Consider the following 903,819-nt stretch of genomic DNA (forward strand, 5'->3'; position numbering starts at 1 on the left):
TCACGGTCGTTCAGCAGATCAAGGACAAGCTCGTCGCGGCGACCGAAAACAGCGTGTCGAAGGCGGATGTTCAGGAAGAAATCACGCAGCTTCAGCAGCAGCTGGAAAGCATTGCCCAATCCGCCTCCTTCTCCGGGCAGAACTGGATGTATGCGGCCAGCGGCGCCTCGGCCTCCGTCGTCTCCTCCTTCGTGCGCAACAATGACGGCACGGTCTCCGTCAACAGCACCAGCTACAGCTTCGATACCGGCTCGCAAGGCAATGTCCTGTTCGGCGCGAAGTCCGGCGGCGCGATCGACACCAGCTCCGGCATTCTCGGGAGCAAGCAGAATATCAGCGGCAAATCCTATTCCGTCTTCAGCCTCGACATCACCAACATGACGAGCGGCGACATCGGCAAGGCGATGAACCTCGTTCAGGGCGCCCTCAACGCCATGACGAGCACGGCCTCGCAGCTCGGCTCGCTTTCGACCCGCATCGATCTGCAGACCAGCTTCGTCTCCACGCTCAGCGACACGATCGATTCCGGTGTCGGCAAGCTCGTCGATGCGGATATGGAAGAGGAATCGAGCAGGCTGTCGGCCCTGCAGACCCAGCAGCAGCTGGCGATCCAGTCGCTGCAGATCGCCAATACCAGCGCGCAGAATGTCCTGGCTCTCTTCAAGTGAGCCTTGACCGGAGCTTACGTTGAAATGGCGCGGCGGCATTTCCCTCTTGTCGCCGCCCATAAGCTTTTGTTAACGTTGCCGGTAATTGATTTGCAGTTCTTGTGCAGAATCCGGTCTTTTCTTCTCCTTCGGAGCGGTCGCCGGATACTGCTTCAGCGACGGGCCGCGCTGGGAGTTCTCCCGCTGGCGGGCATGAGGCCGAACGTTGCTGCCGGATAGGCCCGGCTTGCCAGTCCCCATGGAACGACGGATTTTCTGATGAGCAATGTGACGACGAATCCTGCCGCGTCGGCGGCGCTGACCGTGTTGCGCGGAATCACTACAGATCTCGGTGTCGTGCAGCAGCAGGTCTCGTCCGGCTCTCGTATCGCCACGGCGAGCGACGATCCGACCTATTGGTCGATGGCAACCACCATGCGCTCTGACCAGAGCAGCCTTTCAACGATTTCGGATGCGCTCGGCGTCGGCTCTTCCAAGGTGGACACCGCATCCACGGCAATGGATACCGTCGTCAGCCTCCTGACGCAGATCCAGTCGAAGCTGGTCTCGGCAAAAGAGCCGGGCACCGACAGGGATGCAATCAATGCCGATATCCTGCAGCTCAAGAATCAGCTGCAATCGGTCACGCAGTCGGCCTCCTTTTCCGGTGAAAACTGGCTCTACAACACTGCACAGCAGCCGAGCACGCAGCAATCCGTGATCAGCAATTTCACGCGCGGCGCTGGCGGCCAGGTCAGCCTGACGACCATCGGCTACGACAGCTCCGAGACGCTGATGATCGATACGGCCGATCCGAGCCGGGGATTGTTGACGAAGAATATCGACGCAAGCACGTTCGACACATCGGGCAGCGGCAGCACCACTGCCCGCAATTACTATCTCCTGGCGGCCGATACCGGCACGCCATCGGCCGGCGGAACGGAAATCGCCATATCGAGCAGCACGACGGATGACGAGCTGACCGACATGATCAATGTCACCAACTCGCTCCTGAAGTCCGCGACCTCGGCGGATTCGACACTGGGGCTGATGAAGTCGAATATCGACGATCAGTCGGATTATATTTCCAAGCTCAGCGATGCGATCAAGAGCAGCGTCGGCGATCTCGTCGATACGAACATGGAAGAGGCGTCGGTGCGGCAGAGCGCCCTGCAAACCGCCCAGCAGATGGGGATCCAGGCGTTGTCGATCGCCAACAGCATGGCGAACAAGGTGCTGATTCTCCTGCAATCGAAATAGTGGTTTCGGCGGTGCGGCCCGATCGGCCGAGCCGCCGCATTCATCCTCGCACAAGTTTGACTGCCTACGGTCCTTCGCAGTGGCATGGTTGCGCAATGTGCCGGTGACGTCAGTCATTTCCGGAAGGCGTAGCCAGAGGACGGAAACCGGAAGCGTGATGATCGACGTTTTGAGAATGGGAATGGATCGGCCCCTTGGCGGCATCGGCTCGCAGCGCCTTGCAGGCGTGAACGGGGGGATGCGCGCGTGAGCCTGGCATTGTCCCGATATCTCAAGGATTTCAGCGCCGAACAGGCTCCGCCGCCCCCTCATGTCGAGGACATGGCGTTCGCCGAGCCGGGGGAATTCCTCGAAAGTCCGGCAGAGCCGCCCGTCGATGTCGAGGCCGAGCGTCGGGCCGCCTATGCGGAAGGGCATGAGGCGGCAACCCTGGAATTGTCGCAGAAACACCAGGCCGAACTCGATGCCATGGCCGAATCGTTCCGCGCCGAGATGGATGCGTTGCGGGCACGCTACGAGGAGCAGGCAGCGGAGAAAATCGCGGCCGACATGACGCGCATCGCCACCTTGCTGGGGCAGGCGATCAGCGCCGACACGGCCGCCATCCTTGCGCCGGTCATGACCGGGACTCTGACCGCCAAGGCCGTCGCCGAACTCGCCGAGCTGGTCAGGGCCGCAATTCTCGACGGCAGCGCCGGGACGATTTCGGTCAGCGGTCCCCACGATCTTTTCGAGGCTCTTCGCACGCATCTCGGCGATGACGGCTCTCTGCTGCGCCATGTCGAGGCGCCGGATGTCGATCTCACCGTGACGATCGGCGAGAGCGTGCTCGTGACCCGGATGTCGGCCTGGGCCGCTGGTCTGAAAGAGATTCTGAAATGAGCGACGGCGATCAAAATCACGGCAAGCACGAGATCATCATCGTCAAGCGCCATGGCGGCGGCGACCACGAAGGCGGTCACGGCGGCGCATGGAAGATCGCCTATGCCGACTTCATGACGGCCATGATGGCCTTCTTCCTGGTGATGTGGCTGGTGAACGCCGCCAACGAGGAGACGAAGGCTTCCGTCGCGTCCTATTTCAACCCGATCAAGCTCGCTGACGAAAAGCCGACGGAGAAGGGTCTCAAGAAGCCTGTCGATCAGGCCCAGGGCGAAAAGAACCAGCAGAAGTCGGACAAGCCGCAGGATAAGCCGAGCGACGGCAAGTCGGCCAAGACCGGCGAGGACCTGACATCGACATCAGGCGATCAGACGAACTACTCCGAAGCCGATTTCTTCGAGAATCCCTATTCGGTTCTTGCCGAGATCGCGCAGGAAGTCGGCCAGCAGGCCAATGTCAGCGCCAAGGGCGATGGCGGTGCCGCCCAGTCGGGTCCGGCGACGGGCGCGGACGGCGGCCAAGCCTATCGCGATCCTTTCGACCCGGATTTCTGGACGAAGCAGGTTCAGGTTTCCAGCGCCTCGAAGAAGGCGAACGAGGAACAGTCCGCCAAGTCGGATCAATCGCCCAAGGGCGAAGTCGTCGCTTTGTCGAAGGCAACGGCTGCCGACACGGGACAGCCTGCCGATCAGCCGGTGACGCCGGAACAGCAGTCGACGGCGAGCGAGCAGAAACAGGCTGCCGGCAAGGCACAGGGAAAGCAGACGCAGTCCCAGCAGCCTGCCGGGGCCTCCGGGCAGAGCGATGCATCGGCGCCCGAAGACAATGCCGCATTGCCGCAGGGCAGGGACGCCGCCCCGACGAAGGCCGAGCAGCAGCAGGCAAAGGATTTGCAGCAGGCTATCCAGGCGGAAATCAAAGGCGTTGCCGGCCAGCTGGCCGAGGGGCTGCAGGTCACTGCGGCCGAAGGCGGCGTGCTGGTGACGATTTCCGACCAAAGCAACGATCCGATGTTCAACATCGGGTCGGCGGTTCCGCGCCGCGAGATGGTGCTGGCGATGGAGAAGATCGGCAAGCTGCTCGCCGCGCGCAAGGGATCGATCCTGATCCGCGGTCACACCGACGGGCGCCCCTACATGGTCGACGGACGCAACGACAACTGGCGCCTTTCGCTCGATCGCGCTCAGAGCGCCTATTACATGCTGACCAGCGGCGGGCTGGACGAGAAGCGGGTGGTTCAGGTTTCCGGCTTCGCGGACCGGCGTCTGAAATTGCCCGACGATCCCTTCAACGATGCCAATCGCCGCATCGAGATTCTGATTGCGAACCCCTCGAACCAGGCCACGGCGGACCCTGCGGGCAGCCAGGCTCCCGCCAAGCCCGCCTCGGGCAAGGGCAAGTCCGGCCAAGGCAGGCAGGGATAGTTCATGGTGCGCAAACAGCGTCGTCATCACCTTGCGCTCACGCTGACCTTCGGCATTCTGGTGCCGGGGGCCGCGAGTGCCGAGGGGCAGGACAACCTGCCGCTCTACAAGATGCTGCGCTCGCTCGAATTCGTCCAGGATTCCATGGTGGCAGGCGACAGCTCCGCCGGGGAGATGCAGCGTTTCCTGCTTGCGACCATCGACGACCGCCTGCGCAATGCGGATAAATCCGTGTTCGAGGACGGGCGCAACGTCGATGCGGCGCTGATCTATGCTATGAGCGGGGGCAACCCCGAGACACTCGAATATCTGATGTCGCGTGACGTCAACGGCAATTTCGACAATCGCGTTGCCGATGTGCTCAGGAAGTACCTGAACGGCAAGGGACTGCTGGTCGTCAACACGCTTGCCGACATTGCCAGGGAATATCGCGACAAGCCGATCGGCCCCTATCTCTCTCTGGTTGCCGGCAACGTCATGTCCGGCAAGAACCCCAAGGCGGCCTTGAAGCTCTACGACTGGGCTCGTCTGATGGCGCCCGGGACTATCGTCGAGGAATCGGCGCTGCGCCGTTCGCTTGCCTTGTGCGCCGATGCGGGAATGGTGCCGATGGGGCTCGATTATGCGCAGCGCTACACGAGGCGCTTCCTGCATTCGCCCTATGCCAGCCAGTTCGCCGATCTTTTCGTGCAGCTCGTGGTCGACCATGATTCCGATATCAAGCAGCAGGATATTATCGACACCCTGTCCTTCATGGACCCGCCCAGGCAGCGGGAAATCTATCTGCGCATGGCGCGCCGCGCCGCGATCGCCGGCAAGTCCGATCTTGCCACGCTGGCGGCGAGCCGCGCCCAGGCGATCTCCGCCGGCGGCGGCGATGCCTTCGGCGCATTGGTGAACTTCTATGGTGGCGTGGCGGCCATATCGACGCCCGAGCTGAAGTCGGCGATCAGCGATGTCGACCAGATGCCGGCGGGAGAATTGAACGTGCGCGATCGGGCGCTGCGCGATGCCGCAAAGGCGGTGGCGCAGGAGATCATGCGCACGCCGGACGCTGCAAGCCTCGGGCAAGGCAGTGTTCCTACCCTTTCCAACCAACAGAATACTGAACACGATGCTGCTGTGACGAATCAGGCGGGAGGCCAATCTCCCGGCACGGCGGGTGTTGAGCAGGGAGCCCCGGCAGACGCGGCTCCCGCCCCGGAGGGAGGGCGGCAGGAGGCCGACTCTTCATTCAACGCATTCGTCACGACGAGCCGTTCGAAGCTGGATGCCATCGACGGCCTGTTGAAGCAGGAAAGTCATTGATCATGAACGACATCGGTGTGTCCGGCGCCTCATCGGGGGCGGATATTCTTGCCGCCGCCAAAGGTGCGCGCTCCTCGAAGCAGGACGACGGCAAGGGCTTTATCGATGCGCTGACCAGCTCGCTCGGCAATGGACGCAGGTCCTCCGGCCCGAATGCCGGTCAGGCCGGGGCGGCTGCGGGCGCGAGCGCCAATGGCGATGCGGGCTCGGCAAGGACAGCCGCGGGCAATTCCGCGGCGCCGGCTCCTGCCGTTGATGACAGTGCCAATGCCGGAGCTGGAATGATCGACACGTCCGGGACCAGTCTTGCCAGCCTCGCCGGCTTGCAGAAGGGAGCAAAACCTTCTCAGGGGGGTGGCGCTGCCGCGCTCTCGAAATCGCTGATAGAGTTGCAGAAGGCAGCCTCGGCCGCTGCCGAAGGCGGCAAGGCTTCGGTTGACGGCGATCAGCCCGCCGCATCTGCCGATCCGGCCATGCCGGCTGCCGATGACGACAAGGTGCCGGCGCAATCGAGCGCGCTCGATCAGCTTGCCGAGATGGCGCAGCAACTGGCCGATGTCGCAACATCGGACGGTCAGGCAGCGCCGGTGAAAGGCGACGGGAAGACCGCTGCCGCGAAAGGCGCGAAGGATGCGCAGTCTGCGGATGATGGTAAGTCGACGCAGACGCAAGGCGGTCAGGCGGCCAATACGATCTCGGATGCCCTGTCGCTGCTGAACGTTCCCCAATCCGCCGCTGCGGCGCAGATGGGCTCGGCCCAGCCGGGCAAGAGTGCCGACGATGCAAAGGTTCAGGGAGCGGCGCTCGCCAACGCGGCGCTGACCGAGGATGCGTCCGACGCGGCATCGGCGGTTCCGGGCGATGCCAAAGGGTCGGACACGGCGCAGACTTTCCGCCTGACGCGGGCGGACGGCCGTGGCGGCGCGCTCGATCTGTCGATCAGCAAGAGCGGCGATGATGCGGCCGACGTCAAGGCCGGAGCTTCCACGGGCGGCGATTTGCAAGGCATCACCGTGCTGGACTCCCGCCGCTATCTGGGCCTTGCAACTAACTCGGCGCTTGTTGCCGGAGCTTTGTCGGGCGACCGCGAATGGTCGGCTGCAATGCAGCCGGGCTCGGCGCTTTCCAATGCCGCCAGCGCGGCGGGCGCGGGCAAGGTCGTCAACACGCTCAAGATCCAGCTGCGCCCGGACAATCTCGGCGACGTCACCGCCACCATGCGGCTCTCCGGAGACCAGCTGAGCGTCGACCTCAAGGTTCAGACGGGCGAGGCCTACAGGCAGCTTCACGCCGATCAGAGCCGCATGATCGACGCGCTGCGGGCGCAAGGTTATCAGGTGGACAACATCACCGTTAGCCTGGCCTCGAACGCGGACCAGCAGCCGGACAGCAGCCGCTCCGGCTCGAATCAGCAGCAGCAATCCCTGCTGAATCAGGGACAGGGGGGCGATGCGCGTCCCAGAGGCCAGAACTATTCGGGACAGCAGGCAAATGGAAACGACGGCAATCGCAGTTCGGGTGAGCGCGGTGTTGAAGACGGCGCTGCTGGTGGCGTTCAGCGTTCTCGCTCTGGCGCGGTTTATCTCTGAGGCCGATGCCTCGGGAAATCCGGCTCCCCCGGACAATGGCGCCGCGGGTCTTTGCGAACGCGAAATCCAGTCCGCTGCCGCGAAATATGGGATACCGGAGGGGATACTCTACTCGGTCGGATTAACGGAGACGGGCCGCAAGGGATCGCTCTATCCCTACGCCCTCAATGTCGAGGGCCGGCCGATCTTTCCGCCGTCGGAAACCGCAGCCCTGCAGGTATTCGCCGCGGCCCGGCAGAACGGCGCCAAGCTGATCGATGTCGGCTGCATGCAGATCAATCAGTATTTTCACGGTGAGAATTTTACGTCCGTCGCCGCAATGTTCGATCCGCGCAGCAATGTCGAATATGCCGCGAAGTTCCTCCGCAATCTGCACGACAGGCATGAAACCTGGACGATGGCGGTAGCTCGATACCATGCCGGCCCGAACAACGACCCCGCCCAGAAGGTCTATGTCTGCCGCGTCATCGCCAATCTGGTTGCCACCGGCTACGGCAAATGGACGCCCAACGCAGCGACATTTTGCCGGAATTGAACAACCTATAGGTTGTATCCCGCCTCCCGTTAGCCGCCGCTAACTCAAGCAAGGCGGTTGACTGCCATCGATATGCCCAAAATGGGGATGTTAAGAACACGCTAACCAACGACTTTTTTATCGGTGTAAAATGCAAGGGACCTACTACATCTAGTGCAAATCGCGCCTCTAAAGTTAATCAATTATTAATTTCTGCCACTCATTTCCGACAGTTGTTCGTGATTCGCCCGATTCGTACCCATAGGTCATCGAAACACCACACTGATTCGGAGGCGGACGAATGATCGTAGTGGTTGATGAGCGAGAGCTCGTTAAGGACGGATATACATCACTGTTTGGACGCGAGGGCATCCCTTCCACGGGATTCGATCCACGCGAGTTCGGCGAATGGGTTACGACGGCGGCAGAGGGCGATATTGCTGCTGTTGAAGCCTTCCTCATCGGACAGGGGCAGCATGTGCACGAGCTGCCGAGAGCGATTCGTGATCGCACGGCAGCACCTGTCATCGCGGTCAGCGATCAACCCTCGCTGGAAGCCACCCTTGCACTTTTCGATTGCGGCGTGGACGATGTCGTGCGCAAGCCGGTGCATCCCCGCGAAATCCTGGCCAGGGCCGCGGCGATCCGCCGCCGGCTGAAGGCGATCAGCAACTATACCGATATCGGCCCGATTCGCGTCTTCGCGGATGGCCGCGATCCGGAAGTCAACGGATCGGTCTTCGCATTGCCGCGCCGCGAGCGCCGCATTCTCGAATATTTGATCGCCAACCGCGGCCGCCGGGTAACGAAGACGCAGATCTTCAACGCCATCTACGGCATCTTCGACGAGGAAGTCGAAGAAAACGTGGTTGAAAGCCATATCTCGAAGCTGCGCAAGAAGCTGCGCAAGAAGCTCGGTTTCGATCCGGTCGATTCCAAGCGGTTCCTCGGCTACTGCATCGACTGGAGCTGATAGCCCCGAGCGCGCAGCCAGGATGCCGAATTCAGCAAAAGGCCCGGGAATCACATGATTCCCGGGCCTTTTCGCTTGCGTCATGCCGCTTCGGGATTGTCGTGGAACGTAGGTCGTTTCTTACGCTTCCTCCCGGCAATGCGCGATCCGGAGCTGCAAAGCGGCGATTGCGGAATGGCCTTTTTACGATGATCGGCTTTTCGTCCTCTCAGACAGCTTCACGCAAGGCCCGCCACCTACTCTCAGTCGTATGAAGGATAACGAGGATTCCAGATGAGGAATTTCGGCAGCATGGAGACCGGATTTGCGGATGCGAGCGCACAGGCGATTTGCCTCGGCGCGCCGTACGATCGCGTCGCCGATGCGATGCCGGCCCATGATGCGATCCCGGCGGGAAAGGGTGCTTCGCAGATTCCCGTGATCGCTTCCCATATCCGGCGCAACGGTGTTCTCGTCTTCCAATACGCTTGCAGACGGTCGTCTTCGGCTTGCTCCGGCGGCCTTTCATCCGCTCTGCGGCGCTAAAACGAATAGGGTATCGAGTCAGTCATGTCGCTCACAACAGCTCTCAATAACGCGCAGGCGATATTCAACAATACCGGCACGCAGAGCAGTGTCGTATCGAACAATATCGCAAACGCCGGCAACACGAGTTATTCACGTCGACAGGCGGTGTTGACCACCGACATGGCGGGCGCCCAGGTTGTAAAGATCGAGCGAAGCAGCGAACCGGCGTTGCAGAAGGCCTATCTCAGCTCCTCGTCGTCGGATTCGGCGCAGCAGCTGCTTTTGAATGCCTACAGCAACCTTCAGTCGGCAACGCTCGGCGGCAACGATAACGAGATTTCGCCGGCGACCTATCTTTCGGCGTTCCAGACGGCGATGCAGACCTACTCCGGCTCGCCGTCGAGCACGACGGCTGCCCAGTCCGCGATCAGTTCCGCGCAAAGTCTCGTGACGGCGCTCAACAACGCCACGACGGCCGTGCAGAGCGCCCGCACCGATGCCGACAAGCAGATCAGCTCCGATGTCGATACGCTGAACAGCCTGTTGAAGCAGTTCCAGACGGCGAACGATGCGGTGAAGTCGGCCACGACGACCGCCGGCCCGACGTCGAACGCTCTGGCCGATGCCCTCGATCAGCGCGATTCCATCCTGACGCAGATCTCGCAGATTGTCGGCGTGAACGCGGTGACGCGCGGCAACAACGACATGGCGCTCTACACCACGAGCGGCACCACCCTGTTCGAAACCATTCCGCGCACGGTGACGTTTCAGCCGACGAATTCCTATACGGCCGCCGATACCGGAAACAGCGTTTACATCGACGGCGTTGCGCTGACCCCCGGCCAGGGCGCCAACACGACCGCGCAGGGCAGCCTCCAGGCGGCATTGCAGGTTCGCGACGATGTGGCGCCGACCTACCAGAAGCAGCTTGACGAAATCGCGCGCGGCCTGGTGACGACGTTTGCGGAAACGGACAATACGGACCCAAGCAACCCGGTCATGGCGGCCGGCCTGTTCACCTATTCGGGCGCCTCCACCTGGAGCAACGGCACCGGGCCGGGCAGCGCGACGGTCATAACGGGCCTTGCCGGTTCCATCACCGTCAATTCCGCTGCCGTTTCGAACCCGACCCTGCTGCGCGACGGCGGCATCAACGGCACGAACTACGTCGTGAATACCAGCGGCGACAGCGGCTATTCCACGCAGCTCGACGCCTACATCACAGCAATGAACGCCAAAACGGGCTTCGCTGCTTCAGCCGGCTCGGATACCAACGCCAGCCTCATGGATTATGCATCGAGTTCCATCGGCTGGCTCGAGGGGCAGCGCAGCACGGCTACGACGGCGGCCGAAAATACATCGGCGGCGCTCTCGCGCTCCTCGGGCGCCTATTCGAATGCGACCGGCGTCAATCTCGACGAGGAACTGACGCTGATGATGGATATCGAGCAGTCCTACAAGGCTGGAACGAAGATATTGAACGCTGTCAATGAGATGCTTCAATCGGTACTGGACATTGCGAGCTAAGCTATGAAACTTTCTTTCATTTCGAGCACAGCCATTCAGAACGCCATGCGCCAGACGATCCGTCAGGCGCAGAACGAGATGACGAGCGCCTCGACGGAGGCAACCACAGGCGTCTATGCGGATATCGGCGTCGCGCTGGGCAGCAATACGTCGCTCAGCGTGAATCTGACGCGGGAGGTGTCGCGCATCGATTCCATTCTCAGCAGCAATTCCATTGCCAACCAGCGGATGACCTCGTCGCAGACCGCGTTGAGCGGCATGGGCACCCAGGCGCAGAAGCTGATGGATCAGCTGGTGGCGTTGCGCGGCAACACGGATGGCAGCAGCGTGGCGCTGTCGCAGTCGACCGCGACCGCCGCACTTTCGAGCGTCATCGCCTCCGCCAACACCATGGTCAACGGCGAATATCTCTTTGCCGGCACCAACACCGATGTCCAGCCGATGACGGATTATTCGGCGACGGCGAACGCGCAGATTCAGACTGCGCTGTCTCAATACGCCACCAGCAACGGCACGACCGTCGACAAGCTCACCGCCGATCAGGTGAAGGACTTCATCACGACCACGGTCGAGCCGATGTTCACCTCCGATAGCGAGTGGGCGAACTGGTCGAGCGCGTCGGATCAGAATATGACGAGCCGCATCAGCAATTCGGAAGTCGTGGAAACCTCCACCAATTCGAATGCTTCCGGCATGCGCTACCTGGCGCTCGCCGCCAGCGTGACCAATGCGCTGATGGGCACGACGCCGGCGCTGAACTCGGACGCGCTGAATGCCGTCACGGACCAGGCCATCAGCTACGCGCGCCAGGCGGTGGACGGCCTGAACAACCAGGCAAGCCAACTCGGTCTGTCACAGTCGCGCCTGTCGGACGCGAATACGGCGCTGAACGCCCAGAAGACCATTCTCAATACCAGCATAGGCGACCTGACCGGGGTCGATCCCTACGAGGCTTCGACCAAGGTCAACAGCCTCGAGACCCAGCTTGAAACGGCTTACACGATTGTCTCCAAGATCCAGCAGTTAAGCCTTGTAAATTACCTTTGATGATCAAAGGGAAGTAATGACCAGGAAGGATGCGTGAATGTATCAGTTCTCATATGCGGAAGTCATGCAGGATGACGTGGCCGACGCCAAGGAACGAGAACGGCAAGTTCTGGACCGGTCGATAGCTCTCCTCTCTGCGGCCCGTGATGCGGGGAAATACGGCCGCGAAGCGATCGAGGCGCTTTTCTATACGCGACGCGTATGGGTCAGCTTCGTCGAGGACCTCAAAAGTCCGGAGAATCAGCTCAATGTCGAACTACGTGCCAACCTAATCTCGATCGCCATCTGGATCTTGAAGGAATGCGATCGAATCCGGCGGCGCCAGTCGGAAAATTATCAAGGCATCATCGATGTCACCACCATCATCAGGGATGGACTTAAATGAAAAGTACGCTTCGCATATCGCTCAAAGCCGGGGAAAAGATCTTTATCAACGGGGCCGTCCTGCGCGTCGATCGCAAGGTTGCCCTGGAATTCCTGAATGATGTGACATTCCTGCTTGAGAACCATGTGCTTCAACCCGAAGACGCGACGACTCCGCTGCGCCAGCTCTATTTCATCGCGCAGATGATCCTCATCAATCCGGAGGGCAAGGAGCAGTCGACGGCCATGTTCCGCAAGTCGATCGTCATGCTGCTGTCGTGCTTCCACAATGAGGAAGTGCTGGCCGAGCTGAAGCGCATCGACGGTCTCGTCGCCACCGGCCGCGCCTTCGATGCGCTGAAGGCGATCCGTGGCCTCTACCCGGTCGAGGACGGTATTCTGAACAACCAGGAGATGCCTGCGGCGACGATCGAGCACATTCGTCGGGAGATCGCTCCATGGCAGCGGTAGACGCCGTCACCAGCAGCACCAGCAGCAGTTCCTCGCAGAGTGCCGCAACCGCATCGGCGAGCGCCAGCCTGAATTATAACGACTTCCTGCAGCTTCTCATCGCGCAGATGAAGAACCAGGATCCGACGGACCCGATGGATGCAAGCCAGCAGATTTCGCAGCTGGCGAGCTTCTCGCAGGTCGAGCAGCAGATCCAGACGAACTCTCATCTGGAAACCGTCTTGCAGAACCAGTGGATATCGCAGGCATCGGACTATATCGGCAAGGAAATCATGAGCGCCGATGGCAAGACCACCGGCACCATCAAGCAGGTAAGCGTCTACACGGACGGTATTATCGCCGAAACCGATGCCGGCGACAAAATCCTGATCCAGGCCGGCGTCACGATCGCTCCGGCGGGTACGGCCATTGATGCGTCGTCCACGTCGAGCGATAGTAGCAGCAGCAGCGATTCGTCGAGCACGGATTCGACCAGCGGCTCATGAGGAGCTGCTGAACCGGGAGTGGAAATGTCATGAATGAAGCCGATGCGTTGGATATCTTCCAGGCGGCGATCTGGACGGTGCTCGTGGCTTCCGGTCCGGCCGTTCTTGCCGCCATGGTCGTCGGTCTGGTGATTGCGCTGATCCAGGCGCTGACCCAGGTGCAGGAGGCGACATTGACCTTCGTGCCGAAAATCGTGGCGGTCATGGTCACTATCGGCATTTCGGCTCCGTTCGTCGGCGCGCAGATTTCGATCTTCACCAATCTCGTCTTCTCGCGCATCCAGTCGGGCTTCTAGAATGGGCCCGGAGGCCGTTGCGGCTTCCGGATCGCCAACACCGATGGCTATAGGCCATGCTCGCGCAAGCTTCGACTTTTAAAGGTCGGTTCCAATAGGGCAGGCGGCTCGGCCGTCTGCCTCCTCTCATGAAGAGACGGAACCGGTCGATGGCACAACCACCCGCAATAGCACTCCCCAAAGCCAATCCCAGCGTACGCGATATCGGGTTCGCACTCGGCATCATGGTCATCCTGTGCGTGCTGTTCCTGCCGATTCCGCCGTTTCTGATCGACCTTGGACTGGCCTTCTCGATCGCTTTCTCGGTGCTGATCCTCATGGTGGCGCTCTGGATCAAGAAGCCGCTGGAATTCTCGTCCTTCCCGACGATTCTGCTCATCGCCACCATGACGCGACTGGCGCTGAACATCGCCACGACGCGCGTCATCCTTTCGCACGGCTATGAGGGGCATGATGCCGCAGGCGGCGTCATTGCAGGCTTTTCCAGCCTGGTGATGTCGGGCGACTTCGTCATCGGCCTGATCGTCTTCCTGATCCTCATCACCATCAACTTCATCGTCATCACCAAGGGCGCGACGCGTATCGCCGAAGTCGGCGCCCGCTTCACCCTCGACGCCATCCCCGGCAAGCAGATGGCGATCGACGCCGATCTCTCGGCCGGCCTGATCGACGAGAAGGAAGCGCAGCGCCGCCGCCGCGAACTGGAAGAGGAAAGCTCCTTCTTCGGCGCGATGGACGGCGCCTCCAAGTTCGTGCGCGGCGATGCGGTCGCCGGCCTTCTGATCACCTGCATCAACGTTTTCGGCGGCATCATCATCGGCTATTTTCGCCACGGCATGCAGATCGGACAGGCGGCGGACGTCTTCGTGAAGCTCTCCGTCGGCGACGGCCTGGTGTCGCAGATGCCGGCCCTCATCGTCTCCCTCGCCGCCGGCCTTCTCGTTTCGCGCGGCGGCACGGCCGGTTCCACCGACCAGGCCGTGGTCAACCAGCTCAGCGGTTATCCGCGCGCGCTCGCCGTTTCGGCGGTCCTCATGGGCATCCTGGCCATCATGCCCGGCATGCCCTTCTTCCCCTTCCTCGTCCTCGGCGGCCTGATGGCGACCGGCGCCTGGTTCATCCCGCGTCAGATCGAGGCCGAGAACAAGCTGCGCCGCGATGCCGAAGAGCAGAAGGTGATGCAGACGAAGGAAATGGAAAAGGATTCGGTCAAGTCGGTTCTGAAGACCGCCGAGATCGAGCTGGCGCTCGGCAAGATCGTCTCCACCCGCCTGCTCGGCGCCCATCAGGAGCTGGCCTTCCGCGTCGGCAAGATGCGCAAGAAGTTCGCAACGCAGTATGGGTTCGTCGTGCCGGAGATCAAGGTGATCGACGACATGGCGATCGCCGACAAGTCGTATCAGATCCGTATTCACGGCACGACCATCGCCTCCAACATCCTGCGTGTCGGCGAAGTGCTCGTCGTCACCGGCTCTGGCCGCAAGCCGACCGTGCCGGGCGACGAGATTCGCGAGCCCGCCTTCGGCATGCCGGCCGTTTCCGTTCTCGAGGCCTTCACGGAAGACCTGAAACGCGAGGGTTTCCAGCCGATCGACAACGTCTCCGTCGTGCTTACCCACATGAGCGAGGTCATCCGCAACAACCTGCCGGCCTTGCTGTCCTACAAGGACGTCAAGATTCTCATCGATCGCCTCGATCCCGAATATAAAAAGCTCGCCGACGAGATCTGCTCGTCGCACATGTCCTATTCGGGCCTGCAGGCCGTGCTCAAGCTGCTGCTGGCCGAGCGTGTCTCGATCCGCAACCTGCATCTCATCCTCGAGGCGGTCGCCGAACTTGCGCCGCATGTGCGCAAGACCGAGCAGATCGTCGAGCATGTGCGCGTGCGCATGGCGCAGCAGCTTTGCGGCGACCTGGCCGACAACGGCGTGCTGCGCGTCCTGCGCCTCGGCAGCAAATGGGACCTCATCTTCCATCAGGCGCTGAAGCGCGACCAGAAGGGCGAGGTCGTCGAATTCGACATCGATCCGCGCAGCCTGGAGGAGTTCAGCGAGCAGGCGGGCAAAGTTATCCGTGAATACATGGATCGCGGCATGCCCTTCGTTCTTGTCACGTCGCCGGAAACGCGCTCCTATGTGCGCATGATCATCGAACGCCTGTTCGCGACCCTTCCGGTCCTGTCGCATGTGGAATTGGCCAAGGGGATCGAGATCAAGATTCTAGGTTCGATTTCATGATAACCGACCCCCAGGGGACCATTCTGGCGCTGTTCGTCGCCTTCTGCCGCATCGGCGGCTGCATGATGGTCCTTCCGGGATTTTCCTCGGGCCGTGTTCCCGGGCAGATTCGGCTGCTCCTCTCGGTCGCGCTGTCGCTGGCTATTCTGCCGCTGCTGTGGAACACGATCTATCCGCAGGTGTCGAAGGGCGACGTGAATTTTATCGGGCTGATCTTCACCGAGGCGGTCATCGGATCGATGTACGGAATGATGGCCCGGATCTATACGCTGGGCCTGCAGTTCGCCGGCACGATCATATCGATGCTGATCGGGTTCAACGCACCGGCCGGCGCCGATATCATCGAGGATGCGAGCGAAACCTCGCTCACCAGCCTCATCAGCTTCTGCGGGCTCATGATCCTCTTCATCCTCGATTTCCATCATTATGTCCTGCAGGCGCTGGTCGATTCCTATTCCATCATTCCGCTGGGCGGTCACATCGAGCCGCGCGCCGCGCTGATCTCCATCACCGATACGCTGGAAACCACCTTCTTCATCATGCTGCGGCTGGCGAGCCCGTTCCTGCTTTACGGCCTGATGTTCCAGATTTCGATCGGTTTCATCAACAAGCTGGCGCCGCAGATCCCGATCTATTTCATTTCCACGCCGTATCTGCTGATGGGAGGGCTGTTCATGCTCTATCTCAGCATCGCGGCGCTGGTCAGTCAGTTTTCCAGTTCGTTCCTCACCGTCTTCAACGGGCATTAGCCCGCAAGCGGAAAGAGCGCGCAGTCCGATTCGGGTGCAGCCGGCAGGTAGGTAGGCGATGGCGGAGAAAAACCGTTCTGAAAAATTGAAGCGCCTGGTGGCGGTGCAGCGGCATCTGGAGCGAATAGCGGAAAACGAGCTGGCCGATACGACCCGTCAGCGCTCCGAGGTCACGGAATCGATGGAGCGGGTCATGGATGCCATCGGCTCGGTCGATCCCGTGCACATGGCATTCTCGATTCATTATGCCGACCGCTACGGACGCCTGATGATCAAGGACCAGCAGCTGGAAAGCATCCAGACGCTCATTCAGATGAAGGTCCAGCAGGAGCGCACCAAGGCCGACCGGCTGGAAGAGCATATGAAGGATGCCCGCGAACTGGAAACGCGGGAGGCCGACGACAATGCGGTCTACGACATCATCGACCAGCGCTTCGCCGGCGCAACGCCAGCCTCCAGCAAGGTTCAAAAACCATAATCGTCACGATCATGGAGCAGGATTCGCACCGTTGGGTTGCCGTTCTGCTCTGACAGTTTGATTCGACATGCCTGGGAATGAGCGCCGTGCCGCGCGTTTTCAGGCCGTTCGACAGCAGAAGGAGACGTGACGTGGCTATTTCGCCTCCGAGTGATTTGGTCCTCGATGTCGTCAAGGCGGCCAATCCCGCCGATGTGGAGGCCGCGCAAGCCAAGCTTGCCGCCAACCGGGCCGCCTTTGCCGCCACCAGCCTCGCCGAAAACGGCAACGGCTTCGGGGCGACGGTGGACGCGCTCAACAGTGCCGCGACCCAGGCCGGTCTCGGCAATGCCAATACGCATGCGGCCGGAACGAAGGTTCCGCAAGTCTATCGCAAGTTCGAGGCCATGGTGCTGCAGAACTTCGTGAAGAACATGCTGCCGAGCAGCGAGACGCTCTACGGCAAGGGGTCGGCCGGCGAGATCTGGAAGGGCATGATGGCCGAGCAGCTGGGCAACACGCTCGCCAAGAACGGCGGCGTCGGCATCGCCGAAAAGATGTACCAGGAGCAGGTCGACAAGATGCGCAATACCGGCGCCGTCCACTCTGCGACCGACGAGAACGACAAGAAGATGGCGCTGAGCGCGATCACCGACTTTCAGCGCAAGACGCTGGCTGCCAATGATGCCGACAACGACGGCAGCAAGAGCATCACCAACCAGAATTCGTTGACGTCCCAGAAAGCATGAGCGAGGTAACAAACATGGAAATGATGTCGCAGGACTATCGGATCAAGTCTGTCCTTGGCCGGCTGGAGATGATCATCGACAACGAGAACAACCGGATCGGCACCGACCCGGAGTTCGATCTCAAGGTATCGAATGCGCACAAGAGCCGCTGCCTCTACGAATTGTCGATGCTGTTTCGCGATACCGATCCGGCCGATCTCGCCGCCGCCCATATCGAGCAATTGCATGATCTGAAGAAGAAGCTGGTTCTGAACGCCCGCCGCGTCGAGGCTCATCTCGAAGCCGTGCGCGCCGTCGCCGAGATTTTGAAGAATGCCGTGCAGAACGCCGATGCGGACGGCACCTATTCGCAGGAGCAATTCCGCGTCCGTGAGGCCGGATGATCAAGCTCGTTCTCACCGGCCTGTGGGTCTGTGCCGTCACATTGGCCTCGGTCTATTTTTCGGTGCAGGTGGCGACGGCGCCCGCGATCAGCCCTGACGACGCCAAGAAGGCGCAGCAGGAGCTCGTCAAGGGCGAGTCGATCAATGTCCCCGTCATCGCCAACGGCCAGGTGACCGGCTATTTCCTGACACGCATCTCCTTCATGATGGACAAGGGCAAGGCAAATGCGCTGCAGATACCCTTGCCGGAGCTCACGACCGACGAACTCTTTTCGCTGCTGATCGGCAACAAGGCGATCGATATTTCCAACGCGCAGAGCTTCGACGTCGCCGCCTTCCGCAGCGATCTGAAGAAGCGGATGAACGAGCGGCTCGGCGGCGACTATGTCGCCGATGTGCTGATCGAGCAGCTCGACTACCTCTCCAAGGAAGAAACCCATGGCGGAGAAAGCATCGGCAGGAGAACGGTCAAGCCGGTGAAGATCGTGCAGGATGCGGCCAAGGACAAGGTGCCGGTCGAATAACCGGCGAACGGCATGCTTAACAGAAGTTGACCTGTTTCCCGCAAATTCGACCTTCCATCCTAACGGAAAGTTGGATTTGCCCTGCTATAAACCTCTCCGAGCGATGTCTCGTTGTCGCAGTGCCGCTGACCGGTGAAGGGGCATGCTCCCGTTATCAACGGTGCCAGGCGCGTTTGCGGCGTCGGGCAGGAGGTTGTTGGATTGAACCAGGTAGCCGATTTTGCCGTCGTTGCGTCACGCCGCATGATCTTCGATCTGCCGGTGTGCGATCTCAACTGGGACGACGCGCTGACCTTCGTCAACGAACTGGCGTGCCTGTCGGTCGGGCAAACCTCGATCTCTTTCGTCAATGCCCATAACATGCTGGTGATGCTGCGGGACGAAAACTATCGCAATGTCCTGGAGCGCAATCTGGTGCTCCCCGACGGCGTCGGTCTCGATATCGCCTCGCGCGTGGCGCACGGAGAGCCTTTCCCGGCCAATCTGAACGGCACGGATTTCGTGCCCGCGCTGCTGACCTTCATGGAGCGGCCGAAGCGGATCGGCCTCATCGGCGGCAAACGCTCCGTGGTCGAGCAGGCGGCGGAGAAATTTCGCCAGCATGCGCCGTGGCACCAGTTCGTCGTGGTCTCCGATGGCTTCTTCAATCCCTCGAGAAGCAATGCCCTTGCGGCGGAAATCGCCCGCCAGAAGATCGATGTACTGATCGTCGGCATGGGAACGCCGCTGCAGGAAAAATGGGTTGCCGAACATATCGGGCCGCAACATGCCCGGCTGGTGCTGACCGTCGGCGCTTTGTTCGATTTCGTGTCCGGGACGGTGCCGAGGGCTCCGGCGCTCGTGCGCGCATTGCGCAGCGAGTGGCTGTTCCGGCTGATGCTGGAGCCGAGCAGGCTATGGCGGCGCTACATGCTGGGCGTGCCGCTCTTCCTCTACCAGGTCGTCCGGCATCAGTTCGGCCGCAAGCAGCGCGCCCTGCGCGCCGAGCCGCAGCGCTTGCCGCAGCGGCGCATCGCATCTCCGGATAAGTTAGCGAGTTAGAGCGTTTCCGCTTTTCTTCGAATCGCGAAAATGCTCTGTCCTTTTGCCTTTCCGCAATTCCGGACGAAAAACCGCTGCGCGCTTTTCCTGGAGTTGTTCGGGTATTTACGGGCGCGGCGTTAACTCTTTCTTTGGCATGAAATTTTAAAGTGGGTTAACCATTTGCATCGGTCGCGGACCGTGCGTGCGAGATAACCCGCCATGTCTGAAAGCAAAGCCAGAACCGGATTCCACCCAGACGATGCGGAAGCCTTCGAGGTTTCCCGACGGGCCGGCCGGCATGCTCTTCCCCTTGAGGAGGAAGGCGGCCTGCCCAGTGCTGCCAACCTGCGCGCCGCCAACTCCGACGATCCGCGCGACGTGGAACTGCGCGCCATCCTGCGCAGAATGCTGGATGGCGACCCCTATCCGGTGTCGGGCCGAAGAGCGCCGACGTCGGCAGCGCCGCAGGAGGTCCGGCCCGCCGCCCGATACGTCGATCCCGATCCATTCCCCCGTCGTGCGGAATCCGGGCGAGTGCGGGAGCAGGCATCCGAGCTCATGCCCGATCTGCCGGACATCGTACCCGACCTGCTTGAGGGGATAGCGGAGCCGCAGCGCCCGGTGGCCGCGCCTATCGACCTCACGCGTCCGCCGCGTACGGGGCGCTGGTCTCTCGGTATCCGTTCTTTGGCCTTCGTCGTCGCGACCGCGCTGACGGGAGCCGTCGTTCCGACCTTGCTTGCCCCGCCGCCGCTCTACATGTCGCAGGCCATCCTGCATGCGGCAGGCGAGGGCGCTGCGCGCCAGGCCCTTCTCGATGTCGCAGCGAAGCGTGCCCTTGCTCCGTCCATACTGTCCGATGTCGTCGCAAGGATGAAGCTCGATCGCGATCCGGAATTTACCGGCGCGCGAACCGGCGCCCTCGGTGTCGCCGTCGATCTGCTGTCCGGCAGCGGCAACGCATCCGATGCGCCCTCGCGCGCGCAGGCGGCTCTTCGCAAAGGCATTGCCGTCGGCATAGACGGCCAGACCGGCCTGCTGCGGTTGATCGCGACAACGGGCGATCCGGTCAGATCGGCCGATATTGCCAATCGGCTGGCGTTCGCCATTCTCTATGACGCTGCCGTCATGAAGGCTGCGGGCCCATTGGCGGCGCGCGAAACGACTGTCGATCGCAGCCGCAAGGACTTCGACCGCGCTTCCGCGGCGTTGACCGAATTCAAGGCGCGCTACGGCGAAGACAAGATCGCGGCAGCGCTGACGCTTCAGCAGCAGCGTCAGCAACTGGACGGCGAGATAAAGGCGGCCGATCAGGCGGTGCGCTCCGCCAGGGCACGCCTTTCGGCGGTCCGGTCGGCAACGCCGGCCTCCGTGCTGAGCGGCGCTCTGCCGGCCGATCTCTCGTCCGCCGGCCTCGACGATCTGCGCGGTCGCTACAGTGCCGCCAAGGCGCAACTCTCCCAGCTTTCGGTGCAGCTGGGTCCACGCCACCCGCGCCTGCTTGCACAGCAGGCGACGGTCGACGATCTTGCCGCCACTATTCGCAGCCAGCTGCAGCGGCTCGCCGTCAGCAGCGAAGCCGATGTGAAGGCAGCTCTCGAAAAGCAGGCGGCTCTCTCGGCGCAAATGACCGATATCGGCCGCAAGGGCAGCGATGTCGATCTCGTCAGCCTCGCGCAGCTGCAGGATGCAGTTGCCGCTGCGCAGACGCGCTATGAGGCCGACCAGCAGAGCGCTGCCATGACGGTGCCTGAAGCCAGCCCGCCGCTGACGGTGCTTTCCCAGGCTGTGGCCTCCATCGCACCGCTGGACGATCATCTCGCGGGCAATCAGGCGATCGGCTTCCTTGCGGGTCTCGGTCTGGCGCTTTGCGCGGTGTTCCTGCTCAAGCGGCTGGCCGGCGCGGAACCGGCGGAGGAGCCTGCAGCGGACGATAGCATCGTTCCTCCAGAGCAATTCCAGGAAAATTGCGCAACGGTTTCCCGTCCGGAATCGCATAAGGGCAGAGAGATGGAGCGGTTCAGCGATTCCGTGAGACGCGGAACCGTTCCAGCTCCCGATTTGCGCCACGATGACGGCATGGAGCTGCCCGATATCATGGTTGAGCCATCGCCGCCTGCTTTGGATAGCGCAAGCCAGGCGGATATCGCGGATGAGTGGATCCGTATCCGGCAGGAGCTGGCGGCTCTGCGCGCCAAGGTCGAAACCTATGCCGCGCGCCGGCATCATGACCACGGCTGACCGCCTTCCCGTTTTCCCTTGCAATTACCGCTTTCAGACACCATAGGGCGTTGGCAGGCAATTCCGCCGGGCCGATGGCCTGTAGATTGCCACCGAATTCATGATCGGGAGACGAGCGTGACGACAGTGATCGACGGGAAGAAAGCGGCGGCTTCGGTGATCGAGGCTGTGAAGGCTGCAGCGGCGGGGCTTGAAAAGGAAGCCGGTGTGAAGACCGGGCTTGCGGTCGTCATCGTCGGCGACGATCCGGCCAGCCACACCTATGTCGGCGCCAAGGGCCGCATGGCCAAGGAATGCGGTTTCAACTCCATCCAGCACACGCTGCCCGCCGAGACGACGCAGGAAGAGCTTGCGAGCCTGGTGGCCTCGCTGAACGCGGACCCCTCCATTCACGGCATTCTCGTGCAGCTGCCATTGCCGAAGCATCTGGATTCCGATGCGATCATCCAGTCGATCCGGCCGGAAAAGGATGTCGACGGCCTGCATGTGGTCAATGCCGGCAAGCTGGCAACCGGCGATCTCGCAACCGGCCTCATCTCCTGCACGCCGGCCGGCGCCATGCTGCTGGTGCGCGCCATCCATGGCCAGGATCTTTCCGGCCTGAATGCCGTCGTTATCGGCCGCTCCAACCTGTTCGGCAAGCCGATGGCGCAGTTGCTGCTCAACGCCAACGCCACGGTGACGACGGCGCATTCGCGCACGAAGGATCTGGCGTCCGTGGCGCGGGGCGCCGATATTCTGGTGGCGGCCGTCGGCCGTCCCGAGATGGTCAAGGCCGACTGGGTCAAGCCGGGCGCGACCGTGATCGATGTCGGCATCAACCGTATCGACGCGCCCGAGCGGGGCGAAGGCAAGAGCCGGCTGGTGGGTGATGTCGCCTATGCGGAAGTCTCCGACGTCGCCAGCGCCATTTCACCCGTTCCGGGTGGCGTCGGACCGATGACCATCGCCATGCTGATGGCCAATACCGTCATCGCAGCCTATCGCGCCGCGGGCCGGCAGCCGCCGAAATTTTGAGCCGGCGTCAATCGGCCGGCGCGACGCCGGTCGAGGCGCGAACGATCAATTCGGCCTTCCACAATTCCTGTGCGGGAAACGTGTCGGTATGCTTGATTTCGCCGATCAGCCGCTCGGCGATGCGCACGCCCGCAGCCCGCAGCGACGACCGGGTGGTCGTCAGCGGCACGGTGAAGCTTTCCGGCTTCAAAAGCGTCAGAACGTCGTCATGGGCGATCAGCGAAATGTCCTCGCCCAGCTTGAGCCCGAGCTGATTGATGGCGCGAACGGCGCCGAGTGCCAGCACGGTACTGGAGCAGAGCACGGCGGTCGGGCGTTTTTCCAGTTGCAGGATGCGCTCCATCGCCAGCAGGCCCTGTTCGTCGGTCATCGGCGTGTGGCTGACGTAAGCCTCCTCCAGCGTCAGACCCCGTTCTGCGAGGGCAGCTTCCATGCCGTTCTTTCGGCGGATGGCGAAATCGAGGTAGATGGGGCCGTTCAGCAGGGCAAAGCGCCGATGTCCGAGTTGCAGAAGCAATTTCGTCGCATCGTAGAAGGCGGCTTCGTTGTCGAGGTCGAGGAAAGGATAATCCGGCTCCGGGCCGATCGAACGTCCATGCACGAGGAAGGGCATGGACAGCGTCTTCAGCATTTCCAGGCGCGGATCGTGCCCGCGCATGTAATTGACGAACAGGGCATCGACATTGCCGCTGGCAGCCAGCCGTTTCAAGGCGCCGACTTCGTCGTTCGGGTCGGCAGGCGTCAGCACGAAATGGAAGTCGTGCCGCAGGGCTTCCTCGCCCAGCCCCGTCAGGAACTCGCTGAAATGCACGTCGGAGGAGTTTCCGGGCGACGTCGGCATGACAAGCCCGATCGAGCCCGCCTTACCGGTCGCAAGCCTTTGAGCCGCTTTATTGGGTCGGTAGCCGGTTTCCCGAACCGCTTTGAGAACGCGCTCGCGAGTCTCGTGGTTCACTTCGGGATACCCGTTCAAAGCCCGGCTGACTGTCGTCTGCGACAGCCCGAGCATTTGCGATAGCTGTTTCAGATTCACGGTATTTCGGCTCCTCCAACTGCCTGCCGCCAAGAACCGAGACTGCCTCCCGAAGAGCCTCCGGCTTTCAAAGCGCTTTTAATTATGTAGCAAGAGGCACATGCGAGACAAGACGATTAGTGAAATATTCGTTCCTATTTTACGCTGCAACGCCGCAAACAGCGCGCCATTGTGAGGGGAAAACTGAAAATCGCTTGACTTTATCCTGCTCTCAATGGATGACAGAAGTAGCCAAAGCGCTTTGAGGAATGGAGCGCACAGCACAAAATTGTGTTTGGGCTCATGGGTCTTGTTATTTGGGAGGACAACCGCATGAAAAAGATGTTTCTGATGACCGTCGCTGCCGCCGCACTGGCGGCCGGTACGGCGATGGCGGCCGATCTGAAGTTTCAGCCTGGCCAGGACTCCAAATTCAACTGGAAGAGCTACGACGACTTCAAGGCTGCGCATGCCGACCTGAAGGGCGAGACGCTGACGATCTTCGGCCCCTGGCGCGGCGAGGACGAGGCGCTCTTTACCAGCGTCCTGAACTACTTCACCGAGGCGACCGGCGTGAACGCCAAATATTCGTCCTCGGAAAACTACGAGCAGCAGATCGTCATCGACACGCAGGCCGGTTCGCCGCCGAACGTCGCCATCCTGCCGCAGCCGGGCCTGTTGGCCAACCTCGCCAGCAAGGGCTACCTGACGCCGCTCGGCGACGATCTGGCGGGCTGGATCAAGACGAACTACGGCGCGGGCGACAGCTGGGTCGGTTACGGCACCTACAAGGGCAAGGACGGCAAGGATGCCTTTTATGCCTTCCCCTACAAGGCCGACCTGAAGTCGCTGGTCTGGTATGTTCCGGAAAACTTCGAGGAGGCCGGCTACAAGGTTCCGACCACAATGGAGGATCTGATCAAGCTTTCGGACCAGATCGTCAAGGACGGCGGCACGCCCTGGTGCATCGGCCTCGGTTCGGGCGGTGCCACCGGCTGGCCGGCCACCGACTGGGTGGAAGACCTGATGCTGCGCCTGAATACGCCGCAGGACTATGATCACTGGGTCGACAACTCGCTGAAGTTCAACGACCCGAAGGTCGTCGCCGCCATCGAGGAATTCGGCAAGTTTGCGAAGAACCCGAAATATGTCGCCGGTGGCGTCGCGGCGGTAGCCTCGACCGACTTCCGCGACAGCCCGAAGGGTCTCTTCACGGTTCCGCCGAAGTGCTACCTGCACAAGCAGGCATCCTTCATTCCGTCCTTCTTCCCGGAAGGCACCAAGCTCGGCCAGGATGCGGACTTCTTCTACTTCCCGCCCTACGCCTCGCATCCCGAACTCGGCAAGCCCGTCGAAGGTGCCGGTACGCTGGCGGCCATCACCAAGGATTCGAAGGCCGCCCGCGCCTTTATCCAGTTTCTGCAGACGCCGATCGCCCAGGAGATCTGGATGGCTCAGTCCGGCTTCCTGACCCCGTACAAGGGCGTCAACACCGCCGCCTATGCCAACGACACCCTCCGCAAGGAAGGCGAAATCCTGACCACGGCGACGACCTTCCGCTTCGACGGTTCCGACCTGATGCCGGGCAAGATCGGTGCAGGCTCGTTCTGGACCGGCATGGTGGATTTCGTCGGCGGCAAGTCCGCACAGGATGTTGCCGACGGGATCCAGAAGTCCTGGGACGCCATCAAGTAAGACATCGTAGCCCAGGCGCCGCCGGTTGAAAGCCGGCGGCGCCATGCAGCATTCAACGGTGCGCCTCCGTGCGCGGCCGATGTCGGACGGGTGGCCTCATCGAGGCAAATTCGGGGAGGGATGAATGTTTTCGCAGATCGTATCGGCGATTGGCGCCATGATATTCGGCGTTGCCGTTTGCGCCGCCTATTTCTGGTTCTCCAACAAATTGCTGGACTTGATTTTCCCGGCTCGTGAGGGGGATGACGTCCATCGGGCCGCCGTCAACCTTCGCCGCCGCGGCCTCATCCGCCCATGGCTGTTCCTGGGGCCGGCGCTGATCCTGCTCGTCGTTTATCTCGTCTATCCCGTCGTGGCGACTTTCATCCTGTCCTTTTACGGGCCGGATGGCAGCAAATTCGTCGGCGGCGCCAACTATCTCTGGGCCGTCAACGACACCGAGTTCCGCCAGTCGATCTTCAACAACATCCTCTGGCTCGCCGTCGTACCCGCCGCCTGCACCTTCTTCGGCCTCGTCATCGCCGTCATGACCGACCGCATCTGGTGGGGCAATATCGCCAAGGCCGTCATCTTCATGCCGATGGCCATCTCCTTTGTCGGCGCCTCGGTCATCTGGAAGTTCATCTATGAATATCGCGGCGGCACCGACGCGCAGATCGGCCTTCTGAACGCGATCGTCCAGATGTTCGGCGGCACGCCGGAAGTCTGGATCACCATTCCCTTCTGGAACAATTTCTTCCTCATGGTCATGCTGATCTGGATCCAGACCGGCTTTGCCATGGTCATCCTCTCCGCCGCCTTGCGCGGCATTCCGGAAGAGACCATCGAAGCGGCCGTCATCGACGGCGCCAATGGCTGGCAGATCTTCTGGAAGATCATGGTGCCGCAGGTCTGGGGCACGATCGCCACGGTCTGGACCACCATCACCATTCTCGTCCTCAAGGTGTTCGACATCGTTCTCACGATGACCAACGGCCAGTGGAACACGATGGTGCTCGCCAATCTGATGTTCAACTGGATGTTCCGGGGCGGCGGCGATAGCGGCCGAAGCGCCGTCATCGCGCTCGTCATCATGATCGCGGTCACGCCGATCATGATCTGGAACATCCGCCGTGCAAACGCAGAAACGAAGGGGCGCTGACATGATTGGAAATCTCGGTCGCATCGGTCCCGCCCGCATCTTCGTTCATGCCGCGGTGCTCCTTATCGTTCTTCTCTGGCTGCTGCCGACGCTCGGCATCTTCGTTACCGCGCTCCGCGACAAGGACCAGATCGTCGCCTCCGGCTGGTGGACGGCCTTTGCCGGTTCCTCCCGCACGACGGCCGCCCGTCTCGACGGTCCGGACAAGGCGAAGCCTGACGGCGCGAATTTCGTGATTGCAGGTACGCTCGCCATCGAGGGCGGCGGCAAGATCCAGTCCTTCGGCCTGCGCGTGCAGGAGCCGGCTGCCTACAAGGCGGGCTCGCCCGCCAAACTGGAAAACGGCGAGACCCTCACCGTCAATGCCGACGGCAGCTATCGCTATCAGAAGAACGGCGCCTTCGAGGCCGATGCGCGCGCCAGGCGCGTCTACCTCACCGTCGCCACGCCGCCGCAATTCACGCTCGACAATTATCGCAGCGTACTGGGCGGCGAGGGCATCGGCCAGTCCTTCATCAATTCGCTGACGGTGACGATCCCGGCGACCGTCATTCCGATCCTGATCGCCGCCTTTGCCGCCTATGCGCTCGCCTGGATGGAGTTCCCCGGCCGCGCGATCCTGATCGCGCTCGTCGTCGGCCTCATCGTCGTGCCGCTGCAGATGTCGCTGATCCCGCTTCTGCGTATCTACAACGATATCGGCCAGGTTTTCGGCGTACCGTCGAAGACCTATCCGGGCATCTGGATGGCGCATACGGCCTTCGGCCTGCCGCTCGCCATCTATCTGCTGCGTAACTACATTGCCGGCCTGCCCAAGGAGATCATCGAATCCGCCCGCGTCGACGGCGCCAGCGATTTCGATATCTTCGTCAAGATCATCCTGCCGCTGTCCTTCCCGGCGCTGGCCTCCTTCGCGATCTTCCAGTTCCTCTGGGTATGGAACGACCTCCTGATCGCGATGGTGTTCCTCGGCACCGACAAGGATCATCTGGTCCTGACGGCCGCCCTGAACGCGCTGCTCGGCTCGCGCGGCGGCAACTGGGAGATCCTGACGGCATCGGCCTTCGTCACCATCCTTATTCCGCTCTTCGTCTTCTTCGGTCTGCAGCGCTATCTCGTGCGCGGTCTGCTCGCCGGATCGGTGAAGGGGGGCTGATCCAAGTTTATCCCATTCAGACAGGACCCATTCAGCATGAGCATTGCTCCTCAAGCAACTTCCGCGGTTGACAAGGACTGGTGGCGCGGCGCCGTGATCTATCAGATCTATCCGCGCTCCTATCAGGACTCCAACGGCGACGGCATCGGCGATCTCAAGGGTATCGCCGTCCGCCTTCCGCATGTCGCGGCACTTGGCGTCGATGCCATCTGGATTTCGCCCTTCTTCACCTCGCCGATGCGCGATTTCGGCTATGACGTCTCCAATTACGAGGACGTCGATCCGATCTTCGGCACGCTGGCCGATTTCGATGCGATGATGACGGAAGCCCATCGCCTCGGCATCAAGGTGATGATCGATCTGGTGCTGTCGCACAGCTCGGATCGTCACCCCTGGTTCGTCGAGAGCCGCTCCAGCAAGAACAATCCCAAGGCCGACTGGTATGTCTGGGCCGATGCCCGGCCGGACGGCACGCCGCCCAACAACTGGCTGTCGATCTTCGGCGGCTCGGCCTGGGCCTGGGATCCGACCCGCATGCAATATTACATGCACAACTTCCTGACCTCGCAGCCGGATCTGAACCTGCACAATCCGGAAGTGCAGGACCGGTTGCTCGATGTCGTGCGCTTCTGGCTCGATCGCGGCGTCGACGGCTTCCGCCTCGATACCATCAACTTCTATTTCCACGACAAGGAACTGCGCGACAACCCGGCGCTGGAGCCCGCGCGCCGCAACGCTTCCACCGCGCCGGCGGTCAATCCCTATAACTTCCAGGAGCATATCTACGACAAGAACCGCCCGGAAAACCTGGAATTCCTGAAGCGCTTCCGCGCCGTGCTCGACGAATATCCGGCCATCGCCGCCGTCGGCGAAGTCGGCGACAGCCAGCGCGGCCTCGAAATCGTCGGCGAATACACCTCCGGCGGCGACAAGATGCATATGTGCTATGCCTTCGAGTTTCTGGCGCCGGATGCCTTGTCGCCGGATCGGGTCGAGGAGGTCATGAAGGATTTCGCGGCCGCGGCCCCCGAGGGCTGGGCCTGCTGGGCGTTTTCCAATCACGACGTCGTGCGCCATGTCAGCCGCTGGGGCAACCTGGTCGCAGACCGCGATGCCTTCGCCAAGCTCTATGCGGCGCTGCTGCTGACCTTGCGCGGTTCCGTCTGCCTGTATCAGGGCGAGGAACTGGCGCTGACGGAAGCCGACCTTGCCTACCAGGACCTGCAGGATCCCTACGGCATCCAGTTCTGGCCGGAGTTCAAGGGCCGCGATGGCTGCCGCACGCCGATGGTCTGGGACAGTCAGGTGGCGCAGGGCGGCTTTTCGACCGTCAAGCCCTGGCTGCCGGTTCCCGTCGAGCACATCCTGCGCGCCGTCAGCGTCCAGCAGGGCGACGAGAATTCGGTGCTGGAGCAGTACCGCCGCTTCCTTGCCTTCCGCAAGCTTCATCCGGCCTTCGCCAAGGGCGGGATCGATTTTTCGGAGCCGCAGGGCGATGTGCTGATATTCACCCGCACCTATGCCGGCGAGACAATTCTCTGCGTCTTCAACATGAGCCCGGTGGAAACGCTGGCAACCTTGCCTGATGGCAACTGGCAGGCATTGACGGGACACGGCTTTACCAGCAACAACTACGGCAACAAGATTGATATTCCGGCCTGGGGCGCCTATTTCGCGCGTCTTGCCTGAACCTTTGGAGGAGGGAGCATAATGACGGGACTTGTTCTGAAGGATATCAAGAAATCCTACGGCAGCGTACATGTGCTGCATGGCATCGACCTGGAGATCAACGACGGCGAGTTCATCGTCTTCGTCGGTCCGTCCGGTTGCGGCAAGTCCACCTTGCTGCGGATGATCGCCGGCCTCGAGAGCATCACCGCAGGCGATATGTTCATTGCCGGGCAGAAGGTGAACGAGGTTCCGCCCTCCAGGCGCGGCATCGCCATGGTCTTCCAGTCCTACGCGCTCTATCCGCACATGACCGTCTATGACAACATGGCTTTCGGCATGCGCATTGCCGGGGAGAACAAGCAGGAGATCGACCGTCGCGTCCGCGCCGCCGCCGCCAGCCTGCAGCTTACCCAGTATCTGGAGCGCCTGCCGAAGGCGCTTTCGGGCGGCCAGCGCCAGCGCGTCGCCATCGGCCGCGCCATCTGCCGCAATCCGAAGGTCTTCCTGTTCGACGAGCCGCTTTCGAACCTCGACGCCGCCCTGCGCGTCGCGACCCGCATCGAGATCGCCAAGCTCAGCGACTCCATGCCCGATACGACGATGATCTACGTCACCCACGACCAGGTGGAGGCCATGACGCTTGCCGACCGCATCGTGGTGCTGTCGGCCGGCCGTGTCGAGCAGGTCGGTGCGCCGCTGGATCTCTACGAGCGCCCGGCCAATCTTTTCGTCGCCAAGTTCATCGGCTCGCCGGCGATGAACATCATCCCGGCCACGGTGCTGGAGACGGGTGCGACGACGGCCGTGACGCTGACGGGCGGCAAGACGGTGACGCTCGACATGCCGACGGCAGCCTCAGAGAAGGGCAAGTCGGCGAGTTTCGGCGTGCGTCCGGAGGACCTGCGCATTGCGACGAGCGACGACTATCTCTTCGAAGGCGAGGTCTCCATCGTCGAAGCGCTTGGCGAGGTGACGCAGCTCTACATCGAAGGTCTGGTCGACGGCGAGCCGATCATCGTCAAGATTCCCGGCATTGCCGATATCCATCGCGGCCAGAAGATGCGCTTTGCCGCCGACCGGCAGAAACTGCATCTCTTCGACGCGGATGGCCATTCCTATCGCAAGTAGTATTGGAATACCGCTGAAGAGCGCTGCCGGCTCAAGCAAGAATGCCGAACAAAAATTATCTTGGGCCGGCGCGCTCGAACCTTCTGTTAAAGACCCGCTGATAGTCTTGCCTTCGTAATATACCCCAGGGGTTTACCAAGATGGCTGCTTTCGGCAGAGCTAGTACAGGTCAGCACTTCCTCAATAAAGAGGAATCCTTCATGTATGACCGCGAAGTGCGGTTCCGCATGGAAGACACGATGAACGCGGCGCGCCTCGAATATACCGAAAAGGGCGTGATGAACCTTGCGTCCCGCCGCTGCGATATTATCCGCATCTCGCAGAGCAGCGCCATTCTGGCGATCCTTACGCAGTACAATCTGCCGAAGCAATTCTATCTGGATATTCCGGATGCACGCATCAGCAAGGTCGGCTGCGTGCTCATGAAGGTGTTCCCCAACAATACGGTGGAAGTCCGTTTCCTGCGTCTCCTCACGGAGAAGGAAATGAACAAGATCTTCGTCTACAGCACCCATCCGGCCCATCGCAACCGCGTGCTCGACATCCGCGCCTGAGCAGCCGAAACAGAAAGGCCCGCGCGATTGAAACCGCGCGGGCCTTTCTGTTTGTCCTGATTTGCCTTAGAGCAATTCCAGGAAAAGTGCGCAGCGGTTTTCCGTCCAGAATCGCGTAAAAACAAAGGGATAGAGCGGTTCATCGATTCCGTGAAACGAGGAACTGCTCTAGTGGTGGAACAGCACGCTCGCACCCTGATCCGCCGGTCCCGCGGCATGACGGAAGGGAGCGAAGAGTTCGCGGCCCATGCCGAAATCGTTTTCCGACAGATCCGCGACGACAGGCTCGCGCTCGGCCATGTCGGCGGCATCGACCAGCACTTCCAGCGTTCCGGCGATCGCGTCGATGCGGATGATGTCGCCCTCCCTGATGCGGGCGATCGGGCCGCCGTCGACGGCTTCCGGCGTCACATGGATGGCGGCGGGAACCTTGCCCGACGCGCCGGACATGCGCCCGTCGGTAAGAAGCGCCACGCGGAAGCCGCGATCCTGCAGCACGCCGAGCGCCGGCGTCAGCTTGTGCAGTTCCGGCATGCCGTTGGCCTTCGGCCCCTGGAAGCGGACGACGGCGACGAAATCGCGGTTCAGCTTGCCGTCCTTGAAGGCCTGCTGCATTTCGAGCTGATCGTGGAAGATCACGGCCGGCGCCTCGACGATATGGCGCTCCGGCTTGACGGCGGAAATCTTGATGACCGCCTTGCCGATATTGCCGCGCAGCATCTTCAGGCCGCCATTGCCCTGGAAGGGCGTCTCGATGCTTGCCAGCACCTTCGGATCGTGGCTCTTGTCCGGGGCCGGCTCGCGCGCGACATTGCCGTCTGCGCCGAGCTTGACGTCGACGGTATAGCCGCCGAGACCCTGGCCGTAAACCGTGCGCACGTCGTCGTGCAGCAGTCCTTTCTTCAGCAATTCCTTGATGAGGAAGCCCATGCCGCCGGCGGCGTGGAAATGGTTCACGTCGGCAAGCCCGTTCGGATAAACGCGGGCCAGCAGCGGAATGATGTCGGAAAGCTCGGAAATATCCTGCCAGGTAAGCACGATGCCCGCCGCGCGCGCCATGGCGACGAGGTGCATCGTATGGTTCGTCGAGCCGCCCGTGGCGTGCAGGCCGACGACGCCGTTGACGATCGAGCGCTCGTCGATCATCTCGCCGGCCGGCGTGAACTCGTTGCCCATGGCGGTAATCGCGAGCGCACGCTTGGCGGCCTCGCGCGTCAGGGCCTCGCGCAGCGGCGTGCCGGGATTGACGAAGGAAGCGCCCGGCATATGGAAGCCCATGATTTCCATCAGCATCTGGTTCGAATTGGCCGTGCCGTAAAAAGTGCAGGTGCCGGGGCCGTGGTAAGACTTCGATTCCGCCTCCAGTAGCTCGGCGCGGCCGACCTTGCCTTCCGCATAGAGCTGGCGCACGCGCGACTTTTCGTCGTTCGGCAGGCCCGAGGTCATCGGTCCGGCCGGAATGAAGACGGCGGGCAGATGGCCGAAGGAGAGGGCGGCGATGACGAGGCCGGGCACGATCTTGTCGCAGACGCCGAGGAAGACCGCGGCGTCGAACATGTTGTGCGACAGGCCGACGGCAGCCGACATAGCGATCAGGTCGCGCGAGAAGAGCGAAAGCTCCATGCCCGGCTGGCCCTGCGTGACGCCGTCGCACATGGCCGGAACGCCGCCGGCCACCTGGGCGATGCCTCCGGCCTGCGCCGCCGCCTCGCGAATGATGGCGGGATAGGTCTCGAAGGGCTGATGCGCCGAGAGCATGTCGTTATAGGAGGTGATGATTCCGAGATTGGGCACGCGGTCTCCCGCCAGCGCCTCCTTCTCGGAGGGGGAACAGATGGCGAAGCCATGCGCGAGGTTGGCGCAGCCGAGCACGGAGCGCTGTGCTCCCTTCGTTGCGGCGTTGCGCAAGCGGTCCAGATAGCGCTCGCGCGTCGGCTTCGAGCGCTCGACGATACGTGCGGTAATCGCGGAAATGCGGGCGTCAGCGGCCATGGTCGATCTGCCTCCGTCTGTTCTGCGCGACGTCCCGGAAGATCTGCTCCGATCTGCCTTGGTCAAGGACGTGGCGCGGGTTCAAAATGTCAATGCTTTGCCGGTGCGCCCGCAGGGGGCGCATGGCGCAGCACATGTTGCTGTGTCTTTCAGGGATCGATGACGAGGCCTTGTGGCCGTGTCACGGAGCCCAATAAATCTCGACCGGAGAAGCGGCCCGGCGCAGCATGGCGCGGATCGGCATCTCGGTTTCCTCACCGGCTGCTTCGGCCTTGGCGAGGACGTCCTTCTTGCCCTCTCCCTCGATATGGAGCACCAGCAATCGGGCATCCTGAAGACTGGAGAAGGTGAATGTCAGGCGCGGCTCGCCGGCACCTTCCGCTTCCATCGTGATGATGCCGCGCGGGGTGTTCGGATCGAGTGCGGTCTTGAGATTGCTGCCGCCCGGAAAGAAGGAGGCCGTGTGGCCGTCATTGCCCATGCCGAGGATGGCGACATCGAAGGGATGACCGACAGCCTTGGTCTCTTCCGTGGCGATGACCGCAGCCTCCTCGACGGAAGCCGCGGCCTGATAGAGCGGAAGGAACCTGGCGGCAGCCGCCTTGTCCTTCAGCAGGTTCTCCTGGACGAGCAGGTGGTTCGAGCGCGGATTGTCCGCCGGCACGAACCGCTCGTCGACCAGGGTGATCGTTACCTTGCCCCAGTCGATCGCACGCGATGACAGCGCCTGAAAGAAGGCCTTCGGCGTCGAGCCGCCGGAGACCGCGATGCTCGCGGAACCGCGCGCGGCGATGGCGGACGAAAGGGTTTCGGCCACCTTGTCCGCGAGCTTGCCGGCGAGTTCGGCACCATTGGCGAAAGCATGCATGTTCGCTGTCATCGTCGTCGTCCCGGATTAGATATCGTCGTGCCAGGTGCGGCCGTCACGCTCGATGAGCGCGATAGCCTGGCTCGGACCCCATGTGCCGGCGGTATAGCCCTGCACCTGCTGGCCGGCTTCTTCCCAGCCCTTGAGGATCGGATCGACCCATTCCCACGCCGCTTCCACCTCGTCGCGGCGCATGAACAGCGTCTGGTTCGAGCGGATGACGTCCATCAGCAGCCGTTCGTAGGCGTCCGGATTGCGGACGTTGAAGGCCGAGGCGAAGCTCATGTCGAGCGAGACGTTGCGCAGGCGCATGCCGCCCGGACCCGGGTCCTTGATCATCAGCGACTGCTTGACGCCTTCGTCCGGCTGCAGGCGGATGATGAGCTGGTTGGCGACGATGCGGCCGGCGGCCTGATCGAAGATGGTGTGCGGGATATGCTTGAAGGTGATGACGATCTCCGACACACGGCCGGCAAGGCGCTTGCCGGTGCGGATGTAGAAGGGAACGCCGGCCCAGCGCCAGTTGCCGATCTCGGCCTTGATGGCGACGAAGGTCTCGGTGTTGGAAACGCCGCCTTCCAGCTCGTCGAGATAGCCCTTGACCGGGCCGCCTGCCGAGGCGCCGGCGCGGTACTGGCCGCGAACGGTCGCCTGCTCGACATTGGAGGCGTCGATCGGCTTCAGCGCGCGCAGGACCTTCAGCTTCTCGTCGCGCACGGCTTCCGAATCCATGGAGGAGGGAATTTCCATCGCGGTCAGGCAAAGCAGCTGCAGGATGTGGTTCTGCACCATGTCGCGCAGGGCGCCGGCGGTGTCGTAATAGCCGGCGCGGCCTTCCAGACCGACCGATTCGGCAACCGTGATCTGCACATGGTCGATGTGATTGGCGTTCCACAGCGGCTCGTAAAGGGCGTTGGCAAAGCGCAGCGCCATCAGGTTCTGCACGGTTTCCTTGCCGAGATAGTGGTCGATGCGGAAGATCTGCTCTTCCTTGAAGACCTTGCCGATCGTGTCGTTCAGCTGCAGCGCGGAGGCGAGGTCGCGGCCGATCGGCTTTTCGACGACGATGCGGGTTTGCTTGGTGATGAGCTTGTGATCGTGGATCTTCTGCGAGATGTCGCCGAAGATGCCCGGAGCAACGGCGAGATAGAAGGCGCGCACGCGCTCCTTGCCCTCGTCCAGAAGCTTCTTGAGCTGATCCCAGCCGGCGTCGCTGCGGGCGTCGACCGGCACGTAGAACAGGCGGGCCAGGAACTTCTTGACTTCGGCCTCGTCATATTCGCCCTTTTTCAGGTGTTCCTTGAGGGCGGCGTCGGCAAACTTGCGATATTCCTCGTTGGAAAGCGCGCTGCGCGAAGCGCCGATAATGCGAGTCGGCTCGGAAAACTGGCCTTCGACCTGGCGATGATAAAGGGCGGGCAGAAGCTTGCGCTCGGCAAGGTCGCCGCTGCCGCCGAAAACGACATAGTCGAATGGTTCAACGGGAATGATTTGGCTACTCATGAGCTATCTCTCAATCGGTCTTGGTTGAGGCCCCTTTTAATCTAATCGATTTAAAAAGGCCAGTGTGCATCGCAAAATTCAGACTCGGCCTTTTAGAGCGGATTGCCGGCGGAAGAAATCATCTTCCGGTTTAGAACCTGTCGCGCAGCGCAAACCACGAGAGCGCCAGGAACAGCAGGGGCGCCCGCATGCGCGCACCGCCGGGGAAGGGCGGGATGTTCAGCTCCTTGAAGAGATGAAGCTCGTCCACATTCCCGAGAACCGTTTTCGCATAGAGTTTACCGCAATAGTTTGACAGCATCACCCCATGCCCGGAATAGCCTCCGATGGAGGTGACGCCCGGCATGACTTCGCGCACGAAGGGCTGCCGCGGCATGGTGATGCCGACCGAGCCGCCCCAGGCATAGTCGATGTTGATATCGCCCAAGGCGGGATAGATCTCCGCGATCTGCCGCCGGATGTGCTGCGTTATGTCGCGCGGATTGTCGGCCGTATAGGCTTCGCGGCCGCCGAACAGCAGCCGCCCGTCCTTCGATTTGCGGAAATAGCGCACCACGAACCGCGAATCGGCCACCGCCTCGTTGCCGGGAAGCACCTCCGGGAAGCGGTCGAGCGGCTCGGTGGCGCCGATGAAGGAGCGGATCGGCATGACATGGCTCGATGTCACCGGCTCGAGGTTGCCGATGTAGCCGTTGCAGGCGATCAGCACCCGGTCGGCGGTGATGTTTCCGCCATCCGTTTCGATGATCGTCTTGCCGTCTGCCTGCCGCAGGGCCTTCGCCCTGGTCATTTCAAAGAGCGCGGCGCCGGCCTCGGCCGCCACTCGGGCGAGGCCGACAAGCAGCTTCAGCGGATGGATATGGCCCGTGCCCGTATCCCGGACGCCATAGAGATAGAATTGCGAACCCAGCCGTTCCCGGGTTTCGGCCTGATCCATGAAATGCATGTGGGGATAGTTGTAGCGGGCTGCCGCGATCTCGGCATTGTCGATGTAGTCGCGCTTGTAGCTGCGCTTGTGCGTGACGTTCATCTGGCCGGGCAGGTAGTCGATGTCGATGCCGTGTGCGGACGCGAAATCGAGCAGATGATGCTTGGCGTCCTCGGCAAGATCGAAGAGGGCCTTCGAGCGTTCGTAGCCGATCTTCGCTTCCATCTCCTCGGGCCACCAGCGTTGGCCGGTGCCGAGCTGGCCGCCGTTGCGGCCGGAGGCGCCGTCGCCGAAGCGGCTGGCGTCGATCAGGACGACGCCGGCGCCGCCCTTGGCGAGATTATAGGCCGCCTGGAGGCCGGTATAGCCGCCGCCGATAATCGCGACGTCGGCCCGGCGCGACCCGTCGAGCTTCGGATAGCTCGCACGCGGCCCGACGGTCGCCTGATAGAAGGAAAGGCCCGGCGCGATGGGGCTCTGCCATGTTTCCTGCAGCGTCATGGGGGCTCCCTTCACACGTTGAGCAGAAGGAATTCCCGCTCCCACGGGCTGATCACCTGCATGAAGGTTTCGAATTCGCCGCGCTTGACGCCGGCATAGATGCCGATGAAATCCTCGCCGAAGACCTCTTCGAAAGCGGGTTCGTCCTCCATGAGCGCGATGGCTTCGAGGAGGCCACGCGGCAGATCGATGGAGCCTTCATTGGCCGAGTCCTCGGTCGGCGCCGTCGGCTCGACCTGTTTCATGATGCCGAGCAGGCCGGAGCCGAGCGAGGCGGCAAGCGCGAGGTACGGATTGGCATCCGAGCTCGGCAGCCGGTTTTCGACGCGCCGTGCCTGCGGATCGGAAACCGGCACGCGGAAAGCCGTGGTGCGGTTGTCGTAGCCCCAGGCATTGTTGACCGGGCAGGACATGTTCGGCGCCAGCCGCCGGTAGGAGTTCACATAGGGCGCCAGCATCGCAAGCGCGTTCGGCACGAAGCGCTGCATGCCGCCGATGAAATGGAAGAATTCGGACGAGGGGCTTCCGTCGGGGTTGGTGAAGACGTTCTTGCCGGTTTCGATGTTGACGACCGACTGGTGGATGTGCATCGCCGACCCTGGCTGGCTCTGCATGGGCTTGGCCATGAAGGTCGCGTAGATGCCGTGCTTCAGCGCCGCCTCGCGGATCGTGCGCTTGAACATGAACACCTGGTCGGCCAGCTCGATCGGATCGCCGTGGCGCAGGTTGATTTCGAGCTGGGCCGGCCCTTCCTCATGGATCAGCGTGTCGATCTCCAGGCCCTGCTTTTCGGAGAAGTGATAGATGTCGTCGATCAGCTCGTCGAACTCGTTGATGCCGGCGATGGAATAGCCCTGTCCGCCGAGGATGGAACGGCCGGAGCGGCCCTTCGGCGGATGCAGCGGATAGTCCGGGTCGTCGTTCTTGGCGACGAGGTAGAACTCGATTTCCGGCGCCACCACGGGCTTCCAGCCCCGCTCGCGATAAAGCCCCATGATGCGCTTCAAGACGTTGCGCGGCGTATAGGAGACTTCCTGGCCTTCGGAATCGACGATATCGCAGATCACCTGCGCCGTCGGATCGGTCTCCCATGGCACGACGGACAGCGTCGACAGGTCGGGGACCAACTTCAGGTCGTTGTCGCGCGGCTCATAGCGGAAGCTCTCGGTCTCTTCCGGATATTCGCCCGAGATCGTGTGACGATAGATCGCGGAAGGCAGCGCCAGCGATGTGTTGGAGGTGAATTTCGAGGTCGGCATCATCTTGCCGCGCGGCACGCCGGCCAGGTCGGGGGTGATGCATTCTATGTCTTCGATCCCGCGCGCCCGCAGCCATTGGGCCGCTTCCTTCCAGTTTGCCACGCCGCGTGCCGATCTCAGACTGGGAGGAACAGTAGGGACTTTGGAGACAGGCACGGAAGCTTTCAGCGGGGTCTTTCTCGCGGGCATAAAACACCGTATTTGGGTTGATCGGTGATTGCATCATAGCCGCAGTTTGCCAATTGGCGAGGGGGAAAACCGCTCGGACTTTCGCCATATGATGGAAAAAATTACGAGCGCGTGGCGAAGAGTAAGAGGTTGAGGCGTGACTGGCAGATATGATGTGATCGTCCTCGGTGCCGGCGCCGCAGGCATGATGTGCGCCATCGGCGCCGGCCGTCGCGGACGCTCCGTCATCGTGCTCGACCATGCTGGCGCACCCGGCGAAAAGATCCGCATTTCGGGCGGCGGCCGCTGCAACTTCACCAATATCAATACCGCGCCGAGGAACTTCCTCTCCGCCAATCCGCATTTCGCCAAATCGGCGCTGGCGCGCTTCACGCCGAGGGATTTCCTGGCCATGGTCGAGCGCCATGGCATCGCCTGGCATGAAAAGACGCTCGGCCAGCTTTTCTGTGACGACAGCGCCAAGGACATCATCCGCATGCTGACCGACGAGATGCGCGCGGCCGGAGCACAGCTGCGATTGCGAACCGAGATCGGCGACATCGAGCAGACCTCCGGCGGCTATCGCGTTGCCACGTCCGAGGGCATTTTCCAGGCGTCTTCGCTTGTTGTCGCCACCGGCGGCAAGTCGATCCCCAAGATGGGCGCCACCGGCCTTGCCTATCGCATCGCCGAGCAATTCGGATTACCCCTCGTCGAAACGCGACCGGGCCTTGTGCCGCTCACCCTCGATCCGCAATTGCTTCAGCGCCTCGCGCCGCTGTCGGGCATTGCCGCACCCGCCGAGATCCGCCACGGCAGGACGGCATTCCGCGAGGCCTTGCTCTTTACCCATCGCGGCCTCAGCGGCCCCGCCATATTGCAGATTTCCTCCTATTGGCGCGAAGGCGAGGACATCACCGTGGTCATCGAACCCGACATCGACATGTTCGCGCTGCTCAAGAAGGCGAAGCAGGCCAATGGCCGGCAGTCGGCGCAGACGGCCTTGGCGGAGATCCTGCCGAAGCGGCTGGCGCAGCATTTCGTCGAAAGCGAGGGCCTGTCGGGCAACATGGCGGATCAGTCCGACAAGCGGCTGCAACAGCTCGCGGCCGCCATCCAGTCCTGGCCGATCAGGCCATCCGGCTCGGAGGGCTATCGGACGGCGGAAGTGACGCTTGGCGGCATCGATACAGCCTGCCTCGATTCGAGGACGATGCAGGTGAAGACGGCGCCGGGCCTCTTCTTCATCGGCGAATGTGTCGACGTCACGGGGTGGCTCGGCGGCTATAATTTCCAATGGGCCTGGGCCTCCGGCCATGTCGCCGGCGAGGCGGCCTGAATTGATCTTGCCAAGCGGCGGCAAATCGGAGAAGACCCCTTTGACGCGAACATGCAAGATGGAAGCAATTATGACGTTTAATGTCCGGATATCCCGCCAGGCGGTTCTTTCAGGCATCGCTGCGGCCATGGCGATGTCGCTCGGCATGCTTGCCATGACGGCATCGGGTGCCAGCGCCGCTTCCGCGCAATGCAACAAGCTGGATCCGAACGGCCGGGATAGGGGCGGCGATACGAATTTCGCCATTGCGATCCGCGACAGGAAAAGCGATGTCGTCAAGAAGATGCTGGCCTGCGGCGCCGAGGTGAACCTGAAGACGACGGAGGGCTGGGCTCCGTTGCATACCGCCGCCTATTACGGACCCGCGAGCATGATCGATCTTCTGGCTTCCAGGGGTGCCGACGTCAACGCGCGCGGCGATTTCGATGGCTGGACGCCGCTGCATATGGCGACCCAGCAGCGAGATCCGGCTATCGTCAAGGCATTGCTGAAGAATGGCGCCGACAAGTCCATCAGGTCCACTTCTGGCAAGACCGCCGCCGAAATGGCGACCAATCCCGCCATTTCGGCATTGCTGAAGTAACGCGCTCCTGTCGCGCGCTCCCTGACCGGTGGGTGCGACACTTGCGGCCAACCTCTGGTTTTCGTGTTTTCATTTCCTACATCTTTCGTGAATAGATTGGCAGTTGCCGAAAGCACCGTTTGCCGGTTATCGTGTCAGTGCGAAAATGGGAATATGCTCATGAACAGAACAAAGCGTCGTGCTCGCGCCATCGCAATCGCTCAGACCCGCGATAACGCCAGGCTTTTGGCCGTGAAGTTTTTGATGCTCGCGACAGGCGTTACCGCCGCTTGCATCGCATTGCTGGCGGTGCGCGGCTACTGATTTCAGCCGCTTCCGCCATCTTGCCGCCGCCGCTCGACGACGGCTTCTTCCGCGTGAAATTCATGCCGCGCCAGCCTGTCCGGCGGTGCTTGTTCGAGCCGGCAATGGCGGCTGCGGACCCCTTATCTGAAAATTAATTAATCGCACCCACAATCCCTGGCGATTTCTTGGGGCGCTCTACTGCAAGATAGAGCCGGAGCAATGATTGCTTCCTGACACGACTCGGGACCCCCGCCTGCGGATATTTCAAGAACGATGGTTATACATCCGGTCAGCGCCGAGGGGGCGTCGACGGGGGAGCGGTGTTGAGAGGTCTGAGCCACTATGTTCATTGACAAGATATTATCGCGTTTCAAGATCAAGACGAAGGTTCTGATATTCGTCCTGCCGTTCGTCATCAGCATTTCCGCCGTGGGCCTCACCGGGCTTTATGCGTCGGGCCTGCTGCAGGGGCGCATGGAGATTTCCAACAGCGTCCTGCAGTCGCTGACCGGCTTCAAGAACCTCTATGGTTCGATGGACGACTTTCTGCGCATCACCAACGAGCAGCAGCGCGACAAGCTCTATGACGACATCAAGTCTCAGCAGAGCGTCCTTGATACGACGCTGGGCCAGCTGGGGCAGGATGCGGAAGGCCGCGACAATCTGACCGAGGCGACCGCCAAGACGGCCGACATGTCCAACCTGGTCGGCAGGTTGTGGTCGCTGCACGAGCAGGAGCTCTCGCTGCGCAAGACGATCGACGATGCGCAGCGCGCTCTGATCAGCGCCCGTTTCAATGTCAACTTCAACAGCCAGCAGCTGGAAGACCAGATGCGGCAGGATCAGGCCGACGCGACCTCGACGCTGCGCTCGGCCGACCGCCTGCTGAAGGGCGGCGACCTGCTGGTCTCCGTGGCGGAGGATTTCAACAAGGCGGCAACCCCGGCCGACAAGGTCAAGCTTCTGAAGGACCGGCTGCAGGATCTGACCAGGGCTCAGCGCTCCATCGATCTCGCCTTGCCGCAGAACCAGAAGAGCGTCGTTCAGTCTCTGGTGGGCACGATCAAGGATCTTGCCGCCTTCACCGAAAGCACCGACGTTCCGACAGACGACACCATCGCCAATATCGGCCGGCTGCTCTCGCGCTTCCGCCAGACCTCGACCTATACGCAGCTGACGGCGACGCAGATGATGCGTCAGGCGACCACGACGTTCGTTTCCCTTGATGCCCGCGTCGCGCAGACCAATTCCGTCCTGCAGGATACGCGCCGCCTCGAAGACTCCGTCTATTCGCTGCAACTCGTCCTCGCGGAGTTCAACGCCAATACCAACAAGGACAACCTCGTTCGCCTGCGTCAGGAAATCTCCAAGCTCGCCGGCGATATCGACACGCTGAACCAGAGCGCCAAGAGCATGGATTTCGCCGGCGACATCGATGCGGCCATTCGCCCGGCCATCAAGTCCATGGACGATGCCGGCGGCAAGCTGGTCGACACCATCACGCAGCGGATCGGCGAATATGCGAGCGCCCGCCAGCAGCTCGATCAGGTCTGGGGCCAGCTCACCGCCTTTGCCGAAACCCAGAAGCAGAGTGCCGGCAGCGAGCGCAACCAGGCGAATTACATATCGATCCTGGCAACCGCCCTCGGCATCATCCTTTCGGTCGCCGGCGGCATCGCGCTCGTCCTGACCCTGCAACGCCCGATCGGCCAGATCACTGCCGCCATGCGTCGCATTGCCGACGGCATGCTGGAAACTTCCATCTCCGGCGAGCAGCGCCGCGATGAAATCGGCGACATGGCCCGCGCCCTCGGCATCTTCAAGGAAAACGCCATCTCGAAGATACGCATCGAGGAGCAGAGCGACGAGGAGCGAGCCGCCGCCGAGCACGAACGCCAGCGCAACGACGCCGAGAAGCGCGAGCTCGACCGTCAGATCGACTACGCCGTCAGCGAGCTTGCCGCCGGTCTCGAACGCCTCGCGCAGGGCGATATCTCGGCAACGATCGACACACCGTTCATCGGCCGCCTGGAGCAGCTGCGCCAGGACTTCAACAGCTCGCTGTCGCGCCTGCAGCAGACGCTGAGCCAGGTTCGCAACAATGTCGAGATGATCCAGAGCAACGGCGCGCAGATGGCGGCCTCCGCCGAGGATCTTTCGAAGCGCACCGAACAGCAGGCCGCTTCGCTGGAGCAGACCGCCGCCGCCGTCGACGAGATTACCGCCACGGTCCGTTCCTCCGCCGAGCGCGCCAAGGATGCGGATGCCATCGTGCGCGAAGCCAAGCGTAGCGCCGACGACAGCTCCATCGTTGTCGGCAACGCCATCGACGCGATGACGCGCATCGAGGATGCGTCCCGTCAGATCGAGCAGATCATCGGCGTCATCGACGAGATCGCTTTCCAGACGAATCTTCTGGCGCTCAATGCCGGAATCGAAGCTGCCCGCGCCGGCGATGCCGGCAAGGGCTTCGCGGTCGTCGCCATGGAAGTGCGCGAGCTTGCGCAACGCTCCGCCGCTGCCGCAAAGGAAATCAAGGGCTTGATCAACAAGTCGACACAGGAGGTCAATTCCGGCTCGCAGTTCGTGCAGGAGGCCGGCTCGGTGCTCGCCCAGATCAGCAGCCAGATCGTGACGATCAGCCAGCATGTGGAAATGATCGCACGCGCCAGCCATGACCAGGCAAGCGCCCTGCAGGAGGTCAACTCCTCGGTCAATCACATGGACCAGATGACGCAGCAGAATGCCGGCATGGTGGAAGAGACGACGGCGGCAAGCCGCGAACTTGCCGGCGAGGCCGATGCCCTGCTGCATCTGATCCAGCAATTCAAGATCGAGGCCGGATACGGCGCCGGCTATATGCGCGAAGAGGCCGCCTGAGCGCAGCCATCGTTGCTATTGCAGGCGGATCGGCTGGTCTCCAGCCGGTCCGCCTTTTTCATTGACCGCTTTCGGTCGCGCAGCCCGGCGACCATGCGCCCGAGCCAGTGGAAAAAGGGCAGGGGATCCCGCGCATAGTCGAGGTAGAACAGATCCTCGTTGCGTCGCCATTGTTCTTCGCGTGCGATGCTTTGCAATTCGAGGGCCTTGGCTAAAGCGATGCTGTCCATCATGAGATGTCTCCGTGGTTTGGGCATCCCTTCAACTACACACCCGAATTTGCTTTATAAACAGCGGTTTTCGGCCTATGTTTTTCAATTATGAAAAACACGACGTGGGATTCCTACCAGCTCTTCCTGGACGTCGCCCGCGGCGGCGGTCTGACGGGCGCCGTTGCTTCGAGCGGCCTGAGCCCGGCGACGATCGGCCGCCGCATGCTGGAACTGGAGGGCCAGATCGGACGCCCGCTTTTCGAGCGCAGCCAGACAGGCTACGCGCTGACAGGCGACGGCCAGGCGCTGTTCGACCAGCTATTGGAGATGGAAGCCGCCGCCCGCAAGGTCGACAGCTGGCAGCGCGACGCGCAGGGCATGTCCGTCGTCCGCATCGCCGCGGGCACATGGGTCGGCTGGCTGCTCAGCCAGAACATGCCGACGATCTGCTCGGAGCGCGACGGTTTCCGCATCGACCTGCATCTCGGCGAGCGCCGTGCCAGCCTCGCCCATCGCGAGAGCGACATCGGCATCCGCGCCTTCGAGCCGGAGGAGACCAATCTCGCCGCCATCAAGACCGGCGATGTCGCCTATGCCGCATATCAGGCGCGCAACATGCGCTTCGCCGGCCCGCAGCGCTGGATCGCGGTGGCGGAAGACGAGGCCGTGTCGGCCTATCTGCGCTGGCCGCACCGGAACAGGCGGGAGGACATTGCTTTCACGGTCAGCCGTCCGCGCTCGCTGCACGATCTGGTGCTTGCCGGATCGGGGATCGCCGTCCTGCCCTGCTTCGTCGGCGATCAGGAGCCGAGGCTGGAACGGGTCGGCGAGGAGATCGCGTCGCTGCGCCACCGGCAATGGATCGTCATGAACAATGCCGACCGTCATCGCAGGGAAATCCGTACCGTGGTCGACCGCATGACCAAACTGCTGAAAAGCCATTCCGAATTGTTCGCGGGCAAGCGCCCGACCTATGCGTGAGCCGTGTCTCGCAGCGCCTTTTCTGGAGCGGATGCGCCTCTTTCGGCCGATGGACGACGAAATGTGAAAGAGTATGCGGCGACGCTTTTCCCCTTGTCGCCTTCCGATTTCCTTTCTAGTCTAGCGGGAAAAACAGAGGGTTGGGTGTCGCCTGGATGCCCTTGAACAAAACAGGAGGGACTATGAAGTCCATGTTCGCACGGCTTGCAGCAACGGCTTTCGCGGTCGTTTCGCTGGCGGCGGCCGCTCAGGCGGAAGACAAGGTCGTCAATATCTACAACTGGTCGGATTATATCGACAATTCGATCCTGGAGGATTTCACCAAGGAAACCGGGATCAAGGTCGTCTATGACACCTTCGACCAGAACGAGACCCTGGAAACGAAGCTGCTGGCGGGCAAGACCGGCTACGACGTCGTCGTGCCGACGGCCTATTTCCTGCAACGCCAGATCAAGGCCGGCGTCTTCCAGAAGCTGGACAAGTCCAAGTTGCCGAACCTCTCCAACATGTGGGATACGGTGCAGCAGCGCATCGCCACCTACGATCCCGGCAACCAGTACGCGATCGACTATATGTGGGGGACCAGCGGCGTCGGTTATAACGTCGACAAGGTGAAGCAGATCCTCGGCACAGATGCAGCACCGGATATCGACGTGATCTTCGATCCCAAGCTTGCCGCCAAGTTCAAGGATTGCGGCATCTACGTGCTGGACTCTCCGACAGACGTCATCCCGGCAGCCTTGCGCTATCTGGGGCTCGATCCGAATTCGACCAAGCAGGAAGATTTCAAGAAGGCCGAAGATCTGCTGACCGCGATCCGCCCCTTCGTTCGCAAGTTCCACTCCTCCGAGTACATCAATGCGCTCGCCAACGGCGATATCTGCATCGCCTTCGGCTATTCCGGCGACGTGCTGCAGGCCCGCAACCGCGCCGCCGAAGCCAAGAACGGCGTCAACATCGGCTATTCGATCCCCACCAAGGGCGCGCAGATGTGGTTCGACGTCATGGCGATCCCGGCCGATGCGCCGCATGTCGAGGAGGCGCATATCTTCCTCAACTACATCATGAAGCCGGAAGTCATCGCCAAGGCCAGTGACGCCACCACCTATGCCAACGGCAACAAGGCGTCGCAGCAGTTCGTGAGCAAGGACGTGCTGGACGATCCGGCCGTCTATCCGACCGACGAGGTCCGCGAGAAGCTGTTCACGCTGACCCCGTGGGACTCGAAAACGCAGCGCCTGGCAACGCGCTTGTGGACAAAGGTCACGACCGGCCAATAAGTCGAAACGGCCCGGACGGCAACGTCCGGGCCTTTCCTTAAGAGCACGATGCAGGAATCACGAGCGCGCCGGAATGGGGAAGAGCCGGTGCCAACGCATTTCCGGGAAAAGTGCGCAGCGGTTTTCCGTCCGGAATGCGGAAGTGCTTTAGGAAAGCCCATGCGGGCATCCATTTGGGGATAGATGATGAAGTCACTCGGTAATATCCGGCGCTCCTTTGCTCCTTGGACCGATCCTTCGGCCAAGCCTTACATTTCCTTCAAGAATGTGACGAAGAAGTTCGGTGATTTCACCGCCGTCGACGACCTCTCCCTGAATATCTACAATCGTGAATTCTTTGCTCTCCTTGGCGCGTCGGGCTGCGGCAAGTCCACACTTCTGCGCATGCTGGCGGGCTTCGAACAGCCGACGACGGGCGAGATCGTGCTCGATGGGCAGAATCTCGCCGGCACGCCGCCCTACCGCCGTCCCGTCAACATGATGTTCCAGTCCTATGCGCTCTTTCCGCATATGTCGGTCGAGAAGAACATAGCCTTCGGCTTGCGTCAGGACGGCATGGCGAAGAACGAGATTGCCGATCGCGTCACGCAGATGCTGAAGCTCGTCAAGCTGGAGCAGTTCGCCAGACGCAAGCCCAACCAGCTTTCCGGCGGCCAGCGCCAGCGCGTGGCGCTGGCCCGCTCCCTTGCAAAGCGCCCGAAGGTGCTCTTGCTGGACGAACCGCTCGGCGCGCTCGACAAGAAGCTGCGCGAGGAAACCCAGTTCGAGCTCATGGACCTTCAGCAGAACCTCGGGCTGACCTTCGTCGTCGTGACCCATGACCAGGAAGAGGCGATGACCATGGCCGACCGCATCGCGGTCATGAGCCACGGCAAGGTGGTGCAGGTGGCAACGCCGGCCGAGATCTACGAGGCGCCCAATTGCCGCTTCGTCGCCGATTTCATCGGTGATGTGAACATCCTCGACGGCAATGTCATCTCGGCGCAATCGGGTATCGTCGAGATATCGGTCGATTCCGGCTTCACGGTGCGCACCGCCTCGGGCGGCGCCCCGGCCGAGGGAAGCCGTGCCAGCCTTGCCATTCGCCCGGAAAAGCTGCGGGTAACGCCCCGTCCGCCCGCCAACGCATCCCTCAATGCCGCCGAGGGCGAGATCTGGGATATCGGCTATCTCGGCGACATGACCGTTTTCCACGTCAAGCTGAAGAGCGGGCAGGTCGTCAAGGCCTCGTCGCTGAACGCCGTGCGCGTCGTGGAAGAGCCCTTCACCTACGACCAGAACGTCTGGGTCTCCTTCGACGAAAATGCCGGCGTGTTGCTGAAGGATTGATTCATGAGAGCGCTCGGTTCCTCCATCTATCAGCGCCTTGTCATCATCGTCCCCTATGCCTGGTTGCTGACCTTCTTTCTCGCACCGTTCCTCATCGTCTTCCGCATCTCGCTGTCGACGAAAGCGATGTCGGTGCCGCCCTACGATCCATCCTTCGCCTGGAGCGACAGCTTTGGCGACTGGTGGGACAAGCTGCAAACCATGTCGTTCGACAACTACACATGGTTGGCGGGCGATCCTCTCTACATGAACGCCTACATCCAGAGCCTGCAGATCGCCGGGATTTCGACGCTGCTGACCCTGATCATCGCCTATCCCATCGCCTACGGCATGGCGCAGGCGCCGCGAACGATCCGTCCGACTTTGCTGATGCTGATCATCCTGCCCTTCTGGACGAGCTTCCTGATCCGCGTCTATTCCTGGATGTCGATCCTCAGCACGACGGGCCTGCTGAACCAGCTGCTGATGGCGCTCGGCATCATCCACGAGCCGCTGGTCATCCTCAATACCAATACGGCGGTCTATATCGGCATGGTCTATTCCTATCTCCCCTTCATGGTGCTGCCGCTCTATTCGGCACTGGAGAAGATGGACGGCACGCTGATCGAGGCGGCGCAGGATCTCGGCTGCACGCCGATCGGCGCTTTCTGGCGCGTCACCTTTCCGCTCTCCATCCCGGGCGTGGTTGCCGGCTGCATGCTGGTCTTCATCCCGGCCGTCGGCGAATTCGTCATTCCCGATCTGCTCGGCGGCTCGGAGACCCTGATGATCGGCAAGGTGCTCTGGACGGAATTCTACAGCAATACCGACTGGCCGCTGGCGTCGGCGGTGGCGACCATCCTCCTTCTGGTGCTGGTGGTGCCCATCGTCTTCTTCCAGCATTTCCAGGCCAGGGCCGACGAAAAGGGGAGATAGTCGATGATCCGCTGGTCCCGTTTCAACATCGTCTCGGTCACGCTCGGCCTGGCCTTCCTCTACCTGCCGATCCTGCTGCTGGTCATCTACTCCTTCAACAGGTCGCGGCTGGTCACGGTCTGGGGCGGTTTTTCGACGCAATGGTACGTGCATCTTTTCAGCAACGATACCATGCTGAGCGCCGCCTGGCTGACGGTCCGCATCGCGCTCCTGTCGGCGACCATCGCCACGGTGCTCGGCACCATGGCGGCGCTGACCCTCGTGCGCTACACGCGTTTCCGCGGCCGCATCCTGTTTTCCGGCATGATCTATGCGCCGCTCGTCATGCCTGACGTCATCACCGGCCTGTCGCTGCTGCTGCTCTTCGTCACCTCCGGTGTCGACCGCGGCTTCTGGACCATCGTCATGGCGCATACGACGCTGACCATGTGCTTCGTCGCCGTCGTCGTGCAGTCGCGCCTTTTGACCTTCGATCGCTCGATCGAGGAGGCGGCGCTGGATCTCGGTGCTCCGCCGGTGCGGACTTTCTTCGAGGTGACGCTCCCCATCATCGCGCCGGCCGTATTCTCAGGCTGGGTACTGGCTTTGACCCTGTCGCTCGACGATTTGGTGATCGCGACCTTCGCGTCCGGTGCGGGCGCCAAGACGCTGCCGATGCTCATCTACAGCCAGGTCAAGCTCGGCGTCACGCCGGAGATCAACGCCATCTGCACGATCCTGATCGGCGTCGTCACCATCGGCGTCATCTGCGCTTCCATCGTGACGAAACGTCGCGAAGTCCAGCGGCAGCGGGATGAACAGGCGGCTGCCGCGGCCTGAGGCGCGGCGGCGCAACCGGCAGGCTTGGGCGATTATTGTTGCTGCAGCGGCTGTATCGGCTTCTGCAGGAGCGTTGCGACCGGCGAAACGACCGGGTTCGGCCAGCTGCCTCCGATGAAGAAGGGCAGCATCGGCAACTCGTCGGCATCGGAGGGCGATGTCGCCTCGACCGCGCCCGAGAGCGCGAGGCCATTGGTGCGGAACGGAACGACGCCATTGAAGGTAATCGTTTCGTTCTGTCCCGCGATCGAGGCATTCTTCACCTCGACCGACCCTTTCGCAAAGCTTGCATCGACATTGATGCTGTCGAAGTCGAAAGATGCATCGGCGACGTCGCTCATCCGGAAGAAGGTTTTTTCAGCGGCCAGCGTCCGGAAGGCGGAGATGTCGAATTGGCGCAGCGACCCCGCCGCCGACTTGAAGTGCAGCGTGCCGGCCACGTCGCTGAGCGTGGCCACCCAGATCGGCTTGGAGGTGCTGAGCGCGAGATCCAGCGATCCGGACGATGGCATCGGCAGCGGCCCCACCAGCTTCAATCGGGTGAAGAGGCCGCCGAAATCGGCGTTTCGGATGGAGATCTGCAATTTGCCGCCGCCGTCGAAATCCCCGGGGGCGACTTCCAGATGCGCGGTCAGCGAGCCGCTCTCGAAACTGCTGTCCCCGATGTCGAACTTCGCCTTGCCGCCGGCCACCAGCAGGCTTGCGCCGATATTCTCGAACTGGAAGGGACCGAGCGCCGCCTTGTTTGCCGACAGGCGCATGTCGAGATCGAGCCGCTGCAGCGGATTGCCGTTCAAAAGCGCGTCGATCGCGGTTTCGGCCGCAAGGCGCATGGAAAAGGCGGCCAGGAACGGATTGAGGTTCATTTGGTCGAAGGCGAGCGTTCCGGAGATCTTGGGCTTGCCCGCTGCCGTGGAGTTGAGGTCCATGACCCCTGAAGCCGCCGAATCATTGACCTTGAAATTGAGGTTGTTGAAGCGCAGGCCGTTGTCGATCGCGGCAATATCGGCGCTCAGAGAAACGTTCTTGAGGGCGTCGGCGGCCGGCAGACGCTGGCCGCTCCATGCCAAGAAGGCGGGAACATTCGGTACGCTGAGCTGCAGGTTGCCCGAAAGCGCCGAGAGGTCCGATATGCTGGTGACGCCGGCATAGGTCCAGTTGATCATCGACGAGGCGAAGCTGGTTTTCGCGTCGACGCTCTTGCCGGCAAAGAAGAGCAGCGGCTGCGTCGAGTCGAAATTGAGCTTGACGTCCTGGTCGTTGAAACGCGCAAGAATGACGGCGGTCATCGGCTGCGACAGCCGCGGCCAGGAAATGTCCGCGTTGATGCCGTTGAGCTTGTAGATGTTGCCGCTGCGTTCGTCGGCCATCTCGATGCTGCCGTCCTCGATGGTCAGCATGCCGATGGCGGCGTCCTGGTCCTTCCGCATCGATATGCCGTCGCCGGAGGAGGCCTCCGCCTGTTCGATGGCCTTGGAGAGACGGCCCTCGTTCGTCCAGTCGATCAGGCCGTCTTCGTCGCGGCGGATATAGAGGACCGGGCGCAGAAAATGAAACTCATGAAACCGCGCATGGCCGCGGATGGCCGACAGCAGCGAGAAATCCGCCGAGAGGCTGTCGACATGGCCAAGGACCTTGCCGTTTTTCGTCGGCTCGCGGATCGTCACCTGATTGAGCGTGACGCGCGCCGTCGGCCAGAATTCCAGCGTCGGATCGCCTTCGATCTGAGCGCGATATCCCGTCCATTCCGAGAGGGCCTTCTCGATGCCGGAGCGCACCAGGCCGCTGGAAATCAGGAAAGGCGCGGTCGCTCTGAAGACAGCGAAGACGATGAGAATCGTGAGAAGAACGATGCCGGTCGTGCGGGCGGCGCCGGGCAGCCAACGCGAGGCCGATCGCAACGTCAGTCGCCACTTATTGTTTTTCGAAGCTCTCATGATCCCGTGGGGACTCTCGAACTGATAGGGATGATCTGCCTGCGTTTGCCGGATATAGGAATTGTTTGGCGGATGCAAACACCACGCACTGGCAATCGCCACAACACCGTGATTTTATAATGCGTTGCAGCATTGCTATATAGGACGAAAAGCGGGGGAGAGAAATATGCAGGATCGGCGGCCGCTCTGGATACCATCGGAAGAATTTCGCCGCCAGAGCCCGATGTTTGCCTTCATGCAGGAGTGCAACCGGCGTTTCGGCCTGTCCTTATCCGATTTCACCGGCCTCCATGGCTGGTCGATTGCCGACCGGGAAAATTTCTGGACGGCGGTCTGGGATTTCTGCGGCGTGAAGGGTGAACGCGGCGAGCGGGCGCTTGTCCATGGCGACCTGATGCTGGAAGCCCGCTTTTTTCCCGATGCGCGGCTGAATTTCGCCGAAAACCTGCTGTCGCGGAGCGGCGGGGGCGATGCGCTGGTGTTCTGGGGCGAGGACAAGGTGCGCGATCGCTGGTCGTGGGACCGGCTGGCGGCAATGGTCTCGCGCCTGCAGCAGGCCTATCGCGCCCATGGCATCGGCAAGGGAGACCGCGTGGCGGCGATGATGCCGAACATGCCGGAGACGATCGCCTGCATGCTGGCGGCCGCGTCGATCGGCGCGATTTGGTCTTCCTGTTCGCCCGATTTCGGCGAGCAGGGCGTCATGGATCGCTTCGGCCAGATCGAGCCGAAACTTTTCATCGCCTGCAGCGGCTATTGGTATGGCGGCAAGTTGCAGGACGTCACCGCGAAGGTCAGCGCCATAGCACGGCGCCTGGATGTGCCCGCCGTCATCGTGCCTTACGCCGGCAGCGCCGAGGCGGTCGTCGTTGCGACGCCGGCTGCGCGGACTCTCGCCGATCTGGTCGCGTCCTACGAGGCGAAACCGGTCGAGTTTGTTCCCGTCGCTTTCTCCCATCCGCTGTTCATTCTGTTTTCCTCCGGCACCACCGGCGTCCCGAAGTGCATCGTGCATTCGACCGGCGGCGCGCTGCTGCAGCTTGTCAAGGAGCATCGCCTGCATTGCGGCGTGGTGCCCGGCGAAAAGGTCTTTTATTTCACGACCTGCGGCTGGATGATGTGGAACTGGCTGGTGGCGGGCCTTGCCGCCGGCGCGACTCTCTGCCTTTACGACGGATCGCCCTTCGCGCCCGACGGCAACATCCTGTTCGACTACGCGCAGGAAGAGAAGTTCGCGCTGTTCGGCACGTCCGCCAAATATATCGATGCCGTCCACAAGAGCGGCCTCACGCCGAGGACGTCGCATGATCTTTCGAGCCTGCGGCTGATGACGTCCACCGGCTCGCCGCTGTCGCCGGAGGGCTTTTCCTTCGTCTATGAGGGCATCAAGGGCGACATTCAGCTCGCTTCGATTTCCGGCGGCACCGACATCGTTTCCTGCTTCGTGCTGGGCAACCCGCTGCAACCCGTTTGGCGCGGCGAAATCCAGGGGCCGGGCCTTGGCCTTGCCGTCGATGTCTGGAACGACGAAGGCAAGCCGGTACGTCGCGAGAAGGGCGAACTCGTCTGCACCAGAGCCTTCCCTTCCATGCCGGTCATGTTCTGGAACGATCCGGAGCGCGTCAAATATCGCGCCGCCTATTTCGAGCGCTTCGACAATGTCTGGTGCCACGGCGATTTCGCCGAATGGACGGAGCATGACGGCCTCGTCATTCATGGCCGCTCGGACGCGACGCTCAATCCCGGCGGCGTGCGCATCGGCACGGCCGAGATTTACAATCAGGTCGAGCAGATCCCCGAAGTGCTGGAAGCGCTCTGCATCGGCCAGGATTGGGAGGATGATGTCCGCGTCGTGCTCTTCGTCCGCCTTGCGCCGGGCGTTTCCCTGACCGACGATCTCGTCAAGACGATGAAGTCCCGTATTCGCACCGGCGCTTCGCCGCGTCACGTTCCGGCGAAGATCATCGCCGTTGCCGATATCCCGCGCACGAAATCCGGCAAGATCGTCGAGCTTGCCGTGCGCGACGTGGTGCATGGCCGGGCCGTCAAGAACAAGGAGGCGCTCGCCAACCCGGAAGCGCTCGACCTCTTTGCAGGGCTCGAAGAGTTGAAAAGTTAAGACGAACCTTAAAACTGAGGGGCAAACGATGACCCCCGTTTGGTAACTTCGCGTTAAGAAAGCTTGGTCAAAGGTAAAGGCCGACTTGAGACCGTTCGCATGAGCTAGGAGCGGATTGGAGCTGCCCCTGGCTCCCGAGACATGAAGTTCCCCGACTCGAGCTAGCTTTAGACAGCATCAACTTCAAAGGCAGCGCGCTTCGCTGCCTTTTTTTCGTTCCGACTCGCGCGAATACGCCTCTGCTCTGTACATCGGCTTGCCAAACAAGTATGTGCACGCCTGAAGAAGAGGTTCGCGACGTGCGAACCACGATGATCGCCGCCGATTGGTGCGCGAAGAATTCCGAAAGACAGATGATGACTGAATTCGAAGGCATCGTTCCGGCGATTGCCCAGGCTTTGGCGAAGCGCGGTTACGAGACGCTGACGCCGGTGCAGAAAGCCATGCTCGACCCCGGCCTTGCCGGCAAGGATGCCCTCGTCTCCGCCCAGACCGGTTCGGGCAAGACGGTCGCCTTCGGTCTCGCGCTGGCGCCGGGCCTGCTTGACGGCGCCGAACGCTTCGGCCCGGCCGGAGCGCCGCTGGCGCTGGCGATCGCGCCGACCCGGGAACTGGCGCTGCAGGTCCAGCGCGAGCTGGAGTGGCTCTATGCCCTGACGGGCGCCACCATCGCCTCCTGCGTCGGCGGCATGGACATGCGCACCGAGCGGCGCACGCTGGAGCGCGGCGCCCATATCGTCGTGGGCACGCCCGGCCGCCTGTGCGATCATATCCGCCGCAACTCGCTCGATATTTCGAGGCTGCATGCCGTCGTACTCGACGAGGCCGACGAGATGCTCGATCTCGGTTTCCGCGAGGATCTGGAATTCATTCTGGAAACCGCGCCGTCCGAACGCCGTACGCTGATGTTTTCCGCGACCGTGCCGCGTTCGATCGCCAAGCTTGCCGAAAATTACCAGCGCGATGCCGTTCGCATCGCTACCGCCTCGGAAGCCAAGCAGCATGTCGATATCGAGTATCGCGCGCTGACGGTCGTGCCGAGCGACAAGGAAAACGCCATCATCAACGTGCTGCGCTACTATGAAGCGCGCAATGCCATCGTCTTCTGCTCGACGCGTGCTGCCGTCAATCATCTGACGGCGCGGTTCAACAATCGCGGCTTTTCGGTCGTCGCTCTCTCGGGCGAGCTTAGCCAGAACGAGCGTACGCACGCTTTGCAGGCCATGCGCGACGGACGCGCCCGCGTCTGCATCGCAACCGACGTCGCCGCTCGCGGCATCGACCTGCCGGGCCTCGAACTGGTCGTTCACGCCGATTTGCCGACCAATCCGGAAACGCTGCTGCATCGCAGCGGCCGCACGGGGCGCGCCGGCAACAAGGGCGTCAGCGCCATGATCGTGCCGCTCAGCGCCCGCCGCCGCACGGAACGCCTGCTGGAAGCCGCCCGCATCCGCGCTACCTGGGCAAAGCCACCGTCTGCCGACGAGGTGAGCCAGCGCGACGACGAACGTCTTCTCGCCGATCCGGTCTTTGCCGGACCGCTCGCCGAGGACGAACAGTCGATCGTCCGGCAATTGCTGGAGCGTCATGGTGCCGAACAGGTCGCCGCCGCCTTCCTGCGGCAATACCGTGCCGGCCATTCCGCGCCGGAGGAATTGCAGGACGTGCCGGCCGAAGGCGAGCGCAGAAAGCCTCGCCGCGACGATTTTCCGGTCACGCCTCGCGATGAGGGCTCATCTGCGGGACGCAACGACTTTACCGACGGAGTCTGGGTATCCTTGTCCGTCGGGCGCAAGCAGAATGCCGAGCCGCGCTGGCTGATCCCCATGCTCTGCCGCAACGGCAACCTCACCAAGCGCGACATCGGCGCCATCAAGATGCAGCCCGAGGAAACCTTCGTCGAGCTCGCGCCCGATGGTGCCGAGCGATTCCTCTCGGCCATCGGTCCGGACAAGACGCTCGAGCGCGGCATCCGCGTCAAGCAGCTCGCCGGCATGCCGGATTTCCAGGCCAGGCGGGAAGGCGGCTTCGCAAAGAAGAAGCCTTTTGCCGACAAGGGGCCGCGTTCGAACGACGGCCCCAAGCCGAAATGGAAGTCCGATCGCAAGCCGGAACGGGCGGCGGGCGAGGGCGGCGTTTCCGAACGCCCTGACAAGAAGCCCTGGGCGAAAAAGACCGGTAAGCCGGGCTTCGCCAAGAATGACGGCGGCGCCCCGAAGGGCGGCAAGCCGAATTCAAGGGCCGCTCGCAAGGCTGCGAAGGTACGGGACGAATAGCTCGAACGCGTTATTCACCCGATAATGCTCGGACGGTTTCTGACCATTATCGACGATGCGATGACGATCAGTCGCCATCGCCCGGCAAGCCGGCGATGAGCAACTTGTCGATCTGTTGACGAAAGGCGGCGCCAAAGACTGACGCCGTTGACCGCCCGCAGCGCGCCGCCTCAGTTTCGCGAAGTCAGCCAGACACCCACGAGCGTCACCCCAAGCCCCACGAACATCGCCGTGGTCAGCGGTTCGGAAAACAGCGCCCAGGCCCAAAGCATCGTCACGGGCGGGCTGAGATAGATCGCCGCGCTGACCTGCGCCACCGGAAAGAGGCGCAGGCTGGTGTAATAGATCGAATAGGCGGCAAAAGTCGCGATCAGTACCAGCCATACCATGCCGATCGCGAAACCGCGGGTGAGCGGCGGGGCAAGGTCTCCCTGCATCATCGCGCACGCGCCGAACAGCACCGAAGCGGTCAGGGTGTGGATGCAAAGGCTTTGGTGAACGGGCATGTGCCGGGTTCGCCGCCGCTTGTGCAGGACCGATGCAAACGCAAAGACGAGCATCGAGCCCACCGTCAATCCATAGGCCCAGATGGGAGCCGCGCCAAAGCTGAGGCTGTCCAGCGAGACGATCAGCACGCCAGCGACCGCGATTGCGGTTCCCAGCCATTGACGTCCGCTCAACCGCTCCCCCAGCACCGGTTGGGAGAGGGCTGCGATGGCGAGCGGCAACAGGTCGGAGATCAGCGCCACCAAGCCCGTCGGCACCCGCTGCTCGATCGCCAGGGCAAAGCCGCCGAGATAGAGGAAGACCGACATCACGCCGAACAGCATCTGTTCGGCAATAGCGCGCATCCGCAGCCGTGGTCCGAACGCCAAGGCAAATGGCAGCAGAATCAAGCCCGACAGGAGCGTCCGCCAGAACAGCACCAGCATGACGCTGGCCTCCTGGCTTGCATAGCGGATGCCGATGAAGCCCGAACTCCAGCCGAAGATCAGGAGCGCCGCCATCAGGGGCCAAAGGAAGCGGCGTTCGTTTGGTGCGGGCCGGGATAGACACTGGTCTGTCATTGCGGGTCTGTCATCCGGTTCTCGGTTGGGATGTATCGATCGAATGTCCTTCGCGGCTCAGGCATAGGCGAGCGCCGGCTCGATGGCACATGACAAATATCGATCACGGCATGACATATCAGCCTTCGGGCTCATGTTTGTTTGCCAGATGCCGTTGAAACATGCATTCTTTCGGCAGCTGTATCATCCAAGCCGAGTTTGCCATGACCGAATTGACCAGCCGACGTTTGGAAATCGACGCTCTGCGCGCGCTATGGGCGATCCGCCATCACGGCGGCATCACCCGCGCCGCCGAGGCTTTGGGCCTGTCGCAATCCGCCGTCAGCCACAAGATCAAGCGGCTCGAGACGAGCCTCGCCTGCGATCTGTTGAGCCGCAAACCGGGAGCCTCGATGTTCACCGCGGCGGGCGAGGATCTGCTTGAGTATGCCGGCCGTATCCTCGGCTTGCATGACGAGGCGCTGTTGAGCCTGTCGAAGACGTCGCTTGCCGGCCGCGTCGCCCTCGGCCTCACCGAGGATACGACCTGCACCGATCTTGCCCGCATACTGGGGCGTTTCCGCCGCCTGCATCCGAATGTCTCTGTGCGCACCAAGGTCCGCATGAGCCTCATCCTGAGGGGAATGCTGGAGCGGGGAGAGCTCGATGCCGCCATCGTGCAGGTCTTCGCCCATGAGGTCCGCCCGACCGATGTCGTTCTCTTTCGTGAGGAACTCCATTGGGTCAAGCACCCGGAGCTGGCCTTGCCGCCGGACGGCCCGGTTCCTTTTCTATCCTTCGACGATGAGTGTTTTTATCGCCGATGGGCGCTCGATATCGGGCAGGACGGCGGCGTTGTCCTTGAAACCGTCTTCGAGTGTCCGAGCGCTGCCGGAATTATTGCGGCCGTGACCTCGGGTCTGGGCGTGGCGCTTCTGAACGGCCGTCATCTGCAGCAGGATATGGAAATCGTCGCCCATGGCCTGCCGGTGCCGCCTGCCCTGGCCTATGTGGTGCGCCGTGGACGCAAGGTGAGAAATCCCGCTCTCGATACGCTCGTCGCCGAGATCGAAAGCGAAATCAGCCGGTATGGAGGGCTGGCGCTCGCAAGCTGAGCCGGCGGATGCTCCACTGGATCGGAACCATCGCTGCACGCTGAAATCTCGCGGAACCGGACGTTGCGGCAATTGCAACCACTCCCGTTTCATCGCACACTTCCGATGCCGTTACCGTGAATTCTGCCGGAGCCGAGCATGGTCAACCTCGCCCTTTACAGCGACCAGATAGTTCCCGAAAACAGGGCGATCGACCTCGGGCTTCTGGCGATGATGGCAGCGCTCGGCTTGGGAACGCGGATTGCTTATATCCCATCCGGCCCGGAGCCGGATCATCGCTTCTTCGATGATCGCAAGCAATACTACCGAACCTATGGCTTGGAAATGTCGCTGTTCTATGATCCGGAAGAGCCGCATGGCAGCGAGGAGAGAGACGCGCTTTTTGCCTGTGATGCCATTCATCTGACGGGTGGCCATACCGCTGACTATCTGCAACGGCTCAGGCGAAGCGGAATGCTGCCGCTTCTCAGAGAATGGGCGGTCGGTGGCGGTGTCCTGATCGGCACCAGTGCCGGCGCCATTCTCATGACGCCGACGATCGCTACCGACGCCCTGTTTACGGACGAGATTCCGGAAACACGAATGAAGGAAGCCGCGCTCGATCTCGTGCCGTTCGAATTCTTCCCGCACCTGGACGAAAAAGCGGCTTATCTCAAGGAGTTGGTCCACTATAGCAAATTCACGAAACGGCCAATTCTTGCCTGCAATGATGGCGATGGCATTGTCGTTTCGAACGGGCGGGCGAATAGTATCGGGGAACCTGTCTGGATCGCAGATGGCGACGTCAGGCAGCCCAATGATATCAGGCTCGACGGATTGGTTCTCTCGCACGAATCCTAGAGCGCCTCAGGCAAAGGTGAGACCATGCTGATCGGCTCATGCCACTGTGGCAAGGCAAGTTGGATCCTCGAAGGCGATCCCGGCTCGATTACGGCCTGCAACTGCACGCTTTGCCGGCGCTATGGTACGCTGTGGGCCTATGATTATGAAGGAGAGCGGATCTCCGTTTCCGGTCCGACGGCCTCCTATAGTCGCGCCGGGAAACAGCCGTCCCTCGAAATATTGTTCTGTCCATCCTGTGCCTGCGTCTTGAGCTGGCGCGGCCTGAGACTCCAGAAGGATGGCCGCCGGCGCATGGCCGTGAACATGCGGCTGGCACCGCCGGACCTCGTTGCCGACCTGCCGATCGATCACTTCGATGGCCTTGATAGCTACGAAGACCTGCCGTCCCAGGGCAAATGCGTGCGCGATCTCTGGTTCTGATGGCGAACTGGCGATTTCTCAGTTCGCCAATACCCTCGGCGACGGGAAGGTGATTTCCACCAGCGTTCCCTCGTTGGGGGAGGAGTTGATGGAGAATGTCGCCCTGTTGGCGTCGACCATGGCCTTGGTCAACGGCAGGCCGAGGCCGGTGCCGTCGCCGCGCTTGCGGGAATTGGTGGAAACCTGCCGGAAGGGCTTCATGGCCTGCTCCAGCTCCGAACGGGTCATGCCGACACCCGTATCCCTGATGCGCATCACGACGCTGCCATTGCCCTCATAGGAGGTCGACACGACGATCTGGCCGCCCGATGGCGTGAAGCGGATCGCGTTGGAAAGGATGTTGAGCGCGATCTGCTTGATCGAGCGCAGGTCGGCCACGACATTCGGGACCGCTTGCGACAGCGCCGTGCGGATAATGACGCGCTGGCTGTTGGCCTGCGGCTGTACCAGCGACACCGCTTCGGTGATCGCCTCGTTCAGGCCGACCGAGGCGAAATCCAGGTCCATCTCGCCGGCTTCGATCTTGGAGATGTCGAGCAGGTCGTTGACGATGTCGAGCACATGCCGGCCGGAGCGGCCGATATCGGTCGCATATTCGATGTAGCGCGAATGGCCGATCGGCCCGAAGCGCTCGCCGGACATCATGTCGGAAAAGCCGATGATGGCGTTGAGCGGCGTGCGGATTTCATGGCTGACGCGCGCGAGGAAATCCGTCTTGTGGGCATTGGCGGTTTCGGCGGCGCGCTTGGCGTTGCGCAGCTCTTCCTCGGTGCGCTTCCATTGCGTGATGTCGCGGATGACCGCGCAATAGCCGTTCGAGGAGTTGAGCCGGCCCATGGTCATGAACAGCGGCACGAAGCCGCCGGACGCCTCGCGGCCGATCACTTCGCGCCCGTCGTTGAGCACGCTGGCAACGCCGTGGCCGGAAAGACCGCCGAGATAGTCGAGCACCGCCTTCTGGCTCTCATGCGCGAACAGCATGACGAAAGGTTTGCCGCGCGTTTCCTGATCGTCATAGTTGAAGAGGGCGCTTGCCGAGCGGTTCATCGACCGGATCTCGCCCTCCTGGCCGATGATGATCACGCCGTCCGTCGCCGTCTCCAGCGTCGAGCGCAATTCCTCGATTTCGACCTGCAGCTTCGCGACCTTTTCGAGGATGCGTTCCGGACGGGCTTCCTCGGGAACAGGCTGCGGCGGCGGTGCGGGCGGCTCGGTTCTTTCCACCGGCATCAGCGCCAGCATCAAGGCGGTGCCGTCTTCCCAGCGGATCGATTGCAGCCGGGCCGTCACCGGCACCAGCACGTCGTCGGCGCGCACCACCATCATCGTGCCGGGCCGTTCGGTCTTGCTCTCCAGGTCGTTTCGCTGCAGCAGCGCATCGAGCCCGCCGACCTGCTCGAGGTCTTCGAGATTGTCGTAGCCGGTCAGCCGCAGGAATTCCGGATTGCCGTGAATGAGGCGATCGCCGGCATGGACGAGAACGGCAAGCGGCAGCTGGTCGACAATATCCGGCGACAAGCCCGTGCGCATTTTTACGCGCGGCGGAATGGCGTTGCTGAGGACATCCAGCGGATCGAAATCCTCTTCCGGCTCGGCGGAAGAGGAGGAGCTTTCCGCATGGGCGTCGCCCGTTGCCGGACTATCGTCATCCGTGGTCTCGACCAGCTTGACCACCGGTGAGGATGCGGCCTCTTCCGCATGGGGAGCTTCCGCCCGATGGTCATCGTCTCGGCTGATGTCATCGGCCGTTTCGGTCGCGTCTGACAGGATCTCGTCGGCCGCATTCGGTTGCGGGGCGGTCTCGCCGTCGTCTTCATGCCGGGCGTCGCGAGGCTGCTCGGCAGGCGGTTCGGCGCGTTTGCCAAAGGGCTCGAGCTGCCGGGCGATCTCGCGGAAGGCAGCCTGCTCGCTGAGCGAAAGGCCGGCCTGAACTCCGGCTTGAGTGAATGTCCGGCGCTCGTGCAGCCGAACGACCTTGTCCGATTCACGGCGGTTGTGCGCCTCGGAAATCCGCAGGGCAGGCGGCTCGTAATGCGAGGCGGAAGCATCCTCCGGCGCGTCCTGCGTCGGGCTTTCGGTCTCTTCTGCCGCCTCCGCGACAGCAGAAGTATCTTCGGGTTCCCGAGCCGGTAATTCGGCCGGGGCGGCGTCCGGCTCGGTAACGGCTTCGGCTATTGGGGCTGCCTCATCGGCTTCCCCGCTTTCGAGGGCCATGCCGCGTTTCGCCGGATCTTCGATCGCATCCGCGAGACGGACGACGCCGAAGCCCCGGAAGCCGTCGAATTCGCGGCTGCGCGTATAGGTCGGCAAGGCGGCAAGATCGACCGGCACCTTCAGGCTCGTGCCTTCGACCGGCCAGTAGATCGTCCGGCCGGACCATGTGTCGCGTCGTGCCAAAAGCTCCGCGATCTTGCCGTCCGGATCGAGATTGAAACGGCGGGCGACATCGGCGAAAGCAGTGCCTGCAATCCGCGCGGCGTGCGGGCCGACCGCATCGGCGAATTCGCGGGAGACCTCGCTGAATTGGCCTGCGGCGTCGATCTTCCAGACGAACCGGGTGGCGCGCCCGTTGCGCTTGAAGCTGAAGCCTTCCTCCGCGGTGCCGTCGGTTTCGGCTTGAGCTTCCGGCGGAGGCGTCCCTGGTTCCGGCGCGGTTTCTACGGCACTGTTGCCTTCGCCATCCGGAACGGTTGCCGGCTGCCGGTCGTTGGTCTGAGCCGGTGTTTCGGCAGCGGTCTCGGGCGCGCTGTCGGATGCCGCATGTATATCCGCCGTCGCGTCCGTCCCGGTTTCGCTTGCGTTTTCGTCGGCCGGTGCCGCGCCGTGGCGGTCGTCCGCTCGATATTCCGGCGTCTCATCCAGTTCCTCGATGCCGGCCACCGCGTCGATGACATCGCCGAAAGGCGTTGCCGGGGCAGCTTGCGGCGTCTCGTCCGCCGTCGCCGCTTCCAGCTCCGCGCGGGCTTCTTCCGCCTGCGGTTCGACATCCGCCGTGGAGCGTTCCACCTCGACCAGGCTTTCCATAGGGTCGAGATGGCCCAGCATCGTTTCCACGACGAACAGCAAATGCAGGGCGGGAATTTCGGAGAGCTTGCCGATCGCGGCAGGCAGATAGCCGCGGCCGGTCGGGATCGGCCGCTTGATCAGCCGGTCCGGCTGCGCGCCGGCCATCGTCGTCAGCATGCGCGCCGTTTGCGGCGTTATGCCAAGCGAGCCGAAGCGTGCTGAAGCGGTGACGATTTCGCCATCGCGGCCGATGACGGCCATATGGGTATCGGGATCGTCGAAGCCGTCGATCATGCGCCTGGCGCAGTCGGCCGATGCGAGAGGCTTCGAAGAGACCGGGGAGGAAAACAGCATCGCCTCTTCACCGGCCTGGATGCGGATGAGCTCGACAGCCGCGTTGACGACTGCCCGCTGGAAACCCGAGGCCATGCGGATGAGGAAGGTGCGCTGGTCGCCGACCGCGCCGAGGCCGCGCGCCGTCGCTTCGATCTGGCGGAACGAGACGTCGCCGGGCTTCGGTCCCTGCTCGACGAAATCATAGATGGCGCCATAGCCGAAAAGGTTGGCTCCGGCGCCGTTGGCCCAGAGCACGCGATCCATGCCGGTCGAGAACATGACCATGGCTTCGCCACGCGCGAAACGCTCCCGGACGCGCGGATGCACGGCAATGTCAATGAACGGATATTGAATTGCGGGCATATTCCAACCTGTTTTGCGGGCGTAACCGCCTCTCCTGCTTTAACAGTTTATTAATATCGGCGCCCCGCTTCCCGGTCCAGCGAACGGCCCATTTTTCGGCCGAAAAGGTTAACGCGTTGTGCGATGCAAAAATATGTTGCACTGCACAAAATCCTGTACTATATAAGCTGCACAAACTTTAACGACTGGTGCCTCCGGGAGGCCCCCCAAAGGAGTGTAATCATGGCTACTGTAAAGAAAGACGACGTTTTTTCAACGGCTGCATTCGACCCGTCCAAGTTCTCCGAATCGTTCCGCGACTTCGCGGAAAAGGGCGCAACGCAGTCCAAGGAAGCCTTCGCGAAGCTGAAGACGGCAACCGAGGAAGCCGGCAAGACGGTTGAAGCAACCGTGCAGAACGCACAGGCTGGTTCCGTCGAAATCGGCCTCAAGGCCATCGACGTTCTGCGCACCAATGCCGAAAGCTCGCTGGCGCACATGGAAGCCCTGCTTCGCGTCAAGTCCGTTGCCGAACTCTTCGAACTTCAGACCGCTTTCATCCGCAAGCAGGCGGAAGTTACCGTCGAGCAGGCCAAGTCCATTCAGGAAACCACCAAGAAGGTTGCCGAAAAGCTGGCAAAGCCGGCCAAGGACGCCGCCGAAAAGGCAATGGCCTCCTTCAAGGCCTGATCAATTCCCATACGCCTGCCAAGGCGCGAACGTCCCGTTCCCAAGGCTGAGGCCTTGGGGCGGGATTTTTCATGTCGCCGATGCAGATATCGGATGCCGGTGCGCATCTTGGCTTGGATATCTTGAAAGCTTTTTTATATTGCGGGGAGATAGGACTTGAAATAATTTCAAAGTCCTCGTATGTCACCCCCGTTCGCGGCGACGCGAGCAAGTGCGGTTGTAGCTCAGTTGGTTAGAGCGCAGGTTTGTGGCACCTGAGGTCGGAGGTTCGAGACCCCCCAACCGTACCATTCTTTCCCGATCCATTCGCTGAGCATGCCCGAGGCCATTGGCCGTGGAAATTATTTCTTGTCTTCCGGCTTCTTCGATACATGGCCGGGCGAGATCGGGTCGCTTGCGGGGAAAGTCTCTTCCAGCGCTTCCTCGAGATAATCGTCCTGTTCCTTGCGTTCTTTTTCGCTCGGTTTCGGCTGCTTCTTGTCGTTCATCGTCCTGACTCCCTGACCTTTCAGTGAGATACTAGGCTTCGTCCGCCCTTTGTCCAGCGGCGAGATGTGTGCGGCTTCAAAACTCCGGATACCAACTCTTTTCCCCGCATATTGAGCTTCTTCTGGAACCGTGCCTGTTCCCGCCCGTTGTGTTCGTGTGAGCAACGAGACGAAAGGAGCGGGACCATGTCTGTACCGAACGAGCCGATCCCTGACTCGCCTCCGATGCCGGACCCCGGCTGGACGCCGAAGCCGCCGATCGAAGAGCCGGAGCCCGACAGGTTGCCGGACGAGGTTCCCGTTCCCAACCCGGACGAAAACGAGGAGCCGCCCAAGCATGCCGTAAAGCAGTTCCAGGAAAAGCGCGCAGCGGCCTTCCGTCCGGATGCGCGGACGAACAAAGAGATGGAGCGATTCGGCGATTCCATGAAATGCGAAGCCGCTCCAGCTGCGATGCTGCCGCATCCTCCGTCATGGTGGAGCACTTTGGTGCCGTGAGCGGCAGCATGACGTCATAAGAACATCCGCCGCTCTTCGCTGACGAGCTCCTGCAGGAAATCCGCGACGGTGCGCACGCGCACCAGGTCGCGGGCGCTTTCATGATAGGTCGTCCAGTAGGCGCGCTTGATGGAGACATCGGGCAGGATACGGGTCAGTTCTGGAAACTGCCGGGCGATATAGTCGTGCAGGATGCCGATGCCGGCGCCGGAGCGCACCGCTTCGGTCTGGCCGATGGCGGTGGAAATCTCGAACGAGGCGTCCCAGCTGCGCATGATCTCGCCGGAAAAATTCAGCGAGGCGGTAAAGATCAGGTCTTCGACATAGCCGACGCGCGGATGCAGCTTCAGCGCCTCGATGCTGTCGGGCAAGCCGGCCTGCTCCAGATAGGCTTTCGACGCATAGAGCCCGAGCGTGTAATCCGTCAGTTTCGAGGAGATCAGCCGCCCTTGCTCGGGGCGTTCCAGCGTGATGGCGATATCCGCTTCGCGCTGCGACAGCGAGAAGGAGCGGGGAACGGGCACGAGCTGGATGCGCAGCTCCGGATAGCGCGCGATCAGCCGGCCGAGCCGCGGTGCGAGAAAGGACACTCCGAAACCATCGGGCGCGCCGATCCGCACCGTGCCCGTGATGGCGCTGTCGAGATGGCCCACACTTGCCTGCGCGCGCAGCATCTCCGTTTCCATGCGCTCTGCGGCGTGCAGGAAGATTTCGCCTTCCGCCGTCAGATCGCAGCCGCTGGTGCGCCGCACCAGCAGCCGCGTCTTCAGCCGCTCCTCCAGCGTCGTCACGCGCCGGGAAAGGGTGGCGTGGTTGACGCCGAGCCGCTTGGAGGCCGCCAGGATCTGTCCCGTGCGCGCCACGGCGAGAAACATGCGAACGTCATCCCAATCCATTTGCACATCCAGAGCTTTAATTTTTGCACAACGGTTGCTTATATCAGCTCATTGATTTGTGCAAATTGAAGTGCCATCCTGTCCTCATTCAGAAAACGAGGAGGCACATCCATGCGTGAGATCGGTCATTTCATCGGCGGCAAGCCCGTCGCCGGCAAGAGCGGACGCACCAGCAACGTCTATAATCCGGCAACCGGCGAAGTGCAGGCGACCGTCGCGCTCGCCAGCGTCGAGGAAATCCGGGCAGCCGTCGAAAACGCCAAGGCCGCACAGCCGAAATGGGCTGCCACCAACCCGCAGCGCCGCGCGCGCGTCTTCTTCAAGTTCGTCGAGCTTCTGAACAAGCATATGGATGAGCTTGCCACCATGCTCTCCAAGGAACACGGCAAGACGGTCGAGGACTCCAAGGGCGATATCATCCGCGGTCTCGAAGTCTGCGAATTCGTCTGCGGCATTCCGCATCTTCAGAAGGGTGAGTTTACGGAAGGCGCCGGCCCGGCGATCGACATGTACTCCATCCGCCAGCCGGTCGGCGTCGGCGCCGGCATCACGCCGTTCAATTTCCCGGCCATGATCCCGATGTGGATGTTCGCCCCGGCGATCGCCTGCGGCAACGCCTTCATCCTGAAGCCGTCCGAGCGCGATCCGTCCTTGCCGATCCGCCTTGCCGAGCTGATGATCGAAGCCGGCCTGCCGGCAGGCATCCTCAATGTCGTCAACGGTGACAAGGCTGCGGTCGACGCCATCCTCACCGATCCGGATATCGCAGCCGTTTCCTTTGTCGGCTCCACGCCGATCGCCCGGTACGTCTATGGCACTGCTGCCATGAACGGCAAGCGCGCCCAGTGCTTCGGCGGCGCCAAGAATCACATGATCATCATGCCCGACGCCGACCTGGACCAGGCCGTCAACGCGCTGATGGGCGCCGGCTACGGCTCTGCCGGCGAACGCTGCATGGCGGTATCCGTCGCGGTGCCGGTCGGCGAGGAAACGGCCAACCGCCTCGTCGAGAAACTGGTGCCGAAGATCGAATCCCTGCGCATCGGTCCCTACACCGACGACAAGGCCGATCTCGGCCCGCTCGTCACCAAGGATGCCTACAACCGCGTCAACGGCCTGATCGACCGTGGCGTCGAGGAAGGCGCCAAGCTGGTCGTCGATGGCCGCGGTTTCAAGCTGCAGGGCTACGAGGACGGCTATTTCGTCGGCGGCACGCTGTTCGACCACGTCAAGCCGGAGATGGACATCTACAAGACCGAGATCTTCGGGCCGGTTCTCTCGGTCGTCCGCGCCAAGAATTACGAGGAAGCGCTCGACCTGCCGATGAAGCACGAATATGGCAACGGCGTCGCCATCTATACCCGTGACGGCGATGCGGCCCGCGATTTCGCCTCGCGCATCAATATCGGCATGATCGGCGTCAACGTTCCGATCCCGGTTCCGCTCGCCTACCACTCCTTCGGCGGCTGGAAGGCTTCCAGCTTCGGCGATCTCAACCAGCACGGCACGGACTCCATCAAGTTCTGGACGCGCACCAAGACGATCACCGCCCGCTGGCCGTCCGGCATCAAGGATGGTGCCGAGTTCGTCATGCCGACGATGAAGTAAGCTTTACTGCCGCAATGATAACGACCGCCGTCCGGCATTTTCGGGCGGCGGTTTTTTGTTGCGTTTGTTTTCGACCGAGTCATCTTGCCTAAGCCGTCGTTTTCGTCTAGAACAAAACAGGAACAACGGGAGGGCCGCGCCGATGTCCGTGACCTATCAGATCGATTATCTCGAATTTCCGTCGAAAGACGGCCTGAAGACCCGCCGCTTCTTCCAGGAAGCCTTCGACTGGAGCTTCGTCAGCTACGGTCCCACCTACCATGCCATCGAGGCGGCCGGCATCGATGCCGGCATCCAGGGCGATGCGGCGGAAGCGACCGGAGCGCCGCTGCCCGTGGTACGCACGACAGATCTGGAAGCCGCCCAGCGCGCGGTCGAATTCGCCGGCGGCACCATCACGCGCCCCGCTTTTGATTTTCCCGGCGGGCGTCGTTTTCATTTCCGTGAGCCGGGCGGCTGCGAAATGGCCGTCTGGGTTTCCTCGTCATAGATGGCGCGATCCGGGGTCGAGGTGCGCCGGGCGGCCGGCACGCTCAGAATAACGTGAATATGAATTTCATATTTTGGAATTGTTCAAAACTGAGAAAGCCACTATATACGTGTCCGGCCCCAAGCAGCCTTGATTCCAGGAGATCGGCATGCGTTTGACGAAACAGACCAATTACGCGGTGCGCATGTTGATGTATTGCGCCGCCAACGATGGCCATTTGAGCAGGATTCCCGAGATTGCGAAGGCGTACAGCGTGTCCGAGCTGTTCCTTTTCAAGATCCTGCAGCCCTTGACCAAGGCGGGTCTCGTCGAGACGGTGCGCGGCCGCAATGGTGGCGTGCGGCTGGCAAAGCCCGCGACCGATATCAGCCTGTTCGATGTCGTCCGTGTCACCGAGGACAGTTTCGCCATGGCGGAATGCTTCGAGGAAGGCGTCGTGGAATGCCCGCTGGTCGATAGTTGCGGCCTCAATTCGGCGCTGCGCAAGGCGCTGAATGCCTTCTTCGATGTCCTCACCGAGTATTCCATCGACGATCTCGTCAAGGCGCGGCCGCAGATCAACTTCCTGCTTGGCCTGACCGATCAGGACCACAAGGCGATTGCCAAGAAGCCGCCGATCGTGGCGCCGGCCGCCTGACCGCCCGTTCCGAATTCGGATCCGTTCCTGGTCCGCAGTTGCCTCCGGCAGCTGCGGATTTTCGTTTGTATTGCCGCCTATGCGAGCAATCGGTAGCTGACGAATTGTAAGAAGAAAACGCTAATTCGTTCCGAATCCGCTAAAAGGACGCAAAATTTTGCCAGAATATTACTAATTCAAAGGTATTTTCGCCTGAAAATTTCCAAACTCCATAAATTGGAAAAAATTTAGGCGGCGCTTGTTGCTTTCAAACTTAAAATAAAGTTCCATCGGCGCGATCCGGATGGGACCTCTGCTGGTATCCGCGGCTTCAAAAGAATAACAAATCTGGGAAACGATATCATGAAAAAGATTTCTGTCCTGCTGGCAGCGACAGCCTTGGCTTCGGTCATGGCGACGTCCGCCTGGTCGAAAACGCTTGTCTATTGCTCGGAAGGATCGCCGGAAGGTTTCGATCCGGGTATTTATACTGCCGGCACCACGTTCGATGCTTCTTCCCGCACGGTCTATAGCCGCCTCGTCGAATTCAAGCACGGCAGCACCGAGGTCGAGCCCGGCGTCGCCGAAAGCTGGACCGTTTCCCCCGACGGCAAGGAATATACCTTCAAGCTCCGCAAGGGCGTGAAGTTCCAGACGACCGATTTCTTCACGCCGACGCGCGACCTCGATGCCGACGACGTGATCTTCTCGATCAGCCGTCAGCTCAACACGGACAATCCGTGGGCCAAGTATGTCGCCGGCGGTTCCTATGAATATGCCGACGGCATGGGCTTCCCGAAGCTCATCAAGTCGATCGAGAAGGTTGATGACCTCACGGTCAAGTTCGTCCTGAACCGTCCGGAAGCTCCCTTCCTCGCCGATCTGGCCATGGACTTCGCCTCGATTCTGTCGAAGGAATACGCAGACAAGCTGCAGGCCGACGGCAAGATGGAACAGATGAACCAGCAGCCGCTCGGCACTGGTCCGTTCACCTTCGTCGCCTACCAGCCGGACGCCGTCATCCGCTACAAGGCGAACGAATCCTACTTCAAGGGCAAGGAAAAGATCGACGATCTCGTCTTCGCCATCACGCCGGACGCATCCGTCCGCGCTCAGAAGCTGAAGTCCGGCGAATGCAACATCATGCCTTACCCGAACGCAGCCGACATCAAGGATCTGAAGGCCGACTCGAACCTCAAGGTTCTGGAACAGGCGGGCCTGAACGTTTCCTACCTCGCCTACAACACGCTCGTTGCTCCGTTCGACAAGGTCGAAGTGCGCAAGGCCATCAACATGGCCGTCAACAAGCAGGCCATCGTCGACGCCGTCTTCCAGGGTTCGGCCACGGTTGCGACCAACCCGATCCCGCCGACCATGTGGTCCTACAACAAGGACGTGAAGGACGACGCCTACAATCCGGACGAAGCCAAGAAGCTGCTTGAAAAGGCAGGCGTCAAGGATCTCAGCATGAAGATCTGGGCCATGCCGGTTTCGCGTCCGTACATGCTGAACGCGCGCCGCGCCGCCGAGCTGATGCAGGCGGATCTTGCCAAGGTCGGCGTCAAGGTCGAGATCGTCACCTACGACTGGGCCCAGTACCTGAAGCTGTCCTCCGCCAAGGACCGCGACGGCGCGGCCATCCTCGGCTGGACCGGCGACAACGGCGATCCGGACAACTTCCTTGACACGCTGCTCGGCTGCGATGCCGTCGGCGGCAACAACCGCGCGCAGTGGTGCAACAAGGAATTCGACGATCTGGTGAAGAAGGCCAAGCAGACGGCCGACCTCAAGGAGCGTACGAAGCTCTATGAAGAGGCGCAGGTCGTCTTCAAGCGCGAAGCACCGTGGATGACCATCGACCATTCGGAAGAGTTCGTCCCGATGACGAAGAATGTCACCGGCTACTTCCAGGATCCGGTCGGCGTTCATCGCTTCGACGGCGTCGATATCGCCGAATAACGAAAAATCTGTGAGAATGCCCGGCCAAGACCGGGCTACCCGGCGGTCAGGCCCCTTGCCTGACCGCCGGAAAAATTTGGACATCTGCCATGTTGCGATTTCTTTTCGGCCGCCTTGCGGTGCTGATCCCGACATTCCTCGGCGTATCGATCGTTGCCTTTTCCTTCATCCGCCTGCTTCCCGGCGATCCTGTCATGCTGCTGTCGGGCGAACGTGTCATGTCGCCGGAACGCCATGCGCAGATTTCCCACGACCTCGGCTACGACCAGCCGATGGTCGTCCAGTACGGCAAATACATCTGGAATGCCCTGCACGGCGATCTGGGCACCTCGATCACCACCAAGCGCGACGTGCTGACCGACTTTCTGACCTTCTTCCCGGCAACGCTCGAGCTGTCGATCTGCGCCATGATCATCGCGATCTGTCTTGGCATCCCGGCTGGCGTTTTCGCCGCCGTCAAGCGCGGCACATGGTTCGACCAGAGCGTCATGGGCGTGGCCCTCGTCGGTTATTCCATGCCGATCTTCTGGTGGGGCCTGTTGCTCATCATCGTCTTCAACGGCTACCTGCACTGGACGCCGGTTTCGGGCCGCATCGGTCTCATCTACTTCTTCAAGCCGATCACCGGTTTCATGCTGATCGACAGCCTGCTCTCCGGTCAGAAGGGCGCCTTCTGGTCCGCGCTGAATTCGCTGATCCTGCCGACCATCGTGCTCGGCACCATTCCGCTGGCCGTCATCGCCCGCCAGACGCGCTCCGCCATGCTCGAAGTGCTCGGCGAGGATTATGTGCGTACCGCCCGTTCCAAGGGCCTGTCGCCGCTGCGCGTCGTTTCAGTGCATGCGCTGCGCAATGCGATGATCCCGGTCGTCACCACGATCGGCCTGCAGGTCGGCGTGCTGCTCGGCGGCGCGATCCTCACGGAAAGCATCTTCTCGTGGCCGGGCATCGGCAAATGGATGATCGACGCCGTTTTCAAGCGCGATTATCCGGTGGTGCAGGGCGGCCTGCTGCTGATTGCCGGCATCGTCATGCTCGTCAATCTCGCTGTCGACCTGCTCTACGGCTTCGTCAATCCACGCATTCGTCACTAGGAGCGGTCCATGAGCACGGTAAGCGTCAAATCCGACCGTCCTTCCGCTCTCGCGGAGTTCTGGTATTACTTCTCTCGCAACAAAGGCGCCGTCATCGGCCTTGCGATCTTCCTCTTCGTCCTGTTCCTGGCGATCTTCGCCGGCGTGGTTTCGCCGCATGATCCCGACGCCGCCTATGGCAGCTCCATGCAGCGCCTGCCGCCCGTCTGGGCGCAGGGCGGCAACAGCAGCTTCCTGCTGGGCACGGACGCCAACGGCCGCGACCTGCTGTCGCGCCTGATCTACGGCACGCGGTTCTCGCTGTTCATCGGCCTCGTCGTCGCCTCGCTTTCGGCAGTCGCCGGCATCCTGATCGGCCTTGTGGCCGGTTATGTTCGCGGCCGCACGGATACGATCATCATGCGCGTCATGGACATCATCCTCGCGGTCCCGTCGCTGCTGCTCGCCCTCGTGCTGGTGGCCATCCTCGGGCCGGGCCTGACCAACGCGATGATCGCGATCTCCATCGTCAACCAGCCGCATTTCGTTCGTCTGACGCGCGCGTCCGTCATGGCCGAGCGCGACAAGGAATATGTCATCGCCTCGCGCGTTGCCGGCGCCGGCCCTGTGCGGCTGATGTTCAAGACCATCCTGCCGAACTGTCTCGGACCGCTGATCGTGCAGGCGACGCTTGCCTTCTCGGCTGCCATTCTCGATGCCGCGGCACTCGGCTTCCTCGGCCAGGGCGCCCAGCCGCCGACGCCGGAATGGGGCACGATGCTCGCTGACTCGCGTGAATTCTTCCAGAGCAACCCCTGGCTCGTTACTTTCCCCGGTCTCTGCATCCTGATCACGGTGCTCGCCATCAACCTGATGGGCGACGGCTTGCGCGATGCGTTCGACCCGAAGCTGAAGAGGTCGTAATGGCACTCCTCGATATCTCCAATCTATCCGTTGAATTCCAGACCTCGTCCGGCCTGTTCCGGGCGGTCGACGGCGTCTCGCTGAAATGCGACAAGGGCGAAATCCTGTCGATCGTCGGCGAATCCGGTTCCGGTAAATCCGTCTCCATGCTCGCCATGATGGGCCTTCTGCCCTGGACGGCGAAGATCACCGCCGACCGCATGATGTTCGATGGCAAGGACCTGCGCGGCATTTCCTCGCGCCAGCGCCGCAAGATCATCGGCAAGGACATGGCGATGATCTTCCAGGAGCCGATGTCGAGCCTCAATCCGTGCTTCACGGTCGGCTTCCAGCTCGGCGAGACGCTCCGCATCCACATGGGCCTCGATCGCAAGGCGCGCCGCGAACGCTCGATCGAGCTTCTGAAGCTCGTCGGCATTCCCGCGCCGGAGGATCGTTTGTCAAACTTCCCGCACCAGATGTCGGGCGGCATGAGCCAGCGCGTCATGATCGCCATGGCGCTCGCCTGCAATCCGAAGCTCCTGATCGCCGACGAACCCACAACCGCGCTCGACGTCACGATCCAGGCCCAGATCCTCGATCTGCTCGTGCGCCTGCAGCGGGAGCAGGGCATGGCGCTCGTGCTCATCACCCACGACATGGGTGTCGTTGCCGAAACGGCGGAGCGCGTGCAGGTGCAATATGCCGGCCAGAAGGTCGAGGAGCAGCCGGTCAGGGAGCTGTTCCGCGATCCGCATCACCCTTATACGGCGGCGCTTCTCTCGGCTCTGCCCGAGCGCGCCGAAGTCGGCGAGCGCCTGCCGTCGATTGCCGGCGTCGTTCCCGGTCAGCATGATCGTCCGACGGGCTGTCTTTTTGCGCCGCGCTGTTCCTTCGCAACGCCGGAATGCGACAAGGGCGTCAAGCGCCAGGGCGCCGAACTCGGCCTGACCCTTTGCAACTATCCGCTGGAACATGGCAAGCCGCTCGGCCACCCCGGCATTGCCGCCACGCAACAAGCAGGAGGTGCCGCATGACCGGCGCTGTTCTCGAAGGGCGCGATCTCGCCCGCTTCTACACCGTCAAGCGCGGCAGCTTCAAACCGGAAGCGACCGTCAAGGCGTTGAACGGCGTCAGCTTCAGCCTGCAGTCGGGCCGCACGCTTGCCGTCGTCGGCGAATCCGGCTGCGGCAAGTCGACGCTCGCCCGCCTGGTGACGATGATCGAAAACCCGACGGCTGGCGAATTGCTGATCGACGGCAAGCCCGCGAAGCTCGGCGACCGCAGCCTGCGCAGCGCCGTGCAGATCGTGTTCCAGAACCCCTACGGCTCGCTCAATCCGCGCCAGAAGGTCGGCTCCATCCTGGAAGAGCCACTGAAGATCAACACGGATGACGATGCCGCCACCCGCCGCCGCAAGGCGGAGGAAATGATGGCGCGCGTCGGCCTTCGTCCGGAACATTACGATCGCTATCCGCACATGTTCTCCGGCGGCCAGCGCCAGCGTATCGCCATTGCGCGCGCCCTGATGCTCAGGCCGAAGGTGCTGGTGCTCGACGAACCGGTCTCCGCGCTCGACCTGTCGATCCAGGCGCAGGTGCTGAACCTGCTCATGGACCTGCAAAAGGAGATGGGGCTTGCCTATCTCTTCATCTCGCATGGCCTCTCCGTCGTCCGCCACATCGCCGACGACGTGATGGTGATGTATCTCGGGCGTCCGGTCGAAACCGGCACCGCCGACGAGGTCTTCACCCGGCCGCGCCATCCCTATACGGCCGCCCTCCTGTCGGCGACGCCGATCGCCGATCCGGAGCGCGAGAAGAACCGCATCCGCCTGCAGGGCGAGCTGCCGTCGCCGCTCAACCCGCCGAAGGGATGCCATTTCAATCCCCGTTGCTGGCGCGCTCAGGATCAATGCCGCCAAGTTGCGCCGGAGCTGGCGGGCGAAGGGACGCATAAATTTTCCTGTTTCTTTCCTCTGGATTGATCCAGGTTGCGAATCGGGCATGACTGGCGAAAATGATCATGCCCGATTCAATTCAGTCATTCCGGAAGGCCCCGATGCACGATAACCAAGACACTCCGCTTGCCATCATCGTCATGGGCGTGAGCGGCAGCGGCAAATCCTCCATCGGCGAGGGTGTGGCGGCTCGCCTCGGCGTGCATTTCATCGAAGGCGATGCGCTGCATCCTGCCTCCAACGTCGAAAAGATGAGCAAGGGGATTCCTCTTACGGATGAGGATCGCTGGCCGTGGCTCGAAAAGATCGGCGAGGTGATCACGGCGAGCCTCGCCAAGGGGGAGGGGATCGCCGTTTCCTGCTCCGCGCTGAAGCGCATCTATCGTGAGCGCCTGCGGACATCCGCCGGCGGACATCTCTATTTCATCTATCTCGAAGGCTCGAGGGAACTGCTGACGAGGCGCATGGGCGAGCGCAAGGGGCATTTCATGCCGACTTCGTTGCTCGAAAGCCAGCTGCAGACGCTGGAGGTTCCCACCGGCGAGCCCGGCGTCGTGACCGTCGACATCGACGATACGATCGACGCCATCGTCGATGCTGCCGTCAAGAGCCTCAGGGCAGCTCTCTAGAGCGGTCCCTCGTTTCACGGAATCGATGAACCGCTCTATCCCTTTGTTTATACGCGATTCCGGACGGAAAACCGTTCCGCACTTTTCCTTGGAATTGCTCTGAATCGACGGGTCACGATATCACCGGGTCACGGTGCGAACCGGTCCGGGGCGTAGGCCGAAATATCGATGAAGGGCTTCTCGCCGGTGATAAGCTCCGCAAGTACGCGGCCGGTCACCGGTCCGAGCGTCAGGCCATGATGGGCATGCCCGAAAGCGAACCACAGGCCGTTGTGGCGCGGCGCCTTGCCGATGATCGGCATCATGTCGGGCGTACAGGGGCGCGCGCCCATCCAGGGTTCCGGATCGAGCCGCTCGCCGAGCGGGAAGGCGGCGCGGGCGAGGGCTTCGGCGCGGTCGAGCTGCACCGGCGTCTTCGGCGCATCGCGCAGGGCAAACTCGGCGCCGGTCGTCAGCCGAATGCCGCGGCTCATCGGCGCCAGCAGATAGCCGCGCTCGGCATCCAGCGTCCAGTTGTTGAGGACGGCATCGCCTTCGGCCGCATAATGCATGTGATAGCCGCGCTTGACCCCGAGCGGAAAGGCGTAGCCGAAGCGTTTCGTCACCAGGTCGGCCCAGGGCCCGAGCGCGACGACGACATCCTCCGCCTCGATCGATCCTTCCGCCGTCACCATTCTCCAGGATGAGCCGGCCATGCCGAGCGAGATCGCGTCCCCCGTCGTCACGCGCCCGCCGATGCTCTCGAAGTAGCGGCGATAGGCTGATGTCAGCCCATGCGGGTCCAGCACCGACCAGGGATCGCGCCAGCGCAAGGCGCCGGCAAAGCTGCCCCTCAGATGCGGCTCGGCGGCTGCGAGCTCAGCGCTGCTCAATGCTTCGTAGCCGATCCCGAATTCGCGGTTGAGGCGTTCGGCTTCGGCAAACTCCGCGTCACGCTTCTCGCTCGACCGGAACAGCTCCACCCAGCCGTTCTTGCGGATCAGTTCCTCGGCATGCGAGGCTTCGATAAGGTCGTTGTGCTCGCTGACGGAATGCTCGATCAGCGGCGCATAGGCGCGCGAGATCATTTCGTGGCGCTTCGTATTGGAGTTCCACCAATAGCGCGCGAGGAAGGCGATCTGCGACGGCAGGGCGCGCAGGTGATAATGCGCATCGACGCGATTGTTGAAGGCATAGCGCAGCAGCAGGCCGAATTGCTGCGGAAAGCCGTAGGGCACGACGCCTTCGCGCTGGATGAGGCCGGCATTGCCGAAGGAGGTTTCCCGGCCGGGTTCCTTCCTGTCGACAAGGACGACCTGGCGGCCCCGCCGCTGAAGATGGATTGCCGTCGAGACGCCGACGATGCCCGCCCCGAGAACGATTGCGTCCTTTGTCATTTTATCCTGCTATCCGCATGCCCGTTGCACGCCCGCGCGGTTCTTCACGGCAGCTGCCATGGCCCGGATCGTGCCGTAAGCATCGAAAATGCCTGCCAAATTTCGGCGGCGCAATTGAAAAATGCGATCAGTGCACACTCTGTAGCAGGCAGGCGTTTTCGGCACGAATGCGGATCGTCAGAATGATGCCGTTGAGCAGCGAAAAGATCGCGGCGTAAAGCGGCATGCCGAAGGCGAGCGGCAATACGGCGATTTCGCCGACGACGATCGCATAGTTCGGATGGCTGAGGAAGCGATAGGGCCCGTTTCTCACGAGTGCCGCGCCGGGCAGGATGACGATGCGCGTCGTCCACCGCTCTCCCAGCGTCGCCAGCACCCAGAGACGCAGTCCTTGAAGCACCATGAACAGCAGGAACCAGAACGGATCGACCGATCGGCCGATGGCGAAGAGCCATAGTCCGGCGAGCCACGCCGCGTGCATCGCCACCATGAAGGGGTAGTGCTCCGGCGCGCATTCGCGGGCGCCGCGGGCAAGCAGGGCGGCGGTGTTGTGCCGGGCATAGACGAGTTCCGCCAGCCGTTGCAGCGTCACGAAGGTCAGAAGCGCGATGGATGGCCATGGCATCAGGAGACCCTCCTCAGGGTGATGCAGCTGGCCGAAAAGCCGGGGCCCATGGCGAGCAAGGCCGATCGGGCCGGCAATCCTGACGCGATCACGCGTTCCAGCACGAACAGCACGGTGGGGGAGGACATGTTGCCATAGTCGCCGATCACATCGCGTTCGATATCGAGCGAACCTTCATCGAGATCCAACGACGTCTCCAGCGCCGTCAGTACCTTGGCGCCGCCGGGATGGCAGATGAAACGATCGATATCCGGGAGCGAAAGCCCCGATCGCTCCAGAATCCCGGCAATCGCGCTTCTCAGGTGGGTCTCGGCGAAGACGGGCAGCGATTGTTCGAGGATGATGCCGAAGCCGGTATCGTCGATCTTCCAGCCCATGATGCCGAGGCTGTCGGGAAAGAGATGCTCGCCTGTCGATTCGATCTCCGCGATGCCGCTTTCGCCGGCGCGCAGCACGCAGGCAGCGGCGCCATCGCCAAACAGCGCCGTCGCAATGATGTTGGGCCGCGTCAGCTCGTCCAGACGAAAGGCGAGCGAGCAGAGTTCGATCGCAACGAAGAGGACGACGGCGCCCGGCCGGCTTCGCGCCATTCTCGTCGCAATCGCAAGGCCGGACACGCCCGCCGCGCAGCCAAGGCCGAAGACCGGCACACGCTCGATATCGCCGCGAAAGCCCATCTCGCCGGCAAGGCGCGCCTCCAGGCTCGGCGTCGCAAGCCCGGTGGAGGACGCCGTCACGATGCAGTCCACCTGATTGGCTGCGATGCCTGCGCGCTGCAGCGCCGCGGTCGTGGACCGACGGAAAAGCGCGGATGCGGCCTCCGCATAGGCGGCCATGCGGTCCTGCCAGCCATGCGCTTCTTCGAACCACGAAAGCGGCCGTGCGGCATGGCGTTTGCGAATGCCTGCGTTCTCGAACACACGGGCAAGATATTTGAAGTCCTGGAAACGGCGCGAAAACAGGCGGCGGGCCGTCTCGGCGGCCTCCGTCTGGAGGATGATGTTGTTGGGCGTTGCGACGGCAAGGCTTAGAAGTTTGACGGTATCTGTCACGGGTTTCTCCTGTGCCCTTGAGGGGCATGTCGGCGGAAACACGCGATCGAGGCGGTCTATTCGATGCCGGACCGGTCACGAAAGAGTGACGGCGCCTGATGAAAACGGATTGGCTGAAAAAGTTCGGGACCTCTCCGAATAAAAGCTGCCGGCAGTGTGTTCTCCCCTCGCAACGTTCATTTTGCCAAGGAGACATTCCATGACGACCAAAGCATTTCGCCTGGCTTCCATCGCCCTCGGCGCGGGCCTGAGCCTCGGCGCCTTCGCCGTTCCCGTCTTCGCCGCCGGCGATGATTCGAGCACGACGCCGACCTGCAAGAAGGGCGAGATCTACGACCAGAAGACGAAGAAGTGCGTCAAGCAGCAAGGCGCCAACGTCACGGACGAAAACCGCGCCGACTACGCCTATTCGCTGGCCAAGAAGGATCATCGCTACGAGGAAGCCCTGGCCGTTCTCGACACGATGAAGAACCCGAACACGGCGGAGGCGCTGAACTATCGCGGCTATGCCACCCGCAAGCTTGGCCGCACGGATGAAGGTATCTCCTACTACACCAAGTCCGTCGCCATGGATCCGAAATACACGCTCGTTCGCGAATATCTCGGCGAGGCCTACGTCATCAAGGGCCGGATGGACCTTGCCGAGGACCAGCTGAACACGATCAGGACGCTCTGCGGCAATACGAGCTGCGAGGAATATCGCGACCTTCACGCCGCAATCCTTAATCCCTCCAGCCTTTGACGGCGGATTCGGAGCAGCGATGAGGATGGTAAGCAGGGAGCTTTGCGAGAGATATGGGAGTGATGCCGGTCGCTCGTGGTGCGATTTCTGCCTATAATCGGTCTGCGAGGGAGCCGCCGAAACGTTCGGCGGCTTCCGGACGCGCCAATGCCGCGGAGGATGTCATAGCGAGCGAAGAGGATATCAGGGCAGGCCTGTCCCGGCACCTGACGCGGCTGTGGCGCTATGGCGTGGTGCTGTCGCGCCAGCGGGACGTGGCCGACGATCTCGTGCAGGCGACTTGCGTCAGGGCGCTGGAGCGGGCGTCCCAGTTTACGGCGGGCACGCGGCTTGACCGCTGGTTGTTTGCCATTCTCCATTCGATATGGCTGAACGAGGTTCGTTCCCGCCGGGTGCGCATGGGGCAGGGCTTCGTGGATGCCGACGAAACGCTGGTTTTCGACGGTGCGCAGGAAACCGAAACGCATATTCTGGCCGGGCAGGTGTTGCAGCGCGTGCAGGCACTGCCGGAGGCGCAGCGCACCGCCGTATTCCTGGCCTATGTCGAAGGGCTTTCCTATCGCGAGGTGGCCGAGATCCTGGAGGTGCCGATCGGAACCGTCATGAGCCGGCTGGCGGCCGCGCGGGCGAAACTCGCGGATGGCATGGGGACGACAGCCGAAGGAAAGGCTTCCGGCAGCGGGCGACTGGGGAATGGAAATGAGTGAAGTGAACAAAGGACAGACGCCGACGGACGAGCAACTCACCGCCTTCATCGACGGCGAGCTGGATGCCGCCGATAGCGAATGGATCGAGCGGTTGATCGCCGGCGACGAGCGCGTGGCGGAGCGTTTCGAGTTCCTGTCGCGCAGCGCGTTGCCCTTCGGGGAAGCATTCGAGCCGCTGCTGGCTGAGGCACCGGCCGCGAAGCTGGACGCCATGCTTGCGGCCATTCCATCTGCAAAGGAGAACAGCAAGGCCCGGCTTGCCGGCATCGGCCGCCGCGGTTTGCTTGCGGCGATTGCCGCAAGCTTCATCGCGGCCATTGCCGTCGACCGAGCGGTGATCGGCATCGGCCACCGGCTTTCGAAACCGGATGAGGATACCGAGTGGCGTGCCGTGGTTGCGGAATATCTCTCGCTCTATACGGCGGATACGCTGAGCGCCCCGGCCGGCGATGCTGCGCAACAGGCGGCGCAGTTGAACGACGTCGGCGCCAGGCTCGGCCTGCCGCTGAAGCCTGAAGCCATTGCCATGCCGGGTGTCGAGTTCAAGCGCGCCCAGATCCTGAATTACGACAGCAGGCCCCTGGCCCAGATCGCCTATCTCGATCCGGAAAGCGGCCCCATGGCGCTTTGCATCGTCCAGTCCACCAAGGGCGCGGCCGCGCCGGATATGGAAAACCGCCGGGGCATGAACGTCGTCTACTGGTCGAGTCCGACCCACGCCTTCATGCTGATCGGCCACGCGCCGATCGACCGGATGCAGCAACTTGCGGCTGATGTCAGGGCGCATCTGATCGCCTGATGGCTGCTCCTGGCATGTCCAAACCGGCGTGATTCAAAAAGAATTTGGCGAAAACCCTTCCTGCTGGTATTCTTTGTCCAACGAAAATCGAACGAGCGCCAGCAGCATGCTTCAGGGCCTTGCGCGGCGCGGTGGAAAAGATACGTGAGTGACCCCGACAGCGGCTCAGCGCCGCAGGCAGACGGGGCGTCGGCAGCAGAGCGCAGGAAGGGTAAATCCTCCCGGCGCGCGAAGCGTAAGCGTGGCAACAGCCGCCCGAACGCTCATTCTGCGGAGGCCAGCCAGGCAGGCAAGTCCGGCCAGGTGGCGCAACGCCCAGCAGAGGATGAGGCCGGCTCGCCGGCCAGAAAGCGCAAGCGCCGACGCCGTGCGCGCGGCGGAGCCCAGGGCGGTGCGCAACCTGTTTCCCAGCCCCAGCAGCTTTCATCGACGGCGGAACATAGGGCCGCGGCGGATCACGGCCATCCGTCATCGCACAAGGGCGGCAAGAACCGGCGCAAGCATCGCAGCAAGCGCGGCCTGCAGGGCCGGCCGCTGGCGCATGAAAAAACGGCGCAGATCGTTGCGCCGCCCGGCATGTCTGCGAATGCCCATGCCTCGGCTCATGACGATCATCGCCAGAGCCGGCAATCGCAGCCGCGGCGCGAAGGGCAGGGGCTGCATCATCATGCAGACGCCGATTCCCGCCCTGTCGATCTTTACGCCGCCCTCGATCTCGGCACCAACAATTGCCGCCTGCTGATCGCGCAGCCGACCCGTCCCGGGCAGTTCAGGGTTGTCGATGCGTTTTCCCGCATCGTGCGGCTCGGTGAGGGGCTCGGGGCGAGTGGACGCCTGTCGAGCGAGGCGATGGACCGCGCCGTGGAGGCGCTGCGCATCTGCGCGGCCAAGTTGAAGACGCGCGAAATCCGCCGCATGCGGCTGATCGCGACCGAAGCCTGCCGCGCGGCCGACAATGGCGAATCCTTCCTTTCGCGGGTCACGGAAGAAACGGGATTGCGGCTGGAGATCATCGATCGCGAAACCGAGGCGCGGCTTGCGGTCTCGGGCTGCTCGTCGCTGGTTGGGCCGGAGGCGCGCTCGGTCGTGCTGTTCGATATCGGCGGTGGCTCCTCCGAAATCGCCGTCATCCGGATCGGCGAGAACCGCTCCAGCCGGCTTGCCAACCATATCACCCACTGGACCTCGCTGCCCGTCGGTGTCGTGACGCTCTCGGAGCGCCATGGCGGACGCGACGTGACGCCGGAGCTGTTCGAGACGATGGTGTGCGAAGTTCAGCGGATGCTCGAACGTTTCGATTGCCCGCCGGTGCATGGCGCCGCGCGCGACAGCGGCGATTTCCATCTGATCGGCACGTCCGGCACGGTGACGACGCTCGCCGGCGTCCATCTCGATCTGCCGCGTTACGATCGCCGCCGGGTCGACGGCGTCTGGCTGTCGGACGACGAGGTGAGCGCCATGCAGGCCAAGCTTTTGTCCTGGGATTTTGCCGGCCGCGCCGCCAATCCCTGCATCGGGCCGGATCGCGCCGATCTGGTGCTGGCGGGATGCGCCATTCTGGAGGCGATCCGCCGCCGCTGGCCGAGCCCGCGCATGCGCGTTGCCGATCGCGGCCTGCGCGAGGGATTGCTGACCGACATGATGGCAGACGATGGCGTGTGGCGGCGGGGCCGTGCGCGCCGTGGCGGCCATCGACCGAGGGATATGAAGGGGCCGCAGACGTGACCAAGCCAACCATCGCCGGCAACCGCACGGGCCGCAAGCTCGGCCAGCGTGTCAAGAAAAAGAAGCTGAAGGCTTCGTCCCGCCAATGGCTGGAACGGCATATCAACGACCCTTACGTGCAGCGTGCGCAGCTTGAGGGCTATCGCGCCCGCGCCGCCTTCAAGCTGCTGGAGATCGACGAAAAGCACCAGATCCTGAAGGGTGCGCGCCGCATTATCGATCTGGGCGCGGCACCCGGCAGCTGGTCGCAGATCGCAGCAAAGGTGACTGGATCGACCGAAGAAGATATTCGCGTCGCGGCCATCGATTTTCTGGAGATGGCGCCAATCCCCGGCGTCGGTATCCTGCAGCTCGATTTCCTTGATCCGGAGGCGCCGCAGCGTCTGATCGATGCCGTTGGCGGTACGCCCGATCTCGTGATATCCGATATGGCGGCGCCGACGACGGGCCATCACCGCACCGACCATCTGCGAACCATGCATCTCTGCGAAGTCGCGGCGCATTTCGCCGTCGAGGTGCTGGCCGAAGGCGGGCATTTCCTTGCCAAGACCTTCCAGGGAGGGACGGAGCGCGATCTGCTGACCTTCCTGAAGCAGAATTTCCGTCAGGTCGTCCATGTGAAGCCCGGCGCATCCAGATCTGAATCGGTGGAAATGTTTCTGCTGGCGAAAGGCTTCAAGGGCCGCAAGGCGGATGGCGAAGCCACGGAGGCTTGATCCGTTTGTCTGTTTCGTCCGATGATGCCGAAGTCCAAGGCATCGCGGACGATCAGGACGTTAGAGCCTTTCCGCTTTTCTTCGAATCGCGAAAATGCCCGGCCTTTTGTTTTGATGCAATTCCGGACGGAAAACCGCCACGCACTTTTCCTGGAACTGCTCCATCATGCTCCTTTATGTAACGCTCGGCTCCAACGACATCTCGCGCGCACAAGTCTTTTATGATGCCGTTCTGCCCGTGCTCGGCTATCGGCGTCAGCGATCGTCGGACGAGGAAATCGGTTATGCCGCCGATGGAGATACGCGTTGCCGGTTCTGGGTCGTCGTCCCCTACGATCGGCGAACGGCAACGATCGGCAACGGTTCAATGGTCGCCTTGCATGCCGAAAGCCGCGCCGCAGTCGATGCCTTCCATGCCGCGGCTCTGGCGCATGGCGGCATGGATGAAGGCAGGCCGGGGCTGCGCTCCTTCCACGCCAATTTCTATGCGGCATACGTCCGCGATCCCGACGGCAACAAGCTGAGCGCCGTCTGCGAGAGGCCCGAATAACGCGCGATTGCGCAAAGCCGCGACCGGAACGGGCTTATTTTGCGGCAGGCTGCTGAACCTGCGGCTGCGCGGCGGCGACGCGTTTCAGGCCGGCCTTGTGGCCGGAGACCATGGCGCCGGCATTGCGATCCATCCGGATGAACGGAATGGTGGCAACCACGGTCAGTACCGAGATGCAGAAGAAGGCGATGTGGAAATCGCTCACTTGCAGCTCCGTGCCGCGGAAGAATGTGGAGGTTTCCAGGATCATCGCCGCAACCGCGACGCCGAGCGCGAGGCTGATCTGCTGCATCACCGAGCTCATGGATGTCGCCTGGCTGGCCTGATTGTCGCTGATATCGGCAAAGGCGAGCGCATTGATGCCGGTGAAGAAGAAGGAGCGCGAGAAGCCGCCGACCAACAATATGGCGATGATGACGAGATGCGGCGTCCAGGGCTGGAAGAGGCCGGTGCAGATCGTCGTGACCGTCGTTACGGCCGCAGCGGAAAGCAGCGCGGTCTTGAAACCGACGGCGGTGAAGACCCGGCGCGCGATGAACTTGGTGGTGATCGCGCCGATCGCCCCGGCAAAGGTGATGAGGCCGGACTGGAACGGATTGAGGCCGAAGCCGAGCTGCAACATCAGCGGCGTCAGGAACGGCATGGCGCCGATACAGATACGAAACAGCGTGCCGCCGGTGACGGAAGCGCGGAAGGTCGCATTCTTCAGCAGCGACAGATTGAGGATCGGCGCCGGGTGGCGGCGTGCATGGCCGACATAGAGAAAACCGCAGATGAAGCCGATGACGACGGCTGAAATGCCGATATAGGGCGGCAGAGCCGGCAGGCTGATGACCGACATGCCGAAGACGATGCCCGACGCCGCAAAGGAGGTCAGCAGGAAGCCGATGACATCGAGTTTCGGCGGCATGGTCGCTTCCACGTCGGGCAGAAAGATCGACGCCAGGATGACGCCGAGGATGCCGACGGGCACGTTGATCAGGAAGATCCAGTGCCAGGACGCATAGGTGGTGATGAAGCCGCCGAGCGGCGGACCGGCGAGCGGGCCGACGAGGGCTGGAATGGACAGCAGCGCCATGGCCGAAACCAGATCGCTCTTCTGCGTCGTGCGCACCAGCACCAGGCGCCCGACCGGTGTCATCATCGAGCCGCCGACGCCCTGCAGGAAGCGGGCAAAGACGAATTCCAGCAGGCCGCCGGAAAAGGCGCACATGATGGAGCCGATGACGAAGACGCAGATGGCGACGCGGAAGATGTTCTTCGCGCCGAAGCGATCGGCCATCCAGCCGCTGATCGGAATGAATACGGCCAGCGACACCATGTAGGAGGTGAGCGCCAGCTTCAGCGTGATCGGGCCGACATGGAGATCGTTGGCGATGGCCGGCAGCGCTGTCGCGATGACCGTGGAATCCATCTGTTCCATGAAGAGAGCTACGGCGAGGATCAATGGAACGATGCGATTCATAGGCATCCGCCTTGACAGGTCTATCTTCGGGAAGGCTGTCGCCCACTGCATAATTCCTTCAATCGGAATCGACTGAAGGAATTATGCAGCGGACTGAAAGTGCTACAGCGACCTTTGCGCGTCACATGCGTGCGCGGCGCTGTAGGGCGATCAGCCGCTCTGTAGTCCTATGCGAAGCTGCTGCCAATCCCGGATTTTGCTCCATGAACGCTCGGGGATCACGTCTTCGTGATATCCGTCGCCGCATGGCGCGAAACGCAGGATTTGACATATGCTAAGAGCATGGAAATGCTAAACGCATAAAACGTCGTTCGGTGTATTAGCGGATTTGGATGGGGTTGTCATGACCAAACTTTCGGTCGGGCATGATGGCGCCTATCGCCGCTGCCGCCGGCGGCGGCGATAGGCGCGGCTTACGCTGCGCATCAGAACAAGGAGTAAGATCATGGCTGCTGTCCCGCCCCCAGACACGCATCAGTTCAAATTGGGATCCTGTACCGTCACCGTCGTCAAGGACGGCGCCAACGTCATGGATAATCCCTGGGAGACATTCGGCTCGAACCAGACGCCCGACACCGTGCGCAAGGTGCTGGAGCAGAATTTCCTGCCGGCGGAAAAGTTCGTCAACAGCTACACGCCCGCCATCATCGATACCGGTTCCGATGTGATCGTCGTCGACACCGGTTTTGGCGAGGCCGGGCGCGGGCGCGGCCTCGGCCGCTTCCGCGAGGGGTTGAAGGCGGCCGGCTATACGCCGGAACAGGTGACGGTCGTCGCTCTCACGCATCTGCACGGCGATCATATCGGCGGATTGCTGGAAGACGGCGCGCCGGCCTTCCCGAACGCCCGTTATGTCGTCGGCGAGATCGAATATGCCTTCTGGACGGACAAGGCGCGCGAGGGAACGCCGGCGGAAGGCGGCCAGAAAGCCGTGCTGGCCAATGTCGTGCCCTTCGCCGAAAAGATGACCTTCCTCAAGGATGGCGAACAGATCGTCAGCGGCATGACCGCCATGCTGGCGCCTGGCCATACGCCCGGCCATCTCGTCTTTCATCTCGAATCGGACGGCAGGCAGCTTGTCATGACCGGCGATACCGCCAATCACTCCATCCTGTCGGTCGGTCGCCCGGATTGGGAAGTCCGCTTCGACACGGACAAGACGCAGGCCGCGAAAACCCGCCGTCGCATCTTCGACATGATCGCCGCCGACCGCATTCCCTTCCTCGGCTTCCACATGCCGTTCCCCGCGGTCGGCTTCGTGGAGAAGCAGCCGGAAGGCTTCCGTTATATTCCGAAAAGCTACCAGTTCGACGTTTGAAGATAGTGGCTGTCATCACGCCGGCTACGGTGTGCTAGCTCGAGGAGCGGTCGCGAAAGAGACCGCTATCCTGGCGCGAAACAGAGCGGATGGCGTCTGCGAAAGCAGCAGGCGCCTCCTGCGGCAGGTTGTGGCCGACGCCCGCAATGATGCGGCGTTGATAAAACGCCCCCTTGAAATGCTGGGCGGCATGGTCGGCTGCGGCCGGTGGGTCGACACCATCATCGGCTCCCTGAAGTACGAATGTTGGCACGGCGATATCAGGCTGGCCAGCGAGTTTCGTTTCTATGAAGTGCAGTCCCTGGTCTCCGGGGATGCCGCCGAACCGGTGCCGATATGAATGGATGACGATATCGACGAAGTCAGGGTTTTCGAATGCCAAGGAGCTCTGTTCATAGGTGGCATCGTCGAAACTCCATGTGGGCGACCATAGCTTCCAGATAAAGCGGCAGAGCTCGCTGCGCTTCTCGGTCAATCCCGCCTTGCCACGCTGTGAGTGGAAGTAATATTGGTACCAGTAACGATGTTCTTCCTCAGGCGGTGCAGGTTGTCCAGCGGCGGCGATGTTCTGGATATTGTATCCCGTTCCGCAACTGACCAGGCCGCGAACGCGCTCGGGCCAGAGGGCGGCGACAATGCAAGCAGCGCGGCCACCCCAGTCATAACCGCCAAGCGTCGCTGAAGAGATGTCGAGCGCGTCCATGAAAGCCAGAAGGTCGAAACCGAGCGCAGCCTGCTCTCCTGAGCGAAACGTCGCGGCCGATAGGAAACGTGTCTGACCGAAGCCGCGCAGAAAAGGCACGAAGCAGCGCCAGCCATCGGCGGCAAGCTGTGCCGCCACCTCGTCATAGGCGTGGATGTCATAAGGAAAACCGTGCAAAAGAATGACGGGCTGTCCATCGGTCGGCCCGCTTTCCCTGTAAGCGATTTCAAGAACACCGGCTGTGACTGTCTTCATGGACCACTCCTCTTCCGATCAAAGGCGCATGCGGATGTTTCGAGCATGACAAGGCCGCTCTTGAAGCTCAAGGAGAAATCTCGGATGCGTGTATCGCGAGATTTGAACAGCGAAATGCTGCGGTTGCCGATCCGTGGTCAGATGAGAGGAATGGGGGGAGGTGCCTTGCATTTTTTGCTATTCCCTTCCTGTCATAGACGTGTTACCAGCCCTCGCCAACTTCCAAGCAACACTTGCAAGATCGCCCGGTAGACGATTCGTTCCGGGCTTTCCTGTTTTTCACAGACGAAGGAATTGGCCATGGCACGCATCATTGAAACGTCAACCGGGTTGGATGCTCTGACATTCGACGACGTGCTCCTGCAGCCGGGACACTCCGAGGTCATGCCCGGCCAGACCAATATCGCCACCCGCATCGCCCAGGACATCGAGCTCAACCTGCCGATTCTCTCCGCCGCCATGGACACGGTGACGGAAAGCCGCCTTGCTATCGCCATGGCCCAGGCCGGCGGCATGGGCGTTATCCACCGCAATCTGACACCGGTGCAGCAGGCCGAAGAGGTCCGCCAGGTCAAGAAGTTCGAAAGCGGCATGGTGGTCAATCCCGTTACGATCGGCCCCGACGCAACGCTTGCCGAAGCGCTCTCCCTGATGAAGGCGCACGGCATATCCGGCATTCCGGTCGTCGAAAAGTCGCACCGCCTCGTCGGCATCCTCACCAATCGCGACGTCCGCTTCGCTTCCGACCCCTCGCAGAAGATCTACGAGCTGATGACCCGCGAGAACCTCATCACGGTCACGGACGGCGTCCAGCAGCAGGAGGCGAAGCGCCTGCTGCATAAGCACCGCATCGAGAAGCTGCTCGTGGTCGACGGCGACAGCCGTCTCGTCGGCCTGATCACGGTCAAGGACATCGAGAAGTCCCAGCTCAACCCGAACGCTTCGAAGGATGCGCAGGGCCGCCTGCGCGCCGCTGCCGCCATCAGCGTCGGCGACGACGGTTTCGAGCGTGCCGAGCGTCTGATCGATGCCGGTGTCGATCTCTTGGTCGTCGATACCGCCCATGGACACTCGCAGCGTGTTCTGGATGCCGTGACCCGCGTCAAGAAGCTGTCCAATTCGGTCCGCATCATGGCCGGCAATGTCGCCACCTATGACGGTACGCGGGCGCTGATCGATGCCGGCGCCGACGCCGTCAAGGTCGGTATCGGCCCCGGCTCCATCTGCACGACGCGTATCGTCGCCGGTGTCGGTGTGCCGCAGCTTGCCGCCATCATGTCGGCGGTACAGGCGGCGCAGGATCAGAATATCCCGATCATCGCCGACGGCGGCATCAAGTTCTCGGGCGACCTGGCAAAGGCGATCGCCGCCGGCGCGTCTGCTGCCATGGTCGGCTCGCTGCTCGCCGGCACGGACGAAAGCCCGGGCGAGGTCTATCTGTACCAGGGCCGCTCGTTCAAGGCTTATCGCGGCATGGGCTCCGTCGGCGCCATGGCACGCGGCTCGGCCGATCGCTACTTCCAGGCGGAAGTGCGCGATACGCTGAAGCTCGTTCCGGAAGGCATCGAAGGCCAGGTCCCGTATAAGGGACCCGTTGCAGGCGTGCTGCACCAGCTCGCGGGCGGCCTCAAGGCTGCGATGGGCTATGTCGGCGGCGCCGATCTCAGGGATTTCCAGGAACGCGCGACCTTCGTGCGCATTTCCGGCGCGGGCCTGCGCGAAAGCCATGCCCATGACGTCACGATCACCCGCGAAAGCCCGAACTATCCGGGCGCAGGCGTCTGATCCATGGCGGATAGCGCTCAGGAAAACGCCAGGTCCTTGCAGGGCCTGGCGGCGATCCTCGCGGCTCTTTCGCTTGCCCTTTTTGCCTGGATCCAGGCCGGCTTCGTCAGAGCCTTCAGCGACGCCGCGGCCGGTCAGCAGATGCTCGATGCGCGCATCGGCGGCTATGAGCGAGAGGACGTCGTTGCCATGCTGCGCTACCTCAAGGATCATCCCGATCCGGCCTCGATCCTGCATTCCATGTATCTCGGGCCGGAACTGATCTTCCCGCTGGTGCTGGGTGGGCTGCTGTTCTGCCTGATGCGGCTGGTCGGCCCCGGCGGCTTCTTCTTCGGCCGGCCGATCCCGCCCGGTGCGACCACGGTCATTTTCTGCCTGCCGATCTTCTACACGATTGTCGATTATGCCGAAAATATTGCCGGCCTGATGCTCTACCCGCCTGCAACCCCGTCCGATGCGACGGTATCGCTGCTTGCAAGTCTCCTTCCCATTATCGTGCGGCTGAAATTCCTGACGCTGGTCGTGACAGTTATTCTACTGGCCCGCTTCGCGATTTTTCGCTACCTGTCGCCGGACGGCTCCAAACCGTCCTGATCGACCATTTCGGCTTTCGGAAATTCCAAAGGAGTTGGCGGCGTGACAGGCTACGAAATGTTCTGGCCCATGGTGGCGCATGCGGTGCTGGTGTTCATTCTCTACGCCCTCCTGGCATGGCGGCGCCGCGGTCTGGTCAAGGCCGGCCGCATTCAGCCCGCGCAGTTTCGTGAGAACCATGCAGCCAACGAGCCGGCCGAAAGCCTCGTTGTGCGAAACAGCATCGCCAACCAGTTCGAGCTTCCCATGCTCTTCCATGCCTGCTGCATCGTGCTCTATGTTGCCCAGGCGGATAATCTGGCGGCCGTGATCCTCGCCTGGATCTTCGTTGCCACGCGCTATGCCCATGCGTTCGTGCATGTCACCAGCAACGACCTGCGCTATCGCAGCCCGCTCTTCGCTCTGGGCTTTGTGGCGCTTGCGGGCATGTGGGTCTGGCTCGGCATCTGGCTTGCTTTTTCCTGACGTCTCCCGCGATGCTGCGGGAGACAGCCCGCGGTAACGTGTTTGTGTTTTTCCTTTACCGTTCCGCCGCCCCCGGCTGACCTATTCTTGTCAGCGGGTGGCTTGACGCAGCATGCGTGCCGCCGGGGAAAAAATGGGAGAACAGCATCATGAGCATGGAGAAGCCCGTCGTGACGCAGGCGATGATCGACGCCTATGATGAATATACGCATCTGACGCTCGATCGTCGGGGTTTCATGGAAAAACTGACCAGGCTTGCGGGTTCGGCCGGTGCGGCGGCCGCTATCGCGCCGCTGCTTGCCGCCAACAAGGCAAGCGCCGCTGTCGTTGCGGCCGACGACGGCAGGCTGGAGGCGAAGGATGTGACCTTTGCCGGCAGCAAGGGCGAGATGAAGGGCTATCTCGTCCGGCCCAAGGCCACGACCGGCAAGCTTGGCGGTGTCATCGTCATCCACGAGAACCGCGGTCTCAATCCTCATATTCGCGATGTCGCACGCCGCATGGCGCTGGAAGGTTTCGTGGCGCTGGCGCCGGATTTCCTTTCGCCGCTCGGCGGCACGCCTGACGACGAGGACAAGGCGCGCGACATGTTCGCCAATCTCGATCCGGCGCTGACGGCTGCCAATGCCGAGGCGAGCCTGGCCTATCTTGCAAAGGCGGATGGCGCCAACGGCAAGGTCGGCGCCGTCGGCTTCTGCTGGGGCGGCGGCCTCGTCAATCGCTTGGCGACCGTATCGCCGGAGCTGAAGGCGGGGGTCGCCTATTACGGCGCGCAGCCGCCGGCAAGCGACGTGCCGAAGATCAAGGCGGCTCTGCTGCTGCACTATGCCGGGCTGGACGATCGCATCAATGCCGGCATCGACGCCTATCGCAAGGAGCTGCAGGCAGGCGGCAAGACCTTCGAAATCTTCGTCTACGACGGGGTCAACCACGCCTTCAACAACGACACTTCGGCTGCCCGCTACGACAGGAAGGCGGCCGATCTGGCCTGGGGCAGGACGGTTGAATTCCTGAAGAAGTACCTGTCCTAGAACGATACGAATAGCCGGCGACGGCTTATTCGTGTTGCAATTTATTACGGAGCCGAAACCAAGTTCCGGCTCCGGTCCGGGAGTTTGCCCGAAGCTCCTAAGTAATGATTAAATTTGGACTTTTCCCGTTTACGCACATTGAACGCGTCGAATGTCATAGCGTCTGCTGCGCTTGAGCGCCGTTCAGTATGATAATGAAACGGGAAGAGAATGAAACCGGATCGCCCTGACCGCATAACGTTCCGAAAAAAGCCACAGCAGGAACGAAGCATCCAGCGTGTCGATGCCATCCTGGCGGTTGCGGCCGCTCTGATCGCCGAAAAGGGCGTCAGCGCGATGAAGATGACGGAGCTTGCCGCCGTTGCGGCAATTCCGATCGGTTCCGTCTATCAATATTTTCCCGACAAGACCGCGATCGTCAGGGCTTTGCTCGACCGGCACTCCAGCCGCATCCAGCAAAAGGTCGAGGAAGCGTTTTCGACGGTGACGTCGCTCGACCATGCCATCGAACAGGTCTGCGGCATGATCGATTGGTACTATCGCGAATTCCGCAGCGATCCCGCCTATCTCGGCGTCTGGCTCGGAACCGAGATCGACCGCGATATCCTGCAGATGAATATTGCGCACAGCAATCGTGTCGCCGGTATATTCCTTGCGAGTATCCGGCCTTTCCTGCCGCCTGAAAGCCGGATCGACCTGAAGGCGCGCACCCAGCTTTTCAGTCATCTGATCGGCGCATCCGTCCGCTTCGCCATCATGAGCGACGACGACATGGCGTTGCGCATGCTGCACGAATGGAAGCGGGTAATCCGCATTACCCTGCTGGCGGAGCCGGCCTGACGATCGCCAAAAGTAGCAGGTTGGCGGGTCTCTTGCTCACCAGCCCGGCAGGATATGACCGGGGCGCTGGCGCGGATAGAAGCGCGTGTAGGTCTTCACATCGCCGTCGAGATCGTCGTCCACCGCGGCCGGCGTGATATTATCAAGACAGGCCGAGATATGGGCGGTGATGGCGTTCATCAGCGAGACGGAAAGGCCGGCCCGCTTCATGATGCCGATCTGAACCGGCGGCAGTGGCGGGAAACCATCGGCCTGGGTCAGCACCTTCATGCCCGTGCGCAGCGCCGATTCCGGCATGACCGAGACCGCCATGCCGGCCAGCACGGCCGCAGCGACGACAGTGCAGGACCAGCTGGTGAACAGGATCTGGTAGTCGCGGCCGCCGGCATCGAGCGCCGAGCAGGCAAGCTGGCGCCATTGGCAATCGCGTCGCCCGACGGCGAGCGGAACGGGCGCGTCGTCACTCAGGGGATGGTTGGCCGATCCCACCCAGCAGAGCGGTTCCGTCCGCACGACATCGGACATCCGCTCGCGCGGATTATGCGTGACAAGCGCGATGTCGAGCTCGCCGCGATGCATGCGCTCGGCGAGATCGACCGAGGGCTCGCAGACGATGTAGAGCTCGACATTCGGATGTGTCTTGGCGAAGCGGCCGATGATTTCAGGCATGTAGCGGTCGGCATAATCGTCCGGGGTGCCGATGCGCAGCGTGCCTTCGAGACGGTTGTCGTCGAAGGCGGCAATAGCCTCGTTGTTGAGGCGGATGATGCGGCGGGCATAATTCAAAAGCTTTTCGCCCTCCGCCGTCAGGCGGTTGCCGCGGCCGTCCTTGATGAAAAGCTGCTTGCCGACGCGCTCTTCCAGCCGGCGCATCTGCATGGAAACGGCCGACTGCGTCTTGAACACACGGTCGGCTGCCTTGGTGAAGCTGCCGGAGTCCACGATTGCGATGAAGGTCTGCAACTGATCGATGTCAAGCGGCGCGGACATGGTTTCACCTATAAAGGAGTTTGATAGTTATCATTAGAAACATTCGTTGGACTGATCAATAGGGCTTTGGCATCTTCGGGATGCAATTCAGCATACCAATCGAACAGAAAACCCTGTCGAACTCCTCCCGGCCTGCGGCCCTTTTCCGGAATACCGGAAAGGGGCTTGGCTGGCGTGTGCCTGAAGGAAAGGACTATGGAAATGCGCACGACAGATCGGACCCTTGACCTTGGCCTTGCAACGCCATCGCTGCCGCTGACGGCACGCGCGATGTTTGCTCTGGGCAAAGTCGCATCGATCTGGCGCGCAGTCCGAAATCGTCAGGAAATCGAATATCTGGCGGAGCTGAACGATAGCCAGCTGCGGGACATCGGCCTCAGCAGGCAGGATCTCAGCGCTGCGCTGACCACCTCGACCTTCTTCGAGGATCCGTCCAGCCATCTGACCAATTCCGCGCGCCGCCGCACGCGCCTTTCCGCCTTCAGCAGCTCCAGAGGCTGATGCCGGACAACAGTTTCCCCGCAGGGTGATAGCCAATAAGCCCTGCCTCTTTCCCGGTGTTCGGCCCAAGGGCCAGCACCGGGTTTTTTCTTTTCGGAGACGGCATTCCGCATGGTGCATGCGCGGAAAAGTTGCCACCGGCGGCAATTGTCTTATCTTACGGTCTGATCGAAGCAGAAGGGATGCGGCGATGGCAACGGTGATCTTCTTCCATTCCGTCTACGGCTTGCGTTCGCTCGAGCATGAGGCGGTGGAGCGTGCGCAAGCGGCCGGGCACAAGGCTTTCGCACCGGATCTCTATGACGGGCTGATTGCCCGATCGATCGAGGAAGGCTTCGAATTCAAGGACGAGATCGGCTGGCCGACGATCTGCGAGCGCGCCGAATGGGCGCTCGCCGGCCTTCCGGCGTCGACCGTGCTTGCCGGGTTTTCGATGGGGGCGGCCGTTGCCGCAAGCCTCTGGCCCAAGCGGGAGAAGACCGCCGGCATCCTGTTTCTGCACGGCATCGCCGCCATTGCCGACAATGCGCGCAAGGGCCTGCCGCTGCAGCTCCATCTGGCCGACCCGGACCCATTCGAGCCGGCTGAAGACGTCGCCGAATGGCGGCAGGCGGCCGATCGCTCCGGCATATCGGCCGAAATTTTCACCTATCCCGGCCGCGGTGGCCACCTCTATACCGATGCCAGCCTGCCCGATTACGATGCCAAGGCTGCCGATCTCACCTGGAAGCGGGTCATCGATTTCCTCGATGCCGTCGACGCCAAGAGTTGAACCCGCCCGGACTTTTCCCGTCGGGCTTGAACTGAAGCGGTTTGTCGCCTAGTTTACGGGCATCCGCGATACCAACAGGATGTGTGCAGCAATGGATTCCACCTCGACCGCAATGCCTTTCAGCCTTGCCATCGGGGAAATTATTGCTCATGCCCATATCCATCGTTCTATCCGGTCTTTCGTGGTCCACGCCTGACGGCCGGCCGCTTCTTTCCAATCTCGATCTGAGCTTCGGCGGCGAGCGCACCGGCCTTGTCGGGCGCAACGGTGTCGGCAAGACGACGCTGATCAAGCTCATCGCCGGCGAATTGCCGCCGCTTTCCGGCAGGATCTCCTTCAACGGCCGGCTGGGCATTCTGCGACAGAGCGTGCAGGTGCGGGCCGACGAAACCGTTGCCGATCTCTTCGGTGCGACCGAGGCGCTCGCCGTGCTGAAGCGCGCGGAGGCCGGCGAGGCGACGAGCGAAGAACTCGCTTCGGCGGACTGGACGCTCGAGGCGCGCATCGCGTCGGCGCTCGACCGTGTCGGGCTGGGTGTCACGGCGGAGGCCCGTCTCGTGACCTTGTCTGGCGGCCAGCGCACCCGCTGCGGTCTCGCCGCACTGATCGTCGACGATCCCGACTTCCTGATTCTCGATGAGCCCACAAACAATCTGGACCGCGACGGTCGCGCCGCGGTGATCGAGCTGCTGGCGGGCTGGCGAGCGGGCGCCATCGTCGTCAGCCATGACCGGGAATTGCTCGATACCATGGATGCGATCGTCGAGCTGACGTCGCTCGGCGCATCGCGCTATGGCGGCAACTGGAGCCGGTATCGCGAGCGCAAGGCGCTGGAGCTTTCGGCAGCCGAGCATGATTTCGCCGAAGCGGAGAAACGCGTTGCCGAAGTCGAAAGAAGCGCGCAGGCGACAATGGAGCGGCAGACCCGGCGGGACAAGGCAGGCCGGAAGATGGCGGCCAAGGGCGGCATTCCCCGCATCATGCTTGGCGGCTTGAAGGAGCGAAGCGAGATGACGGGCGGCGAGAACACCCGGCTTGCCGAACGACGTCGCGCCCAGGCCGTGCAGGATGCCGCCGCCGCCCGCGAAAAGATCGAGATCCTTCAGCCGCTGACGGTGAAGCTGCCGACATCGGCATTGCCGGCAAACAGGATCGTCCTGCGGATGGAGGACGTCAGCGCCGGCTACGAGTCCGAACGGCCGATCTTGCGCGACTTCGACTTTGTCATTACCGGGCCGGAGCGCGTTGCCGTCACCGGGCCGAACGGCTCGGGCAAGACGACGCTGCTGGCGCTGATTTCCGGTGCGTTGAAGCCCTGGAGCGGAACGGTGCGGGTCGTCTCATCGGCCCTGCTGGACCAGAGGGTCAGCCTCCTCGACCCATCGCTTTCGATCCGCGACAATTTCAGACGGATCAATCCGGATGCGGACGAGAATGCCTGCCGCGCCGCCCTGGCGCGCTTCATGTTCAGGGCGGATGCCGCGTTGCAGGTCGTTTCAAGCCTCAGCGGCGGCCAGCTTCTGCGCGCCGGCCTTGCCTGCGTGCTTGGCGGCTCGGTGCCGCCCCCGCTGCTGATCCTCGATGAACCGACCAACCATCTGGATATCGATTCCATCGCGGCGGTCGAAGCCGGGCTGCGGGCTTACGACGGCGCGCTTCTGGTCGTCAGCCACGATGATGTGTTTCTCGACAATATCGGAATAACGAGACGGCTCGGGCTGCCTGCCCGGGCCGGCCCGAATTGCTGAGGGATCGCGTCAGGCGTGGCCGGCCCCGGCGATGCGGTCGAGTTCGGCGACCGCATCATCCGGCAGTTTCAGGTCGGCGGCGGCGATATTCTGCTCAAGGTGCGCAAGCGACGAGGTGCCGGGGATGAGCAGGATGTTCGGCGCGCGCTGCAGCAGCCAGGCAAGCGCCACCTGCATCGGCGTCGCGTTCAGCCGCGCGGCGACATCGGAAAGCGCCGAGGACTGCAGCGGCGTGAAGCCGCCGAGCGGGAAGAACGGCACGTAGGCGATGCCATCCCGATTCAACTGATCCACCAATGCGTCGTCCGTGCGCTGCGCCAGGTTGTAGAGGTTCTGCACGCAGACGATTTGCGCAATCTTGCGGCCTTCCGCGATCTGGTTGTGCGTCACGTTGCTCAGTCCGATATGGCGCACCAGGCCCTGCCGCTGCAGCTCCGCAAGGGCGGTCAACGGCGCCTCGATCGAGCCCTCTGCCGGGTGATGCGGGTTGAGCATAATGCGAAGATTGACGACATCGAGCACGTCGAGCTGCAGGTTGCGCAGATTGTCGTGCACCGCCTGCCTCAGTTCCTCGGCGGAGAAAGCCGGCAGCCAGGATGCATCCGCGCCGCGCCGCGCGCCGATCTTGGTGACGATGACGAGATCGTCGCGATAGGGATGCAGCGCTTCCCGGATCAGCTGGTTGGTTACATGCGGACCGTAGAAATCGCTGGTGTCGATATGGTTGACGCCGGAGGCGATAGCCTTCCGAAGGACCGCGAGCGCGGTTTCTCGGTCCTTCGGCGGGCCGAACACGCCGGGGCCCGCGAGCTGCATGGCGCCGTAGCCGAGCCGTTTGACCTTACGGTCCCCGAGGGTAAAGCTGCCGGATTGATCGATACTGGACATGGCTGTCTCCTTTCAAGATGAAAACAGAGATAGGCTTCGTCTCAGCGTTTGATAACCGGGCGCAATGTGTACGGGCTGTGCGGAATTACGAACAGTGAATCCGGGCCAAGTCGGAAACCCGGACGTCACTCCTGTTTCGGCGCCGGCTTTTCCTGCGGCTTCAAATAGCTGTCGAAGATCGCTTCCATGTTCTTCTGATAGCTCTTCTGCACATCCAGGCCGCTGTCGAACATTGCGTTGAACATATCGGTATAGGCGGCCATGTCGACGCCTGCGGCGGGTTTTTCCTTCGCCCTGGCTTCTTCCTTCGGCGGTTCGGCGGCCATCGGGAAGTTGCGCATCATGTCCTGGAAAGCCTTGGCGAATGGGTTGTCGAGGAAGGGATTGGCCTGCACCGGCTTCTCGCGCTTGACCGGATCGACGCCGAACATCAGCTCCATCGCCTGCGTGAACGGGTTATCGAAGATGCTGGCCTGCGGCGTCGGCTGCTGTTTCGGCGCAAAGCCGATGCTCTGCAGCCAGCCCTGCATCATCTCGCCCATGTCGGTATTGAGGAAGGGATTGGCCATCTGCGGGATCTGGCCGCTGGTTTCCTTGAACAGGCCGCCCATCAGCGTATCGGCCATGGCGGGCAGCATGCGCTTGTAGATTTCCTGGCCGACCCCCGTCATTTGCGCGGCTTGAGCCGCGATCGCGCGCGAGACTTCCTTGGAACCGAACAGCCGCGCCAGCACCGCATTGCCATCGGCAATGCCCTGGGGCGTGAAGGCCTTGCTCATATCCTCGAAATATTTGGCATAGTTGCCGGAGGAGATGTCCTGCATCACGCTCATGAAATTATACGGGTCGGTCGCGCTGCGCTTGAAGCCGGAAGAAAAAGCCGGCATCAGCGCGGCCATGGCTTTGGTCGCCTGCTCCTGCGCAAGGTTGAATTGCTTGGCCATGGCCTCCGTGGCGGCGCCATTCTGTGCCTGCATCATCATGTCGAAGAGTGGCAGCATCGAAGTCCCTTTCCCCGCTATGAGGCCGCTCTGGAATCATGCGGCGCATATTGCGACAGTATAGCGGGAAAAAAGGCAGCGCATACCGGTTTCTGCCGTCATGCCGCCCGGGTGGGCAAGACGGTCATGCCGCCATCAATATTGATATTCCTCGAAAATCGGCTCGACCGACTGGTTCCAGCGACCGTTATAGAGCATCAGCAGATCGTCGGCGAGCGTGCCCTTCTTGGCGAGCACTTCCTCGAGCGGCGCGAGAAAGACGGTTTCGTCCTGCCCATCGCCATTCAGGCGGGCGCGGTTCTTCAGGCCGAGGCGGGAAATGCCGATCACTTCGCGGGCCACATCCAGCAGGCTGTGCCCCTTGATGGAGGGCTTCAGGCCCTGGGCAGGCACGACGTCGCGCAGCTCGTTGACTTCGTCGAAGCTCCAGTCCCTGGTCAGTTCGTCGGCTGCCGCCAGTGCTTCGTCGTCATAGAGCAGGCCGACCCAGAAAGCCGGCAGCGCACAGATGCGCCGCCAGGGACCGCCATCGGCGCCGCGCATCTCCAGGAAGCGCTTGAGGCGTACGTCGGGGAACAAGGTCGAGAGATGATTCGTCCAGTCGCCCATCGTCGGTTCCCAGTCGGCGATTTCGCCCTTGAGCGCACCGTCCATGAACTGGCGGAAGGTGACGTGCGTGCAGTCGTGATAGCGGCCGTCGCGGACGACGAAATACATGGGAACGTCGAGCGCCCACTTCACATAGTCTTCAAAGCCGAAATCGTCGCGGAAGGTGAAGTCGAGCAGGCCGCTGCGGCGGTTGTCGGTGTCGCGCCAGATGTCGCCGCGCCAGGAGGAAAGCCCGTTCGGCTTGCCTTCCGTGAAGGGGGAGGAGGCAAAGAGCGCCGTCGCCAGCGACTGCAGCTTCATCGACACGCGCATCTTGCAGCGCATGTCGGCTTCCGACGAAAAGTCGAGGTTCACCTGGATCGTGCAGGTACGGTACATCATGTCCAGCCCCTTGGTACCGACCTTCGGCATGTAGCGGGTCATGATGTCGTAGCGCGATTTCGGCATGCGCGGCGTTTCGGCCAGCGTCCATTTCGGGCTGCCGCCGATGCCGAGGAAGCGAATGCCCATGGGCTCGGCGATCTCGCGCACCGCCGCCAGATGGTTGTTCGATTCCCTGCAGGTCTCGTGGATGGTTTCGAGCGGCGCGCCGGAGAGCTCGAACTGGCCGCCCGGCTCGATCGAGATCGCGCCCATGCCCGAGGGTTCGCCAAGCCCGATGATGTTGCCGCCGTCCATGATCGGGTCCCAGCCGCTCTTTGCCTGCAGCCCCTTGAGCAGCGCGGAAATGCTGGCATCGCCGAAATAGGGCACGGGGCTGTTGTCGGCGCGGAAAAACACGAATTTCTCGTGCTCGGTACCGATGCGGAACTTCTCCTTCGGCTTGCTGCCGGCGGCCAGATAGGCCGTCATTTCCGAGACCGAGGAGAGCGGAGTCTGGTCGGTGGTGTCGCGCGCCATGGTATTACCTTAGATCTCGGAGGAAAACCCGCGCCAGCCGCAGGTCAATTGGAGGGTGATTGACGCGGATTGAGGTACGGTGCAAGTGAATTTCTTTCAAGGGTCGTTCAAAAAAATAGGATTTTATGTCTCGCAAGCGCATCACAGCCGTGTCAGCCCCGGCATATTTGCACAAGCGTTCAAGACATCCGGCCCTTTTCATCGCTAGTCCTGTTTCGACTGACAACCGTCGGAGCATATCGATGATGGGACCAAACGGCCTTTGCTATTCTATACTGACGCTGCTTCTGGCGTCGCTGGTCGTCATGGGAAGCCCAGGCCCGTCGACGATCAGCGCGACGGCGATGGGTGCGGCCTATGGCTTCCGGCGGTCGCTCGGCTATGTCTCCGGCCTTATCGCCGGTACGGTGACGGTGTTGCTCGCCGTGGCGGCCGGCGTCATCGCCATCCTGCTGTCGGTGCCGCATGGCGCTTTCATGCTGACGGCCGTTTCGGCTGTCTACATCCTCTATCTCGCCTTCAAGATCGCAACCGCCCCGCCGCTGTCGCGCCGCGATGATCAGGCGGACGCTCCGGCCTTCTCCGGCGGCTTCCTGCTCGCCGTCGCCAATCCCAAGGCCTATCTGGCGACCGCTGCCGTCTTTGCCGGCGTCAGCCTGTTTCGAAACCAGCAGCTGCTGGACGCCGCCGCCAAGATCGCGCTGCTGACGGGCATGATCGTCGCGATCCACATGGTCTGGCTTCTTCTCGGCGCTTCCCTGTCCCGCTTCCTGCAGGATCCGAGGGTCTCGCGGATCGTCAACATTTCGCTGGCGATCCTGCTGATCGCGGCAACCCTCGTTGCGGTCCTTGAATGATGGCTCAGTTCCAGTCGCCGATCGCGGCCTGGATCACCGCCATGGCGGCGACGGCGGCCGTGTCGGCGCGCAGGATGCGCGGGCCGAGCGGAATGGCGGTGACGAAATCGAGGCTGCGCAGAAGGGCGCGCTCCTCTTCGGAAAAGCCGCCTTCCGGGCCGACCAGCAACGCCAGTTGCTTCTCCTTCACCTGCGTCAGCAGCGGTAGCGGATTCTGGCCGGCATCGCCTTCGTCGCAATAGACGATGCGCCGCTCGCGCGGCCAGCGGGCGAGCAGATCGGCAAGCTTCACCGGTTCCGCCACATCGGGAATGCCGAGGATGCCGCATTGCTCCGCAGCCTCGATGACATTGGCCCTGACCTTGTCCAGATTGGTGATCTTGCCCTGAACATGCTGCGTCATGACCGGCTGCAGCAGGCCGGCGCCCATCTCGACGGCCTTTTGCACGAGATAATCCAGCCGCCCCACCTTCAGGGGCGCGAAAAGATAATGCAGGTCGGATGGGGCCGGTTGCGGGCGCGTCTCCTCGACCGGCGTCAACAGGATGCGCTTGCGGGAAGGAAAGGAGACGCTGGCCTTCCATTCGCCGTCGCGGCCGTTGAAGATGAGCAGTTCGGCGCCGTCCTCCATGCGCAGCACATTGGCGAGATAGTTGAACTGATCCTGGTCGGCTTCGATGGCGATGCCGGCCTTGATGTCCGAAGTCACGAACAGCCGCTGCATGCGGAAATTGGCGCGCATGGATTACCCCCTGAAGCGATTCCGGAACAGGCGCGGGGCGGCCTTCCGTCCGGAATTGCGAGACAATGAAAGATAGAGCGGTTCATGCATCCGATGAAAAACCGAACCGTTCTAAATGAAGAGCGCGACCATAACCCAATATACGGCGGCGGCAAGAAGGGCTGCGACGGGCACGGTGATCGCCCAGGCGGCGACGATGGTCATGAAATGGGAGCGGCGCACGAGACGCCGGCGATGGACCTCGTCGGGATTGCGCTCGTCCGCATTGTCCGGCTCGCTCCAGGGAATGCCGGCGGCCTCGGCCTTCTTGCGCATATAGTCGAAGCGCCGCCTGGAGCGGCTGGTGGACCATTCGCGGAAAAAACCGACTCCGAAAACCGCGCCGACCGCAATATGGGTCGAGCTTACCGGGAAGCCGAACCAGGCGGCGACGATGACGGTGAGGGCCGCGGACACGGCAACGCAATAGGCCCGCATCGGATTGAGCTTGGTGATCTGTTCGCCGAGGAGCCGGATCAGGCGGGGGCCGTACAGCAGAACGCCGACGGCAATGCCGCAACCGCCGATCATGACGACCCAGAAGGGCGCCTTCTGCGTCGTCGTTTCGGCCACCACGCCAAGCGAGCCGCCAAGGCCGATATCGCGCACGATGGCAGCCAGCGGGCCGATGGCGTTGGCGACGTCGTTGGCGCCGTGCGCAAAGGACATCAGCGCCGCCGAACAGATCAGCGGCAGGCGGAAAAGCTTGCGCAGCGAGCTGTTCTTGTTTTCCAACCCGATAGATTGCGCCGCCACCAGCGGCCTTGCGCAGAGCCAGACGACAAGGCCGAGGCTGACGCCGATCGCAAGGTTCAGCAGCGACGGTATGGCGCCCTTTGGCTCGAGCTGGACGACGAGGTAAGCCGAGAAGGAGCCCGCCATCAATCCGATCAGGATCGGAATCCAGTATCTGGCGGCGGCAATCTTGTCGTCGCGGTAGATGATGAAGGTCTCGATGAAGAACAGGATGCCGGCCGCAATGCCGCCGCCGAGGAAGGGTGTCACCACCCAGCCGGCGGAAATTGCCGCCAGCATGTTCCAATTCACGAGTTCGGGGCCGACCGCCGCGGCACCGGCGCCGACGACGGCGCCGACGATCGTATGCGTGGTCGAGACGGGCGCCTTCAGCCAGGTGGCGAAGTTGATCCAGAGCGCGGCCGCGAGAAGTGCGGCCATCATCAGCCAGGCAAGCTTGCCGATGCTGATGATGCGGTTGGTGTCGACGATGTGCGTCGAGATCGTGTCGATGACCGGGCCGCCGGCAATCATCGCGCCGAGGATTTCGAAGGCGGCCGCTATGACAAGCGCCTGCGTCATGGTGATCGCGCGCGCGCCCACGGCAGCGCCGACATTGTTGGCCACGTCCTTGGCGCCGATGTTCATGGCCATGTAGCCGGCAAGGGCCACGGCGGCGAAGATCAGCGTCGCACGCGGCTGGTCGAGCACGTAAATGCCGGCAAAAACCATGGCGAGGCCGAGGAAGATCAGGCCGAGGCCGGGCGCTACCAGGCGTTTTGTGACGTGATGGGTCGCATCCTCGACATAGGTAAATTTGTCGAGGTCCTTATCGAGCGTCCTTTTTGATGGCGTGGCCGGTCGGTCGGGCATGCAAATCTCTGAATCAAAACTCTCGTATTGCGCTGACCGATGCGGCGCGCAATATCCGCCACGTATTCTGGCACAGTTTCTTGTGAGTAATGTGGCTTACTTCGCCTGCACCGCCGCAGCCGGTTTGGCCGCCCGCCGGCCGAAGCCGAGAATGATGTCGCTCAATTCCTGTTCGCGGACGCGTCCGGCCGCGTCTTCGCAGGAAACCCATTCGAGCGAGCGCTCGCCCTTCTCCTTGAAGTTCTTGACGAGTTCGCTGACCTCCAGCGCATAGACCTGTACCCGGCACGGTATCTGGATTCCATCTTTCAGCAGCTTGTCATAGCCGAAAGAGCCGAGCGGCTCCGTTTCCACCGTGCCGCGGACGCCGGCCTCCTCATAGGCTTCGCGGGCCGCAACCTCATGCGAGAGTTTGCCCGGCATCGGCCATCCCTTCGGAATGACCCAGCGGCCGGTGTCGCGGCTGGTCAGCAGCAGCACCTCGATATCGCCCGTCTTTTTCTTCAGCCGATAACAAAGCGCGGCATATTGCTGCCGCGGCGGACGCCGAAACATGAGTTGCACGTCATTTGCTATGCGGCTGAGAATGGCCAATTGTCGGTTCACCTTTTGGGAAGTTGGAGTGAAGGACTGATTCTATATTAGCATCATGTGGAAAAAATTTGCTCTCCATAGAGTGCTATATGGTATTTCCCCACAAATTTATTGAGTGGTGGGTAGGTAAAAAGGCGAGGATTTGGCCTCTGATATTCGCCAGCGATTGTGCTGAAGGCGACATTGAACAGCATTTTCATGCCGCAGATGACGCAGCTGCTTGGTTGCCGGCCCGATCGCACTGAAAAGAAAGATAAAACCTTGCCGTCCGAATCCGTTTCATCCCGACGCCTGCCGCCTCTGAACGCATTGCGCGCCTTCGATGCCGTGGCGCGGCGCGGCAGCATCCTGAAGGCCGCCGGCGAGCTTGGGGTGGTGCGCGGCGCCGTGAGGCAGCAGCTGAACGTGCTGGAGGCCCATTTTGGTACGGCCCTGTTCGAGCGGGAAAACGGCAGGCTGGTGCTGACCGTAAAGGGCAGGGCGTTCGCCGATGCCGTGGGCGTCGCCTTCGGCATTCTGACGCGGGCTTCGGCGGAGCTGTCGATCGGCGGCCGGCGCTCCATCCGGCTCGGCGTTCCCTCGGCCTTCGCCGTCTGGTGGCTCATGCCGCGCGTCGCCGCCCTGCAGGCTGCGCTTCAGGATATCGATGTCGACATCGTGCCGATGGCTGTGGTGGAACCTCTGGCCAAGCGCCCGGATCTCGAGGCGGTCGTGATGGGCGGCGAATACAGGCCGACGCGCGATGTTACCGCCATCCGCTTCATGGAGGATGAGTTTGGCCCGGTTGCGACGCCTGACATGGCCGGCCGCCTCGGGCTTGCTGCCGGCGTCCCGGCGCTCGCGGGGGCAGTCGCCCTTGCAAGCCGGTCGGCCCCGAGCCTCTGGAGCGACTGGTTCGCGGAGAGCGGTCATGCCCCCGTCCGCTTTGCCGGCAGCCGCGACTTCGAGGATCTGCTGCTTGCGATCGGCGCGGCCCGTTCAGGCCTGGGCATTGCCATCGCGCCGCGTACCGCCATCGGCGACGATATCGATCGCGGCACCCTGGTCGCACCTTACGGCTTCATCCGAAGACCGGCCGGATACAGTCTCAGCATCCGCAGCAGCGATATAAAGGATCCGGCTCTTGTCCGGCTCGCGGACTGGCTGAGCAAGGCGGGAGCCGTGCAGCCTTGACGGGATTATCCGCCGCGATCGGGCTGCCCTGGCAGATTTTCTGCCATGTGGCGCATCGCAATGTCCATCGACAGGGTATTTCCCGTCGTGCCAGATCGCGGCATCGAACCGGCCGGCAGGAGCGCATCATGGAGCAGCCTTCTTCTCTTTCCCGTATAGACTGGGTGGCGCGCAGCTGCCGCCTGCTGGCCGCCACGGCGGCGGAATTTCGCGACACGCGGCCATTTGCCGGCCTGACCATCGGCACGGGCATCCATCTAGAGCCGAAGACGGTCGCGCTGCTGATGACGCTGCGCGCCGGCGGCGCGGGCCTCGTCTGCACCGGCAACCTCAACAGCACGCAGCCCGAAACGGTCGACTATCTTCGTGCCCAAGGGATCAAGGTCTTTGCCACCCAGACCCGCAATGCCGACGAGCATGGCGCGAGCCTCGATGCGATCATCGAGGAGAAACCGGACCTGCTGCTCGACAATGGCGGCGATCTCTTTGCCCGCGCGGCTGAACGACCCTACGCCGGACTTATGGGCGGCACCGAGGAAACCACCTCCGGTCGCACCCGGCTCATGCCGATGCGTGACAGGCTCAACATGCCGATCCTCGTCATCAACGACAGTCCGATCAAGCAGTTCGCGGAAAACCGGCATGCCGTCGGGCAGAGCATGTTCGAGAGCTACCTGCGTTTCACCAACCGTTCCACCAACGGCAAGCGCGTCACCGTCTTCGGTTACGGCGCCTGCGGCAAGGGCGCGGCGGCATGCTTCCGCAATGCGTTTTCCGCCGTCAGCGTCGTCGATATCGATCCGGTCACGACGCTTGAGGCGCACCTCGACGGCTTTTCGACCCCGTTGCGCGAGGCTGCGATCCGCTCCGCCGATATTCTGCTGACCGTCACCGGCTATGCCGGCATCATCACGGCAGCCGATCTGCCGTTGATCAAGGACGGCGCCATTCTGATGAACGGCGGCCACTTCCCGCATGAAATCGATGTCGAGGGCTTCCGCAACAGTCCTGCCGTCGCGGCTATCGATCGTTATGAGGCCGAGCAGATCGAGACGGTGCGCCTGCACGACGGCCGCGCCTTCCACATCCTTGGCGGTGGTCACATGGCCAATCTCGCTGGCCCGCGCCCGCTCGGCAATACCGTCGAATCCATGGATCTCGGCTTTGCGCTGCAGGCCCGGTGCCTGGAGCGGGTAGCCACGGGCGGTCTTGGCAGGGAGGCCTGCGTCATCCCAGTTCCGGCCGATATCGATGCCTCGGTCGCTTCCGCCTATCTCGATCTGGCGCGCTAGAGCGGTTCCTCGTTTCACGGAATCGATGAACCGCTCTATCCCTTTGTTTATACGCGATTCCGGACGGAAAACCGCTGCGCACTTTTCCTGGAATTGCTCTAACCGTCAGACGTCCGCGAGCGCTTGCGGCAGCAAGCGCTCGTAAAGCGCCGCCATTTCCTCGCCGAAGCAACAGAAGATCACCTCCTCGAAGGCGCCATCCCTGCTTTCGGCAAGGGAGGTGCGGATCGCAATACCTGCCGCCGGCTCCGCAGGAAAGCGGTATATGCCCGTCGATATGGCGGGGAAGGCGATGGTCTTGAGCCGGTGTTGCCGGGCAATGCCGAGGCTGTTGCGATAGCAGCCGGCAAGCAGTTCCTCCTCGCCGTGATCGCCGCCATTCCAGACGGGGCCGACCGTGTGGATGACGTGCCTTGCCGGCAGGCGATATCCGCCCGTCATCTTCGCCTGCCCGGTCTTGCATCCATTCAACGTCCGGCATTCGGCGACGAGGTCCGGCCCGGCGGCGCGATGGATCGCGCCGTCCACGCCGCCACCGCCGAGCAGGCTGCTGTTGGCCGCGTTGACGATCACGTCGACCGGGAATTTGGTGATGTCGCCGAGAGCTACGGTGAAGCGCGTCTGCACGATGGGGACAAGATCGGAGCGAACGATCCTTGGCGAAGACATGGCGATCTCCTCGAAAGAGCCCTCTATCTCTCCCAATACGGAACAGGCCCGTAAAGTTCCGCAAGGAAATCGATGAAGACGCGCACTTTGGCCGGCAGGAACTGTCGACTTGGGTAAACGGCCGAAAGCGTGACGTTGTGCGAGCCTTCATAGGCCGGCAGGACCTGAACGAGGCGGCCGTCCCGCAGTTCCGTGCCGACGTCCCAGGTGGAGCGCAGGGCAATGCCGAGGCCGGCGATGACGGCTTCGCGCACGACTTCGCTGGAGTTGGTGATGAGCCTGCCCTCCGGCCGGAAGATCAGGCTTCCCTTCGGTCCCTCCAGCCGCCACGGATCGTGGTTGTGTGCCGGCAGGCAGACATGCCGGCGCAGGTCCTCGATATCCTGCGGCATGTCGTGGGTCGCGATATAGGCCGGCGATGCGCAGAGCACGCGGCGCACCGGCGCGAGCCTGCGGGCGACGAGGCTGGAATCGGTAAGCTCCGCAATACGGATGGCAAGATCGAAGCCGCTTCCGACGATATCGACGAATTCGTCGCTCAGCACCAGGTTGAGCGCCAGTCCCGGATGGGCCTGCATGAAGGATTTCAGATGCGGCGCGATGTGGAGGCGACCGAAGGATGTCGGGGCCGATATTTTCAGCGTGCCGTGCATCTGCGAGGAGCGCCCGGCAATATAGGCTTCCGCCTCCTCCAAACCGGCGAGAATGGCAAGCACGCGGTCGTAGAAGCCCTGACCGGCTTCCGTCAATGAAATCTGCCGCGTGGTGCGCTGTAGAAGGCGCGTGCCGAGCCGGTCTTCGAGCCGCTTTATGCGCTTTGAAATGACGGCGGGCGAAAAGCCGAGTGCCCGGCCGGTCAGCGACATGCTGCCTGTGGCGACGACGCTGGCGAAGATTTCGAGATCCCCTAAATTGGTCATGCACAATTATTTCCTGTTTTGGAATAAATGCTTATCATTTGCGCCGAATTTGGGAAAGCGCTAAGCCAGTTATGCGCTAAAAGGAGGCTGCGCCCGAAATCGGATGCAGGAGGAGGACGGCATGGCCGAGGCCATTTCATTTCTGGAACCCCGAGCGGATGTTCTGGCTCGCCGCAGCGCCATCGTGGCAGATCTGGCCGATCTCCTGGCGCCGGAATGTCTGATCCACGAGCCGCGCGAGCTCGTGCCCTTCGAAACCGATGCCTTCGTGTCCTATCGCCGCCTGCCGCTTGCTGTCGCGCTGCCGCGCTCGACGGCGGAAGTGGCGGCGGTCATGAAATATTGCCATCGCTACGGCATTCCCGTAGTGCCGCGTGGCGCCGGCACGTCGCTGTCCGGCGGCGCCATTCCGCAAGAGGATGCCGTCGTTCTCGGTCTCTCGAAGATGAACCGTATCCTCGACATCGACTACGCCAACCGAACCGCGACCGTACAGGCGGGCGTGACGAACCTGCACATCTCCGAAAGCGTCTCGGCCGATGGCTTTTTCTACGCGCCGGACCCGAGTTCCCAGCTTGCCTGCACCATCGGCGGCAACATCGGCATGAATTCCGGCGGCGCGCACTGTCTGAAATACGGTGTGACGACCAACAATCTGCTCGGCGTCAAGCTGGTGCTGACCGACGGCACCGTCATCGATCTCGGGGGCAAGGCGCTGGATGCCGCCGGCTACGATCTGCTCGGCCTCGTCTGCGGCTCGGAAGGCCAGCTCGGCATCGTTACCGAGGCGACCGTGCGGCTGCTTGCCAAGCCGGAGGGCGCAAGGCCGGTGCTGTTCGGCTTCGACAGTTCCGAGGAAGCGGGCGCATGCGTCGCCGATGTCATCGCCGCCGGCATCGTTCCCGTCGCCATCGAGTTCATGGACAAGCCGGCGATCGGGATCTGCGAGGCCTTCGCCAAGGCCGGCTATCCCCTCGATGTCGAGGCTTTGCTGATCGTCGAGGTGGAGGGGTCCGAGGCGGAAATGGACGACATGCTTGCGAGCATCGTCGCTATCGCCCGTAATCACAAGGTCAAGACCGTGCGCGAATGCCAGTCGGCGACGGAAGCTGCCCTGATCTGGAAAGGCCGCAAGTCCGCTTTCGGCGCGACCGGCCGCATTGCCGATTACATCTGCATGGACGGCACCGTGCCGCTCAGCCAGCTCTCCCATGTGCTGAAGAAGACAGGCGAGATCGTCGATGGCTACGGTCTGCGCGTCGCCAATGTCTTCCATGCCGGCGACGGCAACATGCATCCGCTGATCCTGTTCAATGCCAACGATCCCGAGGATGCCGCAAAGGCGGAAGCGGCCGGCAACGATATCCTGCGCCTCTGCGTCGATGCCGGCGGCTGCCTCACCGGCGAGCATGGCGTCGGCATCGAGAAGCGCGACCTGATGCGGCATCAATATGCGGATGTCGATCTTGCCCAGATGATGTCGGTTCGCGCCGCTTTCGATCCGGGCTGGATCCTCAACCCGTCCAAGGTCTTCCCGCTCGACGGACGCAACGCCGCATGAACGAATTTCGACCCACGACGGAGGAGGAAGCAGCCTCCATCATCCGCGATCATACGGCGCGCGGCGCTGCTCTGGCGATCGTCGGCGGCAATACGCGATCCGGCTTCGGCAATGCGGTTGCGTCGGACGCGGTGCTGTCGTCGCGCGGCATTGCCGGCATCGTCGCCTATAATCCGGGCGAGATGGTCATGACCGCCCGTACCGGCACGCCGGTCGCAGAGATCGAAGCGGCGCTTGCCGAGGGCGGCCAGATGATGGCGTTCGAGCCGATGGATCACAGGCCGCTGATGGCGACGCGAGGCGAGCCGACGATCGGCGGCATTTTCGCCGCCAACGTCTCCGGCCCGCGCCGTTTCGTCAGCGGTGCCGCGCGCGACAGCCTGCTTGGCGTCCGCTTCGTCAATGGCAGGGGCGAGATCGTCAAGGCCGGCGGGCGGGTGATGAAGAACGTCACAGGTCTCGATCTGGTCAAGCTGATGGCCGGCTCGCATGGGACGCTCGGGCTGCTGACCGAGGTGACGTTCCGCGTGCCGCCGAAGCCGAAGACCGAGGAGACGATTGTCGTATCCGGCCTTAACGATGCGGCGGCGGCCAATGCCATGGCCGCGGCCATGGCTCTGCCGCTCGAGGTTTCGGGCGCCGCCCACCTGCCGCTGACCGTCGCATGGGCCTTCCTGGGCGGCAAGCTGCCGCAAGGCGAGGCGACGGTGCTGCGCCTCGAAGGTCTTCCCGGCTCCGTTTCGGTCAGGGGTGAAAAGCTGGCCGCGGCGATGGGCCGGCTCGGGCCGGTAAAGCGCCTCGACGCGGAGGAAAGCCAACGGCTCTGGCGAGAGATCCGCGACGTGAAACCCTATGCCGACGGAACGGCGCGTCCCATCTGGCGCGTATCGGTCGCGCCCGGCATCGGCCATCAGCTTGTCGCGGCCCTTCGTCTGGAAGCGGGCGTCGATGCCTATTACGATTGGCAGGGCGGCCTTGTCTGGATGCGCATGGAAGCCGAGCCGGACGGCGATACGCTGCGTCGCTATATTCATGCTCTTGGCGGCGGACACGCGACCTTGCTGCGCGTGACGCCGGCCCATCGCGCGATGACGCCGGCCTTCCAGCCCCAGCCGGAGGCCGTGGCGCTGCTTTCGGCGCGCGTGAAGGAAAAGTTCGATCCGGCGGGAATTTTCAATCCGGGGAAGATGGCGTGATGCGGATGATGACTTTGGCTGGCCACCCCCTCACCCTAGCCCTCTCCCCGTGGGGGAGAGGGGATGTTTCGAACCTCGGTTGTTCCTCCGTGGCAAATGGGGAAACGTGGCGCTGGTCTCCCCTTCTCCCCTTGGGGAGAAGGTACACGATAGGGCGGATGAGAGGGCTCGACTCGAGGCGACAACCATCTTTTTCCTTACTGAAGCGAAAGTAGAGGGGGCCTGATGCAAACCAATTTCACGCCCGAACAGCTTGCCGATCCGCATGTGGCCGAGTCCGAGGCGATCCTGCGCAAATGCGTGCATTGCGGCTTCTGCACCGCCACCTGTCCCACCTATGTCACGCTCGGCAACGAACTCGACAGCCCGCGTGGCCGTATCTATCTCATCAAGGATATGCTGGAAAACGGCCGGCCTGCCGATGCCGAAGTGGTGACGCATATCGACCGCTGTCTTTCCTGCCTCGCCTGCACGACCACCTGTCCCTCGGGTGTCGACTACATGCACCTGATCGACCATGCGCGCGTGCACGTCGAAAACACCTTCAAGCGTCCGCCGATGGACAGGCTGACCCGCAATGTGCTGGCCGCCGTGCTGCCCTATCCCGACCGTTTCCGGCTGGCTTTGCAGCTTGCGAATCTCGGCCGGCCGTTCAAAGGCCTGCTGAAGCGTGTTCCGGCGCTGAAGGCCTTCGCCGCCATGCTCGATCTTGCGCCGCGCAGCGTCCCGGCGCCGTCGCCCTTCGCCAGGCCGGGGACGCATGCGCCGCATGCGGAACGGCGGGGCCGCGTGGCGATCCTGACCGGCTGTGCCCAGCCGGTCCTCGATCCTGAAATCAACGCGGCGACCATTCGCCTGCTGACGCGTCTCGGTGTCGAGGTTGTGGCGCCGGAGGGCGAGGTCTGCTGCGGTTCGCTGGTCCACCATATGGGGCGTGAGGAGCAGGCGCTCGCCGCCGCCCGCGCCAATATCGATGTGTGGTTGCGCGAAATCGAAACCGGAGGTCTCGACGCCATCATCATCACCGCGTCCGGCTGCGGCACGACGATCAAGGATTACGGCCATATGCTGCGGCTCGATCCGGCCTATGCCGAAAAGGCGGCAACGGTTTCGGCGCTCGCCAAGGACATTACGGAATATCTCGCCGGGCTTGATCTGCCGTCGCACATGCCGCGCGGCATCACGGTCGCCTACCACTCCGCCTGTTCCATGCAGCACGGGCAGAAGATCACCATGGCGCCGAAGCTCTTGCTGAAGGCGGCAGGCTTCACGGTGCGCGACCCGGCGGAAGGGCACCTCTGTTGCGGCTCGGCCGGCACCTACAACATCATGCAGCCGGAGATTTCGGCCGAGCTGAAGGCGCGCAAGGTCAGGAACATCGAGGCGACGCGGGCCGATATCATCGCCACGGGCAATATCGGCTGCATCACGCAGATTGCCACGGGAACGGCGATCCCGATCCTGCATACGGTCGAGTTGCTGGACTGGGCCTATGGTGGCGTGATGCCAGAAAAGCTGAAGGGACTGCAACCAGCCGCCGCTTAATGAAGCCCGCCCGGCGGCGGCGCCCGGTGCGCCTGCCATTCGCCCTCGAACCGATCGGCTGCAATGCGCGTCATGCTGATGCGCTCCTGTCCTTCCTCGAAGAATATGCCGTCCACCAGGCCGGCGATGCCGTCGTAAAACGAACCCTCCACAAGGCTGGTGATGCGCTGCATATCTTGCCTGCGCGCGACCAGATCGGCAACCGACATGCATTGCCGGCGGCCGTCCGCGAACACGTCGATAAGCCGCGGCACGTCGCCGGCGACGTCGACCTCGTAATAGACCACGACCGGCTCCTCGCTTTCCGGATGAATCCAGTCGCATCGGTAGTAGGAAAAGCTCATGGGCGGCAGCCTAGCACATTATTCGCCGGGCCTGAACGGGTTTGAGGATCGCTGGCGACTTCGGGACAAATATTGCTAGAGCAATTCCAGGAAAAGTGCGCAGCAGTTTTCCGCCCGGAGTCGCGTAAAAACAAAGGGATAGAGCGGTTCATCGATTCCGTGAAACGAGGAACTGCTCTAGAAGTTGAAGGAGACGCCGAAGTTGAGGGCATGCGTGAAGACCCTCGTCTTCAGCGTATCGCCGCTGTCGATGGAGACGTCGTTCACGAAGTTGTAGTTGCCCTTGTATTCCACGAAGGTCGACCAGTGCGTGGCGAACTGATAGCTGACGCCGGCCTGTGCCTGTAGCGAAGCGCCGCCGAATTCGTAATCGAAGGTGCGGCCGGATGACCGGGTGACTTCGACGTGCGGCACGTTGATGCCGGCGCCGAGGCCGACATAAGGCGTCCAGTTGCGGCTCGGGTCCTGGAAGCGGTAGAGCGCATTCAGCGTCAGCATGTTCAGGCCGTCGGTGAACTCGAAATGCGACCAGCCGGGCGTATTGCCGAGATCGCCATAGACCTTGGCATGCGTGTAATCCAGCGACACGCCCCAGTTCGGCTTGTCGAACTGGTCCAGCCACCAGATGCCGCGAAAGCCGAAATAGGGCGGCATCTTGAAGGACTTGCCCGACCAGTTGGGGTCGAAATCGGCGCCGTCGGAGGTCGTGACGTTGCTGCCGGTCGCGCCCTGCACGCCGCCATAGGCGGAGAATTGCATTTCTGCCGAAGCGGAACCGGCGGCAGATACGAATGCTGAAATCGCAACCGCGGCAAGGGCCGGCTGCGTGATGCGAAAGGCACGATGCATGTGAGATCCCCGGATGGCACAGTGCTGCTATCTAAGCGCGCTTCCGTGACACTACTATTGCGGCCACCGGTCAGCAGGCATGGCTTAGGCGGGAAAACTGACGGTAAGCTGAAAGGAACGGGCCGCGTTTCGGCGGACCGGCCCGATAGGTGCGGGCTGTAACAGTGGCGCAACACCGAGGCCTGCCATTATCTTTACGAATGGCGCCCGGCCGGAAATGCGAGCGCCCCGAGCCTGTCCCGGTTCGGGGCGTCATTGTCGCGGATGCCGTGGGCAGGGCAGAATGCCGAGGCGTGTCAGCCGCCGAACAGTGTCCTCAGCACATCGACGCCGCGATCCTGGTAGCTGACCTCGCCCTGCTTGTTGCCGGGGCCGACGACGATGACCTTGGTGCCGACCGGAACCCGGTCGTAGAGATCGATCACGTCCTTGTTCATCATGCGGATGCAGCCGGAGGACATGTTGAGGCCGATGCTCCAGGGCTGGTTGGTGCCATGGATGCGGAAGGCGGTGTCGTTGCCGTTGCGATAGAGATACATGGCGCGCGCGCCGAGCGGATTGTCCTCGCCGCCTTCCTGATAGGCCGGCAGCTTGTGGCCCTTCTTGGCTTCGCGCACCCGCATTTCCGGCGGCGGCGTCCAGCCCGGCCACTCCGCCTTGCGGCCGACCTTGACGACGCCCGACCAGCCGAAGCCGTCGCGGCCGACGCCGATGCCGTAACGTCTGGCGCGATTGTTGCCTTCAACGAGATAAAGATACTTGTTGTTGGTATCGACGATGACGGTGCCCGGTTCCTCGTTCGTCGCCAGCCGCACCATACGGCGCTGGAACTGCGGCTTCACCTGGCCCTGCGGTTCCATCGCGACCCGAACCACGTCGCCGCGTGTGGCGGGTGCCGCATAGGGTGCGGACGCGGTGAAGGCTGCTGCATTCGATGCTGCAAACAGACACGCCGCAACGACTCCTGTCGTCACGATCGACAATGCTGCTTTCATAATGGCATTCCCCTCATTGAATACAGGAGGAAATTACCGGAACGGACGAGGGGATCAAGATCAAAATGCCCGATGCGAAGAAGGGTGGGGAAGAGCCGTCCGCTCTTCTGTCGCCGGCTTCACTATAGCCGGAACTATAGTGAAGCGGCATTCCGGTGCGGCGAACCCTCCCGTTTTTCGATTGGGAAAGGATCGCCGGCTGCCTTTTCAAGCAATCACATCACGATGACGCGGGTGCCGACCTTCACGCGGTTGTAGAGGTCGGTGACGTCTTCGTTGCGCAGGCGGATGCAGCCGGAGGAGACGGCGTTGCCGATGGTCCAGGGCGCGTTGGTGCCGTGGATGCGATAGAGCGTGGAGCCGAGATACATGGCGCGCGCGCCGAGCGGATTGCCTTCGCCGCCCTCCATGTGAGCCGGCAGATAGTGGCCCTTCGCCGCTTCGCGTGAGATCATTTCGGCCGGCGGCGTCCAATCCGGCCATTCCTGCTTGCGCGTCACGGTATGGGCGCCTGCCCATTCGAAACCGGGCTTGCCGACGCCGACGCCATAGCGCCGCGCCTTGCCGCCATCCATGACGAGGTAGAGGAAGCGGTTGTTGGTGTCGATGACGATGGTGCCGGGTCTTTCCTTGGTCTGGTAGTCGACGATTTGCGGCAGGAATTGCGGATCGAGCTGGCCGCGGATGGCCGGATATTGCGGACGGACGACCGCGACCTGTTGCACGACGGGACGCGAGAACAGGCCGCGCGGCTGCACGACCCGGCGTACCTGCGGATTGCCGGGCTGTTCCATTGCGGGATCGGCTGCGCGGCGTGCCATCGGGCGAACGGGGTAGACGACCGGCTGCACGCTGCCGCCGCCAAGCTGCATCACCCAGGGGGCGGTCAGGTCCGGACTGACGATGACGGGCGGGCGCGACTGATAGCGGTCGTTGGCGAAAGCAGTGGAGGCAAGCAGGCTCAGAGCGCCGGCAGCACACAGAACGGCATGTTTCATCATCGGACAAACTCTCTACACATGGGCCGAGGATGGGCGCGGCCGCGCCCGGTCGAAACCATGGTGCCACTTGCACGCGAGCGAATGGTAAACATCTATTCATCAAAATGCCGCGAAGCCGATAAAGCTTTGTCAGGGTTACCGCCTGGTTTGGAAAGATGGTTTGCAAGTGGTAAATCATGAATCGGAATGCGCGATCGTCGAAGTCAGCCTATGATTTTAAGCGTTTGATTGATCTGGTTTTATCCGATAGTGGCTTACTGGTTTCCGGTGGCGCGCGCTGAAATAGGGGACGAATCGCAAAAATGGCCGAAACAGGCATCATCACCGGCGAAGACGGCAAGGACCGCTGCTTCTGGCATGGCAACCTGCCGGAATACCAGCGCTATCACGACGAGGAATGGGGCCGTCCGGTCGTCGACGACATCAGGCTCTTCGAAAAAATCTGCCTGGAAGGCTTCCAGTCCGGTCTTTCCTGGCTGACGATCCTGCGCAAGCGCGAGAACTTCCGCGCCGCCTTTGCCGGCTTCGATTTCGAGAGGGTCGCAAGGTTCGACGATGCCGACATCGAGCGCTGCCTTGCCGACGCCGGCATCATCCGCCATCGCGGCAAGATCGTCTCCACCATCAACAATGCCCGCCGCGCCATAGACCTGCGGGACGAATTCGGATCGCTCGCCCGGTATTTCTGGAGTTTCGAGCCGACCGCTGCCGAACGCCCGGAGGTCTTCGATCTCGCGCATCTTCGCGCCAACCCGACGACACCCGTCTCCGTGCGGATTTCGAAGGATTTGAAGAAGCGCGGCTGGACCTTCGTCGGCCCGACCACCGTCTATGCCTTCATGCAGGCCATGGGGCTCGTCAACGATCACATCGAAGGCTGCTATTGCCGGAAAGAGGTGGAGGCGATGCGCTGCGCATTGGTGCGGCCATGAGAGCCGCTCTTATAGGTCTTTCCATTTCGATTGTTGCACTGCTCGCAAACGTCCCGGCCTATGGGCAGGATGCCGAACAACAACAGCAGTTGCCGCAGCTCGACCGCGGCGAAAAGCTCGAGAAGATCGCCTTGCCTGCCGTTCTCGAGAAGCTGACGGGCTGGACGAAGTTCGGCAAGGGCAAGGTCTATATGCTGCCGCTGAAGAAGGGCCAGCATGTGCGCATCACTTTCAGCTCCAAGAGCAAATACGCCTACATGGCGATCTTCGATCTGTCGTCGAGCGAGGACGAATCCTTCTTCGGCACGGATGAGGACGGCAACACGGCGGACGTGACCGTCAACGAGGATACGACCTGGCTGATCAAGCCCTATTATTCGCGCGTCACCCGTCGCCGCGGCCTCGGCGCACCTTACGAGATCCTTATCGACCCTAATCCGCCGGCCACGCAGCAGCCTCCCGACCAGCAGAAGGATAAGGGGCCGATGCTCTTCCCGCCGCGCGCGAAGCAGGGGCAGTGAGCTTACGATAGTCCCTCGATCACCCCGTGCAGTTCGCCGAGATGCCCGATCTTGCGGAAGCGTGGCGCCTCGGTCGGCTCCTCGATGTGCTCGAAGGACCATGTGAGCGCATGCGGCACGAAGACGCCGTAGCTGCCGGCGGCAAGCGCCGGCACGATGTCCGATTTCAGCGAATTGCCGATCATCATCGCGCGTTCCGGCCCGTCGCCCACCTTGGAAAAGATGCGGCGATAGGTGGAGGCGTTCTTGTCCGAGACGATCTCGACCGCGTCGAAGAGATCGCCGAGCCCGGACTGGGCAAGCTTGCGCTCCTGATCGAAGAGGTCGCCCTTGGTGATCAGCACCAGCAGATATTTGCCCGACAGCGCTTCCAGCGTCTGGCGCACATGCGGCAGGGTTTCGACGGGATGGGCGAGAAGATCGCGGCCGATATCGAGAATCTGCGCGATGACGTTGGCCGGCACATTGCCTTCGGTAATCTCGACGGCGGTCTCGATCATCGAGAGCGTGAAGCCTTTTATGCCGAAGCCGTAGTGGCTGAGATTGCGCTTCTCCGCTGCCAGCAGCCGCGCCGAAATGACGTCGCTGGCGGCGTGATCGGCGAGAAGATCGGTAAATTGCAGTTCCGTCAGCCGGTAGAATTGTTCGTTCTGCCAGAGCGTGTCGTCGGCATCGAAGCCGATCGTGGTCAAGGGGCGTTGCGTCATCGGTAAATCCGTTCTGCGCATGACATGAAGGATGGAGTCTATCCGGCGGTGGATCGGAAGCAAGGGCGGTTGCCGGTAACCGCATCGTGATCGATCCGGGGTCTCGCGTTGAAATCGGATTCCGGTGCATTATGTCGTTGTTGTCTCGATCGCCACGGAACCAGAGCCGCGCCTCGACGACTGTCTTCCGACCTCTCCGCGGCAGCGCCGGTAATGGCGGCCGTGCCGGGGCCAAATTATAGCCAAGAGAATAAGAGTCCACAGGCCGGAGGCATTCTTCCGGCTGACCACAAGGGAATTTCTCCTATGCGTTACAATCAACTCGGCAATACCGGCCTGTTCGTCTCCGAACTTTGCCTGGGCACGATGACCTTCGGCGAAGCCAATCCCGGCAGCCCCTGGGGGTCCATCGCCGACGTCGACCAGGCCTTGGCCGACAAGATCGTTGAAAGTTCGCTCGCCGCGGGCGTCAATTTCATCGATACCGCGGACGTCTACTCCTTCGGCAACTCCGAAAAGTTGCTCGGTCACGCCCTGAAGAATCTCGGCGTTGCCCGCAAGGATGTCGTCATCGCCACCAAGGTCTACGGCGTCATGGGCGACAAGCCGAACGACCGCGGCGCCTCGCGCGGCCATATCATGGATTCGGTCCAGGCCAGCCTCGACCGCCTGCAGACCGACCACATCGACCTCTATCAGATCCACGCCACGGACAGGGTGACGCCGATCGAGGAGACGCTGCGGGCAATGGACGATCTCGTTTCGCGCGGTCTGGTGCGCTATGTCGGCGTTTCCAACTGGCAGGCTTGGCGCATCGCCAAGGCGCTCGGCATTTCCGAACGCCGCGGCTTTGCCCGGTTCGAAACGGTGCAGGCCTACTATTCCATCGCCGGCCGCGATCTGGAGCGTGAAATCGTGCCGCTGATGGCGGAAGAAAAGCTCGGGCTCATGGTCTGGTCGCCGCTGGCGGGCGGTCTGCTTTCGGGCAAGTACGGTCCCGGCGCTGCCGGCAATGGTGAAGGGCGCCGCGCGACTTTCGATTTCCCGCCCGTCGACAAGGATCGCGCCTGGGCCTGCGTCGCCGCCATGCGCGACGTGGCCGAGAAACACGGCGCCAGCGTCGCCACGGTGGCGCTTGCCTGGATACTGGCAAAACCCTTCGTCACCAGCATCATCATCGGCGCCAAGCGTCTCGATCAGCTCGATCAGAACCTTGCCGCTGTCAGGCTCAAGCTCGATGCCGACGATATTGCCAAGCTCGATGAAGTCAGCGCGCTCCCGGCCGAATATCCCGGCTGGATGCTGGCCCGCCAGGGTGCGCAGCGCGTGCCGCAGCCCTTCGAACCGAAAGCCTGATATCACGCAGAGGCCGGGCGGCCGCTTTTCGTGGCGGCCCGGCCTTGCCTCAGAGCTCGATGACGATCTTGCCGAAGGGGCCGCGATCGAGATGGTCGAACGCCGCCGGCACCTCGCCGAGCCCATAGCGATGGTCGATGACCGGCTTCAGGCCGATACTGTCCACCGCGCGCACGAAATCTTCCAGCGCGCGGCGATGGCCGACGCCGATACCCTGCACGACCGGAGATTTCAGCAGCAGCGGCGCCGACGGACCGGTGATGTCGAAGCCTTCCAGAACGCCGATGACGGAAATCCGGCCATGAGGCGCCACCGCCTTCAAGGATTGGGCGAAGTTGGGTCCGCCGGCGATTTCGATGATGTGGTCGATGCCGCGATCGCCGGTCAGGCGATAGACTTCCTCCACCCAGTCGCTTTTGTTGCGGTCGATGCCGTGATGCGCACCCAGTGCCTTGGCCCGCGCGAGCTTTTCAGGTCCCGATGAGGTTACGAAGACTTCGGCGCCCTGCGCGGCGGCGATTTGCAGGCCGAACAGCGCCACGCCGCCCGTTCCCTGCACCAGCACGCTGTCGCCCGGCTTGATCCTGCCGCGCTCGACCAGCGCGAACCATGCCGTCAAACCGGCGCAGGGCAGCGTGCTCGCCTCGGCATGGTCGAGGCTCGTCGGCGCCCTTGCGAGCCAATCCTGCGGCATGGCGACATATTCGGAAAGCACGCCGGGATAGAAGCCGCCAAGCGTCTTGTAGGGAGGATTGCGGGCATCGCCGAGCGGCTTGCCGTCGATCCAGCCGGGATGGAAGGTCGAAATGACCCGATCGCCGGCGGAAAATCTGGTAACGCCGTCTCCCACGGCTTCGATCACGCCTGCCATGTCGGAAGCAGGCACGAAGGGAAACTCGAGCGGCAGGCCCATGCCGGTTTCGCGCACGAGCTTGTCGCGATAATTCAGCGAGACGGCCTTCACCCGCACGAGGACTTCGCCGCGTGCGGGCGTGGGAACCGCCGTTTCCGTGAGGTTCAAGGGAGCGCCAACGGCGACCGCATCGAGGGTCCAGCGCTTCATGGTCTGCGTCATCATGATCTCCTGAGAGGAATTGGAAGCAATGAACGCATTATATCGTTGCCTCTGTATCGCCAGTGGCGATATTATTTCCGCTAACTGGTTCCTGTAAGGAAGCAATCGCCATGAATGACATGCTCAACGGCATTCCGGAATTCGTAGAGGCGGTCGAGGCCGGCGGCTTTTCAGCGGCGGCGGCGCGCATGAACCTGTCGCGCTCGGCGATCGGCAAGACCATCGCGCGACTGGAAAGGCGCCTGAACGTGCGCCTGTTCCACCGCACCACCCGCATGCAGAGCCTGACGGATGAAGGTCAGGCCTTTTATGAGCGCTGTCGCCGGGCGCTGGACGAGATACAATCCGGCGAGGCCATGCTGGAATCGGGCAAGCGCGAGGTCACGGGACGCCTGCGCGTCTCCATGCCGGTGCTGTTCGGTCGCCGCTGCGCAGCACCGCTGCTGCTGGAGCTTGCCCGTATGCACTCCAAGCTCGAACTGGATCTCTCCTTCAGCGACCGCGTGGTCGATCTCTTCGACGAGGGTTTCGATCTCGCCATTCGCAACGGCGTGCTGCGCGATGAAGCCGGCCTCGCCGCGCGCAAGATCGCCGTTCATCGCATGATGCTGTGCGCATCGCCGGATTATCTTGCCGCGAGAAGGGCGCCGCGAACCATTGCCGATCTCGATGGTCACGACCTGATCGTCTATGCGAGATCGGGCGAGGCGAAGAGGTGGGCTCTGCTGGAGAATGACGGCACGGCCGTCGATTATTTTCCGGAGACGCGGCTGCGCCTTGACGATCTGGAGGTCATCGCGGACGCGGCGGCATCGGGAATGGGAATTGCGTGGTTGCCCTGCTGGCTGGTGCGCGATTATGTGGCCGCCGGCACGCTCGCGCCGGCGCTGAGGACTGTGTCCAGCCGCGAGGTCAACGTCTATGCCGTCTGGCCGCAGACGCCGCATCTCTCATTGAAGATGCGCGCAGTGATCGACCTGCTGGCCGCACGCCTGCCCGAGGTCATGGATTGAGCGTGCCAATAACGTCCCCGCGCTGGACGAGGGCGCCTTCGATGAATACCCGGTTCCATTTCAGGATCTGCACGGATTTGCGCAAGCCGGTCGGCCAGAAGGGATCTTCCTTCACCAGTCGGTCGACGTCATCGACAGCCTCCGCTTCGACAAGCCACAAGCCGCCGGCAAAAGCATCGTCTTCCCGGCTGAGCGGTCCGGCTGAATTGATGGTCTCGGCATTCGCCTCCAGGAAGGCGAAGTGGCGTTGCAGATAGGCCTTACGGATCGCGGCGGCATTGTGCCCGTCATCTTCGAACAGAACGGCGAATAGGGTCATGGTCATCTCCTTGCTGGATATTTCCACCCTATGACTGCAATAATGCTGATACACGCGGTAAGTTTGCTGTCGGGAGCTGCAAAATTGCACGACATCGATTGGAATGATCTGCGCTATCTTCTGGCCCTCGCGCGAGGTGGATCCTTCGCGGCCGCCGGCAGGGCGCTCCGGACCGATGCGACGACGGTCGGTCGCCGTCTGCGCACCCTGGAGCAGCGCCTCGGCACCCCATTGTTTTTGCGCGATGCAGGCGGTGTCCTATTGCCGACGCCGACAGGCGAGATCGCGATGGCGAAGGCCGAGGCGATCGAGGCCGAGATCATGGCGCTATCAGGCGCATTGGATGCGGCCGATCCGATGGCGCTCGGCAAGGTGCGCCTGACGGCAGCGCCATCCTTCATCGGCCGGCTGCTGATCCCCGCATTGCCCGACTTTCTTGCCCGCCACTCCGGCCTGCAATTGGAACTCATCGGCGATTCCAGAAATTTTAACCTGACACGGCGCGAGGCGGATATGGCCCTGCGCCTCGCAAGGCCGGCCGATGCGGCAAATGGCAAGGTCGTCGCTCGGCGGATCGCGACGCTGGAATATGCCGTCTACGTCGCCGCAGGCCGGGAGAGCCATGCGGACGATTTGCCCTGGATCGTCTATGAGGACGCGATGATGGATCTGCCGCATGCCCGCTGGATCGCTGCGCAGGCGGAAAAGTCGCGCCGTTCCAGCCCGCTTGCGATCAATGATGCCGAAGCTCTGCTTCAGGCTGCGGTTGCCGGGTTAGGACGCGCGCTCCTGCCGAAAATCCTCGGCGAGAACGCCGATGGGCTTCGCCGCGTCGAAACCGGTGATGGAAACCCGCCGGTGCGCGAAATGTGGCTGCTCGTGCATGCGGAGCTTCGCCAGCTTGTCCGCATCCGCGCCGTTTCCGATTGGCTGAATGAAGTTTTCCGCAATCCATATGCGGGGCGGTGAGAGAGGCGGCGCGGACGCCGCCTCCCGTCTTTCGATGAATTATTTGCCGTGCTTCTTCAGCCAGGCTTTCATTTCCTTGATCTCGGCTTCCTGCGCGGTGATGACGCCGTGCGCCAGTTTGCGCAGTTCGGGGTCCTTGCCGTATTTCAGCTCGATCTTCGCCATGTCGATCGCGCCTTGATGATGCGGGATCATGCCGCGGACGAAATCGGCATCGGCGTCGCCGCTGTAGTCGATCATCATGTCCTTGTGCATCTTGCCCATGGCGTCGTTGTAGGCCTTGCTCGAGGCGCTCTGGTCGCCCATCGGCTTGCTCATATCCATGCCTTGCATGTCGTCGGCAAAGGCAGGAAGGCTGGAGACGAGGGCGAACGCGCCGGCAAGGATCAGCGATTTTGAGATAGACATAGGTATTCTCTCCGTTTGTGGACGGTATCTGGATTTGAGCGGATGGCCGCTCATGGAATGAATGCAGATGATCGTCAGGCGAAACGGGGAGGGGGCGCCGCCGGCTGCGGCCGGGCATCGGCGAGACGCTGGCCGGGCGCAGGCGCCGGATAGGAGAAGGCGTTCTTGCCGCTTTCGAGCGGAAGTGCCGGCGCCAGCGCAAGACAGGCGGCGCAGGACGCCACATGCCCCATGCCGCCGGCGCATGGGTTTTCCGGCTTCTTCCCGTGATACTGCGCCAAGTCGCCGTGGGCGGTCATGCCAGTCATGTCGGCCATGTCGCCGTGCATGTTCATGGCTGATGCGGCGGCCATTGCGGGTACGGAATCGCAGATGGGACAGTTCGCCAGCGCCGGCATGGCCCCGTAGACCAGCCAGGCAACCACCATCGTCAGGATCGCAAGGAAACGCATGAGCATGAACCTAGCTGCGCCGGCTGCGAAGGCAAGCGCAAATTGAATCGCCCGGATGCTGAACGGCGATCAAGGCAGCAGTTTGACCTGCTTCAGGATTTCAACCGGAGGAAAGCTTACGCAATCCACCGTATCGAAGACGAGCGTGAACCGGGCAGGCGTTTCCGCCGCCCATTTCAATGCTTCTTCCGTGGCGCTGGCGGGAATTTTCATCGCAATCGTGCAATGCGGCTGCCAGCGATCCGGACGGGAATGCTCATGACAAAGGGCAGGGTCGATCTCGGCGTGGATGGCGCTGTGTATCCGCCTCAGGACGCGATCGTCCGCGGGGCGTGCCCAAAGCACCAGCATCTCGTTTGGAAAGTGGCCGATGCCTGAAAATTCAATCGACAGCGGCGGCATGTCGCCAAAGATACGCTCGGTCGCCGCGAAAAGGGAGGAAGCGGCAATATCGTCGTAGACCGCGAGGGTCAGATGCGGCGAATAGTTCAGGGCCTGCATCGATGGAGAGGTTTCGAAGCTGGCGGCCTCCTGCCAGAGATTCAAAACCGGAGCCGCGCTGTCATCGGCGCATTTCAAAACGATCGCATATGGCATGGTTCCTACGCCGCCTTCTTCAGCTTTTGTCGGTTTTGTCGGCCGCTAACATATAACAATCCTTGCCGCATTCCGCCCAATCCGCTAGTTAACCGCCACTGTTCCCGTACCGGATTACCCTAGAGATGAGCGACAAACAAAAGAAACCGCAGAAGCTCAAGGCCCGCCTGCCGCGTGGCTTTGTCGATCGTTCGGCCAGCGACATTCGCGCCGTCAACGAGATGACCTCCAAGATCCGGGCTGTATACGAGCATTATGGTTTCGATCCTGTCGAAACGCCGCTGTTCGAATATACCGATGCGCTCGGCAAGTTCCTGCCCGACAGCGACCGGCCGAACGAGGGCGTGTTCTCGCTTCAGGATGACGACGAGCAGTGGATGTCGCTGCGCTACGATCTGACGGCGCCGCTGGCCCGCCATGTCGCCGAGAATTTCAACGAGATCCAGCTTCCCTACCGCACCTATCGCGCCGGCTATGTCTTCCGCAACGAGAAGCCGGGCCCGGGCCGCTTCCGCCAGTTCATACAGTTCGACGCCGATACCGTCGGCGCGCCGGGCGTGCAGGCGGACGCCGAGATGTGCATGATGATGGCCGATACGCTGGAAGCCCTCGGCATCAAGCGCGGCGACTATGTGATCCGCGTCAACAACCGCAAGGTTCTCGACGGCGTTCTGGAAGCGATCGGCCTCGGCGGCGATGACAAGGCCGGTCAGCGCCTGAACGTGCTGCGCGCCATCGACAAGCTCGACAAGTTCGGCCCGGAAGGCGTGGCGCTGTTGCTCGGTCCCGGCCGCAAGGATGAGTCCGGCGATTTCACCAAGGGCGCGGGCCTCGATGCCGGCCAGATCGAGAAGGTGCTCTTCTTCGTCGGCATCAAGGACTATGCCGAAAATGCCGCCCGGCTCGCCGAGCTGGTTGCCGGCACGTCCAAGGGCGTCGAGGGCGTCGACGAGTTGAACTTCATCGGCAGCCTCGTCACCAGCGCCGGCTACCAGGCGGATCGCATCAAGATCGACCCGTCGGTCGTGCGCGGCCTCGAATATTATACCGGCCCGGTCTACGAGGCCGAGCTGCTGTTCGACGTCACCAACGAGAAGGGCGAAAAGGTCGTCTTCGGCTCCGTCGGCGGCGGCGGCCGTTATGACGGGCTCGTGTCGCGCTTCATGGGCCAGCCGGTGCCGGCCACCGGCTTCTCGATCGGCGTCTCCCGCCTGATGACGGCGCTGAAAAATCTCGGTAAGCTCGGCATGGATGAGGTGATCGAGCCCGTGCTCGTCACTGTCATGGACGGCGATGTCGAGGCCATGGGCCGCTACCAGCGTTTCACCCAGCAGCTGCGCGCCGCCGGCATCCGCGCGGAGATGTTCCAGGGCAACTGGAAGAAGTTCGGCAACCAGCTCAAATATGCCGATCGCCGCGGCTGCCCGATCGCCATCATCCAGGGCGGCGACGAACGCGCTCAGGGCGTCGTCCAGATCAAGGACCTGATCGAGGGCAAGCGCCTTTCCGGCGAGATCGAGGACAATGCCAGCTGGCGCGAAGCCCGCGTGGCGCAGGAAACCGTGCCGGAAGCGGAGCTGATCGAGAAGGTCAAGGCGATCTTGGCGGCGCAGGCGGAAGACCGGAAGAGGGCGGGCTGATGCCCCTGATCGACCTCCCGGATTTTGCCGGCGATCTGCTGGACGAATTTATCGGCCGCCGGACGGAGAGGGTGGATACGCCCATCATCCAGCCGGCCGAGCCCTTTCTCGATATGGCCGGCGAGGATCTGCGCCGCCGCATCTTCATGACCGAAAGCGAAACCGGCGCCAGCCTCTGCCTGCGCCCGGAATTCACGATCCCGGTCTGCCTGCGCCATATCGAAACCGCCACCGGCACGCCGAAGCGCTATTCCTATCTCGGCGAGATTTTTCGCCAGCGCCGCGAAGGCGGCCATGAGTTCTACCAGGCGGGCATCGAGGACCTCGGCGACGGCGATACCGCAAGCGCCGATGCCCGCGCGATCAGCGATGCCATCGGCATCCTGAACCGGCTGGTGCCCGGAAAGTCGCTCTCCGTCACGCTTGGCGATCAGGCCGTGTTCGAGGCCGTGGTACAGGCGCTCGGGTTGCCGTCCGGCTGGCAGAAGCGGCTGATCCACGCCTTCGGCAACATGATGCAGCTCGAAACCCTGCTGGCACGCCTCGCCAGCCCGCAGCCGGTCACCGGGCTCGACGCGCATGTGCTCGATTTCCTCAATCGCGGCGATGAGACGGGGCTGATCAAGCATATCGACGCCACCATGCAGGCAACCGGCTATTCCACCAACGCCAGCCGCTCGCCGCAGGAAATCGCCCGCCGTCTTCGCGAGAAGCTGGTCCTGTCGGAAACGCGGCTGGATGATGCGGCCTTCCGTGTGCTGGAGGAATTTCTGTCCCTGAGCGTGCCGTTGGCGGATGCTTCGGCGGCACTGGCCGGTTTTGCCGATGCGGCAGGCCTGAAGCTCGGCAGGGCCTTGGAAAACTTCGACGCTCGCGTCGCGGCCCTGGCCAACACCGGCGTCGATGCCGCGAGGATCGATTATCGCGCCGCCTTCGGCCGTCCTCTCGACTATTACACCGGTCTCGTCTTTGAAGTGACGGCGGAAGGGTCGAGCGCCGTGCTGGCCGGCGGTGGCCGCTTCGACCGGCTGATGACGCTGCTCGGCGCCAGGGACCGTATTCCCGCCGTCGGCTTCGCTCTCTGGCTCGACCGTATAGAAATCGCGAGGGCCGCCTGATGACCATCACGATAGCGCTTCCCTCCAAGGGCCGGATGAAGGACGATTGCGCCGCCGTTTTCGAGCGCGCCGGCATGCCCATCGTCGCCGTCGGCAATGACCGCTCCTATCGCGGCCGCGTCGAGGGCTGGGATGGCGTCGAAATCGCCTTCCTGTCCGCCTCGGAAATCTCGCGCGAAATCGGCAATGGCAGCGTCGATTTCGGCATTACCGGCGAGGACCTCGTGCGCGAGGGCATGGCGGAGGCCGACCGCCGCGTCGAATTCTGTGCAAGGCTCGGTTTCGGTCACGCCGATGTCGTCGTTGCGGTGCCGGAAATCTGGCTCGATGTCGACACCATGGCCGACCTCGGCGACGTCGCCGCCGATTTCCGCGCCCGTCATGGCCACAGGCTGACGGTCGCGACGAAATACTGGCGGCTGACGCAGCAGTTCTTCTCCAGCCAGCACGGCATCCAGCTCTACCGCATCGTCGAAAGCCTCGGCGCCACCGAAGGGGCGCCTGCCGCTGGCTCCGCCGATATCATCGTCGACATCACCTCCACCGGCTCGACCCTGAGGGCCAACCATTTGAAGGTTCTGTCGGACGGCATCATCCTGCGCTCGGAAGCTTGCCTGGTGCGCGCCCGCAAGCAGAGCCACGACGGCGATCCGATAGTCCAGCGCATCGTTTCGGCCGTGCGCAGCGCGCTCTGACGTTTCCGCCTTTGTTCATACGAAAAAGCCCGCCGGAACTCCGGCGGGCTTTTCATCTATAAGGGAAACCCGGCAATCAGGCGGCTGCGTAAGCGCCGCGGCGGGCGTCGAGCGAATAAAGGCCCGCGCCGTTGGTGGCGAGCATGATGTAGGCGCCGGCAAGCGTGATGTTCTTCAGGAAATTGACGAAGTTCAGGCCGTTGATCCAGCCGTTGGCCGCTGCCGGGAAGTCCGGAACGTTGACGGTCGGCAGGTGGAAGACGATGCCGGTGAAGACGCAGAAGAGAGCGAGCAGCCAGCCGACGATGCGGACCTGAAAGCCGACGAGAACGCAGATGCCGGTGATGAATTCGAAAGCGCCGGCAACATAGGTGAGCAAGGTTGCTGCCGGCAGGCCGGCGCCGGCAACCATGCCGGCGGTGCCGGAGGGATCGGTCAGCTTGCCGAAGCCGGCATAGACGAACATGAAGGCGAGCAGAATGCGCGCCACGAGGATGATGACGTTATTGCTGTTGGACATGACAATCTCCAGTAAACTCGGCCCGGGCCGTGTGGCGACAATTTCTGGAGCCGGATATTCGTGATTTTCACGAAATTGAAAAGATAAACAACTGCGCACAATTAGTTCACAATCAGTGAACAATCATGCGCTTCGATCGCTCTTCCCATATGAGCCGTATCGGTTATGGTGACGCCGATTCAATCGCCAAATCATAGCGTTCAGGAGCAAGCCCATGGCCGATCTGTCGTCTTTTCCGATCACGAAACGCTGGCCTGCCAGCAATCCCGACATCATTCAGCTCTATTCGCTGCCCACGCCCAACGGAGTGAAGGTTTCGATCGCGCTGGAGGAACTCGGTCTGCCCTATGAGCCGCATCTGGTTTCCTTCAGCACCAATGATCAGAAGTCGCCGGAATTCGTTTCGCTGAATCCGAACGGCCGCATTCCGGCGATCATCGATCCCAACGGACCCGACGGCAAACCGATCGGCCTGTTCGAATCGGGCGCGATCCTGGTCTATCTCGCGGAGAAGACCGGCAAGCTCATTCCAGGCGACGCCGCCGGGCGTTACGAGACGCTGGAATGGGTCTTCTTCCAGATGGCCGGCGTCGGGCCGATGTTCGGTCAGTTCGGCCATTTCTTCAAGTTCGCTGCGGAAAAGGTCGCCAACAACCCTTATCCCGTCGAGCGCTATCGCGACGAGGCCAAGCGCCTCCTCGGCGTACTGGAAGGCCGACTGCAGGGGCGCCAGTGGATCATGGGGGATGAATATACCATCGCCGACATCACGACCTTCCCGTGGGTTCGCGGTGTCGATGTCTTCTACGGCGGCCGCGAAGTGCTGGAACTCGAAAGCTTCCCCTCCGTCATGGGCTGGCTGGATCGCGCCCTTGCGCGCCCGGCAAGCCAGCGCGGCCTGAACATTCCGAAGCGGGATTGACGATTTCTTCTGTGCGGCGGCGGCGACATTGCTGCCGCCCGCGTCGCAGCCTATTGCCGGGCGGCGAACTGGCTGCCCGGCTCCAGCTTGAACCGTGGAAACAGGAAGACGCCCATCATGCTGCCCGTATATTGCCTGTCGGCGGCAACGGATTCGCCAACGCAGACGATCGGCTGGCGATGACCGCCGGCGCCGGGAATCGTCGTGGAATAGCAGAAGCTGGAATTGGTGGTGGCCGCCTGCTCGAAAAGGTCGAGCACCCGCACCCGATCTTTTGCATCGTAGCAATGCATCAGGCTTAAAAGACCGCATTCCGAAGATGACAGGCCATGCAGCATCGCACTCCATTGTCCGAGCTTGATGATGCCGCTTGAGAGATCGCCGGTCCAGCGTTCGGAAACGCACAGCTGCGCCAGGAGATCGGGATCATGGCCATCGAACTCGAGCGAGCCGGGCGCGAAAGGTGCGGAAATATTGGCCTTGGCAATCTTGAACACGACGAACCCCACATGAACGCATGGTTCCCCCGATGCGCTTCACTAATTCCCTGGAGCAGTTCCTCGTTTCACGGAATCGATGAACCGCTCTATCCCTTTGTTTTTACGCGATTCCCAACTGAGAACCGCTGCGCACTTTTCCTGGAATTGCTCTAAGACTTCGGATGGAAGGTCTCCCTGCATTCCGCGCCGCCGCGAACGCACAGAGTCAGCCGCCTTGGCAATCTGCTGTCGACGATGCTCTTCGGGATGGCACTCCGGTCTATGAAATCATTTCAAGTATAAATCTGGACGGCGCCAATTCCCAAGGTCATGACCATGTCAGACCACAGGTTAATCGTGTCAAAAAGAAGTAAAAATTACGTGTATTGCAGCTAACTCTCCAAAATCGCTGCGCCGGGAGTTATAGGAGCTTTTTAAAAAACAGCAATGGGCAAGTTGCAAAATTTGCAATGCCGCGAATTCTTGCGTGCGGCGGCGGCTCTACCATTTCCGCGCAATTAAAAAGGGCGACCCGAGGGCCGCCCTTTCGTCAATTCCGGATGCCGGATTGAACAGTCGCAATAAGGCTGAGGCCTTATCGCATCACGTCCATGCCGCCACTTCAGGCCGTTTGTCGGCCTGAAGCACTAAAAGTACATGGGCGAAGCTTCATGAACATTTCTGCGATCAGGCCGCTGGCCTATCACATCATGTCCATGCCGCCACTTCAGGCCGTTTGTCGGCCTGAAGCACTAAAAGTACATGGGCGAAGCTTCATGAACATTTCTGCGATCAGGCCGCTGGCCTATCACATCATGTCCATGCCGCCCATGCCGCCCATGCCGCCCGGCATGCCCGCAGGGGCATCCTTCTTCGGCAGTTCTGCGATCATGGCTTCGGTGGTGATCAGCAGCGAAGCAACCGAAGCTGCGTCCTGCAGAGCCGTGCGAACGACCTTGACCGGGTCGACGATGCCCATGGCGATCATGTCGCCGTAGACGCCCGTCTGAGCGTTGTAGCCGAAGTTGTCTTCGTTCTTGTCGAGGATCTTGCCGACAACGATGGAGGCTTCGTCACCAGCGTTTTCAGCGATCTGGCGGCAAGGAGCCTGCAGAGCGCGGCGAACGATGTTGATGCCGGCTTCCTGGTCGTCGTTCTCGCCCTTGGCCGAGATCTTCGTGGAGGAGCGCAGCAGAGCGGTGCCGCCGCCCGGTACGATGCCTTCCTGAACGGCAGCGCGCGTCGCGTTGAGAGCGTCGTCGATGCGGTCCTTCTTTTCCTTCACTTCGACTTCCGTCGAGCCGCCGACGCGGATGACGGCAACGCCGCCGGCGAGCTTGGCAAGACGTTCCTGCAGCTTTTCGCGGTCGTAGTCGGAGGTGGTTTCTTCGATCTGGGCCTTGATCTGGGCAACGCGGCCTTCGATGTCGGACTTGGCGCCTGCGCCGTCGACGATCGTGGTGTTTTCCTTGGAGATCGAAACCTTCTTGGAACGGCCGAGCATGTCGAGCGTAACCGACTCGAGCTTGATGCCGAGGTCTTCGGAGATGACGGTGCCGCCCGTGAGGATGGCGATGTCTTCCAGCATGGCCTTGCGGCGGTCGCCGAAGCCCGGAGCCTTGACGGCAGCAATCTTCAGGCCGCCGCGCAGCTTGTTGACGACGAGGGTCGCAAGAGCTTCGCCTTCGACGTCTTCAGCGATGATGAGGAGCGGCTTGCCGGTCTGAACGACGGCTTCGAGAACCGGAAGCATGGCCTGCAGGTTCGAGAGCTTCTTCTCGTGCAGGAGGATGAACGCGTCTTCGAGATCGGCGATCATCTTTTCCGGGTTGGTTACGAAGTAGGGGCTGAGGTAGCCGCGGTCGAACTGCATGCCTTCGACGACTTCGAGTTCGGTTTCGGCGGTCTTGGCTTCTTCAACCGTGATGACGCCTTCGTTGCCGACCTTCTGCATGGCTTCGGCAATATCGAGACCGATCTGCTTTTCGCCGTTTGCGGAGATCGTGCCGACCTGGGCGACTTCTTCCGAGGTGTTGATCTTCTTGGCCTTGGCCTGGAGATCCTTGACGACTTCGGCAACGGCGAGATCGATGCCGCGCTTCAGGTCCATCGGGTTCATGCCGGCTGCAACTGCCTTGGCGCCTTCGCGAACGATGGCCTGGGCGAGAACCGTTGCGGTCGTGGTGCCGTCGCCGGCGATGTCGTTGGTCTTCGAAGCAACTTCGCGGACCATCTGGGCGCCCATGTTTTCGAACTTGTCTTCGAGTTCGATTTCCTTGGCGACGGTGACGCCGTCCTTGGTGATGCGCGGTGCGCCGAAGGACTTGTCGATGACGACGTTACGACCCTTCGGGCCGAGCGTGACCTTCACTGCGTCGGCGAGGATATCAACGCCACGAAGCATCTTCTCGCGAGCGCTGCGGCCGAATTTTACTTCTTTAGCTGCCATGTTAGAAACTCCTGAATTCGCGTTTTCCGGGCTTTAAGGCCCGTCAGCTTTATCGGAAAAGGGAAACCGGCCGGATCAGCCGATAATGCCCATGATGTCGGCTTCCTTCATGATGAGAAGGTCTTCGCCGTTGAGCTTGACTTCGGTGCCGGACCACTTGCCGAACAGAACGCGATCGCCAACCTTGACGTCGAGTGCTACGACCTTGCCGGATTCATCGCGAGCGCCGGAGCCGACGGCGACGATTTCGCCTTCCTGCGGCTTTTCCTTGGCGGTATCGGGAATGATGATGCCACCCTTGGTCTTTTCTTCCGACTCGACGCGACGAACGACGACACGGTCATGAAGGGGGCGGAAATTGGTGCTTGCCATTGTCTAATCCCTCGATCAAATGACATTAACGGACCAGCGGGGGATCCGTATGGACTTTGTTAGCACTCAGCCTTGGCGAGTGCTAGCGAGGGTGATTTAGGGGTGGCTCACGGTCGAGTCAAGAACAGCACTGTGAAATTTTTACGGCGCCCATGCGCTTGTTTCGCGGATGATTAACACCCATGGCGATCCCGCCAGAGCCTTGTTGCGAAGCACTGCTCGCTTTGAACTCGCGGCAAAGGACGTGGCAACGCTTTCTCCTGCCCGTTACGCTGTTGCCTCCGTCACGTCATTTAGCCGCTCGCCGGCCTTGCCAATGCTTGGCCTTCGGGCCTTGTGCGTTGCAAAAACCTCATGCGCCGCTCTTGTAATTTGCCGGCCGGTTTGCGATGTCAGCCCGTGATTTATTTGATGCGAGGACGGCATGGGCAAACGGATCGAAAGCTTTCGCGAGATCGGCGGACTTTATGATGTGGCGCTCTGCGATGTCTGGGGCGTGCTCCATAACGGCGTCACTGCCTATAAGGAAGCCTCGATCGCACTTGAAGCGGCCCGCGCCGAAGGGCTCGCCGTCGTCCTCATCACCAACTCCCCGCGCGTCGCTCCCAGGGTCGTCGAGCAGCTGCGGGCGATCGGCGTGCCCGACAGCGCCTACGATCGCATCATCACCTCGGGCGACGTGACGCGCAGGCTGATCGCCGAAGGGCCGAAGAAGGTCTTCCTGCTCGGTCCGGAGCGTGACATCGGCATCCTCGAAGGGCTCGACGTGCAGCGCGTCGATGCCGGCGAGGCGGAAAGCATCGTCTGCACCGGCTTCTTCGATGACGAGACCGAAACGCCCGAAGACTACACCGATATGCTGATGGCCTGGTCAGCCCGCAACGTGCCGCTGATCTGCGCCAACCCCGATCTCGTGGTCGAGCGCGGCCACCGCATGATCCCCTGCGCCGGCGCCATGGCCGGCTATTACGAGCGGCTTGGCGGCCGGACGCGCATTGCCGGCAAGCCGCACCAGCCGATCTACGATGCGGCGATTGCCGCGGCCCGCGAGGTGAAAAGCGAGTTTCCGCTGTCGCGCGTGGTGGCGATCGGCGACGGCATGCCGACAGACGTGCGCGGCGCGCTCGATTACGGTCTCGATCTTCTTTATATCAGCCATGGCATCCACGCCCGCGAATATGTTGTCGAAGGGCATACGGATGAGGCCGCTCTCGGCGCCTTCCTGGCGCGCGAGCAGGCTTCGCCGAAGTGGTGGATGCCGCGCCTTGCCTGAGGGGAGTGGCAGCCGATGACCGTTTTCCATCGCAACGAGACCCGTGAACCGCTTCCCGATGCCCTGAAGGGCGGCGTCGTCGCCATCGGCAATTTCGACGGCGTGCATCGCGGCCATCAATCCGTGCTGAAGCGTGCCCTGGAGATCGCCAGGGAGCGTGGCGTGCCCGCGCTGGTGCTGACCTTCGAGCCGCACCCGCGTACCGTATTCAAGCCCGATCGGCCTGTCTTTCGCCTGACGCCCGCGCCCATGAGAGCGCGTCTGCTGGAGGCGCTCGGTTTCAACGCCGTCATCGAATATCCCTTCGATCGCGCCTTCTCGCAGCGCTCCGCGGATGAATTCGTCCATTCGATCCTGATCGACTGGCTGCATGCCTCCGAGGTTGTCACCGGTTTCGATTTCCATTTCGGCCACGATCGCCAGGGCGGTCCGGCTTTCCTGATGAATGCCGGCAGCCATTACGGTTTCGGCGTGACGCTCATCGACGCCTTCCGCGACGAAAACACCGAGGTCATCTCATCCAGCCGCATCCGTGCGCTGCTGGCGGAAGGTGACGTGGCGCAGGCCGCCGGCCTGCTCGGGTATCGCTATACCGTAGAGGCTCCCGTGATCGGCGGCGAGAAGCTGGGGCGCACGCTCGGCTTCCCCACGGCCAACATGCAGCTTCCGGCGGAAGTATCGTTGAGGGCCGGCATCTATGCCGTGCGCTTCCGCACCGCCGATGGCGTCATTCGGGATGCCGTCGCCAGCTACGGCCGGCGCCCGACGGTGACGGACAATGGCGCGCCGCTGCTCGAGACCTTCGTCTTCGATTTCAGCGGCGATCTCTACGGCCAGATCTGTTCGGTCTCCTTCTTCGGCTATCTCCGCCCCGAATTGAAGTTCGACGGTCTCGATCCGCTGGTCGCGCAGATCCGCAAGGACGAGGACGAGGCGCGCGCGCTGCTCGCGGGCGTCCAGCCGCTCGGCGAGCTCGACCGCATTATCGCCTGCACCTGATTTCATCCGCCGGACTGCGCGCGGGGATTGCGGCAGTGCAATATCTTTTTGCCTTGAGCGGGTAGAAAGATGCTGCAATGCTCGCACGGCAGGGCGCGAGTCGCCGCGCCCGCTTTCCGAAAGGCGCACGAGATGGATAAACGTTTCGGAACGGCGGCCTGCTGGCTGCTCGTCATTCCTTATATCGGTTTGCTTTGGGTCCCCTTTTATAACGCTCACGACCCTGTTCTGCTCGGATTTCCCTTCTTCTACTGGTATCAGCTGGCCTGGGTGCCGATCACAGCCATCCTGACATGGATTGCCTATCGGAGCATGCGCCATGACGACTGAGATCGATCCGACGGCACTTGCCATCTTCATCTTCTTCTTCGCGCTCGTCACGGTGATGGGCTTCGTGGCTGCGCGCTGGCGCAAGCCGGAAACGCTTGCCCATATCGACGAATGGGGTCTCGGCGGCCGCAAGTTCGGCACCTGGATCACCTGGTTCCTGGTCGGCGGCGACTTCTATACCGCCTATACCGTCATTGCCGTGCCGGCCCTGGTCTATACGGTCGGCGCCTACGGCTTCTTCGCGCTTCCCTATACGATCGTCGTCTATCCCTTCGTCTTCATGGTCATGCCGGTTCTATGGAAACGGGCGAAGGACAATGGCTATGTGACCGCGGCCGACGTCGTGCATGGGCAGTACGGCTCTCGTGCGCTTGAGCTGGCGATCGCGCTGACCGGCGTCATCGCCACCATGCCCTATATCGCGCTCCAGCTCGTCGGCATGACGGCGGTGTTCAAGTCCCTCGGCCTGCATGGCGAGCTGCCGCTGGCGATCGCCTTCATCATCCTGGCGCTCTATACCTATTCCGCGGGTCTGCGCGCGCCGGCATTGATCGCCTTCGTCAAGGACATCATGATCTATATCGTGGTCATTGCCGCCATCGCGCTTATTCCGATCAAGCTCGGCGGCTATGCCAACGTCTTTGCCGCCGCCGATGCGGATTTCCAGGCCAAGGGCGCGGGCAGCCTGCTGCTCGGCGGCAATCAGTATGTCGCCTATGCGACGCTGGCGCTCGGCTCGGCGCTGGCCGCCTTCATGTATCCGCACACCTTGACCGGCATCTTCGCCTCCAGCAGCGGTAACACCATCCGCAAGAATGCGATCCTGCTGCCGGCCTATACGCTGCTGCTCGGCCTTCTGGCCCTGCTCGGCTATATGGGCCATGCCGCCCATCTGAAGCTTGACAGCGCCAATGACGTGGTGCCGGTCCTGTTCCAGACCTTGTTCCCGAGCTGGTTTGCCGGCTTCGCCTTCGCCGCGATCGCCATCGGTGCACTGGTGCCGGCGGCGGTGATGAGTATCGGTGCCGCCAATCTCTTCACCCGCAATTTCTGGAAGGCCTATGTCAATCCGGGCGTCACCGACGAGGGAGAATACAAGGTGGCCAAGATAACGTCGCTGATCGTCAAGATCGGCGCGCTGCTGGTCATCATCCTGCTGCCGACACAGTTCGCGCTGGATCTGCAGCTGCTCGGCGGCATCTGGATCCTGCAGACGCTGCCGGCCCTGGTCTTCGGCCTTTATTCCAACTGGTTCAAGGCGCCGGGGCTGCTGGCGGGCTGGATCGTCGGCTTCTTCGGCGGCACCTATCTGGTCTGGCTCAACGGTCTGAAGCCGCTGCAGGCCATGAGCCTCGGCGGTGCGCCGTTCACGGTCTATATCGGCATACTGGCTTTGATCGCCAATATCGTCATTGCCGTGGTCGTCAATCTGGTCGTGCCGGCACGGGCGGTCGCCCGGACCTGAATGACTTGAACATCCTTGGCCGCGGGCGGAAACGCCCGCGGCCTTTCTATGTGCCGGCGGGATTGTTTCCTCTTCCTTTTCTTGGAAAAAGCGCCTATGAACCGGCGACCATGACCCAATTTCGGCTGAGCCCATCGATACGAATTATTGGCCCGGCCTTCCGCGCGCTGTAAGCTGCCGGAAGGTCCGGGTTTTTGGCGTCTCGCGCACGAGACGCTTTCCGCCGCCGAAAAATCCCCGTATGGCTGCGCCAGTTGAGGCGCAAGACGCCCGAGACACCGAGGCAATTGTCACGACTATGACCGATACCGCTGAAAAGATGGATTACTCCAAGACCCTTTACCTGCCGGAAACCGATTTTCCGATGCGCGCCGGACTGCCGCAGAAGGAGCCGGAGCTGGTGAAGCGCTGGGAGGAGATGAGCCTCTACAAACAACTGCGCTCTTCCGCTGCCGGCCGCGAAAAATTCGTCCTGCACGACGGCCCTCCCTATGCCAACGGCCACATCCACATCGGCCACGCGCTGAACAAGATCCTCAAGGACGTCATCACCCGCTCGTTCCAGATGCGCGGCTATGACAGCAACTATGTCCCGGGCTGGGATTGCCACGGCCTGCCGATCGAATGGAAGATCGAGGAAAAATACCGCGAGAAGGGCAAGAACAAGGACGAGGTTCCGGTGAACGAGTTTCGCCAGGAATGCCGCGACTTTGCCGCCGGCTGGATCAAGATCCAGTCCGAGGAATTCAAGCGCCTCGGCATAACAGGCGATTTCGACAATCCCTATCTGACGATGAACTTCCATGCGGAATCGCGCATCGCCGGCGAGCTTCTGAAGATCGCCCGCACCGGCCAGCTTTACCGCGGCTCCAAGCCGGTCATGTGGTCGGTGGTCGAGCGCACGGCGCTCGCCGAAGCAGAAGTCGAATATGCCGATGTCGAGAGCGACACGATCTGGGTGAAGTTCCCGGTCTCCGAAGGTCCGGCCAAGCTGGCCGGAGCCTTCGTCGTCATCTGGACGACGACGCCCTGGACGATCCCCGGCAACCGCGCCATCGCCTATTCCGCGCGCGTGTCCTACGGCCTCTATGAGGTCACGGAAGCCGCCAACGATTTCGGCCCGCGCCCCGGCGAGAAACTGATCTTCGCCGACAAGCTGGCCGAGGAATCCTTCGCCAAGGCAAAGCTGCAATATAAGCGCCTGGCCGACGTCACCGCAGACGATCTGGCGCAGCTCACCTGCGTGCATCCGCTCGCCTCGCTCGGCTACGGCTTCAAGGTGCCGCTGCTCGACGGCGACCATGTCACCGACGATGCCGGTACGGGCTTCGTGCACACCGCGCCCAGCCACGGCCGCGAGGACTTTGACGCATGGATGTCGCATGCCCGCGCGCTCGAAACGCGCGGAATCTCGTCGACCATCCCGTTCCCGGTTGACGACGCCGGCTTCTATACCGCCGATGCCCCCGGTTTCGAAGGTGGCCGCGTCATGGACGACAACGGCAAGAAGGGCAATGCCAACGAGCTGGTCATCAAGGCGCTCATCGAAACGAACACGCTCTTCGCGCGCGGAAGGCTGAAGCATTCCTATCCGCATTCCTGGCGCTCGAAGAAGCCGGTCATCTTCCGCAACACGCCGCAATGGTTCGTCTACATGGACAAGGACTTCACGGATGGCTCGACGCTGCGCACACGCGCGCTGAAGGCGATCGACGACACCCGTTTCGTGCCCGCTGCCGGCCAGAACCGCCTGCGCGCCATGATCGAGCAGCGCCCGGATTGGGTCCTGTCGCGTCAGCGCGCCTGGGGCGTACCGATCTGCATCTTCGTCGACGAGCACGGCAACATCCTGCAGGACGACGGCGTGAACGCCCGCATCCTCGAGGCTTTCGAGCAGGAAGGCGCCGATGCCTGGTTTGCCGAGGGCGCACGCGAGCGTTTCCTTGGCGAGAAGGCCAACGAGCCCTGGACGCAGGTCATGGACATCCTCGACGTGTGGTTCGATTCCGGTTCGACCCACTCCTTCACGCTGGAGGATCGTCCGGACCTGAAGTGGCCGGCGGACGTCTATCTCGAAGGCTCCGACCAGCATCGCGGCTGGTTCCATTCGTCGCTGCTCGAAAGCGCCGCGACCCGTGGCCGCGCGCCGTACGACACGGTCGTCACCCATGGCTTCACCATGGACGAACAGGGCCGCAAGCAGTCGAAGTCGCTCGGCAACGTCGTTGCTCCGCAGGACGTGATGAAGGATGCGGGCGCCGATATCCTGCGCCTCTGGGTCATGACGACGGACTATTGGGAAGACCAGCGCCTCGGCAAGGCCATCATCCAGACCAATGTCGATGCCTATCGCAAGCTGCGCAACACCATCCGCTGGATGCTCGGCACGCTGGCGCACGACAAGGGCGAGGTCATCGCCTATGCCGACATGCCGGAGCTGGAGCGGCTGATGCTGCATCGTCTCGCCGAACTCGACGAGCTGGTGCGCGAAAGCTACGATGCCTTCGACTTCAAGCGCATTGCCCGCGCCTTGATCGATTTCGCCAATGTCGAGCTGTCGGCTTTCTACTTCGACGTTCGCAAGGATGCGCTCTACTGCGATGCTCCATCGAGCCTGCGCCGCCGCGCTTCGCTTGCCGTCATCCGCACCATCTTCGATTGCATGGTGACGTGGCTGGCGCCGATGCTGCCATTTACGACCGAAGAGGCATGGCTGTCGCGCAATCCGTCCGCGGTTTCGGTTCATCTCGAGCAGTTCGTCACCGTTCCCACGGAATGGAAGGACGAAGCCCTGGCCGAAAAGTGGAAGAAGATCCGCTCCGTGCGCAGCGTCGTCACCGGCGCGCTGGAAATCGAACGCAAGGATAAGCGCATCGGCTCCTCGCTTGAGGCTGCCCCGGTCGTCTACGTCGCCGATCCGGAATTGCTGAAGGTGCTCGAAGGACAGGATCTCGCCGAGATCTGCATCACGTCCGATATCGTCGTTCTGGGCGAGCAAGGTCCTGCCGATGCCTTCCGCCTTGATGACGATGCCAAGGTCAGCGTCGTTCCGAAGCTTGCCGAAGGCCGCAAGTGTGCCCGCTCCTGGCGCATCACAACCGATGTCGGCTCGGATCCGGAATATCCGGACGTGTCGGCCCGCGATGCCGCGGCATTGCGGGAGTTGGCGGCTGTCAACTGAAGAAAGTTGCCGGGTGAATTGCCTTTACGGCGCTCATCCGGTAAAAGCTGCCTGAAAATGGCCCGATTTTTACGGCAGTTGCCGTGAAATGGGGTCCTGTTACGTTTGTTCCGGCATGGCTGGGAAGGGTATTCATGAGAGCGATGCATAAGGTTCGTGTCGGCGTCAGCTTGGCGGCACTTCTGGTTGGCTGCGGCGCGATGTCCGGTTGCCTTAGCAGCCCGACTTACGGCACCGACAAGACGGCAGGCGTGCAGCTTCTGGACGATCTTGGGGATATCGCCTCCGTATCGGCCGCGACGCCGAAGGACAAGGGCGTGAAATATCCGAACCGTCCGGGTCTCGTCCTGCCTGCCGAAAAGGATCGGGAAAGCCTGACGGCGCCGCAGCAGTCGCTTGCCAGCAAGGACAATCCGGCCTGGCTCGAATCGCCGGAGGAGGCGCGCAAGCGTCTCGCCGAAGAGGCCGACCAGAAGAAGAACGACGTCAATTATCGCTCGCCGCTGGCCCAGGCCGACAGCAGCAGAAACCGCATGACGGAAGCGCAGCAGACGGCAGCTTATCGCGCCGCGCGCCAGGATCAGGCAGGCACCTATATCGACCAGCGCCGTTACCTGATCGACCCGCCGCAGCAATATCGCCAGGTATCCGATCCGAACGCCTTGAGCGATCTGGGCACGCCCGAATCGAAGAAGGAAAAGAAGCGAAAGAAGGATGCCGAGGCTGCGCAGCAGTCCAACAACAGCAGCTGGTGGAAGCCCTTCCAATAAGCAAATTGCCAAGCGGCGGCCCCAACCGCCGCTTTTCAGTCTTCGGAGCGTTTCGCTTGAAAGAAGCCTCTGAGGATATCGGCGGATGCGGTCTCGCCGAAGCCGGAATAAACCTCCGGCGCATGATGGCAGGTCGGTTGACGATAGAAGCGCACGCCATTGTCGACGCCGCCGCCTTTCGGATCTTCGGCGCCATAGTAGAGACGGCGGATGCGCGCGAACGAAATGGCCGCGGCGCACATGGTGCAGGGCTCCAGCGTAACATAGAGATCGGCGCCCGCAAGCCGCTCCTGTCCAAGCTCCTCGCAGGCCAGGCGGATGGCGACGATTTCGGCATGGGCGGTGACGTCGTTGAACTCTCGGGTGCGGTTGCCGGCTGCCGCGATCACCGTGTTGTCGAGCACGACGACGGCACCGATCGGCACTTCTCCGCGTTCTCCGGCCCGGCGTGCTTCGGTTAAAGCAAGCTCCATGAATTGATTTGTAGCCGCCATTCGAGATTTCCACTTAACCGCAAGGGCGTGACCTGATAGGAACACGCGTTAAAAATTCAGGCAAACAACAAATGACGATGAATGACAAGCCCAGGCGGCCTGGGTCCAAACCCTTTGCCGGCGATAAGAAGACGACGAAACGGGATGGCGCGAAGCCTGTAAAGGCCGCCGCCGCCAAGGCGGATGAGACCGCGGTCGACGATGGAAAGGCCGAGCGCATTTCCAAGGTGATGGCGCGTGCCGGCGTGGCCTCTCGCCGCGATATCGAGCGCATGATCATGGATGGCCGCGTCAAGCTGAACGGCGTGCTGCTGGATACGCCTGTGGTCAACGTGACCCTTGCCGACAAGATCGAGGTCGACGGCATGCCGATCCGCGGCATCGAGCGCACGCGCCTGTGGCTCTATCACAAGCCGGCCGGCCTGGTGACCACCAATGCCGATCCGGAAGGCCGCCCGACCGTTTTCGACAACCTGCCGGAAGAGCTGCCGCGCGTCATGTCGATCGGCCGCCTCGACATCAACACCGAAGGTTTGCTGCTGCTGACCAATGACGGCGGCCTGGCCCGCGTTCTGGAATTGCCGACCACAGGCTGGCTGCGCCGCTACCGCGTCCGCGCCCATGGCGAGATCGATCAGGAAGCGCTGGACAAGCTCAAGGAAGGCATTGCCGTCGACGGCGTGCTCTACGGCTCGATCGACGCGACGCTCGACCGCACGCAAGGCTCCAACGTCTGGATCACCATGGGCCTGCGCGAAGGCAAGAACCGCGAAATCAAGAACGTGCTCGGTGCGCTCGGCCTTGAGGTCAACCGCCTGATCCGCATTTCCTACGGCCCGTTCCAGCTCGGCGAATTGCCGGAAGGCCGTGTGCTCGAAGTGCGCGGCCGCACGCTGCGCGATCAGCTGGGGCCGCGCCTGGTCGAGGATGCCAAGGCGAATTTCGACGCGCCGCTCTATAATGATAATGCCCCGGCGCTTGCCGATGCCGAAGAGGCGGAGGCGAAGCCTGTCCGCGCGGCCAAGGAAGACCGCCCGCGCCGCGAGCGCCCCGAGGACAAGCGCGAGCGCGCCCTCAGCCGGCTCGACACCAAGCGTGACGACCGCCGCGAAGGCGGCCATAAAGACGATGACCGCGCCAAGCGCCAGCCGCTCGGCCCGCGTCGCAGCGCCAATGTCTGGATGGCGCCCGGTGCCCGTCCGCTCGGCGAAAAGGCAGCCGCGAAGGCTGCGAAAAATGCAAAGACCGCCTCCCGGCGCGGCGAGCCTGAACGCCCGCAGCGCAGCGGTTTTGATCGTCCGGACGAAGGTCCGCGCGTCCGCATCAATCGCGTCGACGAGGGCGATGGCGAGTGGATTCGTTCGAGCGAGGAAGCGCCGCGCCGGTCGCGTGGCGATGATGAAGGTTTCGATCGCAAGCGCTCCGACCGTCCCCGTGGCGACCGGCCATTCGGTGATCGTCCTCCGCGCGGCGATCGTCCTTTTGGCGACAAGCCCCGGGGTGACAGGTCATTCAGCGATCGTCCCCGCGGCGAACGCGGCTCGCGGCCGGAGGGCGGCGACCGTCCCCGCGCGAAGTCTTTCCAGGGTGAGGGGCGCTCGGAGCGTCCCCGTGCCGAACGCCCCTATGGCGACCGTTCGGCGCGCGGTGACAGGCCTTTCGGCGATAAGCCTCGCGGCGATAGACCATTCAGCGATCGTCCCCGTGATGACCGCCGTCCGCGTGCCGAGGGAGACGAGCGTCCTCGCGGCAGGTCTTTCGGCGGTGAGCAGCGGTCGGAGCGTCCCCGTGGCGACCGACCCTTCGGTGATCGCCCGCAAGGCGAGCGCTCCTTCGGAGACCGGCCGGCCGGCAAGCCTTTCGGCAAGAAGCCGGGCGGCGGCAAATCCTTTGGCGGCAAACCCGGTGGAAAGCCCGGCGGCTCGCGCGGCTTCGGCGGCAAGCCCGGTGGTGCCGGTCGTCCGTCCGGCGGCCCGCGCGGCGGTTCCGGCCGGGGTGGTCCTGGCAGGGGCGGCCCCAAGGGCGGTCGGGGTTAACGCGCGGTGAGGATCGTCGGCGGTGAGTTTCGCGGTCGCTCGCTTGCAACGCCGAAGTCGAATGATATTCGTCCGACGGCGGATCGCACGCGCGAGAGCCTGTTCAACATCCTGAGCCACGCCTATCCGCAGGCCATCGACGGCACCCGGATGATGGACGTGTTTGCCGGCACCGGCGCCGTCGGGCTGGAGGCGGCCTCGCGCGGCTGTCGTCATGTGCTCTTCGTGGAAAGCAGTGTCGAGGGCAGGGGCCTTCTCTGGGAAAACATCGATGCGCTCGGCCTGCATGGCCGCACGCGCATGCTGCGGCGGGATGCGACGGACCTCGGCAGCGTCGGCAACCTCGAGCCTTTCGACTTTATCTTCGCCGACCCGCCCTATGGCAAGGGGTTGGGCGAGAAGGCTTTTGCCGCTGCCGCTGCCGGCGGCTGGCTGGTGCCGGGCGCCCTGGCGATTCTCGAAGAGCGCGCCGACGTGGTCGTCGTCGCTCCGCCGGACTTCCTGTTTGTCGAAGAACGGACCTTCGGCGACAGCAGGATGCATTTCTTCCGTTATCAGCCGCAGGCGGCGTAACGGGGGAGGAGAAGCCCATGGGCGATTATGCTGATTTCGTCGGCAGCGACTATCCGCCGGCCGCCTCCGGTACGCCGAGCGTTGCGGTGGCCTTCGGTTGCGGCGGCGCACGCGGGCTTGCCCATATCCACATCATCGAGGCGCTGGACGAGCTCGGCATCCGCCCGGTCGCCATAGCGGGCGCCTCCATCGGCTCGATCATGGGCGCGGCCATGGCGGGCGGCATGAGCGGCGCGGAAATCCGTGACCATACGCTCGCAACGGTCGGCAATCGCCCGGCCGTCCTTAACAAGATCTGGAGCTTACGGCCGGTCAGCATGCGCAGCATCCGCTTTGGCCAGTTCAATCTCGAACGCATCCTGCGCGCCTTCCTGCCGCCGGCCATTCCCGAGAATTTTTCGGACCTGCACATCCCGCTGAAGGTGGTGACGACCGATTACTACGATCAGGCCGAGGTCGTGATCGAGAAGGGCGATCTTTACCCGGTGCTCGCCGCCTCGGCTGCCATTCCCGCCGTCTTCATGCCGGTCAGGGTCGGCGACCGCGTCATGATCGACGGCGGCATCATGAACCCGGTTCCCTACGAACATCTCGCCGGGCTTGCCGATATCATCATCGGTATCGACGTCGTCGGCGGTCCTGAAGGCGATGGCCGGCACATTCCGAACCGCATCGAGAGCCTGTTCGGCGCCGGTCAGCTGACCATGCAATCCAACATCGCCTTGAAGCTGCGGCTGCAGGCGCCGCAAATCTTCCTGCGCCCCGCCGTCGGCCGTACCGGCGTTCTGGATTTCCTCAAGGCACGCGACATTCTCGCCATGTCGGCCGGCGTCAAGGACGAGCTGAAATTCGCCCTCGACCGGGTAATCACGGCGAAAAGCTGATCCATTCCGAAAGCAGTTGGGGCGGTTCGGCTTTCATGGAATCGCTCTGCCTGTTGACGCAATTCCGAATGGAAAACCGCTTTGCAATTTTCGCTGAAGTCACTTCAGGCCCGCTCCGGCTCCTCCTGCGGCAGGGCGACGAGATCGTCGGCATCGCTGTAGGTTTCGGCCGCGCGCTTGGGCTTGACCAGCGGCTCCGGCTTGACCGGCCGCGAATAGAGCATGTCGGTGCCGGCTTGTAGCCCCTCGCTCACCTGCAGCACCAGCCGCTGCTCGTCGCGCTTGCGGATATCCTCGCCGATCTCATAGGCTTCCGCTTCGCTGACGCCGAGCGCCTCCAGGGTGCGGCGGCCGAAGAGCAGGCCGGATTCCAGCGTTTCGCGCAGCTCGTAATCCACACCCTTGCGGCGCAGGTCGATCGAGTGGATGCGGTCGTAGGAGCGCACGAAAATGCGCGCGTGCGGGTAGTCCGTCTGCACGAGCTCGACGATCTTGTCCGTCACGTCTCGCTGATGCGTGCTGACGACGACGATCTTGGCGCGGTCTATGCCGGCCGAGCGCAATACGTCCTTGCGGGTGCCGTCGCCGAAATAGATGCGGAAGCCGAAGCTCGACGCCTGTCGGATACGGTCGGCGGAGAAATCGATGACGGTGACGTCGCGGCCGCTGGCGAGCAGGATCTGCGCCGCGATCTGGCCGAAACGTGAAAAGCCGATCATCAAGACGTCCGAGCCGGCGCCTTCGAAATCCTCGTCCAGTTCCTCCTGCGTATCGCCTTTCATCAGCCGCTTCGCAAGCGCGGAGCTGAGCGGCGTCAGCGCCATCGACAGCGTCACGATGGCGATCAGCGTCGAGGCCGTATTGGCGGAGAATAAACCGCCGCTGGCGCTGGCGGCGCTGAACAGTACGAAGCCGAATTCGCCGCCCTGCGGCAGCAGCCCGGCAATGCGGATGGCATCGTTGTGCGGCGAACCCGCCATGCGGCAAAGCGCGTAGATCACGATCGCCTTGATGACCATCATCACCGGTACGGCGAGCACGATCAGCATCCAGTTGTCGAGGATCACGTCGAGTTTCAGCGACAGGCCGACGGCGATGAAGAAAATGGCGAGTAGCACGCCGCGGAAAGGCTCGATATCCGCTTCCAGTTCGTGGCGATAGGAGGATTCCGCCAGCATCACGCCGGAGAGAAAGGCGCCCATCGCCATCGAGAGGCCGGCAAGCTGCATCAGGGTTGCCGATCCCATGACGACGAAGAGGGCGGCGGCAATCATGGCTTCCCGCGCTCCCGTGCGTGCGATCACCTGGAACAGCGGTGTCAGCAGATAGCGGCCGGCGATGATCATCGCCGCGACCGCGCCGACGGCGATGGCAAGGCTCGGCAGCGGATTGGCGGTTTCCTTCGCGCCGTCGAGAACGGTGATCAGCGCCAGCAGGGGCACGATGGCAAGGTCCTGCAGCAGCAGCATCGAGAAGGAGCGCTGGCCGTATTTCGTGTTGACGTCGCCCTGCTGTTCGAGGATCTGCATCGCAAAGGCGGTGGAGGAAAGCGCCAGGCCGAAGCCGACGATGATGCTGCCTTTCCATCCGGCGATGCCGCCAAGATAGGCGGCGGCCATCAGCGCAAGCCCGCTGAAAACCACCTGTGCCGTGCCGAGGCCGAAAATATCGCGCCGCATTTGCCAGAGGCGGGAAGGCTTCAGCTCCAGGCCGATGATGAACAGCAGGAAGACGACGCCGAGTTCCGCAACGGCCAGCACGGCCTCGCTGTCGCCGATGCTGTGCAGGATCGGGCCGATCACCACGCCGGCGGCCAGATAACCGAGCACCGTACCGAGCCCCAGTTTCTTGAAGATCGGCGCCGTGACGACGGCGCCTCCGAGCAGCAGCAGGGTTTCGGTGAAAAGCGTATTGGGGGCGGACATCGTCTGTTTCTTTCCGTGGGGCAGGCGGTGTTGCGGCGCGTGGTCACGATAAACAACCATGCGTGAAGGGATTAAAACAAGAATCGGCTTTGCCGCCCTTGATGCTTTATGTAGTGCACAATAAATGGAACGCGAAGGAAAGGCCAAATCATGACCTCAGAAATCGATTCCGCCACTCTGCTTTCCCGCGCCAGCCAGTTGATCGATCTCGCCCGGAAAGCCGGTGCGGATGCGGCGGATGCCGTCGTGGTGCGCTCCAGAGCCCATTCCGTCAGCGTGCGCCTCGGCAAGGTGGAGGGAACGGAATCCTCCGAGAGCGACGACTTCTCGCTCAGGGTCTTCGTCGGCAATCGCGTGGCGAGCGTTTCGGCCAATCCCGGCTTCGATCTCAACGCTCTTGCCGAGCGTGCGGTGGCCATGGCCAAGGTTTCACCCGAAGATCCCTTTGCCTGCCTTGCCGATGAGGCGGATCTTGCCAAGACTTATCCCGATCTCGAATTGTTCGATCCGACCGAGGTTTCCTCCGAGCAACTGCGGGAAGCGGCCCTTGCGACCGAAGCGGCGGCGCTCGCCGTTTCCGGCGTCACCAATTCATCCGGCGCCGGCGCTTCCGCCGGCATGGGCGGCCTCGTGCTCGTCACCTCGCATGGTTTTGCCGGCCATTACATGGGGTCGCGCTTCGGGCGCTCCGTCAGCGTCATTGCCGGCGAAGGCACCGGCATGGAACGCGACTATGATTTCGACAGCCGTCTCTATTTCGCCGATCTCGACGCCGCCGAAGAGATCGGCCGCCGTGCCGGCGAGCGTGTGGTCAAGCGGGTCAATCCGCGCCAGGTTCCGACGGGCAAGAACCTCACCGTGGTTTTCGATCCACGCGTTGCCCGCGGTTTCGTCGGCCATATCGCCGGCGCGATCAACGGCGCTTCCGTCGCCCGCAAGACCAGCTTCCTGCGCGACAAGATGGGCGAGCAGGTGTTGAAATCCGGCCTCTCGATCACGGACGATCCATTGATCGTTCGTGGCCCTTCCTCGCGTCCTTTCGACGGCGAGGGCGTGTCCGGCAAACGGCTCGTCATGATCGAAGACGGCGTGCTGAAGTCCTGGTTCCTCTCCACGGCGACGGCGCGGGAAATCGGCGGCGGCCTGAAGACCAACGGCCGCGGTGTGCGCGGCGGCACGGCGGTATCGCCCGCGTCCACCAATCTCGCGCTGGAACCGGGCGACATTTCGCCGGAGGAGCTGATCCGCAATGTCGGAACGGGCTTCTATGTCACCGAGCTGATCGGTCAGGGCGTCAACATGATCACCGGCGAGTACAGCCGCGGCGCGACCGGCTTCTGGATCGAGAACGGCGAATTGACCTTCCCCGTTTCGGAGGTGACGATCGCCTCCAACCTGAAGGACATGTTCATGCGCGTAACGCCGGCAAACGACATCGATCGCGATTTCGGCGTTGCAGCACCTACGCTTGCGATCGAACGCATGACGCTGGCGGGCCGCTGAAAACCAGCGGAGATTGGAATTTTTGAATGATCGATAGCCAGAAGGCCGGCCGGCTGAGCGACGTGGACCTGATCGTCGAGGCCGCGCTCGATGCGGGCAGGATCGCTCTCGGTTACTTCCGGCAATCGCCGGAGGTCTGGTGGAAGAACAACGGCCAGTCCCCGGTCAGCGCCGCCGATTTTGCCGCCAATGAAAGCCTTGCCGCCACACTGCGGTCGGCACGGCCTGATTATGGCTGGCTTTCCGAGGAGACGGACGACGATGCGGCACGGCTGTCCCGGGCGACCGTCTTCGTCGTCGATCCGATCGACGGCACCAGGGGCTTTCTCTCTGGCTCGGATCTGTGGTGCGTCAGCGTCGCCGTCGTCACCGACGGGCGGCCCGTGGCCGGAGTTCTGTTCGCGCCGGCGCTGGACGAGCTCTTCGTGGCGACGGCCGGCGGCCAGGCCTTGAAGAATGGCAAGCCGATCAGTGTTTCCCGCAGGGTCGGCGACGATGTCCATCGGCTGGCAACCGGCGAGGATATGCTCAAGGGCTTCGATCCGGATTTCCGCAAGACGGTCGAGCGGGTGAAGCACGTTCCTTCGCTTGCCTATCGTCTCGCCATGGTGGCCGACGGCCGGCTGGAGGGTACGATCGTCAAACGCAACTCCCATGACTGGGATCTGGCCGCAGCCGACCTCATTCTGGAGCGGGCCGGCGGCGCGCTCGTGGATCTTTCGGGCAATGTCCTGCGCTACAATCGCGCCGAGGTATCCCATGACGAACTTTGCGGTGCGTCGGCATCGCAATTGCCGGAGTTTCTCCGCCAGCTCTCGCACCGACGAGACGGTTGACCTTTTGGTCAAAATCCCTCAGATGAAGAGCGGAGGGGGATGACACTAGAAAGAGACGAAAATGACGAATACCAGCGGCAAAAAGCAGCTCCTGCACCTAGTCTTCGGCGGTGAACTGGATAACCTCGAAGAGGTTCAGTTCCGTAACCTCAACGAACTCGATATCGTCGGCATGTATCCCGACTATGCGAGCGCACTGACGGCGTGGAAGTCCAAGGCGCAGCAGACCGTCGACAATGCTCATATGCGTTATTTTATCGTCCACCTGCACCGTTTGCTCGATCCGCAGGAAAAAACGGCATCCTGAGGCCCCCGCGCACCGAATTTTGCATTTGATATCTCCGTCCGGTGAAGCGTTATCGCTTTAAATCCGGCCATGAAGCGGTATCTTTGACACAATAAGAACGAAAATTCGGCTGTTTATTCGGCCGTTTGTTAATCGGGATTTGGCATCGATGATGATCAGCTGCGATGGGAGGCGATCGAAATGAGTAGCCTCAGGGCGCGCCTTGCCTTGAGCGCCTATCGTTTTGGCGGGGTTGCCATCTATCCGTTCATCGGGCCTTATCTCGCCGTTCGTGCGGCAAAGGGCAAGGAAGACGGTTCCCGCAAGCTGGAGCGCTCGGGCTATGCGAGCGCCAACCGCCCGCAAGGGCCGCTGGTCTGGTTTCACGCTGCAAGCGTGGGCGAGACCTCGGCCGTCATTCCGTTGATCCGCGAAATCCGCCGTCGCGACATTCACGTCATCCTGACGACGGGTACGGTCACCTCGGCCAAGGTCGCGCAGGAACGCCTTGGCGAAGAAGTCATCCATCAATACGTGCCGCTCGATCTCAAGCCCGCCATCAAGCGCTTCCTTGATTACTGGCAGCCCGATTGCGCCATTTTCGCCGAATCCGAGATTTGGCCGACGACCATCGTGGAGCTCGGCCGCAGACGCATTCCGCAAATCCTCGTCAATGCCCGCATGTCGGATCGTTCCTTTGCCCGGTGGAGCCGGCATCCTTCGCTTGCCGAGGCGCTGTTCGAGAATTTGGCGCTGGTCGTGGCGCAATCGGATCTCGATGCCGAACGCTTCCGCGACCTCGGCGCCGTGCAGGTGCTCAGATCGGGCAATCTCAAAGTGGATACCGATGCCCCGTCCTACGACGCGCTGACGCTTGCGAGCTACATGAAGCAGATCGGCAACCGCAAGACCTGGGCCGCGGTCTCGACGTTCGAAGGCGAAGAGGCCGCCGTGGCATCCGTGCATACGATGCTCAAGGAGCATAACGGCCAGCTTACCATCCTCGTGCCGCGCCATCCCGAGCGTTGCGACGCGATCGAGGCGATGCTCGTCGAGCAGGGACTGAAAGTGGCGCGCCGCACCCGCAACGATATCCTCTCTCCGGACGTCGACGTTTTCCTCGGCGATACGATCGGCGAGATGGGGCTTTATCTGCGGATGACGGAAATCGCCTTCATGGGCAAGTCGCTGTTCAACGAGGGCGGCCAGAATCCGCTGGAGCCGGCCATGCTCGGCTGTGCGATCCTGACCGGCGGTCATGTCCAGAACTTCCGTGATGCCTACCAGTTGCTCGCCCGCCGTGGCAGCGCCCGCGTGGTGCGCGACACGGACATGCTGGCGCGCGGCGTGCATTACCTGCTGAGCAACGACATGGTACGACGCGGCATGATCGATGCCGGCTTTGCCGCCGTGCATGAAATGCGCGGTGCGCTGGCGGCGACCGTCAAGGGGCTGGAGCCCTACATCAATCCGCTTTCGGTGAAAGCGCGGCTGATGCCGAAGACGATGGCGAACGGATAAGAAGGAAAGAGCATGGCGGCGGTCAAGCTGGGAGCGATTGCGGGCATTCTTTTCGACAAGGACGGTACGCTGCTCGACTATGACCAGAGCTGGCTGCCGGTCAATCGCGAGCTTGCCAGGATCGCCGCGCAGGACGATCCCCTTCTGGCCGATCATCTTCTCTCCGCCTGCGGCATGGACCCGGTCTCCGGCCATATCGTGCCCGACAGCCTGCTTGCCGCCGGCAATACCCGGCAAATTTCCGAAGGACTCGTAGCGGCCGGCTCGAAAATGGATGTCGCGGAGCTCGTGGAAAAACTCGATGCGCTCTTCGCGCACGCGGCCGACTTTTCCTCGCCCGTCACCGATCTCGCCGCCTTTTTCCGCCGCCTGCGCGAGCGGGGCTACAAGCTCGGCGTTGCCTCCAGCGACAACGAGCGGTCCATCCGCCAGACGGCTCGCCGCTTCGGCTTCATCGACTATCTCGATTATATTGCCGGCTACGACAGCGGCTTCGGCACCAAGCCGGAGCCGGGCATGGTGCTCGGCTTCTATGCGGCGACAGGGCTTTCGCCCGCGCAGGTCGCCGTCGTCGGCGATAACAATCACGACCTGCATATGGGGCGCAACGCCGGGGTCGGTCTCACCGTCGGCGTGCTGACGGGCACCGGTTCGCGCGAGACGCTGACGGCGGCTTCCGACTATTGTCTCAGTGACATTACGGAGCTGGAAGGCCTGCTGATGCCGGTCGCGCAATCGGCCTGATCCCGGCAATGACTTGCTTTTTCATGCGATCTGGCCTTTCTTGCCGCCTTGTTGCAGGCACAAGCACAGGGCTGGGTTAGGCGCATGGTATCGGAAGCCCCACCTTTCTGGTGGCGAAAGGCGGATTGGCGTGCCTGGGGGCTCTCACCCTTCTCCTTCCTGTACGGCCGCGTCGCCGGGCATCGCATGATGAATGGCAAGCGGGCCTCCGTGCCGGTGCCGGTCATCTGCGTCGGCAATTTCACGGTCGGAGGAGCCGGCAAGACGCCGACGGCGCTTGCCCTTGCCCAGGCCGCGAAGGCGAAGGGGTTGAAGCCCGGCTTTCTCAGCCGCGGCTATGGCGGCTCGCTCGATGTGACGACGGTCGTCGATCCCGCGCATCATCACGCCACGGCGGTCGGCGACGAGCCGCTGCTGCTTGCCCGCGAGGCGCTGACGGTCATTGCCCGCCGCCGCGCCGAGGGTGCGGAGCGGCTGGTTCGCGAGGGCGCCGATCTCATCATCATGGACGATGGCTTCCAGAGCGCCCATCTTGCCATCGATTACGCGCTTGTCGTGATCGATGCGACCAGAGGCATCGGCAACGGCCATCTCGTTCCCGGCGGCCCGGTGCGCGCGCCGCTGCGCACGCAGCTTCTGTATGCCTCCGCTCTCCTGAAGGTGGGTGAGGGCAACGCCGCCGACCGCGTCGTTCGGCTTGCGGCAAGGGCCGGAAAGCCCTTCTTTGCCGCGAGCGTCAAAGTGCGGGGACAGGAAGACCTGCGCGGCCGCAACGTGCTTGCCTTCGCCGGTATCGCCGATCCCGGCAAATTCTTCCGCACGGTCGAGTCGCTCGGGGCGAATATCGCCATACGCCGCAGCTTCGGGGACCATGAACATCCGGGTGAGGACGATGTGTCCGACATGCTCGACATCGCGTCGCGCGAAGGTCTGGAGATCGTCACCACCTCGAAGGACTATGTCCGCCTGATCGGCCACCATGGCCGTGCCGACGAATTGCTGCGGCGCTGCCGGGTGATCGAGATCGATATGGTCTTCGACGACCCACAGGCGCCGTCCTTGATCATCGACAGGGCGATCGCGGCCGCCCGCGAGCGGCGCTTGCGGGAAAAGCACGGCGGCAAAGCCGGTTAAAAAGGCGGGCGGCTCTCAGCGAGAGAAATCAGCGCTTTTGATTGGGAAGTGCCCCGGCACGCTTTTCGGCTTCGAGCGACGTGATCACGTCGGCATAGGGCTCCTGCCGGGCGACGCTCCAGTAGCGCAGCTCATCGAGCGCGATGTGCTTGCCGGTCATGGCGCAGACGACGTAGGAGCCCGGCATCAGGATCTGGAAATCGCCGTCGAGATAGCGAATCTTCGCCTCGCGGTTTCCATGTCCTTCGAAAAGATTCATCTGACGCCGTCCTTGATCACTGCCGTTTGTCTGCCATACCGCGCCGGGCGGGACTTTTCCAGAGAATTTCCGGGAAAAGTGCACGGCGATGTCTGGTCCGGAGCGCGGTCGGACGCTCGGCTTCTTCCGAAGCCGGGCGTTTTTCAGCTGCGTCCGAACAACCGCTCTATGTCCGAGAGCTTCAGCTCTATATAGGTCGGCCTGCCGTGATTGCATTGCCCGGAACCGGGAGTCGCCTCCATCTGACGCAAGAGCGCATTCATCTCTTCGGGACGCAAGCGCCGCCCCGATCGTACCGAGCCGTGGCAGGCCATGGTCGCGGCCACATATTCCAGTTTTGCAGCAAGCCCGGAGGCCGTGTCCCACTCGGCAATCTCGTCGGCCAGTTGCCGGACAAGGCCCTGCGCATCCACTTCGCCGAGCATGGCCGGCGTCTCCCGCACGGCGACCGCCCCGGGCCCGAAGCGCTCGATCGCAAGTCCGAGCTCGCCAAGCTCCTCGGCGAACACCATCAGCCGATCGCAATCCTCTTCGGGCAGATCGACGATCTCGGGGATGAGCAACACCTGCGAGGACAGGCGTTTCGAATGCAACGCCTTGCGCATGGCTTCGAAGACCAGCCGTTCATGTGCGGCGTGCTGATCGACGATCACAAGCCCGTTCTCGGTCTGGGCGACGATATAGTTCTCATGCAGTTGGGCGCGCGCGGCACCCAGCGGAAACCTCGCCGGCTCCTCGGCACGGACCGGTTCCACAGGCGGCGGCGCTTCGGCGCGGGCGGCAGGCTCGGCAAGCCCCTCGAAGGCGGCCTGCGACCTTTCGGCAAATCCGTAACCTGCCGTCGTTGCTTCTCTCTCGTAAGGGCGGGAAGGCGAGGTATCGGCCGTCCATGGAGCGGCCGCCGGCGATGGTCTCCAACCGGGCTGGAAGCCTGAACGCCCGGCGGTGAAGGCGCGCAGCATGCCATCCGCGCCGGTCGTTGCGGCGCGGTCGCCTTCCCGCGCCAGAGCCTCGCGGACGGCGCCGACGATCAGGCCGCGCACAAGACCGGGATCGCGGAAGCGAACGTCGGATTTCGCCGGATGAACGTTGACGTCGACCAGCGCCGGATCGAGCGTCAGCGAAAGCACGGCGACCGGGTAGCGGCCGGCAGGGATGGTTTCGGCGTAGGCGCCGCGGATCGCCGAGAGGATCTGCTTGTCCTGCACCGGCCGGCCGTTGACGAAGGCGTATTGATGGGCGGAATTGCCACGGTTGAAGGTCGGCACGCCGGCAAAGCCGGCAAGGCTCACATCCTCGCGCACGGCGTCGAGCGCGATGGCATTGTCCTTGAATTCGGCGCCGAGCACCTGTGCCATGCGGGCGAGATGATCCTCGCCGGTCGCGGGGAATTCCAGCGTCGAACGGTCGCTGCCCGACAGCACGAAGCGCACCCGCGGGAAGGCGATCGCCATGCGTTTGACGACTTCGGTGATTGCGGCCGCCTCCGCCTTTTCCGTCTTCAGGAATTTCAGGCGCGCCGGCGTGGCAAAGAACAGGTCGCGCACCTCGACGATCGTGCCGGGATTGGCGGCCGCCGGGCGCAGATGCGAGATCTTGCCGCCTGCGACCGCGATCTCGGCGCCGCCGGGCGCGCCCGCTCTGCGGCTTGCAATCGAAAGCTTTGCCACGGAGCCGATGGAGGGCAGCGCTTCGCCGCGAAAGCCGAGGGTGCGGATGTCTTCCAGCGTCTCGGAAATCTTGGAGGTGCAGTGGCGCCGCACCGCGAGCTCAAGGTCGGCCTCATCCATGCCGGAGCCGTTGTCGGTCACGCGCAGCAGCGCCTTGCCGCCGCCCGCAGTGGCGATCTCGATGCGCGTGGCGCCGGCATCCAGCGCGTTTTCGATCAGTTCCTTGGCGGCACTCGCCGGACGTTCGATGACTTCGCCGGCTGCGATCTGGTTGATCAGTGTTTCGGAGAGTTGCTTGATGGCCATGGTGTCATTGTCGTGGATTCGCGACAGCGAGGAAAGAGGAAAGGCGATTTGTGCGCCGTGATCCACCCGTTTCCATCCGAGGCTTTGTTAAGAAATTTAATCAATGTTTAAGGGAATGATGACAGGTTGCAGGCTGAGAAACTTGAAATGACCGCAGGTGGCGCGTTTCGTGCATGCTGACGGCTCTTGACGGCAGGTTGGTGGCCGTCAATTTTCATGAGCCGGGTGCCATCTGCTTCAAGTGCAAGGCCAGCATGCAACTTCCAAAAAATTTGCCCTCGTGGAGCGAATGTCCGCTCTGACGATTTGCCGTGCTGTGAAATTGGTTGAGTGTAGGAATCGGACGAATGACTGCCGGGATTGACAAGGCAGCTTTGGCAATGATGGCTGTTGATGCGCCTTTCGGCGGCAATCTGCAGGCGATGTTCTTCGACGCTTTCTGTGACGGCCTTTCCAGCGCCTTCTTCGCTTACGACAAAAACGATCAGCTGCTGTTTGCCAGCCGCCAGCTTCTGAATTTCTTTCCGATCCAGCCGGAATTCCTGCAGCCGTCGACGCGGTTGCGCGATTTCCTGGGCGCGGTGTTCGATACGGGCGTACGCTATCAGCGCAACCAAAACAGACCGGTTGCCAATCGCGATGACTGGATATCGGAGCGCATCGCCACGCATTGGCGCGAGCGATACGAGACGACGGAGCATTTCAGCGACGAGCGCTGGGTGCGGATCATCAAGCGGCGGCTGTCGTCGGGCATCGGCTTCTGCATCATCTCCGACGTTTCCGAGGTGAAGAAGCGGGAGGAGCAGTGGCGCGTCGACATGGAACGCGTGCAGCTCACCGAGGATATTCTCGACAACCTGCCGTTTCCGGTCTTCGTCAAGGATCAGAACCTGGTCTATGTCGCGGTCAACCGCGCCTTCTGCGACAAGTATCAAACCGCGGCGGATGAGGTGCGCGGCCGCAAGAGCCTCGATCTCTTCTCCACCGATCTCGCCAACCGCTTCCACGAGAGCGACCGGCATGTGATCGAGACGGGCGAAATGTCGATCTCGCGGCAGCGCCAGATCGCCCGCGACGGCGCCGAGCGCGACATCGTCACCCGCAAGCAGCGGATCGGAAAACCCGGCCGCTATTTTCTCGTCTGCACCATGCAGGATCTGCCCAAGGACGGGGCCGATTTCGATGAGTTCGCGCTGGCATCGAACATCCGGGAAAACAGTGACCGATCCTATCGCCGGGCCTATGTTCCCGTGGCCGCGCTGCAGACCATCTCGCGCCGCCCGGCCGCCATGGAAACCTTCGTTCCGGAAAATTTCAACGGCCGCAAAATCCTCGTCGTCACGGCCGATTTCGCAGCCGAAACGGCTGCCCTGAAGATGCTCGAGAAATACGGTTTCGAAGCCTGCGTCGTTCACAACGAGAACGAGGAGGCCGCGTTTCTGGATGTGGCGAGCGCGCATGGCGTCAAGATCGATCTCGTCGTCGTCGACAATCAGCTCGGCAAACGCGGCATAGAGCTCGCCGAGCGGCAGAACCTGACGGCCCTGTCGCTGGACGGCTCGCAGCTCGCCACGGAGCTTGCCTTCGTGATCGCGCGCCATTTCAATCGCAACATTCGCGGCGAGCTCGGCGACTTCATGGAACCGGGGCTGGCGCCGGAATGGCGGCGCGTAACCGGCGAGAACCGCCGTGCGCAGATCCTGGTCGCCGAAGACAATGACATCAATCAGATCGTTTTTTCGCAGATCCTCGAAGGGTTGGGATACAGCTACGTGCTCGCCGCGAGCGGCGATGAGGCCGTGCGGCTGTGGCAGGAATATAGCCCCGAGCTGATCCTGATGGATATTTCGCTGCCGGGCCTGAACGGCTTCGAGGCCGCCAGGCTGATCCGCGCCACGGAGAAGGGAAGCGGAGCCCACACGCCCATCATCGGGGTGCTGCCCCAGGCGTTCGAGCGCGATCGCAGGGAATGCGCGGATGCGGGCATGGACGACATCATCCTGAAGCCGGTCAGCCCCGATATCATCGAGACGGTATTCCAGAAGTACATGCGCAGCGCCTTGAAGGCACATAGCAGATGAGTGCCGCACCGAATATGATCTCCGATGACAAGTTATCGCCGTTTTCGAATGTCCGTCGTCCTGCCATTCTTTGTTAAGACTTCACGGTCATGCTTTTTTCCGGGTGGAGAAAAGGTCGGAACCGAATATGAAATCGGGTGAAATGCTGCCTGGACCCGTCGGCCAGGAGCCGCAGGCAATAGCTTATACCGATCCGCTCACCGGATTGGGCAATCGTCATCGCATGCGCGAGCGAACGCGCGCGCTCGCGCTGGAGCGCGCCGGCGATCCCGCACCGTTCACCATCGGCATCGTCAACCTCGATGCCTTCAAGCCGATCAACGATCTGTTCGGCGTCGAGGCCGGCGACGAGATTCTTTGTCAGGTCGCCCACCGTCTCAAGGCTTGCATTCCGGACGGTGCCATGGTGACGCGCCATGACGGCGACGAGTTTGCCTTCGTCCTGCCCCTGGTCTTCGAACGCGTCGGCGCCGAAAAATTCGGGCAGATGATCCGTGAAGTACTCTCCGCACCCTATGACCTCGGCGACCGCAACGTTCGTCTTTCGGCCTCCTTCGGTTTTGCCATCCACCCGTTCGCGGGAGAAGAGTTCGATGATCTGCTGAAGAATGCCGACACCGCGCTTTACCGCTCCAAGCGTCGCGGCCGCGGTCAGATCACCGTTTATTCCAGGGAGATTGCGCAGGAGATGAAGCGCGCGACGCAGCTCGAGCAGGCGCTTCGCAATGCCATCATCTCCGACGCCATCGACGTGCATTTCCAGCCGATCGTCTCGCTCGCCAACAATATGGTTCTCGGTTTCGAGGCTCTGGCTCGCTGGAACGATCCGGACCTCGGTTTCGTCTCGCCTGCTGTTTTCGTGCCGCTCGCCGAGGAGCGCGGCTTTATCGATGCGCTTTCCGAAACGCTTCTGCGGAAAGCGGCCGAGGCGGCGCTCTCCTGGCCGCGCGAGCTTTTTCTCTCCTTCAACCTGTCGTCGGCGCAGTTGATGGACCCCGGCACCAGCAGCAGCGTCCTTGCCATCCTCACGCGGGTCGGTCTGGACCCGCACCGCCTCGAACTGGAAATCACCGAGACCGCAGTCATGAGTTCGGCCGATACCGCCCATCGCATCATCGCCGATCTGCGCGCTGCGGGAGTACGCATTTCGCTGGATGATTTCGGCACGGGCCAATCCAGCCTCGGGCGCTTGCGCGAGTTCATCTTCGACAAGGTGAAGATCGACCGGGCCTTTGTCTCGCGCATGAATTCGGATCGGGCATCCGAGCATATCATCAAGGCGGTTCTCGCCATGTGCGAAGGGCTTGAGCTGCGCGTCGTGGCGGAAGGCATCGAGGAGCACGCCGAAGCGGCAAAGCTGAAGGCGCTGGGTTGCGCCATGGGGCAGGGATATTATTTCGGCAAGCCTGCGGACGGCGCCGCGACGCTCCGGTATCTGCAGACGCATTATTTCGAACCGAGCGGCGAGCGCGAAATCGCTTAGAGGAATTCAGGTATAGGCGTGCGGGCTTTCTGCGCGAACCGCGCGGGAGAATAAAGCGATATGCGATTCACAGATTCCGGGAAGAACTGACCGCTCCGGACTGAATGGAAAGCAAAGCGGCGGCCGGTAAGGGCCGCCGCTTCCGCATTTTTGTCGAACCGCCGCGTTACTTGTTGGTGGTCGACGACGTCGTCGTGCTGTCGGTGCCAGCCGGCATTGTCGACGTGCCCGCCGAGCTTGCCGCCTTCTCCGAGGCCTGCATCGAAAGCGTCTTGAATTCCGGCGCGGCCTTCAGAGAGTCGGCCGTTTCCGTGGTCGTCAGCTTCACAGTGCCATCCTGGGCATTCTGCGTGGCCGTGATCTTGTCGAAGGGAACGGCGACGTTTTTCTGGCCCATGCCGAGAAAACCGCCGACGCCGACGACCGCTGCGACCACGCCGCCCTGCTTCTGCAGGATCAGGTCGTTGATGCTGCCGATGCTTTCGTTCTGACCGTTATAGACCGACTGGCCCATATAGGTCTTGGCACTGATCTGATCTGCCGACTGAGCGGTCAGATAACCGCCGGCCTGCTCTGTGGTCGTCGTCGCCGCAGGGGCCTGAGCGCTGTTCTGCGGTGTCGAGCTATCCGGCTTTGCAGCATCCGGCGTCGCCGGGGCTGTCTGTGTCAGCGGTGCGTTGCCGGTGCCGCCATTCGACGGCTGCTGTGCCTGTGCGAAGGCCATGGGCGAAAGCACGGAAGCTGTGGCAAAGATTGCGCCTGCAGCGACAGAAGTAAAGAGTTTCCCAGTCATCGTGAACCTACCTTTCATTCTGATGGGCATGCTTTATGAAAAGTGCATGCTTACCAGCGCGAGTGGAACCTTTAGGTGCCGACCTTTATCGTGCCGGTCGTAAAGGCAAATGGCTCACGAAGGTTTTGGTTCCGTCAAAAGTTGTGGCAAGTTGCGTTGCTTGGGTCGAAAATCAGGGAAATATAGCCTGAAAACAGCCGTTTGCCGCCTTTAAAAACAACCTGGAAGATTGTTCGGAACAACGGGAAGGTTCCTGCGGGGCTGCTATCGGCGCGGCTGCATGTCGAGCGATGCCGCATCGGTCGTTGGAGAGAGAACCGCCTTCAACGCTCGTCGGTCGAAGGCGGATTTCAATCACAGCTTGTATGGCGGGTCGAAAACGCCTCTCACCGTCAGGCCGAGCTCCAGCAGCGCGCCGGCCTGGGGCTGCATGGAGCGTGCCTCCTCATCCAGGCCTTCCCACGCGGTCGTCACGGCCAGCCGATCCGCATTCTTGCCGATGAAGGCGGGGCAGGAGGGCTGCATGGCGGGCACGCGATAGCGCTCGATGCGCAGCCCGTCCGGGCTGTACTTGTCGACGAAGCCGGAGCCCCAGCGCGCATTCCAGATGTAGCCGTCCGCGTCGCACACGGAGCCGTCGAGGCCGCCCGGATCTTCCATGCTGTCGACCATGACGATCGGCTCGCCCGTCGGAAGGCCCGTCTCGGGGTCTACGAGCACGCGCATGAGCTGGCTGACGCGCGTATCGGTGAAATAGCCGATGGTGCCATCGGGCGAAAAGCAGATGGAATTCGGAATGCTGATCTGGTCGAAGATCTTGGTCACTTTGCCGCCGGCGACGTGGTAGATCGCGCCCGCCTGCATCTCCGCCCGCTTGCCCATCGTGCCGATCCACAGTGATCCGGACATATGCGTGCGTCCGTCGTTGGAACGGTTTTCAGGCTTGTCGGCTTCGATCGCCGCGTAAAAGCTCAACTCGCCGGTCGCGATGTCGCGCAGGAACAGGCCCTGCTCGGTGGCGATCATCTGCCGCTCCGCATCGACGCGCGCCAGCACGCTTGCCATCATCGGCAGCTCGTGAACCTGCTTCTTGCCTGTGGGAAGATGCAGCTCATGCAATTCCTTGCCGAGGATGTTGAACCACCAGACGGTGTCCGTATCGGGGTCGTAGGTCGGGCCTTCTCCCAGGACGGATGAGGTGTTGCAGAGAATATTGCCCTGAAAATCATGAATATCGGTCATAGATCAGGCTCCTATGGCGGCATCATAGGAATAAATGGTGACTTTGGCGCGTTCGGCAACCTCTGCGGCCGTCATTCCCGGCTTGTAGAGGCTGGTGCCGAGACCGAAAGCGAGGATCCCGGCCTTGGTGTAATCGGCAAAGTTCTTGTCCGAAACGCCGCCGACCGCGGCGATGACGAGTTCGGGCGGCAGCACCGCGCGAATGGCGGTGATGCCAGCGGCGCCGAGCACGCCGGCTGGGAAGAATTTGAGCCCCGTGGCACCGGCACGGGCGGCCTGAAGCGCCTCCGTCGCAGTAAAGACGCCCGGCATCGTCACCATGCCCTTGTCGCGGGCGTGGCTGATGACGGCGGGCTCGACATTCGGCGTTACGAGCAGCTTGCCGCCTGCGCCGTCCAGCCTGTCGACGTCTTCGACCGTCAGCACGGTGCCGGCGCCGATCAGGCAATCGGCAGGCGCCATCCTGGCGGCGATTTCGATGGAGCGGAAAGGCTCCGGCGAGTTCAGCGGAATCTCGATGGCGCTGAAGCCGGTCTCGATCAGCGCGCCGACGATGCCGGCCGTTTCCTCCGGCTTGATGCCGCGAAGAATGGCGATGAGCGGGCGCTTCATGGGCGGAAAGGGGATACGGGTCGTCATCAGTTCTTGCTTTCTTTCTTGAACCAGATCGCTTCGGCCGCTGCGGAAAGCCCGCGACGGACGGCGGCATCGGCGTCAATGGTCTTGTAGTTGAGCGACAGGGTGCGGAACGCATCCTCGTAGAGAGCCTGAAGACGGCCGGAAGCGACAAGCGTGATGGCCGCATTCCGTCCAGCCGAAGCCAGGGCGCCGGCGATTTCGGCTCCGATCAGGGTGCCTGAAATCAGCGCCTGGGCGCCGGCCGCCGTCAGCCCGTTCAGAAGCTGCCCCGAGCGGGCGGTGAACAGCAGATTGGTGACGAGGGCCGGCGTGCCGAACGCCGCCTTGAGGGCGGCTTCGAACGCTTTGGTATCGGCGGGCACGTCGGCCGCCCCGGCAACCGCATGCGACAGGATGCTGTGCTTCGTAATGACGTCGAAAAGCTCGCCGGTCATGAAGGTGGAGAAGCCGGTCACCTGGCCATCGAGCACGCGGACCCATTTCGAATGCGTTCCAGGCATGCAGACGAGTTGCTCGCCCCTCGTATCGGCGGCAATCGCACCGAGCAGTTGCGTCTCCTCGCCGCGCATGACGTCGGGGACTGTCTGGCTGCGTTGCGCCAGACCCGGCAGGATGCGGACGTCGCGCGATTGTCCGGGAACGGACACGGCACCGGTCAGAATGGCGGCGAGCGATGTCGGCGCGTCGATATATCCGGCTTCGACCCAGCCCTGGCGCGCGCCGGCCATGCCGCAGACGATGACGGGGAGGGTGTCGGGCGCCGATACGGCGTCGAGATGGGCCTGCAGGACCTTGGCAAAGCCGGTCTGTGCCGCCGTGGTCATGCCTTCGCCGCTGCGGCGCTCGGCCAGAACGCCGCCGTCTTCGCCGATCAGCCAAAGGCGGAAGCTGCTCGTACCCCAATCTACCGCGACATATGCGGGTTTAGTCATGAGAAATGCTCCAGATTTTTCGTTAGAAAATGCCGCCATCGACGGTGATGGCTTGCCCGGTCATGGCGCCAGAGCAGTCCGACGCCAGGAAAAGCACCGGTCCGACCAGATCGTCGGCGCTCAGCACGCGCTTGAGGCACTGCCGATCGAGCGTCCTGGCCATGCCTTCCTCGGTCAGCCACAGGTCCAGCTGCCGCTGGGTCACGATCATCCCGGGCAGAACGGCGTTGACGCGGACATTCTCGGGGCCGAGGCGTCCGGCAAAGCTCTTGGTCAGCCCGATGATGCCGGACTTGGCGGCCGCGTAGGAGGAAAGCTGCGGCGGGTTCATCTTGAAGGCGATCGAGGAAAAGTTGACGATCGCGCCGCCGCCTGCCGCCCGCATGCCCGGTGCCGCCGCCTGGGAGACGAAGAAGACCTGCTTCAGGTTGATCGCCTGGTTGTTGTCCCAGTATTCCTCGGTCGTGGTGTCGATGTCGTGCCGGTCGTCCCAGGCCGCATTGTTGACGAGGACGCGGATCGCGCCGAGATCGGATTCGACCGCTGCAACCGTGCTTCTGATGGCGCCGACATCGCGCAGGTCGGCGTGATAGAAGACGACGGGATGCGCCGCCTGCGCCGAAAGCCGGGCGGCGAGCGCCTTGCTCGGTTCCTCGGCGACATCGATAAAGGCGACTTTGGCGCCTTGTTTCGCAAAACCTTCGACAAGGCTGGCACCGATGCCGGAGCCGCCGCCGGTGATCAATACCGTTCGATCTTTCAGATCGGGAAACTGCGCTTGCGTCTCAGCCAAGATCTTTCCTCCGGGATCGGCAATAGTTCCATTATTCGGAACAAAATTTGACTATATGGAATTATCGAATTACCCTTTCATCGTGTCAAGGATACGGCGCCTGTGCCAGCGATAAATGAAAGGGTGCGGATCTGAATTCGGAGAATGCAAAGGCGGATAGCCGTCGCGACCGCGAAACCGGAACGCTCGGCAAGCTGGTGGCCCTGCTCGACGTCGTCGCGCTCGCCGATGGCCCCATGCGCTTCACGGATATTCTGTCGCTCGCCGATCAGCCGCGCGGCACGCTGCACCGGCAATTGTCGCACCTCGTCGAGGAGGGGTTGCTGGAGATCGATCGCGACGGGCGTTATCTCATCGGTCTCCGGCTTTTGACGCTTGCCTCGCGCAGCTGGGCGCGCAACGAATTCCGCGCCGTTGCCGAGCCGCATCTGCACCGTCTGCAGGAGGAGACATCCGAAACCGTTCATCTCGGCATCCTGCGCGGCGCGGAGGTCATCTATCTCGACAAGGTGGAGGGCCGGCAGTCGGTGCGTATGTATTCCCAGATCGGCAATGCCTCTCCGGCCTATTGCACGGGCGTCGGCAAGGCCGCCCTTTCGGCGCTCGGCGATCCGGAGCTTGCCGCAAGAATAGCCGCTCTCGAATTTCGCCGCTATACCGAGCATACGCTTCGCAATGCCGCCGAGCTGCTGTCGGATATTTCCGAAATCAGGGCGAGGGGCTATGCGTTCGATCTCGAGGAGCATGAAAGCGGCATATGTTGCGTTGCTGCGCCGATCCGCTCCGACGATGGCCACATGCTGGCCGGCGTCTCCGTCACCGGCCCGGCTTATCGCGTCACGCCGCAGAAGTTGCAGGCATGGGCGCCTCTGACCGTGGCGGCGGCTGATTCGATCATGATGGACATGCGAAACCGCATGGGGCCCAAACGTTGATCCTGTAAATCTAGCGCAGCGTCAGTCTAAACTCGCCGATTTAATGCTGCCACCATCAGACCTTAGCCAAATTACTCGTTTGTCTGGAATTTTACTGTTGAGATATGCGTAAGAACTGCCATTATCTCTAGGTGATTGTTGGGATCGTGGAGGATTTGGCCAGGTGATGGGAAGACATCATAGTAACGGTCATTGATCCAGTCACGGTTTTGGAAAACTTATATTTTAGCCGGCGCCTGATATCGGTGCTGCTACGATAATCGCGAGGGATAAGAAGCGGAAGTTTCAGATTTTTTCCCTCTTTTACATAAAGAAGACTGATGATGGCGGCATTGGTACAGGCGGGGACGCCCCCCCGCGGTGAGGATTTTATCGAGGAAATCGGTAGACTTAAGACGCAGTTCGATGTGTTCCGGTTCATGAAGGTACTGACGGAGTTCTATCGTTGCCGCGCTTTCATGGTGCTCAAACTGCCGCCGGTAACTTCCCCCGAATTGCAGAGCAATTCCGTGATCAACAACTGGCCGGCCGAATTGCTGTCCAACTACGATCAGGAAGGCTTGCTGCCGACCAGCCCTGTGCTGCAGCGTTTGCGCAGCTCCACATTGCCCTTTGTCCATGACATCGCGTTGAGCGCGAATCGCGAGGCGAGCAAGTCGCAGCTTGCCGTCTCCCTGTTCGAGCGTTTTCGCATGACGCGCTTCATCTATCTGCCCACCCATGACGCCTCCGGCCTTCGCGGCGCGGTTTCGCTGGCTGGCGATCGCGATCTTTTTTCCGCCGAGGAAATCAAGGATCTCTTCTATATCGCGGCTCACGTTTTCGATCGGCTTGCCGAAATCCGCAATCTCGATGTGCGCGTCGTCGACGCTCTCACCGACAGGGAGATCGATTGCCTGAATTGGACGGCGGCGGGAAAAACCAGCGCGGAAATAGCTGAAATCCTTGCGCTTTCCGAGCATACGGTCAACCACTACCTCAACCGCGCCACCAAGAAGCTCGATACCGTGAACCGCACCCAGGCCGTTGCCAAGGCTCTGCGCGTCGGATTGATCAAGTAACGAACCTGGGCGGGTTGCCGCTGCCGTCCGGGTATCCGCCACGGTCGTCAGAAATTCGCGACACTCATGGCGATGATCGAGATTCAGGCAGGTCGTGAATGAATTTTGTGCGTTGCGAATGAAATATGCTGAAACCTGCTTCAGCAATTATTCGCCTCCCGGCGGAGGTCTTGCGCCAGATCATTGAATTATCAGGGTATTTTTGGGTCTCCGAAAACTGGCACGCTTCCTGCTTGTCATATGGCAGAGGTCCAGAGGGGACTTTGATAACAGCGCCGATGAAACGAGCGCGGATCAAACGACCGTCGCCGATGCCGCGCCACAGCTTTTCCGGGCAAACGGCATCGGCGGCGGTTGTTGCTTATTTGACACGCTTGTCAGGATCGGAAGCGCCGATGGCACGATTTTCGTGCCCTTGCCCTATTCCTTCCAGACGGGTGCTCTATGTCGGCCGGCAAATACGTCTTTCCGCATGGGAGAGCGTTGCGGCTGGTAGGGTCATAGATGGACCCGGCGGACCTGCCGGCCGCAACGAAGACGTTTTTATCGGCAACGTCCCGAATTTCGTTTGGCGAAGCCCCGCCACTCCACTATCTAAGCCAGAATGATTTCGGGAAGCGCGCGGCCAGGGCCGCGCTCTCGATCAAGACCGTGCAGCGAGGGTGGAATGGCAGACATCACCAAGGAACAGGTGCTGGAAACGTTGAAGACGGTTCGCGGCCCGGACCTGGAGCACAGCATCGTCGAACTCGGCATGGTGTCGGACGTCTTCATTTCCGACGGCAAGGTCTATTTCTCCATCACCGTTCCCGCCGAGCAGGCAAAGGAGCTGGAGCCGATGCGTCTTGCCGCCGAGCGGGTCATCAAGGAGATGCCCGGCGTGAAGGGCGCTCTGGTCGCGCTGACGGCCGACAAGAAGGCCGGCGCTGCCTCGCCCCGGCCGGCGCCGGCACAGGCTGCCCCGCACGGTCATTCCCATCCGCATGCGCCACACCAGCCGCCGCGCGCCGCCAAGATCGGCGTTCCCGGCGTCAAGGCCATCATCGCGGTCGCTTCGGGCAAGGGCGGTGTCGGCAAGTCCACGACGGCGGTCAACCTGGCGCTGGGGCTGCTTGCCAACGGCCTGCGCGTGGGTATTCTGGACGCCGACATCTACGGCCCCTCGATGCCGCGCCTGCTGAAGATTTCCGGCCGACCGACCCAGATCGACGGCCGCATCATCAATCCCATGGAGAATTACGGCCTCAAGGTCATGTCGATGGGTTTCCTCGTCGAGGAGGAGACCGCGATGATCTGGCGCGGGCCGATGGTACAGTCCGCTCTGCTGCAGATGCTGCGGGAGGTCGCCTGGGGCGAACTCGACGTGCTGGTGGTGGATATGCCGCCCGGCACCGGCGACGTGCAGCTCACCATGGCCCAACAGGTGCCGCTTGCCGGCGCGGTCATCGTTTCGACGCCGCAGGACCTGGCGTTGATCGATGCGCGCAAGGGGTTGAACATGTTCCGCAAGGTCGAGGTTCCGGTCCTCGGCATCGTCGAGAACATGAGCTATTTCATCGCTCCCGATACCGGCGCGCGCTATGATATTTTCGGCCACGGCGGCGCCCGCAAGGAAGCCGAGCGCATCGGCGTGCCCTTCCTGGGCGAAGTGCCGCTGACCATGGGTATCCGCGAGACCTCCGATGCCGGAACGCCGCTCGTCGCCGCCGAGCCGAACGGGGTCGTGGCCGGCATATATCGCGAGATCGCGGCCAATGTCTGGAAGCAGGTGGCCGGCTCGCCGCAGCGCGCGGCTCCGTCGATCGTATTCGAGTAATTCACAGAGACATATTTGCTTTCCGCATAGTGACGGATTGTCTTGTCGGCGTCCTGTGCTATGACTTCGCAAGATTAGCCAAACTGCGGTGGAAGCGCGCACTGAAGAGGTTGTGACTTGATTCTTTGCGAGCTTTGCTGCATATGCGCCGCCTGCGTGGAACCGGTCGGTTGTTTCCGATGACCGCTCTCCGCCGAATGGTGGTTTTATTTCGCCCGAGCAGGCGGCTTCGCCGGGCCGGACGAAGGATTGGTACAGCAGCGCAATGGAACGTGAACACGGATTCCCGGCCGGACCGGCGGGATACGACCGGGGTTTTATGAGCTTTTTTCATTGGCCATTGGCGGGATCGCGGCGAGCGCGCGCAAGGCGCCTCGTCCTTGCTGCCGCAGGAGCAAGCAGTTGATAACTGCCTATTGCTCAGACTCGAAGCCGCTTGCGCTTCCCGATCTTTCCGCTGCCGAACGGCTGCCGGAAAATGCCGTCTGGATCGACATGGTCGATCCTTCGCGCGAAGAGGAAGCCAGCATCGAACGCCTGCTTGGGCTTGAGGTTCCGACGCGCGAGGACATGAAGGATATAGAGCCGTCGAGCCGGCTCTATATCGAGAATGGTTCCGTTTTCCTGACTGCCTCGCTCCTGTGGAAGGCCGATACCAGTTTGCCGACCTTGACCGATGTCGCCTTCATCCTGACGGGGCGCCGGCTGGTCACGATCCGCTATGCGCAGCCGAAATCCTTCGCGCTGTTCATCGCGGCTTTGTCGCGCATTCCCCAGGAGCGGCGTACCGGCGTACCGCTTCTTGCCAAGCTTCTCGAAACGATCGTCGACCGCACCGCGGAGGTGCTTGAACAGACGGTCGCGGGTATCGATATATTGTCGGTGCATGTGTTCGGCGATCGCGTGAAGAAGATCCGCCGGCCGGCAAACTATCTGGAAGAAAAGCTCAAGGACATCGCAGGCTATCATCGTACGCTCAGCAAGGTGCGCGACAGCCTGAGTTCGCTATCCCGATTGCTGACCTTCCTTCATGCCATCCCCGCCATGCAGCAGGACCGCGAAGCCAGGGACCTGTGTCGCAATGTCTCGCGGGATGTCCAATCCCTGTCGGAGCACGCGTCGTTCGTCGCGGGAAACATCACTTTCCTGCTCGATGCATCGCTCGGACTGATCAATATCGAGCAGAACGCCATCATCAAGATCTTCTCGATCGCTTCCGTGGTGTTCCTGCCGCCGACGCTCGTGGCGTCCGTCTACGGCATGAATTTCGAGCGTATGCCCGAACTGCATTTTGCCTACGGCTACCCGACGTCGTTGTTGTTGATGGTGGTTTCCGCCATCGTCCCGTTTTTCTTTTTTCGCTGGAAAGGCTGGCTCTGAGAGTCTAGTGATCCTGAATGTCTAACGAAATCCATCATTCTCCCGACGGGAAAATGAACGCTCGTAAGCTCGCCTTCCTCGCCCTTGGATCGATCGGCGTTGTCTATGGCGACATCGGCACGAGCCCGCTCTATGCCTTTCGCGAGGCACTCAAGCCGGTGGCCGCAGATGGCCTGACGCGCGGCGAAGTCATCAGCGTCGTATCGCTGATGTTCTGGACGCTGACGATCATCGTCACCATCAAATATGTCCTTTTTCTGCTTCGGGCCGACAACGACGGCGAAGGCGGCACGCTGTCGCTGCTGGCGCTGTTGATGAAGACGGCAAACGGCCACACGGCCATCCTGATGCTGCTGGGGTTGCTGGGTGCCGCGCTGTTCCTCGGCGACGCCATGATCACGCCGGCGCTTTCGGTTCTCTCCGCCGTCGAAGGTCTGAAGCTCGTCACGCCGACGCTGTCGGATTATATCGTGCCCATATCCGTTGCGATCCTGGCGCTGCTTTTCGCCATCCAGTCGCATGGCACAGGCGCCGTCGCCCGTTTCTTCGGGCCGATCACGGCGCTCTGGTTCATCGTCATGGGCCTTGCAGGCATCATGCATATTTCGGACGATTTCAGCATTCTGGCCGCGCTCAATCCCTGGTATGCGGTCAGCTTCCTCGTGCGCGAAGGCTTCCTCGGCGTCGTCGTGCTGGGTGCCGTGTTCCTGACCGTGACGGGCGCGGAAGCGCTCTATGCCGACCTCGGCCATTTCGGCCGCCGCCCGATCCAATGGGCCTGGTTCGCCCTGGTGTTCCCGTCGCTGGCGTTGAACTATTTCGGCCAGGGTGCGCTGGTGCTGCGCGAGCCGATGGCCATGTCCGATCCCTTCTTCCTGATGTTTCCGCACTGGGCGATCCTGCCGGTGGTCATTCTCGCCACCATGGCGACGATCATCGCTAGCCAGGCGGTCATAACGGGTGCTTTCTCGCTCACCCGCCAGGCCATTCATCTGGGCTTCCTGCCGCGCATGGAAATCCTGTTCACCTCGGAAACCAATACCGGTCAGATCTTCCTGCCGTCGGTCAACACGGTCCTCTTCTTCGGCGTCATCTTCCTGGTGCTGTCTTTCAAGACATCGGATGCGCTGGCGACGGCCTATGGTATTTCGGTGACGGGCGCGATGGTCGTCACCTCGATCATGGCCTTCGAATTCGTCCGCGTCCGCTGGAACTGGACGCTGCCGATGGCGGCCGGGGTGCTGGCGCCGCTGCTGCTGCTGGAATTCGTCTTCCTTGGCGCCAATCTTCTGAAGATCCACGACGGCGGCTACGTTCCCGTGCTGATCGCGACTGCCTTCACCGTCATCATGTGGACCTGGCGGCGCGGCACGGCGATCCTCATGGAAAAGACGAGGCACACCGATATTCCGCTGTCGTCCTTCGTCAGTTCGATCGAGCGCAAGAGCGACCACTCGCCCGCGCATGTGCCGGGCACGGCGATCTTCCTGACGAGCGATCCGGAATCCGCCCCCGCAGCGCTGCTGCATAATCTGAAGCACAACCACGTCCTGCACGACAAGAACGTCATCCTGACGATCCGCACCATCAACAAGCCGCGCGTCGCACAGGAAGACCGTTACTCGGTCGAAAAGGTTTCGGAGCGCTTCTCGCGCGTCGAGCTGCGGTTCGGCTTCATGGAATCGCAGAATGTCTCGCAGGCGCTGGCGACGCTGCGCAAGACGGGCCTGAAGTTCGACATCATGTCGACCTCCTTCTATCTCGGCCGTCGCAAGCTGGTTCCGGATGCCAAGTCCGGCATGCCCCACTGGCAGGACCGGCTCTACATCGCGCTCGCCAACGCCGCGACCGATCCGTCCGATTACTTCCGCCTGCCTGCCAACCGCGTGGTGGAACTGGGCTCGCACGTCATCATTTGAAGCGAATATTATCGTCTTTCATGCGAAGGCCCGGTGGATATCCGCCGGGCCTTCGACTTTTCTGTTGCGCTAGTTACGTGGTGTCCTATTCAATCTAAAGGAGAAGCTGCTTTGCGCTCGGGGGGAGGCGAACACGAATGCTCAAACAGACCTTGGTTATCGTCCGCAACAATTTGCCGTTTTATGCTATATTCATCGCATTTGCGGTCGGCAGCGCGATTTTTGAGGAATATTCAAAGAAGTCGTCGACAACGGGGCCGACTTTGTTTCTGTCGTTTCTGTTGGCAATGAATGTGCAGAACTCCGTCTTGCGAAATCTGAATTTCACGGAGGCCGTAAAAGCAGGAAAGCTCCCGTTCGGCAAATATCTTTTCAGAGCCATTATGCTGGGCTTGCTCACAATAGCGCTTTCGGCACCGCCTTTCCTTTTTCTGTTGCGTTCTGGCGGCTCCGGCAAGTCTTACTTCGTACTTTGGAGCCTCCTGATCTTCATTGCCGCGGTGACCGTTGTTTTTTCTCTGCTCGGTACATGGCTGCCCGCAAGTATCCATGGCACCAAAGCCACGTTTGGGGATGCATTGCGGAGAGGCCTCAGGCGCTTTCCGTCAACGGCGGTTTTGGTGTTTCTGGGTTTTGCCCTCCCGCTTCTGGCCGGGATCATCGCGCTGGTTTTTGCGGGTTCGCTCGATGGGGCAGACCTGATCGTCGATGGTCATCTAAATCTGTCGACCGTCGCTCTCTCCATCGGATCCAACGCCTTGCAATCCATCGGGCTGACTTACATAGCCGTGGTGCTGGCGCGCCGGTATATGGAGGCGGAAAACATCGGGCTCCCGTCGGCGGAATTGGTGAAAGTCTTCACCTGAACAGATGGCCTGCATCCGCTGGGACGCGAGGCAGCCGAAGACCGGGTGGATCGTTCGGCGCCCGGCTTGCCGCGGCGTCACACTCATGAACACAGATCCGCTCGAATTAACCATCCATCAAGGTTAATGAGAGATTATTCAGGCTCCTGGTTTCGAGTGCCGTTTGGAGTCCGGTGTTGTCTCGCTCGCGTTATGTCAGCCGAAAATTGAGGGTCCTGCCCAAGAACTGGATTTCTCCAGCCGTCTTCGGCCTTTGCGCCTGGCTGATCTTCCCGTCGAACGCCGCCTATGGCGATCTTGCCGGCCTGCTTGCGGGGATAGACCGGGAAGGGGCCAACTGGCGCATGGTGATGACCAACTCGCCGGCCGGCTCGACCCATCAGGCGGAACTGGCTTTCGGCGACGCAAGGGCGTCGGCCGCTATCGGGGATGGCGGTCTGGTGCTGCCGGACGGACGGCGGGTGGCATTCCAGTCCGAACGGAAGGGCAGCGATCCGCGCCCGGACGAAGATCGCGTCAACCGGCAGGACAAGAAGGGCCGCGTCGTGGCCGTCACGCCGATGCAGCCGCCGAAGGATTTTTCGGCAGGCTCGGTGCTGCAGCGTGAAAGCATGCTGTTTCGGCCGGAATCCGATACAGGCGAGCGCACGGCATTCCTGAAGCCCAAGCTCGGCGGCAAGGAAATCCAGATTGCAACGGCCTTCTACAAGAAGCAGCCGCCGAAGCCGGATGACGGCATGCCCTCCTACCTGGCAAACCTGGTCACCAACCAGAACGCCGATATTCTGGCCGCGGCCTACGCCTCGCCGGCGCCGGACTACGCGCGGGTGTCGCCCTTCGATTCGATCCTTGCCAGGGATCAGGACGGCGCAGGCCGCTTCGTGCCGCAAATCGGTCCGAAGGACCATGCCTGGGCCGCCAATGTCCTGCCGCCCTCGGTCTTCTCCTCGGATGAACAGCAATGCCTCGCCACCGGCATTTATTTCGAGGCGCGCGGGGAATCGGTGAAGGGGCAGGCGGCCGTCGCCCAGGTCATTCTGAACCGCGTCCGCAATCCTGCCTATCCCAAGACCATCTGCGGGGTCGTCTATCAGAATGAAGACTGGCACAACGCTTGCCAGTTCTCCTTCGCCTGCGACAACGTCAAGGAGAAGGTCAATTCGCCCGAGCACTGGCGCATCGCCCGTCAGGTCGCCATGGCAGTCACCGCCGGCAAGATCTGGCTGCCGGAAGTCGGCTCCGCCACGCATTATCATGCCGTCTATGTGCGGCCGAAATGGGCGGCTGAAATGGTGAAGGTCGGCCGCATAGGGATGCACATCTTTTACAGGACCTATGGCGGCGGCTGGAGCTGAGCCCGGCGGCGAATTGGAGGCGGCCGAAAGTGCGCCGCAGTCGGCAAAAAAGCCGCAGAAAAGCATGGGCTGAAGGGGATTCTTCGGCTCAGTTTTCGACAGATACGGCTCTTTCCGTCTAAGATCATGATTTAATTAGGCTAATTTATGGCTGGACAGATGGCGTCTACGCCTTGACTATGCTTTTTCCTAAAACTATGTTGCGCGCGACTTCAAAACGGGCCGAAAGGTGGTGAAACCTGCTGTTCGTTTACGCGTTGACCGGGGTGTTGGGATGACGCGCAACGAATAAGGGGAGGATGCCACCATGACGGATGATCGCGAAGAAGGTCTGGAACAGCGGCGTGCGCAGCTGGGAGCCGAACTGGCAACCAAGCGCGCCGCGGTGAGAGAGGGTGAACGCGGGGAGGTTCGCGCCGAGGAAAGCCGTAAAGGCTATGCCCAGGCGATGAAGCTTTCCAGTGAATTCATTGCCGCAATCATCGTTGGCGTTGTTCTGGGCTATGTCTTCGACCGTTTTATCGGTACGACGCCGTGGGGCATGATTGTTTTTCTGCTTCTCGGATTCTGTGCCGGCGTGCTGAATGTGCTGCGTTCCGCAGGCAAGGTGGCGACACCCGCGCTTGACGAGCGCAAGACAGATAAGAAATGAGCGGACGCAACGCTGCGGCGTTGTTTCCTGGTGAGAGGCATCCGCTCGGTGGAGCGGGAAAATGAAAGAGAACCAGCGGTGGCAAACGGACCTACCCATCAGTTCCTGATCTTCAAGATTATCCCGATCGACATCGGCGGAATTGATTTTTCGTTCACCAACGCTTCCTTGTTCATGGTCGCCTCCGCAGTGATTTCCGCCGGCTTCCTTTATTTCGCCAGCGCGCCGCGCAGCGTCATTCCGAGCCGCGCCCAGTCGGTCGCCGAAATGGCCTACGAGTTCATCGCCTCGATGCTGAAGGAAGGGGCGGGAACGAAGGGAATGAAGTTCTTCCCGCTGGTCTTCTCGCTCTTCATGTTCGTGCTGACCGCGAACCTGCTCGGCATGGTTCCTTATTTCTATACCGTCACCAGCCAGATCATCGTCACCTTCGCATTGGCGCTGCTGGTCATCCTGACGGTTATTCTCTACGGCTTCATCAAGCACGGTTTCGGCTTCCTCAAGCTTTTCGTGCCGCAGGGCGTCCCCGGCGTGCTTCTGCCGCTGGTGGTGGTGATCGAGATCATCTCCTTCCTGTCGCGCCCGATTTCGCTCTCCGTTCGTCTTTTCGCCAACATGCTGGCCGGCCATATCACGCTCAAGGTGTTCGCGGGCTTCGTCGCCTCGCTCGGAGCCCTCGGCGCGCTCGGCATCGGTGGCGCCATCCTTCCCCTCATCATGACCGTCGCCCTCACCGGTCTCGAGTTCCTTGTCGCCTTCCTCCAGGCTTACGTCTTCGCGGTGCTGACTTGCATGTACCTCAACGACGCAATCCATCCGGGTGGCCACTAAGGATAAAGACATTGGCGTCTAAGGGCGTCAGTCATTCACCGCACAACCATTTCAAAGGAGTTCAACATGGACGCGGAAGCAGCAAAGTTCATCGGCGCAGGTTTGGCTTGCTTTGGTATGGCCGGCACGGCTCTCGGCCTCGGCAATATCTTCGGCAGCTACCTGTCCGGCGCACTGCGCAATCCGTCGGCTGCTGACAGCCAGTTCGGCCGCCTGGTATTCGGCTTCGCCGTTACGGAAGCTCTGGGCATCTTCTCGCTGCTCATCGCTCTCCTCCTGCTCTTCGCTGTCTGATATCAGCGGCGTCATAGATCACGGTTCGCGGTCAGCGAGCCGTGATTCTTTGTATTTGCAGACCACCTGGAGGTGAGCATGTTTGTGACCCCGGCATATGCTGACGAAGCACCGCCGGCCACTGGCGAGGTGCATACGGAAACGGGTGCGCCGAATGAAGGCCATCACGCCGGCGTTTTCCCGCCGTTTGACCATACGACGTATCCGTCACAGCTGCTTTGGCTGGTGATCACCTTCGTCATCTTCTACGTGGCCATGCAGAAGATCGTCATTCCGCGCGTTGGCAGCATCCTGGAAAGCCGGCACGACCGGATCGCCCAGGATATCGAGGAAGCTTCGCGCCTGAAGGCCGAGGCCGACGCCGCCGTCGCCACCTACGAAAGCGAACTGGCCGCCGCGCGCGCCAAGGCGAATTCGATCGGTGCTTCGGCCCGCGATGCCGCCAAGGTCAAGGCCGAGGAAGATCGCAAGACCATCGAGGCAAGCCTTTCGGAAAAGCTCAAGGCTGCGGAAGCCCGCATCGCCGAAATCAAGGAAAAGGCTTTCGGTGATGTCGGTGCGATTGCGGAAGAAACTGCTTCCGCCGTCGTAGAGCAGTTGGTCGGCAATGTCGCCGGCAAGGCCGATGTCGCTTCGGCTGTCGCCGCGGCATCTGCGAAGCGGGAGGGCTGAGTTATGACATTTGGTCTTGACGAAACTTTCTTTGCATTCGTCGCGCTCGTCATCTTCATCGGCCTGATCGTCTACCTGAAGGTTCCGGGCATGATGGCGAAGTCGCTGGACGACCGTGCCGATCAGATCCGCAACGAACTGGCGGAAGCCAAGCGCCTGCGCGAAGAGGCCCAGCACCTGCTGGCCGAGTATCAGCGCAAGCGCAAGGAAGCCGAAGCCGATGCGGCGAACATCGTCGCCGCCGCCGAGCGCGAAGCCGAAATGCTGACGACCGAAGCCAGGAAGAAGACGGAGGAATTCGTCGCCAACCGTACGGCCCTGTCCGAGCAGAAGATCAAGCAGGCTGAAGCCGACGCGATGAAGGCGGTTCGCTCCGCCGCCGTCGATCTGGCGATCGCCGCTGCCGAATCTGTCCTTGCGAAGAAGGCTGACGGGGGTGTCCAATCCGGGCTCTTCAACGATGCCGTCAAGGAAGTGAAGACGCGCCTGAACTAAGCGCGCGGAAGATCGACATTTGGAAGAGCCCCGCTTCGGTGGGGCTTTTTTGTTGGTGAAGAGGCCGCGTCATCGCCGCATCTCGAGGCCGCACCTCCTTCGGCAAGCCCGGCGGCTTTCGCGTCGGGTTAAAGCGGGCGATCGATGCCTTGAAAGAGCTCAAATGAGCAGTCGCGCGAGGAAGCGGGCTCTTATGGCGTGCGAGCGTTGGCTATGGACCGGAGCCTCAAATCACGAGTGCGGGCGATAAGGGGCTTCAACCCATCCAGATCTGCGGTTTGATATCGCCCATCGGTCTTTCGCGGGTTGATCGCCGCCGCAGCAGGCAGCTAAATCATGGCTGCGAGGGATAGATGTCAGCAGCAGACGATGGGCCATTTCGGCAAGGCAATCTGATCTTGAGGCGGGTGCGCCCATGGACACCCGGCGTGCAGGCGCTGCTGGCCTCACTGCGGCTGCACGGCTTCGATGCCGCCCCGTCGCCGAACGGATTCGATGAGACCTGGGAGAGAGTGGGCTATCTGCCGGGCGTAACCGGCGATCTCGCCGACAATGCCGCGATGCGCTCCGAACAGACCCTGCGATCGGCTGCGCGGCTGTTGCGCCGGTATCATCACAGCTCCGCTTTGGCTCTGAACGGCCTGGACGCGACGTACCTGTGGCAATTGCCGTCCCGTTCGCCGATCGAGATCATCTGTCACGGAGATTTTGCGCCCTACAATGTCGTTTTGAACGATGGCGTCGTGACCGGCATCATCGATTTCGAGGCCGCCCATCCCGGCCCGCTGGTGTGGGATCTGGCCTACGCCGTTTATCGCTGGGCGCCCTTGTCCGTGAACATGGCCGCCGAGGGACTGGATAGCTTTGCCGGCCAGATCCGGCGTGCACGCATCTTCCTCGACGCCTATGGGCTGCCGTTTGACGCGCGCAACCAGATGCCGGATGTCGTCATCCAGCGGCTCGAGGCGCTGCTGGCCTTCATGGAAAGGGAGGCTGCGCGCGGCAGCGAGCGCTATCGCCGGAACCTGCGGGACGGGCACGATCACATCTATCGGGACGATATCGCCTATGTGGCGGAACGGTCGGCGGAGATCGTCGCAGCGCTGACCGAATGAACCGCTAGACCGCGTCCTTGCGCAGAGGGCGGAAGCTCATGCGGTGCAGGGAGCAGGGGCCATGCTGCTCGATGCCGGCGCGATGCTGCGCGGTGCCGTAGCCGGCATGGGCCGCAAAGCCGTAGACGGGGAAGACGATGCCTGCGCGCGCCATCATCCGATCGCGCGTCACCTTGGCGACGATCGAGGCGGCGGCGATCGAGAAGGAGCGCGCGTCGCCCTTGACGACGGCCCTTCCGGGGCAGACGAGGCCCGTAGGCACATCGAGCCCATCGGTCAGCACATAGCTTGCCCGGATCGCCAGCCCGCAAATGGCGCGGCGCATCGCATCCAGGCTCGCCTTGCGGATATCGGTGGTGTCGATGCGGCTCGCGCTTGACGAGGCGATGGATACTGTTGCCGTTGCCAGAATCTCGACGAACAGCTCCTCGCGTCTGGCGGCGCTCAACTGCTTGGAATCGTTCAGCCCATTCGGGATGCGCTCGGGATCGAGAATGACGGCGGCTGCCACGACCGGCCCGGCGAGCGGCCCCCGGCCGGCCTCGTCCGCTCCCGCGACAGGCCAATGCCCGGCTCGGCGGGCAATCAGTTCCAGCTCGAAAGTCGGAACGAGAGGAGCGTCCTCGAACAACATTGGAGAATCGGGTGATGTGCTGCGTTTCATGCGGCGAAGCTCGCACACCACCCGATCTCCTGCAAGCCCCGGTGGATCATGGCGGCGAACCGGGGGCTTTCCAGCGGGTACAGGGAAAACCCGCAGGGAAGGTCAAACTGAAAATGTCAGAGTAACGACAGCTGCACGCCGCTGCCATCCGGCGGCACGAACAGATCGTCGCGCAATGCGATGTTGCGGCGCGTGAGATCGAGCCGGCGCGTCGCCATTTCGAAGCGGCGGCTGATCTGCCAGGCATAGGGCCCGGCGCCCTTCATGCGTTTGCCGAATTCGGCATCGTAATCCTTGCCGCCGCGCATCGAGCGGATCAGCGACATGACATGGCGGTAGCGGTCCGGATAATGCTGCAGCAGCCAGTCGCGAAACAGCGGGCTCACCTCCAGAGGCAGCCGCAGGATGACATAGCTCGCCTCCAGCGCACCGGCCGCCCTGCCGGCGTCAAGAATACGCTCGATCTCGTGATCGTTGAGGGCAGGGATGATCGGGGCCACCATGATCGAGGTACGAATGCCGGCCTCGCTGAGCGCCTGGATCGCCTCCAGCCGCCGTGGCGGCGTCGCTGCACGCGGCTCCATGGCGCGCGCCAGCTTCCGGTCGAGCGTCGTCACCGACAAACCCACCCGCACGAGGTTCCTGGCGGCCATTTCCTTGAGGATGTCGATATCGCGCATGACCAGCGCCGATTTGGTGACGATGGCGACCGGATGGCTGGCCTTGTTCAGCACTTCGAGGATCTGGCGCATGATCCGCCATTCTTTCTCGATCGGCTGGTAGGGGTCGGTGTTGGTGCCGATGGCGATGACGCGGGGCTTGTAGCCGGGCTTCGCCAGTTCGCGCTCCAGAAGCTTTGCCGCATCCGGCTTGGCAAACAGCTTCGATTCGAAATCCAGCCCGGCAGACAGGCCCATATAGGCATGCGTCGGCCGCGCGAAGCAATAGATGCAGCCATGCTCGCAGCCGCGATAGGGGTTGATGGACCGGTCGAAGGGGATATCGGGCGATTCGTTGCGGGTGATGGCGGTGCGCGGCTTTTCCACCTGAACTTCGGTCTTGAAGGGCGGCAGCTCCTCCCAGTTCTGCCAACCGTCATCGAAAGCCTCGCGCTGATGCGGCTCGAACCGGCCGCTCGGGTTCAATCCGGCGCCACGCCCGCGCCGGCGTTCGGCGTCGACCCTGAGGCCGGTATCGGCGATCAGCGCGTTGGCAACGTCTGCCGTATTGGCAGGCGCGAATGCGGCCTGCCCTGCAAGGGATTGCTCGTTCATCGGTAGCTCCAGGGCGGCTCATGCCATCGCGCGCCGCGTCTAAGATGATTAAATTCCTATCCGACAAATGAGAACATTGCAAGAACAAAAAAGAGGCGCGGCACAGATGTCGCGCCGCACTTTTCCGTCGGGAATAGCGTTAAGGCAAAAGGAGTGGGCGCATGGACGCAGTTTTCAGCCACATATAAGCCCTTGCTCAAACAAGCGGACTCACAGGGTTAGGCGCTGGCAATAAATTGTGCGCCGCTCTATAAATGGGCAATGTTGACGGTCATCATCGAATGCCAGGATCAGGAACCCGAGCTGGCGCAGACATTGGCGGCATTGGTGGCAGGCGCAGTCGAAGGGCTGGTCTGCGATGTCGTCGTGCTCGATCACGGCTCGCGGGACGGCACCTCGCGCGTGGCCGATGCGGCCGGCTGCCGGTTCTATTCGCAGTGGGACATCAAGGACATCCTGCGTTCGGCGCGCGGCGAATGGCTGCTGCTGGTCGAGCCCGGCGCCCGGCCGCAAGCCGGCTGGATCGACGAGATCGCCGAATATGTCTCGCTGAACAAGGTTCCGGCGCGCTTTACCGCATCGCGCGGTTATCGCCGGCCCTTTTTGAAGCGTATCGGCCGCAGTACATCGCCGCTGGAACTGGGATTGCTGCTGTCCAAGCCGCAGGCCATCGCCGCTGCGAGAACCGGCATGCGGCTGGCGGAATTCGCAAAAGGCCAAAAAAGCCGAAGGCTTGCAAGCGAACTCATCCCTTCCTGGGTCGCAAGAGCGGCGCGATAGAGCTCAATCCCCTGAATTCCATTGGTAGTCCTGCGCCTCCCGGGAGACCGACCATCCGGACGCGTCGATAGCGTCGCATTTCCTGGCCATCTTTCCGAAAAGCTGTCGGCTATCGGCAAGCACGATCCGAGCACGATCATGGAGACCTGTGCTGCCGAAAGCGGTAGCATCGAGATGGCGCTCAGCGATGCCTGCTGACGGAATCGCATTAATTTCAAGGCCGATGAATGGGAATAAATTCCTTATCCGTCGAGGCCCAAGGCGGCTGCAAATGGCTTGCCGATGGGCTATCGAGAACCGGCGCCTCGCCTCAGATGCTCGTCCAGGCGCGGCATGATCTCCACGAAATTGCAGGGCATGTGCCGATAGTCGAGCTGTGCTTTCAGGATGCCGTCCCAGGCATCCTTGCACGCGCCGGGAGAACCCGGCAGCACGAAGATGAAGGTGGCATTGGCGACGCCGCCGGTTGCTCGCGACTGGATCGTTGCCGTGCCGATCTTGTCGTAGGAGATGCGGTGGAAGACTTCGGAAAAGCCGTCCATGCGTTTTTCGAACAGGGGTTCCAGCGCCTCGGGCGTGACATCGCGGCCGGTGAAGCCCGTGCCGCCGGTGGTAATCACCACGTCGACCGCATCGTCCTTCGTCCAGGCTTCCACCTGGGCGCGGATCCGTTCCTTGTCGTCGGGCACGATGGCGCGGGCCGCCAGCCTGTGGCCGGAATCCGCGATGCGCGCAACCAGGGTGTCGCCTGATTTGTCGTCGGCAAGCGTGCGCGTATCGGAGACGGTCAGCACAGCGATGCCGACGGGAATGAAGGGTCTTTCGTTGCCCGAACCTGCCATCATGCCTCTCCCGCGATCGTCTCCGTTACCTGGAAATACCAGTCCGGCTTCTGCCTGTGAAGCGAGGCTGCTGCTGCTTCTGCTTGTTCCATATCGGCAAAGATGCCGAAGCATGTCGCGCCGGAGCCGGACATGCGCGTCATGGCCGGGGCCTGATCGTCGATCAGGCCGGAAAGCACCGCAATCTCGTGGCAGATCGAGCGTGCCGGCGGTTCGAGATCGTTGCGCAGGGTCTTGATCGTATCGATCCATTCGCCCCGGCTCTGCGGCATCCGCGATGGCAGCAGCAGCGGCGGATTGTCCTTGCGGGAGAGGCGGCGGAATACCTCCGGCGTCGATACGCCGATAAGGGGATTGCCGAGAACCATGGGAAAAGAGGGAAATGCCGGCAGCAATTCGATTGCCTCGCCGATCCCGCGCGCCACCAGCGGCCGGCTGGCAAGGCACATCGGCACATCGGCGCCGAGCTTCACGGCGATGGCCCTGAGCGTGTCATCGGGCAGGGCAAGCTGCCACAGCCGCATCAGCCCGCGAAGCGCCGCTGCCGCATCCGCCGAGCCGCCGCCGATGCCAGAGGCGATCGGCAGGTTCTTTTCCAGATGAATATGGACAGCGGGCGCATCGAAGCCGGCCGCCTGGGCCGCCTGCCGCAGCAGATCCCGCGCCTTCAGAACAAGGTTATCGCCCGTTTCCGCATCGGCCGCGAGAAAAGGTCCAAAGCGCCCGGAAAGGGTAAAGACGTCACGCTCGCTCGCGCGAAAGGCAAGCCGGTCGCCTTGATGGGCAAAGCTCACCAGCATGTCGAGCAGATGGTAGCCATCGGCGCGACGCCCCGTCACATGCAGCGCGAGATTGATCTTTGCGGGCGCCTCTTCCAAAAGGTCGAAATCGCCCGCTGCCAAGATCGCGTTCATGAAAAGTCTTAGGACTTCTTGTCGACCGGCGCCGGAGCGTTCGAATCGGGTGACGGCGCGGGTGCGGGATCGGGCTGCTTGCTCTTGTCGACGGTTTTCGCGTCGTTATCGAGCGCCGGCAGGCCCTTCTCGATCTTTTCCTTGATCTTCGGAATATCGGCCTCTTCCGGCTTTGAGGCGAGCGCGCGGTTCCATTGATAGACGGCCTCGAGCTTGCGGTTCACCCGCCAGTAGGCATCGCCGAGATGGTCGTTGATCGTGGGGTCGCCGGCCTTCAGCTGCGCGGCCTGCTCCAGCTCGTTCACCGCATCGTCGAAGCGGTTGAGGCGGAAATAGGCCCAGCCGAGCGAATCGACGATGTAACCGTCATCCGGCTTGAGGTCGACGGCCTTCTTGATCATGTCCAGGCCCTGGTCGAGGTTCATGTTCATGTCGACCCAGGAATAGCCGAGATAGTTCAGCACCTGCGGCTGGTCCGGATTCAGCTCCAGCGCCTTCTTGAAGTTCGGCTCGGCCTCGGGCCATTTCTTCAGCCGCTCGTAGGCGATTCCGCGCTGGAAGAACACGGCCCAGTCGCTGCGCTTCGGCACCGGGCCGATGATCTGCACGGCCTTGTCGTAGTTCTCGGCCATGGACTGGAAGTCCTTGGCATCGGATAGAACGCTGCCATAGGCGAGATAGCTGCGAATATCGTTGGGATCGGAATCGATCAGCGCCTTCAGATGCTTGCGCGCATCGTCGACCTTGCCTGCCTGGGCGAGAGCAAGCCCGAGCTGCAGTTCGGAGATGCGGGCCATCGGCGAATTGTCCGGCACCTTCTTGTAGAAGGCGATGGCGCGATCGGTCTGGTCCTGCTTTTCGGCAAGGCCGCCGAGCAGGACGAGCGTGTCGGCCGCCTTCGGGTCGAGCGAATTGGCGATTTGCAGGTAGAGCGAGACGACATCCTCGGCGCCGTCGCGGTTCAAGGCTGCACCTATGGTGAAGAGCACGGCCGCCGCGCCCTCGGTCGCGTTGGTGACTTGCTGGTCGGGCGTCTCGCCCTTGGTGATGCTGTCGCGCAGCGCGTTCAGCGGCGCATAATTGCTGACGAGATTGTCGCCGACCGAGATCGCATCCAGAGCCTTCTGCTTGTCGCCGGCCTTGGCTTCCAGACGGGCGAGCGCCATGACGGCGCGCATGAAGGTATCGGGAGCGGTCGCTCCGCCCGTCTTGTCGAGGATGGCGTCGTTCAGGTGCGAGCGTGCCGATTTCAGATCGCCCATCGTCAGCGCGATGGTGCCGGCATGATAGTTCTTGAAGATGTTGAACCAGTCCGGGCCCTTCATCTTGTCGATCATCGAGATCGCTTCCTTGCCGCGGCCGGAACCGGCGCGCGCCCAGGCGGAAAGCAGGCTGGCCATCATTCGGTCGAGGTCGTTCGGACCGTTATATTTGAGGATTTCCTGAGCTGTTCGGTATTCGTGGCGGCGGATGGCATCCATGCCGCGCACGATCGTCGTAACGCGCTCGACGGAAGGATCGCTCTTCAACTCGTTGGCGTATTTGACGCCTTCCTCCAGATTGCCGTTGAGCAGCAGCGAGATCATCAGCCGCTGGCGGATTTCCGGATTGCTGGGGTCTATCATCAGCGCTTTCTTGTAGAGCGCGATGGCGGTGTCGTAGTCGTGATCGACATCGGCGGTGCGGGCGGCCAGGAAGGCGCCTGCGAACGTATCGACGCTATCGGGATCGAAAGTAACCGGAGCGCTGACCTCCGGCGCCGCCGGCTTGTCCTCGGCTCGCGCGCCAGTCAGGGCCGACACGGAGAGGATCGCCGCCAAGGCTACGCCCGAGAGGAAACGGATGGCAAGTCTCTGCCGCATTAGAAAGCCTTTCATCGAGGAAATGGCCGGCGAAGTCGCCGGCGGCATAACGCATTCGTGTCAACTGATTCACAACAGGATGGCTTTTTTGAAGCGGCCCTGCAACAAATTCGGGTCGCCGCTATCAATTCACGCGTTCGATGCAGAAATCGATCACTTCCAGAAGTGCTGATTTCCAAGGCGTTTCCGGCAATGGCGCCAGAGCATCGCGGGCGATGGTGCCGTAGTGCACGGCACGGGCAATCGTGTCGGCCAGCGCGCCGTATTTCGTGATCAGGCCGAGGGCCTTTTCGAGATTCTCGTCGCTGTTGTTGCCGGTTTCGATGGCATCACGCCAGAAGGCGCGTTCCTTCTCGGTGCCGCGGCGGTAGGCGAGGATGACCGGAAGCGTGATCTTGCCCTCGCGGAAGTCGTCGCCGACATTTTTGCCGAGATCGGCCGCCTTGCCGCCGTAATCGAGCGCGTCGTCGACGAGCTGGAAGGCGAGACCGAGATTGGTGCCGTAGGATTTCAATGCGTTGCGCTCCGCCTTGCCGGCATTGGCAACGATCGGACCGACTTCGGCGGCGGCGGCGAAGAGTGCTGCGGTCTTGGCGCGGATGACCGAGAGATAATCGTCTTCCGTCGTTTCCATGTTCTTGGAGACGGAGAGCTGCAGCACTTCGCCTTCGGCGATGACGCAGGCAGCCGAGGACAATACGTCGAGCGCTTCGAGCGAGCCGACTTCCACCATCATGCGGAAAGCCTGCCCGAGCAGGAAGTCGCCGACCAGCACGCTCGCCTGGTTGCCCCAGATCATGCGGGCGGTGGATCTGCCGCGCCGCAGGTCGCTTTCGTCGACCACATCGTCATGCAGCAGCGTCGCCGTATGCAGGAACTCGACCGATGTCGCGAGCTTGATGTGATTGTCGCCCTGATAGTTGTAGAGCGCCGCGGAGGCGATGGTCAGCATCGGCCGCAGGCGCTTGCCGCCGGAGGAGATGAGATGCTCGGCAACCTCGGGAATCATCTGCACATCGGAGCCGGCCTTGGACAGGATGAGCTGATTGACGCGTTCCATGTCCGCCTTGGTCAGATCCACCAAGGGCTTGATGGATGCCAGTTTATTCTTGCTTTCTTCCAGCGGTATCACGACGCCCAACGATCCGGACTCCTGTTCATTTTCTGCAAAGCACAATAAGAAGGGGCGAAAGAGGCGGCAAGAGGCGAATTGTCTCGTCGCGTAAATTTGACAGGAATTCTAGGGCTTATGCACGAGCTGATCCGCACCAACGACCCGGTCCTTCTCTCATTCGCGGAGAGTCTGATGAAGGATGCCGGAATTCATTGCCTGGTGGCCGATCAGGCTATGAGCATCCTCGAGGGCTCGCTCGGCATGCTGCCGCGCCGCTTTCTGGTGGAGGAAGAGCGTGCCGATCAGGCGCGGCGCATTCTGATCGACGCCGGCCTCGGCGACGAACTGCGCCCGGTGCGCGGCTGAGGTTCGTCATGACCGGCGGCCCCTCGGAAACCATCGATGCCTTTCATCGCGGCGCCTTCCATATCGTCCAGCCGAAGGGCAGGGGCCATCGCTCCGGCATGGATGCCATGCTGCTCGCCGCTCTCGTGGCCGACGAGCGTGCGATCAGGGTCGCCGATCTCGGCGCGGGTGCGGGCGCGGCCGGGATGGCCGTGGCGTCGCGGCTCGATCAGGCGGAGGTGGTGCTCTTCGAGCGCTCGCCCGATATGGCCGGGTTTGCCCGCAAGAGCCTTCTGCTTCCGGAAAATGCCCGGCTCGCCGGCCGCATCTCGGTCATCGAGGCTGACGTGACCCTGACAGGCAAGGATCGCAACGAGGCGGGACTGGTCGACGACAGTTTCCATCACGTCATCATGAACCCGCCCTTCAACGACGCCAGCGACAGGCTGACGCCGGACGCGCTGAAGGCCGAGGCGCATGCCATGACCGACGGGCTGTTCGAGAAATGGATCCGCACGGCGGGAGCGATCATGATCCCCGGCGGCCAGCTCTCGCTCATTGCCCGGCCGGAATCGATCGGCGAGATCATCGCCGCCTGCGGCCGCCGCTTCGGCGGCATCGAGATCACGCCGATCCATCCGCGCGAAGGCGAGAATGCCGTGCGCATTCTGGTGACGGGAATAAAGGGGTCGCGGGCGAGGCTGGCGCTGCGCGCGCCGCTCACCATGCACGGCGAGGGAACGCATAAATTCTCCGATTTCGTCGATGACCTGAACAATGGCCGCGCCGCCTATCCGCGCCGATAACCCATTGTTCGCTTGAGCATCGAAACACGAAATGCGATCCGCAATGTTGCGTTTGCCGTTTCCATGCATACATCACGGGGCAGCAAACTTTATGATTCAGGGATGACGAATGGTTGGGTTCTTGAGACGCATGCTTCCGAAGCGCTTCCGCAAGGAGGGAGTAATCGTTCCCGTCGTCCGTCTGAGCGGCGTCATCTCGTCCGGCGGCGGTCCGCTGCGGCAGTCGCTGAATCTGGCAGGCGTATCGCAGGCACTTGAAAAGGCTTTCGACATGAAGGCGGCGCCGGCAGTCGCCATCGTCGTCAATTCGCCGGGCGGCTCTCCGGTGCAGTCGCGGATGATCTACAACCGCATTCGCGATCTGGCTGTCGAGAAAAAGAAGAAGGTCCTGGTCTTCATCGAGGATGTCGCGGCCTCCGGCGGCTACATGATCGCGCTGGCGGGCGACGAGATCATTGCCGATGCCACCTCCATCGTCGGTTCGATCGGCGTTGTCTCCGGCGGCTTCGGTTTTCCGGAGCTTTTGAAAAAGCTCGGCGTCGAGCGCCGCGTCTATACCGCCGGCGAGAACAAAGTGATCCTCGACCCGTTCCAGCCGGAGAAGGAAAAGGACATCGAATACCTGAAGAGCCTGCAGCTCGAGATCCACAAGGTCTTCATCGACATGGTGCGCGAGCGCCGCGCCGGCAAGCTGACATCGGACGAAACGGTGTTTTCCGGCCTTTTCTGGACCGGAGGGCGCGGGTTGGAACTCGGCCTCATCGACGGCCTCGGCGATATGCGCCAGGAACTGCGGAAGCGCTTCGGAGCCAAGACCAGACTGGCCTTGATCACCGGGCCGCGCAGTCTCTTCGGCCGCAAAGCTCCCGGCATTTCGCTCGGAAATATGGGTGGCCTCGGTGCCGGCATCGCCTCCGGGCTTGCGGAAACGGCAGAGGAAAAGGCATTGTGGAGCCGGTACGGATTATAGTCGGGAGCGCGGCCTGATGCCCCAAATCATCTTCTTCATCATCGCCGTCGGCGGCATCTGGTTCCTGTATCGGCGCTTCGTGCGCGATGCCCAGCGGCTCGCCGAAAAATCCCGTCGCGCCGAAACGGAGCGCCGCACCGGCGCCATGGGAACGCTGGTCAAAGACCCGAAGACCGGCGAATACCGCGTGAAGCGGGAGGATGAGTAGGGCCTGCAAGTGCGGCCGAGGCGGACTGCATAGCCGTTTGCACTGCAAAGCCTTGACCCGTTCGCCCCGCCGTGGCACCTGTCCGCCAAACAATTCGCTAGCGGAAGAAACCAATTCCCATGACTGCCAACGTGCCTGACAACATGAACCCGAAGCGCTCTTTCCAGGCGCTGATCCTGACGCTGCACAACTACTGGGCCGACAAGGGTTGCGCGGTTCTGCAGCCTTACGACATGGAAGTCGGCGCCGGCACGTTCCATCCCGCGACCACGCTGCGCTCGCTCGGCCCGAAGCCCTGGCGGGCAGCTTATGTCCAGCCGTCGCGCCGCCCGTCCGACGGCCGCTATGGCGAGAACCCGAACCGTTTGCAGCACTATTACCAGTATCAGGTCATCCTGAAGCCCAATCCGCCGAATCTGCAGGAGCTTTATCTCGGCTCGCTGAAGGCGATCGGCCTCGATCCGCTCCTGCATGACATCCGCTTCGTCGAGGACGACTGGGAAAGCCCGACGCTCGGCGCCTGGGGTCTCGGCTGGGAATGCTGGTGCGACGGCATGGAAGTCTCGCAGTTCACCTATTTCCAGCAGGTCTGCGGCATCGAATGCGCCCCCGTCGCCGGCGAGCTGACCTATGGTCTGGAGCGCCTTGCCATGTACGTTCAGGGCGTCGACAGCGTCTACGACCTGAATTTCAACGGCCTCGAGGGCGAAGACAAGATCACCTATGGCGACGTCTTCCTTCAGGCCGAGCAGGAATATTCCCGGCATAATTTCGAATATGCCAACACCGAGATGCTGCATCGCCACTTCATCGATGCCGAGAAGGAATGCCAGGCATTGCTGGCGGCCGGCGCACCCGGCGACAGCGAAAACCAGCGCCTGCACAAATGCGTCTTCCCGGCCTACGACCAGTGCATCAAGGCGAGCCACGTCTTCAACCTGCTCGATGCCCGCGGCGTCATTTCGGTGACGGAGCGCCAGAGCTATATCCTGCGGGTACGCACGCTGGCCAAGGCTTGCGGCGAGGCTTTCCTGCTGACGGATGCAGGCGGCGTCAACTGGAACCAGCAGGCCGCTTGAGGCTGAAGCGGGGCAGGAGCGCATGAGCACGCGCTCCCCCAACGGCCCTGGTTCGCGGGCTTTTCTCTCCGAGCGATGCCGAAGCCGATTTCCGGGGACCCGGCTCGCCGATCCGGTCCCAAGCCTCCGTTATCGCGAAGCCGGGGTGACATTGCCGGCAAATCTGCCTACTGTCCCTGTGGTTGCAGTCGCCACGGGGATTCCAGATGTATATTCTTCTCGCGATCATAGTTCTGGCCGCGCTCTATGTCGTCTTCATCTATAACGGACTTGTGCGCGCACGCCAGGTCGCCGAAGAGGCGTGGTCGGGCATCGACGTGCAGTTGAAACGGCGCGCCGATCTCATTCCCAATCTGGTCGAGACGGTCAAAGGCTATGCCGGCCACGAGCGGCAGACCCTGGAAGAGGTTGTGGAACTGCGCAACAAGGCGCAGGCCGTGCCGGCAGGGGATGTCGCCGCCCGCGGCCAGGTGGAAGGCTTGTTGTCGCAGGCCCTCGGCCGCGTGATCGCCCTTGCCGAAGCCTATCCGGACCTCAAGGCCAACACCAACTTTCTCGAATTGCAGCGCTCTCTGGAGGGCGTGGAAGGGGAAATCCAGGTGTCGCGCCGCTACTACAACGGTGCCGCGCGCGATCTGAACGTCAAGGTCGAGACCTTTCCGAACAATCTCATCGCCGGTCCCTTCGGTTTCACGAAGAAGGCCTATTTCGAGGTCACCAACGAAGCGGACCGCGCGGTCCCGACGGTAAAGTTCTGAGATTTCCGCTATCGGATTTTCATGCGAGGCGGTAAAGGAAGCCGACCGACGGCCAGCGGCCGCCTTCCTGACTGACCAAAGAGAATGATGATGGGTAGAGCCAAACTCACGATTATCCCGCCGGGCAAGCCTTTGACCGGACGCGCCATGCCGCCGGGATCGAAGTCGATCACCAACCGCGCGCTGCTGCTCGCCGGCCTTGCCAAGGGCACGAGCCGGCTGACCGGCGCGCTGAAGAGCGACGATACCCGCTATATGGCCGAAGCGCTGCGCGCCATGGGCGTTGTCATCGACGAGCCCGACGACACCACTTTCATCGTCACCGGCAGCGGCAAGCTGCAGGCCCCGGCAGCCCCGCTTTTCCTCGGTAATGCCGGCACCGCGACACGCTTCCTGACGGCTGCCGCGGCACTGGTCGACGGCAAGGTCGTCGTCGATGGCGATGCCCATATGCGCAAGCGGCCGATCGGCCCGCTGGTCGACGCGCTCCGTTCGCTCGGCATCGATGCCTCGACCGAAACCGGCTGCCCGCCGGTCACTGTCAACGGCACCGGCCGTTTCGAGGCGAGCCGCGTACAGATCGATGGCGGTCTTTCCAGCCAGTATGTTTCCGCGCTTCTGATGATGGCCGCCGGCGGTGATCGCGCCGTCGATGTCGAGCTGCTCGGCGAGCATATCGGCGCTCTCGGCTATATCGACCTGACGGTCGCGGCCATGCGCGCTTTCGGCGCCAAGGTGGAGCGCGTGAGCCCCGTCGCCTGGCGCGTCGAGCCTACCGGCTATCATGCGGCCGATTTCCTGATCGAGCCGGATGCCTCTGCCGCGACCTATCTCTGGGCGGCCGAGGTTCTGAGCGGCGGCAAGATCGATCTCGGCACGCCGGCCGAGCAGTTCTCGCAGCCGGATGCGAAGGCCTATGATCTGATCTCGAAGTTCCCGCATCTGCCCGCCGTCATCGATGGCTCGCAGATGCAGGACGCCATCCCGACGCTCGCGGTTCTTGCCGCCTTCAACGAGACGCCGGTGCGCTTCGTCGGCATCGAGAACCTTCGCGTCAAGGAGTGTGATCGTATCCGCGCGCTGTCGAGCGGCCTGTCGCGCATCGTGCCGGACCTCGGGACCGAAGAGGGGGACGATCTGATCGTCGCATCCGATCCGGGCCTGGCCGGCAAGGTCCTGCCGGCGGAGATCGACAGCTTCGCCGATCACCGCATCGCCATGAGCTTTGCCCTTGCCGGCCTGAAGATCGGCGGCATCACCATTCTCGACCCCGATTGCGTCGCCAAGACCTTCCCGGCCTATTGGGATGTTCTGGCGTCGCTCGGGGTTGCCTACGAAGACTGACGCTCTGCCATCCCAAGGAAGGCCGGGGCGCGGAACCATTCTGGACGCGAGGCGGCGCCGGCGACGGCGCCGCAGGCATCTTTTGGGGGAGCGATGACACGGCTTTGCGGGTTTTTCCTGGCTTTATGCCTGCTGCTTTGCGCAACGGCGGCCACGGCCGCCGAACTCATCACCAATTTCGATCAGGCGATTGATTTGCATCGCGACGGCTCCATGCGGGTCGTCGAGACGATTTCCGTGAGTGCGGAAGGACGCGCCATCCGGCGAGGCATCTTCCGGGATTTTCCGCTGACGATGACCGATGCCAACGGCTACGAGATCGAAGTGGATTTCAAGGTCGTTTCCGTCGAGCGGGACGGACAGCCGGAAGAGTGGCACGGCGAGCGCATCAAGGGCGGCGAGCGCATCTATGTCGGCAAGGCCGATCAAAGCCTCGATCCAGGCCCTCACACGTTCCGCATCACCTATGACACCAACCGTCAGATCCGTTATTTCCAGGATCACGACGAGCTTTACTGGAACGTCACCGGCAATGGCTGGCTTTTCCCGATCGTCAACGCCAAGGCGGTGGTCACGTTGCCCGATGGCGTGAAGCCCCAGCAGCTCGCCTTCTTCACCGGGCTGTTCGGCGCCAATGGGCAGGATGCGAGTGCGAGCGCGCAAGAGAATGTCGTCACCTTCGCAACGACCCGGCCGCTCGCCATGGCCGAGGGTCTGACGATCGCCGTCAAGCTTGCGAAAGGCACGATCACGCCGCCGAGCGCCAGCCAGCAATGGGGCTGGTTCTTCCGGGATCATCTCGACGCGACCATCGCCATCGGCGGACTGATCCTGCTGTTTGCCTATTATATGCGAAGCTGGATCGCGGTCGGCCGAGATCCGTCGGCGGGGGTGATGGTTCCGCGCTGGGATCCGCCCGAGGGCATTTCGCCGGCGCTGGTCAACTATATCGACAACAGGGGTTTCAGCCGCTCCGGCTGGACGGCGTTGTCGGCAACGGCCATCGATCTTGCGGTGCGCGGCTATGTCATTCTCGACGACCTGAAGGAAAAGGTGGTCATTCGCCCCACAGGCAAGGCGGGCACCGATCTGACCGGCGGCGACAAGGTGCTGATGCAGGCCGTCGGGCCATTCTCCCCGCTTGTCATCGACAAGGAAAACGGCGCGGCGGTACAGAAGCTCGGATCGAAATTTCGCAATGCTGTCGAACGCGATCATCGCGGCGAATATTACAAGGCCAATTCGCTCTACATCACTGCCGGCATCGCCCTGTCCATCGTGATCCTGGCGTCCATCGTCGTCTTCGGGCGCCTGCATGAGAATGCCCTGCCGCTCATCATCGTCCCGGGATTCCTGTCGATTTTCGTCACCATCTTCGCGAGTTCGATCGGTCGCGGGTTCCGCAGCCGCAATGCCAGCCTCGCCCAGCGTTTCTCTTCGGTGCTGATCTTTGCCTTCTTCGGCTTCGTCTTCGTATCGATTGCCGTCAGCGGCTTCGCCGCCGCGGTGGTGCCGTTATGGGAGGCGGGCCTGCTGCCGCTCTTGGCCGGCATCGTCGGCATTTTCGCGCTCAACGTCGTCTTTTATTTCCTGATGGGTGCGCCGACACCGCTCGGGCGCAAGATGATGGATGGCATCGCCGGCTTGCGACAATATCTGACGCTTGCCGAGCGCGACCGCATGAACATGCAGGGCGCGCCGCAGATGTCGCCCCAGCATTTCGAAAAGCTGCTGCCCTATGCGGTGGCGCTCGGTGTGGAAAAGCCCTGGTCGAGCGCTTTCGAGACCTGGCTCGCCACGGCCGCCGGCGCGACCGCGGCAGCCGCCTATGCGCCCGTCTGGTATTCCGGCGATTTCAATTCCGGCAACATCGGCGGAACCATCGGTGATTTCTCGTCGTCGATGGCCTCCACCATCGCCTCGACGATTCCCGCGCCCGTCTCCAGTTCTTCCTCTGCTTTCGGCAGCGGTGGCGGCGGAGGCGGAGGCGGGTTCTCGGGTGGCGGCGGTGGCGGTGGAGGCGGCGGCGGATGGTAAATTCGCCGTTTGCCTTGGTGACTTTTGCCGCCGAGCTTGCTAAGTCCGCCCGGATCATTTCTGCCTCAACGTAAAGACAGCTCCCCATGCCCGATCTCCTTCTCGAACTCCGCTCCGAGGAAATTCCCGCCCGTATGCAGCGCAAGGCTGCCGGCGACCTGAAGAAGCTGGTGACCGATGCCCTGGTCGAAGCGGGCCTTTCCTATGAGGGGGCCAGGGAATATTGGACGCCGCGGCGCCTGACGCTCGACATTCGCGGCCTGACGGCGCGTTCGGCCGATGTACGCGAGGAACGCAAGGGTCCTCGCACCGATGCCAACGAGAAGGCAATCGAGGGCTTCCTGCGTGGCGCCGGCCTTTCCTCAATTTCCGAGGCGCAGGTGAGCAGCGATCCGAAAAAGGGCGATTTCTACGTTGCGATCATTTCCAAGCCCGGCCGTGCGGCAGAGGAAATCGTCGCGGGCGTGATGCCCGACATTATAAAAAACTTTCCCTGGCCGAAATCCATGCGCTGGGGCAAGGCATCGGCAAGGCCCGGCTCGCTGCGCTGGGTGCGTCCGCTGCAGTCCATCGTCTGCACCTTCGGCACCGAGCATGAAGAAACCGTCGTCATCCCCTTCGAGATCGATGGCATCGTCGCCTCGAACGTCACCTACGGCCATCGTTTCCATGCGCCCGAGGCGATCACGGTCAAGCGCTTCGAGGATTATGCCACGAGCCTGGAAAAGGCCTACGTCGTCCTCGATGCCGAGCGCCGCAAGGACATCATCCTGCATGACGCCCGCGATGTCGCTTTTGCCAACGGCCTCGAACTGGTCGAAGACGAAGGCCTGCTGGAGGAAGTATCCGGCCTAGTCGAGTGGCCGCAGGTGCTGATGGGCTCCTTCGAGGAGGACTATCTCTCGATCCCCTCTGAAATCATCCGTCTGACCATCAAGACCAACCAGAAGTGTTTCGTCACCCGCCCGCAGGTGGGCGAAACCCTGTCCAACCGTTTCATTCTCATCTCCAACATCCAGGCGACGGATGGCGGCAAGGAAATCATCCACGGCAACGGCAAGGTCGTACGCGCCCGCCTGTCCGACGCGCTGCATTTCTGGAAGCGCGACCAGGGCGATCTGCCCGATCTCGAAACGCTGGAAGCCTCGGCCGAAAAGTTCGGCCTCGATCTGAAGAAGCCGCTCGATCAGCGCATGGCGAAGCTCGACGCGCTGAACGTCACCTTTCATGCCAAGCTCGGCAGCCAGGGCGAACGCGTTGCCCGCATCCGTGCGCTGGCCGCCGACCTCGCCAGGATCACCGGCGCCGATGCCGCTTTGGTAGATCGTGCCGTCGTGCTCGCCAAGGCTGACCTGCGCACCGAAGCCGTCGGCGAATTCCCCGAGCTTCAGGGCCTCATGGGCCGCAAATATGCGGTGCTACAGGGCGAGAACGCCTCCGTCGCTGCTGCGATAGAAGATCACTACAAGCCGCAAGGCCCATCCGACCGGGTGCCCGAAGATAAGGTTGCGATCACGGTCGCGCTTGCCGACAAGCTCGATACGCTTGTCGGCTTCTGGGCGATCGACGAGAAGCCCACGGGCTCGAAGGATCCTTACGCGCTGCGCCGTGCCGCCCTCGGCGTCGTCCGTATTCTGCTGGAGCGGGGCGTGCGCCTGCCGCTGCTGGCAACGACCAAGGATGCCGATCTGCTGGCCTTCTTCCACGATCGCCTCAAGGTTTACCTGCGCGATCTCGGTGCCCGCCACGACCTGATCGACGCGGTGCTTACGCCGGAGACCGACGATCTGCTGATGATCGCCCGCCGCGTCGAGGCGCTGACCGCCTTCATCACCTCCGAGGACGGCAAGAACCTGCTCGCCGGCACCAAGCGCGCCACGCAGCTTCTGGCCGCCGAAGAGAAGAAGGGCACGGTCGTCGCCGACAGCATTTCCGAAGCGCTGCTGAAGCTCGACGCCGAAAAGGATCTCTTTGCCGCCGTCAAGGCCGCCTCCGGCGAGGCATCCGATGCGATCGCCAAGGAAGATTTCCGCTCCGCCATGGCAGCCCTTTCCAAGCTGCGCGCGCCCGTTGACCGCTTCTTCGAAGACGTCCTTGTCAATGACGAAGACGCGGCTATCCGCGCCAATCGCCTGGCGCTCCTGCGCCTGATCCGCGAGGCAACCGGCACCGTCGCCGACTTCTCGAAGATCGCGGGGTAACCAAGAGATGACAGCCGAGCAATGGTTTATGCCTTTGTTTGGAATGTCGTTTTTTGGCTTGTGGCTACTCATGGCAGCGCTTTTTGTCATTTTGGCACCGCGAGCGCATCGCGATCCGAGAATGCAAGGTGTGCCGCGCGAATTTTGGCGTGGTATTCGCAGCTATTCGGACTACGCCAAGCGTTTGGAAGAGAGCAGGGCGACGGGAGAGGAAGCGCTTAGAGATATTCGCAGGCACTATTTCGCGACGCGCGTCGGAGGAATACACTGCATTTTTCTGGCAATTTTCTTTGGTCTAACGGTAATTTTCGGCCTTTGTGAATTCGTCGCTCATGGCAAGCAAAATCACGTTGCAAAGACGGGGGATTCTGCTGTTGTACAGAGCTCCGCGAACTGATCAGTCCGCGTATTCTACCCATAGGCTTTTATCGTTGGGCCTTCGATAAAATGAACAAGATCCTCGTCAGCGCCTGCCTCATGGGCCATGCCGTCCGCTATGATGGCAATTCCAAGCCGCTCGTCCATCCAGCGATCGATCGCTGGCGCGAGGAGGGGCGGCTGGTGACGATCTGTCCGGAAATGTCCGCGGGCATGGCTGTGCCGAGGCCGCCAGCCGAAATTGAGGGCGGAGCCACCGGCGAGGACGTGCTTGCCGGCATCGCGCGGGTGATAGAGCGCGCTGGCGGCGACGTCACGGCGGAATTTCTCCAGGCTGCGGAAAATGCGCTGGCGCTCGCAGAGGAAACCGGCTGTCGTTATGCCTTGCTGATCGATGGCAGCCCATCCTGCGGCTCGGGCTTTATCTATGACGGCTCATTCTCCGGCGCCCGGCACACCGGCCATGGCGTCACGGCGGCGCTGTTGCAGCAGGCCGGCATCGAGGTCTACTCGGATCGCGAGATCGACAGGCTGGTCGAGCGGCTGAAAACCGCAGACTGAAGCAGCCAATCGCAGCTTAAACAAAAACCGCCGGACCTGAGCCCGGCGGTTTCTCATTTGTGACTTATCCCGCTCAGGCAGCGCGGCGGTGGTCCATAACCGCGCGGCCCTCGTTGACGCGGAAGCCGCGGATCAGCGCGAGAAGATCTTCCGTGTCGGCGGCGAGCGTCTCGGCCGATGCGGTGGTCTCTTCGGCCATGGCGGCGTTCTGCTGCGTGGCGGCGTCGAGCTGGTTCATCGAAGACGAGATCGAGCGCAGCGTCGTATCCTGTTCGGAGGCGCTGTGGGCGATCTTCGAGACGATTTCGTTGGCAGCCTTGATCTGGTCGGAGATGCGCTTCAGCGCTTCGCCAGCCTCGCCGACGAGGCGGACGCCCTGGTCGACCTGGCCGGAGGAGCGGGCGATCTGGTCCTTGATCTCCTTGGCGGCGGCCGCCGAGCGCTGGGCGAGCTCGCGCACTTCCTGCGCAACGACTGCGAAGCCCTTGCCGGATTCGCCGGCACGGGCGGCCTCGACGCCCGCATTGAGCGCCAGCAGGTTGGTCTGGAACGCGATCTCGTCGATGACCCCGATGATCTTGCCGATTTCCGCGGAAGACTTCTCGATGCCGCTCATCGCTTCGATTGCCTGGGCCACAACCGCATCGCTGCGCGATGCTTCGGCGCTGACGGCATGAACGCGCTTGCTGGCTTCACCGGCGCCTTCCGCGGTCTGGCGAACGGCGACGGTGAGCTCGTCGAGCGCCGCCGAGGTCTCTTCCAGGCTGGCGGCCTGACGCTCGGTGCGCTGCGACAGTTCGTTGGAGGCGCGGCGAATCTCTTCCTTGCTGAGGCCGATGTCGTTGCCCTTGGCGTTGACGCGGCCCATGGCGGCTTCGAGATGCGACAGGGCTTCGTTGAAATTGTTGCGAAGGCCGGAATAGCTGGCGCCGAGGTCGCCGCAACGTACGGTGAGGTCGCCGCGAGCGAGCTCTTCGAGCGCCCGGCCGATGGCGGAGACGACGCGCGCCTGTTCGCGCGCTTCGTCCTGCTGCTGGCGCAGGTTCTGTTCGCGCTCGCTGCTGATTTCGAGTTCCTGCGCCGCCTGACGGTCTGCCAGCATGTGTCGTTCGCGGACCTTTTCCTGCAGCGCCTGCGTCGCCTTGGCCATCAGGCCGATTTCGTTGCGCATTTCCGCATGCGGGATGGTCATCTTCACGTCCTCGTCGGCCACGGCCTTGAGGGCGGCGTGGACGTCGGCGAGCGGCCGCGTGATGCCGCGGATGAAGTAGAGGGCCGCAGCGATGCCGATGACGAAGACAAGGCCGCAGACCAGCAGCGCGTGCCACATCGTCGTGTTGATCTGCTCCTGCAGGTCGTCCATGTAGACGCCGCAGCCGAGCACGATCTGCCAGGGCTCGAAGGCGGCCGAATAGCTGCCCTTCAGGAAAGCGTCGCTGTCGGGATGGCCGGGCTTGCTCCAGTAATAGATGGTGCGGCCGCCGCCCTTGATGCCCTTTTCCACCATTTCCTTGCTGAAATAGGTGCCGTTCTTGTCGACCTGCGAGGACATGTCCTTGCCGATATTGACCGGGCTCGGGTGAATGCGCTGCACGACGTTGTAATCGAAGCCGAAAATATAGCCTGCTGGCGCGAAGCTGACATGCGAAAGGATCTTGAATGCCTCGGCCTGGGCGGCCTCATGCGTCATTTCACCGGATTTTTCGCGCTGATAATACTGGTCCAGAATGGAGATGCCGGATTCGACCTGCGTGCGCAGCATGTCGAAACGGTCGTCGTAAATGGAATCGGCTTGCGACCGGATCTGGAAATAGGTGGCCACGGCGAAGGCGGCCATCAGGACGCCGAGCAGGGCAAATAGTTGATGCGCAATCTTGAGATTCTTCATGATGCCTCCCACAGGTAAATGAATACCGGTGCGGTATCCTACCGCCTGTGCGATCGCCTGAGAGATTCTCAATACGCTTGCCGCTGCTCGATTGACATGCTGCTGCCCGGTGGGGGTAAAATCACTATTTATGTCTAAAAAAGCTTTAATTGCAGGGGTTTGGTTGTATCTCGCAAGGATTGAAACCGGAGATATGGCGCATCGGTGTGAATAATACTCTCTCAAGCCTATGGAAAGCTTGAGGGCTTCTGGAAATTCATGAAATCTAATTTAGATGTGTTTTATCTAGATTGAAAGCACGGCGCTCAGCCATGCTCTTCGCACGACGGGCGAAAGACTGTCTCGATGTGGAAAAGACGCGGCGCTATTGGCGGAGCTGGAAACCGGAAATGTCGAGCGGCGCGGGCTCGCGTGCGGCGGAGAGGTTCGACAAGGCTGCGGTCTTTGCCGCAACGTCTATGCCATCGGTTGGCTCGCCGGCGGCCGACAGGGCTTCCGGCGTCGGCTTGCTGACGAACATGACGGGGGAGCCGCCCATCCAGGCTTCAGTCCGCACGACCTTCTTTTCACCGTCGATGCTGCGCACGACGATGGATTGCGTGCCCGGCGTCAAAGTCGGCACCGTATATTCCTTTTCCGCCAGCTTGGGCTTGAGAGGCGGGCAGTTGGTGCATGACTTGTCGACGATGCTCCCCTTGCCGCCGATCATCGTGCCATCGACGGGCTGGATCGACGAGGCCATGGCAGAGCCGCCGGCCAGTACGCATGCCAAGGTCAGGAAGAAGGAACGCATAACAAACAACTCCGTCTATGGTGACGAAGACATTAGCGGGCCTTTGTTTCCATCCCGTCAGGAGATTAGGTAAAAATTTAATGGACTTGCGATTGCAGATCCGCAGCGGTGTTTACTTCTCGCGCTCGATCGCGCGCCAGCCGATGTCGTTGCGATAGAAGCCGTTTTCCCACTTTACCTTGCCGGCAAGGGCATAGGCGCGCTCTTTTGCTTCCCGCACCGTCTTGCCTGTCGCGGTGACGTTCAGCACGCGGCCGCCGGTCGCGACCAGCGCGCCGTCCTTCAGGCCTGTGCCGGCATGAAACACCTTGGCGCCTTCGCCGTCCGCCGGCAATGCGGAGATCGGTGTGTTCTTGGCATAGGAGCCGGGATAGCCTTTCGAGGCCATGACGACGGTCAGCGCCGGGTCGTCGCTCCATTCGGCCGTCACCTGGTCCAGCGTGCCGTTGGCGCAGGCGTAAAGCAGCGGCAACAGATCGCTCTTCAGCCGCATCATCAGCACCTGGCATTCGGGATCGCCGAAACGGACATTGTATTCGATGAGTTCTGGACCCTTGGCGGTGATCATCAGCCCGGCGAAGAAGACGCCGGAGAAGGGATGGCCGCTTTCGGCCATGCCGCGCATCGTCGGCTCGATGATCTCCCTCATGGTGCGCTCGACCATTTCCTGTGTCATGACCGGAGCGGGGGAATAGGCGCCCATGCCACCGGTATTCGGGCCGGTATCGCCGTCGCCGACGCGCTTGTGGTCCTGTGCGGTGGCGAGTGCCAGCGCATGCTTGCCGTCACAAAGGCAGAAGAAGCTTGCCTCCTCGCCGTCGAGATAAGCCTCGATCACCACTTCCGCGCCGGCCTCGCCGAATGCGCCCTCGAAGCAGTCGTCGATCGCCGCCAGCGCTTCGTCGACTGTCATCGCAACGGTGACGCCCTTGCCGGCCGCAAGGCCATCCGCCTTCACGACGATCGGTGCGCCCTGAGCGCGGACATAGGCTTTCGCCTTCGGGGCATTGTTGAAGCGCTGATAGGCGCCGGTCGGAATATCGTAGCGGGCGCAGATGTCCTTGGTGAAGCCCTTGGACCCTTCGAGCTGGGCGGCCGCTGCCGAAGGGCCGAAGACGGCGATGCCGGCGGCGCGCAGCGTGTCGGCAATCCCGGCAACCAGCGGCGCTTCCGGGCCGACCACGACGAAGTCGATGGCCCTTTCCCTGCAGAAGGCGACGACGGCATCATGGTTGTCGATGTCGAGCGTAACCAGCGTCGCATGCCCGGCAATGCCGGGATTGCCCGGCGCCGCAAAGAGTTCCGTCAGCTCAGGCGATTGTGCCAGTTTCCAGGCCAGCGCATGCTCGCGTCCGCCCGATCCGATCAACAGAACTCTCATGGCTTGCCCTTTCGTTGCATCTTTGCGCGGTTAAGGGGGCTTGAGCCAAAGGTCAAGCGGCAAATCCTGTGGAGGCAGGGCCTCCAACATTGCCATGCCTTTTTATGTCGCTAAAGCGGAAGCGGCTTCGGACGTCATGCCATCTCCCCGCCCGGATTGGCGTGTTCCGTGCCGAAAACGCTTCTTATGTCCCCTGGATCATGCTTATGGTCCCCTCACGATTACCAGTTTAGAGAGACACATGGCCGCCGATATCCGTTCCCTTGCCGCAACCATCGCCGCCGAGATCAACTCCCGCCCGGATCAGGCCAAGGCCGCCATCGAGCTTTTGGACGAGGGCGCGACGGTGCCCTTCATCGCCCGCTACCGCAAGGAAGTCACCGGTGGCCTCGACGATACGCAGCTTCGCACGCTGGCGGAACGCCTTGTCTATCTGCGCGAGCTGGAAGCGCGCCGCGCGGCGATCATCGAATCCATCTCCGGCCAGGGCAAGATGACCGACGAGCTGATGGCCAAGGTCGCAACGGTTGCCACCAAGTCGGAGCTGGAAGACCTGTATCTGCCCTACAAGCCCAAGCGCCGCACCCGCGCCGAGATCGCCCGGGAGCGCGGCCTCGCTCCGCTGGCCGATACCATCCTCGCCGATCGCTCCAGGGAGCCTTCCGCTCTCGCCGAAGGTTTCATTACTGCCGATGTGCCGGACGTGAAGACGGCGCTGGAAGGCGCGCGCGACATCATCGCCGAAGGCATTGCCGAAAACGCCGATCTGCTCGGCAAGCTGCGCGGCTACATGAAGACGAACGCCACGCTGAAGGCCGCCGTCGTGGACGGCAAGCAGGAGGCAGGAGCCAAGTTCTCGGATTATTTCGCTCATCAGGAGCGCTGGGCGACGGCTCCGGGCCATCGTGCGCTCGCCATGCTGCGCGGCTGGAACGAAGAGGTGCTGACGCTGAACATCGAGGTCGATACCGATGCCGTCTCGCCCAACAAGCCGGTCGAGCGGATGATCGCTGTGGCCTACGACATCGGCGCGAGCCGCCCGGGCGACCGCTGGCTGACGGAGGTCGTGAGCTGGACATGGCGCGTAAAGCTCTCAATGTCGCTGTCGCTCGACCTGATGCGCGAATTGCGGGAGAGGGCGGAAGAAGAAGCGATCCATGTCTTCGCCCGCAATCTGAAGGACCTGCTGCTGGCAGCGCCCGCCGGGTCGCGCGCCACCATGGGCCTCGATCCGGGCATCCGCACCGGCGTCAAGGTTGCTGTCGTCGATGGCACCGGCAAGCTCCTGGAAACGACGACGGTCTATCCCTTCCCGCCCAGGAACGACGTGCGCGGCACGCAGGCGACCCTGGCGGCACTGGTCCGCAAGCACAAGGTCGAGCTGATCTCCATCGGCAACGGCACGGGCAGCCGCGAAACCGAGAAGCTGGTGGCCGACATGCTGGCCGAGCTGCCGGCACCGAAGCCGACGAAGGTGATCGTCTCGGAAGCAGGCGCCTCCGTCTATTCCGCCTCGGAAACGGCGGCACTGGAATTCCCCGGTCTCGACGTCTCGTTGCGCGGTGCCGTCTCCATCGCCCGCCGCCTGCAGGACCCGCTGGCCGAGCTGGTGAAGATCGAGCCGAAGTCGATCGGCGTCGGCCAGTATCAGCACGATGTCGACCAGCAGAAGCTCTCCCGCTCGCTGGATGCCGTGGTCGAGGATGCGGTGAATGCTGTCGGCGTCGATCTCAACACCGCCTCCGCGCCGCTGCTTGCCCGGGTCTCCGGCCTTGGCCCGTCGATTGCCGACGCGATCGTCAAGCATCGCGATGGTGAAGGCCCGTTCGAGACGCGGCGCGACCTGCTCAAGGTCGCCCGCCTCGGCCAGCGCACTTTCGAGCAATGCGCCGGCTTCCTGCGCATTCCCAACGGCAAGGAGCCGCTCGACGCTTCCTCCGTGCACCCCGAAGCCTATGGCGTCGCCAAGAAGATCGTCGCCGCCTGCGGTCGCGACCTGCGTGCGCTGATGGGCGATACGGCTGCGCTGAAGGCCGTCGATCCCCGGCAGTTCATCGACGACAAGTTCGGCCTGCCGACCGTGCGCGACATCATCTCCGAACTGGAAAAGCCGGGTCGCGATCCGCGCCCCAGCTTCAAGACGGCTACCTTTGCGGAAGGCGTCAACGAGATCGGCGATCTCAAGCCCGGGATGCTGCTGGAAGGCACCGTGACCAATGTCGCCGCCTTTGGCGCCTTCGTCGACATAGGCGTCCATCAGGACGGTTTGGTGCATGTCTCGCAACTTGCGGACCGCTTCGTCAAGGATCCGCACGAGGTTGTGAAGGCTGGCGACGTCGTCAAGGTCAAGGTCGTGGAAGTGGATGTGAAGCGCAAGCGAATCGCCCTCTCGATGCGCAAAGATGGCAGCACTGTGGCGGCCGCATCCGGGCGCGAGTCGCGCGAGCAGGGTGGTGCGCGCAACGCTGGCGTTAAGGGAAATGCCCCTCCGAAGGCCGAGCAGCGGGGTAGCTTTGGTGCTGCTCTGGCCGATGCACTTAAACGAAAATAAGGACTTAGCGGAACTTTATGCAAGAATGTCACACTCTGGCAGAGTTGTTGCCAGAGTGCCAATGACTGAGGAAAGGTGAGCTTGCCACAAGGTTCTGAGGCGCTAAAGTCTGCCTTAATGTCATGTCATAACATTCGGGGCGTCCATGGCGTCGACACTTTTTCCTCTCGTCAAGAAAATCATTCGTAAAGGTTCACTCAAGCTTACGCTCGCATCCGGCGAGACCCATGTGGTCGGCGACGGAACCGGCGAGACGGTGGCTGTCCGCTTTGCCGATCAGCAGGCGGAAGATGCCGTCGCGCGCGATCCGACGCTGAAGCTCGGTGAAATGTACATGGAGGGTCGCTTCATCCTGGAGCAGGGGGATATCTACGAATTCCTCTCGCTGGTGAAGCAGAACACCACCAATGAGATTTTCGATTTCCGCATGGCGGCGCTGCTGATCGGCCGCATCGCCTGGCAGCAGATCAAGAGCCGCTCGCCGATCAACCGCAACAAATACAATGTTGCGCACCACTACGACCTATCGGCGAAGCTCTTCGATCTCTTCCTCGATGAGGACTGGCAGTATTCCTGCGCCTACTTCAACCCGCCCGGCATCAGCCTGTACGATGCGCAGGTGGCCAAGAAGCGCCATATCGCCGCAAAGCTGCTGGTCGAGCCCGGGCAGAGAGTGCTGGAAATCGGCTCCGGCTGGGGTGGGATGGCCATGTATCTCGCCGAAGCCTATCCCGGCCTCGACGTCACCGGCATCACTCTCAGCGAAGAACAGCTCAAGGTGTCGCGGGAGCGGGCGGCCAAGCGCGGCTTGTCCGATCGCGTCCGCTTCGAGCTGCAGGACTATCGCTACATGACCGGCAGGAAGTTCGACCGCATCGTCTCCGTCGGCATGTTCGAACATGTCGGCATCGGCGATTATGGCAAGTTCTTCCGCAAGGTTTCGGAGTTGCTTGACGACAGCGGCGTCATGCTGCTGCACTCCATCGCGCGTCCGAAGCCGAGCTTCGCCACCAACGCCTTCATCGAGAAGTATATTTTCCCGGGTGGCTACATTCCCTCGATCGGCGAGACCACGCCGCCGCTGGAAAAGGCCGGCTTGCTCACCAGGGACGTCGAAACCCTGCCGATGCATTACGCCTACACGCTGCGGCATTGGCGCAATCGTTTCGTGGCGCGAAAGGCCGATGCCGTCGCGCTCTACGACGAGAAGTTCTTCCGCATGTGGGAATTCTATCTGGCCGGCTCCGAAATGGGCTTCCGCTGGGACGAACTGTTCATCATGCAGCTCCAGATCACCAAGAACCAGTTCGCCGTGCCTGATAATCGCAACTACATCGCCGAGCGCGAAGCGAAGCTGAAGGAGTTCGAGGCAGGGCGCGCGCCTTTGGAGAAGGTGACGTTCTAAGAGCGATTCCGGAAAATGTGCGCAGCGGTTTTCCGTTTGGAATTGTGTGAAAACGAAAGAACAGAGCGCTTCGAAGACAAGCGGAAGCGCTCTATGCAAAGGGGCTGAGACCCCGAGTGGATTGCAGCGCCGGCAGCATGGCAACATGCGCCGGCGTTTCTCCTTCGCGGCTCAAACAGCTGGCGCGCTATCTCGACCTATTTGACGACGCGAATCTTCATCGTGTGCTCGGCCACGCCGTTTGCCGCATTCAATCCCGTCATCCGCAGGGTGAATTGATCATTGCCGGTAAAGCCGGCATCGGGAGTATAGTAGACGACGGTGCCTTGCGCCGGCTTGCCGTTGCACATGTGCATGGGCTCGTCGTTCGGGAAGTGTGCCTTGACCGTGCCATGCGTGATTTCCACTTTGCCGTGGCTGCTCGGCTTGACGACCGCGGTATAGGGATAGGACGAGAATGTGCAGTCGGGTTTCAGGAACGAAACCGATATCACCTCGGTTCGCTTGCCTGCGCGGATGCTTCCTTTCGTCTCCGTCTGCCTGGCCCCGCCGATCGGGGCGCTGACGCAGCCGGAAAGCGCCATGCCGGCGCCAAGGAGCAGACCTAAGGATATCAGGGACATGGTCTTCATTCGGTTCTCTTTTTCGAGATGGGGGCTACGAAAATGGTGGGTGAAAATCGATCCGCACCATTACCTGTGATTGAGTAACCCAACCGGCTATGAAATCACCGCGACAGATCGGCGCATCTCCGGCGACGTCTGGCAGCACAACCTGAATTTGGCGTTCTTACCGGATTCTGTGCCCTTTGGTTAAGGGAGCGGTAACGTGATCCGCATAATTTGAGCCAACTCTAGGGTCGCGTGTATGACCCTTTGTATTGCGTATCATGGAGTTGCATTGTGGTTGCAAAGTCGCGTCTTTTCGCCATCTTCGGCCTTTCCGTCGCCTATGCCGGCGTTGCCCATGCAGGGGACGGCCAGCATTTCTGGTCGGGTGACTGGTACTTAAGCGTCGGAGCGGCCGGTTTCTCCGCGCCGAAATTCGAAGGTGGCAAGCACAACAAGCTGCAATGGTCGCCCCTGGTATCCATCGGCCGGCAGGGCCCCGGCCCGCGCTTTTCCTCGCGCAACGACAATCCGTCCTTCGCCCTGATCGAGAGTGATGCCTTCCGCATCGGCATCGTCGGCAAGTTCGTGCCGAGCCGGGACAGCAGCGACGGCCGCGAGCTGAAGGGCCTGAAGAAGGTCAAGTGGGGTGCGGAAGCCGGCGGTTTTGCCGAAGCCTATCCGACGGACTGGCTGCGCGCCCGCGTCGAGCTGCGCCAGGGCATCCGCGCCCATAGCGGCATCGTCGCGGATGCAGCGGTCGATGCCTTTACCGATATCACGCCGGAACTGCGCCTGTCGGGCGGCCCGCGCATGACCATGGCCAGCAACGATTATTTCAACACCTATTATGGCGTCAACGCGCGCGAATCGGCGGCTTCCGGCCTCAGCCGCTACAATCCGGGCGGCGGCATCAAATCCGTCGGCGTCGGCGGCGCCCTGACCTGGAAGGCCTCGGAGAACTGGACCACCAGCACCTTTCTGGAATACACGCGGCTCACCGGTCCCGCCGCCGACAGCAGCCTTGTGCGCGAGCGTGGCGACCGCAACCAGCTCCTGATCGGCGTTTCCGCCAGCTACAAGTTCAATTTCACGACGAACTGAGAAACGAGCGGGGAATCGAGAAATGAGCAGGGCTTCTGCCCTGCCGCTTGACCTTCGGCGCCGGATGTCACTACTACTCGCCTATGCAAAAGACAGGCGACATCAATGGGCGCGTCGTCGACGCGCCGTCCGGCAACTGGGTTTATCGCGTCCTGCCCCCGACGTTGTGGCCTTATGCTCAACTCGCGCGCTGGGACAGGCCGATCGGCTGGCAGCTCCTGATGTGGCCATGCTTCTGGTCGGTCGCGCTTGCGGCCAATGCCTCCGTTGCCATGGGTTACGGCTCGCCGGGTTTCGTGGTGATCTACCATCTCGTCCTTTACTTCGTCGGCGCGGTCGCCATGCGCGGCGCCGGCTGCACCTATAACGATCTGGTCGATCACGAGATCGATATGTCCGTGGCGCGCACGCGCTCGCGCCCGCTGCCCTCCGGCCGCGTGACGCGCAAGCAGGCCAAAACCTTCATCGCGCTGCAGGCGCTGGTCGGGCTTCTGGTGCTGCTGCAATTCAACTGGTTTGCCGTCGTCCTCGGCGTCCTGTCGCTGGCCATCGTCGCGCTCTATCCCTTTGCGAAGCGCTTTACCGACTGGCCGCAATTCTTCCTCGGGCTGGCCTTTTCCTGGGGCGCCCTGATGGGCTGGGCAGGGCTCTTCGGCAACCTGTCGCTTGCCCCGATCGTGCTCTATATCGCCTCCATCCTCTGGACGATCGGCTACGATACGATCTACGCGCATCAGGACAAGGAAGACGACGAGCTGATCGGCGTGCGCTCGACCGCCCGTCTTTTCGGCGATCAGACGCGCCTCTGGCTGATCGGGCTTTACGGGGCGGCGCTGCTTTTGATGCTGGTGTCGTTTGCGCTCGCCGGAACGAGCTGGCTCGCCTATATCGGCCTGATCGTCGCCGGCGGCATGTTCGCCTACCAGATCGCCGTGCTCGACATCAACGATGGCGAGCAGTGCCTTGCGCTGTTCAAATCGAACAATCGGGTCGGGCTGATCATCTTTGCCGGCCTCTTCCTGTCGTTCCTGTTCCTCGTTCCCTAAGGGAGGGGACGGCCGTCTGCGGTTCTCAAGGAGACGTCATGGCCTGTGACATCCGTCCGGCTTCGGAAACGGACGCCGACGCGATCAGCGACGTGATTATTTCAGCGCTCCGTCAAACCAATTCGAGCGACTATCCTGCGCATATCATCGATCGCGTTGTCGAAAATTTCTGTCCCGCGGCGGTACGCGAGCTGCTGGGCAGACGCATCGTTTTCGTGGCGGTCGATGGCGGACGCATCGTCGGCACGGCCAGCCTCGACGGCGCCGTCGTGCGTACGGTGTTCGTCGCTCCCACGGCACAAGGGCGCGGCATCGGCGCCGGCCTCATGGCGGCAGTCGAGCGGGCGGCTGCGGCCGGTGGCATCGCCGCCTTAACCGTGCCGTCGTCCATCACGGCGCGGGGCTTCTATGAAAAGCTCGGCTTCGACGAGCTCGGAGACAGATTCCACGGCGACGAACGAACGATCATCATGCGGCGTTCGCTGAAAACATGAAACATCGGCCGCAGGATTGCATCTCCCGCGGCCGATCGTTCAGGGTAGCCGCTTGCGAGCCGACTCGGCTCAGCGCCTTGCGATGATTTCGCGGCCCGCGATCTTCATCTTGACGCCCAGCTTGCCGGTGGAGCGGCGCACGAGGAAGCGCGGGCGGCGGTCGGCGAAGTAGGAGTGGCGGCGGCGCGGCTGGCTGTCCTGCGAGCGGACGCCGCCGAGATGCTCTTCGAGCGGACGGGCGACGCCGTCTGCCTCGATCATCAGCATGGGGATGCGGAAGGCTTCCGACCAGGAGCGCCAGTCGGCGGCGATGTCGCTGAGGTCGTGAGCGACGAGAAGGGGAATGCAGAGATCCGGATCGGAGTGATGCAGCTCCAGAGTGACGGTCACTTCGCCGTCGCCATGGTCGATGGCGCGGGCGGCGACGCCCTGGAAGGCTCGTTTCGGCAAGGCGACGGACAGCGGCAGGCCGCTGGACGGCAGGATCTTGCGCAGCACGGCGCCGCGCTCGTCGATCGTAATGGTGACATCACCCGCGGCACCCCGCATGGCGTAGCTGACCTGTTGCGGGAAGCGCGCCGGATCGAGCCGCAGTGTGGTTCCAGCCCAATCGGGCTTCAGGACGGTATTAGTCATCGATTTCTCTACCCTTGCTTTACCTGAGAGCCGGTTGTTCCGGTCTTCTCTCGGAGAACTTCTGTCCTCTCGTTGTCAGGCAGATTAGGCGGCGTCCCTTCCAGACAGCTTAAAAATCGAGGTTAAGAAAACTTTGCGTCCTCAAATGGTTAGCAAAATCGAATGTGTCAGGGTTTCCATAAGATGAACACACGGCAGGGCGGTGTGCCAATAGGATGCACGCAAAAGGCGAGCGCATGTAAGTCTCGGGTAAGGTTTGTATGAAATAATGAAAGCCAGATTCGCCTCCTTTATTAGAGATCTATTGGGATTCTGCTGATGATTTCCACCTATCTTGGTTATACCGTCGCAACCAGAGATATGGCGACCTCGCTCAACCAGGTGGCGTCACAGGCGCAAAGCAAGCGTTTGATCGACTATTACAACGCCAATATAGGCAAAGTAACCAATGTCGATGACTTCCTGAATGACTATCAGCTATACAGTTATGCCATGGAAGCCTACGGGCTTTCGGACATGACCTACGCCAAGGCCTTTATGAAACAGGTCTTGACCAGCGACCTCAGCGACTCCAGCAGTTTTGCCAATAAGCTCACGGATTCGCGCTACAAGGAGTTCGCCGCGGCGTTCAATTTCGGAACGGGCACGACCAGTACGGCACAAACAAGCGCGCAGGAAGACGATCTCATCGGGCTCTATCAGCAATCCTTTACAAATGAGGAGACGGCTGCCGCGACCGAGACGAGCTATTACAGCCAGAATATCAGCTCCGTGAAGACGGTCGACGATCTCCTCGGCAACACGCGCCTGCGTAATTATGTGCTGCAGGCCTATGGCATCGATCCGACCTACGTGTCGAATTCGGCCCTGAAGCAGATGCTGACGAGCGATCCGAACAACCCCGACAGCTACGTCAATCAGAATGGCAGCGCCGCCGACAAGGCCATGGTGGCGGAGTTCAATTTCAATGCCGACGGCACGGCCAAGACGTCGACGCCGGACAGCGATACCGCCTATTACGAGGCCAATATCGGCAAGATCACCTCGGTCGGTCAGCTCACATCCAATCCGCAGCTGTTCCAGTACGTCAAGACGGCGTTCAATATTCCGTCCTACATCACCGCAAGCCAGTTCAACGCTTCCGCCATGGATGCCGGCACGGCGAGTTCGAACGGGCTGACGGCCGTGATGGCGCAATTCAATTTCCAGAGCGACGGCACGGTCGCCTCGGGCTCGCAGGCACAGACCTCGGACCAGATGAGCGCGACCACGGCGGCCTATGCGGCGAACTATCCCGGAGGGCCGCAGACCCTCGGCCAGCAGGCAGATGTGATGAGCGCCTACAACTCCACCGTTCCCTCGTTCACCACGAGCGTCGGCGCGACGGACAATGATCTCTACTACAAGAACCACATCGGCTCCATCACGTCGGTCGACCAGCTGACGTCGGACTCGCGCCTGTTCGATTATATCAAGACGGCCTATGGCATCGACCCGACGACACCTGCCGTCGTCTTCAAGAACGCCTTCGCCGATTCAACGACCGCCGCCATTTTCGGCCTGACGAACGTCGTTTCGCAATTCAACTTCCAGTCGGACGGCACTCTGGCCTCCGGCCAGACGGCACAATCCGACGATGAGATCGCCGCGGCCTCCACGAGCTACATGAGCAATTACCAGTCGTCGCAGTCGACGCTGACCACCGATGCCGTCAACAACTACAAGAATCGCCTCGCCGACGTGAAGACCATCAAGGATTTCTTCACCAGCAACACGGCCGATAGCGACAGCAGCAACGACAGCATGCCGGAGCTCTACCAGATGGCGCTGCGCGCCTATGGCATCGGCACGAACGAGGTCACGAAAACTCAGCTCACCAAGATCCTCGAAAGCGATCCCTACGATCCGAAGAGCTATGTCAGCTCGCTCAAGGACTCCCGCTTCACCGAACTTGCCAAAGCGTTCAATTTCGACAGCGACGGCAATCTCAAGGCCCCGGTCCAGTCCCTGTCGCAGACGCAGATCAACAGCTATATCTCGCAATATTCCAGCCGCAGCGCCGTCGGGCTGACGGGCGCCGAGCTGACCAAGGCGACCAGCGACGCCAAGGATGCCGGCACCTACTTTGCGACCAATATCGTCAACGTAACCAGCGTTACGGATCTGCTGGCCGATAGCAAGCTGACGAACTTCATCCTGACGGCCAACGGCATCGATCCGAAAAGCGTCGATACCGCGACGTTGAAGAAGGCCTTCGCATCGGACCCCTCCGATTCGAAGAGCTTCATCAACACGACAGACGGCGCCAAGTTCAAGAGCATTGTCGAAGCGTTCAATTTCGATACCGACGGAAACCTGACAGACACCAAGCTCGGCACGGCGCAAAACCAGGGCGCGCTTTCAGCGACCAACGATCTCTATCTGCATCAGACGCTGGAGGATCAGGAGGGAGACACCAACCCCGGCGTGCGGTTGGCGCTCTATTTCCAGCGCAAGGCGCCCGATATCAACTCGATCTACGATATCATGGGCGATTCGGCGCTCTACGAGGTGATCACCACCACCTATAGCCTGCCGAGCTCGATCTCCAATATGGATGTCGATACGCAGGCAAAGATGCTGGGCAATTTCGTCAATGTGAGCGACCTGCAGGACCCGGACAAGGTCAACAAGCTGCTGCAGCGATTCTCGGCGATGTACGATATGGAGAACAACACGACCTCCTCGACATCGCCCGCGCTTTCGATTCTCACCGGCTCTTCTTCCAGCGTCGGCATCAGTGCGGACACGCTGCTTTCCATCGCCCAGCTGTCGTCGTCGAAGTAGCGGACTCTACAAAAAATCTAACCTGTCCTCCTGCCGGCCTCCGCATGGCGGATATGCCTGCATCTGCTTGTTTCTGCGGGGTTTCCGGGAACAGGGGGATGCGCTCGGCGCATGCGGAACGGCTGCTTTCCACAACGGCAGGAAGGAACTTCTTAACCATCCTTGCCCTATTCGATTTGAGAAGCCATCGGCAATATCAATGACTGGGTTGCAGGTCTCATGCGTCTTTCCCGAACGACACTTTCGAATGCCCAACAAGGCGTCCAGCCGGAGGGTGATCTCGACCCCGAACAGGCGGCAGAAGAGGCCCGCCGGGCCGAGCAGATTGCTGCTCGCCGCGCGTTTCTGGAAGAGAAGATTCGCAATGCCCGCGAAGCCAAGCGCAAGGCGGAAGAGCAGCGTCGCGCAGACGAAAGGCGAGCTGCCGAAGAGCTGAGGCAGCGCACCGCCGCAGCACCTCCGCCGGTTGTGGAGGCACTGCAGGCGACCGCTGCCGCAAGCGAGCAGGAAATGCCCGTTCTGCCGCAGGGAATTTCCGCGGAAGATCTCGCATCGCCCGGCTGGCAGAACGCCTTCCTGATGGGCCCGAACGTGCGCTTCACCCGCACGCGCGAAAACGAGATCATCAGCCGTCGACCACCCGCCGAGCCGAAGCCCGAGATTCGGCCGGCGACCGCCGCACACGCTGCAATGCGGGTGATGGAGCCGCCTGTGGTCGAAGCATCCGCGGCCACCGCCGCAACGCCGACCCCGGCGCCAGCTGAGGCCATCGCCGTCCCGCCCGCGCCCGTGCGGCAGGACGAGTTCCATCTGCCGCCGCTCGAGGACATGCCGCTGGTGGTGGAAAGCTACATACCGACAGTAATTCAGAAATCTCCGGCAACCGAGCCGGACGCATTGGAGATGACCGTTATCGCTACCGCATTTTCGAAGGCTCCCGCGATCGCGCTGGATGCTTCCCCTGTTCAGTCAAGTGTTCCTCAGTCCGTAGCCGCGCCTGTGGTCGAGTCGCGTCTTGCCCATCTTTCCGATTTCGCCTTCTGGGATGCGATGCCGTTCGAAGGCGAGTTCGTTTCCGCCCTCAAGGGGGAGCCGAAGCATATCGCGGTGCCGTCCGTGCCTGAAGTCGATCCCGAAGCGATCATTGCGAAGTTTCGTGTCGTCGAGTGCCGCCGTCCGGCTGCAGCCCTCGCTGCGCAGCCCGTTGTCGAGCCGTCTCCGGCAGCCGAAATCGCCGCGCCTGCCGAAACCGTTTCCAGCCTGCCGGCGGCAGATATCAGCAATCCCGCCATGGACGAGCTTGCAGCACTGGAGGCCGCCGTTCTCGCTCCTGTCGTGGAGGCGGTGCCCGCGCTTATCGAAGCACCTGCGGCCGAGCCGCAGCCGCTGACGGAACCGGCCGCGACATTCGTGCCGCCTGCTTTCGTAACCGCCGTTTATGGAGCCGAAGCAGCGCCGGCTGCCGAAACTCGTCCCGCGCCGGTCATGGTCGTCGCCCCGATGCCGACGAAGGTTGCTGCCCCGGTTCCAGCCGAACCGATCGTCAAGGCAGCACCGACGATTCCCGCCGTGGAAGCCGCGGCCCAGCGCCTGATCGATGCACCGCCCTCGCGGATTTCGCCGCGCCGGCCCGCCTCCCTGACGCCGCCCGAGTGGCGCCCGATCGCCGTCACGGCTGATGGGGAATACGAATTTCCGCCGCGCGAATTGCTGCAGGAGCCCGTCGCCCGTTCCGGCGTGATCATGACGCAGGAGACGCTGGAGCAGAATGCCGGCCTGCTGGAAAGCGTGCTGGAGGACTTCGGCGTCAAGGGCGAGATCATTCATGTCCGTCCCGGCCCGGTCGTCACGCTTTATGAATTCGAGCCGGCGCCCGGAGTCAAATCCTCGCGCGTCATCAACCTTGCCGACGATATTGCCCGTTCGATGTCGGCTCTATCGGCGCGTGTCGCTGTCGTTCCTGGCCGCAACGTCATCGGCATCGAACTGCCGAACGTCAATCGCGAGACCGTCTACTTCCGCGAGATGATCGATTCGCCCGATTTCGAGAAGAGCGGCTACAAGCTCGCGCTCGGCCTCGGCAAGACCATCGGCGGCGAGCCCGTCATCGCCGAACTTGCGAAGATGCCGCATCTGCTCGTCGCCGGCACCACCGGCTCAGGTAAGTCCGTCGCCATCAACACGATGATCCTGTCGCTGCTCTATCGCATGACGCCGGAACAGTGCCGCCTCATCATGGTCGATCCGAAGATGCTGGAACTCTCCGTCTATGACGGTATTCCGCACCTCCTGACCCCCGTCGTCACCGATCCCAAGAAGGCCGTGATGGCGCTGAAGTGGGCGGTGCGCGAGATGGAGGATCGCTACAAGAAGATGTCGCGCCTCGGCGTGCGCAACATCGACGGCTACAACAGCCGCGTCGCTTCCGCCAAGGAAAAGGGCGAGACGATCCACGTCATGGTCCAGACCGGCTTCGACAAGGGCACCGGTGCCCCGATCGAGGAAAGCCAGGAAATGGACCTGACGCCGATGCCCTATATCGTCGTCATCGTCGACGAAATGGCCGACCTGATGATGGTCGCCGGCAAGGAGATCGAAGGCGCGATCCAGCGGCTGGCGCAGATGGCGCGCGCCGCCGGCATCCATCTCATCATGGCGACGCAGCGCCCCTCGGTCGACGTCATCACCGGCACGATCAAGGCGAACTTCCCGACGCGCATCTCCTTCCAGGTGACGTCGAAGATCGACAGCCGTACCATCCTCGGCGAGCAGGGTGCCGAGCAGCTCCTCGGCCAGGGCGACATGCTGCACATGGCCGGTGGCGGCCGCATCTCCCGCGTTCACGGCCCATTCGTTTCCGACGAGGAAGTCGAGAAGGTCGTCGCTCATCTGAAGCTACAGGGCCGTCCGGAATATCTCGATACGGTCACCGCCGACGAGGACGAAGAAGACGAGGAAGAAGATACGGCTGTCTTTGACAAGGGCGCGATTGCCTCGGAAGATGGCGACGATCTCTACGAACAGGCGATCAAGGTGGTCATGCGCGACAAGAAGTGCTCGACCTCCTACATCCAGCGCCGCCTCGGCATCGGCTACAACCGCGCCGCCTCGCTCGTCGAGCGCATGGAAAAGGACGGTCTGGTCGGCCCCGCCAACCATGTCGGCAAGCGCGAAATCATCACCGGCAACCGCAATGGCGGCGGCAATTCGGGTAATGACGACTTCGAGTGATCGGGCAGGGGGATGACGCGGGCTACAGTTATCGTGGAGAGCACGCACCCCCTCTGTCCCTTTCGGTACATCTCCCCCACAAGGGGGAGATTGGTAACTTGCAGTATCTAATCGCCGCAAATGAATATTCCGCCCGCAGAAACCAAAGCGCAGTGATTTAGCGAGGCGGTACCGCGCACTCCCAACGATCTCCCCCCTTGTGGGGGAGATGTCCCGAAAGGGACAGAGGGGGCCAGAGGCTCCGCATATTCAGAGCCGACTTCTCGTTGTATCAGGTCGATCCCATTTTCAGACACGCTCGAGCCTGATGTGCGGCATCGGCGGCAACTCGACCTGGATGGCGTCGTCAGGCTGCACGAGGCCGCCCTGCAGGACGATGCCCATGATGCCGGCCTTGCGGACCAGACCGCCATCGGCATCGCGATCGAGCACGGCATGCAGCAGGCCCTTTTGAAAATCGTCGATCTGTTTGCAGGGATTGCGTAGGCCCGTCACCTCGACAATTGCTTCCACACCGATATGCAGACGCGTGCCTTGTGGCAGGGAAAGCAGATCGATCCCCCTGGTCGAGATATTCTCGCCCATGTCGCCCGGAGCAACCGAAAATCCCTTCTCCGTCAGTTCATCGAACAGCTCTTCGTGGATGATATGCACCTGGCGCAGATTGGGCTGCGTCGGATCGGCCGCGACGCGTGAGCGGTGCTTGACCGTGACGCCCATATGGGCGTCGCCTTCCACGCCAAGGCCGGTCAGCAGTCGAATGTGATCCTTGGTCTGCTTGCTGAAACCATGCACGCCGCTGCTACAGACCGACGTCACATATATGCGCTTGTCGCCCATGCCGAACCCTTCCATAAACAGTCTGGATCTCTATAAATTGGTGTATACCAATTTCACGGCGACAGAATTATGATGGACGAGACGGATCGACGGGGAGAAGGTGTAAAAACCGGTGGAGGCTGGTCGGCGGTGGCTGCCGAGCTGCGGAGCGCCATCGGTAAAGGCCGCCATGCCCCCGGCAGCCGCCTGCCGAGCGAGCGCGCCCTGTCCGAGCAGTTCGGTGTCTCCAGAGTAACGATGCGGCGCGCGATTGCCGAACTGGAGGGGGAGGGCTTGCTACGCGTGGCGCGGGGAAGCGGCGCCTATGTCCGGGCCGACATGCCCGTCCGTTTCCAGATGGGCGACAAGGTGCGCTTCAGCAAGGATCTGATCGCGACGGATGCAAACCTCACACGCAAGGTTCTCTCCGCCAGAGAAATTCCCGCGAACGCCGATCTTGCCGCGCGATTGAAACTGCAGCCGGGCGCGGCGGTGCTGGAAATGTGCGTGGTCGCCCATGCCGACGAACTTCCGGTCTCGGTCGTCATGCGCAGTTGCTCGGCGAAACGTTTTGCCGGTCTGGCGGAGAAATTTACTGCAATGGGTTCGTTCACGGCGGCGCTGAAAGAGTATGGCATCATGGACTATTGGCGCCGCTCCACAGACATCACCGCGCGCATGCCCACGGAAGTCGAGGCCCGCCTGCTGCAGCAATCGCGCCTCACGCCTGTCCTTGCCTATGCCGGCGAAGATATCGATGCCGATGGCACGATCGTTTCCTGCCAGATCGGCTGCTTCGCTTCCGAGCGGGTCGTCGTGACGGTCTAGGGTCAGACCTTCAAGACCTTGTCCGGATTCATGATCCCGGCCGGGTCGAAGGCTGTCTTGATCCGGCGCATCAGGTCGATCTCGATGTCCGGGCGGATGGACGCCAGCTCGTCACGCTTCAGCTGGCCGATGCCGTGCTCGGCGGAAATCGAGCCGCCATGCCGCAACACCAGCCCGTGCACGATCTCGTTGATCTCGCGCCAGCGACCGATAAACTCGGCCTTGTCTGCGCCGACGGGCTGCGAGATGTTGTAGTGGATATTGCCGTCGCCCATGTGACCGAAGGCGCAGACGCGCGCGCCCGGCATGGCGGCGACGACGGCTTTTTCAGCCTCCGCCATGAATTGCGGAATCTGCGCCACCGGCACCGAAACGTCGTGCTTGATCGAGCCGCCTTCCGGTTTCTGCGCGTCCGACATGCTCTCGCGCATGTGCCAGATGGCCTTCTGCTGCGTTTCGGAGCTGGCGATGGTCGCATCCTGGATCAGTCCGGCCTCATAGCCCTGTTCGAGCAGCGTCGACATCATCCGTTCGGCCGTCTCGGCCGAATCGGAGGTCGAGATGTCGATCAGAACATACCAGGGATGCGCCGTTTCCAGCGGGTCGCGCACGCCCGGAATATGCCGGGTGGTGAATTCGACGCCGATGCGCGGCATCAGCTCGAAGCCGGTCAGCGCCGTGCCGCACAGGCTGGAGGCGTTCTTGAACAGGGTCAGCGCGTCGTCTACCGATTGCAGCCCGGCAAAGGCCACCTGATGCCCGAGCGGCTGCGGAAAAAGCTTCAGCACCGCGCCGGTGATGACGCCGAGTGTGCCTTCGGCGCCGATGAAGAGATCGCGCAGATCGTAGCCGGTATTGTCCTTCTTCAGGCGGCGCAACCCGTTCCAGATCTCGCCCGTCGGCAGCACGACTTCGAGGCCGAGGCAGAGCTGGCGCATGTTGCCATAGGCGAGAACGGCGGTGCCGCCGGCATTGGTGGAAAGATTGCCGGCGATGCGGCAGGAGCCTTCGGAGCCGAGCGAAAGCGGAAACATGCGTCCATGCCCGGCTGCTGCCTTGTGAACATCCGCCAGGATGCAGCCGCCGTCGACAACAATCGTATTGCCGATGGGATCGATATCGCGGATGCGGTTCATGCGCTCCAGCGAGAGGATGATGTCGGAACCGCCCTCGCGCGGCGTCTGCCCGCCGACAAGGCCGGTATTGCCGGTCTGGGGAACGATCGCCGCACCTGTCTTGCTGGCGAGCTTGAGGATTGCCGATACCTCTTCCACCGAACCGGGCTTCAGCAGCATGGGCGAAGCGCCGTGATAGAGGCCTCTATTTTCCACAAGATGCGGTGCGATCTCCGCGGAGTCTCGCACGGCATGTTTTTCGCCGACGATGGCGGCGAAGCGATCGAGAAGGTCGGAAGAGGGGGCGGAGCTGCTCATGGCGTGTCCTTTGCCTGATGGTGTCGGGCTGATTTATTCTCTGGGCGCGGCCGCGCGGCGCAGCCGGTCGTTGATGGCCTCGCCGAGGCCCTCGTCGGGAATATGCGAAAAGGCGATGGTCGCTGCACCGGTCGCATCGGCGCGTTTCATGAAATCGAAGAGGTTTGCGGCGGCTTCGGAAAGATCGCCGGCGGGGCTTAAGTCCAGAACCGCAACGGCGTTTGCCAAGCCGGCGATGTCGGGCGTCCCGAAGCGGATCAACGCCTCGTTTGCGGAAACCTCCGTCGCGTCCAGCCGTACGGCCGCTCCCGGCGCATAATGCGAGGCCATCATACCGGGCGCCTCGATGGCCGCTGAGGCCTTCTTTTTGCGCTTCAGTTTCTTGCCGGCCACGCGCTCGATCTCGCTTGCCGCGAGACCGCCGGGCCGCAAGAGGCGCAGCTCGCCATCCTCGACCTTGACGATGGTCGATTCCACGCCGACGACCGAAGCGCCGGCATCGAGGATCAGCGTGATTCGCTCCCCGAGATCGTCATCGACATGGTCGGCGCTGGTGGCGCTGATCTTGCCCGACGTATTGGCGCTCGGCGCGGCAAGGGGACGGTCGAAGGCGCGGATCAGTTCGCCGGCAAAGCCCTGTGGCACGCGGATGCCGACCGTGTCGAGACCCGCAGTCGCCAGCGGATGGATGCCGCTATCGGGTCTGAGCGGCAGCACCAGCGTCAGCGGGCCGGGCCAGAAGGCTTCCGCGAGCTTGCGGGAGACGGGATCGAAGACCGCGTAGCGCTCGGCCATGGCAAGATCGCTCATATGGCAGATCAGCGGATTGAAGCGCGGACGCCCCTTCGTTTCGTAAATCCGGGTAATGGCGGCGGGGTTGGTGGCGTCGGCGGCAAGGCCGTAGACCGTCTCCGTCGGCAGGCCGATCGGCAGGCCCTCCGCAAGGGTTGCCGTTGCGACGTCTATCGCGGTCTGCGGATGTTCGAGAATATCTATGTGTCGTGCCATGGCCTGCCTGCTTGCAGTTCAGGCCGTTCTTATGCCCTTCGAGTTTTCGGATCAATCGTCAAAGCTGGCGAATGATGTCGCGAAGCTGCTCGTTGCGGGCGCCGAGCAAAAGAACGTTGCGGATGGCGATCTGCGGATCGTGGGTGTGGAACAGCACGCCGTTGCCGCGAATGTCGCGATTGATCGTCAGCTTCTTGTCTTCCGCCGCCTTGTCCGGATGGACGGCGACGGCGAAATACATCCGCGAATATTTCAGGCTGATGTCCTCGAAGAAGTTTTCTTCCTGGCCGATGCGGGCGAAGAAGTTGGCGATATAGAAGGCCCAGTTCACTTCCTGATATTGCGCGAACTGCGTGCGCGCGGCAGTGACGTGACAATAGCCGAGATGCGGCGTGTCCTTCAGCGTGTGATGAAAGATGAGCTTGGGAAAGCGAATGGATTTGTGGAAGCTGTTGAGCCGGTCATGGGTCTTTTCTCCAGCGCCCCTGAGCTTCAGCGCCGTGCGCTCGGCCACCTGTTCATGGCTGAGGTATTCCCGTTCTTCCGCCAGCCAATGCGCCCTGTTGCGGTTGATGCGGCCCGTGCGCAGGAATTCGCTGTGCCCCGTCGTCGGTGCCGCCGGCGCCGGTTCGGGGTCGGCGGGCTTCCCAGCGTCGAAATATCTGAGTTTGGCCATGCCGGATCTCGCTATAAAACTCTCTGGGCGAGAGGATAGATCACAGAGCTTGAGCCGGGCTTAACCGCGCCGGCCCGTCGGCCCCTCGAGGAGATGGAAGAACATGCCGGGAATTACCGATCTCACGCAGCTGCTTTCGAGCATGAAGCCTCATCTTGCCGAGGGTGAGTTCGCCTATTGCACCGTGCCGGCTTCGGCGTTGGGCGGCTACCTGTTTCTGGAGCCGATCGGGCTTTTCCGCGAGAAGGAGGGCGTGACGCTGATCCTTCCGGTGGAGATGGCGCGGCAGGCGGGGCTTCCGGCCGCTCCCGCGATGCGAATGATCACGCTCCAAGTCCACTCATCGCTGGAGGCGGTCGGCCTGACGGCGGCCTTCGCCGCGGCCCTGGGAAACGAGGGCATCAGCGCCAATGTCGTTGCCGCTTATTATCACGATCATATCTTCGTGCCGGCAGGCGATGCGGACCGCGCGATGGCCGCTCTGCTGGCGCTTTCCGCCGCCCAGCCACGCTCCTGAGCGCCGGCTGTCGAAAGGTACTGTCGCAATCAGAATAAAGCGTCATCGATGCGGTGCGGATAACGCATGCGTGCCTCTTCCCGCACAGGCGCATAAGAGGCTGAATTATCTTTCTATATTGGCGTTGTTCGCAACCGTCCGGTGCCCCCGTTTCGCCTGTCGCCAATTTCGAAGCCGATGTCGCATTGCAGCGCAGCCGCCGGCCGGGCGGAGAGCTATGATGCGATCAATCTCAAGGTGTCGTCCGTAGGGAGACGAAGAATTGGGAAGCCGGTCAAAACCCGGCGCTGCCCCCGCAACGGTGGTGGAGTGAGGCATGGCGAATAAAGCCACTGGGTCTGGACCGGCCTGGGAAGGTGCCATGTGGTCTTGGTGACAAGGCCGCTCCAGAGCCCGGAAACCAGCCTTGGGCACATATGATTGACTGACCGCGGCGGGCGGTCGGGACATTGCTTTCGGCCGTCTTCACGCGGTCACGCATGTCCTCCGCTCGCCTTCCGGTACTGCGCGAGGATAGGCGAATGGATATCAACAGCAATGTTCTGCGGCAATTGAAGAACCGCAGGCCGGGTTTCAGCCTGGAGCAACCCTTCTACACCGACCCGGACTACTTCAAGCTCGACATGGAGACGATCTACTATCGCGACTGGCTGTTCATCGGCCATGATTGCGAAGTGCCGCGCGCAGGCAATTATTTCACCGTCCAGATCGGCGATTATCCCGTTGTCATCGTTCGCGGCCGCGACCAGGTCATCCGCGCCTTCCACAATAGCTGTCGCCATCGCGGCTCGCGCGTCTGCACGACCGAGCGCGGCTCCTCGGCAAAGCTCGTCTGCCCCTATCACCAGTGGACCTACGAACTCGACGGCTCGCTGCTGTTCGCCCGCCAGATGGCCGAGGATTTCGACAAGAGCCAGTATTCGTTGAAGCCGGTCCATTGCGAAAGCGTCGCCGGCTATATCTTCATCTGCCTTGCAAAGAACGCACCGGATTTCGCCCCGGTCCGCGCCTCGATCGAGCCCTACATGGCGCCGCATCGCATCAGCGAAGCCAAGGTTGCCTTCCAGAGCACCATCATCGAGAAGGGCAACTGGAAGCTCGTCTGGGAAAACAACCGCGAATGCTATCATTGCGCGGCCAATCACCCCGAGCTTTGCCGCACCTTCCCGGAAGCGCCGACCGTGACCGGCGTGCAGGGTGCGATGAACGATCCGGTCATCGCCGAGCACTGGCAGCGCTGCGAAGCCGCCGGCCTGCCGAGCGAATTCAGGATCTCGCCCGATGGGCAGTTCCGCACCGCGCGCATGCCGCTGATCGAAGGGGCCGAGAGCTACACCATGTCCGGCCGGAACGCCGTCAGGCGGCCGCTCTCGTCCGACGTGACGATCAACGGCATCGGCACCATGCTGTTGTTCCATTACCCGACGACATGGAACCACCTGCTCGGCGACCACGCGATTTCCTTCCGCGTCCTGCCGATCAGCGCCGAGGAAACCGCCGTCACCACGAAGTGGCTCGTCCACAAGGATGCCGTCGAAGGTGTCGACTATAATCTGGAAGAGCTGACCCACGTCTGGACCGAAACCAACGATCAGGATCGCCGTATCGTCGAGGAAAATGCCTTCGGCATCCGCTCGCCGGCCTATGAGCCCGGTCCCTATTCGGAAATCCATGAAGGCGGCGTCATGCAGTTCGTCGAATGGTACACGACGTTCATGATCAACCGGCTGCAGGGCGACCAGGCCAAGCTGTCGGCGGTTGCCTGAGCATGAACATGACCGTCTCCCTTCCACATCGCCATCTCGATCAGATGCAGCCCTGGAGCGACAGGCAGCATCTGCTCGAATGCCTCTCGGTCACACCGGAGGCGCCCGATGTCATGACCTTTACCTTCGGGTCCGACAAGGACAACTGGTTCCGCTATTTGCCGGGCCAGTTCGTGACGCTGGAACTGCCGACGGCGCCGGAGCCGGTCATGCGCACCTATACGCTGTCGTCGACGCCGTCGCGGCCCTTTTCGGTGGCCGTGACGGTGAAGGCGCAGAAGGACAGCATCGGCACGCGCTGGATGTTCGAGAACCTGAAGCCCGGCATGCGGATCAAGGCTTTCGGCCCTCTTGGCGATTTCAGCCATGTCCGTCATCCCGGCGAAAAATATCTCTTCGTCTCTGCCGGCTCCGGCATCACGCCGATGATGTCGATGACCCGCTATATGTCCGACACGGCACCGCTGTCGGATATCACCTTCATCAATTGCTCGCGCGGCCCGGCCGACATCATCTTCCGCTCCGAGCTGGAATATCTCGCCCGTTTCATGCCGAACCTCAATCTCGGCCTCATCGTCGAGGGCTGCGGCCGCACCGATCTCTGGTCGGGGCTGAAGGGCCGTATCGACAAGGCCAAGATCGGCCTGCTGGCCCCCGATTTCATGGATCGCACGATTTTCTGCTGCGGCCCCGAGGTCTTCATGGACGCCGTCCGCTCCATGCTGGAAGCCCATGGCTTCGACATGAAACGCTACCATCAGGAGAGCTTCCAGCCGGCCAATGCCGCCACGCCGCTCGCGGAAGTGACGGACGACGCCTCGACGGAAGCCGCGACGATGATCCGCTTCACCATGGCCGGCAAGGATGTCGTCTGCGCGGCGGGGCAGACCGTGCTCCAGGCGGCGCGGGGCGCCGGCGTGCGTATCGGCGCGGCCTGCGAATCCGGCCTCTGCGGCACCTGCCGCGTGATGAAGCTTTCGGGCGAGGTCGAGATGAGCCACAATGGCGGCATCCTCGATGACGAGATCGACGAGGGCTATATCCTCGCCTGCTGCTCGCGCCCGAAGACGGATGTCCAGATCGAGGCCTAAAGCAAGTCCGAGCTGTCGCTATCGCGTTTCCGCTTTTCTTCGAACCGCGGAAATGCCCTATCCTTCTGCCTTCACGCAATTGCGAACGGAAAACCGCGACGCACTTCTCCTGGAATTGCTCTAGAAATCCTCGTAGTTCAGCTCGTTGATTTCGACCGGCTTCGTCGATGGCGGGGTGGACGCCGTGACGACGGTATCGATCATGAGCGAGATCAGCGGCTGCCGCGGCCCGCTGCACATGGATGCGAGCGCGATCGTCAGATCCGGCGCGGGCAGGGGCTTGGCCGGCAGGAGATCGCCCTGCGGCCAGATCTTGGCGAGCTGGATCTTCGTCATGGGCACGACGTTGACGTCGATATCGGTCAAGGTTCCCGGAACCCGATAGGGGCAGCTCTTCTCGGAACAATTGTCCGATGAAACGAACTGCCAGATGGCATAGCTGTCCCAGTTGCCGAGCGGGAACGTGCCCTTCACATCCGGCTTGTAGCGGGCATACCAGAGGGGTAGCCGCGACAGCAGCGGATAGGTGCCGCGATGATCGGCGATATATTGCGCCGTGTTGTGGTTGGTATAGAGGATCGGGTAACGCCCCGTCCTGATCTTGATATGGGCGACGAAAATCTGGGCATCGTCGAGCGACATGAATTGCGTGGTGTCCATCCCGTCTATGTCGAGCACCATCAGCTCGTCCGGTTGCGGATCGGCATAGTCGAGAAAATGGTTGGCCTGGTCGATTGGATTGCCGGGCCGTCCCAGATGATAGGCGCCCCATAACAGGCCATTCGTCTTTGCCAGCATGCGGCGGGTTTGAAACAGCTCGCGGCTGACGGCATATTTGCGCCACATCGTCTTACAATGGGCCACCGTGTCGCCGGCATGATCGCCGGTGCAACTGAAGCTTTCAGGAAGGCCGTCGGATGCCTTGGAGATGAAGCCGGCAATCCGCTTGTCCTGCAGAAACGCATTCCACTCGATGGTGTTCAGCTCGTAAGCATCGACGATGAGGGCGTTTTTCGGATCTGTCCAGGGTTGGTTCTCTCCGGCCGAAAGCTTGGAGACCGGCCCCATCAGAGCCAGGATCGTCAGGATGCTGCAAATCAGGAGCGTACTCTGCCGGTATCCTTTCATGAAATAATAGTAAGGATTGCTGGTTAATCTTGGGTTAAGAATGCAATCACTATAAATTCATCGTGGAGCCCCGCATAACTCCTTAAATTGGTAGGGATTTGAGGAACTAAATAACGTGTTGCCGCGTTTCTTGTCGATTATTCGGATATGCGACTAGGCAGGCAGCGAAACCTTGCTCGGGAAGCATTCCCGACATGAAACGCTATAGGCTTGATCACAAGTCGAACCAGGGAATGGAGATGAAAATGCTTGGTTTCCGTGCGAAAATTGCGACCATCGCGGTTACGGCGGCCGTCACTCTGACGAGTTTTGCGCCGTCTTTCGCCATGCAGATGCCCGCAGCCCCCGTCGCATCCGCGGACAAGGCCGCAGACGCCAACATCGAACAGGTTCAGTGGCGCCATCACGGCGGTTACTATCGCCGGGGCTGGTATGGCGGCTATCGCGGTTATCCGGGCTATCGCCACGGCTATCGCTATCACGACGGCTACTGGTTCCCGCTGGCCGCCTTCGGCGCCGGCGCCCTCATTGGCGGGGCGATTGCCAGCCAGCCGCGTTATTACGCTCCCGCACCTGCTCCGGGCGCCGGCATCAACCCGCGTCATATCGAATGGTGCGAGGCACGTTATCGTTCCTATCGCTCCTATGACAACACGTTCCAGCCCAATTCGGGTCCGCGCCGTCAGTGCTACTCGCCCTATTTCTAAGGGCATGGCAGGAATCATCGATGCAAAAGCCGTCCGGCCTCCGCCGGGCGGCTTTTTTCATCCCTTGCGGGGTATCAGAGGATGTTGACCCGCTTGAGGAGCCACCATGCCAGCAGCATGGATACGATGATGAAGCAGATGGCGTATCCGGTGCCGCTTGTTCCGCCCGACAGCGGCAGGCTCGATGTATTCATGCCGAAGAAGCCGGTCACAAGCGTTGGCGGAAGCAGGAATGCGGTCATGATCGACAGGATGTAGAGGTGCCGGTTGATCTCGGAAGAAAGCTTCGAATCGATTTCTTCGTGCAGCAGCCTGGCGCGCTCCTGTAGCGCATAGACATCGTGCTCGACCGCTTCCAGCCGGCCCGTCAGACGCCCGGCGACATCCTCGAAGCCGAGCGGCATCTCCTCGTCGTCGGAGGCGGCGGCGTGGCGCATCAGCGACAGGACCGTCCGCAAGTGGCGGTGCAGCCGCACGATCGTCCTCCGGATGGGCGGAAGCCGCGTGCGCTCGTCGCGCGACGTATTTCCGTGGACGAAATCCTCGATGACGTTCAGCTCTTCGCTGATCTCGATGACGACGGCGATCAATGTGCGCTGGAACTCGACCACCAGCAGCTCGAAAATATCGAGCGGGCGGGAAAATCTGCTCGCATTCTTCTCGACCAGCCCGCGTGCCCGATCCAGTCCGCGAAGCGGCTGCAGGCGGCTGGTGATGAGCATGCCGTCGGTCACTGCAAAGTGCAGCCAGCCGATATCGCGCGTGTCCTGCGCGAAGTCCCGCTGGAAATCGACCAGGGTGCCGAAGAGCATCTGCTCGTCGACGGTGATCGTCGCGTGCGTCTCGTGTGTCGTCAAAGCGATACGGGCGGCTTCGTTCAGCCCGGGCGCATCCTCGAGGAAAGCCGGGATACGGGCGTCCACCAGATTGAGGTGCAGCCAGAGGAAGCCCTCTTCCGCGAAAAGCGCCGAACGATCGGTATCGTCAGGCAGACGTTCCGGCTTGGCTGTTCCGGGACGGAGCCGATAGGCCCAGATGAAGCCGGGTATCGTATTGGCCGAGGTGAGCGTGTTCATGGCGGCATCATTCGCATTGTCTGAACAGTTGCCTTAGTCTTCGTTCATGACGATTGTTTATGCAAGGCCACCCTCCGACGGAATAAATGTTGAGCCCGGAAGCAATGCCGGCAAGCGTGCCGCGCCCGTAGGACGCATGGCCTCACCGGCTCACGCCAAGGTGGATGTGATTACCGGGGCTTTTGAAAAAATTGACGCTTACGTAAAAATAAAAATAACTGTAACAATACATCGCCGGCAGCCCGGGTGAGGCGAGCCGTCGGCACCACCAATGCGGAGGAAGCAGCATGTACAAGGCGCCTGTCGAAGAAATTGCATTCACGCTGAAGCACGTCGCCGGCATGGGACGTGCCATGGAGGAGGGCATTCTCGGCGATCTCAGCGCCGATGTCGTCGACGCCATCCTCTCGGAGGCGGGGCGCTTTGCCGGCGAGGAAATGGAGCCGCTTGCCGAAGTCGGCGACAGGCAGGGTGCAAGGCTGGTCGATGGCAAGGTGGTTCTTCCCGATGGCTGGGAGAAGCTCTATCGCGACTGGATCGCCGGCGGCTGGAACGGCTTGACCGCGCCGGAGGAATTCGGCGGACAGGGCCTGCCGCATATGCTGAATATCGCGACGCTGGAAATGTGGAATTCCGCTTCCATGGCATTCGGCCTGGCCCCGACGCTCACCATGGGGGCGGTCGAGGCGCTGATTGCGCATGGCAGCGACGATCTCAAGACGAAATATCTGGCAAAGCTCGTTTCCGGCGAGTGGTCCGGCACCATGAACCTGACGGAGCCGCACGCCGGCTCGGATGTCGGGGCGCTGCGGACGCGCGCCGAACGCCGTGACGACGGCACCTATCGCCTCTTCGGCCAGAAGATCTTCATCACCTGGGGCGATCATGAAGCGGCCGAGAACATCGTTCATTTCGTTCTCGCACGTCTGCCGGATGCGCCCGCCGGCACCCGTGGCATTTCGCTGTTCCTCGTGCCGAAATTTCTCGTGAACGACGATGGCTCGCTCGGTGCGCGCAACGACTATTTCGCCCATTCGCTCGAACACAAGCTCGGTATCCACGGTTCGCCGACCTGCACGATGATCTATGGCGATGGCAAGTACGGAGCAGACAAAGGCGCCGTCGCCTGGCTTGTCGGCGAGGAGAACAAGGGCCTCGCCTGCATGTTCACGATGATGAACAATGCCCGTCTGGCCGTTGGTATCCAGGGCGTGGCGATTGCCGAGGCCGCGACCCAAAAGGCCATCGCCTACGCCAGGGAACGCACGCAGGGCCGTGCGCCCGGCACGACGGCGTCCGGTATGAGCCCGATCATCGAACATCCCGATGTCGCGCGCATGCTGCTGACCATGAAGGCGCTGACACAGGGCTCGCGCGCGATCTGCTATGCTTGCGCCGAGGCGCTCGACATGTCGCATCGCGATCCGCAGAAGGGCCGTTACTGGCAGGAGCGCGCCGCATTGCTGACGCCGATCGCCAAGTCCTTTTCCACCGATGCCGGCGTCGATGTCGCCTCGCTCGGAATTCAGGTCCATGGCGGCATGGGCTTCATCGAGGAGACGGGTGCCGCACGCCTGCTGAGGGACGCGCGCATCGCGCCGATCTACGAAGGCACCAACGGTATCCAGGCCATCGATCTGGTGACACGCAAGCTGACGATCGCCAACGGCGACCATCTGCGCGGCTTCATTGCCGAGCTTCGCGAGATCGCCGAAGCCGTCGCCAAGTCCAATCTCGATGGCTTCGGAGAGACGGCGCCACGGCTGGAGGCGGCCATTGCCGATCTGGAAAAGGCAAGCGAGTGGCTTCTGTCGAAACAGGCGGAAGGCGCCGTCGCCGAGGCGCTGGCGGGTGCGACGCCTTATCAGCGGCTCTTCGGCCTTGTGCTGACGGGATCCTATCTGGCCAAGGGCAGCCTCGCCGATACCGGCGACGGCGAAGGGGGCAGGCGCATCGCGCTATGCCGCTTTGCTGCGGAGAACCTTCTGGCCGAAGCCGCCGCCCTCTCCGATCGTGTCGTCGCAGGGGCGTCCAGTCTTGAAGCCGCACGCGTCGCACTTGATTGAGGAGAAGCCATGACCGATCATATCCTTGTCGAACGTTCCGAAAGCGCCCCGCATATCCAGATCATCCGGTTCAATCGCCCGGACAAGAAGAATGCCATCACCCGCGCCATGTACCGGTCGATGACCGATGCGCTGAAGGACGCCGACGATACGCCGGATATCCGTGTCAATGTCTTCCTGGGGACCGAAGGCTGCTTCTCGGCCGGCAACGATCTGGCCGATTTCCTCGCCCTCTCCCAGAGCGGCGGTATGGGGCGCGAGATCGTCGATTTTCTGGTCGCACTGGCGAGTGCACGAAAGCCGGTGGTTTCGGGTGTGGATGGTCTGGCGATCGGCATCGGTACTACGCTTCACCTGCATTGCGACCTGACGGTCGCCTCCGATCGCAGCCTGTTCAAGACGCCTTTCGTCGATCTGGCCCTTGTCCCCGAGGCAGGATCGAGCCTGCTCGCCCCGCGCGTGATGGGGCACCAGCGCGCCTTCGCCCTGCTGGCTCTCGGCGAAGGCTTTTCCGCTGCGCAAGCCAGGGAGGCCGGCCTCGTCTGGAAGGTGACTGCACCGGATGCCGTCGAAGCCGAAACGCTGTCTCTGGCCGCCAAGCTCGCCGCCAAGCCGCCCGAGGCCCTTGCGATTGCGCGAAACCTCATGCGCGGCGCGCCGGATGCCGTGCTCAGCCGGATCAAGGAAGAGGCCGAGCAGTTCGCCGCACGGCTGCAAAGCGCCGAAGCCCGCGCGGCCTTCGAAGCCTTCCTGAAACGATGAACACCAATCCGCCCTCGTGGTTCGAGACGGCCTTTGGCCTCCTCACCATGAGGGCTGATCTCCGTGCCCGCCAGCGGTAGCCCTTCGGGTTTTGGCGACTTCACGGGTTTCGCCTGTCTTGATCATTTTCAAATCTGTAGAACTCCCCTGAGCTTGCCGAAGGGTGAGCTTGCCGAAGGGTGAGCTTGCCGAAGGGTGGCTAGCCGGGACGGCGCCCGGAAGCTTTGGCTGGCTTGAAACGCGATCGCCCCTCCACCCTCATGGTGAGGAGGCCCGAAGGGCCGTCTCGAACCACGAGGGTCGGCCCCTTAATCCCCGTTCTGTTTGCTTTCCGCCATTCCTCGTCGCGATAAACCAGGCAATGCCTCGTAGTCGAGCGCTATCAGCGCCTCTTTCTTCCGGCGCGACCAGCCCTTGATTTGCTGCTCGCGGGCGATGGCGTCGATGATACGGTCATAGACTTCCTGGAACACCAGTTCGACCGGCCGGCGCTTGGCGGTATAGCCATCGTAGATGCCGGCATTGTGCTCCCAGACGCGCGCCTCAATCGGCTGTTTGGTCAGGCCGGTGTAATAGGAGCCATCGCGACAGCGAAGGATGTAGACGGTGACTTCCATGGCGGATCTCGCGAGCAGGGAATGAATAGTCCACTACCATTTGGTGTGTCGCGCAATCAATTCTTTTCCGTCATCCGCCCTCGTGGTTCGAGACGGCCTTTGGCCTCCTCACCATGAGGGTCGGCCTTACTTCTCCAGGGCCGCGACCACCTCGACATGCGAGGTCCACAGGAACTGGTCGATCGGTGTTACCCGCGTAATGCGATAGCCGCCTTCGACCAGCAATGCCAGATCGCGGGCGAGCGTCAGCGGGTTGCAGGAGACGGCGACGATCTTCTTGACCTGGGAGCGGGCAAGCTCCTTGCATTGGAATTCGGCGCCGGCGCGTGGCGGATCGAAGACGACGGCGTCGTAGGCTTTCAGTTCCTGCGCCATTAACGGCCGGCGAAAGAGGTCGCGGCGTTCGACGGTGACGGGCTTCAGCCCTTGGGTGTTGCGGGCAGCCTGGTCTAGCGCCGCCAGCGGCTTGGCTTCCCCTTCTACCGCATGCACCCGTCCGATCCGCGCCAGACGAAGCGAGAAGGTGCCGCTGCCGGCAAAAAGATCGGCGATGCGCTTCGCCTTGCCGACGTGGGTTGCGACCAGCTCGGCCATGGCATCCTCTGCCTGCTTGGTCGCCTGCGTGAAGGCGCCCGGCGGCGGCGAGACCTGCACGCCGCCGAAATCGACGATTGGCTTCACCGGTTCGACCAGGATTTCACCGTTCAGCGACAGGCGGGCGATGCCGCGAAGCGACAGCACGGTTTCGATCGTGCTGCGGCGCTGCTTGTCCGAAAGCGACTTGATGCCGTCGACGGCGAGGTCGAGACCGGTCGGCGTTTCCAGCACCGAGATGCGGAAAGCCTCGGCATTGACGGCAAGAGCCGCCGCAATGGTCTTGATCGCCGGCAAGCGGGCCATGATGCCGGACGAGGCGATGGGACATTCCTCGATGGCGACGATGTGGTGGCTTTCGGCCTGGTTGAAGCCGATGAGCATCTCTTTTTCGGTTTTCCGCGCGGCGAAGACCACCCTGCGTCGCTCGCCCGGATGAGCTGCGACGATATCGTCCACTTCGGGCGTCAAACCCTTGGAGCGCAGAGCATCGACGACCAGCTGCCGCTTGAAGGCACGATAGGGAGCGTCGGCATAATGCTGCAGCGTGCAGCCGCCGCAGGTGCCGTTGACGCCGTGTGGCCCGAAGTGCCGACAGTGCGGTTCCTGGCGATTCGGCGAGGCCGATGCGATCGACATCAGCGTGCCCTGGTTCTTGACCCGCGCGATGGCGACGTTTTCGCCCGGCAGCGTGAAGGGCACGTAGATCGGCCCGTCCGCGCCCTGCGCAATGCCGTCGCCTTGGGCGCCGAGCTTCTGGATAATGACGTTTTCGGTGCTCATGGCTTGATCCCTGCGAGAAGAAATTCCTGGTTGCCGTCGCCGCCTGTTATCGGCGAGGCGATGAGGCCGAGGCTCTGCCAGCCCATGTCTTCGGTAAACCAGCGCTCGAGCTGGGCCGCAACCGCCGGAGCGGAGGAGGGGTCCTTCAAAAGGCCGGCCTTGCCGATCGCATCGCGCCCGGCCTCGAATTGAGGCTTCACCAGCAAGGCAGCCCGCGCGCCGGGCTCGGCAAGCGCAAGGGCGGGCGCCAGGGCCAGCTTCAGCGAAATGAAGGAGACATCGGAAACGACGAAGGAAAAAGATCCGCCGATATCCTCAGCCGTCAGGTTACGCGCGTTCAGGCCCTCGATGTTGGTCACGCGCGGATCGGCCGATATGCGTGGATGCATCTGGCCGTGGCCGACGTCGATCGCCGTGACATGGGCCGCGCCCCGCTCAAGCAGCACCTCGGTAAAACCGCCTGTCGATGCGCCGACATCGAGACAGCGCCGCCCCTGCGGATCGAGGCCGAAATGGTCGAGCGCCGCCACCAGTTTCAACGCCGCGCGCGAAACGTAATCCTGCGCCGGGTCGTCGATGCCGATCTTTGCATCTTCGGCAAACAGCGCGCCCGGCTTGGTCACGACCTTGCCGTCCACCGTCACCGTGCCGCGCTGGATCGCATCGCGCGCGCGCGATCGGCTGGCGAAGAGCGAGAGGCTGACAAGGAGCTGGTCGAGGCGTTGCGGTTCTGACATCGGCTGTCCATGCCGGGCATTGGAATATGTTGCAAGCCTTTTATGCTGATATCGGCGTTGACGGCCGGTTGCAGCCGGCCATAATCGCTGAAATCAACGGGCGGGGGGGGTATGATGCGGAAGATCGGCGGCTATGCGGCGTTAATGGCGATGTTCGCTGCTCCGGCCCTTGCGAACGACACCATGGCCGAGCTGAGAACGGGCGGCCTCGCCTATGTCCGCACTGGCGATATCAGCATGGCCGAGGAAAAGCTCTTCGTTTCGCAGGCCGAAGTGCGCGTCGACTACATCTTCGAAAATACCTCCGACAAGGATGTCGAAAGCGTCGTTGCCTTCCCGATGCCCGATATCAAGGGCGACATCGACAGCATGGTCGATGCCGGAAACGTCGACTCCGACAATTTCCTCGGTTTCACGGTGACGCAGGACGGAAAGGCCATCACCCCGACGCTCCAGCAGCGCGTGACGGTGGCCGGTGTCGACATGACGGATGAGCTGAAAGCGCATGGCATTCCCTTGCTGCCGCTGAGCAAGGCGGCGATGGATGCCGTCGCCACGCTGCCCGTCGACGTGCTGGAGGACTGGACGGCTCGCGGCCTGATTGCCGACGACGAATATGACGGCGACGGTCAGGGCATGAAGCATCACCCGACGCCGATGTGGACGCTGCATACGACCTACTGGTGGCGGACGAAGTTTCCGGCCAAGGCCAGGATAGCCGTGGAGCACCGTTACAAGCCGAGCGTCGGTGGCACCGTGGCCATTACCTTTGCCGGCGAGGAAGATTACCAGAAGCAGCAGCTGCAGGCCTATCGCAGCAAATATTGCCTCGATGACGCCTTCCTGAAGACGGCGGTTAAGCTTGCGGCCGTGGCCGACAAGGGCGGCCGCAGCTATACCGAAAGCTGGATCTCCTACGTGCTGACGACGGGCGCCAACTGGTCCGGCCCGATCAAGCATTTCGAGCTGACGGTCGATAAGGGCAGCCCCGAGAACTACATCAGCTTTTGCGGCAGCGACGTGAAGAAGACGGGGCCGACCACTTTTCAGATGACGGCCCGGGATTTCTATCCCGAACATGATCTGGACATCCTCATTCTCGCCGCGGCGCCGGTGAATTAGGAAGCGTTTAAAGCCGGTTGCGCAAAATTAAATAATTTTAAAGCCGCAGCCTCTACTGGTGGCAGGGATTGCGACGGTCCGTTTCGAGAACGTCGCCTGCCATGAAGGCTTTGCGCTTCCGCGTCCCAATCATGCCCCCTCCGTGAATTCTCCGAGCACCGGGCCGTATTTCCTCCCAGCTGCGGCCCGACGATGCTCGCCAGGACCGGCGCTCAGGAGGCGCTCGCTCATGTTTGCGAAAAAACTCTCGTTGAATGGCAAGCTTGCCATCACGTTTACGGCGCTGATCGCCATTTTCGCCTGTGTTTCCGCATTCGTCTATTCCAAGGAAGAAGTCTCCGCCGGTGCGGCGATGGAGCAGGCCAGGTCGCAGCAGCTCGTCAGCATGATCGACGACTCGCTGCAGGCTATGCTGGAGCAGGCCGTCAATCTGCGCGGCTTTTTGCTTCTGCGCAGCGATAGCACCTATGGCGATGTCTTCAATAATCGCGAGCGGATGCTGAAGAGCATCGCCGCCGCCAAGCAGGCCGCAGCCGATTCTCCGGATCTGCTGCAGGCCATCGACAACATGCAGAAGGCGGCCGATCTCTATTTCCACCAGCTGGCGGAGCCGCAGGTCAAGGCCCGCAAGGAAACCGAAATGCCGCTCGACCAGATCGTCAAGATCGGCCAGAACGAGACCAAGGGACAGCTCGACGGCTTCCGTGAAGCGGCCGCCAAGATCAAGCAGGCCGCCCGCGCCAGGGCCAGCGATCTGGCTGCCCTTCAGGACGATGCCAATGGCGATCTGCGCCTGACCCTCATCATCGGCGGTATCTTCGCGTCGCTCGCAGCCGCCGTCTTGGCTTGGCTGCTGTCGCGCCTCATCGTGCGCCCGATCGTCGGCATGACCGCGGCCATGGGGCGCCTGGCCAATGGCGAGCATGATATCGAGGTTCCGGCAGTTGGCCGCGGCGATGAAGTCGGCCGCATGGCCGATGCCGTGCTGGTCTTCAAGCAGGCGGGAATCGAGAAGTTGCGCCTTGCCGGCGAGACCGACCGCATGCGTGACGACGCCGAACGCCAGCGCCGGATGAACGACGAACGGAAGGCGCGCGAGGAAGACGAAATCCGCTTTGCCATGGAAGCGCTCGCAGGCGGCCTCTCGGCTCTCTCGGCAGGCAATGTCGCAACCCGCCTGCACAACAGCTTTGCTCCGCAGCTCGACAGCGTTCGCACAGACTTCAACCATGCCGTCGAAAAGCTGGAAGGGGCCTTGCAGTCCGTCGGCTTCAACGCTCGCGCCATCAATGCCGGTGCCGACGAAATACGTTCGGCCGCCGACGACCTTGCGCACCGGACCGAGCAGCAGGCCGCCGCCGTCGAAGAGACTGCCGCGGCGCTGGAGCAGGTAACGACGACCGTTCGCGACTCCGCCAAACGTGCCGAGGATGTCGGCCATCTGGTCGAGCGCGCCCGTCTCGGCGCGGAGCGCTCGGGAGACGTGGTTCGCAAAGCCGTCTCCGCCATGCAGCAGATCGAAAAATCCTCAGGCGAGATCAGCAATATCATCAGCGTGATCGACGACATCGCCTTCCAGACCAACCTTCTGGCGCTCAATGCGGGTGTCGAAGCGGCCCGCGCAGGCGACGCCGGCAAGGGCTTTGCCGTCGTTGCCCAGGAAGTGCGCGAGCTTGCGCAGCGCTCCGCCAACGCCGCCAAGGAGATCAAGGCGCTGATCACCACCTCGAGCGATCAGGTTCACACTGGCGTTTCGCTGGTCGGCGAAACCGGCAAGGCCCTGGAATTGATCGTTTCCGAAGTGCAGGAGATCAACCGTCATGTCGGCGCGATCGTCACCGCGACCCGCGAACAGTCGACCGGCCTGCAGGAGATCAACACCGCCGTCAACAACATGGATCAGGGCACGCAGAAGAATGCCGCCATGGTCGAGGAGCAGACGGCTGCGAGCCATGCGCTTGCCCGCGAAGCCGCGAGCCTTAACGAGCTGTTGCAGCAATTCCGGCTCGGCAATGCCGCACCTGCCCGTCCGGCTGCGGCCACGGCAAGGTCGAAGCCGGCCGCATCTCCGGCCCGTGCTCTGGGTCGTACCGTCGCCAAGGCCTTTGGCGGCAGGGCGGCAACTGCCGCCGTCGCTGCGCAGGACGAGTGGGAAGAGTTCTAGAGCAATTCCAGGAAAAGTGCGCAGCGGTTTTCCGTTCGGAATTGCGTATAAACAAAGGGATAGAGCGGTTCATCGATTCCGTGAAACGAGGAACCGCTCTAACGACAGACACCTTCTCTCCGCTGGAGAGAAGGTGGACGCAAACGATTGAGTGAAAAGGTCATCGTGAAAGACTGGTTGAGGGGACTCGGAGCGTAGGCGACGAGTGCCTTCAGCGGCGAGCGAAAGGCGGCTTCGAGCGCGCGCAGCCCTCTCATCCGCCCTTCGGGCACCACCTTTCCAGGTGCGCTTCCACGAAAAGCGGAAAGGCTCTTTCGGGGGAGGCGGAAAAGCCTCACCCTGCCGCTTCGACGATCCGGTCATGGCCGAGCGCCCGGAAGACCGTTTGCACGATGCCGGCCCGGTCGAGGCCGGCCCTGGCGTTCATCGCCTCGGGCTTTGCCTGTTCCATCCAGATATCGGGCATCACGAGCGAGCGGATCTTCAGGCCGCTGTCGAGCAGGCCCTCGTTGGCGAGGAACTGCATGACCTGGCTGCCGAAGCCGCCGACCGAGCCTTCTTCGATGGTGATCAGAATTTCGTGGTGGGCGGCCAGCTGGCGGATGAGATCGTGATCGAGCGGCTTGGCGAAACGTGCATCCGCGACGGTCGTCGACAAGCCGGCGGCATCGAGATCCTCGGCCGCGGCAAGGCTGTCGGCCAGCCGCGTGCCGAAGGACAGCAACGCGACTTTCGAGCCCTGCTTCATCACGCGGCCCTTGCCGATTTCGAGGATCTGGCCGCGTTCCGGCAGATCGACGCCGACGCCTTCACCGCGCGGATAGCGGAAGGAGATCGGGCCGAGGTCGTAAGCAGCGGCGGTGCGCACCATATGCTTGAGTTCCGCTTCGTCGGCGGCGGCCATGACGACGAAGCCGGGCAGCGTCGCAAGGAAAGCCGTGTCGAAGGAGCCCGCATGGGTCGGGCCGTCGGCACCGACGAAGCCGGCGCGGTCGATCGGGAAGCGCACCGGCAGGCCCTGGATCGCCACGTCATGCACCACCTGGTCGTAGGCGCGCTGCAGGAAGGTGGAATAAAGGGCGGCGAACGGCTTGTAGCCTTCGGCGGCAAGCCCGGCGGCGAAGGTCACGGCATGCTGCTCGGCAATACCGACGTCGAAACAGCGCTTGGGGAAGAATTCCTGCAGCTTGTCCAGGCCGGTGCCGTTCGGCATGGCGGCGGTAATGCCGACGATCTTCTCGTCGAGCGTCGCCTCCTGCACCAATGCATCGGCGAAGACGCTGGTATAGCTCGGCGCATTCGGCTTCACCTTGGTCTGCGCGCCGGTGATGACGTCGAACTTGTTGACGCCGTGATATTTGTCGGCGGCCGCTTCGGCGGGGGGATAGCCCTTGCCCTTCTGCGTGACGACATGGATCAGCACCGGCCCCTGCGCATTGTCGCGGACATTGCGCAGCACCGGCAGCAGGTGCTCGAAGGAATGACCGTCGATCGGGCCGATATGGTAGAAGCCCATTTCCTCGAACATGGTGCCGCCGGTCACATAGCCCCGTGCGTGCTCGACGGCCCGCGTGATGGCGCGGTCGACCTTCTTGCCGAGATAGGCCGTCAGCTTCTTGCCGAAGTCGCGGAAGCCTATGTAGGTGCGGCCGGAAGCGAGCCGGGCGAGATAGGCGCTCATCGCCCCGGTCGGCGGGGCAATCGACATGTCGTTGTCGTTGAGAATGACGATCAGCCGCGCGTCGAGCGCGCCGGCATTGTTCAAGGCCTCGTAGGCCATGCCGGCCGACATCGCGCCGTCGCCGATGACGGCGATCACGCGGCGGTCGGTCTTATCCAGCTCGGCGGCCACCGCCATGCCGAGGCCGGCGGAAATGGAGGTCGACGAATGCGCCGCGCCGAAGGGATCATATTCGCTTTCGGCCCGGCGCGTGAAGCCGGAAAGGCCGTCTTCCTGGCGCAGCGTGCGAATGCGGTCGCGACGCCCGGTCAGGATCTTGTGCGGATAACACTGATGCCCGACATCGAAGATCAGGCGGTCGTTCGGCGTATCGAAAACGCTGTGGATGGCAATGGTCAGTTCGACGACGCCGAGACCGGCGCCGAGGTGCCCGCCGGTGCGCGATACCGCATCGATCATCTCGTCGCGGACTTCGCGGGCGAGTTGCGGCAATTCCCGGTCCTCCAGCTTTCGCAGGTCGGAAGGATATTGGACCCGGTCCAGCAGGGGCGTCTGTGGCATTTGTGTCAAGGCTGATGCCTCTTTCTTGCTATTCTTGGGCGGTTGCCCGCCTTTACGTCAAAACAGATTGCGACAAAAGACGCCGAATTCAAGGTGCTCCCGAACAAGAAACATGTGGGATTGTCATGAACCCGTTAGCCTTCCGGCAGGGGAATGAACTCTTCCTCGTCGCCCGGCACGATATCGAAGCGGCCGGTGCGCCATTCTTCCTTGGCCTTTTCGATGCGTTCCTTTGAGGACGAAACGAAATTCCACCAGATATAGCGCTTCGAATTGAGCGCTGCACCGCCAAAAAGCATGAGATGACAGCCTTTTTCGGCGGCTTCCAGCGTAATCGCATCGCCGGGCCGGAAAACGAGAAGCTGATCCTGTTCGAAACGATCGCCGGCGACGACGAGCGAGCCGGAGAGAATGTAGACTGCGCGCTCCTCGTGGGCGGCCCCGAAGGGAAACGTTGCGCCCGGCTGCAGCTGCAGATCGACATAAAGCGTATCGGAGAAGGATTTTACCGGCGACTTGAGGCCTTCGAACTCGCCGATCACCACTCGCCCCGTTACACCGCCGTCGGCGATGGCAGGCAATTCGTCTTTCTCGGTATGGGCGAAGGAGGGGGCGATCTCCTCCTTCTCGTCGGGAAGCGCCAGCCATGTCTGCAGGCCGGACATGGCAAACGGATGGTCGCGCAGGTTTTCCGGCGTGCGCTCGGAATGGACGATGCCGCGGCCCGCGGTCATCAGGTTGACGTCGCCGGGGCGGATCACCTTGGCCGTACCGAGGCTGTCGAGGTGGCGGATCTCGCCGTCGAAAAGATAGGTGACGGTTGAAAGGCCGATATGCGGGTGCGGACGGACGTCGAGCGCCTCGCCCGGCCGAAGGATGGCCGGTCCCATCCGGTCGAAGAAGATGAACGGTCCTACCAGCCGGCGCCGGCTGCTCGGAAGTGCGCGCCGCACGGAGAAGCCGCCGAGGTCGCTGGTGCGCGGAATAATGAGGTTCTCGATCGCGTCGCAGGCGAAGGCGTCACCGGCCTGCGGATCGTTTCCTGGGAAGAAGGACATGTCGGCTCTCCTTTCGGCTGGGACCAACCTACCGGGTCCACCCTACCGGGAATGTCCGGCAAACTCAAACTTTCCCGTGCGGCCTCACTGCCCGTCCAGCGGCTCCGTGCCCTGCGGCTTGCCCGCACGGTCGAGCCTGATCTTCTCGATGCGGTTTTCCGCGGCCGACAGCAGCGTCTCGCAATGCTTCTTCAGCGCTTCGCCGCGCTCGTAGATGGCGATGGATTCATCCAGCGCCACATCGCCGCGCTCGAGCCTTGCCACGATGCTTTCAAGCTCCGCCACGGCCTTCTCGAAGGAATAGCCCGATACATCCGCCTTGGCGCTCTCGCTCATCGTCAACCTCTCATCATGCGTAGAATATGCATCCCCGCCGACTCGGCGAGGCCTTCCAGATCATAGCCGCCTTCGAGCAGGCTGACGACCCGGTTCTTCGCGCTTCGGTCGGCGACTTCGAGCAGCCGTCCCGTCGCCCAGTCGAAATCCTCGCCGGTCAGGTTGAGTTGCGCCAGCGGATCGCGGTGATGGGCGTCGAACCCTGCCGAGATGATGATAAGGTCGGGGCGGAAGTCATGCAGCGCCGGCAGCACGCGCGACTTGAAGGCTTCGCGGAAATGATCGCCGCCGGTATTGGGAGAAAGCGGCGCATTGACGATGGTGTCGTGCGCGCCGCGCTCGTCCTTCTTGCCGGTGCCCGGATAGAGCGGCATCTGGTGGGTGGAACAGAAAAGCACGGACGGATCATCCCAGAAGATGTCCTGCGTGCCGTTGCCGTGATGCACGTCCCAGTCGACGATGGCGACGCGCTCGGCGCCATGGACCTTTTGCGCGTGGCGGGCGGCGATTGCGGCATTGTTGAAAAAGCAGAAGCCCATGGCCTTGCTCTTCTCCGCGTGATGTCCCGGCGGGCGGGCCGCGACGAAGACGTTGTCGGCAGCACCGGAGAAGACGTCGTCGACCGCCGCCATGGCGCCGCCGACGCCATGCATGATCGCCTGCAGCGTCTTCGGGCTGGCATAGGTATCCGCCTCGAGCTGGTTGATCTCGCCCTCGTCGCCTCTGTCCGGCATCGAGCGCAGCACGAACTCCAGATGCTCCTCGGGGTGGACGAGCAGGATCGCATCCTCGTGGGCGGGAGGCGCCTTTCGCCGGTCCAGCCGTTCGAAATTTGGGTGCTCCAGCGCGATGTTGAGCGATCGCAGCCGATCCGGCCGCTCAGGATGGCCGGGCGGAACAATATGTTCGAGAAAGATCGGATGTTCGTAAAGACGTGTGCTCATGGGGCCAATCTATAGATGAGGTGTGACGCCTATTACAGGACATGGACAATGTCACTACAATGTCAACAACCCATCTTAACCACTTTCAGATGGCGCCCGTTTACTTATCGGGGCCGGGTGTTAAGCTTTCATTAAGGTCAGCATGGCGTCGGCCGAGGTTATTGCGTGATGGCGAGAGCAGAACGATCCGATGTCATCGAGGTAAGGGTGCCGCCGCGCGATGTCGACCGGCACGGCCAGATGTTCATCGCTTCCTATATCTCGCAGGCGGAAACGGCCCTGTCGCATTTCTGGCGCACGCGGCCGCTGGTTGACGACGAGCCCATCTATATTGCCAGGAAAGCCTCCTGTTCGCTGCACCGCGCCTTGCACTATGACGAGCTTGCCCGCTTCTCCATCAGCGTCAACAAGATCGGCGGCAAATCGATTGGTTTCGTCGTTGCGGTCGAGACCGGCAATGAACTGGCGGCGGAAGTGGAAATCCTCTGGCTTGCGGTTCGTGGCGATGAGCACGATCCGGCGCCTTTGCCGGAGGACACGCGCGACTGGCTCTACAAATATCTGGCTTGAGCGGATCTGGAGCAATTCCAGGGAAAGCTGAGCCGGTCTAGCTCCGCTGCGGCAGAAGCGGGTAGCCGGCCATGACGGCACGGCCGACGAGCGCTGCGACAACCGCCTTGACGACATCGCCCGGCACGAAGCCCATCGATCCGAGAAACGCCTTGCTGAAGCCGATATTGGCGGCCAGCCAGGCGATGCCGAATGCATAGAGCACCACCACGCCGCCGGCCACGGCGGCAATGAAAAAGCCGACGCCCTGCACGAGGCCGCTCTGTTCGGGCTTCACCAGTTGCTCCGAGAGATAGCCGGTGACGAGGGCCGCGAAAATCCAGCCGACGAAGAAGCCGGCCGTCGGACCGACGAATACCGCAAGGCCGCCACGGCCGCCCGACAGCACCGGCAGGCCGATGGTGACAAGCACCACCACCAGCAACACGGCAATCGTGCCGCGCTTGGCGCCGAGCACGACGCCGGCAAGCATGACACCGAGCGATTGGGCGGTGATCGGAACCGGGATGATGCCGATGGGGATCGGCGGCAGCAGGCCGAGCGCCACGATGATGGCGGCAAAAAGCGCCGAGAGGACGAGATCGCGGGTGTTCATGGCGGCTCCTTGCGAAAAAGACCTGTGTTCATTGACGCCGAATGCCGCGCGCGTCAATCGCAGCCGCGATATTATCGGCGTCGCGCAGCGTGAGGATGATCAGCGGCGCGAGCGTCGTCGCCAGGCGTATCTTGATCCCCCGCGCCTGATGTGCTTCGCGAATGGCCCTGTAGCGGTCGAGAATCTCGGGCACGAAACGGATCACGAGGCCGATTGCAAGCCCGATATCGGCGGCTTTGAGCAGGCCTATCTTTTCGAGCGGCATGGCGAGCGCCGTGATCTCGTCGATGAAAGCGGCCATCGAGGTCGTCGCCGTCACCGTCGCGGCAAACAGGGCGAGCGCCGTCAGACGCAGCGCCGTGACGATTGCGGCGTGCAGCGGGCCGACGAGTGCTGCGAAGACTGAAAGGACTGCGATCGAGATCAGGATAGGCCGCAGCCGCTTCAATGCTTCTCCGATCGGCAGGCCGCTGCGAAAATAAAGAGCGGCGCCGACAAGGTTTGCGCAGGCAAGGGCGGCGATGGATTGGGTGAGGAAAAGCACTACGCCGAAGGCGGTCAGCGCGAGAAGTTTCAGGCGCGGCGACAGCCGGTGCAGCCAGGTATCGACATCGACATGCAGCGTCTGCATCAGGCGGCCAGCTCCCTGTAGCGCGCAATCGCTTCCGCTGCCGCAGCATCGGCGACGAGCCGGCCCTGGTCGAACAGCAGTACCCGCTCGAAATCCTCAAGCAGCGGCAGATCGTGGCTGATGACGATGACGCTTTCCGGCAGCCCCGCGATGGTCTTTTGCACCAACGCCCGGTTCTTGAGATCGAGCTGGTTGGTCGGCTCGTCCAGAATGAGGATGTCTGGACCCGTCACCAGCACCGCGCAGAGGGCGGCCATCTGCAATTCCCCGCCGGAAAGCTCATGTGCACGCCGCGCAGCGAGATGGCTCACGCCGAATCGGCCGAGGACGCTCTCGACTGCCGCCTCGATCTGCGCCTTGTCATATCCGCGCGCCTTGAGCCCGAAGGCGATGTCGTCGCGCACGATGGGCAGGATGATCTGGTTCTGCGGCGACTGGAAGATATAACCGACCGTTCCAAGGACCTTGTCGGCATCGGTGACGGTATCGACGCCGTTGACGGTGACGCTCCCCGTCGTCGGCTTGACGAGCCCGTTGATCAGCCGCGCAAAGGTCGTCTTGCCGGAGCCGTTGAGGCCGATGATCCCGATGCGGCGCTCCTGAAGCGTCAGGCTCAAGGGATATAGCGCGGTGCGCTTACCATAATCGACGCCGGCATTGTCGAAGCGGATATTCAAGCGGCTTCCCTGTACTTTAATGCTATCGCGGAGCTATAGCGCATCGCGCCGATTTATCAAATCGATGCCTCTTTGAAAGCATGGGAATTTATGCCTATGATCCATGCATGACGAATCTGCTCTCGAATCGCGATGCCCGCCGCGTGTTCCTTGCCAAGCAGGGGCTCGCCAATCCGCCGAACCGCGCCTTGAGCAAGGCGGGCCTGCTGCAGCTCATCCAGGACATCGGCTTCGTGCAGGTGGACAGCATCGCCACCGTCGAGCGCGCTCATCACCAGATCCTTTTTTCCCGCAACCAGACCTATCGGCGTGAGCATCTGACCGAGCTTCTGGAAAAGGATGGCGCGCTCTTCGAGAACTGGACGCATGATGCCTCCATCCTGCCGAGCGCCTTCTTCGTCTATTGGAAGCACCGCTTCCGCCGCGAGGACGAGGCGATCATCGCGCGCTGGCGCAAGTGGCGCGGGGAGGGGTTCGAGGCGGCATTCGAGGAAACTTACGAGCGCGTGCTGAAGAATGGCGCGATCACCGCCCGCGAGGTCAAGGCCGAGGATCATGTTTCCGGCGGCTGGTGGAACTGGCACCCGAACAAGACGGCGCTCGAATATTTCTGGCGCACCGGCAAGTTCGCCATCGCCGGCCGCACTAATTTCCAGAAGGTCTACGATCTCGTGGAGCGCGTGCTGCCGAGCCATTTCCATGAGCCGGAAGTCGACCACGACGAATTCGTCGACTGGGCCTGCCGCAGCGCGCTGCAGCGCCTGGGCTTTGCGACCTCGGGCGAAATCGCCGCCTTCTGGGATCTGGTGACGCCGCAGGAGGCCAGGACATGGGTCGAGACGCATCGCGACGAACTGACCGATGTGCTGATCGAGGCTGCCGGCGGCGGCAAGCCGCGGCCGTCCTTCGCCTTCCTCGATTTCCACGCAAGGCTCGACGATCATGCCGAAGCGCCGGCGCGCATCCGTGTCCTCAGCCCCTTCGATCCGACCTTGCGGGACCGCAACCGCACCGAACGCCTCTTCGGCTTCTTCTACCGCATCGAGATTTTCGTGCCCGAGCCGAAGCGCGAATACGGCTATTATGTCTTCCCGCTGCTGGAAGGCGACCGGCTGATCGGCCGCATCGACATGAAGGCCGACCGCAAGGCGGGCACGCTGGACGTCAAGCGCCTGTGGCTGGAGCCCGGCGTCAAGGCATCGGCCGGCCGATTGGAGAAGCTGGAAGCGGAGCTGGAACGCGTCGCCCGTTTCACGGGTGTTGAAAAGGTGGTGTTTCTCGACGGTTGGCGCGGCACTTAATGTGTCGGCTTCATTGACTTATGAGAGCGCATTGGGAAAGGGGAGGGTCCATTGTCGGTGCCAGTTATCGAGGGCCGCAATGTCAGGCTCCGTCCGCCATGTGAAGACGATGCCGATGTGCGGTTCTCCCTGGGCACGAATGCCGAGATCGCGGAGATGTATGGCCTCGACAAGGACGACATCAAGCCCATGACCCGCGAGGGCGCGGTCCGATGGGTGCAATGGCTTGCCGAGCGTCCGCACGCCTGGGTCATCGAGATCAACGGTGCCTTTGCCGGCGAAATCAGATTGGACAACGTCAACGCGCAGGACAGGCGCGCGACGATGGCGATCGGCATCGGCAATCCTGCCTTGCTTGGTAAGGGCTTCGGCACGGAGGCGATCGATCTTCTGCTGCGCCACGCCTTCGAAGACATCGGCCTGCATCGCATCGGAATACGCGTGCTCGCCTATAACAGGCGCGCCATCCGTGCCTATGAAAAATGCGGATTTGTCATCGAAGGCAGGGAGCGGGAGACGGCTTACGTCAATGGCAGCTGGCACGACGACATCATGATGGGCCTGCTGGATCGCGAGTTTTTGGCATTGCAAGGGTGAGACTGCCGCTGAGGCGTCAGGATTGTGTATCGCCGAAAGACGCGGCCAATGGACAGTGGTATTGACCGCCTCCCATTAAGGGCAGGGCCCTCGCATGCGAGATGAGATCGTTACCCCAGGTGGACGGGGCAAATCGATCAGCACCCTCATCCGACCCTTCGGGCCACCTTCTCCCCGAGGGGAGAAGGGACATGCCGCGCCAACCGGCTCCATATGCTCCGACCTCCCCTCGGGGGGAGGGTGGGTCAGCAGATTTCCGTCCTGGCGATCTTGATGCCAAAACCTTCCAGGCCGACATAGTGCCGTTCGCGACTGGTGAGCAGCTTGATCGAACTGACGCCGAGATCCTTCAGGATTTGCGCGCCCAGACCGATTTCCAGCCATTCGCTATCGCGCGTCTGGGCCTCGGCATGCACCTCGCGGCCGGTCTGGCGCGACTTGCGGCCGTTGTCGAAATGGCCGACGCCGACGGAGCCTTCGCGCAGATAGACGATGATGCCGCGACCCTCCTCGGCGATCTTCTTCATGTAGAAATCGACCGGGCTGCGCTTGCCGAAGATATCCTCGGCAACGTTTTCCGGATGCAGGCGGACCGGTATGTCGACGCCGTCGCGGATATCGCCGAAGACGACGGCGAGATGCTGCATCGGGTCCCAGGGCAGCGAATAGGTGTGTGCCCGCGCCTTGCCGAACGGCGTTTCGATATCGAAGCTGGCGCCGAGTTCGATCAGCGTTTCCTTGCGCTGGCGGTAGGCGATGAGATCGGCGACGGAAACGAGCTTCAAACCGTGCTGCTCGGCGAAGCTCACGACCTGCTGGCCGCGCGTCACCGTGCCGTCGTCATTGACGAGTTCGCAGATGACGCCGATCGGCGGCAGGCCGGCAAGCTTGCAGAGGTCGACGGCCGCTTCCGTGTGGCCAGAGCGCATGAGCACGCCGCCTTCGCGGGCAACGAGCGGGAAGATATGGCCAGGGCGAACGAAATCGGTGGGACCGACATTCGGATTGGCGAGATTGCGCACCGTCAGCGTCCGGTCGTCCGCGGAAATGCCCGTCGTGGTGCCGTGCTTGAAGTCGACCGAGACGGTGAAAGCCGTCGTATGCGCGGAGTCGTTCTCGGCGACCATGGCATTGAGGTTCAGCCGCTTTGCTTCCTCGCGCGGCATCGGCGTGCAGACGATGCCGGAGGTGTGGCGAACGATGAAGGCCATCTTTTCCGACGTGCAATGAACCGCAGCGACGATCAGGTCGCCTTCGTTTTCGCGATCGTTATCGTCCATGACGACGACGATCTCGCCAGCCTCGAAGGCCCGGATGGCATCGACAACGCGCTTCTGGTCGTAAGACATCTCGAAATTCCTATCTCTGTCGGCCGGTCTGGCCGCGATCCCTCAGATAATGGTCGGCAACGGCACAGGCAACCATCGCCTCGCCGATGGGCACGGCGCGAATGCCGACGCATGGATCGTGGCGGCCCTTGGTGCGCACATCGACATTGTTGCCGTCTGCATCGATCGACTGGCGCTCCGTCAGGATCGAGGAGGTCGGCTTGATGGCGAAGCGGGCAACGACCGGCTCGCCCGTGGAAATGCCGCCCAGAATCCCGCCGGCATGGTTGGACAGGAAGATGCGATTGCCGTCATTGCCCATGCGCATCGCATCGGCATTTTCCTCGCCGGTCAGCTCGGCGGAGGCGAAGCCTTCGCCGATTTCCACGCCCTTGACGGCATTGATCGACATCAGCAGCGAGGCGATATCCTGGTCGAGCTTGCCGTAGATCGGCGCGCCGAGGCCCGCCGGCACGCCCTCGGCCACGACCTCGACCACGGCGCCGATCGAGGAGCCGGCTTTGCGGATGCCGTCGAGATACTCCTCCCATACCGGCACGATGGCCGGATCCGGGGCGAAGAACGGGTTCTGGTCCACCTGCGCCCAATCCCAGTTGGCGCGATTGATCTTGTGCTTGCCGATCTGCACCAGCGCGCCGCGGATCGTGACGCCCGGCACGACGAGGCGGGCAATGCCGCCGGCGGCAACGCGTGCCGCCGTTTCTCGGGCAGAGGAGCGACCGCCGCCGCGATAGTCGCGGATGCCGTATTTGACGTCATAGGTATAGTCGGCATGGCCGGGGCGGTAGCGCCGCGCGATTTCGCCGTAATCCTTGGAACGCTGATCGGTATTCTCGATCAGCATCGAGATCGGCGTGCCCGTCGAGATCATCGTCTCGCCGTCCTCGTCCAGCATCACGCCGGAGAGCACCCTGACGAGATCGTCCTCGCGCCGCTGCGTGACGAAGCGCGATTGACCGGGTTTGCGCTTGTCCAGCCAGACCTGAATATCCTCCAGCTTGAAGCGGAAGCCCGGAGGGCAGCCGTCGACGACGCAGCCGAGCGCCGGACCATGGCTTTCGCCCCAGGTGGTGACGCGGAAGAGGTGACCGAAAGTATTGTGCGACATGAAAAACGACCGGTTTGGTGCAGCCTGACGGACAGGCCGCGTCTTGTCTCTTGCAATTGCGGCACACTCATAGGCCAAAATGCCGGCAAGACAAAATCTTTCTTTCCGGCGGTGCGCCAACCGCGGTCGCCGGCTGCCTTTGTGCACCTCGGCGCTATGGTAAACAAAGCCTGATCCGCGCTGTGGATTGTGGCGTCGTGTTCACCAATTGGGCGAGCAAAGCCACCATTGCGGGCAACTTCCGCCATATTCGCAGTGTTCTCTAGGATCATAAGAAATCACAGTCGAATTGACGTTAAGGGGTTACGACCATGCGCTTTTTTGTAGCGACGCTTTTGGCCACGGCAAGTCTTCTTGCTCCCGTCGCTGGCTTTGCCGAAAGCGCGGATGTCGAGGCAACGATCAAGAAGGTCGATGCGAAGAATTTCAGCATCACGCTGGACGACGGCAAGAACTATCAGGTGCCGGAGGATTTCGATTTCAACGGCCTGCAGGCCGGCGTGAAGGTCGTCGTCTTCTACACGGAAGTCGACGGCAAGCGCGTCGTCAACGATCTCGATATCGTCCAGTGATTGCCGGCGCCGCCAGGCAACTGGCGGCCCAAGCGAACGCGGTGCTTCGGACGCGATCGTTTCCCGCAGGTTCCCGAGCCGCACCGCCCGCGCTCATGCGGGAATTGCTCTACATCCAGCCGATAATCTTCATTTGCGGGACGACTTTCAGGATCTGGTCCTGATGGATCGGAATTTCGGCCGCCTCTTCCTTTTCGACATCGCCGACCAGGCGGAACAACGTGCGGATGACGCCGCCGTGGGTAACGCAGACGGTCGGCCGGTCGACGGACGCCAGCCAGGAGCCGACGCGCCAGGAGAGGATTTCATAGCTTTCGGCATCGTCGCCCGGCGGGATGAAATCCCATTTGTTCGCCTTGCGCTCGGCAAGCCGGTCGGGTTGCGTCGCCTTCAATTCCTTGAGGGTAAAGCCTTCCCACGCGCCGAACGACACCTCGACCAGCCGGTCGTCAGTGCGATAGTCCCCGGGCGGCAGGCCCATGGCCTTGCGTGCGATTTCCATGGTTTCGCGCGTGCGCCGCAAGGGGCTGGCGACGAAATCGAAGGGCCGGTTCTCGAAGGCGAGGATTTCGGCGAGATCGATGCCGTTCTGCCGCGCCTGTTCGCGGCCGATGGCATTGAGATCAATGTCCTTCTGCCCTTGCAGGCGACGCTCGGCATTCCAGTCGGTCTGACCGTGACGTATCACATAGAGGATGGGCGACACGGCCAGTCTTTCTGTTGGTCAGTCCTTCGCGACGGAAATGTCGGGCGCATCCACGGCCTTCATGCCGACGGTGTGGTAGCCGGAATCGACATGGTGAACTTCGCCCGTAACGGCCGTCGAGAGATCGGACAGCAGGTAAAGGGCGGAATTGCCGACTTCGTCGATCGTGACGGTCCGCTTCAGCGGCGCGTTGTACTCGTTCCACTTGAGGATGTAGCGGAAGTCGCCGATGCCGGATGCCGCGAGCGTCTTGATCGGGCCGGCCGAGATGGCGTTGACGCGAATGCCGCGGCTGCCGAGATCGACGGCGAGGTAGCGCACGCTTGCTTCCAGGGCAGCCTTTGCCACGCCCATGACGTTATAGTGCGGCATGACCTTTTCCGCACCGTAGTAGGTGAGGGTGATCATCGAGCCGCCGTCATTCATGATTCGCTCGGCGCGCTGTGCAACCGCCGTGAACGAATAGACGGAGATGTCCATCGTCTTGGTGAAGTTGTCGCGGCTGGTGTCGAGGTAGCGGCCGGTCAGCTCGTCCTTGTCGGAGAAGGCGATGGCGTGCACGACGAAATCGATCTTGCCCCATTTGGCTTCGAGCGTATCCATGACCGCATCGATCGTTGCCGGTTCGGTCACGTCGCAATGGCCCGCCATGAAGGCGCCGAGCTCCTGAGCGAGCGGCTCGACGCGCTTCTTCAGGGCATCGCCCTGCCACGTCAACGCGATTTCGGCTCCGGCATCCGAACAGGCCTTGGCAATACCCCACGCAATAGAACGGTTGTTTGCTACGCCGAGGATGACGCCGCGCTTGCCTGCCATGAGGCCAGTGGATTGAGCCATATTCTGCTCCCTTGAACTTTCGAATGACCCTGCCTATGGCATAGCCCGTTCCCCTGTTCAAGCATCGTAAAGATCATCAACTGTTAGGGATCGTAACAAAGGGTGCTGTTGTCACCAAAATTTCACAGGAAAAGCCCTTCGCGCATGCTGCGCATGAGATCCGTGACCTTGTCGTCGGGTTTTTCCCAGAGCATCAGCCGCAATTCGACGACCAGATCGCCTTTTCCGCCATTGCCGTCGGGCAATCCTTCTCCCGGAATGCGGACGGTTTGGTCCGAACCGGACCAGGCCGGCACCGTCAGCCCGACGGGGCCGTTCAATCCTTCGACCATGGCTTCGCAGCCGAGAACCGCATTTTCGATGGTGATGGGCAGGATCGTGCGCACGTCGCTGCCGTCCAGCGTGAAGCGCCCGTCGGTCGACAGATGGACGGTGACGGCGACATCGCCGCGCAACATGCCCTGCAGCTTCAGTCCCTGTCCCTTGAGGTGAAGCACCTGGCCATTGGCGATATCCGTCGTCGCCTGGAAGCGCGCCTCGCGGCCATCGGACAGGGGAACGATGATCCACCGGCTCTTCAGCATGTCGTCGATCGTCACGCTGGCTTCGGCGGCAACCTCGGGCGTCTTTTCCGGCGGCTTTTCGGGGACGTTGCCGCCGGTGATGCGGCGCACGAGCGAGCTCAGGATGCCGAATGCGGAACGCGAGCCGGCTGGAGCGGTTCCTGTCGCCAGCAACTCTTCTTCCACAGGCGCTTCCTCCGTGGCGGCCGTAGCGGCTTCCGGCCGTATCTCGGCGTGCTGCGCACCCGCTGACGTTGTGGCTTGCTCCTGTTGCCCGCGGGCGGCCTTCACCCCGAAAATGCGCTCGACCATATCCTCGGGGGATTCGCCGGCTGCGCTCTGCGGGGCGGACTGACCGGCAGCGGCGTCCGCCGCCGCCTTGCGCGCATTCGCTCGGGCAAGCTCTTCCATGATCTTCTCGGCATTGGCGCGTGCGGCCCTGGCGCGCTCGGCCGCCTCTCGGGCCGCCTGCCGCTGCTCCATGATCGTCTGTTCCTGGCTCTGGCCCTTGGCTTCGGCCATGCGCGCGATCTGATCGTAACGGCCGCGCTTCTGCGGATCCTTCAGGGTCTCGTAGGCGCGACCGATTTCGGCAAAGCGCTCCGTCGCCGTCGGGTCGCCGATATTGTGGTCCGGATGGGCGGTTTTCGCCAGGCTGCGCCAGGCGGCCTTGATTTCATCCGCCCCCGCATCCTTCCTGACACCCAGCACCTTGTAGGGATCGCGCATCTTTCCCGCCATCATTCATGGATGTGCCCAGCCCCATCGCAGCACCCCCAAGCAAAGAACCCGTTGATTGCGCTTCGCCGCCCTGCTTCCCCCGGGAAGACACGGCGATGCGCGTATAAGCCGATCCTGCGGGAAAAGTTGCTAATCAGGCGTTAGCCGGATAGGCCCGGACGACTGCCATCTGGAGGCATGGTTAGCCAATCGCTAACGAAGAACGCTGGCAATGAGCGGCCGGATGCGAAGCATATGTGCAATGTGCGCTAAGCGGCCTTGACCGCATGGCTGAAACAGCCGTCCTGCATGGAGAAAACAGAGATTGTCGTGGTCAGCCGGCCTGCTGGAAGCTGAGCAGCTGCCATTCGCCCTGGCCGACGAGGCAGGTCCTGCCGGAGAAGTTGGCAATGCCCTGATAGGAGTGTCGGCTGGTGCGGAATTGCCGGCAGACCACGCCGGCCGCGTTGTTTTCGACGATCGCGTCGATGACGCCGGCACTACCGGTTGAGGCATTGGCCCAGGGAATGGGCTGGCCGTTGAGCCTGTGCAGATCCGCCGAGGTGACGGCGTTGCGTACGGTGGCTTCATCGGAGATGCTGTCGGCCGTTACGGGAGCCGTCGGCACCGTGCCGGTGGAAACGCTGCGATCCACCGTCGCAGAGCTCAGATAGTCCATGCCGCCGCCGACGCAGCCGCCAAGGGTGAAAAGGGAGACAAGGGCGACAGCCATAGTCACGCCTTTTGCAAGCTTGCGCTTTGTATCAACGGTCGACTTTGCTATGACTTCCACCCGAACATTTCGGCCGGCCAGAGGGGCCAGCGGTTATTAGGAATTGCGGAGTATTTGAACTAATATGTCGGAAAACGAGTTAACAAGCGGTGACTTTACCGAGCAGAACGAGCCCTTCACACTTTTCGCGGCCTGGCTGCGCGAGGCGGAAACGACGGAGCCGAACGACCCGAATGCGGTTGCCCTGGCAACGGTGGATAAGGATGGTTTGCCAAATGTCCGCATGGTTCTTCTAAAAGGCTTCGATAGTGACGGATTCGTATTCTATACGAATTTCGAAAGCCAGAAAGGCCAAGAAATTCTTTCCCAGAAGAAAGCGGCCATGTGTTTCCACTGGAAGTCGTTGCGTCGTCAGGTACGGTTGCGCGGCCTGGTTGAGGTGGTGAGCGACAAAGAGGCCGACGAGTATTTCAAGTCAAGGGCGCGGGGCAGCCGCATCGGCGCCTGGGCCTCGAAACAGTCCCGTCCGCTCGAGGGTCGCTTCGCGCTGGAAAAGTCGGTCGCGGAATATACGGCCCGCTATGCCATCGGCGACATTCCGCGCCCGCCTTACTGGTCCGGCTTCCGCATCCGGCCGCTTTCGATCGAATTCTGGCACGATCGCCAGTTTCGCCTGCATGACCGCATCGAATTTCGCCGCGATGTGCCGGAAGGTGCCTGGCAGAAGGTGCGGATGTATCCCTGAACCCTATGCCGTTTGCCGACGCCCCATCAGCCGCATGGGGATGCCGGAGGCGAGTGCCGACGCATAACGGGCCTTCTGGTAATGGCCGTTCAGCGACAGCCGCGGCAGCAGCGTGGGCGCATGGCCGTTGGTGATCGTGCCGGGCCGCGTCGTGACGCCGACGGAAAAGCCGAGCTCTGCCGCGAGCCGGCCCTCGCGCGGCGAGACGGCATCTAGCGTGCCATAGGGATAAGCGATCGCGATCGGTCGCTTTCCGGCGATATCGGCGACGTAATCGGCCGAAAGCGCCATTTCCGCGGCGGCCTCTGCCTCCGGAAGCCTCGCCAGCGCCCGATGGCTGACCGTATGCGCGCCGAGCGACGCGAGCGGATGGCGGACAAGTTGCCTCAATTCGTTCCGGTCCATGATCGATGCGCGGACGATATCGAGCGGTTCCAGGCCGTGGCGCCGGGCAAGCTCGTCGATCCGGCTGACCGCTTCGCTTTCCTCATGGCCGTGGACGAAAGCGGCAAAGCGGACAAAGGCGGCGTGTTTCTGGCTGTCCTTGCCGAGCGGCAGGAACGCCCCGCCGGAGCCGAAGTCGAATGTCAGCCGGTCCAGCCGGCCGAGTAGTTCGGCCAGCGTTTCCCACCATATGCTGTGAGTCCGTTCCGAAAGCCCCTGGGCGACGAAGACGGTAAAGGGTGCGTTGTGGCGCGCGAAGACCGGCAAGGCGTGTTCGAGATTGTCGCGGTTGCCGTCATCGAGCGTGAAGGCGACGAAGGGCGGCTTGCCGGCGGCATTCGCCGCCCGCGACGGCAGGGCGTCGAGCGCGATGAACTCGTAGCCATCCTGTTTCAGGCGGGCGAGCGCGCGATCGAGAAATTCGGGCGAAATCTCAAGATGCGCGTTGGGGGCAAAACGGGGGGGAAGGGCAGGGCGGACATGATGAAGGGTGAAGATGGTGCCGAGGCCGGCAACGTCGCGCATCAGGCCCGCGCCACTTAAAATTGCGGCGGCCTCCAGCCCGCTGGAGATCATTGTGCGCTTGAGGCGGACCTTGATGCCCTGTTCCATACGGATCGACCCGGTTGACCAATGCCAACGCTTTAGCCCATCCTGCGTTAAACCTTGCTGAATCTTCGCCGTATTTCCAATACGTTAATAGTTATTTTACCAGCAATAGCAAAATTGAAGAACTATGGAGGCTGTTGCCTCAATATCGCACCGATATCAGGTTTTTTGTCGCAAAATCATACAGGGATTGATGCGGTGTGTTGGCATTCTTTCGGTTGGGGACAATTATGAAACGACTTTTGGTGGCTCTGTCTGCTGCCGTCCTGCTCTTGAGCGCTCCTGTGGCGAGCTTGGCCGGCAGCGCCTATTTCATCATGGATGCGAAGACCGGCAAGGTGCTCGCCTCCAGCAATGCGGATGACCTCAACCATCCGGCATCGCTGACCAAGATGATGACCTTATACCTGACCTTCGAGGCGATTCATCGCGGCAAGCTGGGCTGGAACACGCGGATACCGGTGTCGCGCAACGCCGCCGCCAAGCCGCCGACCAAGCTCGGCCTCAAGCCTGGCAGCGCCGTGACCGTTCGCGAGGCCGTCGACGGCATGATCATCAAGTCCGCCAACGATGCGGCCGCCGCCATGGCGGAAGCGCTGGGCGGCAGCGAGAGCGGCTTTGCCCGGCTGATGACGCAGAAGGCGCGCGAGATCGGCATGCGCCGCACGGTTTTCGTAAATGCTTCCGGCCTTCCGAACATGCAGCAGGTGACGACGGCACGCGACATGTCGACGCTCGCGGTTGCGCTCATCAACAATTATCCCCAGGAATACCGGCTCTTCTCGCAGGTGAGCTTCAACTATCGCGGACATCGTGTCCGCGGCCACAACAATCTGATGTATCGCTACGAGGGCATGGACGGCATCAAGACCGGCTATACCAACGCGTCCGGTTTCAACCTGGTCAGCGCCGTGCGTCACGGCAATCGCCGCGTGATCGGTGTCGTCATGGGCGGCGCCACGGCGCGCGGCCGCGATGCGCTGATGGCATCGCTGCTGGATCGCTACATGCCGAAGGCAAGCGCGGCTTCGACATCGCGGCTCGTAGCGAGTGTCGGCGGCGGCAAGATTGCAAGGCAGGTCGAAGTGGCCTCCGCCTCCGATGACGTCGCCGTCGATGTCGATACGCAGACGACCGCAACGACGACGATCAACAAGCGTGCCGAAGTCGTACCGATGGCCTTTGCCGCCGCTTCCAACGTCACCGTGCCGATGGATCGCCCCGCAGCCATGGATGAAATTCTCGTTGCCGGCAAATCGGCAGCGACGGGCGGCTGGCAGGTGCAGATCGCCGCAACGCCGACCGCTCAGGCCGCGAAGGATCTGCTCTCCGAAGCAAAATCCCGGACCGGCAGCGCGCTCGCCAATGCCTCGCCCTATACCGAAGCCGTCGGCAAGGGCAGCGGCACGGTTTATCGTGCCCGCTTCGTCGGTTTTGCAAGCCGCGACGACGCAAATTCCGCCTGCTCCGCTTTGAAGCGCAAGGATTTCGATTGCATGCTGCTGCCGAACAAGGGCTGAGCATAATCTGAACTGGAAAAAGTCGAGCCGGCGGGGAAGCCTCCGCCGGCTCGACTTTTTTTCGGGAATCGTTCATCAATGTCTGGAACATAAGAGGAACGACATCGATGCTGGCAGATCTGATGAAGCAATTCGAAGCGGCCTCGGCGACCTATGCCGCCGACAACGGGCTGGAACGCGACGACGATTGGTTCGTCCTCAAACTCCAGGAGGAGATGGGGGAACTGATCCAGATCTGGAACAGGATAACGGGCCGCGGGCGCCGCAAGGGCATGAGCGAATCGGAGCTGGCGACGGCGCTCGCCGATGAGACGGCCGACGTGCTCGGCCATATCCTTCTCTTCGCGCACCGCAATGGCCTCGATCTCAACGCTGCCGTCGAGCGCAAGTGGCGCTTTCGCCCGCCCCAGGACTGAGGGCAGGGGAATTTAAGCCTTGGTGCCGCCGACGGTAATCTGGTCCATGCGCAGATGCGGCTGGCCGACGCCGACCGGAACCCACTGGCCACCTTTGCCGCAATTGCCGATGCCGGTATCGAGCTTCATGTCGTTGCCGATCATCGTGACGCGCTTCATGGCGTCCGGGCCGTTGCCGATCAGCATGGCGCCCTTGATCGGAGCGCCGATCTTGCCGTTCTCGATGAGATAGGCCTCCGTGCAGCCGAAGACGAACTTGCCCGAGGTGATATCCACCTGGCCGCCGCCGAAGGAGACGGCATAGATACCCTTCTTCACCGAAGCGATGATTTCTTCCGGCGTCTTGTCGCCGCCAAGCATGTAGGTATTGGTCATGCGCGGCATCGGCGTATGGGCGTATCCCTGGCGACGGCCGTTGCCGGTCGCCTTCATGCCCATCAGCCGCGCATTCTGCCGGTCCTGCATGTAGCCGACAAGCTTGCCGTTTTCGATCAGCACATTGTAGGCCGAAGGCGTGCCTTCGTCGTCCACGGTGATCGAGCCGCGGCGGTTTTCGATCGTACCGTCATCGACGACGGTGACGCCGGGTGCCGCGACCATCTGGCCCATCAGTCCCGCAAAAGCAGAAGTCTTCTTGCGATTGAAATCGCCTTCCAGCCCATGGCCGACGGCTTCGTGCAGCATCACGCCCGGCCAGCCGGAGCCGAGCACGACGTCCATCGTGCCGGCCGGCGCCTCGATCGCCTCGAGATTGACGAGCGCTTGCCGCAGGGCTTCGTCGGCGCCGCGATGCCAGTTGTCCTGGGCCACGAAATCGCCGAAGCCGATGCGCCCGCCCGTGCCGAAGGAGCCGGCTTCCTGCCGGTCGCCGTCGCCCACGATCACGGAGATGTTGATGCGGGTCATGGGGCGGATGTCGCGCACGCGATGGCCGTCGGCGCGCAGGATATCGACCACCTGCCAGCTCGCGGCGATGGATGCCGTCACCTGTCGGACCTTGTCGTCCTTGTCGCGCAGGTAGCTGTCGATCTGCTGCAGGAGCTTCGCCTTCTCCTCGAAGCTCGGCGTGCCGATCGGGTTTTCGTCGCCGTAGAGCAGCTTGTTGGTGCGCTGGGGCGCGGCGGCGTAGGAGCCGGCATAACCCGAGGTGACCGCGCGCACCGCATCGGCCGCGCGCTTCAGCGCGGCCTCGGAAAGATCACCGGCATGGGCATAGCCGACCGCATCGCCGGCGACCGCGCGAAGGCCGAAGCCTTGCTCGGTATTGAAGCTGCCGCCCTTCATCCGGCCATTGTCGAATGTCAGCGATTCCGCCTGGACGTGCTCGACGAAGAGCTCGCCGTCATCGGCGCTCGACAGCGCATCGGCGACGATGCCGCGCAGCTTGGCTTCATCGGCGTCGAAAAGGGTAAGGAGATCGGTGTTCATGGGTCTGTTGCTCCGTTCAGAGCCGATGTAGGCCTCGCACGGCGCAAGAGCAAGCCCATCCCGTCAGGGAAGGGCGTCGTAGCCTTCCGCGAAGCCCTTCAGATCCACAGGAATGCCGATGCCTTCCTCTGGCGACTGGAAGACGATGAAGGTCGCGGTGGCGCCGCTGCGCAGCGTCTTCAGCAATTCGTCCTCGAGCACGACTTCGGCGTAGCAGCCATCGGAGAAGCAGCGCACGAAATAGGCGCGGCCGATATCCTTGCCGTCGATATTCAGGCCGAGGCCGTTCGGCAGCAGCACGCCGAGCGGCGCCAGCACGCGCAGGATCTTCGATTTGCGGTCGGCGGTCTTCAGTACGACGACGGAAAGGCCGATTTCCGGCCGGTCTTCGGCGATCACGTTCTGCATCAGCGCGCATTGCTCGGTCGAAGCGCCGGCCGGCTTGTCGCAGACGACGGACCACGCGCCGTGGCTGGAGCGCACCGTACCCGGCGGCTGCGGAACCTGGCTGGTCGGAACCTGCTGCGTATGCGGCTGCGGCTGGCCCTGCTGCTGGGGCTGCAACTGCTGGGTCTGCTGCGCCGGCGGCTGAGTCTGTTGTGCCTGCTGCGCCCATGCGGGCGCCGCGACTGCGGCAGCGACGCTGCCGGTAACAAGCAAAAGCCGGGCGAGGGAACGAAAACCCATGGAAACCTCTAGATTCGAATCAGTGCCGCTATTGTTGAAGCCCAGGCCGGCAAATGAAAAGCCCCGCGTGCTCAATTCCAACCGACTACGGCGGAAATACGACGTCTACTCCATTTTGTCCCGGCGGCGCCATGGACCATCATGCAATTTTTCGTATGATGATGAAATGCTTGCCATGTCCGGGACCAGCATGGGGGGATATTCGCGCAAAAATGCCGCACTAACAAATGTCTTGAGTTGTTGCGGAGTACCCCAAACTGTGGTTTGAAGCGCAATGGATTGTAGGGATACTGCGTTTGAGGAAGATCTGGGATCAAACGCTGGAGGGAGAGACATCGTGATGAAAAGAGCTTACGCGGCTCTGGCGGCTGTGATCTGTCTGCTTTTTGCGACAGGCAGTTACGCCGATCAGCCGAAACCTTGGGAAACCGGCATGCAGGAGGCGGCTACCGGCAACATGCATCAAATCCGCTGGTTTGAGGCATACACGCTTTGGTTTATCATTCCGATCACGCTGCTGGTTCTCGTCCTCCTGTTGGTGGTCATCGTGAAGTTCCGGGCTTCCAGGAACCCGGTTCCGTCCAGGACGAGCCACAACACCTTGATCGAGGTTGTCTGGACCATCGGTCCGGTCCTCATCCTGCTCTTCCTGGCCATTCCCTCCTTCAACCTTCTCACCGATCAGCTGACGTTCCCGGAGCAGACGGATGTCACCGTCAAGGCGACGGCGACGCAGTGGCAGTGGAATTACGAGTATGAGAACAGTGGCGCGACGCCGGTCGCCTTCGATTCGTTCATGCTGAAGGAGCAGGATCGCGCCGCCGCCGGCAAGGACGACAAGTCGAAGTATCCGCGGCTTCTTGCCGTCGACAACGAAATGGTCGTGCCCGTCGGCAAGAACGTGCGCGTTCTCGTCACGGCAGCGCCGGCCGACGTCATCCATTCCTTCGCCATGCCGTCTTTCGGCATCAGGATCGACGCCATTCCGGGCCGCCTGAACGAAACCTGGTTCAAGGCCGACCGCGAAGGCCTGTATTACGGACAGTGTTCCGAGCTCTGTGGCAAGGATCACTCTTTCATGCCGATCGCCATCCGCGTCGTCTCCGATGATCAGTACAAGCAGTGGCTGACGGCCGCCGCAACCGATCTGAGCAAGGCGAACAAGGCTCTGATGGCCGCCGTCGATCAGCCGACGACCGTCAAGGTCGCCGAAAACACGGCGAAGTAAGAGGGGTAGGAACAATGGCTGGATCCACGGCACACGACGATCACTCGCACGATCTTCACGACGCCCACGCGCATGACGATCATCACGCACACAAGACGACCTTCGCCGAGCGTTGGCTTTTCTCGACGAATCACAAGGACATCGGCACGCTCTACCTGATCTTCGCGATCTTCGCGGGCGTCATCGGCTTCCTCCTGTCGGTCGCGATTCGCATGGAATTGCAGGAACCCGGCATCCAGATCTTCAGCGGTCTGGCGTCCATGGTTTACGGCTACTCCGGCGATGCCTCCATCGACGGCGGCAAGCAGATGTACAACGTCTTCGTCACCGCCCACGCGCTGATCATGATCTTCTTCATGGTCATGCCGGCGATGATCGGCGGCTTCGCCAACTGGATGGTGCCGATCATGATCGGCGCGCCGGACATGGCCTTTCCGCGCCTGAACAATATTTCGTTCTGGCTTCTCGTCCCGGCCTTCCTGCTGCTCATTCTCTCGATGTTCGTCGAGGGGCCGGCGGGTGCCTATGGCGCCGGCGGCGGATGGACCATGTACGCGCCCTTGTCGAGTACGGTCGGCCATCCCGGCCCGGCGATCGACCTGGTCATCTTCGCGCTGCATATCGCAGGCGCTTCCTCGATCCTCGGCGCGATCAACTTCATCACCACGATCCTGAACATGCGCGCTCCGGGCATGACGCTGCACAAGATGCCGCTGTTTGCCTGGTCGGTTCTGATCACCGCGTTCCTGCTGTTGCTGTCGCTGCCGGTTCTGGCCGGCGCCATCACCATGCTGCTGACGGACCGCAACTTCGGCACGACCTTCTTCTCGCCGGAAGGCGGCGGCGATCCGCTGCTCTACCAGCACCTGTTCTGGTTCTTCGGCCATCCGGAAGTCTACATCCTGATCCTGCCCGGTTTCGGCATGATCAGCCATATCATCTCGACCTTCTCGCGCAAGCCGATCTTCGGTTATCTCGGCATGGCTTATGCCATGGTCGCGATCGGCGCCGTCGGCTTCGTCGTCTGGGCCCACCACATGTATGTGACCGGCCTTTCGCTCGACACGCAGCGCTACTTCGTCTTCGCGACGATGGTCATCGCCGTCCCGACAGGCGTCAAGGTCTTCTCGTGGATCGCGACGATGTGGGGCGGTTCCATCCAGTTCCGCACGCCGATGATCTGGGCGCTCGGCTTCATCTTCCTGTTCACGCTCGGCGGCGTCACCGGCGTCCAGCTCGCCAATGCCGGCCTCGACCGCGAACTGCATGCGACCTACTACGTGGTGGCCCACTTCCACTACGTTCTGTCGCTCGGCGCCGTCTTCGCCATCTTCGCCGCCTGGTACTACTGGTTCCCGAAGATGACGGGCTATATGTACAACGAGCGCATCGGCAACTGGCACTTCTGGATCACCTTCATCGGCGTGAACATGGTGTTCTTCCCGCAGCACTTCCTGGGTCGTGCGGGCATGCCGCGCCGCTACATCGACTATCCGGACGCCTATGCCGGCTGGAATTTCGTCTCCTCCGTCGGCTCCTATGTCGCAGCCGTGGGCCTTTGCTTCTTCTTCTGGGGCGTTATAGATGCTTTCTCGAAGAAGCGCGTCGCAGGCGACAATCCCTGGGGCGAGGGCGCAACCACGCTCGAGTGGCAGCTTTCGTCGCCGCCGCCCCACCACCAGTGGGAAGAGCTGCCGCGCATCAAGTAGCCTGTTTCCGGACGCCGTGATAAACGGCGTCCGTCTCAACTGATAATTGGAAGAGAGAATGACGGTCATCGACAATCACGAAGCGCTCGCAAAGCAAGGCGAAACCGGCCTGTCGGAAGCGGGTGCGCGCGATTATTTCGAGCTGCTGAAGCCGCGTGTCATGTCGCTGGTCGTCTTCACCGCCTTCACCGGTCTGGTGCTGGCCCCCGGCCACATCAATCCGGTTCTCGGCTTCATCGCCATCCTCTGCATTGCCGTGGGTGCCGGTGCGTCCGGCGCTCTGAACATGTGGTATGACGCCGATATCGATGCGGTGATGAGCCGCACCGCGCGCCGGCCGATCCCGTCGGGCCGCATCAATCCGTCGGAAGCGCTGGCCTTCGGCCTGGTGCTGTCGGGCTTTTCGGTGACGATCCTCGGGCTGGCGGTCAACTGGCTTTCCGCCGGCATTCTCGCCTTCACCATTTTCTTTTACGCCGTCATCTACACGATGTGGCTGAAGCGTTCGACGCCGCAGAACATCGTGATCGGCGGCGCCGCGGGTGCTTTTCCGCCGATGATCGGCTGGGCTTGCGTAACCGGCAGCGTGACGATCGAGAGCATCGTGCTCTTTCTCATCATCTTCCTGTGGACCCCGGCGCATTTCTGGGCGCTGGCGCTGTTCAAGATGGGGGACTACGAGGCCGTCGATGTGCCGATGCTGCCGAATGTGGCCGGCATCCCGACGACCAAGAATCAGATTGTCGTCTATGCCGTGCTGACGGCCATCATCGGTGTCGTGCCGGCCATCATGGGCTTTGCCAGCTTTGGCTATGGCGTCGTCGCCGCCGTGCTCGGCGCGATCTTCGTGCACTGTTCCATCGCCGTCTGGCGCATGGCCGATGGCGATATCAAGATGGTGCCGGCAAAGAAGCTCTTCGGCTTTTCCATCTTCTACCTCTTTGCGATCTTTTCCGCGCTGCTGATCGACCGGCTCGTTGCCGTGCTGATGTCGGGCGGCGCCGGAGGCTGGCTATGATCGAGCTTGTCAAGCTGACGGATGCGCAGAAGAAATCGCGGCGAGGGCGCAACATAGCGCTCGGCCTGGTGCTTGCCGGTCTGGTGATCCTGTTCTACGCGATCACCATCATCAAGGTCGGCTCAGGACACGTTTGAGGAGGCGTGATGGGGGAGGTAACGAAAAGCACGAAAAGCGGCAGCCGTAACAACGGGCTGGTCGTTGCCATGTGCCTGAGCTTCGTCATCGGCATGAGCGCCATGTGCGCCGCTGCCGTGCCGCTTTATCGGCTCTTCTGCCAAGTCACGGGCTTCAACGGTACGACGCAGCGCGTCGATCAGGTGTCCAATGTCATCCTCGACAAGTCGATCCAGGTTTCCTTCGACGCCAATGTCGCGCCCGGCCTGCCGTGGGATTTCAAGCCGCTGCAGAAAACGGTGAGCCCGAAGATCGGCGAGACTGTCGAGGTCAAGTTCATGATCGAGAACAAGTCGGACAAGATGGAGCGCGGCCAGGCGATGTTTAACGTCACGCCGCTCGAAGCGGGGGTCTATTTCAACAAGGTACAGTGCTTCTGCTTCAATGAAACGGATCTCGCGCCACGGGAAAAGCGCGAGATGTCGGTGGTCTTCTACGTCGATCCTGAGATCACCAAGGCGGTGGAAACCAAAACGATCAACGCGCTGACACTGTCCTACACATACTACCCGCGGGAAGGCGCAAAGCCCGTGGCATCCAATGACGGCACTGTGACGCCGGCGGAAAAGAAGCTTTGATGGAGAGTGCTTTTCGGTTTGACCGGAAGCAATATGGGAAAAAGTTATTCGGGGATTGCTGATATGGCCGAAGTGCATCAGAGAAAACACGATTATCACATTATCGATCCCAGCCCCTGGCCGATTACCGCGGCCTTCGGGGCTTTCGTGATCACCTTCGGCGGTGTCTGCTTCATGCGCTACCTGAACGGCGGCGCGCTGCATCTTTTGGGGATCAATTTCGCACAGCCCTGGCTGTTCTTCATCGGCCTCGCCGTAATCCTCTACGTCATGTACGGCTGGTGGGCTGACACGATCAAGGAAGCGCATGAGGGCGCGCATACCCGCGTCGTCTCGCTGCATCTGCGCTACGGAATGATCATGTTCATCGCCTCGGAGGTGATGTTCTTCGTCGCGTGGTTCTGGGCCTATTTCGACGTCAGCCTGTTTCCGAACGAGGCGATCCAGGCATCGCGCACCGCCTTCCTCGGCGGTCAATTCCCGCCGAAGGGCGTCGAGGTGCTCGACCCCTGGCACCTGCCGATCTACAACACCATCATCCTGCTGTTGTCGGGCACCACAGTCACCTGGGCGCACCATGCGCTGCTGCATGGCGACCGCAAGGGCCTGATTCAGGGGCTGACGCTGACGGTCCTGCTCGGCGCATTGTTCTCCTGCGTGCAGGCTTATGAATATGCGCATGCGCCGTTCGAGTTCAAGAATTCGATCTACGGGGCGACCTTCTTCATGGCGACCGGCTTCCATGGCTTCCATGTTCTGATCGGCACCATCTTCCTGCTGGTCTGCCTGGTTCGTGCCATCCGGGGCGATTTCACGCCGAAACAGCATTTCGGCTTCGAGGCCGCCGCCTGGTACTGGCACTTCGTCGACGTCGTCTGGCTGTTCCTGTTCTTCTGCATCTACATCTGGGGCAGCTGGGGTGCTCCGGTCGCGGCCGGCTGACCGGTCTCGATCTTTCGATAACGGAAGGCGGGCGCCCGGCGTCCGCCTTCCGCTTTTGGGTGCCTGGAGAAATTCGGAAAAGCGCGTCGCGGTTTTCCGTTCGGAATTGCGTAAAAGCAAAGGCGTCAGCCTGTCGATGCAAGCCTCTCGAATGCGGTCGGATGAACCATGGGGCGAGAGAGCAGCTGCCGGATTTCCTCGGCACAGGCCTCGGGGCTGTTCGTCGAGGTGTCGACCTCCAGGTCGTAGATGCCGGGCCGGTGCACATGCTCCTGCCAGGCGACGACCGGCGCGGGAATGGGTGCGCCGGCCGCAATCGCCACATAATCGCGCCGTCTTTCCGGCCCTTCCGCCAGCCGGCGCCGCATCACGACATCGAGCGGGCAGCGCACGCCGACGAGCAGGGCCGGCAACCCCGTCAGCAGCCGGGCGCAATCGGCGAGAATGCCGAGCGGGCGGGAATAGGCGTCGTGATGCCCGAATTCCGCGACGACATTCAGCCCCCTGCGACTGTGTTCGGCAATCGAGGCATAGAGTGCGGCATAAAGGCGCGGAACCAGCGGCTCGATGTCGGGCCGCTCTCCGCCGGGCCTGAGGCCGATGCCCGGCCGATAGCGCGCGGGCATGATGTGTCGCACATGGGCGTCGACACCGAGATTGAGCCATACGCCGTCGAAATCAGCCTGAATCACCTCGACGATGCTGCTCTTTCCGGATCGCGGCGCGCCGTTCAGAATGATGATGTGGCCGGGTGGCGTTCCGTCGCTGCATGTCATGAATTCGGTCCTTTTCGCATGCTTTCCGGGCTTATGGCGAGGGCATCCGGTCTTTTTCGATTGAACGGATGTGCACATCGCGGCTACTGATAATAACCGGGGCGGGATCTGTACATCCGCCCGCAATGGCAGGCTGATCGAGACAGAACGTTGAACGCAGAACAAGACAAGACGCCGGATGGCGCAGCCCACACCGACAGCGCTCACTTCGCGCCCGTCGATCCGTTCAAGGTCGGCATTCAGGGATGTTGTCCGCGTTGCGGTCAAGGCAAGCTCTTCAGCGGATTATTGTCGCTGAAGCCACGCTGCGCCGCCTGCGGCCTCGACTACGCCTTTGCCGATGCCGGCGACGGTCCGGCCGTCTTCGTCATCCTGATCGTCGGCTTCATCATCATCGGCTCGGTCCTGTGGATGCAGATCAACTATGCGCCGCCGATCTGGGTCTATATCGTGCTGTTCGCGCCGCTGACCATCATCCTCTCGCTTCTGTCCCTGCGATGGTGCAAGGGCATCCTGATCGCCCTGCAATATCGCAACAATGCCAGCGAAGGGCGAGTGAGTCGTGACTGAGCAGGCAGCGGCCGTCCGTCGCGCCAACCCTCTTTGGCAGATCGCCAAGGCGCTCCTTCTGCTTGTCGCATTCCTCATCCTGATCGGGCTCGGCACCTGGCAGGTCGAGCGGCTGCAATGGAAGGAAGGCCTGCTGGCCGATATCGCCGCGCGCACGGATGCGCCCGCCGTGCCCTTGTCGGCGATCGAGGCCATGGCGGCATCCGGCGGCGATATCGAATATCGTGTCGTCACCGCAACCGGCCATTACCTGAACGACAAGGAGCGGGATTTCCTCGCTACCTATGACGGCGATCCCGGCTATCACATCTACACGCCGCTGCAGCTGGACGATGGCCGCTTCGTCTTCGTCAACAGAGGCTTCGTGCCTACCGAGGCCAAGGAGTCCGAAAAGCGCAAGCAGGGTGAACTGACCGGCGAACAGACCGTTACCGGCCTTGCCCGCGCCAAACTTGCCGAGCGGCCCGACGGCATGCCGGACAATGACCTCGGCAAGAACATCTTCTTCTGGAAGGACCTGGATGTCATGGCGTCCAGCGTCGGCCTGCCGAAGGATAAGGTGCTGCCTTTCTTCATCGACGCCGACAAGACGCCCAATCCGCAGGGGTTGCCGGTGGGGGGCGTCACCATCGTCGATCTGCCGAACAATCATCTGCAATATGCCGTCACCTGGTATGGATTGGCCATCGCGCTGGCGGCAATCGTCGCCATTTCCTGGTGGCGCAAGCGTCATCCGGACGCGCCCTCACAATAGAGACATGCAATAGAATAGCTTCATTTCGATGGAATATTCGGCTAGAGCATGATCCCGAAAGTGCGCAGTGGTTTTCGGATAAGATCACGCGGGCTAAATGGACTAGGCGGCAAGGCATCCCTATCTATGACTGAGCCATCGTCGCGCATTTCGGAAGAGATATGAACATAGCCGTTTCCAAACCCGACCTGACCATCCGGCTTTGCGGGCCGCGCGGCTTCTGCGCCGGCGTCGACCGCGCCATCCAGATCGTCGTTCTGGCGCTGAAGGCCTATGGCGCGCCGGTCTATGTCCGCCACGAAATCGTGCACAATCGCTATGTCGTCGAAGGGCTGGAGGCCAAGGGCGCCATCTTCGTCGAGGAACTGGACGAAATCCCCGCCGAACATCGCGCCCAGCCGGTCGTTTTTTCGGCGCATGGCGTGCCGAAATCCGTGCCGGCGGATGCCGATGCGCGCAATCTCTTCTATCTCGATGCGACCTGTCCGCTGGTTTCCAAGGTGCACAAGCAGGCCATGCGTCACAACCGTCTCGGCCGCCATGTCGTGCTGATCGGCCATGCCGGCCACCCGGAGGTGATCGGCACCATGGGGCAGCTGCCCGAAGGCGCTGTTTCGTTGATCGAGACGGTGGAGGATGCCGATGTTTACGAACCCGTCGATCCTGACAATCTCGGCTTCGTCACGCAGACGACGCTCTCGGTCGACGACACCGCCGGCGTCATCGCGCGGCTGCAGGAGCGCTTCCCCAATCTCACGGCGCCTGCGGCAGACTCGATCTGCTACGCCACAACCAACCGGCAGGAAGTGGTGAAGGAGGCGGCTCCGGGCTGCGATCTCTTCATCGTCGTCGGCGCGCCGAACTCCTCCAATTCCAAGCGTCTCGTCGAAGTGGCGCTCAGGGCAGGGGCGAAGAAATCCGTCCTCGTCCAGCGGGCCTCCGAGATCGATTGGAACAATATCGGCGATATCAGGACGGTCGGCCTCTCGGCTGGTGCGTCTGCGCCGGAAGTCATCGTCAACGAGATCATCGAAGCGTTCCGCACCCGCTACAATGCCGTGGTGGAACTCGCTGAAACTGTGAAGGAAACCGAGAATTTCCTCGTCAACCGCGAGCTTCGCAGTATAGAGCTGACGACAGCAGACATGGCTTTCGTCAACGGCGATTGAGGAACGGCCACCTCGCCCTTCGATGCATTGCCGCCGCATCGGCAAAGCACCTCAGGATGAGAGTCTTGCAGCCGTGCGCCGAGGGAGTGGCCCTCATGGTGGGGAGGCCTTAAGGCCGTCTCGAACCACGAGGGCGGATGGCTACGGTAGTCAGCATATCAAGGGAATAATTCGTGGCCGTTTATACCGATATTACCGAAGACGATTTGAAATGGTTCCTGACGGAATATGATGTCGGCGAGCTGCTCTCCTACAAGGGCATTGCCGAGGGCGTCGAGAACTCGAACTTTCTGCTGCATACGAGCCGTGATCCGCTGATCCTGACGCTCTACGAAAAGCGCGTCGACAAGGGTGATCTGCCGTTCTTTCTGGGGTTGATGCAGCATCTGGCAAGCCGCGGCCTGTCATGTCCGCTGCCTCTCCCGCGCCGCGACGGCGTCTTGCTCGGTCATCTCTCCGGCCGCCCCGCTGCCCTCATCTCCTTCCTTGAGGGCATGTGGTTGCGCAAGCCCGAAGCGCATCATTGCCGCGAAGTCGGCAAGGCGTTGGCCGCGATGCATCTCGCCGGCGAAGGTTTTGAAATCCGCCGCCCGAACGCGCTGTCGCTTGAGGGCTGGCAGGCGCTTTGGGAAAAGTCCGAGGAGCGCGCCGATGAGGTTGAAGCCGGTCTGCAGGGCGAGATTCGCGGCGAGCTCGATTTCCTCGGTCAGCATTGGCCGAGGGATCTGCCCGAAGGCGTCATCCATGCCGATCTTTTCCCGGACAATGTCTTCTTTCTCGGCGACACGCTGTCCGGCTTGATCGATTTCTATTTCGCCTGCAACGACCAGCTCGCCTACGACGTCTCGATCTGCCTCAATGCCTGGTGCTTCGAGAAGGATCACGCCTACAACATCACCAAGGGCATGGCGCTGCTGGAGGGCTATCAGAGCGTCAGGCCGCTGAGCGCTGCCGAAATCGCCGCCTTGCCGACGCTTGCGCGCGGCTCGGCGCTGCGCTTCTTCCTGACGCGGCTCTATGACTGGCTGACGACGCCGGCCGGCGCTCTCGTCACCAAGAAGGACCCGATCGAATATCTGCGCAAGCTGCGCTTCCACCGCCAGATCGCCTCCGCCGCCGAATACGGGCTGCAGGCATGAAGCACGTCGATATTTTCACGGATGGCGCCTGCTCGGGCAATCCCGGCCCCGGCGGCTGGGGCGCAGTGCTTCGCTACGGCGAGGTGGAAAAGGAACTCTCCGGCGGCGAAGCGGATACGACCAACAACCGCATGGAGCTGATGGCGGCGATCTCGGCTCTGTCAGCCCTGAAGAGCCCGTGCGAAGTCGACCTTTACACCGACAGCGTCTACGTCAAGGACGGCATCACCAAGTGGATTTTCGGCTGGAAGAAGAACGGCTGGAAGACCGCGGACAAGAAACCGGTGAAGAATGCCGAGCTGTGGCAGGCGCTGGATGAAGCCTATAATCGCCACAAGGTGACGCTGCATTGGATCAAGGGTCACGCCGGACATCCGGAGAACGAGAGGGCGGACGAACTGGCACGCAAGGGCATGGAGCCCTTCAAGCGGAAATAGCGCTCCGTCATGGATTGAGGGTGGGCCGACGGCCTGCTGCTCGGCTGTGGCACCATTTGCGGCAAACATAATGGTCGCCTCACTTGCTGGGCGTCTCGGGTATGCCTGCATAGCGGCGGAGCGTGAGCCGTAAGACTCACCTTGGCATAACCACGATTCTTGCATCTGTTTTCCGGGCCAAGGCCATAGGAAGAAAGCATGGAACAACGGGGATGCAGATATTCAAGGGAGCATCGAATGCCCGAGACCATTTTTCTTGCTGGCGCGACCGGCGCAATCGGACGCAAGCTTGTTCCCTTGCTGATCGGAGCGGGTTTTGCCGTCCACGGGACCACCCGCCGGCCGGAGCGGCAGGATAGTCTGCGCGCCCTCGGTGCGACGCCCGTCGTCGTCGATGTCTTCGACGCGAAGGCTCTGGCGGCGGCGTTGCTGCGAGCAAAGCCGGATATCGTCATCCATCAGCTGACGGATCTGCCTTTCGGGCTCGATCCGGCGCAGATGGAGGAGGGGCGTATCCGCAATGCCCGCATTCGTGAAATCGGAACGAAGAATCTGGTCGATGCCGCCGTCGCTGCCTGCGCCGGGCGAATGATATCGCAAAGCATTGCCTGGTCCTATCAAGCCGGTGACGGCCCGATCACCGAAGACACGCCGCTTCAGGAGGGTGCAACGGCGATACGGACGCTCGAGTCCCTCACTCTTTCGGCCCCCGGCATTGCCGGTACGGTATTGCGGTATGGTCTGCTCTATGGACCGGGAACCGGTTGCGACGCGCCGGCCGGCTCCACAAGCCTGCATGTGGACGATGCGGCAAGCGCCACCCTGCTCGCGGTGCAGACCGCCGCGATCGGCATCTTCAATGTGGTCGAGGATGGCGGGCCGGTTTCGAACGCCAAGGCGAAATCGATACTGGGATGGCGTCCGCTCGAACGGAACGGCGAATAGCCGATCGCCGGTCGCGCCGGGGCATGAATGGGGCGGCGGCCATGCCCCCGCTTTCGAAACATGACCGCCGCCCCAAGGCCGGTTTTCTACCGGCCGATATTCTGCGTGCTGCGCCTTGCTGCGGTATATGGCAATGCGAACATGTAGAGGCCGCTGAACAGCAGCAGGAAGAGCGGCGGCAGCGGCGAGTAGACTACCCAGGAAGGCGGCGTTCCGATTCCCATGGCGACGAAGTTGGCGATGACCGCCACCGTGAAGATGATGGAAAGCCAACGGTGGGCTTGTCGAATGGATTTGGTCAAACTCATCTTGTCTCCTCTTGCAGCGGGTCTGGCCGCCCTTGTTCGCCGCACGGATACGGCCCGCCGGCTTTCAATCCGCGCGCGCCAAAACCTGCTCCAGATTTCCGAAGAATTTCTGCCAGCCGTGTTGGGCGCCGATATAGGCCTGCTGTTGATCCGGGCGGAAGCCCGATTGCTCCATGCGCAGGCGGGTTCCCGCGCCCGTCGGCGTAAGCGTCCAGACGACGATGCTTTCCAGGCCGTAGGCATCCCATGTGTAGGAAAGGGTTTTGTTCGGCTCGACTTCCAGAACCCGGCAGTCGACGGCGCCCCAATCGGCGCTTAGCTTGAAACGGTGATCCACGCTTGGCTTGAAGTCGTTCTTCATCAGCCATTCCTCGATCAGATGCGGCTGAGTCAGCGCGCGCCAGATCTTTTCCGGCGGAAAGGCGATATCCCGTTCGACAACGACGGAACGTATTTCGGCTGAAGTTTCGTTCATTGGTCCATCCTTTTGAGTAGGTCTTCGAGGTCATCGAACCGGCTCTCCCAGAACCGGGTCATCTGGTTCGTCCAGTCGGTCAATGGCGCCAGGGCTTCAAGCTGGGCGCTGTAATGCGTCTGGCGGCCTTCGGGGCGATCGCGCACGAGCCCGGCACGCTTCAGAGCGGCAAGATGCTTCGAGACGACGGGCTGCGAAACGCCGGCCCGGGCCGTCAGCGCCGCAACGGTCTTTTCCCCCTCCCGGCACAGGCGCTCGAAAATGGCCCGGCGCGTGGGGTCGGCAAGCGTTCGGAAAAGCAGGTCATGGGCATTCGACATCTATTCATACCTCGGCGGCTATGAATAGATGTATAGCTGCCTGGCTATGAATGAGTCAAGCCGGAAGGCGATCGCGGCGATGATGTCGTTCGGGAGGCCATGGCTGTGCGAGCGGGAAGGAGCGGTCCATCGATAGCGCTCATGCCGGCAAAAGTGCAAAGCTTGTGGCGAAGCGTCTTGCCCGGCTGCCCTTTCCCTCTATGCTGGCCGCGACATACAGGGAGGTAGGCATGATCCTGCATTGCGTTTTTCTTCGGCTCAAATCCGCCATGACACAGGACGAGAAGAGAGCTCTCTTCGAGTCGGTGGCCGCCTTGCAGAAGGTCATCCCCGGCATCGTCGATATGAAACTCGGGCCGAACGTCTCGCCTGAGGGACTGCATGGCGGCTTCGCGGACGGCTTTGTCGTCACGTTCGAGAGCGCCGAGGCGCGCGATGCCTATCTGGTGCATCCCGATCACGTCGCCGTCGGCGAGCGGATCGTTTCGTCCACGGACGGCGGCCTGGCCGGCCTGATGGTCTTCGACTTCAATATCTGAACTGGCACGAATATCTGAGTTGACACGGTCGCAGCCGAAAATGGCTGCGACCGCGCTTGTTGCGGGATCAGCTTGATTTCGCCATCGCGGCCGCCAGCTGCTCAACGTTATAACGGAACATTTTTTCGTATGTCGAAGCCGGTCCGTTGGACTTGGAGAGAGCCTCGACATAGAGCTCGCCGCCGGGCTCCGCGCCGGTTGCCTTGGCAACCTGCTTGACGAGGCGCGGATCGTTCGAGTTCTCGAAGAAGTAGGTTCTCACATGCTCGGTCTTGATCTGCTCGATCAGCTTGGCGACGTCGGCGGCCGAGGCTTCCGTTTCGGTGGAAACGCCGAGCGGCGACAGGAAGCTCACCTTGTATTCGCGCCCGAAGTAGCCGAAGGCGTCGTGGCTGGTCAGCACCTTGCGGCGATCTTCGGGAATCTTGTCGAACTTGCTGTGCGCAAAGGCATCGAGCTCGGTCAGGACTTTGGTGTAGCGCTCGGCATTGGCCTTGAAATCGGCGGCATCGGCCGGATCGGCCGCGGAGAGAGCCTTCTCGATATTGGCGACCCAGATCTTCACATTGACCGGGCTGTTCCAGACATGCGGATCGGTGATGGTCTTGCCGTCGTCGACCATGGTGCGGGTGTTAATGCCCTCGGAGGCAACGACGGGCGTTCCCTTGTAGCCCGATGCGGTGATCAGCCGGTCCATCCAGCCTTCCAGGCCTTCGCCGCTGACGAAGACGACCTTGGCGGCGTTCAGCGTCTTGGCATCGGCCGGCGAGGGCTCGAATTCATGGGGATCGCCATTCGGGCCGACGAGGCTCGACACTTTCACATGGTTGCCGCCGACATGCTTGACGACATCGGCCAGCACGGTGAAGGACGCGACGACATTGAGCGTTTCGGCGGAGGCCGGAGCGACGACGCCGAAGGCGACGAAGGCCGTCGCTGCGGCTGAGAGAAGCAGTCTTCGTTTATGCATGCGAGTCTCCTTGTTCGGATTAGCCCCGGAGATGGGGACGGGGAAAGAACCGCCGGGCAAGGCCCGACGGTGCGAAGAGAATGGAGAAGCCGTAGATCAGGCTGGCGGTGATGATGATCGTCGGGCCGGAGGCGAACTCGAGATGATAGGAGGCGATCAGGCCGATATAGCCGGCCGCTGTCGCCGTGCCGGTTGCGATTGCCATCATCACCGGCAGGCTGCGCGACCAGAGCTGGGCGACCGCCGCCGGCAGCATCATGAGCCCGACGGCCATCAGCGTGCCGAGCGCCTGGAAGCTGGCGACGAGGTTGAGCACGACGAGCAGCAGAAACAGGAAATGATAAAGCGGACCGCGCCCGCCGACGGCGCGCAGGAAGCCGGGATCGAAGCACTCCATGACCAGCGGCCGGTAGATGATGGCGAGCGCCAGCAGCGTCACCGTCGTAATGGCGCCGATCTGGTAGAGGGCCGGCGCGTCGATTGCCAGAATGGTGCCGAAGAGCACATGCAGCAGATCGATGTTGGAGCCGCGCAGCGACACGATGAGAACGCCGAGCGCAAGCGAGGTGAGATAAAAGCTCGCAAAGCTCGCATCCTCCTGCAGAACCGTGGCGCGGCTGACGAGGCCGGAAAGCAGCGCCACCGAAAGGCCGGCGACGAGGCCGCCAAGCCCCATCGCGGTCAGCGACAGGGAGCCGGCGATGAGATAGCCGATGGCGGCCCCCGGGAGAACCGCATGGCTCATGGCGTCGCCCATCAGGCTCATGCGCCGCAGCATCAGGAAGACGCCGATCGGGCCGGAACCTAGGCCGAGGCAGATGCATGCGACAAGCGCGCGCCGCATGAAACCGTAATCCGCGAACGGCGCGAGGAAGAGGTCATAGACGGTCATTCGGCCGGCTCCCGCTTCACCAGTCCGCTTTCGCTCTCCTCACCACCTGCCGGCAGGCATTCCTCGGCCTCGTCATCCCAGCGCTCGGCCATGGCGCGCGCCTTGATGAGATTCGCCGGGCTCATGACATCCTGGGTCCTGCCCCAGCTGACCAGCTCGCGGGCAAGCAGCAGCGTTTCGGGAAAGCAGGCGCGCACCTGCTCGAAATCGTGCAGGACGGCGATAACGGTGCGGCCCTCGCTGTTCCATCGCAGCACGAGATCGAGGAGGTCGCGTGTCGTGCGCTGATCGATCGCCGTAAACGGTTCGTCGAGCAGGATGACACGCGCATCCTGCAGCAGCAGCCGCGCAAAGAGAACGCGCTGGAACTGTCCAGACGAGAGAGAGCCGATATGCCGCCGCTCGAAGCCGGAAAGCCCGACGACCGCAAGCGCCTCGCGCGCCCGTTCGATATCCTTGCGGGAGAATTGACCGAAGGCGCCGGCATTCTTCCAGGCACCCAGCATCACCGTATCGGCGACCGAAATCGGAAAGCGCCTGACGATATCGGCGGCCTGCGGCAGATAGCCGAAATCGTCGCGCGTCAGCGCTCCTCGGTCGATAGAGCCGCCCGCCGGCCGCAATTCGCCGACGATCGCCTTAAGCAGCGTCGACTTGCCTGCCCCGTTCGGCCCGGCAATCGCCGTCAGGCTGCCGGCGGCAAAGCTGCCGGAGATATGGTGCACAGCCGGATGGCGCTCGTAGGTGACAGTGAGATTTTCAAGGCGGATCAGGTCGCTCATGCCAGGGCCACCGCCCAGCCGATGGCCGCCCAAAGCACCGCGATGCCGACAGCCACATAGGCAAGACGCATCAAGGCCGAGCGCCCCATGAGGGACGATGCGAAGGGATCACGGTCGAAAGGCATTTGGAGGCTTTCAATTATGTAATAACATTACGTGTTCTAGCCGATGAAATGCGGCGAAAAAGAGGCGATGGCGCACAATAGCTGTGCGGCTTCCCGGAGAAGTCCAAGGGTATCTGAACGAGAAAGGGCGCCTTGCGGCGCCCTCAATCTTCAAATGCGTCTTAAATTAAAGCTGCTCGATCATGGCGGCAGCGCCGGATACGGTTGCCTGACCGGGGCTTTCCTCGATGTTCAGCGTCTTCACGAGACCGTCTTCCACCAGCATGGAATAACGCTTCGAACGAATGCCGAGGCCGCCTGCGGAGAGATCGATGTCCAGACCGAGCGCCTTGGTGAAGGAGCCGTCCCAATCGGCAAGGAAATGGATCTTGCCCACGCCGCCCGATGATTGTGCCCAAGCGCCCATGACATGCCAGTCGTTGACGGCGACGACGGCGATATCGTCGACGCCCTTGGCGAGAATGGTGTCGCGGTTCTCGAGGTAGCCCGGCAGGTGATTGAGCGAGCAGGTGGGCGTGAAGGCGCCGGGCACGGCGAAGAGCACGACGCGCTTGCCGGCAAACAGTTGCTCGGTGCTGATCTCGACCGGGCCGTCGGCGGTCTTTTCCTTGAAGATGGCGTCAGGCAGCTTGTCGCCAATGGCGATGGACATGGTTCTCTCCTTGGGTCGTGGATTTGCAACGCCGTTGCGGCGCCTGTTGTGTAAAGTCGCTACGGAAAACTATAGGGCCGGCCTATTCGAACGCAAGGCTGGTCTCCATGGCGCGGTCGCCGTCGACGACGAGAATGCCCCAGCTCTTGCCTTTGATATCGTAAGTCTGCGGCAGCTTGCCGATTTCGATCTCCGTGGAGAAGGTGGGGCCTTCCCGCTTTGCGTTTGCCTGCTGAAAGAAGATGTAGCCCGATGGCCCCGTAACATAGATTGCGGGCGCCTTTCCGCTCGCGTCCGGCAGCTTCAGGCGCAGCGAAAGGCTCCTGGCATCGGCCGAGATGCTGTGGCTCTCGACGCTGAAATCCGACGAAGGCGCTTCCGGCAGCAGGGCTTTTGCCGCATCCAGCAGGGCCAGTTCATGCGATGTCGGCTGCTCGTCTGCCGGCAGCGGCACGGAAAGGTCGGCCTGGAACGGGATGCAGATATCCTTGCAAAGACCGATGAAGGCGTTCAGCTCGAGTTTTTCCGGGGCTTTTCCGGTAACGCGCAAATCGAGCGGCAATGTTACCGGCGCATCGTAGCCGATTTCCTGTATGGGGCCGACGCTGATCGGCTTCGGTATCGGATAGCCGGTCGTTTCCAGCGTCACGCCGCTGCCGGGGGCAGGTGTTATCTGCGGCGGGATGCCGCCCTGGCCCGGCTCGCGCCAATAGGTGATCCAGCCCGGTTCGGGTTCGATCTGCAAGGCGGCGCGTATGTGCCCTTCAGCATCCGGCGCCAGCGCCACCAGCCGCATTCGGCCGCCTTGATTGTCCACCCAGTCGCTCATGGCGGCATGGGCCATCGCAGCGCTGGACAGAAGCATGACGAACGGTATCGAGAGGCGGGGGAGGGTTCTTATTCCAATCATGAAACAAGGATTTAGCGGATCGGGACACCGGGAGCCAGCAGGACCGGAGAAGGAAATGATCATTTTCAGTTGATTGATTTATGACATTGCCCCATCTTGCTCATAAGCGGTGCACTTGTGGACTGCGGTCAGGAGGCACGATGTCCCTATCGACGCTGAAGAATAGACGCGAAAGAGGTTTTCTCGACGGTCAGTTCCTGATCGCCATGCCCGGCATGGAGGACCGGAATTTCCATCGGACGGTGGTTTACATTTGTGCCCATTCGGATGCCGGCGCCATGGGCTTCGTTATCAACCGGGCCCAGAAACTGACATTCACCGATGTTCTTCTGCATCTCGATATGATCAAGGACGACGATGCCATCGTGCTGCCGCAGGTGGCGCGTGATTTTCCGATCCAGACCGGCGGCCCCGTCGAAAGCGGCCGCGGCTTCGTTCTCCATTCCGACGATTATATCAGCGATAGCAGCATTCCCGTCAGCGACGATATCAGCCTGACGGCGACGCTTGACATCGTGCGGGCTATTTCCAAGGGAAGCGGCCCGAAGCGTGCGACGATGCTGCTCGGCTATGCCGGCTGGGGCGCGGGGCAGCTCGAGGCGGAGATCGGCAACAATGGCTGGCTGAATTGCCCGGCAAACGAAGAGTTGATTTTCGATCGCAGCCTCGACAACAAATATGAGCGCGCTCTGGCTTTGATGGGTATCAGTGCCGCGATGCTGTCGCCGCATGCCGGTCACAGCTGAGCCGATTTGCGTTATTTTGGAACGAACTAGCGTGTGCGACGTTTTCCTGTCAGAGCAACGGCAATACTGCCGTGCCAGCCAAGGAGGCGTAAAACATGAGCAGCACGACCGACAAGGTGTCCGGTAAGGTGAACGAGATCGCCGGCAAGGCCAAGCAGATGGCCGGCAAGGCGACCGACGACAAGGAAATGCGCGCCAAAGGCGCCGCACAGGAAGCCAAGGGCAAGGTGCAGACCGCCGTTGGCAAGGCCAAGGATAAGGTGAAGGGCGCCGTCGACCGGATGTAACCCGTTTGCCGTTCGGCAATCTACGGTCGCTGCTCCATTCGAATTGATGTTGCAGCAGCGATGTTGGGAGGAAGAGCCTGTTACGGAAACGTGGCAGGCTCTTTATTGATCGGCCAATCCATTTCTTCCGAGGGGATCATGCGGCTTTTCACTTGCGATCATTGCGGCCAGCCCGTCCATTTCGACAACAGGCAATGCGTCCGTTGCGGCCATCAGCTCGGTTTCGTTCCGGATCGCATGGCGATCCATGCGCTCGACGCCGATGGTGATGCGAACTGGCATCTGGTTTCCGAACCGGCGCGGCATGTGCGCTTCTGCGCCAATGCGGAGCTCGATATCTGCAACTGGCTCATCGATGCGGACGATCCGCAGCCCTACTGCGTCGCCTGCCGTCACAATCGCCTGGTGCCGAACACCGCCACCCAGGAAGGAATAGACCGCTGGCGGCGCATCGGCCAGGCGCAGCGGCATCTGTTCTATTCCCTGTTGCGCTGGAACTTGCCGCATCCGGATCGGGCGGAAGATCCCGAGGGCGGCTTGGTATTCGACTTTCTAGAAGACGAGGTGCAAGGCAACACCGTCGTCCCGGCCATGACCGGCCATGAGGAAGGGCTGATCGCCATTCGCGCCGCCGAAGCGGATGATGCGACGCGCGAGCAGGCGCGAACCTCGATGAACGAGCCCTATCGCACCTTGCTCGGCCATTTCCGTCACGAGACCGGCCATTTCATCTGGAACAAGCTCGTTCGCGATCGTGGAGAGTTCGACGCTTTCCGTGCCGTTTTCGGCGATGAGCGCGCCGATTATGGCGCGGCGCTTCAGGCTCACTACGATAATGGGCCGCCGCCGAACTGGCAGGAGAGCTTCATCAGCGCCTATGCGAGTTCTCATCCGTGGGAGGATTTCGCCGAATGCTTCGCGCATTACCTGCACATCGTAGACACTCTGGAAACTGCGCGCTCCTTCGGTCTGGCGATCGATCCGCAACGCTATCATGAGATGGCCGCGGAAGTGGATTTCAATCCTTACAAGGCCGAAAGCGCCGAGCAGCTCGTCAGCGCCTGGATTCCATTGAGCGTGGCGATCAACTCCATCCAGCGCAGCATGGGACAACCGGATTCCTATCCCTTCATCCTCTCGCCGCCGGTGGTCGCGAAGCTCGATTATATCCGCGAGCTGATCGACAGCGCCTGAGCAGGCATCAGGCGCGCTTGGTCAGCGGAAAGCGTTCCTTCAACAGGCGCAGCACCGAATCCGAGCCCATCGGCGGGCCGAAGATGAAGCTTTGGCCGTAGGTGCAGCCGATCTTGGCAAGCTCCAGCGCGTCTTCTTCCGACTCGATTCCCTCGGCAACGACGCGCATGTTGAGTTCGCGCGCCATGGAAATGACCGAGCGTAGCAGGACCGCTTTCTTGTCGCTGTCGTCGCGGACCATGGCCTTGTCGAGCTTGATCGTGTCGAAGGGGAAGCGGGTAAGATAGGCAAGCGAGGAGTAGCCGGTGCCGAAATCGTCGAGCGCCAGGCCGATGCCGGCGTCGCGGAGCTTGTCGAGTACGAGGCGTGCCTGTTCCGGATTCTCCATCACCTGCGATTCCGTCAGCTCCAGCTTGATGCGGCTTGGATCGCAATGGGTCTTGGCGAGCAGGGCGCGGATATCGTCGTAAAGCTCGTTGTTGAGCAGTTGTACGCTGGAAAGGTTGATGGAGACGAACAGCGGCAGGTCGCCGGTCTGTCGCTGCCATGCCTTCAGGTCGTTGGTCGCCTGTTCCAGCGCGAACATGCCGAGCGGGCCGATGATATCGGAAGCCTCGGCGATCGGAATGAACTCCGATGGCGGAATGCTGCCGCGCTTGGGATGTTCCCAGCGCATCAGCGCCTCGAAGCCCGCGACTTCCGCATCCTCGAGCCGTACGATCGGCTGATAGACGAGCGAGAGTTCCTTGCGCTCGACCGCGCGGCGCAGATCGGTTTCGAGCTGCAGGCGGTCCGTGCCGAAGCTGCGGAAGGCCGGCTGGAAGGGCTCGACGCGATTGCCGCCGGCGCGCTTGGCGCGATACATCGCCAGCTCGGCGTCGCTCAGCATGCCGGCCGCATTCTCCTGCTGGTCGACCCAGGACGTCAGCCCGACCGATGCCGTCAGGATGATCTCGCGATTGGCGAAATTGATCGGCACCATGATCGCCTTGCTGATCGCATCGGCAAAATCGGCCACCTTCGCCGGATCGCGTTCCGAAACGAGGATAAGGCCGAATTGGTCGCCGGAAAGGCGCGCCAGCGAATCCTGAGGCTTCATCAGGCGGCGAAGGCGCCTGGTCAGCGCGATGAGAATATTGTCGCCGGCTGCGAAGCCGAGCGTATCGTTGACGAGCTTGTAGCGATCGATGTCGATGACCATCACCGTCGGCCGCAATTGGTTTCCGTCGGAAGCCAGCGTCAGGACGGCCTGCAGGCGGTCCAGGAAGACCTGGCGATTCGGCAGCCCGGTCAGATTGTCGTGCACGGCATCATGCAGCAGCCGTTCCACCGAGTTCTTCTGCTCGGTGATATCGACGATGGTGCCGACGCAACGGATGATTTCGCCATTGGAGCCGAGCACCGGCCGGGCGCGGATGGACAGCCAGTGGAAATGACCGTCCTCGGCGCGAATGCGGAATTCGTGGTTCAGCCGGCCGCGCCGATGCTCCAGCAGCACGTCGAGCGTCGCGCGGAAGCGATCCCTGTCGTCGGGGTGAAGCCGTGGCAGCCAGTTGCGTGCCGCGCCATGCATGGTGCCGGGCGAAAGACCGAGCCTCATCGAGATATCGGGTGTCGTCACGACGCGGTCGCGCGCCACGTCCCAGTCCCAGACGGTGTCGCCGGAGCCGGTCAATGCCAGCGATTGCCGTTCCAGATCGGAGAATAGCCCCTGCTGGAACGCGCCGCCGGCAAAAGCATGCTGCATGACGGTGAAGCCGATCAGCAGCACGATCAGCACGAGGCCGCCGCCGAGCGCCGGCTGGATGATGTCGTTGTCGAGCTTGCCCATGACGGTCATCCAGCCGCCGAACAGCCAGACGAGAATCAGCGCCCAGGCAGGCACGAGCAGGATGGCGCGGTCATAACGGCTGAAGCCAAGGTAGATGATGAGCAGCAGGCCGGCCGTTGCGGTCAGCGCCAGCGACAGCCGCGCAATGCCGGCCGCAATCGACGGATCGTAGATCGCGACGCCAAAGAGCAAAGCAAGGCCGAGAACCCAGGCAAGCGTCACATAACCGAGATGCGCATGCCAGCGATTGAGATTGAGATAGGTGAAGAGGAAGATCACCAGACTCGACGCGAGCGCCACTTCCGCACAGGCGCGCCATATTCGCTGGTCGCTGGAGGTGATGCTGATGAGCTTGCCGAGGAAGCCGAAATCCACGCAGATGTAACCGAGCACGGCCCAGGCGAGCGCGGCCGTCGCCGGCAGCATCGACGTGCCCTTGACCACGAAAAGGATGGTCAGGAACACCGCGAGCAGCCCGGCAATGCCGAGCACGATGCCGCGGTAGAGCGTGAAGGCGTTGACCGTATCCTTGTAGGCGTTCGGTTCCCAAAGGTACAGCTGCGGCAGGTTCGGCGACGAAAGCTCCGCGACGAAGGTGACGACGGCGCCGGGGTTCAGCGTGATGCGGAAGACATCGGCCTCATCGCTCGGCTGCCGGTCGAGCGCGAAACCTTCGCTCGGCGTGATCGCGACGATACGCTGCGAACCGAGATCGGGCCAGAAGACCTTCGAATTCACCAGGCGGAAATGCGGGGCGACGATGACGCGTTCCAGCTGCTCTTCCGAGACGTTGGCGAGCGCGAACACCGCCCAATCGCCCTGATGATTGGGCGAGGAAGAGCGAACCTCGATGCGGCGACGGATGCCATCGGCACCGGCGGCGGTCGAAACCTGAAAGGCTTCACCCTGGTTGGTGTAGATTTCCGTCGTCGCCGTGAGATCGAGGGCGGTATCGTCGCGCGAGATCTTCACGGGCTCGGCCGCGTGCGCCATGCCGGCGATCAGCAGCATCAGGGCGGCGGCCAGCGCTGCGATCAAAACGCATAGCTGCCGGGCCATCGGCCTCGTCTGCATGAATCCGGCGATCATCGCTGGTCGAAGTTTCGGTTCAGGCTGGTGTCGGATGCCAGCCTTGAAAACATCACATGGTCGCGCCACTGACCGTTGATTTTAAGATAACCGCGCAAATGACCTTCCCGCTGGAAACCGGCTTTTTGCAAAAGCCGCATGCTACGCTCGTTATCCGGAATACAGGCTGCTTCAATTCGGTGCAACTCAAGTCCGGAAAAGATATAGGGTATAACCAACTGAAGTGCGGCGAACATATGGCCCTGACCGGAATAGCGCTCGCCCATCCAATATCCGATCATGCAGCTCTGCGCGGCACCGCGGCGAATATAGCCGATCGTGATCCCGCCAACCAGCGTCCTGTTTTCCCTGAGGAAAATGAACAGCGGCACCGCCTGGCCGGAGCTGTATTCCTGCTTGCCGCGGATGATGCGCGCCCGATAGGCGCCCTCGGTCAGCTCGTCGTGCCGCCAGGTCGGTTCCCACGGTTCGAGAAAGCGGCGGCTTTCGGCCCGGAGCCGGTGCCATTGATTGAAATCGGAGTAGCGCGGCAGGCGCAGCAAATATTGATCGTTTTCGAGTTCAACCGCGTCCGGATGACGTGAGAGAAACCGGAAGACAGATTTTTGCATGCCGCCAAGCACTCCCCCGAGAATTGAACCCATCGGCCCGCGGCGTGCCCTTAGCCGCTTGCGCTTCTGGACGCAGGTGCCGGCGACGACAGCGAGGTCACGATGTCTTCCATCGGCGCGAGCTGCTCCAGCGGCCCGATCGCCGAAAGCGTCGGTACTGTATCGAAGAACAGCCGTCCGGCAAGATCCGTGAGGCGCTCGATCGTGATGCCTTCCAGGCGCTCCAGCATCTCCTGGTTCGGAATGGGGCGGCCATAGAGCATCATCTGCCGTGCGACCTGACCGGCGCGGGCGGCGGGGCTCTCCTGGCCCATCAGCAGCTGCGCGCGAATCTGGGCGCGGGCGCGTTCGATTTCCTGCTGCTGAATGTCATGGGATGACTTGCGCAGCTCGTTCACGATGACGGGCAGCAGTTCCGGCAGGTTCTCGCCGCCGGTCGCGGCGTGGATGCCGAATATGCCGGTGTCGGAAAAGCCCCAGTGGAATGCATAGACCGAATAACAGAGACCGCGGAACTCGCGCACTTCCTGGAAGAGACGCGAGGACATGCCTCCGCCGAGGATGTTGGCGAGGATCTGCGAGCAGTAGAAATCGCGGGTATGATAGGCCCGGCCTTCGAAGCCGAGCAGGATCTGCGCATCCATGAGGTCGCGCGTTTCCCGGATGTTGCCGCCGATATAGCGGGCGGGCTCGATAACGGGCGGAGCGGACGGTTTCGTCGGCAGGCTGGAGAAGCGTTCCTCGACCTGGCGCACGAAGCTTTCATGATCGACGGCCCCGGCCGCCACGACGAACATGCGGTCGGTCGTATAGTTGCGGTCGAGATAGTTGCGAATCTGCTCCGGCGAAAAGGAGACGACGGTTTCCGGCGTGCCGAGGATGGCGCGGCCGAGCGTCTGGCCGCGATAGGCAACCTCGGAAAACTTGTCGAAGACGACATCGTCGGGCGTGTCGTTCGCGGCATTGATTTCCTGCAGGATCACCTGCTTTTCGCGTGCCAGTTCTTCCTCGTCGAAGGCTGACTCGGTCAGGATATCGGCAAGGATATCGACGGCGAGCGGCACATGGTCCTTCAGCACACGGGCGTAATAGGAGGTGGTTTCGGTCGAGGTGGCGGCATTGACTTCGCCGCCGACATTCTCGATTTCCTCGGCGATCTGCCGGGCCGAGCGTCGCGCCGTGCCCTTGAACGCCATGTGCTCGAGCAGATGCGCGATACCATGTTCCGCCTCCGTCTCGTTACGCGAACCCGACTTGATCCAAACGCCGAGCGCCACGCTTTCGAGGTGGGGCATCGATTGGGTCGCTACTGTCAGCCCGGACGCAAGCCGGGTGCACTCCACTGTCATCGCTTGTCTTTCCGCGTCTTGTTATTCGCCGGCCCGGGCGTGCTTGCCGATAAAGCTTTCTACGGCTTTAAGTTCCGGATCGAGAATGTCGAAACGCTCCTCCCTGGTCATCAGACCAGCAAGCCACGTCGGAAGCGCCGGGTCAATACCGGATGCGGATTTTACTGCGGCGGGGAATTTTGCCGGGTGGGCGGTCGCAAGCGTCACCATCGGGCTGGTCGGCCGCTCGTTCTTCCCGGCGACGAAGACGCCGATCGCGGTGTGCGGATCGAGCAGGTAGCCCGTATCGGCAAGGGTTTTGCGGATCGTTTCGGCCACTTGCTTCTCGCTGGTGCGGCCGGCGCGGAAGTCCTTCCGGATGAACTTCAGGGCCTCGGCATCGATCGAAAAACCGTTCGATTGCTTCAGGCTCTCCATGGCAGCGCGCACCTTGGAGGCGTCGCGGCCGTTGGCCTCGAACAGCAGCCGCTCGAAGTTGGAGGAGATCTGGATGTCCATCGACGGCGAGGTGGTGGCCTTGACCGAGCGCATTTCGTAGCGGCCGGTCTTCAGCGTGCGTGCAAGAATGTCGTTCTCGTTGGTGGCTATGACAAGGCGCTCGATCGGCAGGCCCATGCGCCTGGCGACATAGCCGGCGAATATATCGCCGAAATTGCCCGTCGGCACGGTGAAGGAGATCTTCCGGTCCGGGCCGCCGAGCGCGACAGCGGTGGTGAAGTAGTAGACCACCTGCGCCATGATTCGCGCCCAGTTGATGGAGTTGACGCCGGAAAGCCTGACCTTGTCGCGGAAGGCGGCATCGTTGAACATGGCTTTGACGAGGTTCTGGCAATCGTCGAAATTGCCCTTTATCGCCAGCGCATGGACGTTTGCCGCCGTCGACGTGGTCATCTGGCGCTGCTGCACCGGCGAGACCTTCCCGTGCGGGAAGAGGATGAAGATGTCGGTGCGCTCGCGGCCGGCAAAGGCGTCGATCGCAGCACCGCCGGTATCGCCCGAGGTGGCGCCGACGATGGTCGCGCGCTGGCCGCGCTTTTCCAGCGCATAGTCCATCAGCCGCGCCAGCAGCTGCATGGCGACGTCCTTGAAGGCGAGCGTCGTGCCGTGGAAGAGCTCCATGACGAAGCTGTTCGGCCCGGTCTGGACGAGCGGCGCCACCGCAGGATGGCGGAAGGTGGCGTAGGCATCGTCGATCATGCCGCGGAAGACATCCGCCGGGATCTCGCCATTGGTGAAGGGCGAAAGCACCGCGAAAGCGATGTCCTGGTAGCTCTTGCCGCGAAAGGCGCGGATTTCCTTTTTCGTCAGCGTCGGCCATTCACGGGGAACATAAAGCCCGCCGTCGCGAGCAAGGCCGGCCAGGAGGGCGTCGCAGAAGCCAAGGGCAGGGGCTTCTCCCCGCGTTGAGATGTAGTCCACGGTCTAGAATTCCTTGTGGTCGCAAAATTGCCTGAGTGATCGATTGAGAGAGTAGAGGAACGAAACGAGGGCGGCCTGTCTTTTTGCGTCGGATCAGCCGCGTGGTTTTCGCGTTTGCGCAAGGCGCGTGGGATCGGCGCCGGGCGGCGGAGTTTGGTCGTGGCAATCTGTCGATCTCGAAAAGTGAGCCAAAACGGTGTCTACCCAATCGATTTTTCGCTGCGTCGCTGGTATAGACCATCGCCAAGTGTCATAAAAGGCCCGTTTGGCGGGCTGCTGGCCGATAATGTGAAATATATGGAGAGGGTGGAATTATAGTGTTTGGCAGGGTTTCGCGTCGTCTTTTCTCCGCTTCGCTTCTGGCATTGCTGGCAGGCTGCAGTACTCTCGGTATCGGCGGCAACAACGATAAGCAGGCGGCAACGGATGTCACCGTTGCGCCGCAGGCCGGGGCTCCGGCTGCAGCTCCCACCGGCGGTCAGGCCTATGTCGCCGGCAAATGCCCGCAGGCCGTCATCCGCGATGAGGACTCGGTCTATCGCACCTACGCGAAGGGCGCCAAGGACGATCCGAACCAGCTGGTCTATCAGGCCTCGTTAGCGCAGGCGACCCGCCAGTGCACGACCGACGGCACCAGCCTCAGCATCCATGTCGTGGCGCAGGGGCGCCTGGTCTCCGGCCCGATGGGCAGTTCCGGCAAGGTGACCCTGCCGATCCATGTGGCCGTCATGGACGATGAAAACGCCCTCTACAGCAAGACCATCAACTACACGGCGGAAATTCCGCCGGGCGAGACCACGGCGCAGTTTCTCTTTACCGATGACGATATCCAGGTGGCCGGCGGCTCCGGCGGCTTCACCATCGTCCAGATCGGTTTCGATCAGGGGCCGCAAAAGCCTGCGAAGGGCGAGAAGCCGGCTCGCAGGAAGCGCCACTAAGGCAAGCCGGGCGCGCTGCTGCATTGCCGTTTCGGCGAGAACAGGCGCGCGTAGAATTGCAGATCTATCGAAGGCCCTGCCATTTGCGGGGCCTTTCTGATTATGGGAGCGCCATGGATAGGACTGTCGGCTCCATCGGCTGTCTGGCCGTCCTCTCAGCCGAACGCCGGATGCATCAATCGATTATCTCGGCGCCTTCCGCTTTCCGGCGTTGAACATTGTCCCTCATTTCCTGCAAGCGTTCGGGAGAGTGACCCTGCCATTCCGTAATTTCGCCAAGGATCCGGAGCGGTTCGCGAGAGCGATAGGATTGCGTGGGATTGCCGGGGAATTTCTTGTCGGTCAGGTTGGGGTCGCTCACTATCGAGCCGGTCGGTTCCACAATATAGATCCGTTCCCTTCCGTTGCCGACGGCAAGCTCCGCGCCCCAGATGGCGGCATCCAGCGTGCCGGTGAGGTAGACCCAGGACAGGGGTTTGCCGGTGCCGTAATTGGATTTATGACCGACGACGATCAGGTCTCCCGGCCTCAAGTCGGCTCGGGTGCCATGGTAGAATCGCTGCGGGACAGTGTCGGCGCTGCCAGTCATTTACGTCCTCCGAGTGATTTCGGGAGGCGTTATACGCGCGGGCCGGGGCCTTGAAGCAAACGGCTTTTGCGCTCTATATGCCCACTATAGGAAGCATCCCCCGCCGGTACAGAGCCGGCAAAATCCTTGGCCAGAGCCGCTACGAGCCGGTCTGCATTGCAAAATGCAAAGCTTGGGGAGCCATGTTCAGGGCATGGCGATCGGATATTCCCTTTGTGAGCCGTGTCGCCCGGCAGGGGTGCCTTAGAGGACGCCATCCCATTCCGCGAGTGCCATGACCACGCCCGGCAGGTCGACCATGCGGCTGACGACGGTCTCGGCGCCGGCATCGGTCAGCCGGTCGGCGTGGGAGGGGTAGGTGTGCGACGCGCCGGTGAAGCCGATGACGCGCATGCCTGCGGCTCGCGCCGCCTGAACGCCGTGAACCGAATCCTCTACCACGATCGTATTGGCCGGGCTGACATTCATCTGCTGGGCACCGTGCAGGAAGATGTCCGGCTTGGGCTTCACCCGGTCGGCGCCGAGATCCTTGGCGGAGTAGATATGCGGCGCGAAAAATTGCTTATAGCCGACCTTCGAGAGCATCATGTCGAGGCGCGCCGAGCTGGAATTCGAGCAGATGCAGCGCGGCATCGGCAGTCGCGACAGCGCAAGCGGGATGCCCGATATTGCCTGAACGTCGTTGGCAAGCTTGCGGTCCAGCAACTTCTCCGATTTGTCGAGCAGCGAAGCGGAAAGCGGGATGCTGGCCTCGCGCTCGACTTCGAACAGGATGTTGCGCCAGGTCATGCCGGCAAAGCGCTCGCCCATTTCCTCGACGCTGATCGGATAGCCCGCATCCGTCAGCAGCTTTGATTCGACCTGCGCCGCGATGATTTCCGAATCGACCAGAACGCCGTCGCAGTCGAAGATGATGAGGTCGAAGCCATTGCTCATGAAAATTTGCTGCCTTTGATGTGGCTGGGTTCGGCGCGCTCCGGGAAGTCGTCGGTGTTTCGGGGGCGCTCTGAAAATGACCGCCGGGCTTTACACGATATGCCGGCAAAGCTCAACCAATCGGCGGGCATGGCTGTGCTGCAGTGAACGAAAGGGTCGCGGCGCTCTAAAGACGCGGTGACGGTCGCTTGCCGCTCGACATCGGGCAAACCCGCCTTTAAGGATCGCCCATGGCCAAGGAGCGCGACGACACCATTGCCAGCCGTATCAGCCGGGTGCTTGCCGACCGCATCATCCGCGGCGAGCTCGCGCCCGATGCGCGCCTGCGGCAGGATCACATCGCCGAGGAATTCGGCACCAGTCATGTGCCCGTGCGCGAAGCGTTCCGGCGGCTGGAGGCGCAGGGGTTGGCGATCAACCTGCCGCGCCGCGGCGTTCGCGTCGCCTCCTTCGATCTCAAGGAGGTCCGCGAGGTTGCGGAAATGCGCGCGGCGCTTGAAGGTCTTGCGCTCAAGCATGCAGCCCCGCACCTGACCTCAGCCATACTGGACGAGGCCGAGCAGGCGACGCGCGATGGCGATGCCGCAGCCGATGTTTATGCCTGGGAGGAGGCCAATCGTCGCTTCCATCGATTGATTCTGGCACCCTGCGGCATGGCGCGTCTGCTCGCCGCCATCGACGACCTGCATGCAGCCAGCGCCCGCTTTCTGTTTTCGGCATGGCAATCCGGCTGGGAGAAGCGCACTGATCACGACCATCGGGCCATCCTCGCGGCACTGCGCCAGGGTAAGGCTGAAGAAGCGGCCGCGATCCTGCAGAAGCATGTTCAATGGATCGGCCGCGCACCCGTCCGCATGCCCTCCGGCTCGACGCGCGAAGCCTTTGCGATCGTCGGCTAAAAATTATAGATAATTCTTATTATGCATTGCCGGTTTCGTTTTCGAAAGCGAATCTTTTCGCTTTTCGATCGCCTTTTCTCGACCATCTACGGCTCGAATTCGTCGCCTGAGTTTAAGGTCGGCGTGCTTCTCCTATTTTAAGATTCCTTATTTCCCAATAGATTCGCGCGGTTCAGCGGAATTTCATCCGTGCGCCACTTGCTTGATTTTGCGATCTCCATCATAAAATAGATGAGACTGAAAAATTATCTATAATTTGAAAAGGAGACCCTATGTCCCTGTTGCAGCATCACGATGACGTCGCTTTCGATCCGCTTCGGCTCGGTCAACGATCCCTCATTGCCAAGACCGTCTTCGTTCTTGCGGGAACGTTCATGCTGGCGCTTGCATCGCGGATCGAGGTGCCGATGGTGCCGGTGCCGATCACCATGCAGACCTTTGCGATCACCATGATCGGCGCGCTTTATGGCTGGCGTCTGGGCGCCGTCACCGTTTGCGCCTGGTTGGGCGAGGCTGCGATCGGCTTTCCGGTGCTGGCCGGCGGCGCAGGCGGCATGGCGCCGTTCATGGGGCCGACGGCGGGCTATCTCGTTTCCTTCCCGATCATTGCCGCCCTTGTCGGCTGGCTTGCAGAGCGCGGCTGGAGCGGCAATCGCGTCGCGCGCAGCTTTCTCGCGCATCTCTCGGCCAATATTTTGTGCCTTGCGATCGGCGGCGCATGGCTTGCCGCGCTGATCGGGGCCGAAAAAGGCTGGCTGCTCGGTGTTGCGCCCTTCATCCTTGGCGCGGTGCTGAAGTCCGCCCTTGCGGCGGCGGTGCTGAAGACCGTCCAGGTCTATGGCGGCAAGGTGCGCCTGAATTGACGGTCAGGCTTCGCGCCCACCATCTGCTCTGCATGCTGACCTTTGTCGGTGAGGGCTATACCCCGGCCTTCACCGATAATTATCGCCGCATTGCCGAGCGACTGTCGAAAGGGGAGGAGATCAAGCTGGTCTCCGGCCCCGATGATATCTGCGCGCCACTCCTGAGCGGGGAGGTGCCGCATTGCTTCAAGGCTTCCGTCATCGAGCGGGATGCGGCAGCGCTTGCCGATGTAGCGGCCCTGCTGGGCGAGGAGATCGGCCCCGGAATCGTATTGGTGCCGGATGCAAGGCTGCTTTCCAAGCTCCGCCGGAATTTCGCCGGCGGTGAAATCCGCCATGCCTGCCGTGGCTGCGAATGGGGCGACCTTTGCAGCCGCATCGCTGCAAGCAATTTCAAGGGTGTCCTGATCGAAGCGGCCTAAAGATTTTCGTCCAGCCCGGATTGCGGGTGGCCATCGCCGGGTTCGAGCGGAAAGAGCGCCAGAAACCGGCGCTCGCCTTCGGGCGTGAAGAAGATCGAGCGGCTGTTTTCCGTTCGCCGCGCCCAGCCCTTGTCGAAGAAGTTCGAAAGCAGCGCCTTGCCGAGGCTGCCGGCCAGATGCGCCCGCCGCTCGCTCCAATCCAGACAGGAACGGCAAAGCGGTCGGCGATTCGCGCGCAATCCGGAGACATCGATGCCGATCGATCCGAGATGTTTCTCTCCTCGGGCGGTCAGGCTCAAACCTTCTCCCATGACGGAAATCGAACCGGTCTCGATCAGGCTGTCGAGCATGCGAACGCCGTAGTCGCCGGCCAGATGGTCGTAGCAGATGCGTGCCTTGCGCAGCGCCAGCTCCTTCGGCCCGGGACGATGGCGCAGATGCCCGCGGCTTGCGGCAAAGCCCATGATCCCTTCGAGCAGCTTGCCGACGCGGTCGTCGGCCAGCGCGAAATAGCGATGGCGGCCCTGCTTGCGTTGCGCGAGCAGGCCGCCCGCTTCGAGCTTGGAAAGATGCGCGCTTGCCGTCTGCAGCGTCACGCCGGCAGCCGCCGCCAGCTCGGTTGCCGTCAGCGCGCGGCCGCCCATCAGCGCCGTCAGCATGTTCGCCCGCGCCGGGTCGCCGATCAGCGAGCCGATCTGCGCTATGTCTGGACCTTCCTTCATACTTCGATCGTAACCGAAGCATCTCCGTTCTGCAATGTGCCAAAACAGCATCATCAGCAAAGGAGAAAACCAATGATCACCTGTTTCATCCGCTATCAGATCGACCCTTTCAAGCAGGAAGCTTTCGCGGAGTATGGCAAGGCCTGGGGCCAGATCATCCCGCGCAACGGCGCCGATCTGATCGGATATTTCGCGCCGCACGAGGGCTCGCTGACGACGGCCTACGGCATTTACAACATCGAGAACCTGGCCGCCTACGAAGCCTATCGCAAAAGCCTGGCTGCCGATCCGCTCGCACAGGCCAATCACGATTTTTCCCGCAAGGAGCGTTTCATCCTGCAGGAGGATCGTATTTTCCTGAAAAACATATCTCTGCCGCATGCTCCGGGGATATCGCCATGATCGCGGTCATCTTCGAAGTCGTCCCCCATCCGGATGAGCGCCAGCATTATCTCGACATTGCCGCAAGGTTGCGCTTGGAGCTTGAAGCGATCGACGGCTTCATCTCCATCGAGCGCTTCGAAAGCCTCGGCCAGCCGGGCAGGATCCTGTCGCTTTCCTTCTGGCGCGACGAGGCCGCAGTTCGAGAGTGGAGAAATCGCGAGGGGCATCGCGCCGCGCAGAAAGCGGGCCGGAAGACGGTATTTGCCGATTATCGGCTGCGTGTGGCGGAGGTTCTTCGCGACTACGGAATGAATGAACGCGCCGAAGCGCCCGATGACAGCCACGCAGTCCACGATATCCAGGGAAATTCAGCACGATAACGCCGCCCAACGCGCCGTGAATTCCCGGGACCTTCTCGGGAATTCGGAAAATATGACGCCGCTTTAGTCTTTGGTAACCAAGTTAGGTAACCATAACACGCAGTTAAGAGCACCGAGTAAGTGTAACAGCGAGTATCACATGGCGTCAGTTTTCCCGCTTGCCGACCTCAGGACCTCCGCAGCTCCGGGGTCCTGGATCGACACGATCATCAAGGGCGATTGCGTGGCCGCTCTTGAGGCACTGCCCAATCAATCCGTCGACGTCATCTTCGCCGACCCGCCCTACAATCTTCAGCTCGGCGGCACGCTGCATCGTCCCGACCAGTCGCTTGTCGACGCCGTCGATGACGAATGGGACCAGTTCGCCTCCTTCGAAGCCTATGACGCCTTCACCCGCGCCTGGCTGCTCGCCTGCCGCCGCGTGCTGAAGCCGACGGGCACGATCTGGGTCATCGGTTCCTATCACAACATCTTCCGCGTCGGCGCGACCTTGCAGGATCTGAACTTCTGGATCCTCAACGACATCGTCTGGCGCAAGACCAACCCGATGCCGAATTTCAAGGGCCGCCGTTTCCAGAACGCGCATGAGACGATGATCTGGGCGAGCCCGAACGCCAAGGCCAAGGGCTACACCTTCAACTACGACGCCATGAAAGCGGCCAACGACGACGTGCAGATGCGCTCCGATTGGTTGTTCCCGATCTGCAACGGCAATGAGCGGCTGAAGGGCGACGACGGCAAGAAGGTGCATCCAACACAGAAGCCGGAAGCCTTGCTTGCCCGCGTCATCATGGCTTCGTCCAAGCCCGGCGACATCATCCTCGATCCCTTTTTCGGATCAGGTACGACCGGTGCCGTCGCCAAGCGTCTCGGCCGTCACTTCGTCGGTATCGAGCGCGAGCAGGACTATATCGATGCGGCCAGCGCCCGCATCGCCGCCGTCGAGCCGCTCGGCAAGGCGGAGCTGACGGTCATGACCGGCAAGAAGGCCGAGGTGCGCGTTGCCTTCAACGTGCTCATCGAGAGTGGTCTCATCAAGCCCGGCCAAGTGCTGACGGATGCGAAGCGCCGCTATAGCGCCATCGTGCGCGCCGACGGCACCGTCGCTTCCGGCGGCGAGGCCGGCTCCATTCATCGCCTTGGCGCGAAGGTGCAGGGCCTTGATGCATGCAACGGGTGGATGTTCTGGCATTTCGACGACGGCCGTTCCCTGCGTCCGATCGATGAGCTCAGGGCCATCGTCCGCAGCGATCTGGCGAAGGTGGAATAGGTCTCCGCCAATCAGCAATACCGCCTTCTTCCGTCGTGTACCTCCAGTTAGGGAAGAAGGTGAAACGCCCAGGGCCTTGCCGGAAGAGATATCCGGCGAGGCCCTGGGCGTCTTGTCGGCTTCGGGTCTCAGAAGTCCTGGTAGTCCGTGACGTCGACGCGCACGACGCGGCCGTCCTCGTCGAACGTAATCGTTTCCTCGCCTTCGCGAATCAGCGGCTTGCCCGTCTTGCTGTTGGTGGCGCGCACGGACCAGACGGCCCGCCCCGAAAGTGGCGTCAACGTCTCCACAAGCGAATTGGACGCCGTCTGATCGGGATAGGTGTCGAAATAGCCGCGGAAGGCTTCCATGATCGCCGCCCGGCCGGCAAGGCCGCCGACGCCGTTGGAAACGTAGGTGGCGTTCTCGGCGAAGAAGTTTTCGATCGCCTCGTAATCGAGGCGGTTGATGGCGTCATGAAACAGATCGATGCGTTCCGCGGGATCGAAGATCATCGGCTCAAACCTTTATGCCATGGGCGGCGAGATCGCTGCGCAGTTTCTCGGCGCCGGTGAAGTGAACTGCATGCCATCCTGCCGCCCGCGCGCCTTCGACGTTCGGATAGGAATCGTCGATGAAGATCGTCGCGGCCGGATCGAGGTCGAAGCTCCTGGCGTGAGTGTCGTAGATTGCGACATCCGGCTTGATCAGGCCGACGTCGCCCGAGACGGTTACGCCGCGCGGCTTCTTGAGGAACGGATAGCGCACCTGTGCCTCGCGGAAGGTGTCTGAGGCGAAGTTGGTCAGCATGGTGACGTCGCGGCCCTCGTCGATCAGCTGCTCCAGAATGGCGACGCTGTCTTCATAGGCATGCGGAACCATCTCGTGCCAGTATTTGCGGAAGCTGCGGATATGCTCTTCGCGCTGCGGATGGTCGGCGATCAACAGCGCTTCGGCATCTTCCCAGGTGCGGCCGCGATCCTGCTCGATGTTCCATTCATGGGTGCAGACATTGGCGAGGAACCATTCGCGTTCGGCATCGTCCGGAATGATCCGGCTGTAGGGGAGGCTAGGATCGTAATGGATAAGAACCTTGCCGATATCGAAAACGATGTGCCGTATTTCCGTCGTCATGAATGGATTCCTGATTTCTGCTTTAAACGCGTTTTGCAAACGCATTGGGAATAGCCTGAGCGATCGCTTTTTTCATGACTGTCGGCAAGGCCTGCTCTTCAAGATTTGTAACTGGCGCCCACCATCCGTCATGGTTGTCCTTCTTCGGAACCGACTTGGCACGCCAGATCGACAATCGCAATTCGAAATGGGTGAAGACATGCGTTACCGTGCCCGCCGGCTGCCAGTCGGCCGGGAAGGGAGCCGCCTCGATGCCGGTTTCGCCGTCGACGCGCGCCGTCCATCCCGTCGTCGGCACTTCCGTCATGCCGCCGAGAAGGCCGCTTTCGATGCGGCGGCGCAGGAAGATTTCGCCCTCGTCATTGACAGCGACGAAGGCCGCTCCCCGGCGTACCGGCTTTTCCTTCTTGGCGGCCTTGACCGGGAAATGCTCGGGATCGTGTCCCGCCAGCGCCTGACAGGCGCCGTTGAAGGGACAGAGCGAACAAACCGGGCGCCTCGGCGTGCAGATCGTCGCGCCGAGATCCATCATCGCCTGGGCAAAATCGCCCGGACGATCGGCCGGCGTCAGCTGCGCGACCTTCTGCTTCATCAGCGGCTTGGCGCCGGGAAGCGGCGTCGAAATCGCATAGAGGCGGGAAATGACACGTTCCACATTGCCGTCCATCACGGCCGACGGGCGATTGAAGGCGATAGCGGCGACTGCGGCAGCGGTATAGTCGCCGATGCCGGGCAAGGCCCGCAAGCCGTCCTCCGTATCGGGAAAGCGCCCGCCGTGTTCGGCAGCGACGGCCTCGGCGCATTTCTTGAGATTGCGGGCGCGGGCATAATAGCCGAGCCCGGCCCAGGCGGCCATGACGTCCTCGTTCGCCGCCGCGGCGAGATCGCCGACGGTCGGCCAGCGCTCCAGGAATTTCGCGAAATAGGATTTGACCGCCGGCACCGTCGTCTGTTGCAGCATCACCTCCGACAGCCAGACGCGATAGGGATCCGCCTTGACGCCGCGCGCCGCCATGGGCGGCGAGACGCGCCACGGCAGGTCGCGGTGGTGGCGGTCGTACCAGGCAAGCAGCTTGTCGCTCGCTGGGGACACTTGCGATGAACGATCCATGATTTCCTTCGGTGAAGTATTTACTCCCGCTTCCTTAGACACAATTGCCTGGCGGGTGAACGTCGAAAATACGCGGCGCCCTGACTGGAGCTATGAAAGGAGAAACATCATGCTCTTCGAACTCTTCGATCGTCTGCTGGACGTAAGTCCCAATCTGCGGCTGTTGAACCATTGCGTGCTGGAAATTCTCTTCCTGCTGTCGGCGTATTATATGATTTCGAAGCTGTTGCACACGCAGCCATTCAAACCGGTCACGGCCTGGCTCCGCCGGGAATTTCACACGCAGCCCAGGATAAGGTCTCGCCGGTCGCAGCTGTTTCAGCATGCATTCGACATGCTTCTCTTTTTCCTGATGGGAATAAGTGTATACGTTGCGTCGTCGGTGGTTCTGCTCGTTGCCGCCTGGCACACGGGCCAGAAGGACGTCTTTCCGCTTCAGCTCCTGGCGGTAGGATTTTTCACCGTCGGCCTTGCCGTCACCGTACTGATGCGGGAAAATGCAGTGAAAGAGTGGAGGTCGTTTCGCGCCCTTCTGCAAAATGGAAAAGACCGCTCTCTTTGATGGTTCAGCCGAAGACAAATTTTGTTGCAGTGACGAGAAGCGGGCAACCACGCCGAAATGAGTGAACACAGCCTATCGAAAATGTCGCGTCGCGGCGAACGCCAGATTTCCGAGCTGACCAACGGCATCGTCGATCCGGTGCTGGCAAAGCGTGCCGGCATCAATACGACGCTGCTCGGCTGCTGGGACGAGATTGCCGGTGAGGAGTTTGCCGACTGCACACGGCCGGAAAAGATCGCCTGGGCCAGGCGGACCGGCCCCGGCATGGACGACAGGTATCAGCCCGGCGTGCTGACGATAGCCTGCGAGGGTGCCCGTGCCCTCTTTCTCACCCATGCGCAGGGCGAACTGATCCAGCGCATCAACAGCTTCTTCGGCTTTTATGCCGTCAACCAGATCCGCATCGTGCAGAAGCCGGTTTCCGTCGCGTCCAAACGCTCGCGCACGCCGCCGCCGCTGAAGGGCGAGGCGGCGCGCAAGCTGGCTGACATGATGGACGGCATCGAGGACGAGAAGATCAGGGCCGCCGTTCAGCGCTTGGGCACCGCCATGGCCTGGAAACGGCGCTAGGTCAGAACTAACCGCTCATTTCGCGAATTGTGGACGGAATTTAAGTTGTCCGTCTTTGCCAGGTCACAATTCTTTGAAGAAAGTTGGCCAACCGTGCCTTGTTAGCGGCAAGCAGCCGTTATATCGCATGAAACATTCGAAGACCTCTTTAACGACGGGTGACTCTATGCCGATGTCCGACATGCTCTTGACCAAACGCCATCTGCTGGGCGGCTCTGCCGTCGCAGCTCTCTCGGTGGCGTTCTCTGCCTTTGCCGACACCGCATCCGCCGCGTCCGCAGAAGATGAAGTGCCGCCGGCGGACGGCAATGTCGATATGAACGAAGTGCTGAAGCCCGGCCCGCTGCCGGAAATCGCATTCGGCAAGGAAGACGCTCCCGTCAAGATCGTCGAGTACATGTCGCTGACCTGCCCGCACTGCGCGCATTTCGCCGTTACGACCTTCGACACGATCAAGCAGAAATACGTCGACACCGGCAAGGTTCGCTTCATCATCCGCGAGTTCCCGTTCGATCCGCGCGCCGCCGCAGCCTTCATGCTGGCCCGTTGCGCCCCGCAGGAACAGTACATGCCGATGGTCGAAATGCTGTTCAAGCAGCAGATCGCCTGGGCCTCGCCCGATGTTGACGGCCGCGCCGCACTGCTCCAGATGTCGAAACTTGCTGGTTTTACTGAGGATAGCTTTACGAAGTGCTTGACGAACCAGAAGCTTCTGGATGATGTCAACTCTGTACGGGAACGCGCAGCCAAGGATTTCGGCGTCAACGCCACGCCGACCTTCCTGATCAATGGCAAGCGCTATGCAGGGGACATGTCTGTTGTTGCCATGTCGAAGCTTATCGACAGCCTGCTCTGATCCGCGCCTTTTTTCATCACGGGCGGGCGGCCAAGGTCGCGCGCCCGTGAATACCCCGTCTGAATTCGAGTTTGGAGCGGCCACGCTCCCCATGCCGGCATCGTGGACGGCCTTCTCCTCGCAGGGGAGAAGAGGGCACCGCCTATGAAATTCAACAGACTGAGACTTGTCGGCTTCAAATCCTTCGTCGAACCGGCGGAATTCGTCATCGAGCGCGGCCTGACCGGCGTCGTCGGCCCGAACGGTTGCGGCAAGTCCAATCTTGTCGAAGCGCTGCGCTGGGTGATGGGCGAGAACTCCTACAAGAACATGCGTGCCTCCGGCATGGACGACGTGATCTTTTCCGGATCCGGCAATCGCCCGGCGCGCAACACCGCCGAAGTCGGGCTTTACCTCGACAATAGCGACCGCACCGCGCCGGCCGCCTTCAACGACAGCGACGAAATCCAGGTTACGCGCCGCATCGAGCGCGAACAGGGTTCCGTCTACCGCATCAATGGCAAGGAGGCGCGCGCCAAGGATGTGCAGCTTCTCTTTGCCGATGCCTCCACTGGCGCCCGCTCGCCCTCCATGGTCGGGCAGGGACGCATCGGCGAGCTGATTCAGGCCAAGCCTCAGGCAAGGCGCCAGCTGCTGGAAGAGGCGGCGGGCATTTCCGGCCTGCATTCGCGCCGGCATGAGGCGGAATTGCGCCTGCGCGCCGCCGAAAGCAATCTCGAGCGGCTGGATGACGTGACGTCGCAGCTCGAAAGCCAGATCGAGAGCCTGAAGCGTCAGGCGCGGCAGGCCAACCGCTTCAAGATGCTCTCGGCCGACATTCGCGCCCGCGAGGCTATGCTGCTGCATATCCGCTGGGTGCAGGCCAAGGAAGCCGAAGCCGAGGCCGACAGCGCGCTCAACCAGGCAACCGTGGTGGTCGCCGAAAAGGCGCAGATCCAGATGGAGGCCGCGAAAGCCCAGGGCATCGCCAGCTTTAAGCTGCCGGAGCTGCGGGATGACGAGGTGAAGGCCGCGGCAGCCCTGCAGCGCCTGCAGATTGCCCGCTCGCAGCTGGAAGAGGACATCAATCGCATCCTGCGCCGTCGCGACGAGCTGACCCGCCGGCTGGTCCAGCTGGCCGAGGATATCGGCCGTGAGCAGAACCTTGTGGCCGACAACGCCTCCATCCTAGCCAGGCTGGATGCCGAAGAAGCCGATCTTGCCGAAATCCTCGCCGATTCCGGCAGGCTCGCTGAGGAAACGCGTGTCGCCTTCGAGGAAGCGTCGGCCAAGCTTGCCGACAGCGAGCGGATTTTTACCACCCTGACCGCGGAACGCGCCGAGGCCGCCGCCGCGCGCAATCAGCTGGAACGCGCCATCCGCGATCTTGCCGACCGCAAGATGCGGCTGGAACGCCAGGCGGACGAAGCCAATCGCGAGCTTGCAGCCATCGATGAGAAGATGGCCGATCTGCCCGATCCCGCCGAAAAGCGCGACATGGTCGAGGCGGCGGAAAATGCCGTTGCGGATGCGGAGGGGGAGATTCAGCGCGTCGAGGCGGTTCTCGCCGGCGCGCGCGAGGCCGAGGCGTTGTCGCGCGGGCCGGTCGAGCAGGCGCGGGCACGGCTGAATGCGCTTGAAACCGAGGCGCGGACCATTTCCAGGATGCTGGCGGCGGGCGATACGTCCGGTGCCTTTTCGCCCGTCGCCGAGGAACTGCGCGTCGATCGCGGCTTCGAGACCGCGCTTGGCGCAGCCCTTGGCGACGATCTGGAATCCTCGCTGAGTTCCGATGCGCCGGTTTACTGGTCCGACAATGGCAGCGGCGCGACCGATCCGGCCTTGCCGGAAGGCGCGGCACCCTTGATTACCCATGTCGGTGCGCCAGCCGCGCTGACGCGGCGTCTGCGCCAGATCGGCATCGTTTCGGCCGATGACGCCTTGCGATTGATGCCGGAGCTGAAGCCGGGGCAGCGGCTGGTGACGAAAGATGGCGCGGTGTTCCGCTGGGATGGTCACGTCACCGGGGCGGATGCGCCGAGTGCGGCTGCCTTGCGGCTGGCCCAGAAGAACCGGCTTTCCGAACTGGAGGCCGAGGCCGAGCTCGCCCGCGATGTGCTTGTCGAGGCTGAGGAGCGTCTTGCGGCAGCCGCCGATGCGATTCGGGGCGAGGAGGGCCGTTTGGCCGTCGCCCGCGACGCCAGCCGGCTTGCGGCCCGCCATCTGGCCGAGGCGCGTGAAGCGCTCGCCGCGGCCGAACGCGCTTCCGGCGATCTCATCCGCCGCCGCGACGTCATCGCCGAGGCCGTCAGCCGCTTGCAGGAGCAGCTGGAAGATGTGGCGATTCAGGACGAGAATGCCCGCGTCGAACTGGAAGACGCACCGGATCTCTCGGCCATCGATCTGAAGCTGCGCGATCAGCAGGCGGAGGTCGCGACGGATCGCGGCGCTCTGGCCGAAGCTCGCGCCCGCCATGAGGGCCTGAACCGGGAAAACGAGGCGCGGCAACGCCGAATCCTGGCGATCCGGCAGGAGCGCGATATCTGGCGCCAGCGTGCGGCCAGCGCCGAGGAGCATATTCAGACGCTGCGCGACCGCGAGGAGGAAGCGCGCGAGGAAGCTGCCGAACTCGATCTCGCTCCCGACGAATTCGATGACAAGCGCCGTTCATTGATGAACGAGCTGCAGAAGGCCGAGGATGCCCGCCGCGTGGCGGCCGATCGGCTTGCCGAAGCGGAAGGCGTCCAGCGCGAGGCGGATCGCCATGCCGCGACAGCGCTCTCCGAACTGGCGGAAAGCCGCGAGAAGCGCGGTCGCGTCGAGGAGCGGCTGGTGTCGGCGCGGGAGCGTCGTCAGGAGAGCGAACTGCGCATCCGTCAGACCCTCAACGTCGAGCCGCATGAGGCCATGCGCCTGACCGGCCTTTCGGCATCGCAAAACGTGCCTGATCTCCGCGAGGTCGAGCGTGAACTGGAGCGGCTCAAGATCGAGCGCGAACGTCTGGGTGCCGTCAACCTGCGTGCCGAGGAAGAGAGCAAGGAGCTGACGGAGCGGCTGCAGGCGCTGATCAAGGAGCGCGACGACGTCATCGACGCCATCCGGAAGCTGCGCGGCGCGATTCAGAGCCTCAATCGCGAGGGGCGCGAACGTCTCATCGTCGCTTTCGACATCGTCAATGCGCAGTTCCAGCGCCTGTTCACGCATCTTTTCGGTGGCGGCACGGCCGAGCTCCAGCTCATCGAATCCGATGATCCGCTGGAAGCGGGCCTGGAAATTCTCGCCCGTCCGCCGGGCAAGAAGCCGCAGACGATGACGCTGCTTTCGGGCGGCGAGCAGGCGCTGACCGCCATGGCGTTGATCTTCGCCGTATTCCTCACCAATCCCGCGCCGATCTGCGTTCTGGACGAAGTGGACGCGCCGCTCGACGACCACAATGTCGAGCGCTACTGCAACCTCATGGACGAGATGGCGGCGTCTACCGAGACCCGCTTCGTGGTCATCACCCACAATCCTATCACCATGGCCCGCATGAACCGTCTCTTCGGCGTGACCATGGCGGAGCAGGGCGTATCGCAGCTCGTTTCCGTCGATCTGCAGACCGCCGAACGGATGCGCGAAATCGCCTGAGGACGCCCGCGCAGGGATTGAGAAAACTGTTCTCGTTTCGACAAGAAATTGCCGTCTCGCCTGCCGCACATCGTTAAAGCGTGCTAGTTTCGTCTTTCGATCAACAACAGGGGCGCTCATCCGCCCGGAAGGGAAGTATGTCTGACTCGTCAGGCAGTATTTTCGATTTTCTCGGAATACTTGCCGTATTGCTGCTCGTCGCCGCGAACGGTTTTTTCGTTGCGGCCGAGTTCTCTCTGGTCTCCGTTCGCCGCAGCCGCGTGACGGAACTTGTTGCCGAAGGGCGCATGAACGCCAAGGCGCTGCAGAAGGCGGTCGACAATCTCGATGCCAATCTGGCCGCCACGCAGCTCGGCATCACCATTTCCTCGCTGGCCCTCGGCTGGGTCGGTGAACCCGCACTGGCCCATCTGCTGGAGCCCTTGCTCGATTTTCTCCCCGGAACGTGGGCCGCGGCCGGATCGCATGCCATTGCCGTCGCCATTTCCTTCGTCATCATCACGGCGCTGCATATCGTTCTCGGCGAGCTCGCGCCGAAAAGCCTGGCATTGCAGCGCAGCGAGGGCACAGCGCTTGGCGTCGTGCGGCCGCTGGGGCTGTTCCTCTTCCTGCTGCGCCCGGCAATCACCGTGCTCAACGGTCTCGGCAACCTCGTTCTCCGTCTCTTCGGCCTGCGTCCCGGTGCTGGCGAAGGCTCGCTGCACTCGCCGGCCGAAATCAAGCTCTTGATTGCGGAAAGCCAGGAGGCAGGCCTGCTGGAACAGGCGCAGCAGGATCTGGTGGAGCGTGTCTTCAATATCGGCGACCGCGATGTTTCCGACATCATGACGCCGCGGCTGGAGGTCGAATGGATCGACGCCGACGACCCGCCGGAGGAAATGCAGAGAACCATTCGCGAAAGCCGCTTCGAGCAGCTTCTCGTCGGACGCGGATCGATCGATGAACCGATCGGCATGATCCTGAAGAAGGATCTTCTCGACCAGCTTTTGAACGGCGAAGCGCTGAACCCGATGGCCGTCATCCGTCAGCCGCTTGTCGTCCACGAGTCAACAGCTGTCTTCAAGGTACTGGAAAATTTCAAGCGCGCGCCCGTGCGCCTCGCCATGGTCATCGACGAATATGGCAGCCTCGAGGGCATCGTCACGCAGACGGACCTTTTGGAGGCGATCGCCGGCGATCTGCCCGACATGGAAAACGAGGCGCCGGATGTGGTCGAGCGCGCCGACGGTTCGTTGCTGATGGAAGGCATGATGCCGGTCTATGACGCGTTTGCAAGGCTCGGCCTGCGCGTCGGCGACGAGGACGTCAATTTCCATACGCTTGCGGGCTTCGCCCTCTACCAGCTCGGCCATCTGCCCGAAGTGGGCGAAAGCTTTTCGTTCGGCGGCTGGCATTTCGAGATCGTCGACCTCGACGGCATGCGAATCGACAAGATTCTGGCTCGGCGCGAGCCGGCTTAAGGCGCGCAATACCGTGTGGGAGCTTGCAATCACGCCTGCCCACATCAAAGAGCCGAGGCGCAAGGGACGAATCTGAATGATTCGCAATGCGCTTCGGTCCGCCCTATGCGTCGTTCAGCACGGGAGCGGTTAGGCCGAAAGAAATGGCCCGAAAGCGTCCGGTATCGATCAATCGATTGAAATCGGAGCTTTCGGGCCATATTTATTGTGCAGCGCAACATTTTGCCGTAATTGTCGATTTTCATTTGTGCCTCAATGAATTAAGTTCAACCAGAGGAGTTGGACGGGGACAATGACGAAGTGGGTCTATACATTCGGCGACGGCAAGGCCGAGGGAGGCGCCGGAGATTTTGAACGGCTCGGCGGCAAGGGCGCAAATCTCGCGGAGATGTGCAACCTTGGGCTGCCGGTCCCGCCAGGCATGACGATCGTCAGCGACGTCTGCGCCTTTTACTACAAGATCGGCCGCAATATTCCCGACGAGGTGAAGCCGCAGGTCATGCAGGGGCTGCAGCGGATGGAAGCCATCACCGGGCGCAAGTTCGGCGATACCGAGCGCCCGCTGCTGGTGTCCGTGCGCTCGGGCGGCCGCGCCTCGATGCCGGGTATGATGGATACCGTTCTCAATCTCGGTCTAAACGATGCCACGGTGCAGGCTCTCGGTCACGATGCCGGGGACGCCCGTTTTGCCTGGGACAGCTATCGTCGCTTTATCCAGATGTATGCCGATGTCGTCATGGGCCTCGACAACGAGATTTTCGAAGAGATTCTGGAGGATGAGAAGGCGCGGTTCGGCCATGAGTTCGATACCGACCTGACAGCCGTCGAATGGCAGCACGTCGTCTCGATCTACAAGACCGTCATCGAGGAGGAACTGGGCGAAGCCTTTCCGCAGGAGCCGGAGGTTCAGCTCTGGGGTGCCGTCGGCGCCGTCTTTGCGAGCTGGATGAACGCGCGCGCCGTTACCTATCGCCAATTGCACAACATTCCCGAGGCATGGGGCACCGCCGTCAATATCCAGGCGATGGTTTTCGGTAATCTCGGCAATTCCTCGGCCACCGGCGTTGCCTTCACGCGCAATCCGTCGACCGGCGAAAAGGAGCTTTACGGCGAATTCCTCGTCAATGCGCAAGGGGAGGATGTCGTTGCCGGCATCCGCACGCCGCAAAGCATCACCGAAGTCGCCCGCATAGCCTCCGGCTATGACAAGCCGTCGATGGAAAAGCTGATGCCCGAAGCCTTTGTCGAGTTTCGGGGAATTTGCGCGCAGCTGGAGGGGCACTACCGCGACGTCCAGGATCTGGAATTCACCATAGAGCGCGGCAAGCTCTGGATGCTGCAGACCCGCACCGGTAAGCGGACGACCAAGGCGGCGATGAAGATTGCCGTCGATATGGTCGACGAGGGGCTGATCACCGAGGACGAGGCAGTCTCCCGCATCGATCCGACGACGCTGGACCAGCTCCTGCATCCGACCATCGATCCGCGCGTCCGTCGCGACGTCATCGGCTCCGGTCTCCCGGCATCGCCGGGCGCCGCCACCGGGGAGATCGTCTTCACGGCGGAAGAGGCGATCGTTGCCGAGGAGGAAGGCCGCAAGGCCATCCTCGTGCGGATCGAGACGAGCCCGGAAGACATTCACGGCATGCATGCCGCCGAGGCGATCCTCACCACGCGCGGCGGCATGACGAGCCATGCGGCGGTGGTTGCCCGCGGCATGGGCATCCCTTGCGTCGTCGGCGCGGGCACCATGCGCATCGATATGCGCAACGAAAAGCTGATCGGCATCGGCATCACCCTGACGAAGGGAGACATCGTCACGATCGATGGATCCACCGGCCAGGTTCTGAAGGGCGAGGTGCCGATGATCCAGCCGGAACTGTCGGGCGATTTCGGGCGCATCATGGCCTGGGCCGACCGCTCGCGGCGCATGACGGTGCGCACCAATGCCGATACGCCGGCCGATGCGCGCGCGGCCCGCTCCTTCGGCGCCGAAGGCATCGGCCTTTGCCGCACCGAGCACATGTTCTTCGAAGGCGATCGCATCCATGTGATGCGCGAGATGATCCTTGCCGAAGACGAAACAGGCCGCCGCGCCGCTCTTGCCAAGCTCATGCCGATGCAGCGCCTCGATTTCACCGGCCTGTTCACCATCATGCATGGCCTGCCCGTGACCATCCGCCTGCTCGATCCGCCGCTGCACGAGTTCCTGCCGAAGACGGATGAGGAGATTGCCGAGGTCGCCGGTATCATGGGCATGAAGCCGGCGATCCTGCGCCAGCGGGTCGATGCGCTGCACGAGTTCAATCCGATGCTGGGCCATCGCGGCTGCCGGCTGGCGATTTCCTACCCGGAGATCGTCGAAATGCAGGCCCGCGCCATCTTCGAGGCGGCGGTGCTTGCCGCGCGCGAAACGGGGGCCGCGGTCGTGCCAGAGATCATGGTGCCGCTGGTCGGCCTGCGGTCGGAACTGGATTACGTGAAAGCTCGTATCGACGAGGTCGCGCGCGCCGTCATGACCGAGGCCAGGATGAAGATCGATTATCTCGTCGGCACGATGATCGAGCTGCCGCGAGCCGCACTGCGTGCCCACATCATCGCCGAGGCCGCCGAGTTCTTCTCCTTCGGCACGAACGACCTGACCCAGACCACATTCGGCATGTCACGCGACGATGCCGCCGCCTTCATCCCGACCTATCAGCGCAAGGGCATCATCGAGCACGATCCGTTCATATCGCTCGATTTCGACGGGGTGGGCGAGCTCATCCGCATTGCGTCCGAGCGCGGCCGCCGCACGCGCAACGACATGAAGCTCGGCATTTGCGGAGAGCATGGCGGCGATCCCGCTTCCATTCATTTCTGCGAGGATATCGGGCTGGACTATGTATCCTGTTCGCCCTTCCGCGTGCCGATCGCCCGGCTTGCGGCAGCGCAGGCTGCCATCAAGGGGCGTACCTGATTCCTTGCGGCTCAGCGGTGCCAGTGGCCGCGATGATAGTAATATCCCGGTCCGACGACGACCGTCGGCCCCCAGAAGAAATCATCGTCGCTTTCCATGAAGGCGCGCTGGTCTGCCCGACGGCTTAGATCCTGGTTCATCAGGCAATTGGCAAAATTTTCCGTGCCGCGCCGAAAGCCGTAGCCGCTGCATCTCGCTTCGTCGGCCGCCCGGATTTCCTCGGCTGTCTGGCAGGAGGAGAGCGCAAGCGTGATGGCGAGGAGGGATAAGACGGAGGCGGCGATACGCATGACGAGATGTCCTGAATGCAGATTGCACGTACGAATTATAGCGCCCTGCGTGGTGGCGCGAAAGGCGTATTAAGGCCGCAGGCGATCTCTTATGCCGCTTCCTTCGGCTTTGCCGGCAGACGCTGCAGCAGGTCGACAAAGGCGTCGGCAAATCGCAACAGGTGCTCGGTTTCTTCGTCCGGCTGCAGCAGCCGGATTTCCGCTCCGTCTTCGTCGAGTGCGGCAAAGAGCGTGCGCATCGTGGCGTCCCCTTCGGGAATCCGGATGACCGCCAGCCTGCGGCAATCGGGAAGCAGCCCCGCCGCCGGCAGATCGAACAGGAAATCGCCGTGCACGGCGGAAGCGGCGTTGCGCACGGCTTCGCAAAAGCCCGGCTCGCCGCCGGAGAAACCTTCGAGCGAAAGCTCCAGTTCCAGAAGCTCCAGCGGAAGAACAGGATCGACCGCATCGGTTGCCGCGACCGCAGATGCCGGCAGCGGCTTGGCAGCGATGTCTCGGGAAACTATCGGTTCCATCCCATCAAGTCCTTTCACAGCCTCGATAAAACGCCAAAGAATGACCTTTTTTTGGAATTTAAGCAAGCGCTCACATTTTTGGCCTGGATGCCGCCGGTTTGAGCCGGTCGAAACATTGCACGCCGATGCCGCGACATTCGATTTATTTTCGCCGTTTCTTGATCTAAACATAAGTCTTCTTCTGGGATTCGGTGCATCCGGCTCCCGATCCGACGCGCCGACGAGCCCTTGATGACCATTCGTTTCGACCGTCCTGTTTCACATGCTGCCCGCGCCGCGCGTTTGATCGCTTCCTTTGCCCTGGTGCTCTGTGGGGTGACGTTGGTCGGCTATCGCTTCGGGCCGCTGGAAACGCCGTATTTCGTGTTGTTGCTGCTGATTTCCGCCGGCTGCGCCGCTCTTGCGGTGCTGCTTGCGCTGCTCGGTCTCGTCCAGCTCTGGCAAAATGCCGCCATCGGCGGCGTTTCCTCTGCCAAAGCGCTCGTCTATGCCGCCTTGCCGCTTGCCATTTTCGGTTTCGGCGCCGAGCGTTACTGGACCCGGCCGCCGATCTACGAGATTTCGACCGATCTCAACGACCCGCCGGAATGGCTGGCGACGCCGGATGCCAGGCAGATGTGGCTGCCGCCGCGCCATCTGGTGACGCAGCAGGAGCGCGAGGCGCAGTTCGACGCCTATCCCGCCCTGATCAGCCGGCGCTATGAAGGGGCGAGCGATCGGGTGCTGGAAGCTGTGCGCAAGGTCGCAAGGGATGACCACATCACCATCGTCAAGGCCGAGGGCGCCGATGTTGCCGACCCGAACGGCAATGTGAAATCGAAGCGCCGTACTCGGCCGCAAAGCGTCAATCCGGCGCAGGATGATACTGCGGCAGGGGATGTGCCCGATATCATTCCCGTGCCGACGCCACGTCCCTTCCGCGACGGGGTGGCGGAGCTCATCCGCCAGAATAGCGATGTCGTTCTGCAGGGGGAAACCCGGACCCGCATCTTCGGCTTGCCATGCGATCTGGTGATCCGCCTGCGCGAAGAGGCGGAAACGACGCTGGTGGATATTCGCGTCGCCTCCCGCTATGGCCAGAACGATCTCGGCATCAGCGCCGATCTGGCGGATAGCTATCTGAAGGCGCTGGATGCGGAACTGCTCGGCATCGCCGGCGGTTGAGGCCTGGCATTCCCCCATCCCCCCGTGGGGAGGGGGGATCGTGCCGTTATCTGCCCTCGGAGAACGGGGATGGACTCGAAGTTCCGTCGTTCGAACACCGGGATAGGCCTGCTCAGCCGCCGTGGCTCAAGCCGGGCGGTAGGCTCCCAGCAGTGCCGGTGGCCCGTCGGTTTCCACTTGGCCCTTTTCCACCAGATCTTCCAGATGCGCGAGAACGGACAGTGCCGCCGCTCCATGCAGGCGCGGGTCCGTTTCGCGATAGATGGCTTTCACCATGTCGGGGATCAGCCGGTCTCCTGCCTTGATGCGCTCCAGCACGGCGCGCTCGCGCATGCGGCGATGGGTTCTGAGGCCGCGCATGAAGGAGGCAGGCTCCTTCACCGGTCCCCCATGGCCGGGCAGGAACAGCCGGTCCTTGCGTGTCAGAAGCCGCTCCAGCGAGGCCATGTAATCCGCCATCGACCCATCCGGCGGTGCGACGATCGACGTTGCCCAGGCCATGACGTGATCGGCGGAGAAGACGATGCCCGTGCCGTCAAGCGCGAAGCAGGCGTGGTTTGCCGTGTGGCCGGGCGTCAGCAGCGCCGTCAGCTGCCAGCCGTCTCCCGAGACGCTTTCGCCGTCGCCAAGCACGATATCCGGCTGGAATTCCATGTCGGAGCTTTCGGCGAAGGGATTGACTTCGCCATGATGCAGCGGCCGGGCGGCGCGATGGGGGCCTTCGCCCACGGTCAGCGCCCCTGTTGCCGCCTTCAGCCGTTTGGCAAGCGGCGAATGATCGCGATGGGTGTGGCTCACGAAGATATGCGTGACCTCGCGCCCCTTCAGGGCCGCCAGCAGCGCGGCGAAATGCTCCTCATTCTCCGGACCGGGATCGATGACCGCCACGGAGGAGTCGCCGACGATATAGCTGTTGGTGCCGTGGAAGGTGAAGGCGCTGGGATTGTTGACCGTCATCCGCTCGATGCCGGGTGCGACGGGGACGGCGCGGCCGTAGGCGGGCTCGAAGGCAAGGTCGAAGTCGGGCGTGCTCATGATTGCTTGTATTCAATTTCGATAAAGGACATCGGCTCGGAGCCGGCATTGACGACATTGTGCTCGACACCCGCCTCGCGGCGGTAGGCGGCGCCCCTGGCGATATCGACCCGCCTGCTGCCGTCGAGCTCCTCCAGCAGAAACCGGCAATCCGTCATCGGCACCACGACATAGCCGAGGCCGTGGACATGATGCCCGGTATCGGCGCCCGGCTCGAAATCCCAGCGCGTGATCCGCACGACGGCGTCATCGACAAGCACGGTGGGCACGGCCGGCGGACGGGCGCGAAACTGGCTCATCGGACCTCCTCATTCGCGATGCAGTGCAGCAAGACCTATCATAGACGCCCGAAAAGCACACAGAAATATGCATCCGCGCATAACTTAGTCATTGTAGCGGCAAGCGACCTTTGCTAATCAGACGCCGATTTGGCTGAGATAACAGCCTTTTCCTTTGTTGGGGCGTCGCCAAGCGGTAAGGCACCGGTTTTTGGTACCGGCATTCCCAGGTTCGAATCCTGGCGCCCCAGCCATGGCTTATTTTATCAATGAAATCAATTTCTTAATAAATTTTAGAAAAAGCTAAGTGTTGCAGCTTTGTGAATGTTCCACATGGGCTTTTCAAGGAAATGTGGATAGGTGGAAAAGTGATAGCTATTGAGGACGCATTGAGCGACCTGTTGCGAGAGGTCGAACGCGGACAAAATTACGAATTAGTCGCCGTTGAAGTCGCTAATGAACATAAGGTGAATCCGGCACTTCTTAGACGAAAATTCTCTGAGCGATATGGCTCGCCCGAAGCGACGATGGCAAGATATGCCGCAAAGGCCGAAAGCGAAAAGCCTATGGAGATTGACTACATCCTGGCTGAGCAGTTCGTTCGTTTTGAGTGCCTAAGAGCCGGTGTTCGGTCGAAACAATTTCTCCCGCTAAAGGGGAAGCGACAGCTGGTGATAGCAACTAGAATAGTTGATCTTAAATCCTATCGTCTTGTCTTGGACCTTCGAACGCGGACTGCAGAGTGGGAGCTTATAAGCGACTTGCGGGAAATATTTAAATAGCCCGCCGATCTTCTCCGGCAGGCTTTGTTTTAGTCTGCCGGCTTTTTCCAAGTCGCTATCATGACGTTGATCTTCGGTTGAATACGTCGCCGTGCCCCTTCTCGTTCGACGCCAGCGAGAAGCATCTGGTCATAGTCAGTCATGCTATGGCGAAGCACATTCTGCATGGTGATGCCGACCGCCTTGCCGATCGACGCACCTTGCCAGTCCTTTTTAGTGATTTCGCCAATAAAGAACGCGATGGCAAAATCAGGGCATCCCGGATGCTTGCGCCGTATGTGCTTCTCGATTGTCTCGGGTGAGAATTTCCCCATTGTGATCCATCTAAACGAAAAGGCCCGCCGAAGCGGGCCTTGATCTACCTTAAAGAGTTCGGGCGAGCGCCTTGGCCGGCCTGCTCCGTTCACGCGCCTGTTTCATCACCATGACATCGAGGCTAACGTCCATGGCAGCGAGGGGTGCTCTGATATCGATGTTCTCACGCTCGATGGCTGCTGCAAGCGCTGCGTCAATGTCGGCCTGGTGGGCATGTGCTGCCATGCCTGCTCATGGCGATCAATCGTCGTCTCATGGTGCTGCCAAACAGCTACAGCCTTGTCGTTGTCGGTGATCTGTTGACGGGCGCGGAGATCGACAAACTGCCGGTTCCATTCCTCCACAATCGGCCACATACGGCGCTTGGCTTCCGTCTCGTCCTTCGTGCCGAGTGCCTTCACAAGTTCCTGTTTGCCGATCACCTCGGCGAGATCGAGAGGAACGCGCACTCGCACATAGTAGCTTGCGCCGCGCCGAAGGATGTAGCTTAATCGTGCCATGGCTGCCCCATGTGGAAGGTCTATGTGTTACAACTTTTGAAAAAAATAGAGCAATGAAAACAATAAAGTAACGGAAATCAGATGCTTAGAAAAAGTTGGATTTTGTTTCTGGCGCCCCAGCCATATCCACCGGCTGAAATAACATCGGGGTCATTCCAGGTGAGGCCTGCCTTTCGTCAGGATGTATCGTAATGGGTTGTTTGCCGCCGTTTCTCCTGCTCCTGATCGGAGGTGCTGTCGGTGCGCTTGCGGGTGGAAGGCACGGAGCGATCTGGGGAGGCAGCGCCGGATTTGTCCTCGGAGTGATATTGATGGTGGCGCTTGTCGGATTGTTGCGAGACGCGCGCCATAAATGATCCCCGCCCGGACTGGCAGCGGCGGTTCCTTGCATCGAGATAATGACCGGCCCGCGCCCGCAGCTCGTTCTGTCCTGCAGCCTTAACCCGTCGATTGCTGTTCGCCCCGCTAAATCCGGCCTTCCGGCCGAGAGCTTGCCGCCATCCGGAATGAGAGCCCGCCGTGAAGCGGGCCTCCTGTTCAAAGTATCTTCGCCAGAAAGCTTTTCGTGCGATCTACTTGCGGATTTGAGAAGAGCTCCTGGGGAGCCCCTTCTTCAAGAATCTGGCCGTGATCCATGAAGATCACGCGGTGGCCCACCTCGCGGGCGAAGCCCATTTCGTGGGTGACGACGACCATCGTCATGCCCTCATGCGCCAGATTGTTCATGACCTGAAGCACTTCGCCCACCATTTCCGGATCGAGCGCCGAGGTCGGCTCGTCGAAGAGCATGACATCAGGCCCCATCGCCAGTGCGCGCGCGATGGCGACACGCTGTTGCTGGCCGCCGGAAAGCTCGTCGGGATAGTTCGCTTCCTTGCCCGTCAGACCGACTTTTGCCAGCAATTCGCGCGCCACGCGGTCGGCCTCTTCGGGTGCGACCTTCTTGACCTTGCGCGGCCCGATCGTGATATTTTCCAATATCGTCAGATGCTTGAAGAGATTGAACTGCTGGAACACCATCCCCACATGCTGGCGCAGCTTGTGGATATTGGTCTTCGGATCGGTCAGCATCATTCCGGCAATCTCGATATCGCCGCTGGTTGGCGTCTCCAGTCCGTTCAGGCAGCGCAGGAAGGTGCTTTTACCGCTTCCCGATGGCCCGATGACGACGACGACCTCGTTGTTTTCCACATGCGTGGTGATGCCTTTCAGGATCTCGTGTTGCCCGAAGGATTTGTGAAGCTCTTTAACGCTTATCAACTTGAAGCCTCCTCTCAATGTACGACGAGAACTTCGACAGGGAGAAAATCATCACGAAATAAAGTGCCGCGACGAAGCCCCAGATTGTGAAGGACGCGAAGGTTTCGGAGATCACGATCTCGCCTTTGTAGACCAGTTCGGCAATGCCGACCGGCGCCAGCAGCGAGGTATCCTTGATGGTCTGTGCCGCCTGGTTCACCAATGGCGGGATCATCCGCTTGAAGGCCTGCGGCAGAACGATATAGCGCATCGTCTGGAAGCCGGTCATCGCGATGCTTGCTGCCGCTTCCTTCTGCCCCCGGTCGACGCCGAGAATGCCGGCGCGGACGATCTCGGTGACGTAGGCGCCTTCGTTCAGGCTGAGGGTGAAGGCGGCTGCGAGAATCGGATAGGTCAGCTGCCCGAACCAGGCATTGACCGGCAGGATTGCCGGCAGCCCCAGCACGATGAAGAAGAGCTGGACCAGCAGCGGTGTCGACCGGAAAATCTCGACATAGGCTGTAGCGATCCACCTTAGCGGTGCGACCTTCGAAAGACGCATGAGCGCCGCCACCAGGCCGATGACGACCATCAGGATGATAGCGACGAGCGAGTATTCGATGGTCAGGAGCAAGCCGCTCAAGATGACAGGTAGATTTTGCCAAATGGCGTCCATGAATCGCATCCTGTTTCTTTGTTTTATCGAGGATGAGCAAGGCGCGCGGCACCCAGTTTATGCCGCGCGGCCTATGGATCAATCCCAGGACTTTCGGGAGGTTGAAATATCGTCGGCCCTATCGCGCCGGCGGATCTTATTCCGAAAGCGCGACTTTCGCCGGGTCGAGGGCCTCATTGACCTCGCCGCTGGTATCGCCGCCAAAATACTTTACGAAAAGCTGGTGGTACTCGCCGCTCTTCCGGATCTTGTCCAGGCCGTCATTGATCTTGTTGACGAGCTCGGGCTTCGTCTTGCTGAGGGCGATACCGTAATATTCGCCGGTCAGCAGCGGTCCGACCGTCTTCACATCGTCGTGCTTGGCCTTGAAGTCGATGTTGACGGGATTGTCGAAGATGACAGCGTCCGCGCCGCCGGTTTCCAGCGCCTGATAGGCTGCATCGATGTTCTGGAACTGCTTGATGTAATCGGACGAGAAGCCGTGGCCGGTCAGGTAGTCGACCGAGGACGTCGCCTTCTTGGTTGCGACGACATGGCCCTTGAGATCGTCGAAGCTGTTGATGTTCGAATCCTTCTTCACCAGAACCGACAGGCCGGACTTATAGTAGGCATTGCTGAAGTTGGCGTTCTGCAACCGGCTGGCCTTGATGGTGATACCCGCGACGGCAGCATCGATGGAGCCGGCCTGCAGGCTCGGAATGAGGCCGTTGAACGGCAATGTCTTCAACGTGACCGTCATGTTCTCGGCCTTGGCGATCGCATTGATCATGTCAATGTCGAATCCCGTAACCGTGCCGTCCTTCTCGCTTTCAAAAGGCGGAAAGGTCGTATCGGCACCGACCACGATGCTCGTCGCATCTTGAGCGGCGACGGTGGAGGCGGTGCAAACGATGGTTGCAAGACCGGAAGCCAGTGCGGCGACCAATGCGATGGATGTTTTGTTTTTCAAGGGGGCTCTCCTTCTGGCGGGAGATCATACGCCTGGGCGACCGCAACGATTTTCACGGCGCGTAAGCTTATTTGTAAGCATCTCCCGACTAATATATTTAACGACATCGTTGATGGGTCAAGGGTCGATCGGAAACAAATTTGGCGATGCCGCGCCGCTTCCGGCCGGGCTTGGCAGCAGGAATTCGCTTTTTGAATGAAACCAGTGTCGCAATGCGAGCGCTGGAGTCTGAAGCCTATCGTGGAAAAGTCTGAGAGACCTTTCTGGCGGCGCAAGGCTATTGAAGCTGCGCCCGAATTGCGCGACCGCATCGAATGATCCTGATCGCCGACAGCGACTATGTCCGCAACTGCCTCGCAGCGCCGAATGCAGATGTGAGTACCGCTGTCGATCGGCCGCGGCCGAAAAGCTTTGATGAAATTGCCTCGGCAGCTGGTTGAAGCCTGCAAAGGCAGCAGGCGGCCCTCGCAGGCCGCCCGCCGGCATTGTCTCGTGATGAAGCTCCGGCTTCAGCCCGCCTTTTCCGGCGGCGCCAGAAGTTCGGCGCAGTAGGAGGGGCCGCTGACGCCCGGCTGGTCGCCGAGGATACGGACCGAGCGGATTTCGTAGCTCTGGTTGGTGACGATGTCGGCCTTGCAACTGAGGGAGCGCTTGCCGGTCTTCTTGCCGTCCTTGTTGACGACGGTGACGTTCTTGTAGCCGCCGCGCCAGGTGTAGACGCGGTTGCCGCTTTCGTCGCGGTCGGCGATCGGCGGGCCGTAGGCTGCGAAGAAGCGGCCTGCGGACTGGCCCTGCCAGCGATCCTGAACGGGGTTCTTAGCAAGCAGCGGCAGGGCTGCTGTCGTTGTCGTCGTCGTGGTGCTGCAACCGGCCAGCGCCAGCAACAGTCCAGCCGCGGTGATCATGCGGATATTCATCGTGTCGTCCTTGAGCTTCTGTCACGCATACGGTCGCGGAAAAGCCGCGCTGTCCCACGACGTTTCCACCTGTCCCGCCTAGGGCTTTAACGCCAAAGCCGGCAAAAGAAAATTCCCATCCGCGTGTACAAGCGGGATTTTACTTAATCTGTTGCGTCTTTTGCACGCCGACATTTTCAGCCTCTGTTTCCTGCCGATTTTCTGGGCAGATGCGGCTGTAATCTTTTCGTCAAAAATCCGATGCTTTTTTTGAATTTGGTGCTTGTGCATCAAAAATGGCTGGTCTATAGAACCCGCGCTGGTCACGGAGTGTAGCGCAGTCTGGTAGCGCACCACGTTCGGGACGTGGGGGTCGAGTGTTCGAATCACTCCACTCCGACCAGTCGTAACCCTCGGTAATCGTTGCCGAAAATCAGGGTTGCTAATATTTCCCGAAATTTTCCATCTAACGAAATACCTAACGATACCTTTCCCTTAGTTGGTCAGGGCTCGTCGCCTTACTCACATGCATCGGCTGACGTCAGCGGCAATTGGCCTATGCGCATTGCACATTAAAGCCCTTCATTTGTCCGAAGAATTACCTGAACTAGGCTGAAGAGCCGATGGAAAAGGTAATCAACGTGCTCTACCTTCGCGACGCGCTCCTTACCCTTCTCCGAGTGCCTAATTTGCATATTGTTCCCGATCCAGGTGAGTTCATGAGCCTCGTTCTCCAATGCCTTTCGGAGCACTGGAGAGGATGAACCCGCAGTGGCATCAAGAAGAGCGCTCGTCTGCACCTTCTTGTCGGAACCAGCACCTTGCGTCTTCAGTCGCTCCCATGCGTCCCAAAGTTTTTCCAATGCTTCTCGCCGTATTTCCTCATCTGGGTCGATAATCCTCGACCGCGCTGCCTCCAGCATGCGATTAAGCTCTGAATCGAGAGTTTGAAAATATGCCGACGTAAGTGCCTTCCGCAGTACCGGCGGGAGTAGACGTTCAATGCTGCCATCTTCCTTGAGTTCGTAGGCAAGGCCGTTACGTCGGAGAATCCTATTAACGTCTATTCGGAAGTTTTCGCGCCCCTCCTCGACGTCGAAGCGTAGATGATGGTGTTGAAAATATTGGTGGTAACTAACCTGAACCGGCTTTCCAATGCACCGCCAGCAAAACTGGATCATGTCGAGGACATCCAGCGTTCGTGGCATGTCTTCTCCGTGGTACCAGGGCGGCAACATACGCCCTTGAAGGTTCGGAATTTCTGCCCGCATCGCTTGCCAAAGAGTATCCGCGTCGCTGCCTATCGGACCTCGCCCGTCCTCACACGAAATAGGGTAGGTCGCGCCGAACGAGCCATCATCTATTCGGGCTGTGATAAGCGCCCTAATGCCACCCCAAGCCCCTTCACCTATTTCTTCCTTTTCCTGAGGACGTTCACCCTCTTCCTTTTCGCTGAAGTACGTCATGTGCCCCGCCTTGGTGTCACGCGTCTACGCGTGGTTCATTCAGTAGATCATGAAGTATTTCATCCCACATCTTTGACGCTGCAAAAATCGCTTCATCGATGCGCCATTTCCTTCCATCAAACATGATATTGGCAACATGCCTCTCCTTGCCCGCGATCTGAGATTCAAACGGCAAGTATTCTCGGAAAGCCGACCAGTCCTTATCTGTAGGTCTATGCCGGAGATCAAAATGCCGGACCCGGTTATCGATGTCCCTGCAAAGCGGCCATACCGGATAGCGATTGAGCTTTTCAGACAGTTCTGCCTTATCCATCGCGCCGTCTTCGTGGAGCCATTCAAACAACGAGTGACACCATAAAAAGTAAGCCAGTGAGAAATCTATGGCGTCCTGAAAATCGGATTCAGGCAAATTTCGGAGAGCATCTAGGCTTCGCTTTTCCCATCTCCGCATGCGCCGATGATGGTTTTGCCACCCCCCGTTCGTGTCCGCGCTTTGCCCTTTACCAAAAACCATTCATGCCTCCCCAAAATGACATCAGTACAACCATTCTCAGTAGAGATGAAAACTGTTTCTTTAGGGTTGTGATACACATTCCGCCCACTGCAAAGCGGAGAAAGAAAGTGACGATGAAAATCAAAGTTTTCGAAGATGAGAATGGTGACGAATACGAGATGTATTGCGTCGAGATTGATGGCGATGAGCAATGCTTTGACAACAGGAAGGACGCGGAAGAAGCGTTAGAAAATTCCAAACCGAAGGGACCTAAGCTCGGCGGCTTCGGCGGATAGATATTGTCGCTTGCAGTTTCCTTTGTCAGCCTTGACGACAAAGGAAACTGCCATGAAACCGAACACAGCCGCACAAGCCCGCAAGGACGAGTCTCGCAAGCGCCGCCGGGCCGCCGACCGCTGGCGAAAATGGATCGAAGACCTTCACCGCCGTCAGCAACGGGCTGAGCGCGACCGTCGTCGCAGATGGCTGCTAACCCTGCTTTTGGCCTTGCTCGAATCCAAGCCGGTTCAGGCATTTTCTCCTGTTGATTTTGCTGCGCAGTATCCTACGCAGCAGAAACGTCAGCCGGAGCTGCCAAGGAAATCAGAGAAAAAGGCTCCCTCCGCCGACACCATCAGCGACTACGACCGTCATTATCTGTACGATCACCGGCCACGACGCGGCGAAGAGCACCTAGAAGTTTACGACGGGCTTACCTATGAGGACATCGCCGCATACAATCGCGAACATCGGCCACGCCTTTCCCCGAAATTTCTGCACATTCCCGGCATGCCGAAACGTTATTCCGACGAGCCAGTGCATATATGGACGCTGCTTTTCGAGATGCAGTATCCGCACGCACGACCAGACGCGATTACGGCTCTCAAGCTCATTGTCGATCCGAGCGCACACGCCTGGATCGACGCCTGTGCGGCCGAAACGAACGGGCTCACTTGGAAAGACCTGTCGCGACAATGTCGTCGTCGGACACCAGAAATGACGGCCCGCGAGTTTCCACGAGCGGCGGAGCGGTGGCGAGAGGAATTGCGCAGTGAAGCCGAGGAACGAAAGAAAGAGGCTAAGGAAACGCCTTCGACCGGCCCGAAGCCACCCGGTTCCGATTAAGGAAATCACAAAATATTAACTGTTGACGGCAAGGAAATGTTCAAATATTTTTCCCGATAAATTCGAGTAAATCTTTTTATATACATTTCCTTGTCAAGTAAATTGTTGTTTTGTCTATATAAATTCTAAGTGAATTGAATTTCTGTTCTTTCTGTGAATCTTTTGCGTGCGTCGATTGGCGACATGCAAACTGAAGAAGGACGACGCCATGCAGAAGAATCAAACTAGACGCGGCTATCGAGTGCGCTGGGATATGGAAGATGAATGCACGATTGACGTGCACGGAAAGCCGTATGTCTTCCAGATTTTAATCAATAAAGTTTGGCTCGGCAGGTTTGTTTATTTCTTGGAGAAGACGACATTTGACGCCCATGGCGGCGAGACAGATCGGACTGTCGCGCAAGGCCATGAGTCGACGTTGAGCAAAGCTCAGAAAGCGGCGATGACGGCCTTTCGGAGACATCACAACGCTACGCTGGAACTGGCCGCGTGATCTATTCCACGAGGACCCCGACAGGTACGGTTTGCGAGTCACCTTGGCGATCCGAGATGGTGACAGAGAAGTCATATCGACCAGCGATGGAAATCCGCCCCTTAATCAGCCCGTTTGACAGGTCCAGCGATAGCGTCGAGGGAAGGTCCGGGCTCGAAAAGGTATAGCCCGTCCTCGGGCTTCCTGCGGGCCAGATCGGAGTAATTGCCAAGCTGGTGCCGGATCGCACCTTTGTTGTGGCCCCGTCGGAAACCCAAAAATCGATGACGGGATCGGGAATTTCCAACTCAGGCGGGGGTTCGACGAACTTGAGGATGCCGGTTTTCGGCGAGCGCCATATGATTTCACTCGCATGCGCAGACGACGAAAGCACCAACGCGGCAAGAGCAACGGGAAGTAGACGCATGCGGAAGTCTCCAATGAAACAGACCAAGATTGCCGCACATGGTCAAGCAAGCGACAAACCTGTTTCGTATCTTGCGCCGATGCGAAAGGTGGGTTTCAATGAATATGGCGAACCCGGTCCCCCGGTAGTAGCCGACCTCCTACCTCTTATCTTTTCTATCTGAAGGCCGCAGCGTCATTTTCATCGCTGGACCCGTCGCTGCAAGTTCCTGTTGTCTTTCAGGCGGCAGAAGCGACCATGCTCGATCCCTTTCGATCTGCATTCTTAAAGCGGCGTCACGCGCTCGCTCGGCGTCCTGCGCGGCCTCATGGGCTTTCTTTTCCGCTTCATGACGGCGCTTTTCTTCCGCCTTCAGCCGGTCTTGAACGGTCCTAGCAAAAGCCTGCACCCTCGCGATCTCGGCGGCAAATTCCTCTCGAAGTTTGGTTGCAAGCTTGGATTCCCCTAAACTGTCCCACAGAGCCCTCAAGCGACCGCCAATGCCGGAATACCTATCAGCACGAGCGATGGCCTCTGCAGCGGCTTCTTCTGCCTTATGAGCCTGTTCCGTCGCAGCCAGGGCAGTGGCTTTCGCCTTTTCGGCAATCTCCTTGTCCTGGGCGGCGGCGGTACGAATTGCTTCCGCTTCCGCTTTCGTTCGCGTCACGAAATCGTCACCCGACGCCTTGAGCTTTTTTGCCTGCTGGACCGTCTTTTGGAGAGCTTTGGCTTGGACCTGTTCGCGCTGCCATTCGGCGCGGGTCAGGCGGCGGCGCTTCGGACCGAGGCGTGCAAGGCCGCACGGTATTCCGACGCTTTCATAATACGAGTCCTGCCACGCCCGCATTGATTGTTTATATGCTGCATCCGCACGCTTATGCAGGGCCTTCGCGTCCTCGCCTTCGGCAGGACCAGCGGCCATCATCGCGCGTTTGGCGGTTGTGCCGGGATGATGGCGCAGCGCCTTCATCTCGGGGTCATCAGTCGGCACGATATATGCGTGAAGATGAAAATGTGACTCGTCCTCATGTCTGACGACGGACTTTAAATCGACCCCGTATTGCGAACGAAGCCAGTCAACTGTCCTCTTTTCCCATTCTTCGGCTTCTCGCCGTTTCTCCAGTTCGTCCCGAACTTCAGCCATCGTGTAGGGATGACTAGCGACGACTGTGTGCAAGGTTTTCTGATCCTTGCGGATTTTGCGAACTTTACCGCCCTCTATGTTGATCGTCGCGGCATCGGCGGCAACATCGTGCATTGCTTGCACTTCCTCCACGCCGACGCCGAACACAACGATGGGCGGCACGGGACTCTGGACGTGGATGGACGCTTCCGGCTTCCGGCTGGCTTCGCTAAAGATGAAGTCAGTTGACCGTCCTTTGCTATCAGCTTTCCTGCTGTAGCTCTCAAGATGAATAAACTGAAAACCCATAATCTCGTCCTCCCAGGAAGACGACATTCGCAGGCCGCCCTGCAAGGAACGATAGTGCCGATCAGCCTGTCATGATGAGATTTCGAAATCGGCCCAAAAGTTCACTCGCACCGTACCAATTACCGAACCATAGCCTCGTTCACGCAATGCAGGACTTCTTTCCCAGCAAGGTAGGCACGCTTGATCTCCTCGTAATTTGTCGTCGATGGCGCAACGCCCTGGTGCACGAACGCGTGCCGCCAAGTGATAATATTCCCATAAGAGGATTTGATACTTGGTCCACCGGCCGCGAGCGATGCGTCTTCCTTTTTCTGCAGTTTATTTTTGAACTTGTCGACGTACTTATCGCCGAACATTTTAATGTGTTCGTTCTTCAAAGAATCTATTTTGATGCGACCGTTTAGTTGATCGAATTTTGCTCTAGCAAATTTGCCCAGAACAACGTGTTTCTTGTCGGAAAACTCGTAAATTATATCCTTTATAGCAAGCTCATAGACCGTAACAGCCGATATAAGAACAAATCCGAGGTATCGGCTCTGTATAAATTGATCGGCTATTCCTGCCATCATCGGATCAAGGTGGGCCAAGTAATCTTCGACCAGGGAGAATCGAGTTGTATACGCCATCAGTCGATCAAATACTTCTTTGCGAGATTTAAGCGTTCTTTGACGGTCACAGCATCGCTGGTATTGAAGTAGATCGCTTCCTGATACCCTTTATCGGCAAGAAGCTTCTTGTAACGGTCAGCTAGATCAGGCTTAATTTTCGACCGGTGCTTAATGAGCACGCCCATGATAGAATCCATTGCTGCGAGATTGATCGGCCCGCGAACGTGGAACGGTTTCTTGGGAAGCTTTTCGGCAACGAGTTTCGTCACCGCTGTGAACGCCTCGGCAAAGTTGATTGTGGTATTGTCGTCTCCCTTTCGGTGAGAGCGCATCTGCAAATTGAGAAACTCTTTCATAGGCTTCTCATAGGCGCTGCCCTTCTCTGCGATGGCGAAGATTCGCAATAACATCTCCACGTCTCGCTGGTGCCGCTCGTATGTTTTCTTTCCTATTATCGTGCGCCATTGCGGGTTCTTGTTCAGGTTTTGAAGTACGTCGACGATCCCGCCTGCGAAGACGCAATTTCTGATTTCCTGAGGACGCAACGGAGTTCCGCCCGTGTTTAACCTCTCGAATATGTGATACATACTCGTGGTTTGCCCGGCGGGGGTGAGTTGCTTGATATTCACCGCACGAAGAATCGATCCTTTGACACGTCGCTGGTCAGAGGTCGAAAGGTCTTCATAGCGCTTGTTGTAGTAAGGGCTGTCTTTTGCGAGGCCCGAGAGCCTGAAGACTTGTCTTCTACCTTGGAGATTTTCGAATCCGAACAGGCCCTCGAAAAAGAAAATGATGCTGAGGATACGCTGCTGGCCATCGATCACGAGGTTTTTGTTTTCATTATCAATGTAAAAGAATACCTGCGGAACTGGTAGTCCAAGCAGGAAAGATTCAATTAGCAACGAAGACTGTTTTATGTTCCAGACGAAATTGCGCTGGAACGAAGGGATCGTGATTTCCTTATTGGTCCACATTTCATGGATGACGCTGAGTGTCAGGTCAGACGGATAGGTGGCAATGTCGTACGCTACGTGTGAAGCTTCTTCGTCCTCGTCTTCCGCGTCTATATCCAAGTCTTCATCAAGCTCAGTTTCGTCGATCATAAACCTTCACCACATATTTGAGTTGCACTTTTGTACAGCGCAACACGTTAAAAAACTCGAAAATAACGGGGAGAGGGCAGGCATTCAACCTGGTAAGCGGAAGGTCGGAAGGTCTCGTAGAGCCCAAAGGTGTAGTGACCGATTACCACTTGTAAACAAGTGTCGGCTCTTCCGAGGGACGATTTCATCGAGAGCCTTCCGGCAGCCCCCTCCATGACCGGGGAGGTCACATCCGCAGATGGTCACGCTGCCATCTGCCTGGCCGACATGTCTTCGATCATTTTCAAGATCGCAGCCAAGTCGTCATCTGCCGGTGCTGCCGGTGCGGGACGCTCGACCATGGTCAGCACGGCCCCGGCATTAAGGCGCGGCTGATCTGGATTGTCGCGAGCAATTCGCTCAACGACATCTCCGATATGCCGCAGCATTCCGGCTCGGTGCTGGTGCTTGCGCACGTCGTTCGCGGCCTGTCTCAACAGGACATCGGCTTTGCACGACGTCTGCTGCTCCTGCCGCTCACGCTCGCGTTTGGCCTTCTCTTCCTGCCAACGGCGTTCGATTTCCATCGATTCTGCCTCAGTCTGCTCGACAGCACCCGCGAACCCTGTTTCGCCGCCGTACTCGACTCGCAGCAGGAACGTGCTGGCGAGTCCGTGCCGCATCCATCGCGACCAAACCGGTGCATCCACACGACCGACAACATCGTCGGTCTCGTGATATAGCTGCTCGCTGTCTTCATCATCGTTTTGCGGTTCAGCCGTCAGGCCGAGCTTTTTCGCAAGCGCGGCGGACACGACACATGATCGTGTACCGGGCATGGTCGCTTCGTATTCTTTCCACTTGGCGAACATCTGTTTGTCGCCCGCCGAAGCCGCAACGGCGATATCCCACGGTGTCAAGGACTTCGCAGACTTCGTTTCGTCCTTATGTCCCCCAGCAACCTCCCACGCCATGGACCCCTTGGCAGTGTAGTCACTGGCATCAACGGCATTGCAGGCGACACGTACATGCCACCCGTACCGGTCGGAGACCTCGCCACCTTTATCACGTACCTTCTCGGAATACGCCTTTGCGATCCACTCGCCCGCTTGCTCCGCACGTCTGTAAGCATCGGCATCAGGGCCATCGACGAGGACCGACAAATGTTGGTGGTAATGCCAGCCGTGCTCCAGGCTGAATGTCACTTCCTGCCCAACGATGACACCGAGAATGCCAAATTCCTTCACAGCCTTCACCCACGCGCGACCTTTGCGAGCGGCGCTGGACGAGGCTTTTACAAGCTCTTTGATCTCGGCAAGCGACATTTCCAGGGAGTGTGAGGCGGTCAACACCACGAGCGCAGCTTTACCGCCCCGCAGGAATGTAGCGGTTGCCGCCGCCTGTACCCGCTCCGCGCGTTCCAGCGCCTTTCCTGGAGCGCAGGTCGGACAGAGCCATGGCGAGCCACAGCGGTAAATTCCGCTGACGCCAGCGCGAAGTTCGCCAGTCTGCTCACCATAACGCAGGTGAATATTCACATGAGTTGCACCTTCACCGGGTCTGCCACAGCCGCAGACAGCAGGTCCACGTTCCTCTTGGTCTTTAGGTCTGCAAAGGCGTTGGACTTTGGCGAGTAGCGCATAGCGACTTACCGTTGACGATCCTATGAATTGATTGGTTTCGGAAGGAGGAAGGGGGAGCGTATGACCTCCGTTCCCGCGATGCGGAACCGTAGCTCCTCCACTCCCGAGAGCCCGGCCTTCGGCGGGCTTCTGCGCGGCCTGCGGCCTTGCGGTCCCAGCTTTAGAACCTACGGAAACAGCAGCACGAACGCGCCGCTCACCATCCGCGTACGGATCAATGGAAGGGGCGTTAGCAGGATCGTCAAAAAGGAGTTTGAAGGAGGTCTTGTTTTTCGCCTTGCTGCAATCTGAAGGCGAACTATGTTGACATTTTTTTGTGACAGAATGCGGCGTATCGTCGGCTGGGATATGTCCCAGCGACAGGGTCACTCAATTGTCAATGGGGTCTTTACATCAAGCATGATATCGTTCATCATTTTCGAACATTGATCAAAAACACCGCAGAGGGTTCCAGCCCTATGACGCGGTGTTTTTTTATGGTCATGGCAGGCGGAACCGGCGTCAAGCACCGATCCACTTATCGTGGCGCAAAACCGGCTTCGGCGAGCGCATGGCGCAGTTCATGGATTGCATCGACCATCCGCCACGCCTCTGTTTCAGACGAGGAGAATATCCGAACACGGTCGATGAACGTGCGCTTGCAAAATTGCGCGAGGGCTTCGGCATGGATATCGTCCAGTTGCACAATGATCCTATTCATCAAGTTCTTCCTCGTGCAGAGTCTCCATGAGATCATCCATGGTGATGGTGCCGTCAGGCGAAGCATCCAACTTCGCGGATATCGCATCCCAGAACTCCGGCGGCTGGTCCTTCACCAGGGCCGCAAGACGTTCGGTGCGGCGGAGGGCAAGCAGTTGAACGAAGTCGATGCTGTTGTTTTCAAAGGTCATGATGCTGCCCTCAACCGCGACGGAGGATCGAAGCGGCGACGGCTTCAGCGTGCTCGCCCGTCACGTAATCCAACCGGCCCCATGTTCCTTCCATCTCGTCTGCATACCGAGAATAGTCGGCGGCATGGAGAATCGCCTGAATGACGGCCTTTTCGCCCGACGACGCAGGCATGGTCTGAAATCGCTTGGGCAGTTCATAGTCGGTCTTCTGGCTCAAGACCTGGAACGCTTCGGTAAACTGGTTCCAGCTACCCAGCTTCGTGATGGAGAGTCCTGCCTTGCGGCAAATATCGGCAGCGGGGCCGGATTTGAAGTTCTGAAATGTAAGCATTTTGACATCCTTATGCTTTGGCAACGCTTCGCTGCTCTTCCTGAGCGGAAGCAATTTGCCGGATTGTGATGGTATTTTATGCTGCGTGTGCAGCCGGATCAGAGAAGCCTATTCGACTTCAACGGCAGCCGAGATTCCAGCTTCCGCATAAAGCGACTTGGCAAGCCAGCCGTGGCCGAAAAACTCGAAGATTTCGCTCGTCTTGTCACAGATATGCGCGTCGTACTGATCGCGTTCGCCTACCCAATTGCTCCGCTCAATACGCTCGCAGACAAATTTTCCTCCTTTCGTGCGATAGAGGCGAATAAGGGTCCTGCGTCCGCTCGAACCAGAAAAATCAGGATGCGAACTGTCTCCGGAACTGGCCGACGAAGCGATCCTGATTCCATGAAATTCAATGTCCGGCGCATCGTCGCGCTCAACGGTGATGGGCGTGTATTCAATTTCAGTCATTTCGAAGCCTTTTGTGAAAGAGAGAGCATGAGAGATCGGAGGGCGCAGTTAAACGCCCCTCGACAGCTTGCAGAACGCAAGGGAAGGAAATCGCGTCGGCGATTGATGTCCTTGAACCGCCATCCGGCGGAAGACACCCGGCGAACCGGGTGCTATTCAAACTGAGAAACATATTTTCACAGTTCTCGACTCCCGATCTGGTGGGAGCTATTCAGAGCCGTCTATACGACGGTGCAATATCGCAGATCATATTCAGAGCCGTCATCGCGACGGTTCAATGGGAATCCCCAACCCCGAAGGGCCGGGTAATCCTCTTCCGCCTATTAGCCGCAGAAGCGGGTAACGGGTGGCTGCGGACTTACAGACTTCATGTCTGCCGCAATCCCTCAAAGGGAAACATTACTATCGATTTTGATCGGCCTTACTTGCGGCGTTTCGCTATCGATAAGCTATAAATGGCAGAATGATTTTGACTTTGCAAGAGAAGTGCGAAATTAAAATCCACAAATAGGCAATTTGTACTTTGCAATTTGCGCTCTGCCAATTGCTTTTTAGAAAAAATTACTAAGTAAATGCGCCTTTGATTGCTGCGTTAGAAAATACAGTTTTTGCGCCATAACTCAAAAAATCAGTTCTGCAAGGCCTTCAAAACTTTTTTCATTTCGTTCGAAAACCGACCTTCGGGAGAGATAAACCCCTGTCACTGTGTACGAACCTCCTCTGCCGTGCATTGCCCTCTTTGTCCCGGCAGGGGTAGCCTCGCTCCTTTCCATGTCGATGCTCCATGCCTTCGACCAGAGCCGCGTGTCTCTGGTTGATCCGCTGCGCGGACCGGCACTCCCGCATAGACATGGAACCTTGCCGCTCGGTGACAGGACAGCGGGCGGCTCTTTATGACCTGCGGTCACCGCCATGCCCATTCTGGCCAAGGCGGTTAAAGAGCCTATGCCGCCCGCCATCCTATCAACCCCTGCCTACCGCTGAGATCGAGGCAGATGCCCCCTTCCCGAAATCCCTAAAATCCAATCGAATTTGTTTACGGATACTATCCTACGAACGACATCTTTCCTGTCGCAAGGATTCTCACAAATCGCCATTTCTGCTATAAATTACTCAATGAAATCAAATTGAAGTAAGGGTTTCCAATGAAAAGGACGATCACAAAAATCAAGGGTTTGACGGTTAATGTCGAGGTGGTTGAAGTTTGCCAAACGGACCGAAGCGGCGGCATTCTCTGCTATGTCGCTGCGATCTACGTTCAGGTGCATGGAAACGCGGAAAAGACACTGGTTCGCAAGAGCAGACTGCCAGGAACTGCGGCGTCGTTAAAAGCGGAAGTCCGGAGGGACGGCATCCGAGCTTTTGCCTCGTTCAAAGCTATCTCTTGAAAAACCCCGAGGTCGCGCTTTAAGTAAGGTGGTCACTGGAAAGGTGACACGGATGACAGACGAAGAATATGAAGAGTTTCAAAAGGAAGTTGCGGCAACAATCGCGGAAAGCGAACGCCTTGCAAGGGCCAGCGAAGAAACTATAGCGCAAGCTTATAGACTGGACGCGGCTATCACCGAAGCGTGCCGCCTCCTTGAGATTTTCGATCCCGCCTCGGATACCCCACTATCGTTACCTCAAGCGGTTTGCCTGCAGGAACTCGGCGGCATTCTGTACCGCAATACGGAGCCGGAACCGTCGACAGTTGTCACCGTGAAAACGTTGCGCCTCGCAATTGAACGCGGCCAGCTGGCAACAACCCGCCTTAACACAAAGAATATCCATGTCACGCGACGCCAAATTCAGGAGTGGATCGCCTCATGCCAAGACCAGCAAAGCCCCCGCACCTCGTCTGGATCAAGCCGAAATACCAGCCCGGTCCAGAGAAGAAGCTCAAGTCACGGGGATATTGGGCAATCAAGCATGGACCGAAGCTTGTTAGCACGGGACTCGGCTATGAACTTCGTGCGGACGCTGAGATAAAGCGGCACGAGTATGAGGCAGCGCTCTACGCACAAACACCGATTGCTGATCACGGCAAGGACGTTCGTGAAGTCCTCATTGTCGACCTCATCCGCTTCTACATCGAGCGCCACCAGAAAAAGATCGCCCAAAAATCGAAAGAGCGTAAACGTGACTATCTGAATTCCGTTGAACGCCTGATCACCTTTTGGGCAGGCAAGACCGTCTACGACATAAACGAGAGAAACTGCGCTGCATATCAGCAGAAGGCGCGACCCGGTAAGCCCTTGGCCGACAATACGGCTCGCCGAGAGCTTCAGGACCTAAAGGCGATGGTCCTGTTTGGCGTAAAGAAAGGCCTTTGCGAATTGAAAGGCCACATCATCGATTGGGAATTGCCATCCGCTCCCGAGCCTCGCATGACTTACTACAGCCATGCCGAAGTTGCGAGGCTGGTGCGTTATGCGTATCGCGCCAAGAACGATGCCATGGGTTCCAAGGGGCATAAGACGTCGAAGCATTTGGCGCGGTTCATCCTGATCGCGGTTCATACAGGAACCCGCGCCGAGAAGATCGAACAAGCGTCGTTTGAGAACGTCGATGGCCGCCCTTGGATGGACGTAGAGAACGGGATTTTTTACCGAGCAGGTGTCGGCAATAAGACACCCCTGAACAAGCGAGCCGATCCCGTTCGCATACCAGACCGCCTCTTGCACCAGCTTAGACGCTGGAAGGAGGAAGGGGCAACGAACGTAATCGAGCACAATGGCAAGCCGGGTTCCACTCGGCGAGCCTTCTATACGCTGAAATTCAAGGTGTTTGCCGAGAATCGCGCGAGGGAAGTCAATCGCCATACCTTCAAGCACACGTGCGCAAGTTGGTTGATGGAGAAGCGCGTCGCCCTTGACATTATTGCGAGTTACCTGTCGACGACGGAAGAAGTGATCAAGGCCGTATACGGTCATTTTTCACCGGACTTCCATATTGAGGTCAACGACGCGCAAAAGGCTGATCGAGAAAAGAGGGCCGCCGAAGCGAAGAGAATTAAATCCCAAGCGGCAAAAGCTGCTTGATCGGTTTGAGCGGTGCGGCCGCGCAGGCCGCAACTGCGACTTTTAGGAAGCGCTTAGAAACGGCACGGGGTGAATTTGTGGGTCTCCAGCCATCTCTCAACTGAAAATCTTGCTCCATCCGTTTCCATAGGTGCCATTTTTGAATAGGATTGCGGCGCGTCGAACATCTTCGTGGAATGGTTGCAGCAGCAGATGAACAGCCAACAATACCTAGACAAAATCAAACGCTACCTCGCGCACCTGATTGTGGATATTAAGTGCAACAATGCGTGCGATCACTTTGACATCAACAAGATTGCCGAAAACTTCTTTATTCCGATCCTCTCCATCATATACGACTGCCCCGACCTGAAAAACCAGAACGCGATTAAGGCGAACTTCCCTTCAGTCGACTTGGGATGTGAAACAAAGAAAATTTCATTTCAGGTAACTTCCGATGGAAGCAGCGCCAAAGTGATTTCAACGCTCGAAAAGTTTCGGGAACACAAATTAGAGGCGCAGTTCGATACGTTATTTGTTTTGGTTATTACGCAGAAGCAGGATCATTATACATCTAAGGCGTTAACCGAAGAGATTTCTCGGCAAAAAATAAATTTTTCCGTTGGTAAAAATATTATCGATTATTCTGATTTACTATCTAGGATAGCAGAAGCTCCAGTAGATAAACTAAAAAAAATTTCCGATGTTTTGGCGGCTGAATTCGAAAGATGGACCGATTATAATCAGTTTAGGTCGGACCTTGACGGTTTTCTAGAGTTTAGTAAATCAAAAATTGAAGTTGAGAAGAATACAAAAAAATATATACCGTCAATTTTTGTTGAACCCACTAAAGCAAAAGAAACTACTCGACTTTATAGTCACCCTGTTTTTTTTGGGAGGAAGGTCGAAGATAAGCTCAAAAAAGTCGATTATTCGCGGGTAAACAACTACCTTGCAAAGATTGGCATCGGCCCGCTTCGCTCCAGCATCGTGAGCTTGAGTGACGCCGATTTCCCCCGCTCTTTGGAGGAAATGAACAGCTATCTAACCGATAGGAAAAAGCTGATCGAGCAGGAGATTCAGCGGGTGAATCCCTTGGGGCATTCACCGCGTACATCATGCCCAGAATACAAAGTAGCTCCTGAAAAAGAAGCGCTTCAATCGTTGTTAAAACTTGTGATCGAGGGCGCTGCAAGCGCCTTTGAAAACCTTTATAGCCAAGCTCTTGCGCTCATAAATATTACCGAGAGCAAAATTCTGCTCATCACGAGTTCGGCAGGGCAGGGCAAAACTAATTTCATTTGCGACCTTGTTGAAAACCAGTTCGGGAAATTTGAAATTCCCTCGGTATTTATTCCCGCCAGGGAACTCAATAAATACAGCCACCCAAGCCGAATTCTCGCCTTCCTATCTCAGAACCGCTTTCTCCCCAAATGCGACGATATCCACGCAGCTCTTAACCTGTTCGATCAGGTGGCCATGGCGATAAACAAACCGTTTGTAATTGCCATCGATGGTATCAACGAAGTTAAGGATTTGGATAGTTTCTTGTCAGAACTGTCTGATTTCCTTAATTCGGTCAATCAATACAAATTCGTCAAAATTATAATAACGTGCAGAACTGAGTTTTTTGAAAATAAGTTCGCTTCACTTCTTGACGAACCTTTCGCGGATACAATTCTTCGTATCAAAGACCTGAAAGCCGACATGTCGGACGAAAGCCTTGAACGAATGCTCTCGTCTTATCTGGCGCATTTCAAAATTAAAGTCCGCTTGTCGCGCCACGCTGCGGACTTTCTGAAGAGCGACCTCTTGATGATGAGGATTTTCTGCGACCTTCATGAAGGGCAAGATAAAGGTTCTATCGCGGATATATATAAGATAAAGCTTTACGAAAGCTATTTGTACAGCAAGGGAGCAGGTCTCCCTCAGGCTCTAAAAGCGGAATTTCTTCCGTGTCTTTATAGGCTTGTTGAAAATATGCTGTCGGATGATCGGTACTACAATATAAGCACGGGTGCCTACACCAGCGTCCAGCAGCAGATCATTGATATACTCGTTTCGGAAGATATTGTGTTGAGGCGTGAGCCTGCCGAAAAGACGCTTCTGACAATGCTGGATGAGACAATCTCATTCACTTATGATGAGCTGAGGGACTTTGTCATCGCGCTTTACCTCGTTCAGCAGTTATCTAAAACGGACTTCCCGAAATTTCTTGAGACGATGCAGCAGCTTCGGAAGCGGCCAATTTTCGAAGGCGTTTTCAAATACGTCTACCTCCTTGCGCGTCAGTTCAACGAAGCAGAGATTTTGGCATATTGCGTAGGTTCCGAAGATTTCGATATTCACTATTCGATTGCGATTGCGACACTTCCCCACGAATATCAAAATGAAGACGACCGTCGGCGTGCTCTTGATTACCTAGATATAAATCGGAAAGCCGAGGTTGTTCGACGGATCGGTGTTTTTCTCTTCAACAGGGGGGATAATGAGCAACCTTTGAATCGGAGGCTGTTGCTTGAACACATAAACTCCCTCAACAATTCTGATGTTTCAGAGCTATTCTTCATTCTCTTCCGTACCAGGAGGTATGTGCCTAGTTATGAAGAAAATCCCATAAAGAATTTCGTCGCTTCGTGGCTTGAAGCGGCGGCAACTAAAGAAGACCTAAGTGAGAGTTATCTGATATTTGTTCTCCAGTTGGCTTTTTTGGCAAGCGCGGACCAACAGTTTGAAGTTCGGTCGATCTTGGCCCGGCTCAAAGGGAGCGGTAAATATGAGAACTGTTTTTCGTTTGTTGAACAGTCTCGTTCAGGCAGGATTGCGGACTACGCGCGATCAATCGTCGCTTTCGCAGGAGCGGCATAGTGAGAGACGCTAAGCTCATCTTGCCGTTTCCGAATCCGCCCTCTCTCGCGGAGTTTTTCCAGATACTTTCCGTTAGGCCTGGAGGCCTTGCTGCGCAGCTTACAGAACGGGTCTATTGGGATTTTTTCGTCGGTTCACTCGATCTCAAAGAGCAATACCGTCGGTATTATTCCATAGAGTACCCGACACTTGGTCAATACATCGAGATGTGCCACGGAGAAAATCTCGACGAGGATGATCTAAGCAGAGAGCATATATTCCGGATTGAGAATCTATCACAAATCGTCGACCCTATATATAGCGATAACTACCTGGAGTCCGTGTTAGAGGCATTGGAAAAATGGAGGGACGAGCGTGAAAATTAAAATGGACTTTGTTTCAAATAGTTCCTCAACCTCGTTTATCTACATTTCTGATCAGCAGTTTACAAAAGAAAGCTTCTTCGAGGCAATTGGCGCGTCTGACCAAGGTCCGCTCGGAAGCTTTTTCGTCTCCATGTATGAAGAGTTGGATAATTCGATCTTAAACGGAGAGCGTATTGTCAGCGTTGAACAAGCCGCGTCCAGTCGCGATTTCGATCTAACGCCTGAGGTATTGGCGAGGATTTCGAACGCGCTTGTTGAGGGCAAGCAGGTTGTAAGAGGTGGCCTGAGCAGCGATGGCGCAATAGCTGAATCGATCCTCTGCATGGAAATTTTCGAGATCGAGACGGACAAATTCTTCATCAACGCCTACCCAAGCTATTGGTGACCGGATGCTCAAAATAAACCGCTACAGCGAACAGGGATATTCGACATTTTTTAATGCGAAGACGGGGTTCTTTGCGCGAGTTGAAGACAAAGGAACGCCGGAGCCTTTTTGGTCTCCGCACGGCCCGGAATTAATGGACATCTCAATCACCAACTGGTGCGATAAGGGATGCGTCTTTTGCTACAAAAGCTCAACGAAGTCCGGCCATCATATGGCCCTCAATGACTATAAGAGCGTTATCGATTCCGCCGCTCGGATGGGGACCTTACAGGTTGCACTAGGTGGTGGAAATCCTAACCAACACCCAAACTTTATCGAGATTCTCAAGTATACTTATGAGAATGACATCGTGCCCAATTATACGACAAATGGGCGTGGGCTGTCCGACGAGATACTGGCCGCGACAAAAGCCTACTGCGGCGCTGTCGCAGTGTCGGCTTATGCTCCCTACAACGAGACAGCCGACACTATTCGGCTTCTCGCTAGTCACCAGATCAAAACTAACATTCATTTCATTCTCGACGCTGATAGCGTCGCCACCGCCATAGAGTGGATGACTGATCCGCCTGACTTCCTGCGCGGCATCAATGCTCTCGTTTTTCTTAACTACAAGCCGTCGGGTCGAAAAGTTTTCGAGTCGAAGTTGCTGCGGCACAGCGACCGGCTTGATGAATTTTTCACCTTGGCAACTTCGAAGGAGTGCAAGTTAAAAATCGGTTTCGATGCCTGTTGCGTCAGTGGGGTATTTGGGCGAACCAGAACAAGCTCTACTGTCGTTGATGCATGCGACGCAGGGCGGTTTTCGTTATACGTGTCGGAAGATATGCAGGTCCACCCGTGTTCCTTTCAGAGCGGGCTTGCTGCTGGTGACAAACTAACTTCTGAAAACTCGTTGGAAGATATTTGGAGAAATTCGGAAAATATGAAATCCTTCAGGAGCTATTTTCGCTCCGACCGCTGTTCTGGATGCGGGCACCAAAAAACATGCATGAACGGCTGTCCGATCTTTGAAGATTTGGTGGTTTGCGGAAATCGGTGACCGAATTTCGGCTAGAGGTTTTCTGAGGGGCAGCGGGTTCGCACCTAACGACATCTAACGGAACAACGGAAAATAGAGGGAACGAACGGGCATCAAATGGGTTGACGGAGGCTTCAATTCCGGGCTTTCTGCGAAATTCCCCGAAGTTCGGGACGTGGGGGTCGAGTGTTCGAATCACTCCACTCCGACCAGCTGAAAACACTGATATTTTCCCGAAAATCTCCACCGAAATATGCTGTGATGTCTCCGTCGAAGGCCGGTTATCGGTTCGATGGGCGCGTTCCGTCTTTGCGTCGCCCCGTGGCCGCCGGAAGATTGTCCGGCCTTGGGTTGGCTTTGGACGCCGCAAGGCCGGTGCGTCGTGCTCCGCATCCGGGCTGGCATGGGAGATCGGAGCGCATATCGGACCTGCATTCGCAAAACCGGCTCTTTTTGTCGCCCGAAGCTCCATATACAAAGAAAGGACGCTTGCATTCGATTCACGGATGAGATGGGTTGCGGGCGCAGAGGCGGAGTTATGGAATGAATCGTGTTGACGGGGCCGCAGGATCGGCCGGGGAGAAGCCAGTGTATCGGCGACAGCGTCGCTCGGCGTATGCCGGTGTCGGGCAGCGATCGGGATTTGCCACAGGTTTTGGCGTATTGGCGTTGGGGACTGCGTTGTTTCTTGGGTCCGGCACCGATGCGCTGCGTGCTGCCGATTGCGGTAGCGTTGCCGCACCCGGTCTCGACTGGAGCGGATGCAGCAAGACCAACATCATGATCCAGAGCAGCGACCTGCACGGCGCCAATCTCGCCGGCGCCCATTTCGACAGCACGGATTTGAGCGACGCCGACCTGACTTCCGCCAATCTGGAGAAGGCGACGCTGGTGCGCGCCTGGTTGAAGAATGCCAAGGCCGATGGAGCGAACTTCGCGAAAATCGAGGCCTATCGCTCCGATTTCAGCAATGCCACCGCCAATAACGTGTCCTTTGCCAATGCCGAGCTGCAACGTGCCGAATTTGCCGGCGCGCAGCTCAGGAACACCGATTTTCAGAAGGCGGAGCTCGGTCGTGCCGACTTCGACAAGGCTGTGCTGACGGGGGTGAACTTCTCCTTCGCCAATCTGTCGCGTGCGACGCTGAACGGCGCCATCATGGAGGGGCCGACCTCGTTCGGCGGGGCCTTCATGTATCTGACCCGCATCGAGGGCGTGGATCTGTCGAAAGCAAGCGGCCTGCAGCAGGCGCAGATCAATCTGGCCTGCGGCGACAGCACGACCATATTGCCGTCCTGGCTGAAGGCGCCGTCCGCCTGGCCTTGCCCGCCGGATGAAAAGGACTGACAATCCTCGTCAGGACAGAGAACCTTCGAAAGACCATGCCGATGTTCGTAGAAAAGACGATCCAGCACGATAGCAAGCCCGAATTCTATCGCGAGCTTGCGGATCAACTCGCAGCCTTGCTGGAAGGCGAGCGGGATCCGATTGCCAATGCGGCCAATACGTCCGCTCTGATCTTCCAGATGCTGCCCGAGCTCAATTGGGCCGGCTTTTACTTCCTGCGGCAGGAAGGCGAGCTGGTGCTCGGGCCATTCCAGGGCAAGCCCGCCTGCGTACGCATTGCCGTCGGCCGCGGCGTCTGCGGGACCGCGGTCGAAAGGGCGCAGTCGGTCCTGGTGGAGGATGTGCACGCGTTCCCCGGTCATATCGCCTGCGATGCCGCCTCGCGCTCGGAGCTGGTGGTGCCGCTCTTCGGCAACGGAAAGGTCATCGGCGTCATCGATCTCGATAGCCCGCATGCCGGCCGTTTCGATCGGGACGATCAGGCCGGCATCGAGGCGCTTGCCGCAATCTACGTCGCCTCGAGCAAGGCGGAGGGGTAGAAAGCGGAAGGGCAGGGCGTCACGCAGTCGTGATCCATATGGCAAATCGATCCGGTGATGCCTATATTGGCTCTGCAAACATTCCCTTAGCGCTGATCGAGCTCTTCCGGCCCTCTCGCGTCCCGTTCAAGGACCCGGCCTCGCTCGAAATGCGTGCCAGGGGCAAGGAGAACAACAATGGGCAAATACAGCAAGACGGCAGAGGCGATAGCCAAGCTTACCCCCGAGCAGTATCGCGTGACGCAGCAGAGCGGCACGGAACGTCCCGGCTCCGGCGAATATCTCCATAACAAGCAGTCGGGCATCTATGTCGACATCGTCTCGGGCGAGCCGCTTTTTGCCTCAGCGGATAAATTCGATTCCGGCTGCGGCTGGCCGAGCTTTACCAAGCCCATCGAGCCCGCCAATGTCAGCGAACTGACCGATATGTCGCATGGCATGGTGCGCGTCGAAGTCCGTTCGGCCAACGGCGACAGCCATCTGGGCCACGTTTTCCCGGACGGACCGATCGATCGCGGTGGCCTGCGCTATTGCATCAATTCCGCCTCCCTCCGCTTCGTTCCGCGTGACCGCATGGAAGCAGAGGGCTATGGTGCCTACATCGATCAAGTGGAGGATGTAAGATGACAACGGAGCGTGCAGTTCTCGCCGGGGGTTGCTTCTGGGGCATGCAGGATCTCATCCGCCGCTATGACGGCGTCATCTCGACGCGCGTCGGCTATAGCGGCGGCGATGTCCGCAACGCCACCTATCGCAACCACGGCACCCATGCCGAGGCGATCGAGATCATTTTCGATCCGCAGAAGATCAGCTATCGCGATCTGCTGGAATTCTTCTTCCAGATCCACGATCCGAGCACGCGCAACCGCCAGGGCAACGATGTCGGCATGAGCTACCGCTCGGCGATCTTCTACACCAGCGAAGAGCAGAAGCAGGTCGCGCTGGACACGATCGCCGACGTCGACGCCTCCGGCTTGTGGCCCGGCAAGGTCGTTACCGAGGTGGAGCCAGCCGGCGACTTCTGGGAGGCCGAGCCGGAGCATCAGGATTATCTGGAGCGCTATCCGAACGGCTATACCTGCCATTTCATCCGGCCAGGCTGGAAGCTTCCGCGCCGGCAGGCAGACGCGCAGCGCGCGGCCTCCTGATGAAAGGATCGGCCGGCCTCGACCGGCTGAAGCTCTTCTCCGGTACATGGGAGGTGAAGCGGCGGATCATCGACCGCTTCAACCGCTCGCTGGTCACATTCGAGGGACAGGCGTTCGTGACGCCTGTCCAGTTCGAGGAACATGGCGATACGCGCAGCGGCGGCGTGGCACTGAGAAGCAGCCGCACCTATCGGCTCGATGAAACCGACGACAGCCTCGTGGTGCGTTTCCCCGATCTTTCGGAATTCATCCGCATCGGTGAGGGCGTCTCGCAGCGCCTTACTCATCATTGCGGGCAGGATCTTTACCGCGGCCGCCTCTTCTTTCGCGGGGTCGATGCCTGGGCCGAGATGTGGCATGTGCGCGGGCCCAGGAAACACTATCTGAGCCTCGCGCATTATCGGCGTATTTGACCCGATCAGTCTCCCGAACAAGGGAGCATCAGCGCGTCTGGCGCCGAGCCTGCACGGCCTTTGCCAGGTCTTCCAGCGTACGAACGGATGTCGGCCAGTCGATGCAGCCGTCGGTGATGCTCTGGCCATAGACCAGCAGCTTGCCGGGAACCAGATCCTGACGACCGGCCACGAGATTGCTCTCCATCATCATGCCCTTGATCCGCCGATCGCCGGCGGCAACCTGCGCCGCGACCGAAGTGACGACCAGCGGCTGGTTTTCCGGGTTCTTGCTGCTGTTGGCATGGCTGGCGTCGATGATGATCCGCGGATCGAGGCCCGCCTTGAGGGAGAGTTCCGCCGTCGACTGGACGCTTTCGGCATCGTAGTTGGGCTGCTTGCCGCCGCGCAGGATGATATGGCAGTCCTCATTGCCGCGTGTCGAAGCGATCGCGGCCAGGCCTTCCTTGGTCACGGCCGGGAAGTGATGGGGCTGCGACGCCGCAACGATCGCGTCGAGCGCGATGCGCACGTCGCCGTTGGTGCCGTTCTTGAAGCCGACCGGGCAGGAGAGGCCCGAAGCCAGCTGCCGATGCACCTGGCTTTCGGTCGTTCTTGCGCCGATCGCACCCCAGCTGACGAGATCGGAAATATATTGCGGCGTGATCGTATCGAGATATTCGCAGCCCGCCGGCAGGCCGATCTCGTTGACGTCGAACAGCAGCTTGCGGGCGATGCGCAGGCCTTCCTCGATGCGGTAGCTGCCGTCGAGATGCGGGTCGTTGATCAGCCCCTTCCATCCCACGGTCGTGCGCGGCTTCTCGAAGTAGACCCGCATGATGATTTCGAGTTCGTCGGCGAAGCGGTTCCGCTGTTCCTTCAGCCGCGCCGCATAGTCGAAGGCGGCAGCCGGATCGTGGATGGAGCAGGGGCCGATGACGACGATCAGGCGGTCATCCTTGCCGTGCAGGATATTATGGACGGCATTGCGTGCCCCGGTGACGGTGGCCGTCACCGCTTCGTCGCGGGGAATTTCGTCTATGATCCGGGAGGGCGGTGTCAGCGCCGTGATCTCGACAATGCGCAGGTCATCAGTGGAATTCAACACGGTATCGGTTCCTTCAAGGGTCATACCGTGGCGACAAAAAAGCCGCCAGGTAGACTAGCGGCTGTTCGGGTCTTTGCTGTCGTGTCTCTTCTAACTACGCACAGGCCCGCCTCCGCTGAGAGCAGCGGTACGAATAAAATCGCGAGGCGTATGCATAGGTGAAAGACATGAGCTGTCTCTACGACAAAAAAAGCAGCTTGTCGATGTGTCGTCGCGGGTGAAATGCGCAAGGTTGGATGCTGAGCGATTTTTGGGCCGATGCTCCACGCGCCTGCTCGTCGGCCTTCGATAGCCGTTTCCCGCAAGCAGCGCCGCGCCAACGAATCAACCCCTGCCTCGGAAGGAACGGCCCGACTTCGCTGGAAGTCGGGCCGCCCCCCATCCGATCAGGGGTCAAGTCAGATCAGATCTCGTAAACGAGGCTTAGAAGCTGCGCTGGAAGCGCAGAACGCCGGCCCACTGGTCCTGGTTGATGGAGTCCCAGTTGGTGTAGGAAACTTCCGGCTGAATCAGGAGGTTCTTGACCGGGTTCCAGCGGACGTTTGCGGTCGCTGCGAAGATCTTCGAGTCGGTGTAGGCAACCTGAGCGTTGGCCTGCAGCTTTTCGTTGATCGGAACGGTCACGCCGCCCCACAGAGCCCAGTCACCCCAGCCGATGGTCTTGGCCGGGCCGGTGCCGTTCGAGCTGGCGTACTTGTTGAGCTTGTCGCCGTCGGTGTTCCAGCCGCCCATCAAGAAAGCCTTGAGGACGCCGAAGTCGGCATCGAAGCGAGCCTTGACGGCGCCTTCTTCAACGATGGAGTCGTAACCGCCGACAACCTTGAAGCCGAAGTTGCCCGCCTTGTAGCCGAGACCGGCAACGACGTCCGGAGCGTAATGATCGGAGCTGTCTTCGCCGTTGACGCCAGTGGCGCCCGTGCCGGAGTTCGAGTCTTCGAGCGAGATGACGGCCGTGAAGCCGTTGCCTGCGTCGTAGTTGTAGGTCAACTGGTTGAGTTCGTACGGGCCGTCATAGACCACGTCGTCGTTGATGACGTTGCCGGCGTAGCCCATGTACAGGTTGTACTGCGAGTCGAGCTTGCCGACCGTGAAGCCGGCGAGGCTGATATTGGCCCAGAGCAGCTTCGTGGTGGTCGAGCCGCCATCCTGCCAGTCGAAGCGGTAGACGGTGTTGGTCTTCAGCGGACCGTATTCGGTGTCGGTCGCGGTGTCGATGCTCAGTTGAGCGCGCGTATGCCAGAGCGTGCCGTAGCGATCCGACGGATTGTAAGCGTTGTACCACTTACCTTCGGTACGAACCATGCCGCCGATCTTGAGGCAGGTTTCGGTGCCCGGAATGAAGAAGTAGCCGGCACCGTAGGCGTCGCAGATGCGAACGTATTCCAGCGGCTCGGGCTCGGCAGCGACGATCGCGTCGGCTGCATGCGCGCCGGATACTGCTGCGAGGGCAGCAGCGGAGCCGAGAAGAAGGCTCTTGATATTCATAAAAACTCCAATCCAATATAGATTGGGCACAGGCATTCGCGCCGAAAATCGACGTGCCTTGACCCTATCCCTGTTAAAACCCCGACTCGGGAGAAGCGGGCCCCACCCGCTTCTGATCGTTATTAAAGCCCAATTACTGTAAAGTTATATGATATATTTTTTCCAAGATTGGTTTTTCGTGGTTTTTAAATTTAAGTTGCATGAAAGTCACATCTGCAAATGTAGATAGTAAGTCATACAGAATATTGGCTGCGTAATAGTCATCTCAAGATATGAATTCACGCGCGCCCGGATTTCATTCGTCTTGCGGATACTTTGAGATGAGGCAAGCCGATACCGGCGACAGGTCGCAATGCCGTGGTCATGACTGGCTGACGGCGAGCCAGCATTTCAAGGAAATGGGGATTGGCTGCTTTTAGTAAGATATCGGCGGCTTGGAGGCCGAAACGACGAGCTTGCTCAGCATGGAGCCGATCATGATGCCCCAGAGGCCACTGGTCATGCCGACGATGAGATCGAGCGTCGAACCGTAATCGCCGTTTGCCAGGAAATGCGAAACGGAAAGCGCCAGCACGCTGCCGATCATCAGGAGGCAGGTGAAGGAGGGCGATTGCGGATAGGCGAGACGGGCGAGCATGCCCGCTATGCAGAGCGCACCGGCGCGAAAAATGTCGAAGGGATTGCCGAAAGCAGCCTGCCAATTGAGGTGGGCAAGCGTTACGCCGATGAGCGCCGCGATGTAGGTCCAGGCAACAATCTTCAAAAACCGGTCTGATATCATGGGGATATGATATAGCAGCGGCGAATTCAAACGCCAGCCTCGCGCTATCGCCAAGCGCGTCCGGGCGCCTTTTCGGCGCGCACATTTTATGTGGTTGCGAAATATTCTGTTGCGATGCGGTAAGGTTTTTGGCGCTTCTCGGCCTTCGATTTGCCTTCTTGCTATGCCGCGACAGGCAGGTAAGACCGGCAGGGGCGAGCCCCGCCGGCCACCGAAACCGCCGCGAGCCGCTTCGCTTTCCTTCGAACTGCGAAATCGCTCTATCCCTTTGTTTTTACGGGATTTCGCACGGAAACCTCGGCATGCGTCTTTCCTGGACCTGCCCTAGGCATTCGCGGCGCGAAGGGGCTTTTCGTCTGGTTGCGAACGGTCTTGATCTTCGGGGTCGACATTTGGCGATGCCCGGCCAAGGAAGGAAAAGACGACAACGGCCGTGATGACCGTAATGGCGGTCAAGAGCCAAAGCAGCGCACTGAAGGCGTGGCTGTAACCCTGAATGAGCGCGTCGTGTGCGATCGCCGGTACCGCCGATGCCGCGGCCGCAAGATTTCCTGTCACGAGCCGTTGCGCGGCGGCTGAGGCGTGCTCGCCTGCCGAGGCTCCGAGGTTCGACCGGATGAGCGCGGAGAGGACGGCACTGACGATGGCAAGCGCCACACCTTCGCCGGCGACGCGGGTGGTGCTGAAGATGCCGGTTGCCATGCCGGCCCGCTCCTTGGGAACGACACTGACCGCGAGACCATCCATGAGACCCCAAGGCAGGCTGATGCCGATGCCGATCGTCAGCAGCGGGCCGATCAGCGCGGAAGGCGCCGAATTCGTGGCGAAATGGCCGAGCCAGAACAGACCTGCCGCCGAGACGAGAAGCCCGGTGCCGCAGATCGTCGCCGCGCTGAACCAGCGGGTCAGAAGGCCGGCAACGATCGGCAGGATGAGCAGCGGCGCCGAGAGTGCGACCATCATCCGCCCGGCTGCAATCTCGCTCATGCCCTCGATGCCGACGAAGCGCACCGGCAGCAGGATCAGCAGCACGACGAACGCATAGGCAGGGGCTGCCGCCAGCAACTGCACGCCGACGAAGCGCGGATAGCGAAACAGGCTGAGGTCCAGCATGGGCCGCCGGACAACACGCTCGATGATGCCGAAGACGATAAAAAGCAACGCGGCGCCAACCAGCAGGGCGATGACGAGCGCATCGCTCCAGCCGGTTTCCGGCGCGCGCAGCACGCCGTAGGTGAACAGCGTCAAGGCCAGCGTGAAGCTCAGTGCACCGGGCCAGTCAAGGCCGGCGGCTTCCGGATCGCGGGACTCGCGCAGGAAAGAGGCTCCGAGACCAAGGGCAAGCAATGCCAGCGCCACCACCAGGATAAAGATCGAGGGCCAGCCGAAGGCATCGATCAGCAGCCCGGATGCTATCGGCCCGAAGGCGAGACCGACGCCGAAGCTGGAGCCGACGATGCTGAAGGCTCTCATGCGGGCCGTACCCTCGAATTCCTGGGCGAGCGACGCCATGCCGCCGGAAAAGGCGGCCGCGGCGCCGAGGCCCTGCAGCGCCCGCAGCAGGTCGAACCAGACGATATCGCTTGCCAGTGCCAGGCCGGCTGAAAACAGTGCGAAGCAGCCGGTGCCGGTCAGGAAGACGCGCCGGCGGCCAAAACTGTCCGCCAGTGCGCCAGCCGCCATCAGGCAACTTCCAAAGGTCAGCATGAAAGCATTCGTTACCCAGTTCAGGGCGATCGGGCTGCCGCCGAGCGTCCGGCCGATGGCCGGCAAGGCAACGGCGGGTCCGGTAAATGTAAGCGGCATCGCCGCTGCAGCGCAGCAGACGGCGACGAGGACGAAGAATTTCTCGGTCGCGCTTGCGACCTTTTTCTCAGGTGAGGTCATCGGATTACCGTTCGGTTTGAGCAAGGGGAAGGCCGCGGGCTGTAGTGAGAGCGGCTTGACCCAAAAAGTCGCCACCCGCGGCTTCGAATGACCGAAAAAAGATAGATTTGCTGCAATCGAATGATAATGGCGCTATAACTCCATAGATACCGGAATAAAATTCTCGAATGGGATATGGACATGGATCGCTTGAGCGGCCTGACGGCCTTTGTTCGCACGGCGGATCTCGGCAGCTTCGCAGCCGCCGGGCGCGTGCTTGGTCTTTCGGCCTCCGCCGTCGGCAAGGCAGTCAGCAATCTGGAACGTCAGCTTGGCGTCCGGCTGCTGCAGCGCTCCACCCGCAGCATCCGGCTGACGGAGGAGGGGCGGCTTTTTCACGAACGTTGCCGGCGCGTGCTCGACGATCTCGACGACGCACAGGCCTCTCTTGCGCATGCGGTCGCGGTGCCGCGCGGGCGGCTGCGCGTCAGCGTGCCCATTGTCAGCTATCACTTCCTGCTGCCGGTGGTGCCGGAATTTCTGGCCCGCTATCCTGATGTCGAACTCGATATCGATTTCAACGACCGCATCGTCGACATGATCGAGGAGGGGGTCGATGTCGCAATCCGCAGCGGCGACCTGCCGGATTCACGGCTGATATCGCGCACGCTGCGTCCGTTCCAGATGCTGCTCTGCGCCGCGCCAAGCTATATCGAGCAGTTCGGCCTGCCCGATTGCCCGCGTGCGCTCAACGAGCATCATGCCGTCAGATTTCGCTTTCCCAACAGCGGCAAGCTGCAGGATTGGCCGCTGACCATGCCGGAGGCCGAACCGGACCTGCGCATGCGGACGGCTTTTTCCTGTAACAACATGGAGGCTGTTCGCGGCGCGACGGTCGCCGGCCTCGGTATCGGCTGCATGCCGGATTTCCTCGTGCGCAGCACGCTTGCGGAGGGAAGGCTGAGAACCGTTCTCGACGATTTCATCGACGAGCCGGGCCATTTCCATCTGCTCTGGCCGTCCAATCGCCACATGTCGCCCAAGGTCCGCGTATTTGTCGATTTCCTGAGCGAGCGGCTCTTTGCAAAGAGCTGCGAAGTTTTACCGGGCGCAACCGCCATTTAAGCAAGAGAGCCGGCGCCCGGCCTGCGGCGAGGGTGGCGCACAGCCGGAATAGTTCAAATTGCCTTCGGCAATCACGCCGAACGGCACTCGTCTTGACGCAGCAATCAGCAAACAGAAGAGAAGGCGGCTGAGCCGTGGCCGCCGCCTTCTTCTTCAGAGTCAGATGTAAAAGCGATCAGATGTCGCTCGCCGCATTCGCCCAGATTTCCGCGGCCTGTGCGGCCGTCACACGTCGCACATCCGTCTCGTCGCGGCGGCTGGCGAAGAGCTCGCTGGCCATGATCTGCTCGGCAAGATCGGCCGGCAGGGACAGGAGAACACGCTGGCCATCCTTGTGGATGCCGCCGACATCGGTGCGCTTGCCGGTGATCATGCCGCCGGCAACCGTATTGTTGCTCTCGGGGTCGATCAGGATGAAGGAGCCGGTCGAACGGTTCTGCTCATAAGGGTCGAAGATGGCGCTCTCATCGAAGGTCAGGCGAACCTTGCCGATGGCGTTCATCCAGAGCGCTTGCGCCGGTGCCCAGGCGCCTGTCTTCAGCTCAAGCTGGGCGATCGGCTGCACCTGCACGCGCTGGCGGCGGCTGCCGCTCTTCAGCCAGTAGCGCTTGCCGGGTTCGATGCCTTCCGGCTGCAGCGCCACGATCTGGGCATCGAAGGTGAGGCCCGTCTGCGGCTGGCTGTCGATGGCGACGATCATGTCGCCGCGCGACACGTCCACCTGGCGATCGAGAACGAGCGTGATCGCATCGCCTGCGACCGCCGCGTTGCGTACGAGATCAAAGGTGACGATCTTCGAGACATTGGCGACCATGCCGGACGGCAGGATCATGACACTGTCTCCCGGCTTCACCGAGCCGCCCGCAACCGTGCCCTGATAGCCGCGAAAGCTTTCGCCGGGGCGGGAGACGCGCTGCACCGAGAGACGGAAGCCAACAGTCTGCGCCGAGCGCACGGTCGCCAGCTCCAGCGTCTCGACCAGCGTCGGGCCATTGTACCAGGGCATGGCGGCCTGCCCGGAATAGACGACATTTTCGCCCTTCAGAGCCGACATCGGGATGGCCGTGATCTGCTTGACGCCGAGCGACAGCGCGAATTCGCGGAATTCGTTGGAAATCTTCTCGAAACCGGCGCGATCGTAATTCGTCAGGTCGATCTTGTTGACGGCCAGCACGAACTGCTTGATGCCGAGCAGCGAGGCGATTGTCGCGTGCCGCCGGGTCTGTTCGAGAATGCCCATGCGCGCATCGACCAAAAGCACTGCGAGATCGGCGGTCGACGCGCCGGTTGCCATGTTGCGGGTGTACTGCTCATGGCCGGGCGTGTCGGCGACGATGAAGGAGCGCTTGTCGGTCGAGAAATAGCGATAGGCGACATCGATGGTGATGCCCTGCTCGCGCTCGGCTTGCAGGCCGTCGAGCAGCAGTGCGAAGTCGGGAAGGCCGAGATCGTTCTGCTTGCCGGTGGAGTCGCGCTGCAACGTGGCGGCCTGGTCTTCCTTGACGGCCTTGGTATCCCAGAGAAGTCGGCCGATCAGCGTCGACTTGCCGTCGTCGACGCTGCCGCAGGTGATCAGGCGAAGCGGGCGCGAGTCGCGAAGAGCCCTGGCCGGTTCGGCAGCAGGCCCAGCCGTGGGCACTGCGACGACGTTTGCGTTTACGGTCATCTCAGAAATATCCTTCGCGCTTCTTCTTTTCCATGGAGCCGGACTGGTCGCGGTCAATCGCGCGGCCCTGGCGTTCGGAAACCGTGGCGATTTCCAGCTCTGCAATAATGTCTTCCAGCGTCGTCGCCGTCGAACGGATCGCACCCGTCAGCGGGAAGCAGCCGAGCGTGCGGAAGCGGATGAGTTCCTCGCGCTTGGTCTCGCCCGGCAGCAGTTCCAGCCGCGGGTCGGCGGCCATGATCATCATGCCGTCACGCTCGACGATCGGGCGCCTCGCCGCGAAATAGAGCGGCACGATCGGGATGTCTTCGGCCTGGATGTAGCGCCAGATATCCACTTCGGTCCAGTTGGAGAGCGGGAAGACGCGCACGCTCTCGCCCTTGCGGATCTGGCCGTTATAGACGTTCCAGAGTTCCGGGCGCTGGTTGCGCGGGTCCCAGCGATGGTCCGGCGTGCGGAAGGAATAGATGCGTTCCTTGGCGCGCGAGGCTTCCTCATCGCGACGAGCCCCGCCGAAAGCGGCATCGAACTGGCCGGCATCGAGCGCCTGACGCAGCGCCTCGGTCTTCATGATGTCGGTGTAGCGGGCCGAACCATGGGTGAAGGGCGTGATGTTCTCGGCCTTGCCGCGCGGATTGATGTGCTCGATCAGATCGAGATCGTACTTCTTCACGATCTCGTTGCGGAAGGTGATCATCTCGGCGAATTTCCAGCCGGTGTTCACATGCAGCAGCGGGAAGGGGACACGGCCGGGGTAAAAGGCCTTGCGCGCCAGATGCAGCAGCACCGACGAGTCCTTGCCGATCGAATAGAGCATGACGGGACGCTCGAACTCGGCCGCAACCTCGCGGAAGATATGGATCGCTTCGTTTTCCAGCGCTTTCAGATGCGGATCGAGCGGCGGCTTGACGCTTTGCGGATTGGAGATTTCCGTATCCGTACGGCTATCGGGCATTGATGACTCCAGAACTTTCAAATGTCCGGCTAGAGCTTGGCCGGAAAGAATGGATGCGTTGGCTCCCGGTTGATCGGCGGCGTGCGGGACGCGCTTCTGATCGGTGCCGGGAACCGGCGGGTGTTTCATTGGGCTGCTGCGGCACCTTCTTCATGGACATGCAGGCCGCATTCGCGCTTTTCATCATTTTCCCACCACCAGCGGCCGGCACGTTCCGGCTCGCCCGGCTTGATGGCCCGGGTACACGGTTCACAGCCGATCGAAGGATAGCCGCGCGCATGCAGCGGGTTCACCGGAACGCTGTTGTCGGCGACGTAGGCGCGGATGACATCGATGTCCCAATCGGCCAGCGGGTTGATCTTGATCAGGTTACGCTCCGGATCGAACTCGGCGAAGGGCGTATCCGCGCGGTTGGCGGATTGGCCCCGCCGCAGGCCGGTGATCCAGATGCTGGCACCCGAAAGCGCGCGCGCAAGCGGCTTGAGCTTGCGCACGCTACAACAGGCATGCCTGGCTTCGATGCTTTCATAGAATCCGTTCAGACCGTATTTTTCCGCGTATGCGTCGATATCGGTCTGTTCCGGCTCGTAGCTGACGATGCGGATGTCGTACTGGCTTTCCGTTTCGTCGATCAGGGCGAGCGTTTCGGGGAAAAGGCGTCCGGTCTGCAGGGTCGCGACTTCGATGGGCAGGCGATGATTGCCGATCTCTGCCGTGATCACCTGATCTTCTATTCCAAGGGAAGTCGTGAACACGGCCCGGCCGCCAAGGCCGGCGACGAGCGACAGACGGCCCGCAAGATCGAGCGAGGCGAGCTGGCTGTTGAGCGTCGCGGCGTCTTCAATAAGGGTGATGGCAGTCATGGGGGATCCTGTCCTGATAGTGCGCGGAGTATCGCAGCTCGCAGGGATGGCGGACAGAAAAATAGATTTCGAAAGGAAGCGGATGGAGGGTAAATATCTCCATGAAGCGGCGCCGATAAGGAAAAGCGACCGCCTCGGCTGTTAACCAAGGCATTTCGCCACCGCAGGCGGCTCTTCGGAAGCGCTTGATATGGCTGGCCATGCTTAAGCGCTTGCTTTAATGTCTATAGAAATAGTAGAGTTACACATAGCTTGTCAAATGGAAATCGGAAGTGATGGTCAAAATGATGCGTGTGCGCGGATTTTGGGCTAAACTACCGGCATAAAGGCAAAGAACGAAAACAAGTCTGGGTTGCCAGCGTTTTCCAACGTTGCGCGATTGGTGTGACCACTCTCGAATCGGCCGGGGACGAAGGCCGAGGAATTCTGAAACGATCCGGCTGAATCGTTTGGCCGAGCGTATCGCATGTGTGTGTGAAGCGGTTCGAAATGATTACTCAGAAAGCAAAATATGCGCTGCGGGCGCTATCGGCACTGGCCCAATCAGCGACAGGCGAGCCGATGATGATTTCCGATATCGCGGCGCAACAGAACATTCCGAAGAAATTCCTGGAACAGATCCTCCTCGACCTGAAGCATCAGGGCATCGTGATCAGCCGCCGCGGAAAGCAGGGCGGCTATCTCCTGCGCAAACCGGCCAATGAGATCACCTTCGGCGAGATCCTGCGCGTCATCGACGGCCCGCTGGCGCCGCTGCCGTGTCTGTCGCTCACCGCCTATCGTCGCTGCGACGATTGTGACGGTGAGCAGACCTGCGAAATCCGCCATGTCTTTGCCCGGGTAGCGGATGCGACCCGCAAGGTCCTCTTCTCGACGACGATTGCCGATGCGATCGCCCGGCCGGAAGGCGCCGAAGTCACCAGGCTCCTGGCATAGATAGGGCCGCTTCGAAAGTCGCGGACGCGGCATTTCTGACGCAATTCCGTACTTGCGGAATTGCCCTGTCTTCTTGCTTTGCCGCGATTGCGGACGGAAAGGCGCTGCCGCTCTGCGGGGATTGCTCCAATCGGTTCGGCTGCGCTTTGGCGCTCAGCCGGCGGCGTGCTCCTCGCCGCCTTCTTTCTCCATGGCTCGCCGGGCGCGGATCGCCGCGGCAATGAAGACGCGGGAAAGCCCGTGATACAGGGGCTCGCGCGACAGCAGCCGGGAGGTCACGTAGCCGATCATCGATACCGCCATGATCGGGATGACGGCCTGGTGGTCGCCTGTCATTTCCAGGATGATGACGAAGGCGGTCATCGGCGCCTGGACCACGCCGGCGAAATAGCCGGCCATGCCGAGGATTGCCGCAAGTGCCACGCCGCCGCCGACAAGCGTCCCGACCGTGCTGCCGAAGCCGGCGCCGACGGCGAGCGAAGGTGCGAAGATGCCGCCGGGAATGCCCGAAATCATCGACAGGAAGCTTGCCAGCAGCTTCTCGATGAAGAACAGCATCGGCAGGGCGTGGCCTTCCACCGCGCCGCGAGCCTGCTCGTAGCCGGTGCCGAAGGTCTGGCCGCCGGAGAACACGCCGATGGCGGCCACGACGAGGCCGCAGAGACCTGCCAGGATCAGCATCCTGCCGAGCGGCTGCGGCTGCGCCCAGCGGCGGATGCGGATGCCGGCGTAGAGCGCCAGCCCGCTGAAGGTGGCGCCGAGCGCACCGCCGCCGACGCCGCAGATCAGCATGACGACCCAGTCGCGAAACATCGTCGGCGCGACATCGGCCGTGCCGAAATAGTTGTAGCTGCCGGAAAGGCCGAGGGCGGCAAGGCCGGACAGGATGACGGCCGTCAGCACCAGCCCATTGGCGCGGGACTCATAGGTGCGGCTCATCTCCTCGATGGCAAAGACGATGCCGGCGAGCGGTGTGTTGAAGGCGGCGGCGATACCGGCGGCGGAACCGGCAAGGATCAGCCCCTTTGCCTGCGCCATGCCGCCGAAGCGGGCGACCGCCAGCATGAAGGAAGCGCCGACCTGGACCGTCGGTCCCTCGCGGCCGATCGAGGCGCCGCTGAAAAGGCCCAATATGGTCAGCACGATCTTGCCGAAGGCAAGCCGGAGCGACAGCAGTTTCGTGCGGTCCTCGTCATGATGCAGGTGCCGCGCGGCAATTGCCTGCGGGATGCCGCTCCCTTGCGAATTGGGAAACAGCGTCGCTGCGAGATAGGCTGACAGCACGAAGCCGAGGGGGGTGAGCAGCAACGGCAGCAGCCACGTCCATTCGCCCGATTGGGTCACGCCTGTAAAGGCACGCTGCGCCAGATCCGCAGCCTTGGCAAAGCCGACGCTGATCACGCCAATCGCTAGAGCTCCCGTCCAGAACACCAATCTTGGCCGCCAGAGATTGAAAGACCCCCAAATCACACGGGAACGGCGGAGCAGTTTGGACTTGCGGTAGATAGGAGGCATATGACTTGGGACCGGCAGATTGGTGGAAGGGTATTTCGGACTCTGTTCGAGCAATCTGCTTAAAAACGATGTCTTAAGATAGTCACACTGTCTTACAGAGCTTCACTTTACTGCCCGTCTCATTGCGCCGACCGTGCCGCCACGTCAACCAGTTAAGGGCGATGAACCGTACCGATCCTACCGATCGCTCGTCTCCCATCGCGGGTTGATCCACGGTTCCTGGTTCGAGCGCGCCAGCCTCGGCTTGCCGAGGATATGATCGGCCGCCTTTTCGCCTGTCATGATCGAAGGGCCGTTCAGGTTGCCGTAGGTGACATGCGGGAAGATCGAGCTGTCGGCGACGCGCAGGCCGTCGACGCCGATGACGCGGGTATCGGGATCGACAACGGCCATCGGATCGTCCTTCGCGCCCATCCTGCAGGTGCCGCAGGGGTGATAGGCGCTTTCCAGATGCTCGCGCAGGAAAGCGTCGATCTCATCGTCGGTCTGGACGTTTGCGCCCGGCTGGATCTCCGCGCCGCGATACTCGTCGAAGGCCTTCTGTCCGAAGATTTCGCGGGTAAGGCGCACGCAATGGCGGAACTTCTCCCAATCCTCCGGATGGCTCATATAGTTGAAGCGGATGACCGGATCGGCCTTCGGGTCGGAAGAGCGCAGCGTCACGTTGCCGCGCGATTTCGACAGGTTGTAGCCGACATGCACCTGGAAACCATGGCTCTTGGCAGCCGCCTTGCCGTCATAGCTGATGGCGACCGGCAGGAAATGATACTGAATATCGGGCTGCTTGACGCCCGGTGCCGAGCGCAGGAAGGCACAGGCTTCGAACTGGTTCGAGGTGCCGAGCCCCTTCTTGAAGAAGAGCCACTGTGCGCCGGCGATGCCCTGCATGTACCAGGGCAGCCAGGAATAGAGCGACACCGGCTTCAGGCTCGTCTGCTGGAAATAGAATTCCATGTGGTCCTGCAGGTTGGCGCCGACGCCGGGCCGGTCGACCTTCACCTCGATGCCCATGTCGCGCAGATGCTGCCCGGGTCCGATGCCGGAGAGCATCAGCAGCTTCGGAGAGTTGAACGAGGAGGCGGAGATGATGACCTCGCGGTTCGCCCTGATCACCACGACCTTGCCATCGCGCTCGACCTCGACGCCTGTCGCGCGGCCGTTTTCGATCACGACCTTGCGGGCGAAGCAGCGGATGAGTTTCACGTTCGGCCGTTTCAGGGCCGGCTTGAGATAGGCCGTCGCCGCAGACCAGCGCCGGCCCATCCAGGTCGTCTGCTCCATCAGGCCGAAACCTTCCTGCTTGCTGCCATTGTAGTCTTCGGTTGCCTCGAAGCCCGCCTGCTTGCCGGCTTCGATGAAGGCATGAAAGAGCGGGTTGCGGGCGTCGCCCCGGCGCACATGCAGCGGGCCATCGGTGCCGCGCCAGCCCTCTTCGCCGCCATGCGAATGCTCCATCCGTTTGAAATAGGGCAGCACGTCGGCATAGGCCCAGCCTTGCGCGCCGAGCTCTTCCCAGCGGTTGAAGTCCTCGGCATGGCCGCGCACATAGACCATGCCGTTGATCGATGAGGAACCGCCGATCACCTTGCCGCGCGGCGCGGTGATGCGGCGGTTGTTGAGCTGCGGCTCGGGCTCGGAGAGATAGCCCCAATTATAACGGTCCATGCTCATCGGCCAGGCAAGGGCTGCCGGCATCTGGATGAAGGGGCCGAAGTCGCTGCCGCCGAACTCCAGCACGATGACAGAATGCTTGCCGTCCTCCGACAGGCGGTAGGCCATGGCGGAGCCGGCCGAGCCCGAGCCGACGATGACGAAATCTGCCTGTTCCATGTCTATCTCCCTGTGGCCGCCCCGATCCTTCGAGGCCCACCTTTGGCGGGCACCTCAGGATGAGGCGGGTCATCGTCCGAGTTTGCGGTTGGTCACTCTCGACCTCACCCTGAGGCGCCGCTGCAAGCGGCCTCGAAGGGCGAGGCTGAGCCCCGAGATTGCGTCAGTAAGGCGCCTGCACCGGCCCCATGCCGACATAGACGGTCTTCAGTTCCGAATAGTGCTCCAGCGCCGCCAGCGAATTCTCGCGGCCGAAACCGGATTGCTTGGAGCCGCCGAAGGGGATTTCGACCGGGCAGAGGTTATAGGTGTTGATCCAGAGCGTGCCGGCCTCGAGCTGGTCGACGACGCGGTGGGCGCGGGTGAGGTCGGCGGTGAAGACGCCGCCGGAGAGACCGAATTCGGTGGCGTTGGCGCGGGCGACTACTTCGGCCTCGTCATCGAAATCGAGAACGCACATGACCGGCCCGAAGATCTCCTCGCGGGCGATCGTCATGTCGTCGGTGACGTCGGCAAAGACTGTCGGCTGGATGTAGTAGCCTTCGCCGGAGACATTGTTCGGGATGCCGCCGCCGGCAACGAGCGTCGCGCCCTCGGCCTTGCCCTTTTCGATATAGGCGAGCACCTTTTCGCGCTGCGCCCAGGACACCATCGGACCGATCTGCGTTGCCTCGTCCATCGGGTCGCCGATGAGCATGGCTTCGGTGCGGGCCTTCAGTCGCTTCAGGAATTCGGACTTGATCTTGCGGCTGACGAAGACACGGGTGCCGTTCGAGCAGACCTGTCCGGTCGAATAGAAGTTGCCGAGCATGGCGCCGCCGATGGCGCTGTCGATATCGGCGTCGTCGAAGACGATGAGCGGCGACTTGCCGCCGAGTTCCATGGTGACGTGCTTGAGGTTGCCGGCGGCCGAAGCCGCCACCTTGCGGCCCGTCGGCACCGAACCGGTCAGCGATACTTTGGAAACGTCGGGATGATTGATCAGCAGCGGACCGGTTTCGCGGTCCCCTTGGATGACGTTGTAAAGGCCCTTCGGCAGGCCGGCCTCGATGAGGATCTCGGCAATCTTCAGTGCGCCGAGCGGCGTGTTTTCCGAAGGCTTGAACACCATGGCGTTGCCGGCGACGAGGGCAGGAGCGCCCTTCCAGCAGGCGATCTGCTGCGGGTAGTTCCATGCGCCGATGCCGACGCAGACGCCGAGCGGCACGCGCTTGGTATAGGCGAAGTCGCCGCCGAGCGGAATGTAGGAGCCGTTGAGGCCGGCTGCCGCGATGCCGCCGAAGAATTCGAAGCTGTCGGCGCCCGAGGTCGGGTCGGCGACGATGGTTTCCTGGATCGGCTTGCCGGTGTCCAAGGTCTCCAGCTCGGAAAGCTCGCGGTTACGCTCGCGCATGATATCGGCCGCCCGCTTCAGGATGCGGCCGCGTGCCGTTGGGCTCATGGCCGCCCATTCCGGCTGCGCCCGCTTGGCACTGGCGATCGCCCTTTCGACGATGGCGGGCGTTGCCGCGTGCAGGCGGGCAATCACCTCGCCGGTTGCGGGATAGATGCTTTCGATAACGGTGCCGTCGGTGTCCTCGACATATTCGCCGTCGATGAAATGCGAGGCTTTCGGTTGTGCGCGCATTATAGAACCCTCAATTCTTCGTAGGACACCATGACATGCTCTTGAAAAGCAGGTCGCTCGGTCAGGTTTTCGTAGTAGCGCTGCAGCCGCGGGTGGGCAGGGCGCTGGATGTCGATGTCGAAATAGCGATAAAGAACGTGCCCGAACTGGATATCGGCGAGCGTCAGATTATCGCCGGCAAGGAAGCGATGCCGTCCGAGCTGCGCCTCGGCGATATCAAGCTTCGCTCCGAGCGCGGCGATAGCTGCGCGGATCGCCGCCTCGTTGCGCAGGGCGGCGGCGGTGCGTACGACGCGCCAGAATACCGGCCCGGTGAAATTCAGGGCAATGTTGATCTTGGCCCACTCCGTCCACATGTCGATCCGGGCGCGGCGACGGGCGTCCTTCGGCCAGAAGGCATCGTCGCCATATTGGGTAGCGAGATAGCGCAGGATGGCGCCCGTTTCCCATAGCGGCTCGCCATCGTCCTCGCGCAATACCGGAACCGTGCCGTTCGGATTCATCGCCAGGAATTCAGGCGTGTCGTTGACGCCATATGTGAAACCGGCATCGATGCGCTCATACGCCAGGCCGAGTTCGCCGACGCACCACATCAGCGCCTGCACGTTGGATGACGATTTGCGGCCCCAGACGGTCAGCATGGCTCTCAGCCTTCCAGCGCGTTCAGATGGGTGGTCAGGTAGTCTTCGGTCAGTGCGATCGATGCTTCGGTGCTGATCGGCGCGGATCTGAGGCTCTGGCGAATATAAAGCCCGTCAATCATGGCAGCCGCGCCCTCGGCGATGCGTTCGGCGTCACCGGCCGGGCACAGGGCCTTGAGATTGGCGACCAGGTTCGAATGCAGGCGGCGTGCATAGATGACGAGGAATCGGCGCGTCTCTTCCGAGCGCTGCGCTTCGGCATAGAAGGCAAGCCAGGCGGCGATCGTCTCCGGCGCGAATTGATCGGCCTGAAAACTGACGCGGATGACGGCGGAGAGCTTTTCGCGGGGCGTCCTCGCGGCCCGGAGCGCCGTCACGACGCTGTCGCGCAGCCGCTGTAGATGCACACGGACGGTCTCGATCAGCAACTGTTCCTTGCTGCCGAAATAATGATGCGCAAGAGCGGGGGAAACACCGGCCTCCTTGGCGATTTCGGACATGGTGACGGTCAGCGAGCCGTGATCGCCGATCACGCGCATCGCGGCATCCACCAGCGCTTTGCGGCGCACCGGCTCCATTCCGACTTTCGGCATGCGTCAATCTCCCAGGGCTTGCGGCAAGTGTATTATTGATTGACTGATCAATCAATAAAAATCATCGCGCGGCAATCCGGGCCAAAAAATCCGCAACCTCTTTCCGAGGCGCGTTTCTGTGCCATACTTCCCGAGAGGAGGAGGTACAGTCATGGTCGATATTCTTGAGGACGTTCCGCCGTCGGCAATACGCGGCAAATGGGGCTGGTTTGTCGGGCTCGGCATAGTGCTGCTGATCTGCGGCGGTCTCGCCCTTGGCAATCTGTTCATCGCCACGGTAGCTTCGGTCTATTATGTCGGCATGCTGATGCTGATCGGCGGCATCGTGCATCTGGCCCATGCGTTCCAGGTGAAGGGGTGGGAGCACATCCTGTTCTGGGTGCTCAGCGGCCTGCTTTATACGCTTGCCGGCATCCTTGCCTTTGCCAACCCGTTGCTGGCGTCCGAGGCATTGACCCTGTTCCTCGCCATCGCACTGCTGATTGCCGGCACGTTTCGTGTCTGGGTCGGCCGCAAGCTGAAGCCGGAGCGCGGCTGGGTGTGGATCGTCATCAGCGGCCTTGCGACCGCCGTCGCCGGTATCGCCATCGCGGTCGGCTGGCCGGTCAACAGCCTCTGGATCCTCGGTCTTTTCCTGGCCTTCGATCTGATCTTCCAGGGCTGGACGCTGGTGGCCTTCGGCCTCGTGCTGAGGCGGTAGGCGATCTTCCGAAAGGGGTAACGCACTGCTACTTTTTGACAAGGAGCGTGAGCGGCGCTACTCTTTGCGTCTCTGCCGTGCGAGGCGGAGCGGCGTTGAGTTGTAACGACAGTACCTTCATCTGGAAGCACGCATGTCCGAAGGGCACGCAGCGAAGGCATCGGCCGGAACCGTGAGAACATGCTTCCAGCCGAATTTCCGCCGAACGACGTCAAGGGAGGAATATCATGCCGATGGTAACGGTTTCCATCTCTCCGCTTCAGGCTGCCGGCATTCGTGCCGCGGTCGATACCGGCACTTACGCTTCGAGCAGCGAAGTCGTGCGGGAGGCCCTGCGCATGTGGGATGCGGCCCGCAAGCGCGGTGACGTTTGCGATGTGCCGCATGCCGCCAACGATGGCGGAGACGCGGCAAGGAGCGGCCGTTGCGTGGCCGACATGTTCGCCGATTACGAGGCCGAGAGACACTCGCAGAACTAGAGCGGTTCCTCGTTTCACGGAATCGATGAACCGCTCTATCCCTTTGTTTTTACGCGATTCCGGACGGAAAACCGCTGCGCACTTTTCCTGGAATTGCTCTAGCCCTGATTTTCACTGGTGCCGGCGGCGGCTCCCACGTATTCGGCGGCATTTCGTCCCGACGAATGGTTAACATTGCTTTACCATTCATGAAACTTTCACATGCGGGAAAGGTTTCGTTGACGGTTGTGGCGCATCCTGGGTCGAAAACGCGGTAAATCCAAAGTTTTACTCAAATAAATTAGTTCAGAAATCCGCAAGTGGAGATGGGCATGCCCCTGACTGCCGCAGTCGAGGCCGGTGTATTGCGCCGGTATGCCAGCGACCAGATTGTCACTCTCGCCAAACTCGTCATCGAAAACGCATTCCAGCCGATCGTGGAGGCCGGCACGGGCGCTGTCTTCGGCTATGAATCCCTGATGCGCGGGCAGGAGCGCATCGGGTTCAACAGCCCGATCGATATTCTCGACGAGGCCGAGCGCACCGGCCAGCTTCTCGGGCTGGAGCAGATGGTCACGAGCCGGGCGCTGGCGAAGTTCGCCACGCTGCCCAACCTCGGCTCGGCGACGCTTTTCCTCAATCTGGATGTCCGGCTGATTCCGCAGGGCGCATTCCTGCTCGACGGCTTGCTGCAACACATGCGGAAGGCCGGCGTTGCACCATCCTCCGTCTGCTTCGAATTCTCCGAGCGCTTCGACAATACCAGCGTGCCCGAATTTGCCGCGCTGGTTGCCAGAATGCGCAATGCCGGCTTCAAGCTCGCCATCGACGATTTCGGCGTCGGCCATGGCGAGATGAAGCTCCTCTCCGATTATCCGGTCGACTACCTCAAGATCGATCGGCATTTCGTCGTCGATATCGATCGCAGCGCCCGCAAGCGCCATATTCTCAGGAATCTCGTCAATATCGCCCATGTTCTCGGCACGCGCGTCATCGCCGAGGGCATCGAGACCGAGGCGGAGTTCCTTACCTGCCGCGAATTCGGCGTCGATCTCGTCCAGGGCTGGTTCATCGCCCGTCCTACCGTGTTCGTCAACGAACTCAAGCCGAGCTTTCCGCACCTGCAGGATCTCGGCAAGACGGAGCGCAACAGCCAGTCGCTAGATGAAATCCTCATCCGCAAGCAGATCGAGGTGCTGCCGACCATCCGCGAGAGCGACAGCATCGACAGCGTCTTCGAGCTTTTCCGCCGCAATCCGCGCCGCGCCTATTTCCCGGTCGTCAATGCCAATGACGAGCCGCGCGGCATCATCCACGAGTATCAGCTGAAGGAATACATCTACCAGCCGTTCGGCCGCGATCTTTTGAAGAACAAGGTCTATGAGCGCTCCATCTCGCATTTCGTCGAGATGGCGCCGATCGTCGGCCTCGATTCCGACGCGGATACGCTGATGGCGATCTTCGCCAACATGGAAAGCAGCGATTGCCTGATCGTGACCGAAGGCACGCATTATGCCGGCATCGTTTCAGCCGCCTCGCTCATCAAGGTCATCAACGAGAAGCAACTGAAGATCGCTCAGGACCAGAACCCGCTGACCGGCCTGCCGGGCAATCGCGCCATCCACGATTTCATGCAGAATGTCGGCCGGGACGGCGACGAGATCAGGCATTTCTGCTATTGCGACTTCGATAATTTCAAGCCGTTCAACGATGCCTACGGCTTCCACCTCGGCGATCATGCGATTTCGTTATTTGCGGCGCTGATGCGCCGCTATTTCTTTGCCGAGCGCAACTTTCTCGGCCATGTCGGCGGCGATGATTTCTTCATCGGCGTTACCGGCTGGAGCATGTCCGAGCTTCGCGAGGTTCTGGACCGGCTGCTTGCCGATTTCCACGCCGATGTTCTCGAACTTTACTCGGCGGAAGATCGCGCCGCCGGGCGGATTCGCGGCCACGATCGCAGCGGCGCCGAAGCGGAGTTTCCGCTGATGCGCTGCTCCATCGGCATCCTGCAGCTGCCCGAGGGGCTGGTGATCGACAATATCAACCGTGTCAGCACCTCCATCGCAGGCATAAAGGCGAAGGCGAAGGAGAGCGCCGCCGGCGTCGCATTCCTCGGTTTGGCCGAGACGAATTGACGCCATTCCGCCAAGCCATCTTTTCAAGCGCGCTGCGCTAAACTATCTCCACTGCTTTGCTGGGAGAGGAGAGTGCGCCATGCCCTTGCCGTCTGAAATGCGTTTCGTGGATCTGCCGTCCTTCGGCGGGCCTGAAGTCATGACCATCGGCCGGAAGCCGTTACCGATCCTGAAGCCGGGCGAGATCCTCGTCCGCGTCGAGGCCGCCGGCGTCAACAGGCCGGATGTGGCGCAGCGTCAGGGCACCTATCCCCCGCCGAAGGAGGCGAGCCCGATCCTGGGTCTCGAAATCGCCGGCGAAGTGGTCGATGTCGCGCCCGGCGTCACGGAATTTTCGATCGGCAACAAGGTCTGCGGTCTCGCCAACGGCGGCGGCTATGCCGAATATTGCGCCCTGCCGGCCGGCCAGGCGCTCCGCTTCCCGAATGGCTACGACGCCGTGCGCGCGGCGGCAGTCCCCGAGACGTTCTTCACCGTATGGGCCAACCTCTTCCAGATGGCGGGCCTCACCGAAGGCGAAAGCGTGCTGATCCATGGCGGCTCCAGCGGCATCGGCACGACGGCGATCCAGCTCGCCCATGCTTTCGGCGCGACGGTCTATACGACGGCCGGCTCGCAGGAAAAATGCGAGGCGTGCGAGAAGCTCGGCGCGAAGCGGGCGATCAACTACAAGCAGGAGGATTTCGCCGAGGTTATCAAGGCGGAAACCGGCCACGGCGTCGACGTGATCCTCGACATGATCGGCGCCGCCTATCTGGAAAAGAACCTGGCCTCGCTTGCCCGCGACGGCTGCCTTTCCATCATCGCTTTCCTTGGCGGGGCCGTTGCCGAGAAGATCAACCTTCAGCCGATCATGGTCAAGCGCCTGACCGTGACCGGATCGACCATGCGCCCGCGCACGGCCGAGGAAAAGCGTGCCGTCCGCGACGATCTCCTCTCTCAGGTCTGGCCGCTGCTCGACGAGGGCATGGTTGCTCCCGTTATTCACAAGGTCTTTGCCTTTGACGATGTGATCGAGGCGCATCGGTTGATGGAAACCGGCGATCACATCGGCAAGATCATGCTGAAGCTGGCCTGATCGTGAAGGAAAGCGCAATGGCGACGAGGCCGGGCACCGCCATCAGGGCATAGAGCCAGGTCGCGGCCGAGAGGCCGCCGGCAATGCCGCCCGGATGCGTGAGGCCAGCGCCATTGGCGATGACGCCCGCGAGCGCCGCGCCGAACGCGCCGCCCAGCGATTGCGTCATCGAGATGGCGGCCGAAGCCTTGTCCTGCTCGGTTCTGCGGGTGATGCCGATGAGCTTGGTGACGAGATGCGCCCAGCCGAGGCCGACGCCGAACCCCATCAGAAACATGGCGGTCACGGCGGGCGCAAGCCTGGCGACGCCATCGAAAGGCGTCGTCGTCGCCAGGAACGGGATCAGCGACGCGGTTGCGGCGGTTTCCAGAATGCAGCCGGCGACAATGGCGATCGCGGCCTGCCTGCCGGAGAGCGACGCGCTGAAGAAGGCGGCGATCGTCCAGCCCAATGCGACCAGCGCGACCAGATAGCCCGAAACCAGGGGCGTGACGCCATGCAGTGTCTGCAGGAAATAGGGAATGTATATGTCGCTCGTCAGCACCATCATGGCTGCGAACATCGTCAGATAGAGGCGCGAGATGGGATTGCCGAGCATGGCCGCGCCATAGGGTAGCAGGCGCGTGTCGCTCTTGCGTTCGATTGCGACCATGATTGCGACGAGAACGATCGACGCTGCGATCAGCAGCGCCGTGTATGATCCGTGTTCGACGGTGCTTGCAATGTTGACGACGAGGACCGCGGCCAGCAGCAGCGCGATCTGGATCAGCGGTGTCCTCGTATCCGCCCGATCGTCCGCGACATCAGGCAGCAGCCACCGTGTCGAAAACGCCATGATCACGGTCAGCGGCACGAGGATGAGGAATGCCTCGCGCCAAGCGCCTCCGGCGGCGAAGAGGCCGCCCAGCGTCGGTCCCAGCACCGTTGCGACACCCCAGATCGCTGCGTAGAGCGTGGAAGCCTTGCGCCATAAGACTTCGGGATAGACGAAACGGATGAAGGCATAGGCAAGGCCGGACAGCATGCCGGCGCCATAGCCCTGGGCGGCGCGGCCGACCAGCAGCACCGGCATCATCGGTGCGACGGCACAGATGAGGCTGCCGGCCCCGAATGTGAGAGCCGCTGCGACATAGACGGCACGCAAGCCCATACCTTTTGGCCTTGTGGCGACCGTAATCGAGCCGAGCACGCCGGCCGCGACGAAGAGCGTCGTCATCCATGAGAACAGTTCGAGGCCGCCGATATCCCGGACGATGGAGGGAGCGATCGTGGCGGTGATGTAGGCCTCGACGGCATAGAGCGTGACGCCGCCACCGAGCATAAGCGTCGCCGGCAGGCATTTCGGCGAGAACAACGCAAAGACGGAAGAGGGCGGGGTGGGAGCGGTGTTTTCCATGCCGGACATCGGGCGATCCTCGGTATTTTCCCTGGCGGTTGATTATTTTCCAAGTTATAATTTGGAAAATTACACCGGCATCGTATTAAAACAAGAGAAAACTTGGAGAAATGCGTCAGTCACCTGCCAATCGAATTCTGATCCTGTTGAAAACCGAAGGGCCGCAACTGGCGTCGGCCATCGGCGATGCGCTTGGCATATCATCGGAGGCTGCCCGCCAGCAATTGACGAAGATGGCGGAGGAGGGGCTGGTCGAGCCGGTGGCGGAAGCCACGGCCGGCAGGGGCCGGCCACGGCAGTCCTGGCACCTGACGGTCGCCGGCAACAGGCAGTTTCCGGACGGTCACGCCGACCTGACCGCGACGCTGCTTGCGACCATGGTCAGCCAATTGGGGCAGGAGGCCGTCGATACCGTCATCTCCGCCCGCGAAACGGATACGCTCCGGCGCTATCGCAGCGAAATCGACCTCGAAGCCGATCTGCCCTCGCGCGTCGCGAGCCTGGCCGCCATCCGCACGCGGGAAGGCTACATGGCCGATCACTGGCAGGAGGATGACGGCTCGCTGATGCTGGTGGAAAATCATTGCCCCATCTGCGCCGCCGCCTCTGCCTGCGCCGGCTTTTGCCGCTCCGAGCTGGAGACTTTCCGGCTGGTGCTCGGCGCGCAGGTTGAGCGGGAGGAGCACATCCTGCGCGGCGCGAGGCGCTGTGCCTACAGGATTCGTGACGCGGCCTGAGAGGCCATTTTTATACCGCCCGCCGGTATCGGAGATTGGCAAGGCGGGGTGCAGCCGCTATCACTGCCCGTCCCGCAAATCAAAGGCTGCTTTCCATCATGTCGAATCCCGTCTGTGTCGAAGTCACCCGTGGCAACCAGGTCGAAAGCCGTCATCGCGGTTCCATAGTGGCCGTCGATGGCGATGGAAAGCTGGTCTTCTCGGTCGGCGATATCGAAAGCGGCGTCTTTCCGCGTTCCGCCTGCAAGGCAATGCAGGCCCTGCCGCTGGTTGAAAGCGGCGCCGCGGACGCTTACGGCTTCGGCAATAAAGAGCTGGCGCTCGCCTGCTCGTCCCACAACGGCGAGGACGAGCATGTCGCGCTTGCCGCCTCGATGCTGGCGCGCGCCGGCCGCGATGTCGATGCGCTCGAATGCGGCGCGCACTGGTCTTTCGATCAGAAGACCCTCATTCATCAGGCCCGTACCATCGAAAAGCCTTCGGCGCTGCACAACAATTGCTCCGGCAAGCACGCCGGTTTCGTCTGCGCCTGCTGCCATCAGGACATCGATCCGAGCGGCTATGTCGGCTACGATCACCCGCTGCAGCAGCAGATCCGCGAGACGATGCAGAGCCTGACCGGCGCTATTCTCGCCCATGACAATTGCGGCACAGACGGCTGCTCGATCCCCACCTATGCGGTGCCGCTCAAGGGATTGGCGCATGGATTTGCCAGGATGGCGACGGGCGCCGGCCTGGAGCCGCTGCGCGCCAAGGCGTCGCGCCGGCTGTTCGAAGCCTGCATGGCGGAGCCCTTCTACGTCGCCGGCACCGATCGTGCCTGCACCAGGCTGATGCGGATCGCTCCCGGCCGCATCTTCGCCAAGACCGGCGCCGAAGGCGTGTTTTGTGCGGCGATTCCCGATGAGGGCATCGCCATCGCCGTGAAATGCGATGACGGCACCACCCGCGCGGCGGAAGTCATGGTGGCGGCGGCGCTGGCCCGCTTTTTCGATAAGGACGGCGCGGTTCATGCCGGTCTCATGGCGATGGCCGCCAGGTCCTTCAAAAACTGGAACGGCGTCCATATCGGCGATATCAGGCCGGCCGCGGTCCTGACGGCGTGAGGACTGCGGCCGCTATCCGCTTTTCTCATCGTCTCAGGCAATTCCGGGAAAGTGCGCAGCGGTTTTCCGTTCGGAATTGCGCAAAGACATATGGATAGGGCGTTTTCGCGATTCGAAGAAAAACGGAAAACGCTCTATTCGGCCGCCAGGTGTTGCCGGACGACCCTGTATTCCTGCCAGATGAGGATCATGACCACGAGGTCGAAGATCGTGAGGATGATGAGCCCAATGCCATGCGTGTCGGTGAAGCGGTAGAGCTGGTAGGCGATGAAAAGACCGAGCGCCACCAGCGATGCCGGATAGGCCCACATCTTGCCCCTGAGCAGGCCGATGACGAGCAGCACCTTCACCAACCCATGGCTCAGCAGGTAGTAGGCATAGAAATTCTTGGTGCCGACGGAAAAATCCTGTGCCCAGGTCAGCAGATGGGTGGCGATGAAGTCCTTGGGGTCGTTGAGCAATTCGGGCTGCGTGATCCTGTTTGCCAGGCGCAGGATGGACTCGGTGCTGACGAGCGCGAGACCGATGCCGCCGAGGCATTCGATCAGGGCATGCGCGCCCTTCAACAGCACGCTGATTTCGAAAAGCTGATGAATGCGGCGTTCGTTCATGGGCGATTGTCACCTCTTTGCGTCTAGAGAGGTAGGCCTGATCGGCGACGGCCGCAAGGCAAGCCGACCATGACGTCCGTATCGCCCGCGAGCGCGGTATTCCGGTCTGCTACAGGCTGTAGGACGTGCCCGGCCGCGGTCAAGACATCCGCCGCCCGTCCCTACGATCCGACATCGTCGGGATGGGCGGCCGGCCTTGCCGATCAAAACCTTTTGTTGCAGGTATCTGCGTCGGCCACTTCCGTATTTGCGCGGTTGCCTTTAGCTTCCTCGCGGGAGTTCAATCGAGGAACGGAACATGCTGACATTCTATTATGCCCCCGGAAGCTGCGCGCTCGCCAGCCTCATCGCCCTGGAAGAATCGGATCTCGCCTACGAGCACCGCCGCCTCATCCTTGCCAATGGCGATCAGCGCCAGCCGGAATATCTGGCCATCAATCCCAAGGGGCGGGTTCCGGCGCTGCTGACAGACAAGGGCATCCTTACGGAGAACATCGCAATTCTGGCTTACATCGCCCAGATTGCGCCCGCCGCAAGACTGGCGCCGCTCGACGATCCCTTCGAATTCGCGCAGATGCAGGCCTTCAACAGCTATCTCTCATCGACGGTCCATGTGAACCATTCGCACAAGGGACGCGGCGCGCGGTGGACCGATGACGCCGCCGCCATCGAGACGATGAAAGCCAAGGTGCCGCAAACCATGGCCGAAAGCTTCGCCCTGATCGAGGACAAGATGCTGAAAGGCCCCTGGGTGATGGGGGACCAGTATACCGTCGCGGATTGCTATCTCTTCACCATGGCAACGTGGTTGCCGGGAGACAATGTCGATCGCGACCAGTTCACGAAGGTAAGCGCGCACTATCGCCGCATGCTCGATCGCCCGGCCGTGCAGAGGGCGCTTGCCATCGAAAAGGGCTGATCCCGTCAGCCAAAGGTCGCCAGAAGCTTCTTCGGGGCGCGGTATCGCCACGCCTCGATAAGACGCAGCGCCAGTTCCTGGTCGCCGATCGCTGCGATGCGCAGCGGCAGGGAAGGCCAGCCGACGTAATGATCCGTCTGGAAATAGATGTCCGGCGCCATTTCCATCAGCTGCTCCTTGCGGTCGATCGGCAGCGACAGCACGATGGTCTCGTTATTCTTCACCGTCGCGAAGGCTTTGCCGCCGACCTTGAAAGCCGGCAGGCCGTAATGTGCGCCGGGTTCCACGCCTGGCAGCCCCGCCTTTGCGATAAGCCGCTGCAGTCGTTCCACGATGGCGTCCATATCGAGGTTCGATGTCATGCGCGTGAATGAAGCAGGTTTCTCCTAGGCGCATTCTTCCGACCGAACGGCCTGCTTGTCCATAGGCCGCCCCAGATTTTCCGGCATGAGCGGCAGGTCGGCCAGTTCTTCCAGCGACATGGCCGCAAGCATGGGATGCTGCAGCGGGTCAGCTTCCTGTTCGCGATGCTCTTCCGGTGGGTGTGTGAAGAAAAACTTCAAGATCGACATTGGCGTATGCCTCCCTGGTTTTCCGCATCGAGGCAGCGTAAGGGCTTCGATCGGCGGAACGGTGGGATTTTCAGCTCTATTATCGCGATAATCGTGCTTGTTTTCGCTTCTTTCAATTGAGAATGTCGGAAGGCTGCTATAGATATTCTATAATGAGAAACCTCAATAGCGTTCACCTGAACGGCTTGCGTGCCGTCGAGGCGGTCGGCCGGCTCGGTTCGCTGCAGGCAGCGGCCGACGAGCTCGGTGTGACGGTCGGCGCGGTCAGCCAGCAGGTCATCAAGGCAGAGGCCCAGCTCGGCCGTCCGCTGTTCGAGCGCACGCCGAAAGGCATGACCGTGACCGCATCGGGTGTGACGGTGCTGGCAAGGCTTGGCGAGGGTTTTCGGGCGCTTTCGGCGGCAATCTCCCTCGCGCAGCATAAGGACGAGAATATTCTCACCATTTCGGTTGCGCCGGTTTTCGCCGCCCGCTGGCTGGTGTACCGGCTCGACCGCTTCGCCAGCCGCCACCCGGATATCCGCCTGCGCATCGATGCCACCACGCATCTGATCAATCCGGCGACGTCAGATGTCGATATCGCCATTCGAGTCGGCAGCGGCCAGTGGCCTGATGTCAGGTCCGAGCTGCTGCTGGCGCAGGAGGTATTCCCGGTCGTCACGCCGCGGATCGCCGCGACCTTGAAAGAACCTGCCGATCTCTTGAAAGTGCCCGCCGTCATCGACGGGCATGCGATGTTCGGCTGGGAAGTGTGGCTGCGCGAGGCCGGGCTATCAGGTCATCGCATGGAAGAACGGCATATCTTCAACGATGCGTCGCTCTGCCTGGATGCCGCCATGGCAGGGCAGGGTGCGATGCTCGCCTGGCAGACGCTTGCGGCTTACGCGCTTGAGCAGAAGTGTCTTGTCGATCCCTTCGGCATCCGCGCCAGAACGGGCTTCGGCCATTACTTCGTGACGGCCGAAGGTATTCGGGAGCCCAGAAAAGTCACTGCTTTCAAGACCTGGATCCGCGAGGAAATGGAAGAGAGCATCCGTCTCTTCCGATAAGCCCGGTAAGGAATGGCACGCAAACCGGGCGGCGGCCTTGCGGCGGCGCGCGCATCAGGGGCGTCAGACCGGCTCCTTGCTACGGGCCGCCTGCATGGCCTTGTAGGCATCGCGCGACTGGCAGCGCTCGATCCAGGCCTTCACCTTCGGGCGCGCGTCGAAGAGTTCCCGTTCGGTCTGGGCATAGCGCAGCACTTCGGCCAGGTTGAGATCGGCGGCAGTGAAGCGGTTTCCGACGAGATAATCCTCAGTTTGCAGGTGCTTCTCCAGCACGTCGAGCGGCTTCTTCAGCGAGCGGCAGGCAACCGCGATCCCGGCCTTGCCCGGCTCGCTGTTTTCCTGGGCATTGTCATGGATGCGGACGAGCGCCACGCTGTAAGGCTCGACTTCGGTCGCGGCCCACATGGTCCACATCGACATCAGCCCTTCCTCCTCCACGCTCTTGCCGGCAAGGGGGCCGCCATATCTGCGCGCAAGATAGAGATTGATGGCAAGCGACTCATGCATGATGAGATCGCCATCCTTGATGCAGGGGATCATGCCCATCTGATTGATCGCCAGAAACTCCGGCGACATCGTGTTGATCGGCGCATCGGCGGCGAACGGATCGGCAAGCCGGCCGGCCTGAATGACCGGTACGGACTGGAACGCGATGCCGAGCTCCTCCGCCATCCAGTAGTTGCGCGATGCGCGCGAGCGATAGACACCGTAGATCGTCAGCATAGGGCTCTCCGAGGTTTTTGAGTCGCGCGAGGTTATTGGCGGGTGTCGGCGAAAGGAAGGGGTGTCCGCCGATATCCGAGCGAAAGCTTGCGATGGATGACAGGCGCAGGAGCCGCGATGCGCGGCTCGGATGGCGGCGGCAAGCACGAAATATCCGCAAGCCGCCTCAAATCTTTGCAAATCATGCGGTGCGCATGCCGCCTTCGTTCGGAAATTAGCGCCGCCGCATGGTAGAGTTCCGGTATGGTTTTCATCGGAAGCGGCAGGAGGCTTCCGGCGAAAACGAACTTGCGCATTCGCTAACTGCGATCTCGGGAGGAGAGCAGATGCTTGCGACCAGTGTATCGCTAGACGACAAATATACCGCAGAGGAAGGCCGTGTTTTCATGACCGGCCTGCAGACGCTGGTGCGGCTGCCCATGACGCAGATGCGGCGTGACCGCGCCGCCGGGCTCAACACGGCAGCCTTCATTTCCGGTTATCGCGGCTCGCCGCTCGGCGGCTATGACCAGCAGCTTCTGAAAGCGCAGACTTACCTCGACGCGCACGACGTCACCTTCCAGCCCGGGATCAACGAAGATCTCGCCGCCACCGCCGTCTGGGGTTCGCAGCAGGTCGGCCTGTCGCCGGGTGCCCGCAAGGACGGCGTGCTCGGCATCTGGTACGGCAAGGGTCCGGGCGTCGACCGCTCCGGCGACGTGCTGAAGCACGGCAACGCGGCCGGCACGTCCAGACATGGCGGCGTGCTCTGTTTCGCCGGCGACGACCATTCCGCCAAATCCTCGACCATCCCGCACCAGACCGACCATGATTTCATGTCGGCGGTCATCCCGGTCATCTATCCTTCGTCCATCCACGAATTCCTCGAATACGGCCTGCTCGGCATTGCCATGTCGCGCTATTCCGGCTGCTGGGTCGGAATGAAATTCATCGCCGACACGGTTGAGACGACGGCTGCCGTCGATCTTTCGGGGGAACGGCGGCAATTCGTGCTGCCGACCGATTTCGAGCTGCCGCCCGGCGGTCTCAACCTGCGTTGGCCCGATCCGCCGCTGGTCCAGGACGATCGCCTGCAGACCTACAAGGCCTATGCCGCCATCGCCTTCGCCAGGGCCAATCGCGTCGACGAAATCACCCATGACGTGCCCAACGCCCGCTTCGGCATCATCTCTTCCGGCAAGGCCTACGAGGACGTGTTGCAGGCGCTGCGGGAGCTTGAAATCGGCCCGAGGGAAATGGCCGCCATCGGCATGCGTATTCTGAAAGTGCGCATGCCCTGGCCGCTGGAGCCGGAAGCGGTCCGGCATTTTTCGGAAGGACTGGACGAGGTTCTGGTCGTCGAGGAGCGGCGCGAGATCATCGAAAACCAGATCAAGCAGCAGCTGTTCAACTGGCGGGCCGATGTCCGCCCGCGCATCGTCGGCAAGTTCGATGAGCATGACAAGCCCTATCTCAGCCTCTCGGCCGCGTTGACCGTCGGTGCCGTCGCCAGAGCGATTGCCGGACGCATCGTCAAGCTTGATCTCGACCAGGGCCTGCATGACCGCATTGCCGCCAAGCTCGCCTATCTTGCCGAGCGCGGCCAGATCAGCCGCAGCCATGTCGCGCCGCTGAACCGCACGCCGTTCTTCTGCTCCGGCTGTCCGCACAACACGTCCACACGGGTTCCCGAAGGCAGCCGTGCCATCGCCGGCATCGGCTGTCACTACATGGTGACTTGGATGGACCGCAACACCGAGACCTTCACCCAGATGGGCGGCGAAGGCGTGCCCTGGACGGCAATCGCCCGCTACACAGACGAAAAGCACATGTTCGTCAATCTCGGCGACGGCACCTACTTCCATTCCGGCATTCTCGCCATCCGCCAGTCCGTCGCCTCCAAGGTCAACGTCACCTACAAGCTGCTATACAACGATGCCGTCGCCATGACCGGCGGCCAGCCGATCGACGGCTATCTGACGCCGCAGCTGGTGACGAAGCAGTTGCACGACGAAGGCGTCAAGCCGATCTACCTGCTGTCGGACAATCCGGATGCCTATCGCGCCTCCGAGCTGGCCCCCGGCGTCAAGGTGCTGCATCGCGACCATATCGATCAGGTGATGCTGACGCTGCGCGAGACCGAGGGCTGCTCGGCCATCGTCTATGTCCAGACCTGTGCCGCCGAGAAGCGCCGGCGCCGCAGCCGCGGCCTGATGGAGGATCCCGCCAAGCGCGTCTTCATCAACCCGGCCGTCTGCGAGGGCTGCGGCGATTGCTCGGTGCAATCCAACTGCATTTCGGTCGAGCCGCTGGAAACGGAGTTCGGCCGCAAGCGCCGGATCAACCAATCGAGCTGCAATAAGGATTTTTCCTGCGTCAAAGGCTTCTGCCCGTCCTTCGTGACGGTTCATGGCGGCAAGCGGCGCAAGCGCAAGGCGCTTGAGCACGCCGATGTCGAAGTGCCGATGCCCGAAATTCCAGTCATCGGCGACCGACCCTGGAATATCGCCATTGCCGGCGTCGGGGGCACCGGCATCCTGACCGTCGGCGCCATCCTCGGCATGGCCGCGCATCTGGACGGCAAGGTGCCGATGATCCTCGACATGGCCGGCCTCGCCCAGAAGGGCGGCGCGGTCATGAGCCACCTGCGCATCGGCCACAATGAGGCCGACGTCACCTCGTCGCGCATCGTCAATGGCGGCGCCGACCTGCTGTTATCGGCGGACGAGGTGGTCGGCGCTTCCAAGGATGCGATTACGCTTTGCTCCTCGGCGCGCACGACGGCCATCGTCAACACCGGCCTCATGCCGGTCGCCGACTTCGTCCGCAACCGCGATTTCGATTTCAAGGCCGGATCGATCCAGCACACGATTGCCAGGACAGTCAGCGACAAGTCCGTCTTCCTCGATTTCAACCATGTCGCGACCGAGGTGACGGGCGATGCCATGTCGACCAACATCCTGCTGACCGGTTTTGCCTGGCAGCGCGGCCTGCTGCCGCTTTCTCTGGAGGCGATCGAAAAGGCGATCGAGCTCAATGGCGTCGCCGTCAAGGCAAGCCTTGCCGCCTTCCATTGGGGCAGGCTTCTGGCGCACGATCCCCCGGCGGTGCATGCCATGATGGCCGAGCCGGATGCCGGCCGGACGCTGGTGGACATGAGCCTCGACGAGCTCGTCAGGCATCGCAAGGCACATCTGACGGCCTATCAGAATGCAGCGCTTGCCGACCGCTATGCCGCTTTCGTGGCTCATGCCCATGCGCTTGCTGCAAGGGAGCGGCTTTCGGACAAGGTGCCCTTTGCCGTCGCCGTCACCTATGCGCGGGTCCTGGCCTACAAGGACGAATACGAGGTCGCCCGCCTGCTGACCGATCCCGCCTTCGAAGCGCATCTGCGCGAGGAGATGGAGGGCGATTTCAAGCTGGCCTTCAATCTCGCGCCGCCCTTCCTCGGCGGCAAGGATCCGAACGGCCGGCCGAAGAAGCGCGAATTCGGCGCCTGGATCCTGCCGTTGCTGCGCATGCTTGCGCCGATGAAGCGGCTGCGCGGCACACCTCTCGATCCATTCGGTCATATGGCCGAGCGGCGGCTGGAGCGCCGCCTGATTGCCGACTACGAGGGGATTGCCGGGCGCGTGCTTGCCGGCCTGCGCCACGACAACGAGGCGGAGGCACTTGCCATCCTCTCGCTGTTCGATGAGATAAGAGGCTTCGGACCGGTCAAGGAGGAGGCTGCCCGGAAAATCATGGCCGGGATTGCCGACAAGCTGAAGACCTACGAGACGCTGCGGCAGAAGGAGCATGTTCCGGCGGATGCCGCATGACGGCTGCGGCGGAAGCTTGAAGCGGGCGCGATGAGACATAGGTTCGAAAAGATCGGTCGTTCGGGAAGATCGGGAGGAGAAGCCGGATGTTTGCAGGGGGATTGAACTTCGCGCTGGGCGAGGACATCGAGGCGTTGCGCGAGCAGGTGCGCCGCTTTGCCGCCAACCGCATCGCACCGTTTGCCGACGAGATCGACCGCAACAACAGTTTCCCGATGCATCTCTGGAAGGAGATGGGCGACCTTGGCTTGCTGGGGATCACCGTCGACGATGCCTATGGCGGCGCCGGCCTCGGCTATCTCGCCCATACGGTCGCGATGGAAGAAATCAGCCGCGCATCGGCCTCCGTCGGCCTGAGCTACGGCGCTCATTCCAACCTCTGCGTCAACCAGATCCACCGCAACGGCACGACGGCGCAGAAGGAGCGCTATCTGCCGAAGCTGATATCGGGCGAACATGTGGGCGCGCTGGCGATGTCGGAGCCGGGTGCCGGCTCCGATGTCGTCTCCATGAAGCTGCAGGCCGAAAAGCGTGGCCGGCACTATGTTCTGAACGGCAGCAAGATGTGGATCACCAACGGCCCGGATGCCGATGTCCTCGTCGTCTATGCCAAGACTTCGCCAGATGCAGGCCCGCGAGGGATCACCGCCTTTCTGGTCAAAAAAGGCTTTCCCGGCTTCTCCGTCGGCCAGAAGCTCGACAAGCTCGGCATGCGCGGCTCGAACACCTCGGAGCTGATCTTCCTCGATTGCGAGGTGCCGGAGGAAAATATTCTGGGCGAGGTCGATGGCGGCGTGCGCGTGTTGATGTCGGGACTGGACTACGAGCGCGTCGTACTATCCGGCGGTCCCGTCGGCATCATGGCCGCCTGCATGGACGTGGTGCTGCCCTACATGCATGAGCGCAAGCAGTTCGGCCAGTCGATCGGCGAATTCCAGCTCATGCAGGGCAAGCTTGCCGATATGTATGTGACGATGAACGCGGCGCGCGCCTATGTCTATGCGGTGGCTGCCGCCTGCGATCGCGGCGAGACGACGCGCAAGGACGCCGCCGGCTGCATTCTCTATTCCGCCGAGAAGGCGACGGCGCTGGCGCTGGAATGCATCCAGGCCCTCGGCGGCAACGGCTATACCAATGATTATCCGGCCGGACGGCTTCTGCGCGACGCCAAGCTCTATGAGATCGGCGCCGGCACGTCCGAAATCCGGCGCATGCTGATCGGCCGCGAGCTGTTCGGCGAGACGGCCTGATTTCGAATCCCGTTCCCATCAACCGGTGAAGCGCATGACCGTCCTGAAATCAGAGATATCGACGCATACGGATCGCTTCCGGGATAACCGCGCCGCCTTGCTGGAGGCGATCGGAGTGGCCGAGGCGGCGGTCTCGCAGGCGGCGGAAGGCGGAGGCGCGCAGGCGCGCGAGCGCCATGTCAGCCGCGGCAAGATGCTGCCGCGCGATCGCGTCGCCGGCCTGATCGATCCCGCTACGCCGTTTCTGGAGATCGGGACGACGGCCGCTCATGGCCTCTATGGCGGCGACGCGCCGGGCGCCGGGCTGATCGCCGGTATCGGCCGCGTCTCCGGCCGCGATTGCATGATCGTCTGCAACGACGCCACGGTCAAAGGCGGCACCTATTATCCGGTCACGGTAAAGAAGCATCTGCGGGCGCAGGAGATTGCGGCGGAAAACAGTCTTCCCTGCATCTATCTCGTCGATTCCGGCGGCGCCAACCTGCCGAACCAGGACGAGGTCTTTCCGGACCGCGATCATTTCGGCCGCATCTTCTACAATCAGGCCAATATGTCGGCGGCGGGCATTCCGCAGATCGCCGTCGTCATGGGCTCCTGCACGGCGGGCGGCGCCTATGTGCCGGCCATGTCGGACGAAACCATCATTGTCGAGAAACAGGGGACGATCTTTCTCGCCGGCCCGCCGCTCGTCAAGGCGGCAACGGGAGAGGTGGTTTCGGCCGAGGATCTCGGCGGCGGCGACGTTCACACGCGTCTCTCAGGCGTTGCCGATCATCTGGCGCGCGACGACGCTCATGCGCTTGCGCTCGCCCGGCAGGCGGTCGCCAATCTCAACCGCCGCAAGCCGGAGAGCGTCGAACGTCGCACCCCGGAAGCGCCGCTCTACGATCCGGAAGAGATCCTGGGAATCGTCCCATCCGACCTGCGCACGCCCTATGATGTGCGCGAGGTCATCGCCCGCATGGTGGATGGTTCCCGGCTCGACGAGTTCAAGGCACGTTACGGAACGACATTGGTTTGCGGCTTCGCCTATATCCACGGCATTCCCATCGGCATCGTCGCCAACAACGGCGTTCTTTTCTCGGAATCGGCTCTCAAAGGCGCACATTTCGTCGAGCTTTGCTCGCAGCGCAGGATTCCTCTGGTCTTCCTGCAGAACATCACCGGCTTCATGGTCGGCCGGAAGTACGAGACCGAAGGCATCGCCAAGAACGGCGCCAAGCTGGTGACGGCCGTTGCCACAACCAGGGTCCCGAAGATCACCATGCTGATCGGCGGTTCCTTCGGCGCCGGCAACTACGGCATGGCCGGCCGTGCCTACTCGCCGCGTTTCCTCTGGACATGGCCCAACAGCCGCATCTCCGTCATGGGCGGGGAGCAGGCGGCGGGCGTGCTCGCCACCGTGCGCGGCGAGGCGCTGGCGCGCGCCGGCAAGCCCTGGACGGCAGAGGAAGAGGCTGCCTTCAAGGCCCCGACGCTCAAGATGTTCGAAACCCAGAGTCACCCGCTCTATGCCTCGGCCCGCCTCTGGGACGATGGTATCATCGACCCGCGCAAGAGCCGCGACGTGCTGGCTCTGTCGCTTTCAGCAGCACTCAACGCGCCGATCGAAGACACACGCTTCGGTCTTTTCAGGATGTGAGGAGATGGAGATGAAACGCGATGCCATCAATGCCAGGAATGCGCCGCAGCCGCGCGGCGGCTATGCGCAGGCCGTGAAGCTCGAGAATTTCGAGAAATTGCTCTTCGTCAGCGGCCAGATACCGACCGATGTCGATGACAGCTTGCCGGAGGGTTTTCAGGCTCAGGCCCGGCAGGTCTGGCACAATATCGACGCCCAGCTGAAGGCGGCTGGCATGACGAAGGACGATATCGTCAAGGTCACCACTTTTCTCGCCGACCGCCGGCACACGATGGAAAACCGCGAGATTCGCGCCGAATATCTCGGCTCGCTCACGCCGGCCATGACTGTCGTGATCGCGGGCATTTTCGATACCGCCTGGCTGCTCGAGGTCGAGGTTATCGCCGCGCAATAGGGACGACCGATGTTTTCGAAGATACTGATCGCCAATCGCGGGGAAATCGCCTGCCGGGTCATCCGGACGGCGCGGCGCATGGGCATCCGCACGGTCGCCGTCTATTCCGATGCCGACAGGGATTCCCTGCATGTGGCGCTGGCGGACGAAGCCGTTCACATCGGCCCGGCCGCCGCCAGCGAAAGCTATCTTTCGAAGGAAAAGATCATCGCCGCCGCTGAGCGGACAGGCGTGCAAGCCATCCATCCCGGTTACGGCTTTCTCTCGGAGAATGCGAACTTCGCCGAAGCGGTCGAGGCCGCGGGTCTGGTCTTCATCGGCCCGTCTCCGGCGTCGATCCGCGCCATGGGACTCAAGGATGCCGCCAAGGCATTGATGGAGCGTGCCGGCGTGCCTGTGGTTCCCGGCTATCACGGCGATGGGCAGGAGCCCGGCTTTCTTGCCGGGCAGGCCGCTGGCATCGGCTTTCCGGTGCTCATCAAGGCGCGTGCGGGCGGCGGCGGCAAGGGCATGCGCCGCGTCGACCGGCCGGAGGATTTCGAGGCTTCGCTGGAGGCGGCGAAGCGCGAAGCGAAATCCGCCTTCGGCGATGACGCGGTGCTGATCGAGAAATATCTGGTCAAGCCGCGCCACATCGAGATCCAGGTCTTCGGCGATAGCCAGGGCAATGCCGTGCATCTCTTCGAGCGCGATTGCTCGCTGCAGCGCCGGCACCAGAAGGTGATCGAGGAGGCGCCGGCGCCCGGCATGACGGAGGAGATGCGCAGCGCCATGGGCGAGGCGGCCGTCCGCGCCGCCCGCGCCATCGATTATCGCGGCGCGGGCACGGTCGAGTTCATCGCCGATGTTTCCGACGGCCTGTCGCCGGATCGTTTCTTCTTCATGGAAATGAACACCCGCCTGCAGGTCGAGCACCCCGTCACCGAAGCCATCGCGGGCGTCGATCTGGTGGAATGGCAGTTGCGGGTCGCGAGCGGCGAGCCTCTGCCGAAGACCCAAGATGAGCTTGCCATCAACGGCTGGGCCTTCGAAGCGCGCATCTATGCCGAAGACCCCTCGCGCGGCTTCCTGCCGGCAACCGGCACGCTCTCGCGCTTACGCTTTCCCGGCGGCGATGTCCGCATCGATGCCGGCGTGCGCGAGGGCGACAGCATCACCACGCATTACGATCCGCTGATCGCCAAACTGACAGTGCATGCGCCGGATCGCGCGGCTGCTCTTGCCAAGCTCACGCGAGGGCTGGAGCAGACGCAGGTCGCCGGAACCACTACCAATCTCGATTTCCTGATCCGGCTCAGCCGCCAGCCGGACTTCGCCGCCGGCCATCCTGATACGGGATTGATCGACCGGGATGTGGAGGCGCTGACCGCGGCGCAACAGCCCGACGATGCCGCCCTTGCCATCGCCGCCATTGTCGAGGCGGGCGGGTTTGCTGAAGTCGCCGGCAGCGATCCCTGGCTCTCGCTCGGCGCCTGGCAGTTGTGGGGTGAGGCAAGCCGCCTCGTCACACTGCATTTCGCCGGCGGTCAGAGGAATTGCCGCGTGACTGCCAGGGATCGGACACTTTTCAGAGTCGCCTTCGATGATCGCGCTATTCCTGTCCGCCTGCTTGCGGGTGAGGGCGTTTCCCGGCGCATCGAGATCGATGGCAGGCAGTCGCGCGCCGATATCTTCGAGACATCGTCAGGCGTCACCCTGTTTCTCGACGGGCAGACGCATCATTTCCACCGCTTCGATCCGCTCGACGGCGGCGAGGAGACAGCCAGCGGCGGCGACCGCGTGATTGCGCCGATGCCGGGTCTCGTCAAGATCGTCCGCGTGCGCGAGGGCGACACGGTTGCCAAGGGTCAGGCGCTGATCGTCATGGAAGCCATGAAGATGGAGCTGACGCTGACGGCGGCACGCGACGGCATCGTGGAAAGCCTGCATGTCGGCGAGGGCGATCAGACCAGCGAAAGCGCCGTGCTTCTGTCGCTTCGCCCGGAGGATGCGGCATGACCGACACGCCTTCCAACCGCGTCACCATCGTCGAGATGGCACCGCGCGACGGGCTGCAGAACGAGAAACAGCCGGTCGATACCGCGCGCAAGATCGAGCTGGTCGACCTGCTGTCGGATTGCGGTTTCGAGCGCATCGAAGTCACCAGCTTCGTCAGCCCGAAATGGGTGCCGCAGCTTGCCGATGCCGCCGCCGTCATGGCTGGAATAAAGCGACGTTCCGGCGTCCGTTACACAGCGCTTGCGCCCAATATGCAGGGGTTCGAGGCAGCGCTTGCGGCCGGTGTCGATGAAGTGGCGATCTTCGCTTCCGCGTCCGAGACCTTCTCCATGCGCAACATCAATTGCTCGATCGCCGAGAGCATCGAGCGCTTCCGGCCGGTCGCCGCCGCCAGCCGCGACCGCGGTCTGCCATTGCGCGGCTATGTCAGCTGCGTCGTCGGATGCCCTTATGAAGGCGCGGTGCCGCCGCAAAATGTCGTCAACGTCGCATGGCAATTGCGCGCGCTCGGCTGCTACGAGATCAGCCTCGGCGACACGATCGGCAGAGGGTCGCCCGAAGCCGTCGACCGGATGCTCGCCGCAGTGCTGGGCGAACTTCCCGCGACAGTGCTGGCCGGCCATTTTCACGATACGTCCGGCCGCGCGCTCGAGAATATCGCCGTTGCGCTGGAACGCGGCCTGCGCGTCTTCGACGCCGCCGCCGGCGGTCTCGGTGGTTGCCCCTTCGCCCCTGGGGCCAGGGGCAATGTCGACACCGTTTCGGTTCACGACTATCTGTCGGCGAGAGGTTACGAAACCGGCCTCGACCAGGACAAGCTTGCCCGCGCCGCCGCCTTTGCCCGCAGCCTCAGGAGTGCCTCATGACACCGCAAACGATCCGCGTCGCAACCGATGAACGCGGTGTTGCTCGCCTTGCGCTGGCGCGGCCGGAAAAGCACAATGCCCTGTCGGCCGGGATGATCGATGATTTGACGGCAGCAACGCACGATCTCGCCCATGACAAGGCGGTTCGGGTCGTCGTGCTGACCGGCGAGGGGTCGAGCTTCTGCGCCGGCGGCGATCTCGGCTGGATGCGCGCGCAGTTCGACGCCACGCGTGCCGGGCGCATGGCCGAGGCACGCCGGCTTGCCATGCTGTTCAAGGCACTGAACGAGCTGCCGAAGCCGCTGGTCGCCCGCGTCCACGGCAATGCCTTCGGCGGCGGTATCGGCATCCTGAGCGTCTGCGACATGGCGATCTCGGCATCGACGGCCCGTTTCGGCCTGACGGAGGTGCGTCTCGGCATCATCCCTGCCACCATCAGCCCCTATGTCGTCGCCCGCATCGGCGAGACGAACGCCCGTCCGCTCTTCCTCTCCGGCAAGATCATCGATGCCTGGCAGGCGCACGCCGCCGGTCTCCTGTCGCGCGTCGTTGCCGAGGACGCATTGGATGAAGCCGTGGAGGCCGAGGTGCGCCATTTCCTGGCGGCATCTCCGCAAGCCGCGGCTCGCGCCAAGGCATTGGCGCGCTCCGTCGGCAGGCCGATTACCGATGGCATGATCGATCACGTCGTCGAGCAGCTGGCGGATGCGTGGGAGACCGAAGAGGCGAGGGAGGGCGTTACCGCCTTTTTCGAGAAACGGCAGCCGAACTGGCGAACGGCCTAAACGAGCCTGTTGTTTTCGACGGTCAATTGTGGGAACTGCACGTTCCCCTTGACCAATTCGCCGGAGGCGGGCTTATCCCAGCGAAAGCCCATGATCGCGGCTTGCTGCATCTCCTGGAAGAGATTGCCCGCAATAACAGCCGAGCCGGCGCCGTCCGCCACCGAGACGACGCAGCCGATGCCGGCGTGCTTTACGATATTGCCGGTTGCGACGACGTTGCGGAGATACTGGCCCCAGCCGAGCCTTAGCCCCCAGAGCGGCGCATTCTCGATGACATTGTCTGAAATCAGCGTATCCGCCTCTGCGGATATGCCGATACCGAAGCCGCCATCCTGCGCATAGGGTGCCGTCAGCGACAGGTTGCGGATGATATTGCCCGTTACCGAGGCGAGCCTTCCGCCCTTGTCGAAATTCGTGACCGCTATACCATTGGCGGCGCCGTCGACCAGGTTGTTGCTGATGGTGGCACCGACGAACTCGAATTCGCAGTAGATGGCGGTTTCGCCCGAGCGCAGGCACTGGTTGTTCGAGATCTGCACATTCGAGGCCGAGTTGGCGCGAATGGCGGTGAAGGCGCAATCGGCAACGTGATTGCCCGAAACCGTGACGCCATCGGCGCGAAAGACGTTGATGCCGTTGCCGTTCTGGCCGGTGCCGCCATCATTGGCGCGGATGCGGGCAATGCGGTTGTTGATGACGCTGCTGCCATCCTCGGCCTTGTCCCAGCGATGAATGAGAATGCCGCCATTGCCGCAATCCTCGACGCGGTTGCTGCTCACGGCCAATCCGGTTGATTGGACGGAATAGATGCCGGCTTCCGCGGCGCCGGTGATGCGGTTGCGCTCGATCCGGCCGCCGCAGCGCTCCAGCTGCAGCGCATGCTTGCGGCTACCGGCGATTTCGCAATTGTCGATCAGCACCTCGTCGACGCCGGTAAATTGCAGCAGGCCGCCGGCATAATCGGCAAGCCAGCGATTGCCGCCGTCGAGCACGAGGCCGGAAAGCTCGATGCGCCTGGCCTTGTCGGCATTCATCAGATGGCCGTCACCGCTGTAGACGAGCCGCGAGGCACCGGGAACGCCGGTAATGCGCGTATTGTCCGGCAGCGTCAGATTGGAAATGTTGTAGGTGCCGGGCGGCAGGAAGAGCGGAATATTGGTGCGCGCCGCATTGTCGATCATCGCCTGCAGCTTGCCGCTCCTGAAGTCGCTCGCACCCGGTGTCGTCTTCAGCGCAATGGCGTCGATCGGCCCGCGCAGCTCGGCGCTCGTCATCTTCGCAAGCGGCGCGGCGAAAACGCGGGGCGCAAGCAGGCCAGCCGCAGCCGAGGCGGCGAGGGAAGCGATAAAGGCGCGGCGCTGGATCATTGCGAACTCCGTGGATCGCATCCGCAAAGCAGAAATCGTGCCAGCCCGATCTGTCCCGCTTTGGTACAGAAGCCCGCCGTTTGCCCGCTCACGGCCGGTGACGAGAACCGAACTCTTCGCATTTCATTTACCAGTCCGGCACATGCGACGCCTCGATGAGTTCGCGCTAGGGGCGACTCGCCACGCGTGTTAACCCAGCCACATGCGGATCGCTGCCTTTCAACGTCTGGCACTTTTCGACGCCGTCGAACAGGCGGCCGAGGTGCTGGCGCGCGATCTTGCCTGGGCTGAAGCGCAGGGCATCGATCTTGCCCTTTTTCCGGAATGTTACCTGCAGGGGCATAGCTACGGTAAGGCCATCGCCGAACGCCGCGCACTTTCCTTGGACGATCCGCATCTGAACGCCCTTGTCGCCCGTTTCGCGGCGGGGAAAACGACTGTCATCGTCGGCTTCTTCGAGAGAAGGGATGACGGGGTCTACAATAGCGCTCTCGTCGCCAAGTCCGGCCGGATCATCGGGGTTTATGCCAAGGCGCACCCACTCGAAAGCGGTTGCATGCCCGGCAGGGATTTCCCAGTCTGGAAAGAGGGCCATTGGCGCTTCGGCATCAATATCTGCGGCGATCTCAGATATCCCTACATGGCGCGTCGTCTGGCTCTCAAGGGAGCCGGCCTCATCTGCAACCCCATCAACCTGATGCTCCGGCCCCACAAGGCGGAAAAGTGGCATCGGCCGGGCATTTCGAGCCTGCAGATCTGCGCCAGGCATACGGGATGCTGGGTCATGGCATCCGATGTGGTCGGCAGCAACGACGATGGCTGGTTCAGCTATGGCAGCAGCGCCATTGTCGATCCGAACGGCGTTGTCGTCGCCAAGGCGAAACCGCATAGCGAGGATGTCCTCGTCTTCGACCTGCCCGATCGGCAACCCGGGTGCGGATTTACTCAAAAAGCTGCTGTCATCGCTACCTAATCGTGCAAATCGCGCTATCCTCATAAGTCATGAGACCGGACCAACTGCTTTATCCAGCGCCTGAGGGACTGTTTTGCCCGATCGGCGGCTTCCATATCGACCCCGTGCAGCCGGTCGGGCGGGCGCTGGTTACGCACGGCCATTCCGACCACGCCCGCTCCGGCCATGCCCATGTGCTCGCCACGCGCCAGACGCTCGACATCATGCGTATCCGCTATGGCGATGACTTTGCCGGTTCGGAGCAGGCGGTTGCCTTCGGCGAGGAGGTGACGATCAACGGCGTCAAGGTGCAGTTCCATCCTGCGGGTCATGTCCTCGGCTCGGCGCAGATCGCGGTGGAGAAGGATGGGCTGCGCATCGTCGTTTCCGGCGATTACAAGCGGCGGCCGGACCCGACCTGTGCTGCCTATGTGCCGGTTCCCTGCGATGTTTTCATCACCGAGGCCACGTTCGGCCTGCCGGTGTTCCATCATCCCGATCCCATGGCCGAGACGCGCAAGCTCCTGGCCTCGCTTCGCCAGTTTCCCGAGCGAACGCATCTGATCGGCGCCTACGCACTCGGCAAGGCGCAGCGTGCCATTCGCCTCTTGCGCGATGCCGGCTACGACAAACCGATCTACATCCATGGCGCGCTGGAGACGCTGTGCAATTATTATGTCAGTCAAGGCATCGCGCTTGGCGAGCTGCGGCCGGCCACCATCGAGAGCAAGGATCAGACTATCTTTCAGGGCGCCGTCGTCGTCGGGCCGCCCTCCGCTTTTCAGGACCGCTGGGCAAGGCGCTTTCACGAGCCGCTTCCGGCCTTCGCTTCCGGCTGGATGATGGTGCGCCAGCGCGCCAAGCAGCTCGGCGTCGAACTGCCGCTGGTCATATCGGACCATTGCGACTGGCCCGAGCTGACCGGAACGATTTCCGATCTCAAGCCGGGCGAAGTCTGGGTCACGCACGGCCGCGAGGAGGCGCTGGTGCGCTGGTGCGAGCTGCAGGGCATTGCCGCCAAGCCCCTCCATCTCATCGGCTACGAAGACGAGGGAGATTAAGTGATGAGGAGCGTGGTTTGTCTCTCCTTCTCCCCGGCGGGGAGAAGGTGGCCCGAAGGGTCGGATGACGGGGATTTCCGCGATAATATTGTAAAGCGGCAGTCTAAGCGTCGTGCTCGGGACCACCTCTGCTCTTCCTCATCCGCCTGCCGGGCACCTTCTCCCCGAGGGGAGAAGGAGGTATTCAGATGAAAGCCTTCGCCGATCTCCTCGACCGCCTGGTGCTGACGCCGAGCCGCAACGGCAAGCTGAAGCTGCTGACCGACTATTTCCGCGACACGCCCGATCCCGATCGCGGCTATGGCCTGGCCGCCATCGCCGGCACGCTCGAAGTGCGCAACGTCAAGCCCGCCATGTTGCGCGAACTCGTTCTCGAGCGCATGGACGAAGTGCTCTTCCGCTATTCCTACGATTACGTCGGCGACCTCGCGGAGACGATCTCGCTGGTCTGGGACAAGGAGAGCGATATCGAGCGCCCCGCCGGCGAGCAGCCGAAGCTTGGCGAAGTCGTGCGCAGCATGAACGCGCTGGGAAGGACAGAGGTGCGCAGCTTCGTCCGCGATCTGCTCGACCGGCTGGATACGTCGGGCCGGTTCGCCTTCCTGAAGCTTGCGACCGGCGCCCTGCGCATCGGCGTCTCGGCTCGCCTCGCCAAGCAGGCGCTGGCCGAGCTTGGCGGCAAGGACGTGACGGAAATCGAAACGCTGTGGCATGGGTTGCAGCCGCCTTACGAAAGCCTGTTCCGCTGGCTTGAGGGCAAGGGCGATCGGCCGATACTGGCGACGCCGGCGATCTTCCACTCCGTCATGCTCGCCAATCCGGTCGAGCCGGGCGATCTCGACGGGCTCGACCCCGGCGATTTCGCCGCCGAGTGGAAATGGGACGGCATTCGTGTCCAGCTTTCGCGCGCAGGCGATACGAGCAAGCTCTACTCGCGCTCCGGCGACGACATTTCCGGTGCGTTCCCCGATATCGTCGATGCGATGAACTTCGAAGGCGTCATGGACGGCGAATTGCTGGTCGGCGGCACCGTGCGCTCCAACAGCCCGACGCGCAGCTTTTCCGATTTGCAGCAGCGCCTCAACCGCAAGACCGTCACGTCAAAAATGCTGGACGAGTTCCCGGCTTTCATCCGTGCCTACGATCTTCTCTTCGATGGGGCGGAGGACGTGCGCGCCCGCGGCTTCCTCGACCGGCGCGAGCGGCTGACCGAGATCATCGAAGCCGCGCCGCACGACCGCTTCGATCTCTCGCCGCTCGTCGATTTCTCGGCTTGGGAGGAGCTGGACCGGCTGCGCTCCTCGCCGCCCGATCCGGTGATCGAGGGCGTGATGCTCAAGCGCCGCGACAGTGCCTATCTTGCCGGCCGGGCCAAAGGTCCGTGGTTCAAGTGGAAGCGCGATCCCTACAATGTCGATGCCGTGCTGATGTATGCGCAGCGTGGCCACGGAAAACGCTCCAGCTACTATTCCGATTTCACCTTCGGCGTCTGGGCGACGACGCCGGAGGGGGAGCAGCTCGTGCCTGTCGGCAAGGCCTATTTCGGCTTCACCGACGCGGAGCTGGAAGTGCTCGACAAGTTCGTGCGCAACAATACCGTCGATCGTTTCGGCCCTGTGCGGGCCGTGCGCGCCGACCGCGATTTCGGTTTCGTGCTCGAAGTGGCCTTCGAGGGGATCAACCGCTCGACGCGCCACAAATCGGGCGTGGCGATGCGCTTTCCCCGCATCGCGCGGCTGCGGCCCGACAAACCGCCTTACGAGGCGGATCGGCTTGAAAGTTTGATTGCGCTGATTGACGCCAAGGCTCCCGCTGTCGATGAATAGGCAAGGGCGATTCCTCACTACAAAGTGAGTTGGCCTTGCCTTTCGACCCGTGCAGATTTGAACTGCGCCGGGATATTTGGACAGAGCTCATGACCATGTCTGACGATAACGTATTCCGTCCCAATCGCCGCGGCGTTCTTGCCGGTCTCGCCGTTACGCTTTTCGCGCCGAACATCGTGAGGGCAGCCGATGACAGCACGCCCGGAAGCAAGCCGGCCGTGAACAAGGGCGAGATTGCCCGCAGCGATGAAAAGGCTGCCGATGCGCCGCCGCAGCTCGCGGGCGACTATGCCAAGGAACGCCATGGGTTCCGGACGGACCTCTTGAACAAGGGGCCGGCTCCCGACATCTACGAACCCTTGGTCACGCCCTCGACGGCTGACCAGCTCTTCTATCGCAGCGGGCTCGGCGGCGAACTGGAGCTCGTCGCCTGGGTCTCCCGCTACAAGCGCGCGCCGAAGCCGAAGCCGGCCGTGCTTTTCCTGCATGGCGGCAACGCCATCGGCCAGGGTCATTGGCAGCTGATGAAGCCTTATATCGAAGCCGGCTATGTCGTGATGATCCCATCCATGCGCGGCGAGAACGGTCAGAAGGGCAATTTCTCCGGTTTTTACGACGAAGTCGCCGATGTGCTGGCCGCTTCCAACCGGCTGCGCCACCTGCCGGGCGTCGACCCGCATCGCCTGTTCCTGGCGGGACACAGCATCGGCGGCACGCTGGCCATGCTGGCGGCCATGTCGACCGAGCGGTTCCGTGCGGCTGCGCCGATATCGGGCAATCCGGATGCCTATGCCTTCTTCGGCCGCTATCCGCAGGATATCCGCTTCGACACCAAGAACCCGCGCGAATTCCAGATGCGGTCGCCGCTCTGCTATGCCCACAGCTTCAAATGCCCGGTCAAGCTGTTTCACGGCACCGAGGAGGCGCATTTCGATGCGCGCCTGGCGCTATTGTCGAAGCGGGCGACATCCGCCGGCGTGAAGATGGAGATGGCGACGGTGCCGGGAAGCCATAACTCGGCTCTGCCGGGCGAGATCGAGCAGAGCATCGAGTTCTTCAGGAGCGTGGCCGTCTAGAGAGCGGCCGCTAGGCCATCATCCGCTCGATCAGCGCCGTCGCCGCTTCCGCGATCACGGTTCCGGGCGGGAAGATCGCATCGGCGCCCGCCGCCTCCAGCGCCGCGAAATCCTGTGGCGGAATGACGCCGCCGACGGCGATCAGCACATTGCCGGCATGGCGGCGCGCAAGCGCAGCCTTCAGTTCCGGCACCAGCGTCAGATGGCCTGCGGCAAGCGACGATGCGCCGACGATGTCCACGCCCTCGCGCACGGCGACGTCGGCCACTTCCTCCGGGGTCTGGAACATGGCGCCGACGACGACATCGAAGCCGAGATCGGCAAAGGCCGTGGCGATGACCTTCTGGCCGCGATCGTGGCCATCCTGGCCCATCTTGGCGATCAGGATGCGCGGCTTCTCGCCGCGTGCCCGGCGGAACTCCTCCACTTTGGCCACCGCGGCATTGAAGGCCGGATCTTCGGTGCCGACTTCCTTGCGGTAGACGCCGGAAATGGTCCTGATCTCGGCGACGTGACGGCCGTAGGCCTTTTCCAGCGCCAGCGAAATTTCGCCGACGGTTGCTCTTGCCCGGGCCGCCTTCACGGCGAAATCGAGCAGATTGCCGGTGCCGTTTCGCGCGGCGTCGGTCAGCGCATCCAATGCGCTCTCCACTGCTGCGGTCTCGCGCGTGCCCTTCAATTGCTGCAGCTTGGATAGCTGGCGCGCCCGCACTTCGGAATTATCGACCTTCAGGACATCGACCTCGATATCCTTTTCCGGCTTGGAGAAATTGATGCCGACGACGGTCTGGTGACCGCTGTCGATGCGCGCCTGCGTGCGTGCGGCTGCTTCCTCGATCCGGAGCTTCGGAATGCCTTTTTCGATCGCCTTCGCCATGCCGCCGAGCGCCTCGACCTCCTCGATATGGGCAAGGGCGCGGGTTGCGAGATCATGGGTCAGCCGCTCGACATAGGCCGAGCCGCCCCATGGGTCGATGATGCCTGTCGTGCCCGATTCCTTCTGCAGCAGGATCTGCGTGTTGCGGGCGATGCGGGCGGAATGATCGGTCGGCAGCGCCAGCGCTTCGTCGAAGGAATTGGTGTGGAGCGATTGGGTGTGCCCCTGAGTGGCGGCCATCGCCTCGACCATGGTGCGGATGATGTTGTTCATCGGGTCTTGCGCGGTCAGCGACCAGCCGGAGGTCTGGCTGTGCGTCCGGAGCGCGAGGGACTTCTGGTCCTTCGGCGCGAAGTTCTTCTGCATCAGAGCGGCCCAGATCAGCCGCCCCGCGCGCATCTTGGCGACCTCCATGAAGAAGTTCATGCCGACCGCCCAGAAGAACGAGAGGCGGGGCGCGAAGCGGTCGATATCGAGCCCGGCGGCGACGCCGGCCCGCGCGTATTCTATGCCGTCGGCGATAGTATAGGCGAGCTCCAGGTCCGCCGTCGCGCCGGCCTCCTGCATGTGATAGCCGGAGATCGAGATGGAGTTGAACTTCGGCATCCGCTGGCTGGTATAGCTGAAAATGTCCGAAACGATGCGCATCGAGGGCTGCGGCGGATAGATGTAGGTGTTGCGAACCATGAACTCCTTGAGGATGTCGTTCTGGATCGTGCCGGAAAGCTTGTCCTCGGAGACGCCCTGTTCCTCCGCCGCGACGATGTAGAGCGCCATGATCGGCAGAACCGCGCCGTTCATGGTCATCGACACGCTCATCTCGTCGAGCGGGATGCCGTCGAAAAGCTGGCGCATGTCGAGAATGGAATCGATCGCCACCCCTGCCATGCCGACATCGCCCGCGACGCGCGGATGATCGCTGTCATAGCCGCGGTGGGTGGCGAGATCGAAGGCGACGGAAAGCCCCTTCTGCCCGGCCGCCAGATTGCGGCGATAGAAGGCATTTGATTCCTCGGCCGTCGAGAAACCGGCATATTGGCGAATGGTCCAGGGCTGCTGGACATACATCGTCGGGTAGGGGCCGCGCACGAAAGGCGCCGCGCCGGGATAGGTGTCGAGGAAGTTCAGACCGGTGAGGTCGCCTTCGCTGTAGGCACGCTTGACGGCGATGCCTTCGGGGGTCTCCCAGGCCGCGGTATCGCTCGTTGGCGATGTTGCTTGCGGTCTGGTCCAGGAGATGGTGGCGAAGTTTGGGATCTTGGTCATGGAGCGGAAGCCTCCCTGGACGCCGGACGTGCAGTACCCCCCTCTGTCGCTTTTGCGACATCTCCCCCACAAGGGGGGAGATTGGAAGCTCGTGGAGCCTTTCCACCACGAACAAGCACCTCATCTGTGGCGGTGCGGGTTGTGATCGTTGACGGGGTTAAATCCAGGCTCGGAACGATCTCCCCCCTTGTGGGGGAGATGTCGCGAAGTGACAGAGGGGGGTGCGCAGCCTCCGCGAATGCGACATTCATCCTCATGCCTCCACTCCCTCGTCCAGCCGCACCGGCATCAAGCCCATGCCACCCGTGATCGGGCCCAAAGCCCCCAGGACGACCACCGGCCGCTCCGTTTTCATCGCAAACAGTGTCGTTCCCACAATTGGCTTGGCGACACGCTTTGCGCGCGCTTCGGCAACCATTGCCGCCAGCTCACCGCTGGCGATCGTCTTTGCCAATCCGCCCTTGCCTTCGATGCCGGTGAAAATCTCCCAGGCCGGTTCGGCCAGCGCATCGGTCAGTGCCTCGATGCCACCCGCGCCTGCGGCGGGATCGAGGACATGATCGAGATGGCTTTCGGCCATGAGAATCGTCTGTGTATTGCGCGCCAGGCGCCGCGCCAGCGGGTCGGGGATGCCGTGCGTCAGGCTGTGCGGCAGGACGGAAATCTCGTCGGCGCCGCCGACGCCGGCCGAAAAGACCGCAATCGTATTGCGCAGGATATTCGTCTCGGGGTCGAGGCGGGTCAGCATGCGATAGCTCGTCTCGACAAAAAGATGCGCCGGCGGCGGATCGGAGACGCCGCACGCTTCCGCGATGCGGGTAAAGATCAGCCGCGCCGCCCGTATCTTGGCGATCGTCGTGAACTGGTTCTGATCCGCCGAAAGACACAGGCTCGTTGCCGCAAGCGCTGTTTTCAGCGGCAGGCTGGCGTCTTCAAGCAACCGCAAATGGCCGACGAGGCTTGCGGCCATGACCGCCAGCTCCTGCGCCTCGGTCCCGCCGGCATTGTGCACCCCGCGACCGTCTGCATTGACGATCGTGCCATGCGGCCAAAATTCGATTAAGCCTTTAATATCTAATGCAAAGTTGGCAAAATTTCCGGCTGTCAAGAAGGCGTCGAAGCCAAGATGCAATCTTTGGACGCCATCGCCCGCAGTGGAGGCTGCCACCGTTCTGGCGGCGCCCGAGGAAAAGCCGTCGAGGCGCAGTGTCGCAATCCTGCTCGGTGCGGCCGCCAGCGCCTTGGAGAGGAGCGGTTGCGGTGCATCCATGCCGGTGCCGAAGGCCGAACCGGAGCAGGCGGAGACAAGCGAGATGCCGCTCGCGCCATTGGCGAGATCGTCGCCGAGCTGCGCCATTGCCCGTTCGATATCCGGATCGTCCATGCGTTGCGTCGCCGTCCAGGGCGCGTCGGCCTGGCGCCGCGCAAGCGGCGCGCAATCGCGACGGCGCGGGTAGAGCGGCTGGACGGCGATGCCGTCATCCGTCTGCGACACAAGCGTTTCCTGGAAGTCCTTGCCCTTCAGCGCCCGTTCCACCAGCTTCAGCCATGCCTTGTGATCGGTCTGGTCGAAGATGCCCGGGTCGAGACTGTCGATATTCATGCGATCCTCCGTCCCGCAATGGTCTAGCTCATGATTCCGCGGGGGAAAACAGGAGTTTGACCAATCCGCGCAATATCTTCGCGGTCGGCGTGTTCGTCATGGACGCCAGCCTCGCTCCAGCCGCGGCGGTCATCATGGCGGCGATCCGACATGTTTCAACTGGTTTCCGATGATGCCCGATCTGCTGCCCGTTTCCCGTCACCTGCTCGCCGCTGCCGCGTTGGCGGCATTATCCGCCTGCAGCGTCATTCCCGATACCGGCGCGACCGATCCGGATCGTTTCGTGCAGGAGACCGCACCGGTCTTCTATCGTCCGGAGGGCATCGATCCGCAAAAGGTGAAGCGCCTGCCGATACAACCCGTGCCGCAGGCGCGCGATCTCTTCCGCACGCAATTCCATCAGACCTATGGCCTGCCGACCTTCAACCCGGTCCATCAGGCGATGTATGCCCAGCGGAACGAGGACGACTTCACGCTGCCGGCCATTCCCTATACGCGCATAGATCCGCGCTTCCTGCGCCAGGAGGTGGATTATCAGACCAACGAGCGTCCCGGCACCATCGTCGTCGATACGCGAAGCCATTATCTCTATTTCGTCGAATCGGGCGGCAAGGCCATGCGTTACGGCGTCGGCCTCGGCGCCGCCGGATATGCATGGCATGGCAGGGGCGTGATCCAGTGGAAGCAGAAGTGGCCGCGCTGGACGCCGCCTGCCGAAATGGTCGCACGCGAACCGCAGATGCGACCGATTTCGGCCGAGCGCGGCGGCATGAACCCGGGGCCGACGAACCCGCTCGGGGCGCGTGCGCTTTATATCTATCAGAACGGCCGGGACACGCTTTACCGCGTTCACGGCACCCCGGATTGGCAGTCGATCGGCAGGGCAGCGTCCTCGGGTTGCGTGCGCATGCTCAACCAGGACGTGATAGATCTCTACAACCGGGTGCCCGATAAGACGGAAATCGTCGTTTTGTAGCGGTATTTTACCACAAATTTTCGTGATGTTGCATAAGTGCGATAGCCGGGGTGGTTTACGCTCTTTAGTTTTGCGCCTGTCTTTGCAAACCTCTCGGGGAGCCGAATCAGCTTAGGTGCTTCTGGTTCTCGCTTCCCCCTCAAAAGGAACTATGCTGTCGACATGAGCCTTCCTTCATCCCTATCCCGACGTAGCTTTCTCGCTTTTGCTGGTATCGGTGCCGTTTCGACGCTCGCCAGCTGCGCTTCCACCATCGACAACGGCCCCGTCGTCAGCCCGGTACAATATACCGGTTCGCCAAGGCCGTTCCGCAGCTGGTTTTCCAGTTATGACGGCGAGCAGCCGGACCCCGCCGTAATCTATGCGGCCATGGACGATGGCGGCTTCCATATTCCGGCGGTTCCCTACAAGCAGATCGATCCGCGTTTCTATCGTCAGCGCGTGATCGACCCTACAGGCGAGGCGCCCGGCTCCGTGGTCGTCAACACGACCCAGCGCATGCTTTACGTCACCGAGCAGGGCGGTACCGCAATGCGCTACGGCATCGGCGTCGGCCGCGAAGGTTTTGCCTGGCAGGGCCGCGGCATCATCCAGTGGCGCAAGAAGTGGCCGCGCTGGAATCCGCCGGACGAAATGGTCGCCCGCCAGCCGGAGCTCACCAAATACTCGATCGCCAACGGCGGCATGGATCCGGGCCTGATGAACCCGCTCGGCGCCCGCGCGCTCTACATTTTCGAGGACAAGCAGGATTCGCTCTATCGCCTGCACGGCAATCCCGACTGGCGCTCCATCGGCAAGGCCGTTTCCTCCGGCTGCGTCCGCCTGCTGAACCAGGACGTCATCGATCTCTACGATCGCGTGCCGGAGCGTGCGCCGATCCTGGTCACTGCCTGATATCGCATCATCGCAAAAAAAGGGCGCCGGTGGCGCCCTTTTTTTGTTGCAAGCAAGACCGGCCTTCATCTGCGATGGAGATCATGGCGTCGGGCTTCCGATAGCGAGCCCTTTTCCCACAAGGCAAGCATGACGAGATATCGCGGATAGGTAAGGCCGACGCGATCGAGGATCGGTGTAGGCGCGGTTGAAGGCATGCGTGGCACTGTAAACAGCAAAGCAAAGCTGCTTTCCCAGCCCCTTTTCCGCATCCGGTATCATCCCGCCCCTGGCTTCGTCCGTCACTATCGCTCCGCCGTTTTCCTTTTTTCGCATTTTCTTGTTGGATCATTCTCACCAATTCACTTTGCAAAATCGAATTGCAAAAAAATAAATATTGCGCACGATTAAATCGTATTATATAAAATAACCATCCAAATCGAAGGGAGACATGACATGCCTATTCTCTACACCACCAAAGCTTCCGCCACCGGTGGCCGCGCCGGCCATGCAGTTTCCGAAAATGGCGTCCTCGACGTCACGCTGACCGTGCCGAAGGAACTCGGCGGCGACGGCGCCACCGGCACCAATCCGGAGCAGCTCTTTGCTGCCGGCTATTCCGCCTGCTTCCTGGGTGCTCTGAAATTTGTCGCAGGCCAGCAGAAGGTCAAGATTCCGGAAGATGCCAAGGTCACGGCGACCGTCGGCATTGGTCCGCGCGCCGATGGCGGCGGCTTCGGCATCGAAGTCTCTCTGGCGGTCCACGTCCCCGGCATGGACAAGGCCGAGGCTGAAAAGCTTGCCGCCGCCGCTCATATCGTATGCCCCTACAGCCACGCCATGCGCACCTCGACCGAAGTGCCGGTAACGGTTGTCTGAAGCAGCCGCATCCGCCGCCTGAAAAGGCGGAGCTAAAAGAGAAAAGGAGCGAAGGCTTTGCCTGTCGCTCCTTTTCTTTTGCAAGAAATTTGCTATATGTTTTCTTAGGAAAGGATGTGGCTATGTCAAAGGCTCAATCGATATATCGGGCAAAGCCCGGTGAGGGACTCGTCATCACCAAGGCCGTTGTCAACGCCGCCGACCGGCTCGGATTGAATGCCCGCATACTCGCGGCCATCATCGGCGTGTCGGAGGCGACCGTCTCGCGCATGAAGCGGCAGGACCATCTGCTGGAGCGCGACAGCAAGCCGTTCGAGCTGGCCGTGCTTCTCGTTCGTCTCTTCCGTTCGCTCGATGCCATCGTCGGCGGCGACGAGGCCGTGGCGCGCCAATGGCTGCGCAACGGCAATCTCGCCTTCGGCGCTGCGCCCGTCGACAAGATCACCTCCATTTCCGGTTTGACAGATGTCCTTGCCTATCTGGACGCCCGCCGCGCTCTTATCTGAGGCGCGGGCCATTTCCGGCCAATATTGGCGGCTGGTGGAATCGCAGCATCAGGTTTCGACGCTCAAGCTGGTCGATAATTTGGAAGAACAGGCTCTTCTCGAAAGCGTGCTGGAAGAAAGCAAGCCCGTGCTGCCGCCGGAATGCGCCGGCCTCGACTATCTGCTGGCGACGCCCTTTCGCTATGGCGCGATCTATCCCCACGGGTCCCGTTTCCGCCGCGCGGGCCGCACGCTCGGCGTTTTCTACGCCTCGGAGCAGGTGGAGACGGCTCTGGCGGAAATGAGCTTCTACAGGCTGCTCTTCTTCCGCGACTCCCCCGATACGCCGCTGCCGGCCAATGCGGCGGAATATACGGCATTTGCCGCGGCGATTGCCGCCAAGGCGGTCATTGATCTGACCACGCCCCCCTTAGACCGCGATCGGCAGCATTGGACCGATCCGATGAATTACGAGGCTTGCCAGTCGCTTGCCGAGGCGGCGCGGGCCGGCGGCATCGAGGCCATTCTCTATCGATCCGTCCGGGATCCTCAGGGAGGCCGGAACATCGCACTGCTCACGGCAAGAGCCTTTTCGGCGCGGGAGCCGGTCGAACGCCAGACCTGGCGCATCCGGCTGTCGCGCGCCGGCGTGCAGGCGCTGTGCGAATTTCCGCGGCGCCGGATCGGCTTCGAACGGCGGGATTTCGACGCGGACCCCCGGTTGTCGGACCGATCGTTCAGAGTAGATTAGCCAGATCGCTGCGCAAGCGGTCGCCATTACCATCCGGCAGCCGTTCCTCAAGGGCCGCGTGAGTGGCCTTCCAGATCGGAATGGCGGCGGCGAGCGCTGCCTTTCCGGATGGTGTGAGGCTCAGCAGGCGGGCGCGGCGATCCTGAGGGTTGGGCACGATGTTGACCCATCCCCGCCGTTCCAGCGGTTTCAAGGCCGCCGTCAGCGTCGTCTGGTCCATTGCCAGCAGCGCCGTGACCGATCCCATGGAGGCCGGCGCCGGCCTGTTCAGGGACATCATCAGAGAGAATTGACCGTTGGTGAGCCCGAACGGCCGCAAGGCGTCGTCAAAACGGCGGGCCAGAGCGCGTGCCGCCCGCTGCACATACAGGCAAAGGCAGGTGTCGCGCACTAACGGCGTGGTTTCAAAGGGAATTTCGACTGCGTTTGACATGATTCATTAATATTGATATCAATGTATTTGTCAAGATTTTCGTAGTTGGTAGGCCGGAGGAGGGCGCTGACGATGAACCAGGTCGTTTCGAGGGACGTATGGCTGGAGGCTCGCCGCCGGCTGCTCGCCAGGGAGAAGGAGGCAACGCATCTTCGCGATCGCGTCAACGCGGAGCGCTTGGCGCTGCCTTGGGTAAAGGTCGAAAAAGACTATGTCTTCGACACGGCTGCCGGCAGGAAGACGCTCGCGGATCTCTTCGATGGCCGCAGCCAGCTGATCGTCTATCATTTTATGCTCGGCCCGGATTGGGATGCGGGGTGCACCGGCTGCTCGTTCCTAGCCGATCATCTCGACGGGACGCTTCCGCATCTCAATCATCACGACGTCACGCTCGTCGCCGTTTCCCGGGCGCCGCTGGAAAAGGTGGAGGCCTACAAGAAGCGCATGGGCTGGGATTTTCCCTGGGTGTCGTCCTTCGCGAACGATTTCAATTTCGATTATCACGTCTCCTTCACCAAGGAGCAGCTTGCGGGCGAGACGGTCTTCTACAATTTCACGCCGATGGATTCGGCCGAGGGCTATGACGAGCTTCCTGGCCTCAGCGCCTTCTACAAGGACGATGCCGGCAATATCTTCCATACCTATTCGAGTTACGCCCGCGGTCCGGAAGAGCTGATCGGCACGCTGATGATCCTCGATCGGGCTCCGAAAGGACGCAACGAAAGCGGCACGATGAACTTCGTTCGTCGCCATGACGAATATGAGGACACGGCCAAGGCACAGTCCTGCTGCCATTGAGGCCCCTCGGGCCACCGCATTCATGTCGCAGGGCAGGGGTCGAAATATCGTGCTTCGTACCTAGTTAACATCTGGCGCCCGCTTGCCGGAAAGCGGACGGATCGGTCGGTCGACCATCGTTCGGCCGTCACGTTCGCCGGCCATGATGCGGACGCGCCGGTATCGGTCCCGGCACGAGACGGGTGCCTGCAACCATCACAAGAGGGAGAGAGATGCCATGGCCGAGAAGGGATATTTCGTCTGGTACGAGCTGATGACGTCAGACATGAAGGCGGCGCAAGCTTTCTATACCAAGGTCGTCGGTTGGGACGCGGCGGATGCCGGCATGCCGGAGGTCGGCATGGACTACACGCTGTTCAGCGCCGGCGCCGGCCCCGTTGCCGGCCTGATGGTATTGCCGGAAGAAGCAAAGGCCATGGGCACGCCGCCCTGCTGGACCGGCTATATCGGCATTGCCAATGTCGATGAGATGGCGAAAGCCGTCGTTGCCAAGGGCGGAAAGATCTATCGCGAGCCGACGGATATTCCGGGTGTCGGCAGGTTCGCCGTCGTTTCCGATCCCTATGGCGCCGCCTTCTGCCTCTTCACGCCGCTGCCGGGTCAGGATTGGGAGCCGGCGGCCCCTGCCACTCCGGGCTATTTCGGCTGGCACGAGCTTTATGCCGGCGACGGCCCGAAGGCGTTCGATTTCTACAGCGAGATGTTCGGCTGGGAATTGAGCTCCGATTTCGACATGGGGCCGATGGGCAAATACAAGATCTTCAGGATCGGCGACCGGGACTTCGGCGGCATCATGACCAAGCCGGCGGAAATGCCGGTGCCGGCCTGGAATTTCTACATCAATGTCCCGGCGATCGATGCCGCCATCACCCGCATTACCGAAGGCGGCGGCAGCATCGTCAACGGCCCGATGGAAGTCCCCGGCGGCAGCTGGATCGTCCAGGCCACCGATCCGCAAGGAGCATTCTTCTCGCTGGTCGCGCCGGTGCGCTAAGATTGCGGCCCTCCGGGCGGGGAGGCTCGCGACGAAAGCGGCGGATGGAGTGATATTCCGGGATTTCGGGAAATCACCCCGCCCGCGAGCTTCGCTCCTCAAGGGAAGAATAATCTTCTACCGCTTCAAGCTGCCCAGAATGCCGCGAACCAGGGCACGCCCGACCTGCGTGGCAACCGTGCGGGCCACGCTCTTCAGCGCGGCTTCCATGATCGTCTCGCGCTGATAGCCCGAGCGGCCGCGGCCGGCCGGCTTGTTGCTGTCGCCGCCGAAGCCGGGCAGCGTCCAGCCATCGCCGGTGCTCTCGTTCTGCGGGGCGGCTGCCTTGCGCGCCCGCTCCGCCAGGATCTCGTAGGCCGATTCGCGGTCGATCGTCTGGTCGTAGACGCCGGCGACCGGGCTGGCATTGATGACGGCCTGACGTTCGGCATCGCTGACCGGGCCAATACGGCCGGACGGCGGGCGGATCAGCGTGCGCTCCACGACGGAAGGCGCGCCCTTGCCCTCCAGCATCGACACCAGCGCCTCGCCTGTGCCGAGCGTGGTGATGACGGTGGCGCAATCGAAAGCGGGATTGGGCCGGAATGTCGAGGCTGCCGTCTGTACGGCCTTCTGCTCGCGCGGCGTATAGGCGCGCAGCGCATGCTGCACGCGGTTGCCGAGCTGCGCCAGCACCGTTTCCGGTACGTCGAGCGGATTCTGTGTGACGAAATAGACGCCGACGCCCTTGGAGCGGATCAGGCGCACGACCTGCTCGACGCGCTCGATCAGCACCTTCGGCGCATCGTTGAAGAGCAGGTGCGCCTCGTCGAAGAAGAAGACCAGCTTCGGCTTCTCCGGATCGCCGACTTCGGGAAGCTCCTCGAACAGTTCGGAGAGCAGCCACAGCAGGAAGGTGGCGTAAAGGCGCGGGTTCATCATCAGCTTGTCGGCCGCAAGCACCGAGACCTGGCCGTAGCCGTCATTGCTGACCCGCATGATATCGGAGATTTTCAGCGCAGGCTCGCCGAAGAAGTTTTCCGCTCCCTGCTGCTCGAGCACCAGCATTGCGCGCTGGATCGAGCCGACGGAGGATTTCGAGATCAGGCCGTATTTGCTGGAAAGCTCGCCGGCGTTCTCGCCCATGTAGTTCAGGAGCGCCTGCAGGTCCTTGAGATCGAGCAGCGCCAGACCGTTCTCGTCGGCGATCTTGAAGGCGATGTTGAGCACGCCTTCCTGCGCTTCGGAAGCATCCATCAGCCGGGCGAGCAGCAGCGGTCCCATATCGGCTATGGTCGTGCGCACGCGATGGCCTTTTTCGCCATAAAGATCCCAGAAAATGACCGGGAACTGATCGAACTCATAGGGCGACAGGCCGATTTCCTCGGCGCGTTTCAGCAGAAAATCCTTGGGCTCGCCCTTGGCGGCAATGCCGGAAAGGTCGCCCTTGATGTCGGCGCAGAACACCGGCACGCCCGCCTTGGAAAAGCCTTCTGCCAGCACTTGCAGCGTCACCGTCTTGCCGGTACCCGTGGCGCCGGTGACGAGGCCGTGGCGGTTGCCGAATTTCAGCGTCAGGAATTCGTCCTTGTTGATGCTTTCGTCCGGGTTGCGGCTCGCGCCGACAAAAATCTGTTCATCCTGCTGCGGCTGCGGCATGGTGTCGTCTCCCTCTGGGCGGCGGCACAGCAGCCTTTGAAGCTGCCAGGGCCATTCATCGATCTGTCCTGACACTGTTATAAGAACTGACTTGAACGGGGACAACCATTCGCGTCACGGTTATGCTTCTGGTAGTGTAACCGCGTCCGGCGCGGCTTGTGTCGGTTGCTTCATTCGATTACGTTGACGTTAACGTCGTAAAGGCAGGAGGCCACAGTGAACGAAGTTATTGATCAGATCGCAACCAAGGCCGGCATCGCGCCTGATCTCGCAGAGAAGGCCGTCGGTATGATTCTGGGCTTTCTGCAGCGCGAGGCTCCGGATGGCCCCGTCACCAAGATGATCGAATCGATTCCCGGCGCTTCCGATCTCGTTGCGCAGTATAGCGGCGCGGAAACCGGCGGTGGTGGTCTGCTCGGCGGCCTGCTCAGCGCCGTCGGCGGTGGCGGCGGCCTCATGGCCCTCGGCCAGCAGCTGATGAGCAGCGGCCTCAGCATGGGTGAAATCACCTCGCTCGCCAAGGAAACGATCTCAACCGCCCGCCAGCACGCCGGCGACGAGGTGGTCGATCAGGTTGTCAACTCCGTTCCGGGCCTGCACCAGTTTCTCTGATCGGTATCGTCTTCGATGCAAAAAGCCCCGCGACGATCTCGCGGGGCTTTTTCATTTCGGATGGGTGGCCGGCATCGATGGATGCCGGCCCTTTTCGCTTCCGGGGCAGCTCCGCGTTCCACAGAATCGCCGGTCCGCTCCATCTTTTGTTTTTACGCGATTGCGGACGAACGGCCGCCGAGGCTTTTCGGCATGATTCCCTAGATTTTTCTGCTGCTCCGCTTCCCGTCGATCTGATGCCATTTGCGGCCGTCGCGTTCGATGAGCTTGTCGGCGCTGACAGGGCCTGTGCTGCCCGGCGCATAAGGATCGGGCTTGCCGCCTTCCGCCCAGAGGTCGAGGAAAGGCTGCACGGCGGCCCAGCCGGCTTCGATGCCGTCGGCACGCTGGAACAGCGTCTGGTCGCCGACGAAGAGTTCGTAGAACAGGCTCTCGTAGCCGGTCTGCCTGCCGATGTCGAACTTGTCGGAATAGCGGAAGTCGAGCGAAATCGGCGCGGTTTTCAGCACCAGCCCTGGCGACTTGATCGAGATTTCCATGTCCAGGCCCTCGTCGGGCTGAACCTGGATGATGAGCCTGTTCGGCGGCAGCTCGGGGCGCGAGCCGTGGCGCGGGAACTGCGCGAACGGCACCTGCCGGAAGGTGATGACCACTTCCGTATCGCGGGCCTTCATCGCCTTGCCGGTGCGCAGGTAGAAGGGCACGCCCGCCCAGCGCCAGGTATCGACGAAGAGCTTCAGCGCCACGAAGGTTTCGGTGTTGCTGTCGGGGGCGACATCGGCGGTCTGCGTGTAGGCGGGCAGATCATGGCCGGCCAACGGGCCGGCGGTGTAGGCGCCGCGCACGCCGTTCTTGGCCGCTTCCTCGGGCGAATACAGCCGCAGGGCCTTCAGCACCTTGCCCTTCTCGTTGCGGATCGATTCCGCGTCGAAGCTGTTCGGCGGTTCCATCGCCACCATCGCCAGCAGCTGGAAGAGATGGTTCGGCACCATGTCGCGCAAGGCGCCGGTCGCATCGTAGAACTTGCCGCGCATGCCGACATCGACCAGCTCGGCCGCCGTGATCTGGACGTGGTCGATATAGTTGTTGTTCCACAGCGCCTCGATCATCATGTTGGCGAAGCGCGTCGTCATGATGTTCTGGACGGTTTCCTTGCCGAGGAAATGATCGATGCGATAGATCTGGCTTTCCGCTACGTGGTTCAGCAGCCGCGCGTTCAGGGCCTGCGCCGAGGCGAGGTCGTTGCCGAACGGTTTTTCGATGGCGATGCGGCGGAAGGCGCCGGTTGCCTCGTTCATCAAGCCGTTTTCTGAGAGCTTTTCGGCGATGTCGCCAAAGAATTGCGGCGGCACGGCGAAATAGAAGGCCGCATTGGCGCTCGGCGCATGGCCGAGATAATCCGAAATCTCCTTGTAGACGCCGTTCTGGGTAAAATCGCCGGAGATGTAGCTGATGCGCTTGCGCAGGCTCTGCCAAGCCGCCTGCCGCTCGGGATCGTCCATGTCGCCGGAGGTCTTGAGAAAGGCTTCCAGCCGCTCCAGCAGCATGTCGACGCCACCGGTCTCGATGCCGATGCCGAGGATATGGAGATCCTCTCCCACAAGCCCGCTGCGGGTCATGTTGATCAGCGTCGGGATGAGCAGGCGCCGGGTAAGGTCGCCAGCTGCGCCGAAGATCACGAAAGTCAGCGGCGGTGCGGGTGCGACGTCGGGGGTGGTCATGAATGCGTCTCCTTGTGGCGGCCATTAAGGGGGCTTGTGGACGACATGGACTATCTCCTCGGAGCTATTGCTGTTTCAGCTTTGGCTGAGGGTGTTCTAGCGCGGGCCGGCGCCGGTTGTCGATGGGATCGACGCACCGCCGTCAGCCGGGATTGGGGGACGGGCAAACGGTCTATTTCTTGACCGCGACCAGGAAGAGGCGCGGGAAGCGCAACAGCACCTTGCCATCGGCAAGCGGCGGATAGGCCTTCTCGATATGCTTCAGATATTCGGCGGTGAAAGCATCGCGATGCTCGGCGCCGGCGTGATCGAGATAGGGGCGCAGGCCCGTGCCCTTCACCCATTCGACGATGGCTGCGGCATTTTCCAGCGCGTGATTGTAGTTGGTGTGCCAGATATCGATGCGGGCCGATTTGCCGATCAGTCTGTTGTAATAGACCGAGGGTGCGGGCAGGGGATTGCGTCGCACGCTCTTTTTGGCGAAGGCATCGCTCCACGGGCCGTTTTTACCGGCTTCCTCCATCATCAGATGGCTCGGCTCGTTCAGATTGTCGGGCATCTGCACGGCAAGCACGCCGCCGGGTTTCAGCCCGTCCATCAGGTGATCGAAGATATCGAGATGATCCGGCAGCCACTGAAACACGGCGTTGGCGAAAAGCAGGTCTACGGGCTCTTCCGGCCGCCATGCGGCAAGATCGGCCTTGACGAACTGCGTGCCGGGCATGCGCTTGCGTGCCGCCTCCAGCATGTTGTCGTCGCTGTCGAGGCCGGAGACGCTGGCGGCGCCATATCGTTCGACGATCAGCTCGGTCGAGTTGCCGGGACCGCAACCGAGGTCGATCGCTCGCTCGACGCGTTCCAGCGGCACTTGCGCCAGCAGGTCGCGCGCCGGACGCGTGCGTTCATCCTCGAATTTTACATATTGGCCGGCAGACCATGCCATGGGCGTATCCTCTTTCTAGATTGCCATTGTCTTCGCTGCGCATAGAGCCTTTGCGCCTTTTTCGAATCGCGAAAGCCCTCTATCCTTTTGTTCTGACGCATTTCCGGATGGAAAACCGCCACGCGCTTTTCCTGGAATTGCTCTAGCACCGGCACATATCAAAACCGTGTAACGACGCTGATGCCCGTGCCCTCAGCCTTATCCAGAGACATAAGCGCCGGAACGGCTTCTTCCAGGCTTATCTTGCGGCCGATGAGCTTTTGCGGCGCGATCTTGCCGGCGGCGAGCATGTCGAGCATGGCGTCGTAGCGCCAGGCCTGCATGCCGTGGCTACCGTAGATTTCCAGTTCATGGCCGATGACCTGCGCCATCGGGATCTGCGGCGTCGCATACTCGCCGAGCATGAGGCCGACCTGCACATGCCGGCCGCGGCGACGCAGGTTCCTGATGGAGTTGAAGCAGGTCGCGGGGTGGCCGAGCGCGTCGATCGAAACGTGGGCGCCGCCCTTGGTGATCTCGCGCACCGCCTCCGCCACGTCGGCAACGCTGCCCGCATTGATCGTTGCCACCGCGCCGCATTCGCGGGCAAAAGCCAGCTTTTCGTCCGAGATGTCGATGGCGATGGCGTTGGCCCCAAGCGCGCTGGCGATCATGATCGCCGACAGTCCGACGCCGCCGCAGCCATGCACCGCGATCCATTCGCCGGGCCGCGTCTTGGCCTGATCGGCAACGGCGCGGAAGGAGGTGGCGAAGCGGCAGCCGAGGCTCGCCGCCGTCGCATCGTCGACCGTTTCGGGCAGGTGAACGAGGTTGGTGTCGGCATAGTCGATGGCGACATACTCGGCAAAGGAGCCCCAATGGGTGAAGCCCGGCTGGAACTGGCTGGGGCAGACCTGCTGGTTGCCGGAATGGCATTCGGCGCAATGGCCGCAGCCGGAGACGAAGGGAACGGTGACGCGATCGCCGACCTTGAAGCGGACGACGCCGCGACCGGTCGCGACGACCTTGCCGGCAAGCTCATGGCCCGGCACATGCGGCAGCTTGATATCCGGGTCATGTCCCATCCAGCCGTGCCAGTCGCTGCGGCATAGCCCGGTTGCCCCGACGGCGATGACGACGCCGTCCTCCGCCGGTGTCGGGTCGGGTAACGTGCGTATTTCGGGCGTCGCCTCGAAGGACTCGTAATACATGGCTTTCATGGAAGTTCTCGCTGTTTTCCCGCGGTCTGTCCGTTCATCATTTTTCTTGATGAACCTATTCGTCAAGCTGTTGTTTCGGCGCATGAAAATTGCGCTATGAATGCGGTATCGGGCGCTTTGTTGCAAATGGATTTTGACGTGTAGTTTCTGCTTGACCCCGGGATTGCGCGGTTATTTGCTCTTCGCCACATAAGAGAGGAACCACCATGGCAGTCGACACGTCGCCCCGAACCGTCACCTGGACCTATGTCGAAGGAGAATGGCTCCCCGGCAACCCGCCGCTCATCGGGCCGACCTCGCATGCCATGTGGCTCGGCTCGACCGTGTTCGACGGCGCACGCTGGTTCGACGGCATCGCGCCCGATCTGGACCTGCATTGTCAGCGCATCAATCGTTCGGCCGTCGCCATGGGATTGAAGCCGGTCAAGACAGCCGAAGAGATCGAGGCGCTGGCCTGGGAAGGCATCAGGAAATTCGACGGCAAGACGCCGATCTACATCAAGCCGATGTATTGGGGCGAGCATGGCTTGCCGGGCAGCGTCGTCGCCGTCGACACGGAATCGACGCGCTTTGCGCTCTGCCTGTTCGAGGCGCCGCTCGGCGGCACCGGCGGCGTCACGCTCACCGTCTCTCCCTTCCGCCGTCCGTCGCCGGAAACGGCGACGACAGACGCCAAGGCCGGCTCGCTCTATCCGAACAGCGGCCGCATGATCCTGGAGGCCAGGAACCGCGGCTTCAACAACGCGCTGGTGCGCGACTTGAACGGTAATGTGGCCGAGACAGCATCCTCCAACGTCTTCATGGTCAAGGATGGCATCGTCTATACGCCGATCGCCAACCGCACCTTCCTGGCCGGCATCACGCGCGCCCGCGTCATCGGCCTGCTGCGTCGGGAAGGCTTCGACGTTCGCGAGGAAACCCTGTCGGTAGAGCAGTTCATGGCCGCCGACGAGATCTTCACGACCGGCAACTACTCCAAGGTCGTCAGCGTCAGCCGGCTGGACGATCGCGAATTCCAGGAAGGGCCGGTCGCCCGCAAGGCTCTGGAGCTCTATATGAACTGGGCCCACGGGCGCAGCGCCGGCGAAGAATGAGCCTTGGCGATTCATCGCCGGCGATGGATCATTGCCTCGCGATGTCAGCCTCGAAGGCAGACCTCGTCATGCTGTAGGAGGCGAATGACTCGTCGTGATATGTGGTCGGCCGCGACGGCGCCAGGCCGAGCTTTTGCGCGACGCGAATGGATGCGGCGTTTCCAGGCGCGATATCGGCGATGACACGGTCGAGTTCCAGTGTCTGGAAGGCGTGTGCAAGAACGGGCATTGCGGCCTCCGTCGCATAGCCCTTACCCCAGGCGAGCCTGTTGAGCCGCCATCCAATCTCGATGCCGGGCCCGATGGCGTCGGCCGGGATCAGCAATATCCAGCCGAGGAATTGCCTGGGACTTTCCTTGGCGCGGATCGACCAATATCCCAGCCCGTCGCCGAAATCCGCTTCGATCCGCCCTCTCAGGAAGGCTCGATGCGCGGCGGCGTCTTGCCATGGGCCGGGAATGAAGCGCGTCACCTCCGGGTCGCGATCCATGGCGATGCAATCGTCAATGTCGGCCATAGTGCGAGGCGCAAGCATAAGTCGCGCGGTTTCGAAGCTTGGAAGCGCCATAGAGATATCTCCACAACTGCCGCTGGCGAAAGATTATCAAAGGGACGCTTGAACTCAATACAGCTTCAGTGAATCGCGGCGATAAGGCCGCGATTCCGGTCCGCAATGCCCTCTTTCGAAGGCAGGGGAGACACGCTATTCCGCTTCTTTCCTCGGGCTGACCGACCAGCAATAGACGGCGCCGATCGCCAGCAGCACGCAGGTTCCAAGGAATACCGCGCGCATGCCGATATGGCCGCCGACGAAGCCGCCGATGACCGGCCCTGCCACCTGGCCGACATATTGCGACGAAATGGAAAGGCCGAGGATGCTGCCGGTGGCCGCATCGGGTACGCTGTGACGGATGACGGCGGTGATGCAGGGCAGGAGACCGCCGAGCGCCACGCCCATCAGGAAGCGCAGCGCGATCAATTGCCAGGCCGAGGTCACGAAGGCCTGCGGGATGAGCAGCAGGGCGGCGACCGCGAGGGCCGCCGTGATGACGCTCCAGTGGCCGATGCGGTCGGCGAGCTTGCCGAGCCATGAGGCAGACAGGATGCTGCCGAGCGCCGCAGCGGCCATGACGACGCCGGAGACCATCGTCACCTGCGCATCGGTAACGAATTGCGCGACATAGACGGTGATGATCGGCTCGATCGACATGTTGGCCAGCATCAGCAGCAGGCCGAGCGACAGCATGGCGATGACGGGGCGCTTGTCGGGAATGGAGGCCCAGCTGCCGCTTGCCTTCGCAGCCTTTTTCCGGGCCGTGGATTTCTCTTCCTTGATCAGGAAGGTCGTTGCCAGGAAAGTGAAGAAGATCACGCCGCCAGCCAGCAGAAAAGTGCCGCGGATGCCGATTATCGGCGGCAGCGCGCCGCCGATCAGCGGTCCAACGAGGTTGCCTGCCATGATGCCGGCCGACAGCGTGCCCAGCGCCCAGGCCGAGCGATGCTTCGGCGTCTGCGCTGCGACCAGCACCATCGATCCCGACGCATAACCGCCGGCAAGGCCGGTGAAGAGGCGCAGCCCCACCAGCTGCCAGACATTGCCGGCCATGCCCATCAGCGAAATGGCGATCGTCATGCCGAGGCTGGCGCGCACCAGCATCAGCTTGCGGCCATAGATATCGCCGAGCCGCCCCCAGAGCGGCGCGACGAAGGCGGCGGCAAAGAAGGTGGCGCCGTAGGCGATGCCGGACCATTGCACGATCGCCGCTTTGTCGGTGACGCCGAGTTCCTCGACATAGAGCGGCAGGAAGGGAAGTAGCAGCGTCATCGCCACGATGGTCGTAAACGAGCCGACGAGGCAGATGATCAGGTTTCGCATCCAATGAGCGGTTTCCGGTTCGGCCGGTGCGGCTGCATCCCATCTGGTCTCGGTCATTTCTCGGCCTTTGCATTCAATGTGTAAAACAGCTCCCGGCTGCCCGAGGCCAGGATATGACCCTTCGCGGCGGCGAGCAGGTCGGCGCGGGTGAACAGGTCGGGAAGCTTCAGCTGCTCGACATCGAGCGCATAGACGGTGACGTGGTAGCTGTGAGCGCGCGCGTCATTCCAGGGTGGGCATGGGCCCTTATAGCCGCCATGCGGCCCGTCCTTCAAGTTGCCGCCGCCGGCACCGTTCTGGCCGCGGCGTCCGTAGGCGGTGCGTTCGAGCGGCAGGCCGCCGGGCGGAGGAGCGTTTCCATCCGTGCCTTCGGCAAGGCTGGTGCGCGACACAGGGATGTCGGCCAGTACCCAATGGACGAATTCCATCCGCTTGAAATCCTTCGGGATCGGCTTGTCGGCCTTGTTGAACAGCGAGAAATCCGCGGGAACGTCGGGATCGACCATGGTCAGCGCGTAGGAACGCGTGCCCTTCGGCCCCTTCGACCACGACACGGCCAGGCTCTTGTTGGGTCCTGGCGCCGACTTGTCTGACGATGTCGAAATGCAGGAGGCGTTTTCCGGCAGCAGCATCCGGCCGTTGCTCTTTGCGAACGTCACCTTGAGATCGGCCGATAGGGCCGGCGTGGCGATGGCTGCTGCAATGACGAAGGCGTTCAGAACATTGAGCATGGTTTTCATGGTGTTGCCCTTTCACATTATGGCTCCAGCGAGCTTTCGAGAGCAGGATCTAACAAATTCGTCCGGCGCGGCGCGTACCCAAACGCTCAAAATCCGGCCGGAAGCGCTCACGCGCTGCGGAGCCGGTCGGCGAAGCGGCGGGGGGAGCGATAGCCGGTTGCAAGGGCCGCCTCGCGCAGCGACAAACCGTCCTCGGCGAGCAGCGCCGTTGCCAGCGCCACGCGCTCGCTCGCCAGCACGTCGCGCAGGGAAGCGCCCTCGCGTGACAGACGGCGCCGCAGCGTCGCGTTGCTCGTTCCGAGCTCGGCGGCGATGAGGTCGGCCGTCCAGGGGCGATCCGGCCGCCAGCGCACCAGCGCGCGCACCGCCTCGGCGGTCGTTTCCGGCGAGCCGGGAAGGGCGCCGCGCATGCCGAGCACCATGAGTATTTCCAGCAGCCTGTGCTCGATGAGCGGAATGGGCAGGTTGCCGGCAGCGATGCCTTCGCCGGCATGCTCGATGGCGGCGGCCAGCAAAGGCTCCAGCGGCAGGTCGATCTGCGATGCGGTTTGGGCCGGCGGAAAGGCTTTTGCGGCCCGCCGCACCAGTTCCTCGGGAAAGGTAATGAAGATTGCCCGATAGACGCCGGTCTGCGGGTCGGGGTCGTTCACGACATCGCCGCTCCAGCCGGCCGGCAGCACGATCGCCGTGCCGGCCGTAAAATGCCGCTGCCGTCCCATGCTGACGATCTCCTTCGAGCCTTCCAGCACCGCGACGATCGAAACCTGTGAAAAGGCCGAGCCGGCAATGCGTTCGCGCTCGCGCGTGACGAAGGTGAAGAGCGTCGAGTAGCTGCCGGTGCCGCTCGGCGCGGCTGCCGGGCGGTTGTCCTTGGCCGCCAGGCGGCGCAATTTTTCCAAGATGTGATGATGAGCCTCGGACACTGCGATGGCTTCCTGCTGATATGGGGGTATTCTGGAGTTTGGACCACGCGGGCACCGATGCCAAGCCCGCAAAGCGCCTTGGCGGTTCGCCTGTTTCGCACTATAAACCGATTGCGCTTTGAAATCAGTTGTTGCCGGGTACTCGAAATCGTCCGTTTGCAAAGGAGGAGAAACATCATGAATTCCCTCGAAAATGCACGTTGCGACACGGTCCGCCGCCTGTTCGCCGCCTATGTGGCGCAGCACCCCGACCTCGTCGAGCCGATGCTGGCGCTGGATTTTACCTTTTCCAGCCCGCGTGACGACCATATCGACCGGAAGCGATATTTCGAGCGTTGCTGGCCGAAGGAGAAAGTCTTTCGCGACATTCACATCGAGCATCTGGTGGCTGACGGCAACGATGTCATCGTCAGCTACCGCGCCGAGAAGATGGATGGCGGCAGTTTTCGCAATGTCGAACTGATCCACTTCGCCGGCGATCGTATCGCCGAGGTGAACGTCTATTTCGGACGCAATCTGTAAGATAATTCAACGCGCGGTCCGTGGCGGTTTCCCGTCTGGAATCGCGCGGGATGAAAGCGGGCTCAGCCAGCCGCGATCTTCGCCCTTGCCGCCGCGAGCGCGGTCGTCGGGCCGCTCATCGGCTTCGGATAGCCTTCCGCAAGCAGATGCATCGCATCGGTCATCGAGGCCTGCGCAAACGCGATCGTAGCGGGACCTTCGTCATGCGTCGCCTTGACCGCATCGGCTATGGCTGCAAGATAGGCCGAGAGGTTGCCCGCCCGGAAATGCGCCCATGCGCCCGGCACCAGCCGAACCTCGATCTCCACCCCCGTTGCCCTTGCTGCGGCATCGAACAGGGCAGTGGTCGGAGCGATGGTCGTTTCGACCGTACAGAGGACGACGACCTTGCTGCCGTCCTTAACGGCTTCGTCTGCGAGCGCCGCGTCCGCGCGTATGATCGGCGCCGCAGCACCGGCGGCGGCTTCCGTTGCTGCCGGACCGAGGGTCGAGCAATTGAGCACGACCGCATCGGCATCCTCGGCCAGATGCCGGAGCAAGGCGGCCGTTTCCGCAGCAATCTCCGCCGTTAAATGCCCCGCCTCCTCGGCAGCGCGAAGAAGGTCGGCGCGGATATGATGACGCAACGTTCCGGCCGGCAGCCCGAGGGTCTTTGCCGCCACTTCATAGACCGCAATGTTGCTTTCGGCGGTGTGCAGGCAGGCTATCGTCACAGGCATTCCTCACCATGGCGGAAAATTCGGAACCTTGTCTCGGCGCCCGGCTTTGCCGGCATTCCGAAACGGCGTTCGTCTATGTATGCGGGCATCATCGTATGCAGGAAGATAAATTTCTAAGTCTATGCTATACCCGATTGAAAAATAGGGCAATTTTTGCTCCCGCATGCAACTTTTTTGGCATGTCGCCGGTTGCTCTTCCAGGCGACCGCTCCTATGTTCCGGTTCACCTGCCGACGCAATTTTTTGCCAAGAGGAGATATGACCATGGCTTTCGTATTGCCTGAACTTCCTTATGATTACGATGCACTTTCGCCCTTCATGTCGCGTGAGACGCTCGAATATCACCACGACAAGCACCACAAGGCCTATGTCGATAACGGCAACAAGCTCGCCGCCGAAGCAGGTCTTGCAGATCTTTCGCTCGAAGAGATCATAAAGAAGTCTTTCGGCACCAATGCCGGCCTCTTCAACAATGCAGCCCAGCACTACAACCACATCCATTTCTGGAAGTGGATGAAGAAGGGCGGCGGCGGCAACAAGCTGCCGGGCAAGCTCGAAGCAGCGTTTGCTTCCGATCTCGGCGGCTATGACAAGTTCAAGGCCGATTTCGCCGCTGCCGGCGCCACGCAGTTCGGCTCGGGCTGGGCATGGGTTTCCGTCAAGAACGGCAAGCTTGAAATCTCCAAGACCCCGAACGGCGAAAACCCGCTCGTTCACGGTGCGAACCCGATTCTCGGCGTCGACGTTTGGGAACACTCCTACTACATCGACTATCGCAACCTGCGTCCGAAGTATCTCGAAGCCTTCATCGACAGCCTGATCAACTGGGACTATGTCCTCGAGCGCTACGAAGCCGCGACCAAGTAAGGTTGCCGTACAGGCTGGCTATCGCACCCGGCGTCTTTATGACGTCGGGTGTTTTCTTATCCAGTAACCCCTCGTAATCTATCCATGTGCCGCTTGCCGGTCCAAGGAGACCAAATGCCGTCCACACCGCTCTTCCGCTTTGGTGTCGTCGCCGATCCGCAATATGCCGATCTTGAACCCAATCTGACCCTCGATCGCTATCCCGCAAACAGCCTCGTCAAGCTTCGTGAGGCGATAGAGGAATTCAACCGGCACGACCTGGCTTTCGTCATCACGCTCGGCGATATTATCGATCGCGAGTGGAGGAGCTTCGATGCCGTCCTGCCCGTTTACGAGACGTTGCGCCACCGCACCTATTTCCTGCTCGGCAATCACGATTTCGCCGTGGCGCCCGACCATCTCGGCACCGTGTCGGCGCGGGTGGGCATGGCATCGGCCTATTACGATTTCGGCCATTCAGGCTATCGGTTCATCGTGCTGGACGGTAACGAGATCAGTGTCTTCGCGCCGCCGGAAGGCGATCCTCGACGGGAGGAGGCGAGGGCGCTCATGAAGGCGCTGGAAAGCACCGGCGCACCCAATGGCCAGCGCTGGAACGCGGCCATCGGCGATACTCAGTATGACTGGCTTGTCGCCAAACTGCGCGAGGCGAAGGCGTCCGGCGAGAAGGTCGTGGTCATGAACCATTACCCGGTCTTCCCGGAAAATACCCACAATGCCCTGAACAGCGCCCGCATGCTGGAACTCCTGGCGGCGCACGATCATGTCGTCGCCTATTTCAGCGGTCATAACCACGCCGGTAATTTCGGGATTGCCGACGGAACCTATTTCGTCAATTTCATGGGCATGGTCGATACCATCGACAGCAACGCCTATGCTATCGTCGATGTATACGAGGATCGGCTCGAGATCGCTGGCTTCGGGCGCGAGGCGAGCAGGACATTGGCTTTGCGCTGATGCTCATACGATAGCGCCGGCCTCTGACTGCCGGGATCGGGCCGCCTGACGTCTTGCAGGGTGTCAGCCCGCCGCGGCCGAGGTGTCCGTCTGCCAGCCGTTCACCCATATCTGCCGCAACCCGTCGCCTTCGCCCTTGAACCGGAGCCCGGTCGGCCGGCAATCCTCGATCCGGTCGCTGCGGAAATTGCGGATCGCCTGGCGCAACTCGCACCAGGCGACGATATTGGCCGTTTCGGCGTAATAGATCAGCGCGATCGGCCGGATGATGCGCTCGGTAGCGCGGCCGAGTTCGTCCCGATAGGCAATGTCGAGTTTTTCCTCGTCGCGGATGGCGCGGCGCACCAGCGCCAGATCGATTGCTGCGGCCGAGGGGGCCGCGAAGCCCCAGGCATGCAGCGCATTGGCATCGAGGGCCTGACGCAACGGCGGCGGCACGGCGCCGGCGACCTTGGCGCTCACGCGCTTGGCGGCCTGTTTCAACTCGGCGTCGCCGGTGCGTTCCAGCAGCGCCAGCGCCAGCACGATCGCCTCCATTTCCTCGATCGAGAACATCAGCGGCGGCAGGTCGAAGCCTGGCCGCAAGATGTAGCCGATGCCGCGTTCGCCCTCGATCGGCACCCGCATCGCCTGAAGTGCGGCGATATCGCGATAGACCGAGCGAACCGTCACCTCCAGCTGAGCGGCGATGTCGGCTCCCGTCACCGGCCGTCTGGCCAACCGCAGGATCTGGATGATCTCGAACAGGCGCGACGCCTTGCGCATTTCATACCCTCAGGATGAAGCCTACTGACAATACCCCGTCAGTTGGCCCAATTTATAAGATCGCCTATCGACTTGAAAATCAACCATTTCGCCTCCTGTTTCAATGGAGAGGACGATAGGCAACTGACATGGGCTACGCGGAAAATCTCTGGCTTTTCTTTCTTCTCCTTCTGGGCATCATCATCGTTCCGGGCATGGACATGCTGTTCGTGCTCGCCAACTCCCTGACGGGAGGCAGCAATCGGGGGCTTGCCGCGACGGGCGGCATCATGCTCGGCGGCGTGGTGCACTCTTTGAACGGCGCCATCGGCGTCGGCCTGCTGATGCATTTCGTGCCCATTCTCTTCAATCCGCTGCTGGTTGCCGGCGGCGCCTATATGGCCTTCATTGGCTTCACGCTGATGCGCAGTTCCATCACCGTCGGCCATGGAGGTCCCGCCGGCAGCCGCTCGGCCTGGAAAGCGTTCCGGCAGGGTGCGGTCACTTGCCTGATCAATCCCAAGGCCTATCTCTTCATCTTTGCCGTGTACCCGCAGTTCCTGAAGCCGGATTACGGCCCGGTTTGGATGCAGGCCGTGATTATGGGAACCATGACCATCGCAACGCAGTTTGCCGTCTACGGAGGTCTCGCCATCACCGCCGGCCGAAGCCGCGACCTGCTGGTTGCGAATCCGCAGGCAACCGCCCTTGCCGGCCGCGCGGCCGGGCTGCTGCTCGTCGCGGTTTCGGTGTTCACCGTCTGGGAGGGCCTCAAAATGGCGTGAGGGCTGATGCGGCGAATGAGTGTGTCGGCAGCATGACACTGATTTCACTCGGCTCTCACCACTTTGTGACTTCATCCCCGAGGGGAAACCGGCAAACATGACGCTCGTAATCATGCGCCGGCCGCATATGCGGTCTCGATCACTTGGAGAGGTAGGAGAACGAAATGAAGTGGAAAGCGATTGTGGCGGCAACGGCTCTGGCCGGTATCGCGCTCGGTTCGGTCGTCGCGGCCGATGGCACGCATGACTCCCGCATCGGGATGATGAAGAAGATCGGCGGCGCCACGGGGGCTCTCGGCGCGATTGCAAAGGGCGACAAGCCCTATGATGCCGACATCGTCAAGGCGTCGCTGACGACCATTGCCGAAACCGCGAAAGCTTTCCCGGACCAGTTCGACCCGCAGAGCGACAAGAGCGATGCCGAGGTCAACCCGAAGATCTGGGATAATCTCGATGACTTCAAGGCGAAGGCCGCCAAGCTTTCCGGCGATGCCGAGACAGCGCTCGCGCAACTCCCCGCCGACAGGGCCGGCGTCGGCGCGACGCTGAAGACCCTCGGAGGCAGCTGCGGCGCCTGTCATCAGGCCTACCGCATCAAGAAAGACTAAGCGGTAGGCCGGCCTCGTCCGGAGCAATTCCAGGAAAAGCGCGTCGCGGTTTTCCGCTCGGAGTTGCGTGAAAGCAAAAGCCCGGAGCCATTCGGGATTCGAAGAAACGCGGCAAGGCTCTGAAAATCTGTTCTGGCATCCGCACCGGTCTTGCCGCCGGCGCGGAGCTTCATGGCTTCGGAGCGGAGGCAAAGGGGGTAGGTGTGATGGCGCGGTTTATCCGGTGGCTGCTTTGTCTGTTCGGCGTGATCGTCCTCGGCTGTGGCGCATTCTATGTGATCACGGCGCCTTCGCCCCTGCCGGCAAGTCATTGGGCTAATCTTGGCGATCCCGACATCAAGAATGGCGAGATGGTCTTCTGGGCGGGCGGCTGCACGAGCTGTCACGCCGCCCCCGGCGCTCAGGGAGACGCCAAGCTGGTGCTTTCGGGCGGCCTGGCGCTCAACAGTCCCTTCGGCACCTTCCATGTGCCGAATATCTCGCCGGACGAGAAGGCCGGGCTCGGCAGCTGGACCCTTGCCGATTTCGGCAACGCCATGAAGCGCGGCGTCGGCAAAAACGGCGAACATCTCTATCCGTCCTTTCCCTACGGCTCCTATATCCGCATGAGCGACAAGGACATCAACGATCTCTGGGGCTTTCTGAAGACGCTGCCGAAGAGCGATAATGTCGCCCCGCCGCACGAGCTGCCCTTTCCTTTCGACATCCGGCTGGCGCTCGGCGGCTGGAAGTTCCTCTATCTCAACGACCAGCCGCGCGTCGTTCTCGCCAAAGCCGACGCGAAGATCAAACGCGGGCAGTATCTGGTGGAAGGGCCGGGCCATTGCGGTGAATGCCACACACCGCGCGACAGCCTCGGCGGTTTCCTGAGCGGCCAATGGCTGGCCGGAGCGCCCAATCCCGAGGGCAAGGGCCAGATCCCGGATATCACGCCGGGGTCGAAGGCAATCGGCAGCTGGAGCGCTGGCGATATCGCCAATTACCTCGAAACCGGCTTCACCCCGGACTACGATTCCGCCGGCGGCTCGATGGCGGAAGTCCAGCAGAACATAGCCCATCTGCCCGGCACCGATCGCGAGGCAATTGCGGCCTATCTGAAGGCGTTGCCGGCGAAATAGGCCGGATCGGTACTTAGGCTGCGCTCGCGCGTCCAGCGAGATAGAGATGCGTTTCATAATGCAGCTCGAATTCACCGTCCTGAGCGCTGATGGCATCTGCAAGCTCTGAAAGCAGCGCTTCCCTTTGATTCTCGGCCAGAAGCCGGTAGCTTGAGAGCGTGCGCAGCAGGTCGGTATAGCTTCGCGCGGTGTGCAGCCGGCTCCAGCGATAGCAGTGATGAACCGGTGTTTCGAAATTGTCGGACCGTCGAAGCTCTTCGGAGAAGGGACCTTCAGGCAGATACCAGGCTTCCACGGGCGGTCCGGCGAGCTGTGGAGCACAACGGGCATAGATCGCGGCGAACCGTCCCGCAAGCGGCTGCTCAGGCGTCATCGGCACATTGCCGAAGATCGCAAGTGCTCCTCCGGGTGCGAGGAGGGCGGCCGTCTTGGCGAAGCGCAGTTCCGGCGAAACCCAATGGAAGGATTGGGCTGCCACCATCAGTTTGAAGTTTCCTGGCTCGTCTGGCCATGCTTCGAAAGTGGTTTGCTGGAACCGCACTTGCGGAAATCCCGCCAATCTCTCCCGTGCGACCGCAATCAGCTCCGCGCCGGGATCGAGTGCGAGAACGGAGAAGCCGCAGCGGGCAAAACCTTCCGTTGCCTGTCCCGTGCCGCATCCGATCTCGAGAATTTCGTCTTTGGTCTCCAACCCGCAGAACGCAACGATGTCTGCAAAAAGCGCGTCTGGATAGGCTGGGCGCGAGGTGTTGTAGAGGCTGGCAACGCCGTCGAATGTGAACCGCTGCTCCAAGGCGCACCTCCAGTTGCAGGCTCAGGTCGATAGCCATCTTTCTAGCGCATTTCTCATCAACTTACAGCTACGGGATTCGTCAACGGAGGGGGTGCTCGTGGACGCGAGAGTGACGCAAAAGGTTCCTTATTTCAGCCAGTGGGAAACGCCTGACATGACCTTGGCGGTCGTGGCGGAGGGCGCTCGTTCGGCCTTGCTGAGGGACCCGCTCTGGGCGTCGTCCGGCGCTCGCAATGTCGAGGAGTATGCCCATTGGGCGGCCAATCTCTGCGGCATGGCTTGCCTGAAGATGGTACTTGCCGCCCGCACCGGCAAAGTGGTCCCGATCATGGATCTCGCCATGAGATGCAGGGATTACGGCGGCTATGTCGAGGAGCCGGATGGCAGGATCAAGGGGCTGATCTATGCGCCGTTCGTGCCCTTCGTCCGGGATCGTTTCGATCTGAACGCCAGGGTCGTCACCGGCATTTCCGTTGCCGACATCGCCGATATCCTGGCGCAATCGGAATTCTTCATCGCGTCGGTCCATCATTCCATTCGCTGGCCGGAAACCGAGCCGCCGGCCAAGGGCGGTCATCTGGTGCTGGTGACGGCGCTCGACGGGAACAGAATCCGCTTCCACAATCCGTCAGGCCATATCGCCGCGACGCGGGAGAATGCGGAGCTGCCGTTGGACACGTTCGGCAGGTTCTTCGCAGGCCGCGGGATCGCCATCGATCGCTAAAGCTTGGAGCAGTCGACGGCGATCCCGTTAAAGGCCGGCATCAGGCCAATGCCTGCAGGTAGCGCATGCCGGTGACGGGCCGCGGCTTGAAATCCATGTTTTCATAGAAGCGATGGGCCTGGAAATTGCCCGTGGCAGCCCCGACCGAAAGGTAGCTGCAGCCGGCCTTGCGCGCGATATCGCGGGCGCGGTCGACGAGATGCTGACCGACGCCGTGGCCGCGATGGCCGTCACGCACGAAGAGATGATGCAGGTCCATGCCCCGCTGCCCTTCCTGCGCCTTGTAGAGCGGTACGAGGATGGCGTAGCCGAGCAGTCCATGCTCGCCTTCGGCCACCAGCGCCGTGATCCACGGCACCGGGCCGAACAGATCGCGTTCGAGCTGGTCCGGCGTCGTACCCGAGGGATCGCCGTGATGTGCGGCCAGCAGCCGGATCATGTCGTTCAGTTCCGGCAGGTCGCGCGGCTGCGCATTGCGGATGGTGAGCACCGGCGGGCGGAGGAGTGAGATTTCGCTATCGTCTAGCATGGCATTCTGCGTCCTTGTTTTTTCGATGAGCCGTCAGGACGCTGCCGATACAACAAAGCCGCCTGACGGCGGCTTGTTGACAATATGATCTGTCGTGGCCGCCCCTTACAGGTACAGCCAAAAATACGAGCAATTATGGAGCGCGTGCGTGATCATGGGCGCATCAATGATCCGCTTTGGCGGATTTGTCAATGGGGCTCAATGCTCTCCCTCGCAGAGGCCGTGATCGGACAGCGCGCGGATCACATAGCAGTCTTCGATGCTATGGCCGTCGCAATGCGAGACGATGCGCTCCAGCTCGTGCTCCAGCTTCTTCAGCCGGGCGATCTTGGTGCGCACGTCCTCCAGATGCTCCCTGGCAATGCGGTCGGCGCCGACGCAGGGACGGTCCGGATGCTGGCTGAGTGAAATCAGCTCCTTGATGGCATCGATGGTCAGGCCGAGATCGCGGCCATGCCGGATGAAGGCGAGACGCTCCAGATCGCTTCTGGAATAGCGCCGCTGGTTGCCTTCGCTGCGTTCCGGCTCCGAGATCAGCCCCATCTGCTCGTAATACCGGATCGTCGGCACTTTCACGCCGGTGCGCCTGGATAAATCGCCGATCGTCAGCATCGCATATCCTCTCGATAGCTCTAGTCTCTAGAGCAATATAGGTGACAAGCCGGGGAAATTACAAGGTCGGGCACAAGCGATGGAGAATTGCGCCGGGTTTCCGCGGTCATCCGATCCGGCCGCCGCCGCTTCAAGAGACCGCTTCCCATCCATCATTGAAAATAGTATACCCCCCTATATTATAATTCGAGGCTGCAATGTCCCATACCATTCGTCAACAAGCCAAGCTCCTTTCCCGCATCCGCCGCCTCAAAGGGCAGATGGAGGCGGTGGAGCGGGCGCTGGAAGCCGAGCGGCCCTGCGGGGAGGTGCTGCAGCTGCTTGCCTCCATTCGCGGCGCGCTGACCGGCCTGACCGGAGAGATCCTGGAAGATCATCTGCATGAGCATGTCCTCCATGCCGAAAGCGAGGAGGCCCGCCGGCAGGCGGTCGATGAGATAGCCGACGTGCTGAAGACCTATCTGCGATGATCGGGGCACGCCGCATAAAAACGCGCGGCGGACTTGCGCTGACGGCATGCGAAAAATCGAGAAGCTGAATGTTCAACGGAAGGCCGATGTCATGAGTATTTCCCCCGAGATGGGCCATAGCCACGTCTTTCTTGGTTCCGATCACGAACGCAACGAGCGCCGTATCCGGCTTGTCATCGCATTGACGGCCGTGATGATGGTGGTCGAGATCGGTGCAGGGACGATCTATGGTTCGATGGCGCTGCTTGCCGATGGCTGGCACATGTCGACCCATGTCAGCGCCATGCTGATTTCGGTTCTCGCCTATCTCTATGCCCGCCGGCATGCGCACAATGCGCGCTTCACTTTCGGCACCGGGAAGCTTGGCGATCTCGCGGGTTTTGCCAGTGCCATCGTGCTGGCGCTGATCGCGCTGATCATGGGCTGGGAGAGCGTGCTGCGACTGCTTGACCCCGTGGCGATCAACTTCCGGGAAGCCATCGCCATCGCGGCCGCCGGCCTCGTCGTCAATCTCGTCAGCGCCTGGCTCCTGCGCGACGATCACAGCCATCATCATAGCCATGCCCATGCTCACGAGCATGACGGCGATCACCATCATGGCCATGGCAGCGGCAGGGACAACAATCTGCGCTCCGTCTATGTCCACGTCATTGCCGACGCGATGACCTCGGTTCTCGCCATCGTTGCCCTTTTGCTCGGTAGCCGATTCGGCTGGACCTTCCTCGATCCCGTTATGGGTATCGTCGGCGGTCTGGTGATCCTGCAATGGTCGTGGAGCCTGCTGCGCGCATCCGGCGCCGTTCTGCTCGATTTCATCCCGCACGGCGAAGCTCTGCCGGACGAGATTCGCGAGGCCATCGAGACGGGCGAGGATCGCATCACCGATCTTCATGTCTGGCAGGTCGGTCCGGGGCATCATGCCGCGATCGTCGCGGTCGCGACGCCCGTGTCCCGGGACCCGTCTTTCTACAAGGCACGGCTTGCCGATGTTCACGAACTCTCCCATGTGACCGTCGAAGTTACGGTCGACAAGGCGGCATAAAATCCGCTAGCAATCGGACAGGTCAGAGGCTTGCCATATTCCTCGCATAGCCCACAATCTGCCCGATTCTGCTGGAGGCCCTTCGCATGCCCATATTGCTCACCCGCCGCCGCCTCATGGCGGGCTCGGCGCTGCTTTTTCCCGCGCTGACACTCGGCCCCGGGGCTCTATTCGCTGAGGATAGCGGCGCGGCCTCTCAGACGCCGCCGGCAACGGATAATCCGGCGGCGCCCGATGCCAATGGCGAGGATATGGGGGGCAGCGGCGCGACCCAGGATAATTCGCAATTGTCCGACGATGTCGACAAGCAGCTTGGCGACCTGGAAAAGAAGACCGGTGGCCGGCTCGGCGTTTCCGTGCTCGACACCGAAACCAACATTTCCCTAGGCCATCGCGAGGAAGAGCGGTTTCCCCTGTGCAGCACCTACAAGGCGCTTGCCGTCGGCTTCGTACTGGCGCGTGTCGACCAGGGCGCGGAAAAGCTCGACCGTCGCGTCACCTACGGCAAGGATAAGGTCGTCACCTATTCGCCCGAGACCGAAAAACATGCCGGCACCGACGGCATGACCGTGGCCGAGCTGTGCGGGGCTGCGATTACGCTGAGCGACAATACGGCAGGCAATCTGCTGCTCGAAAGCTTCGGCGGCCCCGCCGCGCTGACCTCCTGGCTGCGCACCACGGGCGACACGGAAACCCGCCTCGACCGCAACGAGCCCGATGTCAACCAGGCGGTCAAGGACGATCCGCGCGATACGACGACCCCGGATGCGATACTGGACAGCATCGGGCTTCTGACGCTGGGAAATACGCTGTCGGAAACGTCGAGGGACCAGCTCGTCAACTGGCTGGTCGGCAACACGACGGGCAATAATCGCCTGCGCGCGGGCTTGCCCAAGGAATGGAAAGTCGGCGACAAGACCGGTACGGGCAACAATGGTTCCTATGCCGACATCGCCGTGATCTGGCCGCCGGAACGCGGCCCTGTTCTGGTTACCACGTTCGTTGCCGAGGCAACCGCGCCTGCGAAAGATGTCGAGGCGGTCTTTGCCGAAGTCAGCAGGATCGTGACCGGAATGGTCGGCCAATAGTAAAATATCGATAATAAAAACAGGACGATACGATCAGGATGTGAATCAGGATCGTATCGTCTTCATGTGATCTTGCAGCTTGCTCAGACGAGTGAGAGTGCCGAGGCTGCGCTGTCCGTTTCCTTGTCGCCATCACCATTGCTGGCGCCCAGCTTCTGCTTGATCTCATCGGCGATCTGATCGTTGATCGCCTTCTGGTCGTCGGCGGAAAGCGCTTTGAAGGAATCTTCCGTCAGGCCGTGCGCTTCCAGATATTGCGCGCGAATCTTTTCAGCCGGCGTCATGTTCGCCCATTTGGCAAACTCGTCCAGAATATCCTGGTTCGATTGCTTGCTTGCTGAGGCTGAACTGCTGCCGGAAGCGCTCGCGCCCGATTGATCCTCGGTTGACTCCGATGTTGAGGACGAGGAATCGCCGAACTGGCTGAGCCAGAGGCCGGACGAAATGGAAGAGGGGATGCCGCTGGATGAAATGGAAGGTCCTTGCTGATCGCCTTGCTCGCCACCGCCATCGTCCGGCAGCGTGAAAGGCGTGCTGTCGTCGCTGTCGCTGCTCTGCTGGCTGCGGATCGGCGTGCTGAAATAGTTCTGGGTGCTGTGATGCACTTTCATCGTCATATCTCCCTGCGGGTTGAGGAAAGGATGACTCTGAAAGCCTGCCCGGGGCTTATGCCGCGATGCCCTCAGGTGCCGCAGAAGGTCTGGAGCACCCGCTCGGACGGCAGCGGAGGCTCCGCATAGGGCGCGAAGGCCGGCTGCTCTTCGTAGGGAGTTGCGAGCACTTTCAGCAGAGCTTCGAACAGGGAAAAATCGCCATCTTCGACCGCAGCCTCGATGGCCTGCTGGATTCGATGATTGCGGGGAATGAAGGCCGGATTGACCCTGCGCATGGCGGCCGCGCGCGCTGCCGGCGTCTGCGGATCGCGGCCAAGTCGCTCGCGCCAGCGTTCGAGCCATGGCGCGACGGATTGGGGTTCCTGAAAAGTGGCGGCGAAATCGGCAGTGTCCTCGTCCGCGGCAAGGGCGGCAAGCCGGCGGAAGGTGAGCGTGAAGTCCGCACCCTGCTGCTGCATTGTCGCCAGCAGCGACTGGATCAGCTCGAGATCGCCATCCTCCTCGCTTGCAAGGCCGATCTTGGCCCGCATGCCCGAGAGCCAATGGGCCTGAAAGCGTTCGCCATAGGCCTTGATGATGGTATTCGCCAGGTCGATCGCTACATCGGCGGACGGATCGATCAGCGGAATCAGCGTCTCGCCGAGGCGTGCCAGATTCCATTGGCCGATGGCCGGCTGGTTGGCATAGGCATAGCGGCCGTTGCGGTCGATCGAGGAGAAGACGGTCGCCGGATCGTAAACGTCCATGAAGGCGCACGGACCGAAATCGATCGTCTCGCCCGATACAGTCATGTTGTCGGTATTCATCACGCCGTGGATGAAGCCGACATGCAGCCAGCGCGCGATCAGGGCCGCCTGCCGCTCGGCCACGGCTTCCAGCAGCGACAGATAGGGGTTCGCCCGGTCTCCGATTTCCGGGTAGTGTCGTGCGATGACATGATCCGCCAGCGTCTTCACGCTTTCCGTATCGCCGCGTGCCGCGAAGAACTGGAACGTGCCGACGCGGATATGGCTCGCCGCCACGCGCGTAAGGATCGCGCCGGGCAGCACCTGCTCGCGATAAACAGCCTCGCCCGTGGTCACTGCGGCCAGCGCCCGGGTCGTCGGGATGCCGAGAGCGTGCATGGCCTCGCTGACGATATATTCGCGCAAGACCGGGCCGAGTGCCGCGCGCCCGTCGCCTCGGCGGGAAAACGGCGTCGGCCCCGGGCCCTTGAGCTGTATGTCGCGGCGCCTGCCGTTGCGGTCCTTCACTTCGCCGAGGAGAATGGCACGGCCGTCGCCGAGCTGCGGTACGAAATTGCCGAACTGGTGCCCGGCATAGGCCATGGCGATCGGCCGCGATCCCTGCAGCAGCTCGTTTCCGGAAAAGATCGCCGCAGCATTTCGGCCCAGCGCATCGACCTCCAGTCCGAGTTCCCGCGCCAGCGCCTCGTTGAACTTGATCAGCCCTGGCGCGGCAACCGGTGTCGGCGCCTGGTCCGCGAAGAACTGCGGCGGCAGGCGCGCATAGCTGTTGTCGAAAGCGACCGGCGGCGCCTGACGCGTGGTATCGTCGTGAAGAGTTGAGCTCATGCCTCTAAGGTAGGGCTGTCGCGCAGGAGGTGCAAGGCGCATGTCCTGATCGGCTTTGCTATCGCCGATCTCAATTTCCGCTCTCCTCCAGCTCCCGCGCCATCTCCGCAAGCTTGCGCACCGTATTGAGATTTCGCGAGGTCCCCGCCTTCAGCGCTGGCAGCTTCAATTTGGAGCGTCCCGAGCCGTCGGGGTAGTGCACATAGATCTCTCTGCCGGCGATGTGTACTTCTTCGCCGCCGGGCGCGACGAGCTTGTCCAGCGCGTCCTTCGGTGCTTCGTCCCGCAGGAAGGTCACGAGCAGGTAGTTCGGCTTGGCATGCGGGAAGGGCGAATTTTCCGCCGCCCTTTCCAGCGCTTCGCGGCTGCGCAGGATCACGCCGGGGGATTGGCCCATCTTCTCCGCCAGCGCCTGTTCGAGCCGCGCCTGGACCGTTGCCTCATCGTCAGCGGTGCGGAAGAGCACGTTGCCGCTCTGGATGTAGGTGCTGACATCCGTAAAGCCGATCCCTTCGCAAAGCGCTTTCAGGTCGGCCATGGACAGCATGCCGGTGCCGCCGACATTGACGGCCCGCAGCAGGGCGACGAAGACAGTCATGGCTCACTCCCGCCGTTGTTCGGCTTACATCTTCCCGGCGACCTTGACGGCGAAGGCATATTCGAACGCCACTTCCTCCAGGCGCTGGAAACGGCCGGACGCGCCGCCGTGGCCGGCATCCATGTTCGTCTTCAGCAGGATGGGGGCGCTGCCCGTCGTCCTATCGCGCAGCTTGGCGACCCATTTCGCCGGCTCCCAGTAGGTGACGCGCGGGTCGGTGAGACCGCCGAGCGCCAGGATAGGCGGATAGGGCTTTTCGCCGACATTGTCATAGGGGCTGTAGGCGGCGATCTGTTCGTATTCCTCTTTGCTGTCGATCGGGTTGCCCCATTCCGGCCATTCCGGCGGCGTCAGCGGCAGTGTGTCGTCGAGCATGGTGTTGAGCACGTCGACGAAGGGTACGGCGGCGATGATGCCGGCGAATTTCTCCGGCGCCATGTTGGCGACGGCGCCCATCAACATGCCGCCGGCCGATCCGCCCTCGGCGATGATCTTCGCGTAAGAGGTGAACTTCTCCTGATTCAGATAGTCGGCCGCTGCGATGAAGTCCTTGAAGGTATTGGTCTTCTTGGCCATCTTGCCATCTTCGTACCAGGCAAAGCCCTTGTCCTTGCCGCCGCGGATATGGGCGATGGCATAGATGAAGCCGCGATCCGCCAGCGACAGGCAATTGGTGTTGAAGCCGGCCGGAATGGTCACGCCATAGGCGCCGTAGCCGTAGAGCAGGCAGGGTGCGGAACCGTCGAGCGGCGTGTCCTTGCGGTAAAGCAGCGTCACCGGCACCCGCTCGCCGTCCCAGGCCGGCGCAAAGACGCGGCGCGTCACATAGTCGGCCGGGTCGTGTCCCGAAGGCACTTCCTGCGTTTTCAGAAGGGTGCGCTCGCGCGTCACCATGTTGTAGTCGTAGAGCTGGCTCGGCGTCGTCATCGAGGAATAGGAGAAGCGGATGACATCCGTGTCGTATTCAGCAGCGCCCTGGAGGCCGAGCGAATAGGCTTCTTCTTCGAAAGCGATCGCATGTTCCTCGCCGCTACGGCGGTCGCGGATGATGATGCGCGGCAGGCCGTCCTTGCGCTCCAGCCAGATGAGATGGCGGGCATAGGCGAGGTGGCTGAGGATCAGCGTGCCGGGCTTGTGCGCCACGACCTCGCGCCAGTTTTCCTTGCCCGGCTTCTCCGCCGGCGTCTCCATGATCTTGAAATCCTTGGCGTCGCCGTCGTTGGTGAGAATGTAGAAGACGTCTCCGCCCTCGGTAATCTCGTATTCGATGCCGGTTTCGCGCTCGGCGACGATCTTCGGTTCTGCCGTCAGGTCGGAGGTGGGGATGATGCGATATTCGCTGGTTTCATGGTCGTGGATATCGATGAAGATATAGTCGTCCAGCAACGAGCCGCCGACGCCCATGAAGAAGCCCGGATCCTCTTCCTCGTAGACGAGCCGGTCCTCGGACTGCGGCGTGCCGATGATATGGTGGAAGATCTTCGAGGGGCGATGATTCTCGTCCTGCAGCGTGTAGAAGAAGCTTTTGCCGTCGGGCGCCCAGACCGAATCGCCGCCGGTATTCTCGATTACGTCGGAGAGATCCTCGCCGGTCTCGAAGTTGCGGATCTTCAGCGTGAAATATTCCGAGCCCTTGTCGTCATAGCCCCAGATGCCGTGGCTGTGGTCGGAGGAATGGTCGAGGCCGGAAAGGCGGAAATAGGATTTTCCTTCATTCTCCTTGTCGCCGTTCAGCAGCAGCTTGCGGTCGCCGCCGTCGCGCGGTTCACGGAAGAAGCGCGGTTGCTCGCCGCCGGTGACGAAGAATGTGCCGTAGGCATAAGGGCCATCCTTCATCGGCACCGAACTGTCGTCCTCCTTGATCCGGCCTTTCATCTCGCCGAAAAGGATCTTCTGCAGGTCCTTCGTGTCCGCCATCGCGGCGTTCATGTAGCTGTTCTCGGCTTCCAGATGCGTCCGGATTTCCGGCGCGAGAATCGAAGGGTCCTTGAACATCGCCTGCCAGTTGTCGGCACGCAGCCACGCATAATCGTCGGTGCGGGCAATGCCGTGACGTGTGTCCGTGAACGGCTTTTTCGGGGCAGCCGGCGGGGTGGGGAGATTCTTGAAAACTGACACTGGAGCGCTTTCTGTGGCGTGAAAGTCTAATGTGAATTGAAGAGAGAAATAGAGGGCGCCGACGTGAGGTTCAAGCGCCAAGTCTGTCCGTCAAGCTTCATGCAAGCCGCCAACCTTAGTCTCGAACGAACGGGCAGCTTGGAGGAGCCGGATGGCGCGCTGCCTTGATGAGACCACATTCTTTACCGAAGTCGGCATACAGTGCGTCGACATAAAGGCGGTCAAACGCCTTCCCTGATGGAACGGACGCGCTCAAATCCAAAACAATGCAAGGGACCGGTCTTTATGCTGAAACTCGTTGCCATCCTTATTCCATTGGCTTCCATTGCCAGCTCCGCCTTCGCCGTCGATCCGGCCATGAAGAAGCAATTGGAAAAGCTCGATCCCTCTGAGCGGATGGAACAGGCATGCGATGCCGAAGCCATGAAACGGATCGGAACGGACAAGACGGGCTTCAAACCGGACAAGGTCATCGCCTATACGTTCGGCGATCCGGATATGAAACCGGATGCGATGGACGCCCCCGGCGCGGTGTTCCGCAGCAAGGGCGACTGGTATCACCTCTCGTATAAATGTGTTACCGGCCCGCAGCATATCCACGTTCGGGATATGAGCTATCAGATCGGCGAAAAGGTGCCGCGCGGCGCCTGGCAGGAACATTACCTCTACGACTGAGCAATTCCAGGAAAACTGCGTAGCGGTTTTCCGTCCGGAATTGCGTCAAAACAAAAGGATAGAGCGTTTTCGCGATTCAAATGAAAGCGGAAACGCTCCGGGCGCTCGCATCGCTTCGCGAGGAGCTATGGCGACCACGGTTCATTTCGAGGTTGCCATAGCTGGAAGCGGATTGGACGCTACCGCCGCTTCAGCGCTTCCACGCGCGTCAGCTCGGACAGGATATGCTCCTGCACATCGAACGGCTGCCGGCGCACGGCATCCGTCAGGTCGCGCAACGTCGCCCTGAGGCTGTGAAGTTGATCCACCAGATCCATGACGACATCGACGCCGGGCTCGTTGACGCCCATCGCCCTGCTCAGATCGAGGATGAGCCGGCCGCGCGCGATATCGGCTTCGCGGAAATTCCGGCCCCGATCCGTGACTTCGGGCACCACCCAGCCCTGGGAGACCCAGACTTCCAGCACCGTGGTCTCGATTTGGAGATGCAGTCGAAACTCGCTCTCATCCATCGCTTATCCTCCCATCGTCTTTCTGGGATCTTGCGCCTTGCCGGCCTCCCAATCGGAAACGAAGCGCGTCAGCTCGGGGTCCGGCGTATCCGGCAGAACGATCTTCAGGGAGACATAGGCGTCGCCGTTTTCCTTGCCGCGCACAGGCGCGCCCTTGCCTTTCAGGCGCAGCACCTTGCCCGTGTTGGAGTTCGGCGGCAGCGTGACGGTGACGGCGCCGGAGGGCGTGGGCACCCGGATCTTGCCGCCGAGCACCGCCTCCGGCAGGGAAATCGGCAGCTCCATGCGGATATCGTCGCCGTCGCGGGTATAGAAGCGGTGGGGGCGGACATGCACGGCGATCAGCGCATCGCCGGCAGCGCCGCCGCCGAAGCCGGGATCTCCCTTGCCCTTCAGGCGCAGCGTCTGTCCGTCGCGCGTGCCCGGCGGAATCTGAACGTCGAGCGCCGGTCCCTCGGGCAGGCTGATCTGCTTCTTTGCACCGTTGATGGCGTCCAGAAAGTCGACCTCCATCGTGTAATGACGGTCTTGACCCTGCATCTGGGATTGGCCTCGGCTGCGCCGCGAGAAGAAGCTGGAAAATATATCGTCGGCATCGCCGAAATCGGCAAAGCCGCCCGTATTCTGGTAGGGACCGCGCTGGCCTTCCTGGGCCGCGTAGTCGCGGTAATAGTTGCGCGGCGCCTGCTCGGCACCGCTGCTGTCGATCTCGCCGCGGTCGAACCGCCCGCGCTTCTCCTCGTCGCCGAGGATGCCGTATGCGGACGAAACTTCCTTGAATTTGTCCTCGGCCTGCTTGTCGCCGGGATTGAGATCTGGGTGCAGCTTCTTGGCAAGCTTGCGATAGGCGCTTTGTATATCCTTTTGCGGGGCGTCCCGCTTCACACCTAAAACTTCATAAGGATCGCGACTCATGCATGTCTCTCTTCGGGAGCACGGAAAATACGCAGATAGTGCTACGGCAGTCTCATATCAATCGTAGCATAGACGCGGTCAGGTTGAAGCCCGGACTTCGGGGCTTCGATGCCTGGCGCGCTTGTGATGTGAAATAGACACGATCGCCGCCGGTTTGCCATATTTCCGGCGTGTTGCCGGAGGATGGCGAGCAAGCGGGCCGGACGAAACTCGTGCGTCCAGCCCACGAGTTTCTTTTTCCTCGATCTACCCGGTAGCTGCCGATGAAACGCCTTTTGCTGACATCCACGATCCTGCTTGCCGCGCAGGCAGCCCTTGCCGCGCAGCCGGAGCAACCGCCCGCCGGCTGGCCGCAACTGCCGCCGAAGGCGCCGGCTTCGAAGATCAAGCTCCTGGAGCCGCATCTCCACGTCGACCGGGCGGGGAAGGGCGCTCCCCGCATCGCGCTCACCTTCGACGCCTGCATGGGCAAGACCGATCCGCGCATTCTGAGCACGCTTGTCGATCAGCGCATCCCGGCGACGATCTTCGTCACCGCCCGCTGGCTGCGCACCAACCCCGAGGCGCTTTCGGTCTTCCTGGCGCATCCCGATCTTTTCGAGCTGGAGAATCACGGGCAGAACCATATCCCGGCCGTCGACGTTCCGACCAGGATCTACGGCATACCCGCCGCCGGCTCGCCGCAGGCGGTCGCCCAGGAGGTCAAGGGCGGCGCCGATGCGATGATCGCAGCGGGCATTCCGCAGCCGCACTGGTTCCGCGGCGCGACCGCAAAGTACAGCCTCTCGGCCATCGCCCAGATCCGCGGCATGGGCTACCGCATCGCCGGCTACTCGGTAAACGGCGACAGCGGCTCGCTTCTGCCGGCCAAGATGGTGGAGAAGCAATATGCCTCCGCCAAGGACGGCGATGTCATCATTTCCCACATCAACCAGCCGACGCATTCGGCCGGCGAGGGAGTTGCGGCAAGCATTCTCGCGCTGAAGGCAAGGGGCGTGCAGTTCGTTCGCCTCGAGGATATTCCCGAAAACGGGGACGGCGGCACGACGAACTGATCGGCCGGGCGCCAGAGCCGGTTCCACGTTTCACGAAATCGCCGAGCCGCTCCATCTCCTTGTTTTTACGCGATTCCGGAAGGAAAACCGCGGTGCGCTTTTCCAGGAATTGCGCTAGCCCGGCAATTGCGGCTGCGTCTTTTCCTCGATGAAAAGCTCGTCGACGACGGTCATGACGATCAGCGACAGCGGCAGCGCGAGCATGGCGCCGACGGCACCCCACATCCATGTCCAGAAGATGATGGCAAGAAAGACGACAAAGGGGTTGAGCTCCCATTGGCGGCCCATGATTGCGGGAAAAGCCAGGTTTTCCACGGCCATGTGCACGGCAAAGAACGCCGCAGCCGGAGCGAGGCCGAAGATGATGTCCGAATGGGTAACGATGCCGGCAATCGCCAGAGCGATCGTCATCGTCGTGACGCCGAGGAACGGAACGAAGCTGGCGACGAAAGCGAAGACGCCCCACAGCAGCGGCACGCTCATGCCGCCGACATAGGCGATAACGGTCATGGCGACGCCGACGCCGGCATAGATCAGCGAGGCGGTCGCGAAGTAGAAGCCGAGCACCCGCTCCACCGCATTGATGATGCGGATCGCGTTCAGCCGCGATGTCCGGCGCGAGAAGGTCATGATGATCGTCTTGCGCAGGCTGATCCGGCCGGCGAGGAAAAGCAGCAGCGCCGCGAAGAAGATCAGGATCTGCACGATGGCCGGCGTCAGGCTGTTGGACACCACATGCAGCACGTTGCCGCTGTTTTCCAGCAGTGTGCTGACGGACATCGGGCCGCTCTGAAGGGTTTCCGGCGAAATGTGCAGCCATTTGAACCGGTCGAGATAGGGCATCAGCCGGTCGGAGGTGCGCTGGAAGAAGTCGGGCGCTTCCTGCGCGAGCTTGGCGACCGGCCCTGCAAGCGCGTTGATGATCAGAAAAATCACCAGCGCCACCGCCGACGACAGCAGAACGGCGTTCAGGACGCGGGGCACGCCGAGCTTGCTCAGCTTCTCCGCCGCAAGGCCGAGAATCATGCCGACGACGATGGCGAGCGTCACCGGAATGAGGATGATGGACATCATGTAGACGCCGGCCAGCGCCAGTATGAGGAAGATGCCTATGGTTGCCCAGGCGGAGGCCGTGGCAAGCCTGGCCCGGCCGGCCCCATCGAGGAGATCGGAGCTCTCGGCATCGTCGGCGAGCGCGTGCGGCATGTTTCTACCGATGCCTGCGCCGGCTGCCTGCGCCGTTGCTGCATCCGGCCGGTTGGCGGCGATCTTGTCGAATTCCATGCCCAGAAAGTCCCCGAAGGCAGAATTGCCTCGCTACTCAAACGCGAAAGACCCGTTGCGGTTCCACAACGGGTCTTTAATTAACGCTCGCCGCCCGAAGAATCACGCGACGAGATTGAGCCCGATACCCCACGGATCACGCAGCGACACGCCGCCGTCGCGCTTCTCAGTCTTGATTTCGTGCTGCTCCAGGGCCGCGACGGCCTTGTCGAGAGTGGCTTTGTCGTTGAAGCGCAGCGTATAGTCGGAAAGGCCGGTCATGTGCTCGGAGCGCACGCCCGCGCCGCGGCTGTTCCAGGTATTGGCGCCGAGATGATGATGATAGCCGCCGGTGGCAAGGAAGGTGGCGCCGGGGTAGCGCGCAGCCATGACCTTCATGCCGAGCACGTCGCGATAGAAGGCGTTGGCTTCCGCAACGTCGCCGACCTGCAGGTGGATATGGCCGATGGCCGAGCCCTCGGCCATGCCGTCCCAGCGATCCTGCGGGGCACTTTCGTAAAGCTTTTGGAGGTCGAGCCGAAGGGTGGCCATCTCGACCGTGCCGTCATCGTGAAATGTCCATTCCTCGTGCGGCCGGTCGGCGTAGATCTCGATGCCGTTGCCCTCCGGGTCGGACAGATAGATGGCTTCGCTGACGATATGGTCCGAAGCGCCGTCCAGAACGACATTGTTATGCGCGGCATGGCGAAGCCAGCGCGCAAGCTCCGTGCGGCTCGGCATGAGGAAGGCGGTGTGGAACAGGCCGGCGGCCGTTCTCGGCGCGCGCGCCGCGGCACGATCCGTCGTCAGCGTCAGGAGAGGCTGGCCGCCAACGCCCAGAACTTCGCCGCTCGCCGTCTTCTCGATCACCTTCAGGCCTAGCATGTCCTGATAGAAGTGCGACACCTGCGGCAGGTCGGTGACGACGAGATGCGATTGGCCGACATAGGCGGGGCGCGTGAGCGCATAGGAGGGGGCGGCTTCGGTCATGGGGTTACTTCCAACCTCGATGTTCTTGAAAAGGCAACCGGCGGAGACGGCAGGGGAGCCGTCATTGGCGGGCAGGAGAGTTTCGCCGGTTGATATGCCTCTTGATATCCTCCGTCCGCCGTACTTGCGCAATGATATGGCGGATTTCGATTGTTCACAGAAGATCATAAATTGCGCACTGAGCGTTCGCTTGCCGTTGACGATACGGGAACTCGCGCGAAGCGCGGCATTCACGAAGTTTTATCGATGTGCGCGTTTGGCGCAGTTGCTTCCGCATCGCCCAGATGCAAAAATCGCGTCGGCGCCGACCGGTACGGAACGAGTTGAAATGGCCGAATACAGAGGCATCCGCTGGGCCTATGACCGCTACGAGATCATCGCTGACAGCATCGTCAACGGTGTCGGCGTGGTTTTCGCGCTGATCGGCGGCACCGTCCTGATCTTCTATGCCACCGTCTGGAGGTCCTGCGGCGAGATTGCCGCTGCGTGGATCTACAGCATCGGTCTGGTTCTGACGCTTGCCATGTCCTTCACTTACAATCTGTGGCCCGTCTCCCGGACGAAATGGTTTCTCCGGCGCTTCGATCACTCCTTCATCTACGTCCTGATCGCCGCCACCTACACGCCCTTCCTCGAACGGGGGGCGGAAGATCCGCTGCTGTTTGCCGTCCTGATCGCCGTCTGGGTTTTCGCCGCCTTCGGCATCGTCCTGAAATGTCTTTTTCCCGGGCGCTACGACCGGCTGGCGATCCTGCTTTATCTCGCCATGGGCTGGAGCGGCATCCTCGTTGTCAAGCCGATATCGGGCTATATCCCGTTCGCCTCGCTGCTGCTCATCCTCATCGGCGGGGTGATCTATTCGCTCGGGGTGATCTTTCACGTATGGGAGAGACTGCGTTTCCAGAACGCCATCTGGCACGGTTTTGTTATTGCCGCCGCCGCCGTGCACTATTCGGCCGTGCTGACCTGCTTCAGCCTGTCGCCGGGAAACTTTTGACGATCTGGGCTGTCGGAGCGCATTTTTTCGTCGAGCGCAGGCTTCGGACCAGGCGCATGACCATGACGTCATAGCGCTGCATGTCGGTCTTCGAATAGTCCATCTGAAAGAAGGCGGCAGCCCCGTTGCAGAGAGCGACGCCGCGCACATAGACGATGCGCCCTTGCCTTGTGCCCGAAAAGCTGATGCCGCGCGAGTTCGACTTGGCGTAGGAGATCTTCCAGCCTTCATTCCTGGCAAGCGCCACGCGCCCGTTTGCCTCCGTCGTGAAGTCTCCGTTGGCGGCAACGGTGCCGAAGACCTGCAGGCTGGCGGACCGGTCGGCCGGCCACAGCGAGAGCCGGTTTGCGTCGCCCGACGGCGTTGCGAGGTGGAACTCCGACGGCAGCTCGATCGCGTAGCCGAAGCCCGCATTGTCATAGGACCACCAGTCGGCGGCAAATGCCGACGCGGGGCAAAGAAGCAGGAGAGCGATCAGGCGGGCGAGCATTGCGGTTTCCGGGAAGCGGGATCTGCAAACCGATCAAGAATAGCGCAATTTTCGGCGCGAACTCCATAGCGATTCCAGAAACAAGCGCAAATTAGCGCAAATTCGTTACAGCTTCATTGCGAGCCATGCAGAATTAGCCGTTTGGCCGACATTGCCTTCGGTTCGCCAAGCCGCAGGCGGCGGCAACCATTCGCAACATCTTCGCGGCGCCGGATCAAACGCCGATTTCGGTGGTTTAACGCCGGTTTTTGTCGCGCAGGACTTGAGACGGTGCACCCTTTCGCCTATCCCTGCTGCTCAACGTCGGCTTCGGCGGATTTCGCAGGACCTTTCAGCAAGGGGGGATATATGGCCGCAGCCGCGGGCCTGACATTCCTGGCTCTATGCCTGCCTTTTCTTGGCGCGCTGATCGCGCCCTTAGCCGTTCGGCAGCTGGGTCATCGCGCGGCCTGGCCTTTGGCGTTGCTTCCGGCCCTTGCCTTTCTCCATTTCGCCGGATTTCTGCCCATCGTAGCCGGCGGCCAAGCCGGACGGGGCGGGTTTGATTGGGTGCCGAGCCTCGATCTGCGGTTTTCCTGGCTGATCGACGGTCTTTCGCTGACCTTTGCCTTGCTCATCACCGGCATCGGCACGCTGATCGTCCTTTATGCAGGCGGCTATCTGAAGGGCCATCCCGATCTCGGGCGCTTCTTCTCCTTCATCTTCCTGTTCATGGGCTCGATGCTGGGATTGGTCGTTTCGGACAGTTTCCTCACCCTCTTCGTCTTCTGGGAGCTGACCTCTATCACCTCGTTCCTGCTGATCGGCTTCGACCATCAGCGCGAAGCGTCGCGCCGCGCGGCGCTGCAGGCGCTGGTCGTGACCGGCGGAGGAGGGCTGCTGCTGCTGGCGGGCTTGCTGTTGATCTGGCAGATCACCGGCGCCGGTTCGATGTCCGATCTCCTGAAAGCCGGCGACGCCCTGCGCGCGAACCCGCTCTATCCTGTCGCCCTGACGCTGGTCCTCGGCGGCGCCTTCACCAAGTCGGCGCAGTTTCCGTTTCACTTCTGGTTGCCGAACGCCATGGAAGCGCCGACGCCGGTCTCGGCCTACCTCCATTCGGCGACGATGGTGAAGGCCGGCGTCTATCTGCTGATGCGGCTCAACCCCGTCATGGGGGGCACCATGGCCTGGGAGACGATCCTGCCGGTTTTCGGCGCGGCGACGCTGCTCGTCGGAACCCTGCTTGCGATCCGCCAGACCGATTTGAAGCTGAAGCTCGCCTATACGACGGTTTCCTCGCTCGGCCTGCTCGTGTTGCTGACCGGCTTCGGCACCGACTATGCCGTCGAAGCGGCCGTCCTCTATCTGGTGGCGCATTCGCTGTTCAAGGGCGCGCTGTTCATGGTTGCCGGCATCGTCGACCATGAGACGGGAACGCGCGACATCACCCGGCTCGGCGGCCTGCGCTCCGCCATGCCGCTGACCTTTGCCGCAGCACTGGCCGCCGCCGTCTCGATGGGCGGTCTGCCGCCCGCTTTCGGCTTCCTCGCCAAGGAGGAGATTTATGCCGCGCTGGCGCAGGCATCGCCGGGTGCGGTCATCCTGACGGTCATCGCGGTGGCGGGCAATGCGCTGATGTTCGCCATCGCCTTTGCCGTGGCGCTGAAGCCCTTCGTCGGGCCGCTGACGGAGACGCCGCGCCATCCGCATGAAGCGCCGCCGTTGCTCTGGCTCGGGCCGGTGGTGCTGGCCCTGCTGGGCATCCTGTCGGCTTTGTTTTCAGGCGAATGGCACGGCTACGTGTCTTCGCCGATGGCAAGCGCCGTTGGTGGCGGCCGGCTGGAAATATCGGTTTCGCTGCTGCCGCACGTCGGCGTGCCGCTCGCCCTCTCCGTCGTGACCGTGCTGATCGGCATCCTCGTCTACTGGCAGCTCGATCGCGCACGCCTCCTGATGGCCGTCGTCCTGCGTGCCCTCGGGCCCGGGCCGGATCGCGGTTTTGACGGTTTCATCTCCGGACTGGTGCGGTTGTCGCATGGCGCGTCGCGCATTCTGCAGCCGGGTCGGCTGGAAACCTACGTCACCGTCACCTTCATCAGCCTGGCGGCGATGCTGTTGATACCTCTCGCAATTCACGGCGAGCTGCCCGATATGCCCGCATGGCCGAGCCTGCAATGGCATGAGGCGACGATCTTCCTGATCGCCATCATCGGCGTTGCCGCCGTCGTATTTGCGCGAGACCGGCTGACGGCGATCGTTTCGCTCGGCATTCAGGGCTTTGCAGTCGCGCTTATCTTCCTTTTGTTCGGCGCGCCGGATCTGTCCTTCACGCAGTTCATGGTCGAGACCCTTTCCGTCGTCATCCTGGCGCTGGTAATGACGCGCCTGCGGCTTTCGCCTTCCGATCGCCGGCCGCCGTTGACGAGGGTCGCGCATGCGGTACTCGCCATGGCCTGCGGCATCGGCTTTTCGCTCCTGTTGCTGAAGACGACCGAGGCGCCTTTCGATCTGACGCTGACCGCCTTTTTCAATCAGTATTCGAAACTGATCGCGCACGGCGACAACGTGGTGAATGTCATCATCGTCGATTTCCGCGGCACGGATACGCTGGGCGAGATCGCCGTCGTCGCCATGACCGGCCTTGCCATTCTGGCGCTGATCCGTATCCGCGCCGGGGGCGAGCGCAAGCTTGCGGCCAACGACCCCGATCTTGAGGAGCCGCCCGGTCCTGGCGAAGGGATGGAGGCCGAGCGCTCATGAATACGCTGATCTTTCGCACCGCCGCGCCGTTTCTGACCGCCCTGATGCTGCTCTTCTCCGTCTTCGTGCTGCTGCGCGGCCACAACGAGCCCGGCGGCGGCTTTATCGGCGGCTTGATCGCCGCCTCGGCGCTGGCGATCTACGGCATTGCCTGTGGCGTCACCGCGGTCCGGCGCGCAATCGTCTTTCATCCGCTGACGATTGCCGGCTTCGGCCTGCTGGCGGCGACCGTCGCCGGCTTTCTGTCCGTCTTTGCCGGTGTGCCGTTCATGACGGGTCTGTGGATCTACCCGCACCTCTTCGGCATGGAGGTGGCGCTTTCCACCGTCATGCTCTTCGATACCGGCGTCTATCTGGTCGTCGTCGGGGCCATTACCTCGATTGCGCTTGCGCTCGAAGAGCGGGAGGTGGATTGATGGAGGCCGTCTTTGCCGGTGTCGTCGGCCTCTTCTTTTCCGCCGCGATCTACCTGATGCTGTCGCGATACTCGATCCGCATCATGCTCGGCATCGCCATTCTGGGCAATGCCGTCAATCTCTTGCTGTTCACGGCCGGCAGGGTCACGCCCGAAGTGCCGCCCATCATCCGGAAGGGAGCGAGCACGCTCGATAACGCAGCCGCCAATCCGTTGCCGCAGGCGCTGATCCTGACGGCGATCGTCATCTCCTTTTCGTTTCTCGCCTTTTTGCTCGTCCTGACCTACCGCGCCTATCAGGATCTCAAGACCGACGACACAAGCGAGATGCTGGTTGCCGAACCGGACGAGCGGCCCTTGCCGCCTCTGGGGTACTGACGTCATGGCTGGCCCGACGGATACCGCAGTCGATCTTTCAGCCGCGCTCGTCGCCGCACCAGTGCCGATGGGACACTGGCTGGTCATCCTGCCGGTCGCCCTGTGCATCGGTCTCGGCGCGATCCTCCTGATGCTGCGCAACCGCACGGAATGGCATGCACGGATCGCCATTCCCGGCCTGATGCTGCTCGTGCTTATCGATGCCGCATTGCTCATCAAGGTCGTGAGCGATGGCCCGATGACCATGGTCATGGGGCGATGGCTTCCGCCTTTCGGCATCGCCTTCAGCGTCGATATTTTCAGCGCGCTCATGGCGTTGACGGCGGCGGTGGTGGCGCTCGCGGCAGGTCTTCACTCGCTCGGCGAAATCACCGTGAGCGGCAGGCGATATGGCTTCTTTCCCTTTCTGATGCTGCTGCTCGCCGGTGTCAGCGGCGCATTCCTGACGGGCGACATCTTCAATCTCTATGTCTGGTTCGAGGTGCTGCTGATCTCGTCCTTCGGGCTGCTGATCCTCGGCTCAGAACCGGAGCAGATCGACGGGGCGCTGAAATATGCGGTGCTCAATCTCATCGCCACCACGCTCTTTCTCGTGTCCGTCGGATATCTCTATGCCGTCTTCGGCACGCTCAACATGGCCGATATCGCCGTGAAGGCGAGGGCAGGGGAAAGCGGCGCGCCGCTGATGACGCTGGCCGGTCTGTTCCTGCTCGCCTTCGGCATGAAGGCGGCCGCCTTTCCGGTCAATTTCTGGCTTCCGGCCTCCTATCATACGCCGCGCATCACCGCTTCGGCGCTGTTCGCCGGCCTGCTCACCAAGGTCGGCGTTTACGCGCTCATCCGGGTTCTGGTCATGCTGCTGCCGGTCGAGCGGGCGGGGCTTGGCCCGCTCGTCGCGATCATCGCCATCGCAACCATGCTGGCCGGCGTGCTGGGCGCGCTCGGTGCAAACGATATTCGCCGCATGCTCGGCTATATCGTCATCTCAGGCATCGGCACGATGCTCGCAGGCGTCGCCCTCGGCAACGCCGATGGCTTGAGCGGGGCGATTTTCTATGCGTTGCATTCGATGGTGCTGATGACGGCGCTGTATCTGCTTGCAGGGCAGGCGGCTCGGCTCGGCGGCAGTTTTTCGCTCACAGCCCTTGGCGGTCTCTATCGGCGGAGCGGCTGGTTCGCGGGCCTCTCGCTGGTGCTGTTCTTCGCCGTTAGCGGCTTGCCGCCATTTTCCGGTTTCTGGCCCAAGGTCGTGCTGGTCAAGGCGGCGCTCGCGACCGGCGCCTGGTGGCTCGCCGCAGCGATCCTGTTGGTCGGTTTCCTGACGACGATCGTCTTCGGGCGCGTGTTCCTGCTGGCCTATTGGCGCCCTGCGGCCGGTGACGGCACGGGGGGCGAGCCGATCGGCTGGCAGGCTGCCGCGCCGCTTCTCGCTCTTGCCCTGCTTGTCGTCGGCTTCGGCCTGTTTCCGGAATGGCTCCTGCACCTGACGCAGGCTGCCGCTGCCGGGCTCGAGCAGCCGTCGGCTTATCTGCACTCCGTCTTTCCCGCGGCGGGGGGTGCCCAATGATCCTGTTCGTTTTCAATTTGCTGCTCGCCATTGTCTGGGTCGCCATCACCGGCAGCACTTCCTTTCTCAATCTGCTGTTCGGCTTTATTCTTGCAGCGATTGCGCTGGCGATCGTTCGCTCCTCCTACGGCGGTGTGCTCTATCTCGGACGCGCCCGGCGAATTCTTGCGCTTCTGCTGCTGTTCGTGTGCGAGCTCGCCAAATCGGCCTGGGCGGTTGCCGTGGCCGTCATGAGCCCGAGAATGGATGTCAAACCCGGCATTTTCGCCTTTCCGCTGACGGTCGACCGCGATTTCGAAATTACGCTGCTGGCCAACCTCATCACCCTGACGCCGGGCACGCTGTCCGTCGACGTCTCCGACGACCGCAGGACGCTGTACGTCCATGCGCTCGATTGCTCCGATCCGGACGCCATCAGGCGCGGCATTGCCGACGGCTTCGAGCGCCGGATCATGGAGGCTTTCCGATGATCGCCGCTTCCGTCGTATCTGCCGCCGCAATGGTGGCGCTCGGTATTCTGAGCATCGCCTTCCTGTTTACGGTCTATCGTGTGGTGGCCGGACCGACCTTGCCGGATCGTGTTCTGGCGCTCGACATGCTGGTGGCGATCGCCATCGGTTTCATTGCCGTCATCGCCATCAAGACCGGTTTCACGCTCTATATCGATATCGCCATTTCGCTGGGCCTTATCGGCTTTCTCGCCACCGTCGCCTTCGCCCGGTTTATTCTGACGCAGGCACCTCCCGATGCCCCGAAACCGGCGGTCTCCGGCCGCGATGACGAGCGTGTGTCCAGGGAGAGAAAAGCACACAAACGCAACAAGCGACAGAGAGGCGGGCGGTGATGGATATGCTTTGGGCCATCGTAGTAACGCTGCTCCTGCTGGCAGGCGCGCTCTTCTCGCTCGTTGCCGCGATCGGCATCGTGCGCCTGCCCGATCTTTACAGCCGCATGCATGCGGCCTCGAAGGCGGGAACGGTCGGTTCCGGCCTCTTGCTACTTGCAGTCGGTATTCACTCGCAGGACTTGCCTATATTGGCACGGGCGCTGGCGGGGTTCGTCTTTTTCGTGCTCACCGCGCCGATTTCGGCGCATCTTCTCGCGCGGGCGGCACACAAGGCGGGACATCGCTTGACACCCCCTTCGGTGCGCGATGAATTGCTGCTGCACGGGCGGGTCGCGAAGCGCGGGTATAGAAAGAGGGGCTAACAAACGCGCAGATTGTTAATGAAGGAAAAGCTGTTCGCGTTATTAGTTATCTATTTTTTAGTAGATGAAATTTTTGCAAAGAAATGTTGGGATTAAAAACTGGACATTTGGGTAAAGAGTGCTAATTCAGATTCAAGTAGAGTTCTGATGTTGAGTTAGTCTCGACCGGGTTTAAGCTCTCGATGCTTTTATCTTTCCTAGATGAAAAGCTGAGCAAAACTTTCTTCCGATAAGCGATTAAAGATCGCTGTCGTGGTCGCTAATCTGACATCGGGCGGTAAGAGACGGTTTTCCCTCGCATGAGGTCTAGGGGTGGACTTCATGCAGTAAGAAATGTGGCGTTATGCACCGTTTTCTTGCTGATGGCTGCTACGAATACGAGCAATACGTTCGCGCGGATTGCCCGGCGCCGGGAGACATCGAAATCAACGGATTTCCGTAGCCAGGCGCAGATCATATAGCAACGTTGTGCCCTGCGCGCTCCGCGGAGGCGCGGCGCAGCAAGCAAGCCGATGAACAGGAGAACACAATGACAGATGCGGCCCTTGGCAACGGGCAGGAGTTACTGGTTGAACTGACTGCCGACATCGTAGCGGCCTATGTCAGCAACCATGTCGTACCGGTCAGCGACCTTCCGAACTTGATTTCCGACGTACATTCCGCCTTGAGCAACACCTCGGCTCCGGCTCCTGCCGTAACCGTGGTCGAAAAGCAGAAGCCGGCCGTATCCGTTCGTAAGTCCGTGCAGGATGACCAGATCACCTGCCTGGAATGTGGCGGCAGTTTCAAGTCACTGAAGCGCCATCTCATGACCCATCACGGTCTCTCGCCGGAAGAATATCGCGAGAAGTGGGATCTGGCCGCCGATTATCCGATGGTGGCGCCGGCCTATGCGGAAGCCCGCTCGCGCCTGGCAAAGGAAATGGGCCTCGGCCAGCGCCGCAAGCGTGGCAGCCGCTGAGAGCTCCGCCATGGAGCGAAAGCAATTCCAGGAAAGCCGCATAGCGGTTTCCGTCCGGAATTGCGTCAGCACAAAAAGATAGGGCGTTTTCGCGATTCGAGGAAAGCGGAAATGCTCTGACGAAAAACCCGGCTTTCGAGCCGGGTTTTATCTTATCGATGCTTCTGCGAAATCAGGCCGCCGCCCGGAGCCGGGCTTCCTCGCGAATGCGTTTGATCATCGAACGCAATCCATTTGCCCGCTGCGAGGAGAGGTGCTCGACCAGGCCGATTTTTCCGAATACGTCGAGCGCGTCGAGCGCGGCGATTTCCGAGGCCGGCTTTCCGGAATAGGTAGCCAGCACGATCGCCACCAGCCCGCGCACGATATGCGCGTCGGAATCGCCTTCAAAGGTCAATATCGGATTCTCCGGGTCGCCGGACGCATGTGTGACGAGCCAGACCTGGCTGGCGCAGCCCTGCACCTTGTTTTCCAGCGTGCGCTTGTCCTCCGGCAGATCGGGGAGCGCCTTGCCGAGTTCGATCACGTAGCGATAGCGATCCTCCCAGTCGTCCAGGAAGGAGAAGTCCTCGATGATCTTGTCAAGCGATGTCATTGCAGCGGTCCAGATTGTCCATGCTGTTGGATATAGGCGAAACGGCAGGTGATTTGAACCCGCGACCATAAAGAACGCCGCCGACCATGAACAGGTCCGCGGCGCTGAGATGGGCCATTGCAAGATGTGTCAGGTGCGCGGGCGTGGCACCGGCAGCGGAATGGAGGATGGCAGCTTGACGGTGCCGGTGACGACGACATCGGCCGTTTCCGTGCCGACCACGCGCTTGGCCGGCATCGGCTGCGCCATGGCGGCAACCTGATCGGCGCTCGGCCGCGCCGTTGCGGCACTGGCCTGGCTGTTTGCGGGAACCTGGGCGTTTGCAGACTGATCCTTGAAGTGGCGGCCGAGCAGATCGTAGGCCACGCGGGCGCCGTCACGGGCCTGGTAGCCGAGCGCCGTCAGCGTCTCTCCGCCCTTGAGGCAGACATCCGGTTTCTCGCTGCACATGGCTCCGACATATTGAACCACGCCGGTCGCAGCCGAAAGCGCGTCGGAAACCTGTACCGTCGGTTCGCCGGCCGGCCGCGGATCGCCCTCGGGCTTTGCAAAGATCGGCAGGAACATGAGAACCAGCGAAAACCAGAACCCTGCTCTAATCAGAAACCACATGTCCTTGCCCATCCTCTCTGTCGCTCGGCTCGGTCGCCGATTCGGACTTGCTCGTCCGATCCGGTTCCAACCCTATCTGGCAGAGGACAACAGCGTTTTTCAAAACTCGGCGGCATTTTCCGCAAATTTGATTCAAATTTTAGCGTTCCGACTTTGAGCGGCATTTGGTTCGAATTGTAGCGATTGATGTTAAGCATGTCTCGCCCGATGCTGTTGATACACAGGGCTTTGCGGATGCGGGCTCCGGCACAAAAGTTAACGTGTGGCAGAAATACGAATAAAATCCGTTGCTTACCCGCTGTTAACCACAAAAAACAAAGGTCCCGCATTCTGCGCCAAAACGGGATTTTGGAGCTTTTTCGGCCATTCCGGGCGTTCCTTCTTTATTCTTTCCTTAAGCCCGGAGAGCCTATTGTGCAGTCCAATAAGTGACCGTTTTGACGGATTGTAGTGTGCGCGTATTGAGTGACATTTCTGTCGGGGCCGCAGCCCTCGTGGACCGGGTGGGCCGAAGCTGGCTCTCCCGGACGAGCGGGAATGGCGAGGTCCGGGGACAGGAGCTGGCGATCCTGCGCCGGCTCGCACTCGTCTCCTCCGTCGCGCTCGTGGTCGTTCCGGCAGGTCTCTCCTTCGTCACCAGCCCGGCCGTGGCTCTGCCTGCCGGTGTTGCCGCCGTCTGCGCCGGCTTCCTGTTTTCGGCTGTTGGCAGTATCGCATTGTCGCGCCAGCGTCCGGCGTCTCTCCCGGCGGAAGCTGTCGTGGTCGAGCATCGCGACCTGATGCTGGAGGCCGCGTTCGGCCTCGTCCTGCTGCTTGACCTCCAGGGCAATGTCACGACCGTCGGCGGCCGCGATCGCGCGGAATTCCTCAGCTGGATGCGCGACCCCACGGGCCGCGGCTTCGTCGAGCAGATCCACGTTTCCGACCGGATCGACTTTCTGCAGGCGATCGATGTGCTTCGCCAGGGAAGGGATGCCCATGGCGCAGATCTGCGCCTGGAACGCTCCGCGGTAGCCGGCGGCGACGAGCAGTTCGTCCATGTCCGCATGGAACTGACGGCGCGCCGCGACGGCGAGGGGCGCCTGACGGCCATCGTCGGTCAGTTACGCGATATCTCGCAGGACCAGAAACTTCGCGATGAGGCGGCGCGCAAGACCGCAGAGGCGGAATCGGCCAATGACGCCAAGTCGCGTTTCCTGGCCGCCGTCAGCCATGAATTGCGCACGCCGCTCAATGCGATCCTCGGCTTTTCCGATATTCTCAGCGGCGAATATTTCGGCAAGCTCGAAAACAACCGCCAGCGCGAATATGTCGGCCTGATCCGCCAATCGGGCGCGCATCTGCTGTCGGTGGTCAACACCATGCTCGATATGAGCAAGATCGAGGCTGGCCGCTACGAGTTGCTGCTCGAATCCTTCTCGATCGAGGATTCCATCGCGACATGCGAAGCGATGCTGGGGCTGCAGGCGAAGGAAAAGGGGCTGACGCTGACGAGCCGCATCCAGCGCGGTCTCGGGGAGATCGTCGCCGACCAGCGCGCCATCCAGCAGATCCTGATCAACCTGGTCGGCAACGCCATCAAGTTCACCGATGCGGGCGGCGCGGTCACGATCGACGCCGCCTTGGCGGACGGCATGCTGAAGCTGTCGATCGGCGACACGGGAATCGGCATTGCAAGCGAGCGGCTGGCCTCGCTCGGACAGCCGTTCGTGCAGATCCAGAACGATTATACCCGCCGCTACGCAGGCACCGGTCTCGGCTTGTCGCTGGTCAAGGGGCTCGTCGGCCTGCACGGCGGAAGCTTTTCCATTGCCAGCGCGCCGGGCGAGGGCACGGTGATCACCATCCTCATTCCGTTCGACGGATTCGGTGTCGCGGCGATGCAGCAGCCTGTGGATGTCAATCGCCCTGTCGATTTTCCGCCGCGCCTGAAACATATTGTGGAGATAGAGGAAAGGCGAAACAAGGAAGGGATGAATGGCCCCGCAAAAGCGAAAATCGCCTAAGGGAAGAGGAAGGGGCAGGCGCAAGCAGCCCGGCCTCGCATCCCGCGGCGCGGTTGCCCTGGGCAGCCTGAGCCTGCGCGGCAGCACGGCGCTCGGCGGCCTCGGCCTTCGCGGCGCAGGCGCGCTCTCCGCCATGATCGGTGGTGCGGTCGGCCGCCATCCCGCCATAGCCGGCGGTGTCGCGCTCTTTCTCGGGGTTTTCGGCTTCGTCACGGCCAACGCGCTCTGGTATCAGTCGGGTACGCATCCGTCTCCCATGTTGCGCACCCGTGATCCCGGCTCGCCCTATCAGATTCCCGGCCGTAGATCGTTTCTGCATGCGCAGCAGGCCGATGCCGGCAACGTCACCACCTTCCGGATCGAGCGGCAGGATGCGGTTTCCGCTGCGACGCTGCCCGCGCCCGCCGGACAGGCTGCGGCAAATCCGGTTGCGGCACAGCCCTCCGCCGCGCCATCGAAACTGGTTGCCGATGTTCAGGCGGAACTCATCCGCCACGGTCTCTATGACGGCGTTGCCGATGGAAAACCGGGATCGCGCACGACGTCGGCCATTCTCTTCTTCCAGCAGGCATCCGGCCTTGCCCAGACAGGCGTGCCGACGCCCGAGCTTCTCGCGGCTCTTAGGGCCAGCAATGCCGTTGCCGCGCCGCCGGCGGGCGGCGGGGCGAACGTCGTGGCGGCAGTTCCGGCCGAGCGCCCTGTCAATGCGTCCGCCACGGCAGCCGCCGTCGATCCGGTCGCCGCCGCTATCCAGAACGCCGAAAAGAACTTGAAGACCGGCGCGGTGGCGGTGAAGGCAACGCCGGGCGATGCGGTCAGCAAGATCAATATGGTCATGCAGATCCAGAAGGGCCTGAGCAACATCGCCTATAGCAATGTCAGCATCGATGGCGTTGCCGGGGAGCAGACGAAGGCGGCCATCCGCCGCTTCCAGAAGCATTATCGCCTGCCGGAAACCGGGGAGCCGAGCATGGCCGTCCTCAAGAAGCTGCAGGATATCGGCGCGCTCTGAAGCACGCCGAGCAAACCCGTATAGCGACTTGCAACGGCGTCAGGATCGCGGAGGAACGGTTGCGTTTTACCGGAGGGGCAGAAATGCTCCTGGCTACGTTCTTCCGCAATTCCGGACGAAAAACAGCACCGCGCTGCGGCTGGAATTGCTTTCGGGCGCAGGAGGCAAACCCAAGGAATCGCGAAGCACGCCTGACCGCTTCGATTGCCTTGGTCGTTGCTCGCCGCTATAGCTCGCACATGAGATTGCGCAGCGACATCTTTGTTTCCGCTCTTGTCCGCCGCCTGTTCGCCCGCGGCGATTTTGCCGCTGTCGAGCGGAAGGGCGAGGAGCATGCAGGCGCGATCTTCATTCGCCAGCGCTTCCGCGACGGATCGGAAACCCTTTACGCACCCGCCCCGCAAAGCCTGTTCGATGAGGAGGAGAGCGGAACGCGGCTTTTCGAGATCCGCCTTGAGCGGAAGGAGCCGCAGGAAATCCGCGAGACTCTCGAGCGCGAGCTGAAATTCGATCCGGATTTGTGGGTCGTCGAGCTGGAGACGGACGATATCGCCGATATCGTCCCTTTGGCCGGTTTACGCGACAATCCGCTCGACTAAGCCGTCTTTAACGCCGGTTTGCCACGCGCAGCTCGCGGATGGGGGCCGACTTCCCGCCGAACAACGGTGCTGCCGGACGCTGTTCTGCCTTGTCCTGCGGCAGATAGGTGTAGCTGTCGGCGCGGCGCCAAGCTTCGACGCGGCCCTGGCTTTCTTCGGCGTCGATGCCGTCGAGCACGAGCCATGCCCGGCTGACGCTGCCATGCCGTTCCGCCAGATGCGGGTAGAATCGCTCCAGCGAGTAGACGGCATCCGCAATGCCCATGCCGAGGCTGACCAGCGTCACGGCGAGTTGTTGACCCGATGTATCGAGCAGGATGCGCTCCGCAAGCCAGCGACTGGAGGAAAGCGCGTCGGCCAGCGTCGTTGCGAATTGCACCGCGTCCCGCTCGCGCGCAAAGCGGACAAGCAGGGCTTCCTGCGTTTCGCTGAGGCTGCGCAGGCCGAGCCGGTCGTTGTCGTCGCGGGCCATGTGGCGGGCCGCCTGCTTGATCTGCTGGCGCAAGATTTCCTCGCGCGACAGCCGCTCGGCTTCCGCCGCGGCCGCCTGCTGCGGAATTTCATCTGCTTGCGCTTCCGGCATCGTCATACCGCGTTCCGGCTCGGCCTGATGCAGGCCGACAAGAGCATCTATGACCTTGGGGGAAAGCGAGGGCCGGCGCACGATCGCCCGCGCATGGGCGGCCCCTTGCGTGCGGGCGATGGTGATGAGCGTATCGTCATCGATCGCCTGCGAGCTTGTGAGGAACGGAGCGGCGATAGCGATCGGCTGACAGCCGATGAACAGCGCTACCGCCTGTGGCACCGTCTCGCATTGGGAAAGGGCGGCGACGGCCTGTCGCTTCGCCTCTTCCGAAGACGCCTGGAAGACGGGAGTGAAGAGCTCGGCGAATTGGCGAAGCTCCGATCTGGATGGATGCCCCATGCCCTCGAAGCTGGTGATCGTTGCCATCAGAACCACGTCCTTCTTGCGGACTGTCGCAGGCTCTTCAAGGTCTCGAAACCGGTCACGCACGCCAACACCCATACTGATACGCTGAACAACAAAGCAGGGAGCCGGACGGTCGACCGTGGAACCCGCCGCGCCTGTTTCCGGTCGTGCCGGGCGGCCCTTTCGGTGAGGAGGGCGTCTCCGGCGGCGATTGGCGAAACGGGGTTGGACACGGTCGTCCTTATCTGGCTTTCGCGAGAGACTAAGGCCGTCAGAGTTAATGGTTCGTGAAAACTTTATTAAAATCCGAATAAAAATTGCGCGTTAAGCTTGCGCAGACGGACTGTCCGGGATTTGCGCCGATTGGCGGCGGTTTCGGGGGTGCAGCTTGCTGTGGAATAGTTTCCGGCACAGGTCTCGTAATCGATATTCAACCTATGAGGGTATTGCGCGAAAGATAGCCGTAAGGCGCGTCGCCACGCTTCGAAGCGGGACACAATGCGCCAGCCGATGTCGTGATGGTAATGAGAAATCTCTCAGATGCCTCTATGCTCGCGCAAGGCGGCAATCAGCTTTTCCGAGGTGTTGTAGCCGGATTGGAAGAGACCGAGCGCCGCCGAAGCCGCGAACTGGGCTTCGGCACTTTTGATATCGATTCGTTTTTCCTGGCACCACTCATCCAGCGCACCGCGCAGGACCGTGACATCCTCAGGAGAAAAGACGGAATTGCCCGTCGCAAACATGGGTCGTCCTCAAATATTCGATATTACAATACGTTAATTTTCCATGTTCGCAAATAATATTTGCGTGACGCTTTTCTGCAACGCGACCGCGGACGTCCTTTTCGCCGGTTACGTCGCTTGCTTATATAAGCAACTGATATTGCTTTGTTTCTCGGCGCTGCCAGCTCCGACGATTTTTCCAAGGCCGATGAAACCAAACCCGTCCTTGCAGCGTTAATTGCGTATGACGACTCATGCCAAGGATGACCAGCGACGAGCATTAGCATTCTGTTAACCGCGATATGTCTGAATTCCGGAGAAATCGAATGATTGGCAGAATGTGATCGAGTGTAAAGACAGCATGGAAGCCGAGATCGGCGCCCATGCCTCGGTGTCCAGGAAATGCCGTGAGAAGGCGTGAATGCCCTTGTCTCAGTCGAGAAAGCAAGGCTGAGATCGAGGGGAGCGCCAGCCCGCTTCGGCAACGGGCAGGGTGAAATCAAGTCGCAAGTTCATCCGTCTCGAGATGTCAATGGAGACGAGAATGGCAAAGATCATATCTCTTTCGGATTGGCGATTGCGCACGCCTGCGCGCGCCCGGAAGGAGCCGGTGGAAGCAAAGATACTTTTGTTCACCGGTGTCCGCTATGAACATCTGGATACGCCTGCCCATCGGCCTGGCGCTGGACCCAAGCGGGTCAAGGGAAAGTAGTTCCCGCCGGCGATAGGTGGCGGCTCTGCGCTCTCTCCGCGCCCGTTGCCTGCCGCTGCGGATTCGCATCCGTTCGCCTACCTTGCAAGAGTGGCTTACGTCTAGCCGCTGGCGCCCGATTTCATCCATTGTCGAATTCGTCACAGCCGGCCTGCGAGAGAAATTCGTGGGCGGCATCGCCGAAGCTCGCTTGCGGCGCCATGGTATGCAGCACCGCGTAGCCTTGCGCACGCGGCACTTCCACGAGGATCGACTGGGCAAGGGCAGGGGGAAGAGCCTTGCGTATGCCTGTGAGCTGGACGGGAGAGGCAAGCAGCAGATCGAGCGCGCCGCCGACCGACGTCCGATCGCTCATGCTGAACACCTCATTCGATGCCGCGTCGTAGATGGCGAGCGACCAGAACGGCGTCTTGCCCTTCGCGGTCAGGTGCACGGGCTTGTCCTCGATGTCGAAGGCGCAGACGGCGGTGCGGATATAGGGATCGGTGTTGGAAAGCCCCGCCTCGTCGTCCTTGTCGTCGAGCATGTAGAAATGGTTCTCGTCGCCTTCGTCCGACACGCGCGTATAGGCGTCGCGGTCGGAAAAATGCGGCAGCGACAGGATGATGACGATGTGCAGCAGCGCTGCGCCGAATAGGCCGGTCAGGATCGCGAAAACGAATCTAAACATTGCCGCACCCGATCTTTTCGAGTTTCGGCATGCCGAGGTCGATCAGGCCGGAGTTGCTGGCGGCCGGCGAATCCAGCAGCGTCCACACCAGCCGGAAACTGCCGGCGGCCGGCAGGGCGAGCCAGTTGCCAGATTGCGCATTCGCTGAAACCGTGATGCTGAAGCTCGAATCCGGGTTGCGCAGCACGACCCAGGAATTGATGGTCGAAGGGCGCCCTGCGACGCCTTCGATCGGTTCACCGTCATTGCCTGCGATGAACAGCGTCCAAAGCCTTGCGGGCGGCGTCTGGCCGCTGATGCGATAGCTGCAATTTGCCGTCAGCCGCGCACCGGCATCGTCGTCGGAGGCGGTGAAGACCAGGCCTTCGGCCGTGCCGTAGAGCAGCCGCCCGGCACGCGCCCTGTGAGATTTCGCATAAGGGTCCGCATCCGCCGTCTGCATTTCGGGGAAAGCCTGCCAGGCGCCGAGCTTGATCGCGCCGAAACCGGAGGTCGCATCCAGCGCCAGAAGCGTGAACACGATACCGCCGCCGAAGGCGATGACAAGCGAAAGCGCAACAAGAAGGGGAACCCGGAACACCCTAAGATCGTCCTCAGTGACAAATCGGTACAGATTTATTCCTGATTCTGCGGGTAGGGGGAAGGGCGGCGCGCTCCGAGGTCGCGACGATACCAGATACCATATTCGGGCGGGCAGCGCATTTTATGGCCGGAACAGCCGGCGCAGCCGCAGCATCGGCCCCTTGGCAGGCGCCAGTGCGGCGCGGCAAGGCACCCGATATTTTCGTTGGAAAATGGCGGCGTGGGTGCTGTATGTCGCGTGGTCGGGGGGGCTTTTCGCCTATTCTGCCGTCGCCACCTTCTGGGTGCCGAGCGGCGTCGCTGTTTTCAGCCTTTCGCCGATATCGCGCAGGATATTCGTGGAATCCACCGACAGCGAACGCGGACGTACGAGCGGAGGCAGCCCGCCATTGGATGAATCGGCAGGCTTTTTGGCTGCGACGGCTTGCGGCTTCTGCACGGGGAACGGATTGCTGATGCCGGGGATCGGCTTCAGAACGATGCCTTGATGCGCATAGTCCATGATTTTCTTGAAGGTCATGGCCGGAAGCGTGCCGCCGGTCATGTTGTTGGTGGACGTATAGTCGTCGTTGCCGAACCAGACGGCGCAGGTGTAGTTGCCGGTAAAGCCGATGAACCAGGCGTCGCGATAGGCTTGAGTGGTGCCGGTCTTGCCGCCGATGACGATGCCGTTGTCGAGCGCTGCCTTCCGGCCGGTGCCGATCACCGGAACCTGGGTCAGCATCTGGTTCATGTAGGAATTGGCTTTTTCGCTCAGAACCCGCTTGGCGGGCGGCTCGTCGCGGTTGAAATCGTAGAGCACCTTGCCGTCGTAGCCGGTGATCTGATCGATGCCATGCCGGCGCGACTGCATGCCGTCGGCCGGGAAGACCGCATAGGCCGTCGCCTGGTCGAGCACGGTGACTTCCGAGGTGCCGATCGGAATGGTCTTGTCGTTGCGGATCGGCGTTTCCACGCCCATGGCCTTGGCCATGTCGCGGATGGGCTGGATGCCGAATTTCTCCTTGGCGAGACGCACGGGGATCGTATTGATCGATTGCGCGATCGCCTGCGTCAGCGTCACCTTGCCCTCGTAGCGGTTCTCGTAATTATGCGGGCTCCAGTTGCCCCAGGTGATCGGGGCGTCGACGATGGTGGATGTCGGCGTCATGCCGTTCTCCATCGCCACGGAATAGGTGTAGATCTTGAACGAAGAGCCAGGCTGGCGAAGCGCCTTTGTTGCGCGGTTGAACTGGCTTTCGCCATAGTCGCTGCCGCCGACCATGGCGCGCACGGCACCGCCGTTTTCGATGATGACGCTCGCACCTTGCTTGGCGTGGTAGCGCTCGCCGAACTCCATCAGGCTGGACTGGACGGAATCCTCGGCTGCTTTCTGTAACCCCATGTCGATGGTGGTGCGCACGATCAACGAGCGCTCGGGGAACTTGGTGGCAAGCCGCTGGACTTCGTCGAAGGCCCAGTCGAGGAAATAATCGGGAGATTCGATCTGGGCGCGGTCGACCACGGAGGCGGGGTTTCGTCGTGCGGCGATGACCTGTCCCTCGGTCATCAGGCCGCTTTGGACGAGATTGGACAGCACGTCGTTGGCGCGCGCGCGTGCCGCCGGCAGGTTGACGTGCGGCGCATATTTCGCCGGCGCCTTGAACAGGCCGGCCAGCATGGCCGCTTCGGCCAGATTGACGTCGGTGATGCTCTTGCCGAAGTAGAATTGGGCGGCTGCTGCCGCGCCGAATGTGCCGCCGCCCATGTAGGTGCGATCGAGATAGAGGCTCAGGATTTCCTTCTTGGAAAGATTGGCCTCGAGCCAGATCGCCAGGAAGGCTTCCTTGATCTTGCGGTCGATGGAGCGCTCGTTACTCAGGAAAATATTCTTGGCGAGCTGCTGCGTCAGCGTCGAGCCGCCCTGGACGACGCCGCCCGCCTGCGCATTGACGGTGACTGCGCGAAACAGGCCGATCACGTCGATGCCGAAATGGTCGAAGAAGCGCCGGTCCTCGGTCGCAAGCACCGCCTTGATAAAGTAATCCGGCAACTGGTCGACCGGAACGGAATTCTCGTGAATGATGCCGCGATGGCCGATCACGTTGCCGTAGCGGTCGAGGAAGGTGACGGCGAAATTGCCGCGGTTGCGCCAGTCGCCCTGCGTCGCCTCGAAGGCCGGCATGGCGAGCATCAGCATAAGGATAGAACCGGCGGTTCCCAGCGTCAGGCCTTCGCCGAGCAGTTCGAAAAAGACGCGTTTCCAGCCGCGCACGCGGAAACGGCGAAAGAAGATCGTGATCTCTTCCCAGGCTTCCGCAAGGCGGAAACCTGCGTTCCAAAGGGTCGAGTCGATCCATGAATCGAGGCGCAGGAAGAAATAACGTTTCCGCCGCTGCGGCTTCCCGGTCCCGCTGTCCTTCCGCGTTTCGGGCTGCATTTTCGGCCCGCTTTCTGGATTGGATGGGTCTTCCACGCTCTACTTCCCGACCACGATATTGCTGCGTGTTTCCTTGTGGCACACGCAAAGCCCATTATCTCATAGAACGGCGAATTGAATAATTGGTTGATTTAGAGAAAAGAACAAGAGACATGCATGCCGCAGCCCTTTTGTCGGGTGGCGAGGACGACGACGATGACAGACGAGATACCCTTCTGGAAAAGCAAGACCCTGACGGAAATGAGCCCGTCGGAATGGGAAAGCCTCTGCGACGGCTGCGGCCTCTGTTGTCTCAACAAGCTGGAGGAGTGGGATACCGGCGACGTCTATTTCACTTCTATCCGCTGCAAGCTGATGGATGGCGAAAGCTGTCGTTGCACGAGCTACCCGAACCGCTGGGATTTCGTGCCGGACTGCGTGCAGCTGACGCCGGAGAAGGTGCCTGAGCTGGAGTGGCTGCCGCCCACCTGTGCCTACCGTCTCGTCAACGACGGCCGTGATCTCTACTGGTGGCATCCGCTGCTCTCGGGCGATCCGGAAACGGTGCATATAGCCCGGGTCTCCGCCCGCGGGCGCACCGTCAGCGAGAACGATGTCGATCTGGACGATTTCGAGGATTATGTGGTCGACTGGCCGCTGACGGTCGAAGACGACATGGAGCCTAGTCCTCCGGCAAAGCCAGAGATCTAGGCGCCGCGTTTCGCCATGCGCGGCGCACCAGCGTCCTGATTTCATCGCTATCGGCGGCGTGGTGGAAAAGCCGGGTCGAACCTTTGAGGCCCCAGCCGCCGGGCACCGCCGCGACGTGGTTTTGCATGGTGGCCAATGCCATCTGCTGCTGATCGGCCGTGAGCTTGACGACGCAGAAATCCGGACCCGGAAGAGTCATGAAAATCTTGCCCCGCACGCGAAAGTCGCGGGTCGCGAAGTGCGAGCCCTCCGTCGTCTCCGGCAATCCGAGGGCAAAGGATACGAGGTCCTCGTCGGTCATGGCTGCGATGATATCATGCCTCGCAGCCATGTGGCGAAAGGAAAGCCTGAACGGCCTGCGGCGTTACGTTCGGCAGGCGAGATGGCCGGTTCATTGAATTGAGCTTGCGCACATGATATCGCGCCATGCCCTCGCATATGCACAAGGAGCCGTCGCGTGATCCGTCATATCGTCTTCTTCACCGTCCCCGATCGCGCCAATCTGGAGGAGGTTCGCTCCGGCCTCTCGATCCTCACGGCCATTCCGCATGCGCGGTTGCTGGAGATCGGCATGAATGTGAAGACCGATCAACTCGGGACGGACGTCGATCTGATCGTTTATGGTGAATTCGATGACGAGGAAGCGCTCGCCGCCTACAAGGCTCATCCGAACTATCAGCGTTCGATCGAAAGGGTCCGGCCGCTGCGCGAAATGCGGATCGCCGCCGACTACGAAACGGAGACGGCTGTTCGCCGGCCGTTCTGAACCGAAAGCGCCAGGACTAGGCGTGTCTCCAGTTGTTTCAATGGATTGAGCGCGTACGCGCAATCGGATTGTTGACGCCCCGACTCTCGATATGAAGTTGTTGAATCAACTTTCGAAGTGCCCGATTCAACTTGCGAAGAAACAGCGCCAAGCGATTCAAGGGACTGAGGAAAACCCCGTGCCTTGCGATGACAAGACACGTCAGGGCCGGGTGCATCGGCCGATGGCGGTGCAACGGGTCACGTCGCGCCTATGGGCCGATGATAAGCAGGAATGATTAAAAATGATTGAGCCGGCAAGCTCCATGCATGCCCGGCGAACCCGGATATGCGCGGGATTCGCCATATCGCCGATAGATTGTATTCATGCCGGCCAACGGAGCGCCGACTGGTTGCCTTTTGGGCGCCTGTGTTGTTGCGCGTATAATGATTTCAAATGGTTAAGTCGTAAATCAAGCCTCCAGCCGGGCCTGCGGACCGAAAATTACAGCCCATTCATTTGCCATTCAGACGTGTTTGGGTAAATAATCGCCCAAGTTAACGTCCCTGTGGGAAGTCGAAGCATGGCCTCATTTTCAAGCATAGCAGCAGCGGCCCTCGTCCTGGCCGGCTCGGCTGTGTTGCCAGCGCCGACGTCGACCCTCGTGGCCCGCGCCAACAGCGATTGCAGCGAGGCGGCGGCGGAAGTCGTCGCCAAGACGGGCGGCCAGCTTCTTTCCGCGCAGCCGTCCGGCGACAGCTGCATCGTCACCGTTCTCGTCCAGGGCAACGGACAGCGCCCGCGCAAGGTGACGATGAAAGTGCCGATGTGACTTGCGAGCCCTTGAGGCGCCAACCTGTACCGGACATTCTAAGGCCTTGAATCTCACACAAAATCTTATTTCTTTCGTGATTCCACTGTAGCGCGATTTACAGTACTGTTTCTCGAACCGGGGACATTGGATCCAGATATGCGCATTCTCATAGTCGAAGACGATATCAACCTGAATCGCCAGCTTGCCGAAGCCTTGAAGGAGGCCGGCTATGTTGTCGACACGGCCTTTGACGGAGAGGAAGGCCATTTTCTCGGCGATACCGAACCCTATGACGCGATCATCCTGGATATCGGCCTGCCGGAGATGGACGGCATCACGGTTCTGGAGAAATGGCGCGGCGCCGGACGCAGCGTGCCGGTGCTGATCCTGACCGCCCGCGACCGCTGGAGCGACAAGGTGGCCGGCATCGATGCCGGCGCGGACGATTACGTCGCCAAGCCTTTCCATGTCGAGGAAGTGCTGGCGCGCATCCGCGCCCTGATCCGTCGCGCTGCCGGCCATGCCTCTTCGGAGATCGTCTGCGGCCCGGTGCGGCTGGATACCAAGAGCTCGAAGGCGACCGTCGACGGCAAGCCGCTGAAGCTCACCTCCCACGAATACCGCCTGCTCGCCTATCTCATGCATCACAAGGGCGAGGTCGTCTCGCGCACCGAGCTGGTCGAGCATATGTACGATCAGGATTTCGACCGCGATTCCAATACGATCGAGGTCTTCGTCGGCCGACTGCGCAAGAAGATGGGCGTCGACCTGATCGAAACGGTCCGCGGTCTCGGCTATCGCATCCAAGCGCCGACCAATGCGAATTAAGTCACTCACCGCTCGCGTCCTGCTGTTGACCACACTCTGGTCCGCCGTGGCGCTGGTGGTGATCGGCCTCGTCATTTCCAACATCTACCGCAAGAGCGCCGAGCGCGGCTTTCAGGATTTGCTGCGCGCCCAGCTCTACAACGTCATCAACTCCGTGACGATCGGCGATCAGGGCGCTCTGTCAGGCAGCCCACAGCTCGGCGACCTGCGTTTCGCCCAGCCGAAGACGGGCTGGTACTGGATGGTGGAACCGCTCGGCACCTATACGGCGACGCCGCTGGTCTCGCCGTCGCTCGGGGCGTCCAACCTGCCGGTGCTGTCGGTGTTGGAAGCGCCCTTCGACAAGAATTACGAACGCTACTACATCGTCACCGACGCCTTCGGAAACCGCGTGCAGGTGGCAGAGACCGAGGTGGTGCTCGATACAGACGGCCGCGCCGCGCGCTTCCGTGTGACCGGCAACGTCGCCGTCGTGGAAGACGATGTCCGCAATTTCTCCCACAGCCTCTATTTCGCACTCGTCGGTTTCGGCGTCGGGAGCCTGATCGTCAATGCGCTCGCCATTCTTTACGGCCTGAAGCCGCTCGACAAGGCCCGCGCCGCGCTGGAGCGCATCCGCGCCGGCGAGAGCGAGCGATTGCAGGGCGATTTCCCGCGCGAGATCCTGCCGCTCGCCAACGAGGTCAATGCGCTCATCGAAAGCAACCGCCGTATCGTCGAGCGCGCGCGCATGCAGGTCGGCAATCTCGCCCATTCCCTGAAGACGCCGATCGCGGTGCTGCTCAACGAATCCCGGGTGTTGGAGCGCTCGCATGGCGATCTGGTGAAGAATCAGGCCGAAGCGATGCAGGGGCAGGTGCAATCCTATCTCAATCGTGCCCGCATCGCCGCCCAGCGCGAATCCGTGCTGGCCCGCACCGAAGCCGAACCGGCACTCGAGCGGCTTGTCCGCGTCATGCGGCGTCTGAATGCGGACAAGGAATTCGAGCTCTCCGTCTCGCCCAATCTGGCGCTTGCCATGGAGCAACAGGATCTGGAGGAGACCGTCGGCAACCTCCTCGAAAACGCGGCCCGCTTCGCCGAGCACAAGGTACGCGTGGTTGCAAGCGAGGCGCCGGCCGAGGTCAAGGGCATCGACCCTGCGCGGCGCCATTGGGTGGAACTGGTGGTTGAAGACGATGGTCCCGGCCTGGAACCGGACCAGATCCGCGAAGCCATGAAACGCGGGCGCAGGCTGGACGAAAGCAAGCCGGGCACGGGTCTCGGCCTGTCGATCGTCAGCGAGATCGCCAATGAGTATCAGGGCCGTTTCGAGCTTTCGCGGGGCGCCTGGGGCGGCCTTCGCGCGAGCCTAATTTTGCCGGGTCTGACGAAGGATGTTGCGTGAGGAACCGCATGATGCCAAAAAGACGTTGTGGGTCATGATGATGCCGCATCGCAGTACCTATGGTTTTGCTTGTTGATACTGGTTCGGTTGTATGAAGCTTCGTACCTTTTTTCTGGTCGTTCCCTCTCTTTTTGCCGCAATTGCGCTTTCTGGTTGCTCGACAACGAGCGACAAGGGCAGCGGCAAGAGCCTGTTTTCCTCGGCGAAGCCGCCGGCCTCCGCGACCTTCATAGACGCTCTTGAGGGTGGTATCGTCGGGCGCACCGGCATCAAGCTCAGCGATAGCGACAAGCAGCGGGCGCTGGAAGCGGAATACCGGGCGCTTGAAACTTCGCCGCTCGGCCTGCCCGTCGCCTGGAAGGGCAGAGACGCAAGCGGCGAGGTCATCGCCGCAGCACCCTATCAGGTCGGTTCCCAAAATTGCCGGCAGTACACCCACACCGTCACGGTCGACGATAAGCCGACGACGGCAAGGGGTGCGGCCTGCCGCAATGATGACGGCACCTGGACGCCGCTGAACTAGAACAATTCCCCGAAAGCGCGCAGCGGTTTCCCGCCCGCAATTGCGGGAGAATGATGGCCCGCGGCGGTCAGGTGTTTCGATGGAGCGCATAATCGCCGTCGCTCCGCGCGCCGCAAGGCGCGGCCAAACGCCTCAAATCTTCGTCAGAGAGCCTTTCCCGGTTGGAATAAGCGCCCCGTTAAAGTATTGGGCGTGTATGCTGTTCTGGATTCTCGTGGCCGTTCTCACGGCGGTTGTCGGCGCTGTGCTGCTCTATCCTCTTCTGCGTGGTGCGAAGGAGGCGGACGACTGTCGTGCCGGAGAGGCCGAGGTCTATCGCGATCAGCTGCGCGAATTGGATCGCGATCTCGCCGGCGGCCTGATCTCCGAGCAGGAGGCCGGCTATGCCCGAGCAGAAATCGGCCGGCGTCTCATCGCGGCTGCCAAAAGCGATAAGGCCGATGCGAAATCGTCCGTGCGCGGCGGCTATCGTTTTGCCCAGACCTTCATCATCGTCGTGCTTCCGGCCGTGGGCCTCTGTCTTTATCTCGCCAAGGGCGAGCCCGGATTGCCGTCGCAGCCGTTGGAAGCGCGGCTCGAAAAACCCGGAAACGATCTTGCCATCTCGATTGTCAAGATCGAGCAGCATCTGGCCAAGAATCCGGATGATGCCAAGGGCTGGGAAGTCCTGGCACCGATCTACTTCAAGACGAACCGTATCGGCGACGCCGAACTTGCCTATCGCAATGTCATTCGCCTGCTGGGGCCGAATGCCGCCCGCCTCGGCGACCTGGGCGAGGTTCTTGTCGTCAAGGCGGATGGCATCGTCACTGCGGAAGCGCGAAGCGTGCTGCAACAGTCGCTGGCGCTCGACGCTGCCAATCCGCGCACGCTTTTCTACCTGGCTCTGGCTCTGGAGCAGGAAGGCAAGGCCGCCGACGCGAAGACCGCCTTCGAAGCGCTTGCGAAGCAATCGCCTCCGGATGCGCCCTGGCTTGCCGCCGTCAACGAGCACATCGTCAAGAATGGCGGCCAGCCCATGGCATCGTCGAATGCCGATACGCTCGGCAATCCGACCGCCGGGGACGTCGCTGCCGCGAACGCCCTCAGCAGCGGCGACCGCCAGCAGATGATCCGCGGCATGGTCGAAAGCCTCGATGCCAAGCTCAAGGAAGATCCGCGGAATTTCGAGGGTTGGATGCGGCTCATCCGGTCCTATGCCGTGCTGAACGACAGGGATCGTGCCGCGGATGCGCTGAAGCGCGGCCTTGCGGCCTTTCCCGCCGATGGAGGAGAGGGCCGGCAGCTTCTGGCGCTGGCGAAGGAATTGGGACTGCCGACGGAGGTGACGCAGCAATGACCCGCAAGCAGAAACGTCTGGCCGTCATCGCCGGCGGCATGGGGTTCATCGCCGCCGCCGTGCTGCTCGTCCTGTTCGCCTTCAGCCAGTCGGTCGCCTATTTCTACATGCCGGCCGATCTTGCCAAGACCCCGGTAAGCGCCGGGACTCTCATCCGGCTCGGCGGGCTCGTCGGCGAAGGCTCGATCGTGCGCGGCCAGGGCACTCAGGTCCAGTTCTCCGTCACAGACGGCACCGATACGATCAAGGTGAGGTATGATGGCATCCTGCCGGATCTCTTCCGCGAAGGGCAGGGCGTGGTGACGGAAGGCAAGTTCGAACCGGGCAGCGACGTTTTCGTTGCCGATAGCGTGCTGGCCAAGCATGATGAGCGCTACATGCCCAAGCAGGTCGCCGACAAGCTAAAGGCAGATGGCGTGTGGAAGGGCGAGGAGGCCACCCAATGATCATCGAGCTCGGACACTATGCCCTGGTGCTGGCGCTCGCAACGGCGCTCATCGTCTCCATTCTGCCTGCCGTGGGCGCGCGGCGAGGCGACGTCTCGATGATGGATATCGCGCCGGTGGGCGCGATCGTCATGTTCCTGCTCGTCGCCTTCTCGTTCGGCGTGCTGACCTACGCCTATGTCGCATCCGATTTCTCGGTGTTCAACGTCTGGGCCAATTCCCATTCGCTGATGCCGCTGATCTTCAAGATCTCCGGCGTATGGGGCAATCACGAGGGATCGATGATGCTCTGGCTGTTGATCCTGGTGTTGTTCAGCGCGCTCGTCGCGCTGTTCGGGCGCAATCTGCCCGATGTGCTGCGTGCGAACGTGCTGGCCGTGCAGGCATGGATATCGTCGGCCTTTTTGATCTTCATCCTGCTGACCTCCAATCCCTTCATCCGCCTCGATCCGGCGCCGGCCGAGGGCAAGGACCTTAATCCCGTCCTGCAGGATATCGGCCTGGCGATCCATCCGCCTTTGCTCTATCTCGGCTATGTCGGCTTTTCCATCTGCTTCTCCTTCGCCGTCGCCGCACTTCTGGAGGGGCGCATCGATGCCGCCTGGGCGCGCTGGGTCCGCCCATGGACGCTGGCTGCGTGGAGCTTCCTGACGCTCGGCATCGCCATGGGCTCGTACTGGGCCTATTACGAGCTGGGCTGGGGCGGCTGGTGGTTCTGGGATCCGGTGGAAAACGCCTCCTTCATGCCCTGGCTTGCCGGCACGGCGCTGCTGCATTCGGCGCTTGTCATGGAAAAGCGCGACGCCCTGAAAATCTGGACGGTGCTGCTGGCGATCCTCACCTTCTCGCTGTCGCTGCTCGGCACCTTCCTCGTCCGCTCCGGCGTGCTGACCTCCGTGCATTCCTTCGCCAGCGACCCGACGCGCGGCATCTTCATTCTCTGCATTCTTCTGCTCTTCATCGGCGGCGCCCTGACGCTTTTCGCCCTGCGCGCGCCCAGGCTTGCCGCGGGCGGATTGTTCGCACCGATCTCGCGCGAGGGATCGCTGGTGCTGAACAACCTGATCCTCACCGTCGCCTGCGGCACGGTGCTCACCGGCACGCTTTATCCGCTGGCGCTTGAAACCCTGACCGGCGACAAGATTTCCGTCGGTCCGCCCTTCTTCAACATGACGTTCGGCCTGCTGATGGCGCCGATCCTCATCGCCGTGCCGTTCGGTCCGCTGCTTGCCTGGAAGCGCGGCGATCTGCTCGGGGCATTGCAACGGCTCTACGTGGTGGCGGGCCTTGCCTTTCTCGCCGGGCTGGTCCTCTTCTATCTCAGATATGGCGGCCCTGTGCTTGCCATTCTCGGTCTCGCCGCCGGTTTCTTCCTGATCTTCGGTGCCTTGGCCGATCTCTGGTATCGGGCCGGTGTCGGCAAGGTGGCGGCCGGTGTCTCCTGGCGCCGGCTGCGCGGCCTGCCGCGTTCCGCCTTCGGCACTGCGCTGGCGCATGCGGGCCTCGGCATCACCGTGCTCGGCATTATCGCGGTGACGACGTTCGAGGGCGAAAACATTACCAGCATGAAGCCGGGGGAGACGGCGCAACTCGGCGGCTACAGCCTTCGCTTCGAGGGCATGCAGCCGGGCGTCGGCCCCAATTTCACGGAGGACCGCGCCCGGTTCACGGTGCGCCGCGGCGGTCTTGTCGTCGCCGACATATCGTCGTCCAAGCGCGTCTTCACCGCCAGCCGCACGGCCACCACCGAGGCCGGCATTCTCACGCTCGGTCTCAGCCAGCTTTACGTATCGATCGGCGACGTCAGCAAGGATGGCGGCATGGTCGTGCGTATCTGGTGGAAGCCCTTCATCCTCTGCATATGGGGCGGTGCCTTGGTCATGGCGATCGGCGGCTTCGTGTCGCTCAGCGATCGCCGCCTGCGCGTCGGCGCGCCGAGCCGCAAGGCGAAGCCGGCTCGCCCGGCAATGGAGCCGGCGGAATGAAAAGAGCCCGGCCGGCAATTCCCTTCATGAGCGGGCGTCAATTAGGCGGTCTGATCCGGCTTTGCCTCTGCCTTGTCGCGCTCCTGGCGCCGCTACCCGCCTTTGCCGTCAACCCCGACGAGGTGCTGTCCGATCCCGCGCTGGAGGCGCGCGCGCGCGCAATTTCCGCCGAGCTGCGCTGCATGGTCTGCCAGAACCAGTCCATCGACGATTCCAATGCCGATCTCGCCCGCGATCTGCGCCTGCTCGTGCGCAAGCGCCTAACCGATGGCGATACCGACCAGCAGGTGCTGGACTATATCGTGTCCCGTTACGGCGAGTTTGTTCTCCTGAAACCGCGCTTCGGCGAAAAGACGCTCATACTCTGGGGTACGCCGGTCGCGCTCTTCGTGATCGGCGGATTGGCCCTTGTCGTCTACGCGCGCCGCCGTGCCGGAAAGCCCACCGGCAAACCGCTGAGCGCCGAGGAAGAGGCGCAATTGAACGAGATTCTGGGAAAGTGACGCGGCCGTCATTTTCCTTCATGCCATTGCAACGATTTCCTTACATTACGAATTTTTCATGGGGCGGACAGTTCGCTGTAAGGTGCCGCGCCCTATATCATTACCAGCACGAACCATAGCCGGTTTTCGCCGGCGCAAATCCGACGAGAGAAGAGAAGGTAACTCGCATATGTTCAGGAATATCAAGGACACCTTGTCCCGCAGCACCGCTATGAAGGCTTCAGCCGTCGCAGGCCTTGCCGTCGCTGCTCTGGCCATGGGTGTTCCGGCCGAAGTCAGCCGTTCCTATGCCGATGCCGTCAATGTTCAAGCGCCGCAAGTTCCGAGCTTCGCCAATGTGGTCGACGCCGTATCGCCGGCGGTCGTCTCGGTTCGCGTCGAATCCCGCGTGAACGCCGCTGCCGATGAGGACGATTCCTTCGGTCTCGGCCGTGGCTTCGACGATCTTCCCGACGATCATCCGCTGAAGAAGTTCTTCCGCCAGTTCGAGCAGCAGCAGGGGCGTGGTCCGCAGCGCGGCCAGAACCAGCAGAAGAATTCCGAGGACGGCAAGGGTCGCCTGCGTCCGGTAGCGCAGGGCTCCGGCTTCTTCGTGTCGGAAGATGGTTATATCGTCACCAACAACCACGTCGTTTCCGACGGCGCGGCTTTCGTCGTCGTGCTCAATGACGGCACCGAGCTCGACGCCAAGCTCGTCGGCAAGGATTCTCGCACCGATCTCGCCGTCCTGAAGGTCGATGCCAAGGGCAAGAAGTTCACCTATGTCGGCTGGGCCGACGATACCAAGGTCCGTGTCGGCGACTGGGTCGTCGCCGTCGGCAACCCGTTCGGCCTCGGCGGCACCGTCACCGCAGGCATCGTATCGGCCCGCGGCCGCGACATTCACTCCGGTCCTTACGACGATTACATCCAGATCGACGCACCTGTGAACAAGGGTAATTCCGGCGGCCCGACCTTCAACCTCAACGGCCAGGTGGTCGGTATCAACACCGCCATCTTCTCGCAGTCGGGAGGCAGCGTCGGCATCGCCTTCGCAATCCCGGCGACGACCGCCAAGGACGTCGTTACCGACCTGATCAAGACCGGCACCGTCTCGCGCGGCTGGCTCGGCGTACAGATTCAGCCCGTCACCAAGGATATCGCCGAATCGCTCGGTCTTTCTGAAGCGAGCGGCGCGCTGGTCGTTTCCCCGCAGGACGGCTCGCCCGGCCAGAAGGCCGGCATCAAGAACGGCGACGTCGTGACGGCGGTCAATGGCGACCCGGTCAAGGATCCACGCGACCTCGCTCGCCGCATCGGCGCCATGCAGCCGGGCGCCAAGGTCGAGGTTTCGATCTGGCGCGGCGGCAAGTCCCAGTCGGTCACGGTCGAGCTCGGCACGCTGCCGGCGGATCAGAACCAGGCTTCCAACGACGACTCGCAGCCGAGCCAGCCCCAGCAGCCGTCCTCGGAAAAAGCCCTGGCCGATCTTGGCCTCACCGTCGGTCCCGCCGACGATGGCAAGGGCGTTGCGATCACCGCCGTGGACCCTGATTCCGATGCGGCCGACAAGGGCGTGAAGGAAGGCGAGAAGATCACCTCCGTCAACAATCAGCAGGTCTCCAGCGCCAGCGACATCGTCAAGGTCATCGAGCAGGCGAAGAAGGACGGCCGCACGCGCGCGCTGTTCCAGATCCAGTCCGACGACGGCAGCCGCTTCGTCGCCCTGCCGATCAACGCCGGCTGATCCTTTTGGCCGATGGACTGCATTGGGAAGCCGCGCAGGCCACGGCTTGCGCGGCTTCCCCTTTTACAGACATTCAATGACTGGCTCCAAGGGCAGGTGAAAGATGACAACCACTGGCCAACATGCCGTGAACTCTTCCGATTCTGGTTGTGCCGAGGCGCCCTCGGCAGCTAATGTCGCCCACATGAAGATTCTGATTATCGAAGACGATCTCGAGGCGGCGGCTTATCTCACCAAGGCGTTTCGCGAGGCCGGCATCATTGCCGATCACGCAAGCGACGGGGAGAGCGGTCTCTTCATGGCCACGGAAAACGCCTACGATGTCGCGATCATCGACCGCATGCTGCCCCGCCGGGATGGCCTTTCCGTCATCAGCGAGCTGCGCCGCAAGGGCGTGCACACGCCGGTCCTGATCCTTTCGGCGCTCGGCCAGGTTGACGATCGCGTTACGGGCCTGCGCGCCGGCGGCGACGACTATCTGCCGAAGCCCTATGCCTTCAGCGAGCTTCTGGCGCGCGTCGAGGTGCTCGGCCGCCGCAAGGGAACGCCGGAACAGGACGTCCTTTATCGCGTCGGTGATCTGGAGCTGGATCGGCTCTCGCATGAGGTACGCCGCGGCGGCAAGGAAATCCTGCTGCAGCCGCGCGAGTTCCGTCTGCTGGAATATCTGATGAAGAATGCCGGCCAGGTCGTCACCCGCACCATGTTGCTGGAGAATGTCTGGGATTATCATTTCGATCCGCAGACGAACGTCATCGACGTCCACGTTTCGCGCCTGCGCTCCAAGATCGAGAAGGATTTCAGCCAGCCGCTGCTGAAGACGATCCGCGGCGCCGGATACATGATCAAGGACGAGGGATGAGCCGCTTCCGCGTCCTCTTCAAGTCTACCGCAGTCCGCCTTTCCGCCCTCTACATCCTCCTTTTTGCTCTTTGCGCCGCGACGCTGGTCTTCTACGTCACCGCCATGTCGGAGCGGCTGCTGACGGGGCAGATCCGCGACGCCGTCCAGCAGGAAGTCAATCAGGTCAAGCGCGCCTATGACATTGGCGGGCTGAACCTGCTCCTGCGTACGATGGAGCGCCGCGCGCGCCAGCCCGGCGCCAATCTCTATGTCATAGCCGGACCCTCGGGCGATATCCTCGCCGGCAATGTCGCTTCCGTGCAGCCCGGCGTGCTGGGCCAGGCCGGCTGGACGGAGTTGCCCTTCGTCTACGAGCGCTATACGGACGCTTCCAACGATCCGGAGCGGCGGCATCTGGCGATCGCCAACATCTTCATCCTCGATAACGGCCTGCGCATCCTGATCGGCCGCGACCTTGGCGAGCCGGAGCGGTTCCGCTTGCTGGTGCGCCAGGCGCTGATGCTGGCGCTGGCGATCATGGGCCTCGGCGCGCTGGTCATCTGGTTCGGTATCGGCCGCAATGCGCTGAAGCGCATCGACCGGATGACGGATGCCAGCCGCAAGATCATGGCCGGCGACCTCTCGCAACGCCTGCCCGTCGGCGGCTCCGGCGACGAATTCGACCGCATGTCGGCATCGTTGAATGCCATGCTGGAGCGTATCGAAAAGCTGAACGAGGGCTTGCGGCAGGTCTCCGACAATATTGCGCATGACCTCAAGACGCCGCTGACGCGCCTGCGCAACAAGGCCGCCGATGCGCTCGACAATGCCGATAGCGAGGGCCGACGCGCCGCGCTCGAGGGCATCATCGGTGAATCCGATCAGCTGATCCGTACTTTCAACGCGCTCTTGATGATTTCCCGTGTCGAGGCGGGATCGGTGGCCGCCGAAATGACTGCCGTCGATCTCTCCTCCATCGTTGCCGATACGGCCGAGCTCTATGAGCCCGTTGCCGAAGAGGCCGGCCTGACGCTGACCGCCGATATCGAACCCGAGGTCGAGGTGCAGGGCAATCGCGAACTGATCGGCCAGGCGCTTTTCAACCTTATCGACAACGCCCTGAAATACGCGGCGGGCTGCAATGGCAAGCAGGCGATAACGTTCAAGCTGGCACGCACGAATGATGCGGTCACGCTCGCCGTCGCCGACCACGGGCCGGGTATTCCTGCCCATCAACGCACCGATGTCGTCAAGCGCTTCTTCCGCCTGGATGAAAGCCGCTCCAAGCCGGGAACCGGGCTCGGTCTTGCGCTGGTCGAGGCTGTCATGGAGCTGCACGGCGGCCGGCTGGAGCTTTCCGATACGGCTCCCGGCAGCCCCGATGCCAAGGGATTAACGGTCACCATGATCTTCCCCATGCAGAAACAATAGGTTAATCCTGCATTATCCGCTTGCTGTTGGGGAGAACTGCATGACGACGACGCAAAGCGATTTGCTGCGGGATGTTCCGTCCGGGCGGTTGCGGCCGCTGAACCAGACGGAGACGAAGTCCGCGCTCGCCGATCTGAAACAGATCGGCGGCGCCGAGCCGGCCATCGCTGCCCTGCTTGCCGGCGAAAGCACGCTGCGGGATTTCATTGTCGCCGCGCTGACCTTGTCGCCGCATTTGCGCGAGATCGCCAATCTCGAACCATCGCTGCTCGTCGCCGCCATCGAGAAGCCCTTGTCGCCCCGGATCGAAGCTCTGGTCGAGGAGGCTCGGCGCGCCTGGCTGCCGGCTGAGGAGGGAGGCCCGTCGCCTTCCGAGTCCGAGGTGATGAGCCGTCTGCGTATCGCCAAGCGCCGCGCCTCCTTTCTGATCGCGCTTGCCGACCTCGCGCGCATCTATGACGGCAAGGCGACCACCCGTTGGCTGAGCAGGCTCGCGGAGGCCTCTATTTCCGCGGCGATAGATCATCTGCTGCTGTCGTCGCACGAAGCCGGCAAGATCTCTGTTGCCGATCCCGCCGCTCCGAGCCGGAAATCGGGGCTGATCGTGCTCGGCATGGGCAAGCTCGGCGCCGAGGAGTTGAACTATTCCTCCGACATCGATCTGGTCGTCTTCTTCGACGAGACGGCGGGCATCGTTCCCGATCCCGACGATGCCATCGACATCTTCCCGCGGCTGATGCGTCGGCTGGTGCGCATCCTGCAGGAGCGCACGGCGGATGGCTATGTCTTCCGCACCGATCTCCGCCTGCGTCCCGATCCCGGCTCCACGCCGCTGGCAATCCCGGTCGATGCGGCGATGATCTACTACGAGGGCAGGGGGCAGAACTGGGAGCGCGCCGCATTCATCAAGGCGCGGCCGGTCGGCGGCGACATCGATGCCGGCCAGGCCTTTATCCGTGATCTCGTGCCCTTCGTCTTCCGCAAATATCTGGATTATGCCGCCATCGCGGATATCCATTCCATCAAGCGGCAGATCCATGCCCACAAGGGACATGGTGCGATCGCGGTCAAAGGCCATAACGTCAAGCTCGGCCGCGGCGGCATCCGCGAGATCGAATTCTTCGTGCAGACGCAGCAGCTGATCGCGGGCGGTCGCATGCCGGCATTGCGCAACCGCTCGACGGAGCAAACGCTGGCCGAGCTGACGGACGCGAAATGGATCGATGCGGAAACACGCGACGAGCTGACATCGGCCTACTGGTTCCTGCGCGATGTCGAGCATCGCATCCAGATGGTTCGCGACGAACAGACGCACCTGCTTCCGGAAACGGATGTGGAGCTCCGGCGCATCGCCTTCATGATGGGCTTTGCCGACGTATCGTCCTTCTCCGAGGCGCTGGTGACGACACTGAAGACCGTCGAGCGGCGCTATGCGCGCCTGTTCGAGCAGGAGACGAAACTGTCGTCCGAAACGGGCAATCTGGTCTTCACCGGCCAGGGGGACGATCCCGATACGCTGGAGACGCTGCGCCGTCTCGGCTTCGAAAGACCGTCCGACATCGCCAACGTGATCCGCACCTGGCATTACGGGCGATATCGCGCCACGCAATCGGTGGAGGCGCGCGAGCGGCTGACGGAGCTGACGCCCGAGCTGTTGCGGGTGTTCGGCGAAAGCAAGCGGGCGGATGAGGCACTGTTGCGCTTCGACAGCTTCATCTCCGGCTTGCCGGCGGGCATTCAGCTGTTCTCGCTGCTCGGCACGAATCCGGCATTGCTCTCCCTCATCGTCAACATCATGTCTTCGGCGCCGCGTCTTGCCGAGATCATCGCGGCCAAACCGCACGTCTTCGACGGCATGCTGGATCCGGGTCTGATGGCCGAGCTGCCGACACGCGATTATCTGGCGGAGCGCATCAGGAGCTTCCTGGCGGCGGCGCGGCATTATGAAGAGGTGCTGGACCGGCTGCGCATCTTCGCCTCCGAACAGCGCTTCCTGATCGGCATTCGCCTGCTGACGGGCGCGATCGGTGGTCAGATGGCCGCGCGCGCCTTCACCTATCTCGCCGATCTGATCGTCGAGGCGGCGCTGGATGCGGTGATGAAGGAAATCCGTTCGGCGCATGGCGAATATCCCGGCGGCCGCGTCGCCGTCGTCGGCATGGGCAAGCTCGGCAGCTTCGAGCTCACGGCCGGCTCCGACATCGATATCATCCTGCTCTACGATTACGACGACACGGCCGGGGAATCCGATGGGCCGAAACCGCTCGACGCCACGCGGTACTTCACGCGGATTACCCAGCGCCTGATCGCCGCCCTGTCGGCGCCGACGGCCGAAGGTATCCTCTACGAGGTGGATATGCGCCTGCGCCCTTCAGGCAACAAGGGACCCGTTGCCACCCGCATCAACGCTTTCGAGAAGTATCAACGCACGGAAGCCTGGACCTGGGAGCACATGGCGCTCTCGCGGGCGCGGCTGATCGGCGGCGACGAGGGACTGGTGAACGACGCCGAACGCGTCATCGGCGAGGTGCTCTCGGCCAAGAGAGACATTGCCAGGATCGCCAAGGACGTTCGTGAAATGCGGGCGCTGATCGAGCAGGAAAAGCCGCCCGAAAACATCTGGGACCTGAAGCTGATCCCCGGCGGGTTGATCGATATCGAGTTTATCGCGCAATATCTGCGGCTGATCGCGCCGGAGCGCGGCGTCGGCATCGACGCGAACGGGCTCAGCACGGCGGAAGCGCTGAAACTGCTCGGCGCTAGCCTGATGGGCCGCAACGACCTGGATGTCTGCCTGGAGGCGCTGCATCTCTACACCGAGCTGTCGCAACTGATCCGGCTGTGCATCGACGGCCCGTTCGACCCGCAAAATGCGCCCTCAGGGCTGATCGAGCTGGTCTGCCGTGCCGGCGACTGCCCGGATATCCGCACGCTGGAGGCCGAGTTGAAGCGATTGTCGAAGGCGGTGCGGAAGATATTCCAGATAACGGTTGGAAGCTGATCAGCGCTGATCCGGGATGCGGATCGCAATGACCGTGCCGATGCCCTCGCGGGAGCGGATGCGCATGCGGCCCTGATGCAGCGCCGTCAGCGATCGCGAGATGGCAAGCCCCAGCCCGGAGCCGCCCTTGCTCTTGGCATATTGGCTCTGCACCTGTTCGAAGGGCTGACCGATCTTGCTGAGCGCCGATTTCGGGATGCCGATGCCGGTATCGGCGATGATGAGCATCACCGCATCCTCGACCCTGCGCGTGCGAACCTCGATACGGCCGCCGTCATTGGTGAATTTCACGGCGTTGGAAAGCAGATTGAGCACGATCTGCTTCATTGCCCGCCGGTCGGCGCTGAGCTTGATGTCGGAGCAGATATTCTGTTCGACGAGAATGTTCTTCTGTGCAGCCGGGATGCGGGTGAAGCGCAGGCATTCTTCGAGCAGCGGTGCCAGATTGATCCGCTCGCAGCAAAGCTTCATGTGGCCCGCTTCGATCTTGGACATATCGAGAATGTCGTTGATGACGTTGAGCAGATGCTTGCCGCTGTCGTGAATGTCCTTGGCGTATTCGTTGTAGCGGGCGGAGCCGAGCGGGCCGAACATCTGGTCCTGCAGGATTTCCGAGAAGCCGAGGATGGCGTTGAGCGGCGTGCGCAGCTCGTGCGACATGTTGGCGAGAAATTCCGATTTCGCCTTGTTGGCGGCCTCGGCGCGTTCCTTTTCCGCAAGATAGTTGGTGTTGGCGGTGGAAAGCTCCGCCTTCTGCCGTTCCAGGATCTGCCGCGAGGCGGAGAGATCGTTGATCGTCGCCATCAGCCGGCGCTCGGACTCGCGAAGGCGCTCCTGGTTGCGCTTCAGCTGCGTGATGTCGGTGCCGACGGAGACGAGGCCGCCGTCGCGGGTGCGGCGTTCGTTGATCTGCAGCCAGCGTTCGTCGGCAAGCTGTACTTCCGTCGTCTGCGAATGGTTGGAGCGGCCGGGATCGACGATGCGCCGTTCGATGACCGGCCGTGCCGCCGCCGCATTGACGACGGCGCGCTCGGTGCCGGGCACGAGCACTGTGTCGGGCAAGCCGTAAGCCTGCTGGAAATGCGCGTTGCACATGACGAGACGGTCGTTCTTGTCCCACAGCACGAAAGCTTCCGAGGTGCATTCGATGGCGTCGGCCAGCCGCTGGTCGGCCTCGGCGTAGCGCTGTGCCAGCCGATGCTGCTCGGTCACGTCCATGGCGATGCCGATCATGTGCACGCGGCCCGAATGGGTGCGGATGACCTGGGCGCGGGCGCGCATCCAGACATAGTGTCCCTTGGCATGGCGGATGCGCAGGATCTGGTCCACCTGGCCAGCGTTGCCGCGAGTGACGGAACGGGCAAGCAGGTGCAGGCTGTTGTCGTCGGGGTGCATCAGCCGCGCCGCATCCGTAAAGGCGAGCGGCCTGTCGGCGGCCGGCAGGCCAAGCATGTCATACATCGACCGCGACCAGAAGAACCTGCGGCTCGTGAAATCGAAATCCCAGAGACCGCAACGGCCGCGAGACAGCGCCGTCTCGACCCGCAGGTTGGATTCGAGGAAGATTTCATCCGCGTCCCGGGCCCGCTTTACCTGCGTGTAATAGGCATAGAGAATGACGAGCAGGATGGAGGAGATGCCGGCAAAGAGCGTGACGTTGAGCGTCAGCTCGTCGCGCCAGAGCTTGTCGATCTGGTCCATCGATGCGGCCGACAGGATGAAATCGCCCTTGTCGCCGATCAGGGAAATCGCCGCATAATAGGGCTCGCCGCCGATCATGGTTTCGATCACGCCGGCCTGGTCGCCGAAATTGCGGATGGCCGACACCTCGGGGAAGAAATCCGAGATCAGCATGCCGATATAGGCCGAGCCGGCGGCGGATGAGCCGAATACCCGGCCGCTCGACTGCACGAGCAGCACGAAAGCGCCCGTGTCCAGACGATCCTGCGGCAGATAGGAGGCGAGCTTCCGCTCCGCGCCGCTGCGGTCGCCGGCCTGGAAAAGGCTGGCGTCGTTGGAAAAAGCAGCGGCTGCCGCGGCGATGGAAAGCGAGGTCGAGCGGCGGGCCGAAGCCGCCATGCGGCTGTGTTCCGTCATCATGCCGAAGAAGTGCGAGGCGGCGACGACCATCAGGAAGGAAACGATGAGGACCGGAATGATGCGCTTGAGAATATGCTCCGTCTGCGGAAAGCGACGCGAAATCGTCTCCATCCGCACGCCGGTTCGATCGGTAACGCCGCTGTGCCAGGACTTCAGACCGTCGAAATTAACACGCAGCCGTCCATCGGCCGCGGTTGCCCGCCGCACGTCCACCATCGCTTTAGCCTTGTCCCTCGTATGATTCGCTGCGCCGCTCGCCCGAATCTGCCTTAATGAATCATTCGCGATTCGGCTTGTCCAGAGGGTGAGGTAAAACTTTCTTAACCATCTGCGATTTCAGCATAGTTTATGCACGCAGCGGTAAGTTGCGCATGTTCGGGACTCGCTGAAGGTGAAAGGGCCGATGCAAATCGGCCCTGCAAATCGATAGCCCGGAAGCTTGGACGTCACTCCTTCAGGATACGGTCGACGATGTCGCGTACGTCGGTCGAAAGGCTTGCCGAACGTTCGATCCGCACCAGCGCCGAGCGCGCATGGTCGGCACGCACCGGTTCCAGCAGGCGCCAGGAGCGCATGGACGTCAGGATGCGCGCTGCGAGCTGCGGGTTGCGCTGATCGATTTCGAGGATTTCGTCGGCGAGGAAGTGGTAGCCGGCACCGTCGGCCCGGCCGAAGCCGGTCGGATTCGCAAAGACGAAGGTGCCGACAAGCGCCCGTACGCGGTTCGGGTTGGTGCGCTTGAACAGCGGCGTTTCCATGAGCAGCCGAATACGCTCCAGCGCGCCTGCGCCCGGAATTGCGGCCTGAATGGCAAACCATTTGTCGATGACGAGCGCATTATCCGCGAAGCGGTCGCGGAAATGCGCAAGCGCTGCCGCCGTTTCCGCCGTATCCGGAAAGCGCTGCGCCAGAATGGTGAGCGCGGCGCTGAGATCGGTCATGTTGTTTGCGGCGTCATAGGCGGCCTTCGCTCTCGCCGGCGTCTCGTCGAGCTGCGACAGATAGGTGAGAGCGGCGTTGCGCAATGCGCGGCGACCGGCGCTGGCTGCATCCGGAGTGAAGGGGCCGGGCGTTCGCATGCCGTCATAGAGCGCGGCGAATATATCCTTGCCGGCTTCCGCAATCCGCCGGATGATCGTCTGGCGTGCGACATGGATGGCATCGGGATCGTTATTGCCGCCGAGCTCGCGGCCGATATCGGATTCGCTCGGCAGGGCAAGCGCCTGGGCGCGGAATGCCGGCTCCAGGCCGTCATCGGCCGCGGCGGCCAGCAGCGCATCGATGAACGTCGAATCGCAGCCGATATCGATGCCCTGGCGTGCGTCGCGCGCCGCCTGCAGCAGGTTGGGCAGGCCGAGGTCGATCAATGCTTGCCAGCGGGCGAAATGATCGGTCTCATAGCGCGCGATCAGCGCCAGATCGTGTGCGCTCTGGCTGAATTGCAGGTTGATCGGTGTCGAGAAACTGCGGTTGAGCGACAGGACCGGCCGGGAAGGAATGCCGTGGAAGGTCACGGTCTGCGCCTTCTTCGTCAGGTGCAGCACATCGTCGGTGAGCTCCGCTCCGGTCACGGATGCCGGGGTGATCGCAGTGCCGTCTTCGGCGAGCAGGCCCATGCGCAGCGGAATGTGCATCGGCTCCTTGGCGATCTGGCCCGGCGTTGCCGGCACCATCTGTTCGAGCGACAAGGTGAATGTCCCGCCATCGGCGTCATAGGCACCGGACGCGGTCACGAGAGGCGTGCCGGCCTGATGATACCACAGCGAAAACTGCGTGAGATCGCGGCCGCTGACATCCTCGAAGCATTTGACGAAATCCTCGATCGTGACGGCCTGGCCATCGTGCCGGTCGAAATAGAGATCCATGCCTTTCTTGAACAGATCGCGGCCGAGCAGGGTCGCGATCATGCGCGTGACCTCGCTGCCCTTCTCATAGACGGTCGTCGTGTAGAAGTTATTGATTTCGCGGAATTTCGTCGGGCGGACGGGATGCGCCAGCGGGCCGCTGTCCTCCGGAAACTGCTCCGATTTCAGATGCCGGACTTCGGCAATGCGCTTGACCGGGCGCGAGCGCTGGTCGGCGGAGAATTCATGATCGCGATAGACGGTCAGGCCTTCCTTGAGGCAAAGCTGGAACCAGTCGCGGCAGGTGATGCGATTGCCCGTCCAGTTGTGGAAATACTCATGCGCGATGATGGCTTCGATATTGGCATAGTCGGCGTCGGTCGCGGTTTCCGGGTCGGCCAGGAAATATTTGTCGTTGAAGACGTTGAGGCCTTTGTTCTCCATGGCGCCCATGTTGAAGTCCGACACGGCGACGATCATGAAGATGTCGAGATCGTATTCGCGGCCGAAACGCTCTTCGTCCCACTTCATCGAACGCTTCAGCGCATCCATGGCGTAGGTGGCACGCGGCTCCTTGCCGTGCTCGACATAGATCTTCAGCGCGACCTCGCGGCCCGACATGGTCGTGAACGTATCTTCCACCACGCCGAGGTCGCCGGCGACGAGCGCGAAGAGGTAGCTCGGCTTCGGGTGCGGATCGAACCAGGCGGCGAAATGCTTGTCGTCGCCATAGCCGGCGCCGCCGAGGAAATTGCCGTTCGACAGCAGCAGCGGATTGGATTGCCTGTCGGCGATGATGTTGACCGTGTAGGGGGCGAGAACATCCGGCCGGTCGGGGAAATAGGTGATACGGCGGAAACCTTCGGCCTCGCACTGCGTGCAGTAGATGCCGCCGGTGCGATAGAGTCCCATCAGCTGCGTGTTGGCCTCGGGATTGATGACGGTCGTGATCGTCAACTCGAAAGGCGCGCTTTCGGGAAGTTCGCGAACGGTCAGGCTTTCGGGAGCGGCATCGTATCGTTCGGCGGGGAGTTCGGCCTGATCCAGCAGCAATCCGGACAGCGCCAGTTCGTTACCGTCGAGCACGAGCGGCGCATTCGGGTCGGTGCCCTCGCGCCGATGAAAGATCAGCCGCGCCTCGACCCTGGTTTCTGTCGGATGCAGGTCGAAGGTAAGGTCCACGCGTTCCAGAACGAAGTCGGTGGGACGATAATCTGCCAGATATACGATCTGGCCGGTGTCTGTTCGCATGGTCTATCCTGATCAGGCTTAAGCTATGGCGGGTGCAGTCCGAAGCCTCCCCCCGGACTGAGGTGCCGCATCATTACATCGAAATCTGAACCAAAGTTAAAGTCATGTGATGGCACCCACATGTTTTGATAGGGGACAACAAGTATTCGTCCGGCGGTCCGTCCCGGTTTCAGGTTGAATGCAGATCCTGCATGGATATCGAATGGTGTCCGATCGTCTTCCGCCTGTATTTGCAAAAAGCTGCTGCCGTTGCTACCATAGCGTTCAAGCGGATCGTCATTGTTTCACTTCCTTGAGTGCAGGCTATTCGGACGGGGAGACGGGAACTTAAAGTAAATTATTTGTTTAACCTCTTGCGATATAAGCGCCTCGTATACCTATAGCATGCTATTAGGTCTCGGAATTATGATCGATTCCGGTGAACTTGTTCACAAAAATGAAACATCATTTCTTTGTCATCGATTGAGAAGGGCACCCCAAGGAGGCCCGATTGAGCTTTTCTATCGAGCAACTTGCTCGTCATCCCAAGTTCGTAACGGCATTGCGCTTTCTTTCGGAATCGTTGCGTACCCGGTACGATAATGGTCCGAGGATAGCGCGCATGCTCGCCTCGCATCAGCGCTGGCTTATGACGCAGACGGCCTACGCGCTTCATCTTGAATATGATCCGGCGGCGCCGGGCTCCGGGTTGACCGTTGTCGCGTTGAGGGATCTCATCATCCGTTATCGTATCGCCAGCCGCAATACGGTCCTGAGCTTCATCGAGGAGCTGCTGACCTATCGCTTCCTGGAGCTGGCGCCGGGGCCCGCGCGCCGTCCGCGCCGTTACGTGCCGACCGAAATCAGCTCCGAGGCGATGTTCGGCTGGTATCTCGCCAATCTGGCTGCCATCGATCTGATCGACGGCGGCGGCCGCGCCGATGCTCTCGCGGCTTCGCCGCGGCTGATGGATCTGGCGCAGCCGCGCATGGCGCGCAATTGCCTGGCAACGGACGTCTGGCGCGATCCACCCGAATGCGTCGGCCTCTTCCTCTGGACGGAGGCCGGCGGGCTCGTTGTCGATCATATCATGTCGAAACTCGATCTTGGCGGGGCGGGCCGCGACCGAATCGATATCGGCCGTTTTGACGCGCGGATGCTCGCGGCGCATTTCATGATATCGCGAACCCATTTACAGCGCCTTCTGCGCAAGTCTGCCGAACGCGGAGACATCGGCTGGCATGATGAAGCCAGGAAGACCCGCATGTGGGTCTCGCGTGATTTTCTCGATCAATATTGTCGATGGCAGGCCGTCAAGCTGGCGGCGGTCGATGAGGCTTTTGCCTGGGCACGGTCCGCCGAGGCGCATGGCAGTCCGAGCTAGCCGTGCGCGAAGGAGGGCAGGGTTTACGCCCGGTCTTCGGCAAGCACATGACGGGCGGCGCAATTGCGCCGCAACGTCTCAAAGGGGGATGCTTGCCGTTACCCTCGCAGCATTCGTATCGCGGGAATCGTCCTTGCGGAAATTGCGCGCGCGCTCGAATTCCTCGGCGGCCCGTACCGCAGAGCCGATATGGCCGACGGAATCGAATAGGGCGATGAGGGAACGCAAGCTCGAAGACATGATATAATTCCTGATAATCAAACGCTGTACTGGACGGCCGCGTCTTTCGCGCCTGTCGGTATCAGCAGGCGCGGAAGTCGGCGAAGATGGTCGTCGGACGGCCGACGCGAGCTGAAACGCCGGTGCCTCGCGCGATCATCTGCTCGTTGGCAGCGATGCCGAGGTTGCGGTGTCCGTTTGCAGCGCGCAATGGCTCGATGGCGCGGCGCAGGGTATCAAACCCGCAGTGAATAGGACGAAAACGTGCAGTCATGGCCTTGGTTCCTTTAGAGATTCCTCCCAAGACACTGCTATATATTGCAATGCAGCATGAATTTCGCAATGCACATCAAAAGAAGACTGACATGCCAAAAATGCATGGCTAGTGTCATTTTTCATTAATTTCTATGAAAATCAGCCTAATATTTCGGCGGTTATATAATTCTTGAAGGCTAAAAGATCGTTCCAGGCCAACCGCTTGTTGATCGGGGCAGTCAGCAGTTCCTGCGGATGAAGGCTTGCCATGGCCGGCACGGTGCGGCCGAGAATGTCGATTTCGCGCCACTGTCCGCGCAATCCGTGAATGGTTTCGGCACCCCCGAAGAAGTGCCGGGCGGTGAAATTGCCGAGCAGCAGCACGGCCTTGGGTTCGGCAAGCGCGATCTGCCGTTCTATGAACGGACGGCATATCTCGATTTCGGGCGGGGATGGAGCCCGGTTGCCGGGTGGTCTCCACGGAATGACATTGGTCAGCAGGATCTCGTCACGCCGGAGGCCGATGGCCGCCAGCATCCTGTCGAGCAATTGTCCCGCGCGGCCGGCAAACGGTGCGCCTTCGCGGTCGTCGTCGGCGCTCGGCATCGGCCCGATCACCATGATGCGGCCTTCCTGCGTGCCGCTTGCAAAGATCGTCGATCGGGCGCTGTTCTTGAGGTTGCAGCCATTGAAAGCTTCGATCGCGGTTTTCAATTCACCAAGCGAGCGCGCGCTTTCGGCAGCGAATCGGGCCTGTTCCACGGCTTGTTCGTCGGGGATGGCGGGAGCGGCGCGTGGCGGCGCTGGCTGCGGAGCCGCCGGCTTTGCGGCCTGGCGGCGATCGGCCTGCGGTCTTGCGGCGGGGGCCGTACTTTCCGCCCGTGGCTGTGTGGCTTGCGATCCCCGTCGTGCGGCGCGCATGGCTTCGAACTCGGCAAACCGATCTACAGGCTGCTCTTCCAGCAGCCAATCGACGCCGGCATCCGCATGGAAATGCAGGAGGGCGGCAAGTTCGGCCGGTGTGAGGTCGCTTACGGAAATCATGGCTGAACTCTAGCCAAAGCGCCGCCGGAACGAAAGGGCAGGGAGGCCGTCTCTATCAGGCCGTCCACTGGCCGATGTCCTCGCGCTCTCCGATGAGGGCAAGTCCATGGGCGATCGACAGCAGTTCGCCGCCGGTTTCGATCCGCTCCTGACCGAAGCGCTCGGTAAAAATGCGCCGCACCGCCGGCACGAATGACGTGCCGCCCGTGAGGAACACCTTGTCGATCGCATCGGGCGCTGTGTTCGTGGTCGTCAGCACGTCGTCGAGGGCGGCCTCGATTCGCGCGAGGTCCTCGGCAATCCAGCTTTCGAAATCGGCGCGGCGAACACTCATACGGCCGGCCTTGCCGAGCGGCGGAAAGTTGAATTCGGCCTCTTCCTCGCTCGAAAGCGCCATCTTCGTTGCCGATACGGCCTGATAGAGCGGATAGCCCTCGTCATGTTCGACGAGTTCGATGAAGGTCTCGAGCTTCTCCGGCTCCAGGCTGCTGCGCACCAGGGCCTTCAGGTCGGCATATTCGCGCGAGGTCTTGAAGATCGAAAGCTGGTTCCAGCGGCCGAAATTGGCATAGTAGGAGGTGGGCACCTCCAGCAGCTTGTCGAAGCTTTTGAACAAGCTGCCCTTGCCGATCGCGGGCGAGACGATGTTGTCGATCATCCGGAAGTCGAAATGATCGCCGGCGATGCCGACACCGGAATGGCCGATCGGAGTGGCCGACAGCTTGCCGCCATGGGTTTCGAAGCGGATGAGCGAATAGTCCGTCGTACCGCCGCCGAAGTCGGCAACCAGTACGGTCGCATCCTTCTTCAGATGCTGCGCAAAATAGAAGGCGGCCGCCACCGGCTCGTAGACATAATGGATTTCCGGAAAGCCGAACCGCGACAGGGCCTCGTTGTAGCGTTCCGTGGCGAGCGCCGGATCGGGATTGGCTCCGGCGAAGTGCACCGGGCGGCCGGCGACGATCCGCGAGACGTCGTCTGGCCAGCCCTCTCCGGCATAGGCTCGCAGGCGCCGCACGAAGATCTCCATGAGATCTTCGAAGCGATGACGCTTGGCGAAGATCAGCGTGCCCTGGAAGAGCGCGCTTGCGGCAAAGGTCTTGATCGACTGCAGGAAGCGGCAGTCCCCCGGATTGTCGATGAATTGCCGGATGGCTGCGTGCCCGGCCTCGACTTTCAGCGCCGCGGCGCCCAGCCCGGGGTCCTTCATGAAGGAAAGCGCCGTGCGCATGCTGTCGGCGGTGCCGGCGGCGCTGTGGAAGGCGACCGAATGCGTTTCGGCCCCATCGGCCATCGCCAGAACCGTATTCGTCGTGCCGAAGTCGAAACCAAGCGCCCGAGCCATGCCCGCACTCCTTTCCGTCGAAATTGTCTGGATTGGGGCCAAGCCCCCTGAGAGACGCAAGACGCGCCATGTCGCAAAGAGGGCGCGTCATGACACGGCCGAGCCTCAAGTTCAAGCCGTGGCAAAGCCTTTATTTGTTGTCGCCGTATCCGCTGACCCCGTTCCGCCGCTGGAGGCGGGCTGGGATACCCGATACGTGGAACGGGCGCCTCTCGGCGCCCGTCGATCTCATTCGGCAGCGATAGCCGCAGGCGGCTCCTTGTGGTGCCGATCCTTGTCCTTCCGCTTGCCGAAACGGCCGAGGAAATCGTTCAGGCGGTTCATCTCAAGGAAGATGACCGGCGTGATGAACAGCGTCAGGATCTGCGAAACCACCAGGCCGCCGACGACCGCGATGCCGAGCGGTTGACGCAGCTCGGAGCTGGCGCCGCCGCCGACGGCAATCGGCAGCGCGCCGAGCAGGGCGCAGAAGGTCGTCATCATGATCGGGCGGAAACGGCGGACGCAGGCTTCGTGGATCGCTTCCGCCGGCGCTATGCCGGGGGTCGATCGAAGCGTTTCGAGCGCCACGTCGATCATCATGATCGCGTTCTTCTTGACGATGCCGATCAGCATCAACAGCCCGATCAGCGCGATGATCGACAGGTCGAAGCCGAAGACCTTCAGGGCAAGCAGCGCGCCGAGAGCGGCAGCCGGCAGACCTGAAAGAATGGTCAGCGGATGGATGAAGCTCTCGTAGAGAACGCCGAGAACCACGTAGATCGTCAAGACCGCGGCCAGGATCAGGTAAGGCGTGCTCCCTTGCGACTGCTGGAAGATCTGTGCCGTACCGCCATAGGACGTGAAGACGTCCGCCGGCATGTTGATATCCTTCTTGATCTGTTCGATCTGTGCCGTGGCGTCGCCGAGCGCTTCGCCGGCGGGCAGGTTGAAGGACACGGTGGTCGAGACGAGCTGGCCGGTCTGGTTGATGGTGACAGGCCCGGTCGTGCGCTGGACGTGGGCGAAGTTGGACAGGGGAACGAGCGCGCCGCTAGCCGAAGCGATCTGGATTTCCTGCAGCTTCTGGTCGTCCCAGGGCGTGCTGGTGTCGAATTCGACGATCACGTCGTAGCTGTCGCCGGTCGACTGGATCTGCGCGGCGGCATAACCGCCGAAGCCTTCCTCCAGTGACGTGCGCAGCTGATTGTCGTTGATGCCGTAGGCGGCCGCCTTTTCGGTGTCGACGACGATATTGGCCTGCAGGGCGTTGTTCTGGGCGTCGGAAGCAACGTCCGTGAAGCGCGGGTCGCGGCTCATCGCATCCTGGATCTTGCCGGCCCACAGGTTGGTCTGGTCGGCACTCAGGGCTTGAATGACGAGCTGATACTGGCTGGCGGTCTGGCGGCCGCCGAAGCGCAGGCTCTGCTGCGGAGTGATATAGGCCTTGAGGCCGGCGATCGTGCTGATGCTTGCGCGCAGCTCGCGCAGCGTCTTGTCGAGCGGCTCGCGCTGATCCTTGGCCTTCAGCTCGACATACATCGTGCCGTTGTTCAGCGGCTGGCGGGCGTTGCCGCCGACGATGGACATGACGTGGGCGACGGCGGGGTTTTGCTTGACGAGAGCGGCCGCCTGGTTCTGCAGGTTCTGCATTGCGGGATAGGAAATATCCTGCCGCGCCTGCGTGGAGATCGACAGCCGGCCGATGTCTTCCGTCGGGAAGAAGCTCGCCGGCAGGATCATGAAGAGGTAGACCGAAAGCGCGACCGAGCCGAGGAAGCACAGCAGGACCGTGCCGCGATGGCGCAGGCACCAGGCGACGCCTCGGTCATAGCTCCGCTGGGTCCAGTCGAAACCGGCGTTGAAGAGACGCACCGGATAGGGCGGTTCTCCGTGGCCTGCCGACAGCCGCGAGCTCAGCATCGGCGTGACGGTGAGCGAAACGACGGCGGAAGAGACGATGGCGATGGCGACGACCATACCGAATTCGTTGAAGATGCGCCCGACGACGCCGCCCATGAGCAGGATCGGGATGAAGACGGCGATCAGCGAGATCGACATCGATATGATGGTGTAGCTGACTTCTGCCGACCCTTTCAGTGCCGCCTCGAGCACCGGCATGCCTTCCTCGACATGCCGCAATATGTTCTCGAGCATGACGATGGCGTCATCCACCACCAGGCCGACCGCGAGCGTCAATCCCAGCAGGGAGATGTTGTCGATACTGTATCCGAGCACATACATCATGCCGAAGGTGGCAACGAGCGACAGCGGCACGGCAAGGCCCGGAATGATCGTTGCCGTCACATGGCCGGTGAAGAGATAGATCACCAGCACGACGAGGCCGATCGTCAGCATCAGCGTGAACTTTACGTCCGAAATCGCATCGCGGATCGGCTTGGCCGAATCGTTCATGACGGTCGTCTTTACCGATGCCGGTATTTCCGCGTGCAGTTGCGGCAGCTTGGCGTTGATGGCATCGACGACATCGACGGTGTTGGCATCGGGCTGCCGCTGGATGGCGAGAATGATCGCCCGCTTTCCATCGTACCACGAGCCGGTATTGGTGTTTTCCACGCTGTCCTGCACATCGGCGACATCGCTGAGATGGATCGGTGCGCCGTTGGGATTCGCGATGACGAGAGAGCGGAATTCGGCAGCGTTGGTGCGCTGGGTATTGGCATTGATGGTCATGCTCTGCGAGTTGTTCTGCAGAGTGCCGACCGGGACCTGGCTGTTGGCGTTGACCAGCGCATTGTTGACGGTATCGATGCCGATGCTGCGATCCTGCAGCTTGGCGGGGTCGACCTCGACGCGCACGGCATAAGTCTGAGCGCCGAAAACCGTCACTTCCGCCACACCCGGAAGCGTCGACAGCGACGGCGAAATAATGTCTTCGGCAATCTCGTCGAGCTTGCTTCGCGGCATCGTGTCGCTCTGCACGGCGAGCAGCATGACCGGCGCGTCGGCCGGGTTTGTCTTGCGATAGCTCGGCGGTGTCGTCAGGTTGTCGGGCAATTGTCGCGTCGCATGCGAGATTGCCGCCTGAACGTCGGCGGCGGCGGCATCGATATCGCGGTTGAGGTCGAACTGCAGGACGATGCTGGTATTGCCGAGCGAGTTCGTCGACGAAATTTCACTGATGCCGGGAATGGTCTCGAACTGCTTGATCAGCGGCGTCGAAACCGAAGTCGCCATGGTCTGCGGCGAAGCGCCGCTCAATTGCGCCGTCACGTTGATTGTCGGGAAGTCGACCTGCGGCAGGGCCGCGACGGGCACGAGCTGATAGCCCGCCAGGCCCGCCATGACCACACCTACGGCCAGAAGCGTTGTCGCGACCGGCCGCTGGATACAGAAGCTGGGGATCATTGCTGCGCTCCGACAGAGATCGTTTCGGTTTTCTGACCCGACTGATCGTCAGCCGAGGCGACTTTCTGCGGTGCGGCGTCGTTGAACTGCTCGACGACGCTCTGGCCGTCGTTCAACTGTACCTGCCCCTCGGTCACGACATGGTCGCCTTCCGAAAGACCCTTGGCGATAGCGGTGTAGGCGCCGTTCTGCCGCGCGACGGTGACGGGCGTGATATGCGCCTTGTTGTCTTTTATGACGAAGGCATAAAAGCCATCGGGGCCGGGGCTGATCGCAACCGTAGGCGCGACGATGACCGGCTGGTTGTCATTGAAATGCACGACGATGTTGACCGACTGACCGGGCCAGATGGCGCCGTTGGCATTGTCGAACTTCGCCTTGGCGAGAATGGTGCCCGAAGCGGCGTCGACCTGGTTGTCGTAGAAGCTCATGGCGCCGTTGCGCGTCTTGCCTTCCGCCGAACGGGGCACGGTGCTGACCGGCACCGTGCCGGCCTTCATCGCTTCCTCAAGCTCCCGCAGATGGCTTTCCTGCAGGTGGAACTTGACGTAGATCGGATTGTATTGCGCTATCGAGACGATCGCCGTTCCCGCGCTGACATAGGCGCCGATGCTCAGCTGAACATCGCCGAGGCGACCGTCATACGGCGCTCGGATTTCCGTGTGTTCCAGCAGCACCTGGTCGGATGCAAGCTGCGCCTTGTCGCCATTGACGGTCGCAATCGCCGTATCGCGCGCCGCGACGGCCTGATCGACCGTCTGCTGCGTGCCGGCGTTGTTGAGCAGGCTCTTGGCTCGCGACAGCGCCGTCTCCGCTTCGGCGAGCGTCGCCTGGTCCTTTGCCAACGTCGCCTGATCCTTGTCGACCGCGGCTTGCGCGGTACGCGGATCGAGCTTGGCAATGAGGTCGCCGGCTTTGACCATCGCGCCGTCCTGTGCCTCGATCGCGACGACGAGGCCGGCTTCCTGAGCCGCAATCGTCGTCGTATCCTGGGCATCGGCCCAGCCGGTTGCCGTCACGTCGTTCGGCAATGTCGTTTTCGTCACGGCGACCGTCTTGACGGTCACAGGCTGAGCGTCGCGCTTGTGGGTGCCGGCCGCGGTGTTGCCGCCAGCCTTGGTTTCTGCGGAAGCCTGATCGACGAAGGACGAAAGAAAAGGAATACGATCGCGATAACCCCAGACAACAAGGGCTGCTACGACTAGAAGGCCGAGGGGAAGCCAGAATTTTTTCATATTTAAAGAACCGGTCGAGGCAAGTTGCAAGGAAACGCGACGACATCGAAGTGTATCTATTGCGCCGCACAACAAAGACGGGTTTCGCCGCAATTCATCACATCGCCGTTATCGCTAACGTTCGGTAATTCTGTCCCTATAACGCGAATTCATGAACGCTGATCCAGCGCAATTTACCACAGTTCGGCAGGACGAAAAATTAAAGCTTGGAAAGCTTTCGGAATGCCGGAGCTTTTGCAATGCAGCAAGCAGTCGAATGGCTATTTTTTGATTGCCGTTATGTAATAATCGGGCGGCAGAACAGCCTTATGCGGCATTTATAGTCAGGAGAACAGTCGCAACGCTCATGGCGGATGCGATGATTGCTCACGGAATTGTGTTGTCGGGCCCTGTTTGCAAGGGCCCGCTCCTTGTTCGCGAAATCTTCTAAACAGAGCGGCCGGCGCCGCCGTCGCAGCGGACCATCGTGCCCGTCACATAGCTCGCCGGCTCGCTGCAAAGGAAGGCGGCGGTGGCCGCGAACTCCTCGACGCGGCCGTAGCGGCCGGCGGGAATGCGCTGCTGACGCTCGGCGCTGACTTCCTCCAGGCTTCTGCCGCCTCGCTTGGCCGTGGCCGAATCAAGCTCGGCCAACCGGTCGGTCGCAATGCTGCCCGGCAAGAGCATGTTGACCGTGATTCCATGTGCCGCCACTTCGGCGGACAGGGTCTTGCTCCAGCCGGCAAGCGCCGGGCGCAGCGTATTGGAAAGCGCCAGGTTCGCGATGGGCTCGATAATGCCGGAGGAGCCGACGGTGAGGATGCGCCCCCAGCCCTGCGCCTTCATGCCCGGCAGCAGGGCGTTGGTCAGGCTGATGATCCGCGCCACCATGGAAATGAAGTAGGTCTCCAGCCGGTCGGCGATCATATCCTCTGTCGTCCCCGGCGTCGGACCGCCGCTATTGTTGACGAGAATGTCGATGCCCCCGAGTTTTTCGACGGCGGCCTTGCTGACGATATCCACGAAGTTCTCGTCGTTGAGATCGGCCCAGATCCAGTCGGCCCGACCCTTGCCCTCGGCATTGATTGCCTTGCAATTGCTTTCCAGCCGTTCACCGCTGCGGCCGCAGAGCAGGACGTTGACGCCCTCGCGCGCCAGCGCCACCGCGATTCCATGGCCCAGCCCCTTGGACGAGGCGAGCACCAGCGCACGTTTTCCGCCGATACGAAGATCCATTCTGATCACCCTTCATGCTATCCGGATTTCCCGTCTGAAACTTATAAAGCGCCGCCGGCGGATTTTGAAAGCGCATGGCAAGTGAAATCGGCAAATGGCTCCGAAATGTTGACGTTAACGTAAGGGTAATTTAACTTGTCCGGCACCCTGGGTGATTTGGAGGATTGCCTGTCGCTTCCCGGCTCGACAATCCTCTTTTGTTTTGACAAGAGATAAACGAAACGGGGAAGACGCCCAAGGGGATGAGGCTGCGATCCGACATGATGGGATGCCGGCCAAGCGGAGAGAGTGAATGACTGACGCGAACGAGCTGCCGGAACGCGAGAGCATGGAATTCGACGTCGTGATTGTCGGCGCAGGTCCCGCGGGCCTGTCGGCTGCGATCCGGCTGAAGCAGATCAATCCGGATCTGACGGTCGTCGTACTCGAGAAGGGGGCCGAGGTCGGCGCCCATATCCTGTCGGGCGCCGTTGTCGATCCGATCGGCATCGACCGCCTGCTGCCGGACTGGCGCGAGGAAGAGGGGCACCCGTTCAAGACCAGGGTGACGTCGGATCACTTCCTGTTCCTCGGCCCGGCCGGCTCCATCCGCCTGCCGAACTTCCTGATGCCGCCGCTGATGAACAATCACGGCAATTATATCGTCTCTCTCGGCAACGTCTGTCGCTGGCTGGCCGAGAAGGCCGAAGCCCTCGGCGTCGAAATCTATCCCGGCTTTGCCGCGACCGAAGTGCTCTATAATGACGAGGGTGCCGTCATCGGCGTCGCCACCGGCGACATGGGCATCGAGAAGAACGGCGAGCCCGGCCCGAACTACACGCGCGGCATGGCGCTGCTCGGCAAATATGTGCTGATCGGCGAGGGCGTGCGCGGCTCGCTTGCCAAGCAGCTCATCGCCAAGTTCGATCTGTCGCGCGACAGCGACGTGCCGAAGTTCGGCATCGGCATCAAGGAGCTGTGGGAGGTCAAGCGCGAAAACCATAAGAAGGGCCTCGTGCAGCACTCCTTCGGCTGGCCGCTCGGCATGAAGACGGGCGGTGGTTCGTTCCTCTATCATCTGGAGGACAATCTCGTCGCCGTCGGCTTCGTCGTGCATCTGAACTACAAGAACCCCTATCTTTATCCCTTCGAGGAGTTCCAGCGCTTCAAGACGCATCCGGCGATCCGCGGCACCTTCGAAGGCGGCAAGCGCATCTCCTATGGCGCCCGCGCCATCACCGAGGGCGGCTGGCAGTCGGTGCCGAAGCTGACATTCCCGGGCGGTGCGCTGATCGGCTGTTCGGCCGGTTTCGTCAACGTGCCCCGTATCAAGGGCAGCCATAATGCGGTTTTGTCGGGCATCCTGGCGGCCGACAGGATTGCCGAGGCGATCGCAGCCGGCCGCGGCAACGACGAGGTGATCGAGATCGAAAACGAGTGGCGCCAGTCGGATATCGGCAAGGATCTGAAGCGCGTGAGAAACGTCAAGCCGCTCTGGTCCAGGTTCGGCACAGCGATCGGCGTGGCGCTCGGCGGCCTCGACATGTGGACGAACCAGCTCTTCGGCTTCTCCTTCTTCGGCACGCTGAAGCATGGCAAGACGGATGCCGCCTCGCTGGAGCCTGCGGCCCAGCATCAGAAGATCGACTATCCGAAACCGGATGGCGTGCTGACCTTCGACCGCCTGTCCTCGGTGTTCCTGTCGAACACCAACCATGAGGAAGACCAGCCGGTGCATCTCAAGGTCAGGGACATGGCGCTACAGGTATCATCCGAGCATGACGTCTTTGCCGGCCCTTCGACGCGCTACTGTCCGGCCGGCGTCTATGAGTGGGTGGAGAAGGACGGCAAGGAAACCTACGTCATCAACGCCCAGAACTGTGTCCACTGCAAGACCTGCGACATCAAGGACCCCAACCAGAACATCAACTGGGTTCCGCCTCAAGGCGGCGAGGGGCCTGTCTATCCGAACATGTGAGACGGCATGATGGAGACCGGGAAAGGCGCCTGGGTGATCCGCTCGGCCAGGAGCGACGAGCTGCATCTGCTTGCCGCTATCGAGATCGATGCGTTCTGGGCTCTTTATGACGTCGGCGCGGTCGCCTGCGAGCCGACCTCCCTGCCTATCGATGTCCTGCAACGATCCCTGGCGGAGCGTTTGCTGTTCGTTGCGGTCGACGGCGAGGATCGGCCGTTCGGCTTCGTGGCCGGCATCCGCGAGGATGGCTCCGTTCATATCGCCGAGATCGATGTGGTCAGGCGCTGGCAGAAGAAAGGCGTCGGCCGGGGCCTGATTGAAGCAGCTGTTGCGGCGGCGAGGGCACAAGGAGCGGCGGGTGTCACTTTGACGACCGACCGGCATGCGGCTTTCAACGCCCCCTTCTACGCCTCCGCCGGATTTCGCATCCTGGATGATGGCGAAAGGCCGGCCGTTCTCACTCGGATTCTGGAGAGCGAGGTCGCCCATGGCGCCGATCCAACCAGACGCGTGGCGATGGCGCTTCGATTTTGATGCTTGCACTCTGGCCCGCTTAGGAACCAACGAAAAGAGCGGCTCGGCGTCCAGCTGAACTGCTCCATATCGCCGCAAGATGCGGATTAATGCCGGGCAGGCCTCCGGGCGAGCAGGCCGGTCGAAAGTGCGACGCCGGCACCTGTCACGATGGCTGCCGCGATGCCGGCCATTCCGATTTCCTCGCCGAGCAGAAAGCCGCCGCCGATGGTGGCAAGCACTGGCGTCATGGCGGTGAAGGCTGCGGCCTGCGTGCCGCCGAGAGCCTGGACGGCGAGACCATAGGCGAGTGTGGCGGCAAGGCCGGAAAGCAGGCCCTGGCTGACGATCTGCAGGCCGATTTCCGGCAGGGGGACCGAGCTCAGCGAGCTGCCGAAGACGACGGCCAGTCCGATATGGATCAGGAACGACCAGACGGCGATGATCGCGCTGGATTGCACGGCGCTCAGGCCCGAGCGGCGAAAGGCGTGGGTGTAGCTTGCCCATAGCAGGGCGGCCAGCGGCAGTAGCGTGAAGCCGGCCCAGGAGATCTGCACGCCATAGAGGCTGCGGGCCAGCAGGATCGCCACGCCGGCGACGATGCCGCCAAGGCCGAGCCAGCGGGTCACATCCAGCCGCTCGCGAAACAGCAGGATGCCGATCAGCGCGGTTGCCAGCGGCATGGAGCCGCCAAGCAGAATGCCGGCCGAGGAGGCGGGCGTGAACTGAATGGCGAAGGTGGTCAGCTGGAAGAAGAGGGCGCCGGAACCGCAGACCATCAGCGCCAGCAGTTTCAATGACACGCCCTTCGGCAGCAGGCCGGTCCGCCACCAGACCGGAGCCAGTACGAGCGCGGGCACGCCGTAGCGGATCAGGCCGAGGTCGATGGTGCTCATCTGCGTTTCGGCGGTGTGACGGGTCGCGAGGATCCAGTTCGCCCAGATCAAGACGGTGACGATAGCGCCGGCATAGCCGATCGCGGTGGGTGTTGCCTTGCGGTTGGAGACAGGCAAAGCGGTCATCGACATATCCTTTCCAGCTATCCGGTTTATCGTTCGAATGAGGAAAAGATAGCGCCAAAGGGCGGAGCATGTCCTTGCTGGTTATGGCTCCAGAAGCATGCTATGAGCAATATTCTGCCAATATTGGTAATTGAGTTTGCTGAATATGCCAAAACTGGATAAATTCGATATCGCGATCCTCAATTGTCTGCAGGAGGACGCGCGCGCAACCAATGTCGAGATCGCCGAGCGCGTGAATCTTTCGCCGTCGCCCTGCCTGCGGCGCATTCGCAATCTGGAAAAATCGGGGCTGCTGCGCGGCTACCGCGCCGATATCGACCGGAAGGAGGCTGGGCTCGGGCTCACGGTCTTCGTGGAGCTCAAGGTCGGTCATCATACGAAGGAGAATTCCGAAGCGCAGCAGGCAGCGCTGTTGGCCATTCCGGAGATCATCGCCTGCCACCTGATTTCAGGAACGGCCGATTTCCTGGCGGAGGTCGTGGTGGAGGATCTTGCCGCCTATGAAAAGGTGATGTCGGAGAAGCTCCTCGTTCTTCCCGGCATTGTCGATTTGCGCTCAAACTTCGCAATCCGCACCATCAAGACCAATGGCGCGCTGAAGTTGCCCGCACCGGAATAAAAAGGGGGCCGTCGCCGGCCCCTTTCATCCGAGGGTTTGTCTCGTTCTCAGAGCATCGTGCCGCTGAGGATCAGCAAAGCGACCGAGAAGTAGATCACCAGGCCGGTGACGTCGACCAGCGTCGCAACGAACGGGGCCGATGCGCTGGCCGGGTCGAGCCGCAGTTTCTGCAGGATGAACGGCAGCATCGAGCCGGCGAGCGAGCCGAAGGTGACGATGCCGATCAGCGCCGCAAAGACGGTGAAGCCGACCAGTTGCCAGTGCGGGCCGTAGTCGAAGAGGCCGACGGTCTGCCAAAGCACGATGCGGGCGAAGCCGACGAGGCCGAGGATCGCGCCGAGCACGATGCCGGTCGGCAGTTCGCGCAATGCCACGCGCCACCAGTCCGAAAGCTTCAGTTCGCCGAGCGCCAGCGCCCGAATGATCAGCGACGTCGCCTGCGAACCGGAATTGCCGCCCGAGCTCATGATGAGCGGGATGAACAGGGTCAGCACCACGGCCTTTTCCAGCTCGCCCTCGAAATGCTGCATGGCGCTTGCCGTCAGCATTTCGCCGAGGAACAGTGCTGCGAGCCAGCCGGCGCGCTTGCGGATCATGCCGCCGAAGCTGATTTTCATGTAGGGCTGGCCGAGAGCTTCCATGCCGCCGAACTTCTGGGCGTCCTCGGTCGTGTCGGCGATCATCGTGTCGATGACGTCATCGACCGTGACGATGCCGAGCATATGCCCCTTGTCGTCGACAACGGGAAGCGCCAGCAGGTCGTGCCGCCGGATCAGGCGGGCGACGTCTTCCTGCTTCATCAGCGGCGGTGCCGTGACCGGCGTGCCCTTCTGCGCCACGGTGAGAATACAGGCATCCGGCTCGCCGGTGATGAGGCGGCGCAGCGTCACCACATGCAGCAGCACATGGGTCTCGTCGTCGAGCACATAGATGGCATAGACGGTTTCACGGGAGCGCTCGACCTGGCGAACATGGTCGAGTGTCTGCGCGACCGTCCAGCTGGCCAAGACGCTGACGAACTCCGTCGTCATGATGCCGCCGGCCGTGCGCGGCGGATAACCCATCAGGCCCTGGATAGCCACCCGGGCGTGCTCGTCGAACGTGGCAAAGAGCCGGGCGCGGGTGTCGATGTCCATTTCGAGAAGCACGTCGGCGACGCGGTCGTTGGACATGCCGTGCAGCAGCCGCGAGGCATCGGCATTGCCCATGACTTCGAGAATGGCAGGGGCGTTGCGCAGTTCCGGCCGGTCGAGAATGCGTACGGCGCGTTCTTCCGGCATTTTGGCAAGGATGCGGGCAGCTTCTGCCACATCGACCGCGTTCAGAGCCTCGACGCGTTCCGCAATGGTGACGGCGCGATTGTTATTGATGAATGCACGAGCGGCATTGCCGGCCCGCACGGGAAAGCTGTTGATGTTCATTATAGCTCGCCTTTCCGGTCGATCCGCCGTCGTAGCGGATCGTGGCGAGCCGACAGGAGTCGGTTAATGCACGAATGCTACTGACGGCAAAGGCAATCGACTACTACTGTCGCTAGGCATCGAAAGATGGCTCCGGTTAATCGGTATGGAAAAATGGTGTTTCCCACGTCGGGAGAAGTCGCGCCGAAGGCAGGAAAAGTCAAGAGGTGAAAGCGGCTAAATATGCGATCTTGCGATAAAATTTTGTTTAGGCGACTGCAATATTTTGCGACGCAACAAAAGCTGATGCAAATGCGTTGAAACAAAGCGGCCGGACGATATGCGCCCGGCCCGTTTTGCCGTGAATTCCGGCCGCTCAAAAGCCTGCCAGAACGACCTTTCCTTTCATCTTGCCGGTCTCGACAAGGGCGTGCGCCTTCCTCAGATTGGCGGCGTTGATCGTGCCCGCGGTCTCGGTCAGCGTCGAGCGAATCCTGCCTGCATCGACGAGTTCCGCCACCTTCGTCAGCAGCCTGTGCTGCTCGATCATATCGGCGGTGTTGAAGAGGGGGCGGGTGAACATCAGCTCCCAGTGGATCGATACCGCCTTGCGCTTGAAAGGCACGACATCAAGCGTTTTCGGATCGTCGATCAGGGCGAAGCGGCCCTGCGGGGCAATGGCGTCGACGATCGAGCCGATATGATCCGATGTGTTGGTGGTGGAAAAGACGAAAGCCGGCGCACCGATATCGAGCGCCTCGATCTGCGGTGCCAGCGGCTTCGAATGGTCGATGACGTGGTGGGCGCCCAGCTCCCTGACCCAGGCCTGCGTTTCCGGCCTTGATGCCGTGGCGATGACGGTGAGATCGGTCAAGGCGCGTGCGATCTGGATGGCAACCGATCCGACGCCGCCGGCACCGCCGATGATGAGGATGGCGTTGGCGACGCCGGGCACGGGCTCCTGCACCTTCAGGCGGTCGAACAGCGCTTCATAGGCGGTGATGGAGGTCAGCGGCAACGCGGCGGCCGCCGGAAAATCGAGGCTCTTCGGCTTGGCGCCGACAATGCGCTCGTCGACGAGATGGAATTCGGCATTCGAGCCGCCGCGATTGATGGCGCCGGCGTAAAAGACCTCGTCCCCCGGCTTGAACATGGTGACGTCGGGGCCGACCGCCTTGACGATGCCGGCGGCATCCCAGCCGAGGATCTTGTACTCGCCCTCGGCTGGAGCGACATTGGCGCGGACCTTGACATCGACCGGATTGACGGAGACCGCCTTCACTTCGACGAGCAGATCATGCCCCTTGGCTTCGGGCGTCGGCAGCTCGATGTCGATCAGCGATGTCTCGGCGGTGATAGGCTGCGGTTGCTTGTAGGCGACTGCGCGCATGGGGGAAGCTCCTGGGTTCGTTGCACAGAGGCTAGATGCGCATTATCCTCAAATGGCGCAAGAATGCACAAATTCTGTACGTAGGTACAAAAAGGATACTGTCGATGTCGGTTCCCCGCTCCAAGCTTGTCAAAAACTTTCCGGGGTGCCCGGTCGAGGCGACGCTGAGCCTGCTCGACGGCAAATGGAAGGGCGTGATCCTGTTTCACCTGATGGAGGGCACGCTGCGCTTCAACGAAATCCGCCGCAAGCTGCCGTCGGTGACGCAGCGCATGCTGACGAAGCAGTTGCGGGAACTGGAGGAATCCGGGCTGGTGTCGCGCACCGTCTTTCCCGTTGTGCCGCCCCGCGTCGATTATGCGCTGACGCCGCTCGGAGCCAGTCTCGGGCCGATCGTCAAGGCGATGGCCGTATGGGGCGAGGAAAATGTGTTTTGCCACAACGGCCGGCAGGAGCTTGCCGCGCCGTCGATGTCATGTGTGTCCGGTGCGGCGCTCCAGGCCGACTGAAACGAGGAAAACGGCGAGACCGCCGACGGAGAGGACCGCGCCGACATAGCCCGTCGCAGCCGCGGTGAAGCCCCAGGAAATCACCAGGCCGCCGAGCCAGGCGCCGAGCGCATTGGCGATGTTGAAGGCGGAGTGATTGGAAGCGGCAGCCAGCGTCTGCGCATCCGCGGCAACGTCCATCAGCCGGGTCTGCACGGCCGGACAGGCAGCGAAACCGCAGCCGATCAGGAACACGCAGACGCAGAGCATGATCGGATTGGCGGCCGTCAGCGAAAACAGCGTCATGATGACGATGTTGAAGATCATCATGCCGCCGATCGTTCCCTTGATCGAGATGTCGCCGAGGCGGGAGCCGACGATGTTGCCGACATTCATGCCGATGCCGAAGAGCGCAAGCACGACCGGGACCATGGCGGAGCCGAGGCCCGCAACGTCGGTCGTGGTCGTGGCGACATAGCTGAAGATGGAGAACATGCCGCCGAAACCGACTGCGGCGACGCCGAGCGTCAGCCAGACCTGAACGCGCTTGAGCGCGCCGAGTTCGCGGGTGATGCTGGCGCCTTCCTCGACCTTGTCCTTCGGCAGGAAGAGGGCGATGAGAAGCATGGTGACGAGGCCGACCCCGCCGACCATCATGAAGGCGGCACGCCATTCGAGCATCTGGCCGAGGAAGGTGGCGATCGGCGTGCCGATAAGCGTCGCGATCGTCAGGCCGAGCATGACCTGGCCGACGGCACGGACGCGGCGATGGACGGGCACCATGGAGGCGGCGACAAGCGCGGCGACGCCGAAATAGGCGCCGTGCGGCAAGCCGGTGATGAAGCGCAGCGCCGTGAAGCTTTCGAAGGTCGGCGCAAAGGCGCTGGAAATATTGCCGGCGGCGAAGATGGCCATCATCAGCAGGAGCAGCGTGCGGCGCGCCATCTTGGCGGCGAGCACGGCGATGATCGGTGCGCCGACCACGACGCCGAGCGCATAGGCGCTGATCACATGGCCTGCTTCCGGCGTGGTGACGCCAAACGTATCGGCCACGTTGGGCAGAAGTCCCATTATGACGAATTCGCCCGTGCCGATGCCGAAGCTGCCGACGGCCAGCGCCAGTGTCACGAGCGCAATGGCTGCGCGCGACGGTGCTTCCAGAGCAGTTTGGGTATCGAGGGCCTCGACGGCAATATCGCTCACGAAAACTCCTTGGACGGCAAGCCGGGCTAAGTGCCGCGAATCAGGCAGCAAACCCCGTCATTCGGGCGTTCAGTGCATCAGGTGGAATAAGGGACTGGAGGGCATGGACATGCCTCAGTCGGTAGTATCGACGACGGCGCTATTTCTGTCGCGTGCATTTTTTGCAGCGCAGCATGTCGGATCATGCATAAGTAGGCGGCGGGCGATCGGCCGAAACGGCGACAGCGCTTGAAATCGCTCCATCCAAAACCATCTGTGAACATGCGCATGGGACTTCAGCTCCTGACTGAGACACAATTTGCGGAAAATCCGAGAGCCCAATGAAATTGATCGGCTTTTTCAATCGCGATGGCGGCACGTTCCGGACGACCGACATGGCTGCCTATGAGAAGAAAGCGGAACAGGTCTTCCGCGACGCCGGTCACGATTTCGAGGCGCTTGTGATAGGGGGGCGCGACATCGTATCGGCGATGGAGCGGGCGGCGCGCCGTGACGACATAGACGGCATCGTCGCCGGCGGTGGAGACGGCACGATTTCAGCCGCCGCTGCCATCGCCTGGAAGACCGGCGTCGCCCTTGGCGTCATTCCGGCCGGAACCATGAACCTTTTCGCCCGCTCGCTGCGCTTGCCGCTCGATATCTGGCAGACGCTCGATATACTGGCGGCGGGCGAGGTCGACAATGTCGATATCGGCAGCGCCAACGGTCGCGCCTTCGTGCATCAGTTTTCAGCGGGCCTGCACGCGCGCATGGTGCGCTATCGCAACGGCTATACCTACCGCTCGCGCATCGGGAAAATGTCGGCCAGCACCCGCGCCGCTTTCGGCGTCATCGCCAATCCTCCGGAATTCGACGTCGATTTCGAGGCCGGCGACGTGCGCGAGCAGCGGCATGTCTCTGCGATTTCGGTTTCCAACAATCCCTTTGGCGCCAATGCGCTGCTTTACGCCGACAGCCTGCGCAGCGGCGAACTGGGCTTTTACACCGCGAAACCCTTGCGGCCGCTCGGCGTCGCCCGCCTTGCCATCGACATATTGCGTGGTCGGGTCCGTGAGAATGCCGATGTCATGATCATGCATGCGCCGGAGGTGCATTTGCATTTTCCGAATCTGCGCCAGCTCGCAAGCTGCGTCATGGACGGCGAACTCCTGCCGCTGGAGCGCGACGTGATCCTGAAGGTTCACCCCGGCGAGCTCAAGGTCATGGTCCAGGAAGGAACCGCGATCAAGGTCGCTCGCGAAGGCGCCGTCGACAGCGTCGCCATCTGACGCGCTCACAGGCGCGGCAGGTAGGTCCGGTAGTCGAAATCGGAAACGCTGCGCAGGTAGCGGATCGCTTCCTTGTGCTTCGTGTCGCCGTAGAGCTTCTGATACCGCTCGCCGAAGATATCGGCAATGAAGGCCGAGGCGCGAAAGCGCTCGACGGCGGTCAGGAAATCATGCGTCAGGCGCGGCGCATCGGCCGGCACATGGGAGGGCGTCGTTTCCTCGCCGGGATCAAGCTCGTCCTGCAGGCCGAGCAGCATGCCGCCGAGGATTGCCGCCAGCATCAGATAGGGATTGGCGTCGGCACCGGCGACGCGGTGCTCGATGCGCGCGCCCGGCCCATCCTTTTCGGGAATGCGTACGGCCGTGCCGCGATGCCCGTAGCCCCAGGTCAGGTCGACGGGGGCGAACGAGCCCGGCTGGAAACGACGGTAGGAATTGGCATAGGGCGCAAAGATCAGCTGCGCATCCTGCATCGTCTGCAACAGCCCCGCGCAGACCGATTTCAGTTTCTTCGGCTCCCCGCCCGCCGCATCGAGGACATTGCGACCCCGATCGTCGACGATGCTCGCGTGGACATGCAGGCCCGAGCCGGCATGGTCGGTATAGGGCTTGGCCATGCAGGTCGATTTCAGGCCGTGCTGGCGCGCGGCCTGTTCGGCCACGCGCTTGAGCATGATGCAGTCGTCCGCCGCGGCCAGCGCATCCGGGCGATGCAACAGGTTGACCTCGAACTGGCCGGGGCCGAATTCCGCCGTCGTCGCGTCCGCCGGCAATCCTTGCGCTCTCGCATAGCTGCGCAGCGTTTCGAGGTAATCCCCGAGCAGATCGACGGCATCCATGTCGTAGAGCTGAAAGCCGTTCGGTTCGCCCTGATAGGTCAGGGCTGCCGGCGGCGAGGGAATGCCTCTGTCGCGCCAGTCTCCGGCGAGCAGATAGAATTCCAGCTCCGTCGCGACGACGGGCGTCAGGCCGAGCGCCTTGTAGCGATCGACGACGGCGGAAAGAATGGCGCGCGGGTCCTGAAAGCTCGGACTGCCGTCGAGCTCGTGCATGGTGGCCAGCACCTGCTTCGATCCCGGCGGTGCCCAGGGCATATCCGTCAGCGTGCGCTCGTCGGCAACACATGTCCCGTCAGGATCGCCGATCGTCAGCGACAGGCCGGTAATATCGTCGTTGTCGTCGCCCCAGATGTCGAGCGATTGCGTCGAGGTCGGCAGCCGTACGGCGCCGGACCAGACTTTCTTTTCGGCTGCAATCGGGATCTGCTTGCCGCGCAACCGGCCGTTCATATCCGATATCAAAACTTCGATGCGCGCGTTACCTTCGGTTGCGTTGTCGGCGGCCATGCTCTTGTAAATCCCCAATGCTCACGGCATGGTCGTAAACGATGACAGCTTTCAGTCAAGTCTGGCTACGCTGCGGTTTCGCACCGGGCCTTCGCTCGGGCGAAGGGCCATGCACATAATCACGGCGTCGGCGTTCCTGCCTGACAGGCACCAATTCAAAGAGGGTTCGAATACATCATGTCCGACACGCCAAGCCGCTCCAATCTCGCTGCCCTGGATGCTGCCCATCATCTCCATCCTTTTGCGGATATGAAGAAGCTCAATGCCGATGGCGCGCGTGTCATCCAGCGCGGCGAGGGCGTCTATATCTTCGACGCCGAAGGGCGGAAGTATCTGGATGGATTTGCCGGCCTCTGGTGCGTGAATATCGGCTACGGCCGCACCGAAATCGCCGACGCGGTTGCCAGGCAGATGAACGAGCTGCCCTATTACAACACCTTCTTCGGCACCACGACCACGCCCGCGACGCTTCTGGCCGAGAAGGTCTGCGCCCATGCCGGGCCGCAGTTCAACCACGTCTTCTTCACCAATTCCGGTTCCGAGGCCAACGATACCTGGTTCCGCATGGCCAGGGTCTATTGGGGAGCCGTCGGCAAGCCGACGAAGAAGACCGTCATCGCCCGCAAGAATGGCTATCATGGCTCGACGGTTGCCGGCGCCAGCCTGGGTGGCATGAAATACATGCACGAGCAGGGCGACCTTCCCATCCCCGGCGTCGTCCATATCGGCCAGCCCTATTGGTATGCCGAGGGCGGCGATCTCTCGCCGGAGGAATTCGGTCTCAAAGTTGCCCGCGAACTCGAGGCCAAGATCGACGAACTGGGTGAGGACAATGTCGCGGCTTTCGTCGCCGAGCCGGTGCAGGGCGCCGGCGGCGTCATCATTCCGCCGTCGACCTACTGGCCCGAGATCGCGCGCATCTGCAAGGCGAGGAACGTCCTGCTCGTCTGCGATGAAGTGATCTGCGGCTTCGGCCGTCTCGGCACATGGTTCGGCCATCAGCATTTCGGCGTCGAGCCCGATCTCGCGCCGATCGCAAAGGGACTGTCCTCCGGCTACCTGCCGATCGGCGGCGTGCTGGTGAGCGACCGCATTGCCGACGTTCTCATCAACGAGGTCGGCGAATTCAATCACGGCTTTACCTATTCCGGCCACCCGGTCTGCGCGGTCGCCGCGCTCGAAAACCTGAGGATCATCGAGGAGGAGCGGCTTGTTGAGCGCGTGCGCGACGATATCGGCCCTTATTTCGCGAGGGCCTGGGGCAGTCTTGCCGATCACGACATGGTCGGCGAAGCCGTCAGCATCGGCCTGATGGGCGGCCTGCAGCTTGCGGCCGACAAATCCACCCGCCGCCGGTTCGAGAAGCCGGATGCCGTAGGCTCGGCGGTGCGCAACCATGCCCTTGCGAACGGTCTCGTGCTGCGCGCCACGGGCGACCGCATGCTTGCCTCACCGCCGCTCGTCATCGGCCACGATGAAGTGGATGCCATGGTGCGCATCACCCGCGCCGCGCTCGATGCCGTCTGGGCGGAGGTGATGCTCTAGCTAGAGCTTGGCAGCAGTGCGGGCTGGTCCCACTTGCCCGCCTTGTGCAGGGCAAGTGTCAGCGCCGCAACGTGGATGGCCTGGAGCATTTTACCTTCCAACGCCAGCTCTATCGCCTGGCGGACCGGCATGCGAATGAGCCGGATACGCTCGGTTGGATCATCCGCCGGCTCGGTGGCGAACTCGACATTGCGGGCAATGACGATGTGCACGAAATTGGTGTGCGTGGCCGGATTGGGCGCCAGCTTGCCGACATACTCCCATTTGACAGCCTTAAGACCGGTTTCCTCACGCAGTTCGCGGGCTGCCGCCTCGATCGGACTTGCATCGCTCGCATCTACGCCGCCGCCGGGCAGTTCAAGCACCACGACCCCGAGCCCGTGACGATATTGCTGGATGAGGTAGATATGATCCTCGTCATCAAGTGCGATAATCTCGACCCAATCGGGATATTCCAACACGTAATAGGGCGCAATCTCCATGCCTTCCGCCGTCACGCAGCTATCCGCGCGAACTTTCAGCCAGCGGTCGTGAACCAAATGCCTAGAGCCTTTCGTCTGCCAAGCTGGAAGATCCGCAGTGTCCTCAATTAGGCTTTCGATCTTGTCTGTCGAACTCAAAGCAGTACGCTCCTATTTCGGATAGACCCATCCATAAGCGAAGGACGCCATCTCGCCGGGCTTGCCGTGGATATACTGCACGTCCGCAAGCTTGGTGTCCGGCGCGGCATATTGCGGGCCGAGCGTATCGCGCAGCCAGTTCGATAATTCCACCGGCATGACGCCGTTGTCCTTGCCGGGGCGCCAGACGATCAGGATCGGCCGGCTGGCGCTCCACGCATAGTCCGTCGTCAGGTTGGGGAAGAAAAGCGACATGGCCGGAACGTCGGGAAGCTGCAGGTGCAGGTTTCCGGCGGGCAGCCATCCATCGGTCAGCACCAGCCCCGGCTTCTTGCCCTCGGCAGCCACGATCTGCTGCACGAAGGCCGGATAGGGCGTGTTGTAATGGTCGAAGGCGCCGAACAGCGACGGGAAAAAGGTGCGCACCAGCAGCAGCACCGGGATGACGACCATCATGACGAGCGGCACATAGAAGAAGCGCTTGCCGAAATCCGCGGCCTTGATGCCGGCAATCTCCATCTTCAGGCACAGATAGATCGGCAGCAGGAACAGGAAGGGCAGCAGCCAGCGGTCGCGCATATCCGTCATGCCGATGGTGACGATAAGGATCAGCACGAGGATGGCGATGACGGCCAGAAGGATCTCGAAGAAGCGGGTCCATTCGTTCGACCGCCCGAGATTCTTGAGCAGGCTCTTGCCGAAGACCAGCGCATAGACGACGAGCGTCGGCGCGCTGATGACGAGGATCAGCCTGAGGAACTTCAGCGGACCCTTCACGAACTTGGCGAAAGCGCCGTCCGGTGCGTTTTGCTCCATGATGCCGAGCGTGCGGCCGGAGGCGAGGCCGAGATTATGCATCAGCCAAAGGCCGTGCGGCAGGAAGATCAGCACGGAGATGACGATGGTGAGCAGGAAGCGCTTGTCGAAGACCCGTGCGCGGCCCTGCGGATGCATCAGCACGGCGACGAAGGCGCCGGCCACCAGCAGCGCGAAATTGTATTTCGACAGCATGCCGAGGCCGAGCGCGACGCCGGTGAAGATATAGGAGCCGAGGCTCGGGGCCTTCAGCGTGCGGATCACGCCGCAAAGAAACAGGTTGATGGTGACGAGCTGCGCCACCGTATGCGTCAGATCGCGCTGCGCTTCCCAGAAGAACTGCGGGATGGTGAGCAGCGACAGGGTCGCGATCGCCGCAAAAACCTTGTCGGTCAGCACCTCCCGGGCCAGCCGGTAATAGCTGATGTAGACGAGGAAGAGGAAGAGGTTCTTGACGCTGGAGATCGCCGCCAGCGACAGCCCGAAGACGGAAACGACGATCGATTGCACCCAGTTATAGAGCGGCGGCTGGGAGTCGTAGCCGAAGGTGAGCCATTGCGAAAACAGCGCCTGCTGCGACTCGTCGTAGCGCAGGCCGTGCGGCATGGCGAGGCGCACGAGGAACTCGACCAGGAAATAGCCGGCAAGCAGGAGAATGACGGCATCCGGTCGGCGGACCAGAAACCTATGCATCCTGATGGTTCCTGTCGAAGATCTTGCGCACGATGTAGTTCGGCGAAAGATCGTCGCGATAGTAGATGCGGGCAATCATTTCGGCGAGGATGCCGGTCGTGATCATCTGCACGGACGACAGCAGCAGCACGACGCCGACCAGCAGCAGCGGCCGGTTGCCGATATCGTCGCCGAAGATGAACTTGTCGACGAAGAGCCAGAGCAGGATCAGGCCGGCAAGCGCCCCGAGCCCGAGCCCGAGCGAGCCGAAGAAATGCCCCGGCCGGGCTTTATAGCGCATGAAGAACATCACCGACAGCAGGTCGAGAATGACGCGGAAGGTGCGCGAAATCCCATACTTCGACGTGCCATGCTGGCGGGCATGGTGGGTAACGGGCACCTCGCCGATGCGCGAGCTCGGCACGACGCCGGCGACCCAGGCCGGGATGAAGCGGTGCATCTCGCCCATCAGCTTCACCTGTTTGATGATGGAGGAGCGATAGATCTTCAGGCTGCAGCCATAATCGTGCAGCTTGACGCCGGTGATGCGGCCGATCAGATAATTGGCGCACCAGGAGGGAATCTTGCGCAGCAGCAGGCCGTCCTGGCGGTTCTTGCGCCAGCCGACGAGCAGGTCGAGTTGCCGGCGTTCCAGTTCCTCGACCATCGAGGGAATGTCCTTGGGGTCGTTCTGCAGGTCGCCGTCCATGGTGGCGATGAGGCGGCCGTTCGCCGCGTCGATGCCAGCCTGCATGGCCGCCGTCTGGCCGAAATTGCGCTGAAGCTCGACGATGCGCAGCGTCAGCCCTTCTCGTGGAAGGGACCGGCGCGCATTGGCGAGCGTCGCGTCGGTGCTGCCGTCATCCACAAGGATCAACTCCCAGGGCCTGGAAAAGCTCGTCATGGCGGTGCAGATGCGCTCGATGAGCGGTCCGACGCTTTCTTCCTCGTTGAAGACGGGCACGACCAGCGAAAGCTCGAGGGGGCTTGCCGGATCGGCCTGGGGGAGGGTCGACTCTGCCGTTGTCTGCAACTCTACTTTCTCCTAAAAGACCGGCAGAACCTGCCGGACGGAACGAGCGATCAATCCGGTTTCAGCCTCCGCTCGCATTTGGGTGCCCTAACTACATGAAGACTCCGATGGTTGCCAGCCGACAGAATTGGTTTATTCGCAACCGAATGATGCTGCTGACCCTCGCTGTCGTCGTGGCTTATGCCGCCTTCATCGAGTGGTTCTGGGGCTGGAGCTCCATCCTGGCGCAATGGGGCAAGGTCGGCGCCTTGCCGATCCTTCTGGCGCTTGCGCTTCTGACCGGCACCTACTTCCTGCGCACATGGCGCATCTACGATTATTTCCCGAAGGAAACATCAGGCCATTTCGCAGCGCTTTTCCGCGTCACGCAGGTCCATAATCTCCTGAACATCATGATGCCGTTCCGCACTGGCGAGACCAGCTTCCCGGTGCTGATGCGCTCGGAATTCGGCATCCCGCTGGCGCGCGGCACCTCGGCGCTGTTCGTCATGCGGCTGCTCGACCTGCATGCGTTGCTTGCCGCGGCCGGCATCGGCCTTGCGCTTGCCTCGCCCTATCATGTCCTGGCCTGGATCGTGTGGGCGGTCTTCCTGCTGCTGCCCGTTGCGGGTTTTGCCTCCCGCCGGCCGCTGATCCGTCTTGCCGCTCGCATCCTGCCGAAGAAGGCGCAAGGGCTGGTGCATGAGCTGGAACGCGGCCTGCCGGTCGATATCAGAGCCTTTGCGCGCGCCTGGCTGACGACGATCGTCAACTGGCTGGTCAAGGTCGTGGTGCTCGCCTGGGCGCTTGGTCTCATGAACGTCACGCCGCTGTCTGCAAGCTTCGGCGGCGCTCTCGGCGGAGAATTGTCCTCCGTCCTGCCGGTGCATGCGCCGGGCGGCGTCGGCACCTATCCGGCCGGCATCACCGCCGGGGCGATGGCGTTCGGGGCTTCGAGCGAGAAGGCGGCAATCGAAAATCTGGCGCAGGCCAGCATCAACGCTCATCTCCTGATCGTGGTTTCGGCGCTGACGGGAACCGCCATCGGACTGCTTGCCTCGCGCAAGCGTGCCTGATCGCATCTATCGCGAAGCCTTGCCGCCGAGCTCGGCCAGGCGCCGGCGCAGAAATGCCTGCTCCGGCGTCTGCTGGCATAGCGAAAGCGCCGTTTCGTAGGCTTGCCGCGCCTCGTCCGGCCGTTCGAGCCGGCGCAGGAAATCGGCTTTCGCGGCATGGGCGAGGTGATAGCGCGCCATGCGCTCTTCCTTCAGCATGTCGTCGACGATGGCAAGTGCGGTCGCCGGGCCGTCGCGCATCGATACGGCCACGGCTCGATTGAGCTCGATCACCGGGGAAGGGCTGGCCGTCAAGAGCAGATCATAAAGCATCACGATTTGCCGCCAATCGGTATCATCGGCTGTCGCGGCGCGGGCATGTTCGGCAGCGATCGCGGCTTGCAGGGCATAGGTGCCGACGTCTGCCGCGGACATCGCATTTGCGGACAATGCCAGACCTTCGCGGATCTGGCCGCGGTCCCAGAGCGAGCGGTCCTGATTGGCAAGCAGCACCAGTTCGCCGGCCGCATCGGTGCGGGCAAGCCGCCGCGAATCCTGCAGAAGCATGATCGCAAGCAGCCCTTCGACCTCCGGATCCGGCAGCAGCTGCAACAGCAGCCTGCCGAGGCGGATGGCTTCGGACGCGAGATCGGCACGGACGATAGCTGGGCCGGAGGATGCGGAATAGCCCTCGTTGAAGACGAGGTAGACGACACGCAGCACCTGCGCCAGCCGCTCCGGCAGCTCGGCCTTGCCGGGCACTTCATAGGGAATATGGGCGGCGCGGATGCGGTTCTTGGCGCGGACGATGCGCTGCGCGACGGTGGGCGCCGGGATCAGGAAGGCATGGGCGATCTCTTCCGTCGTCAACCCGCAGACTTCGCGCAGCGCCATCGCCATGCGCGCCTCGGCCGGTATGGCGGGATGGCAGCAGGTGAAGATCAGCCGCAGCATGTCGTCCTCGATCTCCGGGCCTTCGGCGGTCTCCATCGCCTCTCCCTCCGGATAAAGGCTGTCGGCGATGTCCGAACGAGCGGCATCGAAGCGCGTCCGCCGCCGGATATGGTCGATGGCGCGAAAGCGCCCGGCGGAGACGAGCCAGGCGTAGGGATTGGCGGGGATCGTCTCTTCCGTCCATTGTCGGGCCGCTGCCGCAAAGGCATCGTGGAGCGCTTCCTCCGCCCGGTCGAAATCGCCGAGCAGACGGATCAGCGTTGCCAGCACGCGGCGCGAGTGGCTGCGATAGATGCTGTCGATGGTCTGGCGCGGCGACACGGGTGTCAATCCGCCTCCGCCAGGTCGCCCCGCAGGGTCAGGATACGAACCGGGCGAATTTCTATGGCGCCGTAACGCGCCGAAGGGATGCGCCGGGCGATGTCGGCCGCACCATCCAGATCAGGCGCCTCGATGAGGTAGAAGCCGGCCAGATGCTCCTTCGTTTCCACGAATGGCCCATCCGTTATCGAGAATGCATTGCCGTCCGGTCGGATGACGATCGACTTGTCGCGAAGCGCCAACGCATCCGAAACGATCAGGGCGCCGTCCCGCCGCAAACCCTCGTCGAAGACAAAGTGCTCGGCGATCAGGTGGTTCATCTCGCTTTGCGTCAGCCGGCCATCGACATCGACGGAGGTGTAGATCAGGCATAGAAACCGCATGTCATTTCCTTTCTCAGTCATTCGTCCGGAAAGCGGATATCGAAGGCGCCGCGCACCTCGATCATGCCGTAACGGGCAACGGGGAAGGTGGCCGCTATTCGCGTCGCTTCCTCCATGTCCCGCGCCTCGATCAGCACGAAGCCGCCGAGATGCTCCTTGATTTCGGCGAAGGGGCCGTCGGTGACGGCGGTTTCGTCACGACGCACCCGAACCGTCCTCGCTGTCTCCGGCTCGCGCAAGGCATTGGCGACGATGAGGTGGCCGCTGGCGCGCAGCCGGTTGTCGTTGTCGATCGAATCCTGCGTCAGCTTTCGCCCTTCCTCTTCCGAAAGCTTGGCGATCTCGGCGGTCTCGAACCAGACCTGGCAAAGAAATTTCATCGCAGCCTCCTCAAACGTCCGGACCGAAAGAGTGGATGGGCCGAACCTCGATACTGCCGAGCTTGGCGAGCGGGATGCCGGCGGCAACGCGGATCGCATCGTTGAGGTCCCTGGCTTCGATCAGGATGAAGCCGCCGAGATGTTCCTTGGTTTCGATAAAAGGTCCGTCCGTCACCGACGTCTCGCCGTTGCGGACCCGCACCGTCACCGCCGAGCGTGGCGATTGCAGCGCTTCGGCATGGATCATGTGGCCGCTCGCCATCAGATCGCGGTCATAGCCGAGTGAATCCGAATCCAGCCTGTGCTTTTCCTCTTTCGTCATGGTGTCGAGTATCGTGCCGTCGAACCAGACCTGGCAGAGATATTTCATCGCAGCGTCTCCTCTCCCGATTTTGCTGACAGCCATGGACGAGCGGCCGCCAAGCAAATCGACATCCCGATCCGCAGCATGACAAAAATTTCCGGCTCTGTCGAAACCGGACGACGCCGGTCGACCAGTTCCGTCATCACCAGAGGAGCGACGGAAATGTACAGCCTGGAAGCTGCAATCGTGCATTACTGGCAAAGAAAGACGTTGTCGGAAGCGGAACTGCTGGAAGCGGCGGATGCCGGGAGGGTCGTGTTCCGTATCTGGATCGGATTTGCGGGTTTCGCCCTGCTGATCCTGTGCCTGAGCTTGGGGGCCGCACCAAACGACGAACGGCCGCAAGTCGCGGCCGCTGGCAGGATGATTTCGGTGTCCGCTGACGGACGATAGGCTCGAAACCCCGGCGCTTATTGGAACGCCGTTTCGAAGAAGCTGCGCAGCTTGCGCGAATGCAGCTTCTCCGGCGGCATTTCGGCCAGCTTCTGGATGGCGCGGATACCGATCTGCAGATGCTGGTTCACCTGGGTTCGGTAGAAGGCGGTCGCCATGCCCGGCAGCTTCAGCTCGCCATGCAACGGCTTGTCCGAGACGCAGAGAAGCGTGCCGTAGGGGACACGGAAACGGAAGCCGTTGGCGGCGATCGTCGCCGATTCCATGTCGAGCGCGACGGCGCGGGCCTGCGACAGGCGCTTGACCGGGCCTGCCTGGTCGCGCAGTTCCCAGTTGCGGTTGTCGATGGTGCCGACGGTTCCCGTGCGCATGATGCGCTTCAACTCGAAGCCTTCGTAACCGGTGATTTCGGCAACGGCGGCTTCCAGCGCCACCTGCACTTCGGCCAGCGCCGGGATTGGCACCCAGACCGGCAGGTCGTCGTCCAGAACGTGGTCCTCGCGCATATAGGCATGGGCGAGCACATAGTCGCCGAGGCGCTGGCTGTTGCGCAGGCCCGCGCAGTGGCCGAGCATCAGCCAGGCATGCGGGCGCAGAACGGCGACATGGTCGGTGATCGTCTTGGCGTTGGAGGGGCCGACGCCGATATTGATCATGGTGATGCCGGCATGCCCCTTTTTCTTCAGATGGTAGGCCGGCATCTGCGGCAGCCGCGGCGGCGACGTATCGCCCTCCGGCTGGCTGGCGCCGGCCGGCGTGATGATGTTGCCGGGCTCTACGAAGGCCGTGTAGCCTCCGCCGCCTTCGGCCATCAGGTCGCGCGCCCACTTGCAGAACTCGTCGATATAGAACTGGTAGTTCGTGAACAGCACGAAATTCTGGAAATGCGCCGCGCTGGTCGCCGTGTAATGGACGAGGCGGGCCAGCGAATAGTCGATGCGCTGCGCGGTAAAGGGCGCAAGCGGGGACGGCTCGCCCGGCGGCGGGATGTATTCGCCGTTGGCGATCTCGTCGTCGGTGGTGTTCAGGTCGGGCGTATCGAAGAGGTCGCGCAGCGGAATGTCCTCGAAGGCCGTGGCGGAAGCCTCGACATAGGCGCCTTCGCCGAACGCGAAGTGCAGCGGAATCGGCGTGGTCGATTCCGACACCACCACCGGCACGTTATGGCTGCGCATCAGCAGCGTCAGCTGCTCCGTGAGATAGTGCTTGAAGAGATGAGGGCGCGTGATCGTCGTGGTATAGACGCCGGGCGCCGTGACATGACCGTAGGAGAGACGCGAATCGACATGGCTGAAGCTGGTGGTCTCGATGCTCACCTGCGGATAGAAGGCCCGATAGCGGGTCGTGACCGGCGCTCCCTTGGCGAGCTTGGTGAAATTGTCGATCAGGAACGCGGTATTGCGCTCGTAAAGCTCCGTCAGCGCATCGACGGCCTTTGCCGGATCGTTGAAGGTCCGCGGCTGGAACGGGCTTGGGGAGGAGATGTCGTTGGGTGAAAAAGAAGAGATTCTGTTGCTCATGCGCCATTATAGAGTGTCGTCGGTTACAAGCAAACGACGTTGCAAGCCATGGTTCGGATTCTCGCAGCTATTTTTGCAGCGGACCCGAGGCTCGCGCATCTTCACGCGCGGGCCTCGTTATTGGATGGTCGTGCAATAGGGCGTGCCGGTCTGTGCGCAGGTAAAGCTTGCGCCGAAATGCGATTGCGCGCCGCTGCGGCCTGCGTGTTCGACCGCAACCGAGAAGCTGAATGCAAAAATGGCGGCAGACAGCATGATGATGACGAAACGCCGTGCCATGATGATAGAATTCATGTCCTTGGCCCTACCCGTGCCCTATACTGGACATTGTTTTGCCATGGTCAGCCTGAACAGGTGCTGAGATGCCGGTTCATCCGGCGTTCAGAAATATTACCGGTTTCAAGCTGATGCACATGCCCGTCCTTGGGCAAGCAACAAGGGGTCGCCGGCCGATGGCGGCCAGATCCGAAAGGCTTTTCCTGAAGAGAAAAGCGTCGCCTCAGAGCCTCGTCCAGGTCTGTGACTTGCAGAATACCTTGAGCACGCAGCCCTTCATCTTCACGCTGTTGCCGCTGATGGTGCCGGAGCCGCTATAGGTCTTGTTCTCGGAAGGGTCGGTGAGTTCGCCTGTGTAGCTGCCGTCCTTGCCCTGCATCCTGCCGATCTGCCTGCCGGCATATTTGCCCGTTTTCAAGGTCACGCAATAGCTGTCGGCGCAGGGCGCGATGGCGGCGGTGTCGCCGTCGAGTGTTTTCCAGTTGCCGACGATCGGCTCTTCGGCAAGGGCCGCACTCGCGCTCAGAAGCAGCGCGGAAGCAAGAATGGTAGCGCGGATCACAGCGTTTTTCCTCCCCAGGCGCCCGCCCGGTTCGATCACCGGGAATGCGGGCGAGATTATCTAACGCGAACGTAAAGGTAAATACGATTTTCAGGGATACAAACCTTCGGCCTTTCCGGCCTCCGCATCCCGGTAAAATCCTGCATCGGATTGAAACGCGCTCTTTTTGTGGTGAAGAAAGCGTTTAAATCCAAATCCTAACGGAAGGTTAAGCTCGCTTGAAAATCCTTAATTTGCAAGGGAAGCGATGTTTAACAAAATCCCAAGTTTACCAAGCATTTGTACTTTGTTTGCATCGAATTAAGCATGCATTTTAGGCGTTTTTTGAAAGCCGTCTGCGATAGTGAAGCCATCAAACGAGCGGGGCAAACCCGCCGGCCGGACGAGCCGGAAAGCCGCGAACGACGGCAAGGTTCGGACGGAAAACAGGGCAGATACGAACAGAAGCAAGACAGGGATATAACCAATGGCACGCTTTGAAACACCGATGTCTGGAATGGCCATGATGGGTGGTAACAGCGCCGATGCTCTTTGCGAGCTGGGCGTCAACTACGCGACCGGCAGGGGCTGCGCCGCAGATCTCGTTGCTGCCCACAAATGGTTGAATATCGCCGCCATTCGTGGCAGCGAGCGCGCCGCCGAGCTTCGCGCCGACGTCGCCGCGACCTTGACCAAGATGCAGCTCGCCGCAGCGCTCCGCGCCGCCCGCGAGTGGATGACGACGCACTGAGGCGTGCCGCAAGGAATACGACTTACTGACTGACCTCGAAGGAGGGGTGTCGGCGGTCGATGGAGAGGCGAGCGCCGAAATGACGAAAACCGCGACCGGCCGGGACAAGGCCGGCGCGGTTTCGTCGTTTGAGGAGGGGCCTGCGAAACGCGCGGGCAGGAGCGGCCGGCGATTGCCGGAGACACCCAGAAAGTCAGCCGATGGCCTTCAACACCTTCGGCAGCGCCCCGGCCAGAAGATCCAGATCCCGTCCGGGGCCGACGCTGACGCGGATGCAGCGGTTGAGCGGCGCAACGCCCGGCATGCGGATGAAGACGCCGTGCTCAATCAGCCCGTCGACGATGGCGCGGGCATAGGTGCCATCGCGGTCGCAATCGATGGCGACGAAATTGGTGGCGGAGGCAAGCGGCAAAAGCCCGTTATCGCGGGCAATCGCGCCGATGTCCTCGCGTGCCGCCCGGATCTTGCCAACCACTTCGGAAAGATAGGCCTGATCCTTGAGCGCGGCGAGGGCGGCCACGGTCGCCAGCCTGTTCATGCCGAAATGATTGCGGATCTTGTCGAAGGTCAGCACCGTCTCGGGCGTGCCGATGGCATAGCCGACGCGGGCGCCGGCCAGCCCATAGGCCTTGGAGAAGGTGCGGGTGCGCAGGACATTCGGCAGCCCGATCAGGGTGGAGATATCAGGCAGCGCGCTTTCGGGCCCCGTCTCGCTATAGGCTTCATCGAGAATCAGCAGGCAGTTTTCCGGCAGCGCCCGGGCAAAGGCGACGATCTTGTCCGCATCCCACCAGCTTCCCATCGGATTGTCGGGGTTGGCGAAATAGACCAGCGGCGCGTTCTCGCGCTTGACCGCTTCCAGCAATCCATCGAGGTCTTCGCGGTCATCGACATAGGGCACGGTGACAAGGCGGCCCCCGAAGCCGGCGACATGGAAATTGAAGGTCGGATAGCCGCCGAGCGAGGTCACGACCGGCGTGCCCGGTTCGATCACCATGCGCGCGATCAGGCCGAGCAGGCTGTCGATGCCTTCGCCAACGGCGATATTGGCCGCCTGCACGCCGAGATGCGCCGCAAGCGCCTGTTTCAGCTCGAAATTTTCCGGATCGTTGTACATCCAGATGTCGCCCGCGCGCTCGCGCATGGCGGCGAGGACGGAGGGGGCGGGCCCGAAACCGTTTTCATTGGCGCCGATGCGGGCCTTGACGCTCAGCCCGCGCTGGCGCTCCAGCGCTTCGGGGCCGACGAAAGGTACGGTGGAGGGAAGGGCGCTGATCAGCGGCGTGAAGCGCGAGAAGGCGGACATGCTGGCATTGTTTCCCGAATTCAGTTGCAAGGCGAAGGACAATAGGCCCTTGGCGGGCCGTTGCAAGAGCGGAAAGGCGCAGCTTCCGAATTGCGTCGGCACCGGATAATCCCGTTACGATCGCGAGGCGAGCTCACCGAGATGTCGGCGCACCCATTTCACCTCTTCCGAAGGCGTGCGGCGGAAATGCCGTTTGAAGTCGCGGCTGAATTGGGCAGCGCTGACGTAACCGACCGACAGCGCAACATCCGCAATCGTGCTGTCCTGACGGGCCATCATCAGTCTCGCCTCATGAAGCCGCATGGCTTTGACGTATTGCATTGGGCTGCTGCCCGTGAGGGCCTTGAAATGTGCATGATAGGAGGGAACGCTCATCCCCGCGTCCCGGGCGAGGTCAGTTACCAGAACCTCCGAATTGTAGGTTTCACGTAACCGGCCGAGGCTTTGCACGATCCTCCCGGACGGACCTCTCTGCCGCAACGCCGAAATCATCGCAGCGCCCTGCGGGCCGATGAGCACGCGGTAATGCAGCTCGCGGAGGATGCCGGCGCCCAGAACCGCCGTTTCCATAGGGTCGCCGAGCGCCCGCAACAGGCGCAGCAGCACATCCTCGATCGCCGGTTCCATTCTACTCGATACGAGGCTTCTGGCCTTGTCGGGCGCCGGCCCAGAGCGCCGATTTTCCACCTCCGAGGCGATTTCCACACCAAGTGTCATGTCGAACTCGACATAAACGGCAAGCAATGGCCGTTCCGGGCTGGCAACGGATTCCATTCGGAACGGAACGGGCACCGACACCGCCAGATAATGCTCCTCGTCGTAGAGATAGACTTCGCCTTCAAGCATGCCTTGCTTGCTGCCCTGCAACACGAAGACTGCACCCGGCTTGTAGAGGACCGGGACGTCGCGAAGCACCGTTTCACTCCGGAGGATGCGGACGCCGGAAAGCCCGGTCGAATTGTAGCCCTGACGCGGCGCGAGATGCTTCGCCAGTTCCACAAGCGCACCGCGCTTGGTCCTTCCGATTTCTACCTCCATAGAATTTGGCAAGATATTCATAGGTTTTGCAGTCGATAGGTGTGGATGGCCAGATTATCAGTCAAAAACCGAACAAAGCAACGAGAGAGTATCAAGGATGTCACGGAAGACCTTCTTCATCACCGGAGCCAATTCTGGATTCGGTCTTGCCATTGCGACGGCGGCAAGTGCCAAAGGACATAAGGTGATTGGCACCGTCCGCTCGGAGTCGTCGCGGGCGAGGTTGGCCGAGCGCCTGCCGGCTGTCAGTCCTGTTCTGTGTGACGTGACTGAATTCGAGCGGATACCCGAGGTCGTCGGGCTGGCTGAGAGAGACCACGGACCGGTGGATGTCCTCATCAACAACGCCGGCTACGGTCACGAGGGCGTCCTTGAGGAGTCGCCGCTCGAAGAGATGCGGCGCCAGTTCGATGTGAACGTCTTCGGCGCGGTTGCGGTGGCCAAGGCTTTCCTGCCGCGATTCCGCGAGAGACGCCGCGGCTTTATCCTGAACGTCACGTCGATGGGCGGCATGATTACCATGCCCGGCATCGCCTATTACTGCGGCAGCAAGTTCGCGCTTCAAGGCATATCGGAAGTGATGCGCTCGGAAATGGCGCCGTTCGGCGTGCATGTCGCGACGCTTTGCCCCGGTTCGTTCCGCACGGACTGGGCGGGGCGCTCGATGGTTCGGACCGAGAGGTCCATCGCGGATTACGACGCGCTATTCGATCCCATTCGTGAGGCGCGACAGGCGAAAAGCGGCCAGCAACTCGGCGATCCCGACAAACTCGCGGCAGTCGTTCTCAGCCTGGTTGAAAGCGCCGATCCGCCGCCGCAGCTTCTGCTTGGAAGCGATGCGCTTAAACTCGTATCGGAGAGGATCGCGCGCCTGCAGAAGGAAATCGAGGCGTGGAAATCCGTCACCATCTCGACCGATGGCTGACGATGTAACGCCAAGGAGCTTCGCGGCGATGCATTTGAATCACACGGCTTATCTCAAGCCATTTCTGCGATGCCGGGAGCCATCGCCGGTCGCGTGACGGCATGATATCGGGATCGAGCTACTGCCGTCTGCCGCATATCGGGATCGAGCTACTGCCGTCTGCCGCGGGCTGCCAGCGCCTCGGTATTTCCGATCATGAAGTCGGCGCGCACGACGCGGCGCAAGGTTTCCGGTTCGATCAGGTTGATGAAGCGGACATGGACGCGGTTGCCGTTGCGGCTGACTTCGGCGCAGGCGATGCGGTAGGCAAGGCCGAGGATGTTCAGATAGTAATGCGTCGGCAGGCCGACGGTGGTGCCGACGGTGAAGCTGGCGCCGCCGCGCGAAATATCGGTAATCTCGGCGCTGCGCATGGAGATGCCGGTGAGACAGGGGCGGACAGCCACGAGACGCGCCGGCCTCTGAACGTAGAAACGTTCCCAGCTTCGTTCGTAAACTTCGGATTTGACTTTCGCCAGATGGGTCGCGCGAAGCATTGTCATTCCCTGTTGAAAAACAGACCGAATTCATCTCGGCTACATCATGAACCTTGCACGGAGGTTTTGCGGAAGCGTCAATTCCATTGATAGAATTTTAACGGGTTCGTCTTTTGTCCCGATTTGAACGCATCTTGACAGTGAAGCCGGCTTGGATCATACGGACGAACGGTTCGAGGCGCCCGCCGCTCGCGGATGAAAATCCAAGGTGAAGTCCTCGCTGTTTCTGGTCACAGCCATATAGGGCATGCTGACTGGCGGTAATGCGAGCCCCGTTTCACGGTCGTAATTGCGTGCCTTAGCAAAGGCTGATCCCATGACGACCTATCCGTCCATAGATGAATTGAAGGCCCAGGCCCGCCGTCTGCGTCAGGCCATGGCAGAGCGCGGCGACGAGATGAGCCACTCGACGGCGCTGGAGCTTGTCGCCAAGCAACATGGGTTGCGTGATTGGAACACGCTGTCGGCGCTTGCGGCAAAATCGAATGACGGGCCGGACGCGCCTTTCGATGTCGGCTCCGCCGTGCGCGGCCGCTACCTGAACAAGCCGTTTACGGGGAAGGTTCTGGCGATGTCGGCGAAATCAGGCGGGTTTTACAGGATCACCATCCATTTCGACGAACCGGTCGACGTGGTGGAGTTCGAGAGCTTCTCGGCCTTCCGCCAGCGCATCAATGCCCAGGTCGACGCCGACGGCATTTCGCCGCGCAGGACATCGAACGGCATACCGCATCTGGTTCTCGACATCTGACCTTCATCCTCCATTGATCGGCCGTTGTCTTCGCCGATAACGTGCGATTTCGTCCGGATACCACCATGACGCACAATACAGAACGCAATATGTTCCTTACCGGCTGGCTGCCCGGCGTCTTTGCCAGAACCGCAGCGCCGATCATCGTCATCACGACGGTCAGCGGTCTCTTCGCCGTTGTCGACGCCTATTTTCTCGGCGTCTATGTCGGGGCGGATGCGCTGTCGGCAGTCAGCATCATCTTTCCCGCGCTCATGCTGCTGATCGCGCTGCAGACGCTTGTTTCGAACGGCATGGCCAGCATTCTTGCCCGCCGCCTGGGAGCCGGCGACCGCGCCGGCGCACGAAGCGTTTTCACCGGCGCTCATACGCTGGCGATTGCCGTCGTGATCATCGTCAATCTCGTCTACTGGCTGGCGGCCCGGCAATTCATTTCGGTGGCTGCGGCAGGGAACGCGGATGTCGCTCGCAGCGGCGAGGCCTTCATGGGCGTCATGGTCGCCTTCGCGCCGATCAGCTTCTTCCTGTCGATCCATCTCGACGGGCTGCGCTGCGAGGGAAAGCTCGGTTTCATGACGCTGGTAACGCTCGCCTCGACGCTGCTCAACATCCTGGCGAACTGGTTGCTGATGGCTGTGGCCCACTGGGGCGTGGTCGGCTCCGCCGGCGGCTCGATCCTGGCGCAATTCATCTGCCTGACGATCGTCATCATCTATCGTCTGCGCCACCCCGGCGGGCTATGGGTCGATAGGGCGCTGCATCTGCGCGAGTGGCGCGGCATCTTCGCCTTCGGTGCGCCGATGAGCCTCGGCTTCATCGGGATTTCGCTGAGTTCGGCGGCGATTCTCTTCAACCTGTCGATCTGGCATGAAGGGGATTATGTCGCCACTGTCGGCGCCTATGGCATCGTCACCCGCGTGATGACCTTCGCCTATCTGCCGCTATTGGGCCTGAGCATCGCGTTGCAGACCATATCCGGTCATAATCACGGTGCGGCGCTTCCGACCCGCGTCGGCCACAGCGTGCTGATCGCCATGATTTCGGCCTTGGTCTATTGCGCTGCCGTCGAGCTTGTCGTCGAGCTGCTGGCACGGCATCTGGGAGGGGTCTTCGTGGCTGATCCCGTGATCGTCGCGGAAGTCGGCCGCATCCTGCCCTGGACGATCGGCGCCTATTTCCTCTTCGGTCAGGCGATCATCCTGTCGTCCTATTTCCAGTCGATCGGCGATGCGAAGCGCGGTGCAATCTTTGGTCTGTCGCGGCCCTATCTGTTCACCTTGCCGCTGACGTTCCTCCTGCCGCTCCTCTTTGGCGAAAAGGGAATCTGGATGACGCCGATCTTCGCGGAGATGGGGATGATCCTGCTGACCTGGCTGGTGCTGTCACGCACAGCCAGGGATCGGAACTGGCGCTACGGCCTGCTGCCCGTATGAAATGGAAAAGGCCGCGCTTCGGGCACGGCCTTTTTTTGGGGAAACTTTGGGGGCTATCCTCGCCCTTCGAGGCTTCGCTCCTCAGGGTGAGGATAGAGCGCACAGAGCGCACACAGTCACGCAAAATAGCTTCCTGTCGCATGAGGCGAGATTAGTGTGTCGTCTTGCGCAGGAGATCAGCCCTCATGGTGAGGAGGTCCAAAGGCCGTCTCGAACCATGAGAGCGGCTGCTTAAGAACCCGACACTTCTTCAGGATTTGAGCAGCCACTCATGTTCGACGGCATTGTGGAATTTCCAGATGCGCTTCGGGCCGGCCATGACGTTGAGATAGTAGAGATCGTAACCGTGGCAGGCGGCGCAGGGATGATATCCCTTCGGCACCAGCGTCACATCGCCATCCTCCAGCACCATGACCTCGTCCAGCGACCGGTCGTCCGTATAGACGCGCTGGAAGCCGAAGCCCTGCGGCGGGTTGAGGCGATGGTAGTAGGTTTCCTCGAGGAAGCTCTCGTTCGGGAGGTTGTCCTGATCGTGCTTGTGCGGAGGATAGGACGAGGTGTGCCCGCCCGGCGTGATGACCTCCACCACCAGCAGCGAATGCGCCGCGCCGTCGTCTTCCGGCATGATGTTGTTGACGTAGCGGACATTCGTGCCCTTGCCGCGTGTCAGTGCCGGATGCGTGCCCGGCGGAATGGCGCGGGCTTCATGGGAGCCGCCGCCCGGTGCCGAGCAGACGGCGAGTTCCAGGTCGGTCTCGGCGGTCACAGACCAGTTCGAACCGGCTGGAATATAGAGCGCGTGGGGCGCGCCCTCGAACGGGCTCATGCGTTCGCCGAGCGAGCCGAAATCCTTCGTGCCCGCCTTGGCGCTTCCCTTGCCGCTGACCCATACGAGGCAGACTTCGCGATCTCCTGTCTCGGCCGAGGCCATCTCGCCCGGTTTCAGGCGATAGAGGTCGAAGCCGACATAGGTCCAGCCGGCGCTTTCGGGCGTGACGTGGGTGACACGGCCATGGGTGCCGTCTGGTTTGACCTTGAGATTTGGCATGGATGTTCTTCCTCCTTGCTTGGAAAACGCCCTTCGCCATCCTTCGATGCGGCGACGGGCACTCGTCTTCCGCTATCCCTTGGGAAAGCCTTCGGTTTCAACCGTGTAGCCCGCAGCCGTCATGACGCGCATCAGCTCGGCGTGTCCGATCTCGGCCATTCTCTGCGGCGGCGCCTTGCGCGGATCCTGCTCGGCCTCGACCACGAACCAGCCTTCATAACCGTAGTCGGCGAAGCGCTTGACGATGGCCTCGAAATCGAGCGAGCCGTCGCCTGGCACCGTGAACGCGCCGAGCGCGACGGCATCGAGGAACGACTGCCGGCTGCGATCCAGCCCATCGACGACAGGCTTGCGGATGTCCTTGACATGAACGTGGTTGATGCGGGCGTGATGATTGTCGATGGCGCGGAGAACGTCGCCGCCGGCAAAGGCGAGATGGCCGGCATCGAGCAGCAGCGGAATGCCTGCGCCGGAATTTCGCATGAAGGCGTCGAGTTCCGGCTCGGTCTCGACGACGGCCGCCATGTGATGGTGGTAGGAGAGCGGCATGCCCTGCGCGGCGCACCATTCGCCGAATTCGGTGACGCGGCGGGCATAGGCCTTCATCTCGTCATCCGAAAGACGCGGCTTGGTGGCGAGCGGCTTGGAGCGGTCGCCCTGGATGGAGCGGCCGACTTCGCCATAGACGATGCAGGGCGCGTTGACGGCCTTGAACAGCTCGATCATCGGCGCGATGCGGTCCTTGTTGGCGGCAAGCTCCTCGTTGACGAGCGTGCCCGAGAACCAGCCGCCGCAGAGCGTCACGTCGGCGGCGCGCAGGATCGGCAGCATCTCGTCGGGGTTGCTGGGGAAGCGGCGGCCCTGTTCCATGCCGGTGAAGCCCGCGCCGCGCGATTGCCGCAGGCATTCCTCGAGCGATACGTCGTCGCTGAGCTCCGGAAGATCGTCGTTCCACCAGGCGATGGGCGACATGCCGAGTTTGGCCTTCATCAATGGTCTCCTTGAAAATGGTATTGGAGGAGCGTTTCAGCTCCTCCGGAAAACTGTCGGAATCGATCAGCCGATGCGCTGGGAGGCGCGCGCCTTTTCGTAAGCCGCGCGAGCCTTGTTGACCTCGATTCGCGGGCTGACTTCGGGAACGGCGACATCCCACCAATGGCCGCCCTCATCCGTCGTGATCAGCGGGTCCGTGTCGATGACGATGACCGAACTGCGGTCATTCTTCTTCGAGGCCTCGATCGCCTGTTCCAGTTCGGTGATGGAAGAGACCTTCACGGCAGCCGCGCCCATGCTTGCCGCATGCGCCCGGAAGTCGATCTCCGGCATCACCTCATAACGCGAATCCTTCAGCAGATTGTTGAAGTTCGCGCCGCCGGTTGCCATTTGCAGGCGGTTGATGCAGCCATAGCCGCGGTTGTCGAGCAGGACGACGGTAATCTTCAGGCCGAGCATGACGGAGGTCGCCAGCTCGGAATTCAGCATCATGTAGGAGCCGTCGCCGACCATGACGACGACATCCTTGTCCGGCCGCGCCATCTTCACGCCAAGACCGCCGGCGATCTCGTAGCCCATGCAGGAGAAGCCATATTCCATGTGGTAGCTGCCGGGTGCTGTCGCCGGCCAGAGCTTGTGCAGCTCGCCGGGCAGACCGCCGGCCGCGCAGACGAGGATGCTGTTCTCGCCGCCCAGCGTGCGCGTGACGGCGCCGATGACCTGGGCGTCGGAGGGCAGGGCGGCATTCGTCGTCGCCATCGCCTTGGCGGCGGCCTCCATCCAGATCTGCTTTTCGCGCGTCGCCTTCTCGGCGAGCGACGCCGGCGCGCGCCAGCCCGTCAGGCCGGCGGAAAGCGCCTTCAGGCCCTCGCGCGCATCCGCCACCAGCGGGTGGCTATTGTGCTTGAGGGCGTCGTAGGCCGCGATGTTGAGGCCGATCATCGTCAGCTTCTCATTCTTGAACAGCGCCCAGGAGCCGGTGGTGAAGTCCTGGCAGCGCGTGCCCACGGCGATCACCAGGTCGGTGTCCTCGGCGATGGCATTGGCGGCCGACGTGCCCGTCACGCCGACCGAGCCGAGCGCCAGCGGATGCGTCTCGTCGATGGCCGATTTGCCGGCCTGCGTGACGACGACCGGAATATCATGCGCTTCCGCGAAAGCGGCCAACTCCTTGGTCGCCTGCGAATAAAGCACGCCGCCGCCGGCGAGAATGACCGGCTTTTCCGAGCGGCGGATCAATGCGATGGCGTTGGCGAGCTCGTCGCTATCCGGCTGCGGCCGGCGCTGCGCCCAGACATGCTCTTCGAAGAAGCTTTCCGGATAATCGAAGGCTTCGGCCTGCACGTCCTGGCAGAGCGAGAGGGTTACAGGGCCGCAATCGAGCGGATCGGTCAGCACCTGCATGGCGCGCTTCAACGCCGTCATGATTTGCTCGGGGCGGGTGATGCGGTCGAAATAGCGGGAGACCGAACGGAAGGCGTCATTGGCGGAAACGGTGCCGTCACCGAAATCCTCGATCTGCTGCAGCACCGGATCGGGCGCGCGATTGGCGAAGACGTCGCCGGGCAGGAGCAGGACCGGAATGCGGTTGACATGCGCGACACCGGCCGCCGTGACCATGTTCAGTGCACCGGGGCCGATGGAGGTCGTGCAGGCCATAAAGCGCTGACGGAAGCTCGCCTTGGCGAAGGCGACGGCGGCATGGGCCATGCCCTGTTCGTTGTGAGCCCGGAAAGTCGGCAGCTCCTCGCGCACCTGATAAAGCGCCTCGCCGATGCCGGCGACGTTGCCGTGACCGAAGATCGCCCAGACGCCGCCGAATATCGGCTGCTTCTGCCCGTCGATGATGGTCATCTGCTTCTTGAGAAAATGCGCGACGGCCTGGGCCATCGTCAGTCGGATCGTCTTGCCCATCGGGCGCCTCCCACATGCTAGAGCGACTCCAGGAAAAGTGCGAAGCGGCTTTTCGTCCGGAATTGCCAGAAAACAAAGAGATTGAGCGGTTCGGAATTTCCTTGAAAAGCCGAACCGCCCGGAATGTCAAAGGCTGCGGGTTTTGAGCCACGCATCCGTCAATTGCCGGAAGCGGCCGGCCATGTCGGCAATCGCCTCCTCGTCGTTCATGCCGCCCGACAGCCATGCGCGAGCCGCATCGGAAAAGATGGTCCGCCCGACGGCGAAACCCTTGACCGAGGGAGCGGCGAGCGTCGCCTCGAAGCTGCGGATCAGCTCTTCCGCGGGTGCCTCCAGGCCGAGCAGCACGATACCGCGGCACCATGGATCATTTTTGGCGATCACGGCATCGATTTTTTTCCAGGCCGCTGTCGATTCCTGTGGCTCCAGCTTCCACCAGTCCGGCTTGATGCCGAGCGCGTAGAGCTCCTCCATTGCGGTCGGGATGGTATCGTCGGTCAGCGGCCCGTTCTTGCCGGCGATGATCTCGACCAGAAGCTCGCGGCCGACCTTGCGTGCGGCTTCGAACAGCGTCCGCAGCTTTTCCTGCTGCTCCGCCTTCAGCTCCTTCGGATCGTCCGGATGGTAGAAGCACAGGCACTTGATGCAGTGATTGAGCGGCCATTCAACGAGCTGCGAGCCGATATCCTGGCTGAACTCGAATTTCAGCGGCTTCGATCCCGGCAGTTCGACGGGGCGGCCGATCCAGGAGAAGTCCTTGGTGGCGGCATCGAAGAAGGCGTCGCGCCCGAAGCGCTCGTCGATCAACATGCCATAGCCGCGCCGGCCGTCGGCGACGCGGGCCGCCGCCTCGACGGCAAGCCGCTTGAAGGCAACAATCCTGTCGTGACCGATGCCCAGCTCATCGCAGACACTGACGAGCTGCGAGCGATGATCGATCGCGAGCGCCATCAGCAGCGGGATTTCGTCGCTGCGGCGGGTCGTTGCCCAATGGATGTGGTTGATCGCCTCGTCCTTGCGCAGCGCACGGTGCTTGCTGCCGGTCTTCAGGAAGAAATCGAGTTCCGTCCAGGTCGGATATTCCGGCGAGCAGAGCAGGCGAGAAACGGCAAAGGCGCCGCAGGCGTTCGCCCATGTCGCGCAGGTCTTCAGCGGCTCGCCGCGCAGATAGCCGCGCAGGAAGCCGGACATGAACGCGTCGCCCGCACCGAGAACATTGAACACCTCGATCGGGAAGCCCTGGCCGACGATGCCGGCTTCCAGATCGTCGGAGATCGGGCCGTCATAGACGATGCAACCCATCGCGCCGCGCTTCAGCACGATGACCGCGGACGAAAGACGGCGGATTTCCTTTAGCGCGCCGAGCACGTCGTCGGCGCCGGAGGCGATCATGATTTCTTCTTCCGTGCCGACGATCAGATCGCAATCCGGCAGCGTCTCCTTCATCTTGGAAGACACGCGATCCGACTTCACATAGCGCTCGAAGCCTTCTGCATGGCCGGCAAGGCCCCAGAGGTTCGGCCGGTAGTCGATGTCGAAGATCACTTTGCGGCCGTTCGCCTTGGCGATGCGGATCGCCTTGCGCTGTGCCGCCTCGGTATTGGGCTTGGAAAAATGCGTGCCGGATACCAGTACGGCGCCGGAGGACTGGATGAAGCTTTCGTCGATGTCGTCTTCGTTCAGCGCCATGTCGGCGCAGTCGGATCGATAGAAGATCATCGGCGAGACGCCTTCGGCCTCGACCGCGAGCAGCACCAGCGCCGTCAGGCGCTCCTTGTCCGTGGCGATTCCGTCGACGGCCACACCCTCGCGTGCGGCCTGCTCGCGGATGAAGCGGCCCATCTGCTCGTCGCCGACGCGGGTGATGAGACCGGATTTGAGGCCAAGCCGTGCCGTGCCGATGGCGATGTTGGCCGGGCAGCCGCCAACCGACTTGGCAAACGAGGCGATGTCCTCCAGCCGTGAGCCGATCTGCTGACCGTAAAGATCGACGGAAGACCGGCCGATGGTAATCACATCGAGTTTCGCCTCCGGCCGAGCGCCCGGATTGTCGTGTGCCATGATGTCCTCCCGTCCATGCATGACCTCTCTTGCTCTTCAGCTTGCGCCGAGATCATGCGTTATTGAAAGTGCCGGTATTCGTTTCGTCCCGGTTGCGGCGGATCGGGCGGCCATTTCCCACAGTCGCGATCCCGGTTGTAGTGAAACATCGGTTCCGAGATTTTGTCAATTCGGAATATTTATTCCATTTTCGTTTTGTCGGTTTTTACCGCCCCTTTTCGCCGCCGCTCGGCAATGGCGACCGGAAAGGCCATGATGAGCGCCATGGACGCTGACAGCGAGCGGAAGCCGGCAAAGTCGGCCTCGGCCACTTCGAACCAGTGAGTCGCGCAGGCGGTGAGCGGGGAAAAGGCCGAATCGGTGATGGCGATGACGGGCACGTTGCGCGAGGCGAGATCCTGGGCCTGCGCCAGGCTGTCGGCGGCATAGGGCGAAAAGCTTGCGGCGATTGCCGCGTCTTTTTCCGTGGCGAAACGGGCGATCTCGCCGTCGATGCCGTTGGGCGAGGCGACGATCTGATGGCGTATGTTGAGTTTGGAAAAGGCGTAACTCATATGCGCCGTCAGCGGATAGGAGCGGCGCTTGGCGATGAGATAGATCGTTTCGGCTGCGGCAAGCACATCGACCGCCTTGGCAAACGTATCCGTCTCGATGGTGGCGGCGAGCTTGTTGATGGACTGGCTTGCTGCGGACAAAAAGCCTGAGAGGATGCCGGCCTCTTCGTCTTTGATTCCCGACCGTTCGAGTGTCACCAACCGCTCTTCGTAGCTCAGCGTCCGGTCGCGCAGCCTTTCGCGAAAGATGCTTTGCAGGTCGGAAAAGCCTTCATAGCCGAGGTGATGGGCAAGGCGTACCAGCGTCGAAGGCTGGACTTCGGCCGCGGCGGCGATGCTGGCCGTAGTGCCGAAGGCGATTTCATCGGGATTGCCGAGCGCGAAGGCGGCTACCTGCGCCAGACGCTTCGGCATGGCGTTCTTGCGTTCTATGATCGTGCTGCGCAGGCTCTCGAAGTCGCGCGGCACCCTTGTTTGGGTCTCGATCGTGTTATCCATGCGCCGTCCTTCATCTCCCCTGATGAAATAAATATTCCATATTTGCAACGATACCGGATTTTGATTCGTTCGGCACGAATAATTTTAATTATATGATTTAAAAGAAATAAATTTGGATTTTGAGCCTTGAAAAGCATCTCAGGCTTTGGGGTACGCTTGTCAAAACGGTCTAAATATTCCAAAAATCGCCCGACTTCGGGAGAGGATTTGAGGAGGAAGGGCGAATGAAGCCGTTGGGCGTCGGGTTGATCGGGACCGGCTATATGGGAAAGTGCCATGCGCTGGCATGGAATGCGGTCAAAACCGTATTCGGTGATGTCGCGCGGCCGCGCCTGGTGCATCTGGCGGAAGCCAATGCCGATCTGGCGAAGGCGCGGGGAGACGAATTCGGTTTCGAGAAGGCGACGGCCGATTGGCGCGCGCTCATCGCGGACCCTGAGGTCGACGTCGTCTCCGTCACGACGCCCAACCAGTTCCATCCGGAAATGGCGATCGCGGCGCTCGATGCCGGCAAGCATGTCTGGTGCGAGAAGCCGATGGCGCCATCATACGGCGATGCCGAGCGCATGCTGGCTGCGGCAAAGGCATCCGGCAAGGTCGCCATTCTCGGCTACAATTATATCCAGAACCCGGTGATGCGGCACATCAAGGCGCTGATCGCGGAAGGCGCGATCGGCGCGGTCAATCACGTCCGCGTCGAGATGGATGAGGATTTCATGGCCGATCCGGATGGCCTGTTCTATTGGAAGAGCGAGCTTTCATCCGGCTATGGCGCTCTCGATGACTTTGCCGTCCATCCGCTTTCGCTGCTCTGGTTCCTCTTTGGCCATGTCGAGGCCGTCATCACCGATATGGTGAAGCCCTATGCCGAGCGGCCGCTGAAGGATGGCGGCCGCCGCGCCGTCGAGAATCACGATCTTGCCAATGTGCTGATGCGGCTGGGCGGCGGCATTTCCGCCGTGCTCATGGCCAACCGGTCGGCCTGGGGCCGCAAGGGGCGGATCGCCCTGCAGATTTTCGGTTCGAAGGGCTCCATCTCTTACGATCAGGAGCGCATGAACGAGTTCGAGCTTTACCAGGCCGAGGGCAGGGATAGCGAGCAGGGTTTCCGCAAGGTTCTGGCCGCACCTGCTCACAGACCCTATGAGCGCTTCATCCCGGCGCCGGGACATGGCCTTGGCTTCAACGATCTGAAGATCATCGAATGCCGTGAGCTGATCCGCGCCATTTCCGGCGAGGCTGCGTCAGTCGTGGCTTTCAAAGATGGCCTGCGCATCGAAAAATCGGTCCACGCCATGGCGCAATCCTTCCACGAACGGCGCTGGGTCGAAATATCGGGCTGAGTCTGTCGGCCTAACTTTCTCCCGATCCGGGGCGCAGGGTCAGTCATGATTGACGCTTGCAGGCGCAAGCGTTACCCCTGAAGCTCACAGAGGCATCCTCCCGTATCGCGCGGGCGGATCGCTATAATAACATGGAGTACGGATCGTGACGGGCAGATTGGTCATTGTCGGGGCCGGGCAGGCGGGTTTCGCGCTTGCCGCCAAATTGCGTGGGCTGGGTGATTCGAGGCCGATCACCATCGTTGGCGCCGAGGAGAACCTTCCCTATCAGCGCCCGCCGTTGACCAAGAAGTATCTGCTCGGCGAAATGGCCTTCGATCGCCTGCTGTTCCGTCCCGAGCATTGGTATGCCGACAACAATGTCGAGATTCGCGTATCCACCTGGGTCGAACAGATCGATCGGGCCGCAAAGCGGATCGCGATGCAGGACGGCTCGACGCTGAATTACGATACGCTGGCGCTCGCCACGGGTTCGACGCCGCGCCGGCTGCCGGCTTCCGTCGGCGGCACGCTGGAGGGCGTTTATCTCGCCCGCGACAAGCGCGACGCCGATCGTCTTGCCGGCGAGATGCGTCCCGGCCGCCGGGTTCTCATTATCGGTGGCGGCTATATCGGGCTGGAGGCGGCCGCCGTTGCCCGCCATCGCGGCCTCGAAGTCACGCTCATCGAGATGAGCGACCGGATCCTGCAACGCGTCGCGGCCAAGGAAACCGCCGACATTTTCAGGGCGATCCATCAAAAGCACGATGTCGTCATTCGGGAGAAGACCGGATTGAAGCAGCTCGTCGGACGCGGCGGTCACGTCGCTGCCGCGGAGCTTTCCGACGGGTCGACCATCGACGTCGATTTTGTCGTCGTCGGCATCGGCGTCGCTCCCAACGACAGGCTCGCCAAGGAGGCCGGTCTCGAGGTCGGCAACGGCATCGTCGTCGATGCGTTTGCCCGTACTTCCGATCCCTCCATCTTCGCCATGGGCGATTGCGTCGAACTGCCGTGGGAGGGAGGCCGAATCCGCCTCGAATCGGTCCAGAATGCGGTCGATCAGGCGGAGGCTGCGGCCGCCATCATCGCCGGCAGCGAGAAAGCCTATGACCCGAAGCCGTGGTTCTGGTCGGATCAATATGACGTGAAGCTGCAGATCGCCGGTTTCAACCTGGGTTACGACGAGACGCTGCTGCGGCCAGGCGTGCGCGAAGGTGCCGCTTCGGTCTGGTATTTCAAGCAGGGCCGGTTCATCGCCGTCGATGCGATAAACGACGCAAAGGCCTATGTTGCCGGCAAGAAGCTCCTGGAGACCGGCGCCAACCCCTCCAGGGAGATATTGGCCGACCCGGCCGCCGATTTGAAGCAGTTGTTGGCCTGATATGCGTTTGCAAGCCGGCCGGACCATGCTCCGACCGGCGATCGGCGGTTGTCGAATCTCCGAAAAGAACGTGTTTGAAGGTGAAAAAGCGCTTGCGTCGATAAATGATTGGCCGTATCAGGGCCGCACCGGAGAGGTGGCCGAGTGGTCGAAGGCGCTCCCCTGCTAAGGGAGTATACGTCAAAAGCGTATCGAGGGTTCGAATCCCTTCTTCTCCGCCATCCCCCAGATTTCAAATGCAAGATACGTGATTTCGGCAGGCAGGCTTCTTTGTTCGCCTTTATCCCATCCGTGCCGTCACATCGTGAAGCGCATGGGGCGGTGATTCCGTCAGCGCTCTTTGCGAGTCTCCATGGAAAAACTGCCGACCTTGAGTCGCCGGCTCCGAATCGCTCGGACAGAATCATTGAGGTGCTTGCATCGATTTGGGACAGCCCCGAGGACGATTGCCCGCCGTTACGACCGGTAGCCGCCGCTTCAAATGTCGTAAATGATCCCCAATGCCTCGCGAAAGCTCCCCGGATCGCGGCTTGTTGCCCTTTGGTGCTCGGTTTGCATGTCCGGCCCCGGAATTGGGATGTTCCCCCTAAGTTACCGTAGATTAAGGGGTTTCTTAACGAAATCTAAATCTATGTGGCCGCCGCGTCGTCGATTTGTGTCCTTTCGGCAACAGCAACTGCGGAAGGCTTACGCAAATCCCCCTTTCGGAGAAGATGTCGATTGCGTGACAGAGCGCGTCTTGTATTTTCACTCTCGGAAGCGAGGGCGATTGATCGTCCACTTCTTGAAACGCGAGGATGGGACAGGGAATACCTTCGGGTAGTTCTCATTCTCGATATAAAACTTTGACTGGAGGTCAATATGAACATCAAGAGCCTTCTTCTGGGCTCCGCTGCTGCGCTTGCAGCAGTTTCCGGCGCTCATGCAGCCGACGCTGTCGTTGCTGCTGAGCCGGAGCCGCTTGAATACGTTCGCATCTGCGATGCATACGGTGCTGGCTACTTCTTCATTCCGGGCACCGAAACCTGCCTCAAGATCGGTGGCAAGGTTCGTACCGAAGGTCAGTGGTACGACCCCTACAACCCGAACAGCCGTTTCGGCACCAAGTGGCACACCCGCGCTGAGCTCCGTCTGGAGACCGCAACGGATACCGAATACGGTCCGCTGAAGACCAACACCGAGCTGCGTTGGGACTGGAACGACGGTAGCGCGACCTCCACCAACCTGCTGCACGCCAGCATCAGCCTCGGCGGCTTCACCGTTGGTAAGGAAGACTCCCAGTTCAACGTATTCACCGGTTATGCCGGCGACGTCATCAACGACGACGTGGTCTATGACGGCCCGTACGAATTGAACCAGATCACCTACAACTACGACGCAGGCAACGGCTTCACGGCTGTTATCTCGCTCGAAGACAGCAACTCCGGCACGGGTGCAACTGGCTCCAACGGCGAAGACAGCTCCGACCATTACGCTCCTGACGTTGTTGCCGGTGCTGGCTTCAAGTCCGGCGCATGGGGCTTCAAGGTCGTCGGCGGCTACGACTCGATCGTCGAAGAAGGCGCCATCAAGGCTCGCGTCGATGCCGACTTCGGCGGCTTCTCGGCCTTCTTGATGGGCGGCTGGAACACCGATGGCGACAAGCTCAACAAGTACGCCGGTGCGAACGGCGCAGGCGATGCTACTGGTATCGGCTGGGGTGACTGGGCTGTCTGGGGCGGCGTTGGCGTACCGGTCAATGAAAAGCTGAAGTGGAACCTCCAGCTCGCCTACACCGACTCGAAGATCTTTGCCGCTACCACCAACGTCAAGTGGAACCCGGTCAAGAACCTGCTCATCGAGCCGGAAGTTTCCTACACCAACTGGGACTCCATCAATCAGGACCAGTGGGCTGGTATCCTCCGCTTCGAGCGCACGTTCTAATCTGATCTGACCCAGGTCATATCCGATTTCACCTATGGTGACGAAAAACCCGGCCCTCGGCCGGGTTTTTTGCATCTCTGGGTATTGGCAAGCTGAATTGCGGATCGCGAGGCGTTATGCGCCTCTCCTTGAAATACCTCTCATGAATTGCAGCTATTGCTAAAGTAAATCCAGGTAAAATTGGCTCGCGCGCGCCAGAAAATATGACGCTTTTGCGACGTGATTTTTGTGCAACGCACATTTCGAAATGGCCGTCACAATTGTTCATAGTTTATCTCTGATATTGCTCTGAAAAAAACGATCTGTAGGTTCCAACGCGGAAGCGAGACTTAGAGTCTTGGTTCTCCCAGATCAGGGGTCAACTTTTGAAAACCAGGTGGGGTAGGGCACGTCGATTTTCTCGGCGTGAGTTGTCATACCTAATCTATATTGGAACTGGAGTTACTATGAACATCAAGAGCCTTCTTCTCGGCTCCGCTGCTGCGCTGGCAGCAGTATCCGGTGCTCATGCGGCTGACGCGATCGTCGCTGCCGAGCCGGAGCCGCTGGAATACGTTCGCATCTGCGATGCATACGGTGCTGGCTACTTCTTCATTCCCGGCACTGAAACCTGCCTCAAGATCGGCGGCATGGTCCGTACCGAAGGCGGCTGGTACAATGCTTACAAGGCTGGTCAGGATGCAGGCGCCCGCGGCACCTACTGGCATACCCGCGCCGAGCTGAGACTTTCGACCGCCACGGATACCGAATACGGTCCGCTGAAGACCAGCACGGTCTATCGTTTCGACTGGAACGACGGCAACGCTACGACGAACAAGCTGCTCTGGGCCAACATCAGCCTCGGTGGCTTCCTCGTCGGTAAGAACGATTCGGTTTACTCGACCTTCCTCGGCTATGCCGGCGACGTCATCAACGACGACGTGATCGAGTACGGTATCAATGGTACCGACGAACTGAACCAGATCACCTACAACTACGATGCCGGCAATGGCTTTACCGCCGTCATCTCGCTGGAAGATTCCAATTCCGGCACGGGTGCAACCGGTGCCAACGGCGAAGACAGCTCCGACCACTACGCTCCGGACGTTGTTGCCGGTGCTGGCTACAAGGCCGGCGCCTGGCAGTTCCGTGTCGTCGGTGGCTATGACTCCATCGTCGAGGAAGGCGCAGTCAAGGCTCGCGTCGATGCCGATTTCGGCGTTCTCACCGCTTTCGTTATGGGTGGCTGGAACACGGATGGCGACAAGCTCAACAAGTACGCCGGTGCTGGCGGTGCTGGTCTCGGCTGGGGCGATTGGGCTGTCTGGGGCGGCGTTGGCGTTCCGATCAACGAAAAACTCAAGTGGAACCTGCAGCTTTCCTACGACGATCTGAAGACTTTCGCTGCGACGACGAACGTCAAGTTCAACCCCGTCAAGGACCTGCTGATCGAGCCGGAAGTGACTTACGTCAACTACGATGCAGTCAACAAGGATACCTGGGCCGGTATCCTCCGCTTCCAGCGCAGCTTCTAATTCGGTTCGCCGAATCAAGTTCGAAAGATCTCCTGATCAGACCTCCGATCAGGAGAGGAAAGGCCCGGTCTCCCAACCGGGCCTTTTCATTTCAAACCGGTAGCAAATCACGACATGCGTATTCGTCAGAGCGTGGAGATGAAGTGCCTGATAGAGTCGGGGATATCGCCGAAATGCAGAATGGGAGCGTGGCCTTGGCCGCGGGCCGTCTTGACGACGGTGCCTGGATGCCGCGCCGCCATCTCGTCGGTGGTCGCCTGCGTCAGCAGCTTCGAGTTTTCGCCGCGAATCACCATCAGCGGGATATCCTGAAATCCTTGGAATTGCGGCCATAGATCGGGAATCGGCGCCTCCAGATCGAGCGTCTTCATCTGGGCCGCAATGGCGGGATCGTATTCGGCCACCGGTTTGCCGTCGCGAGAGGCGTAGATCGCCCGCGCCATATCCTCCCAATCGTCCGCGCCGAGCGCTGTAAACGCATTGCCGTGATTTTCCCGCAGGATTTCGACCGCCTCGTTCCAAGTGTCGGGTTGTCTGCCACGGTTGAGATAATCGCGAATATCCATCAGCCCGATCTTTTCCAGAACGGGGCCGATGTCGTTGAGAATAACCGCTTTCAGGATGTCGGGGCGGCTTGCCGCCAGGAGATGCAAGACCAGCCCACCGCGCGAGGTGCCGATGAATATGGCCTGCCGGATGCCAAGAGCGGCGCAGGCCGTCAGGACGTCCTGCGCTTCGATGACGAGATTGTAGCGGGATTTATCCTCGTCCCATTCGGATGCTCCGCGTCCGCGAGCATCGAGCGTGATCACCCGGCGCGGAGCCACAGGATCCTGCGACAGAAGCATCGCCAGCTGATGAAAGTCGCGCGAATTGCGGGTGAGGCCGGGCAGGCAGAAGACAGGCGGCCGGTTTTTTGTACTGGCCTCGTCACCGATGTAGTCCCGCACATGGAGTTTCAGGCCGTCGTCGGCCGCTATCGTCATGGAAAGGAAACCGCTTTCATCGTCGCTGCTCATGCGTCACCCCTCAATGCTGCGAATGTCATGAGGGATGTAACGTCATTTCCGCAGGCCGCACAACTGCGTCGGTCGATCAGCCGCGGCCGTCGACCAGATCGTGGACGATGTCGGTCTTTTGGCCCAACCGGGCCTTGTAGACCTGATAATTCTCCATGACTCGCTGGACGTAGTTTCGGGTCTCGGGGAAGGGGATGCGCTCGATCCAGTCGATGACGTCGTCAAGCGACTTGCCGCGCGGGTCGCCATAGCGGCCGATCCATTCCGGCACCTTGTTCGGTCCTGCGTTGTAGGCGATGAAGGTGAGAATGTAGGAGCCGCCGAACGCATCGATCTGTTCGCCGAGATAGTGAGCGCCGAGTGTGGCGTTGTAGCCGGCATCCTGCGTCAGCCTGTCGGCGGAATAGGTCATGCCGTGCCGGCCGGCAACCGCCTTTGCCGTCTTCGGCAGCAGTTGCAGCAGACCGCGCGCGTTGGCGGAGGAAACGGCAGCAGGATTGAAGGCGCTTTCCTGGCGCGCAATGGCGTAGGCAAGCGCCTTGCCGGAACCGGAAATATTGGCATTGTCCGGGATGACGCCGATCGGGAATGCGAGCGCTGCAACGTCGACGCCGCGGCCATAGGCGATCTTGCCGATCTGCAGCGAAAGCTGATGGTTGCCGGAGCGCTCGGCGCGAGCGGCCAGCATGGCGATCTCGCCGGGGCTTTCCAGCTGCCTTGCGAGCGCACGATAGAGCGCGTCGGCACGCCAGCCGTGGCCTGCCGCTTCGAGCCGCGAGATCGCCTGCACCGCCTCGCGCCCCTGGAAACGCTGGCGGTCGTCGGCCGAAGGAGAGGGGTAGGCAACATTCAGCGTGCGTCGGCCGAGTTTTTCAGCGGCGAGCTGGCCGTAGAATGTGCTCGGATAGGAAGCAGCCTTGGCATAAAAATCGGCGGCCTTGCCCGGGCCGCCCGCTTCGGCGGCGCGACCGAGCCAGTACCAGCCGCGCGATTGCGAGATCGGCCCGCTCGATACCTGCAGGATCCTACGGAAATGGGCCGCCGCGTTTGCACCGTCCTGCAGGCCGCGCAGAGCATACCACCCGGCATGGAACTCGGCTTCGCCGACATCCTGCGGGCTTTCCGCGACGCTGGCATCGACAACGCGATAGGCGGCCTTGAATTCGCCCTGATCCACCAGGCCGCGGCTGACGATGCGCTGCTCGTTCCACCATTGGCCGGGGTTGACGAGCAGGCTGCGGTCGCGCGGCATCTGCGCCAGGAGATTGGCGGCATCGTCATACCTGTTCTGACGGCGCAGGTTTTCGATCCGCATGAAGAGATAGGCGGGGTCCTTGCGCCATTGGGCATCGATTGCTGTTATCAGCGCGTCGGCTTTGGGAGAGCGGTTGTTGACGGCCGCCCAGGCATTGTAGAGCGATTGCGCTCGGCCGAGGTCGCCGAAGCGTTTGGCCTGCGCAGTCCGGTCGCGGTAAAGCAGATAGTCCATGCGCGCCTTGTGGTCGGCAGGCGTCAGCAGGTTTGGAAATTCCGCTAGGATCTTGTCCTCGAGAGACTTGTCCAGCGGTTCGTTGCGCCAGATCTTGCGGATCAGCTTTCCGGCCTGCGCGGATGCGCCGCGCGCCATGAGGGCGCGGGAAAGAATGACGGCGCCCTCCGCGGTCTCCGGCTGGGTATTGCCGAATGCGGCGAGGACCTGATCGGTCGCCGGATTTTCATTGTAAAGCGCCCGCTCGGAATTGGCGCGCAGACTGCCGAGGCCCGGCCATCCCGGAAGCTCGCGGGACGCGGCCGCAATCTCGCCCGAGGGAATGCCCGGCTGGCCGGATGTGGCAATCGCCCAGGTCAGGATATGGCGATCGAGCGTCCCTTCGCTCATGCCGTTGCGGATGGCGAGCGCCTGCATCGGGTTCTTGTTGGAAAGCGCGTCAAGGCCGGCTTTCAGGTCGCTGCTTACGGGGTTGATGGCCCCGCTGCGCGGGATTGCGGCGGTGTTCATCGGGTCGGTCGCCATGGCGACATCAGCGCTTGCGCGTGTCGATATCTGCCGGCCGGGAAGTTGCGAGGCGACAGCGCCCCAGGCGACCGCCAAGCCCACAGCGGTCCAGATCATGACAGGTCTCTTCATCCGGCTACTCACAAAACAATCAGGCCCTTCCCATTTGCCAAACTCTATATTAACGAAACCTTACCGGTGCTTCGGATTTCAATCAATTATGATATCGGAAACTGCCCTCTACCATTCAAAGCGTGCTTGTCGCCGCCAAGCCGGCGCTTTATGGTGCGCGGATTCATAACCATGGATTGCGGCTGAAGCATGAATGCCGCGCCGCTAGGAGACTTGCATGTTCCAGGGATCCATTCCCGCACTCGTGACGCCCTTTACTGACGCCGGCAAGGTGGATGAGGCTTCGTTCGCCTCCCATGTCGAGTGGCAGATAAAAGAGGGTAGCAAGGGTTTGGTGCCCGTGGGCACGACCGGGGAATCGCCGACCCTGTCGCATGAGGAACACAAGCGCGTCGTCGAGCTCTGCATCGAAATCGCCGCCAAGCGCGTGCCGGTCATGGCCGGAGCGGGCTCGAACAATACCCGCGAGGCGATCGAGCTGGCGCTGTATGCCGAAAAGGTCGGCGCCGATGCGGTTCTGGTCGTCACGCCCTATTACAACAAGCCGACGCAGAAGGGTCTCTTCGCCCACTTTGCCGCCATTGCGGAAGCCGTGAAGCTGCCGATCTACATCTACAATATCCCGGGCCGTTCGGTCGTCGACATGACGCCGGAGACGATGGGTGCGCTCGCCAAGGCCTATTCCAACATCGTCGGGGTGAAGGATGCGACCGGCAAGATCGAACGCGTTTCCGAGCAGCGCATCAGCTGCGGCCGCGATTTCCGTCAGCTTTCGGGCGAGGATGCGACCTCGCTCGGCTTCAACGCCCATGGCGGCGTCGGCTGTATTTCGGTCACGGCCAATATCGCGCCGCGCCTTTGCGCCGAATTCCAGGCGGCCACGCTTGCGGGAGATTTCGCCAAGGCGCTGGAATACCAGGATCGGCTGATGCCGCTGCACAGGGCGATCTTCCTGGAGCCTGGTCTTTGCGGCGCCAAGTACGGCCTTTTCCGTCTCGGCCGCATGAGCCGCAACGTGCGCTCGCCGCTTTTGTCGACGCTGGAGCCGGGCACGGAGGCTGCGATCGATGCAGCCATGCGCCATGCCGGCCTCCTGAACTGACGTTATTGGACACCCATCTCCGAAACTCTGCCGGGCCGCTCTCTTCACAAGGAGAGCGGTCTCGCTTATTTAGGGGGCAGGAACCTGGCACGCCCTTGGCCGCTGCCGGAATGACGCAAGAAAAGAAGAAGAAACATGGCCCCCAAAGGCAGCCAGCGTGTAGTGAAGAAGATTGTGGCGGAGAACCGCAAGGCTCGCTTCAACTACGAGATCATCGACACTTATGAAGCAGGGCTGGTGCTGAAGGGCACCGAGGTCAAGTCGCTGCGCGAAGGCAAGGCCAACATCGCCGAATCCTACGCTTCCGACGAGGACGGCGAGATCTGGCTGATCAATTCCTATCTGCCGGAATATCTGCAGGCCAACCGCTTCAACCACGAGCCGCGCCGCCGCCGGAAGCTGCTGCTTTCGAGCCGTGAAATCGGACGCCTGCGTTCGGCGATCAATCGCGAAGGCATGACGCTGGTGCCGTTGAAGATCTATTTCAACGACAATGGCCGCGCAAAGCTGGAATTGGCTCTCGCCAAGGGCAAGAAGCTTCATGACAAGCGCGAATCCGAAAAGGAACGCGATTGGAACCGGCAGAAAAGCCGCTTGCTCAAGGACAATGGCTAGCGCGGCAGCGATAGTCGACGCACCGCTCTATCTCTTTGTTTGTACGCGATTCTGGACGGAAAACCGCTGCGCACTTTTCGAGGAATTGCTCCGGTGAGCGGCTTTACTGCTCGCCGGAGTCCGCGGCGGCGTGGCTTGTCTCGGTGACCCGGGCAGGACGGTCCGAAGCCTCGCGGCCGATTTCCGCTTTCAGCGATACGAGATCGATGAAATGATCGGCCTGCCGGCGCAGATCGTCGGCGATCATCGGCGGCTGGGTTGCCATGGTCGAAATAACCGAAACCTTGCGTCCGCGCCGCTGCAAGGCCTCCACGAGAGTCGTGAAGTCGCCGTCGCCGGAAAAGATCACCAGATGATCGACGGTTTCGGATTGCTCCATGGCGTCGATCGCCAGTTCGATATCCATGTTGCCCTTGATCTTGCGGCGCCCCATGGAGTCGGTGAATTCCTTCGCCGGCTTGGTGATGACCTTGTAGCCGTTGTAGTCGAGCCAATCGATCAACGGGCGGATCGACGAATATTCCTGATCCTCGATCAGGGCGGTGTAATAATAGGCGCGCAGGAGATATCCGCGTTTCTGGAACGCTTTCAGGAGCTTGCGGTAGTCGATATCGAAACCGAGGCTTTTGGATGCAGCGTAGAGATTGGCGCCGTCTATAAAGAGTGCAATTTTTTCGCGTGGGTCAAACATCGCTTACATATCCACTGTTATAAAAACGTAATCACTTCATTCAAACTTCAGATAAAACAATGCCTTGTGCGGCCTTGCAGAATAATTCGTAATACTTTATGAATTATTCATATAAACGAGATTTAGGGCACGAAATGCGATATTCCAAGCAATTTCAGGTAGAAACGGCTTTTTGTCTAGGAGTATTTTAGCACTTTCACGGAGGGTGCAAAGCCGCTCCAACAGGAAAAACTTGAATTTGCCGCCGTTTGCTTGTATCGGCGTGCTACTCCGAGACATGACGACGACATCACGACCGCAAAGGACAGGCAATGGCCCGTGTCACAGTAGAAGATTGCATTGATAAAGTAGAGAACCGGTTCGAGCTCGTGCTGCTCGCCAGCCATCGCGCCCGCTTGGTTTCGCAGGGTGCCGCGATCACGATCGACCGCGACAATGACAAGAACCCGGTTGTCGCGTTGCGCGAGATCGCGGACGAGACGCTTTCGCCGGACGACCTCAAGGAAGACCTGATTCATTCGCTGCAGAAGCACGTCGAAGTGGATGAGCCCGAGCCGGATCCGGCAAGCCTCCTTGCCGCCGGCGCCACTGCGTCCAGCGAAGAGGAAGAAGATCTGCCGGAAACTGTTACTTTCGACCAGATGTCGGAAGAAGAACTTCTGGCCGGTATCGAAGGTCTGGTTCCGCCGGAAAAAAGCGACGATTACTGATCGTTGGCCTTGATGCTCCAAACAGGAGCGATATGATGACAGGATGCGTGCGCCGGTCGGATGACTGGCGCGCTTTTGTTTTTGCTGGAGTAGCCTTGGAATGATGCGGCAATACGAGCTTGTTGAGCGTGTGCAGAAATACAAGCCCGATGCCAACGAAGCTCTACTCAACAAGGCCTATGTCTATGCCATGCAGAAGCATGGACAGCAGAAACGCGCCAGCGGCGATCCCTATATTTCCCATCCTCTCGAAGTTGCTGCCATCCTCACGGATATGCGTCTGGATGAATCCACCATCGCGGTCGCTCTCCTGCACGACACGATCGAGGATACGACGGCGACGCGCGCCGAAATCGACGAGATGTTCGGAGAAGATATCGGCCGTCTGGTCGAGGGGCTGACGAAGATCAAGAAGCTCGATCTCGTCACCAAGAAGGCGAAGCAGGCCGAAAACCTTCGCAAGCTGCTGCTGGCCATTTCCGACGACGTGCGCGTGCTTCTGGTGAAGCTTGCCGATCGCCTGCACAATATGCGTACGCTCGACCATATGTCGCCGGAAAAGCGCGCGCGCATTTCCGAGGAGACGATGGAAATCTATGCGCCGCTCGCCGGCCGCATGGGCATGCAGGACATGCGCGAGGAACTGGAGGAGCTTTCTTTCCGTCACATCAATCCGGAAGCGCATGAGACCGTCACCAAGCGTCTGGAGGAGCTTTCGCGCCGCAACGAAGGTCTGGTGAAGAAGATCGAGACCGAGCTGCGCGATCTGCTCGTTGCCAACGGCCTTGCCAATGCCATGGTCAAGGGCCGGCTGAAGAAGCCTTATTCGGTCTTCCGCAAGATGCAGTCGAAATCGCTCTCCTTCGAGCAGCTTTCCGATATCTACGGTTTCCGTCTTCTCGTCGACGACATCCCGTCCTGCTACCGGGCGCTCGGCATCGTGCATACGCGCTGGCGCGTCGTCCCCGGGCGCTTCAAGGATTATATCTCGACGCCCAAGCAGAACGACTACCGCTCCCTGCACACGACCATCGTCGGCCCCTCCAGCCAGCGCATCGAGCTGCAGATCCGCACGAAGCGCATGCATGAGATCGCCGAGTTCGGCATCGCCGCCCACACGCTGTATAAGGATGGCACCAACGGCAACGGCGACAACGAGCTGCTGTCGCGCGAAAGCAACGCCTATTCCTGGCTGCGCCACACCATCGAGGCGCTGGCCGAAGGCGACAGCCCGGAAGAATTCCTCGAGCATACGAAGCTCGAACTCTTCCAGGACCAGGTCTTCTGCTTCACGCCCAAGGGCAAGCTGATCGCCTTGCCGCGGGGCGCTACGCCGATCGACTTCGCCTATGCCGTCCACACCAACATCGGCGACACGACGGTCGGCGCCAAGATCAATGGCCGCATCATGCCGCTGGTAACGCGGCTGAACAATGGCGACGAAGTCGAGATCATCCGCTCCGGCGTGCAGGTGCCGCCGGCGGCCTGGGAAGAAATCGTCGTGACGGGCAAGGCGCGCGCCGCCATTCGCCGCGCGACCCGGCTTGCCATTCGCAAGCAGTATGCCGGCCTCGGCCATCGTATTCTGGAGCGCACTTTCGAGCGCGCCGGCAAGGTGTTTTCGCGCGACGGCCTGAAGCCGGCGCTGCATCGTCTCGGCCAGAAGGATGTGGAAGACGCCATCGCCGCCGTCGGGCGGGGAGAGATGTCGTCTCTCGATGTGCTGCGCGCCGTCTATCCCGATCATCAGGACGAGCGTGTCACCGTCAAGCCTGCCGGCGACGAAGGCTGGTTCAACGTTCGCAGCGCGTCGGGCATGATTTTCAAGATCCCCGGCAAGAACAAGGCCGACATTTCCGACGGCGGCGATCTCGATGCCCCGCCGATCCGCGGTATCTCTTCCAATGTCGCCGTTCATTTCGCCCCGACCGGCGCCGTTCCCGGCGACCGCATCGTCGGCATCATGGAAAAAGGCAAGGGCATCACCATATATCCGATCCAGTCGCCCGTCCTGCAACGCTTCGACGACGAGCCGGAACGCTGGATCGACGTGCGCTGGGACCTGGATGAGGCCAACAAATCCCGCTTCATGGCGCGCATCCTGATCAATGCCTTGAACGAGCCGGGTACGCTGGCAAAGGTGGCGCAGTCCGTTGCGGATGTCGACGTCAACATCCGCGTGCTCAACACCGTTCGCGTCGCTGCGGATTTCACCGAAATGGCCCTCGACGTCGAGGTCTGGGATTTGCGCCAGCTCAATCAGCTGCTGGTGCAGCTCAAGGAGCTCGATTGCATTGCCACGGTGAAGCGCCTTTACGAGTGAGCGACCATCGATCCGAGGCGGGGTGCACATTTTGTGATCATTTTATGACCAAAATGAAGCCTCTTCTGGAGTAGATATGCATAAAGCGCATGGCTGCGTATATTTTAGAGCGGTGGTAATTACCCTTTGCCGCGCCTATCTTCTGGTCATCGAAGAAACGAAACAGAGATGAGAGAAGACAATGTTTACCCCGATCAAGAAAATCGCCCGCGCCCTGCGCGCCACGAGTGTCGAAGAGCGCGAAATGGCTTACCTGAACGGCTCGCACGACCGTTTTGACCTTGAATATCGTCAGCGTCAGGTCGACCGCGGTCTGTTCCGCCAGCGTTAATCGCAGTCAATACTTTCAAGACCAGGAGGGGCGCGTCGTTATTGCGCCCTTGGAGCATCCCGATACTGCGGGATTGCTTCCAGTAAATGAGAGAGCGTTCCGCTGTCTGCATCCCGGACAGGCGGCGTTTCAAAAAAGGGCCGCACTTTCGGTTCTTAATCGGTGCGTGATACGTTTGGCCGCTCTTGTCACGACGGCCTCCATTGCACTAGATAAGCCGCATGCTATTTCGTCGCCGAAAACCACTGACATTCAAAGAAAAACTGCGGGAGCATCTTTGGCCCCGCAAGGGTTTCGTCCGCTCGTTCCAATATTTCGGCAAGCGTCTCGTTCGCCTTGCCGCGTCGCCGCACTCGGTAGCGGCCGGTTTTGCGGCTGGAATCGTCGTGTCCTGGACGCCGTTCATCGGCGTGCATTTCGTGATGGCGATCATCATCGCCTATCTGATCGGCGGCAATGTCATCGCTTCCGCGCTCGGCTGTCTGGCGGCCGGCAATCCCATCACCTATCCGTTCATCTGGGCATTCACCTGGGAAATCGGCCATCTGATCCTCGCGCGTGACGGCGGCGGGCAGGGCGGCGGCATCGATCTGCCGGCACTCTGGCACAAGGGCGATCTCCTGCAGATTTGGGACCCGGTATTGAAGCCGATGCTGATCGGCGGCATTCCGCCGGCCATCGTTACCGGCGTGATCGTCTATGCACTCACCTATTATGGCGTGAAGACCTTCAAGACGCGCCGCAAGGAGCGCCTGATGGAACGCGCCCGCGAAAGGCTGGCGCTGGCCGAGAACGCATCCAGCGTCTGACGCAGCCTCGACATCGTCCGGGCCGTCAGGAGGGCCAATCCATGATTATCGGCATAGGCAGCGATCTCATCGACATCCGGCGGGTGGAAAAGACGATCGAACGTTTCGGCGCCCGGTTCATCGAGCGCTGCTTTACCGACGTCGAGCGTGCCAAGTCCGAAGGCCGCAAGAACAGGGCGGCTTCCTATGCCAAGCGCTTTGCCGCCAAGGAAGCCTGCTCCAAGGCTCTGGGAACCGGCCTGGCGCAAGGCGTCTTCTGGCGGGACATGGGCGTCGTCAATCTGCCGAGCGGCAAGCCGACGATGCGCTTGACCGGTGGCGCCGCCGAAAGGCTGACCTTCATGCTGCCGGAAAATCACCGTGCGGCCATTCATTTGACGATAACGGATGATTTTCCTCTTGCTCAGGCTTTTGTGATCATCGAGGCATTGCCGATAGACGGCTGAATCGCAGCCATATGTCGCTTTTGGCATCCGCGCCATTGCCGCAATGATGTGAAGCGAGTAGAGAGTGCCTGAATGCAAGTTGCGCCGGTGGGGTGCGAAAAAGGAATAAGACTGCGTGTCCGAGAAAGCCGTAAAACAGCAGAACGCCCTGTGGGAGAATATCAAGGTCATCGTTCAGGCACTGATCCTGGCCATGATCATCCGCACGGTTCTCTTTCAGCCATTCACCATCCCGTCCGGCTCGATGATGCCGACGCTGCTTGTCGGCGATTATATTTTCGTCAACAAGTTCGCCTATGGCTATTCGAAATACTCGCTGCCGTTCTCGCCGGATCTGTTCAGCGGCCGTATCTTCGGCAGCGAGCCGAAGCGCGGCGATGTGGTGGTGTTCCGCTTCCCGCCCAATCCGGATGTAGACTATATCAAACGCGTGATCGGCCTGCCGGGCGATCGCATTCAGGTCAAGAACGACATTCTCTACATCAACGGCCAGGCCGTTCCGCGCGAACCGCACGGCACGTTCTCCTCGGATTACAGCCAGGAGCCGGGCGACAATATCCCCGTCTATAGCGAACGCCTGCCGGATACGGGCAAGGTTTTCGATACGTTGGATCTTTCGCCGAATTCCCGTGGCGACAATACGCAGGAATATGTCGTCCCGCCGGACCACTATTTCATGATGGGCGACAATCGCGATAATTCCGACGACAGCCGTTTCGACGTCGGCTATGTGCCCGCCGAAAATCTCATTGGCCGTGCCAGCATCATCTTCTTTTCGCTGGGTCACGACACGTCGTTCCGCGAAGTCTGGAAATGGCCGGCCAACATGCGTTGGGATCGCCTCTTCAAGGTTGTCGAATGACGAGGGTGCAGACGCTCTCCCCGGCGGATCGTGCCAGGCTTGAGGCCGCGATAGGATACGAATTCGTCGAGAAGGAGCGTCTCGACTGGGCGCTGACGCATGCCAGCGCCCGCACCCACAAGACTGGCAACTACGAGCGGCTTGAATTTCTCGGTGACAGGGTTCTCGGCCTCTGCATCGCCGAGTTGCTGTTCAAGACCTTCGTCACGGCGACGGAAGGCGAGCTTTCGGTGCGCCTGAACCAGCTTGTCAGCGCCGAAACCTGCGCCGAAGTCGCAGACGAGATGCAGCTGCATCTTTACATCCGCACCGGCGCCGACGTGAAGAAGCTGACGGGCAAGCGCATGCTCAATGTGCGTGCGGACGTCGTCGAAAGCCTGATTGCCGCGCTTTATCTGGATGGCGGGCTTGAGGTCGGCCGCCGGTTCATCCTGCGTTACTGGGAGCGCCGCGCCATCCGGCCGGACGGCGCAAGACGCGACGCCAAGACGGAATTGCAGGAATGGGCGCATGCGAAATTCGGCGTCACCCCTGTCTACAGGGTTGATGATCGCAGCGGACCGGATCATGATCCTCGCTTCACGGTGACGGTGGAAGTGGCAGGCACGGCGCCCGAGACGGGAATTGAACGCTCCAAGCGCGCTGCCGAGCAGATGGCCGCGACGCGGGTTTTGGAGCGCGAAGGTGTATGGCAGCCTCAGCCGACTGAGAAATGACTGCCTGGAAACGACGGAAAAGATGACCAATCAAGAAAATACGCCCGCCGATGACGGCGCGGTTGAACATAGTGGCCCGACCCATTCGGGTTTCGTGGCCCTCATCGGCCCGACCAATGCCGGCAAGTCGACGCTGGTCAACCGGCTCGTCGGTGCGAAGGTTTCGATCGTCAGCCATAAGGTGCAGACGACGCGCGCGATCGTGCGCGGCATCGCCATTCACAACAATGCGCAGATCGTCTTCATGGACACGCCCGGTATCTTCAGGCCGCGTCGCCGTCTCGACCGTGCCATGGTGACGTCGGCCTGGGGCGGGGCCAAGGATGCGGATCTCATCATGCTGCTGATCGACAGCGAGCGTGGCTTGCGCGGAGACGCGGAAGCCATTCTGGAAGGCCTGAAAGATGTACCCCAGCCGAAGATCCTCGTTCTCAACAAGATCGACCGCGTCCGCCGCGAGGATCTGCTGGCGCTGGCCGCCGCCGCCAACGAGAAGATCGCCTTCGAGCAGACCTTCATGATCTCGGCGGAGAACGGCTCCGGCTGCGACGACGTCATGGATTATCTGGCAAAGGCCCTGCCGGAAGGTCCATGGTACTATCCGGAGGATCAGATTTCGGATCTGCCGATGCGGCAGCTCGCCGCCGAAATCACCCGCGAAAAGCTGTTTCTGCGCCTGCATCAGGAGCTCCCTTATTCCTCGCATGTCGAGACGGAGAAGTGGGAGGAGCGCAAGGACGGCTCGGTGCGCATCGAGCAGGTGATCTATGTCGAGCGCGAAAGTCAGAAGAAAATCGCACTCGGCAAGGGTGGCGAGGCGATCAAGGCGATCTCGACGGCATCGCGCAAGGAGCTTTCCGAAATTCTGGAGCAGCCCGTCCACCTTTTCCTCTTCGTCAAGGTTCGCGAAAATTGGGGAGATGACCCCGAGCGCTTCCGGGAAATGGGGCTGGATTTCCCGCATTAATGGAACTTTGCTGCCCTGAGCGCTTTATATTGCAGCGGTTTGTCGGGCGGGTCGCTTGTGCCGCCGCAACTCAGGGGAGCATTTCATGGCGAAGACCGCGACGATGCATGGGCAGCGCACACCTTGCCAACACTGTCCTTTACGGTCTCTGCCGCATTTCCGGGAATTCGAGCGCGATGAGCTGAATTTCATCAGCTCCTTCAAGAAGGGCGAACTTCTTGTCGATGCCGGTGCGACGATCTTTCTCGAAGGCACGCACAGCGCTCACCTCTTCACGATCCTCTCCGGCTGGGGCTTTCGCTACAAGACGCTGGAAGACGGCCGCCGGCAGATCCTGAACTATGTGATGCCGGGCGATCTCATCGGCCTGCAGGGTTCCATCATGGGCGAGATGCAGCATTCGACCGAAGCGCTCTCGCCGATATCGCTTTGCGTGTTCGAGCGCACGGAATTGATGACGCTCTACAACTCGCATCCCTCGCTTGCCTTCGATCTGACCTGGATCGCATCGCGCGAAGAGCGAATTCTGGATGAACATCTGCTCAGCATCGGGCGCCGGTCGGCGGTCGAGCGAGCCGCCTATCTCATCGCATATCTGCATCAGCGCGCCAGCGCCCTCCAGCTGTTCAACGGCCGCAAGGTCATTCCGATCACGCAGCAGCATGTCGCCGACACGCTCGGCCTTTCCGTCGTTCATACCAATAAGACATTGAAAAAGCTGGCGGCACGAGGGTTGCTTGTCTGGCAGGAGCGAGGCTGCGAGGTTCTGGACGGAAACGGTCTGGCCGAGCTTGCCGGCTGGGACGGGCTCGATTCGGGCAAGCGCCCCTTCATTTGAGTGCCCTTCATCATGCAAATGGCATGTCTTTTTTAAATGCTGACGGCACCTGTATCAGCATAGATTACTGTCATCGTCACTTTTCTACCAGTTTCACCTTTTACTAACCGCGGCGGCAAAAGCGATTGGAGCACGCTGACGAGCCCGTAGTGCCGCAGTGCAAAAAGTGCGAAGCGGTAAGAAGGCAGGGCATGTTGCAAAAGACTGCGCCAATACGAATGGGGAAAGCCATTCATTCAATACGGGCCGATGATTGGCGCCGGAGGGATCGATGTGGGACTTTTTACGGGGCGCGCCAACCGGCGCACACATGCAAGGATGGCGTTGATATGACGTTTCAGCGCGTCCTTATTCTTGAGGACAATCTCATTATCGCTATGGAGGCGGAGGAAATTCTGCACCTCGTGGGAATACAGCAAGTTGAGATTGCGTCGAATCTGGAGCAGGCGGTTAACGCCATTCATTCCGAACATTATGATTTTGCGATGCTGGACGTGAATCTCGGGGAGTCGACGAGCTTCGGCTTTGCCCGGTTATTGATGGAGCGCGGCATCTCTTTCGGCTTCGTCAGCGGTTATTCCGATACGCTCGACTTCCCGGCTGATCTGCGGCATGTGCCGCTTTTGAACAAGCCTTTCGATGAGGCGGCCATGCGCCTCTTCGTCCAGATACTGGCCGGCGGCAGTTCTTCCGCCATGTGACAGCCGCAGTCATTTGTCCTAAACTCGAATCGCAACATCATTTCGAGGCAACCGGCCGATGCAGTGGCAGGACCACGCGATTATCCTCGGCGTCAAGCGCCTCGGCGAGACCAGTGTCGTCGCCGAGGTGATGACGCGCGCCCGCGGCCGCCACATGGGGCTGGTGCGTTCCGGCCGCTCCCGCTCCATGCAGCCGGTGCTGCAGGCCGGCAATCTCGTCGAAGTGACATGGCGTGCGAGGCTGCACGAGCATCTCGGCGAATTTCGCATGGAACCCGTCACGCTCAGGGCGGCGCGGCTGATGGAAACCGCAACCGCCGTCTATGGTGTGCAGGCGATGGCCGCGCTGCTGCGCCTGCTGCCGGAGCGGGACCCGCATCCGCATCTCTATGACGCCCTCGATGTCATCCTGGAAAACCTGCAGAACCCCGCCGATGCCGGTGAACTTTTCGTGCGCTTCGAGCTCGCTGTGCTGAACGATCTTGGTTTCGGTCTCGATCTGACCGAATGTGCGGCAACCGGCGTGCGTGAGGACCTGGCTTTCGTTTCGCCAAAGTCCGGGCGGGCCGTTTGTCGGGCGGCCGGCATGCCCTGGGCCGACAAGATGCTGACCCTGCCGCCGTTTCTCGCGAGCGGAGCGATGATCGCCGCGGATGGCGAAAGCCTCGCCGCCGCGTTCCGCCTGACCGGTTTCTTCCTGCATCGCCACGTATACGAGCCGCGCGGCATCGAGATCGCCGCCGCGCGCGAGGGCTTTATTCAAGCTGCGATGAAGGCTATGCGTTCGGCGTCGGAAGCACGGCCGGCAAGCCCGGCCGCAATGGCGATCGAACGTTAGAGCCATTCCAGGAAAATTGCGCGGCGGTTTTCCGTCCGGAATCGCGTAGAAACAAAGAGATAGAGCGGTCCAGCGGCTCCGTGAAACCGGAACCGGTCCAGCGCCGCCCGATCGCTTCAGTTTGGAAGAATCCCCTGCTTTCTGGCGTAGGCCGCAAGTGCCGCGGAGATGTCGTCGTTGTCGACGGCGTCGCTGAAGGAATCAAGCTTGTCATCCCAGGTGTTCCAGTCATGGTCAAAGGAAACACGACGGCGTTCTTCCGTGGAGATCGGGTAAGGCTTCGGAAACATGGCAATCGCCGTCTCGATGATCCGGGCGGTGTCGTCCTTACCCACGTCACGTAAAGCCTGTGGAACATATTCTGCGAAGGCACCGCTGGAATTGTAGAAGAACTGGTGCGTTCCGCCGTTAAAGACTTCGCCCATCAGTATGATCAGGACATAAGCGGTGCGATAGCTCGGTGGCATCGTTTCGACTTGCGCCTTGATGTCGGCGGTCGCGCCAAAGCCGGAAGGTCCCGGCAGCAACTGGTCCTGCAGGTATGACAGTCGCTGCTCGTCGGTGAGGGTCTCGCGCGCATGCTTCAATGCGGCTGCGACGACCGCATCGCGTGCGGCATAAGCCTCGACTTCAGCACGAAACACCGTCTTGCCGGCAAGCATCCTGCCAAGTTCCTTCAGCTTATTGTCAACGACCGTGGGCGGCTTTGAAAGGTCCGGCACGATGCCCTCCTGAATACGCAGGAAGCTCTGGGCGAAGAAGTCCGAGCGTACCTTGTCCTCGACCGGATAGTTTGGTCCGAAGGCCGCGATTGCTTCGGCAACGATTTTGGCACGATCGGGGAAACCGGCTTCCCGCAGGGCTGCAAGCAACTGTGGAGCCAATGTTCCGGCGGGTGCGCTGAAATAGCCGTGCAAACCTTCGGTCGAGGCGTCAAAGGTGTATTCCCCAAGCCCGAGAAGCAGCCGCAAACGCTGGATAGGCACGGGGTCGCGCTTCAATTCGGCAAGGTAGCTGTCGCGTCCGTTCGCCACCAGGAGGCCGAGGTTCGGCGGGAAGGCAAGCGCCAAGACATCGTAATCCGGAATGTGCAAGGAGGCTCCCTGAAATCGATAGCTGTCCTTCGAGGCGGCGTCCTGCGCGAGGCCCGGAGCGGCAGCCGTTGTGCCGAGGATGATGAGGGAGAGGATGTAGACGGTCGCGGCCACGAGACGATTTGGCTTTGCCGAATTTGAGCCGGTCGAGCGCAGGAGTGCCTTGATGAACACGTCGGTCTCCCCGCTCCGGCGGCTTTGTTGCGACAGTCTGCATGTTCGGCATATCGTGTCGATATGCCGGTCGCTTGTACTACTTAGGGTAATTCCTGCATCGTCAAGCGGTTGTCCTGAAGGACGCGCCGTTATCTGCGCTTGAGCGCCCAGCCTTCCGACCGCTCTTCGAGCACCTTCACCGTATCGCCGATCTTCACCGTGCCTTCGCCGCGCGGCACGACATTCCAGCCGAAGAGCGGGCCGGGGACGCGCCGGTCGGCCGACATGCGGATGCGGCCCATCGCGGGCATGGGGTTCGGCACGTCGCGCGAGCCGGTCCGCTGGTCTTGCGTCGTCATGATGCAGCGCGCGCAGGGTTTGACGAGATCGAGGCGAATGCCGCCGATTTCAATGGCAGCCCAGCGATCCTCCGGCCATTCCTCATCGATATCGATGACGATATTCGGACGGAAACGCTCCATGCCGACGGCCCCCTCGCCATGAGCGGCGAGATTGGCATTGAGTGCCTTCAGCGAGCCGGTCGTCGTGATGAGGATCTGGTATCCGTCGGCGAAGGTGACGGGCGTGTCCTCGGCTGCCCATTCCGGGCTGGCGACGCGCTTGGCAAGCCGGTCGAAGAACACCATCCTGATCTCGCGCCCCAGCCAGTTCGACAGTGCCTTGTTGGTTTCCTCGTCCGCAACGGAAGCGCTGACTTCGGACTTCCAGACGACGACGTCCATGCGATTTTCGGGGTGCGGCGGCGGGACGATAATGTCAGCCTTGCCATCCATCTTCAGCCGCAGGTGGGAGGGGGCGGGCTGGATATCGATCCGGGCCAGATCCTGCAGCTCGCGCTGCGTGAAGAAGTGGCCGGAAGGATCGACCAGCATGGCACGGCGATCTCCGGCGAGACCGAAGGCATCGATGGCGGCTGAGGGGATGGCGATGCCGCGCGCGCTCTTGAGTGGGTAGATGAAGAGATCGCTGACGTGCATGGATGACCCTCAGATTTCGTCGATGAACATTGCCAGCACGCTTTTCAACCGGTCATGCCGTGCTTCGGCAAACTTGCGTCCGGTCCCTGTCTGGAAACCGTCCGCCAGTTTGAACAGCTTTGTCTCGAAATGGTCAATGGCGAAGCGTTTGTCATCGAGCGGCCGCTCGGCCGCCAACGGATCGAACGGATCATAGAGGCCGGAGCCGAGCCGCCCGGCAATGTAGAAACAGCGCGCCGCCCCGACCATGCCGATGGCATCCAGCCGGTCGGCGTCCTGCAGGATTTTCGCCTCCAGCGTTTCAGGCGGCAGGTTGGCAGAAAAGCTATGCGTGGTGATGGCATGCGCTGCGGACGCGATGTCCTCTTGCGCCCATCCGAGCTGCCGCAGAATGCCCGCGGCCTTTTCGGCGGCCAGCCGTGATGCCTGCGCGCGATGCGGCGAATTCTTCTCCACGGCAACGCAATCATGCAGCAGCACCGCGGCGGCGAGAATGCGCGCATTGCCGCCTTCTTCGGCCTGGATGGCCATGGCGTTGCGGAAGACGCGCAGAATATGGGCAATATCGTGCGAGCCGTCGTCGCCATCGGCGGCATGGGGGATCAGATCCGCAGCCAGGGCTTCGAACGGGGCAAAGGCCCGCGCCATCTTGTGGATATCCATGATCGTATTCGCTCCGGATTGATCTTTCGGCAGGGTCTCCTCCCAGAGCATGTCGCACAAAAACACGCCGCCGCCCTGCAATAACGGCGCGCAGCAATGAAGGACCTGAAACTCTGGAGCGAATCTGAGAGATCGCGTCGAAATTTTAGCGAGCGAAGGGATTCGCTGCAATCATTCCGTCGCTTTCTTTCGCGTCAGGATCTTCTGGTAGAACAGGCCGATTCCGATCAGCACGGCGCCGAGGCCGATGAAGGAGAGGGCGCGCAGGAAGCCTTCGAGGTGCGCCATGTCGATGAGGAAGGCCTTGACGACGGCAATGGAAACCAGTGCCGCCGAGGCGATGCGCAGGCTGCGTGCCTCGAAGCGGGTGCCGAGTCCGAGAAGGGCGATGCCGATCAGCAGCCAGACGACGGAATAGGAATAGAGCTCGCCCTGGATGAAGCCGTTCCAGAAGGGAATATATTCGCCTTGCCAGAAACGGCGCACCGACAACGTCGCCCAGGCGAAAGCCATCACGGCCGCTGCCAGGGCCAGCATGGCGACATAGGGCAGCGGCCGTCGATTGCGCGCATAGAGCGCCAGCCCGCCGTAGGCAATCGCCGGCAGGAGATAGGCGAGCAGCAGCAGATTGAAGAGAGGAATGCGCCCCGTGCTCTCGCCCGTCACGAACGGGTTCAGTCCCAACAGATGCAGGGCAAGGATCATGGCGACGGAGGCAGCTCCCAGCGCCATGCCGCCGTAGCGGAAGACGGGGCTTGCCGCGCTGAGATCGAGCGCCATCAGCGTTGCGGAGGCGCCGATCGCCAGCAGCGTGTAGATCGATTGTTCGCCGAGCGTCGGAGCGGCGTCATTCAGGACGCCCCCGTTCATGGCATGACGCACGAGGATGGCGATGGGCAGCAGCGCGAGGAAGCAGGCAAGTGCCTGCAAGGCGTTGCGCAGCCGAAGGCTCGGCGATCGGCGGGTGATGAACGCTGCACAGACGGCGAGGGCCGCCGGTATGCCGTAACCGGCAAGCAGCATGTTGAAGACCGGTGTCGTGCCGAGACTTGCCGGATCGACGATCATCGGCTGCCAGGCGATGCGCCCCATGGTGACGATCAATGCGGCCACCATGGCCCAGGGCAGAACGGGCCAGCTGCGCAGACGTCCCGCCAGCAGGTAAGCGATACCCAGAACAGGCAGCAGGATCGTGGCCGTGGCATGATGCGTCAGCGTATGCAGGGCGAAGACCGCTGCGGCGAAGGAGCCGGCGGCAAGAATGTTCGTCGGCAGGTTCCGCGCGTCGCTTTCGCAGCGATATTGCCACTCGGCCAGCGCGATCAGCACGATAGCCAAGCCGATGCCGTAAAGGCCATGCAGCCAGTCGAGTGTCCAGTTGCCGAAATTGACGAAGCTGATTGTGGCGATCGCCAGCGGCGTGGCGGCCATGACCAGGCACCAGAGCGCGGCATAGGGCTTCTCGTCCCTGGCGAAGCGCCTGAGAAAGAAGGCGCCGATCAGCACGAATATGGCGCCGAGGCCGAGCAGTTCATAGACCACGCTGCTCTGCAGGCTGACGGTGCCGTCCGTGGCGCCGGGTTCGATCCCCGCGATCCAGTTTGTCAGGACGCCGGACGCACCGACGACGGCAATGGCCGCAGACAGGATTGTTGCCCAGCTTGCGTAAAGGCGGCCGGCGCCGAAGGCCGCAACGGACGCAACGATGGCCGCGAACATGAATGTCGCGTCGGCGATGGGATATCCATATTCAAGAGCGTAGGCGAGCAGGCCGAGCGACACCGTGAGCGCGCCGACCGATGCCGTCAGCGTCATGCCGAGCGGCGCTCTGGCGAGAAACGCCGCCCATTGGCCGATAGCATGCTGCGGCTGGGGCATGTCGTCGACCGGCGCCGCATCCGCTTCCCTATTCTCCCTTACGGGCTCCGGGATCGGGTAGTGTCCCGGCCAGAGGAAGATCGTGCCGCCGATCATCGCAAGCATGGAAAGCGTGACCGGCGTCAGGTCAGGGGCCGGACTGAAGGTGATGTAGAGCAGGGGCCAGAGGCTGAGCAGCCCGTTTGCAAAGGACGGCGCAATCAGCCAGTGGCGCAGGCGCGACGCCGATTGGGTCGCAAGCCAGGTGAGCGTGAGATAGCCGAAGAGAATCCAGGGCTTCGGCGAGGTCGAGGCGATAAGGGCAGGGGTTGTCATCGACGCCAGCAGGCCGAGGCCGGCGAGGGCCTGTCCGTGCAGCAGCGAGAGCCCGAGGGTGGCGAGCGAGATCAGGGCCAGCAGAACGAACGCCGTGGCGGGTCCGATGAAGCCATAGATGCCATGTGCCGCATAGGTGGAGCCGAACAGGGCAACGACGCCGGCAGCCGTCAGCACGCCGGGGATCATCGCGTTCTGGAAGGCGTTGCTCAGGACCGGCGAGGCGCGGCGGCGGATCACTTCTCCCGCGGCAACCAGCGCAAGGCCGAAGAGCGCTGCAAGGACGAGCCGGATCCCGGGGCTGAGGAGGCCGCTCTCGATCGAATATTTGACCATGAAGATTCCGCCGAGCGCCAGCGCTATGCCGCCGACCCACACGGCCCAGCGTGCGCCGATCGTGCTCTCCAGGCTTTCTTTCGCCGGGGCGGCTTCCGGGCCTGCAATCGGCGCAATCGCAATATCGTCCTCGAATGTATCGCCGATCTCGCGCGCGGCGACGGCGGGCCTGTCGACACCGGCTGCGGGAGCTTCCTCGAGCGCGGCGTGTTGCGGTTCGTCTTCGACAGGCTGTTCGGCGGCAGTAACCGCCAAATCCGTCGTGGATATCGATTCGCCCGCGTCCGCTGTCGGGATCTTGCCGGCGAGCGCGTTCTGCAGCTCCTGAACGCGCACTTCCAGCCGCTTTATCCTCTGGTTGTATCCTCGCAGCACCAGAATGCCGACAACCAGGATAACGAGCGGTAGCAATTCCATCATGTCTTCTCCGTGGACGACGCGCCGCACCATATACGAAATGCGCCGCCGGGTAAGGACAGATAGTCAGATTAGCCTATGATTCCAGGGGATTATGTCGAATTGCCTCATGCAGGGCGCAGAAATAATATTAGGAAACCTGGATTTACCGATTGGAAACTATGGTTAATTGCCATTAACAATTCGTCTTTACGGACGGCGCGAAGCAGCTTAAGAGCATCTCACAGTTTAGCTCTGAATGTATTGCGTACAAACGACGTCGCATGAGGCGGCTCCTACCACAGGAGGTTTGTATGTCCCATGTTTCTTCCATATCCGCCAGCTCCTATCCGTATCGCGGCACTCTTTCGCGCCTCGATTCGAATGGCGATGGCGTGCTGAGCCGTGAGGAGCGCGAAGCGGACGAGCGCCCCGGCATTCTCGAAGCCGATGACACCGAAGGCAGCGGTGCCGACGGTTCCAACAGCGCATTGGGCGGCCTGATGGCCAAGCTCATGCAATTGCCGGGCGCCGGCACGGCCTCCGGCGCCAAGTCGCAGGAAACCAACGTCGCTTTCGATCTGGATCTGCTTTCGCCGATGGATGCCTACAACAGCACCTACGGCCAGTATGATGCAGACAGCATAGCGGCCTGAGACACGCTGTTGCCTGCTGATATCGGCGGCTTGCCGGGAGACCGGCGGGCTGCGTTATCGTTTTGATATAGGCTCATTTTTCGCGATTGTCGGAACACTCATGCCTGTCATGCGTTGGGCTTTGGCCACGCAGAACAGGGAGGGACGTTCCATGAAACGGATAATGATCGCCACGATTCTTGCTCTCGCCGCAGCCATGCCGGCCGCAGCACAAAGCCAAAGCACCGCCACGGCGGATTTTGTCGGCCTCGATGGCAAGCAGGCGGGACGGGCGACACTGACCGAAGGGAAGAAGGGCGTATTGATAGAGATGGAAGTCTCCGGCATGCCGGCCAATCGCTGGGTCGCCTTTCATATTCACGAAAACAGCAGCTGCGACCATACGCATGGATTCGAATCCGCCGGCGGCCATTTCAATCCCACCAAGGCAGAGCACGGCTTTCTTGCCGCCAAGGGACCGCATGCCGGCGACATGCCCAACCAATATGTCGATCAGGACGGCAAGCTGCGCGCCCAGGTCTTCAACGGCATGGTATCGCTGAACGGCAAGAATGGCATTCGCGGCCGCACGCTGATGATCCATGCCGAGTCCGACGACTATCGCAGCCAGCCCGTCGGCGGCGCCGGCAAGCGTCTGGCATGTGCCGTTATTCATTAGGCGGCTCCAGGAAGCTGGACCGCTCTGGGAGCGATGAGCGAAATCGGTGATTCGGCCCATCGGACCGCGCGGTGCCAAGCAGCGGTTGTCCCGGCTGCATGAACGCCCACCGGCAATATGATTCGACGCCTGTCAATTATGGTTAATGGTGAATTAACAACGATCTTCAATCGGTAGGACGAAGCGGTCTATCCTGCCGGCAGATGACTAAGCGTGCCGGGGTCGATTGAACACGCGATGGCATTTGCCGCAGGAGATCAGGATGAGTGGGGTTTCTTCAATTGGAAGCAGCATGACGGCTGCCTCGTACAGTCCCCTGGATAAAAATCAGGATGGTGTCGTGGATGCTCAGGAACTGCAGGAGGCCGCGCAGTCCGGCCTTCTGTCAGCGAGCATTCTCAGCGACGAGGATAGCGACAGCAGCAGCGATCCCAGCGCGACGGATGTCTTTTCCGGCAATCTGGCATCGATGCTTTTGCAGATGCAGCAGGACAGCCAGTCGGGCAGTTCCACGTCCACCGACGGCTCGTCCGACGAGTCGCCCATGGACCAGCTCTTTGCCAGCCTCGATACCGATCAGGATGGCAAGATCACACAGGCCGAGTTCGTCGCCGGGCGTCCAACGGACATGAGCGAAAGCGATGCCGAGGACCTGTTCAAGAGCCTGGATACGCAGAATGCCGGCTCCCTGACCAAGGATCAGTTCGCCGAAGGTCTCGATGTCCTCAAGTCGTCGGATGCTTCCGCCGCCGACATGCTGTCACTGGAGCCGAGTTCAAGCGACAGCAACCCGGCGGATGCTGCGACGATAGCGCAGGATCAGGCAATGGACGTGTTCTTGAGCGGTATGCAGCAGAACCCGTCTTCGCTCTATCAGAACACCTATGGCCAGTATGATCCGGACCAGACGGATGGTGTCGCGGCCTGATCGCGGCAAGCGATTGTCATAAGAACGGAGATTGCGAAACGTGATCTCCGTTCTTGCGCTTTCTCGGCTTACCCGGCCAATGCCAGCGTGAAAGGGGCATTGCCGTCCGCATCCGCGCCGCGACCGATCTCCTTTACCGCGGCAATAAGGCGCCCGTGGCGTCCGAGCATATCGTCGCCGATGGCGACCAGCCGTGCATTCGGCGTGGCAAAGGGCGAGCTCGTGCGCAGGCGGCGCACCAGCGTCAAATCGTCCTCCTCGGGGCAAACGGCCAGGGCCGCGATCAGGGCGGCCGCCGGCGAGCGCGAGACCCCCATCCAGCAATGAATGAGCAAAGGCGCGCTGCGATCCCAGCCGGTGGCGAAATCGATGATGGCGCGAACATGCGCCTCCTGCGGGGCGATCAGGTCGCCGGTCCCGGCAAAGCTGATATCGTTCATGTTGAGCAGCAGGTGCCGGTCTGCCTTGATGACGGCCGGCCGGTGAAAGGTGTGCTCCTTGGCCATGAGGCTGATCATCTCGCAGGCGCCATGGCGAACGGCCATCTCGGCGATGCGCGCGAGCGGCGACACGACGATCCCGGTCACGCCCCGACCCTCATGGCGGCGCGCTCCGTCTCGATCGCCTCGAAGCGTTTGAGGAACAGCCGCTGCGCCTCGATTGCCGGCATGGGCTCTATCGGCAGCATCTCGCGCGTCACGTCGCGCGGCTGGCCGAAGAACTTGCGCGCTTCCGCAGGCGTGAAACCTGCCAGCAGCGTCGCCTCGAAATAGGCCGAGATCGTATCGGCCTTCTTGATCTTTTCCTTGAGCTTCGGCGCGCAATGCGGGGGCAGGGCGAAGCGGCGGTAGATTGCCGCTTCGAGCCGCTTCTCCACGACCTTGTAATCGCCGCCGACGACCGACTTGAACGGCGAGATCATGTCGCCGATCACATATTCCGGTGCGTCATGCAGCAGTGCGGCGAGCAATTCGTCGGGCGTCGCCGGATTGAGGTGGCGGAAGATCGCTTCCACCACGAGGCTGTGCTGCGCCACCGAAAAGGCATGGTCGCCCGAAGTCTGTCCGTTCCAGCGCGCGACGCGCGCAAGCCCGTGCGCGATGTCGCCAATCTCGACATCGAGCGGCGAGGGATCCAGTAGGTCGAGCCGCCGCCCGGATAGCATCCGCTGCCACGCGCGCGCGGTCTTAGCCGATATCATGCCGATGCCTCATCGGCGCTGGCCGGGAAGGAGAGGCCGGACCATGACGGCAGCGACAAGGAGACTTCCACATTGCCGGCCTGTATCGTGGTTCCCCCGGCAATGGCTTCGCCCGCCCGGTCGATGCGGACGATGGCAAGGCCGATGTCGCCTTCGGTCGAGCCGAGCGTGCCGATCGGCTTGCTGCCGGCGGTCAATTCCGTGCCGGAAGCAGGAAGTCCGGCATTGCCCTTGACGATGACGACGCGCCTGCGCGCCGTGCCGCGATGATGCATGCGGGAAACCACTTCTTGCCCGACGTAGCACCCCTTGCGGAAGCCGAGGCCGCCGTTCAAATCCATCAGCACGTCATGCGGGAACGCGTCCTGCAACGCGAAATCGCGGCCCGAGACGGCCACACCGCTGGCGATCCGCAGTTCGTCGTAAAGCGCGGCAGCGTCGCTCCCATGCTCGCCAGGGGCGCGCGTCAGCACAATTCCCGCCTTGGCGAAACGGCTATCTTCAGCGCCGCCGGTTACGGCATCACCCCAGGCGACCGTAACGCCGTTGAGGTCTTCCGCTGCGAAATCCACCTTGGCGCGCAGCCGGTACATGGTCAGCCGCTTGAGCAGGCCCTCACGCTGCGCCGTATCCGTCTCGATCAGAAAGCCGGGGCCGTCGCGCCAGATCATGAAGTCGAACAGGATCTTGCCTTGCGGCGTGAGCAATGCGCCAGGACGTGCCTCATCGGCGCCAAGCGACGCAAGATCGGTGGTGACGAGATTGTGTAGAAACGGTTCGGCTTCCGCGCCGGCGACACGGATGAAGGAACGCTCTTTCAGGAATACGGCTGGCATGATGAATCCGCTGATTTGGGCTATCACGCAGAGGTAGGGCCTTCAGCGGGGAACCGCAAGTTCCCCGGCCGGATCATTCGCCGGAGGTGAAGAATTTCCAGCGGCCGTCCGGCGTAATGCCGACGCGATAGAAATTATAGCCGCCGAATTCCAGCATGTCGGCGTAGTCGCCCGCCGTCACGATGCGCATCAGATCGACCTTTTCGGGCGTCGAAAGCGTCTTGATGTCCTTCTCGGCGAAATAGGGCCAGACATAGACCTCGTCGGGGGTTCCCTGGCCGACATGGGCAAAGCCGGTCGACATGATATCGAGCAGGATGGAGAGGATTTCTATGCCGTCGGGATCGCCCGAGAGGTCGTGCAGGGTCTTGATCGGGTCTTCGCCGGGATCGTCGGCCGTGACCTGGGTCTGCTTGAGACCGGCGCCGATGTTCATCAGCGGGCGAAGGCGCTCGAGATCGCCGGAAGCCGCGGCTTCCACGATCGCCGCGCGCAGCTTTCGCACCGGCTCCGGTGCCTTGTCGATGTCGAAGAGGAATTCGGTCGATTTATTCGTGTTCGAGGCGTCGCCGCTGCTCTGGCCTGCTTGCTTGTTGATCAGCGGATCGGGCATCGGCAGCGTATTGTTGGAAGGGGCTTCTAGCGCCTGCTCGATCGGCTTCTCATCCTTTTGCTGCGCGGATTGTGCTGCGCTCTTGGCCTGCGGATTGAGCTGGGAGAAGGCAAGGGCGGGCAATGGCGAAACGGTGCTGGCCAAAGCCAAGGTTACGGCAGCAAACGAGGCAATGGAACAGGAAAGCGCATTGCCTGGAAACATACGCATGGCAATCTCTGATTGTTATTGCAGGGTTCGGTTTGGAGAGAATTCACCCGCGAGCATGCGTTCGCGCAGCGATTCGAGCAAGGCTTCCGCGCCCTGCTCGCCCTGAATGCGGATCGTCTCGCGAATCGCATGGGCAATAGCTGCATCGGCGATGATTTCCGGTTCGATACCGTCCGCCATGCCATCGGCCCAAGCTTCGTTCTGGTATTCCAGCGCTGCCTGCATCTTCTCATGGACGATCATGTCGTCGATTTCGTTCAGGCTGGTTTCCATTGTTTCTTTCCTCGAGACGTTCATGTCCTTACCACTTGCTTAACAACTTTATCAGCCTTTTCTCAAAACGACACGGCTCGCTACGAAAAGGGGTTAATAAATCGTCAATTTCCAAAGCGCGCGGTGATTTCTGTCGCCAGTGTTGCACCTTCGTTACGGTATTGCTCTTCCGCGACGAGAGCCTGCGTCGTGCAATTCGTGTAAACCGATGCGAAGGACCGATATCCACGGTTGAATGCGGCTGTCAGCCTTTCCTTGCGTTCCGGCTCTCTTTTGGTTTCCGTATCGAGCAGCTGCTGCATGTCGCCCCGCCAGCCGTCTTCCCGCGTCGGGCTGCAGAGATTGCGCAAATAGTCGATGGACCCGAGAATTTCAGCAAGCCGGGAAAGCTGCTGGTCGTAGGGTGTTGGTAGTTCCGCATTCCCGCCGCCGGGCGCCTGCACGGGCGGTGCGCTTGCCGCCGGCTGCGCCGCAGCGGGAAATGCTGCGGCGAGCGCCATGCAAATCAGAAGCGGTCGGCCGGGGCGGTTATGAATCATGTAACCATGTTGAACGAACAAGCATGACGGGAACAAGGCGCGGCAGGTGGTTTCCACCCCGATATTGTTCAGCATCGTTAATATCGCGGCCCGGGCTAGGGTCTTGCGGCCGCAAGTCGTTCCACGCATTCGAGCACGCTGGCGGGGGCGGGCAGGGCGCGCACCTCTTCGAGCGTGTACCAGCCGACGGCGGCCGCATCGTCGGCGGCTTCCGCGACCGCATCCTCATCGGCATCCACGAGAAAGACCGAGAGCAGGAAATGGCTCGTCAGCGTTCCGTCGGCTGCGTGGGAGCGCAGGTCATAGGTCTCGAACAGTCGCGGGTTGCGGGCAGTTATGCCGGTTTCCTCCTTGAATTCACGCAGCGCCGCATCCGCCGGCATTTCGCCTTCCTCGGCACGCCCTCCTGGAAAGGCATACATGTCCGCGGATGGCGGATTGCTGCGCAATACCAGCAGGAAGCGGCCTTTGCGTTCGAGAATGGCGGAGGAGGCTGGACGAGGAATGGAGGTCATGGATCGCTTTGCATTCGAATGAAGAGATTTACGGCGCTGGCGGGAGATCGCCAGCCTCTCACCTCTACAGGAATCGGCTCTTGCTGTCCTTCATGAAAGCCCCTTAATTCGATGTCGACGCGCGCGCCGATCCCGGTGCGTCGGATACTGGGTGAAAACGAGTGATCTACGGACTTTATGCATTGGCGGCGCTGGCCGAAATTGCCGGCTGCTTTGCATTCTGGGCATGGCTTCGTTTGGCAAAGTCGGCCTGGTGGCTCGCGCCCGGCCTGCTCTCGCTGGCGCTTTTTGCCTGGCTGCTCGCCCTGGTGCCGAGCGAGGCGGCGGGGCGCACCTTTGCCGCCTATGGCGGCGTCTATATCGTCGCCTCCATCCTCTGGCTCTGGCTGGCCGAAGGGCGTCTGCCGGACCGCTGGGATATTTCCGGCGCGGTCATCTGCCTTGCCGGCGCAGGGATCATTCTCTTTGGCCCACGCGGCTGATCTTGAACTTGACCCGCCCGCTTGAGGGTGCAAAACAGAGCCTATGTGCGGACGCTTCGCTTTGACATCGACACCGGACTACGTGGGCGAAGCGCTCGGCGTGGTGATGAACGAGGGTTTTCCGGCGCGCTACAATATCGCGCCGACGCAACCGATCCTTGTGATCGTCGCGGGCGACAGGCAGTTGCCCGGCAGCAACCTGCCGGATCGCCGCGCGCTGCTCGTGCGCTGGGGTTTTACGCCCTCCTGGGTGAAGGATCCGAAGGAATTCCCGCTGCTGATCAATGCGCGGGCGGAAACGGCGATCGGCAAGGCCTCTTTTCGCGCCGCCATGCGCCATCGACGCATCCTCGTTCCGGCATCCGGCTTTTACGAATGGCACCGCCCGTCGAAGGAAAGCGGCGAGAAGCCGCAAGCCTATTGGATTCGCCCACGCAGCGGCGGCGTCATCGCCTTTGCCGGATTGATGGAAACCTGGTCGTCGCCCGACGGTTCGGAAGTCGATACCGGCGCGATCCTGACGACGGCGGCCAACAGCGCCATTCGATCGATCCACGATCGCATGCCCGTCGTCATCAAGCCGGAAGATTTTGCCCGCTGGCTCGATTGCAAGACGCAGGAACCGCGCGACGTCCTCGATCTGATGGTGCCGGTCCAGGAGGATTTTTTCGAGGCTATCCCGGTTTCGGATCGCGTCAACAAGGTCGCGAACATGGGGCCGGACGTACAGACGCCCGTAACGCTCGATCCGGTCAGGAAGCCGCCGAAGAAACCCGACCCCGAGGATGGCCAGCTGAGCCTTCTCTAAGCGGCCGCCATTCGGCGGCCAGCGACCGGACATGTTGCCGGCCTTCGCAACCGGCCGGACGGCAATCTCAGGCGATCTTCTTCTTGAGAGGCTTGGTCTTCAGCATCAGATGGGCAGCAAGAACGGCCTTCAGGCCCAGCGGACGATAATGCTTGCTGGGGTCGATCTTTGCCTGCGGTTGTGCCGCCTGTTCTTTCTTCTGGGTCATGTTTCACTCCTCACCATGCTCCCCCGGAGCATTTCCCGGCTCAATGTCGAGTAGTGCTTTTTGTCGTAAATCATGACAAATCGAAGGCGTTTTCCAATCAGCTTTTATGAACAACGACCATATTTCGAGAGATTAGCGCCGAATCCTCGTGTAGATTCCGCACTGCCACAACGTTGGAATTCACTGAAAAGCCGGGTCGAAGCAGCCGCCAAATCAACCCGCAATCGAGCGCCATGTCCCTGATTGACAAGGGAGACTTGCAGACCAGCGGTTGCAGCGGCGCGACTGAAAGCCGATCGGAAAGCGGCTGGAGCAATTCCGGGAAAAGTGGATAGCGGTTTCCGTCCGGAATTGCGTGAAGACGAAAGGATGGAGCGCTTTCGCGATTCGAGGAAAAGCGGAGTCGCTCTAGATATGCCGGCCGATATCGTCGTTGGAATCGTCCACATCCGGATCGCCGGGGCCGTTGATGGTGTAGGTGCCGTATTTCCTGGCCCAGGACCGCGCGCCAAGGGGCAGGGACAAAAGATAGATGACGACGGTCACGACCATGACATGCCATGTATAGCTCATCAGCAGCGCCACGTAGACGACGATGCCGAGCATGATCGGCAGAACCAGATCGCGCCTGACCCGGCTGCTCTCCGATTTGCCGGACCAGACCGGCAGGCGGCTGACCAGCAGGAAAGCGATGAGGACCGTGTAGCCGGCGCCCCAATAGGCGAAGGTGCGGTCCGGCGTCAGGCCGAGAAAGCCAAGATAGACGGGCAGCAGCACCAGCATGGCGCCGGCGGGCGCGGGCACCCCGACGAAATATTCCGATTGCCAGGAAGCCTTGTGTTCGCGCTCTGCCATCACGTTGAAGCGCGCGAGCCTCAGCCCGGCGGCGATCGTGTAGATCAGAGCTGCAATCCAGCCAAGCGAACGGGCCTGGTCGAGCAGGAAGACGTAGACGACGAGCGCCGGCGCGACGCCGAAATTGACGATATCGGCCAGCGAATCCATCTGCGCGCCGAATTTCGAGGTGGCCTTCATCAGCCGCGCCACGCGCCCGTCGATACCGTCGAGAAAGGCGGCGACCAGCACGGCGACGACGGCCAGCTCGTAGCGGTTTTCGAAAGCGAGACGAATGCCCGTCAGGCCCGCGCAGATCGCCAGCACGGTAATCATGTTGGGTACGATCAGCCGCAGGGGGATTTCCCGAAGGCGCGGTCCACGCGCTTCGTCGTTGGGCCCATGCGGCTCGAAAGGCGGAAAAGGCGTCTTCATCTCGCTCGTGTTCCTAGAGTTCAGCTACGGCGGCTAACGGTCGGGCCCTTTGCCGAGCCGAATTCGGCAATGACGGTTTCGCCGGCGATCGCCCGCTGGCCGATGGCAACCCGCGGAGACGCACCCTCGGGCAGGAAGATATCGAGGCGCGAACCGAAGCGGATCAGGCCGATGCGCTCGCCTGCGTCCAGCGGCTCGTTCGGGTTGACGAAACAAAGGATGCGGCGGGCGACGAGGCCGGCGATCTGCACGACACCGATTTCGCCGTGCTTGGTCTCGATGACGAGGCCGTTGCGCTCGTTCTGTTCGCTGGCCTTGTCGAGCTCGGCATTGAGAAAGCTGCCCTGGCGGTAGGCGATGTTGGTAATGCGGCCGCGCATCGGCGAGCGGTTCACATGGCAGTCGAACACGTTCATGAAGATCGAGATGCGTAGCATCGGCAGGCTGCCGAGATTGAGCTCCGCCGGTGGCGTCACCATCTGCACGCCTGAAACCTTGCCGTCTGCCGGCGATATCGCCAGATCGTCGTCCTGCGGCGTCATGCGCTCCGGGTCGCGGAAGAAATAGGCACACCAGAGCGTGAAGATCAGGCCGATCCAGAACAGCGGCTTGAAGATCCAGCCCAGCACCAGCGACGCGACGAAGAAACCTGCAACGAAGGGATAGCCTTCCTTGTGCACCGGAACGATGACGTTGCGTACGCTGTTCAACAAGCTCATCTATGGCCTACTCCGTTGGGGCAGCCTCACCGAAACCGGGTCGCGATCGCCGGACGAGATCATGCCAGTGAAAAGAACGAGAACAAGATAAGCGGTCTTGCTCTTATTACCAGTCGACGGTGACTACAGGCAAACTCCGCCGCGGGCAATGCTTTCGCACGCTCGCCCCCAGCGCAATCCGCAAGGTGGCAGGATGTCGATGATCGCTGGCGTTGAAAAGTGCGGCCTTTGAAAACTCATGCTTGCGCAACGAAAAGGCCGCCGGGCGGCGGCCTTGCGTGTCTGCGACGATCGGGCGGAGGTTCAGAGGCCGAGAGCGGCGCGAAGCTCGGCCTTGGCGTCTTCATATTCGCTCTTGTAGTCGTCATGCGTCATGATGGTCTGCGCGATGACGGTGCCGGCGATGCGGCCGGCTTCGATATCGGAGGCATAGTGGATGCCGCCGACCACGCGGTTGTGGCCGTATTCCCAGGCGCGGGCCATGATGGCAGCGCGCTTTTCCGGCACCATGTTCGACAGCACGATGCCCATCAGCGTGCCGAGCGTGGTATGGCCGGACGGATAGGAGCCGGACTTGGAGAGGGGCACGATGGGCTTCACCAGATCGCTGTAGAGATGCGGACGCGGGCGCTTCCAGACATCCTTGGCGGGATCGACGACAGCGCCTTCGGTCTCGACGATGCGATCGAAGAACGCCGAGAACTTCGGCAGGTTTTCCTTGGTGAATTTCGGATTGTCGACGACGTCGGAGAAGCGCCATACGTTCTCTTCCGCATCCGCGATGGCCCGGGCCGCCATCTCGGGCGTGCGTGTGACCTGGATCGTCAGGATTTCGGCGAGTTCGGCCTTCATCTGCATGGAATCATTGGCGGGTGGCGGCGGCAGGAGGTCGAGAAGATTGACCTCCCTGGCGTCGGTAAACGGCTTGGCGTCGTCGGCAAAAACCGGCGAGGCAAGACCGACGACGAGAAGCAGCGTTAAGGCTTTGGCAAAAGCGCGCATGTGGGGGCTCCCTTTGAATTCGGCCCCCTACCTAGCAAGCCGTCATCTCAGGCGCGTGACAACTGCCGGTGCATAATCGATGCGCCCCGACGCTTCCGAAAAGGGCCGGGAACGCCGCACCTCCCATGTTCGCGTCAGCTTGCTGGCGCCAGCCGGTTTACGACGCCGAGATCGTCGTTCTCCCGCACCTGCTTCAAATGCTCCTCGGCCTGCGTCGCCTCGCGCTGGCGGCTCCACATGGAAGCATAGAGCCCGTTCTGCGCCAGCAGGCCGGCATGCGTGCCGCGTTCGGCGATCACGCCGCTTTTCAGCACGATGATCTCGTCCGCGCCGATCACGGTCGAAAGCCGGTGGGCGATGACCAGCGTCGTGCGGTTCTTGGAAACGACGTCGAGGGCCGCCTGAATTTCGCGCTCGGTCGTCGTATCGAGCGCCGAGGTCGCCTCATCGAGGATCAGCACCGGCGGCGCTTTCAGAACGGTGCGGGCGATGGCAACGCGCTGCTTCTCGCCGCCCGACAATTTGAGGCCGCGTTCGCCGACCTTGGTGTCGAAGCCCTCCGGCAGATGGCGGATGAATTCGCCGATCTGGGCGATTTCGGCCGCCGCCGTCACCTCGGCGTCGCTCGCATCCGGCCGTCCGTAGCGGATATTGTAGGCGATGGTGTCGTTGAAGAGCACGGTGTCCTGCGGCACCATGCCGATGACCTTGCGCAGGCTCTTCTGCGTCACGCTATGCAAATCCTGGCCATCGATGGTGATGGAGCCGCTCTGCACGTCGTAGAAGCGGTAGAGCAGGCGCGACAGCGTCGATTTTCCGGCGCCCGAAGGCCCGACAACGGCCACCGTCTTGCCCGCCGGCACTTCGAAGGAAATGCCCTTGAGGATCGGCCGTGCCGGATCGTAGGCGAAATGCACGTCCTTGAACGAGATCGCTCCCTTGTCGATGACAAGTTCCCTGGCGTCGGGCGCATCGACCACCTCGGGCTTGACTTCGAGCAAATCGAACATTTCTTCGATATCGGTCAGACCCTGGCGTATTTCGCGATAGACGAAACCGATGAAGTTCAGCGGCACCGAGAGTTGCAGCAGCATGGCGTTGATGAAGACGAAATCGCCGACCGTCTGGTGGCCGTTGAGGACCGACCAGCCGGAAATCACCATCATGACGGTCGTGCCGAGGCCGAAGATCACGCCCTGGCCGAAGTTCAGCCAGCCGAGCGACGTCCAGACGCTGGTGGCGGCCTTCTCGTAGCGCGCCATCGACTGATCGAAGCGCTTGGCCTCCATTTCCTCGTTGCCGAAATATTTGACGGTTTCGAAGTTCAGGAGCGAATCGATCGCCTTCGTGTTGGCGTCGGTGTCGCTGTCGTTCATCGTCCGGCGGATGGAAATGCGCCAGTCGCTCGCCTTCACGGTGAACCAGATGTAGAGCCAGACGGTGACGGCCGTGACGGCGAGATAGGAGAAGCCATAGCCGCGCCAGAAGATGATGGCGGTCAGCAGGAATTCGATGAAGGTCGGAAACGTGTTGAGGATGGTGAAGCGGACAATGGTCTCGATGCCCTTGGTGCCGCGCTCGATGATGCGCGAGAGACCGCCGGTCTTGCGCTCCAGATGGAAGCGCAGCGACAGTTCATGCATATGCACGAACGTCTTGTAGGCAAGTTGGCGCACCGCATATTGGCCGACGCTGGCAAACAGCGCGTCGCGCAACTGGTTGAGACCGAGCTGGATCAGCCGCGTCAGGTTCGTGGCGACGATCAATGCGATGGCGCCCACCATGAAGGCCGGCAGGATACCCTGCATGTCGAGCTTGCCGTTCAGTGCATCGACGGACCATTTGAAGAAATAGGGGACCAGCAGCAGCACGAATTTCGAAACCAGCAGGAAGACTGTGGCCCAGACCACCCGCATCTTCAGGTCGAGGCGTCCGCCCGGCCACATATACGGCCAGAGATTGACCAGTGTATTCAATGGATTGCTGGAATCCGCCGATATGGTTTTCTTGCGGTCTGCCATGTCCGTCTCCGGCGAAGAATTGAAACAGCCGGGCGCTGACAACCATTGCGCAGCCGGCTGGGAAGCCTTCGCGGGCAAGGGCATGGCCGGTGCGCGAAAGCGATGAGGGTCGCGCGACGCTTATACTATTTTTATCTCGTATAAAAGCAGCGGCCGGACGTTGGTTGCGTCCGGCCGATGTCTATCATCATCAAGGATCGGCAATCAGCTTGGAGCACGATGCCGAAAAGGATGAGCGGCTTTCGGATGACATCATGCCCTGCTGTTTTGCGTCCGGCATGGATTCAGATTTCGGATCGGTTCGACCTGAAATCTTCCGATTCTAGAGGTGCTCGCCCGAAAGCCGCTTGCGGTGCAGTTCCTCCGCATTCGGCAGCGCGTCCTTCGGCAGACCAAAGACCTGTCCCGGCAGGATGCGGTCCGGATTGTTGATCTTGTCCTCATTGGCCAGGTAGATGGTCGTGTAGCGTACGCCGGCTCCGTAGACGCGGCGCGAGATCTGCCACAGCGTATCGCCGCGACGGATGATGACGGCATTGGTATCCTGCGATAGCGGCGGCTGCTCGAGAGTCTTCGGGACGCTGCCGTTGGATGAAACCTCGGCATTCGGCTGTGCCGGCGCCGCCTGGACGGGCGCTGTAATGACGGCGATCATCTGTTCGAGGCCAGGCAGTGCGGCACCGACCGATTTCGGATCCTTCGGCAGCGCCTGCAAAGCGGTCAGCGCCTTGAGGGCGGCGTTGGAGGCCTCTGCAGCGGCTTTTTTGAGCTCCGCACTGGCGGTAATGGCGGGGCGGAATTCCGAAAGCGATTTCAGGGCTATTTCCGTTCCGGAGCGGGCGGCGGCGAGCTGTTCCGCGTTCGGCTGCTTGCCGTCGGTAAACAGACCCTTTAGCAGGGCGAAAGCCTTGCCGGCGCCTTCCCTGAGCTTGGCAAGTTCGCCTTCGTCGAGCGGCACCATGCTTGTGGCGGCCGACTGGCTCTGGCTGCCGCCTGCGGTCGGCGTCTGCGCCGCGACCGTCACCTGATTGCCCTCGGGGCGGGTGAAGTTGACGCTGGCGCGCACGATGACCTTGCCGGCTTCGTCGAGCACGTCGACGCGAATCTTGTGATCGCCGACGGCAAGCGGCATCTGCCCGTCGACCACGAAATGGCCATCGGCGCCGGCGCCGTTTTCGCCGATGAGCTTGTCGTCGGCATAGGCGCGCACCTTGACGTTCGGCTTGGTGGTGCCCGCCACGAAGATATGATCGTTTTCGATTTCGACGGCATTGACCATGACATCAGGCTCGGCATCCGTCTTCGCGGCCGGTGGCGTTGTGCCGGCGGCCGGGTTGGCGGATGCGACGACTGTGCCGTCCTGCTGCGGCCTGGCGTCCGCCGGGTTGTCAGTCGTCTTGCCCTGCTGCGCATCGGTTGCCGGTGCGTTGGTCTCGGCCGAGGCCACGCGGCCCTGCTTGGCCGAGGGCGCGGTAATGATGCGGCTGGCGGTGCCCGGCTTGGAAACCATGGCGAGAAGCTGTGTCGAATCGTCCTTCGGCACGGAGACGGTGGCCACTTCCTCGGAGGTGGAAACCTTGCCGTCCTTGCCGGTCGCGCGCAGCACCAGCTCGTGGTCGCCGGGCGGCAGCGGGTTGTCGAGCACGGCGGCGAAGTCGCCGCTCGGACCGACATTCGTCGTCGTGACGACCTTTTCGCCGTCGATGATCTCCAGCTTGGCGTTCGGCTCGGCCGAGCCGGCGATGACGGTGGAGCCGTCCGGCTCGACGCGCAGCACGTCGAATGACGGGACTTGAGGCTTGGCAGCCGCATCGGTCTCGGCGGCCGGCTGGCCCGTCAGTGCGGCGAGAGCCTTGTCGATGGCAGCGCCGGCATCGGCGGCGTTGTCGGGGAGGGACTGGATGATGGCGAGCGCCTTGCCGGCACCGTCCTGCGCCTTCTTCACGAGCCCTGTCGTCGTCGCGTCGATGCCCTCCGGCAGCGCGAAGCCGACGATCGACTGAAGCGCGGTGATCGCCTTCGTCTTCGCAGCCGCGAAGACATCCTGTGCCGGTGCGCCGCCATCCTTGAACAGTGCCTTGAGATCGGCGAGCGAGGCCGTTGCGGAGCCCGTCAGATCGGTCAGCTTCTTGGTGAGGTCGGCGGCGTTGACGGCGGTCGATACGGCATTCTGCGTGGCTTCGGTCGCGTTCTGGGCGGTGTCGCCGGCCTTCTGCGCGTTTTCGTCGATCGTATTCTTCACCGTGTTGCTGGCCTGATTGACGGCATTGCCGATCGGGTTTTTGTCTCCGTTGATGCGCGGCATCACGAAAAAGACCATCAACAGGGTCGCAACCACCAACACCAACAGAGCCAGCCAACCGGCACGGTTCTTCATCATCATTTATCTCCACGCGGCGAAGTCGTCGCAACTCCTGAAATTGCTAGCGATTTCGCCTGCTTTTACAAGCTTTCTCAGCCATTTTCGCATGTCCCAACACAAGTTTTCCTTTGAAAAATCTTGACTGAGCATCTGCAGCATAGTTGTTTGCATCCATGACCGACGATTCTGCGCCAATTCGATCCATCTGCGTTTATTGCGGCTCACGGCCGGGGCGCGATCCCTCCCATATGGCTGCGGGCCGCGAACTGGGCAAAAGCATTGCCGAAAACGGCCTGCGCCTGATCTATGGCGGCGGAACGAAGGGTATCATGGGCGCTGTCGCAAGCGGCGTGCTGTCGCACGGCGGTCAGGTCACCGGCATCATTCCGGAGTTTCTGGTCGATATGGAAGCGACGCGCCATTCGCTCGGTCAGCTCGACGAACTTATCATAACGCCGGACATGCATACGCGCAAACATGGCATGTTCGAGCGCGCCGACGCCTTCGTCGCATTGCCGGGCGGCATCGGCACGCTGGAAGAAATCGTCGAGATCATGACCTGGGGCCAGCTCGGGCGCCACGAAAAGCCGATGGTGTTTGCCAACATCAACGGCTTCTGGGACCCGATGATGGAACTGATCCGCCACATGACCGGAGAGGGCTTCGTCCATACAAGCCATCGCGTCCAGCCCCTCGTCATCGACAGGGTGGCCGATATCATTCCGGCCATCCGCAAGCATGCCGCCGAGACGCGCGGCGATCGCGGCGGCGAAGAGGCCGTCATTTCGAAGCTGTAACGCAAGCTGCACTACAACTTGAAAGATCGAGACATTCGGCTATTATGCGGTCCAAGCTAAATTGGACGCGAGCCCAAGGATATGTGGCCGATTTTCAGGTCGATTTTGTCACGCTCAAAGCTCTTCAACACGATAGCTGGCGATGTTGTTTTCGCAACAACAGAAGAAAGCGGAAGTTCTCGACACTCTATATTTGAGTGGCGGGTCAAAGAACTCCTCGATAAATCTGATGTTGTGATCGGTCTTAAGATGAAGCCCGATGGCTTCGCAGGAGCGGAAGGTGACGCCACAAACTATATCAACTTCGATATCGAGACGGCCATCAAGGTCCGCGATCACTTGAACGAGTGCATTGAATTCGCGCAGAATTATCGTGGGGCATGTGGAACCCTTCCATACTCCCCAATGTCACCATCTGGCACAACCTCGTAATCGGTGCTGGCCGCATTGGTATGTTGCCGTCTAACGATCAGCGCCCTCTGCTCTGACTGAGCATCGACCAGCTGTAGAGCGCGAGACCGGCCCAGATCAGCGAGAAAGCGATCAGCTGCGTCGTGTCGAAAGGCTCCTTGAACAGGAAGACGGCAATCAGGAAAACCATCGTCGGCACGATGTATTGCATGATGCCCAGGGTCGACATCTTGAGGAGCTTGGCGCCATTCGCAAAGATCATCAGCGGCAGCGCCGTCACCAGCCCGCAGCCGAGCAGTAGTGCGGTGTCCGCAAGGCCGGTCTGATAGAAGTGGCCTTCGCCACGCGCTTCCAGATAGATGATGTAAAGCGTCGCCGGAATGCAGAGCAGCAGCACCTCGATGAAGAAACCCTGATTGGCGCCGACAGGCAGCGTCTTGCGGAAAAAGGCGTAGAAGCCCCAGGAGAAGGTCAGGGATAGCGCGACCCAGGGCAGGGTGCCGGCCTCGATGGTCAGGATGATGACGGCAATCGCCGCCAGACAGATCGCGATGATCTGCGTCGGCGCCAGCTTTTCCTTGAGCAGGATGGCTCCGAGCGCGATGCTGAACAGCGGATTGATGAAATAGCCGAGCGCCGCGTCGAGCGAATGGCCGGCGCCGATGGCCCAGACGTAAGTCCCCCAGTTGATCGTGACCAGCGTCGCCGTCAGCGAAGCCATGGCGACCGTTCGCGGATTGCGCAGCGCCACTTTTACGTCGCCCATGCGGCCGAGCGCCAGCAGGACGATGCCGGCCACCGGAACGGACCAGAAGATGCGGTGGGCAATGACCTCGAAAGCCGGAATGTGCGCGAGGGCTTTCATATAGAGCGGCAGAATGCCCCAGAAGAGATAGGCCGTCATCGCGAAGCCGAAGCCGCGGATGGCGCCGTTGGTCCCGCTTTCCGGTTTGACCGTATCAATGGCCATGAATTTCCCCGTCATCCCCTGGTTATTCGACAGGGGATTACTCCAATGCGCGGCGCGTGGCTAATTCATTTCCTTGACGGCACCGTCAAGCTTTTTGATGGGCGGCGGATCACTCCGCCGCGATCTTGCCTGCCATATGCCGGTTCTTCATCAGCTTGTAGATGACGGAATCCATCAGCGCCTGGAACGATGCGTCGATGATGTTTTCCGACACGCCGACCGTCCACCAGCGCACGCCGCTGCTGTCGGTGGACTCGATCAGGACGCGGGTGATGGCCTCGGTGCCGCCGTTGAGGATACGCACCTTGAAGTCGGCCAGTTCGAGATCGTCGATCTCATGCTGGTACTTGCCGAAATTCTTGCGCAGCGCCAGGTCGAGCGCATTGACCGGGCCATCGCCTTCGGCGACCGACATGATGGTCTGGCCGTCGATGATGATCTTCACCACCGCTTCCGAGACGATCTTTACCCGGCCGTGGGAATCGAAGCGGCGCTCGACCATCACGCGAAATCCGTCGATCGCGAAGAATTCCGGAATGGTGCCGAGCGTGCGGCGGGCCAGCAGCTCGAAACTCGCATCCGCCCCTTCGTAAGCGTAGCCTGTCGCTTCGCGCTCCTTGACGATCTGGATCAGCCGGTCGAGCTTGGGATCGTCCTTGCCCACTTCGATGCCGCGCCGCTTCAGGGCGTTGATGAAGTTCGACTTGCCGCCCTGATCGGAGACCATGACCTTGCGGAAATTGCCGACGCTTTCCGGCGGCACATGTTCGTATGTACGAGGGTCCTTCAGCAACGCCGAGGCGTGGATGCCGGCCTTGGTCGCGAAGGCCGAGGCGCCGACATAGGGGGCCTGATGGTCGGGCGAGCGGTTCAGCAATTCGTCGAAAGCGTGCGAAAGGCGCGTGAGGCCGACCAGCCGATCGGCGTCGATCGTCGTTTCGAAGCGCTCGCTATAGGCTCTTTTCAGCGCCAGCGTCGGGATCAGCGTCACCAGATTGGCGTTGCCGCAGCGCTCGCCGATGCCATTCAGCGTCCCCTGGATCTGCCGGACGCCAGCCTCGACCGCGGCGAGCGAATTGGCGACCGCCTGTCCGGTGTCGTTGTGGGCATGGATGCCAAGACAGTGCCCCGGAACGCCGCAGGCAATGACGGCTTCGACGATGGCGCGGACCTCGGGCGGCTGTGTGCCGCCATTGGTATCGCAGAGCACGACCCAGCGTGCGCCGGCATCATAGGCGGTCTTGGCGCAGGCAAGCGCATAGGCCGGATTGGCCTTGTAGCCGTCGAAGAAATGCTCGCAGTCGACCAGGGCTTCCTTGCCTGCGTTGACCGCAGCCTTGACGCTCTCGGCGATGCTTTCGAGGTTTTCCTCATTGGTACAGCCAAGCGCCACCTTGACGTGGTAGTCCCAACTCTTGGCCACGAAACAGATCGCATCGGATTTCGCCTGGAGGAGGCTGGCAAGGCCGGGGTCGTTGGAAGCGGAGACTCCGGCACGCTTGGTCATGCCGAAGGCGACGAAGGAGGCCGATTTCGTCCGTTTCTCCTCGAAGAAAGCCGTATCGGTCGGGTTGGCTCCGGGATATCCGCCCTCGACGTAATCCAGGCCGAACTCGTCCAGCATGGCCGCAATGGCAATCTTGTCCTCGACGGAAAAATCGATGCCGGGCGTCTGCTGCCCGTCGCGGAGCGTCGTGTCGAAGAGGTGGATTTTTTCGCGTGTCATACTGTTTCCTCCGGCGAACCGGTTTGAGAATGGGCCCCGGCTCTAGGCTTTTCCTGCAAACTTGTCGGTCGCACGGATCAACCGGTCCAGGATGCCCGGTTCCGAATAGGCGTGACCGGCACCCTCGATCAGATGGAACTCCGCCTTCGGCCAGGCCTTGTGCAGCGCCCAGGCATATTTCGCCGGGCAGGGCATATCGTAGCGGCCATGAACGATGACGCCGGGAATGTCTTTCAACTTGTGAGCATCGCGCAGCAGCTGGCCTTCGTCGAGCCAGCCGGCATTGACGAAGAAATGGTTCTCGATGCGGGCGAAGGCATGCGCATATTCCGCATCGGCGAACTGGTCGCTGGTGGCGGGCTCCGGCAGCAGCGTGATCGTTTCACCCTCCCAGATGGACCAGGCCTTGGCGGCCTCCAGCCGGGCTGCCTTATCGGGATTCGTCAGGCGGCGGTGATAGGCGAGCATCATCTCGTGCCGCTCTTCCGGCGGGATCGGAGCCACGAACCGCTCCCACTTGTCCGGAAACATTTCGGACACGCCGAACTGGTAGTACCAGTCGAGTTCGGCTTTCGTCAGCGTATAGATGCCGCGCACGACAAGCTCGGAGACGCGCTCCGGATGGGTTTCGGCATAGGCGAGCGCCAGCGTCGAGCCCCAGGAGCCGCCGAAAACGAGCCATTTGTCGACGCCGGCCATTTCCCGCAGCCGCTCGATATCGGCAACCAGGTGCCAGGTCGTGTTGGCCTCGAGATTGGCATGCGGCGTCGACCGTCCGCAGCCGCGCTGGTCGAACAGGGTGACGTCGTAAAGTGCCGGGTCGAACTGGCGGCGATGGCCCGCAGAGCTGCCGCCGCCCGGACCGCCATGCAGGAAGACCGCCGGCTTGGCGCCAGGCGTGCCCACCCGTTCCCAATAGATCCTATGGCCGTCGCCGACATCGAGATGGCCGGATGCGTAGGGTTCGATCTCCGGATAGAGCGTGCGCAGTACCTCGGTCATATTTTCAGCCCCTCTGCTGGCCAGACATTCGTATCGTGATCGGGATGCTGGAAGGAAATGATCTGTTCCTGGCGTGAATAGAAGTCCGGGTCCTGGTGGACCGGCTTTTCGAAGATCGTTTCCACCCAGGGCAGGCGCGAGGCATAGTTCACCTGAATCTGTGGAGCAAGATCGTCACGCTCGTCGAAGGCGCCGATGGCGATTTCGAGGCCGCCCGGATGGCGGTAGGTCAGCGGCGTGCCGCAGTTCTTGCAGAAGCCGCGGTCGATGTTGACGGAGGACTGGAAATAGGTCGGCTCGCCGCGCGTCCATTCCAGGCTGTCGTCCGGTGCCGTCACCAGCGCGGAGAAGAAGCTGCCGAACTGCTTCTGGCACATGCGGCAATGGCAGATCGACGGGCGGCCAAGCTCGCCGCGAATGCGGAACCGCACCGCGCCGCATTGGCATCCTCCGCTTCTGGTGGCTTCACTCATGGCGCTTCTCCTGTGGCCAGCTTGAGGTATCGTGATCGGGATGTTGATAGGATATGATATCAAGCACGAATGGCGCCTGCTCGGCATCCTCTTCCGTGCTATGCCCCGGCAGCAGATGCAGCCGGTCGACAAAGCCGATCTTGGCTTCCGTGCCATATAGCACGACGGGCGGCAGCTGTGAGGGATCGTCGAAAGCGCCGGCCGCGACTGCAATGCCATCGGGCGCCTCGTAGGTCAGCGGCGTGCCGCAGTCCCCGCAGAAGCCGCGCTTCACATGGTTGGACGATTGAAACACCTTCCGCTCGCCGCGCGTCCAGACAAGTTCGGCGCCGCGCGTCGAGACCAGCGGCGCGTAATAGGCGCCGAAAGCCTTCTGGCACATGCGGCAATGACAGATCGAGGCATCCTTGAGCTCGCCCCGCACCCGGAAGCGAACCGCGCCGCACTGGCAGCCGCCGGTGTAGATCGATCCGGTCATGCCTTATCCTTTCCCGCGACGATCAGGATATGCGTGCAGACATTGTCGATGTCCCGCAGAACATCATCGTTCCAGAAGCGCAGAACGGTCCAGCCGTCCGCTTCGAGACGGCGGGTGCGAATTTGGTCATAGGTCTGATCGCGGTCGTTGCCGTGCTGGGAACCATCGACTTCGACGATGAGCTTCTCTGTAGGGCAGGCGAAATCGACGATGTAACCGGCGATGGGTAGTTGCCGGCGAAAGCCGAGGCCCATGAGGCGGTGGGCGCGTATTTCGTTCCAGAGACGCAATTCAGCGTCCGTCATGACCTTGCGCATGCGGCGGGCATTGTTGCGGATCTTCGGCGGGACTGGAGTGTGTGGCAAAGTACCCCCCTCTGTCACTTCGTGACATCTCCCCCACAAGGGGGGAGATCGTTTGCGGCGAACTCTTCGCCTTCCGCCTTCTTCTGGAGTGATACGGAAGCACTCTGCTTCTGCAGGAGACGTTAGCTTTGGGTCGAGAACGCGCGGCACACTCCCCCCAATCTCCCCCCTTGTGGGGGAGATGTCATGAAAGTGACAGAGGGGGGTAACAAAGCTCACCGCTTGATCTCCCAAGTCGTGATGCGCTCGCCCGTCGCCGCATCCTTGCCGTCCTTGAGCTGGACGCCTCTTGCCGTCAGTTCGTCGCGAAGCTTGTCGGCCTCTGCGAAGTTCTTCGCCTTCAGCAACTCCAGCCGCTGGCGCACCTTGGCATCGATTTCCGTGACGACGGCTTCATCGACCTCCGTCTTCTTCGGCAAAAGGCCGAGAAGGTCGGCGCTGGCCGCGAAGGCGGGCAGGAGGCTGGGGTCGGCATTGGCGGCCTGCGCCAGCGCATGCAGCGCCTGAATGGCTGCAACCGTGTTGAGGTCGTCGGCAAGGGCGGCGAGCACGGTCTGATCGGGTTCCGAACCGTCAGGCTCCGCCGCCGGCCATTTGGCGATCAGCCGTTCCGCTTCCTCAAGGCGCTTGACCGAAAAGTCGATCGGCTCGCGGTAATGCGTCATCAGCATCGCAAGTCGCAGCACATCGCCCGGCCATGTCCGGCCGCCGAGCTTGTTGGTCTGCAGCAGTTCATGGATGGTGACGAAATTGCCTTCCGATTTCGACATCTTGCGGCCTTCGACCTGCACGAAGCCGTTGTGCATCCAGACATTCGCCATCGCGTGCGTGCCGTGCGCGCAACGCGACTGGGCGATTTCGTTCTCATGATGCGGAAAGATCAGGTCCAGACCGCCGCCGTGAATGTCGAAGACGTCGCCGAGATAGCGTCCGCTCATGGCCGAGCATTCGATATGCCAGCCCGGACGGCCGCGGCCCCAGGGGCTTTCCCAGCCGGGCTCGTTCTCGTCGGAAAGCTTCCACAGCACGAAATCGCCGGGGCTCTTCTTGTGTTCGTCCACCGCGACGCGGGCGCCGGCCTGCTGCTCGTCGAGGTTGCGCTTCGAAAGCTGGCCGTAATCGGCCATCGATCTGGTATCGAACAATACTTCGCCGGCGGCGCGATAGGCATGGCCCTTGGCGATCAGCGTCTCGATGATCTCGATCATCTGCGCGATGTTGTCCGTCGCCCGCGGCTGCACCGTCGGCTCCAGGCAGCCGAGCGCGGTCGTATCCTCGCGATACTGTTTCTCGGTCTTCTCCGTCACCAGGCGGATCGCATCATTCAGCGGCAGGCCGGGATGATCCCGCAGGGCGCGTGCGTTGATCTTGTCGTCGACATCGGTGATGTTGCGGACATAGGTGACATGGCTTTCGCCATAGGTCTTTCGCAGCAGCCGGAACAGCACGTCGAAGACGATGGCCGGGCGGGCGTTGCCGATATGGGCGAAATCATAGACCGTCGGGCCGCAGACATACATGCGGACGTTGTTGCGGTCGATGGGCTGGAAATCGACCTTTTCGCGCGTCAGCGTGTTGTAGAACTTCAGTTGCGGCTCGGCGCCCATGTCACTCTCCCAAGGCATAAATCCGAAAAAATACCGTCACCGGCAGGCCGGACGTTTGTCATCTTGGATTTTGGGAGACGAAAACGGCCAGGCCAGCGCAACGCTAGCGAATAATCTTCCGGCAGATAATGCAGATAACCGTTTTCATGGGCGGCTTTATCGCGCGCCGGAGGAATTTGGTCAAGTGGGAACGCTTCCTCTCCGGTATGGAGAGGAGCTGTTTTTATTCGGGCATCCGATAGTCGACGAGCCTGTTCTCGCGCACGACGAAGAGCTTGCCGGTTTCGGTGACATCCGGCCCGACGAACGGCATGATCGCCTGTGCGACCTCGCGGGGATGCGGCAGCGTATCCGGATCTTCGCCGGGCATGGCCTGGGCGCGCATGGCGGTGCGGGTCGCGCCGGGATCGATGCTGGTGATGCGCAGCGGCGTGCTCTGCGTTTCGCCGGCCCAGGTCCGCGCCAGCGCCTCGACGGCGGCCTTGGATGCGGAGTAGGGACCCCAGAAAGGCCGGCAGCGATGGGCGGCTGCCGAAGACAGGATGACGGCGCGGCCGGCATCGGCACGCATGAGCAGCGGCTCGACGGAGCGGATCAGCCGCCAGGTGGCGGTGACGTTGACGGTCATCACCTTCTCGAACACTTTCGCCTCGACATGGCCGATCGGCGAAATCACCCCGAGCACGCCGGCATTGGCGACCAGGATGTCGAGCTTGCCCCAGCGTTCGAAGATCGAGGCGCCGAGCGCGTCGATGGCGTTCATATCGGCAAGGTCGAAGGGCACGAGCGTTGCCGAGCCACCGGCGGCCTTGATGGCATCATCCAGTTCCTCAAGCCCGCCGACCGTACGGGCGCAGGCGATCACATGCGCGCCGGCCTTCGCAAGCTCCAGCGCCGTGAAATAACCGATGCCGCGCGATGCGCCGGTAATGAGGGCGATCTTGTCCTTGAGATTGACGCTCATGCTGCCTTGATCCGGGTGTATGATGTGGAGAAGGAAAGGGGCAACGCGCCCTTTTTGTCGACCGTCGCCGGGTCAGCCGTTGCTGGCGAGAACGGAAAGCTTGCGCACGTTGCTGGTGCTTTCGTTGTCGAGCAGGCGCGTCGGATAGTCACCGGTGAAATAATGATCGGTGAACTGCGGCTGCGCATTGTCTCGCGGCTCGCCGCCGACGGCCCGGTAGAGCCCGTCGATCGACAGGAATTCGAGCGAATCCGCGCCGATATAATCGCACATGGCCTTCAGGCTGCTGTATTGGTTTGCAAGCAGCTTGTCGGCATCCGGCGTGTCGATGCCGTAGAAGTCCGGATGAAAGATCATCGGGCTGGCGACGCGGATGTGCACTTCGCTGGCGCCGGCCTCGCGGATCATCTGTACGATCTTCACGGAGGTCGTGCCGCGCACGATGGAATCGTCGACGAGCACGACGCGCTTGCCGGCGATGATGGCGCGGTTGGCGGAGTGCTTGAGCTTCACGCCGAAGGCGCGGATCTGCTGCGTCGGCTCGATGAAGGTGCGGCCGACATAATGGTTGCGGATGATGCCGAGCTCGAAGGGAATGCCGCTCGCCTGCGCGTAGCCGATGGCCGCCGGCGTGCCGCCATCCGGAACCGGCACGACGATGTCGGCGTCGACCGGCGCTTCCCTGGCAAGATTGATGCCCATGTTCTTGCGCGCGACATAGACGTTGCGGCCGCCGACGACGGAATCGGGGCGGGCGAAATAGACGTATTCGAACAGGCAGAGCCGCTCGGGCCGGGAAACCTCCGGCTTGCGGGCGTCGATGGTGATCGAGCCGTCGGGCTGGATCTCGCAGATGATGACTTCGCCGTTTTCAACGTCGCGGATGTATTTCGCGCCGATGATGTCGAGGGCGCAGGTTTCCGAGCAGAAGATCGGCTTGCCGTCGAGCTCGCCCATGACCAGCGGCCGGATGCCGATCGGGTCGCGGGCGGCGATCAGCTTCGTGCGCGTCATGGCGAGCATGGAGTAGCCGCCTTCCATCTGCCTGATGGCGTCGATGAAGCGATCGGAGGAGGAGGGATGCTTGGAGCGGGCGATGAGATGCAGGACGACTTCGGTGTCCGAGGTCGACTGACAGATGGCGCCATCGGCGATCAGCTGCCGGCGCATGGTCAGGCCGTTGGTGAAATTGCCGTTGTGGGCGATGGCGATGCCGCCGACTTCCAGCTCGGCAAACAGTGGCTGGACGTTGCGCAGGATGGTTTCGCCCGTGGTCGAATAGCGCACATGACCGATCGAGCGGTCGCCGGGCAGGCGGGCAAGCGTCGCGGGGTCGGTATAGTGATCGCCGACCAGACCCATGCGCCGTTCCGAATGGAAGCGCTGACCGTCGAAGGAGACGATGCCGGCCGCTTCCTGGCCGCGATGCTGCAGGGCGTGCAGGCCGAGAGCCGTCAGCGTCGCCGCGTCCGGATGCCCGAGAATGCCGAAGACGCCGCATTCCTCATGCAGCGTGTCGCCGTCGATATCGTCCTCGATGGAAAGGGAATGGTTCATGGCTGCAGGCCTTTGCTCTCAACGTGGGCGGATCGGGGCGGCGTCACGAGTGACCATTAAAATAGCTGAAAATCCGGCCGGAAAAAATATCGGGCCGGATCTAATATTGTCACGCCGCTCAAATGGCGATTCCCGGGCGGCAGGTCAAGCCTGTAAACGCACCGTCAATTGTTTGTCTGCGGCGCAGGCGCATCGTCCGACGGCGCCGTGTCGTTCGGCGTGCCGTTGTCGCCGCCTTCCTGCGGCTGCGTCTGCTGCTGCTGGTTGGGCGCGATCTTGTTGATGATCTCCGGCGGCAGCATGGCCTGAACGTTTTCAGGAAGCGCCGACTTCAGCTTTTCGACCATCGAATCCAGGAACGGCTTGGACTTGGCGTTGTTGACCCAGTCCGGCCGGGCGGCAGGAGCCACCAGCCAGTTCCAGAAGGCCACCACGACGACCATCAGAAGCAGGCCGCGGGCGGCGCCGAAGAGGAAGCCGAGCGTCCGGTCGAGCGCACCGATGCGGCTGTCGATGATGAAATCGGCAATCCGGATGGTGATGAAGGAGATGATGATGAGCGCCAGCAGGAAGATGACGGCGGCCGAGGCGATCGTGGCGATCTTGGTATCGGCCTTGTATTGCAGGGCATAGGGAACGAGCAGCGGGTAGAGATAATAGGCGGCGACTGCAGAGCCGCCCCAGCTGACGATCGATAGAATTTCGCGCGAAAAGCCGCGAACCATGGCCAGAACGGCGGAGAAGAGAAGAACGCCGATAACAATACCGTCGAAAATCGTAATGGGCATTTATAATCCACTTCAAGACTTGCCAGACCTCATGGTCGGCATCGGCCTCAATCATGAGCCTCTTCTTCGCCAAGAACGGCTGAAGTAAGGCTCAGTCTTCGTCTTCCGCGCGCTTGAGCGCACCCTTCGATCCGGCAATGCGCGCCACCAGATCCGGCAGGCTGTCGATCTCGCTCCAGCGTCCGCCATTGACCTTCGGCAGATCGGCGGAAGCGGCAGGCAGGACGGCCGCGGAAAAACCCAGCTTCTCGGCTTCCTTGAGACGCTGGGCGGTGTGCGCAACCGGCCGGACGGCGCCCGACAGGCTGACTTCGCCGAAATAGACGCAATCGGCGGGCAGGGCAAGACCGGCCAAGGAGGAAACCAGTGCAGAAGCGACGGCAAGATCGGCAGCCGGCTCGGAAATGCGATAACCGCCGGCGATATTGAGGTAAACATCGTGCTGGCCGAGGCGCACTCCGCAATGGGCTTCCAGAACGGCGAGAATCATCGACAGTCGCGCCGAATCCCAGCCGACGATGGCGCGGCGCGGCGTGCCGAGCGATGTCGGCGCCACCAGCGCCTGCACTTCCACCAGCACCGGCCGCGTGCCCTCTATGCCGGCAAAGACGGCTGCGCCCGGCGATTTTTCGTTGCGCTCTCCGAGAAAGAGCTCGGATGGATTGGGAACGTCGCGCAAGCCGGCGTCGGACATTTCGAATACGCCGATCTCGTCGGTCGGGCCGAAGCGGTTCTTCACCGTGCGCAGGATGCGATAATGATGGCCGCGGTCGCCTTCGAAATAGAGGACGGCGTCGACCATATGCTCGACCACGCGCGGCCCGGCGATCTGGCCATCCTTGGTGACGTGGCCGACGAGCACCATCGCGGTGCCCGTCTGCTTGGCGAAGCGGATCATCGCCTGGACGCCGGTGCGCACCTGCGTAACGGTGCCGGGCGCGGATTCGGCAAGCTCGCTCCACAGCGTCTGGATGGAATCGATGATGACGAGATCAGGCCGCTTGCCTTCCGCGAGCGTCGCCAGGATATCCTCGACATTGGTCTCCGCCGCCAGCAGAACCTCTGTGTCGGCCGCCTTCAGCCGCTGGGCGCGCAGGCGAACCTGCGCCACGGCCTCTTCGCCGGAGACGTAAACGATCTTGTGTCCCTGGCGGGCAAGCGCGGCTGCGGCCTGCATCAGCAGCGTCGATTTGCCGATGCCGGGATCGCCGCCGACGAGCACGGCCGAGCCGCGCACGAAGCCGCCGCCTGTGGCGCGATCAAGCTCGGAAATGCCGGTATGGATGCGCGGCGCCTCCTCGATCTCGCCCGAAAGCGTCGTCAGCGCGACCGGCTTCCCTTTTCGCGGCGTCTTGGCCGGGCCGCCGCCGATCCCGCCCATCGGATCTTCCTCGACGATGGTGTTCCACGCGCCGCAACCGTCGCACTTGCCGGCCCAGCGATTGTGAACCGCGCCGCAGTTCTGGCAGATGAATTGTGTGCGGGCTTTGGCCATCGGATACTGTTCTCGAAATTCAGAGGGTCGCTTTTCGCAGCGAATCGCGGTCGGCTGACAGATAATGTCTTTGCCGGCCTATCAAAACTAATGATTTCCGTATCAACGGCGAACGTGCCAGCTTTTATGCCGGGTTTTGTGGGTGATGACGGATGTTTGACTACTCGCTTGCGCACTGGATCGGCTTTCTGTCGGCCGCGATCCTCCTCAATCTGTCGCCGGGGCCGGATATCGCCTTCATTCTCGGCCATACCATCAGAAGCGGCATGCGCTCCGGTTTCGCGGCGTTGCTCGGAATCTGGAGCGGCGCATGCCTGCATGTGCTGATGGCGGCTGCCGGCCTTTCGGCGATCCTGGCCGCTTCCGCGCTGGCCTTCTCGACCGTGAAATGGATCGGTGCCGCCTATCTGATCTGGCTCGGCATCCAGGCGCTGCGCTCGAAGGGCGAGGGGGCATGGATCAGGGAAAAGGGCAAGGCCTTGCCCGTCAGCCGCATCTATCGGCAAGGCATCATGGTCTCGCTGCTCAACCCGAAGGTCGCGATCTTCTTCCTGGCCTTCCTGCCGCAATTCGTGGTGGAAGGCGCGGGCCCGGTCTGGGCGCAGCTTTTATTGCATGGCAGCCTGATCATCGTCGTCGCCGCCTTCATCGAGCCGCCGCTCATCCTGCTCGGTGGAAGACTGAGCGAGGCTCTCCGGCGCAATCGCAGCCTCGGCCTGTGGCTCGACCGCGGCCTCGGCACGCTGCTCGTCGCCCTCGGCGTGCGGCTGGCGACCGGTGCACGTTAAGGCATTCCAGCCGCAGCTTTTCGTGCGGAAGGCTATTCCTCGGTCTCTTCCGCAATATAACGGCGCTCGTGCCGTAGACCCATGCTCGTAAGCATTTCGTAGCCGATCGTGCCTGCCGCGCCGGCAGCCTCATCGACGGAAATGTTGCTGCCGAAGAGCTCGATATAGTCGCCGGCACGGACAAGATGGTCCGGCACCTCGGTCACGTCGAAGATGGTAAGGTCCATAGTGATGCGGCCGGCCACAGGCACCTTGTACCCGGCGATGAAACCGTGGCCGCAGGCGATGCCGGTCTGGCGCAGCGGCACGCCGGCGCTCGACTGGCTGCGCATATAGCCGTCCGCATAGCCGGCCGAGACGATCGCCAGCCGGCTGTCGCGCGTCAGTTGCAGCGCGCGGCCGTAGCTCACCGTTTCGCCTGATTTGACGGAGCGCGTCTGAATGACCCGCGCCTCCGCCGTCGCGACCGGACGCATCGGATTGGCGACGCCGGGGACAGCCTCGCCGCCATAGGTGGCGATGCCGGGGCGGGTGAGATCGAAATGATAGTCGGACCCGAGAAAGATACCGGCCGAATTGGCAAGGCTCGCCTCTATGCCCTCGAATGCGGCGCTGACCTTGCGGAAAGCCTCCAGCTGCCGCCTGTTCATGAGATTGGCCGGGTCGTCCCCGCAGGCAAGATGGCTCATGACCAGCACCGGCGCAAAGCTTGCCGGGCGCGAGACGTCATCGGCCAGCGCGATCGCATCCTCCATCGGCAGGCCGAGCCTGTTGAAGCCCGTGTCGACCTGCAGCGCGCAGGGATACTCGCCGTAATCCGATAGAACGGCCATCCAGAAGGTCAGCTGCTCTTCCGAAGCGATCACGGGCACGAGATCGTTTTCGAAGAAGCGGCGTTCCATGCCCGGCCAGATGCCGCTGAGCACGAAGATGCGGGCTTCAGGCGCATAGAGCCGCAGCGTCGCGCCTTCGTCCGCTGTGGCGACGAAGAAATCGCGGGCGCCGGCAGCGTAAAGGGTCTCGCCGACATCCTCGATCCCCAGCCCGTAGGCATCCGCCTTGACGACGGCCGACGTGCGCGCCTTTCCCGAACGGCGGGCCATATCGCGCCAGTTTTCGACGAGTGCGCCGAGATCGACCGTCAGCCGCAGCCCGGCGGAAGCGAAAGCATCATCGTCATTGAAAGTGTCTGTCATGGAGCCGCCTGAACAAGGAAATGGCCGGAGGTGATTTGGCTCCGGCCAGGATAATGGTCATCGATGAAAAGAAAAAGTGCCGAGGCGCACATATGCGCCGCAAACCGCCTTCGTCAGTGCTCTTCGTATTGGATGAACGATGAATCGGCGAGATCGGCAAAGCGGGTGAATTCCGACTGGAAGGCGAGCTTCACCGTGCCCGTAGGCCCGTGGCGCTGCTTGGCGATGATGACATCGGCCGTGCCCTTCACGCGCTCGAACAGGGCTTCCCATTCCGCATATTTCGGGTCGTTCGGATCGCGCGGCTCCTGGTTCTTCACATAATATTCCTCGCGGAACACGAAGAGCACCACGTCGGCGTCCTGCTCGATGGAGCCGGATTCGCGAAGGTCCGAGAGCTGGGGCCGCTTGTCGTCGCGGCTTTCGACCGCGCGCGAGAGCTGGGAGAGCGCGACGATCGGAACGTTCAGCTCCTTGCCGAGAGCCTTCAGGCCGGTGGTGATTTCGGTGATTTCCTGGACGCGATTTTCCCCGGCCTTCTTCGAGCCGGTCATGAGCTGCACGTAGTCGACCACCAGCACGTCAAGGCCGCGCTGGCGCTTCAGACGGCGGGCGCGGGCGGCGAGCTGGGCGATGGAGATGCCGCCGGTCTGGTCGATATAGAGCGGCACTTTCTGCATCATCATCGAGCAGGCCACCAGCTTTTCGAAATCGGCGTCGTTGATATCGCCGCGGCGGATCTTCGAGGAGGAGACCTCCGTCTGCTCGGAGATGATACGGGTGGCGAGCTGTTCCGACGACATTTCCAGCGAGTAGAAGCCGACGACGCCGCCGTTCTTCGCCTTGGTGGAGCCATCCGCCTGCACCTCGCCTTCGAAGGAGGCGGCGATGTTGTAGGCGATGTTGGTGGCAAGCGAGGTCTTGCCCATGCCCGGACGACCGGCAAGGATAATCAAGTCGGATCGCTGCAGGCCGCCCATCTTGCTGTCGAGCGAATGAATGCCTGTCGAAATACCCGAGAGGCCGCCGTCGCGCTCCTTGGCGACCGCCGCCATGTCGATGGCGAGCGCCACGGCATCGTTGAACGACTGGAAGCCGCCGTCGTAGCGGCCGTTCTCGGCGAGCTCGAACAGCCGGCGTTCCGTGTCTTCGATCTGCGTCTGCGGCGGCATGTCGAGAGGCGCGTCATAGGCGATGTTGACCATATCCTCGCCGATGGTGATCAGCGCGCGGCGCAGCGCCAGGTCGTAGATGGCGCGGCCGTAGTCCTCGGCATTGATGATCGACACGGCTTCGACGGCAAGTCGCGCGAGATACTGCGCCACCGTCATGTCGCCGACCTTCTCGTCCGCCGGCACGAAGCTTTTGATGGTGACCGGATTGGCGGACTTGCCCATGCGGATGATATCGCCGGCGACCTCGAAGATTTTCCGGTGCAGCGGCTCATAGAGATGGATGGGCTTCAGGAAGTCGGAGACGCGGTAATAGGCATCGTTGTTGACGAGAATGGCGCCGAGCAGAGCCTGCTCCGCCTCGATATTGTTGGGCGCTTCGCGATAGTGCTGGTCGGCGGGAGCAATGGCGGCGAGCTTGCGCGCAGCTTCGTTCATTTTCCATCTCTTCGTGCTTTTGGATATCGATTGGTTTGCGACGATCCGATGTCATGGTCAACCAGGCAAATGCATAAGCACGTCGACTGGGATAAATCGGGCCGGTCTATCAACGTTGTTCCACTCGTCCACAGGGGCGAGCTTCCGCCACGTAAAAATCCCTTGTCGCCACTTTGCAACGCAAGGATCGACACACGAATCACTTAAGCAAATCATTCCTGGGGGAATATTTTAGCCGGGTCTTTTGCCGTGTACATCGATTGTTGCGGCTATCCCGCTTGAAAAGCTACGAAAATCCGGTTATTCCCTATAAATTAGGGTAGGATGCTAATAGTATAAAGTTGCAATAATGTCCGGTGCGCCATCAAGACAAGAGATTTTCGACGACCTTTCCGCGTTCAATCGCAAACTGCGGGCGGCGTTTGACGCTCTTGTTCGCGAGCACGGAATGACGCTCTCCCGCGCAAGGGTTTTCCGCAAGCTCTCCAGACGGGACGGGATCAACCAGCGCGAGCTTGCCGACGAGCTGGAACTCGAAACGCCGACGCTCGTGCGTATTCTCGACGCCATGGAAGCGCAGAACTTCATCGAGCGCCGGGCCGCGCAGTCCGATCGCCGCGCCAAGCAGATCTTCATGACGGAATCCGGAAAAGTCGTTGCCGCCGATGTCGAGGCTCTTGCCACCGGTGTCCGTGCGGATATCCTTGAGGGAATTTCGGACGAGGATGTCGGCATGGCGCTGAAAGTGATCCGTGCCATGACTGCCAACCTCCAGAATGTCGGCAAATCATGAGGTAGCGCATGAGCGGTGATCCGGGCCTGGTCGCCAACGCGGAAGCCAACGCCGTCCCACCGCCTATGCCCGGCTGGAAAGTGCCGCTCTATGTTGCGGCCTCCGTCATGTTCTTTCTGACCCAGGGGCTGGGTCTCAATCTCGCTTTTGCCAATCTGACCCAGATCCAGGGGACCATCGCGGCGACGACCACGGAGTCCGCCTGGCTCTCTGCAGCCTACATGGCCCCCAATGTCAGCCTCGCCATCGCATTGGTGAAGATCCGCCTGCAATATGGCGTGCGCAACTTCGCCGAGGTCAGCATTCTCGGTTTCCTGCTTGCCTCGCTGCTCAATCTCTTCGTCTCCGACCTGCATTCGGCCATCGTCGTGCGCTTCCTGAGCGGCATCGCCGGCGCGCCGCTCTCGACGCTCGGCTTCCTCTACATGCTGGAGGCCTTCGAGCCCGCCAAGAAGATGACGGTCGGCGTGAGCCTGGCGATGACGAATACGCTGCTTGCCGCCCCCATCACCCGCCTGGTGTCGCCCTCGTTGCTGGATTACGGCGAATGGCGCGGCCTTTACACGCTGGAGATGGCGCTGGCGCTGCTGGTCATGCCGATCATCTACCTGTTGCCGCTGACGCCGCCGCCGCGCGTCAAGGTCATCGTTCTCGGCGACATCTTCAGCTACCTGCTCGTGGCGATCGGGTTCGGCTGTCTGGCCATCGTTCTGTCGGTCGGGCGCCTCTATTGGTGGCTCGAGGTGCCCTGGCTCGGCGTCGTGCTGGCGATCGCCATCGCCGCGCTCACAGCCGCTATCGTCGTCGACCTGAGGAGGTCGACGCCGCTCATCGACGTTCGCTGGCTGCTGCGTCCCGAAATCCTGCATCTGACGGGCATTCTCCTGATCTTCCGCCTGATTGCGGCCGAACAGACGTCCGTCGTCATGACCTTCTACCAGAACGCTGTCGGTCTCCTCTATGACCAGCTGGCGATGCTCTACTGGATCATCCTGGCTTTCTCGATCGTCGGCGGCCTCATCTGTACCGTGTTCATGAGCTACGGCTTCGGCTGGCAGATACAATTCGTCGCGCTCATGCTCATGGGAACAGGCTCGCTGATGGATTCGCAGGTGACGAACCTGACCCGGCCTGAGCAGATGTACATCAGCCAGGCGCTCGTGGCGGCCGGTGCGGCGCTGTTTCTGCCGCCCTCGATGTCGGAGGGCTTCAAGGCTGCGCTGAGCAAGGGGCCGCCCTATCTCGTGACGTTCTTCGTCGTATTCACTTTCACGCAGAGCATCGGCGGCCTGATAGGGTCCGCCTTCTACGGCACGCTGATCACCATTCGCGAGAAGTTTCATTCCGCCGTGCTGACCGAGCGCGTGCTGCTGACCGATCCGCATGTGGCCGATCGCGTCAGCCAGCTTTCATCCACCTACGGCAAGGTTCTTGGGGACAGTGCCCTCCTGAAGGGCGAGGGGCTGGCGCTGCTCGGCGCGCAGGTGAGCCGCGAGGCCAATATGCTCGCCTATGGCGATGCGTTTTTCGTCGCGGCCATGATCGCTTTCCTGTCGCTTGCCGGCCTGTCGCTGCATGTATTTTTCCGCTTCATCCGGACTCGGCTCGCCGAAGGTCGGCCCCGGGCCGAGACTTCCAACCCATGAGGATATGAAATAGCTCCATGTCGAGGCTCGTTCGCTCACCCATCGAAGTCATCGCGATCCTGGCCGGTATCGGCGGCGTCATGCTGGTGCTGTATGCCTGGCATCTGCCGCCGTTCAAAACCTCCGTCGAAACGACCGACGATGCCTATGTGAAAGGCTATGTGACGACCATCAGCCCGCAGGTCAGCGGCTATATTACCGACGTGCCGCTCAAGGATTACAAGCTCGTCAAGGAGGGCGATGTGCTCGCCCAGATCGACGATCGCATCTACAAGCAGAAGGTGGCGCAGGCCCGCGCGACATTGGCCGGGCAGAAGGCGGCGCTAGCCAATTCGCAACAGCAGGAACAGGCCGCCAGAGCCGGCATCGTCTCCAGCCAGGCCCAGATCGATAGCGCCAATGCCGCGCTCAGGCGCGCCCAGCTTGCCGCCGATCGCGTGACGACGCTGGTTTCCAAGGGCGTGTCGACCACGAGCGATTCAGAACAGGCGCAGGCAACGCTCGAGCAGGCGCAGGCGGCGGCCAATCAGGCAAAGGCCGCGCTGGACGTCTCGCAGCAGAATTTGACGACGATCATCGTCAATCGCGCCTCTCTCGAGGCCGGTGTCAGTGGCGCGGAAGCGGCCGTCCAGCTCGCCGAAATCGATCTGGACAACACGACGATCAAGGCGCCGCGCGATGGCCGCGTCGGCGAGGTCGGCGTCCGCATCGGTCAATATGTGACGCCCGGCACGCAGCTCATGAACCTGGTGCCGAAGGACGTTTGGGTCATCGCAAACTTCAAGGAGACGCAGCTCGACGGCATGAAGCTCGACCAGCCCGCCGAGATTTCCGTGGATGCGCTTGGCCACCGCGAGATCAAAGGCCGCATCCAGCGCTTTTCTCCGGCTGCGGGCTCCGAATTCGCCGTCATCAAGGCCGATAACGCCACGGGCAATTTCACCAAGGTCGCCCAGCGCATCGGTGTCAGGATCAAGATCGAGGATGGACAGCCTCTGGCGGACGACCTGGCGCCCGGCATGTCCGTGGTTGTTTCGATCGACAAGAATTCGGCTCCCCTGCCGGAAGCTGCGGCCGGCGATTGACCGGCAGGCTGCTTTGTCCCGTGGACGCGGCCAATAAAAAAGCCTGGGTCTCAGGACCCAGGCTTCTTTCATGCGCAATCTCGCGAAGGCGCGAAGATCAGGCTTCGTCTTCGGCGTTGCCGTCAGCTTCCGGATCGAAGAAGTCTTCCGGGCGCAGGGCGTCTTCGTCAACGCCGTAGATAGCGTCGGCGGAGGTAAGGGTTTCGCCCTTGGCCTGACGCTCGGCTTCTTCGGCAGAACGGGCAACGTTGAGCTCGACCGTGATTTCAACTTCGGCATGAAGCCCGATCGCGACATTGTGCAGGCCGATGGCCTTGATCGGCGTGTTCATGTGAACCTGGCTGCGGCCGACGTTGAAGCCTTCTGCAGCGAGGATTTCGACGACGTCGCGAGCAGCGACCGAACCGTAGAGCTGGCCGGTTTCGCCGGCGGAGCGAACGACGATGAAGGACTTGCCGCCGAGAACGTCGGCAACCTTCTGGGCTTCGCTCTTGCGCTCGAGGTTACGGGCTTCGAGCGTTGCGCGCTCGGCTTCGAAACGGGCCTTGTTGGCGGCGTTGGCGCGCAGGGCCTTGCCGAGCGGCAGAAGGTAGTTACGGGCAAAGCCGTCGCGAACCTTTACGGTTTCGCCCATCTGGCCCAGCTTGGAGATGCGTTCGAGAAGAATGACTTCCATTTTCGTTGTTCCTTTCGATATCAGATTTTCGTGTCTTTTGGTTTGGGTGTATCGGCATTCTTGTTCGGGGTCAGCGATATCGCCTTGCGGGTATCGTAAAGGCCGAGAACAAGGATGATGACGAGCGGCAGCGTCAGCACGAAGGACATCAGGTAGCAGATGACCAGCGCCGGGAGACGCCAGTCCTTGCCGCGAGTTCGGTAGTGCAGCGATGCAAAGCCGGAAACGATGAAGCCCGCGCCGAAGGCGCCGAGCACGGCGGCTGCGATGAGGGCTACGATGCCGCCGAAGAACATGGCGACGATCGCCACGAGAAAGACGAAGATCGCATTGCGGTTCATGCGCAGCGAGGAGGGAATATCCTCGCGGGGGCGCAGATTGCGGCTTGAAGCCGCGACGATGCGGGTTGCCACGTAATAGGCGGCCAGCAGCATCATGACCCAGATCATGCCCCAGGCGATCGGGATCATGTAGAGCATCAGCGACTTCATCTTGGCGATCGCAACGGGATCGAGCTGAAGGTCGGGCGATTGCTGGTTCACCGCGTTGACATAGGCATCGACCACCTGCCCGACGAGATCGGCATTGTAGCCCATGACGGCACCCGCCACGACGATGACGACGGCGGCAAGGCCGCACAAATGCAGCATGATGTCGGGGAGCGGATACCAGGCCATCAGATGGTCAGGACCTCCGAGCTCGGATGCCGGACGTGCCAGATTGGCGAGATGGCTGAGCCATGCCGGGATGAGCGTCAGCAGAACGACGAACAGCCCGAAATAGACCGATTGTGCGACCGCGCCGACGATGCCCGCGACCACGACGGCAGCGATGACGGCCATGTTGCCCCAGCCAAGGCCGACGATGAGGATCGGAAGAGCGGAAAGCGCGCCGAACAGGATGAACAGCAAAGGCTGTACCGTCGCGCCATACACGAGTAGGGCGGCGGTCAGACCGGCGAGTGCGCCGATGCCAAGCTCTTTTGCGTTCAACTTTTTCACGTCGCTGTCCTGCTTCGTATCGAGCAGTTAGAGGATGCCTTCGCCACGCGGGCCTGAAAGCCGTCCCCAACATGGGGTTTCAAGGTTCCGATCCGCGCCCATCGCGAAAGGGAGAAGGGAAGGCATCGCTGCCTTCCCCTTGTTCAGTCGGCGTCGGGCGCTATCAGGCGACGACGTAGGGCAGCAGGCCGAGGAAACGGGCGCGCTTGATCGCCTGGGCGAGTTCGCGCTGCTTCTTCTGGGAAACGGCCGTGATGCGGGACGGAACGATCTTGCCGCGCTCGGAAATGTAGCGCTGCAGGAGACGAACGTCCTTGTAGTCGATGCGCGGCGCATTGGCGCCCGAGAACGGGCAGGTCTTGCGGCGGCGATGGAACGGACGGCGGACCGGTGCGGAAGAAACTTCAGACATCTCTCAGAACTCCTTATGCACGATCTTCGCGCGGACGGCGCGGACGGTCTTCGCGGTCGCCACGATCCGGGCGCGGACCACGATCGCCGAAGCTGCGCTCCGGACGGTCGCCATCGCGGCGCGGACGGTCGTCACGGTCGCGCTTCTGCATCATGGCAGACGGGCCGTCTTCGTGCTTCTCGACAGCAATGGTCATGTAGCGCAGGACGTCTTCGCTGATGCGCATCTGGCGTTCCATTTCCTGGATCGCAGCGGCCGGAGCATCGATGTCCATCAGGGCGTAGTGAGCCTTGCGGTTCTTCTTGATGCGGTAGGTGAGGGACTTGAGGCCCCAGTTTTCGATACGCCCGACTTTACCGCCGTTAGCTTCGATAACACCCTTGTACTGTTCTACGAGGGCGTCGACCTGCTGAGCGGAAATATCCTGCCGGGCAAGGAATACATGTTCGTAAAGAGCCATGGATAGCTTTGCCTTTCTTGCGTTGGTCTGAACCCGATATTCGGCGGCTAAGCCTCAACGACTGCTCCTGAGAGGGTAAACCCAAGCAAGAAAAGCGTTTCCGAGACGGTCGAGAGCGGAGACACGGGAGGCTGGAACGCTTCCGTTCCGACGATTCTCCTTGCGAAAAACCGGCCCTCCGTTCAGCCACCAGCCAGAAGACCGGGTTGCGAACAGGGCGGCTTATACGGATTTTTCTCAGGAAGGCAAGGGGACGGGCGAAATTGGCTCGTTCTGCATCCAAATGAGTTCGTTCGCCCGACCGGGGCGCTTGTTCCAGAAGGGCGCCCAAGCGAAATCGCGAGCACTCTTCCGCAGCAACATTGCAAGCGTCACGCTCTCCCATATGATGCCATGCGATTTGCAGCAATACGGATCATTCATGCGCATCTTTCTCGTCAGGCACGGCGAATCCCTCGGCAATATCGATGATCGGGCTTATCGGCAGTTCGGCGATCATAACGTTCCGCTGACAGAATGGGGCTATCGGCAGGTACTGGAGGCGGGGCAGGCGATTTGCACCTATCTGAAAGGGCTGCCATCGGCAGAATTGCGCAAGCTGAGCGTCTGGTACTCGCCCTTCCTGAGAACGCGGCAGAGCAGGGATGCGCTGCTTGAAGTTCTTCCGGCCGACCTGATCGGAGACGTCAGGGAGGATTATCTGCTGCGCGAGCAGGATTTCGGGCTCTTCACCGAAATCTACGACCATGCCGAGCAGAAACGGAAATTCCCCGACGAGTTCGAGAAGTGGGCGCGGTTGCGCAACGATAACGGCAAGTTCTATGCTCGCCCTCCGGACGGCGAAAGCCGCGCCGATGTCGCCCAGCGCGTCCGACTGTTCCTCCAGACCGTCATGCACGATGCCGAAAACGGAAAGAACAATGTCATCATCGTCGGCCACGGCGTCACCAACCGGGCCTTCGAGATGAACTTCCTGCATCACCCGGTCGATTGGTTCGAGCAGTCGAATAATCCGGGAAATGCCGATGTCACCCTGATCGAGGGGCGGAGTTCGCAAGGCTATCGGTCGATGCTGCTTCACAAGGCCGTGGACCGTGTGAAAGGGCAGGACGAGTTGCGCGAGGCCTATGGTTCCGAGCTGACGACGGCGCCGAAGGCTGGGTAATAGCCGCTTGCGGCGACCGGCTGGACATTCCTGGCGGTGTTACAGGCCCGTCCCACGCTAGCCATGGGGCCGAGCGGCTCTTGAAATATGCGCTGCAATCATGACTTGTGAAACGATAGGTCCTGTGGAAATCATGACTTGGCGGATATTGGGGGCTCGGTTGTGAAAGTAATGGGAAAAAGCTTTGCCACGGCAGGTCTTGTTTTGGGCCTCACCCTTGTCGCTCAGGACGCAACAGCGAGATTGAGTTACGAAGTTCAAAGCTTGAAAGATGGTTCTAAGTTTATCATGGTAAGTGGTCAGTTCGAAGCTGACGATGACTTGGGCATATTTCGCAGCAAAGTTCTTTCCAGCCATGCGTATTCCGTTAGTTTTTTTAGTGGCGGCGGAAACGTATACAAGGCGATGGAGTTTGGCCGACTGATCCGATCTCTGGGTCTGCAAACCGTAGCTGCGCGAGGTTCGGAATGTGCCTCGGCCTGTTCCTTGTCATTTATGGGCGGGGTAACTCGCTATGCCGAGCCGGGTGCAATCGGCGTTCATAAATCCTCGTTCGGCGATACCAGTGGAATGAATGTCGAGGATGCCGTTGCGGCCATTCAACAGCAAACCGCCGACGTGATTGCCTATATGAGCGAAATGGGCGTCGATCCCGCTTTGCTGCAACTTGCCCTTAAATATGACAGCAATGATATCCGCTATTTGTCATCGAGCGAAATGACGAAGTTTCGGGTGACAACCGTATCGTTTCAGGAGGTTCATGAATCTGACGCCAAATCGTCCGCTGGTGAGGCTCAGGCGCCGATTACCGATGGACGCAAAACGGTAAAAGGGCGGAGCGAGGAGCCGCCACTTCTGCAAGTTCCCGTCCCGAGAAGCGGCATTCTTCAAGATGACAGTGGGTCGGCCTTCTTAAAGACCAGTCGGGATATGCGCTCCAAGACGATTGCGGTTTTCGCGAATGGGAGCGAGTTGCTGATCAAGAAGAGTGCCGGTGACTGGTATCGGGTGTCGATTGGCAATAAGACCGGCTATATGCTTCAGACATCGATATGGGTGCGTGAATTTGAAGAAAATCAGTTCGGAAAGCGTTATATCGAAATAACCACCGAAAAGTCTCTAGACTCCGCAATGTCTCTGGCTAAGCGGTCATTTATTCCAATGGCAGTTCATTTAACAGCGCAGGGACGTTATGCCGTCACAATTGTCGGGACATACGGCAGAGACGTTGATTCCCTCGTTTTTCAGCCTTTAATTAAAACAAAAAGTATCCCTCCAACCGCTTTTATTACCTATGGCAACAATTACGTTCGCGAAATCTGCTGCAGCGCTCCCACCTCGACGGCTGAATAAGCGAACAGGTTTGCCCGCTTATTCATTTTGAATCCTACCGGCACACGCCTCACATCGGCAGCGGATACTTTCGGTGCACCTGCTCGATTTCCGCCAGTGCCTCCGCCGGCAGCGTCACGTAGGCGCCGGCGATATCCGTCTCGAGCTGAGCCATCGTTGTCGCGCCGATGATGACGGAGGCCATGAACGGCTTTGTGAGACAATAGGCCAGCGCCAGCTTGGAAGGGTCGATGCCATATTTGGCCGCGATTTCCAGATAGGCCTTTACGGGCGGTTCCTGCAGCGGCTGCAGGCGGCCGCCGATGTCGAGGTTGATCGAGCCGCGCGAGCCGGCCGGGCGTGCGCCGCCGACATATTTGCCGCTGAGGATGCCGCCGGCGAGCGGCGAATAGGCGAGCAGGCCGACATCTTCGTGATGTGACAGTTCGGCCAGATCGAGGTCGAAATGGCGGTAGAGAAGATTGTATTCGTTCTGCGTGGTCGCGACGCGCGGCAGACTCTTCTGCTCGGCGATCGTCAGATATTTCTGAATACCCCAGGTGGTCTCGTTCGACAGGCCGATGGCGCGGATCTTGCCGGCCTTGACCAGTTCGCCCATCGTCTCGAGGATGTCGGTGATGTTGGCGACAACCTTTTCGCGGTCCTGTTTGAAAGGATTGTAGGTCCAGTTCTGGCGAAAATGGAAGTGGCCGCGGTTCGGCCAGTGGACCTGGTAGAGGTCGATGTAATCGGTCTTCAGCCGCTTCAGGCTGGCGTCGATCGCCGCCCGGATATTGACGGCATTGGCGCCCTGTCCGCCGCGCAGATACTCCCGGCCGGGACCCGCGACCTTGGTGGCGAGCACGATCTCCTTGCGCTTGCCGGTCTTTTCGAACCAGCTGCCGATATATTCCTCGGTGCGCCCTTGAGTCTCCGGGCCGACCGGGGTCGTCGGGTACATTTCGGCGGTATCGAAGAAATTGATGCCCTTTTGGACCGCATAGTCCATCTGCTCGTGAGCTTCGGCTTCGCTATTCTGCGTGCCCCAGGTCATCGTGCCCAGACAAATCTGCGAAACGGAAATATCAGTACGGCCTAAATTGTTATATTTCATGGGAAAACCTTGGAGAGGTGGGAGCAAGTCGAATTGGTGGGGTCGCGAGAATTTAGGCCGGAATTGAGCAAGCGCAAGAAGAAAATCATTGCATCTCGCAGCTGCAAAAGCCGTCGGCTGCGGGGCTTGCGCTATTGACTCCCGCGCAAACAATGTCATTGGGAAGCAAAACGACCCCTAAAAGGACGCTTTATAATGACTGTTGCTTTTACATTTCCCGGCCAGGGCAGCCAGGCCGTCGGCATGGGCAAGGACCTTGCCGACAATTTCGCCGAGGCGCGCGCCGTCTTCGAGGAAGTCGACGAGGCGCTCGGTGAAAAGCTCTCCGACGTGATCTTCAACGGTCCGGAAGACAAGCTGACGCTAACGGCTAATGCGCAACCGGCATTGATGGCCGTATCGCTCGCGGTCATCCGCGTGCTGCAGGCGCGGGGCCTCGATCTGAAGAGCAAGGTCGCTTATGTCGCCGGCCATTCGCTCGGCGAATATTCCGCACTCTGCGCCGCCGGCACCTTCTCGCTTGCGGATACGGCCCGCCTGCTGCGCATTCGCGGCAACGCCATGCAGGCGGCAGTCCCGGTCGGCGTCGGCGCCATGGCCGCGATCATCGGGCTCGAACATGCCGATGTCGTTGCGGTTTGCGAGGAAGCGTCCGCCCTTGGCGCCTGTCAGATCGCCAACGACAACGGCGGCGGCCAGATCGTCATTTCCGGCGAGAAAGTTCCGGTCGAGAAGGCCGCCGAGCTTGCGACGGCCAGGGGCGCCAAGCGCGCCATGCTGCTGCCGGTCTCCGCTCCCTTCCATTCGGCGCTGATGGCTCCGGCCGCGGAAGCCATGCGCGAGGCGCTCGCCGGCGTTGTCAAGAACAATCCCGTCGTGCCGGTCATCGCCAACGTCAAGGCGGCTCCGGTGACGGATGCCGACGAGATCGCCAGGCTGCTGGTCGAGCAGGTCACAGGCCAGGTGCGCTGGCGCGAGACGGTGGAGTGGTTTGCCGCCAACAATGTGACAACATTGTATGAAATTGGCGCCGGCAAGGTGCTGACGGGCCTTGTCCGCCGCATCGACAAATCGGTGAACGGCATTGCCGTCAACAATGCTGCCGATATCGACACGGCGCTCGCCGCATTGCTCGGCTGATATATTCAAGGAACGAGGGACACACATGCTTGATTTGACCGGCCGCAAGGCCCTGGTAACCGGCGCATCCGGCGGCATCGGCGAAGAGATTGCCCGGCTCCTGCACAAGCAGGGCGCCATCGTCGGCCTGCACGGCACGCGCGTCGAAAAGCTGGAGACGCTGGCATCCGAGCTCGGCGATCGCGTCAAGATCTTTCCGGCCAACCTGTCGGATCGCGACGAGGTGAAGGCGCTCGGCGTCAAGGCGGAAGAGGAACTCGGCGGCGTCGATATTCTCGTCAACAATGCCGGCATCACCAAGGACGGCCTTTTCGTGCGCATGAGCGACGAGGACTGGGACGCCGTTCTGGAAGTCAATCTGACGGCCGTCTTCCGACTGACGCGGGAACTCACCCATCCGATGATGCGCCGCCGCTATGGCCGCATCATCAACATCACCTCCGTCGTCGGTGTGACCGGCAATCCGGGCCAGGCAAACTACTGCGCCTCCAAGGCCGGCATGATCGGCTTCACCAAGTCGCTGGCGCAGGAAATCGCCACCCGCAACGTCACCGTCAACTGCGTTGCTCCGGGCTTCATCGAAAGCGCCATGACGGGCAAGCTGAACGACAAGCAGAAGGAAGCCATCATGGGCGCCATTCCCATGAAGCGCATGGGCACGGGCGCGGAAGTCGCTTCCGCAGTGGCTTATCTTGCTTCTTCGGAGGCGAGTTACGTCACCGGCCAGACGATCCATGTCAATGGCGGCATGGCGATGATCTGAAGGAATTGCTCATTGGAAGGAACTTTCCCTCCAATAGCATGTTGAGCAACCCGGAGCCGGCTATTTTCTGGCTTTGCGACGGACTTAAACCGTGTTAAGCGGGCCATGACTGAGAACAGTCGTCCGGAAAATGCAGACGGACTGGGCCGCATTCAAGGCGCTGGACCGGATCTCAATGCCGGGTTGAACGGGTTTGCCAGCGGCGTCAGGTCTGATGCTGCAGGTTTGAATTAGGGTAGGGATGTCACAAGGCATTCTGATCAGGACATAAGGTCGAGGAAACCGACATGAGCGATATCGCAGAACGCGTAAAGAAAATTGTTGTTGATCATCTTGGCGTTGACGCCGACAAGGTTGTTGAAAGCGCAAGCTTCATTGACGATCTGGGTGCGGACTCGCTCGACACCGTCGAACTGGTCATGGCCTTCGAAGAAGAATTCGGCGTTGAAATTCCGGACGACGCTGCCGACTCGATCCTGACGGTCGGCGATGCGGTAAAGTTCATTGAGAAGGCTCAGGCCTAATCTTTCGTACTTTTTGAAAGGGCGGGCTGAAGAGTCCGCCCTATTTCGTCCGGTGAAGCCGGCCGAAGCATGTTTATACGCATATCATCATAAAAAGACGGGGGTCTGCGGGCGATGAGACGTGTCGTTATCACGGGTACCGGCATGGTATCACCTTTGGGCTGTGGCACCGAGGTGTCCTGGACGCGTTTGCTTGCCGGACACAATGGAGCACGCCTCGTCACCGAATTCGAGGTCGAAGACCTAGCCGCCAAGATTGCCTGCCGCATTCCGGTCGGCGACGGTTCCGACGGCACATTCAATGCCGACGACTGGATGGAACCGAAAGAGCAGCGCAAGGTCGATCCCTTCATCATTTACGGCATGGCGGCGGCCGATATGGCGCTGACCGATGCAAACTGGCATCCGAAGACGGATGAAGACCAGATCGCCACGGGCGTCATGATCGGCTCCGGTATCGGTGGCCTCGAAGGCATCGTCGAAGCCGGCTATACGCTGCGCGACAAGGGTCCGCGCCGTATCTCGCCCTTCTTCATCCCCGGCCGCCTCATCAATCTCGTTTCCGGCCAGGTTTCGATCCGCCACAAGTTGCGCGGTCCGAACCATGCCGTCGTCACCGCATGTTCCACGGGCGCGCATGCGATCGGCGATGCCGCGCGGCTGATCATGCTCGGCGATGCCGATGTCATGGTGGCGGGCGGCGCGGAGGCCCCAGTCTGCCGCATCGCGCTTGCCGGCTTTGCCGCCTGCAAGGCGTTGTCGACCCAGCACAATGACGATCCTCACAAGGCTTCGCGCCCCTACGACCGCGACCGTGACGGCTTCGTCATGGGCGAGGGTGCCGGCGTCGTCGTGCTCGAGGAGCTGGAACACGCCAAGGCACGCGGCGCCAAGATCTATGCGGAAGTCGTAGGATACGGCCTTTCCGGCGACGCCTATCACATTACCGCGCCGTCCGAGGATGGCGAGGGCGCTTTCCGCTGCATGACCTCGGCGCTGAAGCGCGCCGGCCTGTCACCGGCGGACGTCGACTATATCAATGCTCATGGCACGTCGACGATGGCCGATACGATCGAGCTCGGCGCCGTCGAGCGGCTGGTCGGCGATGCCGCGCCCAAGATTTCCATGTCCTCCACCAAGTCGGCGACCGGCCATCTCCTGGGCGCGGCCGGCGCAATCGAGGCAATCTTCGCCACGCTCGCCATTCGCGACAACATCGTCCCGCCGACGCTCAATCTGGACAATCCGGAGCGCGAGACCGCGATCGATCTCGTTCCGCACAAGGCCCGCAAGCGGGAAGTCAATGTCGCGCTGTCGAACTCCTTCGGCTTCGGCGGCACGAATGCGTCGCTTGTCCTGCGCCGCTATGAGGCTTAATAACAGCGCGTACCTGTGAAGGGCGGGATGTTTCGGCAGTCCCGCCAGCGTCGTTGATTGTTGCCGTGCTTCCATCCCCCCTCGGGAATGCGGTGCGGCAATGCCTGATCGGTCGAAGTCGGAGCCTGGGTTCCGCCTTATCTTCTGAACCTGCTTTTTGCCGCATTGCTTGGCCAAACAGCAGGCAATCACAAAAAGGAAGGGATTGCCGGTGAGCGATACGAACCAGAGCAACGGAACTCCGAACGGGCAGAAAGGGCCGATTATCCCGAAATCGGCCAGCGAAGCCTTGCGTCCGGAGCGTGTTCCGGATCCGCCGAAGCGTTCGCGCAAAGCCCGCAGCCAGATGGTCATCTTCCTGAACTTCCTGATGACGCTGGCGGTTTTCGTCGCCGTTGCCGCGGTCGGCGGCGCCTATTATGCGTTTTCGGTCTATCAAGGCCCCGGTCCGCTGACGACCAATACGAATTTCATCGTGCGCAACGGCGCCGGTCTCGGCGAGATCGCCAATCGCCTCGAATCCAACAACATCATCACCAATGAACGCATCTTCCGCTGGCTGACCGCCACCTACCTGCATGACGGCGAGACCCTTCGCGCCGGCGAATACGAGATCAAGGCCGGCGCTTCCATGAAGGATATCATGGAGCTCTTGAAGTCCGGCAAGTCGATTCTCTATTCGGTCACTCTGCCGGAAGGGCTGACCGTGCGGCAGATGTTCAACAAGCTGCAGGCCGATCCCGTGCTGGAAGGCGATCTGCCGTCGGCTTTGCCTGCGGAAGGAAGCCTGAGGCCGGATACCTATAAGTTCACGCGCGGCACCAAGCGCACGGAAATCGTTCAGCAGATGGCGGCGGCGCAGACGAAGCTGGTCGATCAGATCTGGGAAAAGCGCGACCCGAGCGTGCAGCTGGCAAACGAGCAGGATTTCATCACGCTTGCCTCCATCGTGGAGAAGGAAACCGGCCTGGCGGATGAGCGGGCCCATGTCGCTTCCGTCTTCCTCAACCGTCTTGGCAAGGGCATGCGCCTGCAGTCGGACCCGACCGTCATCTACGGCCTGTTCGGCGGGGAGGGAAAGCCGTCCGATCGTCCGATCTATCAGTCTGACCTGAAGAAGGACACGCCTTACAACACCTACCTCATCAAGGGCTTGCCGCCGACGCCGATCGCAAATCCGGGCAAGGATGCCCTGGAGGCCGTGGCCAATCCCTGGAAGACGCAGGATCTCTATTTCGTGGCTGACGGCACCGGCGGCCATGTCTTTGCCGCAACGCTGGACGAGCACAATGCCAATGTCAGGCGCTGGCGCAAGCTGGTTGCCGAAAAGGGCGAAGACCCCAGCACGATTGCGGTGGACGGCCAGCCCGACGATGCTTCCGTGGCTCCCGGCTCCGGTGCTCCGCAAAAGAAGAAAACGAATTGACCATTGCCGTGCCGTGGCTCGGACAGGAGGGCGGCGCGGATTCACTTTACATTGATCCACAATCCGGGGATTTTCGGCGGATCGGGGACAGGAAATATCGGAGGCTTGCATGGCATTGCAGTCCATGACCGGCTTTGCCCGGCGTGAGGGAACGAGCGGTCGCGGCCGTTGGGCATGGGAACTGCGCTCGGTGAACGGCAAAGGGCTGGATATCCGCCTGCGTCTGCCGCCGGGCCTGGAGCGTCTGGAAGCCGATGCCCGCAAAGCGATTGCGGAGCGGCTTTCACGCGGCAACCTGCAGGTCAGCCTGTCGCTTTCCGTCGAGGAAAGCCGCGTCGAAGTCGTCGTGAACCAGGATGCGCTGACGGCAGTCCTGGCATTGCGCGACCAGCTGGCGGGCATCGTCGATCCCGCGCCATTGAAGCTGGAGAGCCTGATGGCCGTACGCGGCCTGGTGGAGTTCAAGGAGGTCGAGGAGGACGAAGAGGCTCTTGCAGCGCGTGACGCCGATATCGTGGCGGGTCTCGATGCAGCTCTTGGCGACCTCCGCGACATGCGCCGGCAGGAAGGCGATGCGCTCGGCAGGATTCTGCTCGGTCAGGTCGCGACGATCGAGGCGCTGACGACCGCGGTCGAGCGCGACCCGTCCCGCTCCCCGCAGGAAATCGCCGCAAGGCTGACGACGCAGGTTGCCATGCTTCTGGACGGCTCGTCTGGCCTCGATCGCGACAGGCTGCATGCCGAAGCTGCCCTTCTTGCCACCAAGGCCGATCTGCGCGAGGAGATCGATCGCCTGAAGGCGCATGTTGCCGCAGCGCGCGATCTCATTTCCAAGGGCGGTCCTGTGGGCCGCAAGCTCGATTTTCTTGCACAGGAATTTAACCGGGAATCGAATACTATCTGTTCGAAGTCCAATGCGGCGGCGGTGACGGCTGCCGGCATCGAGCTGAAGGTAGTCATCGACCAGTTCCGCGAACAGGTCCAGAATTTGGAGTAGGCCATGAAACCGGCGACATCCACATCCATTCCGATTGCCCGCCGGGGGCTGATGCTTGCTATTTCCTCGCCGTCCGGCGCAGGCAAGTCGACCATCGCGCGCACCTTGCTGGACACCGACAAGCAGGTCAGCCTGTCGGTCAGCGTTACGACCCGACAGCGCCGGCCGAGTGAAATCGAAGGCGTGCACTATCATTTCGTTTCGCAGCGCGAATTCGAGCGTCTTCGCGATTCCGACTCGTTGCTCGAATGGGCCGAAGTCCACGGCAATTTCTACGGCACGCCGCGCGAGCCGGTGGAGACGGCAATGGCGGAAGGGCGCGATATGCTTTTCGATATCGACTGGCAGGGCGCGCAACAGTTGCAGGAGAAGATGCCGGCCGACGTCGTGTCCATCTTCGTGCTGCCGCCGACGATGACGGAGCTGCAATCGCGCCTGCATCGCCGCGCCGAGGATTCCGAAGAGGTCATCGCCATGCGGTTGGCCAATTCGCGGGCCGAGATCGACCATTGGCGCGAATATGACTATGTCATCGTCAACGACGATCTGAATGCTGCTTTCGACGCTGTCCAGTCGATCGTCAAGGCCGAACGGCTCCGCCGCGACCGCCGGCATGGCATGTTCGATTTCGTCCGCGGATTGCTGGAAGAGACACCGAAGCTCTGACCGCGATCGGATGCTCCGATCCCCGATCAGAGGCAGTTCGCCAGCCGGCAGAACTCTTCCACGGACAGCGTTTCGGCGCGGCGCTGCGGGTCGATATCCGCCTTCAGCAAAAGCGCTTCGCCACCCAGCGGCTTCAGGCTCTGCCGCAGCATTTTGCGGCGCTGGCCGAACGCAGCCTGCGTTACTTTTTCCAGCTTGTCGACGTCACAGGGGATGGGGTTTTCCCTCGGCGTAAGATGCACCACCGTCGAGGTTACCTTCGGCGGCGGCGTGAATGCCTGCGGAGAGATGTCGAAGGCCATGTGCGCCTGCGTGCGCCAGCCGCAGAGGACGCCGAGCCGGCCATAATGATCGTCATCCTCCTGCGCGACGATCCGCTGGCCGACTTCCTTCTGGAACATCAGGGTCAGCGATTGCCAGAAGGGCGGCCACTGCAGCGGCAGGAGCCAGTTGACCAGAAGCTGCGTCCCGACATTATAGGGCAGGTTGGCGATGATCCTGATCGGGCCGTCGGCAGCAAGGGCCGCAAAATCCGTCTTCAACGCATCGCCTTCGATCACATCGAGCCGGCCGGGATAGTGATCGGCGATCTCGGCCAACGCCGGCAGACAGCGCGAATCGCGCTCGACGGCGATGACCTTTCTGGCGCCGAGCGCCAGGATGGCGCGCGTCAGGCCGCCCGGTCCGGGACCGACTTCGAACACGGTTGCGCCTTCAAGCGATCCGGCGGTTCTGGCAACCTTCTGAGTCAGATTGAGGTCGAGAAGAAAGTTCTGGCCAAGCGCCTTGCGCGCATCGAGGCCGTGGCGCTGGATCACATCGCGGAGGGGCGGCAAGCCGTCTAGCGCAGCCATCAGCGATTATTTCCAGTCGTGCCGCTGATTTCGTTCGCCAGCCTGAGCGCGGCGACGAGGCTGTCTTCCTTGGCGATGCCTTTGCCGGCGATTCCGAATGCCGTGCCGTGATCCGGAGAGGTGCGGACAAAGGGCAAGCCGAGCGTGACATTGACGGAATCGTCGAAGCCGAGCGCCTTGGCCGGGATCAGCGCCTGATCGTGATACATGCAGATGGCAACGTCGTAGCGCCGACGGGCGTCATCATGGAACATCGTATCGGCGGGCAGGGGGCCGAATGCATCGATGCCCTCCGCGCGCAACCTATCGATCGCCGGCCGGACGATTTCGTCATCCTCTTTGCCGAGCGCTCCGTTTTCTCCGGCGTGCGGATTGAGGCCGGCAACGGCAAGGCGCGGCCTGGCGATACCGAAGCGATTGCGCAGGTCGTGATCGGTGATCCGGCACGTTTCGGCGATCAATTCCGAGGTCAGTGCCTGCGGCACCTCTTTCAGCGGGATGTGGATCGTGACCGGGATGGCGCGCAGCTTCGGGCCTGCCAGCAGCATCACTGGCATGACCGGCTTTCCGGTCGCGCGCGTTGCGAGGTCGGCGAGGAATTCGGTATGGCCGGGAAAGCCGAATCCGGCATCATAAAGCACCGATTTGGCGATCGGATTGGTGACAACGGCGGATGTCCGGCCGCTCATGCTGAGCGAGACGGCCATCTCTATGGCGGCAATTGTCCCCTTGGCGGTAGCGACGTGCGGCTCGCCGGCAACGACGCTCACTCCAGCCTCGATCGGCAGAACGGGCAGCGCATCGCGAAAGATGTCGCCGGCCGTGGCAGGGTCGGCCGCCATCAAGGGCACGCTCAGACCCAGCTGCGAAGCGCGCGCCGCAAGAATGTCAGCGTCGCCAAGAAACAGGAAGGGCGGCAAATCGAGCTCGCCGCGACGAAGCCAGGCGGCGAGCGTGATGTCGGGGCCTATGCCGGCCGGATCCCCCTGCGTGAGCGCCAGGGGGAGAACGGAGCGCGGTGGCATCGGCGATCAGCGATAGACGATCTGCGCCTTGGAGCGCAACTCGTCCATGTATTTCTTGTCGTTGGCGCTGACACCCTGAGGGTTGTTCTTGCCGAGATCCTCGGCACGGAACACGGCTGCCGCGGCAACGTCATCGTTCACCTGGCGCTGCGAGCAGATGGCAACATATTCGACGCCGCGGTCGGTGACGATCGGGGTGGTCGTGTTGCCGGAGGCCTTCTCCAGCAGCGGTTTCCACATCTCCGGAACTTCCGGGGCAAGTACCCGGCCCAGATCCTGGACAGAGACGTCACGCATCGTCGCCGCAAAAACCTTCGCCTGATCGCAGCCGGGGAATTTGGCGCGCGACGCTTGGGCTTCGGCCTTGCGTGCGTTCAGAATGGCGTTCCGCTTTGCGGCTGGAACGACGAAGATGATCTGCTTCAGGAAGTATTCCGTCGTGACCGGCTTGGTCTTGTTTTCCGTCATGCGCGTCACGAGATCGTCGTTCGACATGCGGCTTCTCGCGCCGAAGCGCGCGTTGACGACACGCGGCCAGCTCATGGAAACGGCGATATAGGACTTGAAGTGCTCGACGCCGACACCGGCCTTTTCAAGGATCTGGCTGAGCTGCGCCGTTGTCATCTTGTTGCTGGATGCAAAACGGCCGAAGGCGGCATCGACATCCGTCGTCGAAACGGACATGCGCACGCGGGAAATCTCGGCCCGCTTCAGCGTCTCGTCGACAAGCTGTTCCTTGGCGAGCTTGTTGAGATCGCCCTTCTGGCGCTGCAACTTGAGGAAGGCAACCCGCTTGGCAATGTCGCCGGAGGTAATCACCTGACTGTTGACGATGACCTTTACCTCGCTGGCGGCGAAAGCAACATCGCTGCTCGGCACGGCAAAGCTTGCCATAACCAGGGCTGCTGCTCCGAACAGCAGAGCGCGCATCGGTGTCTTTCCAGAAAACATCAACTACCCCTTCCCGAAGGTCTTTTCTGCCGGCGTCGTGCCATATCGGCACGCCATCGGCGCATTACGGCAAATTTGTGCCACATGTCTACATCAAGCGCGATGAATTGCAAAATCCTTGCGGCGAAACAATGACACTAGGAATTCTCCGCCGTTTCGACGCAAAAGAGCCGGCATAAAGCCGGCCCCTTGCAATTCTGATTGGTATCAGAACGTTGCGTCCTGCACGCTGCCGAGGTTGACGTCGCCGAGCGTACGGAACGTCAGGCGAGCGCCGATCGACCAGTCGCTCGCCGAACTGGCGGTCGTATCCTTCTTGTCCAGGAACGATATGCTGAAGATCGTGCATTCGTCCTCATAGGAGAGACCCACGCCCTGACGGGTGATCTCGTTGCTGTTCAGATCGTAGCTGACCGTGCCGAAGACCGACCAGTATTCCTTGAACTTGATCTGGGCGCGCGACTGGATTTCATCCTGGTTGCTGGTGAAGCCGTATTGCGGCTGCGCGGCAATATGCGTGTAGATCAAGGACGTCTGGAATACATCGTTGGAGAAGCCGACCGATGTATCGCCGCGGCGGAAGGCAAAATCCTTCTCGTCGAAGCGATAGGATGTCGAGAGCGATATGCCCTGCGGCGTCGTCAGGCCGAACATGGTGACATAGTCGGAACGGCTCGTTTCAAGCCCGGATTCCGCACCGGCCGCCGCCAGATCGTCGGTTGCAAACGAGTTGCGGCCGGCAAGCTGATAGGACTGGCCGAAAATATGCTGCAACTTGTAGCCGCTATCGAAGCTGGCGGTATAACGCCAGCCCAGATTGGCCCTCGTGCCGCCTTCGATGCGGTCGAAGCCCGAGAACTTGTCACGGTCGAACAGATTGGTGGCGTCGAAAACGAAGCTCTGGGCATCCTCGTTCGGCAACCGGCCCGCAAGCTGCTCATCCGGACGCACATAGATCTGCGCAATGGGCTCGAAGACGTGGGTGCTGTTGTCCGTGGTGATCAGGAACGGGTACTTGGCTTCGAGACCCGCTGTGACCATGCCCCGGGTCGCGTAATCGCTGCTGTCATAGTTGCCGGGATAGCTGAAGGACGAGCCCAGGGAATTGGGCGAATCCATATCCAGGCCATAGACATCGCCGCGCGCGGCGGCCAGCGGCGTCAGCACCAGGCCCTCATCCGTGGTGAAGGTACGCTGCCACTGCAATTCGGTGCTGAGGCGCGTATAGCTTCCCGAAAGGCCCAGGAAGCGATCGTTCAGGCTGGAGTCGCCGAGATTGACGGCGTTGTCGAGCACCGACGCCTTGTCACGCGACAGGTGCGTGAAATTCATCGTCGCCGACAGTTCGCCGCCATAAACCGACTTCGGATCGACATAGTGATAGTCGATGCTCGGATAAACATACGCCTGCTGCTTCTGCGCTGTGGCGTTGTCGTCCGTGTCCTGCACGTTATAGTAGAAGGCGCGCATATCGAAGAAATTGCGCTTTCCGATACCGGTCAAATAGGCTTGGTTCGTATGAGTGCTCTGGTTGAGCCCCTCCAGGCCATAGGTGCGCGAGAAGTTGTTGTCGCTCTGCGCCATGACATCCCAGCCGAAAGTCCAGCGAGGATTGATCTTGAAATCCGCCTTGGAGCTGATCATTCCGCGCGTTTTATGCTCGGCATCGGTTGTACCGGCCGTGAAGGAGTCCGGATTCATCTGGCTGATGCCGGCAACGCGCAGAATATGCGTGCCGTTCTCGAAACGCTGGCGGAATTCACCCTCCAGCAACAGGCCCTGATTGGTGAAGCCGGTTGCCGTGACCGTCGCATCCATGCTCGGCGATATGACGTAGTAGTAAGGAACCCTTACACCGACGCCGAGACGCTGCGAGACCGTTACCGACGGAAACAGGAAGCCGGATTTGCGCTTGACGGTATTGTCCGGAACCTCGATCCACGGGACATAGGCAATCGGCTGGCCGAACAGCTCGAAACGGGCATGCTCAAGGCGGACCGTGTGGGTCACGCCGTTTTGCACGACACGCTGGGCCTTGACTTGCCACAGCGGCGCGCGGCCTGCCTCGGAACAGGCCATGCAGGCGGTGTAGACGCCCTTCGTCAGAATCATCTGCGTGCCGCCCACGCGTTCGCCCTTTTCGGCGGCGAGACGCGTATTGTCGGGCATTTCGATGCGCAGCGCGTTCACGAAGCCGTCGGAGAAGCTGTCGGTGACATCCATTTTGTCACCATACATGCGATTGCCGTCCGGGCTGATCAGCTCGACATTGCCGATGGCCGTCATCCGCCCGGATTTCTGATTATATTCAACCTTCTGGGCGACCATCTTGTAGCCGCCATAGTTGATCTGGACCGCACCGCTTGCGGTGACGATCTGCGTATCCTTGTTGTAGACCAGTTCGTTGGACGAAAGGACCAGCTTTGAGCCGTCGGGCACCTTCACCTTCACAGGAGAAGCCACCGCGCCGGCGCCGCCATTGCTATTGCTGGCCTGGGCGTAAGCTACGGCCGGACTCATAATATACGCACATGCGGCCGTGCCCGTAACGAGGGCAGCCACAATCTTTCTGATACTCTTGCGGTTGCCTGCCGCCACTTAGCCGTCCTCCTGATGAAGCAGGATCGTTGCTCCGAATGCCAATGCGACGATCACGGGTATCCATGTCGCCACGAAGGGAGGAACCACTCCGCTGCTCCCGAATGCCTTTACCAGCACGGAGACAACATAAAGCACGAAGCCAGAGAGGATTCCACCCAGAATCACAGAGCGCGATTGATTGAATCTACTGAATTTTAACGACACGGTTGCCGCAATCAACGTCATTGCCACAAGCAGGAATGGCTGTGACAACAGTGAATGAAGCTGCGTCTCGAGAGCGTTGGTCGATATGCCGAAGGAGCGCGCGACCTTTATTCGATTAGAAAGATCATAAAAAGCAATGGTTTCTGGTTGAGCCAGGCGCTCGGAGACGAAGTCCTGTTTCAGATTCGTACGAACCTGTACCGAACTCTTATGATCCGGTATTTCGCCCGGCCGCCGCTCGACGACATTGTTAAGAAGCCAGTAACCATCTTCCAATTTTGCCGACTGCGCGTCCTGCCGGAGGACGATATTTCCCTGTGAATCGAAGTGGATAAAGACAACGCCCATCAGCGTCGTTCCATTGTCCAGAATGGCCTTGGCGCCGATGATGGTGTCGTCCTTTCCGCTCGACTGACGCAGCCACGGAATGGAAAGCTTGTTATGATAGGAGGGGTCGCCGCGCAGGTCCGCTTCCATCGTTTCCGCCTGGCGTTGCCCCCATGCGGCCACCGGATTGAGGGCGAGCATGGTCAGCAGTCCCACGCAGAAGGCGCCTATTATGAATGGCGTCATGAATTGCCAGACGGAGATGCCGGCCGCACGCGCAATCACCAGCTCGCGCCGCCGGTTGAGGGCGATCAAGACCGTCATGCCGACGAAAAGCGCGATGAACGGCACGGTCTGTTGCAGGATGAACGGCAGTCTGACCGCCGTCATCACCAGACCGAGAGAAACGCTATAGCCAGGCAACCCCGCGAGCCGGCCGGCGGTTTCGCTGAAATCGACCAGATAGACGATCGAGATGACGCCCAGGAAGAACCAGAACGTCGTCACGATATAACGCGTGAAGAAATAACGCCCGAGCGTGCCGAAGATCATGCACCGCTCCCGTTCGAGCCGTCCGGTGCAGCCGGAATGCGATCCTGGATCCTTTGTCGCCAACTGCTGAGACGGTTTCGGATCGATACCGGCATCGTCATCTTGCGGTTACGCATCAGTAGCCCGATGGCGACAAGCGCCGAGATGATGTTGATGCCATAGAGAATGCCGATGAAGTTGGGTGCGTTGTCGATCTGGTTGGCGGCATAGAAATCGGCCCAGCGCAGCGCGAAGGCTATCGTCAGCGCCGATACCATCGGATGCAGCCGCGCCTCGCGATGCGAGCGCGCGTCGCCGGCGATCACCAGGGAGATCAGCGCGAATATGGCCGGGAGAGCCCATTCGTTGAGACGCCGGTGCAGCTCCGCCCGATAATTTCCAGGTTTCGCCTTGTAGTCCGGGTCGTTCGGATCCGGATTGAGCAGGAAGCCGAGATCGCGGTCGCTGGCGCGCAGCGTCGCCTGTCCCCGGCTCTGCGTCATGTCGGAAAGGTCGAAGGCATAGGAATCGAATTTGATGACGGAGACGTTGCCGTCGGCCGTCTTGCGATGCACCTCGCCGTCTTTCATCAGCAGGGACGTGCCGCTCGGATCGACTGCACCTTCCTTCGCATAATAGATGAGATCGAAAGCGGGATCGCGGGAATCCACCACGAACAGTCCCTTGAGGATGCGGCCCGACAGGCGCTGCGAGATCTGGACATAGAGCCCGTCTTCGATGCGCCGGAAATTCTTCTCCTCGATCACGGTCGAAAGCAGGTCGGCATAGGCTTCCGCCACCATCTGACGGGCGGCGACGCGGGCCCTGGGCTCGACCACGTTATCCACGAAAAAGGAGAACAGGCTGATCGCGATCGCAAGAATCATGATCGGGCGGATGATGATGCCCCGCTTGGCGCCTGCCGCCTCCATGACGGTCAGCTCCGAGTCGCTGTTCATTGCCGTCAGCGTCTGCGTGATGCCGATGACCAACGCAAAGGGAAGAACGATCGGAATGATCGTCGGCAGAATCAGCGTCGCGAGCTTCGCGAACGATCCCATCGACTGGCCGCTATCCGTCACGAGGTTGATGCGCTGCAGAACCTGGGTGGTCCAGATAATGGCGAGCACCGGCAGCAGCGCTACCAGGAACATCATACCGACACGCCGTACGATATATGTCTCGAATAACTTCATGCCGGCCCTTAAACGCAACAGCTGCCGGGCGAGCCGACAGAGATTCACCCTCATCTACGCTGTTTACGTTTTTTTGGCGACAACCAACTCGAAAAAAAATCGTTAACTTTCCGAGATTCTTCTGTCGTGTGTCGTTTGGGATAATGCCAGCAGGGCGGCGAATATGACAAGCGATGACAGCCAGCCGAGGACGGCGTCCGACAGGTAGTGCCCGCCAAAGGCCACCCGGAGCGACGGAATCAATATGGAGACTGTGGCGATCGGCATGGCCGCAGCGGATCGATACGGCTGCGGGATGATGAAGATCAGGCAGAACAGCCAGCCCGCCGCGGCGGCTTCGCCCGAGATGAATGAGCAGTTGCTGGCGCATTTGCCGGCAAAAGACCCGGCATGGACGAAATCGAGCGTGCCGCCGAAGAGATCGGTTTGCCTCGGACGCGGACGGCCGGAGAGGGCTTTCAGCCAGAGATTGACGATCAGCACCGGCCCGATCAGCAATGCGCCGAGCGCGATCTTGAGATTGCGTGCCCGAAGCCGGTTGAAGGTAGCGCCATGATGTTGCCAGCATCGGAACAGCATCCAGCAGAGGAGGGCGGCGGCCACGTAGGGAAGCTGGAAGAACATTTCCCTCAGGAGACGCATATGGGGATCGTCATTATAGGGAAAAATACCGCAGATCTGATCGGGCCTGACGCTCGCAAGACATCGTTGCGGCAGAAAAAACATGTTTGCGACGGCAAGGTCGATCTGGGGGAAGAGCGAAAACAGGCCGAGCAGGCCCCACCACGCGCAGAAGAGGCCGATGAAGGCATCGCCGGCCGTGCGAGGCCGGAGGATTTCCGGAAAGCGGTCCTCGCGATCGAGGCTGGCAAAGTCGATAATCAAGGCAGCATTCCACAAAAAGATCGGACCGCCCGAGGCGGCAAATCATCATGGGACGGAGCCTAGCCGTGCAAAATGACAGGGATTTGAAGCCCAGGGACCGCGCTCCGCGGAGATTGCCGTGCCAAACGCTTGTATTCCCTAGTCAAACCTTGAATGATGGTTTCGTAGAAATTCTCCTGATTACGACGCATGAATATTGGAGCGGAAATGTCTGCGAAATTCGAGATCTCCTTCGCCAAGTCAGCTCGCCTTAACGGCGGCCTGGCCATTCTCCTGAAAAGCACGGACAGCGAGCTGCCGGCGGGGGCGGAGAGCGCCGATCCGGCCAATATCTTCGCCAAGGCTTCCTCCGTTGCCGGCTTCAAGAGCAAGGCGCTGACCAGCGTGGATATCATCGCCCCCGAATCCTCGCCTGCCGACCGGATCGTCGTGATCGGCGTTGGCAAGGTGAAGGCGCTGGCCGCGCACGACTGGCTGAAGCTCGGTGGCAGCGCGGCGGCAAAAATCCGCAACGTCGAGAAGGTCGCGATCTTTCTCGATGCGCCGAACGTCGAGGTCGGAGCCAAGGAGGCCGCCGATTTTGCCCTGGGCATGCTTCTGCGCGCCTATAGCTTCGATACCTACAAGACGAAGAAAACCGACGACGATGAGAAAAGCGGCTCGCGCAAAGCAGTGAAGGTCACGATCGTCACCCAGGAGGCGACGGCCGCCAAGAAGCTTTACGCAACCTCGGAAGCAGTGGCGGGCGGCGTGATCCTCGCCCGCAATCTCGTCAACGAACCACCGAACGTTCTCGGTCCCGTCGAATTTGCAGCCAAGGCCAAGGAGCTCGAAAAGCTCGGCGTCGAGGTCGAGATTCTGACGGAGCGCGAAATGCGCCGGTTCGGCATGGCCGCTCTGCTCGGCGTCGCCCAAGGGTCGGCCCGGCCGCCGCGTCTGGTGGTCATGCAGTGGAAGGGCGGCAAGGCGAAGGACAGGCCAGTGGCTTTCGTCGGCAAGGGTGTCGTGTTCGATACCGGCGGCATTTCCATCAAGCCGGCCGCTGGCATGGAAGAGATGAAGGGCGATATGGGCGGCGCGGCTGCAGTCACCGGCCTGATGTATACGCTCGCCGCCCGCGAAGCCAAGGTCAATGCCATCGGGGTCATCGGCCTGGTCGAGAACATGCCTGACGGCAATGCCCAGCGCCCGGGCGATATCGTCACCTCCATGTCCGGCCAGACGATCGAGATCATCAATACGGATGCCGAGGGCCGGCTCGTTCTCTGCGATGCCCTCTGGTACACGAACGATCGTTTCAAGCCGCAGTTCATGATCAATCTGGCGACCCTGACCGGCGCCATCCTCGTCGCGCTCGGCAATCTGCAGGCCGGCCTGTTCAGCAACGACGACAAACTGGCCGGCGAGCTGACCGCAGCTGGTCTCGTGACGGCCGAGCGCCTGTGGCGGATGCCGCTCGGCAAGGAATACGACAAGATGATCGACAGCAAGTTCGCCGACATGAAGAATACCGGCGGCCGCCATGCCGGCTCGATCACGGCAGCGCAGTTCCTGAAGCGCTTCGTCGGCGAGACCCCTTGGGCGCATCTCGATATCGCCGGCACCGCCATGGGCTCGGTTCAGGACGAGATCAACCAGTCGTGGGGGTCCGGCTTCGGCGTGCGGCTGCTCGATGAACTCGTCCGCGCCGGCTACGAATCGTGACCAGCCGGATTTTGTGAGATAGAAGAGGCCGCATGACCGACGTTCTCTTCTATCACCTGACGGAATCGAAGCTCGAAGACGCCCTGCCGCCGCTGATCGACAAGAGCGTCGAGCGCGGCTGGCAGGTTGCGGTGCAGATGCGCGAGCCGGCGCGGCGGGATCTCCTCGATGCCCATCTGTGGACCTATCGCGAGGATAGCTTCCTGCCGCACGGCACGGACGAAGGCGAGATGGCGGATCGGCAACCCGTGCTGCTGACGGTCTCGCCCGACAACGCGAACAATGCGACGGTGCGTTTCTTTATCGATGGCGCCGAAGCAACGGATGTCGGCAGCTATCAGCGCGTCGTGCTGATGTTCGACGGCTATGACCAGGAGCAGCTGGAAAGTGCGCGCACCCAATGGAAGCGCCTGAAAGGCGAGGGGCATAATCTTACCTACTGGCAACAGACGCAGGATGGCCGCTGGGAGAAAAAGGCCTGAGCCTCGCCGGAATTGTTCGGAAGGTTCGCGGCGAGCAATTCCTGAAGGGCGCGCAGCGATCTTCCATCCGGCTATGTCTTGTTATCGATGGATAGGCCGGCTTTGCGATTGCGTGAAAGGCTGGTTTCTCAGTCGCTTTCTTCGAGGATCTTCTGGATGAAATCCTTCTTCGCTGCGGTATAGGCGGCGCGATTGTCGGCATATTTTGATGCCAGCTCGATTTTCAGTGCCTCGTAGGCATGCGCCAGGTCCGGCCTCTTGCGCATCCGGTCGCGGAAGGTGAGGAAGTTGCGCCAGGTCGGGCCGCCATGCTCGACCACATGCACCAGATGCGTGCGGGTGTCTCCTTCGATATCGTGCCCGAAGATGTGATCGTCCGGTACGATGTTGCTGCCGGCGTAGACATAGCCGATGGATGCCATCGGCTCGATGCAGGCGAGGCCGTCTTCGAAGCGCCGAACGCCGACGGCGATATCGATGATGGGCTTGGCCTTGATCTCGGGGATGGAGGTGCTGCCGAAATGCTGGACATCGACGGCAAGGTCGCCGAGTGCGTTGCGAATGGCGGCTTCTTCCAGCAAATAGGCGTCGTGCCAGCTCTGATTCGGCTCGGCGAGCTTGACCGACTTGTTGCCGACGCCGAGCCCGAATGATTGTTCACGTTCCGATGCCATCGGCAACTCCCCGATGAAGACAATGCGCCACGCTAGCATGTTGCGGGGCGCGTTGTCTGTATCGGCCAGGACGCGTCAATCGTAAAAAGCTTCGACGAATTTGCGCTTGCCGAGCATGAAGGCGTCGGCGACGTGGCGCAACGGCGAAACGTCGACATCGGATGCGCCGGCTTTGACGATCTCGGCGAAACGGCGGTAGAGCGAGGGATATTCGGCCTCGGGTGCCGAGGACTTCAGCTCGCCATCGACGGAAAGCTTGGCACCGCCATCGGCCAGAATCATCTGGCCTGCATCGGTCTCGGCGACGATATCCCAGCTCTGCTTGCCGGTCTGGCGCCAGTCGAATTCGGCGTGGACCGCAAGGCCCGCGCCGCTCTTGAAATGCAGGTCGGCGGCGATCGGCGAATCCCGGTTTTCAGGAAACTCCAGCGTTGCGCCGGTCAGGAAGAGGGGCGGCAGGATATGGGTCACGATCGACAGCGCGTTGATGCCGGGATCGAAGACGCCGAGCCCGCCGGCCTGCCAGATCCATTCCTGGTTCGGATGCCAATGGCGGACGTCTTCCTTCCAGATCACATGAACGCTTTGGATCTTCGTTCCGGCGAGCAAGGTCTTTGCTGCCTCGACAGCCGGCGCATAACGCGAATGCCAGCTTGCGAAGAGCGAAACGCCTTTGGCCGCAGCGAGATTTTCGAGGTCGGCGACCTCGCTGAGCGTCGCGCCCGGCGGCTTCTCGAGGAAAACGTGCTTGCCGGCCGAAAGCGCCTTGTAGGCGGCCTCGTAGCGATATTGCGGCGGCATGCAGAGCGAAACGGCATCGATTGCCGGCACGGCATCGAGCATCGTCTCGATGCTCGTGAACGCCGGAATGCCGTCGACGGTGCCGTGACGGCTTGCCGTGGCTATCAGTTCGAAATCCGGATTGTTGGCAATGGACGGGAGGTGCTGGTCGCGGACGATCTTGCCGACGCCGACAATAGCGAGGTTGATGGGGGACATGAGTGTCTCTCGATTAGTATGATTATTGATCTGATCTTTAGCAGAATGCCGCATGCGGGCAAGGGCGGCAAATGGCGAATGCAGGCGTTAGTTCCAATGTGCAGGCATGATACCCGGCATCATCGCGCTTGGAAAACCGGCGCCGGCTCTTGATTCGCCGTTTGAAATCGGCACTCTGGCTCCGCGCAGTAAAAAAGAGCTTCGGAAAGAACTCTGCGGGGGGAAATCATGAAAACATTGCTCGGCTTCAGCCGAATCGTCGACTATTTGACCGAGGTTATCGGCAAATCGGTCTCATGGCTCATTCTGGTCGCTGTCCTGGTCAGTGCCGGAAACGCCGTCGTCCGCAAGGTCTTCAATACCTCGTCCAATGCATGGCTGGAAGCGCAATGGTATCTCTTCGGCGCAGCCTTCATGCTCGCCGCCGCCTATACGCTCCGGCAGAACGAGCATATCCGCATCGACATCGTTTACGGCTCGCTGCCTCGCCGGGTGCAGCACTGGATCGATCTGCTCGGCCATTGCCTGTTCCTCATGCCCTTCGTGCTGCTGATGGTCTATGACCTCGTGCCTTATGTGCGCAGCTCCTTCGTGTCAGGAGAAGTCTCTTCCAGCGCCGGTGGCCTGATCATCTGGCCGGGCAAGGCGTTGCTGCTGGCCGGCTTCTTCCTGTTGGCGCTGCAGGGGATTTCCGAGATCATCAAGAAGATCGCCATCATGCGCGGCGATATGGACGATCCGGCCCCCTACGTTCCGACACATGCGCCTCTCGAAGTCGAGACGCCGGCCGGGGAGGCGCGTTGATGATCGAATTCATTGCCGTGAACATGGCACCGATCATGTTCGCCTCGCTGATCGTTTTCCTGCTGCTGGGCTATCCCGTCGCCTTCGCGCTCGCCGCCAACGGGCTGCTGTTCTTCTGGATTGGCGTCGAATTGGCGCCCTATTCGGGCGGCAGCATCAACCTCTCCTGGCCGCTTCTCAACGCGCTCCCGGATCGGTTCTGGGGCGTCATGTCCAACGACACGCTGCTGGCGATCCCGTTCTTCACCTTCATGGGCATCGTGCTGGAACGGTCCGGCATGGCGGAAGACCTGCTCGACACGATCGGCCAGCTCTTCGGGCCGATTCGCGGCGGTCTCGCCTATGCGGTGATTTTCGTGGGCGCTCTGCTGGCCGCGACGACCGGCGTCGTCGCGGCCTCGGTTATCGCCATGGGGCTGATTTCATTGCCGATCATGCTGCGCTACGGCTATGACCGGCGGGTCGCTTCCGGCGTCATCGCCGCTTCCGGCACGCTGGCGCAGATCATCCCGCCGTCGCTGGTGCTGATCGTGCTGGCCGACCAGCTCGGCCGTTCGGTCGGCGACATGTATGCCGGCGCGCTCATCCCCGGCCTGGTGCTGACGGGCATCTACATGCTCTACGTGCTCATCATGACCATTGTCAGGCCGGGCTCCATGCCGGCCTTGCCGAAGGAGGCCCGCTCGCTTGGTTCCGGCATCACCTCCCTATTCATCGCGCTGCTGGTCTGCGCGGGCGTGGCTTACGCGGCGCATGTCTATCTGACGCCGGTTTACGGTGAGAATGCCGATATCCTCGGCGCCACCGTCGGCGTCGCCTTCATCTTTGCCGCTGCCGTGCTCGACAAGGGGCTGAAATTCAACCTGATGTCCCGGCTGGCGCAGCAGGTCATCATCGTGCTCATCCCGCCGCTGGCGCTGATTTTCCTGGTGCTCGGCACGATCTTTCTCGGCATTGCGACGCCGACGGAAGGAGGCGCCATGGGGGCGGTCGGCGCGCTGGCGATGGCTGCGGCCAAAGGCAGGCTGAGCATGGAGGTCGTCCGCGCGGCATTGACGTCCACGACGCGGCTTTCGGCCTTCGTGCTGTTCATCCTGATCGGCTCGCGCGTCTTTTCGCTGACCTTCTACGGCGTCAACGGACATGTCTGGGTCGAGCATCTGCTGGTGTCGCTGCCCGGCGGCGAGGTTGGTTTTCTGATCGCCGTGAACCTGCTCGTCTTCGTGCTGGCCTTCTTCCTCGATTTCTTCGAGCTCGCCTTCATCATCGTGCCGCTGCTGGCGCCTGCTGCCGACAAGCTCGGCATCGACCTGATCTGGTTCGGCGTGCTTCTCGGCGTCAACATGCAGACGAGCTTCATGCATCCGCCTTTCGGCTTCGCGCTCTTCTACCTCCGCTCGGTGGCAGCGCGTGTGCCCTATCTCGACAAGGTGACGGGCAAGCAGATCGCGCCCGTCACGACGGGACAGATCTATTGGGGCTCGGTGCCCTTCGTCGGCATCCAGATCCTGATGGTGGCCTTGACGATCATGTTCCCGCAGATGGTCATGCACTACAAGGGAGCCGATACGGGCGTCGACCCCAACACGATCAAGATCGAGGTTCCGGGCTTCGGTGCTCCGGGTCAGAATAATGGCGACAGCCCCGGCCTGCCGGGCCTGCAGCTGCCGGGTGGCAGTCCGTTTGACGGCAAACCGGCCGACCAGGGTGGCGGTCAGTCAAATCCGCCCGCCAACGATCTGAGCCAGCCGCCGTCTTTTAACTAGAGATAAAGATACCTTCTCCCTTCGAGGAGAAGGTATTCATCTGTGCCAAGATTTCGTTGAGGCAACTGTCCAACCTGCTTCGGCTTTGTCGATTATCTGCAGCCTTTTGCCTTCATTGTATTCTGGATCGACAAGACCTTGCCTTTGGTGACGGAGATGACGCCTTCTTTGTCTCCGCCGGTCACGCTGGACATCGGTACGCCAATCAGGAAGACACCGAAGGCATCGCCGTTAGCCGCGTTATTCTGTTGTTTGGATAGGCTTGTAAGTTTTCCCTGCTCTGCATTGAGTTCCCGCGTGAGGCCGGTGCAATCGAGGTTGGAATAGGCCGCCATCGGAATTTCAGTCGGGACGATGGCATCAGGACGTTTGGCGCAAGCGGCGAGTGGCAATAACGCGATTACTGCAAATTGCTTTCTATTCATAATATTCCCCAGCGTTGAGACAGCAATAACTAGCAACAACGCAGGCGAGAATGGAGATGGAATGTCAATCAACCACAGGCTTTTTCGTGCCCGAAACTAAAAAGAAAGCTGGAGCCTCTTCCGGGCGGGATTTTTGCAAAATCCCGCCCGAACAGCTTATGTCTCAAGCTATAGCAACTCAGATCTTCCCGGCGCGCTGCAGCGTCATCATGTAGACGTCGTAACTGTATTCGGCCACCTGCGCATAGAGGTAATGCTGGCCGCGAAAGCCCTTGATCGACTCCCAGATCTTCTTGAAGGTCGGGTTATCGGCTTCCATTTCCGCATAGACCTCGTTGGACTTTTCGAAACAGGCATTCAGGATTTCCGTGCTGAACGGCCGCAGTTTCGCACCCTCCGCGACGACGCGCTTGATGGCGGCCGGATTCAGATAGTCGTATTTCTGCAGCATGTCGGCATCCGTTGCCTGCGCGGCCGTGCGCAGCAGGGACTGGTAGGCCTTGGGCAAGCCGTCATAGGCCGCCTTGTTGAACATGACATGCACCGTCGGGCCGCCTTCCCACCAGCCGGGATAGTAATAATAGGGCGCCACCTTGTAGAAGCCGAGCTTCTCGTCGTCATAGGGGCCGACCCATTCGGCCGCATCGATCGTGCCTTTCTCCAGCGCCGGATAGATGTCGCCGCCGGCGATCTGCTGCGGCACGACACCGAGGCGTTCGACCACCTTGCCGGCAAAGCCGCCGATGCGCATCTTCAGACCCTTGAGGTCGGCGACCGTCTTGATTTCCTTGCGGAACCAGCCACCCATCTGCACGCCGGTATTGCCGGCCGGGAAGCCGATCAGCCCCTGCGTCGCCAGGAACTCGTTGAAGAGATCGATGCCGCCGCCGTGATACTGCCAGGCGTTCATGCCGCGGGCGTTGAGCGCGAAGGGAACGGCGGCTCCCAGCGCCCAGGCCGGATCCTTGCCCCAGTAATAATAGGCGACCGAATGGCAGGCCTCGACGGTGCCGGCCGAAGTCGCGTCGGCTGCCTGCAGGCCCGGCACGATTTCGCCGGCCGCAAACACCTGAATGTTGAAATTGCCGTCAGTGGCTTCCGACACGTATTTCGACAACACCTCGCCGCCGCCGTAGATCGTGTCGAGCGATTTCGGAAACGACGACGTCAGGCGCCAGTTGATCTTCGGATTGCTCTGCGCAATGGCCGGGGCCGCAAGGGCCGCAGCTGCAACCGAGCCGGCGCCGGTAACGCCGGCCTTCCGCAGAAATGAACGACGATCCATCTGTTTCTCCCCCCGGATACGAGCGGGCGGGCTCGCCCGCTCTTCGTGATCACGGCCGCAGCTAACCATGCCCCCCGGCGCGTTTCAAGCGTATCGGAAGATCGTGCAACCAATGATTTTTGCGGGAGCGCGGAAGAGCAGGCTCAGGAGCTTCCGGATTTCATGATCGTCTCACGCAGGAAGCTGTAGCCGAGTGCCGTGCGCGTCGCGAGTTGCATCGACGCGCCATCGCCGCCATGCCCGCCCGAAGCGAATTCGTGGAAGAGCGGATGGTGGCCGAGTGCGGTCAGCTGCGCCGCGAACCGCCGGGCGTGCGAGGGATGCACCCGGTCGTCGTTGCTTGAGCTTTCGATATAGATCGGCGGATAGGCCACCTCGGAAGCCGGCTTGACGTTATGCAGCGGCGAATAACCGAGCAGATAAGCGCGATCTGCCGGATCCTCCGGATCGCCGTACTCGTCGATCCAGGCTTTTCCGGCCGGGAAGACATGGAAGCGCGTCATGTCCAGCACCGGCACCTGGCACCAGATCGCGCCGAAATCCTGCGGGTAGCGCGTTGCCATGACGCCGGTCAGCAGCCCGCCGTTGCTGCCGCCGTTGGCGGCGATGCGGGATGGTTTCGTATAGCCGCGGATCACGAGGTCGCGGGCGACGGCCGCAAAATCCGCGAAAGCCCTGTGGCGGCCGCGGCCCTTTGCGGCGCGGTGCCAGTTCGGACCGAATTCACCGCCGCCGCGAATATAGGCCATCACATAGGCACCGCCTTGCTCCAGCCAGCGGCCGATGACGCCGGAATAATGCGGGCCGAGCGAAACATCGAAGCCGCCGTAACCGTACATCAGCACCGGCAGTTCGCCCTTGGTCCAGTCTTTCGGCAGGGCGATATGATAGGGGACTTTGGTGCCGTCCTCGGACGTCGCTTCCAGAAGAAGGGACGTCATGCCCTCGCTGTCGAAATAGGTGGGCGAACTGGCGACGTGCCTGAGCTCAAGCGCTTCCCGGCGATTGCTAAGCTCAAGCCTGAAACAGGAGGGAGGCTGCAGAAAGCCCGAGCCATAAATCTGCAGCGTGTCGTCGCCGAGATGCAGGTCCGAATAAAGCGGCTGGACGGACACGGTCTGAACGTCCGCCGGCAGGGCGATTTCCCGGATGTCGGCATCCGGCGTGGTCAGATCGAGAAGGAAAAGACGCGGCCGCATATTGTCGGAGACGACGAAGACGCACCATTCGCGCATCAGCAGGAATTGCGAAATCGATTGCCGTTCGGCGGGAGAGAACAGGATACGCGCCGTCTCGCCGCCGCCGGGCTCGCGCGGCAAAGGCTGCAAGGCCAGACTGCCGGCCGGTATCCGTTCATCGGTCTTGGCAAGCCACGCGAGATGGGAATGATTGAACCTGAAATCGATATCCTCGGGCAGATCGATCCTGCGCAGCGAGCCGTCCCGATCCTCGATGAAGTGGCTGGCGCGGCCGATTTCGTGACCGGCGGTGAAGATCCGGATCGGCCGGGCTGTGCCTTCATTCGCAAGGCCGGCAAGCGCCGGATCGAAGATCGAACAGGCGCCGTAAATATCGCTGTCGGCAGCGGCATAGAGAACCGGCGCATCGGCAGGCGCCTGGCCGCGCTTCAGGCGGCGACCGACGCGTGGCCAGCCGGAGCGCGTCGAGGATTCGCGGTCGATCGAGCCGAAATAGGCAATCTCGTCGCGGCTTAGCCATGTCGCATGACAGCGCACGGCCGGCGTGTCGAACCCGCCCTCGACAATGCTCTTCGCCTCGCAATCGAATTCGACGAGCCGCATCGGATCCGAGCCGCCGTCGGAAAGGCAGAGCAGCACCCGCGTCGGCTCCCAGGGACAGGTGAGGGCGCCGCGCCAGAGCCACAGCCTGTTCTCCGCGGCGCAAAAGGCGTCGAGATCGAAGATCGGCTCCCATGGCGCATCGGGCAGCGGAGCGAGATCGGCCGGCAGCCGATACCACCGGCCGAGCGGATGATCGGCGCTGCGGCGGAAGTCGAACAGCCAGTTCCCACGCCGGGTAGTGGCGATCAGCCGGTCCTCGCGTTCGATCATGTCCTTGATGGCGGTGCGGTCCGCCTCGAATTCAGGCGTCATGAGCAATCGTTCGGATTCGGCATCCTTCTCGGCGACGAATTTCAGGGTGAGGGGATCGTCGTCGCGTTCAAGATGGAGATGCATGGAAACCCGGAAAGCTGATTAAAGATACGATTTGGGTGTAACCAAATCAAAATAAAGCCGCCGAAGCAACCTCGCTTCCGCGGCTTATCACTGACCTGCGTTCGATACCGATCGCCTTAACGGACCATCTTGGTATCGGCCTGGGCAACCAGATTGGTCGCCGGCGCCGGCTCGCGCTTGTATTTCAGCGTCACGACCTTGTAGCCCTCTTTCTCCAGGCGGCTGAGGAGAGTGGGCAGCATCCGGACCGTGCGCTGGTGGATGTCGTGCATCAGGACGATGCCGCGGCCGCGCTGGTGGAGCTGCTTCATGGTGCGGTCCACCACGGAGGCAGGCGTCGAGGTGAAGTAGTCCTTGCTGTCGATATCGACATCCATGACGATCATGTCGCGGGCGGCGATCGCCGTGCGCAGGCGCTTGGAATCGGCCAGATAGGGGAAGCGGAAGAAGGGCACGTCCGTACCGATCGCCTTGGTCACGGCATCCTTGCCGCGGGCGATCTCGGTCATCGCCGCGTCGAAGGTCATCTTGTCGAGATCGGGATGGCGGAACGTGTGGCTGCCGATCGCGTCGCCATGCGCAAGCACCTCGCGCGCCGTCGCCGGATGGGCTTGCGCCATTTCGCCGACCATCATGAAGGCGGCCTTGACGCCGAACCTGTCGAGCGTGGCGAGAATGCGATCCGTCTTGCCGGGCGCGGGGCCATCGTCGAAGGTGAGGATCACTTCCTTGTCGGCGAGCCTGATATCCTTGAGCGAGGCCACTTCAAGCGTTCGGCCGGCGAGATTGTGCGGTCCGTCGGCATCTTCCCGCTCCCGGGTTTCGAGATCGGCGACGAGCCATTTCTTCGGCTCCATCTCCACGGGGTCGTTGGCCTTCAGCGGCTTGTGACGCGGCTCTTCGGCAGCATAGCTGCTCTTGAGCGATGCTTCATTCGCCGGCTTCGTGGCGCATCCTCCCAGAGCCAGGGACACGGCAAGGCCAGCCAGCAAAACACGGTAGTTCATCAGAATCGCTCAACAATATGTCTATGAAAGTTGAGCGTATTTTCTGCAGTTATGGTTAATGATCGGTTAGGATCGGCCCTGAATTCGTTAAGAACTCATTGGGATTTCAGCCAGCCATGCCGCTTTCATATTCCGACGACAGTTCCAGCCATTGCTCTTCGGCGGCCGCGAGCTTGTCGGCGGCATCCGCACGCTGCTTTGCCTTTTCCGCGGCCTTGGCGGGCGCCTTTTCGTAAAGGGCGGGGTCCGCAAGTTCCGCATCAAGCGCCTGAATCAGTTTCTCAAGCTTGCCGGTCAAGGATTCGATTTCGTTGATCTTCTTCTTGAGCGGGGCGAGAGATGCGCGGCGGTCGGCGGCGAGCTTGCGTTGATCCGCCTTGGAAACGGAATCGTCGCCGCCATTCGTCTTGGCCTTGTCATCCCTGGATTTCGGACTGGCGACGACGAGGTTGCGGTATTCCTCCAGATCGCCGTCGAAGGTTGAGACCGTGCCGTCGCGCACCAGCCAGAGCCGGTCGACGGTGGCTTCGATCAGGTGGCGGTCGTGCGAAATCAGGATGACGGCGCCCGAATAGTCGTTCAGCGCCTGGATCAGCGCGTTGCGGCTGTCGATATCCAGATGGTTCGTCGGTTCGTCGAGGATCAGCAGGTTCGGCGCGTCGAAGGCGGCAAGGCCCATCAGCAGGCGAGCCTTCTCGCCGCCGGAGAGATCCTTGACCTGCGTGTCCATCTTCTCCGTCGCGAGACCCATCTGCGCGACGCGGGCACGCACCTTGGCCTCCGGCGTTTCCGGCATGCGGCGGCGCACATGCTCGACGGCGGTCTGGTTGGGGATGAGATCGTCCAGCTGATGCTGGGCGAAAAAGCCGATCTTCAGGTTCGGCGCGAGCTTGACGTCACCGCTCTCCGCGCCGAGTCGGCCGGAAATGAACTTCGCGAAGGTCGATTTGCCGTTGCCGTTCGAGCCGAGCAGGGCGATGCGGTCGTCGGCATCGATACGCAGGTTCAGGCGCTTCAGGATCGGTTTGTCCGGCTCGTAGCCGACCGCGCCGCCGCTGATCGCGATGATGGGCGAGGCGGGCTGCTTCTCCGGCTCCGGAAAACTGAAGCCCATGACATGGTCTTCGATGACGGCGGCGACGGTGCCCATCCGTTCCAGCGCCTTGACGCGGGATTGTGCCTGCCGCGCCTTCGACGCCTTGGCCTTGAAGCGGTCGATGAAGCTCTGCAGATGCTTGCGTGCGGCATCGTTCTTCGCCTTCGCCTTCATCTGAAGTTCGTCGGCTTCCGCCTTCTGCCGCTCGAATTGGTCGTAGGAGCCGCGATAGAAGGTGAGCTTCTTCTGGTCGAGATGCACGATGGAATTGACGGCCGTGTTCAGGAGATCGCGGTCGTGCGAGATGATGATGACCGTGTGCGGATAGCGGCGGATGTAATCCTCCAGCCAGAGCGTGCCTTCGAGGTCTAGATAGTTCGTCGGCTCGTCGAGCAGCAGGAGATCCGGCTCGGAAAACAATACGGCGGCAAGGGCGACGCGCATGCGCCATCCGCCGGAGAAGGAGGAGGCCGGGCGCTGCTGCGCCTCATGGTCGAAACCGAGGCCGGCCAGGATGCTGGCGGCGCGCGCTTCGGCGGAATGCGCGCCGATATCGGCAAGCCGGGTCTGGATATCGGCGATGCGATGCGGATCGGTGGCGGTTTCCGCTTCCTTGAGCAGGGCGGAGCGTTCCTTGTCTGCCGCCAGCACGATATCGATCAGCGGCTCCTCGGTGCCCGGAGCCTCCTGCGCGACCTGGCCGATACGGGCATTGCGCGGGATCGAAACGGAGCCGCTCTCGGCGGCGAGGTCGCCGGTGATGATCCTGAACAGGGTGGATTTGCCCGCGCCGTTCTTGCCGACGAGGCCTGCCTTCGTGCCCGCCGGAAGCGTCACGTTGGCATGGTCGATGAGAAGACGGCCGGCAATGCGGGCGGAAAGGTCGGAAATCGAAATCATGGCGCGGTTTTGGCCGAACTCGACGCCGAAGGCAAGAGCGAGAAGGCGCTCAGGCGCCTGCGTTCTGCGAGGATTTGGGAAGGTTGGCGCAGTTGCGCAGCCGCTCGGTCAGCTCGGTCTCATAGAGCATGAGGTTGCTGAGAGCGGCGTTCAGGCTATCGAGAGCCGAACCGGCATCGGCTGCCGCTTTCGTCTCGCGGGCGAAACGCTGCTTTTTCATCAGCCCTTTGGCAAGCTCATCCGCCACTTCGCGCAGCATCTCGGCGGCATCGCCTTCCGATTTGCGCGCAACGAGCCCGCAATGGCTGACAAGACGATGCTTGAGACCGATCTCGTCGAGCCTGCCCTGCGAGGGAACGGGTCCAAGCGCTTCGATCTCTTCGGCAAGACAGCGGTCTTCGCCATAGAGCGCTTCATGGAAGAGCTGGTAATTGCGCGGCAGGTTCTTGACTTTCAGCCGCGTCATGAAGCGACCGATGACCTCGAGCTCGGTTTCCGTTTCATCTTCATCGATGGAATAAGCCGAAACGCCTTGGTGCAAGTTCTTCATGCCTGCTCATGACCGTGATCTGATATATCCTGGCCAGTCTGCAGGCTGCGACATTAAGGGAACATGAACAAAATGGCGGATCTACCCCGCAACGCAACAAAATGAGGCATGTGCTCAACGCTTGGGCGAATCCGGAGCATGCCGGCTCACATCCACCTCCGCCCTGCGCTGCGCAGGAAATCCAAAAGATCCAGGACGAGTGACGGCTTGCCCATGGATGTCAGGATCGTATGGCACTGCCCGCGATGATGGGCGTGGTGATTGAACATATGCGCGACTGCCAGGTGAAGAGGGTGAGTGACGGCGCCCGGCCGGAGAACCGAGGTATAGGTTATGTCGCCGGCAAGGGCTGTTTCATCGAGTGTTTCGATCCAGTCCGCAATGCGCCGATCCTCGGCCTCTCGCGCCGTCCGGAGTCCTGCGAGATCTTCGTGCAGGACGACGCCGAGTGCCGCGGGTGGGTCGCCGTTGCCGGTGAAACGGTGCATCCACAGCCGATCCGTCACCAGCAGATGGTTCAGCGTTCCGTGCAGCGAGCCGAAGAAGGCGCTGCGATCTTCATGAAACTCCCCATCGCTGAGTTGCGCGGCGGCATCATAGACCCGTGCGTTGGCCCAGCGGTTGTAGTCGGCAAGCATTCTGAAGTGTCTGAGCATAAGCGTTTCCTCCCTGATGGCGATGATGTGCCGCCGGCATGATCCCCCAAAGGCCGCGCCGCCGCCCCACAGATCGCGAATCGGCCGTCCGGACTGTGACGGCGGCGTGAAATTGGGCGATCCCCCTTGTTTTCGGGCTTTGAGGCAGGTAAACACCGCCCACTTTTCTCTGATTACAAGGAATGAACCCATGGCGATTGAACGTACTTTCTCGATGATCAAGCCGGACGCGACGAAGCGCAACCTGACCGGCGCCATCACCAAGGTTTTTGAAGACAACGGCCTGCGCGTCATCGCCTCCAAGCGCGTCTGGATGAGCAAGCGCGAAGCCGAAGGCTTCTACGCCGTTCACAAGGAACGCCCCTTCTTCGGCGAACTCGTTGAAGGCATGACCTCCGGCCCGACCATCGTTCAGGTTCTGGAAGGTGAAAACGCCATTCTGAAGAACCGCGAAATCATGGGCGCGACCAACCCGGCAAACGCCGATGAAGGCACGATCCGCAAGACCTTCGCTCTTTCGATCGGCGAGAACTCGGTTCACGGCTCGGACGCTCCGGAAACGGCTGCCGTCGAAATCGCCTACTGGTTCTCCGAAACTGAAATCGTCGGCTGAATCGGCCTTTCAGCTTCAGCGCTGAACGATTTGAAATGACTCAATAAAAGCCGGGATTTCGATCCCGGCTTTTTTCATGCGGGATGCACTGCATACCCCTTCTCCCCTCGGGGAGAAGGTGCCGACAGGCGGATGAGGGGGCCGCCAAGAGCACGGACATTTCCCCATTCAAATCGGTCATCCCCCTCATCCGACCCTTCGGGCCACCTTCTCCCCGAGGGGGGAAGGAGATGCGGCAATGATGTGCCTCCTATGCAATTGCCCTGCCGCGAGCGGGGAGTGGACTACCCCACAGCTGTTCTCACGCCGGGCAGGCCGTATCCTTCCCATAATCGGCGCTGCCGTCACTTTTGAAGATATCTGGGTTGGCCGTGTAGGCGGGGCCGACCACCAGCGGCCTCGTCGGCAGTACGGTCTGGTCGAGGTCGGATTTGACTTGGGTTTTGATCGTCTGGAGCGTCTTGTCGCTGGCATCCACCAGCTTGATCGAGACGGAATAGGGGTGGTCCTTGCGCACGCAGCGCAGGTCGGGGCTTTCCAGCGTGATCTTGTCCCAGAAGGAATAGATCTTCTGTTGGACGACAAGCGGATCGCCGCCCGCGGGGTTTTCGAATTCCGCAACAGCCATCGTGCCGTCCGGGATCGGCGCGATCTTCTTGAGCGTGATCATGTAGCTTGCACTCGCCACGCGATAATTGAACACGAAGAGGCGACCGGTGAGTTGCGTCGGCCCTTCATCATCTTTCCTTTGGCAGCCGGCCAGCGCAAGGCCGGCGATTATTGCCGTCAGCACGATCGTTCGCTTCGTCATGGCGCAGTCTCCTCCTTTTTGCGCCGGTAGTGCCGGCTGGCCTTGGCCCGGTTGCCGCAGACGGCCATGTCGCACCAGGCGCGGCTCTTGTTCTTGCTGCGGTCGATGAACAGCCAGCCGCAGTTGCGGCATATTTTCATCCGTTCCGGATCGGGCATGGCGATGAGCCGCAGCGTCGAATGCACCGTCGCGGCATCGAGCCCATCGGCTGCGGCTTGCTTCAGGACTTTCGCCAAGACGCCGAGAAGATCGGCAAGCAGCCCGTCGGCGGCCTCGCCAAGAACACGCGCCCGGAAATAACGATCGATCGTCTCGCGCAACGAGATGAAGTCGGCCCGGTTTTGCCGCTGCACCGGCAGGATATCGCCGAAAAGGGCCCGCTCGGCGCAGAAGCTGGCAGCCGCCTTCGGGAAGCTGTCCATCTGCCCCGGAGCCTCGAAACGATCGGTCCGCCGTTCCTCGTCATGGCGCAGGATCACGCTGTTGGCGACATCGAGCGCCAGCGCGCCACCGGAAAAGCGATGTGGGGTCCAGGAAAAACTCATGGTGAAAATTATAACTGGTAAAATTGATTTTGCCAGTTACTATTTGCGTATTCCTTCGGAGGGGCGGATGGCCTATCTTCTGCAGCAATTGGCGAATGCCGTTCCGCTCGCCGCACTCTACGCGACGCTGGCTTTCGGCTATTCCATCGCGTTCGGGGTCATGAAGCGGGCCGATATCACCTATGGTGCGCTTTTCGCCTTTGCCGGCCAGATGCTCGTGCTCTTCACCGATGTCGGCTATACGAGGATGTATCTGATCCTGCCGGCGGCCTTCGCCTTCGGCGCGGTTGTCGCGGTCGGCTATACGCTCGGCACCAGCTTCCTCGTCGGCCGTGCGATCATGCTGCCCTTGTCCCGAAAATCGCCGAATACCATCATCGTCGCCGCGCTCGGCATGATGATCATCCTGATGGAAACCGCGCGGCTGGCCTCCAATACGCGCAGCATCTGGTTGCCGCCATTCCTGAACGGTGCGGTCGTTTTCTGGGATAGCGGCGCTTTCCGCGTGACGCTGACCGAAATCCAGTTGCTCAATACGGCGTTGATGATCCTTGTCATCCTTGCCGGCGCCTACGTCCTTAAATGCACCGGTTGGGGACGAATCTGGCGGGCCGTGACCGATGACGCCCTTGCCGCCGAACTTTGCGGCGCCAGCGCCACCCGCGTCTTTCTGCTGGCCTATGTCGCCTCCGCACTGGTCGCGACGATCTGCGGACTGCTGGCCACGTCCTACTATGGAACGATGGATTTCGGGGCGGGGCTGATGTTCGGGCTCAAGGTGCTGATGATCTCGGCGGTCGGCGGCTATTCCGATCCGCTGAAGTCGGCGGGCGGTGCGGCGCTGCTGGGCCTGTCCGAAACCATGTGGGGGGCCTACGGCCCGTTCCTGTGGCGCGATTTCGTCATCTTCTCGCTGCTCGTGCTGCTGCTGGTCTTGAGCCGGCGCGAAAGGGTCGTGCCCTGACGCTTGCTCGCCAGCCTACTTGTCGCCGGCCCATCTGGCGCGCGCCGCATCGTCGGCATCTCTGGCCGAAACCCAGCCGCCTTCGGTGCCGTCCCTGCCATGCTCCTTCTTCCAGAAGGGAGCGGAGGTTTTCAGATAATCCATGACGAAATTCGCCCCGTCGAAGGCGGCTTGCCGATGGGACGCCGCGGCGATGACGAGCACGATATTTTCGCCCGGCGCTATCTTGCCGTAGCGATGGATGGCCGTCAGGCCGAGAAGGCCGAAGCGCTCGATGGCGAGCCTGGCGATGCGTGTGATTTCCGCCTCGGCCATGCCGGGATAATGTTCGAGTTCGAGCGCGCCGAGCGTGCCGCCTTCGTCGCGGCATAGTCCCGAAAAGGTCACGACCGCGCCGATATCGTGCCGCCCACTCGTCAGCCGATCGGTCTCCGCCCGGAGATCGAAATCCTCATGCTGGACTTTGACGAATGGTGAAATCATCGCAATTTCCTTGATCGCCCTGTCAAACGGTTCGAGGCGCCTTCCGGCCTCTCGCTTCGGCATCACGGGCCTGCCGAAGGGGCGTTGCCCGACCGTTTCTCACCCTCCGGTCATCGGCGGGAAGAGCCCGATCTCCCGCGCGCCGGCGATGGACTCGTCGTGATCGGCGTGCTCCATGTTGATGGCGACGCGGATAGCCTCGGGGAATTGAAGTGCCGTCTCGTATTCTTCACCCAAGGTCTTCAAATGACTCAGGAGATCGCCAACGGTGACGACGTCGGCGGGAAGAGCAATCTCCTCTTCCGCTTTACCGATCCGCTCACGCACCCAGGCGAAATAGACGAGCTTGGTCATTCGTCATCCACGATATGCTTCAGGCCGGCCCGGAAATAGTCGTAGCCGGTATAGATGGTCAGCAGCGCCGCGATCCAGAGCAGGGCGATGCCCATCTCCGTCGTATAAGGTAGCACCTTGTCGCCCGCCGGCCCAGCCAGCAGGAAAGCGATGGCGACGAGCTGCGCTGTCGTCTTCCATTTCGCGATGCGCGTCACCGGGACGCTTACCTTCAGGGCCGCCAGATATTCGCGCAGGCCGGAAACCAGAATTTCACGGCACAGGATGATGATCGCCGCCCACAGCGACCAGCCGGCGATCGTGCCATCGGCCGCGACCAGCAGCAGGATCGAGGCGACCAGCAGCTTGTCGGCGATTGGGTCCAGCATGCGGCCGATATTCGAGGTCTGGTTCCAGATCCGTGCGAGATAGCCGTCGAGGAAATCGGTGATCGAGGCGATGACGAAGATCCAGAGCGCTACCCATCGCGCAAAATCGGAACCTTCCAGCTTGCCTTCGATGAAGAAGCACAGAACGATCAGCGGCACGCAGAGGATGCGGCCGTAGGTGAGCAGATTGGGAATGCTGTAAGCGCGCGAAGCCATGGAAATCGTTTCGTTTGTTGCGGCCGGGCTTGAGGGGTTCCGTTATGCCTCATCCGGCTCATGTCATTCGATGGAGCGTGATCCCAAAAACCGCTTCGCACTTTTTGGTGGTCACGCCTTAAATGATGGTTTGGTCAGTTTATCGTCAACATTGTTTCTGCTTTTTCACCGCTATTGCGTGGAATTTGCGACCTGCGTTTCCTATTTCGCGGCATCCTCGTGGAAATGGTTGTAGACCTGCGTCGCCACGGCTTCCGAAATGCCGTCGACCGCCATCAGATCCGAAAGGGCGGCGCGCGACACAGCCTTTGCGGTGCCGAAATGCTGGAGAAGCGCGCGCTTGCGCGACGGGCCGATGCCGCCGATCTCGTCCAGCGGGTTCTTCACCATCTCCTTCTTGCGCCGGGCGCGATGCGAACCGATGGCGAAACGGTGCGCCTCGTCGCGCAGGCGCTGGATGAAATAAAGCACCGGATCGCGTGGCGGCAGCGTGAAACTTTCGCGCGACGGCGCGAAGAAGCGCTCGCGCCCGGCATCGCGGTCGACACCCTTGGCGACACCGATGGCGATGACGCTGTCGGTGATCCCGAGGTCTTCGAGAATGGCGCGCACTGCCGTCATCTGCCCCTGGCCGCCGTCGATGAGAATGACATCGGGCCAGGCGGGGAAGGGGCGGTCGGCGGCCTCGACGCCGGCGTCGGCCTCGCCGCTGCGGTCTGGCTTGCCTTCCTCCTTCAGGAGCCGCGAGAACCGGCGTGTCATGACCTCGCGCATCATGCCGAAGTCGTCGCCCGGCGTGATGTCGGTCGATTTGATGTTGAACTTGCGGTATTGGCCTTTGACGAAGCCCTCCGGCCCGGCCACGACCATGCCGCCCACGGCATTCGTCCCCATGATATGGGAGTTGTCGTAGATCTCGATGCGCTGCGGCACGTAGGGGAGCTTGAACGTTTCCTTGAAGCCTTCGAGCAGCCGCGATTGCGAGGCGGTCTCGGCAAGCTTGCGGCCATGCGCCTCGCGGGCATTGGCGATGACGTGCTCCACCAGATCGCGTTTCTCGCCGCGTTGCGGCACGAGGATTGCGACCTTGTGGCCGGCCTTTTCGCTGAGTGCGGCGGCCAACAGCTCGATTTCCTCGACCGTTTCCGAAAGCAGGATCTGCCGCGGCACCGGCTTGTCGTCATAGAACTGCGCCAGGAAGGCGTTCAGCACTTCCGCGCCGGAAAGCGATGGGTCGGCCTTTGGGAAATAGGCGCGGTTGCCCCAGTTCTGGCCGGTGCGGAAGAAAAACACCTGGATGCAGGAAATGCCGCCCTCGTGGTGGATGGCGAAGACATCGGCTTCCTCGACGCCGGCCGGATTGATGCCCTGATGGCTCTGCACATGCGACAGCGCCGCCAGCCGGTCGCGAAAAATCGCGGCGCGCTCGAAATCTAGGTCCTCGGCGGCGGCATTCATCGCGTCGGCCATATGTGCCTTGACGTTCTGGCTCTTGCCGGAAAGAAAATCCTTCGCCTCCTGCACCAGCTCCGCATAGCCCTCATCGCTGATTTCATGGGTGCAGGGCCCGGAACATCGCTTGATTTGATACAGCAGACAGGGGCGCGTACGCGTCTCGAATACGCTGTCGGTGCAGGTGCGGATCAGGAAGGCGCGCTGTAGCGAATTGATGGTGCGGCCGACGGCGCCCGCCGAAGCGAAGGGGCCGAAGTAATCGCCCTTTCGGGCGCGGGCGCCACGATGCTTGAAGATCGCCGGCGCACGGCGATCGCCCGTGATCAGGATGTAGGGAAAGGATTTGTCGTCGCGCAGCAGCACGTTAAAGCGCGGGCGCAAGCGCTTGATCAGATTCGCTTCCAGCAGCAGCGCTTCCGTCTCGGTGCGGGTGGTGACGAACTCCATGTTGGCGGTTTCGCGCACCATGCGGGCGATGCGGTTGGAATGGGCCTTGCCCAGCGCATAGTTGGAGACGCGCTTCTTCAGATTTCGCGCCTTGCCGACATAGAGCACGTCGCCGCTCTCGTTGAACATGCGGTAGACGCCGGGATTGTTGGGCAGCCGCTTGACGAATTCGGCAATCAGTTCGGCGCCGCGAAGCCCCGTCTCGTTCTTGACGCCTTCATTCCAGTCGATGGCCGCGGCAGGGCTGGCGGCGACATCGCCTTCCACCTCGATATCGTCTTCGGTCTCTTCCGATTCGTCGTAGAGAATGCCGCCATCGGGCAGCTTTCTTCCATTCATTCCGCACTCTCCGACACGTCTGGCGTTTCCCAGGCAAGGTGCTGGCCGCCATCGAGCGCTATCATTTGGCCCGTGATCGAGGGCGTGTCAAAAAGAAAGCGGATGGTCCGGCCGAATTCTTCGAGCCCCGGCGCCGCCTTTAATATGAGGCCGTCGATCTGCGCTTGAAAGTCCTCCTCGGTCTGGCGCACGCTCCGCACCGTCGGGCCGGGGCCGATCGCGTTGACGCGCACGCGCGGCGCAAAGCTCTGTGCCATCGTCTGGGTCGCCGTCCACAGCGCCGCCTTCGACAGCGTATAGGAATAGAAGCGCGGATTGAGAGCCCAGACCCGCTGATCGACCATATTGACGATCAGGCCCGGATGCGGCTCGGGAAGCCGCCGGAAGAAATCCGCCGCCAAAATCGACGGGGCGCGGACGTGTACGGCAAAATGCGCCTCGAAGGCTGCGGCATCGAAACGCTCGGCGGAATCGCCGAGAAAAGCGGAGGCGTTATTGACCAGAAGATCGAGCGGACCGAGCTCCGCCACGGCCCTTTCGACAAGGGTTGACGTCTCGTGTAAATTCTGAAGATCAGCCTTGATCGCAATTGCCTTCCGACCCTTTTGCCGCAATTTCGCCGCGATTTCCGAAGCTTCGGCGAAGGATTGATTGGCATGCAGCGCGACTGCGAAGCCGCTGTCCGACAAATCCTCGGCAATCGCCCTGCCTATTCTTTTGGAGGCGCCCGTTATCAATGCCGCGCGTAGTTTTTCCTGGCTCAAGATCTCGCCTTTTCCTCGTCGTTACCCGATCGACGTTCATATAGGGCGTCGATACACCATATGAAAAGATGGTTGGGCGAATAGCGCTCTCGGGATTTCTTATGTAAAACTTGAGATATAGTTAGATAAAAATAAGTATACACGCTTTAACCATTGGTTATGGTTAATAATTCGTCTGTTGCGCTGAAGCAACATCGAAATTCAGCCATGTCTGTGCCACAATGATATCATATTTTGGCTCTTCCAATTCCTCATTTGCATTCCAATTTCAGCATCGATCCGGGAGGGATATGTTTTAATTGCTCGTGACGCTCCGAACTTAAAGACAGTAAGCGAAGCCCACGAGACTGAAAGGAGAAAAGTATGCGTACTCTCGTAACGACCCTCATGGTGTCCGCTCTCGCTCTCGGCGGCTTCACCGCAGCTCACGCCGCAGACGCTGTTGAGCAGATCCCGCAGCCGCCCGTCGCGCAGGATGTCCCTCCGGCCGTCAATAACTGGAGCGGCTTCTACATCGGCGGCGCAGGCGACTGGAATGCCGGTCACTTCAGCCACAACGGCAACGCCTATGCCTTCGGTGGCCAGGCTTTCACCGGCTACAACTGGCAGCAGGGCCAGATCGTATATGGTGTTGAAGCTGACCTCGGCTACTCCGGCGCCGACAGCACCCGCAACGGCCTGACCGCCAAGAACGGCGTCAACGGCTCGGTTCGCGGCCGCCTCGGCTACGACTTCAACCCGTTCATGCTGTACGGCACGGCCGGTCTGGCTCTCGGCCAGAACAAGCTCTCCGACGACACCTCGTCCGAAAGCAAGACCGCTGTCGGCTACACGGTCGGTGCTGGTGCTGAAACCTTCATCACCAACAACATCACGGCTCGTCTCGAGTACCGTTACACCGACTACGGCAAGAAGGACTTCAACCTCGACTCCGGCAGCTTCTCGCGCGGTTACGACGAGCAGAGCGTCAAGGTCGGTATCGGCGTCAAGTTCTGATTATCCAAAGGCATAGCCTGAGGAAAAAAGGCCGGGGTTTTCGCCCCGGCCTTTTTCTATGTTCGATATCGAAAATCTGATCGGCCGCGGAAGACGGCCGCCACGCCGTCAGGCATGGGGCTTCATTGCCTGATAGTCCGGGAAATGCTTTTCGAACTTGCGCGCCCAGTCGACGAGTTCCGCATGATCCGCCTCCCATTGCCCTTCGAAACGGAGCTGCAGATAGCCGATGAGGGAGGCGAGAGCGAAATGTCCGGCATGCAGCTTCTTGCCGATCTTCGGCGGCTCGGCGTCGAGATGGGTGAGGGCGCGACGGACTTTCGTCCATTGCCGGTCGATCCAAGGTTGGGACTGCTTGTCGGCATCGCGGAAGCGACGCTCGTAGACGATCGACAGAAGGCATTCGTTCGTGCCGTCGATCAGCGCCTCCAGAACCTCGATCTCGGTTCGCTTTCTCTTCTTCGACGGATAGAGCTTGCCTTCCTTCCGATCGAAATAATGCATGATGGAACGGCTGTCGAAAATGGCTTCGCCGTCGCCGGTCAGCAATGTCGGGATCTTGCCGAGCGGATTGTTGTCGATGAGAAGCGCCGGCCCGGCATTCGTATCGACATGGATCTCCTCCAGCCTGACGCCGAGATGGCGCGTCGCCATGCGCACCTTGGCGGAGAAGGGGGAGGTGGACGAGCAGAGAAGTCTCATGAGATCACCTGTGGATGTGCTTGAAAATCTTAATGTTCGCCGCGCAGCCAGAAAGCGCGCTGCGACGCGAAACGATCCTGCGCCAGGATATCCTTCAAGGCCGGCAGCAGCGCATGCAGCTCGTCCTTCAGCGTGAAGGGCGGGTTGACGATGATGAGGCCTGAGCCTGTGAGCCCGGTGAAGCCGCGGTCGCTCTTGATGGTCAGCTCGGCACAGAGCATCTTCGGGATTTCCAGCGCCTGCAACGCCTCGTGAAACGGCTTGATGGGCGCATCCTTCTTGATCGGATACCAGAGGCAATAAGTGCCGCCGGGAAAGCGGCGCCATGCCTTTGCCAGGCCGTCCGCCAGCCGCTCATATTCGCCTTCCTCTTCGAAAGGCGGGTCGACGAGAACGATGCCGCGCTTTTCCTTCGGCGGCAAATGCGCGCCGAGCGCCAGCCAGCCGTCCAGCTCGGTAATGCGGGCGTGATGATCGCCCTCGAACAGGCGGTGCAGCCGCTGAAAATCGTCGGGATGAAGTTCCATCGCCGACAGCCTGTCCTGCGGGCGAAACAGCATGCGGGCGAGCTTCGGCGAGCCGGGATAGAGCCGGACGCCGCCTTCCGGGTTCAGTTCGCGGACGGCGGCAAGATAGGGCTCCAGCAGGCCGGCCACCTGCGGCACGAGGTCCGCCTCCAGCAGCCTGCCGATGCCATCGCGCCATTCGCCCGTCTTCTGGGCCTCCTCGGACGAAAGATCGTAAAGCCCGATGCCGGCATGCGTGTCGAGAACGCGGAATGCCTTGTCCTTGTTCTGCATATAGCGGACGAGGCGGGCGAGAATCGCGTGTTTCAAGACATCGGCGAAATTGCCCGCGTGATAGATGTGCCGATAGTTCATTGTCGGTGAAGTCCGCATGAATTGTTGAGATGGGCCGGATTGTCTCTAGTGGCCGGACATCGCTTGAAATATAGAAACATCATGAACATTGCGACCCCCATCCAAGCCAAATCGCGTGTCGGCCACACGGCTTGTCCGCATGACTGTCCCTCCACCTGTGCGCTCGAGGTCGATCTGACCGAGGACGGCAGGATCGGCCGGGTTCGCGGTGCCAACGACCATTCCTATACCTCCGGCGTCATCTGCGCCAAGGTCGCGCGCTATGCCGAGCGGCTTTACCATCCCGATCGCCTGATGAAGCCGCTGCGCCGCGCCGGCGCCAAGGGCGAGGGGCGCTGGCAGGAAATCTCCTGGGACGCCGCACTCGACGAAATCGCCGAAGCCTTCGTAAAGGCCGAGGCCAAGGACGGCAGCGAGGCGATCTGGCCTTATTTCTATGCCGGCACCATGGGCTGGGTGCAGCGCGATTCCATCGAGCGCCTGCGTCACGCCAAGCGCTATTCCGGCTTCTTTTCCTCGATTTGCACCAATCCGGCCTGGACCGGGTTCACCATGGCGACGGGCGTGCTGCGCGGCCCCGATCCGCGGGAAATGGGCCGCACGGACTGCGTCGTCATATGGGGCACGAATGCGGTAGCGACCCAGGTCAACGTCATGACCCACGCGGTGAAATCCCGCAAGGAGCGCGGTGCCAGGATCGTCGTCGTCGATATCTATGACAATCCGACGATGAAGCAGGCCGATATGGCCCTGATCGTCAAGCCGGGCACGGATGCGGCCCTTGCCTGCGCCGTCATGCACATCGCCTTCCGCGACGGTTATGCCGACCGCGCCTATATGGCCAAGTATGCCGACGATCCGGCTGGGCTCGAAGAGCATCTGAAATCGAAGACCCCGGCATGGGCTGCAGGCATTACCGGACTTTCGGTTGACGAGATCGAAGCATTCGGCAAGTTGGTGGGAACGACGAAGAAGACCTACTTCCGCCTCGGCTATGGCTTCACCCGCCAGCGCAACGGCGCGATCGCCATGCATGCGGCGGCGTCGATCGCCACCGTTCTCGGCTCCTGGCAATACGAGGGCGGCGGCGCCTTTCATTCGAACAGCGATATCTTCCGCATGGATGCGAGCGAACTGACCGGACGCGCCATGAAGGATCTCGACGTCCGCATGATCGACCAGTCGCAGATCGGCCGCGCCTTGACCGGCGATGCCGTGGCGCTACGCCATCGCGGTCCCGTCACGGCGATGCTGATCCAGAACACCAATCCGATGAACATCGCGCCCGAGCAGCGGCTGGTGAAGCGCGGCTTTGCCCGTTCCGATCTCTTCGTCGCCGTGCACGAGCAGTTCATGACCGATACGGCCGAGATGGCGGATATCGTCATTCCCGCCACCATGTTCGTCGAGCATGACGACATCTACCGGGCGGGGGGCCAGAACCACATTCTTCTCGGCCCGAAGCTGGTGGAGCCGCCGCCGACCGTGCGCAGCAATCTCTTCGTGATCGAGGAACTGGCCGAGCGCCTCGGCGTTGCGGATCGGCCCGGTTTCGGCTTTTCGGCCCGCGAGATGATCGACAGGGTTCTGTCGAGAAGCGGCCTGCCGGATTACGATCATTTCCTCGAGCACAAATGGTTCGACCGCCAGCCGGACTTCGAGGATGCTCATTTTCTCAACGGTTTCGGCCATCCCGACGGCAAGTTCCGTTTTCGCCCGGATTGGGCCAACCAGCCGGCGCCGAACCGCCCGCCCGCATCGGTCGGGTTGCTCGGGCCGCATGTCGAGCTGCCGGAATTTCCGGATCAGGTCGATGTCATCGAAGTGGCCGATCCCGAGCATCCGTTCCGGCTGGCGACGTCGCCGTCGCGCAATTTCCTGAATTCGAGCTTTTCGGAGACGAAGACCTCGCGTCAGAAAGAGGGGCGTCCCGAGGTGATGATCAATCCGGCCGATGCGGAGGCGTTTGATATTGCCCATGGCGAACTGGTTCGCATCGGCAATGGGCGCGGCGATATCCGCATCCATGCGCGCGTGACGACGGAAGTAAAGCCCGGCGTGCTGATTGCCGAAGGTCTCTGGCCGAACAAGGCCCATGTTGACGGCGAGGGCATCAACGTTCTCACCGGCGCCGATCCGGTCGCGCCCTATGGCGGCGCGGCTGTTCACGATAACAAGGTATGGCTTTGCAAGGATATGGCATGACAGGATTCGGAAAGGCGAAAGCCGAAATCGTCGGTGAAAAGACGCTGGCGGATCAATGGACGCGGCTGAGCAGCTTCGAGGTCGACTACACGGACTCGCGCGGCGAAACGCATCGCCTGAAGCGCGAGATATACCATCGCACGCCGGCCGCATGCATTCTGCTCTATGATCCCAAGCGCGAAACGGTGGTGCTCGTTCGCCAGTTTCGCCTGCCGGCGCAGCTTGCCGGCGAGCCGGCCTGGATGATCGAAGTGCCCGCCGGTCTCCTCGATGACGATGAGCCGGAAGCGGCGATCCGCCGCGAAGCCATGGAAGAGACGGGCTTTCGCGTGCGTGACGTGCGCTTCCTGTTCAAGGCGCTGACCTCGCCGGGCTCCGTCACCGAGGTCATTCATTTCTTCGCCGCCGTGATAGACACGACCGATCGCGTCGCTGACGGCGGCGGGCTTGCGGAAGAGCATGAGGATATCGAAGTGCTGGAGATTCGGCTGTCCGATGCGCTGGCAATGATCGAAAGGGGCGATATCTACGACGCCAAGACGATCATGCTGCTGCAATGGGCGGTGTTGAATGTTGCCGGCCTGAAATAGGCTGTCGGACGATCCGGCGCTTTGTTGAAATTCCGATCCCGCCATTCATCACAGTGTCACGAATTAAGCTTACCGGGGCGTGCTGGCCGGAAACATTCGAATGTTTCCGAGCCTCCTTCATCATAGACCCTGTTTCAGGAGAAAGCCGATGTGGCTCAGCAATTTCACGCTCGTTCTTCCCAATGAAGTCGTCGAAAGAGGTGCGGTGCGCATCGAGGACGGCGTGATTGCCGAAATCCGTTCCGAGCCGGTGGAACGGCCGACTTTCGATGGCGGCGGACGCTTGCTGATGCCGGGTTTCGTCGACCTGCATTGCGACATGGTGGAGCGCGAGATCGCACCGCGGCCGAATGCGATGATGCCGATCGATTTCGGCATTCACGAGCTGGACAAGAAGCTGGCGGCCGCCGGCGTCACCACGGCCTTTGCCGCCCTCTCGTTTGCGACCGAAAGCGTCTACGGTCATGTCCGCTCGCTCGAAACCACCTCGGCAGTGATCCGCGGCATCGGCAATCTGCGCGACGAGCTTCTGATCGATCATCGCGTCCATGCCCGCTATGAAATCACCAATCTCGGCGCGGCGCCGACCCTGGAACGGCTGCTGGACGAGGGCGCCGTCGACATGGTCTCGCTGACCGACCATACGCCGGGGCAGGGGCAGTACAACGATATCGAGAGCTATATCCGCAGCATGTCCGAGCGCCGCTCCATGTCGCGCGAGGCGGCCGAGGAAGTCGTCGCGAAGCGTATTGCACAGCGCCAGGATCCGGAAATCGAGCGCAAGCTGCATGACGTGGTCGGGCTTTCGCTCAAGCATAATCTATCGCTGGCATCGCATGATGACGACAGCGCCGAGAAGGTGGCGGCGATGCATGACCTCGGCGTGACGATCAGCGAGTTTCCCGTGACCGGCCCGGCAGCCGAAGAAGCCTGCCGCCGTGGCCTTTGGACGCTGATGGGGGCGCCGAATGCGCTGCGCGGCCAATCGATGTCCGGCAATCTCAGCGCTCTCGATGCGGCTCGCGCCGGCCTGCTCGGCATCATCGCGGCCGATTATCATCCGGCCGCCTTCGTGCCGGCGATCTTCAAGATTGCCGAAGCGGCGACAGGCGGCCTGCCGGCGGCCGTTGCCACGGCAACCTCTAATGCCGCCCGTTCGGCGGGCCTGACGGATCGCGGCGAGATCGCTGTCGGCCAGCTCGCCGATCTGGTGGCTGTCGAACCGGGCTCGGTTCACCGCATCCGCGCGACCTTCCGCGGCGGCCGCATCGTTTATAGCGATGGCACCCTGCATCCGCTGATGGCGATGGCAGCCTGAGTAAAAATTGAAAGGCGGATGGAGGTGCCTCTGGCCCCCTCATCCGCCCTTCGGGCACCTTCTCCCCGAGGGGAGAAGGGGTTTTCAGTCGTGCCTATCCCTACAAAACGCCTCACAAGAAAAGTTCAGGCGCTTAAAATGCAGCCGCCGAGGCAGGATCTATTGCGTCGTTACCAAAATGAAAGGCACCTGAGCACTCCCTCCTTCTCCCCTCGGGGAGAAGGTGCCCGAAGGGCGGATGAGGGGGCTGTTTAACGCCGGAAGTCCCTAATCATTGTGCGTCACCAAGCAGTGACACGATTTGCCGTCCGTGAACCGCAGGCGTGCTGGCAAGGCTCACGGCCTTGCCGCCTTCCATCCGAACCTTTTCCTCCGCCACCAGCCGCAGCGATTGCGGGTAGATCTGGTGCTCGACCGTGAGGACACGGGCGGCAAGACTATCGGCGGTGTCGTCCGTCAGCACGGGCACGACCGCCTGGCCGACGACCGGGCCTTCATCCATGCCTTCGGTGACGAAATGCACGGTGCAGCCGGCGATGCGCATTCCGGCGTCGATGGCGCGCTGATGCGTGTGCAGGCCGGGGAATAGCGGCAGCAGCGACGGATGGATGTTGATGATCCGGCCTTCGTAAGCCTGGATGAAGTGGCCGGAAAGCAGCCGCATATAGCCGGCAAGGCAGATGATGTCGGGCGAGAGGGCTTCCAGCTGCAAAAGGATCGCCTCTTCATGGGCTTCCTTGCTGGCAAATTCCTTTCGCACGAAAGCGAAGGTGGCGATGCCCTCGGCGGCAGCCTTTGCCAGACCGCCGGCATCCGCCTTGTCGGAGATGACGCCGACGATCTCGGCCGGGTAGTCGGCTGCTTTCGTGGCTTTCAGAAGAGCCAGCATGTTGGAGCCGCCGCCGGAAATGAAGACGACGACGCGTTTGCGCGGCGTGGTCATAGAGCCAGCGTGCCCTTGTAGACAGTGCCGTGGGCGTCTTCTTCGCGCGCGATCATGCGGCCGAGCGTAACGACCGCTTCGCCTTCGGCCTCAAGAGCGGCCTTCACGGCCCCGACGTTTTCCTGAGCGACGACGACGATCATGCCGATGCCGCAATTGAAGGTGCGCAGCATCTCCTTGGCCTCGACGCCGCCCGTCTTGGCAAGCCACGAGAAGACCGGCGGCACCTTGACGGCGGCCAGATCGATTTCGGCGGCGAGATGCTTCGGCAGCACGCGCGGAATATTCTCCGGGAAGCCGCCGCCGGTGATGTGGGCGAGCGCCTTGAGGGCGTGCGTCTCGCGGATGGCCTTGAGCAGCGGCTTTACATAGATGCGTGTCGGCGTCAGCAGGGCTTCGCCGAGCGCCTTGCCTTCGGCGAAGGGAGCGGCTGCATCCCAGCCGAGGCCGGAAAGCTCGACGATCTTGCGCACCAGCGAGAAGCCGTTGGAGTGCACGCCCGATGAGGCAAGGCCGAGAATGATGTCGCCTTCGGCAATATCGCCCGAGGGCAGCAGCTGGCCCCGCTCGGCCGCGCCGACGGCAAAGCCTGCCAGATCGTAGTCGCCGTCGGAATACATGCCCGGCATTTCGGCCGTTTCGCCGCCGATCAGCGCGCAGCCTGCCTCGCGGCAGCCGGCCGCAATGCCGCCGACGATTGCCGCGCCCTGGTCGGGGTCGAGCTTGCCGGTGGCGAAGTAATCGAGAAAGAACAGCGGCTCGGCGCCCTGGACGACCAGATCGTTCACGCACATGGCGACAAGGTCGATGCCGACGGTGTCGTGATAGTTCGCGTCGATGGCGATCTTGAGCTTGGTGCCCACGCCGTCATTGGCCGCCACCAGCACCGGATCGGTGAAGCCCGCCGCCTTGAGGTCGAAGAGGCCGCCGAAGCCGCCGATCTCGCCATCCGCGCCGGGCCGGCGCGTCGAACGGACCGCAGGCTTGATCTTTTCGACCAGCAGGTTGCCGGCGTCGATGTCGACGCCCGCGTCGCTATAGGTCAGACCGTTTTTTCCAGACTGGCTCATGCTTCCGCCTCCGATGGCCACCTGTCCGTCGCGACAGGGCTTTGATCGGGTCGCCATTGCATGATAGGGGCCTTTATGCAAGGCGCAAGCGCCGCAAACCCCTCGATTTCCCCGCTTCCCATTGCCAGGCACGGATTTCCGGCCTCGGGCTTGACCATAATTGCAGCATCATCCTATGTCCTAAGCATGCGGCAAACGGGCTGGAAACGACGGGGAAGGTGATGGAGCAGAAGGTCAGCGGGGCGAGCCTCAAGCGTCAAGTCACGTTCTGGGTGATCGTGCTCGTCGTGTTCGTCGCCTTTCTCTATATCTTCAGTACGATCCTTCTACCGTTCATCGCCGGCATGGCGGTCGCCTATTTCCTCGATCCGGTCGCCGACCGGCTGGAGCGGATCGGCCTCAGCCGCCTGATGGCGACGGTGGTGATCCTCGTTTCCTTCATACTGATCTTCGCGCTGGCGCTGACGATCTTCATTCCGATCATCGTCAACCAGTTCAACGATTTCATCCAGCACATTCCAACCTACGTGCAGCAGATACAGCAGCTGATCGCCAAGGCGCAGACGATGGTGCTGCCGGACTGGATCCGCAATCAGCTCGGCGCGATCAAGGACAATTTCTCCAGCATCATGTCCGAAGGGTTGAGCTTCGTCGGCGGTCTGTTCGCGCAACTCTGGAGCTCCGGCAAGGCGCTCGTCAATATCCTCTCCCTGATGGTCGTCACACCCGTCGTCGCCTTCTATATGCTGCTCGACTGGGACCGCATGGTCGCCAAGGTGGACGACTGGATTCCGCGCGATCACGTCGCCACCGTTCGCCAGATCGCTCGCGAGATCGATCAGGCGATCGCCGGCTTCATCCGGGGGCAGGGGTCGCTCTGCATTATCCTCGGCGTCTACTACGGCGTCGGTCTCTCGCTTGTCGGCCTGAATTTCGGCCTGTTGATCGGCCTTTTTGCCGGCATGATCAGCTTCATTCCCTATGTCGGTTCGATGGTCGGCCTCGTCCTGGCCGTCGGCGTCGCGCTCGTTCAGTTCTGGCCGGATTACCTCTGGGTCGGCCTGACGCTCGTCGTCTTCTTCACCGGCCAGTTTCTGGAAGGCAACGTGCTGCAGCCGAAGCTCGTCGGCGAAAGCGTCGGCCTGCACCCGGTCTGGCTGATGTTCGCGCTCTTTGCGTTCGGTGCGCTCTTTGGCTTCGTCGGGCTGCTGATCGCGGTGCCGGCCGCTGCTGCCTGCGGCGTCCTTGTCCGTTTTGCCCTTTCGCGATACCTTCAGAGCGAACTTTATCATGGACGCTCGGAAGCAGGCAGGGCGCGCAGGGCCAAGGCCGGCAAGACCGAGAATAGTCAGACATGACCGACGCAAAGAACGCTGATCTGAGGCGCAAGGCCGCCGAACAGCTGCCCTTGGCCTTTACGCACGATGCCGCAAACGGGCGTGACGATCTGCTTGTCGCCGATCCGTTGAGCGCGGCGGTGAGGATCGTCGATTCCTGGCCGCACTGGCCGTCCCCGGTGGTCGTCCTGGCAGGCCCCGTCGGCTCGGGCAAATCGCACCTCGCCAGCATCTGGAGCGAGCGGTGCGCCGCCGCCCACATCCATCCCGTGGCCGGCTCCGATGCCGCGTTCGCGGCGTCGCACGGTCCCGTCGTCTTCGAAGACGTGGATCGCGTCGGGTTTGACGATACCGAACTCTTCCATGTCATCAACAGCGTCCGGGAAAACGGCACCAGCCTGTTGATGACGAGCCGGCTCTGGCCGATGTCCTGGCCGGTCACGCTGCCCGACCTACGCTCCCGCCTGAAGGCGGCGACAGTGGTCGAGATCGGCGAGCCGGACGAGGAATTGCTGTCGCAGGTGATCGTCAAGCTCTTCGCCGACCGGCAGCTTTATATCGATGACAAACTCGTCCTTTATATCGTCAATCGCATGGAGCGTTCCCTGAACGCGGCGCAGCTGATCGTCGACAGGCTGGATCGGCTGGCGCTCGCGCGAGGCACAAGGATCACGCGCCTGCTGGCCGCCGAAGTCTTGAACGAGCTGGGCAATTCCGCTCAGCCGGAGTGAGCCGGCATCGACTGTCACAGTTCCGTCGTCAAACTGATATACGTGGCACAGGATCGGAAAGAGGGTAGGTGGAACATGGACTCGGCACTCACGGAACATCAGGACGCTGGCCAGCAGGCTCCGGAGGCAGCGCCTCCCGTCAGTGAACTGCTGACCAGCCCCGAGCGCTTCGTCAACCGTGAATTTTCCTGGCTGCAGTTCAATCGCCGCGTCCTCGAAGAGACGCTGAACACCGCGCATCCTCTGCTGGAGCGGGTGCGTTTCCTTTCCATTTCCGCCGCCAACCTCGATGAATTCTTCATGGTGCGCGTCGCCGGCCTCGAAGGCCAGGTCCGCCAGAAGATCCTGGTGCGCACCCCCGACGGCAAGACGCCTGCCGAGCAGCTCGACGATATCCTGCGCGAAATCGACAATCTGCAGATGGAGCAGCAGGCCTCGCTCGCCGTCCTGCAGCAGTATCTTGCCAAGGAAGACATTCTCATCGTCCGCCCGGCCGCCCTTTCCGAGGTCGACCGCCAATGGCTCCATACGGAGTTCGAGCAGGCGATCTTCCCGGTGCTGACGCCGCTCTCCATCGACCCGGCCCATCCTTTCCCGTTCATTCCGAACCTCGGTTTCTCGATCGCGCTGCAACTGAAGAGCATGAACGGCCGCGAACCGATGACGGCGCTGCTGCGCCTGCCGCCGGCACTGGACCGTTTCGTCCGCCTGCCGGATGCCAGCAACGTCATCCGCTACATCACGCTCGAAGATGTCGTGAACATCTTCATTCAACGGCTTTATCCCGGATATGAGGTGCAGGGTTCCGGTACGTTCCGCCTCATCCGCGACAGCGATATCGAAGTCGAGGAAGAGGCCGAGGATCTGGTGCGCTTCTTCGAAACCGCGCTGAAGCGCCGGCGCCGCGGCTCCGTGATCCGCATCGAGACCGACTCCGAGATGCCGCTGGAGCTTCGCCAGTTCGTGGTGGAGTCGCTGAACGTGCCGGAAAACCGCATCGCGGTTCTGCCCGGCCTGCTGGCGCTCAACACGCTGTCCGAAATCTGCAAGGCGCCGCGCGACGACCTTCGTTTCGAACCCTACAATGCCCGATTTCCTGAGCGTGTCCGCGAGCATGCCGGCGATTGCTTCGCCGCCATCCGCGAAAAGGACATGGTCGTCCACCACCCCTACGAATCCTTCGACGTGGTGGTCCAGTTTCTTCTCCAGGCTGCTAGGGATCCTGACGTTCTGGCGATAAAGCAGACGCTTTACCGGACTTCGAACGACAGCCCGATCGTTCGTGCGCTGATCGACGCCGCCGACATGGGCAAGTCCGTCACGGCGCTGGTGGAACTCAAGGCCCGCTTCGACGAAGAGGCGAACATCCGCTGGGCGCGAGACCTCGAACGCGCCGGCGTGCAGGTCGTCTTCGGCTTCATCGAGCTCAAGACCCATGCGAAGATGTCGATGGTCGTGCGCCGCGAAGATGGCAAGCTGCGCACCTATTGCCATCTCGGCACCGGCAACTACCATCCCGTCACCGCCAAGATCTATACGGACCTCTCCTATTTCACTTGTGATCCGAAGATCGCTCATGACATGGCGAACATCTTCAACTTCATCACCGGTTACGGCGAGCCTGAAGACGGCATGAAGATCGCGGTTTCGCCGCATACGCTGCGCCCGCGCATCCTCCAGCATATCGAGGGCGAGATCGAGCACGCCCGCAACGGCCGCCCGGGCGCGATCTGGATGAAGATGAACTCGCTGGTCGACCCGGAAATCATCGATGCGCTCTATCGCGCCAGCAATGCCGGCGTCGAGATCGATCTGGTCGTGCGCGGCATCTGCTGCCTGCGCCCGCAGATCCCCGGCCTGTCGGAGAAAATCCGCGTGAAGTCGATCGTTGGTCGCTTCCTCGAACACAGCCGCATCTTCTGCTTCGGCGACGGCCACGGCCTGCCGTCGGACAAGGCGCTGGTCTATATCGGCTCGGCCGACATGATGCCGAGAAACCTCGACCGGCGCGTCGAAACCCTTGTGCCGTTGACCAACAAGACCGTGCATGAGCAGGTGCTCTCACAGATCATGCTGGGCAATATCATTGACAATCAACAGAGCTACGAGATATTGCCGGACGGGACTTCAAGGCGCATGGAAGTGCGCAAGGGAGAGGAGCCGTTCAATGCTCAGCAGTATTTCATGACCAACCCCAGCCTGTCTGGCCGGGGTGAAGCCTTGAAATCCAGCGCGCCGAAACTGATCGCTGGGCTGCTGTCGGGCCGCAACAAATAAATTGGACCTGCATGGTTGAATCTGAAGCCCAGGGACGCCTTCCGGGTATTGCCCCTGTCTCCGTCGTCGATATCGGGTCGAATTCGGTCCGCCTTGTCGTCTATGAGGGCCATTCGCGGTCGCCGACCATCCTTTTCAACGAGAAGGTGCTGTGCGGCCTCGGCAAGGGCATAGCGCTGACGGGAAAGATGGATGAGGAAAGCGTGGCGCGGGCTCTTGCTGCGCTGCATCGCTTCAAGGCGCTTTCCGATCAGGCGCGCGCATCAACGATCTACGTTCTGGCGACGGCCGCAGCGCGCGAAGCCAGCAACGGGCCGCAGTTCATTCACCAGGCCGAGGCCATCCTTCAGCGCAAGGTGCGCGTGCTTTCGGGCGAAGAGGAGGCGCGCTTTTCCGCGCTCGGCATCATCAGCGGCTTTTTCCATCCGGATGGCATCGCCGGCGATCTCGGCGGCGGCTCGCTGGAGCTGATCGACATCAGGGATCGCGAGTTCGGCAAGGGTATCACATTGCCGCTCGGCGGCCTGCGTCTGTCCGAATATTCCGGCGGCTCCATCGAGAAGGCGCGCGGCTTCGCGCGCAAGCACGTCAAGACGGCCAAGCTCCTGAGCAAGGGCGAAGGCCGGACCTTCTACGCGGTCGGCGGCACATGGCGAAACATCGCCAAACTGCATATGGAAACCCGCAAATATCCGCTGCACATGATGCAGGGCTATGAAGTGCCTCTCGACGAGATGCTGCGCTTCCTGGATCAGATCGTCGAATCGAAGGATTCGAAGGATCCCGCGTTGCAGGCGGTTTCCAAGCATCGCCGTTTGCTGCTGCCGTTCGGCGCGGTTGCCATGCGCGAGGTGCTGTCGGCCATGAAGCCGTCGATCATCTCCTTTTCCGCGCAAGGCGTGCGCGAGGGCTATCTCTATTCGTTGCTGACGGAAGCCGAGCGCAACAGCGATCCGCTGCTGGTCGCAGCCGGCGAGCTTGCCATCCTGCGCGCCCGTTCTCCGGAGCATGCCCGTGAGCTTGCCGAATGGACAGGCCGCATGATGCCGTTCTTCGGTATCAACGAGACGGAGGAGGAGAGCCGCTATCGTCAGGCTGCCTGCCTGCTTGCCGACATCAGCTGGCGCGCGCATCCGGATTATCGCGGCCTGCAGGCGCTGAACATCATTGCCCACACGTCTTTTGTCGGTATCAGCCATGCCGGCCGCGCCTTCATTGCGCTTGCGAATTATTTCCGCTTCGAGGGCTTGAGCGACGACGGGGCGACGGGGCCGCTATCGACGATCGCCACCCCGCAATTCGTCGAGCGCGCCAAGCTTCTCGGCGGCCTGCTGCGCGTCGTCTATCTGTTTTCGGCGTCGATGCCCGGTATCGTCCGCAATCTGTCGTTCCGTCGCTCGACGAGCCCGGATTTGGACCTCGAATTCGTCGTTCCCGCCGAGTATCGCGATTTCGCGGGCGAGAGGCTGGACGGACGCCTGCAACAGCTCGGCAAGCTCACGAACCGCCGGCTGGCTTTCCGCTTCGAATAAGGGCTGTTTTCTGACTTCGCGTTGTGAGCATCCCATAGATGCGAAGCTTCGGCGCGTGTCGATATCGCAATGCAGCCGAAACTCTATGATTGCTTACAATCTGCTCCGGGCCGGCTTTAGCGCCTGCCGATCCTGCGTGTGGAGGGCGATGACGCCGAGGGGCTGGTCGCGACCGCGAACGGCATGGTCGCCGAGCTCCTCCTTGATGATCGCTTCGGGAAGCTCGATCCGCCTGGCTAGGTCGCTCGAAATCAGCACTTGACGCTCCAGCGTCTTGCAGAGCGATTCAAGCCTTGCAGTCGTGTTCACCGTGTCGCCGAAATAGGCGATCTTGTGATGGTCGACGCCGATTTCGGCCGTGACGATGCGACCGCCATGCAGAGCGGCCCGCAGCCGTGGCACCCTGCCATAGGATTTCAACCAGGTCTCGGCATTTGCCTCGATGTCATCCAGGATGGTGAAGACGCAGCGCACGCAATTGGCATTCGTGATGCCGCGGCGAAGCGGCCAGGTGATGATGGCGGCATCGCCGATATAGTCGTCGATCGCGCCCCTGTGCCGTCGCACCGGCTCTGCCATGGCGCCGAACACCGCACCGAGAAATTCCTGTGTCTTGAGGTCGCCGTGCTCCTCGGCAAAGGCAGTGGAACCGACGAGGTCCACGAACAGAAACACGCGTTCTTCCTGGACCGGGTTGCGATATCTGCCGGTCAGAAGGCTGAGGAACACATCGCGGCCGAGCAGTTCCCGCACGCGGCTGATGAAAATGATGATGGCCGTCACCACCACGGCATAGATATAGACATCGACCTTCAACAGCGTCAGGTCTTCCCAGGAAGCCTGCACAAGCCCCAGCAGCTTCAGGATGCTGCCGGCTATGGCATAGCCGACGCTCATCAGGAGAAAGTCGACGACGAGGGCCGAGAGGATGAAGGCCGGCGTCGGCAGGCGATGCATCCAGACGTTCAGCCGCGGCAGGAACATGCGGCGCTCGAAAGCCAGCAACGGCAAGCCGCAGAACAGGGCGAAGATTGCGCCGATATACATCGGCGATTGCGGGAAGAACATCTTGCCGTAGACGACGCCGGTCGAAGCGAGAAGCAGCGACGTCAAGGTCCAGTTGCGTATCGAATGGAAGATGCCCATTCACTTTTCCGCCGAGAGCCGACGCCTGTCGCCGACGCGGGATTGCGCCGGAAGCCGGAACGTCATCGAATATAACGACTACACAAGACGTTCATTCCACGAGATTTGCGGCGCAATCGTGATGGCAGCCGGCCTCCCGATCCGGCGAATCATACGCAATCGTGAAGCGCCGGGAAAGGAGAATGTCGCGGCTAGAGAGTGACCGTCTCGATCCGCTTGCCGGCGAAGCGCAGGGCGACCTGGCCCTGGATCAGCTGCAGGGCCGTTTCGCCGAAGAGGTCGCGCCGCCAGCCGGTCAATGCCGCCACATCGGCCTTCTCGCCCTCTGCGGCGATCTTGTCCAGATCGTCGCTGTTGGCGATCACTTTCGGCGCGACGCCATGTTTTTCGGCGATGAGCTTCAGCAGAACTTTCAGCAGTTCGGAGGCCGCAGCCGTGCCCTCTGGAGCCTGCTGGTGGCGTGGCGGATGCGGCATGTCCGACTTCGGCAATGCCAGAGCCGCATTGATCGCCTCGATCACCGCCGTACCGGCGGCGGAGCGCTCCCAGCCCTTCGGGATGGTCCGCAGGCGGGCGAGCGCTTCGCTGTCCTTCGGCTGCTGCTGGGCGATTTCATAGATCGCATCGTCCTTGAGCACGCGCGAACGCGGAACGTTGCGCGCACGCGCCTCGCGTTCGCGCCACGCGGCCACGTATTTCAGCACCGCCAGCTCCTGCGGCTTGCGCAGCCGCATCTTCAGCCGCTGCCAGGCATCGTCGGGGTGAAGATCGTAGGTTTCGCGCGCTTCGAGAATCGCCATCTCTTCCCGCAGCCAGGAGGCGCGTCCTTCACGCTCCAGCTGCTCGCTGAGCGAAAGATAGACGTCGCGCAGATGGGTCACGTCGGCAAGCGCATAGTCCAGCTGCTTTTCCGAGAGCGGACGCCGGCTCCAGTCGGTGAAACGGGAGGACTTGTCGATATGAACGCTCTTGATGCGGCTGACGAGCTGGTCGTACGAAACCGAATCGCCGAAGCCGCAGACCATCGCCGCGACCTGCGTATCGAAGATCGGATGCGGAATGAGGTTGCCGCGATGGAAGATGATTTCGATATCCTGGCGTGCGGCATGAAACACCTTCAGCACCGACGGATTGGCCATCAGCTCGAAGAAGGGAGCCAGATCCAGCCCTTTTGCCAGCGGATCCACCAGCACTTCGGTCGTGGGGCTTGCCATCTGTATCAAACACAGTTCCGGCCAGAAGGTCGTTTCTCGCAGGAATTCCGTATCGATGGTAATGAATTCCGACTTGGCCAGCTCACGGCAGGCCGCCTCCAATTGGGCGGTAGTTTCGATCATCTCAACACATTCATCGGTAAAATAGTTTTTTAACTTCCTTCTCCTTTCAGCCGGATATGTCAATACTTTCGCGGACAAAGCCTTTGTCATGCTTCGTTTTTGGCTGAAATCGGCAGGAACCGGGATACTTCGGCGACGCCAACCGGGGTCGAAACGGCCTGCGGCCGGCTATGTCACGCGCACGTAGCTGGTCATGCCGGTCTTCTGATGCTCGATGATATGGCAATGCAGCAGCCAGTCGCCGGCATTGTCGGCAACGAAGCCAAGCTGCACCTTTTCGTCCGGCTGGATCAGATAGGTGTCGGACACGAATGGCTGCACCTGCCGCGTCGAGGAGGAGAGGACCGTGAAGCTCATGCCGTGCAGATGAATCGGATGGCTGTGCGGGGTGACGTTTTCCATATCGATGACATAGCTCTTGCCGAGCTTCAGTTCGGCAAGCGGCGCAGTCGGATCGGGCGTATCGCCCGGCCACGGAACCTTGTTGATCGCCCAGAAGCTGTAGCCGAGCGAGCCGCAGATGCTGTTATCGGCCGTATTTTCCGCCGTGGCGCTCAGAATCAGCGGGATATGCGTTGCCGAGCCCAGGTCCGCCTTCCGGACGGGATTGTCTTCCAGCGGCGCCAGATCGCGGACATCGCGCTTCAGCGAACTGCCGACCGAACGAAGGGTCGCCAGCACCTTCGGATCGGTGCCCTTGATATCCTCGAGCTTGACGACCGCGCCCTCGCTGTCGGGCATGCGCACGGCCAGCTCCAGCCGCTGCCCCGGCCCCAGCTGCAGGAGATCGAGCGGAAAGCGCTGCGGCACGGGATTGCCGTCGATGGCAATCACCGTCGCCTCGGCTCCGTCCATCCGGAAGGAATAGATGCGGGTGACGTCGGTAATCGCGATGCGCAGGCGCACGAGGCCGCCGGAAGGGGCGTCATATTGCGGCTGCTGCTGCCAGTTGGCGGTTCGCACCGTGCCGTATGTGCCGGACTTGGCGGCATCGCGCGGGCGAAACTGGGCGATGAACTGTCCGTCGCCGCCGAGCCGCCAGTCGCGCAGATTGAGGACCACTTCCGAATCGAATGCCGGATCCTTGGGGTTTTCGACCACGATGACGCCGGTCATGCCGTGGCCCATCTGCTCCAGCGTATTGCAATGCGGATGATACCAGAACGTGCCGGCATCGGGCGGCGTGAAGGCATAGTCGAAATGGTCGCCGGTATAGACATAGGGCTGGGTCAGGAAAGGCACGCCGTCCATATCGTTCGGAAGGCGGATGCCGTGCCAGTGGATCGTCGTCGGATCGTCTATGCCGTTGACGAGCCGGGCTGCGAAGGCTTCGCCCTTTTTCATGCGCACCACCGGCGGCATGCCGGCTTCCCCATAGGTCAGCACGTCCCTGGTCTTGCCGCCATCCGTGAGACTGGCTTCGATCCTGGCCGTTTTCAGTACCCGCGGCTCGGCCGCCGCCGCCTTGCCCGTGAACCTTCCCGCGATTCCGAGGCCCGCGCCATAGGCGCCGGCAACGGCTGAGGCTTTCAGAAGATTGCGGCGGGTAAGGATCGGCATGTCAGGCTCCGGGAGCGAGGATTTATCGATGACTGTTTAAAGTTGACCATGGTGTTCAGCAATAGCATTGAGGTAGCCAAACTGCCGCAGCGGCTACTTGCGGATGTCGATATGGATGGGGGAGGAGACAGCTTTAGGTCGACTTCCAGCGTTCGAGCCTTGACAAATCGGGCGCACCGTGCGCTTTTCCGCCCGATTTTCTCGTCGGCAGGCGAGGGGCTTGCATGTCCTTTCGCCGCCGCCCGCCAAGTCCAGGATATATACTATGCATCGCTATCGCAGCCACACATGCGCCGCCCTGCGCAAGTCCGACGTCGGTTCGACCGTCCGCATCTCCGGCTGGGTTCATCGCGTCCGAGATCATGGCGGCGTGCTGTTCATCGACCTGCGCGATCACTACGGCATCACCCAGGTCGTCGCCGACCCCGATTCTCCGGCCTTCAAGCTTGCCGAAACCGTTCGCGGCGAATGGGTCATCCGTATCGACGGTCTGGTGAAGGCCCGTACGGACGATACCGTCAACAAGAACATGCCGACCGGCGAGATCGAGCTATACGCGCAGGAGATCGAAGTGCTCTCCGCCGCCAAGGAGCTGCCGCTGCCTGTCTTCGGCGAGCCGGATTATCCGGAAGACGTTCGCCTGAAGTATCGCTTCCTCGATCTGCGCCGCGAAACGCTGCACAGAAACATCGTCAAGCGCACGCAGGTCATTTCCTCGATGCGCCGCCACATGGGCGACGTCGGCTTTACCGAATACACGACCCCGATCCTGACGGCCTCGTCGCCGGAAGGCGCGCGCGACTTCCTCGTGCCGAGCCGCATTCATCCCGGCACCTTCTACGCGTTGCCGCAGGCGCCGCAGCAGTACAAGCAGCTCTTGATGGTCGCCGGCTTCGACCGCTATTTCCAGATCGCGCCCTGCTTCCGTGATGAAGACCCGCGTGCCGACCGCCTGCCGGGCGAGTTTTACCAGCTCGACCTCGAAATGAGCTTCGTGACGCAGGAAGACGTCTGGAACACGATGGGGCCGCTGATGACCCAGGTGTTCGAGGAATTCGCCGAAGGCAAGCCTGTCACCAAGGAATGGCCGCGCATCCCCTATGACGTCGCCATCCGCAAGTATGGTTCCGACAAGCCGGACCTGCGTAACCCGATCGTCATGGAAGCCGTCACCGAGCATTTTGCCGGCTCCGGCTTCAAGGTCTTCGCCAACATGATCGCCTCCAACCCGAAGGTCGAGGTCTGGGCCATCCCGGCCAAGACCGGCGGCTCGCGCGCCTTCTGCGATCGCATGAATGCATGGGCGCAGAGCCAGGGCCAGCCCGGCCTCGGCTACATCTTCTGGCGCAAGGAAGGCGAAAAGCTCGAAGGCGCAGGCCCGCTTGCCAAGAACATCGGCGAAGAGCGCACGGATGCGATCCGCACCCAGCTCGGCCTCGATGACGGCGACGCTTGCTTCTTCGTCGCCGGCGATCCCGCCAAGTTCTACAAGTTTGCCGGCGAAGCCCGCACCAGGGCCGGCGAAGAGCTGAATTTGGTCGATCGCGATCGCTTCGAGCTGTGCTGGATCGTCGATTTCCCGTTCTTCGAATGGAGCGAGGAAGAAAAGAAGGTCGATTTCGCCCATAACCCGTTCTCGATGCCGCAGGGCGGCCTTGAGGCGCTGCAGAACCAGGACCCGCTGACGATCAAGGCGTTCCAGTACGACGCCGTCTGCAACGGCTTCGAAATCGCTTCGGGCTCGATCCGTAACCAGTCGCCGGAGACCATGGTCGCCGCGTTCGAAAAGGTCGGCCTCAGCCAGACCGACGTCGAAGAGCGCTTCGGCGGGCTCTACCGTGCCTTCCAGTACGGTGCACCGCCGCACGGCGGCGCTGCCTTCGGTATCGACCGTATCGTCATGCTGCTCGTCGGCGCCAAGAACCTGCGCGAGATCTCGCTGTTCCCGATGAACCAGCAGGCACAGGATCTGCTGATGGGCGCTCCTTCGGCCGCAACGCCGACGCAGCTGCGCGAACTGGCGATCCGCCCGGTGCCGCCGGTCAAGAAGGACTGAGGCTCTTGCAGGCCTGAAGAAATACAAAACCCGGCGACTGAAATCGCCGGGTTTTTGTTTGCAGTCCGATGTTCGTCAGATCGCCGCATAAATCGCGTCGCGAAGGTCGATGGTGAACTGGCCCCACATGCCTTCGAGTGCGGTGTTGGTGAGCGCCACGACGCTCAGTCCTTTCTCAGGGTCGACGAACCAGCTGTGGCCGTAGACGCCGCCCCATTTGATCGTGCCTTTGGAGAAGGGGGCTTGCGCGGCCGCGGGATCGAGAACGACGGACCAGCCATAGCCGAAACCGAAGCCGGCCTGCTGCGCCTGCATGTGGCCGCCAGCCTGATCGGTCATCATCGTCTTCACGGTATCGGTAGACAGCAGCGGCGCGCCGCCCTTGCGCACCGTTTCCAGAATGGCGAGGATGTCGCTTGCCGGGCCCGCCATGCCCGCGCCGCCCGAGTGATAGGAGGCTGGGTCGAATATCCTGTCGGGCGCGAAGCGGATCGTGCCGTCGAGGATCGGGACAAGCGCCTCGTCTCCCATGCGCTGCGGCTCTGTTGCGCCGTTCACATAGGCGGCGGCCAGACGGCTGCGGTCGCGAACGACGAAGGCGGTATCGGAAAGGCCGAGCGGTTTCATCACCAGATCCGCAACGGCGCTGCCGAGATCGCCGCCAGTCTCTTTCTCGATGATGGCGCCGATCACGTCCATCGCCAGCGAATATTGCCAGCCTTCGCCGGGCGCAAAGACGAGGGGAGCGCCGGCGATACGCTCAAGGTTATCGGCAATCGACCGGCCGGGCGTATCGAGGCCGTCGGAAACGCCGGCGCGATGATAGGGGCCATCGGGCGCCTCGGCGAAGGTATAAACCAACCCCGCCGTGTGCGTGAGAAGGTGGTGGATGCGGATAATGGCCTCGCCTCCATCCGGCAGCCGCGGGCGGAAATCCGGAAGCCAGTTGGTAATGGGGTCGTCGAGCCCGATGCGGCCCTGTTCGACAAGCCGCATGGCGGCGATGGTGACGATCGGCTTGGTGATGGAAGCAAGCCGGAAGATCGCGTCCTCTCGCATCGCCACGTCGTTTTCCCGGTCTGCCAGACCGGCGGCGCGGCGATAGGCCAGCTTTCCGTCCCTTGCGATCAGGACGACCGTCCCGACCAGTCTTTTATCCGCCAGGGCGGAGTCAATCGCGGCATCGATGCCATCGGCAAGGGCACCGTCGCTGGGGCGCGCGGAATTTTCCAGGGGAAGACTCATGGGGCAAAACCTTCTATAATCACAATGACCGTTCCTGAATAAACCAGATCAGGAAATAATTCTAGAGTGACCATTGTGAAAAATATGCAGAAGACAGAAAATTCGTCGCCGCGCAAGCGTGGGCGCCCGCCGGCGTTCGATCGCGAGACAGTTCTCGCCGCCGCGCGGGACACCTTCTGGAAGCATGGCTATGACGGCTCCTCCATCGCCGATCTGACGGCGGCGATGGGAATTACCCCGCAAAGCCTCTATGCGGCCTTCGGTTCGAAGGCGGAGCTCTATCGCGAGACGCTAGAGCAGTATCGGCGCATGCCGAGACCGGAGCCCGGCAATCCGTTTCAGGACGAACTGGATACGGTGACGGCCTTCGAGCGCTTTCTAGGGAATTCCGCCAGGGTCTTCACCGCGCCGGAGCATCCGAAAGGCTGCATGATATCGACGGCGGTGCTGAACTGTGCCGAGGAAAACGAGCCGATCGCGCATCACGTCGCATCCATGCGCCTGCAGACGCTAGGGGTTTTTGCCGCCCGGATCGAACGGGGCATTGCCGAGGGCGATATGCGGCCGGATGCCGATGCGCGCTCGCTAGCGCGTTTTCTGGGCGCGATCGTGCAGGGCATGTCCGTTCAGGCGCGTGACGGCGCTACGACGGAGGAACTGCTTGCACTTATGGCTCATGCGATCAGCGAGCTGAAGAAATATCAGTTGCGGCAAGAGGCTTAGAACAATGCCAGGAAAACCGCGTAGCGGTTTTCCGTCCGGAATTGCGTGAAAACAAAGAGATAGAGCGGTTCCGTGAAACGCGGAACCGCTCCGGTTGCTCGCAAAGAAAACCCGGCGACCGAGATCGCCGGGTTTCGGAGCGGCTTGAAGATGGCCGTTTAGTCGTTCGAGGAAACCTTGAGGCCGATGACCTGCGGGATCGACTGTGGAGCGCCCATGGCGGCACCGATGATCATCGGCACCGGCACCGGCTTGCCGGGAGCGGCCGTGACCGTCAGGCTCTTCGGATTGTCGAGGTAGGTGCTGACGGCCGTCGAAACCGCATTCTGCAATTCGGGAACGTTGAGCTGCGCCATCATGATCGGCGTCATCGCCTTCAGCGTGTCGGCAAGCTGCTTGCCGGTGACGCCCTGCTGCTTGCCGGCGAAATCGAGTGCGCGCGCGGTGATCGATGCGTCGTCGAAGCGGATCTGGGCGCTGTTGAAGGTCAGCTGCTGCAGCAGGCCCAGCATGGCGAGGCCGGCCGACTGCTGTGCTTCCTGCTGGTTCGGGTTGGAGCGGACCGTCTTCAGCGCATCCTGCATCGACTTTGCGAAGGCAGGGGTATAGCCGGAAATGCTGAAGGCCAGGTTCAGCTTGCCGATATCCTTGAAATCGAGGGAATATTCGCTGATGTCGATCGTGCCGGGACCGATTTCCCAGCTGCCCTTCATGGCGACGGTGCCGTCGATCTGCTGCAGCTTGAGCGCCTCGATCGCTTCCTTGGCCTTCGGGTCGTCGACCTTGCTGAGATCGGCCTTGACGCCATCAATCTTGGCGTCGAAATCGAGACCCGACTTGTCGTCACGCTTGTTCATCGTGGCGTCGGCATTCTCGATCGAGAACACTTCGGCACCGTCCTTGCTGACGGAGATTTCGCCGGCATGGGCGCTCTTGTAATAGAGCAGCGAGCCAAGATCGCCCTTGGTCGCGTCGGCCGGGATCTCGACGCCGTTCAGCTTGAGGTCGGTCGCCGAAACGGTAGCGCCGTCCTTCTTGAAGTCGACATCCGCAAAGTCGATCTCTTCGATCGTGTAGCCGCCGTCGTTTTCCTCGACGCCGTCCATGGTGATGTCGCCCAGCGGAATGCTGCTTTCCATGCCGGCAGCCTTGAGGCTCGCGCCCTTCAACGTTACCGTGTCGCCATCGATATCGATACCTTCGGCGGCAATCGAACCACCTTGCTGAGCATAGACGTCGTTGATCTTCTTCAGGAGGTCGTTGCCATCAAGCGCGAAGGCAGAGCTGGCGAAGGACAGGATGGCGGCGCTGCAGAGCATCAGCCGCGTGGTCCGGTAGAAAGTCATAATGGCGTTTCCTCGTTGAGCCGGTAGTATTGGCGGGAGCGTACAGATTGGGCGTGTACTGCGCCGACTTATATTGATCTTTCCGTGAAAATCCAATGAGAATGAGCGTTGAAAGCTGGTGCAGCAAAAATGCGTCGGCATTACGCCTAAGATGGTCGAAACGCCTTCATCCACAGGTGCTTTCCGCTGATTTCTTGCCGGGAATCGCCATCTCCGATAGTCAGGGACCATGGGACAAAATCTTACACCGCCGTCCGGCGACGGCGACGACAATATCCTTCCGGTCGACCTGAAGGCAGCGCTCGAAGAGCGCTATCTGGCCTATGCTCTGTCGACGATCACGCAACGCGCGCTTCCCGACGTTCGCGACGGGTTGAAGCCGGTGCATCGGCGCATCGTCTATGCGATGAGCGAGATGGGTCTTCGCCCCAACGCCGCCTTCCGCAAATGCGCCAAGATCGTCGGCGAGGTGATGGGTAACTATCACCCGCATGGCGACCAGTCGATCTACGATGCGCTGGCGCGTCTCGCGCAGGATTTCTCGCAGCGCTACACGCTGGTCAACGGCCAGGGCAATTTCGGCAACATCGACGGCGATAGCCCGGCCGCGATGCGCTACACCGAATCCAAGATGACGGCGGTTTCCGAACTGCTGCTCGAAGGCATCGACCAGGACGCGGTGGATTTCCGCGACACCTACGACGAGTCGAATTCCGAGCCGGTCGTTCTGCCCGGCGCCTTTCCCAATCTGCTCGCCAACGGCTCCTCCGGCATTGCCGTCGGCATGGCGACCTCCATTCCGTCGCACAACGTTCACGAGCTTTGCGACGCGGCGCTGCATCTGATCAAGGATCGCGATGCCAGCGTCGAGAAACTCGTGGAACTCTATATTCCCGGCCCCGACTTTCCGACCGGCGGCATCATTATCGACGATCGCCGCAGCATCACCGAAAGCTACAAGACCGGTCGCGGCGGTTTCCGCGTCCGCTCCAAATGGGAGATCGAGGATCTGGGCCGTGGCGGCTATCAGATCGTCGTCACCGAGATCCCGTTCCAGGTGCAGAAGTCCCGGCTGATCGAAAAGATCGCCGAGCTGCTGCTGGCGCGCAAGCTGCCGCTGCTCGAGGATATCCGCGACGAATCCGCCGAGGACATCCGCGTCGTTCTCGTGCCGAAGAGCCGCACCGTCGACCCGACGATTCTGATGGAATCGATGTTCAAGCTGACGGAGCTGGAAAGCCGTTTCCCGCTCAACATGAACGTCCTGTCCATGGGCCGCATTCCAAAGGTCATGGCGCTGAACGAAGTACTGAAGGAATGGCTGGACCATCGCCGCGAAGTGCTTCTGCGCCGTTCCCGCTTCCGGCTCGCCGCCATCGAGAAACGCCTGGAAATTCTTGGCGGTTTCCTGATCGCCTATCTCAACATCGACGAGGTTATCGCCATCATCCGCGAGGAGGATGAGCCGAAGCCCGTGATGATGGAGCGGTTCGGGCTTACGGACAATCAGGTCGAAGCCATCCTCAACATGCGGCTGCGCTCCTTGCGCAAGCTGGAAGAGTTCGAAATCCGCAAGGAATTCGATGGCCTGACCAAGGAGAAGGCCGATATCGAGGCGTTGCTGGCCTCGGAAGAGAAGCAGTGGCAGACGGTTTCCTGGGAAATCGGCGAGGTGAAGAAGAAATTCGCCAAGGCCACCGACATCGGCCGTCGCCGCACGCAGTTTGCCGAAGCGCCGGAAGCCGACGATGCCGCCATCCAGCAGGCGATGATCGAGAAGGAGCCGATCACCGTCGTCGTCTCGGAAAAGGGCTGGATCCGCGCCCTGAAGGGCCATATCTCCGATACGTCCTCGTTGACCTTCAAGGAGGGGGACGGTCTCAAGGTTGCGTTCCCGGCGCAGACGACGGACAAGATCCTGATCATCACGACCGGCGGCAAGGCCTACACGCTCGGCGGCGACAAGCTGCCTGGCGGCCGCGGCCATGGCGAGCCGCTGCGCATCATGATCGACATGGAAAACGATCAGGACGTGCTGACGGCCTTCGTCCACGATCCGCAGCGCAAGCAGCTGATAGCCTCGACGGCCGGCAATGGCTTCGTCGTCGCGGAGGCGGAACTCATTGCCAATACCCGCAAGGGCAAGCAGATCATGAACGTCTCCTATCCCGACGAGACGAAGCTTCTGGTGCCGGTTTCCGGCGATCACGTCGCCGTGGTCGGCGAGAACCGCAAGATGGTCATCTTCCCGCTCGCGCAAGTTCCGGAAATGTCGCGCGGCAAGGGCGTGCGCCTGCAGCGCTACAAGGATGGCGGCGTTTCCGACATCCGGTGCTTCGTCATTGCCGATGGCCTGACCTGGGAAGACAGCGCCGGCCGCACCTTCACCAAGACGAAGGACGAATTGGCGGAATGGCTGGGCGATCGCGCCGCTGCCGGCCGCGCCGTGCCGAAGGGCTTCCCCAGAAGCGGACGGTTCTCGGGGTGAGGCTTGGTTGAACCGAGTTCAAGGCAATCGGGCTGTTACGGTCGATTGCTGCAAGAAGCGCCCTGAGCCTTAGCGAGGGGTCGGGTAGCGCGCCTTGACTTCAATAGCCGGCAGTCGACCCGAGGGGCGACTGCCGGCTGACCTCGTTAGACCGATGCGAAGCGAATGGAAAGTCGGTTGGTTTCTAATCCGTATCTGAAAGACAGACGTCCCGCAGGAAGCGCGTTGCTCCCTCTTCATCGATTTCGCCAGCGGCCACAGCCGCGACGAAAGTGTAGAGGTTGGCGTCCGTCGTCTGAATTCTGAACCCGTTGTCCATGAGAAAGACGGCCGCGGCCACTATTGCGATACGCTTGTTGCCATCTGTGAATCCGTGGTTTTTCGCTAGTCCAAATAGATAAGCCGCCACCAGTTCAATGATATCCTCGCCGCCATATCGAGCTTTGTTAATCGGGCGTGCCAAGGCAGATTCGAGAGAACCTTCGTCGCGTAAGCCATACGAGGCACCGAACCTCTTAATTTGCGTCTCGTGCAACTTTTCGATGAGGGATATCGTCAGAAAGATTGCCGGCATCATTCTGCCAGCTTCTTAAGTGCCACTTTGTATTGGTCCATGAAGCGCTGCGCGTGCTCCATCTGGCGCGCAAAGTCCGCATCGGTCGGGTGCATCAGCAATCCGCCATCTTTCAAGCTGAGTTCCAAGCTGTCGCCGGCTCCGAGACCCAGCTGATCCAGGATTTCCTTCGGGATAATAACGCCTTCGGAATTGCCGATCTTTCGGATGGTGACGCTCGTGTCTCAGCTCCAATGTAATAACTGAGTTATAACATTGGGCGATCATGATTTTAATTTACAAGGTCTTACGCCGCGAGTGCCGCTCTTGCCTTGACCCGCGCCTGCCATAGCGAGTGGGCGGCAAGCGCAAGGATCAGGATCGCGCCGCCGGCCAGGGTCAGCGTGGTCGGCGCTTCCGCGAAGATCAGCCAGACCCAGATCGGCGCAAGAATCGTTTCCAGCAGATAGAACATCGCGACTTCGGGTGCGGAGAGAAACCGCGTACCCGTCGCGAGGCACCAGAAGGAAAGCGGCATCAGCACGGCGCCGTCGAACAGGATCCAGCCGGGATGTTGGATGGAAAAACCGGCAGGCGCTATGTGATAAAGCCCGACAGCCGCCGGAATGACGGCGGCCAGAAGCGAGGCGAAACCCATGTCGCGTCCCGAGGCGCGGCCGATGGTAATGGCGCAGGCGATGGAAAAGGAGGCGAGCACCGAAAGCGCGTCGCCCAGCAGATGGCCGCTTTCCATGCCGCCTCCCACGATCAGGCCGACCCCGAGAATCATGACCGCCATGGTGATGAACGTCGAAAGGGCAGGGCGCTCCTTGAGGAAGATCCATGACAGCAGCGCCGTGAACATCGGGTTGAGCGCGATGATGAACACCACGTTTGCCGCCGTCGTATAGTAGACGGCGAGAAGAAAGGTGATGGTCGTCAGCCCGTAGAAGAATGCGACGGGAAGCCCCAGCCAGCCAGGCAGCACGCGTTGCAGCGAACCCGTGACCCTGCGAATGGCGACAAGGACGGCGAGCGCCACGACGATGGTCGCAAGGCTGCGTGCCGACAGCACCGACCAGACCTCGCCGCTGGAAAGCCGGATCAGCGGTATGTCCATCGAAAGCGCCAGGCCGCCCAGCGTCGTCAGCAACAAACCTTTTTTGTGATCCGAAAGATGGGAGAACATTCAGCGGAAGGTATCTTTGCCGTCATCGGCGGTCGGATCGAAACGTTCCCAGCCGCGCGGCGTCAGGTGCTCCTGCGGTTGGAAGCGCGTCTTGTAATCCATCTTGCGCGAACCCTTGACCCAATAGCCGAGATAGACATGCGGCAGCCCGAGCGCCTTCGTCCGCTTGATATGATCGAGGATCATGAAGGTGCCGAGCGATCTCTCGTCAAGATCGGGATTGAAGTAGGAATAGACCATCGACAGGCCGTCGCTCATGACGTCGGTCAGGGCGGCCGCCAGCAGCTCGCCTTTCGGACGTTGTTCAAGCCCGGAGCCTTCCTCGCGGCGGCGATATTCGATGATGCGGGTGTTCACATGCGTATCTTCGACCATGATCGCATAATCGAGCACGGTCATGTCGGACATGCCGCCGTGCTGATGGCGATAGTCGAGATAGCGGCGGAAGAGCGAATATTGCTCGCTGGAAGGCTGTGCCGGAAATTCGGTGGCGATGATGTCGCTGTTGGCGGACAGCACGCGCCGCATGGAGCGGGTGGACTCGAATTCCTGGGCGAGGATGCGAACGGATACGCAGGCGCGGCAGGATTCGCAGGCAGGCCGATAGGCGATGTTTTGCGAGCGCCGGAAACCGCCCTGGGTCAGGATATCGTTCATCTCGGCTGCACGCGGACCGACGAGATGCGTGAAAACCTTGCGCTCCATCTCGTGCGGCAAGTACGGGCAGGTGGCCGGTGCCGTCAGATAAAACTGCGGAGATGGCGTCGACTGCGTGTTCATCTGCCGTTGATTGCCCTTTCTTCCGGCACCTGTTTTTTACAAGCATGGCCCAAGTTTGGAAAACGTCAACCACGTCCTTCGCTAAAGATCGAAGTTTCCTAATTCATGATGCACTCGATCGCCGTCCCGCGGGGCATCGGCTCCGCGAGAGATCGCGTTGTTTCGGTATCGCGATGCGCCTTCAGGCCGTGCGGGCGATGACGGTGCCCAGCAGCAGGTCATGGAGCAGCCGGCTGCGCTCGGTAAACAAACCGACCAACAGGATCAGCGGCGTCAGGACGGAGTTCAGAATCCAGAATAGCGCCAGATGGACGATTGCCGTCAGAAAATCCATCCGCTGGCCATCGACGCGGAGCATAGTGAGGCCCATGGCGCGCATGCCGAGCGAAGCCTGATAAGGGCCGCCGAGCGTCCAGCCGAAATAGAAGCCGGCCACGAGGATGAAAAGGACCGGATAGAGGACGAAGCCAAGGCCGAACGTCAGGATCGAAACGAAAAACAGAAGCACGGCCGCCGGAATGCACAGCAGCGCCACGATGATGTAATCGACGACGAAGGCGAAGATTCGCCTGCTCAGCACGCCACTATAGGCGCGCCAGTCGTCCGGTGCTGCATAGAGCGGGCTGGGGTTCAGGCTCATCGCTTTCCTCCTTGGCGCATGGTCCTTCAATCGTTCCCAATTGGCGAAGGCTCATGGCAGGTTGAAGATGCCGCCGCACGGCATCTCGCAGGGAAGCGGCGTGCGGCGGAAAAACATTTGCCGAACATATGGTATCGGGAGCCGCAAATACAATAAGCGGACGGGGCGCGCTATCTCTTCGTCAGATGCTTTGCCACATCGATGGCGAAATAGGTGAGGATGCCGTCGCAGCCTGCGCGCTTGAAGGCGAGCAGGGTTTCGAGCATCACCCGCTCGCCGTCGATCCAGCCGTTGGCGGCCGCCGCCTTGATCATCGCGTACTCGCCTGAGACCTGATAGGCGAAGGTCGGAAGGCCGAAAGCCTCCTTCAGCCGCCAACAGATGTCGAGATAGGGCAGACCGGGCTTGACCATCAGCATATCGGCGCCTTCCTCGACGTCGAGCGTGGCGTCGCGCACGGCCTCGGTGCCGTTGGCCGGGTCGATATAATAGGTCTTCTTGTCGCCCTTGAGCAGCCCGCCGGTCGAAATCGCCTCGCGGTAGGGGCCGTAGAAGGCCGAGCTGAATTTCGTCGCATAGCTCATGATGCCGACATTCTGATGGCCGGCGGCGTCGAGCGCCTGGCGGATCGCGCCGATGCGACCGTCCATCATTTCCGAAGGCGCGATGATATCGGCGCCCGCATCCGCCTGATAGATGGCCGCCTGCGCCACTTGCTCGACCGTCTCGTCGTTGACGATTTCGTTGCCGCGCAGGATGCCGTCGTGGCCATGGCTGGTGAACGGGTCGAGGGCGACATCGGTGATGACGCCGATATTCGGCACGGCCTTCTTGATCGCGGCGCTGGCGAGATTGATGAGATTGTTCTTCTCGAGACTGTTGGAGCCGGTCTCGTCGCGCAGCTCCATTTCGATGTTCGGGAAGGTGGCAAGTGCGGGAATACCGAGATCGGCTGCTTCCTTCGCCGCTTCGACGGCCTTGTCCACGGTCATGCGGTTGACGCCGGGCATGGCGGGGATCGGCTCCAGGATGCCGGTGCCGGGAATGAGGAAGATCGGCCAGATCAGATCGTCGACGGTCAGCCTGTTTTCCTGCACGAGGCGGCGCGTCCAGTCCGCCTTGCGGTTGCGTCGCATGCGGCGATGCCCGGTGATCTCGTCGACGAGATGCGTCTTGTTTTCCATGATGCCGCCATCCTTCTTCGTCTATCTGTGGCCTTATTCGATGGGCAGCGTACGTATCATGCTGTCCCCAGGATTCAAAACCCGGCGAAAGGCCGCAGCCATTATATTCTGGCGAGGCCGATGCCTCATACGTATTGTTCGCGCATGGAACCTGATTCTTCGACCGTACCCAAGAATACGCTGACGGACATCCTGTTCGTGCTGTTCCTGCGGCTGATAGCGATCGCCTGCTTCTGGCTCGGCCTGCAATATTGGGCGATGCTGGTCGGCTATTCGTTGGAAGGGCATGCCCGGTTCGATCTGCTGGCGCTGCCCTGGAAGGTCGCGGCCGCCGGACTGGCCGTCGTTTTCCCGGTCGCTGCCCTCGGATTGTGGCTCACCGTCTCCTGGGGGCCGGTCATGTGGGTACTGGCCGCAGGCGGGCAGGCATTGATGTACGGGGTCTGGCCGGAGATATTCGGATCCAATCCCCTGATCATGATCTTGCATGCCTGCGTGGCCGTGATTTATTGCCTTTTCCGCGTTCTTCTATGGCAGGAAAAGCGCCGCCGTCGCCGGCAGCAGGTAATGGTTGATTTACCCTGAGACACCAAGACTTCGCGGTAAGGTGCTGTTAAGCTTGCAGTTTAAGTAGAATTTTATGTGTATTCGATAGGGTCTCACTCAAGGCGGGAAGAAAACGACACCGCCAAACAAAACAGAGTGAGGCCAAGTCATGATGAACACGAAAATCAAGCCGCAGGCAGTTGCGAACGCTCGGGATCAGCAGGTTGACGACATCCGGGCCCTCTACATGGAATCCCTTCACCTGGTCGAGCGTTTGCACCGCCGCCTGCTTGATGTCATCAAGGACGAGTTCGACCGCCAGGGTCGCGACGACGTCAATGCCGTACAGGCACTTCTTCTTTTCAACATCGGCAATTCCGAGCTGACGGCCGGCGAATTGCGCTCCCGCGGTTTCTACCTCGGTTCGAACGTTTCCTACAACGTCAAGAAGCTGGTCGACCTCGGCTTCATCAACCACCAGCGCTCGCGCATCGACCGCCGCTCGGTCCGCATCAGCCTGACGGAAACCGGCCAGGAGATCGCCGAAACCGTTGCCAGGCTCTATGAGCGCCACATCGGCTCGATCGACAAGGTCGGCGGCATCGGCACCGACGAGTTCACCCAGATGAACAAGCTGCTGCAGCGTCTGGACCGCTTCTGGAACGACACCATCGCCTATCGCATGTAAGTAACGGCGACGGATCGATCGCAAGACCTTCCAGTAAAAGCAAGCTGGACACGTTTCCCTGCGTGTCCGGCTTGAATCTGTTGTTACATTGGCGATTGTGCGTTTTTTGCCACGTCCGCCGCTTACCTTGCGTTGCATGCAACTTGCAAGTCGCCTGTGGCATTGACGGCCGGCCAATACACGCTATGAACCACGCGTAGCCGTGGTATTTTAGCAAATGCAGTTTGATCTTTCTTCCGCCGCCGCATGGCAAGGCAAGTTTCATGCCGGGCGACACGAATTGGCCATATTGCTATGACAGCGGAAACGGACGGCAAGCAGCGCTCTCGAAATTCGATCTTTCGGTCCAAAGTCCTGGCTTCGCGATATTGTGATAGTTCGTGGCCAGGTTTTTGGTGGTGCTTTAAGGGAACGGATCGATACTGGGCGGCGTTACTTGGCGCAAGCTGCGCTATTTACTGCTTCCTCTCTAGGCTGCGCATGATTGGATCGCAGCGTTGAACGGTTGGGATATGTCGAAGAAAAACGGAATTGAACCATTCTCGCGCCGCTCTTTCCTGCGGACGGCCGCAACTCTAGGCGCTGCCGCGCTGGCCGCTCCGGCACTCGCGCAAAACGCCACTCCGCTTGAAGCGCTGATCAACGACCGCTCTCGCGGCAATTGGGACGACCAGTTCGATGCCAAGGCTGCGGCGCGTACAGCGGCGGCCGTGCAGTCGAACACGCCGATCCTCGGCCCGGATTCCGTACCGAACATTCAGCAGGCGATTGCCCAGTACCAGAGTATCGTCGCCAATGGCGGCTGGCCGCAAGTCAGCCCGACAAGCCAGCAACCGCTGCAGATCGGCGTTACCGATCCTGCGGTGCAGTCCTTGCGCCAGCATCTGATGGTGACGGGCGACCTGCCGCGCGAAGCGGGCATTTCCTCGTCCTTCGATTCCTACGTAGACGGCGCCGTCAAGCGCTTCCAGGCTCGCCATGGCCTGCCGCCGGATGGCGTTATCGGCGATTTCACGCAGAAGGCGATGAACATTCCCGCCAACGTCCGCCTGCAGCAGTTGAACACCAATCTCGTCCGCCTTCAGACGTTCCCGTCCGACCTCGGCCGCCGTCACGTCATGGTCAACATCCCCGCGACCCGTGTCGAGGCCGTGCAGGACGGTCAGGTGGCGCTGCGCCATGAGGCGATCGTCGGCCGTGAATCGCGCCCGACGCACATCATCAATTCGAAGATCTACGAGGTCATCCTCAATCCGTACTGGACGGCGCCGCGCTCCATCATCGTCAAGGACATCATGCCGCTCATGCGGAAGGATCCGACCTACCTGACGAAGAGCAATATCCGTCTTCTCGACAGCAGGGGCCAGGAAGTCGCGCCTGAAACGATCGACTGGAATTCGGACAAGGCTCCGGATCTGACGTTCCGCCAGGATCCGGGCAAGACGAACGCCATGGCGTCCACGAAGATCAACTTCCATAACCCCAACAACGAATACATGCACGACACGCCGGAGCAGGGCCTGTTCAACAAGCTGATGCGTTTCGACAGCTCGGGCTGCGTGCGCGTTCAGAACGTGCGCGACCTGGCGACCTGGCTCCTGGCCGAAACTCCGGGCTGGCCGCGCCAGCACATCGAGCAGGTCATCTCGACCCGCGTCAACACGCCGATCACGCTCGCGACGGAAGTGCCGGTTTATTTCGTCTATATCTCCGCCTGGAGCGCGGCCGACGGTATCGTCCAGTTCCGCGACGACATCTATAATCTTGACGGCAATTCCCAGCTGGCGCTCGATACGACCCAGGGGATGGAGCAGCCGGTTCAATAACCGGCAGGCTTCGAGCTTGCTTTGTCACCGAAGCCGCATCCCCGGATGCGGCTTTTTCGTTTGCCGGCGGCGCTCATCGTAGAATGCCCAGCAAATGTCGCTGATCGTATTGCTCTCGGATCACCCTGAGGCTAATACCTCTGCATTGCCGTTCCGGCCCGTTCAGGAGCTTTCACGATGACCAATGCGTCCACCGAACCCTTCTTCAATCGCTCGCTTGCCGATACCGATCCGGAAATCTTTGGCGCGATCGGCAAGGAACTGGGTCGCCAGCGGCACGAAATCGAACTGATCGCCTCGGAAAACATCGTCTCGCGCGCCGTTCTGGAAGCGCAGGGCTCGATCATGACCAACAAGTATGCCGAAGGTTATCCCGGCAAGCGCTACTATGGCGGCTGCCAGTATGTCGACATCGCCGAAGAGCTCGCCATCGAACGCGCCAAGAAGCTGTTCGGCGTCAACTTCGCCAACGTCCAGCCGAATTCCGGTTCGCAGATGAACCAGGCCGTCTTTCTTGCCCTGCTGCAGCCGGGCGACACCTTCATGGGCCTCGACCTGAATTCGGGCGGCCACCTGACCCACGGCTCGCCGGTCAACATGTCCGGCAAGTGGTTCAACGTCGTTTCCTACGGCGTGCGCGAAGGCGACAACCTGCTCGACATGGACGCTGTTCAGCGCAAGGCTGAAGAGACCAGGCCGAAGCTCATCATTGCCGGCGGCACCGCCTACTCCCGCATCTGGGACTGGAAGCGCTTCCGCGAGATCGCCGACAGCGTCGGCGCCTATCTGATGGTCGACATGGCCCACATCGCCGGCCTCGTTGCCGGTGGCCAGCATCCGTCGCCGTTCCCGCATTGCCACGTCGCCACCACGACCACGCACAAGTCGCTCCGTGGCCCGCGCGGCGGCATGATCCTCACCAACGACGAGGATCTGGCGAAGAAGTTCAATTCGGCCGTCTTCCCCGGCCTCCAGGGCGGCCCGCTCATGCACGTCATCGCCGCCAAGGCCGTTGCCCTCGGCGAAGCGCTGCAGCCTGATTTCAAGGACTACGCCGCCCAGATCGTCAAGAACGCCAAGGCTCTCGCCGAAACGCTGATATCAGGCGGTGTCGATGTCGTTTCCGGCGGCACCGACAACCACCTGATGCTGGTCGACCTGCGCAAGAAGAACGCAACCGGCAAGCGCGCCGAGGCCGCGCTCGGCCGCGCCTACGTCACCTGCAACAAGAACGGCATTCCGTTCGACCCCGAAAAGCCCTTCGTCACTTCAGGCGTCCGCCTCGGCACGCCGGCCGGCACGACGCGCGGCTTCAAGGAAGCCGAGTTCCGTGAGATCGGCAATCTGATCATCGAAGTGCTCGATGGCCTGAAGGTCGCCAATTCCGACGAAGGCAATGCCGCCGTCGAGGCTGCCGTGCGCGAGAAGGTGGTCAAGCTCACCGACCGCTTCCCGATGTACGGCTACCTGGGCTGAGGAGGGCGCATGCGCTGCCCATACTGCGGCTCTGAAGATACCCAGGTCAAGGATTCGCGCCCGGCGGAGGACAACACCTCCATCCGCCGGCGGCGCATCTGTCCGGATTGCGGCGGTCGCTTCACCACCTTCGAGCGCGTGCAGCTGCGCGAGCTCATGGTCATCAAGAAGACCGGCCGCAAAGTGCTGTTCGATCGTGACAAGCTGGTGCGCTCCTTCGAGATCGCGCTGCGCAAGCGTCCGGTCGATCGGGACCGGATAGAGCGGGCCGTTTCCGGCATCGTCCGCCGCCTCGAAAGTTCCGGCGAGACGGAGATCAGCTCCGAGCAGATCGGTCTTCAGGTGCTGGAAGCGCTGAAAAGCCTCGATGATGTGGCCTTCGTGCGCTATGCCTCGGTCTATCGCGATTTTTCGCATGCCGAGGATTTCGAGCATGTGATCAACGAGATCAATGCGAAGATCGCCCGCGATCCGCTGGATCCTTGATCATGGCGTCGCGGCCCGAGGATGAACGTTTCATGGCCGAGGCCATCCGTTTGTCGCGCAGGCATCTGGGACTGACCTCGACAAATCCGTCCGTCGGTTGCCTCATCGTCAGGGACGGCGTGGTTCTCGGCAGCGGCGTAACCGCGGTTGGCGGACGCCCGCATGCGGAACCGCAGGCTCTGGCCGAAGCGGGCGAAGCGGCCAGGGGCGCCACCGCCTATGTAACGCTCGAACCCTGTTCGCACTATGGCAAGACGCCGCCCTGCGCCGAGGCATTGATTGCCTATGGCGTGGCGCGCGTCGTCATTAGCGTCACCGATCCCGACCAGCGCGTTTCCGGCCGCGGCATCGCCATGCTGCGCGACGCTGGCATCGAGGTCGATGCCGGCATTCTGGAGACGGAGGGCAGGCGATCCCTGGCGGGCTACCTCATGCGCCAGACGAGAAACCGGCCCTATGTGACTCTCAAGCTTGCCGTTTCCGCCGATGGCATGATCGGCAAGGTGGGCGAGGGGCAGGTTCGCATCACCGGCGATGTCGCGCGGGCGCAGGTGCAGATGCTGCGCGCCGAAAGCGACGCCATTCTCGTCGGCATCGGCACGGCGATATCAGACGATCCGGAATTGACCTGCCGGCTTCCCGGCCTGGAAGACCGTTCGCCCTTGCGCATCGTTATCGATGACGACCTGCAACTGCCGCTCGGCAGCAAGCTGGTGAAAACGGCACGGAAATATCCGGTTATCGCGGTTGCCGGTCATCCACCTTCCTTTGACGACAATACTGATGCCGCCTTTCTGGGCCGCCGCGCTGCCCTCGATGCTGCGGGCGTCGAGGTATTGCAGTCCAATTCGGGCGAGCCGGGAGCGTTGCTGGAGGCCTTGGGTACGCGCGGCATTTCCTCCCTGCTGGTGGAAGGGGGGGCCAAGACCGCGCGGCGCTTCCTCGACGCCGGAATGATCGACCGCATCCTGCTGTTTCAGGGGCCGGCCGATATCGGCGAGGGCGGTATTGAATCGCCCGTCCTCAAATCCAATATCCCAGCCAGTTTCATGCATATCGGCGAGAGCCGCTTCGGCGACGATCTCTGCGACGAATACGAAAGAGGTTTTTGATGTTTACCGGAATTGTCACCGACGTCGGCACGGTCGAATCCATTTCCCCGCTGAAGGAAGGCATCAAGCTGCGCGTTGCCACCAATTACGATCCGGCGACGATCGACATGGGCGCCTCGATTTCGCATGCGGGCGTCTGCCTGACCGTTACCAGACTGCCGGAAGAGGGCAGCAACGGACGCTGGTTCGAGGTCGAGGCATGGGAGGAAGCCCTGCGCCTGACGACGATCGGCAGCTGGCAAGCGGGAGCCAAGATCAACCTCGAGCGCTCGCTGAAGATCGGCGACGAGCTTGGCGGCCATATCGTCTCCGGTCACATCGACGGCAAGGCGGAAATTCTCTCCGTAACGGCCGAGGGCGAGGCCACGCGCTTCCGCCTGCGCGCCCCGGAACACCTCGCAAGGTTCGTCGCGCCGAAGGGTTCGGTTGCGCTCGACGGCACCTCGCTCACGGTCAATGCCGTCGACGGCACGGAATTCGACGTACTCCTGATCCGCCATTCGCTTGAGGTCACGACCTGGGGCGAGCGCAAGGCTGGCGACTTCGTCAATTTCGAAGTCGATACCATGGCGCGCTACGCGGCCCGGCTGGCGGAATTCCCGGTCGTCCGCGAAGCTTGAGTTCTGCGCGCCGGCTGCTTTAAGCGAGCATCTTTTCCATCAGAAAATTCTGCAATGTCTGGCCGCGCTTCACGACTTGTTGTGCGGTCAGCACCGTAAAGCCTTTGCGCTGGAAAAAGGGGCGGGCGGTCAGGCTCGCCTCGGTGAAAATCCGCTGGAGACCCTGTTTGCGGGCGGCGCTCTCGACTGTAGCAAGCAACAGGGTAGCGACACCTTTTCCCTGGTAGTCGGGTGCGACAAACATCATATCCAGAAGGCCCTCCGATGTGAGATCGGTAAAGCCGACGGGCAATAACCCGTCCATTGCAAGCCAGGTCGGCCGGCTCGCCCGATACCGAGCCCAGACTTCGGCGTCATCGACCTTCGCCCAGGCAGCGATCTGCGCCGGGCTGTAATCTTTGGACGCCACCTCGCGAATGGCCCGCAGGAAAATATCGATTGTCGCCTGCGTATCCCCCGGTTCATAGGGCTTGATGGAAAACCTCTCTTGCGAAATCGGCATGTCCTGCCCCTCCCTGCCACCGTTCGGCGTTCGAACATCGCGTTAGGCTTGTCCTTGTAAATCAATGTGCCGATGCGGCGGAAGCCGATCTTCCCGCATGCCGGCATCTCGCCGGCGATGAGGCGGGGTCCTCATGCTCCCGGCGAGCAAGACATTCGCCAAAGTCGTCCTGCCTGTGTCCGCGCAGCAAGAGCCGCTCGACCGTCGACGTTGGAATGATCGTCAGGGATGGCAGCGCTTTGCTGCAAATGCCTTTGAGGATACCTAGTCATTCGAGGCGCCGGCTTCGCCATCCCAATAATCGAGGGCGGTAGTCTCCGCGCGGCCGATCACGCGGAACGTCGTCTTGTCGTCGCGATAGGTCTTGGCCAGGAACTTGCCGGAGTCGGGATACTCGACGATTTCAGTCCGCGCCTTGGTGGAAACGGCGAGATAGATCAGCACCGCCGGACCCTTGTTGATCAGCTGATGCGCGGTCTCAGGGCCGCCGGCCGGAGCACCCAGCACATCGCCTTTGCTGACGGCGACGCGCTTGTCGCCGAAGCGATACTCGCCTTCGCCATCGAGGATAACGAAGAACTCTTCCTCCACATGATGGTTGTGGAAGGGACAGCCGGATTTGCCGGGTGGCACTTCGTTGTAGCTGATCCCGAGGTTCTTCAATCCAAGCAGCGCCCCGAACGAGACGTCGCTGCCGGCAAAGAAGCTGCCTTGCTGCCAATGTTCCAGTTCGAGTTCGCCGACATTGACGGCGGGTATGGATTTCTTCGTCATGAACCTCCCCCTCTGCAGACCTGAAATTATTATCGAAGCGGTTGCGTGCGCGGAAGCCGCAATTTCCGCGGAGCTTCGGGGATTCCAAATAGGGCCGGAATCGGTGCCGGCCATTGAAAAACACTTGCCAAGCGCGGCCCGCCGTGGTTTGACCCGGCCTGACAAGGTGCCGCGCCCTCTCAATCCGCAGGTGATGTATGACCAGCTCTTCCAATGCTCACATCCTTATCGTGGAAGCCCGCTTCTATGACGATATGGCAGACGCCCTGCTTGACGGTGCCAAGGCTGCCCTCGATGCCGCTGGCGCAACCTATGACGTCGTCACGGTTCCCGGCGCGTTGGAGATTCCGGCTGCGATCGCCATGGCGCTCGACGGCGGCGATAATGGTAACGTGGTCTATGACGGCTACGTTGCGCTCGGCATGGTCATCCGCGGCGAGACCTATCATTTCGATATCGTCGCCAATGAATCCTCGCGGGCGCTGATGGATCTGGCCGTCAGTGAATCGCTGGCGATCGGCAACGGTATCCTGACTGTCGAGAACGATGAGCAGGCCTGGGCTCGCGCCCGCCGTTCGGACAAGGACAAGGGCGGCTTTGCCGCGCGCGCAGCGCTGACCATGATCGCGCTGAAAGAGAAGTTGGGTGCATAATACATGAGCAATCAGGATAACGAGCGACCGGCAAAACCCGCCAACCAGCGGGGCGCAGCACGCCTTGCGGCGGTTCAGGCGCTCTATCAGATGGATATCGGCGGAACCGGCGTTCTGGAGGTGGTGGCCGAATACGAGGCCCACCGTCTCGGCCAGGAGCTGGACGGCGAGACCTATCTGAAAGCCGACGCATCCTGGTTCCGCTCCATCGTTTCCGGTGTCGTGCGCGAGCAGACCCGGCTCGATCCGCTGATCGGCTCCGCGCTTCAGGACGATTGGGCGCTGTCGCGTCTCGACAGCACCGTGCGCGCCATTCTGCGCGCCGGTACTTTCGAGCTTCTCGACCGCAAGGACGTGCCTGTTCCCGTCATCGTCACCGAATATGTCGAGATTGCCCATGCCTTCTTCGAGGAGGACGAGCCGAAGCTCGTGAACGCCGTGCTCGACCGAATCGCCAAGCAGGTTCGCGGCGAAGCGAAGAAATAGCTTTCGCCGGTCGCCGGAAACGCGGCAATCGCCGCTTTCGTTTCGTTCGTTCGCGCCTGATTTCATCTTCGAATATTCTTTTGAACCTCCCGCGGGTGTTTTACCCGCGGGCGGTCTTGACGCGACGTTTTCCCGACAGCAATCTCGCATTGCACATCAGCCGGTCCTCTGGAGGAGGGGACCGGCCGTTGTCGCAGGCGGCCGGGGGAGGAGTGAACCGCCGGCTTTTTTGGAGGGAAAAAGCGAAATGTCGATTCTTTTAGGAGTGATCGCATGCGGACTGCTCTCGGTCATCTATGCCGTATGGGCAACCCGGTCGGTGCTCGCCGCCGATCAGGGCAACGCCCGCATGCAGGAGATTGCCGGGTATATTCGTGAAGGAGCGCAAGCCTATCTTGCGCGTCAGTACAGAACCATCGCCATCGTCGGGATCATCGTTTTCATCGCGGCCTGGTTCCTCTTGTCGTCCGAAGCCGCTTTCGGCTTCCTGATCGGCGCTATCCTCTCAGGCGCCGCAGGCTTCATCGGCATGCACGTCTCCGTGCGCGCCAATGTCCGCACGGCACAGGCCTCGTCGCAGAGCCTGTCGGCGGGCCTCGACATCGCCTTCAAGTCGGGTGCCATCACCGGCATGCTTGTCGCAGGTCTCGCCCTGCTCGGCGTCTCCATCTATTTCTACTTTCTGACCGGGGTTCTCGGCCACGAGGCAGGCTCGCGCGATGTCATCGATGCGCTGGTCGCACTCGGGTTCGGCGCCTCGCTGATTTCGATCTTCGCCCGCCTTGGCGGCGGCATTTTCACCAAGGGAGCCGACGTCGGCGGCGACCTCGTCGGCAAGGTCGAGGCCGGCATTCCCGAGGACGACCCGCGCAACCCCGCCACCATTGCCGACAACGTCGGCGACAATGTCGGCGATTGCGCCGGCATGGCGGCCGACCTGTTCGAGACCTATGCGGTGTCCGTCGTCGCGACGATGGTGCTCGCCGCGATCTTTTTCGCCGGCTCTCCGCTTCTCGGTTCCGCCATGGTCTATCCGCTGGCCATCTGCGGCGCCTGCATCATCACCTCGATCATCGGCACCTTCTTCGTGAAGCTCGGTGTCAACGGTTCGATCATGGGTGCTCTCTACAAGGGGCTCATCGCCACCGGCATCCTGTCGATCATCGGCCTGGGTGCGGCGACGTCGCTGACCATCGGCTGGGGCTCGGTCGGCACCGTCGCCGGTTTCGACATCACCGGCGCGAAATTGTTCTCCTGCGGCATCGTCGGTCTGGTCGTCACGGCGCTGATCGTCGTCATCACCGAATACTACACCGGCACGAACAAGCGGCCGGTCAACTCCATCGCCCAGGCATCGGTGACCGGTCACGGCACCAACGTCATCCAGGGCCTTGCCGTCTCGTTGGAATCGACGGCGCTGCCGGCGATCGTCATCGTCGGCGGCATCATCGCCACCTATCAGCTCGGCGGCCTGTTCGGCACCGGCATCGCCGTTACGGCCATGCTCGGCCTTGCCGGCATGATCGTCGCGCTCGACGCCTTCGGCCCGGTCACGGACAATGCCGGCGGCATCGCGGAAATGTCGCATCTTCCGCCGGAAGTGCGCAAATCCACCGATGCCCTGGATGCGGTCGGCAACACCACCAAGGCCGTCACCAAGGGTTATGCCATCGGCTCCGCCGGTCTCGGCGCCCTGGTATTGTTCGCCGCCTATTCGAATGACCTGCAGTATTTCGCGGCTCATGGCGACAAGTTCCCCTATTTCGCCAATGTGGGTACGATCTCCTTCGATCTCTCGAATCCCTATGTCGTCGCCGGCCTGCTGTTCGGCGGTCTCATCCCCTACCTCTTCGGCGGCATCGCCATGACGGCCGTCGGCCGTGCTGCCGGTTCGATCGTGGAAGAGGTCCGCAGGCAGTTCCGCGAAAAGCCGGGCATCATGCAGGGCACCGAACGTCCCGACTACGGCCGTGCGGTCGACCTGCTGACGAAGGCGGCCATTCGCGAGATGATCATTCCGTCGCTGCTGCCGGTCCTGGCACCGGTGGTCGTCTATTTCGGAGTGCTGCTGATATCCGGCTCCAAGGCTTCGGCCTTCGCGGCCCTTGGCGCCTCGCTGCTTGGCGTCATCATCAACGGCCTCTTCGTCGCCATTTCCATGACGTCGGGGGGCGGCGCATGGGATAACGCCAAGAAGAGCTTCGAGGATGGTTTCGTCGACAAGGACGGGACGCGTCACATGAAAGGATCGGAAGCCCACAAGGCATCGGTGACGGGCGACACCGTCGGCGATCCCTACAAGGATACGGCGGGTCCGGCGGTCAACCCGGCGATCAAGATCACCAACATCGTTGCGCTGCTGCTGCTCGCCATTCTCGCCGGCTAAGGCTATTCCAGGAAAACTGCGCAGCGGTTTTCCGTCCGGAATTGCGCCGATACAAAGAGATGAAGCGGTTCCGCGATTCGATGGAAAGCTGAACCGCTGCAAGGAAAGCAAACCGAACGCATAAAGAAAAACCCGCGGGGCACTGCCTCGCGGGTTTTTCGTTCAAGTGACCTTCCCGGCTTATTGGCCCGGATTGAGGTTGTTGAGGAAGTTCCTCGCGCCGTTGACGCCGCTGCCGCCACCTTGCAGAATCTGCTGCAGGAAGGTGATGTCGCGCCCGCCGGTCGGCGTCGTGCGGCTGATCATGTCGAAGACCTTGCCGTCCTTCAGCGTATAGTTGGCTTCCTGCTTCACCACGCCGTCCTTGTCGAAGTAGATCGCCAGGATGTTCTGGTCGACCAGCTTCGGCTTCATGAAGGCGACGGCGCGCGTGCGCTTCTGGGAGATGTAGTAGAAGACTTCCCCATCGAAGGTCGCGGTGGTCGACGGCGTGCCGAGCGACAGCAGAACCTGCTCGCGGCTGGAGCCGACCGGCGCGAGTGCCAGCGACTGCTGATCGAAGATGTAGCCGTTGTTCATGACCTCGCTGGTCTTGCAACCCGAAAGTCCCACGGTCGCAATCACCAGGGCGATGGCGGCACTGCTGCTGAAATTTATGTCAGACTTGAAATACCGTCTCGTCAACGACATCTCCCCTAATGAATCAATCCGATGGCCGGACGGCCGGTATGACCTTGCTGTGCATATCATTGTGGCCTTTCCGCGATTGGAAAAGACACAATGCCATTGTTCGGGCATTCTTCATCACCGATCATTCACAACGGGACGACGGTAAAGGGTGAGCCACGAAGCGGGCACAAACGGCATTGCAATTCGCGCCTGCTTCGGTAAACCAGCTTTTGCGTGGATGCAACAAGGCCAAGCAAAAACGACACGCTCTGAGGGAGCCAATTCCGGGAATTTTCATGATTTTTGGGCTCTTCCGCAAAAGAAATCACAATCAGATCATCGTCGTCAGGCAATATGAGGCCCTGACCTCCATGGCGCGGCAGCCGGTTTTCTATACCGATTACGACGTGCCTGACACGGTGATGGGGCGCTTCGAATTGCTGTCCGTGATGATGATCCTGTTTTTTCGCCGCACGCGATCTTCCGTGACCAGCGGTCAGGAACTTGCACAGGAAATCGTCGATGCCTTTTTCGAGGATATCGATTATTCGATCCGCGAGCTTGGAATCGGCGACAACAGCATCCCCAAACGCATGAAGAAGCTGGCCGGCATGTTTTACGGACGGCTCGAAAGCTATGCGGCCGCCATGGATGGTCATGATCGTGCGGCGCTTGCCATGGCGCTACGGCGCAACATCTATCCCAAGGCGGACGAAGGCACGGCGTCCATGGATGCGCTGGCGCACTGGATGCTGATGGCGGAAGCGCATCTGACGACTATAACCGAGGATCGGATCGCCACGGGCTCGGCGACGTTGCTGCTGCCGGAAAGACTCGACCGACAGGTCGGCTAGGAGGAAAAAATGAAAAGACACGACTCCGACGAAACGCCGTTTTCCTATCCGGTGAAGGTGGGCCATATCTCCGCCAATCCGGTGGAGGTACATATCGAAGCGGACGACCGCGAGCTTGCAGGGCTTGCCGCTCTTTGGGACGTCCTCTCGGTGAAGAAGCTTGCGGCCGATCTCAAGATCTCGCGCTGGAAGCGTGACGGGGTGCGTATCAAGGGCAACGTGAAGGCGAAGCTGGTCCAGGCTTGCGTCGTCACGCTCGAACCGGTCGAATCGGATATCGACGAGGACTTCGAGCATATCTTCATACCCGAGGACTCGAAGCTGGCGCGTGCGCCGACGATGGATGCGGGAGAAATGGTGCTCGATCCGGATGGCCCGGATCTTCCGGAAACCTTTACCGGCGACACGATCGATGCCGGGGAAGTCGTCGCGGAGTTTGCCGCTCTTGCTATCGATCCATATCCGCGCAAGCCCGGCGCAGAGTTCGCCGCGCATGTGGAAGACACGGGCGAGAACGACAGGAAACCCTCGCCATTTGCCGTTCTGAAAGACTGGAAAAAGGAATAGGCCCGCTTGGCAATTGAGCACAATTCAGTTGTAACCGGGGGAGAAAAAGGTATTTTGACGCCAAATTCGCCGTACTAGGCGGAGAAAAAGGACTAGGGACGCGTGATCAGAATTTCTCTTGACCTAATGGGTGGCGACTTCGGCCCAGAGGTTGTTGTTCCCGGCGCGGCCAGGGCGCTGGATAGGCATCCCGATATCACATTCATCATGTACGGTCAGAAGGATCGCTGCGAAGCGGTCCTCGCCAAATATCCGAAGCTTCGCGAAAAATCGGTCTTTCACGAATGTGAAGTCGCCATCAGCATGGATGAGAAGCCGAGCCAGGCGCTTCGCCGCGGCCGCTATGTTTCCAGCATGTGGCGTTCGATCGATGCGGTGAAGGCGGGCGATGCCGATGTCGTCGTGTCCGCCGGCAATACCGGCGCGCTGATGGCGATGGCGAAATTCTGTCTCCGCACGATGGCCAATATCGAACGCCCGGCGATCGCCGCAATCTGGCCGACGCTGCGTGGCGAAAGCATCGTGCTCGATGTCGGCGCCACCATCGGAGCCGATGCGCAGCAGCTGCTCGATTTCGCCCTGATGGGCGGCGCCATGGCACGCGCGCTCTTCGAAATCGAGCGCCCGACGGTCGGCTTGCTGAATGTCGGCGTCGAGGAGATCAAGGGCCAGGAAGAAGTCAAGGACGCGGGCCGGCTGATCCGCGAGGCCAATCTCGAGTCGCTCGAATATTCCGGTTTCGTCGAGGGCGACGATATCGGAAAGGGCACTGTCGATGTCGTCGTCACGGAAGGCTTTTCCGGCAATATCGCGCTGAAGGCGGCGGAAGGCACGGCCAAGCAGATCGGTTCCTATCTGCGTGCCGCCATGTCGCGCACGTTGCTTGCGCGCATCGGCTACGTCCTTGCCAAGAGCGCCTTCGATCTACTGCGTGAGAAGCTCGACCCCAGCAAGGTCAACGGCGGCGTTTTCCTCGGCCTCAACGGCATCGTCATCAAAAGCCACGGCGGCGCCAACGCGGAGGCTTTCGCGGCCGCCATCGACGTCGGTTACGATATGGCCAAGAATGGCCTCACACAGAAAATCGAAAACGATTTGAAAAGATACCATGCCAAGCGGCTGCCTCCCATAGGGCCGGAAGCGGCATGAGCGACGGGGTACAAGCAGAATGATCCGTTCAATTGTTCGCGGCTTTGGGGCGGCGCTCCCCAAGCGCGTCCTGACCAATTCCGAGATGGAGCAGATCGTCGACACCAGCGACGACTGGATCGTCCAGCGCTCCGGCATACGCCAGCGTTATATCGCCGGCGAAGGCGAAACGACGGCCTCGCTTGGCGAGCAGGCGGCCCGTGCGGCTCTCGCCAATGCCGGCCTGACGCCCGACGACCTCGATCTGATCATCGTCGCCACCTCGACGCCGGACAACACCTTTCCCGCAACCGCGGTGAATATCCAGAACCGGCTCGGCATGCATCACGGCTTTGCCTTCGACGTGCAGGCCGTCTGTAGCGGCTTCGTCTATGCGGTGACGACAGCCGACGCCTATATTCGCGGCGGCCTTGCCAGGCGCGTCCTCGTCATCGGCGCCGAAACGTTTTCCCGTATCCTCGACTGGACCGACCGCACGACCTGCGTCCTTTTCGGCGATGGCGCTGGAGCGCTGATCCTGGAAGCGGGCGAGGGGAGCGGCGCCAATACCGACCGCGGCGTGCTGACGGCAAGCCTGCGCTCCGATGGCGCGCACAAGGAAAAGCTCTATGTCGACGGCGGACCCTCCACGACAGGAACGGTCGGCGTTCTGCACATGGCGGGCCGTGAGGTGTTCAAGCACGCCGTCGGCATGATTACCGACGTCATTCAGGCCGCTTTCGATGCGACCGGCACCACCCCGGACGATCTCGACTGGCTGGTGCCGCATCAGGCCAATCGCCGCATTATCGACGGTTCCGCAAAGAAACTCGGAATTGCTCCCGAGAAGGTTGTGATCACCGTCGACCTCCATGGCAATACCTCGGCGGCCTCGATCCCCCTGGCGCTTGCCGCCGCAGCCGGAGATGGCCGAATCAAAAAGGGTGATCTGGTGATGCTCGAAGCCATGGGCGGCGGCTTCACCTGGGGCGCCGTCCTGCTGCGCTGGTAGTGCCGCATCTCTAAAAGCCGTTCCGAACAAGAGCTTGACCGTTCGGCGCAAGGGCAATAGTCTCGCGAAATTCAAAGAAGATTACGCAGCGATATGGGCGGGGAGCTATGACAGGCAAGACAGTGACGCGCGCAGATTTGGCGGAGTCGGTATTCCGGAAGGTCGGTCTTTCCCGAACGGAGTCGGCGGAACTCGTTGAGACTGTGATCGACGAAATCTGTAACGCCATCGTGCGTGGGGAAACCGTGAAGCTCTCCTCGTTTGCGACGTTTCAGGTGCGCGATAAAAATGAACGCATAGGGCGCAATCCGAAGACCGGCGAGGAAGTGCCGATCTCGCCGCGGCGTGTCATGACCTTCAAGGCTTCGAACGTTCTCAAGACCCGTATTCTGAAAGCGCATGCGAGCCGCAAGGCAAAGGCCAAGCCGGCAAATCCTGCTTCCTGAGTCCATCCCGACGTTTTCCATTCGGCCGCATGTCCTGTCTTGCGGCCTGTTTTATGCCTCTTTCCCTGCCGTTTGTTGCCAGCTTGTGCACCGGTTGAAGATGTGACTTGAATTTCCGCCGCCAAACCGTTGAAATATGGTGAGTCGCATCGCAAGGCGTACGGATTCCATATCCCTCCTGCGCGATCCGGCCCGAACGGCGTCGCATGCGCACAGTAGGAGTATGATGATGGACAAGAGCCCGGATGCATTTCGCACGATCAGCGAAGTCGCGGAAGACCTTGATCTGCCGCAGCATGTCCTACGGTTCTGGGAGACCAGGTTTCCGCAGATAAAGCCGATGAAGCGCGGCGGCGGCCGACGCTACTATCGCCCTGAAGATGTCGACCTGCTGAACGGCATCCGCCATCTGCTCTATGACCATGGCTATACGATCAAGGGTGTGCAGAAGCTTCTGAAGACCAACGGCAACAAGTTCGTCATTGCCGTGGGTCATGGGGATCTTGCGAGTGTGGAGGCGCTTGCCTCCGCGCAGGAGCCGGCCAGCGTCGAGCCGCGCATCGGCTCGGTCAATTCGGATGAAGATCAGCTCGTCGGTCGCGCCAAGGCGCCCATCAGCCGCCGTTTCTTCAATTTCGTCAGCGGCGAGGACGGCGCGCCGGATGTTTCCATCGGCAAATCCAGCGTCGGCAAGGAGGATCGTGCCTTGCTTCAGGAGACGCTCTACGACCTTCTGGAATGCAAGCGCCTGCTCGACCAGGTGCGATAACTGTCCTCGATGCGGCAGCGATTCCAGTAAAAGCCGGCCGAATTCCAAGAATATACAACTATTATATGCGCAATTTTGGTTTGTGCATGTTTTGGCTGTGTATCGCCTGCGCATCTATTGTGCGCCGGCGTGATATTTTTGTGACAGTCGCCACTCTTCTGCGTTGTGAAAATTAATAAGGAAGACTTATTAACTTGCCGCGATGGAGACGCAGGTTCAGTTTGATGACGAAGCTTTGTTGCTTCGCCCTGTGTGAGGGGAACAGTCAGGCTATGGAGGGGCACGCCGTGTCTGCCGGGAAACTCCATCCCTGACGGATTAGTCGAATGGAGACACCATGAACATCAAGAGCCTTCTTCTTGGCTCCGCCGCTGCCGTCGTCGCAGCGAGCGCCGCCCATGCCGCCGACGCCATTGTAGCCGCCGAGCCCGAACCACTTGAATATGTCCGTATCTGCGATGCATACGGCACTGGCTATTTCTATATTCCCGGCACGGAAACATGCCTGAAGGTCGGTGGAAAGGTTCGCACGGAGGGCGAGTGGTATGACGCCTATAATCCGCGCAGCAAGGTCGGGACGCTCTGGCATGAGCGCGTCGAGCTCAATGTCGACACGGCTACCGATACGGAATACGGCCCGCTGAAGACCAACACCATCTTCCGCTGGGAGTGGAACGACGGAAACGCAACCTCCGCAAAGCTGCTGTTCGCCAACATCAGCCTCGGCGGCTTCACGGTCGGCAAGCTCGACTCGCAGTACAATCTGTACGCAGGCTACGCTGGCGACGTCATCAACGACGATGCGATCTACGACGGTCCCTACGAACTCAACCAGCTGACCTACAACTACGATGCCGGCAACGGCTTCACGGCTGTCATCTCGCTCGAAGACAGCAACTCCACCTCTGATGGCGAGGCATCCTATGGCGCCGGTTGGTGGACCGACGACAAGTCCGACCACTATGCTCCCGACGTCGTCGCCGGCGCCGGCTACAAGACCGACAACTGGGGCTTCAAGGTCGTCGGCGGTTACGACTCGATCGTCGAGGAGGGCGCCATCAAGGCCCGTATCGACGCCAAGTTCGGCGGCGTGGAAGCCTTCCTGATGGGCGGCTGGAATACCGATGGCGACAAGCTGAACAAATACGCCGGCACCAACCAGGACATCTCGGCCTGCACCGCATCGAACGGCACGGTCAATGCGGCCAAGTGCGGTTGGGGCGATTGGGCTTTGTGGGGCGGCGTTGGCGTTCCGATCAACGAAAAGCTGAAGTGGAACCTCCAGCTCGCCTACACCGACTCGAAGATCTTCGAGGCGACCACGAACCTGAAGTTCAATCCGGTCAAGGACCTGCTGGTCGAGCCGGAAGTGACCTACATGCACTACGACTACATCAAGGACGATACGGTCGCAGGCATTCTCCGCTTCGAACGCAACTTCTGATCTGAGGCGAATGATCCGATCCGGCCGGTGAATATCGCTCCGGCAAAGGTGATGTGCGGGGAGGCCCTGTCGTCCGACGGGGCCTCTCGTTTTTTCCGCATAGTGCTATCCAGCTGTTAAGCAAAATACTATCTTCGCGCGTGATTTCAGCGGATTGGGCCGAATTTCCCGCATTGCTGGCTTTCCTCGGCTTGCTAAAGCTTACCGTTGGCTGTATTTCGCTTCTCCGGGGTTGTATCCTGAATTCACCGGAGGGAATATGCGCATACGTGCTACCGTGGCGGCGAGCCTCCTCGCCGTAACCACCATTTTATCGAGCTGCCAGACGCCGCAGGAATCTGCGACCAACGCTGAAATGACCTGTCAGTCGCAGGGCTTCCGTCCTGGAACGCAGCGTTATAACCGTTGCGTCGGCACGACCTATCAGGCCAACCGCGCCCAGGCGCAGCAGGCTGAAAACCAGGCGGCGGCCGTGGCGGCGGCCGGCATTATCGGCGGCGTTCTCGTCGGCGCTGCCGTCAGCGATAATCACTATCATCGCGGCTACTACGGCCGGCCCTATTACCGCCGGTGCTATCGCTGCTGGTAAGGCCGCTTTCCCCGAAGGGATTGAAATGCACACTCCGTCGGCTCGCGCCGGCGGAGTTTTCGTTCATGGAGCGATATGCGCGTCAGAACGGCGGGCTCATCTCCTGGCGGCTGACGAGTTTCAGGCTTCGATCCGGCTGGATGATGTAGGTCTCATAGACGTCCTGACCCCATTGATTGGTGAATCGATGCTTTAGGCGCGTGCCGGGCGGCGATTCCGTCAGCTTCATGTGTGGCTGGCCGCCATAGATAATGCTGCCGGGAATGGGTTGCAACGGTTGAGCTGTCGTGCACGCAGCAAGCAAAGGGGCACATAGCATAAGGGCTATCAGAGGCTTCATTGCCATAACTTTCCGCACCCTGTCGTCTCGGCGAAATCTGCCGCACAATAAAGACGGAGGGCATCTATGAGTGGGGCTCCAAATCACTATATACAGATAATGACGTCGTGCGCGGCAGCAAGGTTTTTCACGTAAATTTGCGAGGCGCCGCCGCCGGATTTCGAAGGAGTCGCATATGTTTACGATTGCCAAGTCGATAACTGCCGCGGGCTTTGGTTTGTTGCTGGCGGCCGGCGCCGCCATGCCGGCCGGGGCCATTACCATGCCGGCTCTGTCCGTGCCCGAACAGTCCGATGTCATCCAGGTTCGCGACCACGGCCATGGCCACTGGCATCACCATCACAGCCACTGGGGCAGCGGCCACCGGCATCACGGCTCCGACAGCTATTACGATGATAATTCCGACAGCGGCGTGCTCTTCAAATCCTTCGTAACCGGCACGCTGTTCGACAGGCAGCATGCCGACGGTTATTACGATGGCCGTACGCGCGATTGCGCAAGCCGCTATCGTTCCTACCGCGCCTCGGATAACACCTATCAGCCGAGTTACGGACCGAGACGGGCTTGTCGCTGAACCGGAACTTTTTCTGAGCAAGCCGCCACTTTTCGCTTGCGTCGGGAAACGCTAAACTCTAAACGAAACAAGCCGTTTCGGCAGGTCGGGGCGTAGCGCAGCCCGGTAGCGCACTTGACTGGGGGTCAAGGGGTCGCTGGTTCGAGTCCAGTCGCCCCGACCATTTATCTTCTTGAACTCCCAATCAAATTTCTAAAAATCAGCTGCACCAGGACGGCGCCTGGCCGGTCCAGCGGCGGGCAAGGCCTTCGGAGACCATCTGGTCGCCGATCGAGCGGCCTGCGCGCATGGCGATACGCAGTTTGCCGCCATTTTCGTCGTCGCGGCGGCTGCTGCCTGAAAGCACGAAAGTCCCGTCGTTGAGAATGGCCTGCAGCCGCAATTTCGCGGCCACGCCTTTTTGTCTCTCGCTGGGGCAGCGCGCCTCTCCGGCGTCCGGCACATCGATATCGGCCAGCTGGATCCGGATGCCATCCTGCCAGAAGGTATTGCCGTCCACGACGCAATTCGTGCCCGAACCGGCACTGCAAAGCACGAATTTTCCTCCAGTCTGCGCTCGCAGGCCGGGGGAGGGTCGGTCGACCGGTATCCTGTTGACCGGCATCGCCACCGGAATGGCGGCGGGCGGCACCGGCAGGGTCGATATGGTCGCGCGCGGCTCGGGAGCGATGGCCGCCGTCCTGACCTGCGGCTTCGCTGCCGGCACCGGCGCTTCCCGCGCGATGTGCGGCATGCCGGCGACCGTGCCGGCTCGGGCGAGCATCGACGGCATGTCCTTGCGGTGCTGGTAGGCATAGATGCCGGCCACGGCCGCGACACCGACGATACCCCACAGCCACATCGAATTGCCCGCCTTGGGTTGTGGCTTGCGCCGCGTGCGTCTTTTCGCTTTCGCCATGGTATCATCCCTCTATTGCGAGGGGATTATCGCCGCCATTTCTTACCGATCCGTTGGCTTGGACCTGATTTGCCGATTGCGATGGTGACGTGCTATTTCGCGGCGGCTGTCGACGGCTTGAGCTTGACCGACATCGTCACCTGTCCGCTGATCGAAAGTCTCGTGCCGCGATTGTCGAGATTGTTGACCGAGCTGTTGCTCGACATGCCGCTGATCTCGCAGGCTTCGGCAATGGTGTCGAGCAGGGTCGCGCAACTGCTTGCGGCGATCTTGTAAAAGGATTTCAAGGCTTTCTCCTGTTGCTCCTCGCTATCGCCATCCGCAATCGGATAGGAGATGGATATTCCGGACTGAACGGAAATATATCCGTCCGGCTGCTGGCGGGGATTGCGCAAGGGAAGATTCGAAAAGTTCTGTGCGAACGCCGGCAGCGTCGCGCCGGCAAGCGCCATGCCGACAACTGTTGGGATTAAAAATCTGATTATGGTCTTGCCTCCGTTTTTGGTGCTTATCGCAGATGCGGATAAATGCTTGGTGATACGGTAACTTAAAATTGTACCCTTGGCGGGAATTGCCGCCGTGTTTGCGAATCGGAGGCGTGTCGCCGGGCGCGATTGCTGAAAAGCTTCCTTGCCAAGCCTGCGTGCGAAGCGCATAGTCTTAGCATCGTCGGATATAACGCGGGTGCCGGCGAGGTTTCGCGTGGTCCTGCCCGAAGGATGACGAGACGCACGAATGTTGGAAACTCCTATCCATCCCCGGGATTTACCCCTGTTTTCAGACGATCTGGATCGCCTGGAAAAGGTGCTCGACACCGTCTGCACGGATCGTGGCATGGATCCCCGCAGCCCGGAGGCGGAGCGCCTTGGCGCATTGATCATCCAGCTTTACCGCCAGGGCGTGAAGGATGACGCGAAAATTCTCGCGCTCGCAAGGGCTTATTTCTGACGCAATAGCGCTGGTTTCCGCTGAAAATCTAATCGATTAAGCTGATTTCACATAGCAGCAATGATGCATTGTGCCTGTTCGACGTGGGCATGCCCCCCTATATTTGCTGCGTTGCACAAAGAGATTCGATTTCTCGATGTTCACTGCTTCTCGAAAGAAACAGTGCGCGCCCGCCGCAGCGGAAGAAAACCGGTTGCGGTTGGCGTGGATAGAAAGGTCCATGATGAATTTTAAAGTACCGAGCCGGCTTCGCCGCTTGCTCGTCGACTCCGTAGAGCTGCCGCAGCTGCAGTTTCCGATGACTCAGCCGCCGCGCCGCCGCGTTTCCAAGCGGCCTGCGCCGCAGCGGCTGGCGGACGTTTTGTGGTTCGGCCGCAATCCCGGCGACCTGCGCATGCTTGAATATGTACCGCCGGGTGTCAAAGGCCCGATGCCGCTGGTTGTCGTTCTACACGGCTGTCATCAGAATGCCGAGGATTTCGATCGCGCCAGCGGCTGGACAGCGCTGGCTCGCGAGCATGGTTTTGCCGTGCTCTATGCCGAGCAGAAGACGTCGAACAATCCCAATCTCTGTTTCAACTGGTTTCGTCCAAGCCTTGTGACGCGCGATCGCGGCGAGCTCGGCTCCATCCGCGAAATGATCGATTTCAGCTGCCGCGTGCACAAGATCGATGCCGACAGGATTTTCGTGATGGGCCTTTCGGCCGGCGGCGCCATGGCTGCCGCGCTACTTGCAACCTATCCGGAGTTGTTTGCCGCGGGCGCGATTATCGGCGGCCTGCCGTTTGGAGCCGCCCGCGATGCGATGGCAGCTCTCGATGTCATGGCGCGGGGCTCTACCCGCACGGCTGAAAAGTGGGGCGAACTCGTTCGCGAAGTCTCACCCGAAGCTGCGCGCTACCCGGCCGTTTCCATCTGGCACGGCGATGAGGACGAGGTCGTCTCCTTTGCCAATGCCGAGGCTTCCGTCGCTCAGTGGCTGGCCGCGCGCGAGCGTCCGCGGACCAAGGGTCGGCTGCGCCTGTTCGACGGCGGCGAGCGGCGCGAATGGCGCGATGATTACGGCAACCTGATCCTGGAGCTCGTGACGCTGAATGATTTTGGACACGGCCTGCCGGTCGGCTCCGTCGTCGAGGGCTGGGAACCGGCCAACGACACGGAGCGCTTCATTCTGCCCGCTGCCCTGTCGGCACCGGAAGAACTCGTCAAAAGCTGGAATCTGGCAGCCTGAGACAGGTTGCGCAGACATGCGCGGCGATTTTGCGATAATGACGCGCTTCAGCGTCAATCGTCATTGGTGGCATTCAGGTTTTCCGGCCGAATGCCATCGTTCTCCGACCAATGCTTGAAGCGTATGCCAGGGCCGCCCGCGCCGTCGCTGCCGCCGGCGAGGAAAAGCACGCCACGGCTTTCGAAGACGGAACGAACCGTCGCAGCTGCCTTGATGTCGGTCGAATTGATGTCCGTTTCCAGTGCTTCGATCATCGATACCGGAAGCTTGCTCTCGCTTGCGAGCGTTTCCACCGTCAGTCCGAGCATGGCGCGTGCGCCGCGTAATTGTGCTGAAGTAATCATGGGTTAACTCTATCGCATCGGCGCGGGAAGCGGAACCGGTTTTGGATAAAAATCGCGTGCAGGCTTAAAGAACGGCCGCGCTCTTCTCCCGATCTTCGGCCATATCGCGCATGACTGGATTTTCCGTCAATTGCAGATGAGCCGGGGAAGGGGTTCCGAGCAGCTCGTGGTAGATTCTCTCGGTCGCGTCGGCCATGCCCGCCAGCGTATAGCCGTCCTTGCGGCGGCGCGCTTCGGCGGTGAAATTTGCAAGAAGAGCCGGATCGGCAAGGCTCGCCATGGCAGCCGCCAGAGCTTCCGGGTCGTCGCTGTTGGGAACGATATAGCCGTTCTTGCCGTGTTCCAGTACCGTGCGCGCGCCGCCGACATCGGACAGGACGAGCGGCTTTCCGGCCGCCGCAGCCTCCAGCATCACATAGGACATCGCCTCGTAGCGGCTCGGCATGACGACGACATCGAAGGCATCGATGGCCGTGACGCCGGGCACGCTGCCGTCGAGATGGGCGCGTCCTTCAAGGCCGGCCTTTTTGATCATGTCCTTGACGATATCGGCCAACTCGCCGATGCCGATCATCAGCAGATAGGCGTGCGGCAGTTCGGCCGCTATGCGCGCAAATGCGTCGACAAGGCGCTCCGGTGCCTTTTGCCGGGTCATCCGGCCGACGAAGCCGAAAAGCAGGGCGTCCGCGGGGATGCCGTATCGCTTGCGGATGGCGGCGCGCTGGCTGGCCGGCGGCGCATTGACGCCGTTGACGACGACGCGCAGGCGTGCCTCGGGAATGCCGAGCGACAGGGCATGGTTGTATTCGTCCTGCGAAACGCAGACCAGCCGATCCGTCAGCCATGTGCCGAGAAAGCGCTCGATGCCGCCATAGATCAAGCGACCCCTGGCGCCCAGCGTCGGGTCCATAGTCCGGAATGCATGCGGCGTGTAAAGGACGGGAACATGCCGTCCCGGCAGCCGCAGGCGCGTCAGCGCGCCTGCCTTCGAACTGTGGCCGTGGATCAGATCGAAAGGCCCGTGTACCGCAGCGATCTTGCGGAGATGCCGCCATGCCGTCAGATCCCAGGGACCTGGAGCGCGCCGCATCGCCAGCGAAATGACGTTGTCGAGGCCGAGGCCTTCCAGTTCGGCGACGAAGGCAGGCTCGGCGCGCACCGGTGAGTAGATGGCCGTGACGGAATGGCCGCGATTCTGCATGGCCCGGCACAGATCGAGGAAATGCCGCCCCGAGCCGCCGCCGCTCGGCTCGAGAACCTGCAGCAACGACAGGCGCTTGACGTTGGTGCGGATGTTCAAGGCGCTGCTCCCTTTCCGTTCAGGGCACGTTGATATTTCAGTTCGAGCGCGCCGCAGCCCCATACGATGCCGATCAGCATGTAAAGATGGCGCCAATGGTCGGTATCGATGACGTTGCCGATACCGACATGGCCGAGAATGACGATCCACGCGATCATCAGGAAAGGTTGCCAGGGCCGTTCTCTCAGAAGGTTGCGAAAGCCGATATAGATGGTCCAGCAGATCATGCTGACCCAGCAGAAGAAGCCGAGCCAGCCATAGGTCGTCAGCGTCTTGAGCCAGGTATTGTGCTCGTCCTCGCGAAAGATTTGGCCAAAGACCAGCGGCCCGATGCCGAGCGGCCGTTCCATCGACATCATGAAGCCGATGCTGTGGCGCTCGAAGCGGCCGAGATGGCCGCCATCGTAGCTCTGGACGAGCTGCAGGCGCGTGGAAAACAGGTCGCTGACCTGAGGAAACTGCAGCGCGACGACGAGCAGGACGACCATGAGGATGATCGCCGTCAGCGCCATGACCAGGATGCGCAGCCGGAACCTGTTGCTGCGATGCTTCAGCAGCATGCTGAAGATCAGCATTACCGAGGCGAAGGCAAACAGGGCCCAGGCCGCGCGGGAAAAGGACAGGAACACGCCGAAGGCCAGAACGAACAGGCAAATAGCCTTGATCGGCGCCTTCTTCAAATCGCCGATGAGGAGACCGTGCATGAGGTAGAGGCTCGGTGCCACCAGATAGGGGCCGAAGACGTTCGGGTCCTGGAAAGCGCCCATGGCGCGATCGTAGCGGGTGAAGATGTCGAAGCCGGGAACGGCATGGAAATAGCCCAGGATGCCGAGGCTGGCGGTGATCAGTGCCGCCACCACCCAGGTATTGAAGATCAGCCTCAGCCGCTTTTCGTTGTCTTCGGCAATGGCGGCATAGAAGACGGAGCTCAGCGCCAGGAAGGTGGAGACGGCGATATAGATCGGGCCGTCGAGATGATTTCCGGCGGCGAGATCATGCATCTGCGTGATCGACAGCATGCCGCCGACGTTGAACGCCAGGAAGAGAGCCAGAAGCGGCGCGACGCTGCGCGATATTTTCAGCCCGAGGATGAACCAGATGCCGATGAGAAAGGCGAGCCACAGCTCGTAGGGCGCCGGCTCCGCGATCACGAAACCGGACAGGAACACGCCGACGGCGACGCCGGCCGTCCCGAGCAGCCGCATCGCGGCAAGCTGCGGCCGCGCGACGCGGGACGCTGAAAGATCGAGCGTGGTCAATAGGCGTTTTCCGTATTGAGCAGGCGGAACGGCGTCAGGAGGAGGATCTTCAGATCGAAGAGCAGCGACCAGTTCTCGATGTAATAGAGGTCGTAGGCCGTGCGGAACTTGATCTTGTCGTCGCTGTCGATCTCGCCGCGCCAGCCGTTGATCTGCGCCCAGCCGGTCACGCCCGGTTTCACGCGATGGCGTGCGAAATAACCTTCGACGACATCCGCATAGGTACGGTTGTGGCTGGCGGCAAGCACCGCGTGCGGCCGCGGGCCGACAAGCGAGAGGTTGCCGAGCAGCACATTGAAAAGCTGCGGCAGTTCGTCGATCGAGGTCTTGCGGATGAACCGCCCGACGGGGGTGACGCGCGGATCGTTCTTCGTCACGGCATTGCGCGCGGTCGGGTCGCTCATATGCGTATACATCGAGCGGAACTTGAGGACGTTGATGACCTCGTTGTTGAAGCCGTGGCGCTTCTGCATGAAGAGCACCGGCCCTTTCGACGTTGCCTTCACGGCGATCGCCGCGCCGAGCATGATCGGCCAGAGCAAGGCGAGGGCGCCCAGGCTGAAGACGATATCGAAGATGCGCTTGGCAACGCCATCCCAGTCGCGGATCGGCTTGTTGAAAATGTCGAGCATCGGCACGGCGCCCACATGCGAGTAGGAGCGGGGCCGGAAGCGCAGCTTGTTGGCATGCGCTGCCAGGCGAATATCGACGGGAAGCACCCAAAGCATCTTGAGCAATTGCAGAATGCGGTCTTCGGCGCTGATCGGGAGCGAAATGATCAGCATGTCGATGCGGACGAGCCGGGCGAATTCGACGAGTTCCGCGACCGTTCCGAGCTTCGGGTAGCCGGCGACCATGATGGGGGAGCGCTTTTCACCGCGATCGTCGAAGATGCCGCAGATGCGGATGTCGTTGTCGGGCTGGTGTTCGAGTGCGCGGATGAGTTCCTTGGCCGGCTCGCCGCCGCCGATGATGACGGCGCGTCTCTCCATAATGCCGTTGCGGGCCCAATGACGGATGCCGTAGGCAAAGAGCAGGCGGGCGACGAGGAGAAAGCCCGCGCCCGCTGCAAGCCACAGGCAGAGAAGGCGGATCGAATAGATATTGTTGATGTCGAACGGAACGAGGGCGACGGCCATGACTGCGAAGGCTGCCGCCCACGATCCGAGAATCCGTTTCAGGAAATGCTGTGGCGAGCGCAGCACCGGTATCTGGTAGGCATCGGCAATCTGCAGAAACACGATCGCAAGGCCGCACAGGGCAATGGTTACGATGGCTTTCGACGCGAACGGATGAATATCCGCCGACGTTCCGAAGAAGAGGATTGCCAGCCCGAGCGCGAGCAGCGACAGAAACTCGAACAGCCGATATTGCCCGACGATGATCGCGGGCGACTGGTTCGTTTCACGGAATTGTTCGGCGATTTGCCGGGCATAGGCGTTGATGCCGTCCGGACGATCGCTCGCGGTCTCTCCCGCATCGCGGGTGCGGATTTCCGAAACCTGCTTGCGAATATTGTCCAAGTTGAACTGCTCGGACCTTTCGGTAGTGTTCATGGCAACTTATCCGATCGTTACCGGACAATGCCTACCAGATATCAGCTAAGAAACACTTACAACACTTGCTTGTATTCTAACCGTCAGGGTCCGAACCAAGTATATTTTGATACAGGCGCAAAGTATCCCGGGCCATGACGGAGGCGGAAAAATTCGATCGGATCGTGTCGATATGGGGCATGTTGCGCAGCCCCCATTGCGGCTCGGTGATCGCTTCGGCCATGATGCGGGAAAGGTCGTCGGCATCGTCCGGATTTGCGAGCGCGGCACTGTTTTCGCCGAACGCTTCCGGAATGCCGCCGACACGCGAGGCGATGACTGTCTTTTCCGCGGCAAGCGCCTCCAGAACGATATAGGGCATGGCTTCGGCGCGGGAGGGAACGACGACATTCTGCGACACGGCAAAAGCCTCGTGCACCCGCATGGCCGGCAGCATGCCGATGCGGTGGCCGAGGCCGCGCTCTATCATCATCCGGTGATACTTGTCCCTGTCCGGGCCGTCGCCGATCATCAGAGCCGAGAGCGGCCTGCCGATGCGGCGCTCGGTCTTTGCGAAGGCGTCCACAAAGAGATCGGGACCTTTGAGGTCCCGCAGCATGCCGATATAGACGAAATGGACGGAATCCGATCGTGTCGGTATGTTGCGGAAATCCCGTTCGCTGATGCCGTTGTAGATCATCACCGTGCGGGTGCGCGGCTTGCCGATCTTTCTCTCGTAGGTGCGGCGTTCGAAATCGCAGATGAAGATCAGGCCGTCGGTCAGAAATTCCAGCATTCGTTCCATGCTGTGCACCAGCATGCCCTGCATGGAGGCGCGCGCAAAGTGCAGGCTTCCGCCGTGCGCGGTATAGAGGCGGGCTACGCGATACCTGTTCACCCGCAGGATCGAGCCGAGAACGCGCGCGAGAAGGCCGCCTTTGGCGCCATGCCCGTGCAGCACATCCGGCCGCAAACTTCTGATTTCCTTGTAGCTGCCCCAAAGCGTGGCAATGTCCGCCAGGCTGATCTGCCGCCGGATCGGCAGGCGAACCACGCCAAGCGCCAGAAAGGGCGCGATGTCGTCGAACAGGCGGTCCTCATGCTCGCCGCCCGTCAGGCTGTCGCAAAGGATGCCGACCTGATGCCCGGCTTTGCTCTGTTCCTCCGCCAGATCCCGGACATGGCGGAAGACTCCGCCGACCGGCGATCTGAAGCAATGGAGGATGCGGAGCGATCTGGCCATGAACGGGCGCGGTTAGAACAACCGCTCTCTGACATAGATGGTGTCGCCCGCCAGTACCGGGTCTGAAATGCCGACCCGCCCCGTCATGACATGACCGTTGATCTTGCGGGTGACATCCGCGTTGGACTGGTTCGCCCGGCTGGTGAAGCCGCCGGCGACCGCGATGGCATTCTGGATGGTCATGCCGGGCACATAGGAATATTGGCCGGGCTGACCGACTTCGCCCATGATGTAAACCGAGCGGTAGCGGTCGATATCGATGGTAACGTCCGGATCGCGAATGTAGCCCTGGCGGAGCTTCTGGGCGATCTGGCCGGAGAGCTGCTGCAGGGTCCGGCCGCGGGCAGCGACCTGACCGATCAGCGGGAAGGCGATGTAGCCAGCCTGGTCGATCGTATAGGTATTGGTCAAGCCCGGCTGATCGAACACGGTTATGCGCAGCCTATCGCCGCTGTCCAACGCATAAGGCTGGATCGTGGCCTCGCTGAAGGCTTTCGGCGCGGGCTGATAGGTATTGCAGCCGGCGAGCGCGGCGCTCACGGCGGCCATGCCAAGTGCAAGGACAATCTTTGACTTTGCGAGGGGCATTTCGCGCTCGTTGGAAAAGGAAGACACTGTCGTCGTTATCAATCCGTTAGGGTTAACGGTCGGTAAATAGCAAAGGAATTCGGGGAAAATTTAGCGATCCCAAAAATAACGCGAGAGAAATACTATTAACGCTTGGGTTACCATAGTCGTTTACGATTAATTTTGGCTTTCTATTACGGAGTTCTTGCTTATGTCCGGTGTCAACAACGCCCAGCAGGATGTGGACATCGATCTTGCGCAGCTCTTCCGCGCCGTGTGGAAACGGCGCGTGCGCGTCGTTGCCATCACGCTCGCGGGCGCCTGCGCGGCATTCGTCATCGCCAAGGTCGTTTCGCCGGAATACCGCAGCGAAGCCCGTATCCTGATCGAGCAGCGCGCTCCGGCCTTTGCGACGACGACGTCAGGCAATGATTCCAGCTCCGGCCCTCTGCTGGACGAGCTTAATATCGCCAGCCAGGTGCAGATCCTGCAGTCGGCGGATCTGGTCAAGCAGGTTATCACCAATCTCAAGCTCTACGAGCGCCCCGAATTTGCGTCAGGCGGCAATGGCTCTGCGCTGTCCGATATTCTCGTGAAGCTGCATTTGAAGCATGCCGCCGCCGACAAGGCGCCGGAAGAGCGGATGCTGGATGCCTTCAATGGCCGGCTGCAGGTCTACCAGATCAACAGCTCGCGCGTGATCGGCATAAGTTTTACCTCCCGTGATCCCGATCTTGCCGCCAGCGTGCCGAATGCGATGGCGCAGGTCTACCTGTCGATGCAGAGCGGCGCCAAGCTCGATTCCAACAGCGAGGCCACACGCTGGCTGGAGCCGGAGATTGCCAGGCTGCGCGACAAGGTCAGCGAGGCCGAAAAGAAGGTCGCCGACTATCGTTCCGCCAACGGTCTGCTTCAGACCAGCCAGAACAACAATTTCGCCACGCAGCAGCTTGCCGATATTTCCACGCAGCTCGCGCAGGTGCGCGGTGACAGGGCGAATGCCGAGGCGAGGGCGCAGGCCGTGCGCAGTGCGCTGTCCAGCGGACGCTCCACCGACACTCTCGCCGATGTCTCCGGGTCGCAGACCATCCAGCGGCTGAAGGCGACCGAGTCCAGCCTGGAATCGCAAATCTCCGATTTGTCGACGACGCTGATGGACGGCCATCCGCGCCTGAAAAGCCTGCGCGCGCAGCTGGCCGATATCCGCCAGCAGATCAACCGCGAAACCCAGAGAATCCTCGCAAGCATCGAGAACGAGGCCAAGGTGGCGCAGCTGCGCGAGCAGCAGCTCGTGGCGCAATCGAACACCCTGAAGGCCGACAGCGCCAGGGCAGGAGAGGATGAAGTCGGCCTGAACGCATTGGAGCGTGAAGCCGCAGCCGAGCGGCAATTGCTCGAGACCTACCTTGCTCGCTATCGTGAGGCGGCTTCGCGCGTAGACAAGAATTCCAGCCCCGCCGATGCGCGCGTGGTGTCGACGGCGGTCGAGCCGGTCGATCCGTCCTATCCGAAGGTCGGCCCCATCGTCGTTGTCGCAACACTGGCGACCTTCATCCTGACGGCCATTGTTATCATGCTCGCCGAGCTGTTCAGCGGCCGGGCCTTGCGGCCGGTCGGCCCCGCTCGCAAGGAGGATGAGGTTGCACTGGCGGAAGCGCCGAAACGTCCTCAACCCGATACCGAGGCGATGCCGGCTCCGGTTATGACCTCGGCAAGCCTCGGCGAAGCGCCCGCAAGCATGCTGTCGATTCCGGCGGAAGAGGCTCCGGTCCAGCTGGCCGAGACCGCGATCGGACCGGCCCATGAACCGGAAGCAGGGGGTCATGAGGAAGCGGTTCATGCGGCGGAGGAAGAGGAGGATTTCTCCATTCAGTCCGTCGCGGATTATCTGATCGACAGCGGCTCGCGGCTGGCAATCGCCATATCGCCGACCGGTGACAATGGTTCTACGGCGACGGTCATGCTCGCGCGGACAATTGCGGATGCGGGAAGTCGCATCGTGCTGGTGGACATGACCGGCACCGGATGTCCCTCCAGGCTCATGGCCGAGCATGACGGGCTTGCCGGCGTGACCGATCTGCTGTGCGGCGAAGCAGCCTTTGGCGATACGATCCATCCGGATCGCCTGTCCGATGCCCATCTCGTGCCGCAGGGCATGAGCGACCTCGATCGTGCCATGCGCGGCGCCGATCGCCTGTCGCTGATCCTCGATGCGCTTGGCTCGGCCTACGATATCGTTCTTGTCGAATGCGGCGCCGCCGAGGTCTCCGGCGTTGCGCGGCTGACGCGCAGCAAGGATACGGAAATCGTCCTCTCCATGCCCGAGCCCGACGAAAGCCAGTTCCTCGCGGCGATGACGGAGTTCCAGAAGGCTGGCTACGAGCACATTATTCTCATGTCCGGCTGGCGCGAGGAGCATGATCCGGATACGCGCCGCGATGCGGCCTGATCAGTCTCCTTCGCCTTCGTCCGCCGTCGCCGTGACGATGCCGCGTCGTGCGCGCAGCCGCTGGACGAAGGCATAGAGCTTGCGGTTGGACTTGATCGCCGCCTTCGCCCGCGTGATGCTGCGCTGTGCCGTTGCGGCCAGACGGCCGATGCCTGAAATCGGCAGGATCAGATCATGCTGTACCGTTTCCATCGGGCACCAGGAGCGCTTGTAGATCTGGTCGCCGATACCGAAATCGAAAATCGCGACGCCTTCGCGGTGCAGGCGCTCGATCGTCAGCCAGAACAGCAATTCGCCGGGACTTGCTTCGGCAACGAAAGCCTCGTCGATGGAGGCGAACTGGCAGATGACGTGACCGCCTTTCCGAGACAGCGCGGCGACCGCCGGAATATGCCCCTCGTGTTCCCCCCTCAGGCGCAGCGCATGCATCTGCAGCATAGAGTCCGATCCGCTTCCTGTGCGGCATCGCAGCAGCCGATGGAGCGCGGCTCGGGTCGCGGTATCGTCGAAGACGTCGGGTAGCCCGGCATCCTTGAAGCGGATCGCCTTCTGATGAAAGAAGAGATCGAGAAGCGCGCCCTGCTGATCGGGTTCGGCAATCACATACTCATAGCCGCCCCTGGCATCGAGAAGTCTGCTCTGATGCTTGTACTTCTTGCGCCGCCGTTTGGCGTTCACCTGCTTCAGGCTCGCTTCGAAACTGTCGAGGAAGGGCAGCTGGAAGGCGTGGTTCTGGTTTTCGACCGCGGGCAGGGAGGCAAGCGGGTTTCTGCGGCCGCGCCATTCAAGCGGCACGTTGCGCAGGATGGCGAGGTCGGCTTTGCCACGCAGAGCGGCCGCGACGGCGATTGCGTCCGCCGGGGTCAGGTCTCCGCCAGCCAGGAATTCGGCTGAAAACAGGCCGGTATTGATATTGCTGTGGCGTGCGCCGATGAACTCGGCCCGCCTGATCCCGTGGCTGCGGGTGATTTCCAGCGGCAGGATGAAGGCGACGCGACCGCCGATCGAGCCGCGAAGAATGGCAAGGGGATACCGGAAGCTTTCCACCCACGCCGCACACCAGTCATAACTCTGATGCAGCGAGGCGAGATCGTCTTGCTCCAGTGCGCGCCATTCGGCCTCGAGCGGTGCCATGCTGTCGAAGACGTCCACGCGAAGATGGTCGGCGGCCGAAGAACGAACCGGAATGGACGCAGCCCGTTCATTCGCCGCGTCGGCGTCGGCCATGCCGGCGATATCTCGCGTCTGGGTCTGCATTCGATCCTTTCCGCTCCGGCGCGTCGTTCGAGCGCAGTCTGTCGGGCCACGGCTTATTTTTGGCTTAAGATGGGATATTTACGGCGAACAAGGTGCGGATCAGGGTTAGTCTTGCGTAAATTCCGTCATTGCGGGCGAGGGCCGGCCATCCACTTGATAATGCCCATCGCCGGCAGCACCCAGATGATGCCGCTGAAAAGGAAGTAGAGGAAATGAACCCAGCCGGGTTGATCCGCAAGCGTCCGCACTGCAACGATCATGGCAACGATCGCATAGATTGCAACCAGCAGCACGAGCAGGATCATGCCAATGAATTTGCGCAGGCGAAGGGGCAAGGGGTTTTTCTCCTCATTACGTCAGCATGCCGCGACGGCATGCCGCAAACTCCCGGGACTTGTTTTGCACGCCCCTATCGGGCAAATCAACAGCCTGATCGAAGGGAGAAGCCATGGCTGCCACTAATTTTACGACCGAACAGGCTATTTTGAAGGAAGTGGCTCGCCAGGACCGCAATCGCCGCGCCATCCGCATCTGGCTTGCCTGCGTCCTGCTGGTTCTCTTCGGCCTTGTGCTGGTGGGCGGCGCCACGCGCCTTACCAATTCCGGCCTGTCGATCACGCAATGGCAGCCGATCCATGGCGTCATCCCGCCGCTGAATGCGCAGGAATGGGACGAGGAGTTCAACCTCTACAAGCGCATCCCGCAATTTCAGCTGCTGAACAAGGATATGACCGTCGATGAGTTCAAGGGCATATTCTGGTGGGAGTGGGCGCATCGCCTGCTTGCGCGCACCATCGGCATCATCTTCGGCTTGCCGTTGCTGTTCTTCGTCCTTACCGGTCGCGTCGAGCGGAAGCTCTGGCTGCCGCTGGCAGGCATCTTCGTGCTCGGCGGCCTTCAGGGCGCTATCGGCTGGTGGATGGTCTCTTCGGGCCTGGAAGCCCGCACCGATGTCAGCCAGTATCGCCTCGCCACGCATCTCGTGACGGCCTGTCTGATCTTTGCCGCCTGCATGTGGTTCATGCGGGCCTTGTCTCCGCATTCGAACGAGCCGCCGCCGACGCGCCATTCGGCGAAACTCGCCGGTCTGATCGCGTTCATGGCGCTGTTCCAGATCTACCTCGGCGCACTTGTCGCCGGTCTCGATGCGGGCCTTTCCTATAATACATGGCCGCTGATGGACGGTGCCGTCGTGCCGAGCGATCTTTTCATCCAGTCGCCGGCCTGGATCAATTTCTTCGAGAATCCGAAGACGGTCCAGTTCGTCCACCGTCTCGGCGCCTATGCGCTGTTCATCGTCGTCGCCCTCAACATGATCATCTCGCTACGAGCCGCGGCGCAGACGACGCATGCGCGCCGATCCGTCGTCCTGTTCGTGCTCGTGCTGATCCAGGCGATCCTGGGCATTTCGACGCTGCTGCTGCATGTGCCGCTGGATCTGGCGCTGGCCCATCAGGCCGGCGCCTTGATCGTCTTCGGCTTCGCAATTGCCAACTGGCGCGGCTTTTACGGCGAACTGCCGCGTCAGACGTCGATCGTCGTGGGAGATTGAGGCGCAGCAAGGCGCCTCCTTTTAGCGAGAAGCGACGCTTGCTGCCGACGACATGCGTGCCACGACTTTCAGCCGCTTGATCTCACCGCGCCTGAAGGCGGCGAGGAAGCGATTGTAGTCCTTGAAGACCACGCAGCCGTTCGATTCGCCGCGGCCACCCCGGAGCATGTAGGTGTGAGCCAGCAAGCCGTTGCGGCCATAGACGCGGGCGCCGTTTGCGGGGGTCAGGCGCAGCGCCTGCACGCCATGGAACAGGCTTTCCCGATATGTCAGGTTATAAGTCTCGGGCGGCGTCGGGCCGGTGTTCTTGCGGTCGACATAGCGCGGATTGTCGCGCATCTGGCCAAGACCGGAATGGGCTTCGAGACGCTCCCCGCTCGGCAGATAGACGGTCTTTGCCTCGATATCGTAGATCGCCGTGCCTTCGCCCGGACTGATCGCGGCAAAGGGATTGAGGAAAGGCTTCGTCTTGCGGACGGAGCTGTCGTCCGGATCGGCATAGGCCATGAGGCGCGACGGCGGCTGGGCGGCCGTGTCGGTTGCGGTGGCCTTGGCGATGGCACTGGTAGCGCCGGCTCGTTGCACCGGTGTTTCGCGGGCCGGGCGGGCTACGGGGATGACATTCAGCACAGCCTCGGCCACTGCAATGTCGGCTTCCTTGACGGGCAGGGGCTTTGCCTCGGCGATGGCGGGCAGGCTCACCTCGGGCGCTGCCGAAGCGACCGCAGCCGGTTGCGCGGCCATCTTCACCGGGCCGGCCGCCGGCATGAGAGCGGCCGCATATTTTGCCTGGTTCAGCGATTGTATCGCCGTGGCGAAGTTTATGGCGATCACCTTGCGCAAATGGTCGATCGTCTCCGGCGAAGCCGCCGCGACTTCGATACGACCGCTCTTGATGCTCGCTGCCGCATTCTGTGCCTGCCTGATTTCGGAGGTCTGTTGCGCCAGAGCGTTCGCCAGTTGCAAACGAACGGCGTCCGCGCCGCCCACTTTCGTCCGAACCTCCGCATCCGCGACGCTGCCGAAGCGGCTTTGTCCATGCAGCGATGTCGTCTGGGAGGAAAGGTGGGCGATGCGCGCCGCATGGGTTTGCGGAACGATGAAGGCGGATGCGCGCGGTGCGAGGAAACTATCGACCGATGCCGCCGCGCCGGGAAGGGACAGCACCATCGATTGTGTTGTGATCAGTGTTGCCGTAACCCAGGCGAAGGCGGCGACGGCGACGCCGGTTGCCAGGGTGCCGGGATGGATGCTGAAGGATTTTTTCGATCGCGGGGCGTAGCCGGAACGCGAATTGAAGTTACCGAACGTTTCGGTCGCAAACGCCATGATACTCGTTATCCAAAACTACACAGACACTGTGCCGGCTCACAAATGCACATGCGCCTCGACGCGAACTCCGCGTCCGGCCAACACTTTGCCGACTGTCTGGAAGCATGCCGAATTATGGTAACCAATTCCTTTACGATGGCTCATTCTTGGATATTCATTGAAAAAAGGGATGCCTCTGTGAGGCCGTTCGTCCGGGCCAGCGAAGCCGTTAACGGCCAAATCCGGCCGACAATTGGTCGCAACGCCTCACGGTCAATCAAATTTCCGTGTAGTGCCAGCTAATTTAGTGAAAAGGCGGAAATGTGGCGGAGTGCCCTTGAGGGCATGAAATCGCAGCGGTTTCTTCCGGTTATGAAAAACCCGGCCCGATCGATCCCTCGCGGATGATCGGGCCGGGCGAAAAGCCCGTGATTGGCGCTGTGCGATTCAGGCGCTCAGCATCAGATCCATGTTCTGCACGGCGGCGCCCGATGCGCCCTTGCCCAGATTGTCGAGCAGCGCGACCAGGTTGACCTGAGCGGTGCCGGGCGTGCCGAAGACGAACAGTTTCATCGTATCCTTGCCGGCGAGTTCCACGGCATTGACGCGGGACAGGGCACGGCTTTCCTCAAGCGGAACGACCTGAACGATGTCCTGGCCGGCATAATGCGCGGAAAGAGCGGCATGGATGCTTTCAAGTGTCGCGCCTTCAGCCAGATCGGCGAGATGCAGCGGCACCTGCACGATCATGCCCTGCGGGAAGCGGCCGACGGAGGGCGAGAAGATCGGCGCACGCTCGAGCAGGCCGTGGGTCGTCATTTCGGGCACATGCTTGTGGGTCAGCGGCAGGCCGTAAAGGAAATGCGGCGCGGTGATCGCATCCGGATGATCCGGATTTTCCATCTGCGCGATCATCTGCTTGCCGCCGCCTGTGTAGCCGGAAACCGCGTTGACCGTCACGGGATGGTTTGCCGGAAGGATGCCGGCGGCCCGCAGCGGCCGGATGAGGCCGATCGCACCCGTGGGATAGCAGCCCGGATTGGCGACGAAACGCGAGCCCTTGATCCGGTTGCCCTGATCCTTGTCCATTTCCGCGAAGCCATAGGCCCAGTCGGGATGGATGCGGAAGGCTGTGGAGGTGTCGATGATGCGGACATTGTTGTTGGCCGCCACCATCTCCACCGCTTCCTTCGAAGCATCGTCGGGCAGGCACAGAATGGCGATATCGGCGTTGTTCAGCATGTCCTCGCGCATGGCGGCATTGCGCCGCTCGGCTTCCGGAATGGACAGGAGTTCGACATCGCGGCGGTCGGCCATGCGCGTGCGAATCTGCAAGCCCGTGGTTCCGTGTTCGCCATCGATGAAGATCTTCGGTGCCATCTTATTCCTGCTCTTTCAATAGGTTGACAGTATTTCCGGATTCAGTTTGCCATGCAGTTGATTCAATTTCATAACAGCCGCTCCGGACGCAGCAGGACAGTATCCGACAACCGCCACGCATGTCCCGAAATCATGTCTCAGCGACCGCTTGCACGCCGTTCGGCGTGAAGACCGAGCATATACATCGCCACGGTCGCCCCCGCAATGGCGGTGATGTCGGCGTGGTCGTAGGCGGGGGAGACTTCCACGACGTCGGCGCCCCGGATGTCGAGCGGATGCAGCCGTTGCAGCACGGACAGGATCTTGGCGCTGGAAGGCCCGCCGGCCACCGGCGTTCCCGTGCCTGGCGCATGGGCCGGGTCGAGGCAATCGATGTCGAAGGTCAGGTAGGCCGGTGCGCCCCCGGTGCGGGACATGATCGCCGAAGCGATGTCGCCGGCACTCATGTCCTCGACCTGATGGCCGGAGAGAATCTGGATGCCGAAATCCTCCGGCGCATGCGTGCGGATGCCGATCTGGATGGAACGATCCGTGTCGATCAACCCGTCGCGCGCGGCGCGGGCGACGAAGGAGCCGTGGTCGATCCGCCTGCCGTCGTCGAACCAGGTGTCCTGGTGGGCGTCGAACTGCACGAGCGCCAGCGGGCCATGCCTGGCGGCATGGGCCTTCAACAGCGGCCAGGTGACGAAGTGATCGCCGCCGAGCGTCAGCAGGAAGGCGCCGCTGTCGAGGATTGTCGTCGCCTGCCGTTCGATCGCGGAAGGCGTCTCCTGATGATTGCCGTAATCGAGCAGGCAGTCGCCGTAGTCGATCACGGCCATGCCGGCGAAGAGGTCGCGGTTGAAGGGATATTGCGGATCGTTGTCGAAGATGGCCGAGGCGCGGCGTATGGCCTGCGGCCCGAAGCGCGTTCCCGGCCGGTTTGAAGTCGCGGCGTCGAAGGGAATGCCCCATACCACGGCGTCTGCGCCCTCAAGCGATTTCGTGAAGCGGCGGCGCATGAAGGAGAGGGCACCTGCGAAGGTCGGGTCGCTGGCGGCCGAGGTCAGGCCGTCGGCCGTGAAAGCATGATCAATCGACGTGCTCGGCAAGGTCGCCTCCCGTGCTCGCCTGAAAGCCATAGGCCCGCTCTACCCGCGCTATGCGCACCTTGTATTGCTCGTACCAGCGCTCGCGGCCGAGTTTCTGGGCGGCAAGATGCGCGACGACGTTCTTCCAGTTGCGAATGCTGTCTTCGTCCCGCCAGAAGGAATTGGTGATGCCGAATCCACTGGTATCCCTTGCGCTCTCGACGCCAAGACAGCCCTCCTGCGCCAGTGCCAGCGTTTCCATGCGTTCGCTCATGGCGTCGTAGCCATTGTCGCCTTTCGTTCGGATCGAGGCGAAGGAGACGACGTAGTAGGGCGGTTCCGGGGTCGCGGCGAAACGGGCTGCATAGTTTGTGCTCATGGCATGCCTCGGGGAGAGCGAGCGGAATCGCGATTCGGTGAATCGCAAACAATTGGCGTTTGATGATTATTTGCCCGATCTGGCGGTGCATTGATATGCTTTTTTGATGCAGGCGATCTGCGGCGTCGAGCATTCGGCGCGTCCATCGGTGACGACGCAGTAGGAGCAGCTGTCGGTGAATTCGCGGCAATCGGGATTCGCCTGAAGAAAGTCCTTCATGCTCTGCATATCCGCCGTCTTTTCGGCGGGTTCGGCCGGCTGGGCATCCTCGCAAAGAGCCGGCGAGACACCGCCAATCAACAGCAGCAGCGAAAACGAAAAGATGAATCGGCGCATTGAACTCCTCCGATGCTTGTGGCGGCACTCTGCCACAAAATGCGCCCCCTTGCCTCGGTGGATGTTATCTTTTTCAATGCCGCAAAAGAAAAAGGCCGGGAAACCCGGCCTTTCCAAAATCCCGTCTCGAATAAGCGATTAACGCTTGGAGAACTGGAACGAACGACGTGCCTTGGCGCGGCCGTACTTCTTGCGTTCGACGACGCGGCTGTCGCGGGTCAGGAAGCCACCCTTCTTCAGAACCGAGCGCAGGCCCGGCTCGAAGTAGGTGAGGGCCTTGGACAGGCCGTGACGAACGGCACCGGCCTGGCCGGAAAGACCGCCACCGGCAACGGTTGCGATGATGTCGAACTGGCCGTCACGGGCAGCGGCGACGATCGGCTGACGCAGGATCATCTGCAGAACCGGACGGGCGAAGTATGCCGTGTAGTCCTTGCCGTTGACGATGATCTTGCCGGAGCCGGCCTTGACCCAAACGCGGGCGACGGCGTCCTTGCGCTTGCCGGTCGCGTAGGAGCGGCCGAGCGAGTCAACCTTGCGGACATGAACCGGAGCAGCAGCTGCTTCAGACGTGCCGAGGTCCTTCAGGGAGGAGAGGTCAGCCATTATCAGGCGCTCCTTACGTTCTTCTTGTTCAGCTTGGCGACGTCGAGGACGACCGGCTGCTGGGCTTCGTGGGGATGGTTCGGGCCGGCGTAGACGCGCAGGTTCTTCATCTGGCGACGGCCGAGCGGGCCGCGGGGAACCATGCGTTCGACAGCCTTTTCAACGACGCGCTCCGGGAAGCGGCCTTCGATGATCTGACGAGCGGTGCGCTCCTTGATGCCGCCGGCATAACCGGTGTGCCAGTAGTAGACCTTGTCTTCGTACTTCTTGCCGGTGAGGACGACCTTGTCGGCATTGATGACGATGACGTTGTCGCCGTCGTCGACGTGCGGCGTGAAGGTAGCCTTATGCTTGCCGCGCAGACGCATTGCGATGATAGAAGCGAGACGACCAACGACGAGCCCTTCGGCGTCGATGAGGATCCACTTCTTCTCCACCTCTGCAGGCTTCTGGGAGAAGGTTGCCATGTTGCATACTCTCTTTTAAGACCCTTGGCCCGAAGGCTTCAGGGCGTTTCTTGTTGCTTGGTTTGGCGCTTGAATGCGCGCCAAAAAGAAAGCAGCCCGGAAAAGGCTGCGATCTGCGGCGGCTTATAAAGAGATTATATATCAGCGTCAATATAGCCGCCCTGATCGGCCGTAAAAATTAATAAGTAAAATCATGTAGTTATCTATGTGGTATTTTGAAACCACACATTTTGCGTCAACCCATCCGCAAAACCAGCACTCCGGCTGCGATAATCCCCCCGGCGATATAGCGCCAGATGCTGGATCGCTCCTTCAGGACGACGACGGATATGACCAGCGCGAAGAGGATCGAGGTCTCGCGCAGGGCGGCGACCATCGCGACCGGCGCCTTGGTCATCGCCCACAAAGCCAGACCGTAGGAAACGATCGAGCCGCCGCCGCCGATAAGCCCGCGCCACCAGTTGTAACGGATGTGGGCCGCGACGGCGTTGACGCCGCGCTGCGAGATCGCCCAGGCAAACAGAAGGACAGGCGGCAGCAGCGCCATCCAGAGCGTATAGGAGACGGAATCGCCGGAGGCTCGCGCGCCGATGCCGTCGACATAGGTGTAGGTCGCGATCACGATCGCGTTGGCAAGCGCCAGAACGATCGCCCGGCGGCTTCCCTTTCTCGCCTCGAAGGCGAGGGTCAATATGCCGGCGCAAATGGTCATCGTGCCGATCAGTGCGCCGCCCGAGAGCGTTTCCTTGAGAATGAAGCTGCTTGTGGAGACGATGATCAGCGGTGCCACGCCCCGCATCAGCGGGTAGACGAGCCCGATGTCTCCGGCACGATAGGCGGCTGCGACAAGCTGGAAGTAGACGAATTGCAGAATTGCCGACGCACCGATGTATGGCCAGGCTGCCGAGGCCGGCAAGGGCAGAAACGGCAACAGGGGAAGGGCCGCGACCGCCCCTCCGGCCGAGACCAGTGCCGCATCCAGCGACTTATCGGTCCCAGCCTTGATGATCGCATTCCATGTCGCATGCAGCAATGCGCCGAAAAGAACGAGCGCGACAACGTCGAGAGACACGGAAAACCTCGGAAACTGGCTGATAAGATGCAGATGCTTGGTATTTTGTGGGAGTTTAGCTCCCCTATGCTCCCCAATACATCAAAAAGCAACGAAATACATCGGTCATGCAGGCTTGCCTAACTGGTCCGCGGAAGGGCGGGGATGTTTGCCGGAGCGTTTTTGCTCTGTTCCAGTTTCGCACAGGTTCAATCATGCGTAACTAATTTACGAGAGTATGAAACGCGAACAAAGATTGCATGTCCTGTGAACGCGTCGGTAGAGTTAGAAATATCTTATTTAACGGCGGCCGCATGCCGCGCGGCCAAAGGAGCAGAGCTTGGCCTTGAGGCCGGGCGGGACTGGAAATCGCCGCTGAGACGTTACGAAAACTTTGCGGCTGCGTGAGGCGTTGTGTATAAATCTGCAAGTATTGAAAAATATTTCAGCGCAGGCTTTTCAACCCTACGAAAAGCTATGATGAAAAATTGTTAGCATCCTAAGTAAAAATTCAAACTCTGGCGAGCATCAGGGTTATATATTCGCGCGCATATCAAAATTATTCTGCGGGAGATGTATGAAATAGCATAAGTCTTGCGTTCGCAATCGGTTCTCATTTTAAATAGCCTTTAATGAGACATCTCTAATTTTCAAGTGAATGAATGGCGAACAAAGATTGCATTTCCTGAGAACGCCATCCCGTTGTCTCAAAAAAATCGTGAAAGCGCTTTGATGAGAGTTCTGAAGGAGGGTGCGCGATCATCCTCGCGCAGCCGCTATGTCGAAGCGGCTCGTGCCAGGGACAATCAATAGTCGTACTCGACCGCTGTCTCGGTCCGCGGGACTGACAATAGCGTACTGTGCTCAGCGCCGGAAAATCAAATCGTCGTCATCGAGGTCGGTTGTCGGTCGGCATATGTACACGGGGCAGGAGGCGCGGTCCTTCGTGGGCAGATAATCCTGATAGGCATAGTAGCCGATATCGCATGCGCCGCTGTCTGCGACGTACCGGTCATAGAGGGTCATGTTCGGCGTTCTTCTGGCCGGATAGCGCATGATGACCGCGCGCTCGCGATTGATGACGGCCTTCGCTTCGGCGCATGTCATGGACATGGAGTTGTATCGCGAGATCGCCAGCGCCGGCGTCGCCATCGATATGACCAGCAGGCCCAGCAGAGCGATCTTTTTCATCGGGCTAATCCTCCCTGAAATTGTTATAATACAATATATGTGGAGCTCGTGATTGCGGTTTCCATATTTGCGGCAAACGCAAGTGTGATCGAGGTGGGAGGCTTCGTGATGAACCACGACAGTTATGACGATTCCTATATTGCCGATATCCTCTTGTCCGTCAGGACCATCGCGCTCGTGGGGGCTTCGCCCAATCCCGCGCGTCCAAGCAATGGCGTGATGGCCTATCTGCTCAACAGGGGGTATCGCGTCATCCCCATCAATCCCGGTCAGGCCGGCAAGGAAATTCTCGGCCAATGGGTCTATGCCCGCCTGGCCGATATTCCCGAACCCGTGGATATGGTCGATGTCTTCCGCGCGCCCGAATATCTGCGGTCGGTCGTCGAAGAGACCATCATGATCGATCCGCGGCCGCCGGTGATCTGGGGCCAGCTCGGCGTGCGCGACGATGCCGCTGCGGCCAGAGCGGAAGCGGCGGGCCTCAGGGTCGTCATGAACCGCTGCCCGGCCATCGAATATCCTCGGCTGGTCGCCTGAACGCCCGGCGGCGCGTTTATCGCGCGATTTCGCCGAAAGCGGGCAAGTTTTTTCCATCCGGCGAAAGGCGCTGCAAAGTTCGCGGTTAACTTTCCCGGGCCGACCGCTATGATCGCCGCGCTACGATAGAATCGGCGGGAGGAAAGATCATGCCAACGAACAATCCTGGTTTCGATACGCTTGCGATCCATGCGGGCGCGCAGCCGGACCCGACAACCGGCGCCCGTGCGACGCCGATCTACCAGACGACGTCCTTCGTTTTCCAGGATGCGGACCATGCCGCCGCGCTCTTCGGATTGCAGCAGTTCGGCAATATCTACACCCGCATCATGAATCCGACCCAGGCGGTGCTCGAGGAACGCGTCGCCGCCCTCGAAGGCGGAACCGCGGCTCTCGCGGTCGCCTCGGGCCATGCCGCCCAGCTGCTCGTCTTTCATACCCTCATGCAGCCGGGCGATAATTTCGTCGCCGCCAAGCGGCTCTATGGCGGCTCGGTCAATCAGTTCGGGCAGTCCTTCAAGAATTTCGACTGGCGGGTTCGCTGGGCCGATCCGGCCGACCTTTCCACCTTCGAGACGCAGATCGACGGCCGCACCCGCGCCATCTTCATCGAAAGCCTCGCCAATCCGGGCGGCACCTTCGTCGATATCGCCGCGATCGCGGCCATTGCGCACAAGCACGGACTGCCGCTGATCGTCGACAACACCATGGCGAGCCCCTATCTCATCCGGCCGCTGGAGCATGGCGCCGACATCGTCGTGCATTCGCTGACGAAGTTTCTCGGCGGCCACGGCAATTCCATGGGCGGCATCATCGTCGACGGCGGCACGTTCGATTGGTCCGCATCGGGCAACTACCCCATGCTGTCCGCGCCGCGCCCGGAATATAACGGCATCGTGCTGCATGCGACCTTCGGCAATTTCGCCTTCGCCATCGCCTGCCGCGTTCTCGGCCTGCGCGACCTCGGGCCGGCCATCTCGCCGTTCAATGCCTTCCTGATCCTGACGGGTATCGAAACGCTGCCGCTGCGCATGCAGCGCCATTCCGACAACGCGCTCGCCGTCGCGCGCTGGCTGAAGGCGCAGGACAAGGTGGCCTGGGTCAACTATGCCGGTCTGGAGGACGATCCGAACCATGCCTTGCAGCAGCGCTACTCGCCGAAAGGGGCAGGCTCGGTCTTCACCTTCGGATTGAAGGGCGGTTATGAAGCCGGCAAGGGGCTGGTGGAGGGGCTGGAGCTTTTCTCCCACCTCGCCAATATCGGCGATACGCGCTCGCTCGTCATTCATCCTGCCTCCACCACCCACAAGCAGTTGACCGACGAGCAGAAGATTTCTGCCGGCGCCGGTCCCGACGTCGTGCGCCTGTCCGTCGGCATTGAGGACGTCAAGGACATCATTGCCGATCTGGAGCAGGCGCTGGCAAGGGTCTGACCCCTGCGCCGGCGCAGGCTGGAAAAGCCGCCCTGCCTCTTTGATGGCGCGTCGTTTCGTGCTTTTGTCGGTCCGCGATTGCCCGATGGTGATCGCGGACCTTGCTTTTGCGCGAGGCCCGTCGACGGGAGATTCATATGGCGACCTATCTTCGGTTGAATATAGATGGCGTGGAGCCGGAAGCGGGCGCGCCTGCCGAGGATCGTCTGGTTTCGGGGGATCCGAGCTTCCGCAGCTGGAATCTGGATGAGGCCGATGGCGGCCTCTACGCCGGCATATGGGAGGCGACGCCCGGAAAATGGAGGATCGTCTATGACGAATGGGAGTATTTCCACATCCTCTCCGGCTATTCCGTCGTCACTGCCGATGACGGCGAGACGTTTCACCTGCGCGCCGGCGACCGGATGATCCTGAAACCGGGCTTTAAGGGAACCTGGGAAGTCGTTGAAACGACTCGCAAGGATTATGTGATCCGTCTTTGACGGCCTTGTTGAATCAAAACATGAAGTCCGCGCTCGCCTGCTGCCTGACGCAGCTCCTTCCACATGGCTCGGCAATGGCCGGGATGATTGCCGCAGGTTGTGTCACCGCCGCTTCATTAAACTGTCATCAAACTGAAACAATGCGGCATTAGAGCCATCGTTGCCGCCAGGAGATCGAGGTGGGGAGGTTCATGATGATGGATGCCTCGCGCCGGTCTTCTGCTCGCCATCCTTTCATCACTCTGGGAAGTGAGTTCAATCATGTTGAATCAGAAATTTCGTTCGCTTTGCCTGACCGCAGGCTTCATTGCGGCCATGTCCGTTTCGGCCTCGGCTGCCGACATCACGGGCGCCGGCTCGAGCTTCATCGCTCCGGTTCTGTCCAAGTGGGCCGAAGGCTACAAGGCTGCGACGAACAATGTCGTCAACTACCAGTCGGTCGGTTCGGGCGCCGGCATCAAGCAGCTGCTCGACAAGACCATCGTATTCGGCGCTTCGGACAAGCCGATGAGCGACGCTGATCTCGAGAAGAACGGCATTGCCCAGTTCCCGATGATCTCCGGCGGCATCGTCGTTTCCTACAACGTCGAAGGCGTAAAGCCGGGCGAACTCGTTCTCGACGGCAAGACGCTGTCCGACATCTTCCTTGGCAAGATCACCAAGTGGGACGATGCAGCCATCAAGGCTCTCAACCCGGAAGTAAAGCTGCCCTCCACGACGATCTCCGTCGTTTACCGCGCCGACAGCTCGGGCACGACCTTCAACTTCACCGATTACCTGTCGAAGGTTTCGCCGGAGTGGAAGGAAAAGGTTGGTTCGAACACGGCAGTTGAATGGCCGGTCGGCTTCGGCGCCAAGGGTTCCGAAGGCGTTTCCACCACCGTCAACCAGACGGCCGGTTCGATCTCCTACGTTGAATATTCCTACGTTGTGGCCAACCATATCGGCTTCGCGAAGATGAAGAACGCCGCCGGCAAGGTCATCGAGCCGAGCCTCGACACGTTCAAGGCCGCCGCTTCCAACGCCGATTGGGCCCATGCCAAGAACTTCAACCTGATCATCACCAATCAGCCGGGCGACAAGAGCTGGCCGATTGCTGCTTCGACCTGGGTTCTGCTCTACAAGAAGCCGGCCGATCCTGCTCTCAACGAAGCGGCCCTGAAGTTCTTCAAGTGGTCCTACGAGAAGGGCCAGAAGGACGCGACGGAGCTGTCCTATCTTCCCATCCCGGAAAATGTTGCCGCAGTGGTCGAGCAGTCCTGGAAGAAGGATTTCGGCACGAAGTAATTTGTGCTGCGTGAAAAGTTGCGGCGGACAGGGTAAAACCTTGTCCGCCTTTCGTGATAGGACAAGGGGAAATCGATGGCTGACGTGACTCAGACGGCTGGCTTCCAGGCTATGGAGACCGCCGCCATCACCAGAAAATTCCGGATACAGGATCGGATTTTCTATTTCATGACGCTTGGCTCGGCTACGCTTGTCGTGCTTTTGCTGCTGGCAATCATCGCGGTTCTCGTCATCGACGCCTTGCCAACCTTCGAAACCTTCGGCTTTTCGTTCCTGTGGGGCACGAAGTGGAGCGCTCCTGCCGATATCTATGGCGCGATCCCTGCCGTCGTCGGTACGCTGGTGAGCTCGTTCATCGCCATGCTCATTGCCGTGCCCCTGGGCATCGGCATCGCCATCTTTCTCACGGAACTTTGCCCCGGCAGCCTGCGTCGTCCGATCAGCACGGCGATCGAGCTTCTGGCCGGCGTTCCCTCCATTATCTACGGCATCGTCGGTCTGTTCATCCTCGTGCCGCTGATGCAGACCTATATCCTGCCCTTCCTTATGATGACGATCGGCCAGGTGCCGTTGATCGGCCTGCTGTTCCAGCCGCCGGCACCCGGCGTCGGCCTGCTGACGGCAAGTCTCGTGCTGGCCGTCATGATCCTGCCGTTCATCACCGCGATCGCGCGCGACGTGTTCAGCACCGTGCCGCCGATGCTGCGTGAATCCGCTTACGGCATGGGCATGACCACATGGGAGGTGGCTCGCCACATCCTCATTCCCTATACACGCCGCGGCCTCGTCGGCGGCATCATGCTCGGCCTCGGCCGCGCGCTCGGCGAAACCATGGCCGTCACCTTCGTCGTCGGCTCGGTGAGCCGCCTGCAATCGTCGATCATTTCGCCGTCCACCACCATTTCCGCCCAGATCGCGAACAACTTCGGCGATGCCGACGGTCTGCAACTTTCGAGCCTGATTGCGCTCGGCCTGCTCCTGTTCGTCCTTTCCTTCTGCGTGCTTGCGCTGGCAAGGTGGATGATCGGCCGCGGCGACTCGGTCTGAGGAAAAAACCATGGAAAACGCAATTCGCCAGAATCTCGTGTCGAGGCGCTATACGAAGAACCGCGTGATGATGGCCCTGTCCTTTCTCGCGGCCGTCCTCGGCATATTCTTTCTGAGCGTGATCCTCGCGACGCTGGTCTATCGCGGCGTGTCGGCGCTCAGCCTTGACGTGTTCACCATGTCGATCCCGGCCCAGGGCTCGCGCGGCGGCTTGATCAATGCGATCTACGGCACCGTGCTGGTCACGGGCTGCGCCATTCTGATCGCCGCGCCGATCGGCATTCTCGCCGGCACCTACCTGGTGGAATATGCCAACGGCACGAAGCTTGCCGAGGCTGCCAAGTTCATCAACGACATCCTGCTGTCGGCGCCCTCGATCATCATCGGCGTGTTCGTCTATGGCGCCGTGGTCGTGCCCATGCACGGCAACTCCGCCATTGCCGGCATCCTCGCGCTGGCGCTGATCGCCGTTCCGGTCGTCAACCGCACGACCCAGGACATGCTGCTGCTGGTGCCGAATTCGCTTCGCGAGGCGACCGCCGCGCTCGGCGCCCCGCGCTGGAAGTCCATGATGATGGTGATCTACCGCTCCGCCTGGACCGGCATCCTCACGGGCATCCTGCTCGCCGTCGCCCGCATCAGCGGCGAAACCGCGCCGCTTCTCTTCACGGCCGGATACAGCAAATTCATGAATGCGGGCCTGACCGGTCCGATCGCCACGCTGCCGGTTGCCATCAACACGCTCGCCGCCGATGCAGGCGAGGATCTCAAACAACTGGCCTGGGCCGGCGCGCTGATCATCACCGTTGCCATCCTCGCCCTCAATATCCTTGCCCGTCTCTTGAGTGGGCGCCGCCAGTGACGCAGCCGCCGAACGATAGGAATGAGACCATGAACATGAGCGACAACAGTTTCCAGAGCGTCAATGCACAGCCGGGGAAAGACGCCGTTTCCCAGTCGGATCTCGGCATGCTCGCGAAGCTCGAGGTGAAGAACCTCGATTTCACCTATCAGAACGGTCATCGCGTTCTGAAGAGCGTGAATATGAACATCCGCAAGAACGCCGTCACGGCCTTTATCGGTCCTTCGGGTTGCGGCAAGTCCACGCTGCTGCGCACCTTCAACCGCATGTATGATCTTTATCCGGGCCAGACGGTTTCGGGAGAGATCCTGCTGGATGGCCGCAATATTCTCACCAAGGATGTCGATCTGAACGATCTGCGCGCCAAGGTGGGTATGGTGTTCCAGAAGCCTACGCCGTTCCCGATGTCGATCTATGAAAACGTCGCTTTCGGCATCCGGCTGTACGAGAAGATTTCCAAGGCGGAAATGGACGTCCGCGTCGAAGCGGCGCTGACGGAAACGGCACTGTGGAGCGAGGTGAAGGAAAAGCTGCACCAGAGCGGCCTTGGCCTTTCCGGCGGCCAGCAGCAGCGCCTCTGTATCGCTCGCGCCATCGCGGTCAAGCCGTCCGTGCTGCTTCTCGACGAGCCGACCTCGGCGCTCGACCCGATCTCGACCGCAAAGATCGAGGAACTGGTTTCGCAGTTGAAGGGCGAGTTCACGATCGTCATCGTCACGCACAACATGCAGCAGGCAAGCCGCATATCCGACAGCACGGCCTTCATGTATCTCGGCGAGCTGATAGAGTATGGCCCGACCGAGCAGATCTTTCAGGCGCCGAAGGTCAAGCGCACGGAAGACTATATCACCGGTCGTTACGGCTGATCCGGCCCCGGCGTCGTTTTCGAACCGACCATTTGCAATGGCGCGCCGTCGGGTGCGCCATTTTGCGCTGAGGGCTGTAACGGCGAGCGATCTTCCGCCCGCTTCCGCAAGCGGCAGGCGTGGGCCGGACGGTTCGGCCTCACCAGGTCAGTTCGAGCTTGTCGAGGCCATGGAAATGATAGACGTCCTTCACCTCGGGCGTCCGCTTGAGCTTCAGCCCGGGAAGGCGCCGGAACAGGATCGGCAGCACGAGGTTCAGCTCCAGCCGCGCCAGCGGCGCGCCGATACAGAAGTGGATGCCTGCGCCGAATGAAAGGTTGGGCGCCTCGTTACGGTTCGGCTTGAAGGCGAGAGGATCGGAAAATTTCCTCGGGTCCAGATTGGCGGCCGCCAGGATCATGGCCACCTTGTCGCCGCGCTTGAAGGAGATGCCGTCGATTTCCGCCGGCTCCAGGCACCAGCGGTCGAAAATATGCACCGGCGCGCAGATGCGCAGCGTTTCCTCCACCGTGCGCTCGGTCGCGGTCTCATCCCTGAAGAGTTCTTCCGGCGAATAGCCGCTCTCCAGAATGACCCGCACGGAATTGCCGATCTGGTGCACCGTCGCCTCGTGGCCGGCATTGAGCAGCACGATCGTCGTCGACACCAGTTCGTCCTCCGACAGAAACTGCCCCTTATGCTCCGTCGTGATCATGTGCGTCAGGAGGTCGTCCTGCGGATTGGCGCGGCGCTCGCGGATGACGGTTTTCACGTAGTCGGAGAATTCCCTGGCAGCACGGTCGGCCGCATGCTCGTCGGCTTCGGTTCGGCTGAACATGTACATGCGCACATAGGCGTGCGACCACTTCAGCAACTGCGGCCCCATCTCCTCGGGGATGCCGATCATCCGGGCGATCATGGTAACGGGAATGACATCGGCAAAGGCCGACAGAAGCTCGACTTCGCCATCCCTCTCGAAACCGTCGATCAGCTGGTTCGCAAGTTCGGCGATTTCCGGCTTCATCTTCTCGACATGGCGGGAGACGAAGGCGCGGTTGACGAGGGTGCGCAGGCGGGTGTGTTCGGGCGGCTCGAGTTCAAGCAGGGAATATTGCTCGGCCAGATCGAAATTCTTGAGATGAGGCAACGGCTCGGGCATGCCCAGCTGTTCGCGCGTGGCGACATGCAGAATCTGCCGGCCGAAGCGGCGGTCGCGCAGCAGACCGTTCACATGGTCGTAGCCGATGAAGAACCATTGCTTCTGCTCCTCCCAGTAAAAGGTCGGGCATTGGGCATGCAGGGCGGCATAGACGGCATTCGGGTTGCCGTAGAATGCGGGATCGCGGCCGTCGAGGGAAACGCGGCGGGTTGCCGTATCGATGGAGAGGTTTGCTGGTGTGATCATGTTGAAAGCATTATCGGATTGGTCGCCGGCGGAAAAGTGCCGTCACATTCTGGCAATCGTGCCCATGCGTCGCAACGCCTGGATCTGGTCGTCGAGGGTCGGCACCAGTTCGCCTTCGTCGGCTGCGGGCGCCGCATCCGTCTCTTTCGCGGCTTCCGTTTCGTTGAAGACGATGGTGCAGTTTCGGCCTGCGTGCTTGGCGGCGTAAAGCGCGCGGTCCGCGGAGGATACCAGCCGGTCCCAGCTGGCGGCGTCGCGCGCCATGATCGCAACGCCGATGCTGACCGTGGCCGATACCATCGAGCGGCCGGCCGGCAATGGTCCGCGGCAGAAATCGGCGCGGATGGTTTCCGCCAGCGCTTCCGCCTGCGATTGATCGTCTATGGGAACGAAGGCAACGAATTCTTCTCCGCCCATGCGGCCGAATGCGCCGCTGCGGGGCACGAACTGGCGGGCGACACGGGCAAACTCGACCAGAACGGTATCGCCCGCCTGATGACCGTGCCGGTCGTTGATCCTCTTGAAATGATCGAGGTCGAACAGCAGCGCTGCGAGCTTCTGCGTCTGCTGCGGCCCCGCTCCGGCAAGGATGTCGTAGCTTTCCTGAAGGCCGCGGCGGTTCAAGACGCCGGTCAACGTATCGGTGATGGAAATCGCCCGCCAGCGGCGCTCGGCGCGTTCCATCAGCAATTTGCCGTTGAGGACGATGGCGACGATGACGGCCAGCCCGTAGGCGAGCGTCATGTAGCCGCGATAGACCATGGCTTTCTCGAGCGGCGGTGACACAAGCACCATCCAGAGAGCCGAACCGAAGCAGAGGCAGGCAAGTGCCATGAAGACGATGCCGAGCTGTCCGCGCGCCGGCTCGCGCCGGCCATCGGCCGGGCGAACGGCGAAGGCCAGCAAGGTCGCGCCGACGGCTCCGGCAAGGTCGTAGAGGATGACGCGATTGACGAAGCTCGCGCTGACCCAGGGCAGGCTGACGCCCATCAGCCAGATGGCGGGCGGCAGGAACGCGGACCAGTCGAGCTTGCGCTTGTCCATCAGCCGGAAACCGCAGATCCATGCGCTTTCGCCGAGCAGCGCCACGGCATTGCCGATCTGTATCGACCAGATGTCGGGAATGACGCCGCGCGCCGCCGCCAGGGCAAAACCTATCGCGCTGACGGCGAAGCCCATGGCCCATATCAGATAGGCGGGCGATTTGCGGTCGTGCCGCCAGGCAAGCAGGAGCACGGTCGCAAGCGTGATGGCTTCCGAGCACCAAATGGTCAGGCCTGTCGTCATATTGAACACGATTGCTGGTTCTCCGCTGTCGGGCCATCCTTGCCCAAGAAGGTGGTAAGTTCCTTAAATGAGTTGGTAAATTTTGCCTATGCCGAATGGCGCGGCCGGATCGATGCGGCCTTTCATGCTTCCTTCACCTTGCAGACGGGAAATATCGTGGGTAGCGAACGAGGCGTCGCCGGCGCGTCTTGGCATTCAGGAGACGACGGTTAGAAATGCTTTGTCAACGCTTCTTGGCGCATTACAGCTTTTTGACGTTATGCTTTTGGGCGTCTTGAAGTGCAGGGCAGGGACACTCTATGTAGGAGTAAAGGATTTTTATTCGATTCCCGGCGTTTTCGTCGCCGGGGGCAAGTTTGGCAAAGGACGCACATGAGAAATCCAGTCGATACAGCTATGGCTCTGGTGCCGATGGTTGTTGAGCAGACCAACCGTGGGGAACGGTCTTACGACATTTATTCCCGCCTGCTGAAAGAGCGCATCATTTTCCTCACCGGTCCGGTCGAGGATCACATGGCGACTTTGGTGTGCGCCCAGCTTCTGTTCCTCGAGGCCGAAAACCCGAAGAAGGAAATCGCGCTCTACATCAATTCGCCGGGCGGCGTCGTGACCGCCGGCATGGCGATCTATGACACGATGCAGTTCATCAAGCCGGCCGTTTCGACGCTTTGCATCGGTCAGGCCGCGTCCATGGGCTCTCTGCTGCTTGCAGCCGGCGACAAGGACATGCGTTTCGCGACCCCGAATTCGCGCATCATGGTTCATCAGCCCTCGGGCGGTTTCCAGGGGCAGGCTTCGGATATCGAGCGTCACGCGCGCGATATCATCAAGATGAAGCGCCGCCTCAACGAGGTTTATGTCAAGCATTGCGGACGGACCTATGAGGAGGTCGAGCAGACGCTCGATCGTGACCATTTCATGTCCTCCGATGAGGCCAAGGATTGGGGCCTGATCGACAAGGTGCTGACGTCGCGTACCGAAATTGAAGGTGAAAGCGCCTCGTGATTTATCCGCGAGGCGGTGACTTCTACGCCACAGTTCTATCCCATTTGTGATTGAATAGGGGTTTAATGTGGAACGGAACGCGGTAATAGTAAGCATTCATGCTATGTAGCGTTTTTGTGACATAGCATTCGGCATTCGAAGGGGGATCGTTGCCACGCAGTTCCGGTTTCGGCTGGGCTGCGTTCAGTACCCTGAAGGGCGCCGCGATCTGCAAAACGAGGGGCAGGTCCGGCGGGCGCATTGAGTGGACCGCGATTTCAATCTGGAAATTGGCGGCGTGCTGGAAGGAAAGTGATATGAGCAAAGTCAGCGGCAGCAACGGCGGCGACTCCAAGAACACACTTTATTGTTCGTTCTGCGGTAAGAGCCAGCATGAGGTCCGGAAGCTGATTGCCGGGCCGACCGTCTTCATCTGCGACGAGTGCGTTGAACTATGCATGGACATCATCCGCGAGGAAAACAAATCCTCGATGGTCAAGTCCCGTGACGGTGTTCCGACTCCGCAGGACATCATCAAGGTTCTCGACGAATACGTCATCGGCCAGCGGCAGGCGAAGAAGATCCTCTCCGTGGCCGTTCATAACCATTACAAGCGTCTTGCCCATGCATCGAAGAACGGTGACGTGGAACTGGCGAAGTCGAACATCATGCTCGTCGGTCCGACCGGCTGCGGCAAGACCTATCTGGCCCAGACGCTCGCCCGCATCATCGACGTGCCCTTCACCATGGCCGATGCGACGACGCTGACCGAAGCCGGTTATGTCGGTGAAGACGTCGAAAACATCATTCTCAAGCTGCTGCAGGCTGCCGACTACAATGTCGAGCGCGCGCAACGCGGCATCGTCTACATCGACGAAGTCGACAAGATTTCCCGCAAGTCGGACAATCCGTCGATCACGCGCGACGTTTCGGGCGAGGGCGTGCAGCAGGCGCTTCTGAAGATCATGGAAGGCACGGTGGCCTCGGTTCCCCCGCAGGGCGGCCGCAAGCATCCGCAGCAGGAGTTCCTGCAGGTGGATACCACCAACATCCTCTTCATCTGCGGCGGCGCCTTTGCCGGTCTCGACAAGATCATCTCCGCCCGCGGCGAGAAGACCTCGATCGGCTTCGGCGCCACGGTCAAGGCGCCGGACGACCGCCGCGTCGGCGAAGTGCTGCGCGAGCTGGAGCCGGAAGATCTGGTGAAGTTCGGCCTCATCCCGGAATTCATCGGCCGTCTGCCGGTTCTGGCGACGCTGGAGGACCTGGACGAGGACGCGCTGATCCAGATCCTGTCGGAGCCGAAGAACGCGCTGGTGAAGCAGTATCAGCGCCTGTTCGAGATGGAAGACGTCGAGCTGACCTTCCACGAGGATGCGCTGCGCGAGATCGCCCGCAGGGCCATCGTCCGCAAGACGGGCGCCCGCGGCCTGCGCTCCATCATGGAAAAGATCCTCCTCGATACGATGTTCGAGCTGCCGGCGCTGGAAGGCGTGCGGGAGGTGGTCATTTCCGAGGAAGTGGTTCGCGGCTCCGCCCGCCCGCTCTACATCTATGCCGACCGGCAGGAAGAAAAGGCCAACGCAACGGCCTGACGCCCGCATCGGCGATCACGAATCGGGGGCTCGTCATCGACGGGCCCCTTTCTATTTGAAAAATCGTGCACTTTGCTGATAAAGTCTTGGATAAGCTGATGGGAATGCCGTCGAAACCGGTTGTGAAGAGCCGCGGCTGCAGCCATGATGGCATGATTCTGGAGCATTCGGCGGATAGGGTTCGAACCCGGCGTTCTATCTTCGGATTTCGCTTCGCCGGCAGTGTTTGAGTAGCCGGGCTTCGGTATTTTGTTGTTGCGTTCCTCCTCGTGAATGAGCGGGCGCCTGTCTGGCGACGGCGCGTCCCGCATGACTTGAAATAGGTAGTGTGAAGCTCCACTTGTTAACCAAGTGAGAGAGCCGGCTAATCCTCCCAGGGCCGGCGAAGAGCCCGGGAACGGGACGACGGAAAGGAAATAACATGAGTAAGAAAACGTCTGCGGCACACGAGAGCATTGCCTATCCGGTATTGCCGTTGCGCGACATCGTGGTTTTCCCCCACATGATCGTGCCTCTGTTCGTCGGACGGGAGAAATCCATTCGCGCGCTGGAAGAGGTCATGGGATCGGACAAGCAGATCATGCTCGTCACCCAGATCAATGCCAGCGATGATGATCCCGCGCCGGACGCCATCCACAAGGTCGGTACCGTTGCAAATGTTCTGCAGCTGCTGAAACTGCCCGACGGCACCGTGAAGGTGCTGGTCGAAGGCCGTGCGCGCGCAGAGATCGACGAATACACCGCCCGCGAGGATTTCTACGAAGCCCTCGGCCATGTTCTGCATGAGCCGGAGGAAGATCAGGTCGAGCTCGAAGCTCTGAGCCGCTCGGTCGTTTCCGAGTTCGAGAGCTATGTGAAGCTCAACAAGAAGATCTCGCCGGAAGTGGTCGGCGCCGCCAGCCAGATCGACGACTATTCGAAGCTGGCCGACACCGTTGCATCGCACCTGTCGATCAAGATCACCGAAAAGCAGGAAATGCTGGAAACCACCAGCGTCAAGGCTCGCCTGGAGAAGGCGCTCGGCTTCATGGAAGGCGAGATTTCGGTCCTCCAGGTCGAAAAGCGCATCCGCTCGCGCGTCAAGCGCCAGATGGAGAAGACGCAGCGCGAATACTATCTGAACGAGCAGATGAAGGCGATCCAGAAGGAGCTCGGCGACGGCGAGGAAGGCCGCGACGAGATGGCCGAACTGGAAGAGCGCATCGCCAAGACGAAGCTGTCGAAGGAAGCCAAGGAAAAGGCCGATGCCGAGCTGAAGAAGCTGCGGCAGATGAGCCCGATGTCGGCTGAAGCGACGGTCGTGCGCAACTATCTCGACTGGCTGCTGGGTATCCCCTGGCACAAGAAGTCGAAGATCAAGACTGACCTGAACAACGCCGAGAAGATCCTCGAGCAGGATCACTTCGGCCTCGACAAGGTCAAGGAGCGCATCGTCGAATATCTGGCCGTCCAGGCTCGCGCGACCAAGATCAAGGGACCGATCCTGTGCCTCGTCGGCCCTCCGGGCGTCGGCAAGACCTCGCTCGCCCAGTCGATCGCCAAGGCGACCGGCCGTGAGTATGTCCGCATGGCGCTTGGCGGCGTTCGCGACGAGGCCGAGATCCGCGGTCATCGCCGTACCTATATCGGCTCGATGCCCGGCAAGGTCATCCAGTCGATGAAGAAGGCCAAGAAGTCCAACCCGCTCTTCCTGCTCGACGAGATCGACAAGCTCGGCCAGGACTATCGCGGCGATCCGTCTTCTGCCCTGCTGGAAGTGCTGGACCCGGCGCAGAACTCGACCTTCATGGATCACTACCTGGAAGTCGAGTACGATCTGTCCGACGTGATGTTCATCACGACGGCGAATACGCTGAATATCCCCGCGCCCCTGATGGACCGCATGGAGATCATCCGTATCGCCGGCTACACCGAAGACGAAAAGCGCGAGATCGCCAAGCGGCACCTGCTGCCGAAGGCCATCAAGGAGCATGCGTTGCAGCCGAACGAGTTCTCGGTTACGGACGGCGCGCTGATGGTCATCATCCAGCAGTACACCCGCGAAGCCGGCGTGCGTAACTTCGAGCGCGAATTGATGAAGCTCGCCCGCAAGGCGGTCACCGAGATCATCAAGGGCAAGACCAAGTCGGTCGCCGTCACGGCTGAGAACATACCGGACTATCTCGGCGTGCCGCGCTTCCGTCATGGCGAAGCCGAGCGCGACGATCAGGTCGGTGTTGTCACCGGTCTCGCCTGGACTGAGGTCGGCGGCGAGCTGCTGACGATCGAAGGGGTGATGATGCCGGGCAAGGGCCGCATGACGGTCACCGGCAACCTGAAGGAAGTCATGAAGGAATCGATCTCCGCGGCGGCCTCCTACGTCCGCTCGCGTGCCGTCGATTTCGGCATCCAGCCGCCGCTCTTCGACAAGAGCGACATCCATGTGCACGTACCGGAAGGTGCGACGCCGAAGGATGGTCCGTCGGCCGGTGTCGCCATGGCAACCGCGATCGTTTCGATCATGACCGGCATCCCGGTTTCCAAGGATGTCGCCATGACGGGTGAAATCACGTTGCGCGGCCGCGTGCTGCCGATCGGCGGCCTGAAGGAAAAGCTGCTGGCGGCACTGCGCGGCGGCATCAAGAAGGTGCTGATCCCGGAGGAAAACGCCAAGGATCTGGCGGAGATCCCGGACAACGTGAAGAACAGCATGGAAATCATCCCCGTGTCGCGCATGGGCGAGGTGATCAAGCATGCGCTTGTTCGCCGGCCCGAGCCGATCGAGTGGGACGGCACCGTGGAAACGCCTGTAATTGCTACGGTTGAGGGCGTTGACGAAGTGGGTTCGACCATCGCTCATTGAGGCGCTTTGCCTCAATTCCGTCGAATTGACATAAAAGGCGAAAAGACCGGCAATTTTGCCGGTCTTTTTTTGTGAAAAGCGTATGGCAACGCTTGCTTTTCCTTGATTTGCAGGGCTTTTGGGGGTGCGGCGGGTAAGAGCATTCCTATTTGCGCCCCGCTTACTGATAAGTCGTTTCATACCAAAGAAAGGGGTGGAAACATGAACAAGAATGAGCTCGTGTCCGCAGTGGCCGAGAAGGCCGGTATCACGAAGGCTGACGCTGCTTCCGCTGTTGACGCTGTTTTCGATACTGTCCAGGCTGAACTGAAGAAGGGCGGCGATATTCGCCTCGCCGGTTTCGGCAGCTTCACCGTTTCCCACCGTGCAGCCACGAAGGGCCGCAACCCGTCCACCGGCGCTGAGGTCGACATTCCTGCTCGTAACGTACCGAAGTTCACGCCCGGCAAGGGCCTGAAGGACTCGGTCAACAGCTAATTCGTTTTCACCCGCCGCGAGGCTTTTGCCTTGCGGGTGGATACATTGGGGCCTGCGCTTGCGCGGGCCCTTTTTATTGGCCCGGCTCTGTCAGAGCAGCGTTCGGCCGCCGTTGACGGCGAGCTTCTGGCCCGTGATGAAATCCGCCTTGTCCGATGCGAGAAAAACGACGGCATTGGCAATATCCTCGGGCTTCCCGAAGTGGTTGAGCGGCGTGTGCGCGAGATAGCCGTCCTTTGCCTGCTGCGGTGCGTCGGCGTGGCGCTCCACCGGAATCCAGCCCGGGGCAACGAGATTGACGGTGATCCCCTCCGGCGCCAGCTCTCGTGCCCAGGAGCGTGTCATTGCCAGCATGGCGCCCTTGGCCGAAGCATAGTTGCCGAAATTGGGATTGCCGAGTTCCGCGACTTCAGAGCCGATATTGATGATTCTGCCCGATTTGCGCGCCCGCCAATCCGGCAGCACCGCCTGCAACAGTTCCAGAGGCGCCTTGACGAAGAATTCGAGCTGATCGAGATAGCTCCGCCAGGATTGTTCCATGAGAGGCATTTCCGGCTGATGACCCGTCGCATTGTTGACGATCAGGTCGACGGGGCCGAGCGATGCCCTGATCTCGTCGAGACCGCCGGCAAGCTGCTCCTTGTCGATGACGCTGAATCGAGCGGCATAAGCCTGCCCGCCGCGCTGCCGAATGGTGTCGGCGATCTTCTCGGCTCCCTGCGTGTCGCTCGCATAATTGACGGCGACCGCCCAGCCGGCCTCGGCAAGTGCCAGCGCGATTACCGCGCCGAGGCCGCGAGAGGCGCCCGTTACCAGCGCTACTTTCATTGCATCCTCCTCCATATTCCTTTCCGATAGCGTCAGAACGGCCGAAGACGTGCCCCGGCCATCCGTTTCGGACCGGCTGTTACCAGCGATGATGGACGTGCGGCGCGATCAGGCGCTCGTAGATCTCGCGCGTTGCCGCCATGACCTCGGCCGAGAGCGGCGCAAGATCGGCTGCGGCCGCGTTGGCCTTGGCCTGCTCGGCATTGCGCGCACCCGGAATGACGACGGTGACGGCTTCGTTCATCAGGATCCAGCGCAGGGCGAAGGCTGCCATGCCGGTGCCGGCAGGCACCAGTTTGCGCACCTCTTCCACGGCCTGGAGACCCACCTCGAACGGAACGCCCGCAAAGGTCTCCCCGACATCGAAGGCCTCGCCATGACGGTTGAAGTTGCGGTGATCGTCGCTGGCAAACTGCGTGTCGCGGGTAATCTTGCCGGAGAGCAGGCCGGAGGCGAGCGGAACGCGGGCGATGACCGCCACGTTCTTGCGCCTGGCCTCCTTGAAGAACAGATGGTCTGGCCGCTGGCGGAAGATGTTGTAGATGATCTGGATGCTGAGCACGCCCGGATATTCGATTGCCTTCAGCGCTTCCTCGACCTTCTCGACACTGACGCCATATCCCTTGATCTTGCCGGCTTTCTGCAATTCGTCGAGGCTGGCGAACACCTCCGGCCGATAGAGGACCTCGGTCGGCGGGCAATGAAGCTGCACCAAGTCGAGGCTTTCCACGCCGAGGTTCCCCAGGCTGCGGTCGATGAAGCTTTCGAGATTGGCCTTGGTATAGCCGTCAGCGGCATGCGGGCTCAGCCGGCGGCCGGCTTTGGTCGCCACCATCGGACGCTTGCCGCCACGGGTCTTCAAGACGTCTGCAATGATTTTTTCCGAGCGGCCGTCGCCGTAGACGTCGGCGGTATCGATGAAGGTCATGCCGGCATCGAGAGCGGCGTTCAGGGCCGCACGGCCGTCGGCCTCGCTGACATCGCCCCACGCACCGCCGATCTGCCAGGCACCGAAGCCGACATCCGTAACGATAAAGGGCGTGCGTCCGAAAGCATGATGTCTCATGAGATGTCTCCTCTCTTTTGATCGCCGGGTAACAGCGCAGTAGCAGCCGTCCGGGCAGGTCACAAGCGCGCATCCGCGATCGAGGATCGCAATCGCGTGAACCGGGAATGGACGGGGCGTGCGTCCGCTGACGAAACCGTTGGATGACGCGGCCGGCGCGGTATTCATCGCGCCGTCGTTTGCTTAAGAAGGAGGGACCGGATTTCTGACTGTTATCGGAGCCCATGCCCTCTTTCAGCTTCATCCACGCCGCCGACCTGCATCTTGGCAGCCCTTTCCAGGGCTTGGCCCTGAAGGATGCCGCCATTGCCGCCGTCTTTGTCGAGGCCAGCCGCAAGGCCTTCTCGACGCTCGTCGGGCTGGCGATCGAAAGACGCGTCGATTTCTTCGTCATTGCCGGCGATGTCTATGACGGCGATTGGAAGGACAACAAGATCGGCCTGTTCTTCAATCGCGAGATGGCGCGGCTGGAGCGGTCGGGCATCCCGGTCTACCTGCTGCGCGGCAATCACGATGCGGCAAGCGTCATCACCAAGACCATCACCTTGCCGTCGAACGTCCATGAGTTTCCGACCGGCAAGCCGGGCAGTTTCAGGCTGGATGCGTTGCAGGTGGCGCTTCACGGTCAGGGGTTTGCGGAACGTTCCGCCAACGACAATCTGGCGCTTTCCTATCCGGCACCCGTTTCCGGCTGGTTCAACCTCGGCATTCTCCACACCTCGCTCACCGGCCGCGAGCCGCATGCGCCCTATGCGCCGTGCTCGGTCGATGATCTGCGGTCGCGCGGCTATGATTACTGGGCGCTCGGTCATGTGCATGATTTCGAAGTTGTGGCGCGGGATCCGCTCGTCATCTTTCCCGGCAATCTGCAGGGCCGCAATATCCGCGAACGCGGCGCCAAGGGTGCGGTGCTGGTGACCGTCGAAGACGGCCGGATCGAACATGAGCGCATCATCGTCGACGAGGCGCGTTTCGCGCAGGCCGATATCGTCGTCGATCCGGAGGACGATCAGACGGCGATCCTCCGTCGTGTGGAGCAGGGGGTGCAGCCCCTGGCCGATGAGATGCAAGGGCGCATGACTGCGCTGCGCGTGCGGCTTTCCGGCGTCTCGCCGCTGCATGGGACGATCGCCGCCAACCGCCAGCAATGGCGCGATGAAGTGGAGGCCGCCTGCCATCGGGTGCATGAGGATATCTGGCTTGAGAAACTGGAATTGCGGCTGGAGCCGTCGCCTGAGAGAACGGCGGAAGCGGATGGCGCGCTCGATCTGCGTCAGCTCCTGGGCGAGCATGCCGGCGATGCCGATATCGCGGCGGAAGCGAGCCGGCTGATCGATGAGATTGCGGTGCGCCTGCCGGGCGGCCTTGGCGCGACGGAGCAGCCTCTGGACGACGGCGTGGAAGCCCTCGTCGAAGAGGCGCGGCAACTGCTGCTGGCACGCGGGCAGGGGGCAGGCTGATGCGCTTTACCCGGCTCGATATTCTGCGCTACGGCGCGTTGACCGATCGCACCCTCGATTTCCGCGCCGGCGCGCGGCTGCATGTCATCTATGGCCCGAACGAGGCCGGCAAGTCCTCGGCGCTCAGCGCGATCTCCGATCTCCTGTTCGGCTTTCCTGCCGCTGCCGAGCAGAGCTTCCTGCATGAACCCAATACGTTGCGGATCGGTGCCGATATCAGCGCGCGCGATGGCGGGTTGCTGCGCTTCCGCCGCCGCCGTGGCCGGAAGGGAACGCTCCTTGCCCCTGACGACAAGGAAACGCCGCTGGCCGAGGATGCGCTCTCGCCCTTTCTCGGCAACTTGAGCCGCGATGTCTTCGAGCGGGCTTTCGGGCTGGACTCGCAGCGGTTGCGGCAGGGCGCGACCGCCATGCTGCGCAGCGGCGGCGAGATCGGCAGCCTGCTGTTTTCGGCCGCCTCCGGGCTGACCGGCCTGTCCCGCCTGCGTCAGACGCTGGAATCGGAGGCCGACGGCATCTATGCGGCCCGGCGCTCGAAGGATCGCGGTTTCTATCAGGCACTCGACCGCTACGAGGATGCCCGCAAAGCCGAGCGGGATAACGAGCTGAAATCCGGCGATTGGAAAAAGCTCCTTGCCGAAGCGGCCGAGCTGGAGGCGGAGCTGGAGCGCTTGCAGACGGAACGTCATGGTACGCGGGAGGCGCTGGACCGGCTCAAGCGGCTGAAGACCTTGCAGCCCTTGCTCGCTGAAATCGACGCGGAAAGTCTGGCGCTCGATGATCTGGCCGATCTTGCCGCGATACCGGACAGCTTCGCCGACACGCTCGAGCAGCGGCTGCGCGACCGCCAGGCGACCGAAGAGGAGTTGCGACGGGCCCGACAAGCTGTTGCACGGGCGGAAGAAGACCTGTCGCGCATTCAGGTCGACGAGGCTCTGTTGCAGATTGCGGGCGATATTACGCAGCTCTTTGCCGATACCGGCAACTACCGCGCTCAGCGCCATGACCTGCCGCGCGTCGATCAGGAGCTCGCCGGCTATGACACGACGCTCCTGCAGCTCGCCCGCCGTCTCGGCCTTGCCGAGGTCGATCTGGAGCATCGCCAGCCGAGCGATGTCGACCGTACGCGGCTGGCTGAGCTGGTGGAACAGGGCAGACAGCTTGCGCGGCAAATGCAGTCTCTATCCGAGCAAGCCGAGAGCGAGCGCAAGCAACTGGCCGCTCTGGAGAGGGATAGCCTTGCGGGCCGGCTGATCGATCCGAGACCCTATAGCGATCAGCTGGAGGCGCTGGGCAGCGATCTCTCCGCGCTGGCCCGTCTTGATGGGCTGGAAACGCAGATACGGCGCATCGAGGCCGATCTTGATGAGGCGGCCGGACGGCTGCAGCCACCAGTCGGTGACATCGCCGCGCTCTTCGCGGCAGCCCTTCCGGAAGCGGCTGAGATTGCAGTGCATCGAGACGCCATCGACGCTGCTCGTTCGAAAGTGCGCGAAGCGGCCGGAAAGCTTGAGAACTATGACGAGCAGCTGGCAGAGATGGAACAAACGCTCGCAGAGGCCGAGCGTACAGGACCAGTCGTCACGCGCGAGCAGATCGCCGCTGCGCGTGAGGGCCGCGATGGGCAATGGGCTTCGATCCAGCAAAGGTGGACGGATGGCGCCGCGCCGGAGGCGAGGCTGCTTGCGGCACTGACCTTGAGCCTCGCCGAGACCGATCGCCTCGCCGATGCCGCCCTGAACGATGCGGATCGTGTTGCGCGCCACGCCGACTATCGCTTGCGTCAGGCGCGCTTGCTGCAGGAACGGGAGCGGGCCTCCCGCCACCTCGCGAGCTGTGAGAAGGCGCTCCAGAATGCCCAGGCGACCTTTGCCGGCCTTTTTGAGCACTGCGGTGTCGATGCGCTCGACCCTTCGACAATGCTGGAGTGGCGGCGCGGGGTGGAGCTGCTGCGCCGCGAGCGCAAGGCATTGCGGGATCTGTGCGACGAGAGGGATGAGAATGCGCAGGCGGAAGGCCGTGTCCTGCCCGCCCTGCAGGACATCGTCGAGGCGACCGGCTATAAAGGCGGCCGCCTGCCGCCCGCCGCGATTGCCGAAGGGCTGCGTAAGCACTTGCGCCTTCTTTCGGAACGCTGGAGCGAAAGCCGCACGCGGGAAGGGGAGATCGGTGCTGCGCGCGACCGGCTGGCCCGCTTCGACGATCAGCAGCAGATATTGGAACGGCAGCATGCCGAGTGGCGCGGTGCGTTCGGCAAGGCCGTGGAGCTCATGGGCCTGCCTGCCGATACGACGCTGGAAATGGCGAACGCTGCCCTGAAGGCATGGGAAGAGCTGCCCGATCTTCTGGCGGAGCGTGAAAACCGTTTGCGCCGTGTCAATGGCATGCGTCGCGACATGGCGGATTTCGAGCGGCGCTTGGCGACGCTTGCTGCCAATAGCGGCTATGAATTGGACCATTTGCCGCCGGACGCCGCCGTCGAGGCACTCCACACCCGCGTCAATGCCATGCGTGGCGAGCTGAAGAAGCGCGACGGCCTCGAAGAGGAGCGGCAGCGCGGGGAAGCGCAGGTCGTGCGCCAGGAGGCCGCGCTTGCGGCCATCACAGACGATCTCGATCGTCTGACCGCCGATCTGGGCGGCGTGGACGACCCGCCGGCTTTGCTCTCGCGGCTGCGCGAGCGCCTGCGGCTGACTGCGCGTCTCCGTGAAAGCCGCGATCGTTTCCGCCAGCAGGCAGATGGAAAAGCCGAAGGCGACCTTCGCGCCGATCTGATCGGCTTCGAAAGGGTCGCTGCCGATCTCGAAATCGAGCGATTGACCGAGGAAGATCAACGGCAGTTCGCCAGGCACGGCGAGCTTTCGGCACGGCTGGCGGAAAACCGTCGTCAGCGGCAGGCGCTGGAAACGGGGAACAGTGCCGAATATGCGGTTTTCGAGAAGCTTTCCGCCGAGCAGGAGGCCAAGGACCTTGCGCGGCAATGGGTTGTCCTCAAGATTGCGGCCCGCATGCTGGCGGGCTCGATGGAGGCTTATCGCGAAAAGCAGGCCGATCCTGTCGTCAAGCGGGCGGGAGAACTGTTTTCGCAGCTGACCGGCGGCCGCTTTTCCCGTCTTGTCGAAGCTCACGACGACGGCGACACGCTGCAATTGCTGGCGGAACGTGCCGCCGGCGAACGCGTGCCACTGGATGGCTTGAGCGAAGGCACGGGCGACCAACTCTATCTTGCCTTGCGGCTGGCATTTCTCGAGGATTATTCCACCCGGAATGAACCGGCGCCGTTGATCGTCGACGATATTTTCCAGACGTTCGACGACGAGCGCGTTGGCGCCGGGCTGCGGGTTCTTGCGGCAACGGCGGATCGTTTCCAGACGATCCTGTTCACCCACGAGATGAGCGTTGTCGACATCGCCAAAAGCGAAATCGGCGGGGACCTCGATCTGATCCGGCTCTGATCGAGACCAACCCGGATCGCGTGCTACGTCATCGATGGAATATGAAGTCGTGTCGGGATCACGATCCTGGGGTCCGACTTGTCCCGGCTGTAAGCCGGGTTGAGTGAGCGATCGATGAAGTTCTGCGTGGCATGCAATCGGCGCAGATTCTGCTTCTCCTGCTCGAAACGCTTCTTTCGTTCGCCGGATTTGTCCGATCCGCGCGAAAGCGATTCATGATGATAGAGGCAGGCGAAGGGTGTCCAGATAATGCGGAAGCCGGCCTTGTACGCGCGCAGGCAATAGTCGACATCGTTGTAGGCGACCGCAAAATTCTCCTCGTCGAACAAGCCGATCTTGCGCAGGCAATCGCCTGAAATCAGCATCACCGCCCCGGTCACGCAGGTCATGGTGTTGCGCACATGCAGCCGGTTCATCGGCCCGCCGAACTCCTTCGGCTTGTTCATGTACCAGTGGCCGGCCAGCCCGCCGAAACCGATCACCACGCCCGCATGCTGCATCTTTTCATTCGAAAACAGCAGCTTGGCGCCGACGATGCCGGTTCTGTCATAAGCGAGGCAGGAGACCATTTCCTTCAGCCAGCCCGGCTCCATGACTTCGACATCGTTATTGAGGATCAGGTAGTGTTCTCCGGTCGCCGTACTCAGGCCGCGATTGATCGAGCGCGAGAAATTGAAGGCTTCCGGTGCGATGGACTCGGAAAATCGCGGCTCGGCCTGACGGTAGCGATCGTAGAGCTCGAGCACCGCTGGATCCGTGGAGCCGTTGTCGATGACCAGAACTTCGAAGTTGGGATAGTCCGTCTTTGCGAAGATGTCGCCGAGGATGCGCGAGATCAGATCGAAATTGTCCTTGCTCGGAATGACGATCGAGATTTTCGGCCATTCCCGGGGCGGCTCGAACCTGATGCGATGCAGCGTCTTGGTCAGCGCTCCTTCGACCTCTATCGCCTGCCGCTGCCGCTCGAATCTCTCGGTCAGAGCCTTTCTGGCGTTCACCGTGGCGGCGTCCATGAATTTGCGCGAATAGGTCTTGCCGTTGCGGCGCCACCAGTAAGCCGGATAGGGCAGGTGCAGGATGCTGTCTTCGGGAAGGCCTTCCAGATACCGCAGCAGAAGATCGTAATCCTGCGAGCCATCATAGCCGGTGCGGAGATAGCCGATTTCCCGAAGCCGGTCGTGACGGTAGACGGAGAAATGGTTGATATAGTTGACGCCCGTCAGCAGCACGGAATCATAGGCCGGCTTCAGCATGACGCCGGTCGGCTTCAGGGTGTCGTCGACCACCAGCTCGTCGGTATAGAGAAAATTCGCTTTCGGATTTTGCTCCAGCGTATGGCGAATGAGCTTGAAGGCATGGGGGGCGATCACGTCGTCATGATCGAGTAAGGCGATCCATTGCCCTTTCGCATGGGACAAACCGGCATTGGTGGCCGCCGCAATGCCGCCGTTGCGCTCGTTCAGCACGAAGCGGACATTATCCTTCGATTGCTGGCTCTCGTACCATCGTCGCGTTTCCGGTGATGTCGAACCGTCATCGCTGAGAAGGAGCTCGATGCCTTGCTCACCCTGGGTTTCGAAAGATTTGACGAGGTCGTCCAGATAGCGCGGCGGTGCATTGTAGACGGGAACGACGACGCTCAGCCACGTTCCGGCGGTTACGGAGACAGGCGCCGCAGCCAGCTCGGAGGCAAGACGATAGCTGGCGTCCGCATATTGCACGGTCAGGCTTGCGCCGCGTCGCCCGAAGCGCAGTCTGGGTAACTTCATCCAATGCCGCGGCAGTTTGCCGAGATCGATGCGCCTGGTTTTTTCGTCCGCTCCAAGAATCTCAGCAATATACTTCTCCGCCGACTTCGCGGATGCAAAGGCCACGGCATCGAATTGAAACCGCGTCGGGAAAGTGGCGGGATCGGCACGCAGGGCGCAGATGCTGCCGGCTGAACCGATATCCGCGGTGATGATGAAGCGATGCCCTTCGGAAAACGTGACCGTATCCTTCTCACGGAAGCCGTAACCGCGATTGACATAGAATTTCGGGTCTATCGGCTCATCGGCGGCCGTCAGATGAATGACGATCATTCTTTTGCGAACCGGCGGGAATCGGATCTCGAATGCCGGATCGTCGCCAAGGGACGTCCACAGGCCGGCATGCGCGCCGATGGATATGTCGCGTTCGAGGTCGGCGTTCGGTACGATTTTGAGTGTCATCGAAATATTTTTATCCAGACGCCTTTTGACGTTGCCTATGAGATTTCAGTTTCGGGCCGTACCACGAACGGCTCGAAACATATGCCGGGAAATGCCGGGCTCGCATGCAGTTGCATTTTCTCGATCGAGTGTCTTGTCGCGTCGCGCGCGGCAAGCCGGCGCTCACGATCGCTCACCAGCTGCTCTATAGCAGCCAACCACTCTTCCTGTGTATTGCCGATATGAAACTCTCCGGCGACCGCGCAGCGTGCAAAGGCCGGGCATCGGGAAAATATGGCCGCTGCCTGCAGGCGGCTGATGTCGATCCGCTTGGTATCGGAACGGCTCTCATTCGTCCTGCCCGGCAACAAGGGGGCCAGAGCGATATCCGCATTGTGATGCGTTGTCCGCGCCAGATACGCCGGCCAGGACAGGGGCGGGGCGATCCTAACTCTCGACGGATCGATTCCCTGGCGGCGCCAGCGACGAGCCAGCGAGCCGGCGGCGAAAACCTCGAAATTCAGGTTTGCGTGCTTTTCCATCGCCTTCTTGACGATCGGCATCAGGAATTCATGTTCGCGGCGATGAATGCCGGTGGCATGGTAGACCATCGTCAGCGGATCGGCACTGCCATCCGTGTCGTTGATCGCAGTGGCAGGCAGTCTCGCCGGAAGGGGCGGCAGAATATCGATGCGGGAGTTCGTCGCGGCAAGGGCATTGGCGAGGGATTCGGTGGAGGCCCAGACGTGAGTCAGCAATCGATTGACCCGCGGCAGCGGGCGAACAGCCAATTTGATCAATCGGAATTTGTAGAGCCAGCTGGCTTCGTTGCCTGCTACGACGGCTGGAATGTCGTCGTCGACGAAATAGGCGATCCCGGCAAGAGCGCCGTGCCTTTCTTCCAGCCAGCGCAATTGCGGGCGCTTGATGTATCTACAGATGATGACGAAGAGCCCGTCGCTGTCGACGGCATCGAGCGGGTCGTCGAGTCCCTTCGTAAGAATCGGAATATCTCCGAGCCTCTTGGCCCGCTCATCGAGATAATAGCTGAAACTTGGATTCGGATGGCGCGACAGGATAAGCAGCCGTTTCGCGACGTGCTTACCCTTCGCTATCTGCGCTCCGGATTGCCGCGGCCTTGGAAGCAATTGGTAGACGATGTCGCGTAGAGTTTGCATGGATCGTCTGCGCAAAGCTACGCCAGACGGCTTCGGATACTCGAGAGGATACCGAAAGCGGCACCCCATGCCGCGAGCGTCCCTGCCAGGATCACACCGATCCAGAGCGCCCGCCGCGGATATTCGGCCTCATCGGGCAGGCTCGGGTTAAGGAATGCATCGAGGTAGAGGAGCTGCTGCTTGCTGACGAACTTGACCTGCTCAAGTGTCTTCATGCTCGTTGCGAATTGTTGCTCCGCGAGGCTCTGTTCGAGTTCGCGCTGGGACATATCCAGCGAAACGTCGGCGAGATTTTGCGCGGATTTGTTCTGTCCGGCGATCTGGCTGTTGAGCTGATCCAGCTGCTTTTTCTTGCTGTCGATTTCGCGCTTGAGCACGCGCATCTGCGGCGCATCTGCGGAGACGGTTCCCAGCAGCGCATCGTATTTTTGCTGAAGGTCTATGCCTTCCTTCTGAACGGAAGAGATCAGGGTCGTAAGGACCGTCGACGATCCCTCGACGCTCAAGACGCCGGTTTGATTGCGCGCCGCCAAAAGCTGATCCCGAGCCTTCTGCAACTGTTCCTTTGCATTGTCCATATTCGTCTGGGCTGTTGCGATGACGTCACGCCAGATGCGGTTGTTGACATCGTTGACGACGACTTCGGAGGCCGCCACGACCTCACGCAATACGTTCTGGGCATCGGCGGCCGTAAAGGCGCGGACCTTGACCGTCACGATGCCGCTATTCGCATCGACTTTGACCGAAACCATGCCGTCCCAGTAGTCGTACATCTTCTCTGAGCTTGCGCCCTTTTGGAGGCGTGCGATCGGGTCGATCGAGTCGTTTCCGTAGATCTTTTCGAAATCGACCTTGCTCTGGAGCGCGGCAACCATGTCCTTGCTGTCGATGAAGTTGGTCACGATCAAGGTATTCTGGACAATTTGTGCCGGCGGTAGTCCGGTAACCTGAGTCAGCTGGTTCTTACCAAGCGACGGGGTCGACGATCGCACGGTAAAACGGGCTTCCGATTGATATTGGTCGGATGCGATGCAGGTGAAGTAAACGATCGAAGCGATATTGGGAATAACAAGCAGGAGAACCGTCGATGCCAGCATGACTTTGCTGATGACCTGTTGCATCGGGCGCGGCCGCAAGCCGACGGCCTTGAACAACTGGCTTCGCCTCGAGGTCGAGAAGCGGAGTTTTCGCGCGGTCACGGACAGATTCGTGGCCACGTTCCGACTGTGCTCCGTTGCGCTGAGCTCAAGCGTTTTAGACGCATTTTCGGTATCGTGAGCCATAGTGGGCCTTACTGGTAATTCCCGGTGTTCTATCGATTCAATCTATAATAGGCTTCGATAGCCTGCTCTACCTTATCGAAGACGATAAGTCTGCCGTCTACTAGTACCATACCTTTGTCGCAATGCCTTTTAATCATGTTCATGCTGTGCGAGACCATGATGATATCGGAACTTTTACGTCTATTTTCGAACGCGGCGCGGCAGCGTTCCTGAAATCGGGCATCGCCGACCGCGAGAACTTCGTCCACCAGATAGCATTCGAATTCGATCGCCATCGATAGCCCGAATGCCAGCCGGGCGCTCATGCCCGAAGAGTAGGTGCGCACGGGCGCATCGAGATAATCGCCCAGTTCGGCGAATTCCTCGACAAAGCGGGACACACGCCTGACATCCTCGCCGTAGGCACGCGCGACGAAATGAACATTGGCCCGCCCCGTCATATAGGGATTGAAACCACTCGCCAGACCGAGAGGCCAGGAGACGCGAACGTCCTTGGAAATCCTGCCTGCGTTCGGCAATATCGTGCCGGCGATCATGCGGATCGTTGTCGATTTTCCAGCACCGTTGACGCCGAGCAGTCCATAGGAATAGCCGGAGCTGAACTCGCAATTCACTCGATCGAGAATAACCTTCCTGCCGCTTTGTGTCTTGAAGAACTTTGAGACATTCTTGAAGCGGATCATCGTGCCTCATTTCTCATATCCGATGATCCTCCACGGAAGCCCAGATAAGCGAAAGGGTTGCCCAGGCAACTGTGAGCGCAAGCAATATGATCAGCGGCGTGCTGACGCGGCGCGGAAAAATCGCTTCGTCGGGCAGCGTCGGCCGGACGAAGACGGCGAGATACAGCGTCTTGCGCAGGGCTTCGGCAAGCACCGTGTCATAATTCTTCTGCGCGCTCTCGTAGAGCTTCTCCGCGATCATGCGGTCGGTATCGAGTCTCGAATATTCCAGCAGGGCTTTTGCAAGGGTCACGTTCTCCGGCCCTGTCAGCTCCGATTGCATCTTGGCGATCTGGGCGTCCAGACTGTTCTTGGCCAGGGTCAGTTGTTGATAGTTCGGCGAGCTTTCGGCATTGGACTGGCGCATCACAAAGAGGCGCGTTTCGAATTCCATCTTCTGGGCCAGCAGGCCAGTCAGAATCGTGCCGCTGTTGTTGGCCTGCATCTGCGGGCTGAGGAGACCGGACGCGTTTTGAAACCGGTTGAGAGCGACCAGGGTATCGCCATAGGTCTTGCCGCTCGTTTCGACATCGGCTTTCATGCTCTGCACGATGTCGTTGCGTGCCCGTTCGGAGAGTTCGTTGATGAGTTTTTCGCTCTCGTCGACGATGGCATTCGCAAGCTTGACGGAATCTTCGGCTGAAAAGGCACGTACCTTCAGCGTGATGATGCCGGAGGAGACGTCTATGTACGCGCTGACGTGATCGTCCCAGTATTTCAAAAACTCCTCGTCGGAGCTGGAGGAACGAAATCGGGACAAAAAATCCGCATCCTGTCTGACAAACATCGACCGGTAATCGAGCTTCTTGCCGATTCGGTTCAATATCTCCGTCGAATGAATGAAGCTGGTAACGACATAGGCATCCTGCGAGGCGGAACGCATATTCAGAAGGCTGGACGATCCGCCCGTATTGCTTGAGGAATCGGTGTCGTCGCTTTTGTCGTTGGAGCTGGAACTGGAGACGGTCCGAACGGCGAAGCGGGCCTCCGTTACATATTGATCCGAGGCAATGAAGGCGTAGTAGATCGAGCTCGCCAGGAAGGGCAGGATCACGAGCAGAAGAAAGCTGATCAATCTCAGTGGCGGTTTGCCGCCGGATTGTGTTTTCGGTTGCGGCGCATCATGCACCGGTATGTATTCGACTTCCTCGACATCGGTGCGTTCGCGTTGCTTGGGCATCCTGCGCCGAAACAAGGATGGCAAAACATGCCGGCTTGTTTTTACCCGCGGATATTCCTGAACGATCGCGTCTTCAATGACTGGTTTTGGCATGTGGGTTTTTAATCGTTTGCGGCAAGTCAGGAGCTTTCGGTTTCATCGCCTCACGCACATAGTGATCGAAAATCAAATCCTCTTCGAGCATAAGTTCGGCAATATGCAATGAACGCAGCCGCGTCGCAATGTTTTCAAGAGCACTATGCCTGGGGGTCAGCGGAAAATCGTCAACCGAAATCCCCAGCAACTCGCCGACGGCTTGCTGAAAATAGAAGCTGTCCGTATCGAAGCCGACAACGGCAAAACGCGATAGAAGGTCGATAGCGGTGGCGACATCGCTGCGCGTAACGGTTTGCTCCGGTATCGTCGTGGCCAATTGCCGCGTGATCGGCGACACCAGAACGTTTCTGACATTCTGAGGCGCCTTCTTCAGCGCCATCTTGAGGGAGGCTTCGCTTTCCAGGTTGACCTCGGCGAGATGTTCGGCGGCAGGCGCCAGAATGATCTTGTCCCGGTCGCCGAAGAAGGAAATCTGAGTTTTCGCCATTCGCTTCAGAAGGAATATCCGCAGAGCCAGTTCATAATAAGGGTCCGTAAGCAGCACGATGACCTTGAAACCCTTGTCGAGGAATTCCTCATAATTGCGCATCAGCAGCCGGCCGCTAATATAGATCGACCGGATGGCGTTTAGATGAAAGGCTTGCAAGGCCGTTTCATGGCCGAAGCGTTCGACGGATGAAAGCTCATACTGAAAATGGCGGCCACAGTGGTAATCGAACTTGACCATCGGCAACAGCTGAGTCTCAAGCCGCAGCACCTTTAAGGGAACTATGTTCGGCGTCTGGGGCCGCCGGTAGATCAATAGTCCGGATTTGGCATCGTGAATCATCAGCGACGTGCGTTTCGCCAGATCCGGAATGACCGTCGTGTCGAGTTTGAAGCCGACAAGACCGTCTTCATGCCTTCCCGAATCGATGACTGCCTGTTTGACCTGATTACACGGGAGCACCATCAGATCGCCGTCGGCATCCGATACCCTGATTTGCGGCTTGTCGGAAAAGCCGTCGGGGATGAGATAGCCCTCGAGCACATTGCCGCGATCGTATTCGAGGTTAAAAAGCACGGATATCCTCCGGCGCTTTCACCCCACTGGGGCGAGATCCGGGGAGGTGTTTGCCGCGCGCGGGGCCATGAGCCGCGTGATGCTCGCCGACATTGCAAATATCGAGTTCCGACATTCGAGCCCCGTCAGGTATTTGCAGGCGCTTTTCGCGCCAGCAGCGAAAAGCTGGGGCCGCCGGGATGACTGAGATCTTCATCTCGGATGGTGATCTCGTTAAAGCCGAATTCGCGCAAAAGTGTCAATATGTCGTCTCTGTGCATCCAGAAGTGCCGGTCCTTCATGCCGCCGCAGAAGGAGGCGTTGGCATTGGCATGATGATAGCTGCGCTCGTAATAGCGTACCGGAATGTCGTTTATCATTTTCGTTTCGACTTTGCCACTGAACGGCAGCCGCCGCACGTCGTCCGCAGGCATTGCCTCCTCCAGAACGAAATGCGTCCAGATGAAAACGGCATTGCAGCGCTTCGCCAGCAAGCGAAGAAACTCACCGGGATCAGGCATATGATACAGGACGCCGGACGCAAGCGCAAAGTCGTAGACTTCCTCATGCTCGGTCAGCCATGCCTGGATATCGCCCAGCATGAAAGCGGCCGTGTCGATATTCAGGATCTGCTTGGTAATCAGGCACCTTAAAAAACAGAGGCGGTTCGCCTCGATCGAATCTATTCGCGCCGGCCGCTGGCCGTTCAGCATATGAGTGTGCATTCCCTCCAGCGGGCCGACTTCGAGAACGGCCTTGCCTTTTATCGATCCGAAGGTTTGCAATGCCCAGGCTATGCGGTCGTCCGCATAGAGAGGCAGCTTGCCGGCGGTGAGCTTGAGCGCCGGCGGAAAAGCGCAGTTCCATCCCTGAAGGGCATCGACGGCATTCTGATGGGCTGGCTTGGCTTGCTCATACTGATCGAATATCTCCAGGGAGTTTTTCGATGCCTTCTTTGGGGAACGTCTTGAAAAACCGAGCATTAATATACAACCTTCATTACCGTCGGCCTGATGCCGATCTGAAGAGACTGCCGGATCGGCTTCGAATGGAGGAGCAATACCAGCTTTCCATCGTTTCCTGCCTCGAAAGTACATTCCGGAGCAAGCTTGCGTAATTCATGAATACCCGCGGGCAATCCACAATCGCCGAGGTTGTGGGCTGCTTCTGCAATTCCCATCGGCATTACGCCAAAGGCGGTGGGCCTGCAAACTTTGATCATTGCGGTCGGTCATCTCTGCAGACGTTGCGGGTTCGCATCCGGTCCTTTTACAGTCAATAGCAATCATATGAAAAGCGGGACAAGTGCGAATCAAAGGAGCGTGTTTTCCCCGGTCGGGCAGATTTCCATTGCCGTTATTACTTAATGACTCCTTTTTATCATTCAGAAAATTTTAATTTTAAATCTTCAAAGAATATCCCTGTAAATTGTCATCGACACCTTTGGGATTTATACCCCATACGATCGGACGTTCTTTGATCTCCAGGTGTGATCGGATGACCGCAACCGATTTTTTTGATTGTATTCCCGGTATATGGGCTTGTTGACGCGTCCCCATTATGCTTTTCAAAGCGTCGCTGGATTTGATGCATTCCATGTCGGGCGTATGCCCATCAGGTATCGCGGCAGCTGATAGGTTTGAGGTTTTGCAATTGATTCGTATTGGCGCCGTGTTGTTTTGCGTGGTTCTGACGGGATGTAACTCGGTCTCGAGCGAGGGGCCGTTGGCTGGGAGCATCGAGAGCGATGCGGGACAGTCCAGCGCCGAGCTTGGTCGCCGCAATGCCGCGGTTTTCGATATTGTCGACATAGACAGCCATAGCGCGCGTCTCGTTTCCGATTATGTTTCCTCCACGCTCAATCGCCGCTTCGGCATGGGCGGCGGCGTCGGGCCTGTCGTGATCGGCGTCGGCGATGCGCTGAAGGTCACGATTTTCGAAGCGGGTGTCGACGGCCTGTTCTCGACGGCGCAGTCGAAGCAGGTGTCGATGGATATCGTCGTGCAGCCGAACGGCACGGCGGCGATCCCCTATGCCGGCTCGGTGCGCTTTGCCGGCAAGACGCTCGAGCAGGCGCGCCAGGCGATCCTTGCGGCTCTGGCGACCAAGGCCGTCGAGCCGGATGTCATCGTCACGAGCACGGGCGCGCCGTCGCGCACCATCACCGTTTCCGGCGCGGTCGGGCGTCCTTCCATGGTGCCGCTGGACCTGACCAGCAAGAAGATAACCGAGGTGATCGCCGAGGCCGGCGGCCCGGTGACGCAGCCTTACGAAACCTATGTCACGCTGGTTCGCGGCAACAGGACCGGAACGGTTCTGCTGAAATCGATCATCGAGCACCCTTCGGAAGACATCTATGTCCGTCCGGGCGACCAGATTTTCCTGGTGCGCGATCCGAGAACCTTCACCTTGCTCGGTTCCGTTCGCGGAAGCGGCCGCATCGAGTTCGGCGCTAACGATCTCAACCTGCTCGAGGCGGTTGCGCTGGGCCATGGCGCGGTCGACGCGGCAAGCAATGCCACGGGCTTCTTCCTGTTCCGGTACGAAGAGCCGGAAATCGCCCGGAGCCTGCTTGGCCCGGCCCGCTTCCAAGAGCTGCTGCGCAAGGGGATGGCGGCGGATGCCAAGGGACGCTATCCGATCGTCTATCGCTTTGACATGTCCAGGCCCGACAGCCTGATCGTCGGGCAGACGTTCCCGGTCAAGAGCCGCGACGTCATCTATGTCTCGCGCCATCCTTCCGTCGATATCCGCAAGTTCCTCAGCCTCATCGGAACCCCGCTCGGCATCGCCTCACAGGGCGCGGCTACGGCTGCGAATCTGGGACAGTAAACCAAAGAGTGGAGGCCCTGAGGGTCCGCATGGTCGAGGCGATCGGGCTTGAGCCGGCGATCCCTCGGTCCGGTCAATGCGCTCAGGGCCACGACGCCTCTATCGGTCGGCAAGTGCCGACTTTTGTATGAGCGTGACGAATCACGCATTGAAAGCAAAGGAAACTCATTGCCAGCCGATCGGTGGAACTCACCCTGCTGATGGGGATGGGTGCCGCCGTTTTCAAGAGAAACCAAAGGCGCGAGAGATCGCATATTGCATCGGCTATTGCACTGCCGCATATTGGCTGTACACGCGGATTTTTTATCGGTAGCAACCACAGATGACTATGAGTGTGAGTAGCTGATATCAAAATTAGCGCATCTGACGCAGTTCATGAAGTATTGCTGAGAGATCATGACGGTTGAAATTATCGGACGCGCAAGCGTTGCCCCCGGGGCGAGTTCGATTGAAGAACTGCGCCTTGTCCTTAAAGAAGGGCGCTGCACGATAAGCCGGATACCTGAAGAGCGCTGGGATCTTGCGCGCTTTTGGCATCCGGCTGTGGGAGTTCCAGGAAAGACCTATACCTATGCCGCAGGCGTTCTCGATAACGTATACGCCTTCGATCCCGCCGTTTTCAGCCTCTCCCAGCGCGAGGCGATGCAGATGGATCCGCAGCAGCGCATCTTGCTGAATGTCGTCTGGCGCGCTCTGGAGGACGCAAACCTGCCGATCGACGGTTTCGAGGGGCAGCGGGTCGGCGTTTACGTCGGGGCATCCTCGCTTGAGCACGGCAACCTGACGCTGGAAGACCCGGCGTCGGGCGGCCCGTATTTCATGACGGGCAATACGCTTTCCATCGTTTCCAACCGCATATCGCACATATTCGGGCTGCGCGGCCCGAGCATGACGATCGATACGGCCTGTTCATCGTCGCTGGTTGCGCTCGATCAGGCAATCACGGCTCTGGAAGGCGGGGAGATCGACACCGCGATCGTCGGCGGCATCAATATCTTGCTTAATCCCATGTCCTTCGTGGGCTTCGCACAGGCGCGCATGCTGTCGCCGGAGGGGCTTTGCCGCGCTTATGACGATAATGGGCGCGGTTACGTCCGTGCGGAAGGCGGCGCCGCAATCGTGCTGCGGCGGACCGATGTCGCCATGCGCGAGAAGGATCGCAGCTATGCCAGGATACACGCCGCCGGGGTGAATTCGTCCGGGCGCACCAACGGCATTTCCATGCCGTCCCGCGAGGCGCAGGCGGCTTTGCTGCAGTCGATCTACGAGGGACGTAACATCGACGTCAATCGCATCGCCTTCATCGAAGGGCATGGAACGGGAACGAAGGTCGGCGATCCCGCCGAGATCTGGGCGATCGGCGAAGTCATTGGGCGCAACCGGCGCGCGCCGGTGCCGATCGGTTCGATCAAGACCAATATCGGCCATACCGAACCGGCATCCGGCCTGTTCGGTCTGCTGAAGGCCGTCATCGCGCTGGAGAATAATTTCCTTCCCGCGTCGCTGCATTTCGACCACCCGAACGAGTCGATCGACTTCGAGGGCCTGAACGTCCGGGTCAATACGTCTGCCATCGAACTTCTTCCCGCAAAGCAGCCGCGCTTCGCCGGGATCAACTCCTTCGGCTTCGGCGGCACGAATGCTCACGTTGTAATCAGCGATCCCGACCCGATAGCGCCGCCCGAACCGCAACTCCGCGGCGAGGGTGTGATTTTCGCGGCAAGCGCTCATACGGCGTCCGCTCTTTCCGCGCTTCTTAAGGAGTACAGGGCGCGTCTCGAAAGTGCCGACCCCAAGGAGGCTCGCCAGATCGTAGCTTCGGCCGCCGCCAATCGCGAACCGATGCGCCATCGCTTTGCCGCGCGTGCCAGGGATAATGTCGCCATTCTGGCTGCGATCGACGCACATCTGGCCGGACGGCATTCGGTCGGCGAGGCGGGCGAAGCGCCGGCGCAGGCGACCAAAATTGCTTTCGTCTTTTCCGGCAACGGTGCTCAATGGGCCGGCATGGGCGTCGGCGCCTATCAGGAAAACCGCCATTTCCGGCAGTGCTTCCAGTCCTTTAGCGCCCTTTTTGAATATTATCTCGGCGAAAAGCTGACCGATATTCTGGCTGCGCCGGATCTTGCCGCGCGGTTGGCCGACACCAAGGTCGCGCAGCCATTGTTGTTTGCGATCCAGGCCTCCCTTTCGGACTGCCTGTGGTCGATGGGTGTGAAGCCGGATGCCGTCTTTGGCCATTCCGTCGGCGAGATCGCGGCCGCTTATGCCGCAAAGGTGCTGACGGCGGCCGAGGCGGTCGCAATCGTCGCCAAGCGTTCGCTGCATCAGGATCTTCTGGCCGGCGAGGGCAAGATGGCAGCCGTGGTCCTCGGCGAGGATGCGGCGCTGGCCTTCGCGAAATCCCGCGGTCTCGACAATATCTATATCGCGGCGATCAACACGCCGAATTCCGTGACGATTTCCGGCCCGGCCGACGAGATTGAGGCATATCGGGAGGCGGCGCGCAAATCGCAGATCGTCGCCCATGTCCTCGACATCAACTATCCGTTCCACCATCCCATCATCGATCGCGCGAGGGACGCCTTTTTCGCGGATCTGCCCGATCTGGCGCCGGACAGCGGGGCGGGGACCTTCATTTCGACCGTGACCGGCGAACTTCGGGATGGCCGCCTGCTGGATACGCAGTACTGGTGGCGCAATGTGCGCGATCCCGTGCTCTTCAAGGCCGGCTGCCAGACGGCGATCGCCATGGGATGCAACCTGTTCATCGAAATTTCGCCGCGCCCGATCCTGTCCAACTATGTGGCGGAGATTGCAAAGCAGGCATCGGTTCAGGTCATTGCCATCCCGACCTTGCTGCGTGAAGCTCCGGTTGCCGGGCACGATCCGGTTTCGCAGTCATTCGCCCGGGCGATTGCCAACGGCGCGCCTGCGTTACGCGCGCGGGGAAGCGCCACGCGGAACGCTTTCGTCAAGCTTCCGCCTTTGCCGTTCGAGCCGGTGGAGCTTCATACCCCAAAGACCACCGACGCGATCGATATTTTCGGGCGTGATCGGAAGGGTCCCTATACGCTGCTCGGCTGGCGGACGGACTTCAACGGTTCGAACTGGAAGAACCACCTTGATGCCCGTCTTTTCCCGGATCTTGCGGAACATGTGGTCGATGGCAAGGCGATCATGCCCGGCAGCGGCTTTGTCGAAATCGCCGTTACGGCCGCCCAGCAGTATTACGAGGCGGACGAGGTTGAAATCGGCAACCTCGAGATCATCCGGCCGCTCGAATTGCCCCACGACCGCATGGTCGAGCTGTCGACCATCCTGTCGGCCGAGACCGGAGATATCGAGATCCGGTCGCGTGAACGGCTCAGCCATGACGAATGGACGGTCCATGCTGTCGGGCGCTGCCGCAAGCCGGTAGGTGCCGGGGAAGCCGGCGAGTCGACCCCTCGATCGGGCAAGCATCGCAAAACCGTTCTGACCTCCGACGTGACCTATGAGACGGCGGAGCGTTTCGGACTGCATTACGGCCCGCATTTCCAGCTTCTGTCGAAGGCGGTGGCGTTCGGTCATCGGGTGATCGAAGTGGACCTGAAGCCGGCGGCTTTGCCGTCGCATCCCTTCGGAACCTACAATCTCAACCCCATGTCGGTCGATACTGCCTTTCATGGTCTCGTCGCATTGTTCGACCAATTCTCGGGCGACGACACCGGGGCGCCTTATATTCCCGTTCACTTCGGCACCGTGAAGGCCTTCGGCGCGGGAAGATCCATCGTCAAGGCGCGGATCGAGATCGATCGCTTCAGCGTACATTCGATCAAGGCGCGCTTCTCACTGTTCGATGCGGGCGGAAAGCCGATTGCGGTTCTCGATGATTGCCGCTTCCGCCGCACGCAGCTGCGCCGTCGGGCGACGCTCGAATCCGTTGCGTTTCACTATGAAAACATGCCTTCGGCTCTTTTCGCCCGGAAAGATGCCGGTGCGAGCGCTTCCTGGATTTCGTCGTTACCCGGTTCCGGGGAAAACCATGCGCTCAACAATGCGAGCCTTCTTCTCGATGCCGCGATCTATCGCGCCTGTCACGACATAGCGCTGGCGGTCGGCGGCCGTAGCGGCAGCGTCGCATTTTCCAGCCTTCCCGGTGATTCCGCGTTCAGGTCCTTCCTCGTCAATTGCCTTTATATTCTGGAGGACGCCGGCATCGCGACTGCGAGTGACGGCAAATGGAAGGTTCCGCAGGAGCCGACATTGCCTCCGTTGGCGGAATTGCTGCAGGAGATCTATCGCGAGGATGCCGGCCGTGTGGCGGAGAGCGTTCTTGTCGGCAACGCCTATCGCGAGACGCTAGAGCATTTGTCGATGATGCGCCCGCATGTCCTGGAGCGCGAGCCCGCCACCCAGGGTGCGAGTTCATCGAGCGCGGCGACGCTTGAACATGTGCTTGTTCATTCCCCATTGAGCAAGAGGCGGCTTTCGATGCTGGCTGAGGCTTTGGCCGCCTCTGTCGAAGCCAATGCCGGGATGATCGGGCACATTCTGGAAATCGGTTCGGTATCGGCCGCTTACAGCCGAAAGCTGGCGGCGATTGCCGCCGCTGCGGGCGCATGCCTCGTCATTGCCGAGCCGAAGGAGCAAGCGCGGCGGGCGCTGGAGATCGCTTTCGAGCGTGACGCGCATGTTGTCGTCGCGGATCCTGCCAAGCTGACCGAGAGCATGGTTGCCGACATCGTGGTCGCGTCCGGCGATCAGAGCCAGCATTTGATGCGGCACAATGAGGACATCAAGCGGATTCTCCGGAAGGTCGCCATAAGCGGCGGACAGCTGCTGCTGGCCGATCATGCGCCGAGTGCTTTCAACGATTTCGTCTTCGGTCTGTCCGAGGGCTGGTTTGCCGATAGTCAATCGGCGGAGTTTCCGGTTGGACGGCTTGGGACACCGCAGCAGATCGAAGATCTCCTGGATGCCCTTGGCTTTGCCAAGCCCGATATCTGCGAGTCGACTTTCCCCGAAGGTTCGCTGATTTCGGTATCGGCCATGCCGGGCCTGCGGCCGGAGGCGGACATCGCGGAGGAGACGGCCGAGCCGCTCCTGATCTTGTCGGAACAAGGCAAGAAGGGTCTGGGCAAGCTTGACGAGGGGATGACGCTCATCGACCTCGGTGCGTCCTCCGTAGATCTTGCCGACGCGATCGACGGCGATATTCGCCGGATCGTGTACATTGCGGATACAAAGCGTGGCGATGCGACGGAGCGCTCGCTATCGCGTCTTTCGATCTTCACGGAGCTGGCGAATCTGTTGTCGCAGCAGGACGGTGGGGCAAAGTCCCGGCTGGTCATCATTGCACCCGGCGGGTCCCCGCTGGCATCCGCTTCCATCGATGACGCCAATGCCGGCCTCTGGGCCTTTGGGCGTGTCCTGCAGAACGAATACGATGCCTTCGACGTTCATCTGCTGGATGCCGAGGTGGACAGCAAGCGAACGCTTTCCATCATCGATACCCTGATGACGGCGGAGACGGATAATCGCGAATGGTTTCTGGATCGCGCGACCGGCAAGGTGCGGGAGATCAGGGCCGCCGCCGGTCCCTTCGACGCAGTCGAGGCAAGCCGCCGCGATTTCGCTGCGGCAACGATCCGGCAGCATGTGGCCGGCCGGCTGGATAGCGTGGCCTGGGAGGACGCAAGCGTTCCCGTGCCGGAGGAGGGAGAGGTTGTCGTCTCCGTCGAAGCCGCCGGCCTCAATTTCCGGGATGTGATGTGGGCTATGGGCCTCCTGCCCGAGGAGGCGCTGGAAGACGGCTTTGCCGGCGCCGCGATCGGCATGGAGTTCGCCGGGCGAATTCTTGCCGTAGGCGACGAGGTCGACGATCTCAGGCCCGGCGACAAGGTCATGGGCATCGGGCCCGCTGCGTTTTCGACCCATGTGCGTGTCCGGCGCGACGGCGTGACCAGGCTGCCGGAGCGGATGGAAACCGTTGCCGCGGCCACTGTGCCGGTTGCCTTCCTGACTGCCTATTATGCGATGGTCGAACTCGGACGTATTCAGCCGGGCGAAACCATTCTCATCCATGGAGCTGCCGGCGGCGTCGGTCTTGCGGCGCTTCAGATCGCCAAGCTAAAGGGTGCCAGGGTGATCGCCACTGCCGGCACGGTCGAGAAGCGCGGCTTCCTTGAAATGCTCGGCGCCGACCATGTGCTCGATTCGCGCTCTCTGGATTTCGTTTCCGGCGTGCGCGGCCTTACGGGCGGCGCGGGCGTGGATCTCGTTCTCAATTCGCTCTTCTCGGAAGCGATGGAGCGGAGCATCGAACTGGTCAAGCCTTTCGGCCGCTTCCTGGAACTGGGCAAGCGCGATTATTACGCCGACCGCAAAATCGGTCTGCGTCCGTTCCGGCGCAATGTCAGCTATTTCGGCATCGATGCCGATCAGCTTCTGGTCAACGTACCCGACGTGACGCGGCGCATTTTCACGGAAATCGGCCAGCTTTTCGCCGATGAACAACTGACGCCGCTGCCGTATCGTGCTTTCGCCTATGATGAGATCGGCAACGGGTTCCGGTTGATGCAGAATGCCGGTCATATCGGCAAGATCGTGGTGCGGCCGCCGGTTCCGGGTGTCGACAATGTCTTGCGGGCTCCGGCGAAGTCTCTGCGGTTCGACGCCAAGGGCATTTTCCTGGTTGCGGGCGGCATCGGCGGTTTCGGGCTTTCCGCCGCCGATTGGCTGGTTTCCAGAGGCGCGCGCCGCATTGCGCTGTGCTCGCGCCGGGGCATTGCCGACGCGGAGACGAAGAAGGCGATGGGCGATTGGGCAAAGCGAGGTGTCACAGCGACGCTCCACGCCTGCGATATCACCGATGCAGCCGCTGTCGACGCATTGCTTGCCTCGCTTCGTGCCGAAGGCGCGCTCAAGGGCGTCGTCCACGCTGCCATGGTTCTGGACGACGCGCTCCTTGCCAACCTGACGCCGGAGCGAAATCGCCCCGTTATCGAGGTCAAGATCGGCGGCGCCGACATTCTCGATCGCCTGACGAGGGAAGACCGGCTGGAGCTTTTCCTGCTCTTCTCTTCGGCAACGACCATGCTCGGCAATCCGGGACAAGCCAACTATGTGATGGCGAACGGCTATCTGGAAGGCCTGGCGCGTGCGCGCCGCGCTCAGGGCAAACCAGCGCTCGCGGTCGGGTTCGGTGCGATCGCGGATAAAGGCTTCCTGGCGCGTAACGGCGAAGTCAACGATCTTCTCTCCAAGCGCATCGGCAAGGCTGCCTTGAAGGCGCGCGATGCGCTGGAGCAGGTCGAGCGCTACATGCTGGCAGATACCGGCGCCGTCGATGCCGCGGCCGTCATGATCGCCGAGATCGACTGGAACGCCGTTCGCCTGTTGCCGATCTCCGCTCGCTCGTTGTTCGAACCGCTTATGCGGCATGCGGGTAGCCATCAGGCCCTGAACGAGGGAGACAGCATCGATCTCAAGGAGCTGATCAACGGCAAATCGGAAGAGGAGGCCCAGGCTGCCCTGCATGCTCTGGTCGCCGCGGAAATCGCCGCGATCCTTCGCGTGACGGAAGATACCGTGACGCCCGACAAGATATTGAAGGATATCGGTCTCGACAGCTTGATGGCGATGGAGCTCGGCATGAGCTTCCAGCAGAAGACCGGCTTCGATATCCCGCTGAGCGGTGTCGGCGAGGGTACGACCGTGGGCGATGTCGTCAGCCGATTGCGGGATCGTGTGATGAATCGCAACGGCGATGATGCTAAGGACGCCGCAGGCGACGACGACATGGTCGAGCGTCTGGCGCGCAGCCATGCCGCGGAGCAGGAAAAAAGGGCGGTTCAGTGACCACGCATGATGCCAACGATGGCAATCCGGCAAAGCAGAAGAAAAGCAAGCTGCTCGAGCAGATGCGCCGCGTCGGCGAATCCTCCGGGCGCAACCGGGCGGAACGTTTGAACAGGCAGCCGGTGCCGCAGCAGCGTCAGGCAACGCGTTTCGAGGATTTGCCGGAATACAAGCGCGTCGCAACGCAGCGAATTGCGGGCGAAATGCTCGGGGTTGCCAATCCCTTCTATCGCTCTCACGATGTCGCCGCCGGCGCCACGACGAGTATCGGCGGGCGTGAGTTCGTCAATTTTGCCTCCTATGATTACCTGGGCACCAATACCGACCCGCATGTGGCCGAAAGCGCCAGGCAGGCGATCGATCGTTTCGGAATCTCGGCCTCGGCGAGCCGTCTGGTGGCCGGCGAGCGGCCCGGGCATGTGGAGCTGGAGCGAAAGCTTGCCGGGGTCTACGGCGTCGATGCCGCCGTGTGCTTCGTCAGCGGTTATCTGACCAATGTCGCGACGATCGGTTGCCTCATGGGACCACAGGATCTGGTGATCCATGACGAGTTCATTCACAACAGCGCGCTTGCCGGCATCAAGCTTTCCGGCGCGGCGCGGCGGCTTTTTCAGCATAATGATATCGAGAATCTCGAGACCATTCTGAAAACGCTGTCATCGGATTTTCGCCGGATTCTCGTGATCGTCGAAGGCATCTATTCGATGGATGGCGATATCGCCGACTTGCCGGCCCTGCTGGAGCTGAAGGCGCGTTACGGCTTCTGGCTGATGGTCGACGAGGCGCATGCATTCGGCATTCTCGGCAAGACCGGCCGCGGCACCTTCGAGCATTTCGATCTCGATCCGCGCGACATCGATATCTGGATGGGCACGCTGTCGAAGACGACTTCGAGCTGCGGCGGCTATATCGCCGGCAGCAGCGCGCTTGCCGATATTCTGAAAGCGGAAGCCGGTGGCTTCGTCTATAGCGTCGGGCTCTCGCCCGTTCTTGCTGCCGCCGCGGTTGCCGGCCTCGATATCCTTCAATCCGAGCCGGCGCGAATCGAACGCCTCAGGCGCAACGGCCAGCTGTTCCTCGAACAGGCAAGGGCCATGGGCCTCGATACCGGCCTCAGCATGGGCCATTCGGTCGTGCCTGTCATCGTCGGCGATTCGCTCCGGGCGGCGCAGCTTTCGAACGACCTGCTGGCCGAGGGCATCAACGTGCTGCCCATCATCCATCCGGCGGTGCCGGAAGGCATGGCGCGGCTTCGCTTCTTCATCACCTGCAACCACACGGAGGAGCAAATCCGGCGTGCGGTTGCGGTCACGGCCGAAAAGCTCAAGAGCCTGCAGGATCGGAACTTCGGTCTCGCAGCGCTTGATATGGACAAGATGATGCAATTTTTGCCCACGGGTATCGTTCCCGACAGCCCGTAAGTCAGGACGATCATCGCATGCATGTTATCGTCACGGGAGGCTCAAGCGGAATTGGTCTGGCGATAGCGAAGCTTTATGCAGCCAGGGGCGCGCGGGTTTCGCTTCTTTCTCGCCATCCAGGACGGCTTGAGGAAGCGCGGGCCGAAATCGCAGCGCTTCAGGGCGTCGACGGCTCCCTTATCCAGACGGTCTCGGTGGATGTCGCCTCGGCGGCACGAACCATGGAAGCGGTGGAGCTTTGCGAGGCATCCTTCGGCCCCTGCGACATTCTCATCGCCTCGGCCGGTGTCGTTGAACCCCAGGCTTTCGATGCGATGCCGGCATCGGTTTTCGATGAGCAGATCGCCATCAATTTTCTCGGAACGGCGAATGCCGTTCGAGCAGTCTACAAGAGCATGAAGAGCCGACGTAGAGGCGACATCATGATGATCTCCTCGGGTGCCGCTCTGATCGGCATCTTCGGCTACACCGCCTATTGCGCATCCAAATCGGCGCTGGCAGCCTTCGCCGAAGCTTTGAGCGCCGAAGCCGCAGCCGCCGGCGTGCGTGTTTCCATCTGCTTCCCGCCCGATACGCTGACGCCGCAGTATCGGCGGGAAATCTCCCTGAGACCTCTGGAGGCGGAAATATTGATGGGGTCTGTGAAGCCGTGGAGCGCCGAGGCGGTGGCTTCAAGGATCGTCCGTGGACTGGATCGCGGGCAGGCCAAAATTTACTTTGGATTTTCGCTGACGGCACTTGCGTATTTCGGTCCGCTGATAAAGCCATGGCTAATGTGGTGGTTTTCTCGGAAAACGCGAAAATAACTGGTAAAGAAGCAAGGCGGAGACTTGCCGATGGGTCGGACCACGGCTTTGATTATGCTAAGGAATGCGAAGCAATTGTCAGTGTTGCGCTATCGGTAGCGTATGGGCAGGGGAAGGTTTAAGGAATTGGCGGCCAGTTCTTCGCGAATTTGGAAAACGCTGCGGCAGGCAGCCGGCATTTGGATGGCGCGAACTTGAAGCTGCATGATTTTCCAATTCTTCTGACGCTCGCCTGCTTCGCGTTCTCCTGCGTCATCGTGTTTCTGACCGATCCTTTTGCGATGCCGGCGGCTGTCAATGCGCAGAATCGTGCGGAACGAAGCTGGTGGCGCCTGGCCTATGACTGCGCAGTGCGAATTCCGGTCATCGCATTGATCTACGCCGCCTTCTTCGCGATTTCCTGGCGTCCGATCTACAGCACGCAGGCGGTCATCAGTTTCTTTGTCATCTTCACGGGGATTTCGAGGGCGAAATTCGAGTTTATTCGCGAGCCGCTGGTGTTTTCCGACATTGCCCTCGTAGTCGATGTCTTCAAATACAAAGAGATTTTCTACGCGACTTCGCTGAACATCTTTTTCTGGGCAATCGCCGTCGCTTACGTATTCGGCATCAGCGGCCTTTACATGTATCTGGAGCCATCGGTTCTTCCGGCTTCAAACGGCGTGTTTTGGGTGCTTCTGGGCCTGCTTCTCGCCTTTGCGCCATGGCTTGCGCTTTTCAGCCGGATCGTCAGCGAACCGGTCTGCCGTTTCACCCAGAAGTTCCTGGGCAAGGTCGACGTCAAGATAGATACCGTGCGGTTCGGCACCTTCGCCTCCGTCGTGTTTCACTTCGTCATCTGGGTTGGCGTCAGGCGCGAGGCGATCGTTTCGGAGTTGTCCGGGCGCTTCATGTCGGCGCTTCAGGAGTTGTGGGAGCATGGCGACGACGAACCGCTCATCGTCATCTGGCAATCCGAATCCTTCATCGACCTCAGGCACTTCGGGGTCAAGAACATCAAGCTTCCCAATCTCGACCGCCTGCGTGAGCAGGCCGCGCAATGGGGCCGCATGACCAGCGTCTTCGAGGGCGGCTATACGCTGCGGACCGAATTTGCGGTGTTGAGCGGCTTGCTGCCCGAGAATGTGCACATCGACGCCAGCTATCCCTATCTGCGCGCCAGTCATTACAAGGACGTCGTCTGGCCGGCGCGGCTCAAGAAGGCCGGGTGGAATACGCAGTTCATTCACCCTTACGACAAGACCTTTTTCCTGCGTCACAAGGCATTGCCGCAGCTCGGATTCGACCGGATGATGATGCTGGACGAGTTCGATCACAATCCCGAGCGCGACGGCCCGTACGTCAGCGACCTGTCGCTGACGAAGAGCGTGATTCGGACGATCGACGACGATGGCACGAACAAGAATTTCGTCTTTGTCGCCTCCATGGCGAATCATGGGCCGTGGGAGCCGGGCCGTTGCGGCGATCTGGTCAATCCGGTGGATATATACGGTGAGCTGTTGATGCGCGCCGATCATGCGCTCGGCAATCTGGCCCATCACCTCGACAAGCTGGATCGCCCGGTATGGCTGCTTTTTTACGGCGATCACGCGCCCTTGCTGAAGGCTTTTGCCGATCCGTTCCCGGATCCGCGAACGGATTATGTCATCGTTCCCCTTGGCCGCGCGCGGGCTCATTCTCAAAAGCCGGAGCCGGCCCAGGAAGAGGCTCCCTGGAACCTGATCGGGACATTGCTGCGCTATGCGGGCCTCAGCACCGAGGTTCCGGAATAATGGCCACCGGGGAAGGGACCGTTTCCCCGCGTGTATTCCTGTTTCTGCAGGGGCCGTCCTCACCGCTGTTCGCCGAGATCGCCAGAAAGCTGGAAGTGGCCGGCGGCCGCTGCATCCGCATCAATCTGAACGCCGGGGATCGGATTTCGTGGCGCCGCTCCAATGCCTTCAACTATCGCGGCGATTTCGACGGCTGGCGTGCCTACGTCCGGCGTCTGATCGAGGTCGAGGGTACGACCGACATGATTCTGCATGGCGAGGAACGCCCCTATCATCGCGTCGCCATCGAGGAGGCGCATCGGGCCGGCGTGCGCGTCAACGTCGTGGAGATGGGATATTTACGGCCGGACTGGGTAACGCTCGAGCGCGACGGCCTGTCCTCCAACTCCCATTTTCCGGTGGATGCCGCCCATATCCTCGAAGCCGCGTCCGATCTGCCCGAGCCGGACTGGACGCGCCGCTTCAGCCAGACATTCCTTGCGGAAGCGCTTTACGATCTCGCCTACTATCTTCCAACCGTTTTCCTGGGATTTTTGTATCCGGGATACAGGCGGCACGGGCTCTATCATCCGCTGATGGAATATGCCGGGTGGCTGAGGAGACTTCCCTCAAGCGGCAGGCGGGTGCGTGAAGCCGAAAGCGTGATAGAGGATCTGATTGCCGGCGGCGAGCGATTCTTCGTTTATCCGCTGCAGCTTCAGACCGATTTTCAGCTTCGGGCGCATTCTCCCTTTCGTCAGCAGCAGGATGCCATCAGGCTGATTCTCCGGTCCTTTGCCGAAAATGCCGATCCGCACACGCATCTCGTTCTCAAATTGCATCCGCTGGATAACGGGCTCGTGGACTGGAGGGCCTATGTCGATCGTATCGCTGCTGCGTGCGGACTGTCTTTTCGCGTCCATTTCATAGACGGCGGCAATCTGGACCGGTTGATCGCTGCCAGCCAGGGCATGGTGACGGTCAATTCGACAGCCGCGCTTTCGGCGCTGCAGGCCGGAAAGCCGGTCAAGGCGCTCGGAGCCGCGATCTACGATATCGAAGGCCTGAGCGACCGGCGCGCCTTGGATCTCTTCTGGTCGGATCCGATGCCGCCATCGCCGAAGCTTCGCGATGCGTTCTTCCGCTTGCTCGCCGCGGCCGTGCAGGTGCGCGGCAATTTCTGTTCCGGGGAGGGGGCTGCTGCTGCGGCCGCGCAGATCGCCGAAAGAGTGCTGTCGTGCACGGTCAATCTGCCGGGCGCCTATATCGATTCGCCGCCCCGGCAGCGGCCGTCGAAGATCGAGGTGCCATGAGCCAGATATGGGAGATAATTCACTCTTTGCGGCTGGCAGCTGTCAATTTGCAAGGCTACCGGCCCTGAAATTGACAATACGACTTCTTACATGTGGATTGGTATCAGATCTCGGGCGGTGATTCGCTGTTAACAAGAGATGTGCATAACGGTTTGCTGGGGGCAAACACCATGGATGACAGCAGAATGGAAAGATTCATGTTGAAGGAGCTGCTGATGATCATCGCGGCTCTCGTGCTTGTTTCCGGAGTGCTTTTGACCGTCGTTATCTTCGGTAACTACTGAACGGCGCATAATCGCGCATCAAGAATGCTTTCGCGTAGTCTTGATCTATCCAACAGACATTTCGATTCTGGAAGAGTGGTGGGCGATGAGAGACTCGAACTCCCGACATCCTCGGTGTAAACGAGGCGCTCTACCAACTGAGCTAATCGCCCTTCAGCGAAGCGGGTCATTTGGCCCGCCGCATTCGGTGGCCGTGATCTATGCGGAACGAGGAAAAACCGCAAGAGTGTTTGTGAAGATTTTTTGATTTTTTTGATTTTTGCGACTTCGCGGTCGTGCTCATCCACAATTGAGCGGCCCGCCCGCAGCCGGCCATCCCTGTGCATACGAAGGCCGAGTGAAATGCATGAGGCGGGAACCTGCCATGCCAAATCGCGGGAGCGGAAATTTGCGGGTCTGCTTGTCCAAAACAATTCGCACTCTGTCATCGATTTGTATTCAAACCTGCTTGACACCCAAACACGAACCCCGTAGTTAGCCGCTCATCGAACGGCGAGGGCCGCTTTGATGGGTGCGCAAGCATCCGGACTGCTTGAAATGAAATGCGGGTGTAGCTCAGTCGGTTAGAGTGCCGGCCTGTCACGCCGGAGGTCGCGGGTTCGAGCCCCGTCACTCGCGCCATTTCAAGGAAAGTTCCGGTTCTGGCGCCCGGCCGAAAGGCCAAGCAATGCGCGGGTGTAGCTCAGTCGGTTAGAGTGCCGGCCTGTCACGCCGGAGGTCGCGGGTTCGAGCCCCGTCACTCGCGCCATTCTTCCCAAACCATTACAATCAAACATCAATTTGCTGCGATTGCGAAGTAGCCTTTTCGCGATTGCGCCCATTTGTCGCGATGCCGTCGCAACACATTGATAAATCCCGCTCGGTAGTACGCTAACGGACCGATTCAAAAGGCTTGCGCGCGCGCTCCGGCTGCGCTAACCACGGCTTTGTTGCAACGCTCTTTCGCTTGCTGGGCATTTGCTCAAAAGCGCCCGCCCGGCGCTCACCGCAAGCAGGGATGGACATGATGACTGGACTGCTCAGTTCCTATATTCCGATAGCGATTTTCATTGGTATTGCCTTGGTGATTGGCCTGGCGCTGTTGATCACGCCGTTCGCCGTCGCCTTCAAGGCGCCTGACTCGGAAAAGCTCTCGGCCTATGAATGCGGCTTCAATGCATTCGATGACGCCCGCATGAAGTTCGATATCCGTTTCTACCTGGTATCGATTCTCTTCATCATCTTCGACCTGGAAGTCGCCTTCCTCTTTCCCTGGGCCGTGTCGTTCGGTGCGATCGGCTGGTTCGGGTTCTGGTCGATGATGGTATTCCTCGCGGTGCTGACCATCGGCTTTATCTATGAATGGAAGAAGGGAGCCCTGGAATGGGAGTAGCCCCAAGCAACACGACGCTCGTGGCGCCGCAGCCGAAGGGGATCATCGATCCCGCGACCGGCAGACCCGTCGGCAGCAACGATCCGTTCTTCGGCGAGATCAACAACGAACTCGCCGACAAGGGCTTTCTGGTCACCTCCACCGATGAGCTGATCAACTGGGCCCGCACCGGCTCCCTGATGTGGATGACCTTCGGTCTCGCCTGCTGCGCGGTCGAGATGATGCAGGTTTCCATGCCGCGCTACGACGTCGAGCGCTTCGGTTTTGCGCCGCGCGCTTCGCCGCGCCAGTCCGACGTCATGATCGTCGCCGGTACGCTGACCAACAAGATGGCGCCCGCTCTGCGCAAGGTCTACGACCAGATGCCCGAGCCGCGCTACGTCATCTCCATGGGCTCCTGTGCCAATGGCGGCGGTTACTATCACTATTCCTATTCCGTCGTGCGCGGATGCGACCGTGTCGTTCCCATCGACATTTATATCCCGGGCTGTCCTCCCACGGCAGAGGCGCTGCTTTACGGCGTGCTTCTGCTGCAGAAGAAGATCCGGCGCACCGGCACGATCGAACGGTAAGGCAGGGGACAAGGTATCATGAGTGAAGCCCTGAACGAGCTCGCCGCTTATCTTACGGAAGTTCGCAGCGCCCTGATCTCCTCGAGCGAGATCAAGTACGGCGAGCTGAACGTGACGACGACGGCCGAAAACGTTATCGCCCTGCTGACCTTCCTGCGTGACGATGCCAAGTGCGGTTTCGTCAACATAACGGACATTTGCGGTGTCGACTGGCCGCAGCGCGCCGAGCGTTTCGACGTCGTCTACCATCTCCTGTCGCCGAAAAAGAACATTCGCATCCGCGTCAAGGTTCCCGTCGGCGAAGATGAGGCCGTTCCGTCTGTTTGCGGCATTTATCCCGGCGCCGATTGGTTCGAGCGTGAAACCTGGGACATGTACGGCGTTCTCTTCACCGGGCACCCGGATCTGCGCCGTATCCTCACGGACTACGGTTTCGAAGGCCATCCGCTGCGCAAGGATTTCCCGACGACCGGTTTCGTCGAGGTTCGCTATGACGACGCCGCCAAGCGCGTCGTTTACGAGCCTGTGGAACTGAAGCAGGAATTCCGCAATTTCGACTTCCTGTCACCGTGGGAGGGCACCGACTATGTGCTTCCGGGCGACGAGAAGGCGAAGGCCTGATTTATGGCGTGTGGCGGGCCTCGGCCTGCCATTCTCTGAAATTCTGAAAACGCGAGCATCGCCGCCATGACAGAACATAACGTTCGCAACTTCAACATCAATTTCGGTCCGCAGCATCCGGCCGCGCACGGCGTTTTGCGTCTTGTGCTGGAACTGGACGGCGAAATTGTGGAACGCGTCGATCCGCATATCGGCCTGCTGCATCGCGGCACGGAAAAGCTGATCGAAACGAAGACCTACCTCCAGGCCGTTCCTTATTTCGATCGCCTCGACTACGTGGCGCCGATGAACCAGGAGCATGCCTATGCGCTGGCCGTCGAAAAGCTGCTCGGCATCGACATCCCGATCCGCGGTCAGCTGATCCGCGTGCTCTACTCGGAAATCGGCCGTATCCTGTCGCACCTGCTCAACGTCACGACGCAGGCCATGGACGTCGGCGCGCTGACGCCGCCGCTCTGGGGCTTCGAAGAGCGCGAAAAGCTGATGGTGTTCTACGAGCGCGCCTCCGGCTCGCGCATGCACGCCGCTTACGTTCGTCCGGGCGGCGTTCACCAGGACCTTCCCGAGAAGCTCGTGCAGGATATCGGCGACTGGTGCGATCCTTTCCTGAAGGCGCTCGACGATATCGACGACCTTCTGACCGGCAACCGCATCTTCAAGCAGCGTAACGTCGATATCGGCGTGGTTTCGCTGGAAGACTGTTGGGCCTGGGGCTTCTCCGGCGTCATGGTCCGCGGCTCCGGCGCTGCCTGGGACCTGCGCAAGGCGCAGCCCTACGAATGCTATGCCGATCTCGAATTCGACATCCCGATCGGCAAGAACGGCGATTGCTACGACCGCTACCTCATCCGCATGATCGAAATGCGCGAGGCCGTCCGCATCATGAAGCAGTGCGTCAATCGCCTGCTGGGTGACGCAAGGACCGGGCCGGTTTCGTCGCTTGATGGCAAGGTGGTTCCGCCGAAGCGCGGCGAGATGAAGCGCTCGATGGAAGCGTTGATCCACCATTTCAAGCTCTATACCGAAGGCTATCACGTACCGGCCGGCGAGGTTTATGCGGCCGTCGAGGCGCCGAAGGGCGAGTTCGGCGTCTATCTCGTCTCGGACGGCTCCAACAAGCCCTACCGCTGCAAGATCCGTGCGCCGGGCTATGCGCATCTGCAAGCCATGGATTTCATGTGCCGCGGCCATCAGCTCGCCGACGTGGCGGCGGTGCTCGGTTCGCTCGATATCGTGTTCGGTGAGGTGGATCGCTGATGCGAGCCTGGCAGGTCGTCATTCCCGTGATCTTCGTCGCCTGCGGCGCTTCCGCGCAGCAAGCCGGCAAGACGCAGACACTGCCGAACATCACCACGCAGGGTTCGAATGCGATCGGCGCGAATTCTGCGAAGGGCGGAAATGAGGGTACGTCGGGCGGAGGGGATTCGACCATGGCCGACCTTCTTTCCCGCGGTTATCAGATCAAGGCCGCTGTGCCGAACGGCGGCAAGTTTGTTGTGTTTATGCAGAAAGACCAGTCGGCCTATGCCTGCGAATTCTCGTCTCTGACGAATACGCGGTGTGGGTCCTTAAACTGAGATAAGGCGTGAAAGATGTCCGTTCGTCGACTAGCCGAAGATCAATTCCAGCCTGCCGCGTTCGCCTTCAACAAGGAGAATGCGGTCTGGGCGGAAAAGACGATCAATAAATATCCCGAGGGTCGCCAGCAGTCCGCGATCATCCCGCTGATGATGCGTGCGCAGGAGCAGGAAGGCTGGGTCACCAAGGCGGCTATCGAAACGATCGCCGACATGCTCGACATGGCCTATATCCGCGCGCTCGAAGTCGCGACCTTCTATACGCAGTTCCAGCTGCACCCGGTCGGCACGCGCGCTCACGTTCAGGTTTGCGGCACGACGCCCTGCATGCTGCGCGGCGCCGAGGGGCTGATCAAGGTCTGCAAGAGCCGGATCCACGATCATGCTTTCGAGCGCAACGCCGACGGCACGCTCTCCTGGGAAGAGGTGGAATGTCAGGGCGCCTGCGTCAACGCACCGATGGTCGTAATCGGCAAGGATACCTATGAGGATCTGACGCCGGCACGTCTCGAAGAGATCATCGACGCGTTCGCCGCAGGCAAGGGGCATGAAATTCCGACCGGTCCGCAGATCGATCGCGTTTTCTCCGCTCCGGAAGGTGGTTTGACGTCTCTCCTGTCGGATGAGGCGAAGGCGAAGAGCGTAGCCGGCAAGACGGCCAAAGCCACTGCCGAGGCTGTCTCGATCCCGCCATCCGAAGCTGCCCGCGCCAAGAGCACGGATGCTGAAACCAATCCGAGCCTGAAAACGCCGGCGACCGAACCGGCTGCCGCAGCCAGGAACGCCAAGGCGGCCGAAACGCAGCCTCTTTCGGGCACCGCGGCCGCGGAGCCTGTCGCCGGGAAGCCGTCGCTTGATGACGAGAATCGTCCCGCCGGTATCGAAAGACCGGCGCAGCCGGATAATCTGCAGCTCATTTCGGGGGTCGGGCCCAAGATCGAGGGGACCTTGCATGAGCTCGGCATCTTTACCTTCGCGCAGATCGCGAGCTGGAAGAAGGCCGAGCGTGAATGGGTCGACGGCTATCTGAATTTCAAGGGCCGCATCGAGCGTGACGATTGGATCAAGCAGGCTGAGGCACTCGCTAAGGGTGGCGAAGCGGAATATATCAAGGTCTTCGGCAAGAAGCCGCGGTAAGAGGTGAAGCATGTTACAGGATCAGGATCGCATCTTTACCAATATCTACGGCCTCAAGGATAAATCCCTCAAGGGCGCGATGTCGCGCGGCCATTGGGATGGCACGAAGCAAATCCTCGAAAAGGGTCGTGACTGGATCATCAACGAGATGAAGGCTTCCGGCCTTCGCGGCCGCGGCGGTGCAGGCTTTCCGACGGGTCTGAAGTGGTCCTTCATGCCGAAGGAAAGCGACGGCCGCCCGCATTATCTCGTCGTCAACGCCGACGAATCCGAGCCCGGCACCTGCAAGGACCGCGACATCATGCGCCACGATCCGCATACGCTGATCGAAGGCTGCGTCATCGCCGGTTTCGCCATGGGCGCCCATGCGGCCTATATCTATGTCCGTGGCGAATACATGCGCGAACGCGAAGCCCTTCAGGCTGCGATCGACGAATGCTACGATGCCGGATTACTTGGCAAAAACAACAAGCTCGGCTGGGATTATGATGTTTTCGTTCATCATGGCGCCGGCGCTTATATCTGCGGCGAGGAAACCGCGCTGCTGGAGAGCCTGGAAGGCAAGAAGGGCCAGCCGCGCCTGAAGCCGCCATTCCCGGCCAATATGGGTCTCTACGGCTGCCCGACCACTGTCAACAACGTCGAGTCCATCGCCGTTGCGCCGACGATCCTGCGCCGCGGTGCCGCATGGTTCTCCTCCTTCGGCCGCCCGAACAATGTCGGCACGAAGCTGTTCATGATCTCGGGCCACGTCAACCGTCCCTGCACGGTCGAGGAAACGATGGGCATCACCTTCCGCGAGCTGGTCGACAAGCACGCCGGCGGCGTTCGCGGCGGCTGGGAGAACCTGCTTGCCGTCATCCCCGGCGGTGCGTCGTGCCCGGTCGTTCCGGCTGCCGATATCATCGACTGCCCGATGGATTTCGACGGCCTGCGCGAGGTCAAGTCGTCCTTCGGTACGGCTGCGGCGATCGTCATGGACAAGTCGACCGACATCATCAAGGCGATTGCCCGCATCTCGGCCTTCTTCAAGCACGAAAGCTGCGGTCAGTGTACTCCGTGCCGCGAAGGAACGGGCTGGATGTGGCGCGTTCTTGAGCGTATGGCTCGCGGCAACGCGCAGAAGCGCGAAATCGACATGCTGTTTCAGGTGACGAAGCAGATCGAAGGTCATACCATCTGTGCGCTCGGTGACGCAGCCGCATGGCCGGTTCAGGGTCTGATCCGCAATTTCCGTCCCGAGATCGAGAAGCGTATCGACCAGTACACCGCCAACGCGACCAGCCACGGCGCGGTTCTGGAAGCAGCCGAGTAAGGATTGTCATGGCGAAGACCGAGCATATCAAGCACGACGGCGGAGCGACCGATGACGCATCGGCCGATCTCGGTCGCGTCGCCGCCGATATGCTGCGGAACGCGCCGATCATGCCGGTCCATCCGCTGATGGCTCATCAGGCGGCGGCGTTTGCCGCGGCAGCGGCGATAGGCTTCGGTCTTACGTCGCAGATCGCCGGAGCATTCTTCGGTGCGTTTCAGGGAGCGGTCGAAGCCTCCCGCAAGCGTGGTTCCGAGCCGGAGGCGAGGAATGTTGCCGCCGCCGAAGAAAAGCCGGTTGTAGACAGGGATGGGGCAGGGGAAGCAAAGCCGATCAAGGCAGCGTCGGCCGCCAAGCCGGTCGTGTCGAAGCCGAAGGTTGCGGCCTTGAAGCCTGCGGTGGCAAGGAAGGCCGAAGTGAAGCCGGTTGCGCCTGCAACGGCGGCGGCACCTGCGAGGAGCAGGAGCAAAGCTGATGCAGCGGCGCTGGTTGCGGCAAAGCCGGCTCCTGCGCGCGGCCGCAAGGCTGCGGCAAAGGCTGACGACCTGAAGCGGATTTCCGGTATCGGTCCAAAGCTCGAACAGGTGCTGAACGGACGCGGCATCAAGCGATTTGCCGATATCGCCGCCTGGAGCGATGCGGATATCGACCGGATCGACGCGGAGCTCGGTTTCGATGGCCGCATCCGGCGTGACGATTGGGTCGGTCAGGCGAAGGCGTTGCGGCCGAAGGGCCGGAGTTGAGTTTTTTCCCGGCTGTATTGGACGGCCGCGGAGGGTGAATGAGGGCGATGGAGACGGCGCGGGCGTGGCCCGCATGTTTCGATCGCAAAGCCGGTCTTGCGGGGGCAAGATTCGGCAAGGCTTATTGTGAGCGAACTGGCGCCATCAGGCATTTGAGCCGTCCCGATGGCAATCCGGCTTGCGATCATGAAATTGTCTGCGGCCAGGTTGGGCTGAAGACGTGACATAGGACTGAGTGGACGATGGCTAAACTGAAGATTGACGGTAAAGAGATCGAAGTTCCGGATCACTACACGCTTATCCAGGCGTGCGAGGAAGCCGGTGCCGAAGTCCCGCGCTTCTGCTTCCATGAACGACTGTCGGTGGCCGGCAATTGCCGCATGTGCCTCGTGGAGGTGAAGGGTGGTCCGCCGAAGCCGCAGGCATCCTGCGCCATGGGCGTTCGCGATATCCGCGGCGGCCCGAACGGCGAGCTTCCGGAAGTCTTCACCAACACGCCGATGGTCAAGAAGGCCCGCGAAGGCGTGATGGAGTTCCTGCTGATCAACCACCCGCTGGATTGCCCGATCTGCGACCAGGGCGGCGAATGCGACCTGCAGGACCAGGCCATGGCCTTCGGCATCGACAGCTCGCGCTATCAGGAAGACAAGCGCGCCGTCGAGGACAAGTATATCGGACCGCTCGTCAAGACCGTGATGAACCGCTGCATCCACTGCACGCGCTGCGTTCGCTTCACGACGGAAGTTGCCGGCATTTCCGAACTCGGCCTCATCGGCCGCGGCGAGGACGCGGAAATCACCACCTATCTCGAGCAGGCGATGACCTCCGAGCTGCAGGGCAACGTCGTTGACCTTTGCCCGGTCGGCGCGCTGACCTCGAAGCCCTTCGCCTTCACGGCTCGTCCGTGGGAACTGAACAAGACCGAATCGATCGACGTCATGGACGCGCTCGGCTCGGCGATCCGCGTCGATACCCGTGGCCGCGAAGTCATGCGCGTTCTGCCGAGGGTCAACGAACAGATCAACGAAGAGTGGATCTCCGACAAGACCCGCTTCATCTGGGACGGCCTGAAGACCCAGCGTCTCGACAAGCCTTATGTCCGCAAGGACGGCCGCCTTCAGCCGGCAAGCTGGAGCGATGCCTTCGCCGCCATCAAATCGGCGGTTTCGGCCACCAGCGGCGACAAGATCGGCGCCATCGCCGGCGATCTCGCCTCGGTCGAGGAAATGTACGCTCTGTCCGAGCTGCTGAAATCGCTGGGATCGGAGAATCTCGACTGTCGCCAGGACGGGACGGCGCTTGATCCGTCGCTCGGCCGCGCAAGCTACATCTTCAACCCGAGCATCCAGGGCATCGAAGCCGCCGATGCGCTGCTGATCGTCGGCGCCAATCCTCGCTTCGAAGCTGCCGTCATGAACTCGCGCATTCGCAAGCGCTGGCGCCGCGGCAAGTTCCCGATCGGCGTGATCGGCGAAGCCGCCGATCTTCGCTATTCCTACGATTATCTCGGCGCCGGCCCGGATACGCTGGCCGATATCGTCAGCGGTTCGCATAGCTTCGCCGACGTCCTGAAGAACGCCGAGAGGCCGATGATCATCATCGGGCAGGGCGCCCTGATCCGTGAAGACGGTGCCGAAGTGCTGGCGAACGCCGCAAAGCTCGCCGCCGCCGTCGGCGTCGTCAAGGATGACTGGAACGGCTTTGCCGTGCTGCACACCGCGGCCTCGCGCGTCGGTGGCCTCGATCTCGGCTTCGTGCCGGGCGAAAAGGGCGTCAATGCCGCTGCCATGCTGTCGTCGATGGACGTCCTCTTCCTGCTGGGTGCCGACGAACTCGATTTCAGCCGCAAGGGCGCGAAGTTTACGGTCTATATCGGCTCGCATGGCGACAATGGCGCGCAGAGCGCAGACGTCATCCTGCCGGCTGCCGCCTACACCGAGAAGTCTTGCACCTGGGTCAACACCGAGGGCCGCGTCCAGATGGGCAACCGCGCCGGTTTTGCGCCGGGCGACGCCCGCGAGGACTGGGCGATCATCCGCGCCCTTTCCGACGTGCTCGGCAAGAAGCTTCCCTTTGATTCGCTGAGGGAATTGCGCTCCAAGCTCTATGCAGCCTTCCCGCATTTCGCCGGTATCGACGAGATTGCCGAAGGCGATAGCGCCCAAATTGCCGCACTTGCGAAAAAAGCCGGCGCCATGGGCAAATCGGCATTTGCTTCGCCGATCAAAGACTTCTATTTGACGAACCCGATAACGCGCGCATCGGCTGTCATGGCCGAGTGCTCGGCATTGGCCCGCAACAATTTCCGCGTTGCGGCAGAGTAAGGGCACAGGACTATGGACTCATTCGTTTCGACCTATCTCTGGCCGGCGCTGATCATGATCGGCCAGTCCCTGCTGCTCCTGGTCTGCCTGCTGGTCTTCATCGCCTACATCCTGCTTGCCGACCGTAAGATCTGGGCGGCCGTGCAGCTGCGCCGCGGCCCGAACGTCGTCGGCCCCTTCGGCCTGTTCCAGTCCTTCGCCGACTTGCTCAAGTTCATGTTCAAGGAGCCGATCATCCCGGCCGGCGCCAACAAGACCGTGTTCCTGCTGGCTCCGCTGGTTTCCGTGGTGCTGGCGCTCTCCACCTGGGCGGTCGTGCCGGTGGCGCAGAACTGGGTCGTCGCCGACATCAACGTCGGCATCCTCTATATCCTGGCGATTTCGTCGCTCGAAGTTTACGGCATCATCATGGGCGGCTGGGCTTCGAACTCGAAGTATCCGTTCCTCGGCGCGCTGCGCTCGGCGGCGCAGATGGTGTCCTACGAAGTCTCGATCGGCCTCGTCATCGTCACCGTGCTGCTCTGCGTCGGTTCGCTGAACCTGACGGATATCGTGCTCTCGCAGCAGACCGGCCTCGGCACCAAGCTCGGCCTGCCGGCCTCGTTCCTCGACTGGCACTGGCTGTCGCTGTTCCCGATGTTCATCGTGTTCTTCATCTCGGCGCTGGCAGAAACCAACCGTCCGCCCTTCGACCTTCCGGAAGCGGAATCGGAGCTGGTTGCCGGCTTCATGGTCGAATACGGCTCTTCGCCTTACATGATGTTCATGCTCGGCGAATATGCCGCCGTCGTCCTGATGTGCTCGCTGACGACGATTCTCTTCCTCGGCGGCTGGCTGCCTCCGGTCGATATCTGGATCCTCAACTGGGTTCCGGGCATCATCTGGTTCCTGCTGAAGTCGTGCCTGGTTTTCTTCATGTTCGCGATGGTGAAGGCTTTCGTGCCGCGCTACCGCTACGACCAGCTCATGCGTCTCGGCTGGAAGGTTTTCCTGCCGCTGTCGCTCGCCATGGTCGTTATCGTTGCATTCGTGCTGAAGCTGACGGGATGGGCGTGATGATGTCTTTCCCCGCTTCTGGCAGTTTTGGAGGTTAAGATGGCCGGTTTGTCCAACGCCGTCAGCTCGCTGTTCCTCAAGGAATTCGTCGGCGCATTCTTCTTGTCGATGCGTTACTTCTTCAAGCAGAAGGCGACGATCAACTATCCTTTCGAAAAAGGGCCGGTCAGCCCGCGCTTCCGTGGCGAACATGCGCTGCGCCGTTATCCCAACGGCGAAGAGCGTTGCATCGCCTGCAAGCTCTGCGAAGCCATCTGTCCTGCCCAGGCCATCACCATCGAGGCCGGGCCGCGCCGCAACGACGGCACCCGCCGCACGGTGCGTTACGACATCGACATGGTGAAGTGCATCTATTGCGGCTTCTGCCAGGAAGCCTGCCCGGTCGACGCGATCGTCGAAGGGCCGAACTTCGAATTCGCCACCGAGACCCGCGAAGAACTCTACTTCGACAAGGCGCGGCTCCTGGACAATGGCGACCGCTGGGAACGCGAAATCGCGCGCAACATCGCGATTGATTCGCCGTACCGCTGAGCGGAGTTTTGAATATGCCGTGACGGGCGGCGCGCTTGTCGCCGTCGCGGTTGAATCTAGACCGGGGCTTTGCCGGACTCATCGTCCGGTCGAGCTCCATCGGGCAGGGAAACTTTCAGCTGCCCGGGGGAAGACGAAAAAGGCACCAACATGGGTCTGCAGGCTCTTTTTTTCTATATCTTCGCCTTTGTCGCTGTGGCGTCGGCGTTCATGGTCATCTCGGCGCGGAATCCGGTCCATTCGGTCCTGTTCCTCATCCTGGTTTTCTTCAACGCGGCCGGTCTCTTTCTGCTGATGGGGGCTGAATTCCTGGCGATGATCCTGCTGGTCGTCTATGTCGGCGCCGTGGCGGTTCTCTTCCTCTTCGTCGTCATGATGCTCGATATCGACTTTTCCGAGCTCAGGGCGGGCATTCTGGAATATGCGCCGATCGGCGCATTGATCGGCGTCATTCTCGCTGCCGAGCTGATCGTCGTCATCGGCGGCAGCGTGATTTCGCCGACGATCGCCAAATCGGTCGCCATGCCGATCCCGGCGCCGGGAACCCGAACGAATACCGCCGCGCTCGGCGACGTGCTCTACACCAACTACGTTTATTTCTTCGAGATTGCCGGCCTCGTGCTGCTGGTGGCGATGATCGGCGCGATCGTGCTGACCTTGAAGCATCGCACGCACATCAAGCGCCAGAACATTCCCCAACAGGTCGCCCGCACGCCTGCTACCGCCGTCGAGGTGGTCAAGGTCAAGCCGGGGCAGGGCGTCTGAGGCGAGGCGCGAGGATCAAAGGAACAAGAACATGGTCATCGGACTTTCCCACTACCTCACGGTTAGCGCCATCCTCTTCGTGCTCGGCGTCTTCGGTATTTTTCTCAACCGCAAGAACGTCATCATCATCCTGATGTCCGTCGAACTCATCTTGCTCGCGGTCAACATCAACATGGTCGCCTTCTCGTCGTTCCTCAACGACATCGTCGGCCAGGTTTTCGCTCTATTCATTTTGACTGTCGCCGCCGCCGAGGCTGCCATCGGTCTTGCAATTCTCGTCGTCTTCTACCGCAACCGCGGCTCCATCGCCGTCGAAGACGTCAACATGATGAAGGGCTGATACAGCTATGTTCTTATATAAGGCTATCGTCTTTCTTCCCCTGATCGGCGCGATCGTTGCCGGCCTTTTCGGCCGCGCGATCGGCGCCAAGGCTTCGGAATATGTTACCACCGGCCTGATGATCATCGCCGCGGTTCTTTCCTGGGTCGTCTTCTTCACGGTGGCGCTCGGCCACACGGACGGCCCGATCAAGGTTGAAGTCCTGCGCTGGATCCAGTCCGGCGGCATCGATGTTTCCTGGGCGCTGCGCGTCGACACGCTGACCTCGGTGATGCTGATCGTCGTGAACTCGGTCTCGACCCTGGTTCACGTCTACTCGATCGGATACATGCACCACGATCCGCATCGTCCGCGCTTCTTCGCCTATCTCTCGCTCTTCACTTTCGCCATGCTCATGCTGGTGACGTCGGACAACCTCGCCCAGATGTTCTTCGGCTGGGAAGGCGTCGGCCTGGCCTCCTACCTGCTGATCGGCTTCTGGTTCAAGAAGCCGTCCGCATCGGCGGCGGCCATGAAGGCCTTCATCGTCAACCGCGTCGGCGACTTCGGTTTTGTTCTCGGGATTGCCGGTGTCTTCGTTCTGTTCGGCTCGATCAATTTCGACGTGATCTTCGGCAATGCGCAAAGCTTCGCCTCGGGGCAGGGCGGCCAGCCGAGCGACATCGTGCTCAATTTCCTGGGCATGCACCTCGATCGCGGCCACGCCCTGACGGCCGTCTGCCTGCTGCTCTTCATGGGCGCGATGGGTAAGTCGGCACAGTTCCTGCTGCACACCTGGCTGCCGGACGCCATGGAAGGCCCGACGCCGGTTTCGGCGCTCATCCACGCGGCAACCATGGTCACCGCCGGCGTCTTCCTCGTCGCCCGCATGTCGCCGATCTTCGAACTGTCGCCGGATGCACTGACCTTCGTGACCGTCATCGGCGCGATCACCGCCTTCTTCGCCGCAACCGTCGGCCTCGTTCAGAACGACATCAAGCGCGTCATCGCTTATTCGACCTGTTCGCAGCTTGGCTACATGTTCGTCGCCCTCGGCGTCGGCGCTTACGGCGCGGCGATCTTCCATCTGTTCACCCACGCCTTCTTCAAGGCGCTGCTCTTCCTTTGCGCCGGCTCGGTCATCCACGCCGTCGATGGCGAGCAGGACATGCGCCATATGGGCGGCCTTCGCACCCATATCAAGAAGACCTACTGGATGATGATTATCGGCACGCTGGCCATCACCGGCGTCGGCATCCCGTTCACACCGCTCGGTTTTGCCGGTTTCTTTTCGAAGGATGCGATCATCGCGGCTTCCTACACGTCGCATAATCCGGCTGCGGGCTTTGCCTTCACGCTGCTGGTCATCGCCGCGCTGTTCACCAGCTTCTATTCCTGGCGCCTGATCTTCATGACCTTCTTCGGCAAGCCGCGCGCCTCGCACGAGGTCATGCATCATGTGCATGAATCGCCGAATGTCATGCTGATCCCGCTCTATCTGCTGGCGATCGGCGCCGTCTTCGCCGGCTGGTATTTCCACGATTATTTCGTCGGCCACGACTATGAGGAATTCTGGAAGCAGGCGCTCTTCACGTTGCCGGACAACAAGATCCTCGAAGAGATGGAGCATGCTCCGCACTGGGTCGAGCTCAGCCCGTTCATTGCCATGGTCGTCGGTTTCGTGGTCGCCTGGTATATGTACATCAAGTCCCCGGAAACGCCGCGCCGGCTCGCCCAGCAGCAGCGCCCGCTCTACGAGTTCCTCTTGAACAAGTGGTACTTCGACGAGCTCTATGACTTCCTCTTCGTTCGCTCCGCCAAGGCGCTCGGCCGCTTCCTGTGGAAGAAGGGCGACATCGGGGTCATCGATACCATCGGCCCGAACGGCATTGCCGCCCGAGTCGTCGATGTCACCAACCGCGTCGTGCGCCTGCAGACCGGCTACCTCTATCACTATGCCTTCGCGATGCTGCTCGGCATTGCAGCCCTCGTTACCTGGATGATGCTCGGGAGTTCCCTCTGATGACCGATTGGCCCATTCTTTCAACGGTCACGTTTCTGCCGCTGGTGGGTGTCCTTCTGCTGTTGTTCACGCAGGACGACGGCCCCAACGGCCGCCGCAACATCCTCAACATTTCGCTGGCGACGACGGTCTTCACCTTCATCGTATCGCTGTTTATCTGGATCTGGTTCGACAACGCCAATCCGGGCTTCCAGATGGTCGAGAAGCATGAGTGGCTGACCACCGGCATCAGCTACCATATGGGCGTCGACGGCATCTCCATGCTGTTCGTCATCCTGTCGACCTTCCTGATGCCCTTCTGCGTTCTGGCAAGCTGGCTCTCGGTCGAAAAGCGGCTGAAGGACTACATGATCGCCTTCCTCGTCCTCGAGACGATGATGATCGGCGTCTTCGTGTCGCTCGATATCGTGCTGTTCTACGTCTTCTTCGAAGCCGGCCTTATCCCGATGTTCCTGATCATCGGCGTCTGGGGCGGCAAGGATCGCGTCTACGCCAGCTACAAGTTCTTCCTCTACACGCTGCTCGGCTCGGTGCTGATGCTGCTCGCGATCATGGCGATGTACTGGCAGGCCGGCACGACCGACATCCCGTCGCTGCTTGCCTACAAGTTCCCGCCGCAGCTGCAGACCTGGCTCTGGCTCGCCTTCTTCGCCTCCTTCGCGGTGAAGATGCCGATGTGGCCGGTCCACACCTGGCTCCCGGACGCGCACGTTCAGGCGCCGACGGCCGGTTCCGTCATTTTGGCAGGCGTCCTCCTGAAGCTCGGCGGCTATGGTCTCATCCGTTTCTCGCTCGGCATGTTCCCGAACGCGTCTGAATATTTCGCGCCGCTGGTCTTCGCTCTCTCGGTGATCGCCATCATCTACACGTCGCTGGTGGCGCTGATGCAGGACGATATCAAGAAGCTGATCGCCTATTCATCAGTCGCCCACATGGGCTACGTGACGATGGGTATCTTCGCGGCCAACCAGCAGGGCGTGCAGGGAGCGATCTTCCAGATGCTCTCGCACGGCATCGTCTCGGGCGCTCTCTTCCTCTGCGTCGGCGTGATCTACGACCGCACCCATACCCGCGAAATCGCGGCTTACGGCGGCCTGGTCAACAACATGCCGAAATACGCGGTCGCCATGATGGTCTTCACCATGGCCAATGTCGGCCTGCCCGGCACCTCCGGCTTCATCGGCGAATTCCTGACCCTGATCGGCGTCTTCCGCGCCAATACCTGGGTTGCGCTCTTCGCCGCGACCGGCGTGATCCTGTCGGCCGCTTATGCGCTCTGGCTCTATCGCCGCGTCATTTTCGGCGCGCTGGAGAAGGAAAACCTGAAGAAGTTGCTGGATCTTTCGCCGCGTGAACAGCTGATCCTCTATCCGCTGATCGCGCTCACGATCCTCTTCGGCGTCTATCCGGCTCCGATCTTCGACGCCACGGCCGCTTCGGTGGATCTGCTGGTGAACAACTATACCGCTGCCCTGCACGCTGCGCAGAACGTTGCGCTGTCGATGAATTGATGACGGGACTTTTTCGACATGACTGCTGAAACAATTCTTGCAAGCCTGCATCTTTCCATTCCCGAGCTCATTCTCGCGGTCGGTGCGCTTGCGCTGCTCATGATCGGCGTCTTCTCGGGCGAGCGGTCGGGACCCACGGTCACCGGTCTTGCCATCGCGCTTCTCGCGGTGGCCGGTCTCTGGATCATCTTCGTGCCCGGCGAGGGGCTCGCCTACGGCGGCGCCTATCTCGCCGACGGCTTCTCCCGCTTCATGAAGATCGTCGCGCTGGTCGGCTCGATCGTCGCCATGTTCCTCAGTATGGGTCAGGCGCGCGAGCAGCAGCTCGATCGCTTCGAGTTCCCGGTTCTGCTCGTTCTCGCGACCCTCGGCATCCTGCTGATGATCTCGGCGCATGACCTGATCTCGCTTTACCTGTCGCTGGAACTGCAGTCGCTTGCCCTCTACGTCGTTGCCGCCATCAACCGCGACAGCGTCAAGTCGACCGAAGCCGGCCTGAAGTATTTCGTCCTCGGCGCGCTGTCCTCCGGCATGCTGCTTTACGGCATGTCGCTGGTCTATGGCTTCACCGGCCACACCGGTTTCGATGCCATTGCCGCGGCGCTGAGCGCCGAGACCCGGTCGCTCGGTCTTGTCTTCGGGCTGGTCTTCGTGCTTGCCGGCCTGGCCTTCAAGATCTCCGCCGTGCCGTTCCATATGTGGACGCCGGATGTTTACGAAGGCGCGCCGACGCCGGTCACCGCCTTCTTCGCGGGCGCTCCGAAGGTTGCCGCCATGGCGATCCTCACCCGCATCGTCGTCACCGCCTTTCATCCGGTGCTTGCCGACTGGCAGCAGATCATCGTGTTCATCTCGATTGCCTCGATGGTGCTCGGCTCCTTTGCCGCCATCGGCCAGCGCAATTTCAAGCGACTGATGGCCTATTCCTCGATCGGTCACATGGGGTATGCGCTGGTAGGGCTGGCGGCCGGCACCAAGACGGGCGTCTCCGGCGTCATGCTCTACATGGTCATCTATATGGCCATGACGCTCGGTTCCTTCGCCATCATCATGGCGATGCGCCGCAAGGACGGGCGCCAGGTCGAAAATATCGACGATCTCGCCGGCCTTTCCACGACCAATCCCTTCATGGCGGTCGTACTGACGGCGTTGATGTTCTCGCTGGCCGGCATTCCGCCGCTGGCAGGCTTCTTCGGAAAGTACTTCGTCTTCGTCGCCGCCATCCAGGCGCATCTCTATGCGCTGGCCATCATCGGCGTACTGGCTTCGGTCGTCGGCGCCTACTACTATCTGCGCGTCATCAAGGTGATGTGGTTCGATGAAGCCAAGGATGAGTTTGCACGCACCGCCGGTTCGTTGCGCCTCGTCTTCGGTCTCTCCGGCCTGTTCGTCATTGCCTACGTCTTCTTCGGCGGTGCAATCGGCGGTGCGGCCGACCTCGCCGCTGCGACGCTGTTTTGATGGTGCCTGACATGAATAGCCGGAGGTCGCTCGTCGACTTCCGGCATGATGCGCTTCAGGAAACCTCGTCGACGAATAGCGTGTGCCTTGAGCGCGCACGCGCCGGCGATCCCGGGAACCTGTGGGTGACCGCCGAACGCCAGACGGGTGGACGCGGTCGCCGCGGTCGCCCCTGGGTGTCGGAGCCCGGCAATCTCTACGCCTCTCTCCTTCTGATCGACCCCGCTCCCATGGACCGTATCGGCTCATTGCCGCTTGCGGTCGCGGTCGCCGTGCATCGGGCGGTGCGAAGCGTACTGCCGCTGACTGCCGAGCCGGCCGAAATCAAGTGGCCGAACGATATTCTTATCGGACGCAAGAAGACCTGTGGCATCCTGATCGAAGGCGAAGCCGTGCCCGACGGGCGCTATGCGCTGGTCATCGGCATCGGCATCAATGTCGCCTTCATGCCCGACAATCCGATGTATCCGGTAACGTGCCTCAGGCAGCAGGGCTCGATGGTTTCGCCGGACGAGCTGTTTGCGCATCTCTATGCGGCCATGTCGGACGCTCTCGCTGTCTGGAACCATGGCGACGGCATTCGGGAAATCACCGCGCGCTGGCGCGAGGCCGCCTGCGGCATCGGGGAAAAAATCACGGTAAACTTGCCGGATCGGTCGATTTTGGGCCGTTTCTCCGGAATCGATGATAATGGCTTATTGATGCTCGAGACGGAGGACGGCAGGATCATGCCGATCGCCGCGGGCGACGTTTTCTTTAGATAATGGGTTGAAATCATATGGCGAAGCAAGACGAACTGGTGTTTCTGCCTCTCGGCGGCGTCGGCGAAATCGGCATGAACCTCGCGCTGTACGGCTATGGTCCGGCAGAGCAACGCCAGTGGATCATGGTCGATTGCGGCGTCACGTTTCCGGGACCGGACCTGCCGGGGGTCGATCTGGTGCTGCCGGATATCCGTTTCCTCGCCAAGGAGCGCAAGAATCTCAAGGGCATCATCATCACCCATGCGCACGAGGATCACTACGGCGCGCTCAACGATCTCTGGCCTGGCCTGAATGTCCCGATCTACGCCTCCGCCTTCACCGCCGGCCTTCTCGAAGCCAAGCGCGATTATGAGAAGTCGATGGGCGAAATCCCGGTGACGCTTTTCAAGGCCGGTGACCGCATCAATGTCGGCCCCTTCGAGATCGAAGGCGTGGCCGTCAACCACTCGATCCCCGAGCCGATGTCGCTGATGATCCGCACGCCGCTCGGCAATGTCGTCCATACCGGCGACTGGAAGATCGATCATGAGCCTTCGCTTGGTCCGCTGACCGACGAGACCCGCTTCCGCCAGATCGGCGACGAAGGGGTGCTGGCGCTGATGTGCGATTCCACCAACGCCCTGCGCGATGGTGTTTCCCCTTCGGAGAAGGATGTCTCCGAAAGCCTGCGCAAGATCATCGAAGATGCCGAGGGCAGGGTAGCGGTCACGACCTTTTCCTCGAATGTCGGCCGCATCCGCACCATCGCGGAGGCTGCCGAAGCCGCCGGCCGCGAAGTGCTGCTGCTCGGCAGCTCGCTGAAGCGCGTTGTCGATGTCGCGCGCGATATCGGCCTGATGGAAGGCGTCAAGCCGTTCATCGCCGAGGATGAATATGGTTATATTCCGCGCGACAAGGTCGTGGTCATCCTGACCGGCAGCCAGGGCGAGCCGCGCGCTGCCCTTGCCAAGCTGGCGCGGGACGAAATGCGTAACGTCGCGCTTGCCGCCGGCGATATCGTCGTCTTCTCCTCGCGTGCCATCCCCGGCAACGAAAAGGCGATCCAGGATATCAAGAACGGCCTGATCGAGCAGGGTGTGCATGTCGTGACGGATGCCGAAGCGCTCGTGCATGTCTCCGGCCATCCCAGGCGCAATGAACTGCAGAAGATGTATGAATGGACGCGCCCGGCAATTGTCGTGCCGGTGCATGGCGAGGCGACGCATCTGACCGCGCATAAGGAACTGGCCGAACAGAGCGGCATTTCCACCGTTCCGCGCGTTCGCAACGGCGATATATTGCGCCTCGCGCCAGGACCTGCCGAAGTCATCGGCGAGGCCCCGCACGGGCGCATCTTCAAGGATGGTACGCTCATCGGCGATTTCGACGAAATGGGCATCGGCGAGCGGAAGAAGCTTTCCTATGTCGGACATGTCGCCGTCAACGTCGTGCTCGACGCCCGCTACGATATCGTCGGCGATCCGGATGTCGTGCCGATCGGCTTGCCGGCCTATGATGACGAAGGCGAGGAGATGGAGGATACGCTCTTCGATGCCATCGTCAGCGCGATCGAGAGCATCCCCCGCGCCCGCCGCAAGGATCTGGACATGCTGAGGGAGGCCGTTCGCCGCGCCGCGCGTGCCGCTGCCAACCAGGGTTGGGGAAAGAAGCCCCTCGTCACCGTGTTCGTCACGCGCACGGGCGGCTGAGGCCGGCGTTTCTAGAGCGATCCCAGGAAAAGTGCGCAGCGGTTCTGGAATTGCTCTGTCAGGGGAGGAGAGAGCCATGCTGGGACGCGTCAATCACATCGCAATAGCCGTTCAGGATATCGCGGCCGCCTCCAGGGCTTATCGGGAAACGCTTGGCGCCACGGTATCCGGCCCGCAAGCATTGCCGGAACATGGCGTTACGGTCGTTTTCGTCGAGTTGCCGAACACCAAGGTCGAGCTCTTGGAGCCGCTGGGCGAGACCTCGCCCATCGCCCCCTTCCTTGCCAGAAATCCGGATGGCGGCATGCATCATATCTGTTACGAGGTTGCGGATATTCTCGCGGCTCGCGATCAACTGGTCGCCAAGGGGGCGCGGGTGCTCGGAAATGGCGAGCCGAAAATCGGCGCACATGGCAAGCCGGTCCTGTTTCTGCATCCGAAAGATTTCTTCGGCACCCTCGTCGAGCTTGAGCAAGTGTGACATTAAAACGCTGATCGATGCTTTGAAAGACGGCTGCTTTGCTCCTATAAGCAGCTTGCAAGAGGAGGAGATGCGCAAACGCGTCTCGAAGGGAGCATAATGGCACAGCAGATCATCGCCAGTTTCGCCGTTTATTTCGTCATCTGGTGGATTACGCTTTTCGCCGTCCTGCCGTTCGGCCTGCGTACACAGGCCGAGGATGAGCACGTAATTCTTGGCACGGTCGAAAGCGCGCCGACGAAATTTCGTGCCTGGCGGGTGGTTCTCGTGACGACGCTGGTGTCGGCTCTCGTCTATGGCGCCTGGTATGTCGCCTCGCATTATCTCGGGCTGAGCATAGACTCCATTCCCCAGATCGTTCCAAGCTATAAGTGATCCAGGGGAATGCGGGAGCAGACGGGCGGCTGCGGGGCGCCCCATTCTCGCCATCAATTCGTCACACGCCTGTCATGCGGATAGATCAAACAATCCGCAAGCGGCGCTCACCCAATTTGGGCTGACAGCAGGAGATTGGATGCTCTCCCGCGAGAAGGGGAACGACAGAAGATCGGCCGAGAAAGCAAAAAAAAACAAGGCAATAAGCCTTGTTTTAAAGTATCGCGTGATCCTTATCCGTTACCGGGGCAGCGAACGAGCGCGCCTAAGATCTGATCCTCCCAAGACTTGACCGCGAAACGGCAAGAATTTAGCCTTCTTGCCTCTTTTGTGAGCTAAAATTAGCTCAAAGATTGAGCTTTGTCATCCTTTTTTTTGCTTTTTTGCTACAGTCGCGCAGAATTTTTCTGTTGATGGATTTTCGCTGTAAATCCTTATAAACGTGCGTTTTTTCGAAAAATCGAAAATAGGCTGTATTGCCTGTATTCTCAGGCGTTTGCCAAATTCTTCCATTGCAGAATGCGGGTTTCCTTCCTGCGCCGAAGCAGTTATGAACTGCCTCCAGTACATAATTTGCTAACGATTCCGCAGGGAGCGGAACGTCAAACCATCTGGAACAAGCGTCATGCGTCTGTCTCGTTACTTCATGCCCATTCTGAAGGAAAATCCTAAAGAGGCTGAAATTGTTTCCCATCGGCTCATGCTGCGCACCGGCATGATCCGTCAGCAGTCGCAAGGTATCTATTCCTGGCTGCCATTGGGCAAGCGCGTGCTCGACAAGGTCAATGCGATCATCCGCGAGGAGCAGAATCGTTCCGGCGCGATCGAGTTGCTGATGCCGACGTTGCAGTCGGCCGAGCTCTGGCAGGAAAGCGGCCGTTATGACGCCTACGGCAAGGAAATGCTGCGCATCAAGGACCGGCAGGACCGGCCCATGCTGTACGGCCCGACCAATGAGGAGATGATCACCGACATCTTCCGGTCCTACGTCAAGTCCTACAAGGACCTGCCGCTGAACCTCTATCATATCCAGTTGAAGTTCCGTGACGAGATCCGTCCGCGCTTCGGCACGATGCGCTCGCGTGAATTCATGATGAAGGATGCCTATTCCTTCGATCTGACGCTGGAAGGCGCGGTTCACGCCTATAACAAGATGTTCACGGCCTATCTGCGCACGTTCAACCGCCTCGGTCTGCGGGCGATCCCGATGCGTGCCGACACCGGCCCGATCGGCGGCAACCTCAGCCATGAATTCATCATCCTCGCCGCCACCGGCGAGTCGGAAGTTTTCTGCCACAAGGATTTCGTCAATTTCGACATTCCCGGCGAAGACACGAATTTCGATGACGTCGCCGGCCTGAAGGGCATCTTCGACAAGTGGACCTCGGTCTACGCGGCTACCTCCGAAATGCACGATGAAGCCGCCTTCAACGCCATTCCGGAAGGCGACCGCCTGTCCGCGCGCGGCATCGAGGTCGGTCACATCTTCTATTTCGGCACGAAATACTCCGAGCCGATGGGCGCCAAGGTGCAAGGTCCGGACGGCAAGGAACATGCTGTCCACATGGGATCTTACGGTATCGGCCCGACCCGCCTTGTTCCCGCCATCATCGAAGCATCGCATGACGAGAACGGAATCATCTGGCCGGATTCGGTCGCGCCGTTTGATGTCGTGGTGATCAACATGAAGGCCGGAGACCAGGCTTGCGACGATGCTTGCGAAACGGTCTATGCCGCGTTGTCCAAGGCCGGCAAGGATGTGCTGTTCGACGATCGCGACGAGCGTGCCGGAACGAAGTTTGCCACAGCCGATCTGATCGGCGTGCCGGTGCAGATCATCGTCGGCCCGCGCTCGATCGCCAGCGGCGAAGTGGAAGTGAAGGACCGCAAGACCGGCGCTCGCGAAACGATGACGGTCGAAGCAGCAATCAAGCGGCTGGCAGGCTGATTGACGTTAGATAGGATGGAAGGCGAATGGCGGTGAGCGCGGCAGTGGAACAGCAGGAAAATTCGTTCAAGGCCGGCCCATCGTCTCGTCCGTTTTCCGGATTCGAGCGGCTCGTCGCCTGGCGCTATCTTCGCTCGCGGCGCAAGGAAGCCTCTATTTCGGTGATTGCCGGCTTCTCGCTGGTCGGCATCATGCTCGGCGTTGCGGCGCTGATCATCGTCATGGCCGTCATGAACGGTTTCCGTGCCGAGCTTTTCAAGCAGATCCTTGGCTTCAACGGCCATGTCGTCGTGCAGCCGATCGACTCGCCCTTGAACGATTATGCCGATCTGGCGAAGAAGTTTTCCGCCGTTCCGGGTGTGACCATGGCCCTGCCGCTCGTCGAGGGCGAGACGCTCGCCTCCGGCCGCGGCGGCTCGGGCACCGGCGCTCTGGTGCGCGGCATCCGCTCCGAGGATCTGACCAAGCTGAAATCGGTTTCCGATCACATCGTTTCCGGCGACATGGTCGGTTTTGCTTCGGGGCAGGGCGTTCTGGTCGGCAGCAGGCTTGCGCGGCAGCTGGGCCTGACCGTCGGCGACCAGATCACGCTCACGGCGCCCGATGGGGATGTCACGCCGTTTGGCGTCAATCCGCGCGTCAAGGCATATACGATCTCGGGTATTTTCGAAGTCGGCATGTCGGAATACGATTCCTCCGTCGTCTTCATGCCGCTTGAGGAGGCACAGGTCTTCTTCAACGCCGAAGGCATCGTCGAAAAGATCGAACTCTTCATCACCAACCCCGACGACGTCGATCAGCTCAGGCCGAAGATCGAGGAGGCGGCCGGGCGGCAGATTTTTCTGACGGATTGGCGGCAGGTCAACGCCACCTTCTTCTCGGCCCTGCAGGTCGAGCGCAATACGATGTTCATGATCCTCACGCTGATCGTCCTCGTCGCCGCCTTGAACATCATTTCAGGCCTGATCATGCTGGTGAAGGACAAGGGCAGCGATATCGCCATCCTGCGCACCATGGGCGCGACGTCGGGTGCGATCATGCGCATCTTCTTCATGACGGGCGCAGCGATCGGCGTCGTCGGAACGCTTGCGGGCGTCATACTCGGCGTCCTGGTTTGCCTGAACATCGAATCCATCCGTCAGTTCTTCTCCTGGATTTCGGGCACGGTGATCTTCAATCCGGAGGTCTACTTCCTGAGCAAGCTGCCGGCCCAGATGAATATGGGCGAGACCGTCTCCGTTGTGGTGATGGCGCTCACGCTTTCCTTCCTTGCCACGATCTTTCCGGCCTGGCGTGCCTCGCGGCTCGATCCGGTGCAGGCGCTGCGCTACGAATAAGGAATTCGCATTTGATGAAACGCAACGTCGTGCTCCAGCTCTCGGGCGTGGAGCGTCATTACGGGCAAGGCGAGACGCGCCTTTCGATCCTGAAGGGCGCCGATTTCGCCCTGCACAGCGGCGAGATCGTTGCCCTTGTCGCGCCTTCCGGCACGGGAAAATCGACTCTTCTGCATGTGGCCGGCCTGCTCGAGCATCCGGATGGCGGTGAAGTGGTCGTCAACGGCCAGGCTTGCGAGGATTTGTCCGACGACAAGCGCACGGCCGTCCGCCGCAGCGAGATCGGCTTCGTCTATCAGTTCCATCACCTGCTGCCGGAATTTTCCGCGCTTGAAAACATCATGATGCCGCAGCTCATTTCCGGCCTCTCGCGCAAGGATGCCAGCGAGAGGGCTGCCCAGCTGCTCGATTACATGCGCATCGGCCACCGTGCCGATCATCGCCCAGCCGAATTGTCGGGCGGCGAGCAGCAGCGCGTCGCCATCGCCCGCGCCGTGGCCAATGCCCCCCTGGTGCTGCTCGCCGACGAGCCCACAGGCAACCTCGATCCGGAAACCGCGCATTACGTCTTCGATGCGCTGGAAGCGCTGGTGCGCCAGTCGGGTCTTGCGGCGTTGATCGCCACGCACAACCACGAACTCGCCGCCCGTATGGATCGCCGGGTGACGCTCAGCGACGGCAAGGTGGTCGAAGTATAAGCATCGGGCGGAAAGCAATCGCAATTTATGCGATTGTGATGGAGTGCCTTGACCGTCTTTGAGGCATGTATGCCGCGCGGATTCGCATCAGGAGCTCTCTTGCCTCCGCGCTTTTCCACCTTACCCCCCTTGGTGTTCCCTCGTGGTTTCGATTACCAACAGGGACCTTGTTGCTATTTATGGTTCTGCCAATAGCCTCTCTATGGCAGCGATGACGGCAACACGCCCATAATTGTCGGCAGCGCTCGCAAGCAGGCGTTCCTTCCCATCAAGGTCGGTGCCGCCGATATCGGCGCGGCCGTGGTATTCGAACCTGTGCCAGGAGTGGCATGGATCTGTAGCCGTATCTCCCTCACGGGTACCCGCTTTGACGGGCGCCATGATGGCGACGGCTCGACTCAAGCGACGATCAGGCCGCCGCGATAATCCAGCTCGTAAGCCTTGCGCCCGTTCACCAGGATGGTCTCATGGCCGGTGAAGTGGTCGCACGCTCCCGTGCTGCGGTCGATATAACGGCCATATCCGTGCTCGAACTCGAAGCCGCCGAGAAAACGCTTCTCGTCCAGATAGAGCCGCAACAGCGCCGACTTGATGACCATGCCGGCGCGCCTGGCGTCGATCAGATCGGGCTCTGTGATATGGCCGAAATAATTCATGGCCCAGACCGGCTCGCCATCATGCCAGACGAGTTCCTGACCGGCGAAATCCGTGCCGCCGAAATAGCTGTCGAGATAGCGCCAGCGGCCGCTGGCATAGCCGATGTCATGCGAGCCGCTACGGGACGACGGCAACCTTTCGCCATCGCCGACATAGGTCTCCGCCTTGGCGATGACAATGAAATCGTTCAGCTCGGCGAGATCCGGCATGACACGCTCTCCAATTCCGGTGAGCGGCGACAATGCCATCTATCCTGTTTTTTGTAAAGAACATATAGTGAACAAAATTGGCTATTCGCGATTGCCGCAGGCCTTTTGACCGATATCGTCCTGCCAGTCCTGGATGCTGACGGTCCTGGCATCGGCCTTCAGCGTCTTGCCATCCTTCGTCACCTTGCCGGTCAGCACGTTATAGTCGCAGCTATGGCTGTCATCCGGTTCGAGCGTGTCGCGGGAAGCATAGGTATAGCCGGCGACCACGAAACTGTTGTTGCGATAGGCCAGCGTCAGTGTCTGTTCCCAGCGGTCGCGGCCGATGCTGTCATTCTGCGAGACGATTGCGATCGAGCCATTCGGAAGCGCCGAGATCGAGGGTTCCTGCCCGACGCCGCCGCCAGGCTCGATGTTGCCCCATATCTTCGCCGGGGCGCTTGCCGCAAGCTTCAGGAGAGAGTGCTCGTCATCGCGCAGATAGATATAGATGCCGATCGGATTCTCGGCCTGTTCGTCGCCTGCGGGTGCCGTCAGAAGGGCGAGGTCGGCTTTGCCGTCCTTGTTCCAGTCGCCGATTGCGGCATCGATGACGCTCCCGGGCGGGACGGTATCTCCGGCATGGGCCGTGGTTGCGAGCGAAAGCAGAATGAGGGCGCAGGCAGGTGTTTTCATCGTGATCTCCCGGTTGCCTCTGCATAGCGTCGCGCCGCCTCCGCGTCCATCGCAGGGCCGAAAAAGTCAGGTGATGAAATTTATGGATGCGTCTATTGACTCTCGAACAAAAATAGAACAAAAAAGAAACATAACGAGTAAGGAGCGCGTAAATGACCGATATCATTCGAGACGTTGCAGCATTCACCTCCATCGTCATGTTCGTCACCAGCTTTTCCCTCATCATGATGGCGATGTGAGTTTTATCCCCCGTTTGCATATGGTGCTCCCATATTTGATGGGAGCAACTTCTGGACTTTGCGATCCGTAATGCCGACAATGTCGCCGATTCATTTTGGCATGCGGAAGGGTTTTAAATGGCGGATATGAGTGGCGGCGGCGCGGTTGCGCCGGTCGGCGAAATGCCGGAATTCGTGCACCTCCGGGTCCATTCTGCCTACTCCCTGCTGGAGGGAGCGCTACCGCTCAAGAAGATCCTGGCGAAGGCTGCCGGCGACAGCCAGCCGGCCATCGCCATCACCGATACCAACAATCTTTTCATCGCGCTTGAATTCTCGCAGAAGGCGATGGACGAGGGGCTGCAGCCGATCATCGGCTGCCAGGTGTCGATCGACATGGAAGACGGCGGGGAAGGCGAAAAGCGCGGGCCGCAGCAGGCGTTGGCGAAACTGCCGTCCATCGTTCTGCTTGCCGCCACGGAGCGGGGCTATGAGCGCCTCGTCGATCTGGTCAGCCGCGCCTATCTGGGCGGCGAAGGCAATAGTGCCGTCCACATCGCCGCTTCCTGGCTTGAGGAGATCGGCACGGAAGGCATGATCGCGCTCACCGGCTCGCTCACCGGTCCGGTCGATATGGCGTTGAAGGAAGGCCATGCGCCGCAGGCACTTTCCCGGCTGCTGACATTGAAACGGTTGTTCGGCGACCGTCTCTATGTCGAATTGCAGCGGCATGGCACCTATGACCGCCGCCACGAGCAGAAGATGATCGGGCTGGCTTACGAGCATGAGATTCCGCTGGTCGCCACCAACGAGGCGTTCTTCCCGACGCGCGACGACTATGATGCCCATGACGCGCTGATGGCTGTCGCCCATAACGCCATCGTCTCCGACGACACGCGGTTCCGCCTGACGCCGGACCATTATCTGAAAAGCCGCGCCGACATGGCGAAGCTTTTCGCCAATTTGCCCGAGGCGCTGGAGAACACGGTCGAAATCGCCCGCCGCTGCTCCTTCGTCCTGAAAACCCGCAAGCCGATCCTGCCGCGCTTCACCGGCGCTACCGACGATGCGGAGGAGGCGGAGCGCGCCGAGGCCGCGGAACTGCGCGCCCAGGCTATCGAGGGATTAGACCAGCGTCTCGCCTCGCTCGGTATGGCGCCGGGCTACGAGGAGAAGGAATATCGCGACCGGCTGGAATTCGAGCTCAGCGTCATCGAGCGCATGAAGTTCCCCGGCTACTTCCTGATCGTTGCCGACTTCATCAAATGGGCCAAGCGGCATGATATTCCGGTTGGCCCCGGCCGCGGCTCGGGCGCGGGCTCCTTGGTCGCGTATGCGCTGACCATCACGGACGTCGATCCGCTGCGCTTCTCGCTGCTGTTCGAGCGCTTCCTCAATCCGGAACGCGTCTCGATGCCGGACTTTGATATCGACTTCTGCCAGGACCGGCGCGAAGAGGTCATCCGCTATGTGCAGGCCAAGTATGGCCGCGAGCAGGTGGCGCAGATCATCACCTTCGGTTCGCTGCAGGCGCGCGCCGCCTTGCGCGATGTCGGCCGCGTGCTGGAAATGCCCTATGGTCAGGTCGACAAGATCTGCAAGCTGGTGCCGAACAACCCCGCCAATCCGACCCCGCTCAACAAAGCGATCGAGGAGGAGCCTCGCCTGCAGGAGGAGGCGGATAAGGAACCCGTCGTCGCCCGCCTTCTCGATATCGCCCAGAAGATCGAGGGGCTTTATCGCCACGCCTCGACGCACGCCGCCGGTATCGTCATCGGCGACCGCCCGCTGTCGAAGCTCGTGCCGATGTATCGCGATCCGCGCTCCGACATGCCGGTCACTCAGTTCAATATGAAATGGGTGGAGCAGGCCGGCCTGGTGAAGTTCGACTTCCTCGGCCTGAAGACCCTGACGGTGCTGAAGACGGCCGTCGATTTCGTCGCCAAGCGCGGCATCTCGATCGATCTTGCCAGCATCCCGCTCGACGACAAGAAGACCTACGACATGCTCTCGCGCGGCGAGACGGTCGGCGTGTTCCAGGTGGAAAGTGCGGGCATGCGCAAGGCGCTGATCGGCATGCGCCCGGACTGCATCGAGGACATCATCGCGCTGGTGGCGCTCTATCGTCCCGGCCCGATGGAGAACATCCCGGTCTATAACGCCCGCAAGCACGGCGAGGAGGAGATCGAATCGATCCACCCGAAGATCGATTACCTCCTGAAGGAAACGCAGGGCGTCATCGTCTACCAGGAACAGGTGATGCAGGTCGCCCAGGTGCTCTCGGGCTACTCGCTCGGCGAAGCCGACCTTCTGCGCCGCGCCATGGGCAAGAAGATCAAGGAGGAGATGGACAAGCAGCGCGAGCGCTTCGTCGACGGCGCCATCAAGAACGGCGTTGCCAAGGGGCAGGCCGATGTCATCTTCGACCTGCTGGCGAAGTTCGCCAACTATGGCTTCAACAAGTCGCACGCCGCCGCCTACGCTATCGTCTCCTACCAGACCGCCTATATGAAGGCGCACTATCCGGTGGAGTTCCTGGCGGCGTCGATGACGCTCGATATGGCCAATACCGAAAAGGTCAACGATTTCAGGCAGGATGCCAAGCGCCTGGGCATCGAGGTCATCGCGCCTTCGGTGCAGACCTCGTTCCGGCATTTCGAGACGGGCGACAACCGCATTTATTACGCTCTGGCGGCCATCAAGGGCGTCGGCGAATCCGCCGTGGATCATATCGTCGAGGTGCGCGGCGAGCAGCCATTCGCCGGAATCGAGGATTTCTGCCTGCGCATCGATCCCAAGCAGATCAACCGCCGCGTTCTGGAAAGCCTGATCTGCGCCGGCGCGTTCGACTGCTTCGAGATCGACCGCGCGCAGCTGATCGCCGGTATCGACCGCGTCATGGGCTATGCCCAGGTGGCGCAGGAAAACAAGCGCAGCGGCCAGCACGACATGTTCGGAAGCGCGGCTTCGGGTCCGGAAAAGATCGTGTTTCCGACTTACACGCCCTGGCTCGCCTCGGAGCGGCTGCTGCGCGAATTCCAGGTGCTCGGCTTCTATCTGACGGCCCATCCGCTCGATACCTACAAGAGCGTGCTCGACAAGATGCGCGTGCAGCCCTTCGCCGATTTTTCCGCTGCGGTGAAGCAGGGCGCCAGCAACGGGCGTCTGGCCGGCACGGTGATCTCGAAGCAGGAGCGCAAGACACGCACTGGCAACAAGATGGGTATCTTCGTCTTTTCCGATGCCTCGGGCCAGTTCGAGGCCGTGCTTTTCTCGGAGACGCTGAACCAGTATCGCGACGTTCTCGAAGTCGGGAAATCCTTCGTCATCACCGCCCAGGCGGATGAGCGCCCGGAAGGCATCAGCCTGCGTCTGCAGACGGCGCAGTCGCTGGAGGAGAAATCGCTGCAGATGCAGAAAGCGCTGCGTGTCTATGTGCGCGACTCCGGCCCTCTGAAGGCGGTTGCCGCGCATCTGAACGCAAAGGGCGACGGCCTCGTGTCCTTCATCGTCATCAAGGAAGAGGGATTGCGCGAGGTCGAGGTGGCATTGCCGGAGAAATATCGCATCACGCCGGAAATCGCCGCCGCATTGCGCACCGCTCCGGGCGTGATCGATGTGGAGCTGGTTTAGGCAATATCGGAGAAAACTGCATAGCGGTTTCCGTCCGAAATTGCGTCAAGGCAAAGGGTTCTAGCCCTTCTTGCCGAGCGCGCCGTTATTGGTGAGCGTGATGAAATCGGTCTCGTTGCCGGTTTCCGGGCCGATGCCTGTGTCTGAAATCGTCAGCGACGATCCGGCGGTCAACAGATCTTCGATGCGGTGGCGGACATCGTCGGGAATGGTGATGCGGCCAAGCGCCTGCCCGGCGGCGTCGAGCGATTGCGATTGTTCCTCGCTGGTAATGCCGAGCCGCTTCTTTGCCTGCTTGCTGAGCTCCTCTTCCAGGGTCATGCCGAACCAGTCGGCCTTGCCGCTGATGCGGTCGATCGCATTGGCGGTGAAGAAATGCACGCCAAGCGCCTCTTGCGGCTCGGCGATGATGGCTGGACCTTCGAAGAGCGGCCGGAAGCTCTGGCGGACCATGATCGCGCCATTCGGCGGTTCGCCCTTGCCGGCGGCTGCATAGACTGCTTTCATCAGCGTCGGGCTGACAAGGCTGCCTGTCGTCTTGATGTCATGCGCCTTCCTGAAGTCTTCGATAGCCTGCACCGTCGCCGGTCCGAGCATGCCGTCAGGCGTGCCGGCCATGAAACCCATGCCGTTCAGCAGGCCCTGAAGGTCGCGCACGTTTTCGCGCAAGCCTCGCCGGGTGATCAGGATGCTGAGCGGCGCGGGATCGGCAGCCGGGGTGACGATGGCCTTCGCCTGCGGAATCTGGATCGACGTCACGTCGTTCGTCGCAACCTGCAGGGTTTGCACCTGCGGGAGGAAGCTCGCCGTCATGGGGCGCAGCTCGATATCGGAAAACAGCGCCGGGGGTGGCGCGGCCTGCGGCTGGAACAGCATGGAATTTTCGAAAGGCTGGGGCACCAGCGGCTGATCCGCAATGACGACATGCACGCCGCGCTCGGTCATCTGATAGAGCATCTTGGCAAAGGCCTTGGGCATTCGCACGCAGCCATGGGACGCCGGATAATTCGGAACCGAATTGGATTCGTGCAGCGCGATCCCTGACCATGTCAGCCTTTGCATATAAGGCATCGGCGATGCGGAGTAGAGGTTGGACTCGTGATAGACCTGCTTTTCCAGAATGGAGAAGATGCCGCTCGGCGTCGTATGGCCCCGCTTGCCGGTCGAAACCTTCGAGGTCGCCACCACCGTATCGCCGTCATAGACGGCAAGGGATTGTCTGTCCTTCGACACGACGATCTGCAGGGTGCGGGCATCCGGCGCCGCAAGGGCAGGGCAGGAAAGGGCGGTGGCTGACAGCAGCCCGAGCCCGAGCAACAAAAACGGCTTCATAGACACAAACCAAAACGCAATACTCGTATCGCCTGAGGTTAGACATCGAAGTTTAAGGAAGACTTGCCGAAGAGATGCTTCTTATCGGCATGGCGAGAGAAGTTGCCGTTATGGCTGAATACAGCAACGCCGAAGCGGAGCGATTGACTCTGCTTCGGCGCTATTTCGTCAGCGAAGACTGAAAGCTTCAATGGACGCTGGAAGCCACCCAGTTATGCCAGTCCTGTTCGCTGCCATGGAAGGCGTTGAGGTCGATCCTGCCATCGACGCCGTGGGAGACGCCCGATCCGGAATATTGCCAGAACAGCCACTTCCGTCCGGGATAGACCTTGGACGGGTGAGCTGCCACGGAGCGCAGCCAGAAGGGATAGTCGAGCAGTTCGCCGCGCAGGTTGTCGCGATAGAAATCCGGAGCGGTGTAGACGATCGGGCGCTGGCCGTAATGCTTTTCCAGCTTGTCCATGAAGACCTGCATCTTGGCGAGCACCTGCTCGCGCGAGGGCCGCCGCTTGCAGCTCGACTCGCCGTTCCATTCCACGTCGATGACCGGCGGCAGAGCCCCGGCCTCCTTCGGCACATTGCGGATGAACCAGTCGGCCTGCTCCCCGGCGGTCCGGCACCAATAGAAGAAGTGGTAGGCGCCGTGCTTGAGGCCGGCCTGCTGGGCGGCCCGCCAGTTCTTCCTGAACATCGGATCGAGATGATCGCCGCCGTCTGTCGCCTTGATGTAGACGAAGTTGGCTCCCTGCGTACGCAGCGTATCCCAGTCGATTTCACCCTGCCAGCGCGAGACGTCGACGCCGTGCACGGCCAGTTTCCGGGGAGACGTCGAGGAGCCGAAGTTGATCGGCTTGGCGTCGCGGAAGCGGTGCATGTAGATCTGCATCGGCTGCTGGCGCAGGGCGCGGGCAATCGGGTTCGACGGTGCAAGCATCGCAAGCGGCCGCTGCAGCGGCACGGGCGTGTCGTCGTCTCCTTGATCGGACGGCAGGAATCCTTCCGGCCGGATATCCGCCGGCATTGCGACCGCAAGAGCCTGCTGCCGCTCGACGCGCGAAACCGTTTCGCCGATTTCGACCGAGGGGACGGGCGTGCCGCTCTTTGCAATGGAGCTGGTCATTTCCTTCGAAGGCGGGCTGGCTTGCGCGGCTTCGCGCTCACCTCGGGCAGCGCAGCCTGAGATCGTCAGGCAGGCGAGAAGAATGGTCGATACAGCCGATAGACGCATAGGAACCCGTACGCAAAACACAATCGACGGCGGATCCGCGCCGTTCGGAAAAATACAGAATCCAAGTCCTAATGGAAATTTACCAAAAAAGTTTGAATCCGAGCTTTCTCGCGCGAAGATTCGCGCATGCGCGGCCGATTATCTGCGGCGATATTTTTGTCACCATTTGGTGATTTTATCGTATGTAGTTGTTATTTATCGCGTTTAACGCCGAAGGTGTAACCGGTCTCGACCGTCTTGTTGCCGAATTTTTCTCTGAGCTTGTCCATGGCAGCTTCCGCGGTCGCACGCCGCGTGGCCTGTATGTCGATAAGATCGGGCGGATCGGCGCGCGCGGCATCGCCAAGATCGGTGACGCCGATGCCGATAAGGCGGAACTTCGTGCCGTCGGTCTCGTGTTCGAGCATCCGCAGGCCGGTGCGGAAAATCCGGTCGGCAAGCTGTGTCGGATCCTCCAGGCGGCGATTGCGGGTGCGGGTCTTGAAATCGGCAGTCTTCAGTTTCAGCACCACGGTCTGGCCGGCAATGCCGCTGCGCTTCAATCGGCGGGAAACCTTCTCCGAGAGATCGCGCAGGATCGGCACCAGATCTTCGTGGCGGGAAATATCCTCGAAAAAGGTGGTTTCGGCGGACACGCTCTTTGCCGCTTCATTCGGATGCACGCTCCGGTCGTCGATACCGCGCGAGAGGCGGAAAAGCCGTTGCCCGATGACGCCGTAGCGGCGCATGAGGTCACTTTCCTCCATATTCTGCAGCTGGCCGATGGTGCGGATGCCGTCGCTCTCGAGCGTTGCGGCAAAGGCTTTTCCGACCCCCCATATCGTCGTGACCGGTCGGGGCTCCAGGAAGGCGAGCGCCTCCTCGCGGCCGATGACGGAAAAGCCGCGCGGCTTCTGCAGGTCGGAAGCCACCTTGGCGAGGAACTTGCAATAGGAAAGGCCGACCGAGATGGTGATGCCGATTTCCTGCTCCACGCGCTTGACGAACTTGGCCAGGATGCGGGCCGGCGGATCGTGATGGAGGCGCTGCGTACCGTCGAGCTCCAGAAAGGCTTCGTCGATCGAGAGCGGCTGCACCAGCGGCGTCAGTTCCTGCATCATGGATCGAACCTCCCGGCCGATACGGGCGTATTTTTCCATGTTCGGATGGATGACGACAGCCTGCGGGCAGGCTTCCAGCGCCTTGAACATCGGCATGGCGGACCGCACCCCATGGATACGGGCGATATAGCAGGCAGTGGAGACGACGCCGCGTTTGCCGCCGCCGACGATGACAGGCTTGTCGGCCAGTTCCGGATTGTCCCGTTTCTCGATCGAGGCATAGAAGGCGTCGCAATCGATATGGGCCAAGGTCAGCCCATACAGTTCGCGATGGTAGACAAGGCGAGGGCTGCCGCAGCTCCGACAACGCGGTCGTGCGGCCGATTGCTCGCTCAAGCAATCGCGACAGAAGCCGAAGATCTTGTCGGGCGCATGGGTCATCGAATGAGAACAAAAATTGAACATCGCTACTTTATGTTTTAAGCTTGCGAGTCTCAAGCGGGAAAACTGTGGGGGAGAAGAGGTGCAGGATTTAAGCGTAACACCGTTGACGCCGGGCCGCTGGGACGATTTTGAAGCGCTGTTCGGGCCGAAGGGCGCGTGCGAAGGATGCTGGTGCACCTATTTCCGCGTTCTGACCTCGCAACGCAAGACAATGAATCCGCAGGCCAGGAAGCTGTTCATCCGGGAGCGGATTGCCGCCGGGCCGCCCCCCGGCCTTCTCGGCTATATCGATGGACGGCCGGTCGCCTGGGTTCAGGTCGGCCCGCGCAGCGAGCTGCCGCAATGGAACTCGGCAAAGACCGTGTCGCGGCCGCTCGATCCTGCCGATGCTGAGGACCGTGCGGTTTGGGCGGTCAGCTGCTTCTTCATGAATTCGAAGAATCGCGGCAAGGGATACAGCCATCGCATGCTGTCGGAGGCTGTGGAGTTTGCGCGTGAATCCGGGGCACGGTTGCTGGAGGGCTGTCCGATCGAACGCACGAAGCAGTCGAAGTCCGTCGGCCTCTATGTCGGCTCGCAACGCATATTCGAGGCGGCCGGATTTTCGGAGGTGGCGAAGCGCAAGGATGGCAGGCCTCTGATGCGCCTCGTTCTTTGAGATCGGACCGGGCAGGCGTCAGCGCGCGATGTGAGCCCGGATTAGCGGCGCGGCCTCGGTCCATTCGTTGGCTTCCGGAATACCCGCAGGTGCTGCCGGCGCCATGCGGTGGACGATGGAATCCGGCTTCAGATTGATCAGGAGGCATTCCGGAACATGCTCGCTGACCGAATGCAGATTGTGGGCCATGTCGTCGACGAAGGCGACAGGCATCGTGCGTTGCCGATGCAGAGAGCGGACGATCGGCCCCTTCGGCTGCAGCGATGCCAGCAGAGGGTAGGCAAGCTCGAGCCTGTCGAGAAGCCGCCGCCTCTGTTCCCAGAATTGCGGCGGCATGGCGGTGAGGAAGACGATATCGGCATCCTTCGAGAGGGTGCCGAGCGTGTCGACGACCCGGTCGAACGGCGTTTGCCATTGCTCTTGCGCCTCGAAGAAAGCTTCGATCAGCCGGTGTACTTCCTTTTCTTCCAGCGCGGAACCATTCTCCTTGGTGACGATATTGCCCGTCAGCCGGAAGGAGCGCGGCAGGAACTCATGGCCTTCGCCATCGATGAACGTCAGGAAAGGCGCAAAGAAATGCAGGACGACATCATCGACATCGCAGACGATCAGCGGCCGCTCCTGCAGCCGGATATGCGATACGTCGAATTCAAGCGGGGCATCCATGGTCAATATTCTCCAGAGGCGAGGCCGGGCGGTGAAAAATGTGCCGACGCGGCCGCGACGGCTTCCGGCGAAATGCCACTGGCCTCGCAAAAGGCCAGCAATGTCGGTTCGTGGTTCATGAGAAAATCGAGCATGCCGGCAAGGAAGGCGGGCTCGTTGATGGCGTTGCGCACCTGTGCCGGCTCCACGCCGGTCAGCGCCAGGAAGCGGCCGAACATATCCTGTTCGTTGGCCAGCCAGCCGAGTACGGCAATCGCAGTCTCTTGCGGATCCGCCGCATTCTTCTTGGGGTTCTTGATGTTACTTTGCATTTTGAAGGGAGAGTTACCTATTTTTCAACCAAATGCCGGTAGTTTGCGATTCAAGTATTTCTGGAATCGGTTCCTCGCGACCCTATATTTCGAGAGAATGGATGCAATACCGGATGCAGGGAAAGCTTTCCATGCCTAAACAGGTAATGATTGTAGAAGACAACGAGCTCAATATGAAGCTCTTTCGCGATCTGATCGAGGCTTCCGGCTACACGACGATCCAGACCCGGAACGGCATGGAAGCGCTCGACCTCGCGCGCAAGTACCGTCCGGACCTGATCCTGATGGATATCCAGCTTCCGGAGGTTTCCGGCCTGGAAGTCACAAAGTGGCTCAAGGAAGACGATGATCTGCATGTCATCCCGGTCATCGCCGTCACGGCTTTCGCCATGAAGGGTGACGAGGAGCGCATTCGCCAGGGCGGATGCGAAGCCTATGTCTCGAAGCCGATTTCCGTGCCGAAATTCATAGAGACGATCAAGACCTATCTGGGCGACGCCTGATGATGGGAAAGAGCCGATGACAGCACGCATCCTGGTAGTCGACGATATTCCGGCCAACGTGAAGCTTCTGGAAGCGCGGCTGCTGGCCGAATACTTCGAGGTGCTGACGGCCGAGGACGGCCTGAAGGCGCTCGCCATTTGTGCGAATACCCAGGTCGATCTCATCCTTCTGGACATCATGATGCCCGGTATGGACGGATTCGAGGTGTGCGAGCGTCTGAAATCGGATCCCCGCACGGCACATATACCCGTCGTCATGGTCACGGCGCTCGATCAGCCTGCCGACCGTGTTCGCGGCCTGAAGGCCGGCGCCGACGATTTCCTGACCAAGCCGGTCAACGATCTGCAGCTGATTTCGCGCGTCAAGAGCCTGCTTCGCCTGAAGACGCTGAGCGACGAATTGCGGATGCGCAACGAGACCGCGCGCAATTTCGGTATCGAGGACCTGCTGCGGATCGGCGACGGCCGCGCGGACGAAGCCGGACATGTGCTTCTGGTCGACGGCCGGGCCAACTCGCAGGAGCGCATCATCCGCGCGCTCAAGCCGATCGCCGAGGTCATCGCGATGTCCGATCCGCAGGCGGCTTTGTTCGAGGCGGCGGAACATTCGTTCGAGCTCGTGATCGTGAATTCGAATTTCGAGGATTACGACCCCTTGCGACTTTGCTCGCAGCTGCGTTCGCTGGAACGCACGCGCTTCCTGCCGGTGCTGTTGGTGACGGAGCAGGGGGCGGACGAGATGATCGTCCGCGCGCTGGATCTGGGTGTCAACGATTATATCATCCGACCGATCGATCCCAATGAGCTGGTGGCCCGCTGCCTGACGCAGATACGCCGCAAGCGCTACAACGACCGCCTGCGCGCCAGCGTGCAGCAGACGATCGAGCTGGCCATCACCGATGGGCTGACGGGGCTCAATAACCGGCGCTATCTGGACAATCACCTCAAGGTGCTTTTCGACCGGTCGCTGGCACGGGGACGTCCGCTTTCCGTGCTGATCACCGATATCGATAGATTCAAGAACGTCAACGACACCTATGGCCACGATGCCGGCGATGAAGTGCTGAAGGAATTTGCCGCGCGCATCCGCTCGACTGTGCGCGGTGCCGACCTTGCCTGCCGGTATGGCGGCGAGGAGTTCGTGGTGGTGATGCCGGATACGCCGGCCGATATCGCCGCCGCCGTCGCAGAACGCCTGCGCGCTGTGGTGAAAGATATGCCTGTGAAATTGCGGGACAGCGGCGTGGCGCTGAACATCACGGCATCGTTTGGGATTTCGTGTCGTTTGGAGACGATCGGGACGCCGGAGCAGCTCATGAAACAGGCCGATCTTGCGCTGTACGAAGCGAAGAGAGCGGGCCGCAACAGGGTGGTCGCGTCGGCTGCCTGAGGGAAGCAGGTCCTTGAGGCCGGTCAGCACCACCAATATTGGGGGGTATGTCACGGGTTCTGAATAGTGACGTAAGGTTTTTGTTCTTTACCATAAGCCTGTGCCAGACTTTGTCTCATTAAAAGAAAAAGCCGGTAGTTTTACTTTTATCTTTCAGCGGAAGCTGTAATTTTTGAATAGTTATGAAGTGTCATTATTGTTATTTCATATAGTTTTGTTTTGAATTTGTGTTTCCTTCAATGCATAAATTAAGAAATTACGATTTGACTATCGCTAAGTTATATATTCAAATGTTCTTGAATGTCTGTATTGAGAGTTTGCTGTAAAGGGAAATAGTATTTCTTTATTCTTGATGTTTTCGGGTGTTTAGTTGGCTAAGACTATGGAGGACTTTTCTTCGTTCAAGTCATGAATTTTAACCATCCGAGCAGACAAGTATTTTTTATCATTAAGAATTTGTTGATTTTCTTTCGATTTCGCGCGAATTTAGTCCCGTACAAGGACAGCCCGCAAGGGCTCCGCAATGCCCCATGATGCTCAGGTCCGCCGCATCTCCTGGGTCGTGGGGTCGGTCGGCTGACAGGCAAAAGATAACGGTTCCTCGTGCCGTTTTGCAGGTCAGCCGGCCCACAATTCAAACGCCGCTCTTCGTGATCGAAAGCGGCGTTTTTTCTTGGCTGCCGGCAGGCGGGCGCGGTTTCAGATCATGTGACAAAATCATACGCGCCGCAGGAAAGGTTCCCGAAAAACGAAAAAGGCGCTAACCCGCAGGTTGCGCCTTTTGTAACTTGAAGTTTAGGAAACTTACTTGATCTTCGTTTCCTTGAACTCGACGTGCTTCTTAGCGATCGGGTCGTACTTCGTCTTCGTCATCTTGTCCGTCATCGTACGGCTGTTCTTCGTCGTGACGTAGAAGAAACCGGTGTCGGCCGTCGACAGCAGCTTGATCTTGATGGTGGTAGCCTTGGCCATAGTCGTCCTGCCTTTAATAAAAATGAACGCCGTGGACGGCCAGTGCGGAGGTCCACGGCGAATTCTGGCGCGAAACTACAAATCGCGCCCGAAAAGTCAACCCCTGTTGCCCATGAAAAGCAGGCGTATCCCCGAAAGCAGGACATAAAGGCCAAAGAAAAAGGCAACAGCCCAGGCAAAGCCGCTGGGATTGACGAAATCCATGGCCGTGCCGATCGTCGGCGGCCCGAGAACCATGCCGACGGCATAACAGAAGACAAAGGCTGCGTTGGCCGCGACGAGATCGACGCCCGTGAGCCGCGTGCCAAGGTGACTCAGCCCGACCGTGTACATGCCCGAAACGCAGCCGCCCCAGAAAAGCAGGATGACGGCAAGAATGATCCAGTTCGACGCCAGCGACGGCAGCAGAAGCGCGCCGACAAGGCCGATGATGGCCATGATCGACAGCAGCGGCCGCTTGTCGCGCATGCGGTCGGCAAGCAGCCCGAGCGGGATCTGGAAGACGAAGTTGCCCACGCCCATGACCGTCAGCAGCAGCGCCGCCTGTGATTCGTTGAACCCCAGGCGAGTCGCATAGCTGGTGAACAGCGATCCGCCGCCGACGGTAACCGCACCGAACACGAAAACCGCAGCCGTCGCCGTCGGCACGAGGAAGATATAGCGAACGAAATGCAGCTCCGGCTTCTCGTCGACGATCGGGCTTTCGTTGCGGGCGATGAAGATCGGAATGGCGGCGGCGAGAATGATGCAGGCGCCGATGACGAACGGCATCAAGCCTTCGCTGCCGACGACGGAGAAGAGCAGGGGGCCGGCCGCGAAGCCAAGGGAGAAAATCGTCGAATAGAGGCCGAGCACGAAGCCGCGCTTGGAAGGCGGCGAGGCTGCGTTGATCCAGAATTCCGACAGGATGAAGAGCGTCGTTGTCGACCCGTGAAAAACGAGGCGCAACGGAAACCACAAAAGCAGGTTTTCGGCATAATAGAAGCCGAGCGAGCTCAGCGCGGACAGAACGACCGCCCAGATCATCGTCTGCACGACGCCGAAGCGATGGGCGAGTTTGGTCGTGATGACCGCGGCCAGCATCGATGCCACGCCCATCATCGCCGTGTTGAGCCCGATCAGGCTCGAGGAAATGCCGCGCTTTTCCAGAATGATGCTGAGAAGAGGCAAGCCGAGCCCGATGGCAATGCCGACGGCAGACACGGACGCGATGGCCGCGACGAGCGAAGGCCAGTGAATTTCTTCGACATGGCCGGCCTTGTCGTTCGTCGGTTCAAACATAAACTAGTTCCTGGAGCATGAGGCGGGCGAATCGATCCGGATGCGCAACATAGAAAGGCACGGCACGGCCAAATTCAGGTGACGGGTCGGCTTTCATGTGATCGGTCACACCCTCCGGAATTGTCCCTTTGACGCCGGGATGTTCAGACAAGAAATGCTGCCCATGTCAAGCGGTCGCCGGTGAAGCAATCTGCCTGAATTACGAATAAGCAACAAATCGGCAGCTGCTCCCGATATAAGGGCATTATGCGCGGAGGCAATCTCTGTCCGCGATGGAAGCGGCCAGCACGGACCGGGAAGCATGGTCACGAACGATCATTTCCCTGGTTCCACTCCTCGGGGCTGTCGTCATGGCCGCCGAAACCATGCATGCGCAACGCCCATTGCAGGCCGATGACGCCGCCCTTGATCGGCTGGATGACGGCAAGCGCCGCGATGACGGTGATGGGTGCCCAGATGGCGAGGTGGGCCCAGAGCGGCAGTTTGAAGGTCATGTCCGTCAACATGTAGCCGCCGACGATGACGTGGCCCAGGACCAGGATCACCAGATAGGGCGGAAGATCGTCGGCACGTTGATGGGAAATATCCTCGCCGCATACGGCGCAGCGATCCACCGGCTTCAGGAAGGCGCCGAAGAGCTTGCCGGTTCCGCAGCGCGGGCAGCGGTTCAGCATGCCGCGGGCGATGGATCGTCCGAGCGGACGCTCGCTTTCGTCGGGGCCACCGAAGCGTATGGGGGAGTCGGATGGGGTGCCCGTCATGAATGCTCTTCCTCCCTGCCGGCAGCCACTCTTTATCTGCGGCCGCGTGGCGGTCTCGTGCCCGGTGCCTTGCGGGCCTGGTTCTTGTTGCGGCGGGTCGCCTTGTGGAAGGAGCGCACCGCCGTCGGCATGGGTCTGCCCTCGCTCAGCATTTCGAAGCGCAGCGCCCCGGCAAGCGGCACGGCTTCGGCCAGTCTCACGGTGACGTCGTCGCCGAGACGATAGCCGAGCCCCGTTTTTTCGCCCGTCAGGGCCTGATGCGCCTCGTCATAGATGAAATAATCGGTGCCGAGCGTAGATATAGGGACAAAGCCGTCAGCGCCATAGTCCGGCAGGGTGACAAAAAGTCCCGACTTGGTGACGCCGCCGACGCGGGCCTCGAATTCCGCGCCCACGCGACCGGCGAGATGATGGGCGATGAGCCGGTCCACGGTCTCGCGCTCCGCCGCCATGGCGCGGCGTTCGAAGGTCGAGATTTCGGCCGCGATGTCGTCGAGCGACGCTTCTTCGTCCGGCGTGATGCCGCCTTCGCCGAGACCGAGCGAGCCGACGAGTGCGCGATGGACGATCAGATCGGCGTAGCGGCGGATCGGCGAGGTGAAATGCGCGTATTTCATCAGGTTCAAGCCGAAGTGCCCGATATTGTCCGGGCTGTAGATCGCCTGGCTCTGCGAACGCAGCACCATTTCGTTGACCATGGTCTGATGCGGCGTGCCCTCGGCTTTCGCCAGGATGCCGTTGAAGCTGTTGGCGCGAACGTTGCCGCCTTTGGCAAGCGATATGCCGAGCGTCGCCAGGAATTCGCGCAGCACCTCCTGCTTGGCGAGCGTCGGCCCGTCATGGATGCGGTAGATGAGTGCCTGCTTGCGCTTTTCCAGCGTCTCGGCTGCGGCGACGTTGGCCTGGATCATCATCTCTTCGATGAGCTTGTGCGCGTCGAGCCGCGGCGGCACGATAACACTGTCGACCGTGCCGTCCGGCTTCAGCAGGATCTTGCGTTCCGGCATGTCGAGCTCGAGCGGCTGTCGCCGGTCGCGGCCCTTCTTCAGGATCTCGTAGGCGTGCCAGAGCGGCTTGAGGATCGGCTCCAGCATCGGCCCGGTCTTGTCGTCGGGCTGGCCATCGATGGCGGCCTGCGCCTGCTGGTAGGAAAGCTTGGCCGCGCTCTTCATCATGACGCGATGGAAGGTGTGCCCGGCCTTGCGCCCTTCCCTGGAGAAGATCATCCGCACGGCGAGAGCAGGGCGGTCCACGCCTTCTTTCAGCGAGCAGAGATCGTTGGAGATGCGCTCGGGCAGCATCGGCACGACGCGATCGGGGAAATAGACCGAATTGCCGCGCTTCAATGCCTCGCGGTCGAGCGGCGAGTTCGGGCGCACATACCAGGAAACGTCGGCGATGGCGACGGTGACGATCACGCCGTCCGGATTGTCGGGCGAGGGGTCCATCTCGGCATAGACGGCGTCGTCATGGTCCTTGGCGTCGGCCGGATCGATGGTGATCAGCGGCAGGCGGCGCCAGTCCTCGCGATGCGACATGGTGGCGGGTTTGGCCGAGTCGGCTTCCGCGATGACGGCAGGAGGGAAGACATGCGGGATGCCATGGGCATGGATGGCGATCATCGAGATCGCCTTTTCCGAGGCGACGGAGCCGACCACCGACAGCACCTTGGCGCGCGGCAGACCGAAGCGGCCGAGACGGGCTACTTCCACCTCGACGAGATCGCCGTCCTTGGCGTCGCCGGTATAGTCCGGATCGATGACCATCTCTTCGCCGCGTCGCTCGATCGGCATCAGCCGGCCACCGCCGCCGGGCGTCTCGCGGAAGACGCCCATCGTGGCCGCTTGCCGCTTGTCGATGACCCTGATGATGCGCGCCGTATAGGCAGGGCCGCCGCGATCGACGGCCGGGAAGATCTTGGCGAGGATGCGGTCGCCCATGCCCGCGACAGGCGCCTTGCCCTTGCCGTTGCGGCCGGCGGGCGAGGAGGATTGCTTGATCATCACGGCCGGCGCCACGCCGTTTTCGTCCGCCCATTCGGCCGGACGGCCGATGAGTTCGCCATCCTTGTCGCGCGTGGTGATGTCGAGAACGGCAATCGGTGGCAGCGCGCCGGGGCGGATGAGCGATTTGCGGCTCTTCTGCACCATGCCTTCTTCTTCGAGCTCGCGCAGAAGCGTCTTCAGCGCGACGCGGCTCTCGCCCTTCAATCCGAAGGCTTTGGCCAGCTCGCGCTTGGACGCTTGCTGCGGGTGTTCGGCGATGAAGCGCAGGAGGACCTCGCGCGGCGGCAGAACGCCATGGACGATCGCCATCATCGGCTCGGCGTCGCCGCTTGCCTTACCGGCGCGGCTGGGCTTGCCGGAGCGTCGTTCCGACGATGGAATCCTGCCGCGCGGTTCTCTGCTCACTCTGCACTCTTCTTTTTCGCTGCCGTCTTGGCCGCGGGCTTCTTTGCAGCAGCCTTCGGCTTGGCGGTCGTTTTCGTCGCTTTTGCGCCGGCTGCCGCGGCCTTTGCCTTGGCGGGCGCCTTCTTGGTTGCGGTGCCGCTCTTGCCAGCTTTTGCCGCAATCAGAGTCAAGGCCTCTTCGACGGTGATCGCCTGCGGGTCCGTGCCCTTCGGCAGGGTCGCGTTGACCTTGCCCCAGTTGACGTATGGGCCGTACTTGCCGTCGCGAACGGTGATCGCGCCGCCGCCGTCCGGATGCTCGCCGAGCTCCTTCAGAGCCGCTGCTGCGCCGCGCGTCTTGCCGCCGGCCGCCTTGCTCTGCTTTTCGGCAATCAACGTCACCGCGCGGTTCAAGCCTACGGTGAAGACGTCCTCGACGCTTTCGAGGTTGGCATAGCTGCCGTCATGCAGGAGGAATGGACCATAGCGGCCGATGCCGGAAGAGATCATCTTGCCGGTTTCAGGATGCTTGCCGATATCGCGCGGCAGCGAGATCAGCGCCACCGCCTTTTCATAGTCGATATCCTCGGGCTTCCAGCCGCGCGGCAGCGAGGCACGCTTGGCCTCCTTGCCTTCGCCGCGCTGGATATAGGGTCCGAAGCGCCCCGACCGCAGCGTCAGCTCCTCGCCTGTCACCGGATCGGCACCGAGCGCCTTCGGCTCGTTCAACCCGTTGGATTCGGCCTCCGCGCCGCCTTCGGAGGACAGCTGGCGGGTGTAGTTGCATTCCGGATAGTTAGAGCAGCCGATGAAGGCGCCGTATTTGCCGAGCTTCAGCGAGAGGTTGCCGGTGCCGCACACCTGGCAGATGCGCGGGTCGCTGCCGTCTTCGCGCTTCGGGAAGACCAGCGGCGCCAGCGCCTCGTTGAGTGCGTCGAGGACATTGGTGACGCGGAGTTCCTTGGTGTCTTCGATCTGGGCGAAGAAATCGCGCCAGAAGTCGCGCAGCACGTCCTTCCAGTTGAGCTCGCCGGCGGAGATGCGATCGAGCTTTTCTTCGAGATCGGCCGTGAAATCGTACTCGACGTACTTCGTGAAGAAGCTTTCGAGGAACGCCGTCACCAGCCGGCCCTTGGCCTGCGGCAGCAGCTTGCGCTTGTCGATGGTGACATAGTCGCGGTCGCGCAGCGTCGCAAGCGTCGCAGCATAAGTGGAAGGGCGGCCGATGCCGAGCTCTTCCATCTTCTTGATCAGCGACGCTTCCGAATAGCGCGGCGGCGGCTCGGTGAAATGCTGGGTCGAATTGATCTTCTGCTTGGCGAGGTTCTCGCGGGCATTGATCTCCGGCAGACGACCGCCTTCTTCGCTATCGTCGCTCTGCTCGCCGTCTTCCTTCTGGTCGGTATAGGCGGCGATGAAGCCGTCGAAGCGGATGACCGAGCCGACGGCGCGCAGGCCGGCCTTCTTGCCGGCATTGTCGGCGAGGATTTCTACGGTCGTGCGCTCGATTTCGGCCGAAGCCATCTGGCTGGCGATGCCGCGCTTCCAGATCAGGTCGTAAAGCTTGAGCTGGTCGTCATCGAGGAACTTGCGGATGCGGTCCGGCACGCGGTCGAAGTCCGTCGGGCGGATCGCCTCGTGCGCTTCCTGGGCATTTTTTGCCTTGGTGGAATAGAAGCGGGCCTTTTCCGGCAGGTAGCGGTCGCCGAACTGGTTGGCGATGGCGCGGCGTGCCGCATCGATCGCTTCCGGCGCCATCTGCACGCCGTCGGTACGCATATAGGTGATAAGACCGACGGTCTCGCCACCGATGTCGACGCCTTCGTAGAGCTTCTGCGCCACCTGCATGGTGCGCGAGGCCGAGAAGCCGAGCTTCGAGGAGGCCGCCTGTTGCAGGGTCGAGGTGGTGAACGGCGGGCTCGGATTGCGCTTGACCGGCTTTGCCTCGACGGTATCGACGACGTAGGCGGCACCTTCCAGCAGCGCCTTCAGCCTGCCGGCTTCTTCGCCGTTGCCGATCGCACGCGGCTGCAGGCGCTTGCCGTCGGCGGATACCAGGCGGGCTTCGAATTCGTCGCCGCGCGGCGTCTTCAGGATCGCCGAGAGGTTCCAGTATTCTTCCGAGATGAAGCGTTCGATCTCGGACTCGCGGTCGCAGACGAGGCGCAACGCCACCGACTGCACGCGGCCGGCCGAGCGGGCGCCCGGCAGCTTGCGCCAGAGGACCGGCGACAGGTTGAAACCGACGAGATAGTCGAGGGCGCGGCGGGCGAGATAGGCATCCACCAGCGGTACGTCGATGTCGCGCGGGTCGGCCATCGCGTCGAGCACGGCCTTTTTGGTGATGGCGTTGAAGACGACGCGCTTTACCGGCTTGCCGTTGATGACGCGCTTCTTGTTGAGCAGGTCGAGCACATGCCAGGAGATTGCTTCACCCTCGCGATCCGGGTCGGTCGCGAGGAACAGGCCGTCGGAGGACTTCACCGCATCGGCGATGTCCTTCATGCGCTTTTGCGAAGCGCCATCGACTTCCCACAGCATTTCGAAATCCTGATCCGGCAGTACCGAACCGTCTTTGGCGGGCAGGTCGCGCACATGGCCGAAAGAGGCAAGAACCTTATATCCGGGTCCCAGATATTTGTTGATTGTCTTGGCCTTGGCAGGCGATTCCACCACTACAACGTTCATCATAAAGTCTCTGAATACGAGGTCGTGCCGAAGCAAGGCACGGAAGAAACCGGGCTTTTCCGTCTTCCCGGCCCTCCGACATGGACAGGGAAATCGTCGCGGTCAAGAGGCTAAGGCGATTTTTGCGCTTGGCGCGGCGATGCGATGCTTAGAATTGGTACGCGCGTCACAGTTTTCAATCCGGCATGGAGATCGACACCAGTCCGCCGGGGTGACGATGTAGCCGGCCGGCCATGTCCAGTTCGAGAAGAACCGAATGGATCGCGGATATCGGAAGACCGGTATGGCGGACGATATCGTCAATCTCGACCGGCGTCGGCCCGAGGGCTTCTGCGATGTGATCGCGCTCTGCGTCGTCGGGCGGTGCGCTGAGCGGCTTGCTTCGTTCGACAGTCGGTTCGGCAGGGCGCGGACGGAAGAGATCCGGCTCGGCCAGCGGCCGAAGCGCGTCGACGATGTCGTTCGGCGTCGTTACGATCATCGCGCCATCCTTGATCAGGCCATTCGTGCCTTCGCAGCGCGGATCGAGCGGCGAGCCGGGCACGGCGAAGACAAGCCTGCCGCATTCCCCGGCAAGGCGCGCCGTGATCAGCGAGCCGGAGCGGGTTGCCGCTTCGACGACCACGACGCCCAGCGAGATGCCCGCGATCAAACGGTTGCGGCGCGGGAAGTCGCGGGCTCGCGGTTCCCATCCGAACGGCATTTCGCTGACGGCGAGTCCGTTGCCGTCCCATATGTCGTTGAGCAGGCCGATATTCTCGGGCGGATAAGGCTGGTCGAGACCACCCGCCATGGCGGCGATCGTGCCGGTCGCGAGGCTGGCGCGGTGGGCTGCGGTGTCGATGCCGCGCGCCAGCCCGGAAACTACGGCATAACCGGCTTCGCCGCAGGTGCGAGCAATCATGGCGGTGAATTTGGCGCCGCTGATCGAGGCGTTGCGGGAGCCGACGATGCCGATTGCCGGGCGTGTGGCGGCGGCCATGTTGCCCTTGACGGCGAGAATCGGCGGAGCCCCGTCGATTTCTCGAAGGGCAGGGGGGTAGTCGGGTTCGCCGATGCCGACGAAGCGGGCACCGAAGCGATGCGCCGCTTCCAGTTCCCGCAGCGCATCCCGTTCGTCGGCGATGCGGATGGCACGCGTCGAGCCGCCGCGCTGCGAAAGCGTCGGAAGCATGGCGAGCGCGGCCTCGGCGGAGCCGTAGTGGTTGATGAGATCGCGAAAGGTGGACGGCCCGACATTGTCGGAACGGATGAGCCTGAGCCAGGCGATCCTTTGTTTCTCGGTCAGCGCAACTCCGGTCCGTCTTGCGCTGCCTGCATCCATTATCCCTTCGCTCCGATCTTGCTTTCCGTTCCGGCAGTGAGCCGGACGATATTGGCCCTGTGCTTGTACCAGGAAATGATGGTCATCAGTGCCATGACGGCAGCTATTTTATCGACGCCCAATATCCACAATACAACCGGGATGACAAGGGTTGCAACCAAGGCGGAAAGTGAGGAGTAGCGGGTGGTGAAGGCGATGACCAGCCAGATGATGGCGAAAATCAGGGCCATCAGCGGCGCGAGACCGAGCAGGATGCCGAGATAGGTTGCAACGCCCTTGCCGCCCTTGAAGCCGATCCAGACCGGGAAGATATGGCCGATGAAAGCGGCGAAACCGGCAAGTATGCCGGCATCCTCGCCGAAGAAATGTGCGACGAGCAGCACGGCAGCCGTGCCCTTGAATGCATCGAGCAGCAGCGTGGCTGCGGCAAGCCCCTTGTTGCCGGTGCGCAGCACATTGGTCGCGCCGATATTGCCGGAGCCGATATTGCGCACGTCCCCGAGCCCCGCCATGCGGGTCAGCAGCAGGCCGAAGGGAATGGAGCCGAGCAGGTAGCCGATGACGAGGGCGGCCAGCACGGTCTGCGGGGTAAGCTGCCAAGTCCAGAATTCCGCCATCACGTCTTACTCTCCGTAAACTCCGGGCTTGCCCTAGAGATTGTGAACCAGCTTGCCTGCGACATAGGTTGCGATCGCGCGGCCGCTCATCCTCGCATCTTCGAAGGGTGTATTCTTCGAGCGCGACAGAAGCATTTCTTTTGCGACAAGCCAAGGCTCGTCAAGATCGACAAGAGCGATATCGGCCCTGGCGCCGGGCTTCAGCGTGCCGGCTTCCAGTCCGAAGATCTGCGCCGGCCGCGTCGACAGGGCATCGACAAGCCGCATCAGGCTCACCTGCCCGCTGTGATAGAGCCTGAGCGCCGCCGGAAGTAATGTCTCGAGCCCGATTGCACCGTCTTCGGCCTCTGCGAACGGCAGGCGCTTGGTGTCGACGTCCTGCGGATCGTGCGAGGAGACGATGATGTCGATCGTGCCGTCGGCCAGGGCTTCGATCATGCCCGTTCGATCGTCCTCGGAGCGTAGCGGCGGGTAAAGCTTGAAGAAGGTCCGGTATTCGCCGATGTCGTTTTCGTTGAGCGCGAGATTGTTGATCGAAATGCCGCAGGTGACTTTGGCGCCGCGCGAGCGGGCGAGGCGGATGGCTTCTGCCGATTCAGGCACCGAAATCATTGCGGCGTGATAGTGGCTGCGCGTCAGCGCGGCCATGCGCAGGTCGCGTTCGAGCGGAATGAGTTCGGCTTCCTTCGGAATGCCGGACAGCCCGAGCCAGCTTGCCAGCAGCCCTTCGTGCATCACGCCGTTTGCACCGAGATACTTGTCGCGCGTCTCGCAGGAAATCACCGCGCCGAATTCCCGTGCATAGGTCATGATGCGGCGCAGAACCTGTGTGTCGTGCACGCCGGAATGCGCGTCGGTGAAGACCACGGCACCGGCTTCGCGCAACAAGCCGATTTCCGTCATTTCCTCGCCGGCAAGCCCCTTGGTGAGGGCGGCCGCCGGGTAGACATTGACGACGGCGGTATCCCGCGCCGTTTTCCTGACGAATTCGACGAGGGCGATGTCGTCGATGACGGGGTCCGTGTCCGGCATCATGATGAAGGAAGTGACGCCGCCGGCCGCTGCCGCACGGCTGGCGGAGGCGATGGTTTCACGATGCTCGCCGCCGGGCTCGCCGACATGGACGCGCGCATCGACGAGGCCGGGAATGGCGACGAGGCCGCTGCAGTCGCGAACGGTCGCGCCCTTCGGAGCGGCATGGTTCCCCGCACCTTTGCCGGATGCGACGATCACGCCGTCTTCGACGACGATCGTGCCGACCTCGTCGAGATCGCGGGAGGGGTCGACGATGCGGGCGTTCTGGAGGACGATCGAGTTGGTCATGCGCCCGCTCCCTCGGTGCGAGGTCCCTGGTTCTGTGAAACGAGCAGGGTCTCCATCACGGCCATGCGCACGGCGACCCCCATCTCCACCTGCTCGGCGATGACGCTTTGCGGACCGTCGGCTACCTCGGAGGCTATTTCCACGCCGCGGTTCATCGGGCCTGGATGCATGACGAGCGCATCCTCCTTGGCGACCTTGAGCGTTTCGGCGTCGAGCCCGTAGAAGTGATAGTATTCGCGCACCGAGGGCACGAAGGCCCCGGACATGCGCTCGCGCTGGAGGCGCAGCATCATCACGACATCGGCGTCCTTCAGCCCTTCCTTCATCGAATGGAAGACTTCGACGCCCATATCGGCAATGCCGGCCGGCAGCAGCGTGGCCGGAGACACGACGCGCACGCGCGCGCCCATGGCATTGAGCAAGAGGATATTGGAGCGGGCGACGCGCGAGTGAAGCACGTCGCCGCAGATCGCCACGATGATGCGCGAGAGCTTGCCCTTGGCGCGGCGGATCGTCAGCGCGTCGAGCAGGGCCTGCGTCGGATGCTCGTGCTGGCCGTCGCCGGCGTTGACCACGGAGCAGGAGACCTTCTGTGCCAGCAGCGCGGCAGCGCCCGCGCTCGAATGGCGGATGACGAGCACGTCCGGCCGCATGGCATTCAGCGTCATCGCCGTATCGATCAGCGTCTCGCCCTTTTTGACCGAAGAGTTGCCGACCGACATGTTCATCACATCGGCACCGAGCCGTTTGCCGGCCAGCTCGAAGGAGGATTGCGTGCGCGTCGACGCTTCGAAGAAGAGATTGATCTGCGTCAGCCCGCGAAGCGTGGATGTCTTTTTCTCGCGCTGGCGGCTGATCTTGACCGCTTCGTCGGCCTTGTCGAGAAGATAGGTGATATCTTGTTCGGTGAGGCCTTTGATGCCGATGAGGTGGCGGTGGGGAAAGAAGACCATGGACCTGCCCTCTGAATGTCGTCAGGCGGTCTATAAAGAGGGAGTGCGCCAGGGGCAAGCGTGGCCGTGCGATGCGTCGGCTTGTTCCCCATGCAATTTCGCCCGAATCCCGCTACAGCAGCTATGCTGTTGGGAGACGTAACTTCCAGTTTCCTTTTGCAACCTTCTTGCTCTACAAGCGATTCATGACCCAACCGACCCGGACCGACGACCCTTTTGCCGACCTGAACCAGCCGAGCCTCTGGACCGGTATCAATGCCTATCGTTCCGATCCGCTGATCGTCGATCTGACGTCCGGCCTGCCGCGTTCGATACGTGAAGACCTCGAGCAGCACGGTCGTTTCGTCACCTCGCACGAGGCGCAGGAGTTGGCGCGCATGGCGAACCAGGGGGTGCCGCAGTTGCGCACCCATGGCCCGCGCGGCGAGCGTCTGGATGTCGTCGAATTCCATCCCGCCTGGCATGCGCTGATGCGCCGCTCCATGGCGATGGGCCTGCATTCCTCGATCTGGGACGCGCAGGCCGATCCCGAAGCGAAGGGTCAGTCGCACAAGGTGCGCGCCGCCCGCTTTTATCTGACGGCCCAGCTCGAATGCGGCCACCTGTGCCCTTTGACGATGACCAGCGCTTCGGTGGCCGCCATGATGGCGTCGCCGGCCGTGCAGAAGGACTGGGCGCCGAAAATCCTCTCGCGTAAGTACGATTCGTCCAACAAACCCGCCATGCAGAAGAGTGCCGTCACCATCGGCATGGGCATGACGGAAAAGCAGGGCGGCACGGATGTCCGCGCCAACAGGACGAGTGCCGACAAGGTCAGCGAGGGCATTTACCGGCTGTCGGGCCACAAGTGGTTCATGTCGGCGCCGATGAGCGATGCCTTCATCATGCTCGCCCAGACCAGGGACGGCATGGGCTGTTTCCTAGTGCCGCGGCTGCTGGAGGATGGCTCGGCCAACGGCCTGCATTTCCAGAGGCTCAAGGACAAGCTCGGCAACCGCTCGAACGCCTCTTCGGAGGTCGAGTTCACCGATACGTTCGGCTTCCTGCTCGGGGCGCCGGATGGTGGCATCCGCACGATCCTCGACATGGTGACGCTGACGCGGCTCGATTGCGCGCTGGCGTCTGCCGGCATCATGCGCGCCTCGCTGGCCGAAGCCGTGCATCACGCACGCGGCCGCAGCGTTTTCGGCAAGATGCTGGTCAACCAGCCGATCATGACGCGCGTGCTTGCCGACATGGCGCTCGATGTCGCCGCGGCGACCGCGCTTGCCTTCCGTCTCGCCGAAGCTTTCGACAAGGCGAGCGGCAGCAGCGAGGACGCCGCCTATGCCCGCGTCATGACGCCGGTCGCCAAATATTGGTGCTGCAAGATCGCGCCGGCGCTGATCTATGAGGCCATGGAGTGCATCGGCGGCAGCGGCTATATCGAGGAGCGCCCGATTGCGCGGCATTACCGCGAAGCGCCGGTCAATGCGATCTGGGAAGGTTCCGGCAATGTCATGGCGCTCGATGTGCTGCGCGTGCTGAACCGGGGCAAGGACCTGTTCGAGACCGTCTTCGCCGGTCTCGCCCGCGATCTCGGTCCGGCCGGCAAGAAGACCATCGATGTGCTGCGCGCCGCCATGGCGCTTTGCGAGCAGGACGAGGGGGCTGCCCGTTTGCTGGTCGAACAGATGGCGCTCGCGGCCGGTGCCGCCGAGCTTTACCGCCTGGGAGCCGGCAAGATCGCCGATGCCTTCATCGAAACCCGTCTTGCCGGCGGCTGGCGCGCCACCTACGGCATGCTCGATTCTCGCTTCGACGCCAGCTATATCGTCGACCTGCTTTATCCGCCGGCCACGTAAGAAATGGTTCGGCAGCTTCTCTAATCTGTGGATTTGCGGGCTTTGACGGGCTTGCGCGCCCACGGCTTTGTTGTTCGAGGCCGCCTTGCTTGCTATTCACCGCCCGGTGACAGATTGGAGTCGACTCGATGGGCGTTGCAAACGCTGCCGTTAAAATCCCGCTGCAAGCGCCTGCCGCGGAAAAGCGCGTGCGCAATCGCGCCGCGACCGAGCAGGCGATCCTCGACGCCGCCAAGCGGCTTCTGGCGGAGGAGGGGTTTCAGAATTTCGGCATCAACGCGGTTGCCCGCGGCGCCGGCTGCGACAAGCAGCTGATCTACCGCTATTACGGCGGCCTGAATGGCCTCGTGGAAGCGATCGGCACGGATCTCGGCAGCTGGGTGGCGGATCGCATTCCCGACGATACCGGCGGCATGTTTCTGCTGACCTACGGCGACCTGATGGAAAGGCTCTCGCTGCTGTTTCTCGATGCATTGCGCGCCGATCCCCTCATGCGCCGCATCGTCGCCTGGGAGGTTTCCGAAAGCAGCGAACAGGTCCGCCGGCTGTCGGAGGCACGCTCCAGGGCGCTCGCCGGCTGGATCGAGCGCATGCGGGGCTCGCTGGCACCGCCCAAGGGCGTCGATGCGCAGGCGGTGAATGCCATGATTTTCGCGGCCATCCAGCATATCGTGCTGGCTTCGGCCGTCAGCGACCAGTGCGCCGGTCTTGTCTTGAAAAACGGCAGGGATTGGGAGAAGGCGGCAACGGCTTTGAAGCGCATCGTGCGCGGCGTCTACGGCTGATGTCGGCGCTTCGGCGAGGGATATCCACAAGCCCGCTCCGCCGTTAACCTTAACAAATGGTTTACGTTGCGCCGCAACGGTTAACTCGTCACTGTGAGAAGACGAATAGTTAACCATCAAGCGTGCAGCCATGGGGTCGAGACCCGCAAAATTGGTGTTTCTTGTCACTGCGATGATGTTCTTCGCCGTGCTTGCACTAGATATAACGTTGCCCGCAATTGTCTTGAGCGCCATGGCGCTGTCGAATTGGCTCGTCCTGTCGGCTGGCACGACGCAATATCCGCGTCGAAGAGGTACCGCATGAAGTGGCTGTTGATCTGCTGGGCCGGCCCCGTCTCGTTTCTCGGGGCATGGTACTATCTGTCGTACTACGACATGAGCTTCGGCATCTTCATGCTGACGCGGCACATGCATGATCTGGTGTTCCAGATCTACGGCAAGATTCTCGGAATCCCGCCGGAAACCATCCCGCCGCTGGTGGCGCGCGCCATTGCTTTCGACAGCCTGCTGGTGTTCGCGATCTTCGGCTTTCGCCGCCGCGCTGCCGTCATGGGATGGTGGCGCCGCCGTCAGGCGTCGAGATCGGGCAAGGTCGCCCTGCCGAGCGCCGACAGCCTGTCCAAGGCTCCCTGAAGAATGAAGCTCGCGGCGGCCGAATCGATACGCTCGGCCCGTTTGGCTCGCGAGACATCCATTTCCAGAAGCGCCCGCTCGGCCGCTACGGTCGAAAGCCGTTCGTCCCAGAAAACAAAGGGCAGGGCGGTCTTTTCCGACATGCTGCGCACGAAGGCGCGGGTCGCCTGAACGCGCGGCCCCGAAGAGCCATCCATGTTGACAGGCAGCCCTATGACGAAGGCGGCGACCTTTTCCTTTCCGGCGAATGCGAGCAGCGTTCCGGCATCCTGGGTGAACTTCACCCGCTTGATCACCGGACGCGGGGTCGCAAAGCGCCGCCCGAGATCGGACATGGCAAGCCCGATGGTCTTCGTGCCGAGGTCGAGGCCGGCAATCGGCTGGCCGGGCAGAAGCATCGCGGCTAGGTCTTCGATGGTCAGCGTCGTCATCAGGGTCTCGCTCTCGTCAAAACAAATTGAAGTCGAAGCCGCTTTTCATTGCAGCGGTTTGGGATATCTCCTAGACACCAGCCTTGCATTTCAAATCAAGTAATAAGGAGCAATCCAATGAAGATCACCTGGTTCGGCCATTCCGCCTTTCGCATCGAAACGGGCAGGGCAAAAATACTGATCGATCCTTTCCTGAACTACAATTCCTCCTTTGCCGCCGCCGGTCTCAACGTCAAGGACGCCGCCGCCGGCGTGACCCATATCCTCTTGACGCACGGCCATGCCGACCATGTCGGCGACGCGGTTCAGATCGCCAAGGACACGGGCGCGGTCGTTCTTGCCAATGCCGATCTCGCCGCCTGGCTCGGCACCAAGGGCGTGGCGAAGCTGGAAATGGGCAATACCGGCGGCACCGTCGGCCTCGGCGGCTTTTCCGCCACCTTCACCAATGCTCTGCATTCCTCAGCCCAGATCACCGAGGATGGCGTCTCTCACGCGCTCGGCAATCCGAACGGCCTGATGCTGCATTTCGATGACGAGCCGACGCTGTTCCATATGGGCGATACCGACATCTTCTCGGATATGGGCCTCATCAACGAACTGCATCAGCCCGATATCGGTATCCTGCCGGTCGGCGACCGCTTCACCATGGGCGGGGCAGTCGCGGCGCTCGCCTGCCAGCGCTTCTTCAACTTCAAGACCGCCATTCCCTGCCACTACGGCACGTTCCCGATCATCGACCAGACGCCGGAGAAGTTCGTCGCCGGCATGGAAGGCTCGAAGACCGCGGTTGCGGCACCGAAGGTGGGCGAGAGCGTTTCTGCCTGACGATACCCGTTGCGTATGGCGGGCATGGCCTTTATAGCGAGTGTGAAAAATACCTACTTGCAATGTAGGTAAAACCTACCTCGGAGAATGCCATGTCCGTCGACCTCGCCACTGTCAAACGCGTCGCCCATCTTGCCCGTATCGCCGTCAACGAAGACGAGGCGCAGCGGATGATGGGCGAGCTGAACGGCATTCTGGGCTTCGTCGAGCAGCTTTCCGAAGTGAATGTCGATGGCGTCGAGGCCATGACCTCCGTCACGCCGATGGCAATGAAGAAGCGCACCGACGAAGTGACCGACGGCAACAAGGCTGCCGACATCGTCGCCAATGCGCCGAACACCGATCAGAATTTCTTCCTGGTGCCCAAAGTCGTCGAATAACGGTTCCTGTCGAGCCTTTTCCGACCCATTGCCCAATTCCAGATCTGAAGCGAAACAAAATGAGCGAACTGACCAGCCTGACCATTGCCGAAGCCCGCGACAAGCTGCGCGCCAAGCAGATTACCGCCACCGAACTGACCGAGGCCTATATCTCGGCGATCGACGCGGCCAACGGTCAGATCAATGCCTACATCGCCGTGACGCCCGATAAAGCCCGCGAGATGGCGAAGGCCTCGGATGCGCGCCTCGCCAGCGGCAAGGCCGGTGCGCTCGAAGGCATCCCGCTCGGCATCAAGGACCTGTTCGGCACCGAAGGTATCCATACCCAGGCCTGCAGCCACATTCTGGACGGCTTCAAGCCGCGCTATGAATCGACGGTGACGCAGAACCTCTGGAACGACGGCGCCGTCATGCTGGGCAAGCTCAACATGGACGAGTTCGCCATGGGCTCCTCCAACGAGACCTCCTATTATGGCCCGGTCATTAATCCCTGGCGTGCCGAAGGGTCCAACCAGCAGCTCGTTCCGGGCGGCTCGTCCGGCGGGTCCGCCGCTGCCGTTGCCGCGCATCTCTGCGCCGGCGCCACGGCGACCGATACTGGCGGCTCGATCCGCCAGCCCGCCGCCTTCACCGGCACCGTCGGCATCAAGCCGACCTATGGCCGTTGCTCGCGCTGGGGCATTGCCGCCTTCGCCTCGTCGCTCGACCAGGCCGGCCCGATCGCCCGCGACGTGCGCGATGCCGCCATTCTGCTGAAGTCGATGGCAAGCGTCGATGCCAAGGACACGACCTCGGTCGACCTGCCGGTGCCGGACTACGAAGCCTCGCTCGGCCAGTCGCTAAAGGGCATGAAGATCGGCATCCCCAACGAATACCGCGTCGACGGCATGCCGGAGGAGATCGAGACGCTCTGGCAGCAGGGCATTGCCTGGCTGAAGGATGCCGGTGCCGAGATCGTCAACATCTCCCTGCCGCACACGAAATATGCGCTGCCGGCCTACTACATCGTCGCCCCGGCCGAAGCATCCTCGAACCTCGCCCGCTACGACGGCGTCCGCTACGGCCTGCGCGTCGACGGCAAGGATATCGTCGACATGTACGAAAAGACGCGCGCGGCCGGCTTCGGCCAGGAAGTGAAGCGCCGCATCATGATCGGCACCTACGTTCTGTCGGCCGGCTATTACGATGCCTACTACCTGCGCGCCCAGAAGGTCCGCACCCTGATCAAGCGCGACTTCGAACTGGCCTTCAATGCCGGCGTCGACGCGATCCTGACGCCGGCCACGCCGTCCTCGGCCTTCGGCATCGCCGACGAGAACCTCGCCTCGGATCCTGTGAAGATGTACCTGAACGACATCTTCACGGTGACGGTCAACATGGCCGGTCTCCCGGGCATCGCCGTCCCCGCCGGCCTCGACCCGAAGGGCCTCCCGCTCGGCCTGCAGCTCATCGGCAAGCCCTTCGAAGAAGAAACCCTCTTCAAGACCGCCCACGTCATCGAACAGGCCGCCGGCAAGTTCACGCCGGCGAAGTGGTGGTAAGCCGAAGATCCACAACGGCACGAGTGGCTTGATGAAAGATCTCGCGAAACTTCGTGACGTTTGACATTACTTAAGGGCCGCCCGGAAATCCGGGCGGCCCTTTTTACATGCCAATATTCCGCCCGGTCGCCATCACATTTTGGACCGAAATACGATCATAAATTGCAGCGAGCCGCTTGGTCTCGTCCTCTGCAACCGAATCGGAAGGTCTCTTCATGCTCAAGCACGTCACGGCGATCCTGCTTCTCGGCGCATCATGGCCGGCGATTTCGCTGGCGGCCGATAATGGGGCCATTCGTTCCATTACCCTGTCCTCGGGAGGCCTGGCCCAGGTTTCCCGGTCGGCCGATCTCGATGGCGACGGCGTGATCCGCATCGAGGTGCCGCTCGATCAGGTCGACGATATCCTGAAGAGCCTTGTGGTCAACGGCTCTGCGGGTTCTGTGGCGGGCATGTCGCTGGCAGGGCCGCAGCCATTGCAGGAAACCTTCAAGGGCTTGCCGTTCAATCTGGAAGCGCTCTCGTCCGTGCCATCGCTTCTGACATCGCTGCAGGGCGGCAAGGTGACGGTCAGCAGCGGCGGCAAGACGGTCGAGGGGAATATCCTTGGCATCGAGACGAGGAAGGTCGACGAGAAGACAACGGTGCCGTTGCTGACCGTTATCGACAAGGATGGCGCGGTGGAGACGCTGGCGCTCGGCGAGGATGCATCCGTCCGGCTTGACGATCCCGACACGCGCGCAAAGCTCGCCATGGCGGCTGCAGCCATTGCCCGCGGCAAGAATGACCGCACTCGCGCCATCGATATCAAGGTGAACGGCGTCAAGAACAGCGGCGATATCGGCCTGACCTATGTCGTGCCGTCGCCGATCTGGAAAACGGCCTACAAGGTCGTCATCGAGGGAAATGACAAGGCCCGCCTGCAGGCATGGACGGTGCTGGAAAATGCCAGCGGCGAGGATTGGAAGGGCGTCAAGCTGACACTGACCTCGGCCGAGCCGGTGACGCTGAAGCAGGCTCTGCACCAGCTTTATTGGAGAGAGCGGCAGGAAGTTCCGGTGAATACGGCGTCGAATAACGTTCCCGATCCCGATAGCGGCGATCTGTCCGGCAGGCGACGTCTGTCGGGAAATTTCGCGGAACGGGCGGCGCCCGCGCTCGCGAAGCCAATGATGGGCGGGGCCGAGCGAAAGATGTCGGCGGAAGCGGCCGACGGGCTGGAAAGCCCGGCCGAACCGGTGCAAATGGCCGCAGCCAATCCCACCGCGGCGACCGAAAGCGATATCTCCGCCACCTTCGAACTTCCGGGAACTTACGATCTGGCCAATGGCGACACCTTGTCGGTGCCGATCATGGATGCGGATGTGGAAGCCGACATGGTGGATATGTATCGGGCGGGCAGCGTCCTGCACAATCCCATCGCCGCCGTGATGCTCAAGAACACGACCGGCGTCAGCATGCCTCCGGGCATTCTCACACTATACGACAGCAAGACCGGTTATGTGGGCGATTCCCAACTCTCGGCCTTGCCGAAGGATGACACGCGCCTCGCCAGTTTTGCAACCGACCGAAAGGTATCGATCAGCGAGCAGCAGACACCGACGGAGGAAATCGCCTCTCTGAAGGTTGCCGATGGAATGATGAACGCCGTCGTCAAATATCGCCAGACGACGACATACACCGTCTCGGGCGCGCTCGATGGCGAGCGGACCGTCATCGTCGAGCATCCGATCAGGGACGGCTGGTCGTTCTCCTCGAGTGAAAGCTTCGGCAAGACGGCAACGCATCAGCGGCTCAAGGCGGTGGTGCCGGCAGGCGCCGAAAAGACGTTGACCGCTGTCGACGAGCAGCTTCAGAGCAACAGTTACGCTTTGCTCGATGCCGAGCCGGACACGCTGCTCGGCTGGTCTGCCTCGACGCAGGACAAGGCGCTGACGGACAAGCTCGCAAATCTCGCAGATGCGCGCAAAAGGCAAGTCGCCATCCAGAACGATCTGGAAAATCTCGATAGCGAACTCGGCAAGGTCACCGGCGAGCAAGAGCGGATAAGACAAAATCTCGGCGCCGTACCCGACAATAGCGATTTGAAAAAACGCTATTTGAAGGCGTTGGCAGACAGCGAGGATCAAATCGCCGCGTTGAACGAAAGACGCACCGTGGTGCAGGAGGAATACGATCGCCGCGGCGACCGGGTCGCGGAAATCATCGCCACGTTCTGATCCTCCCGTCAGGAGCATCGAGCCGTGAGAGCCGCCCTGCCAGGCGGCTCTCGTGTCTGGCCTATCGATTGTTCAGTTGCGATCGCACCAGCCGCAAACCCTTCTCGCTGATGCGATAGGGATGGCCGTCGGTGGATTTGATGGCCCTGAGGCGCTTCAGCCGTCGGAAAAGATCCAGGCCGAAATCGGGATAGACCCAGCCGTCCCGCGTGTAGCAGTAGACGGTCTCGATCTTCTTGCCGTCGCTGCGTTCGATTTCGATGCGCCCGCCTTGAGCGAGCAGGTGAAGAATGCGCTGTTCGGCGCGGGAAATGTCCATTGTTGTCAGAATCCGTCAAGCGCCAGGAGGCGCACAAAAACGATCCGAGCCTTCCCTTGGGGGAAGCCGGGGCTTCGTTTTTCAGGCCCGGCACGCAAGAAGACTTGCGAGCGGGGCCTTTACCGGGACTGACAAAAGTTGGACATCAAAACTCCGTTGAGGCTTTCTGTCTAAAGCAGGTTGCGCCTTGCGGTCAAGCGCAACCCGATTCACGCTTCTCGCCCTCCCTCGCGATTGCGAATCTCGCCGCTGGCAAAAGCCTTTCGCCGATGCTTTACTGCTGATAAATGGCGGGGGCACGATGATCCATATTCGCAATGCCCATGAAGGCGAGACCGAGGTGCTGGCGAGCATCGGCCTGCGCTCCTGGCAGAAGGCCATGGGAGCGATCGGCGGTACGGGTGAATTGCTGGAAAGCGCCAGCGAGGCCTTCTCGAGTTTCACTCGAAATCTGTGGCTGACGATTACCGTCATCGAGTTGAACGGAGAGGCGGTCGGATGGGCAGCCCGCGAGGGACTGGACGAGGCGATCTCCGATTTCTGGATCGATCCGGATTTTCTGCGGCGAGGGCTGGGCTCGGCGCTGCTGGCGCGCGTCGAGCAGGATGTGCGGGAACAGGGGCTGGAAAAGGTCTCCCTGCATACGCATGCCGGCAATACGGATGCCATCGCCTTCTTCAAGGCGCGGGGCTACCAGATCCACTGGCTGTCGGTCGTCTACTCTCCGAAACTCGACAGCGACGTGCCGACCGTGGGGCTTTCGAAATCGCTGGTCGAGGAAAGCGACGGCGCTTACGGACCGGGCATATAGCGCATCGGCGCATGCCGAAAGCCTTGCGCCGCCCGGCCAATTGCTCTACCTCACAAAGTTCAGAAGAACAGCATTTCAAGAGCTTCCCATGACCCTTGTCGACGTCCGCACGCCAGATCCAAAACGCTTCATTCCCGGTGCCACCGGCGATTGGGAAATCGTTATCGGCATGGAAGTCCATGCCCAGGTGCTGAGCAATTCCAAGCTTTTCTCCGGAGCCTCGACCGAGTTCGGCAAGCCGCAGAATTCCAACGTCTCGCTGGTCGATGCCGCCATGCCCGGCATGCTGCCAGTCATCAACGAGGAATGCGTCAAGCAGGCCGTGCGCACCGGTCTTGGCCTCAAGGCGCAGATCAACAAGCGCTCGATCTTCGACCGCAAGAACTATTTCTATCCCGACCTGCCGCAGGGCTATCAGATCTCGCAGTTCAAGGACCCGATCGTCGGCGAAGGCAAGATCGTTATTTCCCTCGGTCCCGATCGTCAGGGCCAGTTCGAGGACATCGAAATCGGCATCGAGCGCCTGCACCTGGAACAGGACGCCGGCAAGTCGCTGCATGACCAGCATGCCACCATGTCCTATGTCGATCTCAACCGATCCGGCGTGGCGCTGATGGAAATCGTCTCCAAGCCGGACATCCGCTCGTCCGACGAGGCGAAGGCCTACATGACGAAGCTGCGCTCCATCGTGCGCTATCTCGGAACCTGCGACGGAAACATGGACGAAGGCTCGATGCGCGCCGACGTCAACGTTTCGGTCCGCCGTCCGGGCGGCGAATTCGGTACACGCTGCGAAATCAAGAACGTCAACTCCATCCGCTTCATCGGTCAGGCGATCGAGTATGAAGCGCGCCGGCAGATCGGCATTCTGGAGGATGGCGGCACGATCGACCAGGAAACCCGCCTGTTCGATCCGAACAAGGGCGAGACGCGGTCGCTGCGCACCAAGGAAGATGCGCATGACTACCGCTATTTCCCCGATCCGGATCTGCTGCCGCTCGAATTCGATGACGCCTTCGTCAAGGAACTTGCCGAGCACCTGCCGGAACTGCCCGACGACAAGAAGGAGCGTTTCGTTCGCGAACTCGGCCTCTCGATCTATGACGCATCGGTGCTTGTCTCGGAAAAGGCGATCGCCGATTATTTCGAGGCGGTTGCCGCCGGCCGCGACGGCAAGATGGCTGCCAACTGGGTCATCAACGACTTGCTGGGCGCTCTGAACAAAACCGGCAAAGATATTGAAGAGACTCCGGTTTCGCCCGCTCAGCTCGGCGCGATCATCGACCTCATCAAGGCCGAAACCATCTCGGGCAAGATCGCCAAGGATCTGTTCGAGATCGTGCTCAACGAAGGCGGCGATCCTACTGAAATCGTCGAGGCCCGCGGCATGAAGCAGGTTACCGATACCGGCGCCATCGAAAAGGCCGTCGACGAGATCATCGCCGCCAACCCGGATCAGGTCGCCAAGGTCAAGGCCAAGCCGACGCTTGCCGGCTGGTTCGTCGGCCAGGTGATGAAGTCGACGGGTGGCAAGGCAAACCCGCAGGCCGTGCAGGCGCTGGTCAAGGCCAAGCTCGGCATCGAAGAGGAATAAGCGGTGTTCTTCGTCCGCACCGCCGGCGAGCAGGACCTGGAAAAGGTCCGCGCTCTGCTGGGCGAGACCTGGCATGCGACCTACGACCGGATCTATGGGCCGGAAAAGGTCAGCGAGCTGCACGCTTCCTGGCACTCGCCGGCTTCGCTGAAGGCGCGGCTGGCGAACAAGAACTCCGAATTCCTCGTTGCCGATGACGGCAGGACGATCGGCGGCATGGGCTATGCCGCCATGTCGACGGAGATGACCAAGACGGTCATGCTTTACATGCTCTACGTCAGCCCCCGTCATCAGCGGGAGGGCATCGGCCGCGATATCTTCGCCGAGCTGGAAACCTGCTTTCCGGACGCGGAGATCATGCGTCTGGAGGTCGATCCGCAAAACGAGGCGGCAATTGCCTTCTATAAGGCGCACGGCTTTGTCGAGGCCGGCCGCACTGAAAATTGCGGTAGCGGGCAATCGGGCATTCCGGCGCTGATATTCGAGAAGCCGCTGGCTACGTAGCTGCCGGCTGGTTTTGGGCCATGCTTCCGTACAGCGCATGGAAGTCGACGATCAGGGCAAGAAGCTCTTCGCGCGTCGCATTGAGATCTACTGTCGCGATGTAAACTCGTTGAGTTCCATCAGCCCTGTCGCGGATGCGAAGTCTTGCGACAGGCGTTGTTTGCTCAATTCGCGATCCAGACCGAAGCCAAAGCTTGATACGTCGCTTGTCGCGGTGTTCGGTCAAGGTTGGATTACCAGGAATCGAGACTGTCCCGTAGATTCCGGATGCTATAAGCAGCCGGATCATACCGCGAAATAGAAAGCGGTTCTGCTCAGCTTGCAAGCTATTGTTCGCTGTCGGCGGCGTCAGATCGATACGTTCGATTGTTGTCCAAGGGATCGTTACCTGTCCAAATCGGTTATCGGTAAGTCCTTGTGGACCGACAACTAGAACGGTTTTTTTCGTCCAATGGGTGATCCTGTAAAAGCCTAAAAAGGCGAAGAGAACGCTGGCGGAAAAAGCCACGAACAGGATGAGATGTGGCCCCGCGCCACCTTTTGCGACTAGAGAAATAAAGCCAAAGAGGACTGTCGAAAAAGTGAGGAGAGCGGTCTTGAGATGAATCTCCGGCATAAAATATTCAAATGTATATGTTCTGGTCGCCGCCATCTGGCATTTCCAATCTGCGAGTGATCGCAGACAAAGATTTAGGTAGAATGCATTGTCCTCACAAGAACTACTTATCCGCGAAGCGAAGGAATCCGATCTTCCTTCCCTGATCGATCTCTTCGCCGCCGATGCCATGGGTGGCCACGGCGATACGGCCGATCCCTCCGCCTATGACGATTATCTGCGCGCCTTTCGCGCCATCGCGGCATCTTCCGACCAGACGCTCTACGCCGCCGAGCTGGCCGGCGAGATCGTCGGCACTTTTCAGACGATCGCCGTTACCTCGCTGCACGGGCGGGGATCGTCGGCGATGATCATCGAGTCGGTCCAGACGCGGACGGATCTGCGCGGGCAGGGGATCGGCGCCGCAATGATCGATTTCTGTGTCGACGAGGCAAAAGGCCGCGGCATGCGCATGGTGCAATTGACCTCGAATGCTGTACGTAAAGATGCACATCGCTTCTATGAAAGATTGGGTTTCAAGCCGACGCATCTGGGTTTCAAGATGACATTGAAATGAGCCTGTTTGCCTGCTGGAATCACTGGACAAGCCGGTCCGGTGGCGGCATAAGCAAACTATCGAATTCTGGTATCGCTCGCCCCTCAGCGGGTATCGAGGAAAAGACATGTGGAATCTCATCGTACAGACCTTCACCTGGTGGAACAGTCAGACAATGGGGACGCGCTTCGCGACCTGGCGTTTTGGCAAGCGTGTCGGCGAGGATGAATTCGGCAATGTCTATTACGAAGGCGGCATGTCCTCCTATGGCCTTCCGAAGCGCTGGGTGATCTACAAGGGCTATGCCGAAGCTTCGGCCATTCCCCCGGGTTGGCATGGCTGGATGCATCACCGCACCGATGTTCCGCCGTCCAAGGAAAACTACGTCGCCAAGGAATGGCAGAAGCAACATCGCGCCAACCTCACCGGCTCGCCTCAGGCTTATCGTCCGCCGGGCTCTCTCGCCGTTGCCGGCGAACGTCCGCGTGTGACCGGCGACTACGACGCCTGGACCCCCGGCAACTGAGCGGCCGGGGTAACTGAGCGGAAAGGCCGGCTCGTCCTTTGGCCACAATTGGCCGTTAGGCGCGACATATGCCGGCTTTTGCCCGGCGCCTTGACCGAGACCAAGCGGAGATTGGCGGATATGACGTTTTCCACGCGGAGCGCTTCTTTGCGTGCAATGGCGGGAGCAGGCATCGCTCTTTTCGCCGGCATGATGGCAGCTTCCACCGCCGAGGCTGCCCGTATTTCCAACCCGGTCGCTGTCTTCTCCGGCCTGGACAAGATCACCGGCCGCATCACGACTTTCGATGTCTATATCAACGAAACGGTGCAGTTCGGCGCGCTGCAGGTGACGCCGCGCGCCTGCTATTCGCGCGATGCTACCGAGCAGCAGAAGGTGGACGGTTTCGTCGAGGTCGATGAAATCACCCTCGACCGCCGTATCCGGCGTATCTTCACCGGCTGGATGTTCGCCGATAGTCCCGGTCTCAATGCCGTCGAGCATCCGATCTATGACGTCTGGCTGAAAGAGTGCAAGCAGAAGTCCGACGTGCCGCCGCCAGACACGGCCGGCGCAAAATAAGACCGGTATCACGGCGGCAAAGTGAAACTTCTGTGCGTCGGCGCTCTTCGCGCGCGGCGATAGCAGACCGCAATCGGAATTTGAAACCGTAAAAATCGCAGGCGCGGATTGTCTCAGGCGTCGGTATTGCCCTTGCGGCGAAACAGGCCCAGGACCTTGCGGCCAGCCGCAACGACGCCTGCAAGGACGACGATCAGCCCCTTTTTCAACGCCAGCAGGGCGATGCCGAAACTCTTGAAGTAGCCGAGGACGATGGCGAGCAGCCCGAGTTTCGCGGCGACTTTCACGCCGGCCCCGGCAGCGATCATCCCCGCCATGCTGTAGGCGGCGATCTTGTCGCCATCGACGAAGTCGGCATAGCGCTTGCCGCTATCATATTGCACAGTGTCGATGACGGTGGGAATGGCCGCATTGATCTCCTGAAGCTGGTCCAGCCCGGCGACGAAATCGAGCTGGGTAACCCCCTCACGTCCCAGCACGCGCACGGAATAGTTCAGCGTGTGGCCCGCCTTCGGATCGTTGCCGAAGATCAGATCGCGCGCCCAGTGCAGGGCGTGCGTCGACTTGTCGTAATGCGGCGGCTCTGCCCAGCCGACCAGCGTAATGGGGTCGAAACCCTGTCGCTCGCGCTCGGGATTCTGCTCCTTGATCGCATCCTGGATCTGCTTCAGCAGATCGTCGTAATTCGTTGATGCGGCATCTTCGTCGGAGACGTGGCCGCTGCTGTCATAATCGATGACGGAGCCCCAGGAGTGCGGGTCCGTCGGCGGATATTTAACAGGAAAGATCATGCCGAGCGGGCTGCCCACGGAACTTTCCGGATTGCCCCAGAGCTGGACCAGTACTTTCTTCGAATCCTGCGGATTGAGATAATAGAACTGGTCCGAAACGTTCAGCGTGGCATTGGCCGCGGGAATCTTGATTGCGCCTTGCTGGAAATCCAGTGTTTTCAACACCGCGCCTTCTTCGTCCGCGGGCGGCTCGGCGCCGAACATATCGTGGAAGGATTTGGCGCTGACCTGCGTAGCGACCGCCAACGCGGCCAGAAAGACAATTGCAAGACGATTCTTCAAGACTCTACCCTCGGCTGTTGTGCCGAAACTTAGCGGATTCTTGATTTGAATCAATTCATCCAGGCGGATTTCAACCGTTAGAGAAGCTCAGGTCGGGTGATTCCATCGCTTTCTCCAGCATCGCGGCATAGGCATCTTTCGGCATGTCGATGGCGCCGAATGTCTTCAGATGCTCGGTGGTGAATTGTGTGTCGAGCAGGGTGAAGCCGCGCTCGCGCAGACGCTCGACGAGATGGACGAGGCAGATTTTCGAGGCGTCCGTGCGTCGTGAAAACATGCTTTCGCCGAAGAAGGCAGAGCCCAGAGAAACACCGTAGAGGCCGCCGACCAGCGTGTCGCCTTCCCAGGCTTCCACGGAATGGGCGTGGCCGATGTGGTGCAGGGTGGAATAAAGCGAGCGTATCGTATCGTTGATCCAGGTGCTCGGACGCTCGCTCGTCTGTTCGGCGCAGGCTGCGATGACAGCCTCGAAATCCGTATCGACGCGGATATCGAAGGGATTTTGACGAATCCTCTTTGCGAGGCTTTTGGAAACGTGAAACGTGTCGAGCGGTATGATGCCCCGCAATTCCGGCTCGACCCAGAATATCTCCGGGTCGTCAGCCGATTCCGCCATCGGGAAGAGCCCGATGGAATAGGCGCGCAGCAAAATCTCCGGGGTTATGCCGGGATGTTTGCCGCGCGTTCCCGGCACAGGCTAGGCCGATGTCTTGGCCAGGTAGTTTTCCAGCCAGTGGATATCGTAGTCGCCATTGGCGATATCCTGATTGGAAACCAGATCCTGGAAGAGCGGCAGGGTGGTCTTGATGCCGTCCACCACGAATTCGTCGAGCGCGCGGCGCAGCCGCATCATGCACTCGACGCGGGTGCGGCCGTGCACGATCAGCTTGCCGATCAGGCTGTCGTAGTAGGGCGGGATTCTGTAGCCCTGATAGGCACCGGAGTCGATGCGCACGCCGAGGCCGCCAGGCGCATGGAAGTGCGTGATCGTGCCGGGCGAGGGGACGAAGGTGCGCGGATCCTCGGCATTGATGCGGCATTCGATGGCGTGGCCATGGAAATGCACTTCGTCCTGCGTCACCGAAAGACCGCCGCCGGAAGCGACGCGGATCTGCTCGTGTACGAGGTCGATGCCGGTGATGGCTTCCGTCACCGGATGCTCCACCTGCAGGCGGGTGTTCATTTCGATGAAATAGAACTCGCCGTTTTCATAGAGGAACTCGATGGTGCCGGCGCCGCGGTATTTCAGCTTCTTCATGGCGTCGGCGCAGATCTTGCCGATTTTCATGCGCTGCTCGACGTTGAGCGCCGGAGAGTTGGCTTCTTCCCAAACCTTCTGGTGGCGGCGCTGCAGCGAGCAGTCGCGTTCGCCGAGATGGATCGCGTTGCCTTCGCCGTCGCCGAATACCTGGATCTCGATATGGCGCGGCTTGCCGAGATATTTTTCCATGTAGACGGATTCGTTGCCGAAGGCGGCTGCGGCCTCCGTGCGCGCCGTCGTCCAGGCTTCTATCAGGTCTTCCTCGGTGCGGGCGACCTTCATGCCGCGGCCGCCGCCGCCGGCGGTTGCCTTGATGAGCACCGGATAGCCGATCTCGCGCGCCGTCGTCAGCGCCTCCGCCTCGGTCTTCACTTCGCCGTCGGAACCGGGAACGACCGGAATTCCAAGCTGCTGCGCCGTGGTCTTGGCGGTGATCTTGTCACCCATGATGCGGATGTGTTCCGCCGTCGGGCCGATGAAGGTGATGCCATGCGCTTCGAGGATATCGGCGAACTTGGCATTTTCCGACAGGAAACCATAGCCGGGATGCACGGCGTCCGCGCCGGTAATCTCACAGGCGGCTACGATCTGGTGGATGTTGAGATAGCTGTCGCGCGACGGCGGCGGGCCGATGCAAACGCTTTCATCCGCCAGGCGCACATGCATCGCGTCGCCGTCGGCGGTCGAATGTACCGCGACGGTCGCAATGCCGAGCTCCTTGCAGGCACGCAGCACACGAAGGGCGATCTCTCCACGATTGGCTATGAGAATCTTCGAAATGATGGGCATGGGCCAGCCTTACTCGACGACGACCAGAGCTTCGCCGTATTCGACCGGACGTCCATCCTGAACGAGGATTTCGGTCACCGTGCCGGATTTTGGCGCAGGGATCTGGTTCATCGTTTTCATTGCTTCGATAATCAGCAGCGTCTGACCTTCCTTGACGACCGAGCCGACCTGAATGAAGGCGGCCGAACCGGGCGCCGGCGCCAGATAGGCGGTGCCGACCATCGGCGCGCTGACGACGTTATCGGGATTGCGGGTCTTGCCTGCAGGAGCGGCGGCGGCCGGTGCTGCTGCGGCGGCGGCCGGAGCGGCGTAAGCGGCCGGAGCGGCGATCGGCGCCTGCACGTATTGCGGCGTGCCGGCACGAGATACCCGGATGCGCAGATCTTCCTGCTCGACTTCGATCTCGGTCAGATCCGTGTCGTTGAGAATGTTGGCGAGATCGCGAATCAGCGCCTGGTCGATACCCGATTTCTTTTCAGCCATTGGATTTCTTGCCCTGTATTTTTGTTATTGGGTGATGGATTTCAGCGCATGAAGCGCCAGGATGTAGCTATAAGGTCCGAAACCGCAGATCATGCCCTTTGCGGCGGGCGCGATCATCGATTTGTGCCGGAATTCTTCGCGTGCGTGGATGTTGGAGATATGAACTTCCACAACGGGAATGGTGATGGCGCGAATGGCGTCATGCAGCGCGATCGACGTATGACCATAGGCACCGGGATTGATCGCAACTCCGGCAGCCTTGTCGCCGGCTTCATGCATCCAGTCGACCAGCACGCCTTCGTGATTGCTCTGCCGGAAATCGATGACGAAGCCCAGGCTCTCACCTGCGGACTTGCAGTCGGCTTCGATATCCTTGAGCGTCTTGCCGCCATAGATGCCCGGCTCGCGCTTGCCCAAGGCATTCAAATTGGGTCCGTTCAGGACAAAAATCGTTTGCGCCATCAGATGTTCCGTCAAAGTGCAGCGCAACCTATAGACTCCCGGGGCCTTATAGGAAAGCCCCGGAGCGAAGGTTGCATGTCTCTAGATGTGGAAACGCCGCGATTTTGGCATTTTTGCGCCCCGTGATGACGCGCCGCCGTTTCGAAGCGTAAGCCGAATGCGGAAATGCTGCCGTATCTCAGCAGCTGGTCTTGCCGCAGCTGCGGACGTTGGCGATCTTCTCCTTGATGGCGTCGAGACCGATTGCACCGGAAATCATTTCGTTGCCGATGACATAGGCCGGCGTGCCGGTAACGTTGAGATCGGAGGCAAGCTGGTAGGTTGCCTTGATCGTGTCGGTGTTCGGGCTCTTTGCCATTTCCGCGCGGATGGCGGTCTCGCTGACGCCGAGCGAGGTCGCGACCTCGATGGCGGTGTCTTCGGACGCGCGGCCGTCGCTGCCCAGAAGCTTGTGATGGAATTCCGCATATTTTTCCGGAGCGAGCTGGCGGAACGCATTGGAGACGCGGGATGCGGCAACCGAATCCTGCCCGAGAATCGGGAATTCCTTGAGGACGAAGCGTACGTCCTTATCCTGCTTCAGCAGCGCGTCCATATCGCCGAGCGCATGCCGGCAGTAGGTGCAGTTATAGTCGAAGAATTCCACGACGGTGATGTTGCCCTTCGGATTGCCGATGGCCACATCGTTCTTGGAGTTGAAGATCGCGTCCTTGTTCTTGTCGATCACCTGGGACGACTGCGCGATGCGGGCCTCGTCCTGCTTCTTTTCGAGCGCGGCCTGCGCGTCCAGCAGCACTTCCGGATGCTCGACCAGATATTCCTTGATGAAATCCCCGATCTCCTTCTTCTGCTGGTCATCCAGGGCGGCCGCCGGCTGGATTGCGGCGAAGGACGCTGTCAGGGCAATCGCCGAAACCGTCAGCAGGCTTTTGAAAGAAAGGGTCATTGGGTCCTCATTTGGATCTGGGCGGAGACGTCGTTTCCGGATGCGGCATAACATCGTCGGGTTAACATCCGCAAATATGGATAGACAATTTACGGTGCGTCCTTATTTCCAGAAACAGGAATTTTCACGGCAAAGCGGCAATCGCAGGATTGTGAACGGGCCGATATTGCGGCAAATGTCGCACGGCAACCCCATCCGAGAGAGAATTGATCTTGTTTTCCCTATCCAAGCGTAGCGATGTCGAACCTTTCCATGCCATGGACGTGCTGGCGGAAGCGACGCGACGGCGCCAGGCCGGGCATCCGGTCATTTCCATGGCCGTGGGGCAGCCGTCTCATCCCGCGCCGCAGGCGGCGCTGGAGGCCGCACGCACCGCACTCGGCCACGGCCGCATCGGTTACACGGATGCGCTCGGCACTCTGGCCCTGCGCCAGGCGCTTTCCGCTCACTATAAGGCGCGTCATGGCTTGAGCATCGATCCGAAGCGCATCGCCATCACGACCGGGTCGTCGGCCGGCTTCAACCTTGCTTTCCTGACCCTGTTCGATGCCGGCGACAGCGTCGCCATCGCCCGGCCGGGCTATCCGGCCTATCGCAATATTCTTGCCGCGCTCGGCCTCGACGTCGTCGAGGTGCCGGTCACGGATGAAACGCAGTTCACGCTCACTCCCGAAAGCCTCGAAGCGGCGCAGGCGGCAAGCGGCAAGCGCCTGAAGGGCGTGTTGCTGGCAAGCCCCGCCAACCCCACAGGTACGGTGACGGGCAGGGCGGCGTTGAAGGCGCTCGCCGACTACTGCGCCGATCGTTCGATTGCCTTCATCTCCGACGAGATCTACCACGGCCTGACCTTCGTCGGCGAGGAGACGAGCGCGCTGGAGCTGACCGACGAGGCGATCGTCATCAATTCCTTCTCGAAATATTATTGCATGACAGGATGGCGCATCGGCTGGATGGTTCTGCCGGAACGGCTCGTCCGCCCCACCGAGCGCGTGGCCCAGAGCCTGTACATTTCCGCGCCGGAGCTGTCGCAGATTGCCGCGGGCGCGGCGCTGGGGGCCGGTGCCGAACTCGATATCTATCGCGAAAGCTATGGCCGCAACCGCGATTTCCTGATGCGCCGCCTGCCGGAAATCGGCTTGCGCATCGCCTCGCCCATGGATGGCGCCTTTTACGCCTATGTCGATGTCAGCCGTTTTACCAACGACAGCATGGCCTTTGCCCGCAAGATGCTGGCGGAAATCGATGTGGCTGCCACGCCGGGCCTCGATTTCGATCCCGTCGAAGGACATCGTGCGCTGCGCATTTCCTATGCCGGTTCGAATGCCGAGATAGAAGAGGCGATCGAACGCATGGCCGCTTGGCTGAAATAGAGTCCAGAATCAAACATTTGTGCAGGCTTGTGAATGTGTATTCACAAGCCGCGCGCCTGCGCGTCAGCCAAATCCGCCAGCGACGACAACAAAAAATCCGGCCGCGTCGCCACGGCCGGATTTGATGCATTCATTCCAAATCTGTCTTCTCAAAAGAAGCCGCGGCGCTGCCACCAGCCAGCCTTCTTCGGCTTGGTCGGTTCTCCATCGCCGTCACCACCTTCATTGGTGCGGGTGGAAGTTACCACCGGGGCAGAGGAGGACACGTTGGATTCGCGGTTGGCGCGTGCCGGCTTGGCAGCATCGTCCACTGCCTCTGCCTCCGCCGGTTCCGCCGTATTGTCCAAAGCTTCCGCAATTTCGGCAACTGCTTCGGATTCGGTGTCAGCGGCGGGCGCTTCCTCGATAACCGGCGTTTCGACCGGAGATGCCTCGACGGCCTTTGCCTTCCGGCGACCGCGGCCCTTGGCCGGCTTGACGTCCTCGGTGACGATGGCTGCCGTTTCCACAGCCGCCATGGCGGGCTGACCTTCGACAGCCGCTTCGCCTTCGGCGACGGCAATCTCCGCTACCGTTACGGTTGCTTCTACCTCGCCGTCAGAGCCGTCGCCATCGGCCATATCGGCCTCGGAGGCTTCACCGGACTCGAATTCGCCGTTTTCAGACTGATCCTCGCCCTGGTTCTCGCGATTGCGACGACCGCCACGCTTGCCGCGACGCCGGCGCTTGCGCTTCTGCTGTCCATCTTCGCCATTGGCAGAGGTGGAAGCTTCGTCGGCATCGAGGTCATCATCGTCGCCTTCTTCTCCGTCAGCGTCTTCAGCCGTGGAAGCATCGTCGGAAGCCGATGCCGCCTGGGCATCGCTGCCGCGGCCGCGACGCCGGCGCCGCCGCTTGCGCTTGCGGCCGTTTTCACCGCTTTCGGAGCGGGCCGCGGGCTGCTGTTCAGCGCCGGCCGCCTTCTCTTCCAATTCCTCATCTTCATCCTCGTCCGCCTCGATGACGATATCGTCATCGTCGTCCTCGGGGATCGCTGCGAAGTTGAAGAGGCTTTCGATCTTCACCGGATTGGCGACCGGTTCGCCACGGTCGATCGCGAAATGCTGCGTGCCGACGGCATTGTCGGCATCGATGACGATCGCGACGCCGAAGCGGTTTTCGTAATCGATGATCGTCTGGCGCTTGTGATTGAGCAGATAGAGCGCAATGTCCGGCGTGGTGCGCACGGTGATATCGTGCGTCGTATTCTTGAGCAGGTATTCCTCGATGCCGCGCAGGACATGCAGCGCGACCGAGGACTGCGAGCGCACATGGCCGGTTCCGCCGCAATGCGAGCAGATCTGCGTCGTGCTTTCCAGAACCGAAGCACGAATGCGCTGGCGCGACATTTCCAGGAGGCCGAAATGCGAGATGCGGCCGACTTGGATACGGGCGCGATCGTTCTTCAGGCATTCCTTCAGCTTCTTCTCGACGGCGCGGTTGTTGCGCTTCTCTTCCATGTCGATGAAGTCGATGACGATCAGGCCTGCAAGGTCGCGCAGACGAAGCTGGCGCGCGATTTCCTCGGCTGCTTCCAGGTTGGTCTGGAGCGCGGTGTCCTCGATCGAATGCTCGCGGGTCGAACGGCCGGAGTTGACGTCGATGGAAACCAGCGCTTCCGTCTGGTTCATGATCAGGTAGCCGCCCGAACGCAGCGTCACCTGCGGCTGCAGCATGCGGTCGAGCTGCGCCTCGATGCCGGAGCGCGAGAAGATCGGGTGAATGTCGCGGTAGGGCTGAACCACCTTGGCGTGGCTCGGCATCAGCATCTTCATGAAGTCTTTCGCTTCACGATAGCCTTCCTCGCCGGCAACGATGATCTCGCCGATATCCTTGTTGTAGAGGTCGCGGATCGAGCGCTTGATCAGGCTGCCTTCTTCATAAACGAGGCAGGGTGCGGTCGAAGCCAGCGTCAGCGTGCGGACGTTTTCCCACAGACGCATCAGATATTCGAAATCGCGCTTGACCTCGACCTTGGTCCGGTTGGCGCCGGCGGTGCGCAGGATGACGCCCATGCCCTGCGGCACTTCGAGCATCTTGGCGATTTCCTTCAGGCGCTTGCGGTCCTGCGGATTGGTGATCTTGCGGGAGATGCCGCCGCCGCGCGCCGTATTCGGCATCAGGACGGAGTAGCGGCCGGCAAGCGACAGATAGGTGGTGAGTGCCGCACCCTTGTTGCCGCGCTCTTCCTTGGCCACCTGCACCAGCAGGATCTGGCGCCGCTTGATGACTTCCTGGATGCGGTACTGCTTGCGCGGCTTGCGCTGGGTGCGATCGGGAACCTCTTCCATCGCGTCTTCGGCGCCGACGGATTCGATCACTTCCTCTTCGTGGTCGTGGTCATCATCGTCGTCGTCATCGTGGCGGCGCTTGGAAGCCACAACATCCTCGGAGATCGAATCGGTCTCGACCATTGCGGCCATTTCGCCCGAAGGACCTTCCTCTTCTTCGCTCGGCGCATCGACGGCAGCCGTTGCTTCCGGAGCGGTCGTTTCCTCGACGGGGGCGTCGGCAGCAGCCTTCTTGCGGCTGCGGCGCGGCTTGGCCTTCTTGGCGGGCGCCGCTTCTTCGGCGGGCGCGGCTGCCTCCGGGGCAGGGGCTTCTTCGGCGATGGCGGCGGCCGCTTCTGTTTTTTCGCTGCCCTTGGGAACGATGCCGATATCGGGCTGTTCCTGCTGGGAAAGGTCGAGCGCCGTTTCGACATGCTCGACATCATCTTCGCGACGATGCTCTTCCGCCTCGGCTTTCAGCAACGCCTGACGGTCGGCAAGGGGAATCTGATAATAGTCTGGATGGATTTCGGCAAAGGCCAGGAAGCCGTGCCGGTTGCCGCCGTAATCCACAAAAGCGGCCTGAAGCGAAGGCTCGACCCTCGTTACTTTTGCAAGATAGATGTTGCCGCGGATCTGCTTCTTGTGCTGGGACTCGAAGTCAAATTCTTCTATGCGGTTCCCGCGAACGACAACGACGCGCGTCTCTTCCTCGTGAGACGCATCGATAAGCATTTTGTCTGCCATGAAAGCTGTGCTCCTCGGCGCAGGCAACCGGATGGGGGCCTGCCTGTCGCTGGGACAAGCCGGATGTGGTCCGCCGTTGCTGCACCGGATAATGAAAGTCGCGATTGGTTCGAAGATGACAGCATCCAGACGGCAGCCGGGGCATCAATTCCCTGGGGTCTGTTCACTTTCTGAAAAAGCTGCTGCGGTAGCATCCGTAACCAAGCGAGATCGACTATGCCTTAGACCCACGAAGGGGTCCGATGAATGTGCTCTCTAAAGAGCGGTTGGTGGCTCTCCACCGATGAATTTCCCGTTTGAAAACCGGAAATTCAGATATCCACTGTTTGGAGCAGAAGCCCTGCAGACGGCGGATGACTGCCGCTTATTGGCGCCTGGTACTCGAAGGCGGCTGCCTTTGCGACGACTCTATCCCGTCAACACTTCTACCCTAATATGCGTTGTATGTTTTATCTGTCACAATAGCAAGGGAAAAGCCAAGTATGCCATAATATTGATGGATTCGTCGGATGATGAGGGTGCGGGAGGGTATCTCATCGATTCGTCTCCCGGCGCATCATCGGGTGCGGCCATCACGTCAAACCTGGCTCCCGCTATCGGGACTTCAAAAACAACGTCGAAACCAATATGGGGCGCGACGGGCACTTGGTAAAGGGATTGCGGCATGTGGCGGAGATTGGCGTGAGGGCTTTGCGATTTGCGGCAGCGGCCCTTGCACTGGTGGTTATGGGGATGGCGCCATTTGCGCCCGCGGCGGCGGCCGACCCTTTGCTGGCCTATGGCGCGCGCATAGCGGGCGACGATGCCCGCACCCGGATCGTCATCGACATGGACCGGGAGCCCGCCTTTACCATTCACTATCTCGACAATCCGGTCCGCATCGTCGTCGATCTCCCGGCGACGGCCTTCGGTTTTCCGGCCGGCGATCTCAAGCCGACCGGTCTTTTCAAGGATATCCGTTACGGCACCATGGATGCGGACAGCGCCCGTATCGTGCTGACCGCGAAAAAGCCGGTGAAGCTGGTCGTGGCCAAGGTGCAGGCGGATGAAAGCGGCAAGGGGCAGCGCCTCGTGCTCGATGCCGAAATGCTGCCGGCCGGGCAATTCGCCGATCTGGTAAAGAAGCAGAGCTGGACGAGCGAGGATACGGCCAAGGATGTCGGCCCGGTCGAACCGACGCAGAAGGCCGATCCGAATACGTTCCTCGTTGCCGTCGACGCCGGCCACGGCGGCATCGATGCGGGCGCCACCGGTACGGATGGCGTCACGCAGGAAAAGGACATCACGCTCGCCTTCGCGAAAATCTTCGCCGACAAGCTGAATGCGCAGCCCGGCATCAAGGCCTTCCTGACGCGCGACAAGGATCAGTATCTGTCCCTGTCCGAGCGCGTGACGATCGCCCGGCAGAACCACGCATCGCTTTTCATCTCGCTGCATGCCGACACGCTCAAGCAGAAGGATATTCGCGGCGCGACCGTCTATACGATCTCAGACAAGGCTTCGGACCGGCTCGCAGGTGAAGTGGCCGACCGCGAGAACAATTCCGATCAGGTGGCCGGAGCCGAGGCCCAGGCACAGCCCGCCGCCGTTACCGATATTCTGATGGATCTGACCCGGCGCGAGACGCAGGCTTTTTCCATTTCGCTGGCGCAGGACGTGCTGTCCTCGTTCAACGGCCAGATCTCGATGATCAACAACCCGCACCGCCATGCCGGCTTTCAGGTTTTGACCGCGCCGGACGTACCCTCAATCCTCCTTGAACTCGGCTTCCTTTCCAACAAGGACGACGAAAAGCTGCTGCTCAACGAGGATTGGCGGCAGAAGGTGGCCGACCGGCTGACCGAGGCGGTGAAGCAGTATCGCGTCTCGATCGTCGCAAACGGCGGCTGACGCGCGCTGTGGCGCGCCGGGCGGCCGTGGTTTCCATGTAACAGCGCCCGACATTAGAACTGGATGAAATTGGGAATACCGAAGACGAGCCCTATTTTGCTCACATTCCCGCCTTTACAGCGAAGTATCATTTGCTCGCGGATGACGCACGGCTTTGTCCCATTGCCATCTTGCATTCATACCGTGAGCGTGCAAAACGCCCGTGATTGTGCGATGATCTCGCACGCGTGCCTCATGAAGAACAAGCACCGGTAGTATCATATGATCAGACTGATTGGATATTTCTTTGGGCTGGGCTGCCTCCTGTTTCTGGGTGTAGCGGCTGCGGCTGCCATCTATCTGAGCGTGGTCTCGAAGGAGCTTCCCGATTACGAGGTGCTGGCCAAATACGCTCCGCCGGTAACGACCCGCATTCATGCCGGCAACGGCGCGCTGATGAAGGAATATTCGCGGGAGAACCGACTTTTCGTGCCGATCCAGGCCATTCCCGATCGCGTCAAGGCGGCGTTCCTTTCGGCTGAAGACAAGAATTTCTACAACCATCCCGGCGTCGATGTCGGCGGTCTCATCCGCGCCGTGGCGGTGAACCTGCAGAATATCGGTTCCGGCCGCCGCTTCGTCGGTGCATCCACCATCACGCAGCAGGTCGCCAAAAACTTCCTGCTGTCTGCCGACCAGACCTTCGACCGCAAGATCAAGGAAGCGATTCTGTCCTTCCGCATCGAGCAGGCCTACAGCAAGGACAAGATTCTCGAACTTTATCTGAACGAGATCTATTTCGGCCTCAATTCCTACGGTATCGCCGGCGCGGCGCTGACCTATTTCGACAAGTCCGTCAACGAGCTGACCATCGCCGAATCGGCTTATCTTGCGTCGCTGCCGAAGGGGCCGTCGAACTACAATCCCTTCCGTCGCGCCGAGGCGGCGCTGACCCGCCGCAACTGGGTGATCGACCGCATGGTCGAAAACGGCTACGTCAGCCAGAGCGATGGCGAAGAGGCGAAGAAGCAGCCGCTCGGCGTGGTGCCGCCGAGGAGCGGGCCGTCGCTCTTCGCTTCGGATTATTTCGCCGAGGAAGTCCGCCGCCAGCTGATCGACCAATATGGCGAGAAGACCCTCTACGAAGGCGGCCTGTCCGTTCGCACGTCGCTCGACCCGCAGATGCAGCTCGAAGCGCGCAAGGCGCTGCAGGACGGTCTGATCGACTACGACGAGCGTCGCGGCTATCGCGGCCCGATCAAGCAGATCGCAACGTCGCAGGACTGGGGCGTCGAGCTCGCCAAGGTTCCCTCGCTGAGCGACGTGCCGGAATGGCAGGTCGCCGTCGTCCTCTCCGTATCGGATCAGGGCGTCGACATCGGATTGCAGCCGCGCGTCGATGCCGCGGGCAAGGTGGCGACCGACCGGAGCCGTGGTACGATCGCTCCGGCAGACATGCGCTGGGCCTATCGTTCCGCCGGCGGCAAGTCGGCCAAATCGCCGAGCGGGGTTCTGAGCCCGGGCGACGTGATCTATGTGCAGAAGACCGGCAATGCCGATTCGAGCAGCTATCGCCTGCGCCAGCCGCCGAAGTTGCAGGGCGGTCTCGTTGCCATGGACCCTCATACCGGCCGCGTGCTCGCCATGGTCGGCGGCTTCTCCTATGCCCAGTCCGAGTTCAACCGCGCGACGCAGGCCAAGCGTCAGCCGGGCTCTTCGTTCAAGCCGTTCGTCTATGCGGCTGCGATGGACAATGGCTATACGCCGGCCTCCGTCATTCTGGACGACCCGCTGCAGATCACGCTCAGCAACGGCGATGTGTGGAAGCCGACGAACTACGAAGGCGAGGGCGGCGGCGTTCACACCTTGCGCTTCGCCATCGAGCACTCGCGCAACCTGATGACGGTTCGTCTCGCCGCCGACATGGGCATGCCGCTGGTCGCCGAATATGCCGAGCGTTTCGGCATCTACGACCATATGAACCCCGTTCTCGCCATGTCGCTGGGCGCCGGCGAAACGACGGTCTTGCGCATGGTGTCGGCCTATTCGGTCATCGCCAATGGCGGCAAGCAGATCAAGCCGACGCTGATCGACCGCATTCAGGATCGCTACGGCAAGACCATCTTCAAGCATGAGGAGCGCGTCTGCGACAATTGCAACGTCAGCTCCTGGCAGAATCAGGACGAGCCGGTCATCGCCGACAATCGCGAGCAGGTGCTCGATCCGATGACGGCCTATCAGGTTACGTCGATGATGCAGGGCGTCATCATCCGCGGCACGGCTGCCGGCAAGGTCAAGCTCAACACCGATGTCGCCGGCAAGACTGGCACCACCAACGACGAAAAGGACGCCTGGTTCGTCGGCTTCACGCCGAGCCTCGTCGCCGGCCTGTATATCGGTTACGACACCCCGGTCACGCTCGGTCGCGGCGGCACCGGCGGCGCACTTGCCGCGCCGATCTTCAACGAATTCATGCAGGCCGCCACCAAGGATGAGCCGCCGGAGAAATTCCAGGTCCCGGCCGGCATGACGATGGTCGCGGTCAATCGCGCCACCGGCATGGCCGCGCAGCCCGGCGAGCCGAACGCCATCATGGAAGCCTTCAAGCCCGGCACGGGTCCGGCGACCAGCCTGCAGGTCATCGGCGGCGGCGAAGCCGCCTCGCAGGTCGCGCCGGAGGAAATCCTGCGCACCTCGCCGCAGGCGAACCAGGCGGTCACGTCCGGATCCGGCGGCCTCTTCTGATCCGGCCCTTTTGTCCTATCCGCATGCCGCGGGGCTTTACAGCCGCGGCATGTATATCTATGTCACCAGCACTCTTTGAATTGGACGGCCGTTCGTCTTGAGCGGCGAAATGAAGAAGCAGGATCATGAGAGCCGAAATCGAAAATGTAGTCGACGAAACCAAGCAGGCCATAAGCCTGCTGAGGAGGCATCTTTGACTGGGATCAGGCGTTAAGGCGACTGGACTGGTTGAATAACAAGGCAGAGGATCCGACCCTCTGGAACGATGCCTCCGAAGCGCAGAAGCTGATGCGCGAGCGCCAGCAGCTTGACGACGGTATCAGCGGCGTGCGTGCCCTCGAGCAGCAGCTTGCCGATAATATCGAGCTGATCGAGCTCGGCGAGGAAGAGGGCGATGCCGACGTCGTGCGCGATGCCGAAGAGGCTCTGAAAGCCTTGAAGGCTGAGGCGGCACGCCGGCAGGTGGAAGCCATGCTCTCGGGCGAGGCCGACGGCAACGATACCTATCTCGAAGTCCATTCCGGCGCCGGCGGCACCGAGAGCCAGGACTGGGCGAACATGCTGCTGCGCATGTACACCCGCTGGGCCGAGCGCCAGCGCTTCAAGGTGGAGTTGCTGGAAGTTCATGACGGCGAAGAAGCGGGTATCAAGTCTGCGACGCTGCTCGTCAAGGGACATAACGCCTATGGCTGGCTGAAGACCGAATCGGGCGTGCATCGCCTGGTGCGTATCTCGCCCTATGACAGCAACGCGCGCCGCCACACGTCTTTCTCGTCCATCTGGGTCTACCCGGTCGTCGACGACTCGATCCAGATCGAGATCAACGAAAGCGATTGCCGCATCGATACCTATCGCTCGTCGGGCGCCGGCGGCCAGCACGTCAACACGACCGACTCGGCCGTGCGTATCACGCATATTCCGACCGGGATCGTCGTGCAGTGCCAGCAGGAGCGTTCGCAGCACAAGAACCGTGCCAAGGCCTGGGACATGCTGCGTGCCCGCATGTACGAGGCGGAGCTGATGAAGCGGGAAGCGGCTGCCAATGCCGAAGCCGCCTCGAAGACGGATATCGGCTGGGGGCACCAGATCCGGTCCTATGTTTTGCAGCCTTACCAGCTGGTCAAGGATCTGCGCACCGGCGTTTCCAGCACCGCGCCCGGTGATGTTCTGGATGGCGATCTCAACGAGTTCATGGAAGCCGCTCTCGCGCACCGCATCAGCGGCGCTGCCGACGCCGTCGTCGATGACGTCGAATAAGCTCGCATCCATTGAAGCATGAAAAAGCCCCGGAGACGGGGCTTTTTCATATCCATGTATCCGGCTGCCTCAATCGGCGAACTGTTCGGCCAATATGCGTTCCGACCAGGAGCGGTCCGGATCGGACAGGATGCGCGCGGTCGTATCTTCGGTCTGGGCAATCCTGACCCGCAGCACGGATTTGACCTCGGCATTGTCGGCGACGGCGTTGACCGGCCGCTTTTCCGGCTCGAGCACGCTGATGTCGATCGATACCCGGTTGGGCAGTAGCGCGCCGCGCCAGCGGCGGGGGCGGAAGGCGCTGACGGGCGTCATGGCCAGCAGCGGCGCCTCAAGCGGCAGAATGGGACCGTGCGCGGACAGATTATAGGCGGTGGAGCCGGCCGGTGTCGTCACCATCAGGCCGTCGCAGATCAATTCGGGCAACCGGACGTGGCCGTCGATTTCGACCTTCAGCTTCGCGGCCTGATAGGACTGGCGGAACAGCGAGACTTCATTGATGGCAAGAGCGCTCGACGTGCTGCCGTCGGCATTGTCCGTATTCATCTGCAGCGGATGAAAGGCATTCTCGACAGCCGCCTCGATGCGTTCGAACAGGCCATCGATGTGATAGTCGTTCATCAGGAAGCCGATGGAACCGCGGTTCATGCCATAGACGCATTTGCCCGAGTTCATCGTATTGTGCAGCGTCTGCAGCATGAAACCATCGCCGCCGAGCGCAACGACGATATCCGCATCCTGCTGCGGCGTCTGTCCGTAGAGCCGAATCAGCTCCTGTTGTGCCGCCTGAGCCTCCGGCGCCGTGGATGCGAGAAAACAAACCGATTGCAGATTGCGTGACATGCAATGTCCTTTGAATGGCAATTCTAGGTAATGTTATTCCCTTCTCGCGACAAGACGTTTCACCCGGACTGGTGAATCGCCGATCCCCAGCTTTCACACCGAGCGGCCGTTTTTTCCTTTACAGGATTTCAAAATCTGGTAGTTGGCATGCCCATGTGCCCTTGTAGCTCAGTTGGTAGAGCACCTGATTTGTAATCAGGGGGTCGCGGGTTCGAACCCTGCCGGGGGCACCAGATTTTCCTTGGAAATTGGCCATCATTTCTTCTCCGGTCTGGAAAACTGGCGGCAGTGTCATCATATGTGGTCGCGGGCGAGATCGGAACGCTCGTGCCATCACCGGTATCTATCGTATGCTTGGAAAAACATGCCCAGCAAACCCAAAAAGCCTAAGCTAGAACACTCCGAACTCTCGGGTGAATTCACCGATGACGGCGTGACCGTTCTGGTCGATATCTTTCGTCCAGCCGGCACCAATGCCGATTGGCGGATGGAGGTCATCACGCCGGAGGAGGATCTGATCGAATGGGAGGAACCCTTCGCGACCGACCGCGAAGCTTTTGACGAGTTCCTGGCAACTGTCGCGCGCGATGGGATCAGGTCGTTCTTCGATGAAGCGGATCCGGCAGTTCACTGAGTCTGCCTTCGCGCCGCGATTTTTCATGCGCGGAAATGCATCCGCAACGCCTGAAACAGACATACGCTTTCATCCGTCGATGGACGGGAGGCTATGGTCATGCGCGAGAGATCGAAGCTGGCGGTGATTGATAGTGCTTCGATGCGCCTCGTCCGCCCTATTTGCGGACCAGCAGGAGCGGTTCGCCTTCCTCTTCTTCGGACTTCTGAAAGCTGCCATCCGGCTTCATGTCGAAGGAAAGCGAGGAGCCGTCGTTGCCCAGCATCACCAGCCCGAATCCTTCGGTGGCCCAGAGCGAAAGCTTGAGATCGGCGATTTCGCCGGCACAGTCTCCGCCCGGTGACATCTTCGTGGTGCCGTCCTGATCCTTGTCGGTGGTCAGGGTGATATCGCAGACGGGCTTGCCGTCGGGCCGCTGGATGCGCCAGGCGCCGGCAAGGCTGGCAGCCGTCGGCACATGGTCGACGCCATCGAGCGCCGGCAGCAGCCATGTGGGATCGCCGGCATCGCTCTCCCAGGGGGAACCTTCTTCCTGCTGGAATCGCATGAGCGGCTTGCCCTGGGCATCGGCTATGGCAAGCGAGCCGTCGTCGGTGAAATTCCAGACGCTGGCCTTGGCGAGGGCGGGCAGGGCTGCTGCGCAGGAATCCGCACCGGTAATCTCGTAGCCGCCGGAAACCGTATTCGTCCCGAAGGTGAGACGGCATCCCTTGCCGCCGTTTTCAGGCGCGACCAGCCAGATGCCGGCCTGCGCCTGGACGAGTTCGTCATCGGCCGCGCGTGCCGGTTGGTGCGCTGCGAGAGCAAGGGCGACGGAGACCGCCGTTAGACCGAGAACACGAATCAAAGCAAATTCTCCTGACGTGCCGCGCGGCCAAGGACACCGCTACGATTTGAGGTAGGATCGCGTCGCATATAGCGCGATCGCAGCTGCGTTCGAGACATTGAGCGATTTGATGGCGCCCGGCATATCGAGGCGCGCCAGAGCGCTCACCGTTTCCCGCGTCTTCTGGCGCAGTCCCTTGCCTTCCGAGCCGAGCACAAGGGCGATCTTGTCGCCGCTGAACGTGCCTTCAAGCGGCGCCGGACCTTCCGAATCAAGTCCGATCGTGGTGAAGCCGAGACGATGCAGCTCGCCGAGCGCATCCGCGAGATTGGTGATCTGTATATAAGGGATGAGTTCGAGCGCGCCCGACGCCGATTTCGCCAGCACGCCTGATTCGGTCGGGCTGTGGCGCTGGGTGGTGATGACCGCACCTGCATCGAAGGCCACGGCCGAGCGCATGATGGCGCCGACATTGTGCGGGTCCGTCACCTGATCGAGAACCAGCAGCAACGGGCTGTTCTTCAGCGCTTCCAGCCGGCGCACGGGCAGGGGGCGCGTTTCCAGCATGACGCCCTGATGAATCGCTTCCGGGCCAAGCACCTTGTCGATATCCTGCGGCGAAACGATCTCGACAGGGATGCCGAGCGCATCTGCGGGGCCGATCTCCAGCCGCACCAAAGCATTCTGAGTCGTCGAAAGCTTGATGTTCTTGCGCTCGGGGTTGCCGAGGGCGGCGCGAACCGTGTGCAGGCCATAAAGATAGACCTGGTCGGGAGCGAGCGCCGGCGGCTTCCAGTCGTCCGCTCCCTGGCGCTTGCGTTTTTGCGGCGCCGGTGTCGGAATTTCGCCGCGCTCGCGCTTGGCATCGCGATGCGCGCGCCGCAAGGTGGCGTAATGCGTGTCCTTGGCGGACTTGTCGCCGTCGGTGCTGTCGGGGCCTTTGCGGCCGGAGGATCTGTCTTTGCTCATGCGGCTTTATAACCAGCGCGCCGTTGGGCGCATAGTCCTCTTTCTGTCCACGGCTTTTCTCACAGGCTGAAATTTTTTCGTCATTTTTGGCAATTCCTTGTGTTGACAGACGGAAATCGTCCGGTCATATACGCGGCGCAGATGACGGCGGCGACGCCAACGTCTAGCAAGCTTGGTCGCAAGATCCAGTCGGAAAACTGGAGGGATGCCCGAGTGGTTAAAGGGGACGGACTGTAAATCCGTTGGCTCAGCCTACGTTGGTTCAAATCCAACTCCCTCCACCATTCCGCGCCGGATCTTGGCCACCCGCGGGTATAGCTCAATGGTAGAGCAGCAGCCTTCCAAGCTGAATACGCGGGTTCGATTCCCGCTACCCGCTCCAAGATCCTCCGTTCGTTAGCCTGCCAGCCGGTTTTAGCACGCTGTATTGCGTGCAGGGTGATTTGCATCTTTGTCGACCCGTAGTCCCCATCGGGACGCATGTCGTATCCGGCTGCTTGCGCCATCTCTCTTTTGCATATTTGACACGAAGGGTTGCTTATATCGGCGCGAGCGATAGATATTGCTCGGTCAACCGAAACGGGAGAGCGCAAATGGGTATTTTCGACAAGATCAAGGGTGCAATCTGGGGTGAAGCGAAGGCTGCAGAGGCTGCGCCGGCACCGACACAGAGCACGACGGCAACCGCCAATCCGGAATCTGCGGCAACGCCGGCTCCGTCCGCGACGACGGCAGCAACTTCGCCTGCCACCAGCGCGCCGTCCGCTCCGGTGGATATTGCCGCGATCCTCGATGCCGCCGTCAAGAAGAGCGGTCAGAAGCTGGACTGGAAACATTCGATCGTCGATCTGATGAAGGCGCTCGGCATGGATGCGAGCCTTTCCGAGCGCAAGGAACTGGCGCAGGAACTCGGCTATACGGGCGATGCCGGCGATTCAGCCAAGATGAACATGTTCCTCCACAAGGCACTGCTGCAGAAGCTCGCGGACAATGGCGGCAAGGTGCCGGCCGACCTTCTGGATTGACGAACGCCCGGCTTCGACGGTCGCCGCTTGTTGCGGCACCGGCTGAAGCCGCGCATAGGGGAGCAATTGCCGTTGCCTCAAGCGTCGCGCCCTTTTCCACCGGAAGAGGGCGCGTTTTGTTTCAGCGCTCCGGCGGCTGCGTTCCGCACTGGAATTCTTTCGGTGCGTGCCTATCTAAGCGCTTGAACCGGCATATGCTTTTACATCATTCCGGATCGGCCGGCGAACCTTGCGCGGCAAAGGAATGTCGAAGGGCGCGGATCACACGCCATCGGCCGGGCTTTGCCGGGAATAGGGCCTGCAATTAAGTCTTGCGCAAATGCGACGAAAGCCTTAAACGGCGGCACTAAACCGGTTCGCCGGGGTCACTCATTACGTTCACAGGAAGCATTCAAATGGCAAAGAGTAAGTTTGAGCGCAATAAGCCGCACGTTAACATCGGCACGATCGGGCACGTTGACCACGGCAAGACGTCTTTGACGGCAGCGATCACGAAGTTCTTCGGCGAGTTCAAGGCGTACGACCAGATTGACGCTGCGCCGGAAGAAAAGGCCCGCGGCATCACGATCTCGACGGCGCACGTTGAATACGAGACTCCGGCTCGTCACTATGCGCACGTCGACTGCCCCGGCCACGCTGACTATGTGAAGAACATGATCACGGGTGCGGCACAGATGGACGGCGCGATCCTGGTTTGCTCGGCAGCCGACGGCCCGATGCCGCAGACGCGCGAGCACATCCTGCTTGCCCGCCAGGTCGGCGTTCCGGCGATCGTGGTGTTCCTGAACAAGGTGGACCAGGTTGACGACGCCGAGCTTCTGGAGCTGGTCGAGCTTGAAGTTCGCGAACTTCTGTCGTCCTACGACTTCCCGGGCGACGATATTCCGGTTGTCAAGGGTTCGGCGCTTGCTGCACTTGAAGATTCGGACAAGAAGATCGGCGAAGACGCGATCCGCGAGCTGATGGCTCAGGTTGACGCCTACATCCCGACGCCCGAGCGTCCGATCGACCAGCCGTTCCTGATGCCGATCGAAGACGTGTTCTCGATCTCTGGCCGTGGTACGGTTGTGACGGGCCGCGTCGAGCGCGGTATCATCAAGGTTGGCGAAGAAGTCGAGATCGTGGGCATTCGTCCGACGTCGAAGACGACGGTTACCGGCGTTGAAATGTTCCGCAAGCTGCTCGATCAGGGCCAGGCCGGCGACAACATCGGCGCGCTGATCCGCGGTGTTAACCGTGACGGCGTCGAGCGTGGCCAGATTCTTTGCAAGCCGGGTTCTGTGAAGCCGCACAAGAAGTTCATGGCCGAAGCCTACATCCTGACGAAGGAAGAAGGCGGCCGTCATACGCCGTTCTTCACGAACTACCGTCCGCAGTTCTACTTCCGCACGACGGACGTGACTGGCATCGTGACGCTTCCGGAAGGCACGGAAATGGTTATGCCGGGCGACAACGTCACGGTTGCGGTTGAGCTGATCGTTCCGATCGCGATGGAAGAGAAGCTTCGCTTCGCTATCCGCGAAGGCGGCCGTACCGTCGGCGCTGGCATCGTCGCTTCCATCGTCGAGTAATCCTCGGATTATTTCTTGATTACGAAGGCCCCGCTGGAAACAGCGGGGTTTTTTTATTCCGACATACCGTCGATGCTCATCCTTCGCTCAGGCGGAATTTGCGCAATGTGAATACTTGTCACGCATCGGTGATATGGTTTGCGGGTTGTCTGCCCGCCTTCGCGCGCCGCACGACATCCTCAACGAAATCACTCTTGCCGCCGGTATAGTGATCCCAATCGCTATTGGCCTCTTCGGCCAGGCGCCGTTTCAAGATCGCATAATTCACTGCAAATTCCGGATGAGCGCGCAGATAGTCGCGAAAGAGAAGGCGCTCGCGATGGGCCTCGTTGTCAGGCAGGCAAAGATAAAGTCGCGTGCCGTAAGGTATCTCATCCCTCGTGAAGGTCCAGCGGCCGACGCCATGCGGATCGCCGTGAAACCGATATCCGTCCTCCTTCAGGCGCTCCGTCGCGGCCAGCCTGGCCTCTTCCGAGAAGAGAACGGCATCGATATCAAGCTTTGGTTTGGCGCATAGTCCGACAATGGCGGTGCTGCCGATGTGATGGAATGTGGCGGGATGGCCGAGCAACAGGCTGATTGCCTTGCTTCTGCTTTCGAAGAGAAGCGGCCATTGCGGATCGTAGTCGACAAGCATGATCAGCCGCGTCATCCCATCTCCTCTTGCCGCTCTCGGCGCTCGCAATATGATTTGCCGAGTCGATCCGCTTATCTTGCCGGGAAAGCAGCAACCTACCAAGCCATGCCTTGCGAAACGGGGGCAGGAGCCTATCTATCGCTCGATTTTATCCGGAGGAAATTTCATGAAGAAACGTATTTTGTTCACGGGCGGAAGCGGCAAGGCTGGACGTCACACTGTTCCCTGGTTGGTCAATGCCGGCTATGAGGTTCACAACGTCGATCTCGTGCCGCTCGACAGCCCCGGCGTCACCAATCTGCAGGCCGATGTCACCGATGCGGGACAAGTCTATAACGTTTTGACGATGCATCGCGATTTTCCCGATCTCGATCACGGCAGGGGCGTGCAGCCTTTCGACGCCGTCGTGCATTTTGCCGCCATTCCGCGCATTCTGATCAAGCCCGACAACGAGACCTTCCGCATCAACACGATGAGCACCTACAATGTCATCGAGGCGGCTGCGAAGCTCGGCGTGAGGAAGATCATCATCGCCTCCAGCGAAACGACCTATGGTGTCTGCTTCGCCGAAGGCCATCGCGATTTCCATCAGTTCCCGCTCGAAGAAGACTACGACGTCAATCCGATGGATTCCTACGGTCTGTCCAAGGTCGTGAATGAAAAGACCGCACGCGCCTTTGCCAAGCGCTTCGGCATCGACGTCTATGCGCTGCGTATCGGCAATGTCATCGAACCGCATGAATATGAGCGTTTTCCGGACTATTTCGCCGACAGCGAAATCCGAAAGCGAATCGCCTGGAGTTATATCGATGCTCGCGATCTTGGTCAGATCGTCCACCTTTGCATCGAGAAGGACGGTCTCGGCTTCCAGGTCTTCAACGCCGCGAACGATACGGTATCTGCCAACACGCCATCGCGGGAGCTTGCCGCCAGACACTATCCGAACGTCCCTTTCGTGCGCGAGATCGGCGAGTATGAGGGCCTTTTGTCCAATCGCAAGATTCGCGAGGTTCTGGGGTTCAAGGAAGAACACGATTGGCGGCGTTACGTGAAAGTCTAGGAGCCGCACCCGCTGCGTGGGACCTGCTTGCGCTCCCGCGACGCCTGGCCGGGAGAGGGGGCAAAGCGGCCGCCTCTCCATTTGTTACGCAGGATAACCAAAAATGCTTCCGCAAACACTCGACAAATATCGCCGTTTATTTAAGTAGGGTTGCGTTTGCGGGGCGTCTCCTTGAGATTGCAACGCATGGTACGGTATATCCGCGCCCTCGTTTCGAACCGGCATCCCGCGGCCAGTGCGCCTTGAGGATGAGCTGAGCGCGATCTATGTCGCGTCGGAAGATAGTTTGCCGGCTGATCAAAAAGGGTCCGCCGCTTCGGAGGTATCATGAAGGATAATGTTGCACGTATTTTTGTCGGTTTCGATTCCAAGGAAGTCGTGGCCTATCACGTCCTGACCCAGAGCATCATCGAGCGCTCGTCGATCCCCGTGGTCTTCTCGCCGATCGTGCTCAACAATCTCGGCGGCATTTTCACGCGCGAGCGCAATCCGCTGCAGTCGACCGAATTTTCCTTCTCGCGCTTCCTCGTTCCCTATCTCAGCGATTTCCAGGGCTGGAGCATCTTCATGGATTGCGACATGCTTGCCCGCGCCGACATCGCCGAGCTTTGGGCGCTGCGCGACGATCGCTATGCCGCCATGTGCGTCAAGCATGACTATCAGCCGAAGATCGAGACCAAGTTCCTCGGCCAGACGCAGACCAAATACGAAAAGAAGAACTGGTCGAGCATGATCCTGTTCAACAATGCCAAGTGCACGGCCTTGTCGAAGGATTTCGTCAACACGGCAACCGGGCTCCAGCTTCATCAGTTCAAGTGGCTGGAGAGCGACGACCAGATCGGCGAAGTGCCGGTGACGTGGAATTATCTCGTCAACGAATACGACTATCGCGATGATGCCAAGCTGGTGCATTTCACCGACGGCGGTCCGTATTTCGACGAATATCGCAACGACGATTACGCCGATGAGTGGTTCGCCATGCGTGACCGCATGCTGCACGTTCAACAGAAGTGAGCCCATTGGATCAGGGAAATACAGGTCAGGCCGACATCGGCTTTCCGGCTGCGGGTTCCGCCGCCGGCCTGACCGATGCCGGCGAATGGCGTGAGGTACTGGCGGCTTTCTCCCATATCGTGCTGGTTGCCAACAGCGATGCGGTCGATATCGCCAGCCTCCAGGCGCAATTTCCGCAAACTGCGCTCTTCGTGTTCTTCAACAAGGTCTACAAGGTCCTTGATCGCCCGTTTCATGGACACTCTTTGTTGATTTCGCGCGGTCAGCCGCGTGGGGCCAACATCGTTTATCGAGGCGAAGTGGGCGAGGTCGTGAAGTTCTTTCCGAAGGAACACTTCCTCGGCATCATGAATATCCGCCTCGGTCCCGAGGAAAAACTCAATCCCGCCGCCGATTTTCAAGGCGCGCCGACCGGCCATCTCGATCTGGTCGGCTTCTGCTCCGATTTCTATACGGAAGGCAAGACGCCGACGAGCGGGTTCGCCATGGCGCTCTGGCTCAGCGATCTCAAGCTGCCGGGCGCGATCGTGCTTGCCGGCTTTTCGGCAAGGCGCAGTCAGAAGTGGAGGGTGGTTTCCGCCCACGACTGGAGCTTTGAGCAGACGTTCCTGCGCCTCTTTGCGCGTCTCGGGAAGATCGTCATACACGGCGGCGTTTCGCTGAATCCCTATATCAGGCTCGCAGAACGCTTTTCAGAGGTGCCGCCGGCAGAGATTTCCCTGGCTGCGGCCGAAGTGCTGTCGGAGCGACTCGGCAACACGGATGCCGAGGTGGACAAGCTGATCTCGCTGACGAATGTGATTCGCTCCACGGACAATTTCTTGCGCCGCCTTCGGCCGAAATTTCTCAAGCGCAAGCCGAAAGGCTCTCCAGGAGAGTAGCAAGCCCGCAAACGTCCTTTTTCCGGCATCTGTCTTTCGGCGGCGGGGCCGGCTGTTTACGGGTGTGCCATGCGACGTCGAAGGTCCGATTGGGAAAAAGCAAAAAACGCTCTTGCCAATCGTTTCGTCCCGCCTTAAAGGGAGCGCCATGTCTTCGAACTGCTCGGGGCGGTCCACCGCCTGGAGCGAACGGTCGAAGGAAGAAGGGGTATAGCTCAGTTGGTAGAGCGGCGGTCTCCAAAACCGCAGGTCGTAGGTTCGAGCCCTGCTGCCCCTGCCATTTTCCTCGGTTTGACTGGCGCGTGGTTTTCGCTGCTTCTCCGGTCGAGGGCATGCCGGATTGGCGGCAAATTTTAGAAAACACCGTGTTGCCTCTTGTTAAATCGGGAATCGGTGTTTATGTAGGGTTTAACAGACACGCGGTGCGTGGGGCTGATATGTTCAGCTTTACGCGCCGTAATTGCGTGGGCGGTCAATGGCATCCAAAACGAATCCACTAGCGTTTCTGCAGCAGGTACGCTCCGAGACGTCGAAAATTACTTGGCCTTCACGCCGCGAGACCATGATCTCGACGGTGATGGTTCTCGTCATGGTCATTTTCGCCTCGCTGTTTTTCTTTGCTGCCGACCAGCTCATCGGCTGGATTCTCAGCTACGTGCTGAATACCGGCAATTGATATTGAGTGGAGATGAACATGGCGGCACGTTGGTACATCGTCCACGCTTATTCCAATTTCGAAAAGAAGGTGGCTGAATCCATCGAGGAGAAGGCCAGGCAGAAGGGTCTCGAGCATCTGTTCGAGAAGATCCTCGTGCCGACCGAAAAGGTCGTGGAAGTGCGTCGCGGCCGCAAGGTCGATAGCGAGCGCAAGTTCTTCCCGGGTTACGTGCTCGTTCGCGCCAACCTGACGGACGAGGCCTACCATCTGATCAAGAATACGCCGAAGGTCACTGGTTTCCTCGGCTCCGACAACAAGCCCGTTCCGATTCCGGATTATGAGGCCGAGCGCATTCTCGGTCAGGTCCAGGAGGGTGTCGAGCGGCCGAAGGCTTCCGTATCCTTCGAGATCGGCGAGCAGGTCCGCGTTTCCGATGGCCCGTTCGCTTCGTTCAACGGCACGGTTCAGGATGTGGACGAAGAGCGTTCGCGCCTGAAGGTGGAAGTGTCGATTTTCGGCCGCGCTACGCCGGTCGAGCTGGAATACAGCCAGGTCGAAAAGGTCTGATGTGCTCTATTGGAGGGGTTGGCCTGGCGGCCGGCCTCTCGTTCAGGTTTGGGCGTGGGCAATTGCTTGCTTGTGTCTCGCGGCGAAGCCGCAACGCGCGTGGAAGGGTAGGGTCTTAGCCGGACCTGGTGATCCGCACCACGCAACCGCAGCCGCCGGAGCGATCCGGCATAATGGGCCGGGCAACCGGTCATGTAGAAAGGCAGAGAGAAATGGCTAAGAAAGTTGCAGGCCAGCTCAAGCTGCAGGTAAAGGCCGGCTCGGCGAATCCTTCGCCGCCGATCGGTCCTGCGCTTGGTCAGCGTGGCATTAACATCATGGAATTCTGCAAGGCGTTCAATGCCGCCACGCAGGAAATGGAAAAGGGTATGCCGATCCCGGTCGTCATCACCTACTACCAGGACAAGTCCTTTACCTTCGTAATGAAGCAGCCGCCGGTCAGCTACTTCCTGAAGAAGGAAGCGAAGATTCAGTCCGGCTCCAAGACTCCTGGCAAGGGCTCCAAGGCCGGAACCCTGACCAAGGCTCAGGTCAAGGCAATCGCCGAAGCCAAGATGAAGGATCTGAACGCCGCCGATATCGAAGGCGCAATGGCCATGATCGAGGGCTCCGCCCGCGCCATGGGCCTGGAAGTGGTAGGTTAAGACCATGGTAGCAAAGCGTATTCAGAAGATTCGTGAAGGCGTCGATCCGACCAAGCTCTATGCTCTGGATCTGGCCATCAACATGGTCAAGGAACGTGCCGTCGCCAAGTTCGACGAGACCGTCGAAATCGCGATGAACCTCGGCGTCGACCCCCGTCATGCCGACCAGATGGTTCGCGGCGTCGTCAACCTGCCGAACGGCACCGGCCGTACGGTTCGCGTTGCCGTCTTCGCTCGCGGCGCCAAGGCTGACGAAGCCAAGGCTGCCGGTGCTGACATCGTCGGCGCGGAAGACCTCGTCGAAATCGTTCAGGGCGGCAAGATCGAGTTCGATCGCTGCATCGCCACCCCGGACATGATGCCGCTCGTCGGTCGTCTCGGTAAGGTTCTCGGCCCGCGCGGCATGATGCCGAACCCGAAGGTCGGCACCGTCACCATGGACGTCAAGGGTGCTGTCGAAGCCTCCAAGGGCGGCGCTGTCGAGTTCCGCGTCGAGAAGGCTGGTATCATCCACGCCGGTATCGGCAAGGCTTCCTTCGACGCCAAGGCTCTGGAAGAAAACATCCGCGCCTTTGCCGATGCCGTCATCAAGGCGAAGCCGGCTGGCGCCAAGGGCAACTACCTGAAGCGTGTCGCGATCTCCTCGACCATGGGTCCGGGCGTCAAGATCGAGCCGTCGACGGTCACGGCGCCTGGCGCCTGATAAGTTCTGCCGGGCTCTGGCCCGGTAAGCAAGAATTCCCGGCCTTTCGGGGCCGGGATTTCCGGAGAAATCCGGAATTCCTGTCCGAGATTGCGGGTGGTTGAGACCTTAATCACTTTGCCTGCATGAGACGGGTGAGATCCGAATTTGGCAGAAGCTATGCTTCGATGAAATCGGTTCGAGCCTTGGAAGCCTTGTGCCTTGGAGCCGTTCGGCTCGAGCGCGAGGGGACAGGATCCTCAAGCGTCGCTTGGGATCTCTTGGATCCCGGGAGGCAGAAGGCAACCCGGCAGGCCCGCTAACCCGGTCCTGTCAACTGGAGAAAAGCAGTGGAAAGAGCGGAAAAACGCGAATTCGTCACGGAACTGAACGAAGTCTTCAAGGCTTCGGGTTCGGTTGTCGTGGCCCACTATGCTGGTGCTACAGTCGCTCAGATGAACGATTTTCGTTCCAAGATGCGCGCTGCTGGCGGCACCGTCAAAGTCGCGAAGAACCGCCTGGCCAAAATTGCTCTTCAGGGCACGGATGCGGAAGGGATTTCCGATCTCTTCACCGGTCAGACGCTGATCGCATACAGCACTGATCCGATTACCGCTCCGAAGGTCGTCGTGGATTTCGCCAAGACCAACGATAAGATCGTTGTTCTGGGCGGCGCCATGGGAACAACAACGCTCAACGCCGAAGGTGTGAAGTCGCTCGCGACCCTGCCTTCGCTGGACGAGCTGCGCGCGAAGCTGCTGGGCATGATCCAGACTCCGGCTACCCGCATCGCAGGTGTTGTTGCAGCGCCGGCAAGTCAGCTTGCTCGCGTGTTCTCGGCCTACGCCAAGAAGGACGAAGCCGCGTAAGGCGGTTTTTCGCTGTTCATAATCAACCAGTTCGAACCGAACAAAAGGAACTACAAAAATGGCTGATCTCGCAAAGATCGTAGACGACCTCTCCTCGCTGACCGTTCTCGAAGCCGCTGAACTGTCCAAGCTTCTCGAAGAAAAGTGGGGCGTTTCCGCTGCTGCTCCGGTAGCTGTTGCTGCCGTTGCCGGCGGTGCTGGCGCTGCTGCTGCCGTTGAAGAAGAAAAGACCGAGTTCGACGTCATCCTCACGGATGCCGGCGCGAACAAGATCAACGTCATCAAGGAAGTCCGCGCCATCACGGGCCTCGGCCTCAAGGAAGCCAAGGACCTCGTTGAAGCCGCTCCGAAGGCTGTCAAGGAAGCTGTTTCCAAGGCTGAAGCCGCTGACATCAAGAAGAAGCTCGAAGACGCCGGCGCCAAGGTCGACGTTAAGTAAGCTTGAAACTGCTGTGGGAGGTGGCTTTTTGCTGCCTCCCATTCGCCGTTTTTCTGAACGAATTACCCAAAAGCCGCGGGAAAAACGGCTTTTGGGTAATGGGTTCTTCAAGAGGATGGTCTCAAACCGAACCGCGACGCAATCCGGCCGAGCGGTTTTCGGTTAGATAGACGAGATTGAACTACTCATTGATTGATGGGGCCGCCTGGCCAGCGTTTCCCATCCGTTGCAGGCCCGGGTGCAGGATTTTAAAGGAGCGACGATGGCTCAGACCCTTTCGTTCAATGGTCGCAGGCGCGTACGCAAGTTTTTTGGTAAGATTCCCGAAGTCGCAGAGATGCCGAACCTCATCGAGGTTCAAAAGGCGTCCTACGATCAGTTTCTCATGGTCGAAGAACCGAAGGGCGGCCGCCCTGACGAAGGTCTTCAGGCTGTCTTCAAGTCGGTTTTCCCGATCACCGACTTTTCCGGCGCTTCCATGCTGGAGTTCGTATCCTATGAATTCGAACCGCCGAAGTTCGACGTCGACGAGTGCCGCCAGCGCGACCTGACCTATGCCGCGCCGCTGAAGGTGACGTTGCGTCTGATCGTGTTCGATATCGACGAGGATACGGGCGCGAAGTCCATCAAGGACATCAAGGAACAGAGCGTTTACATGGGCGACATGCCGCTCATGACGAACAACGGTACGTTCATCGTGAACGGCACCGAACGCGTGATCGTATCCCAGATGCACCGTTCGCCGGGCGTCTTCTTCGATCACGACAAGGGCAAGAGCCATTCTTCCGGCAAGCTGCTCTTTGCTGCCCGCGTCATTCCGTATCGCGGCTCCTGGCTCGATATCGAGTTCGACGCCAAGGACATCGTCTACGCCCGTATCGACCGCCGCCGCAAGATTCCGGTGACGTCGCTGCTGATGGCGCTCGGCATGGACGGCGAAGAAATCCTGTCGACCTTCTATACGAAGTCGCTCTACCAGCGCGACGGCGATGGCTGGCGCATTCCCTTCAAGCCGGAGACGCTGAAGGGCGCCAAGACCGTTACCGACATGATCGACGCCGACACCGGCGAAGTCGTTGTCGAAGGCGGCAAGAAGCTTACCCCGCGCCTGCTGCGTCAGCTGCAGGAAAAGGGCCTCAAGGCCCTGAAGGCGACGGACGAAGAGCTTTACGGCCTCTTCCTCGCGGAAGACATCGTCAATTTCCAGACCGGTGAGATCTATCTCGAAGCCGGCGACGAAATCGACGAGAAGACCCTGCCTGTCATCATGAACGCCGGCTTCGAAGAGATCCCGGTTCTCGGCATCGACCACATCAACGTCGGCGCCTATATCCGCAACACCCTGTCTGCGGACAAGAACGAGAACCGTCAGGACGCTCTGTTCGACATCTACCGCGTCATGCGTCCGGGCGAGCCGCCGACCATGGAATCGGCCGAAGCCATGTTCAACTCGCTGTTCTTCGATGCGGAGCGTTACGATCTCTCCGCCGTCGGCCGCGTGAAGATGAACATGCGCCTCGATCTCGACGTTGAAGACACCGTCCGCATCCTGCGCAAGGACGACATCCTGGCCGTGGTCAAGATGCTTGTCGAACTGCGCGACGGCAAGGGCGAGATCGACGACATCGACAACCTCGGCAACCGCCGCGTCCGTTCGGTCGGCGAGCTGATGGAAAACCAGTATCGTCTGGGTCTGCTGCGCATGGAGCGTGCGATCAAGGAACGCATGTCCTCGATCGAAATCGACACGGTCATGCCGCAGGATCTGATCAACGCCAAGCCGGCCGCCGCCGCCGTCCGCGAATTCTTCGGCTCCTCGCAGCTGTCGCAGTTCATGGACCAGGTGAACCCGCTTTCGGAAATCACCCACAAGCGCCGTCTTTCGGCTCTCGGCCCGGGTGGTCTGACCCGCGAGCGCGCCGGCTTCGAAGTCCGCGACGTTCATCCGACGCACTACGGTCGTATTTGCCCGATCGAAACGCCGGAAGGTCCGAACATCGGCCTCATCAATTCGCTGGCGACCTTCGCCCGCGTCAACAAATACGGCTTCATCGAAAGCCCTTATCGCCGCATCATCGACGGTAAGGTGACCAACGACGTGCTTTACCTCTCCGCCATGGAAGAGGCGAAGTACTACGTTGCCCAGGCCAATGCCGAGCTCGACGCCGACGGCTCCTTCATCGAGGAATTCGTCGTCTGCCGTCATGCCGGCGAAGTCATGCTCGCTCCGCGCGACAACATCAACCTGATGGACGTCTCGCCGAAGCAGCTGGTTTCGGTCGCTGCCGCTCTGATCCCGTTCCTGGAAAACGACGACGCCAACCGCGCTCTCATGGGCTCGAACATGCAGCGTCAGGCCGTGCCGCTTCTGCGCGCCGAAGCCCCGTTCGTCGGCACCGGCATGGAGCCGGTCGTCGCGCGTGACTCCGGCGCTGCCATCGGCGCCCGCCGCGGCGGCGTGGTCGACCAGGTCGACGCGACGCGTATCGTTATCCGCGCCACCGAAGACCTCGATCCGTCGAAGTCCGGCGTCGATATCTACCGCCTGATGAAGTTCCAGCGTTCGAACCAGAACACCTGCGTCAACCAGCGTCCGCTGGTCACCGTCGGTGACGTGGTCAACAAGGGCGACATCCTGGCGGACGGTCCGTCGACCGACCTCGGCGATCTGGCTCTCGGTCGCAACGTGCTCGTCGCGTTCATGCCGTGGAACGGCTACAACTACGAAGACTCGATCCTGCTCTCCGAGCGTATCGTTGCCGACGACGTGTTCACCTCCATCCACATCGAAGAATTCGAAGTGATGGCGCGCGACACCAAGCTCGGTCCGGAAGAAATCACCCGCGACATTCCGAACGTTTCGGAAGAAGCGCTTAAGAACCTGGACGAAGCCGGCATCGTTTACATCGGCGCCGAAGTTCAACCGGGCGATATCCTCGTCGGCAAGATCACGCCGAAGGGCGAAAGCCCGATGACGCCGGAAGAAAAGCTTCTGCGCGCCATCTTCGGTGAAAAGGCATCCGACGTTCGCGATACCTCCATGCGCATGCCGCCCGGCACCTACGGTACGGTCGTCGAAGTTCGCGTCTTCAACCGTCACGGCGTCGAAAAGGACGAGCGTGCAATGGCGATCGAGCGCGAAGAGATCGAACGCCTTGCCAAGGACCGTGACGACGAGCAGGCGATCCTAGACCGTAACGTCTACGGCCGTCTGGTCGAGATGCTGCGCGGTCAGGTTGCTCTTGCTGGTCCGAAGGGCTTCAAGAAGGGCACGGAACTGTCGAACGCCGTCGTTTCGGAGTATCCGCGTTCGCAGTGGTGGATGTTCGCCGTCGAGGACGAGAAGGTCCAGAGCGAGCTCGAAGCCCTGCGTGGCCAGTACGACGAATCCAAGTCGCGCCTCGAACAGCGCTTCATGGACAAGGTCGAGAAGGTCCAGCGCGGCGACGAAATGCCTCCGGGCGTCATGAAGATGGTCAAGGTCTTCGTCGCTGTGAAGCGCAAGATCCAGCCGGGCGACAAGATGGCAGGCCGTCACGGGAACAAGGGCGTAGTCTCGCGCATTGTTCCGGTAGAAGACATGCCGTTCCTGGAAGACGGTACGCATGTCGATATCGTGCTGAACCCGCTCGGCGTGCCCTCGCGCATGAACGTCGGTCAGATTCTCGAAACGCATCTGGGCTGGGCTTGCGCCGGCATGGGTCGTCAGATCGGCGAACTGATCGAAGCCTACAAGGCAAGCGGCAACATCGAGCCGCTGCGCAAGACGATCGATCTGGTCGTCGGCGATGGCCCGAAGAGCGACGACGTTCACGAGTATGACGATGCATCGGTGCTGCGTCTGGCCGATCAGTGGAAGCGTGGCGTGTCCATCGCGACCCCGGTCTTCGACGGCGCCGGCGAGGCGGATGTCAACCACATGCTGGCAATGGCAGGTCTCAAGCAGACCGGTCAGTCGACGCTGTACGACGGTCGTACCGGCGAGCAGTTCGACCGCCAGGTCACGGTTGGCTACATCTACATGCTGAAGCTGAACCACCTTGTCGATGACAAGATCCACGCCCGTTCGATCGGTCCGTACTCGCTCGTCACCCAGCAGCCGCTGGGCGGTAAGGCGCAGTTCGGCGGACAGCGCTTCGGCGAAATGGAAGTCTGGGCGCTCGAAGCTTACGGTGCAGCCTACACGCTGCAGGAAATGCTCACGGTCAAGTCCGACGACGTGGCCGGCCGTACCAAGGTCTACGAAGCCATCGTTCGTGGCGACGACACCTTCGAAGCGGGCATTCCGGAAAGCTTCAACGTTCTCGTCAAGGAAATGCGCTCGCTGGGTCTCAGCGTCGAGCTGGAGAATTCCAAGGTCGACGATCTGCAGACGACGAGCCAGCTTCCGGACGCAGCCGAGTAATAGCCTGTCGGATGCGCGCTGCCGGTCAGCGCGCATCTTTTGGAATATTGCAGCGCCGTCGGCGTCCTTCCGGATGCATGGCGCCGCAAGGCGGTTTTAAGGCGTCAGGCCGGTTCCCGGGATTTACCGGCCCTGATTGCAATTCGAGGGCGTTTCGCCCCTAAAGGAGATAGGCATGAACCAAGAGGTCATGAATCTTTTCAATCCGCAGGTGCCTGCGCAGAATTTCGATTCCATCCGGATTTCGATTGCGTCGCCGGAGAAGATTCTTTCCTGGTCTTATGGCGAGATCAAGAAGCCGGAAACGATCAACTATCGCACGTTCAAGCCGGAACGCGATGGTCTTTTCTGCGCGCGAATCTTCGGACCGATCAAGGACTACGAGTGCCTGTGCGGCAAGTACAAGCGCATGAAGTACAAGGGCATCATCTGCGAAAAGTGCGGCGTCGAAGTCACGCTGTCGCGCGTTCGCCGTGAACGCATGGGCCATATCGAGCTCGCCGCTCCCGTTGCCCACATCTGGTTCCTGAAGTCGCTGCCGTCGCGTATTTCGACGCTGCTCGACATGACGCTGAAGGATGTGGAGCGCGTTCTCTACTTCGAAAACTACATCGTCACCGAGCCGGGCCTCACCGCCCTCAAGGAGCACCAGCTCCTCTCGGAAGAAGAGTACATGCTCGCCGTCGACGAATATGGCGAAGACCAGTTCACCGCCATGATCGGCGCTGAAGCGATCTACGAGATGCTGGCCAGCATGAATCTCGAGAAGATCGCAGGCGATCTGCGTTCCGAGCTTGCCGACACGACGTCGGATCTCAAGCAGAAGAAGCTGATGAAGCGCCTGAAGATCGTCGAGAACTTCATGGAATCCGGCAACCGTCCGGAATGGATGATCATGAAGGTCGTCCCGGTCATCCCGCCGGACCTGCGCCCGCTGGTTCCGCTCGATGGCGGCCGTTTCGCGACGTCGGATCTGAACGATCTCTATCGCCGCGTCATCAACCGTAACAACCGCCTGAAGCGCCTCATCGAACTGCGCGCTCCGGGCATCATCATCCGCAACGAAAAGCGCATGCTGCAGGAATCTGTCGATGCGCTGTTCGACAACGGCCGCCGCGGCCGCGTCATCACCGGCGCCAACAAGCGTCCGCTGAAGTCGCTGTCCGACATGCTCAAGGGCAAGCAGGGCCGCTTCCGTCAGAACCTGCTCGGCAAGCGCGTCGACTATTCCGGCCGTTCGGTCATCGTGACAGGTCCGGAACTCAAGCTGCACCAGTGCGGCCTGCCGAAGAAGATGGCGCTCGAGCTGTTCAAGCCGTTCATCTACGCCCGCCTCGACGCCAAGGGTTACTCCTCGACCGTCAAGCAGGCCAAGAAGCTGGTCGAAAAGGAAAAGCCGGAAGTCTGGGATATCCTCGACGAGGTCATCCGCGAGCATCCGGTTCTGCTGAACCGGGCACCGACGCTGCACCGCCTGGGCATCCAGGCCTTCGAACCCACGCTGGTCGAAGGCAAGGCAATCCAGCTGCATCCGCTCGTCTGCACGGCCTTCAACGCCGACTTCGACGGCGACCAGATGGCTGTTCACGTACCGCTCTCGCTGGAAGCCCAGCTTGAAGCCCGCGTGCTGATGATGTCGACCAACAACATCCTGCACCCGGCAAACGGCGCGCCGATCATCGTTCCCTCGCAGGACATGGTTCTCGGCCTGTACTACCTGTCGATCCTGAACCAGAACGAGCCGGGCGAAGGCATGGCCTTCTCCGATCTCGGCGAGCTTCATCACGCGCTTGAAAACAAGGTCGTGACGCTGCATTCGAAGATCCGCGGCCGCTTCAAGTCGGTCGACGAAGAGGGCAAGCCCTATTCGAAGATCTACGAAACGACGCCGGGCCGCCTGCTGATCGGCGAATTGCTGCCGAAGCACGGCAAGGTGACCTTCGACATCTGCAACCAGGAAATGACCAAGAAGAACATCTCCAAGATGATCGACACGGTCTACCGTCATTGCGGCCAGAAGGACACGGTCATTTTCTGCGACCGCATCATGCAGCTCGGCTTCGCCCATGCCTGCCGCGCCGGCATTTCGTTCGGCAAGGACGACATGGTCATCCCGGACACGAAGGTTAAGATCGTCGGCGATACCGAAGCGCTCGTGAAGGAATACGAGCAGCAGTATAACGACGGCCTGATCACCCAGGGTGAGAAGTACAACAAGGTCGTCGACGCCTGGGGCAAGGCCACGGAAAAGGTCGCCGAAGAAATGATGGCCCGCATCAAGGCCGTCGAATTCGACGAGAAGACCGGTCGCCAGAAGCCGATGAACTCGATCTACATGATGAGCCACTCTGGCGCCCGTGGTTCTCCGAACCAGATGCGCCAGCTGGGCGGCATGCGTGGCCTCATGGCCAAGCCGTCGGGCGAAATCATCGAGACGCCGATCATCTCGAACTTCAAGGAAGGCCTCACCGTTAACGAGTACTTCAACTCGACCCACGGTGCCCGTAAGGGTCTGGCCGACACCGCCTTGAAGACCGCGAACTCGGGCTACCTGACCCGCCGTCTCGTCGACGTCGCGCAGGATTGCATCGTCACGCACGTCGATTGCGGTACCGAAAACGGCCTCACCATGACCGCCATCGTCGATGCCGGTCAGGTCGTCGCCTCGCTCGGCGCCCGCATCCTCGGCCGTACGGCCCTGGACGACATCGATCATCCGGTTACGGGTGAACGCATCGTCGATGCCGGCAAGATGATCCTTGAGCCCGATGTCATCGAGATCGAGAAGGCCGGTATCCAGTCGATCCGTATCCGTTCGGCGCTGACCTGCGAAATCCAGACGGGCGTGTGCTCGGTCTGCTACGGCCGTGACCTTGCTCGCGGTACGCCCGTCAACATCGGCGAAGCTGTCGGCGTCATCGCCGCGCAGTCGATCGGTGAGCCGGGCACGCAGCTGACCATGCGTACCTTCCACCTGGGCGGCACGGCAACCGTGGTCGACCAGTCGTTCCTGGAAGCTTCGTACGAAGGCACGGTTCAGATCAAGAACCGCAACATGCTGCGCAACTCCGATGGCAACCTGGTTGCCATGGGCCGCAACATGACGGTCCAGATCCTGGACGAACGCGGTGTCGAACGCTCCTCGCAGCGCGTCGCTTACGGCTCGAAGCTGTATGTCGACGACGGCGACAAGGTGAAGCGCGGTCAGCGTCTGGCAGAGTGGGACCCCTATACCCGTCCGATGATGACGGAAGTGGCTGGTACGGTTCACTTCGAAGACGTGGTCGACGGTCTCTCCGTTCTCGAAGCGACCGACGAATCCACCGGCATCACCAAGCGTCAGGTTATCGACTGGCGCTCGACGCCGCGCGGCTCCGATCTGAAGCCGGCGATCGTCATCAAGGACGCCAGCGGCAATGTCGCCAAGCTGTCGCGTGGCGGCGAAGCCCGCTTCCTGCTCTCGGTCGACGCGATCCTGTCGGTCGAGCCGGGCACGAAGGTGTCGCAGGGTGACGTTCTCGCCCGTTCGCCGCTGGAAAGCGCCAAGACCAAGGACATCACCGGTGGTCTGCCGCGCGTTGCCGAACTGTTCGAAGCCCGTCGTCCGAAGGACCATGCCATCATCGCTGAGATCGATGGTACGATCCGCCTCGGCCGCGACTACAAGAACAAGCGTCGCGTCATCATCGAGCCGGCGGAAGACGGTGTCGAGCCTGTCGAATACCTGATCCCGAAGGGCAAGCCCTTCCATCTTCAGGAAGGCGACTATATCGAAAAGGGTGACTACATCCTCGACGGTAATCCGGCTCCGCACGACATCCTGGCGATCAAGGGCGTGGAGGCTCTGGCTTCCTACCTGGTCAACGAAATCCAGGAAGTCTACCGCTTGCAGGGCGTTGTCATCAACGACAAGCACATCGAAGTGATTGTCCGTCAGATGCTGCAGAAGGTGGAAATCACCGATGCGGGCGACAGCCAGTACATCGTCGGCGACAATGTCGACCGTATCGAGCTGGACGATGCCAATGACCGTCTGGTTGAGGAAGGCAAGAAGCCTGCTTATGGCGATCCGGTTCTGCTCGGCATCACCAAGGCATCGCTGCAGACGCCGTCCTTCATCTCGGCCGCATCCTTCCAGGAAACGACGAAGGTGCTGACCGAAGCTGCAATCGCCGGCAAGACCGACGGTCTGCAGGGCCTGAAGGAAAACGTCATCGTCGGTCGCCTCATCCCGGCCGGTACCGGCGGCACCATGACGCAGATCCGCCGTATCGCTACGGCCCGCGACGAGCTCATCCTCGAAGAGCGTCGCAAGGGCACGGGCGCCAGCGTCGCAACGCCGATGCTGCAGGATCTCGCCAGCGAGAACACGCCGGCCGAGTAAGCTGCGCGGAAAGCGGAAAATCAAAACCGCCCGGAGCGATCCGGGCGGTTTCTTTTTGTGCTATGAAGAAATCGAATTGGGGGAGGGCGGGTCGCCGCCGGCGAGGCGGTTCCGTCAGCGGAAGCGAATGATCGCGACTTCGCCTTCGAGGGCGCCCTGATAGGCCGACGCATGGGGTTCTTCGTCCGGTATATCCGTGAGCAGCCCGATCTGGTCGAGGTCGGCCTCGATGAAACCTTCTTCGGCGAGCGCGTTCAGTGCCTCGCGCACGGCGGTATCGTCATCCGGTGCCTTCAGCATGACATGCAGGTCCACGCCTTCGCCGCCATCGGACTCGTATCCCTTGCCGATGATGATGAAGACCATGGGGCCATCGGAATTATTGTCGTTGTCTGGCGCAGTAATCATGAGTCTTCCTTCGGGAGTGTCGAATCGACCCGGCGATTCCATTTGGCCGCTCGGGTTTGCCGGATGGAAATGTCCGTCCGTGATTCCTTATAGGGATTTTGCCGAAATACCAAAGTCCATCTTGCCGAAGAGGCGCCATTTCCGTATCCAGTGCCGCAAATGACTGGTTTGCACGGCCTTTTCGGGCTTTATGACAAAGATAATTTCTTAACCGCCTTGACGAAACGGCGGGAAACCAGTAGTACCGCGCCCATCGGGACCCATGTGAGGCATGGCTGTTCGGAGCGACGCGCTCTGGAGTTCACCTCAAACAAGGTTCTAAACGCACGTTGAAGACACGAATGCTGCACGCAAGACGCCATAACAGCGTCCTCTGCTTTTTGTGGTCCATCTGCGAAAGCGGATCGGGCCACGTTTTGCGCATTGAGACGATCGTGTGTCGTTGCCGGTGACGGCGAGAGTCAAGCCCGCAAGGGTGTCGAGATAGATTTACAAGGGATGGTTGAATGCCTACCGTAAACCAGCTGATCCGCAAGCCTCGCCAGGCGCAGGTAAAGCGTAACAAGGTTCCCGCTCTCCAGGAGAACCCGCAGAAGCGCGGCGTTTGCACCCGCGTCTACACGACGACGCCGAAGAAGCCGAACTCGGCTCTGCGTAAGGTCGCAAAGATCCGCCTCACCAACGGCTTCGAAGTCATTGGTTATATTCCCGGTGAAGGTCACAACCTTCAGGAACACTCTGTCGTCATGATCCGTGGCGGCCGCGTCAAGGACCTTCCGGGTGTCCGTTACCACATCATCCGCGGCGTTCTCGATACCCAGGGTGTCAAGAACCGCAAGCAGCGCCGCTCCAAGTACGGCGCGAAGCGTCCGAAGTAATTCGGTTTTAGATAATCCGGCGCTGCGCGAGGTTCTCCGCGTGGTAAAGCGCCGCTAACAGTTGAGAGACGAGAAGTATATGTCCAGACGTCACAGAGCAGAAAAGCGCGAGATCAACCCGGACCCGAAGTTCGGCGATCTGGTCGTCACCAAGTTCATGAATGCCATCATGCTCGACGGCAAGAAGTCCGTAGCTGAAAGCATCGTATACGGCGCATTCGACGCCGTGCAGGGCAAGGCAAAGCAGGAGCCGCTCGGCGTGTTCCATCAGGCTTTGGATAACATCGCTCCGCACGTTGAAGTTCGTTCGCGTCGCGTTGGTGGTGCCACGTACCAGGTTCCGGTCGATGTTCGCCCGGAGCGTCGTCAGGCTCTTGCCATTCGCTGGCTGATCGCTGCTGCTCGCAAGCGTAACGAAACGACGATGGTCGATCGCCTCAGCGGCGAACTTCTCGATGCCTCCAACAACCGCGGCGCCGCCGTCAAGAAGCGCGAAGACACGCACAAGATGGCTGATGCCAACCGTGCGTTCTCGCATTATCGCTGGTAATCCCGAACGGTTTCGGAAAGGCAGTCCATTATGGCTCGCGAATATAAAATCGAAGACTACCGCAATTTCGGTATCATGGCGCATATCGACGCCGGCAAGACCACGACCACCGAGCGTATTCTTTACTACACCGGCAAGTCGCACAAGATCGGCGAAGTGCACGACGGCGCAGCCACCATGGACTGGATGGAGCAGGAGCAGGAGCGTGGCATCACGATCACCTCCGCCGCTACGACCACCTTCTGGAAGGGCCGCGACGGCAAGACCCGCCGCTTCAACATCATCGACACCCCCGGCCACGTCGACTTCACCATCGAAGTCGAGCGTTCGCTGCGCGTTCTCGACGGTGCGATCGCGCTGCTCGACGCCAATGCCGGCGTTGAGCCGCAGACGGAAACCGTATGGCGCCAGGCTGAGAAGTATCATGTTCCGCGCATGATCTTCTGCAACAAGATGGACAAGACCGGCGCCGATTTCTATCGCTCGGTCGAGATGATCAAGACCCGCCTCGGCGCCACCGCTGTCGTCATGCAGCTGCCGATCGGTGCTGAGTCCGACTTCAAGGGCGTCATCGACCTGATCGAGATGAATGCTCTCATCTGGCGCGACGAATCGCTTGGCGCCCAGTGGGACGTCGTCGAAATTCCGGAAGACATGAAGGCCAAGGCTGCGGAATACCGCGAAAAGCTGATCGAGACCGTTGTCGAGATCGACGAAGCCGCGACCGAAGCCTATCTCGAAGGCAACCTGCCCGATAACGATCAGATCCGAGCACTCGTCCGTCGCGGCACGATCGACGTGAAGTTCCATCCGATGTTCTGCGGCACCGCCTTCAAGAACAAAGGTGTTCAGCCGTTGCTCGACGCCGTTGTCGATTACCTGCCGTCGCCGCTCGACATTCCGGCGATCAAGGGCATCGATTTCAAGACCGACGCCGAAATCGAACGCCATGCCGACGACAGCGAGCCGTTGTCCATGCTGGCATTCAAGATCATGAACGACCCCTTCGTCGGTTCGCTGACCTTCGCCCGCATCTATTCCGGCAAGCTCGAAAAGGGCGCGTCTGTCATGAACACGGTCAAGGACAAGCGCGAGCGCGTCGGCCGTATGCTGCAGATGCACTCGAACTCGCGTGAAGACATCGAAGAAGCCTTCGCGGGCGACATCGTTGCTCTGGCCGGTCTCAAGGAAACCACCACCGGCGATACGCTCTGCGATCCGCTGAAGCCGGTTATCCTCGAGCGCATGGAATTCCCCGAGCCGGTCATCCAGATCGCGATCGAGCCGAAGACCAAGGGCGACCAGGAAAAGATGGGCCTCGCGCTCAACCGCCTGGCTGCAGAAGATCCGTCCTTCCGCGTGAAGACGGACCAGGAATCGGGCCAGACGATCATCGCCGGCATGGGTGAGCTTCACCTCGACATCATCGTCGACCGCATGCGTCGTGAATTCAAGGTTGAAGCTACCGTCGGCGCGCCGCAGGTTGCTTACCGCGAAACCATCACGCGTCAGACGGAAAAGGACTACACCCACAAGAAGCAGTCGGGTGGTACCGGTCAGTTCGCTCGCGTCAAGATCGTGTTCGAACCGAACCCGGACGGCGACGACTTCAAGTTCGAGTCCAAGATCGTCGGCGGTTCCGTTCCGAAGGAATACATCCCGGGCGTTCAGAAGGGCATCGAAAGCGTTCTGTCTTCGGGTCCGCTGGCTGGCTTCCCGATGCTCGGCGTCAAGGCGACGCTCATCGACGGCGCCTTCCACGACGTCGACTCGTCGGTCCTGGCCTTCGAAATCGCTTCTCGTGCCTGCTTCCGTGAAGCAGCCCGCGAAGCCGGTGCCCAGCTCCTCGAGCCGATGATGAAGGTCGAAGTCGTCACGCCGGAAGATTATGTCGGCGACGTCATCGGCGACCTGAACTCGCGTCGTGGCCAGATCCAGGGCCAGGAAAGCCGCGGTATCGCCGTTGTCATCAACGCGAACGTCCCGCTGGCCAACATGTTCAAGTACGTCGACAACCTGCGTTCGATGTCTCAGGGCCGTGCGCAGTACACGATGACCTTCGATCATTACGCGCCGGTTCCGTCGAACGTCGCACAGGAAATCCAGGCAAAGTATTCCGGTCAGAAGTGACCGGAATACCAATTGACCGATAACAAGAATTGATCCCTTCGGGGACAGGAAAACGGAGAGCCGAAAATGGCAAAGAGTAAGTTTGAGCGCAATAAGCCGCACGTTAACATCGGCACGATCGGGCACGTTGACCACGGCAAGACGTCTTTGACGGCAGCGATCACGAAGTTCTTCGGCGAGTTCAAGGCGTACGACCAGATTGACGCTGCGCCGGAAGAAAAGGCCCGCGGCATCACGATCTCGACGGCGCACGTTGAATACGAGACTCCGGCTCGTCACTATGCGCACGTCGACTGCCCCGGCCACGCTGACTATGTGAAGAACATGATCACGGGTGCGGCACAGATGGACGGCGCGATCCTGGTTTGCTCGGCAGCCGACGGCCCGATGCCGCAGACGCGCGAGCACATCCTGCTTGCCCGCCAGGTCGGCGTTCCGGCGATCGTGGTGTTCCTGAACAAGGTGGACCAGGTTGACGACGCCGAGCTTCTGGAGCTGGTCGAGCTTGAAGTTCGCGAACTTCTGTCGTCCTACGACTTCCCGGGCGACGACATTCCGGTTGTCAAGGGTTCGGCGCTTGCTGCACTTGAAGATTCGGACAAGAAGATCGGCGAAGACGCGATCCGCGAGCTGATGGCTCAGGTTGACGCCTACATCCCGACGCCCGAGCGTCCGATCGACCAGCCGTTCCTGATGCCGATCGAAGACGTGTTCTCGATCTCTGGCCGTGGTACGGTTGTGACGGGCCGCGTCGAGCGCGGTATCATCAAGGTTGGCGAAGAAGTCGAGATCGTCGGCATTCGTCCGACGTCGAAGACGACGGTTACCGGCGTTGAAATGTTCCGCAAGCTGCTCGATCAGGGCCAGGCCGGCGACAACATCGGCGCGCTGATCCGCGGTGTTAACCGTGACGGCGTCGAGCGTGGCCAGATTCTTTGCAAGCCGGGTTCTGTGAAGCCGCACAAGAAGTTCATGGCCGAAGCCTACATCCTGACGAAGGAAGAAGGCGGCCGTCATACGCCGTTCTTCACGAACTACCGTCCGCAGTTCTACTTCCGCACGACGGACGTGACTGGCATCGTGACGCTTCCGGAAGGCACGGAAATGGTTATGCCGGGCGACAACGTCACGGTTGCGGTTGAGCTGATCGTTCCGATCGCGATGGAAGAGAAGCTTCGCTTCGCTATCCGCGAAGGCGGCCGTACCGTCGGCGCAGGCATCGTCGCTTCCATCGTCGAGTAATTCGAAGGCGGCCATTCCATCCGCTTGGCCGATTCGATGACAATAATATGAAGCAAGCGGCTGTTGCCGCTTGCTTATGACATGGAAATGTTGCAAATGGCGCGCGAGCGCGATTTGCACTCTGCTTCGGATTACGAAGCAGCTGATGAAATTAACAATAAGGTGGACCGGAAGGTCTGACAGAGTGGATGGGGATGCCGTAGCCGGCGTCCCTCTCGATCTTTGAAACCGGTGGTCCGCCTTAGGAAAAAGAACAATCCGTGCCCTTTTTTTGAAAGGCACGCGAGATAACAAAACACAAGGATAACGTCGAATGAACGGCCAAAATATCCGCATTCGCCTGAAGGCGTTCGATCACCGGATTCTCGATGCTTCCACGCGCGAGATCGTGTCGACGGCGAAGCGCACCGGTGCTAGCGTCCGGGGCCCCGTTCCGCTTCCGACCCGTATCGAGAAGTTCACGGTTAACCGGTCCCCGCACATCGACAAGAAGAGCCGCGAGCAGTTCGAGATGCGCACGCACAAGCGCCTCCTCGACATCGTTGACCCGACCCCGCAGACGGTAGACGCGCTGATGAAGCTCGATCTCGCCGCCGGTGTCGATGTTGAGATCAAGCTCTGAGACCTGGTTCTCGAGCTGAGTGAGAAGGATTGAACCGATGCGTTCAGGTGTGATTGCACAGAAGGTGGGAATGACCCGCGTCTATAACGACGCCGGCGAGCATGTCCCGGTAACCGTATTGCGTTTGGATGGCTGCCAGGTCGTGGCCCAGCGCACAGTTGAAAAGAATGGCTACACCGCAGTACAGCTCGGTGCCGGCCAGGCGAAAGTCAAGAACACGACGAAGGCCCTGCGCGGTCATTTCGCCGTTGCAAGCGTTGAGCCGAAGGCCAAGCTCGTCGAATTCCGCGTCACGGACGACAACCTGCTTGAAGTCGGCACCGAGCTCAAGGCCGCTCACTTCACGGCGGGCCAGCTCGTCGACGTGACCGGCACGACGATCGGTAAGGGCTTTGCCGGCGCTATCAAGCGTCACGGCTTCGGCGGTCTGCGCGCCACGCACGGCGTTTCCGTTTCGCACCGTTCGCACGGTTCGACCGGTTCGCGCCAGGACCCCGGCAAGGTGTTCAAGAACAAGAAGATGGCTGGTCACATGGGCCAGACGCGCGTAACGACGCAGAACCTCGAAGTGGTGTCGACCGATGAAGATCGCGGTCTGATCCTCGTCAAGGGTGCGGTTCCCGGCTCCAAGGGCGCCTGGATCATCGTGCGCGACGCCGTCAAGTCGGCAGCGAAGTAAGGGAGCCAAACCAATGGAATTGAACGTCAAGACCCTTGAGGGCAAAGACGCTGGGAAGGTTTCCCTTTCTGACGCGATTTTCGGCCTCGAGCCGCGCGAGGACATTCTCGCCCGCGTCATTCGCTGGCAGCTTGCCAAGAAGCAGCAGGGCACGCATCAGGCCAAGGGCCGCGCCGACGTGGCGCGCACCGGCGCCAAGATGTACAAGCAGAAGGGTACGGGCCGCGCTCGTCACCATTCGGCTCGCGCTCCGCAGTTCCGCGGCGGTGGTAAGGCTCACGGCCCTGTCGCCCGCAGCCATGAACATGATCTGCCGAAGAAGGTTCGCGCCCTCGGCCTGCGTCATGCTCTGTCGGCCAAGTTCAAGGCTGAAGACGTGATCGTCATCGACAATCTCGTCGCAACCGAAGCCAAGACCAAGGCACTCGCTGGCGCTTTCGAAACGCTCGGCCTGACGAACGCTCTGTTCATCGGCGGCGCTGAACTCGACAGCAACTTCAAGCTCGCAGCCAAGAACATCCCGAATATCGATGTTCTGCCGGTTCAGGGCATCAACGTTTACGACATCCTGCGCCGCGGCAAGCTCGTGCTGTCCAAGGCTGCAGTTGAAGCTCTAGAGGAGCGTTTCAAGTGACGGATCTTCGCCATTATGATGTGATCGTTTCTCCTGCGATCACCGAAAAGTCCACGCTGCTTTCGGACAATAACCAGGTTGTTTTCAACGTTGCCAAGAACGCGACGAAGCCTGAAATCAAGGCTGCCGTCGAAGCGCTCTTCGGCGTCAAGGTTACGGCCGTCAACACTCTGCTGCGCCTCGGCAAGACCAAGCGGTTCAAGGGTCTCGTCGGCAAGCAGAAGGACGTGAAGAAGGCTGTTGTGACGCTCGCCGAAGGCCAGTCGATCGACGTCTCCACCGGTCTCTGAGGAATAAGAAAATGGCATTGAAAACATTCAATCCGACGACCCCGAGCCAGCGTCAGCTGGTCATCGTCGATCGCTCCTCGCTCTACAAGGGCAAGCCGGTCAAGACGCTGACGGAAGGCCTGACCTCCAAGGGTGGCCGCAACAACACCGGCCGCATCACCGTGCGTTTCCAGGGTGGCGGTCACAAGCGCAGCTACCGCCTGGTTGACTTCAAGCGTCGCAAGTTCGACGTCGAGGCAACCGTCGAGCGCATCGAATACGATCCGAACCGTACCGCTTACATCGCCCTGGTGAAGTACACGGACGGCGAACTGGCCTACATCCTCGCTCCGCAGCGTCTCGCTTCCGGCGACAAGGTCATCGCTTCGGAAAAGGCCGTGGACGTGAAGCCGGGCAACACCATGCCGCTTCAGTTCATCCCGGTCGGCTCCATCATCCACAATGTGGAAATGAAGCCGGGCAAGGGCGGTCAGATCGCTCGCTCCGCCGGTTCCTACGCCCAGCTCGTCGGTCGTGACCAGGGCATGGCGATCCTTCGCCTGAACTCCGGCGAACAGCGCCTCGTGCACGGCACCTGCCTTGCAACGATCGGTGCCGTTTCCAACCCGGATCACGGCAACATCAACGATGGCAAGGCCGGTCGTTCGCGTTGGCGTGGCAAGAAGCCGCATAACCGCGGCGTCGTCATGAACCCGGTCGACCACCCGCACGGCGGTGGTGAAGGCCGCACCTCCGGTGGTCGCCATCCGGTGACCCCGTGGGGCAAGCCGACCAAGGGCAAGCGTACGCGGTCGAACAAGTCGACCGACAAGATGATCATGCGCTCGCGCCATCAGCGCAAGAAGTAAGAGAGGAAGTCTCAAGTGGCTCGTTCAGTATGGAAAGGTCCGTTTGTTGACGGCTATCTTCTCAAGAAAGCTGAGAAGGTGCGCGAAGGCGGACGCAGCGAAGTAATCAAGATGTGGAGCCGTCGCTCCACCATCATGCCGCAGTTCGTTGGTCTCACCTTTGGTGTTTACAACGGCAGCAAGCATATTCCGGTCAGCGTCAATGAAGACATGGTCGGGCACAAGTTCGGCGAGTTCGCCCCGACCCGTACCTATTATGGTCACGGTGCGGACAAGAAGGCGAAGAGGAAGTAACAATGGGCAAGGCAAAAACCGAACGCCGGCTGAAGGACAATGAGGCGCAGGCAGTTGCGCGCACGCTCCGCGTCAGCCCGCAGAAGCTCAACCTGGTCGCGGCTTCGATCCGCGGCAAGAAGGTTGATCGCGCGCTCGCAGAGCTGGAATTCTCCCGCAAGCGCATCGCAGGCGCCGTCAAGAAGACGCTCGAATCTGCAATCGCCAACGCCGAGAACAACCATGATCTCGACGTTGACTCGCTGGTCGTGGCCGAAGCCTACGTCGGCAAGTCGATCGTCATGAAGCGTTTCCACGCTCGTGGCCGTGGCCGCGCGTCTCGCATCGAGCGTCCGTTCGCCCACCTGACGATCGTCGTTCGCGAAGTGGAAGCTCAAGGGGAGGCCGCATAATGGGTCAGAAAATCAATCCGATCGGTTTCCGTCTTGGCATCAACCGTACCTGGGATAGCCGCTGGTTTGCGGACAATGCCGAGTATGGCCAGCTCCTCCACGAAGACCTGAAGATGCGCAAGTTCGTCATGAACGAACTGAAGCAGGCCGGTATCTCCAAGGTGGTCATCGAGCGTCCGCACAAGAAGTGCCGCGTCACGATCCACTCGGCTCGTCCGGGCCTGATCATCGGCAAGAAGGGCGCCGACATCGACAAGCTCCGCAAGAAGCTGTCGGACATGACGAATTCCGAAACGCACCTCAACATCGTTGAAGTCCGTAAGCCGGAAATCGACGCGACGCTGGTTGCCCAGTCGATCGCTCAGCAGCTCGAGCGCCGTGTTGCTTTCCGTCGCGCCATGAAGCGCGCCGTTCAGTCCGCGATGCGTCTTGGCGCCGAAGGCATCAAGATCACCTGCGCCGGCCGTCTCGGCGGTGCTGAAATCGCTCGTACGGAATGGTACCGCGAAGGCCGCGTGCCGCTGCATACGCTGCGCGCCGACATCGACTACGGTACGGCTGAAGCAGAAACCGCTTTCGGCATCTGCGGCATCAAGGTCTGGATCTTCAAGGGCGAAATCCTTGAGCACGATCCGATGGCCTCCGAACGCCGCGCGCTTGAAGGCGACGCCCAGGGTCCGGCTAGCCGCGATCGCGATAGAGACCGTCGCCGCGACAACGCTTGATAGCGTACGTGGCAGATAAGTTCGGAGAATAAGAAAATGTTGCAGCCAAAGCGTACGAAGTACCGCAAGCAATTCAAGGGCCGCATCAAGGGCGTTGCCAAGGGTGGTTCTGATCTGGCGTTCGGCGAATTCGGCCTGAAGTCGCAGGAGCCCAACCGCGTCAACGCTCGCGAGATCGAAGCGGCCCGCCGCGCGATCACCCGCTACATGAAGCGTGCCGGCCGTGTATGGATCCGCGTGTTCCCGGATGTTCCGGTAACCGCAAAGCCGACCGAAGTCCGCATGGGTAAGGGCAAGGGCTCTGTCGAATACTGGGCATGCAAGGTCAAGCCCGGTCGCATGATGTTCGAGATCGATGGTGTGAGCGAAGAAATCGCTCGTGAGGCTCTGCGCCTCGGCGCCGCCAAGCTCTCGGTCAAGACGCGCTTCGTTCAGCGCATTGCAGAGTAAGGAAGAAGCTCATGAAAGCCGCAGATGTTCGCGCCCTGAGCGCCGACCAACTCAAGGACGAGCTTGCCAAGCTGAAGAAGGAGCAGTTCAACCTGCGCTTTCAGAAGGCGACCGGCCAGCTTGAAAAGTCCTCGCGCATCAACGAAGTCCGCAAGGACATCGCGCGCATAAAAACCATTGCCCGCCAGAAGGCGGCAGAAGCAAAGGCCTAAAGGAAAAATAACATGCCGAAGCGCATTCTGCAGGGCGTCGTGGTCAGCGACAAGAACGAGAAGACGGTAGTGGTCCGCGTAGAGCGTCGTTTCGCTCACCCGCTGCTTCAGAAGACCGTTCGTCGTTCCAAGAAGTACAAGGCTCACGACGAGAACAATCAGTACAAAATCGGCGACGTCGTTTCCATCGAGGAATGCGCGCCGATCTCCAAGGACAAGACCTGGACGGTGGTTTCCGCCCAGTCCAAGTAACAGAATTTCGCTCAGGCCCTTGCGCTTGGGCGAAATATCTGTATGAAGCACGAGCTTGGAAGCAGGACGCTCGAGAACGGGCGTTCTTTTGCTTTATTGATGGCCGGCAGCGGCGCCACCCGATGGTCGCAAGAGCTGGCATAATCAGACAAGAGACTAGTCCATAAGCCGGGGTAGGGGGTCGTTTGGCCCAACCATTCCGGTAACAACAAGAAGGCGACCTGACATGATTCAGATGCAAACAAACCTCGACGTGGCGGATAATTCCGGCGCACGTCGTGTCATGTGCATCAAGGTGCTGGGCGGCTCGAAGCGCAAGTATGCCTCGATCGGCGACGTGATCGTCGTTTCGATCAAGGAAGCTATCCCGCGCGGCCGTGTGAAGAAGGGTGACGTGATGAAGGCGGTTGTCGTTCGCACCGCCAAGGACATCCGTCGTCCGGATGGCAGCGTCATCCGCTTCGATACCAACGCAGCAGTCCTCATCGACAACAAGAAAGAGCCGATCGGCACCCGTATCTTCGGACCGGTTCCGCGCGAACTTCGCGCCAAGAACCACATGAAGATCATCTCGCTGGCTCCAGAAGTACTGTAAGGAGCGGAGCGATGCAGAAGATCCGTAAAGGCGACAAGGTTGTCGTATTGACCGGTAAGGACAAGGGTCGTACCGGCGAAGTCATTCAAGTGCTGCCGAAGGAAGACCGTGCGGTCGTTCGTGGCGTCAACGTCATCAAGCGCCATCAGCGCCAGACGCAGAACCAGGAAGCCGGCATCATCAGCAAGGAAGCCCCGCTTCACCTGTCCAACATTGCGATCGTCGACAAGGACGGCAAGCCGACCCGCGTCGGTTTCAAGGTTGTGGATGGCAAGAAGGTCCGTGTGGCCAAGACCTCGGGAGAAGTGATCGATGGCTGAGGCAAAGTACGAGCCGCGGCTCAAGAAGGAATACGTCGCTCGCATCCGCGCAGCCATGCAGGAGAAGTTCTCCTACGCTAACGAGATGCAGATCCCGAAGCTGGACAAGATCGTGATCAACATGGGTGTTGGCGAGGCAACGGCTGATTCGAAGAAGCCGACCGTTGCTGCTGCCGACCTGGCGGCCATCGCTGGCCAGAAGCCGGTCATCACCCGTGCGCGCAACTCCATCGCCGGCTTCAAGGTCCGCGAAAATATGCCGATCGGCGCCAAGGTGACGCTGCGCGGCGCCCGCATGTATGAGTTCCTGGATCGTCTGGTCAACATCGCGCTTCCGCGCGTTCGCGACTTCCGCGGCCTGAACCCGAAGAGCTTTGACGGTCGTGGCAATTTTGCCATGGGCATCAAGGAGCACATTGTGTTCCCTGAGATCAACTACGACAAGGTTGATCAGATGTGGGGCATGGACATCATCGTTTGCACGACGGCGACGACCGACGACGAAGCACGAGCTCTCCTGACCGAGTTCAACTTCCCGTTCCGTCAATAACCGTAACGACGAGCGTAGAAAAGGAAACCTGATATGGCGAAGACAAGCGCAGTTGAAAAGAACAAGCGCCGCCGCAATACGGTTGCCAACCAGGCCGCGAAGCGGGCTGCTCTCAAGGCAACCATCATGAACCAGTCTCTCTCGATCGAAGAGCGGTTCAAGGCCACCCTCAAGCTGGCATCGCTCCCGCGCGATGGATCCAAGACCCGTATTCGCAACCGTTGCGAAGTTTCGGGGCGTCCGCGCGCCTACTACCGCAAACTGCGCATGTCGCGTATCGCGCTGCGTGAACTCGGCAACCTCGGCAAGGTGCCGGGTGTCGTCAAGTCGAGCTGGTAAGGAGCTGATCGGATGTCTATGACTGATCCTTTGGGCGATATGCTCACCCGCATCCGCAACGGCGCTTCCCGCCGCAAGTCGTCGGTTTCGACGCCTGCGTCCAAGCTCCGTGCACGCGTTCTCGATGTGCTCCAGGCTGAAGGCTACATTCGTGGCTATTCCGTCGTCGATTTCGGCAACGGCAAGTCTGAGCTCAACATCGAACTCAAGTACTACGAAGGCGCATCGGTGATCCGCGAGATCGGCCGTGTGTCCAAGCCGGGCCGCCGGGTTTATGTCTCGGTCAAGTCCATTCCGCAGGTCGCGAACGGCCTCGGCATCACCATCCTTTCGACTCCGAAGGGCGTGATGGCCGATCACCAGGCTCGTGAACAGAATGTTGGTGGCGAGGTTCTCTGCTCGGTCTTCTAAGATCGAACAGAGATCTCCCTCGAAACAGACAGGTTTGAAAAAATGTCTCGTATCGGTAAGAAGCCCGTTCAGGTACCTGCAGGGATCACGGCCACGGTTGATGGCCAGAAAGTGACCGCCAAGGGCCCCAAGGGCGAGCTGTTTTTCGTCGCTAACGACGAAATCGGTCTCAAGCTGGAAAACAATGCAATCGTCGTGACGCCGCTCAACGACTCCAAGGATGCTCGCGCAAAGTGGGGCATGTCCCGCACGATGATCGAGAACATCTTCAAGGGTGTTAAGGACGGCTACGAGCGCAAGCTCGAAATCAACGGCGTCGGCTACCGCGCCTCCATGCAGGGCAAGAACCTGCAGCTCGCGCTCGGCTTCAGCCACGACGTGGTTTACGAGCCGCCGCAGGGTATCTCGATCGCTGTGCCGAAGCCGACGGAAATCGTCGTCACCGGCATCAACAAGCAGCAGGTCGGCCAGGTTGCCGCTGAAATCCGCGAATACCGCGGTCCCGAGCCTTACAAGGGCAAGGGTGTTAAGTATGCCGAAGAGCGGATCGTCCGCAAAGAAGGCAAGAAGAAGTAAGGATCACGCGAAATGGCTAGCAGGAAAGAAGCACTTGCGCGTCGCGCCAACCGCGTGCGCCGTCAAATCAAGGCGGTGGCCAATGGCCGTCCGCGCCTGTCGGTTCATCGCTCGTCGAAGAACATCTACGCTCAGATCATCGATGACGTGGCTGGCAAGACCCTTGCGGCTGCCTCCACTCTCGACAAGGATCTGCGCGGTTCTCTGAAGACCGGTGCCGATACCGCAGCCGCAGCCCTCGTTGGCAAGCTCGTCGCCGAGCGCGCCTCCAAGGCCGGCGTGAAGGAAGTCGTGTTCGATCGCGGCGCCTTCATCTACCACGGCCGCATCAGGGCCCTGGCAGAAGCAGCCCGTGAAGGTGGTCTGACCTTCTAATCAGATTTCCGGCTGGCCATCTCAGGATGCCGGCCGGATTTTCACCGGACCGCAGGTTTCCCGTTAAGGGAGGGCATGCGGTCTTCGTTTTGTTTGCCGATTGCACCCGGAAAAGAAAAAGGAAGAGGACAATGGCACAGGAAAAGAGGGCTCCGCGGGAAGACCGTCAGAGCCGTGAAGAACGCGATAGCGAATTCGTCGACAAGCTGGTCGCGATCAACCGCGTCGCCAAGGTTGTCAAGGGTGGCCGTCGCTTCGGCTTCGCCGCTCTCGTCGTCGTCGGCGACCAGAAGGGCCGCGTAGGCTTCGGCCATGGCAAGGCACGCGAAGTGCCGGAAGCCATCCGCAAGGCAACCGAAAGCGCCAAGCGCGACATGATCTTCGTACCGCTGCGCGACGGCCGTACGCTGCATCACGACGTTCATGGCCGTCATGGCGCGGGTAAGGTTCTCCTGCGTTCGGCCAAGGTCGGTACCGGTATCATCGCCGGCGGCCCGATGCGCGCCGTTTTCGAAACGCTCGGCGTTCACGACGTCGTTGCCAAGTCGACCGGTTCGTCGAACCCGTACAACATGGTTCGCGCCACGTTCGACGCCCTGAAGCACCAGGTTCACCCGAAGGACATCGCAGCTCAGCGCGGCATCAAGTATGCCACCCTGCAGGCTCGCCGCGCCGCTTCGGGCAACGCCTCCGAAGAATAAGGGAGTTTGACCTATGGCCAAGACGACCAAGAAGGCTGAAGCTAAGGCGACCGTTACGGTCGAGCAGATTGGCAGCCCGATCCGCCGTCCGGATGTTCAGCAGAAGACGCTGATCGGTCTCGGACTGAACAAGATGCACCGTCGCCGCACGCTGGAAGATACCCCGGCTGTTCGCGGCATGATCCGTGCTGTCCAGCATCTCGTTCGCATCGTCGACGAGAAGTGAGCCGGAGGTAATTCGCTATGAAACTGAATGAAATCAAGGATAACGAAGGCTCGACCCATAGCCGCAAGCGCGTTGGCCGCGGCATTGGCTCCGGCTCCGGCAAGACCGGCGGCCGCGGCGTAAAGGGTCAGAAGTCCCGTTCGGGCGTTGCGATCAACGGCTTCGAAGGCGGTCAGATGCCCATCTACCGTCGTCTGCCGAAGCGCGGCTTCAACAACATCTTCGCTGCCGACTACGTCACCGTGTCGCTGGCGCGCATCCAGGCTGCCGTCGATGCCGGCAAGCTGGATGCCAAGAACACCGTCGATGCAGCTGCCCTCAAGGCCGCAGGCGTGATTCGCCGCGTCAAGGACGGCGTCCGCGTTCTCTCGGACGGCGAACTGAAGGCAAAGCTTGTTCTTGAAGTTGCAGGCGCTTCCAAGCCCGCAGTCGAAAAGATCGAAAAGGCTGGCGGTTCCGTCAAGCTGCTCGCTTCTGCCGCAGAATAATATTATTAATAATCGCCCGAAGTGGCTTCACTTCGGGCGATTTTGCTCCCATATGTGAGCCTCACGAACCAGATTGATGCGCGAGTGTCTTTCCGGTCCATAAAGGGAACTAAGGGTGAGGCGCCCGATTGCTGCGCAATCCGTCCGAAGCCCGGTTTTTGAACAATTTACATACTGGTTCCGGGCTCGGCCGATTATGCCGGAATTGGTAATGCGGAGATTTGCATGGCTTCTGCAGCGGAACAATTGGCGTCCAATCTCAATTTTTCGACCTTTGCCAAAGCCGAGGATCTCAAGAAGCGCCTGTGGTTTACGCTCGGCGCTCTCCTCGTTTATCGGCTCGGCACCCATATTCCGCTTCCTGGCCTCAATCCTGCCGCTTACGCCCAGGCTTTCCAGAATCAGTCGGGCGGCATTCTCGGCCTCTTCAACATGTTTTCGGGCGGCGCCGTGCAGCGCATGGCGATCTTCGCGCTCGGCATCATGCCGTATATCTCGGCCTCGATCATCGTCCAGCTCATGACGTCGGTCGTCCCGTCGCTCGAAAACCTGAAGAAGGAAGGCGAGCAGGGCCGGAAGATCATCAATCAGTATACCCGCTACGGCACGGTACTGCTCGGCGCATTGCAGGCCTACGGCATCGCGATCGGGCTTGAGCATGGCAACGGCGTCGTGGTGGATCCAGGCTGGTTCTTCCGCATCTCCACCGTCATAACGCTGCTCGGCGGCACGATGTTCCTGATGTGGCTCGGCGAGCAGGTCACGTCGCGCGGTATCGGCAACGGCATCTCGCTGATCATCTTCGCCGGCATTGCCGCCGGTCTTCCGACCGCCCTGGCCGGTACGCTCGAACTCGGCCGCACCGGCGCACTGTCGACGGGGCTGATTCTCGCCGTGCTGGTCGTGGCCATTCTGGTCATCGCGCTGATCGTTTTTGTCGAGCGCGCGCAGCGCCGTCTGTTGATCCAGTATCCGAAGCGCCAGGTCGGCACCCGCATGTTCCAGGGCGATACGTCGCACCTGCCGCTGAAGCTCAACACCTCGGGCGTCATTCCGGCGATCTTCGCATCCTCGCTGCTGCTGCTGCCGGCAACGGTCGCGGGCCTCGGCAACAACACGGCGCTTCCGACCTGGGTAACGTCGATCATTGCGGCGCTCGGTCACGGCCAGCCCGTCTACATGGTGCTGTACGGCGCGTTGATTGCTTTCTTCGCTTTCTTTTACACGGCCCTTGTCTTCAATCCGAAGGATACGGCCGACAATCTGAAGAAGCATGGCGGCTTCATTCCCGGCATTCGTCCGGGTGAGCGTACCGCGGAATACATCGACTACGTGCTGACCCGCATCACGGTCATCGGCGCGATCTACCTTGTCTTCGTCTGCATCCTGCCCGAAATTCTCGTGTCCCAGACAGGTATTCCCTTGTCTCTGGGTGGCACTTCGCTTCTGATCGTGGTTAGCGTAACGCTGGATACGGTGGCGCAGATTCAGGGTCACCTGATTGCACAGCAATATGAAGGCCTGATCAAGAAATCGAAGTTGCGTGGAGGAAAGAGGGGGCGATGAGACTCATACTTTTAGGGCCGCCGGGGGCAGGTAAGGGGACCCAGGCCCAGCGCATCGTGGAGAAGCATGGCATTCCCCAGCTCTCCACAGGCGATATGCTGCGCGCGGCCGTCCAGGCCGGCACGGAAGTCGGAAAGCGTGCCGATGCCCTGATGAAGGCCGGCAAGCTGGTTCCGGACGAGGTGGTCAATGCCATCGTTTCGGAGCGCATCGATCAGCCGGATTGCGCCGCGGGTTTCATTCTCGACGGTTTCCCGCGTACGTTGGTGCAGGCCGACGCGACCGAGCAGATGCTCAAGGCGAAAGGGCTGGAACTGTCCGTCGTCATCGAGTTGAAGGTCGACGATGCGGAACTGATTCGCCGCGTCTCCGGGCGCTATTCCTGTTCGAACTGTGGCAGCGTCTATCACGACACCGACAAGGTTCCGGCAACCGCGGGCGTTTGCGACAAGTGCGGCTCGACGCATTTCAAGCGCCGCCCGGACGACAATGCCGAAACCATGGCGACGCGCCTCCAGGTCTACTACAAGGAGACGTCGCCGCTGATCGGTTACTACTATGCGAAGGGCAAGTTGCAGAGCATCGACGGCATGGCCGATATCGAGCATGTGACCGACAGCATAGAGGCTATCCTGGCTAAGCTTTAGGTGGCCTAAAATAAACTTGCCGGAGCGGTTGCTTTTTTGCGCTGATTCCGCTAAACACCGCGCCAACTCGCGACATGGTATGCGATCGGCGCGGATTTCCAACGGGAAGTCCGGGCACGGTCGTTTTGACATGTGGCGGACATACATCGAACAAGCAGCTCCCGGGCTGCATAACAAGACCCTTTGCCCAGGCAAAAGGAATGCAAGGAGAACAGGCGTGGCTCGTATCGCTGGCGTCAACATCCCGACTGCAAAGCGCGTAGTTATTGCGCTTCGTTACATTCACGGGATCGGACCGAAGTTTGCACAGGAAATCTGCGAGAAGGTCGGTATTCCGGCCGAGCGTCGCGTCAACCAGTTGACGGATGCCGAAGTTCTGCAGATCCGCGAAACCATCGACCGCGATTACCAGGTTGAAGGTGATCTGCGTCGCGAAACCGCGATGAACATCAAGCGTCTGATGGACCTTGGTTCGTACCGTGGCCTGCGTCATCGTCGCGGCCTGCCGGTTCGCGGCCAGCGCACGCACACCAATGCCCGCACCCGCAAGGGTCCGGCAAAGGCTATTGCTGGCAAGAAGAAGTAATCTCCGGGAAACCGGATGGAGGAGGCTGGCGGTCCGCCGGCCTCTTTTGAGTTTGAAGCGGTGCTCCATGGGTGCCGCTTCGGTGTAGCCGCTGGGATTACGGCGGTGCAGAGATCCAAGAAAGGACTAACATGGCCAAGGAAGCCGTCCGCGTTCGCCGTCGCGAGCGCAAGAATATCACGTCGGGCGTCGCACACGTCAACTCGACCTTCAACAACACGATGATCACCATCACCGACGCACAGGGCAACGCCATTGCCTGGTCGTCCGCTGGTGCCAAGGGCTTCAAGGGTTCGCGCAAGTCGACCCCGTTCGCTGCCCAGATCGCTGCCGAAGACTGCGCCAAGAAGGCTCAGGAACATGGCATGAAGTCGCTGGAAGTTGAAGTTTGCGGTCCGGGCTCCGGCCGTGAATCCGCTCTGCGCGCGCTCCAGGCTGCCGGTTTCATGATCACGTCCATCCGCGACGTGACGCCGATCCCGCACAATGGTTGCCGCCCGCGCAAGAAGCGTCGCGTCTGATCATCGCCACTCACGACGCCGGCCGGGGTAGATGCGCCCGGCCCGGTGTTACTCAAGCTCGGTTGCCACGATTGGATGGTGGCAACGAACGGAAGGCAAAAACATGATTCAGAAGAATTGGCAGGAACTGATCAAGCCGAACAAGGTCGAGTTCACCTCGAGCGGTCGTACGAAGGCTACTCTTGTAGCCGAGCCGCTGGAGCGTGGCTTCGGTCTTACCCTCGGCAACGCGCTTCGTCGCGTTCTTTTGTCCTCTCTGCGTGGCGCCGCTGTGACGGCCGTGCAGATCGATGGCGTGCTGCATGAGTTCTCCTCTATCCCGGGTGTGCGGGAAGACGTGACGGACATCGTGCTGAACATCAAGGAAATCGCCATCAAGATGGACGGCGATGACAGCAAGCGCATGGTGGTCCGCAAGCAGGGCCCGGGCGTGGTCACGGCTGGCGACATCCAGACGGTCGGCGATATCGAAATCCTCAACCCCGAGCATGTCATCTGCACGCTCGACGAGGGCGCCGAAATCCGCATGGAATTCACCGTTAACAACGGCAAGGGCTATGTACCGGCCGAGCGCAATCGTGCGGAAGACGCTCCGATCGGCCTCATCCCGGTCGACAGCCTCTATTCGCCGGTCAAGAAGGTGTCCTACAAGGTTGAAAATACCCGCGAAGGACAGGTTCTCGACTACGACAAGCTGAGCATGGCGATCGAGACCGACGGTTCGATCAGCGGTGAAGACGCCGTCGCTTTCGCGGCTCGCATCCTTCAGGATCAGCTTGGCGTGTTCGTCAACTTCGACGAGCCGCAGAAGGAAGCCGAAGAAGAAGCAGTTACCGAACTCGCTTTCAACCCGGCGCTCCTCAAGAAGGTAGACGAACTGGAACTGTCCGTTCGCTCGGCAAATTGCCTGAAGAACGACAACATCGTCTACATCGGCGACCTCATTCAGAAGACCGAAGCAGAAATGCTCCGCACGCCGAATTTTGGTCGCAAGTCGCTGAACGAAATCAAGGAAGTTCTCGCTTCCATGGGCCTGCATCTCGGCATGGAAGTGCCGGCATGGCCGCCCGAGAACATCGAAGATCTCGCCAAGCGCTACGAAGACCAATATTAACAGTTCAAACGGCAGGCGAATGCCTGCAAGTGAAGGAGAATAGCCATGCGCCACGGTAAAGCCGGCCGCAAGCTGAATAGAACCGCTAGCCACCGTAAGGCGATGTTCGCCAACATGGCGGCTTCGCTCATCACCCATGAGCAGATCGTCACCACGCTCCCGAAGGCGAAGGAAATCCGCCCGATCGTCGAGAAGCTGGTAACGCTCGGCAAGCGCGGCGACCTGCACGCTCGTCGTCAGGCCATCTCGCAGATCCGCGACGTCGCTGTCGTCGCCAAGCTGTTCGATGCGATTGCAACGCGCTACGCCACCCGCAACGGCGGCTACCTGCGTATCATGAAGGCTGGCTTCCGCCAGGGCGACAATGCCGCTCTCGCTGTCGTCGAGTTCGTTGATCGCGACACGGCCGCCAAGGGCGCAGCCGACAAGGCTCGCGTTGCAGCCGAAGAAGAAGCCGCAGCCGCTTAAGGCCAGCTTCGGGTAAAAGATCGAGGGCCGGATGAGCAATCATCCGGCCTTTTCTCGTTTCGGGCCTGTCTGAACAATTTTCTTATTTTCCACGATCGGCAGGGGAGAGGGTATTTCCAGCTTTGCCGGCCGGCGACGTCCGCATCTATCCCTGAAAGGCATTTCCGGGCATGCAACTGCAATTGACACGCAGGCGAACAGGTCTTCTGCTGGCGCTGCTGCTGACTATAGTCTGCGGCCTTGCGCTCAGGCGGTTCGGTTATGCCGCGCATCTGCCTTTCGCTATCGTCAAATATGGCGGCTCGATCCTGTGGGGAGCCATGGTCTACTGGCTGCTTGCCGTTCTCTTCGGCAGCCCGCATCGGTTCAGGATCGCCTCGGCCGCCGTCACTATCGCCGTGCTGGTCGAGCTTTTCAGGCTCTGGCACACGCCCGCACTGGATGCATTTCGATTGACGGCGGCGGGAGCCCTGCTGCTGGGGCGGGTATTTTCGCCATGGAACATTCTGGCTTATGTCGTCGGTATCGTGGCGGCGTTGGCGATGGATCGGGCTTTATCCAGGTAAGGCGCTCGGCCCGACACCTTGCATCTCATTCCGCGGCCGCTGCCAGCCGGCGTGATGGATCGGCGCGGTGCAGATGAACCGCAAGCGTATCCCACGGCGGCGTCATGGAGAGTTGCGCCAGGAGCCGGCCGATCTCACCCCTGTGATAGCCTCCATGCGTCGCGACATGCAGCAACATCTCCTGCCGCGTCATGCAGCCCCTGTCTCCATCGGTGAAGGCAAATGGCAGAGCTTCGGACAGAAGGCCGGGACTGATGGTTTCAAGATACTCCAGATACCAATGATCCGAGGCGGTGAGCGCAGTATGAAGCTCCGGCAGGGAGGGCGTCTCGGCCGTATTGTCATCGATGTAGCCATGCTCACGGCCGGTCAGATGCGCGGCAAAGATCCGTGCGACGACCAGTGAATGGTTCATCAGGCGGATCGCGGTATGGCGTTCCTTGCCGTGGTGAGCGACATGAAGACGACCGATGCTGTCGAGCAGATCCCCGTTCGCCCAGGCCTGATAGCGGAACAGCGTTCGCAGCAATGATATCTCGCTCATGGTGATCGCCCTTTCTTCGGTCGCAGAAATGCGAGTAATCTGTTCACATTTTCGGAGAGGACGGAGCGCATGTCTACTCGCATTCAAAAGCCGCGCTCGCCGATGCGCAAAGAGCCGAGCCAGGCGCGGTCGCGGGCGACGGTGGATGCGATCGTCGAATCGGGTGCTCGCGTTTTGGGCGATCGCGGATGGGCCGGCTTCACGACGAATACGGTCGCTGCAGTCGCCGGCATCAGTATCGGTTCGCTCTATCAGTATTTCCCGGACAAGCTGTCCCTGGTCGAAGCCATCAGGCGCCGCCATTTCGATGAAGTGCTTGCGGTCCTGCGCCGGGCGACGATCAGTGGCTTGACCTTGCGGCAAGGCGTCGAGGCCCTCGTGCAGGGGATGATCGATGCCCATAGCATCAATCCCGATCTGCACAGGGTCCTTTTGGACGAGGTGCCGGGGCTTGAAGGCTCCCGGTCGGCCCATGATGCATTTCTGGCAGATTATCGGCGCTGTTACAGGGATTTCGTCACCACGCACCGACACGCCGATCCCGGGCCCTCCGATGATCTTCTCGCCCAGCTTCTGTCCGGTGTCGTGGAGGGCGTCATCCACAATGGGGCGCGGAAAGGAACGCTGGCATCGGCGGAGTTGAGGCAGGAACTGGTGAAGATGATTTGTTTCTATCTCGGCGGCACGAACCGGCTTGGCTAACGTATCTTTCCTGCGTGATTCTCTCTTTGCCGGCTCCGCCGACCAGCAATATTCGCATAGCAGCATTTCACTTTTCAGATGGCACTTTGGGTCATAATAATTTGAATCCTAATTAGTTTAGTGCTAATAAGTTCCTATGAAATCGTTAAACGTCCTGCAACGCCTCTTCACCGCCAATCTGCTAACGACCGGACGCCAATGGCGCCGGGTCGTCGATCTCGCGCTGAACTCCTATGGCATATCGGAAGCCGCGGCCGCGCCGCTGCTCTGGATCGGCCGTCTGGGGGGAGGCGTGCGGCAGGTGGTTCTCGCCACTTACGTCGGCATCGAAGGCCCGTCCCTGGTTCGCTTGCTCGACCAGCTCGAAAGCATGGATCTTGTCATCCGCAAGGACGATCCGACGGATCGGCGCGCGAAGGGTCTGTGGCTGACGGCCGAAGGCGAAGTGCTTGCCTCACGCATGGAGGATGCCCTCGACGAGTTGCGCGGCAAGATTCTCGCCAACGTCGATCCCGCCGATATCGAAGCTGCCGTTCGCGTTCTGAAAGCTTTCGAGGAGTTCGAATCGCCGAAGACCGGCGGAGCCGAGCAGGAGCGGGAGAAGGTCCTATGAGCATTCCATCCTGGCGCGACTGGCTGTTTTCGGTCAAAGCCTTCATTGCGGCGATCATGGCGCTGTTCATCGCTCTGTCGCTGGATCTGCCGCGCCCCTATTGGGCGATGGCCGCCGTCTACGTGGTTGCCAATCCTCTTGCCGGGGCCACGAGCTCCAAGGGGCTTTATCGCGCACTGGGCACGCTCATCGGCGCCAGCGCCTCGGTCATCCTCATTCCGCTCTTCGTCAATGCTCCGGAATTGCTTTCCATTGTCGTCGCGTTGTGGACCGGAACCTTGCTGTTCATCTCGATGCTCGACCGCACTTCGCGCAGCTATGTGTTCATGCTCGCCGGCTATTCGCTGCCGCTGATCGCGCTTCCGACCGTCGGCTCGCCGGAAACCGTCTTCGATGTGGCGCTTGCCCGCTCCGAGGAAATCATCATCGGCATCGTCTGTGCGAGCGTCGTCAGCGCCATCGTCTTTCCGAGCAGTGTCGGCACCGTGCTCGGCCAGCGCATCGGCTCCTGGCTGGATGACGCCGGCACCTGGGCGGACGAAATCCTGCGCGGCGAGGGTGCCTCTCCCGCGACGCCATTGAAGCGGCAGAAGCTTGCCGCCGACGTCTCCGGCCTCGATCTGGTCATCAGCCAGCTGCGCTATGATGCGGGCAGCCGCGATATCGTCAGGCATTCGCGCGAGCTGCGCGGCCGCCTGTTGATGCTGCTGCCTCTCTTCTCCTCTCTCGCCGACCGGCTGCACGGCCTGAAAGCCGGCGGAAAGCCGTTGCCGCAGGGGCTTGTCGCCGTCCTGAACGAAGTGGCCGACTGGCTCGGGCAGGGCGGTCGCGGCAAGGCGGACGAAACAGCCGATATCCTGTCGAAGAAGATCGAGGAATTACAGCAGAGCGATCCGGATCTCGGCTGGGACGATCTCGTCCTGTCGAGCGCCCTGGCTCGCCTGAAGGAAATCGTCGATCTCTGGCAGGATTGCCTGACGCTGCGCGATCAGATCATCTCCGGGCAGCAGGTCGGCACATGGCGCCCGGCTTTTCGCCACCGCAACGTCGTCGGCCACATCAGGCATTATGACTATGCACTGCTTGCCTTCTCGGCCGGTGCGGTCGTCGTCGGAATTGCGGTTGCCTGCTTCTTCTGGATCTATTCCGGATGGGAAGACGGTGCCGGCTTCGTCACCATGGCCGCCGTTGCCTGTTCGTTTTTCGCCTCGTTCGATCGTCCTGCCCCCTTCATCACGTCGATGTTTGTCTGGAGCGCCGTGAGCGTGGTCATCGCTTGCGCTTATATCTTCGCCATATTGCCGTCGATATCCGGCTTCGAGATGCTGGTGCTGGTCTTTGCGCCGCCCTTCCTGGTGATGGGCTTGATGATACCGCGGCCGCAGATGAACATGCTGGCCATGCTGCTGGCGGTGAACAGCGCGTCTTTCATTGCGCTGCAGGATCGCTATACGGCCGATTTCGCAACCTTCGCCAACAGCTCGGTTTCGAGCCTGGCAGGCATGGGTTTCGCCCTGGTCTGGACGCTGCTTACCCGTCCGTTCGGCTCGGAGCTTGCCGCCTGGCGGCTGGTTAGGGCCGGCTGGACCGATCTTGCCGAAACCGCAGCCGGCATCCGCCGTGCCGACCATGAGCGTCTGTCCGGCCGCATTCTGGATCGTCTCGGCCAGCTCGTGCCCCGTCTCGCAGGCATCGAAGACCGCGAACTGAAGAAGGTCGATGGCTTTGCCGACGTCCGTCTCGGCTTCAACGTGCTGATGCTGCAGAAGGAGCGCAGCCAGTTGGGCTCCGCTTCCGCCGCATCCCTCAGCGAAGTCCTGATCGGCGTTTCGGATTTCTATCGCTCGCGTCTGAAGGCCAAGCGCGCCATCGATCCCTCCGATGATCTGCGCGTGTCGATCGATCGCAGCCTCGAGACGGTTGCGCAGGAAAAACGGCACTCCGGCCGAGCGAGCCTGGATGCGCTCGTCGGCCTGCGCCGGGCACTCTTCCCCCATGCCGAGCCGCCGGCGAGCTGGCGACCGCCCGTATCGGATACAAATCAACCTCTTCCCATTGCCGCCGAGTAATATCATGCCCGCAGAATTCGATCTTTATGGCGTCTATATCCCGCGCCTTCTCGTTCTCATGCTCGTGACGCTGTTTGCCGTCATCATTCTTCGACGCCTCCTGGCATGGATCGGAGCTTACACTCTGGTCTGGCATCGCGGTCTTTTCGATCTCGCGCTTTACGTCCTGCTCCTCGGCGCCGTCTCCTCTGTCTCTCGTTGGTACTTCACATGAACGCGTTAAAACTCATCGGCCGCGTGGCCGTCACTCTCATCTTCGTCGTTGCCGCCATCTATGTCGGCCGTCAGCTCTGGGGCCATTATATGGACGAGCCGTGGACGCGCGATGCGCGCCTGCGGGCCGATGTCGTCGGTATCGCGCCCGACGTCTCCGGTCTCGTGAGCGAGGTTCTCGTCAACGACAACCAGACCGTCAAGAAAGGCGATGTCCTCTTCCGCGTCGATCGCGACCGCTTCGCCATCGCTCTGGAACAGGCGGATGCCGCGCTTGCGAGCAGCAAGGCCGCTCTCGATCAGGCCCGCCGAGAAAGCCAGCGGCAGGAACGCCTTGGCGACGCCGCCTCCCTCCAGCAGAAGGAGCAGGCGCAGACGACCGAGCAGCAGGCTGAAGCCACGCTCCGTCAGGCGACCGCCAATCGCGAGCTTGCCCAGCTGAACCTCGACCGCTCCGAAGTCCGTGCCACCGTCAACGGCACGATTTCCAACCTCAGCCTGCGTCCGGGCGATTATGTTTCGGCCGGCACCGCCAAGGTGGCGCTGATCGATACCGATTCCCTGCGCGTCGAAGGCTATTTCGAGGAAACGAAGCTGCCGCGCATCCATGTCGGCGACCAGGTTTCCATTCACCTGATGGGTCAGGTCGAGAAGCTGACCGGTCATGTCGAAAGCATCGCCTACGGCATCGAGGACCGTGAACGGACCTCGGGCAGCCTGCTCGCCAACATTACGCCGACCTTCAGCTGGGTGCGCCTCGCCCAACGCGTGCCGGTGCGCATCGCGCTCGACAAGGTGCCCGACGGCACGAAGCTGATTGCCGGGCTGACGGCGACCGTCGAGGTGCAGGAGCGGGGCCAGGCGAAAATCGCCAGCGCCGCGGAATGATACTCGCTTGAAAAGGACAGGGCGGCCGTCTTCAGGCCGCTCTGGAACTTGAGGCCGGAGCGGGCCTGCGCGCCGCCCGACGCCTCTCCATCATGATCGGCCTGTAGGATCGGTAAAGGATCATGGCGATCAGCAGGCCGATATAGACGAACTGCTCCAGCGACAGGACCTTGGTCGACAGGGCGAAGTGCAGGGCGCCGCAGGCGGCGACGATATAGACGAGGCGGTGCAGCCAGATCCACTTTTTGCCGAGACGCTTGATCGAGACGTTGTTCGAGGTCACGGCAAGCGCCAGCAGCATGACGAGGCCCGCCATGCCGAACATGATGAAGGGCCGCTTCAGCACGTCGTCGATCACGGCCTGCACGTCCAGCGCCTGGTCGAGCACCATGTAGACGATCAGGTGCATCAGGGCGTAGTAGAAACAGAGCAGGCCGAGCGCACGGCGATAGCGCAGATAGTTCCAGCCGAAGAGATCCCGAAGCGGCGTCACCGCCAGCGTCAGCAGCAGGAAACGGATCGCCCACAGCCCCAGGAAAAGCTCGAAGGTCTTGACCGCGTCGGCGCCGAGCTGATCGGTCGCGCCGAGATAGAATTCCCAGACGGCCGGCAGAAGCCCGACAAGGTAGAGCGCCCAGACGGAAGCGGATTGCCAGCGCTTGGGCAGGGCAAAGGAGAGAGCCATCAGAAATTTACCCGCAGGTCCATGCCGCTATAGAGGCTGGCGACCTGATCCGCATAGCCGTTGAAGGGCAGGGTAGGATGGCGGTTGGAGCCGAAGAAACCGCCTTCGCCGATGCGCCGTTCGGTCGCCTGGCTCCAGCGCGGATGGTCGACGGCCGGATTGACGTTGGCGTAGAAGCCATATTCCTGGCTGTTGGTTGCTTGCCAGGTATTCAATGGCTGCTTGTCGGTGAGCGTGATGCGCACGATCGACTTGATACCCTTGAAGCCATATTTCCACGGCACGACGAGCCGGATCGGCGCGCCGTTCTGGTTGGGCAGGGTTTCGCCGTAAAGCCCGACGGCGAGCAGCGTGAGAGGATTGCGCGCCTCGTCCAGGCGCAAGCCTTCGACATAGGGCCAGTTCAGCGATTGGAAAATGCCCGATTGCCCCGGCATTTCCTCCGGCCTGACAACCGTCTCGAAGGCGACGAATTTGGCACTGCCCTGTGGCTCCACCTTGTCGAGCAGCGCCGACAGCGGAAAGCCATCCCATGGAATGACCATCGACCAGGCCTCGACGCAGCGCATGCGATACACGCGCTCTTCCGGAGGGAACTCCTTGATCAGCGCGTCGATATCGAACGTGCCGGGCCTGTTGACCATGCCGTCGACCTTGATCGTCCAGGGCCTGGGCTTGAATTTGCCCGAAAGGTTGGCCGGATCGGCCTTGTCGAGGCCGAATTCGTAGAAATTGTTGTAGGTGGTGACGTCCTTGATCGGCGTCAGCTTCTCGTCGACCGTGTAGCTGCTCCTGGTCGCCGTCAGCGCCTCGGCCATCGCCGCCTTGCCGCCGATGGCAGCCATGCCGATGCCGGCGGTCGCAGCCGTCAGGAATTCGCGGCGCTTGAGATAGGCCGAGCGTGGCGTGATCTCTGATGGCGCAATTCTGGGCGGGCGGAAGGCAGGCATGGAACGATTCCTCTATGCGGTTGCGGCGACAAAAATCAATACGCGGCGGGCACAGGTTTTGTTACACTCTTAGGCCGGCATTTCTTTCAAAGTGAAACCAACTTTTTGTGTGCGCTTGTGATCGGATCGCTTCGTTCCCAATTTCAAGCGTGCGGCCCGGCGGCGCGGATACGGCCCTTGCCCTTGCGGCGTACCGGATTCGCTTGAGTTGATAGTGACAGTATTGCACGATTGGATTAGGACAATCCCAAAAAGCGGAGTTGCCGGCGTCCCCTTCGGCCCAAGCCTTTGGCCTATGCCGACGCCGCGCAAATTCCAGGATGACGAGGAAGACACCATGCCAGCTTATCGTTCCAGAACCACCACCCACGGCCGCAACATGGCCGGTGCACGCGGCCTTTGGCGCGCGACGGGTATGAAGGACAGCGATTTCGGCAAGCCCATTATCGCGGTGGTCAATTCCTTCACCCAGTTCGTGCCCGGCCACGTTCACCTCAAGGATCTGGGCCAGCTTGTCGCCCGCGAGATCGAGGCGGCCGGCGGCGTGGCCAAGGAATTCAACACCATCGCCGTCGACGACGGCATCGCCATGGGCCATGACGGCATGCTTTATTCGCTGCCGTCGCGCGAACTGATCGCCGACAGCGTCGAATACATGGTCAACGCCCATTGCGCCGACGCAATGGTCTGCATCTCCAACTGCGACAAGATCACCCCCGGCATGCTCATGGCCTCGCTGCGCCTGAACATCCCGACGGTCTTCGTTTCCGGCGGCCCGATGGAAGCCGGCAAGGTCGTCCTGCACGGCAAGAAGGTCGCCCTCGACCTCGTCGATGCGATGGTTGCCGCTGCCGACGACAAGATCACCGACGAGGACGTTCAGGTCATCGAGCGCTCCGCCTGTCCGACCTGCGGTTCCTGTTCCGGCATGTTTACCGCCAATTCGATGAACTGCCTGACCGAAGCCCTCGGCCTGTCGCTGCCCGGCAACGGTTCGACGCTCGCCACCCACGCCGACCGCAAGCGCCTCTTCGTCGAAGCCGGCCATCTGATCGTCGATCTCGCCCGCCGTTATTACGAGCAGGACGATGCGACGATCCTGCCGCGCAACGTGGCCTCGAAGCAAGCATTCGAAAACGCCATGTCGCTCGATATCGCCATGGGCGGCTCGACCAACACCGTGCTGCACATTCTGGCGGCCGCGCATGAGGGCGAGATTGACTTTACCATGGCCGACATCGATGCGCTGTCGCGCCGCGTGCCTTGCCTTTCCAAGGTCGCGCCCGCCAAGAGCGACGTTCACATGGAAGACGTCCATCGCGCCGGCGGCATCATGTCGATCCTGGGAGAGCTCGACAAGGGCGGCCTGATCAACCGCGATTGCCCGACCGTGCATGCCGAGACGCTTGGCGACGCCATCGAACGCTGGGACATCACCCGTACCAACAGCGAAAGCGTGCGCGAATTCTTCCGCGCGGCTCCGGGCGGCGTTCCGACGCAGGTTGCCTTCAGCCAGAGCTCCCGTTGGGACGAGCTGGACACGGACCGCGAGAAGGGCGTCATCCGCTCCGTCGAGCATCCTTTCTCCAAGGATGGCGGTCTTGCCGTCCTCAAGGGCAATCTGGCGCTGGACGGCTGCATCGTGAAGACGGCCGGCGTCGATGAATCGATCCTGAAATTCTCCGGCCCGGCCAAGGTCTTCGAAAGCCAGGATGCCGCCGTCAAGGGCATTCTCAGCAACGAGGTCAAGGCCGGCGACGTCGTTGTCATCCGCTACGAAGGTCCGAAGGGCGGCCCCGGTATGCAGGAAATGCTCTATCCGACGAGCTATCTGAAGTCGAAGGGCCTCGGCAAGGCTTGCGCGCTGATCACCGACGGCCGCTTTTCCGGCGGCACCTCCGGCCTGTCGATCGGCCACGTTTCGCCCGAGGCGGCGAATGGCGGCGTGATCGGCCTGGTGCGCGAAGGCGACATGATCGACATCGACATCCCGAACCGGATCATCAGCCTGCGCATCGACGATAAGGAGCTGGCCGCACGCCGCGAAGCCCAGAATGCCAAGGGCTGGCATCCGGCCGAAGTGCGCAAGCGCAACGTCACCACGGCGCTGAAGGCTTATGCCGCGTTTGCCACGAGCGCGGACCGCGGTGCGGTCAGGGATCTGGGTGGGAAATAACCAAGCCCCTTCGCCCCGCAGAGCGGGGGGAAGGTGGACTCGAACGGTCGAGCAGAGCTCGGCCGCGAGAGGACGATGAGGGGCTTTCGGGAGATTTGCCGCGAAAGCATAGTCTGCCTGACGCGCGCTTGCCCCTCACGCTGGCCTTCTCCCCGCAGGCGGGGAGAGGGGACATCTCCGGCGTGAGCCCTTAAGCCATTGCAAACCAAACCCTTACAGCGGCCGATTGATCTGCTTGTAGGTGTCGTTCAGCACCTTCAGGCGCTCCTCGTAGGATGAAGTCAGGCACGCGACATCCGCTCCGCAGGCCTGCCGTTTCTTCAGCCATTCGGTCTGCTGGTCCTGCATCGTCCCGCGCGCGCCCATGGCCAGAAGCCCCGAAAGCAGGTCGAATGTCGTCACCATCTTCACATCGGCATCGTTGAGCGCCCGGACGTCGCATATCGTCTTTTCGTCCGGCTTCAGGGTTGGCGCCTCGCAATCGAAGCTGGCCGCATGAGAGGTGCCGGCCATGGCGACGGTGAAGACGAAGGCGGCGGCAAGATGGTTCGATCGCATGTCTGGTTCCCTTTTCACGATTCCCAACGCGAAATGCATGACAGCATGTTTTTGTTCATCGAACCTGTTTTTTATCGCCGCATACCTCCATTTATGCTTCATGCTTCCGCCCTCTTTTCTTTCTAGCGTCGGGCGCTACAACGTTGTTTAAAGAGAAATAAAAAGGGAAATTTCCATGCAAGTCCTCCTGAAGCGCACTGCCGTTTCGATGATTGCTCTCGTCATGGCGATGCCGCTTTCCGCTGAGGCTCAGACGGCAAAGACGCTGCCGCAAAGCCAGACGGAGATGCAGCTTTCCTTCGCGCCGCTGGTCAAGCAGACGGCGGGCGCGGTGGTGAACGTCTATGCCGAGCGGGTCGTGCAACGCCAGTCGCCGTTTGCCGGCGATCCCTTCTTCGAGCAGTTTTTCGGGCAGCGCATGCCGAATCGCACCGAGAAGCAATCGTCGCTGGGCTCGGGCGTCATCGTGGAGGCGAACGGCACCGTCATTACCAACAATCACGTCGTCGATGGCGCCGACGATATCAAGATCGCGCTCTCGGACGGCCGCGAATTTCCCTGCAAGGTCATTCTGAAAGACGATCGTGTCGATCTTGCCGTGCTGAAAATCCAGTCGAAAAATGAGACCTTCCCGGTCCTGCCCATCGGCAATTCCGATGGGATCGAGGTCGGCGATCTCGTTCTCGCAATCGGCAACCCCTTCGGCGTCGGGCAGACGGTGACGAGCGGTATCGTCTCCGCGCTCGCCCGTAACCAGGTGAAGAACGAGGTCGGCTTCTTCATCCAGACCGACGCCTCGATCAACCCCGGCAATTCGGGCGGCGCGCTCGTCAACATGACCGGCCAGCTGATCGGGCTCAATACGGCGATCTTCTCCCAGGGCGGCGGCTCCAACGGTATCGGCTTTGCCATCCCCGCCAACCTGGTCAAGGTCTTCCTTGCCGCGGCCGACCGGGGAGACAAGTCCTTCGAGCGTCCCTATATCGGAGCGTCTTTCGAGCCGGTGACGTCCGATGTCGCCGAAGCGCTTGGTCTGGACAAGGTGCGCGGCGCGCTGGTGACGAAGGTGGTCGATGGCGGGCCGGCGGCAAAGGCCGGCCTCAAGCCGGGCGAGGTGATCACGGCGCTGAACAACATCTCCATCGAGCATCCCGACGCTCTGGGCTACCGCCTGACGACGGCCGGCCTGGGTGCAACCGTGTCGTTGACCGTGCTCGACAACGGCAAGGAGCACGAGACCACGATGACGCTTGCCGCGGCGCCCGAATCCACGCCGCGTGACGAACGGGCGATCGAGGGCGACAATCCGTTCTCCGGCGCGACCGTTGCCAATCTCTCGCCGCGCGTTGCCGACGATCTGCATATGCCGCCTGATTCCACAGGCGTCGTCATCGAGAGTCTGAAGCCGAACTCGCCGGCGGATCGGCTGGGATTTGCCGCGCGCGATATCGTCATTTCCATCAATGGCGTTGCAATCAGCACCACGGAAACGCTTCAGAAAACCGTCAGCTCCAACCCGAGCTTCTGGCGCGTCGAGATCGAGCGTGACGGACAGCGCATCCGGCAGTTCTTCCGATGAGCGACGACCTGTTTGCACCGCGGATACCGGAGGAGGTCGCCAACAAGCGGCCTCTGGCCGATCGTCTGCGGCCGCAAACGCTGGCTGAAGTCACCGGTCAGGCGCATCTGACCGGCGAGGACGGCGTTTTGCGCCGGATGATCGAGGCGGGTTCGCTCGGCTCGATGATCTTCTGGGGACCGCCCGGCACCGGCAAGACCACGGTTGCCCGGCTGCTTTCGGGCGAGGCGGGTCTCGCCTTCGAGCAGATTTCGGCGATCTTTTCCGGTGTCGCCGATCTGAAGAAAGTCTTCGAGGCGGCTCGGCTGCGCCGCATGGACGGCCGGCAGACCCTGCTTTTCGTCGACGAGATCCATCGCTTCAATCGCGCGCAGCAGGATAGCTTCCTGCCCGTCATGGAGAACGGCACCGTCATTCTTGTGGGAGCGACGACGGAGAATCCGTCCTTCGAACTCAATGCCGCTCTTCTCTCCCGCGCCCGCGTCCTGACGTTCCGCTCGCATGACGAGGAAAGCCTGGAAGAGCTGCTGCGCCGGGCCGAGGCGGTGGAAGGCAAGCCGCTGCCGCTGACGGAGGATGCCCGCGCCAGCCTGATCGGCATGGCCGATGGCGATGGCCGTTCGGTGCTGACGCTGGCGGAAGAGGTCTGGCGTGCCGCGCGCAAGGATGAGCTTTTCGACCCCGACATGCTGGTCAAGATCGTCCAGCGTCGCGCCCCGGTGTACGACAAGGCGCAGGATGGGCACTATAATCTGATTTCCGCGCTTCATAAGTCGGTTCGCGGCTCCGACCCGGATGCAGCGCTCTACTATCTCGCGCGCATGTTCGATGCCGGCGAAGATCCGCTCTATCTCGGCCGCCGGCTGGTGCGCATGGCGGTGGAAGATATCGGACTTGCGGACCCGCAGGCTCTGGTGATCTGCAATGCCGCCAAGGATGCCTATGATTATCTGGGCTCGCCGGAGGGGGAACTGGCGCTGGCGCAGGCTTGCGTCTATCTCGCGACCGCGCCGAAATCCAATGCGGTCTATACCGCCTTCAAGGCGGCGACGCAGGCCGCCAAGCAGAACGGTTCGCTGCTGCCGCCCAAGCACATCCTCAATGCACCCACCAAGCTGATGCGTACCGAAGGCTATGGCGACGGCTATCGTTATGACCATGACGAGCCGGATGCCTTTTCGGGGCAGAACTATTTTCCGGAGAAATTGGGCCGGCAGACGTTTTACGATCCGCCGGAGCGCGGATTCGAGCGCGAAATCCGCAAGCGGCTGGACTGGTGGGCGAAGCTGCGCAAGGAACGCGGCGAGCGCTGACGCCGTTTGTCAATGGCCGTTGGCGGCTTCCTGCGGGGCTTTCTGCATGCGCGGGGCAGGCGCTTTGTCGACCGTTTTCACGCTCGATTCCGCCAGGCTTTTATGGCCTTCCATGTCGATGATGATATGCCAGTGACCGGATTCCGGTATGGTGAGCCGGATTGGCGATTTCTTGGCGACACCGCCCAGAAACTGGTGCTTGAGGGTTTCCGTGAAGCGCTCGAAATTCGAGTCGTTCATCAGCCTGACATTGGCGATGGCCGAGAGCGTGATTTCGATCACCGTGCCGGCGCGTTGTTCCCTGAGATCGTAGTGACTGTAGCGGAAGGCAGGCTTCGACATCGTGTTTCTGTTGTCCGGGACATCTGGTCTGAAAGACTACCGAACGCGGGTTAAGGAAGCGTTCGGCCGGGATGCCGGAACTGTCGAAGCCTGTGTTGATTGGGCTTGGGGCGGCTCTGCGTTTCACGGAACCGCTGACCGCCCATCTCTTTGTTTTTGCGCAGTTCCGGGCTAAAAACCGCTGCGCGCTTTTCCTGGCATTGCGCTAATGCAGGTTGGAAAAGATAGTTGCAAAACCATCCAGTTCGAGGATGGCACCTTCCGGCGCATGGCAGATATCGGCCGGATTATGGTTGCATTCTTCCGCTGCGAAGTGCAAGGCGGCGGCCTCGTTGCGGAACAGGCCGCCGACGAGACCCTGCCTGTCGTGAACGACCCAGCCGCCGCGTCGGTTTCGGCCGATGATGAAGCGCGCCGGAGCCGGCGAAATCTGGCGGTGAGCCGGGCGGCGCGGAATATGCTGTGCGTTTGCCATGTATTCTTCTTCCTTTTGGATGTCTTCGGTTTGCTCAGTGTCCGGTCAGGCGCAGCGTCATCTGCAAAGCGCCGGCAATCAGAAAGACAAGCCCGAGGCGCGGCGCGATGGCGCGAAGGCCGCTCAGCAGTGCGTCCGACGAGACGTGTCGTTCGCTCCTTGCCGTGGCCGCAGCATGTGGGCGCGGAAGACGAACGGCGGATTGGCCGGCGAGCCGGTAGCGTGACATCGTAATTCCTTTCCAGTGTCACCGGCGCCGCCGATCCGGGTAGGACGATTTCCGGCGCCATGCCGTTGAATCTATGCGGGAGTTGTCGGGATTTCCATTTGGCTGAAGCGGCAAAAATATAAAAATCTCATAGTAATGGAGAAGTTTCATAATCTTGTATGGCAGGTCTGGTGGAAGGCAAACCGGCCAGTGCTCTCGCACTGAACCCGCGTGAGCGCGGCATGGATCGCAGCTGCGGTGTCATCCGCAACGCCGACCAGCGGCAGACGCACATCCGCTCTGACCGACCGCACCTGTGACAGTGCGTGCTTGACCGTGGCCGGCTCGCTTTCGCGTGCGAGCGCGCTGAACAATGGCTGCAGTCGCTCGCCGAGTGATCGGGATACGGCGAGGGAGTCGAAAACTGCCGAGTGCTGCATGGACTGGAATAGCCGCGGCACGATATTGGCCGCGCTGGAGAAGCAGCCGTGTCCGCCGGCAATGGTAAAGGCGAGCGCGCAGGCATCGTTGGACGTGTAGAGACCGAACCGGTCCGGCAGCAGGGCACGCCACCGATCGATGCGCGAAATATCGCCGCTGCTGTCGGCAATCCCGACAATACCCGGAATTTCCGCCAGTTGCGCGACCGTCGCGGCTGTGAGGTCGATCGCGGTATGAGACGGCTGGTTATGGACAATGAGGGGCAGCTCGGTATGCGTCGCAAGCTGCCTGAAGTGGTGGAGCACGCCGCTCTGCGTGGGTTTCGAATAATAGGGAACCGTCACGAGGGCTGCGTCGGCGCGAAGCCGCTGCGCGTGCAGCGTTTCTTCGATGGTCGTTGCCGTGTCGTAGGTGCCGGTCGCGACGATGACGGGCACCTTGCTTTCGGCGAGTTCGACGCAGATTTCGATGGCGCGGCTTCGCTCGCCCGCGGTCAATGCCGGTCCTTCGCCGGTCTGGGAGCAGACCAGCAGTCCGTCGATCCCGCTCAGCAGCTGCCATTCCACATGTGCCGTCATAGCGGCGTCATCGAAGGCGCGATCACGAAACGGGGTGACAAGGGCTGTCATCGCACCGCCGATGCGCCTCGGGCAAGTCGGTCCACTCATCTCGGCGGCGTCTCACAGATAATGCAGCACGATGAACAGCTCCAGGGCGCTGAGCAGCAGCCCGAAGGCGAACATGGCCCGAAAGGTGCGCTTTTCGCGAACCTGGCGCGGGTGAAGCTGATGCTTGCGCGGACTTTTCGTTGTTGTAGCCGATGCCGGAATGCGGTGATGCTTCTCGTCGCTGTCATGAACGAGAACGCGGATGGATTCGGTGAGATTGGGTGCGTGCGTGTCGAGCATGGTGTCGATCTCCATATTCCACCGCAAGCGTAACGCCGGCCCTCATAGGAAATCCATTCGGGGCCAGAGACGAAGAAGTAAGTGAGATATAAAGAGCCGAAACGCCCGGATTTGCTCCGGCAACTGGCCGCAAAACCGTTGCCGGAGAATCGCAAACTATCTGGCGTAGTCGAGGGGCGCCTAGCTGGCGCCCTGCTGGTTCTTGCGATCGAGCTGCGTCACCAGCGCCAGGATCGTCGCGGAAATCGGCGTCGGCACGTTCGTAAGCTTGCCGAGCGAGACGACCACGCCGACGAGTGGAGTGATTTCCAGTGCCTTGCCGGCCAGCAGGTCCTGCAGCATGGACGTGCGTACGGGCCCGATCTGACGCGAGCGCTCAACGCGTTCTTCGACCGACATGGCGATTTGCGATCCCAAGGCCTCTGCGACGGCCTTCACCTCGCTCATCACCTGGCCGACCATTGCTGCCAGCGCGGGATCCTCCATGATGTCCGACATCAGCGCCCGGGTCAGCGCGCTGATCGGATTGAAGGCGGCGTTGCCCATCAGCTTGCTCCAGATGTCGTCGCGGATGCGCCCGGAAATGGAGATATTGATGCCGGCCTGCTGGAGCAGCGCTGCTGTCGCCTCGATATCGGCCGTCGTCTCGCCGGAAGGCTCGCCGAGGATGAAATGGCCGCTGTTGCTGAGCCTGACCTCACCGGGCGCTATGACTTCCGCTCCCTGATAGGCAACGCAGCCTATGACGCGCTCCGGTCCGACGCGGTGCCAGAGTTCGCCGTTCGGATCGAGTTCCTCCAGCTGGTATTCCGCATGACCGCTCTGCCGGTCCCGGTGAAAATACCACCACGGCACGCCGTTCAGTATCATGACGACCCGGGTTCCCGAATGCAGCAATTTCACGATGCCGGGGACGGCAGCCGCAAGCTGATGACCTTTGAGCCCGGTAATGACGAGATCCTGCGGTGGCAGCTCTCCCGCATCGGCCGTTGCCGTCATCCGCGCCACGAGCGGGCTGTCCGCGCCGGCTTCCCACAGGCGTATGCCGCCGGAGCGGATGCTCTCCAGATGTGCCCCGCGCGCAACGACCGAGATCTGCGTCTGCGCTCCGTCGCAGGAAGCGAGCTTTGCGGCGATTGCGCCACCCAGCGCGCCGGCGCCGTAGACACAGATAGTCTTGAAGGGAGAGGACGTCATGGCTTGATGCTCCGAATGAGATCGCGTGTTCACAAAAAGATATGTCGCGCTTTCGATTTGGCGAAGGGTTTGTCGGGCTGCGGGCAATTGGAATTGAAAATCGCCGGACCTTCCTACACATTATAGGCTTAAGGGAATTTCACCATTCCGGTTCGGGTGCGAATGAGATCGATCGGCAAAGGAAAATACCCTTCCTCGCGGGATTGTTTCGCGCGGATTTTGTGAACGGGATTATGTTTTCACTGCATGCATTTGGCGGCCTGAAGCTTCTGGACCGCGAGCGTCGCGAGGTTGCCTTTCCGGAAAAGGGCCTGTTGATCCTGGCCTACCTCATGCTGGAGCCGACGGCGCGCGCCTCACGCAGCGTGATCGCCCGGCTTTTGTGGGGAAACGATAATGGCAGCGCGCAGGTCAATCTGCGCAAGCTGATTTCGCGAATAAGAAGCCGTCAGAATGCGCTTGGCAGGTCGTTTCTCCATTTTAGCGAAACCGTCGTCGAGCTCGATGCGCCTCCCTCGTTCTCCGATTTGTACTTTGCACGCGCGGAACAGGCGGACTCGATTTTTGCGAGATTGAGCCTGCTGGTGAAAACGCTTGAAGCGAAATTCATGCCGGGGGTCGATTGCCAGAGCACGGTCTTCCATCAATGGCGCCAGGCGCAGGGGCGCAGGCATGTCGGCGTGCTGAAGGAGGCGTTGAAAGCCGCTGCCGCACAAGCGACCGCAAAGGACGATGTCGCGCTGGTGAAGGAAGCGGCGCTTCTGGTTCTCGGCATCGACCCGGAAGACCGGGATATTCATAGCATCCTGCTGCGGATATTCGATGCGGCGGGTGAGGTGGAATACTTCAGGCAGACCTTCGAACAGCGGGCCGAGCTGCTTGGTTCATGGTCCGTGCGGCAGGAAGAGATTTCCGCCCCACCGGCAGAAGGCGCCGTTCTCCGCGATGAAAAGGCATCGGCCGGGCGTACGAGGATACGGATACCTCTGCTGCTCCTCCCATCCATGGAGAGGCAAAACCTCGGATATGATGCCGCGTCCCTTGTGAACGATATCACCATCGGCTTCTGCGCACTGGACAGCCTGGAGATAGCGGGCCGCAACACGGCGGTCCGGATCGGGAAGGCTGGTGACGGCGCTGCCGCAACTTTCGATCAATGGGGCCGTTCCTACATTCTCGAGATGCGCCTCAGCGTGCGAGACGACACGCCCCTGCTGTTCTCGCAACTGGTCGAGGCGGCCAGCGATGAAATCGTCTGGGCCGAGCGCATGAACCTTGGGCCGTCGCCATCCGAAGAGCGGAGGCAGACGGCCATGCGCCATATCGTACTGTCTCTCGCAGGGCAGATCGAACGCCGGGAGATGATGAAGTCTCATTTCGCCGAAAACCCGACGGCCTATCATCGCTATCTTGCCGGTAGGCGCTACCTGGATCGCCTCTCGATCCCGAACCTGCGGAAAGCGCGGTCGGAGCTGGAGGCGGCATTGAACGGCAGCGGCCGTTTCGCTCCGGCGCTCGGTTCGATTGCCCGAACCTATTCCAAGGAATGGGTACTGACGTCGGGTAGCGATACAGCCCTGCTGGATGAGGCGGAGAACTACGCCATGCAGGCCATCGCGGCCCGGCGAGATATCGCCGATGGCTATCGCGAGCTTGGCATGACGAGGACCTTCCAGCGAGAAAACGACGAAAGCATCGAGGCGTTGAAACTGGCCGAAGCGCTCAATCCGGGCCATGCCGGCATCATCGCCGATCATGCCGAAGCGCTGCTGCATTCATCGCGACCGGACCTCGCGCTGGCGAAGATTGAAAGCGCCATCGCGCTCAATCCGGTCAGCCCCGACACCTATCTCTGGACCGCTTCCGTGGCCAGCTACACGCTCGGACGCTTCGAGGCTGCCCTGGATTATATCGGCCGGATGGCCGATTCCCGCTTGGCGGACCGGATTTCCGCAGCGAGCTGGGCGATGATCGGAGAGGAGGAAAAGGCCGGCTTCTTCGTGCGGCGCATCCATCAAACCAATCCCGGTTTCGATGTCGATCGCTGGGTTTCTGTCATGCCGTTCAAGGAGCAATGGCAGCGGGATATCTATCGGGAAGGGTTGCGCCGCGCGGGATTCTGGAAGGTACCTTCGAACTCGGCCGGGGTGTAGACGCGATTGCCCGAAGGCGCAGCGGTCGTCCTCATTGAACCGACTGTTTGCCGATCGCGGCAGGCTCGGGCTAGTCTTTACCACAATCGCATTCTAACCTCGGCCAAATCGCTCTGGACCGTGGACAACCGGTGCGGTATCGATTTCTCAGTTGTCCTTTGTAAGTTGATGAATTCGCCGGGGAAGATCGTTGCGTTTCGAAGCCCTCAACCGTCTCTGGGACAGCGTTCGGGAGACCAGCCATGATTTTCGTGCCTCGACGGACGTCTTTCCCGTCGTCGACATCGAAAAGCTCGGCACGACCCTCGACCTGAAGGAAAAGGGAGCGGCCGCCGGCCGACAGAACCGGCCGCCGCCGAATGCGCAGTCGCATGACGAGACGGAACAGCGCATCGTCGCCTGGGTGGAGGCGGAGAAGAAGAGTTCGTACCAGATCCTGGAAGACCAGTTTCAGACTTTCGACAGCCGTCTGCGTAACCTCGATTTCGAAGGGCAGTTCGGGCTGATCCGCCAGGCGAACGCGTCCAGCGTCTCGGATTTCAAGGCGGAAGCGGCAAGCGGCGTCGATGAACTGCACGGCCTGCGCCGCAAGTTGAAGACCGCCGAGGACGAAATGGCGGATTTCAAGGCCAGGCACAGGCTGCAGCGCGCCGCGAAGGTTTCGAGCAAGGCGGCATGGGGCTTCAAGGTCTCGCTGATTATCTTCCTCGTGCTCATAGAAATGGTGATGAACGGCAGCTTCCTGGCCAAGGGCAGCGAGCAGGGTATCGTCGGCGGTGTGACGGAGGCGGCGGCCTTCGCTTTCCTCAACATCGGCGCGGCACTGATGTTTTCCTTCTTCTGCGTCCGCTTCCTGGTGCATCGGTCCTATGCGCTGAAGCTGCTCGGCCTTCTTGGGCTCGTCGCCTATGTCGCCGTGGCGCTGGGGATCAATATCGTGCTGGCGCATTACCGCGAGGTTTCGGCCACGATTTTGAGCGGTGCCGGTGCCGAGGTCATCCAGCGCCTCAAGACCGCGCCGCTGGGGCTGCAGGAATTGAATTCCTGGATGCTCTTCGCCATCGGCCTGATGTTCTCGCTCGTGGCCTTCATCGACGGCTGCTATCTGACCGACCCGTATCCCGGCTTTGCCGGCGTGCAGAAGCGTCTCGATGCGGCAAGGGACAATTACATCGACCGCAAGCTGGACCTGATCGAAGACCTTCGCGAGATCCGCGACGAGCACAACAGCAAGATCGAGGAAATCATCCGAGACCTCTCGCTGCGCCGGCAGGAGACGGCCGCCATCATCGCGCATCGTGGCCGGACGGCGGGCCTTTTCGCCGAACACCAGAACCATCTCGAGCGTGCCGCCAATGTGCTGCTCACCTCCTATCGTGACGCCAACCGGGCCGCGCGCACCGAGCCGGAGCCGTCCTATTTCAGTGCCGCCTACCAGATGGAGCGCTTGACGCCTGTCATTCGCACCGAAGAGGAATGGGACGACAAGGTTCTGGGCGCCCGCATCCAGAGTGCGCAGGCGGAATTGTCGGAGCAGATCAAGCGGATCGGCGAGGAATTCGAGCGCGCCATCGAGAAATACCATCAGCTCGATAATCTTTTCCCGGAGAGCATCCTTGGCGCGACGCAAGCGGCGTAGCCGGCGCGGCGGTTCCGCCGGCCTCATCATCGCAACGGTGTGTCTTGCCGTCCTGTCCCTCGGCATCGTCGGCGCCTATGGCTGGCTGCGCTACAAGGCGAGCGGCAATATCGCCGTGGACCAGGCGTCGCTCTGCCCGGTGGATGGACCGAAGGCGGAAACGGCGATCCTGCTCGATGTCACCGATCCGATCTCGGATACGACAGCGCTCGATCTCCGCAACCAGTTCCAGAAGATCGTGGCGGACGTGCCCATCGGCGGCGCGATCGATATCTATGCGCTCACCGAGAAGGAGGGCGAGCTGATTCAGACCTTCCATGGCTGCAACCCGGGGAGCGGCGCGAATGTCGATGAATGGACCAGCAATCCCCGGCTGGCGCAGGCGCGGTGGGAGACGGGATTCCAGAAGCCGCTCGCCGACATCGCGGGCAAGCTGACCGCGGGGGAATCCGGCAGGCTGTCGCCGATCATGGCGGCGATCCAGAAGATCAACCTGGAAGTCTTTGCCAGTGCGCCTGCCGGTATCCCGAAGCGCCTCTACGTTGCCTCCGACATGATCGAGCATACCGCCGCATTCTCGAATTACCGGGATGGCGTATCCTATCGGAAATATCAGCAGAGTCCGGCAAACGATCGCTTTCGCACGTCGCTGGATGGCGTCACGGTCAGAATCCTCGCCTTTCAAAGGCCAAACATGAAGTTCAGCATGGAGGACCTCGCCAGCTTCTGGGCGCAGTGGATCAAGGGTAACAACGGCTATTTCGACGGCTTCGTGCGCTTGGAGGGGATACGCTGATGGCCGGAACCGAGGCGAGATATCTTATCCGCGACTATGGGCCGATGGCGCTGTTCGCATCCATCACCATCGGCGGCATGATCTTCATCTGGTCATCGAAGCTCATGGGCTGGTCGCTGCCCGTCGTCACCGGCGTACCGCTGGCGCTGATGGCGGTCTACTTCGTCGTGTCGCTTGCGGTCGCGGGATTCCGGCTGCACAACGAGCAGGCTGGCGACAATCTCTACTACATGGGCTTTCTGTTCACCCTGTCGAGCCTCGGCGTATCGCTCTATCTCTTCGCCGGCGAAACATCGATCGAGACCATCGTCCGCAATTTCGGCATCGCCGTCACCTCGACCATCGCCGGCGTGACGCTGCGCATCCTCTTCAACCAGATGCGGCGCGATCCGATCGACATCGAGCGCAGCGTGCGCCATGAGCTTGCGGAAATGACACGGCGGGTGCGCACCGAACTCGACTCCTCATCGCGCGAATTCTCGCACTACCGGCGCGTCAGCAACCAGATGCTCTCGGAAGGGTTCGAGGAGATCGCCCGCCAGGCCGAGCGCAATGGCCAGGAAATCAACAAGATCCTCGAAATGCTGGCAAAACAGGCCGTAACGCCGATCAACGATGCGGCCGCGCAGCTGACGACGACGACTTCGCAGCTTTCGGAGATCATCGGCACGTTCGGCGCTGCCGTCGAGAATGTCGGCAAGAAGCTGGAGGAGATCCGCTCACCGGAGGATTTGGTGCGGGCGGAGCTGGCGCCGGCGATTGCCGCCATCAAGGAGATGTCGGAGGCGCAATTGCAGCCGTTGCGCAACATCGAAGCGGCCCTCGGCCGCATGGCCGAAGCAATGGGGCAGACCCCGCCGCCGGGCCCCTCGACCGCTGAACGCGCAGTTGTACCGACGGACGCGGCGCCGCGAAAGCGCTGGTGGCATCTATGGTAGCGGGAAGCCAGGACAGCACGCCGAAACTGGAGCACAAAGGCTACAATCGTGGCCTGATCCTTGGCCTGACGATGGCTGAATCCATGTTGCTTCTGGTTTTCTGCCTGCTGCTCGTGGCTGCTGCCCTGATTTCAGCGGAGAGGCATAAGCGCTATGATGTCGAACGCAAGCTTGAGAAAGCTGAACAGCAGGTGGCGTTGCTGGAGAAGAAGCGGGCCGAGCAGGCGGCCGAGATCGTGCTGCTGCAATCCAAGGTCGTCTCCGGGGATCTGTCTGCGGCGGACAAGGCCGCGGTGGACAAGCAATGGCGTGAACTGGTGCTGGCGAAGGAGACGCTCGACAGCATGATCGATCAGGGTGCGACAGCGGCCGATCTGCAATCGCTTTCCAGGGTGGCCGCCATACTGAAGGAACATGGGATCCCTCTCACGGCGGCGCCGGATCAGGTCAACAAGCTGCTGGCCGAAAACGGGGGCGGGAAGGGCATGCACGACTGGCCGCCCATCATCAATCTCGACGATGCCAAGAAGAACTATTTCCAGTCGGGAAGCGCCGAGCTCACCGGCACCTTCGCCCAATTGCTCAGCACGACGATCACCGATGAGATCGCCAGCAACCTGAGCCTCTACGGCGCCAATATCGTCGAGGTGATCGGCCACACCGACGAGCAGCCGGTGGCGCGCGAAAAATCCAATCTCGACGATACGATCATCAATGCGATGGACGGCAAGCTGCCGGTATCGGCCCTGCTGCCCGCCGACAATGCGGGGCTCGGCCTTGCCCGCGCCATTGCCGTCGCCAATGTGCTCAAGGCCAATCCGAAGCTGAAGGATGCCACCATCCTGCCGATGTCGGCAGCACAGCTGATCCTGCCCGGCGATACCATCACATCCGGCCAGCGCGGCGCGGTCGAGGCACGCCGCCGCATCGAAATCCGCGTGCGCGGCAGGACGGCACCCGTTGCCGTGATCAACGCCGGTGCCGCAGCTTCTGCCGATCCGCAATAGCGACGCCTCGGCGAACCGTCAGCTTCTGAGGCCGGGGGCCTCGTAGCCGGTGCGTTCGACATATTCGGTGTAGCCGCCGGTGTACTGATGGATACCTTCCGCCGTCAGCTCCAGCACGCGGTTGGAGAGTGCCGCGAGGAAATGCCGGTCGTGCGAGACGAACAGCATCGTGCCCTCATATTGCGACAGCGCCTGGATCAGCATCTCCTTCGTATCGAGATCGAGATGGTTCGTCGGCTCGTCCAGTACCAGCAGGTTCGGCGGATCGAAGAGCATGATCGCCATGACGAGCCGAGCCTTCTCGCCGCCCGACAGCACGCGGCATCTCTTCTCCACGTCGTCGCCGGAAAAGCCGAAGCAGCCGGCGAGCGCCCGCAGCGAGCCTTGCCCGGCCTGCGGGAATTCATGCTCCAGCGTTTCGAAAATGGTGCGCTCTCCGTCAAGCAGATCCATGGCATGCTGGGCGAAATAGCCCATCTTGACGCTGGCACCGAGCGCGACGCTGCCGTCGTCCGGCTGTGTCGAGCCCGCGACCAGCTTCAAAAGCGTGGATTTGCCAGCGCCGTTGATGCCCATGATGCACCAGCGCTCCCGCCGCCGCACCATGAAATCCAGCCCTTCGTAGATGCTGCGGTTGCCATAGCCCTTGTGAACGTTCTTCAGGACGACCACGTCTTCGCCCGAGCGCGGCGCCGGCTGGAATTCGAAGGCGACTGTCTGGCGGCGCTTCGGCGGCTCGACGCGATCGATCTTTTCCAGCTTCTTGACGCGGCTCTGCACCTGCGAAGCATGCGAGGCGCGGGCCTTGAAGCGCTCGATGAACTTGATCTCCTTGGCGAGCATGGCCTGCTGGCGCTCGAATTGCGCCTGCTGCTGCTTCTCGTTCTGCGCGCGCTGCTGCTCGTAGAACTCATAGTCGCCCGAATAGCTGTTCAGGCTGCCGGCATCGATTTCGATGATCTTGGTGACGATGCGGTTCATGAACTCGCGATCGTGCGAGGTCATCAGCAGCGCGCCTTCATAACCCTTCAGGAATTGTTCGAGCCAGATGAGGCTTTCGAGGTCGAGATGGTTGCTCGGTTCGTCGAGCAGCATGACATCGGGGCGCATCAATAGGATGCGGGCAAGCGCCACGCGCATCTTCCAGCCGCCCGACAGCGCTCCGACATCGCCGTCCATCATTTCCTGACTGAAGCTCAGGCCCGCCAGCACTTCGCGGGCGCGGCCCTCCAGCGCATAGCCGTCCAGCTCCTCGTAGCGTGCCTGCACCTCGCCATACCGTTCGATGATCTCGTCCATCCTGTCGGCCTGGTCAGGATCGCTCATGGCGGCTTCCAGTTCGCGCAGTTCGGCAGCAACGACGCTGACAGGGCCGGCGCCTTCCATCACTTCCGAGACGGCGCTCCGGCCTTCCATGTCGCCGACATCCTGGCTGAAATAGCCGATGGTCACGCCTTTATCGACGGAAACCTGTCCCTCGTCGGGCAGCTCCTGTCCGGTGATCATGCGGAAAAGCGTCGTCTTGCCCGCGCCGTTCGGGCCGACGAGACCGACGCTCTCGCCCCTGTTGAGAGCTGCGGAAGCCTCGATGAAGAGGATGCGATGGCTGTTCTGCTTGCTGATATTCTCGATACGAATCATGTCTAACGCGAAGTCCGAGGAAAGTTTGGGCACCTTATGCCATGAGTTATCCGCTCTGTCGCAGCTTTTCGGGCAAAGGATGCTGCTTTAAGGGCCTGCTTCCACGGCTGGCATTGCGACGACCTCATCCTAAGCGGCAGGAAAATTTTCGACGGCGCGACGGATTTTCCTTCGCTCGCGCGTTGAAGCCATACGGGACACGCAATGACTATCGCCTGCCGGGATCGGGTTTTGCCAATGAAGTTTTTGCGAAGCATTGGGAATGGGATCTGTGCCGGATTATTGGGAGCGACATTGCTCGCGACCGGCCTGTCGGGTGAAGCCGGCTTCGCGCATGCAGCTTCCGAGCATGAGCGGCTTCGCGAACCGGTCAAGCGCGTCGCGGATCAACGGTTGCTCATCGAGACGCCGGAGGGAAAGGGCGAACTGCCCGTTTATGCGGACCACGCAATCGATGCCGTCGCACCCGGTGTGACGAAGGTGCTGGTCATCGTCCACGGCACACTTCGAAATGCCGATGCCTATTATGCGACCGGAGAAACGCTGCTGGCAAAGGCAGGCGATCTTGCAAAGGGGACGATGGTGGTCGCGCCGCAGTTCCTGATCAGGCCGGATGTCCGGGCCTTCTCGCTGTCCGCGCAAACCCTGGCCTGGACGCAGAACGGCTGGAAAGGCGGAGATGCCGCCCGTCAGCCCGCGCCGGTCAGCTCCTTTTCCGCGCTCGATGCCCTGCTGCGGCATTTTGCCGATCGTCGCCTGTATCCTTCACTGAAGACCATCGTCGTCATGGGCCATTCGGCAGGGGCTCAGCTCGTGCAGCGTTACGCGGTGGTCGGACGCGAGGCGGAAGACCTGGCCAATGACGGCATCTCCGTTCGCTATCTCGTCGCCAATCCGTCGAGCTATCTCTATTTCGACAATGACCGTCCGGCTTTGCTGGCGGATCAATCGACAGCAGCCTGTCCTCACGCCGCACGATGGCGATATGGTCTGGCCTCCGCACCGCCATACGTAAGCTCGCAAGACCCAAAGCTTCTCGAAACCAGATATGCCCGGCGCGATGTCGTCTATTTGCTGGGGGAGGCGGACACCAACCCCTACACCCATTTCATCGATCGCTCCTGCGCCGCCATGGCGCAGGGCCCTTACCGCCTGGCGCGCGGGCTGACCTATTTCGACTACATGAAAAAGCGGCATCCGGTCGATCTCAACCAGAAAGTGGTCAAGGTGCCCGGCGTCGGGCATGACGACGAAGCGATGTTCACGTCGGATTGCAGCATCGCAGTGCTGTTCGATCGGCCGGTGCCGAATTCCTGCCGGGTTATCGGCGGGACCACGCGAAGCGCGGGTACGTCGCAGTAGCCTCCATTCCGACGGACGATCCTTGGCAAGACGAGCCCGGTCAAACGGAAAGGCCCGGAAGCGACAACGTCCGGGCCTTTCAATATCTAGTTTTCAATCGCGCTCAGGTCGGCAGCTCAGCTGCAGCCGCTCGTTGCGCCGCAAGTGTCGCACTTCTCGCAAGTGCCGTTGCGGACCATCGTGAAGTTCTGGCATTCCGTGCACATGTTGCCGGTGTAGCCCTGCATGATGGAGCGTGCGCGGCGTTCGGATTCCAGTTTCTTGGCTTCCGTTTTCGCCGTTGCCGCGTCGCTTGCCGCCTTGTCGGTGAAGAGGCCGGTTGAGGATTCGCTGGTTTCGCTTGCCAGCTCCTCGGCGATCTCTTCCGCCAGTTCCTTCGCGCGTTCCTCATAGTCGCGCTTGAAGGCGACGACTTCCGAGGTGGCGACGGCACCGGCGGGTTCCAGCTTGCGGACGGTGTTGCCCGCGAAGGCGGTCACGGTGCCGAGCGAGGCGGCGCGGGCCGGGGCGGCGGTTGCGGACCCTTTGGCCTCGGCTGCCGGACGCTCGCCCGATGTCGGAACCAGCGTCGGCTTGTAGCCGCGGGTCAGGCCCTTGGAAACGACATCCGCCTTGCCTTCGGAAACGCCGCGGCCGAGCGCCGTGTTGCTGAAGTCGGAGGTGTCGACGTGAGCGAGATCGTGGCGGCCAAGGTAGGAGATCGCCAGTTCACGGAACACGTAGTCGAGGATCGACGTGGCGTTCTTGATCGCGTCATTGCCCGTCACGATGCCGGCCGGCTCGAACTTGGTGAAGGTGAAGGCGTCGACATATTCCTCGAGCGGCACGCCATATTGCAGGCCGAGCGAGACGGAAATCGCGAAGTTGTTGATGAAGGCGCGCAGGGCCGAGCCTTCCTTGTTCATGTCCAGGAAGATTTCGCCGAGACGGCCGTCGTCATATTCGCCGGTGCGCAGGAAGATGGTGTGTCCGCCGATCTTGGCCTTCTGGGTGTAACCCTTGCGGCGGCTCGGCAGCTTTTCCTGCGTACGTATGACTTTCTCGATCACACGCTCGACGATCTTTTCGGTAATGGTCACGGCCTGCGCGGCAGCAGGGGCCTGCAGGAATTCTTCCAACGCATCCTCGTCGCTATCGTCTTCGATCAGCGAAGCGTTCAGCGGCTGGCTGAGCTTGGAGCCGTCGCGGTAGAGAGCGTTCGCCTTCAGGCCGAGCTTCCAGGACAGCATGTAGGCGTTCTTGCAATCCTCGACGGTTGCTTCGTTGGCCATGTTGATCGTCTTGGAGATGGCACCCGAGATGAAGGGCTGGGCGGCCGCCATCATGCGGATATGGCTTTCGACCGAAAGGTAGCGCTTGCCGATCTTGCCGCAGGGATTGGCGCAATCGAAGACGGCGAGGTGCTCGTTCTTGAGGAACGGAGCGCCTTCCAGCGTCATGGCACCGCAAACGTGGATGTTCGCAGCCTCGATGTCCTTCTTCGAGAAGCCGAGATGGTCGAGCAGGTTGAAGCTCATATCGGCCATCTGCTCGTCGGAAACCTTCAGCGTGCCCTTCAGGAAGTCGGCGCCGAGCGTCCACTGGTTGAAGACGAACTTGATGTCGAAGGCGCTCTTGAGAGCGGCGTTGACGGCATCGACCTTCTCGGCTGTAAAGCCCTTGGCCTTCAGCGTCGACGGGTTGATGGCCGGTGCCTGGTTCAGGTTGCCATGGCCGACGGCGTAAGCCTCGATCTCGGCGATCTGGCTTTCGGAGTAGCCGAGCGTGCGCAGCGCTTCCGGAACGGCGCGGTTGATGATCTTGAAGTAGCCGCCGCCGGCAAGCTTCTTGAACTTCACCAGGGCGAAGTCCGGCTCGATGCCGGTCGTGTCGCAATCCATGACAAGGCCGATCGTGCCGGTCGGCGCGATAACGGTCGCCTGGGCGTTGCGGTAGCCGTGCTTTTCGCCGAGCTCCAGCGCCTTGTCCCATGCGGCCTTGGCATGGGCGACGAGATCCTGGTCCGGGTTGTCGGAGTGGATCAGCGCCACCGGATTGACCGACAGGCTCTCATAGCCCGAGGTCTCGCCGTAAGCGGCGCGGCGATGGTTGCGGATGACGCGCAGCATGTTCTCGCGGTTCGGCTTGAACATCGGGAAGGTCCCGAGTTCGGAGGCCATTTCGGCCGAGGTCGCATAGGCGACGCCGGTCATGATCGCGGTCAGTGAGCCGGCAATGGCGCGGGCTTCGTCGCTGTCATAGGGAATGCCCGACGACATCAGCAGGCCGCCGATATTGGCATAGCCGAGGCCGAGCGTGCGGTATTCGTAGGAAAGCTCGGCGATGCGGCGCGAGGGGAACTGCGCCATCATCACGGAGACTTCGAGCACGACGGTCCAGAGGCGAACGGCGTGCTCGTAGTCGGCGATGTTGATGCGCTTCGTCGCCGCATCCTTGAAGGTCATCAGGTTCAGCGATGCGAGGTTGCAGGCCGTGTCGTCGAGGAACATGTATTCCGAGCACGGATTGGATGCGCGGATCGGGCCGGCGGCCGGGCTGGTGTGCCAGTCGTTCATCGTCGTGTTGAAGTGCAGGCCCGGATCGGCCGATGCCCAGGCGGCGTAGGAAATGGATTCCCACAGGTCGCGAGCCTTCAGCGTCTTGACGGTCTTGCCGTCCTTGCGGGCGGTCAGGTTCCACTCGCCATCGTTCTCGACGGCGCGCAGGAAGTCGTCCTTGATCGAGACGGAATTGTTCGAGTTCTGGCCCGATACGGTGAGATAGGCTTCCGAATCCCAGTCCGTGTCGTAGGTCTTGAATTCCAGATCCTTGTAGCCCTGACGGGCGAACTGGATGACGCGCTGGACGTAGTTTTCCGGAACCTGGTCCTTCTTGGCGGCGCGGATCTCGCGCTTCAGGGCAGGGTTCTTGGCCGGGTCGAAGCAATCGTCATTGTCGCCTTCGCAATTGACCGTCGCCTTCATGATCGCCTTCAGATGCTTGGCGACGATCTTCGAACCGGTGACGAGGGCAGCAACCTTCTGTTCTTCCTTGACCTTCCAGTTGATGTATTCCTCGATATCCGGATGGTCGATATCGACAACGACCATCTTGGCGGCACGGCGCGTCGTGCCGCCCGACTTGATGGCGCCGGCGGCGCGGTCGCCGATCTTCAGGAAGCTCATCAGGCCGGAGGAGCGGCCGCCGCCGGAGAGCCTTTCGCCCTCCGCGCGCAGCATCGAGAAGTTCGAGCCGGTGCCCGAGCCGTATTTGAACAGGCGGGCCTCGCGAACCCAAAGGTCCATGATGCCGCCCTCGTTGACGAGATCGTCCTCGACCGACTGGATGAAGCAGGCATGCGGCTGCGGATGCTCATAGGCCGACTTGGACTTGGTGAGCTTGCCGGTGAACGGATCGACGTAATAGTGGCCCTGGCCGGGGCCGTCGATGCCGTAGGCCCAATGCATGCCGGTATTGAACCACTGCGGCGAGTTCGGAGCGACGCGCTGGGTGGCAAGCATATAGGAGAGTTCGTCGCAGAAGGCGGAGGCGTCTTCCTCGGAGGAGAAGTAGCCGCCCTTCCAGCCCCAATAGGTCCAGGTGCCGGCGAGGCGGTCGAAGACCTGGCGCGCATCGGTTTCGGAGCCGCTCTGCTGTTCCTTTGGCAGGTCCTTCATGGCGGCATCGTCGGGAACGGAGCGCCACAGGAAGGAAGGAACGTCGTTTTCCTCGACCTTCTTGAGCTTGGCGGGCACGCCGGCCTTGCGGAAATACTTCTGCGCCAGAATGTCGGCGGCAACCTGCGAGAACTGTGCCGGCACATCGATGTTTTCAAGGCGGAAGACGATCGACCCGTCAGGGTTCTTGATCTCGCTGGTCGCCTTGCGGAACTCGATGTCCGCATAGGGTGACTGGCCGGCCTTCGTAAAACGACGTTCGATGCGCATGGTCCCGATCCTCATTCGTTGGTGCGCGCCCGCATGAAAACAGGGCGCAAAAATTCTCATTCCGGCATCGCGAGTTCAACGCGCAGCCAGCTTTCAATCCGCTCTCTGACAGGAGGTTTCACCCGGAGATGTCTTCCTGTATCTTGTGGTGATGGTGGCTGCAAACGCTAAATATAGTATTAACAGCTTATTGCCGCCAGTCCCCGCACATGTTTTTTCGGCAGCTTCGATTTCGGCACAAAAACCTTCCGGGCAGTCACCGGCAAGGGTGAATCGCCCTGAATCCAAATCCGATTTCGAATTGAGAACCAGTCCTCGTAAATCCGTCTGGTTCAGTCGCCGCCGCAACGTCGTCCATTAACTTTGAAAGACCCGATTCCGTCAAGGGGTGGTTTGGCATGGATTGTTAACCACAATATCTTGTGGGCTTAGCTGTGGAAACTGGGGAAATATCAGTAGAGCAGAAGATTCAACGACTTGAGGGGCAACGCTCGCCCTCTGCACGACCGCGAATGGAAAGAGCGGCATCCCGGCCGGCGTCAAAAGCGACAAAATTGTGACCGTGGCCCCCATGCCATTGGCAGCGCGGCAAAATCGTGCCGTGGCGCATCATGATTCGCGCGGAAGCCCTTGAATCCCGCGCATTCCGGGAGAAACGACCCCCACTAAATATAGTGGGCGCCGCAGCGCCCACCTCTATTACCGTCATTTGGATTTGGTTTCCGCAAGCGGGCCGGAATCGCAAGTGATTCGCGCTGCCGGTTCTTGCAATCAGCCGCGAGGACCCTTCGCGATCGGCTCCTGATAGGTGAAGCCCATGTCCCAGGGGAAGTAGATCCAGGTGTCCTGGCTGACTTCGGTGATGAAGGTGTCGATGGTCGGCACACCCGTCGGCTTGGCATAGACGCAGGCGAAATGCGCCTTCGGCAGCATTGCGCGAACTTCGAGAGCCGTTTTGCCGGTATCCGTGAGGTCGTCGACGACGAGCACACCTTCGCCGCCGTCGGTCATCAGTTCCGGCGTGATGCCCTTGAGCAGGTTCATTTCGCCCTGACTGGAATAATCGTGATAGGAAGCGATGCAGACCGTATCGATCATGCGGATATTGAGTTCGCGCGAGATGATGGCGGCCGGCACGAGGCCGCCGCGGGTAATACAGACGATCGCCTTGAATTCGCGGTTGAGGCCGGCAAGCCGCCAGGCAAGCGCGCGCGCGTCGCGATGGAACTGATCCCAGGATACGGGAAAGGCTTTATCGGGCAGGGACATGGCAGAAGCTCCGGGGCATGGAATAATGACGCACCGGCAGCACCGGCGACCCTCAGCAGACCCCGCAACGGGCGCGAACCTTGATCCAAGTCGGGATCCGGGTCCGGAACGCGATTCGCTGGCTGTCTGCTTGAACAGGATCTCATCCGGGGAAAAGCGGTAAGCCTTTCGGGATCATGCTCCTTCGACCGCGCGAACGGTTCCCAGGCGGGAATTCTGTCATCGGTCGCTGCTTTCTGCTGGATTTACCGGCAAAAGGCAATAGCCGCAACGCAGCTCCCGATGCACATCGGCATCGGCAACTGCGTGATTCGCCGTTCACGCCGCTCAGCGCGCCAGAAGCGTCATGGCGGTCATGGACTGCAGCAATGTGCGCGTCGTACCGCCGAAGATCATCTGCCACAGCCAGGAATGCGTATAGGCACCCATGACCAGAAGGTCGATGCTGTTGTCGGCAAGACGGTTTTCGATGACCTGCGACGGCGTCGACTTGCCGGTGCAGGCCGCCGTCTCGAACTTGGCGCGAATGCCATGGCGTGTCAGCGCCGCGGCAATCTGGACGCCGGTTTCCTGGGACGGGTGAGGGTCCTTTTCGGACGTGCTGACCGAAAGGATTTCGACGGAATCGGCCGCCTTGAGGAAAGGCAGCGCATCGAAGGTGGCCCGAGCCACCTCCTTGGAGCCGTTCCAGGCGATCAGCACGCGGCGAACGGGCTTCGGTTCCTTTAGAATATAAGGAATGAGCAGAACGGGGCGGCCGCTGTCGAACAGGAACGTTTCGACATCGACCTGAGTGTCCGCGTATTTCGACGGGTCCGGCTGCACGGCAACCAGCAGGTCGGCGCTGCGGGCGCTTTCGATCAGCGGTTCCGTTCCGTAGCCGACGGTGCTGGCAAAGCTGTGCCATTCGTAGTCGAGGCCGGCGCTTTCCATCCTGGTGCGGAACAGCCGTTCGATTTCGAGAGCCTGATTATGGGCGACATCCTGCAGAGCCTGGACCGCGACGGGGTCGGGAATTTCCATCGGCGCCACCAGCGGCACGGTTGAGACGACTTCCGCATGCAGGCCGACAATGTAGGCGCCATGCTCCTTCGCCAGCGCTGCCGCGAAATCGGCGGCGATGCGCGTGTTGTCGGGATTGTCGAGGACGGCCAATATGGTCTTGTAGGACATGACTTGATCTCCCATGCGGAGGGGTTGGATCTGCTCATTATATCTGCATTCCGCGATAAATTAATGCGTCCGAAGCGCTTCCGGTTCCGTCGCGAAATGCATTTATTTGTTGAGTATCACGCCTCAGCCGACTGATTTTCCTTGGCTTTCGACTGTCGAATGGTTTCGATCATGGCGCGCACTTCCGCTGCGACATTTTCAACCAGCTCTGCCGAGCGTCCCCTCACGACGATTTCCGTCGAGAAGAACTGGCCGACATAGCGCGGGTAGGAGCCGATGCTGGTATCGGGATGCGCCTTCTGGATGAGGCCGAGCGGCGTGCCGATCTCGCCCTCGCCATAGGGGCAGGAAATGGCGGTCGACAATACGCGCGCGCCGGTTTTGAGGGTCGGTATGACGTTGTCGAGCATCGCCTGGAAAACCTGCGGCACACCGGCCATCACATAGACGTTGCCGATGTTGAAGCCGGGAGCGGTCGAGACAGGATTGACGATATGCTTCGATCCGACCGGCATGCGGGCCATGCGCTGGCGCGCTTCGGTGAATTCCATTTCGCGACGGGCATACATGTCGCCCATCAGCCGCATCGCCTCCGCATCATGCTCGCAAGGCACGCCGAAAGCCTTGGCGATGGCGTCGGCGGTGATGTCGTCATGGGTCGGGCCAATGCCGCCTGAGGTGAAGACATAGTCGTACTGGCCGCGCAAGGCGTTCAGCGCCGACACGATGGCATCTTCCTCATCGGCGACGATGCGAACTTCCTTCAGGTCGATGCCGGCCAGCAGCAGCACGTCGGTGAGGTGGCCGATATTCTTGTCCTTGGTGCGGCCCGAGAGCAATTCGTCGCCGATGGCCAGCATGGCGGCTGTGACAATGGTTTCGTTTGGCATGAAGATATCCGTGAAAATGCGCGTCGGCGCGTTCGCAAAAATGTTTGAGATAGGTAGCGCTGTTTATGGCGAATGCAAACGCTCGTTTTCGCATCGCACCGATCCTCGCATCTATTGCAAGTGATTTTCGTCTACGCAGAATGAACAGTGCGTTCTGAGGCTGGGGGCTGCGCCCCTGTCGTATCGCTGATACAACATGCCTCGACAATCAACGCGTCCAACAAACGGGAGACGTTCATGGCTAAGGTTCTGGTTCTCTATTATTCCGCTTACGGTCACATCGAGAGGATGGCCTATGCCGTCGCGGAAGGCGCAAAGTCCGCCGGTGCCGAAGTCACCGTCAAGCGTGTGCCGGAGCTCGTTCCGGAAGAGGTGGCAAAGGCCTCCCACTTCAAGCTCGACCAGGAAGCGGCCGTCGCGACGCCGGACGAGCTGGCCGAATATGACGCCATCATCGTCGGCGCCGGCACGCGCTTCGGCACCGTCGCCTCGCAGATGCGCAATTTCTGGGATCAGACCGGCGGTCTCTGGTTCAATGGCAAGCTGATCGACAAGGTCGGCTCCGTCTTCACGTCGTCCGCGACCCAGCACGGCGGCCAGGAATCGACCATCCTCGGCTTTATCCCGACACTGCTTCACCACGGCATGGCCGTGGTCGGCCTTCCCTATGCCTTCCAGGGGCAGATGGGCACGGAAGAAGTCAAGGGCGGCTCGCCCTACGGCGCTTCCACTATCACCAACGGCGACGGCTCGCGCCAGCCTTCCGAAATCGAGCTGGAAGCGGCAAGGTTCCAGGGCGCCCACGTTGCCAAGATCGCTGCCAAGCTCAGCGCTTGAACCGATCTTCGATATCGCAGGAATGGAGGCGCGGCGAAAGCTGCGCCTTTTTCGTTTGAGGGAATGAAGTATCCGATGGCGTGCGCTCGCCAGGGTTGCGTGCATGCTTGTCGGGAAAGTCGAGGCTGTAGGGGCACATATTCCACAATCCTGCGCGGCGGCGCAAAAAAACGGCTGCGCAACGCTTTCCAAATCAGACGACGCAAGATATTGAAATCGCCCAATGCGGACGTGGCGAAACTGGTAGACGCAAGGGACTTAAAATCCCTCGGCCTTTGGCTGTACGGGTTCGACCCCCGTCGTCCGCACCATCGGCTCCGCAGGAAACGGGCGGTTGCCGGTCGTGTTGCCGCCTAGTCTGCTCCCGACAGCCGGATCCAGGCGCGGCTTGCCCACATGCTGCATTTTCATGAGATCGAGGCCATGCGCGGCGATGGCCTTTGCCTGGAACTGTTCGAGTTTCGGCAGCGAACGCATGAGGCCGGCGAATTTCAAGGCTCGGCCGCAAGCGGATGAGCATCCTTCTTCGCGGGGCCGGAACCCGGCGATGCGAAGCAGGCTTTCCGTCTGCAAAAGCGCCGTTCGGAGTTGACGATATGAGCTGATCGCGACAGTCCGGGCAGGCGAAGCCCGCCGGCGCCGACGGATCGGTGTTGGGCGGGCCTCTAACCATCGTCATGATGGCTGTGTCATATTGGACGCAGGGCGGGCTTTGCTGTCAACTCGCAGATTTGAGGAATTCGGCTGGCGGCGGCATAAATGGTCAATTGCGCGCGTGTGGCGGCAATATCGCTCTTGCAGGTCCGAAAGCGCGATAAACAGGCTTTCTTTAGTCATGTTTCCTGTGCCATAGCGGGGATGGATTGAAGAAGGACGGATAAGCCGTGGACAAACAGACTGTTCTCGAAGCAACCGAGGCCATGCGTGGCCTTTTTCCACCGACGCCGTTGCAGCTTAACGAGCACCTGTCCGCCCGCTACGGCGCCGACATCTGGCTGAAGCGCGAGGATCTGACGCCGGTCCGTTCCTACAAGATTCGCGGCGCCTTCAATTTCTTTCGCAAGGTGATTGCCGAAGGCGGCACCGAAAAGACATTCGTTTGCGCCTCCGCCGGCAATCATGCCCAGGGCTTCGCCTTCGTCTGCCGGCATTTCGGCGTGCCGGGCGTGGTCTATATGCCCGTCACGACACCGCAGCAGAAGATCGACAAGACCCGCATGTTCGGCGGTGAGTTCATCACCATCGAGCTCTTCGGCGATTTCTTCGATCAGTGCTATCAGGCCGCCCGCGAGCATGTGGAGCGCATCGACGGCGTCATGGTGCCGCCTTTCGATCATGTCGATATCATCGAAGGGCAGGCAACCGTCGCAGCCGAGATCGCGGAACAATTGCCCGATGGCACTCTCGCCGACCGCATCCTCCTTCCCGTCGGCGGCGGCGGCCTTGCTGCCGGCATCACCGGCTATTTTGCCGGCACGCTCGCCCGTGATGCCTTCATTTTCGCCGAGCCGGCCGGAGCGCCGAGCCTGCGCCGTAGCATCGAGGCGGGGCAGGTGGTCACGCTTGCCAAGGTTGACAATTTCGTCGATGGCGCCGCCGTCGGCCGTATCGGCGACTTGAATTTCGCCGCGCTGAAAGGCTTTGCAGCCGAGCAGGTGACGCTGATCGAGGAAAACGCCATCTGCGTCACCATCACCGATATGCTGAATGTCGAAGGCGTCGTGCTGGAGCCGGCGGGCGCACTGGCGATCACCGCGCTCGAAAAGCTGGATCGCGACAGCATTCGCGGCAAGACCATTGTTGCCGTCGTCTCCGGCGGCAATTTCGACTTCGAGCGCCTGCCCGACGTCAAGGAGCGCGCCATGCGCTATGCCGGATTGAAGAAATACTTCATTCTGCGCCTTGCCCAGCGCCCCGGCGCCTTGAGGGATTTTCTCAACATGCTCGGACCGGAAGACGACATCGCCCGTTTCGAGTACCTGAAGAAGAGCGCGCGCAATTTCGGCTCCATCCTTATCGGTATCGAGACGAAGAATCCCGATAATTTCAAGCAGCTTATCGCCAATTTCGAAAGTTCCGGCATGGGCTACGAGGACATCACGGAAAACGACATCCTGGCAAACCTGATCATTTGACTTTGCGGCCCCGCAACCTTCATGCTAAAGGCGATCCATGGCTTCGTTATTTTCAAATATCATCTCGATCTTCACCGGTGGCGCATCGCAGCCGGACACCGAAAAGTCCGGCGGTCCGACGGTTAGCGCCGAGCCGCAATCGCATGCCGGCTGCACGATCTATGCGACGCCGCAGCGCGAGGGCAACCAGTTCCGCCTCATGGGCCGGATCGAGAAGGATGTGAACGGCGAAATCCTGGTGCGCAATTTCATCCGCGCCGATGTTTTCAGCTCGTCGGACGATGCCGTGGAGTCCACTTTCCGCAAGGCGCAGCAGATCATCGATCAGAACGGCGCATCGCTGTTCGGCGACGGTGAAAAGACCCGCCAGGTCTGATATCGGGCGGGTTTCCGGCCTTCGAAAGACCAGCAGAGCGCATCGCCGATGCGGGGGCATCGCAGCCTGTCCGTCGCGACAATCGGAATTCGGGCTTTGCCCGGCGAAGGCCGCCCTCTGCTTCCGCATCAGGCGGCCCGACAAAACGACAGCTATCCAAGACAATCAGCTTCTGCCGGCTCAGACGGTGCGAAACATCTTTGCGCCGGAAGGAGCGTTGACCGCGCCGCCGTCGACCGCGATTTCGATGGCAGTGACATTGGCTGAATCGTCGGAAGCGAGGTAAAGCGCGGCCTTGGCGATATCGTCGGCCTCGCTCATGCGGCCGAGCGGGCTCATGCCGCCAAAGCGCGCCTGCAGTGCGTCCAGGGCTTCCGGCGTGGCGGCACGCGCATCCCAGATCGGCGTCTTGGTCGCGCCCGGCGTAACCTGGTTGACGCGGATGCCACGGGGCGCAAGCTCGGAAGCGAGATTGCGGGTCATGGCGCGAACGGCGCCTTTCGTGCCCGCATAGGCGGAATAGCCGGGGATGCCGAGGACGGCATGTACCGAGCCGTTCAGGATCACCGAACCGCCATCGTTGAGATGCGGGAGAGCTGCCTGCACGGTGAAGAAGACACCGGTGAAATTGATGCGCACGATGGTTTCGAACTGTTCGAGGGTAGTTTGCCCCAGCGCGGTTTCGCCGGCAATGCCCGCATTGGCGAAGACGATATCGAACTTTCCAAGCTTGTTCGCAGCCTCTGAAAACGCCTTCTCCGTGGCCGGGATATCAGTCGTATCCGCCTGCAAGGCCAGCACCTCGCCACCCAGTTCCCCGGCTGCGGCAGCCAGCGTCTTCGCGTTGCGGCCGGTGATGGCGACCTTTGCACCTTCGGCCAGGAAGAGGCGAGCCGTGGCCAGCCCGATCCCGCTGTTTCCGCCGGTGATGACGGCGACCTTGTTCCTGAGACGCATGTTCTTTGCTCCTGTTGGCTTTTGCGGCGATCTGGATTATGATCGTCATCTATTAGGATTATGACCGTAATCCTTTTTGTCAAGCCGGACACGAAGGGAATTTCGATGGGTCGCTCGCAACTGGAAAAGCAGAAGACGCACGAGCGCATCGTGACACTCGCCGCCAGGCGTCTGCGCGAGGAGGGATTGGAGGGAATCGGCGTTGCCGATCTGATGAAGGAAGCGGGCTTGACCGTCGGGGGCTTCTACAAGCACTTCGCCTCCCGAGACGAGCTCGTTGCGGAAGCGGTGGAAGCCGCAATCGGATCATGGCGGCGGCGGCAGCAGGACAAGGGGATCGATCCTGAAAGCGTCCCGCTTGCCGATTATGTCGACAATTACCTCAGCGAGCGTCACCGGGATCATTGCGGCGAGGGCTGCGTCTATGCGGCGCTGACGGCGGATATGGCGCGGGGCAGCGATGCGGTCCGCGCCGTCGCGACGGAAGGGCTGCGCCGAAACTTCGACGCCATGACGGCGAGCATGCCGCAGCCGGAAACGGCGGACGCGAGGCGGAAGGCAATTATCGCCTCCTGTCTCATGACCGGCGCGCTCGGCCTTGCGCGCGTGGCGGATGACGAGGTTCTCTCCGGTGAAATTCTGGAGACCGCGAAACAGTTCATCAATGGGTTGCCGCAGATAAAATAAAAGCGGCCGGTGGAAGCCGGCCGCCTGTCGGCGTCTGAAGGATGCGGTCGGTTAAGCGGCCAGAGCCAGCTCGGAGGCGCGAGCCTGAGCGGCACCGATTGCCTTTTCAGCGGCTTCCGGACCGAAGGCGAGGCCTTCGATGTAAACGGTCTCGACGTCGGTGATGCCGATAAAGGCGAGAACCGACTTCAGATAGGGAACGGCATGGTTAAGGGGAGCGGCCGGGCCTTCGGAGTAAACGCCGCCCGATGCAAGCACGATGTAAGCCTTCTTGCCGGTAGCCAGACCCTTCGGGCCGGTTTCCGTGTAGGTGAAGGTGCGGCCGGCGCGAGCGATATTGTCGATCCAGGTCTTCAGCGACGAATAGATGTTGAAGTTGATGAGGCCGGTGCCGATGACCAGCGTGTCGGCGGCCAGCAGCTCGTCGACGAGCGCGTCGGAAACCTTGACCAGTTCCTGCTGCTCCGGCGTGCGGGCATCGGCCGGCGTGCGGATGGCGGCGGTGAAGGGGCCATCGATATGCGGCAGCGCATCGGCGGCGAGGTCGCGATGCACGAGCGTCTTGCCGGGGTTTTTGGCCTTGATCTTCTCGGCGAGGTCGGTCGCGATCTTGGTGGAGAGCGAGTCCGGACGCGGGCTGGAGGTCAGAAGCAGAATGGAGGACATATCCGTATTCCTTTTCAATAAGTTGCGAAAATCGGTTGGGAGAATCCGATCCCGTTCGGTTCACTAGATAAGTCCTCGGTACTATCGAGAAAAACTGTGATAATATGGATTATAACTATCGATAGAATGGATGGCAGATGCTCCCCAACCCCACCCTCGACCAGCTTCAGGTTTTTCTGACCGTTGCCGAGTCAGGCAGTTTTTCCGCCGCATCGCGTGCGCTCAACCGCGCCCAATCGGTCATCAGCTATACGATCGCCAATCTGGAGGCGCAGCTCGAAATGCCGCTCTTCGAGCGCTCGGGCTCGCGCCAGCCGAAACTGACGGATGCGGGCAGGGTGATGCTGGAGGATGCACGCCGCATTCTTGCCGACCTGCAGGTGATGCGCGCCAGGGTCAAAGGGCTGAAGACCGGGCTTGAGGCGGAGGTCGCCGTCGCGATCAGCGTCATGGTGCCGGTCCACGCCACCGTCGATGTGCTGCGCGAGTTTCGCGATCGCTTTCCCTATGTTTCGCTGCGACTCGATACCGGCGAACTCGGCACGATGATGGAGCTTGTCTCCAGCGGCAAGTCGACGATCGGCATCGGCGGCTCCGTAGTGAAGCAGGACGACGCCTTGCTCATCGAGCGAATCGGTCATTCCTTCATGATGCCGGTTGCCACGCCCACCCATCCGCTTGCCCGGATGGGAAGGCCGTTGACGCTTGCGGATGTGCGCGAGGAAGTTCAGCTCGTCGTCACCGATGCCTCCAGTCTGACGAACGGCAAGGATTTCAACGTCCTGTCCTATAAGACCTGGCGCGTCAGCGATATAGCCACCAAGCATCAGCTGATCCGCGGTGGCCTTGGCTGGGGAGGGCTGCCGGCCTCGTTCATCATGGAGGACTTGCAGAAGGGGCGGCTGGTGCCTTTGGATCTCGACGCGTACGACCAGAGCGAATATCCGCTCTATGCGGTGCGGAAGGTCGACAATCCTCCCGGCCCCGCCGCCGCCTGGATGATCGAGGCTTTCCGCTCGCGTCTCTCGCGATGCCCCAATCAGGAAGACTTCAAGGCGGCCGTCGAAATATTCCAGCCTAGCGACAAACGGCTGGCTGCCGAATGAAGAAGTCCTCTCCCCGAAGCGAGGAGAGGACGATTGCGGTCGCGGCTACAGGACGAGCCGGTAGTTGTGGAAACCGTCGGTGCCTTCGCCGGCATCCTCGATCTTCACGCTCTTGACCTGATCGAGGAAATCCTTGGCCTTCGGCGCGCTCTGGAAGAGGACGGTCGTGCCCGGCAGCGGTTTGAACGTCCAGTTGCCGTCGGCGGTCGGATTGATCGTGCCCTGATCGTGGACATAGCGCACGATGACGTCGCGGTTGGTGTCGGGTGCCTGGTAGACGACCTTGTCGGCACCGATTTCCGGGAAATTTCCGCCGCCGCCAGCGCGGTAATTGTTGCTGACGACAAGGAACTTCTGCGCGGGATCGATCGGCTTGCCGTTAAACTGCAGGTTCTGGATGCGGTTTGCATCGGCATTCAAAACCTTGCCGTCATCGCCGAAGCGGCGCGGCTGCGAGACGTCGATCTGGTAGGTAACGCCGTCGATGACGTCGAAATTGTAGGATGGGAAGCTGTTGTTGATAAGGTCGGCATCCTTGGCGCCGGGCTGCACCTGATTGAACATCGCCGCCGACATTTCCAGCCAGTTCTTGACCTGCGCGCCGTTGATGACGACCGCCTGCACGGTGTTCGGATAGAGGTAGAGGTCGGCGACGTTCTTGATGGCGATATTGCCGGCGGGAACGTCCGTATAGTAATCGGCGCCGTTGCGCCCGCCGCATTTGAAGGGTGCCGCAGCCGAAAGAACCGGCAGGTCCTTGTACTGCGTTTCCTTCAGCATGTCCTTGATGTACCAGGTTTGCGCCTGGCTGACGATTTGCACCGACGGATCGTCGGCGACCAGCGCGAAATAGGAATAGAGCGGTGCAGACGTCTTGCCGACAGGCGTGCGGACATAGGCGAGCGTCGCCTCATGCTCGGCCTTGGCGGCTTCCGCCACTTCCTTCTTGTCGGCGACATCGGCGATGACCTTCTTCTTGTCGTCGCGGTGGTAGATCGGCCGCGCCTCGGAGGTGAAATCGACGATCTTCCAGCTCTTGCCGTCCTTTTCCAGCAACAGGTCGATCAGGCCGAGATGCGAGCCCCAGAAGCCGGCCATGACGGCGGGCTTGCCGTGCAGGGTGCCCTTGACCGGATCTGCGTCCTTGATGCCGTCCCAGGTCTTGGGGCCGGGGAAGACGAGATGCTGGTGGCCGGTAAAGACGGCATCGATGCCGTCGACGGCGGCGACGTAGAGCGAGGCGTTTTCCATCTTGTCGGCCGGGCCGCTGCCGTCGATGCCGGAATGCGAGAGCGCGATGACGATATCGGCGCCCTCGGCCTTCATGACCGGAACCCAGGCCTTGGCGGCTTCGACGATATCGCGCGTCTGCGCCTTGCCTTCGAGGTTCTTGATGTCCCAGAGCATGATCTGCGGCGGCACGAAACCGATGAAGCCGATCTTGATCGGGCTTTCATTGCCGGCGCCGTCCTTGATCGTCTTTTCGAGGATCAGGTAGGGCTTGAAGAACAGATCGTCCTTTGTCGGGTCTGATGCCAGCTGGCCCTTGGTCAGGTTGGCGCAGACAAAGGGGAAGTTCGCACCTGCCAGGACCTTGAACATGAAGTCGAGGCCGTAGTTGAACTCGTGGTTTCCGAGCGTGCCCACCGAATAGCCGAGCGTGTTCATCGCCTTGATGACCGGGTGAACGTCGCCGTCCTTCATGCCGTGCTGATAGGCCATGTAGTCGCCCATCGGATTTCCCTGCAGCACGTCGCCATTGTCGATCAGCAGCGAGTTGGTGGCTTCGGCGCGGATATTGTCGATGATCGTCGCGGTGCGCGTCAGGCCCATCGTGTCGTTCGGCTTGTCGGCATAATAGTCGTAGGGGAAGACGTTGACGTGAATGTCGGTCGTTTCCATGAGGCGCAGATGCGCCTGATTGCCGGCGGCGCGGACGGCAAAGGGATGCAGCACGATCAGCGCCGCAGTGGCGCTCAGGCCTTGCAGCAGGGAACGGCGCGACATGCTGGGCAAATCCAGAATGGAAGACATGAAACACTCCTTCAACGATGGGGCTATAGTCCGTCGATCATCTCTCGGGAGAGGGAGAGTAGGACGATTTTTGAAGGTGTGCACCAGGAATGTGACAGGCTTATTGTGGATCGAGGCGGCAGGCGCCGGCAATCGATCAGCGTTTGAGAACCGGCTTTATGTCCTTGTGGAAAAAGCGGAAATAGGATGCGACTTTCGCCGATGCATTGGACGAACGGTCGAATTCGATGCCGATGCGGCCGTTATGGGCCCAGCGCACGAAGCCATCCAATAGGCCGATATCGTCGCATTCCACGCGCACCTTGCTGCCCGCGGCGGCATAAAGTGGCGCCTGAAGATCGAGAGCGATGCCATTGGTGGAGATATCGACGACGCGCCCGGCGACGAGCTTGGTGAAATAGCGAACCTGGCCCATAAGCCGGGCATGATGGCGCGAAGAACCGCGCGTCTTGATTTTCAGATTGCCTTGGACGAGAGATTTCGAAGATAGCTGCATGATGGTATCCCGGCTCGCGCATGTGTTTCCGTTACTGGATATCGGATGTGCATTGAGAGATGCTTAGGATGATCGCTAAAATTGTATCCGGCCGTATCGAATCGATACCGAATTCATATGGCCGGCCTGTGGATGGTCCGGCACCGAGCGGCTAGCCGCTGCCGATGACTGCCGGGGGGCGAGAGGATGAGGGGGCAGGAACTTTGCGTATCGTTTCGCTGAATGCGTGGGGTGGCCGCCTGCACGAGCCGCTGATGCCCTATCTCGTCGATGTCGATGCGGATGTTCTGTGCCTGCAGGAGGTTGTTCGCACCCATGATGCTGGATCGGAATGGCTGGTTTATCGCGATCATGGCGTCGAGCTTGCGCAGCGCGCCAATCTTTACGAGGAACTGAAGGCTGCTTTGCCGGCTTACGATGCCTTCTTTCTTCCGGTCGCGCGGGGCGATCTTTTCGATGGCGACCGGCGGTTCGATTCCGAATTCGGATTGGCGACTTTCGTGCGCAGGACCTGTCCTGTCCTCGGTCAGGCGGCCGGCTTTGTTCATGGTGGATTCTCTGCCGATGGCTACGGGCCGCATCCGCGCTCGCGCAACGCGCATTGCATCCGTCTGTTCGATTATCGACACGGCTATGCCGTCACCATCGCCCACATGCATGGCCTGCGCGATCTGGACGGCAAAGGCGATACGCCCGCACGCCGCCATCAGGCAAATGCGCTTGTCGAACTCATCCGCCAGGTGAAGCAGGACGGCGACCGGCTGGTCGTCTGCGGCGATTTCAATATATTGCCCGATAGCGAGACGTTCGAAATCCTCGGCAGCCTCGGGCTTGTCGATCTTGTCACCTCACGGGGATATAATGACACGCGCACGTCTCATTATGGAAAGCACCCCCGTTTTGCCGATTACATGCTGGTGTCGCCGAATGTCGAGGTCGTCCGCTTCGACCCTGTCGCCGAGCCTGAAGTGTCGGATCATCGCGTGTTGCTTTTGGACCTGCGCTGAAAATCCTCACAGCCCGACATTCGGCCGCTCGATGATCTCGCGAAGCGCAAAGCTGGAATTGATTTTCACGACATGGGGCAGGGCCGATAGCCAGTCGCGATGGATGCGCTCGTAATCCTCCAGATCCCGCGCGGCGACGCGCAATATGTAGTCGTATTCGCCCGACATAAGGTAGCAGCCCAGCACGTTCGGACAGCGCTTCACCGCCGTTTCGAACTCGGACAGTGTCTTGGCGAACTGGCCGGACAGCGAGATATGGACGATGGCGATCATCTTATAGGCCAGCGCCTTATGCGAAAGATGCGCGTGATAGCCGTCGATGACGCCGCTCTTTTCCAGGATATCGAGCCGGCGGGAGCAGGCCGAGGGCGAAAGGCCGACCTTTTCGGCCAGCTCGGCATTGGTGATCCTCGCATTCTGCTGCAGCATCCGCAGAATCGAATGATCTATGGCGTCAAGGTCGGACATTCGAAGAACTTTCGAAAAAACTCCTGTTTGCGCAATAAATCACGAAAAATGACTGCAGCGCAAATTGTCTTTGCAAGGACATTGCGGGGCGGAGGTGATCTGATTTCACCCGGAGAGAATGCAGATGAACAAGCATTCGAGGAGGAGTGAAATGCGCGTTGGTTGTCCCAAGGAAATCAAGAATCACGAATATCGCGTCGGCCTGACGCCGGCATCCGTTCGTGAATATGTCGCCCATGGCCACGAGGTCTGGGTGGAAACGAAGGCCGGCGCGGGCATCGGCGCCGACGATCATGCCTACATCGCCGCCGGAGCGAAGATCGCCGCGAGCGCCAAGGATATTTTCGAGAAGTGCGACATGATCGTGAAGGTCAAGGAGCCGCAGCCCTCCGAATGGGCGCAGCTTCGTGAAGGCCAGCTTCTCTACACCTATCTGCACCTCGCGCCCGACCCGGAGCAGACCAAGGGCCTGCTCGCCTCCGGCGTGACCGCCGTCGCCTACGAGACCGTGACCGACGAGCGCGGCGGCCTGCCGCTGCTTGCGCCTATGTCCGAGGTTGCCGGTCGCCTGTCCATCCAGGCGGGAGCGACGGCCCTGCAGAAGGCCAATGGGGGCCTCGGCATCCTGCTCGGCGGCGTGCCGGGCGTACTGCCTGCCAAGGTGACGATCATCGGCGGTGGTGTCGTCGGCCTGCATGCGGCCAAGATGGCGGCCGGCCTCGGCGCCGACGTCAGCATCCTCGACCGCTCCTTGCCGCGTCTGCGCCAGCTGGACGATATCTTCAACGGCCGCGTCCATACCCGCTATTCCAGCATTCAGGCGCTGGAAGAAGAAGTCTTCTCAGCCGATCTGGTCATCGGCGCCGTACTGATCCCCGGCGCTGCCGCACCGAAACTCGTCACGCATGAGATGCTGTCCGGCATGAAGAAGGGCTCGGTCATTGTCGACGTCGCCATCGATCAGGGCGGCTGCTTCGAAACCTCGCATGCGACCACGCATTCGGACCCTACCTATGTGGTGGAAGGCGTCGTGCATTACTGCGTCGCCAATATGCCGGGTGCGGTTCCCGTCACCTCGGCACATGCCCTCAACAACGCGACCATCTACCATGGCCTGGCCTTGGCCGATCGCGGCCTGCGCGCCATCGCGGAAGACAAGCATCTCCGCAATGGCCTCAACGTCCACAAGGGCCGCGTGACCAACAAGCCGGTGGCCGAAGCGCTCGGCTATGAGGCCATTGCGCCGGAGAGCGTCCTGAACGTCGCCTGACTTCGATCAGATGAAGGCGCTGGCATCCGCATATGCCGGCGCCCCGACCTTGTCGATCCGGCACTGATAACAGTTGTTGCGCGCCGAGCGGACGTGGACATAAGCGATATCGGGGCGTTCGAGCAGCGATGCCGCATAAGCGGGGATGTCTTCGATCGGCGTTACCGCTCCGGTTCCGTAGACGATGCGGTCGTTCTTCCCATAGCCGCGTACGATGAAATCCTTGCTGGACGCCAGCACGGGCGGAAGAATCTCTTCCGCCTCGTAGCGCTTGCATGGTGTCTTGTGCAGGAAGATCGGGCCGGTCTCCGCATAGGGTTGCAATGCCGGGAAGGGCCGATAGGCGAAGACGAGCAGTTCCTCGCCGGCATCGATATTGCGCAGGCAATGGCGGCAGGGGTGGCCCGGACCATCTGAAATCATGGTCTCCGGCTGGCGGCCATAGGCATCCGCGCCACCGTTCCAGAGGATCTCGGCGTCGAGTGTGGGCATGGCGGCAAAAGCGATGGAAGGCATGGCAAACTCCTTTCGAGATTTGCCATGGATGCGCCCGCGCGGGGCCGGAAACCACCCGATTCCTGCTGTCTCGATTCTGCGCTCCGCAACCCATGCGCGGCGGCATCGGCCAATTGCCGGCTTAAAGGTTCGAGCCTCGTTTCGCCAGTTCGAGCAGTTCCTTGTCGCTCAGCGGCCTGACGATGCCTTCTCCCGTCGAAATCGGCGAGAAGCCGAACATCTGGTAAAGCTGCAACGCCCGCGGATGATCGAGGTTGTTCGTTGTCGTCGCGATCCGCTGCGGGTTCAGCGTCCATATGGCGTAGAGCGCCTGCAACAGGAACCATTTGCCGATGCCGAGGCCGAGCGCGTGTTCGATGAGGCCGAAATGGCTGAGCTCGATCGTCTCTTCATCCTGACGGAAATATTCGAAGAAACCGGCGGGGGCGCCGTTGACGTAAAGCACGCTGATGTCGTTGCGCTGGTCGTGAAGAACTGCCGCCAGTTCTTCGTCGGAGAGGCGAAGCCGGTCGACCCAGTGCCAGCGAGCCCCGACCTGACGGTAGAGATAGCGATAGAAGGGCAGCGGAATGCCCGGCGCGCGCATGATCGCCGTCTGGATATTGACCGGCACCGACAGGCTTGCCTTCGGCGGCGCGGTCATTTCCAGGCGGGTGATATGGACCTTGATGGAGGAGGGTGCTTTCACGGTCGCGGCGCTCAGTCTTTACCGGTGACGATCGGCGTATCCGCCCGGCTGCCCCATTCCGACCATGAGCCGTCATAGAGCCTGTTGTTGCCATGGCCGAGGGATTCGAGCGCCAGCGTGATGATCGCGGCGGTAATGCCGGAGCCGCAGGTCGTTACGACAGGCTTGTCGAGATCGATCCCGGCCTTCTCGATCGTCTCGCGCAGTTCCGGCAGCGATTTGAACCTGCCGTTCGTGGCGAATACGCCCGACGGGAGATTTCTCGCTCCCGGCATATGGCCCGAGCGCATGCCCTCGCGCGGTTCCGGCTCAGCGGCTGCGAAGCGCCCGGCGCTGCGCGCATCGGCGATCTGCAGGGAACCGGAGTCTACGATCGCACGCATCTCGTCGAGTGAAACGACGCGGCTGCCGTTGAACTTGGGCTTGAAGGTCGCGGGTTCGAAGGCCGGCAACGCCGTCTCCAGCGGCCGACCCTCGGCCTTCCAGCCATCCAGGCCGCCATCGAGCACGAAGACGTTCGGCGCACCCATGACGATGTGGAACAGCCACCAGACGCGTGGGGAGGCAAACATGCCCGGACCATCGTAGATGACGATACGGTCGGTCTCGCCGATGCCGAGCTTGCCGACCTCGGAGGCGAAGAATTCGGCGGAGGGAACCATGTGCGGCAGGTCGGTCGAATGATCCGATATCTTGTCCTGATCGAAGCGGATTGCACCGGGAATATGGCCGCCGGAATATTCGGCGTCGGCATTGCGCTTCTGTGCCGGCAGATAGAAGGATGCGTCGAGAATGCGCAGGTCCTTGGCGCCCAGCTGGCTCTGCAGCCACTCGGCGGATACGACGAAACGGCTCTTGTCCGCTGCCATGATGATCTCTCCCTGCTGTGATTTATTGGTCTTGCTATCGGGATATAGGCGCTTGCCCGGTCAGTTCTCGTCGGCCGGCGTGCCGAAGCGAATGCGAAAGCGGCGGTTTTCCTTGCCCTTCTTCTCGATCTTGGCGATGTGGATCGCCCCCACTTCCTGGGTCTCCGAGACATGCGTGCCGCCGCAGGGCTGGCTGTCGATGGCCGAATCCTCGCCGATGCAGACGAGGCTCACCCGCCCGAGGCCCATCGGCGGGCGCACGTTCTTGGATTTGACGATGCCGGGATTGGCGATCAGTTCCTCGTCCGTGATCCAGCGGACGAAGATGGGATGGTTCTCGTTGACGAGCGCCATCATTTTCGCCGTTACCTCGTCCTTGTCGATCGTTTCGCTCATGTCGAAATCGACCCGGCTTTCGTCCTCGCCGACGGCAGCGCCGGTGATCGGGTAGGGGCAGACCACGGAGAGAAGGTGGCAGGCCGTATGCATGCGCATCAGCTTGTAGCGCCGCGCCCAGTCCACATGCAGCACTAGCTTCTCGCCGACGATCGGCAGCGGCTGATCCTCGAGCGGCACATGGATGATGATGTCCTTGATCGGTCCGTGCTTCGTCTGGCCGAGCGCGATCCTGGAGCCGTCGCCGCGCTCCAGGAAGCCGGTATCGCCGGGCTGGCCGCCCGAAGTGGCGTAGAAACAGGTCTGATCGAGCTCGATGCCCCCGTCTTCGTGGATTGCGGTTACGACAGCTTCCGCGGTCGAGAGATAGAAATCGTCACGATAGAGGGCATTGACGGTCATGAGATCACGCTGTTGTTTCGTAGGGAACGGCAATATCCGCCCGTTTTTCGAGATAGGCCGGCAGCGGCAGACCCTTCGATTTCAGGAAGTCGGGATTGAAGAGCTTGGATTGATAGCGATTGCCATAATCGCAAAGGATGGTCACGATCGTATGGCCGGGACCGAGATCCCGGGCGAGGCGAACGGCGCCGGCGATATTGATGGCCGTCGAGCCGCCGAGGCAAAGGCCCTCGTGCTCGACCAGATCGAAGACATAGGGAAGCGCCTCGGCATCTGGGATCTGGTAGGAGAAATCGGGCGTAAAGCCTTCCAGATTTGCGGTGATGCGTCCCTGGCCGATGCCCTCCGTTATCGAGGAACCGGACGACTTCAGTTCGCCATTCTTGTAGAACTCGTAGAGCGCAGCCCCTTCCGGATCGGCAATGCCGATCTTGATGTCCTTGTTGAAGGCATGCAGGCCCATGGCGACGCCCGCCAGCGTGCCGCCGGAACCGACCGAGCAGATGAATCCGTCGATCTTTCCTGACGTGTCGGTCCAGATTTCCTTGGCGGTCGTCTCGATATGCGCCTGCCGGTTGGCGACGTTGTCGAACTGGTTGGCCCAGATCGCGCCGTTCGGTTCCGTCCTCGCCAGCTGTTCGGCAAGGCGTCCCGATACCTTCACGTAGTTGTTCGGGTTCTTGTAGGGAACGGCGGGAACCTCCACGAGCTCGGCGCCGAGGAGCTTCAGCGCATCCTTCTTTTCCTGGCTCTGGGTTTCCGGAATGACGATGACCGTGCGATAGCCGAGCGCCTTGGCGACCAGCGTCAGGCCGATGCCGGTGTTGCCGGCCGTGCCCTCGACGATCACGCCGCCGGGTTTCAGCAGTCCCTTTTTCTCGGCGTCGCGAATGATGTAGAGCGCGGCGCGATCCTTGACCGATTGGCCCGGATTCAAAAACTCGGCCTTGCCTAGAATGGTCGAGCCCGTCGCCTCGGAGACGCCCTTGAGCTTGATCAACGGCGTATTGCCAATTGCTTCTAGGACGGAGGGATGGACGGTCATGGAATCTGCCTTCTGTTCGCAACTACTGTAAGAACGGTCTTTTCCCTTCACAAGGCGGCATAGGCAAGAAATTCTGTTCCTTGCTATCTCTTCGTGCCGCAAAATTCGACCTGACGGCATTCGATGGCCGAAGTCTTCACATGCTGCACGTCGGTCTCCGGCTGGTGACATTGTTTTCCACGTCTGGACGCCAAGCCGGCCGAAAGCGGCCACAATGCTACGCTATTTCTGAAATGCCACGGATGGCTGCGATTGAGTGTTGATGTAGGCGGCCATCAGCCAAGGAGAAGAGCCATGAGCCCGTTCGTCGCACGCCCTGAACACGGAGTCGTCTGGATCACCGGCGCCAGTTCCGGCATCGGTCGAGCGCTCGCGCTGAAGCTGGCGGAAGAAGGCTACAAGGTGGCCGTCACGGCCCGCAGCCACGAAAAGCTCCTGGCCTTGCAGGCCGAAGCCAGCGCGCTTGCCGGCAGTATCGTCGTGCTCGATGGCGATGTGACCGATGCGGAGGATATGGAGCACACCGTTGCCGCAATCGAATATCAGCATGGCCCCGTCGCCCTGGCCGTTCTGAATGCAGGCGTCTATTTGCCTGCGCGCGGCGAAGACCTCAATCATGACGTGTTCGAGCGCAGTTTCGCCGTCAATCTTCATGGCGTCGTCAACTGCCTCGTTCCAGCGGTGCGTCATATGCGGGCCAGGGGATATGGCCAGATCGCCTTGGTGTCTTCCGTGGCCGGTTATGGCGGCCTGCCGGGTGGCGCCGCCTACGGAGCCAGCAAGGCCGCGCTGATCAACATGGCCGAAAGCCTGAATTTCGAGCTCGACCGCATGGGTATCCGTATCCAGCTCGTCACGCCCGGCTATGTGAAGACGCCGCTGACGGCGCAGAACAAGTTCGAAATGCCTGATATCGTATCGGCGCAGCAGGCAGCGGATGCGATCGCCGCCGGATTGAAATCGCACGTCTTCGACATCAGCTTCCCGAAAGGACTGGTCTATCGGGCAAAGCTTTTGAAGTTTCTGCCCTACAGCCTCTATTTCCGCGTGCTTGGATATTGTCTCGGGGGCGGCCACAAACGCCAGTCCGTCCGTCCGCGCGTGACGCCGCATCCGGCCGAGTAGCGACTGACGCAACTCCAGGAAAACTATGCAGCGGTTTTCCGTCCGGAACTGCATAAAACTGAGGAGATAGTGTGCTTCCGTAAAACGCGGAACCAATCTAGCGGTCGCTTTTCAACGATGCGTGCGCATCGAGCGCGCGCTGCCGCGCAACGGCGTGATCGACGATCGGCCGGGGATAGTGCCTGCCAAGTTCGACGCCTGCGCGCCTCAACACATCTTCAGGCGCTTCGAAGGGGCGGTGGATATATTTGTTGTCGAGGCTGGCCAGCTCCGGCACGAATGTCCTGACATAGACGCCGTCCGGATCGAATTTCTCGCCCTGCAGCACCGGATTGAAGATGCGGAAGAAGGGCGAGGCATCCGCGCCGGACCCTGCAACCCACTGCCAGTTTGCCGCATTGGCCCCCGGATCGGCATCGACAAGCGTATCGCGAAACCATGCCTCGCCCTCGCGCCAGTCGAGCAGCAGATCCTTGATCAGGAATGAGGCGGTAATCATGCGGACGCGGTTATGCATCCAGCCATGCCGCCGCAGCTGCCGCATGCCGGCATCGACGATCGGATACCCCGTTTGTCCCCGGCGCCAGCTGTCGAAAAGCCCGGCATCCGCATGCCAGGGAAAATCGTCGTATCGATCGTTCCAGTTTGCAGTCTGGAGTTTCGGGAAGTGGAAGAGCTGGTGATAGCAGAATTCCCGCCAGGCGAGCTCCTTGCGGAAGCGAACGATATTGTCCGTGGGAATCTTGCCGGCCAGCCCACGGGTCGCATGCCATATGCGGGCGGGCGAGATTTCTCCGAGCGCCAGATGCGGCGAGAGCAGCGAGGTTGCCGGCTTGCCCGGAAAGTCGCGATCGACCGCATACCCGCCGATCGCGTCGTCGATGAAATCCTCCAGCTTTTCGTGCGCCGCGGTCTCGCCCGGCGTCCACATCTGCGGGAAGGCTGATGCCCAGTTCGGCTTTGACGGAAGCAGCGACCAGGAGTCGAGTTGTTCCGATTGCGGCCAATGCCGTGGAGCGAGGAGCTTTTCTGGCGCGTCGATCGGAAACGGCGGCTCGCCGGATTGTTCGAACGCGCGCCAGAAGGGCGTATAGGTCTTGTAGTGATTGCCGTTGCCCGTGCGCAGACGCGTCGGCTCATGCAGCAGCTGGCCCGCAAAGCTGTTGGCCTCGATGCCCTTGTCCCGCAGCGCCGCCTTGACCCGGGTGTCTGCGGCTATGCCGGCGGGATCGTAGCGGCGATTCCACACGACAGCCTCGGCACCCGTGTCCGCCAGAAGCCTTTCGAGCGCCGTCAACGCATCGCCCTGCCGAAGGATGAGCTTGCCGCCGAGCGCTGCAAGGGCCTTCTGCAGCGCGGCCAGCGAATGATGCAGCCACCATTGCTGCGCCGCGCCCAGCGGCCCGCACCCACTCGCGTCCGGCTCGCGAATATAGGCGGAAATGACCGGGCGGCCCGATGTCGCGGCCGCATGCAAAGCGTGATTGTCGTCGAGGCGCAAATCCTTGCGAAACCACAGCAGGACAGGGTTCGGCTCGTTCTTCGATGTCGTCATGGCCCTTGCTGTTCGTCCGTTCTCCAGGAGTTCATGGGTTTTGCCGCCGCCGGAACCATTATACGGCCCACTAGAGAAATGGTTCCGCTACCCCCCGTTTCATCGAGGAACTGCGCACGCAACTCTCGTGAGGAAATCGGGGCGCATCTCGTGATATAAGAGCGCTTGTCACTGTTCTGTAATGCAAATTCGCTAGCAGTCCACCCGATTGAGAGGCTTGGAATTGACAGGCCCAGAATTGACAGGCGGGAAGATTAACATGGCGGAAATCCGGATCGAGCAAGTTCGCAAGGCTTATGGACGCAATCAGGTCGTCCATGGCGTCGACCTGAATTTCCGGTCGGGCGAGTTCGTCGTCATCCTCGGCCCTTCCGGCTGCGGCAAGTCCACGCTGCTGCGCATGATCGCCGGCCTGGAAGATATTTCCTCGGGCGAGATCGTCATCGACGGCAAGGTGGTCAACCAGCTTGAGCCGCGCGAGCGCGGATGCGCCATGGTCTTCCAGAATTATGCGCTTTATCCGCACATGGATGTCGCCGCCAACATGGGTTATGCGCTGAAGGTTGCCGGCGTGCCGCGCGCCGAGCGCGACCGCCGCATCAGGGAAACCGCCAGGATCGTCGGCCTCGAGGATTACCTCACCCGCAAGCCGGCCGAGCTTTCCGGCGGCCAGCGTCAGCGTGTCGCCATGGGCCGCGCCATCATCCGCGAGCCGAAGGTCTTCCTTTTCGACGAGCCGCTGTCCAATCTCGATGCCAAGCTGCGCGTCCAGATGCGCGTCGAAATCCGCCGCCTGCACAAGCGCCTGTCGGCGACGTCCGTCTTCGTGACGCATGACCAGGTCGAAGCCATGACGCTCGCCGACAAGCTGGTCGTCATGTACAAGGGCAATGTCGAGCAGGTCGGCACGCCGCTCGAAGTCTACAACACGCCGCGCACGCGTTTCGTCGGCTCCTTCATCGGCTCGCCGGCCATGAACTTCCTGGAAGGCACCTTCTCGGCCAACGGCGAACAATTCAACTTCGACGGCATTCCGATCGCCATCGATGCCAATCTCGGCAAGCGCCACGCCGGACAGCCGGTTGCCCTCGGCATTCGGCCGGAACATGCGCGGCTGGTTCCGGCAGGTACGCCCGGCGCAATCCCGGCCACAGTCGATTTCGTCGAGGAGCTCGGTGCCGGCCGCGTTATCCATTGCGACATCAACGGATCGAGCTTTGCCGTTGCGGTCGCCGATCACACGACAGGTCAGACCGGCCAGTCCGTCGCTCTGGAGCTGCCGCAGCAGCATACGCATCTCTTTGCCCAGGATACCGGGCTGCGGCTGGATGCCGTCGCCTCTGTCACGCCGCTCAAGGTGCTGGCGAGCTGATTTCAACCATAACTTTTCAGTAGGTAAGCCCGGAAGTTTTCCCGACTTCCGGGCTCTTTTTTGCCCGATTGCGAGGAGCCAGCCGCGCGCGCAAAGGCGGCGCGGCAGGCATTGGGGTCACTTTTCCGTGGCGATAAGGCCGCGAACGAACCAACGCTGCATCAGCACGACGACGGCAAGCGGGGGCAGCATGACGATCAGCGTGCCTGCCATCGCGATGTGCCATTCGGGAAGCCCGCCCACGTTCGGGATGAGCTGCTTGAGCTCGGTCACTGCGGTCGCGTGTGCCGGATCGGTGGTGACGAGCAGCGGCCACAAATACTGGTTCCAGGCCCAGAGGAACATGATGGTGCCGAGCGCGGCCATATTGGTGCGCGACAGGGGTATCAGAATGTCTATGAAGAAGCGCAGCGATCCCGCGCCGTCCATGCGTGCGGCCTCGGTCAGTTCGTCCGGGATCGTCAGGAAGAACTGGCGATAGAGAAACGTGCCTGTGGCCGTCGCGATCAGCGGCAGGATCAGCCCGGGATAGGAATTGAGCAGCCCAAGGTTCAGCGATATTTCAACGCCCGTCACCTTCTGGACGAGCCAGGTGATGCCCGTGATGTCGAGAAGGCCCTGGTAGGGCGACAGGACGTTCGCGGCAACCGCGTAGGTCGGCACGATGCGCACTTCGAGCGGCAGCATCAGCGTTACGAAGATCAGCCAGAAGATGAAGTGGCGGCCGGGATAACGGAAATAGACGAGCGAAAAGGCGGTGAGCGCCGAAATGATCACCTTGCCCGCCGCAACGCCCCCCGCAAAGATCAGGCTGTTGACGAGTTTGGGGCCGAGATCGGCGGTGGTCCAGGCCGTCTTCATGTTGATCCAGAAATCCGATCCGGGGATCAATGACATCGGCACTTTGTTGACGTCGGCGAGATTGTGGGATGCGGCGATGGCCACGATGGCCAGCGGCCCCACGGCGACGAGGAAGCCGAAAAACAGGATCAGATGGGTGAAGAAATTCAGGATGGGGGTGCGCTCGACCATGTCAGCCTCAACGGTAGTGCACGCGCTTCTCGATGAAGCGGAACTGGAAGACGGTAAGCACGATGATCAGCAGCATCAGGATGATGCTCTGCGCCGCCGCACCGGAATAGTCGAGACCCTTGAAGCCGTCGAAGACGATCTTGTAGACCATGAGGTTGGTCGAGTTGTGCGGGCCGCCTGAGGTCATGATGTCGACGATGCCGTAGGAATCCTGGAAGCTCTCGGTGATGTTGATGACCAGCAGGAAAAAGATCGTCGGCGTGATCAATGGGAACTGAATGTCCCAGAAGCGCCGGAGCGCGCCGGAACCATCCATGGCGGCGGCCTCGATCTGCGAGCGTGGGATGGCCTGGAAGGCCGCAAGAAAGAAGATGAAGCTATAGCCTATATATTTCCAGGCGAAGGCGGCGATGATCGAGGCCATGGCAGCGGTGCCGTCGAGGCCCGGGTCCCAGAATCCCGGCCAATACCGATTGATGATGGACATGAAGCCGGCTTCGGGCGCGAGGATGAAACGGAAGGCCATCGCCGATGCCGGCGCGGCGATGCCGTAGGGCCAGATCAGCACGACACTGTAGAACTTCGAACCGCGCAGCTGGCGGTCGGTCAGCGCGGCAAGGATCAGTGCGACCACAATGGAGATACCGGTGCTGATCGCCGCGAAGATGATGCTGATCGTGACCGAGTTCCAGTAATCGGCATTGGCCAGGATGGATTTGAAGTTATCGAGCCCGACCCAGATGTTGCCGCCGCCCCAGGGCTGCTGCAGCGTCAGCGACCAGAAGATCGCCTGACCCGCCGGCCAATAGAAAAAGGTGAAGATGAGGAGCAGCTGCGGCACTGCGAACAGGATGCCGACGCTCCATTTGCTGAAAGTTATACGCTTTTCCATTGTCTCTTCCGGCTTGTGACTCCGATGCCGCCGCTGGCTCTCATAACGAACGTCCGCCGGGAAACCCCGGCGGACGCTGCCGTGTCATGAGCTGTGCGGATTACGGCAGCTGCTTGCCCTTGTAGGTGGCTTCGAAACGATCGAGGACGGCGTCGCTGTTCTTGACGAGGTTGTCGATGCCTTCCTGGACGCTGACCTTGTTGGCGAAGATGGCCTGCATCTGATTGCCGAATTCGGCGCGGATCTGCGTGAAGTTGCCAAGGCGAACGCCGCGGGTGATCGGGGTCGGCTCCGAAGCGGTCAGGCTGGCGATGGCGACTTCACGGCCCTTGAAGGGAGCCTTGTCATAAAAGCCGGAGGACTTCATGAAGTCGAAGCCGGACTTGGTAACCGGGATGTAGCCGGTGTTGGTCGACCAGAAGAGGGCGGTCTCGGGCTTGGCGATGAAGTTCAGGAACGCGGCAGCGCCCTTGTATTCGTCGGAAGACTTGCCGGAGAGAACCCAGAGCGAAGCGCCGCCGACGAGCGAATTCTTGCGCTCGGTGCCGGCGTAGACCGGGAGTTCGGCGACGTCCCAGTTCATGCCGGCCTTCTGCGTCTTGCCGACAGTGCCGTGGTCGCCGACCGAAGTCATGATCATCTGGCAATC

The 903,819-nt window shown here is 61.3% G+C and carries 861 protein-coding genes, 13 tRNA genes, 1 pseudogene and 1 riboswitch (2 of these 876 running past the window's edge); of the genes and pseudogenes, 494 read left to right on the forward strand and 381 right to left on the reverse strand.

Annotated features, from left to right (window positions below; translation table 11 throughout):
- The 23 genes from ACJJVH_RS01090 to folD all read left to right on the forward strand — a co-directional run.
- Window positions 1-668, forward strand: partial view of a flagellin gene (locus tag ACJJVH_RS01090; RefSeq protein WP_112802779.1) — the 3' portion only. 253 nt of this gene lie to the left of the window's left edge; the window shows 668 of its 921 coding nt (coding positions 254-921); its start codon lies beyond the left edge, outside the window; its stop codon occupies window positions 666-668.
- Between the two features lie 258 nt (window positions 669-926).
- Window positions 927-1,907, forward strand: a complete 981-nt coding sequence (locus ACJJVH_RS01095; protein ID WP_112802778.1) for a flagellin — start codon at window positions 927-929, stop codon at window positions 1,905-1,907.
- Between the two features lie 246 nt (window positions 1,908-2,153).
- Window positions 2,154-2,789 carry a hypothetical protein gene (locus ACJJVH_RS01100; RefSeq protein WP_112802776.1) on the forward strand — a complete coding sequence of 212 codons (636 nt, stop codon included), beginning with the start codon at window positions 2,154-2,156 and terminating at the stop codon, window positions 2,787-2,789.
- Window positions 2,786-4,213, forward strand: coding sequence for a MotB family protein (locus ACJJVH_RS01105; RefSeq protein WP_412064568.1), 1,428 nt, complete (start codon window positions 2,786-2,788; stop codon window positions 4,211-4,213). The genes ACJJVH_RS01100 and ACJJVH_RS01105 overlap by 4 nt, the downstream gene beginning before the upstream one ends.
- 3 nt (window positions 4,214-4,216) lie before the next feature.
- Entirely contained in the window at window positions 4,217-5,521 is a 1,305-nt protein-coding gene (gene motC / locus ACJJVH_RS01110) for a chemotaxis protein MotC (protein ID WP_412064569.1), read from the forward strand.
- A 2-nt stretch (window positions 5,522-5,523) separates the two neighbouring features.
- The gene (locus ACJJVH_RS01115) at window positions 5,524-7,110 is read left to right on the forward strand and encodes a flagellar hook-length control protein FliK (protein WP_412064570.1); all 1,587 of its coding nucleotides are present in this window, start codon (window positions 5,524-5,526) and stop codon (window positions 7,108-7,110) included.
- Window positions 7,052-7,645, forward strand: coding sequence for a lytic transglycosylase domain-containing protein (locus ACJJVH_RS01120; RefSeq protein ID WP_412065203.1), 594 nt, complete (start codon window positions 7,052-7,054; stop codon window positions 7,643-7,645). The genes ACJJVH_RS01115 and ACJJVH_RS01120 overlap by 59 nt, the downstream gene beginning before the upstream one ends.
- A 280-nt stretch (window positions 7,646-7,925) precedes the next feature.
- Window positions 7,926-8,597 carry a transcriptional activator Rem gene (gene rem, locus ACJJVH_RS01125; RefSeq protein WP_112802768.1) on the forward strand — a complete coding sequence of 224 codons (672 nt, stop codon included), beginning with the start codon at window positions 7,926-7,928 and terminating at the stop codon, window positions 8,595-8,597.
- A gap of 549 nt (window positions 8,598-9,146) precedes the next feature.
- Window positions 9,147-10,631, forward strand: coding sequence for a flagellar hook-associated protein FlgK (gene flgK, locus ACJJVH_RS01130; RefSeq protein WP_412064571.1), 1,485 nt, complete (start codon window positions 9,147-9,149; stop codon window positions 10,629-10,631).
- A gap of 3 nt (window positions 10,632-10,634) precedes the next feature.
- Window positions 10,635-11,678: a flagellar hook-associated family protein gene (locus ACJJVH_RS01135; RefSeq protein WP_412064572.1), complete on the forward strand. Its 1,044-nt coding sequence runs from the start codon at window positions 10,635-10,637 to the stop codon at window positions 11,676-11,678.
- Between the two features lie 37 nt (window positions 11,679-11,715).
- Entirely contained in the window at window positions 11,716-12,063 is a 348-nt protein-coding gene (flaF, locus tag ACJJVH_RS01140; RefSeq protein WP_112802760.1) for a flagellar biosynthesis regulator FlaF, read from the forward strand.
- Complete coding sequence (gene flbT / locus ACJJVH_RS01145) at window positions 12,060-12,512, forward strand: flagellar biosynthesis repressor FlbT (protein WP_112802758.1); 453 nt, start codon at window positions 12,060-12,062, stop codon at window positions 12,510-12,512. The genes flaF and flbT overlap by 4 nt, the downstream gene beginning before the upstream one ends.
- On the forward strand, window positions 12,500-12,997 hold the full coding sequence (gene flgD, locus ACJJVH_RS01150; RefSeq protein WP_112802756.1) for a flagellar hook assembly protein FlgD: 498 nt from the start codon (window positions 12,500-12,502) through the stop codon (window positions 12,995-12,997). The genes flbT and flgD overlap by 13 nt, the downstream gene beginning before the upstream one ends.
- A 29-nt stretch (window positions 12,998-13,026) precedes the next feature.
- The gene (fliQ, locus tag ACJJVH_RS01155) at window positions 13,027-13,293 is read left to right on the forward strand and encodes a flagellar biosynthesis protein FliQ (protein WP_112506729.1); all 267 of its coding nucleotides are present in this window, start codon (window positions 13,027-13,029) and stop codon (window positions 13,291-13,293) included.
- Window positions 13,294-13,442: 149 nt separating this feature from the next.
- Window positions 13,443-15,530, forward strand: a complete 2,088-nt coding sequence (flhA, locus tag ACJJVH_RS01160) for a flagellar biosynthesis protein FlhA (RefSeq protein ID WP_112802754.1) — start codon at window positions 13,443-13,445, stop codon at window positions 15,528-15,530.
- Complete coding sequence (fliR, locus tag ACJJVH_RS01165) at window positions 15,527-16,279, forward strand: flagellar biosynthetic protein FliR (protein WP_412064573.1); 753 nt, start codon at window positions 15,527-15,529, stop codon at window positions 16,277-16,279. Before flhA ends, fliR begins: the two co-directional genes overlap by 4 nt.
- Before the next feature lie 58 nt (window positions 16,280-16,337).
- A complete protein-coding gene (locus ACJJVH_RS01170) occupies window positions 16,338-16,757 on the forward strand; it encodes a hypothetical protein (RefSeq protein WP_112802750.1) in 420 nt (139 codons plus the stop codon).
- 131 nt (window positions 16,758-16,888) lie between these two features.
- On the forward strand, window positions 16,889-17,485 hold the full coding sequence (locus ACJJVH_RS01175) for a rod-binding protein (protein ID WP_112802958.1): 597 nt from the start codon (window positions 16,889-16,891) through the stop codon (window positions 17,483-17,485).
- Window positions 17,486-17,499: 14 nt separating this feature from the next.
- A complete protein-coding gene (locus ACJJVH_RS01180; RefSeq protein WP_095433968.1) occupies window positions 17,500-17,868 on the forward strand; it encodes a hypothetical protein in 369 nt (122 codons plus the stop codon).
- Complete coding sequence (locus ACJJVH_RS01185) at window positions 17,865-18,392, forward strand: hypothetical protein (protein ID WP_112802748.1); 528 nt, start codon at window positions 17,865-17,867, stop codon at window positions 18,390-18,392. The genes ACJJVH_RS01180 and ACJJVH_RS01185 overlap by 4 nt, the downstream gene beginning before the upstream one ends.
- Window positions 18,393-18,593: 201 nt before the next feature.
- Window positions 18,594-19,433, forward strand: a complete 840-nt coding sequence (locus tag ACJJVH_RS01190; RefSeq protein WP_112802746.1) for a WecB/TagA/CpsF family glycosyltransferase — start codon at window positions 18,594-18,596, stop codon at window positions 19,431-19,433.
- A gap of 201 nt (window positions 19,434-19,634) precedes the next feature.
- Window positions 19,635-21,656 carry a succinoglycan biosynthesis transport protein gene (locus tag ACJJVH_RS01195; RefSeq protein WP_412064574.1) on the forward strand — a complete coding sequence of 674 codons (2,022 nt, stop codon included), beginning with the start codon at window positions 19,635-19,637 and terminating at the stop codon, window positions 21,654-21,656.
- Window positions 21,657-21,773: 117 nt separating this feature from the next.
- Window positions 21,774-22,673 carry a bifunctional methylenetetrahydrofolate dehydrogenase/methenyltetrahydrofolate cyclohydrolase FolD gene (gene folD, locus ACJJVH_RS01200; RefSeq protein WP_412064575.1) on the forward strand — a complete coding sequence of 300 codons (900 nt, stop codon included), beginning with the start codon at window positions 21,774-21,776 and terminating at the stop codon, window positions 22,671-22,673.
- Between the two features lie 7 nt (window positions 22,674-22,680).
- On the opposite strand, the gene ACJJVH_RS01205 is transcribed toward folD, so the two are convergent.
- Complete coding sequence (locus ACJJVH_RS01205; RefSeq protein ID WP_112802740.1) at window positions 22,681-23,706, reverse strand: substrate-binding domain-containing protein; 1,026 nt, start codon at window positions 23,704-23,706, stop codon at window positions 22,681-22,683.
- Between the two features lie 312 nt (window positions 23,707-24,018).
- Between ACJJVH_RS01205 and ACJJVH_RS01210 the strand changes: the two genes are divergently transcribed.
- From ACJJVH_RS01210 to ACJJVH_RS01235, 6 genes are all read left to right on the forward strand, one after another.
- On the forward strand, window positions 24,019-25,380 hold the full coding sequence (locus ACJJVH_RS01210) for an ABC transporter substrate-binding protein (RefSeq protein ID WP_112802957.1): 1,362 nt from the start codon (window positions 24,019-24,021) through the stop codon (window positions 25,378-25,380).
- Between the two features lie 124 nt (window positions 25,381-25,504).
- On the forward strand, window positions 25,505-26,521 hold the full coding sequence (locus ACJJVH_RS01215; RefSeq protein WP_113385364.1) for a carbohydrate ABC transporter permease: 1,017 nt from the start codon (window positions 25,505-25,507) through the stop codon (window positions 26,519-26,521).
- A 1-nt stretch (window position 26,522) separates the two neighbouring features.
- The gene (locus ACJJVH_RS01220; protein ID WP_113393433.1) at window positions 26,523-27,677 is read left to right on the forward strand and encodes a carbohydrate ABC transporter permease; all 1,155 of its coding nucleotides are present in this window, start codon (window positions 26,523-26,525) and stop codon (window positions 27,675-27,677) included.
- 36 nt (window positions 27,678-27,713) lie between these two features.
- A complete protein-coding gene (locus ACJJVH_RS01225) occupies window positions 27,714-29,366 on the forward strand; it encodes an alpha-glucosidase family protein (protein ID WP_112802734.1) in 1,653 nt (550 codons plus the stop codon).
- A 21-nt stretch (window positions 29,367-29,387) separates the two neighbouring features.
- Complete coding sequence (locus ACJJVH_RS01230; RefSeq protein WP_112802732.1) at window positions 29,388-30,476, forward strand: sn-glycerol-3-phosphate ABC transporter ATP-binding protein UgpC; 1,089 nt, start codon at window positions 29,388-29,390, stop codon at window positions 30,474-30,476.
- A 200-nt stretch (window positions 30,477-30,676) separates the two neighbouring features.
- Entirely contained in the window at window positions 30,677-31,030 is a 354-nt protein-coding gene (locus ACJJVH_RS01235; protein WP_112802730.1) for a hypothetical protein, read from the forward strand.
- A 168-nt stretch (window positions 31,031-31,198) separates the two neighbouring features.
- Here ACJJVH_RS01235 and edd read toward each other — a convergent pair whose 3' ends face one another.
- From edd to ACJJVH_RS01260, 5 genes are all read right to left on the reverse strand, one after another.
- Entirely contained in the window at window positions 31,199-33,022 is a 1,824-nt protein-coding gene (gene edd / locus ACJJVH_RS01240) for a phosphogluconate dehydratase (RefSeq protein WP_113393435.1), read from the reverse strand.
- 181 nt (window positions 33,023-33,203) lie between these two features.
- The gene (pgl, locus tag ACJJVH_RS01245; protein ID WP_112802726.1) at window positions 33,204-33,902 is read right to left on the reverse strand and encodes a 6-phosphogluconolactonase; all 699 of its coding nucleotides are present in this window, start codon (window positions 33,900-33,902) and stop codon (window positions 33,204-33,206) included.
- A gap of 15 nt (window positions 33,903-33,917) precedes the next feature.
- The gene (zwf, locus tag ACJJVH_RS01250) at window positions 33,918-35,393 is read right to left on the reverse strand and encodes a glucose-6-phosphate dehydrogenase (RefSeq protein WP_112802724.1); all 1,476 of its coding nucleotides are present in this window, start codon (window positions 35,391-35,393) and stop codon (window positions 33,918-33,920) included.
- 130 nt (window positions 35,394-35,523) lie between these two features.
- The gene (locus ACJJVH_RS01255) at window positions 35,524-36,822 is read right to left on the reverse strand and encodes an NAD(P)/FAD-dependent oxidoreductase (RefSeq protein ID WP_412064576.1); all 1,299 of its coding nucleotides are present in this window, start codon (window positions 36,820-36,822) and stop codon (window positions 35,524-35,526) included.
- Window positions 36,823-36,833: 11 nt separating this feature from the next.
- Window positions 36,834-38,270 carry a glutamine synthetase family protein gene (locus tag ACJJVH_RS01260; protein WP_112802720.1) on the reverse strand — a complete coding sequence of 479 codons (1,437 nt, stop codon included), beginning with the start codon at window positions 38,268-38,270 and terminating at the stop codon, window positions 36,834-36,836.
- A gap of 184 nt (window positions 38,271-38,454) precedes the next feature.
- Between ACJJVH_RS01260 and ACJJVH_RS01265 the strand changes: the two genes are divergently transcribed.
- The 4 genes from ACJJVH_RS01265 to ACJJVH_RS01280 all read left to right on the forward strand — a co-directional run bounded on the left by ACJJVH_RS01265 (window position 38,455) and on the right by ACJJVH_RS01280 (window position 43,336).
- Window positions 38,455-39,588, forward strand: coding sequence for an NAD(P)/FAD-dependent oxidoreductase (locus ACJJVH_RS01265; protein WP_412065204.1), 1,134 nt, complete (start codon window positions 38,455-38,457; stop codon window positions 39,586-39,588).
- A 70-nt stretch (window positions 39,589-39,658) separates the two neighbouring features.
- Window positions 39,659-40,171, forward strand: a complete 513-nt coding sequence (locus tag ACJJVH_RS01270) for an ankyrin repeat domain-containing protein (protein WP_412064577.1) — start codon at window positions 39,659-39,661, stop codon at window positions 40,169-40,171.
- Window positions 40,172-40,330: 159 nt separating this feature from the next.
- Window positions 40,331-40,474: a hypothetical protein gene (locus ACJJVH_RS01275; RefSeq protein ID WP_412064578.1), complete on the forward strand. Its 144-nt coding sequence runs from the start codon at window positions 40,331-40,333 to the stop codon at window positions 40,472-40,474.
- A 324-nt stretch (window positions 40,475-40,798) separates the two neighbouring features.
- Window positions 40,799-43,336, forward strand: coding sequence for a methyl-accepting chemotaxis protein (locus tag ACJJVH_RS01280; protein WP_113423269.1), 2,538 nt, complete (start codon window positions 40,799-40,801; stop codon window positions 43,334-43,336).
- On the opposite strand, the gene ACJJVH_RS01285 is transcribed toward ACJJVH_RS01280, so the two are convergent.
- Window positions 43,312-43,569: a hypothetical protein gene (locus ACJJVH_RS01285; protein ID WP_113393438.1), complete on the reverse strand. Its 258-nt coding sequence runs from the start codon at window positions 43,567-43,569 to the stop codon at window positions 43,312-43,314. The two genes, ACJJVH_RS01280 and ACJJVH_RS01285, sit on opposite strands and share 25 nt — an antisense overlap.
- An 87-nt stretch (window positions 43,570-43,656) precedes the next feature.
- Between ACJJVH_RS01285 and ACJJVH_RS01290 the strand changes: the two genes are divergently transcribed.
- The 5 genes from ACJJVH_RS01290 to ACJJVH_RS01310 all read left to right on the forward strand — a co-directional run bounded on the left by ACJJVH_RS01290 (window position 43,657) and on the right by ACJJVH_RS01310 (window position 48,872).
- Entirely contained in the window at window positions 43,657-44,529 is an 873-nt protein-coding gene (locus ACJJVH_RS01290; protein WP_113393439.1) for a LysR family transcriptional regulator, read from the forward strand.
- 182 nt (window positions 44,530-44,711) lie between these two features.
- Window positions 44,712-45,809: a polyamine ABC transporter substrate-binding protein gene (locus tag ACJJVH_RS01295; protein WP_412064579.1), complete on the forward strand. Its 1,098-nt coding sequence runs from the start codon at window positions 44,712-44,714 to the stop codon at window positions 45,807-45,809.
- A 186-nt stretch (window positions 45,810-45,995) separates the two neighbouring features.
- A complete protein-coding gene (locus tag ACJJVH_RS01300; protein ID WP_112802953.1) occupies window positions 45,996-47,138 on the forward strand; it encodes an ABC transporter ATP-binding protein in 1,143 nt (380 codons plus the stop codon).
- A 3-nt stretch (window positions 47,139-47,141) separates the two neighbouring features.
- Window positions 47,142-48,053 carry an ABC transporter permease subunit gene (locus ACJJVH_RS01305; RefSeq protein WP_113359499.1) on the forward strand — a complete coding sequence of 304 codons (912 nt, stop codon included), beginning with the start codon at window positions 47,142-47,144 and terminating at the stop codon, window positions 48,051-48,053.
- Between the two features lie 3 nt (window positions 48,054-48,056).
- Window positions 48,057-48,872: an ABC transporter permease subunit gene (locus tag ACJJVH_RS01310; RefSeq protein ID WP_112802704.1), complete on the forward strand. Its 816-nt coding sequence runs from the start codon at window positions 48,057-48,059 to the stop codon at window positions 48,870-48,872.
- A 32-nt stretch (window positions 48,873-48,904) separates the two neighbouring features.
- On the opposite strand, the gene ACJJVH_RS01315 is transcribed toward ACJJVH_RS01310, so the two are convergent.
- Window positions 48,905-50,809 carry an AsmA-like C-terminal region-containing protein gene (locus ACJJVH_RS01315; protein ID WP_113385479.1) on the reverse strand — a complete coding sequence of 635 codons (1,905 nt, stop codon included), beginning with the start codon at window positions 50,807-50,809 and terminating at the stop codon, window positions 48,905-48,907.
- Between the two features lie 166 nt (window positions 50,810-50,975).
- On the opposite strand from ACJJVH_RS01315, the gene ACJJVH_RS01320 reads away from it, so the two are divergent.
- The gene (locus ACJJVH_RS01320) at window positions 50,976-52,928 is read left to right on the forward strand and encodes an acetoacetate--CoA ligase (RefSeq protein WP_412064580.1); all 1,953 of its coding nucleotides are present in this window, start codon (window positions 50,976-50,978) and stop codon (window positions 52,926-52,928) included.
- 356 nt (window positions 52,929-53,284) lie between these two features.
- Complete coding sequence (locus tag ACJJVH_RS01325) at window positions 53,285-55,204, forward strand: DEAD/DEAH box helicase (RefSeq protein WP_112802949.1); 1,920 nt, start codon at window positions 53,285-53,287, stop codon at window positions 55,202-55,204.
- 170 nt (window positions 55,205-55,374) lie between these two features.
- Here ACJJVH_RS01325 and ACJJVH_RS01330 read toward each other — a convergent pair whose 3' ends face one another.
- Complete coding sequence (locus tag ACJJVH_RS01330; RefSeq protein WP_113371615.1) at window positions 55,375-56,271, reverse strand: DMT family transporter; 897 nt, start codon at window positions 56,269-56,271, stop codon at window positions 55,375-55,377.
- Between the two features lie 203 nt (window positions 56,272-56,474).
- On the opposite strand from ACJJVH_RS01330, the gene ACJJVH_RS01335 reads away from it, so the two are divergent.
- The 3 genes from ACJJVH_RS01335 to ACJJVH_RS01345 all read left to right on the forward strand — a co-directional run bounded on the left by ACJJVH_RS01335 (window position 56,475) and on the right by ACJJVH_RS01345 (window position 58,628).
- Window positions 56,475-57,365, forward strand: coding sequence for a LysR family transcriptional regulator (locus ACJJVH_RS01335; protein ID WP_113371687.1), 891 nt, complete (start codon window positions 56,475-56,477; stop codon window positions 57,363-57,365).
- 138 nt (window positions 57,366-57,503) lie between these two features.
- Window positions 57,504-58,205, forward strand: a complete 702-nt coding sequence (locus ACJJVH_RS01340; RefSeq protein WP_412064581.1) for a Type 1 glutamine amidotransferase-like domain-containing protein — start codon at window positions 57,504-57,506, stop codon at window positions 58,203-58,205.
- A gap of 24 nt (window positions 58,206-58,229) precedes the next feature.
- On the forward strand, window positions 58,230-58,628 hold the full coding sequence (locus tag ACJJVH_RS01345; RefSeq protein WP_412064582.1) for a GFA family protein: 399 nt from the start codon (window positions 58,230-58,232) through the stop codon (window positions 58,626-58,628).
- A gap of 18 nt (window positions 58,629-58,646) precedes the next feature.
- Here ACJJVH_RS01345 and ACJJVH_RS01350 read toward each other — a convergent pair whose 3' ends face one another.
- Window positions 58,647-62,333, reverse strand: coding sequence for an ATP-binding protein (locus ACJJVH_RS01350; protein WP_412064583.1), 3,687 nt, complete (start codon window positions 62,331-62,333; stop codon window positions 58,647-58,649).
- 222 nt (window positions 62,334-62,555) lie between these two features.
- Between ACJJVH_RS01350 and ACJJVH_RS01355 the strand changes: the two genes are divergently transcribed.
- Together ACJJVH_RS01355 and ACJJVH_RS01360 are read left to right on the forward strand one after the other, a co-directional pair.
- Entirely contained in the window at window positions 62,556-63,002 is a 447-nt protein-coding gene (locus ACJJVH_RS01355; RefSeq protein ID WP_112802694.1) for a phasin, read from the forward strand.
- 213 nt (window positions 63,003-63,215) lie between these two features.
- A tRNA-His gene (locus ACJJVH_RS01360) sits at window positions 63,216-63,292 on the forward strand.
- Window positions 63,293-63,343: 51 nt separating this feature from the next.
- Here ACJJVH_RS01360 and ACJJVH_RS01365 read toward each other — a convergent pair.
- Window positions 63,344-63,490 carry a hypothetical protein gene (locus ACJJVH_RS01365; protein WP_412064584.1) on the reverse strand — a complete coding sequence of 49 codons (147 nt, stop codon included), beginning with the start codon at window positions 63,488-63,490 and terminating at the stop codon, window positions 63,344-63,346.
- 186 nt (window positions 63,491-63,676) lie between these two features.
- On the opposite strand from ACJJVH_RS01365, the gene ACJJVH_RS01370 reads away from it, so the two are divergent.
- A complete protein-coding gene (locus ACJJVH_RS01370; RefSeq protein ID WP_412065211.1) occupies window positions 63,677-63,988 on the forward strand; it encodes a hypothetical protein in 312 nt (103 codons plus the stop codon).
- A 14-nt stretch (window positions 63,989-64,002) separates the two neighbouring features.
- Here the strand turns inward: ACJJVH_RS01370 and ACJJVH_RS01375 are convergent, their stop codons facing one another.
- Complete coding sequence (locus ACJJVH_RS01375; protein WP_112802690.1) at window positions 64,003-64,884, reverse strand: LysR family transcriptional regulator; 882 nt, start codon at window positions 64,882-64,884, stop codon at window positions 64,003-64,005.
- Window positions 64,885-64,995: 111 nt separating this feature from the next.
- On the opposite strand from ACJJVH_RS01375, the gene ACJJVH_RS01380 reads away from it, so the two are divergent.
- The 9 genes from ACJJVH_RS01380 to ACJJVH_RS01420 all read left to right on the forward strand — a co-directional run bounded on the left by ACJJVH_RS01380 (window position 64,996) and on the right by ACJJVH_RS01420 (window position 74,122).
- Window positions 64,996-66,492 (forward strand): CoA-acylating methylmalonate-semialdehyde dehydrogenase, encoded by a 1,497-nt coding sequence (locus ACJJVH_RS01380; RefSeq protein ID WP_112802688.1) that lies wholly within the window; start codon window positions 64,996-64,998, stop codon window positions 66,490-66,492.
- Window positions 66,493-66,634: 142 nt separating this feature from the next.
- Window positions 66,635-66,982, forward strand: coding sequence for a VOC family protein (locus ACJJVH_RS01385; protein WP_112802945.1), 348 nt, complete (start codon window positions 66,635-66,637; stop codon window positions 66,980-66,982).
- Window positions 66,983-67,130: 148 nt separating this feature from the next.
- Window positions 67,131-67,619 carry an iron-responsive transcriptional regulator RirA gene (gene rirA / locus ACJJVH_RS01390; protein ID WP_112802686.1) on the forward strand — a complete coding sequence of 163 codons (489 nt, stop codon included), beginning with the start codon at window positions 67,131-67,133 and terminating at the stop codon, window positions 67,617-67,619.
- A 342-nt stretch (window positions 67,620-67,961) separates the two neighbouring features.
- The gene (locus ACJJVH_RS01395) at window positions 67,962-69,557 is read left to right on the forward strand and encodes an ABC transporter substrate-binding protein (protein WP_112802684.1); all 1,596 of its coding nucleotides are present in this window, start codon (window positions 67,962-67,964) and stop codon (window positions 69,555-69,557) included.
- Between the two features lie 89 nt (window positions 69,558-69,646).
- Window positions 69,647-70,651: an ABC transporter permease subunit gene (locus ACJJVH_RS01400; protein ID WP_112802682.1), complete on the forward strand. Its 1,005-nt coding sequence runs from the start codon at window positions 69,647-69,649 to the stop codon at window positions 70,649-70,651.
- Between the two features lie 9 nt (window positions 70,652-70,660).
- Complete coding sequence (locus ACJJVH_RS01405; protein ID WP_112802681.1) at window positions 70,661-71,554, forward strand: ABC transporter permease subunit; 894 nt, start codon at window positions 70,661-70,663, stop codon at window positions 71,552-71,554.
- A complete protein-coding gene (locus ACJJVH_RS01410) occupies window positions 71,554-72,570 on the forward strand; it encodes an ABC transporter ATP-binding protein (protein WP_112802679.1) in 1,017 nt (338 codons plus the stop codon). Before ACJJVH_RS01405 ends, ACJJVH_RS01410 begins: the two co-directional genes overlap by 1 nt.
- A complete protein-coding gene (locus ACJJVH_RS01415) occupies window positions 72,567-73,520 on the forward strand; it encodes a peptide ABC transporter ATP-binding protein (RefSeq protein ID WP_112802677.1) in 954 nt (317 codons plus the stop codon). The genes ACJJVH_RS01410 and ACJJVH_RS01415 overlap by 4 nt, the downstream gene beginning before the upstream one ends.
- 74 nt (window positions 73,521-73,594) lie before the next feature.
- Window positions 73,595-74,122, forward strand: coding sequence for a gluconokinase (locus ACJJVH_RS01420; RefSeq protein ID WP_112802943.1), 528 nt, complete (start codon window positions 73,595-73,597; stop codon window positions 74,120-74,122).
- A 128-nt stretch (window positions 74,123-74,250) separates the two neighbouring features.
- Here the strand turns inward: ACJJVH_RS01420 and ACJJVH_RS01425 are convergent, their stop codons facing one another.
- From ACJJVH_RS01425 to ACJJVH_RS01435, 3 genes are all read right to left on the reverse strand, one after another.
- Window positions 74,251-75,498 carry an NAD(P)/FAD-dependent oxidoreductase gene (locus tag ACJJVH_RS01425; protein WP_412064585.1) on the reverse strand — a complete coding sequence of 416 codons (1,248 nt, stop codon included), beginning with the start codon at window positions 75,496-75,498 and terminating at the stop codon, window positions 74,251-74,253.
- A gap of 127 nt (window positions 75,499-75,625) precedes the next feature.
- Window positions 75,626-76,123: an isoprenylcysteine carboxylmethyltransferase family protein gene (locus ACJJVH_RS01430; protein WP_113385349.1), complete on the reverse strand. Its 498-nt coding sequence runs from the start codon at window positions 76,121-76,123 to the stop codon at window positions 75,626-75,628.
- Window positions 76,123-77,175: a type III polyketide synthase gene (locus tag ACJJVH_RS01435; protein WP_113385348.1), complete on the reverse strand. Its 1,053-nt coding sequence runs from the start codon at window positions 77,173-77,175 to the stop codon at window positions 76,123-76,125. The genes ACJJVH_RS01430 and ACJJVH_RS01435 overlap by 1 nt, the downstream gene beginning before the upstream one ends.
- A gap of 199 nt (window positions 77,176-77,374) precedes the next feature.
- On the opposite strand from ACJJVH_RS01435, the gene ACJJVH_RS01440 reads away from it, so the two are divergent.
- The 6 genes from ACJJVH_RS01440 to ACJJVH_RS01465 all read left to right on the forward strand — a co-directional run bounded on the left by ACJJVH_RS01440 (window position 77,375) and on the right by ACJJVH_RS01465 (window position 82,414).
- Entirely contained in the window at window positions 77,375-77,917 is a 543-nt protein-coding gene (locus tag ACJJVH_RS01440; RefSeq protein WP_113385347.1) for a tetratricopeptide repeat protein, read from the forward strand.
- Window positions 77,918-77,979: 62 nt separating this feature from the next.
- Window positions 77,980-78,624 carry an RNA polymerase sigma factor gene (locus ACJJVH_RS01445; RefSeq protein WP_412064586.1) on the forward strand — a complete coding sequence of 215 codons (645 nt, stop codon included), beginning with the start codon at window positions 77,980-77,982 and terminating at the stop codon, window positions 78,622-78,624.
- Window positions 78,617-79,423, forward strand: coding sequence for an anti-sigma factor family protein (locus tag ACJJVH_RS01450; protein WP_412064587.1), 807 nt, complete (start codon window positions 78,617-78,619; stop codon window positions 79,421-79,423). Before ACJJVH_RS01445 ends, ACJJVH_RS01450 begins: the two co-directional genes overlap by 8 nt.
- Window positions 79,424-79,567: 144 nt before the next feature.
- Window positions 79,568-81,148, forward strand: coding sequence for a Ppx/GppA phosphatase family protein (locus tag ACJJVH_RS01455; RefSeq protein WP_113371627.1), 1,581 nt, complete (start codon window positions 79,568-79,570; stop codon window positions 81,146-81,148).
- Window positions 81,145-81,864, forward strand: a complete 720-nt coding sequence (locus tag ACJJVH_RS01460; RefSeq protein WP_112802661.1) for an RlmE family RNA methyltransferase — start codon at window positions 81,145-81,147, stop codon at window positions 81,862-81,864. The genes ACJJVH_RS01455 and ACJJVH_RS01460 overlap by 4 nt, the downstream gene beginning before the upstream one ends.
- A gap of 166 nt (window positions 81,865-82,030) precedes the next feature.
- Entirely contained in the window at window positions 82,031-82,414 is a 384-nt protein-coding gene (locus ACJJVH_RS01465) for a VOC family protein (RefSeq protein ID WP_113393453.1), read from the forward strand.
- 34 nt (window positions 82,415-82,448) lie between these two features.
- Here the strand turns inward: ACJJVH_RS01465 and ACJJVH_RS01470 are convergent, their stop codons facing one another.
- The gene (locus ACJJVH_RS01470) at window positions 82,449-83,879 is read right to left on the reverse strand and encodes an MFS transporter (protein ID WP_113359661.1); all 1,431 of its coding nucleotides are present in this window, start codon (window positions 83,877-83,879) and stop codon (window positions 82,449-82,451) included.
- A 445-nt stretch (window positions 83,880-84,324) separates the two neighbouring features.
- On the opposite strand from ACJJVH_RS01470, the gene ACJJVH_RS01475 reads away from it, so the two are divergent.
- The gene (locus tag ACJJVH_RS01475) at window positions 84,325-85,197 is read left to right on the forward strand and encodes an MBL fold metallo-hydrolase (RefSeq protein ID WP_113385342.1); all 873 of its coding nucleotides are present in this window, start codon (window positions 84,325-84,327) and stop codon (window positions 85,195-85,197) included.
- Between the two features lie 34 nt (window positions 85,198-85,231).
- On the opposite strand, the gene ACJJVH_RS01480 is transcribed toward ACJJVH_RS01475, so the two are convergent.
- Complete coding sequence (locus ACJJVH_RS01480; protein ID WP_113404974.1) at window positions 85,232-86,155, reverse strand: alpha/beta fold hydrolase; 924 nt, start codon at window positions 86,153-86,155, stop codon at window positions 85,232-85,234.
- A gap of 300 nt (window positions 86,156-86,455) precedes the next feature.
- Here ACJJVH_RS01480 and guaB point away from each other — a divergent pair, with 300 nt between their 5' ends.
- The 5 genes from guaB to ACJJVH_RS01505 all read left to right on the forward strand — a co-directional run bounded on the left by guaB (window position 86,456) and on the right by ACJJVH_RS01505 (window position 90,870).
- Window positions 86,456-87,940: an IMP dehydrogenase gene (gene guaB, locus ACJJVH_RS01485; RefSeq protein WP_112802649.1), complete on the forward strand. Its 1,485-nt coding sequence runs from the start codon at window positions 86,456-86,458 to the stop codon at window positions 87,938-87,940.
- A gap of 3 nt (window positions 87,941-87,943) precedes the next feature.
- Window positions 87,944-88,534 carry a hypothetical protein gene (locus tag ACJJVH_RS01490; protein ID WP_412064588.1) on the forward strand — a complete coding sequence of 197 codons (591 nt, stop codon included), beginning with the start codon at window positions 87,944-87,946 and terminating at the stop codon, window positions 88,532-88,534.
- Between the two features lie 42 nt (window positions 88,535-88,576).
- Window positions 88,577-88,999: an MAPEG family protein gene (locus ACJJVH_RS01495; protein ID WP_113359669.1), complete on the forward strand. Its 423-nt coding sequence runs from the start codon at window positions 88,577-88,579 to the stop codon at window positions 88,997-88,999.
- A 155-nt stretch (window positions 89,000-89,154) separates the two neighbouring features.
- Complete coding sequence (locus ACJJVH_RS01500; RefSeq protein WP_113503836.1) at window positions 89,155-90,030, forward strand: dienelactone hydrolase family protein; 876 nt, start codon at window positions 89,155-89,157, stop codon at window positions 90,028-90,030.
- 210 nt (window positions 90,031-90,240) lie between these two features.
- A complete protein-coding gene (locus tag ACJJVH_RS01505) occupies window positions 90,241-90,870 on the forward strand; it encodes a TetR/AcrR family transcriptional regulator (protein ID WP_112802643.1) in 630 nt (209 codons plus the stop codon).
- 36 nt (window positions 90,871-90,906) lie between these two features.
- Here ACJJVH_RS01505 and ACJJVH_RS01510 read toward each other — a convergent pair whose 3' ends face one another.
- The gene (locus ACJJVH_RS01510) at window positions 90,907-91,860 is read right to left on the reverse strand and encodes a LysR substrate-binding domain-containing protein (RefSeq protein ID WP_112802641.1); all 954 of its coding nucleotides are present in this window, start codon (window positions 91,858-91,860) and stop codon (window positions 90,907-90,909) included.
- A gap of 201 nt (window positions 91,861-92,061) precedes the next feature.
- On the opposite strand from ACJJVH_RS01510, the gene ACJJVH_RS01515 reads away from it, so the two are divergent.
- The 3 genes from ACJJVH_RS01515 (at window position 92,062) to ACJJVH_RS01525 (ending at window position 94,881) form a co-directional block, all read left to right on the forward strand.
- Complete coding sequence (locus ACJJVH_RS01515; RefSeq protein WP_112802939.1) at window positions 92,062-92,361, forward strand: DUF1127 domain-containing protein; 300 nt, start codon at window positions 92,062-92,064, stop codon at window positions 92,359-92,361.
- A gap of 190 nt (window positions 92,362-92,551) precedes the next feature.
- Window positions 92,552-93,133 carry a dienelactone hydrolase family protein gene (locus tag ACJJVH_RS01520; RefSeq protein WP_112802639.1) on the forward strand — a complete coding sequence of 194 codons (582 nt, stop codon included), beginning with the start codon at window positions 92,552-92,554 and terminating at the stop codon, window positions 93,131-93,133.
- A gap of 149 nt (window positions 93,134-93,282) precedes the next feature.
- Entirely contained in the window at window positions 93,283-94,881 is a 1,599-nt protein-coding gene (locus tag ACJJVH_RS01525) for an ABC-F family ATP-binding cassette domain-containing protein (RefSeq protein ID WP_412064589.1), read from the forward strand.
- 9 nt (window positions 94,882-94,890) lie between these two features.
- Here ACJJVH_RS01525 and ACJJVH_RS01530 read toward each other — a convergent pair whose 3' ends face one another.
- The 3 genes from ACJJVH_RS01530 to ACJJVH_RS01540 all read right to left on the reverse strand — a co-directional run bounded on the left by ACJJVH_RS01530 (window position 94,891) and on the right by ACJJVH_RS01540 (window position 98,279).
- Window positions 94,891-95,769: an aldo/keto reductase family oxidoreductase gene (locus ACJJVH_RS01530; protein WP_412064590.1), complete on the reverse strand. Its 879-nt coding sequence runs from the start codon at window positions 95,767-95,769 to the stop codon at window positions 94,891-94,893.
- 125 nt (window positions 95,770-95,894) lie between these two features.
- Entirely contained in the window at window positions 95,895-96,770 is an 876-nt protein-coding gene (locus ACJJVH_RS01535) for a DUF937 domain-containing protein (protein ID WP_412064591.1), read from the reverse strand.
- Between the two features lie 135 nt (window positions 96,771-96,905).
- Window positions 96,906-98,279, reverse strand: a complete 1,374-nt coding sequence (locus ACJJVH_RS01540; RefSeq protein ID WP_412064592.1) for a glutamate--cysteine ligase — start codon at window positions 98,277-98,279, stop codon at window positions 96,906-96,908.
- A 242-nt stretch (window positions 98,280-98,521) separates the two neighbouring features.
- Here ACJJVH_RS01540 and ACJJVH_RS01545 point away from each other — a divergent pair, with 242 nt between their 5' ends.
- Window positions 98,522-99,136: a LysE family translocator gene (locus ACJJVH_RS01545; protein WP_412064593.1), complete on the forward strand. Its 615-nt coding sequence runs from the start codon at window positions 98,522-98,524 to the stop codon at window positions 99,134-99,136.
- A gap of 4 nt (window positions 99,137-99,140) precedes the next feature.
- Here the strand turns inward: ACJJVH_RS01545 and ACJJVH_RS01550 are convergent, their stop codons facing one another.
- The 3 genes from ACJJVH_RS01550 to ACJJVH_RS01560 all read right to left on the reverse strand — a co-directional run bounded on the left by ACJJVH_RS01550 (window position 99,141) and on the right by ACJJVH_RS01560 (window position 102,119).
- Window positions 99,141-99,878: a 16S rRNA (uracil(1498)-N(3))-methyltransferase gene (locus ACJJVH_RS01550; protein WP_112802617.1), complete on the reverse strand. Its 738-nt coding sequence runs from the start codon at window positions 99,876-99,878 to the stop codon at window positions 99,141-99,143.
- Window positions 99,879-99,989: 111 nt separating this feature from the next.
- Window positions 99,990-101,525: an inorganic phosphate transporter gene (locus tag ACJJVH_RS01555; RefSeq protein ID WP_412064594.1), complete on the reverse strand. Its 1,536-nt coding sequence runs from the start codon at window positions 101,523-101,525 to the stop codon at window positions 99,990-99,992.
- A gap of 96 nt (window positions 101,526-101,621) precedes the next feature.
- Entirely contained in the window at window positions 101,622-102,119 is a 498-nt protein-coding gene (locus ACJJVH_RS01560) for an NUDIX hydrolase (RefSeq protein ID WP_412064595.1), read from the reverse strand.
- A 261-nt stretch (window positions 102,120-102,380) separates the two neighbouring features.
- Between ACJJVH_RS01560 and ACJJVH_RS01565 the strand changes: the two genes are divergently transcribed.
- Both ACJJVH_RS01565 and ACJJVH_RS01570 read left to right on the forward strand, forming a co-directional pair.
- Window positions 102,381-103,292 (forward strand): LysR substrate-binding domain-containing protein, encoded by a 912-nt coding sequence (locus ACJJVH_RS01565; protein WP_412064596.1) that lies wholly within the window; start codon window positions 102,381-102,383, stop codon window positions 103,290-103,292.
- 128 nt (window positions 103,293-103,420) lie between these two features.
- Entirely contained in the window at window positions 103,421-104,584 is a 1,164-nt protein-coding gene (locus ACJJVH_RS01570; RefSeq protein WP_113404968.1) for an adenosylhomocysteinase, read from the forward strand.
- Window positions 104,585-104,689: 105 nt separating this feature from the next.
- Here ACJJVH_RS01570 and ACJJVH_RS01575 read toward each other — a convergent pair whose 3' ends face one another.
- Both ACJJVH_RS01575 and ACJJVH_RS01580 read right to left on the reverse strand, forming a co-directional pair.
- A complete protein-coding gene (locus ACJJVH_RS01575) occupies window positions 104,690-105,253 on the reverse strand; it encodes an O-acetyl-ADP-ribose deacetylase (RefSeq protein WP_113503962.1) in 564 nt (187 codons plus the stop codon).
- Between the two features lie 23 nt (window positions 105,254-105,276).
- A complete protein-coding gene (locus tag ACJJVH_RS01580; protein ID WP_412064597.1) occupies window positions 105,277-106,173 on the reverse strand; it encodes a LysR family transcriptional regulator in 897 nt (298 codons plus the stop codon).
- Window positions 106,174-106,294: 121 nt separating this feature from the next.
- Here ACJJVH_RS01580 and ACJJVH_RS01585 point away from each other — a divergent pair, with 121 nt between their 5' ends.
- The 3 genes from ACJJVH_RS01585 (at window position 106,295) to glcF (ending at window position 110,475) form a co-directional block, all read left to right on the forward strand.
- Window positions 106,295-107,734 (forward strand): FAD-linked oxidase C-terminal domain-containing protein, encoded by a 1,440-nt coding sequence (locus tag ACJJVH_RS01585; RefSeq protein ID WP_113359822.1) that lies wholly within the window; start codon window positions 106,295-106,297, stop codon window positions 107,732-107,734.
- On the forward strand, window positions 107,731-108,930 hold the full coding sequence (locus tag ACJJVH_RS01590) for an FAD-binding protein (protein ID WP_412064598.1): 1,200 nt from the start codon (window positions 107,731-107,733) through the stop codon (window positions 108,928-108,930). The genes ACJJVH_RS01585 and ACJJVH_RS01590 overlap by 4 nt, the downstream gene beginning before the upstream one ends.
- Window positions 108,931-109,155: 225 nt before the next feature.
- On the forward strand, window positions 109,156-110,475 hold the full coding sequence (gene glcF, locus ACJJVH_RS01595) for a glycolate oxidase subunit GlcF (RefSeq protein ID WP_412064599.1): 1,320 nt from the start codon (window positions 109,156-109,158) through the stop codon (window positions 110,473-110,475).
- Here glcF and ACJJVH_RS01600 read toward each other — a convergent pair.
- The 4 genes from ACJJVH_RS01600 to ACJJVH_RS01615 form a co-directional block, all read right to left on the reverse strand.
- A complete protein-coding gene (locus ACJJVH_RS01600) occupies window positions 110,472-110,819 on the reverse strand; it encodes a DUF6881 domain-containing protein (protein WP_112795464.1) in 348 nt (115 codons plus the stop codon). The two genes, glcF and ACJJVH_RS01600, sit on opposite strands and share 4 nt — an antisense overlap.
- A 177-nt stretch (window positions 110,820-110,996) precedes the next feature.
- Window positions 110,997-111,668, reverse strand: a complete 672-nt coding sequence (locus ACJJVH_RS01605) for a porin family protein (RefSeq protein WP_112795466.1) — start codon at window positions 111,666-111,668, stop codon at window positions 110,997-110,999.
- A gap of 296 nt (window positions 111,669-111,964) precedes the next feature.
- On the reverse strand, window positions 111,965-112,663 hold the full coding sequence (locus ACJJVH_RS01610; RefSeq protein ID WP_113371646.1) for a L,D-transpeptidase: 699 nt from the start codon (window positions 112,661-112,663) through the stop codon (window positions 111,965-111,967).
- Window positions 112,664-112,878: 215 nt separating this feature from the next.
- Entirely contained in the window at window positions 112,879-113,664 is a 786-nt protein-coding gene (locus ACJJVH_RS01615) for a L,D-transpeptidase (RefSeq protein ID WP_112795468.1), read from the reverse strand.
- Window positions 113,665-113,966: 302 nt separating this feature from the next.
- On the opposite strand from ACJJVH_RS01615, the gene ACJJVH_RS01620 reads away from it, so the two are divergent.
- Together ACJJVH_RS01620 and ACJJVH_RS01625 are read left to right on the forward strand one after the other, a co-directional pair.
- Complete coding sequence (locus tag ACJJVH_RS01620) at window positions 113,967-114,596, forward strand: DNA-3-methyladenine glycosylase I (protein ID WP_113359696.1); 630 nt, start codon at window positions 113,967-113,969, stop codon at window positions 114,594-114,596.
- A complete protein-coding gene (locus tag ACJJVH_RS01625; RefSeq protein ID WP_412064600.1) occupies window positions 114,593-115,117 on the forward strand; it encodes a hypothetical protein in 525 nt (174 codons plus the stop codon). Before ACJJVH_RS01620 ends, ACJJVH_RS01625 begins: the two co-directional genes overlap by 4 nt.
- 2 nt (window positions 115,118-115,119) lie before the next feature.
- Here ACJJVH_RS01625 and ACJJVH_RS01630 read toward each other — a convergent pair whose 3' ends face one another.
- Window positions 115,120-115,824, reverse strand: a complete 705-nt coding sequence (locus tag ACJJVH_RS01630; protein ID WP_113359698.1) for an HAD family hydrolase — start codon at window positions 115,822-115,824, stop codon at window positions 115,120-115,122.
- A 306-nt stretch (window positions 115,825-116,130) separates the two neighbouring features.
- Between ACJJVH_RS01630 and ACJJVH_RS01635 the strand changes: the two genes are divergently transcribed.
- Window positions 116,131-117,180 carry an aldo/keto reductase gene (locus ACJJVH_RS01635; protein ID WP_412064601.1) on the forward strand — a complete coding sequence of 350 codons (1,050 nt, stop codon included), beginning with the start codon at window positions 116,131-116,133 and terminating at the stop codon, window positions 117,178-117,180.
- 49 nt (window positions 117,181-117,229) lie between these two features.
- Here the strand turns inward: ACJJVH_RS01635 and ACJJVH_RS01640 are convergent, their stop codons facing one another.
- On the reverse strand, window positions 117,230-118,255 hold the full coding sequence (locus tag ACJJVH_RS01640; protein ID WP_113393471.1) for a zinc-dependent alcohol dehydrogenase family protein: 1,026 nt from the start codon (window positions 118,253-118,255) through the stop codon (window positions 117,230-117,232).
- A 110-nt stretch (window positions 118,256-118,365) separates the two neighbouring features.
- On the opposite strand from ACJJVH_RS01640, the gene ACJJVH_RS01645 reads away from it, so the two are divergent.
- Window positions 118,366-119,268: a LysR family transcriptional regulator gene (locus ACJJVH_RS01645; protein ID WP_113371649.1), complete on the forward strand. Its 903-nt coding sequence runs from the start codon at window positions 118,366-118,368 to the stop codon at window positions 119,266-119,268.
- Here ACJJVH_RS01645 and ACJJVH_RS01650 read toward each other — a convergent pair.
- Window positions 119,258-119,587 (reverse strand): YciI family protein, encoded by a 330-nt coding sequence (locus tag ACJJVH_RS01650; protein ID WP_412064602.1) that lies wholly within the window; start codon window positions 119,585-119,587, stop codon window positions 119,258-119,260. The two genes, ACJJVH_RS01645 and ACJJVH_RS01650, sit on opposite strands and share 11 nt — an antisense overlap.
- An 84-nt stretch (window positions 119,588-119,671) precedes the next feature.
- Between ACJJVH_RS01650 and ACJJVH_RS01655 the strand changes: the two genes are divergently transcribed.
- Window positions 119,672-120,556 (forward strand): LysR family transcriptional regulator, encoded by an 885-nt coding sequence (locus tag ACJJVH_RS01655; RefSeq protein WP_412064603.1) that lies wholly within the window; start codon window positions 119,672-119,674, stop codon window positions 120,554-120,556.
- A gap of 39 nt (window positions 120,557-120,595) precedes the next feature.
- On the opposite strand, the gene ACJJVH_RS01660 is transcribed toward ACJJVH_RS01655, so the two are convergent.
- The 3 genes from ACJJVH_RS01660 to ACJJVH_RS01670 all read right to left on the reverse strand — a co-directional run bounded on the left by ACJJVH_RS01660 (window position 120,596) and on the right by ACJJVH_RS01670 (window position 122,013).
- A complete protein-coding gene (locus ACJJVH_RS01660; protein ID WP_112795474.1) occupies window positions 120,596-120,964 on the reverse strand; it encodes a DUF305 domain-containing protein in 369 nt (122 codons plus the stop codon).
- Window positions 120,965-121,038: 74 nt separating this feature from the next.
- Window positions 121,039-121,422 carry a hypothetical protein gene (locus tag ACJJVH_RS01665; RefSeq protein WP_412064604.1) on the reverse strand — a complete coding sequence of 128 codons (384 nt, stop codon included), beginning with the start codon at window positions 121,420-121,422 and terminating at the stop codon, window positions 121,039-121,041.
- 63 nt (window positions 121,423-121,485) lie between these two features.
- Window positions 121,486-122,013 carry a 2'-5' RNA ligase family protein gene (locus ACJJVH_RS01670; protein WP_412064605.1) on the reverse strand — a complete coding sequence of 176 codons (528 nt, stop codon included), beginning with the start codon at window positions 122,011-122,013 and terminating at the stop codon, window positions 121,486-121,488.
- A 125-nt stretch (window positions 122,014-122,138) separates the two neighbouring features.
- Between ACJJVH_RS01670 and hisS the strand changes: the two genes are divergently transcribed.
- The 3 genes from hisS to hisG are packed head-to-tail and all read left to right on the forward strand — an operon-like array spanning window position 122,139 to window position 125,466.
- Window positions 122,139-123,653 (forward strand): histidine--tRNA ligase, encoded by a 1,515-nt coding sequence (hisS, locus tag ACJJVH_RS01675; protein WP_412064606.1) that lies wholly within the window; start codon window positions 122,139-122,141, stop codon window positions 123,651-123,653.
- On the forward strand, window positions 123,653-124,771 hold the full coding sequence (locus ACJJVH_RS01680; protein WP_112795477.1) for an ATP phosphoribosyltransferase regulatory subunit: 1,119 nt from the start codon (window positions 123,653-123,655) through the stop codon (window positions 124,769-124,771). The genes hisS and ACJJVH_RS01680 overlap by 1 nt, the downstream gene beginning before the upstream one ends.
- Window positions 124,771-125,466 (forward strand): ATP phosphoribosyltransferase, encoded by a 696-nt coding sequence (gene hisG, locus ACJJVH_RS01685; protein ID WP_113404954.1) that lies wholly within the window; start codon window positions 124,771-124,773, stop codon window positions 125,464-125,466. Before ACJJVH_RS01680 ends, hisG begins: the two co-directional genes overlap by 1 nt.
- A gap of 76 nt (window positions 125,467-125,542) precedes the next feature.
- Here the strand turns inward: hisG and ACJJVH_RS01690 are convergent, their stop codons facing one another.
- The gene (locus tag ACJJVH_RS01690) at window positions 125,543-125,986 is read right to left on the reverse strand and encodes a DoxX family protein (protein WP_112795479.1); all 444 of its coding nucleotides are present in this window, start codon (window positions 125,984-125,986) and stop codon (window positions 125,543-125,545) included.
- Window positions 125,987-126,200: 214 nt separating this feature from the next.
- On the opposite strand from ACJJVH_RS01690, the gene ACJJVH_RS01695 reads away from it, so the two are divergent.
- A complete protein-coding gene (locus ACJJVH_RS01695; protein WP_112795480.1) occupies window positions 126,201-126,908 on the forward strand; it encodes a glutathione binding-like protein in 708 nt (235 codons plus the stop codon).
- Between the two features lie 50 nt (window positions 126,909-126,958).
- On the opposite strand, the gene ACJJVH_RS01700 is transcribed toward ACJJVH_RS01695, so the two are convergent.
- From ACJJVH_RS01700 to groES, 3 genes are all read right to left on the reverse strand, one after another.
- On the reverse strand, window positions 126,959-127,405 hold the full coding sequence (locus ACJJVH_RS01700) for a hypothetical protein (protein WP_412064607.1): 447 nt from the start codon (window positions 127,403-127,405) through the stop codon (window positions 126,959-126,961).
- 790 nt (window positions 127,406-128,195) lie between these two features.
- A complete protein-coding gene (gene groL, locus ACJJVH_RS01705; protein ID WP_112795482.1) occupies window positions 128,196-129,836 on the reverse strand; it encodes a chaperonin GroEL in 1,641 nt (546 codons plus the stop codon).
- Window positions 129,837-129,911: 75 nt separating this feature from the next.
- On the reverse strand, window positions 129,912-130,208 hold the full coding sequence (gene groES / locus ACJJVH_RS01710) for a co-chaperone GroES (protein ID WP_004109735.1): 297 nt from the start codon (window positions 130,206-130,208) through the stop codon (window positions 129,912-129,914).
- A gap of 424 nt (window positions 130,209-130,632) precedes the next feature.
- On the opposite strand from groES, the gene ACJJVH_RS01715 reads away from it, so the two are divergent.
- The 6 genes from ACJJVH_RS01715 (at window position 130,633) to ACJJVH_RS01740 (ending at window position 138,226) form a co-directional block, all read left to right on the forward strand.
- Complete coding sequence (locus tag ACJJVH_RS01715) at window positions 130,633-131,481, forward strand: TIGR01459 family HAD-type hydrolase (RefSeq protein ID WP_113371659.1); 849 nt, start codon at window positions 130,633-130,635, stop codon at window positions 131,479-131,481.
- Between the two features lie 15 nt (window positions 131,482-131,496).
- Window positions 131,497-132,480: a bifunctional riboflavin kinase/FAD synthetase gene (locus ACJJVH_RS01720; RefSeq protein ID WP_113424099.1), complete on the forward strand. Its 984-nt coding sequence runs from the start codon at window positions 131,497-131,499 to the stop codon at window positions 132,478-132,480.
- 132 nt (window positions 132,481-132,612) lie between these two features.
- Entirely contained in the window at window positions 132,613-132,810 is a 198-nt protein-coding gene (locus ACJJVH_RS01725) for a DUF3311 domain-containing protein (RefSeq protein WP_113359725.1), read from the forward strand.
- Window positions 132,800-134,275, forward strand: a complete 1,476-nt coding sequence (gene mctP, locus ACJJVH_RS01730; RefSeq protein ID WP_112795486.1) for a monocarboxylate uptake permease MctP — start codon at window positions 132,800-132,802, stop codon at window positions 134,273-134,275. The genes ACJJVH_RS01725 and mctP overlap by 11 nt, the downstream gene beginning before the upstream one ends.
- A 298-nt stretch (window positions 134,276-134,573) precedes the next feature.
- Complete coding sequence (ileS, locus tag ACJJVH_RS01735; protein WP_412064608.1) at window positions 134,574-137,456, forward strand: isoleucine--tRNA ligase; 2,883 nt, start codon at window positions 134,574-134,576, stop codon at window positions 137,454-137,456.
- 134 nt (window positions 137,457-137,590) lie between these two features.
- Window positions 137,591-138,226, forward strand: coding sequence for a hypothetical protein (locus ACJJVH_RS01740; RefSeq protein ID WP_112795488.1), 636 nt, complete (start codon window positions 137,591-137,593; stop codon window positions 138,224-138,226).
- 35 nt (window positions 138,227-138,261) lie between these two features.
- Here ACJJVH_RS01740 and ACJJVH_RS01745 read toward each other — a convergent pair whose 3' ends face one another.
- Window positions 138,262-138,720, reverse strand: a complete 459-nt coding sequence (locus ACJJVH_RS01745) for a nucleoside deaminase (RefSeq protein ID WP_112795489.1) — start codon at window positions 138,718-138,720, stop codon at window positions 138,262-138,264.
- A gap of 71 nt (window positions 138,721-138,791) precedes the next feature.
- Between ACJJVH_RS01745 and ACJJVH_RS01750 the strand changes: the two genes are divergently transcribed.
- From ACJJVH_RS01750 to ACJJVH_RS01760, 3 genes are read left to right on the forward strand one after another with little or no spacing between them, the layout of a single operon-like run.
- Complete coding sequence (locus ACJJVH_RS01750; protein ID WP_412064609.1) at window positions 138,792-140,756, forward strand: pseudouridine synthase; 1,965 nt, start codon at window positions 138,792-138,794, stop codon at window positions 140,754-140,756.
- Window positions 140,757-140,762: 6 nt separating this feature from the next.
- Window positions 140,763-141,329, forward strand: coding sequence for a 16S rRNA (guanine(966)-N(2))-methyltransferase RsmD (gene rsmD, locus ACJJVH_RS01755; RefSeq protein WP_113359733.1), 567 nt, complete (start codon window positions 140,763-140,765; stop codon window positions 141,327-141,329).
- Window positions 141,330-141,346: 17 nt separating this feature from the next.
- Complete coding sequence (locus ACJJVH_RS01760) at window positions 141,347-142,213, forward strand: patatin-like phospholipase family protein (RefSeq protein ID WP_113359735.1); 867 nt, start codon at window positions 141,347-141,349, stop codon at window positions 142,211-142,213.
- A 104-nt stretch (window positions 142,214-142,317) separates the two neighbouring features.
- On the opposite strand, the gene ACJJVH_RS01765 is transcribed toward ACJJVH_RS01760, so the two are convergent.
- Window positions 142,318-144,138: a monovalent cation:proton antiporter-2 (CPA2) family protein gene (locus tag ACJJVH_RS01765; RefSeq protein WP_112795531.1), complete on the reverse strand. Its 1,821-nt coding sequence runs from the start codon at window positions 144,136-144,138 to the stop codon at window positions 142,318-142,320.
- A gap of 150 nt (window positions 144,139-144,288) precedes the next feature.
- Here ACJJVH_RS01765 and ACJJVH_RS01770 point away from each other — a divergent pair, with 150 nt between their 5' ends.
- The 6 genes from ACJJVH_RS01770 (at window position 144,289) to lpxK (ending at window position 150,162) form a co-directional block, all read left to right on the forward strand.
- Entirely contained in the window at window positions 144,289-145,641 is a 1,353-nt protein-coding gene (locus ACJJVH_RS01770; protein ID WP_412064610.1) for a TldD/PmbA family protein, read from the forward strand.
- 26 nt (window positions 145,642-145,667) lie between these two features.
- Window positions 145,668-146,477: a 3'(2'),5'-bisphosphate nucleotidase CysQ gene (locus ACJJVH_RS01775; protein ID WP_412064611.1), complete on the forward strand. Its 810-nt coding sequence runs from the start codon at window positions 145,668-145,670 to the stop codon at window positions 146,475-146,477.
- Between the two features lie 61 nt (window positions 146,478-146,538).
- Window positions 146,539-146,784: a DUF4170 domain-containing protein gene (locus tag ACJJVH_RS01780; RefSeq protein WP_112795495.1), complete on the forward strand. Its 246-nt coding sequence runs from the start codon at window positions 146,539-146,541 to the stop codon at window positions 146,782-146,784.
- Between the two features lie 180 nt (window positions 146,785-146,964).
- The gene (waaA, locus tag ACJJVH_RS01785) at window positions 146,965-148,284 is read left to right on the forward strand and encodes a lipid IV(A) 3-deoxy-D-manno-octulosonic acid transferase (protein WP_113371668.1); all 1,320 of its coding nucleotides are present in this window, start codon (window positions 146,965-146,967) and stop codon (window positions 148,282-148,284) included.
- A gap of 12 nt (window positions 148,285-148,296) precedes the next feature.
- On the forward strand, window positions 148,297-149,028 hold the full coding sequence (locus ACJJVH_RS01790; RefSeq protein ID WP_112795497.1) for an HAD family hydrolase: 732 nt from the start codon (window positions 148,297-148,299) through the stop codon (window positions 149,026-149,028).
- Window positions 149,029-149,112: 84 nt separating this feature from the next.
- Entirely contained in the window at window positions 149,113-150,162 is a 1,050-nt protein-coding gene (lpxK, locus tag ACJJVH_RS01795) for a tetraacyldisaccharide 4'-kinase (protein ID WP_412064612.1), read from the forward strand.
- Between the two features lie 28 nt (window positions 150,163-150,190).
- Here lpxK and ACJJVH_RS01800 read toward each other — a convergent pair whose 3' ends face one another.
- Window positions 150,191-150,421, reverse strand: a complete 231-nt coding sequence (locus ACJJVH_RS01800; protein WP_015338954.1) for a DUF2093 domain-containing protein — start codon at window positions 150,419-150,421, stop codon at window positions 150,191-150,193.
- A 143-nt stretch (window positions 150,422-150,564) separates the two neighbouring features.
- Complete coding sequence (gene mutL / locus ACJJVH_RS01805; RefSeq protein ID WP_113371695.1) at window positions 150,565-152,397, reverse strand: DNA mismatch repair endonuclease MutL; 1,833 nt, start codon at window positions 152,395-152,397, stop codon at window positions 150,565-150,567.
- A 347-nt stretch (window positions 152,398-152,744) separates the two neighbouring features.
- Between mutL and ACJJVH_RS01810 the strand changes: the two genes are divergently transcribed.
- Together ACJJVH_RS01810 and ACJJVH_RS01815 are read left to right on the forward strand one after the other, a co-directional pair.
- Window positions 152,745-154,478: a response regulator gene (locus tag ACJJVH_RS01810; protein ID WP_113359745.1), complete on the forward strand. Its 1,734-nt coding sequence runs from the start codon at window positions 152,745-152,747 to the stop codon at window positions 154,476-154,478.
- Between the two features lie 127 nt (window positions 154,479-154,605).
- Window positions 154,606-155,961, forward strand: coding sequence for an EAL domain-containing protein (locus ACJJVH_RS01815; protein ID WP_112795500.1), 1,356 nt, complete (start codon window positions 154,606-154,608; stop codon window positions 155,959-155,961).
- Between the two features lie 166 nt (window positions 155,962-156,127).
- On the opposite strand, the gene ACJJVH_RS01820 is transcribed toward ACJJVH_RS01815, so the two are convergent.
- The 5 genes from ACJJVH_RS01820 to ACJJVH_RS01840 form a co-directional block, all read right to left on the reverse strand.
- Window positions 156,128-156,754, reverse strand: coding sequence for a PRC-barrel domain-containing protein (locus ACJJVH_RS01820; protein WP_113359747.1), 627 nt, complete (start codon window positions 156,752-156,754; stop codon window positions 156,128-156,130).
- Window positions 156,755-157,108: 354 nt separating this feature from the next.
- Complete coding sequence (locus tag ACJJVH_RS01825) at window positions 157,109-157,996, reverse strand: SMP-30/gluconolactonase/LRE family protein (protein WP_112795502.1); 888 nt, start codon at window positions 157,994-157,996, stop codon at window positions 157,109-157,111.
- Window positions 157,997-157,999: 3 nt separating this feature from the next.
- Window positions 158,000-158,635 (reverse strand): 2-dehydro-3-deoxy-6-phosphogalactonate aldolase, encoded by a 636-nt coding sequence (locus ACJJVH_RS01830; protein WP_112795503.1) that lies wholly within the window; start codon window positions 158,633-158,635, stop codon window positions 158,000-158,002.
- Window positions 158,635-159,567, reverse strand: coding sequence for a 2-dehydro-3-deoxygalactonokinase (locus ACJJVH_RS01835; RefSeq protein ID WP_113359748.1), 933 nt, complete (start codon window positions 159,565-159,567; stop codon window positions 158,635-158,637). Before ACJJVH_RS01835 ends, ACJJVH_RS01830 begins: the two co-directional genes overlap by 1 nt.
- 22 nt (window positions 159,568-159,589) lie before the next feature.
- The gene (locus tag ACJJVH_RS01840; RefSeq protein WP_112795505.1) at window positions 159,590-160,360 is read right to left on the reverse strand and encodes an SDR family oxidoreductase; all 771 of its coding nucleotides are present in this window, start codon (window positions 160,358-160,360) and stop codon (window positions 159,590-159,592) included.
- A 131-nt stretch (window positions 160,361-160,491) separates the two neighbouring features.
- Between ACJJVH_RS01840 and ACJJVH_RS01845 the strand changes: the two genes are divergently transcribed.
- From ACJJVH_RS01845 to ACJJVH_RS01905, 13 genes are all read left to right on the forward strand, one after another.
- A complete protein-coding gene (locus tag ACJJVH_RS01845; protein WP_412065205.1) occupies window positions 160,492-161,295 on the forward strand; it encodes an IclR family transcriptional regulator in 804 nt (267 codons plus the stop codon).
- A 323-nt stretch (window positions 161,296-161,618) separates the two neighbouring features.
- Window positions 161,619-162,356, forward strand: coding sequence for a helix-turn-helix transcriptional regulator (locus tag ACJJVH_RS01850; protein WP_412065206.1), 738 nt, complete (start codon window positions 161,619-161,621; stop codon window positions 162,354-162,356).
- Window positions 162,357-163,023: 667 nt separating this feature from the next.
- The gene (apbC, locus tag ACJJVH_RS01855; protein WP_112795507.1) at window positions 163,024-164,172 is read left to right on the forward strand and encodes an iron-sulfur cluster carrier protein ApbC; all 1,149 of its coding nucleotides are present in this window, start codon (window positions 163,024-163,026) and stop codon (window positions 164,170-164,172) included.
- A 402-nt stretch (window positions 164,173-164,574) separates the two neighbouring features.
- On the forward strand, window positions 164,575-165,552 hold the full coding sequence (locus ACJJVH_RS01860; protein WP_113359754.1) for a magnesium transporter CorA family protein: 978 nt from the start codon (window positions 164,575-164,577) through the stop codon (window positions 165,550-165,552).
- A 53-nt stretch (window positions 165,553-165,605) separates the two neighbouring features.
- The gene (locus tag ACJJVH_RS01865; protein ID WP_412064613.1) at window positions 165,606-167,471 is read left to right on the forward strand and encodes a potassium transporter Kup; all 1,866 of its coding nucleotides are present in this window, start codon (window positions 165,606-165,608) and stop codon (window positions 167,469-167,471) included.
- 137 nt (window positions 167,472-167,608) lie between these two features.
- The gene (locus ACJJVH_RS01870; protein WP_113359756.1) at window positions 167,609-168,337 is read left to right on the forward strand and encodes a hypothetical protein; all 729 of its coding nucleotides are present in this window, start codon (window positions 167,609-167,611) and stop codon (window positions 168,335-168,337) included.
- Between the two features lie 176 nt (window positions 168,338-168,513).
- Window positions 168,514-169,692 (forward strand): cell wall hydrolase, encoded by a 1,179-nt coding sequence (locus ACJJVH_RS01875; RefSeq protein ID WP_113371676.1) that lies wholly within the window; start codon window positions 168,514-168,516, stop codon window positions 169,690-169,692.
- A gap of 307 nt (window positions 169,693-169,999) precedes the next feature.
- A complete protein-coding gene (locus tag ACJJVH_RS01880) occupies window positions 170,000-170,344 on the forward strand; it encodes an AtpZ/AtpI family protein (protein ID WP_112795512.1) in 345 nt (114 codons plus the stop codon).
- 78 nt (window positions 170,345-170,422) lie between these two features.
- A complete protein-coding gene (locus tag ACJJVH_RS01885) occupies window positions 170,423-171,175 on the forward strand; it encodes a F0F1 ATP synthase subunit A (RefSeq protein WP_112795513.1) in 753 nt (250 codons plus the stop codon).
- A gap of 66 nt (window positions 171,176-171,241) precedes the next feature.
- Window positions 171,242-171,469, forward strand: coding sequence for a F0F1 ATP synthase subunit C (locus ACJJVH_RS01890; RefSeq protein WP_004109844.1), 228 nt, complete (start codon window positions 171,242-171,244; stop codon window positions 171,467-171,469).
- Window positions 171,470-171,547: 78 nt separating this feature from the next.
- On the forward strand, window positions 171,548-172,141 hold the full coding sequence (locus tag ACJJVH_RS01895; RefSeq protein WP_112795514.1) for a F0F1 ATP synthase subunit B: 594 nt from the start codon (window positions 171,548-171,550) through the stop codon (window positions 172,139-172,141).
- Between the two features lie 3 nt (window positions 172,142-172,144).
- Window positions 172,145-172,636 carry a F0F1 ATP synthase subunit B gene (locus tag ACJJVH_RS01900; RefSeq protein ID WP_112795515.1) on the forward strand — a complete coding sequence of 164 codons (492 nt, stop codon included), beginning with the start codon at window positions 172,145-172,147 and terminating at the stop codon, window positions 172,634-172,636.
- 353 nt (window positions 172,637-172,989) lie between these two features.
- Complete coding sequence (locus ACJJVH_RS01905; RefSeq protein WP_412064614.1) at window positions 172,990-173,751, forward strand: phosphotransferase; 762 nt, start codon at window positions 172,990-172,992, stop codon at window positions 173,749-173,751.
- A 4-nt stretch (window positions 173,752-173,755) separates the two neighbouring features.
- Here the strand turns inward: ACJJVH_RS01905 and ACJJVH_RS01910 are convergent, their stop codons facing one another.
- Both ACJJVH_RS01910 and ACJJVH_RS01915 read right to left on the reverse strand, forming a co-directional pair.
- Window positions 173,756-174,415 (reverse strand): ribonuclease HII, encoded by a 660-nt coding sequence (locus ACJJVH_RS01910; protein ID WP_112795517.1) that lies wholly within the window; start codon window positions 174,413-174,415, stop codon window positions 173,756-173,758.
- A 116-nt stretch (window positions 174,416-174,531) separates the two neighbouring features.
- Window positions 174,532-175,689 carry a PA0069 family radical SAM protein gene (locus tag ACJJVH_RS01915; RefSeq protein ID WP_412064615.1) on the reverse strand — a complete coding sequence of 386 codons (1,158 nt, stop codon included), beginning with the start codon at window positions 175,687-175,689 and terminating at the stop codon, window positions 174,532-174,534.
- A 261-nt stretch (window positions 175,690-175,950) separates the two neighbouring features.
- On the opposite strand from ACJJVH_RS01915, the gene ACJJVH_RS01920 reads away from it, so the two are divergent.
- Entirely contained in the window at window positions 175,951-176,469 is a 519-nt protein-coding gene (locus ACJJVH_RS01920; protein WP_112795519.1) for a glycosyl transferase, read from the forward strand.
- Between the two features lie 287 nt (window positions 176,470-176,756).
- On the opposite strand, the gene moaB is transcribed toward ACJJVH_RS01920, so the two are convergent.
- The 4 genes from moaB to ACJJVH_RS01940 form a co-directional block, all read right to left on the reverse strand.
- Window positions 176,757-177,311 (reverse strand): molybdenum cofactor biosynthesis protein B, encoded by a 555-nt coding sequence (gene moaB, locus ACJJVH_RS01925; protein WP_112795534.1) that lies wholly within the window; start codon window positions 177,309-177,311, stop codon window positions 176,757-176,759.
- Window positions 177,311-178,225, reverse strand: coding sequence for a 4-(cytidine 5'-diphospho)-2-C-methyl-D-erythritol kinase (locus tag ACJJVH_RS01930; protein ID WP_412064616.1), 915 nt, complete (start codon window positions 178,223-178,225; stop codon window positions 177,311-177,313). Before ACJJVH_RS01930 ends, moaB begins: the two co-directional genes overlap by 1 nt.
- Window positions 178,226-178,233: 8 nt before the next feature.
- Entirely contained in the window at window positions 178,234-180,087 is a 1,854-nt protein-coding gene (locus ACJJVH_RS01935) for a tetratricopeptide repeat protein (protein WP_412064617.1), read from the reverse strand.
- A 124-nt stretch (window positions 180,088-180,211) separates the two neighbouring features.
- A complete protein-coding gene (locus ACJJVH_RS01940; protein ID WP_112795536.1) occupies window positions 180,212-181,228 on the reverse strand; it encodes a polyprenyl synthetase family protein in 1,017 nt (338 codons plus the stop codon).
- A gap of 108 nt (window positions 181,229-181,336) precedes the next feature.
- Here ACJJVH_RS01940 and ACJJVH_RS01945 point away from each other — a divergent pair, with 108 nt between their 5' ends.
- From ACJJVH_RS01945 to ACJJVH_RS01995, 11 genes are all read left to right on the forward strand, one after another.
- Window positions 181,337-181,567: a DUF2007 domain-containing protein gene (locus ACJJVH_RS01945; protein ID WP_112795521.1), complete on the forward strand. Its 231-nt coding sequence runs from the start codon at window positions 181,337-181,339 to the stop codon at window positions 181,565-181,567.
- Between the two features lie 8 nt (window positions 181,568-181,575).
- Entirely contained in the window at window positions 181,576-182,352 is a 777-nt protein-coding gene (locus ACJJVH_RS01950; RefSeq protein WP_113404941.1) for a methyltransferase, read from the forward strand.
- Window positions 182,353-182,461: 109 nt separating this feature from the next.
- Window positions 182,462-183,322 carry a S49 family peptidase gene (locus tag ACJJVH_RS01955; protein WP_113359771.1) on the forward strand — a complete coding sequence of 287 codons (861 nt, stop codon included), beginning with the start codon at window positions 182,462-182,464 and terminating at the stop codon, window positions 183,320-183,322.
- A gap of 16 nt (window positions 183,323-183,338) precedes the next feature.
- Window positions 183,339-183,530 carry a hypothetical protein gene (locus ACJJVH_RS01960; protein ID WP_112795524.1) on the forward strand — a complete coding sequence of 64 codons (192 nt, stop codon included), beginning with the start codon at window positions 183,339-183,341 and terminating at the stop codon, window positions 183,528-183,530.
- A 119-nt stretch (window positions 183,531-183,649) separates the two neighbouring features.
- On the forward strand, window positions 183,650-184,609 hold the full coding sequence (locus tag ACJJVH_RS01965) for a glycine--tRNA ligase subunit alpha (RefSeq protein WP_113359773.1): 960 nt from the start codon (window positions 183,650-183,652) through the stop codon (window positions 184,607-184,609).
- A 206-nt stretch (window positions 184,610-184,815) separates the two neighbouring features.
- A complete protein-coding gene (locus tag ACJJVH_RS01970; RefSeq protein WP_412064619.1) occupies window positions 184,816-185,367 on the forward strand; it encodes a LemA family protein in 552 nt (183 codons plus the stop codon).
- Between the two features lie 87 nt (window positions 185,368-185,454).
- Window positions 185,455-186,711 carry a 3-phosphoshikimate 1-carboxyvinyltransferase gene (locus ACJJVH_RS01975; protein WP_412065207.1) on the forward strand — a complete coding sequence of 419 codons (1,257 nt, stop codon included), beginning with the start codon at window positions 185,455-185,457 and terminating at the stop codon, window positions 186,709-186,711.
- Between the two features lie 93 nt (window positions 186,712-186,804).
- Complete coding sequence (locus ACJJVH_RS01980) at window positions 186,805-188,748, forward strand: DUF2207 domain-containing protein (protein WP_412064620.1); 1,944 nt, start codon at window positions 186,805-186,807, stop codon at window positions 188,746-188,748.
- An 86-nt stretch (window positions 188,749-188,834) separates the two neighbouring features.
- A complete protein-coding gene (gene glyS / locus ACJJVH_RS01985; protein WP_412064621.1) occupies window positions 188,835-190,949 on the forward strand; it encodes a glycine--tRNA ligase subunit beta in 2,115 nt (704 codons plus the stop codon).
- Window positions 190,950-190,956: 7 nt separating this feature from the next.
- Window positions 190,957-191,346 carry a hypothetical protein gene (locus ACJJVH_RS01990; protein WP_412064622.1) on the forward strand — a complete coding sequence of 130 codons (390 nt, stop codon included), beginning with the start codon at window positions 190,957-190,959 and terminating at the stop codon, window positions 191,344-191,346.
- A gap of 50 nt (window positions 191,347-191,396) precedes the next feature.
- Window positions 191,397-191,888: a DUF523 domain-containing protein gene (locus ACJJVH_RS01995; protein WP_412064623.1), complete on the forward strand. Its 492-nt coding sequence runs from the start codon at window positions 191,397-191,399 to the stop codon at window positions 191,886-191,888.
- A gap of 73 nt (window positions 191,889-191,961) precedes the next feature.
- On the opposite strand, the gene ACJJVH_RS02000 is transcribed toward ACJJVH_RS01995, so the two are convergent.
- The 3 genes from ACJJVH_RS02000 to purD all read right to left on the reverse strand — a co-directional run bounded on the left by ACJJVH_RS02000 (window position 191,962) and on the right by purD (window position 195,950).
- Window positions 191,962-193,776 carry a methyl-accepting chemotaxis protein gene (locus ACJJVH_RS02000; protein ID WP_412064624.1) on the reverse strand — a complete coding sequence of 605 codons (1,815 nt, stop codon included), beginning with the start codon at window positions 193,774-193,776 and terminating at the stop codon, window positions 191,962-191,964.
- A gap of 364 nt (window positions 193,777-194,140) precedes the next feature.
- Window positions 194,141-194,569: a plant virulence effector HPE1-like domain-containing protein gene (locus ACJJVH_RS02005; protein WP_112804146.1), complete on the reverse strand. Its 429-nt coding sequence runs from the start codon at window positions 194,567-194,569 to the stop codon at window positions 194,141-194,143.
- 112 nt (window positions 194,570-194,681) lie between these two features.
- Window positions 194,682-195,950, reverse strand: a complete 1,269-nt coding sequence (purD, locus tag ACJJVH_RS02010; RefSeq protein ID WP_412064625.1) for a phosphoribosylamine--glycine ligase — start codon at window positions 195,948-195,950, stop codon at window positions 194,682-194,684.
- A 241-nt stretch (window positions 195,951-196,191) separates the two neighbouring features.
- Here purD and ACJJVH_RS02015 point away from each other — a divergent pair, with 241 nt between their 5' ends.
- Window positions 196,192-198,501, forward strand: a complete 2,310-nt coding sequence (locus tag ACJJVH_RS02015) for a Tex-like N-terminal domain-containing protein (RefSeq protein WP_412064626.1) — start codon at window positions 196,192-196,194, stop codon at window positions 198,499-198,501.
- 145 nt (window positions 198,502-198,646) lie between these two features.
- The gene (locus ACJJVH_RS02020; RefSeq protein WP_412064627.1) at window positions 198,647-199,906 is read left to right on the forward strand and encodes a class I SAM-dependent methyltransferase; all 1,260 of its coding nucleotides are present in this window, start codon (window positions 198,647-198,649) and stop codon (window positions 199,904-199,906) included.
- Window positions 199,907-200,103: 197 nt separating this feature from the next.
- On the opposite strand, the gene ACJJVH_RS02025 is transcribed toward ACJJVH_RS02020, so the two are convergent.
- Window positions 200,104-200,538 carry a hypothetical protein gene (locus ACJJVH_RS02025; RefSeq protein ID WP_113406103.1) on the reverse strand — a complete coding sequence of 145 codons (435 nt, stop codon included), beginning with the start codon at window positions 200,536-200,538 and terminating at the stop codon, window positions 200,104-200,106.
- A 297-nt stretch (window positions 200,539-200,835) separates the two neighbouring features.
- Between ACJJVH_RS02025 and ACJJVH_RS02030 the strand changes: the two genes are divergently transcribed.
- The 3 genes from ACJJVH_RS02030 to ACJJVH_RS02040 all read left to right on the forward strand — a co-directional run bounded on the left by ACJJVH_RS02030 (window position 200,836) and on the right by ACJJVH_RS02040 (window position 203,158).
- Entirely contained in the window at window positions 200,836-201,618 is a 783-nt protein-coding gene (locus ACJJVH_RS02030; protein ID WP_412065208.1) for a MipA/OmpV family protein, read from the forward strand.
- Window positions 201,619-201,701: 83 nt separating this feature from the next.
- Window positions 201,702-202,664, forward strand: coding sequence for a 4-hydroxybenzoate octaprenyltransferase (gene ubiA, locus ACJJVH_RS02035; protein ID WP_113436878.1), 963 nt, complete (start codon window positions 201,702-201,704; stop codon window positions 202,662-202,664).
- Window positions 202,665-202,702: 38 nt separating this feature from the next.
- Window positions 202,703-203,158 carry a GNAT family N-acetyltransferase gene (locus tag ACJJVH_RS02040; protein WP_113370412.1) on the forward strand — a complete coding sequence of 152 codons (456 nt, stop codon included), beginning with the start codon at window positions 202,703-202,705 and terminating at the stop codon, window positions 203,156-203,158.
- A 69-nt stretch (window positions 203,159-203,227) separates the two neighbouring features.
- Here ACJJVH_RS02040 and ACJJVH_RS02045 read toward each other — a convergent pair whose 3' ends face one another.
- On the reverse strand, window positions 203,228-203,794 hold the full coding sequence (locus ACJJVH_RS02045; protein ID WP_112804154.1) for a DUF6101 family protein: 567 nt from the start codon (window positions 203,792-203,794) through the stop codon (window positions 203,228-203,230).
- A 318-nt stretch (window positions 203,795-204,112) separates the two neighbouring features.
- On the opposite strand from ACJJVH_RS02045, the gene ACJJVH_RS02050 reads away from it, so the two are divergent.
- Together ACJJVH_RS02050 and ACJJVH_RS02055 are read left to right on the forward strand one after the other, a co-directional pair.
- Entirely contained in the window at window positions 204,113-206,620 is a 2,508-nt protein-coding gene (locus tag ACJJVH_RS02050) for a DUF1217 domain-containing protein (protein ID WP_412064628.1), read from the forward strand.
- 903 nt (window positions 206,621-207,523) lie between these two features.
- Window positions 207,524-209,851: a DNA translocase FtsK gene (locus ACJJVH_RS02055; RefSeq protein ID WP_412065209.1), complete on the forward strand. Its 2,328-nt coding sequence runs from the start codon at window positions 207,524-207,526 to the stop codon at window positions 209,849-209,851.
- 288 nt (window positions 209,852-210,139) lie between these two features.
- Here the strand turns inward: ACJJVH_RS02055 and ACJJVH_RS02060 are convergent, their stop codons facing one another.
- Window positions 210,140-210,691, reverse strand: a complete 552-nt coding sequence (locus ACJJVH_RS02060; RefSeq protein WP_412064629.1) for an MOSC domain-containing protein — start codon at window positions 210,689-210,691, stop codon at window positions 210,140-210,142.
- A 69-nt stretch (window positions 210,692-210,760) separates the two neighbouring features.
- Between ACJJVH_RS02060 and phnF the strand changes: the two genes are divergently transcribed.
- Window positions 210,761-211,498: a phosphonate metabolism transcriptional regulator PhnF gene (gene phnF / locus ACJJVH_RS02065; RefSeq protein ID WP_412064630.1), complete on the forward strand. Its 738-nt coding sequence runs from the start codon at window positions 210,761-210,763 to the stop codon at window positions 211,496-211,498.
- Between the two features lie 2 nt (window positions 211,499-211,500).
- Here phnF and ACJJVH_RS02070 read toward each other — a convergent pair whose 3' ends face one another.
- From ACJJVH_RS02070 to ACJJVH_RS02080, 3 genes are read right to left on the reverse strand one after another with little or no spacing between them, the layout of a single operon-like run.
- Window positions 211,501-212,931 (reverse strand): FAD-binding oxidoreductase, encoded by a 1,431-nt coding sequence (locus tag ACJJVH_RS02070; RefSeq protein WP_412064631.1) that lies wholly within the window; start codon window positions 212,929-212,931, stop codon window positions 211,501-211,503.
- Between the two features lie 33 nt (window positions 212,932-212,964).
- The gene (locus tag ACJJVH_RS02075; RefSeq protein WP_412064632.1) at window positions 212,965-213,939 is read right to left on the reverse strand and encodes an L-threonylcarbamoyladenylate synthase; all 975 of its coding nucleotides are present in this window, start codon (window positions 213,937-213,939) and stop codon (window positions 212,965-212,967) included.
- A 58-nt stretch (window positions 213,940-213,997) separates the two neighbouring features.
- On the reverse strand, window positions 213,998-214,615 hold the full coding sequence (locus ACJJVH_RS02080; RefSeq protein WP_112804160.1) for a DUF6656 family protein: 618 nt from the start codon (window positions 214,613-214,615) through the stop codon (window positions 213,998-214,000).
- A 103-nt stretch (window positions 214,616-214,718) separates the two neighbouring features.
- Between ACJJVH_RS02080 and ACJJVH_RS02085 the strand changes: the two genes are divergently transcribed.
- The 3 genes from ACJJVH_RS02085 to ACJJVH_RS02095 all read left to right on the forward strand — a co-directional run bounded on the left by ACJJVH_RS02085 (window position 214,719) and on the right by ACJJVH_RS02095 (window position 217,989).
- Entirely contained in the window at window positions 214,719-215,132 is a 414-nt protein-coding gene (locus ACJJVH_RS02085; protein WP_113370406.1) for an ACT domain-containing protein, read from the forward strand.
- A gap of 218 nt (window positions 215,133-215,350) precedes the next feature.
- Window positions 215,351-215,556: riboswitch (cobalamin riboswitch) on the forward strand.
- Between the two features lie 97 nt (window positions 215,557-215,653).
- Complete coding sequence (locus tag ACJJVH_RS02090) at window positions 215,654-216,898, forward strand: aromatic ring-hydroxylating oxygenase subunit alpha (RefSeq protein ID WP_412064633.1); 1,245 nt, start codon at window positions 215,654-215,656, stop codon at window positions 216,896-216,898.
- A gap of 2 nt (window positions 216,899-216,900) precedes the next feature.
- A complete protein-coding gene (locus ACJJVH_RS02095; RefSeq protein ID WP_412064634.1) occupies window positions 216,901-217,989 on the forward strand; it encodes a 2Fe-2S iron-sulfur cluster-binding protein in 1,089 nt (362 codons plus the stop codon).
- A gap of 120 nt (window positions 217,990-218,109) precedes the next feature.
- Here ACJJVH_RS02095 and ACJJVH_RS02100 read toward each other — a convergent pair whose 3' ends face one another.
- On the reverse strand, window positions 218,110-219,117 hold the full coding sequence (locus ACJJVH_RS02100) for a GH25 family lysozyme (RefSeq protein WP_112804164.1): 1,008 nt from the start codon (window positions 219,115-219,117) through the stop codon (window positions 218,110-218,112).
- A 245-nt stretch (window positions 219,118-219,362) separates the two neighbouring features.
- Here ACJJVH_RS02100 and ACJJVH_RS02105 point away from each other — a divergent pair, with 245 nt between their 5' ends.
- Entirely contained in the window at window positions 219,363-219,824 is a 462-nt protein-coding gene (locus ACJJVH_RS02105) for a BA14K family protein (protein ID WP_112804181.1), read from the forward strand.
- Window positions 219,825-219,898: 74 nt separating this feature from the next.
- Here ACJJVH_RS02105 and ACJJVH_RS02110 read toward each other — a convergent pair whose 3' ends face one another.
- Window positions 219,899-220,900 carry a transporter gene (locus tag ACJJVH_RS02110; protein ID WP_112804165.1) on the reverse strand — a complete coding sequence of 334 codons (1,002 nt, stop codon included), beginning with the start codon at window positions 220,898-220,900 and terminating at the stop codon, window positions 219,899-219,901.
- A 287-nt stretch (window positions 220,901-221,187) separates the two neighbouring features.
- On the opposite strand from ACJJVH_RS02110, the gene ACJJVH_RS02115 reads away from it, so the two are divergent.
- Entirely contained in the window at window positions 221,188-222,966 is a 1,779-nt protein-coding gene (locus ACJJVH_RS02115; protein ID WP_412064635.1) for an acyl-CoA dehydrogenase, read from the forward strand.
- A 9-nt stretch (window positions 222,967-222,975) separates the two neighbouring features.
- The gene (locus ACJJVH_RS02120; RefSeq protein WP_113355970.1) at window positions 222,976-223,728 is read left to right on the forward strand and encodes a crotonase/enoyl-CoA hydratase family protein; all 753 of its coding nucleotides are present in this window, start codon (window positions 222,976-222,978) and stop codon (window positions 223,726-223,728) included.
- Between the two features lie 308 nt (window positions 223,729-224,036).
- Here ACJJVH_RS02120 and ACJJVH_RS02125 read toward each other — a convergent pair whose 3' ends face one another.
- The 3 genes from ACJJVH_RS02125 to ACJJVH_RS02135 form a co-directional block, all read right to left on the reverse strand.
- Entirely contained in the window at window positions 224,037-224,345 is a 309-nt protein-coding gene (locus tag ACJJVH_RS02125; RefSeq protein ID WP_412064636.1) for a GIY-YIG nuclease family protein, read from the reverse strand.
- A gap of 126 nt (window positions 224,346-224,471) precedes the next feature.
- Entirely contained in the window at window positions 224,472-225,722 is a 1,251-nt protein-coding gene (locus tag ACJJVH_RS02130) for a class I SAM-dependent RNA methyltransferase (RefSeq protein ID WP_412064637.1), read from the reverse strand.
- Window positions 225,719-226,459: a TlyA family RNA methyltransferase gene (locus ACJJVH_RS02135; protein WP_112804169.1), complete on the reverse strand. Its 741-nt coding sequence runs from the start codon at window positions 226,457-226,459 to the stop codon at window positions 225,719-225,721. The genes ACJJVH_RS02130 and ACJJVH_RS02135 overlap by 4 nt, the downstream gene beginning before the upstream one ends.
- Before the next feature lie 114 nt (window positions 226,460-226,573).
- On the opposite strand from ACJJVH_RS02135, the gene ACJJVH_RS02140 reads away from it, so the two are divergent.
- Window positions 226,574-227,581, forward strand: a complete 1,008-nt coding sequence (locus tag ACJJVH_RS02140; protein ID WP_112804170.1) for a DUF4424 domain-containing protein — start codon at window positions 226,574-226,576, stop codon at window positions 227,579-227,581.
- Between the two features lie 229 nt (window positions 227,582-227,810).
- Window positions 227,811-229,745 (forward strand): methyl-accepting chemotaxis protein, encoded by a 1,935-nt coding sequence (locus ACJJVH_RS02145; protein WP_412064638.1) that lies wholly within the window; start codon window positions 227,811-227,813, stop codon window positions 229,743-229,745.
- Between the two features lie 334 nt (window positions 229,746-230,079).
- On the opposite strand, the gene dxs is transcribed toward ACJJVH_RS02145, so the two are convergent.
- From dxs to ACJJVH_RS02165, 4 genes are all read right to left on the reverse strand, one after another.
- Entirely contained in the window at window positions 230,080-231,996 is a 1,917-nt protein-coding gene (gene dxs, locus ACJJVH_RS02150; RefSeq protein WP_113385293.1) for a 1-deoxy-D-xylulose-5-phosphate synthase, read from the reverse strand.
- A 125-nt stretch (window positions 231,997-232,121) separates the two neighbouring features.
- The gene (locus ACJJVH_RS02155; protein ID WP_113370397.1) at window positions 232,122-233,045 is read right to left on the reverse strand and encodes a pirin family protein; all 924 of its coding nucleotides are present in this window, start codon (window positions 233,043-233,045) and stop codon (window positions 232,122-232,124) included.
- Between the two features lie 84 nt (window positions 233,046-233,129).
- A complete protein-coding gene (locus tag ACJJVH_RS02160; RefSeq protein ID WP_112804174.1) occupies window positions 233,130-233,381 on the reverse strand; it encodes an exodeoxyribonuclease VII small subunit in 252 nt (83 codons plus the stop codon).
- Window positions 233,382-233,383: 2 nt separating this feature from the next.
- Window positions 233,384-234,325 carry a histone deacetylase family protein gene (locus ACJJVH_RS02165; RefSeq protein ID WP_112804175.1) on the reverse strand — a complete coding sequence of 314 codons (942 nt, stop codon included), beginning with the start codon at window positions 234,323-234,325 and terminating at the stop codon, window positions 233,384-233,386.
- Between the two features lie 168 nt (window positions 234,326-234,493).
- Between ACJJVH_RS02165 and ACJJVH_RS02170 the strand changes: the two genes are divergently transcribed.
- Complete coding sequence (locus ACJJVH_RS02170) at window positions 234,494-234,895, forward strand: thioesterase family protein (protein WP_113355976.1); 402 nt, start codon at window positions 234,494-234,496, stop codon at window positions 234,893-234,895.
- Window positions 234,896-234,932: 37 nt separating this feature from the next.
- Here the strand turns inward: ACJJVH_RS02170 and ACJJVH_RS02175 are convergent, their stop codons facing one another.
- Genes ACJJVH_RS02175 through ACJJVH_RS02185 form a run of 3 tightly spaced genes read right to left on the reverse strand, consistent with a single transcriptional unit; the run spans window position 234,933 to window position 236,798 of the window.
- Window positions 234,933-235,490: a biotin transporter BioY gene (locus ACJJVH_RS02175; RefSeq protein WP_112804182.1), complete on the reverse strand. Its 558-nt coding sequence runs from the start codon at window positions 235,488-235,490 to the stop codon at window positions 234,933-234,935.
- A 28-nt stretch (window positions 235,491-235,518) separates the two neighbouring features.
- The gene (locus ACJJVH_RS02180) at window positions 235,519-236,121 is read right to left on the reverse strand and encodes an energy-coupling factor transporter transmembrane component T family protein (protein ID WP_113435330.1); all 603 of its coding nucleotides are present in this window, start codon (window positions 236,119-236,121) and stop codon (window positions 235,519-235,521) included.
- Window positions 236,121-236,798 (reverse strand): ABC transporter ATP-binding protein, encoded by a 678-nt coding sequence (locus ACJJVH_RS02185; protein ID WP_113385291.1) that lies wholly within the window; start codon window positions 236,796-236,798, stop codon window positions 236,121-236,123. Before ACJJVH_RS02185 ends, ACJJVH_RS02180 begins: the two co-directional genes overlap by 1 nt.
- Window positions 236,799-236,905: 107 nt before the next feature.
- Here ACJJVH_RS02185 and ACJJVH_RS02190 point away from each other — a divergent pair, with 107 nt between their 5' ends.
- Complete coding sequence (locus ACJJVH_RS02190) at window positions 236,906-238,099, forward strand: winged helix-turn-helix domain-containing protein (RefSeq protein WP_412064639.1); 1,194 nt, start codon at window positions 236,906-236,908, stop codon at window positions 238,097-238,099.
- A 57-nt stretch (window positions 238,100-238,156) separates the two neighbouring features.
- A complete protein-coding gene (locus ACJJVH_RS02195; protein ID WP_113406116.1) occupies window positions 238,157-238,696 on the forward strand; it encodes a GNAT family N-acetyltransferase in 540 nt (179 codons plus the stop codon).
- A gap of 245 nt (window positions 238,697-238,941) precedes the next feature.
- Here the strand turns inward: ACJJVH_RS02195 and ribB are convergent, their stop codons facing one another.
- Together ribB and aroC are read right to left on the reverse strand one after the other, a co-directional pair.
- Complete coding sequence (ribB, locus tag ACJJVH_RS02200) at window positions 238,942-240,045, reverse strand: 3,4-dihydroxy-2-butanone-4-phosphate synthase (RefSeq protein ID WP_112796526.1); 1,104 nt, start codon at window positions 240,043-240,045, stop codon at window positions 238,942-238,944.
- A gap of 10 nt (window positions 240,046-240,055) precedes the next feature.
- Window positions 240,056-241,153, reverse strand: coding sequence for a chorismate synthase (gene aroC / locus ACJJVH_RS02205; protein WP_113385288.1), 1,098 nt, complete (start codon window positions 241,151-241,153; stop codon window positions 240,056-240,058).
- A 311-nt stretch (window positions 241,154-241,464) separates the two neighbouring features.
- Between aroC and ACJJVH_RS02210 the strand changes: the two genes are divergently transcribed.
- Window positions 241,465-241,725, forward strand: coding sequence for a DUF1344 domain-containing protein (locus ACJJVH_RS02210; protein ID WP_112341176.1), 261 nt, complete (start codon window positions 241,465-241,467; stop codon window positions 241,723-241,725).
- A gap of 109 nt (window positions 241,726-241,834) precedes the next feature.
- On the opposite strand, the gene ACJJVH_RS02215 is transcribed toward ACJJVH_RS02210, so the two are convergent.
- The 4 genes from ACJJVH_RS02215 to ACJJVH_RS02230 form a co-directional block, all read right to left on the reverse strand.
- The gene (locus tag ACJJVH_RS02215) at window positions 241,835-242,431 is read right to left on the reverse strand and encodes a histidine phosphatase family protein (protein ID WP_412064640.1); all 597 of its coding nucleotides are present in this window, start codon (window positions 242,429-242,431) and stop codon (window positions 241,835-241,837) included.
- Window positions 242,432-242,449: 18 nt separating this feature from the next.
- On the reverse strand, window positions 242,450-243,268 hold the full coding sequence (gene fabI, locus ACJJVH_RS02220; protein ID WP_112796531.1) for an enoyl-ACP reductase FabI: 819 nt from the start codon (window positions 243,266-243,268) through the stop codon (window positions 242,450-242,452).
- A 122-nt stretch (window positions 243,269-243,390) separates the two neighbouring features.
- The gene (locus tag ACJJVH_RS02225; protein ID WP_412064641.1) at window positions 243,391-244,560 is read right to left on the reverse strand and encodes a DnaJ domain-containing protein; all 1,170 of its coding nucleotides are present in this window, start codon (window positions 244,558-244,560) and stop codon (window positions 243,391-243,393) included.
- Between the two features lie 325 nt (window positions 244,561-244,885).
- Window positions 244,886-245,344: an RT0821/Lpp0805 family surface protein gene (locus ACJJVH_RS02230; RefSeq protein ID WP_112796533.1), complete on the reverse strand. Its 459-nt coding sequence runs from the start codon at window positions 245,342-245,344 to the stop codon at window positions 244,886-244,888.
- A gap of 64 nt (window positions 245,345-245,408) precedes the next feature.
- Here ACJJVH_RS02230 and pdxH point away from each other — a divergent pair, with 64 nt between their 5' ends.
- Window positions 245,409-246,029 (forward strand): pyridoxamine 5'-phosphate oxidase, encoded by a 621-nt coding sequence (gene pdxH, locus ACJJVH_RS02235; protein WP_112796535.1) that lies wholly within the window; start codon window positions 245,409-245,411, stop codon window positions 246,027-246,029.
- A 3-nt stretch (window positions 246,030-246,032) separates the two neighbouring features.
- On the opposite strand, the gene ACJJVH_RS02240 is transcribed toward pdxH, so the two are convergent.
- Window positions 246,033-247,085 carry a polysaccharide deacetylase family protein gene (locus ACJJVH_RS02240; protein ID WP_412064642.1) on the reverse strand — a complete coding sequence of 351 codons (1,053 nt, stop codon included), beginning with the start codon at window positions 247,083-247,085 and terminating at the stop codon, window positions 246,033-246,035.
- A gap of 227 nt (window positions 247,086-247,312) precedes the next feature.
- Between ACJJVH_RS02240 and ACJJVH_RS02245 the strand changes: the two genes are divergently transcribed.
- Together ACJJVH_RS02245 and ACJJVH_RS02250 are read left to right on the forward strand one after the other, a co-directional pair.
- Complete coding sequence (locus tag ACJJVH_RS02245; RefSeq protein ID WP_412064643.1) at window positions 247,313-248,602, forward strand: serine hydrolase; 1,290 nt, start codon at window positions 247,313-247,315, stop codon at window positions 248,600-248,602.
- Between the two features lie 107 nt (window positions 248,603-248,709).
- Window positions 248,710-249,018, forward strand: coding sequence for a pyrophosphatase (locus ACJJVH_RS02250; protein ID WP_112796539.1), 309 nt, complete (start codon window positions 248,710-248,712; stop codon window positions 249,016-249,018).
- A gap of 12 nt (window positions 249,019-249,030) precedes the next feature.
- Here ACJJVH_RS02250 and tldD read toward each other — a convergent pair whose 3' ends face one another.
- A complete protein-coding gene (tldD, locus tag ACJJVH_RS02255) occupies window positions 249,031-250,446 on the reverse strand; it encodes a metalloprotease TldD (protein WP_412064644.1) in 1,416 nt (471 codons plus the stop codon).
- A gap of 63 nt (window positions 250,447-250,509) precedes the next feature.
- Window positions 250,510-251,133: an invasion associated locus B family protein gene (locus ACJJVH_RS02260; RefSeq protein ID WP_112797330.1), complete on the reverse strand. Its 624-nt coding sequence runs from the start codon at window positions 251,131-251,133 to the stop codon at window positions 250,510-250,512.
- 340 nt (window positions 251,134-251,473) lie between these two features.
- On the opposite strand from ACJJVH_RS02260, the gene coxB reads away from it, so the two are divergent.
- The 6 genes from coxB to ACJJVH_RS02290 all read left to right on the forward strand — a co-directional run bounded on the left by coxB (window position 251,474) and on the right by ACJJVH_RS02290 (window position 256,785).
- Window positions 251,474-252,361: a cytochrome c oxidase subunit II gene (coxB, locus tag ACJJVH_RS02265; protein ID WP_112796543.1), complete on the forward strand. Its 888-nt coding sequence runs from the start codon at window positions 251,474-251,476 to the stop codon at window positions 252,359-252,361.
- A gap of 14 nt (window positions 252,362-252,375) precedes the next feature.
- Window positions 252,376-254,070, forward strand: a complete 1,695-nt coding sequence (gene ctaD / locus ACJJVH_RS02270; protein WP_112796545.1) for a cytochrome c oxidase subunit I — start codon at window positions 252,376-252,378, stop codon at window positions 254,068-254,070.
- A 58-nt stretch (window positions 254,071-254,128) separates the two neighbouring features.
- The gene (locus ACJJVH_RS02275) at window positions 254,129-255,088 is read left to right on the forward strand and encodes a heme o synthase (RefSeq protein WP_112796547.1); all 960 of its coding nucleotides are present in this window, start codon (window positions 254,129-254,131) and stop codon (window positions 255,086-255,088) included.
- Entirely contained in the window at window positions 255,085-255,225 is a 141-nt protein-coding gene (locus ACJJVH_RS02280; protein WP_412065212.1) for a hypothetical protein, read from the forward strand. Before ACJJVH_RS02275 ends, ACJJVH_RS02280 begins: the two co-directional genes overlap by 4 nt.
- A gap of 9 nt (window positions 255,226-255,234) precedes the next feature.
- Window positions 255,235-255,843 carry a cytochrome c oxidase assembly protein gene (locus tag ACJJVH_RS02285; RefSeq protein WP_113370390.1) on the forward strand — a complete coding sequence of 203 codons (609 nt, stop codon included), beginning with the start codon at window positions 255,235-255,237 and terminating at the stop codon, window positions 255,841-255,843.
- Window positions 255,844-255,906: 63 nt separating this feature from the next.
- A complete protein-coding gene (locus ACJJVH_RS02290; protein ID WP_112796551.1) occupies window positions 255,907-256,785 on the forward strand; it encodes a cytochrome c oxidase subunit 3 in 879 nt (292 codons plus the stop codon).
- 125 nt (window positions 256,786-256,910) lie between these two features.
- Here the strand turns inward: ACJJVH_RS02290 and ACJJVH_RS02295 are convergent, their stop codons facing one another.
- Entirely contained in the window at window positions 256,911-257,561 is a 651-nt protein-coding gene (locus ACJJVH_RS02295; RefSeq protein WP_113385284.1) for a phosphotransferase-like protein, read from the reverse strand.
- Between the two features lie 150 nt (window positions 257,562-257,711).
- Here ACJJVH_RS02295 and ACJJVH_RS02300 point away from each other — a divergent pair, with 150 nt between their 5' ends.
- The 6 genes from ACJJVH_RS02300 (at window position 257,712) to ACJJVH_RS02325 (ending at window position 262,575) form a co-directional block, all read left to right on the forward strand.
- Window positions 257,712-258,131, forward strand: coding sequence for a DUF983 domain-containing protein (locus tag ACJJVH_RS02300; protein WP_113355986.1), 420 nt, complete (start codon window positions 257,712-257,714; stop codon window positions 258,129-258,131).
- Complete coding sequence (locus tag ACJJVH_RS02305) at window positions 258,124-258,885, forward strand: SURF1 family protein (RefSeq protein ID WP_412064645.1); 762 nt, start codon at window positions 258,124-258,126, stop codon at window positions 258,883-258,885. The genes ACJJVH_RS02300 and ACJJVH_RS02305 overlap by 8 nt, the downstream gene beginning before the upstream one ends.
- A 161-nt stretch (window positions 258,886-259,046) precedes the next feature.
- Window positions 259,047-260,054, forward strand: a complete 1,008-nt coding sequence (gene ispH / locus ACJJVH_RS02310; protein ID WP_112796557.1) for a 4-hydroxy-3-methylbut-2-enyl diphosphate reductase — start codon at window positions 259,047-259,049, stop codon at window positions 260,052-260,054.
- A 173-nt stretch (window positions 260,055-260,227) separates the two neighbouring features.
- Entirely contained in the window at window positions 260,228-261,193 is a 966-nt protein-coding gene (locus ACJJVH_RS02315; RefSeq protein WP_112796559.1) for a homoserine kinase, read from the forward strand.
- Window positions 261,190-261,630 (forward strand): ribonuclease HI, encoded by a 441-nt coding sequence (rnhA, locus tag ACJJVH_RS02320; protein WP_112796561.1) that lies wholly within the window; start codon window positions 261,190-261,192, stop codon window positions 261,628-261,630. Before ACJJVH_RS02315 ends, rnhA begins: the two co-directional genes overlap by 4 nt.
- 237 nt (window positions 261,631-261,867) lie before the next feature.
- A complete protein-coding gene (locus ACJJVH_RS02325; protein WP_412064646.1) occupies window positions 261,868-262,575 on the forward strand; it encodes an NAD-dependent epimerase/dehydratase family protein in 708 nt (235 codons plus the stop codon).
- A gap of 86 nt (window positions 262,576-262,661) precedes the next feature.
- On the opposite strand, the gene ACJJVH_RS02330 is transcribed toward ACJJVH_RS02325, so the two are convergent.
- The 3 genes from ACJJVH_RS02330 to ACJJVH_RS02340 form a co-directional block, all read right to left on the reverse strand.
- A complete protein-coding gene (locus tag ACJJVH_RS02330; protein WP_112796565.1) occupies window positions 262,662-262,883 on the reverse strand; it encodes a hypothetical protein in 222 nt (73 codons plus the stop codon).
- Window positions 262,884-262,947: 64 nt separating this feature from the next.
- Window positions 262,948-263,358 carry an SRPBCC family protein gene (locus tag ACJJVH_RS02335; protein WP_112796566.1) on the reverse strand — a complete coding sequence of 137 codons (411 nt, stop codon included), beginning with the start codon at window positions 263,356-263,358 and terminating at the stop codon, window positions 262,948-262,950.
- Window positions 263,355-263,678, reverse strand: a complete 324-nt coding sequence (locus ACJJVH_RS02340) for a metalloregulator ArsR/SmtB family transcription factor (protein WP_112796568.1) — start codon at window positions 263,676-263,678, stop codon at window positions 263,355-263,357. The genes ACJJVH_RS02335 and ACJJVH_RS02340 overlap by 4 nt, the downstream gene beginning before the upstream one ends.
- 230 nt (window positions 263,679-263,908) lie before the next feature.
- On the opposite strand from ACJJVH_RS02340, the gene ACJJVH_RS02345 reads away from it, so the two are divergent.
- Complete coding sequence (locus ACJJVH_RS02345) at window positions 263,909-264,217, forward strand: Dabb family protein (protein ID WP_112797333.1); 309 nt, start codon at window positions 263,909-263,911, stop codon at window positions 264,215-264,217.
- Window positions 264,218-264,284: 67 nt separating this feature from the next.
- Here ACJJVH_RS02345 and ACJJVH_RS02350 read toward each other — a convergent pair whose 3' ends face one another.
- From ACJJVH_RS02350 to ACJJVH_RS02375, 6 genes are all read right to left on the reverse strand, one after another.
- Window positions 264,285-265,187, reverse strand: coding sequence for a metal ABC transporter solute-binding protein, Zn/Mn family (locus ACJJVH_RS02350; RefSeq protein ID WP_412064647.1), 903 nt, complete (start codon window positions 265,185-265,187; stop codon window positions 264,285-264,287).
- A gap of 19 nt (window positions 265,188-265,206) precedes the next feature.
- Complete coding sequence (locus tag ACJJVH_RS02355) at window positions 265,207-266,079, reverse strand: metal ABC transporter permease (protein ID WP_112796570.1); 873 nt, start codon at window positions 266,077-266,079, stop codon at window positions 265,207-265,209.
- Window positions 266,076-266,861 (reverse strand): ABC transporter ATP-binding protein, encoded by a 786-nt coding sequence (locus ACJJVH_RS02360; protein ID WP_112796571.1) that lies wholly within the window; start codon window positions 266,859-266,861, stop codon window positions 266,076-266,078. Before ACJJVH_RS02360 ends, ACJJVH_RS02355 begins: the two co-directional genes overlap by 4 nt.
- A complete protein-coding gene (locus tag ACJJVH_RS02365) occupies window positions 266,858-266,986 on the reverse strand; it encodes a hypothetical protein (RefSeq protein WP_280949796.1) in 129 nt (42 codons plus the stop codon). The genes ACJJVH_RS02360 and ACJJVH_RS02365 overlap by 4 nt, the downstream gene beginning before the upstream one ends.
- Before the next feature lie 166 nt (window positions 266,987-267,152).
- On the reverse strand, window positions 267,153-267,638 hold the full coding sequence (locus ACJJVH_RS02370; protein WP_412064648.1) for a peroxiredoxin: 486 nt from the start codon (window positions 267,636-267,638) through the stop codon (window positions 267,153-267,155).
- Window positions 267,639-267,720: 82 nt separating this feature from the next.
- On the reverse strand, window positions 267,721-268,503 hold the full coding sequence (locus tag ACJJVH_RS02375) for a protein-disulfide reductase DsbD domain-containing protein (protein ID WP_412064649.1): 783 nt from the start codon (window positions 268,501-268,503) through the stop codon (window positions 267,721-267,723).
- A gap of 185 nt (window positions 268,504-268,688) precedes the next feature.
- Between ACJJVH_RS02375 and ACJJVH_RS02380 the strand changes: the two genes are divergently transcribed.
- The 3 genes from ACJJVH_RS02380 (at window position 268,689) to ACJJVH_RS02390 (ending at window position 270,775) form a co-directional block, all read left to right on the forward strand.
- Window positions 268,689-269,294, forward strand: coding sequence for a YqgE/AlgH family protein (locus ACJJVH_RS02380; protein ID WP_112796575.1), 606 nt, complete (start codon window positions 268,689-268,691; stop codon window positions 269,292-269,294).
- A 95-nt stretch (window positions 269,295-269,389) separates the two neighbouring features.
- Window positions 269,390-269,581 carry a CsbD family protein gene (locus ACJJVH_RS02385; RefSeq protein ID WP_112796577.1) on the forward strand — a complete coding sequence of 64 codons (192 nt, stop codon included), beginning with the start codon at window positions 269,390-269,392 and terminating at the stop codon, window positions 269,579-269,581.
- 138 nt (window positions 269,582-269,719) lie between these two features.
- On the forward strand, window positions 269,720-270,775 hold the full coding sequence (locus tag ACJJVH_RS02390; RefSeq protein ID WP_112796579.1) for a putative zinc-binding metallopeptidase: 1,056 nt from the start codon (window positions 269,720-269,722) through the stop codon (window positions 270,773-270,775).
- Between the two features lie 7 nt (window positions 270,776-270,782).
- Here the strand turns inward: ACJJVH_RS02390 and ACJJVH_RS02395 are convergent, their stop codons facing one another.
- The 4 genes from ACJJVH_RS02395 to thrC are packed head-to-tail and all read right to left on the reverse strand — an operon-like array spanning window position 270,783 to window position 277,074.
- Entirely contained in the window at window positions 270,783-273,695 is a 2,913-nt protein-coding gene (locus ACJJVH_RS02395) for an EAL domain-containing protein (RefSeq protein WP_412064650.1), read from the reverse strand.
- Entirely contained in the window at window positions 273,692-274,306 is a 615-nt protein-coding gene (locus tag ACJJVH_RS02400) for a GNAT family N-acetyltransferase (RefSeq protein ID WP_112796583.1), read from the reverse strand. Before ACJJVH_RS02400 ends, ACJJVH_RS02395 begins: the two co-directional genes overlap by 4 nt.
- A gap of 50 nt (window positions 274,307-274,356) precedes the next feature.
- The gene (locus ACJJVH_RS02405) at window positions 274,357-275,655 is read right to left on the reverse strand and encodes a M16 family metallopeptidase (RefSeq protein ID WP_112796585.1); all 1,299 of its coding nucleotides are present in this window, start codon (window positions 275,653-275,655) and stop codon (window positions 274,357-274,359) included.
- 21 nt (window positions 275,656-275,676) lie between these two features.
- The gene (thrC, locus tag ACJJVH_RS02410) at window positions 275,677-277,074 is read right to left on the reverse strand and encodes a threonine synthase (protein ID WP_112796587.1); all 1,398 of its coding nucleotides are present in this window, start codon (window positions 277,072-277,074) and stop codon (window positions 275,677-275,679) included.
- 317 nt (window positions 277,075-277,391) lie between these two features.
- On the opposite strand from thrC, the gene ACJJVH_RS02415 reads away from it, so the two are divergent.
- On the forward strand, window positions 277,392-278,012 hold the full coding sequence (locus ACJJVH_RS02415) for a hypothetical protein (RefSeq protein WP_112796588.1): 621 nt from the start codon (window positions 277,392-277,394) through the stop codon (window positions 278,010-278,012).
- A gap of 175 nt (window positions 278,013-278,187) precedes the next feature.
- On the opposite strand, the gene arr is transcribed toward ACJJVH_RS02415, so the two are convergent.
- Entirely contained in the window at window positions 278,188-278,601 is a 414-nt protein-coding gene (gene arr, locus ACJJVH_RS02420; protein WP_412064651.1) for an NAD(+)--rifampin ADP-ribosyltransferase, read from the reverse strand.
- A 243-nt stretch (window positions 278,602-278,844) separates the two neighbouring features.
- A complete protein-coding gene (locus tag ACJJVH_RS02425; RefSeq protein ID WP_412064652.1) occupies window positions 278,845-279,537 on the reverse strand; it encodes an HAD-IA family hydrolase in 693 nt (230 codons plus the stop codon).
- 230 nt (window positions 279,538-279,767) lie between these two features.
- On the opposite strand from ACJJVH_RS02425, the gene ACJJVH_RS02430 reads away from it, so the two are divergent.
- The 3 genes from ACJJVH_RS02430 (at window position 279,768) to ACJJVH_RS02440 (ending at window position 281,721) form a co-directional block, all read left to right on the forward strand.
- Window positions 279,768-280,436, forward strand: a complete 669-nt coding sequence (locus tag ACJJVH_RS02430) for a GntR family transcriptional regulator (RefSeq protein ID WP_412064653.1) — start codon at window positions 279,768-279,770, stop codon at window positions 280,434-280,436.
- A 272-nt stretch (window positions 280,437-280,708) separates the two neighbouring features.
- Entirely contained in the window at window positions 280,709-281,299 is a 591-nt protein-coding gene (locus tag ACJJVH_RS02435; protein ID WP_412064654.1) for a biotin transporter BioY, read from the forward strand.
- On the forward strand, window positions 281,296-281,721 hold the full coding sequence (locus ACJJVH_RS02440) for a DUF1284 domain-containing protein (protein ID WP_412064655.1): 426 nt from the start codon (window positions 281,296-281,298) through the stop codon (window positions 281,719-281,721). Before ACJJVH_RS02435 ends, ACJJVH_RS02440 begins: the two co-directional genes overlap by 4 nt.
- Here the strand turns inward: ACJJVH_RS02440 and ACJJVH_RS02445 are convergent.
- Window positions 281,718-282,443 (reverse strand): ArsR/SmtB family transcription factor, encoded by a 726-nt coding sequence (locus ACJJVH_RS02445; RefSeq protein WP_412064656.1) that lies wholly within the window; start codon window positions 282,441-282,443, stop codon window positions 281,718-281,720. The two genes, ACJJVH_RS02440 and ACJJVH_RS02445, sit on opposite strands and share 4 nt — an antisense overlap.
- 72 nt (window positions 282,444-282,515) lie before the next feature.
- Between ACJJVH_RS02445 and ACJJVH_RS02450 the strand changes: the two genes are divergently transcribed.
- The 3 genes from ACJJVH_RS02450 (at window position 282,516) to ACJJVH_RS02460 (ending at window position 284,477) form a co-directional block, all read left to right on the forward strand.
- Window positions 282,516-282,845, forward strand: a complete 330-nt coding sequence (locus ACJJVH_RS02450; protein ID WP_113423098.1) for an NIPSNAP family protein — start codon at window positions 282,516-282,518, stop codon at window positions 282,843-282,845.
- Window positions 282,842-283,207: an antibiotic biosynthesis monooxygenase family protein gene (locus tag ACJJVH_RS02455; RefSeq protein ID WP_113435315.1), complete on the forward strand. Its 366-nt coding sequence runs from the start codon at window positions 282,842-282,844 to the stop codon at window positions 283,205-283,207. The genes ACJJVH_RS02450 and ACJJVH_RS02455 overlap by 4 nt, the downstream gene beginning before the upstream one ends.
- 139 nt (window positions 283,208-283,346) lie before the next feature.
- Window positions 283,347-284,477 carry a site-specific DNA-methyltransferase gene (locus ACJJVH_RS02460; RefSeq protein ID WP_113356004.1) on the forward strand — a complete coding sequence of 377 codons (1,131 nt, stop codon included), beginning with the start codon at window positions 283,347-283,349 and terminating at the stop codon, window positions 284,475-284,477.
- Between the two features lie 128 nt (window positions 284,478-284,605).
- Here the strand turns inward: ACJJVH_RS02460 and ACJJVH_RS02465 are convergent, their stop codons facing one another.
- Genes ACJJVH_RS02465 through mutY form a run of 3 tightly spaced genes read right to left on the reverse strand, consistent with a single transcriptional unit; the run spans window position 284,606 to window position 286,701 of the window.
- On the reverse strand, window positions 284,606-284,971 hold the full coding sequence (locus ACJJVH_RS02465; RefSeq protein ID WP_412064657.1) for a nuclear transport factor 2 family protein: 366 nt from the start codon (window positions 284,969-284,971) through the stop codon (window positions 284,606-284,608).
- Between the two features lie 4 nt (window positions 284,972-284,975).
- Window positions 284,976-285,590: an HAD family hydrolase gene (locus ACJJVH_RS02470; RefSeq protein ID WP_113370374.1), complete on the reverse strand. Its 615-nt coding sequence runs from the start codon at window positions 285,588-285,590 to the stop codon at window positions 284,976-284,978.
- 22 nt (window positions 285,591-285,612) lie between these two features.
- Window positions 285,613-286,701, reverse strand: coding sequence for an A/G-specific adenine glycosylase (gene mutY, locus ACJJVH_RS02475; RefSeq protein WP_112796609.1), 1,089 nt, complete (start codon window positions 286,699-286,701; stop codon window positions 285,613-285,615).
- A gap of 109 nt (window positions 286,702-286,810) precedes the next feature.
- Here mutY and ACJJVH_RS02480 point away from each other — a divergent pair, with 109 nt between their 5' ends.
- The 6 genes from ACJJVH_RS02480 to ppdK all read left to right on the forward strand — a co-directional run bounded on the left by ACJJVH_RS02480 (window position 286,811) and on the right by ppdK (window position 296,714).
- Window positions 286,811-287,263, forward strand: coding sequence for a hypothetical protein (locus ACJJVH_RS02480; protein WP_112796610.1), 453 nt, complete (start codon window positions 286,811-286,813; stop codon window positions 287,261-287,263).
- Between the two features lie 57 nt (window positions 287,264-287,320).
- Entirely contained in the window at window positions 287,321-287,833 is a 513-nt protein-coding gene (locus ACJJVH_RS02485; protein WP_412064658.1) for a DUF721 domain-containing protein, read from the forward strand.
- Between the two features lie 166 nt (window positions 287,834-287,999).
- Window positions 288,000-288,689, forward strand: coding sequence for a DsbA family protein (locus ACJJVH_RS02490; RefSeq protein WP_113356009.1), 690 nt, complete (start codon window positions 288,000-288,002; stop codon window positions 288,687-288,689).
- Between the two features lie 144 nt (window positions 288,690-288,833).
- Complete coding sequence (locus ACJJVH_RS02495; protein ID WP_412064659.1) at window positions 288,834-292,295, forward strand: chromosome segregation SMC family protein; 3,462 nt, start codon at window positions 288,834-288,836, stop codon at window positions 292,293-292,295.
- A 137-nt stretch (window positions 292,296-292,432) separates the two neighbouring features.
- Complete coding sequence (locus ACJJVH_RS02500) at window positions 292,433-293,755, forward strand: hemolysin family protein (RefSeq protein ID WP_112796617.1); 1,323 nt, start codon at window positions 292,433-292,435, stop codon at window positions 293,753-293,755.
- A gap of 292 nt (window positions 293,756-294,047) precedes the next feature.
- Window positions 294,048-296,714, forward strand: a complete 2,667-nt coding sequence (ppdK, locus tag ACJJVH_RS02505) for a pyruvate, phosphate dikinase (protein ID WP_412064660.1) — start codon at window positions 294,048-294,050, stop codon at window positions 296,712-296,714.
- A gap of 11 nt (window positions 296,715-296,725) precedes the next feature.
- Here the strand turns inward: ppdK and ACJJVH_RS02510 are convergent, their stop codons facing one another.
- Together ACJJVH_RS02510 and ACJJVH_RS02515 are read right to left on the reverse strand one after the other, a co-directional pair.
- Window positions 296,726-297,004 carry a hypothetical protein gene (locus ACJJVH_RS02510; RefSeq protein WP_112796621.1) on the reverse strand — a complete coding sequence of 93 codons (279 nt, stop codon included), beginning with the start codon at window positions 297,002-297,004 and terminating at the stop codon, window positions 296,726-296,728.
- A gap of 89 nt (window positions 297,005-297,093) precedes the next feature.
- A complete protein-coding gene (locus ACJJVH_RS02515; RefSeq protein ID WP_412065121.1) occupies window positions 297,094-297,510 on the reverse strand; it encodes a hypothetical protein in 417 nt (138 codons plus the stop codon).
- A 240-nt stretch (window positions 297,511-297,750) separates the two neighbouring features.
- Between ACJJVH_RS02515 and ACJJVH_RS02520 the strand changes: the two genes are divergently transcribed.
- A complete protein-coding gene (locus ACJJVH_RS02520; protein WP_113502676.1) occupies window positions 297,751-298,683 on the forward strand; it encodes a DUF1499 domain-containing protein in 933 nt (310 codons plus the stop codon).
- Window positions 298,684-298,809: 126 nt separating this feature from the next.
- Here the strand turns inward: ACJJVH_RS02520 and ACJJVH_RS02525 are convergent, their stop codons facing one another.
- A complete protein-coding gene (locus tag ACJJVH_RS02525) occupies window positions 298,810-299,718 on the reverse strand; it encodes an MBL fold metallo-hydrolase (protein ID WP_412064661.1) in 909 nt (302 codons plus the stop codon).
- The gene (locus ACJJVH_RS02530; protein ID WP_412064662.1) at window positions 299,715-300,017 is read right to left on the reverse strand and encodes a cupin domain-containing protein; all 303 of its coding nucleotides are present in this window, start codon (window positions 300,015-300,017) and stop codon (window positions 299,715-299,717) included. The genes ACJJVH_RS02525 and ACJJVH_RS02530 overlap by 4 nt, the downstream gene beginning before the upstream one ends.
- A gap of 158 nt (window positions 300,018-300,175) precedes the next feature.
- Here ACJJVH_RS02530 and ACJJVH_RS02535 point away from each other — a divergent pair.
- Both ACJJVH_RS02535 and ACJJVH_RS02540 read left to right on the forward strand, forming a co-directional pair.
- Window positions 300,176-300,250 (forward strand) — tRNA-Gln (locus ACJJVH_RS02535).
- Between the two features lie 135 nt (window positions 300,251-300,385).
- Window positions 300,386-300,778 carry a hypothetical protein gene (locus ACJJVH_RS02540; RefSeq protein ID WP_412064663.1) on the forward strand — a complete coding sequence of 131 codons (393 nt, stop codon included), beginning with the start codon at window positions 300,386-300,388 and terminating at the stop codon, window positions 300,776-300,778.
- A 29-nt stretch (window positions 300,779-300,807) separates the two neighbouring features.
- Here ACJJVH_RS02540 and ACJJVH_RS02545 read toward each other — a convergent pair whose 3' ends face one another.
- The 6 genes from ACJJVH_RS02545 to ACJJVH_RS02570 form a co-directional block, all read right to left on the reverse strand.
- Entirely contained in the window at window positions 300,808-301,092 is a 285-nt protein-coding gene (locus tag ACJJVH_RS02545; protein ID WP_412064664.1) for a DUF2293 domain-containing protein, read from the reverse strand.
- A 105-nt stretch (window positions 301,093-301,197) separates the two neighbouring features.
- Window positions 301,198-301,593: a DUF6538 domain-containing protein gene (locus ACJJVH_RS02550; protein WP_412064665.1), complete on the reverse strand. Its 396-nt coding sequence runs from the start codon at window positions 301,591-301,593 to the stop codon at window positions 301,198-301,200.
- Window positions 301,594-302,130: 537 nt separating this feature from the next.
- On the reverse strand, window positions 302,131-302,853 hold the full coding sequence (locus tag ACJJVH_RS02555) for an amino acid ABC transporter ATP-binding protein (RefSeq protein ID WP_112796630.1): 723 nt from the start codon (window positions 302,851-302,853) through the stop codon (window positions 302,131-302,133).
- Complete coding sequence (locus ACJJVH_RS02560) at window positions 302,840-303,508, reverse strand: amino acid ABC transporter permease (protein ID WP_112796631.1); 669 nt, start codon at window positions 303,506-303,508, stop codon at window positions 302,840-302,842. The genes ACJJVH_RS02555 and ACJJVH_RS02560 overlap by 14 nt, the downstream gene beginning before the upstream one ends.
- A gap of 136 nt (window positions 303,509-303,644) precedes the next feature.
- The gene (locus tag ACJJVH_RS02565) at window positions 303,645-304,457 is read right to left on the reverse strand and encodes a transporter substrate-binding domain-containing protein (protein WP_412064666.1); all 813 of its coding nucleotides are present in this window, start codon (window positions 304,455-304,457) and stop codon (window positions 303,645-303,647) included.
- A 509-nt stretch (window positions 304,458-304,966) separates the two neighbouring features.
- Window positions 304,967-305,374 (reverse strand): hypothetical protein, encoded by a 408-nt coding sequence (locus ACJJVH_RS02570; RefSeq protein ID WP_112796633.1) that lies wholly within the window; start codon window positions 305,372-305,374, stop codon window positions 304,967-304,969.
- 305 nt (window positions 305,375-305,679) lie between these two features.
- On the opposite strand from ACJJVH_RS02570, the gene ACJJVH_RS02575 reads away from it, so the two are divergent.
- Window positions 305,680-305,756, forward strand: a tRNA-Pro gene (locus tag ACJJVH_RS02575).
- A gap of 169 nt (window positions 305,757-305,925) precedes the next feature.
- Here ACJJVH_RS02575 and ACJJVH_RS02580 read toward each other — a convergent pair.
- Entirely contained in the window at window positions 305,926-306,819 is an 894-nt protein-coding gene (locus ACJJVH_RS02580; protein ID WP_412064667.1) for a hypothetical protein, read from the reverse strand.
- 16 nt (window positions 306,820-306,835) lie between these two features.
- Window positions 306,836-307,333, reverse strand: a complete 498-nt coding sequence (locus tag ACJJVH_RS02585) for a hypothetical protein (RefSeq protein ID WP_412064668.1) — start codon at window positions 307,331-307,333, stop codon at window positions 306,836-306,838.
- Window positions 307,334-307,440: 107 nt separating this feature from the next.
- Here ACJJVH_RS02585 and ACJJVH_RS02590 point away from each other — a divergent pair, with 107 nt between their 5' ends.
- From ACJJVH_RS02590 to ACJJVH_RS02600, 3 genes are all read left to right on the forward strand, one after another.
- Window positions 307,441-307,608: a hypothetical protein gene (locus tag ACJJVH_RS02590; RefSeq protein ID WP_412064669.1), complete on the forward strand. Its 168-nt coding sequence runs from the start codon at window positions 307,441-307,443 to the stop codon at window positions 307,606-307,608.
- Window positions 307,609-307,660: 52 nt separating this feature from the next.
- A complete protein-coding gene (locus tag ACJJVH_RS02595) occupies window positions 307,661-308,437 on the forward strand; it encodes a hypothetical protein (protein WP_412064670.1) in 777 nt (258 codons plus the stop codon).
- A gap of 208 nt (window positions 308,438-308,645) precedes the next feature.
- On the forward strand, window positions 308,646-308,930 hold the full coding sequence (locus ACJJVH_RS02600) for a hypothetical protein (RefSeq protein ID WP_412064671.1): 285 nt from the start codon (window positions 308,646-308,648) through the stop codon (window positions 308,928-308,930).
- Window position 308,931: 1 nt separating this feature from the next.
- Here ACJJVH_RS02600 and ACJJVH_RS02605 read toward each other — a convergent pair whose 3' ends face one another.
- From ACJJVH_RS02605 to ACJJVH_RS02645, 9 genes are all read right to left on the reverse strand, one after another.
- Window positions 308,932-309,336: a putative Ig domain-containing protein gene (locus tag ACJJVH_RS02605; protein ID WP_412064672.1), complete on the reverse strand. Its 405-nt coding sequence runs from the start codon at window positions 309,334-309,336 to the stop codon at window positions 308,932-308,934.
- 139 nt (window positions 309,337-309,475) lie between these two features.
- Window positions 309,476-310,747, reverse strand: a complete 1,272-nt coding sequence (locus tag ACJJVH_RS02610; RefSeq protein WP_412064673.1) for a plasmid recombination protein — start codon at window positions 310,745-310,747, stop codon at window positions 309,476-309,478.
- Between the two features lie 119 nt (window positions 310,748-310,866).
- Window positions 310,867-311,373 carry a HEPN domain-containing protein gene (locus ACJJVH_RS02615; RefSeq protein ID WP_412064674.1) on the reverse strand — a complete coding sequence of 169 codons (507 nt, stop codon included), beginning with the start codon at window positions 311,371-311,373 and terminating at the stop codon, window positions 310,867-310,869.
- Window positions 311,373-312,458 (reverse strand): DUF262 domain-containing protein, encoded by a 1,086-nt coding sequence (locus ACJJVH_RS02620; protein ID WP_412064675.1) that lies wholly within the window; start codon window positions 312,456-312,458, stop codon window positions 311,373-311,375. Before ACJJVH_RS02620 ends, ACJJVH_RS02615 begins: the two co-directional genes overlap by 1 nt.
- A 242-nt stretch (window positions 312,459-312,700) precedes the next feature.
- Complete coding sequence (locus ACJJVH_RS02625) at window positions 312,701-313,975, reverse strand: hypothetical protein (protein WP_412064676.1); 1,275 nt, start codon at window positions 313,973-313,975, stop codon at window positions 312,701-312,703.
- Window positions 313,976-314,597: 622 nt separating this feature from the next.
- Window positions 314,598-314,780, reverse strand: a complete 183-nt coding sequence (locus ACJJVH_RS02630) for a hypothetical protein (protein WP_412064677.1) — start codon at window positions 314,778-314,780, stop codon at window positions 314,598-314,600.
- Entirely contained in the window at window positions 314,773-314,970 is a 198-nt protein-coding gene (locus ACJJVH_RS02635; protein ID WP_412064678.1) for a hypothetical protein, read from the reverse strand. The genes ACJJVH_RS02630 and ACJJVH_RS02635 overlap by 8 nt, the downstream gene beginning before the upstream one ends.
- Window positions 314,971-314,980: 10 nt before the next feature.
- Window positions 314,981-315,301 carry a hypothetical protein gene (locus tag ACJJVH_RS02640; protein WP_412064679.1) on the reverse strand — a complete coding sequence of 107 codons (321 nt, stop codon included), beginning with the start codon at window positions 315,299-315,301 and terminating at the stop codon, window positions 314,981-314,983.
- A gap of 108 nt (window positions 315,302-315,409) precedes the next feature.
- Window positions 315,410-315,754, reverse strand: coding sequence for a hypothetical protein (locus tag ACJJVH_RS02645; protein ID WP_412064680.1), 345 nt, complete (start codon window positions 315,752-315,754; stop codon window positions 315,410-315,412).
- Window positions 315,755-316,899: 1,145 nt separating this feature from the next.
- Between ACJJVH_RS02645 and ACJJVH_RS02650 the strand changes: the two genes are divergently transcribed.
- From ACJJVH_RS02650 to ACJJVH_RS02695, 10 genes are all read left to right on the forward strand, one after another.
- Window positions 316,900-317,142, forward strand: a complete 243-nt coding sequence (locus ACJJVH_RS02650) for a hypothetical protein (RefSeq protein ID WP_412064681.1) — start codon at window positions 316,900-316,902, stop codon at window positions 317,140-317,142.
- Window positions 317,143-317,562: 420 nt separating this feature from the next.
- Entirely contained in the window at window positions 317,563-318,777 is a 1,215-nt protein-coding gene (locus ACJJVH_RS02655) for a hypothetical protein (protein ID WP_412064682.1), read from the forward strand.
- 171 nt (window positions 318,778-318,948) lie between these two features.
- Window positions 318,949-321,624, forward strand: coding sequence for an SMEK domain-containing protein (locus tag ACJJVH_RS02660; protein ID WP_412064683.1), 2,676 nt, complete (start codon window positions 318,949-318,951; stop codon window positions 321,622-321,624).
- A gap of 354 nt (window positions 321,625-321,978) precedes the next feature.
- Window positions 321,979-322,374, forward strand: coding sequence for a hypothetical protein (locus ACJJVH_RS02665; protein WP_412064684.1), 396 nt, complete (start codon window positions 321,979-321,981; stop codon window positions 322,372-322,374).
- 4 nt (window positions 322,375-322,378) lie between these two features.
- Entirely contained in the window at window positions 322,379-323,413 is a 1,035-nt protein-coding gene (locus tag ACJJVH_RS02670; protein ID WP_412064685.1) for a radical SAM/SPASM domain-containing protein, read from the forward strand.
- A 660-nt stretch (window positions 323,414-324,073) separates the two neighbouring features.
- Window positions 324,074-324,739: a pentapeptide repeat-containing protein gene (locus ACJJVH_RS02675; protein ID WP_412064686.1), complete on the forward strand. Its 666-nt coding sequence runs from the start codon at window positions 324,074-324,076 to the stop codon at window positions 324,737-324,739.
- A 41-nt stretch (window positions 324,740-324,780) separates the two neighbouring features.
- Entirely contained in the window at window positions 324,781-325,278 is a 498-nt protein-coding gene (locus tag ACJJVH_RS02680; RefSeq protein WP_112797341.1) for a GAF domain-containing protein, read from the forward strand.
- Window positions 325,279-325,455: 177 nt separating this feature from the next.
- The gene (gene msrB, locus ACJJVH_RS02685) at window positions 325,456-325,905 is read left to right on the forward strand and encodes a peptide-methionine (R)-S-oxide reductase MsrB (protein ID WP_112796766.1); all 450 of its coding nucleotides are present in this window, start codon (window positions 325,456-325,458) and stop codon (window positions 325,903-325,905) included.
- Entirely contained in the window at window positions 325,902-326,426 is a 525-nt protein-coding gene (msrA, locus tag ACJJVH_RS02690) for a peptide-methionine (S)-S-oxide reductase MsrA (RefSeq protein ID WP_112796768.1), read from the forward strand. The genes msrB and msrA overlap by 4 nt, the downstream gene beginning before the upstream one ends.
- Window positions 326,426-326,839 (forward strand): DUF6314 family protein, encoded by a 414-nt coding sequence (locus ACJJVH_RS02695; RefSeq protein WP_113356019.1) that lies wholly within the window; start codon window positions 326,426-326,428, stop codon window positions 326,837-326,839. Before msrA ends, ACJJVH_RS02695 begins: the two co-directional genes overlap by 1 nt.
- A 28-nt stretch (window positions 326,840-326,867) precedes the next feature.
- Here ACJJVH_RS02695 and ACJJVH_RS02700 read toward each other — a convergent pair whose 3' ends face one another.
- The 4 genes from ACJJVH_RS02700 to ACJJVH_RS02715 all read right to left on the reverse strand — a co-directional run bounded on the left by ACJJVH_RS02700 (window position 326,868) and on the right by ACJJVH_RS02715 (window position 332,079).
- Window positions 326,868-327,950 (reverse strand): 3-deoxy-7-phosphoheptulonate synthase, encoded by a 1,083-nt coding sequence (locus ACJJVH_RS02700; RefSeq protein WP_412064687.1) that lies wholly within the window; start codon window positions 327,948-327,950, stop codon window positions 326,868-326,870.
- A 399-nt stretch (window positions 327,951-328,349) separates the two neighbouring features.
- Window positions 328,350-329,411 (reverse strand): porin, encoded by a 1,062-nt coding sequence (locus ACJJVH_RS02705; protein WP_112796774.1) that lies wholly within the window; start codon window positions 329,409-329,411, stop codon window positions 328,350-328,352.
- A gap of 415 nt (window positions 329,412-329,826) precedes the next feature.
- Window positions 329,827-330,174, reverse strand: coding sequence for a hypothetical protein (locus ACJJVH_RS02710; protein ID WP_412064688.1), 348 nt, complete (start codon window positions 330,172-330,174; stop codon window positions 329,827-329,829).
- Window positions 330,175-330,516: 342 nt separating this feature from the next.
- Window positions 330,517-332,079, reverse strand: a complete 1,563-nt coding sequence (locus ACJJVH_RS02715; protein ID WP_412064689.1) for an MFS transporter — start codon at window positions 332,077-332,079, stop codon at window positions 330,517-330,519.
- Window positions 332,080-332,259: 180 nt separating this feature from the next.
- Between ACJJVH_RS02715 and ACJJVH_RS02720 the strand changes: the two genes are divergently transcribed.
- On the forward strand, window positions 332,260-333,183 hold the full coding sequence (locus tag ACJJVH_RS02720) for a LysR family transcriptional regulator (protein WP_113356022.1): 924 nt from the start codon (window positions 332,260-332,262) through the stop codon (window positions 333,181-333,183).
- 175 nt (window positions 333,184-333,358) lie between these two features.
- Here the strand turns inward: ACJJVH_RS02720 and cysN are convergent, their stop codons facing one another.
- The 3 genes from cysN to ACJJVH_RS02735 all read right to left on the reverse strand — a co-directional run bounded on the left by cysN (window position 333,359) and on the right by ACJJVH_RS02735 (window position 336,667).
- Entirely contained in the window at window positions 333,359-334,849 is a 1,491-nt protein-coding gene (cysN, locus tag ACJJVH_RS02725) for a sulfate adenylyltransferase subunit CysN (RefSeq protein ID WP_112796776.1), read from the reverse strand.
- 1 nt (window position 334,850) lies between these two features.
- The gene (gene cysD / locus ACJJVH_RS02730) at window positions 334,851-335,804 is read right to left on the reverse strand and encodes a sulfate adenylyltransferase subunit CysD (RefSeq protein ID WP_112796777.1); all 954 of its coding nucleotides are present in this window, start codon (window positions 335,802-335,804) and stop codon (window positions 334,851-334,853) included.
- 125 nt (window positions 335,805-335,929) lie between these two features.
- Window positions 335,930-336,667: a phosphoadenylyl-sulfate reductase gene (locus ACJJVH_RS02735; protein WP_113391783.1), complete on the reverse strand. Its 738-nt coding sequence runs from the start codon at window positions 336,665-336,667 to the stop codon at window positions 335,930-335,932.
- A 489-nt stretch (window positions 336,668-337,156) separates the two neighbouring features.
- Here ACJJVH_RS02735 and ACJJVH_RS02740 point away from each other — a divergent pair, with 489 nt between their 5' ends.
- Complete coding sequence (locus tag ACJJVH_RS02740; protein WP_112797347.1) at window positions 337,157-337,603, forward strand: RrF2 family transcriptional regulator; 447 nt, start codon at window positions 337,157-337,159, stop codon at window positions 337,601-337,603.
- A gap of 153 nt (window positions 337,604-337,756) precedes the next feature.
- Here ACJJVH_RS02740 and ACJJVH_RS02745 read toward each other — a convergent pair whose 3' ends face one another.
- The 5 genes from ACJJVH_RS02745 to betI all read right to left on the reverse strand — a co-directional run bounded on the left by ACJJVH_RS02745 (window position 337,757) and on the right by betI (window position 343,809).
- On the reverse strand, window positions 337,757-339,118 hold the full coding sequence (locus ACJJVH_RS02745; protein ID WP_112796781.1) for a chloride channel protein: 1,362 nt from the start codon (window positions 339,116-339,118) through the stop codon (window positions 337,757-337,759).
- A 177-nt stretch (window positions 339,119-339,295) separates the two neighbouring features.
- Entirely contained in the window at window positions 339,296-340,948 is a 1,653-nt protein-coding gene (betA, locus tag ACJJVH_RS02750) for a choline dehydrogenase (RefSeq protein ID WP_412064690.1), read from the reverse strand.
- A 163-nt stretch (window positions 340,949-341,111) separates the two neighbouring features.
- Entirely contained in the window at window positions 341,112-342,575 is a 1,464-nt protein-coding gene (gene betB / locus ACJJVH_RS02755) for a betaine-aldehyde dehydrogenase (protein WP_412064691.1), read from the reverse strand.
- Complete coding sequence (locus ACJJVH_RS02760; protein ID WP_113370359.1) at window positions 342,575-343,216, reverse strand: glutathione S-transferase family protein; 642 nt, start codon at window positions 343,214-343,216, stop codon at window positions 342,575-342,577. The genes betB and ACJJVH_RS02760 overlap by 1 nt, the downstream gene beginning before the upstream one ends.
- Before the next feature lie 5 nt (window positions 343,217-343,221).
- A complete protein-coding gene (betI, locus tag ACJJVH_RS02765; RefSeq protein ID WP_113356029.1) occupies window positions 343,222-343,809 on the reverse strand; it encodes a transcriptional regulator BetI in 588 nt (195 codons plus the stop codon).
- Window positions 343,810-343,960: 151 nt separating this feature from the next.
- On the opposite strand from betI, the gene ACJJVH_RS02770 reads away from it, so the two are divergent.
- From ACJJVH_RS02770 to ACJJVH_RS02785, 4 genes are all read left to right on the forward strand, one after another.
- Window positions 343,961-344,509 (forward strand): HdeD family acid-resistance protein, encoded by a 549-nt coding sequence (locus ACJJVH_RS02770; protein WP_112796791.1) that lies wholly within the window; start codon window positions 343,961-343,963, stop codon window positions 344,507-344,509.
- A 227-nt stretch (window positions 344,510-344,736) separates the two neighbouring features.
- Window positions 344,737-344,988, forward strand: coding sequence for a type II toxin-antitoxin system ParD family antitoxin (locus ACJJVH_RS02775; RefSeq protein WP_112796793.1), 252 nt, complete (start codon window positions 344,737-344,739; stop codon window positions 344,986-344,988).
- Between the two features lie 311 nt (window positions 344,989-345,299).
- Window positions 345,300-347,105 carry a GGDEF domain-containing protein gene (locus ACJJVH_RS02780; RefSeq protein WP_412064692.1) on the forward strand — a complete coding sequence of 602 codons (1,806 nt, stop codon included), beginning with the start codon at window positions 345,300-345,302 and terminating at the stop codon, window positions 347,103-347,105.
- Window positions 347,106-347,184: 79 nt separating this feature from the next.
- Window positions 347,185-348,183: an NAD(P)H-quinone oxidoreductase gene (locus tag ACJJVH_RS02785; RefSeq protein ID WP_113356031.1), complete on the forward strand. Its 999-nt coding sequence runs from the start codon at window positions 347,185-347,187 to the stop codon at window positions 348,181-348,183.
- On the opposite strand, the gene ACJJVH_RS02790 is transcribed toward ACJJVH_RS02785, so the two are convergent.
- Window positions 348,164-349,588 carry an MFS transporter gene (locus ACJJVH_RS02790; RefSeq protein ID WP_412064693.1) on the reverse strand — a complete coding sequence of 475 codons (1,425 nt, stop codon included), beginning with the start codon at window positions 349,586-349,588 and terminating at the stop codon, window positions 348,164-348,166. The two genes, ACJJVH_RS02785 and ACJJVH_RS02790, sit on opposite strands and share 20 nt — an antisense overlap.
- A gap of 101 nt (window positions 349,589-349,689) precedes the next feature.
- Between ACJJVH_RS02790 and ACJJVH_RS02795 the strand changes: the two genes are divergently transcribed.
- Entirely contained in the window at window positions 349,690-350,316 is a 627-nt protein-coding gene (locus ACJJVH_RS02795) for a helix-turn-helix transcriptional regulator (protein WP_412064694.1), read from the forward strand.
- A gap of 98 nt (window positions 350,317-350,414) precedes the next feature.
- Window positions 350,415-351,422 (forward strand): asparaginase, encoded by a 1,008-nt coding sequence (locus ACJJVH_RS02800; RefSeq protein ID WP_412064695.1) that lies wholly within the window; start codon window positions 350,415-350,417, stop codon window positions 351,420-351,422.
- A gap of 134 nt (window positions 351,423-351,556) precedes the next feature.
- Here ACJJVH_RS02800 and ACJJVH_RS02805 read toward each other — a convergent pair whose 3' ends face one another.
- Window positions 351,557-352,033, reverse strand: a complete 477-nt coding sequence (locus ACJJVH_RS02805; protein WP_112796803.1) for a DUF2127 domain-containing protein — start codon at window positions 352,031-352,033, stop codon at window positions 351,557-351,559.
- 298 nt (window positions 352,034-352,331) lie between these two features.
- Between ACJJVH_RS02805 and ACJJVH_RS02810 the strand changes: the two genes are divergently transcribed.
- Entirely contained in the window at window positions 352,332-352,952 is a 621-nt protein-coding gene (locus ACJJVH_RS02810; RefSeq protein ID WP_112796805.1) for a glutathione S-transferase N-terminal domain-containing protein, read from the forward strand.
- Window positions 352,953-352,957: 5 nt separating this feature from the next.
- Here ACJJVH_RS02810 and ACJJVH_RS02815 read toward each other — a convergent pair whose 3' ends face one another.
- On the reverse strand, window positions 352,958-353,314 hold the full coding sequence (locus ACJJVH_RS02815) for an MmcQ/YjbR family DNA-binding protein (protein WP_412064696.1): 357 nt from the start codon (window positions 353,312-353,314) through the stop codon (window positions 352,958-352,960).
- A 24-nt stretch (window positions 353,315-353,338) separates the two neighbouring features.
- The gene (locus ACJJVH_RS02820) at window positions 353,339-353,524 is read right to left on the reverse strand and encodes a hypothetical protein (protein ID WP_113405523.1); all 186 of its coding nucleotides are present in this window, start codon (window positions 353,522-353,524) and stop codon (window positions 353,339-353,341) included.
- Window positions 353,525-353,676: 152 nt separating this feature from the next.
- Here ACJJVH_RS02820 and ACJJVH_RS02825 point away from each other — a divergent pair, with 152 nt between their 5' ends.
- The gene (locus tag ACJJVH_RS02825) at window positions 353,677-354,573 is read left to right on the forward strand and encodes a LysR substrate-binding domain-containing protein (protein WP_113370354.1); all 897 of its coding nucleotides are present in this window, start codon (window positions 353,677-353,679) and stop codon (window positions 354,571-354,573) included.
- Window positions 354,574-354,636: 63 nt separating this feature from the next.
- On the opposite strand, the gene ACJJVH_RS02830 is transcribed toward ACJJVH_RS02825, so the two are convergent.
- The gene (locus tag ACJJVH_RS02830) at window positions 354,637-355,296 is read right to left on the reverse strand and encodes a glutathione S-transferase family protein (RefSeq protein ID WP_412064697.1); all 660 of its coding nucleotides are present in this window, start codon (window positions 355,294-355,296) and stop codon (window positions 354,637-354,639) included.
- 326 nt (window positions 355,297-355,622) lie between these two features.
- Here ACJJVH_RS02830 and ACJJVH_RS02835 point away from each other — a divergent pair, with 326 nt between their 5' ends.
- From ACJJVH_RS02835 to ACJJVH_RS02865, 7 genes are all read left to right on the forward strand, one after another.
- Window positions 355,623-359,096: an indolepyruvate ferredoxin oxidoreductase family protein gene (locus ACJJVH_RS02835; RefSeq protein ID WP_412064698.1), complete on the forward strand. Its 3,474-nt coding sequence runs from the start codon at window positions 355,623-355,625 to the stop codon at window positions 359,094-359,096.
- 86 nt (window positions 359,097-359,182) lie between these two features.
- Entirely contained in the window at window positions 359,183-360,346 is a 1,164-nt protein-coding gene (locus ACJJVH_RS02840) for an isovaleryl-CoA dehydrogenase (protein ID WP_113391798.1), read from the forward strand.
- 34 nt (window positions 360,347-360,380) lie between these two features.
- Entirely contained in the window at window positions 360,381-361,988 is a 1,608-nt protein-coding gene (locus tag ACJJVH_RS02845; RefSeq protein ID WP_412064699.1) for a carboxyl transferase domain-containing protein, read from the forward strand.
- Between the two features lie 10 nt (window positions 361,989-361,998).
- A complete protein-coding gene (locus tag ACJJVH_RS02850) occupies window positions 361,999-362,382 on the forward strand; it encodes a RidA family protein (RefSeq protein ID WP_113385252.1) in 384 nt (127 codons plus the stop codon).
- 9 nt (window positions 362,383-362,391) lie between these two features.
- Complete coding sequence (locus tag ACJJVH_RS02855; protein ID WP_412064700.1) at window positions 362,392-364,380, forward strand: acetyl/propionyl/methylcrotonyl-CoA carboxylase subunit alpha; 1,989 nt, start codon at window positions 362,392-362,394, stop codon at window positions 364,378-364,380.
- On the forward strand, window positions 364,377-365,246 hold the full coding sequence (locus tag ACJJVH_RS02860) for a hydroxymethylglutaryl-CoA lyase (RefSeq protein ID WP_412064701.1): 870 nt from the start codon (window positions 364,377-364,379) through the stop codon (window positions 365,244-365,246). The genes ACJJVH_RS02855 and ACJJVH_RS02860 overlap by 4 nt, the downstream gene beginning before the upstream one ends.
- Window positions 365,243-366,031, forward strand: coding sequence for a crotonase/enoyl-CoA hydratase family protein (locus tag ACJJVH_RS02865; RefSeq protein ID WP_412064702.1), 789 nt, complete (start codon window positions 365,243-365,245; stop codon window positions 366,029-366,031). The genes ACJJVH_RS02860 and ACJJVH_RS02865 overlap by 4 nt, the downstream gene beginning before the upstream one ends.
- Here ACJJVH_RS02865 and ACJJVH_RS02870 read toward each other — a convergent pair.
- Complete coding sequence (locus ACJJVH_RS02870) at window positions 366,028-367,398, reverse strand: TIGR03808 family TAT-translocated repetitive protein (protein WP_412064703.1); 1,371 nt, start codon at window positions 367,396-367,398, stop codon at window positions 366,028-366,030. The two genes, ACJJVH_RS02865 and ACJJVH_RS02870, sit on opposite strands and share 4 nt — an antisense overlap.
- A 202-nt stretch (window positions 367,399-367,600) precedes the next feature.
- Here ACJJVH_RS02870 and ACJJVH_RS02875 point away from each other — a divergent pair, with 202 nt between their 5' ends.
- From ACJJVH_RS02875 to ACJJVH_RS02890, 4 genes are all read left to right on the forward strand, one after another.
- Entirely contained in the window at window positions 367,601-368,371 is a 771-nt protein-coding gene (locus ACJJVH_RS02875) for a carbon-nitrogen hydrolase family protein (RefSeq protein ID WP_412064704.1), read from the forward strand.
- A 29-nt stretch (window positions 368,372-368,400) separates the two neighbouring features.
- Window positions 368,401-369,411 carry a ligase-associated DNA damage response exonuclease gene (locus ACJJVH_RS02880; protein ID WP_412064705.1) on the forward strand — a complete coding sequence of 337 codons (1,011 nt, stop codon included), beginning with the start codon at window positions 368,401-368,403 and terminating at the stop codon, window positions 369,409-369,411.
- 188 nt (window positions 369,412-369,599) lie between these two features.
- Window positions 369,600-371,237, forward strand: coding sequence for a cisplatin damage response ATP-dependent DNA ligase (locus tag ACJJVH_RS02885; RefSeq protein ID WP_412064706.1), 1,638 nt, complete (start codon window positions 369,600-369,602; stop codon window positions 371,235-371,237).
- Window positions 371,238-371,326: 89 nt separating this feature from the next.
- Window positions 371,327-372,313 (forward strand): alpha/beta fold hydrolase, encoded by a 987-nt coding sequence (locus tag ACJJVH_RS02890; RefSeq protein ID WP_112796837.1) that lies wholly within the window; start codon window positions 371,327-371,329, stop codon window positions 372,311-372,313.
- Window positions 372,314-372,323: 10 nt separating this feature from the next.
- On the opposite strand, the gene scpA is transcribed toward ACJJVH_RS02890, so the two are convergent.
- Entirely contained in the window at window positions 372,324-374,456 is a 2,133-nt protein-coding gene (scpA, locus tag ACJJVH_RS02895) for a methylmalonyl-CoA mutase (protein ID WP_412064707.1), read from the reverse strand.
- Window positions 374,457-374,709: 253 nt separating this feature from the next.
- A complete protein-coding gene (locus ACJJVH_RS02900) occupies window positions 374,710-376,059 on the reverse strand; it encodes a methylmalonyl-CoA mutase family protein (RefSeq protein WP_412064708.1) in 1,350 nt (449 codons plus the stop codon).
- Window positions 376,060-376,231: 172 nt separating this feature from the next.
- On the opposite strand from ACJJVH_RS02900, the gene ACJJVH_RS02905 reads away from it, so the two are divergent.
- Both ACJJVH_RS02905 and ACJJVH_RS02910 read left to right on the forward strand, forming a co-directional pair.
- Window positions 376,232-377,035 (forward strand): L,D-transpeptidase, encoded by an 804-nt coding sequence (locus ACJJVH_RS02905; protein ID WP_412065122.1) that lies wholly within the window; start codon window positions 376,232-376,234, stop codon window positions 377,033-377,035.
- A gap of 162 nt (window positions 377,036-377,197) precedes the next feature.
- Window positions 377,198-377,929 carry a L,D-transpeptidase gene (locus ACJJVH_RS02910; RefSeq protein WP_112796844.1) on the forward strand — a complete coding sequence of 244 codons (732 nt, stop codon included), beginning with the start codon at window positions 377,198-377,200 and terminating at the stop codon, window positions 377,927-377,929.
- Window positions 377,930-378,030: 101 nt separating this feature from the next.
- On the opposite strand, the pseudogene ACJJVH_RS02915 reads toward ACJJVH_RS02910, so the two are convergent.
- A pseudogene (locus ACJJVH_RS02915) lies at window positions 378,031-378,190 on the reverse strand (MarR family transcriptional regulator); the annotation flags it as partial.
- Between the two features lie 174 nt (window positions 378,191-378,364).
- Between ACJJVH_RS02915 and ACJJVH_RS02920 the strand changes: the two are divergent.
- The 3 genes from ACJJVH_RS02920 to ACJJVH_RS02930 all read left to right on the forward strand — a co-directional run bounded on the left by ACJJVH_RS02920 (window position 378,365) and on the right by ACJJVH_RS02930 (window position 380,023).
- Window positions 378,365-378,787: an organic hydroperoxide resistance protein gene (locus tag ACJJVH_RS02920; RefSeq protein ID WP_113370340.1), complete on the forward strand. Its 423-nt coding sequence runs from the start codon at window positions 378,365-378,367 to the stop codon at window positions 378,785-378,787.
- A gap of 122 nt (window positions 378,788-378,909) precedes the next feature.
- Window positions 378,910-379,293, forward strand: a complete 384-nt coding sequence (locus ACJJVH_RS02925; RefSeq protein WP_412064709.1) for an antitoxin Xre/MbcA/ParS toxin-binding domain-containing protein — start codon at window positions 378,910-378,912, stop codon at window positions 379,291-379,293.
- Complete coding sequence (locus ACJJVH_RS02930; protein WP_412064710.1) at window positions 379,253-380,023, forward strand: RES family NAD+ phosphorylase; 771 nt, start codon at window positions 379,253-379,255, stop codon at window positions 380,021-380,023. The genes ACJJVH_RS02925 and ACJJVH_RS02930 overlap by 41 nt, the downstream gene beginning before the upstream one ends.
- Here ACJJVH_RS02930 and ACJJVH_RS02935 read toward each other — a convergent pair.
- Window positions 380,010-380,456 (reverse strand): MarR family winged helix-turn-helix transcriptional regulator, encoded by a 447-nt coding sequence (locus ACJJVH_RS02935; protein WP_412064711.1) that lies wholly within the window; start codon window positions 380,454-380,456, stop codon window positions 380,010-380,012. The genes ACJJVH_RS02930 and ACJJVH_RS02935 overlap by 14 nt on opposite strands.
- Window positions 380,457-380,528: 72 nt before the next feature.
- Between ACJJVH_RS02935 and ACJJVH_RS02940 the strand changes: the two genes are divergently transcribed.
- Both ACJJVH_RS02940 and ACJJVH_RS02945 read left to right on the forward strand, forming a co-directional pair.
- A complete protein-coding gene (locus tag ACJJVH_RS02940) occupies window positions 380,529-381,254 on the forward strand; it encodes a DUF899 domain-containing protein (RefSeq protein ID WP_112796852.1) in 726 nt (241 codons plus the stop codon).
- A gap of 217 nt (window positions 381,255-381,471) precedes the next feature.
- The gene (locus ACJJVH_RS02945) at window positions 381,472-382,248 is read left to right on the forward strand and encodes a VOC family protein (protein WP_112796854.1); all 777 of its coding nucleotides are present in this window, start codon (window positions 381,472-381,474) and stop codon (window positions 382,246-382,248) included.
- Window positions 382,249-382,365: 117 nt separating this feature from the next.
- Here the strand turns inward: ACJJVH_RS02945 and ACJJVH_RS02950 are convergent, their stop codons facing one another.
- The gene (locus ACJJVH_RS02950) at window positions 382,366-383,886 is read right to left on the reverse strand and encodes a helicase HerA-like C-terminal domain-containing protein (RefSeq protein ID WP_412064712.1); all 1,521 of its coding nucleotides are present in this window, start codon (window positions 383,884-383,886) and stop codon (window positions 382,366-382,368) included.
- A gap of 216 nt (window positions 383,887-384,102) precedes the next feature.
- Here ACJJVH_RS02950 and ACJJVH_RS02955 point away from each other — a divergent pair, with 216 nt between their 5' ends.
- Window positions 384,103-384,498 carry a hypothetical protein gene (locus ACJJVH_RS02955; protein ID WP_112796856.1) on the forward strand — a complete coding sequence of 132 codons (396 nt, stop codon included), beginning with the start codon at window positions 384,103-384,105 and terminating at the stop codon, window positions 384,496-384,498.
- Window positions 384,499-384,698: 200 nt separating this feature from the next.
- Here the strand turns inward: ACJJVH_RS02955 and zwf (ACJJVH_RS02960) are convergent, their stop codons facing one another.
- The 3 genes from zwf (ACJJVH_RS02960) to ACJJVH_RS02970 form a co-directional block, all read right to left on the reverse strand.
- A complete protein-coding gene (zwf, locus tag ACJJVH_RS02960) occupies window positions 384,699-386,219 on the reverse strand; it encodes a glucose-6-phosphate dehydrogenase (RefSeq protein ID WP_112796857.1) in 1,521 nt (506 codons plus the stop codon).
- Between the two features lie 172 nt (window positions 386,220-386,391).
- Complete coding sequence (tam, locus tag ACJJVH_RS02965) at window positions 386,392-387,162, reverse strand: trans-aconitate 2-methyltransferase (protein ID WP_112796858.1); 771 nt, start codon at window positions 387,160-387,162, stop codon at window positions 386,392-386,394.
- A 158-nt stretch (window positions 387,163-387,320) separates the two neighbouring features.
- Window positions 387,321-388,361 (reverse strand): zinc-dependent alcohol dehydrogenase family protein, encoded by a 1,041-nt coding sequence (locus ACJJVH_RS02970; protein ID WP_412064713.1) that lies wholly within the window; start codon window positions 388,359-388,361, stop codon window positions 387,321-387,323.
- 206 nt (window positions 388,362-388,567) lie between these two features.
- Between ACJJVH_RS02970 and ACJJVH_RS02975 the strand changes: the two genes are divergently transcribed.
- Window positions 388,568-389,455: a branched-chain amino acid aminotransferase gene (locus ACJJVH_RS02975; RefSeq protein WP_412064714.1), complete on the forward strand. Its 888-nt coding sequence runs from the start codon at window positions 388,568-388,570 to the stop codon at window positions 389,453-389,455.
- 28 nt (window positions 389,456-389,483) lie between these two features.
- Here ACJJVH_RS02975 and ACJJVH_RS02980 read toward each other — a convergent pair whose 3' ends face one another.
- The 4 genes from ACJJVH_RS02980 to ACJJVH_RS02995 all read right to left on the reverse strand — a co-directional run bounded on the left by ACJJVH_RS02980 (window position 389,484) and on the right by ACJJVH_RS02995 (window position 392,994).
- Window positions 389,484-390,023, reverse strand: coding sequence for a GNAT family N-acetyltransferase (locus ACJJVH_RS02980; protein ID WP_412064715.1), 540 nt, complete (start codon window positions 390,021-390,023; stop codon window positions 389,484-389,486).
- Between the two features lie 135 nt (window positions 390,024-390,158).
- Complete coding sequence (locus ACJJVH_RS02985) at window positions 390,159-391,388, reverse strand: MFS transporter (RefSeq protein WP_112796865.1); 1,230 nt, start codon at window positions 391,386-391,388, stop codon at window positions 390,159-390,161.
- Window positions 391,385-392,071 (reverse strand): YbhB/YbcL family Raf kinase inhibitor-like protein, encoded by a 687-nt coding sequence (locus ACJJVH_RS02990; RefSeq protein ID WP_412064716.1) that lies wholly within the window; start codon window positions 392,069-392,071, stop codon window positions 391,385-391,387. Before ACJJVH_RS02990 ends, ACJJVH_RS02985 begins: the two co-directional genes overlap by 4 nt.
- 107 nt (window positions 392,072-392,178) lie before the next feature.
- Window positions 392,179-392,994 (reverse strand): helix-turn-helix domain-containing protein, encoded by an 816-nt coding sequence (locus ACJJVH_RS02995; RefSeq protein WP_112796869.1) that lies wholly within the window; start codon window positions 392,992-392,994, stop codon window positions 392,179-392,181.
- A gap of 177 nt (window positions 392,995-393,171) precedes the next feature.
- Between ACJJVH_RS02995 and ACJJVH_RS03000 the strand changes: the two genes are divergently transcribed.
- On the forward strand, window positions 393,172-393,516 hold the full coding sequence (locus ACJJVH_RS03000) for a nuclear transport factor 2 family protein (RefSeq protein ID WP_112796871.1): 345 nt from the start codon (window positions 393,172-393,174) through the stop codon (window positions 393,514-393,516).
- A gap of 62 nt (window positions 393,517-393,578) precedes the next feature.
- Here ACJJVH_RS03000 and ACJJVH_RS03005 read toward each other — a convergent pair whose 3' ends face one another.
- On the reverse strand, window positions 393,579-394,229 hold the full coding sequence (locus ACJJVH_RS03005) for an aspartate/glutamate racemase family protein (protein ID WP_412064717.1): 651 nt from the start codon (window positions 394,227-394,229) through the stop codon (window positions 393,579-393,581).
- Window positions 394,230-394,499: 270 nt separating this feature from the next.
- On the opposite strand from ACJJVH_RS03005, the gene ACJJVH_RS03010 reads away from it, so the two are divergent.
- Both ACJJVH_RS03010 and ACJJVH_RS03015 read left to right on the forward strand, forming a co-directional pair.
- Window positions 394,500-395,102, forward strand: coding sequence for a superoxide dismutase (locus ACJJVH_RS03010; RefSeq protein WP_112797354.1), 603 nt, complete (start codon window positions 394,500-394,502; stop codon window positions 395,100-395,102).
- Between the two features lie 114 nt (window positions 395,103-395,216).
- Window positions 395,217-396,059 carry a metallophosphoesterase gene (locus ACJJVH_RS03015; RefSeq protein WP_412064718.1) on the forward strand — a complete coding sequence of 281 codons (843 nt, stop codon included), beginning with the start codon at window positions 395,217-395,219 and terminating at the stop codon, window positions 396,057-396,059.
- A 63-nt stretch (window positions 396,060-396,122) separates the two neighbouring features.
- Here the strand turns inward: ACJJVH_RS03015 and ACJJVH_RS03020 are convergent, their stop codons facing one another.
- A complete protein-coding gene (locus ACJJVH_RS03020) occupies window positions 396,123-396,824 on the reverse strand; it encodes a helix-turn-helix transcriptional regulator (RefSeq protein WP_412064719.1) in 702 nt (233 codons plus the stop codon).
- A 128-nt stretch (window positions 396,825-396,952) separates the two neighbouring features.
- On the opposite strand from ACJJVH_RS03020, the gene ACJJVH_RS03025 reads away from it, so the two are divergent.
- The 3 genes from ACJJVH_RS03025 to ACJJVH_RS03035 all read left to right on the forward strand — a co-directional run bounded on the left by ACJJVH_RS03025 (window position 396,953) and on the right by ACJJVH_RS03035 (window position 399,314).
- On the forward strand, window positions 396,953-397,588 hold the full coding sequence (locus ACJJVH_RS03025; RefSeq protein ID WP_112796877.1) for a LysE family translocator: 636 nt from the start codon (window positions 396,953-396,955) through the stop codon (window positions 397,586-397,588).
- Window positions 397,589-397,752: 164 nt separating this feature from the next.
- On the forward strand, window positions 397,753-398,196 hold the full coding sequence (locus ACJJVH_RS03030) for a cytochrome c (RefSeq protein ID WP_113405504.1): 444 nt from the start codon (window positions 397,753-397,755) through the stop codon (window positions 398,194-398,196).
- A gap of 203 nt (window positions 398,197-398,399) precedes the next feature.
- A complete protein-coding gene (locus tag ACJJVH_RS03035) occupies window positions 398,400-399,314 on the forward strand; it encodes a cytochrome c (protein WP_112796880.1) in 915 nt (304 codons plus the stop codon).
- 13 nt (window positions 399,315-399,327) lie between these two features.
- Here the strand turns inward: ACJJVH_RS03035 and ACJJVH_RS03040 are convergent, their stop codons facing one another.
- A complete protein-coding gene (locus tag ACJJVH_RS03040; RefSeq protein ID WP_412064720.1) occupies window positions 399,328-400,107 on the reverse strand; it encodes a methyltransferase domain-containing protein in 780 nt (259 codons plus the stop codon).
- Window positions 400,108-400,216: 109 nt separating this feature from the next.
- On the opposite strand from ACJJVH_RS03040, the gene ACJJVH_RS03045 reads away from it, so the two are divergent.
- A complete protein-coding gene (locus tag ACJJVH_RS03045; protein ID WP_412064721.1) occupies window positions 400,217-400,831 on the forward strand; it encodes a C39 family peptidase in 615 nt (204 codons plus the stop codon).
- A gap of 40 nt (window positions 400,832-400,871) precedes the next feature.
- Here the strand turns inward: ACJJVH_RS03045 and ACJJVH_RS03050 are convergent, their stop codons facing one another.
- Both ACJJVH_RS03050 and ACJJVH_RS03055 read right to left on the reverse strand, forming a co-directional pair.
- The gene (locus ACJJVH_RS03050) at window positions 400,872-401,360 is read right to left on the reverse strand and encodes a GNAT family N-acetyltransferase (RefSeq protein WP_112796883.1); all 489 of its coding nucleotides are present in this window, start codon (window positions 401,358-401,360) and stop codon (window positions 400,872-400,874) included.
- Between the two features lie 198 nt (window positions 401,361-401,558).
- Entirely contained in the window at window positions 401,559-401,972 is a 414-nt protein-coding gene (locus ACJJVH_RS03055) for a MerR family transcriptional regulator (protein WP_112796884.1), read from the reverse strand.
- 197 nt (window positions 401,973-402,169) lie between these two features.
- Here ACJJVH_RS03055 and dmeR point away from each other — a divergent pair, with 197 nt between their 5' ends.
- From dmeR to bla, 3 genes are all read left to right on the forward strand, one after another.
- Complete coding sequence (dmeR, locus tag ACJJVH_RS03060) at window positions 402,170-402,442, forward strand: Ni(II)/Co(II)-sensing transcriptional repressor DmeR (protein WP_113502708.1); 273 nt, start codon at window positions 402,170-402,172, stop codon at window positions 402,440-402,442.
- 91 nt (window positions 402,443-402,533) lie between these two features.
- Window positions 402,534-403,484, forward strand: a complete 951-nt coding sequence (gene dmeF, locus ACJJVH_RS03065) for a CDF family Co(II)/Ni(II) efflux transporter DmeF (protein WP_113502784.1) — start codon at window positions 402,534-402,536, stop codon at window positions 403,482-403,484.
- Between the two features lie 86 nt (window positions 403,485-403,570).
- Window positions 403,571-404,572 (forward strand): class A beta-lactamase, encoded by a 1,002-nt coding sequence (bla, locus tag ACJJVH_RS03070; protein WP_412064722.1) that lies wholly within the window; start codon window positions 403,571-403,573, stop codon window positions 404,570-404,572.
- Window positions 404,573-404,655: 83 nt separating this feature from the next.
- Here bla and ACJJVH_RS03075 read toward each other — a convergent pair whose 3' ends face one another.
- From ACJJVH_RS03075 to ACJJVH_RS03090, 4 genes are all read right to left on the reverse strand, one after another.
- Window positions 404,656-405,183, reverse strand: coding sequence for a hypothetical protein (locus ACJJVH_RS03075; RefSeq protein ID WP_113358255.1), 528 nt, complete (start codon window positions 405,181-405,183; stop codon window positions 404,656-404,658).
- A 71-nt stretch (window positions 405,184-405,254) separates the two neighbouring features.
- The gene (locus ACJJVH_RS03080) at window positions 405,255-406,760 is read right to left on the reverse strand and encodes a protein adenylyltransferase SelO (RefSeq protein WP_412064723.1); all 1,506 of its coding nucleotides are present in this window, start codon (window positions 406,758-406,760) and stop codon (window positions 405,255-405,257) included.
- A 70-nt stretch (window positions 406,761-406,830) separates the two neighbouring features.
- Window positions 406,831-407,358 (reverse strand): DUF1697 domain-containing protein, encoded by a 528-nt coding sequence (locus ACJJVH_RS03085; RefSeq protein WP_113391822.1) that lies wholly within the window; start codon window positions 407,356-407,358, stop codon window positions 406,831-406,833.
- Between the two features lie 24 nt (window positions 407,359-407,382).
- Window positions 407,383-409,476, reverse strand: a complete 2,094-nt coding sequence (locus ACJJVH_RS03090) for a S9 family peptidase (protein ID WP_412064724.1) — start codon at window positions 409,474-409,476, stop codon at window positions 407,383-407,385.
- Window positions 409,477-409,761: 285 nt separating this feature from the next.
- Here ACJJVH_RS03090 and ACJJVH_RS03095 point away from each other — a divergent pair, with 285 nt between their 5' ends.
- Entirely contained in the window at window positions 409,762-410,151 is a 390-nt protein-coding gene (locus tag ACJJVH_RS03095; protein WP_112796893.1) for a DUF930 domain-containing protein, read from the forward strand.
- Between the two features lie 179 nt (window positions 410,152-410,330).
- On the opposite strand, the gene ACJJVH_RS03100 is transcribed toward ACJJVH_RS03095, so the two are convergent.
- Complete coding sequence (locus ACJJVH_RS03100; protein WP_112796895.1) at window positions 410,331-410,663, reverse strand: chaperone modulator CbpM; 333 nt, start codon at window positions 410,661-410,663, stop codon at window positions 410,331-410,333.
- A 3-nt stretch (window positions 410,664-410,666) separates the two neighbouring features.
- Window positions 410,667-411,578: a DnaJ C-terminal domain-containing protein gene (locus ACJJVH_RS03105; protein ID WP_412064725.1), complete on the reverse strand. Its 912-nt coding sequence runs from the start codon at window positions 411,576-411,578 to the stop codon at window positions 410,667-410,669.
- Window positions 411,579-411,841: 263 nt separating this feature from the next.
- On the opposite strand from ACJJVH_RS03105, the gene ACJJVH_RS03110 reads away from it, so the two are divergent.
- A complete protein-coding gene (locus tag ACJJVH_RS03110) occupies window positions 411,842-412,633 on the forward strand; it encodes a polysaccharide deacetylase family protein (protein ID WP_113370321.1) in 792 nt (263 codons plus the stop codon).
- A 114-nt stretch (window positions 412,634-412,747) separates the two neighbouring features.
- Here ACJJVH_RS03110 and ACJJVH_RS03115 read toward each other — a convergent pair whose 3' ends face one another.
- Window positions 412,748-413,917: an AI-2E family transporter gene (locus ACJJVH_RS03115; RefSeq protein WP_113502714.1), complete on the reverse strand. Its 1,170-nt coding sequence runs from the start codon at window positions 413,915-413,917 to the stop codon at window positions 412,748-412,750.
- A gap of 102 nt (window positions 413,918-414,019) precedes the next feature.
- Window positions 414,020-414,886 (reverse strand): VOC family protein, encoded by an 867-nt coding sequence (locus tag ACJJVH_RS03120; RefSeq protein ID WP_112796901.1) that lies wholly within the window; start codon window positions 414,884-414,886, stop codon window positions 414,020-414,022.
- Window positions 414,887-415,214: 328 nt separating this feature from the next.
- Here ACJJVH_RS03120 and trhA point away from each other — a divergent pair, with 328 nt between their 5' ends.
- Window positions 415,215-415,883 carry a PAQR family membrane homeostasis protein TrhA gene (trhA, locus tag ACJJVH_RS03125; protein WP_112796903.1) on the forward strand — a complete coding sequence of 223 codons (669 nt, stop codon included), beginning with the start codon at window positions 415,215-415,217 and terminating at the stop codon, window positions 415,881-415,883.
- On the opposite strand, the gene ACJJVH_RS03130 is transcribed toward trhA, so the two are convergent.
- The gene (locus ACJJVH_RS03130; protein ID WP_113358192.1) at window positions 415,858-416,373 is read right to left on the reverse strand and encodes a hypothetical protein; all 516 of its coding nucleotides are present in this window, start codon (window positions 416,371-416,373) and stop codon (window positions 415,858-415,860) included. The two genes, trhA and ACJJVH_RS03130, sit on opposite strands and share 26 nt — an antisense overlap.
- A 348-nt stretch (window positions 416,374-416,721) precedes the next feature.
- On the opposite strand from ACJJVH_RS03130, the gene ACJJVH_RS03135 reads away from it, so the two are divergent.
- From ACJJVH_RS03135 to ACJJVH_RS03170, 8 genes are all read left to right on the forward strand, one after another.
- A complete protein-coding gene (locus tag ACJJVH_RS03135) occupies window positions 416,722-419,115 on the forward strand; it encodes a putative monovalent cation/H+ antiporter subunit A (RefSeq protein WP_412064726.1) in 2,394 nt (797 codons plus the stop codon).
- Window positions 419,112-419,531 carry a Na+/H+ antiporter subunit B gene (locus tag ACJJVH_RS03140; RefSeq protein WP_112796909.1) on the forward strand — a complete coding sequence of 140 codons (420 nt, stop codon included), beginning with the start codon at window positions 419,112-419,114 and terminating at the stop codon, window positions 419,529-419,531. Before ACJJVH_RS03135 ends, ACJJVH_RS03140 begins: the two co-directional genes overlap by 4 nt.
- On the forward strand, window positions 419,531-419,908 hold the full coding sequence (locus tag ACJJVH_RS03145) for a Na+/H+ antiporter subunit C (protein WP_113358189.1): 378 nt from the start codon (window positions 419,531-419,533) through the stop codon (window positions 419,906-419,908). The genes ACJJVH_RS03140 and ACJJVH_RS03145 overlap by 1 nt, the downstream gene beginning before the upstream one ends.
- 4 nt (window positions 419,909-419,912) lie before the next feature.
- Entirely contained in the window at window positions 419,913-421,475 is a 1,563-nt protein-coding gene (locus ACJJVH_RS03150; protein WP_412064727.1) for a Na+/H+ antiporter subunit D, read from the forward strand.
- Entirely contained in the window at window positions 421,472-421,945 is a 474-nt protein-coding gene (locus tag ACJJVH_RS03155) for a Na+/H+ antiporter subunit E (protein ID WP_112796914.1), read from the forward strand. Before ACJJVH_RS03150 ends, ACJJVH_RS03155 begins: the two co-directional genes overlap by 4 nt.
- Complete coding sequence (locus ACJJVH_RS03160) at window positions 421,942-422,319, forward strand: cation:proton antiporter (RefSeq protein WP_112796915.1); 378 nt, start codon at window positions 421,942-421,944, stop codon at window positions 422,317-422,319. Before ACJJVH_RS03155 ends, ACJJVH_RS03160 begins: the two co-directional genes overlap by 4 nt.
- Window positions 422,319-422,684 (forward strand): monovalent cation/H(+) antiporter subunit G, encoded by a 366-nt coding sequence (mnhG, locus tag ACJJVH_RS03165; RefSeq protein ID WP_112796916.1) that lies wholly within the window; start codon window positions 422,319-422,321, stop codon window positions 422,682-422,684. Before ACJJVH_RS03160 ends, mnhG begins: the two co-directional genes overlap by 1 nt.
- A 529-nt stretch (window positions 422,685-423,213) precedes the next feature.
- Window positions 423,214-423,645 carry a MucR family transcriptional regulator gene (locus ACJJVH_RS03170; protein WP_047627360.1) on the forward strand — a complete coding sequence of 144 codons (432 nt, stop codon included), beginning with the start codon at window positions 423,214-423,216 and terminating at the stop codon, window positions 423,643-423,645.
- 172 nt (window positions 423,646-423,817) lie between these two features.
- Here the strand turns inward: ACJJVH_RS03170 and ACJJVH_RS03175 are convergent, their stop codons facing one another.
- Together ACJJVH_RS03175 and ACJJVH_RS03180 are read right to left on the reverse strand one after the other, a co-directional pair.
- Window positions 423,818-424,240: a SufE family protein gene (locus ACJJVH_RS03175; protein ID WP_113370314.1), complete on the reverse strand. Its 423-nt coding sequence runs from the start codon at window positions 424,238-424,240 to the stop codon at window positions 423,818-423,820.
- A 129-nt stretch (window positions 424,241-424,369) separates the two neighbouring features.
- Complete coding sequence (locus ACJJVH_RS03180) at window positions 424,370-424,852, reverse strand: DUF5330 domain-containing protein (protein WP_113370441.1); 483 nt, start codon at window positions 424,850-424,852, stop codon at window positions 424,370-424,372.
- 452 nt (window positions 424,853-425,304) lie between these two features.
- Between ACJJVH_RS03180 and ACJJVH_RS03185 the strand changes: the two genes are divergently transcribed.
- The 3 genes from ACJJVH_RS03185 to ACJJVH_RS03195 all read left to right on the forward strand — a co-directional run bounded on the left by ACJJVH_RS03185 (window position 425,305) and on the right by ACJJVH_RS03195 (window position 428,469).
- On the forward strand, window positions 425,305-426,858 hold the full coding sequence (locus ACJJVH_RS03185; protein WP_412064728.1) for a sensor histidine kinase: 1,554 nt from the start codon (window positions 425,305-425,307) through the stop codon (window positions 426,856-426,858).
- Window positions 426,830-427,870 (forward strand): peptidoglycan-binding protein, encoded by a 1,041-nt coding sequence (locus tag ACJJVH_RS03190; RefSeq protein ID WP_412064729.1) that lies wholly within the window; start codon window positions 426,830-426,832, stop codon window positions 427,868-427,870. The genes ACJJVH_RS03185 and ACJJVH_RS03190 overlap by 29 nt, the downstream gene beginning before the upstream one ends.
- Before the next feature lie 239 nt (window positions 427,871-428,109).
- On the forward strand, window positions 428,110-428,469 hold the full coding sequence (locus ACJJVH_RS03195) for a DUF1491 family protein (RefSeq protein ID WP_113370440.1): 360 nt from the start codon (window positions 428,110-428,112) through the stop codon (window positions 428,467-428,469).
- 7 nt (window positions 428,470-428,476) lie between these two features.
- On the opposite strand, the gene ACJJVH_RS03200 is transcribed toward ACJJVH_RS03195, so the two are convergent.
- The 5 genes from ACJJVH_RS03200 to ACJJVH_RS03220 form a co-directional block, all read right to left on the reverse strand.
- Complete coding sequence (locus ACJJVH_RS03200) at window positions 428,477-429,484, reverse strand: DUF2336 domain-containing protein (RefSeq protein WP_412064730.1); 1,008 nt, start codon at window positions 429,482-429,484, stop codon at window positions 428,477-428,479.
- Between the two features lie 452 nt (window positions 429,485-429,936).
- Window positions 429,937-430,143 (reverse strand): hypothetical protein, encoded by a 207-nt coding sequence (locus tag ACJJVH_RS03205; protein ID WP_112796926.1) that lies wholly within the window; start codon window positions 430,141-430,143, stop codon window positions 429,937-429,939.
- An 812-nt stretch (window positions 430,144-430,955) separates the two neighbouring features.
- Window positions 430,956-431,504 carry a DUF1254 domain-containing protein gene (locus ACJJVH_RS03210; RefSeq protein ID WP_113370311.1) on the reverse strand — a complete coding sequence of 183 codons (549 nt, stop codon included), beginning with the start codon at window positions 431,502-431,504 and terminating at the stop codon, window positions 430,956-430,958.
- Window positions 431,497-432,084: a DUF1214 domain-containing protein gene (locus ACJJVH_RS03215; RefSeq protein ID WP_113358182.1), complete on the reverse strand. Its 588-nt coding sequence runs from the start codon at window positions 432,082-432,084 to the stop codon at window positions 431,497-431,499. Before ACJJVH_RS03215 ends, ACJJVH_RS03210 begins: the two co-directional genes overlap by 8 nt.
- A 261-nt stretch (window positions 432,085-432,345) precedes the next feature.
- Window positions 432,346-434,541 (reverse strand): transglycosylase domain-containing protein, encoded by a 2,196-nt coding sequence (locus ACJJVH_RS03220; protein WP_412064731.1) that lies wholly within the window; start codon window positions 434,539-434,541, stop codon window positions 432,346-432,348.
- Between the two features lie 159 nt (window positions 434,542-434,700).
- Here ACJJVH_RS03220 and ACJJVH_RS03225 point away from each other — a divergent pair, with 159 nt between their 5' ends.
- Window positions 434,701-435,195, forward strand: a complete 495-nt coding sequence (locus ACJJVH_RS03225) for a YcgN family cysteine cluster protein (RefSeq protein ID WP_112796936.1) — start codon at window positions 434,701-434,703, stop codon at window positions 435,193-435,195.
- Here ACJJVH_RS03225 and ACJJVH_RS03230 read toward each other — a convergent pair.
- Entirely contained in the window at window positions 435,167-435,496 is a 330-nt protein-coding gene (locus ACJJVH_RS03230; protein WP_162703961.1) for an MmcQ/YjbR family DNA-binding protein, read from the reverse strand. The two genes, ACJJVH_RS03225 and ACJJVH_RS03230, sit on opposite strands and share 29 nt — an antisense overlap.
- Before the next feature lie 156 nt (window positions 435,497-435,652).
- Here ACJJVH_RS03230 and ACJJVH_RS03235 point away from each other — a divergent pair, with 156 nt between their 5' ends.
- The 13 genes from ACJJVH_RS03235 (at window position 435,653) to ACJJVH_RS03295 (ending at window position 450,766) form a co-directional block, all read left to right on the forward strand.
- Window positions 435,653-435,961: a Dabb family protein gene (locus ACJJVH_RS03235; protein ID WP_412064732.1), complete on the forward strand. Its 309-nt coding sequence runs from the start codon at window positions 435,653-435,655 to the stop codon at window positions 435,959-435,961.
- A 562-nt stretch (window positions 435,962-436,523) separates the two neighbouring features.
- Window positions 436,524-436,772, forward strand: a complete 249-nt coding sequence (locus tag ACJJVH_RS03240; protein WP_112796943.1) for a hypothetical protein — start codon at window positions 436,524-436,526, stop codon at window positions 436,770-436,772.
- A gap of 138 nt (window positions 436,773-436,910) precedes the next feature.
- On the forward strand, window positions 436,911-437,582 hold the full coding sequence (locus ACJJVH_RS03245) for a response regulator transcription factor (protein ID WP_113385227.1): 672 nt from the start codon (window positions 436,911-436,913) through the stop codon (window positions 437,580-437,582).
- Window positions 437,572-438,969 carry a sensor histidine kinase gene (locus ACJJVH_RS03250; RefSeq protein ID WP_112796945.1) on the forward strand — a complete coding sequence of 466 codons (1,398 nt, stop codon included), beginning with the start codon at window positions 437,572-437,574 and terminating at the stop codon, window positions 438,967-438,969. The genes ACJJVH_RS03245 and ACJJVH_RS03250 overlap by 11 nt, the downstream gene beginning before the upstream one ends.
- Before the next feature lie 91 nt (window positions 438,970-439,060).
- Window positions 439,061-439,492 (forward strand): hypothetical protein, encoded by a 432-nt coding sequence (locus ACJJVH_RS03255; protein ID WP_412064733.1) that lies wholly within the window; start codon window positions 439,061-439,063, stop codon window positions 439,490-439,492.
- A 196-nt stretch (window positions 439,493-439,688) separates the two neighbouring features.
- Window positions 439,689-440,831, forward strand: a complete 1,143-nt coding sequence (gene ccmI, locus ACJJVH_RS03260; RefSeq protein WP_113358180.1) for a c-type cytochrome biogenesis protein CcmI — start codon at window positions 439,689-439,691, stop codon at window positions 440,829-440,831.
- Window positions 440,828-441,277, forward strand: coding sequence for a cytochrome c maturation protein CcmE (ccmE, locus tag ACJJVH_RS03265; protein WP_112796950.1), 450 nt, complete (start codon window positions 440,828-440,830; stop codon window positions 441,275-441,277). The genes ccmI and ccmE overlap by 4 nt, the downstream gene beginning before the upstream one ends.
- Window positions 441,274-443,262, forward strand: coding sequence for a heme lyase CcmF/NrfE family subunit (locus tag ACJJVH_RS03270; RefSeq protein ID WP_412064734.1), 1,989 nt, complete (start codon window positions 441,274-441,276; stop codon window positions 443,260-443,262). The genes ccmE and ACJJVH_RS03270 overlap by 4 nt, the downstream gene beginning before the upstream one ends.
- Entirely contained in the window at window positions 443,259-443,765 is a 507-nt protein-coding gene (locus ACJJVH_RS03275) for a cytochrome c-type biogenesis protein (RefSeq protein WP_412064735.1), read from the forward strand. Before ACJJVH_RS03270 ends, ACJJVH_RS03275 begins: the two co-directional genes overlap by 4 nt.
- Window positions 443,766-443,934: 169 nt before the next feature.
- Window positions 443,935-445,491 carry a Do family serine endopeptidase gene (locus tag ACJJVH_RS03280; RefSeq protein WP_112796953.1) on the forward strand — a complete coding sequence of 519 codons (1,557 nt, stop codon included), beginning with the start codon at window positions 443,935-443,937 and terminating at the stop codon, window positions 445,489-445,491.
- Window positions 445,492-445,594: 103 nt separating this feature from the next.
- On the forward strand, window positions 445,595-446,353 hold the full coding sequence (locus ACJJVH_RS03285; protein WP_112796955.1) for a response regulator transcription factor: 759 nt from the start codon (window positions 445,595-445,597) through the stop codon (window positions 446,351-446,353).
- Window positions 446,350-447,765, forward strand: coding sequence for an ATP-binding protein (locus tag ACJJVH_RS03290; protein WP_113370305.1), 1,416 nt, complete (start codon window positions 446,350-446,352; stop codon window positions 447,763-447,765). Before ACJJVH_RS03285 ends, ACJJVH_RS03290 begins: the two co-directional genes overlap by 4 nt.
- 40 nt (window positions 447,766-447,805) lie before the next feature.
- Window positions 447,806-450,766 (forward strand): bifunctional [glutamine synthetase] adenylyltransferase/[glutamine synthetase]-adenylyl-L-tyrosine phosphorylase, encoded by a 2,961-nt coding sequence (locus tag ACJJVH_RS03295; protein ID WP_412064736.1) that lies wholly within the window; start codon window positions 447,806-447,808, stop codon window positions 450,764-450,766.
- On the opposite strand, the gene ACJJVH_RS03300 is transcribed toward ACJJVH_RS03295, so the two are convergent.
- Both ACJJVH_RS03300 and pepN read right to left on the reverse strand, forming a co-directional pair.
- Complete coding sequence (locus ACJJVH_RS03300; RefSeq protein ID WP_113391840.1) at window positions 450,767-453,082, reverse strand: PAS domain-containing sensor histidine kinase; 2,316 nt, start codon at window positions 453,080-453,082, stop codon at window positions 450,767-450,769.
- A gap of 230 nt (window positions 453,083-453,312) precedes the next feature.
- Window positions 453,313-455,961 carry an aminopeptidase N gene (gene pepN / locus ACJJVH_RS03305; protein WP_412064737.1) on the reverse strand — a complete coding sequence of 883 codons (2,649 nt, stop codon included), beginning with the start codon at window positions 455,959-455,961 and terminating at the stop codon, window positions 453,313-453,315.
- Between the two features lie 601 nt (window positions 455,962-456,562).
- Between pepN and ACJJVH_RS03310 the strand changes: the two genes are divergently transcribed.
- Window positions 456,563-457,324: a hypothetical protein gene (locus ACJJVH_RS03310; protein WP_412064738.1), complete on the forward strand. Its 762-nt coding sequence runs from the start codon at window positions 456,563-456,565 to the stop codon at window positions 457,322-457,324.
- A 78-nt stretch (window positions 457,325-457,402) separates the two neighbouring features.
- Here ACJJVH_RS03310 and ACJJVH_RS03315 read toward each other — a convergent pair whose 3' ends face one another.
- The 7 genes from ACJJVH_RS03315 to ACJJVH_RS03345 form a co-directional block, all read right to left on the reverse strand.
- The gene (locus ACJJVH_RS03315) at window positions 457,403-457,564 is read right to left on the reverse strand and encodes a hypothetical protein (RefSeq protein WP_412064739.1); all 162 of its coding nucleotides are present in this window, start codon (window positions 457,562-457,564) and stop codon (window positions 457,403-457,405) included.
- Between the two features lie 61 nt (window positions 457,565-457,625).
- Window positions 457,626-457,817 (reverse strand): hypothetical protein, encoded by a 192-nt coding sequence (locus ACJJVH_RS03320; protein WP_112796964.1) that lies wholly within the window; start codon window positions 457,815-457,817, stop codon window positions 457,626-457,628.
- Between the two features lie 140 nt (window positions 457,818-457,957).
- Complete coding sequence (locus tag ACJJVH_RS03325; protein ID WP_113370302.1) at window positions 457,958-458,842, reverse strand: uracil-DNA glycosylase; 885 nt, start codon at window positions 458,840-458,842, stop codon at window positions 457,958-457,960.
- Window positions 458,843-458,897: 55 nt separating this feature from the next.
- The gene (locus ACJJVH_RS03330; RefSeq protein ID WP_412064740.1) at window positions 458,898-460,187 is read right to left on the reverse strand and encodes an Hsp70 family protein; all 1,290 of its coding nucleotides are present in this window, start codon (window positions 460,185-460,187) and stop codon (window positions 458,898-458,900) included.
- Window positions 460,188-460,415: 228 nt separating this feature from the next.
- On the reverse strand, window positions 460,416-463,535 hold the full coding sequence (locus tag ACJJVH_RS03335; RefSeq protein ID WP_412064741.1) for an efflux RND transporter permease subunit: 3,120 nt from the start codon (window positions 463,533-463,535) through the stop codon (window positions 460,416-460,418).
- Entirely contained in the window at window positions 463,532-464,770 is a 1,239-nt protein-coding gene (locus tag ACJJVH_RS03340) for an efflux RND transporter periplasmic adaptor subunit (protein ID WP_113385218.1), read from the reverse strand. The genes ACJJVH_RS03335 and ACJJVH_RS03340 overlap by 4 nt, the downstream gene beginning before the upstream one ends.
- Window positions 464,771-465,196: 426 nt before the next feature.
- Entirely contained in the window at window positions 465,197-465,985 is a 789-nt protein-coding gene (locus ACJJVH_RS03345; protein ID WP_113358169.1) for an SDR family oxidoreductase, read from the reverse strand.
- Window positions 465,986-466,277: 292 nt separating this feature from the next.
- Here ACJJVH_RS03345 and ACJJVH_RS03350 point away from each other — a divergent pair, with 292 nt between their 5' ends.
- Window positions 466,278-467,942, forward strand: a complete 1,665-nt coding sequence (locus tag ACJJVH_RS03350; RefSeq protein WP_113358168.1) for an electron transfer flavoprotein-ubiquinone oxidoreductase — start codon at window positions 466,278-466,280, stop codon at window positions 467,940-467,942.
- Between the two features lie 6 nt (window positions 467,943-467,948).
- The gene (locus ACJJVH_RS03355) at window positions 467,949-468,476 is read left to right on the forward strand and encodes a GNAT family N-acetyltransferase (RefSeq protein ID WP_412064742.1); all 528 of its coding nucleotides are present in this window, start codon (window positions 467,949-467,951) and stop codon (window positions 468,474-468,476) included.
- Between the two features lie 86 nt (window positions 468,477-468,562).
- Here the strand turns inward: ACJJVH_RS03355 and ACJJVH_RS03360 are convergent, their stop codons facing one another.
- Window positions 468,563-469,477, reverse strand: a complete 915-nt coding sequence (locus ACJJVH_RS03360) for a DMT family transporter (protein ID WP_412064743.1) — start codon at window positions 469,475-469,477, stop codon at window positions 468,563-468,565.
- 145 nt (window positions 469,478-469,622) lie between these two features.
- Here ACJJVH_RS03360 and ACJJVH_RS03365 point away from each other — a divergent pair, with 145 nt between their 5' ends.
- Complete coding sequence (locus tag ACJJVH_RS03365) at window positions 469,623-470,096, forward strand: Lrp/AsnC family transcriptional regulator (protein WP_113358166.1); 474 nt, start codon at window positions 469,623-469,625, stop codon at window positions 470,094-470,096.
- A gap of 47 nt (window positions 470,097-470,143) precedes the next feature.
- Here ACJJVH_RS03365 and mgtE read toward each other — a convergent pair whose 3' ends face one another.
- Window positions 470,144-471,517 carry a magnesium transporter gene (mgtE, locus tag ACJJVH_RS03370; RefSeq protein WP_112796978.1) on the reverse strand — a complete coding sequence of 458 codons (1,374 nt, stop codon included), beginning with the start codon at window positions 471,515-471,517 and terminating at the stop codon, window positions 470,144-470,146.
- Between the two features lie 355 nt (window positions 471,518-471,872).
- Entirely contained in the window at window positions 471,873-472,886 is a 1,014-nt protein-coding gene (locus tag ACJJVH_RS03375; protein WP_113358165.1) for a zinc-binding alcohol dehydrogenase family protein, read from the reverse strand.
- Window positions 472,887-472,990: 104 nt separating this feature from the next.
- On the opposite strand from ACJJVH_RS03375, the gene ACJJVH_RS03380 reads away from it, so the two are divergent.
- Window positions 472,991-473,395, forward strand: a complete 405-nt coding sequence (locus tag ACJJVH_RS03380) for a winged helix-turn-helix transcriptional regulator (RefSeq protein ID WP_112796982.1) — start codon at window positions 472,991-472,993, stop codon at window positions 473,393-473,395.
- Here the strand turns inward: ACJJVH_RS03380 and ACJJVH_RS03385 are convergent.
- Window positions 473,360-474,568 carry an MFS transporter gene (locus ACJJVH_RS03385; RefSeq protein WP_412065123.1) on the reverse strand — a complete coding sequence of 403 codons (1,209 nt, stop codon included), beginning with the start codon at window positions 474,566-474,568 and terminating at the stop codon, window positions 473,360-473,362. The genes ACJJVH_RS03380 and ACJJVH_RS03385 overlap by 36 nt on opposite strands.
- A gap of 329 nt (window positions 474,569-474,897) precedes the next feature.
- Between ACJJVH_RS03385 and ACJJVH_RS03390 the strand changes: the two genes are divergently transcribed.
- Window positions 474,898-475,845, forward strand: a complete 948-nt coding sequence (locus ACJJVH_RS03390; protein ID WP_412064744.1) for a diacylglycerol/lipid kinase family protein — start codon at window positions 474,898-474,900, stop codon at window positions 475,843-475,845.
- A 5-nt stretch (window positions 475,846-475,850) separates the two neighbouring features.
- Here ACJJVH_RS03390 and ACJJVH_RS03395 read toward each other — a convergent pair whose 3' ends face one another.
- A complete protein-coding gene (locus tag ACJJVH_RS03395; protein ID WP_113358164.1) occupies window positions 475,851-477,191 on the reverse strand; it encodes a glutamine synthetase family protein in 1,341 nt (446 codons plus the stop codon).
- A 177-nt stretch (window positions 477,192-477,368) separates the two neighbouring features.
- Between ACJJVH_RS03395 and ACJJVH_RS03400 the strand changes: the two genes are divergently transcribed.
- The gene (locus tag ACJJVH_RS03400) at window positions 477,369-478,736 is read left to right on the forward strand and encodes an aspartate aminotransferase family protein (protein ID WP_412064745.1); all 1,368 of its coding nucleotides are present in this window, start codon (window positions 477,369-477,371) and stop codon (window positions 478,734-478,736) included.
- On the opposite strand, the gene ACJJVH_RS03405 is transcribed toward ACJJVH_RS03400, so the two are convergent.
- From ACJJVH_RS03405 to ACJJVH_RS03415, 3 genes are read right to left on the reverse strand one after another with little or no spacing between them, the layout of a single operon-like run.
- On the reverse strand, window positions 478,733-479,356 hold the full coding sequence (locus ACJJVH_RS03405; RefSeq protein WP_412064746.1) for an NUDIX hydrolase: 624 nt from the start codon (window positions 479,354-479,356) through the stop codon (window positions 478,733-478,735). The two genes, ACJJVH_RS03400 and ACJJVH_RS03405, sit on opposite strands and share 4 nt — an antisense overlap.
- A 12-nt stretch (window positions 479,357-479,368) precedes the next feature.
- Window positions 479,369-480,865: a glycosyltransferase family 39 protein gene (locus ACJJVH_RS03410; RefSeq protein WP_412064747.1), complete on the reverse strand. Its 1,497-nt coding sequence runs from the start codon at window positions 480,863-480,865 to the stop codon at window positions 479,369-479,371.
- Window positions 480,858-481,877: a glycosyltransferase family 2 protein gene (locus tag ACJJVH_RS03415; RefSeq protein WP_112796996.1), complete on the reverse strand. Its 1,020-nt coding sequence runs from the start codon at window positions 481,875-481,877 to the stop codon at window positions 480,858-480,860. The genes ACJJVH_RS03410 and ACJJVH_RS03415 overlap by 8 nt, the downstream gene beginning before the upstream one ends.
- A 95-nt stretch (window positions 481,878-481,972) precedes the next feature.
- Here ACJJVH_RS03415 and ACJJVH_RS03420 point away from each other — a divergent pair, with 95 nt between their 5' ends.
- Window positions 481,973-482,932, forward strand: coding sequence for a lysylphosphatidylglycerol synthase domain-containing protein (locus ACJJVH_RS03420; RefSeq protein WP_112796998.1), 960 nt, complete (start codon window positions 481,973-481,975; stop codon window positions 482,930-482,932).
- 6 nt (window positions 482,933-482,938) lie between these two features.
- Here the strand turns inward: ACJJVH_RS03420 and ACJJVH_RS03425 are convergent, their stop codons facing one another.
- The 4 genes from ACJJVH_RS03425 to ACJJVH_RS03440 are packed head-to-tail and all read right to left on the reverse strand — an operon-like array spanning window position 482,939 to window position 485,319.
- The gene (locus tag ACJJVH_RS03425) at window positions 482,939-484,186 is read right to left on the reverse strand and encodes an RNA polymerase sigma factor (RefSeq protein WP_412065124.1); all 1,248 of its coding nucleotides are present in this window, start codon (window positions 484,184-484,186) and stop codon (window positions 482,939-482,941) included.
- A gap of 5 nt (window positions 484,187-484,191) precedes the next feature.
- Window positions 484,192-484,569, reverse strand: coding sequence for a YciI family protein (locus ACJJVH_RS03430; protein WP_113358158.1), 378 nt, complete (start codon window positions 484,567-484,569; stop codon window positions 484,192-484,194).
- A gap of 17 nt (window positions 484,570-484,586) precedes the next feature.
- Window positions 484,587-484,949, reverse strand: a complete 363-nt coding sequence (locus tag ACJJVH_RS03435) for a YciI family protein (RefSeq protein WP_112797003.1) — start codon at window positions 484,947-484,949, stop codon at window positions 484,587-484,589.
- Between the two features lie 10 nt (window positions 484,950-484,959).
- The gene (locus ACJJVH_RS03440) at window positions 484,960-485,319 is read right to left on the reverse strand and encodes a YciI family protein (RefSeq protein WP_113385209.1); all 360 of its coding nucleotides are present in this window, start codon (window positions 485,317-485,319) and stop codon (window positions 484,960-484,962) included.
- A 156-nt stretch (window positions 485,320-485,475) separates the two neighbouring features.
- On the opposite strand from ACJJVH_RS03440, the gene ACJJVH_RS03445 reads away from it, so the two are divergent.
- On the forward strand, window positions 485,476-485,706 hold the full coding sequence (locus tag ACJJVH_RS03445; protein ID WP_113370287.1) for a hypothetical protein: 231 nt from the start codon (window positions 485,476-485,478) through the stop codon (window positions 485,704-485,706).
- 17 nt (window positions 485,707-485,723) lie between these two features.
- Here the strand turns inward: ACJJVH_RS03445 and ACJJVH_RS03450 are convergent, their stop codons facing one another.
- The 3 genes from ACJJVH_RS03450 to ACJJVH_RS03460 form a co-directional block, all read right to left on the reverse strand.
- On the reverse strand, window positions 485,724-487,226 hold the full coding sequence (locus ACJJVH_RS03450) for an AMP nucleosidase (protein ID WP_112797008.1): 1,503 nt from the start codon (window positions 487,224-487,226) through the stop codon (window positions 485,724-485,726).
- Between the two features lie 117 nt (window positions 487,227-487,343).
- Window positions 487,344-487,520 (reverse strand): hypothetical protein, encoded by a 177-nt coding sequence (locus ACJJVH_RS03455; protein WP_412064748.1) that lies wholly within the window; start codon window positions 487,518-487,520, stop codon window positions 487,344-487,346.
- Window positions 487,521-487,725: 205 nt separating this feature from the next.
- Window positions 487,726-488,064 carry a DUF2147 domain-containing protein gene (locus ACJJVH_RS03460; protein WP_112797369.1) on the reverse strand — a complete coding sequence of 113 codons (339 nt, stop codon included), beginning with the start codon at window positions 488,062-488,064 and terminating at the stop codon, window positions 487,726-487,728.
- A gap of 466 nt (window positions 488,065-488,530) precedes the next feature.
- Here ACJJVH_RS03460 and ACJJVH_RS03465 point away from each other — a divergent pair, with 466 nt between their 5' ends.
- Window positions 488,531-488,794: a sel1 repeat family protein gene (locus ACJJVH_RS03465; RefSeq protein WP_112797009.1), complete on the forward strand. Its 264-nt coding sequence runs from the start codon at window positions 488,531-488,533 to the stop codon at window positions 488,792-488,794.
- Between the two features lie 193 nt (window positions 488,795-488,987).
- On the opposite strand, the gene ACJJVH_RS03470 is transcribed toward ACJJVH_RS03465, so the two are convergent.
- A complete protein-coding gene (locus ACJJVH_RS03470; RefSeq protein ID WP_412064749.1) occupies window positions 488,988-490,100 on the reverse strand; it encodes a pyridoxal phosphate-dependent aminotransferase in 1,113 nt (370 codons plus the stop codon).
- A 114-nt stretch (window positions 490,101-490,214) separates the two neighbouring features.
- On the reverse strand, window positions 490,215-491,153 hold the full coding sequence (locus tag ACJJVH_RS03475; RefSeq protein ID WP_412065125.1) for an AraC family transcriptional regulator: 939 nt from the start codon (window positions 491,151-491,153) through the stop codon (window positions 490,215-490,217).
- 82 nt (window positions 491,154-491,235) lie between these two features.
- On the opposite strand from ACJJVH_RS03475, the gene ACJJVH_RS03480 reads away from it, so the two are divergent.
- Window positions 491,236-492,063 carry an oxidoreductase gene (locus ACJJVH_RS03480; protein ID WP_412064750.1) on the forward strand — a complete coding sequence of 276 codons (828 nt, stop codon included), beginning with the start codon at window positions 491,236-491,238 and terminating at the stop codon, window positions 492,061-492,063.
- 149 nt (window positions 492,064-492,212) lie between these two features.
- Here the strand turns inward: ACJJVH_RS03480 and ACJJVH_RS03485 are convergent, their stop codons facing one another.
- Window positions 492,213-492,605, reverse strand: coding sequence for a PilZ domain-containing protein (locus ACJJVH_RS03485; protein WP_412064751.1), 393 nt, complete (start codon window positions 492,603-492,605; stop codon window positions 492,213-492,215).
- Window positions 492,606-492,915: 310 nt separating this feature from the next.
- Here ACJJVH_RS03485 and ACJJVH_RS03490 point away from each other — a divergent pair, with 310 nt between their 5' ends.
- Together ACJJVH_RS03490 and ACJJVH_RS03495 are read left to right on the forward strand one after the other, a co-directional pair.
- On the forward strand, window positions 492,916-493,350 hold the full coding sequence (locus tag ACJJVH_RS03490) for a glyoxalase superfamily protein (protein WP_113370284.1): 435 nt from the start codon (window positions 492,916-492,918) through the stop codon (window positions 493,348-493,350).
- Window positions 493,351-493,415: 65 nt separating this feature from the next.
- Window positions 493,416-494,783 (forward strand): MATE family efflux transporter, encoded by a 1,368-nt coding sequence (locus tag ACJJVH_RS03495; protein WP_412064752.1) that lies wholly within the window; start codon window positions 493,416-493,418, stop codon window positions 494,781-494,783.
- Window positions 494,784-495,033: 250 nt separating this feature from the next.
- Here ACJJVH_RS03495 and iolB read toward each other — a convergent pair whose 3' ends face one another.
- The 5 genes from iolB to ACJJVH_RS03520 form a co-directional block, all read right to left on the reverse strand.
- Window positions 495,034-495,831, reverse strand: a complete 798-nt coding sequence (gene iolB, locus ACJJVH_RS03500; protein ID WP_412064753.1) for a 5-deoxy-glucuronate isomerase — start codon at window positions 495,829-495,831, stop codon at window positions 495,034-495,036.
- 72 nt (window positions 495,832-495,903) lie between these two features.
- Window positions 495,904-496,821, reverse strand: a complete 918-nt coding sequence (iolE, locus tag ACJJVH_RS03505) for a myo-inosose-2 dehydratase (RefSeq protein WP_412064754.1) — start codon at window positions 496,819-496,821, stop codon at window positions 495,904-495,906.
- Window positions 496,822-496,887: 66 nt separating this feature from the next.
- Complete coding sequence (gene iolD / locus ACJJVH_RS03510) at window positions 496,888-498,738, reverse strand: 3D-(3,5/4)-trihydroxycyclohexane-1,2-dione acylhydrolase (decyclizing) (protein WP_412064755.1); 1,851 nt, start codon at window positions 498,736-498,738, stop codon at window positions 496,888-496,890.
- 126 nt (window positions 498,739-498,864) lie between these two features.
- Window positions 498,865-500,799, reverse strand: a complete 1,935-nt coding sequence (locus ACJJVH_RS03515; RefSeq protein WP_412064756.1) for a bifunctional 5-dehydro-2-deoxygluconokinase/5-dehydro-2-deoxyphosphogluconate aldolase — start codon at window positions 500,797-500,799, stop codon at window positions 498,865-498,867.
- Window positions 500,800-500,978: 179 nt separating this feature from the next.
- A complete protein-coding gene (locus ACJJVH_RS03520) occupies window positions 500,979-501,851 on the reverse strand; it encodes a MurR/RpiR family transcriptional regulator (RefSeq protein ID WP_112797026.1) in 873 nt (290 codons plus the stop codon).
- A 224-nt stretch (window positions 501,852-502,075) separates the two neighbouring features.
- Between ACJJVH_RS03520 and ACJJVH_RS03525 the strand changes: the two genes are divergently transcribed.
- The 5 genes from ACJJVH_RS03525 to ACJJVH_RS03545 all read left to right on the forward strand — a co-directional run bounded on the left by ACJJVH_RS03525 (window position 502,076) and on the right by ACJJVH_RS03545 (window position 507,994).
- Entirely contained in the window at window positions 502,076-503,194 is a 1,119-nt protein-coding gene (locus tag ACJJVH_RS03525) for a Gfo/Idh/MocA family protein (protein ID WP_113391860.1), read from the forward strand.
- Between the two features lie 145 nt (window positions 503,195-503,339).
- Entirely contained in the window at window positions 503,340-504,557 is a 1,218-nt protein-coding gene (locus ACJJVH_RS03530) for an NAD(P)/FAD-dependent oxidoreductase (RefSeq protein ID WP_412064757.1), read from the forward strand.
- Between the two features lie 130 nt (window positions 504,558-504,687).
- Window positions 504,688-504,778 (forward strand) — tRNA-Ser (locus tag ACJJVH_RS03535).
- Between the two features lie 640 nt (window positions 504,779-505,418).
- Window positions 505,419-506,480 (forward strand): porin, encoded by a 1,062-nt coding sequence (locus ACJJVH_RS03540; protein WP_112797032.1) that lies wholly within the window; start codon window positions 505,419-505,421, stop codon window positions 506,478-506,480.
- Window positions 506,481-506,926: 446 nt separating this feature from the next.
- Window positions 506,927-507,994 carry a porin gene (locus ACJJVH_RS03545; RefSeq protein WP_112797034.1) on the forward strand — a complete coding sequence of 356 codons (1,068 nt, stop codon included), beginning with the start codon at window positions 506,927-506,929 and terminating at the stop codon, window positions 507,992-507,994.
- Between the two features lie 125 nt (window positions 507,995-508,119).
- On the opposite strand, the gene ACJJVH_RS03550 is transcribed toward ACJJVH_RS03545, so the two are convergent.
- Window positions 508,120-509,013 (reverse strand): alpha/beta fold hydrolase, encoded by an 894-nt coding sequence (locus tag ACJJVH_RS03550; RefSeq protein WP_412064758.1) that lies wholly within the window; start codon window positions 509,011-509,013, stop codon window positions 508,120-508,122.
- Between the two features lie 76 nt (window positions 509,014-509,089).
- Window positions 509,090-511,141, reverse strand: a complete 2,052-nt coding sequence (locus ACJJVH_RS03555) for a lytic transglycosylase domain-containing protein (RefSeq protein WP_113358143.1) — start codon at window positions 511,139-511,141, stop codon at window positions 509,090-509,092.
- A 217-nt stretch (window positions 511,142-511,358) separates the two neighbouring features.
- Between ACJJVH_RS03555 and dapA (ACJJVH_RS03560) the strand changes: the two genes are divergently transcribed.
- Both dapA (ACJJVH_RS03560) and smpB read left to right on the forward strand, forming a co-directional pair.
- Window positions 511,359-512,243, forward strand: coding sequence for a 4-hydroxy-tetrahydrodipicolinate synthase (dapA, locus tag ACJJVH_RS03560; protein WP_412064759.1), 885 nt, complete (start codon window positions 511,359-511,361; stop codon window positions 512,241-512,243).
- A 135-nt stretch (window positions 512,244-512,378) separates the two neighbouring features.
- Window positions 512,379-512,858 (forward strand): SsrA-binding protein SmpB, encoded by a 480-nt coding sequence (gene smpB, locus ACJJVH_RS03565; RefSeq protein ID WP_112797040.1) that lies wholly within the window; start codon window positions 512,379-512,381, stop codon window positions 512,856-512,858.
- A gap of 103 nt (window positions 512,859-512,961) precedes the next feature.
- On the opposite strand, the gene ACJJVH_RS03570 is transcribed toward smpB, so the two are convergent.
- Window positions 512,962-513,549, reverse strand: a complete 588-nt coding sequence (locus ACJJVH_RS03570; RefSeq protein ID WP_113405482.1) for an NYN domain-containing protein — start codon at window positions 513,547-513,549, stop codon at window positions 512,962-512,964.
- Window positions 513,550-513,860: 311 nt separating this feature from the next.
- Here ACJJVH_RS03570 and rpoZ point away from each other — a divergent pair, with 311 nt between their 5' ends.
- From rpoZ to recO, 11 genes are all read left to right on the forward strand, one after another.
- On the forward strand, window positions 513,861-514,259 hold the full coding sequence (rpoZ, locus tag ACJJVH_RS03575; protein WP_112797044.1) for a DNA-directed RNA polymerase subunit omega: 399 nt from the start codon (window positions 513,861-513,863) through the stop codon (window positions 514,257-514,259).
- A gap of 100 nt (window positions 514,260-514,359) precedes the next feature.
- Window positions 514,360-516,582 (forward strand): RelA/SpoT family protein, encoded by a 2,223-nt coding sequence (locus ACJJVH_RS03580; protein ID WP_112797046.1) that lies wholly within the window; start codon window positions 514,360-514,362, stop codon window positions 516,580-516,582.
- 181 nt (window positions 516,583-516,763) lie between these two features.
- On the forward strand, window positions 516,764-516,913 hold the full coding sequence (locus ACJJVH_RS03585; RefSeq protein ID WP_112797048.1) for a DUF3563 family protein: 150 nt from the start codon (window positions 516,764-516,766) through the stop codon (window positions 516,911-516,913).
- Between the two features lie 221 nt (window positions 516,914-517,134).
- Complete coding sequence (locus ACJJVH_RS03590) at window positions 517,135-517,722, forward strand: DUF2062 domain-containing protein (protein ID WP_112797050.1); 588 nt, start codon at window positions 517,135-517,137, stop codon at window positions 517,720-517,722.
- 41 nt (window positions 517,723-517,763) lie between these two features.
- Window positions 517,764-518,168, forward strand: a complete 405-nt coding sequence (gene acpS / locus ACJJVH_RS03595) for a holo-ACP synthase (RefSeq protein WP_113385189.1) — start codon at window positions 517,764-517,766, stop codon at window positions 518,166-518,168.
- Window positions 518,169-518,283: 115 nt separating this feature from the next.
- Entirely contained in the window at window positions 518,284-519,030 is a 747-nt protein-coding gene (gene lepB, locus ACJJVH_RS03600) for a signal peptidase I (protein WP_112797054.1), read from the forward strand.
- Window positions 519,027-519,746, forward strand: coding sequence for a ribonuclease III (rnc, locus tag ACJJVH_RS03605; protein WP_113385188.1), 720 nt, complete (start codon window positions 519,027-519,029; stop codon window positions 519,744-519,746). Before lepB ends, rnc begins: the two co-directional genes overlap by 4 nt.
- 22 nt (window positions 519,747-519,768) lie before the next feature.
- The gene (gene era, locus ACJJVH_RS03610) at window positions 519,769-520,713 is read left to right on the forward strand and encodes a GTPase Era (RefSeq protein ID WP_112797058.1); all 945 of its coding nucleotides are present in this window, start codon (window positions 519,769-519,771) and stop codon (window positions 520,711-520,713) included.
- 85 nt (window positions 520,714-520,798) lie between these two features.
- Entirely contained in the window at window positions 520,799-521,551 is a 753-nt protein-coding gene (locus ACJJVH_RS03615) for a Crp/Fnr family transcriptional regulator (RefSeq protein ID WP_112797060.1), read from the forward strand.
- Between the two features lie 191 nt (window positions 521,552-521,742).
- Complete coding sequence (locus ACJJVH_RS03620) at window positions 521,743-522,252, forward strand: response regulator (protein WP_412064760.1); 510 nt, start codon at window positions 521,743-521,745, stop codon at window positions 522,250-522,252.
- A gap of 58 nt (window positions 522,253-522,310) precedes the next feature.
- On the forward strand, window positions 522,311-523,090 hold the full coding sequence (gene recO / locus ACJJVH_RS03625) for a DNA repair protein RecO (RefSeq protein WP_113391888.1): 780 nt from the start codon (window positions 522,311-522,313) through the stop codon (window positions 523,088-523,090).
- Between the two features lie 116 nt (window positions 523,091-523,206).
- Here recO and ACJJVH_RS03630 read toward each other — a convergent pair whose 3' ends face one another.
- The 4 genes from ACJJVH_RS03630 to ACJJVH_RS03645 all read right to left on the reverse strand — a co-directional run bounded on the left by ACJJVH_RS03630 (window position 523,207) and on the right by ACJJVH_RS03645 (window position 528,947).
- Window positions 523,207-524,160: a DUF4375 domain-containing protein gene (locus tag ACJJVH_RS03630; protein WP_412064761.1), complete on the reverse strand. Its 954-nt coding sequence runs from the start codon at window positions 524,158-524,160 to the stop codon at window positions 523,207-523,209.
- Window positions 524,161-524,489: 329 nt separating this feature from the next.
- Window positions 524,490-525,338 (reverse strand): MOSC domain-containing protein, encoded by an 849-nt coding sequence (locus ACJJVH_RS03635; RefSeq protein WP_412064762.1) that lies wholly within the window; start codon window positions 525,336-525,338, stop codon window positions 524,490-524,492.
- Window positions 525,339-525,347: 9 nt separating this feature from the next.
- Window positions 525,348-526,001, reverse strand: coding sequence for an HD domain-containing protein (locus tag ACJJVH_RS03640; protein ID WP_412064763.1), 654 nt, complete (start codon window positions 525,999-526,001; stop codon window positions 525,348-525,350).
- Window positions 526,002-526,172: 171 nt separating this feature from the next.
- Window positions 526,173-528,947 (reverse strand): DUF2339 domain-containing protein, encoded by a 2,775-nt coding sequence (locus ACJJVH_RS03645; RefSeq protein ID WP_412065126.1) that lies wholly within the window; start codon window positions 528,945-528,947, stop codon window positions 526,173-526,175.
- A 293-nt stretch (window positions 528,948-529,240) separates the two neighbouring features.
- On the opposite strand from ACJJVH_RS03645, the gene ACJJVH_RS03650 reads away from it, so the two are divergent.
- The 3 genes from ACJJVH_RS03650 to ACJJVH_RS03660 all read left to right on the forward strand — a co-directional run bounded on the left by ACJJVH_RS03650 (window position 529,241) and on the right by ACJJVH_RS03660 (window position 531,168).
- A complete protein-coding gene (locus tag ACJJVH_RS03650) occupies window positions 529,241-529,582 on the forward strand; it encodes a hypothetical protein (RefSeq protein WP_112797070.1) in 342 nt (113 codons plus the stop codon).
- Between the two features lie 151 nt (window positions 529,583-529,733).
- Window positions 529,734-530,240: a superoxide dismutase family protein gene (locus tag ACJJVH_RS03655; protein ID WP_113358245.1), complete on the forward strand. Its 507-nt coding sequence runs from the start codon at window positions 529,734-529,736 to the stop codon at window positions 530,238-530,240.
- A 292-nt stretch (window positions 530,241-530,532) separates the two neighbouring features.
- Window positions 530,533-531,168 carry an EF-hand domain-containing protein gene (locus tag ACJJVH_RS03660; protein WP_412064764.1) on the forward strand — a complete coding sequence of 212 codons (636 nt, stop codon included), beginning with the start codon at window positions 530,533-530,535 and terminating at the stop codon, window positions 531,166-531,168.
- Between the two features lie 68 nt (window positions 531,169-531,236).
- Here ACJJVH_RS03660 and ACJJVH_RS03665 read toward each other — a convergent pair whose 3' ends face one another.
- The 7 genes from ACJJVH_RS03665 to ACJJVH_RS03695 form a co-directional block, all read right to left on the reverse strand.
- Window positions 531,237-531,755: a tyrosine phosphatase family protein gene (locus tag ACJJVH_RS03665; protein WP_113370268.1), complete on the reverse strand. Its 519-nt coding sequence runs from the start codon at window positions 531,753-531,755 to the stop codon at window positions 531,237-531,239.
- A complete protein-coding gene (locus tag ACJJVH_RS03670; RefSeq protein WP_112797076.1) occupies window positions 531,752-532,369 on the reverse strand; it encodes an HD domain-containing protein in 618 nt (205 codons plus the stop codon). The genes ACJJVH_RS03665 and ACJJVH_RS03670 overlap by 4 nt, the downstream gene beginning before the upstream one ends.
- Window positions 532,366-533,205, reverse strand: a complete 840-nt coding sequence (locus tag ACJJVH_RS03675; protein ID WP_412064765.1) for a YgfZ/GcvT domain-containing protein — start codon at window positions 533,203-533,205, stop codon at window positions 532,366-532,368. The genes ACJJVH_RS03670 and ACJJVH_RS03675 overlap by 4 nt, the downstream gene beginning before the upstream one ends.
- Window positions 533,206-533,278: 73 nt before the next feature.
- Window positions 533,279-534,028: a hypothetical protein gene (locus ACJJVH_RS03680; RefSeq protein ID WP_112797079.1), complete on the reverse strand. Its 750-nt coding sequence runs from the start codon at window positions 534,026-534,028 to the stop codon at window positions 533,279-533,281.
- Between the two features lie 15 nt (window positions 534,029-534,043).
- A complete protein-coding gene (locus ACJJVH_RS03685; protein WP_034507811.1) occupies window positions 534,044-534,301 on the reverse strand; it encodes a hypothetical protein in 258 nt (85 codons plus the stop codon).
- A gap of 104 nt (window positions 534,302-534,405) precedes the next feature.
- Window positions 534,406-534,840 carry a TIGR02301 family protein gene (locus ACJJVH_RS03690; RefSeq protein WP_412064766.1) on the reverse strand — a complete coding sequence of 145 codons (435 nt, stop codon included), beginning with the start codon at window positions 534,838-534,840 and terminating at the stop codon, window positions 534,406-534,408.
- A 95-nt stretch (window positions 534,841-534,935) separates the two neighbouring features.
- The gene (locus tag ACJJVH_RS03695; RefSeq protein WP_113391892.1) at window positions 534,936-535,355 is read right to left on the reverse strand and encodes an NUDIX domain-containing protein; all 420 of its coding nucleotides are present in this window, start codon (window positions 535,353-535,355) and stop codon (window positions 534,936-534,938) included.
- 161 nt (window positions 535,356-535,516) lie between these two features.
- Between ACJJVH_RS03695 and ACJJVH_RS03700 the strand changes: the two genes are divergently transcribed.
- Complete coding sequence (locus ACJJVH_RS03700; RefSeq protein ID WP_112797083.1) at window positions 535,517-535,837, forward strand: YnfA family protein; 321 nt, start codon at window positions 535,517-535,519, stop codon at window positions 535,835-535,837.
- Between the two features lie 43 nt (window positions 535,838-535,880).
- Window positions 535,881-536,645, forward strand: a complete 765-nt coding sequence (locus tag ACJJVH_RS03705) for an SOS response-associated peptidase (RefSeq protein WP_113358133.1) — start codon at window positions 535,881-535,883, stop codon at window positions 536,643-536,645.
- Between the two features lie 67 nt (window positions 536,646-536,712).
- Here ACJJVH_RS03705 and ACJJVH_RS03710 read toward each other — a convergent pair whose 3' ends face one another.
- From ACJJVH_RS03710 to ACJJVH_RS03735, 6 genes are all read right to left on the reverse strand, one after another.
- A complete protein-coding gene (locus tag ACJJVH_RS03710) occupies window positions 536,713-536,853 on the reverse strand; it encodes a hypothetical protein (RefSeq protein ID WP_412064767.1) in 141 nt (46 codons plus the stop codon).
- 408 nt (window positions 536,854-537,261) lie between these two features.
- On the reverse strand, window positions 537,262-538,122 hold the full coding sequence (pssA, locus tag ACJJVH_RS03715; protein ID WP_112797086.1) for a CDP-diacylglycerol--serine O-phosphatidyltransferase: 861 nt from the start codon (window positions 538,120-538,122) through the stop codon (window positions 537,262-537,264).
- 20 nt (window positions 538,123-538,142) lie between these two features.
- Window positions 538,143-538,841, reverse strand: a complete 699-nt coding sequence (locus ACJJVH_RS03720) for a phosphatidylserine decarboxylase (protein WP_112797087.1) — start codon at window positions 538,839-538,841, stop codon at window positions 538,143-538,145.
- 303 nt (window positions 538,842-539,144) lie between these two features.
- Entirely contained in the window at window positions 539,145-539,843 is a 699-nt protein-coding gene (locus tag ACJJVH_RS03725) for an acid phosphatase (protein ID WP_113358131.1), read from the reverse strand.
- A gap of 134 nt (window positions 539,844-539,977) precedes the next feature.
- Entirely contained in the window at window positions 539,978-541,864 is a 1,887-nt protein-coding gene (locus ACJJVH_RS03730) for an ABCB family ABC transporter ATP-binding protein/permease (protein WP_113385182.1), read from the reverse strand.
- Between the two features lie 322 nt (window positions 541,865-542,186).
- Window positions 542,187-544,244, reverse strand: coding sequence for a LysM peptidoglycan-binding domain-containing protein (locus ACJJVH_RS03735; protein WP_412065127.1), 2,058 nt, complete (start codon window positions 544,242-544,244; stop codon window positions 542,187-542,189).
- A 155-nt stretch (window positions 544,245-544,399) separates the two neighbouring features.
- Here ACJJVH_RS03735 and ACJJVH_RS03740 point away from each other — a divergent pair, with 155 nt between their 5' ends.
- The gene (locus ACJJVH_RS03740) at window positions 544,400-545,023 is read left to right on the forward strand and encodes a TIGR00730 family Rossman fold protein (protein ID WP_112797383.1); all 624 of its coding nucleotides are present in this window, start codon (window positions 544,400-544,402) and stop codon (window positions 545,021-545,023) included.
- A gap of 469 nt (window positions 545,024-545,492) precedes the next feature.
- Here the strand turns inward: ACJJVH_RS03740 and rarD are convergent, their stop codons facing one another.
- From rarD to radA, 11 genes are all read right to left on the reverse strand, one after another.
- On the reverse strand, window positions 545,493-546,404 hold the full coding sequence (gene rarD, locus ACJJVH_RS03745) for an EamA family transporter RarD (protein WP_113502756.1): 912 nt from the start codon (window positions 546,402-546,404) through the stop codon (window positions 545,493-545,495).
- Window positions 546,405-546,513: 109 nt separating this feature from the next.
- On the reverse strand, window positions 546,514-548,130 hold the full coding sequence (cimA, locus tag ACJJVH_RS03750; RefSeq protein WP_113358127.1) for a citramalate synthase: 1,617 nt from the start codon (window positions 548,128-548,130) through the stop codon (window positions 546,514-546,516).
- A 42-nt stretch (window positions 548,131-548,172) separates the two neighbouring features.
- Window positions 548,173-549,132 (reverse strand): prolyl aminopeptidase, encoded by a 960-nt coding sequence (gene pip / locus ACJJVH_RS03755; RefSeq protein ID WP_112797094.1) that lies wholly within the window; start codon window positions 549,130-549,132, stop codon window positions 548,173-548,175.
- Window positions 549,129-549,605 carry a GFA family protein gene (locus ACJJVH_RS03760; RefSeq protein ID WP_112797096.1) on the reverse strand — a complete coding sequence of 159 codons (477 nt, stop codon included), beginning with the start codon at window positions 549,603-549,605 and terminating at the stop codon, window positions 549,129-549,131. Before ACJJVH_RS03760 ends, pip begins: the two co-directional genes overlap by 4 nt.
- Window positions 549,598-550,083, reverse strand: a complete 486-nt coding sequence (locus ACJJVH_RS03765; RefSeq protein WP_412064768.1) for a GFA family protein — start codon at window positions 550,081-550,083, stop codon at window positions 549,598-549,600. The genes ACJJVH_RS03760 and ACJJVH_RS03765 overlap by 8 nt, the downstream gene beginning before the upstream one ends.
- Window positions 550,080-550,448 carry a DUF559 domain-containing protein gene (locus ACJJVH_RS03770; RefSeq protein ID WP_113370259.1) on the reverse strand — a complete coding sequence of 123 codons (369 nt, stop codon included), beginning with the start codon at window positions 550,446-550,448 and terminating at the stop codon, window positions 550,080-550,082. Before ACJJVH_RS03770 ends, ACJJVH_RS03765 begins: the two co-directional genes overlap by 4 nt.
- Window positions 550,449-550,663: 215 nt before the next feature.
- A complete protein-coding gene (gene cysS / locus ACJJVH_RS03775) occupies window positions 550,664-552,055 on the reverse strand; it encodes a cysteine--tRNA ligase (RefSeq protein WP_412064769.1) in 1,392 nt (463 codons plus the stop codon).
- Window positions 552,056-552,278: 223 nt separating this feature from the next.
- On the reverse strand, window positions 552,279-553,019 hold the full coding sequence (locus tag ACJJVH_RS03780) for an SDR family NAD(P)-dependent oxidoreductase (protein WP_112797101.1): 741 nt from the start codon (window positions 553,017-553,019) through the stop codon (window positions 552,279-552,281).
- 72 nt (window positions 553,020-553,091) lie between these two features.
- Window positions 553,092-554,576, reverse strand: coding sequence for an amidophosphoribosyltransferase (gene purF, locus ACJJVH_RS03785; RefSeq protein WP_412064770.1), 1,485 nt, complete (start codon window positions 554,574-554,576; stop codon window positions 553,092-553,094).
- Window positions 554,577-554,740: 164 nt separating this feature from the next.
- Window positions 554,741-555,364 carry a CvpA family protein gene (locus ACJJVH_RS03790; protein WP_112797104.1) on the reverse strand — a complete coding sequence of 208 codons (624 nt, stop codon included), beginning with the start codon at window positions 555,362-555,364 and terminating at the stop codon, window positions 554,741-554,743.
- Between the two features lie 91 nt (window positions 555,365-555,455).
- The gene (gene radA, locus ACJJVH_RS03795) at window positions 555,456-556,859 is read right to left on the reverse strand and encodes a DNA repair protein RadA (protein ID WP_112797106.1); all 1,404 of its coding nucleotides are present in this window, start codon (window positions 556,857-556,859) and stop codon (window positions 555,456-555,458) included.
- Window positions 556,860-557,011: 152 nt separating this feature from the next.
- Between radA and ACJJVH_RS03800 the strand changes: the two genes are divergently transcribed.
- On the forward strand, window positions 557,012-557,647 hold the full coding sequence (locus ACJJVH_RS03800; RefSeq protein ID WP_412064771.1) for a LysE family translocator: 636 nt from the start codon (window positions 557,012-557,014) through the stop codon (window positions 557,645-557,647).
- 32 nt (window positions 557,648-557,679) lie between these two features.
- Here the strand turns inward: ACJJVH_RS03800 and alr are convergent, their stop codons facing one another.
- Both alr and ACJJVH_RS03810 read right to left on the reverse strand, forming a co-directional pair.
- Window positions 557,680-558,843 (reverse strand): alanine racemase, encoded by a 1,164-nt coding sequence (gene alr / locus ACJJVH_RS03805; protein WP_113502761.1) that lies wholly within the window; start codon window positions 558,841-558,843, stop codon window positions 557,680-557,682.
- Between the two features lie 113 nt (window positions 558,844-558,956).
- A complete protein-coding gene (locus ACJJVH_RS03810) occupies window positions 558,957-560,453 on the reverse strand; it encodes a replicative DNA helicase (protein WP_412064772.1) in 1,497 nt (498 codons plus the stop codon).
- A 349-nt stretch (window positions 560,454-560,802) separates the two neighbouring features.
- Between ACJJVH_RS03810 and ACJJVH_RS03815 the strand changes: the two genes are divergently transcribed.
- From ACJJVH_RS03815 to ACJJVH_RS03825, 3 genes are read left to right on the forward strand one after another with little or no spacing between them, the layout of a single operon-like run.
- Window positions 560,803-561,246 (forward strand): MarR family transcriptional regulator, encoded by a 444-nt coding sequence (locus ACJJVH_RS03815; protein WP_112797111.1) that lies wholly within the window; start codon window positions 560,803-560,805, stop codon window positions 561,244-561,246.
- Between the two features lie 8 nt (window positions 561,247-561,254).
- Window positions 561,255-562,892, forward strand: a complete 1,638-nt coding sequence (locus tag ACJJVH_RS03820; protein WP_412064773.1) for an MFS transporter — start codon at window positions 561,255-561,257, stop codon at window positions 562,890-562,892.
- A gap of 17 nt (window positions 562,893-562,909) precedes the next feature.
- Window positions 562,910-563,977, forward strand: coding sequence for an HlyD family secretion protein (locus ACJJVH_RS03825; protein ID WP_112797385.1), 1,068 nt, complete (start codon window positions 562,910-562,912; stop codon window positions 563,975-563,977).
- Between the two features lie 97 nt (window positions 563,978-564,074).
- Here ACJJVH_RS03825 and rplI read toward each other — a convergent pair whose 3' ends face one another.
- The 4 genes from rplI to rpsF all read right to left on the reverse strand — a co-directional run bounded on the left by rplI (window position 564,075) and on the right by rpsF (window position 566,526).
- Complete coding sequence (gene rplI / locus ACJJVH_RS03830; RefSeq protein WP_112797114.1) at window positions 564,075-564,653, reverse strand: 50S ribosomal protein L9; 579 nt, start codon at window positions 564,651-564,653, stop codon at window positions 564,075-564,077.
- A 20-nt stretch (window positions 564,654-564,673) separates the two neighbouring features.
- Entirely contained in the window at window positions 564,674-565,654 is a 981-nt protein-coding gene (locus ACJJVH_RS03835) for a DUF2232 domain-containing protein (RefSeq protein WP_113370254.1), read from the reverse strand.
- A gap of 163 nt (window positions 565,655-565,817) precedes the next feature.
- Complete coding sequence (gene rpsR, locus ACJJVH_RS03840; protein WP_004122103.1) at window positions 565,818-566,066, reverse strand: 30S ribosomal protein S18; 249 nt, start codon at window positions 566,064-566,066, stop codon at window positions 565,818-565,820.
- Between the two features lie 13 nt (window positions 566,067-566,079).
- The gene (gene rpsF / locus ACJJVH_RS03845) at window positions 566,080-566,526 is read right to left on the reverse strand and encodes a 30S ribosomal protein S6 (RefSeq protein WP_112797117.1); all 447 of its coding nucleotides are present in this window, start codon (window positions 566,524-566,526) and stop codon (window positions 566,080-566,082) included.
- Between the two features lie 421 nt (window positions 566,527-566,947).
- Here rpsF and ACJJVH_RS03850 point away from each other — a divergent pair, with 421 nt between their 5' ends.
- Window positions 566,948-567,691, forward strand: a complete 744-nt coding sequence (locus ACJJVH_RS03850) for a histidine phosphatase family protein (RefSeq protein WP_412064774.1) — start codon at window positions 566,948-566,950, stop codon at window positions 567,689-567,691.
- 138 nt (window positions 567,692-567,829) lie between these two features.
- Window positions 567,830-569,044: a hypothetical protein gene (locus ACJJVH_RS03855; RefSeq protein WP_412064775.1), complete on the forward strand. Its 1,215-nt coding sequence runs from the start codon at window positions 567,830-567,832 to the stop codon at window positions 569,042-569,044.
- A 49-nt stretch (window positions 569,045-569,093) separates the two neighbouring features.
- On the opposite strand, the gene ACJJVH_RS03860 is transcribed toward ACJJVH_RS03855, so the two are convergent.
- Window positions 569,094-570,137: an aldo/keto reductase gene (locus tag ACJJVH_RS03860; RefSeq protein WP_412064776.1), complete on the reverse strand. Its 1,044-nt coding sequence runs from the start codon at window positions 570,135-570,137 to the stop codon at window positions 569,094-569,096.
- A gap of 195 nt (window positions 570,138-570,332) precedes the next feature.
- Between ACJJVH_RS03860 and fabD the strand changes: the two genes are divergently transcribed.
- The 7 genes from fabD to gmk all read left to right on the forward strand — a co-directional run bounded on the left by fabD (window position 570,333) and on the right by gmk (window position 577,030).
- On the forward strand, window positions 570,333-571,277 hold the full coding sequence (fabD, locus tag ACJJVH_RS03865; protein WP_412064777.1) for an ACP S-malonyltransferase: 945 nt from the start codon (window positions 570,333-570,335) through the stop codon (window positions 571,275-571,277).
- Between the two features lie 25 nt (window positions 571,278-571,302).
- A complete protein-coding gene (fabG, locus tag ACJJVH_RS03870) occupies window positions 571,303-572,040 on the forward strand; it encodes a 3-oxoacyl-[acyl-carrier-protein] reductase (RefSeq protein WP_112797123.1) in 738 nt (245 codons plus the stop codon).
- Between the two features lie 287 nt (window positions 572,041-572,327).
- Complete coding sequence (locus tag ACJJVH_RS03875) at window positions 572,328-572,564, forward strand: acyl carrier protein (RefSeq protein WP_004122114.1); 237 nt, start codon at window positions 572,328-572,330, stop codon at window positions 572,562-572,564.
- A 114-nt stretch (window positions 572,565-572,678) separates the two neighbouring features.
- The gene (gene fabF, locus ACJJVH_RS03880; protein ID WP_112797125.1) at window positions 572,679-573,941 is read left to right on the forward strand and encodes a beta-ketoacyl-ACP synthase II; all 1,263 of its coding nucleotides are present in this window, start codon (window positions 572,679-572,681) and stop codon (window positions 573,939-573,941) included.
- A 211-nt stretch (window positions 573,942-574,152) separates the two neighbouring features.
- Entirely contained in the window at window positions 574,153-575,367 is a 1,215-nt protein-coding gene (gene mltG, locus ACJJVH_RS03885; RefSeq protein WP_112797389.1) for an endolytic transglycosylase MltG, read from the forward strand.
- A 109-nt stretch (window positions 575,368-575,476) separates the two neighbouring features.
- The gene (locus tag ACJJVH_RS03890) at window positions 575,477-576,364 is read left to right on the forward strand and encodes a YicC/YloC family endoribonuclease (RefSeq protein ID WP_112797127.1); all 888 of its coding nucleotides are present in this window, start codon (window positions 575,477-575,479) and stop codon (window positions 576,362-576,364) included.
- Between the two features lie 3 nt (window positions 576,365-576,367).
- The gene (gene gmk / locus ACJJVH_RS03895) at window positions 576,368-577,030 is read left to right on the forward strand and encodes a guanylate kinase (protein WP_112797129.1); all 663 of its coding nucleotides are present in this window, start codon (window positions 576,368-576,370) and stop codon (window positions 577,028-577,030) included.
- 26 nt (window positions 577,031-577,056) lie between these two features.
- On the opposite strand, the gene rsmA is transcribed toward gmk, so the two are convergent.
- From rsmA to ACJJVH_RS03930, 7 genes are all read right to left on the reverse strand, one after another.
- The gene (gene rsmA, locus ACJJVH_RS03900) at window positions 577,057-577,884 is read right to left on the reverse strand and encodes a 16S rRNA (adenine(1518)-N(6)/adenine(1519)-N(6))-dimethyltransferase RsmA (RefSeq protein ID WP_412064778.1); all 828 of its coding nucleotides are present in this window, start codon (window positions 577,882-577,884) and stop codon (window positions 577,057-577,059) included.
- Window positions 577,884-578,909, reverse strand: coding sequence for a 4-hydroxythreonine-4-phosphate dehydrogenase PdxA (gene pdxA / locus ACJJVH_RS03905; RefSeq protein ID WP_113435204.1), 1,026 nt, complete (start codon window positions 578,907-578,909; stop codon window positions 577,884-577,886). The genes rsmA and pdxA overlap by 1 nt, the downstream gene beginning before the upstream one ends.
- A 6-nt stretch (window positions 578,910-578,915) precedes the next feature.
- Window positions 578,916-579,860 (reverse strand): peptidylprolyl isomerase, encoded by a 945-nt coding sequence (locus ACJJVH_RS03910; RefSeq protein ID WP_113385168.1) that lies wholly within the window; start codon window positions 579,858-579,860, stop codon window positions 578,916-578,918.
- Between the two features lie 207 nt (window positions 579,861-580,067).
- Window positions 580,068-582,458: an LPS-assembly protein LptD gene (locus ACJJVH_RS03915; RefSeq protein WP_112797139.1), complete on the reverse strand. Its 2,391-nt coding sequence runs from the start codon at window positions 582,456-582,458 to the stop codon at window positions 580,068-580,070.
- Complete coding sequence (gene lptG, locus ACJJVH_RS03920; RefSeq protein ID WP_112797141.1) at window positions 582,459-583,544, reverse strand: LPS export ABC transporter permease LptG; 1,086 nt, start codon at window positions 583,542-583,544, stop codon at window positions 582,459-582,461.
- Window positions 583,541-584,719: an LptF/LptG family permease gene (locus ACJJVH_RS03925; protein ID WP_112797143.1), complete on the reverse strand. Its 1,179-nt coding sequence runs from the start codon at window positions 584,717-584,719 to the stop codon at window positions 583,541-583,543. Before ACJJVH_RS03925 ends, lptG begins: the two co-directional genes overlap by 4 nt.
- Before the next feature lie 102 nt (window positions 584,720-584,821).
- Window positions 584,822-585,604, reverse strand: coding sequence for a phosphatase PAP2 family protein (locus ACJJVH_RS03930; protein WP_412064779.1), 783 nt, complete (start codon window positions 585,602-585,604; stop codon window positions 584,822-584,824).
- A gap of 207 nt (window positions 585,605-585,811) precedes the next feature.
- On the opposite strand from ACJJVH_RS03930, the gene ACJJVH_RS03935 reads away from it, so the two are divergent.
- Entirely contained in the window at window positions 585,812-587,308 is a 1,497-nt protein-coding gene (locus tag ACJJVH_RS03935) for a leucyl aminopeptidase (RefSeq protein WP_412064780.1), read from the forward strand.
- Between the two features lie 32 nt (window positions 587,309-587,340).
- Complete coding sequence (locus ACJJVH_RS03940; protein ID WP_112797145.1) at window positions 587,341-587,790, forward strand: DNA polymerase III subunit chi; 450 nt, start codon at window positions 587,341-587,343, stop codon at window positions 587,788-587,790.
- Between the two features lie 128 nt (window positions 587,791-587,918).
- Here ACJJVH_RS03940 and ACJJVH_RS03945 read toward each other — a convergent pair whose 3' ends face one another.
- Both ACJJVH_RS03945 and ACJJVH_RS03950 read right to left on the reverse strand, forming a co-directional pair.
- Window positions 587,919-588,464: a GrpB family protein gene (locus tag ACJJVH_RS03945; RefSeq protein WP_412064781.1), complete on the reverse strand. Its 546-nt coding sequence runs from the start codon at window positions 588,462-588,464 to the stop codon at window positions 587,919-587,921.
- A gap of 75 nt (window positions 588,465-588,539) precedes the next feature.
- Entirely contained in the window at window positions 588,540-589,463 is a 924-nt protein-coding gene (locus tag ACJJVH_RS03950) for a Gfo/Idh/MocA family protein (protein ID WP_412064782.1), read from the reverse strand.
- Window positions 589,464-589,691: 228 nt separating this feature from the next.
- Here ACJJVH_RS03950 and ACJJVH_RS03955 point away from each other — a divergent pair, with 228 nt between their 5' ends.
- Window positions 589,692-590,267: a TRAP transporter small permease subunit gene (locus ACJJVH_RS03955; RefSeq protein ID WP_113385165.1), complete on the forward strand. Its 576-nt coding sequence runs from the start codon at window positions 589,692-589,694 to the stop codon at window positions 590,265-590,267.
- Window positions 590,267-592,033 (forward strand): TRAP transporter large permease, encoded by a 1,767-nt coding sequence (locus ACJJVH_RS03960; protein ID WP_113385164.1) that lies wholly within the window; start codon window positions 590,267-590,269, stop codon window positions 592,031-592,033. The genes ACJJVH_RS03955 and ACJJVH_RS03960 overlap by 1 nt, the downstream gene beginning before the upstream one ends.
- A 92-nt stretch (window positions 592,034-592,125) precedes the next feature.
- On the opposite strand, the gene ACJJVH_RS03965 is transcribed toward ACJJVH_RS03960, so the two are convergent.
- From ACJJVH_RS03965 to ACJJVH_RS03995, 7 genes are all read right to left on the reverse strand, one after another.
- Window positions 592,126-592,458 (reverse strand): hypothetical protein, encoded by a 333-nt coding sequence (locus ACJJVH_RS03965; protein WP_113358105.1) that lies wholly within the window; start codon window positions 592,456-592,458, stop codon window positions 592,126-592,128.
- Window positions 592,459-592,636: 178 nt separating this feature from the next.
- On the reverse strand, window positions 592,637-593,743 hold the full coding sequence (locus ACJJVH_RS03970; protein ID WP_112797151.1) for a TRAP transporter substrate-binding protein: 1,107 nt from the start codon (window positions 593,741-593,743) through the stop codon (window positions 592,637-592,639).
- Window positions 593,744-593,886: 143 nt separating this feature from the next.
- Window positions 593,887-595,941, reverse strand: coding sequence for a prolyl oligopeptidase family serine peptidase (locus ACJJVH_RS03975; protein WP_112797152.1), 2,055 nt, complete (start codon window positions 595,939-595,941; stop codon window positions 593,887-593,889).
- 116 nt (window positions 595,942-596,057) lie between these two features.
- Window positions 596,058-596,948, reverse strand: coding sequence for a polysaccharide deacetylase family protein (locus ACJJVH_RS03980; protein ID WP_112797154.1), 891 nt, complete (start codon window positions 596,946-596,948; stop codon window positions 596,058-596,060).
- A 106-nt stretch (window positions 596,949-597,054) separates the two neighbouring features.
- The gene (locus tag ACJJVH_RS03985; RefSeq protein WP_113370425.1) at window positions 597,055-598,944 is read right to left on the reverse strand and encodes an ABC-F family ATP-binding cassette domain-containing protein; all 1,890 of its coding nucleotides are present in this window, start codon (window positions 598,942-598,944) and stop codon (window positions 597,055-597,057) included.
- Window positions 598,945-598,993: 49 nt separating this feature from the next.
- On the reverse strand, window positions 598,994-599,494 hold the full coding sequence (locus ACJJVH_RS03990) for a hypothetical protein (protein WP_113370242.1): 501 nt from the start codon (window positions 599,492-599,494) through the stop codon (window positions 598,994-598,996).
- Between the two features lie 146 nt (window positions 599,495-599,640).
- Window positions 599,641-600,150, reverse strand: coding sequence for a DinB family protein (locus tag ACJJVH_RS03995; RefSeq protein ID WP_412064783.1), 510 nt, complete (start codon window positions 600,148-600,150; stop codon window positions 599,641-599,643).
- Between the two features lie 190 nt (window positions 600,151-600,340).
- Here ACJJVH_RS03995 and ndk point away from each other — a divergent pair, with 190 nt between their 5' ends.
- On the forward strand, window positions 600,341-600,763 hold the full coding sequence (gene ndk, locus ACJJVH_RS04000) for a nucleoside-diphosphate kinase (protein ID WP_004122188.1): 423 nt from the start codon (window positions 600,341-600,343) through the stop codon (window positions 600,761-600,763).
- A 301-nt stretch (window positions 600,764-601,064) separates the two neighbouring features.
- Here the strand turns inward: ndk and ACJJVH_RS04005 are convergent, their stop codons facing one another.
- Window positions 601,065-601,574 (reverse strand): hypothetical protein, encoded by a 510-nt coding sequence (locus ACJJVH_RS04005; RefSeq protein WP_113358099.1) that lies wholly within the window; start codon window positions 601,572-601,574, stop codon window positions 601,065-601,067.
- The gene (locus ACJJVH_RS04010; protein WP_113370239.1) at window positions 601,571-602,119 is read right to left on the reverse strand and encodes a CGNR zinc finger domain-containing protein; all 549 of its coding nucleotides are present in this window, start codon (window positions 602,117-602,119) and stop codon (window positions 601,571-601,573) included. Before ACJJVH_RS04010 ends, ACJJVH_RS04005 begins: the two co-directional genes overlap by 4 nt.
- Window positions 602,120-602,186: 67 nt before the next feature.
- On the opposite strand from ACJJVH_RS04010, the gene ACJJVH_RS04015 reads away from it, so the two are divergent.
- A complete protein-coding gene (locus tag ACJJVH_RS04015; protein ID WP_112797162.1) occupies window positions 602,187-603,083 on the forward strand; it encodes a branched-chain amino acid ABC transporter permease in 897 nt (298 codons plus the stop codon).
- A gap of 15 nt (window positions 603,084-603,098) precedes the next feature.
- Here ACJJVH_RS04015 and ACJJVH_RS04020 read toward each other — a convergent pair whose 3' ends face one another.
- From ACJJVH_RS04020 to ACJJVH_RS04040, 5 genes are all read right to left on the reverse strand, one after another.
- On the reverse strand, window positions 603,099-603,566 hold the full coding sequence (locus ACJJVH_RS04020; RefSeq protein ID WP_112797394.1) for a molybdenum cofactor biosynthesis protein MoaE: 468 nt from the start codon (window positions 603,564-603,566) through the stop codon (window positions 603,099-603,101).
- Between the two features lie 99 nt (window positions 603,567-603,665).
- Complete coding sequence (moaD, locus tag ACJJVH_RS04025; RefSeq protein ID WP_113391916.1) at window positions 603,666-603,920, reverse strand: molybdopterin converting factor subunit 1; 255 nt, start codon at window positions 603,918-603,920, stop codon at window positions 603,666-603,668.
- Entirely contained in the window at window positions 603,917-604,504 is a 588-nt protein-coding gene (gene pgsA / locus ACJJVH_RS04030; RefSeq protein ID WP_112797165.1) for a CDP-diacylglycerol--glycerol-3-phosphate 3-phosphatidyltransferase, read from the reverse strand. Before pgsA ends, moaD begins: the two co-directional genes overlap by 4 nt.
- 201 nt (window positions 604,505-604,705) lie before the next feature.
- Entirely contained in the window at window positions 604,706-606,745 is a 2,040-nt protein-coding gene (gene uvrC, locus ACJJVH_RS04035; RefSeq protein ID WP_113385156.1) for an excinuclease ABC subunit UvrC, read from the reverse strand.
- Window positions 606,742-607,509 (reverse strand): SDR family oxidoreductase, encoded by a 768-nt coding sequence (locus ACJJVH_RS04040; RefSeq protein ID WP_113358095.1) that lies wholly within the window; start codon window positions 607,507-607,509, stop codon window positions 606,742-606,744. Before ACJJVH_RS04040 ends, uvrC begins: the two co-directional genes overlap by 4 nt.
- Window positions 607,510-607,872: 363 nt before the next feature.
- On the opposite strand from ACJJVH_RS04040, the gene ACJJVH_RS04045 reads away from it, so the two are divergent.
- The gene (locus ACJJVH_RS04045; protein ID WP_112797169.1) at window positions 607,873-608,505 is read left to right on the forward strand and encodes an outer membrane protein; all 633 of its coding nucleotides are present in this window, start codon (window positions 607,873-607,875) and stop codon (window positions 608,503-608,505) included.
- Between the two features lie 108 nt (window positions 608,506-608,613).
- Here the strand turns inward: ACJJVH_RS04045 and ACJJVH_RS04050 are convergent, their stop codons facing one another.
- Together ACJJVH_RS04050 and ACJJVH_RS04055 are read right to left on the reverse strand one after the other, a co-directional pair.
- Window positions 608,614-609,207 (reverse strand): glutathione S-transferase, encoded by a 594-nt coding sequence (locus tag ACJJVH_RS04050; protein ID WP_113435189.1) that lies wholly within the window; start codon window positions 609,205-609,207, stop codon window positions 608,614-608,616.
- A 29-nt stretch (window positions 609,208-609,236) separates the two neighbouring features.
- Window positions 609,237-610,088 carry a 23S rRNA (adenine(2030)-N(6))-methyltransferase RlmJ gene (locus tag ACJJVH_RS04055; RefSeq protein ID WP_113435188.1) on the reverse strand — a complete coding sequence of 284 codons (852 nt, stop codon included), beginning with the start codon at window positions 610,086-610,088 and terminating at the stop codon, window positions 609,237-609,239.
- An 81-nt stretch (window positions 610,089-610,169) separates the two neighbouring features.
- On the opposite strand from ACJJVH_RS04055, the gene ACJJVH_RS04060 reads away from it, so the two are divergent.
- The 3 genes from ACJJVH_RS04060 to ACJJVH_RS04070 all read left to right on the forward strand — a co-directional run bounded on the left by ACJJVH_RS04060 (window position 610,170) and on the right by ACJJVH_RS04070 (window position 614,201).
- Window positions 610,170-612,293: a molybdopterin-dependent oxidoreductase gene (locus ACJJVH_RS04060; RefSeq protein ID WP_412064784.1), complete on the forward strand. Its 2,124-nt coding sequence runs from the start codon at window positions 610,170-610,172 to the stop codon at window positions 612,291-612,293.
- Complete coding sequence (locus tag ACJJVH_RS04065; RefSeq protein ID WP_412064785.1) at window positions 612,290-612,883, forward strand: NUDIX domain-containing protein; 594 nt, start codon at window positions 612,290-612,292, stop codon at window positions 612,881-612,883. Before ACJJVH_RS04060 ends, ACJJVH_RS04065 begins: the two co-directional genes overlap by 4 nt.
- Before the next feature lie 148 nt (window positions 612,884-613,031).
- Window positions 613,032-614,201 carry an alpha-D-ribose 1-methylphosphonate 5-triphosphate diphosphatase gene (locus ACJJVH_RS04070; protein WP_412064786.1) on the forward strand — a complete coding sequence of 390 codons (1,170 nt, stop codon included), beginning with the start codon at window positions 613,032-613,034 and terminating at the stop codon, window positions 614,199-614,201.
- 271 nt (window positions 614,202-614,472) lie between these two features.
- Here the strand turns inward: ACJJVH_RS04070 and purN are convergent, their stop codons facing one another.
- Entirely contained in the window at window positions 614,473-615,144 is a 672-nt protein-coding gene (purN, locus tag ACJJVH_RS04075) for a phosphoribosylglycinamide formyltransferase (RefSeq protein WP_412064787.1), read from the reverse strand.
- The gene (purM, locus tag ACJJVH_RS04080; RefSeq protein WP_412064788.1) at window positions 615,141-616,214 is read right to left on the reverse strand and encodes a phosphoribosylformylglycinamidine cyclo-ligase; all 1,074 of its coding nucleotides are present in this window, start codon (window positions 616,212-616,214) and stop codon (window positions 615,141-615,143) included. Before purM ends, purN begins: the two co-directional genes overlap by 4 nt.
- A 221-nt stretch (window positions 616,215-616,435) precedes the next feature.
- Here purM and ACJJVH_RS04085 point away from each other — a divergent pair, with 221 nt between their 5' ends.
- The 4 genes from ACJJVH_RS04085 to ppx all read left to right on the forward strand — a co-directional run bounded on the left by ACJJVH_RS04085 (window position 616,436) and on the right by ppx (window position 622,091).
- Window positions 616,436-617,572, forward strand: coding sequence for an AI-2E family transporter (locus tag ACJJVH_RS04085; protein WP_113370232.1), 1,137 nt, complete (start codon window positions 616,436-616,438; stop codon window positions 617,570-617,572).
- Window positions 617,569-618,282 (forward strand): DnaA regulatory inactivator HdaA, encoded by a 714-nt coding sequence (gene hdaA, locus ACJJVH_RS04090; RefSeq protein ID WP_412064789.1) that lies wholly within the window; start codon window positions 617,569-617,571, stop codon window positions 618,280-618,282. The genes ACJJVH_RS04085 and hdaA overlap by 4 nt, the downstream gene beginning before the upstream one ends.
- Window positions 618,283-618,357: 75 nt before the next feature.
- Window positions 618,358-620,559: an RNA degradosome polyphosphate kinase gene (locus ACJJVH_RS04095; RefSeq protein WP_112797185.1), complete on the forward strand. Its 2,202-nt coding sequence runs from the start codon at window positions 618,358-618,360 to the stop codon at window positions 620,557-620,559.
- Between the two features lie 11 nt (window positions 620,560-620,570).
- Window positions 620,571-622,091, forward strand: a complete 1,521-nt coding sequence (gene ppx / locus ACJJVH_RS04100) for an exopolyphosphatase (RefSeq protein ID WP_112797187.1) — start codon at window positions 620,571-620,573, stop codon at window positions 622,089-622,091.
- A 93-nt stretch (window positions 622,092-622,184) separates the two neighbouring features.
- Here the strand turns inward: ppx and ACJJVH_RS04105 are convergent, their stop codons facing one another.
- From ACJJVH_RS04105 to ACJJVH_RS04115, 3 genes are all read right to left on the reverse strand, one after another.
- On the reverse strand, window positions 622,185-623,237 hold the full coding sequence (locus ACJJVH_RS04105; protein WP_112797189.1) for an adenylate/guanylate cyclase domain-containing protein: 1,053 nt from the start codon (window positions 623,235-623,237) through the stop codon (window positions 622,185-622,187).
- A 191-nt stretch (window positions 623,238-623,428) separates the two neighbouring features.
- Window positions 623,429-624,574 carry a ribonuclease D gene (rnd, locus tag ACJJVH_RS04110; protein ID WP_112797191.1) on the reverse strand — a complete coding sequence of 382 codons (1,146 nt, stop codon included), beginning with the start codon at window positions 624,572-624,574 and terminating at the stop codon, window positions 623,429-623,431.
- Window positions 624,575-624,742: 168 nt separating this feature from the next.
- On the reverse strand, window positions 624,743-626,134 hold the full coding sequence (locus tag ACJJVH_RS04115) for a multicopper oxidase family protein (protein WP_113358089.1): 1,392 nt from the start codon (window positions 626,132-626,134) through the stop codon (window positions 624,743-624,745).
- 265 nt (window positions 626,135-626,399) lie between these two features.
- Between ACJJVH_RS04115 and aspS the strand changes: the two genes are divergently transcribed.
- On the forward strand, window positions 626,400-628,190 hold the full coding sequence (aspS, locus tag ACJJVH_RS04120) for an aspartate--tRNA ligase (protein WP_112797197.1): 1,791 nt from the start codon (window positions 626,400-626,402) through the stop codon (window positions 628,188-628,190).
- A 75-nt stretch (window positions 628,191-628,265) separates the two neighbouring features.
- Here the strand turns inward: aspS and ACJJVH_RS04125 are convergent, their stop codons facing one another.
- On the reverse strand, window positions 628,266-629,435 hold the full coding sequence (locus ACJJVH_RS04125; protein WP_412064790.1) for a serine hydrolase domain-containing protein: 1,170 nt from the start codon (window positions 629,433-629,435) through the stop codon (window positions 628,266-628,268).
- Window positions 629,436-629,501: 66 nt separating this feature from the next.
- Between ACJJVH_RS04125 and ACJJVH_RS04130 the strand changes: the two genes are divergently transcribed.
- A complete protein-coding gene (locus tag ACJJVH_RS04130; RefSeq protein WP_412064791.1) occupies window positions 629,502-630,158 on the forward strand; it encodes a TetR/AcrR family transcriptional regulator in 657 nt (218 codons plus the stop codon).
- Window positions 630,159-630,316: 158 nt separating this feature from the next.
- Here the strand turns inward: ACJJVH_RS04130 and ACJJVH_RS04135 are convergent, their stop codons facing one another.
- Window positions 630,317-631,504, reverse strand: a complete 1,188-nt coding sequence (locus ACJJVH_RS04135) for a hypothetical protein (protein ID WP_113358086.1) — start codon at window positions 631,502-631,504, stop codon at window positions 630,317-630,319.
- Window positions 631,505-631,733: 229 nt separating this feature from the next.
- Here ACJJVH_RS04135 and parC point away from each other — a divergent pair, with 229 nt between their 5' ends.
- Window positions 631,734-633,992 carry a DNA topoisomerase IV subunit A gene (parC, locus tag ACJJVH_RS04140; protein ID WP_112797203.1) on the forward strand — a complete coding sequence of 753 codons (2,259 nt, stop codon included), beginning with the start codon at window positions 631,734-631,736 and terminating at the stop codon, window positions 633,990-633,992.
- 184 nt (window positions 633,993-634,176) lie between these two features.
- On the opposite strand, the gene ACJJVH_RS04145 is transcribed toward parC, so the two are convergent.
- The 6 genes from ACJJVH_RS04145 to hemB all read right to left on the reverse strand — a co-directional run bounded on the left by ACJJVH_RS04145 (window position 634,177) and on the right by hemB (window position 638,338).
- The gene (locus ACJJVH_RS04145) at window positions 634,177-634,566 is read right to left on the reverse strand and encodes a type II toxin-antitoxin system death-on-curing family toxin (protein ID WP_412065128.1); all 390 of its coding nucleotides are present in this window, start codon (window positions 634,564-634,566) and stop codon (window positions 634,177-634,179) included.
- A complete protein-coding gene (locus ACJJVH_RS04150; protein ID WP_412065129.1) occupies window positions 634,566-634,775 on the reverse strand; it encodes an AbrB/MazE/SpoVT family DNA-binding domain-containing protein in 210 nt (69 codons plus the stop codon). Before ACJJVH_RS04150 ends, ACJJVH_RS04145 begins: the two co-directional genes overlap by 1 nt.
- Window positions 634,776-634,852: 77 nt before the next feature.
- Window positions 634,853-635,734 (reverse strand): DMT family transporter, encoded by an 882-nt coding sequence (locus tag ACJJVH_RS04155; protein ID WP_113370223.1) that lies wholly within the window; start codon window positions 635,732-635,734, stop codon window positions 634,853-634,855.
- Window positions 635,735-636,514: an arginyltransferase gene (locus ACJJVH_RS04160; RefSeq protein WP_112797211.1), complete on the reverse strand. Its 780-nt coding sequence runs from the start codon at window positions 636,512-636,514 to the stop codon at window positions 635,735-635,737.
- Between the two features lie 181 nt (window positions 636,515-636,695).
- Window positions 636,696-637,154 carry an RDD family protein gene (locus ACJJVH_RS04165; protein WP_112797213.1) on the reverse strand — a complete coding sequence of 153 codons (459 nt, stop codon included), beginning with the start codon at window positions 637,152-637,154 and terminating at the stop codon, window positions 636,696-636,698.
- Window positions 637,155-637,324: 170 nt separating this feature from the next.
- On the reverse strand, window positions 637,325-638,338 hold the full coding sequence (hemB, locus tag ACJJVH_RS04170) for a porphobilinogen synthase (protein WP_412064792.1): 1,014 nt from the start codon (window positions 638,336-638,338) through the stop codon (window positions 637,325-637,327).
- 144 nt (window positions 638,339-638,482) lie between these two features.
- On the opposite strand from hemB, the gene ACJJVH_RS04175 reads away from it, so the two are divergent.
- From ACJJVH_RS04175 to ACJJVH_RS04205, 7 genes are all read left to right on the forward strand, one after another.
- Entirely contained in the window at window positions 638,483-638,923 is a 441-nt protein-coding gene (locus ACJJVH_RS04175; RefSeq protein WP_112797217.1) for a DUF6163 family protein, read from the forward strand.
- Window positions 638,924-639,056: 133 nt separating this feature from the next.
- A complete protein-coding gene (gene ldtR, locus ACJJVH_RS04180) occupies window positions 639,057-639,572 on the forward strand; it encodes a transcriptional regulator LdtR (protein WP_112797219.1) in 516 nt (171 codons plus the stop codon).
- A 512-nt stretch (window positions 639,573-640,084) separates the two neighbouring features.
- Entirely contained in the window at window positions 640,085-641,398 is a 1,314-nt protein-coding gene (locus ACJJVH_RS04185) for a L,D-transpeptidase family protein (protein WP_112797221.1), read from the forward strand.
- Between the two features lie 177 nt (window positions 641,399-641,575).
- Window positions 641,576-642,874, forward strand: coding sequence for a serine hydroxymethyltransferase (gene glyA / locus ACJJVH_RS04190; RefSeq protein ID WP_113358081.1), 1,299 nt, complete (start codon window positions 641,576-641,578; stop codon window positions 642,872-642,874).
- A gap of 9 nt (window positions 642,875-642,883) precedes the next feature.
- Window positions 642,884-643,360, forward strand: coding sequence for a transcriptional regulator NrdR (gene nrdR / locus ACJJVH_RS04195; RefSeq protein ID WP_112797224.1), 477 nt, complete (start codon window positions 642,884-642,886; stop codon window positions 643,358-643,360).
- Between the two features lie 2 nt (window positions 643,361-643,362).
- Window positions 643,363-644,472 (forward strand): bifunctional diaminohydroxyphosphoribosylaminopyrimidine deaminase/5-amino-6-(5-phosphoribosylamino)uracil reductase RibD, encoded by a 1,110-nt coding sequence (gene ribD / locus ACJJVH_RS04200; RefSeq protein ID WP_412064793.1) that lies wholly within the window; start codon window positions 643,363-643,365, stop codon window positions 644,470-644,472.
- The gene (locus ACJJVH_RS04205; protein WP_112797228.1) at window positions 644,472-645,092 is read left to right on the forward strand and encodes a riboflavin synthase; all 621 of its coding nucleotides are present in this window, start codon (window positions 644,472-644,474) and stop codon (window positions 645,090-645,092) included. The genes ribD and ACJJVH_RS04205 overlap by 1 nt, the downstream gene beginning before the upstream one ends.
- A 19-nt stretch (window positions 645,093-645,111) precedes the next feature.
- Here ACJJVH_RS04205 and ACJJVH_RS04210 read toward each other — a convergent pair whose 3' ends face one another.
- Both ACJJVH_RS04210 and ACJJVH_RS04215 read right to left on the reverse strand, forming a co-directional pair.
- The gene (locus tag ACJJVH_RS04210; protein WP_412064794.1) at window positions 645,112-645,594 is read right to left on the reverse strand and encodes a GNAT family N-acetyltransferase; all 483 of its coding nucleotides are present in this window, start codon (window positions 645,592-645,594) and stop codon (window positions 645,112-645,114) included.
- 264 nt (window positions 645,595-645,858) lie between these two features.
- Window positions 645,859-646,368 carry a cupin domain-containing protein gene (locus ACJJVH_RS04215; protein WP_412064795.1) on the reverse strand — a complete coding sequence of 170 codons (510 nt, stop codon included), beginning with the start codon at window positions 646,366-646,368 and terminating at the stop codon, window positions 645,859-645,861.
- 197 nt (window positions 646,369-646,565) lie between these two features.
- Here ACJJVH_RS04215 and ACJJVH_RS04220 point away from each other — a divergent pair, with 197 nt between their 5' ends.
- The 3 genes from ACJJVH_RS04220 (at window position 646,566) to ACJJVH_RS04230 (ending at window position 649,893) form a co-directional block, all read left to right on the forward strand.
- Window positions 646,566-647,021, forward strand: a complete 456-nt coding sequence (locus tag ACJJVH_RS04220; protein WP_092710734.1) for a 6,7-dimethyl-8-ribityllumazine synthase — start codon at window positions 646,566-646,568, stop codon at window positions 647,019-647,021.
- Between the two features lie 3 nt (window positions 647,022-647,024).
- Window positions 647,025-647,507 carry a transcription antitermination factor NusB gene (gene nusB / locus ACJJVH_RS04225; RefSeq protein WP_004122322.1) on the forward strand — a complete coding sequence of 161 codons (483 nt, stop codon included), beginning with the start codon at window positions 647,025-647,027 and terminating at the stop codon, window positions 647,505-647,507.
- A 247-nt stretch (window positions 647,508-647,754) separates the two neighbouring features.
- Complete coding sequence (locus tag ACJJVH_RS04230) at window positions 647,755-649,893, forward strand: sodium-translocating pyrophosphatase (protein ID WP_113358077.1); 2,139 nt, start codon at window positions 647,755-647,757, stop codon at window positions 649,891-649,893.
- Window positions 649,894-650,073: 180 nt separating this feature from the next.
- Here ACJJVH_RS04230 and ACJJVH_RS04235 read toward each other — a convergent pair whose 3' ends face one another.
- Window positions 650,074-650,583: an outer membrane protein assembly factor BamE gene (locus tag ACJJVH_RS04235; protein ID WP_112797236.1), complete on the reverse strand. Its 510-nt coding sequence runs from the start codon at window positions 650,581-650,583 to the stop codon at window positions 650,074-650,076.
- 275 nt (window positions 650,584-650,858) lie between these two features.
- On the opposite strand from ACJJVH_RS04235, the gene ACJJVH_RS04240 reads away from it, so the two are divergent.
- The 8 genes from ACJJVH_RS04240 to ACJJVH_RS04275 all read left to right on the forward strand — a co-directional run bounded on the left by ACJJVH_RS04240 (window position 650,859) and on the right by ACJJVH_RS04275 (window position 657,371).
- Window positions 650,859-651,416 carry a ubiquinol-cytochrome C chaperone family protein gene (locus ACJJVH_RS04240; RefSeq protein WP_113391933.1) on the forward strand — a complete coding sequence of 186 codons (558 nt, stop codon included), beginning with the start codon at window positions 650,859-650,861 and terminating at the stop codon, window positions 651,414-651,416.
- A 9-nt stretch (window positions 651,417-651,425) separates the two neighbouring features.
- Window positions 651,426-651,983 carry a DUF177 domain-containing protein gene (locus tag ACJJVH_RS04245; protein WP_113358075.1) on the forward strand — a complete coding sequence of 186 codons (558 nt, stop codon included), beginning with the start codon at window positions 651,426-651,428 and terminating at the stop codon, window positions 651,981-651,983.
- Window positions 651,984-652,085: 102 nt separating this feature from the next.
- The gene (gene plsX / locus ACJJVH_RS04250; protein WP_112797242.1) at window positions 652,086-653,132 is read left to right on the forward strand and encodes a phosphate acyltransferase PlsX; all 1,047 of its coding nucleotides are present in this window, start codon (window positions 652,086-652,088) and stop codon (window positions 653,130-653,132) included.
- 19 nt (window positions 653,133-653,151) lie between these two features.
- Window positions 653,152-654,123 carry a beta-ketoacyl-ACP synthase III gene (locus ACJJVH_RS04255; RefSeq protein ID WP_112797244.1) on the forward strand — a complete coding sequence of 324 codons (972 nt, stop codon included), beginning with the start codon at window positions 653,152-653,154 and terminating at the stop codon, window positions 654,121-654,123.
- 107 nt (window positions 654,124-654,230) lie between these two features.
- A complete protein-coding gene (locus ACJJVH_RS04260; RefSeq protein WP_112797246.1) occupies window positions 654,231-654,569 on the forward strand; it encodes an integration host factor subunit alpha in 339 nt (112 codons plus the stop codon).
- A 223-nt stretch (window positions 654,570-654,792) separates the two neighbouring features.
- Window positions 654,793-655,338, forward strand: coding sequence for a MerR family transcriptional regulator (locus tag ACJJVH_RS04265; protein WP_112797397.1), 546 nt, complete (start codon window positions 654,793-654,795; stop codon window positions 655,336-655,338).
- A gap of 337 nt (window positions 655,339-655,675) precedes the next feature.
- Entirely contained in the window at window positions 655,676-656,782 is a 1,107-nt protein-coding gene (locus ACJJVH_RS04270) for a porin (protein WP_112797248.1), read from the forward strand.
- Between the two features lie 259 nt (window positions 656,783-657,041).
- Window positions 657,042-657,371, forward strand: coding sequence for a hypothetical protein (locus ACJJVH_RS04275; protein WP_112797250.1), 330 nt, complete (start codon window positions 657,042-657,044; stop codon window positions 657,369-657,371).
- Between the two features lie 82 nt (window positions 657,372-657,453).
- On the opposite strand, the gene ACJJVH_RS04280 is transcribed toward ACJJVH_RS04275, so the two are convergent.
- Window positions 657,454-657,711, reverse strand: coding sequence for a hypothetical protein (locus tag ACJJVH_RS04280; protein ID WP_412064796.1), 258 nt, complete (start codon window positions 657,709-657,711; stop codon window positions 657,454-657,456).
- Between the two features lie 175 nt (window positions 657,712-657,886).
- Here ACJJVH_RS04280 and ACJJVH_RS04285 point away from each other — a divergent pair, with 175 nt between their 5' ends.
- Window positions 657,887-658,285 carry a BA14K family protein gene (locus ACJJVH_RS04285; RefSeq protein WP_113503844.1) on the forward strand — a complete coding sequence of 133 codons (399 nt, stop codon included), beginning with the start codon at window positions 657,887-657,889 and terminating at the stop codon, window positions 658,283-658,285.
- An 86-nt stretch (window positions 658,286-658,371) separates the two neighbouring features.
- Window positions 658,372-658,448, forward strand: a tRNA-Pro gene (locus tag ACJJVH_RS04290).
- 36 nt (window positions 658,449-658,484) lie between these two features.
- Here ACJJVH_RS04290 and ACJJVH_RS04295 read toward each other — a convergent pair.
- Both ACJJVH_RS04295 and ACJJVH_RS04300 read right to left on the reverse strand, forming a co-directional pair.
- A complete protein-coding gene (locus ACJJVH_RS04295; RefSeq protein ID WP_113370216.1) occupies window positions 658,485-659,183 on the reverse strand; it encodes a thermonuclease family protein in 699 nt (232 codons plus the stop codon).
- A 92-nt stretch (window positions 659,184-659,275) separates the two neighbouring features.
- A complete protein-coding gene (locus ACJJVH_RS04300; protein WP_412064797.1) occupies window positions 659,276-659,839 on the reverse strand; it encodes a hypothetical protein in 564 nt (187 codons plus the stop codon).
- A 79-nt stretch (window positions 659,840-659,918) separates the two neighbouring features.
- Here ACJJVH_RS04300 and ACJJVH_RS04305 point away from each other — a divergent pair, with 79 nt between their 5' ends.
- Window positions 659,919-660,131, forward strand: a complete 213-nt coding sequence (locus tag ACJJVH_RS04305; protein ID WP_412064798.1) for a hypothetical protein — start codon at window positions 659,919-659,921, stop codon at window positions 660,129-660,131.
- A 220-nt stretch (window positions 660,132-660,351) separates the two neighbouring features.
- On the forward strand, window positions 660,352-661,362 hold the full coding sequence (locus ACJJVH_RS04310) for an alpha/beta hydrolase family esterase (protein ID WP_412064799.1): 1,011 nt from the start codon (window positions 660,352-660,354) through the stop codon (window positions 661,360-661,362).
- Window positions 661,363-661,415: 53 nt separating this feature from the next.
- Here the strand turns inward: ACJJVH_RS04310 and ACJJVH_RS04315 are convergent, their stop codons facing one another.
- From ACJJVH_RS04315 to ACJJVH_RS04340, 6 genes are all read right to left on the reverse strand, one after another.
- Complete coding sequence (locus tag ACJJVH_RS04315; RefSeq protein WP_112797258.1) at window positions 661,416-661,706, reverse strand: helix-turn-helix domain-containing protein; 291 nt, start codon at window positions 661,704-661,706, stop codon at window positions 661,416-661,418.
- A 64-nt stretch (window positions 661,707-661,770) separates the two neighbouring features.
- A complete protein-coding gene (locus ACJJVH_RS04320) occupies window positions 661,771-663,006 on the reverse strand; it encodes a glycosyltransferase family 4 protein (protein ID WP_412064800.1) in 1,236 nt (411 codons plus the stop codon).
- Window positions 663,003-664,265, reverse strand: coding sequence for an O-antigen ligase family protein (locus tag ACJJVH_RS04325; RefSeq protein ID WP_412064801.1), 1,263 nt, complete (start codon window positions 664,263-664,265; stop codon window positions 663,003-663,005). Before ACJJVH_RS04325 ends, ACJJVH_RS04320 begins: the two co-directional genes overlap by 4 nt.
- On the reverse strand, window positions 664,262-665,821 hold the full coding sequence (locus ACJJVH_RS04330) for an undecaprenyl-phosphate glucose phosphotransferase (RefSeq protein ID WP_113386179.1): 1,560 nt from the start codon (window positions 665,819-665,821) through the stop codon (window positions 664,262-664,264). Before ACJJVH_RS04330 ends, ACJJVH_RS04325 begins: the two co-directional genes overlap by 4 nt.
- A gap of 76 nt (window positions 665,822-665,897) precedes the next feature.
- Window positions 665,898-667,043 (reverse strand): glycosyltransferase family 4 protein, encoded by a 1,146-nt coding sequence (locus ACJJVH_RS04335; RefSeq protein WP_113358069.1) that lies wholly within the window; start codon window positions 667,041-667,043, stop codon window positions 665,898-665,900.
- Window positions 667,044-667,055: 12 nt separating this feature from the next.
- A complete protein-coding gene (locus ACJJVH_RS04340; protein WP_112797404.1) occupies window positions 667,056-667,631 on the reverse strand; it encodes a polysaccharide biosynthesis/export family protein in 576 nt (191 codons plus the stop codon).
- A 190-nt stretch (window positions 667,632-667,821) separates the two neighbouring features.
- Between ACJJVH_RS04340 and ACJJVH_RS04345 the strand changes: the two genes are divergently transcribed.
- Window positions 667,822-670,059, forward strand: coding sequence for a GumC family protein (locus tag ACJJVH_RS04345; RefSeq protein WP_412064802.1), 2,238 nt, complete (start codon window positions 667,822-667,824; stop codon window positions 670,057-670,059).
- Here ACJJVH_RS04345 and ACJJVH_RS04350 read toward each other — a convergent pair whose 3' ends face one another.
- The gene (locus ACJJVH_RS04350) at window positions 670,060-671,316 is read right to left on the reverse strand and encodes a GNAT family N-acetyltransferase (protein WP_412064803.1); all 1,257 of its coding nucleotides are present in this window, start codon (window positions 671,314-671,316) and stop codon (window positions 670,060-670,062) included.
- Window positions 671,317-671,441: 125 nt separating this feature from the next.
- Window positions 671,442-671,651: a DUF2842 domain-containing protein gene (locus tag ACJJVH_RS04355; RefSeq protein WP_069616272.1), complete on the reverse strand. Its 210-nt coding sequence runs from the start codon at window positions 671,649-671,651 to the stop codon at window positions 671,442-671,444.
- Between the two features lie 113 nt (window positions 671,652-671,764).
- Between ACJJVH_RS04355 and ACJJVH_RS04360 the strand changes: the two genes are divergently transcribed.
- Entirely contained in the window at window positions 671,765-672,868 is a 1,104-nt protein-coding gene (locus tag ACJJVH_RS04360; RefSeq protein WP_113423924.1) for a COX15/CtaA family protein, read from the forward strand.
- A gap of 21 nt (window positions 672,869-672,889) precedes the next feature.
- Here the strand turns inward: ACJJVH_RS04360 and ACJJVH_RS04365 are convergent, their stop codons facing one another.
- The 9 genes from ACJJVH_RS04365 to ACJJVH_RS04405 all read right to left on the reverse strand — a co-directional run bounded on the left by ACJJVH_RS04365 (window position 672,890) and on the right by ACJJVH_RS04405 (window position 680,659).
- Complete coding sequence (locus tag ACJJVH_RS04365) at window positions 672,890-674,197, reverse strand: DUF2778 domain-containing protein (protein ID WP_113370210.1); 1,308 nt, start codon at window positions 674,195-674,197, stop codon at window positions 672,890-672,892.
- Between the two features lie 429 nt (window positions 674,198-674,626).
- Window positions 674,627-675,559 (reverse strand): N-acetyl-gamma-glutamyl-phosphate reductase, encoded by a 933-nt coding sequence (gene argC, locus ACJJVH_RS04370; RefSeq protein WP_112797275.1) that lies wholly within the window; start codon window positions 675,557-675,559, stop codon window positions 674,627-674,629.
- Window positions 675,560-675,696: 137 nt separating this feature from the next.
- Window positions 675,697-676,650, reverse strand: a complete 954-nt coding sequence (gene speB, locus ACJJVH_RS04375) for an agmatinase (RefSeq protein ID WP_412064804.1) — start codon at window positions 676,648-676,650, stop codon at window positions 675,697-675,699.
- Entirely contained in the window at window positions 676,631-677,008 is a 378-nt protein-coding gene (locus ACJJVH_RS04380) for an antibiotic biosynthesis monooxygenase family protein (RefSeq protein ID WP_412064805.1), read from the reverse strand. The genes speB and ACJJVH_RS04380 overlap by 20 nt, the downstream gene beginning before the upstream one ends.
- 66 nt (window positions 677,009-677,074) lie before the next feature.
- A complete protein-coding gene (locus tag ACJJVH_RS04385; protein WP_412064806.1) occupies window positions 677,075-677,461 on the reverse strand; it encodes a hypothetical protein in 387 nt (128 codons plus the stop codon).
- Window positions 677,462-677,482: 21 nt separating this feature from the next.
- Window positions 677,483-677,950, reverse strand: coding sequence for a 30S ribosomal protein S9 (rpsI, locus tag ACJJVH_RS04390; protein WP_112797283.1), 468 nt, complete (start codon window positions 677,948-677,950; stop codon window positions 677,483-677,485).
- 2 nt (window positions 677,951-677,952) lie between these two features.
- A complete protein-coding gene (gene rplM / locus ACJJVH_RS04395; protein ID WP_112797285.1) occupies window positions 677,953-678,417 on the reverse strand; it encodes a 50S ribosomal protein L13 in 465 nt (154 codons plus the stop codon).
- A 235-nt stretch (window positions 678,418-678,652) separates the two neighbouring features.
- Window positions 678,653-679,489: a DMT family transporter gene (locus tag ACJJVH_RS04400; RefSeq protein ID WP_113370208.1), complete on the reverse strand. Its 837-nt coding sequence runs from the start codon at window positions 679,487-679,489 to the stop codon at window positions 678,653-678,655.
- An 843-nt stretch (window positions 679,490-680,332) separates the two neighbouring features.
- Window positions 680,333-680,659 (reverse strand): hypothetical protein, encoded by a 327-nt coding sequence (locus tag ACJJVH_RS04405; protein WP_112797289.1) that lies wholly within the window; start codon window positions 680,657-680,659, stop codon window positions 680,333-680,335.
- 108 nt (window positions 680,660-680,767) lie between these two features.
- On the opposite strand from ACJJVH_RS04405, the gene ACJJVH_RS04410 reads away from it, so the two are divergent.
- The 7 genes from ACJJVH_RS04410 to pstB all read left to right on the forward strand — a co-directional run bounded on the left by ACJJVH_RS04410 (window position 680,768) and on the right by pstB (window position 687,173).
- Window positions 680,768-681,196, forward strand: a complete 429-nt coding sequence (locus tag ACJJVH_RS04410; protein ID WP_112797406.1) for a CoA-binding protein — start codon at window positions 680,768-680,770, stop codon at window positions 681,194-681,196.
- Between the two features lie 149 nt (window positions 681,197-681,345).
- On the forward strand, window positions 681,346-682,629 hold the full coding sequence (locus tag ACJJVH_RS04415; protein WP_113358060.1) for an O-acetylhomoserine aminocarboxypropyltransferase: 1,284 nt from the start codon (window positions 681,346-681,348) through the stop codon (window positions 682,627-682,629).
- A gap of 137 nt (window positions 682,630-682,766) precedes the next feature.
- Complete coding sequence (locus ACJJVH_RS04420) at window positions 682,767-683,111, forward strand: cupin domain-containing protein (protein WP_113386172.1); 345 nt, start codon at window positions 682,767-682,769, stop codon at window positions 683,109-683,111.
- Between the two features lie 315 nt (window positions 683,112-683,426).
- Window positions 683,427-684,398, forward strand: a complete 972-nt coding sequence (pstS, locus tag ACJJVH_RS04425) for a phosphate ABC transporter substrate-binding protein PstS (protein ID WP_412065130.1) — start codon at window positions 683,427-683,429, stop codon at window positions 684,396-684,398.
- A gap of 75 nt (window positions 684,399-684,473) precedes the next feature.
- Window positions 684,474-685,445, forward strand: coding sequence for a phosphate ABC transporter permease subunit PstC (pstC, locus tag ACJJVH_RS04430; protein WP_112797297.1), 972 nt, complete (start codon window positions 684,474-684,476; stop codon window positions 685,443-685,445).
- 10 nt (window positions 685,446-685,455) lie between these two features.
- Window positions 685,456-686,307 carry a phosphate ABC transporter permease PstA gene (pstA, locus tag ACJJVH_RS04435; protein ID WP_112797299.1) on the forward strand — a complete coding sequence of 284 codons (852 nt, stop codon included), beginning with the start codon at window positions 685,456-685,458 and terminating at the stop codon, window positions 686,305-686,307.
- 107 nt (window positions 686,308-686,414) lie between these two features.
- On the forward strand, window positions 686,415-687,173 hold the full coding sequence (pstB, locus tag ACJJVH_RS04440) for a phosphate ABC transporter ATP-binding protein PstB (RefSeq protein ID WP_412065131.1): 759 nt from the start codon (window positions 686,415-686,417) through the stop codon (window positions 687,171-687,173).
- 139 nt (window positions 687,174-687,312) lie between these two features.
- Here pstB and ACJJVH_RS04445 read toward each other — a convergent pair whose 3' ends face one another.
- Together ACJJVH_RS04445 and ACJJVH_RS04450 are read right to left on the reverse strand one after the other, a co-directional pair.
- Window positions 687,313-688,557, reverse strand: coding sequence for a cytochrome P450 (locus tag ACJJVH_RS04445; RefSeq protein ID WP_412064807.1), 1,245 nt, complete (start codon window positions 688,555-688,557; stop codon window positions 687,313-687,315).
- A gap of 42 nt (window positions 688,558-688,599) precedes the next feature.
- Complete coding sequence (locus ACJJVH_RS04450; protein WP_112797303.1) at window positions 688,600-689,844, reverse strand: GGDEF domain-containing protein; 1,245 nt, start codon at window positions 689,842-689,844, stop codon at window positions 688,600-688,602.
- Window positions 689,845-690,216: 372 nt separating this feature from the next.
- Here ACJJVH_RS04450 and clpP point away from each other — a divergent pair, with 372 nt between their 5' ends.
- The 4 genes from clpP to hupB all read left to right on the forward strand — a co-directional run bounded on the left by clpP (window position 690,217) and on the right by hupB (window position 695,742).
- Entirely contained in the window at window positions 690,217-690,849 is a 633-nt protein-coding gene (gene clpP / locus ACJJVH_RS04455) for an ATP-dependent Clp endopeptidase proteolytic subunit ClpP (RefSeq protein WP_112797305.1), read from the forward strand.
- Between the two features lie 296 nt (window positions 690,850-691,145).
- Window positions 691,146-692,423 carry an ATP-dependent Clp protease ATP-binding subunit ClpX gene (gene clpX / locus ACJJVH_RS04460; protein WP_037153527.1) on the forward strand — a complete coding sequence of 426 codons (1,278 nt, stop codon included), beginning with the start codon at window positions 691,146-691,148 and terminating at the stop codon, window positions 692,421-692,423.
- A 421-nt stretch (window positions 692,424-692,844) separates the two neighbouring features.
- Window positions 692,845-695,265, forward strand: coding sequence for an endopeptidase La (gene lon, locus ACJJVH_RS04465; protein ID WP_112797307.1), 2,421 nt, complete (start codon window positions 692,845-692,847; stop codon window positions 695,263-695,265).
- A gap of 201 nt (window positions 695,266-695,466) precedes the next feature.
- Entirely contained in the window at window positions 695,467-695,742 is a 276-nt protein-coding gene (gene hupB, locus ACJJVH_RS04470) for a DNA-binding protein HupB (protein ID WP_015339480.1), read from the forward strand.
- Between the two features lie 90 nt (window positions 695,743-695,832).
- Here the strand turns inward: hupB and ACJJVH_RS04475 are convergent, their stop codons facing one another.
- Together ACJJVH_RS04475 and ACJJVH_RS04480 are read right to left on the reverse strand one after the other, a co-directional pair.
- Entirely contained in the window at window positions 695,833-696,570 is a 738-nt protein-coding gene (locus tag ACJJVH_RS04475) for an SDR family oxidoreductase (protein ID WP_412064808.1), read from the reverse strand.
- 79 nt (window positions 696,571-696,649) lie between these two features.
- A complete protein-coding gene (locus tag ACJJVH_RS04480; protein ID WP_412064809.1) occupies window positions 696,650-697,636 on the reverse strand; it encodes an aldo/keto reductase in 987 nt (328 codons plus the stop codon).
- A gap of 224 nt (window positions 697,637-697,860) precedes the next feature.
- Between ACJJVH_RS04480 and ACJJVH_RS04485 the strand changes: the two genes are divergently transcribed.
- Together ACJJVH_RS04485 and ACJJVH_RS04490 are read left to right on the forward strand one after the other, a co-directional pair.
- A complete protein-coding gene (locus ACJJVH_RS04485; protein ID WP_412064810.1) occupies window positions 697,861-699,096 on the forward strand; it encodes a metallophosphoesterase family protein in 1,236 nt (411 codons plus the stop codon).
- Window positions 699,096-702,551 (forward strand): AAA family ATPase, encoded by a 3,456-nt coding sequence (locus ACJJVH_RS04490; RefSeq protein ID WP_412064811.1) that lies wholly within the window; start codon window positions 699,096-699,098, stop codon window positions 702,549-702,551. Before ACJJVH_RS04485 ends, ACJJVH_RS04490 begins: the two co-directional genes overlap by 1 nt.
- 23 nt (window positions 702,552-702,574) lie before the next feature.
- Here the strand turns inward: ACJJVH_RS04490 and ACJJVH_RS04495 are convergent, their stop codons facing one another.
- The 7 genes from ACJJVH_RS04495 to ACJJVH_RS04525 all read right to left on the reverse strand — a co-directional run bounded on the left by ACJJVH_RS04495 (window position 702,575) and on the right by ACJJVH_RS04525 (window position 711,224).
- The gene (locus ACJJVH_RS04495) at window positions 702,575-704,761 is read right to left on the reverse strand and encodes a glycosyltransferase family 2 protein (RefSeq protein ID WP_412064812.1); all 2,187 of its coding nucleotides are present in this window, start codon (window positions 704,759-704,761) and stop codon (window positions 702,575-702,577) included.
- Between the two features lie 35 nt (window positions 704,762-704,796).
- Window positions 704,797-705,918 (reverse strand): hypothetical protein, encoded by a 1,122-nt coding sequence (locus tag ACJJVH_RS04500; RefSeq protein ID WP_412064813.1) that lies wholly within the window; start codon window positions 705,916-705,918, stop codon window positions 704,797-704,799.
- A 17-nt stretch (window positions 705,919-705,935) separates the two neighbouring features.
- Entirely contained in the window at window positions 705,936-707,135 is a 1,200-nt protein-coding gene (locus ACJJVH_RS04505) for a capsule biosynthesis protein (protein ID WP_412064814.1), read from the reverse strand.
- A gap of 95 nt (window positions 707,136-707,230) precedes the next feature.
- Window positions 707,231-707,884 carry an ABC transporter ATP-binding protein gene (locus tag ACJJVH_RS04510; protein ID WP_112797321.1) on the reverse strand — a complete coding sequence of 218 codons (654 nt, stop codon included), beginning with the start codon at window positions 707,882-707,884 and terminating at the stop codon, window positions 707,231-707,233.
- Between the two features lie 13 nt (window positions 707,885-707,897).
- Window positions 707,898-709,103 carry a capsule biosynthesis protein gene (locus ACJJVH_RS04515; RefSeq protein ID WP_412064815.1) on the reverse strand — a complete coding sequence of 402 codons (1,206 nt, stop codon included), beginning with the start codon at window positions 709,101-709,103 and terminating at the stop codon, window positions 707,898-707,900.
- Window positions 709,104-709,176: 73 nt separating this feature from the next.
- Window positions 709,177-710,229 carry a hypothetical protein gene (locus ACJJVH_RS04520; RefSeq protein ID WP_412064816.1) on the reverse strand — a complete coding sequence of 351 codons (1,053 nt, stop codon included), beginning with the start codon at window positions 710,227-710,229 and terminating at the stop codon, window positions 709,177-709,179.
- 158 nt (window positions 710,230-710,387) lie between these two features.
- Window positions 710,388-711,224, reverse strand: a complete 837-nt coding sequence (locus tag ACJJVH_RS04525; RefSeq protein ID WP_113370196.1) for a class I SAM-dependent methyltransferase — start codon at window positions 711,222-711,224, stop codon at window positions 710,388-710,390.
- A 670-nt stretch (window positions 711,225-711,894) separates the two neighbouring features.
- Between ACJJVH_RS04525 and ACJJVH_RS04530 the strand changes: the two genes are divergently transcribed.
- From ACJJVH_RS04530 to ACJJVH_RS04555, 6 genes are all read left to right on the forward strand, one after another.
- Window positions 711,895-713,073, forward strand: a complete 1,179-nt coding sequence (locus ACJJVH_RS04530) for a polysaccharide biosynthesis/export family protein (protein ID WP_412064817.1) — start codon at window positions 711,895-711,897, stop codon at window positions 713,071-713,073.
- Window positions 713,074-713,469: 396 nt separating this feature from the next.
- Entirely contained in the window at window positions 713,470-720,918 is a 7,449-nt protein-coding gene (locus ACJJVH_RS04535; RefSeq protein ID WP_412064818.1) for a type I polyketide synthase, read from the forward strand.
- A 62-nt stretch (window positions 720,919-720,980) separates the two neighbouring features.
- On the forward strand, window positions 720,981-722,339 hold the full coding sequence (locus ACJJVH_RS04540) for an aminotransferase class I/II-fold pyridoxal phosphate-dependent enzyme (RefSeq protein ID WP_412065132.1): 1,359 nt from the start codon (window positions 720,981-720,983) through the stop codon (window positions 722,337-722,339).
- A 17-nt stretch (window positions 722,340-722,356) separates the two neighbouring features.
- Window positions 722,357-723,145 (forward strand): SDR family NAD(P)-dependent oxidoreductase, encoded by a 789-nt coding sequence (locus tag ACJJVH_RS04545; RefSeq protein WP_412064819.1) that lies wholly within the window; start codon window positions 722,357-722,359, stop codon window positions 723,143-723,145.
- Between the two features lie 194 nt (window positions 723,146-723,339).
- On the forward strand, window positions 723,340-724,917 hold the full coding sequence (locus tag ACJJVH_RS04550) for an LTA synthase family protein (protein ID WP_412064820.1): 1,578 nt from the start codon (window positions 723,340-723,342) through the stop codon (window positions 724,915-724,917).
- On the forward strand, window positions 724,917-726,209 hold the full coding sequence (locus ACJJVH_RS04555; RefSeq protein WP_412064821.1) for a capsule biosynthesis protein: 1,293 nt from the start codon (window positions 724,917-724,919) through the stop codon (window positions 726,207-726,209). The genes ACJJVH_RS04550 and ACJJVH_RS04555 overlap by 1 nt, the downstream gene beginning before the upstream one ends.
- A gap of 360 nt (window positions 726,210-726,569) precedes the next feature.
- On the opposite strand, the gene ACJJVH_RS04560 is transcribed toward ACJJVH_RS04555, so the two are convergent.
- Window positions 726,570-726,645, reverse strand: a tRNA-Val gene (locus ACJJVH_RS04560).
- Window positions 726,646-727,037: 392 nt separating this feature from the next.
- Here ACJJVH_RS04560 and ACJJVH_RS04565 point away from each other — a divergent pair.
- From ACJJVH_RS04565 to ACJJVH_RS04685, 25 genes are all read left to right on the forward strand, one after another.
- Window positions 727,038-727,114 (forward strand) — tRNA-Asp (locus ACJJVH_RS04565).
- 50 nt (window positions 727,115-727,164) lie between these two features.
- Window positions 727,165-727,241 (forward strand) — tRNA-Asp (locus ACJJVH_RS04570).
- Between the two features lie 258 nt (window positions 727,242-727,499).
- Window positions 727,500-727,865, forward strand: a complete 366-nt coding sequence (locus tag ACJJVH_RS04575; RefSeq protein ID WP_034489570.1) for an NADH-quinone oxidoreductase subunit A — start codon at window positions 727,500-727,502, stop codon at window positions 727,863-727,865.
- Window positions 727,856-728,437 carry a NuoB/complex I 20 kDa subunit family protein gene (locus ACJJVH_RS04580; protein WP_015339504.1) on the forward strand — a complete coding sequence of 194 codons (582 nt, stop codon included), beginning with the start codon at window positions 727,856-727,858 and terminating at the stop codon, window positions 728,435-728,437. The genes ACJJVH_RS04575 and ACJJVH_RS04580 overlap by 10 nt, the downstream gene beginning before the upstream one ends.
- An 18-nt stretch (window positions 728,438-728,455) precedes the next feature.
- A complete protein-coding gene (locus ACJJVH_RS04585; RefSeq protein ID WP_113372353.1) occupies window positions 728,456-729,058 on the forward strand; it encodes an NADH-quinone oxidoreductase subunit C in 603 nt (200 codons plus the stop codon).
- A 66-nt stretch (window positions 729,059-729,124) separates the two neighbouring features.
- Window positions 729,125-730,315: an NADH-quinone oxidoreductase subunit D gene (locus tag ACJJVH_RS04590; RefSeq protein WP_112803086.1), complete on the forward strand. Its 1,191-nt coding sequence runs from the start codon at window positions 729,125-729,127 to the stop codon at window positions 730,313-730,315.
- Entirely contained in the window at window positions 730,315-730,635 is a 321-nt protein-coding gene (locus ACJJVH_RS04595) for a hypothetical protein (protein WP_112803088.1), read from the forward strand. The genes ACJJVH_RS04590 and ACJJVH_RS04595 overlap by 1 nt, the downstream gene beginning before the upstream one ends.
- A gap of 15 nt (window positions 730,636-730,650) precedes the next feature.
- Window positions 730,651-731,772 (forward strand): NADH-quinone oxidoreductase subunit E, encoded by a 1,122-nt coding sequence (locus ACJJVH_RS04600; protein WP_112803090.1) that lies wholly within the window; start codon window positions 730,651-730,653, stop codon window positions 731,770-731,772.
- 10 nt (window positions 731,773-731,782) lie between these two features.
- On the forward strand, window positions 731,783-733,087 hold the full coding sequence (nuoF, locus tag ACJJVH_RS04605) for an NADH-quinone oxidoreductase subunit NuoF (protein WP_112803092.1): 1,305 nt from the start codon (window positions 731,783-731,785) through the stop codon (window positions 733,085-733,087).
- A gap of 8 nt (window positions 733,088-733,095) precedes the next feature.
- A complete protein-coding gene (locus ACJJVH_RS04610; RefSeq protein ID WP_113503711.1) occupies window positions 733,096-733,830 on the forward strand; it encodes a 5' DNA nuclease in 735 nt (244 codons plus the stop codon).
- Between the two features lie 242 nt (window positions 733,831-734,072).
- On the forward strand, window positions 734,073-736,154 hold the full coding sequence (nuoG, locus tag ACJJVH_RS04615) for an NADH-quinone oxidoreductase subunit NuoG (protein ID WP_412064822.1): 2,082 nt from the start codon (window positions 734,073-734,075) through the stop codon (window positions 736,152-736,154).
- A gap of 12 nt (window positions 736,155-736,166) precedes the next feature.
- On the forward strand, window positions 736,167-737,210 hold the full coding sequence (gene nuoH, locus ACJJVH_RS04620; protein WP_092710914.1) for an NADH-quinone oxidoreductase subunit NuoH: 1,044 nt from the start codon (window positions 736,167-736,169) through the stop codon (window positions 737,208-737,210).
- A gap of 39 nt (window positions 737,211-737,249) precedes the next feature.
- Entirely contained in the window at window positions 737,250-737,741 is a 492-nt protein-coding gene (nuoI, locus tag ACJJVH_RS04625) for an NADH-quinone oxidoreductase subunit NuoI (protein WP_112803099.1), read from the forward strand.
- Between the two features lie 150 nt (window positions 737,742-737,891).
- Window positions 737,892-738,506 (forward strand): NADH-quinone oxidoreductase subunit J, encoded by a 615-nt coding sequence (locus ACJJVH_RS04630; protein ID WP_112803101.1) that lies wholly within the window; start codon window positions 737,892-737,894, stop codon window positions 738,504-738,506.
- Window positions 738,507-738,537: 31 nt separating this feature from the next.
- Window positions 738,538-738,846 (forward strand): NADH-quinone oxidoreductase subunit NuoK, encoded by a 309-nt coding sequence (nuoK, locus tag ACJJVH_RS04635; RefSeq protein ID WP_034507513.1) that lies wholly within the window; start codon window positions 738,538-738,540, stop codon window positions 738,844-738,846.
- Window positions 738,847-738,853: 7 nt separating this feature from the next.
- Window positions 738,854-740,848: an NADH-quinone oxidoreductase subunit L gene (gene nuoL / locus ACJJVH_RS04640; protein ID WP_412064823.1), complete on the forward strand. Its 1,995-nt coding sequence runs from the start codon at window positions 738,854-738,856 to the stop codon at window positions 740,846-740,848.
- Entirely contained in the window at window positions 740,848-742,359 is a 1,512-nt protein-coding gene (locus ACJJVH_RS04645; RefSeq protein ID WP_113359898.1) for an NADH-quinone oxidoreductase subunit M, read from the forward strand. Before nuoL ends, ACJJVH_RS04645 begins: the two co-directional genes overlap by 1 nt.
- Before the next feature lie 18 nt (window positions 742,360-742,377).
- Window positions 742,378-743,820, forward strand: coding sequence for an NADH-quinone oxidoreductase subunit NuoN (gene nuoN / locus ACJJVH_RS04650; protein ID WP_112803107.1), 1,443 nt, complete (start codon window positions 742,378-742,380; stop codon window positions 743,818-743,820).
- Between the two features lie 11 nt (window positions 743,821-743,831).
- Window positions 743,832-744,584, forward strand: a complete 753-nt coding sequence (locus tag ACJJVH_RS04655) for a biotin--[acetyl-CoA-carboxylase] ligase (protein WP_412064824.1) — start codon at window positions 743,832-743,834, stop codon at window positions 744,582-744,584.
- Window positions 744,585-744,598: 14 nt separating this feature from the next.
- Window positions 744,599-746,272, forward strand: a complete 1,674-nt coding sequence (locus ACJJVH_RS04660; protein WP_112803111.1) for a ribonuclease J — start codon at window positions 744,599-744,601, stop codon at window positions 746,270-746,272.
- 76 nt (window positions 746,273-746,348) lie between these two features.
- Window positions 746,349-746,753 (forward strand): methylmalonyl-CoA epimerase, encoded by a 405-nt coding sequence (gene mce / locus ACJJVH_RS04665; protein ID WP_412064825.1) that lies wholly within the window; start codon window positions 746,349-746,351, stop codon window positions 746,751-746,753.
- Window positions 746,754-746,852: 99 nt separating this feature from the next.
- A complete protein-coding gene (locus ACJJVH_RS04670) occupies window positions 746,853-747,128 on the forward strand; it encodes a DUF1467 family protein (RefSeq protein WP_112803115.1) in 276 nt (91 codons plus the stop codon).
- A gap of 625 nt (window positions 747,129-747,753) precedes the next feature.
- Window positions 747,754-749,076, forward strand: coding sequence for a proline--tRNA ligase (gene proS / locus ACJJVH_RS04675; RefSeq protein ID WP_412064826.1), 1,323 nt, complete (start codon window positions 747,754-747,756; stop codon window positions 749,074-749,076).
- Between the two features lie 26 nt (window positions 749,077-749,102).
- Window positions 749,103-750,413, forward strand: a complete 1,311-nt coding sequence (locus ACJJVH_RS04680) for a lipoprotein-releasing ABC transporter permease subunit (RefSeq protein WP_113359892.1) — start codon at window positions 749,103-749,105, stop codon at window positions 750,411-750,413.
- A gap of 14 nt (window positions 750,414-750,427) precedes the next feature.
- Complete coding sequence (locus ACJJVH_RS04685; protein ID WP_113359889.1) at window positions 750,428-751,111, forward strand: ABC transporter ATP-binding protein; 684 nt, start codon at window positions 750,428-750,430, stop codon at window positions 751,109-751,111.
- 398 nt (window positions 751,112-751,509) lie between these two features.
- Here ACJJVH_RS04685 and ACJJVH_RS04690 read toward each other — a convergent pair whose 3' ends face one another.
- Together ACJJVH_RS04690 and ACJJVH_RS04695 are read right to left on the reverse strand one after the other, a co-directional pair.
- Window positions 751,510-751,977: a DUF5680 domain-containing protein gene (locus ACJJVH_RS04690; RefSeq protein ID WP_113372363.1), complete on the reverse strand. Its 468-nt coding sequence runs from the start codon at window positions 751,975-751,977 to the stop codon at window positions 751,510-751,512.
- A gap of 81 nt (window positions 751,978-752,058) precedes the next feature.
- On the reverse strand, window positions 752,059-752,652 hold the full coding sequence (locus ACJJVH_RS04695) for a hypothetical protein (RefSeq protein ID WP_113503715.1): 594 nt from the start codon (window positions 752,650-752,652) through the stop codon (window positions 752,059-752,061).
- Window positions 752,653-753,008: 356 nt separating this feature from the next.
- On the opposite strand from ACJJVH_RS04695, the gene dnaE reads away from it, so the two are divergent.
- Entirely contained in the window at window positions 753,009-756,503 is a 3,495-nt protein-coding gene (gene dnaE / locus ACJJVH_RS04700; protein ID WP_113386141.1) for a DNA polymerase III subunit alpha, read from the forward strand.
- Window positions 756,504-756,563: 60 nt separating this feature from the next.
- Here dnaE and ACJJVH_RS04705 read toward each other — a convergent pair whose 3' ends face one another.
- From ACJJVH_RS04705 to ACJJVH_RS04715, 3 genes are all read right to left on the reverse strand, one after another.
- On the reverse strand, window positions 756,564-757,835 hold the full coding sequence (locus ACJJVH_RS04705) for a L,D-transpeptidase family protein (RefSeq protein WP_412064827.1): 1,272 nt from the start codon (window positions 757,833-757,835) through the stop codon (window positions 756,564-756,566).
- Window positions 757,836-758,022: 187 nt separating this feature from the next.
- Window positions 758,023-759,063 (reverse strand): GH25 family lysozyme, encoded by a 1,041-nt coding sequence (locus tag ACJJVH_RS04710; RefSeq protein ID WP_112803129.1) that lies wholly within the window; start codon window positions 759,061-759,063, stop codon window positions 758,023-758,025.
- A 191-nt stretch (window positions 759,064-759,254) separates the two neighbouring features.
- Window positions 759,255-760,544 (reverse strand): DNA polymerase IV, encoded by a 1,290-nt coding sequence (locus ACJJVH_RS04715; protein ID WP_412065133.1) that lies wholly within the window; start codon window positions 760,542-760,544, stop codon window positions 759,255-759,257.
- Between the two features lie 82 nt (window positions 760,545-760,626).
- Here ACJJVH_RS04715 and ACJJVH_RS04720 point away from each other — a divergent pair, with 82 nt between their 5' ends.
- Complete coding sequence (locus ACJJVH_RS04720) at window positions 760,627-761,205, forward strand: GNAT family N-acetyltransferase (RefSeq protein WP_412064828.1); 579 nt, start codon at window positions 760,627-760,629, stop codon at window positions 761,203-761,205.
- Between the two features lie 18 nt (window positions 761,206-761,223).
- Here ACJJVH_RS04720 and ACJJVH_RS04725 read toward each other — a convergent pair whose 3' ends face one another.
- Both ACJJVH_RS04725 and ACJJVH_RS04730 read right to left on the reverse strand, forming a co-directional pair.
- The gene (locus tag ACJJVH_RS04725; RefSeq protein ID WP_112803135.1) at window positions 761,224-761,871 is read right to left on the reverse strand and encodes a hypothetical protein; all 648 of its coding nucleotides are present in this window, start codon (window positions 761,869-761,871) and stop codon (window positions 761,224-761,226) included.
- A gap of 2 nt (window positions 761,872-761,873) precedes the next feature.
- Window positions 761,874-762,182, reverse strand: a complete 309-nt coding sequence (locus ACJJVH_RS04730; RefSeq protein WP_112803137.1) for a DUF3572 domain-containing protein — start codon at window positions 762,180-762,182, stop codon at window positions 761,874-761,876.
- A gap of 131 nt (window positions 762,183-762,313) precedes the next feature.
- Between ACJJVH_RS04730 and ACJJVH_RS04735 the strand changes: the two genes are divergently transcribed.
- Window positions 762,314-762,685: a response regulator gene (locus tag ACJJVH_RS04735; protein ID WP_007531841.1), complete on the forward strand. Its 372-nt coding sequence runs from the start codon at window positions 762,314-762,316 to the stop codon at window positions 762,683-762,685.
- A 16-nt stretch (window positions 762,686-762,701) separates the two neighbouring features.
- A complete protein-coding gene (locus ACJJVH_RS04740) occupies window positions 762,702-764,075 on the forward strand; it encodes a PleD family two-component system response regulator (protein ID WP_412064829.1) in 1,374 nt (457 codons plus the stop codon).
- An 804-nt stretch (window positions 764,076-764,879) separates the two neighbouring features.
- Here the strand turns inward: ACJJVH_RS04740 and rpmG are convergent.
- The 9 genes from rpmG to ACJJVH_RS04785 form a co-directional block, all read right to left on the reverse strand.
- Entirely contained in the window at window positions 764,880-765,047 is a 168-nt protein-coding gene (gene rpmG / locus ACJJVH_RS04745; RefSeq protein WP_003587245.1) for a 50S ribosomal protein L33, read from the reverse strand.
- A 96-nt stretch (window positions 765,048-765,143) separates the two neighbouring features.
- On the reverse strand, window positions 765,144-766,328 hold the full coding sequence (locus ACJJVH_RS04750) for an MFS transporter (protein WP_112803141.1): 1,185 nt from the start codon (window positions 766,326-766,328) through the stop codon (window positions 765,144-765,146).
- A gap of 305 nt (window positions 766,329-766,633) precedes the next feature.
- Complete coding sequence (locus ACJJVH_RS04755; RefSeq protein ID WP_112803143.1) at window positions 766,634-767,089, reverse strand: DUF983 domain-containing protein; 456 nt, start codon at window positions 767,087-767,089, stop codon at window positions 766,634-766,636.
- 32 nt (window positions 767,090-767,121) lie between these two features.
- Complete coding sequence (gene rnr, locus ACJJVH_RS04760; protein ID WP_412064830.1) at window positions 767,122-769,500, reverse strand: ribonuclease R; 2,379 nt, start codon at window positions 769,498-769,500, stop codon at window positions 767,122-767,124.
- Complete coding sequence (gene topA / locus ACJJVH_RS04765) at window positions 769,497-772,166, reverse strand: type I DNA topoisomerase (RefSeq protein ID WP_412065134.1); 2,670 nt, start codon at window positions 772,164-772,166, stop codon at window positions 769,497-769,499. Before topA ends, rnr begins: the two co-directional genes overlap by 4 nt.
- 175 nt (window positions 772,167-772,341) lie before the next feature.
- Window positions 772,342-773,490, reverse strand: a complete 1,149-nt coding sequence (gene dprA / locus ACJJVH_RS04770; RefSeq protein WP_112803146.1) for a DNA-processing protein DprA — start codon at window positions 773,488-773,490, stop codon at window positions 772,342-772,344.
- Entirely contained in the window at window positions 773,490-774,110 is a 621-nt protein-coding gene (plsY, locus tag ACJJVH_RS04775; RefSeq protein ID WP_412064831.1) for a glycerol-3-phosphate 1-O-acyltransferase PlsY, read from the reverse strand. Before plsY ends, dprA begins: the two co-directional genes overlap by 1 nt.
- 30 nt (window positions 774,111-774,140) lie before the next feature.
- Entirely contained in the window at window positions 774,141-775,430 is a 1,290-nt protein-coding gene (locus ACJJVH_RS04780; protein ID WP_412064832.1) for a dihydroorotase, read from the reverse strand.
- On the reverse strand, window positions 775,427-776,383 hold the full coding sequence (locus ACJJVH_RS04785; protein ID WP_113359864.1) for an aspartate carbamoyltransferase catalytic subunit: 957 nt from the start codon (window positions 776,381-776,383) through the stop codon (window positions 775,427-775,429). The genes ACJJVH_RS04780 and ACJJVH_RS04785 overlap by 4 nt, the downstream gene beginning before the upstream one ends.
- A gap of 185 nt (window positions 776,384-776,568) precedes the next feature.
- Here ACJJVH_RS04785 and ACJJVH_RS04790 point away from each other — a divergent pair, with 185 nt between their 5' ends.
- From ACJJVH_RS04790 to ACJJVH_RS04800, 3 genes are all read left to right on the forward strand, one after another.
- Window positions 776,569-778,227 carry an acyl-CoA dehydrogenase family protein gene (locus ACJJVH_RS04790; protein WP_112803204.1) on the forward strand — a complete coding sequence of 553 codons (1,659 nt, stop codon included), beginning with the start codon at window positions 776,569-776,571 and terminating at the stop codon, window positions 778,225-778,227.
- Between the two features lie 128 nt (window positions 778,228-778,355).
- Window positions 778,356-779,012, forward strand: coding sequence for a TetR/AcrR family transcriptional regulator (locus ACJJVH_RS04795; protein WP_412064833.1), 657 nt, complete (start codon window positions 778,356-778,358; stop codon window positions 779,010-779,012).
- Window positions 779,013-779,312: 300 nt separating this feature from the next.
- Window positions 779,313-779,645, forward strand: a complete 333-nt coding sequence (locus ACJJVH_RS04800) for a DUF6105 family protein (protein WP_412064834.1) — start codon at window positions 779,313-779,315, stop codon at window positions 779,643-779,645.
- On the opposite strand, the gene ruvX is transcribed toward ACJJVH_RS04800, so the two are convergent.
- Window positions 779,582-780,076 carry a Holliday junction resolvase RuvX gene (gene ruvX, locus ACJJVH_RS04805; protein WP_412064835.1) on the reverse strand — a complete coding sequence of 165 codons (495 nt, stop codon included), beginning with the start codon at window positions 780,074-780,076 and terminating at the stop codon, window positions 779,582-779,584. The genes ACJJVH_RS04800 and ruvX overlap by 64 nt on opposite strands.
- Window positions 780,077-780,193: 117 nt before the next feature.
- Between ruvX and ACJJVH_RS04810 the strand changes: the two genes are divergently transcribed.
- The 4 genes from ACJJVH_RS04810 (at window position 780,194) to ACJJVH_RS04825 (ending at window position 785,044) form a co-directional block, all read left to right on the forward strand.
- Window positions 780,194-780,904, forward strand: coding sequence for a metal-dependent hydrolase (locus ACJJVH_RS04810; protein WP_412064836.1), 711 nt, complete (start codon window positions 780,194-780,196; stop codon window positions 780,902-780,904).
- Between the two features lie 92 nt (window positions 780,905-780,996).
- Window positions 780,997-781,284 carry an Asp-tRNA(Asn)/Glu-tRNA(Gln) amidotransferase subunit GatC gene (gene gatC / locus ACJJVH_RS04815; RefSeq protein WP_015339557.1) on the forward strand — a complete coding sequence of 96 codons (288 nt, stop codon included), beginning with the start codon at window positions 780,997-780,999 and terminating at the stop codon, window positions 781,282-781,284.
- A 59-nt stretch (window positions 781,285-781,343) separates the two neighbouring features.
- A complete protein-coding gene (gene gatA / locus ACJJVH_RS04820; RefSeq protein ID WP_412064837.1) occupies window positions 781,344-782,825 on the forward strand; it encodes an Asp-tRNA(Asn)/Glu-tRNA(Gln) amidotransferase subunit GatA in 1,482 nt (493 codons plus the stop codon).
- Window positions 782,826-783,040: 215 nt separating this feature from the next.
- On the forward strand, window positions 783,041-785,044 hold the full coding sequence (locus tag ACJJVH_RS04825) for a DUF4139 domain-containing protein (protein ID WP_412064838.1): 2,004 nt from the start codon (window positions 783,041-783,043) through the stop codon (window positions 785,042-785,044).
- A gap of 61 nt (window positions 785,045-785,105) precedes the next feature.
- Here the strand turns inward: ACJJVH_RS04825 and ACJJVH_RS04830 are convergent, their stop codons facing one another.
- Window positions 785,106-785,363 carry a YjhX family toxin gene (locus ACJJVH_RS04830; protein WP_112803162.1) on the reverse strand — a complete coding sequence of 86 codons (258 nt, stop codon included), beginning with the start codon at window positions 785,361-785,363 and terminating at the stop codon, window positions 785,106-785,108.
- 301 nt (window positions 785,364-785,664) lie between these two features.
- Between ACJJVH_RS04830 and ACJJVH_RS04835 the strand changes: the two genes are divergently transcribed.
- The 3 genes from ACJJVH_RS04835 (at window position 785,665) to ACJJVH_RS04845 (ending at window position 788,272) form a co-directional block, all read left to right on the forward strand.
- Window positions 785,665-786,174 (forward strand): GNAT family N-acetyltransferase, encoded by a 510-nt coding sequence (locus ACJJVH_RS04835; protein ID WP_412064839.1) that lies wholly within the window; start codon window positions 785,665-785,667, stop codon window positions 786,172-786,174.
- An 88-nt stretch (window positions 786,175-786,262) separates the two neighbouring features.
- Entirely contained in the window at window positions 786,263-787,768 is a 1,506-nt protein-coding gene (gene gatB, locus ACJJVH_RS04840; RefSeq protein WP_113359856.1) for an Asp-tRNA(Asn)/Glu-tRNA(Gln) amidotransferase subunit GatB, read from the forward strand.
- Between the two features lie 3 nt (window positions 787,769-787,771).
- Window positions 787,772-788,272, forward strand: coding sequence for an N-acetyltransferase family protein (locus ACJJVH_RS04845; RefSeq protein ID WP_412064840.1), 501 nt, complete (start codon window positions 787,772-787,774; stop codon window positions 788,270-788,272).
- Here ACJJVH_RS04845 and ACJJVH_RS04850 read toward each other — a convergent pair.
- The gene (locus tag ACJJVH_RS04850) at window positions 788,265-788,924 is read right to left on the reverse strand and encodes a hypothetical protein (RefSeq protein ID WP_113365874.1); all 660 of its coding nucleotides are present in this window, start codon (window positions 788,922-788,924) and stop codon (window positions 788,265-788,267) included. The two genes, ACJJVH_RS04845 and ACJJVH_RS04850, sit on opposite strands and share 8 nt — an antisense overlap.
- 52 nt (window positions 788,925-788,976) lie before the next feature.
- On the opposite strand from ACJJVH_RS04850, the gene ACJJVH_RS04855 reads away from it, so the two are divergent.
- The 3 genes from ACJJVH_RS04855 to ACJJVH_RS04865 all read left to right on the forward strand — a co-directional run bounded on the left by ACJJVH_RS04855 (window position 788,977) and on the right by ACJJVH_RS04865 (window position 790,510).
- Window positions 788,977-789,444 carry a GNAT family N-acetyltransferase gene (locus ACJJVH_RS04855; RefSeq protein ID WP_113392116.1) on the forward strand — a complete coding sequence of 156 codons (468 nt, stop codon included), beginning with the start codon at window positions 788,977-788,979 and terminating at the stop codon, window positions 789,442-789,444.
- A gap of 106 nt (window positions 789,445-789,550) precedes the next feature.
- Window positions 789,551-789,949: an NADH:ubiquinone oxidoreductase subunit NDUFA12 gene (locus tag ACJJVH_RS04860; RefSeq protein ID WP_112803174.1), complete on the forward strand. Its 399-nt coding sequence runs from the start codon at window positions 789,551-789,553 to the stop codon at window positions 789,947-789,949.
- Window positions 789,950-790,069: 120 nt separating this feature from the next.
- Window positions 790,070-790,510: a DUF2155 domain-containing protein gene (locus ACJJVH_RS04865; RefSeq protein WP_113372359.1), complete on the forward strand. Its 441-nt coding sequence runs from the start codon at window positions 790,070-790,072 to the stop codon at window positions 790,508-790,510.
- Window positions 790,511-790,623: 113 nt separating this feature from the next.
- Here the strand turns inward: ACJJVH_RS04865 and ACJJVH_RS04870 are convergent, their stop codons facing one another.
- The 6 genes from ACJJVH_RS04870 to ACJJVH_RS04895 all read right to left on the reverse strand — a co-directional run bounded on the left by ACJJVH_RS04870 (window position 790,624) and on the right by ACJJVH_RS04895 (window position 795,524).
- Window positions 790,624-791,583, reverse strand: a complete 960-nt coding sequence (locus ACJJVH_RS04870) for a DUF2167 domain-containing protein (protein ID WP_412064841.1) — start codon at window positions 791,581-791,583, stop codon at window positions 790,624-790,626.
- Between the two features lie 70 nt (window positions 791,584-791,653).
- A complete protein-coding gene (gene aat / locus ACJJVH_RS04875) occupies window positions 791,654-792,277 on the reverse strand; it encodes a leucyl/phenylalanyl-tRNA--protein transferase (RefSeq protein ID WP_412064842.1) in 624 nt (207 codons plus the stop codon).
- A 3-nt stretch (window positions 792,278-792,280) separates the two neighbouring features.
- Window positions 792,281-793,633 (reverse strand): acetyl-CoA carboxylase biotin carboxylase subunit, encoded by a 1,353-nt coding sequence (gene accC / locus ACJJVH_RS04880; protein WP_412064843.1) that lies wholly within the window; start codon window positions 793,631-793,633, stop codon window positions 792,281-792,283.
- A 9-nt stretch (window positions 793,634-793,642) separates the two neighbouring features.
- On the reverse strand, window positions 793,643-794,116 hold the full coding sequence (gene accB, locus ACJJVH_RS04885) for an acetyl-CoA carboxylase biotin carboxyl carrier protein (RefSeq protein WP_113386154.1): 474 nt from the start codon (window positions 794,114-794,116) through the stop codon (window positions 793,643-793,645).
- A 24-nt stretch (window positions 794,117-794,140) separates the two neighbouring features.
- Complete coding sequence (aroQ, locus tag ACJJVH_RS04890; protein ID WP_112803180.1) at window positions 794,141-794,578, reverse strand: type II 3-dehydroquinate dehydratase; 438 nt, start codon at window positions 794,576-794,578, stop codon at window positions 794,141-794,143.
- A gap of 178 nt (window positions 794,579-794,756) precedes the next feature.
- Window positions 794,757-795,524, reverse strand: a complete 768-nt coding sequence (locus ACJJVH_RS04895) for a DsbA family protein (RefSeq protein WP_112803182.1) — start codon at window positions 795,522-795,524, stop codon at window positions 794,757-794,759.
- A gap of 212 nt (window positions 795,525-795,736) precedes the next feature.
- Here ACJJVH_RS04895 and ACJJVH_RS04900 point away from each other — a divergent pair, with 212 nt between their 5' ends.
- Window positions 795,737-796,894 (forward strand): pyridoxal phosphate-dependent aminotransferase, encoded by a 1,158-nt coding sequence (locus ACJJVH_RS04900; RefSeq protein WP_412064844.1) that lies wholly within the window; start codon window positions 795,737-795,739, stop codon window positions 796,892-796,894.
- 149 nt (window positions 796,895-797,043) lie between these two features.
- Here ACJJVH_RS04900 and ACJJVH_RS04905 read toward each other — a convergent pair whose 3' ends face one another.
- Window positions 797,044-799,950: an Rne/Rng family ribonuclease gene (locus tag ACJJVH_RS04905; RefSeq protein ID WP_412064845.1), complete on the reverse strand. Its 2,907-nt coding sequence runs from the start codon at window positions 799,948-799,950 to the stop codon at window positions 797,044-797,046.
- Window positions 799,951-800,595: 645 nt separating this feature from the next.
- Here ACJJVH_RS04905 and ACJJVH_RS04910 point away from each other — a divergent pair.
- The 3 genes from ACJJVH_RS04910 to prfB all read left to right on the forward strand — a co-directional run bounded on the left by ACJJVH_RS04910 (window position 800,596) and on the right by prfB (window position 805,821).
- Window positions 800,596-801,840, forward strand: a complete 1,245-nt coding sequence (locus ACJJVH_RS04910; RefSeq protein WP_412064846.1) for an N-acetylmuramoyl-L-alanine amidase — start codon at window positions 800,596-800,598, stop codon at window positions 801,838-801,840.
- A gap of 261 nt (window positions 801,841-802,101) precedes the next feature.
- Window positions 802,102-804,564 (forward strand): penicillin-binding protein 1A, encoded by a 2,463-nt coding sequence (locus tag ACJJVH_RS04915; RefSeq protein ID WP_412064847.1) that lies wholly within the window; start codon window positions 802,102-802,104, stop codon window positions 804,562-804,564.
- A 125-nt stretch (window positions 804,565-804,689) separates the two neighbouring features.
- Window positions 804,690-805,821 (forward strand): peptide chain release factor 2 gene (gene prfB / locus ACJJVH_RS04920; protein ID WP_412064848.1). Its coding sequence is split into 2 segments (ribosomal slippage): window positions 804,690-804,758 and window positions 804,760-805,821, totalling 1,131 coding nucleotides; the frame shifts between segments, so codons are not numbered across the junction.
- 69 nt (window positions 805,822-805,890) lie between these two features.
- Here the strand turns inward: prfB and ACJJVH_RS04925 are convergent.
- Window positions 805,891-806,664 carry an NAD kinase gene (locus tag ACJJVH_RS04925; protein WP_112803192.1) on the reverse strand — a complete coding sequence of 258 codons (774 nt, stop codon included), beginning with the start codon at window positions 806,662-806,664 and terminating at the stop codon, window positions 805,891-805,893.
- Between the two features lie 157 nt (window positions 806,665-806,821).
- Here ACJJVH_RS04925 and ACJJVH_RS04930 point away from each other — a divergent pair.
- Window positions 806,822-806,897 (forward strand) — tRNA-Thr (locus tag ACJJVH_RS04930).
- Between the two features lie 131 nt (window positions 806,898-807,028).
- Entirely contained in the window at window positions 807,029-807,298 is a 270-nt protein-coding gene (locus tag ACJJVH_RS04935; RefSeq protein ID WP_112804001.1) for a hypothetical protein, read from the forward strand.
- Window positions 807,299-807,455: 157 nt separating this feature from the next.
- Here ACJJVH_RS04935 and ACJJVH_RS04940 read toward each other — a convergent pair whose 3' ends face one another.
- Both ACJJVH_RS04940 and rlmB read right to left on the reverse strand, forming a co-directional pair.
- The gene (locus ACJJVH_RS04940) at window positions 807,456-808,145 is read right to left on the reverse strand and encodes a protease inhibitor Inh/omp19 family protein (RefSeq protein WP_112804002.1); all 690 of its coding nucleotides are present in this window, start codon (window positions 808,143-808,145) and stop codon (window positions 807,456-807,458) included.
- 39 nt (window positions 808,146-808,184) lie between these two features.
- Complete coding sequence (gene rlmB / locus ACJJVH_RS04945; RefSeq protein ID WP_113359840.1) at window positions 808,185-809,093, reverse strand: 23S rRNA (guanosine(2251)-2'-O)-methyltransferase RlmB; 909 nt, start codon at window positions 809,091-809,093, stop codon at window positions 808,185-808,187.
- A 199-nt stretch (window positions 809,094-809,292) separates the two neighbouring features.
- On the opposite strand from rlmB, the gene ACJJVH_RS04950 reads away from it, so the two are divergent.
- From ACJJVH_RS04950 to tuf (ACJJVH_RS04965), 4 genes are all read left to right on the forward strand, one after another.
- Window positions 809,293-809,377, forward strand: a tRNA-Tyr gene (locus ACJJVH_RS04950).
- A 24-nt stretch (window positions 809,378-809,401) separates the two neighbouring features.
- Window positions 809,402-809,475: transfer RNA gene (locus tag ACJJVH_RS04955), tRNA-Gly, on the forward strand.
- Between the two features lie 211 nt (window positions 809,476-809,686).
- Window positions 809,687-810,118, forward strand: coding sequence for a DUF3597 domain-containing protein (locus ACJJVH_RS04960; RefSeq protein ID WP_113372318.1), 432 nt, complete (start codon window positions 809,687-809,689; stop codon window positions 810,116-810,118).
- Window positions 810,119-810,513: 395 nt separating this feature from the next.
- On the forward strand, window positions 810,514-811,689 hold the full coding sequence (gene tuf / locus ACJJVH_RS04965; protein WP_112804337.1) for an elongation factor Tu: 1,176 nt from the start codon (window positions 810,514-810,516) through the stop codon (window positions 811,687-811,689).
- A gap of 118 nt (window positions 811,690-811,807) precedes the next feature.
- On the opposite strand, the gene ACJJVH_RS04970 is transcribed toward tuf (ACJJVH_RS04965), so the two are convergent.
- Window positions 811,808-812,341: a GrpB family protein gene (locus tag ACJJVH_RS04970; protein WP_113394265.1), complete on the reverse strand. Its 534-nt coding sequence runs from the start codon at window positions 812,339-812,341 to the stop codon at window positions 811,808-811,810.
- Between the two features lie 151 nt (window positions 812,342-812,492).
- Between ACJJVH_RS04970 and ACJJVH_RS04975 the strand changes: the two genes are divergently transcribed.
- The 12 genes from ACJJVH_RS04975 (at window position 812,493) to rpoC (ending at window position 827,929) form a co-directional block, all read left to right on the forward strand.
- Entirely contained in the window at window positions 812,493-813,386 is an 894-nt protein-coding gene (locus ACJJVH_RS04975; RefSeq protein ID WP_412064849.1) for an NAD-dependent epimerase/dehydratase family protein, read from the forward strand.
- Between the two features lie 327 nt (window positions 813,387-813,713).
- On the forward strand, window positions 813,714-814,400 hold the full coding sequence (locus ACJJVH_RS04980; protein WP_112803988.1) for a glycosyltransferase: 687 nt from the start codon (window positions 813,714-813,716) through the stop codon (window positions 814,398-814,400).
- Between the two features lie 35 nt (window positions 814,401-814,435).
- Window positions 814,436-815,281 carry a 3-deoxy-manno-octulosonate cytidylyltransferase gene (locus tag ACJJVH_RS04985; RefSeq protein ID WP_113386323.1) on the forward strand — a complete coding sequence of 282 codons (846 nt, stop codon included), beginning with the start codon at window positions 814,436-814,438 and terminating at the stop codon, window positions 815,279-815,281.
- A 204-nt stretch (window positions 815,282-815,485) separates the two neighbouring features.
- Window positions 815,486-815,561 (forward strand) — tRNA-Trp (locus ACJJVH_RS04990).
- A 195-nt stretch (window positions 815,562-815,756) separates the two neighbouring features.
- Window positions 815,757-815,957, forward strand: a complete 201-nt coding sequence (gene secE / locus ACJJVH_RS04995; RefSeq protein ID WP_112803989.1) for a preprotein translocase subunit SecE — start codon at window positions 815,757-815,759, stop codon at window positions 815,955-815,957.
- Between the two features lie 18 nt (window positions 815,958-815,975).
- Complete coding sequence (nusG, locus tag ACJJVH_RS05000) at window positions 815,976-816,506, forward strand: transcription termination/antitermination protein NusG (RefSeq protein ID WP_004123460.1); 531 nt, start codon at window positions 815,976-815,978, stop codon at window positions 816,504-816,506.
- Window positions 816,507-816,718: 212 nt separating this feature from the next.
- Window positions 816,719-817,150 carry a 50S ribosomal protein L11 gene (gene rplK, locus ACJJVH_RS05005; protein WP_112803990.1) on the forward strand — a complete coding sequence of 144 codons (432 nt, stop codon included), beginning with the start codon at window positions 816,719-816,721 and terminating at the stop codon, window positions 817,148-817,150.
- 4 nt (window positions 817,151-817,154) lie between these two features.
- The gene (rplA, locus tag ACJJVH_RS05010) at window positions 817,155-817,853 is read left to right on the forward strand and encodes a 50S ribosomal protein L1 (RefSeq protein WP_112803991.1); all 699 of its coding nucleotides are present in this window, start codon (window positions 817,155-817,157) and stop codon (window positions 817,851-817,853) included.
- Between the two features lie 329 nt (window positions 817,854-818,182).
- A complete protein-coding gene (gene rplJ, locus ACJJVH_RS05015) occupies window positions 818,183-818,701 on the forward strand; it encodes a 50S ribosomal protein L10 (protein WP_112803992.1) in 519 nt (172 codons plus the stop codon).
- 58 nt (window positions 818,702-818,759) lie between these two features.
- Window positions 818,760-819,140, forward strand: coding sequence for a 50S ribosomal protein L7/L12 (gene rplL, locus ACJJVH_RS05020; protein WP_112803993.1), 381 nt, complete (start codon window positions 818,760-818,762; stop codon window positions 819,138-819,140).
- 262 nt (window positions 819,141-819,402) lie between these two features.
- Entirely contained in the window at window positions 819,403-823,545 is a 4,143-nt protein-coding gene (rpoB, locus tag ACJJVH_RS05025; RefSeq protein ID WP_113406300.1) for a DNA-directed RNA polymerase subunit beta, read from the forward strand.
- A gap of 175 nt (window positions 823,546-823,720) precedes the next feature.
- On the forward strand, window positions 823,721-827,929 hold the full coding sequence (rpoC, locus tag ACJJVH_RS05030; protein WP_112803995.1) for a DNA-directed RNA polymerase subunit beta': 4,209 nt from the start codon (window positions 823,721-823,723) through the stop codon (window positions 827,927-827,929).
- A 114-nt stretch (window positions 827,930-828,043) separates the two neighbouring features.
- Here the strand turns inward: rpoC and ACJJVH_RS05035 are convergent, their stop codons facing one another.
- Window positions 828,044-828,337, reverse strand: coding sequence for a transcriptional regulator (locus tag ACJJVH_RS05035; protein ID WP_112803999.1), 294 nt, complete (start codon window positions 828,335-828,337; stop codon window positions 828,044-828,046).
- A 506-nt stretch (window positions 828,338-828,843) separates the two neighbouring features.
- Here ACJJVH_RS05035 and rpsL point away from each other — a divergent pair.
- From rpsL to ACJJVH_RS05195, 32 genes are all read left to right on the forward strand, one after another.
- Window positions 828,844-829,215, forward strand: coding sequence for a 30S ribosomal protein S12 (rpsL, locus tag ACJJVH_RS05040; RefSeq protein ID WP_003507760.1), 372 nt, complete (start codon window positions 828,844-828,846; stop codon window positions 829,213-829,215).
- A gap of 79 nt (window positions 829,216-829,294) precedes the next feature.
- Window positions 829,295-829,765, forward strand: coding sequence for a 30S ribosomal protein S7 (rpsG, locus tag ACJJVH_RS05045; RefSeq protein ID WP_112803996.1), 471 nt, complete (start codon window positions 829,295-829,297; stop codon window positions 829,763-829,765).
- 30 nt (window positions 829,766-829,795) lie between these two features.
- A complete protein-coding gene (gene fusA, locus ACJJVH_RS05050) occupies window positions 829,796-831,895 on the forward strand; it encodes an elongation factor G (RefSeq protein WP_112803997.1) in 2,100 nt (699 codons plus the stop codon).
- A gap of 66 nt (window positions 831,896-831,961) precedes the next feature.
- Window positions 831,962-833,137, forward strand: coding sequence for an elongation factor Tu (gene tuf / locus ACJJVH_RS05055; protein ID WP_112804337.1), 1,176 nt, complete (start codon window positions 831,962-831,964; stop codon window positions 833,135-833,137).
- Between the two features lie 313 nt (window positions 833,138-833,450).
- Window positions 833,451-833,759 carry a 30S ribosomal protein S10 gene (rpsJ, locus tag ACJJVH_RS05060; RefSeq protein ID WP_003547547.1) on the forward strand — a complete coding sequence of 103 codons (309 nt, stop codon included), beginning with the start codon at window positions 833,451-833,453 and terminating at the stop codon, window positions 833,757-833,759.
- A 37-nt stretch (window positions 833,760-833,796) separates the two neighbouring features.
- Complete coding sequence (gene rplC, locus ACJJVH_RS05065; protein ID WP_028753974.1) at window positions 833,797-834,438, forward strand: 50S ribosomal protein L3; 642 nt, start codon at window positions 833,797-833,799, stop codon at window positions 834,436-834,438.
- Window positions 834,439-834,451: 13 nt separating this feature from the next.
- Window positions 834,452-835,072: a 50S ribosomal protein L4 gene (gene rplD, locus ACJJVH_RS05070; RefSeq protein WP_112803573.1), complete on the forward strand. Its 621-nt coding sequence runs from the start codon at window positions 834,452-834,454 to the stop codon at window positions 835,070-835,072.
- A complete protein-coding gene (locus tag ACJJVH_RS05075; protein ID WP_047634801.1) occupies window positions 835,069-835,362 on the forward strand; it encodes a 50S ribosomal protein L23 in 294 nt (97 codons plus the stop codon). Before rplD ends, ACJJVH_RS05075 begins: the two co-directional genes overlap by 4 nt.
- A gap of 11 nt (window positions 835,363-835,373) precedes the next feature.
- Window positions 835,374-836,210: a 50S ribosomal protein L2 gene (gene rplB / locus ACJJVH_RS05080; RefSeq protein WP_112803571.1), complete on the forward strand. Its 837-nt coding sequence runs from the start codon at window positions 835,374-835,376 to the stop codon at window positions 836,208-836,210.
- A gap of 15 nt (window positions 836,211-836,225) precedes the next feature.
- Window positions 836,226-836,504 carry a 30S ribosomal protein S19 gene (gene rpsS / locus ACJJVH_RS05085; RefSeq protein WP_004118389.1) on the forward strand — a complete coding sequence of 93 codons (279 nt, stop codon included), beginning with the start codon at window positions 836,226-836,228 and terminating at the stop codon, window positions 836,502-836,504.
- 2 nt (window positions 836,505-836,506) lie between these two features.
- Window positions 836,507-836,896: a 50S ribosomal protein L22 gene (gene rplV, locus ACJJVH_RS05090; RefSeq protein ID WP_004118391.1), complete on the forward strand. Its 390-nt coding sequence runs from the start codon at window positions 836,507-836,509 to the stop codon at window positions 836,894-836,896.
- Complete coding sequence (gene rpsC, locus ACJJVH_RS05095; RefSeq protein ID WP_004118393.1) at window positions 836,896-837,621, forward strand: 30S ribosomal protein S3; 726 nt, start codon at window positions 836,896-836,898, stop codon at window positions 837,619-837,621. Before rplV ends, rpsC begins: the two co-directional genes overlap by 1 nt.
- A 36-nt stretch (window positions 837,622-837,657) precedes the next feature.
- A complete protein-coding gene (rplP, locus tag ACJJVH_RS05100) occupies window positions 837,658-838,071 on the forward strand; it encodes a 50S ribosomal protein L16 (RefSeq protein ID WP_004118395.1) in 414 nt (137 codons plus the stop codon).
- A gap of 11 nt (window positions 838,072-838,082) precedes the next feature.
- The gene (gene rpmC, locus ACJJVH_RS05105) at window positions 838,083-838,283 is read left to right on the forward strand and encodes a 50S ribosomal protein L29 (protein WP_004118398.1); all 201 of its coding nucleotides are present in this window, start codon (window positions 838,083-838,085) and stop codon (window positions 838,281-838,283) included.
- A gap of 12 nt (window positions 838,284-838,295) precedes the next feature.
- Window positions 838,296-838,535 (forward strand): 30S ribosomal protein S17, encoded by a 240-nt coding sequence (gene rpsQ, locus ACJJVH_RS05110; protein ID WP_068386071.1) that lies wholly within the window; start codon window positions 838,296-838,298, stop codon window positions 838,533-838,535.
- 226 nt (window positions 838,536-838,761) lie between these two features.
- Entirely contained in the window at window positions 838,762-839,130 is a 369-nt protein-coding gene (gene rplN, locus ACJJVH_RS05115) for a 50S ribosomal protein L14 (RefSeq protein ID WP_003573790.1), read from the forward strand.
- Window positions 839,131-839,141: 11 nt separating this feature from the next.
- Window positions 839,142-839,450: a 50S ribosomal protein L24 gene (gene rplX, locus ACJJVH_RS05120; protein ID WP_069611900.1), complete on the forward strand. Its 309-nt coding sequence runs from the start codon at window positions 839,142-839,144 to the stop codon at window positions 839,448-839,450.
- Window positions 839,443-840,000: a 50S ribosomal protein L5 gene (gene rplE, locus ACJJVH_RS05125; RefSeq protein ID WP_112341045.1), complete on the forward strand. Its 558-nt coding sequence runs from the start codon at window positions 839,443-839,445 to the stop codon at window positions 839,998-840,000. The genes rplX and rplE overlap by 8 nt, the downstream gene beginning before the upstream one ends.
- A gap of 33 nt (window positions 840,001-840,033) precedes the next feature.
- Entirely contained in the window at window positions 840,034-840,339 is a 306-nt protein-coding gene (gene rpsN / locus ACJJVH_RS05130; RefSeq protein WP_112803569.1) for a 30S ribosomal protein S14, read from the forward strand.
- Window positions 840,340-840,351: 12 nt separating this feature from the next.
- Complete coding sequence (rpsH, locus tag ACJJVH_RS05135; RefSeq protein ID WP_015339607.1) at window positions 840,352-840,750, forward strand: 30S ribosomal protein S8; 399 nt, start codon at window positions 840,352-840,354, stop codon at window positions 840,748-840,750.
- 42 nt (window positions 840,751-840,792) lie between these two features.
- Complete coding sequence (rplF, locus tag ACJJVH_RS05140) at window positions 840,793-841,326, forward strand: 50S ribosomal protein L6 (protein WP_092715850.1); 534 nt, start codon at window positions 840,793-840,795, stop codon at window positions 841,324-841,326.
- Between the two features lie 12 nt (window positions 841,327-841,338).
- Entirely contained in the window at window positions 841,339-841,701 is a 363-nt protein-coding gene (gene rplR / locus ACJJVH_RS05145) for a 50S ribosomal protein L18 (RefSeq protein WP_112803567.1), read from the forward strand.
- A 131-nt stretch (window positions 841,702-841,832) separates the two neighbouring features.
- Window positions 841,833-842,402, forward strand: coding sequence for a 30S ribosomal protein S5 (rpsE, locus tag ACJJVH_RS05150; RefSeq protein ID WP_004118414.1), 570 nt, complete (start codon window positions 841,833-841,835; stop codon window positions 842,400-842,402).
- 13 nt (window positions 842,403-842,415) lie between these two features.
- Window positions 842,416-842,628, forward strand: a complete 213-nt coding sequence (gene rpmD / locus ACJJVH_RS05155) for a 50S ribosomal protein L30 (protein ID WP_112803565.1) — start codon at window positions 842,416-842,418, stop codon at window positions 842,626-842,628.
- 17 nt (window positions 842,629-842,645) lie between these two features.
- A complete protein-coding gene (gene rplO / locus ACJJVH_RS05160; RefSeq protein ID WP_112803563.1) occupies window positions 842,646-843,116 on the forward strand; it encodes a 50S ribosomal protein L15 in 471 nt (156 codons plus the stop codon).
- Between the two features lie 225 nt (window positions 843,117-843,341).
- Window positions 843,342-844,682, forward strand: a complete 1,341-nt coding sequence (gene secY / locus ACJJVH_RS05165; RefSeq protein WP_112803561.1) for a preprotein translocase subunit SecY — start codon at window positions 843,342-843,344, stop codon at window positions 844,680-844,682.
- Complete coding sequence (locus ACJJVH_RS05170) at window positions 844,679-845,329, forward strand: adenylate kinase (RefSeq protein ID WP_112803559.1); 651 nt, start codon at window positions 844,679-844,681, stop codon at window positions 845,327-845,329. Before secY ends, ACJJVH_RS05170 begins: the two co-directional genes overlap by 4 nt.
- A 217-nt stretch (window positions 845,330-845,546) precedes the next feature.
- Entirely contained in the window at window positions 845,547-845,915 is a 369-nt protein-coding gene (gene rpsM / locus ACJJVH_RS05175) for a 30S ribosomal protein S13 (RefSeq protein ID WP_004118424.1), read from the forward strand.
- A gap of 131 nt (window positions 845,916-846,046) precedes the next feature.
- Complete coding sequence (gene rpsK, locus ACJJVH_RS05180; RefSeq protein WP_004118426.1) at window positions 846,047-846,436, forward strand: 30S ribosomal protein S11; 390 nt, start codon at window positions 846,047-846,049, stop codon at window positions 846,434-846,436.
- A gap of 103 nt (window positions 846,437-846,539) precedes the next feature.
- Window positions 846,540-847,550, forward strand: a complete 1,011-nt coding sequence (locus ACJJVH_RS05185) for a DNA-directed RNA polymerase subunit alpha (RefSeq protein ID WP_112803557.1) — start codon at window positions 846,540-846,542, stop codon at window positions 847,548-847,550.
- Window positions 847,551-847,595: 45 nt separating this feature from the next.
- Complete coding sequence (gene rplQ, locus ACJJVH_RS05190; RefSeq protein ID WP_112803555.1) at window positions 847,596-848,018, forward strand: 50S ribosomal protein L17; 423 nt, start codon at window positions 847,596-847,598, stop codon at window positions 848,016-848,018.
- A gap of 170 nt (window positions 848,019-848,188) precedes the next feature.
- Window positions 848,189-848,584: a DUF2809 domain-containing protein gene (locus tag ACJJVH_RS05195; protein ID WP_113372557.1), complete on the forward strand. Its 396-nt coding sequence runs from the start codon at window positions 848,189-848,191 to the stop codon at window positions 848,582-848,584.
- Between the two features lie 25 nt (window positions 848,585-848,609).
- Here the strand turns inward: ACJJVH_RS05195 and ACJJVH_RS05200 are convergent, their stop codons facing one another.
- Window positions 848,610-849,128 carry a DinB family protein gene (locus ACJJVH_RS05200; protein WP_412064850.1) on the reverse strand — a complete coding sequence of 173 codons (519 nt, stop codon included), beginning with the start codon at window positions 849,126-849,128 and terminating at the stop codon, window positions 848,610-848,612.
- 69 nt (window positions 849,129-849,197) lie between these two features.
- Between ACJJVH_RS05200 and ACJJVH_RS05205 the strand changes: the two genes are divergently transcribed.
- The 5 genes from ACJJVH_RS05205 to ACJJVH_RS05225 all read left to right on the forward strand — a co-directional run bounded on the left by ACJJVH_RS05205 (window position 849,198) and on the right by ACJJVH_RS05225 (window position 853,613).
- A complete protein-coding gene (locus ACJJVH_RS05205) occupies window positions 849,198-849,830 on the forward strand; it encodes a TetR/AcrR family transcriptional regulator (RefSeq protein ID WP_412064851.1) in 633 nt (210 codons plus the stop codon).
- A 136-nt stretch (window positions 849,831-849,966) separates the two neighbouring features.
- Window positions 849,967-850,443: a MarR family winged helix-turn-helix transcriptional regulator gene (locus tag ACJJVH_RS05210; RefSeq protein ID WP_412064852.1), complete on the forward strand. Its 477-nt coding sequence runs from the start codon at window positions 849,967-849,969 to the stop codon at window positions 850,441-850,443.
- Window positions 850,440-852,512, forward strand: a complete 2,073-nt coding sequence (locus ACJJVH_RS05215) for an FUSC family protein (protein WP_113435792.1) — start codon at window positions 850,440-850,442, stop codon at window positions 852,510-852,512. Before ACJJVH_RS05210 ends, ACJJVH_RS05215 begins: the two co-directional genes overlap by 4 nt.
- Before the next feature lie 4 nt (window positions 852,513-852,516).
- The gene (locus tag ACJJVH_RS05220) at window positions 852,517-852,726 is read left to right on the forward strand and encodes a DUF1656 domain-containing protein (RefSeq protein WP_092844950.1); all 210 of its coding nucleotides are present in this window, start codon (window positions 852,517-852,519) and stop codon (window positions 852,724-852,726) included.
- On the forward strand, window positions 852,723-853,613 hold the full coding sequence (locus tag ACJJVH_RS05225; RefSeq protein ID WP_112803541.1) for an HlyD family secretion protein: 891 nt from the start codon (window positions 852,723-852,725) through the stop codon (window positions 853,611-853,613). The genes ACJJVH_RS05220 and ACJJVH_RS05225 overlap by 4 nt, the downstream gene beginning before the upstream one ends.
- A gap of 31 nt (window positions 853,614-853,644) precedes the next feature.
- On the opposite strand, the gene msrQ is transcribed toward ACJJVH_RS05225, so the two are convergent.
- Together msrQ and msrP are read right to left on the reverse strand one after the other, a co-directional pair.
- Window positions 853,645-854,301 (reverse strand): protein-methionine-sulfoxide reductase heme-binding subunit MsrQ, encoded by a 657-nt coding sequence (gene msrQ / locus ACJJVH_RS05230; protein WP_112803539.1) that lies wholly within the window; start codon window positions 854,299-854,301, stop codon window positions 853,645-853,647.
- A complete protein-coding gene (msrP, locus tag ACJJVH_RS05235; protein WP_112803537.1) occupies window positions 854,298-855,248 on the reverse strand; it encodes a protein-methionine-sulfoxide reductase catalytic subunit MsrP in 951 nt (316 codons plus the stop codon). The genes msrQ and msrP overlap by 4 nt, the downstream gene beginning before the upstream one ends.
- 337 nt (window positions 855,249-855,585) lie before the next feature.
- Between msrP and ilvD the strand changes: the two genes are divergently transcribed.
- Window positions 855,586-857,424 (forward strand): dihydroxy-acid dehydratase, encoded by a 1,839-nt coding sequence (ilvD, locus tag ACJJVH_RS05240; protein ID WP_113383576.1) that lies wholly within the window; start codon window positions 855,586-855,588, stop codon window positions 857,422-857,424.
- 213 nt (window positions 857,425-857,637) lie between these two features.
- Here ilvD and ACJJVH_RS05245 read toward each other — a convergent pair whose 3' ends face one another.
- The gene (locus ACJJVH_RS05245; protein WP_113358028.1) at window positions 857,638-857,982 is read right to left on the reverse strand and encodes a hypothetical protein; all 345 of its coding nucleotides are present in this window, start codon (window positions 857,980-857,982) and stop codon (window positions 857,638-857,640) included.
- A 175-nt stretch (window positions 857,983-858,157) separates the two neighbouring features.
- Between ACJJVH_RS05245 and ACJJVH_RS05250 the strand changes: the two genes are divergently transcribed.
- Both ACJJVH_RS05250 and ACJJVH_RS05255 read left to right on the forward strand, forming a co-directional pair.
- A complete protein-coding gene (locus ACJJVH_RS05250; RefSeq protein WP_113372552.1) occupies window positions 858,158-859,561 on the forward strand; it encodes a DegQ family serine endoprotease in 1,404 nt (467 codons plus the stop codon).
- On the forward strand, window positions 859,558-860,874 hold the full coding sequence (locus tag ACJJVH_RS05255; protein WP_412064853.1) for a replication-associated recombination protein A: 1,317 nt from the start codon (window positions 859,558-859,560) through the stop codon (window positions 860,872-860,874). Before ACJJVH_RS05250 ends, ACJJVH_RS05255 begins: the two co-directional genes overlap by 4 nt.
- 9 nt (window positions 860,875-860,883) lie before the next feature.
- Here ACJJVH_RS05255 and ACJJVH_RS05260 read toward each other — a convergent pair whose 3' ends face one another.
- The 6 genes from ACJJVH_RS05260 to ACJJVH_RS05285 form a co-directional block, all read right to left on the reverse strand.
- A complete protein-coding gene (locus ACJJVH_RS05260; protein WP_412064854.1) occupies window positions 860,884-861,216 on the reverse strand; it encodes a DUF1883 domain-containing protein in 333 nt (110 codons plus the stop codon).
- A 205-nt stretch (window positions 861,217-861,421) separates the two neighbouring features.
- Complete coding sequence (locus tag ACJJVH_RS05265; RefSeq protein WP_112795696.1) at window positions 861,422-861,691, reverse strand: hypothetical protein; 270 nt, start codon at window positions 861,689-861,691, stop codon at window positions 861,422-861,424.
- Between the two features lie 34 nt (window positions 861,692-861,725).
- Window positions 861,726-861,920, reverse strand: a complete 195-nt coding sequence (locus tag ACJJVH_RS05270) for a hypothetical protein (protein WP_412064855.1) — start codon at window positions 861,918-861,920, stop codon at window positions 861,726-861,728.
- A gap of 146 nt (window positions 861,921-862,066) precedes the next feature.
- Window positions 862,067-863,008, reverse strand: coding sequence for a 4-hydroxy-tetrahydrodipicolinate synthase (gene dapA, locus ACJJVH_RS05275; RefSeq protein WP_412064856.1), 942 nt, complete (start codon window positions 863,006-863,008; stop codon window positions 862,067-862,069).
- Window positions 863,009-863,020: 12 nt separating this feature from the next.
- Window positions 863,021-863,248: a hypothetical protein gene (locus ACJJVH_RS05280; RefSeq protein WP_162752443.1), complete on the reverse strand. Its 228-nt coding sequence runs from the start codon at window positions 863,246-863,248 to the stop codon at window positions 863,021-863,023.
- A 180-nt stretch (window positions 863,249-863,428) separates the two neighbouring features.
- Window positions 863,429-864,445, reverse strand: coding sequence for a 2-dehydropantoate 2-reductase (locus ACJJVH_RS05285; protein WP_113435798.1), 1,017 nt, complete (start codon window positions 864,443-864,445; stop codon window positions 863,429-863,431).
- 233 nt (window positions 864,446-864,678) lie between these two features.
- Here ACJJVH_RS05285 and ACJJVH_RS05290 point away from each other — a divergent pair, with 233 nt between their 5' ends.
- From ACJJVH_RS05290 to ACJJVH_RS05310, 5 genes are all read left to right on the forward strand, one after another.
- Window positions 864,679-866,598: a hypothetical protein gene (locus ACJJVH_RS05290; protein ID WP_412064857.1), complete on the forward strand. Its 1,920-nt coding sequence runs from the start codon at window positions 864,679-864,681 to the stop codon at window positions 866,596-866,598.
- Window positions 866,599-866,788: 190 nt separating this feature from the next.
- Window positions 866,789-868,237 carry a hypothetical protein gene (locus ACJJVH_RS05295; RefSeq protein WP_412064858.1) on the forward strand — a complete coding sequence of 483 codons (1,449 nt, stop codon included), beginning with the start codon at window positions 866,789-866,791 and terminating at the stop codon, window positions 868,235-868,237.
- Window positions 868,215-869,033 (forward strand): hypothetical protein, encoded by an 819-nt coding sequence (locus ACJJVH_RS05300; RefSeq protein WP_112795684.1) that lies wholly within the window; start codon window positions 868,215-868,217, stop codon window positions 869,031-869,033. Before ACJJVH_RS05295 ends, ACJJVH_RS05300 begins: the two co-directional genes overlap by 23 nt.
- Window positions 869,033-869,971: a hypothetical protein gene (locus tag ACJJVH_RS05305; protein ID WP_412064859.1), complete on the forward strand. Its 939-nt coding sequence runs from the start codon at window positions 869,033-869,035 to the stop codon at window positions 869,969-869,971. The genes ACJJVH_RS05300 and ACJJVH_RS05305 overlap by 1 nt, the downstream gene beginning before the upstream one ends.
- Entirely contained in the window at window positions 869,965-870,978 is a 1,014-nt protein-coding gene (locus tag ACJJVH_RS05310; RefSeq protein WP_412064860.1) for a hypothetical protein, read from the forward strand. Before ACJJVH_RS05305 ends, ACJJVH_RS05310 begins: the two co-directional genes overlap by 7 nt.
- Window positions 870,979-870,996: 18 nt before the next feature.
- Here ACJJVH_RS05310 and ACJJVH_RS05315 read toward each other — a convergent pair whose 3' ends face one another.
- Window positions 870,997-872,619, reverse strand: coding sequence for an ABC-F family ATP-binding cassette domain-containing protein (locus ACJJVH_RS05315; protein WP_112795680.1), 1,623 nt, complete (start codon window positions 872,617-872,619; stop codon window positions 870,997-870,999).
- A gap of 294 nt (window positions 872,620-872,913) precedes the next feature.
- Here ACJJVH_RS05315 and ACJJVH_RS05320 point away from each other — a divergent pair, with 294 nt between their 5' ends.
- Window positions 872,914-873,981, forward strand: coding sequence for an alpha/beta fold hydrolase (locus ACJJVH_RS05320; RefSeq protein WP_412064861.1), 1,068 nt, complete (start codon window positions 872,914-872,916; stop codon window positions 873,979-873,981).
- A gap of 116 nt (window positions 873,982-874,097) precedes the next feature.
- Here ACJJVH_RS05320 and ACJJVH_RS05325 read toward each other — a convergent pair whose 3' ends face one another.
- The 4 genes from ACJJVH_RS05325 to ACJJVH_RS05340 all read right to left on the reverse strand — a co-directional run bounded on the left by ACJJVH_RS05325 (window position 874,098) and on the right by ACJJVH_RS05340 (window position 881,239).
- On the reverse strand, window positions 874,098-877,907 hold the full coding sequence (locus ACJJVH_RS05325) for a vitamin B12-dependent ribonucleotide reductase (protein WP_113357911.1): 3,810 nt from the start codon (window positions 877,905-877,907) through the stop codon (window positions 874,098-874,100).
- Window positions 877,908-878,678: 771 nt separating this feature from the next.
- Complete coding sequence (gene gpt / locus ACJJVH_RS05330; protein ID WP_112795676.1) at window positions 878,679-879,176, reverse strand: xanthine phosphoribosyltransferase; 498 nt, start codon at window positions 879,174-879,176, stop codon at window positions 878,679-878,681.
- 327 nt (window positions 879,177-879,503) lie between these two features.
- A complete protein-coding gene (locus ACJJVH_RS05335) occupies window positions 879,504-880,349 on the reverse strand; it encodes a universal stress protein (RefSeq protein WP_112795675.1) in 846 nt (281 codons plus the stop codon).
- Between the two features lie 116 nt (window positions 880,350-880,465).
- Complete coding sequence (locus tag ACJJVH_RS05340) at window positions 880,466-881,239, reverse strand: competence/damage-inducible protein A (protein WP_412064862.1); 774 nt, start codon at window positions 881,237-881,239, stop codon at window positions 880,466-880,468.
- A 237-nt stretch (window positions 881,240-881,476) separates the two neighbouring features.
- On the opposite strand from ACJJVH_RS05340, the gene wrbA reads away from it, so the two are divergent.
- From wrbA to ACJJVH_RS05360, 4 genes are all read left to right on the forward strand, one after another.
- Window positions 881,477-882,076: an NAD(P)H:quinone oxidoreductase type IV gene (gene wrbA, locus ACJJVH_RS05345; protein WP_412064863.1), complete on the forward strand. Its 600-nt coding sequence runs from the start codon at window positions 881,477-881,479 to the stop codon at window positions 882,074-882,076.
- Window positions 882,077-882,301: 225 nt separating this feature from the next.
- Window positions 882,302-882,387 (forward strand) — tRNA-Leu (locus ACJJVH_RS05350).
- 609 nt (window positions 882,388-882,996) lie between these two features.
- On the forward strand, window positions 882,997-884,211 hold the full coding sequence (gene ilvA, locus ACJJVH_RS05355) for a threonine ammonia-lyase (RefSeq protein WP_412065135.1): 1,215 nt from the start codon (window positions 882,997-882,999) through the stop codon (window positions 884,209-884,211).
- Between the two features lie 37 nt (window positions 884,212-884,248).
- Entirely contained in the window at window positions 884,249-884,587 is a 339-nt protein-coding gene (locus ACJJVH_RS05360) for an HlyU family transcriptional regulator (protein ID WP_112795669.1), read from the forward strand.
- A gap of 180 nt (window positions 884,588-884,767) precedes the next feature.
- Here the strand turns inward: ACJJVH_RS05360 and ACJJVH_RS05365 are convergent, their stop codons facing one another.
- Window positions 884,768-885,544 carry an SDR family NAD(P)-dependent oxidoreductase gene (locus ACJJVH_RS05365; RefSeq protein ID WP_412064864.1) on the reverse strand — a complete coding sequence of 259 codons (777 nt, stop codon included), beginning with the start codon at window positions 885,542-885,544 and terminating at the stop codon, window positions 884,768-884,770.
- Between the two features lie 105 nt (window positions 885,545-885,649).
- Here ACJJVH_RS05365 and ACJJVH_RS05370 point away from each other — a divergent pair, with 105 nt between their 5' ends.
- Complete coding sequence (locus ACJJVH_RS05370; RefSeq protein WP_412064865.1) at window positions 885,650-886,231, forward strand: TetR/AcrR family transcriptional regulator; 582 nt, start codon at window positions 885,650-885,652, stop codon at window positions 886,229-886,231.
- A gap of 51 nt (window positions 886,232-886,282) precedes the next feature.
- Here the strand turns inward: ACJJVH_RS05370 and ACJJVH_RS05375 are convergent, their stop codons facing one another.
- Complete coding sequence (locus ACJJVH_RS05375; RefSeq protein ID WP_113372539.1) at window positions 886,283-886,897, reverse strand: FMN-dependent NADH-azoreductase; 615 nt, start codon at window positions 886,895-886,897, stop codon at window positions 886,283-886,285.
- A gap of 137 nt (window positions 886,898-887,034) precedes the next feature.
- On the opposite strand from ACJJVH_RS05375, the gene ACJJVH_RS05380 reads away from it, so the two are divergent.
- On the forward strand, window positions 887,035-888,003 hold the full coding sequence (locus ACJJVH_RS05380; RefSeq protein WP_112795663.1) for a LysR family transcriptional regulator: 969 nt from the start codon (window positions 887,035-887,037) through the stop codon (window positions 888,001-888,003).
- 45 nt (window positions 888,004-888,048) lie between these two features.
- Here the strand turns inward: ACJJVH_RS05380 and ACJJVH_RS05385 are convergent, their stop codons facing one another.
- Window positions 888,049-890,037: a bifunctional 2',3'-cyclic-nucleotide 2'-phosphodiesterase/3'-nucleotidase gene (locus ACJJVH_RS05385; RefSeq protein ID WP_412064866.1), complete on the reverse strand. Its 1,989-nt coding sequence runs from the start codon at window positions 890,035-890,037 to the stop codon at window positions 888,049-888,051.
- Window positions 890,038-890,173: 136 nt separating this feature from the next.
- Window positions 890,174-890,533 carry a PilZ domain-containing protein gene (locus ACJJVH_RS05390; protein WP_113372538.1) on the reverse strand — a complete coding sequence of 120 codons (360 nt, stop codon included), beginning with the start codon at window positions 890,531-890,533 and terminating at the stop codon, window positions 890,174-890,176.
- 203 nt (window positions 890,534-890,736) lie between these two features.
- Here ACJJVH_RS05390 and ACJJVH_RS05395 point away from each other — a divergent pair, with 203 nt between their 5' ends.
- Window positions 890,737-891,540, forward strand: coding sequence for an endonuclease/exonuclease/phosphatase family protein (locus ACJJVH_RS05395; protein WP_412064867.1), 804 nt, complete (start codon window positions 890,737-890,739; stop codon window positions 891,538-891,540).
- Window positions 891,541-891,546: 6 nt separating this feature from the next.
- Here ACJJVH_RS05395 and ACJJVH_RS05400 read toward each other — a convergent pair whose 3' ends face one another.
- Complete coding sequence (locus ACJJVH_RS05400) at window positions 891,547-892,008, reverse strand: Lrp/AsnC family transcriptional regulator (protein ID WP_112795655.1); 462 nt, start codon at window positions 892,006-892,008, stop codon at window positions 891,547-891,549.
- A gap of 151 nt (window positions 892,009-892,159) precedes the next feature.
- Between ACJJVH_RS05400 and ald the strand changes: the two genes are divergently transcribed.
- The gene (gene ald / locus ACJJVH_RS05405; RefSeq protein WP_112795653.1) at window positions 892,160-893,278 is read left to right on the forward strand and encodes an alanine dehydrogenase; all 1,119 of its coding nucleotides are present in this window, start codon (window positions 892,160-892,162) and stop codon (window positions 893,276-893,278) included.
- 6 nt (window positions 893,279-893,284) lie between these two features.
- Here the strand turns inward: ald and ACJJVH_RS05410 are convergent, their stop codons facing one another.
- From ACJJVH_RS05410 to ACJJVH_RS05430, 5 genes are all read right to left on the reverse strand, one after another.
- The gene (locus tag ACJJVH_RS05410; RefSeq protein ID WP_112795651.1) at window positions 893,285-893,794 is read right to left on the reverse strand and encodes a DUF1203 domain-containing protein; all 510 of its coding nucleotides are present in this window, start codon (window positions 893,792-893,794) and stop codon (window positions 893,285-893,287) included.
- 121 nt (window positions 893,795-893,915) lie between these two features.
- Window positions 893,916-894,437, reverse strand: coding sequence for a GNAT family N-acetyltransferase (locus tag ACJJVH_RS05415; protein ID WP_112796101.1), 522 nt, complete (start codon window positions 894,435-894,437; stop codon window positions 893,916-893,918).
- 56 nt (window positions 894,438-894,493) lie between these two features.
- Window positions 894,494-895,351: a 3-mercaptopyruvate sulfurtransferase gene (gene sseA, locus ACJJVH_RS05420; RefSeq protein WP_112795649.1), complete on the reverse strand. Its 858-nt coding sequence runs from the start codon at window positions 895,349-895,351 to the stop codon at window positions 894,494-894,496.
- Window positions 895,352-895,411: 60 nt separating this feature from the next.
- Window positions 895,412-896,149, reverse strand: coding sequence for an alanyl-tRNA editing protein (locus ACJJVH_RS05425; RefSeq protein ID WP_113383549.1), 738 nt, complete (start codon window positions 896,147-896,149; stop codon window positions 895,412-895,414).
- A gap of 4 nt (window positions 896,150-896,153) precedes the next feature.
- A complete protein-coding gene (locus ACJJVH_RS05430; protein WP_112795645.1) occupies window positions 896,154-897,194 on the reverse strand; it encodes a cysteine synthase A in 1,041 nt (346 codons plus the stop codon).
- Window positions 897,195-897,488: 294 nt separating this feature from the next.
- Here ACJJVH_RS05430 and ACJJVH_RS05435 point away from each other — a divergent pair, with 294 nt between their 5' ends.
- Window positions 897,489-898,319 (forward strand): SDR family NAD(P)-dependent oxidoreductase, encoded by an 831-nt coding sequence (locus ACJJVH_RS05435; protein ID WP_112795643.1) that lies wholly within the window; start codon window positions 897,489-897,491, stop codon window positions 898,317-898,319.
- A gap of 97 nt (window positions 898,320-898,416) precedes the next feature.
- On the opposite strand, the gene ACJJVH_RS05440 is transcribed toward ACJJVH_RS05435, so the two are convergent.
- Window positions 898,417-899,874, reverse strand: coding sequence for a cryptochrome/photolyase family protein (locus ACJJVH_RS05440; protein WP_412064868.1), 1,458 nt, complete (start codon window positions 899,872-899,874; stop codon window positions 898,417-898,419).
- A 259-nt stretch (window positions 899,875-900,133) separates the two neighbouring features.
- On the opposite strand from ACJJVH_RS05440, the gene ACJJVH_RS05445 reads away from it, so the two are divergent.
- Entirely contained in the window at window positions 900,134-901,246 is a 1,113-nt protein-coding gene (locus ACJJVH_RS05445; protein WP_113357924.1) for a sn-glycerol-3-phosphate import ATP-binding protein UgpC, read from the forward strand.
- 117 nt (window positions 901,247-901,363) lie between these two features.
- On the opposite strand, the gene ACJJVH_RS05450 is transcribed toward ACJJVH_RS05445, so the two are convergent.
- The 3 genes from ACJJVH_RS05450 to ACJJVH_RS05460 all read right to left on the reverse strand — a co-directional run.
- Window positions 901,364-902,278 carry an ABC transporter permease subunit gene (locus tag ACJJVH_RS05450; RefSeq protein ID WP_113357925.1) on the reverse strand — a complete coding sequence of 305 codons (915 nt, stop codon included), beginning with the start codon at window positions 902,276-902,278 and terminating at the stop codon, window positions 901,364-901,366.
- A 7-nt stretch (window positions 902,279-902,285) separates the two neighbouring features.
- Window positions 902,286-903,170 carry an ABC transporter permease subunit gene (locus tag ACJJVH_RS05455; protein WP_113357926.1) on the reverse strand — a complete coding sequence of 295 codons (885 nt, stop codon included), beginning with the start codon at window positions 903,168-903,170 and terminating at the stop codon, window positions 902,286-902,288.
- A 100-nt stretch (window positions 903,171-903,270) separates the two neighbouring features.
- Window positions 903,271-903,819, reverse strand: partial view of an extracellular solute-binding protein gene (locus ACJJVH_RS05460; protein ID WP_112795636.1) — the end only. The gene runs 804 nt beyond the window's last position; the window shows 549 of its 1,353 coding nt (coding positions 805-1,353); its start codon lies beyond the right edge, outside the window; the stop codon is at window positions 903,271-903,273.

This window comes from Rhizobium sp. SYY.PMSO, assembly GCF_046840415.1.
Taxonomy (GTDB): Bacteria; Pseudomonadota; Alphaproteobacteria; order Rhizobiales; family Rhizobiaceae; genus Rhizobium.

Coding starts and splice junctions, on each gene's coding strand:
- fliR (WP_412064573.1), top strand. CDS start 15,527: ATGATAACCGACCCCCAGGGGACCATTCTGGCGCTGTTCGTCGCCTTC.
- ACJJVH_RS02210 (WP_112341176.1), top strand. CDS start 241,465: ATGCGCTTTTTTGTAGCGACGCTTTTGGCCACGGCAAGTCTTCTTGCT.
- ACJJVH_RS04415 (WP_113358060.1), top strand. CDS start 681,346: ATGCCAACGAACAATCCTGGTTTCGATACGCTTGCGATCCATGCGGGC.
- ACJJVH_RS03300 (WP_113391840.1), bottom strand. CDS start 453,082: ATGGTGGACGTGCGGCGGGCAACCGCGGCCGATGGACGGCTGCGTGTT.
- flgD (WP_112802756.1), top strand. CDS start 12,500: ATGGCAGCGGTAGACGCCGTCACCAGCAGCACCAGCAGCAGTTCCTCG.
- rpsJ (WP_003547547.1), top strand. CDS start 833,451: ATGAACGGCCAAAATATCCGCATTCGCCTGAAGGCGTTCGATCACCGG.
- ACJJVH_RS03950 (WP_412064782.1), bottom strand. CDS start 589,463: ATGTCCCCCATCAACCTCGCTATTGTCGGCGTCGGCAAGATCGTCCGC.
- ACJJVH_RS03445 (WP_113370287.1), top strand. CDS start 485,476: ATGTACAGCCTGGAAGCTGCAATCGTGCATTACTGGCAAAGAAAGACG.
- ACJJVH_RS02655 (WP_412064682.1), top strand. CDS start 317,563: ATGCCAAGACCAGCAAAGCCCCCGCACCTCGTCTGGATCAAGCCGAAA.
- ACJJVH_RS02850 (WP_113385252.1), top strand. CDS start 361,999: ATGAAACGCGATGCCATCAATGCCAGGAATGCGCCGCAGCCGCGCGGC.
- ACJJVH_RS01530 (WP_412064590.1), bottom strand. CDS start 95,769: ATGTCCAGTATCGATCAATCCGGCAGCTTTACCCTCGGGGACCGTAAG.
- ribD (WP_412064793.1), top strand. CDS start 643,363: ATGGCGTCGCGGCCCGAGGATGAACGTTTCATGGCCGAGGCCATCCGT.
- ACJJVH_RS05450 (WP_113357925.1), bottom strand. CDS start 902,278: ATGGTCGAGCGCACCCCCATCCTGAATTTCTTCACCCATCTGATCCTG.
- ACJJVH_RS04525 (WP_113370196.1), bottom strand. CDS start 711,224: ATGCTCGGTTTTTCAAGACGTTCCCCAAAGAAGGCATCGAAAAACTCC.
- rlmB (WP_113359840.1), bottom strand. CDS start 809,093: ATGAGCAAAGACAGATCCTCCGGCCGCAAAGGCCCCGACAGCACCGAC.
- mutY (WP_112796609.1), bottom strand. CDS start 286,701: ATGGATCGTTCATCGCAAGTGTCCCCAGCGAGCGACAAGCTGCTTGCC.
- purM (WP_412064788.1), bottom strand. CDS start 616,214: ATGAGCCAGTCTGGAAAAAACGGTCTGACCTATAGCGACGCGGGCGTC.
- ACJJVH_RS04575 (WP_034489570.1), top strand. CDS start 727,500: ATGACTGGACTGCTCAGTTCCTATATTCCGATAGCGATTTTCATTGGT.
- ACJJVH_RS02910 (WP_112796844.1), top strand. CDS start 377,198: ATGAGCCTTCCTTCATCCCTATCCCGACGTAGCTTTCTCGCTTTTGCT.
- ACJJVH_RS03495 (WP_412064752.1), top strand. CDS start 493,416: ATGACGCACAATACAGAACGCAATATGTTCCTTACCGGCTGGCTGCCC.
- rplX (WP_069611900.1), top strand. CDS start 839,142: ATGCAGAAGATCCGTAAAGGCGACAAGGTTGTCGTATTGACCGGTAAG.
- ACJJVH_RS04410 (WP_112797406.1), top strand. CDS start 680,768: ATGAACCACGACAGTTATGACGATTCCTATATTGCCGATATCCTCTTG.
- ACJJVH_RS02460 (WP_113356004.1), top strand. CDS start 283,347: ATGGCGTCAGTTTTCCCGCTTGCCGACCTCAGGACCTCCGCAGCTCCG.
- ACJJVH_RS01220 (WP_113393433.1), top strand. CDS start 26,523: ATGATTGGAAATCTCGGTCGCATCGGTCCCGCCCGCATCTTCGTTCAT.
- ACJJVH_RS02050 (WP_412064628.1), top strand. CDS start 204,113: ATGATTTCCACCTATCTTGGTTATACCGTCGCAACCAGAGATATGGCG.
- ACJJVH_RS03945 (WP_412064781.1), bottom strand. CDS start 588,464: ATGGCATCGGAACGTGAACAATCATTCGGGCTCGGCGTCGGCAACAAG.
- ACJJVH_RS02700 (WP_412064687.1), bottom strand. CDS start 327,950: ATGACCCTTGAAGGAACCGATACCGTGTTGAATTCCACTGATGACCTG.
- ACJJVH_RS01515 (WP_112802939.1), top strand. CDS start 92,062: ATGCGCACGACAGATCGGACCCTTGACCTTGGCCTTGCAACGCCATCG.
- fabD (WP_412064777.1), top strand. CDS start 570,333: ATGACTGTTGCTTTTACATTTCCCGGCCAGGGCAGCCAGGCCGTCGGC.
- ACJJVH_RS04825 (WP_412064838.1), top strand. CDS start 783,041: ATGCTCAAGCACGTCACGGCGATCCTGCTTCTCGGCGCATCATGGCCG.
- ACJJVH_RS02605 (WP_412064672.1), bottom strand. CDS start 309,336: ATGCGTCTACTTCCCGTTGCTCTTGCCGCGTTGGTGCTTTCGTCGTCT.
- ACJJVH_RS01375 (WP_112802690.1), bottom strand. CDS start 64,884: ATGGATTGGGATGACGTTCGCATGTTTCTCGCCGTGGCGCGCACGGGA.
- ACJJVH_RS01380 (WP_112802688.1), top strand. CDS start 64,996: ATGCGTGAGATCGGTCATTTCATCGGCGGCAAGCCCGTCGCCGGCAAG.
- ACJJVH_RS01820 (WP_113359747.1), bottom strand. CDS start 156,754: ATGACTGGGAAACTCTTTACTTCTGTCGCTGCAGGCGCAATCTTTGCC.
- ACJJVH_RS03735 (WP_412065127.1), bottom strand. CDS start 544,244: ATGATGAAGAACCGTGCCGGTTGGCTGGCTCTGTTGGTGTTGGTGGTT.
- ACJJVH_RS01450 (WP_412064587.1), top strand. CDS start 78,617: ATGAGTGAAGTGAACAAAGGACAGACGCCGACGGACGAGCAACTCACC.
- ACJJVH_RS02770 (WP_112796791.1), top strand. CDS start 343,961: ATGGTCGATATTCTTGAGGACGTTCCGCCGTCGGCAATACGCGGCAAA.
- ACJJVH_RS02175 (WP_112804182.1), bottom strand. CDS start 235,490: ATGAACACCCGCGATCTCGTCCTCTCGGCGCTTTTTGCCGCCATCATC.
- acpS (WP_113385189.1), top strand. CDS start 517,764: ATGATTATCGGCATAGGCAGCGATCTCATCGACATCCGGCGGGTGGAA.
- gpt (WP_112795676.1), bottom strand. CDS start 879,176: ATGTCCCTGCCCGATAAAGCCTTTCCCGTATCCTGGGATCAGTTCCAT.
- ACJJVH_RS03175 (WP_113370314.1), bottom strand. CDS start 424,240: ATGACATCGCTTGACAAGATCATCGAGGACTTCTCCTTCCTGGACGAC.
- ACJJVH_RS04830 (WP_112803162.1), bottom strand. CDS start 785,363: ATGGACATTTCCCGCGCCGAACAGCGCATTCTTCACCTGCTCGCTCAA.
- ACJJVH_RS03020 (WP_412064719.1), bottom strand. CDS start 396,824: ATGCGCAAGGCGTCGCGCCTGTTCGAGATCATCCAGATCCTGCGGTTG.
- ACJJVH_RS02825 (WP_113370354.1), top strand. CDS start 353,677: ATGAGAAACCTCAATAGCGTTCACCTGAACGGCTTGCGTGCCGTCGAG.
- ACJJVH_RS01955 (WP_113359771.1), top strand. CDS start 182,462: ATGGTTGGGTTCTTGAGACGCATGCTTCCGAAGCGCTTCCGCAAGGAG.
- ACJJVH_RS03210 (WP_113370311.1), bottom strand. CDS start 431,504: ATGTTTAGATTCGTTTTCGCGATCCTGACCGGCCTATTCGGCGCAGCG.
- ACJJVH_RS04800 (WP_412064834.1), top strand. CDS start 779,313: ATGAAGTGGCTGTTGATCTGCTGGGCCGGCCCCGTCTCGTTTCTCGGG.
- ACJJVH_RS01540 (WP_412064592.1), bottom strand. CDS start 98,279: ATGGCGCGCGACACCACCGACCAGACTCCGCTCTCCTCGGTCTCGGAA.
- ACJJVH_RS03875 (WP_004122114.1), top strand. CDS start 572,328: ATGAGCGATATCGCAGAACGCGTAAAGAAAATTGTTGTTGATCATCTT.
- ACJJVH_RS01545 (WP_412064593.1), top strand. CDS start 98,522: ATGATGGGACCAAACGGCCTTTGCTATTCTATACTGACGCTGCTTCTG.
- ACJJVH_RS03695 (WP_113391892.1), bottom strand. CDS start 535,355: ATGACCTCCATTCCTCGTCCAGCCTCCTCCGCCATTCTCGAACGCAAA.
- ACJJVH_RS01650 (WP_412064602.1), bottom strand. CDS start 119,587: ATGACCCTATTCGCCGTTCTGTTCGAAGATGACGGGCACAATGCCGCC.
- ACJJVH_RS04970 (WP_113394265.1), bottom strand. CDS start 812,341: ATGACGCGGCTGATCATGCTTGTCGACTACGATCCGCAATGGCCGCTT.
- ACJJVH_RS04050 (WP_113435189.1), bottom strand. CDS start 609,207: ATGAGACTTCTCTGCTCGTCCACCTCCCCCTTCTCCGCCAAGGTGCGC.
- msrP (WP_112803537.1), bottom strand. CDS start 855,248: ATGCCTGCCTTCCGCCCGCCCAGAATTGCGCCATCAGAGATCACGCCA.
- ACJJVH_RS04185 (WP_112797221.1), top strand. CDS start 640,085: ATGTCGAAGAAAAACGGAATTGAACCATTCTCGCGCCGCTCTTTCCTG.
- ACJJVH_RS04405 (WP_112797289.1), bottom strand. CDS start 680,659: ATGAAAAAGATCGCTCTGCTGGGCCTGCTGGTCATATCGATGGCGACG.
- hdaA (WP_412064789.1), top strand. CDS start 617,569: ATGACCGACGCAAAGAACGCTGATCTGAGGCGCAAGGCCGCCGAACAG.
- ACJJVH_RS02510 (WP_112796621.1), bottom strand. CDS start 297,004: ATGCGTATCGCCGCCTCCGTCTTATCCCTCCTCGCCATCACGCTTGCG.
- ACJJVH_RS03995 (WP_412064783.1), bottom strand. CDS start 600,150: ATGCTCAGACACTTCAGAATGCTTGCCGACTACAACCGCTGGGCCAAC.
- ACJJVH_RS02130 (WP_412064637.1), bottom strand. CDS start 225,722: ATGAGCACCGAAAACGTCATTATCCAGAAGCTCGGCGCCCAAGGCGAC.
- ACJJVH_RS02345 (WP_112797333.1), top strand. CDS start 263,909: ATGATCCTGCATTGCGTTTTTCTTCGGCTCAAATCCGCCATGACACAG.
- ACJJVH_RS01835 (WP_113359748.1), bottom strand. CDS start 159,567: ATGACTAAACCCGCATATGTCGCGGTAGATTGGGGTACGAGCAGCTTC.
- ACJJVH_RS05440 (WP_412064868.1), bottom strand. CDS start 899,874: ATGACGACATCGAAGAACGAGCCGAACCCTGTCCTGCTGTGGTTTCGC.
- ACJJVH_RS01535 (WP_412064591.1), bottom strand. CDS start 96,770: ATGCTGCCACTCTTCGACATGATGATGCAGGCACAGAATGGCGCCGCC.
- ACJJVH_RS03590 (WP_112797050.1), top strand. CDS start 517,135: ATGCTATTTCGTCGCCGAAAACCACTGACATTCAAAGAAAAACTGCGG.
- ACJJVH_RS03400 (WP_412064745.1), top strand. CDS start 477,369: ATGTCCGACACGCCAAGCCGCTCCAATCTCGCTGCCCTGGATGCTGCC.
- ACJJVH_RS05445 (WP_113357924.1), top strand. CDS start 900,134: ATGGCGGAAATCCGGATCGAGCAAGTTCGCAAGGCTTATGGACGCAAT.
- ACJJVH_RS04790 (WP_112803204.1), top strand. CDS start 776,569: ATGACCCAACCGACCCGGACCGACGACCCTTTTGCCGACCTGAACCAG.
- ACJJVH_RS02435 (WP_412064654.1), top strand. CDS start 280,709: ATGTCCCTGTTGCAGCATCACGATGACGTCGCTTTCGATCCGCTTCGG.
- ACJJVH_RS01350 (WP_412064583.1), bottom strand. CDS start 62,333: ATGCCCGCAATTCAATATCCGTTCATTGACATTGCCGTGCATCCGCGC.
- ACJJVH_RS05435 (WP_112795643.1), top strand. CDS start 897,489: ATGAGCCCGTTCGTCGCACGCCCTGAACACGGAGTCGTCTGGATCACC.
- rplR (WP_112803567.1), top strand. CDS start 841,339: ATGGCTAGCAGGAAAGAAGCACTTGCGCGTCGCGCCAACCGCGTGCGC.
- rpmC (WP_004118398.1), top strand. CDS start 838,083: ATGAAAGCCGCAGATGTTCGCGCCCTGAGCGCCGACCAACTCAAGGAC.
- ACJJVH_RS02285 (WP_113370390.1), top strand. CDS start 255,235: ATGGGGGAGGTAACGAAAAGCACGAAAAGCGGCAGCCGTAACAACGGG.
- ACJJVH_RS01185 (WP_112802748.1), top strand. CDS start 17,865: ATGATCAAGCTCGTTCTCACCGGCCTGTGGGTCTGTGCCGTCACATTG.
- ACJJVH_RS02930 (WP_412064710.1), top strand. CDS start 379,253: ATGTCCTTGCCTATCTGGACGCCCGCCGCGCTCTTATCTGAGGCGCGG.
- ACJJVH_RS05290 (WP_412064857.1), top strand. CDS start 864,679: ATGTTTTCACTGCATGCATTTGGCGGCCTGAAGCTTCTGGACCGCGAG.
- arr (WP_412064651.1), bottom strand. CDS start 278,601: ATGACTGGCAGCGCCGACACTGTCCCGCAGCGATTCTACCATGGCACC.
- nrdR (WP_112797224.1), top strand. CDS start 642,884: ATGCGCTGCCCATACTGCGGCTCTGAAGATACCCAGGTCAAGGATTCG.
- ACJJVH_RS02840 (WP_113391798.1), top strand. CDS start 359,183: ATGTTTGCAGGGGGATTGAACTTCGCGCTGGGCGAGGACATCGAGGCG.
- ACJJVH_RS05375 (WP_113372539.1), bottom strand. CDS start 886,897: ATGTCCTCCATTCTGCTTCTGACCTCCAGCCCGCGTCCGGACTCGCTC.
- ACJJVH_RS04580 (WP_015339504.1), top strand. CDS start 727,856: ATGGGAGTAGCCCCAAGCAACACGACGCTCGTGGCGCCGCAGCCGAAG.
- pstB (WP_412065131.1), top strand. CDS start 686,415: ATGCTCGCGAAGCTCGAGGTGAAGAACCTCGATTTCACCTATCAGAAC.
- ACJJVH_RS01950 (WP_113404941.1), top strand. CDS start 181,576: ATGACCGGCGGCCCCTCGGAAACCATCGATGCCTTTCATCGCGGCGCC.
- ACJJVH_RS04705 (WP_412064827.1), bottom strand. CDS start 757,835: ATGAAGCCGTTTTTGTTGCTCGGGCTCGGGCTGCTGTCAGCCACCGCC.
- ACJJVH_RS04485 (WP_412064810.1), top strand. CDS start 697,861: ATGCCCTCTTTCAGCTTCATCCACGCCGCCGACCTGCATCTTGGCAGC.
- ACJJVH_RS01830 (WP_112795503.1), bottom strand. CDS start 158,635: ATGACGACCCGTATCCCCTTTCCGCCCATGAAGCGCCCGCTCATCGCC.
- ACJJVH_RS02365 (WP_280949796.1), bottom strand. CDS start 266,986: ATGCCTTTCGACCGTGATCCCTTCGCATCGTCCCTCATGGGGCGCTCG.
- ACJJVH_RS02805 (WP_112796803.1), bottom strand. CDS start 352,033: ATGAACGAACGCCGCATTCATCAGCTTTTCGAAATCAGCGTGCTGTTG.
- ACJJVH_RS01490 (WP_412064588.1), top strand. CDS start 87,944: ATGGCGGATAGCGCTCAGGAAAACGCCAGGTCCTTGCAGGGCCTGGCG.
- ACJJVH_RS04255 (WP_112797244.1), top strand. CDS start 653,152: ATGATCCGTTCAATTGTTCGCGGCTTTGGGGCGGCGCTCCCCAAGCGC.
- ACJJVH_RS04175 (WP_112797217.1), top strand. CDS start 638,483: ATGGAACCTGATTCTTCGACCGTACCCAAGAATACGCTGACGGACATC.
- ACJJVH_RS01780 (WP_112795495.1), top strand. CDS start 146,539: ATGACGAATACCAGCGGCAAAAAGCAGCTCCTGCACCTAGTCTTCGGC.
- ACJJVH_RS05195 (WP_113372557.1), top strand. CDS start 848,189: ATGCAACTGCAATTGACACGCAGGCGAACAGGTCTTCTGCTGGCGCTG.
- ACJJVH_RS01935 (WP_412064617.1), bottom strand. CDS start 180,087: ATGCGGCAGAGACTTGCCATCCGTTTCCTCTCGGGCGTAGCCTTGGCG.
- ACJJVH_RS03815 (WP_112797111.1), top strand. CDS start 560,803: ATGTCCGGTGCGCCATCAAGACAAGAGATTTTCGACGACCTTTCCGCG.
- ACJJVH_RS03145 (WP_113358189.1), top strand. CDS start 419,531: ATGGAGGCCGTCTTTGCCGGTGTCGTCGGCCTCTTCTTTTCCGCCGCG.
- ACJJVH_RS04925 (WP_112803192.1), bottom strand. CDS start 806,664: ATGTCACGCAATCTGCAATCGGTTTGTTTTCTCGCATCCACGGCGCCG.
- ACJJVH_RS02350 (WP_412064647.1), bottom strand. CDS start 265,187: ATGCATAAACGAAGACTGCTTCTCTCAGCCGCAGCGACGGCCTTCGTC.
- ACJJVH_RS03440 (WP_113385209.1), bottom strand. CDS start 485,319: ATGAAATATCTCTGCCAGGTCTGGTTCGACGGCACGATACTCGACACC.
- mctP (WP_112795486.1), top strand. CDS start 132,800: ATGACGACTGAGATCGATCCGACGGCACTTGCCATCTTCATCTTCTTC.
- ACJJVH_RS03225 (WP_112796936.1), top strand. CDS start 434,701: ATGACAGACGAGATACCCTTCTGGAAAAGCAAGACCCTGACGGAAATG.
- nuoI (WP_112803099.1), top strand. CDS start 737,250: ATGGCCGGTTTGTCCAACGCCGTCAGCTCGCTGTTCCTCAAGGAATTC.
- ACJJVH_RS02245 (WP_412064643.1), top strand. CDS start 247,313: ATGAAACGACTTTTGGTGGCTCTGTCTGCTGCCGTCCTGCTCTTGAGC.
- ACJJVH_RS04045 (WP_112797169.1), top strand. CDS start 607,873: ATGCGTACTCTCGTAACGACCCTCATGGTGTCCGCTCTCGCTCTCGGC.
- ACJJVH_RS01440 (WP_113385347.1), top strand. CDS start 77,375: ATGACGACCAAAGCATTTCGCCTGGCTTCCATCGCCCTCGGCGCGGGC.
- ACJJVH_RS03465 (WP_112797009.1), top strand. CDS start 488,531: ATGGCACGCTTTGAAACACCGATGTCTGGAATGGCCATGATGGGTGGT.
- ACJJVH_RS05385 (WP_412064866.1), bottom strand. CDS start 890,037: ATGTCTTCCATTCTGGATTTGCCCAGCATGTCGCGCCGTTCCCTGCTG.
- fliQ (WP_112506729.1), top strand. CDS start 13,027: ATGAATGAAGCCGATGCGTTGGATATCTTCCAGGCGGCGATCTGGACG.
- ACJJVH_RS01775 (WP_412064611.1), top strand. CDS start 145,668: ATGATCGATAGCCAGAAGGCCGGCCGGCTGAGCGACGTGGACCTGATC.
- lon (WP_112797307.1), top strand. CDS start 692,845: ATGAGTAAGAAAACGTCTGCGGCACACGAGAGCATTGCCTATCCGGTA.
- ACJJVH_RS01970 (WP_412064619.1), top strand. CDS start 184,816: ATGTATATTCTTCTCGCGATCATAGTTCTGGCCGCGCTCTATGTCGTC.
- ACJJVH_RS03890 (WP_112797127.1), top strand. CDS start 575,477: ATGGCATTGCAGTCCATGACCGGCTTTGCCCGGCGTGAGGGAACGAGC.
- ACJJVH_RS03720 (WP_112797087.1), bottom strand. CDS start 538,841: ATGAGCTTGTTGAACAGCGTACGCAACGTCATCGTTCCGGTGCACAAG.
- ACJJVH_RS03245 (WP_113385227.1), top strand. CDS start 436,911: ATGCGCATTCTCATAGTCGAAGACGATATCAACCTGAATCGCCAGCTT.
- ACJJVH_RS01745 (WP_112795489.1), bottom strand. CDS start 138,720: ATGGCGGCTACAAATCAATTCATGGAGCTTGCTTTAACCGAAGCACGC.
- pgl (WP_112802726.1), bottom strand. CDS start 33,902: ATGACAGCGAACATGCATGCTTTCGCCAATGGTGCCGAACTCGCCGGC.
- ACJJVH_RS04850 (WP_113365874.1), bottom strand. CDS start 788,924: ATGGCGGCGACCAGAACATATACATTTGAATATTTTATGCCGGAGATT.
- ACJJVH_RS01215 (WP_113385364.1), top strand. CDS start 25,505: ATGTTTTCGCAGATCGTATCGGCGATTGGCGCCATGATATTCGGCGTT.
- ACJJVH_RS04535 (WP_412064818.1), top strand. CDS start 713,470: ATGACGGTTGAAATTATCGGACGCGCAAGCGTTGCCCCCGGGGCGAGT.
- ACJJVH_RS03420 (WP_112796998.1), top strand. CDS start 481,973: ATGAAGACTCCGATGGTTGCCAGCCGACAGAATTGGTTTATTCGCAAC.
- ACJJVH_RS02855 (WP_412064700.1), top strand. CDS start 362,392: ATGTTTTCGAAGATACTGATCGCCAATCGCGGGGAAATCGCCTGCCGG.
- ACJJVH_RS04495 (WP_412064812.1), bottom strand. CDS start 704,761: ATGACACTCAAAATCGTACCGAACGCCGACCTCGAACGCGACATATCC.
- ACJJVH_RS03675 (WP_412064765.1), bottom strand. CDS start 533,205: ATGCCAGCCGTATTCCTGAAAGAGCGTTCCTTCATCCGTGTCGCCGGC.
- ACJJVH_RS01335 (WP_113371687.1), top strand. CDS start 56,475: ATGACCGAATTGACCAGCCGACGTTTGGAAATCGACGCTCTGCGCGCG.
- ACJJVH_RS01575 (WP_113503962.1), bottom strand. CDS start 105,253: ATGTCTTCGCCAAGGATCGTTCGCTCCGATCTTGTCCCCATCGTGCAG.
- ACJJVH_RS03335 (WP_412064741.1), bottom strand. CDS start 463,535: ATGATCCCCAGCTTCTGTATCCAGCGGCCGGTCGCGACAACGCTTCTG.
- ACJJVH_RS05425 (WP_113383549.1), bottom strand. CDS start 896,149: ATGACCGTCAATGCCCTCTATCGTGACGATTTCTATCTCTCGACCGCG.
- ACJJVH_RS04065 (WP_412064785.1), top strand. CDS start 612,290: ATGACAGGATTCGGAAAGGCGAAAGCCGAAATCGTCGGTGAAAAGACG.
- ACJJVH_RS03380 (WP_112796982.1), top strand. CDS start 472,991: ATGTCGGTTCCCCGCTCCAAGCTTGTCAAAAACTTTCCGGGGTGCCCG.
- secE (WP_112803989.1), top strand. CDS start 815,757: ATGGCATCCAAAACGAATCCACTAGCGTTTCTGCAGCAGGTACGCTCC.
- ACJJVH_RS04270 (WP_112797248.1), top strand. CDS start 655,676: ATGAACATCAAGAGCCTTCTTCTTGGCTCCGCCGCTGCCGTCGTCGCA.
- pdxA (WP_113435204.1), bottom strand. CDS start 578,909: ATGCCACCGCGCTCCGTTCTCCCCCTGGCGCTCACGCAGGGGGATCCG.
- ACJJVH_RS01290 (WP_113393439.1), top strand. CDS start 43,657: ATGAAAAACACGACGTGGGATTCCTACCAGCTCTTCCTGGACGTCGCC.
- ACJJVH_RS02180 (WP_113435330.1), bottom strand. CDS start 236,121: ATGCAGACGCTGCATGTCGATGTCGATACCTGGCTGCACCGGCTGTCG.
- pstS (WP_412065130.1), top strand. CDS start 683,427: ATGTCCGTTTCGGCCTCGGCTGCCGACATCACGGGCGCCGGCTCGAGC.
- rplP (WP_004118395.1), top strand. CDS start 837,658: ATGTTGCAGCCAAAGCGTACGAAGTACCGCAAGCAATTCAAGGGCCGC.
- ACJJVH_RS03295 (WP_412064736.1), top strand. CDS start 447,806: ATGACGACGACGCAAAGCGATTTGCTGCGGGATGTTCCGTCCGGGCGG.
- rpsL (WP_003507760.1), top strand. CDS start 828,844: ATGCCTACCGTAAACCAGCTGATCCGCAAGCCTCGCCAGGCGCAGGTA.
- ACJJVH_RS02790 (WP_412064693.1), bottom strand. CDS start 349,588: ATGTCCGGCATGGAAAACACCGCTCCCACCCCGCCCTCTTCCGTCTTT.
- ACJJVH_RS04585 (WP_113372353.1), top strand. CDS start 728,456: ATGAGTGAAGCCCTGAACGAGCTCGCCGCTTATCTTACGGAAGTTCGC.
- ACJJVH_RS01815 (WP_112795500.1), top strand. CDS start 154,606: ATGAAATCGGGTGAAATGCTGCCTGGACCCGTCGGCCAGGAGCCGCAG.
- ACJJVH_RS03685 (WP_034507811.1), bottom strand. CDS start 534,301: ATGGAAACCAGCCTGAACGAAATCGACGACATGATCGTCCATGAGAAG.
- motC (WP_412064569.1), top strand. CDS start 4,217: ATGGTGCGCAAACAGCGTCGTCATCACCTTGCGCTCACGCTGACCTTC.
- ACJJVH_RS04165 (WP_112797213.1), bottom strand. CDS start 637,154: ATGAGCCTGAACCCCAGCCCGCTCTATGCAGCACCGGACGACTGGCGC.
- fusA (WP_112803997.1), top strand. CDS start 829,796: ATGGCTCGCGAATATAAAATCGAAGACTACCGCAATTTCGGTATCATG.
- ubiA (WP_113436878.1), top strand. CDS start 201,702: ATGCAAAAGACAGGCGACATCAATGGGCGCGTCGTCGACGCGCCGTCC.
- ACJJVH_RS04980 (WP_112803988.1), top strand. CDS start 813,714: ATGAAGGATAATGTTGCACGTATTTTTGTCGGTTTCGATTCCAAGGAA.
- ACJJVH_RS04240 (WP_113391933.1), top strand. CDS start 650,859: ATGATTTTTGGGCTCTTCCGCAAAAGAAATCACAATCAGATCATCGTC.
- ACJJVH_RS01665 (WP_412064604.1), bottom strand. CDS start 121,422: ATGCTCATGCGTTTCCTTGCGATCCTGACGATGGTGGTTGCCTGGCTG.
- ACJJVH_RS04265 (WP_112797397.1), top strand. CDS start 654,793: ATGATGATGGACAAGAGCCCGGATGCATTTCGCACGATCAGCGAAGTC.
- ACJJVH_RS03645 (WP_412065126.1), bottom strand. CDS start 528,947: ATGGAATTGCTACCGCTCGTTATCCTGGTTGTCGGCATTCTGGTGCTG.
- rnd (WP_112797191.1), bottom strand. CDS start 624,574: ATGATCGAAACTACCGCCCAATTGGAGGCGGCCTGCCGTGAGCTGGCC.
- ACJJVH_RS03705 (WP_113358133.1), top strand. CDS start 535,881: ATGTGCGGACGCTTCGCTTTGACATCGACACCGGACTACGTGGGCGAA.
- pstC (WP_112797297.1), top strand. CDS start 684,474: ATGGCTGACGTGACTCAGACGGCTGGCTTCCAGGCTATGGAGACCGCC.
- ACJJVH_RS01255 (WP_412064576.1), bottom strand. CDS start 36,822: ATGACGCTGCAGGAAACATGGCAGAGCCCCATCGCGCCGGGCCTTTCC.
- ACJJVH_RS03790 (WP_112797104.1), bottom strand. CDS start 555,364: ATGCCCATTACGATTTTCGACGGTATTGTTATCGGCGTTCTTCTCTTC.
- ACJJVH_RS03205 (WP_112796926.1), bottom strand. CDS start 430,143: ATGTTTGCGACGGGCAATTCCGTCTTTTCTCCTGAGGATGTCACGGTC.
- ACJJVH_RS04915 (WP_412064847.1), top strand. CDS start 802,102: ATGATCAGACTGATTGGATATTTCTTTGGGCTGGGCTGCCTCCTGTTT.
- ACJJVH_RS03580 (WP_112797046.1), top strand. CDS start 514,360: ATGATGCGGCAATACGAGCTTGTTGAGCGTGTGCAGAAATACAAGCCC.
- ACJJVH_RS04660 (WP_112803111.1), top strand. CDS start 744,599: ATGGCGAAGCAAGACGAACTGGTGTTTCTGCCTCTCGGCGGCGTCGGC.
- ACJJVH_RS05365 (WP_412064864.1), bottom strand. CDS start 885,544: ATGCGTCTCAGGAACAAGGTCGCCGTCATCACCGGCGGAAACAGCGGG.
- ACJJVH_RS02480 (WP_112796610.1), top strand. CDS start 286,811: ATGCTCTTCGAACTCTTCGATCGTCTGCTGGACGTAAGTCCCAATCTG.
- ACJJVH_RS01580 (WP_412064597.1), bottom strand. CDS start 106,173: ATGACCAATTTAGGGGATCTCGAAATCTTCGCCAGCGTCGTCGCCACA.
- ACJJVH_RS02610 (WP_412064673.1), bottom strand. CDS start 310,747: ATGGGTTTTCAGTTTATTCATCTTGAGAGCTACAGCAGGAAAGCTGAT.
- ACJJVH_RS03810 (WP_412064772.1), bottom strand. CDS start 560,453: ATGAACGAAGCTGCGCGCAAGCTCGCCGCCATTGCTCCCGCCGACCAG.
- ACJJVH_RS03135 (WP_412064726.1), top strand. CDS start 416,722: ATGGCCGCAGCCGCGGGCCTGACATTCCTGGCTCTATGCCTGCCTTTT.
- ACJJVH_RS04300 (WP_412064797.1), bottom strand. CDS start 659,839: ATGCGCTTCGCACGCAGGCTTGGCAAGGAAGCTTTTCAGCAATCGCGC.
- ald (WP_112795653.1), top strand. CDS start 892,160: ATGCGCGTTGGTTGTCCCAAGGAAATCAAGAATCACGAATATCGCGTC.
- ACJJVH_RS03375 (WP_113358165.1), bottom strand. CDS start 472,886: ATGCGCGCAGTCGCCTACAAGCAACCGCAGCCTATCACCGCCGAGACA.
- ACJJVH_RS02405 (WP_112796585.1), bottom strand. CDS start 275,655: ATGACAGTGGAGTGCACCCGGCTTGCGTCCGGGCTGACAGTAGCGACC.
- ACJJVH_RS02795 (WP_412064694.1), top strand. CDS start 349,690: ATGCGTCAGTCACCTGCCAATCGAATTCTGATCCTGTTGAAAACCGAA.
- gatB (WP_113359856.1), top strand. CDS start 786,263: ATGACCCTTGTCGACGTCCGCACGCCAGATCCAAAACGCTTCATTCCC.
- ACJJVH_RS01720 (WP_113424099.1), top strand. CDS start 131,497: ATGACCGTTTTCCATCGCAACGAGACCCGTGAACCGCTTCCCGATGCC.
- ACJJVH_RS04895 (WP_112803182.1), bottom strand. CDS start 795,524: ATGACCCTTTCTTTCAAAAGCCTGCTGACGGTTTCGGCGATTGCCCTG.
- ACJJVH_RS02950 (WP_412064712.1), bottom strand. CDS start 383,886: ATGCCGCAGCCGCAGCAGGATGAACAGATTTTTGTCGGCGCGAGCCGC.
- ACJJVH_RS02525 (WP_412064661.1), bottom strand. CDS start 299,718: ATGAGCACGCCCGACTTCGACCTTGCCTTCGAGCCCGCCTACGGCCGC.
- ACJJVH_RS03360 (WP_412064743.1), bottom strand. CDS start 469,477: ATGACCGCTTTGCCTGTCTCCAACCGCAAGGCAACACCCACCGCGATC.
- ACJJVH_RS04335 (WP_113358069.1), bottom strand. CDS start 667,043: ATGGCCAGATCGCTCCGCATCCTCCATTGCTTCAGATCGCCGGTCGGC.
- ACJJVH_RS05185 (WP_112803557.1), top strand. CDS start 846,540: ATGATTCAGAAGAATTGGCAGGAACTGATCAAGCCGAACAAGGTCGAG.
- ACJJVH_RS02390 (WP_112796579.1), top strand. CDS start 269,720: ATGCGGCTTTTCACTTGCGATCATTGCGGCCAGCCCGTCCATTTCGAC.
- secY (WP_112803561.1), top strand. CDS start 843,342: ATGGCTTCTGCAGCGGAACAATTGGCGTCCAATCTCAATTTTTCGACC.
- hisG (WP_113404954.1), top strand. CDS start 124,771: ATGACCATCACGATAGCGCTTCCCTCCAAGGGCCGGATGAAGGACGAT.
- ACJJVH_RS01865 (WP_412064613.1), top strand. CDS start 165,606: ATGAACGCTCGTAAGCTCGCCTTCCTCGCCCTTGGATCGATCGGCGTT.
- ACJJVH_RS04960 (WP_113372318.1), top strand. CDS start 809,687: ATGGGTATTTTCGACAAGATCAAGGGTGCAATCTGGGGTGAAGCGAAG.
- ACJJVH_RS02045 (WP_112804154.1), bottom strand. CDS start 203,794: ATGACTAATACCGTCCTGAAGCCCGATTGGGCTGGAACCACACTGCGG.
- dapA (WP_412064856.1), bottom strand. CDS start 863,008: ATGAGTGGACCGACTTGCCCGAGGCGCATCGGCGGTGCGATGACAGCC.
- ACJJVH_RS04680 (WP_113359892.1), top strand. CDS start 749,103: ATGGCGGTGAGCGCGGCAGTGGAACAGCAGGAAAATTCGTTCAAGGCC.
- ACJJVH_RS02115 (WP_412064635.1), top strand. CDS start 221,188: ATGTACAAGGCGCCTGTCGAAGAAATTGCATTCACGCTGAAGCACGTC.
- ACJJVH_RS03450 (WP_112797008.1), bottom strand. CDS start 487,226: ATGAGCAACAGAATCTCTTCTTTTTCACCCAACGACATCTCCTCCCCA.
- cimA (WP_113358127.1), bottom strand. CDS start 548,130: ATGACACGCGAAAAAATCCACCTCTTCGACACGACGCTCCGCGACGGG.
- ACJJVH_RS04610 (WP_113503711.1), top strand. CDS start 733,096: ATGGCGAAGACCGAGCATATCAAGCACGACGGCGGAGCGACCGATGAC.
- ACJJVH_RS05215 (WP_113435792.1), top strand. CDS start 850,440: ATGAGCATTCCATCCTGGCGCGACTGGCTGTTTTCGGTCAAAGCCTTC.
- ACJJVH_RS01615 (WP_112795468.1), bottom strand. CDS start 113,664: ATGATGAAACATGCCGTTCTGTGTGCTGCCGGCGCTCTGAGCCTGCTT.
- ACJJVH_RS01345 (WP_412064582.1), top strand. CDS start 58,230: ATGCTGATCGGCTCATGCCACTGTGGCAAGGCAAGTTGGATCCTCGAA.
- ACJJVH_RS02785 (WP_113356031.1), top strand. CDS start 347,185: ATGCCCTTGCCGTCTGAAATGCGTTTCGTGGATCTGCCGTCCTTCGGC.
- ACJJVH_RS02580 (WP_412064667.1), bottom strand. CDS start 306,819: ATGACGTACTTCAGCGAAAAGGAAGAGGGTGAACGTCCTCAGGAAAAG.
- ACJJVH_RS05205 (WP_412064851.1), top strand. CDS start 849,198: ATGTCTACTCGCATTCAAAAGCCGCGCTCGCCGATGCGCAAAGAGCCG.
- ACJJVH_RS03650 (WP_112797070.1), top strand. CDS start 529,241: ATGTCCCATGTTTCTTCCATATCCGCCAGCTCCTATCCGTATCGCGGC.
- ACJJVH_RS01590 (WP_412064598.1), top strand. CDS start 107,731: ATGAACGAATTTCGACCCACGACGGAGGAGGAAGCAGCCTCCATCATC.
- ACJJVH_RS02470 (WP_113370374.1), bottom strand. CDS start 285,590: ATGACGACGGAAATACGGCACATCGTTTTCGATATCGGCAAGGTTCTT.
- tam (WP_112796858.1), bottom strand. CDS start 387,162: ATGGCATGGTCTGCCGGCCAATATGTAAAATTCGAGGATGAACGCACG.
- fabI (WP_112796531.1), bottom strand. CDS start 243,268: ATGGCTCAATCCACTGGCCTCATGGCAGGCAAGCGCGGCGTCATCCTC.
- ACJJVH_RS02615 (WP_412064674.1), bottom strand. CDS start 311,373: ATGGCGTATACAACTCGATTCTCCCTGGTCGAAGATTACTTGGCCCAC.
- ACJJVH_RS02890 (WP_112796837.1), top strand. CDS start 371,327: ATGACCATGTCTGACGATAACGTATTCCGTCCCAATCGCCGCGGCGTT.
- alr (WP_113502761.1), bottom strand. CDS start 558,843: ATGACAGACACTTTCAATGACGATGATGCTTTCGCTTCCGCCGGGCTG.
- ACJJVH_RS03340 (WP_113385218.1), bottom strand. CDS start 464,770: ATGAAAAAATTCTGGCTTCCCCTCGGCCTTCTAGTCGTAGCAGCCCTT.
- ACJJVH_RS02620 (WP_412064675.1), bottom strand. CDS start 312,458: ATGATCGACGAAACTGAGCTTGATGAAGACTTGGATATAGACGCGGAA.
- ACJJVH_RS04595 (WP_112803088.1), top strand. CDS start 730,315: ATGCGAGCCTGGCAGGTCGTCATTCCCGTGATCTTCGTCGCCTGCGGC.
- ACJJVH_RS03435 (WP_112797003.1), bottom strand. CDS start 484,949: ATGAAATTTCTTTGCCAGGTCTGGTTCGAGACCGCCGAGATCGCCAAG.
- ACJJVH_RS03690 (WP_412064766.1), bottom strand. CDS start 534,840: ATGATTCATAACCGCCCCGGCCGACCGCTTCTGATTTGCATGGCGCTC.
- rarD (WP_113502756.1), bottom strand. CDS start 546,404: ATGGCCATTGATACGGTCAAACCGGAAAGCGGGACCAACGGCGCCATC.
- aroC (WP_113385288.1), bottom strand. CDS start 241,153: ATGTCGCACAATACTTTCGGTCACCTCTTCCGCGTCACCACCTGGGGC.
- ACJJVH_RS03270 (WP_412064734.1), top strand. CDS start 441,274: ATGATCATCGAGCTCGGACACTATGCCCTGGTGCTGGCGCTCGCAACG.
- ACJJVH_RS03515 (WP_412064756.1), bottom strand. CDS start 500,799: ATGGCACACGACAATCCGGGCGCTCGGCCGGAGGCGAAACTCGATGTG.
- ACJJVH_RS04095 (WP_112797185.1), top strand. CDS start 618,358: ATGGACTCGGCACTCACGGAACATCAGGACGCTGGCCAGCAGGCTCCG.
- ACJJVH_RS02430 (WP_412064653.1), top strand. CDS start 279,768: ATGGCCAAGGAGCGCGACGACACCATTGCCAGCCGTATCAGCCGGGTG.
- ACJJVH_RS05220 (WP_092844950.1), top strand. CDS start 852,517: ATGCCCGCAGAATTCGATCTTTATGGCGTCTATATCCCGCGCCTTCTC.
- ACJJVH_RS01900 (WP_112795515.1), top strand. CDS start 172,145: ATGACATTTGGTCTTGACGAAACTTTCTTTGCATTCGTCGCGCTCGTC.
- ACJJVH_RS03960 (WP_113385164.1), top strand. CDS start 590,267: ATGATCGAATTCATTGCCGTGAACATGGCACCGATCATGTTCGCCTCG.
- ACJJVH_RS03940 (WP_112797145.1), top strand. CDS start 587,341: ATGACCGACGTTCTCTTCTATCACCTGACGGAATCGAAGCTCGAAGAC.
- ACJJVH_RS01800 (WP_015338954.1), bottom strand. CDS start 150,421: ATGAATCTTTTCGAAGGACATGGAAACCGCGAGGCGAAGATTCGCTAT.
- dapA (WP_412064759.1), top strand. CDS start 511,359: ATGTTCCAGGGATCCATTCCCGCACTCGTGACGCCCTTTACTGACGCC.
- smpB (WP_112797040.1), top strand. CDS start 512,379: ATGGCCCCCAAAGGCAGCCAGCGTGTAGTGAAGAAGATTGTGGCGGAG.
- ACJJVH_RS01395 (WP_112802684.1), top strand. CDS start 67,962: ATGAAAAAGATTTCTGTCCTGCTGGCAGCGACAGCCTTGGCTTCGGTC.
- ACJJVH_RS03570 (WP_113405482.1), bottom strand. CDS start 513,549: ATGTTTGACCCACGCGAAAAAATTGCACTCTTTATAGACGGCGCCAAT.
- iolD (WP_412064755.1), bottom strand. CDS start 498,738: ATGGGCAAGACGATCCGACTGACGATGGCCCAGGCCGTCGCGCATTTT.
- mce (WP_412064825.1), top strand. CDS start 746,349: ATGCTGGGACGCGTCAATCACATCGCAATAGCCGTTCAGGATATCGCG.
- ACJJVH_RS05035 (WP_112803999.1), bottom strand. CDS start 828,337: ATGATTACTGCGCCAGACAACGACAATAATTCCGATGGCCCCATGGTC.
- ACJJVH_RS02585 (WP_412064668.1), bottom strand. CDS start 307,333: ATGGTTTTTGGTAAAGGGCAAAGCGCGGACACGAACGGGGGGTGGCAA.
- ACJJVH_RS01305 (WP_113359499.1), top strand. CDS start 47,142: ATGAGAGCGCTCGGTTCCTCCATCTATCAGCGCCTTGTCATCATCGTC.
- ACJJVH_RS02275 (WP_112796547.1), top strand. CDS start 254,129: ATGACGGTCATCGACAATCACGAAGCGCTCGCAAAGCAAGGCGAAACC.
- ACJJVH_RS03670 (WP_112797076.1), bottom strand. CDS start 532,369: ATGATATCGGCTAAGACCGCGCGCGCGTGGCAGCGGATGCTATCCGGG.
- ACJJVH_RS02120 (WP_113355970.1), top strand. CDS start 222,976: ATGACCGATCATATCCTTGTCGAACGTTCCGAAAGCGCCCCGCATATC.
- ACJJVH_RS03030 (WP_113405504.1), top strand. CDS start 397,753: ATGAAGTGGAAAGCGATTGTGGCGGCAACGGCTCTGGCCGGTATCGCG.
- ACJJVH_RS03000 (WP_112796871.1), top strand. CDS start 393,172: ATGAATTCCCTCGAAAATGCACGTTGCGACACGGTCCGCCGCCTGTTC.
- ACJJVH_RS04590 (WP_112803086.1), top strand. CDS start 729,125: ATGACAGAACATAACGTTCGCAACTTCAACATCAATTTCGGTCCGCAG.
- ACJJVH_RS01640 (WP_113393471.1), bottom strand. CDS start 118,255: ATGACGCAGACCATGAAGCGCTGGACCCTCGATGCGGTCGCCGTTGGC.
- ACJJVH_RS04630 (WP_112803101.1), top strand. CDS start 737,892: ATGGGTCTGCAGGCTCTTTTTTTCTATATCTTCGCCTTTGTCGCTGTG.
- ACJJVH_RS01320 (WP_412064580.1), top strand. CDS start 50,976: ATGCAGGATCGGCGGCCGCTCTGGATACCATCGGAAGAATTTCGCCGC.
- ACJJVH_RS02425 (WP_412064652.1), bottom strand. CDS start 279,537: ATGAGCAATGGCTTCGACCTCATCATCTTCGACTGCGACGGCGTTCTG.
- ACJJVH_RS04160 (WP_112797211.1), bottom strand. CDS start 636,514: ATGAACACGCAGTCGACGCCATCTCCGCAGTTTTATCTGACGGCACCG.
- rirA (WP_112802686.1), top strand. CDS start 67,131: ATGCGTTTGACGAAACAGACCAATTACGCGGTGCGCATGTTGATGTAT.
- ACJJVH_RS02885 (WP_412064706.1), top strand. CDS start 369,600: ATGAAAGCCTTCGCCGATCTCCTCGACCGCCTGGTGCTGACGCCGAGC.
- ACJJVH_RS04545 (WP_412064819.1), top strand. CDS start 722,357: ATGCATGTTATCGTCACGGGAGGCTCAAGCGGAATTGGTCTGGCGATA.
- recO (WP_113391888.1), top strand. CDS start 522,311: ATGCAGTGGCAGGACCACGCGATTATCCTCGGCGTCAAGCGCCTCGGC.
- ACJJVH_RS05390 (WP_113372538.1), bottom strand. CDS start 890,533: ATGCAGCTATCTTCGAAATCTCTCGTCCAAGGCAATCTGAAAATCAAG.
- ACJJVH_RS01425 (WP_412064585.1), bottom strand. CDS start 75,498: ATGACAAAGGACGCAATCGTTCTCGGGGCGGGCATCGTCGGCGTCTCG.
- ACJJVH_RS02190 (WP_412064639.1), top strand. CDS start 236,906: ATGACGAATCTGCTCTCGAATCGCGATGCCCGCCGCGTGTTCCTTGCC.
- aroQ (WP_112803180.1), bottom strand. CDS start 794,578: ATGGCGCAAACGATTTTTGTCCTGAACGGACCCAATTTGAATGCCTTG.
- ACJJVH_RS01725 (WP_113359725.1), top strand. CDS start 132,613: ATGGATAAACGTTTCGGAACGGCGGCCTGCTGGCTGCTCGTCATTCCT.
- ACJJVH_RS01945 (WP_112795521.1), top strand. CDS start 181,337: ATGCACGAGCTGATCCGCACCAACGACCCGGTCCTTCTCTCATTCGCG.
- ACJJVH_RS02550 (WP_412064665.1), bottom strand. CDS start 301,593: ATGGCACGATTAAGCTACATCCTTCGGCGCGGCGCAAGCTACTATGTG.
- ACJJVH_RS01355 (WP_112802694.1), top strand. CDS start 62,556: ATGGCTACTGTAAAGAAAGACGACGTTTTTTCAACGGCTGCATTCGAC.
- moaB (WP_112795534.1), bottom strand. CDS start 177,311: ATGGCAGGTTCGGGCAACGAAAGACCCTTCATTCCCGTCGGCATCGCT.
- ACJJVH_RS01235 (WP_112802730.1), top strand. CDS start 30,677: ATGTATGACCGCGAAGTGCGGTTCCGCATGGAAGACACGATGAACGCG.
- ACJJVH_RS03010 (WP_112797354.1), top strand. CDS start 394,500: ATGGCTTTCGTATTGCCTGAACTTCCTTATGATTACGATGCACTTTCG.
- ACJJVH_RS02860 (WP_412064701.1), top strand. CDS start 364,377: ATGACCGACACGCCTTCCAACCGCGTCACCATCGTCGAGATGGCACCG.
- rplQ (WP_112803555.1), top strand. CDS start 847,596: ATGCGCCACGGTAAAGCCGGCCGCAAGCTGAATAGAACCGCTAGCCAC.
- rpoB (WP_113406300.1), top strand. CDS start 819,403: ATGGCTCAGACCCTTTCGTTCAATGGTCGCAGGCGCGTACGCAAGTTT.
- ACJJVH_RS03710 (WP_412064767.1), bottom strand. CDS start 536,853: ATGACCCAGAAGAAAGAACAGGCGGCACAACCGCAGGCAAAGATCGAC.
- ACJJVH_RS04475 (WP_412064808.1), bottom strand. CDS start 696,570: ATGAAAGTAGCGCTGGTAACGGGCGCCTCTCGCGGCCTCGGCGCGGTA.
- ACJJVH_RS04245 (WP_113358075.1), top strand. CDS start 651,426: ATGAAAAGACACGACTCCGACGAAACGCCGTTTTCCTATCCGGTGAAG.
- ACJJVH_RS01965 (WP_113359773.1), top strand. CDS start 183,650: ATGACTGCCAACGTGCCTGACAACATGAACCCGAAGCGCTCTTTCCAG.
- ACJJVH_RS02290 (WP_112796551.1), top strand. CDS start 255,907: ATGGCCGAAGTGCATCAGAGAAAACACGATTATCACATTATCGATCCC.
- ACJJVH_RS01980 (WP_412064620.1), top strand. CDS start 186,805: ATGACACGGCTTTGCGGGTTTTTCCTGGCTTTATGCCTGCTGCTTTGC.
- rnhA (WP_112796561.1), top strand. CDS start 261,190: ATGAAGCACGTCGATATTTTCACGGATGGCGCCTGCTCGGGCAATCCC.
- ACJJVH_RS02170 (WP_113355976.1), top strand. CDS start 234,494: ATGGCGAGAGCAGAACGATCCGATGTCATCGAGGTAAGGGTGCCGCCG.
- ACJJVH_RS04275 (WP_112797250.1), top strand. CDS start 657,042: ATGCGCATACGTGCTACCGTGGCGGCGAGCCTCCTCGCCGTAACCACC.
- ACJJVH_RS04480 (WP_412064809.1), bottom strand. CDS start 697,636: ATGAGACATCATGCTTTCGGACGCACGCCCTTTATCGTTACGGATGTC.
- nuoF (WP_112803092.1), top strand. CDS start 731,783: ATGTTACAGGATCAGGATCGCATCTTTACCAATATCTACGGCCTCAAG.
- ACJJVH_RS02735 (WP_113391783.1), bottom strand. CDS start 336,667: ATGACTGCCATCACCCTTATTGAAGACGCCGCGACGCTCAACAGCCAG.
- ACJJVH_RS03455 (WP_412064748.1), bottom strand. CDS start 487,520: ATGAATTCTATCATCATGGCACGGCGTTTCGTCATCATCATGCTGTCT.
- ACJJVH_RS01195 (WP_412064574.1), top strand. CDS start 19,635: ATGTCTGAAAGCAAAGCCAGAACCGGATTCCACCCAGACGATGCGGAA.
- ACJJVH_RS04685 (WP_113359889.1), top strand. CDS start 750,428: ATGAAACGCAACGTCGTGCTCCAGCTCTCGGGCGTGGAGCGTCATTAC.
- ACJJVH_RS04905 (WP_412064845.1), bottom strand. CDS start 799,950: ATGGCAGACAAAATGCTTATCGATGCGTCTCACGAGGAAGAGACGCGC.
- rpsF (WP_112797117.1), bottom strand. CDS start 566,526: ATGGCTCTTTACGAACATGTATTCCTTGCCCGGCAGGATATTTCCGCT.
- ndk (WP_004122188.1), top strand. CDS start 600,341: ATGGCGATTGAACGTACTTTCTCGATGATCAAGCCGGACGCGACGAAG.
- ACJJVH_RS01095 (WP_112802778.1), top strand. CDS start 927: ATGAGCAATGTGACGACGAATCCTGCCGCGTCGGCGGCGCTGACCGTG.
- ACJJVH_RS04735 (WP_007531841.1), top strand. CDS start 762,314: ATGCCTAAACAGGTAATGATTGTAGAAGACAACGAGCTCAATATGAAG.
- ACJJVH_RS02990 (WP_412064716.1), bottom strand. CDS start 392,071: ATGAAAACCATGCTCAATGTTCTGAACGCCTTCGTCATTGCAGCAGCC.
- rplF (WP_092715850.1), top strand. CDS start 840,793: ATGTCTCGTATCGGTAAGAAGCCCGTTCAGGTACCTGCAGGGATCACG.
- ACJJVH_RS02880 (WP_412064705.1), top strand. CDS start 368,401: ATGAGACCGGACCAACTGCTTTATCCAGCGCCTGAGGGACTGTTTTGC.
- dmeR (WP_113502708.1), top strand. CDS start 402,170: ATGTCCCATACCATTCGTCAACAAGCCAAGCTCCTTTCCCGCATCCGC.
- ACJJVH_RS02095 (WP_412064634.1), top strand. CDS start 216,901: ATGAACATGACCGTCTCCCTTCCACATCGCCATCTCGATCAGATGCAG.
- ACJJVH_RS01750 (WP_412064609.1), top strand. CDS start 138,792: ATGACGATGAATGACAAGCCCAGGCGGCCTGGGTCCAAACCCTTTGCC.
- ACJJVH_RS04070 (WP_412064786.1), top strand. CDS start 613,032: ATGTGGCTCAGCAATTTCACGCTCGTTCTTCCCAATGAAGTCGTCGAA.
- ACJJVH_RS04810 (WP_412064836.1), top strand. CDS start 780,194: ATGAAGATCACCTGGTTCGGCCATTCCGCCTTTCGCATCGAAACGGGC.
- ACJJVH_RS02450 (WP_113423098.1), top strand. CDS start 282,516: ATGATCACCTGTTTCATCCGCTATCAGATCGACCCTTTCAAGCAGGAA.
- ACJJVH_RS02000 (WP_412064624.1), bottom strand. CDS start 193,776: ATGAAGAATCTCAAGATTGCGCATCAACTATTTGCCCTGCTCGGCGTC.
- ACJJVH_RS03105 (WP_412064725.1), bottom strand. CDS start 411,578: ATGAGTCGCGATCCTTATGAAGTTTTAGGTGTGAAGCGGGACGCCCCG.
- ACJJVH_RS01810 (WP_113359745.1), top strand. CDS start 152,745: ATGACTGCCGGGATTGACAAGGCAGCTTTGGCAATGATGGCTGTTGAT.
- ACJJVH_RS01415 (WP_112802677.1), top strand. CDS start 72,567: ATGACCGGCGCTGTTCTCGAAGGGCGCGATCTCGCCCGCTTCTACACC.
- ACJJVH_RS04795 (WP_412064833.1), top strand. CDS start 778,356: ATGGGCGTTGCAAACGCTGCCGTTAAAATCCCGCTGCAAGCGCCTGCC.
- ACJJVH_RS05245 (WP_113358028.1), bottom strand. CDS start 857,982: ATGCGATCGAACCATCTTGCCGCCGCCTTCGTCTTCACCGTCGCCATG.
- rem (WP_112802768.1), top strand. CDS start 7,926: ATGATCGTAGTGGTTGATGAGCGAGAGCTCGTTAAGGACGGATATACA.
- ACJJVH_RS04515 (WP_412064815.1), bottom strand. CDS start 709,103: ATGCCCAAGCAACGCGAACGCACCGATGTCGAGGAAGTCGAATACATA.
- ACJJVH_RS03660 (WP_412064764.1), top strand. CDS start 530,533: ATGACGGCTGCCTCGTACAGTCCCCTGGATAAAAATCAGGATGGTGTC.
- clpX (WP_037153527.1), top strand. CDS start 691,146: ATGAGCAAAGTCAGCGGCAGCAACGGCGGCGACTCCAAGAACACACTT.
- ACJJVH_RS05325 (WP_113357911.1), bottom strand. CDS start 877,907: ATGCGCATCGAACGTCGTTTTACGAAGGCCGGCCAGTCACCCTATGCG.
- ACJJVH_RS01365 (WP_412064584.1), bottom strand. CDS start 63,490: ATGAACGACAAGAAGCAGCCGAAACCGAGCGAAAAAGAACGCAAGGAA.
- ACJJVH_RS01680 (WP_112795477.1), top strand. CDS start 123,653: ATGCCCCTGATCGACCTCCCGGATTTTGCCGGCGATCTGCTGGACGAA.
- ACJJVH_RS03970 (WP_112797151.1), bottom strand. CDS start 593,743: ATGGATCGTCGTTCATTTCTGCGGAAGGCCGGCGTTACCGGCGCCGGC.
- argC (WP_112797275.1), bottom strand. CDS start 675,559: ATGGCACCGAAGATCTTCATCGATGGCGAACACGGAACCACGGGCTTG.
- ACJJVH_RS04235 (WP_112797236.1), bottom strand. CDS start 650,583: ATGTCGTTGACGAGACGGTATTTCAAGTCTGACATAAATTTCAGCAGC.
- ACJJVH_RS01910 (WP_112795517.1), bottom strand. CDS start 174,415: ATGAAACGCAGCACATCACCCGATTCTCCAATGTTGTTCGAGGACGCT.
- era (WP_112797058.1), top strand. CDS start 519,769: ATGACCAATCAAGAAAATACGCCCGCCGATGACGGCGCGGTTGAACAT.
- ACJJVH_RS04350 (WP_412064803.1), bottom strand. CDS start 671,316: ATGCAGACCCAGACGCGAGATATCGCCGGCATGGCCGACGCCGACGCG.
- ACJJVH_RS03115 (WP_113502714.1), bottom strand. CDS start 413,917: ATGGAATTCGACAAGATCGCCGCCAACCGGCCGGATGCAGCAACGGCG.
- ACJJVH_RS01340 (WP_412064581.1), top strand. CDS start 57,504: ATGGTCAACCTCGCCCTTTACAGCGACCAGATAGTTCCCGAAAACAGG.
- rpsC (WP_004118393.1), top strand. CDS start 836,896: ATGGGTCAGAAAATCAATCCGATCGGTTTCCGTCTTGGCATCAACCGT.
- phnF (WP_412064630.1), top strand. CDS start 210,761: ATGATGGACGAGACGGATCGACGGGGAGAAGGTGTAAAAACCGGTGGA.
- ACJJVH_RS02640 (WP_412064679.1), bottom strand. CDS start 315,301: ATGCTTACATTTCAGAACTTCAAATCCGGCCCCGCTGCCGATATTTGC.
- ilvA (WP_412065135.1), top strand. CDS start 882,997: ATGCGTGGCCTTTTTCCACCGACGCCGTTGCAGCTTAACGAGCACCTG.
- ACJJVH_RS02975 (WP_412064714.1), top strand. CDS start 388,568: ATGGCAGTCGACACGTCGCCCCGAACCGTCACCTGGACCTATGTCGAA.
- ACJJVH_RS03025 (WP_112796877.1), top strand. CDS start 396,953: ATGGGCTACGCGGAAAATCTCTGGCTTTTCTTTCTTCTCCTTCTGGGC.
- ACJJVH_RS04220 (WP_092710734.1), top strand. CDS start 646,566: ATGACCAGCTCTTCCAATGCTCACATCCTTATCGTGGAAGCCCGCTTC.
- ACJJVH_RS02600 (WP_412064671.1), top strand. CDS start 308,646: ATGCAGAAGAATCAAACTAGACGCGGCTATCGAGTGCGCTGGGATATG.
- ACJJVH_RS04860 (WP_112803174.1), top strand. CDS start 789,551: ATGTGGAATCTCATCGTACAGACCTTCACCTGGTGGAACAGTCAGACA.
- ACJJVH_RS01135 (WP_412064572.1), top strand. CDS start 10,635: ATGAAACTTTCTTTCATTTCGAGCACAGCCATTCAGAACGCCATGCGC.
- ACJJVH_RS01470 (WP_113359661.1), bottom strand. CDS start 83,879: ATGAATCGCATCGTTCCATTGATCCTCGCCGTAGCTCTCTTCATGGAA.
- ACJJVH_RS04835 (WP_412064839.1), top strand. CDS start 785,665: ATGATCCATATTCGCAATGCCCATGAAGGCGAGACCGAGGTGCTGGCG.
- betA (WP_412064690.1), bottom strand. CDS start 340,948: ATGGAACAGGCAGATTTCGTCATCGTCGGCTCGGGCTCGGCCGGCTCC.
- ACJJVH_RS04310 (WP_412064799.1), top strand. CDS start 660,352: ATGATGAATTTTAAAGTACCGAGCCGGCTTCGCCGCTTGCTCGTCGAC.
- nuoN (WP_112803107.1), top strand. CDS start 742,378: ATGACTGCTGAAACAATTCTTGCAAGCCTGCATCTTTCCATTCCCGAG.
- ACJJVH_RS01635 (WP_412064601.1), top strand. CDS start 116,131: ATGCGTTACAATCAACTCGGCAATACCGGCCTGTTCGTCTCCGAACTT.
- ppdK (WP_412064660.1), top strand. CDS start 294,048: ATGACGAAGTGGGTCTATACATTCGGCGACGGCAAGGCCGAGGGAGGC.
- ACJJVH_RS03330 (WP_412064740.1), bottom strand. CDS start 460,187: ATGGCTCGGGCGCTTGGTTTCGACTTCGGCACGACGAATACGGTTCTG.
- ACJJVH_RS01990 (WP_412064622.1), top strand. CDS start 190,957: ATGACAGCCGAGCAATGGTTTATGCCTTTGTTTGGAATGTCGTTTTTT.
- flhA (WP_112802754.1), top strand. CDS start 13,443: ATGGCACAACCACCCGCAATAGCACTCCCCAAAGCCAATCCCAGCGTA.
- ACJJVH_RS01915 (WP_412064615.1), bottom strand. CDS start 175,689: ATGAACGAGCAATCCCTTGCAGGGCAGGCCGCATTCGCGCCTGCCAAT.
- ACJJVH_RS04540 (WP_412065132.1), top strand. CDS start 720,981: ATGCGCCGCGTCGGCGAATCCTCCGGGCGCAACCGGGCGGAACGTTTG.
- ACJJVH_RS02360 (WP_112796571.1), bottom strand. CDS start 266,861: ATGAGCGACCTGATCCGCCTTGAAAATCTCACTGTCACCTACGAGCGC.
- ACJJVH_RS02280 (WP_412065212.1), top strand. CDS start 255,085: ATGATCGAGCTTGTCAAGCTGACGGATGCGCAGAAGAAATCGCGGCGA.
- parC (WP_112797203.1), top strand. CDS start 631,734: ATGGGACAAAATCTTACACCGCCGTCCGGCGACGGCGACGACAATATC.
- ACJJVH_RS02325 (WP_412064646.1), top strand. CDS start 261,868: ATGCCCGAGACCATTTTTCTTGCTGGCGCGACCGGCGCAATCGGACGC.
- ACJJVH_RS01270 (WP_412064577.1), top strand. CDS start 39,659: ATGACGTTTAATGTCCGGATATCCCGCCAGGCGGTTCTTTCAGGCATC.
- ACJJVH_RS03655 (WP_113358245.1), top strand. CDS start 529,734: ATGAAACGGATAATGATCGCCACGATTCTTGCTCTCGCCGCAGCCATG.
- pip (WP_112797094.1), bottom strand. CDS start 549,132: ATGACCGAGGTACTGCGCACGCTCTATCCGGAGATCGAACCCTACGCA.
- rpoC (WP_112803995.1), top strand. CDS start 823,721: ATGAACCAAGAGGTCATGAATCTTTTCAATCCGCAGGTGCCTGCGCAG.
- ACJJVH_RS03285 (WP_112796955.1), top strand. CDS start 445,595: ATGACAACCACTGGCCAACATGCCGTGAACTCTTCCGATTCTGGTTGT.
- ACJJVH_RS05360 (WP_112795669.1), top strand. CDS start 884,249: ATGGCTTCGTTATTTTCAAATATCATCTCGATCTTCACCGGTGGCGCA.
- ACJJVH_RS04305 (WP_412064798.1), top strand. CDS start 659,919: ATGTTGGAAACTCCTATCCATCCCCGGGATTTACCCCTGTTTTCAGAC.
- edd (WP_113393435.1), bottom strand. CDS start 33,022: ATGGCCGCTGACGCCCGCATTTCCGCGATTACCGCACGTATCGTCGAG.
- ACJJVH_RS02485 (WP_412064658.1), top strand. CDS start 287,321: ATGAGTGAACACAGCCTATCGAAAATGTCGCGTCGCGGCGAACGCCAG.
- ACJJVH_RS02705 (WP_112796774.1), bottom strand. CDS start 329,411: ATGAATATCAAGAGCCTTCTTCTCGGCTCCGCTGCTGCCCTCGCAGCA.
- ACJJVH_RS02680 (WP_112797341.1), top strand. CDS start 324,781: ATGTTCGTAGAAAAGACGATCCAGCACGATAGCAAGCCCGAATTCTAT.
- trhA (WP_112796903.1), top strand. CDS start 415,215: ATGGCCGAATACAGAGGCATCCGCTGGGCCTATGACCGCTACGAGATC.
- ACJJVH_RS03355 (WP_412064742.1), top strand. CDS start 467,949: ATGATGGAGACCGGGAAAGGCGCCTGGGTGATCCGCTCGGCCAGGAGC.
- ACJJVH_RS03470 (WP_412064749.1), bottom strand. CDS start 490,100: ATGTCCGCCTTCTCGCGCTTCACGCCGCTGATCAGCGCCCTTCCCTCC.
- fabF (WP_112797125.1), top strand. CDS start 572,679: ATGAGACGTGTCGTTATCACGGGTACCGGCATGGTATCACCTTTGGGC.
- ACJJVH_RS01105 (WP_412064568.1), top strand. CDS start 2,786: ATGAGCGACGGCGATCAAAATCACGGCAAGCACGAGATCATCATCGTC.
- ACJJVH_RS04330 (WP_113386179.1), bottom strand. CDS start 665,821: ATGAACACTACCGAAAGGTCCGAGCAGTTCAACTTGGACAATATTCGC.
- ACJJVH_RS01300 (WP_112802953.1), top strand. CDS start 45,996: ATGAAGTCACTCGGTAATATCCGGCGCTCCTTTGCTCCTTGGACCGAT.
- gatC (WP_015339557.1), top strand. CDS start 780,997: ATGTCCGTCGACCTCGCCACTGTCAAACGCGTCGCCCATCTTGCCCGT.
- iolE (WP_412064754.1), bottom strand. CDS start 496,821: ATGAAGGCCAAACTCGGCATGTCGCCCATCGCCTGGTGGAACGACGAT.
- ACJJVH_RS03760 (WP_112797096.1), bottom strand. CDS start 549,605: ATGAGTGAAGCCACCAGAAGCGGAGGATGCCAATGCGGCGCGGTGCGG.
- ACJJVH_RS03780 (WP_112797101.1), bottom strand. CDS start 553,019: ATGAGCGTCAATCTCAAGGACAAGATCGCCCTCATTACCGGCGCATCG.
- ACJJVH_RS01870 (WP_113359756.1), top strand. CDS start 167,609: ATGCTCAAACAGACCTTGGTTATCGTCCGCAACAATTTGCCGTTTTAT.
- ACJJVH_RS02695 (WP_113356019.1), top strand. CDS start 326,426: ATGAAAGGATCGGCCGGCCTCGACCGGCTGAAGCTCTTCTCCGGTACA.
- purN (WP_412064787.1), bottom strand. CDS start 615,144: ATGACCACGCCGCGCAAACGCGTCGTCGTCTTCATTTCCGGCGGCGGC.
- fabG (WP_112797123.1), top strand. CDS start 571,303: ATGCTTGATTTGACCGGCCGCAAGGCCCTGGTAACCGGCGCATCCGGC.
- ACJJVH_RS03990 (WP_113370242.1), bottom strand. CDS start 599,494: ATGAAGAACTTGCACCAAGGCGTTTCGGCTTATTCCATCGATGAAGAT.
- ACJJVH_RS01275 (WP_412064578.1), top strand. CDS start 40,331: ATGAACAGAACAAAGCGTCGTGCTCGCGCCATCGCAATCGCTCAGACC.
- uvrC (WP_113385156.1), bottom strand. CDS start 606,745: ATGAATGGAAGAAAGCTGCCCGATGGCGGCATTCTCTACGACGAATCG.
- ACJJVH_RS01695 (WP_112795480.1), top strand. CDS start 126,201: ATGGCCGATCTGTCGTCTTTTCCGATCACGAAACGCTGGCCTGCCAGC.
- ACJJVH_RS04780 (WP_412064832.1), bottom strand. CDS start 775,430: ATGACCAACTCGATCGTCCTCCAGAACGCCCGCATCGTCGACCCCTCC.
- ACJJVH_RS01420 (WP_112802943.1), top strand. CDS start 73,595: ATGCACGATAACCAAGACACTCCGCTTGCCATCATCGTCATGGGCGTG.
- ACJJVH_RS01790 (WP_112795497.1), top strand. CDS start 148,297: ATGGCGGCGGTCAAGCTGGGAGCGATTGCGGGCATTCTTTTCGACAAG.
- waaA (WP_113371668.1), top strand. CDS start 146,965: ATGAGTAGCCTCAGGGCGCGCCTTGCCTTGAGCGCCTATCGTTTTGGC.
- ACJJVH_RS02925 (WP_412064709.1), top strand. CDS start 378,910: ATGTCAAAGGCTCAATCGATATATCGGGCAAAGCCCGGTGAGGGACTC.
- ACJJVH_RS03725 (WP_113358131.1), bottom strand. CDS start 539,843: ATGCGCGCTTTTGCCAAAGCCTTAACGCTGCTTCTCGTCGTCGGTCTT.
- ACJJVH_RS04010 (WP_113370239.1), bottom strand. CDS start 602,119: ATGAGTTTTTCCTGGACCCCACATCGCTTTTCCGGTGGCGCGCTGGCG.
- ACJJVH_RS01525 (WP_412064589.1), top strand. CDS start 93,283: ATGCCCATATCCATCGTTCTATCCGGTCTTTCGTGGTCCACGCCTGAC.
- ACJJVH_RS02145 (WP_412064638.1), top strand. CDS start 227,811: ATGTTTGCGAAAAAACTCTCGTTGAATGGCAAGCTTGCCATCACGTTT.
- ACJJVH_RS03980 (WP_112797154.1), bottom strand. CDS start 596,948: ATGAACTACCGTGTTTTGCTGGCTGGCCTTGCCGTGTCCCTGGCTCTG.
- ileS (WP_412064608.1), top strand. CDS start 134,574: ATGACCGATACCGCTGAAAAGATGGATTACTCCAAGACCCTTTACCTG.
- ACJJVH_RS01600 (WP_112795464.1), bottom strand. CDS start 110,819: ATGAGCTTTTCCTACTACCGATGCGACTGGATTCATCCGGAAAGCGAG.
- ACJJVH_RS04260 (WP_112797246.1), top strand. CDS start 654,231: ATGACAGGCAAGACAGTGACGCGCGCAGATTTGGCGGAGTCGGTATTC.
- groL (WP_112795482.1), bottom strand. CDS start 129,836: ATGGCAGCTAAAGAAGTAAAATTCGGCCGCAGCGCTCGCGAGAAGATG.
- ACJJVH_RS02495 (WP_412064659.1), top strand. CDS start 288,834: ATGAAATTCAACAGACTGAGACTTGTCGGCTTCAAATCCTTCGTCGAA.
- ACJJVH_RS05260 (WP_412064854.1), bottom strand. CDS start 861,216: ATGTCGAAGCCTGCCTTCCGCTACAGTCACTACGATCTCAGGGAACAA.
- ACJJVH_RS04005 (WP_113358099.1), bottom strand. CDS start 601,574: ATGACGAAGCGAACGATCGTGCTGACGGCAATAATCGCCGGCCTTGCG.
- ACJJVH_RS04205 (WP_112797228.1), top strand. CDS start 644,472: ATGTTTACCGGAATTGTCACCGACGTCGGCACGGTCGAATCCATTTCC.
- ACJJVH_RS04725 (WP_112803135.1), bottom strand. CDS start 761,871: ATGGATGCCCCGCTTGAATTCGACGTATCGCATATCCGGCTGCAGGAG.
- ACJJVH_RS01605 (WP_112795466.1), bottom strand. CDS start 111,668: ATGCATCGTGCCTTTCGCATCACGCAGCCGGCCCTTGCCGCGGTTGCG.
- ACJJVH_RS02810 (WP_112796805.1), top strand. CDS start 352,332: ATGCTGACATTCTATTATGCCCCCGGAAGCTGCGCGCTCGCCAGCCTC.
- wrbA (WP_412064863.1), top strand. CDS start 881,477: ATGGCTAAGGTTCTGGTTCTCTATTATTCCGCTTACGGTCACATCGAG.
- ACJJVH_RS05455 (WP_113357926.1), bottom strand. CDS start 903,170: ATGGAAAAGCGTATAACTTTCAGCAAATGGAGCGTCGGCATCCTGTTC.
- ACJJVH_RS02040 (WP_113370412.1), top strand. CDS start 202,703: ATGGCCTGTGACATCCGTCCGGCTTCGGAAACGGACGCCGACGCGATC.
- ACJJVH_RS02520 (WP_113502676.1), top strand. CDS start 297,751: ATGACCATTCGTTTCGACCGTCCTGTTTCACATGCTGCCCGCGCCGCG.
- ACJJVH_RS01265 (WP_412065204.1), top strand. CDS start 38,455: ATGATGTGCGCCATCGGCGCCGGCCGTCGCGGACGCTCCGTCATCGTG.
- rpsN (WP_112803569.1), top strand. CDS start 840,034: ATGGCGAAGACAAGCGCAGTTGAAAAGAACAAGCGCCGCCGCAATACG.
- betB (WP_412064691.1), bottom strand. CDS start 342,575: ATGCGCGCACAACCGAAAGCCTCGCATTTCATCGACGGCGAATATGTC.
- glcF (WP_412064599.1), top strand. CDS start 109,156: ATGCAAACCAATTTCACGCCCGAACAGCTTGCCGATCCGCATGTGGCC.
- ACJJVH_RS02635 (WP_412064678.1), bottom strand. CDS start 314,970: ATGACCTTTGAAAACAACAGCATCGACTTCGTTCAACTGCTTGCCCTC.
- ACJJVH_RS04115 (WP_113358089.1), bottom strand. CDS start 626,134: ATGCCGATCCTTACCCGCCGCAATCTTCTGAAAGCCTCAGCCGTTGCC.
- ACJJVH_RS02060 (WP_412064629.1), bottom strand. CDS start 210,691: ATGGGCGACAAGCGCATATATGTGACGTCGGTCTGTAGCAGCGGCGTG.
- ruvX (WP_412064835.1), bottom strand. CDS start 780,076: ATGACGACGCTGACCATCGAAGACCTAGCCGCGATGCTTCTGCCCGGC.
- ACJJVH_RS02110 (WP_112804165.1), bottom strand. CDS start 220,900: ATGAACACGCTCACCTCGGCCAATACGATACCCGGCTTCATCTGGGCC.
- ACJJVH_RS03155 (WP_112796914.1), top strand. CDS start 421,472: ATGATCCTGTTCGTTTTCAATTTGCTGCTCGCCATTGTCTGGGTCGCC.
- rplL (WP_112803993.1), top strand. CDS start 818,760: ATGGCTGATCTCGCAAAGATCGTAGACGACCTCTCCTCGCTGACCGTT.
- rpsQ (WP_068386071.1), top strand. CDS start 838,296: ATGCCGAAGCGCATTCTGCAGGGCGTCGTGGTCAGCGACAAGAACGAG.
- ACJJVH_RS05370 (WP_412064865.1), top strand. CDS start 885,650: ATGGGTCGCTCGCAACTGGAAAAGCAGAAGACGCACGAGCGCATCGTG.
- ACJJVH_RS04060 (WP_412064784.1), top strand. CDS start 610,170: ATGAACATTGCGACCCCCATCCAAGCCAAATCGCGTGTCGGCCACACG.
- ispH (WP_112796557.1), top strand. CDS start 259,047: ATGAACATAGCCGTTTCCAAACCCGACCTGACCATCCGGCTTTGCGGG.
- ACJJVH_RS02070 (WP_412064631.1), bottom strand. CDS start 212,931: ATGAGCAGCTCCGCCCCCTCTTCCGACCTTCTCGATCGCTTCGCCGCC.
- ACJJVH_RS03620 (WP_412064760.1), top strand. CDS start 521,743: ATGTTGCAAAAGACTGCGCCAATACGAATGGGGAAAGCCATTCATTCA.
- ACJJVH_RS03800 (WP_412064771.1), top strand. CDS start 557,012: ATGTTTGACTACTCGCTTGCGCACTGGATCGGCTTTCTGTCGGCCGCG.
- ACJJVH_RS02465 (WP_412064657.1), bottom strand. CDS start 284,971: ATGATCTTCGATCCCGCGGAACGCATCGATCTGTTTCATGACGCCATC.
- ACJJVH_RS01170 (WP_112802750.1), top strand. CDS start 16,338: ATGGCGGAGAAAAACCGTTCTGAAAAATTGAAGCGCCTGGTGGCGGTG.
- groES (WP_004109735.1), bottom strand. CDS start 130,208: ATGGCAAGCACCAATTTCCGCCCCCTTCATGACCGTGTCGTCGTTCGT.
- ACJJVH_RS01930 (WP_412064616.1), bottom strand. CDS start 178,225: ATGAACGCGATCTTGGCAGCGGGCGATTTCGACCTTTTGGAAGAGGCG.
- ACJJVH_RS01445 (WP_412064586.1), top strand. CDS start 77,980: ATGCCGGTCGCTCGTGGTGCGATTTCTGCCTATAATCGGTCTGCGAGG.
- ACJJVH_RS03080 (WP_412064723.1), bottom strand. CDS start 406,760: ATGAGCTCAACTCTTCACGACGATACCACGCGTCAGGCGCCGCCGGTC.
- ACJJVH_RS03550 (WP_412064758.1), bottom strand. CDS start 509,013: ATGAGCAGCGACGATGAAAGCGGTTTCCTTTCCATGACGATAGCGGCC.
- ACJJVH_RS05170 (WP_112803559.1), top strand. CDS start 844,679: ATGAGACTCATACTTTTAGGGCCGCCGGGGGCAGGTAAGGGGACCCAG.
- ACJJVH_RS02740 (WP_112797347.1), top strand. CDS start 337,157: ATGATTACTCAGAAAGCAAAATATGCGCTGCGGGCGCTATCGGCACTG.
- ACJJVH_RS01500 (WP_113503836.1), top strand. CDS start 89,155: ATGGAGAAGCCCGTCGTGACGCAGGCGATGATCGACGCCTATGATGAA.
- hemB (WP_412064792.1), bottom strand. CDS start 638,338: ATGGAAAACAAGACGCATCTCGTCGACGAGATCACCGGGCATCGCCGC.
- ACJJVH_RS04710 (WP_112803129.1), bottom strand. CDS start 759,063: ATGCGTCTATCGGCTGTATCGACCATTCTTCTCGCCTGCCTGACGATC.
- ACJJVH_RS03290 (WP_113370305.1), top strand. CDS start 446,350: ATGAGCCGCTTCCGCGTCCTCTTCAAGTCTACCGCAGTCCGCCTTTCC.
- ACJJVH_RS02020 (WP_412064627.1), top strand. CDS start 198,647: ATGGCGTCGACACTTTTTCCTCTCGTCAAGAAAATCATTCGTAAAGGT.
- ACJJVH_RS02935 (WP_412064711.1), bottom strand. CDS start 380,456: ATGTCAAACGCAGTCGAAATTCCCTTTGAAACCACGCCGTTAGTGCGC.
- ACJJVH_RS04345 (WP_412064802.1), top strand. CDS start 667,822: ATGTCCGGTGTCAACAACGCCCAGCAGGATGTGGACATCGATCTTGCG.
- ACJJVH_RS02845 (WP_412064699.1), top strand. CDS start 360,381: ATGACCGTCCTGAAATCAGAGATATCGACGCATACGGATCGCTTCCGG.
- rplN (WP_003573790.1), top strand. CDS start 838,762: ATGATTCAGATGCAAACAAACCTCGACGTGGCGGATAATTCCGGCGCA.
- ACJJVH_RS03140 (WP_112796909.1), top strand. CDS start 419,112: ATGAATACGCTGATCTTTCGCACCGCCGCGCCGTTTCTGACCGCCCTG.
- pdxH (WP_112796535.1), top strand. CDS start 245,409: ATGTCGGAAAACGAGTTAACAAGCGGTGACTTTACCGAGCAGAACGAG.
- ACJJVH_RS04510 (WP_112797321.1), bottom strand. CDS start 707,884: ATGATCCGCTTCAAGAATGTCTCAAAGTTCTTCAAGACACAAAGCGGC.
- ACJJVH_RS03680 (WP_112797079.1), bottom strand. CDS start 534,028: ATGCGTATGTTTCCAGGCAATGCGCTTTCCTGTTCCATTGCCTCGTTT.
- ACJJVH_RS02160 (WP_112804174.1), bottom strand. CDS start 233,381: ATGAGCGAGAGCGCCAAGGCGGATGTATCGGGCTATTCCTTCGAGAAG.
- ACJJVH_RS04715 (WP_412065133.1), bottom strand. CDS start 760,544: ATGACCCATGCGCCCGACAAGATCTTCGGCTTCTGTCGCGATTGCTTG.
- topA (WP_412065134.1), bottom strand. CDS start 772,166: ATGAACGTTGTAGTGGTGGAATCGCCTGCCAAGGCCAAGACAATCAAC.
- ACJJVH_RS04750 (WP_112803141.1), bottom strand. CDS start 766,328: ATGTTTGAACCGACGAACGACAAGGCCGGCCATGTCGAAGAAATTCAC.
- ACJJVH_RS04295 (WP_113370216.1), bottom strand. CDS start 659,183: ATGGCGAAAGCGAAAAGACGCACGCGGCGCAAGCCACAACCCAAGGCG.
- ACJJVH_RS01960 (WP_112795524.1), top strand. CDS start 183,339: ATGCCCCAAATCATCTTCTTCATCATCGCCGTCGGCGGCATCTGGTTC.
- ACJJVH_RS01620 (WP_113359696.1), top strand. CDS start 113,967: ATGGCCGAAACAGGCATCATCACCGGCGAAGACGGCAAGGACCGCTGC.
- ACJJVH_RS02545 (WP_412064664.1), bottom strand. CDS start 301,092: ATGGGGAAATTCTCACCCGAGACAATCGAGAAGCACATACGGCGCAAG.
- purD (WP_412064625.1), bottom strand. CDS start 195,950: ATGAGAGTTCTGTTGATCGGATCGGGCGGACGCGAGCATGCGCTGGCC.
- ACJJVH_RS01765 (WP_112795531.1), bottom strand. CDS start 144,138: ATGTCCGCCCCCAATACGCTTTTCACCGAAACCCTGCTGCTGCTCGGA.
- ACJJVH_RS01550 (WP_112802617.1), bottom strand. CDS start 99,878: ATGCGCGCCAATTTCCGCATGCAGCGGCTGTTCGTGACTTCGGACATC.
- ACJJVH_RS02530 (WP_412064662.1), bottom strand. CDS start 300,017: ATGAGCCAGTTTCGCGCCCGTCCGCCGGCCGTGCCCACCGTGCTTGTC.
- ACJJVH_RS03480 (WP_412064750.1), top strand. CDS start 491,236: ATGTCACGGAAGACCTTCTTCATCACCGGAGCCAATTCTGGATTCGGT.
- ACJJVH_RS03100 (WP_112796895.1), bottom strand. CDS start 410,663: ATGGATGAGAGCGAGTTTCGACTGCATCTCCAAATCGAGACCACGGTG.
- dprA (WP_112803146.1), bottom strand. CDS start 773,490: ATGGATGCAGGCAGCGCAAGACGGACCGGAGTTGCGCTGACCGAGAAA.
- tldD (WP_412064644.1), bottom strand. CDS start 250,446: ATGAACACCGATCTCCTTACCCTTTTCGACGCCGATGAAGCCAAGCTG.
- ACJJVH_RS03410 (WP_412064747.1), bottom strand. CDS start 480,865: ATGCATAGGTTTCTGGTCCGCCGACCGGATGCCGTCATTCTCCTGCTT.
- rplO (WP_112803563.1), top strand. CDS start 842,646: ATGAAACTGAATGAAATCAAGGATAACGAAGGCTCGACCCATAGCCGC.
- ACJJVH_RS02455 (WP_113435315.1), top strand. CDS start 282,842: ATGATCGCGGTCATCTTCGAAGTCGTCCCCCATCCGGATGAGCGCCAG.
- ACJJVH_RS04555 (WP_412064821.1), top strand. CDS start 724,917: ATGGCCACCGGGGAAGGGACCGTTTCCCCGCGTGTATTCCTGTTTCTG.
- ACJJVH_RS02940 (WP_112796852.1), top strand. CDS start 380,529: ATGAACCAGGTCGTTTCGAGGGACGTATGGCTGGAGGCTCGCCGCCGG.
- ACJJVH_RS03195 (WP_113370440.1), top strand. CDS start 428,110: ATGAGATTGCGCAGCGACATCTTTGTTTCCGCTCTTGTCCGCCGCCTG.
- ACJJVH_RS03180 (WP_113370441.1), bottom strand. CDS start 424,852: ATGTGGTTTCTGATTAGAGCAGGGTTCTGGTTTTCGCTGGTTCTCATG.
- msrA (WP_112796768.1), top strand. CDS start 325,902: ATGACAACGGAGCGTGCAGTTCTCGCCGGGGGTTGCTTCTGGGGCATG.
- ACJJVH_RS04755 (WP_112803143.1), bottom strand. CDS start 767,089: ATGACGGGCACCCCATCCGACTCCCCCATACGCTTCGGTGGCCCCGAC.
- ACJJVH_RS01825 (WP_112795502.1), bottom strand. CDS start 157,996: ATGACCGATATTCATGATTTTCAGGGCAATATTCTCTGCAACACCTCA.
- ACJJVH_RS02650 (WP_412064681.1), top strand. CDS start 316,900: ATGAAAAGGACGATCACAAAAATCAAGGGTTTGACGGTTAATGTCGAG.
- ACJJVH_RS02370 (WP_412064648.1), bottom strand. CDS start 267,638: ATGTCCATCGCCATTGGCGACAAGCTGCCTGACGCCATCTTCAAGGAA.
- ACJJVH_RS03055 (WP_112796884.1), bottom strand. CDS start 401,972: ATGCTGACGATCGGCGATTTATCCAGGCGCACCGGCGTGAAAGTGCCG.
- aspS (WP_112797197.1), top strand. CDS start 626,400: ATGCATCGCTATCGCAGCCACACATGCGCCGCCCTGCGCAAGTCCGAC.
- ACJJVH_RS03545 (WP_112797034.1), top strand. CDS start 506,927: ATGAACATCAAGAGCCTTCTTCTCGGCTCCGCTGCTGCGCTGGCAGCA.
- ACJJVH_RS02570 (WP_112796633.1), bottom strand. CDS start 305,374: ATGAATATCCGCATGATCACCGCGGCTGGACTGTTGCTGGCGCTGGCC.
- ACJJVH_RS03255 (WP_412064733.1), top strand. CDS start 439,061: ATGAAGCTTCGTACCTTTTTTCTGGTCGTTCCCTCTCTTTTTGCCGCA.
- ACJJVH_RS05255 (WP_412064853.1), top strand. CDS start 859,558: ATGAGCGACGACCTGTTTGCACCGCGGATACCGGAGGAGGTCGCCAAC.
- purF (WP_412064770.1), bottom strand. CDS start 554,576: ATGAACCATTCCCTTTCCATCGAGGACGATATCGACGGCGACACGCTG.
- ACJJVH_RS03085 (WP_113391822.1), bottom strand. CDS start 407,358: ATGACTGTCTTCGTCGCCCTGCTGCGGGCCGTCAATGTCGGCGGCACC.
- ACJJVH_RS03075 (WP_113358255.1), bottom strand. CDS start 405,183: ATGAAAGTGCATCACAGCACCCAGAACTATTTCAGCACGCCGATCCGC.
- ACJJVH_RS02760 (WP_113370359.1), bottom strand. CDS start 343,216: ATGCTGACCGTCTGGGGCCGCAAATCGTCATCCAACGTGCAGGCGCTG.
- ACJJVH_RS01520 (WP_112802639.1), top strand. CDS start 92,552: ATGGCAACGGTGATCTTCTTCCATTCCGTCTACGGCTTGCGTTCGCTC.
- ACJJVH_RS03825 (WP_112797385.1), top strand. CDS start 562,910: ATGTCGAGGCTCGTTCGCTCACCCATCGAAGTCATCGCGATCCTGGCC.
- ACJJVH_RS01475 (WP_113385342.1), top strand. CDS start 84,325: ATGGCTGCTGTCCCGCCCCCAGACACGCATCAGTTCAAATTGGGATCC.
- ACJJVH_RS02295 (WP_113385284.1), bottom strand. CDS start 257,561: ATGACATGCAGCGACGGAACGCCACCCGGCCACATCATCATTCTGAAC.
- ACJJVH_RS03730 (WP_113385182.1), bottom strand. CDS start 541,864: ATGGCAGACCGCAAGAAAACCATATCGGCGGATTCCAGCAATCCATTG.
- rpmD (WP_112803565.1), top strand. CDS start 842,416: ATGGCCAAGACGACCAAGAAGGCTGAAGCTAAGGCGACCGTTACGGTC.
- ACJJVH_RS04340 (WP_112797404.1), bottom strand. CDS start 667,631: ATGCCCCTCGCAAAGTCAAAGATTGTCCTTGCACTTGGCATGGCCGCC.
- ACJJVH_RS02105 (WP_112804181.1), top strand. CDS start 219,363: ATGCTTGGTTTCCGTGCGAAAATTGCGACCATCGCGGTTACGGCGGCC.
- ACJJVH_RS05310 (WP_412064860.1), top strand. CDS start 869,965: ATGGTAGCGGGAAGCCAGGACAGCACGCCGAAACTGGAGCACAAAGGC.
- rplM (WP_112797285.1), bottom strand. CDS start 678,417: ATGGCAACCTTCTCCCAGAAGCCTGCAGAGGTGGAGAAGAAGTGGATC.
- ACJJVH_RS02945 (WP_112796854.1), top strand. CDS start 381,472: ATGGCCGAGAAGGGATATTTCGTCTGGTACGAGCTGATGACGTCAGAC.
- rpsE (WP_004118414.1), top strand. CDS start 841,833: ATGGCACAGGAAAAGAGGGCTCCGCGGGAAGACCGTCAGAGCCGTGAA.
- ACJJVH_RS04125 (WP_412064790.1), bottom strand. CDS start 629,435: ATGAGTCTTCCCCTGGAAAATTCCGCGCGCCCCAGCGACGGTGCCCTT.
- ACJJVH_RS02335 (WP_112796566.1), bottom strand. CDS start 263,358: ATGAACGAAACTTCAGCCGAAATACGTTCCGTCGTTGTCGAACGGGAT.
- ACJJVH_RS02985 (WP_112796865.1), bottom strand. CDS start 391,388: ATGACCGAGACCAGATGGGATGCAGCCGCACCGGCCGAACCGGAAACC.
- rplE (WP_112341045.1), top strand. CDS start 839,443: ATGGCTGAGGCAAAGTACGAGCCGCGGCTCAAGAAGGAATACGTCGCT.
- msrB (WP_112796766.1), top strand. CDS start 325,456: ATGGGCAAATACAGCAAGACGGCAGAGGCGATAGCCAAGCTTACCCCC.
- ACJJVH_RS01660 (WP_112795474.1), bottom strand. CDS start 120,964: ATGTCTATCTCAAAATCGCTGATCCTTGCCGGCGCGTTCGCCCTCGTC.
- nuoH (WP_092710914.1), top strand. CDS start 736,167: ATGGACTCATTCGTTTCGACCTATCTCTGGCCGGCGCTGATCATGATC.
- rplB (WP_112803571.1), top strand. CDS start 835,374: ATGGCATTGAAAACATTCAATCCGACGACCCCGAGCCAGCGTCAGCTG.
- ACJJVH_RS01890 (WP_004109844.1), top strand. CDS start 171,242: ATGGACGCGGAAGCAGCAAAGTTCATCGGCGCAGGTTTGGCTTGCTTT.
- ACJJVH_RS02815 (WP_412064696.1), bottom strand. CDS start 353,314: ATGACATCGAACCTCGATATGGACGCCATCGTGGAACGACTGCAGCGG.
- rpoZ (WP_112797044.1), top strand. CDS start 513,861: ATGGCCCGTGTCACAGTAGAAGATTGCATTGATAAAGTAGAGAACCGG.
- cysS (WP_412064769.1), bottom strand. CDS start 552,055: ATGGGCGCCGAGCCGCAACTGAAGTTCTACAACACGCTGACGCGCGAA.
- pepN (WP_412064737.1), bottom strand. CDS start 455,961: ATGCGAACAGACACCGGCCAGATCGTATATCTGGCAGATTATCGTCCC.
- ACJJVH_RS03390 (WP_412064744.1), top strand. CDS start 474,898: ATGAAATTGATCGGCTTTTTCAATCGCGATGGCGGCACGTTCCGGACG.
- ACJJVH_RS02025 (WP_113406103.1), bottom strand. CDS start 200,538: ATGAAGACCATGTCCCTGATATCCTTAGGTCTGCTCCTTGGCGCCGGC.
- iolB (WP_412064753.1), bottom strand. CDS start 495,831: ATGCCAAATCTCAAGGTCAAACCAGACGGCACCCATGGCCGTGTCACC.
- gatA (WP_412064837.1), top strand. CDS start 781,344: ATGAGCGAACTGACCAGCCTGACCATTGCCGAAGCCCGCGACAAGCTG.
- ACJJVH_RS02980 (WP_412064715.1), bottom strand. CDS start 390,023: ATGGCGCTTCCAAGCTTCGAAACCGCGCGACTTATGCTTGCGCCTCGC.
- clpP (WP_112797305.1), top strand. CDS start 690,217: ATGAGAAATCCAGTCGATACAGCTATGGCTCTGGTGCCGATGGTTGTT.
- nuoK (WP_034507513.1), top strand. CDS start 738,538: ATGGTCATCGGACTTTCCCACTACCTCACGGTTAGCGCCATCCTCTTC.
- ACJJVH_RS04690 (WP_113372363.1), bottom strand. CDS start 751,977: ATGCCGGATCTCGCCGAGCTGAACGATTTCATTGTCATCGCCAAGGCG.
- ACJJVH_RS01895 (WP_112795514.1), top strand. CDS start 171,548: ATGTTTGTGACCCCGGCATATGCTGACGAAGCACCGCCGGCCACTGGC.
- ACJJVH_RS03095 (WP_112796893.1), top strand. CDS start 409,762: ATGCTGAAACTCGTTGCCATCCTTATTCCATTGGCTTCCATTGCCAGC.
- ACJJVH_RS01510 (WP_112802641.1), bottom strand. CDS start 91,860: ATGTCCGCGCCGCTTGACATCGATCAGTTGCAGACCTTCATCGCAATC.
- ACJJVH_RS02830 (WP_412064697.1), bottom strand. CDS start 355,296: ATGCTGACGATCTACGGTGTCTATCGCTCGCGCGCATCGCGCAACTAC.
- ACJJVH_RS02155 (WP_113370397.1), bottom strand. CDS start 233,045: ATGTCCTTCTTCCCAGGAAACGATCCGCAGGCCGGTGACGCCTTCGCC.
- ACJJVH_RS03395 (WP_113358164.1), bottom strand. CDS start 477,191: ATGGCCGCCGACAACGCAACCGAAGGTAACGCGCGCATCGAAGTTTTG.
- ACJJVH_RS02125 (WP_412064636.1), bottom strand. CDS start 224,345: ATGGAAGTCACCGTCTACATCCTTCGCTGTCGCGATGGCTCCTATTAC.
- rpmG (WP_003587245.1), bottom strand. CDS start 765,047: ATGGCCAAGGCTACCACCATCAAGATCAAGCTGCTGTCGACGGCCGAC.
- nuoG (WP_412064822.1), top strand. CDS start 734,073: ATGGCTAAACTGAAGATTGACGGTAAAGAGATCGAAGTTCCGGATCAC.
- pgsA (WP_112797165.1), bottom strand. CDS start 604,504: ATGGCTTCGCGCGCTTACAGCATTCCCAATCTGCTCACCTACGGCCGC.
- ACJJVH_RS03965 (WP_113358105.1), bottom strand. CDS start 592,458: ATGAATAGAAAGCAATTTGCAGTAATCGCGTTATTGCCACTCGCCGCT.
- ACJJVH_RS05305 (WP_412064859.1), top strand. CDS start 869,033: ATGGCCGGAACCGAGGCGAGATATCTTATCCGCGACTATGGGCCGATG.
- ACJJVH_RS05250 (WP_113372552.1), top strand. CDS start 858,158: ATGCAAGTCCTCCTGAAGCGCACTGCCGTTTCGATGATTGCTCTCGTC.
- ACJJVH_RS02715 (WP_412064689.1), bottom strand. CDS start 332,079: ATGACCTCACCTGAGAAAAAGGTCGCAAGCGCGACCGAGAAATTCTTC.
- rpsH (WP_015339607.1), top strand. CDS start 840,352: ATGTCTATGACTGATCCTTTGGGCGATATGCTCACCCGCATCCGCAAC.
- tuf (WP_112804337.1), top strand. CDS start 831,962: ATGGCAAAGAGTAAGTTTGAGCGCAATAAGCCGCACGTTAACATCGGC.
- ACJJVH_RS04360 (WP_113423924.1), top strand. CDS start 671,765: ATGGCTGCCACTAATTTTACGACCGAACAGGCTATTTTGAAGGAAGTG.
- ACJJVH_RS02920 (WP_113370340.1), top strand. CDS start 378,365: ATGCCTATTCTCTACACCACCAAAGCTTCCGCCACCGGTGGCCGCGCC.
- ACJJVH_RS05430 (WP_112795645.1), bottom strand. CDS start 897,194: ATGACCGTCCATCCCTCCGTCCTAGAAGCAATTGGCAATACGCCGTTG.
- rnc (WP_113385188.1), top strand. CDS start 519,027: ATGACGAGGGTGCAGACGCTCTCCCCGGCGGATCGTGCCAGGCTTGAG.
- ACJJVH_RS03160 (WP_112796915.1), top strand. CDS start 421,942: ATGATCGCCGCTTCCGTCGTATCTGCCGCCGCAATGGTGGCGCTCGGT.
- rplK (WP_112803990.1), top strand. CDS start 816,719: ATGGCTAAGAAAGTTGCAGGCCAGCTCAAGCTGCAGGTAAAGGCCGGC.
- ACJJVH_RS02225 (WP_412064641.1), bottom strand. CDS start 244,560: ATGCGCGATCCCTACAAGGTGCTGGGTGTCAGGAAGGATGCGGGGGCG.
- ACJJVH_RS01325 (WP_112802949.1), top strand. CDS start 53,285: ATGACTGAATTCGAAGGCATCGTTCCGGCGATTGCCCAGGCTTTGGCG.
- ACJJVH_RS03935 (WP_412064780.1), top strand. CDS start 585,812: ATGTCTGCGAAATTCGAGATCTCCTTCGCCAAGTCAGCTCGCCTTAAC.
- ACJJVH_RS04020 (WP_112797394.1), bottom strand. CDS start 603,566: ATGATTTCACCATTCGTCAAAGTCCAGCATGAGGATTTCGATCTCCGG.
- sseA (WP_112795649.1), bottom strand. CDS start 895,351: ATGGCAGCGGACAAGAGCCGTTTCGTCGTATCCGCCGAGTGGCTGCAG.
- ACJJVH_RS05415 (WP_112796101.1), bottom strand. CDS start 894,437: ATGACCGCGCCGCCGAAGGCAAGCCTGTCGGTGCCGGTCAATATCCAG.
- rplV (WP_004118391.1), top strand. CDS start 836,507: ATGGGCAAGGCAAAAACCGAACGCCGGCTGAAGGACAATGAGGCGCAG.
- ACJJVH_RS02165 (WP_112804175.1), bottom strand. CDS start 234,325: ATGAGCACACGTCTTTACGAACATCCGATCTTTCTCGAACATATTGTT.
- ACJJVH_RS05400 (WP_112795655.1), bottom strand. CDS start 892,008: ATGTCCGACCTTGACGCCATAGATCATTCGATTCTGCGGATGCTGCAG.
- ACJJVH_RS03275 (WP_412064735.1), top strand. CDS start 443,259: ATGAAAAGAGCCCGGCCGGCAATTCCCTTCATGAGCGGGCGTCAATTA.
- ACJJVH_RS04145 (WP_412065128.1), bottom strand. CDS start 634,566: ATGCCGGCAATCTTTCTGACGATATCCCTCATCGAAAAGTTGCACGAG.
- ACJJVH_RS01690 (WP_112795479.1), bottom strand. CDS start 125,986: ATGTCCAACAGCAATAACGTCATCATCCTCGTGGCGCGCATTCTGCTC.
- ACJJVH_RS03525 (WP_113391860.1), top strand. CDS start 502,076: ATGAAGCCGTTGGGCGTCGGGTTGATCGGGACCGGCTATATGGGAAAG.
- ACJJVH_RS03520 (WP_112797026.1), bottom strand. CDS start 501,851: ATGGATAACACGATCGAGACCCAAACAAGGGTGCCGCGCGACTTCGAG.
- ccmE (WP_112796950.1), top strand. CDS start 440,828: ATGACCCGCAAGCAGAAACGTCTGGCCGTCATCGCCGGCGGCATGGGG.
- ACJJVH_RS03310 (WP_412064738.1), top strand. CDS start 456,563: ATGCTCGCCTCGCATCAGCGCTGGCTTATGACGCAGACGGCCTACGCG.
- cysD (WP_112796777.1), bottom strand. CDS start 335,804: ATGCCCGATAGCCGTACGGATACGGAAATCTCCAATCCGCAAAGCGTC.
- ACJJVH_RS01880 (WP_112795512.1), top strand. CDS start 170,000: ATGACGGATGATCGCGAAGAAGGTCTGGAACAGCGGCGTGCGCAGCTG.
- ACJJVH_RS04655 (WP_412064824.1), top strand. CDS start 743,832: ATGAATAGCCGGAGGTCGCTCGTCGACTTCCGGCATGATGCGCTTCAG.
- ACJJVH_RS02055 (WP_412065209.1), top strand. CDS start 207,524: ATGACCGTTATCGCTACCGCATTTTCGAAGGCTCCCGCGATCGCGCTG.
- ldtR (WP_112797219.1), top strand. CDS start 639,057: ATGAACACGAAAATCAAGCCGCAGGCAGTTGCGAACGCTCGGGATCAG.
- ACJJVH_RS01400 (WP_112802682.1), top strand. CDS start 69,647: ATGTTGCGATTTCTTTTCGGCCGCCTTGCGGTGCTGATCCCGACATTC.
- ACJJVH_RS05265 (WP_112795696.1), bottom strand. CDS start 861,691: ATGGCAAACGCACAGCATATTCCGCGCCGCCCGGCTCACCGCCAGATT.
- ACJJVH_RS01585 (WP_113359822.1), top strand. CDS start 106,295: ATGGCCGAGGCCATTTCATTTCTGGAACCCCGAGCGGATGTTCTGGCT.
- ACJJVH_RS04695 (WP_113503715.1), bottom strand. CDS start 752,652: ATGAAAACACCTGCCTGCGCCCTCATTCTGCTTTCGCTCGCAACCACG.
- ACJJVH_RS03190 (WP_412064729.1), top strand. CDS start 426,830: ATGGCCCCGCAAAAGCGAAAATCGCCTAAGGGAAGAGGAAGGGGCAGG.
- ACJJVH_RS03640 (WP_412064763.1), bottom strand. CDS start 526,001: ATGGATATCCACAAGATGGCGCGGGCCTTTGCCCCGTTCGAAGCCCTG.
- ACJJVH_RS03860 (WP_412064776.1), bottom strand. CDS start 570,137: ATGAAATATAACAATTTAGGCCGTACTGATATTTCCGTTTCGCAGATT.
- rplC (WP_028753974.1), top strand. CDS start 833,797: ATGCGTTCAGGTGTGATTGCACAGAAGGTGGGAATGACCCGCGTCTAT.
- flgK (WP_412064571.1), top strand. CDS start 9,147: ATGTCGCTCACAACAGCTCTCAATAACGCGCAGGCGATATTCAACAAT.
- ACJJVH_RS03240 (WP_112796943.1), top strand. CDS start 436,524: ATGGCCTCATTTTCAAGCATAGCAGCAGCGGCCCTCGTCCTGGCCGGC.
- dnaE (WP_113386141.1), top strand. CDS start 753,009: ATGGCGGATATGAGTGGCGGCGGCGCGGTTGCGCCGGTCGGCGAAATG.
- ACJJVH_RS02630 (WP_412064677.1), bottom strand. CDS start 314,780: ATGAATAGGATCATTGTGCAACTGGACGATATCCATGCCGAAGCCCTC.
- ACJJVH_RS04210 (WP_412064794.1), bottom strand. CDS start 645,594: ATGCCGATTTCGCAAGAGAGGTTTTCCATCAAGCCCTATGAACCGGGG.
- ACJJVH_RS02875 (WP_412064704.1), top strand. CDS start 367,601: ATGCGGATCGCTGCCTTTCAACGTCTGGCACTTTTCGACGCCGTCGAA.
- ACJJVH_RS01610 (WP_113371646.1), bottom strand. CDS start 112,663: ATGAAAGCAGCATTGTCGATCGTGACGACAGGAGTCGTTGCGGCGTGT.
- ACJJVH_RS04015 (WP_112797162.1), top strand. CDS start 602,187: ATGGCCTATCTTCTGCAGCAATTGGCGAATGCCGTTCCGCTCGCCGCA.
- ccmI (WP_113358180.1), top strand. CDS start 439,689: ATGCTGTTCTGGATTCTCGTGGCCGTTCTCACGGCGGTTGTCGGCGCT.
- ACJJVH_RS04600 (WP_112803090.1), top strand. CDS start 730,651: ATGTCCGTTCGTCGACTAGCCGAAGATCAATTCCAGCCTGCCGCGTTC.
- ACJJVH_RS02380 (WP_112796575.1), top strand. CDS start 268,689: ATGTCCCTATCGACGCTGAAGAATAGACGCGAAAGAGGTTTTCTCGAC.
- ACJJVH_RS04085 (WP_113370232.1), top strand. CDS start 616,436: ATGGAGCAGAAGGTCAGCGGGGCGAGCCTCAAGCGTCAAGTCACGTTC.
- ACJJVH_RS02865 (WP_412064702.1), top strand. CDS start 365,243: ATGACACCGCAAACGATCCGCGTCGCAACCGATGAACGCGGTGTTGCT.
- flaF (WP_112802760.1), top strand. CDS start 11,716: ATGTATCAGTTCTCATATGCGGAAGTCATGCAGGATGACGTGGCCGAC.
- ACJJVH_RS02780 (WP_412064692.1), top strand. CDS start 345,300: ATGCCCCTGACTGCCGCAGTCGAGGCCGGTGTATTGCGCCGGTATGCC.
- ACJJVH_RS02395 (WP_412064650.1), bottom strand. CDS start 273,695: ATGATCGCCGGATTCATGCAGACGAGGCCGATGGCCCGGCAGCTATGC.
- ACJJVH_RS03615 (WP_112797060.1), top strand. CDS start 520,799: ATGGCGAAGACCGCGACGATGCATGGGCAGCGCACACCTTGCCAACAC.
- ACJJVH_RS03850 (WP_412064774.1), top strand. CDS start 566,948: ATGCGCATCTTTCTCGTCAGGCACGGCGAATCCCTCGGCAATATCGAT.
- lpxK (WP_412064612.1), top strand. CDS start 149,113: ATGGTATCGGAAGCCCCACCTTTCTGGTGGCGAAAGGCGGATTGGCGT.
- ACJJVH_RS02445 (WP_412064656.1), bottom strand. CDS start 282,443: ATGAAGGAAGGTCCAGACATAGCGCAGATCGGCTCGCTGATCGGCGAC.
- ACJJVH_RS03120 (WP_112796901.1), bottom strand. CDS start 414,886: ATGACCGAAGCCGCCCCCTCCTATGCGCTCACGCGCCCCGCCTATGTC.
- lptG (WP_112797141.1), bottom strand. CDS start 583,544: ATGATCTTCGGCACGCTCGGGCGTTATTTCTTCACGCGTTATATCGTG.
- ACJJVH_RS02140 (WP_112804170.1), top strand. CDS start 226,574: ATGCGGAAGATCGGCGGCTATGCGGCGTTAATGGCGATGTTCGCTGCT.
- ACJJVH_RS01740 (WP_112795488.1), top strand. CDS start 137,591: ATGAGAGCGATGCATAAGGTTCGTGTCGGCGTCAGCTTGGCGGCACTT.
- ACJJVH_RS04740 (WP_412064829.1), top strand. CDS start 762,702: ATGACAGCACGCATCCTGGTAGTCGACGATATTCCGGCCAACGTGAAG.
- ACJJVH_RS03985 (WP_113370425.1), bottom strand. CDS start 598,944: ATGATTTCGATTTCCGACCTTTCCGCCCGCATTGCCGGCCGTCTTCTC.
- ACJJVH_RS03820 (WP_412064773.1), top strand. CDS start 561,255: ATGAGCGGTGATCCGGGCCTGGTCGCCAACGCGGAAGCCAACGCCGTC.
- ACJJVH_RS01850 (WP_412065206.1), top strand. CDS start 161,619: ATGGCGGCATTGGTACAGGCGGGGACGCCCCCCCGCGGTGAGGATTTT.
- ACJJVH_RS02075 (WP_412064632.1), bottom strand. CDS start 213,939: ATGGCACGACACATAGATATTCTCGAACATCCGCAGACCGCGATAGAC.
- pssA (WP_112797086.1), bottom strand. CDS start 538,122: ATGAAGACGCCTTTTCCGCCTTTCGAGCCGCATGGGCCCAACGACGAA.
- ACJJVH_RS01295 (WP_412064579.1), top strand. CDS start 44,712: ATGAAGTCCATGTTCGCACGGCTTGCAGCAACGGCTTTCGCGGTCGTT.
- ACJJVH_RS05225 (WP_112803541.1), top strand. CDS start 852,723: ATGAACGCGTTAAAACTCATCGGCCGCGTGGCCGTCACTCTCATCTTC.
- accC (WP_412064843.1), bottom strand. CDS start 793,633: ATGCCCATCATTTCGAAGATTCTCATAGCCAATCGTGGAGAGATCGCC.
- ACJJVH_RS01210 (WP_112802957.1), top strand. CDS start 24,019: ATGAAAAAGATGTTTCTGATGACCGTCGCTGCCGCCGCACTGGCGGCC.
- ACJJVH_RS03430 (WP_113358158.1), bottom strand. CDS start 484,569: ATGCGGTTTCTATGCCTGATCTACACCTCCGTCGATGTCGATGGCCGG.
- ACJJVH_RS01285 (WP_113393438.1), bottom strand. CDS start 43,569: ATGATGGACAGCATCGCTTTAGCCAAGGCCCTCGAATTGCAAAGCATC.
- ACJJVH_RS03315 (WP_412064739.1), bottom strand. CDS start 457,564: ATGTCTTCGAGCTTGCGTTCCCTCATCGCCCTATTCGATTCCGTCGGC.
- ACJJVH_RS01370 (WP_412065211.1), top strand. CDS start 63,677: ATGTCTGTACCGAACGAGCCGATCCCTGACTCGCCTCCGATGCCGGAC.
- ACJJVH_RS01260 (WP_112802720.1), bottom strand. CDS start 38,270: ATGCCCGCGAGAAAGACCCCGCTGAAAGCTTCCGTGCCTGTCTCCAAA.
- ACJJVH_RS03015 (WP_412064718.1), top strand. CDS start 395,217: ATGCCGTCCACACCGCTCTTCCGCTTTGGTGTCGTCGCCGATCCGCAA.
- ACJJVH_RS01995 (WP_412064623.1), top strand. CDS start 191,397: ATGAACAAGATCCTCGTCAGCGCCTGCCTCATGGGCCATGCCGTCCGC.
- ACJJVH_RS02375 (WP_412064649.1), bottom strand. CDS start 268,503: ATGCTTCTGTCCAGCGCTGCGATGGCCCATGCCGCCATGAGCGACTGG.
- ACJJVH_RS02135 (WP_112804169.1), bottom strand. CDS start 226,459: ATGTCAGAACCGCAACGCCTCGACCAGCTCCTTGTCAGCCTCTCGCTC.
- ACJJVH_RS03635 (WP_412064762.1), bottom strand. CDS start 525,338: ATGCACGTCAGCGATCTCTTCATCTACCCACTCAAGAGCGCGCGCGGC.
- ACJJVH_RS05380 (WP_112795663.1), top strand. CDS start 887,035: ATGCTCCCCAACCCCACCCTCGACCAGCTTCAGGTTTTTCTGACCGTT.
- nuoL (WP_412064823.1), top strand. CDS start 738,854: ATGTTCTTATATAAGGCTATCGTCTTTCTTCCCCTGATCGGCGCGATC.
- ACJJVH_RS01430 (WP_113385349.1), bottom strand. CDS start 76,123: ATGCCATGGCCATCCATCGCGCTTCTGACCTTCGTGACGCTGCAACGG.
- ACJJVH_RS01280 (WP_113423269.1), top strand. CDS start 40,799: ATGTTCATTGACAAGATATTATCGCGTTTCAAGATCAAGACGAAGGTT.
- ppx (WP_112797187.1), top strand. CDS start 620,571: ATGGTTGAATCTGAAGCCCAGGGACGCCTTCCGGGTATTGCCCCTGTC.
- ACJJVH_RS03740 (WP_112797383.1), top strand. CDS start 544,400: ATGACCGACGATTCTGCGCCAATTCGATCCATCTGCGTTTATTGCGGC.
- ACJJVH_RS01625 (WP_412064600.1), top strand. CDS start 114,593: ATGAGAGCCGCTCTTATAGGTCTTTCCATTTCGATTGTTGCACTGCTC.
- radA (WP_112797106.1), bottom strand. CDS start 556,859: ATGGCCAAAGCCCGCACACAATTCATCTGCCAGAACTGCGGCGCGGTT.
- ACJJVH_RS04380 (WP_412064805.1), bottom strand. CDS start 677,008: ATGAGCACAAACTATGCAGCCCGTTTCGCCGCGACCCCGGAACCGCCC.
- flbT (WP_112802758.1), top strand. CDS start 12,060: ATGAAAAGTACGCTTCGCATATCGCTCAAAGCCGGGGAAAAGATCTTT.
- ACJJVH_RS05285 (WP_113435798.1), bottom strand. CDS start 864,445: ATGACGTCCTCTCCCTTCAAGACTATCTGTGTCTACGGCGCCGGCGCG.
- proS (WP_412064826.1), top strand. CDS start 747,754: ATGCGTCTGTCTCGTTACTTCATGCCCATTCTGAAGGAAAATCCTAAA.
- hisS (WP_412064606.1), top strand. CDS start 122,139: ATGAGCGACAAACAAAAGAAACCGCAGAAGCTCAAGGCCCGCCTGCCG.
- ACJJVH_RS03170 (WP_047627360.1), top strand. CDS start 423,214: ATGACAGATGCGGCCCTTGGCAACGGGCAGGAGTTACTGGTTGAACTG.
- ACJJVH_RS04365 (WP_113370210.1), bottom strand. CDS start 674,197: ATGGCGTTTGCGACCGAAACGTTCGGTAACTTCAATTCGCGTTCCGGC.
- ACJJVH_RS04645 (WP_113359898.1), top strand. CDS start 740,848: ATGACCGATTGGCCCATTCTTTCAACGGTCACGTTTCTGCCGCTGGTG.
- ACJJVH_RS02015 (WP_412064626.1), top strand. CDS start 196,192: ATGGCCGCCGATATCCGTTCCCTTGCCGCAACCATCGCCGCCGAGATC.
- ACJJVH_RS05410 (WP_112795651.1), bottom strand. CDS start 893,794: ATGCCTTCCATCGCTTTTGCCGCCATGCCCACACTCGACGCCGAGATC.
- ACJJVH_RS01115 (WP_412064570.1), top strand. CDS start 5,524: ATGAACGACATCGGTGTGTCCGGCGCCTCATCGGGGGCGGATATTCTT.
- ACJJVH_RS02490 (WP_113356009.1), top strand. CDS start 288,000: ATGCCGATGTCCGACATGCTCTTGACCAAACGCCATCTGCTGGGCGGC.
- ACJJVH_RS04975 (WP_412064849.1), top strand. CDS start 812,493: ATGAAGAAACGTATTTTGTTCACGGGCGGAAGCGGCAAGGCTGGACGT.
- mnhG (WP_112796916.1), top strand. CDS start 422,319: ATGGATATGCTTTGGGCCATCGTAGTAACGCTGCTCCTGCTGGCAGGC.
- ACJJVH_RS03955 (WP_113385165.1), top strand. CDS start 589,692: ATGAAAACATTGCTCGGCTTCAGCCGAATCGTCGACTATTTGACCGAG.
- cysN (WP_112796776.1), bottom strand. CDS start 334,849: ATGACCGTAAACGCAAACGTCGTCGCAGTGCCCACGGCTGGGCCTGCT.
- ACJJVH_RS02835 (WP_412064698.1), top strand. CDS start 355,623: ATGCTTGCGACCAGTGTATCGCTAGACGACAAATATACCGCAGAGGAA.
- ACJJVH_RS02330 (WP_112796565.1), bottom strand. CDS start 262,883: ATGAGTTTGACCAAATCCATTCGACAAGCCCACCGTTGGCTTTCCATC.
- ACJJVH_RS04865 (WP_113372359.1), top strand. CDS start 790,070: ATGACGTTTTCCACGCGGAGCGCTTCTTTGCGTGCAATGGCGGGAGCA.
- rpsR (WP_004122103.1), bottom strand. CDS start 566,066: ATGTCTGAAGTTTCTTCCGCACCGGTCCGCCGTCCGTTCCATCGCCGC.
- zwf (WP_112796857.1), bottom strand. CDS start 386,219: ATGACCACCCCCGACGTCGCACCCGCACCGCCGCTGACTTTCGTGATC.
- ACJJVH_RS01230 (WP_112802732.1), top strand. CDS start 29,388: ATGACGGGACTTGTTCTGAAGGATATCAAGAAATCCTACGGCAGCGTA.
- rpsI (WP_112797283.1), bottom strand. CDS start 677,950: ATGGCTGACCTCTCCTCCCTGAAGGACCTCGGCACGTCTGAAGCAGCT.
- ACJJVH_RS03540 (WP_112797032.1), top strand. CDS start 505,419: ATGAACATCAAGAGCCTTCTTCTGGGCTCCGCTGCTGCGCTTGCAGCA.
- ACJJVH_RS04230 (WP_113358077.1), top strand. CDS start 647,755: ATGTCGATTCTTTTAGGAGTGATCGCATGCGGACTGCTCTCGGTCATC.
- ACJJVH_RS01645 (WP_113371649.1), top strand. CDS start 118,366: ATGAATGACATGCTCAACGGCATTCCGGAATTCGTAGAGGCGGTCGAG.
- ACJJVH_RS01465 (WP_113393453.1), top strand. CDS start 82,031: ATGCTCCTTTATGTAACGCTCGGCTCCAACGACATCTCGCGCGCACAA.
- ACJJVH_RS04450 (WP_112797303.1), bottom strand. CDS start 689,844: ATGACGACAGGCCTGACCATTTGGTGCTCGGAAGCCATCACGCTTGCG.
- ACJJVH_RS02595 (WP_412064670.1), top strand. CDS start 307,661: ATGAAACCGAACACAGCCGCACAAGCCCGCAAGGACGAGTCTCGCAAG.
- ACJJVH_RS04105 (WP_112797189.1), bottom strand. CDS start 623,237: ATGGGCATCTTCCATTCGATACGCAACTGGACCTTGACGTCGCTGCTT.
- ACJJVH_RS04155 (WP_113370223.1), bottom strand. CDS start 635,734: ATGTTCTCCCATCTTTCGGATCACAAAAAAGGTTTGTTGCTGACGACG.
- ACJJVH_RS02500 (WP_112796617.1), top strand. CDS start 292,433: ATGTCTGACTCGTCAGGCAGTATTTTCGATTTTCTCGGAATACTTGCC.
- mutL (WP_113371695.1), bottom strand. CDS start 152,397: ATGGCCATCAAGCAACTCTCCGAAACACTGATCAACCAGATCGCAGCC.
- accB (WP_113386154.1), bottom strand. CDS start 794,116: ATGGCTGAAAAGAAATCGGGTATCGACCAGGCGCTGATTCGCGATCTC.
- ACJJVH_RS03250 (WP_112796945.1), top strand. CDS start 437,572: ATGCGAATTAAGTCACTCACCGCTCGCGTCCTGCTGTTGACCACACTC.
- ACJJVH_RS01410 (WP_112802679.1), top strand. CDS start 71,554: ATGGCACTCCTCGATATCTCCAATCTATCCGTTGAATTCCAGACCTCG.
- ACJJVH_RS01770 (WP_412064610.1), top strand. CDS start 144,289: ATGACCTCAGAAATCGATTCCGCCACTCTGCTTTCCCGCGCCAGCCAG.
- ACJJVH_RS01385 (WP_112802945.1), top strand. CDS start 66,635: ATGTCCGTGACCTATCAGATCGATTATCTCGAATTTCCGTCGAAAGAC.
- ACJJVH_RS01670 (WP_412064605.1), bottom strand. CDS start 122,013: ATGCCATATGCGATCGTTTTGAAATGCGCCGATGACAGCGCGGCTCCG.
- ACJJVH_RS03345 (WP_113358169.1), bottom strand. CDS start 465,985: ATGGATCTTCGTATCGGCGGAAAACGTGCGCTGGTGCTCGCCTCGTCC.
- zwf (WP_112802724.1), bottom strand. CDS start 35,393: ATGAGTAGCCAAATCATTCCCGTTGAACCATTCGACTATGTCGTTTTC.
- ACJJVH_RS03320 (WP_112796964.1), bottom strand. CDS start 457,817: ATGACTGCACGTTTTCGTCCTATTCACTGCGGGTTTGATACCCTGCGC.
- ACJJVH_RS02745 (WP_112796781.1), bottom strand. CDS start 339,118: ATGCCTCCTATCTACCGCAAGTCCAAACTGCTCCGCCGTTCCCGTGTG.
- ACJJVH_RS04280 (WP_412064796.1), bottom strand. CDS start 657,711: ATGAAGCCTCTGATAGCCCTTATGCTATGTGCCCCTTTGCTTGCTGCG.
- ACJJVH_RS03765 (WP_412064768.1), bottom strand. CDS start 550,083: ATGACCGGATCGATCTACACCGGCGGCTGCCAGTGCGGCGCGGTTCGC.
- ACJJVH_RS03230 (WP_162703961.1), bottom strand. CDS start 435,496: ATGACCGACGAGGACCTCGTATCCTTTGCCCTCGGATTGCCGGAGACG.
- ACJJVH_RS02775 (WP_112796793.1), top strand. CDS start 344,737: ATGCCGATGGTAACGGTTTCCATCTCTCCGCTTCAGGCTGCCGGCATT.
- ACJJVH_RS01225 (WP_112802734.1), top strand. CDS start 27,714: ATGAGCATTGCTCCTCAAGCAACTTCCGCGGTTGACAAGGACTGGTGG.
- bla (WP_412064722.1), top strand. CDS start 403,571: ATGCCCATATTGCTCACCCGCCGCCGCCTCATGGCGGGCTCGGCGCTG.
- ACJJVH_RS01570 (WP_113404968.1), top strand. CDS start 103,421: ATGGAGCAGCCTTCTTCTCTTTCCCGTATAGACTGGGTGGCGCGCAGC.
- ACJJVH_RS04935 (WP_112804001.1), top strand. CDS start 807,029: ATGCCCAGCAAACCCAAAAAGCCTAAGCTAGAACACTCCGAACTCTCG.
- glyS (WP_412064621.1), top strand. CDS start 188,835: ATGCCCGATCTCCTTCTCGAACTCCGCTCCGAGGAAATTCCCGCCCGT.
- ACJJVH_RS01405 (WP_112802681.1), top strand. CDS start 70,661: ATGAGCACGGTAAGCGTCAAATCCGACCGTCCTTCCGCTCTCGCGGAG.
- ACJJVH_RS03110 (WP_113370321.1), top strand. CDS start 411,842: ATGAAACGCCTTTTGCTGACATCCACGATCCTGCTTGCCGCGCAGGCA.
- ACJJVH_RS02670 (WP_412064685.1), top strand. CDS start 322,379: ATGCTCAAAATAAACCGCTACAGCGAACAGGGATATTCGACATTTTTT.
- ACJJVH_RS03555 (WP_113358143.1), bottom strand. CDS start 511,141: ATGAAGAGACCTGTCATGATCTGGACCGCTGTGGGCTTGGCGGTCGCC.
- ACJJVH_RS02260 (WP_112797330.1), bottom strand. CDS start 251,133: ATGGGTTTTCGTTCCCTCGCCCGGCTTTTGCTTGTTACCGGCAGCGTC.
- hupB (WP_015339480.1), top strand. CDS start 695,467: ATGAACAAGAATGAGCTCGTGTCCGCAGTGGCCGAGAAGGCCGGTATC.
- ACJJVH_RS05340 (WP_412064862.1), bottom strand. CDS start 881,239: ATGCCAAACGAAACCATTGTCACAGCCGCCATGCTGGCCATCGGCGAC.
- rplA (WP_112803991.1), top strand. CDS start 817,155: ATGGTAGCAAAGCGTATTCAGAAGATTCGTGAAGGCGTCGATCCGACC.
- ACJJVH_RS04490 (WP_412064811.1), top strand. CDS start 699,096: ATGCGCTTTACCCGGCTCGATATTCTGCGCTACGGCGCGTTGACCGAT.
- ACJJVH_RS02970 (WP_412064713.1), bottom strand. CDS start 388,361: ATGAAAGCCATGTATTACGAGTCCTTCGAGGCGACGCCCGAAATACGC.
- ACJJVH_RS01760 (WP_113359735.1), top strand. CDS start 141,347: ATGGGCGATTATGCTGATTTCGTCGGCAGCGACTATCCGCCGGCCGCC.
- ACJJVH_RS02090 (WP_412064633.1), top strand. CDS start 215,654: ATGGATATCAACAGCAATGTTCTGCGGCAATTGAAGAACCGCAGGCCG.
- ACJJVH_RS02080 (WP_112804160.1), bottom strand. CDS start 214,615: ATGGCCAAACTCAGATATTTCGACGCTGGGAAGCCCGCCGACCCCGAA.
- ACJJVH_RS04500 (WP_412064813.1), bottom strand. CDS start 705,918: ATGCAAACTCTACGCGACATCGTCTACCAATTGCTTCCAAGGCCGCGG.
- ACJJVH_RS05210 (WP_412064852.1), top strand. CDS start 849,967: ATGAAATCGTTAAACGTCCTGCAACGCCTCTTCACCGCCAATCTGCTA.
- rplD (WP_112803573.1), top strand. CDS start 834,452: ATGGAATTGAACGTCAAGACCCTTGAGGGCAAAGACGCTGGGAAGGTT.
- ACJJVH_RS03350 (WP_113358168.1), top strand. CDS start 466,278: ATGACTGACGCGAACGAGCTGCCGGAACGCGAGAGCATGGAATTCGAC.
- nusB (WP_004122322.1), top strand. CDS start 647,025: ATGAGCAATCAGGATAACGAGCGACCGGCAAAACCCGCCAACCAGCGG.
- ACJJVH_RS03485 (WP_412064751.1), bottom strand. CDS start 492,605: ATGACAATGCTTCGCGCGACCCATCTGGCGAAAGTCAAATCCGAAGTT.
- ACJJVH_RS05335 (WP_112795675.1), bottom strand. CDS start 880,349: ATGTCCTACAAGACCATATTGGCCGTCCTCGACAATCCCGACAACACG.
- ACJJVH_RS01310 (WP_112802704.1), top strand. CDS start 48,057: ATGATCCGCTGGTCCCGTTTCAACATCGTCTCGGTCACGCTCGGCCTG.
- ACJJVH_RS01180 (WP_095433968.1), top strand. CDS start 17,500: ATGGAAATGATGTCGCAGGACTATCGGATCAAGTCTGTCCTTGGCCGG.
- ACJJVH_RS01715 (WP_113371659.1), top strand. CDS start 130,633: ATGGGCAAACGGATCGAAAGCTTTCGCGAGATCGGCGGACTTTATGAT.
- ACJJVH_RS03150 (WP_412064727.1), top strand. CDS start 419,913: ATGGCTGGCCCGACGGATACCGCAGTCGATCTTTCAGCCGCGCTCGTC.
- ACJJVH_RS01630 (WP_113359698.1), bottom strand. CDS start 115,824: ATGACGCAACGCCCCTTGACCACGATCGGCTTCGATGCCGACGACACG.
- ACJJVH_RS01315 (WP_113385479.1), bottom strand. CDS start 50,809: ATGAGAGCTTCGAAAAACAATAAGTGGCGACTGACGTTGCGATCGGCC.
- ACJJVH_RS02820 (WP_113405523.1), bottom strand. CDS start 353,524: ATGTCGATCTTGAAGTTTTTCTTCACACACCCACCGGAAGAGCATCGC.
- ACJJVH_RS04445 (WP_412064807.1), bottom strand. CDS start 688,557: ATGATCACACCAGCAAACCTCTCCATCGATACGGCAACCCGCCGCGTT.
- mgtE (WP_112796978.1), bottom strand. CDS start 471,517: ATGAACATCAACAGCTTTCCCGTGCGGGCCGGCAATGCCGCTCGTGCA.
- rsmA (WP_412064778.1), bottom strand. CDS start 577,884: ATGGCTGCGCTAGACGGCTTGCCGCCCCTCCGCGATGTGATCCAGCGC.
- ACJJVH_RS03975 (WP_112797152.1), bottom strand. CDS start 595,941: ATGCATCTCCATCTTGAACGCGACGACGATCCCCTCACCCTGAAATTC.
- ACJJVH_RS04785 (WP_113359864.1), bottom strand. CDS start 776,383: ATGGTCTTCTTTCCCCACCGCCACCTCATCGGCATCAAAGGCCTCACC.
- ACJJVH_RS04420 (WP_113386172.1), top strand. CDS start 682,767: ATGGCGACCTATCTTCGGTTGAATATAGATGGCGTGGAGCCGGAAGCG.
- gmk (WP_112797129.1), top strand. CDS start 576,368: ATGAAACCGGCGACATCCACATCCATTCCGATTGCCCGCCGGGGGCTG.
- ACJJVH_RS02400 (WP_112796583.1), bottom strand. CDS start 274,306: ATGCAAAAATCTGTCTTCCGGTTTCTCTCACGTCATCCGGACGCGGTT.
- ACJJVH_RS04215 (WP_412064795.1), bottom strand. CDS start 646,368: ATGACGAAGAAATCCATACCCGCCGTCAATGTCGGCGAACTCGAACTG.
- ACJJVH_RS04670 (WP_112803115.1), top strand. CDS start 746,853: ATGGCACAGCAGATCATCGCCAGTTTCGCCGTTTATTTCGTCATCTGG.
- ACJJVH_RS01505 (WP_112802643.1), top strand. CDS start 90,241: ATGAAACCGGATCGCCCTGACCGCATAACGTTCCGAAAAAAGCCACAG.
- ACJJVH_RS02355 (WP_112796570.1), bottom strand. CDS start 266,079: ATGACCGTCTATGACCTCTTCCTCGCGCCGTTCGCGGATTACGGTTTC.
- ACJJVH_RS01905 (WP_412064614.1), top strand. CDS start 172,990: ATGTCAGCAGCAGACGATGGGCCATTTCGGCAAGGCAATCTGATCTTG.
- ACJJVH_RS03585 (WP_112797048.1), top strand. CDS start 516,764: ATGTTTACCCCGATCAAGAAAATCGCCCGCGCCCTGCGCGCCACGAGT.
- guaB (WP_112802649.1), top strand. CDS start 86,456: ATGGCACGCATCATTGAAACGTCAACCGGGTTGGATGCTCTGACATTC.
- pstA (WP_112797299.1), top strand. CDS start 685,456: ATGGAAAACGCAATTCGCCAGAATCTCGTGTCGAGGCGCTATACGAAG.
- ACJJVH_RS02085 (WP_113370406.1), top strand. CDS start 214,719: ATGCCGGGAATTACCGATCTCACGCAGCTGCTTTCGAGCATGAAGCCT.
- ACJJVH_RS05315 (WP_112795680.1), bottom strand. CDS start 872,619: ATGATTCGTATCGAGAATATCAGCAAGCAGAACAGCCATCGCATCCTC.
- ACJJVH_RS03325 (WP_113370302.1), bottom strand. CDS start 458,842: ATGATTTCCGTAAGCGACCTCACACCGGCCGAACTTGCCGCCCTCCTG.
- ACJJVH_RS02870 (WP_412064703.1), bottom strand. CDS start 367,398: ATGATCCAGCGCCGCGCCTTTATCGCTTCCCTCGCCGCCTCGGCTGCG.
- ACJJVH_RS05280 (WP_162752443.1), bottom strand. CDS start 863,248: ATGCTCGACACGCACGCACCCAATCTCACCGAATCCATCCGCGTTCTC.
- ACJJVH_RS02385 (WP_112796577.1), top strand. CDS start 269,390: ATGAGCAGCACGACCGACAAGGTGTCCGGTAAGGTGAACGAGATCGCC.
- ACJJVH_RS02905 (WP_412065122.1), top strand. CDS start 376,232: ATGCCCGATCTGCTGCCCGTTTCCCGTCACCTGCTCGCCGCTGCCGCG.
- ACJJVH_RS01975 (WP_412065207.1), top strand. CDS start 185,455: ATGATGGGTAGAGCCAAACTCACGATTATCCCGCCGGGCAAGCCTTTG.
- ACJJVH_RS03490 (WP_113370284.1), top strand. CDS start 492,916: ATGACGACCTATCCGTCCATAGATGAATTGAAGGCCCAGGCCCGCCGT.
- ACJJVH_RS04315 (WP_112797258.1), bottom strand. CDS start 661,706: ATGATTACTTCAGCACAATTACGCGGCGCACGCGCCATGCTCGGACTG.
- apbC (WP_112795507.1), top strand. CDS start 163,024: ATGGCAGACATCACCAAGGAACAGGTGCTGGAAACGTTGAAGACGGTT.
- ACJJVH_RS04055 (WP_113435188.1), bottom strand. CDS start 610,088: ATGAACTATCGGCACATCTATCACGCGGGCAATTTCGCCGATGTCTTG.
- nusG (WP_004123460.1), top strand. CDS start 815,976: ATGGCGGCACGTTGGTACATCGTCCACGCTTATTCCAATTTCGAAAAG.
- ACJJVH_RS03280 (WP_112796953.1), top strand. CDS start 443,935: ATGTTCAGGAATATCAAGGACACCTTGTCCCGCAGCACCGCTATGAAG.
- ACJJVH_RS02645 (WP_412064680.1), bottom strand. CDS start 315,754: ATGACTGAAATTGAATACACGCCCATCACCGTTGAGCGCGACGATGCG.
- rpsK (WP_004118426.1), top strand. CDS start 846,047: ATGGCCAAGGAAGCCGTCCGCGTTCGCCGTCGCGAGCGCAAGAATATC.
- ACJJVH_RS03910 (WP_113385168.1), bottom strand. CDS start 579,860: ATGTTTTCTGGAAAGACACCGATGCGCGCTCTGCTGTTCGGAGCAGCA.
- dmeF (WP_113502784.1), top strand. CDS start 402,534: ATGAGTATTTCCCCCGAGATGGGCCATAGCCACGTCTTTCTTGGTTCC.
- ACJJVH_RS02720 (WP_113356022.1), top strand. CDS start 332,260: ATGGATCGCTTGAGCGGCCTGACGGCCTTTGTTCGCACGGCGGATCTC.
- ACJJVH_RS03130 (WP_113358192.1), bottom strand. CDS start 416,373: ATGCTCGCCCGCCTGATCGCTCTCCTGCTTCTTTGCCCCGCGTCGGCA.
- tuf (WP_112804337.1), top strand. CDS start 810,514: ATGGCAAAGAGTAAGTTTGAGCGCAATAAGCCGCACGTTAACATCGGC.
- ctaD (WP_112796545.1), top strand. CDS start 252,376: ATGGCTGGATCCACGGCACACGACGATCACTCGCACGATCTTCACGAC.
- ACJJVH_RS01555 (WP_412064594.1), bottom strand. CDS start 101,525: ATGCCCGACCGACCGGCCACGCCATCAAAAAGGACGCTCGATAAGGAC.
- ACJJVH_RS01920 (WP_112795519.1), top strand. CDS start 175,951: ATGTTGACGGTCATCATCGAATGCCAGGATCAGGAACCCGAGCTGGCG.
- glyA (WP_113358081.1), top strand. CDS start 641,576: ATGACCAATGCGTCCACCGAACCCTTCTTCAATCGCTCGCTTGCCGAT.
- ACJJVH_RS01480 (WP_113404974.1), bottom strand. CDS start 86,155: ATGAAGACAGTCACAGCCGGTGTTCTTGAAATCGCTTACAGGGAAAGC.
- ACJJVH_RS02340 (WP_112796568.1), bottom strand. CDS start 263,678: ATGTCGAATGCCCATGACCTGCTTTTCCGAACGCTTGCCGACCCCACG.
- scpA (WP_412064707.1), bottom strand. CDS start 374,456: ATGACCAAGATCCCAAACTTCGCCACCATCTCCTGGACCAGACCGCAA.
- moaD (WP_113391916.1), bottom strand. CDS start 603,920: ATGACCAAGCTCGTCTATTTCGCCTGGGTGCGTGAGCGGATCGGTAAA.
- ACJJVH_RS04285 (WP_113503844.1), top strand. CDS start 657,887: ATGTTTACGATTGCCAAGTCGATAACTGCCGCGGGCTTTGGTTTGTTG.
- ACJJVH_RS02900 (WP_412064708.1), bottom strand. CDS start 376,059: ATGAATATCGACAGTCTCGACCCGGGCATCTTCGACCAGACCGATCAC.
- ACJJVH_RS03050 (WP_112796883.1), bottom strand. CDS start 401,360: ATGCTAGACGATAGCGAAATCTCACTCCTCCGCCCGCCGGTGCTCACC.
- betI (WP_113356029.1), bottom strand. CDS start 343,809: ATGCCGAAAGTCGGAATGGAGCCGGTGCGCCGCAAAGCGCTGGTGGAT.
- ACJJVH_RS02005 (WP_112804146.1), bottom strand. CDS start 194,569: ATGCGTTCCTTCTTCCTGACCTTGGCATGCGTACTGGCCGGCGGCTCT.
- ACJJVH_RS03925 (WP_112797143.1), bottom strand. CDS start 584,719: ATGAAGTTATTCGAGACATATATCGTACGGCGTGTCGGTATGATGTTC.
- ACJJVH_RS02100 (WP_112804164.1), bottom strand. CDS start 219,117: ATGAAAGGATACCGGCAGAGTACGCTCCTGATTTGCAGCATCCTGACG.
- ACJJVH_RS02800 (WP_412064695.1), top strand. CDS start 350,415: ATGTCGAATCCCGTCTGTGTCGAAGTCACCCGTGGCAACCAGGTCGAA.
- ACJJVH_RS04135 (WP_113358086.1), bottom strand. CDS start 631,504: ATGACTTTCTACCGGACCACGCGGCTGATGCTCTGCAGCGCCGCCATC.
- rplI (WP_112797114.1), bottom strand. CDS start 564,653: ATGGAAGTCATTCTTCTCGAACGCATCTCCAAGCTGGGCCAGATGGGC.
- ACJJVH_RS01330 (WP_113371615.1), bottom strand. CDS start 56,271: ATGACAGACCAGTGTCTATCCCGGCCCGCACCAAACGAACGCCGCTTC.
- ribB (WP_112796526.1), bottom strand. CDS start 240,045: ATGTCTTACGACCAGAAGCGCGTTGTCGATGCCATCCGGGCCTTCGAG.
- ACJJVH_RS05200 (WP_412064850.1), bottom strand. CDS start 849,128: ATGAGCGAGATATCATTGCTGCGAACGCTGTTCCGCTATCAGGCCTGG.
- ACJJVH_RS02250 (WP_112796539.1), top strand. CDS start 248,710: ATGCTGGCAGATCTGATGAAGCAATTCGAAGCGGCCTCGGCGACCTAT.
- ACJJVH_RS02240 (WP_412064642.1), bottom strand. CDS start 247,085: ATGGAACAGGGCATCAAGGTCCGCCTCAAGCGCACAATGATCTCCAGC.
- rpsG (WP_112803996.1), top strand. CDS start 829,295: ATGTCCAGACGTCACAGAGCAGAAAAGCGCGAGATCAACCCGGACCCG.
- ACJJVH_RS04730 (WP_112803137.1), bottom strand. CDS start 762,182: ATGCAAAGTAACATCAAGAACCCCAAGAAGAATGCGGCGGATCCGCAA.
- ACJJVH_RS02560 (WP_112796631.1), bottom strand. CDS start 303,508: ATGGACGCCATTTGGCAAAATCTACCTGTCATCTTGAGCGGCTTGCTC.
- ilvD (WP_113383576.1), top strand. CDS start 855,586: ATGCCAGCTTATCGTTCCAGAACCACCACCCACGGCCGCAACATGGCC.
- coxB (WP_112796543.1), top strand. CDS start 251,474: ATGAAAAGAGCTTACGCGGCTCTGGCGGCTGTGATCTGTCTGCTTTTT.
- ACJJVH_RS03365 (WP_113358166.1), top strand. CDS start 469,623: ATGCCAAAACTGGATAAATTCGATATCGCGATCCTCAATTGTCTGCAG.
- ACJJVH_RS05270 (WP_412064855.1), bottom strand. CDS start 861,920: ATGTCACGCTACCGGCTCGCCGGCCAATCCGCCGTTCGTCTTCCGCGC.